At 73.7% G+C, this 734,919-nt stretch carries 667 protein-coding genes, 9 tRNA genes, 3 rRNA genes, 3 pseudogenes and 3 riboswitches; of the genes and pseudogenes, 268 read left to right on the top strand and 414 right to left on the bottom strand.

Annotated features, from left to right (window positions below):
- Nucleotides 1-287: pseudogene (locus NFS20_RS08075) on the bottom strand (AAA family ATPase); the annotation flags it as partial.
- 160 nt (nt 288-447) lie between these two features.
- On the opposite strand from NFS20_RS08075, the gene NFS20_RS08070 reads away from it, so the two are divergent.
- The 5 genes from NFS20_RS08070 to NFS20_RS08050 all read left to right on the top strand — a co-directional run bounded on the left by NFS20_RS08070 (nt 448) and on the right by NFS20_RS08050 (nt 4,430).
- A complete protein-coding gene (locus NFS20_RS08070; protein ID WP_251151202.1) occupies nt 448-912 on the top strand; it encodes a hypothetical protein in 465 nt (154 codons plus the stop codon).
- A complete protein-coding gene (locus NFS20_RS08065; RefSeq protein WP_251151201.1) occupies nt 909-1,691 on the top strand; it encodes a hypothetical protein in 783 nt (260 codons plus the stop codon). The genes NFS20_RS08070 and NFS20_RS08065 overlap by 4 nt, the downstream gene beginning before the upstream one ends.
- Nucleotides 1,692-2,099: 408 nt before the next feature.
- Nucleotides 2,100-2,297: a helix-turn-helix domain-containing protein gene (locus tag NFS20_RS08060; RefSeq protein ID WP_251151200.1), complete on the top strand. Its 198-nt coding sequence runs from the start codon at nt 2,100-2,102 to the stop codon at nt 2,295-2,297.
- Between the two features lie 81 nt (nt 2,298-2,378).
- Nucleotides 2,379-3,137: a restriction endonuclease gene (locus NFS20_RS08055; protein ID WP_251151199.1), complete on the top strand. Its 759-nt coding sequence runs from the start codon at nt 2,379-2,381 to the stop codon at nt 3,135-3,137.
- Between the two features lie 990 nt (nt 3,138-4,127).
- Nucleotides 4,128-4,430, top strand: coding sequence for a hypothetical protein (locus tag NFS20_RS08050; RefSeq protein WP_251151198.1), 303 nt, complete (start codon nt 4,128-4,130; stop codon nt 4,428-4,430).
- 3 nt (nt 4,431-4,433) lie between these two features.
- Here NFS20_RS08050 and NFS20_RS08045 read toward each other — a convergent pair whose 3' ends face one another.
- Together NFS20_RS08045 and NFS20_RS08040 are read right to left on the bottom strand one after the other, a co-directional pair.
- Nucleotides 4,434-4,655, bottom strand: coding sequence for a hypothetical protein (locus tag NFS20_RS08045; RefSeq protein ID WP_251151197.1), 222 nt, complete (start codon nt 4,653-4,655; stop codon nt 4,434-4,436).
- A 376-nt stretch (nt 4,656-5,031) separates the two neighbouring features.
- Complete coding sequence (locus NFS20_RS08040; protein WP_251151196.1) at nt 5,032-5,757, bottom strand: 8-oxoguanine DNA glycosylase OGG fold protein; 726 nt, start codon at nt 5,755-5,757, stop codon at nt 5,032-5,034.
- On the opposite strand from NFS20_RS08040, the gene NFS20_RS08035 reads away from it, so the two are divergent.
- Nucleotides 5,756-6,010, top strand: a complete 255-nt coding sequence (locus tag NFS20_RS08035) for a hypothetical protein (RefSeq protein ID WP_251151195.1) — start codon at nt 5,756-5,758, stop codon at nt 6,008-6,010. The two genes, NFS20_RS08040 and NFS20_RS08035, sit on opposite strands and share 2 nt — an antisense overlap.
- Nucleotides 6,011-6,038: 28 nt before the next feature.
- Here the strand turns inward: NFS20_RS08035 and NFS20_RS08030 are convergent, their stop codons facing one another.
- Together NFS20_RS08030 and NFS20_RS08025 are read right to left on the bottom strand one after the other, a co-directional pair.
- Complete coding sequence (locus NFS20_RS08030; RefSeq protein WP_251151194.1) at nt 6,039-6,314, bottom strand: helix-turn-helix domain-containing protein; 276 nt, start codon at nt 6,312-6,314, stop codon at nt 6,039-6,041.
- Entirely contained in the window at nt 6,293-6,631 is a 339-nt protein-coding gene (locus NFS20_RS08025) for a recombinase family protein (RefSeq protein WP_251151193.1), read from the bottom strand. The genes NFS20_RS08030 and NFS20_RS08025 overlap by 22 nt, the downstream gene beginning before the upstream one ends.
- A 218-nt stretch (nt 6,632-6,849) precedes the next feature.
- Between NFS20_RS08025 and NFS20_RS08020 the strand changes: the two genes are divergently transcribed.
- Nucleotides 6,850-8,244, top strand: a complete 1,395-nt coding sequence (locus NFS20_RS08020; RefSeq protein ID WP_251151192.1) for an HNH endonuclease — start codon at nt 6,850-6,852, stop codon at nt 8,242-8,244.
- A gap of 120 nt (nt 8,245-8,364) precedes the next feature.
- Nucleotides 8,365-8,625: a hypothetical protein gene (locus NFS20_RS08015; protein ID WP_251151191.1), complete on the top strand. Its 261-nt coding sequence runs from the start codon at nt 8,365-8,367 to the stop codon at nt 8,623-8,625.
- 57 nt (nt 8,626-8,682) lie between these two features.
- On the opposite strand, the gene NFS20_RS08010 is transcribed toward NFS20_RS08015, so the two are convergent.
- The 5 genes and pseudogenes from NFS20_RS08010 to NFS20_RS07990 form a co-directional block, all read right to left on the bottom strand.
- Entirely contained in the window at nt 8,683-9,483 is an 801-nt protein-coding gene (locus NFS20_RS08010; RefSeq protein ID WP_251151190.1) for a DUF5677 domain-containing protein, read from the bottom strand.
- A gap of 64 nt (nt 9,484-9,547) precedes the next feature.
- Nucleotides 9,548-9,826 carry a hypothetical protein gene (locus NFS20_RS08005; protein WP_251151189.1) on the bottom strand — a complete coding sequence of 93 codons (279 nt, stop codon included), beginning with the start codon at nt 9,824-9,826 and terminating at the stop codon, nt 9,548-9,550.
- 180 nt (nt 9,827-10,006) lie between these two features.
- Complete coding sequence (locus tag NFS20_RS08000) at nt 10,007-11,725, bottom strand: AAA family ATPase (protein WP_251151188.1); 1,719 nt, start codon at nt 11,723-11,725, stop codon at nt 10,007-10,009.
- Nucleotides 11,726-11,863: 138 nt separating this feature from the next.
- Nucleotides 11,864-13,222, bottom strand: a pseudogene (locus NFS20_RS07995) (IS701 family transposase).
- Between the two features lie 128 nt (nt 13,223-13,350).
- Nucleotides 13,351-13,533 carry a GNAT family protein gene (locus NFS20_RS07990; RefSeq protein WP_251151187.1) on the bottom strand — a complete coding sequence of 61 codons (183 nt, stop codon included), beginning with the start codon at nt 13,531-13,533 and terminating at the stop codon, nt 13,351-13,353.
- 145 nt (nt 13,534-13,678) lie between these two features.
- Here NFS20_RS07990 and NFS20_RS07985 point away from each other — a divergent pair, with 145 nt between their 5' ends.
- Nucleotides 13,679-14,674 carry an IS481 family transposase gene (locus NFS20_RS07985; protein WP_251151265.1) on the top strand — a complete coding sequence of 332 codons (996 nt, stop codon included), beginning with the start codon at nt 13,679-13,681 and terminating at the stop codon, nt 14,672-14,674.
- On the opposite strand, the gene NFS20_RS07980 is transcribed toward NFS20_RS07985, so the two are convergent.
- The 4 genes from NFS20_RS07980 to NFS20_RS07965 form a co-directional block, all read right to left on the bottom strand.
- The gene (locus NFS20_RS07980; protein WP_353050433.1) at nt 14,671-14,919 is read right to left on the bottom strand and encodes a DUF2637 domain-containing protein; all 249 of its coding nucleotides are present in this window, start codon (nt 14,917-14,919) and stop codon (nt 14,671-14,673) included. The genes NFS20_RS07985 and NFS20_RS07980 overlap by 4 nt on opposite strands.
- On the bottom strand, nt 14,916-15,161 hold the full coding sequence (locus NFS20_RS07975) for a hypothetical protein (protein ID WP_251151186.1): 246 nt from the start codon (nt 15,159-15,161) through the stop codon (nt 14,916-14,918). The genes NFS20_RS07980 and NFS20_RS07975 overlap by 4 nt, the downstream gene beginning before the upstream one ends.
- Before the next feature lie 369 nt (nt 15,162-15,530).
- The gene (locus NFS20_RS07970; protein ID WP_251151185.1) at nt 15,531-16,673 is read right to left on the bottom strand and encodes a tyrosine-type recombinase/integrase; all 1,143 of its coding nucleotides are present in this window, start codon (nt 16,671-16,673) and stop codon (nt 15,531-15,533) included.
- Nucleotides 16,674-16,811: 138 nt separating this feature from the next.
- Nucleotides 16,812-17,042, bottom strand: a complete 231-nt coding sequence (locus tag NFS20_RS07965; protein ID WP_251151184.1) for a helix-turn-helix domain-containing protein — start codon at nt 17,040-17,042, stop codon at nt 16,812-16,814.
- A gap of 115 nt (nt 17,043-17,157) precedes the next feature.
- Between NFS20_RS07965 and NFS20_RS07960 the strand changes: the two genes are divergently transcribed.
- Nucleotides 17,158-17,892: an HAD family hydrolase gene (locus NFS20_RS07960; protein ID WP_285821111.1), complete on the top strand. Its 735-nt coding sequence runs from the start codon at nt 17,158-17,160 to the stop codon at nt 17,890-17,892.
- 181 nt (nt 17,893-18,073) lie between these two features.
- On the opposite strand, the gene NFS20_RS07955 is transcribed toward NFS20_RS07960, so the two are convergent.
- Together NFS20_RS07955 and NFS20_RS07950 are read right to left on the bottom strand one after the other, a co-directional pair.
- The gene (locus NFS20_RS07955) at nt 18,074-20,230 is read right to left on the bottom strand and encodes an alpha/beta fold hydrolase (RefSeq protein WP_251151183.1); all 2,157 of its coding nucleotides are present in this window, start codon (nt 20,228-20,230) and stop codon (nt 18,074-18,076) included.
- 32 nt (nt 20,231-20,262) lie between these two features.
- On the bottom strand, nt 20,263-21,345 hold the full coding sequence (locus NFS20_RS07950) for a class I SAM-dependent methyltransferase (protein WP_251151182.1): 1,083 nt from the start codon (nt 21,343-21,345) through the stop codon (nt 20,263-20,265).
- Nucleotides 21,346-21,498: 153 nt separating this feature from the next.
- Between NFS20_RS07950 and NFS20_RS07945 the strand changes: the two genes are divergently transcribed.
- The 27 genes from NFS20_RS07945 (at nt 21,499) to NFS20_RS07815 (ending at nt 57,084) form a co-directional block, all read left to right on the top strand.
- Nucleotides 21,499-24,243, top strand: a complete 2,745-nt coding sequence (locus NFS20_RS07945) for an ATP-binding protein (RefSeq protein ID WP_251151181.1) — start codon at nt 21,499-21,501, stop codon at nt 24,241-24,243.
- A gap of 9 nt (nt 24,244-24,252) precedes the next feature.
- Nucleotides 24,253-25,434 carry a site-2 protease family protein gene (locus tag NFS20_RS07940; protein WP_251151180.1) on the top strand — a complete coding sequence of 394 codons (1,182 nt, stop codon included), beginning with the start codon at nt 24,253-24,255 and terminating at the stop codon, nt 25,432-25,434.
- Between the two features lie 80 nt (nt 25,435-25,514).
- Complete coding sequence (locus NFS20_RS07935) at nt 25,515-26,654, top strand: tRNA (adenine-N1)-methyltransferase (protein WP_502800793.1); 1,140 nt, start codon at nt 25,515-25,517, stop codon at nt 26,652-26,654.
- Nucleotides 26,655-26,844: 190 nt separating this feature from the next.
- Complete coding sequence (arc, locus tag NFS20_RS07930; protein ID WP_251151179.1) at nt 26,845-28,497, top strand: proteasome ATPase; 1,653 nt, start codon at nt 26,845-26,847, stop codon at nt 28,495-28,497.
- Between the two features lie 517 nt (nt 28,498-29,014).
- The gene (gene dop, locus NFS20_RS07925; RefSeq protein WP_251151262.1) at nt 29,015-30,649 is read left to right on the top strand and encodes a depupylase/deamidase Dop; all 1,635 of its coding nucleotides are present in this window, start codon (nt 29,015-29,017) and stop codon (nt 30,647-30,649) included.
- Between the two features lie 135 nt (nt 30,650-30,784).
- Nucleotides 30,785-30,985 (top strand): ubiquitin-like protein Pup, encoded by a 201-nt coding sequence (locus tag NFS20_RS07920; protein WP_251151178.1) that lies wholly within the window; start codon nt 30,785-30,787, stop codon nt 30,983-30,985.
- Nucleotides 30,986-31,004: 19 nt separating this feature from the next.
- A complete protein-coding gene (gene prcB, locus NFS20_RS07915; protein WP_251151177.1) occupies nt 31,005-31,892 on the top strand; it encodes a proteasome subunit beta in 888 nt (295 codons plus the stop codon).
- Nucleotides 31,889-32,650, top strand: a complete 762-nt coding sequence (gene prcA, locus NFS20_RS07910; RefSeq protein ID WP_251151176.1) for a proteasome subunit alpha — start codon at nt 31,889-31,891, stop codon at nt 32,648-32,650. The genes prcB and prcA overlap by 4 nt, the downstream gene beginning before the upstream one ends.
- A 6-nt stretch (nt 32,651-32,656) precedes the next feature.
- Nucleotides 32,657-34,018: a Pup--protein ligase gene (gene pafA / locus NFS20_RS07905; protein ID WP_251151175.1), complete on the top strand. Its 1,362-nt coding sequence runs from the start codon at nt 32,657-32,659 to the stop codon at nt 34,016-34,018.
- An 81-nt stretch (nt 34,019-34,099) separates the two neighbouring features.
- Entirely contained in the window at nt 34,100-35,065 is a 966-nt protein-coding gene (locus tag NFS20_RS07900; RefSeq protein ID WP_251151174.1) for an FKBP-type peptidyl-prolyl cis-trans isomerase, read from the top strand.
- Nucleotides 35,062-35,832, top strand: a complete 771-nt coding sequence (hisF, locus tag NFS20_RS07895; protein WP_251151173.1) for an imidazole glycerol phosphate synthase subunit HisF — start codon at nt 35,062-35,064, stop codon at nt 35,830-35,832. Before NFS20_RS07900 ends, hisF begins: the two co-directional genes overlap by 4 nt.
- A 263-nt stretch (nt 35,833-36,095) precedes the next feature.
- Complete coding sequence (locus tag NFS20_RS07890; RefSeq protein ID WP_251151261.1) at nt 36,096-38,009, top strand: ABC transporter ATP-binding protein; 1,914 nt, start codon at nt 36,096-36,098, stop codon at nt 38,007-38,009.
- On the top strand, nt 38,006-39,859 hold the full coding sequence (locus NFS20_RS07885; RefSeq protein ID WP_251151172.1) for an ABC transporter ATP-binding protein: 1,854 nt from the start codon (nt 38,006-38,008) through the stop codon (nt 39,857-39,859). Before NFS20_RS07890 ends, NFS20_RS07885 begins: the two co-directional genes overlap by 4 nt.
- A gap of 68 nt (nt 39,860-39,927) precedes the next feature.
- Nucleotides 39,928-40,398, top strand: a complete 471-nt coding sequence (hisI, locus tag NFS20_RS07880) for a phosphoribosyl-AMP cyclohydrolase (protein ID WP_251151171.1) — start codon at nt 39,928-39,930, stop codon at nt 40,396-40,398.
- Nucleotides 40,395-41,963, top strand: a complete 1,569-nt coding sequence (locus NFS20_RS07875; protein ID WP_251151170.1) for an anthranilate synthase component I — start codon at nt 40,395-40,397, stop codon at nt 41,961-41,963. Before hisI ends, NFS20_RS07875 begins: the two co-directional genes overlap by 4 nt.
- Nucleotides 41,963-42,649: a Trp biosynthesis-associated membrane protein gene (locus tag NFS20_RS07870; protein ID WP_251151169.1), complete on the top strand. Its 687-nt coding sequence runs from the start codon at nt 41,963-41,965 to the stop codon at nt 42,647-42,649. Before NFS20_RS07875 ends, NFS20_RS07870 begins: the two co-directional genes overlap by 1 nt.
- An 86-nt stretch (nt 42,650-42,735) precedes the next feature.
- Nucleotides 42,736-43,029 carry an HGxxPAAW family protein gene (locus tag NFS20_RS07865; RefSeq protein ID WP_251151168.1) on the top strand — a complete coding sequence of 98 codons (294 nt, stop codon included), beginning with the start codon at nt 42,736-42,738 and terminating at the stop codon, nt 43,027-43,029.
- A 176-nt stretch (nt 43,030-43,205) separates the two neighbouring features.
- Nucleotides 43,206-43,460: a DUF4190 domain-containing protein gene (locus NFS20_RS07860; protein WP_251151167.1), complete on the top strand. Its 255-nt coding sequence runs from the start codon at nt 43,206-43,208 to the stop codon at nt 43,458-43,460.
- The gene (locus NFS20_RS07855) at nt 43,457-43,948 is read left to right on the top strand and encodes a DUF2752 domain-containing protein (protein ID WP_251151166.1); all 492 of its coding nucleotides are present in this window, start codon (nt 43,457-43,459) and stop codon (nt 43,946-43,948) included. Before NFS20_RS07860 ends, NFS20_RS07855 begins: the two co-directional genes overlap by 4 nt.
- 169 nt (nt 43,949-44,117) lie before the next feature.
- Nucleotides 44,118-44,930 (top strand): indole-3-glycerol phosphate synthase TrpC, encoded by an 813-nt coding sequence (gene trpC / locus NFS20_RS07850; protein ID WP_251151165.1) that lies wholly within the window; start codon nt 44,118-44,120, stop codon nt 44,928-44,930.
- A gap of 128 nt (nt 44,931-45,058) precedes the next feature.
- Nucleotides 45,059-46,339 (top strand): tryptophan synthase subunit beta, encoded by a 1,281-nt coding sequence (trpB, locus tag NFS20_RS07845; protein ID WP_251151260.1) that lies wholly within the window; start codon nt 45,059-45,061, stop codon nt 46,337-46,339.
- A 47-nt stretch (nt 46,340-46,386) separates the two neighbouring features.
- Nucleotides 46,387-47,268, top strand: a complete 882-nt coding sequence (gene trpA, locus NFS20_RS07840; RefSeq protein ID WP_251151164.1) for a tryptophan synthase subunit alpha — start codon at nt 46,387-46,389, stop codon at nt 47,266-47,268.
- Nucleotides 47,265-48,293 (top strand): prolipoprotein diacylglyceryl transferase, encoded by a 1,029-nt coding sequence (gene lgt / locus NFS20_RS07835; protein WP_251151163.1) that lies wholly within the window; start codon nt 47,265-47,267, stop codon nt 48,291-48,293. The genes trpA and lgt overlap by 4 nt, the downstream gene beginning before the upstream one ends.
- A 139-nt stretch (nt 48,294-48,432) precedes the next feature.
- Nucleotides 48,433-53,016, top strand: coding sequence for a glutamate synthase large subunit (gene gltB, locus NFS20_RS07830; protein WP_251151162.1), 4,584 nt, complete (start codon nt 48,433-48,435; stop codon nt 53,014-53,016).
- Nucleotides 53,009-54,475 carry a glutamate synthase subunit beta gene (locus NFS20_RS07825; RefSeq protein WP_251151161.1) on the top strand — a complete coding sequence of 489 codons (1,467 nt, stop codon included), beginning with the start codon at nt 53,009-53,011 and terminating at the stop codon, nt 54,473-54,475. The genes gltB and NFS20_RS07825 overlap by 8 nt, the downstream gene beginning before the upstream one ends.
- A 111-nt stretch (nt 54,476-54,586) precedes the next feature.
- Nucleotides 54,587-56,017: a pyruvate kinase gene (gene pyk, locus NFS20_RS07820; protein WP_251151160.1), complete on the top strand. Its 1,431-nt coding sequence runs from the start codon at nt 54,587-54,589 to the stop codon at nt 56,015-56,017.
- Nucleotides 56,018-56,184: 167 nt separating this feature from the next.
- A complete protein-coding gene (locus NFS20_RS07815; protein WP_251151159.1) occupies nt 56,185-57,084 on the top strand; it encodes a nucleotidyltransferase domain-containing protein in 900 nt (299 codons plus the stop codon).
- Here NFS20_RS07815 and NFS20_RS07810 read toward each other — a convergent pair.
- Nucleotides 57,056-58,381: a glycosyltransferase gene (locus NFS20_RS07810; protein WP_251151158.1), complete on the bottom strand. Its 1,326-nt coding sequence runs from the start codon at nt 58,379-58,381 to the stop codon at nt 57,056-57,058. The genes NFS20_RS07815 and NFS20_RS07810 overlap by 29 nt on opposite strands.
- Nucleotides 58,378-60,633: a glycoside hydrolase domain-containing protein gene (locus NFS20_RS07805; RefSeq protein ID WP_251151157.1), complete on the bottom strand. Its 2,256-nt coding sequence runs from the start codon at nt 60,631-60,633 to the stop codon at nt 58,378-58,380. The genes NFS20_RS07810 and NFS20_RS07805 overlap by 4 nt, the downstream gene beginning before the upstream one ends.
- Nucleotides 60,634-60,891: 258 nt before the next feature.
- On the opposite strand from NFS20_RS07805, the gene NFS20_RS07800 reads away from it, so the two are divergent.
- Together NFS20_RS07800 and NFS20_RS07795 are read left to right on the top strand one after the other, a co-directional pair.
- A complete protein-coding gene (locus NFS20_RS07800; RefSeq protein ID WP_251151156.1) occupies nt 60,892-64,887 on the top strand; it encodes a Pls/PosA family non-ribosomal peptide synthetase in 3,996 nt (1,331 codons plus the stop codon).
- A 55-nt stretch (nt 64,888-64,942) separates the two neighbouring features.
- The gene (locus NFS20_RS07795) at nt 64,943-66,304 is read left to right on the top strand and encodes a M1 family metallopeptidase (protein ID WP_251151155.1); all 1,362 of its coding nucleotides are present in this window, start codon (nt 64,943-64,945) and stop codon (nt 66,302-66,304) included.
- A gap of 26 nt (nt 66,305-66,330) precedes the next feature.
- On the opposite strand, the gene NFS20_RS07790 is transcribed toward NFS20_RS07795, so the two are convergent.
- A tRNA-Leu gene (locus tag NFS20_RS07790) sits at nt 66,331-66,404 on the bottom strand.
- Between the two features lie 183 nt (nt 66,405-66,587).
- Between NFS20_RS07790 and NFS20_RS07785 the strand changes: the two genes are divergently transcribed.
- Together NFS20_RS07785 and NFS20_RS07780 are read left to right on the top strand one after the other, a co-directional pair.
- Nucleotides 66,588-67,211 carry an ANTAR domain-containing response regulator gene (locus NFS20_RS07785; protein ID WP_251151259.1) on the top strand — a complete coding sequence of 208 codons (624 nt, stop codon included), beginning with the start codon at nt 66,588-66,590 and terminating at the stop codon, nt 67,209-67,211.
- A gap of 240 nt (nt 67,212-67,451) precedes the next feature.
- Nucleotides 67,452-68,117 (top strand): GNAT family N-acetyltransferase, encoded by a 666-nt coding sequence (locus NFS20_RS07780; protein WP_251151154.1) that lies wholly within the window; start codon nt 67,452-67,454, stop codon nt 68,115-68,117.
- A 24-nt stretch (nt 68,118-68,141) separates the two neighbouring features.
- On the opposite strand, the gene NFS20_RS07775 is transcribed toward NFS20_RS07780, so the two are convergent.
- Nucleotides 68,142-68,603 (bottom strand): hotdog fold thioesterase, encoded by a 462-nt coding sequence (locus NFS20_RS07775; protein WP_251151153.1) that lies wholly within the window; start codon nt 68,601-68,603, stop codon nt 68,142-68,144.
- Between NFS20_RS07775 and polA the strand changes: the two genes are divergently transcribed.
- Nucleotides 68,602-71,307, top strand: a complete 2,706-nt coding sequence (polA, locus tag NFS20_RS07770; RefSeq protein WP_251151152.1) for a DNA polymerase I — start codon at nt 68,602-68,604, stop codon at nt 71,305-71,307. The two genes, NFS20_RS07775 and polA, sit on opposite strands and share 2 nt — an antisense overlap.
- A 5-nt stretch (nt 71,308-71,312) precedes the next feature.
- On the opposite strand, the gene NFS20_RS07765 is transcribed toward polA, so the two are convergent.
- Nucleotides 71,313-72,170 carry a class I SAM-dependent methyltransferase gene (locus tag NFS20_RS07765; RefSeq protein WP_251151151.1) on the bottom strand — a complete coding sequence of 286 codons (858 nt, stop codon included), beginning with the start codon at nt 72,168-72,170 and terminating at the stop codon, nt 71,313-71,315.
- Between the two features lie 218 nt (nt 72,171-72,388).
- Here NFS20_RS07765 and NFS20_RS07760 point away from each other — a divergent pair, with 218 nt between their 5' ends.
- Together NFS20_RS07760 and rpsA are read left to right on the top strand one after the other, a co-directional pair.
- Nucleotides 72,389-73,414: a 6-phosphofructokinase gene (locus NFS20_RS07760; RefSeq protein ID WP_251151150.1), complete on the top strand. Its 1,026-nt coding sequence runs from the start codon at nt 72,389-72,391 to the stop codon at nt 73,412-73,414.
- A gap of 211 nt (nt 73,415-73,625) precedes the next feature.
- Complete coding sequence (rpsA, locus tag NFS20_RS07755) at nt 73,626-75,119, top strand: 30S ribosomal protein S1 (protein ID WP_251151149.1); 1,494 nt, start codon at nt 73,626-73,628, stop codon at nt 75,117-75,119.
- A 119-nt stretch (nt 75,120-75,238) separates the two neighbouring features.
- Here rpsA and NFS20_RS07750 read toward each other — a convergent pair whose 3' ends face one another.
- Nucleotides 75,239-77,152 (bottom strand): ABC transporter ATP-binding protein, encoded by a 1,914-nt coding sequence (locus NFS20_RS07750; protein WP_251151148.1) that lies wholly within the window; start codon nt 77,150-77,152, stop codon nt 75,239-75,241.
- A 166-nt stretch (nt 77,153-77,318) separates the two neighbouring features.
- On the opposite strand from NFS20_RS07750, the gene NFS20_RS07745 reads away from it, so the two are divergent.
- From NFS20_RS07745 to NFS20_RS07720, 6 genes are all read left to right on the top strand, one after another.
- Nucleotides 77,319-77,804, top strand: a complete 486-nt coding sequence (locus NFS20_RS07745) for a MarR family winged helix-turn-helix transcriptional regulator (protein WP_251151147.1) — start codon at nt 77,319-77,321, stop codon at nt 77,802-77,804.
- A gap of 45 nt (nt 77,805-77,849) precedes the next feature.
- Nucleotides 77,850-78,473: a dephospho-CoA kinase gene (coaE, locus tag NFS20_RS07740; RefSeq protein ID WP_251151146.1), complete on the top strand. Its 624-nt coding sequence runs from the start codon at nt 77,850-77,852 to the stop codon at nt 78,471-78,473.
- Nucleotides 78,470-79,087 carry a pyroglutamyl-peptidase I gene (gene pcp, locus NFS20_RS07735; RefSeq protein ID WP_251151145.1) on the top strand — a complete coding sequence of 206 codons (618 nt, stop codon included), beginning with the start codon at nt 78,470-78,472 and terminating at the stop codon, nt 79,085-79,087. The genes coaE and pcp overlap by 4 nt, the downstream gene beginning before the upstream one ends.
- Before the next feature lie 72 nt (nt 79,088-79,159).
- Entirely contained in the window at nt 79,160-81,268 is a 2,109-nt protein-coding gene (gene uvrB, locus NFS20_RS07730) for an excinuclease ABC subunit UvrB (protein ID WP_251151144.1), read from the top strand.
- Nucleotides 81,269-81,506: 238 nt separating this feature from the next.
- Nucleotides 81,507-82,511 (top strand): TerC family protein, encoded by a 1,005-nt coding sequence (locus NFS20_RS07725; protein ID WP_251151143.1) that lies wholly within the window; start codon nt 81,507-81,509, stop codon nt 82,509-82,511.
- On the top strand, nt 82,511-83,617 hold the full coding sequence (locus NFS20_RS07720; protein WP_251151142.1) for a TerC family protein: 1,107 nt from the start codon (nt 82,511-82,513) through the stop codon (nt 83,615-83,617). The genes NFS20_RS07725 and NFS20_RS07720 overlap by 1 nt, the downstream gene beginning before the upstream one ends.
- 4 nt (nt 83,618-83,621) lie before the next feature.
- Here NFS20_RS07720 and NFS20_RS07715 read toward each other — a convergent pair whose 3' ends face one another.
- Nucleotides 83,622-83,921, bottom strand: coding sequence for a YciI family protein (locus NFS20_RS07715; protein ID WP_251151141.1), 300 nt, complete (start codon nt 83,919-83,921; stop codon nt 83,622-83,624).
- Between the two features lie 128 nt (nt 83,922-84,049).
- On the opposite strand from NFS20_RS07715, the gene NFS20_RS07710 reads away from it, so the two are divergent.
- Nucleotides 84,050-84,793 carry a Type 1 glutamine amidotransferase-like domain-containing protein gene (locus tag NFS20_RS07710; protein ID WP_251151140.1) on the top strand — a complete coding sequence of 248 codons (744 nt, stop codon included), beginning with the start codon at nt 84,050-84,052 and terminating at the stop codon, nt 84,791-84,793.
- 16 nt (nt 84,794-84,809) lie between these two features.
- On the opposite strand, the gene NFS20_RS07705 is transcribed toward NFS20_RS07710, so the two are convergent.
- Nucleotides 84,810-85,571, bottom strand: coding sequence for an MBL fold metallo-hydrolase (locus NFS20_RS07705; RefSeq protein ID WP_251151139.1), 762 nt, complete (start codon nt 85,569-85,571; stop codon nt 84,810-84,812).
- A gap of 124 nt (nt 85,572-85,695) precedes the next feature.
- Between NFS20_RS07705 and uvrA the strand changes: the two genes are divergently transcribed.
- Entirely contained in the window at nt 85,696-88,689 is a 2,994-nt protein-coding gene (gene uvrA / locus NFS20_RS07700) for an excinuclease ABC subunit UvrA (RefSeq protein WP_251151138.1), read from the top strand.
- A gap of 101 nt (nt 88,690-88,790) precedes the next feature.
- Here the strand turns inward: uvrA and NFS20_RS07695 are convergent, their stop codons facing one another.
- Nucleotides 88,791-89,276 (bottom strand): OsmC family protein, encoded by a 486-nt coding sequence (locus NFS20_RS07695; protein ID WP_251151137.1) that lies wholly within the window; start codon nt 89,274-89,276, stop codon nt 88,791-88,793.
- A gap of 101 nt (nt 89,277-89,377) precedes the next feature.
- Here NFS20_RS07695 and uvrC point away from each other — a divergent pair, with 101 nt between their 5' ends.
- The 9 genes from uvrC (at nt 89,378) to NFS20_RS07650 (ending at nt 99,064) form a co-directional block, all read left to right on the top strand.
- On the top strand, nt 89,378-91,501 hold the full coding sequence (gene uvrC, locus NFS20_RS07690; protein ID WP_251151136.1) for an excinuclease ABC subunit UvrC: 2,124 nt from the start codon (nt 89,378-89,380) through the stop codon (nt 91,499-91,501).
- A 20-nt stretch (nt 91,502-91,521) separates the two neighbouring features.
- A complete protein-coding gene (gene rapZ / locus NFS20_RS07685) occupies nt 91,522-92,460 on the top strand; it encodes an RNase adapter RapZ (RefSeq protein WP_251151135.1) in 939 nt (312 codons plus the stop codon).
- 7 nt (nt 92,461-92,467) lie between these two features.
- The gene (locus tag NFS20_RS07680) at nt 92,468-93,433 is read left to right on the top strand and encodes a gluconeogenesis factor YvcK family protein (protein ID WP_251151134.1); all 966 of its coding nucleotides are present in this window, start codon (nt 92,468-92,470) and stop codon (nt 93,431-93,433) included.
- Nucleotides 93,434-93,545: 112 nt separating this feature from the next.
- Complete coding sequence (gene whiA / locus NFS20_RS07675) at nt 93,546-94,526, top strand: DNA-binding protein WhiA (protein ID WP_251151133.1); 981 nt, start codon at nt 93,546-93,548, stop codon at nt 94,524-94,526.
- A 384-nt stretch (nt 94,527-94,910) separates the two neighbouring features.
- Complete coding sequence (gene gap, locus NFS20_RS07670) at nt 94,911-95,915, top strand: type I glyceraldehyde-3-phosphate dehydrogenase (RefSeq protein WP_251151132.1); 1,005 nt, start codon at nt 94,911-94,913, stop codon at nt 95,913-95,915.
- A gap of 152 nt (nt 95,916-96,067) precedes the next feature.
- Nucleotides 96,068-97,267: a phosphoglycerate kinase gene (locus NFS20_RS07665; RefSeq protein WP_251151131.1), complete on the top strand. Its 1,200-nt coding sequence runs from the start codon at nt 96,068-96,070 to the stop codon at nt 97,265-97,267.
- Between the two features lie 74 nt (nt 97,268-97,341).
- Nucleotides 97,342-98,133 (top strand): triose-phosphate isomerase, encoded by a 792-nt coding sequence (gene tpiA, locus NFS20_RS07660; protein WP_251151130.1) that lies wholly within the window; start codon nt 97,342-97,344, stop codon nt 98,131-98,133.
- A gap of 244 nt (nt 98,134-98,377) precedes the next feature.
- Nucleotides 98,378-98,620, top strand: coding sequence for a preprotein translocase subunit SecG (gene secG, locus NFS20_RS07655; RefSeq protein ID WP_251151129.1), 243 nt, complete (start codon nt 98,378-98,380; stop codon nt 98,618-98,620).
- Between the two features lie 96 nt (nt 98,621-98,716).
- On the top strand, nt 98,717-99,064 hold the full coding sequence (locus NFS20_RS07650) for an RNA polymerase-binding protein RbpA (protein ID WP_251151128.1): 348 nt from the start codon (nt 98,717-98,719) through the stop codon (nt 99,062-99,064).
- 177 nt (nt 99,065-99,241) lie between these two features.
- Here the strand turns inward: NFS20_RS07650 and pgl are convergent, their stop codons facing one another.
- The 5 genes from pgl to tkt form a co-directional block, all read right to left on the bottom strand.
- On the bottom strand, nt 99,242-100,054 hold the full coding sequence (gene pgl, locus NFS20_RS07645; protein WP_251151127.1) for a 6-phosphogluconolactonase: 813 nt from the start codon (nt 100,052-100,054) through the stop codon (nt 99,242-99,244).
- Nucleotides 100,051-100,968, bottom strand: a complete 918-nt coding sequence (gene opcA, locus NFS20_RS07640) for a glucose-6-phosphate dehydrogenase assembly protein OpcA (protein WP_251151126.1) — start codon at nt 100,966-100,968, stop codon at nt 100,051-100,053. The genes pgl and opcA overlap by 4 nt, the downstream gene beginning before the upstream one ends.
- 115 nt (nt 100,969-101,083) lie before the next feature.
- Entirely contained in the window at nt 101,084-102,625 is a 1,542-nt protein-coding gene (zwf, locus tag NFS20_RS07635) for a glucose-6-phosphate dehydrogenase (protein ID WP_251151125.1), read from the bottom strand.
- 106 nt (nt 102,626-102,731) lie between these two features.
- Nucleotides 102,732-103,874, bottom strand: coding sequence for a transaldolase (tal, locus tag NFS20_RS07630; protein WP_251151124.1), 1,143 nt, complete (start codon nt 103,872-103,874; stop codon nt 102,732-102,734).
- Nucleotides 103,875-104,016: 142 nt separating this feature from the next.
- On the bottom strand, nt 104,017-106,179 hold the full coding sequence (gene tkt, locus NFS20_RS07625) for a transketolase (RefSeq protein ID WP_251151123.1): 2,163 nt from the start codon (nt 106,177-106,179) through the stop codon (nt 104,017-104,019).
- Between the two features lie 354 nt (nt 106,180-106,533).
- On the opposite strand from tkt, the gene NFS20_RS07620 reads away from it, so the two are divergent.
- The 15 genes from NFS20_RS07620 (at nt 106,534) to NFS20_RS07550 (ending at nt 120,234) form a co-directional block, all read left to right on the top strand.
- Complete coding sequence (locus NFS20_RS07620) at nt 106,534-107,532, top strand: heme o synthase (protein WP_285821110.1); 999 nt, start codon at nt 106,534-106,536, stop codon at nt 107,530-107,532.
- A gap of 91 nt (nt 107,533-107,623) precedes the next feature.
- The gene (xerD, locus tag NFS20_RS07615; RefSeq protein WP_502800792.1) at nt 107,624-108,622 is read left to right on the top strand and encodes a site-specific tyrosine recombinase XerD; all 999 of its coding nucleotides are present in this window, start codon (nt 107,624-107,626) and stop codon (nt 108,620-108,622) included.
- 219 nt (nt 108,623-108,841) lie between these two features.
- The gene (locus tag NFS20_RS07610) at nt 108,842-109,687 is read left to right on the top strand and encodes a ParA family protein (RefSeq protein WP_251151256.1); all 846 of its coding nucleotides are present in this window, start codon (nt 108,842-108,844) and stop codon (nt 109,685-109,687) included.
- Nucleotides 109,671-110,606 carry a segregation and condensation protein A gene (locus NFS20_RS07605; protein WP_251151122.1) on the top strand — a complete coding sequence of 312 codons (936 nt, stop codon included), beginning with the start codon at nt 109,671-109,673 and terminating at the stop codon, nt 110,604-110,606. Before NFS20_RS07610 ends, NFS20_RS07605 begins: the two co-directional genes overlap by 17 nt.
- A 35-nt stretch (nt 110,607-110,641) precedes the next feature.
- The gene (gene scpB, locus NFS20_RS07600) at nt 110,642-111,349 is read left to right on the top strand and encodes an SMC-Scp complex subunit ScpB (protein ID WP_251151255.1); all 708 of its coding nucleotides are present in this window, start codon (nt 110,642-110,644) and stop codon (nt 111,347-111,349) included.
- The gene (locus tag NFS20_RS07595; RefSeq protein WP_353050432.1) at nt 111,346-112,377 is read left to right on the top strand and encodes a pseudouridine synthase; all 1,032 of its coding nucleotides are present in this window, start codon (nt 111,346-111,348) and stop codon (nt 112,375-112,377) included. The genes scpB and NFS20_RS07595 overlap by 4 nt, the downstream gene beginning before the upstream one ends.
- 44 nt (nt 112,378-112,421) lie before the next feature.
- Nucleotides 112,422-112,784: a chorismate mutase gene (gene aroH, locus NFS20_RS07590; RefSeq protein ID WP_251151121.1), complete on the top strand. Its 363-nt coding sequence runs from the start codon at nt 112,422-112,424 to the stop codon at nt 112,782-112,784.
- Between the two features lie 59 nt (nt 112,785-112,843).
- Nucleotides 112,844-113,617: a (d)CMP kinase gene (cmk, locus tag NFS20_RS07585; protein ID WP_251151120.1), complete on the top strand. Its 774-nt coding sequence runs from the start codon at nt 112,844-112,846 to the stop codon at nt 113,615-113,617.
- 80 nt (nt 113,618-113,697) lie between these two features.
- Nucleotides 113,698-114,318 (top strand): lysophospholipid acyltransferase family protein, encoded by a 621-nt coding sequence (locus NFS20_RS07580; protein WP_251151119.1) that lies wholly within the window; start codon nt 113,698-113,700, stop codon nt 114,316-114,318.
- Complete coding sequence (locus NFS20_RS07575) at nt 114,315-115,358, top strand: EamA family transporter (RefSeq protein WP_251151118.1); 1,044 nt, start codon at nt 114,315-114,317, stop codon at nt 115,356-115,358. Before NFS20_RS07580 ends, NFS20_RS07575 begins: the two co-directional genes overlap by 4 nt.
- Nucleotides 115,359-115,410: 52 nt before the next feature.
- Nucleotides 115,411-115,776 carry an iron chaperone gene (locus NFS20_RS07570; protein ID WP_251151117.1) on the top strand — a complete coding sequence of 122 codons (366 nt, stop codon included), beginning with the start codon at nt 115,411-115,413 and terminating at the stop codon, nt 115,774-115,776.
- 85 nt (nt 115,777-115,861) lie between these two features.
- On the top strand, nt 115,862-117,421 hold the full coding sequence (der, locus tag NFS20_RS07565) for a ribosome biogenesis GTPase Der (protein WP_251151116.1): 1,560 nt from the start codon (nt 115,862-115,864) through the stop codon (nt 117,419-117,421).
- Nucleotides 117,418-118,533, top strand: coding sequence for a hypothetical protein (locus tag NFS20_RS07560; protein WP_251151115.1), 1,116 nt, complete (start codon nt 117,418-117,420; stop codon nt 118,531-118,533). The genes der and NFS20_RS07560 overlap by 4 nt, the downstream gene beginning before the upstream one ends.
- A 94-nt stretch (nt 118,534-118,627) precedes the next feature.
- The gene (locus NFS20_RS07555; RefSeq protein ID WP_251151114.1) at nt 118,628-119,059 is read left to right on the top strand and encodes a hypothetical protein; all 432 of its coding nucleotides are present in this window, start codon (nt 118,628-118,630) and stop codon (nt 119,057-119,059) included.
- Nucleotides 119,056-120,234: a zinc-dependent alcohol dehydrogenase gene (locus NFS20_RS07550; RefSeq protein ID WP_251151113.1), complete on the top strand. Its 1,179-nt coding sequence runs from the start codon at nt 119,056-119,058 to the stop codon at nt 120,232-120,234. The genes NFS20_RS07555 and NFS20_RS07550 overlap by 4 nt, the downstream gene beginning before the upstream one ends.
- 111 nt (nt 120,235-120,345) lie before the next feature.
- Here NFS20_RS07550 and kduI read toward each other — a convergent pair whose 3' ends face one another.
- The 9 genes from kduI to NFS20_RS07505 form a co-directional block, all read right to left on the bottom strand.
- Entirely contained in the window at nt 120,346-121,206 is an 861-nt protein-coding gene (gene kduI / locus NFS20_RS07545) for a 5-dehydro-4-deoxy-D-glucuronate isomerase (protein WP_251151112.1), read from the bottom strand.
- Between the two features lie 64 nt (nt 121,207-121,270).
- Nucleotides 121,271-122,035, bottom strand: a complete 765-nt coding sequence (gene kduD / locus NFS20_RS07540) for a 2-dehydro-3-deoxy-D-gluconate 5-dehydrogenase KduD (RefSeq protein ID WP_285821109.1) — start codon at nt 122,033-122,035, stop codon at nt 121,271-121,273.
- Complete coding sequence (locus NFS20_RS07535; protein ID WP_251151111.1) at nt 122,032-122,985, bottom strand: fumarylacetoacetate hydrolase family protein; 954 nt, start codon at nt 122,983-122,985, stop codon at nt 122,032-122,034. The genes kduD and NFS20_RS07535 overlap by 4 nt, the downstream gene beginning before the upstream one ends.
- Entirely contained in the window at nt 122,982-124,157 is a 1,176-nt protein-coding gene (locus NFS20_RS07530) for a glycoside hydrolase family 88 protein (RefSeq protein WP_251151110.1), read from the bottom strand. The genes NFS20_RS07535 and NFS20_RS07530 overlap by 4 nt, the downstream gene beginning before the upstream one ends.
- 100 nt (nt 124,158-124,257) lie before the next feature.
- Nucleotides 124,258-124,968 (bottom strand): DUF624 domain-containing protein, encoded by a 711-nt coding sequence (locus NFS20_RS07525; RefSeq protein WP_251151109.1) that lies wholly within the window; start codon nt 124,966-124,968, stop codon nt 124,258-124,260.
- 5 nt (nt 124,969-124,973) lie between these two features.
- Nucleotides 124,974-125,873 (bottom strand): carbohydrate ABC transporter permease, encoded by a 900-nt coding sequence (locus tag NFS20_RS07520; RefSeq protein WP_454043801.1) that lies wholly within the window; start codon nt 125,871-125,873, stop codon nt 124,974-124,976.
- Complete coding sequence (locus NFS20_RS07515; protein WP_251151108.1) at nt 125,873-126,838, bottom strand: carbohydrate ABC transporter permease; 966 nt, start codon at nt 126,836-126,838, stop codon at nt 125,873-125,875. Before NFS20_RS07515 ends, NFS20_RS07520 begins: the two co-directional genes overlap by 1 nt.
- A gap of 107 nt (nt 126,839-126,945) precedes the next feature.
- Entirely contained in the window at nt 126,946-128,265 is a 1,320-nt protein-coding gene (locus tag NFS20_RS07510; protein ID WP_251151107.1) for an ABC transporter substrate-binding protein, read from the bottom strand.
- 78 nt (nt 128,266-128,343) lie between these two features.
- Nucleotides 128,344-130,293 (bottom strand): DUF2264 domain-containing protein, encoded by a 1,950-nt coding sequence (locus tag NFS20_RS07505; protein ID WP_251151106.1) that lies wholly within the window; start codon nt 130,291-130,293, stop codon nt 128,344-128,346.
- A gap of 197 nt (nt 130,294-130,490) precedes the next feature.
- On the opposite strand from NFS20_RS07505, the gene NFS20_RS07500 reads away from it, so the two are divergent.
- The 3 genes from NFS20_RS07500 to NFS20_RS07490 are packed head-to-tail and all read left to right on the top strand — an operon-like array spanning nt 130,491 to nt 135,145.
- Nucleotides 130,491-132,509 (top strand): heparinase II/III domain-containing protein, encoded by a 2,019-nt coding sequence (locus tag NFS20_RS07500; RefSeq protein WP_251151105.1) that lies wholly within the window; start codon nt 130,491-130,493, stop codon nt 132,507-132,509.
- On the top strand, nt 132,506-133,606 hold the full coding sequence (locus tag NFS20_RS07495; RefSeq protein ID WP_251151104.1) for a substrate-binding domain-containing protein: 1,101 nt from the start codon (nt 132,506-132,508) through the stop codon (nt 133,604-133,606). Before NFS20_RS07500 ends, NFS20_RS07495 begins: the two co-directional genes overlap by 4 nt.
- A gap of 54 nt (nt 133,607-133,660) precedes the next feature.
- Nucleotides 133,661-135,145, top strand: a complete 1,485-nt coding sequence (locus tag NFS20_RS07490) for a glycoside hydrolase family 43 protein (protein WP_251151103.1) — start codon at nt 133,661-133,663, stop codon at nt 135,143-135,145.
- 204 nt (nt 135,146-135,349) lie between these two features.
- Here NFS20_RS07490 and NFS20_RS07485 read toward each other — a convergent pair whose 3' ends face one another.
- The 7 genes from NFS20_RS07485 to NFS20_RS07455 all read right to left on the bottom strand — a co-directional run bounded on the left by NFS20_RS07485 (nt 135,350) and on the right by NFS20_RS07455 (nt 146,010).
- Nucleotides 135,350-139,243 carry a hypothetical protein gene (locus NFS20_RS07485; protein ID WP_251151102.1) on the bottom strand — a complete coding sequence of 1,298 codons (3,894 nt, stop codon included), beginning with the start codon at nt 139,241-139,243 and terminating at the stop codon, nt 135,350-135,352.
- 55 nt (nt 139,244-139,298) lie between these two features.
- Entirely contained in the window at nt 139,299-141,917 is a 2,619-nt protein-coding gene (locus NFS20_RS07480; protein ID WP_251151101.1) for a discoidin domain-containing protein, read from the bottom strand.
- A 263-nt stretch (nt 141,918-142,180) separates the two neighbouring features.
- The gene (locus NFS20_RS07475; RefSeq protein WP_251151100.1) at nt 142,181-143,503 is read right to left on the bottom strand and encodes an NtaA/DmoA family FMN-dependent monooxygenase; all 1,323 of its coding nucleotides are present in this window, start codon (nt 143,501-143,503) and stop codon (nt 142,181-142,183) included.
- Nucleotides 143,504-143,539: 36 nt separating this feature from the next.
- The gene (locus tag NFS20_RS07470) at nt 143,540-144,064 is read right to left on the bottom strand and encodes a flavin reductase family protein (protein WP_251151099.1); all 525 of its coding nucleotides are present in this window, start codon (nt 144,062-144,064) and stop codon (nt 143,540-143,542) included.
- Nucleotides 144,065-144,095: 31 nt separating this feature from the next.
- Nucleotides 144,096-144,812: an NADPH-dependent F420 reductase gene (locus tag NFS20_RS07465; RefSeq protein ID WP_251151098.1), complete on the bottom strand. Its 717-nt coding sequence runs from the start codon at nt 144,810-144,812 to the stop codon at nt 144,096-144,098.
- Nucleotides 144,813-144,832: 20 nt separating this feature from the next.
- Complete coding sequence (locus NFS20_RS07460; protein WP_251151097.1) at nt 144,833-145,516, bottom strand: nitroreductase; 684 nt, start codon at nt 145,514-145,516, stop codon at nt 144,833-144,835.
- A gap of 110 nt (nt 145,517-145,626) precedes the next feature.
- Nucleotides 145,627-146,010 (bottom strand): MerR family transcriptional regulator, encoded by a 384-nt coding sequence (locus tag NFS20_RS07455; RefSeq protein WP_251151096.1) that lies wholly within the window; start codon nt 146,008-146,010, stop codon nt 145,627-145,629.
- Between the two features lie 188 nt (nt 146,011-146,198).
- Here NFS20_RS07455 and NFS20_RS07450 point away from each other — a divergent pair, with 188 nt between their 5' ends.
- Nucleotides 146,199-147,215, top strand: a complete 1,017-nt coding sequence (locus NFS20_RS07450; RefSeq protein ID WP_251151095.1) for a BUD32 family EKC/KEOPS complex subunit — start codon at nt 146,199-146,201, stop codon at nt 147,213-147,215.
- A gap of 36 nt (nt 147,216-147,251) precedes the next feature.
- On the opposite strand, the gene NFS20_RS07445 is transcribed toward NFS20_RS07450, so the two are convergent.
- Together NFS20_RS07445 and NFS20_RS07440 are read right to left on the bottom strand one after the other, a co-directional pair.
- Nucleotides 147,252-149,108 (bottom strand): amidase family protein, encoded by a 1,857-nt coding sequence (locus NFS20_RS07445; protein ID WP_251151094.1) that lies wholly within the window; start codon nt 149,106-149,108, stop codon nt 147,252-147,254.
- 53 nt (nt 149,109-149,161) lie between these two features.
- Nucleotides 149,162-149,941 (bottom strand): cohesin domain-containing protein, encoded by a 780-nt coding sequence (locus NFS20_RS07440; RefSeq protein ID WP_251151093.1) that lies wholly within the window; start codon nt 149,939-149,941, stop codon nt 149,162-149,164.
- Nucleotides 149,942-150,171: 230 nt separating this feature from the next.
- Here NFS20_RS07440 and NFS20_RS07435 point away from each other — a divergent pair, with 230 nt between their 5' ends.
- From NFS20_RS07435 to NFS20_RS07400, 8 genes are all read left to right on the top strand, one after another.
- A complete protein-coding gene (locus NFS20_RS07435) occupies nt 150,172-150,828 on the top strand; it encodes a hypothetical protein (RefSeq protein ID WP_251151092.1) in 657 nt (218 codons plus the stop codon).
- Complete coding sequence (locus tag NFS20_RS07430; protein WP_251151091.1) at nt 150,825-151,931, top strand: DNA glycosylase AlkZ-like family protein; 1,107 nt, start codon at nt 150,825-150,827, stop codon at nt 151,929-151,931. The genes NFS20_RS07435 and NFS20_RS07430 overlap by 4 nt, the downstream gene beginning before the upstream one ends.
- Nucleotides 151,932-152,506: 575 nt before the next feature.
- Nucleotides 152,507-152,980, top strand: a complete 474-nt coding sequence (locus NFS20_RS07425) for a hypothetical protein (protein WP_251151090.1) — start codon at nt 152,507-152,509, stop codon at nt 152,978-152,980.
- Nucleotides 152,981-153,032: 52 nt separating this feature from the next.
- A complete protein-coding gene (locus tag NFS20_RS07420) occupies nt 153,033-154,040 on the top strand; it encodes a DUF4240 domain-containing protein (RefSeq protein ID WP_285821108.1) in 1,008 nt (335 codons plus the stop codon).
- Nucleotides 154,041-154,127: 87 nt separating this feature from the next.
- Nucleotides 154,128-154,850: a hypothetical protein gene (locus NFS20_RS07415; RefSeq protein WP_251151088.1), complete on the top strand. Its 723-nt coding sequence runs from the start codon at nt 154,128-154,130 to the stop codon at nt 154,848-154,850.
- 52 nt (nt 154,851-154,902) lie between these two features.
- The gene (locus NFS20_RS07410; protein ID WP_353050431.1) at nt 154,903-155,292 is read left to right on the top strand and encodes a CPCC family cysteine-rich protein; all 390 of its coding nucleotides are present in this window, start codon (nt 154,903-154,905) and stop codon (nt 155,290-155,292) included.
- Nucleotides 155,293-155,359: 67 nt separating this feature from the next.
- The gene (locus NFS20_RS07405; RefSeq protein WP_251151086.1) at nt 155,360-155,893 is read left to right on the top strand and encodes a putative immunity protein; all 534 of its coding nucleotides are present in this window, start codon (nt 155,360-155,362) and stop codon (nt 155,891-155,893) included.
- A 402-nt stretch (nt 155,894-156,295) separates the two neighbouring features.
- Nucleotides 156,296-156,664, top strand: coding sequence for a DUF2750 domain-containing protein (locus tag NFS20_RS07400; protein ID WP_251151085.1), 369 nt, complete (start codon nt 156,296-156,298; stop codon nt 156,662-156,664).
- Between the two features lie 48 nt (nt 156,665-156,712).
- Here the strand turns inward: NFS20_RS07400 and NFS20_RS07395 are convergent, their stop codons facing one another.
- The 5 genes from NFS20_RS07395 to NFS20_RS07375 all read right to left on the bottom strand — a co-directional run bounded on the left by NFS20_RS07395 (nt 156,713) and on the right by NFS20_RS07375 (nt 160,969).
- Nucleotides 156,713-157,351: a hypothetical protein gene (locus NFS20_RS07395; RefSeq protein WP_251151084.1), complete on the bottom strand. Its 639-nt coding sequence runs from the start codon at nt 157,349-157,351 to the stop codon at nt 156,713-156,715.
- A 192-nt stretch (nt 157,352-157,543) separates the two neighbouring features.
- Complete coding sequence (locus tag NFS20_RS07390; protein ID WP_251151083.1) at nt 157,544-158,113, bottom strand: SMI1/KNR4 family protein; 570 nt, start codon at nt 158,111-158,113, stop codon at nt 157,544-157,546.
- Between the two features lie 389 nt (nt 158,114-158,502).
- A complete protein-coding gene (locus tag NFS20_RS07385) occupies nt 158,503-159,072 on the bottom strand; it encodes a hypothetical protein (protein ID WP_251151082.1) in 570 nt (189 codons plus the stop codon).
- 163 nt (nt 159,073-159,235) lie between these two features.
- The gene (locus tag NFS20_RS07380; protein WP_251151081.1) at nt 159,236-159,610 is read right to left on the bottom strand and encodes a hypothetical protein; all 375 of its coding nucleotides are present in this window, start codon (nt 159,608-159,610) and stop codon (nt 159,236-159,238) included.
- A gap of 132 nt (nt 159,611-159,742) precedes the next feature.
- Nucleotides 159,743-160,969, bottom strand: a complete 1,227-nt coding sequence (locus tag NFS20_RS07375; RefSeq protein ID WP_251151080.1) for a Fic family protein — start codon at nt 160,967-160,969, stop codon at nt 159,743-159,745.
- Between the two features lie 149 nt (nt 160,970-161,118).
- Here NFS20_RS07375 and NFS20_RS07370 point away from each other — a divergent pair, with 149 nt between their 5' ends.
- From NFS20_RS07370 to NFS20_RS07360, 3 genes are all read left to right on the top strand, one after another.
- Nucleotides 161,119-161,763: a GntR family transcriptional regulator gene (locus NFS20_RS07370; protein ID WP_251151079.1), complete on the top strand. Its 645-nt coding sequence runs from the start codon at nt 161,119-161,121 to the stop codon at nt 161,761-161,763.
- On the top strand, nt 161,760-163,127 hold the full coding sequence (locus NFS20_RS07365; RefSeq protein WP_251151078.1) for an MFS transporter: 1,368 nt from the start codon (nt 161,760-161,762) through the stop codon (nt 163,125-163,127). Before NFS20_RS07370 ends, NFS20_RS07365 begins: the two co-directional genes overlap by 4 nt.
- 57 nt (nt 163,128-163,184) lie before the next feature.
- A tRNA-Pro gene (locus NFS20_RS07360) sits at nt 163,185-163,258 on the top strand.
- Nucleotides 163,259-163,595: 337 nt separating this feature from the next.
- On the opposite strand, the gene NFS20_RS22270 is transcribed toward NFS20_RS07360, so the two are convergent.
- Nucleotides 163,596-163,754, bottom strand: coding sequence for a hypothetical protein (locus NFS20_RS22270; RefSeq protein WP_353050435.1), 159 nt, complete (start codon nt 163,752-163,754; stop codon nt 163,596-163,598).
- Nucleotides 163,755-164,270: 516 nt separating this feature from the next.
- Here NFS20_RS22270 and NFS20_RS07350 point away from each other — a divergent pair.
- A complete protein-coding gene (locus NFS20_RS07350) occupies nt 164,271-165,776 on the top strand; it encodes an RNA-directed DNA polymerase (protein WP_251151076.1) in 1,506 nt (501 codons plus the stop codon).
- Nucleotides 165,777-165,862: 86 nt separating this feature from the next.
- Nucleotides 165,863-166,453, top strand: a complete 591-nt coding sequence (locus NFS20_RS07345; RefSeq protein ID WP_251151075.1) for a hypothetical protein — start codon at nt 165,863-165,865, stop codon at nt 166,451-166,453.
- Nucleotides 166,454-166,583: 130 nt separating this feature from the next.
- On the opposite strand, the gene NFS20_RS07340 is transcribed toward NFS20_RS07345, so the two are convergent.
- A complete protein-coding gene (locus tag NFS20_RS07340; RefSeq protein ID WP_251151074.1) occupies nt 166,584-167,375 on the bottom strand; it encodes a hypothetical protein in 792 nt (263 codons plus the stop codon).
- Between the two features lie 535 nt (nt 167,376-167,910).
- Here NFS20_RS07340 and NFS20_RS07335 point away from each other — a divergent pair.
- The 4 genes from NFS20_RS07335 (at nt 167,911) to NFS20_RS07320 (ending at nt 176,406) form a co-directional block, all read left to right on the top strand.
- Nucleotides 167,911-168,648 (top strand): histidine phosphatase family protein, encoded by a 738-nt coding sequence (locus tag NFS20_RS07335; RefSeq protein WP_251151073.1) that lies wholly within the window; start codon nt 167,911-167,913, stop codon nt 168,646-168,648.
- A gap of 77 nt (nt 168,649-168,725) precedes the next feature.
- On the top strand, nt 168,726-169,271 hold the full coding sequence (locus NFS20_RS07330) for a DUF3090 domain-containing protein (protein ID WP_251151072.1): 546 nt from the start codon (nt 168,726-168,728) through the stop codon (nt 169,269-169,271).
- Nucleotides 169,268-170,053 carry an SCO1664 family protein gene (locus NFS20_RS07325; RefSeq protein ID WP_251151071.1) on the top strand — a complete coding sequence of 262 codons (786 nt, stop codon included), beginning with the start codon at nt 169,268-169,270 and terminating at the stop codon, nt 170,051-170,053. The genes NFS20_RS07330 and NFS20_RS07325 overlap by 4 nt, the downstream gene beginning before the upstream one ends.
- Before the next feature lie 140 nt (nt 170,054-170,193).
- A complete protein-coding gene (locus tag NFS20_RS07320; protein ID WP_251151070.1) occupies nt 170,194-176,406 on the top strand; it encodes a GH92 family glycosyl hydrolase in 6,213 nt (2,070 codons plus the stop codon).
- A 124-nt stretch (nt 176,407-176,530) separates the two neighbouring features.
- Here NFS20_RS07320 and NFS20_RS07315 read toward each other — a convergent pair whose 3' ends face one another.
- The 4 genes from NFS20_RS07315 to NFS20_RS07300 form a co-directional block, all read right to left on the bottom strand.
- Nucleotides 176,531-177,181, bottom strand: coding sequence for a response regulator (locus tag NFS20_RS07315; protein ID WP_251151069.1), 651 nt, complete (start codon nt 177,179-177,181; stop codon nt 176,531-176,533).
- Nucleotides 177,178-178,305, bottom strand: a complete 1,128-nt coding sequence (locus NFS20_RS07310) for a sensor histidine kinase (protein ID WP_251151068.1) — start codon at nt 178,303-178,305, stop codon at nt 177,178-177,180. The genes NFS20_RS07315 and NFS20_RS07310 overlap by 4 nt, the downstream gene beginning before the upstream one ends.
- 23 nt (nt 178,306-178,328) lie before the next feature.
- Nucleotides 178,329-179,051 (bottom strand): DUF2306 domain-containing protein, encoded by a 723-nt coding sequence (locus NFS20_RS07305; RefSeq protein ID WP_251151067.1) that lies wholly within the window; start codon nt 179,049-179,051, stop codon nt 178,329-178,331.
- A gap of 84 nt (nt 179,052-179,135) precedes the next feature.
- Nucleotides 179,136-179,900 carry an SDR family oxidoreductase gene (locus NFS20_RS07300; protein ID WP_251151066.1) on the bottom strand — a complete coding sequence of 255 codons (765 nt, stop codon included), beginning with the start codon at nt 179,898-179,900 and terminating at the stop codon, nt 179,136-179,138.
- Nucleotides 179,901-180,001: 101 nt separating this feature from the next.
- On the opposite strand from NFS20_RS07300, the gene NFS20_RS07295 reads away from it, so the two are divergent.
- The 3 genes from NFS20_RS07295 to NFS20_RS07285 all read left to right on the top strand — a co-directional run bounded on the left by NFS20_RS07295 (nt 180,002) and on the right by NFS20_RS07285 (nt 182,249).
- Nucleotides 180,002-180,874 (top strand): helix-turn-helix transcriptional regulator, encoded by an 873-nt coding sequence (locus NFS20_RS07295; RefSeq protein ID WP_251151065.1) that lies wholly within the window; start codon nt 180,002-180,004, stop codon nt 180,872-180,874.
- A 64-nt stretch (nt 180,875-180,938) separates the two neighbouring features.
- Entirely contained in the window at nt 180,939-181,511 is a 573-nt protein-coding gene (locus NFS20_RS07290) for a dihydrofolate reductase family protein (protein WP_251151064.1), read from the top strand.
- 69 nt (nt 181,512-181,580) lie between these two features.
- Nucleotides 181,581-182,249, top strand: a complete 669-nt coding sequence (locus NFS20_RS07285; RefSeq protein WP_251151063.1) for a hypothetical protein — start codon at nt 181,581-181,583, stop codon at nt 182,247-182,249.
- A gap of 4 nt (nt 182,250-182,253) precedes the next feature.
- Here the strand turns inward: NFS20_RS07285 and NFS20_RS07280 are convergent, their stop codons facing one another.
- Both NFS20_RS07280 and NFS20_RS07275 read right to left on the bottom strand, forming a co-directional pair.
- Entirely contained in the window at nt 182,254-183,060 is an 807-nt protein-coding gene (locus NFS20_RS07280; protein ID WP_251151062.1) for a helix-turn-helix transcriptional regulator, read from the bottom strand.
- 489 nt (nt 183,061-183,549) lie between these two features.
- A complete protein-coding gene (locus NFS20_RS07275; protein WP_251151061.1) occupies nt 183,550-183,927 on the bottom strand; it encodes a VOC family protein in 378 nt (125 codons plus the stop codon).
- Nucleotides 183,928-184,034: 107 nt separating this feature from the next.
- Here NFS20_RS07275 and NFS20_RS07270 point away from each other — a divergent pair, with 107 nt between their 5' ends.
- Both NFS20_RS07270 and NFS20_RS07265 read left to right on the top strand, forming a co-directional pair.
- Complete coding sequence (locus NFS20_RS07270) at nt 184,035-185,048, top strand: hypothetical protein (protein WP_251151060.1); 1,014 nt, start codon at nt 184,035-184,037, stop codon at nt 185,046-185,048.
- Nucleotides 185,049-185,111: 63 nt separating this feature from the next.
- On the top strand, nt 185,112-186,329 hold the full coding sequence (locus tag NFS20_RS07265) for an AI-2E family transporter (protein ID WP_251151059.1): 1,218 nt from the start codon (nt 185,112-185,114) through the stop codon (nt 186,327-186,329).
- A gap of 12 nt (nt 186,330-186,341) precedes the next feature.
- Here the strand turns inward: NFS20_RS07265 and NFS20_RS07260 are convergent, their stop codons facing one another.
- Together NFS20_RS07260 and NFS20_RS07255 are read right to left on the bottom strand one after the other, a co-directional pair.
- Nucleotides 186,342-187,790 (bottom strand): DUF1254 domain-containing protein, encoded by a 1,449-nt coding sequence (locus NFS20_RS07260; RefSeq protein ID WP_251151058.1) that lies wholly within the window; start codon nt 187,788-187,790, stop codon nt 186,342-186,344.
- Between the two features lie 140 nt (nt 187,791-187,930).
- A complete protein-coding gene (locus tag NFS20_RS07255; RefSeq protein ID WP_251151057.1) occupies nt 187,931-188,221 on the bottom strand; it encodes a hypothetical protein in 291 nt (96 codons plus the stop codon).
- 186 nt (nt 188,222-188,407) lie between these two features.
- Here NFS20_RS07255 and NFS20_RS07250 point away from each other — a divergent pair, with 186 nt between their 5' ends.
- From NFS20_RS07250 to NFS20_RS07235, 4 genes are all read left to right on the top strand, one after another.
- Nucleotides 188,408-189,022 (top strand): hypothetical protein, encoded by a 615-nt coding sequence (locus NFS20_RS07250; protein WP_251151056.1) that lies wholly within the window; start codon nt 188,408-188,410, stop codon nt 189,020-189,022.
- Entirely contained in the window at nt 189,019-189,588 is a 570-nt protein-coding gene (locus tag NFS20_RS07245) for a GNAT family N-acetyltransferase (RefSeq protein WP_251151055.1), read from the top strand. The genes NFS20_RS07250 and NFS20_RS07245 overlap by 4 nt, the downstream gene beginning before the upstream one ends.
- 4 nt (nt 189,589-189,592) lie before the next feature.
- Nucleotides 189,593-190,510 carry a phosphotransferase family protein gene (locus NFS20_RS07240; protein ID WP_251151054.1) on the top strand — a complete coding sequence of 306 codons (918 nt, stop codon included), beginning with the start codon at nt 189,593-189,595 and terminating at the stop codon, nt 190,508-190,510.
- Between the two features lie 203 nt (nt 190,511-190,713).
- A complete protein-coding gene (locus NFS20_RS07235) occupies nt 190,714-191,517 on the top strand; it encodes an alpha/beta fold hydrolase (protein ID WP_251151053.1) in 804 nt (267 codons plus the stop codon).
- Nucleotides 191,518-191,705: 188 nt separating this feature from the next.
- Here the strand turns inward: NFS20_RS07235 and NFS20_RS07230 are convergent, their stop codons facing one another.
- Nucleotides 191,706-192,071 carry a nuclear transport factor 2 family protein gene (locus NFS20_RS07230; RefSeq protein ID WP_251151052.1) on the bottom strand — a complete coding sequence of 122 codons (366 nt, stop codon included), beginning with the start codon at nt 192,069-192,071 and terminating at the stop codon, nt 191,706-191,708.
- 40 nt (nt 192,072-192,111) lie between these two features.
- Entirely contained in the window at nt 192,112-192,576 is a 465-nt protein-coding gene (locus tag NFS20_RS07225) for a winged helix-turn-helix transcriptional regulator (protein WP_251151051.1), read from the bottom strand.
- A 124-nt stretch (nt 192,577-192,700) separates the two neighbouring features.
- Here NFS20_RS07225 and NFS20_RS07220 point away from each other — a divergent pair, with 124 nt between their 5' ends.
- Complete coding sequence (locus NFS20_RS07220; protein ID WP_251151050.1) at nt 192,701-194,182, top strand: MFS transporter; 1,482 nt, start codon at nt 192,701-192,703, stop codon at nt 194,180-194,182.
- Here NFS20_RS07220 and NFS20_RS07215 read toward each other — a convergent pair.
- Nucleotides 194,149-194,997, bottom strand: coding sequence for an alpha/beta fold hydrolase (locus tag NFS20_RS07215; protein WP_251151049.1), 849 nt, complete (start codon nt 194,995-194,997; stop codon nt 194,149-194,151). The two genes, NFS20_RS07220 and NFS20_RS07215, sit on opposite strands and share 34 nt — an antisense overlap.
- A 114-nt stretch (nt 194,998-195,111) precedes the next feature.
- On the opposite strand from NFS20_RS07215, the gene NFS20_RS07210 reads away from it, so the two are divergent.
- On the top strand, nt 195,112-195,738 hold the full coding sequence (locus NFS20_RS07210; RefSeq protein ID WP_251151048.1) for a DUF4334 domain-containing protein: 627 nt from the start codon (nt 195,112-195,114) through the stop codon (nt 195,736-195,738).
- Here the strand turns inward: NFS20_RS07210 and NFS20_RS07205 are convergent.
- From NFS20_RS07205 to NFS20_RS07155, 11 genes are all read right to left on the bottom strand, one after another.
- Nucleotides 195,702-196,895: an NAD(P)/FAD-dependent oxidoreductase gene (locus tag NFS20_RS07205; RefSeq protein ID WP_251151047.1), complete on the bottom strand. Its 1,194-nt coding sequence runs from the start codon at nt 196,893-196,895 to the stop codon at nt 195,702-195,704. The genes NFS20_RS07210 and NFS20_RS07205 overlap by 37 nt on opposite strands.
- 36 nt (nt 196,896-196,931) lie before the next feature.
- Nucleotides 196,932-197,702 carry a glycosyltransferase family A protein gene (locus NFS20_RS07200; RefSeq protein WP_251151046.1) on the bottom strand — a complete coding sequence of 257 codons (771 nt, stop codon included), beginning with the start codon at nt 197,700-197,702 and terminating at the stop codon, nt 196,932-196,934.
- On the bottom strand, nt 197,699-198,277 hold the full coding sequence (locus NFS20_RS07195) for a DUF2238 domain-containing protein (RefSeq protein ID WP_251151045.1): 579 nt from the start codon (nt 198,275-198,277) through the stop codon (nt 197,699-197,701). The genes NFS20_RS07200 and NFS20_RS07195 overlap by 4 nt, the downstream gene beginning before the upstream one ends.
- Before the next feature lie 108 nt (nt 198,278-198,385).
- Entirely contained in the window at nt 198,386-198,724 is a 339-nt protein-coding gene (locus tag NFS20_RS07190) for a hypothetical protein (protein WP_251151044.1), read from the bottom strand.
- Entirely contained in the window at nt 198,721-199,695 is a 975-nt protein-coding gene (locus tag NFS20_RS07185) for an MvdC/MvdD family ATP grasp protein (RefSeq protein WP_251151043.1), read from the bottom strand. The genes NFS20_RS07190 and NFS20_RS07185 overlap by 4 nt, the downstream gene beginning before the upstream one ends.
- A gap of 12 nt (nt 199,696-199,707) precedes the next feature.
- Entirely contained in the window at nt 199,708-201,045 is a 1,338-nt protein-coding gene (locus NFS20_RS07180; protein WP_251151042.1) for a M12 family metallopeptidase, read from the bottom strand.
- Nucleotides 201,046-201,109: 64 nt separating this feature from the next.
- On the bottom strand, nt 201,110-202,015 hold the full coding sequence (locus NFS20_RS07175) for a MerR family transcriptional regulator (protein WP_251151041.1): 906 nt from the start codon (nt 202,013-202,015) through the stop codon (nt 201,110-201,112).
- Nucleotides 202,016-202,035: 20 nt separating this feature from the next.
- Nucleotides 202,036-202,542: a VOC family protein gene (locus NFS20_RS07170; RefSeq protein WP_251151040.1), complete on the bottom strand. Its 507-nt coding sequence runs from the start codon at nt 202,540-202,542 to the stop codon at nt 202,036-202,038.
- Between the two features lie 130 nt (nt 202,543-202,672).
- Entirely contained in the window at nt 202,673-202,876 is a 204-nt protein-coding gene (locus NFS20_RS07165; RefSeq protein ID WP_251151039.1) for a cold-shock protein, read from the bottom strand.
- Nucleotides 202,877-203,402: 526 nt separating this feature from the next.
- A complete protein-coding gene (locus NFS20_RS07160; protein ID WP_251151038.1) occupies nt 203,403-203,831 on the bottom strand; it encodes a ScoMcrA-related endonuclease in 429 nt (142 codons plus the stop codon).
- Nucleotides 203,832-203,964: 133 nt separating this feature from the next.
- Nucleotides 203,965-204,255, bottom strand: a complete 291-nt coding sequence (locus NFS20_RS07155; protein WP_251151037.1) for a DUF1905 domain-containing protein — start codon at nt 204,253-204,255, stop codon at nt 203,965-203,967.
- Between the two features lie 126 nt (nt 204,256-204,381).
- Here NFS20_RS07155 and NFS20_RS07150 point away from each other — a divergent pair, with 126 nt between their 5' ends.
- Nucleotides 204,382-204,960 carry a cytochrome b gene (locus tag NFS20_RS07150; RefSeq protein WP_251151036.1) on the top strand — a complete coding sequence of 193 codons (579 nt, stop codon included), beginning with the start codon at nt 204,382-204,384 and terminating at the stop codon, nt 204,958-204,960.
- Nucleotides 204,961-204,972: 12 nt separating this feature from the next.
- Here NFS20_RS07150 and NFS20_RS07145 read toward each other — a convergent pair whose 3' ends face one another.
- Nucleotides 204,973-205,116 (bottom strand): hypothetical protein, encoded by a 144-nt coding sequence (locus NFS20_RS07145; RefSeq protein WP_251151035.1) that lies wholly within the window; start codon nt 205,114-205,116, stop codon nt 204,973-204,975.
- A gap of 120 nt (nt 205,117-205,236) precedes the next feature.
- On the bottom strand, nt 205,237-206,007 hold the full coding sequence (locus tag NFS20_RS07140; protein ID WP_251151034.1) for a hypothetical protein: 771 nt from the start codon (nt 206,005-206,007) through the stop codon (nt 205,237-205,239).
- A 155-nt stretch (nt 206,008-206,162) separates the two neighbouring features.
- On the opposite strand from NFS20_RS07140, the gene NFS20_RS07135 reads away from it, so the two are divergent.
- Nucleotides 206,163-207,212, top strand: a complete 1,050-nt coding sequence (locus NFS20_RS07135; RefSeq protein WP_251151033.1) for an alpha/beta hydrolase — start codon at nt 206,163-206,165, stop codon at nt 207,210-207,212.
- Between the two features lie 45 nt (nt 207,213-207,257).
- Here the strand turns inward: NFS20_RS07135 and NFS20_RS07130 are convergent, their stop codons facing one another.
- The 3 genes from NFS20_RS07130 to NFS20_RS07120 are packed head-to-tail and all read right to left on the bottom strand — an operon-like array spanning nt 207,258 to nt 210,473.
- Nucleotides 207,258-207,599, bottom strand: a complete 342-nt coding sequence (locus NFS20_RS07130) for a DUF6221 family protein (protein WP_251151032.1) — start codon at nt 207,597-207,599, stop codon at nt 207,258-207,260.
- A gap of 4 nt (nt 207,600-207,603) precedes the next feature.
- Nucleotides 207,604-209,448, bottom strand: a complete 1,845-nt coding sequence (locus NFS20_RS07125; RefSeq protein ID WP_251151031.1) for a siderophore-interacting protein — start codon at nt 209,446-209,448, stop codon at nt 207,604-207,606.
- Nucleotides 209,448-210,473 carry an ABC transporter substrate-binding protein gene (locus NFS20_RS07120; protein ID WP_251151030.1) on the bottom strand — a complete coding sequence of 342 codons (1,026 nt, stop codon included), beginning with the start codon at nt 210,471-210,473 and terminating at the stop codon, nt 209,448-209,450. The genes NFS20_RS07125 and NFS20_RS07120 overlap by 1 nt, the downstream gene beginning before the upstream one ends.
- A gap of 178 nt (nt 210,474-210,651) precedes the next feature.
- Between NFS20_RS07120 and NFS20_RS07115 the strand changes: the two genes are divergently transcribed.
- Nucleotides 210,652-211,410: a helix-turn-helix domain-containing protein gene (locus NFS20_RS07115; protein ID WP_251151029.1), complete on the top strand. Its 759-nt coding sequence runs from the start codon at nt 210,652-210,654 to the stop codon at nt 211,408-211,410.
- A gap of 91 nt (nt 211,411-211,501) precedes the next feature.
- A complete protein-coding gene (locus tag NFS20_RS07110) occupies nt 211,502-212,560 on the top strand; it encodes a TIGR00341 family protein (RefSeq protein ID WP_251151028.1) in 1,059 nt (352 codons plus the stop codon).
- A gap of 60 nt (nt 212,561-212,620) precedes the next feature.
- On the opposite strand, the gene NFS20_RS07105 is transcribed toward NFS20_RS07110, so the two are convergent.
- Both NFS20_RS07105 and NFS20_RS07100 read right to left on the bottom strand, forming a co-directional pair.
- Nucleotides 212,621-213,760 (bottom strand): endonuclease/exonuclease/phosphatase family protein, encoded by a 1,140-nt coding sequence (locus NFS20_RS07105; protein WP_251151027.1) that lies wholly within the window; start codon nt 213,758-213,760, stop codon nt 212,621-212,623.
- 197 nt (nt 213,761-213,957) lie between these two features.
- On the bottom strand, nt 213,958-214,431 hold the full coding sequence (locus tag NFS20_RS07100; RefSeq protein WP_251151026.1) for an HNH endonuclease: 474 nt from the start codon (nt 214,429-214,431) through the stop codon (nt 213,958-213,960).
- A gap of 280 nt (nt 214,432-214,711) precedes the next feature.
- Between NFS20_RS07100 and NFS20_RS07095 the strand changes: the two genes are divergently transcribed.
- Nucleotides 214,712-215,620, top strand: coding sequence for an alpha/beta fold hydrolase (locus NFS20_RS07095; protein WP_251151025.1), 909 nt, complete (start codon nt 214,712-214,714; stop codon nt 215,618-215,620).
- A gap of 34 nt (nt 215,621-215,654) precedes the next feature.
- Here the strand turns inward: NFS20_RS07095 and NFS20_RS07090 are convergent, their stop codons facing one another.
- Together NFS20_RS07090 and NFS20_RS07085 are read right to left on the bottom strand one after the other, a co-directional pair.
- Complete coding sequence (locus tag NFS20_RS07090) at nt 215,655-217,181, bottom strand: ATP-binding protein (protein WP_251151024.1); 1,527 nt, start codon at nt 217,179-217,181, stop codon at nt 215,655-215,657.
- An 18-nt stretch (nt 217,182-217,199) separates the two neighbouring features.
- Nucleotides 217,200-218,876, bottom strand: a complete 1,677-nt coding sequence (locus NFS20_RS07085; RefSeq protein ID WP_251151023.1) for an NAD(P)/FAD-dependent oxidoreductase — start codon at nt 218,874-218,876, stop codon at nt 217,200-217,202.
- A 216-nt stretch (nt 218,877-219,092) separates the two neighbouring features.
- On the opposite strand from NFS20_RS07085, the gene NFS20_RS07080 reads away from it, so the two are divergent.
- The 5 genes from NFS20_RS07080 to NFS20_RS07060 are packed head-to-tail and all read left to right on the top strand — an operon-like array spanning nt 219,093 to nt 227,631.
- Nucleotides 219,093-220,676 (top strand): pyridoxal phosphate-dependent decarboxylase family protein, encoded by a 1,584-nt coding sequence (locus NFS20_RS07080; protein WP_251151022.1) that lies wholly within the window; start codon nt 219,093-219,095, stop codon nt 220,674-220,676.
- Complete coding sequence (locus NFS20_RS07075) at nt 220,673-222,154, top strand: lysine N(6)-hydroxylase/L-ornithine N(5)-oxygenase family protein (protein ID WP_251151021.1); 1,482 nt, start codon at nt 220,673-220,675, stop codon at nt 222,152-222,154. The genes NFS20_RS07080 and NFS20_RS07075 overlap by 4 nt, the downstream gene beginning before the upstream one ends.
- On the top strand, nt 222,151-224,634 hold the full coding sequence (locus NFS20_RS07070; protein ID WP_251151020.1) for a GNAT family N-acetyltransferase: 2,484 nt from the start codon (nt 222,151-222,153) through the stop codon (nt 224,632-224,634). The genes NFS20_RS07075 and NFS20_RS07070 overlap by 4 nt, the downstream gene beginning before the upstream one ends.
- Before the next feature lies 1 nt (nt 224,635).
- Nucleotides 224,636-226,939, top strand: a complete 2,304-nt coding sequence (locus tag NFS20_RS07065; protein WP_251151019.1) for a penicillin acylase family protein — start codon at nt 224,636-224,638, stop codon at nt 226,937-226,939.
- A complete protein-coding gene (locus tag NFS20_RS07060; protein ID WP_251151018.1) occupies nt 226,936-227,631 on the top strand; it encodes a GNAT family N-acetyltransferase in 696 nt (231 codons plus the stop codon). Before NFS20_RS07065 ends, NFS20_RS07060 begins: the two co-directional genes overlap by 4 nt.
- A gap of 91 nt (nt 227,632-227,722) precedes the next feature.
- On the opposite strand, the gene NFS20_RS07055 is transcribed toward NFS20_RS07060, so the two are convergent.
- The 6 genes from NFS20_RS07055 to NFS20_RS07030 all read right to left on the bottom strand — a co-directional run bounded on the left by NFS20_RS07055 (nt 227,723) and on the right by NFS20_RS07030 (nt 232,297).
- Nucleotides 227,723-228,085: an ACT domain-containing protein gene (locus NFS20_RS07055; protein WP_251151017.1), complete on the bottom strand. Its 363-nt coding sequence runs from the start codon at nt 228,083-228,085 to the stop codon at nt 227,723-227,725.
- A gap of 62 nt (nt 228,086-228,147) precedes the next feature.
- Nucleotides 228,148-228,402: a DUF6480 family protein gene (locus NFS20_RS07050; RefSeq protein ID WP_251151016.1), complete on the bottom strand. Its 255-nt coding sequence runs from the start codon at nt 228,400-228,402 to the stop codon at nt 228,148-228,150.
- Nucleotides 228,403-228,517: 115 nt separating this feature from the next.
- Complete coding sequence (locus tag NFS20_RS07045; RefSeq protein ID WP_251151015.1) at nt 228,518-229,381, bottom strand: SDR family oxidoreductase; 864 nt, start codon at nt 229,379-229,381, stop codon at nt 228,518-228,520.
- A gap of 44 nt (nt 229,382-229,425) precedes the next feature.
- Nucleotides 229,426-230,586: an NAD(P)/FAD-dependent oxidoreductase gene (locus tag NFS20_RS07040; protein ID WP_251151014.1), complete on the bottom strand. Its 1,161-nt coding sequence runs from the start codon at nt 230,584-230,586 to the stop codon at nt 229,426-229,428.
- Entirely contained in the window at nt 230,583-231,134 is a 552-nt protein-coding gene (locus NFS20_RS07035) for an isoprenylcysteine carboxyl methyltransferase family protein (protein WP_251151013.1), read from the bottom strand. Before NFS20_RS07035 ends, NFS20_RS07040 begins: the two co-directional genes overlap by 4 nt.
- Complete coding sequence (locus tag NFS20_RS07030; protein WP_251151012.1) at nt 231,131-232,297, bottom strand: type III polyketide synthase; 1,167 nt, start codon at nt 232,295-232,297, stop codon at nt 231,131-231,133. The genes NFS20_RS07035 and NFS20_RS07030 overlap by 4 nt, the downstream gene beginning before the upstream one ends.
- Nucleotides 232,298-232,403: 106 nt before the next feature.
- On the opposite strand from NFS20_RS07030, the gene NFS20_RS07025 reads away from it, so the two are divergent.
- The 3 genes from NFS20_RS07025 to NFS20_RS07015 all read left to right on the top strand — a co-directional run bounded on the left by NFS20_RS07025 (nt 232,404) and on the right by NFS20_RS07015 (nt 237,312).
- Complete coding sequence (locus tag NFS20_RS07025) at nt 232,404-233,291, top strand: UbiA family prenyltransferase (RefSeq protein WP_251151011.1); 888 nt, start codon at nt 232,404-232,406, stop codon at nt 233,289-233,291.
- 368 nt (nt 233,292-233,659) lie between these two features.
- Complete coding sequence (locus NFS20_RS07020; RefSeq protein ID WP_251151251.1) at nt 233,660-235,414, top strand: ABC transporter ATP-binding protein; 1,755 nt, start codon at nt 233,660-233,662, stop codon at nt 235,412-235,414.
- On the top strand, nt 235,411-237,312 hold the full coding sequence (locus tag NFS20_RS07015; protein ID WP_251151010.1) for an ABC transporter ATP-binding protein: 1,902 nt from the start codon (nt 235,411-235,413) through the stop codon (nt 237,310-237,312). The genes NFS20_RS07020 and NFS20_RS07015 overlap by 4 nt, the downstream gene beginning before the upstream one ends.
- A gap of 62 nt (nt 237,313-237,374) precedes the next feature.
- On the opposite strand, the gene NFS20_RS07010 is transcribed toward NFS20_RS07015, so the two are convergent.
- On the bottom strand, nt 237,375-238,367 hold the full coding sequence (locus NFS20_RS07010) for a LysR family transcriptional regulator (RefSeq protein ID WP_251151009.1): 993 nt from the start codon (nt 238,365-238,367) through the stop codon (nt 237,375-237,377).
- Nucleotides 238,368-238,506: 139 nt separating this feature from the next.
- Here NFS20_RS07010 and NFS20_RS07005 point away from each other — a divergent pair, with 139 nt between their 5' ends.
- Together NFS20_RS07005 and NFS20_RS07000 are read left to right on the top strand one after the other, a co-directional pair.
- The gene (locus tag NFS20_RS07005; protein ID WP_251151008.1) at nt 238,507-239,517 is read left to right on the top strand and encodes a threonine ammonia-lyase; all 1,011 of its coding nucleotides are present in this window, start codon (nt 238,507-238,509) and stop codon (nt 239,515-239,517) included.
- A 10-nt stretch (nt 239,518-239,527) separates the two neighbouring features.
- Nucleotides 239,528-240,148 carry an L-threonylcarbamoyladenylate synthase gene (locus tag NFS20_RS07000; protein WP_251151007.1) on the top strand — a complete coding sequence of 207 codons (621 nt, stop codon included), beginning with the start codon at nt 239,528-239,530 and terminating at the stop codon, nt 240,146-240,148.
- Nucleotides 240,149-240,154: 6 nt separating this feature from the next.
- On the opposite strand, the gene NFS20_RS06995 is transcribed toward NFS20_RS07000, so the two are convergent.
- Complete coding sequence (locus tag NFS20_RS06995; RefSeq protein ID WP_251151006.1) at nt 240,155-241,696, bottom strand: lipase maturation factor family protein; 1,542 nt, start codon at nt 241,694-241,696, stop codon at nt 240,155-240,157.
- Between the two features lie 81 nt (nt 241,697-241,777).
- Here NFS20_RS06995 and NFS20_RS06990 point away from each other — a divergent pair, with 81 nt between their 5' ends.
- A complete protein-coding gene (locus NFS20_RS06990; RefSeq protein WP_251151005.1) occupies nt 241,778-243,214 on the top strand; it encodes a UTP--glucose-1-phosphate uridylyltransferase in 1,437 nt (478 codons plus the stop codon).
- Nucleotides 243,215-243,329: 115 nt separating this feature from the next.
- Here NFS20_RS06990 and NFS20_RS06985 read toward each other — a convergent pair whose 3' ends face one another.
- From NFS20_RS06985 to NFS20_RS06940, 10 genes are all read right to left on the bottom strand, one after another.
- Nucleotides 243,330-243,992, bottom strand: coding sequence for an IMPACT family protein (locus NFS20_RS06985; RefSeq protein WP_251151004.1), 663 nt, complete (start codon nt 243,990-243,992; stop codon nt 243,330-243,332).
- A gap of 15 nt (nt 243,993-244,007) precedes the next feature.
- Nucleotides 244,008-245,453 (bottom strand): argininosuccinate synthase, encoded by a 1,446-nt coding sequence (gene argG / locus NFS20_RS06980; protein WP_251151003.1) that lies wholly within the window; start codon nt 245,451-245,453, stop codon nt 244,008-244,010.
- A 744-nt stretch (nt 245,454-246,197) separates the two neighbouring features.
- Nucleotides 246,198-246,680: a VOC family protein gene (locus tag NFS20_RS06975; RefSeq protein WP_251151002.1), complete on the bottom strand. Its 483-nt coding sequence runs from the start codon at nt 246,678-246,680 to the stop codon at nt 246,198-246,200.
- Nucleotides 246,681-246,842: 162 nt separating this feature from the next.
- Entirely contained in the window at nt 246,843-247,421 is a 579-nt protein-coding gene (locus NFS20_RS06970) for a Dps family protein (protein ID WP_251151001.1), read from the bottom strand.
- Between the two features lie 106 nt (nt 247,422-247,527).
- On the bottom strand, nt 247,528-248,079 hold the full coding sequence (locus tag NFS20_RS06965; protein WP_251151000.1) for a hypothetical protein: 552 nt from the start codon (nt 248,077-248,079) through the stop codon (nt 247,528-247,530).
- Complete coding sequence (locus tag NFS20_RS06960) at nt 248,076-249,446, bottom strand: DUF58 domain-containing protein (protein WP_251150999.1); 1,371 nt, start codon at nt 249,444-249,446, stop codon at nt 248,076-248,078. The genes NFS20_RS06965 and NFS20_RS06960 overlap by 4 nt, the downstream gene beginning before the upstream one ends.
- A complete protein-coding gene (locus NFS20_RS06955; protein WP_251150998.1) occupies nt 249,443-250,471 on the bottom strand; it encodes an AAA family ATPase in 1,029 nt (342 codons plus the stop codon). The genes NFS20_RS06960 and NFS20_RS06955 overlap by 4 nt, the downstream gene beginning before the upstream one ends.
- Entirely contained in the window at nt 250,468-250,986 is a 519-nt protein-coding gene (locus NFS20_RS06950) for a hypothetical protein (RefSeq protein WP_251150997.1), read from the bottom strand. The genes NFS20_RS06955 and NFS20_RS06950 overlap by 4 nt, the downstream gene beginning before the upstream one ends.
- A complete protein-coding gene (locus NFS20_RS06945; RefSeq protein ID WP_251151250.1) occupies nt 250,983-251,306 on the bottom strand; it encodes a DUF4129 domain-containing protein in 324 nt (107 codons plus the stop codon). The genes NFS20_RS06950 and NFS20_RS06945 overlap by 4 nt, the downstream gene beginning before the upstream one ends.
- Before the next feature lie 450 nt (nt 251,307-251,756).
- Nucleotides 251,757-252,926, bottom strand: coding sequence for a DUF3866 family protein (locus NFS20_RS06940; protein WP_251150996.1), 1,170 nt, complete (start codon nt 252,924-252,926; stop codon nt 251,757-251,759).
- A 35-nt stretch (nt 252,927-252,961) separates the two neighbouring features.
- Here NFS20_RS06940 and NFS20_RS06935 point away from each other — a divergent pair, with 35 nt between their 5' ends.
- The 10 genes from NFS20_RS06935 to NFS20_RS06890 all read left to right on the top strand — a co-directional run bounded on the left by NFS20_RS06935 (nt 252,962) and on the right by NFS20_RS06890 (nt 265,252).
- On the top strand, nt 252,962-254,023 hold the full coding sequence (locus NFS20_RS06935; RefSeq protein ID WP_251150995.1) for a helix-turn-helix transcriptional regulator: 1,062 nt from the start codon (nt 252,962-252,964) through the stop codon (nt 254,021-254,023).
- A complete protein-coding gene (locus tag NFS20_RS06930) occupies nt 254,016-254,990 on the top strand; it encodes a helix-turn-helix transcriptional regulator (RefSeq protein ID WP_251150994.1) in 975 nt (324 codons plus the stop codon). Before NFS20_RS06935 ends, NFS20_RS06930 begins: the two co-directional genes overlap by 8 nt.
- Nucleotides 254,991-255,000: 10 nt before the next feature.
- The gene (locus NFS20_RS06925; RefSeq protein WP_251150993.1) at nt 255,001-255,327 is read left to right on the top strand and encodes a hypothetical protein; all 327 of its coding nucleotides are present in this window, start codon (nt 255,001-255,003) and stop codon (nt 255,325-255,327) included.
- Between the two features lie 42 nt (nt 255,328-255,369).
- Nucleotides 255,370-255,636, top strand: a complete 267-nt coding sequence (tatA, locus tag NFS20_RS06920) for a Sec-independent protein translocase subunit TatA (RefSeq protein ID WP_251150992.1) — start codon at nt 255,370-255,372, stop codon at nt 255,634-255,636.
- Nucleotides 255,637-255,639: 3 nt separating this feature from the next.
- Nucleotides 255,640-256,419 carry a twin-arginine translocase subunit TatC gene (tatC, locus tag NFS20_RS06915; protein WP_502800791.1) on the top strand — a complete coding sequence of 260 codons (780 nt, stop codon included), beginning with the start codon at nt 255,640-255,642 and terminating at the stop codon, nt 256,417-256,419.
- A gap of 43 nt (nt 256,420-256,462) precedes the next feature.
- Nucleotides 256,463-257,596, top strand: coding sequence for a diacylglycerol/lipid kinase family protein (locus tag NFS20_RS06910; protein ID WP_251150991.1), 1,134 nt, complete (start codon nt 256,463-256,465; stop codon nt 257,594-257,596).
- A 64-nt stretch (nt 257,597-257,660) separates the two neighbouring features.
- Nucleotides 257,661-260,663 carry a DEAD/DEAH box helicase gene (locus NFS20_RS06905; RefSeq protein ID WP_251150990.1) on the top strand — a complete coding sequence of 1,001 codons (3,003 nt, stop codon included), beginning with the start codon at nt 257,661-257,663 and terminating at the stop codon, nt 260,661-260,663.
- A gap of 49 nt (nt 260,664-260,712) precedes the next feature.
- Nucleotides 260,713-262,353: an amidohydrolase gene (locus tag NFS20_RS06900; protein ID WP_251150989.1), complete on the top strand. Its 1,641-nt coding sequence runs from the start codon at nt 260,713-260,715 to the stop codon at nt 262,351-262,353.
- A gap of 320 nt (nt 262,354-262,673) precedes the next feature.
- A complete protein-coding gene (gene lnt / locus NFS20_RS06895) occupies nt 262,674-264,440 on the top strand; it encodes an apolipoprotein N-acyltransferase (protein ID WP_353050430.1) in 1,767 nt (588 codons plus the stop codon).
- On the top strand, nt 264,437-265,252 hold the full coding sequence (locus NFS20_RS06890) for a polyprenol monophosphomannose synthase (RefSeq protein ID WP_251150988.1): 816 nt from the start codon (nt 264,437-264,439) through the stop codon (nt 265,250-265,252). Before lnt ends, NFS20_RS06890 begins: the two co-directional genes overlap by 4 nt.
- Before the next feature lie 136 nt (nt 265,253-265,388).
- On the opposite strand, the gene NFS20_RS06885 is transcribed toward NFS20_RS06890, so the two are convergent.
- Nucleotides 265,389-265,733 (bottom strand): RNA polymerase-binding protein RbpA, encoded by a 345-nt coding sequence (locus tag NFS20_RS06885; protein WP_069387551.1) that lies wholly within the window; start codon nt 265,731-265,733, stop codon nt 265,389-265,391.
- 360 nt (nt 265,734-266,093) lie between these two features.
- Between NFS20_RS06885 and NFS20_RS06880 the strand changes: the two genes are divergently transcribed.
- The 4 genes from NFS20_RS06880 to putP all read left to right on the top strand — a co-directional run bounded on the left by NFS20_RS06880 (nt 266,094) and on the right by putP (nt 270,511).
- Nucleotides 266,094-267,290, top strand: a complete 1,197-nt coding sequence (locus NFS20_RS06880; protein ID WP_251150987.1) for an LLM class flavin-dependent oxidoreductase — start codon at nt 266,094-266,096, stop codon at nt 267,288-267,290.
- 149 nt (nt 267,291-267,439) lie between these two features.
- A complete protein-coding gene (locus NFS20_RS06875; protein WP_251150986.1) occupies nt 267,440-268,084 on the top strand; it encodes an FMN reductase in 645 nt (214 codons plus the stop codon).
- A 143-nt stretch (nt 268,085-268,227) separates the two neighbouring features.
- Entirely contained in the window at nt 268,228-268,890 is a 663-nt protein-coding gene (locus NFS20_RS06870; protein ID WP_251150985.1) for an SHOCT domain-containing protein, read from the top strand.
- Between the two features lie 121 nt (nt 268,891-269,011).
- Nucleotides 269,012-270,511 (top strand): sodium/proline symporter PutP, encoded by a 1,500-nt coding sequence (putP, locus tag NFS20_RS06865; protein ID WP_251150984.1) that lies wholly within the window; start codon nt 269,012-269,014, stop codon nt 270,509-270,511.
- A gap of 57 nt (nt 270,512-270,568) precedes the next feature.
- Here the strand turns inward: putP and NFS20_RS06860 are convergent, their stop codons facing one another.
- Nucleotides 270,569-270,991, bottom strand: coding sequence for a pyridoxamine 5'-phosphate oxidase family protein (locus NFS20_RS06860; protein WP_251150983.1), 423 nt, complete (start codon nt 270,989-270,991; stop codon nt 270,569-270,571).
- A gap of 126 nt (nt 270,992-271,117) precedes the next feature.
- Between NFS20_RS06860 and NFS20_RS06855 the strand changes: the two genes are divergently transcribed.
- From NFS20_RS06855 to NFS20_RS06835, 5 genes are all read left to right on the top strand, one after another.
- Nucleotides 271,118-271,501, top strand: a complete 384-nt coding sequence (locus NFS20_RS06855; protein WP_251151247.1) for a helix-turn-helix transcriptional regulator — start codon at nt 271,118-271,120, stop codon at nt 271,499-271,501.
- 5 nt (nt 271,502-271,506) lie between these two features.
- On the top strand, nt 271,507-271,917 hold the full coding sequence (locus NFS20_RS06850) for a VOC family protein (RefSeq protein ID WP_251150982.1): 411 nt from the start codon (nt 271,507-271,509) through the stop codon (nt 271,915-271,917).
- A gap of 155 nt (nt 271,918-272,072) precedes the next feature.
- The gene (locus NFS20_RS06845; protein WP_251150981.1) at nt 272,073-274,490 is read left to right on the top strand and encodes an ATP-binding cassette domain-containing protein; all 2,418 of its coding nucleotides are present in this window, start codon (nt 272,073-272,075) and stop codon (nt 274,488-274,490) included.
- Between the two features lie 62 nt (nt 274,491-274,552).
- Nucleotides 274,553-275,353, top strand: a complete 801-nt coding sequence (locus NFS20_RS06840) for an alpha/beta fold hydrolase (RefSeq protein ID WP_251150980.1) — start codon at nt 274,553-274,555, stop codon at nt 275,351-275,353.
- 140 nt (nt 275,354-275,493) lie between these two features.
- Nucleotides 275,494-276,015 carry a putative immunity protein gene (locus NFS20_RS06835; protein ID WP_251150979.1) on the top strand — a complete coding sequence of 174 codons (522 nt, stop codon included), beginning with the start codon at nt 275,494-275,496 and terminating at the stop codon, nt 276,013-276,015.
- Nucleotides 276,016-276,042: 27 nt separating this feature from the next.
- Here the strand turns inward: NFS20_RS06835 and NFS20_RS06830 are convergent, their stop codons facing one another.
- Nucleotides 276,043-277,035: a phosphotransferase enzyme family protein gene (locus NFS20_RS06830; RefSeq protein ID WP_251150978.1), complete on the bottom strand. Its 993-nt coding sequence runs from the start codon at nt 277,033-277,035 to the stop codon at nt 276,043-276,045.
- Between the two features lie 131 nt (nt 277,036-277,166).
- Nucleotides 277,167-277,724, bottom strand: a complete 558-nt coding sequence (locus NFS20_RS06825; protein WP_251150977.1) for a dihydrofolate reductase family protein — start codon at nt 277,722-277,724, stop codon at nt 277,167-277,169.
- Nucleotides 277,725-278,033: 309 nt separating this feature from the next.
- Between NFS20_RS06825 and NFS20_RS06820 the strand changes: the two genes are divergently transcribed.
- Nucleotides 278,034-278,324 (top strand): hypothetical protein, encoded by a 291-nt coding sequence (locus tag NFS20_RS06820; RefSeq protein WP_251150976.1) that lies wholly within the window; start codon nt 278,034-278,036, stop codon nt 278,322-278,324.
- Between the two features lie 111 nt (nt 278,325-278,435).
- On the opposite strand, the gene NFS20_RS06815 is transcribed toward NFS20_RS06820, so the two are convergent.
- A complete protein-coding gene (locus NFS20_RS06815; protein ID WP_251150975.1) occupies nt 278,436-279,005 on the bottom strand; it encodes a dihydrofolate reductase family protein in 570 nt (189 codons plus the stop codon).
- Between the two features lie 424 nt (nt 279,006-279,429).
- Between NFS20_RS06815 and NFS20_RS06810 the strand changes: the two genes are divergently transcribed.
- Both NFS20_RS06810 and NFS20_RS06805 read left to right on the top strand, forming a co-directional pair.
- Nucleotides 279,430-280,416: an NADP-dependent oxidoreductase gene (locus tag NFS20_RS06810; protein WP_251150974.1), complete on the top strand. Its 987-nt coding sequence runs from the start codon at nt 279,430-279,432 to the stop codon at nt 280,414-280,416.
- A gap of 55 nt (nt 280,417-280,471) precedes the next feature.
- Nucleotides 280,472-281,332: an alpha/beta fold hydrolase gene (locus NFS20_RS06805; RefSeq protein WP_251150973.1), complete on the top strand. Its 861-nt coding sequence runs from the start codon at nt 280,472-280,474 to the stop codon at nt 281,330-281,332.
- Between the two features lie 108 nt (nt 281,333-281,440).
- Here NFS20_RS06805 and NFS20_RS06800 read toward each other — a convergent pair whose 3' ends face one another.
- Nucleotides 281,441-282,043, bottom strand: a complete 603-nt coding sequence (locus tag NFS20_RS06800; protein ID WP_251151246.1) for a TetR/AcrR family transcriptional regulator — start codon at nt 282,041-282,043, stop codon at nt 281,441-281,443.
- A 564-nt stretch (nt 282,044-282,607) separates the two neighbouring features.
- Between NFS20_RS06800 and NFS20_RS06795 the strand changes: the two genes are divergently transcribed.
- From NFS20_RS06795 to NFS20_RS06765, 7 genes are all read left to right on the top strand, one after another.
- A complete protein-coding gene (locus tag NFS20_RS06795; RefSeq protein ID WP_251150972.1) occupies nt 282,608-282,955 on the top strand; it encodes a hypothetical protein in 348 nt (115 codons plus the stop codon).
- A gap of 180 nt (nt 282,956-283,135) precedes the next feature.
- Nucleotides 283,136-283,561, top strand: coding sequence for a hypothetical protein (locus NFS20_RS06790; RefSeq protein ID WP_251150971.1), 426 nt, complete (start codon nt 283,136-283,138; stop codon nt 283,559-283,561).
- A 197-nt stretch (nt 283,562-283,758) separates the two neighbouring features.
- On the top strand, nt 283,759-284,457 hold the full coding sequence (locus NFS20_RS06785) for a histidine phosphatase family protein (protein WP_251150970.1): 699 nt from the start codon (nt 283,759-283,761) through the stop codon (nt 284,455-284,457).
- An 82-nt stretch (nt 284,458-284,539) separates the two neighbouring features.
- Complete coding sequence (locus NFS20_RS06780; RefSeq protein WP_251150969.1) at nt 284,540-285,622, top strand: tyrosine-type recombinase/integrase; 1,083 nt, start codon at nt 284,540-284,542, stop codon at nt 285,620-285,622.
- 10 nt (nt 285,623-285,632) lie between these two features.
- Entirely contained in the window at nt 285,633-287,099 is a 1,467-nt protein-coding gene (locus NFS20_RS06775; RefSeq protein WP_251150968.1) for an outer membrane protein assembly factor BamB family protein, read from the top strand.
- Nucleotides 287,100-287,208: 109 nt separating this feature from the next.
- Complete coding sequence (locus NFS20_RS06770; RefSeq protein WP_251150967.1) at nt 287,209-287,478, top strand: DUF7218 family protein; 270 nt, start codon at nt 287,209-287,211, stop codon at nt 287,476-287,478.
- A gap of 121 nt (nt 287,479-287,599) precedes the next feature.
- Complete coding sequence (locus NFS20_RS06765) at nt 287,600-288,853, top strand: phospholipase D-like domain-containing protein (protein WP_353050429.1); 1,254 nt, start codon at nt 287,600-287,602, stop codon at nt 288,851-288,853.
- Nucleotides 288,854-288,864: 11 nt separating this feature from the next.
- On the opposite strand, the gene NFS20_RS06760 is transcribed toward NFS20_RS06765, so the two are convergent.
- The 10 genes from NFS20_RS06760 to clsA all read right to left on the bottom strand — a co-directional run bounded on the left by NFS20_RS06760 (nt 288,865) and on the right by clsA (nt 299,367).
- The gene (locus NFS20_RS06760) at nt 288,865-289,704 is read right to left on the bottom strand and encodes an MBL fold metallo-hydrolase (protein ID WP_251150966.1); all 840 of its coding nucleotides are present in this window, start codon (nt 289,702-289,704) and stop codon (nt 288,865-288,867) included.
- Between the two features lie 23 nt (nt 289,705-289,727).
- Nucleotides 289,728-293,126, bottom strand: a complete 3,399-nt coding sequence (locus tag NFS20_RS06755; protein WP_251150965.1) for a pyruvate carboxylase — start codon at nt 293,124-293,126, stop codon at nt 289,728-289,730.
- 151 nt (nt 293,127-293,277) lie between these two features.
- Nucleotides 293,278-293,868 carry a MerR family transcriptional regulator gene (locus tag NFS20_RS06750; protein WP_251150964.1) on the bottom strand — a complete coding sequence of 197 codons (591 nt, stop codon included), beginning with the start codon at nt 293,866-293,868 and terminating at the stop codon, nt 293,278-293,280.
- 198 nt (nt 293,869-294,066) lie between these two features.
- On the bottom strand, nt 294,067-294,540 hold the full coding sequence (locus tag NFS20_RS06745) for a bifunctional nuclease family protein (protein ID WP_251151244.1): 474 nt from the start codon (nt 294,538-294,540) through the stop codon (nt 294,067-294,069).
- A 78-nt stretch (nt 294,541-294,618) separates the two neighbouring features.
- Entirely contained in the window at nt 294,619-295,380 is a 762-nt protein-coding gene (ftsR, locus tag NFS20_RS06740) for a transcriptional regulator FtsR (protein WP_251150963.1), read from the bottom strand.
- Entirely contained in the window at nt 295,377-295,859 is a 483-nt protein-coding gene (locus NFS20_RS06735) for an FHA domain-containing protein (protein ID WP_251150962.1), read from the bottom strand. The genes ftsR and NFS20_RS06735 overlap by 4 nt, the downstream gene beginning before the upstream one ends.
- A 187-nt stretch (nt 295,860-296,046) precedes the next feature.
- Nucleotides 296,047-297,468 (bottom strand): DUF881 domain-containing protein, encoded by a 1,422-nt coding sequence (locus tag NFS20_RS06730; protein WP_251150961.1) that lies wholly within the window; start codon nt 297,466-297,468, stop codon nt 296,047-296,049.
- Nucleotides 297,469-297,470: 2 nt separating this feature from the next.
- Nucleotides 297,471-297,803, bottom strand: coding sequence for a small basic family protein (locus tag NFS20_RS06725; protein WP_251150960.1), 333 nt, complete (start codon nt 297,801-297,803; stop codon nt 297,471-297,473).
- A complete protein-coding gene (locus tag NFS20_RS06720; RefSeq protein ID WP_251150959.1) occupies nt 297,800-298,753 on the bottom strand; it encodes a DUF881 domain-containing protein in 954 nt (317 codons plus the stop codon). The genes NFS20_RS06725 and NFS20_RS06720 overlap by 4 nt, the downstream gene beginning before the upstream one ends.
- Nucleotides 298,750-299,367 (bottom strand): cardiolipin synthase ClsA, encoded by a 618-nt coding sequence (gene clsA, locus NFS20_RS06715; RefSeq protein ID WP_251151243.1) that lies wholly within the window; start codon nt 299,365-299,367, stop codon nt 298,750-298,752. Before clsA ends, NFS20_RS06720 begins: the two co-directional genes overlap by 4 nt.
- Before the next feature lie 418 nt (nt 299,368-299,785).
- Between clsA and NFS20_RS06710 the strand changes: the two genes are divergently transcribed.
- Nucleotides 299,786-301,702, top strand: coding sequence for a DEAD/DEAH box helicase (locus NFS20_RS06710; protein WP_251150958.1), 1,917 nt, complete (start codon nt 299,786-299,788; stop codon nt 301,700-301,702).
- Nucleotides 301,703-301,841: 139 nt separating this feature from the next.
- On the opposite strand, the gene NFS20_RS06705 is transcribed toward NFS20_RS06710, so the two are convergent.
- From NFS20_RS06705 to rpe, 8 genes are all read right to left on the bottom strand, one after another.
- Entirely contained in the window at nt 301,842-302,336 is a 495-nt protein-coding gene (locus tag NFS20_RS06705) for a PH domain-containing protein (protein ID WP_251150957.1), read from the bottom strand.
- 88 nt (nt 302,337-302,424) lie between these two features.
- Complete coding sequence (gene hisG / locus NFS20_RS06700; protein WP_251150956.1) at nt 302,425-303,279, bottom strand: ATP phosphoribosyltransferase; 855 nt, start codon at nt 303,277-303,279, stop codon at nt 302,425-302,427.
- A 106-nt stretch (nt 303,280-303,385) separates the two neighbouring features.
- On the bottom strand, nt 303,386-303,649 hold the full coding sequence (locus tag NFS20_RS06695; protein WP_024839663.1) for a phosphoribosyl-ATP diphosphatase: 264 nt from the start codon (nt 303,647-303,649) through the stop codon (nt 303,386-303,388).
- Between the two features lie 92 nt (nt 303,650-303,741).
- On the bottom strand, nt 303,742-304,209 hold the full coding sequence (gene ribH, locus NFS20_RS06690; RefSeq protein ID WP_251150955.1) for a 6,7-dimethyl-8-ribityllumazine synthase: 468 nt from the start codon (nt 304,207-304,209) through the stop codon (nt 303,742-303,744).
- The gene (gene ribB / locus NFS20_RS06685; RefSeq protein ID WP_251150954.1) at nt 304,206-305,618 is read right to left on the bottom strand and encodes a 3,4-dihydroxy-2-butanone-4-phosphate synthase; all 1,413 of its coding nucleotides are present in this window, start codon (nt 305,616-305,618) and stop codon (nt 304,206-304,208) included. The genes ribH and ribB overlap by 4 nt, the downstream gene beginning before the upstream one ends.
- The gene (locus NFS20_RS06680) at nt 305,615-306,226 is read right to left on the bottom strand and encodes a riboflavin synthase (protein ID WP_251150953.1); all 612 of its coding nucleotides are present in this window, start codon (nt 306,224-306,226) and stop codon (nt 305,615-305,617) included. The genes ribB and NFS20_RS06680 overlap by 4 nt, the downstream gene beginning before the upstream one ends.
- Nucleotides 306,227-306,243: 17 nt before the next feature.
- Entirely contained in the window at nt 306,244-307,341 is a 1,098-nt protein-coding gene (gene ribD, locus NFS20_RS06675; RefSeq protein ID WP_251150952.1) for a bifunctional diaminohydroxyphosphoribosylaminopyrimidine deaminase/5-amino-6-(5-phosphoribosylamino)uracil reductase RibD, read from the bottom strand.
- A 181-nt stretch (nt 307,342-307,522) separates the two neighbouring features.
- A riboswitch (FMN riboswitch) is annotated at nt 307,523-307,649 on the bottom strand.
- Nucleotides 307,650-307,947: 298 nt separating this feature from the next.
- On the bottom strand, nt 307,948-308,613 hold the full coding sequence (gene rpe, locus NFS20_RS06670) for a ribulose-phosphate 3-epimerase (RefSeq protein ID WP_251150951.1): 666 nt from the start codon (nt 308,611-308,613) through the stop codon (nt 307,948-307,950).
- A 52-nt stretch (nt 308,614-308,665) separates the two neighbouring features.
- Here rpe and NFS20_RS06665 point away from each other — a divergent pair, with 52 nt between their 5' ends.
- Nucleotides 308,666-309,250 (top strand): GNAT family N-acetyltransferase, encoded by a 585-nt coding sequence (locus NFS20_RS06665; protein WP_251150950.1) that lies wholly within the window; start codon nt 308,666-308,668, stop codon nt 309,248-309,250.
- On the opposite strand, the gene NFS20_RS06660 is transcribed toward NFS20_RS06665, so the two are convergent.
- The 8 genes and pseudogenes from NFS20_RS06660 to metK all read right to left on the bottom strand — a co-directional run bounded on the left by NFS20_RS06660 (nt 309,247) and on the right by metK (nt 317,958).
- Nucleotides 309,247-310,005 (bottom strand): HipA domain-containing protein, encoded by a 759-nt coding sequence (locus tag NFS20_RS06660; RefSeq protein WP_251151242.1) that lies wholly within the window; start codon nt 310,003-310,005, stop codon nt 309,247-309,249. The two genes, NFS20_RS06665 and NFS20_RS06660, sit on opposite strands and share 4 nt — an antisense overlap.
- A 193-nt stretch (nt 310,006-310,198) precedes the next feature.
- A pseudogene (locus NFS20_RS22265) lies at nt 310,199-310,531 on the bottom strand (HipA N-terminal domain-containing protein); the annotation flags it as partial.
- Nucleotides 310,528-310,755, bottom strand: a complete 228-nt coding sequence (locus tag NFS20_RS06655; protein WP_251150949.1) for a helix-turn-helix domain-containing protein — start codon at nt 310,753-310,755, stop codon at nt 310,528-310,530. The gene NFS20_RS06655 and the pseudogene NFS20_RS22265, both read right to left, overlap by 4 nt.
- A gap of 94 nt (nt 310,756-310,849) precedes the next feature.
- Nucleotides 310,850-312,289 carry an RsmB/NOP family class I SAM-dependent RNA methyltransferase gene (locus NFS20_RS06650; protein WP_251150948.1) on the bottom strand — a complete coding sequence of 480 codons (1,440 nt, stop codon included), beginning with the start codon at nt 312,287-312,289 and terminating at the stop codon, nt 310,850-310,852.
- A 284-nt stretch (nt 312,290-312,573) separates the two neighbouring features.
- Nucleotides 312,574-313,530: a methionyl-tRNA formyltransferase gene (gene fmt, locus NFS20_RS06645; protein WP_251150947.1), complete on the bottom strand. Its 957-nt coding sequence runs from the start codon at nt 313,528-313,530 to the stop codon at nt 312,574-312,576.
- Between the two features lie 114 nt (nt 313,531-313,644).
- Nucleotides 313,645-314,301, bottom strand: coding sequence for an HAD family hydrolase (locus NFS20_RS06640; RefSeq protein WP_251150946.1), 657 nt, complete (start codon nt 314,299-314,301; stop codon nt 313,645-313,647).
- On the bottom strand, nt 314,298-316,643 hold the full coding sequence (locus NFS20_RS06635) for a primosomal protein N' (RefSeq protein WP_502800790.1): 2,346 nt from the start codon (nt 316,641-316,643) through the stop codon (nt 314,298-314,300). The genes NFS20_RS06640 and NFS20_RS06635 overlap by 4 nt, the downstream gene beginning before the upstream one ends.
- Before the next feature lie 115 nt (nt 316,644-316,758).
- Nucleotides 316,759-317,958 (bottom strand): methionine adenosyltransferase, encoded by a 1,200-nt coding sequence (gene metK, locus NFS20_RS06630; RefSeq protein ID WP_251150945.1) that lies wholly within the window; start codon nt 317,956-317,958, stop codon nt 316,759-316,761.
- Between the two features lie 191 nt (nt 317,959-318,149).
- Here metK and NFS20_RS06625 point away from each other — a divergent pair, with 191 nt between their 5' ends.
- Nucleotides 318,150-319,145: an IS481 family transposase gene (locus NFS20_RS06625; protein WP_251151240.1), complete on the top strand. Its 996-nt coding sequence runs from the start codon at nt 318,150-318,152 to the stop codon at nt 319,143-319,145.
- Here the strand turns inward: NFS20_RS06625 and coaBC are convergent.
- The 17 genes from coaBC to NFS20_RS06540 form a co-directional block, all read right to left on the bottom strand.
- A complete protein-coding gene (coaBC, locus tag NFS20_RS06620) occupies nt 319,142-320,437 on the bottom strand; it encodes a bifunctional phosphopantothenoylcysteine decarboxylase/phosphopantothenate--cysteine ligase CoaBC (protein ID WP_251150944.1) in 1,296 nt (431 codons plus the stop codon). The genes NFS20_RS06625 and coaBC overlap by 4 nt on opposite strands.
- Before the next feature lie 60 nt (nt 320,438-320,497).
- Nucleotides 320,498-320,779 carry a DNA-directed RNA polymerase subunit omega gene (gene rpoZ / locus NFS20_RS06615; RefSeq protein ID WP_251150943.1) on the bottom strand — a complete coding sequence of 94 codons (282 nt, stop codon included), beginning with the start codon at nt 320,777-320,779 and terminating at the stop codon, nt 320,498-320,500.
- 162 nt (nt 320,780-320,941) lie between these two features.
- Complete coding sequence (gene gmk / locus NFS20_RS06610) at nt 320,942-321,580, bottom strand: guanylate kinase (RefSeq protein WP_251150942.1); 639 nt, start codon at nt 321,578-321,580, stop codon at nt 320,942-320,944.
- 19 nt (nt 321,581-321,599) lie between these two features.
- Nucleotides 321,600-321,911 (bottom strand): integration host factor, actinobacterial type, encoded by a 312-nt coding sequence (gene mihF / locus NFS20_RS06605; RefSeq protein WP_021482878.1) that lies wholly within the window; start codon nt 321,909-321,911, stop codon nt 321,600-321,602.
- Between the two features lie 165 nt (nt 321,912-322,076).
- Complete coding sequence (locus NFS20_RS06600) at nt 322,077-322,967, bottom strand: tyrosine-protein phosphatase (RefSeq protein WP_251150941.1); 891 nt, start codon at nt 322,965-322,967, stop codon at nt 322,077-322,079.
- A gap of 99 nt (nt 322,968-323,066) precedes the next feature.
- Nucleotides 323,067-323,936: an orotidine-5'-phosphate decarboxylase gene (pyrF, locus tag NFS20_RS06595; RefSeq protein ID WP_285821107.1), complete on the bottom strand. Its 870-nt coding sequence runs from the start codon at nt 323,934-323,936 to the stop codon at nt 323,067-323,069.
- Nucleotides 323,933-327,334, bottom strand: coding sequence for a carbamoyl-phosphate synthase large subunit (gene carB, locus NFS20_RS06590; RefSeq protein WP_251150940.1), 3,402 nt, complete (start codon nt 327,332-327,334; stop codon nt 323,933-323,935). Before carB ends, pyrF begins: the two co-directional genes overlap by 4 nt.
- Nucleotides 327,335-327,336: 2 nt before the next feature.
- Nucleotides 327,337-328,584: a glutamine-hydrolyzing carbamoyl-phosphate synthase small subunit gene (carA, locus tag NFS20_RS06585; RefSeq protein WP_251150939.1), complete on the bottom strand. Its 1,248-nt coding sequence runs from the start codon at nt 328,582-328,584 to the stop codon at nt 327,337-327,339.
- Nucleotides 328,581-329,207 carry a PH-like domain-containing protein gene (locus NFS20_RS06580; RefSeq protein ID WP_251150938.1) on the bottom strand — a complete coding sequence of 209 codons (627 nt, stop codon included), beginning with the start codon at nt 329,205-329,207 and terminating at the stop codon, nt 328,581-328,583. The genes carA and NFS20_RS06580 overlap by 4 nt, the downstream gene beginning before the upstream one ends.
- Nucleotides 329,204-330,556, bottom strand: a complete 1,353-nt coding sequence (locus NFS20_RS06575) for a dihydroorotase (RefSeq protein WP_251150937.1) — start codon at nt 330,554-330,556, stop codon at nt 329,204-329,206. The genes NFS20_RS06580 and NFS20_RS06575 overlap by 4 nt, the downstream gene beginning before the upstream one ends.
- On the bottom strand, nt 330,553-331,656 hold the full coding sequence (locus NFS20_RS06570) for an aspartate carbamoyltransferase catalytic subunit (RefSeq protein ID WP_251150936.1): 1,104 nt from the start codon (nt 331,654-331,656) through the stop codon (nt 330,553-330,555). The genes NFS20_RS06575 and NFS20_RS06570 overlap by 4 nt, the downstream gene beginning before the upstream one ends.
- Nucleotides 331,653-332,294 (bottom strand): bifunctional pyr operon transcriptional regulator/uracil phosphoribosyltransferase PyrR, encoded by a 642-nt coding sequence (gene pyrR, locus NFS20_RS06565; RefSeq protein ID WP_285821106.1) that lies wholly within the window; start codon nt 332,292-332,294, stop codon nt 331,653-331,655. The genes NFS20_RS06570 and pyrR overlap by 4 nt, the downstream gene beginning before the upstream one ends.
- A gap of 172 nt (nt 332,295-332,466) precedes the next feature.
- Complete coding sequence (gene nusB, locus NFS20_RS06560; RefSeq protein ID WP_251150935.1) at nt 332,467-332,886, bottom strand: transcription antitermination factor NusB; 420 nt, start codon at nt 332,884-332,886, stop codon at nt 332,467-332,469.
- A 17-nt stretch (nt 332,887-332,903) separates the two neighbouring features.
- Nucleotides 332,904-333,467: an elongation factor P gene (efp, locus tag NFS20_RS06555; RefSeq protein WP_251150934.1), complete on the bottom strand. Its 564-nt coding sequence runs from the start codon at nt 333,465-333,467 to the stop codon at nt 332,904-332,906.
- A gap of 149 nt (nt 333,468-333,616) precedes the next feature.
- A complete protein-coding gene (locus NFS20_RS06550; protein ID WP_251150933.1) occupies nt 333,617-334,075 on the bottom strand; it encodes a hypothetical protein in 459 nt (152 codons plus the stop codon).
- Nucleotides 334,072-334,677: a SatD family protein gene (locus tag NFS20_RS06545; RefSeq protein ID WP_251150932.1), complete on the bottom strand. Its 606-nt coding sequence runs from the start codon at nt 334,675-334,677 to the stop codon at nt 334,072-334,074. The genes NFS20_RS06550 and NFS20_RS06545 overlap by 4 nt, the downstream gene beginning before the upstream one ends.
- 60 nt (nt 334,678-334,737) lie before the next feature.
- Nucleotides 334,738-335,199: a type II 3-dehydroquinate dehydratase gene (locus tag NFS20_RS06540; protein WP_251150931.1), complete on the bottom strand. Its 462-nt coding sequence runs from the start codon at nt 335,197-335,199 to the stop codon at nt 334,738-334,740.
- Between the two features lie 147 nt (nt 335,200-335,346).
- Here NFS20_RS06540 and NFS20_RS06535 point away from each other — a divergent pair, with 147 nt between their 5' ends.
- Nucleotides 335,347-336,135: a glycerophosphodiester phosphodiesterase family protein gene (locus tag NFS20_RS06535; RefSeq protein WP_251150930.1), complete on the top strand. Its 789-nt coding sequence runs from the start codon at nt 335,347-335,349 to the stop codon at nt 336,133-336,135.
- Between the two features lie 54 nt (nt 336,136-336,189).
- On the opposite strand, the gene NFS20_RS06530 is transcribed toward NFS20_RS06535, so the two are convergent.
- From NFS20_RS06530 to aroC, 4 genes are read right to left on the bottom strand one after another with little or no spacing between them, the layout of a single operon-like run.
- Nucleotides 336,190-336,795 (bottom strand): hypothetical protein, encoded by a 606-nt coding sequence (locus NFS20_RS06530; RefSeq protein WP_251150929.1) that lies wholly within the window; start codon nt 336,793-336,795, stop codon nt 336,190-336,192.
- Between the two features lie 4 nt (nt 336,796-336,799).
- Entirely contained in the window at nt 336,800-337,966 is a 1,167-nt protein-coding gene (aroB, locus tag NFS20_RS06525; RefSeq protein ID WP_251150928.1) for a 3-dehydroquinate synthase, read from the bottom strand.
- Complete coding sequence (locus tag NFS20_RS06520) at nt 337,963-338,565, bottom strand: shikimate kinase (protein ID WP_251150927.1); 603 nt, start codon at nt 338,563-338,565, stop codon at nt 337,963-337,965. Before NFS20_RS06520 ends, aroB begins: the two co-directional genes overlap by 4 nt.
- On the bottom strand, nt 338,565-339,782 hold the full coding sequence (gene aroC, locus NFS20_RS06515) for a chorismate synthase (protein ID WP_251150926.1): 1,218 nt from the start codon (nt 339,780-339,782) through the stop codon (nt 338,565-338,567). The genes NFS20_RS06520 and aroC overlap by 1 nt, the downstream gene beginning before the upstream one ends.
- 124 nt (nt 339,783-339,906) lie before the next feature.
- On the opposite strand from aroC, the gene NFS20_RS06510 reads away from it, so the two are divergent.
- Nucleotides 339,907-340,611, top strand: a complete 705-nt coding sequence (locus NFS20_RS06510; RefSeq protein ID WP_251150925.1) for a prepilin peptidase — start codon at nt 339,907-339,909, stop codon at nt 340,609-340,611.
- 107 nt (nt 340,612-340,718) lie between these two features.
- Here NFS20_RS06510 and NFS20_RS06505 read toward each other — a convergent pair whose 3' ends face one another.
- The 8 genes from NFS20_RS06505 to NFS20_RS06470 all read right to left on the bottom strand — a co-directional run bounded on the left by NFS20_RS06505 (nt 340,719) and on the right by NFS20_RS06470 (nt 349,310).
- Nucleotides 340,719-341,603 carry a shikimate dehydrogenase gene (locus NFS20_RS06505; RefSeq protein ID WP_251150924.1) on the bottom strand — a complete coding sequence of 295 codons (885 nt, stop codon included), beginning with the start codon at nt 341,601-341,603 and terminating at the stop codon, nt 340,719-340,721.
- Nucleotides 341,579-342,733: an endolytic transglycosylase MltG gene (gene mltG, locus NFS20_RS06500; RefSeq protein ID WP_251150923.1), complete on the bottom strand. Its 1,155-nt coding sequence runs from the start codon at nt 342,731-342,733 to the stop codon at nt 341,579-341,581. Before mltG ends, NFS20_RS06505 begins: the two co-directional genes overlap by 25 nt.
- The gene (ruvX, locus tag NFS20_RS06495; protein ID WP_463105520.1) at nt 342,730-343,257 is read right to left on the bottom strand and encodes a Holliday junction resolvase RuvX; all 528 of its coding nucleotides are present in this window, start codon (nt 343,255-343,257) and stop codon (nt 342,730-342,732) included. The genes mltG and ruvX overlap by 4 nt, the downstream gene beginning before the upstream one ends.
- A 2-nt stretch (nt 343,258-343,259) precedes the next feature.
- Nucleotides 343,260-345,947, bottom strand: coding sequence for an alanine--tRNA ligase (gene alaS, locus NFS20_RS06490; RefSeq protein WP_251150921.1), 2,688 nt, complete (start codon nt 345,945-345,947; stop codon nt 343,260-343,262).
- Nucleotides 345,948-346,015: 68 nt separating this feature from the next.
- Nucleotides 346,016-346,363, bottom strand: a complete 348-nt coding sequence (locus NFS20_RS06485; RefSeq protein WP_251150920.1) for a hypothetical protein — start codon at nt 346,361-346,363, stop codon at nt 346,016-346,018.
- Entirely contained in the window at nt 346,363-346,755 is a 393-nt protein-coding gene (locus tag NFS20_RS06480; protein ID WP_251150919.1) for a DUF948 domain-containing protein, read from the bottom strand. The genes NFS20_RS06485 and NFS20_RS06480 overlap by 1 nt, the downstream gene beginning before the upstream one ends.
- A 253-nt stretch (nt 346,756-347,008) precedes the next feature.
- Nucleotides 347,009-347,635: a 30S ribosomal protein S4 gene (rpsD, locus tag NFS20_RS06475; RefSeq protein ID WP_251150918.1), complete on the bottom strand. Its 627-nt coding sequence runs from the start codon at nt 347,633-347,635 to the stop codon at nt 347,009-347,011.
- 169 nt (nt 347,636-347,804) lie between these two features.
- Nucleotides 347,805-349,310 (bottom strand): replication-associated recombination protein A, encoded by a 1,506-nt coding sequence (locus tag NFS20_RS06470; protein ID WP_251150917.1) that lies wholly within the window; start codon nt 349,308-349,310, stop codon nt 347,805-347,807.
- 111 nt (nt 349,311-349,421) lie between these two features.
- Between NFS20_RS06470 and NFS20_RS06465 the strand changes: the two genes are divergently transcribed.
- Nucleotides 349,422-351,677 carry an MMPL family transporter gene (locus NFS20_RS06465; protein ID WP_502800796.1) on the top strand — a complete coding sequence of 752 codons (2,256 nt, stop codon included), beginning with the start codon at nt 349,422-349,424 and terminating at the stop codon, nt 351,675-351,677.
- 52 nt (nt 351,678-351,729) lie between these two features.
- The gene (locus NFS20_RS06460; RefSeq protein WP_251150915.1) at nt 351,730-352,554 is read left to right on the top strand and encodes a response regulator transcription factor; all 825 of its coding nucleotides are present in this window, start codon (nt 351,730-351,732) and stop codon (nt 352,552-352,554) included.
- Here the strand turns inward: NFS20_RS06460 and NFS20_RS06455 are convergent.
- The 3 genes from NFS20_RS06455 to NFS20_RS06445 all read right to left on the bottom strand — a co-directional run bounded on the left by NFS20_RS06455 (nt 352,530) and on the right by NFS20_RS06445 (nt 354,833).
- The gene (locus NFS20_RS06455; RefSeq protein WP_251150914.1) at nt 352,530-352,937 is read right to left on the bottom strand and encodes a hypothetical protein; all 408 of its coding nucleotides are present in this window, start codon (nt 352,935-352,937) and stop codon (nt 352,530-352,532) included. The two genes, NFS20_RS06460 and NFS20_RS06455, sit on opposite strands and share 25 nt — an antisense overlap.
- The gene (locus tag NFS20_RS06450; RefSeq protein WP_251151237.1) at nt 352,934-354,388 is read right to left on the bottom strand and encodes a glycosyltransferase family 2 protein; all 1,455 of its coding nucleotides are present in this window, start codon (nt 354,386-354,388) and stop codon (nt 352,934-352,936) included. The genes NFS20_RS06455 and NFS20_RS06450 overlap by 4 nt, the downstream gene beginning before the upstream one ends.
- 247 nt (nt 354,389-354,635) lie before the next feature.
- The gene (locus tag NFS20_RS06445) at nt 354,636-354,833 is read right to left on the bottom strand and encodes a GNAT family N-acetyltransferase (protein WP_251150913.1); all 198 of its coding nucleotides are present in this window, start codon (nt 354,831-354,833) and stop codon (nt 354,636-354,638) included.
- Nucleotides 354,834-355,206: 373 nt separating this feature from the next.
- Here NFS20_RS06445 and NFS20_RS06440 point away from each other — a divergent pair, with 373 nt between their 5' ends.
- Nucleotides 355,207-355,383: a hypothetical protein gene (locus tag NFS20_RS06440; RefSeq protein ID WP_251150912.1), complete on the top strand. Its 177-nt coding sequence runs from the start codon at nt 355,207-355,209 to the stop codon at nt 355,381-355,383.
- Between the two features lie 65 nt (nt 355,384-355,448).
- On the opposite strand, the gene aspS is transcribed toward NFS20_RS06440, so the two are convergent.
- Nucleotides 355,449-357,260 carry an aspartate--tRNA ligase gene (aspS, locus tag NFS20_RS06435; RefSeq protein WP_251150911.1) on the bottom strand — a complete coding sequence of 604 codons (1,812 nt, stop codon included), beginning with the start codon at nt 357,258-357,260 and terminating at the stop codon, nt 355,449-355,451.
- Nucleotides 357,261-357,359: 99 nt separating this feature from the next.
- Between aspS and NFS20_RS06430 the strand changes: the two genes are divergently transcribed.
- Entirely contained in the window at nt 357,360-357,827 is a 468-nt protein-coding gene (locus NFS20_RS06430; protein ID WP_251150910.1) for a PPOX class F420-dependent oxidoreductase, read from the top strand.
- A 33-nt stretch (nt 357,828-357,860) separates the two neighbouring features.
- Nucleotides 357,861-358,166, top strand: a complete 306-nt coding sequence (locus NFS20_RS06425) for a DUF1330 domain-containing protein (protein WP_251150909.1) — start codon at nt 357,861-357,863, stop codon at nt 358,164-358,166.
- Nucleotides 358,167-358,173: 7 nt separating this feature from the next.
- On the opposite strand, the gene NFS20_RS06420 is transcribed toward NFS20_RS06425, so the two are convergent.
- Nucleotides 358,174-359,832, bottom strand: coding sequence for an Rv2578c family radical SAM protein (locus NFS20_RS06420; protein WP_251150908.1), 1,659 nt, complete (start codon nt 359,830-359,832; stop codon nt 358,174-358,176).
- A 139-nt stretch (nt 359,833-359,971) separates the two neighbouring features.
- Nucleotides 359,972-360,093, top strand: a riboswitch (TPP riboswitch).
- A gap of 106 nt (nt 360,094-360,199) precedes the next feature.
- On the opposite strand from NFS20_RS06420, the gene NFS20_RS06415 reads away from it, so the two are divergent.
- From NFS20_RS06415 to NFS20_RS06405, 3 genes are read left to right on the top strand one after another with little or no spacing between them, the layout of a single operon-like run.
- On the top strand, nt 360,200-360,835 hold the full coding sequence (locus NFS20_RS06415) for an ECF transporter S component (RefSeq protein WP_251150907.1): 636 nt from the start codon (nt 360,200-360,202) through the stop codon (nt 360,833-360,835).
- Nucleotides 360,828-362,588: an ABC transporter ATP-binding protein gene (locus NFS20_RS06410; RefSeq protein ID WP_251150906.1), complete on the top strand. Its 1,761-nt coding sequence runs from the start codon at nt 360,828-360,830 to the stop codon at nt 362,586-362,588. Before NFS20_RS06415 ends, NFS20_RS06410 begins: the two co-directional genes overlap by 8 nt.
- Nucleotides 362,585-363,358: an energy-coupling factor transporter transmembrane component T family protein gene (locus NFS20_RS06405; RefSeq protein ID WP_251150905.1), complete on the top strand. Its 774-nt coding sequence runs from the start codon at nt 362,585-362,587 to the stop codon at nt 363,356-363,358. The genes NFS20_RS06410 and NFS20_RS06405 overlap by 4 nt, the downstream gene beginning before the upstream one ends.
- A gap of 41 nt (nt 363,359-363,399) precedes the next feature.
- Here NFS20_RS06405 and hisS read toward each other — a convergent pair whose 3' ends face one another.
- Together hisS and NFS20_RS06395 are read right to left on the bottom strand one after the other, a co-directional pair.
- Nucleotides 363,400-364,797 (bottom strand): histidine--tRNA ligase, encoded by a 1,398-nt coding sequence (gene hisS, locus NFS20_RS06400; protein ID WP_251150904.1) that lies wholly within the window; start codon nt 364,795-364,797, stop codon nt 363,400-363,402.
- 154 nt (nt 364,798-364,951) lie between these two features.
- On the bottom strand, nt 364,952-365,761 hold the full coding sequence (locus NFS20_RS06395) for an MBL fold metallo-hydrolase (RefSeq protein WP_251150903.1): 810 nt from the start codon (nt 365,759-365,761) through the stop codon (nt 364,952-364,954).
- A gap of 189 nt (nt 365,762-365,950) precedes the next feature.
- Here NFS20_RS06395 and NFS20_RS06390 point away from each other — a divergent pair, with 189 nt between their 5' ends.
- The 4 genes from NFS20_RS06390 (at nt 365,951) to ligD (ending at nt 370,462) form a co-directional block, all read left to right on the top strand.
- Nucleotides 365,951-366,712 carry a peptidylprolyl isomerase gene (locus NFS20_RS06390; RefSeq protein ID WP_251150902.1) on the top strand — a complete coding sequence of 254 codons (762 nt, stop codon included), beginning with the start codon at nt 365,951-365,953 and terminating at the stop codon, nt 366,710-366,712.
- A gap of 634 nt (nt 366,713-367,346) precedes the next feature.
- Nucleotides 367,347-368,633: a DUF349 domain-containing protein gene (locus NFS20_RS06385; protein WP_251150901.1), complete on the top strand. Its 1,287-nt coding sequence runs from the start codon at nt 367,347-367,349 to the stop codon at nt 368,631-368,633.
- An 88-nt stretch (nt 368,634-368,721) separates the two neighbouring features.
- On the top strand, nt 368,722-369,375 hold the full coding sequence (locus tag NFS20_RS06380; RefSeq protein ID WP_251150900.1) for a type IV toxin-antitoxin system AbiEi family antitoxin: 654 nt from the start codon (nt 368,722-368,724) through the stop codon (nt 369,373-369,375).
- A 10-nt stretch (nt 369,376-369,385) separates the two neighbouring features.
- The gene (gene ligD, locus NFS20_RS06375; RefSeq protein ID WP_251150899.1) at nt 369,386-370,462 is read left to right on the top strand and encodes a non-homologous end-joining DNA ligase; all 1,077 of its coding nucleotides are present in this window, start codon (nt 369,386-369,388) and stop codon (nt 370,460-370,462) included.
- A gap of 21 nt (nt 370,463-370,483) precedes the next feature.
- On the opposite strand, the gene NFS20_RS06370 is transcribed toward ligD, so the two are convergent.
- The 11 genes from NFS20_RS06370 to pdxT form a co-directional block, all read right to left on the bottom strand.
- Nucleotides 370,484-371,590, bottom strand: a complete 1,107-nt coding sequence (locus NFS20_RS06370) for an ATP-dependent DNA ligase (RefSeq protein ID WP_251150898.1) — start codon at nt 371,588-371,590, stop codon at nt 370,484-370,486.
- A 114-nt stretch (nt 371,591-371,704) separates the two neighbouring features.
- On the bottom strand, nt 371,705-374,047 hold the full coding sequence (locus NFS20_RS06365) for a RelA/SpoT family protein (protein ID WP_251150897.1): 2,343 nt from the start codon (nt 374,045-374,047) through the stop codon (nt 371,705-371,707).
- Nucleotides 374,048-374,124: 77 nt separating this feature from the next.
- Nucleotides 374,125-374,730 (bottom strand): adenine phosphoribosyltransferase, encoded by a 606-nt coding sequence (locus NFS20_RS06360; RefSeq protein ID WP_251150896.1) that lies wholly within the window; start codon nt 374,728-374,730, stop codon nt 374,125-374,127.
- Nucleotides 374,727-375,851, bottom strand: coding sequence for a protein translocase subunit SecF (gene secF / locus NFS20_RS06355; RefSeq protein WP_251150895.1), 1,125 nt, complete (start codon nt 375,849-375,851; stop codon nt 374,727-374,729). The genes NFS20_RS06360 and secF overlap by 4 nt, the downstream gene beginning before the upstream one ends.
- A complete protein-coding gene (gene secD, locus NFS20_RS06350; RefSeq protein WP_502800789.1) occupies nt 375,851-377,821 on the bottom strand; it encodes a protein translocase subunit SecD in 1,971 nt (656 codons plus the stop codon). Before secD ends, secF begins: the two co-directional genes overlap by 1 nt.
- A gap of 81 nt (nt 377,822-377,902) precedes the next feature.
- Nucleotides 377,903-378,367 carry a preprotein translocase subunit YajC gene (gene yajC / locus NFS20_RS06345; protein WP_251150893.1) on the bottom strand — a complete coding sequence of 155 codons (465 nt, stop codon included), beginning with the start codon at nt 378,365-378,367 and terminating at the stop codon, nt 377,903-377,905.
- Nucleotides 378,368-378,559: 192 nt separating this feature from the next.
- Nucleotides 378,560-379,633 carry a Holliday junction branch migration DNA helicase RuvB gene (ruvB, locus tag NFS20_RS06340; RefSeq protein WP_251150892.1) on the bottom strand — a complete coding sequence of 358 codons (1,074 nt, stop codon included), beginning with the start codon at nt 379,631-379,633 and terminating at the stop codon, nt 378,560-378,562.
- 2 nt (nt 379,634-379,635) lie between these two features.
- A complete protein-coding gene (gene ruvA, locus NFS20_RS06335) occupies nt 379,636-380,268 on the bottom strand; it encodes a Holliday junction branch migration protein RuvA (protein ID WP_251150891.1) in 633 nt (210 codons plus the stop codon).
- Nucleotides 380,269-380,402: 134 nt separating this feature from the next.
- Complete coding sequence (gene ruvC / locus NFS20_RS06330) at nt 380,403-380,966, bottom strand: crossover junction endodeoxyribonuclease RuvC (RefSeq protein WP_251150890.1); 564 nt, start codon at nt 380,964-380,966, stop codon at nt 380,403-380,405.
- Nucleotides 380,967-381,201: 235 nt separating this feature from the next.
- On the bottom strand, nt 381,202-381,963 hold the full coding sequence (locus NFS20_RS06325) for a YebC/PmpR family DNA-binding transcriptional regulator (protein WP_251150889.1): 762 nt from the start codon (nt 381,961-381,963) through the stop codon (nt 381,202-381,204).
- Between the two features lie 6 nt (nt 381,964-381,969).
- Nucleotides 381,970-382,593, bottom strand: a complete 624-nt coding sequence (pdxT, locus tag NFS20_RS06320) for a pyridoxal 5'-phosphate synthase glutaminase subunit PdxT (RefSeq protein WP_251150888.1) — start codon at nt 382,591-382,593, stop codon at nt 381,970-381,972.
- Between the two features lie 37 nt (nt 382,594-382,630).
- Here pdxT and NFS20_RS06315 point away from each other — a divergent pair, with 37 nt between their 5' ends.
- The gene (locus tag NFS20_RS06315) at nt 382,631-383,305 is read left to right on the top strand and encodes a hypothetical protein (RefSeq protein ID WP_251150887.1); all 675 of its coding nucleotides are present in this window, start codon (nt 382,631-382,633) and stop codon (nt 383,303-383,305) included.
- A 31-nt stretch (nt 383,306-383,336) separates the two neighbouring features.
- Here the strand turns inward: NFS20_RS06315 and NFS20_RS06310 are convergent, their stop codons facing one another.
- The 11 genes from NFS20_RS06310 to NFS20_RS06260 all read right to left on the bottom strand — a co-directional run bounded on the left by NFS20_RS06310 (nt 383,337) and on the right by NFS20_RS06260 (nt 394,837).
- A complete protein-coding gene (locus NFS20_RS06310) occupies nt 383,337-383,903 on the bottom strand; it encodes an NUDIX hydrolase (protein ID WP_251150886.1) in 567 nt (188 codons plus the stop codon).
- A 55-nt stretch (nt 383,904-383,958) separates the two neighbouring features.
- The gene (gene pdxS / locus NFS20_RS06305) at nt 383,959-384,834 is read right to left on the bottom strand and encodes a pyridoxal 5'-phosphate synthase lyase subunit PdxS (RefSeq protein ID WP_285821112.1); all 876 of its coding nucleotides are present in this window, start codon (nt 384,832-384,834) and stop codon (nt 383,959-383,961) included.
- A gap of 263 nt (nt 384,835-385,097) precedes the next feature.
- Nucleotides 385,098-385,748, bottom strand: a complete 651-nt coding sequence (locus tag NFS20_RS06300) for a hypothetical protein (protein ID WP_251150885.1) — start codon at nt 385,746-385,748, stop codon at nt 385,098-385,100.
- Nucleotides 385,745-386,956 (bottom strand): glycosyltransferase family 4 protein, encoded by a 1,212-nt coding sequence (locus tag NFS20_RS06295; protein WP_251151235.1) that lies wholly within the window; start codon nt 386,954-386,956, stop codon nt 385,745-385,747. Before NFS20_RS06295 ends, NFS20_RS06300 begins: the two co-directional genes overlap by 4 nt.
- Nucleotides 386,957-386,958: 2 nt before the next feature.
- Nucleotides 386,959-387,957 carry a phosphatidylinositol mannoside acyltransferase gene (locus NFS20_RS06290; RefSeq protein WP_251150884.1) on the bottom strand — a complete coding sequence of 333 codons (999 nt, stop codon included), beginning with the start codon at nt 387,955-387,957 and terminating at the stop codon, nt 386,959-386,961.
- 2 nt (nt 387,958-387,959) lie between these two features.
- Nucleotides 387,960-388,631, bottom strand: coding sequence for a phosphatidylinositol phosphate synthase (gene pgsA, locus NFS20_RS06285; protein ID WP_251150883.1), 672 nt, complete (start codon nt 388,629-388,631; stop codon nt 387,960-387,962).
- A complete protein-coding gene (locus NFS20_RS06280; protein ID WP_251150882.1) occupies nt 388,631-389,230 on the bottom strand; it encodes an HIT family protein in 600 nt (199 codons plus the stop codon). The genes pgsA (NFS20_RS06285) and NFS20_RS06280 overlap by 1 nt, the downstream gene beginning before the upstream one ends.
- A 37-nt stretch (nt 389,231-389,267) precedes the next feature.
- A complete protein-coding gene (gene thrS, locus NFS20_RS06275) occupies nt 389,268-391,295 on the bottom strand; it encodes a threonine--tRNA ligase (RefSeq protein ID WP_502800788.1) in 2,028 nt (675 codons plus the stop codon).
- 181 nt (nt 391,296-391,476) lie between these two features.
- The gene (locus NFS20_RS06270) at nt 391,477-391,704 is read right to left on the bottom strand and encodes a hypothetical protein (RefSeq protein WP_251150881.1); all 228 of its coding nucleotides are present in this window, start codon (nt 391,702-391,704) and stop codon (nt 391,477-391,479) included.
- Nucleotides 391,705-391,832: 128 nt separating this feature from the next.
- Nucleotides 391,833-393,461 (bottom strand): CYTH and CHAD domain-containing protein, encoded by a 1,629-nt coding sequence (locus NFS20_RS06265; protein WP_251150880.1) that lies wholly within the window; start codon nt 393,459-393,461, stop codon nt 391,833-391,835.
- A gap of 107 nt (nt 393,462-393,568) precedes the next feature.
- Nucleotides 393,569-394,837: an alpha-D-ribose 1-methylphosphonate 5-triphosphate diphosphatase gene (locus NFS20_RS06260; RefSeq protein ID WP_251150879.1), complete on the bottom strand. Its 1,269-nt coding sequence runs from the start codon at nt 394,835-394,837 to the stop codon at nt 393,569-393,571.
- 155 nt (nt 394,838-394,992) lie between these two features.
- Here NFS20_RS06260 and NFS20_RS06255 point away from each other — a divergent pair, with 155 nt between their 5' ends.
- The 4 genes from NFS20_RS06255 to NFS20_RS06240 all read left to right on the top strand — a co-directional run bounded on the left by NFS20_RS06255 (nt 394,993) and on the right by NFS20_RS06240 (nt 399,498).
- The gene (locus NFS20_RS06255) at nt 394,993-395,973 is read left to right on the top strand and encodes a phosphate/phosphite/phosphonate ABC transporter substrate-binding protein (RefSeq protein ID WP_251150878.1); all 981 of its coding nucleotides are present in this window, start codon (nt 394,993-394,995) and stop codon (nt 395,971-395,973) included.
- A gap of 74 nt (nt 395,974-396,047) precedes the next feature.
- A complete protein-coding gene (gene phnC / locus NFS20_RS06250; RefSeq protein WP_251150877.1) occupies nt 396,048-396,824 on the top strand; it encodes a phosphonate ABC transporter ATP-binding protein in 777 nt (258 codons plus the stop codon).
- Entirely contained in the window at nt 396,821-398,467 is a 1,647-nt protein-coding gene (gene phnE / locus NFS20_RS06245; RefSeq protein ID WP_251150876.1) for a phosphonate ABC transporter, permease protein PhnE, read from the top strand. Before phnC ends, phnE begins: the two co-directional genes overlap by 4 nt.
- Complete coding sequence (locus NFS20_RS06240) at nt 398,443-399,498, top strand: zinc-binding dehydrogenase (RefSeq protein WP_251150875.1); 1,056 nt, start codon at nt 398,443-398,445, stop codon at nt 399,496-399,498. The genes phnE and NFS20_RS06240 overlap by 25 nt, the downstream gene beginning before the upstream one ends.
- Before the next feature lie 29 nt (nt 399,499-399,527).
- On the opposite strand, the gene NFS20_RS06235 is transcribed toward NFS20_RS06240, so the two are convergent.
- A complete protein-coding gene (locus NFS20_RS06235; protein ID WP_251150874.1) occupies nt 399,528-400,235 on the bottom strand; it encodes a GntR family transcriptional regulator in 708 nt (235 codons plus the stop codon).
- A 65-nt stretch (nt 400,236-400,300) separates the two neighbouring features.
- Here NFS20_RS06235 and NFS20_RS06230 point away from each other — a divergent pair, with 65 nt between their 5' ends.
- Together NFS20_RS06230 and NFS20_RS06225 are read left to right on the top strand one after the other, a co-directional pair.
- The gene (locus NFS20_RS06230; protein WP_251150873.1) at nt 400,301-401,491 is read left to right on the top strand and encodes a TIGR03364 family FAD-dependent oxidoreductase; all 1,191 of its coding nucleotides are present in this window, start codon (nt 400,301-400,303) and stop codon (nt 401,489-401,491) included.
- Nucleotides 401,492-401,548: 57 nt separating this feature from the next.
- On the top strand, nt 401,549-402,226 hold the full coding sequence (locus NFS20_RS06225; protein WP_251150872.1) for a phosphonatase-like hydrolase: 678 nt from the start codon (nt 401,549-401,551) through the stop codon (nt 402,224-402,226).
- Nucleotides 402,227-402,339: 113 nt separating this feature from the next.
- Here the strand turns inward: NFS20_RS06225 and NFS20_RS06220 are convergent.
- From NFS20_RS06220 to NFS20_RS06210, 3 genes are all read right to left on the bottom strand, one after another.
- Nucleotides 402,340-402,411, bottom strand: a tRNA-Val gene (locus NFS20_RS06220).
- A 57-nt stretch (nt 402,412-402,468) separates the two neighbouring features.
- Nucleotides 402,469-403,389 carry an aminotransferase class IV gene (locus NFS20_RS06215; protein WP_251150871.1) on the bottom strand — a complete coding sequence of 307 codons (921 nt, stop codon included), beginning with the start codon at nt 403,387-403,389 and terminating at the stop codon, nt 402,469-402,471.
- A complete protein-coding gene (locus NFS20_RS06210; protein ID WP_251150870.1) occupies nt 403,386-404,534 on the bottom strand; it encodes a chorismate-binding protein in 1,149 nt (382 codons plus the stop codon). The genes NFS20_RS06215 and NFS20_RS06210 overlap by 4 nt, the downstream gene beginning before the upstream one ends.
- 196 nt (nt 404,535-404,730) lie before the next feature.
- Here NFS20_RS06210 and NFS20_RS06205 point away from each other — a divergent pair.
- The 7 genes from NFS20_RS06205 (at nt 404,731) to NFS20_RS06175 (ending at nt 406,642) form a co-directional block, all read left to right on the top strand.
- Nucleotides 404,731-404,803, top strand: a tRNA-Gly gene (locus NFS20_RS06205).
- A 48-nt stretch (nt 404,804-404,851) separates the two neighbouring features.
- Nucleotides 404,852-404,922 (top strand) — tRNA-Cys (locus NFS20_RS06200).
- Nucleotides 404,923-404,957: 35 nt separating this feature from the next.
- A tRNA-Val gene (locus tag NFS20_RS06195) sits at nt 404,958-405,032 on the top strand.
- Nucleotides 405,033-405,245: 213 nt separating this feature from the next.
- Nucleotides 405,246-405,318 (top strand) — tRNA-Gly (locus tag NFS20_RS06190).
- Nucleotides 405,319-405,373: 55 nt separating this feature from the next.
- Nucleotides 405,374-405,444, top strand: a tRNA-Cys gene (locus tag NFS20_RS06185).
- A gap of 41 nt (nt 405,445-405,485) precedes the next feature.
- Nucleotides 405,486-405,557: transfer RNA gene (locus NFS20_RS06180), tRNA-Val, on the top strand.
- 140 nt (nt 405,558-405,697) lie between these two features.
- Entirely contained in the window at nt 405,698-406,642 is a 945-nt protein-coding gene (locus tag NFS20_RS06175; RefSeq protein WP_251150869.1) for a hypothetical protein, read from the top strand.
- A gap of 41 nt (nt 406,643-406,683) precedes the next feature.
- Here the strand turns inward: NFS20_RS06175 and hrpB are convergent, their stop codons facing one another.
- The gene (hrpB, locus tag NFS20_RS06170; protein ID WP_251150868.1) at nt 406,684-409,221 is read right to left on the bottom strand and encodes an ATP-dependent helicase HrpB; all 2,538 of its coding nucleotides are present in this window, start codon (nt 409,219-409,221) and stop codon (nt 406,684-406,686) included.
- Between the two features lie 63 nt (nt 409,222-409,284).
- On the opposite strand from hrpB, the gene NFS20_RS06165 reads away from it, so the two are divergent.
- Both NFS20_RS06165 and NFS20_RS06160 read left to right on the top strand, forming a co-directional pair.
- Nucleotides 409,285-409,653 carry a DUF2277 domain-containing protein gene (locus NFS20_RS06165; protein WP_251150867.1) on the top strand — a complete coding sequence of 123 codons (369 nt, stop codon included), beginning with the start codon at nt 409,285-409,287 and terminating at the stop codon, nt 409,651-409,653.
- 9 nt (nt 409,654-409,662) lie between these two features.
- The gene (locus NFS20_RS06160; protein ID WP_251150866.1) at nt 409,663-410,001 is read left to right on the top strand and encodes a hypothetical protein; all 339 of its coding nucleotides are present in this window, start codon (nt 409,663-409,665) and stop codon (nt 409,999-410,001) included.
- Between the two features lie 63 nt (nt 410,002-410,064).
- Here NFS20_RS06160 and NFS20_RS06155 read toward each other — a convergent pair whose 3' ends face one another.
- Complete coding sequence (locus tag NFS20_RS06155; protein ID WP_251150865.1) at nt 410,065-410,277, bottom strand: hypothetical protein; 213 nt, start codon at nt 410,275-410,277, stop codon at nt 410,065-410,067.
- 199 nt (nt 410,278-410,476) lie between these two features.
- Here NFS20_RS06155 and glgX point away from each other — a divergent pair, with 199 nt between their 5' ends.
- The 4 genes from glgX to NFS20_RS06135 are packed head-to-tail and all read left to right on the top strand — an operon-like array spanning nt 410,477 to nt 418,336.
- The gene (gene glgX, locus NFS20_RS06150) at nt 410,477-412,768 is read left to right on the top strand and encodes a glycogen debranching protein GlgX (protein ID WP_251150864.1); all 2,292 of its coding nucleotides are present in this window, start codon (nt 410,477-410,479) and stop codon (nt 412,766-412,768) included.
- Between the two features lie 8 nt (nt 412,769-412,776).
- Nucleotides 412,777-415,440 carry a malto-oligosyltrehalose synthase gene (gene treY, locus NFS20_RS06145; protein ID WP_251150863.1) on the top strand — a complete coding sequence of 888 codons (2,664 nt, stop codon included), beginning with the start codon at nt 412,777-412,779 and terminating at the stop codon, nt 415,438-415,440.
- A gap of 29 nt (nt 415,441-415,469) precedes the next feature.
- Nucleotides 415,470-417,311, top strand: coding sequence for a malto-oligosyltrehalose trehalohydrolase (gene treZ, locus NFS20_RS06140; protein ID WP_502800795.1), 1,842 nt, complete (start codon nt 415,470-415,472; stop codon nt 417,309-417,311).
- A gap of 14 nt (nt 417,312-417,325) precedes the next feature.
- The gene (locus tag NFS20_RS06135) at nt 417,326-418,336 is read left to right on the top strand and encodes a PPK2 family polyphosphate kinase (protein ID WP_251150861.1); all 1,011 of its coding nucleotides are present in this window, start codon (nt 417,326-417,328) and stop codon (nt 418,334-418,336) included.
- 12 nt (nt 418,337-418,348) lie between these two features.
- Here the strand turns inward: NFS20_RS06135 and zapE are convergent, their stop codons facing one another.
- Nucleotides 418,349-419,467, bottom strand: a complete 1,119-nt coding sequence (zapE, locus tag NFS20_RS06130; protein ID WP_251150860.1) for a cell division protein ZapE — start codon at nt 419,465-419,467, stop codon at nt 418,349-418,351.
- 37 nt (nt 419,468-419,504) lie between these two features.
- Between zapE and NFS20_RS06125 the strand changes: the two genes are divergently transcribed.
- Complete coding sequence (locus NFS20_RS06125; RefSeq protein WP_251150859.1) at nt 419,505-420,407, top strand: dihydrofolate reductase family protein; 903 nt, start codon at nt 419,505-419,507, stop codon at nt 420,405-420,407.
- Between the two features lie 5 nt (nt 420,408-420,412).
- Nucleotides 420,413-420,898, top strand: a complete 486-nt coding sequence (locus NFS20_RS06120) for a hypothetical protein (RefSeq protein ID WP_251150858.1) — start codon at nt 420,413-420,415, stop codon at nt 420,896-420,898.
- A gap of 45 nt (nt 420,899-420,943) precedes the next feature.
- Here the strand turns inward: NFS20_RS06120 and cuyB are convergent, their stop codons facing one another.
- The 3 genes from cuyB to gnd are packed head-to-tail and all read right to left on the bottom strand — an operon-like array spanning nt 420,944 to nt 424,429.
- Nucleotides 420,944-421,711, bottom strand: a complete 768-nt coding sequence (gene cuyB / locus NFS20_RS06115; RefSeq protein WP_251150857.1) for a cysteate racemase — start codon at nt 421,709-421,711, stop codon at nt 420,944-420,946.
- On the bottom strand, nt 421,704-422,987 hold the full coding sequence (locus NFS20_RS06110; protein ID WP_251150856.1) for a carboxylate--amine ligase: 1,284 nt from the start codon (nt 422,985-422,987) through the stop codon (nt 421,704-421,706). Before NFS20_RS06110 ends, cuyB begins: the two co-directional genes overlap by 8 nt.
- A complete protein-coding gene (gnd, locus tag NFS20_RS06105; RefSeq protein WP_251150855.1) occupies nt 422,984-424,429 on the bottom strand; it encodes an NADP-dependent phosphogluconate dehydrogenase in 1,446 nt (481 codons plus the stop codon). The genes NFS20_RS06110 and gnd overlap by 4 nt, the downstream gene beginning before the upstream one ends.
- 275 nt (nt 424,430-424,704) lie before the next feature.
- Between gnd and NFS20_RS06100 the strand changes: the two genes are divergently transcribed.
- The 5 genes from NFS20_RS06100 (at nt 424,705) to NFS20_RS06080 (ending at nt 431,416) form a co-directional block, all read left to right on the top strand.
- Entirely contained in the window at nt 424,705-425,298 is a 594-nt protein-coding gene (locus NFS20_RS06100; RefSeq protein ID WP_353050425.1) for a DUF3000 domain-containing protein, read from the top strand.
- Nucleotides 425,295-426,578 (top strand): HRDC domain-containing protein, encoded by a 1,284-nt coding sequence (locus tag NFS20_RS06095; RefSeq protein WP_251150854.1) that lies wholly within the window; start codon nt 425,295-425,297, stop codon nt 426,576-426,578. The genes NFS20_RS06100 and NFS20_RS06095 overlap by 4 nt, the downstream gene beginning before the upstream one ends.
- Nucleotides 426,579-426,600: 22 nt before the next feature.
- On the top strand, nt 426,601-427,644 hold the full coding sequence (locus NFS20_RS06090) for a lipid II:glycine glycyltransferase FemX (RefSeq protein ID WP_251150853.1): 1,044 nt from the start codon (nt 426,601-426,603) through the stop codon (nt 427,642-427,644).
- A gap of 212 nt (nt 427,645-427,856) precedes the next feature.
- On the top strand, nt 427,857-429,182 hold the full coding sequence (locus NFS20_RS06085; protein WP_251150852.1) for a thiolase family protein: 1,326 nt from the start codon (nt 427,857-427,859) through the stop codon (nt 429,180-429,182).
- Between the two features lie 62 nt (nt 429,183-429,244).
- Nucleotides 429,245-431,416, top strand: coding sequence for a 3-hydroxyacyl-CoA dehydrogenase NAD-binding domain-containing protein (locus NFS20_RS06080; protein WP_251151232.1), 2,172 nt, complete (start codon nt 429,245-429,247; stop codon nt 431,414-431,416).
- Nucleotides 431,417-431,535: 119 nt separating this feature from the next.
- Here the strand turns inward: NFS20_RS06080 and NFS20_RS06075 are convergent, their stop codons facing one another.
- The 7 genes from NFS20_RS06075 to pflB form a co-directional block, all read right to left on the bottom strand.
- The gene (locus tag NFS20_RS06075) at nt 431,536-432,291 is read right to left on the bottom strand and encodes a PIG-L deacetylase family protein (RefSeq protein ID WP_251150851.1); all 756 of its coding nucleotides are present in this window, start codon (nt 432,289-432,291) and stop codon (nt 431,536-431,538) included.
- A gap of 40 nt (nt 432,292-432,331) precedes the next feature.
- Nucleotides 432,332-432,628 (bottom strand): hypothetical protein, encoded by a 297-nt coding sequence (locus NFS20_RS06070; protein ID WP_251150850.1) that lies wholly within the window; start codon nt 432,626-432,628, stop codon nt 432,332-432,334.
- A gap of 49 nt (nt 432,629-432,677) precedes the next feature.
- Nucleotides 432,678-434,894: a DEAD/DEAH box helicase gene (locus NFS20_RS06065; RefSeq protein ID WP_251150849.1), complete on the bottom strand. Its 2,217-nt coding sequence runs from the start codon at nt 434,892-434,894 to the stop codon at nt 432,678-432,680.
- Nucleotides 434,891-435,277 carry a type II toxin-antitoxin system death-on-curing family toxin gene (locus NFS20_RS06060; protein ID WP_251150848.1) on the bottom strand — a complete coding sequence of 129 codons (387 nt, stop codon included), beginning with the start codon at nt 435,275-435,277 and terminating at the stop codon, nt 434,891-434,893. Before NFS20_RS06060 ends, NFS20_RS06065 begins: the two co-directional genes overlap by 4 nt.
- A 2-nt stretch (nt 435,278-435,279) precedes the next feature.
- On the bottom strand, nt 435,280-435,477 hold the full coding sequence (locus NFS20_RS06055; RefSeq protein ID WP_251150847.1) for a hypothetical protein: 198 nt from the start codon (nt 435,475-435,477) through the stop codon (nt 435,280-435,282).
- Nucleotides 435,478-435,599: 122 nt separating this feature from the next.
- Nucleotides 435,600-436,586, bottom strand: coding sequence for a pyruvate formate-lyase-activating protein (gene pflA, locus NFS20_RS06050; protein WP_251150846.1), 987 nt, complete (start codon nt 436,584-436,586; stop codon nt 435,600-435,602).
- 27 nt (nt 436,587-436,613) lie between these two features.
- Complete coding sequence (gene pflB, locus NFS20_RS06045) at nt 436,614-438,905, bottom strand: formate C-acetyltransferase (RefSeq protein WP_251150845.1); 2,292 nt, start codon at nt 438,903-438,905, stop codon at nt 436,614-436,616.
- Between the two features lie 331 nt (nt 438,906-439,236).
- Here pflB and NFS20_RS06040 point away from each other — a divergent pair, with 331 nt between their 5' ends.
- Nucleotides 439,237-440,334 carry a carboxylate-amine ligase gene (locus tag NFS20_RS06040; protein WP_251150844.1) on the top strand — a complete coding sequence of 366 codons (1,098 nt, stop codon included), beginning with the start codon at nt 439,237-439,239 and terminating at the stop codon, nt 440,332-440,334.
- 7 nt (nt 440,335-440,341) lie between these two features.
- Here the strand turns inward: NFS20_RS06040 and NFS20_RS06035 are convergent, their stop codons facing one another.
- A complete protein-coding gene (locus NFS20_RS06035) occupies nt 440,342-441,031 on the bottom strand; it encodes an HAD family hydrolase (RefSeq protein WP_251150843.1) in 690 nt (229 codons plus the stop codon).
- A gap of 213 nt (nt 441,032-441,244) precedes the next feature.
- On the bottom strand, nt 441,245-443,176 hold the full coding sequence (gene dxs / locus NFS20_RS06030) for a 1-deoxy-D-xylulose-5-phosphate synthase (protein WP_251150842.1): 1,932 nt from the start codon (nt 443,174-443,176) through the stop codon (nt 441,245-441,247).
- Between the two features lie 213 nt (nt 443,177-443,389).
- Between dxs and guaB1 the strand changes: the two genes are divergently transcribed.
- Genes guaB1 through NFS20_RS06015 form a run of 3 tightly spaced genes read left to right on the top strand, consistent with a single transcriptional unit; the run spans nt 443,390 to nt 446,531 of the window.
- On the top strand, nt 443,390-444,841 hold the full coding sequence (guaB1, locus tag NFS20_RS06025) for a GMP reductase (protein ID WP_251150841.1): 1,452 nt from the start codon (nt 443,390-443,392) through the stop codon (nt 444,839-444,841).
- Nucleotides 444,838-445,560, top strand: coding sequence for an NUDIX hydrolase (locus NFS20_RS06020; RefSeq protein ID WP_251150840.1), 723 nt, complete (start codon nt 444,838-444,840; stop codon nt 445,558-445,560). The genes guaB1 and NFS20_RS06020 overlap by 4 nt, the downstream gene beginning before the upstream one ends.
- A gap of 50 nt (nt 445,561-445,610) precedes the next feature.
- Nucleotides 445,611-446,531 carry an aminoglycoside phosphotransferase family protein gene (locus tag NFS20_RS06015; RefSeq protein ID WP_251150839.1) on the top strand — a complete coding sequence of 307 codons (921 nt, stop codon included), beginning with the start codon at nt 445,611-445,613 and terminating at the stop codon, nt 446,529-446,531.
- Nucleotides 446,532-446,587: 56 nt separating this feature from the next.
- Here NFS20_RS06015 and NFS20_RS06010 read toward each other — a convergent pair whose 3' ends face one another.
- From NFS20_RS06010 to NFS20_RS05990, 5 genes are all read right to left on the bottom strand, one after another.
- Nucleotides 446,588-447,049, bottom strand: a complete 462-nt coding sequence (locus NFS20_RS06010) for a DUF1801 domain-containing protein (protein WP_251150838.1) — start codon at nt 447,047-447,049, stop codon at nt 446,588-446,590.
- A gap of 135 nt (nt 447,050-447,184) precedes the next feature.
- On the bottom strand, nt 447,185-450,004 hold the full coding sequence (locus tag NFS20_RS06005; protein WP_251150837.1) for an aconitate hydratase: 2,820 nt from the start codon (nt 450,002-450,004) through the stop codon (nt 447,185-447,187).
- Nucleotides 450,005-450,222: 218 nt separating this feature from the next.
- A complete protein-coding gene (locus NFS20_RS06000; RefSeq protein WP_251150836.1) occupies nt 450,223-450,438 on the bottom strand; it encodes a hypothetical protein in 216 nt (71 codons plus the stop codon).
- Between the two features lie 67 nt (nt 450,439-450,505).
- Complete coding sequence (locus NFS20_RS05995) at nt 450,506-451,834, bottom strand: class I SAM-dependent RNA methyltransferase (protein WP_251150835.1); 1,329 nt, start codon at nt 451,832-451,834, stop codon at nt 450,506-450,508.
- A gap of 67 nt (nt 451,835-451,901) precedes the next feature.
- Entirely contained in the window at nt 451,902-453,905 is a 2,004-nt protein-coding gene (locus NFS20_RS05990; protein WP_251150834.1) for an APC family permease, read from the bottom strand.
- 96 nt (nt 453,906-454,001) lie between these two features.
- Between NFS20_RS05990 and NFS20_RS05985 the strand changes: the two genes are divergently transcribed.
- Entirely contained in the window at nt 454,002-454,655 is a 654-nt protein-coding gene (locus NFS20_RS05985) for a potassium channel family protein (protein WP_251151231.1), read from the top strand.
- Entirely contained in the window at nt 454,655-455,494 is an 840-nt protein-coding gene (locus tag NFS20_RS05980) for a potassium channel family protein (protein ID WP_502800787.1), read from the top strand. Before NFS20_RS05985 ends, NFS20_RS05980 begins: the two co-directional genes overlap by 1 nt.
- On the opposite strand, the gene NFS20_RS05975 is transcribed toward NFS20_RS05980, so the two are convergent.
- The 4 genes from NFS20_RS05975 to dut all read right to left on the bottom strand — a co-directional run bounded on the left by NFS20_RS05975 (nt 455,448) and on the right by dut (nt 458,174).
- Complete coding sequence (locus tag NFS20_RS05975; RefSeq protein ID WP_251150833.1) at nt 455,448-456,320, bottom strand: DUF3159 domain-containing protein; 873 nt, start codon at nt 456,318-456,320, stop codon at nt 455,448-455,450. The genes NFS20_RS05980 and NFS20_RS05975 overlap by 47 nt on opposite strands.
- Before the next feature lie 84 nt (nt 456,321-456,404).
- Nucleotides 456,405-456,779 (bottom strand): OB-fold nucleic acid binding domain-containing protein, encoded by a 375-nt coding sequence (locus NFS20_RS05970; RefSeq protein WP_251150832.1) that lies wholly within the window; start codon nt 456,777-456,779, stop codon nt 456,405-456,407.
- A 1-nt stretch (nt 456,780) separates the two neighbouring features.
- On the bottom strand, nt 456,781-457,530 hold the full coding sequence (locus NFS20_RS05965; RefSeq protein WP_251150831.1) for a DUF3710 domain-containing protein: 750 nt from the start codon (nt 457,528-457,530) through the stop codon (nt 456,781-456,783).
- A 167-nt stretch (nt 457,531-457,697) separates the two neighbouring features.
- A complete protein-coding gene (gene dut, locus NFS20_RS05960) occupies nt 457,698-458,174 on the bottom strand; it encodes a dUTP diphosphatase (RefSeq protein WP_251150830.1) in 477 nt (158 codons plus the stop codon).
- An 85-nt stretch (nt 458,175-458,259) separates the two neighbouring features.
- Here dut and NFS20_RS05955 point away from each other — a divergent pair, with 85 nt between their 5' ends.
- Entirely contained in the window at nt 458,260-458,769 is a 510-nt protein-coding gene (locus NFS20_RS05955) for a DUF3093 domain-containing protein (protein ID WP_251150829.1), read from the top strand.
- A gap of 105 nt (nt 458,770-458,874) precedes the next feature.
- Here NFS20_RS05955 and NFS20_RS05950 read toward each other — a convergent pair whose 3' ends face one another.
- The 3 genes from NFS20_RS05950 to NFS20_RS05940 form a co-directional block, all read right to left on the bottom strand.
- Nucleotides 458,875-459,174: a DUF4193 domain-containing protein gene (locus NFS20_RS05950; RefSeq protein ID WP_229245043.1), complete on the bottom strand. Its 300-nt coding sequence runs from the start codon at nt 459,172-459,174 to the stop codon at nt 458,875-458,877.
- Nucleotides 459,175-459,453: 279 nt separating this feature from the next.
- Nucleotides 459,454-460,305 carry an inositol monophosphatase family protein gene (locus tag NFS20_RS05945; protein ID WP_251150828.1) on the bottom strand — a complete coding sequence of 284 codons (852 nt, stop codon included), beginning with the start codon at nt 460,303-460,305 and terminating at the stop codon, nt 459,454-459,456.
- A gap of 2 nt (nt 460,306-460,307) precedes the next feature.
- Nucleotides 460,308-460,970 (bottom strand): trimeric intracellular cation channel family protein, encoded by a 663-nt coding sequence (locus NFS20_RS05940; RefSeq protein ID WP_502800786.1) that lies wholly within the window; start codon nt 460,968-460,970, stop codon nt 460,308-460,310.
- 103 nt (nt 460,971-461,073) lie between these two features.
- Between NFS20_RS05940 and sepH the strand changes: the two genes are divergently transcribed.
- Nucleotides 461,074-462,258 carry a septation protein SepH gene (gene sepH / locus NFS20_RS05935; protein ID WP_251150826.1) on the top strand — a complete coding sequence of 395 codons (1,185 nt, stop codon included), beginning with the start codon at nt 461,074-461,076 and terminating at the stop codon, nt 462,256-462,258.
- A 6-nt stretch (nt 462,259-462,264) separates the two neighbouring features.
- On the opposite strand, the gene NFS20_RS05930 is transcribed toward sepH, so the two are convergent.
- From NFS20_RS05930 to NFS20_RS05915, 4 genes are all read right to left on the bottom strand, one after another.
- Nucleotides 462,265-462,906: a thymidine kinase gene (locus NFS20_RS05930; protein ID WP_251150825.1), complete on the bottom strand. Its 642-nt coding sequence runs from the start codon at nt 462,904-462,906 to the stop codon at nt 462,265-462,267.
- Between the two features lie 4 nt (nt 462,907-462,910).
- Complete coding sequence (locus NFS20_RS05925) at nt 462,911-464,119, bottom strand: alkaline phosphatase family protein (protein WP_251150824.1); 1,209 nt, start codon at nt 464,117-464,119, stop codon at nt 462,911-462,913.
- The gene (locus tag NFS20_RS05920; protein ID WP_463105596.1) at nt 464,116-464,730 is read right to left on the bottom strand and encodes a DUF5998 family protein; all 615 of its coding nucleotides are present in this window, start codon (nt 464,728-464,730) and stop codon (nt 464,116-464,118) included. Before NFS20_RS05920 ends, NFS20_RS05925 begins: the two co-directional genes overlap by 4 nt.
- Before the next feature lie 79 nt (nt 464,731-464,809).
- Nucleotides 464,810-467,692: a bifunctional acetate--CoA ligase family protein/GNAT family N-acetyltransferase gene (locus tag NFS20_RS05915; RefSeq protein ID WP_251150823.1), complete on the bottom strand. Its 2,883-nt coding sequence runs from the start codon at nt 467,690-467,692 to the stop codon at nt 464,810-464,812.
- A gap of 193 nt (nt 467,693-467,885) precedes the next feature.
- Here NFS20_RS05915 and NFS20_RS05910 point away from each other — a divergent pair, with 193 nt between their 5' ends.
- Both NFS20_RS05910 and NFS20_RS05905 read left to right on the top strand, forming a co-directional pair.
- The gene (locus NFS20_RS05910; protein ID WP_251150822.1) at nt 467,886-470,336 is read left to right on the top strand and encodes a DNA gyrase/topoisomerase IV subunit A; all 2,451 of its coding nucleotides are present in this window, start codon (nt 467,886-467,888) and stop codon (nt 470,334-470,336) included.
- Between the two features lie 7 nt (nt 470,337-470,343).
- Nucleotides 470,344-470,916, top strand: coding sequence for an endonuclease V (locus NFS20_RS05905; protein ID WP_251150821.1), 573 nt, complete (start codon nt 470,344-470,346; stop codon nt 470,914-470,916).
- Nucleotides 470,917-470,934: 18 nt separating this feature from the next.
- On the opposite strand, the gene NFS20_RS05900 is transcribed toward NFS20_RS05905, so the two are convergent.
- The 12 genes from NFS20_RS05900 to NFS20_RS05845 all read right to left on the bottom strand — a co-directional run bounded on the left by NFS20_RS05900 (nt 470,935) and on the right by NFS20_RS05845 (nt 481,235).
- On the bottom strand, nt 470,935-471,183 hold the full coding sequence (locus tag NFS20_RS05900) for a hypothetical protein (protein WP_251150820.1): 249 nt from the start codon (nt 471,181-471,183) through the stop codon (nt 470,935-470,937).
- Between the two features lie 62 nt (nt 471,184-471,245).
- Complete coding sequence (locus NFS20_RS05895; RefSeq protein WP_251150819.1) at nt 471,246-471,947, bottom strand: lysoplasmalogenase family protein; 702 nt, start codon at nt 471,945-471,947, stop codon at nt 471,246-471,248.
- 69 nt (nt 471,948-472,016) lie between these two features.
- Entirely contained in the window at nt 472,017-472,325 is a 309-nt protein-coding gene (locus tag NFS20_RS05890) for a hypothetical protein (RefSeq protein WP_251150818.1), read from the bottom strand.
- A gap of 304 nt (nt 472,326-472,629) precedes the next feature.
- Nucleotides 472,630-473,979 (bottom strand): helix-turn-helix domain-containing protein, encoded by a 1,350-nt coding sequence (locus NFS20_RS05885; RefSeq protein ID WP_251150817.1) that lies wholly within the window; start codon nt 473,977-473,979, stop codon nt 472,630-472,632.
- 217 nt (nt 473,980-474,196) lie between these two features.
- Nucleotides 474,197-474,550, bottom strand: coding sequence for a metal-sulfur cluster assembly factor (locus tag NFS20_RS05880; protein ID WP_251150816.1), 354 nt, complete (start codon nt 474,548-474,550; stop codon nt 474,197-474,199).
- Complete coding sequence (sufU, locus tag NFS20_RS05875) at nt 474,547-475,095, bottom strand: Fe-S cluster assembly sulfur transfer protein SufU (protein ID WP_251150815.1); 549 nt, start codon at nt 475,093-475,095, stop codon at nt 474,547-474,549. Before sufU ends, NFS20_RS05880 begins: the two co-directional genes overlap by 4 nt.
- Before the next feature lie 11 nt (nt 475,096-475,106).
- Nucleotides 475,107-476,426, bottom strand: coding sequence for a cysteine desulfurase (locus NFS20_RS05870; protein ID WP_251150814.1), 1,320 nt, complete (start codon nt 476,424-476,426; stop codon nt 475,107-475,109).
- A 49-nt stretch (nt 476,427-476,475) separates the two neighbouring features.
- Nucleotides 476,476-477,258, bottom strand: a complete 783-nt coding sequence (sufC, locus tag NFS20_RS05865; RefSeq protein ID WP_251150813.1) for a Fe-S cluster assembly ATPase SufC — start codon at nt 477,256-477,258, stop codon at nt 476,476-476,478.
- 58 nt (nt 477,259-477,316) lie between these two features.
- Nucleotides 477,317-477,661, bottom strand: coding sequence for a non-heme iron oxygenase ferredoxin subunit (locus tag NFS20_RS05860; protein ID WP_251150812.1), 345 nt, complete (start codon nt 477,659-477,661; stop codon nt 477,317-477,319).
- Complete coding sequence (gene sufD / locus NFS20_RS05855; protein ID WP_251150811.1) at nt 477,658-478,902, bottom strand: Fe-S cluster assembly protein SufD; 1,245 nt, start codon at nt 478,900-478,902, stop codon at nt 477,658-477,660. The genes NFS20_RS05860 and sufD overlap by 4 nt, the downstream gene beginning before the upstream one ends.
- Nucleotide 478,903: 1 nt before the next feature.
- Nucleotides 478,904-480,364 carry a Fe-S cluster assembly protein SufB gene (gene sufB, locus NFS20_RS05850; protein WP_251150810.1) on the bottom strand — a complete coding sequence of 487 codons (1,461 nt, stop codon included), beginning with the start codon at nt 480,362-480,364 and terminating at the stop codon, nt 478,904-478,906.
- 118 nt (nt 480,365-480,482) lie between these two features.
- Entirely contained in the window at nt 480,483-481,235 is a 753-nt protein-coding gene (locus tag NFS20_RS05845) for a helix-turn-helix transcriptional regulator (RefSeq protein ID WP_251150809.1), read from the bottom strand.
- A 234-nt stretch (nt 481,236-481,469) separates the two neighbouring features.
- Between NFS20_RS05845 and NFS20_RS05840 the strand changes: the two genes are divergently transcribed.
- From NFS20_RS05840 to NFS20_RS05830, 3 genes are all read left to right on the top strand, one after another.
- Nucleotides 481,470-482,435, top strand: a complete 966-nt coding sequence (locus NFS20_RS05840; protein ID WP_251150808.1) for an ABC transporter ATP-binding protein — start codon at nt 481,470-481,472, stop codon at nt 482,433-482,435.
- On the top strand, nt 482,432-483,262 hold the full coding sequence (locus NFS20_RS05835; RefSeq protein ID WP_502800785.1) for an ABC transporter permease: 831 nt from the start codon (nt 482,432-482,434) through the stop codon (nt 483,260-483,262). The genes NFS20_RS05840 and NFS20_RS05835 overlap by 4 nt, the downstream gene beginning before the upstream one ends.
- A 71-nt stretch (nt 483,263-483,333) precedes the next feature.
- Nucleotides 483,334-484,335 (top strand): COX15/CtaA family protein, encoded by a 1,002-nt coding sequence (locus NFS20_RS05830; RefSeq protein ID WP_502800784.1) that lies wholly within the window; start codon nt 483,334-483,336, stop codon nt 484,333-484,335.
- An 18-nt stretch (nt 484,336-484,353) separates the two neighbouring features.
- Here the strand turns inward: NFS20_RS05830 and NFS20_RS05825 are convergent, their stop codons facing one another.
- The 12 genes from NFS20_RS05825 to NFS20_RS05770 form a co-directional block, all read right to left on the bottom strand.
- Complete coding sequence (locus NFS20_RS05825) at nt 484,354-485,025, bottom strand: NUDIX domain-containing protein (RefSeq protein WP_251150807.1); 672 nt, start codon at nt 485,023-485,025, stop codon at nt 484,354-484,356.
- Entirely contained in the window at nt 485,026-486,699 is a 1,674-nt protein-coding gene (gene pyrG / locus NFS20_RS05820) for a CTP synthase (protein ID WP_251151227.1), read from the bottom strand. It lies immediately after the preceding gene.
- Between the two features lie 101 nt (nt 486,700-486,800).
- Nucleotides 486,801-488,459, bottom strand: coding sequence for a murein biosynthesis integral membrane protein MurJ (murJ, locus tag NFS20_RS05815; protein ID WP_251150806.1), 1,659 nt, complete (start codon nt 488,457-488,459; stop codon nt 486,801-486,803).
- On the bottom strand, nt 488,456-489,154 hold the full coding sequence (locus NFS20_RS05810; protein WP_353050424.1) for a hypothetical protein: 699 nt from the start codon (nt 489,152-489,154) through the stop codon (nt 488,456-488,458). Before NFS20_RS05810 ends, murJ begins: the two co-directional genes overlap by 4 nt.
- A gap of 142 nt (nt 489,155-489,296) precedes the next feature.
- The gene (locus tag NFS20_RS05805) at nt 489,297-490,349 is read right to left on the bottom strand and encodes a copper transporter (RefSeq protein WP_251150804.1); all 1,053 of its coding nucleotides are present in this window, start codon (nt 490,347-490,349) and stop codon (nt 489,297-489,299) included.
- Between the two features lie 136 nt (nt 490,350-490,485).
- Nucleotides 490,486-491,670, bottom strand: coding sequence for a putative cytokinetic ring protein SteA (gene steA / locus NFS20_RS05800; RefSeq protein WP_251150803.1), 1,185 nt, complete (start codon nt 491,668-491,670; stop codon nt 490,486-490,488).
- A 6-nt stretch (nt 491,671-491,676) separates the two neighbouring features.
- The gene (recN, locus tag NFS20_RS05795; protein ID WP_251150802.1) at nt 491,677-493,425 is read right to left on the bottom strand and encodes a DNA repair protein RecN; all 1,749 of its coding nucleotides are present in this window, start codon (nt 493,423-493,425) and stop codon (nt 491,677-491,679) included.
- A gap of 2 nt (nt 493,426-493,427) precedes the next feature.
- Nucleotides 493,428-494,420, bottom strand: coding sequence for an NAD kinase (locus NFS20_RS05790; protein ID WP_251150801.1), 993 nt, complete (start codon nt 494,418-494,420; stop codon nt 493,428-493,430).
- Entirely contained in the window at nt 494,417-495,361 is a 945-nt protein-coding gene (locus tag NFS20_RS05785) for a TlyA family RNA methyltransferase (protein WP_251150800.1), read from the bottom strand. The genes NFS20_RS05790 and NFS20_RS05785 overlap by 4 nt, the downstream gene beginning before the upstream one ends.
- Before the next feature lie 2 nt (nt 495,362-495,363).
- A complete protein-coding gene (locus NFS20_RS05780) occupies nt 495,364-495,597 on the bottom strand; it encodes a hypothetical protein (protein WP_251150799.1) in 234 nt (77 codons plus the stop codon).
- 136 nt (nt 495,598-495,733) lie between these two features.
- Nucleotides 495,734-496,756, bottom strand: coding sequence for an HAD-IIA family hydrolase (locus tag NFS20_RS05775; protein WP_251150798.1), 1,023 nt, complete (start codon nt 496,754-496,756; stop codon nt 495,734-495,736).
- A complete protein-coding gene (locus NFS20_RS05770) occupies nt 496,753-497,586 on the bottom strand; it encodes a tetratricopeptide repeat protein (protein WP_251150797.1) in 834 nt (277 codons plus the stop codon). The genes NFS20_RS05775 and NFS20_RS05770 overlap by 4 nt, the downstream gene beginning before the upstream one ends.
- A 96-nt stretch (nt 497,587-497,682) precedes the next feature.
- On the opposite strand from NFS20_RS05770, the gene NFS20_RS05765 reads away from it, so the two are divergent.
- On the top strand, nt 497,683-498,138 hold the full coding sequence (locus NFS20_RS05765) for a hypothetical protein (protein WP_251150796.1): 456 nt from the start codon (nt 497,683-497,685) through the stop codon (nt 498,136-498,138).
- Nucleotides 498,139-498,457: 319 nt separating this feature from the next.
- On the opposite strand, the gene rrf is transcribed toward NFS20_RS05765, so the two are convergent.
- From rrf to argC, 13 genes are all read right to left on the bottom strand, one after another.
- Nucleotides 498,458-498,574: ribosomal RNA gene (rrf, locus tag NFS20_RS05760) — 5S ribosomal RNA — on the bottom strand.
- A gap of 101 nt (nt 498,575-498,675) precedes the next feature.
- Nucleotides 498,676-501,783: ribosomal RNA gene (locus NFS20_RS05755) — 23S ribosomal RNA — on the bottom strand.
- Between the two features lie 483 nt (nt 501,784-502,266).
- A 16S ribosomal RNA gene (locus NFS20_RS05750) occupies nt 502,267-503,790 on the bottom strand.
- The 16S, 23S and 5S rRNA genes sit together here, the layout of an rRNA operon.
- A 674-nt stretch (nt 503,791-504,464) precedes the next feature.
- Entirely contained in the window at nt 504,465-505,727 is a 1,263-nt protein-coding gene (gene tyrS, locus NFS20_RS05745) for a tyrosine--tRNA ligase (RefSeq protein WP_251150795.1), read from the bottom strand.
- A 139-nt stretch (nt 505,728-505,866) separates the two neighbouring features.
- On the bottom strand, nt 505,867-506,562 hold the full coding sequence (locus NFS20_RS05740; RefSeq protein ID WP_251150794.1) for a DNA-3-methyladenine glycosylase: 696 nt from the start codon (nt 506,560-506,562) through the stop codon (nt 505,867-505,869).
- 48 nt (nt 506,563-506,610) lie between these two features.
- Entirely contained in the window at nt 506,611-507,246 is a 636-nt protein-coding gene (locus NFS20_RS05735; RefSeq protein WP_251150793.1) for a uridine kinase family protein, read from the bottom strand.
- 103 nt (nt 507,247-507,349) lie between these two features.
- Nucleotides 507,350-508,828: an argininosuccinate lyase gene (argH, locus tag NFS20_RS05730; RefSeq protein WP_251150792.1), complete on the bottom strand. Its 1,479-nt coding sequence runs from the start codon at nt 508,826-508,828 to the stop codon at nt 507,350-507,352.
- Between the two features lie 67 nt (nt 508,829-508,895).
- Complete coding sequence (locus NFS20_RS05725; protein ID WP_251151226.1) at nt 508,896-509,432, bottom strand: arginine repressor; 537 nt, start codon at nt 509,430-509,432, stop codon at nt 508,896-508,898.
- 14 nt (nt 509,433-509,446) lie between these two features.
- Entirely contained in the window at nt 509,447-510,391 is a 945-nt protein-coding gene (gene argF / locus NFS20_RS05720; RefSeq protein WP_251150791.1) for an ornithine carbamoyltransferase, read from the bottom strand.
- A 2-nt stretch (nt 510,392-510,393) separates the two neighbouring features.
- Entirely contained in the window at nt 510,394-511,623 is a 1,230-nt protein-coding gene (locus NFS20_RS05715) for an acetylornithine transaminase (protein ID WP_251151225.1), read from the bottom strand.
- Nucleotides 511,624-511,694: 71 nt separating this feature from the next.
- A complete protein-coding gene (gene argB / locus NFS20_RS05710) occupies nt 511,695-512,690 on the bottom strand; it encodes an acetylglutamate kinase (protein WP_251150790.1) in 996 nt (331 codons plus the stop codon).
- On the bottom strand, nt 512,687-513,898 hold the full coding sequence (gene argJ, locus NFS20_RS05705; protein ID WP_251150789.1) for a bifunctional glutamate N-acetyltransferase/amino-acid acetyltransferase ArgJ: 1,212 nt from the start codon (nt 513,896-513,898) through the stop codon (nt 512,687-512,689). Before argJ ends, argB begins: the two co-directional genes overlap by 4 nt.
- Complete coding sequence (gene argC / locus NFS20_RS05700) at nt 513,895-514,989, bottom strand: N-acetyl-gamma-glutamyl-phosphate reductase (RefSeq protein WP_251150788.1); 1,095 nt, start codon at nt 514,987-514,989, stop codon at nt 513,895-513,897. The genes argJ and argC overlap by 4 nt, the downstream gene beginning before the upstream one ends.
- Nucleotides 514,990-515,194: 205 nt before the next feature.
- On the opposite strand from argC, the gene NFS20_RS05695 reads away from it, so the two are divergent.
- Together NFS20_RS05695 and NFS20_RS05690 are read left to right on the top strand one after the other, a co-directional pair.
- Nucleotides 515,195-516,211, top strand: coding sequence for a quinone oxidoreductase family protein (locus tag NFS20_RS05695; protein ID WP_251150787.1), 1,017 nt, complete (start codon nt 515,195-515,197; stop codon nt 516,209-516,211).
- Entirely contained in the window at nt 516,208-516,486 is a 279-nt protein-coding gene (locus tag NFS20_RS05690) for a hypothetical protein (protein ID WP_251150786.1), read from the top strand. Before NFS20_RS05695 ends, NFS20_RS05690 begins: the two co-directional genes overlap by 4 nt.
- Here the strand turns inward: NFS20_RS05690 and thiD are convergent.
- From thiD to pheS, 5 genes are all read right to left on the bottom strand, one after another.
- The gene (gene thiD / locus NFS20_RS05685) at nt 516,453-517,424 is read right to left on the bottom strand and encodes a bifunctional hydroxymethylpyrimidine kinase/phosphomethylpyrimidine kinase (protein WP_251150785.1); all 972 of its coding nucleotides are present in this window, start codon (nt 517,422-517,424) and stop codon (nt 516,453-516,455) included. The two genes, NFS20_RS05690 and thiD, sit on opposite strands and share 34 nt — an antisense overlap.
- Nucleotides 517,417-517,514: riboswitch (TPP riboswitch) on the bottom strand. It overlaps the preceding gene by 8 nt.
- A gap of 45 nt (nt 517,515-517,559) precedes the next feature.
- A complete protein-coding gene (locus tag NFS20_RS05680) occupies nt 517,560-518,228 on the bottom strand; it encodes a YceI family protein (protein ID WP_251150784.1) in 669 nt (222 codons plus the stop codon).
- Nucleotides 518,229-518,416: 188 nt separating this feature from the next.
- Nucleotides 518,417-519,307, bottom strand: a complete 891-nt coding sequence (locus NFS20_RS05675; RefSeq protein WP_251150783.1) for an SDR family oxidoreductase — start codon at nt 519,305-519,307, stop codon at nt 518,417-518,419.
- Nucleotides 519,304-521,898 carry a phenylalanine--tRNA ligase subunit beta gene (pheT, locus tag NFS20_RS05670; protein ID WP_251150782.1) on the bottom strand — a complete coding sequence of 865 codons (2,595 nt, stop codon included), beginning with the start codon at nt 521,896-521,898 and terminating at the stop codon, nt 519,304-519,306. Before pheT ends, NFS20_RS05675 begins: the two co-directional genes overlap by 4 nt.
- Nucleotides 521,898-522,995: a phenylalanine--tRNA ligase subunit alpha gene (pheS, locus tag NFS20_RS05665; protein ID WP_251150781.1), complete on the bottom strand. Its 1,098-nt coding sequence runs from the start codon at nt 522,993-522,995 to the stop codon at nt 521,898-521,900. Before pheS ends, pheT begins: the two co-directional genes overlap by 1 nt.
- 290 nt (nt 522,996-523,285) lie before the next feature.
- Here pheS and NFS20_RS05660 point away from each other — a divergent pair, with 290 nt between their 5' ends.
- Nucleotides 523,286-523,861 (top strand): hypothetical protein, encoded by a 576-nt coding sequence (locus NFS20_RS05660; RefSeq protein WP_251150780.1) that lies wholly within the window; start codon nt 523,286-523,288, stop codon nt 523,859-523,861.
- Here the strand turns inward: NFS20_RS05660 and thpR are convergent.
- From thpR to infC, 5 genes are all read right to left on the bottom strand, one after another.
- Nucleotides 523,851-524,531 (bottom strand): RNA 2',3'-cyclic phosphodiesterase, encoded by a 681-nt coding sequence (gene thpR / locus NFS20_RS05655; RefSeq protein WP_251150779.1) that lies wholly within the window; start codon nt 524,529-524,531, stop codon nt 523,851-523,853. The genes NFS20_RS05660 and thpR overlap by 11 nt on opposite strands.
- A complete protein-coding gene (locus NFS20_RS05650) occupies nt 524,528-525,421 on the bottom strand; it encodes a TrmH family RNA methyltransferase (RefSeq protein ID WP_251150778.1) in 894 nt (297 codons plus the stop codon). The genes thpR and NFS20_RS05650 overlap by 4 nt, the downstream gene beginning before the upstream one ends.
- A 32-nt stretch (nt 525,422-525,453) precedes the next feature.
- Nucleotides 525,454-525,840: a 50S ribosomal protein L20 gene (rplT, locus tag NFS20_RS05645; RefSeq protein ID WP_251150777.1), complete on the bottom strand. Its 387-nt coding sequence runs from the start codon at nt 525,838-525,840 to the stop codon at nt 525,454-525,456.
- A 69-nt stretch (nt 525,841-525,909) separates the two neighbouring features.
- Complete coding sequence (gene rpmI, locus NFS20_RS05640) at nt 525,910-526,104, bottom strand: 50S ribosomal protein L35 (protein WP_108051433.1); 195 nt, start codon at nt 526,102-526,104, stop codon at nt 525,910-525,912.
- Nucleotides 526,105-526,212: 108 nt separating this feature from the next.
- Nucleotides 526,213-527,199 (bottom strand): translation initiation factor IF-3, encoded by a 987-nt coding sequence (infC, locus tag NFS20_RS05635; RefSeq protein WP_251151224.1) that lies wholly within the window; start codon nt 527,197-527,199, stop codon nt 526,213-526,215.
- Between the two features lie 474 nt (nt 527,200-527,673).
- On the opposite strand from infC, the gene NFS20_RS05630 reads away from it, so the two are divergent.
- The 6 genes from NFS20_RS05630 (at nt 527,674) to NFS20_RS05605 (ending at nt 532,426) form a co-directional block, all read left to right on the top strand.
- Nucleotides 527,674-528,144, top strand: coding sequence for a Fur family transcriptional regulator (locus tag NFS20_RS05630; RefSeq protein WP_285821104.1), 471 nt, complete (start codon nt 527,674-527,676; stop codon nt 528,142-528,144).
- A 113-nt stretch (nt 528,145-528,257) separates the two neighbouring features.
- Nucleotides 528,258-529,772 (top strand): catalase, encoded by a 1,515-nt coding sequence (locus NFS20_RS05625; RefSeq protein WP_251150776.1) that lies wholly within the window; start codon nt 528,258-528,260, stop codon nt 529,770-529,772.
- 166 nt (nt 529,773-529,938) lie between these two features.
- On the top strand, nt 529,939-530,301 hold the full coding sequence (locus tag NFS20_RS05620; RefSeq protein WP_251150775.1) for a DUF1844 domain-containing protein: 363 nt from the start codon (nt 529,939-529,941) through the stop codon (nt 530,299-530,301).
- 272 nt (nt 530,302-530,573) lie between these two features.
- Nucleotides 530,574-531,065, top strand: a complete 492-nt coding sequence (locus NFS20_RS05615; RefSeq protein ID WP_251150774.1) for a hypothetical protein — start codon at nt 530,574-530,576, stop codon at nt 531,063-531,065.
- A gap of 110 nt (nt 531,066-531,175) precedes the next feature.
- Complete coding sequence (locus NFS20_RS05610; RefSeq protein WP_251150773.1) at nt 531,176-531,871, top strand: S1C family serine protease; 696 nt, start codon at nt 531,176-531,178, stop codon at nt 531,869-531,871.
- A 39-nt stretch (nt 531,872-531,910) separates the two neighbouring features.
- Nucleotides 531,911-532,426, top strand: a complete 516-nt coding sequence (locus NFS20_RS05605) for a hypothetical protein (protein ID WP_251150772.1) — start codon at nt 531,911-531,913, stop codon at nt 532,424-532,426.
- 28 nt (nt 532,427-532,454) lie between these two features.
- Here NFS20_RS05605 and NFS20_RS05600 read toward each other — a convergent pair whose 3' ends face one another.
- The 7 genes from NFS20_RS05600 to NFS20_RS05570 form a co-directional block, all read right to left on the bottom strand.
- Complete coding sequence (locus NFS20_RS05600) at nt 532,455-533,246, bottom strand: SseB family protein (protein WP_502800794.1); 792 nt, start codon at nt 533,244-533,246, stop codon at nt 532,455-532,457.
- 2 nt (nt 533,247-533,248) lie between these two features.
- Entirely contained in the window at nt 533,249-533,980 is a 732-nt protein-coding gene (gene priA, locus NFS20_RS05595; protein ID WP_251150771.1) for a bifunctional 1-(5-phosphoribosyl)-5-((5-phosphoribosylamino)methylideneamino)imidazole-4-carboxamide isomerase/phosphoribosylanthranilate isomerase PriA, read from the bottom strand.
- A 99-nt stretch (nt 533,981-534,079) separates the two neighbouring features.
- Nucleotides 534,080-534,754: an imidazole glycerol phosphate synthase subunit HisH gene (hisH, locus tag NFS20_RS05590; protein ID WP_502800783.1), complete on the bottom strand. Its 675-nt coding sequence runs from the start codon at nt 534,752-534,754 to the stop codon at nt 534,080-534,082.
- Nucleotides 534,751-535,290, bottom strand: coding sequence for a hypothetical protein (locus tag NFS20_RS05585; RefSeq protein ID WP_251150769.1), 540 nt, complete (start codon nt 535,288-535,290; stop codon nt 534,751-534,753). Before NFS20_RS05585 ends, hisH begins: the two co-directional genes overlap by 4 nt.
- A complete protein-coding gene (gene hisB, locus NFS20_RS05580) occupies nt 535,287-535,886 on the bottom strand; it encodes an imidazoleglycerol-phosphate dehydratase HisB (protein WP_251150768.1) in 600 nt (199 codons plus the stop codon). Before hisB ends, NFS20_RS05585 begins: the two co-directional genes overlap by 4 nt.
- On the bottom strand, nt 535,883-537,043 hold the full coding sequence (locus NFS20_RS05575; RefSeq protein WP_251150767.1) for a histidinol-phosphate transaminase: 1,161 nt from the start codon (nt 537,041-537,043) through the stop codon (nt 535,883-535,885). Before NFS20_RS05575 ends, hisB begins: the two co-directional genes overlap by 4 nt.
- Nucleotides 537,044-537,129: 86 nt before the next feature.
- Complete coding sequence (locus NFS20_RS05570; protein ID WP_251150766.1) at nt 537,130-537,603, bottom strand: Rieske (2Fe-2S) protein; 474 nt, start codon at nt 537,601-537,603, stop codon at nt 537,130-537,132.
- Between the two features lie 238 nt (nt 537,604-537,841).
- On the opposite strand from NFS20_RS05570, the gene NFS20_RS05565 reads away from it, so the two are divergent.
- The 3 genes from NFS20_RS05565 to NFS20_RS05555 all read left to right on the top strand — a co-directional run bounded on the left by NFS20_RS05565 (nt 537,842) and on the right by NFS20_RS05555 (nt 542,166).
- Nucleotides 537,842-538,270 carry a hypothetical protein gene (locus tag NFS20_RS05565; RefSeq protein WP_251150765.1) on the top strand — a complete coding sequence of 143 codons (429 nt, stop codon included), beginning with the start codon at nt 537,842-537,844 and terminating at the stop codon, nt 538,268-538,270.
- Nucleotides 538,271-538,369: 99 nt separating this feature from the next.
- Nucleotides 538,370-539,401, top strand: coding sequence for an alcohol dehydrogenase AdhP (gene adhP, locus NFS20_RS05560; protein ID WP_251150764.1), 1,032 nt, complete (start codon nt 538,370-538,372; stop codon nt 539,399-539,401).
- Between the two features lie 449 nt (nt 539,402-539,850).
- A complete protein-coding gene (locus tag NFS20_RS05555) occupies nt 539,851-542,166 on the top strand; it encodes a RecQ family ATP-dependent DNA helicase (protein ID WP_251151221.1) in 2,316 nt (771 codons plus the stop codon).
- An 88-nt stretch (nt 542,167-542,254) separates the two neighbouring features.
- Here the strand turns inward: NFS20_RS05555 and NFS20_RS05550 are convergent, their stop codons facing one another.
- Together NFS20_RS05550 and hisD are read right to left on the bottom strand one after the other, a co-directional pair.
- Nucleotides 542,255-542,725: a GNAT family N-acetyltransferase gene (locus tag NFS20_RS05550; RefSeq protein ID WP_251150763.1), complete on the bottom strand. Its 471-nt coding sequence runs from the start codon at nt 542,723-542,725 to the stop codon at nt 542,255-542,257.
- Between the two features lie 10 nt (nt 542,726-542,735).
- Nucleotides 542,736-544,061: a histidinol dehydrogenase gene (hisD, locus tag NFS20_RS05545; RefSeq protein WP_251150762.1), complete on the bottom strand. Its 1,326-nt coding sequence runs from the start codon at nt 544,059-544,061 to the stop codon at nt 542,736-542,738.
- A gap of 334 nt (nt 544,062-544,395) precedes the next feature.
- Between hisD and NFS20_RS05540 the strand changes: the two genes are divergently transcribed.
- The 3 genes from NFS20_RS05540 (at nt 544,396) to NFS20_RS05530 (ending at nt 545,995) form a co-directional block, all read left to right on the top strand.
- Complete coding sequence (locus NFS20_RS05540; RefSeq protein ID WP_251150761.1) at nt 544,396-544,809, top strand: hypothetical protein; 414 nt, start codon at nt 544,396-544,398, stop codon at nt 544,807-544,809.
- A gap of 315 nt (nt 544,810-545,124) precedes the next feature.
- Complete coding sequence (locus NFS20_RS05535) at nt 545,125-545,358, top strand: RNA-binding S4 domain-containing protein (protein WP_251150760.1); 234 nt, start codon at nt 545,125-545,127, stop codon at nt 545,356-545,358.
- Nucleotides 545,359-545,380: 22 nt separating this feature from the next.
- On the top strand, nt 545,381-545,995 hold the full coding sequence (locus tag NFS20_RS05530; RefSeq protein WP_251150759.1) for an HAD family hydrolase: 615 nt from the start codon (nt 545,381-545,383) through the stop codon (nt 545,993-545,995).
- Between the two features lie 14 nt (nt 545,996-546,009).
- Here the strand turns inward: NFS20_RS05530 and NFS20_RS05525 are convergent, their stop codons facing one another.
- The 25 genes from NFS20_RS05525 to mraZ all read right to left on the bottom strand — a co-directional run bounded on the left by NFS20_RS05525 (nt 546,010) and on the right by mraZ (nt 573,293).
- Nucleotides 546,010-546,414, bottom strand: a complete 405-nt coding sequence (locus tag NFS20_RS05525) for a pyridoxamine 5'-phosphate oxidase family protein (RefSeq protein WP_251150758.1) — start codon at nt 546,412-546,414, stop codon at nt 546,010-546,012.
- Nucleotides 546,415-546,480: 66 nt separating this feature from the next.
- A complete protein-coding gene (locus tag NFS20_RS05520) occupies nt 546,481-546,966 on the bottom strand; it encodes an NUDIX hydrolase (protein ID WP_251150757.1) in 486 nt (161 codons plus the stop codon).
- 46 nt (nt 546,967-547,012) lie between these two features.
- Entirely contained in the window at nt 547,013-550,549 is a 3,537-nt protein-coding gene (gene dnaE, locus NFS20_RS05515; protein ID WP_251150756.1) for a DNA polymerase III subunit alpha, read from the bottom strand.
- 83 nt (nt 550,550-550,632) lie between these two features.
- Nucleotides 550,633-550,872: a hypothetical protein gene (locus NFS20_RS05510; protein WP_353050421.1), complete on the bottom strand. Its 240-nt coding sequence runs from the start codon at nt 550,870-550,872 to the stop codon at nt 550,633-550,635.
- Between the two features lie 186 nt (nt 550,873-551,058).
- Nucleotides 551,059-551,574, bottom strand: a complete 516-nt coding sequence (locus tag NFS20_RS05505) for a GNAT family N-acetyltransferase (protein WP_251150755.1) — start codon at nt 551,572-551,574, stop codon at nt 551,059-551,061.
- Entirely contained in the window at nt 551,571-552,503 is a 933-nt protein-coding gene (locus NFS20_RS05500; protein ID WP_251150754.1) for an RluA family pseudouridine synthase, read from the bottom strand. Before NFS20_RS05500 ends, NFS20_RS05505 begins: the two co-directional genes overlap by 4 nt.
- Nucleotides 552,500-553,213, bottom strand: a complete 714-nt coding sequence (locus tag NFS20_RS05495; protein ID WP_251150753.1) for a signal peptidase II — start codon at nt 553,211-553,213, stop codon at nt 552,500-552,502. The genes NFS20_RS05500 and NFS20_RS05495 overlap by 4 nt, the downstream gene beginning before the upstream one ends.
- A gap of 80 nt (nt 553,214-553,293) precedes the next feature.
- Nucleotides 553,294-553,755 (bottom strand): TraR/DksA family transcriptional regulator, encoded by a 462-nt coding sequence (locus NFS20_RS05490; protein WP_251150752.1) that lies wholly within the window; start codon nt 553,753-553,755, stop codon nt 553,294-553,296.
- Between the two features lie 133 nt (nt 553,756-553,888).
- Nucleotides 553,889-554,560, bottom strand: a complete 672-nt coding sequence (locus tag NFS20_RS05485) for a DivIVA domain-containing protein (RefSeq protein ID WP_251150751.1) — start codon at nt 554,558-554,560, stop codon at nt 553,889-553,891.
- Between the two features lie 197 nt (nt 554,561-554,757).
- Entirely contained in the window at nt 554,758-555,042 is a 285-nt protein-coding gene (locus NFS20_RS05480) for a YggT family protein (protein WP_251151220.1), read from the bottom strand.
- Between the two features lie 66 nt (nt 555,043-555,108).
- Entirely contained in the window at nt 555,109-555,594 is a 486-nt protein-coding gene (locus NFS20_RS05475) for a cell division protein SepF (RefSeq protein ID WP_251150750.1), read from the bottom strand.
- A gap of 199 nt (nt 555,595-555,793) precedes the next feature.
- Nucleotides 555,794-556,579 carry a purine nucleoside phosphorylase YfiH/LACC1 family protein gene (locus NFS20_RS05470; protein ID WP_251150749.1) on the bottom strand — a complete coding sequence of 262 codons (786 nt, stop codon included), beginning with the start codon at nt 556,577-556,579 and terminating at the stop codon, nt 555,794-555,796.
- A complete protein-coding gene (ftsZ, locus tag NFS20_RS05465) occupies nt 556,576-557,925 on the bottom strand; it encodes a cell division protein FtsZ (RefSeq protein ID WP_251150748.1) in 1,350 nt (449 codons plus the stop codon). Before ftsZ ends, NFS20_RS05470 begins: the two co-directional genes overlap by 4 nt.
- A 175-nt stretch (nt 557,926-558,100) precedes the next feature.
- The gene (locus NFS20_RS05460; RefSeq protein WP_251150747.1) at nt 558,101-559,192 is read right to left on the bottom strand and encodes a cell division protein FtsQ/DivIB; all 1,092 of its coding nucleotides are present in this window, start codon (nt 559,190-559,192) and stop codon (nt 558,101-558,103) included.
- Nucleotides 559,192-560,571, bottom strand: coding sequence for a UDP-N-acetylmuramate--L-alanine ligase (murC, locus tag NFS20_RS05455; RefSeq protein WP_251151219.1), 1,380 nt, complete (start codon nt 560,569-560,571; stop codon nt 559,192-559,194). The genes NFS20_RS05460 and murC overlap by 1 nt, the downstream gene beginning before the upstream one ends.
- 74 nt (nt 560,572-560,645) lie before the next feature.
- A complete protein-coding gene (gene murG, locus NFS20_RS05450) occupies nt 560,646-561,782 on the bottom strand; it encodes an undecaprenyldiphospho-muramoylpentapeptide beta-N-acetylglucosaminyltransferase (RefSeq protein ID WP_251150746.1) in 1,137 nt (378 codons plus the stop codon).
- Nucleotides 561,783-561,877: 95 nt separating this feature from the next.
- On the bottom strand, nt 561,878-563,206 hold the full coding sequence (gene ftsW / locus NFS20_RS05445; RefSeq protein ID WP_251150745.1) for a putative lipid II flippase FtsW: 1,329 nt from the start codon (nt 563,204-563,206) through the stop codon (nt 561,878-561,880).
- 3 nt (nt 563,207-563,209) lie between these two features.
- Complete coding sequence (gene murD, locus NFS20_RS05440; protein ID WP_502800782.1) at nt 563,210-564,658, bottom strand: UDP-N-acetylmuramoyl-L-alanine--D-glutamate ligase; 1,449 nt, start codon at nt 564,656-564,658, stop codon at nt 563,210-563,212.
- Nucleotides 564,658-565,740, bottom strand: coding sequence for a phospho-N-acetylmuramoyl-pentapeptide-transferase (mraY, locus tag NFS20_RS05435; protein WP_251150743.1), 1,083 nt, complete (start codon nt 565,738-565,740; stop codon nt 564,658-564,660). The genes murD and mraY overlap by 1 nt, the downstream gene beginning before the upstream one ends.
- Nucleotides 565,737-567,242 carry a UDP-N-acetylmuramoyl-tripeptide--D-alanyl-D-alanine ligase gene (locus tag NFS20_RS05430; RefSeq protein WP_251150742.1) on the bottom strand — a complete coding sequence of 502 codons (1,506 nt, stop codon included), beginning with the start codon at nt 567,240-567,242 and terminating at the stop codon, nt 565,737-565,739. The genes mraY and NFS20_RS05430 overlap by 4 nt, the downstream gene beginning before the upstream one ends.
- Nucleotides 567,239-568,960, bottom strand: coding sequence for a UDP-N-acetylmuramoyl-L-alanyl-D-glutamate--2,6-diaminopimelate ligase (locus NFS20_RS05425; RefSeq protein ID WP_251150741.1), 1,722 nt, complete (start codon nt 568,958-568,960; stop codon nt 567,239-567,241). Before NFS20_RS05425 ends, NFS20_RS05430 begins: the two co-directional genes overlap by 4 nt.
- A 114-nt stretch (nt 568,961-569,074) precedes the next feature.
- On the bottom strand, nt 569,075-570,796 hold the full coding sequence (locus NFS20_RS05420) for a peptidoglycan D,D-transpeptidase FtsI family protein (RefSeq protein ID WP_251150740.1): 1,722 nt from the start codon (nt 570,794-570,796) through the stop codon (nt 569,075-569,077).
- A gap of 368 nt (nt 570,797-571,164) precedes the next feature.
- Nucleotides 571,165-571,620, bottom strand: a complete 456-nt coding sequence (gene ftsL / locus NFS20_RS05415; RefSeq protein ID WP_251150739.1) for a cell division protein FtsL — start codon at nt 571,618-571,620, stop codon at nt 571,165-571,167.
- On the bottom strand, nt 571,617-572,648 hold the full coding sequence (gene rsmH / locus NFS20_RS05410) for a 16S rRNA (cytosine(1402)-N(4))-methyltransferase RsmH (RefSeq protein WP_251150738.1): 1,032 nt from the start codon (nt 572,646-572,648) through the stop codon (nt 571,617-571,619). The genes ftsL and rsmH overlap by 4 nt, the downstream gene beginning before the upstream one ends.
- A 168-nt stretch (nt 572,649-572,816) precedes the next feature.
- Nucleotides 572,817-573,293 (bottom strand): division/cell wall cluster transcriptional repressor MraZ, encoded by a 477-nt coding sequence (gene mraZ / locus NFS20_RS05405; protein ID WP_251150737.1) that lies wholly within the window; start codon nt 573,291-573,293, stop codon nt 572,817-572,819.
- Between the two features lie 411 nt (nt 573,294-573,704).
- Here mraZ and NFS20_RS05400 point away from each other — a divergent pair, with 411 nt between their 5' ends.
- The 3 genes from NFS20_RS05400 to NFS20_RS05390 are packed head-to-tail and all read left to right on the top strand — an operon-like array spanning nt 573,705 to nt 578,291.
- Nucleotides 573,705-574,643: an AAA family ATPase gene (locus tag NFS20_RS05400; protein ID WP_251151218.1), complete on the top strand. Its 939-nt coding sequence runs from the start codon at nt 573,705-573,707 to the stop codon at nt 574,641-574,643.
- A 1-nt stretch (nt 574,644) separates the two neighbouring features.
- Nucleotides 574,645-575,985 carry a DUF58 domain-containing protein gene (locus tag NFS20_RS05395; RefSeq protein ID WP_251150736.1) on the top strand — a complete coding sequence of 447 codons (1,341 nt, stop codon included), beginning with the start codon at nt 574,645-574,647 and terminating at the stop codon, nt 575,983-575,985.
- Nucleotides 575,982-578,291 carry a transglutaminase TgpA family protein gene (locus NFS20_RS05390; protein WP_251150735.1) on the top strand — a complete coding sequence of 770 codons (2,310 nt, stop codon included), beginning with the start codon at nt 575,982-575,984 and terminating at the stop codon, nt 578,289-578,291. The genes NFS20_RS05395 and NFS20_RS05390 overlap by 4 nt, the downstream gene beginning before the upstream one ends.
- Here the strand turns inward: NFS20_RS05390 and NFS20_RS05385 are convergent.
- From NFS20_RS05385 to NFS20_RS05375, 3 genes are read right to left on the bottom strand one after another with little or no spacing between them, the layout of a single operon-like run.
- On the bottom strand, nt 578,239-578,634 hold the full coding sequence (locus NFS20_RS05385) for an SCO2097 family morphological protein (protein WP_251150734.1): 396 nt from the start codon (nt 578,632-578,634) through the stop codon (nt 578,239-578,241). The two genes, NFS20_RS05390 and NFS20_RS05385, sit on opposite strands and share 53 nt — an antisense overlap.
- Before the next feature lie 37 nt (nt 578,635-578,671).
- The gene (gene dinB / locus NFS20_RS05380) at nt 578,672-579,928 is read right to left on the bottom strand and encodes a DNA polymerase IV (RefSeq protein WP_251150733.1); all 1,257 of its coding nucleotides are present in this window, start codon (nt 579,926-579,928) and stop codon (nt 578,672-578,674) included.
- A 30-nt stretch (nt 579,929-579,958) separates the two neighbouring features.
- The gene (locus NFS20_RS05375; RefSeq protein WP_251150732.1) at nt 579,959-580,402 is read right to left on the bottom strand and encodes an SAV_6107 family HEPN domain-containing protein; all 444 of its coding nucleotides are present in this window, start codon (nt 580,400-580,402) and stop codon (nt 579,959-579,961) included.
- 105 nt (nt 580,403-580,507) lie between these two features.
- Between NFS20_RS05375 and NFS20_RS05370 the strand changes: the two genes are divergently transcribed.
- Nucleotides 580,508-581,557 (top strand): spermidine synthase, encoded by a 1,050-nt coding sequence (locus tag NFS20_RS05370; protein ID WP_251150731.1) that lies wholly within the window; start codon nt 580,508-580,510, stop codon nt 581,555-581,557.
- Nucleotides 581,558-581,733: 176 nt separating this feature from the next.
- On the opposite strand, the gene NFS20_RS05365 is transcribed toward NFS20_RS05370, so the two are convergent.
- The 5 genes from NFS20_RS05365 to NFS20_RS05345 form a co-directional block, all read right to left on the bottom strand.
- Complete coding sequence (locus tag NFS20_RS05365) at nt 581,734-581,937, bottom strand: cold-shock protein (RefSeq protein WP_251150730.1); 204 nt, start codon at nt 581,935-581,937, stop codon at nt 581,734-581,736.
- 284 nt (nt 581,938-582,221) lie between these two features.
- The gene (locus tag NFS20_RS05360) at nt 582,222-583,145 is read right to left on the bottom strand and encodes a proteasome assembly chaperone family protein (RefSeq protein WP_251150729.1); all 924 of its coding nucleotides are present in this window, start codon (nt 583,143-583,145) and stop codon (nt 582,222-582,224) included.
- Between the two features lie 133 nt (nt 583,146-583,278).
- Nucleotides 583,279-583,719, bottom strand: coding sequence for a response regulator (locus NFS20_RS05355; RefSeq protein ID WP_251150728.1), 441 nt, complete (start codon nt 583,717-583,719; stop codon nt 583,279-583,281).
- Nucleotides 583,716-585,344, bottom strand: coding sequence for an ATP-binding protein (locus NFS20_RS05350; RefSeq protein ID WP_251150727.1), 1,629 nt, complete (start codon nt 585,342-585,344; stop codon nt 583,716-583,718). The genes NFS20_RS05355 and NFS20_RS05350 overlap by 4 nt, the downstream gene beginning before the upstream one ends.
- Nucleotides 585,341-586,669 (bottom strand): PP2C family protein-serine/threonine phosphatase, encoded by a 1,329-nt coding sequence (locus NFS20_RS05345; protein ID WP_353050419.1) that lies wholly within the window; start codon nt 586,667-586,669, stop codon nt 585,341-585,343. Before NFS20_RS05345 ends, NFS20_RS05350 begins: the two co-directional genes overlap by 4 nt.
- Before the next feature lie 221 nt (nt 586,670-586,890).
- Between NFS20_RS05345 and NFS20_RS05340 the strand changes: the two genes are divergently transcribed.
- From NFS20_RS05340 to NFS20_RS05330, 3 genes are all read left to right on the top strand, one after another.
- Nucleotides 586,891-589,155: a HelD family protein gene (locus NFS20_RS05340; RefSeq protein WP_251150726.1), complete on the top strand. Its 2,265-nt coding sequence runs from the start codon at nt 586,891-586,893 to the stop codon at nt 589,153-589,155.
- Between the two features lie 75 nt (nt 589,156-589,230).
- Nucleotides 589,231-590,430: a phosphoglycerate dehydrogenase gene (serA, locus tag NFS20_RS05335; protein WP_251150725.1), complete on the top strand. Its 1,200-nt coding sequence runs from the start codon at nt 589,231-589,233 to the stop codon at nt 590,428-590,430.
- 90 nt (nt 590,431-590,520) lie between these two features.
- Nucleotides 590,521-590,979 (top strand): pyridoxamine 5'-phosphate oxidase family protein, encoded by a 459-nt coding sequence (locus NFS20_RS05330; protein WP_251150724.1) that lies wholly within the window; start codon nt 590,521-590,523, stop codon nt 590,977-590,979.
- Between the two features lie 135 nt (nt 590,980-591,114).
- On the opposite strand, the gene NFS20_RS05325 is transcribed toward NFS20_RS05330, so the two are convergent.
- The gene (locus NFS20_RS05325) at nt 591,115-591,309 is read right to left on the bottom strand and encodes a DUF5302 domain-containing protein (RefSeq protein WP_251150723.1); all 195 of its coding nucleotides are present in this window, start codon (nt 591,307-591,309) and stop codon (nt 591,115-591,117) included.
- Between the two features lie 164 nt (nt 591,310-591,473).
- Here NFS20_RS05325 and NFS20_RS05320 point away from each other — a divergent pair, with 164 nt between their 5' ends.
- Complete coding sequence (locus NFS20_RS05320) at nt 591,474-592,532, top strand: aldo/keto reductase (RefSeq protein WP_251150722.1); 1,059 nt, start codon at nt 591,474-591,476, stop codon at nt 592,530-592,532.
- A gap of 26 nt (nt 592,533-592,558) precedes the next feature.
- Here the strand turns inward: NFS20_RS05320 and nrdR are convergent, their stop codons facing one another.
- Together nrdR and NFS20_RS05310 are read right to left on the bottom strand one after the other, a co-directional pair.
- On the bottom strand, nt 592,559-593,137 hold the full coding sequence (gene nrdR / locus NFS20_RS05315) for a transcriptional regulator NrdR (protein WP_251150721.1): 579 nt from the start codon (nt 593,135-593,137) through the stop codon (nt 592,559-592,561).
- A gap of 405 nt (nt 593,138-593,542) precedes the next feature.
- Nucleotides 593,543-593,902: a LysM peptidoglycan-binding domain-containing protein gene (locus NFS20_RS05310; protein ID WP_251150720.1), complete on the bottom strand. Its 360-nt coding sequence runs from the start codon at nt 593,900-593,902 to the stop codon at nt 593,543-593,545.
- Between the two features lie 396 nt (nt 593,903-594,298).
- On the opposite strand from NFS20_RS05310, the gene lexA reads away from it, so the two are divergent.
- Nucleotides 594,299-595,027 carry a transcriptional repressor LexA gene (gene lexA, locus NFS20_RS05305; protein ID WP_251150719.1) on the top strand — a complete coding sequence of 243 codons (729 nt, stop codon included), beginning with the start codon at nt 594,299-594,301 and terminating at the stop codon, nt 595,025-595,027.
- A gap of 108 nt (nt 595,028-595,135) precedes the next feature.
- Here the strand turns inward: lexA and NFS20_RS05300 are convergent, their stop codons facing one another.
- The 3 genes from NFS20_RS05300 to hflX all read right to left on the bottom strand — a co-directional run bounded on the left by NFS20_RS05300 (nt 595,136) and on the right by hflX (nt 599,978).
- Complete coding sequence (locus tag NFS20_RS05300) at nt 595,136-596,155, bottom strand: L-lactate dehydrogenase (RefSeq protein WP_251150718.1); 1,020 nt, start codon at nt 596,153-596,155, stop codon at nt 595,136-595,138.
- Between the two features lie 25 nt (nt 596,156-596,180).
- Nucleotides 596,181-598,301: an ATP-dependent DNA helicase gene (locus NFS20_RS05295; protein WP_502800781.1), complete on the bottom strand. Its 2,121-nt coding sequence runs from the start codon at nt 598,299-598,301 to the stop codon at nt 596,181-596,183.
- A 129-nt stretch (nt 598,302-598,430) separates the two neighbouring features.
- Complete coding sequence (gene hflX / locus NFS20_RS05290) at nt 598,431-599,978, bottom strand: GTPase HflX (protein ID WP_251150717.1); 1,548 nt, start codon at nt 599,976-599,978, stop codon at nt 598,431-598,433.
- A gap of 134 nt (nt 599,979-600,112) precedes the next feature.
- Here hflX and NFS20_RS05285 point away from each other — a divergent pair, with 134 nt between their 5' ends.
- Nucleotides 600,113-600,769 (top strand): class I SAM-dependent methyltransferase, encoded by a 657-nt coding sequence (locus NFS20_RS05285; protein WP_251150716.1) that lies wholly within the window; start codon nt 600,113-600,115, stop codon nt 600,767-600,769.
- A gap of 17 nt (nt 600,770-600,786) precedes the next feature.
- Here the strand turns inward: NFS20_RS05285 and dapF are convergent, their stop codons facing one another.
- The 3 genes from dapF to NFS20_RS05270 are packed head-to-tail and all read right to left on the bottom strand — an operon-like array spanning nt 600,787 to nt 603,513.
- Nucleotides 600,787-601,821 (bottom strand): diaminopimelate epimerase, encoded by a 1,035-nt coding sequence (gene dapF / locus NFS20_RS05280; protein ID WP_251150715.1) that lies wholly within the window; start codon nt 601,819-601,821, stop codon nt 600,787-600,789.
- Nucleotides 601,818-602,846 (bottom strand): tRNA (adenosine(37)-N6)-dimethylallyltransferase MiaA, encoded by a 1,029-nt coding sequence (miaA, locus tag NFS20_RS05275; protein ID WP_251150714.1) that lies wholly within the window; start codon nt 602,844-602,846, stop codon nt 601,818-601,820. The genes dapF and miaA overlap by 4 nt, the downstream gene beginning before the upstream one ends.
- Entirely contained in the window at nt 602,836-603,513 is a 678-nt protein-coding gene (locus NFS20_RS05270) for a hypothetical protein (protein WP_251150713.1), read from the bottom strand. The genes miaA and NFS20_RS05270 overlap by 11 nt, the downstream gene beginning before the upstream one ends.
- A 103-nt stretch (nt 603,514-603,616) precedes the next feature.
- On the opposite strand from NFS20_RS05270, the gene NFS20_RS05265 reads away from it, so the two are divergent.
- Complete coding sequence (locus NFS20_RS05265; RefSeq protein WP_251150712.1) at nt 603,617-604,210, top strand: type III secretion system chaperone family protein; 594 nt, start codon at nt 603,617-603,619, stop codon at nt 604,208-604,210.
- Nucleotides 604,207-604,719 carry a type III secretion system chaperone family protein gene (locus tag NFS20_RS05260; protein WP_251150711.1) on the top strand — a complete coding sequence of 171 codons (513 nt, stop codon included), beginning with the start codon at nt 604,207-604,209 and terminating at the stop codon, nt 604,717-604,719. Before NFS20_RS05265 ends, NFS20_RS05260 begins: the two co-directional genes overlap by 4 nt.
- Before the next feature lie 171 nt (nt 604,720-604,890).
- On the opposite strand, the gene miaB is transcribed toward NFS20_RS05260, so the two are convergent.
- Nucleotides 604,891-606,543: a tRNA (N6-isopentenyl adenosine(37)-C2)-methylthiotransferase MiaB gene (miaB, locus tag NFS20_RS05255; RefSeq protein WP_251150710.1), complete on the bottom strand. Its 1,653-nt coding sequence runs from the start codon at nt 606,541-606,543 to the stop codon at nt 604,891-604,893.
- A 143-nt stretch (nt 606,544-606,686) separates the two neighbouring features.
- Here miaB and NFS20_RS05250 point away from each other — a divergent pair, with 143 nt between their 5' ends.
- The 4 genes from NFS20_RS05250 to NFS20_RS05235 all read left to right on the top strand — a co-directional run bounded on the left by NFS20_RS05250 (nt 606,687) and on the right by NFS20_RS05235 (nt 610,120).
- Complete coding sequence (locus NFS20_RS05250; RefSeq protein WP_463106359.1) at nt 606,687-607,484, top strand: amino acid ABC transporter ATP-binding protein; 798 nt, start codon at nt 606,687-606,689, stop codon at nt 607,482-607,484.
- 79 nt (nt 607,485-607,563) lie between these two features.
- Entirely contained in the window at nt 607,564-608,436 is an 873-nt protein-coding gene (locus tag NFS20_RS05245; RefSeq protein ID WP_251150709.1) for a glutamate ABC transporter substrate-binding protein, read from the top strand.
- A 95-nt stretch (nt 608,437-608,531) separates the two neighbouring features.
- Nucleotides 608,532-609,221: an amino acid ABC transporter permease gene (locus NFS20_RS05240; protein WP_251150708.1), complete on the top strand. Its 690-nt coding sequence runs from the start codon at nt 608,532-608,534 to the stop codon at nt 609,219-609,221.
- Nucleotides 609,218-610,120 carry an amino acid ABC transporter permease gene (locus tag NFS20_RS05235; protein WP_251150707.1) on the top strand — a complete coding sequence of 301 codons (903 nt, stop codon included), beginning with the start codon at nt 609,218-609,220 and terminating at the stop codon, nt 610,118-610,120. Before NFS20_RS05240 ends, NFS20_RS05235 begins: the two co-directional genes overlap by 4 nt.
- Before the next feature lie 137 nt (nt 610,121-610,257).
- Here NFS20_RS05235 and NFS20_RS05230 read toward each other — a convergent pair whose 3' ends face one another.
- The 5 genes from NFS20_RS05230 to NFS20_RS05210 all read right to left on the bottom strand — a co-directional run bounded on the left by NFS20_RS05230 (nt 610,258) and on the right by NFS20_RS05210 (nt 615,626).
- The gene (locus NFS20_RS05230) at nt 610,258-610,725 is read right to left on the bottom strand and encodes a regulatory protein RecX (RefSeq protein ID WP_502800780.1); all 468 of its coding nucleotides are present in this window, start codon (nt 610,723-610,725) and stop codon (nt 610,258-610,260) included.
- A 137-nt stretch (nt 610,726-610,862) separates the two neighbouring features.
- Nucleotides 610,863-611,984 (bottom strand): recombinase RecA, encoded by a 1,122-nt coding sequence (gene recA, locus NFS20_RS05225; RefSeq protein ID WP_251150705.1) that lies wholly within the window; start codon nt 611,982-611,984, stop codon nt 610,863-610,865.
- A 211-nt stretch (nt 611,985-612,195) separates the two neighbouring features.
- Nucleotides 612,196-613,023, bottom strand: coding sequence for an MBL fold metallo-hydrolase (locus tag NFS20_RS05220; RefSeq protein WP_251150704.1), 828 nt, complete (start codon nt 613,021-613,023; stop codon nt 612,196-612,198).
- On the bottom strand, nt 613,020-615,341 hold the full coding sequence (locus tag NFS20_RS05215) for a phage holin family protein (protein ID WP_251150703.1): 2,322 nt from the start codon (nt 615,339-615,341) through the stop codon (nt 613,020-613,022). The genes NFS20_RS05220 and NFS20_RS05215 overlap by 4 nt, the downstream gene beginning before the upstream one ends.
- A 51-nt stretch (nt 615,342-615,392) precedes the next feature.
- A complete protein-coding gene (locus NFS20_RS05210; protein WP_251150702.1) occupies nt 615,393-615,626 on the bottom strand; it encodes a DUF3046 domain-containing protein in 234 nt (77 codons plus the stop codon).
- Between the two features lie 94 nt (nt 615,627-615,720).
- Between NFS20_RS05210 and NFS20_RS05205 the strand changes: the two genes are divergently transcribed.
- The gene (locus NFS20_RS05205; RefSeq protein ID WP_251150701.1) at nt 615,721-620,727 is read left to right on the top strand and encodes an Lhr family helicase; all 5,007 of its coding nucleotides are present in this window, start codon (nt 615,721-615,723) and stop codon (nt 620,725-620,727) included.
- Nucleotides 620,728-620,739: 12 nt separating this feature from the next.
- Nucleotides 620,740-621,573, top strand: a complete 834-nt coding sequence (locus tag NFS20_RS05200) for a DNA-formamidopyrimidine glycosylase family protein (protein WP_251150700.1) — start codon at nt 620,740-620,742, stop codon at nt 621,571-621,573.
- Nucleotides 621,574-621,609: 36 nt separating this feature from the next.
- On the opposite strand, the gene NFS20_RS05195 is transcribed toward NFS20_RS05200, so the two are convergent.
- The 4 genes from NFS20_RS05195 to NFS20_RS05180 form a co-directional block, all read right to left on the bottom strand.
- Entirely contained in the window at nt 621,610-621,951 is a 342-nt protein-coding gene (locus tag NFS20_RS05195) for a helix-turn-helix domain-containing protein (protein ID WP_229244627.1), read from the bottom strand.
- 343 nt (nt 621,952-622,294) lie between these two features.
- Nucleotides 622,295-622,810 carry a CinA family protein gene (locus NFS20_RS05190; protein ID WP_251150699.1) on the bottom strand — a complete coding sequence of 172 codons (516 nt, stop codon included), beginning with the start codon at nt 622,808-622,810 and terminating at the stop codon, nt 622,295-622,297.
- On the bottom strand, nt 622,807-623,427 hold the full coding sequence (pgsA, locus tag NFS20_RS05185) for a CDP-diacylglycerol--glycerol-3-phosphate 3-phosphatidyltransferase (protein WP_251150698.1): 621 nt from the start codon (nt 623,425-623,427) through the stop codon (nt 622,807-622,809). The genes NFS20_RS05190 and pgsA (NFS20_RS05185) overlap by 4 nt, the downstream gene beginning before the upstream one ends.
- A gap of 269 nt (nt 623,428-623,696) precedes the next feature.
- Nucleotides 623,697-626,360 carry an FtsK/SpoIIIE family DNA translocase gene (locus NFS20_RS05180; protein ID WP_463105672.1) on the bottom strand — a complete coding sequence of 888 codons (2,664 nt, stop codon included), beginning with the start codon at nt 626,358-626,360 and terminating at the stop codon, nt 623,697-623,699.
- Nucleotides 626,361-626,615: 255 nt separating this feature from the next.
- On the opposite strand from NFS20_RS05180, the gene NFS20_RS05175 reads away from it, so the two are divergent.
- Nucleotides 626,616-627,491, top strand: a complete 876-nt coding sequence (locus tag NFS20_RS05175; protein ID WP_251150696.1) for an MBL fold metallo-hydrolase — start codon at nt 626,616-626,618, stop codon at nt 627,489-627,491.
- 49 nt (nt 627,492-627,540) lie between these two features.
- Here NFS20_RS05175 and NFS20_RS05170 read toward each other — a convergent pair whose 3' ends face one another.
- Nucleotides 627,541-627,951, bottom strand: a complete 411-nt coding sequence (locus NFS20_RS05170; protein ID WP_251150695.1) for a hypothetical protein — start codon at nt 627,949-627,951, stop codon at nt 627,541-627,543.
- 126 nt (nt 627,952-628,077) lie between these two features.
- On the opposite strand from NFS20_RS05170, the gene NFS20_RS05165 reads away from it, so the two are divergent.
- On the top strand, nt 628,078-628,659 hold the full coding sequence (locus NFS20_RS05165; protein WP_251150694.1) for a TetR/AcrR family transcriptional regulator: 582 nt from the start codon (nt 628,078-628,080) through the stop codon (nt 628,657-628,659).
- 21 nt (nt 628,660-628,680) lie between these two features.
- On the opposite strand, the gene NFS20_RS05160 is transcribed toward NFS20_RS05165, so the two are convergent.
- The 3 genes from NFS20_RS05160 to dapA all read right to left on the bottom strand — a co-directional run bounded on the left by NFS20_RS05160 (nt 628,681) and on the right by dapA (nt 632,192).
- Complete coding sequence (locus NFS20_RS05160; protein WP_251150693.1) at nt 628,681-629,265, bottom strand: DUF4328 domain-containing protein; 585 nt, start codon at nt 629,263-629,265, stop codon at nt 628,681-628,683.
- Between the two features lie 264 nt (nt 629,266-629,529).
- Nucleotides 629,530-631,215, bottom strand: a complete 1,686-nt coding sequence (locus NFS20_RS05155; RefSeq protein WP_251150692.1) for a ribonuclease J — start codon at nt 631,213-631,215, stop codon at nt 629,530-629,532.
- A gap of 50 nt (nt 631,216-631,265) precedes the next feature.
- Nucleotides 631,266-632,192 carry a 4-hydroxy-tetrahydrodipicolinate synthase gene (dapA, locus tag NFS20_RS05150; protein WP_251150691.1) on the bottom strand — a complete coding sequence of 309 codons (927 nt, stop codon included), beginning with the start codon at nt 632,190-632,192 and terminating at the stop codon, nt 631,266-631,268.
- Nucleotides 632,193-632,261: 69 nt separating this feature from the next.
- On the opposite strand from dapA, the gene NFS20_RS05145 reads away from it, so the two are divergent.
- The 6 genes from NFS20_RS05145 (at nt 632,262) to NFS20_RS05120 (ending at nt 636,691) form a co-directional block, all read left to right on the top strand.
- On the top strand, nt 632,262-633,746 hold the full coding sequence (locus NFS20_RS05145; protein ID WP_251150690.1) for an NAD-dependent succinate-semialdehyde dehydrogenase: 1,485 nt from the start codon (nt 632,262-632,264) through the stop codon (nt 633,744-633,746).
- 137 nt (nt 633,747-633,883) lie between these two features.
- Entirely contained in the window at nt 633,884-634,540 is a 657-nt protein-coding gene (locus NFS20_RS05140) for a TIGR00645 family protein (protein WP_251150689.1), read from the top strand.
- Entirely contained in the window at nt 634,537-635,262 is a 726-nt protein-coding gene (locus NFS20_RS05135) for an AzlC family ABC transporter permease (protein WP_463105674.1), read from the top strand. The genes NFS20_RS05140 and NFS20_RS05135 overlap by 4 nt, the downstream gene beginning before the upstream one ends.
- The gene (locus tag NFS20_RS05130; RefSeq protein WP_251150688.1) at nt 635,262-635,582 is read left to right on the top strand and encodes an AzlD domain-containing protein; all 321 of its coding nucleotides are present in this window, start codon (nt 635,262-635,264) and stop codon (nt 635,580-635,582) included. Before NFS20_RS05135 ends, NFS20_RS05130 begins: the two co-directional genes overlap by 1 nt.
- 34 nt (nt 635,583-635,616) lie before the next feature.
- Nucleotides 635,617-636,126 (top strand): GNAT family N-acetyltransferase, encoded by a 510-nt coding sequence (locus NFS20_RS05125; RefSeq protein ID WP_251150687.1) that lies wholly within the window; start codon nt 635,617-635,619, stop codon nt 636,124-636,126.
- A gap of 106 nt (nt 636,127-636,232) precedes the next feature.
- Nucleotides 636,233-636,691, top strand: coding sequence for a hypothetical protein (locus NFS20_RS05120; protein WP_251150686.1), 459 nt, complete (start codon nt 636,233-636,235; stop codon nt 636,689-636,691).
- A 59-nt stretch (nt 636,692-636,750) separates the two neighbouring features.
- On the opposite strand, the gene NFS20_RS05115 is transcribed toward NFS20_RS05120, so the two are convergent.
- The 15 genes from NFS20_RS05115 to rimP all read right to left on the bottom strand — a co-directional run bounded on the left by NFS20_RS05115 (nt 636,751) and on the right by rimP (nt 654,930).
- Nucleotides 636,751-637,257, bottom strand: coding sequence for a hypothetical protein (locus tag NFS20_RS05115; protein WP_251150685.1), 507 nt, complete (start codon nt 637,255-637,257; stop codon nt 636,751-636,753).
- Nucleotides 637,254-638,051 carry a 4-hydroxy-tetrahydrodipicolinate reductase gene (gene dapB, locus NFS20_RS05110; protein ID WP_285821103.1) on the bottom strand — a complete coding sequence of 266 codons (798 nt, stop codon included), beginning with the start codon at nt 638,049-638,051 and terminating at the stop codon, nt 637,254-637,256. The genes NFS20_RS05115 and dapB overlap by 4 nt, the downstream gene beginning before the upstream one ends.
- A gap of 147 nt (nt 638,052-638,198) precedes the next feature.
- Nucleotides 638,199-639,530 (bottom strand): M16 family metallopeptidase, encoded by a 1,332-nt coding sequence (locus NFS20_RS05105; protein ID WP_251150684.1) that lies wholly within the window; start codon nt 639,528-639,530, stop codon nt 638,199-638,201.
- Between the two features lies 1 nt (nt 639,531).
- A complete protein-coding gene (locus tag NFS20_RS05100; protein ID WP_251150683.1) occupies nt 639,532-641,781 on the bottom strand; it encodes a polyribonucleotide nucleotidyltransferase in 2,250 nt (749 codons plus the stop codon).
- A gap of 289 nt (nt 641,782-642,070) precedes the next feature.
- Nucleotides 642,071-642,340, bottom strand: a complete 270-nt coding sequence (gene rpsO / locus NFS20_RS05095) for a 30S ribosomal protein S15 (RefSeq protein WP_251150682.1) — start codon at nt 642,338-642,340, stop codon at nt 642,071-642,073.
- Nucleotides 642,341-642,611: 271 nt separating this feature from the next.
- Entirely contained in the window at nt 642,612-644,555 is a 1,944-nt protein-coding gene (locus NFS20_RS05090; protein ID WP_251150681.1) for a peroxidase family protein, read from the bottom strand.
- A gap of 124 nt (nt 644,556-644,679) precedes the next feature.
- A complete protein-coding gene (locus NFS20_RS05085; RefSeq protein WP_251150680.1) occupies nt 644,680-646,239 on the bottom strand; it encodes a DUF6297 family protein in 1,560 nt (519 codons plus the stop codon).
- Between the two features lie 7 nt (nt 646,240-646,246).
- Nucleotides 646,247-646,933, bottom strand: coding sequence for an ABC transporter ATP-binding protein (locus tag NFS20_RS05080; protein ID WP_251150679.1), 687 nt, complete (start codon nt 646,931-646,933; stop codon nt 646,247-646,249).
- On the bottom strand, nt 646,930-647,940 hold the full coding sequence (locus tag NFS20_RS05075) for a bifunctional riboflavin kinase/FAD synthetase (protein WP_251150678.1): 1,011 nt from the start codon (nt 647,938-647,940) through the stop codon (nt 646,930-646,932). Before NFS20_RS05075 ends, NFS20_RS05080 begins: the two co-directional genes overlap by 4 nt.
- A gap of 157 nt (nt 647,941-648,097) precedes the next feature.
- Nucleotides 648,098-649,081 (bottom strand): tRNA pseudouridine(55) synthase TruB, encoded by a 984-nt coding sequence (gene truB, locus NFS20_RS05070; RefSeq protein WP_251150677.1) that lies wholly within the window; start codon nt 649,079-649,081, stop codon nt 648,098-648,100.
- On the bottom strand, nt 649,062-649,505 hold the full coding sequence (gene rbfA, locus NFS20_RS05065) for a 30S ribosome-binding factor RbfA (protein WP_251150676.1): 444 nt from the start codon (nt 649,503-649,505) through the stop codon (nt 649,062-649,064). The genes truB and rbfA overlap by 20 nt, the downstream gene beginning before the upstream one ends.
- A gap of 278 nt (nt 649,506-649,783) precedes the next feature.
- Nucleotides 649,784-652,624, bottom strand: a complete 2,841-nt coding sequence (gene infB, locus NFS20_RS05060) for a translation initiation factor IF-2 (RefSeq protein WP_251150675.1) — start codon at nt 652,622-652,624, stop codon at nt 649,784-649,786.
- Between the two features lie 162 nt (nt 652,625-652,786).
- Nucleotides 652,787-653,104: a YlxR family protein gene (locus tag NFS20_RS05055; protein WP_353050434.1), complete on the bottom strand. Its 318-nt coding sequence runs from the start codon at nt 653,102-653,104 to the stop codon at nt 652,787-652,789.
- A 116-nt stretch (nt 653,105-653,220) separates the two neighbouring features.
- Nucleotides 653,221-654,306: a transcription termination factor NusA gene (gene nusA, locus NFS20_RS05050; protein WP_251150674.1), complete on the bottom strand. Its 1,086-nt coding sequence runs from the start codon at nt 654,304-654,306 to the stop codon at nt 653,221-653,223.
- A 3-nt stretch (nt 654,307-654,309) separates the two neighbouring features.
- Nucleotides 654,310-654,930, bottom strand: coding sequence for a ribosome maturation factor RimP (gene rimP, locus NFS20_RS05045; protein ID WP_285821102.1), 621 nt, complete (start codon nt 654,928-654,930; stop codon nt 654,310-654,312).
- Nucleotides 654,931-655,051: 121 nt separating this feature from the next.
- On the opposite strand from rimP, the gene NFS20_RS05040 reads away from it, so the two are divergent.
- Nucleotides 655,052-656,221: a DUF4439 domain-containing protein gene (locus NFS20_RS05040; RefSeq protein WP_251150672.1), complete on the top strand. Its 1,170-nt coding sequence runs from the start codon at nt 655,052-655,054 to the stop codon at nt 656,219-656,221.
- Between the two features lie 57 nt (nt 656,222-656,278).
- Here the strand turns inward: NFS20_RS05040 and NFS20_RS05035 are convergent, their stop codons facing one another.
- Complete coding sequence (locus NFS20_RS05035; protein WP_251150671.1) at nt 656,279-658,153, bottom strand: proline--tRNA ligase; 1,875 nt, start codon at nt 658,151-658,153, stop codon at nt 656,279-656,281.
- Nucleotides 658,154-658,186: 33 nt separating this feature from the next.
- Between NFS20_RS05035 and NFS20_RS05030 the strand changes: the two genes are divergently transcribed.
- Complete coding sequence (locus NFS20_RS05030) at nt 658,187-659,113, top strand: Fpg/Nei family DNA glycosylase (protein ID WP_251150670.1); 927 nt, start codon at nt 658,187-658,189, stop codon at nt 659,111-659,113.
- Nucleotides 659,114-659,130: 17 nt separating this feature from the next.
- Here the strand turns inward: NFS20_RS05030 and NFS20_RS05025 are convergent, their stop codons facing one another.
- From NFS20_RS05025 to rpsB, 12 genes are all read right to left on the bottom strand, one after another.
- Complete coding sequence (locus NFS20_RS05025) at nt 659,131-660,060, bottom strand: GNAT family N-acetyltransferase (RefSeq protein WP_251150669.1); 930 nt, start codon at nt 660,058-660,060, stop codon at nt 659,131-659,133.
- A gap of 5 nt (nt 660,061-660,065) precedes the next feature.
- On the bottom strand, nt 660,066-661,205 hold the full coding sequence (ispG, locus tag NFS20_RS05020; protein ID WP_251151211.1) for a flavodoxin-dependent (E)-4-hydroxy-3-methylbut-2-enyl-diphosphate synthase: 1,140 nt from the start codon (nt 661,203-661,205) through the stop codon (nt 660,066-660,068).
- A gap of 144 nt (nt 661,206-661,349) precedes the next feature.
- A complete protein-coding gene (locus tag NFS20_RS05015; protein ID WP_251150668.1) occupies nt 661,350-662,660 on the bottom strand; it encodes a M50 family metallopeptidase in 1,311 nt (436 codons plus the stop codon).
- A 72-nt stretch (nt 662,661-662,732) separates the two neighbouring features.
- On the bottom strand, nt 662,733-663,932 hold the full coding sequence (gene dxr / locus NFS20_RS05010) for a 1-deoxy-D-xylulose-5-phosphate reductoisomerase (protein ID WP_251150667.1): 1,200 nt from the start codon (nt 663,930-663,932) through the stop codon (nt 662,733-662,735).
- A gap of 83 nt (nt 663,933-664,015) precedes the next feature.
- Nucleotides 664,016-664,876 carry a class I SAM-dependent methyltransferase gene (locus NFS20_RS05005; RefSeq protein WP_251150666.1) on the bottom strand — a complete coding sequence of 287 codons (861 nt, stop codon included), beginning with the start codon at nt 664,874-664,876 and terminating at the stop codon, nt 664,016-664,018.
- A 67-nt stretch (nt 664,877-664,943) separates the two neighbouring features.
- Entirely contained in the window at nt 664,944-665,495 is a 552-nt protein-coding gene (locus tag NFS20_RS05000) for a DivIVA domain-containing protein (protein WP_251150665.1), read from the bottom strand.
- A complete protein-coding gene (gene rlmN / locus NFS20_RS04995; protein ID WP_251150664.1) occupies nt 665,492-666,583 on the bottom strand; it encodes a dual-specificity RNA methyltransferase RlmN in 1,092 nt (363 codons plus the stop codon). The genes NFS20_RS05000 and rlmN overlap by 4 nt, the downstream gene beginning before the upstream one ends.
- A 113-nt stretch (nt 666,584-666,696) precedes the next feature.
- Nucleotides 666,697-667,593: a phosphatidate cytidylyltransferase gene (locus tag NFS20_RS04990; protein ID WP_251150663.1), complete on the bottom strand. Its 897-nt coding sequence runs from the start codon at nt 667,591-667,593 to the stop codon at nt 666,697-666,699.
- A gap of 27 nt (nt 667,594-667,620) precedes the next feature.
- Nucleotides 667,621-668,178: a ribosome recycling factor gene (gene frr, locus NFS20_RS04985; RefSeq protein WP_251151210.1), complete on the bottom strand. Its 558-nt coding sequence runs from the start codon at nt 668,176-668,178 to the stop codon at nt 667,621-667,623.
- A gap of 51 nt (nt 668,179-668,229) precedes the next feature.
- Nucleotides 668,230-668,985 (bottom strand): UMP kinase, encoded by a 756-nt coding sequence (pyrH, locus tag NFS20_RS04980; RefSeq protein ID WP_463105687.1) that lies wholly within the window; start codon nt 668,983-668,985, stop codon nt 668,230-668,232.
- 161 nt (nt 668,986-669,146) lie between these two features.
- Complete coding sequence (tsf, locus tag NFS20_RS04975; RefSeq protein ID WP_251150661.1) at nt 669,147-669,986, bottom strand: translation elongation factor Ts; 840 nt, start codon at nt 669,984-669,986, stop codon at nt 669,147-669,149.
- A gap of 132 nt (nt 669,987-670,118) precedes the next feature.
- Nucleotides 670,119-671,147 carry a 30S ribosomal protein S2 gene (gene rpsB, locus NFS20_RS04970; RefSeq protein WP_251150660.1) on the bottom strand — a complete coding sequence of 343 codons (1,029 nt, stop codon included), beginning with the start codon at nt 671,145-671,147 and terminating at the stop codon, nt 670,119-670,121.
- Between the two features lie 566 nt (nt 671,148-671,713).
- Here rpsB and NFS20_RS04965 point away from each other — a divergent pair.
- Nucleotides 671,714-672,394, top strand: a complete 681-nt coding sequence (locus tag NFS20_RS04965) for a murein hydrolase activator EnvC family protein (protein ID WP_251150659.1) — start codon at nt 671,714-671,716, stop codon at nt 672,392-672,394.
- A gap of 33 nt (nt 672,395-672,427) precedes the next feature.
- Here the strand turns inward: NFS20_RS04965 and NFS20_RS04960 are convergent, their stop codons facing one another.
- From NFS20_RS04960 to NFS20_RS04810, 31 genes are all read right to left on the bottom strand, one after another.
- A complete protein-coding gene (locus tag NFS20_RS04960; RefSeq protein WP_251151209.1) occupies nt 672,428-673,324 on the bottom strand; it encodes a tyrosine-type recombinase/integrase in 897 nt (298 codons plus the stop codon).
- Nucleotides 673,325-673,519: 195 nt separating this feature from the next.
- Nucleotides 673,520-674,917 (bottom strand): DNA-processing protein DprA, encoded by a 1,398-nt coding sequence (gene dprA / locus NFS20_RS04955; protein WP_251150658.1) that lies wholly within the window; start codon nt 674,915-674,917, stop codon nt 673,520-673,522.
- Nucleotides 674,910-676,445, bottom strand: coding sequence for a YifB family Mg chelatase-like AAA ATPase (locus NFS20_RS04950; protein ID WP_251150657.1), 1,536 nt, complete (start codon nt 676,443-676,445; stop codon nt 674,910-674,912). The genes dprA and NFS20_RS04950 overlap by 8 nt, the downstream gene beginning before the upstream one ends.
- A complete protein-coding gene (locus tag NFS20_RS04945) occupies nt 676,445-676,804 on the bottom strand; it encodes a YraN family protein (RefSeq protein ID WP_251150656.1) in 360 nt (119 codons plus the stop codon). The genes NFS20_RS04950 and NFS20_RS04945 overlap by 1 nt, the downstream gene beginning before the upstream one ends.
- Before the next feature lie 197 nt (nt 676,805-677,001).
- Nucleotides 677,002-677,301 (bottom strand): DUF2469 domain-containing protein, encoded by a 300-nt coding sequence (locus tag NFS20_RS04940; protein WP_024840525.1) that lies wholly within the window; start codon nt 677,299-677,301, stop codon nt 677,002-677,004.
- 46 nt (nt 677,302-677,347) lie between these two features.
- The gene (gene rnhB / locus NFS20_RS04935) at nt 677,348-678,229 is read right to left on the bottom strand and encodes a ribonuclease HII (RefSeq protein WP_502800779.1); all 882 of its coding nucleotides are present in this window, start codon (nt 678,227-678,229) and stop codon (nt 677,348-677,350) included.
- Nucleotides 678,226-679,068 carry a signal peptidase I gene (lepB, locus tag NFS20_RS04930; protein ID WP_251150655.1) on the bottom strand — a complete coding sequence of 281 codons (843 nt, stop codon included), beginning with the start codon at nt 679,066-679,068 and terminating at the stop codon, nt 678,226-678,228. The genes rnhB and lepB overlap by 4 nt, the downstream gene beginning before the upstream one ends.
- Nucleotides 679,069-679,198: 130 nt before the next feature.
- Nucleotides 679,199-679,549: a 50S ribosomal protein L19 gene (gene rplS / locus NFS20_RS04925; protein ID WP_251150654.1), complete on the bottom strand. Its 351-nt coding sequence runs from the start codon at nt 679,547-679,549 to the stop codon at nt 679,199-679,201.
- A 186-nt stretch (nt 679,550-679,735) separates the two neighbouring features.
- Entirely contained in the window at nt 679,736-680,554 is an 819-nt protein-coding gene (gene trmD / locus NFS20_RS04920) for a tRNA (guanosine(37)-N1)-methyltransferase TrmD (RefSeq protein ID WP_251150653.1), read from the bottom strand.
- 1 nt (nt 680,555) lies between these two features.
- Nucleotides 680,556-681,095 (bottom strand): ribosome maturation factor RimM, encoded by a 540-nt coding sequence (rimM, locus tag NFS20_RS04915; RefSeq protein ID WP_251150652.1) that lies wholly within the window; start codon nt 681,093-681,095, stop codon nt 680,556-680,558.
- A gap of 145 nt (nt 681,096-681,240) precedes the next feature.
- Nucleotides 681,241-681,480 (bottom strand): RNA-binding protein, encoded by a 240-nt coding sequence (locus NFS20_RS04910; RefSeq protein WP_251150651.1) that lies wholly within the window; start codon nt 681,478-681,480, stop codon nt 681,241-681,243.
- Nucleotides 681,480-681,914: a 30S ribosomal protein S16 gene (rpsP, locus tag NFS20_RS04905; protein WP_251151207.1), complete on the bottom strand. Its 435-nt coding sequence runs from the start codon at nt 681,912-681,914 to the stop codon at nt 681,480-681,482. The genes NFS20_RS04910 and rpsP overlap by 1 nt, the downstream gene beginning before the upstream one ends.
- A 160-nt stretch (nt 681,915-682,074) precedes the next feature.
- A complete protein-coding gene (locus NFS20_RS04900) occupies nt 682,075-683,190 on the bottom strand; it encodes an amidohydrolase family protein (RefSeq protein ID WP_251150650.1) in 1,116 nt (371 codons plus the stop codon).
- Nucleotides 683,191-683,223: 33 nt separating this feature from the next.
- Nucleotides 683,224-684,837, bottom strand: coding sequence for a signal recognition particle protein (ffh, locus tag NFS20_RS04895; protein ID WP_251150649.1), 1,614 nt, complete (start codon nt 684,835-684,837; stop codon nt 683,224-683,226).
- 103 nt (nt 684,838-684,940) lie between these two features.
- Nucleotides 684,941-686,770, bottom strand: coding sequence for a [protein-PII] uridylyltransferase (locus NFS20_RS04890; protein ID WP_251150648.1), 1,830 nt, complete (start codon nt 686,768-686,770; stop codon nt 684,941-684,943).
- Nucleotides 686,771-686,786: 16 nt separating this feature from the next.
- Nucleotides 686,787-687,125 (bottom strand): P-II family nitrogen regulator, encoded by a 339-nt coding sequence (locus NFS20_RS04885; RefSeq protein WP_251150647.1) that lies wholly within the window; start codon nt 687,123-687,125, stop codon nt 686,787-686,789.
- Entirely contained in the window at nt 687,122-688,435 is a 1,314-nt protein-coding gene (locus NFS20_RS04880) for an ammonium transporter (protein WP_251150646.1), read from the bottom strand. Before NFS20_RS04880 ends, NFS20_RS04885 begins: the two co-directional genes overlap by 4 nt.
- 203 nt (nt 688,436-688,638) lie before the next feature.
- On the bottom strand, nt 688,639-689,838 hold the full coding sequence (ftsY, locus tag NFS20_RS04875; RefSeq protein WP_251150645.1) for a signal recognition particle-docking protein FtsY: 1,200 nt from the start codon (nt 689,836-689,838) through the stop codon (nt 688,639-688,641).
- Between the two features lie 12 nt (nt 689,839-689,850).
- Complete coding sequence (locus NFS20_RS04870; protein ID WP_251150644.1) at nt 689,851-690,276, bottom strand: hypothetical protein; 426 nt, start codon at nt 690,274-690,276, stop codon at nt 689,851-689,853.
- 168 nt (nt 690,277-690,444) lie between these two features.
- Nucleotides 690,445-694,035 (bottom strand): chromosome segregation protein SMC, encoded by a 3,591-nt coding sequence (gene smc / locus NFS20_RS04865; RefSeq protein WP_251150643.1) that lies wholly within the window; start codon nt 694,033-694,035, stop codon nt 690,445-690,447.
- Nucleotides 694,036-694,395: 360 nt separating this feature from the next.
- Nucleotides 694,396-694,848 carry a nucleoside-diphosphate kinase gene (gene ndk, locus NFS20_RS04860; protein ID WP_251150642.1) on the bottom strand — a complete coding sequence of 151 codons (453 nt, stop codon included), beginning with the start codon at nt 694,846-694,848 and terminating at the stop codon, nt 694,396-694,398.
- A 51-nt stretch (nt 694,849-694,899) separates the two neighbouring features.
- Nucleotides 694,900-695,400, bottom strand: coding sequence for a DUF4233 domain-containing protein (locus NFS20_RS04855; protein WP_353050418.1), 501 nt, complete (start codon nt 695,398-695,400; stop codon nt 694,900-694,902).
- A gap of 4 nt (nt 695,401-695,404) precedes the next feature.
- Nucleotides 695,405-697,153, bottom strand: a complete 1,749-nt coding sequence (locus NFS20_RS04850; protein WP_251150641.1) for an MDR family MFS transporter — start codon at nt 697,151-697,153, stop codon at nt 695,405-695,407.
- Between the two features lie 121 nt (nt 697,154-697,274).
- Nucleotides 697,275-697,904, bottom strand: coding sequence for a TetR/AcrR family transcriptional regulator (locus tag NFS20_RS04845; RefSeq protein WP_251150640.1), 630 nt, complete (start codon nt 697,902-697,904; stop codon nt 697,275-697,277).
- Between the two features lie 66 nt (nt 697,905-697,970).
- Nucleotides 697,971-698,720, bottom strand: a complete 750-nt coding sequence (gene dhaM / locus NFS20_RS04840; protein ID WP_251150639.1) for a dihydroxyacetone kinase phosphoryl donor subunit DhaM — start codon at nt 698,718-698,720, stop codon at nt 697,971-697,973.
- Nucleotides 698,721-698,722: 2 nt separating this feature from the next.
- Complete coding sequence (dhaL, locus tag NFS20_RS04835) at nt 698,723-699,370, bottom strand: dihydroxyacetone kinase subunit DhaL (protein WP_251150638.1); 648 nt, start codon at nt 699,368-699,370, stop codon at nt 698,723-698,725.
- Between the two features lie 109 nt (nt 699,371-699,479).
- On the bottom strand, nt 699,480-700,475 hold the full coding sequence (dhaK, locus tag NFS20_RS04830; protein WP_251150637.1) for a dihydroxyacetone kinase subunit DhaK: 996 nt from the start codon (nt 700,473-700,475) through the stop codon (nt 699,480-699,482).
- Nucleotides 700,476-700,627: 152 nt separating this feature from the next.
- Nucleotides 700,628-702,046, bottom strand: a complete 1,419-nt coding sequence (locus tag NFS20_RS04825; protein ID WP_251150636.1) for a bifunctional folylpolyglutamate synthase/dihydrofolate synthase — start codon at nt 702,044-702,046, stop codon at nt 700,628-700,630.
- Nucleotides 702,043-705,495 (bottom strand): isoleucine--tRNA ligase, encoded by a 3,453-nt coding sequence (gene ileS / locus NFS20_RS04820; protein ID WP_251150635.1) that lies wholly within the window; start codon nt 705,493-705,495, stop codon nt 702,043-702,045. Before ileS ends, NFS20_RS04825 begins: the two co-directional genes overlap by 4 nt.
- Before the next feature lie 764 nt (nt 705,496-706,259).
- Entirely contained in the window at nt 706,260-707,867 is a 1,608-nt protein-coding gene (locus NFS20_RS04815; protein ID WP_251150634.1) for a molybdopterin-dependent oxidoreductase, read from the bottom strand.
- A gap of 18 nt (nt 707,868-707,885) precedes the next feature.
- Nucleotides 707,886-708,563: a winged helix-turn-helix transcriptional regulator gene (locus NFS20_RS04810; RefSeq protein ID WP_251150633.1), complete on the bottom strand. Its 678-nt coding sequence runs from the start codon at nt 708,561-708,563 to the stop codon at nt 707,886-707,888.
- Between the two features lie 179 nt (nt 708,564-708,742).
- Between NFS20_RS04810 and NFS20_RS04805 the strand changes: the two genes are divergently transcribed.
- A complete protein-coding gene (locus NFS20_RS04805; RefSeq protein WP_251150632.1) occupies nt 708,743-709,561 on the top strand; it encodes a class I SAM-dependent methyltransferase in 819 nt (272 codons plus the stop codon).
- 38 nt (nt 709,562-709,599) lie between these two features.
- On the opposite strand, the gene NFS20_RS04800 is transcribed toward NFS20_RS04805, so the two are convergent.
- Nucleotides 709,600-710,436, bottom strand: coding sequence for an SDR family oxidoreductase (locus tag NFS20_RS04800; protein WP_251150631.1), 837 nt, complete (start codon nt 710,434-710,436; stop codon nt 709,600-709,602).
- Between the two features lie 278 nt (nt 710,437-710,714).
- On the opposite strand from NFS20_RS04800, the gene NFS20_RS04795 reads away from it, so the two are divergent.
- Genes NFS20_RS04795 through NFS20_RS04785 form a run of 3 tightly spaced genes read left to right on the top strand, consistent with a single transcriptional unit; the run spans nt 710,715 to nt 713,796 of the window.
- Nucleotides 710,715-711,806: a putative F420-0 ABC transporter substrate-binding protein gene (locus tag NFS20_RS04795; RefSeq protein WP_251150630.1), complete on the top strand. Its 1,092-nt coding sequence runs from the start codon at nt 710,715-710,717 to the stop codon at nt 711,804-711,806.
- On the top strand, nt 711,803-712,885 hold the full coding sequence (locus tag NFS20_RS04790; RefSeq protein ID WP_502800778.1) for a putative F420-0 ABC transporter permease subunit: 1,083 nt from the start codon (nt 711,803-711,805) through the stop codon (nt 712,883-712,885). The genes NFS20_RS04795 and NFS20_RS04790 overlap by 4 nt, the downstream gene beginning before the upstream one ends.
- Nucleotides 712,882-713,796 carry a putative F420-0 ABC transporter ATP-binding protein gene (locus tag NFS20_RS04785; RefSeq protein WP_285821101.1) on the top strand — a complete coding sequence of 305 codons (915 nt, stop codon included), beginning with the start codon at nt 712,882-712,884 and terminating at the stop codon, nt 713,794-713,796. The genes NFS20_RS04790 and NFS20_RS04785 overlap by 4 nt, the downstream gene beginning before the upstream one ends.
- 11 nt (nt 713,797-713,807) lie before the next feature.
- Here NFS20_RS04785 and NFS20_RS04780 read toward each other — a convergent pair whose 3' ends face one another.
- The 4 genes from NFS20_RS04780 to NFS20_RS04765 form a co-directional block, all read right to left on the bottom strand.
- Complete coding sequence (locus tag NFS20_RS04780) at nt 713,808-714,236, bottom strand: TIGR03667 family PPOX class F420-dependent oxidoreductase (protein WP_251150629.1); 429 nt, start codon at nt 714,234-714,236, stop codon at nt 713,808-713,810.
- Nucleotides 714,233-714,673 carry a CoA-binding protein gene (locus tag NFS20_RS04775; protein ID WP_251150628.1) on the bottom strand — a complete coding sequence of 147 codons (441 nt, stop codon included), beginning with the start codon at nt 714,671-714,673 and terminating at the stop codon, nt 714,233-714,235. The genes NFS20_RS04780 and NFS20_RS04775 overlap by 4 nt, the downstream gene beginning before the upstream one ends.
- Before the next feature lie 162 nt (nt 714,674-714,835).
- The gene (locus tag NFS20_RS04770; RefSeq protein WP_251150627.1) at nt 714,836-715,297 is read right to left on the bottom strand and encodes an anthrone oxygenase family protein; all 462 of its coding nucleotides are present in this window, start codon (nt 715,295-715,297) and stop codon (nt 714,836-714,838) included.
- Nucleotides 715,294-716,202: a Rossmann-fold NAD(P)-binding domain-containing protein gene (locus NFS20_RS04765; protein ID WP_251150626.1), complete on the bottom strand. Its 909-nt coding sequence runs from the start codon at nt 716,200-716,202 to the stop codon at nt 715,294-715,296. The genes NFS20_RS04770 and NFS20_RS04765 overlap by 4 nt, the downstream gene beginning before the upstream one ends.
- Before the next feature lie 214 nt (nt 716,203-716,416).
- Between NFS20_RS04765 and NFS20_RS04760 the strand changes: the two genes are divergently transcribed.
- The gene (locus NFS20_RS04760) at nt 716,417-717,376 is read left to right on the top strand and encodes an AraC family transcriptional regulator (RefSeq protein ID WP_251150625.1); all 960 of its coding nucleotides are present in this window, start codon (nt 716,417-716,419) and stop codon (nt 717,374-717,376) included.
- Nucleotides 717,377-717,418: 42 nt separating this feature from the next.
- On the opposite strand, the gene NFS20_RS04755 is transcribed toward NFS20_RS04760, so the two are convergent.
- A complete protein-coding gene (locus NFS20_RS04755; RefSeq protein ID WP_251150624.1) occupies nt 717,419-717,922 on the bottom strand; it encodes a metallophosphoesterase family protein in 504 nt (167 codons plus the stop codon).
- A 49-nt stretch (nt 717,923-717,971) separates the two neighbouring features.
- On the opposite strand from NFS20_RS04755, the gene NFS20_RS04750 reads away from it, so the two are divergent.
- On the top strand, nt 717,972-718,373 hold the full coding sequence (locus tag NFS20_RS04750) for a PNPOx family protein (RefSeq protein WP_251150623.1): 402 nt from the start codon (nt 717,972-717,974) through the stop codon (nt 718,371-718,373).
- A 51-nt stretch (nt 718,374-718,424) separates the two neighbouring features.
- On the opposite strand, the gene NFS20_RS04745 is transcribed toward NFS20_RS04750, so the two are convergent.
- Nucleotides 718,425-719,003 (bottom strand): AMIN-like domain-containing (lipo)protein, encoded by a 579-nt coding sequence (locus NFS20_RS04745; protein ID WP_251150622.1) that lies wholly within the window; start codon nt 719,001-719,003, stop codon nt 718,425-718,427.
- 153 nt (nt 719,004-719,156) lie between these two features.
- Here NFS20_RS04745 and NFS20_RS04740 point away from each other — a divergent pair, with 153 nt between their 5' ends.
- The 3 genes from NFS20_RS04740 to NFS20_RS04730 are packed head-to-tail and all read left to right on the top strand — an operon-like array spanning nt 719,157 to nt 721,438.
- Nucleotides 719,157-719,750: an HhH-GPD-type base excision DNA repair protein gene (locus NFS20_RS04740; RefSeq protein ID WP_251150621.1), complete on the top strand. Its 594-nt coding sequence runs from the start codon at nt 719,157-719,159 to the stop codon at nt 719,748-719,750.
- Between the two features lie 19 nt (nt 719,751-719,769).
- A complete protein-coding gene (locus NFS20_RS04735) occupies nt 719,770-721,020 on the top strand; it encodes an AI-2E family transporter (protein ID WP_251150620.1) in 1,251 nt (416 codons plus the stop codon).
- Nucleotides 721,021-721,072: 52 nt separating this feature from the next.
- Entirely contained in the window at nt 721,073-721,438 is a 366-nt protein-coding gene (locus NFS20_RS04730; RefSeq protein WP_251150619.1) for a VOC family protein, read from the top strand.
- Here the strand turns inward: NFS20_RS04730 and NFS20_RS04725 are convergent.
- On the bottom strand, nt 721,411-722,424 hold the full coding sequence (locus NFS20_RS04725; RefSeq protein WP_251150618.1) for an AraC family transcriptional regulator: 1,014 nt from the start codon (nt 722,422-722,424) through the stop codon (nt 721,411-721,413). The genes NFS20_RS04730 and NFS20_RS04725 overlap by 28 nt on opposite strands.
- A 112-nt stretch (nt 722,425-722,536) precedes the next feature.
- Here NFS20_RS04725 and NFS20_RS04720 point away from each other — a divergent pair, with 112 nt between their 5' ends.
- Both NFS20_RS04720 and NFS20_RS04715 read left to right on the top strand, forming a co-directional pair.
- On the top strand, nt 722,537-723,415 hold the full coding sequence (locus NFS20_RS04720; protein ID WP_251150617.1) for an NmrA family NAD(P)-binding protein: 879 nt from the start codon (nt 722,537-722,539) through the stop codon (nt 723,413-723,415).
- Nucleotides 723,416-723,486: 71 nt separating this feature from the next.
- On the top strand, nt 723,487-724,377 hold the full coding sequence (locus tag NFS20_RS04715) for an SDR family NAD(P)-dependent oxidoreductase (RefSeq protein WP_251150616.1): 891 nt from the start codon (nt 723,487-723,489) through the stop codon (nt 724,375-724,377).
- A gap of 36 nt (nt 724,378-724,413) precedes the next feature.
- Here NFS20_RS04715 and NFS20_RS04710 read toward each other — a convergent pair whose 3' ends face one another.
- The 3 genes from NFS20_RS04710 to NFS20_RS04700 are packed head-to-tail and all read right to left on the bottom strand — an operon-like array spanning nt 724,414 to nt 726,751.
- Entirely contained in the window at nt 724,414-724,800 is a 387-nt protein-coding gene (locus NFS20_RS04710; RefSeq protein ID WP_251150615.1) for a hypothetical protein, read from the bottom strand.
- A 26-nt stretch (nt 724,801-724,826) separates the two neighbouring features.
- The gene (cofE, locus tag NFS20_RS04705; RefSeq protein WP_251150614.1) at nt 724,827-725,750 is read right to left on the bottom strand and encodes a coenzyme F420-0:L-glutamate ligase; all 924 of its coding nucleotides are present in this window, start codon (nt 725,748-725,750) and stop codon (nt 724,827-724,829) included.
- Nucleotides 725,747-726,751 (bottom strand): TIGR03557 family F420-dependent LLM class oxidoreductase, encoded by a 1,005-nt coding sequence (locus tag NFS20_RS04700; RefSeq protein WP_251150613.1) that lies wholly within the window; start codon nt 726,749-726,751, stop codon nt 725,747-725,749. The genes cofE and NFS20_RS04700 overlap by 4 nt, the downstream gene beginning before the upstream one ends.
- A 1,126-nt stretch (nt 726,752-727,877) precedes the next feature.
- Here NFS20_RS04700 and valS point away from each other — a divergent pair.
- A complete protein-coding gene (valS, locus tag NFS20_RS04695; RefSeq protein WP_251151203.1) occupies nt 727,878-730,679 on the top strand; it encodes a valine--tRNA ligase in 2,802 nt (933 codons plus the stop codon).
- A 70-nt stretch (nt 730,680-730,749) separates the two neighbouring features.
- Here the strand turns inward: valS and NFS20_RS04690 are convergent, their stop codons facing one another.
- Entirely contained in the window at nt 730,750-731,949 is a 1,200-nt protein-coding gene (locus NFS20_RS04690; RefSeq protein WP_251150612.1) for a baeRF2 domain-containing protein, read from the bottom strand.
- A gap of 132 nt (nt 731,950-732,081) precedes the next feature.
- Nucleotides 732,082-732,450 (bottom strand): chorismate mutase, encoded by a 369-nt coding sequence (locus tag NFS20_RS04685; protein WP_251150611.1) that lies wholly within the window; start codon nt 732,448-732,450, stop codon nt 732,082-732,084.
- Between the two features lie 155 nt (nt 732,451-732,605).
- Here NFS20_RS04685 and NFS20_RS04680 point away from each other — a divergent pair, with 155 nt between their 5' ends.
- Nucleotides 732,606-734,423, top strand: coding sequence for an AMP-dependent synthetase/ligase (locus NFS20_RS04680; RefSeq protein WP_251150610.1), 1,818 nt, complete (start codon nt 732,606-732,608; stop codon nt 734,421-734,423).
- A gap of 29 nt (nt 734,424-734,452) precedes the next feature.
- Here the strand turns inward: NFS20_RS04680 and NFS20_RS04675 are convergent.
- Nucleotides 734,453-734,919: ClpB D2-like domain containing protein (locus tag NFS20_RS04675; RefSeq protein ID WP_502800777.1), on the bottom strand; the 467-nt coding region annotated here is incomplete at its 5' end.

The following is a 734,919-nucleotide window of genomic DNA, read 5'->3' as shown; positions in this document are numbered from 1 at the left end:
ACGTCGAAGTCCGCCGCCTGCACCAGCTTCAGCAGGATGTTCTCCACGTCCTCACCCACATACCCCGCCTCCGTCAACGCCGTCGCGTCCGCGATCGCGAACGGCACGTTCAACATCCGCGCCAACGCCTGCGCCAGATACGTCTTACCCGTCCCCGTCGGACCGATCAACAAGATGTTCGCCTTCGCCAGCTCCACGTCGTCCCGGCCGTCTCCCGTCCCGGGGGCTGCGTCTCCTGCGGCCTCCGCCGCCTCCCCCGCCCTGCCCCCGCGCCCGTGTCCCGCGACGGGCTCCCCGCCGCAGTCCTGTGGGACATGGAAGGCGAGCGTCACTTCGGTCGGTACAACTTCGTGCAGGAAGACGCATAGAACCGCGGAATCCGGCCAACCGTTCTGTATAGAACTCAATGAGCAGCATCACCGTACACGGCGATGGAGCGCGGGTTTGATGCATCGGATCATGCATCGGCCCGGACTCGTCCTGCCCAAGGGAATCGCCTCCGGCACGCTCGACGAGCACCTGCGGCGCGTCCAGCACCGCAAGGCCGAGATTTTGGACCCGGTGCTCGGCCAGGGCTACGACACCTCGGTCACCCACCAGGAGACCGACGACGTCGCCTCGGTGGCCAGCATCGCCATCGCCATCGCCATCGTCACCGAGCGAGTCGGAGTGCGTGCCAAAGCGCTGGCCAAGCGCCAGCCCGCCCGCCAGCTCGCGCACGCCCGCCTGACCGCACGGCGGCGTGCGCGGTTTCGCCCCGTGACCCGCTACCCACATCCGGCGGCGCGTGCAACGATCACGCCGTGGGATTCCTCCAGCGCCTGCTCGGCAAGCGAACCGAGCCCAGCACCGACCTCGAGCGCGCACCTGCGCCGCGTCCCAAGCCGCAGTCCCGCCCGGAGCCGACGGTGACCTACTCGATCTCGCTGGGGTTGAGCCCGCTGACGAAAGTGGCCGGCACGACGACGTTCGCCGCCGCGGGAGCACAAGGGCTCGTGCGTCGGCGCGGCCTCGGTGGGCACGGCGTCCTCGAAGACACCGCGGTGCTGCAGCGCGACCCGACTAACCCGGTCGACCCGAACGCGGTCGCGGTGCTCGTCGACGGCGAGCACATCGGCGCGCTAACCTCTGGCTACGCCCGGACGACCACGCTTGACGTGGGGGCCGCACAGGCTGTTCCGGTGCAGGTGGCCTGGGCAGAGTCCGAGGGCAAGCTGCGGGTCGAGGCGTGGGTGTGGCTCGACGAGCCGCCCGCCCGCTGGGCCCACTCGGCCGAGAACCTCCCCCCGATGACGACCAAGGAGCGGGCTGCGGCCGACCACGCCCGCACCCGAGAGATGGTCGCGGACGCGGTCGCGGGCGGCGGGCACCGCGCCGCGCAGTTCCAGTCCGGGATGGTCCAAGGCGTCCACTACCTCGAGCTCGTCGAGCCCATCAAGCAGCTCAAGCGTGAAGGGCGCCTCGATGAGGCGCTCGAGCTCTGCTACGCCGCGATTCAAGGTGCCGAGGGCGACCTGATCGGCGGGGCGCCCGCGCCGTGGTACACCGAGCAGACGGCGATCGTCCTGCGCAAGATGGGCGACAAGGACGGCGAGATCGAGGTCCTCGAGCGGTACCTAGCGCACCTTCCGGCGGGGCAGAGGGCGACGAGCAAGCTCGGTGTGCGTCTGGCGAAGCTGACGACGCCCTAGGCGCTGTGGCCGCCCTCGCGAGCCGCGTTCACGAACCGGTCGGTCAGCCTGCCTGCGGCTCGCCGTCGTACTGCACAAGGTACGTGGGGTGGACCTGCTCGACGACGTCCGCGGCGTCGTCGAACCGGACGCCAAGCATGAGCCCGCCCATCCTCGCCGAGACGATGGTGCCGGGTCGGCCGTCGAACGTGATCCGCGCACCGCGGCGCGCGGGGGACGCCGTAGCGGCGACGCACCTGGTCGAGGTGCGCCCTCTTGACTGCGGCCATGCGCCCCTCCTGCGGTCCCGGTCGAACTGGCACTGCGACGGTACCGGGAAGGTCCGTCGCGCCCCGGGTCGTCTACCCTCGCGCCCATGTCGTACCCGTCGCGCCCGACGCTCGAGGTGCTGCCGCAATTCCGGGCGACGTGAAGAACGGGTACAACCCGTTCCAGCTGCGCCGGTTCGACTCCTTCGTCGCCGAGCAGTACGCGGCGGGGCGGTCCCTTCGCGAGATCGGCGAGCTCACCGGCCGCACGCAAACGGCCGTGCGTCGCAGCCTGGACCGCACGGGCACGCCGCGGCGCGGACGTGGTGCTCAGCCCGTGGCCGACCGGCCGCGCTGATGTCGGGGCTGGCGGACGCCGCTCGGCGCGCCGACCCTGAGAGCGGCCCGCTGCGGCTCAGGCCGCCGGTACCCTCCTGGCGTGACGTGGCAGCCCGGGGAGCACATCGCGAGTCCGCGCGAGGCGGAGGAATGTGCCGCCTGGCACCTGCGCCAGATTGGGTTCGCCGACGCGAAGGTGACGGCCGCCAGCGGCGACGGCGGCGTCGACGTCCGCGGCAGCCAGGTGCTCGCCGAGGTGAAGCAGATCGCCGCGGTGGTCGGTCGCCCGCTGCTGCAGCGGCTCGCCGGCGCGAGCGAGCGGCAAGACGTCGCCCTCGCCTACTACTCGGCCAGCGGGTACTCCGTCGCCGGTCAGGAGTACGCCGACCGGATGGGCATGGCCCTGTTCATCTACTCGGTGCGTGGGGAGGTCACGCCCGTCAACGGCCACGCCCGCGCCCTCGTCGAGCGCATCCGCGCCGAGGAGCCTGCTGCGCCGTCGAGCTCGTCGACTGGCGGCACCTTTCGAGTTGCGTTCCGAGATGCGGCCGAGGCCAGCCGCGCGGAGCGGGAGCGTCTCCAAGGGCTGAGCCCGGAGGAGCGGAGGCGCGAGACGGCCGAGTCCATGCGCCAGCTCGCCAACTGGCTCGAGAAGGCGCTGCTGGTCATCGGGGTGGTCGGCGTGATCGGGGCTGTCGGCATCTCGTGTCAGGCCGTGGCAGGAACCAACCCGGACGCCGAGCTCATCGTCGCGACCCTGCCGCTCGGCCTTGCCGTCGGATCGTTCGCCCTGCTGTGGCTGATCCGGCGCGTACGGCGTGTTCGTCTCCTGCGCCACATCCGGCGCGGTAAGCAGTAGCCCCGAGCCGGGCGCTCCGGCCCTCGGGCCGCGTGGGCGGCGGCGGAGGGCATGGACTCGCCGCGGACGAACGCGGCCAGGGTCGCCCGGTCGTAGAGCGAGCGTGCCTGGGCGAGCACGAGGTCGCCGTCGGCGATCACGAGGTACATCGATCCGTCGACGTCGAGGTCGGCGCTGCAGCCGCACTCGTGCGCGTCGGTCCACTCCAGGACCAGCCCGCCCTCGGTCGTCGGGGCGATCGAGACCGCGGACGTCTCGAGATCGCCCAGCAGCGCTTCGGCCTCGGCCAGCAGCCGACGCCGCACCGCCTTGGAGCCGCGGCCCCACCAGCCGTCGGCGAGCTCGGCGCACAGGTCGACCTTGAACCGCTGCGGGCTCTTGCCCGGGCGCAAGGAAGCGGCCGGCACCGTCCGCTCGGTGCCCGAGGCGTACTCGCGCACGCGGGTCAGGCCGTCGACGTCGTCGCCGATCGTGATGCCGAAGTGCTCGCCGTGCTCGTCGGTCCAGGCGACCGGGCGGCGGAAGGAGATGGTGGCGGTGGTGCTCATGGCGGGTAGATGTGCGGCCCCGGCACGTTCGCGCTGAGCGCCGGGCCGGCGGCCGATGACCAGCTGGCGCACATCTGGCAGCCATGACATCCGCGCTCGCCGCCCAAGAAAGCCGTCACTGCCCTCCGAGTTGGTGCCCTGCAGGGCACCGACCGCGCTGCGCACGTGCCCGCTAACCCCTGCCCGAGCGCCGGAGGGCGCGCAGCGGCAGTCGGTTCGCCGAGCAAGCGCGCGGTGAGACCGACGTCGAACTCGCCGTCGCTCGGGCAGGGGAGACCGAGCCGGACGAGTACGGCTTCCCGACCGTGCTGTGCGGACGCTGCGAGGGTCGGGCAGGTAGGCGTACAACCGCGGCGCCGGGCACTCACGCTGCTTCGCGTGCAACGGCGTCGGGCGCCGGTACCCGCGCGGGCCGGTCGCCGACGCGGTCGCGGAGTTCTACATGGAGCGCACCGCCGCGGCCCGGCCGAAGGCGTGGCAGGTGAAGCGGGGCGATGTCGTCTCGCCGCTGTACGAGCGGTACGGCAACGCGCGCTGGGGCGTGGTGGAGAAGCTGCTGGTCGCGCGCGACCGCCCGACCCGGTTTGTCGGGGATGGTGAGGCGCGCCGGGCGGTGGCGTGGCCGGCGCTGCTCGTGCTCGAGGACGGGCGCCGGCTGCGGATCAGCACGGACACGGTGCTGGCCCGGCGCGGGGCCGAGGTGGACCCGGCGCCGTTCGTCGCGATGGCGCTGGCGGCCGACTGAGGCTCAGCGGCGCGCGAGGCGACGCTGCTCGCGCACGACCCAGGCGTCGTCGACGACCTTGAGCACAGCGAGCGTGCACACCGCGGTGGCCACGATCGGCCAGCCGCTGTCGACGGTGTCGTGCACCCACCACATCAGCGAGGCGAGCAGCCCGACCCACGCGAGCGCGGCGAGGGGCTTGAAGCGAAGAGGGCGGCGCGCGACCGCCGTGGTGTCGATGTCCATGCACCACGGATGTGCGGACGGATCAGGTTTTCATGAATGCATGAACGCATGAAGCCATGAGCCCGTGGGGGCGTCGCAGCGCAGCGCCTGTGCCTGTGCGCCGCGGCGTTCGTCCACCGGCCTGGTGGACGAACGGCGCGAGCTCGTCGACGCCGCGGCCAGGTGCTCGGCCAACAGGCTGTTGGCCGATTGCCGTGAGGCGCTCCGACGGCCCCGCATCGTGGCCGGGTGTTCGTCCAGCAGGCCGCTGGACGATTCCCGCGAAGCCGTGCCGCTCGGCGTCGGAGCCCGGGGCCGTTCGTCCAACGGGCCGTTGGACGAACGCGGCGAGACGTCTAAGCGCCCGATCGAGGCAGAGGAGGTCCGTGATCAGTTCCTACGACCTCGTGACGCCTCTTCCGTTGTCGACGAACAGGATCCACTCCAGCCGATCGGCGGCGACGGCAAGCTCGGCGGACCAGGCGTGCATGGCGTCGACGTACGCCCGGTAGCGAGCGGATCGTGCTGGGTGTCCGGCGAGGTCGACCAGCCGGACGTCGAGCGGGCCGTTGAGCGACCGGTACACCCGCTGGTCCAGGATGAGCGGCTGCCAGGCGCGGCCCTCGCGCCGCCCGGCGAAGGTGAACCACTTGGTGAAGAATGATGGCCCGACGCCCGGGCAGGACCAGCCGGCGTAGGCGTCGGCCAGCGCCCTGGTCTCAGCGGCGGTGCGCAGGCGGTCGGCGCTGGTGCGCAGGGCAGCGACCAACTGTTCGCGGTGGGCGAAGGCGGTGGCGGTGTGCCGGAGCGTGCGGCCGCCGGACGTGCCGGAGCCCCACACCTGGGCCAGCAGGAACGCTCGGAGCAAGCCGCTGTCGTCGTCGAGATCGGTGCTCGTGGCGACCTTGAGCACGGCGTCGCGGTCGACGACGCGGTCGCCGCTCACGCGGACGCTCTCGCCGGTGATCGCGTCGTCGCGGAGCACGGCGCGGATGGCCGGCTCCACGTCGGCCAGTGCGGCGTCCCAGGTGCGGGGGCGGAAGCGGACTGCGGCCGGCTCGTCGCCAGCGCGAGCGGAGACCAGGTCGGCAAGGGCGGGCGGCAAGGGGTGCGTGGAGGACATGGTGCCCATCCTGGCGTCGGGGACTGACCTGCGGGGGCAGATGGTGGGTGGAGCAGGAGGCGACAGCGAGCCCGTGCTGATCGGTGACCGCAACGACGTGCGTCGCGCGTGGGAGGGTGGCGGCATGGCGAAGCGGTCGAGGCAAGCACGACGGCGTGAGCTGCGGTGGATCCTCGGCACGGTCGTCGTGATCCTCGCCGCGGCGGCAGCGGTCAGCATCGCGCTGCCGTTCCTCTCGACGCTGTTCCCCTGAGCCACCGGCGCCCCAGGGCGAGCGCGCCTCAGGCAGAGGCGGCGCCCTCAGGACGGGCGGGCAGGTGGCGGTTCAGCGTCGTGCGCGGGATGCCGGTCTCCGCGGCGATCTCCGCGAGGGTCATGCCCTCGTCGTCGCGCAGGTGGGTGGCGTAGCGGATCTGCTCGTCGGTGACGGTGCGCGGACGCCCGACCTGCTTGCCGGCAGCCGCGGCGACCTCGCGGGCGTGGGAGAGGCGCTCGAGCATGTAGGTGCGCTCCATCTGGGCGAACAGCGCGAGCATCACGACCGAGAGCTGGGCCATCGGGTCGTCGGGGTCGCTCGTGTCGACCGGATCGGGTCGGCGAGGTTGCGCAGGCCGATGCCCCGCTCGCCGAGGTCGTGGAGCATGTTGAGCGTGTCGCGCACGCTGCGCCCGAGCCGGTCGAGGGTGTGCACGACGATGACGTCGCCGGAGCGGGCGTAGGCGAGCATCTGCTGCAGGCCCTCGCGGTCGGTGGTCGCCCCGGACTTGCGGTCGACGTAGGTGTGCTCGGGAGAGACCCCGGCGCCGGCGAGCGCGTCCAGCTGGCGCGCGAGGTCCTGCTTCTCGGTCGAGATCCGTCCGTACCCCAGGAGCATGCGGTGGACCGTACCGGAAGTGGGGGACAGCGCGAGTTCCGGGACAGCGACTTGTGGGATGACTTCTAGGACACGGTCCGCGCGGCGTGTCGCCTTCGGGCCGGCGCCGGCCCGACGGCGTCCCACTACCTTGGAACCGGACGCCTCCCCCGGGGTAGCGGCGGGTCTCGCGAGGTGCGGGTCGGCGCTGGGTCTGCCGTGCGGCCATACTGACGCTCGTGACGACGACGCGCGAGCTGGTGCGGGATGAGCGCACCGGGCTGTGGCTGCTGCCGGCGAACCCGCGCGTGCCGCGGGCGCTGACCCTGGACGGCCAGATGGACCAGACGACCTACGACGCTCTGGTCGTCGGCTGCCGACGCAAGGTTGGCCTGTTCCGCTACACCTCGATGGCCGACGTCTACGACGCAGACGACTTCGCCCCGGACGAGCTCGACGCCGTCGTCCTGGCTGTCGGCGCCGAGGACGACGAGGACCGCCTGATCGGGACTGCGCTCGACGGTCGACGACTCGGGACGATCTGGTGGCACCACCTTCACCTCGTCCAAGCCTTCGCGGAGTTCGACGTCGGGCAGCTCGGGGTCCGGGCATGGGTGCGCAGCCCTGGCGGTTGGTTCGACGACATCATGGTCTCCCTGGCCGAGCCGGAGACGGTGCATGCTGCCGTCGCGACCTTCGCAGCCGAGCGCGGGATGCGCCTGCTCGCGCCCCCGCGCGCGTCTCGGCTCTCGGGTCCGCTGCGTCCTCCCTTCACCGCCTCGAAGCAGACGCCGGCGCCCGTGTTCACCGATGTGCGCCGCTTCGAGCGGTTAGACGTGAGTGACCTGGTGGCGATGACGGCGCCCGGCGGGCCCGACGTGCTGCCGCGGGCGGAGCTCGCGCACCCGGTGGTCGGTGAGGTGCTCGAGCGCGACGGCGAGCTCACCGAGTACGTCCCGCTGACTGAGTTCGCCTGGCAGGAGACGTCCAGCCGCGACGGCATCGCCTCGGCCCTGGCGACCGGGTGGGACGTGCACGTCGCGCGCCACCGCCGCACGGGCGTGTGGGCCGCGATCGCCCTCGACTCTACGGGCGCGAGCGGCGCGGTCGACGGTCATGTGCACGAGGCCGACGACGTGCGCTGGATGCGCCGCGGGTGGGGGAACGGCAGGAACGTGCAGGTCGAGTTCGAGGTGGACGGGACCACCTGGTACTTCGGCGTCGAGCACGTGCGCGACGTCGACGAGGAGGGCGCCAGCTGGACGTGGAGTGCGCACTCGTTCGGCAGCACCTGGGGAGGCCACCGCAAGGGTGCGAGGTACGCCGAGCTCGAGCGCGCTCGTGCGCGGGCCGTGCGCGCCTCAGCGAGCTTCCGTCGCCGCGCGATCGCCTTCGGCATCGAGCCCCGCGACGTCGTACTGTTCGACCCCTGGTCAGTCTTCGAGCGTGACGACTGGGTCTGCGGGATCTGCGGCGGGGAGGTCGACCGCGAGCTCGAATGGCCGTCCGAGGGGTGCGCGACCCTTGACCACCGCGTACCGATCGCCCGAGGCGGTCAGCACACGCCCGAGAACACCCAGCTCGCGCACTGGAGATGCAACCTTGCCAAGGGAGACCGGCCGGCCGCCAGTTGACAGCGACGCACACTGCGGCCCGTGCGACCGACTCGGCGCGGCGTACGCTGCCAGACCGAGCCATCGATGCGCGCGGAGGGCCGGCTCCATCCCGGCGGCCGAGGAGGGGGAGGGCTGGCGATGGGCAACACCGACGCCATGAGCGACGCCGAGGCGGCCGCGTACATCGAGGCTCACCACGACGAGATCCAGGCCGAAGGCGGCGACGCTGCCACGATCGAGTTCGAGGTCGCCGCAGACGTCGGCCTCGGGCTCCCCGGATGTATCGCGAAGGACTACCCGGGGATGCTGACCGCCACGACGAGGGCGGCCACAGTGCCGCTGTCGACGTGCGTTGCGCGAAGCGCCGCTGGCAGCTGTACGGCGCGAGTTGGCCACTGAGTCGTGCGTGTAGGGACAGCGCCGGGAGGGCCGCCCGCCCCTAGGGTCGGCGCTGACCTACTCGGACCGAGATCGCTGCCGCTGCGCGCGATCATACGCGGCCTCGCGAGCGAGTCCCGTCGCCGTTTTGCCCCACCGCGTGAGGGTGCCGAGCTCGCGTGCGATCGCCTTGAGCCGGGACCGCCTCCGACGCCCTGGGTCGTACCGGTCGGCAGCCAGGGAGGCAAGTACCAGCATCGTCAGACTGGTGCCAATCCACGCCTCGTGTGCGCCGGGACGTGGGTTCGGCGAAAGGACTACACCGGCCTCGGTGCCGGGCTGCTCGTAGACGTAGAGGTCGGCGATCGCCGTCGACGCGTGGCACTGGCTCGAGGCGATCCGCCAGAACGCGTAGATGCGCATCCCGCCCTCGAGGTCCTCGCAGCGTTCGCGGAACTTGCGCCCGGAGGACTTCAACTCGTCCTCGAGTTGGGTCAGGTACTGCTGCGTGGTGGCGAGGGTGTCTTCGTCAAGGTCGCCGCCGCTCTTGACGTACTCGGTGAAGGTCTGCTGCCGGTTCTGGGCGTACTCGCCAAGCATCGCCCGGGCGGCGCGCACTCCGTAGGACTCGATCCACAGCACGGTGATAGCGCACTCGATCAGCTGTCGCACGAGTGGGATTGTCGCCTGGTGTTGTCCCGCATCGTCCAGTGCGCGGATCCCGCGCGCGAGGTGGTGGCAGTGGCTGGTGAGTCCGAAGACGATGATGCCGAGCATGTGGTGCTCGCGCGTGCGCAGAGCGATCGTACCGGCGTCTGTGTCCCACGTGGCGACGACTTCGTCCATTCGCGACCGCAGGCCCTCGAGCTTCATCGACATGGGGAGAACCTACCGGCCACCGCGCTTGCGATGCGGGGGGAGCAAGTGGCAAGTGCGAGGCTGGTCAATCCCAAAAAGCACCCACTCCGCTCCTGATCGCGCGGCAACCTACCGGCCGCCCAAGAGCGGGTGATCGGCCGATCACAGGCACGTCCGGGTATGCCGCGAACATCGGAGCAGCCAGCGCCAGCGCGCCCTCACGCGACGGAGCGATGGTCGAGTCGAACGCCCCGCCATCCGGGATCGCGAGCGGCAGCACCGACCACTTCATCTGCTCCAGCGTGCCGTTGAAAAAAGAATGCGCACGGGCGACGAGGAACGCCCGGCGGCTCGCATTCTCCATCGCAGCGATCTCCGTGTTGAAGCGCCGGCAATGCCGGAGAACTCCTCCATCGTGGACGGCTCGACGGGCAGGGCCGCGACGTCCGCCTGAACCGGCTCCGGGAGCGGGGCAGTCGCCGGCGAGCGTCGCTGCGCTTGGGCGGGTGAGGGTATGGCCAGTACCACCAGCACCAGGTGTTGGTCAGTTCGCGGCGCGGATGAAGTCGACCAGACCGCGGACCTTGTCTCGCAGGTCATACGGCCACGTGGTGTCCGGCTTCCAGCGCTCGGCAACGCCGCGGGCGATTCCAAGCTTGTCGGGCTGCTTGACACCCGTGAGGGCCGGCGCAGCTAGAGGGTTGCCCCACCGATCTACCGTTTCGAGGTGCGCGCCACCGTGCCGTGCCGTGACCGCCGCTTGGAAGTCCTGGAAGGGCACGTAGTTCTCGATCGTGTAGCCGTGCGTCACCCAGGCGAACCCTTCGGTCGAGAGTTCGTCGACGACACGCTTCTTCGTCGCGTTGAGCCGCGCTCCACGCCTGCTCCGGTCCGAGTCGATCAGGATCGCAACCTGGCGGTTAAGTCTGCGCAGGGAGATGAACTCATCGACATCGGGGTCGTCGGCCGTGAGGTGATTGAGGAGCCTGCCACCGTAGAACATGATCGAGTAGTGGATCCCCTCGATCAGGCTCGGGTCGAGGAGTTCGATCCACCTGCGGATGTAGATCCGGTCAGAGGGGCCCTCGACCCAGACGACCGCGTTCGCCTGCACAAGATCCGAGGCGCGGTAACCGAGATCGGCGCAGATCCCTGCCCTCTGGGCGGGTGTAGCTGCCCGGGTGAGCCTCGTACCGGAACGCGATTCGTGGGTGAGATGGAAGATCGACGCGACATCGGCATCGAGCATGTGCGCCGAGTGAGTCGCGATGACGTACTGGTTCGTCGTCTCGTGGGCCAAGTAGTTCAGCAGCTTGCGCTGCAGCAACGGATGGAGATGGATCTCGGGCTCCTCCATGCACACGACGGTGTCCGTTAGTAGGGTCGCGGCCGCGGCAAGGATCACGACCTGGTGGATGCCCGTGCCCATGTGCTCGAGGGGGAGTACTCCGCCCTCCGAAAGGCGGACGTTGATAGTGGTTCGGGTCGTGGGCACTGTCAGCGTGAGTCCGGGATCGTCGAGGACGCTTCGTGTGAACTCTTGGATCGCATCGAACTTCGCGCGCTCTTCGTCGTGGCCGACTGCCTCTGGCCGTTCGAGGTCAGCGAGGCGATGGATGAGACCGGAACCGTCGAGGGACGCCTCTTGGTCGCCGGCCTCGATTCGACGATACGCAGAAATTGTGGCGGCGCGGGGGAGGGCGCCGACGGGGTCCATGGTCTTGAGGACTCGTTCGAGGTCTGCGTGCGAGGGGCCGCCAGAGCTGTTGAGAATTGCGGACGACAGGTTGCGAAAGTCGTCCCGATGGCTGCTCGTCTGAGCCCGATCAAGCTCGAGGATCCACTCGGTGTCGAGCTCGAGCCCCGGATTCTTGAAGACGTACCGGTACCAGAGGAACTCCTCGAGTCCCGGCAGCCCCAGCAGTTCTTGAAGCCGAACAGCCATCGCAGCGACATAACTCGTATCGAACCCGGACCCGACGCGGGCTCGGAGAGCCTCAGCGAACGCAGCTGTCGGCACCGCAATCGACACGCAGGTAGGGCCGCCATCGGCCCCTGTGCCCACCGGCACGTCGAGGGGGTGCGACTGCGACTCACGCGGCGCTCCGGGCAGTGAACCGGCGATGACTCGCAGCAGGTTCGACTTCCCGGCGTTGTTCTGGCCCGCGACGAGATTAACCTTCGCCATGGGCGCGAGATACTGTGCCGCTCCGTGGTTGAACGATCGATAGCCTTCGACGCCGATGCCCAGCAGTTGGTCCACGTGTGCAGCATGCCAGGCAGGAGGGACAACGACAGTTGAGCCCAGGGCGCTGACCCACAAGCACGGCAGCCAAATCCGATCAATGTGACATATCAGAGGCTATCGGCTTGCCGTTGACGGGGCTGCCGATGGCTAGTACTACAGCCGTAGATCGTGACCGTGACCTGCGGTGATGCGACGGTGGTAGTGCGCGGTGCGGGCTCGGGCTTGGTGTCGTCTTCGCCAGCTGGACCAGGCCAGGACGTTATGGAGATCGCGGGTGGCGACGTCGACGGTGGTGAACAGGCGGCGTGCTTCGGCAACGGTGATCGCGATCAGGCCGTGCTGGTCGTTCTCGGCGTCACGGATCGTGGCGGCTAGGACGGTCAGGAACGCGTGGGCGAGCATGGCCAGGGTGGTCCACCGGTGCCAGGAGTCCCAGCGTCGGACCTGGTGTTGGTCGAGCCCGACCATGCCCTTGGCCGCCTGGAAGTTCTCCTCGATGCGCCACCGCTGCCCGGCCACGCGCACCAGGGTGCGCATCGGCACCGGCCTCGGGGCGTGGCACAGGTGATAGGCGAGCTCGCCGGTGGCGTCGTTGCGACGCACCAGCACCAGCAGCATCTGCTCACCGCCCGTGGCTGGCTCGTTCTCGTCAGTGGCGGCGTCGGGGGCCTCGGGTTCGGGCTCGATGCTGATCAGGGCCCAGGAGTAGTAGCGCGGCCCCTTGGATCCCTCGCCGGCGGAGTATGTCTGCCACACCGCAGCGGGCATGCTCGCTGCCAGATCCTGCACGGGCAGCTTCCCGGCCCGGGAGGCCACCTGTCGGGTGGCGGCGATCTGCATGACATACCCCATGCCGTGGCCGCGGATAGCGGCGCGCAGCTTCGCGTCGCCGCCGTAGACTTCGTCGTCGGCGACCTACGACGCCGGGGTCCCAGCCGTGACGGCGCGCTCGATCATCCCCGCGGCCAACGCGGGCTTGGTCGCGAACCGCACATAGTCCGGGACGCCAGCCCGCCGGCGCCTACCAGCGTCGTCGCACCAGGACTTCGGCAGATACAACGCCCGGTCGATGAACGCGTGCCCGCCCGGCGCGGCGTAGGTCAGGTAGACCGCAACCTGCGCGTTCTCGATCCGTCCCGCGGTGCCGGTGTACTGACGCTGCACCCCGACCGTCGCGGTGCCCTTCTTCAGGTCCCCCGTCTCATCGATCACGAGCACCGCACCCGGGTCGGCGAGATGGTCCAGCACGTACTCGCGAACGTCGTCCCGCACACCGTCGGCGTCCCAGACCGCCCGCCCGAGCAGGTGCTGCAGCCCGTGCGGGCTCGCGTGACCGGCGTGCTCGGCGATCATCCAACAGTTCTTGCGCTCCAACGGCGCGACCAGCCCGGCAACCAGATCGCGCGCGTGGGCGAGCGGCTCACGCCGGGCGAACCGGCCCGATACCCGTCCCACCGCAGACGCGAACTCCGCTTCCCACCTACTGGCCGCTACCTTGTGTTCCGCGGCCACCGCCACGGGCGATATGTTCCACACAAGCAACGAACCCTGACGCGGTAGCCGCGCTGCGTCCACCCCGTCTCACGGCATCACCGCAGGTCACGGTCACAATCTACAGTTGTAGTACTAAGTCGCACGTGTCAGACGGGTAGGCGCAGGTGCACGATCGGGTAGGGCCGACCGTCGGAGTCGAGCGGGCTGCGTCCCGCCTCCTGGAAGCCGCGGTGTAGGTAGAAGCCGAGCGCGCCAGGGTTCTGCTCGTTCACGTCCACTCGGGTCACGCCATGGCGGGCGACGGCGTCGGCGAGCAGCGCCGAACCCACGCCCTCGCCTCGCGCCTAGTTGTGATGTCCAGGGAGGTTGTCCGGATCCCGTGATGACGACACGGGGGCGGGTTACCGGATGACGAAGGCCTCCGGTTGTGAAGTGGAGCTGTCGAGGAACCACTTCCACCCGCCGGAGGCCTTCGTGTCACACGCTAACGCCCTGCTCACCCCGAGAACACGACTGCGGCTGGCGCGGCTGGTCGTCGAGTCCGGCTGGACCTACACGGCCGCGGCGAAGATGTTCATGGTCTCGGCCCGCACCGCGAGGAAGTGGGCCGAGCGATATCGCACCGAGGGCGTGGCCGGGATGGCCGATCGCAGTTCGCGCCCGCACCACAGCCCGACCCGCACCCCGCAACATCTGGTCAAGCAGGTCGTGCGGCTGCGGTGGCGACACCGGTTGGGACCGGTCCAGATAGCCGGGCGCCTGCACATGCCCGCCTCCACGGTCCATGCGGTGCTGGTGCGGTGCCGGATCAACCGGCTCACCCGGATCGATCGGGTCACCGGCGAACCATTGCGCCGCTACGAGCATGACCATCCCGGCTCACTGATCCATGTCGACGTCACCAAGTTCGGCAATATCCCCGACGGGGGCGGGTGGCGCTACGTCGGGCGGCAACAGGGCTACCGGAACCAAGCAGCAACCGCTCTACGCACAGGCCGCACGGCCAAGGGCAACCCGAGCATCGGCACCGCCTACCTGCACACCGTGATCGACGACCACTCCCGACTCGCCTACGCCGAGATCCGGTCCGACGAGAAGGGCGCAACCGCGGTCGACGTGCTCGAACGCGCCGTGACCTGGTTCGCCGCACGCGGGGTGCACGTCGAGCAGGTGCTGTCCGACAACGGGTCGGCCTACCGCTCCCACGCCTGGCGCGACGCCTGCACAAGGCTGGGGATCAAGCACAAGCGAACCCGGCCCTACCGCCCGCAGACCAACGGCAAGATCGAACGCTTCCACCGCACGCTCGCCGACGGGTGGGCCTACGCCCGCTTCTACGCCTCAGAGACCGAACGCCGCGCCGCGCTACCCGGATGGCTCCACTTCTACAATCACCACAGGCTCCACAGCGCGATCGGCAACCAGCCACCGGTCAGCCGGCTGACCAACCTCCCTGGACATCACAGTTAGGCCGTGATCGCTCGCGAGTGACCGCGCAGCGCGAACACCGCGACGGTCGACACGATGATCACGCCGTCGACGATGAGCGGCCACACCCACGCCTGCTCGCGCGGCACGTCGGAGCGCAGCGCCAGGTCGGTGAGCGCGTAGAAGCCCAGCCAGAACGCGCCGACGGCGATCACCGCGGTGCCGACCAGCGCGCTGGTGAGCGCCGCGCGCGTGACTGGCGGCGCGCAACGTGCGCGCCGGCTCATGCCAGCGGCTCGCCCAGCATCACTGAGCGGAGGCTAATGGATGTCATCGCCTCGTCGATCAGGTGCTCGGGGCTGGTGATCATCCCGGCGCTCACCTGGGTGCGCAGCTCCTGCTGCACAGCAATCACGGCGAGCGGGGTGAGGACCCGGTCGCCGAGCATCGTGACGATCAGGATCAGGTCGCGCTCAAGGAGCAGATCGCCGCGCGCGGTGGTCAGGTCGGCCTCGAGCCGCGGACGCACGCGAGAAGACGTGGCGGACGTGAAGCGGAGGGATGCTGGTCATAGGGGCCTCTCGTTGCTAACTACGTCGCTCGCGTGAGACGCAACCTTAGTTCGGTTACCCACAGCCGCGACGAACGGGTACTACGCGCTGGAACGCCACGCACCAATACGCCTCCCGGCTCGACGTCACGCTCTTGCGCCAGACGACGCATCGCCGACACGGGCGGGAAGTTCATAGACCCGGCGCTGCGAGGAATTTGTCCGGTGCAAGTACGCAGAGCGCATGTGGGGGAGTGATTTGAGTGGTCAGACGCAGCTCCGACGAGCGTTGGCGATCGGCACCTGGCGCGGTCTTCTGACAAGACAGTCCGGCGTGGTGTCTAGCCGCTAGGTGACCTCACGGCCTGCCACGTCTTCACTCCCCGGCAGAGCGTCAAGCATGTTGCTCAGCTTGCTCATCGCGGTGTGGTGCGCGTTCGGCATGAGGTGCGCGTAGGTGTCGAGTGTGAGCTTGGCAGTGGCGTGTCCGAGACGTTCCTGAATGACTTTGATGTCGATGTTCGCGCTGAGCAGCAGCGACGCGTGGGTGTGCCGCAGGTCGTGCGTGCACACCCGCGGCAAGATCACGTCTGGGTGCGCTGCCGCGTATTGGTCCTGAGCGCGGTGCAGAGCGTGCAGAAAGGCAGCCTTGGTGGCCTTCGCCCCTGGGCGGTCGATGAACACCGCGTGACGCGTGAGACGAGGGCTCTGCTGAGCTGACATCTGTTTGCGGCGGAGCTCCTGCAAGATGCGTACCGACGTGTTGTCCAGGCGGATCGTGCGGATTCGCCCGCCCTTGGGCGGAGCGAGCCGCTGCCGATCTTCACCGTTCCCGGGAACTGTCCGCACCTGTCGAGCGACCGTCAACGTCGCGCGGGACAGGTCGATGTCCGGCCACTCGAGTCCGAACAGCTCGCCGATGCGCAGGCCCGTGCGGACGAGGATCTCGTACGCGTCCGCCCAGTGCTGTTGCGTGGCGCTCGCCCAGGAGCAGAAGTGCCTGGCCTGCTCGGGGGTCCAAACCACGATCGGCTTCTTGCGCTTGGCCACTGAGCCCTTGGGTCTTCCCGAGCGCCGGTTTGAGGCTGGGTTCTTGGCAATCAAGCCATCCTCGATCGCGGCGTTGAAGATGGTGACGAGCCAGCCCGCGTAGCGCGCGACGGTTGACTGCGCGAGAGGACCGCCGCCCTTCGTTGTGGATGCGCGGCCGACACCTGCCTCCAAGGCGCGGTACGTCGCCGCGAGGTCGCTGGGGAGGATGTCGGCCAGGCGCAGGCGTCCAATATGCGACTCGACGTCGTCGATGACCCGCGAGACGTACGCGCGCGTGTTTTCTCCGACGGAGTGACCGGCCAGCCACCTCCGCGCGTACGTGTCGAAAGTCAACTTGTCGCCCGATGCCGGCCTGGCTTTGCCATCGGCAAGGGCGACCTGGCGGCGTTTGAGCTCTAGGCGCGCCTCGTCCTCAGTCAGGAAGCCGGCCCTGCCCACGGCGTGCTTACCGCGTTCCGGGTTCTTGAAGTCGCGCGGCTCGTACCACTGGATGCGGTAGCGCTGCGCACCGGTGCGAGTCCGGTAGGGAGATCGATCCTTCGCCGTACCTGCGTCGCGACATCTTCTCCTCGGCGCTCATGCCGCGGGTGCCCTGACGCCCAGGCGGTCGAGCAGCGGAGCGCGAGGGATGAGCAGTCGGCGCCCGAGGCGGGTGCCGGGCAGTTCGCCGGCGTGGACAGACGAGGAGACGGTTCTCGGATCGACGCCTAAGAGTGAGGCGACCTCGCCTACGTTGAGGACCTCGCGGTCGGTCGCCCACAGCTCCGCCCAGGAGCTGATCTTGGGCGCGATGGTGTTGTTCGTCATGGGTCGTATATGTGCGGCGAACGCCGATGTCCAGATTGCCCGACCTCTATGCCGGGCGTTGCCGATACCCTCGCTTGATGCACCGTTTGATGCACCGCGACTACAGGAGCACACGTTGACCCTCTCGTTGAACGACGTTTCTGCAGGTCAGGGCGCCGCACCAGTTGAGGGTCTGCCCGCCGCCGTGCTGTGGGACATGGACGGCACGCTCGTCGACACCGAGCCGTACTGGATCGCGGCGGAGCACGAGCTCGTGGACGCGCACGGCGGCACCTGGACCCATGAGGACGCGATGTCCCTCGTCGGCAACCCGCTGCTCACCTCGGCGCAGATCATCCGCGAGCGCGGCGGCGTCGACCTGCCCGTGGAGGAGATCGTGCAGTTCCTCATCGGCCGGGTGATCGACCAGGTCCGCGTCGAGGTGCCGTGGCAGCCGGGCGCGCGCGAGCTGCTGGGGTCGCTGCGCGAGGCGGGCGTCCCGTGCGCTCTCGTGACGATGTCCTACCGCGAGCTCGCGGAACCCGTCGCGGCGCTCGCGCCGGCGGACGCGTTCCAGGTGCTCGTGTGCGGGGACGAGGTCGAGCGCGGCAAGCCCGACCCGGAGCCGTACCTGCTCGCGGCGGAGCGCCTGGGCGTCGACGTCGCGCGCTGCGTCGCGATCGAGGACTCGCCGGCGGGGATCGCGTCCGCGCTCGCCTCGGGCGCCGCGACGCTCGGCGTCGAGGCGGTGGTCCCGGTCGAACCGGCTCCCGGCCTGAGCCGCACGCCGTCCCTCGAGCTGGTCGACCTCGACCTGCTCGCACGACTCGTCGCCGGCGAGCCCGTGGACCTCATGCCCGTCAGCCGCTGACGGCGGGTCCCCACGACGGCGAGCGCCCGGCGTCCCGTCGGTACATCGCCGCGTGCTCGTGCAGCTCCGGCCGGCCGGTCGTGCGCGCGTGCTCGCGTCAGCGGCGTCGTCGGTGCGCACCGGCCGATGGTCGCACGAGCCGTCCGCCCGCGGCGCGGTCGTGGGTCACAGGTCGGGCGGCTCAGAGCAGCTCGGCGAGCATCGCGGCGGCGCGCGCGGCGCCACCCGTCTCGACCGGCAGGGTGCGCCGGTCGCGCCCGCCGGAGAGCTCGGCCACCATCGCCGCAGCGAGCGCGTCCGGGTCGGACGCCTCGGCGTACTCGACGCACCGGCCCGCGCCGTAGCGCTCGAGCCGGTGCCGGACGTGGACGTTCTGCTCGAAGTGATGGCGCAGCGGGACGTAGAGGAACGGCGTGCCCGCGGCGGCGAGCTCCATGCACGTCGTCAGCCCGCCCTGCACGACGGCGAGGTCGGACGCGGCCAGGTGCCGGTACAGCTCCGGGACGTAGCCGCGGTACGTGACGCCGGTCTGACGCGGCAGGCTCGCGGGGTCGATCCGGGGCCCGGTCACGACGAGGACGTGCAGCCCGTCGACCAGCCGTCGGGCGGCCGGGACGGCGTCGAGCACGCGCCGCAGCAGCGAGGTCCCAACGCCGGAACCACCGACGGTGACGACGCACAGCACGTCGTCGGGGCCGTAGCCCAGACGGTGCCGCAGGTCCTCGCGCTCCGCCACGGTCGGTGGGACGAACCCCGTGACGTAGCCGGCGAAGTCGAAGTTGTCCTCGGTCCACTCCCGGATCCCCGGGAGGCCGGGACCGAGCGGGAGGTCGACGACGTCCGCCGGTTCGCCGACGAAGAACGAGCGGTCCCGCACCCGCCGATAGCGCGCCCTCTGCTCGACCATCTCCGCATTGTAGTCCGCGGTGAGCGCCGCCTCGCGGGCACCGCCGTCCGGCATCGGGACCCAGCCGACGAAGTCCGTCATCCAGGCGAACGAGAACCGCTTGAGCTCGGGGTTCTCGTGGAGGAAGTGGTCGACGTCCCACGCCTCGTCCCCGACGACGAGGTCGTAGTCGCCGTCCGCCACGACGTCGGCGAACACCATGAAGTTGTTCACCATGATCTCGTCCATCCGGCGGATCGCCTGGAACGCGTGCAGGTCGTGGTCGGCGGACTCGTCCTCGACGTGGGCCGACTCGTTGGCGAGCCACGCCGAGGCCGGGTGCACCCGCTCGCCGGCGTCGGCGAGCACGCGGGTCACCGGGTGCTGGGTCAACCAGTCGACCTCGAGGTCCGGGTGGTGCTCGCGCAGCCCGCGCGCGACGGCGAGGTCGCGCCGGGCGTGGCCGAGGCCGATCGGGGAGGACAGGTACAGGGCCCGGCGGCGCCGGCGCTGCGCACGCGTCCAGGTCCGACGGCGGGGCGGCGGCCGGGTCTCCCTGGCCGCGATCCGCTCGACGAACTCCCGGACGAGCAGGTTGGTCCGGACCGGGTCGCGTGCCGGCAGCCCGTGCCCGCCGCCGTCGACCAGGACGAGCTCGCCCCCGGTGAGCGCGGCGAGCCGCTCCCCGATGGCGGCGGGACGGACGGCGTCCTGGGTGCCGTGCACGACGAGCACCGGGCAGCGCACCTGCTCGCACAGGGGGTCGAGCGGCGTCCGGGTGGCGCCCTCGAGCCCGAGCCGCCCGGCCGTGGTGTCGGCGAGCGTCTGCGGGCTGACCTCGTGGGCCCACGCGACGACGTCCTCGACCTGCTTGGTGGAGTGGGGCTCGGTGAACATCTTCCGGGCGAAGAAGTCGACGTAGTCGTCGTAGCCGCCGCCGAGCCAGTACTCCTTGCTGTACTTGGCCCAGCCCTCCGTGGTGTCGTGGTGGCCGTCCCACGCGTACCGCTCGCGCTCCGGCATCGAGACGGCCAGCCCGCACGAGGGTGCGATGGCGACGATCCCCAGCACGCGTGCCGGGTGGGCCACGGCCAGGTGGACCGCCCAGGCCGCCCCGCAGGAGTACCCCACGACGACGGCCCGGTCGGTCCCGGTGGCGTCGAGGACCGCGGCGGCGTCCGCGGCGTACTGCTCGTCGGTGTAGGCCGCGGCGCCCTCGGGCCGGCCGGCGTCCCCGCTGCCGCGGCCGTCGAAGGTGACGACGCGGGAGGACCGGGAGAGGTAGGGCACCTGGGCCTTCCAGAACCGGGACCGCACGAGGGACCAGGTGGGCAGCAGGACCACCGTGGGCGCCCCGCTGCCGTGGACGGCCCAGGGGAGCCGCACGCCGTCCCGGACGGTGACTCCGGTCCGGTCCGGCGGGCGTGCGGGCCGCGGCTCCCTCGGTTCCATGCTCAATTCCTACTCCTCCCGGCCCCCGAGCGTCAGGCCCGGATCTCCAGGACGCGGTTGAACGGCGTCTCGGCGACGGACGCGAACCGGCCGAAGCCCGCCGCGGTCGCGACGTCCCGGATGCGGGCCGGCCCGGCCTGCGTGCCGAGCGCGAGCCCGACGTCCTGCGACAGCGACGCCGGCGTGCACAGCAGCGTGGAGAAGCCGTAGTAGGCGCGACCGACGGGGTTGAGGTTGTCCTCCACGTGGTCTCCGGCCATCGGCTCGACGACCATCCAGGTGCCGTCCGGGGCCAGCGCGCGCCGGACCTGCTCGGCCGCCCCGACAGGGTCGCCCATGTCGTGCAGGCAGTCGAACATCGTCACGAGGTCGAAGCCCGTCCCCGGGAGCTCCTGGGCCGAGGCGACCTCGAACCGGATACGGTCGGAGACGCCCGCGTCCGCCGCCCGCTGCCGCGCGGTGGCGATCGACTCGGGGTGGTAGTCGGAGCCCACGAACCGCGACTCCGGGAACGCCTGGGCCATGAGCACGGTCGACGCACCGTGCCCGCAGCCCACGTCCGCGACGAGGGCGCCCGCCTGCAGCTTCTCGACGACCCCGTCCAGCGCGGGGAGCCACTCGTCGACGAGGTGCGCGTGGTAGCTGGGACGGAAGAACCGCTCGCAGCCGACGTGGACGTCGGTGACGTGCTCGTGCCACCCGTACCCCCCGCCGCTCCGGGCGGCGTCGAGCACGTGGTCGACGTCGTGCACCGTGCCCAGGGCGAGCTGGAAGAAGCCGGGCAGGAACGCCGGGCTGTCCTCGACCGTGAGCGCGACCGCCTGCTCGGGCGGGAGCGTGTAGCGGCCCGACGGCGGGTCGTACGTGAGGTAGTCGCCCGCGGCCTGGGCGTTGAGCCACTCCCGGGCGTACGGCTCGGCCGTCCCGGTGCGCTCGGCCAGCTCCGCCGGCGTCGTCGGCCCGTGGGCCGCGAGGTCCCGGTAGTAGCCGAGCTTGTCGCCGAGGACGACGAGCGCCGCGTTGAGGGTCGCGCCGACCTCGTCGACGGCGCGGAAGACGAACGCCATGAGGGCGTCCATGTCGAGGGCCGGGGGCGCCTCGGTCGGGGTGCTCATCGGATGCTCCTGTCGTGTCGGTGTCCCGGCGGGTGCCGGTACCGCGAACGTAGGCGTCTGCCCGCACCGCCCGCGTCAGGTGGCCCCCCTGGTCGTCCGGCGCCAGGGGCCTCGTCCCGCCGGGCCCGCGGGCGGCTCCCTAGACTTGTGGACGTGGTGCTCCTCGGCAGGGCCGCCGAGCAGGAGACGGTCTCCCGCCTCCTCGCCTCCGCGCGTCTCGGCCGCGGTGGCGCGCTGGTCGTCACGGGGGAGCCGGGGATCGGCAAGACCGCGCTCCTGGCCGACGCCGTCGCGACCTCTGTCGGCGGCGACGGGGTCACGCGGGTGCTCGAGGTGACGCCTGCGGAGGTGGAGCGGGACCTGCCGTTCGCGGCGCTCCACGCGCTGCTGCTGCCCGCCCTGCCGCTGCTCGACGACATCCCCGGCCCGCAGGCCGTCGAGCTGGGGGCAGCGCTCAGCCTCCGTCCCGGCGACGGGAGGGACCGGTTCGCCATCGGCGCGGCGACCCTGAGCCTGCTCAGCCGGTATGCCGAGGACGGCCCGGTCGTCGTCGTCCTGGACGACGTGCACTGGGCGGACCGGCCGTCGGTCGACGCGCTGGCCTTCGCCGCGCGCCGCGTGCGCGACGACCCCGTCGCGGTGCTCGTCGCGGGACGCAGCGGCGAGCTCCCGGAGCCCGTGCGCGACCTGCCCGCGCTCGACCTCGCCGGCATCGCACCGGACGCCGCCGCGCGGCTGCTCTCCGCGGCGTTCCCGTCCGGGCCGTCGCGCGCGCTCGACGACCTCTACCGGGAGACCGGCGGGAACCCCCTCGCCCTGCTCGAGCTCGCGGCTGAACCGCTGGACGACCCGACCGCGGGCGACGCCGCGGCGGGGTTCCCGCACACCCTCCCCGAGCGGCTCCAGAGGTCCTTCGCGCGGCGGCTGGACGCCCTGTCGACGGCCGACCGGACCGTCGCGCTCGTGGCGGCGCTCGCCGGGGGCGACCTCCGGCTCACCCGCGCCGCGTGCCGTCGGCTCGACCTCGACCCCACCGGTCTCGACGGTGCCGCGAGGGCGGGCCTGCTCACGGTCGAGGGCGAGCGCATCACGTTCCGCCACCCGCTGCTGCGCTCGGTGGTCTACGGTGCCGCCGACCAGGAGGTGCGCCGCCGGGTGCACGGCAGCCTCGCCGCCGAGCTCGCGTCCGTGGACGCCGACCGGCACGCGTGGCACCTGGCCGCCGCCACGACCCGGCTCGACGAGGACGTCGCGACCCTCCTCGAGGAGCTCGGCGACAGGGCGGCGGCACGCACGGCGTTCACCGTCGCGTCGACCGCCCTCGAGCGCGCCGCCCGGCTGAGCCCGACGACCGGTGCGGCGCGGACGCGGCTCGTCGCGTCCGCACGCGCTGCCGCGTCAGGGGGCCTTCCCGACCGGGCGCTGGCGCTCCTGGACGAGGCCGAACCGCCGAGCGGTCCTCTCACCGCGCACGGAGCGGAGCTGCGCGCCACCCTCGCGATGCGCTCGGGCTCGGCGCGCGTCGGCCTCGACCTGCTCGAGCGGGCGGCCGACCTCGCCACCGTCGACGACCGTGTCCTGCTCCTCGCGGAGGCGAGCCGCGCGTGCATGTACCTCGTCGACACGGTCGCCCTGCGTCGCGTCGAGGCACGGCTGGTCGCGTCCCTGCCCGACACGACGGATCCCGTGGCCCGGGCCGTCGGGCTGGCGTCGTCCGGGGCGTCGGGCGTCCTCCTCGGTCGGGACAGCACGTCGCGACTCCGTGCCGCCGTCGCGCTGCTGGCCGAGCACGTCGACCCCCTCGCGCACCCCGCCGCGCTGCCCTGGCTCATGCTGGCGCCGCTGTTCCTGCGCGACGCCGTCGACGGCGCGCCGCTGCGCGCCCTGGTGGACCAGGTCCGCACGCGCGTGGGCGTGGGCGTGCTGCCCGACGTGCTCTTCCACGTGGCCCGGGACCAGGCGACGTCGAACGCCTGGGAGCGGGCGGCGGCCAACTACGACGAGGCCGCACGGCTGGCCCGGGAGACCGGCCAGGGCGGGGAGCTCGCCATGGCGCTCGCAGGACTCACCTGGCTCGAGTCGCGCGCCGGGCGGAGCGCGGCGTGCCGGCAGCACGCGGCGGACGCGTCGGCGCTCTGCCGTGAGCGGTCGATGCTCTTCGGCGAGATCTGGTGCGAGCTCGCGCTCGGCGACCTCGCGCTGTCGGAGGGCAGGCCGGACGAGGCGGCGGACCGGCTCACGGTGCTCGCCGCGCGGCTCGAGGAGCTGGGTGTGGGCGATCCCGACCTGCACCCCGGGCCGGAGCTGGTCGACGCCCTGGAACGGACGGGGAGGTCCGCGGCGGCCCGGGCTGTCGCCGCACGGTTCGCGGCCTCCGCCACGGCCAGCGGGCGACCCTGGACGCGCGCCCGCGCCGACCGGGCGCTCGGGCTCGTCGCCGCCGAGGGCGAGTTCGAGGCGCACTTCGCGTCGGCCCTCGCCCGTCACGCGCGGACCCGGGACGTCTTCGAGCGCGCCCGGACGCAGCTCGCCTACGGGATGCGGCTGCGCCGGGCCGGGCGTCGCGTCGACGCCCGGCTGCTCCTGCGGGACGCACTGGGCACGTTCGACGCCCTCGGGGCGGTCGTCTGGGCGGCCAGCACGCGGGTCGAGCTCGAGGCGACCGGCGAGAGGGTCGCCGCACGGGAGGGGGTGGGACCCGGGGCACTCACCCCCCAGGAGCTGCAGGTCTGCCTGCTCCTCACGGAGGGACGGACGACGCGCGAGGCGGCGGCGGCCCTGTTCCTCAGCCCCAAGACGATCGAGTACCACCTGCGCAAGGTGTACACGCGGCTCGGCATCCACTCCCGGGAGGAGCTCGCCGACGTGCTCCGGGGAGCGGACCCGCCGACCGCATAGTCTGTGCCGGTGGACGGACCAGAGCCCCGAGCCCCCCGCAGGCCCGCACGCCAGGACGCGCCCGGGCGCACCAAGGGCTGGGTGATCGGTCGCGTCTCGGGTGCCCCCGTCATCCTCACGCCGTCGTGGTTCCTGGCTGCCGCGATCCTCACCGTGCTGTTCGCGCCGACGGTCGAGAACCTCGCGCCCCACCTCGGCGGCGAGCGGTTCCTCGTGTCCTTCGCCTTCGTCCTGCTGCTGTTCGGGTCGGTCTTCCTGCACGAGGTCGCGCACGCGCTCGTCGCCCGCGCCCGGGGCCAGCACGTGACCGAGCTCGCGGTGACGCTGTGGGGCGGGCACACCGCGTACTCCGGGACGTCGGCCCGTCCGCTCGACGGGTTCCTCATCTCGGTCGTCGGCCCGCTGACGAACCTCGCGCTCGCGGTCGTGTTCTGGCTCACCTTCCAGACGATGGACGTCTTCTCCGTCCCCGCCCTGCTGCTGTACGCGGGCGCGTTCTCCAACGCGTTCGTCGGGTTCTTCAACCTCCTGCCCGGGCTCCCGCTCGACGGCGGGCAGATCCTGGAGTCCGCCGTGTGGGCGGCGACCGGCTCGCGGACCACGGGCACGGTCGCCGCGGGCTGGGTCGGCCGCGCCGTCGCCGTGGGCGTCGTCGCGTGGGCGCTGCTGTGGCCGCTGTCGGTCGGCCGGCAGCCCTCCCTCTGGACCGTCGCGTGGGCGGCCCTCATCGGCGCCTTCCTCTGGTCCGGCGCGGGGCAGGCGATCGCGGCCGGGCGGACGCGCGAGGCGGTCTCGGGCCTGTCGGTGCGGGGCCTCGCGCGGCCTGCCGTCCCCGTGGGCACGGCCGCGTCGGTCGCGGCGGCCGGTCGTGCCGTGGCGCTCGCGGGCGGCCCGCACGTGCTGGCCGTCCTCGTCGACGACGGTGGCCGGTCCGTCGGGTACGTCGACCCGGCCGCGGCCGCCGCGGTCCCGCCCGACGCCGCCGAGACGACGCCCGTCGGCGCGGTCGCCGTGCCGCTGCCGCCCGGCGCCGCCGTCGACGCCGGCCTCGCCGGGCAGGAGATGCTCGCCGCGCTCGCCCGCGCGGGGCGGCAGGCGGCCGTCGTCCCCGTGACCGACGGCGGCCGCGTCGTCGGGGTGCTCGAGGTCGCCCGGGTCGTCACCGCGCTCCGCGACGCACGTCGGCGCTGAGCCCGTCCGCCACGGTTCGTGCGGCTCGCGCAGGGCCGAGCTCGCCGGGCCGCGCAGGCGGCCCCGTAGGATGGTCGCCCGTGACCGACGAGCCCACCGCCACCCCGCCCGGCCAGCCCTCCGCCCCCGAGACCGCGGACGGCCCAGCGCGCCCCGGCACGACGGGTGCCGACCAGCGGCGTGGCCCGCTGCGCGTGGGGGACAAGGTGCAGCTCACGGACCCCCGGGGCCGTCTGCACACGATCACGCTCGCGCCGGGAGCCACGTTCCACACGCACAAGGGCTACCTCCGGCACGACGACCTCATCGGAGCCCCTGAGGGCTCGGTCGTCCGCAACACCGCGGAGATCGAGTACCTCGCGCTGCGCCCGCTGCTGTCCGACTACGTGCTCTCCATGCCGCGCGGCGCCGCGGTGGTCTACCCCAAGGACGCCGGGCAGATCGTCGCGATGGCCGACGTCTTCCCCGGTGCGCGCGTGATCGAGGCGGGCGTGGGCTCCGGCGCGCTGACCATGTCGCTCCTGCGCGCCGTCGGCGACGCGGGCGACCTCCACTCGATCGAGCGCCGCGAGGACTTCGCGGCGATCGCGCGCGGCAACGTCGAGAACTTCTTCGGCGGCGAGCACCCCGCGTGGACGCTCTCCGTGGGTGACCTCGCCGACGTCCTGCCGACCGTCGCTCCCGACGGCACGGTGGACCGCGTGGTGCTCGACATGCTCGCCCCGTGGGAGAACCTCGACGTCGTGGCGCGCGCCCTCGTGCCCGGCGGCGTGCTCGTCTGCTACGTCGCGACCACCACGCAGCTGTCCCGGCTCGCCGAGGACCTGCGTTCCGACGGCCGCTACGCCGAGCCGGTCGCGTGGGAGTCGATGGTCCGGGGCTGGCACCTCGAAGGGCTCGCGGTGCGCCCGCAGCACCGCATGATCGGGCACACCGGCTTCCTCCTCACCGCGCGGCGTCTCGCCGACGGCGTCGCGCCGCCGGAGCGCAGGCGCCGGCCCGCGAAGGGCGCGTACCCGACCGACGCGGAGCAGTGGTCGCCCGAGGAGCTCGGGGAGCGACCCGTGTCGGAGAAGAAGATCCGCCGGGTGCGGCGCGACGTCGGGCAGGCACCCGGGGCGGACGCCCCGGAGGCCGCCTCGGAGACCACGTCGGGGGCCGTGTCGGAGGCCGCGACGGGCGTCGTCCGAGAGGCCCCGGACGACGTGTCGGGCGCGTGACGTTCCGGTAACGATCGGCACCGCGTCGTCTCACGGTGGGTGTCGTCCGTGTACGCGGACCAGAATTGTGCCTAAGGTCTAGAACCCGATCGCCGGTGGTGGCCGACCACGGCAGGTCGCGGCTCACGCCGCGGGCCTCCCGGCCGCCGTGCGGCGACCGGGGGAGCCGCCGGCGAGAGGGGAACACCCGATGAGCGAGACATTCGGCCGCAGCGACGAGAGCGCGCCCAGCGGCGCGCGAGAGCTCGCACTGCTCTCCGCGAAGAACGAGAGGCTCGCCGAGGCGTTGCGCGCCGCGCGGGACCAGATCCTCGACCTCAAGCGCCAGATCGACGACCTGGCCAAGCCCCCGGGCACGTACGCCGTGTTCCTCGCGGCGCACGCGGACGGCTCCGTCGACGTGTCCGCGTCCGGTCGCAAGATGCACGTGGGCGCGAGCCCGAGCCTCGACGTCGAGCGCCTGCGCCCCGGCCAGGAGGTCAAGCTCAACGAGGCCATGACGGTCGTCGCCGCCGGTGGCTACGAGCGCACCGGCGAGATCGTCACGGTCAAGGAGATCCTCGACGCCGACCGCGCGCTCGTCGTCGGGCGTGCCGACGAGGAACGCGTCGTGCGCCTCGCGGGCTCCGTCGCGCACACGGCGCTGCGTGTCGGCGACTCCCTGACGATCGACACCCGCTCGGGCTTCGTGTTCGAGGTCATCCCGAAGTCCGAGGTCGAGGAGCTCGTCCTCGAGGAGGTGCCGGACATCCGGTACGAGGACATCGGAGGCCTCGGGCCGCAGATCGAGCAGATCCGCGACGCCGTCGAGCTGCCGTTCACGCACCCCGACCTGTTCCGCGAGCACGGTCTGCGCCCGCCGAAGGGCGTCCTGCTCTACGGTCCGCCCGGCTGCGGCAAGACGCTCATCGCCAAGGCCGTCGCGAACTCGCTCGCCCACACCGTCGCGCGCTCACGCGGCGAGGACGTCGAGCCCGGCACGGCGAAGAGCTTCTTCCTCAACGTCAAGGGGCCCGAGCTCCTCAACAAGTACGTCGGCGAGACCGAGCGGCACATCCGGCTGATCTTCGCCCGGGCGCGCGAGAAGGCGTCCCAGGGAACACCCGTGGTCGTGTTCTTCGACGAGATGGAGTCGCTCTTCCGCACGCGCGGCACGGGCCTCTCGTCGGACGTCGAGACGACGATCGTGCCCCAGCTCCTGTCCGAGATCGACGGCGTCGAGCGCCTCGACAACGTCATCGTCATCGGCGCCTCGAACCGCGAGGACATGATCGACCCGGCGATCCTGCGGCCCGGACGCCTCGACGTGAAGATCAAGATCGAGCGGCCCGACGCCGAGGGCGCGAAGGAGATCTTCGCGAAGTACCTCACCGACGACCTGCCGATCCACGCGGCGGACCTCGCCGAGCACGGCGGCGACGAGCGCGAGGTGCTCGACGCGATGATCCGCTCCGTCGTCGAGCGCATGTACTCCGAGGACGAGGAGAACCAGTTCCTCGAGGTCACCTACGCGAGCGGCGACAAGGAGATCCTCTACTTCAAGGACTTCAACTCCGGCGCGATGATCCAGAACGTCGTCGACCGCGCGAAGAAGTCCGCGATCAAGGACCTCCTCGCGACCGGGCAGCGCGGCATCCGCGTCGACCACCTCCTCTCGGCGTGCGTCGACGAGTTCAAGGAGAACGAGGACCTGCCGAACACCACCAACCCCGACGACTGGGCGCGCATCAGCGGCAAGAAGGGCGAGCGCATCGTCTTCATCCGCACGATCGTCCAGAAGAAGGGCGAGGGCGGCTCCCCGCGCACCATCGACACCGTCACGAACACCGGCCAGTACCTGTAGGACGTCGCGGGTTCGCGGTTCGCGGGGTGCGCCGGGACGTGGCACTCCGGGGCGGCCGTGCCGGGTCTACCATCCGCGGTGCTCGTTCCTCGCACCGCTCCCGCCAGGGCCCACCTCGACCCGGCACGGCCGCCTCTCCGGCCACGCCCCGGCGCCGTCCCGTACAGACGTCACCACGCGCGGTGGTGACCGGCCGGCTGGCACGGGGCCGGTCGACTGCGGCGCGCCGTCGGACGAGCGGGCGTGACGGCGTGACGGCGACGGGCACTGCCTGAGGCGGCGAACCGACGGACGAGCGGGCGGCGTCTGGCGAGGCCCGCCCTGGTGAGCCGACGGACGAGCGGGTGGGGCGACGTCGGATGCGAAGGGCGTCAAGGCCGCGCTCCTCGGACGGACAGCCGGCCGGCCGTGGTGACGGCGCGGCCAGCCCGAGCACCGACGGCGCGCCACCCATGGACACGGGCGACGCGTCGTCGCAGGTGCGGCTTAGGGTGGGCGCGTGAGCGTTCGACGGGTCATGGGGATCGAGACCGAGTACGGCGTGCTGCAGCCGGGCCAGCCCCTGGCGAACCCGATGCTCATGTCGAGCCAGGTCGTCACGACGTACCGGGCGCTCGCCGCGCGCAGCGACGGCGCGCGGGGCCGGGCGCGGTGGGACTACGACGACGAGGACCCGCTGCAGGACGCGCGGGGGTTCCACGTGCCGCGCGCGTCGGCGCACCCGTCCCTGCTCACGGACGACCCGGCCGCGCCGGCGCCGTCGGGGCCGGTCGCGGGGGACGGGGTCGACGAGACCGACGCCTCGTTCCAGGAGGTCGCGCGGCCCACGACGGAGGAGTACGACGACCCGAGCGCGGCGAACGTCATCCTGACGAACGGCGCGCGGCTGTACGTGGACCACGCGCACCCGGAGTACTCGTCGCCCGAGGTCACGGTGCCGCACGACGTGGTGTGCTGGGACGTCGCGGGGGAGCGCGTGATGCTGGCGGCGTCGCGCGAGCTGGCGAACGCGCCGGGTGCCCCGGTGGTGCTCTACAAGAACAACGTCGACGGCAAGGGCGCGAGCTACGGCACGCACGAGAACTACCTCGTGGACCGCGCGGTGCCGTTCGGCGTGATCGTCGAGGTCCTCACGCCGTTCCTCGTCTCGCGACAGGTGTTCGCCGGGTCGGGGCGGGTGGGGCTCGGTCCCACGGGCGACGGGGACGGGTTCCAGGTCTCGCAGCGCGCGGACTACGTCGAGGCCGAGGTGGGGCTGGAGACGACGCTGCGGCGCCCGATCGTCAACACGCGCGACGAGCCGCACGCGGACCGGCAGCGGTGGCGGCGGCTGCACCTCATCGTCGGCGACGCGAACCTCTTCGAGACGGCGACGTACCTCAAGACGGGCACGACGTCGCTCGTCCTGTTCGTCGTCGAGCATCTCGAGGAGCTCGGCACCGCGGTGCGTTCCCGCCTCGCGGGCCTGCGGCTCGCCGACCCGGTGGGCGACGTGCAGCGTGTGAGCCGCGACCTCGACCTGACGCAGGGGCTGCGGCTCGCGGACGGCCGGACGCTCACCGCGCTGGAGATCCAGCGCGAGTACCTCGAGGTCGCCGCGGAGGCGTCGCGCCGGTTCGCGGGCGAGCGCGGCCTCGACGACCCGACGAGCGACGTCCTGGAGCGCTGGGAGTCCGTCCTGACGCGCCTCGCGACCGACCGGGAGTCGTGCGCGCGCGACGTCGAGTGGGTCGCGAAGCTCCGTCTGCTCGACCGGCTGCGCGAGCGCGACGGTCTCGACTGGGGCCACTCGCGGCTCGCGGCGCTGGACCTGCAGTGGTCCGACGTGCGGCCGGAGCGCGGGATCTACCACCGGCTGCTCGCGGCCGGTGCGGTCGACCGGGTCGTCACGGAGCGCGATGTGGGAGCGGCGGTGCACCACGCGCCGGAGGACACGCGCGCGTACTTCCGCGGCGAGGTCATGGCGCGGTTCGGGGACCAGGTGTCGGCGGCGAGCTGGGACTCGGTGATCTTCGACGTGCCGGGCTCGCCGTCGCTGCAGCGCGTCCCGATGATGGATCCGCTGCGGGGGAGCCGCGCCCACATCGGCGCGCTGCTCGACGCGAGCCCCGACGCGGCGTCCCTCCTGGCGGGTCTCGCGGCACCGGGGTGACGGTCAGGAACTAGGCTGGACGCACGACGGCGCCCCGCACGGGGCGTCGCGTGCGAGCAGGAACCGTCCGCGGCCGAGGTCGCGGACGGGTCGGACGACGAGCGCCGGTCACGACCGGCGGACGAGGAGGCCACCATGGCGGGTACGGAGCGCACCCACGCGTCGCACGAGGAGCGTCGTCCGGACGACGAGCCGGACGCCCCGGAGGTCCCCACCGCGCCGCAGGCGCAGTCGCGCGACGCCGAGGTGGACGCCCTCCTGGAGGAGATCGACGAGGTCCTGGAGACGAACGCGGAGTCCTTCGTCCGGGGCTTCGTGCAGAAGGGCGGCGAGTAGGAAGGGTGGCCGACCGCTGATGAGCACCCACCGGTCCGACCGCCTGCCCGGGCGGCTCCCCGACACGTTCACGACCCCCGGGTCGTCGTCGTTCCTCGACTTCCTCTCCGGTCACGCCCCGGACCTGCTGCCGTCGCACCGCGCGGCGTCGCACGCGGGCTCCGGCGCGGCACCCGCGGCGCCGCACGCCACGACGATCGTGGCGTGCACGTTCGGGGCCGACGGCGCGGGCGGCGTCGTGATGGCCGGTGACCGGCGCGCGACGATGGGCTCGATGATCGCGCACCGAGAGATCGAGAAGGTCTTCCCGGCGGACGAGTTCTCCGCCGTCGGCATCGCCGGCACGGCGGGCCTCGCGGTCGAGCTCGTGCGCCTGTTCCAGCTCGAGCTCGAGCACTACGAGAAGATCGAGGGCACGCTGCTGTCGCTCGACGGCAAGGCGAACCGGCTCTCGACGATGATCCGGCAGAACCTCGGCATGGCGATGCAGGGCCTCGCCGTGGTGCCGCTGTTCGCGGGCTTCGACCTCGACCGCGGGCAGGGCCGGATCTTCTCCTACGACGTCACGGGCGGGCGCTACGAGGAGCGCGACCACCACAGCGTCGGCTCCGGGTCGGTGTTCGCGCGCGGCGCGCTGAAGAAGCTGTGGCGGCCGGGCCTGGACCGGGACGCGGTCGTGCGCGTCGCCGTCGAGTCGCTGTACGACGCCGCGGACGACGACTCCGCGACGGGCGGCCCCGACACGGTGCGACGGATCTGGCCGGTCGTCGCCGTGGTGACGGGGGCCGGCTACGCGCGGGTCCCGGAGACCGAGCTCGAGGCTGTCGTCGAGGAGATCGTGGCCGAGCGTCGCGGGCTCGCCGGTGGCGGTCGCGGCGCGGCCGAGCAGGGAGGTGACCTCGCATGACGATGCCGTTCTACGTCTCGCCCGAGCAGCTCATGAAGGACCGGGCGGACTTCGCGCGCAAGGGCATCGCCCGGGGTCGCTCCGTCGTCGTGCTCGCGTACGAGGACGGGATCGCGTTCGCGACGGAGAACCCGTCGCGCGCGCTGCACAAGATCTCGGAGATCTACGACCGGATCGCGTTCGCGGCGGTCGGCAAGTACAACGAGTTCGAGAACCTGCGGGTCGCGGGTGTGCGGTACGCCGACCTGCGCGGCTACTCCTACGACCGGACGGACGTCAACGCGCGGGGTCTGGCGAACGCGTACGCCCAGACGCTCGGCACGGTGTTCACCACGGAGTCCAAGCCGCTCGAGGTCGAGCTCGTCGTCGCGGAGGTGGGGCCGACGTCCGCGCAGGACCAGATCTACCGCCTCTCGTACGACGGCTCCGTGGCCGACGAGCAGGGCCACGTCGTCATGGGCGGGCAGTCGGAGCAGCTGGGTCGCATCCTCGACGACGCGTGGCAGCCCGGGCTGTCGCTCGGCGAGGTGCTGCGGCTCGCGGTGCGGGCCCTGGGCTCGGGCGGCGAGGGCGAGCCGGTGCGCGAGATCGCGGCGAACCAGCTCGAGGTCGCGGTGCTCGACCGCACCCGACCGCGCCGCGCGTTCCGCCGCCTGTCCGGGACGGTGCTCGACGGCCTGCTGCAGGCGCCGCCCGGCGAGCCCCCGGCGACGGGCGACGACGCCGAACCCGCGCCCGGCGCGACGAGCGAGGGGTAGGACGGCATGGACCGCAGGATCTTCGGGCTCGAGACCGAGTACGGCGTGACGTGCGCGTCGGACGACGGTCGCGGGCTGTCCGCCGACGAGGTCGCGCGCTACCTGTTCCGCAAGGTCGTCGCGTGGGGACGCTCGTCGAACGTGTTCCTGCGCAACGGCTCGCGTCTGTACCTCGACGTGGGCTCGCACCCCGAGTACGCGACCGCGGAGTGCGACGACGTGCGCCAGCTCGTCGCCTACGACCGCGGCGGGGAGCGGATCCTCGAGGGCCTCGTCGCCGACGCGCAGCAGCGCCTCGAGCACGAGGGGCTGCCCGGTCGCATCCACCTGTTCAAGAACAACACGGACTCGGCGGGCAACTCCTACGGGTGCCACGAGAACTACCTCGTGCGCCGCCAGGGCGACTTCGCGCGGCTGTCGGACGTGCTCGTGCCGTTCCTCATCACGCGGCAGGTGCTCACCGGGGCCGGCAAGGTGCTCTCCACCCCGCGGGGCGCGGTCTACTGCCTGTCGCAGCGCGCCGACCACATCTGGGAGGCCGTGTCGAGCGCGACCACGCGCTCGCGGCCCATCATCAACACGCGCGACGAGCCGCATGCCGACGCGGAGAGCTACCGACGGCTGCACGTCATCGTGGGCGACTCGTCGATGGCGGAGACGACGACCATGCTCAAGGTCGGCACGACCGACCTCATCCTGCGCATGATCGAGGCCGGCGTACCGATGCGGGACCTCGCGCTGGAGAACCCGATCCGCGCGATCCGCGAGATCAGCCACGACATGACGGGCAAGCAGCCCGTCCAGCTCGCGAGCGGGCGCACGGTCACGGCGATCGACCTGCAGGGCGAGTACCTGCAGCGGGTCAAGGAGTTCGTGGAGGCGGGCGTCTCCCCGACGCCGGTCGTCAAGCAGGTCCTCGACTTGTGGGAGCGCGGGCTGCGCGCGCTCGAGTCGGGCGACCTCTCGCTCGTCGACCGCGAGCTCGACTGGGTCATCAAGTACCGGCTCATCCAGCGCTACCAGGCCAAGCACGGCCTCGAGCTCGACGACCCGCGCATCGCCCGGCTCGACCTGGCCTACCACGACATCTCGCGCACCGAGGGCCTGTACAACCTCCTCGCGGCGCGCGGGATGGTCGAGCGCATCACGACCGACCTCGAGGTCTTCGAGTCGACCGCGGTCCCGCCGCAGACGACCCGCGCCAAGCTGCGCGGCGACTTCGTGCGCGCCGCACAGGAGGCCCGCCGCGACTACACGGTCGACTGGGTGCACCTCAAGCTCAACGACCAGGCGCAGCGCACGGTGCTGTGCAAGGACCCCTTCCGCAGCGTCGACGAGCGCGTGGAACGACTCATCGAGTCGATGTGACGTGCGGGGCGTGATGTGAGGACGGTGGTTCCGGCGGTCGTGCGGCCCTTCGCGGGGACGGCACGGCCGGTACGACGGCGCGTGCGCGGAGCGTTCGCGACCGGGCTGGTGGTCGCCGCCACCCTCCTGCTGGGGGCGTGCGAGGAGCCCGGGGACACGCCGTCGACGCCGGCGAACACCGCGCTCGAGGTGACCGGCTCCGCGGGGTCGCCCCCCACGCTCGACTACACACCCCCGCTCGACGTGCCGGAGGTGCGCTCCGAGGTGGTGTGGCCGGGGACCGGACGCGAGCTCGTGGACGGCGACCCGGTGCTCCTCAACCTCTACGCGCAGGACGCGCGGGACGCGACGGTGCTGCAGAACACCTACGCCGACGCGCCGCAGTGGCTCACGCTCGACGACTCCTCCGTGGGCAGCGAGCTCGCCGACGAGCTGCGCGGGCAGCGCGTCGGGGCGCGCCTGCTGCACGTCGAGGAGGACGACGGCGTCCCCGTCGTCCTCGTGGTCGACGTGCTGCCGACCCGGGCGGACGGGGAGGCCGTCGCGCCCGCGGCCGCCGAGGGCGTACCGACGGTGACGCTCGGCGAGGACGGCGCCCCGACGATCACGATCCCGCCGGACGCCGCCCCGCCGGGCGACCTCGGGATCCGGCCGCTGATCCGCGGCGACGGACGTCAGGTCGAGGCGGGCCAGGTCGTCACGGTCCGCTTCACGGGGGTGCGCTGGTCGGACGGCGAGGTGTTCGACACCTCGTGGGCGCCGGACGCGGCCCCGTCGTCCGTGATGATCGGCCTCGGCGAGGTGATCGAGGGCTGGGAGCAGGGGCTGCTCGAGCAGTCCGTGGGCAGCCAGGTCATGCTCGTCGTCCCGCCGGAGCTCGGCTACGAGGGCACCGCGAGCCCGCTCGCCGGCGAGACGCTCGTGTACGTCGTCGACATCCTCGACGCGCACTTCCCCGTGACGGCGGAGGAGGCGGCGGGCGGGGCCGATCCTGCCGCGCCCGACCAGACCGGCGAGGCGCCGGCCGACCAAGGAGAGACCTCATGACCGTCGCGATCCGCGTGATCCCGTGCCTCGACGTCGACGCGGGACGCGTCGTCAAGGGCGTGAACTTCGAGAACCTGCGCGACGCGGGCGACCCCGTCGAGCTCGCGTCCCGCTACGACCGCGAGGGCGCGGACGAGGTGACGTTCCTCGACGTCTCGGCGTCCTCCGGCAACCGCGAGACGACGTACGACGTCGTGCGTCGCACCGCCGAGCAGGTGTTCGTGCCGCTCACGGTGGGCGGCGGCGTGCGTGCGGTCGACGACGTCGACCGGCTCCTGCGCGCGGGGGCCGACAAGGTCGGGGTGAACACGGCCGCGATCGCGCGTCCCGAGCTCATCGCCGAGATCGCCGACCGGTTCGGCAGCCAGGTGCTCGTGCTGTCGGTCGACGCGCGCCGCACCACCGGGGACGCGCGCACGGACTCGGGGTACGAGGTGACGACCCACGGCGGGCGACGCGGCACGGGCATCGACGCGGTCGGCTGGGCCGCGCGCGCGGCCGAGCTCGGGGCGGGCGAGATCCTGCTCAACTCGATGGACGCGGACGGGACGACGTCGGGCTTCGACCTCGAGATGTTCGCCGCGGTGCGGCGCGAGGTCCGCGTACCGCTCATCGCGAGCGGGGGAGCCGGTACCACCGAGCACTTCGTCGAGGCGGCGCGGGCGGGGGCGGACGCGGTCCTCGCCGCGAGCGTCTTCCACTTCGGCGCGCTCACCGTCGGGCAGGTGAAGGACGCGCTGCGCGACGCAGGCATCGAGGTGCGCTGAGCCGGGCACGCGCCGGATGACGGCGAGGTGCGGGCGTGCCGGTAGCGGCCGGACCGGCGCACCGGGCTCGGGCAGGACCGATTCCTCGTGAGAGGATCGTAGGATCCCGAACGAAAGACGAGGTACGTCCCGTGCCCGGCAGCACGACGCGCCCGAACGGTGCCGACGCCCAGCCCTCCGTCCCTGACTCCCTCCCCGCGGAACCGCGGGTCCGTCGCCCCCACGGCCTCACCGGGTCGCGCGTGCGCCGCTCGCTCGCCCTCATGGGCCGTGGCCTGCGCGACGAGCCGCGCACGTACGTCCTCGCGATCGGCTCGTCCGCGGTCTTCGGCGCGCTGACGGTCGGCGTGAGCGCCGCGATCGGCACCGTCACCGACGAGGTCGTCGTGCCGGCGCTCGCGGGTGACGAGGCCGCGCGGGACCGCATCTGGATCGCGGGCCTCGTGCTCGCGGGCATCGCCGTCTCCCTCGCGGCGAGCGTCGCCGCGCGGCGCATCTTCGCCGGGAACGGGTACGCCGCGCTCCAGGCCCGCCACCGCACGGCCGTGACGCGGCAGTACCTGCGGCTGCCCATGTCGTGGCACCGCGCGCACCCGGCCGGGCAGCTCCTGTCGAACGCGAGCTCCGACGTCGAGGCCGCGACCGGGGTCTTCAACCCGCTGCCCTTCGCGCTCGGCGTCGTCGTGATGATCGGGGTCGCCGCGGTCATGCTGTTCCGCGTCGACGTGTGGCTGGCGTGCGCCGCGCTCGTCGTCATCCCGGTGGCCGTCGCCGTGAACGTCGTCTTCCAGCGCTACATGTCGCCCGCGATCACGCGCGCCCAGCAGCTGCGCGCGGAAGTGGCCGACGTCGCGCACGAGAGCTTCGAGGCGGCCCTGCTCGTCACGTCGCTCGGCACCGCGGACCGCGAGGAGCGCCGCTTCGCGGAGCGCACCGACGCCCTGCGCGGCGCGAACGTCCGCGTGGGCGTCGTGCGGGCCTTCTTCGACCCGGTCATCGAGCTGCTGCCGTCCCTCGGCACGCTCCTCGTGCTCGGGGTGGGCACCGTGCGCCTCGCGGCGGGCGGCGTCCAGGCGGGCGAGATCGTCACGGCGGCGTACCTCCTGACCATCATGGCCGTCCCGGTGCGCGCCTTCGGCTGGGTCCTCGGCGAGCTGCCGCGCGGCCTCGTCGGGTACGAGCGCATCAGCCGCGTCGTCGACGCCGGGACGGGGCTCGTCCCGGGCGCGCGGACCCTCGCCGGCGCGGGCGGGGTCCGGGTGCGGTTCGAGGACGTGGGCGTCGACGTCCGCCCCGGCGGCCGTCCGGTCACGCTGCTCGACGGGATCGACCTCGACCTCGCGCCCGGCAGCACGGTCGCGGTCGTGGGCTCGACGGGCGCGGGCAAGACGACCCTCGTGTCCCTCCTCGCGCGCCTGTCCGACCCCACGCGGGGCCGGGTCACGCTCGACGGCACCGACGTGCGTGAGGTCCGGCAGTCCGACCTCACCGCGCAGGTCGCGCTCGTCGCGCAGCAGGCGTTCGTGTTCGAGGACACCGTGCGCTCGAACGTCACCCTCGCCGACGAGGGCACCGGTCCCGACGACGACCAGGTCTGGGACGCGCTGCGGCTCGCGCGCGTCGACGACGTGATCGAGCGGCTGCCCGGCGGGCTCGACGCCCCCCTCGGCGAGCGGGGCGCGAACCTCTCCGGCGGACAGCGCCAACGGCTCGCCATCGCCCGCGCCCTCGTCCGGCGCCCGCGTCTGCTCGTGCTCGACGACGCCACGTCAGCCGTCGACCCGCGCGTCGAGCAGCAGATCCTCGCCGGGCTGCGGGACGAGGGCCGGGACCGGCCGACGGTCGTCATGGTCGCGTACCGCATGGCGAGCGTGGCGCTCGCGGACGTCGTCGTGCACGTCGGGTCGGGACGCGTGGTCGACGTCGGGACGCACGAGGAGCTGCTCGCGCGCGACCCCGGGTACCGCGAGCTCGCGACCGCCTACGCGCGCGAGGCGGAACGGCGCGCCGCGGACGAGCAGGACGCCGCGGACGACGAGATCCGTCGGCACGAGGAGCAGGCCGCCGACGAGACGGCCGAACCCTCGACGGGGGACCCGGACCGGCGCGAGGGCTGGCGTGAGGACGAGGCGGACGACGTCGTGCGTCGGACCGAGGCAGGGGCGCTGGAGGAATGACGACCACGACGGCCCAGGACCCGGGCACGACCACGCGCGCGACCGCCGACTCGCGCATCGCCTCGGCGAGCTCGCTCGGCGTGCTCGCGACGCTGCGCCGCGGCGTCCAGGTCTCGCCGCAGATCCTCGACGGGCTCTGGATCACCCTCGGCCTCGCGGTCGCGGCGGCGCTCGGCCGCGTGGTCGTGCCCGTGACCGTCCAGCAGACGATCGACACCGGGATCCTCGCCGACGGCGGGCCCGACACGGCACGCGTCGGGATGCTCGTCGGCGCGGCCGCGGCGGTGCTCGTGGTCGCGGGCCTGTGCTCGGCGCTCGTCAACGTCCGGCTCTTCCGGTCGACGGAGGCAGGGCTCGCGCACCTGCGCGTGCGCGCCTTCCGCCACGTCCACGACCTGTCGGTCCTCACGCAGAACACCGAGCGCCGCGGCTCGCTCGTCTCCCGCGTGACGAGCGACGTCGACACCATCTCGCTGTTCGTGCAGTGGGGCGGCATCATGCTGCTCGTCTCCGTGCTGCAGATCGGCGTCGCGACGGTGCTCATGGCGATCTACTCGTGGCAGCTCACGCTCGTCGTGTGGGCCTGCTTCGTGCCCCTCTTCCTCGTGCTGCGTCCCGCGCAGCGGCGCGTCAACGACGCCTACACGACCGTGCGGGCGCGCGTCGGCGCGATGCTCGGCGCGATCTCCGAGTCCGTGGTCGGCGCCGAGACCATCCGGGCCTACGGCGCGGGCGCGCGCACCGCGCGGCGGATCGACTCCGCCGTCGACGGCACGCGCCGGGCGATGGTCCGCGCGCAGAAGCTCGTCGCGGTGGTCTTCTCCAGCGGCGTCCTCGTCGCGAACCTCGTCCTGGCCGTCGTCGTGGTCGTCGGGTCGCTCCTGGGCGTCGCGGGCGACATCTCCGTGGGCCGGCTCCTCGCGTTCCTCTTCCTCGTCCAGCTCTTCACGGGGCCGGTCCAGATGGCGACCGAGATCCTCAACGAGCTGCAGAACGCCGTGGCGGGCTGGCGGCGCGTGCTCGCGGTCCTGGAGACCCCGGTCGAGGTCGTCGACCCGGGCGAGGACGGCGTCACGAGTCCGCGCGGACCGGCGCACGTGCGCCTCGAGGGCGTGCGGTTCGCGTACCCCGACGGCCCGGAGGTGCTGCACGGGGTCGACCTCGACCTGCCGGCCCGCGCCTCGGTCGCGGTGGTCGGCGCGACCGGGTCGGGCAAGACGACGATCGCGAAGCTCGTCACGCGGCTCATGGACCCCACCGCCGGCCGGGTGCTGCTCGACGGGGTCGACCTGCGCGAGCTCCGCACCGCGAGCCTCCGCGAGCGCGTCGTGCTCGTCCCGCAGGAGGGCTTCCTCTTCGACGGCACGCTCGCCGACAACGTGGCCTACGGCCTGCGGGGCGACGTGGGCGACCCCGCGGCGGGCACGCCGGAGCGCGGACAGATCGAGGCGGCGGTCGAACGGCTCGGTCTCGCCGACTGGGTCGCGGACCTGCCCGACGGCCTCGACACCGAGGTCGGCCAGCGCGGGGAGTCGTTGTCGGCGGGGGAGCGTCAGCTCGTCGCACTTCTGCGCGCGTACCTCGCGGAGGCCGACCTGCTCGTCCTCGACGAGGCGACGTCCGCCGTCGACCCCGCGACCGAGGTGCGGATCGCGCGCGCCCTCGCGTCGCTCACGGCGGGGCGGTCGACGCTCACGATCGCGCACCGCCTGTCCACGGCCGAGGCCGCCGACCTCGTCGTCGTGGTCGACGCCGGGCACGTCGTCGAGCTCGGGCACCACGACGAGCTCGTGCGCGCCGGCGGCGTCTACGCGCACATGCACGACGCGTGGGTCTCGCAGACGCGGTGACCGGTCCCACGTCCGTCCGGGGCGAGACACGCGGCCCGGCGAGGCGCGGCGTCTGGCAGGATTCTCGGGTGCCCGACGACACGCGCCCGCCCGCGCCGACCACCTCCCTCGACCCCGACGTCGCGGCGCGCCTCAAGCGCGACGACGCCGGCCTGGTCGCCGCGATCGTCCAGCAGCACGACACCGGCGAGGTGCTCATGCTCGGCTGGATGGACGACGAGGCGCTGCACCGCACGCTCACGAGCGGACGCGTGACGTTCTGGAGCCGATCGCGGCAGGAGTACTGGCGCAAGGGCGACACGTCCGGGCACGTGCAGGTCGTGCGCTCCGTCGCGCTCGACTGCGACGGCGACGCGCTGCTCGTGCGGGTCCACCAGGTCGGCGCCGCGTGCCACACGGGCACCCGCACCTGCTTCGAGGCCGGGGGAGACCTCGGCGCGGTCGTCGGGGAGCTCCCCGACGCGGTCGCCGGGACCGCCCCCGCCGCTGCAGGACGCACGACCGACCCCGCGACCGATCCCGAGGAGGAGAACCAGTGAACGCGACCGCGCAGGCCGAGCCCACCACCGTCCCGGCAGGCGGACCGGCGTGGGGCGAGACCTGGCCGGTCGCCGCAGGTTTCCGCGCCCTCGCGTCGACGCGCCGCGTCGTGCCGGTGGTCCGCCGCCTCCTGGCCGACGACGTCACTCCCGTCGGGCTGTACCGCACCCTCGCGCAGGGCCGGCCGGGCACGTTCGTGCTCGAGTCCGCCGAGTCCGACGGCACGTGGGGGCGCTGGTCGTTCGTCGGCGCCGCGTCGCGCGCGACCCTGACGTCGCGCGACGGCCGCGCCGTGTGGTCCGGGGACGTGCCTGTCGGCATCCCGACCGAGGGCGACGTCGTCGAGGTCCTCGACGCGACGCTCGAGGCGCTGCGCACGCCGCCCGTCGACGGCCTCCCGCCGCTCACCGGGGGCCTCGCGGGCGCGATCGGCTGGGACGTCATCCGGCACTGGGAGCCCACGCTGCCCGCCGCGGCGCCCGACGAGCTCGGGGTGCCCGAGCTGACGCTGTGCCTCGCGACGGACGTCGCCGCGGTCGACCACCGCGAGGGCAGCGTGTGGCTCGTCGCGAACGCGATCAACTTCGACGACACCGACGAGCGCGTCGACGAGGCCTACGCGGACGCCGTCGCGCGGCTCGACGCGATGCAGGCGCGGCTCGTCGCCGGCGGCTCGCACGTCGTGTCGGTCGGTGCCGACGTGCCCGAGCCCCAGCTCGAGTTCCGCTCGACGCGCGAGGAGTTCGAGGCGTCGGTCGTCGCGGGCAAGGACGCGATCCGGGAGGGCGAGGTCTTCCAGGTCGTGCTCTCCCAGCGCCTCGACCTCGACTGCCCCGCGGAGCCGCTCGACGTGTACCGCGCGCTGCGGACCATCAACCCCAGCCCGTACATGTACTACTTCCAGCTCACCGACCCCGACGGGCGGGAGTTCGCCGTCGTCGGGTCGAGCCCGGAGACGCTCGTCAAGGTGACCGCCGGCCGGGTCGTGACGTTCCCCATCGCGGGGTCGCGACCCCGGGGCGCGACGCCCGAGGAGGACGTGGCGCTCGGCGAGGAGCTCCTCGAGGACCCGAAGGAGCGCGCCGAGCACATCATGCTCGTCGACCTGTCGCGCAACGACCTCGTCAAGGTGTGCGAGCCGACGTCCGTCGAGGTCGTGGAGTTCATGGCGACCAAGCGGTTCAGCCACATCATGCACCTGTGCTCGACCGTCGTGGGCACCCTGCGCGACGGCGCGACGGCGCTCGACGCGTTCCGCGCGACGTTCCCGGCCGGCACGCTCTCGGGCGCGCCCAAGCCGCGCGCGATCGCGCTGATCGACGAGCTCGAGCCCGCGCGCCGCGGGATCTACGGCGGCACGGCCGGCTACTTCGACTTCGCGGGCGACATGGACATGGCGATCGCGATCCGCACCGCGCTCATCCGCGACGGGCGCGCGAGCGTCCAGGCCGGCGGTGGGATCGTGGCCGACTCGGTCCCGGCGCTGGAGTACGCGGAGTCGCGGAACAAGGCCGCGGCCGCCGTCCGGGCCGTCCAGGTCGCCGCACGGCTGCGGGGCCTGTGATGAGTACTGACGCCACGTCGGGCGCGCGGAGGCCGTCGCGTCGTGCGGCGATCTGGCTGCTCCTGCTGCTCGGGGGCGCGACGCTCGCCGCGTCCGCCGTCACGTGGTCGACCACGACGGGGGCGACCGCGCTCGACCCCGTCGTGGAGGTCTCGGTGAACGGGACCACCGCGGCCCCCGGCGTCGGCGCCGCCGCTCTCGTCCTCGTGGCCGCCGGGCTCGCGCTCGGGCTGGTCGGCCGCGTCGGGCGGTGGGTCGTGCTCGCCGTCGCGGCGGCCAGCGGCGCGGTCACCACCGCCGCGGCGCTCGGCGTCGCGCTCGACCCCGAGCCGAGCGCGCGCTCCGCCGTCGCCGAGGCGACCGGGGTCACCGAGCTCACGTCGGCCGTCTCGCTCACACCGGCGCCGTGGGTCGCGGCCGCGCTCGGCGTGCTGACCGTCCTGGCGGTGGCGTGGGTCGCCGTCGGCTCGCGCGGGTGGCAGCAGGCCTCGACGCGGCACGAGCGCGACGCCTCCGCGACCGGCGGCCCGGCGCGAGGCGACGCCGGGGGCGCGACCGTGGGCCCGACGGCGGCGCGCCCGGGCACGGGCACCCACGACCCGGCGCGGACCCCGCGGGACGACGACCTCACCGACCACGACGCCTGGGACGCGCTGTCCCGGGGCGAGGACCCCACCGACCGCTGACCCCCAGAACCCGTCCCCACGACCCGGCCGAGGGCCCGCCGCACCGCGCGGCGCCGAGGACGGGTCCGATAGTCTGGCTGCACATCATGACGAAAGGCACGACCCCCATGGCCGAGAACCAGAAGACGACCGAGATCGCCTACCTCCCGCCCGCGGCACCGCCCACCAACCACGGGCACACCGTCGCCGCGTGGACCACGATGATCGGCATCATGACCGGTGCGCTCGTCGCCGCGGTCGGCGTCGTGCTCCCTGCGGTCTCGGACGTCTCCTCCGCCGTCTGGCTCTTCTGGGTCGGCATGGGCGTCGTCGCGCTGAGCCTCGTGGCCGGTGTCGTGCTCCGGAACATGGGCTACGGGCAGAAGTCCGTCTCGCGGTGACCCAGCCGCCGGTCAGCGGACAGCCGGAGGGCGAGAGCGCTCCGGCGACGCCGTACCCCGGCGCTGCTCCGTACCCGGGCGCTGGTCCGTACTCCGCCAGTGGCCCGTACCCCGCGGCTGCTCCGTACCCCGGACCCGGCCCGTACCCGCCGGCCCTCCCGCAGAACGGTCGCGCGGTGTGGTCGCTCGTCCTCGGCATCGCGTCGTTCGTCCTGAGCTGCGGGCTGCTGACGGGCATCCCCGCGATCATCCTCGGCACGCAGGCGAGGCGGGCGGTCGCGAACGGCCAGGCTGACAACGGCGGCCTGGCCACTGCGGGCATCGTGCTCGGCTGGGTCGCCGTCGGGCTCTCCGTCGTCGCGATCGCCCTGGCCGCGATCCTGTTCCCCGCACTGCTCGCCTGGGTCGGGTCGATCCCGGACCAGCAGTGAGCGAGCCGTCGTCCCGGAGCGGGACGCTCCCGAGCGGCGTGCCGGTCGGCGGACCGCCCGAGCCGGAGCCCGAGCACCGCGTTCGCGGGCCGCGGGGTGCGGCGGCGCCGCTCGCGACCGGCGCCGCGGTCGCGGCGGGCGTCGCGTACGTCGGGCTCGTCGACCCGAACCGGCCCGGCCACTTCCTCACGTGCCCCCTGCTCGCGCTGACGGGCCTCGCGTGCCCGGGGTGCGGAGGGCTCCGCGCGACGCACGACCTGGTCCACCTCGACGTCGCCGGCGCCTGGTCGATGAACCCGCTCTGGGTGCTCGTCGCACCGCTGCTCGTGGGCCTGTGGTCGGTGTGGCTCGTCCGTGCGTGGAAGGGCCGACCGGGTCCGAGCCTGCCGCCCTCCGTGGCGTGGACAGGCCTCGTCGTGCTCGTCGCGTTCGGCGTCCTGCGCAACGTCCCGGGGCTCGCCGAGTGGCTCGGGCCCAGCCCCTCCTGAGGGCTCCGGCGCACGTCTCGCGGGGTGGGCCGTGGTCATCGTCACTCGGGCACGGCTCTACGATGGCAGATACCTCCGTGTCAACGGGCTGACTCGTACCTGTGGACGAGCCCGTTCGGGTCGACCGACGACGGAGGCCGAGGGGACGAGCACGGGGAGTGATGGGGCGATGACGGTACTCGACGACATCGTCGCCGGGGTGCGCGAGGATCTCGCGGCACGCCAGGCGACGACCTCGCTGGACGACCTCAAGGAGCGTGCGTCACGCGTGCCGGGCGCGCTCGAGTGCGTGAGCCGCCTGAAGGCGGACCACGCCGTCGCGATCATCGCCGAGGTGAAGCGCTCGAGCCCGAGCAAGGGCGTGCTCGCCTCGATCGCCGACCCCGCCGAGCTCGCCGGCGAGTACGAGAAGGGCGGCGCGTCCGCGATCTCCGTGCTCACCGAGCAGCGTCGGTTCAACGGCAGCCTCGCAGACCTGGACGCCGTCCGCGCGCGCGTCGACGTGCCCGTGCTGCGCAAGGACTTCGTCGTGACGCCCTACCAGGTGTGGGAGGCGCGCGCCCACGGCGCGGACATCGTGCTCCTCATCGTCGCCGCGCTCGAGCAGACGGTGCTCACGTCGCTCGTGGAGCGGGTGCACTCGCTCGGCATGACAGCTCTCGTCGAGGTCCACACGCTCGACGAGGTGGGGCGCGCGCTCGACGCCGGCGCCCGCGTCGTCGGTGTGAACTCGCGCGACCTCAAGACGCTCGACGTCGACCGCACCACCTTCGCGCGCCTCGCGCCCGCCATCCCCGACGAGGTCGTGCGCGTCGCCGAGTCGGGTGTGCGCGGACCGCACGACGTCATGGACTACGCGCGGTCCGGGGCCCACGCCGTGCTCGTCGGGGAGGCGCTCGTCACGGACGACGCCCCGCGCGCGTCCGTCGCGGACCTCGTGGCGGCCGGTGCGCACCCGTCCCTGTGGTCCGTGCGGCCCTGAGGCGTCGACCGTCCCCGACCGTCACGCAGCAGGTGCCGCGCCCCGGCCCCCACCCCGTCTCCCGCAGGAGGTCCGGCCCCGTGCCCGACTCGACACCCACCACCCCTGAGACTGCCGACACCGCCTCGGTGCGCGCCGAGCTCACCCGCTCGCTCGCGAACCAGGAAGGCCCGTACTTCGGTGCCTTCGGCGGACGCTTCGTCCCCGAGGCGCTCATCGCCGCCCTCGACGAGCTCGAGACCGAGTACCGCAAGGCGCTCGACGACCCGGCGTTCGTCAACGAGCTCGCGCGCCTGCAGCGCGAGTACACCGGTCGGCCCAGCCCGCTCACGGAGGTCGCTCGCTTCGCCGAGCACGTCGGCGGTGCCCCGGGCGCCGTCCGGATGTTCCTCAAGCGCGAGGACCTCAACCACACCGGCTCGCACAAGATCAACAACGTGCTCGGCCAGGCGCTCCTCGTGAAGCGCATGGGCAAGACGCGCGTCATCGCCGAGACCGGGGCGGGCCAGCACGGCGTCGCGACGGCGACGGCCGCGGCGCTGCTCGACCTCGAGTGCGTCGTCTACATGGGCGAGGAGGACACGCGGCGCCAGGCGCTCAACGTCGCCCGCATGCGGCTCCTGGGCGCCGAGGTCGTCCCCGTGACGATCGGGCAGCGCACCCTGAAGGACGCGATCAACGAGGCGCTGCGCGACTGGGTCGCGAACGTCGAGTCCACGCACTACCTCCTGGGCACCGTGACCGGGCCCCACCCCTTCCCCGAGATGGTGCGCGAGTTCCACCGCGTCATCGGCGAGGAGGCGCGCACCCAGGTCCTCGACCGGATCGGCCGCCTCCCGGACGCCGTCGCGGCGTGCGTCGGCGGAGGTTCCAACGCGCTCGGCATCTTCAACGCGTTCCTCGACGACGACGGCGTCGAGCTGTTCGGGTTCGAGGCGGGCGGCGAGGGCGTCGAGACCGGCCGGCACGCCGCCCGGTTCAGCGGCGGCGTCCCCGGCGTGCTGCACGGCGCTCGCTCCTACCTCCTCCAGGACGAGGACGGGCAGACGCTGCCCAGCCACTCGGTCTCCGCCGGGCTCGACTACCCGAGCGTCGGTCCCGCGCACGCGTGGCTGCACGACCTCGGGCGGGCGACCTACCAGCCCGTGACGGACGCCGAGGCGATGGAGGCGTTCCGCCTGCTGTGCCGCACGGAGGGCATCATCCCGGCGATCGAGTCGGCGCACGCCCTCGCCGGCGCGCTGCGCGTGGGCCGCGACGCCGTCGCGGCAGGTCGCGAGGACTACGTGGTCCTCGTCAACCTCTCGGGCCGGGGGGACAAGGACGTGGCGACCGCCGCACGGTGGTTCGACCTCGTGGACGACGACGCGATCGCCGAGACGGCGACGGGTACGGAGGGACAGCTGTGAACGGCGTGCAGGAGGCCCGTGGCACTGCGGTGCCGAGCGAGCCGGGCGTGATCACCTCGCCCACCGCCGACCGCCTCGCCGCGCTGCGGGGCGAAGGACGGGCGGCGCTCGTGGGCTACCTCCCGGTCGGGTTCCCGACCGTGGACCGGTCGATCGAGGCCGCGCTCGCGCTCGTCGACGCGGGCGTCGACGTCCTCGAGCTGGGCGTCCCGTACACCGACCCGGTGATGGACGGCCCCGTGATCCAGGCCGCGGCGCAGACCGCGCTGGACGCGGGGAGCCGCGTCGCGGACGTGTTCCGCGTCGTCGAGGCCGTGTCCTCGCGCACGGGCGGCACGGTGCCCGTCCTCGTCATGACCTACTGGAACCCGGTCCTGCGCTACGGCGTCGATGCGTTCGCGCGCGACCTCGCGGCGGCCGGCGGCGCGGGGCTCATCACGCCGGACCTCATCCCCGACGAGGGGCGGGAGTGGATCGAGGCCGCGGACCGCCACGGTCTCGACCGCGTGTTCCTCGTCGCGCCGAGCTCGACGCCCGAGCGGCTGCGCCTGACGGTGCGCGCGACGCGCGGCTTCGTCTACGCGGCCTCGACCATGGGTGTCACGGGGGAGCGGACGCAGGTCGGACCGCGCGCCGAGCAGCTCGTCGCCGACACACGCGCAGCCGGAGCGTCGTTCGTGTGCGTCGGCCTCGGGGTCTCGACCGGCGCGCAGGCCGCGGAGGTCGCGCGCTTCGCCGACGGCGTCATCGTGGGCTCGGCGTTCGTCCGCCCGCTGCTCACGGACGCGCCCTGGGAGGAGCGTCTCGCCGCGCTGCGCGCGGTCGCGTCGTCGCTCGTCGACGGCGTCCGCGGGGCTCGTCCACCGGCCGCCGACGACGAGGCCGCTGCGACGGCGGGGGCCGCGCGCACGGGCGAGGTGGTCGCATGAGCGCCGCGCTCGCCGTCGCGCAGGTCGTCGAGGCCGCGGGCGCGCTGCCCGCGGCGATCCCCAGCCCGCCGCAGCACACGTGGTACCTCGGGCCGTTCCCGATCCGCGCGTACGCGCTCGCGATCCTCGCGGGCATCGTCGTCGCGCTGTGGCTCACCCGGCGTCGCTGGGTCGAGCGCGGCGGCGAGGCGGACGACGTGCTGGAGATCGCCTTCTGGGCCGTGCCGTTCGGCATCATCGGCGGCCGGATCTACCACGTGTTCTCGACGCCCGACCCGTACTGGGGTCCCGGCGGCGACCCGGTCCGCGCGCTGTACGTGTGGGAGGGCGGCCTGGGGATCTGGGGCGCCGTCGCGCTCGGCGCCGTGGGCGCGTACATCGGCTGCCGCCGGCAGAAGGTCAGCTTCCCCGCGTTCGCCGACGCGCTCGCGCCCGGCCTCCTGCTCGCCCAGGCGGTCGGGCGGCTCGGAAACTGGTTCAACCAGGAGCTGTTCGGGTCGCCGACGACGCTCCCGTGGGGCCTGCGGGTCGACGACTCGGTCGCCGCGGCCGCCGGGTTCCCGCCCGGGACGCTGTTCCACCCGACGTTCCTGTACGAGATGGTCTGGAACATCGGCGCTGCCCTGCTCCTGATCTACGTGGACCGTCGGTTCCGGCTCGGTCATGGTCGGGTATTCTGGCTGTACGTCTTCGTCTACACGCTGGGTCGGGTGTGGATCGAGATGTTGCGCATCGACGAGGCCGAGCTCGTCTGGGGTCTTCGGCTGAACGTCTGGACCTCGATCGTGGTCGGTGTCGGTGCGTTGGTAGCGTTTATCGTTGTCGGGCGTCGCCACCCCGGGCGCGAGGAGACGGTCTCTCTGGAGACGTCCTCCGAGGGATCGCCCGAGGAGACGACCGCCACGGCGTCGGAGGAGCCGGTCGAGCAGTCGACCGGTGACGAGGACGCCGAGCAGACCGAGGACTCCGACGACTCGGAGGAGTCCGAGCAGGCAGGTGCCGCGCGACCAGACCCAGGTCGCTGAGCTCCCGTCATTCATCGGCGAATCCGCCGGGCGACCGCCCGGTGGGTTCTGTCATGTCCGTAGGGCCGAAGACGTCCCGAATCCCCCCAGCTGGAACCAGCCCGGCCGTCATGGCCGGGCGCCTGTGAGGACGGTGTTGATGACCACGCCGCAGCATCGGGACGCGTACAGGGCACCTGCCCTGTCCGTGGCTCCCACGGCTCTCGGTCTGTACGACCCCGCCGCCGAGCACGACGCGTGCGGTGTCGCCTTCGTGGCGACGCTGCGCGGTACGCCCGGACGCGACATCGTTGACGCAGGGCTCACCGCCCTGCTCAACCTCGACCACCGCGGCGCCGTCGGCGCCGAGGAGAACAGCGGCGACGGCGCCGGGATCCTCACGCAGATCCCCGACGCCTTCGTGCGCGACGTCGTCGACGCCGAGCTCCCGCCCCCGGGGCACTACGCGATCGGCATGGCGTTCCTCCCGCAGGACGACGAGGCCGCAGCGGCCGCCGTCCGCGGGGTCGAGGCGATCGCGGCCGAGGAGAAGCTCGACGTCCTCGCCTGGCGCGACGTGCCGGTCACGGCCGACCTCGTCGGCCCGTCGGCCCGCGCCTCCATGCCCACGTTCCGCCAGGTCGTCGTCGCCGACCCGGCGCGCGAGCTCTCGGGCGTCGCGCTCGACCGGCGCACGTTCCGGCTGCGCAAGCGCGCCGAGAACGAGCTGGGCCTGTTCTTCGCGTCGCTGTCCGCACGGACGCTCACGTACAAGGGCATGCTCACGACGGCCCAGCTCGAGCCGTTCTTCCCGGACCTGTCCGACCCGCGCTACGCGAGCGAGATCGCGCTCGTGCACTCGCGCTTCTCGACGAACACCTTCCCGTCGTGGCCGCTCGCGCAGCCGTTCCGCATGATCGCGCACAACGGCGAGATCAACACGGTGCGCGGCAACCGCAACTGGATGGCCGCGCGCGAGGGCACGCTGGAGAGCGAGGCGCTCGGCGACCTCGCGCCGCTGCTGCCCGTGTGCTCCGACGGCTCGAGCGACTCCGCGAGCTTCGACGAGGTGCTCGAGCTCCTGCACCTGTCGGGGCGTCCGCTGCCGCACGCGGTCCTCATGATGATCCCGGAGGCGTGGGAGAACCACGCCGACATGGACCCGGACCTGCGCGCGTTCTACGAGTACCACGCGGCCCTCATGGAGCCGTGGGACGGCCCGGCCTGCCTGAACTTCACGGACGGCACCCTCATCGGCGCCGTGCTCGACCGCAACGGCCTGCGCCCCGGGCGCTACTGGGTGACCGAGGACGGGCTCGTCGTGCTGGCGAGCGAGGCGGGCGTGCTCGACCTCGACCCCGCGACGATCGTCCGCAAGGGCCGCCTGGAGCCCGGGCGCATGTTCCTCGTCGACACCGGCCAGGGCCGGATCGTCGAGGACGAGGAGATCAAGTCCCAGCTCGCCGCGCAGCGCCCGTACGCGCAGTGGGTCGCCGACAACTCGGTCTACCTCGACCAGCTCCCCGAGCGCGAGCACGTCGCGCACAGCCCTGCGTCGGTACAGCGGCGCCAGCGCGCCTTCGGCTACACGGAGGAGGAGCTCAAGGTCATCCTCACGCCGATGGGCAACACGGGCGCCGAGCCGCTCGGCGCCATGGGCACCGACACGCCCGTCGCGGTGCTCTCCGAGCGCCCGCGACTGCTGTTCGACTACTTCACGCAGATGTTCGCCCAGGTGACGAACCCGCCGCTCGACGCGATCCGCGAGGAGCTCGTGACGTCGATCGGCGGGGCGATCGGCCCCGAGCCGAACCTCCTCGTCGACACGCCGGAGCACGCGCGCAAGCTCGTGCTGCCGTTCCCCGTGCTCGACAACGACCAGCTCGCGAAGATCATCCGCGTCGACAAGGACCCGAGCCTCGCCGGGATCTTCCGCGCGGTCACCGTCCGCGGTCTGTACCGCGTCGCGGGCGGGGGAGAGGCGCTGCTCGAGCGGCTCGAGGAGATCTTCGCGGAGGTCGACGCGCACGTGGAGGCCGGCGCGAGCTTCATCGTGCTGTCCGACCGCGACTCCGACTCCGACCTCGCGCCGATCCCGTCGCTCCTGCTCTCGAGCGCCGTGCACCACCACCTCCTGCGTCGGCACACCCGTACTCAGGTGTCGCTCGTCGTCGAGGCGGGGGACGTGCGCGAGACGCACCACGTCGCACTCCTCATCGGGTACGGCGCGGCCGCGGTCAACCCGTACCTCGCGATGGAGACGGTCGAGGACCTCGCGCGTCGCGGCTACCTCGCGGTGGACCCCGAGAAGGCCGTCGCGAACCTCATCAAGGCGCTCGGCAAGGGCGTGCTCAAGGTCATGAGCAAGATGGGCATCTCGACCATCTCCTCGTACCGTGGCGCCCAGGTCTTCGAGGCCGTCGGGCTCTCGCACGACCTCGTGCGCGACTACTTCGCGGGCACGACCTCGCGGCTCGGTGGCATCGGTCTCGACGTGGTCGCGGCCGAGGTCGCGGCACGGCACGCCGAGGCGTACCCCGCCTCGGGCAACCACCAGGCGCACGTGCGCCTCACCACCGGCGGCGAGTACCAGTGGCGCCGGGACGGCGAGGAGCACCTCTTCGACCCGGAGACGGTGTTCCGCCTGCAGCACTCGACGCGCGAGCGTCGGTTCGACGTCTTCCGCGACTACACGCACCGGGTCGACGAGCAGTCGTCGCGGCTCATGACGCTGCGCGGCCTGCTCGCGCTGCGCGAGGGGGACCGTCCCGCGGTGCCGCTCGACGAGGTCGAGCCGGTGAGCGAGATCGTCAAGCGGTTCAACACCGGCGCGATGTCCTACGGCTCGATCTCGGCCGAGGCGCACGAGACGCTCGCCATCGCCATGAACCGCCTCGGCGGCCGCTCGAACACGGGCGAGGGCGGCGAGGACTCCGAGCGCCTCTACGACCCGGAGCGTCGCTCGAAGGTCAAGCAGATCGCGTCGGGACGCTTCGGCGTCACGAGCGAGTACCTGACCAACGCCGACGACATCCAGATCAAGCTCGCGCAGGGCGCCAAGCCCGGCGAGGGCGGTCAGCTCCCGGGGCACAAGGTGTACCCGTGGGTCGCGAAGACCCGGCACTCGACGCCGGGTGTCGGCCTCATCTCGCCGCCGCCGCACCACGACATCTACTCGATCGAGGACCTCGCGCAGCTGATCCACGACGCGAAGAACGCGAACCCCGCGGCACGCATCCACGTCAAGCTCGTGTCCGAGTTCGGCGTGGGCACGGTCGCGACGGGCGTGTCCAAGGCGCACGCGGACGTCGTGCTCATCTCCGGGCACGACGGCGGCACGGGCGCGAGCCCGCTCACGTCGCTCAAGCACGCCGGCACGCCGTGGGAGATCGGCCTCGCCGAGACCCAGCAGACGCTCGTGCTCAACAACCTGCGCGACCGCATCGTCGTGCAGGTGGACGGGCAGATGAAGACCGGTCGCGACGTCGTCGTGGCGGCGCTGCTCGGAGCCGAGGAGTTCGGCTTCGCGACCGCACCGATGGTCGTCTCCGGCTGCGTCATGATGCGCGTCTGCCACCTCGACACGTGCCCGGTGGGCGTCGCGACGCAGAACCCCGAGCTGCGCTCGCGGTTCACGGGCAAGCCCGAGTTCGTCGTGAACTTCTTCGAGTTCATCGCCGAGGAGGTGCGCGAGTACCTCGCGCGGCTGGGCTTCCGCAGCATCGAGGAGGCCGTCGGCCGCGTCGAGCTGCTCGACACGCGCAAGGCCGTCGACCACTGGAAGGCGCAGGGCCTGGACCTCGGTCCCGTGCTCGAGCGGCCGGTCCCGGTCGAGGGCTCCTCGCTGCGGAACACCACGACGCAGGACCACGGCCTGGACAAGGCGCTCGACAACCAGCTCATCTCGCTCGCGGCCGACGCGCTCGAGCGGCAGGAGCCGGTCCGGATCTCCCTGTCGGTGCGCAACGTCAACCGCACCGTCGGGACGATGCTCGGCCACGAGGTCACCAAGCGCTACCGCGGCGAGGGCCTGCCCGACGACACGATCGACGTCACTCTCACCGGGTCCGCCGGCCAGTCGTTCGGCGCGTTCGTGCCGCGCGGTGTCACGCTGCGCCTGTTCGGCGACGCGAACGACTACGTCGGCAAGGGACTGTCGGGCGGGCGCATCGTGGTGCGGCCCGACCGCAACGCCGTGCTCACGGGATCGAGCAACGTCGTCGCGGGCAACGTCATCGGCTACGGCGCGACGTCCGGCGAGATCTTCCTGCGCGGGCGCGTCGGCGAGCGCTTCGGCGTGCGCAACTCGGGCGCGACGCTCGTCGTCGAGGGTGTGGGCGACCACGGCTGCGAGTACATGACGGGCGGCACCGTGCTCGTGCTCGGGCCGACCGGGCGCAACTTCGGCGCCGGCATGTCCGGTGGCACGGCGTACGTCCTCGACCTGCGCGAGGCGTCGGTCAACACGAGCGCGCTCGCCACCGGGGAGCTGGGCCTCGGCCCGCTCGAGGACGCCGAGGTCGAGCTCGTGGAGCAGCTCGTGCGGCGGCACCACGAGGAGACCGGGTCGCTGCTCGCGGCCGAGCTCCTCGACGACTTCCCCGCGGCGGTCCGGCGGTTCACCCGCGTGCTGCCGACCGACTTCGCGCGCATGCGCTCCGCGCTGGAGAAGGCCGAGTCCTCGGGTCTCGACCCTGCGGCACCGGGCGTGTGGGACCAGATTCTGGAGGTGGCCCGTGGCTGACCCCCGTGGCTTTCTGAAGGTGCGGGAGCGCGAGCTCCCGCCGAACCGGCCCGTCGCCGTGCGCCTGCGGGACTGGCAGGACGTGCACGCCCACCTCGAGGAGGGGCAGGTCTTCCTCAAGGAGCAGGCGGGCCGCTGCATGGACTGCGGCATCCCGTTCTGCCACCAGGGCTGCCCGCTCGGGAACCTCATCCCGGAGTGGAACGACCTCGTCTACCGCGAGCAGTGGGCCGACGCGATCGACCGCCTCCACGAGACGAACAACTTCCCGGAGTTCACGGGTCGCGTGTGCCCGGCGCCGTGCGAGTCGAGCTGTGTGCTCGGCATCAACCAGCCGGCGGTGACGATCAAGAACGTCGAGGTCTCGATCATCGACGAGGCGTTCGCCCGGGGCTACGTCACGCCGCAGGTGCCTCAGCGCCTCACCGGCTCGACGGTCGCCGTCGTCGGGTCCGGCCCGGCCGGGCTCGCCGCCGCGCAGCAGCTCACGCGCGCCGGCCACACGGTCGCCGTGTACGAGCGGGACGACGCGATCGGCGGGCTGCTGCGCTACGGAATCCCCGACTTCAAGCTCGAGAAGGTCCACATCGACCGCCGCATCGCGCAGATGGAGGCCGAGGGCACGCGGTTCCGCCCCGGCGTCGAGATCGGCGTCGACATCACGTGGGACGAGCTGCGCGCCCGCTTCGACGCGGTCGTCGTCGCGACGGGCGCCACGGTGCCGCGCGACCTCACGATCCCCGGCCGCGAGCTCGACGGCGTCCACTTCGCGATGGAGTTCCTCCACCAGGCGAACGAGGTCGTCGCAGGTCACGAGGTCCCCGGGCAGATCACGGCGACGGGCAAGCACGTCATCGTCATCGGCGGCGGCGACACCGGCTCCGACTGCCTCGGCACGTCGCTGCGCCAGGGCGCGGCGAGCGTCACGACCCTCGCCATCGGCAAGCAGCCCCCGCTCGAGCGGGCCGCGAGCCAGCCCTGGCCGACCGACCCCATCGTCTTCGAGGTGTCGTCCTCGCACGAGGAGGGCGGCGAGCGCGAGTACCTCGCGTCGACCGTCGAGCTCCTCGGTGACGAGGCGGGAAGGGTCACGGCGCTGCGCGTCGCGGAGACCGAGTACCTGCCCGACGGCCGCCGCGTGCCGAAGGCGGGCACCGAGCGCGAGATCCCCGCAGACCTCGTGCTCGTCGCGATGGGCTTCACCGGTCCCGAGACGCACACCCTCACGGGGCAGTCGGAGGCCGGGCTGACGGACCGCGGGCTCGTGGCCCGTGACGACGACTTCGCGTCGACGCTCCCCGGCGTCTTCGTGGCGGGGGACGCCGGGCGCGGTCAGTCGCTGATCGTGTGGGCGATCGCCGAGGGTCGGGCGGCGGCGGCCTCCGTCGACGCCTACCTTCAGGGAGGGACGGAGCTGCCCGCGCCGGTACGCGCGAGCACCGTGTCCTTGCGCGCTTGACGTGCACCCCGGCGCCGGGTGTCCGGCGCCGGGACGATGAGCGGGGCATCCTGGGAGGGGCACCCCGCGACGACCGGCTCGCGGCCGGTCGGAGAACCAGAGGCTGGAGATATGCGCAGAGCAAAGATCGTCTGCACCATCGGACCCGCGACCGAGTCGAAGGAGCAGCTCAAGGCGCTCGTCGACGCCGGGATGGACGTGGCCCGGATCAACCGGAGCCACGGCAGCGCCGCGGAGCACGAGGCCGTCTACCACGGCGTCCGTGAGGCCGCAGCGGCCTCGGGCCGCTCCGTCGCCGTCCTCGTCGACCTCCAGGGGCCGAAGATCCGCCTCGGGCGTTTCGGCGGCGACGAGAAGCACTGGCTCGACGAGGGTGACACGTTCACCATCACGACCGAGGACGTCGTCGGCACCAAGGAGCTCGTCTCGACGACCCACAAGGGCCTGCCGGGCGACGCACGCGTCGGGGACCCGCTGCTCATCGACGACGGCAAGGTGCTCGTCCGGGTCACGGCGGTCGAGGGACCGCGCGTGGTCACCCGCGTCGAGGTCGCCGGCCCGGTGTCCAACAACAAGGGCATCAACCTGCCCGGGGTCGCCGTCTCCGTCCCGGCGCTGTCCGAGAAGGACCGCGACGACCTCCGGTGGGCGCTGCGCCTCGGCGCCGACATCATCGCGCTGTCGTTCGTTCGCTCCGCGGCCGACTTCGACGACGTCAAGGCGATCATGGACGAGGAGGGCCGCACGGTCCCGGTCGTCGCGAAGATCGAGAAGCCGCAGGCGATCGACAACCTCGCCGAGATCGTCGACGCCTTCGACGGCGTCATGGTCGCGCGCGGCGACCTCGCGGTCGAGCTCCCGCTCGAGCAGGTCCCGCTCGTGCAGAAGCGCATCGTCGAGCTCGCGCGCCGCAACGCGAAGCCCGTCATCGTGGCCACGCAGGTGCTCGAGTCCATGACGAACTCGCCGCGCCCCACGCGCGCCGAGGCGTCGGACTGCGCCAACGCCGTGCTCGACGGCGCGGACGCGGTCATGCTGTCCGGCGAGACGAGCGTCGGGGAGTACCCGATCCTCACCGTCCAGACGATGGCCCGCATCATCGAGGCGACGGAGGAGGCCGGACGCGAGCGCATCGCCCCGCTCGGCTCGACGCCGCACACCCGCGGTGGCGCGATCACCCGTGCCGCTGCGGAGATCGGCGAGATCCTCGGCGTCAAGTACCTCGTGACGTTCACGCAGTCGGGCGACTCGGCGCGTCGCATGTCGCGCCTGCGCTCGTCGATCCCGCTGCTCGCCTTCACGCCGCGCGAGCACGTGCGCAACGTCCTGTCGCTCACGTGGGGCACGCAGACGTACCAGGTCCCCGAGGTGGAGAACACGGACGCGATGGTCGGCCAGGTCGACACGACCCTGCAGGCCAACGGTCTCGCCGAGGTCGGCGACCTCGTCGTCGTGGTGTCCGGCGCGCCGGTCGGCCAGCCCGGCACGACGAACTCGATCCTCGTGCACAAGATCGGCGACCACTCCGACACCCGGAAGTGACGCCGTCGCACCCGTGAGGGTGCGCACGACCTGACGCCCGGGTGGGCGCGCCGCACGGCGCACCCACCCGGGCGTCGTCGTACCGCACTCTCGAGGTGGCGGCGTGAGCGGTCGAGCTGGACGGAAACGGAGCGACAGCGACCCGGCGACGCCCCTACCATCTCGGGATGCGCGCCGTGCCCGACTCCCTGGACCCCGAGGTCGTGCGTCGGGTCGACGCGCGGCTCGACGCCGTGGTGCGGGACGAGCGGGTCGCGATCCCGCTCGCCGTGGAGAGCGGGAGCCAGGCCTGGGGTTTCCCGTCGCCGGACTCCGACTACGACTGCCGCTTCCTGTACGTGCGGTCGCGCGCGGACTACCTCGACCCCTGGCCGGCGCGCGACGTCGTCGAGACGCCGCTCGACGCCGTGCTCGACGTCAACGGCTGGGACCTGCTCAAGGCCGTGCGCCTGATGGTGCGCGGGAACGCGACCGTGACGGAGTGGTTGCGGTCGCGGATCGTCTATCGCGGGGACGACGGGTTCCGGGCCGAGATGCTGCGGCTCGCGGAGCAGGTCGTGAACCGTGACGACATGCGTCGGCACTATCTGCACGTCGCGCTCGCCCAGGGGCGACGGCACGGGGCGGGCGACGACGGCGCTCTGGTCGCCGGTGCCGGCGCCGCCGGGCCGCGCCTCAAGACGTTCTTCTACGTCCTGCGTCCCGCCGCGGCCCTGCGCTGGCTGCGCGTGCACGACGGCGCGGTGGCGCCGCCGATCGACCTGCTGCGGCTTCTCGAGGAGTCCGCCGCGCCGGGCGTCGTCGTGCGCGCGGCGGCGGACCTCGTGGCGCGCAAGGCGGTCACGCGCGAGGCCGGCACGGGCACGGTCCCGGGCGTTCTCGCGAGGTTCGTCGAGGACGAGCTGGACCGTGCGCGGACGGCCGTCGGGACGGCGAGGAACGGCGTGGCGGCCGACGGTGTCGCGGGGAAGCGTGCGGCGGCGCGCGAGACGGCCGCCGAGGCGTTCCGCGGTCTCGTGGACCGGTACGCCCCGGACGTCACACGGCGGCCGGCTCCCACGGTGTGAGCCATGCCGGAGCGTCGGGGCTGAGCGCGAGCGCTCGCAGCATGCCGTCGAGCACGGTGGCACGGTCGAACTGCAGGGCGTGGGCGCGCGCGGCCTCTCGCGCGCGCGCACGCGCCGCCGGGTCGGCCGCCAGGATCTCGTCGAGGGCGCGGGCGATCGCCGCCGGGTCGGCGACCGGGACGATCGTCGCGTGGTCACCGACGGCCTCGCCGATGCCTCCGGTGTCGGTCGTCACGACAGGCCCGCCGCCCGCGAGCATCGACTCGGTGAGGGCGATGCCGAACGTCTCGACGAACTCGGGTCGCGGCTTGCTCGGGAGCACGAACGCGGCGCTCGCCGCCATGAGGTGCGGCTTCTCCGCGTCGTCGACGTCGTCCAGGAACGTGATGCGGTCGGCGACCGCGCTCGCGGCGGCCTGCGCGCGCAGCTCCGCCTCCTGCGGGCCGCGGCCCGCGACGACGAGCCGGTGCGTCGTGGCCGCACCGGAGCGCGCGAACCCCTCGATCAGGTCGTCGACGCCCTTCGCGGCGGCGAGCCGCGAGAGGAACAGCACGTAGCCGTCCGCGTGGAGCCCTCGTCGCGCGAGGACGGCGGCGGTCTCCTCGGGGTCGAGGTCCGTGTACGCGCTCGTGTCGATCGCTGGGTACGAGACCCGCACGCGCTCGCGGCACTGCGGGGCGAAGAAGGTGCCGTGCCGGTCGTCGATCTCCTGGGCGCACTCGACGATGAGGTCGCGCGTGTAGCGGGACACCGCGACGCACAGGTCGCTGGACAGGTAGTCGGCGAGCACGTGCGCGGCGGCGCCGAACCGCCCGGCCTCGACGCACGAGCGCACGACGTTCGTCACGTCCGAGCCGACGGCCTCGGCGACGGTCGCGACGTCGACCGGCAGACCGGTGCTGCGCGCGACCCGCACCGCGTCGGAGACCGCGGTCGTGTGCGGGCTGAGGTAGAGCGAGAGGCAGACCGTCGGGACGCCGTCGGTGAAGAGCTCGACGAGCCGACCCGTGAGCCCGGCGAGGTACCGGCCGTCGGGGACCTTGTAGTCGCCGACGGGCTCCGGCCGCTCGACGGTGATGCCCGGGCTGTAGGGCAGGACGGTGTCGAGCGGCTTGAGCGGCAGCCCGGCCTCGCGCAGCCGGTCGACCGGCCACGTGACGATCCGGACGTCGGTGAACCCTCGGTGGAGCGCGGCCTCCGCGAGGTTGCGCGCCTCTCCGGAGTGGCCGCAGATCACGGGGTCGGCGCGGACGACGATCACGAGTCGGCGGTCGCGGGTGGCGTCGGTGCGGTTCATGGCGTCTCCCGGGAGGGTGGGGTGGGTGTGGTGAGGTACCGGGGTGGTGGGAAGGACGGAGGCCTGTCGGCGAGGGCGGTGCCCCACGCGGCCGGCTCCGACCCGAGCTCGAGGAGGAGTCGCCCGCCGCCACGGACGATGCTCGCGGGGACCCAGGTCCGGGTGAGCGGGCGCCCGTCGAGCCAGGCGGCGCGGACGTACTGCGGCGGCGTCGACCGGCCCGGCGGCGCGAACCCGGTGGTCTCGATCGTGAGGACCCCGCCGGGGACCTTCAGACGGGACTCGGAGAAGGCCGGGGCGCTGACGAGGAAGAGCGCCTGCCCGGCGACGGGGAACAGCCCGAGCGACGCCCACACGTACCAGGAGCTCAGCCCGCCGGAGTCGTCGTTGCCGGGCAGCCCACCGGGACCGGGGCCGAACCGCTGGTGCACGGCCGCGTGCACGACCTCGGCCGTGCGGTCGGGCCGGCCCGCGTAGTGGTAGGCCCACGGGGCCTCCATGTCGGGCTCGTTGTTCAGCCCCTCGAACCGGTCGAGCGCGTACCCCGCGGCCATCTCCGCGACGCCGGGCCGCTCGCCCGGCTGGACGACCGGCTCTGCGCCGTACCCGAAGAACCGGTCGAGCAGCGCGACGAACGCGTCGTCACCTCCCGCGAGCGCGATCCGTGCCGCCATGTCGTGCACGAGGCGGAACGAGTAGTTCCAGCGCCCGCCCTCGTAGAAGGTCGAGTCGTGCAGCAGCCCGGTGGACGGGTCGAACGCGTTGGCCCACCCGGTGGCGAGCCGGGCGAGCTCGTCGGCGAGCGCGACGTCGCCGACGCGACGCGCGACCCGCTCGGTGCACCAGTACCCGAACGCGAGGTCGAGCGTGTGGCTGATCGGGTGCGCGACGCCGTGCAGGAGGTAGTCCTCCCCGTACGTGCGGCGCAGGTCGTTGTGCATGTGGACCAGGGCCCAGTCCCAGTCCATCCCCGGGACCTCGAGCGCGCACAGGTCGGCGAGGAACGTCTGGACGAGAGCGCTGGCCTGCCGCGAGAACCGGTCCGCGCCGCGCGCCATCCGGTAGCCGATGGGGAAGTTGCCCTCCTCCTCGCAGATGTGCAGCAGCGCCGTCGCGAGCTCGACGGCGCGCTCCGGGAAGAACGTCGTGAGCAGGGGGAGCTGCGTGCGGTAGATGTCCCACATCGTCGAGACGTCGTACGCGAACGGCCCGTCGGTCGGCCAGAACGGGCTCTCGTCGGGGGCGAGGCAGGGTTTGAGGAGCGAGTGGTAGAGCGCCGTCGCGAAGACCGATCGGCGCTCGTCGTCCGCGCCGTCGACCTCGACGCGACCGAGGTGCTCGCGCCATGTGGCCGTCGTGACCGTGCGTCGCTCCGCGAACGACGCCGGTCCCGGTCCGCAGTCCGTGACGAGGTTGTCGCGGGCCCGCTCGGGGCCGCGCAGGGAGAACCCGACGCGCAGCTCGACGACCTGGCCCGCGCTCGTCGGTCCCGCCCACATGAGACCGAACGGGCGCAGGGTCGTCGGCCGGATGTCGCCGAACTCCAGGCGCGTGCTGCCCGGCATGAGGCGCCGGTCGTACCAGAGCATCTGGCGCCAGCGCGGGGCGTCGCACTCGAGGTGAGCGGCCAGCGGTGCGCCCTCGACGACGATCTCGCCGTAGGCGGACCCCGGTCCGAGGGTCCCGAGGTGGGCGCGCAGCGGGACGGTCGCGCCGTACGGGATGGCCAGGCCACCGAGCGAGAGGTCGACGACGATCCGGGCGTCAGGGTGCTCGGGGAACGTGAAGCGGTGCACGGCGCTCTTGGGCCCCACCGTCACCTCGCAGCGCACGCCGCTCGCGAGCGTCGCCGCGTAGTAGCCGGGCGAGGCGACCTCGTCGTGCAGCGCCCACGTGCGCCCCAGCGCGTCGAGGGGCTCGAGCATCGGCGTCACCCGGAGGTAGTTGTAGTACTTGCGGATCGCCCCGGTGCCGGACTGCTGGAAGTGCGTGACGCCCGACGCGAGCTGGTCGTCGGCGAGCGACGTCGGCAGCCCCTCCGTGCTGATGTCGTAGCGCCCGTAGCCGGTGGGGTACGCGCCCGAGTACGCGCACGCGGACACCATGCCGAGCGGATGGCACGCGCCCGGGTGGGTGTTCCCGACCTGAGGCTTCGGCGCCCACCAGGTCGCCGCGAGACCCGTCGCAGGAGGCAGGGCGGTGGCCTCCGTGCCGACGAAGGGGTCGACGAGGTCGAGCAGGCTGTCGGTCATGGACCCCCCCTCCGCGGTCACCGGCCACGTGCGGCGCCGCGTCCCGTGCGTGCGTCGTGCTGCGACGGTACGACCGCGGTGTGTCCGGGGAGTTTCCGTCAGGTGACGCGGGCCCGGCGGCCGCCGACGCGCCGTCGCAGCCGCCGCGCACAGCTCCGAGCACCGCCGGGGCACCGTCCACCGACACCGTCCGTTCGCCCGCCGTGCACCTGGCCCGTCTACCCTTCGCCCAGGACCATCCACCAGCCCTGGAGCAGTGTGCAGCCCGTCACCACCTCGCCCGACCCTCTCCTCGCGGCCGACCGCGCGCCCGCTCCGAGGACGCTCCTCGACGTCCTCGCCTCGACGGCGGCCGCCCACCCGGAGGCCCCGGCGATCGACGACGGCCGGCCGCTGACCTACGCGCAGCTCCTCACCGAGGTCGGTGCGCGGGCGGCCCGGCTCGTCGAGCAGGGGGTCGGGCCGGGGGACCGGGTCGGCGTCCGGGCGACGTCCGGACGCGCCGACCTGTACCTCTCGATCCTCGCGATCCTCACCGCCGGAGCGGCCTACGTCCCCGTCGACAAGGACGACCCGGAGGAGCGGGCGGAGCTCGTCTTCACCGAGGCGCGGGTCCGTGCGGTCGTGGGTGACGACGGGCATCTCGCCGTTCCGCCGGACGTCGGACCCAGCCCGCGCACGGGGGAGCGTCCCGGTCCGGAGGACGACGCCTGGATCATCTTCACGTCGGGGTCGACGGGCACGCCCAAGGGCGTGGCCGTGACGCACCGCAGCGCGGCGGCGTTCGTCGACGCCGAGGCGCGGCTCTTCCTGCAGGACGCCCCGCTCGGGCCGAGGGACAGGGTCCTGGCCGGGCTGTCCGTCGCGTTCGACGCCTCGTGCGAGGAGATGTGGCTCGCGTGGCGTCACGGCGCGTGCCTCGTCCCCGCCCCCCGGTCGCTCGTGCGGACGGGCGCCGACCTCGGTCCGTGGGTCGCGGAGCAGGGGATCACCGTCGTCTCGACCGTCCCGACGCTCGCGGGCCTCCTGCCGCCGGAGACGCTGAGCTCCGTGCGCCTGCTGATCTTCGGCGGCGAGGCGTGCCCGCCCGATCTCGTCGACCGGCTCGCTGTGCCGGGCCGCGAGGTGTGGAACACCTACGGGCCGACCGAGGCCACCGTCGTGGCGTGCGCCGCGCTGCTCGGGGGCCCCGGTCCCGTGCGCATCGGGCTGCCGCTCGACGGCTGGGACCTCGCGGTCGTCGGCCCCGACGGCGCGCCGGTCGCGCCCGGTGCGACGGGCGAGCTGGTGATCGGCGGCGTCGGGCTCGCGCGCTACCTCGACCCGGCCAAGGACGCCGAGAAGTACGCCCCGCACCCCGGCCTCGGGTGGGACCGCGCCTACCGGTCGGGCGACCTCGTCGTGCGCGACGACGCAGGGCTGCTCTTCGTCGGGCGCGCCGACGACCAGGTGAAGGTCGGCGGCCGGCGGATCGAGCTCGGCGAGATCGACTCCGCGCTGCTCGGGCTCGACGGCGTGAGCGCCGCCGCGAGCGCCGTCCGCCGCTCGGAGGCGGGGAACCAGGTGCTCGTCGGGTACCTGGTGCCGGACCCGGGTCGAGGAGAGGAGCTCGACGCGCGGGCGTGCGTCGAGGCGCTGCGCCACACGCTCCCCGCCGCGCTCGTCCCCCTCCTCGCGGTCGTCGACGAGATCCCCACCCGGACGTCGGGCAAGGTCGACCGCGACGCGCTCCCGTGGCCGCTGCCGGAGGGCGCGCGGCTCGCCGCGGAGTCCCGCGTGCCGGACGACGCCCAGCCGCTCACCCCCGGCGAGGAATGGGTCGCGGGCATCTGGCGGACGGTGCTCGGCGCCGCGCCGCAGGTCGCGGACGACGACTTCTTCGAGCTGGGCGGCGGGAGCCTCACGGCGGCCCAAGTGGTCTCGGCGCTGCGCGAACGCCTGCCGAGCACCACGGTGGCCGACCTCTACGACAACCCGTCGGTGGGGGAGCTCGCCGCGTTCGTCGAGCGCGGCGCCGGGGCCCGTGCCACGGCCACGGACGGCACCGCACCGGGTGGCGGGCCCACGGCCCGGCCGACGAGCCCGGCCGCCCCGGTGGGGTGGCGGACGCAGGCGGTGCAGCTGCTCGTCGTGCTCGCGCTGCGCACGATCGCCGGGCTGCGCTGGTTGGTCTGGGTGGCTGCCCTCGGCAACGTGCTCGCCGCCACGACGTCGCTCCCGTTCGTCCGCCCGGTCTCGTGGTGGTGGGTGGTCGCCGGCTGGCTCCTGCTGGTGAGCCCGCCGGGCCGCCTGCTCGTCGCGGCCGTCGGCGCGCGCCTGCTCCTGCGCGGCGTGCGGCCGGGGAGCTATCCCCGTGGCGGGAACGTCCACCTGCGGCTCTGGGCGGCGGAGGGCCTGGTCGGTGCGAGCGGTGGCGTGACGGTGGCCGGTGCGCCGCTCGTCGGCCTGTACGCGCGCCTGCTCGGCGCGAAGGTGGGTCGCGACGCCGAGCTGCACGCGCTGCCCCCCGTGACCGGGATGCTCGTCCTGGGCAAGGGGAGCGCGGTCGAGCCCGAGGTCGACCTGTCCGGGCACTGGCTCGACGGCGACACGCTCCACCTCGGCAGGGTGCGGGTCGGAGCCGGCGCGACGATCGGCGCCCGCTCGACCCTCCTCCCCGGTGCACGGGTCGGCAAGGGCGCGGACGTGGCCGCGGGGTCGTGCGTCGCGGGACGCGTGGGCGCGAGCGAGTACTGGGCGGGGTCGCCCGCCGTGCGGGTCCGCACCGAGGTGAAGCACCCCTGGCCCGACGAGCGGCCCCCGCGGCGACGCCGGTGGGAGGTCGCGTACGGGCTGAGCGGGCTCGCACTGAGCCTGCTCCCGGTGCTCGCCGTCGCGTCGGGGCTCCTCGTGCTGCTCGCGGGCGTGCCGCTGACCGGCGTCCCGCGGGACGTCGGGGCGCTGCTCGGACCGCTCGCGGCGTGGGTCCCCGCCGCGGCGCTCGCGGCAGCGGCGACGTACGCCGCGCTCGTGCTCGCCAGCGTCCGGCTCCTCGCCGTCGGCCTCGGCGAGGGCTACCACGCCGCGCACAGCCGGCAGGGCTGGCAGGCGTGGGTCACGCAGCGGCTCATGGACTCGGCGCGCACCGCGCTGTTCCCGCTGTACTCGAGCGTCTTCACGCCCGGGTGGCTGCGCCTGCTCGGCGCGCGCGTGGGGCGCGACGTCGAGGCCTCGACCGTGGTCGGCCTCCCGTCGATGATGGAGGTCGCGCGGGGCGCGTTCCTCGCCGACGACACGATGGTGGCTCCCTACGAGCTCGGCGGCGGCTGGGTCCGGGTCGCCCGGGCGCGCGTCGGCAAGCGCGCGTTCCTCGGCAACTCGGGGATCACCGCGCCGGGTCGCTCCGTGCCGAAGAACGGCCTCGTCGCCGTGCTCTCCGCCGCACCGGCGAAGGCGAAGGCCGGGTCGTCGTGGCTCGGCAGCCCGCCGACCCGGCTGCGTCGCGTCGCGCAGGGCGAGACCGACGAGTCCCGGACGTTCTCGCCGCCGGCCCGGCTGCTCGTCGCGCGGGGCGCGTTCGAGGTGCTGCGCTGGGCGGCCGTCGTGTGCTCGGCGTACCTGGCCGTCGCGGTGGTCGTCGTGCTCCTGACCGTCGTCGACACCCGGGGTCTGGGCACGGCCGCGCTCGTGTCCGGGGTGGTCCTGCTCGCCGCGGGGGCGACGGGAGCGCTCCTGACGACGGCGGCCAAGTGGGTGCTGGTGGGCCGGTTCCGCGCGGGTGACCATCCCCTGTGGAGCACGTTCGTCTGGCGCAACGAGCTCCAGGACACGTTCGTCGAGGTGGTCGCCGCGCCGTGGTTCGCCGTGCACGTGTACGGCACCCCGCTGCTCACCGCCTGGCTGCGCACGCTCGGCGCGCGCGTCGGCCGCGGCGTGTGGTGCGAGACGTACTGGCTCCCCGAGGCCGACCTGGTGCACCTGGACGACGGCGCGACCGTCGGCCGGGGGTGCGTCCTGCAGACCCACCTGTTCCACGACCGCGTGATGAGCCTCGACACGGTGCGCGTGGCGCCGGGCGCCTCGATCGGCCCGCACGGGGTGATCCTGCCCGCCGCCGTCGTCGCGGACGGCGCCCGCGTCGGTCCCGCCTCCCTCGTGATGCGCGGCGAGCTCGTGCCGCCGGGGTCGCTCTGGCACGGCAACCCGATCGTCCCGTGGACGAGCGAGCTGCCCGCGCCCGTTCGACCGAGGAGCGGGCCGGTGGGCGCGCGGTGAGCGGGCCCGTCCTCACGTACGATGCGGCGGACCCGACCCTGGAGGACGCCCGACCGTGGCTCACCGTCGATCGCTGAACGGCCCCGACCCCTACGCCCCGCACCGCGGCACGTCCGACCACCACGTGAACCGCTACGGGCTCGAGCTGGCGTACCGCGTGCGTCCCAACCGTCTCGACGGCGTCGCGATCCTGGACGTCGTCCTGGACGCAGACGTGGACGTCGTCGAGCTCGACCTCGTCCACCTCAAGGCGACGCGCGTGACCGTCGACGGCGCCCCGGCGCGGTTCGGGCACGCCGGCGGGAGACTGACGGTCCGGCTGGGGCGCGTCGCCGTGCGGGGCACCGCGCTGCGCGTCGAGGTCGTCTACGGCGGGCGGCCCCGGCCGTGGATCGGGCCGTGGGGCGACGTCGGCTGGGAGGAGCTCACGGAGGGCTCGCTGGTCGCGGGCCAGCCCGACGGCGCGCCCACCTGGTTCCCGTGCAACGACACACCCGCGCACAAGGCGACGTTCGAGATCACGGTGACGACCGACGCGGGGTACGCGGTGGCGGCCAACGGTCCGCTGCTCGGCGTGTCCCGCAGGGCGTCGACGCGGACGTGGCGCTTCGGCCCGACCGCACCCATGTGCACGTACCTCGCGACCGTGGTCGTCGGCCGGTTCGACGACCTCGACGTCGGCCGCAGGTCCGGCCTCTCCGGCCTCCTGGACGCCGTCCGGCCCCCCGTCGCCCAGACCGCCCTCGCGCACGCGTCGCAGCGGGACGCCGTGCGCCACGACCTGGCGCGGCACGCCGAGACGATGAGCGCGTTCGAGGCGATGTTCGGGCCGTACCCGTTCGCCGAGGGCTACCGGCTCGTCGTCACGGAGGACGACCTCGAGATCCCGCTCGAGGCGCAGGGACTGTCGATCTTCGGCGCCAACCACCTCGACGGGGACGGGACCTGGGACCGGCTCGTCGCGCACGAGCTCGCCCACCAGTGGTTCGGCAACAGCGTGTCCGTCGCCCGCTGGCAGGACATCTGGCTGAACGAGGGCTTCGCGTGCTACGCCGAGTGGCTGTGGTCGGAGAAGGCGGGCCGCGAGAGCGCCGACGCGCACGCGCGGGGTGCTCGCGCGCGGCTCGCGTCGTTGCCGCAGGACCTCGTGCTGGCCGACCCCGGGCCGGACCTCATGTTCGACGACCGTCTGTACAAGCGCGGGGCCCTGACGCTGCACGCCCTGCGTCTGACGCTCGGCGACGGCGACTTCTTCGCGTTCCTGCAGCGCTGGACGTCGACCTACCGGCACGGCTCGGTGACGACCGCTGACCTCCGGGGGACGCTGCGCGAGGGCGGGGCAGACGTGGACCGGCTCCTCGACGCCTGGCTGCTCGACGCGCACCTGCCGGAGCTGCCCGCCGCACGGACGTCGTGACGGCGCCGCGGGGAGCGGTGCTGAGGTGCCCCGGGTGGGATTCGAACCCACACTGGATCGGGTTTGAGCCGAACGCCTCTGCCGGTTGGGCTACCGGGGCATCGCGCCGCCGTCGTGCCGGCGGCGCGCGGCTCCATCGAACCACACAGCCCAGGTGGAGCGAGAATCACACTGCGCCGGGGGTGAAACCCGGGGGCGGCACGGGGTGGGGCGCACTACGATGAGCAGCGTGAGTGACCAGACAGCGCAGCCCGCGGACAAGCAGCCGCTCGACCTGCCCCCCATGCTCGAGCCCCAGCCCGTCGAGACGACGCCGCCGTCGACGGGTCGTCCCGCACGGCGCGCAGTCGTCGCCGAGGACGAGGCGCTCATCCGCCTCGACGTCGTGGAGACGCTGCGCGAGGCCGGCTTCGACGTCGTCGGCGAGGCCGGTGACGGCGCGACCGCCGTGAAGCTCGCGCTCGAGCTCAAGCCGGACGTCGTCGTCATGGACGTGAAGATGCCCGAGCTCGACGGCATCTCCGCGGCGGAGCAGATCGGCAAGGCCCACGCGGCGCCGGTCGTGCTGCTGACGGCGTTCTCGCAGGCCGAGCTCGTCGAGCGCGCCCGGGACGCGGGGGCCATGGCGTACGTCGTCAAGCCCTTCACCCCGGCGGACCTGCTCCCGGCCGTGGAGATCGCGATCTCGCGCTACTCGCAGATCTCGGCGCTCGAGTCCGAGGTCGCCGACCTCGCGGAGCGGTTCGAGACGCGCAAGCGCGTCGACCGTGCCAAGGGCCTGCTCATGACGAAGATGGGTCTGTCGGAGCCCGAGTCGTTCCGCTGGATCCAGAAGACGTCGATGGACCGGCGTCTCACGATGCGCGAGGTCGCGGACGCCGTCATCGAGCAGGTCGGCGGCGCCTGACCCTTCTCGGATGACCGCGGTGTCAGAGGTCGCTGATCTGGGCCTTTGTCACACCCAGGTAACAGGGCTATCGTCTTGGACTGGCGTCCAGTTGTTTCCGGGGCGGTGAACGCGGTCGCCACGTAGTGCTCGGTCGGCAGCCATCGGCAGCTGTCGTCTCGTACCGGAGCGACGTGGACCTTCTCACGCCCCACGTCCTCCCTGTGCCGTCGGACCACGGTGAGAACGAGGAGGAGCGCGGTGCGCCAAGCAGTCGAGGTCAGACCAGCGGTCGGTGACGACCTGCCGGGTGTCGCCGCGCTGTGCGCGGAGGCCCGTTCCGAGTCGGCGTCGGGCGCGCAGATCTGCGCACCCGACATGGACCGGCTCGTCCGTCACCTGTCGGTGCTCCTCGCGCTCCCCGGGGGGAACGTGCTCGTCGCGCTGCAGGACGGCCGTCCCGTCGGGTTCGTCCTCGCCCGGGTGCTCGAGCCCCACCTCTTCGCCGACGAGCCGAGCCTGTACGTCGAGGCCGTGTACGTCGGCGAGGACGCCCGACGCCGCGGCGTCGGCCACGCCCTGCTCAGCGCGACCGCCGAGCTCGCCGCGTCGTCCGGTGCGTCGCACGTCTACTCGGTGCCCATCCCGGGCTCGCGCGGGGTGCAGCGCTTCCTCTCCCGGCTCGGCTTCGGTCCCGTCGCCGGCCACCGCGTGGTGCAGACCGCGGTGCTCCAGCGCCGGCTCGCCGCCGACCTCGCGCCCGCCCGGCGGGGCACGCGGTCTCTCGAGGACCTCATCGCGCGCCGACGTCGTGCGCGCACCGAGGGCATGAGCGGCCCGGTGGACCTGCGCGACTTCCAGGCGGAGTACCGCCGTCGCGCGGACCTCGCGCCGCCCTCCGCCGATCACGGCACCCTGACCGGCTGATCCTCCCGATCGGACCTGCCGGGCTCAGGGCAGGTCGAGGATCATGCACGTGAGCCGAGCCGTGCACACACGTCGACCCGCGTCGTCCGACACCACGATCTCGTAGCTCGCGGTCGTGCGGCCGCGGTGCACCGCGACCGCCTCGCCGTGCACCCACCCGTCCCGTGCGGACCGGTGGTGCGTCGCGTTGACCTCGATGCCGACCGCGGCCCTGCCGGGCCCGGCGTGCAGCTGCGCGGCGACCGACCCGAGCGTCTCGGCGAGCGCGACCGAGGCTCCGCCGTGGAGCAGACCGGCCGGCTGCGTGTTCCCGGCGACGGGCATCCGAGCGGTCACCCGGTCGATCGCGACGTCCTCCAGCTCGATGCCCAGACGCTCGATCAGCGTCCCCTCCGTCCGCAGCCCGAGGGCCTCGTAGGCGTGCCGCGGGGCGTCCGGAGCGGCGGGGGCTGGGCGGGCGCCGTCGGCACCGTGCGTGTCGGTCATGGACGATAGGTTGGCACCCGTGACGACCTCCGCGCGACCCCGCCTGCTGCTCATCGACGGACACTCCATGGCCTACCGCGCGTTCTTCGCGCTCCCCGCCGAGAACTTCTCGACGACCACGGGCCAGCACACGAACGCCGTCTACGGGTTCACGTCGATGCTCATCAACCTGCTGCGGGACGAGGAGCCCACCCACGTCGCGGTGGCGTTCGACGCCGGTCGTCAGTCGTTCCGCACCGAGGTCCTGCCGAGCTACAAGGGCACGCGGGAGTCCACCCCCGAGCCCTTCAAGGGACAGGTCCCGCTCATCAAGGAGATCCTCGAGACACTGCGGATCCCGACGCTCGAGCGCGAGGGCTACGAGGCCGACGACATCTTCGCGACGCTCGCCACGCAGGGCGCCGCCGCGGGCATGGAGGTCCTCGTCTGCTCCGGCGACCGCGACTCGTTCCAGCTCATCGGGCCGGACGTCACGGTGCTGTACCCGAAGCGCGGCGTCTCCGAGCTCGCGCGCATGGACTCCGCGGCCGTCGTCGAGAAGTACGGCGTGCCGCCCGAGCGGTACCCCGACCTCGCGGCGCTCGTGGGGGAGACGTCGGACAACCTGCCCGGCATCCCCGGCGTCGGGCCGAAGACCGCCGCGAAGTGGATCACGACCTACGGCGACCTCGAGGCGCTGCTCGAGCGCGCCGACGAGATCAAGGGCAAGGCGGGCGAGAACCTGCGCGCCGCCGTCGAGCAGGTCCGGCTCAACCGTCGCCTCAACGCGCTCCTGTGCGACCTCGAGCTGCCCGTCGGGCCGGACGACCTCGCGGCGAGGCCGTGGGACCGGGAGGCCGTGCACCAGGTGCTCGACGCGCTCGAGTTCCGCGCGCTGCGCGACCGGCTGTTCGCCATCGCACCCGAGGGCGAGGTCGAGACCGAGGAAGGGTTCGACGTCGACGTGGCGGACGTGGTCCCCGGCGGTCTGGGCGCATGGCTCGCGGAGCACGGGGCGCGCCGCCTCGGCGTCGAGGTCTCCGGGAAGGCCGTGCCTGCGGGCGGCGACGCCTGGGCGCTCGCCCTGTCCGACGACGCGGGGTCGGCCGTCGCGTTCGACCTCGCCGACCTCGCCCCGGCGGACGAGCAGGCGCTCGCGGCGTGGCTCGTGGACGTGGACCGCCCCAAGGTCGTGCACGGGTCGAAGTCCGCCTGGCACGAGCTCGCCGCTCGCGGCCTCGACCTGCGCGGCGTCACGTTCGACACCGAGCTCGCCGCGTACCTGTGCCATCCCGACCAGCGGGGCTACGACCTCGGGGACCTCGTCGTGCGCCACCTGCACCGCGAGCTGCGTCCGGACACCGCGGCGGGCGACGAGGCGCAGGGCGCGCTCGACCTCTCGCTCGACGGGAACGGCGAGCAGGAGCGCGACGCGGTGCGGGCGCTCGCCGTCGCCCAGCTCGCGGACGTCCTCACCGGCGAGCTCGACGACCGCGGGGCCGGGCACCTCCTGACCGACCTGGAGCTGCCGCTGACCGGCGTGCTCGCGCGCATGGAGCGGACCGGGATCGCCGCCGACGTGGAGTACCTCACCGAGCTCGAGAGGCACTTCGGCGACCTCGTCGTGACGGCCGCGACCGAGGCCTATGCGGTCATCGGGCGCGAGGTGAACCTCGGGTCGCCCAAGCAGCTCCAGGAGGTGCTGTTCGACCAGCTCGGCATGCCCAAGACGAAGAAGATCAAGACGGGGTACACGACCGACGCGTCGGCGCTCGCGGACCTCTTCGTCAAGACCCAGCACCCGTTCCTCGAGCACCTGCTCGCGCACCGCGACGCGTCACGCCTGCGCCAGACCGTCGAGGGCCTGCTCAAGTCCGTCGCGGACGACGGCCGCATCCACACGACGTTCCAGCAGACGATCGCCGCGACCGGCCGGCTCAGCTCGACCGAGCCGAACCTGCAGAACATCCCCATCCGGACCGAGGCGGGCCGCCGCATCCGGCGCGCGTTCGTCGTCGGGGAGGGGTACGAGACGCTCCTCACCGCGGACTACAGCCAGATCGAGATGCGGATCATGGCGCACCTGTCGGGGGACGAGGGCCTCATCGAGGCGTTCCGCTCGGGCGAGGACCTCCACAGCTACGTCGGCTCGCGCGTCTTCGAGGTGCCCGCCGCCGAGGTGACGCCCGCGATGCGGTCCAAGATCAAGGCGATGTCCTACGGGCTCGCCTACGGGCTCTCGGCGTTCGGCCTCTCGCAGCAGCTGACGATCGAGGTCGGCGAGGCGCAGAAGCTCATGGACGACTACTTCGAGCGCTTCGGCGGGGTGCGGGACTACCTCACGGGCGTCGTCGACGAGGCGCGCGCGACGGGGTACACCGCGACCATCCTCGGCCGTCGGCGCTACCTGCCGGACCTGACGAGCGACAACCGCCAGCGTCGGCAGATGGCCGAGCGCATGGCGCTCAACGCGCCCATCCAGGGCAGCGCCGCCGACCTCATCAAGGTCGCGATGCTCGGCGTGCAGCGTGCGCTGGACGAGCGCGGGCTGCGCTCGCGCCTCCTGCTCCAGGTGCACGACGAGCTCGTGGTCGAGGTGGCGCCGGGGGAGCGGGACGAGGTCGAGCAGCTGCTGCGCACGGAGATGGGCGCCGCGGCAGAGCTCGACGTGCCGCTCGACGTGTCCGTCGGAGCAGGGTCGACCTGGCACGACGCCGGTCACTGACGGGCTCAGCCGGGTCGACGCGTGCGGAAGATCGCCGTCCCGGGGAGGTACGCACCGCGCACGGGCCCCCACCCGCCCCACACCTCGGGGTTGTCGTCGGGCCACTCCGGCTCGACGACGTCGGTCACGACCAGCCCCGCTGCGACCACGTCGCGCACGTGGTCCCCGAGGGTCCGGTGGTACTCCGCGTACACGACCCGTCCCGCGTCGTCGGACTCCACGTACGGGCGGCGGTCGAAGTAGGACCGGTTCGCCGTGAGGCCGTGCTCGCCGGGGTCGTCGGGGAACGCCCAGCGGAACGGGTGCGTGACGGAGAACGTCCACGTCCCCCCGGGTCGCAGGACGCGCGCGACCTCGCGGTGGACGGCGTCGGCGTCGGGCACGAAGGGGATCGCGCCGAACGACGTGAACGCGACGTCGAACGTCCCGTCGGCGAACGGCAGGCGGCGCGCGTCGGACTGGACGAGGGGGACGTGCACCCCGCTCCGCCGGTCGAGCTCCGCGCCGGCGGCGAGCATCCCGCCCGACACGTCGGTCGCCACGACGAGGGCTCCCTGGGCCGCGAGCCAGCGCGAGCACTGCGCGGCTCCGGCGCCGACCTCCAGGACCCGGCGTCCGGCGACGGCGCCGAGCAGGTGGGCGTCCTCCTCGCGCAGCCCTTCGGGGCACCAGCGGAAGTCGGTCGCGCCGAGGAAGTCGCCGTGCTCGTCGAGGTACTCGGCGGCGTTCGCGTCCCACCAGGACCGGCCGGCGCCGCCGCCGTCGGTGTCGGAGACGTCGCGGTAGCCGGCGTGCGCGACGGGACCTGGTGCGGCCGGTGCCGCGGGTCGGTGCTGGTCGTGACCTGCAGGGTGCGAGGGCATGCGGCCATTCTCGCCCGCCGGCGCGACGGCGACCGGAAGGACGTCGTCCCGTCGCGCCCGGGACCTTGGTCTCCGCCGCGCCCGGATGGCAGGACGCGCCACGGGTGAGGTCGCCCACGTGACTAGGCTGGTGGCGGACGCGGCGCCGCGGGGGCAGCGCCTCCGTCTCGCCGAGCAGGGTGCGCCGAGGGTGCACCGACGACGAGACGGAGGACCAGGTGCGGATCGGACTTCTCACGGGCGGCGGCGACTGCCCCGGGCTCAACGCGGCGATCCGTGCCGTGGTGAAGCAGGGGACGGGGGAGTACGGGCACACGATCATCGGCTTCCGCAACGGATGGCGGGGCGTCGTGGACGGCGACGTCCACCCGCTCGGGCGGCAGGACATCCGCAACGTGCTGCCGGTGGGCGGGACGTTGCTCGGCACCGCCCGGTTCCACCCGAGCGCCGAGGACGGGAGCATGGACGCGGTGCTCGCGACCGTCGAGGCCGAGCGGCTCGACGCGATGATCTGCATCGGCGGTGACGGGACGTTGCACGCCGCGAGCCGCGTCGGGGAGGCCGGGGTGCCGATCGTCGCGATCCCGAAGACGATCGACAACGACGTCGAGGGCACGGACCTGTCGATCGGCTTCCACACCGCGGTGAACATCGCGACCGAGGCGCTCGACCGCGTGCATACGACGGCGGAGAGCCACAACCGCGTGATGGTGGTCGAGGTCATGGGTCGTCACGCCGGCTGGCTCGCGGTGAACGCGGGCATCGCCGGCGGTGCCGAGGTCGTCCTCGCTCCCGAGGAGCCGTTCGACATCGACCAGGTCGTGAAGTTCCTGCGCCACCGGCACCGCGCCCACGCCAACTTCTCGATCGTCGTCGTGGCCGAGGGCGCGGTGCCGCGCGAGGGGTCGTCGATGGAGTTCACGCAGCAGCTCGGGCGGTTCGGCGAGATCGTCGCCGGGTCCGTGGGCGAGCGCGTGAGCGCGGAGATCTCGGCGCGCACCGGCTTCGACACCCGCCTCACGGTGCTGGGCCACGTGCAGCGCGGCGGCGAGCCGACGCCGACGGACCGCATCCTCGGGAGCCGGTTCGGGGTCGCGGCGGTCGACGCCGTGAGCGCCGGGACGACGGGTGTCATGACGGCGCTGCGCGGCGAACGGGTCGAGCTCGTCCCGCTCGCGGAGGTCGCCGGGCGGCCCAAGCGAGTCCCCGCGGAGCTCCTGCGCGTGGCGCGCGTCCTCGCCTGATGTCCGCCCGGAGGCGGCCACGGGACGAGCTCCCGGGCCGCCACCGGGCCCGCGTTGACCCTCGTGACCCGCCGCGCGTAGGATGGACGGCGGTGCCTTGCGCCTGTCGTCAGGCCTCACGCCACCACAACCGTGCACGTCGTCCGCGTCAGGGCGGCTGCACACTCCCTATCCGCTCGACTTCCCTGTCCGCATCGGAGCATCGAACTCAATGACCATCTCTACCCCCGCGAAGTCCGCACCCCAGGTTGCCGTCAACGACATCGGCACCGAGGAGGACTTCCTCGCCGCCGTTGACGCGACCATCAAGTACTTCAACGACGGTGACATCGTCGAAGGCACGATCGTCAAGGTGGACCGCGACGAGGTCCTTCTCGACATCGGCTACAAGACCGAGGGCGTCATCCCCTCCCGCGAGCTGTCCATCAAGCACGACGTGGACCCCGGTGAGGTCGTCAACGTCGGCGACGCGGTCGAGGCCCTCGTCCTCCAGAAGGAGGACAAGGAAGGCCGTCTGATCCTGTCCAAGAAGCGTGCGCAGTACGAGCGCGCCTGGGGCACGATCGAGAAGATCAAGGAAGAGGACGGCGTCGTCACCGGCACCGTCATCGAGGTCGTCAAGGGCGGCCTCATCCTCGACATCGGTCTGCGTGGCTTCCTGCCCGCGTCCCTCGTGGAGATGCGTCGTGTCCGCGACCTCCAGCCGTACGTCGGCAAGGAGATCGAGGCGAAGATCATCGAGCTCGACAAGAACCGCAACAACGTCGTGCTCTCGCGCCGTGCGTGGCTCGAGCAGACGCAGTCCGAGGTCCGCTCCACCTTCCTGCAGACGCTGCAGAAGGGCCAGGTGCGCCCCGGTGTCGTCTCCTCGATCGTCAACTTCGGTGCGTTCGTGGACCTCGGCGGCGTCGACGGTCTCGTGCACGTGTCCGAGCTCTCCTGGAAGCACATCGACCACCCCTCCGAGGTCGTCGAGGTCGGCCAGGAGGTCACGGTCGAGGTCCTGGACGTCGACTTCGACCGCGAGCGCGTCTCGCTGTCGCTCAAGGCGACGCAGGAGGACCCGTGGCAGACGTTCGCCCGGACCCACGCGATCGGTCAGGTCGTCCCGGGCAAGGTCACCAAGCTCGTCCCCTTCGGTGCGTTCGTGCGCGTCGAGGACGGCATCGAGGGCCTCGTGCACATCTCCGAGCTCGCCGTGCGTCACGTCGAGCTGCCGGAGCAGGTCGTCAACGTCGGTGACGAGGTCTTCGTCAAGGTCATCGACATCGACCTCGAGCGTCGCCGCATCTCGCTGTCGCTCAAGCAGGCCAACGAGGGCGTGGACCCGGAGTCGGACGACTTCGACCCCGCGCTCTACGGCATGGCCGCCGAGTACGACGACCAGGGGAACTACAAGTACCCCGAGGGCTTCGACCCGGAGACCAACGAGTGGCTCGAGGGCTTCGAGACCCAGCGCGAGGCGTGGGAGGCGGAGTACGCCAAGGCCCACGAGCGCTGGGAGGCGCACCGCAAGCAGGTCGCCGAGGCGCTCAAGGCCGACTACGAGACCCCGTCGGGCTCCGACTCGTCCTCGTCGTCCTCCTCGTCGTCGTCCGCGGGCAGCGGCTCCTCGTACTCGTCGGCCCCGGCCGCCGAGGCGACGGGCACGCTCGCCTCGGACGAGGCGCTCGCCGCTCTGCGCGAGAAGCTCACCGGCAACTGATCCGTCCGCGGCCCGTCGGGTCGCGACGCGGACAGCACGAAGGCCCGTCACCCCTCGGGGTGGCGGGCCTTCGCCGTGTCTCGGCGGTCGTCGGGGCGTGCTCGACGGCCGGTGGCGCGTCACGCCACGGCGACCGGGGATTCCGCGAACTGCGTGCGGTAGAGCTCGGCGTACCGACCCTGCCGCGCGAGGAGCTCGGCGTGCGTGCCCGTCTCGACGACGCGGCCCGCGTCGAGCACGACGATGAGGTCGGCCTCGCGCACGGTGGACAGGCGGTGGGCGATGACGAGCGACGTGCGTCCACGCAGCGCCTCGGCGAGCGCGGCCTGGACCGCTGCCTCGGACCCCGAGTCGAGGTGCGCCGTCGCCTCGTCGAGCACGACGACGTCCGGCGCCTTGAGGAAGACGCGCGCGATCGCGAGGCGCTGACGCTCCCCGCCGGACATGCGGTAGCCGCGGTCGCCGACGACCGTCTCGATGCCGGACGGCAGCGCGGCGACGACGTCCCACACGTGGGCGCGGCGCAGCGCCGCCTCGATCTCGGCGTCGGTCGCGTCCTGCTTGGCGTAGCGCAGGTTCTCGGCGATCGTGTCGTGGAAGAGGTGCGCCTCCTGCGTGACGACGCCGACGGCGTCGTGCAGGCTCTCCTGCGTGACGTCGCGCAGGTCGCGGCCGGCGATCCGGACGGCACCGCTCGTCGGGTCGTACATGCGCGTGACGAGCTGCGACACGGTGGTCTTGCCCGCGCCGGACGCGCCGACGAGCGCCACCATCGCACCGGCCGGGACGGAGAACGAGACGTCGGTCAGCGTGTCGGTCGTGGCGTCCACGCCGTCGAGCGCGACCGACTCGAGCGACGCGAGCGAGACCTCGGAGGCCGACGGGTAGCGGAACCGCACGCCGTCGAGCTCGAGGCTCGCGCCGTGGCGCGCGACGTCGGCGGAGAGGTCGTCGGCGTCGGGCGCGTCGACGACCGTGGGCTCGAGGTCGAGGACCTCGAGGACGCGCTCGAAGCTGACGAGCGCGGTCATCACGTCGACCTGGACGTTCGACATCGCCGTCAGGGGCCCGTAGAGCCGGCCGAGGTAGGCGGTGAGCGCGACGACGGTACCCACGGTGAGGGAGCCGCCGATCGCCATGACGCCGCCGAGCCCGTAGACGATGGCGACGGCCACGGACGCGACGACGGTCAGACCGACGCGGAACACCGTCCCGTACATCGCCTGCTTGACGCCGATGTCGCGCACCCGACCGGCCTGGGTCGCGAAGCGCTCGGACTCGCGCTCGGGGTCGCCGAACACCTTGACGAGGTGCGCGCCGGCGACGTTGAACCGCTCGTTCATCGTCTGGGCGGCCTCGGCGTTGAGCTCGTAGCTCTCCCGCGTGATCGCGGCGAGACGCTTGCCCACCCAGCGTGCGGGCAGGACGAACGCGGGCAGCAGCGTGAGCGCGAGGAGCGTGAGCTGCCACGACATCGAGAGCATCGCGGCGAGCACGAAGACGACCGTCAGCAGGTTGGAGAACACGTTCGACAGCGTCGACGTGAACGCCTGCTGCGCGCCGAGGACGTCGCCGTTGAGGCGCTGCACGAGCGCGCCGGTCCGTGTGCGGGCGAAGAAGGCGAGCGGCATGCGCTGGACGTGGTCGAACACGGCGGTCCGGAGGTCGACGATGAGGCCCTCGCCGATGCGCGAGGAGAACCAGCGCTGGACGACGCCCAGGCCGCCCGAGAGGACGGCGAGCCCGGCGGCGACGAGGGCGAACCTCACGACGACGTCGACGCGTCCCTCGACGATCCCGTCGTCGATGATCCGCTGGAAGAGGAGGGGAGTGACGGCGCCCGCGGCGGCGTCGAGGGAGATCAGCGCGAGGAACACGGCGAGCTGTCGCCGGTACGGACGCGCGAAGGTGAGGACGCGGCGCACGGTGCCGCGGTGCAGCCGCTTGTGGGCGACGGCGGAGTCCTGGCGGAACGAGCGCATGCCGCGCCCGCCGCCGGAGCCGGGTCCGGAGAAGGAAGTGGGGTACGTCATCTGGCCTCCCGTGGGGTAGGGAGCGCTGGTCGTCCGCTGCGGCGTGGGTCGCCGGTCTGCGGGCGCGGGCACCTCGTGGGGGCGGGGCCTCTCGCGCGAATGATGCTGAGTCTAACTCACTATGAGGCGATGACACAAGAGGCCGCGGCGCGGGTACGCTCGGCTCGTGACCCATCACGACGTCGAGCACCCCGCGCGAGGCGCCTCCTCGCACGGTGACGCCGGCGAGGACGAGGCGGGGGAGTTCCTGTCGCTGCTGCACGCCGCCCTGCGCACCGTACGGCGCGAGGCGAGCGAGCGTCTCGAGCCGGCAGGGACCACGCCCGGCCAGTTCCGGATGCTGCGCCACCTCGCCCGCTGCGACGGTCCGTGCCGGCTGGGCGCGGTCGCGGCCGCGCTCGACGTCGCGCCGCGGTCGGTGACCTCGAAGGTCGACGACGCCGAGGCCGCCGGGCTCGTGCGCCGCACCCCCGACCCGCTCGACCGCCGCGCGACCCTCGTCGAGCTCACCCCCCTCGGCCGGGACGTCGTCCGGCAGGTGGGGGCGGAACGCTCGTCCAGCGCGGGAACGCTGCTCGCCCGCCTCGACGCCGAGGACCGGCGCGAGCTCCTGCGGCTGCTGCGGGCCGTCGCCGGCGAGGGGACCGCCTGACGCCTCGCGCAGGTGACGTGCGGACCCGGCTGGCAGGATGGGCGCATGTTCCGCATCGGGTTGACCGGAGGCATCGCGGCAGGCAAGTCCGTCGCCCTCGCACGCTTCGCCGAGCTGGGCGCCGTGGTGATCGACTACGACGTCCTCTCCCGGGAGGCGGTCGCGCCGGGGTCGGTCGGCCTCGACGAGGTCGTCGAGGCCTTCGGCCCCCAGGTCCTCGCCGCCGACGGGACGCTCGACCGCCCGGCGCTCGGCCGGATCGTCTTCGCCGACGACGCGGCGCGAGAGCGCCTCAACGCGGTGGTGCACCCGGAGGTGCGCCGCCTGGCCGCGGAGCACGAGGCCGCGGCCGCCGCGGCCGACCCCCGGGCCGTCGTCGTGCACGACATCCCGCTGCTCGTCGAGACCGGCGACCCCGCGCACTTCCACCTCGTGGTCGTCGTGCGCGCGCCGTCCGACCTGCGGGCCGACCGGCTCGCGACGCGCGGTCTCGATCCCGTCGAGGCCGCCGCCCGGATCGGGGCCCAGGCCGACGACGCCGCACGGCTCGCGGTCGCCGACGTCACGCTCGACGGGGGCGGGCCGCCGGACGCGCTCCGCGCGCAGGTCGACGACCTCTGGGCCAAGGTCTGCACGGAGCTCGACGAGGAGAGCGAGGCCGACGCGTGACCGTCCTGGTCAGCGGGTTCGAACCGTTCGGCGGGGACGACACCAACCCGTCGTGGGAGACCGCACGGGCGCTCGCGGCCCGCGGGTGCGAGCTCGTCGGCGACGACGTCGTCGCGGTCCGCCTGCCGTGCACGTTCGACGGCGCGTGGCCGGTCCTCGAGGACGCGATCCGGGAGCACGCGCCGTCCGTCGTGCTCGCGCTCGGCCTGGCGGGCGGGTCGCAGGCCGTCCGGCTGGAGCGCGTCGCGATCGACGTGGTCGACGCGCGGATCCCCGACAACGCGGGCGCCGCACCGGTCGACGAGCCGGTCGTCGCGGGCGGCCCGGCGGCCTACTGGTCCGGTCTGCCGCTCAAGGGCGCGCTCGCCGCGCTGCGGGCGGAAGGGCTGCCCGCCGAGGTCTCGAACACCGCCGGCACGTACGTCTGCAACGCCACCTTCTACCAGCTCATGCACCACGCGGCCGGTGCGCCCGACCTGCGCGCCGGCTTCGTCCACGTGCCCTCCGCGCAGGTCCTGGCGATCGACGACCAGGTGCGCGCGGTGACGGTCGTGGCGCGGGCTGCGCTCGCCGGCGCGCGCGAGCCGGTCCTCGCGGCGGGCGCGGAGTCCTGATCCGTCGCTGACCCTTCAGCCCTCGGCTGACGCCGCGTGTGGGTGTGGGTGGCGGGCCGTACGGTGGGTTCCATGCGCCCCGTGACCGACCTGCAGCGAACCGCCGCGCCCTTCGAGGTGATCTCGGAGTTCCAGCCCTCGGGGGACCAGCCCACGGCCATCGCGGACCTCGCCGGTCGCGTCCGTGCGGGGGAGAAGGACGTCGTCCTGCTCGGCGCGACCGGTACCGGCAAGTCGGCGACGACGGCGTGGCTCGTCGAGGAGCTGCAGCGCCCGACGCTCGTCATGGCGCCCAACAAGACGCTCGCCGCGCAGCTCGCCACAGAGTTCCGCGAGCTGCTCCCGAACAACGCCGTCGAGTACTTCGTCTCGTACTACGACTACTACCAGCCCGAGGCGTACATCGCGCAGACGGACACCTACATCGAGAAGGACTCGTCCATCAACGACGAGGTCGAGCGCCTGAGGCACTCGGCGACGAGCTCGCTCCTCACGCGGCGCGACGTCGTGGTCGTCGCCTCCGTGTCCTGCATCTACGGCCTGGGCACGCCCCAGGAGTACGTGGACCGCATGGTGCGGCTCGACGTCGGCATGCAGGTCGAGCGCGACGACCTCCTGCGCCAGTTCGTCACCATGCAGTACACGCGCAACGACCTGGCGTTCACGCGCGGCACGTTCCGCGTCCGCGGCGACACGGTCGAGATCATCCCGGTGTACGAGGAGCTGGCGATCCGGATCGAGTTCTTCGGCGACGAGATCGAGTCGATCCAGACGCTGCACCCGCTGACGGGCGACGTCGTCCGGTCCGAGCCGTCGATCCACGTGTTCCCCGCGACGCACTACGTCGCCGGGCCGGAGCGCATGGAGCGGGCGATCACGTCGATCGAGGCGGAGCTCACGGAACGCCTCGCGGAGCTCGAGCAGCAGAACAAGCTGCTCGAGGCGCAGCGCCTGCGCATGCGCACCACCTACGACATCGAGATGATGCGGCAGATCGGCACGTGCTCCGGCATCGAGAACTACTCGCGCCACATCGACGGCCGCGTGCAGGGCACGCCGCCGAACACGCTGCTCGACTACTTCCCCGAGGACTTCCTCCTCGTCATCGACGAGTCGCACGTGACCGTCCCGCAGATCGGCGCGATGTTCGAGGGTGACATGTCGCGCAAGCGCAGCCTCGTCGACCACGGTTTCCGGCTCCCCAGCGCGATGGACAACCGGCCGTTGCGGTGGGAGGAGTTCGTCGAGCGGATCGGCCAGACGGTCTACCTGTCCGCGACGCCGGGCTCGTACGAGCTGTCGATGTCCGACGGCGTGGTCGAGCAGATCATCCGACCGACCGGCCTGGTGGACCCGGAGGTCGTGGTCAAGCCCACGACGGGTCAGATCGACGACCTCCTGCACGAGATCCGCGAGCGGGCGGACCGCAACGAGCGCGTGCTCGTCACGACCCTCACCAAGAAGATGGCCGAGGACCTGACGGACTACCTGCTCGAGAAGGACGTGCGGGTGCGGTACCTGCACTCCGAGGTCGACACGCTGCGTCGCGTCGAGCTGCTGCGCGAGCTGCGGCTCGGCCAGTACGACGTGCTCGTCGGCATCAACCTGCTGCGCGAGGGCCTCGACCTGCCGGAGGTGTCGCTCGTCGCGATCCTCGACGCCGACAAGGAGGGCTTCCTGCGCTCCCCGACGTCGCTCATCCAGACCATCGGCCGCGCAGCCCGCAACGTCTCGGGCCAGGTGCACATGTACGCGGACAGGATCACGGCCGCGATGGCGGCGGCGATCGAGGAGACCGACCGACGGCGCGAGAAGCAGGTCGCGTACAACCTCGAGCACGGCATCGACCCGACGCCGCTGCGCAAGCGCATCTCCGACGTCACCGACATGCTCGCGCGCGAGGACGTGGACACCGCCGAGCTGCTCGCGGGCGGCTTCCGCCAGCCGGGCAAGGGCGCCAAGGGCAGGGCCCCGGTGCCGGGTGGGCCGAAGGAGGGGGCGACGACGGGCAACCGCCTCGCGGGCGCCGCGGCGAGCGACCTGGCCGAGCTGATCCAGGAGCTCAGCGACCAGATGCACGCCGCGGCCGGAGAGCTCCAGTTCGAGCTCGCGGCGCGCCTGCGCGACGAGATCTCGGGGCTCAAGAAGGAGCTGCGGCAGATGCAGGCGGCCACGGCCTGACCACGCGGGCGGGATGGTCTCGCTCTCCGGCGACGTTGTGCCCTGGGGAGCCCGCATGGCCTATGCTGGCTCCTCGTTGAAGGGGAGTATTCCTCCGCGGTGATGTCGTCATCACGACCGGCGCAGTCGTCGGTCCGGTGTCACCGGTCCCGCAGCCTCCGTCCCGTCCTCGACGGTCGTGCGCTGCGTGGCGGAAGAGACCTTCGGTACTCAGTGCTACGTACCGGAGGTTACCTGCATGGACGTCCCCGTCTGGGTCTGGATCGTCACCGTCGGCGTCATCCTCGCGATGCTCGCCGTCGACTACGTCGGCCACGTCCGAACACCCCACGCCCCCAGCCTGCGCGAGGCCACGCGGTGGTCCATCGCCTACGTCGCCGTCGCCCTCGTGTTCGGCGTGATCGTCTGGGTGGTCTGGGGCGGCACGTACGGCGGCGAGTACTTCGCCGGGTACATCACCGAGAAGAGCCTGTCGGTCGACAACCTCTTCGTGTTCGTCCTCATCATGACCAGCTTCAGGGTCCCGAGGCTCTACCAGCAGAAGGTCCTGCTCATCGGGATCACCATCGCGCTGGTCCTGCGCACGATCTTCATCCTCCTGGGTGCCGCCGTCATCGAGAACTGGGCCTGGGTCTTCTACATCTTCGGCGCCTTCCTCATCTGGACCGCGATCGCGCAGGCGCGCTCCGGGACCGAGCACGAGGAGGAGTTCAAGGAGAACGCGGTCCTGCGCCTCACGCGGCGCCTGTTCCCGACGACGGACACGTACGTCGAGGACCACATGACCACGAAGATCGACGGCAAGCGGTTCATCACGCCGATGCTCATCGTCATGATCGCGATCGGCAGCGCCGACCTGCTCTTCGCCGTCGACTCGATCCCGGCGATCTTCGGCCTGACCCAGGAGACCTACCTCGTCTTCGCGGCGAACGCGTTCTCGCTGCTCGGCCTCCGCCAGCTCTACTTCCTCATCGACGGGCTGCTCGACCGCCTCGTCTACCTCAACTACGGCCTCGCGGCGATCCTCGGGTTCATCGGCATCAAGCTCGTCATCCACGCGCTGCACACCAACGAGGTGCCCTTCATCAACGGTGGCGAGCACGTCACCGCCATCCCCGAGATCTCCACGGCCGTCTCGCTGGGCTTCATCCTCGTCGTCCTGACGGTCACCACCGTCGCGAGCCTCGCGAGGTCGAACGCCGACCGTCGTCGTGAGGACGCACGCATCGAAGAAGGTTCTTGATGGTCCACGAGCTCCCGCTCTGGTTCGAGTGGGCGTCGCTGTCGGCGCTCGGCGTCCTCCTCCTCGTCGACCTGTTCGTCGTCGGGCGGCGCCCGCACGTCCCGTCGATGCGCGAGAGCGCGCTGTGGGTCGGGTTCTACGTCGCGCTCGCGCTCGCCTTCGGGGCGATCGTCGGTGCCGTCGGGGGAGCAGCGCCCGCGGGGGAGTTCTACGCAGGCTGGCTCACGGAGTACAGCCTGTCGGTCGACAACCTCTTCGTCTTCGTCATCATCATGGCGAGGTTCGCGGTGCCCAAGGAGCAGCAGCAGCGCGTGCTCATGGTGGGGATCATCGTCGCCCTGGTGCTCCGCGGGGCGTTCATCCTCGCGGGTGCGGCGGTGCTCGAGCAGTTCGTCTGGGTGTTCTACCTGTTCGGCGCGTTCCTCGTGTACACCGCGATCAAGCTCGTCACCGGTGGTGACGACGCCGAGGAGTACCAGGAGAACCGGGCGGTCCGTCTGCTGCGCCGCGTGCTGCCGATCGGCACGCGGTACGACGGCGGACGCCTGCGCACCGTGGAGGACGGCCGGAAGGTCTTCACGCCGCTCGTGGTCGTCTTCCTCGCGATCGGCAGCACCGACCTGCTCTTCGCGTTCGACTCGATCCCGGCCATCTTCGGGCTGACCCAGGACCCGTTCATCGTCTTCACGACGAACGTGTTCGCCCTCATGGGCCTGCGCCAGCTGTACTTCCTGCTCGGCGGACTGCTCGAGCGGCTGGTCTACCTGCCGATCGGTCTCGCGGTGATCCTCGGGTTCATCGGGGTCAAGCTCGTGCTCGAGGCGCTGCACGAGAACACCGTGCCGTTCATCAACGGCGGCGAGCACCTCGAGGCCGTGCCGACCGTCCCGATCTGGCTCTCGCTCGTCGTCATCGTCGGCGCTCTTCTCGTGACGACCGTCGCGAGCCTGCTGCGCACGCGGGCCCAGGGCGCGGTGGCGTCGCGGGACGTGGCCGCCGACGCGGTGGAGGGCGCCTCCACGGTCGAGGGACGGAGCACCGCGGAGGCCGAGCCGGTCGACGCGACGGCCGTCGGGGACGCCCCGGCGACGCGCGACGCGCCGTAGCCCGTCAGGCGCGGTGGGCCCAGTCCCCGATCACGGGCGACCACGGGCGCACCGTGCGCTCGGCCACCAGGCCGGCGCGCGCGAACGGGTCGGCGTCGAGAATCTCGGCCGCGGCGACGGGGGAGCCGGCGTCGAGCACGAGGAGCGCACCGGCGGCTGCGTCGTCCGTCGCGGGCAGAGGCCCCGACGCGAGGAGCGTCCCCTGCTCGTGCAGCCCGCGGAGGAAGGCCCGGTGCTCGGCACGGACCGCGTCGAGCTCGGCGGGGCGGGCGGGGTAGACGTAGGTCACGGCGTGGATCGGCATGGCGCCATTGAAGCAGGGCTCCGGGCGGGCGCGGAGGCCCGTCCGTCGGCAGCCGTGCGGAGGTCGTCCCCGACCCCGTGCCGGAATGACGTGGCGGCCACGGCGCAGGGCACCTAGGGTCGCGGCGCATGAGCGACCTCACGATCCTCGCCACGTCCGGCGGGTACGCGCCCGGGCACCGGACCCGCATTGCGCTCGGGCCGATCGTCCGACACGCCACCGAGCTCGCCGGCGTCGCCGGCACACCGCGCGTGTGCCACGTGGGCACGGCCGGCGGCGACCAGTCGTGGTTCCACGCGGAGCTCGACGAGGCCGCGCGCGTCGCCGGGGTGCGGATGTCCCACCTGTCGTTGTTCAGCATGCCGAACGTGGACGACGTGGAGGCCTTCCTGCGCGAGCACGACGTCGTGTGGGTCGGAGGCGGGTCGGTCGTCAACCTCCTCGCGGTCTGGCGGGCGCACGGCCTGCCCGAGATCCTGCACGCGGTGGGGGAGAGCGGCGTCGTGCTCGCGGGCATCAGCGCCGGGTCGCTGTGCTGGCACGTCGGCGGCCCGACGGACTCGTTCGGACCGGAGCTGCGGCCGGTCACGGACGGTCTCGCGTTCGTGCCGTACGGCAACGGCGTCCACTACGACGCGGAGCCCGGCCGCCGGCCGCTCCTGCAGCGTCTCGTGGCGGAGGGGACGCTGCCCACCTCGTACGCGACGGACGACGGCGTGGGACTCGTCTACCGGGGCGGGCACCTCGTGGAGGCGGTCACCGAGGTCCGCGGCGCTGGCGCGTGGGAGGTGCGCCGCGAGGTGGACGCCGACGGCTCGTCCAGAGCCGTCGAGGGGCGGATCGAGCCGCGCGAGCTGAGCGGCGCGCGCTGACGCCCCCGCGCCCTCGTCACCAGCCGCGGGCGCGCCACGCCTCGAGGTGGGGGCGCTCCGCGCCGAGCGTCGTGTCGGCACCGTGACCCGGGTAGACCCACGTGTCGTCGTCGAACCGCTCGAAGACCCGCTCGGTGACGTCGTCGAGGAGCTGGGCGAACCGCTGGGGGTCGTGGTCGGTGTTCCCCACGCCGCCGGGGAACAGCGAGTCGCCGGTGAACAGGTGCACCCGTCGGGCCACGGCGTCGGGGGCGCGCGCGGGCGAGGGCTCGCGGTAGGCGAGCGCGACCGACCCCGGGGTGTGGCCGCGCAGCGCGACGACCTCGAGGAGCGACCGCCCGACGGCGACCGTGTCCCCGTGGTGCAGCCTCCGGCCGACGGGGACCCCGGTCTCCGCCGTGACCGCGTCGGCGTCGGCGTCCCCGACCGCGAGGACGGCCCCGGTCGCGGCGACCACGTCGGCCAGCGCCCCGACGTGGTCGTGGTGGCGGTGGGTCGTGACGACGGTCGTCAGGCGACTCGCCGGGTCGCCGCCGGACGACGTGGGGCTCCGCCGCGCGTCGGCGGGTTCGGCGGGTTCGGCGGGTTCGGCGAGGAGGGCGAGCAGCCGGCGCGGCTCGGCCGCGGCGTCGACGAGGACCTGGTCGCCGGTGCGCCGGCACGTGAGGAGGTACGCGTCGTTCGCCATCCGGCCGACCGCCACCTTGCGGATCTCCAGCTCGTCGAGCCGGCGGACGTCCGCCGGACCTCCCACCACGACCGTGCCCGTGTACGTCATGCGCACAGTCTGCCGGTCGCGCCGACGCGACGGGCGTGGACCTGCGGGGACCGGGACGTGCGGATCCGGGGGAGACGCGTCGAACATCTGTGCGAGTGTCGGTGGTCGGTCGTACCATTCTTCGGTGAGCAATCGCCTCGTCATCTCCGGTGCCCGCGAGCACAACCTCCGCGACGTCGACCTCGACCTCCCGCGCGACCAGCTCATCGTCTTCACCGGCCTGTCCGGCTCCGGGAAGTCGTCCCTCGCGTTCGACACGATCTTCGCCGAGGGGCAGCGGAGGTACGTCGAGTCCCTGTCGGCGTACGCCCGGCAGTTCCTCGGCCAGATGGACAAGCCCGACGTCGACTTCATCGAGGGCCTGTCCCCGGCGGTGTCGATCGACCAGAAGTCGACCAACCGCAACCCGCGGTCGACGGTGGGCACCATCACCGAGGTCTACGACTACCTGCGCCTGCTGTTCTCGCGCGCGGGGACGCAGCACTGCCCGGTGTGCGGGGAGCGCGTGACCGCGCAGACGCCCCAGCAGATCGTCGACCGCCTGCTCGAGCTGCCCGAGGGCACGCGCTACCAGGTGCTCGCACCGGTCGTGCGCGGTCGCAAGGGCGAGTACTCCGAGCTCTTCAAGGAGCTGCAGGCCAAGGGCTTCGCCCGCGCACGCGTCGACGGCGAGGTGCGCACGCTCACCGACCCGCCCGCGCTCGAGAAGAAGCTCAAGCACGACATCGAGGTGGTCGTGGACAGGCTCGTCGCGCGCGAGGGCGTGCAGCGGCGGCTCACCGACTCGGTGGAGACGGCGCTCGGCCTCGCGGGCGGGCTCGTCGTCGTCGAGCTCGTGGACGCCGAGGCCGACGACCCCGCCCGCGAACGCCGCTTCTCGGAGAAGCGCGCGTGCCCGAACGACCACGAGCTCGCGCTCGACGAGGTCGAGCCGCGCACGTTCTCCTTCAACGCTCCCTACGGCGCGTGCCCCGAGTGCACGGGCATCGGCTTCCGTCTCGAGGTCGACCCGGACCTCGTGATCCCCGACGAGGAGAAGTCGCTCGGTGAGGGCGCGGTCGCGCCGTGGGCCCAGGTCTCGTCCGAGTACTTCGAGCGCGTCCTCTCGGCGCTCGCCGACGACCTCGGCTTTTCCATGGACACCCCGTGGCGGGCCCTGCCGGAGCGTGCGAAGAAGGCGGTCCTGCACGGGCAGAACCACGAGGTGCACGTCCGGTACAAGAACCGCTGGGGCCGTGAGCGCCAGTACTCCACGGGCTTCGAGGGCGTCATCACGTTCCTCGAGCGTCGTCACTCCGAGACCGAGTCCGACTGGTCGAAGGAGAAGTACGAGGCGTACATGCGCGAGGTGCCGTGCCCCGTGTGCCGTGGCGCACGGCTCAAGCCCGAGGTGCTCGCCGTCAAGGTCGGCGGGAAGTCGATCTGGGACGTGTGCCGGCTCCCGCTGCGCGAGGCCGCACAGTTCCTCGGCGGGCTCGAGCTGGGTCAGCGGGAGCGCGCGATCGCCACGGAGGTGCTCAAGGAGATCGACGCCCGCCTCGGGTTCCTGCTCGACGTCGGCCTGGACTACCTCTCGCTCGAGCGCCCGGCCGCGACGCTGTCCGGCGGTGAGGCGCAGCGCATCCGGCTCGCGACGCAGATCGGCTCAGGTCTCGTCGGTGTCCTCTACGTGCTCGACGAGCCGAGCATCGGCCTGCACCAGCGCGACAACCGTCGCCTCATCGAGACGCTCACACGCCTGCGCGACCTCGGGAACACGCTCATCGTCGTCGAGCACGACGAGGACACGATCCGCACCGCGGACTGGATCGTCGACATCGGCCCGGGCGCGGGGGAGCACGGCGGTCGCGTCGTCCACTCGGGCGACTACGCCGGGCTGCTCGAGGCGCCGGAGTCCGTCACGGGCGCGTACCTGTCCGGCCGGCGGAGCATCCCGCTGCCCGCGGAGCGGCGCCCCACGGACCCCGGCCGTCAGGTCACGGTCGTCGGCGCGCGCGAGCACAACCTCACGGGCATCGACGTGAGCTTCCCGCTCGGGACCTTCACGGCCGTGACCGGAGTGTCCGGCTCGGGCAAGTCGACGCTCGTCAATTCGATCCTCTACACGGTGCTCGCCAACGAGCTCAACGGCGCCCGCCAGGTCGCCGGGCGGCACACGCGCGTCACCGGGCTCGACCACCTCGACAAGGTCGTGCACGTCGACCAGGGCCCGATCGGTCGTACGCCGCGGTCGAACCCCGCGACGTACACGGGCGTGTGGGACCACGTGCGCAAGCTCTTCGCGGAGACCACGGAGGCGAAGGTCCGGGGCTACACGCCCGGCCGGTTCTCGTTCAACGTCAAGGGCGGGCGCTGCGAGGCCTGCTCGGGCGACGGCACGCTGAAGATCGAGATGAACTTCCTCCCCGACGTCTACGTCCCGTGCGAGGTCTGCCACGGCGCGCGGTACAACCGCGAGACGCTCGAGGTCCACTTCAAGGGCAAGACGGTCGCGGACGTGCTGGACATGCCGATCGAGGAGGCTGCGGAGTTCTTCGCCGCGGTCCCGGCGATCTCGCGCCACCTCAAGACCCTGGTCGAGGTGGGGCTCGGGTACGTCCGGCTCGGGCAGCCCGCACCGACGCTGTCGGGCGGCGAGGCGCAGCGCGTCAAGCTCGCGAGCGAGCTGCAGAAGCGCTCGACGGGCCGCACGATCTACGTGCTCGACGAGCCGACGACGGGGCTGCACTTCGAGGACATCCGCAAGCTGCTGGGGGTCCTGCAGTCGCTCGTCGACAAGGGCAACTCGGTGCTCGTGATCGAGCACAACCTCGACGTCATCAAGAGCGCTGACTGGGTCGTCGACATGGGACCCGAGGGCGGCTCCGGGGGTGGGAAGGTCGTCGCGCAGGGCACGCCCGAGCAGGTCGCGCGGGTCGCCGCGAGCCACACCGGGCGGTTCCTCGCGGAGATCCTCGACGAGCACCCCGACGTGCCGGTCGGCGCCCCGGCGCAGCCGCAGGCCGATGCGCCGGCGACCGGTGCCACGGCGAAGGGCCGGTCGTCCCGGGCGCGCCGGGCGACCGACGAGTCGGGACCCGGACGCAGCGGCTCCCGCCGCAAGGCGTCCGCGGCCTGACGGCGCCGGTCCCTCTCGTCCCCGGTCGTCGCGACGACCGACGTCGTGGAGGCGCCAGGGCGCGGTCGCGTCGTGCCGACGACCGGCGCGGCTGGAGAGCGTCAGGCGGCGGCGCGCCGCGCCGGAGCCGGCTCGACGAGGACGCGGAAGTTCACCGAGCGCGCGATGAAGCAGTGGTCGTGCGCGCGGTGGTGCAGGACGGCGAGGGCCTCGTCGTCGGTGCCCGGGCCGTCGTCGACCACCACGCGCGGGTGCAGCGTCACGTCGGTGAACTGGCCCTCGCCGCCGGACTCGACGCGCATCGTGCCGGTGACGTCGTCGACGTACTCGCGCACGACGACGCCCGCCGCCGCGGCGAGGTGCAGGAACCAGAGCATGTGGCACTGGGAGATGCTGACGACGAACAGCTCCTCGGGGCTGTAGCGCGTCGGGTCTCCGCGGAACGCCGGGTCGGCGGACCCGGGCAGTGGCGGGCGTCCGTCGAGCAGCACGTCGTGGTCCCGGTCGTACGAGGTGTAGGAGCTCGTGCCCCTCGTGCCGGCGCCGGTCCAGCGGACCGTCGCGGAGTACCCGTGCTGTGCGCTCATGCCGGTCACCCTAACGGCCGGTGACCCGGCTCACATCGGCTCGTGACCGACCGAACCCCACCGGCGACCTCCTGTCGGTGCGCTGACCTAGGCTGGAGACCATGGCTGACCCCGCGACGTACCGCCCTGCGCCGGGGGAGATCCCGACCTCGCCCGGGGTCTACCGGTTCCGGGACGAGCACGGCCGCGTCATCTACGTCGGCAAGGCGAAGAACCTGCGGGCACGCCTGTCGAGCTACTTCCAGGACGTCGCGAACCTGCACCACCGCACCCAGACGATGGTGACCACGGCGGCGTCCGTCGAGTGGACCGTCGTCGGGACCGAGGTCGAGGCGCTCGCGCTCGAGTACACGTGGATCAAGGAGTTCGACCCGCGGTTCAACGTCAAGTACCGCGACGACAAGTCCTACCCGTACCTCGCGGTGACGATGGGCGAGGAGTTCCCGCGCGCGCAGGTCATGCGCGGCGCCAAGCGTCCCGGTACGCGGTACTTCGGTCCGTACGGCCACGCGTGGGCGATCCGCGAGACGCTCGACCTGTTGCTGCGCGTCTTCCCCGTGCGCACGTGCTCCGCGGGCGTCTTCAAGCGTGCGCACCAGACGGGCCGGCCGTGCCTGCTGGGCTACATCGACAAGTGCTCCGCCCCGTGCGTCGGGCGCATCACCCCCGAGGACCACAAGGCCCTCGCGGAGGACTTCTGCGACTTCATGGCGGGGGACACGCAGCGGTTCGTGAAGCGCCTCGAGCGCAAGATGCGCGAGGCCGCGGCTGCGATGGAGTACGAGGCCGCGGCGCGCCTGCGCGACGACCTGGGGGCGCTCCAGCGGGCCACGGAGAAGAACGCCGTCGTGCTCGGCGACGCGACGGACGCCGACGTGTTCGCGCTCGCGGGCGACGAGCTCGAGGCCGCGGTCCAGGTGTTCCACGTCCGCGGTGGTCGCATCCGTGGTCAGCGCGGCTGGATCGTCGAGAAGGTCGAGGACGTCACGGACGCCGAGCTCGTCGAGCACCTCCTGCAGCAGGTCTACGGCGCGGCGGAGGAGGCTGCGGCGGTCGACGCACGCACCGGGGCGGGTGCGCGCGGCGGTGCCCGCGACGTCGTGCCGCGCGAGGTGCTCGTCCCCGTCCTGCCGCCCGACACCGACCAGGTGACCACGTGGTTGACCGGCCTGCGCGGCGCCCGCGTCGACGTGCGCGTCCCGCAGCGCGGGGACAAGAAGGAGCTTGCCGCGACCGTCCGGACCAACGCCGAGCACGCGCTCGCGTTGCACCGCACGCGCCGCGCGGGCGACCTCACGACGCGCAGCCTTGCGCTGCGCGAGATCCAGGAGGCGCTCGACCTCGACACGGCACCCCTGCGGATCGAGTGCTACGACGTCTCGCACAACCAGGGCACCTACCAGGTCGCGTCCATGGTCGTCTTCGAGGACGGGCTCGCCCGCAAGAGCGAGTACCGCCACTTCACGATCCGCGGGCCGGAGGGCGACGGCGCACGCGACGACACCGCCGCGATGCACGAGGTCATCTCGCGCCGGTTCAAGCGGTACGTCGCGGACCGCTCCCACTCGGGAGAGGTCGAGATGGACCTCGAGGCCGACGAGGTCGGCGGTGGGGCCGACGCCGCGGACCGCGAGGCGGAGCGCGCGGCAGCCGTCGCCGGGTACGTGCCGCGCAGCGGCGAGGTCGATCCCGAGACCCCGACGGACCGTCGTGCGCGCTTCGCCTACCCCCCGAACCTCGTCGTGGTCGACGGCGGCCCGCCCCAGGTCGCGGCGGCCGCCCGCGCGCTCGCCGAGCTGGGAGTCGACGACGTCGCGCTGTGCGGCCTGGCGAAGCGCCTCGAGGAGGTCTGGCTCCCGGGCGAGGACTACCCGGTGATCCTGCAGCGCTCGTCAGAGGGCCTGTACCTGCTGCAGCGCGTCCGCGACGAGGCGCACCGGTTCGCGATCAGCCAGCACCGCAGGAAGCGCAGCAAGGGCATGACGGCCTCGGCGCTCGACGACGTCCCCGGCCTCGGGCCGGCGCGCAAGGCCGCGCTCCTCAAGCACTTCGGCTCGGTCAAGCGGCTGCGCGCGGCGAGCGCCGAGGAGATCGCGACGGTCCCGGGGATGGGAGCGCGCACCGCGCAGGCCGTCGTCGCCGCGCTCGCGGACGGCGGCACGACCTCCGCGCCGGGGGCGGCCACGGACACACCGGTCACGGACGCAGCCACCGTCCGGCCGTGACCGGCTGGCATGCTGGGACCATGAGACCGGAACCCTCCCCGACCACGGTCCCGAGCGGCATCCCGGCGATCGAGGCGGCCACGCACGCGCCCGAGCGCCGCGCGCCGGAGGTGCTCATCATCACCGGCATGTCCGGCGCGGGGCGCTCGCGCGCCGCCGCGGTCCTCGAGGACCTCGACTGGTACGTCGTCGACAACCTGCCGCCGCGCATGATCGTGCCGCTCGTCGACCTCATGACCCGTTCCGGGTCGACGCTCGAGCGCATCGGCGCCGTCGTGGACGTGCGCGGTCGAGAGTTCTTCACCGACCTGGTGGAGGTCCTCGACCACCTGCGCCAGAACGGCGTCTTCTACCGCATCCTGTTCCTCGACGCCTCGGACGAGGTCCTCGTCCGCCGGTACGAGCAGGTGCGCCGCCCGCACCCGCTGCAGGGGGAGGGCCGCATCCTCGACGGTCTCGGGGAGGAGCGACGCCTGCTCGCGAGCCTCGAGGAGCGCGCCGACGTCGTCATCGACACGTCCGAGCTCAACGTGCACGACCTCGCACGCGAGGTGCGGTCCGCCGTCGCCGACGGCACGCCCGACACCCTGCGGATCAACGTCGTGTCGTTCGGCTTCAAGTACGGCCTGCCCCTCGACGCGGACCACGTGGTCGACGTGCGCTTCCTCGCGAACCCGTACTGGATCACCGAGCTGCGCCACCTCACTGGCCGGGACCTCCCGGTGCGTGACTACGTCCTCGGTCGGCCGGGTGCGATCGAGTTCGTGGACCGTTACGTCAGCGCCCTCGAGCCGGTCCTCGCGGGCTACCTCGGCGAGGAGAAGCGGTACGTCACGATCGCCGTCGGGTGCACGGGCGGGAAGCACCGTTCCGTCGCGATCAGCGAGGCCATCGCCACGCGCCTGCGCGCACAGGGCCAGCGCGTGACCGTCACGGCACGCGACCTCGGGAAGGAGTGAGCCGGACGTGGTCACGAGGAGGTCCCCGGCGGTCGTCGCGCTCGGCGGCGGGCACGGGCTGTCCGCGAGCCTGTCGGCGCTGCGGCTCATGTCCGACCGGCTCACCGCCGTCGTCACCGTGGCCGACGACGGCGGGTCGTCCGGGCGGCTGCGGGCGGAGCTCGGCGTGCTGCCCCCCGGAGACCTGCGCATGGCGCTCGCGGCGCTGTGCGACGACTCCGAGTGGGGTCGCACGTGGAGCGCGCTCCTGCAGCACCGGTTCACGTCCGAGGGCGACCTCGACAACCACGCCGTGGGGAACCTGCTCATCGTCGCGCTGTGGGAGCTCCTCGACGACCCGGTCGCCGGGCTCGACTGGGTCGGACGCCTGCTCGGGGCCCGCGGTCGCGTGCTCCCCATGGCGGCGGTGCCGCTGGGGATCGAGGCGGACGTACGGACGGGGAACGGGCTCGAGACCGTCGTCGGTCAGAGCGAGGTCGCGGTGACCCACGGCCGCATCGAGCAGCTGCGGCTCGTGCCGCCCGACCCGCCGGCCTGCCCCGAGGCGGTCGCCGCCGTGCGGGACGCGGACTGGGTCGTCCTCGGTCCCGGGTCGTGGTTCTCCTCCGTCATGCCGCACCTGCTGGTCCCCGAGCTGGCCGCCGCGCTGCACGAGACGAGCGCGCGTCGCTGCGTGACGCTCAACCTGTCGAGCGAGACCGGCGAGACGTACGGTCTGTCGGCGACCGACCACCTCGAGGCGCTGCACAAGCACGCGCCCGGGCTCCTCATCGACGCCGTCGTCGCGGACCCGACCGCGGTCGAGGACACGGAGCAGCTCGCCGAGGCGGCCCAGCGGATGGGAGCACGTCTCCTGCTGCGCCAGGTGGCGCTCGGTGACGGCACCGCACGCCACGACGCCCTGCGTCTCGCGGCGGCTTACCGCGACGTCTTCGACGACTTCCTCGGCGACGTCGGGACGCGCACGCGCTGATCCGGTCCTCGGTCCGCAGGGCGCGCGACGGGGGCCGTGCCGGTGCTCGCGGCGGGGCACGGTGCCGCTCGGACCGACCGCCCGGCCCGTCGATCGATGGCAGGATGTCGCCATGGCGCTCACGGCACAGGTGAAGGACGAGCTGGCACGAGTGCGGGTGGACAAGACCTCCTGCCGCAAGGCGGAGGTCTCGGCGATGCTCCGCTTCTCCGGGGGCCTGCACCTCATCTCCGGTCGCATCGTCATCGAGGCCGAGCTGGACACCGCGATCGCCGCCCGGCGCCTGCGCGAGACCATCGCGGACGTCTACGGGCACACGAGCGAGCTGATCGTCGTCTCGGCGGGCGGCCTGCGCAAGAGCAGCCGCTACGTGGTGCGCGTCGTGCGGGACGGCGAGTCGCTCGCCCGCCAGACCGGGCTCCTGGACCAGCGCGGACGCCCCGTGCGCGGCCTCCCGCCGCAGGTCGTCTCGGGCGGGGTCGAGGAGTCCGAGGCGGCGTGGCGCGGGGCGTTCCTCGCGCACGGCTCGCTGACGGAGCCGGGACGTTCGTCCGCGCTCGAGGTGACCTGCCCCGGACCCGAGGCCGCGCTCGCGCTCGTGGGCGCGGCACGACGCCTCGGGATCTCCGCGAAGTCGCGCGAGGTTCGTGGCATCGACCGGGTGGTCATCCGCGACGGCGACGCGATCAGCGCGCTCCTCACGCGGCTCGGGGCGCACGACGCGGTCCTCGTCTGGGAGGAGCGGCGCACCCGGCGGGAGGTCCGCGGCACGGCGAACCGGCTCGCGAACTTCGACGACGCGAACCTGCGTCGCTCCGCACGGGCCGCCGTGGCGGCGGGCGCTCGTGTCGAGCGGGCCTTCGAGATCCTCGGTCCCGACCTTCCCGACCACCTGCGCGAGGCGGGCGAGCTGCGCCTGGCGCACAAGCAGGCGTCCCTCGAGGAGCTCGGACAGCTCGCCGACCCGCCGCTGACCAAGGACGCCGTCGCGGGCCGCATCCGCCGGCTGCTCTCGACCGCGGACAAGAGGGCGGCAGAGCTGGGGATCCCTGACACCGAGGCCGGACTGAGCCCCGAGCTGCTCGACCTGTGACGGAATCCCGCCTCGGTGCTGACGGGACCGGCCGGACGCGCGCGGGACCGGTCCCTGTTGCGCGCCCCGCGACACGTGGCACCGTGGACGGCACGCACCTTCGGGACCATGGTCCCGAAGCGTGGGATCCAGGTCACACGATGGAGAGGTGTTGGTATAGGCTCGGGTACGTCAGGTGACAACGACGTGCTCCTTCGCTGACACCCCTCGTGGGCGTGGGTGGTCCCGGCTGTCGCCGTGACGATCCCGCGAGCACGACGGGTGCTGAGCCGATGATCGGGCAGCGAGCACGGGCGTGATCACCACCTGCGTACGCCGTCGTACGTGATCGTTCGGCATCAACCGTGTGCGTCGGTACACCCGGCGCGCCCTGAGGAGGGCATTGTGACCATCCGCGTCGGTATCAACGGCTTCGGTCGTATCGGACGGAACTTCTACCGCGCCATCGTGGCGTCGGGGGCTGACATCGAGATCGTCGGTGTCAACGACCTCACCGACAACAAGACGCTCGCGCACCTGCTCAAGTACGACACGGTCCTCGGCCGTTTCCCCCTGAGCGTGGACTTCGACGACGAGAACATCATCGTCGACGGCAAGAAGATCCGTGCGCTCGCGGAGCGCGACCCCGCCAACCTCCCCTGGGGTGAGCTGGGCGCCGACATCGTCATCGAGTCGACCGGCTTCTTCACCGACGCGACGAAGGCCAAGGCGCACATCGACGGCGGCGCCAAGAAGGTCATCATCTCCGCCCCGGCGAAGAACGAGGACGCGACGTTCGTCGTCGGCGTGAACTCGGATCAGTACGACCCGGCCGCGCACCACATCATCTCGAACGCGTCGTGCACCACGAACTGCCTCGCCCCGCTCGCGAAGGCGCTCAACGACTCGATCGGCATCGAGCGTGGTCTCATGACCACGATCCACGCCTACACGGGTGACCAGAACCTGCAGGACGGCCCGCACCGCGACCTGCGTCGCGCCCGCGCCGCCGCGCAGAACATCGTCCCCACCTCGACGGGTGCCGCCAAGGCCGTCTCCCTCGTGCTCCCCGAGCTCAAGGGCAAGCTCGACGGCTTCGCGCTCCGCGTGCCGACGATCACCGGCTCGGCCACGGACCTCACCTTCACCGCCTCCAAGGAGGTCACGGTCGAGGAGGTCAACGCCGCGGTCAAGGCTGCCGCCGAGGGTCCCCTCAAGGGCGTCCTGTCCTACGTCGAGGACGAGATCGTCTCGAGCGACATCGTCACGGACCCGCACCAGAGCATCTTCGACTCGAAGCTCACCAAGGTGATCGGCGACCAGGTCAAGGTCGTCTCCTGGTACGACAACGAGTGGGGCTACTCGAACAGCCTCGTCGCGCTGACCCAGCTGGTCGGCGACAAGCTCTGACCCTGCCGCTCCCGTAGCGCCAGCCCTGAGCACCATGCGTCCGCGTGCGCGTCCCGGCCACGGCCGGTGACGCGCACGCGGACGTCCTCATGTGCGGGCCGCGCCGGCCGAGCCGCGCGCCGCACGACGGCGACCGAACCGTAGGAGACCGCATGAAGACCATCGACGACCTGGGCGACCTGCGCGGCAAGCGCGTGCTGGTCCGCTCCGACTTCAACGTCCCGCTCGACGGGACGACCATCACGGACGACGGCCGCATCCGTGCGGCGCTCCCGACGCTGAAGAGGCTCACCGACGCCGGCGCGAAGGTGGTCGTCACGGCGCACCTCGGCCGCCCCAAGGGCGAGCCGGACGCCAAGTACTCGCTCGCACCCGTCGCGGCCCGTCTCGGCGAGCTGCTCGGGGTGCCGGTGCACCTCGCGGAGGACGTCGTCGGCCCGTCGGCGCAGGAGACCGTCGCCGGTCTCGGCGAGGGCGAGGTCGCGCTGCTCGAGAACATCCGCTTCGACGCGCGCGAGACCTCCAAGGACGAGGCCGAGCGCCGGTCCCTCGCGAACGACCTCGCGGGCCTCGCCGACGCGTTCGTGTCCGACGGCTTCGGCGTCGTGCACCGCAAGCAGGCGTCGGTCTACGACGTCGCGCAGGTGCTGCCCGCCGCCGTCGGCCAGCTCGTGCTCAAGGAGGTCGACTCCCTCAAGCGCGCTACCGAGGACCCGCAGCGGCCGTACGCCGTCGTGCTCGGCGGCTCGAAGGTCTCCGACAAGCTCGGGGTCATCGCGAACCTGCTCACGAAGGCCGACCGGCTCCTCATCGGCGGCGGCATGGTGTTCACGTTCCTCGCGGCGCAGGGCCACCAGGTCGGCAAGTCGCTGCTCGAGGCGGACCAGATCGAGACGGTCAAGGGCTACCTCGCCGACGCCGAGAAGAACGGCGTCGAGATCGTCCTGCCGACCGACATCGTCGTGGCGGACGCGTTCGCGGCCGACTCGCCGCACGAGGTCGTCGCCGCCGACGCGATCCCCGCTGACAAGATCGGGCTCGACATCGGTCCCGCCTCGGGCGAGCTGTTCGCGAGCAAGATCGTCGACGCGAAGACGGTCGTGTGGAACGGCCCGATGGGCGTCTTCGAGTTCGACGCGTTCGCCGGCGGCACGCGTGCCGTCGCGCAGGCGCTCGTCGACGCGACCACCCAGGGAGCGTTCACGATCGTCGGCGGCGGCGACTCCGCCGCGGCCGTGCGCACGCTCGGGTTCGACGAGGCCGGCTTCAGCCACATCTCGACCGGTGGCGGCGCGAGCCTCGAGTTCCTCGAGGGCAAGGAGCTGCCGGGGATCTCGGTCCTCGAGGCCTGAACCCCGCCCTAGTACATCCCCGACGCGCGGCCCTGGGGGACCGGGGCCGCGCGTCACGACGAGAGAAGACGATCGTGGCGAACCGCACCCCGCTCATGGCGGGCAACTGGAAGATGAACCTGGACCACCACCAGGCGACGCACACCGTGCAGAAGCTGGCGTGGACCCTCAAGGACGCCAAGCACGACTACGCGGCCGTCGAGGTCGCCGTGCTCCCGCCCTTCACGGACCTGCGCTCCGTGCAGACACTGGTCGACGCCGACAAGCTCGAGCTGAAGTACGGCGCCCAGGACGTCTCGGCGCACGCCGAGGGCGCGTACACCGGCGAGATCTCCGCGTCGATGCTCTCGAAGCTCGGTGTCTCCTACGTCGTGATCGGGCACTCCGAGCGCCGCCAGTACCACGGCGAGTCGGACGCGCTCGTGAACGAGAAGATCGTCGCGGCCGTCGGCCAGGGCCTCGCGCCGATCCTCTGCGTGGGCGAGGGCCTCGAGGTCCGCAAGGCGGGCGAGCAGATCGCCTACACGCTCGCGCAGGTCGAGGGTGCGCTGGCGGGTCTCCCGGCGGCGCAGATCGCCGACCTCGTCATCGCCTACGAGCCCGTCTGGGCCATCGGCACCGGCGAGGTCGCGACGCCCGAGGACGCGCAGGAGGTCTGCGGCGCGATCCGTGGTGCCCTCGGCGACCTCTACGACGGTGACGTCGCCGCCGCGACGCGCGTCCTCTACGGCGGGTCCGTGAAGTCGTCGAACGTCGCGGCGATCATGGCGCAGCCCGACGTCGACGGCGCGCTCGTCGGCGGCGCGAGCCTCGACCCCGAGGAGTTCGCGAAGATCGCCCGCTACCAGGCGCACGCGACCGCGTGACCCGTGCCCGCGGTCCCCGGTCGCTCGTGCGACCGGGGACCGCGGTGCCCCGCCTCGCGTCCGCGTCCGCCTCGCGCGGACGGGCCGCGGTGGCCAGCACGCGAGACGCCTCGGCGGAGGTTGGCCGTGGTGGCCTTGCGTCGCCTACTCTTGTCCCCTGTGCGGCAGGCCACGGCCTGCGCACGACAACCGTGCGGTCGCCCTCGACCTCGTCGAGCCGGCCCTGAGCCTCAAGGACGTACTCGTGGACGTGCTGCGCATCATCCTCCAGATCCTGCTGGTTCTCACCAGCGGCTTCCTCACCCTGCTCGTGCTCATGCACAAGGGAAAGGGCGGCGGCCTCTCCGACATGTTCGGCGGCGGGATCTCGAGCTCCGTGGGCAGCTCCGGCGTCGCCGAGCGCAACCTCAACCGCATCACGGTGACCTTCGCGCTCGTCTGGGCCGTCGTCATCGTCCTGCTGGGTCTGATCCAGAAGGTGAGCTGACCACGCCGCCCTGGACGGGGCGGCGTCGGGCGGGGCGAGGTGCTCCGCCTGCAACGACCGGGTGCCGACGGTGGCACGCATGACGGGGGAGTAGACGTGGCAGGTGGTAGCGCGATCCGCGGGTCGCGGGTGGGGGCCGGACCGCTCGGCGAGTCCGAGCGCGGCGACATGGCTCCCCGGTTCGGGGTCTCGTACTGGTGCGCCAACGGCCACGAGACCCGGCCCAGCTTCTCGTCGGAGGCCGACATCCAGGCGCCCGAGACCTGGGACTGCCCGCGGTGCGGCTTCCCCGCCGGCCAGGACCCCGAGAATCCGCCGGTCCCGGTGCGCAACGAGCCCTACAAGACGCACCTCGCGTACGTGAAGGAGCGGCGCTCCGACGAGGACGGCGTCGCGATCCTCGACGAGGCCCTGGCCGCGCTGCGCGCCCGCCGCGGACGCTGAGAACACCTGCAGGCTCCGCGTCACGCGTCACCGGGTCGCGGGACGCAGGCGTCCCCCGAGGAGACCCGAACGGGACGGCCCGCCCCTCCACGCCGAGCGTGGGGAGGCGGGCCGTCGTCGTGGGGTGCGTGGCCGGGAGGTGCGTCGTCCCACGCCGCGCACACGGACGGACCGGGTCTAGCCCTTCGCGCTGACCTCGGCCGCGTCGCCGGTCCCGGCTGCCGCGACGTCGACGAGCCAGAGCGTGCGCTCGGTCCCCGCGACGGCGGCAGCGGGGGTGTCGTGCCGGTCTGCGCCGCCGAGCGCCGACGCCACTGCCGGCGCCTTCTCCGCGCCCGCCGCGACGACCCACACCTGGCGCGCGGCCGTGAGGGCCTCGAACGTCAGGGTCACGCGCTCCGGCGGAGGCTTCGGCGACCCGTGCACACCCGCCGTCGGCACCCCTGACACGTCCAGGCCGGGGTGGCCGGGGAACAACGAGGCGACGTGACCGTCCGGTCCCATCCCGAGGAGCAGGACGTCGAACTCCGGGACGGCCGAGCCGCCGACGGCGTGCGCGGCGAGCTCTTCCGCGTACCGCGCCGCGGAGTCCTCCAGCGTCGCGACGACGTCGGCCGCCGGCATCGGGTGCACGTTCTCCGCGGGGAGGTGCGGGAGGTGGGCGAGGAGCGCGTCCCGGGCCTGCGTCTCGTTGCGGTCCGGGTCTCCGGACGCGAGGAAGCGCTCGTCCCCCCACCACAGGTGCACGCCGGACCAGTCGACGGCGTCGCGCGCCGGGTGGCGCGCGAGGGCCGCGAGGCTCGCGATCCCGACCGTCCCGCCCGTCAGGACGACGTGCACGGGGCGGCGCGTCGACTGCACGTCGAGGAGACGCGTCACGAGGCGCGAGGCGACGGCCTCGGCGAGGACGGTGCCGTCCGGGTGCACGACGACGAGGCGTGCGTGCGAGGCGTGGGCAGTCCCGTGGGTCACGGTGCCGTCGCCGCTCACGCGCCCACCTTGGTGAGCCCCTTGGTCAGCACCTCGCCGTAGATCTCGTCGGGGTCGAGGCGTCGCAGCTCCTCGATGAGGGCCTCGCTGAGCGTGCGGATCGGCAGGGCGACCCGGCGGTCCGGCTTGCCGGGCTGGCTGATCGTGACGGTGCGGCCGTCGGGCCGGTCGAGGACGACGGGACCGCTCTTGCGCTCGAGCGTCACGCGCGTGATCGCCTCGGCGCCCCGGCGTCGCACGACCTCCGCGGGGCAGCGCAGGCGCTGACCGAGCCACGCGGCGAGCAGGTCGAGCGACGTGTGCTTCGCCTGCCCCTCGACGGTCACGCTCGTCACGGGGTCGTACGGCGGCTGGTCGAGCGCGGCGGCGATGAGCCCGCGCCACAGCGTGACGCGCGCCCAGGCCAGGTCCGAGTCGCCGGGGCCGTAGGTGGTCGCGAGCGCCGCGAGCGTGGCCGCGGGGTCCTTCGCCGTGATCGAGTCGGTGATGCGGCGCTGCGCCATCGCGCCGACGGGGTCGTCGTCGGGCGAGGCCGGCGGCTCGCCGGGCCACCACACGACGATCGGTGCGTCGGGCAGGAGCAGCGGCATGACGAGGGTGTCGGCGTGCTCGTGCAGCGGACCGGAGGTGCGCAGCACGACGACCTCCGACGCGCCGGCGTCCCCGCCGACGCGGATCTGGGCGTCGAGACGCGCGCTGCTGCCGCGCGTCGCGGGAGCCACGACCACGACCCGGCAGGGGTGCTCACGGCTCGCGTCGTTCGCGGCCTCGATCGACGTCTCCACGTCGGACTCGCGCGCGATGACGACGAGGGTCAGGACACGACCGAGGGCGATCGCGCCGCCCTCGTCCCGGAGGCGCACGAGGCGCTTGTTCACCGCGTTCGTCGTGGTGTCGGGCAGGTCGATGATCATCGCGGGGTCCTCCCCGGTCGCGTGCTGGCGGTGCGCGCCGGGTGACGCGCGGGTCGGTGCCGTCCGGCGGCGCGGTCGGCGCGGTCGGCGGGGTGGCGCGAGCGGCTGCGGGGGCTCACGGGCGCCGCCACGAGCGGCCGTCGCGTGCGAGCATCTCGTCGGCGGACGCGGGGCCCCAGGTGCCGGAGCGGTACTGCTCGGGCCTGCCCTTCGCGGCCCAGTGCGCGGTGATCGGGTCGAGGATCTTCCACGACAGCTCGACCTCCTCGCGCGTGGGGAACAGCGGCGGGTCGCCGAGCAGGACGTCGAGGATCAGGCGTTCGTAGGCCTCGGGGGAGGACTCCGTGAAGGCGTGGCCGTAGCCGAAGTCCATCGTGACGTCGCGGACCTCCATCGCCGTCCCGGGGACCTTGGCGCCGAAGCGCATCGTCACGCCCTCGTCGGGCTGCACGCGGATGACGAGGGCGTTGTTGCCGAGGTCGGACGCCTGCGACGTCTCGAACGGCAGGTGCGGCGCCTTCTTGAACACGACCGCGACCTCGGTCACGCGGCGCCCGAGGCGCTTGCCGGTGCGCAGGTAGAACGGCACGCCGGCCCAGCGGCGGTTGTCGATGTCGACGCGGACCGCGGCGTAGGTCTCGGTCTTGGAGTCGGGGGAGATGCCGTCCTCGTCGAGGAAGCCGATGACCTCCTCGCCGCCCTGCAGACCGGCGGCGTACTGGCCCCGCGCGGTGTGCCGCGACAGCTCGCGCGGCAGCCGGACGGACGACAGCGCCTTGATCTTCTCGGCACGCAGCGAGGGGGCGTCGAACGAGACGGGCTCCTCCATGGCGACGAGCGCGAGGAGCTGCAGCAGGTGGTTCTGGATGACGTCCCGCGCGGCGCCGATGCCGTCGTAGTAGCCCGCGCGACCGCCGATGCCGATGTCCTCGGCCATGGTGATCTGCACGTGGTCGACGTAGTGCGCGTTCCAGATCGGCTCGAACATCTGGTTCGCGAAACGCAGGGCGAGGAGGTTCTGGACCGTCTCCTTGCCGAGGTAGTGGTCGATGCGGAAGACGGAGTCCGGCGGGAAGACCTCGGAGACGACCGCGTCGAGCTCGCGCGCGCTCTCCAGGTCGTGCCCGAACGGCTTCTCGATGACCACCCGGCGCCAGGCGTCGCCCTCGGAGCGCGAGAGACCGGACTCGGCGAGCTGGCGGCAGACGACCGGGAACGCGCCCGGGGGGACCGAGAGGTAGAAGGCGTGGTTGCCGCCCGTGCCGCGCTCCGCGTCGAGCGTCTCGACGGTCTCGCGCAGGCGCTCGAACGCGTCGTCGTCGTCGAACGAGCCCTGCACGAAGCGGATGCCCTCCGCGAGCTGGCGCCACGTCGCCTCGCGGAACGGGGTGCGCGCGTGCTCCTTGACCGCGTCGTGGACGACCTGGGCGAAGTCCTGGTCCTCCCAGTCGCGGCGCGCGAAACCGGTGAGGGCGAAGCCCGGGGGGAGGAGGCCGCGGTTCGCGAGGTCGTACACCGCGGGCATGAGCTTCTTGCGCGCGAGGTCACCCGTCACGCCGAAGATGACGAGCCCGCACGGGCCCGCGATGCGAGGCAGTCGCAGGTCGAGGGGGTCGCGCAGGGGGTTGTGCTCTGCCGTGATCTTGGCCGGTCTCACCTGGTGGCACCGTTCCGTTCGAAGGAGAGGAGAGGTCTGAGGCGTGCCGCGATCCTAGGAGGGGACGCGGCACGCCCGTGGGGCTGCTCGCGGACCGGGACGGGCGTCAGCCCTGGCCGGCGGCCTTGCGCAGGTTCTCGGCGGTGGTCTCGAGGAGCTCGGTCCAGCTGTCCTCGAACTTGCGCACGCCCTCGGCCTCGAGGCGGGCGGTCACCTCGGTGAGCGAGACGCCGAACGACTCGACCGTCTCGACCGTGCGCCGGGCCGCGGCGGCCGTGCCCGTCACCGTGTCGCCGGTCACGACGCCGTGGTCCGCGAACGCCTGGAGGGTGCCCTCGGGCATGGTGTTCACGACGCCGTCGGTCACGAGCTCGTCGACGTACATCGTGTCGCGGTACTCCGGGTTCTTGACGCCGGTGGACGCCCAGAGCGGGCGCTGCGGGCGGGCGCCGGCCGCGGCGAGCGAGCGCCAGCGGTCCGTGCCGCTGAACTCCTCGTAGGCCTCGAACGCGAGGCGTGCGTTGGCGACCGCGGCCTGGCCGCGCAGGTCCAGCGCCTCCGGGCTGCCGACCTTCTCCAGGGCGGCGTCCACCGCCGTGTCCACGCGCGAGACGAAGAAGGACGCGACCGAGCCGATCGGACCGAGGTCGATTCCTGCCGCGCGCGCCTGCTCCAGGCCCGTCGCGAACGCGTCCATGACAGCGCGGTAGCGCTCGAGCGAGAAGATCAGCGTGACGTTGACGCTGATGCCCTGGGCGAGGGTCTGCGTGATCGCCTCGAGGCCCGGGAGGGTCGCCGGGATCTTGATGAAGACGTTGGGCCGGTCGATCGTGCGCCACAGGCGCTCGGCGACCTCCACCGTGGCCGCGGCGTCCTCGTTCGCGAGCCGCGGGTCGACCTCGATCGAGACGCGACCGTCGACGCCGTCGGTGGCGTCGTACAGCGGGCGCAGGAGGTCTGCGGCCGCGCGCACGTCGTCGGTCGTGATGCGCTCGACGGCGGCCTCCACGGCCGCGGCGTCGGTGCCGGCCGGCGCGAGCTCGGCGAGCTGCGCGTCGTAGGCGTCGCCCTTCGACAGGGCGGCGGCGAAGATCGTGGGGTTCGTCGTCACGCCGACGACGCCGCGCGTGGCGACGAGGTCAGCGAGGTTGCCCGAGCGCAGGCGCTCGCGGGAGAGGTCGTCGAGCCAGATCGACACCCCCGCCTGCGTGAGCTGCTCGATCGGTCCGGGGACGGTGGTCTGCGTCATCAGGGGTCCTCTCGTGGTACCTCGACGGGGCCTCGTCGACCCCGGCGGTCCGTCCCGGCGCGGTGCCACGGGCGCGTGACCCGTGGCGCAGGTCCGAGGTGGGGCGCCGGGACCGGGGCCCCACCTCGGAATCTACGGTCGGTCAGGCGAGGTCGCCAGTGCCGCCCTCGACGGGCTTCGCGGGCCCGCCGGGTGCGTCGCCACCGCGCGCCGCGCCGATCGACTCGCGCGCGGCGGCCGCGACGGCCTCGGCCGTGATGCCGAACTCGCGGTAGATGACCTTGTAGTCGGCCGACGCACCGTAGTGCTCGATGCTCACGATGCGGCCGGCGTCGCCGACCAGCTCGCGCCAGCCCTGCGCCACGCCCGCCTCGACGGAGACGCGAGCCCGGACCGAGGCCGGCAGGACCGACTCGCGGTACGCGTCGTCCTGCAGGTCGAACCACTCGCGGCTCGGCAGCGAGACCACGCGTGCCTGCACGCCCTCGGCCGCGAGCTGCTCGCGCGCCTCGACGGCGAGCTGCACCTCGGAGCCCGTTCCGAGCAGGATGACGTCGGGCGTGCCCTCGGCGTCGACGAGCACGTAGCCGCCGCGCGCGGTGCCCGAGGCGTCCGCGAAGCCGTCCGTGCCGCGCGGGAACGTCGGGACGTTCTGGCGCGTGAGGATCAGACCGGCGGGGCGCTCGGTCGTCTCGAGGATCGTGCGCCAGGCCCACGCGACCTCGTTGGCGTCGGCCGGACGCACGACGTCGAGACCGGGGATGGCGCGCAGCGCCGCGAGGTGCTCGATCGGCTGGTGCGTCGGTCCGTCCTCGCCGAGGCCGATGGAGTCGTGCGTCCACACGAACGTCGACGGGATCTGCATGAGCGCGGCGAGACGGACGGCCGGGCGCATGTAGTCGGAGAACGTGAGGAACGTGCCGCCGTAGGCGCGCGTGCCGCCGTGCAGGACGATGCCGTTGAGGATCGAGCCCATCGCGTGCTCGCGGATGCCGAAGTGCAGCGTGCGGCCGTACTCGTGGCCCGGGAACTTCTTCGTCGCGTGCTCGACGGGCACGAACGACGGCTCGCCGTCCATGGTCGTGTTGTTCGAGCCCGCGAGGTCGGCCGAGCCGCCCCACAGCTCCGGCAGCACGTCCTTGAGCGCGGTGAGCACCTTGCCCGACGCCGCGCGGGTCGCGATGTCCTTGCCGGGCTCGAACGCGGGGAGCGAGTCCTCCCAGCCGTCCGGCAGGGTGCGCGTCGTGAGGCGCTCGAGCAGCTCGACGCCCGACGGGCTGGCCGTCTTCCAGGCCTCGAAGGCGGTGTCCCACGCTGCACGCTGGTCGCCCTGGCGCTCGGCGACGGACCGGGTGTGGGCGAGCACGTCGTCGTCGATCGCGAACGTCGCCTCGGGGTCGAGGCCGAGCTCGACCTTGAGGCCGCGGACCTCGTCGGCGCCCATCGCGGAGCCGTGGATGCCGCCGGTGTTCTGCTTGGTGGGCGAGGGCCAGCCGATGATCGTGCGCAGCGCGATGATCGAGGGCTTGCCGGTCTCCGCCCTCGCGGACTCGAGGGCCGCGGAGAGTGCGTCGACGTCCTCGGCGTAGCCCGTGCCGCCGTTCGTGAAGTCCACGCGCTGGGTGTGCCAGCCGTAGGCCTCGTAGCGCGCGAGCACGTCCTCGGTGAAGGCGATGTCGGTGTCGTCCTCGATCGAGATCTTGTTGTCGTCCCAGATCACCACGAGGTTGCCGAGCTGCTGGTGGCCCGCGAGCGAGGACGCCTCGGACGTCACGCCCTCCTGCAGGTCGCCGTCGGAGGCGATGACGTACACGTGGTGGTCGAAGGGCGACTCGCCCGGCGCCGCGTTCGGGTCGAGCAGGCCGCGCTCGCGGCGGGACGCGAAGGCCATGCCGACGGCGGACGCGAGACCCTGGCCGAGCGGCCCGGTCGTGATCTCGACGCCGTTGGTGTGCTTGTACTCGGGGTGGCCCGGGGTCTTCGACCCCCACGTGCGCAGCGCGGCGATGTCCTCCATCTCCAGGCCGTAGCCGGCGAGGAACAGCTGCAGGTACAGCGTGAGCGACGAGTGGCCCGCCGACAGCACGAAGCGGTCGCGGCCGACCCAGTGGGAGTCCGCCGGGTCGTGGCGCATGACCTTCTGGAACAGCAGGTAGGCCGCGGGTGCCAGCGAGATCGCCGTGCCCGGGTGGCCGTTCCCGACCTTCTCCACGGCGTCGGCGGCGAGCGCCTTGATCGCCTTGACGGCCCGGTCGTCCAGGTCCGTCCAGTCCAGGGGCGTGTGAGCAGGGGACAACGCGTTCACCGAACCTCATTCCCGTCCGGAGCGCGCGCCCCGGATCCTCGCGACATCTCGAAGCAGCCGTCGCCCTGCTCCGCCGGTCCGCCCCGACCTCGGTCGGGGCCGCGGCAGGGACGGCGCGACCGGCTCGTCAGACTGTCGACGGCACGGTGCAGCGCAGCGCGGTTGCGTGACCCAGCCTATACACGTGCCGGGATCACGCCCGGTGGGTGCTCACGTCGTGGATTTCGGTCGGATCTCACACAATGTGCGGGCTCGTGCGGTCGGCCCCGTGGCAGGTCGCGACGTACGATGCTCGGGGACGGCCGGTGGTCCGTCCCCGCTCGCCCCCCACCTCAGAACGGAACACCGAAGCGCGTGCACACCACGAGCCAGGCACCGATCGACGGGACCGGAGTCCCGTCGCGCACCGTGCCGACCCCCGGGTCGGCGGACGAGACGGCGCGTCCCTCCGCGGCCGTCGCTGCTCGCGGGGTGAAAGAGCGCGTCGGCGCGTACGTCGCGCTGACGAAGCCGCGCATCATCGAGCTCCTGCTCGTCACGACCGTCCCGACCATGATCCTCGCGGCGGGCGGCTTCCCGGACTTCTGGCTCGTCGTCGCGACGCTGGTGGGCGGCACCCTCGCCGCCGCGTCCGCGAACGTCTACAACTGCTACCTCGACCGCGACATCGACGAGATGATGAACCGCACCAAGCGGCGCCCGCTGGTCACGGGAGAGGTCACGCCGCGCGCGGCGCTCGTCTTCGCGACGGTGCTCGGCGTCGTGGCGCTCGTGTGGTTCGCCGTGCTCGTCAACGCGCTCTCGGCCTGGCTGACGTTCGCCGCCATCGCGATCTACGTCGTCGGCTACACGATGATCCTCAAGCGCCGCACCCCGCAGAACATCGTCTGGGGCGGGATCGCCGGCTGCATGCCCGTCTTCATCGGGTGGTCCGCCGTCGCGGACTCGTTGAGCTGGGCCGCCGTCGCGCTCTTCCTGGTCATCTTCTTCTGGACGCCGCCGCACTACTGGCCGCTGTCGATCAAGTTCAGGCGCGACTACGAGACCGCGGGCGTCCCGATGCTCCCCGTCGTCGCGGACGACCGCAAGGTCGCGCGCGAGATGATCGTGTACGGGCTCGCAATGGTCGCGTCGTCGCTCGCCCTGTGGCCGCTCGCGGGCATGACGTGGGTGTACGGGGTCGTCGCGACCGTCCTCGGCGTGTGGTTCATGGCGTCGTGCGTGACGATGCTGCGCCGTGCGCAGGACCCGTCGCGCGGCAAGATCGGCGCGATGAAGGTCTTCCACGCGTCGATCACCTACCTGACGCTGCTGTTCGTCGCCGTCGCGGTCGACGTCTTCCTGCCCTTCTGACACCTGCCGACGACGCGCCGGCACCTGCTGGCACGGTCGTCCTCGGGACCGCCTCCGCCGCGGCGTCCGTCCGCGCGGGCATGATGGTCCCGTGCCACCTGCCCTCTCCGCCCGAGCCGGCGAGCCGGCGCCCGCCGGGTCCGCAGCGCCCGTCGTCGTGCCCGACGCGCTCGACCGCGCGACGCGCGAGTACCTGGCGCACCTCGCCGTGGAACGCGGCCTGTCGGCGAACACGGTCGCGGCGTACCGCCGCGACCTGACGCGCTACGTCGCGTTCCTCGCCGGGCGCGGCAACCACGCCGTGCGCGACGTCGTCGCGGAGGACGTCGCCCACTACGTCACGGCGCTGCGCACGGGGTCCGACGGCGGGGCGTGCCTCTCGCCGTCGTCCACGGCCCGGTCCGTGGCCGCCGTGCGGGGCTGGCACCGCTTCTGCGCGGCGGAGGGCCTCGCGGACGGCGACCCGTCGGTGGACGTCCGTCCGCCCGCGCAGGGCAGGCGGCTGCCGAAGGCGATCTCGACCGACGAGGTCGAGCGCATCCTCGACGCCGCAGGGGCGGGTGACGGTGCCGCTCCGCTGCGCGACCGGGCGCTGCTCGAGCTCGTGTACTCGACGGGGGCGCGCATCTCGGAGGCCGTGAGCCTCGACGTCGACGACCTCGACCTCGACACCGGGGCCGTGCGGCTGCTCGGCAAGGGTGGCAAGGAGCGCGTGGTGCCGGTGGGGTCGTTCGCGCGGCGCGCTCTCGACGCCTATCTGGTGCGTGGCCGCCCGGACCTCGCCGCGCGCGGGCGAGGCACCCCGGCGACGTTCCTCAACACGCGCGGTGCGCGGCTGTCGCGCCAGAGCGCGTGGGCCGTGCTGCGCACGGCCGCGGAGCGCGCCGGGCTGGCGCACCCCGAGCGGATCTCCCCGCACACGCTGCGCCACTCGTTCGCCACGCACCTTCTCGCGGGCGGCGCGGACGTGCGCGTGGTCCAGGAGCTGCTCGGGCACGCGTCCGTGACGACGACGCAGATCTACACCCTCGTGACGCCAGACACGCTGCGCGAGGTCTACACGGCCTCGCACCCCCGCGCGCTCGGCTGACCGGACCGACCGGACTCGCGGCGCGCGGGCGCGTGCACACGGGCGGGTGGGGGGGGCTGCGATCCCGTGGCGGACGTGAGCAGCCGGGCCGAGCCCCAGCACGAGCCCGGCGGCACGTCCCCCGCGCCCGGTGCCGGCGCCCGCCCCGCCGCCCCGCCGGACTCCCCGTCGGACCGCCAGGCGGGTGCGTCGTCGGAGCCCGCGGCGCACGTCGACGCGCTGGGTCTCCTCGACGTCGTCGGCCGCCCGCTCCCGGTGTTCCCCGACCCCGCCCCGCTCGCGTCGCACGGCCCCGGTCGGATCATCGCGATGTGCAACCAGAAGGGCGGCGTCGGCAAGACGACCACCACGATCAACCTCGGTGCCGCGCTCGCCGAGTGCGGGCGCCGCGTGCTGCTCGTCGACTTCGACCCCCAGGGCGCGGCGTCGGTCGGCCTCGGGGTGAACCCGCACGAGCTCGACCGCACGGTCTACAACCTGCTGATGGAGCGCGGCGCCGACGTGCACGAGGTGATCGTGAGCACGGACGTCGAGAACCTGGACGTCCTGCCCGCGAACATCGACCTGTCCGCGGCGGAGGTGCAGCTCGTCGGCGAGGTCGCGCGCGAGTCCGTGCTGGCCCGCGTGCTGCGCCCCGTCGTCGACGAGTACGACGTGATCCTCGTCGACTGCCAGCCGTCGCTCGGCCTGCTGACCGTCAACGCGCTCACGGCCGCGCACGGCGTGCTCATCCCGCTCGAGTGCGAGTTCTTCGCGCTGCGCGGCGTGGCGCTGCTCGTCGAGACGATCGAGAAGGTGCGCGACCGGCTCAACCCGCGCCTCGACGTCGACGGCATCCTCGCCACGATGTTCGACTCGCGGACGCTGCACTCCCGCGAGGTCGTGGCGCGCGTGCACGAGGCGTTCGGGGACAAGCTGCTCCAGACGGTCATCGGGCGCACGGTGAAGTTCCCCGACGCGTCGGTCGCCGCCGAGCCCATCACGGTGTACGCGCCGAACCACCCGGGTGCGCAGGCCTACCGACAGCTCGCGCGGGAGCTGGTCGCCCGTGGCGACGCCGCCTGACACCGACGCCCCGTCCGCGCGCACCGAGCAGCGCGGCTTCGAGGTCCGGCTGGACAACTTCAACGGCCCGTTCGACCTGCTGCTGTCGCTCATCACGAAGCACAAGCTCGACATCACGGAGATCGCGCTCGGGCGCGTGACCGACGACTTCATCGCCCACATCCGGGAGCAGGAGCGCGCGGCGGCCGAGGCGCACGCGGCGGGCCAGGAGCATCCCGGCTGGGACCTCGGGACGGCGAGCGAGTTCCTCGTCGTCGCGGCGACGCTCCTCGACCTCAAGGCGGCCCGCCTCCTCCCGTCGGGCATCGTCGACGACGAGGACGACCTCGCCCTCCTCGAGGCACGCGACGTGCTGTTCGTCCGGCTCCTGCAGTACCGGGCGTACAAGGAGGTCTCGGGCGTGCTCGCCGAACGGCTCGAGAGCCAGGGCCGGCGGTTCCCGCGCGTCGTGCAGCTCGAGCCGCACCTCGCCGCGCTGCTGCCCGAGCTCGTGTGGACGATGGGTCCCGACCGCCTCGCGGCGCTCGCCGCGGGAGCGCTCGCGCCGAAGGCGCCCCCGCCCGGGGTGGACCTCGCCCACCTGCACGCCCCCGCGGTGAGCGTGCGCGAGCAGGCGGAGGTCGTCGCGGCCCACGTGCGACGGCAGGGCGCCACGACGTTCCGCGCCCTCGTGGCGGACGCGGGGGAGACGGTCGTGGTCGTCGCGCGCTTCCTCGCGCTGCTCGAGCTCTTCCGGGAAGGGCTGGTCGGGTTCGACCAGCTCTCCCCGCTCGGCGAGCTCACCGTCCGGTGGGCAGGGGAGGACGGCACGGGCCTCGCGGCCGGCGTCGGGAGCGAGTTCGACGAGGGCGACGAGCAGAACGAGGGACGCGACCAGGAGGTCGTCCTGGAGCGCGACGTAGCGGAGGTGCACGCGTGACCGAGGTCGAGGACGGCCGAGCCGTCGACGAGGCGGTGACGGTGGACGACGTCGCCGACCTGCCCGACGTCCACGAGCTGCCGGGCGGGCTCCCCGCCGCGCTCGAGGCGGTGCTCATGGTCGCGGACGAGCCGATCCCCGTGGTCGAGCTCGCGGCGGCGCTGGCCGTGCCGACGGACGAGGTCGCCGAGACGCTCGTCACCCTCGCGGCCGAGTACCGCGGCGACGACGGCTCCCGGCCGCGCGGCTTCGAGCTGCGCGAGGCGGGCGGCGGCTGGCGCGTGTACTCCGCACCGGCGCACGCCGACGCCGTCGGCCGGTTCGTCCGGGGCGGTCAGACGGCCCGGCTGACCCAGGCGGCGTTGGAGACTCTGGCCGTCATCGCGTACCGTCAACCGGTCAGCCGGGGGCAGGTGTCCGCGGTCCGGGGCGTGAACGTCGACGGCGTGGTGCGCACGCTCGCCGCGCGCGGGCTCGTGGCCGAGGTCGGGCAGGACCCGCACACGGGCGCAGGCCTGTTCGGCACCACGGGGTACTTCCTTGAGCGCATGGGCTTCTCGTCGCTCGACGAGCTGCCCCCGCTCGCGCCGCACCTGCCGGGGATGGACGATCTCGAGGGGATCGACGGGCTCGCCGACCTGAGGTCGGCCGGTCCGCGACGGCCCTCGGCGGCACAGACGCCCGACGACGCCGCGTCGACCGACGCGGCGCACGACGAGGGCACGGACGAAGGACAGCGATGAGCACAGGAGACCGACGCCGGGACGGCGACGGGTCACGTCGACGCGAGGACGGGCAGGGCCGCGAGGCCGGCCGGGGCGCCGGAGGCACCGGCCGGGGCGCGGGCGGCACCGGCCGGGGCGCGGGCGGCGCCGCTCGCGCTTCCGGTGGTGGTTCCGGTCGCGGGTCGTCGGGTCGGGGCGGTGCACCGGGCGGTGCCGGCCGGGGCGCGCGGGTCGGTCCCGGCGCACGGCCTGCCGCGGCGCAGCAGCAGCGCCGTCGTCCGCGCACGGAGCCCACGGAGCCGGTCCGCGACGTGCACGTCGAGGACGGCGTGCGGCTGCAGAAGGTCCTCGCGTCGGCCGGTCTCGGGTCGCGCCGCGCGTGCGAGGAGCTCATCTCGGACGGTCGTGTCGAGGTCGACGGGGTCCAGGTGCGCGAGCTGGGCGTGCGCATCGACCCGGCGACCGCCGTCGTGCACGTGGACGGCATGCGCCTGCAGCTCGACACGACGCGCGTCACGCTCGCGCTGAACAAGCCGCAGGGCGTCGTGTCGACGATGCACGACCCGGACGGGCGCACGTCGCTCACCGACCTCGTCGCGGACCGCTCGGAGCGGCTGTTCCACGTCGGCCGGCTCGACGCGGACAGCGAGGGACTGATCCTGCTGACGAACGACGGCGAGCTGGCCAACCGCCTCGCGCACCCGTCCCACGAGATCGCGAAGACCTACCTGGTGACGGTGCAGGGCAAGCTCCCGGGCAACGTCGCGAACAAGTTCCTCCACGGGATCGAGCTCGAGGACGGCGTCGTGCGCGCCGACTCCTACCGCGTGGTCGACCAGGTCGCCGACCAGACGATGGTCGAGATCGTGCTGCACTCGGGCCGCAACCGCGTCGTGCGGCGCATGTTCGAGGAGGTCGGCCACCCGGTGACGCGCCTCGTGCGCACCCGCATCGGCCCGATCGCGCTCGGCAACCTGCGCCCCGGCACGACGCGCGTGCTCGGGCGCACCGAGCTCGGGACCCTCATGTCCGCCGTCGACCTCTGAGGACCGGCGAGACGTCCGCACCACCGCACGAAGGAGCACCACCCATGCCGGTCCGGGCCATCCGGGGCGCGACCCAGCTCGACGCCGACGAGCGCGAGCACCTCTTCGCGCGTACGCGCGAGCTCGTGCAGGAGGTGCTCGACGCGAACCGGGTCGACACGTCATCGCTCATCTCGATCCTCTTCACGTGCACGCCCGACCTCGTGTCCGACTTCCCGGCCGCGGCGGCCCGGGAGCTGGGCCTGGGGGACGTCCCGCTGATGTGCGCGACGGAGATCGCGGTCCCCGGCGCGCTGCCGCGCGTCGTGCGGCTGATGGCCCACGCCGAGCTGGACGTCGACCGCGCCGACGTCCAGCACGTGTACCTGCACGGCGCGACCGCGCTCCGCCGGGACCTCGCCCAGTGAGCGCAGCCACCCCGGTGACCCCGGTGAGCACGCGCGACGACGCGCGGGGAGGAGACGAGATGACGCAGGGCACGCCGAGCACCGACGCCGGCGCCGACCGGAGCGCCGCCGCCCCGCTGACGATCGCGATCGACGGGCCGTCCGGCTCGGGCAAGTCGAGCGTCGCGAAGGGCGTCGCACGACGGCTCGGCCTCGCCTATCTCGACACGGGCGCCATGTACCGCGCGGCGACCTGGTGGTGCCTGCACCGCGGTGAGGACCTGGACGACAGGGTCGCCGTCGCGCGCGCCGTGCGCGTCATGCCGCTCGCGGTGGGCCTCGACCCCGACGACCCCACCGTCCACGTCGACGGCACCGACGTCGGCGAGGCGATCCGCAGCACGGAGATCTCCACGGCCGTGAGCGCCGTCGCGACGAACCTCGACGTGCGTGCCGAGCTGCGCCGCGTGCAGCGCGCGGTCATCGAGACGGAGCACGGCCCGGCCGGCTTCTCCGCCGGGCGCGGCGTCGTGGCCGAGGGCCGTGACATCACGACCGTCGTCGCGCCGGACGCCGACGTGCGGGTCCTGCTCACCGCGAGCGAGGAGGCTCGCCTCGCCCGCCGCTCGCTCGACGTGCACGGCACCGCGGACGCGGCGGCTGTCGAGGCGACCAGGGACCAGGTGCTGCGCCGCGACCGCGACGACTCGACGGTCTCCCAGTTCCAGGTCGCCGCGGACGGCGTCGCGACGGTCGACTCGTCGGACCTCGACCTCCAGCAGACGGTCGACGCGGTGCTGGCCGTCGTCGAGCGGACCACAGGGCGAGCGGTGGGCCCCCGCCCCGCGCCGTGAGCGGCGCGGCACCCGCGCCTCGCGTCCCGTCGCCCGCGGGGCCGGCGTGGTCGCGGTGGGTCGGGCGCTTCCTCGCCCGCGTGGTGTGGGCGACGCGCGTCGAGGGTCTCGAGAACGTCCCGGCCGACGGCCCGGTCGTGCTCGCCGCGAACCACACCGGCGTCGTCGACGGTCCCGTCGTGCTCGGCGTCTCGCCGCGGCCGCTGCACGTCCTCGTCAAGGAGGAGATGTTCGTCGGGCCGGTCGGCGCCGTGCTGCGCGCCGCCGGGCAGATCCCGGTCGACCGGCAGGGCGGGCGCCCCGCCCTGGCGGCGGCGCTCGCGGTGCTGCGCCGGGAGGGCGCGGTCGGGGTCTTCCCCGAGGGCAACCGGGGTCGTGGCGACGCGACCGCGGCGCGCGCGGGGGTCGCATGGCTCGCGCTCAACGGCCACGCCCGGGTCGTGCCCGTCGCCGTCCTCGGCACGCGGCGCACCGGGGAGGGCGTCAACCACGTCCCCGGCCTGCGCCGCCGCCTCGTCGTGCGCTTCGGGGAGCCGGTCGTCGTGGCGCGCGTCCCCGGCGTGAGCGGCAAGCAGGCGCTCGAGGACGCCAACGAGCGGATCCGGCACGCGCTCGCCGTCCTCGTCGCCGACACCGTGGCGGGCTCGGGGATCGCGCTGCCGCTGGACGACCCGAACCGCGAGGGGCGACCGGCGCCGTGACCCCCGACGGCCCGCCGTCCGGCGCACCTCTCCCGGGCACCCCCGTCCCCGGTGCGCCGGACGCCCTGCCGAGCGGCGGCGTCGGCGACCGGCCCGCGACGGGCATCGTCCTCGGGCTCGCGTCCGCCCTCGCGTTCGGCGCGAGCGGACCGTTCGTCAAGCCGCTGCTCGAGGCCGGGTGGACGCCCGGGGCGGCCGTGCTCGCCCGCGCCCTCTGCTCGGCGCTCGTCCTGGCGCCGTTCGCGGCCGTCGCCCTGCGAGGGAGCCGTCGCGCGCTGCGTCGCGAGTGGCGACTCGTGCTCGGGTTCGGGCTCGTGGCGGTCGCCGCGACCCAGCTGTGCTACTTCGCGGCCGTCGAGCGCCTGCCGGTCGGGGTCGCCCTGCTGATCGAGTACCTGGCTCCCGTGCTCCTCGTGGGCCTCGCGTGGGCACGGACGCGACGCGTCCCGCCGGGGCTCACCCTCGCCGGGTGCGCCGTCGCGGTCGCCGGTCTGGTCCTCGTCGTGGACCCGGGCGGCGCGAGCCTCGACGTGCTCGGCGTGCTCCTGGCGCTCGGAGCCGCGGTCGGTCTGGGCGCCTACTTCGTGCTCTCCGCCCGTCCGACGACGGTCCCGCCCGTCGCCCTCGCCGCGTCGGGCCTCGGCGTCGGTGCCGCCGCGCTCGCGGGGGCGGGCGTGACCGGTCTGCTCCCGCTGCGCGCGCCGCTCGTGGACGTGCCGCTCCTCGGGTCCACCGTGCCCTGGTTCGTGCCGCTGGCTGTCGTCGTGCTCGTCGCGACGGCGTTCGCGTACGTCTCGGGCGTCGCCGCGACCGTGCGCGCGGGGGAGCGGCTGGCGTCGTTCGTCGGGCTCTCGGAGGTGCTGTTCGCCGTGCTCATCGCGTGGCTGCTCCTCGACGAGGTGCCGAGCGTCGTACAGGGCCTGGGCGGGGCGCTCGTGGTCGTCGGCATCGTCCTCGTCCGCCTCGCGGGGACGGAACGCGCAGCGGTCGACCGTGACCCCGGGACGACCCGACGCGCCACCACGGCCGACGCGGAGTAGGTTCGCGCGTATCCCGTGCGGTCGGCGCGGGTCGCACGGGGGAGGAGCAGCGATGGCGGACAAGGTCACGACCGTCGACGAGTACGTCGCGTCCCTCTCGCCGCAGACGCGCGAGGTCGTCGAGCACCTGCGCGGTGTGATCCACGCGACGGTCGACGGGCTCGGCGAGCGGATCAGCTACGGCATCCCGACGTTCACGCTCGACGACCGGTACGTCGTCTACCTCGCCGGCTGGGCGCACCACGTCTCGCTCTACCCCGTGCCCGACGACGAGGACGACGACCTCGCGCGACGGATCGCGCGGTACCGCGACGGCAAGGGCACGCTCCGGTTCCCGCTCGCCGAGCCGGTCCCGGACGACGTCGTGCGCGACGTCGTCGCCCGGTTGGCAGATCGTCATCACGGAGCGGTCGGCTGACGCGCGGGCACGTTCCGACGAGGCGCGCGGTGGGGCGTCCGTGCCGCGTTCGGAGAGTGCGCGCACTCCTGGGAGAATGGTCCCCATGACCACACCCGACCAGGCCCAGCCCGGCACGCCCGACGAGACCGACGCCGTCGGGCAGCCCGTGGACGGGACGACCACCACCGCCGAGGCCGGCAGCCCGACCGACGGGTCCCCGGACACCGTCGACGACGAGGCGCGCGAGCGCGCGCTGCGCGCCGGTCTCGAGGACTACGAGCTCGAGGACACCGACCTCGCCCTGATCGACGCCGACGACCTCGACCTCGAGGACCACGAGCCGGAGGCACCGCTGCCCGTGCTCGCCGTGGTCGGACGCCCGAACGTCGGCAAGTCGACGCTGGTCAACCGCATCCTGGGTCGTCGCGAGGCGGTCGTCGAGGACAAGCCGGGCGTCACGCGCGACCGCGTGAGCTACCCGGCGGACTGGGCCGGCCGCCGGTTCACGCTCGTGGACACGGGCGGCTGGGAGGTCGACGTCGCGGGCCTGGAGTGGAAGGTCGCCGAGCAGGCCGAGGTCGCGATCTCGCTCGCCGACGCGGTGCTCTTCGTCGTCGACGCTACCGTCGGGGCGACCGCCACGGACGAGCGCGTCGTGCGTCTCCTGCGCGAGTCCGGCAAGCCGGTCGTGCTGTGCGCCAACAAGGTCGACGGCCAGTCCGGCGAGGCCGACGCGGCGTCGCTGTGGAGCCTCGGGCTCGGCGAGCCGCACCCCGTCTCGGCGCTGCACGGACGCGGCACGGGCGACCTGCTCGACGCCGCGATGAAGGCCCTGCCGACGGAGTCGGAGCACGGCGAGCTGCGCCCCACCGGCCCGCGCCGCGTCGCCCTGATCGGGCGCCCCAACGTCGGCAAGTCGTCGCTGCTCAACAAGATCGCGGGCGCGGAGCGCGTGGTCGTCGACGAGACGGCGGGAACGACGCGCGACCCGGTCGACGAGCTCGTCGAGATCAAGGGCGTGCCGTACGTGCTCGTCGACACCGCGGGCATCCGCCGGCGCGTGCACCAGACGAAGGGTGCGGACTTCTACGCGTCGCTGCGCACGCAGGCGGCCATCGAGAAGGCTGAGCTCGCGGTCGTGCTCGTCGACGCGTCGGTGTCGCTCACCGAGCAGGACACACGCGTCATCTCGCAGGTCGTCGACGCCGGGCGCGCGCTCGTCATCGCGTACAACAAGTGGGACCTCATGGACGAGGACCGCCGCCCGTTCCTCGAGCGCGAGATCGAGAAGGACCTCGTCCAGGTCACCTGGGCGCCGCGCGTCAACGTCTCGGCCCGCACGGGCTGGCACACCGACCGGCTCGTCCCGGCGATGGAGCGCGCGCTCGACTCGTGGGACATGCGCATCCCGACGGGACGACTCAACGCGTTCCTCGGCGAGCTCGTCGCGGCGCACCCGCACCCGTTGCGCGGCGGCAAGCAGCCGCGCATCCTCTTCGCGACGCAGGCGTCCACGCGACCGCCGCGCTTCGTCGTGTTCGCGACGGGCTTCCTCGAGGCCGGGTACCGCCGGTTCATCGAGCGCCGCCTGCGCGAGACGTTCGGGTTCGAGGGCACGCCCATCGAGATCAGCGTGCGCGTGCGGGAGAAGCGCAAGCGGTGACCGAGCCGTCGACCGGGCCGCGCAGCGGGGTCGCGAGCCGCGGCCGCGTGCTGCGGCTCGGCGTCGTGCGCGACACCGCGGCGGTGCGCCACGTCGTGACGTTCCTCGTGGTGGCGGTCGCGACCGTCCTCGTCACGCGGTTCCTCCTGGCGGCCTCCGGGTACCCGCAGGTGGGCGGCGGCGACCTGCACGTCGCGCACGTGCTGTGGGGCGGCCTCGGGATGGCGCTCGGGATCGTGGTGCTCCTGTCGTTCGTCGGCCCGACGCTCCGGTCCCTCGGCGCCGTGCTCAGCGGCATCGGGTTCGGGCTGTTCGTCGACGAGATCGGCAAGTTCGTCACCGCGGACAACGACTACTTCTACGAGCCGACGGCGGCCCTCATCTACGCGACCGTCGTCGTGCTCGTCCTCGTGGCCGAGGCGCTGCACGGGCGACGACGGCACCACCCGGCCGAGTACCTCGCCGTGGCTACCGACCGCGCCGTCGCCGGTGTCGCGGGCGGTCTCACGGACTCCGCGCGCGAGGAGGCCCGGGCGCTCGTCGCGCTGGGACGAGGCGAGCCGGGGTCCGACGAGGTCGCGGCGCTCGTCGACGCGGTCCCGCGCGACCCCGTCGACATGCCGGACCCGGTGCGCGCCCTCGTGGACCGCGCGTCGTCGTGGTTCACCGCGGCGCTCGAGCGGCGCTGGGCGGCGGTCGTGGTCGTCGTCGCGGTCCTCGGCGTGGCGGGAGGGTCGCTCGCGGCGGGGATCCGCGTGCTGAGGGGCGGGATCGACGTGCCGACCTGGGTGGGTCTCGGGATCGTCGCCGGGGTCGCGGCGACGGTCGCGTGCGTCGTCGTCGGCGTGGTGCGTTCCCGAGGTCATGGCGCGGGGGACCGGCGGGCGGCGGCCGTGTGGGTGCGCCGGGGCGTCCTCGTCTCCCTGCTGCTCACGCAGCTCCTCGTGTTCCGCGCCCTGCAGTGGGTCGGCGTCGCCGGGCTCGTGGTGGACCTGCTCGTCCTCGCCGCGCTCGGGGCCGCGCTCGGGCGGGACGACGAGCAGCGGCACGGCGGCTCGCGCACGCGGTCGCGCTCGACCGCCGACCCGGCGAGCGTGCGCCGACGGGGTTAGCCTGCTGGACGAGGCGCTCCGCCTCCCCACGTGCAGCAGCGCGCGCGAGCCCGCCGTACCGGCCGCCGGCCGGTCGTCCCCCGGGAGCACGCCCATGAGACCTGCCGCGAAAGTTCTCGCCCTCTCCGCCGCCGCCGGCGCCGCGACCTGGTGGGCACGCCGCCGTGCCGACGACGCACGGACCGACGGCCCCCGGGTGCTCGCCGTCACCGTGCACCGCCCCCACGACGCGCTGAGCGCCGAGCTCGAGCGGTCGCGACCCGCACCGCTCGCGGAGCTCGGCGACGCCGTCCGGCTCGAGACGAAGCCCGCGCCGAAGGACTTCGGCACCGAGCTGCGCCTGACCGTCGAGCGACCGGACGACGTCGACGTCGCCGACGCCCGACAGGCGCTGCGGCTCACCAAGCAGCTGCTCGAGACCGGGACGGTCATGCCGCCCGACGAGCCGATCGTGCGCCGTCGGACGCTCACCGCGTTGCCGCTCGAGGCAGCGATCCGCCGGGCCGGGAAGGAGGGACGGCTGTGAGGGCGCTGCAGTGGACGGGCGTGAACGAGCTCTCCGTCGGCGAGGTCCCGGACCCCGAGCTCCTCGACGACCGCGACGTGATCGTCAAGGTGCGCCGGACGGTGACGTGCGGGTCGGACCTGCACCTGCTCGGCGGGTACATCCCGTTCATGCGGTCCGGCGACGTGCTGGGCCACGAGTTCCTGGGCGACGTCGTCGAGGTGGGCTCGGCGGTGCGGAACCACAGGGTCGGCGACCGCGTGGTCGTGTCGTCGTTCGTCGCGTGCGGGCAGTGCTGGTACTGCCGCCAGGAGCTGTACTCGCTGTGCGACAACGGCAACCGCAACCCCGCGATCACCGAGGGCCTGTGGGGCTTCGCGCCCGGAGGCTGCTACGGCTACTCCCACGCCATGGGCGGCTACATTGGCTCGCACGCCCAGTACGTGCGCGTCCCCTTCGCCGACGTCGGGGCCTTCACCGTCCCGGGGGACGTCACCGACGAGCGGGCGCTGTTCGCGTCCGACGCCGCGGCCACCGGCTGGACGGGCGCCGACCTCGGCGGCGTGTCGCCGGGCGACGTCGTCGCCGTGTGGGGCGCGGGCGGCGTCGGCCAGATGGCTGCGCGCGCCGCGATGCTCCTCGGCGCCGAGCGTGTCTTCGTGATCGACCCGCTCGAGGAGCGCCTCGCGATGACGCGCCGGTACGTCGGCTGCGACACGCTGCGGGAGGGGACGGACGACGTCGGTGCCGCGCTGCTCGAGGCGACGGCCGGGCGAGGGCCCGACGTCTGCATCGAGGCCGTCGGCATGGAGGCGGGCGGCGGGTCGCCGCTCGAGGACGCGTACGACCGCACGAAGCAGTACCTGCGGCTGCAGACCGACCGGCCCACCGCGCTGCGGCACGCGATCTACCACTGCCGCAAGGGCGGGAGCGTCTTCGTGCTCGGCGTCTTCGCGGCGCTCGCGGACAAGTTCCCGCTCGGCGCGGTGATGAACAAGGGGCTCACGGTCCGCGGGGCCCAGATGCACGGGCAGCGGTACATCCCCATGCTGCTCGAGCGCATGCAGCGCGGGGAGCTGGTGACGGAGCACCTCGCGACGCACGTCATGCCCCTCGACGAGGGGCCGCGCGGCTACGAGATGTTCAAGACGAAGGAGGACGGGTGCGTGCGCGCGGTGTTCCTCCCGAACGGCTGAGCGGACGGTCCACCGCCAACACCCGAACCCCGGGTCACGGCCCGATCCAGGGCTGGATCGACCGGTGACCCGGGGTTCGGCACCTCCACGCGTGCTGCCGCGGGACGAGCGTCAGCGCATCGACGTGACGGGGAAGCCGTCCATGTCGTCGAACGACTGGTTCTCGCCCGCCATCGCCCAGACGAACGAGTAGGCGGCCGTCCCGACGCCGGAGTGCACGGACCAGCTCGGGGAGATGATCGCCTCGCGGTCGCCCACGACGAGGTGGCGGGTCTCGGTCGGCTGCCCGCACAGGTGGATGACGCGCGCGTCGGCCGGCACGTCGAAGTACAGGTAGCACTCGGTCCGGCGGTCGTGCGTGTGCGCCGGCATCGTGTTCCACATGCTGCCCGGGTGCAGCGACGTGACGCCCATGACGATCTGGCAGGACTTCACGCCGTTCTCGTGGATGTACTGGTTGAGCGAGCGGCGGTTCGACGTCACCTGGTCGCCGAGCTCGCGCACCGTGCCCTGGCCCGGCAGCGTGAGCACGGTCGGGTACGCGGTGTGCGCGGGCGCCGAGAACAGGTAGAACGCCGCGCGCTCCGCACCGCCCTCCTCGCCCGAGCCGTCGGCAGCGCCCTCGGCGTTCGCGAAGACGACCTCGCGCACGCCGCGGCCCACGTACAGGCACGCGCCCTGGGGGAGCTCGTGGACCTCGCCGTCGGTCGTCACGGTGCCGGCGCCGCCGACGTTGACGATGCCGACCTCACGGTGCTCGAGGAAGTACTCGCTGCGGATCTCGTCGTACGTCGGCAGCGGCAGCGGCGCGTCGCCGGGCACGGCCCCGCCGAGCACGACGCGGTCGTGGTGGGTGTAGGTGACGTTCACCTCGCCCGGGACGAACAGGTCCTGGACGAGGAAGCGGTCGCGCAGCTCCTGCGTCGTCGCTCCGGTGATCTGCTCGGGGCTGGTGGCGTAACGCTGTTCCACGGGTCTGCTCTCCTGGTGGTGCGGGTGGTGCTCGGTCGGGCTTCGGAAGGGTCGGTCGGGCGGCTCAGCGCACGAGCCAGCCGCCGTCCACGGGGAGGATCACCCCGTGCACGTACGCGGCGGCGTCGGACGCGAGGAAGACGAGCGCGCCCGCGAGGTCGGCGGGCGTGCCCCACCGCGCGGCCGGGATGCGCTCGGCGATCGAGCGCTCGCGCGCCTCGTCGGCGCGGATCGGCGCGGTGTTGTCAGTGGCCATGTAGCCGGGGGCGATCGCGTTGACGTTGATTCCGCGCGCGGCCCACTCGTTGGCGAGCGCCTTGGTCAGACCGGCGACGGCGTGCTTCGACGCCGCGTAGCCGGGCACGAGGATGCCGCCCTGGAACGACAGCATCGAGGCGACGTTGACGATCTTGCCGCCGCCGCGCTCGAGCATGCGCCGGCCGGCGGCCTGCGAGAGGTGGAACACGGCGTCGAGGTTGACGGTCAGCACGGTGTCCCAGTCCTCGACGGGGTGCTCCGCGGCGGGGGCGCGGCGGATCGTGCCCGCGTTGTTGACCAGGACGTCGACGCCGCCGAGCGCCTCCTCGACCTCCGCGACGGCGGAGCCGAGCTCGGCGGGCGTGGCCGTCGTGAGGTCGCGCTGCACGGAGTGGACGCGGCGGCCGAGCGCCTCGACCTTGGCGATCGTCTCCGTGGGCACGCTGCGGTCGAGCAGCGCGACGTCGGCGCCCGCCTCGGCGAGCGCGACCGCGGCGCCCTGGCCGAGGCCGCGGCTCGTGCCCGTGACGAGGGCGACCTTCCCGTCGAGACGGAACTGGTCGAGGATCATGCGTGCACTCCTTCGGTCGAGGGGGTCGCGGCGCCGGCCCGCGCGGGGCCCGACGTCTCCGGGTAGGCGCCGGCGAAGCGCGTCGTCAGCGCGCCGAGGCCCGCCACACGGATCGTCACGGCGTCGCCGTGGACCAGGGGACGGTGCGCGGCGAGCGCCTCGGGCAGCTTCTGCGGCGTGCCGGTCGAGATGACGTCGCCCGGCTCCAGGGTCATCACCTGGCTGAGGTAGTGCACGAGGAACGGCAGCCGGAAGACCATCGTCGACGTGCTCTGCGACACGGTGACGACGCCGTCGCGCTCCACCTCGACCGTCAGGTCGTGGAAGTCGGCGACCTCGTCGGCCGTGACGACGGCAGGTCCGAGCTGGCCGAAGCCGTCGAGGCACTTGCCCATCGTCCACTGGCTGGAGCGGCGCTGCCACGAGCGGTCCGACACGTCGTCGAACAGCGCGTACCCGGCGACGTGGTCCATCGCGTCCTCGACGCCCACGCGGTGCGCGCGGCGTCCGATCACGACGGCGATCTCGCCCTCGTAGTCGACGTCGTCCGCGACCGGGGGCACGGTGATGACGTCGTGCGGGCCGCTCAGCGTGTTCGGCGTCTTGACGAAGACGTCCGGGAACTCCGGGTCGTCCGTCGTCGGGTCCTGCCCGTCCGGCACGTGGCCGCGGTAGTTGTAGCCCAGGCACAGGATCTTGCCGGGGCGGACCGGGGGAGCGAGCCGCGCGTCGTCGGCCCAGGGGAGCGCCGCGAGCGCGGTGGTGTCGGCCTCGGCCTGCCCGACGGCGTCGCGCGCCCGGGCGGTCAGCGCCGGGTCGGCGAGCACGTCGGTGACCGTGACGCCGTCGCCGAGGGCGGGCGAGAGGTCGAGCAGGCGCTCGCGGTCGCCGTCGGGGACGAGGGCGCCGGGACGCTCGGCGCCGGCGGTGACGTGCGTGACGAGCCTCACCAGTACTTCACCCAGCCAGGGAGCGTGTGGCGCACGAGCGCCTCAAGGTAGAAGTAGTCGCCCCAGAGGCTGCCCTCGTCGACGCCGATGCTCTTCGGCGCGTCGTAGACCGAGTGGAGCAGGAGCGCGTCGGACTCGACGCCCTCGGCCGCCGGCGTGTACCCGGTGACGAGCGCGCGCAGCATGTCGAGCGAGGCGGTCGCGTAGCGCTCGCGGCGCTCCGGGTCGGTCTCGACCGCCGCGAGCTCGTGCAGGCCGCACGCGGCGATCGCGGCGGAGGAGCTGTCGCGCGGCGCGTCGCTGCCGTCGGTGTAGACGAGGTCCCAGTAGGGCACGCCGTCGGACGGCAGATGGGCGAGGAAGTAGTCCGCGCAGCGCCGGGACGCGTGCAGCAGCTCCGGGTCGCCCGTCACCCGGTGGTTCATCGCGAAGCCGTAGATGCCCCACGCCTGGCCGCGGGCCCAGCACGAGTCGTCGCCGGCGCCCTGCTCGGTCCCGCCGCGCAGCGGCTCGCCCGTGACCGGGTCCCAGTAGAACGTGTGGAACGTCGTGTCGTCCTCGCGCACGATGTGCCGCGCGAGCTGCGCGGTGTGTCGGCGCACGGCGTCGGGGTAGCGCTCCTGGCCGGTCTGCTCGCCGGCCCAGGTGAGCAGGGGCATGTTCATGAGGCTGTCGACGATCGTGCGGCCGCGCTGGGCCGGGTCCGACAGGTCGCCCCACGCCTGGAGGATGCCGGCCGGCTCGAGGAACCGGACCATGAGGTGGTCCGCGGCGGAGAGGGCCGCGGCGCGTGCCGTCTCGTCGCCGAGCAGGCGCCAGGGCGCGACGCACGACAGCGTGTAGAGGAACCCGAGGTCGTGGGTCTGCAGGTCCTCGCCCTGGTCGACGCGGCGCGCGAAGTCCGCGACGTGCCGCTCGCCGGCCGCGCGGAACGCGTCGTCGCCCGTGAGCTCGTAGGCGAGCCACTGCATGCCCGGCCAGAAGCTCGTCGTCCAGCCGCGGTTCGCGCCCTCGGCGAACTCGGGCGTCGCGGGACGCGGCGGGTACCCGTTGCCGGCGGTCGTGTCGTCGGGGTAGAGGTCGCCGAACGTGGCGATGTTGCGCCGGACGGTCGCGAGGGCGGCGTCGACGGCGGGTGCGAGCTCGGTGGCGAGCCCGGTGGCGAGCGTCATCAGGAACATCCTTCTGGTCGGGCGGGGTCGCCCGACGGTCGGTGACGTGGTCAGCACGTGCGGCGGCGGCGAGGCCGCCCCACGGGGACTGGGTGAGTGGTCAGCGGGAGACGGCGGCCTGTGCGGGCACCGTGCCGAGGGTGGAGTGCAGCGCGTAGCGGGCGCCGCCCCACGCGACGAAGAGCAGCGGCGCGAGCGCCAGGCCGAGCCCCACGGCGGGCCGCGCCGCGACGACGGACCCGAGCATCGCGAGGACGAGCAGCGCGGGCAGCGTGAGGTACCAGCGCCGGACGCCCGCGAACAGCGACGCCCGCAGCAGGTCGCCCAGCCGCGCCGTCGGGTGGTCGGCGAGCGACGCGGTGGCGACGAGCGACGCCACGAGCGTCAGGACGATCAGCGTGACGAACACCGGGATGGCGACCGCGCCGACGGCGTGGCCCCACACGGCGCGCACGTCCACGGCGAGCACGACGACCAGCGCGGTGCTCAGCGCCCCGAGCGCGACGGACCGGCGCCAGTGCTGCCGGTAGCCGCGCCAGAACGTCCGCACGACCTGCGCGGAGCCGTCCGCCGTGATCGCGCGGAACACGCCGAACGCGGCGACGAGAGCGGGCGTGCAGAACGGCGCCAGGAGGGCGAGGGCGGGCCACGACGCCGTCGGGTCCGTCGTCATGGCGAGCACGACGAGGGGCAGGCACGCGACGACGACGAGGAGGTTCGTCGCGAGCCCCGCGTACACGGTGCTGAAGACGAGCTCGTACGTCTCGTGCGAGACGAGGCGGCGCCGCGGCGCGTGCGCAGAGGTGGCCATCGGGATCAGCCCTTCAGACCGGTCGACGCGACGCCCTCGACGAAGTAGCGCTGGCCGAGGAGGAAGATGATCGCGATCGGCAGGACGGACAGGACCGAGCCGGTCATGATCAGCGCGTGCTCGGCGTTGTACTGGCCGATGAAGGACTTGAGCCCGAGCTGGACGGTCCACAGGTCGGGGCTGCGCAGGTAGATGAGCGGCCCGAGGTAGTCGTTCCACGTGTTGACGAACGTCAGCAGCGTGAGGCTCGCGATCGCGGGGACGGACAGCGGCATCATGATGCGCCGCCAGATGCCGTACTCGCTGAGGCCGTCGATGCGCGCGGCCTCGCTGAGCTCCTCGGGGATCGTCTCGAAGTACTGCTTCATGAGGAACACGCCGAACGCGCCGAAGGCCTGCAGCGCGATGATCGCCCAGAGCGTGTTCGACAGCCCGGCGTCGGACAGCATGATGAACTGCGGGATCATGTAGGACTGCCACGGCACGGCGATGGTGCCGATGTAGAGCAGGAAGAGCACGTCGCGCCCGCGGAAGCGCATCTTGGAGAACCCGTAGGCCGCGAAGCTGCCGGTGAGCACCTGGAGCACGGTCACGGTGACGGACAGGATGAGCGTGTTCTTGAGCCACGACGTCATGTTCGACCGCGACCAGATGTCGAGGTAGTTCTGCCAGACGACCGGGTCGGGGACCCACTGGATCGGGATCGTGAACACCTGGTTGTTGTTCTTCAGGGACGAGATGACCATCCAGAAGAACGGCAGGAGGATCGCGGCGGCGGCGACGGCCATCGCGACGTACCCGGCGGTCCGGCCCGCGACGGAGGTCGCGCGGCCGCGGCGTGCCCGGGGCTCCGGGGTGAGCGCGACCGGGGCGGCGGCGGGGGTGGGGGTGTCGAGCGTGGCCATCACGCCTCCCTCCTCTTGTTGACGAGGAACTGGACGATGGTGACCGAGATGCAGATGAAGAACAGCACGACCGCGACGGACGACGCGTAGCCGAACTGGTTCTCCACGAAGCCCTTCTGGTAGATGTACTGGCTCAGCACGAGGGTCGACTGCCCGGGGCCACCGTTGGTCATGACGAGGATCAGGTCGAAGATCTTGAAGCTGCCGATCGTGAGCATCACGGTGACGAAGAACATCGTCGGGCGCAGGCCGGGGAGCGTGACGTTCCAGAACCGCTGCCACGCGTTGGCGCCGTCCATGCGGGCCGCCTCGTAGAGCTGGGCGGGCACCGTCTGCAGGCCCGCGAGGAGCAGCAGCATGTAGTAGCCCATCTCGCGCCACACGCTCACGAGGATCACGGCAGGCATGGCCCACGTGCTCGACGTCGTCCACCCGGGCGGGTTGTCGACGCCGACCGCGCGCAGGAGCTGGTTGATCGGCCCGAACTCGGGGCTGAAGAGCATGTTCCACACGACGGCGATCGCGACGATCGACGTGATGTACGGGAAGAACGCGACGGTGCGGAAGAACGCGACACCGCGCAGCTTGCGGTTGAGCAGGAGCGCCAGGCTCAGGGACGCCACGAGCGTGAGCGGGATGTGGATCGCCGCGTAGTAGAGCGTGTTGAGCAGCGCCGTGTGGAAGCTCGCGTCACCGACGAGGCGCTCGAAGTTGTCGAGGCCGATCCACTGCGCCGCGCCGAACACGTTCCAGCTCGTGAACGAGATGTAGAACAGCACGATCACGGGGATGAGCGTGAGCAGGGCGAAGCCGATGAAGTTCGGCAGGATGAAGCTCCACCCGACGAGGGTGTTGCGCAGCTTCAGGCGGCTTCCGGCGCGGCGGCGGCTCGTCGGCGGTCGGGACGGCGTGGCCGGCCCGTCCGTCCCGGGCTGCGACCGCTCGTCGGCGGCGATGGTCGACATCGTGGGGACTCCTGTGTCTGGAAGATCGTGGTGTGCCGGCCCGCCCGGGGCGCCGCGGTCAGCGGTCGCGGCGCCCCGGGCGGGTGCGGCGGAGGAACCGGGAGGCGTCAGCCGATGCCGGCCTCGGAGGAGGCGCGGCTCTCGGCCTCGGGGATCGCGTCGGCGATCGGGGTGGACCCGGACATCACGGCGGTGTGCAGGTCGTTGAGGATGTTCTGCACGGCGGCGGTGCTCGGCGCGACCGGGTTCTCCGGCTTGGTCTCGTGCGTCGAGAACGCGAACTTCGACAGGTCGTCCGTCGGGACGCCCTCGAGGCCGAAGAAGGTGTCGACCACGGTGTCGGAGAAGAGCGCCGGCGTGATGCCGATCTCGGCCAGCGCGGCGGCGCCGCCCTCGCCCGCGGCGAACGCGAGGAAGTCCTTCGCGGCCTGGACCTTGTTCTCGTCGATCGCCGGGTTGATGCCGAGGCCGGTCGGGTCACCGAACGTCACGGGCGTCGCGTCGGTGCCGGTCGTGGACTCGTCGACCTGCGGGATCGGGGCCATGCCCCAGGCGAACTCGTCCGCCTCGCCGTTCTCCTGCTGCGCGATGAGGGTCGCGGCGTACCACGTGCCCATCGGCATCATCGCGGCCTGCTGCGTGCCGAACTGCGCCTGGTAGGTGAGCGAGTTCGTCGTGACGGTGCCGAACGTCGGCTGGGCGCCGGCGTCCTGCAGCTCGATCGCGCGCTCGTAGTACGGCTCGAGGAACGAGTAGTCGGCGCTGTCGAGGGACGCGCCGTCGCTCTGCGCGAGGGCGAAGCCCTGCACGGTCGACTGCCACGAGTGCTGGTACGTGCCCGTCGCCGTCGAGCCGGAGCCCTGGAACGCCGTCGTCAGGTCCGTCGCGGCCTGCGTGTAGTCGTCCCACGTCCACGAGCCGTCGGGCTGCTCGACGCCCGCCTGGTCGAAGAGCTCCTGGTTGTAGTAGAGGATCCACGAGTCCTGGCGGTAGGGCACCGCGTAGGTCGCGCCGTCGGCCTCGTAGGCGTCCACGCCGCTGGTGTCGCCGTCGAGCTCGCCCGCGACGTCGGACACGTCGAGCAGCTGCTGACCCGACTGGTACGTGTAGAAGTTCTTGAGGTTCTTCAGCACGTAGATGTCGGGAGCGGTGCCCGCGGCGAGGTCCGCCGTCATCTGCGTGTCGTAGTCGTTGCCGGCCGCGTACTCCTTGACGTCGACCGTGATGTCGGGGTTCTCCTCGTGGAACGCGTCCGCGATGGTCTGGAACTCCGGCGTGGACGCCAGGCTCCAGCCCGCGAGGCTCAGGGTCACGGGGCCGTCGGCCGTGGCGTCGCCACCGGACTCGCCGGAACCTCCGCCGCATGCCGTGAGGGTGAGGGCGACCACGGCGGCCGTGCCGATCGCGATCGGTGTCGTGCGCTTCATTCCTTGCTCTCCTTCGAGTTCGGCGGCCCGACGTCGGGCCTGGTCCTCGCGCCGGTGGGGGTCGGCGGTCGGGATGGGTCAGGGCAGGTCGGTGAGCGTGCGTTCCCCGTCCGGCCAGTGCACGTGGGCAGTGCGTCCTGCCGACGTGATCTCGGGCGCCTGGACCGTGCGGCGCGGCGCCGAGGGGTAGGTGTCGCGGGCAGGGCCCGCGAGGGTGAGGAGCACCGCGTGCCAGCGGCCGGGCTCGACCGGGAGGTCGGCCACGTCGGCCGCGGACGCGTGCCCGAGCGGTGAGGCGTCGGTGCGGTGCTCGCGCGTGACGGGCGCACCGGGCGCGGTGAGCGGGACGAGCGAGGCGGTGAGCCCGTCGCCGTCGACGACCGGCCAGCCGCCCACGCGCAGGCGGACGGTCGAGGCGTCCACGTCCTCCGCGAGCTCGTCGACGCGCACGAGCCGCACCTCCCACGGGCCGCGCACGAGCGAGACGACCGTGAGGGTGCCGGCGTCGGTCGCGACGCCGGGCAGGCCGTGGCCGTGGTCGCGGCCCCCGGTCTCGGCGTCGAGCCAGTGCGCGCGCACGACGGAGCCGGAGACGCCGACGGGAACCTGGCCGGGCTTCTCGTCGACGATCGTCTCGAGGGCGTGCCAGCCCGTGCGGTGCGTGGCCCGGCCGTCGGCGTCGACGAGCGTGACGCTCTGGTCGACGGGGGACGTGCGGCTCGCGAGGTCGGACCAGGGCGCGGTCGCGGTCGAGTACCCGAGGCGCGCGTAGAGCGGGGAGTCGCCGATGCGGTCGCCCTCGAGGGCGTGGTCCGTGCCGTGGTTGACGATCCGCACGAGGCCGTCGGCGCGCGTGCCGCTGACGACCCAGCCGGGGGCGGCGACGGCCCGCAGCACGTCCCCGCGCTCGACGGGCAGCGGCTCCTCGGTCGCCGTCCACGCGGGGTGGTCGGCAGGCAGCGCGAGCCCGATCAGGCCCTTGCTCGCCCAGTACGGGGAGCCCGGGCCGGTGTACGACTGCGAGATCGGCAGCCACTCGTGGTGCCAGCCCTGCGTGAGCAGGCCGCGCTCGTCGGGCGCGCCGTGCTCGACGAAGTGGGACACGACGCCGGACGCGGCGCGGCGCAGCAGACCGGGGGAGTGGGACGGGACCTCGGCGATCGCGCCGACCCAGAACGGGGCCGCGGCCGCGAAGCGGTACGTGAGCGAGCGCCCCTGCAGGAGCGGCGAGCCGTCGGCCCCGACGAGGGCGAGCGCGTCGTCGAGGTAGCGGTCGAGCAGCTGCACGTCGCGCTCGCGGCGCGGGGCCGCGAGGTCCTGCGCACCCCGCATGCGCGCCCACAGCGTGGGGTACAGGTGCAGCGCCCAGCCGGCGTAGTGGTCGTAGGAGCGCTCGGCGCCGTCCGCGAGCCAGCCGTCGGGGCGCTCGAAGGAGTCGTGCGTCGCGAGGTCCGCGGCCATCTCGTCGAGCGAGTGCGGCCCGCCGACCGAGCGCAGGAACGTCTGCACGACGAGGCGGAACCACACCCAGTTGATGCGCGGGTAGGTGTCGTCGCCGACGGCCTCCGCGAGGTAGTCGACGAGCTGCTCCTGGACGAGCGGAGACAGCCCGTCCCAGATCCACTCTCGCGTGAGGTCGAGGACGAGGGCCAGCGACGCCGCCTCGACCTTGGCCTGGGCGTGCTCCGACAGGCGCAGCCAGCGGTCCTCGGCGTGCGGGTCCGAGCCGGCGGCGAGGCCCTGCGCGTACCACTCGGCGTAGCCGTGCGGGTCGGCGCCGCGCTCGCCCGCGAGGCGGAAGCCGGCGAGCAGGAACGTCCGGGCGAACCCCTCGAGCCCGTCGACCGCGCGGCCGTAGCCACCCTCCGGCCCGGGCAGCGTGATGCGGGCGTGGCCGGGAGACGCGAAGGGGAGGGCGGACGCGAGCAGGTGGTCGCCGAAGGCCGCCCACCGCGCACGGTCCCACCCGGTGAGGGGGCTCGTGGCGAGGGACGCGGTCGGCTGCGACCGGGTGCTCTCGTACGTCATCGTGTCCTCCGTCGTGGCGGCGCGCCTTCGTGCGGCCTGCGGTGCATGTCCGGTGATCCCCATCACGTGAGGTGATCGCTCACCGAACACTTCCGCAGTCAAACGTTCAAGAACGGACGCTGTCAAGCGCGTAGCCCTTCTGTTATGATCGCTTCTGATCGATAGGGACAGAACGGTCACCACCTCGACGGAGAGAGATGCCCACCCACTTCATCGGCCCGCTCGGCGCCGCCTTCGGCCTGTCGGCCGCGGCCCCGCCGGAGCGGCGAGCCACCCTCGCCCAGCTCCTCGTCGACCCCGCACGAGCACTGCCCGTCGCGCCCGCGTCGGACCGTGCGGTCTGGACACCCGGCTGGGGCACGGCGCCCGGAGGGGTCGACGCCGAGACCGTCGCCGCGGTCCTGCTGCGCGCCGAGAAGGAGCGCGGGACGGCGTGGCCGCTGCCTCTCGCGAGCACGGCCGCGCGCCTGCACCGCGACGGCAACCGCACCGCGCACGAGGAGCTCGTCCTCGGCCGCCAGCGCCGCCTGTCGCGCGCCGTGGTCGCGGCGGCCGTCACGCTCGAGGACGCGTGGGTCGACGAGGTCGCCGACGGGATCTGGGCGGTGTGCGAGCAGAGCACGTGGTGCTGGCCCGCGCACGACGACGCGTTCGCGACCCGCGGCTGGGTGCTGCCCGACCGCGCACGTCCGTTCCTCGACCTCGGGGCCGGCGAGGTCGCGGGCCAGCTCGCGTGGGCCGACCACCTCCTCGGCGACGCGCTCGACGCGCGGTACCCCGGGCTGCGGGCGCGCGTCCGGGGGGAGGTGCGCGAGCGCGTGATCGACCCGTTCCTCGCCCGGCGCGACTGGCACTGGATCGGCCTCGACGGCGACGTGCACAACTGGAACCCCTGGATCCACGGCAACGTGCTCCTCGCCGCGCTGCGCCTGCTCGACGACCCCGCTGACGCGGACCTGCGCGCGCACGTCGTGGACCTCGTGGTCGAGGGGCTCGACCGCTACGTCGCGGTGCTGCCCGCCGACGGCGCGATCGACGAGGGCTACGAGTACTGGTGGAACGGCGCGTGCCGCGCGATCGAGGCGCTCGACGTCCTCGCCCACGCGACGGACGGGGCGCTCGACGCGCTCGACCCGGCGACGCCGGTAGCGGCGCTGCGCGCGACGGTCGCCTTCCCGCACCGCATGCACCTGGGCGGCGACTGGTACCTCGACCTCGCCGACGGCCGCGCGCTGCCCCCCGCGGACCAGCCGTGGCACGCGCTGCACCGCGCCGCGCGCCGCGCCGGGGACGAGGACGCGCGCCGGCACGCGGCGTCGTACCGTGTGCCGGGCGAGCCCGTCGCGGACGAGGACTACGGTCTCGGCCGGCTGCTGCGCGCGGTGACGGACGCCGACTGGCTCGCGGCCGGGCCCGGCGAGGCCCCGCTGCCGCGCGACGTCCGGCTGCCCTCGACGCAGGTCCTGCTCGCGCGCGAGCACGCGGGCAGCCCGCGCGGCCTGACGCTCGCGATCAAGGGCGGGCACAACGGCGAGCACCACAACCACAACGACGTCGGCTCGTTCGTCGTGGCGTCCGACGGCGTGCCGGTGCTCGTCGACGCCGGTCGCCCGACGTACACCGCACAGACGTTCGGCCCCGACCGGTACGCGATCTGGACCATGCAGAGCTCGTGGCACAACGTGCCCGAGATCGCGGGCACCCCGCAGGGCGTCGGCGCCGCGTTCGCGGCGCGCGAGGTCGTCCCCGGGGACGGCGAGCTGACGCTCGACCTCGCGGGCGCCTATCCCGTGGACGGGCTGGCCGCGTGGCGCCGCACCGCACGCCTCGAGCGTGCTGCGGGCCACGACGAGGAGCGCGATCGGCGAGCCCGCGGCCGGGCCAGCGTGACGGTCCACGACGCGTGGGACCTCGGCGCGGCCGCTCCTGCCGCGGCGGTCGTGCACCTCGTGGTCGCCGGTGACGTCACGACGTCGCCGGGCCTGCTGCGCGTGGTCCCGCTCGGGGGTGCGACGCCCGTCGTCGTGCGCTGGCCCGAGGACGTCCCGGTCGACGTGACCGTCCGGACGCTGGACGACCCGATGCTGTCGGAGGTGTGGGGCGAGACCCTGACGCGCCTGACGCTCGACGTGACGGACCGGACCGACCTGACTCTCGTCGTCGAGCAGGACGACACCATCGACGACGATGCCATCACCCAGGAGGGGGCCCTGTGACCACGGAGGAGATGCAGCGGGCGCCGCTCGCTGCCGAGCGGCGCGCGCACCTGCTCGCGTCGCTCGAGCGCGACGGCGTCGTGCGCGTCGCGGACCTGACGGACGAGCTCGGCGTGACGGCCGTGACCGTGCGCCGCGACATCGCCCAGCTCGAGCGGGAGGGTCTGCTCGCGCGCGTGCACGGCGGTGCCGTGCCCGTCGACGGCCGCGAGAGCGGCACCGAGCGCACGCCGACCGCCACGATCGGCGTGCTCGTGCCGTCGCTCGACTACTACTGGCCGGGCGTCGTGCGCGGCATGGAGGCCGAGGCCCGCAAGCACGGTCTGCGCGTCGTGCTCCGCGGGTCGTCGTACGAGGTGGCGGACGAGCGCCCGACGATCGAGCGGCTCGTCGAGGGTGAGGACCTGCGAGGGCTGATCCTCGCGCCGCGCACGGACAGCCCGCACGCGCAGGAGCTCGTCCAGTGGCTCGCGCGCACGGACGTCCCGTCGGTGCTGGTCGAGCGCGAGGCGGCGCTCGCGCCGCACCGCGAGGCGCTCGAGTCGGTCGTGTCCGACCACGCGCTCGGCGCGCTCATGGCCGTGCACCACCTCGCCGACCTCGGCCACCGCCGGGTGGGCCTCGTGCTCTCGCGCCAGTCGCCGACGTCGCGCAAGATCGCGGCCGGCTGGCGTGCGGCGTGCGGCGACCTGGGGCTGTCGTCGGAGGAGCACTTCGAGCGGCTCGCGCCGGACCGGCACAAGCCCGAGTTCACGAAGGCGATCGCGGAGGTCGTGGACACCGCGGTGGCGTCGGGCACGACGGCACTGCTCGCCCACTCCGACCCCGAGGCGTTCGCCATCGTGCAGAGTGCTCAGGACCGCGGGATGTCCGTCCCGGGCGACCTGTCCGTCGTCGCGTACGACGACGAGGTCGCCGGGCTGTTCAGCCCCGCGCTCACGGCCGTACGCCCGCCGCGGGCCGCGGTGGGGCACGCGGCGGTGGACCTGCTCGCGAAGCGTCTGGCCGACCCGACGCGACCCGTGCACCGCGTCGCGATCAGCCCGAAGCTCGTGGTGCGGGAGTCGACGGGGCGGGTGACCGCGGCGCGCGCCTGATCGTCCGGGCGCGGTCCTCGCGTCGACCGGTCGGCGTGTGCCAGGGTCGTGCCCGTGCCTGAACTCCTCGCCGAGCCCGACCGCCCGTCACTGCCGACCCTCCCGGTCCTCGCCGGTTTCCACCCCGACCCGTCCGTCGTGCGGGTCGGAGACCTGTACTACCTCGCGTGCTCGAGCTTCGAGTACGCGCCGGGGGTGCCGATCTTCCGCTCGCCCGACCTCGTCGCGTGGGAGCTCGTCGGCCACGCGTTCGACCGGCCCTCCCAGCTCGCGCTCGCGCAGGCCGGGCCGTCGGGCGGGATCTACGCCCCGACGCTGCGCCACCACGACGGGCGCTTCTGGCTCGTCACGACCAACGTGAACGACGGCCCCGGGCACCTGCTCGTCTCGGCGACAGAACCCGCCGGCCCGTGGTCCGACCCGGTGCGCATCGACGCGGGCGGGATCGACCCGGACCTCGCGTGGGACGACGACGGCACGTGCTACCTCACGTGGTCCGACGGCGGGATCGTCCAGGCGGAGCTCGACCCGACGACCGGCGAGCTGCTCTCCGCGCCGCGCACCGTGTGGCAGGGGACCGGCGGCCAGCACCCGGAGGGACCGCACCTGTACCGGGTCGGGTCGTGGTGGTACCTGCTCATCGCCGAGGGCGGCACGGGGCACGGCCACGCCGTCACGGTCGCGCGCGGCTCCTCGCCGAGCGGGCCGTTCGAGCCGTGCCCGGACAACCCGGTGCTCACCGCCCGCGGGACGCGCAGCCCGGTGCAGAACACGGGGCACGCCGACCTCGTGCAGCGCCCCGACGGGTCGTGGGCCGCGGTCTTCCTCGGCGTGCGTCCCGACGGGAGGTTCCCCGGGTGGCACGTGCTCGGCCGCGAGACGTTCGCGGCCGAGGTCTCCTGGGCCGACGGCTGGCCCCGCGTGGACCGTGCGCTGCAGCCGGACGCCACGCCGGCAGTCGAGAGCACCCTGGGGGACGTGCGCCTCCCGCGGGACTGGGTCGCTGCGAGCGTGTTCCCCGGCGACGTGCTCACGTGGTCCGACGGCGCGTGGCGGCTCGTGCCGCGCACGCCCGAGGACCGGTCGTTCGTGGGCCGCCGCCAGGAGCACCGGGTGTCGGGCGCCCGCGCGCGCGTGGACGCCTCCGAGGGTGTCGGCGGGCTCGAGCTGCGCGTCGACCCGGACCACGCCGTGACGCTCGAGGTCACGGGCGACGTCGTGCGCGTCGTCGTGCGGATCGGGCCGGCGGTGTCCGTCCTCGCCGAGGCGGTCGTGCCCGCGGGCGCGGAGCTCGAGCTGCGCACGCAGGCCTCGACCGAGCACGAGTACAGCCACCGGCGCGGGCCGGACGAGGTCGTCGCGGTGCTGCACGGCCCGGAGGGACCGCGCGAGCTCGCGCGCGTGGACGGGCGGTACCTGTCGACCGAGGTCGCGGGTGGCTTCACCGGGCGGATGGTCGGGCTCGTGTGCGCGAGCGGTCGGGTCACGGTCGAGGCGTTCGCGTACACCGGCAGCGCGGAGGCGCCGCCGCGGCCCTGAGACGGCCGACGACTGCGCTCGTCGACTGCGCTCGTCAACTGCGCTCGTCAACTGCGCTCGTCAACTGTGCTCGTCGACTGCACGTCCTGCGGAGACGGCTCACCCCCCGTACCGGATCGGTACGGGGGGTGAGCCGCATCGGACGTGGTCCGCGCGGGGCCGGGGACCCCGGCCCCGCGCGGGAGTGGTGCAGTGTGGTGACGATCAGCAGGTGGGCGCCGCGTGGGCGACCTCCTCGACGCTCTCGCGGTCGTCGCCGTCCGTGGTGCGGGCGGTGACGGTCACGGTGCCCTCGGCGGGCGCCGTGCGGACGGCGAACGTCTGGTAGGCGTTCTTGCCGGGCGCGACGGCCGCGAAGGTCTTCGCCCCGTAGGCCGTGGCGACCTCGACGTCGAGGGGGGCCTCGTCGTCGTTGGTCACGCGGACCGCGAGGTACGGCTTGCCGGCGAGGCAGCGCGTCTCGACGACGGCGGTCGTCGCGACGCCCTGCTCGGCCTCGTCGCCCGCGATCCCGACCCAGGACAGGACCGGGGCCTCGGTGCCGCCGTCGTTCGCCACGGTGTACGACACGACGGTCTCCTCGGTGAGCGTGAACTCACCGGAGAGCACCTCGGAGCGGCCCGAGCTGCCGTTGGGGAACGCGACCTTGCCCACGGGAACGGTGACGGCCTGGCCGTCCGAGCCCGTCCAGGAGACCGAGGTCTGCATGTTGCGCGCCTTGCCGCTGCCGACGTTCCACCACTCGGTGTGGCCCGAGGAGACGGTGTACGTGCCCGCCGGGAGCGTGAACCGGTAGACGAGCGGCGTCGAGGCCCCGGCCGTGTACCAGCCGGTCTCGCGCATCTTGTCGTACGGCGTCTGGCCCAGGAGGCCCTTCGCGGAGTAGTTCGCGGCCCGGCCCCAGCCGGCGGCGTCGGACCAGAGCGCGTCCGGCTCGGCGTTGCGCAGCGTGCCGCCCTGCGCCTCGACGAAGCCCTTGACGGCGGGGAACGCGGTGGCCGCCGGGACGGCGGGCGCGTTCGCGTCGACGAGGTACTGCAGGCCGTCGGGGACGACCTCGACCTGCGCCGTGACGGCGAGCGCCTCGTTGCCCGTGAACGTCCCCGTGAGGCTCACGAGGGCGTACGGGGTGTCGAACGCGCCCGCGGGCACGAACCACTCGACGGGGGCGTCGATCGTCGTGCCGGCCTGCGACGTCGCGCGGACCGTCTCCGGGAGATCGGGGACGTCGCCCACCGAGGTGGCGAGGCGCGCGACAGGCTCGGCCACGGTGACCGGGGTGGTCTCCGGGTCGGTGACGACCGGCGGCGCGCCGCCGACGAGCACGTCGACGCCGTCGAGCGTGAACGTGCCGCTGCGCACGGTGACCGTCACGGTGTGCGGCGTCGAGCCGTCGAGCCCGCGCTGCCAGTACGACGTCTGGCGGTCGCCGGTCGAGCCGACGTTCACCGTCCGCACGGGCTGGTCGTCGACCGCGACGTCGAGCGTCGCGGCGCCGCTGGCGCCGAACAGGTTGAACCCGGTGCCGTCCACCTCGAACACCGCCGAGCGGCCCGTGGCGAGCACGTGCTGCGTGCGGTTGAGGTGCGCATAGCCGGCCTGCGTGTAGGCGAACCCGCCGGGGTAGGAGATGCGCGAGTCGGCGTCGTCGATCTTGACGGACTCCCAGGCCTGGCCCTCGATCGGGGTGACGGCGAGGTCGTCGTACTGCGTGTTGTAGTACCCGCTGACGATCGAGATGCGTCCGGTGAGCACCGGGTTGGTGCTCGCGTCGACGTACCGCGCGAGCGGGGCGTCGTCGAGCGTGACGGTGATGACGTTGTCGCGCGCCTCGACGGAGAGCGAGTGCCACGCGTCGGCGTCGAACCCGGCGATCGTGCCGGACGAGACCGCGGCGCCGAGCTTGCGGAGCTGCCACGTGCCGTCGGCGTAGACGCGGGCGGTGTAGGTCGCGAGGTCCTCGCCCGTCGGGACGTGCTGGCGCACGCCGAGCCCGGCGTAGTTCGGCAGGCTCGCGTCGCGCACCTGCGTGTCCAGCTTGAAGTCGACCGAGGACGTGTAGTTCGCCCACGAGTGGTCGCCCAGCACGGTGGCCGGGGGAGCCGTGGACGGCCGGTTCTGCGCGTGGCTGCCCCACACGTCCCACGTGTAGCCGCGGTTCTCGGCGTGGATCTTCTGCACCATGACGTTGCCGCGCTCGCCGTCACCCTCGACGACCTCGAACGCGCCGTTCTGGTCGGCCGTGTACCGCGGCGAGCCGCCGCGGCGCTCGACGTAGCCCATCTCGACGCCGTGGACGTCGGCCGTCGGGTAGCCCTCGTACTCGTAGTCGTCGGTGTAGGGGAGCTCGAGCGCGGTGTCCTGCGCGGGCGAGGCGTAGTCGGCGCGGTCGTAGGCCGCGGTCGTGCCGTGCACGCCCTGGGGCAGCGTCGACAGCGTCTGGATCGAGTACGGGGCGATCTCGACCTGGTAGACGGCGTACTCGACACCGTCCGTGGTCTCGGTGCGCACGGGCTCGACGTAGCCGGTCGGCCGCAGCCAGTTGGCGTCGTACTCCTCGCCGGCGTCCGGGCCGCGCGTCTCCCACACGGTGAGCGGGCGCGGCTCGCCGAGGTTGGCGACCTTCACCTCGAAGTGGCGCGCGGTCTTCGTGTTGTTCGCGTGCACCTGCGTGAAGTCGGGCTCGCCGCCGTCCGCGGCGGGCGTGCGCAGCGTCATGTACGTGCGGGTCGAGGTGTCGACGTTCGTGCCGCCGTCACCCTTGGTCCCGTCGCCGTACGTGGCGCCCTCGACGTACTCCCAGCCCGACTCGGCGAACTGGTGGAAGTGGCGCACGAGCGCGACGCCGACGCCGCCCTCGTAGTAGCCGGACCACGGGTCCGACGCGCGGATGAGGTGCTTGGGCGAGTACTGCGTGCCCTCGTACATCGCGCTCACCGCGGGCTGGAAGAGGAACGACGTCATGTGCGCCGGGTTGTCGCCCGCGCCGCTCCAACGGTAGGCGTTGATGAACCGGTCCGCGATGTCGACGGCGCCGACGGTGCCACCGATACCGCCGCGCGCCGGCTCGGCGTTGATGCGGTACTCCGGGTCGATCATCGGGGCGACGCCCTCGGAGTACAGCACCTCCATGCCGAACTCCTTGTTGAGGCGCGTGAGGTTCGGACCGCCGGCGATGTCGTAGTGGTAGCCGATCGCGTCGACCTGCTCGAGCGCCGCCGGGCTCGCGAGGATCGCCGCGGCGACCGGCTCGACGTTGCGGTACGTGTCGAGCGCGACGATCTTGATGTCGCCGTAGTCGTAGCGCGCGTCCTCGGCCTCGGCGTCCTCCTCGAGGCGCTCTGCGAAGTCCACCACCCACGCGAGCTCCGGCGCGATCGACGGCAGGTGGAAGCTGCCGCCCACCTCGTTCTGCGAGGGGGACATGTAGTCGAACTCGACGCCGTACGTGTCGTACGCGGCGTCGATCGTCTCCTTGTACCACTGGTAGCGCAGATCGGGGTCCGTCTTGGTCCACGACGGCTCGCCCCAGCGCAGCGCCTCGGTCTCGATGTCCGGGTTGATGGACAGCGCGTCGGCGATGAAGTGGAAGCCGGAGCCGCGCAGCACGTTCGCGGGCTCGTCGGCGCTGCGCTTCGTCGCGGGCTCGGTGCCCGACGACGTGTTGTTGTCCGCGCCGAGCTCGACCTTGATGTGCTTGAGCCCCGCACCCGTCTCCGGGTCGAAGATCAGGTGCATGATGCGCCAGTACGCCTCGGGGTTCTCCTCCTTGTAGTCCAGCAGGAGGTTGCCCGTGTTGTTGCACGAGACGGAGCCGAAGCCGCCGAACACGTTGAACGGCGTGCCGTCCTCGCGGCGCTCGACGTCCTCGCCGTCGACGAGGATCTGCGCCCAGTCGATCGACGGGTCGTCGAAGCGCAGCTCGGGCAGGTCGGCCGGGAGCGCGCTGGTGGTCGACGGCGCGGCCGGGGTGGGCGGGGCCGACGCCGCGGGCGTCGCGGCGACGAGGCCGGTGACCGACAGCGCGAGCGCCGTCGTCACGGCGGTCGCCGCGCGGGCGCGCCCGTTCGGCGCGCCGGGTGGGGCGTGGAGTCTCATGGTGTGCCTTCCTGTCGCCGGCACCGGCGACATGGTGCGGGGTGGTGGGGGAGGCTCAGCCGCAGCGCGCGGCGGAGGTCGTGAGGTCGTGCTCGGTCGTGACCGTGCGGCCGTCGACGTCGGCGCTCGCCGTCACGGTGACGGTCACCTCGTCGGTGCTCGCCTGCCGGGTCGGGAACGACTGGTAGGCGTTCTTCCCCGGCGCGACGTCGGCGACGGAGCGCGTGCCGAACGGCGTCGTGAGGGTGACGTCGACGGGGACGTCGTCGTCGTTCGTCGCACGGACCGCGACGTAGGCCTTGCCGGCGAGGCAGCGGACCTCGGCCTGGACGGCGACAGCGAGCTCCGGGTCGACCGGCTCCTCGCCGGGGACCGTGCCGGCCACGGAGAGCTCGCTGATCTTCAGGTAGGAGCCCGGGGTGTCGAACGTCAGGCGCAGCGCGTCGGACGTGACCGCGTCGAAGCCGACCGTCGTGAGGGTGCCGTTGGCGGAGGGCGCGACGGCGTTCGCGGTCGTCGGGCGCCACGCGCCGTCGGCGTCGCGGTACTCCACGCCGACGCCCGTGATCGTGCCCTCGGTGTTGGTGAGCCGCACGGCGTCCAGGCGCCACTGCTCGGCCGCGTCGACCGTGAACGTCACGCGGTCCTTCTTGCCCGTGCCGCCCGCCCACGTGGACCACGCGGTCGAGGGGTTGCCGTCGCACGCGAAGGACGCGGGCATGGTGCCGTACTCGGTCTGGTGGAAGGACGCGCTCACCGTCGTGCCGGGCTCGCGGCACACGTCGACCGGTCCGTCGACCTGGACGGTCGCGCTGACGTACCGTCCGGCGAGCGGGCCGTCCCCGGCCACGTGCCCGACGAGCGTGTGCGTGCCCCGGGTGGCGAACGCGGCGTCGAGGCTCGCGGTGCTCCAGTCGGCGGTGAGGTCGTCGTACCGCTCGCCGTCGACGGTGACGTCGAACGTCGGGTCGAAGGCGTCGCGGTCGTCGACGTGGGCGGAGAACTCGAGCGGGGTCACCGGCTCGAGCGGGTGGAACAGCGTCGTGTTCGTGGGGTCCCAGGCGCCGACGTTCTCGACGGTCACGCGACCGTCCTTCACCTGGATGGGTGCCCACACGTACCGCGAGCGCTCGCCCGCCGAGCCGTTGGCCTCGGTGATCCAGCGGTCGCCCATATACGCGAAGCGGCCGGCCTCCTGGTCGATCGCGATGACGAACGTCGGCTGGGAGTCGAAGCACTCGACCGGGTCGGCGGTCCCGACGCCCGTGCGCGCGGCGTCGCCGACGCACGGGTTGCCGAGCCGTTCCCACTGGCCCGTGGAGGGGTGGCGGTCGTTGTTGCCGACGACGGCCTCCGTGGGCGTGATCATCGAGCGTGACCGGTACGCGACGACCGGCGTGGAGGCCCAGCCGTCGGTGCCCGACGTGAGCATGTAGTACCAGCCGTCGTGCTTGAACACGCTCGACGCCTCGCGCGAGAAGTCCGGCAGCACGCGGTTCGAGAAGTCCTCGCCGAGCGTGGCGTCGCTGCCCGTCTCGAGCGGCCCGGTGTACTCGGCGTTGAGCCGCGACACGTACATCCACTTGTTCATCTCGGACGAGTAGACGGCGTAGGCGTCGTCGGCGACCGGGTCGACCGTGTGCTCGTCCGAGTCCTGGAAGATCGTCATGTCGCGCGAGTCGCCCTCGCGGCCCGCGTTCGGCACGCCCGGCGCCCAGTTCATCTTGGTCGTGTTGACGAGCTTGAACGGGCCCCACGGGGTGTCCGACGTCGCGAAGCCGATCTCGGCCCGCGAGTACCGGGACCCGACGTTCTGGTTCGCCGGGTCGCCGCCGCCGCGCACCCAGCTCACGAGGTCGGCGTTGTCGGCCAGCGGCCCGTCCGCGTGGTAGATGACGACGAACTTCTTCGTCTTCGCGTTCCAGAGCATCTTGGGACGCTCCATGATGTTGATGTTGCCGTTGAGGCGGTACGACGCGTTCGCGAGCGCGGCCTCGTCGTACGTCGCGGCGACGCCGGCGTCCTCGTCGGCCCACGTCTCGACGTAGGGCTCGACGAAGGCCTTGGCCGCGTCGATCTGCGCCTGCGTCGAGCCGGCCTCGGGCGCGGTCTTGTTCGCCACGGCCTGCAGGGCGTCGACCTTCGCGGGGTCGACCTCGACGGCCGTGCCCGCGGCGTTGACGCGCAGCGTGAAGTGCTGGTGGCTCGGCAGCACGCGGCCCATGTCGTGCCACGTGGTGAGGTCGGTCGACCAGTAGCCGCGCACGCCGTCCACGGGGCGCGTCGCGTGGGTCTTGTCCTCCCCGTACCAGAGGTGGACCTCCTGGTCGGTCGTCCCGTCACCCGTGATGTCGAGGCCGACCTCCTCCTCGTGGACGGTGACGACCGAGCCGCCGTGGGCCTTGATGGCGTTGCCGTCGGCATCGAGCCAGGCTGAGCCGTCCGGCGCGGGGACCGTGCCCGACGGCGCAGCGGCGGACAGTGCGGTCGGGGTCACCGTGGTCGCCGTCGCGGCGGTGGACGAGGTCGCCGGTACGGCGACGGCGGCGAGCGAGCCGCCGAGGACGAGGGCGGTCGCGGCGGCGAGGGTCGGTGCGAGGCGTCGACGACGACGCGGGGGTGCGGAGGTCGGGTGGTGCGAGCGGTGGGCGGGTCCGGCGGCAGCGTCGGGCACGAGGATCTCCTTCGATCATCCGCTCTGCCCGCGACGATCTCCCATGATCGTTTATGTTTGTTCACGAGCAGCAGCGTTCGTTCGTGTCCGAAAGTATGTTCTGCCTCACCGACCGTCAACCGAGTGGCGCGACCTGAACCGAAACGAACACGCGCCGGCGATCCGCGGACGTCAGGCTCGCGCCGCAGGTCGGTGCCACGAGCTGCCGTGCGAGCAGGCCGTCGAACCAGGAGCACCTGTCGGCTGCGCGCAACCGTCGTGCATCAGGCGGTACGCGGGTCGATGCCGTACTGGTAGGGGACGCCGAGGTGTTCGCGGAGGGTCGTGCCGTCGTAGTCCCTGGGGTACAGGCCGCGGTCCTGCAGGAGCGGGATGACCTCGTCGACGAACGTGTCGATGTCCGTCTCGTTGACGTCGGGGGATACCCAGAAGCCGTCCACGGCACCGGCCTCGAACCACTCCTGCAGGTGGTCCGCGACGTCGGCGGCCGACCCCACGGGGGTGGGGTGGTAGTCGATGACCCCGTGGGCGAGGATCTCGCGGACCGTCCAGCCCTGGTGCGCGACCTTCAGGGCGTGCGCCGCCCGCGGGTCGAACGGGCTGGCCTGTGCCGCGGCCAGCTGCGCGCGGGTCAGCGGCTCGTCGAGCCGACCGGCGTCGAGGGAGAGACCGAGCATGGCGCCCAGGTAGGGGACCCGGCTCGGGAAGGAGTCCTCGTTCAGGGCGATGCGGCGGTTCAGCGCGTCCCGGACGGAGGTGCCGAGAGCGGGCATGACGCCGGCGAAGTACTTGATCTCGTCGGGGTTGCGGCCGGCCTGGCGGGCGGCCTCGCGCGCTGCGTCTCGTTGGGCCCGGGCGTCGTCGACGGTGAAGGCGGCTCCGATGACTCCGCTGGCGTAGCGACCGGCGATGGTGAGGCCGTACTCGCCGCCGCCGGCGGAGAAGATGACGGGCTGCCCCTGCTCGGAGGGCGGGATGGGCAGCGGTCCGCGCGAGGCGACGTGCGTGCCCTGCAGGTTGACGGGACGGACCTTGTCCGTGTCGACGAAGACTCCGGTGTCGGGGTCCTTGACCCAGGCGTCCTCCTGCCAGCTGCCCCAGAGGGCCTGGACGATCTGCAGGGTCTCGTGGGCGCGCCCGTAGCGCTCGGGGCGCTCGGCGATGGTCCGGCCGAAGTTGGCGGCGGCCGAGGGGTCGCTCGTCGTGACGGCGTTCCACCCGGCCCGGCCGTGGCTCATGACGTCCAGGGCCTTGAACTGGCGGGCGATGTTGTAGGGCTCGTTGAAGGTCGTGGAGCCGGTGGCGACGAAGCCGATCCGCTCGGTGGCGTGGGCGATCACGGCGAGCGAGAGCATCGGGTCGAGAGTGGCTTGGGGCACCTCGCGATCGATCCCTCGGGTCATCGCAAGGTTGTCCGGCAGGAAGAGGAAGGCGAACTTGCCGCGTTCGGCCGCTCGGGCGTAGCGCACCTGGGCGTCGATGTCGGTGTAGTTGGCCGGGTCGACGCCGGGGGCGCGCCAGGACATGCCCTGGGATCCGTAGCCGGTTCCCAGGTGCATGCCGAGGATCATCGTGCGGTCTGTCATGGAGGTCCTTGTCGGAGGCGGAGATCGAGGGAGCGGTCACGCCGCGATGCGGCGGGCGGCGCGGTCGTAGATGACGAGCGGGGACTGCGCCACGTCGCGGTCGAGGGCGAGCACGCGCAGCAGGGTCAGGACGTGGTCGCCGGCGTCGACCTCGGCGAACCGGGTGACCGTGAGGGTCACCGGGGCGCCGGGCAGGACGAGTCCCCCGTGCGGGGTCGGCCGGGGGGCGATGCCCTCGAACCGGACGGTGGCGGGCCGCGACAGGAGCGGGACGGTGTCGGCGTGGTGCTCGCCCAGGACGCTGATCCCCCATCGCTCGGCGTGCTGCAGCAGGGGCCAGGTCGTCGACGTGCGTGCGAAGCTCAGGGACACCAGTGGTGGGTCGAGGGACACCGAGGTGAAGGAGCTCGCGAGCAGGCCGGCGACCTGGCCGTCGACCTCGGCGGTGACGAGCACGACCCCGGTGGGGAAGGCGGCGAGGGCATCTCGCATCTGGTGAGGGGTCGGAGTGCGCGGCCCGTCCGGGTCGTGCGCCTGCTCGTCACGAGGGCTCAGCTGCATGGCGACCTTTCGCGGTGATGAAGGGGGAGTCCTAGACGGTGCGTCCGGCCACGTCCGGGCGGTACGACGCCGCCAGGAGCTCTCGCAGACGCTCGGGGGGAAGGGGCGCGCCCTCGTCCTCGAGATAGTCCTTGCCGAAGGTCTCGAGGTCGGCGGCGTAGATCGCGGTGTACGCGCCGGACTCGGGCTCGAACCGCCAGGACTCGGCGAGGCGCCCGGCATCGACCGGCTCGAAGCCCAGCGTGCCGACCAGCTCCCAGACGGCGCGCTTGGCACCGGTGTCGTCACCCGCGACCGCGAGCCCGGACCGGTCGGGCGCACCTGCGGGCCGCGCGAGCGAGGGGATGTGGTGGGCGACGATGTTGTTGAACGCCTTGACGATCACGGCGCCCGGCAGGAGCGACCGCTCGTACTCGGCCGTGGTCGCGGCGCCCGAGTCGAGAACCTCGATCCGCCCGTCGCGCGACGGGTAGTAGTTGCCCGTCGAGAGCACGATCTTCCCGTCGAGCGCGTCGACCGGGAGGGCGTCGTAGGCCGACAGCGGGACGGCGAGGACGACGATGTCGCCCTTGCTCGCCGCCTCGGCGACCTCCCCCGCCCGAGCCCGCTCGCCGAGCTCGTCGACGAGGTCGGTCAGGGACTCCGGACCGCGGGAGTTCGCGATGGTCACCTCGTGGCCCGCGGCGACCGCGAGTCGCGCGATGCCGGCGCCGATCGCGCCGCTGCCGATGATTCCGACGTTCGTCATGTCGTTGTTCCTTTCGATGGTCACCGGACGCAGAGCCCGGCGGTGTCGTGGACGGCGACGTTCTCCGAGAGCGGGACGCGACCGACGCGGATGTCGCGCAGCGGGGAGTCGGCGACTGCCGACCCGAAGGCGATCCCGAAGAGCAACTTGAGGTCCGCCGGGACGTCCAGCACCGTGCGCACGGTCTGCGCGTACTGCGCGTGGACCGCCTGCGCGATGCCCTGATACCCGCGCGCGTGCAGCGACAGCAGGAAGTTCTGCGCGTACATGCCCAGGTCGCTCGCGGCCCGGACACCGTCGCCGAGGCGCGGGATGAACAGCATCACTACGTGCGGAGCGCCGTAGAACCGCAGGTTCTCCCGCACCACCTCGGTGCGGCCCTCGTGGTCCTCACGGGCGATGCCCCGGACCCCGTAGAGCCGGGCGGCCTGCTGCCGCGACCGCTCCACGTGGACGCCGTCGCCGTAGGTGTCGCTGAAGTCCGGCGTCCTCCGGCCCGCGTCGTGCGCGGCGACGAGCGCGGCGCTCAGCCGGTCTCGCGCAGCGCCGGAGACGACGTGCGCGATCCACGGCTGGGTGTTGCTGTGCGACGGTGCCCACCGGGCGTCCTCGAGGACCTCGCGGATGGCGTCGCCCGGCATGGGGTCGGGCAGGAACTCGCGGGCGGAACGTCGGGTCCGCATGACGTCGGTGAAGCTCGGCACAGGGCGTCCTCTCGGTGTCGGGTCCGCCCATCGTCCAACATTCACACGATGTGAATGTCAAGCCGGGACGTCTACGCCCCGCTGTGACGTGCGCCTCCGTCCTGTCCCCGCTACGACGCGGCCTGCTCTCCTCCCGCCGTGCGGTCCATCGCACTGATGTACCGCACGAGCGCATCACGGTTGTGCTCGAGGAGGGCGATGCGCTCGGACATCCGCTCACTCTCGCGCACCAGGAGCGCGCGCAGCTCGGGATCGGGGTTCGCGACGACGACACCCTGCGGCTGATCGAGGCACGGCAGCATGTCGCCGATGATGCGCGTCGGGATGCCGGAGTCGAGCAGCCCGCGCACCTTCACGACCCGGTCGACGAGGTACTCGTCATACTCGCGGTACCCGTTGTCGAGCCGTCGCGGCGCGATCAGGCCCTGCTCCTCGTAGTACCGCAGCATCCGCGGCGGGACTCCCGTCCGCTTCGCCAGCTCGCCGATGCGCATACCCCAGCTCCGATCCGTACGTTGACACCCCTGTCAAGGTTACTCCCCACGATGTCACCGCCGCCGACGCCGTCGAGCTCACCGACGACCAGGCACAGCGCCTGCACGCGCTCGAACCAGCGGCGGGCACCCGACACGACGAGGCCGACATGGCCTCGATCGACCGCTAGCAGCACCAGAATGGCGGGATGCTCAGCACCCGCCGCGCCCGTCATGAGCGCGTGTCCGCGTCGCTCGCCACTCGCGACGACGACGGGCTGGCGGCGCTCCTCCATGCCGCACCCGCCGACGCCGTGGGCGTGGGCGGTGGCTCCTCGGTGCTCGACGTCGACGGCGTCCCGGTGTTCGCCAAGCGCGTCCCGATCACCGACCGCGAGCTGGCCCACCCGCGGAGCACGGCCAACCTGTTCGACCTGCCGACCTCCTGCCAGTACGGCATGCACCGCCTCGCCGGACCGGGCTTCGGCGCGTGGCGCGAGCTGGCGGCGAACGAGATCGTCACCGAGGGCGTGCTCGCCGGTGAGTCGGGGTCCTTCGCCCTGCTGCATCACTGGCGCGTGCTCCCGGGTCGCCCGCCCGTTGCGACCGAGCACCAGGACCTCGAGGCGGTCGTCGCCCAGTTCGGCGGGGATCCTGCCGTGCGGACCCGGTTCGAGGAGCTGGGCCACGCGACCTCCAGCCTCGTGCTCTTCCTCGAGCACCTCCCGGATCGGCTGCCCGACTGGCTGGACGACCCGGCGGCCCGAGCCGAGCGGCTCGAGGAGCAGCTGTTCGAGGCCGTCGCGTTCCTGCGTCGCCGGGAGCTGCTGCACCTGGACGGTCACTTCGGCAACATGCGGGCCGACGACGAGCGGGTCTACCTCGTGGACTTCGGGCTCGCCACGTCGACGCGGTTCGACCTGTCCGACGCCGAGCAAGCCTTCGTCGCGCGCAACGTCGACCACGACGCCGACTACGCCGCGATGCGGCTCGTGAACTGGCTGGTCACGACGGCGTGCGGCGTGCCGATGCCGGCGAGTGGCGGTCCGGTGGCCCGCAACGCCTACGTCCGTCGGTGTGCGAGCGGAGACGTCCCGGCCGACGTGCCGGCGCCGGTGGCGGGCGTCCTCGCGCGGCACGCTCCCGCCGCGGCGCGGATGAACGACTTCTGCTGGCGTCTGGTCGGCGGTGACATCCACGCGCAGTACGGCGACGATCGGCCCTGAGGGACCGGCCGTCGCCGTGCTGCGTTGTGCGGAAGCTCAGCCCAGCGGGCCGTACAGCGGCGGAGCCGTGCGGGCCTGCGTCGCCTGCTCGAGCGCGTACGCCAGACCGAGCAGCGGACCCTCGTCGAAGTCCCGACCGAGCAGCTCGAGGTTCACGCCGGCGCCGGGGATGGCCTCGGTCGCGGACGCCTGACCCATCGGCACGGTCACGGCGGGCATCCCCGTGTTGGGGCTGAGCCGCAGGTTCGTGCCGATCGTGCCGTAGGGGTTGCCGCTCGGGTAGACGAGGGCGTCGAGCTCGAGCTCGTCGAGCATCCCGGTGACGAGCGTCTTGCCCTCGGCCAGCACCTTGGTGTGCGTACCCTCGGGGCCGGCCCACGCCTGGTACGTCTCCTCGGTGATCGCCCCGCGGGACACGTAGGTGCTGCGGCGCGACGGGACGTAGCGCCCCGAGTCGACGATCTGCGACAGCGTGCGGGCCTCGACCGCGGGGGAGAGGTGGTTCGCGACGTACGCGTCGAGGTCGTGCTTGAACTCGTTCGTCGAGCCGGAGCCCTCGCCGACGACGCTCGCGAAGCCGCGCGGCAGGCCGTCGGAGTACGACGTCGGCGGGGTGACCTCGACGACGGTCGCGCCGAGCGACTCGAGCGTCGCCCGGGTCTCGGCCCACAGGCGCACCGTGGTCGCGTTGGTGCCGATCATCGACGGGACGTACCCGATGCGGGCGCCGTCGAGCGCGTCGGCGTCGAGGTACTGCGTGTACGACGCCGGGACCTCGCCCTGCTGGCGCGACGTCACCGGGTCGGCCGGGTCGACGCCCACGACCGCGTCGAGCGCGACGGCCGCGTCGGTGACGCTGCGCGTCATCGGGCCACCCGTGTCCTGGCTCAGCGCGAGCGGGATGATGCCGTCGCGGGACGCGAGGCCGATCGTCGGGCGCACGCCGACGAGCTGGTTGTACGACGACGGCACGCGGATCGAGCCGCCCGTGTCGGTGCCGAACCCGATGCCGGCGAGGTTGGCCGAGATGGCTGCCCCGGTACCGCCGCTCGACCCGCCGGCGGTGCGGCTCGTCGAGTAGGGGCTCGCGACGTACGTCGCGGAGCCGGCCGCCTGGAAGGACGAGAACTGCGACTCGAAGCCGAACGCGAACTCGTCGAGGCTGGCCTTGGCGAGGAGCACGGCGCCGTCGGCGCGCAGGCCGTCGACCATCGCGGCGTCGGTCGCAGTCTGGTTGGCGTCCCAGCACCCGCAGCCGCCGGTCGTCGGCATGTCCTTCGTGTCGTAGTTGTCCTTCACCGCGACCGGCACGCCGAGCAGCATGCTCGTCATGCCCTGCGACGCGCGCACCGCGTCGGCCTGCTTCGCGGCGTCGAGCGCGACCGTGCTCGTCGTGACGATCGACGCGAGCGGGCGGCCGCCCTCGGACGTGTCGACGAGCGTGCGGTCGTACGCCGCGATGCGGTCGAGGTACTCCTGGGTGATCTCGACGGACGTCGTCACGCCCGCGTTCATCGCGGCCTGCATGTCCACGACGGACGCCTCGACGAGCTCGAACGGCCCGTCGTCGTAGACGATGCGCTGCGAGACGGCGGCGAGGTCGGCGACCGTGAGGGCGCCGTCCGCGTCGGTGTCGGCGAGCGCGACGTCCTTCCAGCCCTCGTCGTCGGCGGTCAGGCCGAGGTTCGCGGCGACGACCGCGAGGTCGTCCGCCGTCACCTGGAGGTCGCCCGTGAGGTCGAGCTCGGTGTAGTAGGGCGCGAGGAGCGTCCCGGACGCGCCGGGCGCTGCGGGTGCGCTCGTCGCGGTCGGCGCGGCGGCGAGGCCGACGACGAGGCCGGTGAGCGTCAGCGCGGCGACGCCCCCTGCCGCGCGGCGGTGCGTGAGGGTCACGGGTCGGTCCTTCCGGGGGTGGTGCGCGGAGACGGTCGTGGCGGTGTGCGTGCTCATCGGGACGCCACCGCCCGACGGCGTGCCACGAGGATCCCGACGCCGGTCGCGATGGCCAGCACGGCGCCGGCGACGATGGCCGCGACGCTCGCGCCGGTCGAGGCGAGCGGGCCGCCCGGGCCGCCGCCGCCCGTGCCGCCCGTGCCGGACGTCGCGGGCGACGTCGGGTCGGAGGTCGCGTCGTCGTCCGTGGGGGTGGTGCCGGGGTCGGTCGTGCCCGGGTCGGTGGGCGGCGTCGTCTCTCCTGGCTCGTCCGTGGGGACGGGCACGGCCGTGACGGTCGTGGTCGCGGTCCCGGCGTCCTCGAGCGTGACGGTCTCCTCGTCCGTGCCGACGAACGTGACGACGGGGACGTCGAAGATCGCGTCGCCCGCGGCCAGGGCCGTGAACGTCAGCGTCGCGAGCGTGACGTCGCCATCCAGTCCCGGCGAGGTGCCGAGACGCGTGTGCGCGACGGCGACCGTCCCGGCGCCGTCGTCCGTCGCGTCGGAAAACCCGCCGTCGGGCGTGACGGCGCTGTCCTCGACGTACTCGACGAGCTCGGGGTCGTACGCGACCGCGAGGTCGTAGGCGTAGACGTCGGCGGCGCCCGTGACGGCGACGGTCACCTCGACGGGCTCACCGGCCTCGACGGTGGCGGGCGCGTCGACGGTGACGTCGGCGACGGACGGGGCGGCCTGGGCCGCCTGGGCCGTGAGCAGGCTCGCGGCGAGCGTCAGGCCGCCGACGAACGTGGCGCGTCGTCGTGCCCGACGGCGCGTGGGGGTGTGGGTCATGGGGGAGCGGTTCCTTCCTCGGGCGGCGCGGGCGCGTCCCCGGGTCGAAGGGGTGCCCTGCCGCGACCGATGCTCACAGCACCGTGTTTCCCGACCGTTTCGACGGTGTTAGCGCAAACACGCACGCGGGTCTCGGTTTCGTCTCGCGCACCGAGCGAGACCGGCCGCCGTGGGAGGGCGGAGCTGCGCTCGTGCTGCCACCATCGGACGAGGCGGACGGGGGAGTCGGCATGACGGTCTTCGGGTGGTCGGTGGTCGGGACGGCGGGAGTCCTGGCCGTGACGTTCGCGGTGCAGTGCGTGCTCGCGCCGATGACGGTGGGCACCGTCTGGGACAAGCTCGGCCGCAGACGACCTCTGCCGTCCGGCTTCTCACGCGACGCCGCGCCGCCTGCCGCTGGCGACCCGGGGTCGCTCCGGTGGGCGGGGACCTTCGGGCGGAAGTCCGGGGACCTCACGGCCTTCGCCTGGGCGGAGGCCCAGACGGAGTGGGGGAAGGAAGCCGAGCGGATCCGCAGCACCTTCCTCCTGCGGACGCAGTCCACCGCGGAGAAGTGGCGCACGATCTTCGCCGGCCTGCTGGCCGTGTTCGGAGCCGTCCTGCTCGTCGACCCGCAGCTGCCGGAAGGGCAGACGCTGGACGCGGCGGCCTACTACCTCGTCATGGGCGCGCTCGTCCTCGGCGCGCAGGCGGTCGCGTACACGGGCTGGGCTGCCGCTGGTCTTCCGAAGATGATGGTCGACGTCGACGCCGAGACGGCGTTCGTCGAGACCACCTCGCACGCGGCGCGCTCGCTGGCGAGGCTGCGCATCGGTCTGGTCTGCGGCGCGCTGTCCGCTCTCGCACTGGTCCTCGCCGCGGGGTACCTCCTCGCACCGGCGACGTGAACGTCACATGGCCGCAGGCCCTCACCTGGCGGCTCGCGCGGCACCTTCTCGACCCGGTCGGTGGCGAGCCGCTCGCCGGCGTCGTCCGTCGGCTCGGCGCGGTGCCCGCCGCGGCCGACTCCGAGCTCGCGATCCGGCTGCGGCAGTCGTCGTCGCGACCGGGGGAGGTGGTGCGGGCGCTCGCGGACGGCGAGCTGCTCGCCGTCTACGCGTTCCGCGGCGCGACGCACCTCGTGACGCCCGAGGACGGCGGTGCCTACCTTGCGCTGCGCGCCGCCGGCCGGATGTGGGAGCGCGCGAGCTGGCGCAAGTACTACCGCCTCAAGCCGGAGGACTGGCCGCGGCTGCGCGAGCTCGTCCGCGAAGCCCTGAGCGACGGACCGCTGACCCGCGCCGAGCTCGGCGACGCCGTCACGCGCGACGCCGCGTACTCCCACCTGCGGCAGGCGTTCGCCGACCCGGCGCACACGTTCCTCAAGCCGTTCGTGTGGCAGGGCGACATGAGCTTCGGCTCCTCGCGCGGCCAGGAGCCCACGTTCCGGCGTCTCGACACCAATCCCCGCTGGACGCCGTGGCCGGACCTCGACGAGGCGGGTCGCCACGCCGTCCTCGCCTATGTCGGTACCTACGGTCCCGCCACCGAGGCGCACGTCCAGTACTGGCTCGGCGAGGGCCTGGGCGCCGGTCGTGCTCGCGTGCGCCGGTGGTGGGCGGACCTCGCCGAGCGGTTCGCCGAGGTCGACGTCGAGGGCGAGCCCGCGACGGTGCTGCGCGAGCACGCCGACGCCCTCGCCGAGACACGGCCGTCGACCAGCGTGCGCCTCCTCCCGGGGCACGACCAGTGGGTGCTCGGGCCGGGCACGGCCGACGCGCACGTCGTGTCACCGGAGCAGCGCCAGGCCGTGAGCCGCGGAGCGAACCTCGTCGTTGTTGGTGGCGTCGTCGCGGGCACGTGGGCGGTGTCCGGCGACGACGTCACGGTGACGTGGTTCGACGGCGCGGGGTCGGCGCCCGAGGCGCTGGCACCCGGGGCGCTCGCGGACGAGGTCGAGCGACTCGGCAGGATTCTCGACCGGCCGCTGCGCTCGATCCCGACTCCCTGAGCCGCGCTCCGGCGCGTCAGTGCTCTCCGTCGAACCGGAGGAGCGAGTCCCCGTCGTCGGATGCCCAGTCGTGACCGACCCACTGGACGTCGCGGACCTCCGGCCGGCGACGCGTGACGAGCGCTGGCTCGATCTCGTCCCACGCGCGCGCGCCGCGGGCCCCGTGAAGACCCTCAGACTCTTGGGGTAGATGCCTGCGACGACGACGGCACCCTGAGCGACGAGATCTCTCCCGACACGACGCGTGCCCCGCTGTGGTGTCCGGCGGTAGACGACGGCAGCGATGCGGAGCGAGCCGTCGGGCGGCTCCTCAGCCGTCGGCATCGATTCCGTCACGGCCGCGCTTCCGAACTTCGGATCGTCGCCGAGACGGGGCCGGCTCCGGGTCCGCGCCGAGCGCAGACCGAGCGCCGTCGACGGCGAGCACGGCACTGTTGTTCCGTACAGCGGTAGCGCTCATCGAGCGACGGCGCCTGCGGAGCCTTCAGGGAGGCAGAGTCTCCCACGGCGGCCCCTAGCCTCGGGGCGCGGTGTTCGCCGCCCTGCTCGCTCTCTCGATCTGTCACCCTTCCTCCGTGAGATCACGAGCGACGACTGGCAGCTTCATGGCGCGCGACGGCGCCGGTGCGGACGAGAGACAAGCACTCTGCCGTGCGGTGCTGCACGCGCTCCAAGACCGGCTGACCTCCATCGATGTCGACGTGTACTCGGACGAGCCGTGGCCACCTGACGTCGAGTGGGCGGTGGCGGCGCTCTCCGACCGCGCCGTCGAGCAGCGTGGCCGGCTCGCCAAGCGGTTCGGCTGGGCTCCGGGCGTCACGGTCCGACTCGACCCGAGCGTCGACCGTGACCTCGACCTGGGCGCGGCGATCGCGCCGTACACGATCGCGATGACGGGAATCGCCACGAACGGAGGCGTCGTCGTGTCGGCGGACGACACCGGCAGCTCGTTCGTCGTCGAGCTCACGCCCACGGAGCATGCGGCGGTCCTCGCCCGTCTCGCAGAGCTCGGCGTGGGCCCAGACGTGCTGGTCGTGTTTGAGAACTGAGGGCAGGACGCAGCGTCGATGACGGCGCGGGCACGGTCCTGTACGGTCCGGCATGAGACCGGGTCGACCGGTGACGAACACCCGGGAGGCCATCGTGGCGCGAGGACGGGCCGCACGGGGCGACACCGCGCCTTCCTCCGAGTTCTGGCGCCTCGTCGCACTCGGACACGGACGGTGCGACGCAGACGCCCTCGTGCCTCTGCAGCTCGCCTTCGACCAGCCGTCCGAGCGCCCGGCGCGCACGTTCGCCCGCGACTTCGCGTTGGCACTGGAGGCTCTGAATACTCCCGCCCACGCGGCACAGCACGTGCGCGACCACTCGGAACCGCTCGACAGTCCGCTCCTTCCCATGTCCGACGACGTCTTCCTCTCCGCGCGCTGCGCGGTCATTGCCGCGGGTCGAGAGGAGTGGGAGAGGGTAGTTGCTGACCCGGCGGCTCTCTCCGGCCGCTGGCACGTCGCCGACGGCGAGCTGTTCTTCGCGGTCGTCCACGACATCGCGATGGACGCCGGAGAGGACGCGCTGGACGAGCTCGCGGGTTCGCAGGCCCAGTCGGACGACTCGTGGCTCGGCGGTGGTGGCGGTTACGACGTCGGCGTACCACTCCCGGCGGCGTACCGCTGGGCCGAGGTCGAGCTCGGGGAGGCGCTCGCCGCGAGCGACGCATGGCGCGCATGGTGGTCGGCCTCGGGGCGTGACCGGCTCGACCTCTTCCCCTTCATCAGCCCCGAGCCGTCCGACGTCGTCCGGCTTCGACGCCGTCGCTGCTCCTACGAGCTCGAGATGACGCTCGACAGTGCTGGGATGCACGGGGAAGATCCGCAGCAGCTCGCCGACCTCGCCGCGGTCCACCTGCGGGTCCAGATCGAGGCAGTCCGGGAACGCCTGCAGCTCCCGCCGACTCCGCCGTGGCCGGAGCTGCCACCGGTTCCAGACGACCTGTCGTGCTTCGAAGAGGAAGACCCGGTGACGTCCGAGGAAGTCGGCGAGGCGCTTGCCGAGCTGGGCATGGGACAGGAGTTCATCGACTCCGTCGTGCGCGCCACGAGGTGGTCCTAGCCCCGCACACCGGAGGCCAGTCCGGCATCGTGGAGCGGCGCCGGCTCACTCCCGGGCCGCACGTGTGTCCGGGTGGAGAATGCTCGTATGGCGACGGCAGGGTCGGCGCCGGCCGGAGGCGACGACGTCGCGCGTCTGACGGACGCGCAACGCGCCTTGCGCGCGCAGATCCTCGCGACGGAGCACTGGAGCCTTCTCGCGTCGCGATCGACGACGCAGAGCGAGGTGCTGACGCGTATCGCGATCTTCCTCACGCTCGTCTCGGCGGGGGTCTTCGGGCTGGGAGTGCTCGGTAACGCGACGAGCTTCCGGGGTGGGTTCGCGGCCGTCGCTATCGGCGTGCTGCTGCTCCTGTCGCTGCTCGGCGGCGTGACGCAGTTGCGCGTGTTCGCCACGGCAGAGGAGGACCTCGCGCACGTGCTCGCGATGAACCGGCTGCGCGGCGCGTACGTTGACCTCGACCCGGGCGTCGAGCGGTACTTCCTCATGTCGGCCGCCGACGACCTGGCCGGTGCCAACCGTACGTACTTCCCGTTCGCGTCGCGGGACCGGACGCAGATGCTCGCGAGCTCGATGATGCTCATCCTCGTCGTCGAGTCGGTGCTCGTCGGGCTCCTGTGGGGGAGCGTCGTGTGGGCGCTGACCGACGCCGCGGGGTGGGCGATCGTCGTCGGCGTGGTGGCTGCGGTGACCAGCTTCGTGCTGTGGTTTCTGCGCGGCTACCGGAGCTACCGGGCGCTGTGGCGCCGGCACGTGCCGCTGCGCCGGACCACGGCAGACGGGCGGTCGGTCCGGGACGCCAGGGAATAGTGCTTTCGGCGGCTCGGCTCTCGGTTGACCGCTACGGTGATGAGACAGGAGAGTGTCCGCCGTGGACGACTCCACGGATCGGTTCCCCTGCCCCTGCTGCGGGCACCTCACTTTCGGCGAATCGCCGGGCAGCTACGAGATCTGCAACGTCTGCTATTGGGAGGACGACGCGCTGCAGCTCCGATGGCCTGAGTGGGGCGGCGCCGCGAACACTCCGTCGTTGATCGATGCTCAACGCGCCTACGCCGTGCTCGGCGCCGCGGAGGCTCGGCTCGTCACTCACGTCCGGCCACCGACTTCGTCCGAGTCGATCGACACTGGCTGGCGCCCGATCGATCCGGGGTTGGACGACTTCGAACGACGCGGGCGACGGAAACGTCGCTGGCCCGAAGACCTCACAGTCCTGTACTGGTGGAGACCAACCTATTGGCGGAGAAGGTGACGAGTTTCAGGCGCGAGCCCGCGAGCGCGTTCTCGAACCCATCTCGATGCCGACGACGGGAGGGCGCGTGACGACCGCGGCGAACGAGATCTCCTTGAGCGTGGACGAGCTCCGCGCGGTCACCGGCTTTGCGGCGCAGTGCGCGATGACCGCGCTGCCGCTCTTCGCGAGGGAGTATCCCGACGACCCCCGACCGCGGGAGGCGATCGATGCGGCGCTCGCGTTCGCCGACGGTGGCAAACGGACGAACGCGCTCCGAAGGGCTGCTTTCGCCGCGTTCGCGGCGGCCAAGGAAGCGTCGACGCCCGCTTCCGCGGAGGCCGCACGAGCGGCGGGTCACGCGGCGGCTGCTGCCTTCCTGCATCCTCTCGCCCAGGCGACCCAGGTGAAGCACATCCTCGGCTCCGCGGCGTACGCGGCCCGTGCGGCGGAGCTCGACGCAGGCGACGGCCGCCGGGTCGGGGACGAGTGGGTGGATCGGGCGCAGGAGAGTGCGCCGGCCCTCGTCGCCGAGGTGCTGCGCCGGTACCCGGCGGCTCCTGACGGTGGTCGGCGCGTCGGCGAGCTCCTCCGGAGTCTCGACGCCGCCTTGCGGCGCTGAGGCTGCGGTCCAGCGGAGCGGTCTGCGTGCGTCTGCACCAGTCGCACCTGTCAGCGGCGATGGATCCGCTGCGCGATCAGGTCGACGACTGCGGGGACGCCGTCGTGCTGCCACACGCGGTTGCGGCGGAGTCTTGTGCGCTCGCGGAGGACGCCGGCGTCCGCGAGCGGGGCAAGCGCACGCTGGGCGGCACTCACCGACACGGTGGGGGTGGGTGCTCTCCGTCGGTGTGGTGGACGCTGCGGCCAACCTCGTCCTGTGGTTGCCGCGTTGCGACTGGACCTACCGGGCACTGGCACCGGACGCGTACTGCTGCGCCGCGGCTCGCCAGCTGGAGCGGTGCTGGGCTAGGACGTGTCTCCCAATGTCGGACGGCTGTCAGCGCGTGGAACGATCGGCGCCGTGAGTACGAGCGCAGCACACGCGGCGGCCTTCTATGAGGAGGCGCTTCGCGAGCAATCGGTGTGGACGATCCGCGACAGTTCGGGATACCCCGCCCCGCTCAACGCCGACGGCGAGCGAGCCCAGCCTTTCTGGTCGCTTCGAAGCCGCGCGGTGCGCATCGTGACGCAGGCCCCCGCCTACGCAGGCTTCGTCGTCGAGCAGTTTTCGCTGGACGACTTTCGGGAGCGGTGGCTCAGCGGTCTGGAAGGGGACGGGATTCGAGTCGGCCTGAACTGGTCCGGGACGCGTGCGACGGGCTACGACATCGCAGCCGCCGATGCGGAGCGGAACCTCGCCGCGGCAGGACGAGGGCCGACGATTGTGTGAGCTCCGTCGAGCGTCACACCACCCGAGAGCGTGTTTGGGGGACACTCCCTAGCCGGACAGCTGGTCGAGCCAACGCCGGAGGCGTTCCGCAGTCTGGTGCAGGTGAAGAGCCGCCGGGTCCGTTCGTGTCCCGAGGGAGGCGACGACGTGCTGGACGTATTCCGAGGCCTCGTCGGATCGGCCGAGGCGAGCCAGCGTCACTGCGACCCTGCACGGGCCAACCGCCCCAATCATGGCAGGTGAAGCCCTTATCGCATCAACGAGTGCTGAAGGATCGGTAGACAGCCTTCGCAGGTAGGGCTCGCCGTAGTCTCTGGTCGCAGCAACGAGCTCGGCCGCCACAGAGTCGGCCGTCTCGCGAGATACGAGCCACTCCCGCCAAGCAGGCTTCGGCATCAAGTAGCCGATGCTGGTCGTCGTGGTGGCTGAGCGATAGCCGCCGTCCTTGTCGGCGCTGTCGACGAGCTCACGGACCACGGTTTCGACGTCTTCACGCCGCAGGTGTACGTAGAGGGTTACCAAGGCCTCGCCCGGCGCCGTGCGCCTGGACGCTACGCCGGTGGCGAGGACTCCGGTAGAGCCGGGGACGAGCGGTTTTGTGAACCAACCAGCCGCCCGGGGTGTCCACCCGATCGCGTGCATCGGGTCGCGCACTGCCTGCTGGATAAGCTGTCGCCCCGTCGTCACCGCGGCACAGTATCCAACTCCAACCAGGACACGGAAGGTGACCCGGAGGGTGACTGCTGGTGCTAGCGACACTTGTCACGGCGGGGATCGAACCAGCTCACTCCGTGGACGCGGTGCCCTCGCTCCAGACGACGTCTGATCTCGTGCTTCTCAGTGGCGTCAGCCTGCTTCGCGAGTTGCACCCCCGCAGCGCTACAACAAGCGAGGAGACACGATCGAGTTGTAGCTGACTTCGTAGTCACCCGCTTCGATGATCTCGACGACGGTCTGCAGGAGCGCTGCGAGGGAGGGTGCCTTTGGCTCGTCGAGGTCTGGAACGTTCGGGCGAAACAGGACCTGGCCCACGCGCCCGGCCTCGCCAGGCGCCATGTCGATCGCGTAGCAGTCGCCATCGCTGGCGAGAAACGGGATCCATGCCGGACTCCAGACGAGGTCCGTATACGAGGACGGCTGGGGCGCAGACATACTCAGGTCTCCGACGACTGCATCCAGCATCTGGTGCATGTCGATGATCTCGCCTACGCCGAGGAAGCGGTGATAGTTGATAGACCCGCTCGCCCCAGCGACGTCGTACTGGCCGTTCGCCACCGTGAGCAGGGCCGCCAGCTCGAGCGGGACCGGACGGCCGAGAGCCTTTCCAAGGCGCTGCAGTTCGTCCCGGCTGGCTGGTGGTCTGAAGGAAGCCGTTGGAGCTGGCAGGGCTCGCTCCAGCGCCGCGCGAACTTCCGCGAAGCTGGCAACCACCGTCGCCTCTGGGTTCATGCGGCAGAGACTACGCATGCGGGGGACAGTGAGACGATGCGCCCTGACTGCGGGCGTGGTACTCGGTCGCCCATGGCTATGCGGATGTTGAGGGCGAGCAGATCAGCTCGTTCGCCCCCGATGGCATGCGAGAGGCCCATCGCGCCTGCAGCGCGAGGGCCCCTCTCGGACCCGGCCCGGCTCGAACGGGCAGCCACCCTCACCAACTGCAGGCTGGGCGCGCCCTTACCGGGGGTAGGCGCGTCTTGGGCGGGCTCAGAAAGGAGAGTACATCCGGCGGCGGACCAGGTCAGCCTGATTGGGGGACATACCCTGGGGGACGTCTCCTGAGTCGACGGGCTGCTGTGGTGAGCTCCTGGTCAAGTGGCGAGCGCGAGTGAGGCATGGCGCTACCAGAACTGCGTGCCGCCGACCCCCTCGACGATGTCTGTCCAGAACGGGACGGGGCGGTAGTGCGTGCGACCAGTCGCCACGCCAAGAAACTCGTTGGCGCAATAGTCGGTCAGATCGACGCCGTAGTGAATCACGTCGGTCTGGTAGACCGAGAACACTGGCGCACCTGGCCGCTCGGGAGCGGCTGGTATGTAGCGGTGCCCGTAGATCGGCACGAGAGTCGGAACCTTCTCGAGATGGTGCCGGGCGACTTCCTCGGCAGCGGACTTCGACGCTGGCCGTTCACCCCACGCTGGCATCCAGAATCCGCGCTCGACATCGAACAGCACACCCTCGACAGGCCAGGCAAGGGCCTCACGAACTCGACCGGAGTCCCCGAGCCAGTCGATCCATCCCTCGGGTGTCGCCTGACGCAGGACGGCGGCGTGGTCACAGTGGAACGTGAATCCGTAGGTCGCCTGAATGTCCCTGATCTCCTTCTCGCTGAGACCGGGCCCCAGATCGAGGCGTGAACGACGCAGCACCCGCAAGGCACGATCAGCGACCGGAGTCATGCCGGTGATCATGCCAGGGCGCATGACGCTCTAGGTCCGTCCTTCTCTGTGCTGGCTCTGCGGCGAGTCCGTCCTCGCACGCGCAGCTGCTAGGGCATGTCTCCCAACCACACCCAGCTCGCAAGGTCAGGCACCAACGGCGTTGGGACGGTGATCCGACCGCAATGCGGCTTGCTCAGATGATCGAGGACCGTCGTATTGCACCTGCGTGGCGCAGTTTCCGCTGTGCCGAACGGAGAAATGCGACCGCCTCGGCGTCCGAGTACCCGAAGGTGTAGATGCTGTCGAGCCCGGCGCCGTAGACCTCGCTTGCCCAAACGAACTCTGTGGCCACGAGCGCACGTGTCCAGTCTCTTGCGGTCAACGGCTGGCCCGTCCAGATGAGTTCAGCGATTCGCTGGCCCTCTCTGAACAGGTCAGCGATCGATTCGAACCCCATCACTCGAACCAGGTCCTCACTGGCACTTGCCGGCCCGCCCCAGTCGCGTAATCCCCAGCGCAGGATCGCGCGCTCGTCGTGGGTCAAGTCAACGTCGATCTCCTGGCTCACGCGTGCAGCGTAGGGGACGGTCCGCGCAGTGGTGTCGGTGTCCGCACAGTTACGAGACACGCCCTAGTGGTGCCACCATACGGGGCGCGTACTGCGGGTCTGGCCGCAAGTGTGTGACCTCTGGCGCGCCCGTCAGCGGCGATGAATCCGCTGCGCGAACAGGTCGAGGACCGCAAGGACGCCCTCGTGCTGCCATACGCGGTTGCGGCGGAGCCCTGTGCGCTCGCGGAGGACGCCGCTGTCGGTCAGCTGGGACAGCGCACGCTGGGCGGTGACGTCGCTCAGGCCGAGGTGGTTCGACAGGAAGCGCGCGTTGACGACCGGGTGGGCGACGAGGTGCGGGACGACCTTCCACGCCGCGGCCTGGGACCGCAGTCCCGCCAGCTTCTCGCGCGCCTCGGCGACCTGGCCCGCGAGGCCGTCGACGAGCCGCATGCCCTCCGTGGTCGCGTAGCGGCTGGCGCGGGTGAACTGCTCGACGATCGGCCCGGCGTCACCGTCACGGAAGGAGGTCAGGGCGTCGAAGTACGCCGTCGTGTCGACGAGCAGGCCGGCGGAGACCGGCGCCGTGGTGTGCCGGGTAAGACCCTTTGCGCGCAGCATCGCGTGGACCAGGGCGCGTCCGGTGCGGCCGTTGCCGTCGGTGAACGGGTGGATCGTCTCGAACTGTGCGTGGGCCAGGGCAGTCTGGACGATCACCGGCAGATCGTCGCGACGCATGAAGGCGACGAGATCCGTCACCGCGGAGGGCACCAGACCCGGCTGAGGCCCGACGTGTGTCGCGCCGCGAGGGCTGATGCTCGACGACCCGACCCACACGAGCGTGTCGCGGAACCGACCAGCGTGGTCCTCCCACCCGGCCTGGCCCGAGAGCAGCTCGCGGTGCATCGTGAGGATCGAGTGCTCGTCGAGACGGTCGGCCAGGTCGAGCGCGGCGTGCATCGCGCGCACGTTCGCGACGACGGTGCGCGCGTTGGGACTCGTGGACTGGTCGATCTCGGCGAGGGCGAGCTGCCGAGCACCGACCGTCAGATTCTCGATCTGCGACGACGACGCAGACTCGGTACGGAGGAGGATCGAGGCCATCGGTCCGAGCGCCGGGCTGTCCGGACCGAGCGTCGCCCGCGCGTACGAGTCGAAACGCGCGAGCGCGGCAGCTGCGTCCTCGGCGTCGGCCGCAAGGTCCGGCGACAGCACAGGAGTGAACGTCGCGAGAGGCGCAGGAACGGTGGACTCGTAGTCGCCCGAGCCCGCGGCTACCTGAGCGCGGGACGACATCCCGTCCGTCTCCGCGAGCCAGCGGTGAGTCTCCCGTCCCACAGGAGGAACGGCGAGCACCCCTCCGGGAAGTGTGTCCACCCCCTCACTGTACTAACACTTTCAGAGAAACTGTTAGTAAGAGCGCCAGCGTACTCACACTTCGTCTCGACGTGCGCTGTGGCGAGAGTCATGGGCTCGGAGTGCCCGGAAGGCTCATGCCGTGGACGACATGGATGCATCATGTATCTATGCCTCGTACCACCAGCGGCTCTGCGACCGAGCAGGCCTACCGTCACGTCAAGCGACACGTCCTCGACGGGAGCCTGCCCGGCGGGACGATGACGAGCGAGGGCGAGATCGCCGAGGAGCTCGGCGTGAGCCGCACGCCGGTGCGGGAGGCGTTCCTGCGGCTCGAGGCCGAGGGTCTGCTGCGCCTGTACCCGAAGCGTGGGGCGCTCGTCGTGCCGATCGCGCCGGGGGAGGTGGACGACGTGCTCGACGCGCGGCTGCTCGTCGAGACCCATGCGGCTCTCGGCGTCGCGCGTCTCCCGGACAGCGAGCTCACCGCTCTCGTCGCCCTGCTGCGCGACCTCGTCGTCGCTCAGGAGGCCGCCGTCGCCGACCGCGACGTCGCCGAGTACGCCACCCTCGACGCGCGGTTCCACGCCGAGATCGTCGCCGCCGGTGGGAACGACCTCCTCACGGCCTTCCACACGAGCCTGCGCGAACGTCAGCAGCGCATGGTCGCGCACAGCGTCCGCTGGAACGAGAGCCGCGCCGCGACGTTCGTCGCCGGGCACCGCGCGCTCGTCGACGCGCTCGAGGCCCGCGACACCCGCACCTACAAGCGCCGGATCCAGCGCCACCTCGACGACGCGCGGACCGGTCTGTGAGCCGCGAAACTGACGCCCCGACCGCGGTGAGCCGGCAGACCGGGGAGGCTCCGCGCGTCGGGCACCGGGCTTGGCTCCCCGTCGCCCTGGTCATGGCCGTCGTCGCGTGGGGCGGCAACGAGTTCACGCCGCTGCTCGTCATGTACCGGGAGGTGGGGCACTTCTCGGCGGTGACCGTCGACGCGCTGCTCGCCGCGTACGTGCTCGGCATCGTGCCGGCGCTGCTGCTCGGCGGTCCGCTGTCCGACCGGTACGGGCGCCGACCCCTGCTCGTGCCTGCGGCGCCGGTCGCGCTCGTCGGTTCGCTCGTGCTCGCGGCGGGGGAGTCGTCGGCCGCGCTGCTGGCCACCGGGCGCGTCCTGTGCGGGGTGGCGCTCGGGCTCGTCATGGCCGTCGGCACCACGTGGGTCAAGGAGCTCAGCGACGCCGCGGCGCAGCAGTCGGGCGTGCCCGACGGCGGGTCCGGCGCCCGGCGCGCGGGCCTCGCCCTCACGCTGGGGTTCCTCGTCGGGGCCGGCGTCGCCGCGGTGCTCGCGCAGTGGGCGCCCTGGCCCACGCACGCCGCGTACCTCCTGCACGCGACGCTCGCGGTCGTGGCGGGGGTGTGGGTGCTGCGCGTCCCCGAGACGCGCTCCGGCGCGGGGGTAGGTGTCGACAGTGCGGAGCGGGGACGTCTGGTCGACGACCTGCGCGTCCCGGCCGTCGCGCACCGGCGGTTCCTGCGCGTCGTCGTGCCGGTGGCGCCCTGGGTGTTCGGGTGCGCGGGCAGCGCGTACGCGGTGCTGCCCGGTCTGGTCTCCGCCAGCGCGGGCAGCGCACCCATCGCGTTCTCCGGGCTCATGACGGTGCTGGGGCTCGGGTGCGGCGTCGGGATCCAGGTGCTCGGCCGACTCATCGACACCCGGCACAGCGCGCGGGCGTCGGTCGTGGCGATGTCGATCGTCGTGGTCGGCATGGGGCTCGGCGCCCTCGCCAGTGCGCGGCTCGACCTGCCGACGGCGCTCGTCGCCGCCATGGTGCTCGGTGCGGGGTACGGGCTCGCGCTCGTCGCCGGGCTCAGCGAGGTGCAGCGCATCGCGACGCCCGACGACCTCGCCGGGCTCACCGCCGTGTACTACTCGCTGACGTACGTCGGGTTCTGCGTGCCGGTGGCGCTCGCAGCGCTGTCGGTGCGGTGGACGTACGCGCAGATGTTCCTCGGCGGACTCGTCATCGCGGCGTTGTGCCTGGTGGTCGTCGCGTTCGCGTGGCGGGCGCACCTGCCGACGGGGGAGCGCGATGCCGTGCTTGACCCCAGCGGCGAGACCGACCGCACAGCCGCGACCGGGGCAAACGGTGCTCTCGACGAGGTGCGGATGGGGTAGAGTATCCGAGGCTTCACGGGGTCCGGTCCGCACGGATCTGGCTCGGTGATCCAGCCACGGGCTGTGGCGCAGCTTGGTAGCGCACTTGACTGGGGGTCAAGGGGTCGCAGGTTCAAATCCTGTCAGCCCGACCGTGTGATGTCTCAGGACATCGGAATGGCCGGACCTACGTTTTCGTAGGTCCGGCCATTCGTCGTTTCGGGGTAGGCCCGGGTGGTCGGCTGGTGGGCTGGTAGTCGCGTGCGGGGTCGAGGGTGAGCTCGCGCAGGATCTCGCCGGTGGCGCGGTCGATGATGCGGATGTCGAGGTCGTGGACCAGGAGCAGGACGTAGGTTCCGGCGTAGGTGCGGCCGATGCCGATGTGGTGCAGGCGGCTGGCGTGGCGCAGGGTGACGGTGCCTGTGGCAGAGACGCGGTCTTCGCGGATGCGGTCGCGGGTGTCGGCGGTCCAGGCGGTGCCGGGCCGGTCTAGGGTCTGGCGGTGTAGGCGGTCGCCGGAGTGGCCTGGTGTGGCAGAGATCGGAGGGGGCGGTGGTGATTGCAGTGGTCGGCGAAGGTGTCGAGCAGGGTCTGCAGGTCGCTGAGGGTGCGGGGCTGGGCGGTTTGGGCGCGCAGCAACTTCTTCATCGCGGCTTCGAAGCGTTCGACCTTGCACTGGGTGTTGGGGTGGTCGGGTCGACCGTTCTGGACGATGCCGCGGGCGCGCAGTTCGTGCTCGAGCGCGGTGCGTCCGCCGCGGTATCGGTGGCTGGTCAGGCGCACGGTGTAGTTCAGGCAGTTGTCGGTCAGGGCCGAGGCCGGGTGGCCGTGCTGGTGCGCAGCACAGCAAAAGCTGTCGACTACAACCGGAGCGGAATTGCGGCGCGTGAGTGGGGCGAAAGGGAGAGACGCAGCCGAGCAGAACCTCCTGGCGCGCCCTATGACCTCAAATACTCGCAAGACGTAGGCTCCTCTGGGGCTATCGAGCAGGCATCGACATACACCATTGTCAATGCCGACGTAATGGACAATTCCGGACTGGATAGGGATACCTTATGCCAATAGTAGAGCGAACCACATTCCTTTGCTGGCGTAAGAAACATTGCTTCCTGGGGCGACACGGATATCTTCCCTTTCCCCTTCGACAATCACGTCCTACACGACATGCCCGAAGCAATCGCCGATCTACTGATGTCGATGGGCGAAGACTTCAGTAGCAGTCTTGAAGCGACCCCCATGTCGAGCCACGCAACTCTTGCGCCGGTAGGGTACACCGGCTTCAGGTGGGCCACGCAGATCGACCCCATCTGGAACGCATACCTGCTCGGGCTGGTGCTGTCCCTTGCCGAAAGAATCGAAGACGCGCGGATTCCGAAAAGTGAGCGAAAAATCTTCTCGTATCGCTACGAGGGAGACTCGGATCGACTGTTCGAACTTGATGGATGGACTCGCTTCCAGTCTCGCTCCCGGGAATTGGCCGAGCAATACCCCTACGTCGTAACAGCCGACATCGCCGACTTCTATCCCCGGCTCTATCATCATAGGATCGAAAACGCTCTACAAGCGGTGGACACGTCGGGTGCACGCCGACGTAACGTCATGAAGATTCTTGGAAAGATCTCAAACTCTGCGTCCTACGGGCTCCCCGTTGGCGGTCCAGCTGCCCGCATGCTTTCCGAGCTCACAATTAATGAAATTGACCTTCTGATGGAAGCCGAGCGGGGCGAAAGCGAATTCTGTAGATTTGCTGACGACTATCGCATGTTCGTTCGTGACGTCCCGACTGCATATCGAATGATCGGTTCGCTCTCCGACAAACTACACTCGAACCAAGGGCTTTCGCTACAGAAGAGCAAGACTGCAATCTATCCCGCGGATGAGTATCTCTCGATTCTCGACCCGCCTGAGCCCGCGGAAGGAAGCGCTGCGAAGTTCCTCAGTCTTCACCTGCACTTTGACCCGTACTCTGAGACCCCTGTCGAAGACTATGATCGCCTGCGCAACCAGCTCGAGCAGTTTGACATTCTGGATCTACTGCGCCGCGAACTCGTCAAAGGGCAGGTCCATGCCTCGGTGACCAAGAAGTTGGTCAAAGCGCTTCGGTTCTTGGACGAAGGATCACGGGAACTTGCGATTCGTTCGCTGCTCGACGAGGGCAATTTTGAGCGCCTGGCGCCCGTAATGCCGCATGTTCTCATGTCAATTCACTCCAGTCTCGAGGGGCTCTCGAGAGATTTCGCTCTTTATGTAGCATCCGAGATTAGACGCAGGATCGATGCGGATCACTACATTGTAAGAATTGAGCTGAATCTAGCCTACATGATCCGAGTTTTGTCCACGGTGTACGCAAAAGAGAGCGAACTTCTTCTCATACGTCTTTTCAATCAACCGCATGGCTTTCGATCTGCGCCCTCTCCCGTAATCCAACGGGACATAATGCTCCTGTTGGCCAGATGGGGTGCGCGCTATTGGGTTACGAACCAGCGGTCGCAGTTCCAACATGCGCATCCTTGGGTACGGCGGGCGTTCGAAGTTGCGTCCTTTACGCTTGAGGACGAGGGACGGCACTGGCGGCAAGGCCAGCGCAGGGCGCTGCCAGCATACGATCAGATTGTCCTAGAGTGGGCATCGGAGCGGATCAACCAACCCGGATGGGAAATCCCCTTGTGATCTCGACACGGGTCTTTGCGCGATCTAACTCGATTTGGACAGAGCTGTCGCCCACTCTGGAACAGATCGTACGATGGCTAAACGAAATGAGCGAACAGGTAAATGCGCGGGTCCCAACCCTTGGTTCAGAGGTAAGGAATAGTTCTTTGATCGCCGAGGCAGCCTTCGCTTTGGTGGCACGCGGCGATTCGATGCGCGAACCAGTAGCGATGGGCGCGGCGGTGGAATCGGCACGCAGGTATCTGTTGGGATTTTCACTCAATCCGCCGAGTGATCACTCGCTTGACGGGGATGAGCTTGAAGAGGTGCGCCAACTTGCTGACGCCCTAGCAAGGATGACTCGAGAATTCGTTCACATCGAATTTTGGCCCTCAGTTCCGGGTTGTGGGGTCGTGGATACAGGACATGCCGACATCGTCGCAGACGGCTGCATCTATGAAGTAAAGTCGGTGTCCCGCAAGTTTCGAGCAAGTGACGTACGGCAACTTCTCACGTACTGTGCGATGTTCTCGGCAAACGGACGTCAATATGCGGAAATGGGGTTAATCAATCCACGACTCGGAACGCGTGTCAATGTATCACTCGAGTTCGTAGCGCAGGGCGTCAGCGGACTGTCTTGGGCGGAACTCGCGCGCGAGATCATCCGTCGTATGACGGAGCTCCAGGTATCCGGGTAGGGCGGAGGATCAGTGCCCACGTTGGGCTCGCTCTACTATTCGCCTGAACTGCGATTGTGCAACGCACATACGGGTTAGTTCGAATTGAGCGCGGCCTGGATTGAGTTGCTCCCATGCTTGGAGACGTCTGTCACTCGCTATCACGCCAGACGATTTGGGCCGCTCGCTCTATCTGTTCTACGAGCTGTAGCAGGTGGTTTCCAGACCGGGCGCGATCCACTGCTGGCGACCAAGTAAGGCCGGGGGGTATATAGTCGTCGCTATCAAGTTGAGATATCGCCACGTTTGTCGTGTGTGTCAAGTCATCACTGATGAAAGGCGTGTTTGTTGCCTCCGCGTGTTGCTTCGCCGCAAGTATGTCGCTCCATGCGCTTCGCGCCTCACGGAGACTCCTTTTCCAACTGTCGTGGTTCGGAGCGTGTTGGGCAATCTTGCCGGCTGCTTCAACTACTTCTTGGCTTTCCGTATGGGTGTCGTCGCCGTTCGAATAGTATCGCTGGTCTAATGCAGCTTCAACACGTTGAATTGCCGCGCGGCGCCGGGGAAGGCGAATGCCTAGGTCTTGTCCCCGAAGGTCTTCGCCTATCATCTTGATAGAGGCGCGTCTCAGCCTCAATAGCGAAAGGCCAACCGTCTCTCTGCCATATCCGACAGCTCGAGACTGGGCCGCCAAGTCGACGACGACTGCAATGAGTACAACGGAGATCGGTATACCGATGAGGGCGGCTACCAAGGAGGATAGATAGTTGGTCGCGAACGGCCGGCTAAGCCACCACTGAGTCCCGTCTATGGCGATAGTGAGTATCGCACCTGCGACCCCGGCGCTGATCATGAGTAGGGCCGTAATTCTCATCCAACGAGGGAGCCATCGGATCGCACCCCCGATCGGCCCGAGCGTGTCTTGATTTCCCCAGAGCTTCATGGGCCAATGGTGCCAGACGTTGCCGCCGGCGGCTCCCTTCCTCACACTGGTCGCGTGTCGTTTCGGTGGTGGAAGGACCTCTGTTGATGCCTGGGTTGCGGACCGCGGAAGCGGTCGAAACGACTGGATGGGGCGACGTGATCGTTTTCGCGAAGGCGCTGAGTTTCGGACGGTGCGCGATTTTCGAGGCGACTTCGAGCACCGTCCTTTGCCTGAGGCCCGTGGTGTCTAGGGAGTATTGCGGGTCCGTTGGTGGCGTGCCCTCGGGCTCACCTGCACTGATGGGGTCGGCTCACTTGTCCGCCGTCACTTGACTGTTTCGTGACTGGTGCAATGCTGACGTCAGCGCGGAGGTGTCAGGTTCCGGTGGACTTCTATCGGGTCTCGAAAGAAATGTCCACACTCACGCCGTTGCCAACGCACTGCGAGTCGGTCTGCCAACTGCCTAGGACTCGAGGTCGCTCGGGAGGTACGGGGCTTGGTGGGACTAGAGAAAGCATCCCGTCCACTCGCGGTGGCGCCCTACGCTGTGCGCATGCCCACAGTCGTCCTTCTCCGCCATGGCCGCACCACCGCGAACGCCGAAGGGATTCTCGCCGGTCGCGCGGGCGGGGTGCGGTTGGACACCGTCGGGCGTGAACAGGCGGGTCGGGCGGCCGAACGCTTGGCGGGCGTGCCACTCGCTCGCGTAGTGACCAGCCCCCTGGAACGGTGCCGGCAGACGGCGCGCGTCCTGCTCGAGAACCAAGCGGGTGCGCCGGAGCAAGTGACCGAGCGCGGCATCACCGAGTGCGACTACGGGCAGTGGCAGGGGCGCGGCCTGAAGGACCTGGCGAAGGAGCCGCTGTGGTCGGTCGTGCAGACGCAGCCGTCGGCGGCTGCGTTCCCGGGCGGCGAGTCGCTCCCGGAGATGCAGGCCCGGAGCGTCGCCGCGATCCGCCGGCACGACGCCGAGGTCGAGGCGAAGTACGGTGCCGACGCCGTCTGGGCGGCGGTCTCCCACGGTGACGTAATCAAGTCCGTGCTCGCGGACGCGCTGGGGATGCACCTGGACCTGTTCCAGCGCATCGTCGTCGGCCCGGCGTCGATCTCGATCGTGCGGTACGGGAAGCACCGGCCGGAGGTGGTGGCGACCAACACCGACGCCGGGGACCTCTCGTGGCTGCGAGCGGTCGCACCGGTCGGCGACGCACCGGTCGGGGGAGGCGCGGGTCCGGGACAGCCTGACGACCCGAGCGACCCAAGTGAGCCGAGCGACCCGTCGGCATCCTGACGAGCTACCTCCAGCCGTCGTGACCAGCGATCGGAAGCCGTCCTGACGGAGGGCGCGAGCGCTCGTAGAGTGGATGCATGCCCACTCTCGTCCACGAGTTCGACTGGCCCGACCGCGTCGTCGTCGGGACCGTCGGGATGCCCGGGTCCCGCACCTTCTACCTCCAGGCCCGATCGGGCACCCGGACGGCCAGCGTCGCTCTCGAGAAGGAGCAGTCGGCCGTCCTCGCCGAGACCATCCAGCGCCTGCTCGACGAGCTCATGGCGGATCCGGACAACCGGTACACCATCCCCGCCGACGTGCCCGCGGAGCTCATCGACAACGACCCCCTCGACCAACCTGTCGAAGAGGAGTTCCGCGCCGGGTCCATGCGGCTCAGCTGGGACCCCCGCACGGCGCAGGTCGTCGTCGAGGCGTACCCGCTCGTCGAGGGCGACCCCGACCAGGAGGACGACGAGCCCGAGCCGGCCGAGGTGCTGCTGGTCAAGATGCCCGTCGGCACGGCGCGCGCGTTCGCCCAGCGCACCCGCGTCGTCGTCCGCTCTGGCCGCCCGCTCTGCCCCCGCTGCGGCCAGCCGATGGACGCCGACGGGCACGAGTGCGCGCTGCCCGACGAGGCGTGACGTCGCCGCACGTCGATCTCGACGAGGCGTCGCTCGAGATCGTCGGACGCATCCGCGCCGCCTCGAACGCGACGTTCCGGGCCCGGATCGGTGACGTCGACGTCGTCTACAAGCCGGTCGCGGGGGAGAACCCGCTGTGGGACTTCCCGGACGGCACCCTGGCCGGCCGGGAGGTCGCCTCGTACCTCGTCTCGGAGGCGCTCGGCTGGGGGATCGTGCCGCGCACGTGGCTGCGCGACGGGCCGATGGGTCCGGGCATGGTGCAGCTCTGGCAGGAGATCGACGGCGCGCAGTCACCGGTCGACGTCGTGCCGACCGTCGAGGTGCCGAAGGACGGCGTGCGGGCGGTGCTGGAGGGCGTCGACGAGGACGACCGGCCGGTGGCCCTGGTGCACGAGGACTCCGCGGCGCTGCGCCGCATGGCCGTGTTCGACGCGGTGGTGAACAACGCCGACCGCAAGGGCGGCCACGTCCTGCCGCTCGCGGACGGGCGACGTCTCGGCGTCGACCACGGCGTGACGTTCCACGTCGAGCCGAAGCTGCGGACGGTGCTCTGGGGCTGGGTCGGGGCGAGCCTGGACGCCGACGAGCTGGACGGCGTCACGCAGCTCCGGGCGGACCTCGGCACCGACCTCGACGGCGACCTCGGCCGTCGGCTGAGCGGGCTGCTGTCCGACGACGAGGTGTCTGCCCTCGCCGCTCGCTGCTACCAGTTGCTGCGCACGGCGCGCTTCCCGCACCCGGAAGCGGGCATGCCGCCCGTCCCGTGGCCGCTGTTCTGAGTCGGTCCCCGTCGTCGCGCTGAGGTGACGCGGCGCAGCCCTCATCCTCTTGACGCTCTCCCGATCGTCTGGCACCGTCTCGTGTGTCAGCGCTGTCATACCTGCGAGCACCGCCGCCCGCCCTCCACCGAAGGACATCGATGTCGCTTCACAGAACGCACCCACCCCTGCTCCGGCAGAACGTCGGCCGGGCGACCGCTGCGAGCGTCGCCCTGAGCCTGTTGCTCAGCGGCACGACGCTCGTCGCCGGGTCGGTCGCCGCGCACGCGGCGCCCGCTGCCCCCGCCGCGCTCGCCGACCCGGGCGACTTCTCGACGTCCTTCGAGTCCGGCGACCAGCCGCTCGACTGGACCAGCACGCCCGAGGACGGCGCGGGTGGCCCGCGGGTCGACGGCGTCGTGGGCACCTCCGTGCTCGAGCGCAGCCCGAGCACACCCAGCGGCGACGACGCGCTCGGCGGCGCCACGGACGAGCTCGCGTGGGAGGGCCCGTTCCAGAACGGCGTGGGCTCGGTGCCCGGGACGCTCGAGGACGCGACGACCCCCGACGGCGACCCCGCCCAGCACTGGGCGATGGAGGCGGCGGGCGAGACGTGGGTGCAGGTGCCCATGCCGACGCTCGAGCGCGGCGTCACGATGCGCGCCCAGGCGACCCTGACGGGGTCGGGCAAGGTGTTCCTCAACGTCTACAGCGGCGGCTCCGACGTCGGCGGCGAGTACGTGACGCTGACGGACGAGCCGCGGACCGTCACCGTCGACTTCGCGCGCCCCGCCTCGGGCGGCGGCACGCCGCAGTTCCAGATCCGCACGCGCGACGCCGCGGCCGTGGACGCGGTCATCTCCGGCACGTCGGTCCGCCGGCTGACCCCCGGGACGGTCGACTTCCCGGGCGACGTCACCGACCAGGTCGTGAAGGTCACGGCCAACAACGAGAACCCGCCGAACGAGTCGGCGGACAAGCTCGCCGACGGCGACGTCGCGACCAAGTGGCTCGCGGGCGCGCGCACCGCGCGGATCACCTACGAGCTCGACGCGGCGACGACCGTCAAGGCGTACGCGCTGTCGTCCGCGAACGACGCCCCGGGCCGCGACCCCCGCGCCTGGAAGCTCGAGGGCTCCACGGACGGGACGACCTGGACCGCGCTCGACACGCGCGGCAACCAGACGTTCTCGGAGCGGTTCCAGACGCGCGGGTACACGGTGGCGACGCCGGGCGAGTACCGCTTCTACCGTCTCGACATCACGTCCAACAGCGGGAGCGACGGCACCCAGCTCGCGGAGCTGCAGCTCGCGACCGAGGCGCTCGCGGCCACGAACATGACCGCGGAGGTCGGGTCCGGCCCGAGCGCGGCGTACAACTCGCGGTCTGAGGTCGGCTGGACGGGCACGGGCGCGCTGCACTACGCCGGGAGCCAGACGGCCGACGGCCGCGGCTTCGCCTACGACAAGGTGCTGGACGTCGACGTCCCCGTCGGCGAGGACACCGAGCTGTCGTACATGATCTTCCCCGAGGCGTCCGAGAACGACCTCGCCTACGCGAGCACGTACGCCGCCGTCGACCTCGCGTTCACGGACGGCACGTACCTGAGCGAGCTCGCCGCCGTCGACTCCCACGGCATCGGCCTGAGCCCGCAGGGCCAGGGCGACGGCAAGGCGCTCTACGTCAACGAGTGGAACTCCGTGGTGTCGCACATCGGCGACGTCGCGGCGGGCCGGACGATCGACCGGATCCTCGTCGGCTACGACAACCCGGCCGGGCCGGCGGACTTCAGCGGCTGGATCGACGACGTCGAGGTCACCGGTGACCCCGAGGAGCCGACGGCGCAGCGCCCGTCCGACTACGTCGTCACCACGCGCGGCACCAACTCCAGCGGCGACTTCTCCCGGGGGAACAACATCCCCGCGACCGCCGTGCCGCACGGCTTCAACTTCTGGACCCCCGCCACGGACGCGGGCACGAACCGCTGGCTCTACCAGTACCAGAAGGGCAACGACGAGCAGAACCGCCCGTCGATCCAGGCGTTCTCGCTCAGCCACGAGCCGAGCCCGTGGATGGGCGACCGGCAGACGTTCCAGGTGATGCCGTCGACCGGGACGCCGGACGCGAACCGGTCGCGGCGCGCGCTGACCTTCGACCACGACGCCGAGGTGGCCCGCGCGCACTACTACGGCGTGACGTTCGACAACGGCATGCGCACCGAGATCGCGCCCACCGACCACGCGGCGATGCTCCGGTTCACGTTCACGGGGGATGAGTCGAACCTGATCTTCGACAACGTGAACGACGACGGCGGGCTCACCCTCGACGCCGAGGACGGCGTGGTCTCCGGCTACACCGACGTCAGCACGCCGGGCAGCTCGGCCGGCATGACGCGCATGTTCGTCTACGGCGAGGTCGACCGGCCCGTCACCGCCAGCGGGAAGCTCACGGGCGGCGGTGGCGGCGACGTCACGGGCTACCTGACGTTCGACACGTCCGACGACAAGGTCGTGACCCTGCGCCTCGCGACGTCGCTCATGAGCGTCGAGCAGGCGCAGCACAACCTCGACCTCGAGATCGCCGCGGGCGACACGTTCGACACGGTGAAGGACCGCGCGCAGGACCTGTGGGACGACGCGCTCGACGTCATCGAGGTCGAGGGCGCGGACCACGACACGCTCACCTCCCTCTACTCGAACCTGTACCGGCTGAACCTCTACCCGAACTCGGGCTACGAGAACACGGGCACGGCGGCGGACCCGGTCTACCGGCACGTCGTGCAGTCCTCCGCGTCCGGGGACCCCGCGCCCGAGGGCACGACGGCGACGACGACCGGCGCGCGCATCGAGGACGGGAAGGTCTTCGTCAACAACGGCTTCTGGGACACCTACCGCACCGCCTGGCCGGCCTACTCGCTGCTCTACCCGAGCGAGGCGGGGGAGATGGTCAACGGGTTCGTGCAGCAGTACGAGGACGGCGGCTGGATCTCGCGCTGGTCGGCCCCAGGCTACGCGGACAGCATGACGGGCACGAGCTCGGACGTCGCGTTCGCCGACGCCTACCTCAAGGACGTCCCCGGCATCGACGTGCAGGGCGCGTACGACGCCGCGCTGAAGAACGCCTCGACCGCGCCGCCGAGCGCGAGCGTGGGCCGCAAGGGCCTCGACCCGGCCACGTTCCTCGGCTACACGCCGACGTCGACGCACGAGAGCGCGTCGTGGTCGCTCGAGGACTACCTCAACGACTACGGCATCGCGACGATGTCGAAGAAGCTGCTCGACACGAGCGGCGACGACGACCCGCGCCACCAGGAGTACGCGGACAACTACGAGTACTACCTGAACCGGGCCCTGAACTACGCGACGCTGTTCGACCCGGCCACGGGCTTCCTGCGGGGCCGCGAGGAGGACGGCTCGTGGAGCCAGTCCGCGGCGGACTTCGATCCCGAGGTCTGGGGCAACGAGTTCACGGAGACCGACGGCTGGAACTTCGCGTTCCACGCGGTCCAGGACGGCCGGGGCCTCGCGAACCTGCTCGGCGGCACGGACGCGCTCGGCGCGAAGCTCGACGAGTTCTTCGCCACGCCCGAGACGGCGTCCAAGCCCGGCTCGTACGGCGGCGTGATCCACGAGATGCGCGAGGCCAAGGCGATCCGCCAGGGCCAGTGGGGCCTGAGCAACCAGGTCTCGCACCACATTCCCTACATGTACGCGTTCGCGGGCGAGCCCTCGAAGACGGCCGAGACCGTGCGGACCGCGATGGCCCGCTCGTTCACGGGCAACGACATCGGCCAGGGCTACCCGGGCGACGAGGACAACGGCGAGATGTCGGCGTGGTGGCTGTTCAGCGCGCTGGGCTTCTACCCGCTGCAGATGGGCAGCCCGTCGTACGTCATCGGCTCGCCGCTGTTCACGCAGGCGACGATCCACCTCGAGAACGGCAAGGACCTGGTGATCGACGCGCCGGAGAACAGCGCGGAGAACATCTACGTGCAGGGCGTGACGGTGAACGGCGTCGAGCAGTCGGCGACCTACCTCACGCACGAGCAGCTCGCCGACGGCGGCACGATCGTCTTCGACATGGGCCCGACGCCGTCCGAGTGGGGCACCGGGGCGGACGACGCCCCGCCGTCGATCACGCAGGGCGACGACCTGCCCGACCCGCTCGCCGACGTCGCGCGGTCCGGCAGGGCCACGACGGGCGACGAGGGCGCGGACGGCGCGGCGCTGTTCGACGACACGTCCTCGACCGAGCTCGCGATCGGCTCGTCGCCGGTGACGTACGAGCTCACGGGCACCACGGCGCGGGCGCGGATGTACACGCTCACGTCGGCCGCGGCCGACGGCGCGGACCCCACGGCGTGGACGCTCGAGGGCTCGACGGACGGGGAGACCTGGACGACGCTCGACGAACGCACGGACGAGTCGTTCGCGAACCGTCGCGAGACGCGCGCGTTCTCGATCGCCGACCCGGGCGTGCACCGCTACTACCGGCTGCACGTCACGGCGTCGACCGGCGGGGCGGCGACGCTCTCGGAGGTCGAGCTCCTCGCGCACACCCCGAAGGTCGGCGAGCTCGCCGGCGCGATCGACGCCGCTCTCGACGCCGGTCGCATCCCGGCGGGCACCGCGGAGCGGCTCGGGGCGATCGTCGACGCGGCGCAGGGGGCCGAGGACGCGCACGACGCCGCGGGCGTGGTCGCGCAGCTTCGCGCGCTCCGTGCGGCGGTCGACACCACGGTCGCCTCGGAGCTCGACGACGAGACGCGGGCCGAGCTCACGCTGCTCCTGTCGCAGTGGCTCTCCGCGAGCACGGGCCTGGACGAGATCCGTGCCCAGGTCGGGGCTCTGCAGCGCAGCGGTGACGTCGCCGACGCGACCGCGCAGGCGCTCCTCGACCTGGTCGGCACCGCCCAGGAGCAGCTCGACGGCGCACACGCCGACGCGCTGGCCGCGACGCTCGCCACCCTGCGCAGCACCGTCGCCGACGCCGCTCCGGCCGAGGTGAGCGACCACGCGCGCGAGGTGCTGCTGCCGCTCGTGACCGCGCTCGTCGAGAACCCGCCCGCGGCGCAGCGCGCCGCGAGCGCGGCGAGCACGCTCATGAGCGACTACGACCCCGAGAAGGCGTGGTGGCCGTCGAGCTGGTGGAACTCCGCCGTCGCGACGCACACGGTCGTCGACTACATGAGCCGCACGGGCGACCTGAGCTACCTCGAGCAGATGGACCGCACGTTCGAGCGCAACAAGGCGCCGTTCCCGGCGGGCGAGATGTCGGGCGACGAGCTGCTCGGGAACTTCACGAGCCGCGCGATCGACGACTCCGCGTGGTGGGGGCTGGCGTGGATCGCGGCCTACGACCTCACGGGCGACGAGAAGTACCTCGACATGGCCGTCGTCATCGGCGACTACGTCCACGGCTACTGGGACGAGTCCACGTGCGACGGCGGGGTGTGGTGGGACGCGGAGCGGACGTACAAGAACGCCGTGACGAACGGCCTCTACGTCCGGCTCGCGGCCGAGCTCCACAACCGCATCGACGGGGACACGACGTGGCTCGAGCGCTCGCAGACCGCGTGGGACTGGCTCACCGCGAGCGGCATGATCAACGCCGACGGCCTCGTCAACGACGGCCTCACGGCGGACTGCCGCAACAACGGGGGCACCGTGTGGAGCTACAACCAGGGCCTCGCCATCGGCGCAGGCCTGGAGCTCCACCGTGCGACCGGTGACGCGGAGCCCCTCGAGACCGCCCAGCGGCTCGCGGACGCGGCCCTGGCCTCGGACGCGCTCGTCGTCGACGGCGTGCTGACCGAGAGCTGCGACGCGCTCGACCGCACGTGCGACGACAACGGCAAGCAGTTCAAGGGCGTGTTCATGCGGTACTTCATGGACCTCAACGACACGACGGGCTCCGCGGAGTACCAGCAGTTCGTGGACCGGCAGGCCGCGACCATCTGGTCGCAGGACCGGGCCGCGGGCGACCGGCTCGGTGTGCGCTGGGCCGGCGGCGAGTCCGCCGAGCACCCGAACGTCTTCGACTGGCGAGCCCAGGCCAGCGCGTTGAGCGCGCTGATCGCCGCGACGCCGCAGGCTCCGGAGGTCCGCGTGGACGTGCAAACCCGTTGCGTCGCCGGGACGGCCTACGTCGCAGTGCGGGCGACGAACGTCGGCACCGGAACGCTCGACGTCGGCGTCACGACACCGTTCGGCACGAAGACCTTCTCCGGGGTCGCCGCGGGCAAGAACGGCTACCAGTCGTTCTCCGCTCGCGCGAAGACCGTCGAGGCGGGCAGCGTCACCGTCACGGCGGTGCCGTCCGGCGGTGGCCAGCGCACGACGCAGGAGGTGAGCTACCCCGCGCGGACCTGCTGACGCCGCACGCGCCGGTCGGGGTCGGTGGGTCCAGGACCCGCCGACCCCGACCGGGCGCAGGGGTCAGAGCGCGGCTGCCTCGGTGTCCACGGTCGTCGTCGGACCGTGCTCGGGTCCGAGCAGACTACTCACGCGGGTGACGGCCCGACTCGTAGGCCCACATCGCCGCCTCGACGCGGTTGCGCACCCCGAGCTTGGTGAGGATGCCGCCGACGTGGGTCTTGATCGTGCCGCGCGAGAGGTAGAGGCGGGCGCCGATCTCGTCGTTGGTCAGGCCGGCCGCGAGCAGCGCGAGCACCTGCTCCTCGCGCTCGCTCAGCGGTGCCACGGGCTGACGGGGGCGCCGCGACGGGCGCGCGAACTCGGCCAGCAGCCGTGTCGTGATGCGCGGGGAGATCAGCGCGTCGCCGCTCGCGGCGGCGTGCAGCGCCTCGGCGATCAGGTGAGGGCTCGCGCCCTTGAGCAGGAACCCCTTCGCACCGGCACGCAGCGCGCCGTAGACGTACTCGTCGAGGTCGAACGTGGTGATGACGACGACGGCGAGCGGGTCGGGGACGTCCGGGCCGGCGAGCAGCGCGGTCGCCTCGATGCCGTCGAGGCGAGGCATCCGGATGTCGAGCAGCGCGACGTCGGGCCGCACCTCCCGCGCGAGCTCCACCGCGGCTGCACCATCGGAGGCCTCGCCGACCACCTCGATCCCCGGCTGCGCGTCGAGCAGCATCCGCAGACCGGTGCGCACCGGTTCCTGGTCGTCCGCGACGAGGACGCGGATCATGCGTCGTGCCCCTGTGGGAGCCGGGCGCGGACCGTCCACCCGCCGTCGGGATCGGGGCCCACCATGACCTCGCCGCCGAGGAGTGCCGCGCGTTCGGAGATCCCCTGCAGCCCGTGCCCTGTCCCGGACGGGCTGCGGACGCCCGCACCGTCGTCGTGGACGACGAGCTCCACCGCGTCGGCGTCGGCGGTCAGGGTCAGAATCACGTCGATAGTGGTGGCGCCCCGGGCATGCCGCCGCGCGTTGGTGACAGCCTCCTGCGCGATGCGGAAGAGGCTGGACGCGACGATGTCGGGCGGGGTCGCGGTGTCGTCGAGGCGCACCCTCACGGTGGGCGGGCCGGGGTCGGCGAGGGACGCCAGCTGCGCCAGGCCGGGCGACGGCTCGAGACCGGCCGGCGCGCGGAGCTGGCGGACGAGCGAGCGCATGTCGGTGAGCACGGCCTGCGCCTCGCGCTCGATGACGTCCAGCGACTCGGAGACCCGGGAGGTGTCGTCGGGGTCCGTCGCCGCCACCTGCGCGCGGATCGCGATGGCGGAGACGTGGTGCGCGACCGTGTCGTGCAGATCGCGGGCGAGCGACTCCCGCTCCGCGGCACGGACCGCGTCGAGCTGGCTCGTGCGCGCCGCGACCCGCTCACGCCGGAACGCCCCCACGAGGCACGCGCCACCGACGAGCGCGACCCCCGCGACCGCACCCTGGACGCCCTCGCCGCCGAGCGCGACGGTGACGACCAGACTGCCCGCCAGGACGGCACCGCCGAGCACCCGGTCGCGGCCCGAACCCCAGCGGAACAGGGCGTACGGCGCGAGAAGGACGGCGAGCATCGTCGCGAGCCCGTCGGGCCCGGTGCCGACGGCCGCCTGGGCGACCTGGAACCCGGCGCCGACGAGGGTCGTGAGCGCGACGACGAGCAGCGGGCGGCTGCGCCGCCACGGCAGGGGCGCCACGACGGCGATCGCGACGAGCGTCGCCGCCAGGGGCCACGCGAGATCGGGGCGCAGGACGCTCTCCAGGACCGCCACGCCGACCAGGACGACGACGAGCACGGCGTCCCGTGCCCTCGGTCCGCGGTCACCGGGCGCCGCCGGACGTCCGAGGAGGTCCCGCAGCCGGCGTCGCACGCTCGGCATGCTAGCGCCCGCGGTCAGGCGGCGGGCACGGCGCGGCGCGGCCGGCGACGGGCGGTGGCCCGGCGGCGCGCGATGAACCACTCGGCGACCGCGATGTTGATCAGCCACCCGGCGTCCATCTGCACGGTGCGCCAGAAGGCGTCGGGCTCGCCGAACAGCACCACGAACGGCGCGGACGTGAGCACCTGAGTGCCCGCGCCCAGCGCCAGGGCGTACGCGCGGATCATCCAGGCCCCGTGCGCGAGGACGTCGCGCCGCAGGATCGCCCGCACCCCGAGCACGAGGAACACGAGCATCGCCAGCCCGACGAGGTAGCGCGACACGGTGAGCGGCCCGTCGTCGATCGGGGGCACGTCGTAGTTCGCCGTCATCCATAGTCCCGATGCCGCGACGACCAGCCCGGCCGGCACGAGGACGTAGCGCCCGGCGATGCGGTGCCACGCGAGGTGGCGTCGTCGCAGGCCCGGCAGGAGCTGGAACGCCCCGACGACCGCGTAGACCACCGCGGCGACGATGTGCAGGACGACGGGGAGCGGCACCTGCAGGAAGCGCGCGTTGGCGGGCGTCTCGGGTGCGCCCGAGGCGATCTCGCCGAGGCGCACGCCGCCAGCGAGCGACGGGACGAGGGCGAGGGTGATGAGCCCGGCCGCGACGAGCCATTCCGTGCGGGACGACCCGCGCCGGGCGCGGCGGGGAGCGCTCGGAGCGGTGCGGGCGACGTCGTGTGCGGTGTCCATGGGGTCGATCGTGGATCGACCGGGCACGCCGGCGCTTCGGCCATGTGGCCGAACGTCGAGTCCGGCTCCCGTCTTCTCGCCGGCTCAGCGTCCGTGCGGGTCGGCCGCGTTGAGGGTGCGCACGACGTCGGCGTAGTCGCCGCGCGCCTCGCCGTGTCGGAGGAACTTCACGCGCTCGACGAGGATCTCGTGGGCGTCCGGCCGGGTCCGCAGCAGGTCGATCACCTCGTTGACGAACTCGTCCAGCGGCATGGCGAACGAGCTCTCGCGCTGACCCGGCAGGAGGTCGGTCGCGACCGACGGCGGCACGAGCTCGGTCACGCGGACGCTCGTGTCGGCGAGCTGCAGGCGCAGCGCCTCGCTGAGCATGTGGATCGCGGCCTTGGAGGCGTCGTAGCTCGGGGTCGCCTGGAGCGGGGCGAACGCGAGGCCGGAGGACACGGTGACGATCGTCGCGTGCGGACGGGTCTGCAGGTGCTCGACGAACGCCCCGACGAGGCGGACCGGGCCGAGCACGTTCGTCGTGAACGTCTCCTCGGCCGTCGCGAGGAACCCTTCGGGGTGGTGCCAGTCCTCGACGCGCATGATGCCGGCCATGGCGACGAGCGTGTCGAGGTCGGGGTGGCGCTCGAGCACCTCCTTGGCGGCGGACTCGATGCTCTCGGGGTCGGTCGTGTCGATGCGCACGGAGTCGATGCCGGGGTGCTCGGCGGCGATCTGCTCGAGCAGCTCGGTGCGTCGTCCGCCGACCACGACGGTGCTGCCCTGCCCGTGGAGCGCGACGGCGAGCGCGAGGCCGATGCCGCTCGTGGCGCCGGGGATGAAGACGGTGCTGTTCGTGATGTCCATGACCCGATCCTCGGCGCGTCCCGCCGACCGTGGCAGAGACGGGCGAACGGGGGACCGGCGATCCCTGGCACAGCGCGGGGCCGCCGACCACGATGGGACCCATGGACCGTGCCGCGCTCGCCGACTTCCTCCGCCGCCACCGCGAGGCCCTGCAGCCGGGCGACGTCGGGCTGGGACCTGGGCTGCGGCGTCGGGCACCGGGACTGCGCCGCGAGGAGGTGGCGCAGCTCGCGCTCATGTCCACCGACTACTACACGCGCCTGGAGCAGCAGCGCGGGCCGCAGCCGAGCACGCAGATCCTCGCGTCGATCGCCCGCGCGCTGCGCCTGACCGACGACGAGCGCGACTACCTCTACCGCGTCGCCGGCCACGGCGTCCCGGACCGCACGGTCGACATGGGCCACGTCGCCCCGGCGCTCCAGCGCGTGCTCGACCGCCTCTCCGACACCCCGGCGCTCATCCTCGACCCGCTCGGGCGGACCCTGGTGCAGAACGACCTCGCACGCGCCCTCTACGGCGACGCCACCGCGTACACCGGGTGGGAGCGCAGCGAGATCTACCGCTGGTTCGCCCATCCGGAGACGGCGCGCGCCGTCTACCCGGAGGACGACCGGTCGCGGCAGGGCAGGGCGCTCGTCGCGAGCCTGCGGGCCGCGCTCGGGACTCTTGGGCCGGCGTCGGGCGCGGGCGACCTCGTCACGGTGCTCGAGCGGACGAGCCCGGAGTTCGTCGAGCTGTGGGCGCGGCAGGAGGTCGCCCGGCGCTTCACCGACCACAAGGTGATCGTGCACCCGGAGGTGGGGGAGATCGAGGTCGACTGCCAGGTGCTCCTCACCGAGGACCAGCTCCAGGCCCTGCTCGTCCTCACGGCGGCGCCCGGCACCGAGTCGGCCGAGAAGATCCGGCTGCTCGGCGTGCTCGGCACCCAGGACCTCGCCGTCGAGCCACGGGAGACGCGTCATGCAGGTCGGTGAGACCGACGAGTTCTGCCGGCGCCGCAGGTCTGGGGGTCGTACCCGTGATCGAAGGAGATGAGCGATGCGCGACGTGACCTACTCGATGGGCGTCTCGGCGGACGGCTTCGTCGCCGGCCCTGACGGACGGTTCGACTGGAGCGAACCCGACGAGGGGGTGTTCCAGCACTTCATGGACGAGCTCCGCGGCGTCGGGGCCCACCTGCTCGGGCGTCGTCTGTACGAGGCGATGCTGTACTGGGAGACCGCCGAGGAGGACCCGTCGCTCGGCGACGCGGAACGCACGTGGGCCGCGCTCTGGAAGGCGCTCCCGAAGGTCGTGTTCTCCACCACGCTGACTGCTGTGGAGGGCACCAACACCCGGTTGGCTGCTGGTGGCCTGGCCGAGGAGGTCGCACGGCTCCGTGCGGAACCGGGGGAGGGCGAGATCGCGATCGGCGGTGCGGCACTCGCCGCGGAGGCTGCCGCGCTGGACCTGATCGACGAGTACCGGGCGATGGTCCACCCGGTGCTGGTCGGCGGCGGCATCCCCTACTTCCCGCAGGACGAGCGCCACGTCGACCTCCGCCTCGTCGAGGCACGGACGTTCGCGTCGAACGTCGTCCTCCAGCGCTACCGGGTCGAGAGGGAGCGCTGACCGGCACGGCCGTGCGCCCGAGGCGGGGACGAACGGCACATCTCGGCGCGGCTTGCTACGGTGCCGTGGGTGTTCTCGAACTGGAAGCGCCAGCGCGCCGCACGGCGCCTCAAGCCCGGTGACGGGCACTCCCTGCCGCGATTCCGGTGGTGGCAGCTGTTCTCGCGCACGGTGTTCCATCTCCGGCTCACCGGCGAGGACGGGCGACCCGAGACCTGGTCCGTCGACGTCCGGCTCTGGGGCGACTCCGACGACGGCGAGGTGCGGGCCCGGCTCTACCGGGACGGCCGCCACCAGGCGACATCCAAGCTCCCGGCGGAGTTCCCGGTCACGGGCGGGACCGTCGAGGTGGTCACCAGCGGCTACGGGCTGAGGCGGTGCCACTACGTCCCGGACGACGGCGGCCCCGCACGACAGCTCGCGCCGGACCCGGCCTCGGGCGAGGGCCGTCGCGCACGGCTCGAGCACCGGCACCCGGGGGTGAGCCGGACGATCGGGTTCGTCACCTGGGCCGTGCTCGTGGTCGCCCTGGTGCTCGGCGTCCCGCAGATCGTGGAGCAGATCTCGCAGATCCCGCCCGTCGCGGAGAACATCGGCACGTTCACGTCCCCGATCCACCTCTCGGGGGCCGTCAACGTCGCGCTCATCGTCGCCACCCTGCTCGCGAGCACCGAACGCGCGCTGCGCCTGCGCTACCACTGGCTGCTCGACGGCGGGCTGTTCGACGGCGACGACTGACCGGTCAGCCGGCCCCGACCCTCGGGGGTGCGACAGGGCTGCCGGGTGCGGACCCGAACGCCGCGGCGACGGCCGCGGTGCGGCTCGCCACGCCGAGGCGTTCGAAGACGTGCTCGAGGTGCGTGCGGACCGTCGTCGACGAGATGCCGAGCGCCGCGCCGACCTGGTCGTTGGACATACCGTTCTGGACGAGGTGCAGGATCTCCCGCTGCCGATCGGTGAGCGCCTGTGCCGGTGCGTCGGCCGGCGCGACGACCGCGGTGAGGACGTCGCGAAGGTGGGGCAGGAGGAGCCGGCAGATCGTCAGCTCTCGCTCGCCGAACGCAGAGCCCGACTCTCGGGGCGCAAGGATGCGCAGCGACCTCGCCCCGCCATGCGGAATGCCGAAGATCAGCTCGTCGGCACAGTCGAGGTACTCCCGGTGCACGGGATGCTCGGACCAGCGGCGCTCGCCATACCAGGATCGGAGGCTGGTGGCCACGGGCCCCCCGGTGCGCTCGATGAGGCTGCACGGGCTCACCCACCAGTGGTCCTGCAGCACCTCTGTACCGTCCTGCAGGTCGTCGGACGTCAGGTCGGCGCGGGCGAGCACGTACTCCTCACCGGCCTCCACGCCCTGCATGTGCTGGTACGAGAAGTCCCGGGCGTCCATCGCGTGGAAGGCGACGCCGTCGCTGTCGAGCAGCTGCTCGAGACGGCGGAGGATCTCGGACACCACCGTCGTGCTCGGCGCGTGCCGAGCCGACTGCGCGAGGTCCAGGATGTCGCGCAGCACGAGGATGTCGGTGCTCGACGGAGCGGAGCGTGACATCGCACCTCCCAGGTCCGGTCCTTCGACCATAGGACCGTCGGGGCCCCGGGGGAAGGCCGAGACGACTCCCACCGTGGTCGACGGCCGCGGATACGACGAACGTCGTATGGCCCCGGCCGTCGACCGCGCCCGACGCTGGGAGCACACGCGCCGGACCCTCCGGCGCCACTCCTGGAACGGGGAAGAGCGATGAGCTCCGCGATCTGGTCACGTGCGCGACGTCAGGCAGCCGTCTGGTGCGCCGCTTCGGTACTCGTGACGGCGACGGCCCTCTCCGGGGCGGCGTACGCCGGTGACGCACCACCGTCGGGTGGCGGGGCGGTGCTGCGGACGGCCCCGTCCTGCATCGCGGACGGAGGCCGGCTGACGGGTGGAGCCGTCTCGCCGGCGATCATCGGCACCGCTCGCCCGTACGTCATGAGGTGACGGGAAGGACGTCGCATCGCCGCTCCGGCCTGCGCGGCGCGCGACAGCCGGGATCCGCACCGGTCACGGGTCGAGCCGCTTGCGCAGCAGGCAGAACTCGTTGCCCTCCGGGTCGGCCAGCACGTGCCACGACTCGTCACCGGTCTGGCCGACGTCGGCCGGACGCGCACCCAGCGCGAGCAGCCGCTCCAGCTCGGCGTCCTGGTCGCGGTCGACGGGGTTGACGTCGATGTGCAGGGGCAGCTTGCCGCGCCGCGGGTCGGTGCTCCGGCTCAGGATGAGGGTGGGCTGCGGGCCGCCGAACCCGGCGTCCGGCGGGCCGATCTCGATGCCGTCGTCGTCCCGGTCGAGCTCGACGTACTCGAGGACGTCGCACCAGAACCGCGCGAGCAGCTCGGGGTCGGCGCAGTCGAGGACCAGCTCACTGATGCGAGATGCCATGCCTCGCACTCTAGGGAGTCGCACCGTGCAGGTGCACGCCCATTCGACGCGGACAGCGAGGCGGGGCCACGCACGGGCTGTCCGTCCTCCGCGGTACGGTGACGACCGTGCTGACGCTGTGCTCGCTGCCAGGAGCGCACTGGCTGCCGCCGGGTGGCCGCGCCGACGTCGTCCTTCTGGACGAGAACGAGCCGGTGCCGGAGCCGACGGCCCTCGTCCGCCTCCTGATCCGCGACGAGGCGGGCCGCGTCTTCTGCGTCCCCCGCACCGGTGGCCGACCGGGCTGGGACCTGCCTACCCAGACCGTCGGTGACCAGGGGGCCGGCGGGGCGCTCGACGGCCTCGTCCGCACGGTGCTCGGGCGGCCCCACGAGACGACGCCGGTGGGCTACGTGCGCAACACCGTGCCAGACGGAACCGCGTACGCGTGGCCGTCGCCGGTCGCGCACTTCGCCGTGCACCGCGTCCTCGGCGGCCCGCGCCCACGGGTGGACGGCACGTGGTTCGAGTCGTCGGAGGCGGGCGAATACCTCGGCGACCGGCACTGGTGGCCGCTCGTCGGCGTCGACCAGGACGCCGCTCGGGCGATGACGGACGAGCTGGTGGTCGCCGGGGGGCTGTGGCTGCACGGCATCGACCGTGACCGTGACCGCCTGACGGCATCGGCGACCGATGCGCTCGTCCTCGGGGTGGACACTCTCTCGCTGCGTGAGCTCGCGGGGCTGCACGGTGACGAGCACTGGCCCGAGGTCGACGCACTGATCGAGACGACCATGACCGAGCTCGGGCTGCCCGCGCTCACTCGGGCGCATCTCCTGCGCACGGAGCTCCACGGCCAGGCGCGCCGGATCGTCACGGGGTCGGCCGAGCCACGATCCTTCACCGCGTGGGCATGGCGGCGGCTTCGCGACGTGGCTCCGGATGACGAGGCATCCACGCTGCGACTGCTTGTCGCGCTCGACGACGAGTACGAGCTGCTCGCGGCGCTGGAGGCGTGGGCCGAGGAAGGGGATCTGGCGCGAGAGGTGCGGTCCCTCGACGATGCCGTCCGTCACGCCGCGACAGCGATCGCGGGTGGCGACGACCTGACAGGTCCCGGCTTTCCGGCACGCCGCCTCTGAGCAGCGGACAACCCGAGGCCGTGGCACTGTTGCCCGCGACACGTGCGACGAGAGGGAATCGGCATGGCTCTGGGCAGACGTCGGACGCGAGAGCGCGAGGATCAGCGCGCGGAGGGCAGGGCGGTCGTCGTCCGGGAGCCCGTCGACGACGAACCGGCGAGCGCGCGACCCGAGCCGGTCCCGCCGTTGCGGGGCGCGTCGCAGCTGTGGGCCGACGGCGTCGGTCGCGCCGGGACGCGGTCGCTGCAGGTGCTGGCGATCCTCGCGCTCGTCGCCGTCGCCGTCTTCGCGGTGACGCGGTTGACGCTCATCGTGATCCCGGTGCTCATCGCGCTGGTGCTCGCCGCGGCGATCTCGCCGCTCGTGGTCTTCCTGCGTCGCAAAGGGCTGCCGTCGTTCCTCGCGACGGTCATCGCTCTCATCGCTCTCGTCGCCGTCCTCGCCGGGGTCGTGTGGCTGATCGTCGTCGCCGTCGTGGACCAGTGGCCCGAGCTGCGTGACCAGGCGATCGACGGCTTCGACGAGCTGCAGGTCTACATCCAGAACCTGCCGTTCGACATCACCGAGGAGCAGCTCCAGTCGGTGCGGGACTCCGTGGTCGGTCTGCTGCAGTCCGACGCCGTGGGTGCCGGTGCGCTCGCGGGCGTCTCCCAGACGGTCGACTTCGTGGCCGGGTTCTTCGTGATGATCGTCGTGCTGTTCTTCTTCCTCAAGGACGGCCCGCAGATCTGGGAGTTCCTCCTCCGGCCGTTCCAGGGCGCGCGGTACGAGCGCGGCCAGCGGATCGGCGACTCGACGGTCCGCACGCTCGGCGGCTACATCCGCGGGACGGCGATCGTCGCGCTCGTCGACGCGGTCGCGATCGGGATCGGCCTTGCCATCGTCGGCGTCCCGCTCGTCCTCCCGCTCTCGGTGCTCGTGTTCCTGCTCGCCTTCATCCCGCTCGTCGGCGCGACGCTCGCCGGCGTCCTCTGCGCGCTGGTCGCGCTCGTGGCCGTGGGGCCGGTCGAGGCGCTCATCGTGGTGGCGATCGTCATCGCGGTCAACCAGCTCGAGGGCGACCTGCTGCAGCCGGTCGTCATGGGCCGGACGCTGCGCCTGCACCCGCTGGTCATCCTCATCGCGCTGACCGCCGGGACGGTGCTCGCCGGGCTCACCGGAGCCGTGCTGGCCGTCCCCATCGCCGCGTCGATCTGGCGCGCGATCCAGGTGTGGGACGGCCCGGACCTGCCCGCCCGCTTCGCGCGGCAGAAGCGACGCGAGACGGTGGAGACCGGCTGATCGAGGGCCGGGTCAGACGGCGGGGCCCTCGACCGGCTCCAGGTCCCCGGGGAGCCACGACTTCTCGAACCAGGGCTCGAGCGGCCCGTACAGGCGCAGCAGGGGGAACCACGACTTCCCGGGCACGGTCTCGACCCAGTTCTGCTCGCGCCCCGCGGGCGGCTCCGGTCCGAACCACAGGACGATGCTCCCGTCGTCCTCCGTCGCGACCGTGCCGGTGAGGCTCATGACGCTCGGGTACGGGTCGGCGGTCTGCAGGAGCGACCGGGTCTGGGTGTCGTAGACGTCGACGGCCCAGAAGTTCTTCGCCGGCGGGTTAGGTGGCAGCACGAGCCGGTACGTGCGCGCGCCGTCGAGGACCTTCCCGTGCGCGTCGTGGGCGGTGTACGCGTACGCGGAGCCGGCGCCCACCTGGGCGTGCGCCATCGCCGGCGTGACGACCGTCGCGAGGAAGTGGAACTGGGTCCGGGCGTCGAGCAGGCGCGCGCCGTCGGCGAGGAACTCGTACGAGCCGCCGAGGAACCCGTTGAGCCAGCTCGACCCGGGAGCGACCGGCGCCTCGGGGTCGCGCGGGGAGTACACCAGCGCGCGGCTCATCGCCGCGGCCGTGCGTGCGGCGGTCTCGAGCGTCGCGCGGAGCTCCTCGCTCGGCGCGAACGGCCGGTCGTGCCGGATCCCGAGTGCACGCAGCAGGCCGGCGCGCTCGGGGTCGAGCGAGCCCGGCGGCTCCTCCGCGACGATCTCGGCGACCTCGTCGAAGAAGGACGCGTCGTTGGCGTGGACGGTGTTGACGCGGGCCCCCGCGATGTTCACGAACTCCGTCGACGGGGGCTCGGCCGCGTCGGCGAGCGGGTAGACGCGCGTCTCCTTCATCGCCGGCACGCCGCCCAGCGCGCGCAGCACGACCCAGTTGGTGAACGTCGGCGTGCGGTAGACGAAGTACCCGTCCGGGACGTCGCCGTCGTGGCCCGGCGGGAGGAACAGGTACCGCCCGCCCTCGCCGCGGTCCGGCCCGGCGATGCCCATGTCGGCCACGTACCGGAACCAGAAGTCGTCCACGACGCACAAGGACTGCTTCGGCGGTTCGATGACGAACGGTCCCGTCTCGCGGAGGTCGAAGAAGAACGTCCCGTACGTCGTCTCGGTGTTCGCGGTGAGGAAGATGCCGTGCGAGTCGGCCCGGGGCTCGGTGTAGCCGATCTGCTGCGACCGCACCAGGCCGAGGCTGCGGAAGCCGTTCCGCATCGCGACCAGCGACGCGCCCGGGATCGTGGCGAGGTACGCCTCGATGCCCCGGACGAGGTCGAGCGACGCGTAGAGGCGGTCGACCGACTCCGGCGTCGGGACCCCGTCCACGAGCTCGAACCGTCCGAGCGGCGTGTCCAGGGGGGACGGCGTGCTGACGGCGGCGAGGACCGCGGCGAGCGGATCCTCCTGCAGGTCCTCGGCGCGCTCGGTCATCGCAGTGCCCTTCGTCCGCGTGTGCGGCCGGCGCCCCGTCGACGCCCGCCCGACTACCGCGACCGTAGGGCTGCTGGGGGACCAGGGCGACCGGGACAGGAGCACTTCACCCGCGCCGGGTCCGGACACCGGTTCGGCGTTCACCGGCGCTCGACGGCGTCGGCCCACAGCCACGCCCAGCCCTCCCGTCCGTGCCGGTCGACATACCGGACGTTCACCTGGCGCCCTGCCCACGCGATCGCCTCCCCGTCGACGTGCGACTCGCCCGACTGGCGCTGCGTGATCCAGGCGCGGACCGGGATGCCCTCGTCGGGCCGCACGATCGCGGCGTCGCGGCGCGCGAGCGCAGGCGCCTCGTCGGCGCTGTCGCGCAGCGGCACGTTCTCGATGCCCGACGGCCTGCCGCCGTGCGGTCCTCGACGCGTACCCATCCGCTGATCGTAGTCGAACACCTGTTCGATAGGGGCTCTCTTGCTCGCGGGTGAGGGCGGGTCGGCCGTCGCCGCCCGTGGAGACGGCGTGTCGACGACGGGCGACCCGCGGCGTCGTGCGACGTCGACCAACCCGTCGACAACGGGCCGACGCGGCAGACCGGCCGGCTTCCTAGCGTCGCTGCCATGACAGAGAACCGACACCGCGCGACAGAGGACCGGCCCGCACCGACGACGGACGTCGCCGGCAGGCCGACGAGAACCGGATGGACCCACGGCCGCTGGTGGACGGCCGCCCGGGTCGTCGCGCTGGCCTACGCCTGGGTCGCCATGATCCTGCTCGGCGCCGTGGTGCTCGAGACGTTCATGATCTACCCGAACATCTTCAGCGACCCGCCCGCGTCGCTCGAGCTGGCGATGGAGTTCCTCGCCGTGAGCGGCCCGTCCGACGTCTTCCCGCCGCTCGGGTTCCTCTCGTGGACCCTCGTCGTCGCGGCGCTGCTGCTGTGCTGGCGCCAGCGTGAGGCGCGGTGGTGGCTGCTGCTGAGCCTCGCGATGGCCGTCGGCGAGGGTGTCGCGTCCATCCTCTACTTCTGGCCGCGCAACGAGATCATGTTCGTCGAGGGACTCGCGGTGCACCCGCCCGAGTACCTGGCCCAGGTAGCCCGCGAGTTCGAGACGTGGCACTGGCGGTCCCGCATGGGGTTCAGCGTGCTCGCCGCCGTGGGGGCGTTCGTCGCGTACCTGCGGATGTACCGCGCGCGGCTCCTCAGCGGACCGGCCCTCGCGACCGGCCGATGAACGCGATGATCGACGACGTCGCGGCGCTCCTCGGGCGAGGGATGGTCGACAACCCCCTGCACCAGGTCGTCTACGGGACCGTGGAGGCCGCCGCCGCCCGCGCGCACGCCCGGCTGATGCGTGTCCTCGTGGCGAGCCCTCGCCTGCACGTCGACGTCGTCGAGCACGACGGGACACTCGTGGGGGTCGCGGCGTCGGCGCCGCCGGGCAGGTGCCGGCCGTCGTCCGGCACGCGGCTGCGGCTGCTCGCCGCGGCGGCGCGTGAGGGGCCGAGGGTCGCCGCAGGCCTGGTGGCCTGGACGGGGGAGTGGGCCCGGCACGATCCGGCCGAGCCGCACGTCCATCTTGGGCCGGTGTCCGTGGACCGGCACCTGCGGGGCCGAGGCATCGGCGGCGTGCTGCTGGCGCGCCACGCACGCTCGCTCGACGCGTCGCGCGCCGTCGGCTACCTCGAGACGGACCGGCCGGAGGCCGTCGGCTTCTACCGCCGGTTCGGCTACGACGTCGTCGGGGAGTCGGACGTGCTCGGCGTGCGCTGCTGGTTCATGCGGCGCGCGGGAGGATGAGCGGGTGTCGAGGGAGCAGGACGCCGAGGAGCACGCGATGATCGCCGAGATCGGCGTGCGGCACCGGCTGTGGCCGGTCGATGCCGCGGTGCGAACCGTCGCCCGCGGAACGGAGAACACCACGTGCGCCGTCGCGGACCACATCGTGCGTCGGTCGGACGACGTGGCCGCGGTGGCACGCGAGGTCGCGCTGCTGCACGCGCTCGCCGGCGCCACGGCGGTGCCCACCCCGGTTCCCGTCGCGCACGAGCCCGAGCTCGGGATCCTCGTCTACCGGCGGCTCGCGGGTGAGCCCCTCCTGCGACGGCCCCGCCGGGCGAGCGGCGGGGTCGAGGACGCCCTCGTGGACGTGCTGTCGACGCTGCGGCGCGTCGCCCCGCGCCTCGACCTGCCCCTCGACCACCCGTCGACCGAGGAGTGGCACCGGGACGCCGCGCGGTCGTTCGACGCCGTCCGGGCGGCCCTGCCGCCGGCGTGGGCGGCCGCGGTGGCCGCGTTCCTCGACGAGTCACCACCGCCGACGGCGACCCGGACGGTCGCGCAGCACAACGACCTCGGCGCCGAGCACGTCCTCGTGGACGCGCACGGTGGCGTGACCGGCGTCATCGACTGGACCGACACGGCCCGGGCGGAGCCCGCTCGCGACACCGGCCGCATCCTGCGCGACCTCGGGCCGGGGACGGCGTTCCGCGTCGCCGAGCGGCTCGACGGTCCGCTCGACCCCGACGACGAGCGCCGCCTCTGGTTCCACGCGCGCTGCACGTGGCTCGAGGACGTCGAGTACGCGCTCGAGGACCCCAAGGCCAGGGCGGCGTACCTGGCGAACGCCGGGCGCGCCGTCGAGCACGTCTTCCCGGGCACGTCGCGCCCGTCCCGAACCGCGGCCGACGAGCGCTCGTCGAGGCGACCTCATGGCCGCTGAGGTCGAGGGCATGTCTCCCGGCTCGGAGCGGAGCCGGACGGCGGGCATCGCCGACCGATACCGGGCCGGGATCTCGTGGCGGAACCTGCTGCGCGATCAGTTCGGGCCACGGCAAGGCCCGATGAGGAGGGACGCCGGAGTGGTCGGTCTCGGTCGTGCTGTCTACCCTGCTTGAGGAGTCCGTCCGACCCAGGGAGCTTGCGATGCCGCATGTGTGCTCAGCCGACGGCACGTCGATCGGGTACGACCGGCTCGGCGACGAGGGGCCCGCGCTGGTGCTCATCGGTGGCGGCCTGGACGACGGCACGGAGAACCGCGCCCTTGGCGATCACCTGGCCAGCAGCTTCGCCGTCGTGAACTACCGGCGCCGTGGTCGCGGCGACAGCGACGACGGACAGCCCTACGCCGTGGAGCGGGAGGTCGACGACCTGGCGGCGGTGATCGACGCCGCCGGAGGGCGAGCGCACCTCTTCGGAGCGTCGACCGGAGGGGCGCTCGCGTTCGAGGCGGCCGCCGCGGGACTCCCTGTCGACCGGATCGCCGTCCACGAGGTGCCGTACCAGGTGGGCGATGCGATGGTCTCCGCGTGGCAGGCGTACAGGCTCGAGCTCGACGCCGTGCTCGACGCCGGCGACCGCGATCAGGCGCTCCGGCTGTTCATGCAGCTGGCCGGATCCTCCGAGCAGGACGTCGCGGGCGCAGAGGCCTCCCCGGTGTGGCCCGCGCTGCGTGCGCTCGCACCGACGCTGCGCTACGACGCGGCATGTCTCGGTGACGGCCCGCCGCCCGTCGACCGTCTTGCGATGGTGCGGCAGCCGGTGCTCCTGACGACCGGCATCGCGGTCGACGCGCAGATGGCCGGGCTTCCCGCCGACTTCTTCGGTGCGGCAGCCGACGCTGCCGCAGCCGTGCTGACCAACGCCCGGCGGGAGACCTTCGGGGTCGAGGGGCACGTGGCTGACCCGGCCGTCCTCGCCCCCGTCCTCAGCTCCTTCTTCGCCGGCTGACGCGTCGGTCGGGGGCGCGATCGGCTGGTGGTCGGCGAGCGCACGGTGGAGCGTCGACCTCCTGCGTGGGATGCGGTCGCGGCAGCTCGACGACGCGCCCTACGGCATCTCCACGACGCCCGTCGAGCCGAGGTCGGTCCGTACCGAGATGCTCGTCGACGCCCTGCCATCGTCCGACGCGAGCCGCGTCAGGCCGGTTCAGCGGCTGGGACGAGCGTGGCTGCCAGAACCAGCCAGCCCGCATCGGCACGCACCCAGAGGCGCGTGTACACCAACCGCGCGGAGACCGCGGTGCCGGCCTGGATCGCGTCCACGGCGGCGACCAGCCTCGTGACTCCGCTCGAGCCGTCCTCCTGGACGTCGAGCGACTCCTCCTCGAGGCGGGTGACCTGCAGCACGCCTGAGCGGTAGCTCTCCAGGTCGTCCTCCTTGGAGAAGACGGACCCGTCCGGGCCGGCGCCGACGCAACGAGGATGCAGCAACGCGTCCAGCGCGTCGACGTCGCCGGCACGCTGGGCGGCTTGGAGAGCGTGCTCAGCAGCAAGAAGACTCATCGCGCGAGTCTACGCACCGGGAGATGCCCGGGGGACACGCCTAGAGGTCGCGCAGCTCGGCCTCCCGCTCGTCGTAGGTGCTGCGGGCCGCGGCGATGCGCTCCTGGTGCGCCTCGGTCCACACGACGAGGGCCTTGGTCGTCGCGTGGAGCGACCGGCCCATCTCCGTGAGCGCGTAGTCGACGCGCGGCGGGACGGTGGGGTAGACGGTGCGCTCGACGATGCCGTCGCGCTCGAGCTGGCGCAGCGTGCGCGACAGCATGCGCTGGCTGATGCCGTCGATCTCGCGCTTGAGCTCGGTGAAGCGCATGACCCGGCGGTCGAGCATCGCGATCGCGAGGAGCGACCACTTGTCGGCGATGCGGTCGAGGATCTGGCGGACCTCGCAGTCCTCGCGGGCGTCCCACTGCCACACGTCGACGTCGGACTCCCACCGGGTCGGGGAGCGCCGCGCGGGCGCGGTATCCGTGGTGATACCAGGTGCGTCGGATGTGCCGTCTTCCATGCTTCCTGATCCTGTCCCACGATGGGGTCGGTATCAAGAGGTAACCGGGTATCTGTCGAGCGGTGCCGAACGGTATCGAGAAGCATCGAGCGGCACGCGCACGATCGCCACGAGAGGGGACGTCATGACCGAGCCGACGACCGGTACGACCCGAACGGGCACGGGACCCGAGGCGCGCTTCGCGCTGCGCGACTGGGGACTGCTGCTGGTGCTGTGCGGCGCGATCTTCCTCGAGGGCAGCGACATCGCGATGCTGTCGGTCGCGCTGCCCGGCATCCGCGCGGACCTCGGCCTGGCCACGGGGGAGCTCGGCGGCGTCGTCACCGCCTACGTCGTCGGGTACGGGGGCTTCATGCTGCTGGGCGGCCGTGCGGCCGACCTCTTCGGCCGGCGTCGCATGTTCGTGCTGTGGCTCGTCGTCTTCCTCCTGTTCTCCGGGCTGGGCGGCCTCGCGACCGACGGCTGGATGCTCCTCGTGTCCCGCTTCGTCACGGGCATCGCGGCCGGGTTCCTCACGCCCGCCGGCATGTCGCTCATCACGACGTCGTTCGCGGAGGGGCCGCGTCGCAACCGGGCGCTCGTCGTCTACGGGGCGGCCGGGGCGGCGGGGTTCTCGCTCGGGCTCGTGGTCGGCGGGCTGCTCGCCGCGATCCACTGGCGCTGGGTGTTCTTCGCCCCCGTCCTGCTCGCCGTCGTGCTCCTCGCGCTGGCGGTCGCGACGATCCGCCGGGACACCCCGACGCCCGGTCGCGGCACGCTGGACGTCCTCGGCGCCGTCCTCGCGACCGGGGCGATGGTGCTGCTCGCCGTCGGGATCGTGCGCCTCGAGCACCCGGGCGAGGGCGTGCCGTGGACGCTCGCGGCCCTCGTCGGCGGTGCCGGGCTGCTCGCCGCGTTCGTCGCGCGGCAACGCCGGGTCGAGCACCCGCTCCTGCCCTTGCGGCTCTTCCGCTCGACCGAGCTCGTCCGGGCGAACGTCGCGGCCGTCCTCTTCGCGAGCGGGTTCTACGGCTTCCAGGTGCTCCTCACGCTCTACCTGCAGGAGCTGCGCGGCTGGACGCCGCTGCAGACCGGTCTCGCGATGCTGCTCATGGCGCTCGACGTCGTGCTGGCGCCCGCGCTCACGCCGCGCCTCGTCGCCCGGTTCGGCGTGCCGCGCGTGATCGTCGTGGGACTCCTGGCCGGGGCCGTCGCCGCGGCGTGGTTCCTCGGGTCCGGTCTCGACTGGACGTACGCCGTGATGGTGCCCTCGATGGTGCTCCTGGGCGTGGCGTTCGCCCTCGTCTACGGACCGCTCGCCATCGCCGCGACCACGGGCGTCGGCGACGAGGAGCAGGGCGTGGCGGGCGGCGTGCTCAACACGGCCTACCAGCTCGGCGCCGCCGTCGGCATCTCCGCGGCGACGGCGGTCAGCGTCCTCGCGCTCGGCGACCGCACCGGCGCGGAGGCGGGGCTCGACGCCTTCCACGCCGCCCTCTGGGTCTCGGTCGCGGCCTTCGGGCTCGCCGCGGTGGTCATGGGGGCACCACGCCGGAGGATCCGCGCGTCGGCCGCCGCGCCCGACGGCGCGGGTCAGGCCGCCGAGCCGGCGCCCGTCGTGCGGTGAGCGCCCGGCGGTGTGGTCACCGCGTCCGCGACCTCGGTGGGGACGGTCTCGGGCAGCCAGTGACCGGAGTCGAGCTCGACGAACCGGTAGCTCGCGAGCACGTCCGCCTCCGTGCCCTCGGCGGCGTGCCGACCGAGCGCGCCGTCCTGCGAACCCCACATGTAGGTCGTCGGGACGCGCACGGGTCCGACGCTCCGCCGCGCGAGGGGCAGCGCCCGGTACCAGTTCAGCGCTGCCCGCAACGCGTCCGGCTGGCTCAGGCGCTCCGCGTAGCGCGCGGCGTCGTCGGCGGGCAGCCCCGACCGCTCGAGCAGCGACGGCATCGACCGGGAGAGCACCGCCTCGGGCAGCGCGGGGAGCTGGAAGAAGCCCACGCACAGCGAGCGCAGAGCCTGGTCGGAGCGCACGAGCGAGCGGGACAGCGCCCGCGGGTGCGGCGTGGACAGCACGGTGAGGCTCCGCACGCGCTCCGGCGCCCACGCACCGAGCGCCCACGCGACGTTGCCGCCCCAGTCGTGCCCGACGACGTGGGCGGGACCGGTCGCGTCGAGCACCGCGAGCACGTCGGCGACGAGGAAGTCCAGCCGGTAGGCCGCGCGCTCGCGCGGTCGCGCGCCGGGGGAGTAGCCCCGCTGGTCGAGCGCGACGGTGCGCAGCCCGGCGTCGTGCAGGAGCGGCGCGACGCGGTCCCAGCTCGACGAGTCCTCGGGGAACCCGTGCAGGAGCACCACCGGCTCGCCGTCCTCCGGGCCGGAGTCGTGGACGTGGAACGTGAGCCGACCACGGCGCAGCGCGGCCAGTCGGGGCGACGTCATCGCTCCAGCGTGCGTGCGCCCCGCGGCACGGGCAATCGCTCCCGTCGTCCCGGCCGGCGGAGCACCCCGGCCCGCCGTCGCGCGGGGCGGGCGGCGGTCGGTGAGGATGCACGGGTGGAGGCAGCGGAGCAAGGTGGGTCCACGGGCACGCCCGTACCGGCGCAGCGCCGGGCGGCGCTCGCGGACCTCGAGCGCGGGACGACGACCACCGCGGCGCTCGCGTTCCACGACTCGCTGCCTGCGGTCGACGTCGACGACGTGCTCGGCACGTGGCACGGGTCCGGCATCCCGACCGGTCACCCGCTCGACGGCCTCCTGGAGGCGCTCGGGTGGTACGGCAAGCGGTTCGACGGCCCGGACGCCGCGCACCCGCTGCTCTTCGCGCACCGCCGCGAAGGCGTGATCGACGTCGACCCGGCGTACGCGCCGCTGCCGCTCGTCCTGCGGTGCGCCGGCCTCCTGCGCCGTCCACCCGTCGCGCGCGCCGTCCGGACGGTGCTGCCGCTCGTGCGGACCCGTCGGCCGCGGGCGCGCCTGCGCCGCGTGGAGCACCGCGGCGTCGTCACGACGACGATGGTCTACGACGCGCTGCCTGTCCACGACGTGCTGCGCGCCGTCGACGACGACACCCTGCTCGGCCTCATGGACGCGCGCGGCCTGGCGCGGCCCTTCTTCTTCGTCCTGCGCCGGGTCGGCGCGCGACGTCAGGAGACCTTGCCCTGGAGCAGCCGGCGCCAGTAGATCGGTGGCTGCAGGTACCGGTCGAACAGCAGGAGGCTGCGGCGCGGTCGGGCGAGGTCGACGAGCCGGGTCGTCGGCTCCGGTCGGCGCTCGCGGTCGAACTCGGCGAGCAGCAGCTCGCTGCGCGACGTCGTCACGGGCGCGACGGAGTAGCCGTCGTAGCGGCTCATCGAGGTGCCCTTGCGGCGCGCCTGGATGTTGCGGGCCACCACCGGGACCTGGCGTCGCAGGGCACCGCCCGACGGCATCGCGTCGACCGCGGCGGCGTCGCCGAGCCCCCAGACGCGCGGGTAGCTGCGGTGCTGCAGCGTGGCCGGGTCGACGTCGACGAAGCCGTCGCTCGCCGCGGTCGCGAGCCCGCTCTCGGCGATCCAGCCCGGCGCCCGGTGCGGTGGCGCGAGGTAGAGGACGTCGTAGTGGGTCGTGTCCACGCCGTGGGGCGTGCGCAGGCGCGCGGTGCGGTCGGTGGCGTCGACGGACTCGACGGTCGTGCTCGTCCGGATCCGCACGCCGTAGTCCTGGGCGGCGGCGAGCAGCTCGCGCTCGGCACGCGGGTCGTCGACGAGCCGCGGTGACTCGACGACGAGCTCGACGTCGATCGCGTCGAGCACGCCCGTGCGCCGCCAGTGGTCGGCGGCGACGAACAGCGGCTTGAGCCCCACGGGGAAGCACGGCACGTGCCGCGACGCGATCGCGAAGAGCGCGCGCCCGGAGGTCAGCGCGGAGAGCATGTCCCAGGTCTTCGCCGCGAGCTCCGGCAGGTAGCTCGTCGACGCGGACGGCGTCCCCACGGCCTCCTCGGAGCCGGGCACCGCGTCCCAGTCGACCTCCGACCCCGGGCACACCGCGAGGTCGCCGTACCCGAGCTCGGTCCCGTCGGCGAGGCGCACGACGGAGCGCTCGGCGTCGACGGACACGACCGGACTCGGGTACCGCCGCACGCCGTTGGGCACGACGTCGTCCTGCGGCCGGCTGAGGTCGTCGAGCGTCGCCATGCCGGACGCGACGTACGAGAGCAGGGGCCGGTACCGGTGCACGTCCTTCGGCTCGACGACCGCGACGTCAGGGCAGCCGTCGCGCCGCACGCGACCGGCGAGGGACAGGCCGGCGTTGCCGCCGCCGAGGACGAGCACGTCGTGCGCGCGGGGTGAGCTCATGGGGGACCGTTCCGGTGGGTGGCAGGGAGACCCACGCTAGGAGCGGTCTCGCCCGCTCGCCGCTGGGCGCGGTGCCCACCGGTCGCGCCAGCGCTCCCACGGCGGCGACACCTCCCAGTTGAGCCGCAGGGTGTTCCACGCGCGGTCCATCCGGCGGCGGCGCTGGCCCCGACCGCGCAGCGACCTCGCGGAGACGCCCACCCGCCAGGACCGCACGAGACGCGTCCGACGGCGCGGGCCGAGCCGGAACGCGAGGTCGAGGTCGTCGTGCACCTCGGCGTCCTCCCGGACGACGCGCTCGCGGACCTCCTCCCACGTGCTGCCGCGCACGGCCATGCACGAGCCCCAGAGCGTGGTGTGCCCGAGCGCGAGGTGGGTGAAGAGGTAGTAGGCGCCGAGATAGCCGACCGACGCGACGGTCCGCACGCCGACGGGGAGGTCGTGGAAGCGTCCGGTCCCGGTCATCGCGTCGAGCGTCGGGTCGGCGGCCATGCGCTCGACGACGGTCTGCACCCAGCGCGCGTCGGGCCGCGAGTCCGCGTCGAGGCGACCGATGACGTCGCCCTTGGCGGTGTCGTAGCCGGCCGCGGCGGCGGCCGGGATGCCGACGCGCGGCTCGTGCACGACGACCGCGCCCCACCGGTGCGCGACGGCGGCCGAGTCGTCCGACGAGGCGTTGTCGACGACCACGACCTCGAGCGGCGCGACCGTCTGGCGCGCGAGGAGGGACAGGAGGTGGTCGAGCGCCGCGGCGTCGTCGCGCACCGGCACGACCACCGAGACCGTCGGCACGCCGGCGGGCGTCACGACCGCACCTCGGGCCGGCGCTCGCGACGGGCGAGGACCAGACCGGCGATCAGCGCACCGAGGAGCCCCGCGGCGAGGTCCGTCACCGTGTCGTCGTACCCGACGCCGATGCCCTCGTCGAGGTAGGTGTGGCCGGCCCACTCGCCGACCTCCCAGAGGATCGCCGCGATCGCGCCGAGCCCCGCCGTCACCACGACGACGCCCGCGGACGCGCGCGCCGGGGGCGTGGCCACGGTGCCCGGCAGCAGCTCCCAGCGGACCAGCGCGAGGTACGCGACGGCCGCGATGAGTCCCGTGCAGACCAGGTGCACGGCGAGATCGAGCCAGTCCACGGCGTCGTACCACTCGAGCTGGGACGCCCACGCCGCGAAGATCAAGGACGCCCCGTACGCGACGTCGAGCGGAGCGGGCAGGTCGAGCGCACGCGGCACCGAGACGCCGCCGAGCACGAGGAGGAACAGCGCTCCCGCGATGCCACCGAGCGTGAGCGTGCCCACCACGAGGCTCACGAGGGCCGCGACGCGCACGACGTCCGCCGGGGTGAAGGCCCGGCGGTCGGTGGCGGTGCGCGACATGCAGACCTCTTCGCGGACGGGGGGACGGTGTGGTGTGACAGCGTCACATATCACCCGTGTGCTCGCAGGACCTCGGACGGCGTGCCGGTCCCGACCGGCCGGGCACGGTCAGACCGTGCGGACCGGGACCTCGCCGGCCGCGTCCCACGACGGTCCGAGCACGTCCACGGGAACCGCCTGGACGGTCAGCAGGTCGCCGCTCGCGACGTCGCCGTCGCCCGCCAGGTCGACGTGCACGCGCACCGTGGCGCCCGGCGGCACGGTGTCGACGTCGATCGCGAACGGCAGCCGACCGCCGGGGGAGAGGTCGACGCCGGGCAGCACCGCCTCGGCGAGGCGCACCGCCGCGACGTCCTGGAGCGTGGTGTCCTCGACGGAGACGCGGACGGTCGCGGCGCCGGCGGGGGAGTCGCCGGGGAGCGCGACCGTGCCGAACAGGGTGGTCATGCGACCACTCTGACACGGTCCCGGGACGCGAGCGCCTCGACGACGGCGTCCGTGATCGGCAGTCCTGTCAGGTGCTCGCAGAACAGCCAGAGCCCGGCGGGGTTGACCTCGAAGAACACGTGCTCGCCCGAGGGCGTCCGCCGCAGGTCGACCGCCCCGTAGACCAGCCCGAGCCGGTCCATGAGCGCCCGCACCTGCGCGAGCACGGCGGCGGGCAGCGTGGCGGGCCGGACCGTCGCCTCGTCGAGCACCATGCGCATGTCGCTCGGCAGGCTCGTCGCCGTCGCGTCGATCTCGGTGGTGAACGCCTCGCCGTCGACCATCGTGACGCGCAGGTCCACGCCCGGGACGTACTCCTGGAGGATCGTCGGGGCGAACCGCACCTGGTCGAGCCGCTCGACGTCCTCGGCGTCCAGCACGTGCGTCTCGCGCCACGCGTCGAGACGCGCGATGAACGCCTTGGTCACGACGCGGCCCGGTCCCATGGCGGCCACGAACTCGTGCGCCTGCGCCGGGTCGCGCGTGACGACCGTGCGCGGGAGCGCGAGACCGAGGTCCGCGGCGACGGCCCACTGCCACGGCTTGTGGTGCGCGTCGGCGTCGGACCGCGGGTCGTTGACCCAGCGGAGCGGCAGCGACGCGACGACGCCCTCGAACACCTCGGCGAGTTCGCTGCTCGCGAAGCCCGCGGCCGCCGGGTCGGTGATCGACGGGTCCGGCGGCGTGCCGCGCAGACGCCGCCACCAGCCCGTCGTCGCCTCCCGCAGGTCGTGCTCGCGCCGGTCGCCCTCACCGTCCGCGGCGACGAGCCGCATCGCGGCGGGTGCGCCGGTCCCGTACGCGAGCTCGAGCGAGCCCGTGGTTCCCAGGGTCGACGTGTCGAGCACGACGACCTCGTGGCCGAGCGCCCGCAGGCGCTCGACCACGACGGCCGTGTGGTCGTCGTCGGGGAAGCTGACGACGAGGATCATCGTCCGTGCCCCTCAGAGCCCGGCCTCGGCCGCGGCCTGCTCGGCCAGGGCCGCGACCGAGGCGCGGACGGCGTCGAGCGCCGTGACGACCTCGGCGAGCACGACCGCGAGGTCGGCGGCCGACGTCGTGCCCGCGCCCGCGTCCTGCGCCACGCCCGACTGCTGCGCGACCGCCGCCTGGTAGCGGCTCACGAAGTCGCTGTCGCGGCCGAGCACGAACGGGAGCGACCTGCCGAGCGCCGGGTTGACGACCGGGAGCTCGGGGCGGATCGGCTCGACCACCTCACGGATCGTCGGGCCGGGGTCGCGCACCGGCTTGAGCACGTCGCGCAGCGGCTTGACCACCTCGTCGCGCGGCTCCTTGACGATCTCCTTGAACGGCTCCTTGACGTCCTTGAGCGGTTCCTTGATCGTCGCGATCTCGCCGACGTCGCCGATCGGCTCCTTGATGACGTCCTTGAAGACCGGCTTGGGCCACGACAGCCCGGGGTACATGACCTTGAGGCCCGCGAGGTCGCCCGCCGAGAGCGACGTGCGCTGCCCGATGACGGTCCCCGCCGGGACGGTGGCGAGGGGCACGATCGTCGGCTGACCGTTCTTGGAGAAGGCCGTCGTCGGGTAGTGCATGATCGAGCCGAAGTCGTAGCCGCCGAGGTCGTCGCCGTCGCTGATGTGCTGATTGAAGTTGTGCGCCTTGCCGTCCTCGATGTTCGCGAAGTTGATCTGGACGAACGCGTCGCGGTCCTCGCGCGACTGCTCGTGCCACAGGCCCACGGCGTGCGCGATCTCGTGGATCGTGTTGCCCACCGTGCAGCCGGGGCCGAGCGTGATGTCCTGCCGCCCGCCGCGGCGCCCGACGGCCGAGCTGCAGCCGCCACCGCCCACGAACCGGACGAAGTCGCCCTCGCCGTTGCGCGGGACGAGACGCAGCGGGGTCTTGGCGTGCCAGTGCGCGATCGCGTTGTGCACGCGCGACGGGTTGGTGAGCGCGCCGTCGATCTCGAACGGGACGACGCCGTTCGGCCAGCGGAACTGGGCCCCGCTGATCCCCACGGCGTGCGCGACGTCGGTGTCCTCGTCCGACGTCAGCGTCGCGATGTCCCGCGCCCTCGCCTCCTCGACGGTGCCGATGACGATGTCGCCCTCGACGACCGCGAGCCCGTCGACCTCGGCCCACACCACCGGCATCGACGCGAAGCCGTAGCCGTCGATGAGCGCGGTACCGCCGACCGGTCCGGCCGCCTGCTCGCAGGACAGGTGCTCCCCGACGCCCGGCGATCTGCCCGCCGTCGTGCGCCGGCTCTTCGCGCCGCCGGACCGTCCGCCTGCCGGAGCCTTCTTCTCGACCATGACCGTCTCCTTCTCCGGAGAACCGCGCCGAGGTCGTTCTCCGCGCGGGCGGGGCTGTGTGCTCCTAGGGAGAGGGAGAGCCGCCGGGCGCCCGATGATGCGTGTCACCGTCATCAGCGCTGATCTCGCTCGGCGCGTGCGACCCGGGCCAGCTCGCCGTCGCGGGGTCGACGCCGTGCTCCCGGGCGTTGTCCTCGACGGCCGCGCGCAGCCACGCCGCCAGCCCCGGCGCGAGCGCGTCGTAGTGCGCCCTGAACCCCGGGTCGTCGGTGTAGGTGCGCCCGAGGCAGACGTGCATGGCGTGCGAGCAGTCGAAGTACGTCCCGATCGACGCCCGGTGCCGCTCCGCCAGCACGTGCGCACGCTCGCTGCCCGGCGGGACACCGTCGCGGCACGCGGCGGCGAGGGCCTCGTCGAGGGACGCGACCTCGGCGGCGACGCGCCGCCAGTCGTCGGGCGTGCGGTCCGCGGAGCGCTCGGCGTACTGCGCCCACTGCGCGGTCTCTCCCCAGCGCTCGCGCGCCTCGCGTGCCCAGGACGGCTGCCAGCTCTCGCCGAAGATCGCGACCTGCTCGGCGGGGGAGAGCAGCAGACCGCGCTCGCGCGCGTCGACGAGCCGGTCGAGCGCCGCGGCGGTCCGCTGCAGCGCGGCGATGCGCTCGCCCAGGAGCGTGCGCTCGCGCCGCAGGGTCGCGACCGCGTCGTCCGCGGGGGCGTCGAGGAGGCCCGGGATGTGCTCGAGGGACACCCCCAGCTCGCGGTACGCCACGACGCGGCGCAGGCGCGCGACGTCGGGCCCGGTGTAGAGCCGGTACCCGGCCGACGTGCGCGCCGACGGACGGGCGAGGCCCACGGCGTCCCAGTGGTGGAGCGTCCGGACGGTGACGCCGACCGCCGCGGCCACCTCGCCGACGGTGCGGCCGTCGCCGGTCTCGTCGTGGCGGCGGGTCGCCGCGGCGTCGGACGTCATGCCGCCCAGTGTCGCAGGGCTCACCGGTCCGGCGCCTCGATGCCGATGTCGCGCAGGAACCGGGCCTCGGCGCTCTCGGGCTCGAGCGGCTTCGCGGCCGTCATGATCACCCGGGCGTTCTCGGGTGTGCGGACCTCGACCTCGACCGAGTTCCACGGCATCGCGCGCGGTCCGGTGACCGAGCCGGGGCGGAGCCCCTCGCACGTGGTGGCGATCGCGTCGACCTGGCCGAGCACGCACGAGAAGCTCACGGTGAGCGCGGGCGCCTCGGCGGGCGGCGTGCCCGGGACGAGCAGGACGTCCTGGAACGCCCAGCGGCGCAGGTGGACGATCTGGTCCGGGACCGCGAACAGCTCGAAGAAGCCGAGACCGCGGGTCCAGAAGTCGACGGACGCTGCGAGGTCCGCCGTCGGCACGGTGACGAACTGGGGCATGCCGTAGATGCCGCGGAAGTGCTCCGGAGCCGTGGCGTCCTCGGACGGCTCGGGCACGGGGCTGATGTCGAAGGCAGGGTAGGTGTCGGTCATGCGACCACCCTGGAGCCTGACGTCGCGTCAGGGTCAAGCGGGGACGTCTCGGGGGACGCAGAAGGGCCGCGCGCTGCGCGGCCCTTCGTCGGTCAGACCCTCGACGCCGTGGGCGACGAGGGCCCGGGTGTCACAGAGGCTGGATGTTCGTCGCCTGGGGGCCCTTGGGGCCCTGGGTGACGTCGAACGAGACGCTCTGGTTCTCCTCGAGCGAGCGGAAGCCGGTGGCCGCGATCTCGCTGTAGTGGGCGAACACGTCGGCGGTGCCGTCCGAGGGGGCGATGAAGCCGAAGCCCTTCTCGGCGTTGAACCACTTCACGGTGCCAGTAGCCATGATGTCTTCTCTCGTTGAAACGTGCGTCCCACGAACGTGGGTCCGCTTGTCACGCCTTGTGGGGCGCTGACGGGTGTGGAGGCGGGATCGGGACGATCCGGCCGGGCTCGCGGTCGGTGCCGCGAGGTGTCTGGTCGCCTGCTCGAGCGCGGTCACCACGGTCGTCGGCCGCGTGTAGCGGTCGTGCACCTGGAATCCGTCGGGGAGCCGGGTGACCATGCCGGCGTACTCGCCGTCGGACGTGGCGACCCACAGGTCGTCGTCGACGCGGCTCAGCACGGGCTGGGGTCGGGCGGTGCCCACGACGGCAGAAGCAGTCGTGGGGTGTACAAGGGTGGAGGTGGTGATGTTCTCTGCTCTCGCTCCGCGCTCAGTGGTGGGCGGAGATCGTCGGTGGCAGCTTCTGCTGCTCGGCGCGCACGTCCTCGCGTCGGAGCTGAGGAACGCAGGACGTCGCAGGAGCATGTCCCGCGACCCGAGCGCGACTCCCAGACTACACCACACCTCTCCTCGTGCGCGGGAAGGCTCAGCCGCAGCTGTCGCAGATGCCGGTCGCAGGGAGCGTCATGAAGCACGTGGGGCAGATGGGCGCGGGCCTCTCGGGCTCCGCGGCGCGGCGGGGCGTGGTCGTGCGTGCCCGCGGCGTGCTCGACGGAGCGCGTCGGGCACGCTGCACAGGAGGCGGCGTCGGGGCAGCGGGGCCGTACGCCTCGAAGCCGTGCTTGCGCAGGATCGTCGTCGCGTCGATCCTGCCGCCGTCGAGCTCCTCGGCCGTCGCCGCCCGGCCGGTCGCGTTCTTGTGCGCGACGCCGAGGACCGCCTTCGAGTCGTACGTCCGGTCCTCGTGGTCGAAGGTCTCGCGCACCGACGGCGTGAACCCGTAGACGCCGAGGAAGTTCTCGGCCCCGCGGTCGTCGTACTCGGCGATCGCGGAGAGGATGTGCTGGCGGGTCACGGCGGAGAAGGTAGCCACCCGACGAGCCTAGTCCGCCGTCCGGTCGTGCCGGACCGGGAGGCGGGGCGCCGCCGTGTGGCCCCCGACACGCCCCGGCGCTGCGCGCGCAGGCGTCCCGCTGAGCCGACCGGCGTCAGCTCAGCCGACGCTCGAGGTGCACGGTGACGGTGTCGCCGACGTCCTTGCCGAGCCTCTTGCGGACCTTCGCGCTCAGCGACAGCATGAGCCCGCCGCTGCCCGTCGGCATGAGACCCACGTTCGGGAGCGCGACGCCGTCGACGCTCGCGTCGACGCGCACCGACCGCCCGGTGCCCAGCAGCTCGCGCGCGCCCGGCACCTCCACGCAGGGCCAGGTGTCGCCCTTGACGTCCACGCCGATCGGCGCGGTGAACGTGTGGTCGAGGGCGACGGGGTCGAACGGCATGAAGGCCTCCGGAAGCGGGTGGCAGGGATCCTGACGACCTCACGACCCCGTGCACCGCCGGAAATCATCGGCACCGCACGCGACGCGTCGTGCGCGCACCTGCCCCCGACGCGCGATGATGCCGTGGTGAGACTGCGCAACGACGCGGACGGCTACGGCGTCGTGACGAAGACCCTGCACTGGGCCACCGTCGCGGCGCTCGTCGCGCAGCTCGTCGTCGGGTACCTCCTCGACGACGACGGCGACGACGGCGGGGGAAGAGGCCGCGGGCGTGGTCGCGGCGAGGGGTCGGGCCGTGGACGCGGTCGCGGTGGCGACGACCGCGACGACGACGACGGCGGGCTCGCGGAGCTGGTCGACGGCGACCTCGACGGGCTGCTCGGCGTGCACGTCGCGCTCGGACTGACGATCCTCGTCCTCACGGTGGTCCGGCTGCTGTGGCGGCGTCTGACGCCGCTGCCGCCCTGGGCGCCCGGCCTCAGCGCGGTCGAGCGCAGGCTGGCGCACGGCACGGAGGTGACGTTGTACGCGGCGCTGCTCGTCATGCCCGCCACGGGGATCACGCTGCTGCTCGTCGACGACGACCTGCTGTGGTTGCACGTCGCGAGCCACGTCGTGTTCTTCGTCGCGCTCGCCCTGCACGTCGGCCTCGTGCTCAAGCACCAGGTCGTGGACCGCGACCGGTTGCTGCGCCGGATGCTCTGAGCGTCGGCGACGTCAGCCACCGAACCCCCGGCCCATCGGGCCGGCGGGCGTGGCGTTGCGCTCCTTGCCGCACCGCGCGCACGTGAAGTACTGCGAGTCCTCCACCTGCCGGCGAAGCCATCGGTGCATCCCGACGAGGCATCGCAAGTCCTTCATGACGCGCCCCTCTCCACCCCGTGGCCGTCGTCGCGGTGCACCGCGACGGGTGACCACCTCCCACGGTAGCCCTGCCGAGGGCCGGAGCCCAGGGCGTCGTGCGGGCTGCTCACGACCGGCTCACGGCTCGGCCCCGGGATCCGCGGACGGTCTCCCACCCAGGACGGTGCGCAGCCGCTCCTGGCGCGCCCGGTACGCGGGCCCGAACCGGGCGTCCGAGCGTTCGAGCCGCCGCGGGTGCCGCGCGTACCGGCGTCGGGCCCAGTACGACGACGGCTTGGCGAGCCGGACGGCACCGACGAACGCGACGAGCGGCACGACGATCCCGATCAGGCCCGTCGCGAGCTTGCCCTTGAGGATGCACACGAGCGCGAGGCACAGGTGCACGACGACCGTGACGACGTACGCGACCCGGCCGCTCGCCGCGCCGTCCGACGTGACCCCGATCGGGGACGCGGAGAACAGCAGGGCGCCGCCGATCGCGCCCCCGACGAGGATCGCCTCGATCGACCGCTGGCCCTGCTCGGCCCAGTACACGTCGTCGAGGTACAGCCAGAGCGCGAACTCGTCGAGGGCGAGCGCCGCGCCGGCTCCGAAGAGCAGCGCGAGGACCTCGGACCACGGGTGGCCGGGGGAGTAGCGGAACTCGAGCATCCCCGTGAGCAGGACGAGCAGGATGCCCCAGACCTGGTGGTGCACGTGCACGCCGCCGATCGAGACGTCCCTGATCAGCGACCGCCTCCCGGGCGGACGATCTGCCTCCGAGGACTGCCGCGCCCGGATCCTGCGGGTGACGGACCGGACGACGACGAACGTCACGACGAACCCGACCAGCGCGAACAGCGCGGGCGCACGCCCGGCGTCGACCACGTGCTCCGTGTACCAGCCCATGTCCCTCCCGCTCCGACACCATCGTCGGGCGCGCGGCGGGACGGCGCGACCGCGTCGGCCGGCGCCGCGTCAGGGCCGGGCGACGGTGCGTCGTGCGGCTGCTAGCGTGACCGGGCCCCTCGGCCCGCCGTCGTCGGGCCGAGCGGAGGAGCGAGATGGATGTGGCAGTGCAGCGTGACGACGACGACGGCCCTGCCGGCCCTGCCGGCCCCGCCGGCCCGGCGAGGGACCCTCGCGCTCGTGGCGCCGCGCGGGTGCGCACGGCCCTGCGTCTCGTGCTGGCGCTCGCGCTGCTCGCAGCGCCCGCCTGGGTGCTGGCGACGACGGGCGACGCCGTCCCGCACCAGCACTGGTCGCTCGCCGCGCTGCTCGCGCTGAGCGCCGTCGCGGGGCTCGCCCTGGGCATCGCGACGGTCCTCGCCGCTCGGCGCACGCCGACCGACCGGCGCCACGGGGACGGCCGGCGCCGCCGGGTGCTGCGCGCGACCGTCGCCGGGCTCGGGTTCGCGGCCCTCGTCGTCCTCGCGGCGGCGGTGGTGTGGCTGCGGCCCTTCGTCGCGACGGCACCGGCCCTCGCGGCGCTCGAGAGCGACGACGCCGTCGAGGTCCGCGAGGAGGCGGGGTGGTACGCGTTCGTGCCGCGCGACGGGGACCCGACGACGGGCCTCGTCTACTCGCCCGGCGCTCGCGTCGACGCGCGGGCCACGGCGGCGGTCCTGCGGCCGCTCGCCGAGGCCGGTTACCTGGTCGTCTCGCTCAAGGAGCCCCTCGGCATCGCGTTCACGTCGCCCGCGCAGTCGGCTGCCGCGATGGACGCGTTCGGCGGCGTCGACCGGTGGGCCGTCGGCGGTCATTCGCTCGGTGGCGTCGTGGCGTCGTCGTTCGCAGCGGACCACGAGGACGAGGTCGACGGCCTGCTGCTGCACGGCTCGTACCCCAGCAAGGACATCAGCGGGACGGACCTGCTGGTCACCTCGGTCTGGGGATCTCGGGACGGGCTCTCGACGCCGGACAAGATCCAGGCCTCGCGCGCCGACCTGCCGCCGGGCACGCGCTTCGTCGAGGTGCCCGGCGGGGTCCACGCGTTCTTCGCCGACTACGGGGAGCAGCCGGGCGACGGCGTCCCGGGGACCAGCCGCGCCGACGCCCAGGCGCAGATCGTCACGGCGAGCCTGGAGGCGCTCGACGCGGTGGCGGCTCCGTAGCCCCTGGCGGCCGGGGCGTGGCAGCGGTTCCGGCGGTCCGGGCGGTCAGGGCCGCCAGGACTCGTCGTAGTCCGGGTGGTCGGCGTAGACGGTGGCGAGCTCCTTGAGGATCCGGTCGCCGACGAACGAGACCCCGCTCTGGGCGCGGGCGCTGCTGTCACGCTCCAGGTCGACGGTCATGTCGTAGCCGGTGGCCTCGTGCGCGAGCTCGACGATGCGCCGCTTCGCGTCGCACTCGGCCAGCACCCGGGCCGGGCTCCAGCGCGCCCGATGCCGGGCAGGCCCCGCCTCGCCGTCCTCGCCGGCCTTGCCGTCGTCCGGCCCGACGGCTCGCGCCGCGGCCACGTCCTCGGCGATCCTGGAGAGCAAGAACTCGGTCGGCGTCATGGGCCTAGTGTCCCGCCTGCGCGTCCGTGACGACGAGCTCGACCACCTCCACGCCCCACCCGAGCGGCTCGTGGCGGGCGACGCGCCACCCGGCGCGCTCCGCGAGGCGGGCGACGTCGTCCGGCGTGCGCGGCGGCGCGCCGGTGGCGGCCAGCGACAGCAGGGCGTGCTCGGCGGCGTGCGGGCTGAGCCCGTCGGGTGCGAAGTCCTCGACCAGGACCACGTGGGGAGCGGCCGCCCGCAGCGTCGTCAGCAGCGAGACGAGCTCGGCGTCGGTGCGGTGCCCCGCGCCCAGCGCGCTGACGGCCACGTCGACGCCCGGCCACACCGTGGCGAAGGCCCACGACGACGCGTCCTGGTCGCCGCCCGCGGCGTCGCGCAGGGCGGCGAGCGGGACGGTCTCCTCGACCACGGTCACCGACTCGACGCCCGGGACGTCGCCGAGCCGCTCGGCGACGACCACCGCTCCCGGGCCCCCGACGGCGACGTTCGTCGCGCCCTCCCACACGGGCCACGACGCGAGACCGGTGAGGACGTACGCGAGGACGTCGGCGTGCTCGACGAGCTCCGCGGCGCGCTCCACGTCGCGCTCCACCTCGGACCGCAGGGTGCGTCCCCGCACCTGCTGCCACGCGGGCACGCCGGCGCGCTGCGCACGGGCGAGCCCGGCGAGCGCGAGGACGAGGTCGGCCTCGTGGCCGTCGTACTCCTCGCGCTCGTGCTCGTCGTCGAGGAGCTCCACGCCGGCGTCGCCGAGCCGCAGGGTCGACCCGTCGACGTCCACGATCCCGACGCCGACCAGGACGCCCGCGAGGGTCTCGACGGTCCCCGGCGGCACGGAGAGCGCGCCCGCGAGGTCGTCGACGTCGCGCGGGCCCGTGCCGAGCGCGTCGAGCAGCCCGAGCTGCAGGGCCGCGCGCGTCGCGAGCCACGGCACGGGGGAGGGGACGCCAGCCGGCGCGGCCGCTGCCGGTGCCGCGGCGCCACCGCCGGCCGGTGTCGCGGCGGTGGTGCCGTCCTGCTCGGTCGGCATGGCATGGGCGACGTCGGCGGCGGCCGGCTCGAGGTGCCAGTAGCCGGTGACGTCCACGTGCGACCGGTCGAGCCCGCGCTCGCGCACGAGATGCCGGCGCACGGGCAGCAGCGCGCGGCTCTCCGCCGCGGCCCACGCGTACGCCTGCCCTGGCCACCAGTCGAGCGCGCGGACGGCGTCGTCGAGCACCGTCCGGTCGCCCTCCGGTGCGACGACCCAGCGGACCGTGTCGCCGGGGCGCAGCGCGAGCTCCTGCCGGGCGCACCCGTCCGCGACGTGGACCACGACCTGCACGGGCACGTCGACCGGGCGCTCGTCGAGGAAGCGGCCGATCGCCGGCAGCGCCGTCTCGTCGCCCGCGAGCAGCGCCCACACGACGTCGTCGGGCCACACGGTCGACGCCTTGGGCCCGACGAACCACACGTCCGAGCCCGGTACGGCTCCGGCGGCCCACGCGGCCGCCGGGCCGTCGCCGTGCAGCACGACGTCGAGGTCGAGCTCGCCCGCGACCGGGTCGACCCGGCGGGGCGTGTAGTCGCGGCCCTGGCGCTGCGACGAGGGGAGCCAGTCGATGCCGTGCGCACGCTGGACCGGCAGCGCGGCCTCGACGTCCCCGTCGGCGGCGAAGACCAGCTTCACGTGGTCGTCGAAACCGGGCGCCGCGAACGCGGGCATCGGCAGGCCGTCGCGCTCGAACGCGCCGAGCTCGGGGCCCGCGAGGGTGAGGCGCCGCATGCGCGGCGTCACGTCGACGACGCGCGCGACCTCGACATGACGCAGGACGAGCGGGTGGGTGCGCAGGCGGTGCTGGGCCATCAGGAGAACTGGTCCTCGACGACGTCGAGCAGGGCCGTCGCCTCGTGGTAGTCGCCGCGGATCGTCCACGTCGGCAGGTCGTGCGCCTGCCCGGCCTGGAAGGACGGCAGCCCGGCGAACACCGGGTCCTCGGAGAGCGTCGCGACGTCGGCCGTCGCGCCGTTGAACCCGATGACGAACACGGTCGGAGCGGTGAACACCGAGCCGACCTGCTCCGCGGAGACCTCGAACATGTCGCCGCCCGCCGTGTACGGCTCGGCGCCCGTGCGCTCCTGGACCGTGTCGATCTCGAAGCCGAGGTCCTCGAACGTGCTGGGCAGTGCCTCGCCCTCGATGAGCGCGTACGTCGTCCCCTCCGACGTCCGCGCGAGGAAGGCCGTCGGGCCGTCGGGCACGGTGATCGCGTCGCGCACCTCGGCGAGGCGCTCGTCGTACCCGGAGACGAGCTCGTCGGCGGTGTCCGCCTGGGCGAACACGTCGTCGGCGAGGAACTCGAGCTGCTCCTGCCACGTGGTGAACGACCCGGACACGAGGACCGTGGGGGCGATCTGGCTCAGGCCGTCGTAGACGTCGGTCGCCTGCTTGAGGGGGAAGCCCCACCCGCCGCCCACGATGAGGTCGGGCTCGAGCGCGAGGATCGCCTCGAGGTTGTACCCGTCCGCGCTCCAGTCCATGAGCTCGGTGCCGTCCACCTCGGCCTCCTCGGCCCAGAACGGGGAGAACGCCGGATCGGGGTCGTCCGTGACCTCGGGGACCGTCGCGAGCACGGGCACGTCGAGGGTGTACAGGTACCCGGCGAGGGCATGGTTGAGCACGACGACGCGCTGCGGGTCCGCGGGGACGGTCACCTCGCCCTGGTCGGTCACCACGACGCGGTCCGCGGCCTCGGAGGTCGACGTGTCGGGGGCCGCGTCATCGGTCGCCGTGGCACCGGGGTCGGTGCTCGTGGAGCACGCGCCGAGCGCGAGCACGGCGGCGGTGGTCAGCGCGGCGGCGCGGAGGGTGGCACGACGCAGGGGCAGCATGGAGAGACCTCACACTCGGGAGTCGGGATGCGAGGGCCGCGTCCGGCGGCACGCCTCACGAGGTTAGGCTAACCACACCTGACGCCGCGAACGTCCCCGGAGGCGACATCTCCGGTCCCGGACCTGACACCGGACGCGCCGCGGGAGCCACCCGGGCGGCACCGGGGAGAGGAGCACCATGACACCGACGGCCCTGAGCGCCGTCGTGCCCGAGAACTCGATCCGGTTCCTCGGCCACGGCACCCACACCCACGACGAGCCGCACCTCGTCCACGTCGTCACCGGCACCGCCGAGCTCGTCGTCGACGGCGCCCCTCTCACCCTGCGCACCCACGAGAGCCTGTGGCTCGCGCCGGGCGTGCCGCACTCGATGCGCCTGCCCGACGGCGCGATGGCGCTCGGCCCGATCCTGTCGCCGGGCGTCGAGCCCGGGCAGCGCGCCCGGCGGCTGGGCGTCGTGCCGGCCATCACCTCGCTGCTCACGGCCGCGCTGTGCGCCGGTCCCACCTCGCCCGAGCAGGTGGCCCCTTTCCGCGCTGCCCTCGAGGACGTGCTGCGGGGTCTCGGCACCGACTACTTCGCGCTCACGCCGCCCCAGCACCCCGTGGCGCGCGCCGTCGCGGCCGAGGCGCCCGGCACCGAGGCGACCCTCGACGAGCTCGCCGCGCGCCGGCGCACGAGCACGCGCCACGTGCAGCGGCTCTTCGTCGAGGAGACGGGACTGGCGTTCGGGCGCTGGCGCACGCGGTCGCGGCTCAACGTCGCGATCGCCCGCCTGCGCGGCGGGTCGCAGCTCGACGCGGCCGCCCACGCCGCCGGCTACGCGACCCGCGCCGGGCTCCTGCGCGCGCTGAGCCGCGAGACGGGGATCGGCGTGGCCGAGCTGTCGCACGACCCCGTCGCGGCGCTCGCGGCAGGGACGGGCGTGCCGGTCTGAGCTCCGCGGCCGACGTCGGTCCATACTGGCGTCGCGGCGGGCACGGGCCCGCCGGGGCGCCCGGCGGACGGGCCCGCACCACGGAGGCAGCATGACGTCGAAGGCCGGCCCCGAACAGGTCCCCGCTCCCGCGCGGCGCGCGTCGTTCCTCAGCGCGCTCGTGCCGCCCGCGCAGCGGCGGCCCCTCGACGAGCTCGCCGACCGGCTCGACCTCGAGGCAGGCGACGCGCGGGCCAAGACCTCGGCGTTCTGGGTGATGCTCGTCCTGTCCGGGATCATCGCGGTCGCCGGTGTCATCACCGACTCCACGGCGACGGTCATCGGCGCCATGATCATCGCGCCGCTGTCGACCCCGATCCTCGGCGTCGGGCTCGGGATCGTCACGGCGAAGGGCCGGCTCGTCGCCCGCTCCGTCCTGACGGTCGTCCTCGGGCTCGCGACGGTGGTCGTGCTCGGCTGGCTCGTGGCGCTCGTGCTCCCGGACACGGCGCACGTCCTCGCGAACTCCCAGGTGACCGGCCGGACGTCACCCGGCCTTCCCGAGCTCGTCGCGGCGTTCGCGACCGGCTTCGCGGGCGCCATCGCGCTCGCCCGCCGCGACCTCGGCGACGTGCTGCCCGGCATCGCCATCGCCATCTCGCTCGTCCCGCCGCTCGGCGTCGTGGGCGTGTGCCTCGGTGCCGGAGCGCCGTCGCTCGCCGCGGGCGCGCTGCTGCTCTTCACGTCGAACGCGGTCGCGCTCGTCATCGCCGCGACCGTCGTCTTCACCGGCGCGGGGTACGCGGCCGAGGCGTCCGAGGCGCGCGCGGTCGTCCACGGCCCGCGGCGCGTGCGCCGGGCCTACCTGGTCGCAGGCGTCGCGCTCGTCGTCGTCGCCGTCCCGATGGTCGCGAACACCGTGCAGGCGGCGCTCGCGGAGCTGTGGGCGGGCCAGACCCGCGCCGCCGCGCAGGAGTGGCTCGCCGACGACCCCGCAGCGGTCGTCGAGGGCGTCACGTGGCAGGGCCAGGAGCTCGTCGTCGCCGTGCGGACGCCGAACGAGCTCCCGCCCGTCGACACGCTCCAGTCCGACGTCGACGCGCTCGTCCCCTGGCAGCCCGAGGTCGTGGTCGTCCACACCGTCGGCGAGCGGGTCGAGGAGGACGGCTGACGGCGATGGTCGGGCACCCGGCACCGTCACCCCGGGGCCGGGGCCGGGGCCGGAGCCGGGTCAGGCGACGTCGAGGTCCGCGTAGAGCGCCGCGTGGTCGGACGCCGCGTGCACCGGCGACGTCATCGTGTCGTAGTGGGGGAACAGGGTGCCGTTGCGCCCGCCCCAGACGCCCTGGCGGAAGACCGATCCGCCCACCGTGCGCTCGAACAGCGCGGGGGAGAGCAGCACGTAGTCGATCTTCTGGCTCGCGGTCCCGTTGCCGTAGGTCCCGGGCCGCTCGTCCCCGGCGAACGTCGGGTGCGTGCTGACGTCGCGCAGGTCCGTCCCCTCGAGCAGCGGCCGCAGCGGGGCGCTGTCGGGGGTGTCGTTGAGGTCGCCCGCGACGACGACGTTCTGCTGCCCGCTCGCGCGCAGCCGCCGGTAGATCTCGGCCACGTGCCGGGCCTGCCGGCGCCGGGTGGCGTCGCTCACCGCCTGGACGCCGTAGCCCTTGGACTTGAAGTGGTTGACGAGGACCGTGATCGTCGCACCGGACGGGAGCTGGACGACGTACTCGGGGCAGTCGCGCCCGAAGACGACCCGCCCGCTCGAGTCGCGGTCGTCGACGTGCGAGCGGATGCCCCCGATGCCGAGGCGGCGCGTCGTGAGGAGCCCGACGTCGATGCCGCGGTCGTCGTTGCCGTCGATGAGCATGACGTGCGGGTACAGCGGCCTGCCGGTGCGCGTGACGACGCCCGCGTCCGTGAAGTGCTTGAGCGCGATGCGGCTCTCGGCCTCGACGACGGCGAGGACGTCCGCGTCCACGTCGGCGATGACGCGCGCCGCGTGCGCCGTGGCGAGCTCGTCGACCCGCTCCTTGACGAGGTCGACCCACCCGATCCAGTCGCCGCGGCCCGTCGCGACGACCTCGGTCCGCGCCGTCCCCGCGGCGAGCGAGCCGGTGCGGCGCAGGAGGCGTCCCCGGACCTGGCGCAGGACGGCGAGCTCCGCGCCGTCGGACCGGAGCAGGCCCAGCGTCTCCAGGTGCTCCAGGACCTCGGCGCGCACGGCGTCGGTGTAGTCCTCCTCGCCGAGCAGCGCGTTGACGCGGGCGTGCGCCGCGAGGACCTCGTTCCCGCCCCCGCTCATCGGGCCGTGCATCGCGCGCGGCCGCTCGAACAGGTTCTCCACGTTGTACGCACCGACCCGGACCGGCATCGCGGCCTCCCTCACGTCGCCCCGACGCGAGGTCGGGGACCCGTCCGGGCGTCGTGACGGTCGGCGCCCTACCTGGGGAGAGGGCGCACCGCCGCGGTCCGGACGTCGTGCACGCGTCCGCCCGCAGCAGCGTGCACGGGAAAGGCTCGGCCGGTGTCACCGCCACCGACCGAGCCGCTCGGGACCCGACGACGCCGTCAGCGCGGGCGCGGCGCCGGTGCCGTCGGGTAGATGTCGCGGAACGTGGGCTCGAACGCGGGTCTGAGGAGTCTCATCCCCGCCTCGTCGGGCGTGCGCCCGCCCTTGACCGCGTTGCACGGCTCGCACGCCGCGACGGCGTTGAGCCACGTCGTCGTCCCGCCCTGGCAGCGGGGCACGACGTGGTCCATCGTGGTGGCGGTCCCGCCGCAGTAGGCGCACCGGTACCGGTCACGTCGCAGCAGGGCCGCACGCGAGTATGGGACCCGGCCCTGGCGGTCGTAGACCCATCGTGCGTGGACGTACCGCACGAGCTCGACGGAGCGGGGCCGCTGGTACGGCCCGAACGTCTCGCCCTCGACCACCTCGAGGACCTCGGCGACGCGCCGGTGCAGCATGCGGATCGCGTGCCGCAGCGAGACGCGGCCGAGCACCTGGCTGCCGCCGAGGTTGTAGATGACCACCTCGCTCATGGTCGCGTCTCCTGTCTCGTTCCTGGCCGGGACGACGAGAGCCGCCCCAGAACGGTGCCCCGGGACGGCTCAGCAGGTCGACGACAGAGGTCGTCTACCTGAGGAGCGCCCTTCGGGACAGGTCGGTGGTCCACGGGTACGTCATGCGGTCCACCAGCCTCTCGTCGGTCGTCACGGTCGAGCGTCCGGGCGGTCTCGACCGGACGAAAAGCAGGCTATGCCCGCCAGGGCCCCACGTCCACGGTTTACGCGCGCCTGTCGCTGCAGGACGGAGGCTAGCGTGGTCGTGCCGCCGCGGGTCGGCGGGCGCGGGACACAGGTGCGGGACGAGGAGAGGACGGCGACAGCGGTGGAGCTCACGGAGCGCACGACGTGGCGAGGGCGCGAGGTCGCCTGGGCGCGCGAGGGCAGCGGTCCGCCGCTCGTGCTGTGCCACGGGACGCCGTGGTCCTCTGCGCTGTGGGCGCCGTTCGCCCGGGCGCTCGCGGCCGAGTTCACCGTGCACGTCTGGGACATGCCCGGCTTCGGGCGGTCCTCGAAGGAGCCGGAGCACGCGGTCGACCTCGCGACCCAGGGCGAGCTGTTCGCCGACCTGCTGGCGCAGTGGGGGCTCGACGCCAGGCGTGCCGGGGCGCAGGCGCCCCACGTGCTGGCCCACGACGTCGGGGGCGCGGTGGCGCTGCGGGCGCACCTCGTGCACCAGGTGCCGGTGTCCTCGCTGTGCCTCGTCGACGTCGTGGCCCTGCGCCCGTGGGGGTCGCCGTTCTTCCGGCTCGTCGCCGAGCACGCCGACGTCCTCGAGCGGCTGCCGCCCGCCGTCCACCGGGGCGCGGTCGAGGCGTACGTGCGCGGTGCGAGCCACCGCGGGCTGCGCGACGACGACCTCGCGACGCTCGTGGAGCCGTGGCTGGGCGACGAGGGCCGCGCGGCGTTCTACCGGCAGGTCGCCCAGGCCGACGAGCGGCACACGGCCGAGCTCGAGCCGCTGCTCGGGCAGGTCGGCGCACCGACGCACGTCGTGTGGGGCGAGGAGGACACCTGGATCCCGGTCGACCGGGCGCACCGCCTACGGTCGGCGATCCCGGGGGCGACCCTCGCGCTCGTCCCCGGCGCCGGGCACCTGGTCCATCTCGACGCGCCGGTCGAGCTGGCGACGGAGCTGCACCGCTGGCTCGTGTCCGTGCGCTGACCGCCTCCGCCGCAGGACCGCTGCCGGACGGGTCTCAGTCGCCCGCGGCGGGCGCGGGTGTCAGGGGCAGCCGGACGACGAAGCGCGTGTCGCCCGGCCGGGACGTCACCGACAGGTCGCCGTGGTGCTTGTTCACGACGATGCGCCACGAGATGTCGAGGCCGAGCCCCGTGCCCTGGCCGACGGGCTTCGTCGTGAAGAACGGCTCGAAGATGCGGGGCAGGACGTCCGCGGGGATGCCCGTCCCGGTGTCGGCGATCTCGATCTCTGCGGCGTCCTCGGTACGGCGCGTCGTCACGGTGAGCGTGCCCTCGCCCTGCGTCCGCCCGTCCGACGACGCGCCCATCGCCTGGGCCGCGTTCTCCACGAGGTTCGTCCAGACCTGGTTGAGCTCCGCGGCGAACACCGGCACGGCGGGCAGCTCCGGGTCGTAGCGGCGCACGACGGAGATCCCGGCGAGCGCGCGGTCGAGCATGACGATCGTGGAGTCGATGAGCTCGTGCAGGTCGACGGGGCGGAACGGGGCGCGGTCGAGCTGGGAGTACTGGCGCGCGGCACCGACGAGCGAGGAGATGCGCACGGTGGCGTCCTCGATCTCGGCCATGAGCTGCTCGGTCTCGATGGTGTAGGCGAGCCAGCTCACCGCGCCGGTGAGCGCGCCGGCGTCGATGCGCTCGGCGGCCCGGTCGAGCCACGGCTCGTCGATGCCGGCCTGCACCAGCGCGGGGGCGACCCGCCAGCCCTCGGGCATCCCGTGGTCGTCGAGCCAGTCCGTGAGCCGGTCCTCGAGGTCGGAGGTCTCCAGCGCACCGACGACGTCCGCCTCCCGCGCGTCGGCGTACCGCTCGAGCGCCTCCTCCTGGAGGCGGATGAGGACGGCGAGCGTCGCGCGGTCGTAGGGGCCGTCGGCGATGAGTGCGAGCTTGTGGCGCATGGCGCTTACGCGCTCGCGGAGCGTGCCGGTGGCGCGCACGGCCGCTGCGGCCGGGTTGTTCAGCTCGTGGGTCAGCCCGGCCGAGAGGGAGCCGAGCGCGAGGAGGCGCTCGCGCTGCCCGACGAGCTGCTGCGCGTCGCGCGTGCCCCAGAACACGCCCTCGAGCAGGTGCACCGCCATGGGGAACCACTCGGTCATGAGCTTGGCGAAGTCCGGCGCGGAGAGCACGAAGAACCGCGACGGCTCGAGCACGCGCACGCTGTGCAGGTACGTCTGGGGCAGGCGGTCGCCGAGGTAGGCGTTCCACGCGCCCATGTAGACGCCGACCTGCCGGGTGCGGTTGATCTCGACGTCGTCGGTGCCGACGCGCCGGAACAGCGCGACGCCGCCGTCGAGCAGGACGAAGAACCGCTCGGCGGGCTCGCCCTCGCGGCACAGCCAGCCCGGCTCGGCGTGCTCGACGTGCCCGGTGCGGCACAGCCACGCGAGCTGGTCGTCGGTGAGGTGCTCGAAGAGGAACGTGGCGCGCAGCTCGTCGACGTCGCACGGCAGCCAGCCGCTCGTGCCGGGGACCGTGGCGTCGCCGGTCCCGGTGCTCGGCCGGGCGTCGTCCTGGGTGCCGGTCATGGCGTCACCTCCGGTGGGTCAGAGCTGTTCGAGGTAGCGGTGGACGAGCATGACCGCCATCGCGCCCTCGCCCACGGCGGAGGCGACGCGCTTGGCGGACTCGGCGCGGACGTCGCCCGCGGCGAAGACGCCGGGGACGGACGTCTCGAGGTGGTAGGGCGGTCGCTCGAGCGGCCAGCCCGGGGGCAGGGGTCCGTCGTGCGGGAGGTCGGGGCCGGCGAGCACGTACCCGCGGTCGTCGCGCGCGACCACGCCGTCGAGCCAGTCGGTGCGGGGCGCGGCGCCGATGAAGACGAACGCCCACCCGCAGTCGACCCGGCTCGTCGCGCCGGTGTCGACGTCGCGCAGCTCGAGGTGCTCCAGGTGGTCGTCGCCGACGGCGGCCGTGACCTCGGTCCGCGTGAGGACGCGCAGCCGGGGGTGGGCCTCGACCTGCTCGACGAGGTACGCCGACATGGACCGGGACAGGGTGTCGCCGCGCACGACGAGGGTGACCTGCTTCGCCTCGCGCGCCAGGTACAGCGCTGCCTGGCCCGCCGAGTTGGCGCCGCCGACGACGTACACCTCCTGGTCGTGGCACGCGGCCGCCTCGGTGAGCGCCGACCCGTAGTACACCCCGCGCCCCACGAGGTCGCCGAGCCCGGGGCCGTCGAGCAGCCGGTACGACACCCCCGACGCGAGGACGACGGTGTGCGCGTCGATCGACGTGCCATCGGGGAAGCGGACGCTGCGGGCCGAGCCCGCGACGTCGAGCTCGATCGCGTCGCGCGTCGTGACGATCTCCGCCCCGAACCGCACCGCCTGGCGTCGCGCGCGGTCGGCGAGCTGGGCGCCGGAGATGCCGTCGGGAAAGCCGAGGTAGTTGTCGATGCGCGAGCTCTGCCCGGCCTGCCCGCCCGTGGCGGTGCGTTCGACGAGCACGGTGCGCAGGCCCTCCGACGCGCCGTAGAGCGCCGCGCTGAGGCCCGCGGGACCGCCCCCCACGACCACGAGGTCGTAGAACTCCTCGGTGGGCCGGGTCGCGAGGCCGACGCGCTCGGCGAGCGTCGCGTCGTCGGGCGCGACGAGCGCCTCGCCGTCGGGCGTGACGACCAGCGGCAGGGAGGTGGCGTCGGCCTGGGCGGCGGTCAGCAGCCGCGTCCCCTGCTCCGAGTCCGAGGCGTACCAGCGGTAGGGCACCCGGTTGCGCGCGAGGAACTCGCGCACCTGCGACGACCGCGCGGACCAGCGGTGCCCGACGACGACCGCCTCGGCGGGACGCCGCCGGTCGGTGCGCTGCCAGGCCTCGAGCTGGGCGTCGACGACGGGGTAGAGCTTCTCCTCGGGCGGGTCCCACGGCTTGAGGAGGTAGTAGTCGAGGTCGACGACGTTGATCGCCTCGATCGCGGCGTCGGTGTCCGCGTACGCGGTGAGCAGGACGCGACGCGCAGCGGGGAAGAGGTCCATCGCCTGCTCGAGCAGCTCGACGCCCGTCATCTGCGGCATGCGGTGGTCGGCGAGGATGACGGCGACGTCCTCGCCACGCAGCGCGAGCTCGCGCAGCGCCGCGAGCGTGTCGGCGCCCGACTCGGCGCGCACGACCCGGTACCGGTCGCCGTAGCGCCGCCGCAGGTCGCGCGCGACGGCGCGCGAGACCCCGGGGTCGTCGTCGACGGTGACGATGGCGGGTCGAGACGTCGGTGCGACGGGTTCCACGCGGCCTCCTCGGAGGGCCCCGGACGGGCCGAGTGCCATCCTCTCCCCGGGGCCCCCGCACGTCCACGGGTGCGGTCGTCGGGTCACCCGGGCGTGCGTGGCGCAGACCACACTTGACGCCCTCGTGGCGTGCGCTAGGTTAGGCAAGCCAAACCTCAGAACTTACCGGTGCGCGGCGTGCGCCCGGACCTTCTCCCTGCCTCGAGGAGCTTCGTCATGCCCTCAGCACGACCACTCGTCGCGCCGGCCGCGTCCGTCGCGACCACGGCGCGCGCCGTGCCGCCCTCGCCCGCTCGCGCCGCCACGTCGTTGCTCACGACGGCGAGCGCCGGCGCCTACGCGACCACGCTGCACGCCGTCGTCGACGACGTCGCGGCCCGCGTGGCGGCCGTCTCCCAGCCGTGGTCCGGCGCGTCGCGGGCCCAGCTCGCCGCACTGGTCGACGCCGTGGATCTCGACGCGCCGGGTGTCGGCACCGACGTCGCGCTGCGCGAGACCGCCGACCTCTACGCGACCCACGCCGTGTGGTTCCACGACCCGGCGTACGCCGCGCACCTCAACTGCCCGGTCGCGCTGCCGGCCGTGGGAGCCGAGGCGATGCTCGCGGCGGTCAACACGTCGGTCGACACCTACGACCAGTCGACCGTCGCGACGCTCATGGAGCGCCGCCTCGTCGCCTGGACCGCCGAGCGCATCGGGTACGTCGCGGGCGACGGCGTGTTCACCTCCGGAGGCACCCAGTCCAACCTGCAGGCGCTGTTCCTCGCCCGCGAGCACGCGGTCGAGCGCGAGACGCGCGGCGGCGCGACCGGCCGCGCCCCCGGGGCACCGACCCGCTCCGACGTGCTCCCGCGCCTGCGCGTCCTCACGAGCGCGTCCAGCCACTTCAGCGTCGCCCGCTCGGCGTTCCTGCTCGGCCTCGCGGAGGACGCCGTCGTCACGGTCGCCGCCGACGCCGACGGCCGCCTCGACCCCGCGGCGCTCGCGGGGGCGCTGGCGCGCGTGCTGGCGGCGGGCGACGTCGTCATGGCCGTCGTGGCCACCGCCGGGACGACCGACCGCGGCTGCGTCGACCCGCTCGCGGCGGTCGCCGACGCGTGCGACGCCGCGGACGCGTGGCTGCACGTCGACGCCGCGTACGGGTGTGGGCTGCTCGTGTCCCCGACGCGCCGCCACCTCCTGGACGGGATCGAGCGGTCGCGCTCGATGACGGTGGACTACCACAAGGCGTTCTTCCAACCGGTGTCCGCGAGCGCGCTCCTCGTGCGGGACGCGGCGGACCTCGCGCGCGTCGCGCACCACGCCGACTACCTCAACCCGCTCGAGAACGCCGAGCCCAACCAGGTCGACAAGTCGCTGCAGACGACCCGCCGGTTCGACGCGCTGAAGCTCTGGGCGACGCTGCGGGCGCTCGGCGCCGACGGGATCGGGCGCATGGTCGACGCGGTGTGCGACCTCGCGGCCGCGGTGCACGCGGACCTCGCGGACGACCCGGACCTGCGGGTCGTCGCGCGCACCGACCTGTCCACGGTCCTGTTCCGCTACGAGCCCGCCGGGCTGGCGCGCGAGCACGCGGACCGGCTCGTGCCGCTCGTGCGGCGCGTGCTGTTCGAGTCGGGTCGTGCGCTCGTCGCCAAGACCGTGCTCGACGGCGTGCCGTGCCTCAAGCTCACGCTCCTGAACCCCGACGTCACCCTCGACGACGTGCGCCGCGTGCTCGACCTCGTGCGCACGACCGCCCAGGCGCTCGTCGACACCGACGAGCTGCTCGCCGACGACGCCCCGGCGGTGGCCCGGTGACCGCCGTCGTGCACGACGTCGTCGGGGTCGGGATCGGGCCGTTCAACCTCGGCCTCGCCGCGCTGTCCGCGCCGCTCGCCGACGTCGACGCCGTCTTCCTCGACCAGGCGCCGGAGTTTCGCTGGCACCCCGGCATGATGATCGACGGCGCCACGATCCAGGTCCCGTTCCTCGCCGACCTCGTGACGATGGCGGACCCGACCTCGCCGTACTCGTTCCTCGCGTTCCTCAAGGCGACCGGGCGGCTGTACCCGTTCTACGTCCGGGAGTCGTTCTACCCGCTGCGCGCCGAGTACGACGCGTACTGCCGCTGGGTCGCGCAGCAGCTGCCGTCGCTGCGGTGGGGCCGGCGCGTCGTCGAGGTGTCCCGTGACGAGGCGTCCGACGCGTTCGTCGTCCGGGCCGAGGTGCTCGGACCCGACGGCACCGCCGCCGGTGTCGAGGAGCACCGTGGGCGGCACCTGGTCCTCGGGGTCGGCACGAGCCCCGTGCTGCCACCCGCGCTGCGGCTGCTCGCCGAGGAGGTCGCCGCCGGGGAGCACCCGGGTGCCGGCCCGCTCGTGCACAGCGCGCAGTACGTGCCGCACCGCGACGCGCTCGCCGCGAGCGGGTCCGTCACGGTCGTGGGCAGCGGGCAGTCGGCGGCGGAGATCTACCGCGACCTGCTCGACGGCGTGCACGGGGACGGCCGCGTCGGCAGCGCGAGCGAGACGGGTCCCGGTGGCTACCGGCTCGACTGGGTGACGCGCTCGCCGCGCTTCTTCCCCATGGAGTACACGAAGCTGACGCTCGAGATGACCTCCCCGGAGTACACCGACCACTTCCACGCCCTGCCGCTGGAGCTGCGCCAGCTCCTCGGGCGCGAGCAGCGCGGGCTGTACAAGGGGATCAGCGGCGACCTGGTCGACGACATCTACGACGCGCTCTACCGGCTGAGCCTCGACCGACCCGCCCCGACGACGCTCCTCACCGACACCGAGGTCGTCGCCGCGCGCTACGAGCCGGCCGCCGTCCCCGGGTCCGGGTCCGGGTCCGACGGCTCGGGGGAGTACGTCCTGCGGCTGCGCCACGCGCAGCTCGGTCGCGAGGTCGAGCGCCGCACGCGGGCGCTCGTCGTCGCGACGGGTTACGCCGCCACGGTCCCGACGTTCCTCGACCCCGTGCGCGACCGGCTGCGGTTCGACGAGCTCGGCCGCCTCGACGTCGCGCGCGACTACACGGTCGACGCCGCGCGACGCGTGCACGTGCTCAACGGCGAGGAGCACACCCACGGCCTCACGGCGCCCGACCTCGGCTTCGCGGCGTGGCGCAACTCGGTCGTGCTGCGCACCGTCACGGGGCGCGAGGTGTACCCGGTCGAGGAGCGCATCGCGTTCCAGCAGTTCGGCCTGCCCGACGACGAGCACACCCGCCCGGTCGAGACGTCGCCCGGTGCGTCCCTCGACGTGACGGCCGCGGCGAGAGAGGGGTCCCGATGACCGCGACGACCGACCTGACGACCGACCTGACGGCTGACCTGACGACTGCGGTGGCATCCACCGGGACGACCGCCACCACCTTCGCGGTGCGGGTGCGCTGCGGCGAGGGTGTCGCGGACGTGCGCATCGAGCCCGTCGACCCCACGCGCGACGCCGCGCTCGTGCAGGGCTGGCTCGCCGACCCGCGCTCGGCGTTCTGGCAGTTCGGCCACCTCGACGTCGACGGGGTGCGCGAGTACCTCGACGGCGTCGCGGCGGACCCGCACCAGGACGCGTGGCTCGGCCGCGTGGACGGCACGCCCGCGTTCCTCGTCGAGACGTACGACCCCGCGCGGGTCACCCTCGCAGACGTCCCGGAGGCCGCCGCGCTGCTCGAGCCGGGCGACGTCGGGATGCACCTGCTCGTCGCGCCGCCGGACCCCGCCGCGGTGCGGCACGGCCTGACGTCCGCGGTCATGGGTGCCGTCGTGCGGTTCTGCCTCGCGCCGGACGGCAGGGGCGCGCGGCGCGTCGTCGTCGAGCCGGACGTGCGCAACGCGGCGATCGGCGCGAAGAACGCCGCCGCCGGGTTCCGCGTGCTGCGCGAGATCGACCTGCCCGGCAAGCGTGCGCACCTCGCGGTCGCCACGCGGCCGGACCTCGACGCGAGCCCGCTCGGCGACGGCGTCGACCCCGCCCCGCACCTGCGCCCCGACCTCGCCGACCGCGCGCACCGCCACCTCGTGGCCAAGACGATCGCCGAGCTGACCCACGAGCGGCTGCTCGCTCCGCGCACCGTGCGCGAGGCCGCCACGCCGAACGGGCCGGGGGAGTACGTCCTCGCCGTCGCGGGCGGCGCGGTCGAGTACCGCTTCACCGCCCGCCGGTACGCGCTCGAGCACTGGGTGGTCGACGAGGCGTCGATCCGCCGCACGGTGCACGACGGCGTACCCGCTGCCACCTCGCCCACCCCGACCGACGCACCGGTCGACGTGCTCGACCTCGTCGTCGAGCTCCAGCCGGACCTGCGGATCCCCGACGACCTGCTCGCGACCTACCTCGAGGAGGTCTCCTCGACGCTCGCGAGCGCGACGGCGAAGCTGGAGCGCAGCGAGTCCGCCGGCGGTCCGAGCGCGACGGACCTGCTCGACGCGTCGTTCCAGGAGGTCGAGGCGGCGATGACGGAGGGCCACCCCGCGTTCGTCGCCAACAACGGCCGCATCGGCTTCGGGCTCGCCGAGTACCGCGCCTACGCGCCCGAGAACGCCGGCCGCGTGCGCCTCGTCTGGCTCGCCGCGCGCCGGGAGCACACCCACCTCGCGCTCGGCGCAGGGCTGGACGAGGCCGCGCACTACGGCGCCGAGCTCACCGCCGACGAGCGCACCGCCTTCGCCGGGCGCCTCGCCGCCCGGGGTCTCGACCCGGCCGACTACCTGTACCTGCCGGTGCACCCGTGGCAGTGGGAGCACCGCGTGCCGATCACGTTCGCGGCAGACGTCGCGCGCGGTGACCTCGTACCCGTCGGCCTCGGCGCGGACGAGTACCAGCCCCAGCAGTCCATCCGCACCCTGTTCAACCTCACGCGGCCCGAGCGGCACTACGTCAAGGTCGCGCTCGCGATCCAGAACATGGGCTTCCTGCGCGGGCTGTCGCCCGCCTACATGCGCGCGACGCCCGCGATCAACGACTGGGTCGCCGACCTCGTCGCGGGCGACCCCGAGCTCGGCGGGAGCGGCTTCACCGTGCTGCGCGAGCTCGCCTCCGTCGGGTACACGGGCGACGTCTACCACCGCACCACGACGCCGTCCCCGCACCGCAAGATGCTCGCCGCGCTGTGGCGCGAGAGTCCCGTGCCGCGCACGGCCCCGGGCGAGCGCCTCGTGACCATGGCGTCGCTGCTGCACCGCGACGCCCGCGGCGGCGCGTACGCCACGGCCCTCGTCCGCGCGTCGGGCGTCGACCCGGCCGACTGGGTCCGGTCGTACCTGCGCGCCTACCTGCGCCCGCTCGCCCACGCGCTCCTCGCGCACGACCTCGCGTTCATGCCGCACGGGGAGAACCTCATCCTCGTCGTGCGCGACCATGTGGTGGTGCGCGCGGTCATGAAGGACGTCGGCGAGGAGGTCGCCGTGCTCGGCGAGCGCGCACTGCCGCCCGGCGTCGAGCGCGTGCGCGCCGTCGTCGACGACGCCGAGAAGGCGCTCGCGATCTTCACCGACGTGTTCGACGGCGTGCTGCGCCACCTCGCCGCGATCCTCGCCGGCGACGGCGTGCTCGGCGAGGACCGGTTCTGGTCGCTCGTCGGCGAGTGCCTCGACGACCACCGCGCCGACCACCCGGACCTGGAGACCGGCGTCGACCTGCGCGCCCAGCGGTTCGCGCACTCGTGCCTCAACCGGCTCCAGCTGCGCAACACCCTGCAGATGGTCGACCTCGCCGACCAGTCCGCGTCGCTCCTCTACGCGGGCACGCTCGCCAACCCCGCCGCGCGGGTGCGCTGACGTGGCACCCGACCGCGACCTCGACGCCGACCACGGCGGCGTGCCGGGCCCGTGGCCGGCGGCAGGCACGTTCGAGGTCTTCCGCGACGCGTGGGGCGTGCCGCACGTGCGGGCCGGCGACGAGCTCGCGCTCGCGCGGGGCCAGGGCTACGTCACCGCCCGCGACCGCGGGTGGCAGGTCGAGGTGGACCGGTGGCGCGCGGAGGGCCGCCTCGCCGAGCGTCTCGGCGAGGCGGGGCTGGTCTGGGACCGGTTCGCCCACCGGGTGCGCCTCGCCGACACCGCCCGCCGCGTCCACGCGGCGCTCGCGGACGACGACCGCGCGTGGCTCGACGCGTACACGGCCGGCGTGAACGAGGGGCTCGCGCTCGGGCGCGACGTGCCCGAGATGCACGCGCTCGCCGACCCGGCGTGGCCGGGCGGCGGCGAGCTGCCACCCCACGAGCCGTGGCCCGCGTGGGCGCCCCTCGGCGTGTTCCTCGTCGCGCACGTGCTCTTCTCGGGGTTCCCGCACGTGCTGTGGCGCGACCACGTCGCCCGCACGCTCGGCCGTTCCGCCGCCGCCGCGGCACCCGGGGACCCGCACGCCGTCGACCGGGTGCTGGACCTGCTCGCCGTCGACGGCGGCCCGTCCTCCGGCTCGAACGCCTGGGCGCTCGCCGGGTCGCGCACGACGAGCGGCGCGCCGCTGCTCGTGGGCGACCCGCACCGCCTGCTCGAGCTGCCCGGCGTCTACCAGCAGGTGCGGCTCGCGTGCCCCGCGTACGACGTCGTCGGTCTCGCGTTCCCGGGGGTGCCCGGCGTGCTGCACTTCGGGCACGCCGGGGACGCGGCGTGGGGCATCACGAACGCTGCGGCGCACCACGTCGACGTCCTGGCCGAACGGCTGCGGCGCACGACGGACGGCGACGTGGAGGCGCTCGGGCCGGACGGGCCGGAACCGGTGGACACGGTCACCGCGACGGTCCGCGTGCGCGCGGCCGGTGGCCCGGTCGAGCACCGGGTCGAGACGTGGGAGACGGCGCGCGGCGTCGTCGTGACCGGTGGGCCGGACGCGGGCGAGGCGGATCCGGGCGACGAGGGACGGACGTTCGCGGTACGGCTCGCCGCGCGGGTGGACGCCGACCTCGGCGTGCGCGCGTGGCGGCGGCTGCTGCACGCCCGCTCGGCGCGCGACGTCGCCGACGCGTTCGCCGGCTGGGTGGACCCGGTGAACCGCGTCCTCGCCGCCGACCGGGACACCGTGCTGAGCCTCACCGCGGGGCGCGTTCCGCGCCGGTCGCCGAGGGAGCGGGCGCTGCCGCTGGAGGCGTGGTCCGACGCCGCCCGCACCCGCCCGTGGGTCGACCTGCCGGCCCCGGTGACGGTCGACGGTGTCGCGGTCGACGCGAACGAACGGCCCGACCGGGAGGAGATCGCGCTCGGGCGCACCTACGCGCCACCCCACCGCGCGCGCCGGATCCGCGCGCTGCTGCAGGCGGCCGACGACCGGCTCGGGCCGGCGGACCAGGCGCGCGTGCACGGCGACACCGCCCTCGGCAGCGCCGACGCCCTCCTCGCGTGGCTGGACGACGGAGGCGTGGGAGGGCTGGACGGCGCGGCCTACGGGCGGCGGAGCACGGCGACGCGCGCCGCGGCGGCGCGCCTGCTCGGGTGGGACCGGCACATGGACGCGGGGAGCGCGGACGCGGCCCTGTACGCGACGTGGCGGTCCGTCCTCGTGCGACGCGTCGCGGCGCACCCGGCGCTCGCGCCGCTGCACGAACCCCACGGTCTCGACGAGATCTTCGCGCCGTGGTCGTCCATCACCGCCCGGGTCGCCGACGCCCTGCCGATGCTGCTCGGCGCGTCGTGGCTCGGGATCGACGGCCACACGGCGGCGTGGGCGGCGCTCGAGGACGTCGTGAGCGACGGGACGACGGCCGAACCCCCCGGGATGCCGCCCGAGCCCACCGGGGCGCCGGCATGGGGAGACACCCACCGCGTGCTCGGCCTGCACGTGCTGCTCGACGTCCCCGGCGCAGGCGCCCCGCGCGTCGCGCCGCTGCCCCTGTCGGGGGACACCGACACGGTCCGCTGCACCGCGAGCACGCCGGGCGTCACGGACGTGTGCGTGCGCGGCTCGGTCGCACGGTGGGTGTGGGACCTCGCCGACCGGGACGCGAGCCGGTGGGGCGTGCCGTTCGGCGCGAGCGGCGACCCGCGCTCCCCGCACTTCGCCGACCAGCACCCCGCGTGGGCGGACGCCACGACCGTGCCGGTCGTCACCGACTGGACCCTGCTCGAGCTCGAGGAGACCCGATGACCGCGACCACCGCGACCGCCGAAGGCGTCACCGCCCAGCAACCCGCCACCGCCCAGGGACCCGCCACCGGGAGACCTGCCGCCGACGCCAGGCCGGGAGCCGCCGCCGGGCGCCTGCCCACGGGCGCGCCGGGCGAGCTGCTGCTGGAGCGGGACCTGCCGGGGGCAGGCCGCCTCACGGTGCGGGTGCTCGACCCCGTCGCCGACCTCGACGTGCTGCACTCGTGGGTCACGCGACCCTGGGCGCGCTTCTGGGGGCTCGGCGACCTCACGCCGCACGCGCTGCGGGACCTGTACGCGTACGTCGGGTCGCTGCCCACGCACCACGCGTTCCTCGTGCGCTGGGACGACCGGCCGGTCGCGCTCCTGCAGACGTACGAGCCCGAGCACGACCCGGTCGGCGAGTGCTACGACGTGCTGCCCGGCGACGTCGGCGTGCACTTCTTCCTCGGCGACCGGGGACCGCGCGGCACCGACCTGTGGGCGGTGCTGGCAGCCGTGCTCGCCGAGTTCCTGTTCGCCGACCCTGCGGCGCGCCGCGTCGTCGTGGAGCCGGACGTCGCGAACGTCCGCGCGCACGCCCGCATGCGCGCTCTCGGCTTCGAGCTCGGCGAGCCGGTGCGGGTGGGCGACAAGGACGCCCTCCTGGCCTTCCTGCCGCGGGACCGCGCGACGACGCTCGCGGAGCGGTGACCGGCGGAGCGGTGACCGGCGGAGCGGTGACCGGCGGAGCGGCGACCGGCGGTGTGGTGACCGGCGGTGTGGTGACGACCGGCGGGAGGCGTCACGGCACCGCGACGGCGTGCCCGGCGTCACGCAGCGCGTCGACCGCCCCCTCGAGGCGGTCCTGCGGCACGAGCACGAGGTCCGCGTGGAAGGTCGAGGCCACGAACACCGGGACCGACGCGTCGGCCAGCGGGCCGAGGAGGGACGCGAGCACGCCCGGCACGTCGAGCCCGTGCGGCTCGGCGTAGAACCCGGCCCAGCGCTCGCCGTCGCCGCCCCAGGGGGACGCGTGCCGCAGCACCGTCAACCCTTCGGGTGCGCGCACGAGGGCGACCCACTCGTCGTCCTCGGGGAACGTCGCCCCGGGGTCGTGGGCGAGGACGAACCGGTCGGGCAGGACGCGCAGTCGCAGGGTGGGCACGCCGGGACGATAGCGGCCGTCGCCCACGCGCGCGGGAGACGGCCGCGACGACGGACGGCCCGTCAGTCGAGCAGACCCGCGGCGTAGCCGACGAAGAACAGCGCGGTCAGCACGGCGACACCGCCGATCACGCCGATCCAGACCCACGGCACCGCGCGGTGCGGCCCGTGCTCCTCGTGACCCTGCGGTGCGCTCACCTGGTCCTCGGCGGGCGGGGTCTCGCCGGGCTGCACGTCACCGCTCGCGGAGAAGTCCGCGGCGGGGGAGCGGCCGGTCGAGTCCGTGGGGTCGGGGTCGGCCGGGGTGCTGTGCGTCATGGGTGGTCTCCTCGGGGAGTCGGTGCGGTTCGTGTCATGTCGCGCCGGGTGCGGCGGCCGGCGTCGCCGGGCCGGGTCGGTCGGGCCGGGCCGTCGTGCGACGGCTCGCGGCGGGTCAGGGGCGGCGCCAGTCGTCGGACTCCAGGTGCGAGCCGGCCATCGGGCCCATGGTGAGCATCCCGCCGTCGACGGCCCACGACGCCCCGGTGACGTACGACGCCGACGGCCCGCACAGGAACGCGACGACAGCGGCGACCTCGCGCGCGTCGCCGGGCCGGCCGAGCGGCACGCCGGGCCGGTGCGTGGCGTGCGGGTCCTCGTCCTCCTGCCCGGTCATCGGCGTCGCGATCTCGCCAGGGGCCACGGCGTTCACGGTGATGCCGTGCTCGGCGAGCTCAAGGGCGGCGACCTGCGTGAGCAGCCCGAGCCCGCCCTTCGCCGCGCAGTAGGGCGCCGCGCCGACGCGCGGCGCGCGCTCGTGGACGCTCGTGACGTTGACGACCCGCCCGCCGCGACCCCTCGCGATCATGTGCCGTGCGGCCGCCTGCAGGAGGACGAACGGGCCGTCGAGGTCGGTGCGGATCACGCGGTGCCACGTCGCGAGGTCGAGGTCGAGGAGCAGCGTCGACGTGCCCGTCCCCGCGACGTTGACGAGCGCGTCGAGGCGACCGGTCTCGCCCACGATCTCGTCGACCGCGGGGGCGATCCCGTCCAGGTCCGTGACGTCGAGCCGGCGCAGGACGGCCCGCGCCCCGGCGTCGCGCACCTCGCGCTCCGTGCGATGCGGGTCGTGCTCCTCGGTGTACCAGGTGAGGGCGAGGTCGAACCCCGCCTCGGCGAGCGCGACGGCGGTCGCGCGGCCGATCCCGGACTCCGAGCCGGTCACGAGGGCGACGGGCCGCTCGCGAACGGTGCCCGGGTCGCCGCGCGAGTCGGTGCGCGGGTCGGACGTGCGGGGGTCCAGGTCGGGCGACGTCATCCGTCCAGCCTGGGAGCGGGTCCGGTCGCACGCACCCCGTGGGCTCAGCGGGCAAGACGCTCCACGACCGCGGCGTACAGCCAGGGCGCGGCGCTCGCGGCGGGGACGATCGCGCCGCGCGCCGGGCTCGCGGCCCACGCGAGCAGACCGGTGGTCAGCACGCGGTAGTCGCGCGTGGCGCGCACCCAGGCCCGCTCGTAGGCGTCGGCGTCGTCCAGGTGGCGCACGGCGACCTCCGCCTGCGCGAGACCCACCCGCACGCCCTCCCCGGTCAGCGCGTCGACGTAGCCGGACGCGTCGCCGACGAGGCGCACCCGTCCGGCCGTCCGGCGTCGCGCCCGACGGCGCAGGGGGCCGGCGCCGAGCACCCGGCCCACGACCGGGGCGTCGCCGAGCCGCTCGGCGAGCTCGGGGAAGGCCTGCAGCCGGTCGTGGGCGTCGGCGCCGTCCGGCGCGGTGCGGTCGCCCGTGCCGAGCGGGCTGCGCGCGCCGTGCGCGCTGCCGGTGGCGCGGGGCCCGAGGACGGCGACCCCGACGACGTCGGGGGCGACCGGCGTGACGTACGCCTCGGTGCGGGCGGACCAGTGCACCTCGACGAGATCGGTCCAGGGCGCGACGCGGTAGTGCGTCCGCAGGCCGTAGCGGGAGGCGGCGAACCGGTAGGGCGCACCCTCGAGGCCCGCGAGCCGGCGCACCGTCGAGTGCAGGCCGTCGCACCCGAGGACGTACCGGGCGCGGAGCTGCTCGGGCCCGTCCCGGGAGCCCGACCCGGGGCCGGGCCCGGCGAGGGTGACGTCGACGCCGTCGTCGTCCTGGCTCAGGTCCCGCACGGTCGCGTGGCGGACCTGCGCGCCGAGCGCGACGGCCCGTGCGTGCAGCGCGGCGTGCAGGGTCGTGCGCCGTACGCCGCGCCCCGGTCCGGCGGCGAACGGGTGGTCGGCGTGGCGCACGGACCCGCGGCGGTCGAGCGTCCGGTAGCTGATGCCGGCGAGGGGATGCCCTGCCGGGTCGACGTCCAGGGCCCGCACGGCGGCGAGCGCCCCCGGCAGCAGCCCCTCTCCGCACGCCTTGTCGAGCGTGCCGTCCAGGACGGCTCCGCGGCGGTCCACGACGAGGACGCCCAGCCCGGCACGGCGGGCGTGCACCGCGGCCGCGAGGCCGACGGGGCCGCCGCCGACGACGAGGACGTCGACGCGCTCGGTCACGACCGGGCCGGGCCGGGCCCCGCGGGTGCCTGCGGCAGCAGGCCGAGGGCGCGCTCCTCGGCCGGGATGCGGAACCGCGCGAGGAGGACCGCGTTGAGCACCGTGAAGACGAGGGCGGTGACCCAGGACGTGTGCACGAGCGGGAGCGCGAAGCCCTCGACGACGACGGCGACGTAGTTGGGGTGCCGCAGCCACCGGTAGGGGCCCTTGTCGACGAGGGGCAGGCCCGGGACGACGACGACGCGCGTGTTCCACCGCGGGCCGAGGGTCGCGATGCACCACCAGCGCAGACCCTGGCTCGCGAGGACGAGAGCGAGCATGGGCCACCCGAGCCACGGCAGGAACGGCCGGTCGGCGAGCCACGCCTCGGCGACGCACGCGACGAGGAGGCCGGTGTGCAGCGCGACCATCGCGGGAAAGTGGCCGCGGCCGGTCTCGAAGCCGCCGCGCGCGAACGACCAGCGGGCGTTGCGGGCCGAGACGACCAGCTCCGCGAGCCGCTCCAGGGCCGTGGCGCCGACGAGCGCGACGTACCAGGCGAGGCTCACGCGGAGCTCCGACCCGTCCCGGCGGCGCGTGCCCGCACCGGTCCCGAACGCGGCGGGCCGTCCAGGCGCAGGAGCACGAGCTCGGTGCTCACCCCGGGGCCGAACGCGACGAGGACGGCGGGGGAGCCCGCCGGCGCGGTGGAGGCCGCGAGCGTCGCGTCGAGCACGTGCAGCACCGACGCGGACGACAGGTTGCCGGCCTCGCGCAGGCTCGCCCGGCTGTGGCGCAGGTCCTGCTCGTCGAGGCCGAGCGTGTCGCGCACCGCGTCGAGGATGCGGGGCCCGCCGGCGTGCACGATCCACGTCGGCACCTGCGAGGGCTCCAGGTCGTGCTCGACGAGCAGCGCCTTGACGTCCCCGAGGAGGTGGGCCCCGACGAGCTCGGGCAGGCGCGCGGACAGCACGACCTGGAACCCGGTGTCGCGCACGCGCCACCCGAGGTCGCCGGTCGTGCCGGCGTGCAGCGTCGAGCGGGAGTCGAGGACGCGGGCGGTGCGGTGCGCGTCCGTCTGCCGGCCCGCGTACCCGGCGGCGAACCGCGGACGCGCGAGCCGGTGCTCGTCGCCGACGAGCACGACCGCCGCCGCGCCGTCGCCGAACAGGCCGGAGGCCGCGAGGTTCGCGGTGGAGTCGTCGCCGTGCTGCAGCGTCAGCGAGCACAGCTCGACGGCGATCAGGAGCGCGACGTCGCGCGGGCGCCCGCGCAGGATGTCGTCCGTGCGCGCGAGACCCGCCGCCACGCCCGCGCACCCCCACCCGAAGGACGGCGTGCGGCGCACGTCGCTGCGCAGTCCCAGGCGCTCGGCGACGAGCACGTCCACCGAGGGTGCGCCGATCCCCGTGACCGACGTGACGACCACGTGGTCGACCTCGTGGGCTCCGAGCCCCGCCTCCTCGAGCGCACGGGCCGCGGCCTCTGCCGCCAGGTCCGTGGCGACGTCGAGGAACGCGTCGTTCGAGGCCCCGAACGTGCGCAGACCCGCGTACGCGTCGAGCGGCAGCGCGAGGTGCCGGGTGTCGACGCCCGCGTGGGCGTGCAGGCGCCGCGCCGCCGCCGCGCGGACGGGGTCGTCCGTCAGGAGCGGGGCGATGACGTCGGAGATCTCGGACTGGGTGTGGCGGCGGTCCGGCAGCGCGGTCCATACCGCGGCGACGCGCGACATGTCCGCATCGTCCCACCGGGGCCACGGGTTCGCGCGGCGAGCGTGGGCCGAGGCGGGCACCGGGCCCGAGGGGTCGGGTCGGACCGCCCGCTGCTAGCGTTCCCGCATGGCGCACCCGACCGGGCCGGGCGGCGCCCGCACGGGCGCCGCCGTGCGGGCGGTCTCGCTGCGCGGTCTCGTCGTCGGCGCGCACGCCGCTCCCGCCGCGCTCGTCACCGCGCTCGCGTGCGCGCTGTCGCTCGGCATCGGCTCGGGCCCGGGGACGACGGCGCTCGTCACCGCCGCCGTGCTCTGCGGGCAGCTCTCCGTCGGATGGTCGAACGACTGGATCGACGCGCCCCGCGACCTCGCGGTGGGCCGCGTCGGCAAGCCCGTCGTCGCGGGGCTCGTCACGCCCGCCGGGCTGCGCGCCGCCGCGCTCGCCGCCCTCGCGGCCTGCGTCGTCCTCTCCCTCGCCACCGGGCTCGTGCCCGGGCTCGTGCACCTCGTCGCGGTCGGCGGCGCGTGGGCGTACAACGCGGGCCTCAAGGCGACGGCCTGGTCCTGGGTGCCCTACGCGGTCTCGTTCGCGCTCCTCGCGGTGTTCGTCGTCCTCGCGGCGCCCGGCGACGCCGTTCCCGCGCCCTGGGCGCTCGCGGCCGCGGCGCTGCTCGGCACGGGGGCGCACGTCGCGAACACGCTGCCGGACCTCGAGGACGACGCCGCCACGGGCGTGCGCGGCCTGCCGCACCGGCTCGGTCGGCGCGCCGCGAGCGTGCTCGCGCCCGTCCTGCTGGGGGCGGCGGTCGCCGTCGTGGTCCTCGCGCCGTCCGGTCCGCCGGGCGTCGCGGCGTGGGCGGGGGGCGGTCTCGCGCTCGTCGCCGCGGTCACGGCGGGCGTGGTCGGTGCCGTGCGGCCGTCGTCCCGGGCACCGTTCGCCCTCTCGATGGCGGTCGCGACGGCGTGCGTCGTGCTGCTCGTCCTGGCGGCGCCGGAGGTCGCGGTCGCGCGCTGAGCACGGCGACGCCCGCACGCGGTCGGCGCACGCCGAACCGGTCGGTGTGTCCGGCAGCCGAGACGGCGTCGGCGCCCCGGCGGGGGTGTCGGCGGGCGGTGGCAGGATGTGGGGAATCCCTTCCCCGCGCTCCGAGAGGTCGCTGCCGACCCGTGCCCGCACCGTCCAGCCCCACCGCCGCCCAGACCTCCGCCACGTCGGCTCGTGGGCCCGGTCCCGGTCTCCACGACGTCGCCGGACCCGGCACCGGACCTGCACCAGGGCCGACGCGCCGCGCTCCCGCGGCCGACCGTCCGGCGTCGACGGTCGCGTCGCTGCGGCGCCTGTACCCGTTCGTCCGCCCGGCGCTGCCGCGGCTCGTGGGCGGGATGCTCTCCGCGCTCGGCGCGAGCCTCGCGGCGCTCGCGATCCCGCGGGTTCTCGAGCATGTCGTCAACGGGCCGCTCGCCGCCGGGGCGCGCGAGCACGACACGGGCGCCCTCGCGGGTGCGGTCGCGCTCGTGGCCGGCCTGGGGCTGCTGGAGGCCGCGTTCATCCTCGCGCGGCGCAGCTTCGTCATGCTGCCGGGCACGCACGTCGAGGCGCGCATGCGCGTGGCCCTGTACCGGCACCTGCAGGACCTGCCCGTCGCGTTCCACGACCGGTGGGCGGGCGGGCAGCTCCTGTCGCGGTCGATGAGCGACCTCGGGCTCCTGCGCCGGTGGCTGGTCTTCGGCATGCCGACCCTCGTGGTCTCGGCGACCACGATCCTCGTCGGGGTCACGATCCTCATCGTGACCGGCGGGGTGCTCGGTCTCGTGTACCTCGCGGGCGCCGTCCCCGTGACGATCCTCGCGTTCCGCTTCTCGCGCCGGTACCGCGCGATCTCGCGCCTGTCCCAGGACCAGTCCGGCGACCTCGCCACCACGGTCGAGGAGTCGGTGCACGGCATCCGTGTCCTCAAGGCGTTCGGCCGCGGGCGGGACGCTCTCGACGCGTTCACCGACCAGGCCGACCGGCTGCGGCGCACCGAGATGGCCAAGGCGTCCACGCAGTCGACCGTCACCGCGGCGCTCACCGCGATCCCGGAGCTGACGCTCGGCGTCGCGCTCGTCGTCGGCGTGCTCCAGGCGGCGGACGGGCAGATCAGCGTCGGCGCGCTCGTCGCGTTCTTCGCGACCGCCGCCGTCGTCAACACGCCCGTCGTCGACCTCGGCATGACGCTGTCGATGACGCTGAACGCCCGCACCGCCGTCGACCGGTACTTCGAGGTCCTCGACACCGCGAACGACCTCACCGACCCGGACGCGCCGGTCGACCTGCGCGACCCGCGCGGCGACGTCGCGCTGCGCGGCGTGACGTTCCGGTACGACGACGCCGCCGAGCCCGTCCTGCGCGACGTCGACCTCGACCTCCCGGCCGGGACGACGACCGCGCTCGTCGGGCTCACCGGCTCGGGCAAGAGCACCCTCGCGATGCTCGTCCCGCGCCTGTACGACGTCTCCGAGGGGTCCGTGCGCCTCGACGACGTCGACGTGCGCGACCTGACCCGCACGACGCTGCGCACCCACGTCGCCGTCGCGTTCGAGGACTCGACGTTGTTCTCCGCCTCCGTGCGCGAGAACGTGCTCCTCGGCGCGCCGGACGACCTCGACGACGCGGCGCGCGACGCGCTGCTCGCCGAGGCGCTCGACGTCGCGCAGGCCGGGTTCGTGCACGACCTGCCCGACGGCGTCGGCACGACGATCGGGGAGGAGGGGCTGAGCCTGTCCGGCGGCCAGCGCCAGCGCCTCGCGCTCGCGCGCGCCATCGCCGCCCGGCCGCGGGTTCTCGTCCTCGACGACCCCCTCTCGGCGCTCGACGTCGCCACCGAGGAGGCCATCGAGACACGGCTGCGGACGGTCCTCGCAGGCACCACGACCCTCGTCGTCGCGCACCGCCCGTCGACCGTGGCGCTCGCCGACCGCGTCGCCGTGCTCCAGGGCGGGCGCATCACCGCGGTCGGCACGCACGCCGACCTGCTCGCCCACGACCCGCACTACCGGCACGTCATCTCGAGCCTCGAGTCCGACGCCGCCGCGCACGGCATCGGCGACCACGACGACGAGCACGAACCCGGCACCGGACGGACGGAGGACGCATGAGCGCGCGCCGCGGGACCAGGCACGACACCTCCACCCGTCCAGTGGCGGCCGCCCCGGCGGGCCCGGACGGATCGGCGGCCGCCACGACACCGTCACCGCGCGGCGTCGCGGGCGAGGAGGACTCCCAGCTCGACCGGGCGCGCAGCCGCGCCGTGAGCGCTCGCTCGCGCGCGCTCCTCGCGGACCTGCTCCGCGCGCGCCGCGGAGCGCTCGCCGGCGCCGCCGTCCTCGTCGTCGTCGCCACCGCCGGCCAGGTCGCCGGTCCCGCGCTCATCGCCGTCGGCATCGACCGCGCGCTCCCGGCGCTGCGTGACGGCGACGTCGCCCAGCTCGTCGTCGTGGGCGCGGTGTACGTCCTCGCCGCGATCGCCGCCGGGCTCGCGATCGGCGCCTACGTGCGGGCCGCCGCCCGCATCGCGCAGGCCGTCCTGCTCGACCTGCGTCGCCGCGTGTTCCGCCAGACGCAGCGCCTGTCCCTCGAGTTCCACGAGTCCTACACGTCCGGGCGGATCATCTCCCGCCAGACGTCCGACCTCGAGGCGCTCCGCGAGCTGCTGGACGGCGGCCTGACCGGTGTCGTGTCGAGCGTCCTGTTCATGGCCTTCACCGCGATCGGGCTCTTCCTGCTCGACCCCCTCAGCGGCCTCGTCCTCGCGGTCGCCGTCGTGCCCGCCGCGCTGCTCACGCGGTGGTTCCAGAAGCGCTCCCAGCGGTTCTACCGCGCCTCGCGCGTCGCGTCCGCGCGCCTCATCGTGCACTTCGTGGAGACCATGACCGGGATCCGCGCCGTCCAGGCCTTCCGGCGCGAGGCCGCCGACCAGCGCGCCTACGCCGAGCTCGCCGAGGACTACCGCGCGGCCAACGCCCGGTCGTTCGGGCTCAACGGCCGCTACGACCCCGGGCTCGTCGTCATCGGCAACGTGACGGTCGTCGTGGCGCTCGCGGTGGGCGGGTGGCGCGTGCTCGACGGCGCGATGGACGTCGGCGTGCTGGCCGCGGTCCTGCTGTACACGAAGCGGTTCTTCGGCCCGATCCAACAGCTCGGGATGTTCTACAACTCGTTCCAGTCGGCGTCGGCGGCGCTCGAGAAGATCTCGGGTCTGCTCGAGGAGGAGCCGACCGTCGCCGAGCCCCGCCACCCGGTGCCGCTCCCTGCCGCGCGCGGCGAGCTGCGTCTGGAGCACGTGCGGTTCGGCTACGGCGCCGGGCGGACCGTCCTGCCGGACCTCGACCTGACGATCCCGGCGGGCCAGACGGTCGCGCTCGTGGGGACCACGGGTGCCGGCAAGTCGACCCTCGCGAAGCTCGTGACCCGCTTCTACGACGCCACCGACGGGACGGTGCGGCTCGACGGCGTCGACGTGCGCGACCTGTCCTCGCACGACCTGCGGCGCGCCGTCGTCATGGTCACGCAGGAGGCGTACCTGTTCAGCGGGTCGGTGCGCGAGAACATCGCGCTCGGGCGTCCGGACGCGACCCAGGCCGAGATAGAGGCCGCCGCGCGCGCGGTGGGTGCGCACGAGTTCGTCCTGCGCCTGCCCGACGGCTACGACACCGACGTCAACAAGCGCGGCGGACGCGTGTCCGCCGGGCAGCGCCAGCTCCTGTCGTTCGCGCGCGCCTTCCTCGCCGACCCGGCCGTCCTCGTGCTCGACGAGGCGACGAGCTCGCTCGACCTGCCGGGGGAGCGGCTCGTGCAGGAGGGACTGCGGACGCTCCTCGCCGACCGGACGGCGATCATCATCGCCCACCGCCTGTCGACGGTCGCGATCGCCGACCGCGTCCTGGTCATGGCGGACGGCCGCGTCGTCGAGGACGGGACGCCCGCCGAGCTCGTTGCGACGCAGGGCGGACGCTTCGCCGCGCTCGACGCCGCGTGGCGGGCCTCGCTCGTCTGAACCGCGGCTCCTCTGACCACCGCTCGTCCGACCGCCGAGCACGGGGTCGCGCACCGCACTCCTCAGGACCCGGTGGACGACCCCGTGCTCGACGGGGTGCGGTCCCGCGGTCGTCGGGGCGCCGACGCGGCCACGAGGCCGTCGACGACGGCGCGCGCCCCCGGCGGTGGGCGGTCCCCGTACGTGACCGCCAGCACGCGCCGCGCCGCGCCGGGGAGCGCGTGCGTCACGACGCGCGGGTCGCGGTGGGCGCGCAGCGCCAGCTCCGGGAGCACCGAGACCCCCACGCCCGCCGCGACGAGCGACTGGACCGCGACGTAGTCGTCGGTCTCGAACGCGATGCGCGGCGTGAAGCCCGCCCGCTCGCAGCGGCCCACGAGGTCGGCCCGGCACCGCTCGCAGCCGGCGATCCAGGGCACGTCCGCGAACCGTGTCAGGTCGGAGGGGGCCGTCGGGTCGCCACGCGCGACACCGCCCGCACCCGGGACGTCGCCCCGTGGCGCGACGCTGCCCGCACCGCCCGGCGGCGCCCCGGACGTCACGACCGACAGCTCCTCCTCGAGCACCGGCACCGGCACCAGCCCGTCCAGGTCCGCGGGCGAGCGGTCGTGCTCGAACACCAGCGCCACGTCCACCGCGCCGCGCCGCAGCGCCGCCAGCGCCTCGGGCGGCTCCGCCTCCACCAGGCCCACGACCAGACCGGGGTGGTCGACGGCGAGGCGCGCGACGACGTCGGGCACGAGCGTCGCGAGCGCCGACGGGAACGCCGCGAGCCGCACGCGCCCGGCGGCGAGCCCGGCGAGCGCCTCGACCTCCTCGCGCGCCGCGCCGACCCGGCCCAGGATCTCCTCGGCGCGCGCCGCCAGCAGGCGGCCTGCGTCCGTCAGCCGGATGCCCCGCCCGACGCGCTCCACGAGCGGCACCCCGACCTCCGCCTCGAGGCGCGCCAGGTGGTGGCTCACCGACGGCTGCGCGTAGTGCAGCACGCGCGCGGCACCGGTCACCGACCCCTCGCGCGCCACCGCGGCCAGCACGCGCAGCCTCGTCAGGTCCATGTCACGATCCCCGTCTCCTCGTGCCCGTCGTGCGCCGTCCCACCTACCGCACGAGCGTAGACCGACCCATCGACGACATCGATGGATGCAGCGAATTCCGGCATTGGACCTATGCGTCGCGCCGGGCCACCGTGGAACCATGACCGCCACGCCCGCCACGCCGCCGAGCCCCGCGCCCTCTGCTCTCGTCCCGCCCACGGTGCGCGACGTCCTCGACGCGCGACGCACGCTCGCCGCCCACCTCGAGCCCACGCCCGTGCGGACCTACGAGCCCCTCGACACCGCGACCGGCGCGCGCGTCGTCGTCAAGCACGAGAACCTCCAGCCCACCGGGGCGTTCAAGGTCCGCGGGGCCCTCAACCTCCTCCTGCGCACCACCCCTGAGGAACGCGCCCGCGGCGTCGTCGCGTTCTCCACGGGAAACCATGCGCAGGCGGTCGCCTACGCCGCGCGGTCCACCGGCACGCCCTGCACGATCGTCATGCCCACGGACCCGAACCCCGTCAAGGCCCACGCGGTGCGCGCCCTCGGCGCCCGCCTCGTGCTGCACGGCGCCACGTTCGACGACGCCCGCGAGCACGCCACGGCGCTCGCCGGCGAGACCGGCGCGCGCCTGGTCAGCGCCGCGAACGAGCCGATGCTCGTCGCCGGGGTCGCGACGGCGTACCTCGAGCTGCTCGAGCAGGCGCCGGACCTCGACGCGGTCGTCGTCCCGGTGGGCGGGGGCAGCGGCGCGGCGGCCGCGTGCCTCGTCGCCCGCGCGGTCGCGCCCGACCTCGAGGTGGTGGCGGTCCAGTCGTCCGCGTCGCCGGCGGCGCACGACTCGTGGCGGTCGGGCGCGCTGCGGACGGCGCAGAACGCCAGCCGCGCCGAGGGCCTCGCGACCGGGTGCGGGTTCGCCCTGACGCAGGAGATCCTGCGCGCCCACCTCGACGACTTCGTGCTCGTCGACGACGACGCGCTCGACCGCGCGGCCGGTCTCTTCCTCACCGGGGCGCGGACCGTGGCCGAGACCGCGGGAGCGGCCGGGCTCGCCGCGGTGCTCGCGGACCCCGGCCGGTTCGCCGGACGCCGCGTGGGCGTCGTGTGCACCGGCGGCAACGCGAGCCCGGCCGAGCTGCGCCGTGTGCTCGCGACGGTCCCGGCCTAGGCTCGGTCGCATGGCCCGCTACCTCGACGTGCACCCCGACAACCCGCAGCCCCGCGTGATCGCGCAGGTCGTCGCGCTGCTCGGCGACGGCGGGCTCGTCGCCTACCCGACCGACTCCGGCTACGCGCTCGGGTGCCGCATGGACGACCGCGAGGGCACGGAGCGCATCCGCCGCATCCGCCACCTCGGCGACAAGCACCACTTCACGCTCGTGTGCGCGGACTTCGCCCAGCTCGGGCACTTCGTCATGGTCGACAACTCGGCGTTCCGCGCGATCAAGGCGGCGACCCCGGGCCCGTACACGTTCATCATGCGCGCGACGTCCGAGGTGCCGCGCCGCCTCGCGCACCCGAAGAAGCGGACCGTCGGCGTGCGCATCCCGGACGACACCGTTGCCCAGGCGATCGTCGCCGCGCTGGGCGAGCCCATCCTGTCGAGCTCTCTCATCCTCCCGGGCTCGGAGGAGGCGCTCACCGACGGGTGGGCGATCAAGGAGGAGCTCGACCACGTGATCGACGCCGTGGTCGACGGCGGCGAGCGCGGCAGCGCGCCCACCACGGTCGTCGACGTGTCCGACGGCGTGCCCGAGGTCGTGCGCGTCGGTGCGGGCGACCCGTCGCGCTTCGAGTAGGGCTGCTCAGGCCGCCGGGCCGAGGAGACGTCGCATCCGGGCGAGGTCCACCGGGTCGACGAGGACCGCGAGCTCGTGCCGCACCCACCACGCGCCCGTGCGCCGGCGCTCGTCGCGCGTCGAGAACCGGTACCGGAAGAGCCGCGCACGGACCCACCGCGGCGCAGGCCCGGCGGGACCGGCGTCAGGGTCCGCGCGCAGCAGGCGCAGCGTCGCGGGATCGGCCTCGAGGAGCCGTAGGAGCAGCACCTCGAACCACCGCACCTCCGGCGAGCCCAGCGCGAGGAACCACATCTGCCAGTCGAGCCGCAGGTGGTACGGCGCGACCTGCGGCGGACGACGGCGCACGTCGCCCGGCTTGCCGCGGAACGCGTACTCCACCCAGTCGTCCGGCCCGGGGGAGCGCGCGGTCGAGCCCTCGACCACGACCTCGTCCCGGCGTCGCGTCACCGATCCGAACGCGCCGTAGGCGTTGACCAGCCGCAGCGGGTCGAAGCTCGCGTTCATCAGCTGGCGGCGCGCCACGAGGTTGCGAGCCGGGCGGTAGCTCAGCGCGACCAGCAGCGCGCTCACCGCGACGACCACCACGACCAGGGCGACCGGACCGCCGAGGCCGCCCGCGCCGTCGGGCACACCCCCGGGGGACGGCGCGGAACGTGCGAGGCCGAGCCAGCCGCCCACGGCCGCCCACGACCCGTCGCTCACGAGCGACAGCCCCAGCACCACCGTCAACCAGTTCAGCCACGCGAAGTTGCCCGTCACCACGAGCCACAGCTGCGTGAGGACCACCGCGGCGCCCGCCCAGGACGCCACCGGCTGCGGCGCGAAGAACAGGAACGGGACCACGAGCTGTGTCACGTGGTTGCCCGCCACCTCGACCCGGTGCCACCACCGCGGCAGGTGGTGGGCGTGCCAGGAGAACGGTCCGGGGAGCGGCTGCGTCTCGTGGTGGTAGTCCAGCGCCGTCAGGTCCCGCCACGCCCGGTCCCCGCGGATCTTGATCAGCCCCGCGCCGAGCTCCACGCGGAACAGGCACCACCGCGCCAGCAGGATCACCAGCACGGGAGGGGCCACGCCCCCGCCCGACGAGCCCAGCCACGCGACGAGGAACGTCACCTCGCACAGCAGCGACTCCCACCCGAACCCGTAGAACCGCCCCCCGGCGTTCACGACCGACAGGTAGACGACCCACAGCATGAGGAACGCGAGGGTCGTGACCCACCACGGCCCGAGCTGCGGCACCCCGGCCACGAGCAGCGCCGCGAGCGACGCACCACCCCACCCGAGCGCCACGACGAACCCGTCGGTGCAGCGCCACCTCAGCACGCTCGGGCCGTCCCGCCACCGCGTCCGGTCGAGCACCCGCACCGCCGGCGTCAGTCCCCGCACCCCCAGCAGCGGCCGCCACTGGCGCATCACCGCCCAGAACGCCACCACGAGCACCGCCGCCGTGCCGCGCTGCAGCACCTCGCGCGCGACGTCGTACCCACCCGCCCAGAACCACGAGCCCAGCCACTCGGCCGCTCCGGCCACCGAGGCGTCGTCCATCAGCCCACCGTAGACATGTGACCCGCGTCTCACCCGCGCCGTCGACGCCCCGCACCGCGCACCCGCCCCTAGCATCGGGACATGAGCAGCCAGACGGACGCCCCCGGTCTCGAGCAGTCACAGCGGCGCATGCGCGAGGCAGGTGTCGCCACCGCCGCCATCGACGTCTTCACCCGCTTCTACCGCCTCCTCGAGTCCGGGGAGACCGGGATGATCCCCGAGGCCGACGTCGAGCCCCTCACCGACGTCGCCCACCGCGACGCCCTCGACGTCCCCGCCGACGACGCCCGCACCGCCCTCGGGCGCACCGCGATCATCAAGCTCAACGGCGGCCTCGGCACCTCCATGGGCATGGACCGCGCCAAGTCCCTCCTCACGGTGCGCGACGCCGACCCGCACCGCGGCGCCGACGCCGACCCGCTGACGTTCCTCGACGTCATCGTCGCCCAGGTCCGCGCCGCCCGGCACGCCACCGGCGCCACCCTCCCGCTGCTGCTCATGAACAGCTTCCGCACCCAGGCCGACACCCTCGACGCGCTCGCCCCCCACGACGACCTCGCCGTCGAGGGCCTCCCGCTCGACTTCCTCCAGAACCGCGAGCCCAAGCTCCTCGCCACCGACCTCACCCCCGTCGACTGGCCCGCCGACCCCGGGCTCGAGTGGTGCCCGCCCGGCCACGGCGACCTCTACACCGCCCTCTACGCGTCAGGAGCCCTCCGCGCGCTCCTGGACGCCGGCTACCGGTACGCCAGCGTCTCCAACTCCGACAATCTCGGCGCAGCGCCCGACGCCGCCATGGCCGGCTGGTTCGCCGCGTCCGGCGCCCCCTTCGCCGCCGAGGTCGCTCGCCGCACGCCCGCGGACCGCAAGGGCGGCCACCTCGTCGTGCGCCGCGCCGACGGCCGCATCGTCCTGCGCGAGACCGCCCAGACACCCGACGCCGACGCGGACGCCGCCGCCGACATCACGCGCCACCGCTACTTCAACACCAACAACCTCTGGTTCGACCTCGAGGCGCTCGCGGCCGAGCTCGAGCGGACCGGCGGGGTGCTCGAGCTGCCGCTCATCCGGAACACGAAGACGGTCGACCCGACGGACTCGTCGTCACCCGAGGTGATCCAGGTCGAGTCGGCGATGGGCGCGGCGGTCGAGGTGTTCGACGGCGCGGTGGCGATCGAGGTCGGCCGGGACCGGTTCCTCCCGGTCAAGACGACGAACGACCTCCTCGTGCTGCGCTCCGACGTCTACGAGCTCGACGACGCGTACCGCTTCGTCGCGCGGGCCGACGCGCCGCTCGTCGACCTCGACCCGGCGCACTACAAGACCATCGCGGGGTTCGACGCGCGCTTCGACGATGGCACGCCGTCGTTGCGGGGAGCCCGGTCGCTCACCGTCCGCGGCGACTGGTCGTTCGGTGGGGGAGTGACCGTCGTGGACGACGCCCGGCTCGACGACGAGGGCGGCGCCGCGCGCGTGCCCGACGGCGCCGTCGTGGGCCCGGACGGCGTGAGCGACTGACGGGTTGTCAGGGCGAGAGATCACTCGGGTGTGCTGACGCCCTGACACGTCGTGCGTTGCGCGCCCGTGTCAGGGCGACACGTCACCCGCGTGACCCGTCGCCCTGACACGAGGTTCAGCGGTCCAGGTCGACGACGCGGTCCTCGCCGCGGCGCGCACGGAGCCCGCCGGCCGAGGCGGCCGCGAGGTCGGCGTCGAACCGGGCGAGGTCGGCGGGCGCGACGAGCACCGTGAAGCGCGCGACCTCCTCGTACGCGACCCCCGCGAGGACGGCGTCGTGCGTGCCCGCCCAGTCGTGCAGCACGCCGTGCAGACGACCTGCGTCGGCGTGGGGGACGTCGACGGTGACGACCGTGCGCACGGCGCGACGGACGACGCGCGCGACGTCCAGGGCCTCGCTCACCGCGGACGAGTAGGCGCGCACGAGCCCGCCCGCACCGAGCAGCACGCCGCCGAAGTACCGCGTGACCACCGCGACGACGTCCGTGAGCGCGCGATGCCGCAGCACCTCGAGCATGGGGACGCCCGCGGTGCCGGAGGGCTCGCCGTCGTCGGTGGAACGCTGCTGGTCCGCGTGCGGGCCGACGACGAGCGCGACGCAGTGGTGACGCGCGTCCCAGTGCTCCTTGCGCACGCGCGCGACCACGGCGTCAGCCGCCGCGACGTCCGCCACCGGCGCGAGGTGGGTGAGGAACCGCGACCTCTTGACGACCAGCTCGTGGTCGACCGGGCGGGCGATCGTGCCCGGCAGCTCGTCGGCGCCCGTGCTCGTCCCCACCCGCCGACCCTACGGTCAGTCGGTGCCGCTCTCCATCGCGGCGCGATCGAGCAGCTCGTCGTCGGCGTCCACCGTGCCACGCGACGCGATGACCTCGGCGCCGCCCTCGGCCATCGCGCCGATGAGCGCGGTCTGCCCCTGGTCGGCGCCGACGAGCGTGGCGTGCGCGCTGCCGACGATGCCGAGGACGGCGTACTGCTCGAGCTTGGCGCGCGAGTCGGCGATGTCGAGGTTGCGCATGGTGAGCTGGCCGATGCGGTCCATCGGGCCGAAGGCCGAGTCCTCGGTGCGCTCCATGGAGAGCTTGTCCGGGTGGTAGCTGAACGCAGGCCCGGACGTGTCCATCACCGAGTAGTCCTCGCCGCGGCGCAGCCGGAGCGTGACCTCGCCCGTGACGGCGGTGCTGACCCAGCGCTGCAGGGACTCGCGGATCATGAGGGCCTGCGGGTCGAGCCAGCGGCCCTCGTACATGAGGCGCCCGAGCCGCCGGCCCTCGTTGTGGTACTGGGCGAGCGTGTCCTCGTTGTGGATCGCGTTGACGAGGCGCTCGTAGGCGGCGTGCAGCAGCGCCATGCCCGGGGCCTCGTAGATGCCGCGGCTCTTCGCCTCGATGATCCGGTTCTCGATCTGGTCCGACATGCCGAGGCCGTGCCGGCCACCGACCGCGTTCGCGGCCATCACCAGGTCGACGGGCGAGGCGAACTCCTGACCGTCGATCGACACGGGACGACCCTCGTGGAAGCCGATCGTCACGTCCTCCGTGGCGATCTCGACCTCGGGGTCCCAGAAGCGCACGCCCATGATCGGCTCGACGGTCTCGACGCCGGTGTCGAGGTGCTCGAGCGTCTTCGCCTCGTGGGTCGCGCCCCAGATGTTGGCGTCGGTCGAGTAGGCCTTCTCGGTGCTGTCGCGGTAGGGGAGCCCGTGCGCGAGCAGCCACTGCGACATCTCCGTGCGCCCGCCGAGCTCGGTGACGAAGTCGGCGTCGAGCCACGGCTTGTAGATGCGCAGGTGCGGGTTCGCGAGGAGTCCGTAGCGGTAGAACCGCTCGATGTCGTTGCCCTTGAACGTCGACCCGTCGCCCCAGATCTGCACGTCGTCCTCGCGCATGGCGCGGACGAGGAGCGTCCCGGTGACGGCGCGGCCCAGGGGAGTGGTGTTGAAGTACGAGCGCCCGCCCGAGCGGACGTGGAACGCGCCGCACGCGAGCGCGGCGAGTCCTTCCTCGACCAGCGCCGCGCGGCAGTCGACCAGTCGCGCCACCTCGGCGCCGTAGGCCGTGGCGCGGCTCGGGACGGAGGCGATGTCCGGCTCGTCGTACTGGCCGATGTCGGCGGTGTAGGTGCAGGGCACGGCGCCCTTGTCGCGCATCCAGGCGACGGCGACGGACGTGTCGAGACCACCGGAGAACGCGATGCCGACGCGCTCGCCGACGGGCAGGGAGGTGAGGACCTTGGACATGGAGAAGAGTATGCGCCATCTCGCATAGGTATGCAAAGAAGCGGCGGAGTCGGCTCGAGGTGGCGCGCGACAGCTCTGCTGGGGCTCGCGCGCGTCGTACAGATAAAAGTGTGCCAAGCGCGTATCCTCCCCACCATGGCACCTCCCGCAGCGACCGACTCCGAGCCTCGAGCCGGGGGATCACCTCTCGGCCCGCCGGTGGGCCGGTATCCGCGCCCGACCGTCTCGCTCGCGGAGGCGGAGTGGGTGTGGCGTCTCCTCGCGACGGAGGCGATGGTCGAGGCGGCGAAGCCCGAGACCGTGCGCCTCGCGGTCATCACGGGACTGACCCGGGCGACCGGCGCGCGCTACTCGGACCTGCTGCGCTGCACCGCCGACGCGATCGACCTCGGGCCGGCGGGGCCGCGAGCGGGGGAGGGGAGGGTCGTGCTCACGCACGGCAAGCACCGCACGGTCCGCGAGCACGTGCTCAGCGCGAGCGTCGTCGTGGTGCTGCGCCGGTGGATGGCGGTGCGCGAGGAGCTCGCCGCCGAGCTCGAGGGCTCGGTGCCCCGCGCGCTGCTGCTCACCGTGCACCACACGCACGACAACGGAGTGACGATCTCGAGCGGCCTGCCGATCACGAAGCAGGGTCTCGTGCTCTCGTGGCGCCGATTCGTGCACCGGACGAACGCCCGGTACGGCGGTGTGCGGGCCCCTCTGCCGACGCGGTTCGAGCAGGTGCGCCGCGCCTGGGTCGAGGCGTCAGGGCCCGTCGGGCCGGACGGGATCCTCGTCGGCCCGGGTCTCGGTGCGGACGCCGGGCGGGACGCCCTCCTCGCCGCCGAGCTCCTGGAAGAGCGTGACGTGAAGACCGGCGGGGGCGTCGAGCCGTGAGTTGAGCGAGTTCCACGGCGTGCGGGTCGGGGGAGCGACGAGCTGCGCGCCGGCGCCGACGAGGCGCTCGGTGGCGGCCGCGGCGTCGTCCACCTCGAACGCGACGCGGAGGTGCCCGGCGACCTGTCGGCCCACCTCGAGGTCGTCGATCGCCCGCTTGTGCGCGGGGTTCGCGATCTCGAGCGTCGCGTGCCCCACGTCGAGGATGGCGACCCGCTCGTCGTCACCGTCGGCATAGGCCACACGCTCGGGGAGACCCAGCACGTCGCGGTAGAACGTGAGGGCAGCGTCGTAGTCCTCGGCCTCGACGACGAGGCGCAGCTGGCGGACGGGGGGTTCTGTAGGCGGCATGCGATCACCGTAGTCCGTTTGTCGATATAAATAGTGTGCCAAGCGCGCCCTACTCGTTACTCGCCACCCGACAGACCTCACCACAGAGCGCCGAAAGACCATGGCGCACGCGAAGGGCGCGCCTCCCGACGGGGGAGACGCGCCCTTCGTGGGAGAGGCGGGTCAGGGCTCGCCGACCGCACCGTCCGCAGCCTGCGCAGCGGCGCCCTTCTCGCTGTCGGCGCCGGCGGTGGAGAGAGCCCCGCCGGTCGACTCGAGGTGCGCCCGCACGAACCAGTGGAACAGCTCGAGCTCGTGGAGGTGACCGATGAGCAGGTCGTTGGTCACGTCGTCGATGCCCTCGGTCGCGGTCGCGGCCTCACGGTGCTCGGTGATGACGCCCACGTACACCTCGTCGAGGGCACCGAGGTGCGCGATCGTCGAGTCCCGGCCGAGGGAGTAGTCGTCCCACGTCCGGGCAGCGACCAGCGACCCGGGGGTTCCCTGCGGCGAGACGCCGAGCGTGGCGATGCGCTCCGCGATCGCGTCGACCATGGCGCGGACGGCGTCCACCTGGGGGTCGATCATCTCGTGGACGGCGATGAAGTGCGGGCCCACGACGTTCCAGTGGATGTGCTTGAGCGTGAGCTGGAGGTCGTTCAGCGCGTGCAGTCGCTGCTGCAGGATCGCGGCGGCCTTCGCTCCCTCCTCGGGCGTGAGCGACGGGACGGTGTACTTCGGCAGGTCGGGACGAGCAGCCATGTGGCGCCTCCTCGTGTCGGTGCGCACGCCGCCGGAGGCGGCGGACGGGCGGACGGCTCCGTCGGCTCCATCCTGGTCCGGTCCTGCGCGGCACGCAGGTCGAGCGTCAGTCCCGCGGCAGGACGAGCACCGTCAGGCCGAGGAGAGCCAGCCCACCGAGCGCGACACCGACCGGCACCGCGGACGCCCCGGCGACGAGCAGGAGCACGAGCCCGACGAGCTGGAGCGCCACCTGGATCACGACGAGGCGACGCGCGTCCGGCACGAGCGCGCGCACCTCGACGGCGGCCGTCGCCGGGACGTGGGCGCACCACCACGAGAGGCGGAGCACGAGGTGCGCGAGCGGCAGGAGGGCGAGGACGACGGGGTCGAACGGTCCGGGACCGCCGGCGAGGGCGAGCCCGCCGAGCACCACGAGGACGTGCGGGACGGGCGGTCGGCAGAGCCCCGCGACGATCGCTCCGACGAAGACGGCGAGGCTCCACCGGAGGGCCGGGTCCCCGACGACGGGCACCAGCGCGATCCCCGTGTACGCGGTGGCGACGAGCAGGAGCGCGACGCGCAGCACGAGCCCACCGACGGTCGCGCCGGTCCCGACCTCGACGCGGGGCGGCGTCGTCGCCTCCGGGGCGTCGCGCGACGCCCGGAGCCCGGTCATCGCGCACCACCACGGCCGGCTCGCGGGGCGCGCGCCAGACGGCGCTCGTGCCGGCGCGCGGCCATCTCGAGCGCGCCGCGGGCGTCGGGCTCCGTCCGTCCGGCGTCGGTCCGGGTGTCGGGCAGCCACCGCACGACGTCGACCCCGGCCGCGCGCAGGACGTCGACGCGGTCCTCGCGCTCCCGTCGCGTGATCTGCCAGGCGAGCACGACCCGTCGGTCCGCGTCGGTGACCGCGACCGGCGGGAGCGTGTCGACGACCACGACGACGTGCCCGGCGTCGTGCCACTGCCGCGCGAGGCGGGGCGCCTCGTCGTCGAGCAGGGTCGAGAAGAGGTAGACGGCCGAACCGGCAGGGACCTGCGGGGGGCGCAGCCGCGTGGACGGGTCACCGACCGGGCGCGCGAGCGCGAGGCCGTGCAGGACGCGCCGCAGGTGACGCCGCCCGCCACCGGGACGGACGGGCCGGCGGAGCTGGCCGAGGTCGTCGAGCGCGACCCGGTCGCCGGCGTCCAGGACGACCTGCGCGACGGACGCCGCGGCGTGGCGCGCGAGGTCGAGCGACGTCGCCTCGTCGGGACGCCGGAACCCGACGCCGCCCCACGTGGCGAGGTCGGCGCCGACCTCGTCGCGCGAGTCGAGCACGAGCACCACGGTGGCCTCCGCGGTGCCGAACGTGCGGCGCACGTAGAGCGTGTCGAGCGCCGGGGAGCGTCGCGCGGTCGCCCGCCAGTCGACGCGTCGCACGGTGTCCCCGGGCCGGAAGGCGTCGACGTCGCGCAGCTCGGAGCCCTCGCCGGGCCGGCGTGACGTGTGCGGACCGGCGAGCCCGCGCAGGCGGGAGGCGAGAGGCACCCGGCCGAGCGTCACCGGGCGCGGCAGGACCAGCAGCGGCGGGCCGACCGTCGTGGACGGGACCTGCTCCTCGACGCCCTCGGGGCCGTAGGCGGCGTGGTCCACGCGGTACGACGGCTGCGGCCCGGTGCGGACCGATCGCGTGCTCACGGCGATCTCGCGCTCCGTCGTGCCGGTGACGGCGAGGGTGCGCTCGGCGGTGAGGTTCGCCGGCCCCACGACGCGGACGCTGACGGTCTCCACGCCCGGCGGGGAGGTGATCCGCAGCCGGGCGCCGAGGGTTCCGGCGGGTGCCTCGGGTTCGGGTGCGACAGCCACCGTCACGAGGCCCTCAGGACGCCGCGTCCGCCCCCACGTCGCGCTGAGCAGCGCCGGCAGCCCCAGCAGCGCGACGTCGGCGCGGCGCGCCACGAGCCCGACGGCGAGGAGGACGACCCCGACGGTCGTCCCGGCCGCGAGCGCCGTCGTGGTGCGCCACACGGGTGCGCTGGTGGGGCGGTCGGGGATGCTCACCCGCGCCCGCCGGCGACGGTGGTGGGGCCGGGGACGGTGGCGAGGAGGGAGCGCACGAGGGCTTCGGGGTGCCGGTCGGCGGCCCAGGCGGCGGGGGTGAGGGTGAGGCGGTGGGCGAGGACGGGGACGGCGACGCGCTTGACGTCCTCGGGCAGGACGTAGTCGCGGCCGTCGAGGACGGCGACGCTGCGGGCGAGGAGGGCGAGGTTCTGGGAGCCGCGGGGTGAGGCGCCGACCTCGAGGGCGTCGTGGGTGCGGGTGGCGGCGGCGAGGTCGACGCAGTAGCCGATGACGTCGGGGTCGATGTCGACGGTCTCGACGCCCGCTTGCATGGCGAGGACGGTGCGGTGGTCGACGACCTGGGTGACGGTGGGGTCGTCGTGGCGGCGGGCGACGCGGCGGGTGAGGACCTCGCGTTCTTCGTCGCGGGCGGGGTAGCCGACGGCGAGCCGGACCATGAAGCGGTCGAGCTGGGCTTCCGGCAGGGGGTAGGTGCCCTCGTACTCGACGGGGTTGGACGTGGCGACGACGTGGAAGGGGCGGGGCAGGGGGTGGGTGGTGCCGTCGACGGTGACCTGGCGCTCGGCCATGGCCTCGAGGAGCGCGGACTGGGTCTTGGGGGCGGTGCGGTTGATCTCGTCGGCGAGGAAGAGGCCGGTGAAGACGGGACCGGGGCGGAACTCGAAGGTGCGGGTCGCGGGGTCGTAGACGGCGGACCCGGTGATGTCGGAGGGCAGGAGGTCGGGGGTGCACTGGAGGCGGGCGAAGTCGAGGCCGAGGGCGCGGGCGAGGCTGCGTGCGGCGAGGGTCTTGCCGAGGCCGGGGACGTCCTCGAAGAGCACGTGCCCGCCGGCGAGGACGGTGGCGAGGGCGAGGGTGAGGGTCTCGCGCATGCCGACGACGGCGGTGGCGACCTCGTCGAGGATGCGTCGGGAGTGCTCGGCGACGTCGGTCACGGGGAGGGGTGCGACGTGGGCGGTGGCGTCGGCGCTCCGGTCGTCGGGCCGGGGGGTCCAGGAGGTCAACGGGGTGTCCCTTCGTCGGGTGGCGGCGTGGTGGCGAGTCGTTCGACGGCGTCGAGCCAGGTCTGGAGCTGCCGGGGGGTGGGCAGCGTGCCGTGGGTGGCGTGGTCGTGGAGGCCGTGGGCGGTCGGGGTGCCGAGGAGCGGCTCGGCGCGGGTGGCGACGTGGGGGTCGGCGAGGTCTCCGTGGAGGCCGTGGCGGGCGAGCTGGTGGTCGGCGAGGGTGCGGACGCGTCGGGCGGCGCGGTCGGTGACGCGTCCGTCCTTGCCGAGGATCGCCCAGCCGAGGTCGGAGACGTCGCGTCGGGCGCCGTCGCGGTGCAGGGGCGGGACCTGGGGCCAGGTCCCGTCTGCGGTGTACTCGGCGCTGTGCCACAGCAGGAGGGCGCTGAGGCCGGCGGCGGCGAGCATGACGGCGTGGGCGGCGGAGGATCCGAGGACGACGAGCGCGATCGCGGTGAGGACGACGAGGATCGCGGGCGGCGCGGCGCGGCGCAGGATCGCCGGGAGGTGGTTCATGCGTCCGGGGTCCGGTCGGGGGCGTCGATCGCGAGGTCGTCGGCGAGGCGGCGCAGGGCGTCGCGGGCGGTCTGGACGTCGCTCGTGCCGATGTCCGCGTCGCGGAACCGGGCGCGGTGGTAGAGGCCACGCAGCGTGGCGACGGCTCCGGGGTCGGCGCGGGTGCGGTCGAGCACGGCGACGGTGAACTCGGTGGGGGTCTGCGCGGGGTCGCGGTGCGCGCCCGCGAGCGCCGCGGCGTCCTCGAGGGCGACCCAGGCGGCGACGACGGCGTCGCGCGGGGGGACGGCGGCGGTGAGGTGCTGCTGGGCGGTGCTCAGGCCGTCGCGCAGGTGGGGGGCGACGTCGTCCTCGGGGGTGCCGAGGAGGGTGTGCCCGGGGTGGCGGTGACGGGGGTGCGGGGTGCCGCTGCGGCGGATGCGTGCGAGGACGTTGCGCAGGGCGAGGACGGCGATGACGAGCAGGGCGAGTCCGGCGAGCGCGAGCAGGACGTCGCCGAGGCCGAACGGGGCGTCGTCGAGGGGTGGCGGGGGTGGTGGTTCGACCGGTGGTGTGACCGGGGCGGGGGTGGTTCGGGGGCGGTGCCTGGTCTCCGGAGAGGGACGAGAGCCAGCCGGGGGTGTTCCAGCTCCAGGGTGTGCCGGTGGCGGCGGCGGCGAGCACGACGGTGGCGAGGGTGGTGACGAGCGCGACGTGGCGCGGGCCGGGACGGCGGGACGGGGTCGTGTGCGTCGTGCCGGGCGGTGTCGTGGGTGCCCCCTGCGGTGCGGTCATGCCCGGGCGAGCGTCTCGGCGTGGACGCCGGCGACGGCGGCGGTGAGGAACGCGGCGGGGTCCTGGTCGAGGCCGCGTCCCATGGTGGACAGACGGACGGGGGCGTCGCGCAGGGCGCGCAGCAGCAAGGCGTCGGTGGTGACGTCGACGCGCTGGTGGCGCCCGGTGGGGGCGACGAGGGTGGCGGCCTGCTCGGCGATCCGCGCGGTGAGGTGCGGTCCCCACCCGGGGAGGGACTCGACGTCGGGCTCCGGGAGGGGGACGACGACGTCGCACGCGGTGAGGGCGACGCGCCCGTAGGCGGTGAGGGAGTGGTGGGAGACGCCGAGGTGGCGGTCGCGGGGGTCGGCGCCCGAGACGCGCAGGGAGGCGATCGCCCGGCCGCCGAGGGTCGAGGTGGCGTTGAGGGCCTCGCCGGCGGCGACGCCGGAGTATCCCCACCGGGTGCCGGTGCCGAGGTTGCCGGGTCCCTGGGCGACGACGACGAGGTCGGCGCCGACGACGTGGCGGGCGGCGAGGAGGCCGGTGTGGACGGTGACGGCCTCGAGGTCGCCGCCGTACGCCTGCCCGACGGTGACGCAGGCCTCGAGCCAGCCGGTCTCGCGCAGGGTCGCGACGGTGCGGGAGAACGCGGCGGGCAGCGCGCCGCCGTCGGTCATGACGTAGGCGACGCGGGGTGCGGGCCGGCCCGCGAGCGCCGCGGCGTGCCGGGCACCGGCGACGATCGCGGGCAGGGCGGAGTGGAGGTCGGCGACGACGACGGGGGTCGCGTGGAGGTCGTCGGCGTCGCGGAGGGTGTCGTGGTGGGGCGACTCCTGCTCGTCGACGCCGAGGACGAGGGCCTGCAGGGGCGTGTACCGGGCCTTGACGAGGTGGCCGGGTCCGGGGGCGGGGTCGGGCGGCACGGGGGTGCCGGGTGCGGCGGGCCCGACGACGAGGGCGTACCCGCCGGTGCCGAGGCCGCGCGCGAGGGCGGAGACGTTGAGGAGGAGGCCGTCCCCGGCGTCGGGGGTGCCGACGAGGTCGGTGTAGGCCAGGGCGCGGACGGTGGCGAGGGGTGTGTCGTCCGCACCCGCGAGGGGGTCGTCGAGCTCGACGGCGAGCTCCTGCGCGCCGGGCCAGGCCCGTCCTCGCGACACCACGGTCCCGGTTCGCCACGTGATCACGTCGCTCACCCTATCGACCAGTAGCGTGGTGCCCGATGCCCGAGCCCCGCACCCCCTGGTCCTCGCCCGACGCGGCACCGCCCGCGCCGGGCGCGCCGTCGAACCCTGCCGCCAGGCTGCTGAACCTGGTCATCGCGCTGGTGAACACGAACGCGTCGATGACGAAGCAGCAGATCCGCACGAGCGTCGCGGGGTACGGCGACGCGCCGTCCCCGGACGCGTTCGAGCGGATGTTCGAGCGGGACAAGGACACGTTGCGGGACCTGGGCATCCCGATCGTCACGGTCGACGCGGGCGGGCACGCCGACGAGGTGGGGTACCGCATCGACCAGGACGCGTACGCGCTGCCCGCGGTGGACCTCACGCCGGCGGAGCTGGGGGTCCTGGCCCTGGCGGCGCAGTTCTGGCAGGACAAGTCGCTGCGGACGGACATCTCGCGCGCGCTGACGAAGCTGCGCGCCGCGGGCGCGGGGGAGACGGCGATGGACGCCGTCGCGGGCCTGGTGCCGCGCGTGCGGGCCGTGGGCGACGCGTACACGACGCTGCTCGACGCGATCTCGCAGCGCCGCGCGGTGTCGTTCACGTACCGGGCGGCGAGCACGGGCGAGGTGCGGCCCCGGCGCGTGCAGCCTTGGCGCATCGCGGCGCGACGCGGCGGCTGGTACCTCGTCGGGTTCGACGCCGACCGGGACGCGCCGCGGTCGTACCGGCTCAGCCGCGTCGAGGGCCGGGTACGTGCCACGGGACCGCGCGACGCGTTCGACGTGCCCGAGCACGTGGACGTCGACGCGTTCCTCGGCGGGCACGGCGCCGGCGGGGTCGCGCGCCTCGCCGTCGTCCCGGAGCGCGCCGCGGCGCTGCGGGCGCGCGGCAAGGTCGTGGGTTCGATCCCCGCCGCCGGTGCGCCCGGTCCGGGGCGCGACGTGGTGGAGGTGCCGTTCGACGTGCGGACCGCGCTGGCCGACGAGGTCGTGGGCTACGGCGACGCGGTGCTCGTGCTGGAACCACCCGAGCTGCGCGACGTCGTCGTGCGCCGGCTGCAGGAGGCCGCCGGGCTGGGCGGGTCGAGCGGCGTGGGGGAGGAGGACCGTGGCTGAGCGCGCGGACGACCGGCTGGTGCGCCTGCTGGGCATCGTCGCCTACCTCGACGGCGCGGGCCCGGTGCCCGTGGGCGAGCTCGCGCGGCACTTCGGCGTCAGCGAGCGCCAGGTGCTCGAGGACGTCGACGCCCTGTGGGTGTCGGGCACGCCCGGCTACTGGCCCGACGACCTCATCGACTTCGACGCCGACTCGATCGAGCGTGGCGTCGTGCGCCTCACGGAGGCGCGCGGCATGACGCGGCCGCTGCGGCTCGGCACGCGCGAGGCGGTGGCGCTCGTGGCCGCGCTGCGGGCCATGCGTGAGACGGGCGCCGTGCAGGCCGACCCGGAGCGGGCGCGCGTCGTCGAGTCCGTCCTGACGAAGCTCACCGACGCCACGGGCGAGGCCGCCGCGGCGCTCGACGTGCGGCTCGCGCCCGAGGGCGACCCGCAGGTCGTGTCGACGATCGCGAGCGCCCTCGCCGCCGGGCACCGCCTGCGCATCCGCTACGTGACCGCGGCGGACGAGGCGTCGGACCGCGAGATCGACCCCGTGAGCCTGCACACCCAGGACGAGCACGCCTACCTGCTCGCGTGGTGCCACCGCGCGCAGGGGCGCCGCACGTTCCGCGTCGACCGCATCCTCGACGCCGTCGAGCTCGACACCCCGGTCCAGGCGCACGACGTCGACCCGGACGTCGACTTCACCCCGGCGGGCGACGCCCCCCTCGCGACGCTCGTCCTCGCGAGCCAGGCACGGACCGTGGCCGAGCAGGTGCCGGTCGAGTCCGTGCGGGACCTGCCCGACGGCGCGTTCGAGGTGCGCCTGCGCGTCACCAACCCGGTGTGGCTGCGCCAGCTCCTCCTGGCGCGCGCCCGGCACGTGCGTTCCGTCGAGCCGGCGTCCGTCGCCGACGACGTGCGGGAGACGGCGCGCGCCGCCCTCGCCGCGTACGCGCGCCTCGACGACGCTCCCGCTGGTTAGGGTGGGCGGCATGTGGTTCTGGGTGTGGACGCTGCTCGTCGTGGGCACGCTCGTGGGCGCGTTCTTCCTCGCCCGGCGCCTGTGGCGCTCGGTGAAGGGACTGGGGCGCGAGCTCGCGCGCGCCTCGCAGGTCGCGAGCGACCTCGGGACGCGCGCCGACGAGATCGCGCGGCGCCTCGAGGCGGAGCAGCCGTCCACGGCACCCACGCTGTACGACGACCCCGTCGTGCTGCGCGGACGCGTCGACGCGCTGCGGGCCGAGAAGGCCGGACGGCGTGTCCTGCGCCGGCAGCGCGACGAACAGGTGTGGGCACGATGGCGCCGGTTCAACGCGTAGACTTCTGACCTGTCGTACCCGGTCCTCGAGGAGGAGTCGCACATGGGCATGTTGAAGCCCTGGCACATCATCGTGCTCGTCGTCGTGATCCTGCTGCTCTTCGGGGCGCGCCGGCTCCCCGACCTCGCGCGCAGCGTCGGTCAGTCGCTCAAGATCTTCAAGAAGGAGGTCAAGGAGCTGAACGAGGACGACACCCCCACGACGCCTCCTTCCTCCGTCACCCCGACCGACCGCGTCCCCGGGACCGGCACGTCGACCGTTCCCGGAGGGACCACGTCGCCCGCCCCGGACGACTCCTCCCCGAGGTGATCGGTGTCACGCACCACCCGTCGTGACCCCGAGGGGCGGATGGCGCTGCGCGAGCACCTGCTCGAGCTGCGCAAGAGGCTCTTCCTCGCGGCATGCGGCCTCGTCGCGGGCGCACTCGTCGGCTGGGTCCTCTACGAACCGCTGCTCGAGGCCCTGCAGGCCCCCCTCCAGCAGGCGGCCGAGGAGCAGAACAAGGTCATCAGCCTGAACTTCTCCGGCCTCGCGTCCGCGCTCGACATGAAGGTCAAGGTCTCGCTCTTCCTCGGCGTGATCGTCTCGTGCCCCTGGTGGCTCTACCAGCTGTGGGCGTTCATCACCCCGGGGCTCACGTCCAAGGAGAAGCGGTACGCCGTCGGCTTCCTCGCGGGCTCGGTGCCGCTGTTCCTCGGCGGCGCGCTCCTCGCGTGGTGGGTGCTGCCGCACGCCGTGGACATCCTCGCGGGCTTCGTCCCGGAGGGCGCGACGAACCTCGCGGACGCCCAGGGCTACCTGAGCTTCGTCATGCGCCTCGTCCTGGCGTTCGGCCTGGCGTTCGTCATGCCGGTCGTCCTCGTCGCGCTCAACTCCGCCGGGCTCATGCGCGCCTCCACGATGGCCCAGGGCTGGCGCTGGGCCGTGCTCATCGCGTTCGTCTTCGCGGCCGTCATGACGCCCACCCCGGACGCGCTGACCATGATCTTCGTCGCCTTGCCCATCTGCGCGCTGTACTTCGGCGCGCTCGGCATCAGCTACCTGCACGACCGCCGCGCCGACAAGCGCGACGCCGCCCGGCTCGCCCTGTGAACCGAGCGCACCACCCGCGCCCCGTGCGGCGCGCGGGACGCCCGTGAGCACGGTCGGGCTCGTCGTCAACCCCACCGCGGGCCGCGGACGCGGCCGCACCGGGGGCGAGCGCACCGCCGCGGCGCTGCGCTCCGCCGGTCACGACGTCGTCGACCTCAGCGCCCCGAGCCTCGCCCTCGCGCAGGAGTCCGCCGACGCCGCGGTGCGCGGGCACGCGGGGCGCAGCAGGGTCGACGCGCTCGTCGTCGTCGGCGGCGACGGCATGGTGCACCTCGGCGTCAACGCGGCAGCCGGAACCGGGACGCCGCTCGGGATCGTGGCCGTCGGGACCGGCAACGACTTCGCGCACGCCCTCGGCCTCCCGACAGGACGCGTCGACCCGTGCGTCGACGCCGTCGTGCGGGCCCTCACCCACCGCACCACGCGCGCCGTCGACGCCGCCCGCGTCACCACGCCGGCCACCGGCGACACCCGTGCCACGACCGGACCCGGCGGACACGGGCCCACCGCACCACCGCCCGGCACGGCGCCGCACGAGGCGTCGCGCGAGGCATCGCGCGTCATGGTGCCCCGCTGGTACGCGGGCGTGCTGTCCGCGGGCGTCGACGCGGCCGTCAACGCGTACGCCAACGCCGCGACCTGGCCCCGCGGGCGCGCCCGCTACGCGCGTTCGGCCCTGCGCGAGATCGCGCGCTACCGCCCCTACGGGTACCGGGTCACCCTCGCGGGCGTCCCCGACGCCCCGAGCACCGGCAGCCCGCCCGACGTCATCGCCGGCGCGCCCCTCGTGCCGGGTGCAGGACCCGACGGGCCGACCCTCGTCTGGGAATCCCCGGGCGCGCTCGTCTCCGTCGCCAACGGACCTCGCGTCGGCGGCGGGATCCGCATCGCGCCCGACGCGCTCGTCGACGACGCGCTCCTCGACGTGGTCCTCGCCGGACCGTTCACGCGCCGCGGCGCGGCCGCGATCTTCCCCGGCATGTACGCCGGACGGCACCTCACGAACCCGGGCGTCGGCACGGTCCGCGCCCGCGTCGTGACGATCGAGCCCACCGCCGCCGGCGCGACGCCCCCGCACGCCTTCGCCGACGGCGAGCACCTCGGCCCGCTGCCCCTGCGCGTCGAGATCGTCCCCGGGGCGCTGCACGTGCTCACGTCCACGCCTCCCACGGCCTGACCACCACCCCGCAGCGGACGGGGACGTGCCGAGCGAGGTGGGCGCCGGACCGTAGGCTGAGGCCATGACGGCAGCTGACACGTCCGCCGACTCACCCGCCGCCCGGTACGCCGCCGCACGCGCGCGCCAGTCCGCGGCTCGCACGCGGCTCGCCGAGTTCCGCCACGTCCTCGACTTCCCGCTCGACGACTTCCAGGAGCGCGCGTGCGAAGCCCTCGAGGAGGGGCGGGGCGTCCTCGTCGCGGCCCCCACCGGGGCGGGCAAGACCGTGGTCGGCGAGTTCGCCGTCCACCTCGCGCTCGCGACCGGGCGCAAGGCGTTCTACACGACCCCCATCAAGGCGCTGTCGAACCAGAAGTACGCCGACCTCGTGCGCCGGCACGGCGCCGACAACGTCGGCCTGCTGACCGGGGACACCACGATCAACGGGGACGCCCCGGTCGTCGTCATGACGACCGAGGTGCTGCGCAACATGCTCTACGCGGGGTCCACCGCGCTCGACGGCCTCGGGTACGTCGTCATGGACGAGGTGCACTACCTCGCCGACCGGTTCCGCGGACCCGTGTGGGAAGAGGTGATCATCCACCTGTCCGACGACGTGCAGCTCGTCTCCCTGTCCGCGACCGTGTCCAACGCGGAAGAGTTCGGCGACTGGCTCGAGATGGTGCGCGGCGACACGACCGTCGTCGTCAGCGAGCGCCGCCCCGTGCCGCTGTGGCAGCACGTCCTCGTCGCGTCGGCGAACCCGACGGGCGCGGACCGGCACGCGGGCCGCGCAGGGTTCGGGGCGGACCTGCTCGACCTGTACGCGGGGCACGTCGACCCGACCGACCCCGGGGTGAACCCACCCATCAACCCGGACCTGCTCGCCGCGTTCCGCGCTGCGCCACGCTCGGGCACGTCGGGCCCGGGCGGGCGCCGCGGCGCGGGGGACCGCGGGTACCGGGGGCGCGGCGGCCGTCGACCGGGTCCCGACAGGTCCGGGTTCTCGCGGCGTACCCCGTCGCGCTTCTCCGTGGTGGACGCGCTCGACGAGGACGCGCTGCTGCCCGCGATCTACTTCATCTTCTCCCGCGCCGGGTGCGAGGGCGCGGTCACGCAGTGCCTGACCGCGGGGCTGCGGCTCACGTCGGCGGAGGAGGAGGCGGAGATCCGCCGGGTCGCGGAGGAGCGCACCGCGACCATCCCGACCGAGGACCTCGACGTCCTCGGGTACTGGACGTGGAGCGAGTCCCTCGCGCGCGGCGTCGCGGCCCACCACGCCGGCATGCTGCCTGTGTTCAAGGAGACGGTCGAGGACCTGTTCAGCCGCGGCCTCATCAAGGTCGTGTTCGCCACGGAGACCCTCGCGCTCGGCATCAACATGCCCGCGCGCTCCGTGGTGCTCGAGCGGCTCGTGAAGTGGGACGGGTCCGCGCACGTGGACGTCACCCCCGGGGAGTACACGCAGCTCACCGGGCGCGCAGGGCGGCGCGGCATCGACGTCGAGGGGCACGCGGTCGTCGTGGACCACGCCGGCCTGGACCCCGTGCAGCTCGCGGGCCTGGCGTCCAAGCGCCTGTACCCGCTGCGCTCGAGCTTCCGGCCCACGTACAACATGGCGGTCAACCTCGTCGCGCAGGTGGGGCGGGACCGGGCGCGCGACGTGCTGGAGACGTCGTTCGCGCAGTTCCAGGCCGACCGCGGCGTCGTCGGGCTCGCGAAGCAGGCGCAGGCGCACGCCGAGGCCCTCGACGGGTACGCGCAGGCCATGACGTGCGACCGCGGCGACTTCTCGCAGTACGCGGCCCTGCGGCGCCGCATCGCCCAGCGCGAGACGGACCTGTCCCGGGCGGCGTCCAGGTCGCGACGCGCCGAGGTGGTCGCGGCGTTCGAGCGGCTGCGCCCCGGCGACGTGGTCGAGGTTCCGTCCGGCCGCCGGGCGGGGTACGTCGTCGTGCTCGACCCGGGGGAGGGCGCCGGGTTCGACGGGCCGCGCCCGACGGTGCTCACGCAGGACCGCGCCGTGAAGAAGCTCACGGTCGCGGACGCGCCCGGCGGGATCCGCGTCGTCGCACGGGTCAAGGTCCCCAAGGCGTTCAACCCCCGCGTCCCGGCGCAGCGGCGCGACCTCGCGTCGAGCCTGCGCAACGCGCTCGGTGCGCTCGACGAGCCCGGCGGCCGCCCCGGGAAGGCCGCGCGGGGGCGGTCCGGCGCCGCGGACGACGCCGAGCTCGCCCGCCTGCGCGCGCAGCTGCGGGCCCACCCGTGCCACGGGTGCCCCGACCGGGAGGAACATGCCCGGTGGGCCGAGCGGTGGGCCCGGCTCAAGAAGGAGCACGACCAGCTCGTGCGCCGCGTCGAGGGCCGCACCGGGTCGATCGCCAAGCTGTTCGACCGCACGTGCGACGTCCTGCTCGAGCTCGGGTACCTCGAACGGGCCGAGAACCAGCGGGCGACGAGCCCTGGCGCCGCCGACACGCTCGACGCCGACACGCTCGACAGCGACGCGTTCGACGCAGCACCCGACACCGGCGGCGAGCCCACCGGCGGCACGGTGCACGCCGGGGGGCTGCGCATCACGGCGGACGGGCGGTGGCTGCGCCGCCTGTACGCCGAGAACGACCTGCTGCTCGCCGAGTGCCTGCGGCGCGGCGTGTGGGACGACCTCGACGCCCCGGCCCTGGCCGCGGTGGTGTCGACGTGCGTGTACTCGGGGCGCCGCGACGAGCCCACGGAGCCGAACGTCCCCGGCGGGCCGCACGGTCCGCTCGCCCGCGCGCTCGACGCGACCGTGCGCGTGTGGTCCGAGGTCGAGGACCTGGAGAGCGCGCACCGCCTGGAGGCGACGGGCCAGCTCGACGACGGTCTCGTCACCGCCGTGCACCGCTGGGCGGTGGGACGCAGCCTCGACGCGGTCCTGCGTGGGTCGGAGATCGCGGCCGGGGACTTCGTGCGCTGGTGCAAGCAGGTCATCGACGTGCTCGACCAGCTCGCGGGTGCCGCGCCCACCCCTGCGCTGCGGCGCACGGCGGTGCAGGCGATCGAGCGGCTGCGCCGCGGCGTGGTCGCATACTCGAGCGTGTGACGGAGCCACCTGCACGAACACCGCGAATGTGGCGGTATGGTGAAGGATTGTGGCCTCAACCTTGTACCGCGGTGGCGTGATCCACTCCTCGGCCGACCCCTTCGCCGAGGCCCTGCTCGTCGACGACGGCGTGATCGCCTGGATCGGCGCCGACGACACCGCCGACGGGCTCGCCGCCCGGGCCGACCGGGTGGTCGAGCTCGACGGCGCGCTCGTCGCACCCGGCTTCGTCGACGCGCACGTGCACCTGTTCGAGATCGGCCTCGCCCTCGCCGGGGTGGACCTGTCCGCGAGCGCCGGCGTGACGTCGCTCGGGTCGGCGCTGGACGCGGTGGCGAAGGCTGCCGCCGTGGCGGGGGACGACGAGGTCGTGCTGGCGTTCGGGTGGGACGAGCGGTCGTGGCCCGAGGGGCGTCCCCCGACGGCGGAGGAGCTGGACGCCGCGGCGGGTGGCCGGGCGGTGTACGCGGCGCGCGTGGACGTGCACTCCGCGGTCGTCTCGGCGGCGCTCGCGCGGCGGGCGGGGCTCGACGGCCGGCCCGGGTGGGACGCGTCGGGGTGGGTGACCGGCGAGGCGCACCACGTGGCGCGGGACCTGGCGCGCGAGGTGTCGCCGGGGCGGCGCACGGAGCTGTACCGGGCGGCGCTGCGCGCCGCGGCGGAGCAGGGCATCGTGTCGGTGCACGAGATGAGCGCACCGCACATCGACACCCGGGCCGGGCTGCGCGAGGTGCTCGACCTGACGCACGACGCGGCGGGCGGGCTGGCGCACGTCGTGGGGTACCGGGGCGAGCTGTGCACGACGGCCGACGACGCGCGCTCCCTCCTGGCGGACGTGCCGGGTCTGGCGGGCATCGCGGGGGACCTCAACGTGGACGGGTCGATCGGGTCGCGCACGGCGGCCATGCGGCAGCCGTACCGGGACGCGCCGGTGCCGGGGGAGCGCGGCGCGCTGTACCTGACGGCGGAGCAGATCGCGAACCACCTGTCCGCGGTCGCGGCGGCCGGGACGCAGGGCGGGTTCCACGTCATCGGCGACCGCGCGATGGACGAGCTCGTGCTGGGCCTCAAGGCGGCGGCGGACGTGCACGGGGCGGGCTCGGTGCGTGCGGCGCGGCACCGGGTCGAGCACGCGCTGTTCGTCGACGCGACCGCGCTGGCGACCCTGCTGCTGTTCGGCGTGTCCCTGAGCGTCCAGCCCGCGTTCGACGCCGCGTGGGGCGGCCCCGGCGGCATGTACGCGGCGCGCGTCGGGGCGACGCGCGCGGAGGGGCTGAGCCCGTTCGCGGACCTCGCGGGGGCGGGCGTGCCGGTCGCCTTCGGGTCGGACGCCCCGGTGACGCGGCTCGACCCGTGGGCGGGGGTCCTGGCGGCGATGTCGCACGTCGACCTGGACCAGCGGGTCTCGGCGCGGGCGGCGTTCCAGGCGCACACGCGCGGCGGGTGGCGCATCGCCGGCCTGGACCACACGGGCGCGGGCCAGCTGCGCGTCGGCGCGCCCGCGCACCTCGCGGTGTGGCGCGCGGAGCACCTCGTGGTGCAGGGCACCCTCGGGCGTCCCGCGTCGTCGTGGAGCACGGACGCCCGCTCGGGTACGCCGCTCCTGCCCGAGCTCGGTGGGGACGCCCCGCGGCCCACGTGCCTGCAGACCGTGCGAGACGGCGTCGTGCTGTTCGACACGTTCGGGTGAGAAGGTCCGCGCACGCCGGAACTGGTTCCGGTTGACAGCGCGGGGAGCGGGAGTAGTTTCGACAGGGTGTTCCGGCCCCTGCGGCCGCAGGGGGATCTGCCACCGCCGACGATCCCTCGGCATGCCGCGACGGGTGTGTCTGGCCGGGCCCGCGCGCTCAGTAGAAAACGTGCCCAGCCGGTGGCGGCAGGGCACGGGCCGAAGGACGCGCGGGCCCGCCGCACCCTGCTGCGCGCTCCCGTCGTCCGTGCGTCGCCCGCTCGTCGCCCGCGGCCGCCACGCACCGAGGCCGTGCAGGCACGTGGCGTATCCTGCACCCCGTGCCAGCCCCAGCGTCCGCGACCGACCCTAGCCTCGGTCGGCCCGCTCCGAGCCCTCGACGTGACGCGGGCGGTCCCGTCTCCCGACCGCTGACCCTGCTCCTCGCGCTCCTCGGTGGCCTGCTCACGGATGCCGCGTTCCCCGACCGCGGCTGGTGGCCCGCCGCGTTCGTCGGCGTCGGCCTGCTGTTCTGGGCGCTGCGTCGCGACGACGCCCGGTGGGGCGCCCTGGTCGGTCTCGTGTGGGGACTGTCGTTCTTCCTGCCGCACCTGTGGTGGGCGAACGAGGCGACCGACACCGTCCCCTGGATCGCGCTGTCCGTCATGGAGGCCTGCTTCGTCGCGGTGCTGGGTGCTGCGTGGGTGTGGGCGCGGCGCTGGTCCTGGCTGCGGGGCCGACCCGGCCGGCAGGCGGTCGCGTTCACGGTGCTGTTCGTCGGCGTCGAGCAGGCGCGCACCGAGGTGCCGTTCGGCGGGTTCCCCTGGGGCCGGCTCGCGTTCTCCCAGGCCGGCTCCCCGCTCGGGCGCGCGGCGTGGCTCGGCGGCGAGGTGCTCGTCTCCGTCCTCGTCGCGCTCGTCGGCTCGCTGCTCGCCGCCGCCGTCCTCGCCGTCGTGCGGCGCCGCGCCGCCGCGGCGCACGCGGTGCCCGGGACGCCAGGGGAGGACCGGGAGGACCGCACGCGCGGGACCGCCCCCGTGGTGGTGCCGCTCCTCGTCGCGGGCGCGCTCGTCGCCGCGCCGCTGCTCGTGCCGCTCGACACCCGCGCGCAGGCCGGCACGCTCGAGGTCGGCGCCGTGCAGGGCAACGTCGGCGAGCCGGGGCTCGGGTCGTTCGCGAACCGGGCCGAGGTGCTGAACAACCACCTCGACGGCACCGTCGCGCTGCTGGACCAGGTGGACCCGGGCGACCTCGATGTCGTGCTGTGGCCGGAGAACGGCTCGGACCTCGACCCGCAGGAGGCCCCCGAGGTCGCCGCGGCGATCGACGACGCCGCGCGCGAGGTCGGCGCCCCGATCCTCGTCGGCGCCCAGGAGTTCCCGGAGACGGGCGGGCGGTACAACGTGGCGCTGCTCTGGGAGCCGGGCGCCGGCGTCGTCGACCGGTACGCCAAGCAGCACCCCGCACCGTTCGGCGAGTACATGCCGCTGCGCCCGCTCCTGCGGGTCTTCTCCGACCAGGTCGACCGCGTGACCATCGACATGATCCCCGGCGGCGAGACGGGCGTGGTCGACCTCGCCTCCGGACGACTGGGGCGCACCGTGCCGCTGGGTGTCGTCATCTGCTTCGAGGTCGCCTACGACGAGCTCGTACGCGACGCGGTGCGTGCCGGTGCCGAGGTCCTGATCGTCCCGACGAACAACGCGTCCTTCGGGTACACGGCCGAGTCGACCCAGCAGCTCGCGATGTCACGGCTGCGCGCGATCTCGACCGGGCGCGCGACCGTCCAGGTGTCCACGGTCGGGGTCAGCGGCGTGGTCGCGCCCGACGGCACCCTGCTGCAGAGCACGGACCTGTTCACCGCCGACCAGCTCGTCGCGTCCCTGCCGCTGCGTACCGACCTGACGCCGTCCGTGCGCGCCGGCGGCCTGCCCGCCCTCGTCGTCGGACTGCTCGCCGCGGGTCTCGTCCTCGCCGGGGTCGTCGGGTCGGTCCGCGAGCGCCGGCGAGGACGCCCCGCCGACGGCACCACCGGTGCCGGGCCCGGCGCCTCGGCGGCCGCAGCGGACGGTCAGGACGGCCAGGACGCCCAGGAGGGCCGCCGGTGAACGACGGACCCGGGCGCGTGCTCGTCGTCGTGCCGACGTACGACGAGGCGCTGACCCTGCCGGGGACGCTCGCGCGCCTGCGCGCGGCGGTCCCGGCCGCGGACGTCCTCGTGGTCGACGACGCGTCGCCCGACGGGACGGGCGACCTCGCGGACACGGTCGCCGGCCGGGACGCGGCGGTGCACGTGCTGCACCGCGCGGGCAAGGAGGGGTTGGGGGCCGCGTACGTCGCGGGCTTCGGGTGGGCACTGGAGCGCGGGTACGACGTCGTGGTGGAGATGGACGCCGACGGGTCGCACCGCCCGGAGGAGCTGCCGCGCCTGCTCGACGCGCTGGCCGCGGCCCCGGCAGGCGCTCCGGACGGCGCCGCGAGCGCGGGCCGGTCGGGGCGAGCGGACCTGGTGATCGGGTCGCGCTGGGTGCCGGGCGGCGAGGTGGAGAACTGGCCGTGGCACCGCGAGGTGCTCTCGCGGGGCGGCAACGCGTACGTGCGGCTCGCCCTCGGGCTGCGGCTGCGGGACGCGACGGCCGGGTTCCGCGCCTACCGGGCGGACGCGCTGCGGGCGCTGGACCTCGCGGCCGTGGAGTCGCACGGGTACTGCTTCCAGGTCGACATGGCGTGGCGCGTCGCCCGGGCCGGGGGTCGCGTCGTGGAGGTCCCGATCACGTTCGTCGAACGCACGGCGGGGCGGTCCAAGATGAGCCGGGCCATCGTCGCCGAGGCGCTGTGGAAGGTCACCGTGTGGGGTGCCCGACGTCGCGCGGAGCAGCTCGCGTCGTTCGTCCGGCGGGGTCGCACGCACCGGCCGTAGCCGCCGGACCCGGCGCCGCGAGCATGCGCCGGTCGGGACGCCGACGGGGCCGGGCGCAGGAAAGGCCCGGTCCGTGGGGACCGGGCCCTCGTGCGAGCAGCCGTCGCGCGCCGACCGGTTCGGTCGGCTGCGGGCGTCAGGCGGAGCGGCGGAGCTTGCCGGCGCGCAGCAGGTCGAGGCGCTCGTCGAGGAGCTCCTCGAGCTCGGAGATCGTGCGGCGCTCGAGCAGCATGTCCCAGTGGGTGCGGGCAGGCTTGCCGGCCTTGGGCTCTGGGCGCTCGGCGTCACGCAGGAGCGCCTCGGCGCCGCAGCGGCACTCCCACACGGGAGGGACCTCGGCGTCGGTCGAGAACGGCAGGATGATGGTGTGGCCGTTGGGGCAGTCGTAGTGCGCCTGGAAGCGGGGCGCGAAGTCGACGCCCTCGTCCGACTCCATGCTCTTCGCACCGATGCTCATGCCACGCAGCGAACGGTCGGCCATGGTGTCCTCCAGAGGATCGTCGGGGGTGTACGGGGCGGGCCCGTGGGTGCGAGCGTGCCCGGTCTACGAGTACGCAACGCCGTGTCGTGGTGGGGTGTTCCGACGCGGGGTGAAGGTCCGGTGAACGTCGCGGTCGCGGCCCGCCGGGCGGGCCGCGCGACGTCGGGGCCGGGTCCGCCACGGCGCGTCGCCGTCCCAGGCTCCCGGGTTTCGATGCCCCGCGCAACTCGCGCGGCGTGAGATCCGCCGCTCCACGGCCAGGCTGCGGCGTCGGGAACAAACACGGAGGGTGTCCGGTTGAGCCGCATGTACATGCAAACGCATGAACAATAGGACGTCAGAGGACACTGGGAGCGCACCATGCAGTTCGGCATCTTCACCGTCGGCGACGTGACGACGGACCCCACGACGGGCCGGACCCCGGACGACACCGAGCGGGTGCGCGCGATGCTCACCATCGCGAAGCACGCCGACGAGGCCGGGCTGGACGTCTTCGCGACGGGCGAGCACCACAACCCGCCGTTCGTGCCGTCGTCGCCCACGACGATGCTCGGCTACCTCGCGGGTGTGACCAAGGACATCGTCCTGTCGACGTCCACGACGCTCATCACGACGAACGACCCGGTGCGCCTCGCCGAGGAGTACGCGATGCTCCAGGTCATCACCGACGGGCGCATGGACCTCATGATGGGTCGCGGCAACACCGGCCCGGTGTACCCGTGGTTCGGGCAGGACATCCGCAACGGCATCCCGCTCGCGGTCGAGAACTACGCGCTGCTGCGCCGCCTGTGGACCGAGGACGTCGTCGACTGGGAGGGGAAGTTCCGCACCCCGCTGCAGGGCTTCACCTCCACGCCGCGCCCCCTGGACGGGGTCCCGCCGTTCGTGTGGCACGGGTCGATCCGCAGCCCCGAGATCGCGGAGCAGGCCGCGTACTACGGCGACGGGTTCTTCCACAACAACATCTTCTGGCCCATGAGCCACACGAAGCAGATGGTGCAGTTCTACCGGCAGCGCTGGGAGCACCACGGTCACGGGCCCGCGGACACCGCGATCGTCGGCCTCGGCGGCCAGGTCTTCATGCGCAAGGACTCGCAGAAGGCGTGGGACGAGTTCCGCCCCTACTTCGACAACGCGCCCGTGTACGGGCACGGGCCGTCGATGGAGGACTTCACGCGCGAGACCCCGCTGACCGTCGGCTCGCCGCAGCAGGTCATCGACCGCTACGGGGCGATGCGCGAGGACGTCGGCGACTACCAGCGCCAGCTGTTCCTCATGGACCACGCCGGGCTGCCCCTCAAGACGGTCCTCGAGCAGATCGACCTCCTCGCGGGCGAGGTCGTGCCGGTCCTGCGCCGCGAGGCGGAGGCCGCGCGCCCCGCGCACGTGCCGTCCGGCCCGCCGACGCACGCCGAGCGCGTGGCCGCCGCCCGCGCCGCGGGCGAGACCCACGCCGGTCACGTCGGCGCTGCGGAGGACCGGTGGACCGGTCGCACCGCCGAGGACGACGCCTCCGCGCAGCAGCCCGCGCGCGCCGGCTCGGCCTTCGGCCTCTGACGCTCCTCCGCGAGCAACCGCCCGACGGCGTACGGTCACGGGGTGCGGGCACCGCACCTCGGGACCGGCGCCGTCGGGCCACCGCGGGCCACGGGCTCGCAGCAGCACGCCGCAGCACACGCACGACATCGCAGCACCAGGAGCACCGCATGACCCAGCAGACCACCCCCGGCGGCACCGACCGGCGCCTCGTCGTCGTCTCCGCCGGCCTGTCCAAGCCCTCCTCGACCCGGCTGCTTGCCGACCGTCTCGGCGAGGCCGCCGTCCGCGAGCTCGGCGCGCTCGGGGTCACCGCCGAGGTCGAGACGGTCGAGCTGCGCGACCACGCGCACGCCGTCGTCGACACCATGCTCACCGGGTTCCCCACGGGCGAGCTGGCCGGCGTGCTCGACCGCCTCTACGCCGCGGACGGCATCGTCGTGACCACGCCGCTGTTCACCACGACCTACTCGGGCCTGCTCAAGTCCTTCGTCGACGTCCTCGACAAGGACGCGCTCACCGGCACGCCCGTCCTGCTCGGCGCGACCGGCGGCACGGCCAGGCACTCGCTCGCGCTCGAGTACTCGCTGCGCCCGCTGTTCACGTACCTGCGCGCCGACGTCGCCACGACGTCGGTGTTCGCCGCGACCGACGACTGGGCCGCGGGCGAGTCCGACTCCGGCGGAGGGCTGCCGCGACGCATCGCGCGCGCCGGTCGCGAGCTCGCGGAGAAGGTCGCGCTGCGCACCAGCAGCGGCCCCGCGGACCCGTTCGCCGACACCCCCGACTTCACCGCCCTCCTCGGGGGACTCTGACCTGACCGGGACCGCCGCTTCCCGTCCGCCGCGCCGCTGACCTGCACGGGCGCGCGCCACGGCGCCGGCGGAGCCCTTGCGCCGGCGCTCCCGGTCCGGGACGATCGGCACGACGGGGCACCGGCAGGACGGGGAGCGGATCCATGACGGCAGCGCACGACGAGCACGGCACCGACGCCCCCGCCCGCCCGGCGCGCCGCAGCATCGGCGTCACCGCCCGCCGGGCCGATCCCGACCGGGCCACCGCCCGACGGTTCACCCCGGACCCGCGCTACCCCGCGATGTTCCACGTCGCCGGCGGGCGCCTCGTGTGGGACGGGACGCGGCTCCACCTTCTCGGCCCCGACGGCACCCGCGCGCGCGTCGAGCTGCCCGCCGGTCGCGTCACCGTCACGATCGGCGAGGGCGTCGTGGTCCACCTGCACCCGGCACGACCCGCCGCCGGGGGACGGGCCGCGAGCGCCCCCGGCACGTCGCGGGCCGTCGTGCTCGACCGGTCCGCGGAGCGCTTCGTCCGGTTCGCCTGTGCGCTGCGGGGGGCCCATCCCGGCGCCGTCACGATCGACGACCGCACCTCGCCGTCCCCGCGCACGCCCCGCCTGCGGACCGCGTCGCGCGGCTCCGAGCACCGGCCGGGCGTGTTCGCGCGCCGGGTGTGGCACGTGCATGCCCCGAGCACCTCGGGCTCCGACGCCGACGGGGGAGCGGACCTCGTGGAGCGGCTCGAGCGGCTCGCCGCGCTGCACCGCGCCGGCGACCTCACCGACGCCGAGTACGCCCGCGCGAAGGCCCGCCTGCTCGGCTGAGCGCCGCCGGGCCGGGCCGTCCTGTGGCGGCACGCCGACGCCCCCGGGGCGCCGTCGGGCCCGGTGCGGCGTAGCGTGCCGAGGACGGAACTGTCGTCGACGACGCCCGCAGGAGGCCGCCATGTCGGACCGGGACTACCAGCTCGCCGCGATCGTGCTCTACCTGCTCGTCATGCTGGGCATCGGGTACTACGCCTACCGCCGCACGCAGAACCTCGACGGCTACATGCTCGCCAACCGCGGGCTCAGACCCTCCGTCGCCGCGCTGTCCGCCAACGCGTCCGACATGTCGGGCTGGCTCCTGCTCGGCCTGCCCGGCGCGATCTACGCCGCCGGGCTCGTCGAGGCGTGGATCGCGATCGGGCTCATCATCGGCGCGTGGCTCAACTGGCGGTTCGTCGCCCCCCGGCTGCGTGCCTATACCGAGATCTCCGACAACGCGATCACGATCCCGAGCTTCTTCTCCAAGCGGCTCAAGGGCGACAGCCGGCCCCTGCGCATCGCTGCGGCCCTCGTCATCCTCGTGTTCTTCACGTTCTACGTCTCCAGCGGCATGGTCGCCGCCGGGAAGTTCTTCGAGTCGTCCTTCGGCTGGCCCTACCTCACGGGGCTCGCCGTCGTCGCCGTCGTCACCCTCGGCTACACGCTCTTCGGCGGGTTCCTCGGCGCCACCCTCACCGACGTCGCCCAGGGCCTGCTCATGCTCGCCGCCCTCATCGCCGTCCCCGTCGTCGCCGTCACCCAGATGGGCGGTGTCGGCGCCGTCGTCGACGAGGCCCGGGCCGTCAACCCGGACGCGTTCAACCTGTTCTCCGGGCTCAGCAACGAGGGCGCGTTCCTCGGGATCGTCGCGATCGTCTCCACCGCCGCGTGGGGACTCGGCTACTTCGGCCAGCCCCACATCATCGTGCGTTTCATGGCCCTGCGTACCGTCAAGGAGGCGACCGTCGCGCGCCGCATCAGCCTCACCTGGATGCTCCTCACGACCGGCGGCGCCGTCGCGACCGCCCTCATCGGCATCGCCTACTTCGCCGACGACCCCGCCCTGCCGCTCGACGACCCCGAGACCGTGTTCCTGGTCCTCAGCCAGATCCTCTTCCACCCGTTCGTCGCCGGGCTCGTCCTCGCCGCCGTCCTCGCCGCGATCATGTCCACGATGTCGAGCCAGCTCGTCGTGTGCTCCTCCGCGCTCGTCGAGGACCTGTACAACCTCGCCCGGCGACGCTCCTCCGAGAAGACCGAGCTGCTCCTCGGGCGCGGGGCAGTCCTCGCCGTCGCGGTGGTCGCCGCCGTCCTCGCCCTTGACGACGACTCCGCGATCCTCGACCTCGTCGCCTTCGCGTGGGCCGGGTTCGGCGCCGCCTTCGGGCCGATCGTGCTGCTGAGCCTCTACTGGCGCAGGCTCACGCCGGCGGGGGCGCTCGCCGGGCTCGTCACCGGTGCCGTCGTCGTGCTCGTGTGGGGGAACGTCTCCGCGCTCAGCGACGCCATGTACGAGATCGTGCCGGGCTTCCTGCTCAACCTGCTCGTCGCCGTCCTGGTCAGCCGGGCCACCGCGAGGTCGGACGCAGCGGTCGACGCCGAGTTCGACGCGATGGAGGCCGAGGTCGCCCGGAGCTGACGCCGGCCCCTCGCCGGCCCCTCGCCGGCCCCTCGCCGGCCTGGCGGCGGCGCGGCGTCAGGAGGGGAGGGCGACGTCCGACGTCACGGGGACGGCACCTCGGAAGTCCCCGTGGCGCGCCCAGGTGAGCGTCACGCGGACGACGACGATGCCGTCGTCCGCGAGCGAGGCCGCGAACTGCGGGAACGCGGCGGCGTACGCCACGGCGCACCGCTCCCGCTCCGCGCCGGAGGGCAGGTCCGCCACACCCTCGGCCTGCAGCGTCGTGCCGTCCGCGCCGCCGACGACGACCGCCACCCGTCCGTCGCGCCGCACGTTCGCCACCTTGCGCGACGACGCGCGCGCGTCCAGCACGAGCTCGCCCCGGTCCGTCGCCGTCAGCGCGAGGTACGCGGCCTGCGGTGCGCCACCCGGACCGAGCGTCGAGACGACGCCGTCCCCGTGCGCGCGCACGTACGCCACCAGCTGCTCGAGATCCACGGGCGCATCGTACGGCCGCCCTGCCGCACGAGGGAGGGGCGAACTACGATCGGGACCGTGACCAGCATCGGAGGCGACGACGCGCACCTGCGCACGCTGGCCCTGCTGCGCCGCGTCCGCGACCGGATGGACCGCGAGTACGCCCAGCCGCTCGACGTGGAGGCGCTCGCACGCGGCGTGCACATGTCGGCCGGCCACCTCAGCCGCCAGTTCAGGGCCGCCTACGGCGAGTCGCCGTACTCCTACCTCATGACGCGTCGCGTCGAGCGCGCGATGACGCTCCTGCGCCGCGGCGACCTCAGCGTGACGGAGGTCTGCTTCGCCGTCGGCAGCTCGTCCCTCGGCACGTTCAGCACGCGCTTCACCGAGCTCGTGGGCATGTCCCCGAGCGAGTACGCGCGCCGTGCCCTCACGGCGGGTGCGGGCGAGCTGCCGTCGTGCGTGACCAAGCAGGCCAGCCGACCGGTCAGGAATCGAGAAGCGCCGGCCGTGGACGTGCACCTAGCGTGAGAGGCATGGACATCACCCTGCACACCACGTTCCTGCCGCACACCGACCCCGAGGCCTCTCTCGGCTTCTACCGCGACCTCCTCGGCTTCGAGCTCACCATGGACGTCGGCGAGGGCGCCATGCGCTGGCTCACCTTCGTCGCGCCGTCGCAGCCCGACGTCCGCCTCGTCCTGACGCCGCCGGCCGCCGACCCGGGGGTCACCGACGCGGAGCGCCGCACCGTCCTCGAGCTCATGGCCAAGGGTGCCTACCAGTCGATCATCCTCGCCACGAAGGACCTCGACGCGACGTTCGAGCACCTCCAGGCCGCCGACGCCGAGGTCGTCTCCGAGCCGACCGAGCAGCCGTGGGGCGTGCGCGACTGCGCGTTCCGCGACCCCGCGGGCAACATGGTCCGCATCGACGAGGTCCGGTGACCGGCCCGTCCGTGGGGCGCTGAGGACCGCCGCCGTGTGCGTCCCCGGTCTGCCGCACGCCACCGCGCCCAGCGGCGGTGCGACGATGAGTTCTCGGGCCGCCGCCGGTCGTCCCCACCACGCCCCCCGCACCACGACCCGAAGGAGCCCCCAGGGTGACCGCAACGCAGACCCCGAGCCACGCCACGACGTCGGGAGCGTCCGTGCCGCACGCCGCCGACACCCACGACGTCATCCGCGTGCAGGGCGCCCGCGAGAACAACCTGCGTGAGGTGGACGTCGAGATCCCCAAGCGGCGGCTCACCGTCTTCACCGGGGTCTCGGGCTCGGGCAAGAGCTCGCTCGTGTTCGCGACGATCGCCGCCGAGTCGCGACGCCTCATCGACGAGACGTACTCGACGTTCGTGCAGGGCTTCATGCCGTCGCTGCCGCGGCCGGACGTCGACGTGCTCGAGGGCATCACCACCGCGATCCTGGTCGACCAGGAACGCATGGGCGCCAACGTCCGGTCGACCGTCGGCACCGTGACGGACGCGAACGCGATGCTGCGCAACCTCTTCAGCCGCGTGGGAGACCCGTACGTCGGGCCGCCGACGGCGTTCTCGTTCAACGTCCCGACCTCGACGGCCAGCGGCGTGTTCAGCACGGACAAGGCGGACGGCACGACGGAGAAGAAGGTGGTGCGCAACCAGGTGTACCTGGGCGGCATGTGCCCCGAGTGCGAGGGCCGGGGCACGGTCTCCGACCTGGACCTGTCCGTCATCGTCGACGAGTCGAGGTCCCTCAACGACGGCGCGATCCTGGTGCCCGGCTACAAGGCGGACGGCTGGATGGTCAAGGGGTTCGCCGAGTCCGGGTTCGTCGACGGCGACAAGCCGGTCCGCGACTACACCGAGACCGAGCGGCACGACTTCCTCTACCGCGAGAAGGGGAAGGTCAAGGCGCTCGGGATGAACATGACCTACCAGGGCCTCATCCCGAAGCTGCGCGAGTCGGTGTTCAGCAAGGCCCCCGAGTCGCTGCAGCCGCACATCCGGGCGTTCGTCGAACGAGCGGCCGTGTTCGTGCCCTGCCCGGCGTGCGACGGCACGCGTCTCAACGAGTCCGCCAGGTCGGCGAAGGTCAACGGGGCCGGCATCGCGGACGTGTGCCGCATGCAGATCTCCGACGCCGCCGACTGGGCGCGGGGCGTCGACGCCCCCGGCGTCGCCCCGCTGGTCGCGAGCCTGCTGCACCTGTTCGACAAGTTCGTCGAGATCGGCCTCGGCTACCTGTCGCTCGACCGGCCCGCGGGCACGCTGTCCGGGGGAGAGGCGCAGCGCACCAAGATGATCCGCCACCTCGGCTCCGCGCTCACCGACGTCACCTACGTCTTCGACGAACCCACCATCGGCCTGCACCCCCACGACATCCAGCGCATGAACTCCCTGCTGCTCGACCTGCGCGACAAGGGCAACACGGTGCTCGTCGTCGAGCACAAGCCGGAGGCGATCGCCATCGCCGACCACGTGATCGACCTCGGCCCCGGCGCCGGAACCGACGGCGGCACGATCTGCTTCCAGGGGACCGTCGAAGAGCTGCGGGCGAGCGACACGCTCACCGGCCGCCACCTCGACGACCGCGCCGCCGTCAAGGAGTCCGTGCGCACGCCGTCCGGCGCGCTGGAGATCCGAGGAGCGTCGCAGAACAACCTCCGAGGCGTGGACGTCGACGTACCCACCGGCGTCCTGACCGTCGTCACCGGTGTCGCGGGCTCGGGCAAGAGCTCGCTGATCCACGGCAACCTCGCAGGGCACGAGGGCGTCGTCGTCGTCGACCAGGGCGCGATCAAGGGCTCGCGCCGCTCCAACCCCGCCACGTACACCGGCCTGCTCGAGCCGATCCGCAAGGCGTTCGCGAAGGCGAACGGCGTCAAGCCCGCCCTGTTCAGCGCCAACTCCGAGGGCGCCTGCCCCACCTGCAAGGGCAACGGGCGCATCTACACCGAGCTCGGGTTCATGGAGACCGTCGAGACGCCGTGCGAGGACTGCGGCGGCAAGCGCTTCATGGCGTCCGTGCTCGAGTACACGCTGGGCGGGCTGAACATCGCCGAGGTGCTCGACCTCTCCGTGGCACGAGCCCACGACGTCTTCCACGACGGCGACGCGAAGATCCCCGCCGCGCACAAGATCCTCGCGCACCTCAAGGACGTCGGCCTCGGCTACGTCAAGCTCGGCCAGCCGCTCAACACCCTCTCCGGCGGCGAGCGCCAGCGGCTCAGGCTCGCGATGCACCTGGGGGACTCCGGCGGGGTGATCGTCCTCGACGAGCCCACCACCGGGCTGCACCTCGCCGACGTCGAGAACCTGCTGCGCCTGCTCGACCACATCGTCGACTCCGGCAAGTCCGTCATCGTCATCGAGCACCACCAGGCCGTCATGGCCCACGCCGACTGGATCATCGACCTCGGGCCCGGCGCCGGGCACGACGGCGGCCGCGTCGTCTTCGAGGGCACACCCGCCGACCTCGTGGCGCAGCGCGCCACGCTCACCGGGGAGCACCTCGCCGCCTACGTAGGGGCCGAGCAGGGCTGAGCTCCCCGGCGCGCACACCCCCAGCCGTTGCTCCCACACGCGGACCGTCCGACGATCGAGGTGTGCGCGTCAAGGTCGGCGGGCTGAGCATCGCCTACGAGCGCGCCGGGGCCGGGCCCCCGGTGCTGCTGCTGCACGGCTTCGTGGGAGACGCCCGCGCCACCTGGGGCGCACAGCTCGACGCGCTCTCCGACGAGTTCACCGTGATCGCCTGGGACGCACCCGGCGCGGGAGCGTCGGACGACCCTCCGGAGGAGCTCGGCATGGACGGCTACGCCGACTGCCTCGCTGCCGTCCTCGCGGCGCTCCGGATCGAGCAGGCCCACCTCGTCGGGCTCTCCTTCGGGGCAGCCCTGGCGCTCGCGGTCGCCCGTCGGCACCGCCGGGTCGTCCGGTCGCTCGCCCTCGTGAGCGGGTACGCGGGCTGGGTCGGCTCCCTCGGCCCCGCGGAGGCCGACCTGAGGCTGGCGCGCTCGCTGCGGGCATCGACGCTGCCACCCGACGTCTTCGTCACCGCGATGGCACCGTCCCTGTTCTCACCCTCCGCCGAGGGCGAGCGAGTGGTCGCCTTCGTCGACAGCGTCCGCGCGACCCGCCCACGAGGCTTCCGGGCGATGGCCCACGCGAGCCACCCCGACCAGAGCCACGTGCTGCCCGACATCGACGTGCCCACCCTGCTGCTGTACGCCGACCACGACGTCCGCGCGCCCGTCGCGGTCGGCGAGGCCCTGCACCACGCCCTACCCGGCTCCGAGCTCGTCGTCCTCACCGGCCCCGGCCACGCCAGCCCCGTCGAGGCGCCCGAAGCCGTCACGCACGAGCTGCGCCGCTTCCTGCACGCCGCCGAACAGCGCCCCGGGTGACCGACGACGCCCGGACGCCACGCCACGACGCGGCACGGCACGGCACGGCACGGCACGGCACGGCACGAACCATGCTCCCTTCGCCCGCAGGCGGCGTGAGGCGATTGCCCACCCCCAGCCCCTCTCGGCACAATCGCCGCATGCCCATCCTCCCGACCGACAGGGACCCCCGACTGATCACCGTGCGCCGCGGGGGATCCCTGACGGACGACCACCATCGTCTGCTCGCCGAGTGGGCGATCCTCTGCGCCGACCACGTCCTGCCCCTCTTCGAACAGGCCCGACCGGACGACACACGGCCCCGGGGCGCCCTCGAGACGGCACGCGGCTGGATGCGCGGCGACGTACCCGTGCGCGACGCCCACCGCGCCGCGTTCCCCGCGAACGCCGCCGGACGCGACCAACCCGCCCCCGCGAAGTACGCGGCGCTCGCGGCCGGGCAGGCGGTCGCGGTCGCGCACGTCGCGGCGCACGACCTCGGCGCCGCGGCGTACGCGATCCGTGCGGCGGCGGCAGAGGCAGCGACGAGGGGGCAGGGCGAGGCGGCCCGCGTCGCCGAGCGGGACTGGCAGCGCGAGCGGATCCCTGAGGAGGTTCGCGAGCTCGTCCTCGACGACCAACGCCTGAGGAGCCCGATCTGCTGGAACGTCTTCGACGACTGAGGCCGGCCGGTCCCGTACGGCCGAGGCTCAGCGCGCGCGTGCCAGGTCTTCCAGCTGGTCGTGCGCCGAGCGTCCCCACCCCGTCGGGTCCTCGCCGGGCGGCACGAGCGCCCAGGCGTGCCAGAGCACCAGGGTGTCCCACCAGCCGGCCTCGGCCGGTGTCAGCGGCCGGACGGTCTCGTAGCCCGCCAGGAACGTCGCACGGACCTCGGCCGAGACCGGCCCCCAGTTCCGGTAGCGCGTGCCGAGCATGACGGCCGACCGAGCCACCTCGACGACGCAGTGGTCGAGCCTGACCTCCTCGAGATCGATCACCGCGGCGACGTCCCGGCCCCGGCAGATCACGTTCGACGAGCGGAAGTCACCGTGCACGAGCTGCGTCGGCAGCCGGTCGGCGGGTGCGTCGTCGACCAGCCGTCGGAGGATGGTGCGAGCCGCTGCCGGAACGTGGTCGCGGAGCGAGCCGAGCCAGTCGGAGACCCGGGTCGCCACGGGGGCCGGGGGAGCGGCCGGCGCGACGGCCCGGTCGGCGTCGGGGTAGGTCGCGAGCGCGAGATGCAGCCGGGCGAGGACGGCACCGGCGGCTCGGACCTGCTGAGGGTCGTCGACGTCGAGCAGCTCACCGTCGACCACGTCCTGCAGGCTCATCGTGACGTCGTCGACCTCTACCTGGAGATCGCCGTCCAGCGAACGGACCGGTGCTGACACCGGCAGCCCTTCACGGTGGAGCCAGTGCGTGAGCCGAGCGACCTGCGTCAGCCGCGCGAAGCGCTCGGGCACGACCGACCACTTGGCGAGCCGGTCGCCCGACGGGGTAGCGACCCACGCCAGCGCGTTGTGGTCGCTGATCACGATCCGTTCGCACGCGTCGACCCGGACACCCCAGTGGTCGTCGAGGACCGTCGCGACCCAGCGAGCCGCCGAGCCCGCGTCCTGGAGACCGAACCTCTCGGCGAGCGCGTCGTGAGGGTCGCACGCTTCCCACAGCATCTCGAGCGTGGGCAGGGACGTATCGGCCATAGGTGCCATCTCAGCACGTCCAGCAGCCGGTGCTCCTCACGCGACCGGTCGTGTCGACGTCGTCCGGTCCGGCGTCGGCGTCGGCACCGGCGAGGAGCGGGGGAGTGCCGCACGCACCGGCGGCCGAAGGCTCAGCGGGTGCGGTAGCGCGTGTAGACGAGACCCGAGTCGAACGCACGCTGGTCCACGAGCTCGAGGTCGAGGCGCACACCGTCGGGGAAGAACCGCTTGCCGCCGCCGACCACGCTCGAGGTGGTGAACAGGTGGTACTCGTCCACCAGGCCCGCCGCGATCGCCTGCGCGGCGAGGTTCGGGCCGTCGACGGAGAGGTCGTGATCGGTCTCGGACTTGAGCCGGCGCACCGCGTCGGGGTCGAAGGTTCGCTCGATCCTGGTCCGCTCGCTCGATGGCGACTCCAGCGTCGTGGAGTACACGACCTTGTCCGCGGCCTGCCAGTCACGGGCGTACTGCACGATGTGCGGGGGAGCGTCGGGGTCCTCGTGCGCGGTCTCCCAGAACACCATCGTCTCGTACATCTGCCGGCCGTAGAGGAACGTGCGCACGGGCCGGAAGAGGTCACCGATGAACGTGTGCACCTCCTCCACCTCGGCGCCGACGCCCAGGTCGCCCTCCGCCGCCTCGGCGTAGCCGTCGAGCGAGGTGATCATCGAGTAGATGAGCTTGCCCATGTCGTCTCCTTCGGATGACCGTGTCGATGTGCCGGCGCGTCGAAGGCTGTGACCTGCGCTCGACCTGGAACTCATCGGGCTGTCGCTCGGCCTACCCTCGGCGGGGTAGAGCCACGCCGGCAGCGGAGGGCGCAGCGTGGCCTCCGGAACGAACGGCATGGACTGTATCGTGTCGGGTCCAGTGGCATGGGCCCGATCAGGCACCCATGAGGAAGGCAGGTACGCATGTGGTGGCGGCGCACCGCAGACGTACCCGACGCCGGCCATGCAATCGTCACGAGTGCTGAAGTACTGGATGCTCAGTCTCCCGTGACGCGGATCATCCGGACGTCGGGGACGTGGATGTACCTCTCGGCACAAGAGTCCGACAGCTCCACGCCCATGGTCGCCCACTACCAGCACATTCTTGACCTAGAACCCGGTGTCGACCACGTCGCGCTGAGACGCGGCCAGTACGCGCTTCGGGCGGTGTCTCCGGAAGGTGCGTCGAGCCCCTGGAAGATATTCGGCCCGTATCCGGACGCCGCGATCGACGAGCGTCTCGGAGACGGCACGATCGACCGTCAGCAGGGCGGAATCCAGCGAGGCTCCTTCGACTGAACGGTGCTCTCGTGGGCCCAAACTGTTGCCCGTCGAACGGATTTGGACTACTGCGCCCGCGCGTGAGGAATCGTCAAGAGCCGTCGTTCCGACGTGTCAGGACCAATTGCGTCACACCGTTGCCCGCGTGGGCCGGTACCGCTGGGCGACCACCCCGGACCGGAACTCCTGGCGATCCACGAGCTCGAGCTGGATGCGCTCGCGCAGACCGGCGAGCAACGTCGGTCCGTGCCCGGCGAGCACCGGCTGCACGAGGAAGACGTACTCGTCGATCAGTCCCAGGTCCGCCAACGCCAGGGGGAGCGTCACGCCACCCACGAACAGACCCTCGCCCGGCTCCTGCTTCAGCCGCTGAACCGCTTGCCCCACGTCGCCTCGCACCAGCTCGGCGCTCCAGTCAACCCCGCTCAGCGTGGTCGACACGACGTGCTTCTTCGCGCGGTCGAGGGTCTCGGCGAACGGGATCTTCCACTCGTCCATCCAGTCGGGCCACGTGCCCGAAGCCGGTCGTCGCCACGCCGACTCCATCATCTCGTAGGTCACCCGGCCGAAGATGACGGCATCGGCTCGTGCCATCTCGGAGGTCCAGTAGCGCATCGACTCCTCGTCGGGGGAGAGCCCTGCCTCGTGATGGCAGCAGCCGTCGAGCGTGACGTTGATCGAGTAGCGAAGTGGTCTCATCTCGTTCCTCTCCCGTGATGCGCGCGCAGCGCGAGTGGCCGGACAGTGCTCAGACTGCGGTCGGCGCCACTTCTCATCGGCTTTCGATTCCACCCGGCAGGGGCGCGCGCCGGGCGTGCGAGTGGCCCCTCACCCCGGGTGTCGCACGGGTCCCCGGTGTACGGAGCCTGCTTGACAGAATTACTGATCAGACTCAGACTTGATCATGCTCGGTGAATGGCCAGGAAACAGGGCTGCACGGTGATATCGACCGGATGGTCCCGCCCGGGGTGCGCCGACGCCCTGCTCCAGCGGTCCCTCGACGCGCGTGTGCGGATCTTCCCGGACTTCGTGTACGGGGCCGCGTCGAGAGCCGCGAGCCGTCACCGCGCTCACCAGCCGCTTCCTGCACCACTGACCGCCATCCCGTAGGAGACAGAGGACCATGCGAGCGTTCGTGTTCGACAAGTACAAGCAGGCCGTCCACGAGTCCGACGTGCCCGAGCCCGACGTGGGCGATCGCGACGTGCTCGTGAGCGTCGTGGCTGCGGGGGTGAACCAGCTGGACGAGAAGATCCGGGACGGAGAGTTCAAGGCGATCCTGCCCTACAAGACCCCCCTCGCCCTCGGGCACGATGTCGCCGGCACCGTCACCCGCACCGGCGCGCGCGTCACCAGGTTCACGGCAGGCGACCAGGTGTTCGCCCGCCCCCGGGACGGGCGGATTGGAACGTTCGCCGAACGCATCGCGATCGACGAGGCCGACCTCGCTCCCGCCCCGGCCACGATCGGTCCCGTCGAGGCGGCGTCGCTCCCGCTCGTGGCGCTGACCGCGTGGCAGGCGCTCGTCGTCAAGGGCAACGTGAAGCCGGGCCAGAAGGTTCTCGTCCACGCCGGTGCCGGTGGGGTCGGCACCGTCGCGATCCAGCTCGCGAAGCACCTCGGCGCACAGGTGGCGACCACGGCCTCGGGGGAGTTCGTCCGAGACCTCGGCGCTGACGTCGTGATCGACTACCGCACGCAGGACTTCGAGACCGAGCTCTCCGGATACGACCTGGTGCTGGACAGCCTCGGCGGAGAGAACCTCGAGAAGTCCCTGCGCGTCCTGCGCCCAGGTGGGAAGGCGATCGGGATCTCCGGCCCGCCAGACCCTGCGTTCGCTAGGGCGGCGGGCCTGAACCCGGTGCTACGCCTAGCTGTCTCCGCGCTCAGCGGGAAGATCCGTCGGCAGGCGAAGAAGCTCGGCGTGAGCTACGAGTTCCTCCTCATGGCCGCCGACGGCGACCAGCTGCGGCAGATCGCCGCCCTCGTCGAGGACGGCACGCTTCGTCCGGTGGTGGGAAAGACGTTTCCGTTCGACCAGACCCCGCAGGCACTCGAAGCCCTGGCCCAGGGTGGGCTCCGCGGCAAGGTCGTGATCACCGGCGCGTGACCCGACGTCAGCTACGCATCAACCAGCACGACGAACGACCGAAGGAGTCACCATCGTGAGCACGGTCTCCGAACCCGTCATCACGTCGTACGCCGAGGCACCGGCGAAGACCGTCACCGCGGGAGGCACCACGTTCGCCTACCGCGAGCTCGGCCCGAAGGGTGGCATCCCCGTCGTGTTCTTCGTGCACCTCGCGGCGACCCTGGACAACTGGGATCCGCGCATCGTGGAGGCGATCGCGAAGACACGTCACGTGATCACGTTCGACCAGCGCGGTGTCGGCGCCTCCTCCGGCACCGTCCCCGACACGATCGAGGAAGCAGCCGACGACGCGTACGCCTTCATCACGAAGGGTCTCGGTGACGACACGATCGACGTCTTCGCGTTCTCCCTGGGCGGCATGATCGCCCAGGACCTGGTCGTCAAGCACCCCGACCTGGTGCGCAGGCTCGTCCTGACGGGCACCGGTCCTCGCGGAGGCAGGAACATCGACAAGGTCGTGGGCGTGACGTACTGGGACATCGTGCGCGCCGCCGTCACCCGGTCCGACCCGAAGGAGTTCCTCTTCTTCAACCGGGACGGGGTCGGCAAGAGGGCCGGCAAGGCATTCGTGGAGCGGCTCCAGGAGCGCACCCTCGACCGCGACAGGTCCATCAGCCCCACGGCGTTCCGGACCCAGCTGAAGGCCATCCAGAAGTTCGGCCGCTCCGCGCCCTCGGACCTTTCGGTGATCACCCAGCCCACCCTGATCGCCAACGGCGACAACGACCGCATGGTGCCCTCCATCCTCTCCGCGGACCTGCACCAGCGCATCAAGGACTCCGAGCTGATCATCTACCCCAACTCCGGGCACGGCGGCATCTTCCAGCACTGGGAGCAGTTCGCCCCCGTCGCCGCGAAGTTCCTCGCCCCGTGATCCATCGGGATCACCGAGCCGGAAGGGCGACACGACCGGCCAGGCGGCGGTGAGGCGCCAGCCGACCATGCGGAGAGACAGCCTCTCCCGGCAGTATCCGCAGTGCCGTCAGCGCGGAAGGATCGCTGCGACCTGGGTGCGGATGCTCTCGAGGAGCCCCGGGATGCTCGACTCCGCGTTCAGGCTTGCCCCCAGCTCCAGAAGCAGGATCGCCGAGACCACCCGGGCCAGCGTCGCGGCCTCCGCAGCGGGCAGCTGCGACCGGCCGGTCAGGACGCTGGCAACGGCCTCCTCGGTCTCCGCGACGATCGACAATGCCTCGGCGTGGTGGGGCTCGCCCGGATCGCCGAAGGCCATCTCCCGGAGATACGTACGGCCGTTGTCGACCTGGACCCGGTTGCACTCCACGACCGGGGCGACCAGCGCCATCACCCCGTCCAGCGCCGTCGCGGCACCCGCGGCCGCGGCGCGTCCGCGTTCCAGGGCCGCTGCGTAGTGGGTGTTCTGCACGAGGAGCAGCAGCTCGCCCTTGGTCTTCGCATACAGGAAGAGCGTGCCCGTACCGATGTCCGCCGCGTCGGCGATCTGCTGCGTGGTGACCTCGTCCACCCCGTGCTTCTCGAACAGCTCGCTCGCGGCCGCGGTGATGCGCTCGAGCTTGGCCTGCTTGTTCCGCTCGCGTCGCCCGAGCGGCGGGGTGGCCACTGGCATCGTGCTCCTCCGGGAATGGTCCATGACGTACCTCAGTTCTGAGTATAGTCACTGTCGAGTTTGGGCCGGATGCGGTCAAGGAGCTCGGACGGCCTCTGCGCACTTGTCGGAGCGGCGACAGCGAACAGGCTGCGGCCGCCGGGGGAGTGCGACGCCTGGATCCGAGCCGTGACTCAGTCGTACCAGGGCGTGGTCAGAGCACCGTGCACCGCCGCAGCCTGGTTTCCGTCCATCCCGTTCGCCCATCGGTCACGTGGGGGTACGGCATCAGATGCAGCTCGCCGTAGTGAACCGGTAGGTGTGCGTGCTCGACTGGTGCGAGTGATCGGCACCCGTCCGGGGGAGCGAGGCGACCTCAGTGGCATCCTCTGGCGCTAGGGTCGCCCCGTCGCAGGACGCGAGATCGTGACGCGGTATCGGTTTGCGCTCCCCAGCGGGACCTCGCCCCGGGCGGCGCGGGCGCTACGCCTTGCCGTCGTCAGCGTCGCTTTGGGAGCGATGACGTGTTGCTCGAGCGTTGCGGGTGCCGATCTGACGGCGGACTGCCAGCCTGAAGACCCGACTGTGACGCCGCAGAGTGCGGCACCTGGCGATGTCCTGCAGATCGAGACCGTTGGGCGCGAGGGCGATGTGGACTGCGAGCCGAGCATGCCGGCACACGCTCGGTACGAGGTCTCGATCGTCTCTGCGGAGCCCGACAGCGACCCGGACATGCGCCACTCGACGACTCTCGGTTCTCTGGACCCTGAGAGCGACGGTTCTGCACAGGGCACCATCCGTGTCCCGGACGACATCCCGATCGGCAAAGCCGAGGTGTCCCTCAGACTCCAGGGCGCCAAGACGATCTGCGAGATCGACCCGAGCGTCGGTTGCGCACAGAACCCCTTCGCCCCGATAGAGATCATCGGGTGAGCCGTACGGAGGGGCGAGACCACCGACCAACGCGCACGTCGATCTCGCTGCGAGGTGCGAGTCCTTGCATCCAGGGCAACGCGCACCAGTCTAAGCGCCGATAATGGACATTATGTCACTTCGCCGAGGACAGAGGTGTCGTCGTGCATCACCGGGCGGCGGTGAAACCTCCCCCCGAGCATGACGACGACGACTGCACCTGCCGCGGCCCGACCGGCCCGCGCCGTCGTCGTGCCCACGGCACCCGTCGCCGAGCTGCGGTCGCCGAGAACGCGCCGTGAGCGCCCACGCGTGCGTGACGGCGAGCCCCGGGACGCCTCGAGGTTTCTGGGCGCTCTGGTCGCCGTGCCGGTCGTCATCGTCTCGCTCGTCGCGTTCCTGCTCGTCGCCGTCGCCGCAAGCCTCGCGACGGCCTGCGTCTGGACCTGGCGCACGGTGTCCCCTGCGCGCTCCGCCCGGCCGGTGCCGACTCTGCCTCACGGCAGCGCCTTCGGCGCGACGCCTGCCACGGACACCACCACCGAGCCTTCGAGCCGACGCGACGGCCCCGCGACCACGGCGTCGCTCACCCTGGCCAGGGACCGCGGGTTCGGCTACGATCTCTAGAATCGGACATTAGGGCTAAACCAGTGTGTTTAGGTCAACACCATCCTATCGGAGCGGTGACGCCCAGGACGCGCACAGCCGTCCTGCGTGGGTCCCGCTCATCGCCCGAGCGGTCCTCGCGCAGCCACCTCGTGCGGCGCGGCAGCGGCTCGAGGGTCGGGTGTCCGGCCCCGCACCCTCATGAAAGGGTGGATCCCGTGCCCCCGGAACCACTCCCTGCGCCGTCCGCTCCCCCGCCACCCGTCCCCGGCCAGGTCCCGCCCCGGGCCCGGACGGTGCACCTCGTCACCCACCCCGAGGCGACCCACCACGTGGACGGGATCGTCGGGGGTCAGCACGACTCCGACCTGACGCCGGCGGGTGCCCGTGCAGCGGACCGGCTCGGCGCCGTCCTGCGCGACCGGATCCCCGGAGCCGCCGGTACGGGCATCGTGGCCTCGGACCTGCAGCGCACGCGCCGGACCGCGGACGCGATCGGCCGCGCCCTCGACGTCGTGCCGGGCTACGACACCCGCTTGCGCGAGAAGTCGTACGGGGTCGCCGAGGGCCGGCCGCAGGAATGGTTGGACGCCCGCTTCGTCCCGCCCCCGCGGGTCGGTGACCGGCTGCGTCACCACGAGGGCGTCGACGGCGCCGAGACGCGTCTCGACCTCGCGATCCGTGTCTACACGGCGACGTCGACCGCTCTGGCATCGCACGACGGTGACCACCTCGTGATCGTGACGCACGGTTTCGCGGCGACCTTCGTCGTGGCCGCGTGGATCGGGATGCCCGTCGAGGCGGTAGGGCACGTGACCTTCCCGGTGCCGTCCGGGAGCATCACGACGCTGCGTGAGGACGCGTTCTTCGGCAACCGTGGCGTCGTGTCGCTGGGCGAGGTCGTCCACCCGCTCTGACCTGCGGTGTCGGTGCCCGGGCCTAGGCTCGGCGTGCCCGGCCACCCTGGCCGGCGTCCACGCCGAAGGGAGACCGCGAGGGATGGTCGCACCGCCCCGCCTCGATCTCGTCACCGTCCAGGACGCCGCCGACCGCTACCTCGCGAGCGTCGCGTCGCAGACCGTGCGCGGCGTGCTCTCGGTCACGACGCAGCGCAGCTACGTCCGCGACGTGCGCGAGTTCACGCGACTCGTCGGTCCCGGGCGCACCCTGGACGACGTCACCGGCGACGACGTCGACGACGTGCTCGTGCGCTACCAGACGACTCCCGACCTCCGCTACCAGGACGCGACCCGCAAGCCCGGCGGCACCGGCCGCTCCCCCGCGACCGTCAACCGGTTCCGGCAGTCCCTCACGCGGTTCTTCGCCCACGCGTCCCGAGAGGGGTGGGTGCAGGCCGACCCCATGCAGTGGGCCGCTCCCCCGGCCCGTCTGCGCGACGGCCTCCGGGTCGCGCGCACGGCCCTCTCCGCAGGGTCCGCGGCGGCGCTGCTCACGGTGGCCACCGACGACGCGCCGGTCGGCCCTTCGCGTCAGGACCACGACCTACGCCTGCGGGACCGCCTCGTCGTCGCGCTGCTCCTCGTCCTGGGGCCACGCGTCTCCGAGCTGGTGCGCGCCGACGTCGACGACTTCGCCCGCGAACCCGACCGGACGCGATGGCGCATCCACGGGAAGGGCGGTCACGTACGGACGGTCGAGCTGTCCCCGCCGCTCGCGGACGCCCTCGAGGAGTACCTCGCACGCCTGCGCCCGCTGCTGCGATCCCGTCGTCCCGACGACGCCGACGCGCAGCGCGCGCTGCTCCTCTCGTGGCGCGGGCGCAGGATCGACGCCCAGGCCGTGCGCGCGCTGCTGCGTCGGTGCATCGACCGCATGCCCGACCAGTACCGGCGCGAGGCCACACCGCACGCGCTGCGGCACACGACCGCGACCCTCCTGGCGGCCGACGGCTGGGACGTCAAGGTCGTCGCGGAGCTCCTCGGTCACGCGTCCATCGCCACGACCGGGGTCTACCTGGACCGTATCGAGGGCGAGCTCGCCGCGGCGATCCGGTCCCACCCCCTCAGCGGGGCGCTCGCGGGCGGTCAGGAGGCGGGCCCTCGCCACAGCAGCGCGGAGTAGTGTGCGCTGCATGGTCGCGAACCGGCGCGAGGACGCGCTCCGGCGGCTCGAGCTGGTCGAGACGGACGAGCTCGCACCGGACGACGCGGTCCGGCCCGACCCCTCGTACGGACGGCGCGCGACACCCGGGGAGCGACACCTCCCGGTCGAGCCCTCCGCCGGTGGTGGCCCCCCGTCGGCACGACGACGCGTCGTGACGGCGGTGGTCGCCGTCGCCCTGGTCGCCGCGGTCTTCGTGGCGAGCAGCCTCTGGCAGTCGCGGGCCGGTCGCCTCGCCCTCCTCGACGCGCACGGTGGGGTCGCGTCGCTCGCGACGCCGCCCGTCGGGCAGTGGACGACCAGCACGACCGGTCTCGACGCGTGGGCCCTCGGCGACGCCCTCGTCGTCGTGGAGTCGGACACCGTCGTGGGACTCGACCCGTCCGACGGAGAGGCGCGCTGGTCGGCCGACCTCGGCGGTCCGCCGCGCTGCGGGCCCTCGCCCGAGGACCTGTCGAGCGCACCGCTGGACGCGCTCGTGTGCCTCACCGGCCCTGAGGACGACCCGCGGGCCTGGGTCCTGAGCGCGGACGGGACGGTCGCCTCGCGCACCGACCTCGGCGACGGTCTCGGGCGGGCGATCGCCGTCCCGGACGGCCACGTCGTGCGGTGGCAGCGCACGGGCGGCGTGCTGGAGGTCGCCGTGCAGGACGCCACGGACGCCTCCGTGCGCTGGCGGTCCACCGTCGCTCCCGACGACCTCGCCCGGACCGACCTGTGCCGCCCTCAGGTGTCGGCGTACGCGACGGCGCGCGTCGAGCACGGCCTGATCGTGCTGCGCGGGTGCCGGCTCAGCGCCGTGTTCACCCTCGACGGCGCCCGCGTCGACGACCGCGGTGAACCCGTGACGTCGCAGGTGCTCGGGTCTCGCGCCGGAACCTTCCTGCGCACGACGAGCGGCTCGGCGACAGGCGCGGTCCAGATCACCGAGCTCGTCCGGACCGACGGGACGGTCGAGCGCATCGTGCCCGGTCGTCCTCTCGTGCCCCTCGCGTCGGACGGTACGGCCGACCCGACCCGGCTCCTCCTCGTACCGAGCGGCGTGCAGGCGGTCGACCTGTCCGGGAACGAGCGCTGGACGCTCAGCGGCACCGTCTCCCAGGTCGTGGTGGTGGCCGACGGCACCGCGGCGCTCGACCTCGGGTACGTCGTCCTCGGCGTGGACCTCGCCTCCGGTCGCGAGGTCTGGTCGTGGGAGCGCGAGAGCCTGGGGACGACCGACCAGATCGTCGGCGCCTTCACCGACGGGTTCGTCGCCGCACTCGTCATCACCTCGCTCGACGGCTCCGGTGGTGCTCGGGTCGTGGCGCTCGACCTGGAGCGGGGCGACGTCGTCTGGGACGAGGAGTACCCGCTCGGCGCGGCCGGGTTCCGCGCGGTCGGCGGACGGCTGGTCCACCTGGACCCGGCGCTCGGTCAGCTCGTCGTGCACGAGTGACGTGAGGGCACCGACCGGGCCGACGTGCGAGGGACGTACCGCGCGGCGACGCTGGGAGGAGCGGGCGGTTGCACGACACCCGCCACACCCGTCGACCGAGGAGGCGACCATGCCCAGGCGTGACCCCGGACCGAGCGTCAAGGACCCGGAGCTGTACGAGAAGCTGCGCGACGAGGGCGACTCGAAGGAGAAGGCGGCGCGCATCGCGAACGCCGCCGCCGGGTCGTCACGGAAGTCGGTCGGCCGCAAGGGCGGCACGAGCGGCGACTACGACGACTGGACCGTCGAGAAGCTCCGCCGGCGTGCGGCGGAGATCGGCATCGAGGGCCGCTCCTCGATGCGCAAGGCCGAGCTGGTCAAGGCGCTGCGCTCGCACTGATGTCGTGCCGGCGTCCCCGGGCGCGTCCCGGGGCGCCCAGCAGGACGGACGGGACGGACGTCACCCGCGTGCCCCTCGCCGCTGCGCTCGCATCGCGGGCCGCGGCGACTACGGTGAGCACGTGCGCATCCTCCCCGACATCTCCTGGCAGCTGGCCCGGCGCATCGCGGCACGAGCGCTCGTCCTCACCGTCGCCGTCCCGGCGACGGTCGCGGGCGCGCTCGTCGTCGCCGACGCGATCCGCAAGCGACGCAACACGACCGAGGCCTCGTTCCCGAGGTCGGCGCCGGCCGAGGCCGAGGTCGCCGGGACGACGGCCACCGTCTACACCTTCGGCGACGACCTCTACCAGGAGATGCTCGCCGCGATCCGCGGTGCCCAGCAGTGCATCCTGCTCGAGACGTACATCTGGAAGGCCGACGCGGTCGGTGAGCAGTTCAAGCAGGCGCTGGTCGAGGCGAGCGAGCGGGGAGTCCAGGTCTTCGTCATCTACGACGGGTTCGCCAACCTCGTCGTCCCCCGCGACTTCTACGACCTCCCCGAGTCGGTCCACGTCATCCGGTACCCCGTGTTCCGGCCGGGGATCCTCATGCTCAACGTCCGCAAGTCCGGGCGCGACCACCGCAAGATCCTCGTCGTCGACGACCAGATCGGCTTCGTCGGCGGCTACAACATCGGCGCCCTGTACGCGACGCAGTGGCGCGACACGCACGTCCGGCTCGAGGGGCCGAGCACGTGGGAGCTGCGGAACGCGTTCGTCGACTTCTGGAACGCGAACCGCGCGGAGGGCCAGCCGATGCTCGCCGACCCGGGGTCGATGCACTGGGAGCCTCGCCTGCGCGCCGCCCGCAACGCCCCCGCGCACCTCGTGTTCCCCATCCGCGGCATCTACCTGGACGCGATCGACCGCGCGAGCTCCCACGTCTACATCACGCAGGCGTACTTCATCCCGGACCGCGAGATCCTCGCGACGCTCCTCACCGCGGCAGCGCGCGGCGTGGACGTGCGCGTGCTGGTCCCCGAGCGCTCCAACCACGTCGTCGCCGACTGGCTGGCGCGTGGCCTGTACACCTCGCTCCTCAAGGGCGGCGTGCGCATCCACCTCTACCTGGACGCCATGGTGCACGCGAAGACCGCGACCATCGACGGCCGGTGGACCACGATCGGGACCGCCAACATCGACCGTCTGTCCCTCACGGGCAACTACGAGGTCAACCTCGAGATCACGGACGAGGGCGTGGCGGAGCAGATGGAGAAGATCTTCGCGGTCGACCTGTCGAACACGCGTGAGCTGACGCTCGCCGAGTGGGAGACCCGGTCGCTCGCCGCCAAGCTGGGCGAGGTCGTGCTCACACCGCTGCGCCCGCTGCTGTAGCGCGCTCCGGCTCAGGAGCGCTCGCGCGCGGCGTCCGCCGCGTCCTCCTCGGGCCGGGGCGGCACCGTCTCGTCGTCCTCGAGCAGCGCGACCTCGGAGTACTCGGGATGCTCGCGCAGCACCGCCTCCGCCACGGTGTGCGCGTCGACGGCCAGGGTGAACGACTCCCCCGCGCCCAACCGTCGGTACTCGTACGTGCCGCCCGTGCGCGCGTGGTCGAGGAGCCGAGCCACCGACCCGTGGCCGATCTGCGAGAGCAGAGCGTCGTGGACCGGGACGACGACGCGGGGGTCGAGCGCCCGCACGAGGTCGATCGTCTCCCCGATCTTCAGCCACGGCGCGGACACGGGAGCGAGCAGCACGTCGAGGCGCGCGTCCTGCGGCCCGTCCACCGTGTTCGCGTCCCGCGTCACGGGCAGGTCGACGGAGTCCCCCGGGTGATACACCGCCACGCCCCCGCCCCGCACGAGATACGTGACGTTGGAGATCCGCGGCACGTCGCGGTGGATCTCCGCGTGCCGGCCACCGCCCACCACGACCTCGAGACCGCCCAGGTCGATCCCGTCCCCCGGCGAGACCGCGTGCACGCGCCGCGCCGCGTCGTCGGGCAGGGTCGCACGCAGGCCCGACACGACGGCTTCAGGCCCCCAGACCTCGAGGTCCTCGCGCGCACCGAGGGCGGTGCCGAGCGTGTCCGGGTCGACGTGGTCCGCGTGCTCGTGCGTGACCAGCACGGCGTCCGCGTCCCGCAGCGCGCCGGCCGCGTCGGAGAACGAGCCCGGGTCGATCACGACGTCGGTGCCACCGTGGCGCAGGGCGACGCACGCGTGCCCGTGGAACGTGATCTGCATGAGCTCCTCCGTCCGGTCCGACCTCACCCGACGACCAGGACCAGGTCGCCGCCCTCGAGCTGCTGCACGGCGCCGATCGCGACGCGCTGCACCGTGCCCGCGACGGGCGACGTGATCGCCGCCTCCATCTTCATCGCCTCGACGGTCGCGACGGTCTGCCCGGCCTCGACGACGTCGCCGGCCGCCACGACCGGCGTCACCGCGCCCGCGAACGGCGCCGCGACCTGGCCCGGCTGCGTCGGGTCCGCCTTCTCCGCGGCCCGCACGTCCGCGTCGACCGCGCGGTCCCGGACCTGGATCGGGCGCAGCTGGCCGTTGAGCGTGAACATCACGGTCCGCATCCCGCGTCCGTCCGGCGTCCCGATCGCCTCGAGACCGACGAGGAGCCGCACGCCCCTCTCGAGGCCGACCGCGACCTCCTGGCCGGGCTCCAGCCCGTAGAGGTACGTCGGGGTGTCCAGCACGGACACGTCCCCGAACGTCGTGCGCACCTGCTCGAACTCCTTCGTCGGTCCCGCGAAGAGCAGGTGGTTCAGCCGACGACGGCGCACCGGGCCCGGCTGCGCGAGCTCCGCCTCGTCCTCGTCGGTCAGCGGGGTCACGCCGGCACGTGCGGCGCGCCCCTCGAGCGCCCGGGACCGGAACGGCTCGGGCCACCCGCCCGGCGGGTCACCCAGCTCTCCGCCGAGGAACCCGACGACCGAGTCCGGGATGTCGAACGCCTGCGGGTTCGCCGCGAACTCCGCCGGGTCGGCGCCGGCCGCCACGAGGTGCAGCGCGAGGTCGCCCACGACCTTCGACGACGGCGTCACCTTCACGAGGCGACCGAGGATGCGGTCCGCGGCCGCGTACATCGCCTCGATCTGCTCGAACTTCTCCCCGAGCCCCAGCGCGATCGCCTGCTGCCGGAGGTTCGACAGCTGACCCCCGGGGATCTCGTGCTCGTACACGCGGCCCGTCGGTCCAGGGAGCCCGGACTCGAAGGGCGCGTAGGCACGCCGCACGCCCTCCCAGTACGGCTCCAGGTCCGCGACGGCGCGCAGCGACAGCCCCGTGTCACGCTCGGTGTGCTCGAGCGCCGCGACGAGCGCCGACAGCGACGGCTGGCTCGTGGTCCCCGCCAGGGCGGCGCTCGCGGCGTCGACGGCGTCGACGCCGGCCGCCGCAGCGGCAAGGAGGGTCGCCGTCTGGCCGCCCGCGGTGTCGTGGGTGTGCAGGTGCACGGGAAGGTCGAACCGCTCGCGCAGGGCGGCGACGAGTCGCGCGGCGGCGGCGGGGCGCAAGAGCCCGGCCATGTCCTTGATCGCGAGGACATGCGCCCCGGCCTCCACGATGCGGTCGGCGAGGTGCAGGTAGTAGTCGAGCGTGTACAGGTCCTCTGCGGGATCCAGCAGGTTGCCGGTGTAGCACAGGGCGACCTCGGCGACCGTGGTCCCGGTCTCGCGCACGGCGTCGATCGCGGGGCGCATCTGGTCGACGTCGTTGAGGGCGTCGAAGACGCGGAAGACGTCGATCCCCGTCGCCGCGGCCTCGGCGACGAACGCGCGCGTGACCTGCGTCGGGTAGGGCGTGTATCCCACGGTGTTGCGCCCGCGCAGCAGCATCTGGATCGCGAGGTTGGGCATCGCGTCGCGCAGCGTCGCGAGCCGCTCCCAGGGGTCCTCGCCGAGGAACCGCAGCGCGACGTCGTACGTCGCCCCGCCCCACGCCTCGACGGACAGCAGACCGGGTGTGGCGCGCGCGACGTACGGCGCGACGGCGGCGAGGTCGTGCGTGCGCACGCGCGTCGCGAGCAGGGACTGGTGCGCGTCGCGGAACGTCGTGTCGGTGACGCGCAGGCGCTGTTCGGCGCGCAGCGCGCGGGCGAAGCCCTCCGGGCCGAGCTCGAGGAGCTCCTGGCGCGTGCCGGGCGGCGCGGCGACGCCGAGGTCGAGCGCGGGCAGCTTGAGCGCCGGGTCCGCCACGGCGCGCGGTGCGCCGTGCGGGCGGTTGACGGTGACGTCCCCGACGTAGGCGAGGAGCCGCGTCCCCCGGTCCGCGCTCTCGCGGGCGGAGAGCAGCTCGGGGCGCTCGTCGATGAACGACGTGGCGACGTTCCCGGCGACGAACTCCGGGTCGGCGAGCACCGCCTGGAGGAACGGGATGTTGGTGCGGATGCCCCGGATGCGGAACTCGGCGAGCGCGCGCCGGGCGCGGCGGACCGCCGTCGGGAAGTCGCGACCGCGGCACGTGAGCTTGACGAGCATGGAGTCGAAGTGGCCGGAGACCTCCGACCCGGCGGTCGCGGTCGCACCGTCGAGCCGCACGCCCGCCCCGCCGGGCGAGCGGTAGGCGATGATCCGGCCGGTGTCGGGTCGGAACCCGTTCGCGGGGTCCTCCGTCGTGATACGGGTCTGCAGGGCGGCACCGTTGACCCGCACGTCCTCCTGACGGATCCCGAGGTCCTCGAGCGTCTCCCCCGCCGCGATGCGCATCTGCGCGGAGACGAGGTCGACGTCGGTGACCTCCTCGGTCACGGTGTGCTCGACCTGGATCCGGGGGTTCATCTCGATGAACACGTGCTGGCCGGCGCGCTCGCCGACGGTGTCGACGAGGAACTCGACGGTGCCGGCGTTCTGGTAGCCGATGTGGCGCGCGAACCGCACCGCGTCGGCGCACAGCGCGTCGCGGATCGCGGGGTCGAGGTTCGGGGCGGGCGCGATCTCGACGACCTTCTGGTGCCGGCGCTGCAGCGAGCAGTCGCGCTCGTAGAGGTGCACGACGTTCCCGGCGCCGTCGGCGAGGATCTGCACCTCGATGTGGCGGGGCCGCAGCACGGCCCGCTCGAGGAACACCGTCGGGTCGCCGAACGCGCCGTCGGCCTCGCGCATCGCGGCGGCGAGGGCCTCGGGAAGGTCTTCGCGCGTGTCGACACGTCGCATGCCGCGCCCGCCACCGCCCGCGACGGCCTTGACGAACACGGGGAACCCGACCGCGTCGGCCGCGGCGAGGAGCTGGTCGACGTCGGCGGACGGCTCCGACGACGCGAGGACGGGCAGCCCCGCCTCGCGCGCCGCCCTGAGCGCGCGCACCTTGTTGCCGGCGAGCTCGAGGACCTCGGGAGGTGGGCCGACGAACGTCAGCCCCGCGTCGGCGCACGCGCGCGCCAGGTCGGGGTTCTCGGAGAGGAAGCCGTAGCCGGGGTAGACGGCGTCGGCACCCGACTCGCGCGCGACGCGCACGATCTCCTCGATGTCGAGGTAGGCCCGCACCGGGTGCCCGGGCTCGCCGATGGCGTAGGCCTCGTCCGCCTTGAGGCGGTGCTCGGAGTTGCGGTCCTCCTGCGGGAAGACGGCCACCGTCCGCGCCCCGAGCTCGTACGCGGCGCGGAACGCGCGGACGGCGATCTCGGCACGGTTGGCGACAAGGACCTTCGAGAACACGGCACTCCATCCGACGGACCGTCCGGCCACGGGTCTGCGCTGCCGACCCCGACCGGCTTCGGGCCGATCCTCCCACGCACCCCGGCGCAGGGGCCTCGCCGGGCGTGTGACGTGCTCCACAGAGCGGGGCCCGCCGGCCCTACGGCGGCTGTCAGCCGGCGGAGCGTGCCCGACGGCGCGCGGCGAGCTCGTCCTGCTCGCTCACCTCGGGTTCGGCGACGTCCTCGAGCGACTCGGTCGGCAGCTCCGCGAGCGTGCCCTCGACCTCGCGCCACACGCGACCTACGGCGATGCCGAAGACTCCTTGTCCACCCTGGACGAGGTCGACGACCTCGTCCGGCGACGTGCACTCGTACACGCTCGCGCCGTCGCTCATGAGGGTGATCTGCGCGAGGTCGTCGACGCCCCGCTCGCGCAGGTGCTCGACGGCGGTGCGGATCTGCTGGAGGGAGACGCCGGTGTCGAGCAGTCGCTTGACGACCTTGAGGACGAGGATGTCGCGGAAGCTGTACAGCCGGTGGGAGCCCGACCCCGCGGCGGGCCGCACCGTGGGCTCGACGAGTCCGGTGCGTGCCCAGTAGTCGAGCTGTCGGTAGGTGATGCCGGCGGCCCGGCACGCGGTGGGGCCGCGGTAGCCGGTGGTGGTGTCCTGCTCGGTGATGTCCTCCCCGAAGAGGAGACCCTGTGCACCGTGCGGAACCGTCGCGCCGGACCCGACGCTCGCCTCACCGCTGCTCTTCACTGTCGCCTCCTGGGGTGTCCTCGTCCACGCTATGGGCGCCGCAGGGGGCCGTCAACGACCGACGAGCCGACGCGTCGGGCGTGTCGCCCACCTCACCCCCTGCACGGCGGTCCTTCACCCTCGACCTGAGGTCGAAGGTCCGTTCTGTCCGGTTGAGTCGGATGCTGCGGTGATGACGGGAAGCGCTCCTCGCTCGTGTCACTCCTCGGTGGTGAAGTCCTCGGGGGTGACGTGCTCGAGGAAGTCGCGGAACCGCTCGACCTCTTCCTGCTGGGTGACGTCGACCACCTCGACGCCGGCGGTCGCGACCACCTCGGCCGAGCAGAGCACGGGGCTGCCGGTGCGCACCGCGACGGCGATGGCGTCCGACGCCCGGGAGTCGAGCCGTGCCCCGTTGCTGAGCACGAGCTCGGCGAAGAAGATCCCGCCGTCGAGCGCGACGATCTCGGCCCGCTCGAGCCGGACGTCGACCGCCTCGAGCAGGTCGCGCAGCAGGTCGTGCGTCATCGGTCGCGGCGTGGGCAGACCGGCCTGCGCCATCGCGATGGCGCTCGCCTCGCGCGGACCGATGACGATGGGCACGACGAGGTCGGACGCGCCGTCGAGCAGCAGCACCACGATCTCCTGGTCCCGCTGCTGCTGACGGACGCCGAGGACCTCCACGGGGACCATCGGCACGTCGTCGCTCACCCGTCCACGGTACGACGGTCGCGGGCATCTGGCAGGTCTGGGGGACCCGCCTCGTGCGGCTCAGCGGGTCAGGTCGTCGATGCCCTGGCGGAGGAAGACGGTGTGCAGCCGTGAGCACATCTCGCCGACCTCCCCCGCGACGGTGCCCGCGTGCGCGCGGGCGGACGCGGTCTGCTGGCTGCGCCACGGGGCGACCACCTGGTGCACGAGGCTCACGTGCCGGTCCGCGGCCGTGCGCAACGACCTCAGGTGCCGCGGCTCGATGCCGTACTCCGCGAGTCCCGCCGCGAGCACGACGACGTCCAGGGCGTGCGCGTCGAGCTGCCCTCCGGGCGCCTGGGTGAGCACGCCGACCTCGATCAGCCCGTCGACGAGGGCCCGGTCGACGCCCGCGGCGGACACGAGCGCGTCGACCGTGTACCGCTGGCGGACCGCGGCCGAGCCGGGATCGCCGTCGGCCGTGGCGAGGCGGGGCACGATGCCCTCCGCGGCCGTGCCGGCGTCGAGCGCCGCGAGGTTCTCCTTGATGACCTTCAGCGGCAGGTACCGGTCACGCTGCTCCACCAGGACGTACCGCAGGCGCTCGACGTCGGCGGGGCTGTACTGGCGGTAGCCCGACGCGGTACGCACGGGGTCGATGAGGCCTTGCTCCTCGAGGAACCGCAGCTTGGAGTGGCTGACGTTCGGGAACTCGGTCCGGAGCGCGCGCAGGACGTCGGAGATCCGCATCGTCGCGCGCCGGGAGATCCCGTGCGGCCACGGCTCCGGACCGGAGTCCTCCCCCGGGTCCGGGACGCGCACGGCGCTCGTCGACGCGCTCACGACTGCGGGGCCGACCCGCCGGCAGGGGTGCCCGCGTGCGGGCTGGCGTGGAACGTGAGCCGGTACTTGCCGATCTGCACCTCGTCACCCGTGCCGAGCGCGGCGGCGTCGATGCGGCTCCGGTTGACGTACGTGCCGTTGAGCGAGCCGACGTCGCGCACGACGAAGCGGTCGTCCTCACGGACGAACTCGGCGTGCTTGCGGGACACGGTCACGTCGTCGAGGAAGATGTCGGCGTGCTCCGACCGGCCGGCGACCGTGCGCTCGGCGTCGAGCAGGAACCGCGACCCCTGGCCCGGTCCGCGCTGCATGATGAGGAGCGCGGAGTGCCGCGGCAGCGCGGCGACGGCGGCCACCTCCTCGGGGCTCAGCCCACCCGGCTGGACACCTTCCTCGACAGGTGCCTCGATCCGGCCGAAGCTGATCGTCGTGTCGCTCCCCGCCCGGTTCGGCACGCCAGCACCACCTGGGACAGTCATCTCGCCTCCTCGGGACTCACGGCGCCCTCCTCGTGACCTGGTTCGTCACGCATCGGGAGCTTCGCTCCTTCTGCGGGAAAACTACTACACCCGCAGGTCATGCGGTGCATCCGACGCGGTACACCCAACCTACCCGGCGCGGGAGAGCACCGGAAGCGTCCCGAGGTACCGGCGCACCGCCCGTCGCTCAGTCGTCGGCGGGGACGGGCGTCGCGTACCGGGGCTCGGCAGGCTCGCGCGTGGACGTGACGTCGACCGTCTCCTGCTGGCGGATGGTGGTGCGCGCCCCGTCGGCGCGGAGGGTCGCCATCGCGCCGCCCGGGATCTCGAGCGCCGTCTCGAGCGTCGACGGGTCCCCGATGACCGTCCACCGGTACGGGGACGAGATCGGCTGGCCGTCGACCACGACCCCGTCGGTGGTGTCCTCGAAATAGCTGCTCGCCACGAGCCGCACGCCGTTGACCTCCATGGCCTCGGCCCCGGCGTTGCGCAGCTCCTCGAGGACGTTGAACAGGGAGAACGCGTCGAGGGGTGTCTCGCCCTCGACGACCTCGATCTCGACGCCCGGCCCCTGCGCCGGGAGGCGTCCCGAGAGGATGCCCTGGGTCTGCTCCTGCTGCTGCGCGACCTCCAGCGCGGCGCGTGCGCGGCCGGAGCCCGACTGCAGCTCGTCGCGCGTCGCCTCGAGGGACGAGACCTGGTCCTCGAGCTCGCCCGACCGCTGCGTCACGTCGTCGAGCAGCCGGACGAGGTCGCTCTGCCGCAACGAGGACAGCTGGTCCTCCTGGGTCTGGCTCACCTGCGCGACGAGCGCGAACCCGACCAGCGCGCACAGCAGGCCGACGATGATCTGGGACCGGCTGGCCCGGGGCCGCAGGACCCTGCCCAGCCCGCGCAACCCCTGCGGCTCGGGGAGCGCGCCCCCGCCGTGCCGCCCGCCGGGGGCCGGTCGGTGCGGCGTCGTCGTGGGCTCGTCGGACGTCGCCGCCGCGCCGCGGGGCGCCCGCTCGACCGGCTCGACCGGCTCGACCGGCTCGGCGGTCCTGTCCGAGGTGCCGGCAGAGTCGTCCGCGGTGTCGTCGACCGGGCTGCTCGAGGCGGGGGGCTCCTCGGTGGGCGCCCCGCTCTCGGCGAGCTGCCGGTCACCCGTGGGCGGCTCTCCCGCGCGGCGATCCCGGTCCGGGTCCCCGCCCGCGCCCTGGTCCGCGCCGTGGTCCGCGTCGGGGTCCGAGTCCTGGTCGACGTCGGGGTCCGCGTCGCCATGGTCGTCGCGGTCGTCCGCGGCGACGGCGTCGGGGTGATCAGCGTCCTCGTCGCGCCGGGAGTCCGGCTCGGCGTCTCCCTGTGCGTCGTCGCTCGGCGTGGCGGCGTCGCGGTCGGACGCCGGTGGGTCGCGCAACGCGTCGTCGCCGTGCTCGGTTCCGGCGTCCGCGGGGAGCTCGTCCTCTCCGAGGGCATCCCGGTCGCCCGGGGCCGCGGGGTCGACAGGTGCGGCGCTCGCGGCGTCCTCGTCCTGCGTGCGGTCGTCCTGCGTCTCGTCGACGGGCGTCTCGTCGACGGGGGTGTCGTCCCGCTCGGGGTCCGGAGGTCCGGTGGGCGCGGCAACCATCGTCAGGCCTTGAAGACGTGGCGGCGGATCGCGGCCGCGTTGGAGAAGATGCGGATGCCGAGGACCACGACGACGGCGGTGGAGAGCTGGCTCCCGACGCCGAGCTGGTCGCCGAGGAACACGATGAGGGCGGCGACGACGACGTTGGACAGGAACGAGACGAGGAAGACCTTGTCGTCGAACATGCCGTCGAGCATCGCGCGCAGGCCGCCGAAGAGCGCGTCGAGCGCGGCGACCACGGCGATGGGCAGGTACGGCTGGAGGTAGACGGGGACGGTGGGCTGCAGGACGAGCCCGGCCACGATGCCCACCACCAGTCCGACGACTGCGATCATTCGACGCTCTCCTGCCGTTCCTCGGTGGTGCCGGCCACGTCCCCTGGCGCGGGATCCTCGGGCGAGGACCCGTCGCCGGCGGGGTCCGGGTCGGATTCTACGGGCGCGCCCGGGACGCGCGCGAAGTACAGGGTGGGGTTGGGCCGGCCAGGGATCTCGAGCCTGCTCTGCGCGGTCACGCCCGACTGGATGCCGTACTGCGTGCTGAGCAGCCGCAGGTAGTCCGACGCGCCGGTGCGCACGAGCGCCGTCCGCATCGCGTCGGCGTCGCCGACGGCCTCGACGTGGTAGGGCGGGACGAGGGGCTGCAGGTCGACGAGGATCGCGTCGCCCGCGCTGCGGATCGCGGACAGCCCCGTCAGGCGCTGGTCGTTGATCGCGACGGCCTCAGCCCCTCCGGACCACAGGGCGTTCACGACGCGCTGCAGGTCGGAGTCCTGGACGAGGTTCGCCGAGGTCGTGTCGTCCGCGCCGAGCCCCCCGCTCGCGTCGTCGAGGGTGACGACGACGCCGGGCCCTTCGACGGCCTGGGACCCGGTGGTCGCGCCTTCCCGCTGCAGGTCGGCGAGCACGTCGTCGCTGAGGCCGCCGAGCGCCTCGTCCTGCAGCGCCTCGATCTCCGCGGAGACCTCGTTGGAGCGGGTCGCGAGCGCGTCGGCGTCGGCCTGCCGGTCCGTGATCTCCTGCTCGAGCGTCGCGCGAGCCTCGATGACCGCGGGCTGCGGCGCTCGCAGGTCGAGGGTCGCGGCGGTGGTGACGAGGCCGAGGACGACGGCGAGCACGACGAGGAGGACGGTCCGCCCCCGCCCGCGCGGCGCGTCGCCGTCCCTGGCGCGGCGGGCCGCGGCGGCCGCGTACCCGGGGTCGAGCGGGCGGTGCATCACCTCGTTGAGCAGCGTCATGGACGCGTCGACGGGGCCGGTCCGTGCGGGCTGCGGGTCCTGGCTCACGGCGTCCCCTCCGGACCGTGCGCGCCTGCACCGGTGCCGAGGTCGCCGGTCGCCGCGAGGGATCGGGTCTGCGCGACGTACTGCACGCCGGCCAGCCAGTACAGGCCGATGCCCCACCAGGTGAACGCCCACCCGACGACCGCGGCCACGTCGCCGAGCCAGCCCGGCATCTCCGCGAGGAGCAGCAGCGGGAACGCGTACAGCAGGGCGAACGTCCCGGCCTTGCCCGCGAAGCTCACGGGCAGGGGGCCGTACCCGTGGCGGGCGAGCCACGGCAGCAGGCAGACGAGCAGCAGGTCGCGCGCGACGATGACGACCACGAGCCACACCGGCACGACGTCGCGCCACGCGAGACCGAGCAGCGTGACGAGGATGAAGAGCCGGTCCGCGGCGGGGTCGAGCATCTGCCCGAGGCGGCTCACCTGGTCGAGGCGGCGGGCCAGCACGCCGTCGAGCCAGTCGGACGCGCCCGAGACGGCGAGGACGACGAGCGCCCAGACGTCGTAGCCCTCGACGATGAGGACCGCGAACACCGGGACCAGCAGCAGGCGCAGGAAGCTGATGACGTTCGGGACGGTCACGACACGGGAGCTGACCCGCTGCCCTGGTGCCACGCTCACCGCCCCTGCTCGTCCTGCCTCGCCTGAGGATCGCGGCTCGCGCCGCGCGACCATCCTACGTACGGCGCACCCCGCCCGGGGTGCGCATTTCCGGGCGGGCGGGACGCGTCGTCCGAAATCACCCCGTCGCGTCCCGGGGAACGGTCTGCGGACGCGCGTCGCTCACCGGGTGAGCGACGTCACCGACCCGGTCACGGCCCCGGTCCGCCCGCTCCGGTAGGATGGTGGTCACCTGTGGAGTTCGTCGCTCGTCCCGCGTGTTCTGTGAGAGTGGCCGGATCCCCCGCCCGCACGGCCGTCATCGGCCGCGGTCGGCGCCCGGCCAGGTGTGTTCGGGAGTGCGACCTGCGAGAGCCGACCTGGCGACCGCACGCCACTCCCCACCCCGACACGAAACGGTCCTCACCGCCCCATGACTGCTGACGTCGTCGCGCCCTCGCGCGCCCTCGACCACTCCTCCACCGACTCCACCCCCGCCGCTCCCGCGGTGGACGACGCGACGTTCGCGTCCCTCGGGCTCCCCGCCGCGCTCGGGCGCGCCGTGGCCGACCTCGGCTTCGTCACGCCGTCGGCCATCCAGGCGCAGGCCATCCCCGCGCTCCTCGCGGGCCGTGACATCACCGGTGTCGCGCAGACCGGCACCGGCAAGACCGCCGCGTTCGGCCTGCCGCTGCTCGCCGCGATCGACCCCGCGCTGCGCCGCGTGCAGGCGGTCGTGCTGACCCCGACGCGCGAGCTCGCCATGCAGGTCGCCGACGCGATCGAGACGTTCGCCGCGCAGCTGCCCAGGGTCGACGTCCTCGCGGTGTACGGCGGCTCGCCGTACCAGCCGCAGCAGCGGGCGCTCGCGGCCGGCGCGCAGGTCGTCGTCGGTACCCCGGGTCGTGTCATCGACCACATCGAGCGCGGCACCCTCGTGCTCGACGACGTGCGCTTCCTCGTGCTCGACGAGGCCGACGAGATGCTCCGCATGGGCTTCGCGGAGGACGTCGACACGATCTTCTCCCGCGCGCCGCGCGAGCGTCAGGTCGCCCTCTTCTCCGCGACCATGCCGGCCCCGATCCGTCGGGTGGCTGCCGAGCACCTCAACGACCCGGTCGAGATCGCGGTCTCGCGCCAGTCCTCCACCGTGACGAGCGTCCGCCAGACCTACGCGGTCGTGCCGTTCCGCCACAAGACCGGGTCGCTCGCCCGCGTCCTCGCGACGTCGGACGCCGACGCCGCGATCGTCTTCACCCGCACGCGCGGCGCGGCCGAGGAGGTCGGCTCCGCGCTCGTCGAGCGCGGCATCTCCGCCGCCACGATCTCGGGCGACGTCGCGCAGAAGGACCGCGAGAAGATCGTCGAGCGACTGCGCTCCGGCGCCCTCGACGTGCTGGTCGCGACCGACGTCGCGGCCCGTGGCCTCGACGTGGACCGCATCGGCCTCGTGGTGAACTTCGACCTTCCGGGCGAGCCCGAGGCGTACGTGCACCGCATCGGCCGCACCGGTCGTGCGGGCCGCACGGGCGAGGCGCTGAGCTTCGTCACGCCGCACGAGCGCGGGCGTCTGCGCGCGATCGAGCGCACCACGCGCACGCCGCTCCAGGAGGTCGAGATCCCCTCCCCCGCGGACGTGTCCGCGCACAAGGCGCGCCGCCTCCTCCAGCAGGTCCCGGAGCGTCGTGAGGCCGGGCGCCTCGCGATGTACGCCGACATGGTGCGCTCGTTCGTCACCGAGCAGGACGTCGACCCGGTCGACCTCGCCGCCGCGCTGGTGGCGCTCGCCGTCGGGGACGACGGCCCGCGTGCCCTCGAGGAGCAGGAGCGGTTCGAGGCGGAGCGGGCGCAGGCCCGCGACCAGGCACGCTCGGCCCGCACCGAGCGCTCCGGCGACCGTGGTGCGTCTCGCGGCGACCGCGCGTCGGGCCGGCGCGACGGTGACGGGACGCGCGGCATCCGTCGCGACGCCGTCGGGACCCGGTACCGCCTGTCGGTGGGCCACACGCACGGCGCGCAGCCGGGCGGCATCGTCGGTGCGCTGACGAACGAGGCGGGTCTCAACGGGTCGGACGTCGGCAAGATCGACATCTTCCCGTCGTTCTCCCTCGTCGACATCGCCGCGCCGCTCGACGACGCGACGCTCGACCGCATCTCGCGGGCCCGGGTCGCAGGCAAGTTCCTGCGGATCCGCGTCGACGAGGGCGCGCCGCCGGCACGGGGCCGCGCACCGCGCCCCACGGGCGACCGTCCCCGCGGCGCCCACGGCCCCTCGGGTCGCAGCGACGAGCGTCGCGACCGCGCGGACCGTCACGACGACCGCAAGCCGCGCCAGCGCACGTCGTACTGACCGCCTGAGGTCTGACGAGTCGAGGAGAGGCCCCCACCCGGACCGGGTGGGGGCCTCTCCCGTGCAGCAGCCTCAGCGGGACGACCGTCCCTGCAGCGTCCCGGGGGCGAGCGCGACGCGGCACGGATGCCGACCCGTGCTAACGGTCGTGCCCTTCGCGCGCCTCGCCGTGCGCCTGGACCAGCGCGGCGAGACGACGCGACTCGAGGTCGCCGCGCGCGCCGTCGGCCCGCTGGATCCCCATCACCGCGAGCGTGGACCCGTCCGCCAGGTCGAGCCGCACCCAGGGGTCGCCGCTGCCGAACCGCACCGACACCACCTGCGCCCACTCGAGCTCGCGCGTGTAGATGACGTTGCGCACGCGCAGACCCGCACGGCTCGGCACGGCGTGCACCCCGCCGAGGCGCCACAGGAGCCACGCCGCGAACAGCGCGAACGCGGCGAGAGAGAGCCGGTTCACCCACGACGTCCCGAGCGGGCCCGTCGCGAGGACACCCACCACGACGCAGGCCCCCACCACCACGACGCCCGTCGCCCACGCCGACACCAGGCCGAAGCGAGGCCGGAACACCCGGTACGGATCGTCGCGGCGGTCTCCGGGCAGCCCCGCCTCCGGGAACGGCGCACCACTCATGCCGCCACCGTCTCACACCACGGCACGACCCACCGCGGCTCCGGGGCGGCGCACCGCGCGTCCGGCAAGCGGCCGACCGACGCGGCCGTCAGATGCGGCAGGCGTGGATCGACGTCACCAGGATGGCGCGCGCACCCACGTCGTACAGGGCGTCCATCACCTGGTTCGTCCGGTCGCGGCGCACCATCGCCCGCACCGCCGCCCAGTCCCGGTCGTGCAGCGGCGAGACCGTCGGGGACTCCAGGCCCGGCGTGATCGCCACCGCCTGCTCCACGAGCGACACCGGCACGTCGTAGTCCATGAGCACGTACTGGCGCGCCGTGAGCACACCCTGCAGACGACGGCTCAGCACCTCCACACCCGCCGGCACGTCCGTCTCCGCGACCGCGCGCGGACGGATCAGCACGGCCTCCGACTCGAGGATCGGGTCACCGAAGACCTCCAGCCCCGCGCCCCGCAGCGTCGTGCCGGTCGAGACCACGTCCGCCACGACGTCCGCCACGCCGAGCTGCACCGCCGACTCCACCGCGCCGTCCAGGTGCACCACCGTCGCGTCCACGCCGTGCGACCGCAGGTGACCCTCCACCAGCACCTCGTACGACGTCGCCACCCGCAGCCCCTGCACCTGCGCCAGCGACGTCACCGCCCCCGTCGGGGCCGCGTACCGGAACGTCGACCCGCCGAACCCGAGCTGCATGTGCTCCACGGCGTCCGCCCCAGAGTCCAGGAGCAGGTCACGCCCCGTGATCCCGACGTCCACCGTCCCCGACCCCACGTACACCGCGATGTCGCGCGGACGCAGGAAGAAGAACTCGACGTCGTTGTCCGGGTCCGCGAGCACCAGCTCGCGCGAGTCGCGCCGCTGGCGGTACCCCGCCTCGCGCAGCATCTCGACGGCGGGCTCGGACAAGGACCCCTTGTTGGGGACGGCGATACGCAGCATGGTGGAACCTTCGTTCAGGGGAGACGGTGGGTACAGGAGCACGGGCGGGAGATCGGACGAGCGGCGCTCGCGGACGGCGGCAGGTCACGCCACCCGCGGGGGCCGCTCACAGATGCTCGTACACGTCCTGCAGGCTCAGGCCCTTCGCGAGCATGAGCACCTGCAGGTGGTACAGCAGCTGGGAGATCTCCTCGGCCGTCTTCACGTCGCCCTCGTACTCGGCGGCCATCCACACCTCGGCCGCCTCCTCGACGACCTTCTTCCCGATCGCATGCACCCCGGCGTCCAGCTCCGCGACCGTGCCGGAACCGGCGGGTCGCGTCGTGGCCTTCTCCGAGAGCTCGGCGAACAGGGACTCGAACGTCTTCACACGACCCAGGGTATCCGGCGCCCCCGGCAGACCCGTCGCGGGTCCGCCCACCGGGCACGACGTCACACCGTCCGACGACGCAGCACCCACCGTCACAGGGACCGCAGCGCCACGACCGTCGCCACCGCAGCCTCCGCCGCCTCCGCACCCTTGTCCTCGCGCGAACCCGGCAGACCCGCACGGTCCAGCGCCTGCTGCTCGTCGTCGCACGTCAGCACCCCGAACCCCACCGGCACCCCCGACCGCACGCTCACGTCCGTCAACCCCAGGGTCGCCGCCTGGCACACGTACTCGAAGTGCGGTGTCCCCCCACGGATCACCACACCCAGCGCAACCACCGCGTCCGCACCGTGCTCCACCGCCCGCGCCGCCGCCACCGGCAGCTCGAACGACCCCGGCACCCGCACCACCGACACGTGCGACACGTGCGCCGCCGCCAGCGCGCGCCGCGCACCCGCCACCAGACCGTCCATCACCTCCGTGTGCCAGCTCGCCGCGACCACCGTCACCCGCAGCCCCGACCCGTCCACCTCGATCGACGGCGCACCCGCACCACTCATCGCCCCTCCTCCGTCTCGCCCGACTCGTCCGACACCGACACAGCTGCCCCGACCCCACCCGGGGCCTCGATCGTCTCCAGCAGGTGACCCATCGCCACCTTCTTCGTCACCAGGTACGCCCGGTTGTGCTCCCCGTGACCCACCTCGATCCGCTCCGTCCCCGCGACGTCGATCCCGTGCGCCACCAGACCCGTCACCTTCGCCGGGTTGTTCGTCAGCAACGTCACCCGCGACAGCCCCAGGTCCGCCAGGATCGCCGCCGCCGCCCCGTACTCCCGACGGTCCGCCGGCCACCCCAGCTCCAGGTTCGCCTGCACCGTGTCCAGACCCGCGTCCTGCAGCTCGTACGCCCCCAGCTTCGCCAGCAGGCCGATCCCCCGACCCTCGTGCCCCCGCAGGTACACCACCGCACCACCCTCCGCCGCGACCCGCGCCATCGCCACCCGCAGCTGCGGACCGCAGTCGCACCGCAACGACCCGAACGCATCCCCCGTCAAGCACTCCGAGTGCACCCGCACCACCGGCGCCACCGCCCCACCGGCGCTCGCGGACGGGCGGGACGAGACCGGCTCCCCCGGCACCTGCTCCGCCGGGACCAGCGCCACGTGCTCCGCCCCCGTCCGCAGGTCCCGGTACCCCCGCACGCGGAACACGCCGTGCTCCGTCGGCAGCGCCGCCTCCGCCGTCCGGTGCACCCGCCGCACCGACAGCCCCCGGTCCACCCCCGCAGGACCCGACGGCTCCGTCGCCGCAGGGTCGTGCACCCGCCGCCACGCCACCAGGTCCGCGATCGTCAGCAGCACCAGACCGTCCCGCTCCGCCAGCGCCGCCGCGTCCTCCAGACGCATCATCGACCCGTCGTCGCGCACCAGCTCCGCGATGCCCCCCACCTCGCCCGCGCCCGCCAGGCGCACCAGGTCCACCGCCGCCTCCGTGTGCCCCGCACGGTGCAGCACCCCGCCCGGGACGGCCCGCAACGGCAGCACGTGCCCCGGCCGGATCAGGTCGCCCGCACCCGACCCCGGGTCCGCCAGCACCCGCAACGTCCGTGCCCGGTCCTGCGCCGAGATCCCCGTCGTCACACCCGACGCCGCGTCCACCGTCACCGTGTACGCCGTCCGCCGCGGGTCCTCGCTCCGCGGCACCATCAACGGCAGCTCCAGCGCGTCCGCCCGCGCCGCCGGCATCGGCGCGCACAGGTAGCCCGACGAGTGACGGATCGTCCACGCCACCCACTCCGCCGACACGTCCCGCGCCGCGAACACCACGTCCGCCTCGTTCTCCCGGTCCGGGGAGTCCGCCACCAGCACCGGCCGCCCCGCACGGAGCGCCGCCAGCGCCTCCTCGACCGTGCCCAGCCGCACCCCGCCCGTCACCGCGTCGTCCGCCACGGCGTCGCCCCCGCTCACGACGACGCTCCGGTGGCGAGCAGCCGCTCGACGTACTTCGCGAGGACGTCGACCTCGACGTTCACGCGGTCCCCGGGGGTCAGCGCGCCGAGGACCGTCGCCTCGAGCGTCGTCGGGATGAGGGAGACGCCGAACGTCGTGTCGTCGACGTGCGTGACCGTGAGCGAGACCCCGCTCACCGCGATCGACCCCTTCTCCGCGACGTAGCGCAGGAGCGCGGCCGGCGCGGAGAAGACCAGGTCGTCCCAGCGGTCACCCGGGTCGCGGCTCGCGAGCGTCGCGACGCCGTCGACGTGCCCCTGCACCACGTGGCCGCCCAACCGGGCGTCCACGCGCACCGCCCGCTCGAGGTCGACCCGCGACCCCGGACGGAGGTCGCCGAGCGTCGTACGGCGCAGCGACTCCGGCATGACGTCGGCCCGGAACGTCCCGTCGTCGCCGAGCGCGGAGACGGTGAGGCACACGCCGTCGACCGCGATCGAGTCACCCGGCGACGCGTCCGACGTCACCAGCGGCCCCTCGATCGTCAGCACCGCGTCCGTGCCTCCGCCGCCCGGGAACGCGATCTCGCGCACCGAGCCGATCTCCTCGACGATCCCCGTGAACATGCGGTCTCTCCTGCCTCTCAGCCGATCCGTCTCGACACCGTCAGCGCGTCGTCACCGACACGCCGTACCTCGATCGTGCGGAACCGCCGCGCGGCCCCGATCGTCGTCACGCCCAGGTCGCCCACGACGCGCCGACCTGACCCCAGCAGCACCGGGGCGACGTAGGCGTGCAGCTCGTCGACCGCGCCCGCCGCGAGGAACGCCGTCGCGAGCGTCGGACCACCCTCGACGTGCACGTGCCGCACGTCGCGCGCGGCGAGCTCCGCGAGCACCTCGGCCACGTCGTGCGTGCGCACGTGCACGAGAGCGCCGCCCTCGCCGCGCAGCCGCGCGCGCGGTGGGATCCCCGAGCGCCCGACGACGACACGCAGCGGCTGGTGGTCGGCGAGCCGCTCGACGCCGTCGGGACCCGGCACGCGCGCGGTGAGCGCCGGGTCGTCGGCGCGGACGGTGCCCGAGCCAACGGCCATGGCGTCGACGGTCGCCCGGACGCGGTGGGCGTGCGCACGCGACTCCGGGCCGGTGATCCAGCGGCTCGTCCCGTCCTGCGCGGCGACGAACCCGTCGAGCGTCGTGGCGGTCTTGAGCGTGACGTACGGCGACCCGCGGCGTACCGCGGTGAGCCACACGTGCAGCAGGGCGGAGCCCTCGGCTGCGCGCACGCCCCTCACGACGCGGACGCCGGCGGCGCGCAGGCGCGCGCCACCGCCCGCCGCGGCGGGGTTCGGGTCGTCGACGGCGTGGACGACCTCGGCCGCACCGGCCGCGAGGAGCGCGTCCGCGCAGGGTGGTGTACGTCCGACGTGCGCGCACGGCTCGAGGGTCACGACCGCCGTCGCGCCGCGCACGTCGACCCCGCGCTCACGGGCGTCGGCAAGCGCCGCGGCCTCCGCGTGCGGCGTGCCCGCCCCGCGGTGGTACCCCTCGGCGAGCACGACGCGCACCCGGGTGTCGACGGCGTCGGCGGCCGCTCCGTCGGGCACGGGGCCCGCACCCGTGGGCGGGCCGAGCAGGACGCAGCCCACCCGCGGGTTGGGGCCGTACGCCGGGCCGCGCGCGGCGAGCTCGAGCGCGCGCGACATCGCGCCGTCGATCGTCAGGTGCTGCGCGCCCATCGGTCCTCGTCCTGCCGGGCACGGGTACTCCGGGGCGAGGGCGGGCGCGTCGCCAAGGCCCGTGGGACCCGACGCCGACGCTCACCACGGCGGGTCGGCTCGCCGAGGTCGACGGCTCACGCGGAACCGGACGACCGTCCGGGTCACACGTGGCCGGCTCCCCCGAGGGGTCGACCGCGCCGCACGTGCTTCCTCCCATCCGGACTGTCACCGTCGGTCCTGGAGTTCCACCAGGTCAACCGCGCATAGGGCGCGGGTCGCGGACTGTCACCGCCGGCTCGGAATTGCACCGACCCCGGAGCACGTTCGTGCGTACTGCTGCCGTCCAGGATGCCACACCGGCACGGGCCCTCCCCCATGGTCCGGTGGCCGGACGGACGTGAACACGAACGTGAACGCCGACGCGTGGGGCACGAGCTCGACCCGGGCGGCGTTCCTCGGACGCCGGCCGGGCCTGGTTTTTCCGTGCTGGTGGTGGGTGCTGCTGGGTGGTGATGTGTGGTGATGCGCGCTTGGCACACTTTTTTTGAAGGAGGGACGTCGACGGCGATCGCGCAGCGGCAGCCGCTGCGACGGTCTCGCTCGCCGGGACGCGTCAGCGCGACGTCAGTGGACGTGGGCCGCCTCGGCCAGCTCCCGCAACGCCTGGATCTCCCCCGGGATGCTCTCGGCCCCGTAGACCGCCGACCCCGCCACGAAGACGTTCGCGCCGGCGTCGGCCGCGCGCTCGATCGTGGACCGCGACACTCCCCCGTCCACCTGGATCCAGACGTCGAGGCCCGCCTCGCTCACCGCCTCCCGCGCGCGGCGGATCTTGGGCAGCGTGCCGTCGATGAACGACTGGCCGCCGAAGCCCGGCTCGACCGTCATGACGAGGATCATGTCGACCTCGGGCAGCAGGTCGAGGAACGGCTCGACGGGCGTCGCGGGGCGCAGCGCGACGCCGGCCCGTGCCCCGAGCCGGCGCAGCTCGCGCGCGAGCCGCACGGGCGCCGTCGCCGCCTCCGCGTGGAAGGTCACCGACGCCGCGCCGGCCTCCGCGTACGCCGGCGCCCAGCGGTCCGGGTCGTCGATCATGAGGTGCGCGTCGATCGGCACCGGGGAGACCTGGGCGAGCCGCTCGAAGACCGGGAGCCCCAGCGTGAGGTTCGGCACGAAGTGGTTGTCCATGACGTCGACGTGCGCGTAGTCCGCGGACTCGATCGCGCGGAGGTCCCGCTCGAGGTTGGCGAAGTCGGCGGACAGGATGCTCGGGGCGATGAGGGCTGCCATGGGCACCAGCCTAGGGCGCCACCCTCTGCGCGCCGCACCCTACGATCGCCCCGTGGACTCCTCCCCTCCCCCGCCGCGTGCCACCGTCCGTCCGCTCGTCGCCGCCGACCTCCCGCGCGTCGTGGAGATCTTCGCCCCGTTCGTCCGCGACACGCAGGTGACCTTCGAGGAGGAGCCGTGGGACGTCGGGCGCTGGGAGGCCAAGCGACGCGAGCTCGCCGACGGGGGCCTCCCGTTCCTCGTGGCCGACGTCGACGGCGTCGTCGCCGGGTACGCCTACGCCGCCCCCTGGCGGCCGAAGGCCGCGTACCGGCACACCGTCGAGGACACGATCTACCTCGACCCCCGGTACACCGGTCAGGGCATCGGCACGGCGCTCCTCGACGCCCTGCTCGACGCGCTCCGCGCCGCGGGCGTGCGCCAGGTGGTGTCCGTCGTCGCCGACGTGCCCGACGCCGCGGGCTCCCTCCCGCTGCACCGCCGGTTCGGGTTCGTGGAGGCGGGACGGTTGACCGCGGTCGGCTTCAAGCACGGCCGGTGGGTCGACACGATCCTCCTGCAGCGCACCCTGACGACACCGGCGGACGACGCCGGGACCGCCGGGACCGCCGGGACCGCCGGGACGGTTCCTGGCTAGAGGCTCGCCGCCTGGCGGCGCAGGGTGGCCGTGCGCTCCTCGACCGTGCGCCACGCGCGCCGCCCGACCCCGGGGTGGGCGTCACGGTCGACGTCCGCGAGCGCTCCGGCGAGGTCGTCGAGGGTGCGGGTGACGACGCGGTGGGCGCGGCGTCGGGGCAGCCCCCAGGTGGTGCCTTCGGTGACGAGGTGCTCGGCGGTGAGGGCGTCCATGTCGCGGGTGCCGGCGACGTCCATGGCGAAGGTGCGGGAGGCGTGGGGGTGGTGGAGGTGCATGGAGACGTCGTAGGCGGGGGCGAGGCGGACGGTGCCGTCGTCGTGGCGCAGGAGCGAGATGTTCTTGGCGTGGGCGTCGGTGTTGCCGATGGCGAGGTTGAAGGTGGTGAGGGCGAGGAGGGGGTCGGGCCGGGTGCCGTCGTCGCGCAGGACGCGGGCGATGCGGGCGAGGGAGGGCAGGGCGCGGCCGTGCTGGAACTTGCGTTCGGGGTCCCGGGTGTTGATCCCGGGCGCTTGGGCGGTGTCCTCCTGGTGGACGCGGCGGATGCCGGTGGGGTGCGGGACGCGGTCGTAGCGGGTGACGACGATGCAGCGTTCGCCCTCGATCTCGGTGACGTGGGCGTCGACGGTGGTGAGGCCGGTGCGGCGGGCGGGGTCGAGGCTGGCGGCCTCCGTGGTGGCGAGGGCGGCGGGGGCGAGTCGGAGGGGGGGCGGCCGAGGATGTGGGTGGTGGGGCTCGTGCCGTGGGGCCGTGCCCAGCCGTGGTGGTCGCGCAGGAGCGTGATCTTGGGTTCCATGCCGGGCAGGGAGCTGGTGAGGTGCTCGTGCCGTTCGGTGCCGCCGGCGCGGGCGGCGGCGGCGCGCAGGAGGCGTGCCACGGCGGCGTCGTCGAGGGGTTCGGGTGGTGCGGGTGGGGCGGGGTGTGCCCGGCGGCGGTGAGGAGGACGGCGCCGGCGGTGTCGTGGCCGTAGCGGGCGAGGAAGGCGAGCGTGTCGTCGGGGTCGATGCCGGCGTCGATGGCGAGGGCGTCGCGGGTGCGTCCCTCGGGCAGGAGCCCGTCGAGCCAGGCGGCGACGCGGGCGGGGTGGGGTGGTGGGTCGTCCGGCGCGGTGAGGGGCAGGAGGTGGGACAGCACGCGGGCGTTGCGTCCCCAGCGGTCGAGCGCCTCGGGGGTCCAGGTGAGCGTGACGCGGTGGGTGCCGTCGGCGCTGCGGGCGTCGGCGGGTGCGAGGGTCGCGACGGGGGTGTCGTAGAGCCAGGCCGTGACGGTGGGTGTGAGGGTCACGGGCGCTCCTGGAGGCGCAGGTCGACCTCGAGGACGTCGAGGAGCTCGAAGAGCCGCTGGACCCAGAGGTTCTCGACGCCGTTCTCGAGCTCGGAGAGGTACTGGCGGGTGATGCCGAGGTCGTCGGCGACCTGCGCCTGGGTGAGGCCTCGGGCCCTGCGGACGTGGCTGAGGTAGGTGCCGAGGTCGCGCGGGTTGCGCGGCGTGGTCCAGGTGTCGGCCATGAGACCCTCCGGTGTCGTGATTCGCTGACGCGACCGTTGGGTCAGGTTAACACGACACCGGATCCGCGGCGTGATATCCCGACAGCCGGCGCGATCAGCCGGCCGTGCGTCGCAGGAGCGTGAGGTGCATGGCGTCGGTGCCGTGGACGTGCGGCCACAGCTGGACGTCCTGGCGCGCACCCAGGTCCACGGCGTCACGGGACTCCGGCCGGACGACACCGCGGACCACCGCGGGCGTGTCCAGGATCTCGACGTCGTCGCGCCGGCGCAGCACGTCCGCGACGACCACCTGGGTCTCCGCGAGGTGCGGGGAGCACGTGACGTAGGCGACCACTCCCCCGGGTCGCACCGCATCGAGGGCGGACGCGAGCAGGGCGCGCTGGAGCCCGGTGAGGACGGCGACGTCGCCCGGCGTGCGCCGCCAGCGAGACTCGGGTCGGCGGCGCAGCGCGCCGAGGCCGGTGCACGGGGCGTCGAGCAGCACACGGTCGTAGGCGGCGGGCTCGTCCTGCCCGACGTCGCGCCCGTCCCCGGTCCGCACGGCCTCCACCGCATCGGGCGGCACGGCCGCGAGCGCCTTCTCGACGAGGCGGGCGCGGTGCGGCTGGACCTCGTTCGCGACGAGGCGGGCCCCGCGCTCGGCGGCGAGGGCGCCGAGGAGCGCGGCCTTGCCGCCGGGGCCGGCGCACAGGTCGAGCCAGCGGGCGTCGGGGCCGACCGACGGGCCGTCCGCGCCGCCGTCGCCGAGCGGGGCGGCGGCGAGGGCCAGGGCGACGAGCTGGCTGCCCTCGTCCTGCACGCCGGCGCGCCCGTCGCGCACGGCGCCGAACGCGGCGGGGTCGCCGCCGTCGAGGACGAGCGCCGTGGGGGCCCAGCGGCCGGGGGTGGTGCGGTCGTCGGCGAGCTCGTCGGGGTCGGCGAGCCCGGGGCGGGCGACGAGCGTGACGCGGGGCGCGTCGTTGTCGGCGGCGAGGAGGTCGGCGAGCTCTCCCGGGTCGCGGCCCGCGCCGGCGAGGGCGTCGCGCAGGGCGCGGGCGACCCACACGGGGTGCGAGCCGGTGGCCGCGAGCGCCGTGAGCTCGTCCGGGGCGTCGGCGGCGACCTGGGCGAGCCAGTCGTCGAGCGGGGTGCGCGCGACGCGGCGCAGGACGGCGTTGACGAGCTGGGCGCTGCCCGCCCCGGTGCACGCGCGGGCGAGGCCGACGGTCTCCGAGACGGCGGCGTGCTGCGGGACCCGCATGCCGAGGAGCTGGTGGGCGCCGAGCCGCAGGATGTCGAGGACGGGCGGGTCGAGGCGGTCGAGGGGTCGGTCGAGGCACCGCGCGAGGATGGCGTCGTAGCGTCCGCGCAGGCGCAGGGTGCCGTAGGCGAGCTCGGTGGCGAACCCGGCGTCGCGCCCGCGGATCTCGCGCTGGCGCAGCAGCGGGGGCAGCACGAGGTTGGCGTAGGCGTCGGAGCCGTCGACCTCGCGCAGGACGTCGAAGGCGGCGGTGCGCGCGGGGTCGGTGCCCTTGCGGCGCTGCGACGGGGCCACGGAGGAGTGGCTCGCCTCGCCGCGGGACCGGGCGGCGCCGCGCTGGCGCCCGCGGGCGTCGCGGCGGGCGTCCTCGGCACCGCCGTCGCGGCTCGAGCGACCGCTGCCGGAGGCGGACGTCGAACGCGTGTTCGACGCACCGGCCCCTCCTCGGGGGGCCGGGTTCGAACGTGCGTTCGACCCCTTGTCGTCACGCGCGCCTCGATCGGGACGACCGCTCGAACGTGCGTTCGACCCCTGGTCCCGGCGGCGGTCGTCGGACCCGCGCGCCCCGCTGCCCGCGGTCACGCCGCCACCTCCGCCGCGCCGAGCACGAGGCCCTCGCGGAGCCGTGCGCCGCGCGCCCAGTCGGCGGCGGGCATGTGCTTCTTGCCCACCGGTGCGACGTCGCCGAGCTGGACGGCGTGCGTGACCGTGCCGACGAGGACCTCTCGCTTGCCCGCCCTCAGCGCGCCGGGTGCGAGGTCCGTGACGTCGGGGCGCGGCGTCACCGGGCCGAGACCGAGGCGGGTCGGACCTCCCGACGCGTCCGGGACGGTGGTCCAGGCACCCGGGGCGGGCGTGCAGCCGCGCACGAGGCGGTCGACCGCGAGCGCCGGCACGTCCCAGCGCACGCGCGCGTCGGAGGTCGTGAGCTTCGCGGCGTGGGACACGCCGTCGGCGGGCTGGGGCTGAGGCCGCAGGGTGCCGTCCTCGAGCGCGTCGAGCGTCGCGACGAGCAGCCCGGCGCCCGAGACGGCGAGGCGGCCGAGGAGGTCGCCGGAGGTGTCGCGGGGGCGGATCGTCTCGGTCGTGGTCCCGAGGACGGGGCCCGTGTCGAGGCCCTCCTCGAGGACGAACGTCGTCGCGCCGGTCACCTCGTCGCCGGCGATGATCGCGCGCTGCACCGGCGCCGCACCGCGCCAGGCGGGCAGCACGGAGAAGTGCAGGTTCACCCATCCGTGCGTCGGCACGGCCAGGACGTCGGGGCGCAGGATCTCGCCGTACGCCACGACGGGCGCCGCGTCGACCTGCAGGTCGCGCAGCGTGGCGAGGAACTCCTCGCCGCGGGGTCGACCCGTCAGGACGGGGACACCCGCCTCCTGCGCCCGCACCCGCACGGGGCTCGGCGTGAGGCGACGCCCGCGTCCCGCGGGGGCGTCGGCGCGCGTGAGCACGGCGACCACCTCGTGGCGGGAGCCGAGCAGGGCGTCGAGAGAGGGGACCGCGGTGTCCGGGGTCCCGGCGAACAGCAGGCGCATGGGCCCGAGTCTAGGTCCCGGGCCGCGGGACGACGGCGCCCGGGGACGCGGCACGACCGTGCCGCGGGCCCGGGGCGGGCGGCACCGGCGGCCGGGCGGACGGGCGCGCGGTGGTCAGCTCGGGCGGGGACGGGCGACGTCGACACCGAGGTCCCGCAGCAGGGCTCGCAGGCCGGGCGTCCCCCGGAACAGGTGCGTACGGAACCCGAGCCGGGCGGCGGCGTCGACGTTCGCGGCGCTGTCGTCGGTGAAGAGGGTGCGTCGCGGGTCGAGGCCGAAACGCCCGATCGCACGCTCGAAGATCGCCGGGTCCGGCTTCGCGAGACCTTCCCGGCCGGAGACGAGGACGTCGTCCATCAAGGTGGTCGCGGGCGCGGCGTCGGCGGCGTGGTGGAAGAGCTCGGCGGACCAGTTCGTCAGCCCGTACAGACGCAGCCCCAGCCCGCGCAGCTCGTCCACGAGCTCGGCCGACCCCTCCACGGGTCCGGAGAGGGTCGCGGTGAAGTGCGTGAGGTACCGGTCGAGCAGGTCGACGTGGTGCGGGTGGCTGCGGGCCACCGCCGCGCGGGCCTCGGCCCACGTCGCCCCCGCGTCCCGCCCGTGGTTGAGCGCGGGGAAGTCGACGTCCGCGAAGAACGTCTCGACGACCTCGGCGTCGTGCCCGTCGTACGCGCGGTACGGGTCCCAGCCGACCAGGACGTTGCCGAAGTCGTACAGCACGGCGTCGACCGCTCGTGGGGCGGCACCCGTCTCGCGGTGGCGGTCGGTCACAGGATCTCCTTCGGGTCGAGCTGCACACGGACGGAACCGCTCTCGCGTCGTGCCGAGCGGACGGCGAGCGAGGCGCCGAGCTGGCGGGCGAGCTCGCGCCCGTCCCGGTGCGGGACGCGCACGACGGCGCGCACCGGACGAGCGGCACCGCCGGCGAGGTCGGGGGCGTCGTCGGGCCGCGAGGGGGCGACCTCGACCGGTCCGAGCACCGTGTCCGGTCCCGCGAGCCCCACCCTGTCGAGGACCGCCGCCACCGCGGCACGGTCGCCCGTGACGGCGGCGACGCGCACGGCGGGCGGCAGCGCGAGCTCGGCACGCTCGTCGAGCTCGCGGTCCGCGAGACCCGCGGGGTCCCACCGGACGAGCGCGTTCGTCGGCGCGGGCGCGGCGTCGCCGACGAGGAGCACCTGACCGCCGTCGCCCGCCGGGCGCACGAGCGAGGCCGCGGCGAGCCAGCGCGCGAGGGCGTCCTGCGCGACGTCGAGCCCGACGTGCGCGGTGCTCACCGCGGCGTCCAGCAGCAGGGCGGCCGTGTACCCGCCGTCGGCGACCGGCTCCGCGCCGGGCGTCGCGACGACGAGGGCCGGCTCGCCGCCCACCGCAGCCAGCACGCCGCCGGCCGCCCCCGCGCCGGACATCCGCACCGGCACGCCCGGGAACGCACGGCCCAGCTCCTCCGCCGTGCGCTGCGACCCCACGCGGACCGAGCGCAGACCCGTCCAGTGGCACTCGGGGCAGGACCAGCCGCCCGCGAGCGCGCCGCACCACGCGCACTGCGGCGCCGCGCCCGGCCCCGGCAGGGCGAGCGGGCCGTGGCAGGCCGTGCAGCGCGCGGGCGTGCGGCACCGCGCGCACGCGACGACGGGAAGGTACCCCGACCGCGGCACCTGCACGAGGACGGGTCCGTGCTCGAGCGCGGACCGGGCCGCGCGCCACGCCGCGGTGGGGATGCGCGCCGCGGCACCCGGGCCCTCGGCGGCGAGCTCGACCGACGTCAGTGCGCGCACGCGCGGCGCCCGGGACCGCACGACGTCGCGCGCCGCCGCGAGGTCGTGCGCCCACCCGCGCGCGAGCAGGGCGTGCCCCGCGACGGTGCGCCCGTGTCCGCCCAGCAGGTACGCCGCGCCCTCCTGCTCGCTGCGCAGCGCGAGGACCTCCCGTGCGTGCGGGTACGGGGCGCGCGGCTCCGCCAGCGTGTCCTCGCCGTCGTTCCAGCACACGACGAGCCCCAGGTCCGCGACGGGCGCGAACGCCGCCGCGCGCGTGCCGACGACGACGCGCGCGAGACCGCGCCGGACCGCGAGGAAGCCCCGGTAGCGCGGCGCGGGTCCCTCGTCGGCCGTGAGCCGGACCACCTCGCCACCGCTCGCGGGGTCCCACGCACCCAGGCCCGCCGCCGCGAGCGCCGCGCACACCTGGTCGACGTCACGCGCGTCCGGCACGACGACGAGCGCGCCCCGTCCGACGCCACGCACCACGCGCACCGCCTCCGCGACCGCCGCCGCCCAGTGCGTGACGGGCAGGACCGTGCCCGCGCTCCCGCGTCGTCGACCGCGACCTGCCGCTCCGTCCCCGGCCGCGGGTCCGCCTCCCTCAGGGCGGTCCGGCGCGGGGGCGAGCCCCGGCAGCGCGGTCCAGACGGCGCGCGGTGCGCCGCCGCGCGCGAGGTGGGCGAGGAACGCGGGACCGGCCCGGTAGGCCCCCCACACCGAGGCCGCGCCCGGACCGGTGGGCGCCGTCGCCGGCGCGCCGGACGACGGTCCGGACTCCGTCCCCGTCGTGGTCACGGTCGTCGTGACGTGCGCGGTGGACTCCTCCGCCGCGTCGCTGCCGGCCGGCACCCGGACCGTCCCCGCGGTCAGCCCCTGCTCGGCGCGCGCGTGCCGGGGCGGGACCGCGAGACGCAGCACGTCCGGCAGGGTGCCCGCGTACAGGTCGGCGACGGACCGGGCGAGCCGCAGCACCTGCGGCGCCAGCACCGTCTCGGGCGACACGACCCGCCGCACGGGCTGCAGACGGCCGACGTGCTCCGAACGGTCGAGCCGGGCCAGGACGTACCCGTCGACGTCCCGCCCGGCGAACCGCACCTTGACGCGCGCGCCCGGCTGCGCGGCGTCGGACATCGCCGCCGGCACGAGGTAGTCGTACGGACGGTCCAGGTGCGGGGGCGCGAGGTCGAGCACCAGCTGGGCGACCGGGAGCTCGGTGGCGAGCTCCAGCGCCCCCACGGGCGCCGTACGCCGCGGCGCCTCCGGAGCGGGGACGTCGATGCCGGGGAGCACGTCCTGGACCGTGCGCGCGGGGTCGCCGACGTCCTCGCCGTCCACGTCCCGGAAGGGCACGCGCCCTCCCGCACCCCGAACGGTCCCGTCCTCGCTGCTCACGACCTCATCCCACCACGGCCCACCCGCACGGCCGGAGCCGGGCGCGGGCAGGACGTGCGGGCCGGTGCGGCGCTCAGACGGCGGACTGCAGGGCCGCGACGCGGTCCGTGCGCTCCCACGTGAAGTCCGGCAGCTCGCGGCCGAAGTGGCCGTAGGCCGCCGTCGCGGCGTACACGGGGCGCAACAGGTCCAGGTCGCGGATGATCGCCGCGGGACGCAGGTCGAAGACCTCGCGGATCGCGGCCACGATGCGCTCGACCGGCACCGTCTCGGTGCCGAAGGTCTCGACGTACATGCCCACCGGGTGCGCCTTGCCGATCGCGTACGCGACCTGCACCTCGCAGCGGCGCGCCAGGCCCGCCGCGACCACGTTCTTCGCCACCCAGCGCGTCGCGTACGCGGCCGACCGGTCCACCTTCGACGGGTCCTTGCCGGAGAACGCGCCGCCGCCGTGACGAGCCATGCCGCCGTACGTGTCGACGATGATCTTGCGACCCGTCAGACCGGCGTCGCCGCGCGGGCCGCCGATGACGAACGTCCCCGTCGGGTTGACGAAGAGCCGCGTCTCGCGCGTGTCCAGGTCGACGCCCGCGGCCTCGAGCACCGGGGCGACGACGTCCTCGGCGATCAGGCGGTGCAGCTTCTCCTGCACGACGTCGGGGTCGTGCTGCGTGGACAGCACCACGGTGTCCAGGGACACGGCCCGGTCGCCGTCGTAGCCGATCGTCACCTGCGTCTTGCCGTCCGGCCGCAGACCGGGGACCGTGCCGTCCCGGCGGACCTGGGCGAGGCGCTCCGCGAGCCGGTGGGCGAGCCAGACCGGCAGCGGCATGAGGCTCGGCGTGTCGTCGCTCGCGTACCCGAACATCAGGCCCTGGTCGCCCGCGCCCTGGGCATCGAGCGGGTCGTGCCCCGCGGCCGCGTCGTCGCGATCCTCGAGGCTCTTGTCCACCCCCTGGGCGATGTCCGGCGACTGCTGGCCGATCGACACCGACACGCCGCACGAGTCCGCGTCGAACCCGATCGCGGACGACGTGTACCCGATGCGCCGCACGACGTCGCGCACCACCTGCGGGATCTCGACGTACGCGTCGGTCGTGACCTCCCCCGCGACGTGCACGAGACCGGTCGTGACCATGGACTCGACCGCGACGCGCGACGTCGGGTCCTGCGCGAGCATCGCGTCGAGGATCGCGTCCGAGATCTGGTCGCAGACCTTGTCCGGATGACCCTCGGTGACGGACTCGGACGTGAAGAGACGGAGATCAGCCATGGCGCACAGCGTACCGTCCCGCAGGGTGGGCGCAAGCATCCGACAGGTGAGACATCGCGGTCTAGCTGTGATGTCCAGGGAGGTTGTCCGGATCCCGTGATGACGACACGGGGGCGGGTTACCGGATGACGAAGGCCTCCGGTTGTGAAGTGGAGCTGTCGAGGAACCACTTCCACCCGCCGGAGGCCTTCGTGTCACACGCTAACGCCCTGCTCACCCCGAGAACACGACTGCGGCTGGCGCGGCTGGTCGTCGAGTCCGGCTGGACCTACACGGCCGCGGCGAAGATGTTCATGGTCTCGGCCCGCACCGCGAGGAAGTGGGCCGAGCGATATCGCACCGAGGGCGTGGCCGGGATGGCCGATCGCAGTTCGCGCCCGCACCACAGCCCGACCCGCACCCCGCAACATCTGGTCAAGCAGGTCGTGCGGCTGCGGTGGCGACACCGGTTGGGACCGGTCCAGATAGCCGGGCGCCTGCACATGCCCGCCTCCACGGTCCATGCGGTGCTGGTGCGGTGCCGGATCAACCGGCTCACCCGGATCGATCGGGTCACCGGCGAACCATTGCGCCGCTACGAGCATGACCATCCCGGCTCACTGATCCATGTCGACGTCACCAAGTTCGGCAATATCCCCGACGGGGGCGGGTGGCGCTACGTCGGGCGGCAACAGGGCTACCGGAACCAAGCAGCAACCGCTCTACGCACAGGCCGCACGGCCAAGGGCAACCCGAGCATCGGCACCGCCTACCTGCACACCGTGATCGACGACCACTCCCGACTCGCCTACGCCGAGATCCGGTCCGACGAGAAGGGCGCAACCGCGGTCGACGTGCTCGAACGCGCCGTGACCTGGTTCGCCGCACGCGGGGTGCACGTCGAGCAGGTGCTGTCCGACAACGGGTCGGCCTACCGCTCCCACGCCTGGCGCGACGCCTGCACAAGGCTGGGGATCAAGCACAAGCGAACCCGGCCCTACCGCCCGCAGACCAACGGCAAGATCGAACGCTTCCACCGCACGCTCGCCGACGGGTGGGCCTACGCCCGCTTCTACGCCTCAGAGACCGAACGCCGCGCCGCGCTACCCGGATGGCTCCACTTCTACAATCACCACAGGCTCCACAGCGCGATCGGCAACCAGCCACCGGTCAGCCGGCTGACCAACCTCCCTGGACATCACATCTAGCGGGCGGCCGCCGCCGCCCGGGTCACGACGGCGTCCCACACCGCGTCCGCGACCTCCCGCTTCGAGCCGGACGACGTGGCGACGACCTCGCCCGAGCCGTCGACGATCGTCACGTCGTTCACGTCGACGCCGAAGCCCCGACCGTCGCCCACCGCGTTCACGACGAGCAGGTCGGCGCCCTTGCGCCGCGCCTTCTCCCGCCCGTGGTCGAGCACCGAGCCCGCGCCGTCCCCCGTCTCGGCCGCGAACCCCACGACCACCTGTCCCGGGCGCAGCCGCTCGTGCGCGAGCTCGGCGAGCACGTCCGGGTTCTCCACGAGCACGATCGGCGCCGGCCCCTGACCGGGCACCTTCTTGATCTTCGCCCCCGGTGCGCTCACCGGCCGGAAGTCGGCCACCGCGGCGGCCATGACGACGACGTCCGCCGTCGCGGCCGCCGTCCGCACCGCCTCGCGCAGCTGCGCCGTGGTCTCGACCGGGACGACGTGGATGTCGGGGACCGGCGCCGAGGCGGTGCCCGCGTCGGGTCCCAGCACCTCGCCGTCGAGGTTCGCCGCGACGAGCGTCACGCGCGCCCCGCGCGCCTGCGCCGCGCGCGCGAGCGCCGCACCCTGGCGGCCGCTGGACCGGTTGCCGATGAACCGCACGGGGTCGATCGGCTCGCGGGTCCCGCCCGCGGACACCACGACGTGCAGCCCGGCGAGGTCCTGCCCCTGCACGGACGGCTCGCCCTGGCCCGGGTCCGTGGCCGGCACCGGGTCCGCGGCGCGCGTCGCGATCTCGAGCGCCGTGCGGGCGATCTCCTCGGGCTCGGGCAGCCGTCCCGGTCCCGTGTCGGCGCCCGTGAGCCGACCCGACGCCGGCTCGATCACGTGCACGCCCCGGGCCCGCAGCGTCGCGACGTTCGCCACCGTGGCGGGGTGCTCCCACATCTCGGTGTGCATGGCGGGAGCCATCACCACCGGGCAGCGCGCCGTGAGCAGGGTGGACGTGAGCAGGTCGTCCGCGCGCCCCGTCGCCGCCCGCGAGAGCAGGTCGGCGGTCGCCGGGGCCACGACCACGAGGTCCGCGCCCTGGCCGAGCGCGACGTGCGGCACGTGCTCCACGTCCTCGAACACCTGGTCCGTGGCGGGCTCGCCCGACAGGGCCTCCCACGTGGGCGCGCCCACGAACCGCAGGGCCGACGCCGTCGGCACGACCCGCACCCGGTGCCCCTGCTCGCGCAGGAGCCGCAGCAGCAGCACGGACTTGTACGCCGCGACACCGCCGCTGACGCCGAGCACGATCCTCATGGGGCTCCTCGCGCACGAGACCGCCCCGCCCGGCAGCAGCCGGGCGGGGCGGTCGGTGACTCAGTCCTCGGAGCCCTCGGCGGGCTCGGAGCTCTCGATCGTCAGGAGGCCGGCGCTGATCTCGCGCATGGCGATCGACAGCGGCTTCTCCTGGTTGCGCGTCTCGAGCAGCGGGCCGACGTTCTCCAGCAGGCCCTCGCTCAGCTGCGAGTAGTACGCGTTGATCTGACGCGCGCGCTGCGCCGAGTAAATGACGAGCGCGTACTTCGAGTCGACGTGCTCGAGCAGGTCGTCGATCGGCGGGTCGGTGATGCCCTCGGGGGCGGCGACGGTTCCGGACACAGTTCGCTCCGTGGGGTTCTCGGGTCCTGCAGCCGGTCGCTGCAGCGGTTTCGTACGGTGGTGCGGCGCGCGGGAGGGGATGACGCGGCCGACGACGACGCCCGCGACGGTCGTCCCGGGAGGTCGGCGGCGGCGGCTCGCCGCACGCACCGACCTCCCAGTCTACTCCGTGCGCGCCGCCGCCCGCTGCGCACCGCTCCCTGGTGCAGGCCCGGCGCCGGGTCCCGCGTCGACGGGACGCGGCTCGAGCCCCATCACCCGGACGAGCTCGTCGGTCGCGCGGTGCACGTCGTCGTTGACGATGACGTGGTCGAACTCCGACTCCGCGGCGAGCTCCACGCGCGCGGTGGTCAGCCGCCGCTCCCGCTCCTCCGCGTCCTCGGTGCCGCGCCCTACGAGGCGGCGGACCAGCTCGTCCCAGCTCGGTGGGGCGAGGAACACGAACCGGGCCTCGGGCATCGACGCCCGCACCTGCCGTGCCCCCTGCAGGTCGATCTCGAGGAGCGCGGGCACCCCCGCGGCGAGCCGGTCCTCGACCGCCCGCCGCGGGGTGCCGTAGCTGTTGCGGCCGTGGACGACCGCCCACTCGAGCAGCTCGTGCTCCGAGACCATGCGGGCGAACTCGTCCGTGCCGACGAACAGGTAGTGCACGCCGTCCTGCTCGCCCGGGCGGGGGTCGCGCGTCGTCGCCGACACGGACAACCAGACCTCCGGGTACCGGGCGCGGATGTCCGCGGACACCGTGCCCTTCCCGACGGCGGTCGGTCCCGCCAGGACGGTCAGACGGGCAGGACGGGGCACGGGCGGGTGTGCGGAAATGTCAGCCAAACCTCTCGATGAGGGCCGCGGACTGGTGGGGGCCGAGGCCGCGGACACGACGTGTCTCGGCGATCCCGATCTCCTCCATGATCGCGCGAGCCTTCACCTTACCCACGCCGGGCAGCGACTCCAGCAACGAGACGACCTTGAGCTTGCCGATCATGTCGTCCGTCTGCCCGCGCTCGATGACCTCCTTCAACGAGCCCTGCGAGTACTTCAGGCGGTTCTTCACCTCGGCGCGGACCCGTCGGGCCTCCGCGGCCTTCTCGAGCGCGGCCGCGCGCTGTTCTGGGGTCAAGGGTGGTAGTGCCACTCAAGTCACCTACTCGTCGTCAGGCGGATGGGCCCACTCTGCCGGATCCGCGCGGGTACCGCACGCCGGGTCGTTCCCCGGCCCACCTGCGCGGACGTCGGCCCTTCGAACGTAGCGACCCCGCACGCGGCAGGCAACGACCGGGAACCGCGCGTCGGGGCGCCGTCAGGGCACGAGCCGCGCCGCGAGCGCGTCCCGCACGTCGTCCGTGACCCCGCAGGCCGCGAGATACCCGTCGATGTCGCCGTGCTCGCGCTCCGCGAGCTCCCACGCGCTGCTCAGGTAGTCGGGCTCGACCGTCAGCAGAGGACCGAGCGCGGCCGCGTCGAGACCCGGGATCGGCGGGACGACCGCCGCGAGCCCGTCGGCTGCGGCCGCGCTCGCGAGGTACTCCGTCATGCGGTCGTCCTCGCCGACGCCCGCGACGTGCTGGGCGAGGGCGACCACCCACCCCGTACGGTCCTTCCCGGCAGAGCAGTGCACCACCACGGCTCCGGGCGCGGCCGCGAGGTCAGCGAGGACCCGGCCGACCGTCGCCCGGATCCCGGGGTCGCGCACGAACGTCTCGTACACCCCGAGCATCATGCGCCGCGCGACGACCGCCGGGTCGGGCGCCGTGACGAGGCTCGCGACGAGCGCCGCGGGGTCGGCCGACCGGGTCCCGCCGACCTCGTCGGACCCGGACCCGAGGCCGCGCGCGGGGTCCATGCCCCGGCGCAGCACCGTCACCCCGCCGGGCACGACGTCGACCCCGTCCCGCTCGAGCTCGTCGTCGCCGCGCAGGTCCAGCACGGTGGTGACCCCGAGGTCGGCGAGCGCCGCCTGGCCGCTCGCGGTGAGGCGCGACAGGCTCGCCGTGCGCAGGAGGACGCCCGGGCGCAGCGGCCCGGTGCCCCCCACGGGCACGGCGCGCCCACCGACATCGCGCGCGTTCCAGGTGCCCTCGATCTCCAGCGCCCCGGGCACGGCGGGGCCCGGTGAGGCCGTCGGCGCGCCGAGGGGCGGGATCGCGGTGGTCGGGGCGGTGGCGCGCGTCGCGGCGTCGTCGGTGCTCATGCGGGCAGTGTCGCAGGTCGTGGCCCCGGCCACCCCCGCACGGGCCCGGTCCCGGCCCGGCGGCGCGCCGGTGCGGACCGGTACCGGCGGGCCCCGGGATCAGCCGCGCAGCGCGGCCGTCGCCTCGTCGGACGCCGCGCGCGCTGACGCGCGCAGTGCCGCGACGTCGGGCCCGGCCCGCAGCACACCGCGCGAGCTCGAGGCGAGGACCTGGCTGCGCGCGGCGCCGAACACGGCGGCGAGCTCGGCCGCCCCGGCACCCTGCGCGCCCACGCCCGGCGCGAGCAGGGGCCCGTGCACCGCGGCGAGGTCGCTCCCGGTCCGGGCTGCGGCGTCGCCGACCGTCGCCCCGACGACGAGGCCGATCGACCCGAGCGCGTCACCCGCCGCCACGGCCGGCGCGTTGAGCAGCGCCGCCTCGCGCGCGATCTGCGCCGCCACGGTCTCGACGTCCGCCCCCGCACCGCGGCGCGCGTGCTGCACCTCGTGGCCCTCCTTGTTGGAGGTCAGGCACAGCACGAACAGTCCACGTCCCGAGCCGAGCGCGAGGTCGACCGCGGGCTGCAGCGAACCGAACCCGAGGTACGGCGACACGGTGAGCGCGTCGGCCGCGAGCGGCGAGCCGTCCCGCAGGTAGGCGTCGGCGTAGGCGGCCATCGTCGAGCCGATGTCGCCCCGCTTGGCGTCCATGACGACGAGCGTGCCCGCCGCCCGGGCCGCCGCGACGACGTCCTCCAGGGCGGCGACGCCCCGCGACCCGTGCCGCTCGAAGAACGCCGACTGCGGCTTCACGGCGGCGACTCGGCCGCCGACGGCCTCGACGACGCGCAGGCCGAAGTCGCGCAGCCCGGTCGCGTCGTCGGGCAGGCCCCAGTCCGCGAGCAGCTCGGCGTGCGGGTCGATCCCCACGCACAGCGGCCCGTGGTCGTCCATCGCCGCCGCGAGGCGGGCGCCGAACGCCGCGCTCACGCGCCGGCCCGCTGCCCTGCGACCGCAGCCGCCGCGCTCGCGACCGTCCGTTCCGTCGCTGCCGTGGCTCCCCCGAGACCGGTCCCGTTCATGTGCTCCTGCAGGCTCGCGACCTCGAACGGCCCCGCGAGGACCGCCTCGATGCCCTGCACCGCCGCCGCGAGCTGGTCGACCGTCGTCGCGATGGGCTTGTCCGCCGCGGTCGTGGCGGCACGGATCTCGTACCCGTCGGCGCGCGCGCCCTGCCCGGACGGGGTGTTGATGACCATGTCGACCTCGCCCGCGGTGATGAGGTCGACGATCGTCGGCTCGCCGTCGGCGCCACGACCCGAGGAGAACTTGCGCACCACGGTCGACGCGATGCCGTTGCGGCGCAGCACGCTCGCCGTGCCGGCGGTCGCGAGGATCTCGAAGCCGAGCTCCGCGAGGCGCTTGACCGGGAAGACCATCGAGCGCTTGTCGCGGTCGGCGACCGAGACGAACACGCGCCCCGACGTCGGCAGGCCGCCGAACGCCGCCGCCTGCGACTTCGCGAAGGCCAGCGGGAAGTTCCGGTCGAAGCCCATGACCTCGCCCGTCGAGCGCATCTCCGGGCCGAGCACCGTGTCGACGACGGTGCCGTCCGCCGTGCGGAACCGCTTGAACGGCAGCACGGCCTCCTTGACGGCGATCGGCGCGTCGAGCGGCAGGTCTCCCCCGTCGCCCTCGGCGGGCAGGACGCCCTCGGCGCGCAGCTCCGCGATCGACTCGCCGGCCATGACGCGTGCCGCGGCCTTCGCGAGCGACGTGCCCGTCGCCTTCGAGACGAACGGCACGGTCCGCGACGCGCGCGGGTTGGCCTCGAGCACGTAGAGCACGTCGGACACGAGCGCGTACTGGACGTTGAGCAGGCCCCGGACGCCGACGCCCTTCGCGATCGCCTCCGTGGAACGGCGGATGCGCTCGATCTCCTGCTCGGACAGCGAGACCGGCGGCAGGACGCACGCCGAGTCGCCCGAGTGGATGCCCGCCTCCTCGATGTGCTCCATGACGCCGCCGAGGAACATCTCGGTGCCGTCGTACAGCGCGTCGACGTCGATCTCCATCGCGTCGTCGAGGAAGCGGTCGATGAGCAGCGGCGCGGGCAGCAGGCCGCCCGCGGTGCGCTCGTCGGCGGCCGCGGCGGCCAGCGCGCGCTCGACGTACTCGGTGAGCTGGTCGACCGAGTAGACGATCTCCATGCCGCGGCCGCCGAGCACGTAGGACGGGCGCACGAGCACCGGGTAGCCGATGCGCGCCGCGACCTCGGTGGCCGCCTCGAGCGTGCGGGCGGTGCCGAACGCCGGGGCGGGCAGGCCCGCCTCGCCGAGCACGCGCCCGAACTCGCCGCGGTCCTCCGCGGCGTCGATCGCCTCGGGGCTCGTGCCGAGGATGGGCACGCCCGCGTCGGCGAGGCGCTGCGCGAGCGCGAGCGGCGTCTGGCCGCCGAGCTGGACGATGACGCCCTTGACGGGTCCGGCCGCGAGCTCGGCCTCGTAGACCTCGAGGACGTCCTCGAACGTCAGCGGCTCGAAGTACAGCCGGTCGGACGTGTCGTAGTCGGTCGAGACCGTCTCGGGGTTGCAGTTGACCATGACGGTCTCGTACCGGTCGCGCAGCGTGAGCGCCGCGTGCACGCACGAGTAGTCGAACTCGATGCCCTGGCCGATGCGGTTGGGGCCCGAGCCGAGGATGATGATCGCCTCGCGCTCTCGCGGTGCGACCTCGGTCTCCAGGTCGTACGACGAGTAGTGGTACGGCGTGCGGGCCGCGAACTCCGCCGCGCACGTGTCCACCGTCTTGTAGACGGGGCGCACGCCGAGGGCTCGGCGCACCTCGCGGACCGTCGCCTCCCCCGCCGGACCCATGCCGCGCAGCCGCGCGACCTGGACGTCGGACAGGCCGTGCTTCTTCGCCTCGCGCAGCACGTCCTGCGTGAGCGCCGGCGCGCCGGCCACCGCGGCGGCCACCTCGTTGACGAGCTGGATCTGGTCGAGGTACCACGGGTCGATCTTCGTGGCGTCGAACACCTGCTCCACGCTCGCGCCGGCGCGCAGCGCCTGCTGGACGCCGATGATGCGGTTCTCCGTCGGGCGGGCGATCTGCACGAGGAGCTCGTCGAGCTCGGTGCCTGTCACGGGCTCGCCGTCCCAGTGGAACACCGACCCGCCCTTGTCGATCGAGCGCAGCGCCTTGCCGAGCGCCTCGGTGAAGTTGCGCCCGAGGGCCATCGCCTCGCCGACGGACTTCATGGTCGTCGACAGCGTGTCGTCCGCGGCGGGGAACTTCTCGAACGCGAACCGCGGCACCTTGACGACGACGTAGTCGAGCGTCGGCTCGAACGAGGCCGGGGTGACCTGCGTGATGTCGTTGGGGATCTCGTCGAGCGTGTACCCGACGGCCAGCTTCGCCGCGATCTTCGCGATGGGGAAGCCCGTCGCCTTCGACGCCAGCGCCGAGGAGCGCGACACGCGCGGGTTCATCTCGATGACGATGACGCGCCCGGTGTCGGGGTGCACCGCGTACTGGATGTTGCAGCCACCGGTGTCGACGCCGACCTCGCGGATCACCGCGATGCCGATGTCGCGCAGGCGCTGGTACTCGCGGTCCGTGAGCGTGAGCGCCGGCGCGACGGTGATCGAGTCGCCCGTGTGCACCCCGACCGGGTCGACGTTCTCGATCGAGCACACGACGACGACGTTGTCGTTCTTGTCGCGCATGAGCTCGAGCTCGTACTCCTTCCAGCCGAGGATGGACTCCTCGAGGAGCACCTCGGTGGTCGGCGAGTAGTGCAGGCCCTGGCCGACGATCCGCCGCAGGTCGGTCTCGTCGTAGGCGATGCCCGAGCCCAGTCCGCCCATCGTGAAGGACGGGCGCACGACCATCGGGTAGCCGAGGTCGTCCGCCGCGGCCAGGGCCTCGTCGACGGTGTGGATGATCGCCGAGCGCGCGGACTCCCCGCCGCACTTCTCGACGACGTCCTTGAACTGCTGGCGGTCCTCGCCCTTCTCGATCGCGGCGATGTTCGCCCCGATGAGCTCCACGCCGTACTCCTCGAGGACGCCCGCCGCGTCGAGCGCGATCGCCGCGTTGAGGGCGGTCTGGCCGCCGAGCGTCGGCAGGAGCGCGTCGGGGCGCTCCTTGGCGATGATCGACGTGAGGACCTCGGTCGTGATCGGCTCGACGTACGTCGCGTCGGCGAACTCGGGGTCCGTCATGATCGTCGCCGGGTTCGAGTTCACGAGGACGACCCGCAGGCCCTCCTCCTTGAGCACGCGGCACGCCTGGGTGCCCGAGTAGTCGAACTCGCAGGCCTGGCCGATGACGATCGGGCCGGACCCGATGACCAGGACGCTGGAGATGTCGGTTCTGCGAGGCACGGTCAGCTCTCCTTGGTGGTCTGCAGGTCGGCGGCAGCCTCGGAGCTCGCGGCCCCGCCGTCGGGGCGGGAGGCCATGAGCTCGACGAAGCGGTCGAAGAGGTACGCGGCGTCGTGCGGGCCGGCCGCGGCCTCGGGGTGGTACTGGACGGAGAAGGCGGGCAGGTCGAGGCACTCGAGCCCCTCGACCACCTGGTCGTTGAGACCGACGTGGGACACGACGACGCGCCCGTAGCGGCCGCCGTCGTGCGGTGCCACGGACTCCGCGTCCACCGGTGCGTCGACCGCGAAACCGTGGTTGTGCGCCGTGACCTCGACCTTGCCCGTACGGCGGTCCATGACGGGCTGGTTGATGCCCCGGTGCCCGTACGCGAGCTTGTACGTGCCGTAGCCGAGCGCGCGGCCGAGGATCTGGTTGCCGAAGCAGATGCCGAAGAACGGCGTGCCGCGGTCCAGGACGCCGCGCAGGAGCTCGACCTCGTGCGTCGCGGCGCCCGGGTCGCCGGGGCCGTTGGAGAAGAAGACGCCGTCGGGCGCGATCTCGTCGATCTCGTCGTTCGTCGTCGCCGCGGGCACGACGTGCACGCGCACCCCGCGCTCCGCGAGCCGCTGGGGCGTCATCGACTTGATCCCGAGGTCGACCGCGACGACCGTCGCGACGGGCGCGCCGTCCGGCGTCGAGCCCGCCACGGGCTCCACGACGTACGCCTCGGGCGTGCTGACCTCGCGGGCCAGGTCGGCGCCGGCCATCGCCGGGGCGGCCTTCACCTCGGCGACGAGGTCCTCCGTCGTGCGGGGGTACCCGTCGCGCACGAGCGCGTCGCCGGAGAAGATGCCGGCGCGCATGACGCCGAGCTCGCGCAGGTGGCGCGTGAGCGCGCGCGTGTCGACGTCGCTGATGCCGACCATGCCCTGCTCGGCGAGCTCGTCGTCGAGCGTGCGCACCGAGCGCCAGCTCGACGGCCGGCGCGCGGCGTCGCGCACGACGTACCCGGCGACCCAGATCTGCCGCGACTCCGGGTCCTCGTCGTTGACGCCCGTGTTCCCGATGTGGGGGGCGGTCATGACGACGATCTGGCGGTGGTAGGAGGGGTCGGTGAGCGTCTCCTGGTAACCGGTCATGCCGGTGTTGAAGACGATCTCGCCGACGGTCGTGCCGCGCGCGCCGTAGGCGCGCCCGGCGTGGACGGTGCCGTCCTCGAGGACGAGCAGGGCCCGGTCCGCGGTCACGGAGGTCGCTGAGCTGGTCACTGTGCTTCCTTGTCGTTCTGGTCGGCGACGTTCGGGTCGGCGACGTTCGTGTCGGCGGGCACGAGCGCGAGCACCGCGTCGAGCAGGCGCGGCACGTCGTCGTCGTGGCGGGGCATGAGGCCGGTGTCCAGGAGCACCGGGGCGGGTGACGGCGGGGTCTCGGCCAGTGCCGGCGCACCGCCGTCGGTGGCGGGCACGGGTTCGGCGGGTACGGCCCAGGAGACGACGACGATCGCCTCCTTGCCGACGAACTTGCCGGCCATGCCGGGGGTGAGCGCCGCGCCGGAGACGGCAGCGGCGGGGACCCACAGGTCCGGCGCGCCCGACCGGGCGGCGTGCAGGCCGCCGTCGTGCACGGTGACGACGGCGCGCGACCGGTCGCCCAGACCGTGGGCGCCCACGCGGGCGAGCCAGTCGCCCGCGAGCGTGCTCGAGACGTAGAGCGCGTCGAGGGGACCGAGCGTGACGGCACCGCGGTCGCCCGGGGCGGGCACGGCGGGAGGCGTCGGGACGACGCCCTTCGACCGGCCCGCGAGGCGGCGGCGCCCGATCAGCACGAGCGTGAGCAGGACGACGCCGAGGACCACCCAGATGCCGACCGCGACCGGCTGGGGCAGGTTCACGCGCGCACCTCCTCGACCGGGGCGCCGTCGAGCACCGTCGCGCGGCCCCGCAGGAAGGTCGCGACGACGCGGCCCGGCAGCTCGCGGCCCTGGAACGGCGTGTTGACGCTCGCCGTGGCCTGGGTCGAGCCGTCGACGACGCGGCGCGCCGCGGGGTCCACGAGCGTGACGTTCGCGGGCTCGCCGACCTCGAGCGGGCGACCCTGGGCCGTCGGGCCGGTGTCGATGCGACCGATCCGGGCCGGGTTCGCGGACAGCACGCGCGCGACGTCGGCCCACGTCAGGCGGCCCGTGTCGACCATCGTCTCCTGGACGACGGCGAGCGCGGTCTCGAGCCCGGTCATGCCGAAAGCCGCGGCGGCCCACTCGCAGTCCTTGTCCTCGACGGGGTGCGGCGCGTGGTCGGTGGCGACGATGTCGATCGTCCCGTCGGCCAGCCCGGCCCGCACCGCCTCGACGTCCGCGGCGGTGCGCAGCGGCGGGTTGACCTTGAACGTCGGGTCGTACCCTCGCGCGAGGTCGTCCGTGAGGATCAGGTGGTGCGGTGTGACCTCGGCGGTGACGTCGATGCCCCGGCCCTTCGCCCACCGCACGATCTCGACCGAGCCGGCCGTGGACAGGTGGCACACGTGCAGGCGCGAGCCCACGTGCTCGGCGAGCAGCACGTCGCGCGCGATGATCGCCTCCTCCGCGACCGCGGGCCAGCCCGCGAGGCCCAGCTCCGCGGACACGACGCCCTCGTTCATCTGGGCGCCCTCGGTGAGGCGCGGCTCCTGCGCGTGCTGCGCGACGACGCCGTCGAACGCCTTGACGTACTCCAGCGCGCGACGCATGAGGATCGGGTCCGACACGCACTTGCCGTCGTCGGAGAACACGCGCACGCGCGCGGCGGAGTCGGCCATCGCGCCGAGCTCGGCGAGCTGCTCGCCCGCGAGGCCGACCGAGACAGCGCCCACGGGGTGGACGTCGACCCAGCCCGCGTCGCGCCCGATGCGCCACACCTGCTCGACGACGCCCGCCGTGTCGGCGACCGGCGTCGTGTTGGCCATCGCGTGCACCGCGGTGAACCCGCCCGCCGCCGCGGCGCGGGTGCCGGACTCGATCGTCTCGGCGTCCTCGCGCCCCGGCTCTCGCAGGTGGGTGTGCAGGTCGACGAGGCCGGGCAGCGCGACGAGGTCGGTCGCGTCGACCACGACGACGTCGTCCCCGGCGCGGCGACCCGCGGCGGAGCCGCCCGTCGGCGCGATCTCGGCGACCACGCCGTCGGCGAGGACGAGGTCGACCGGCTCGCCGCCGAGCGGGCGTGCCCCGCGCAGGACGTACGTGGTGCTGGTTGCGGCGCTGCTCACGGGGTGGCGACCCTTTCGGTGGAGGTGACGGGCGGGGCGGTGACCGGGGCTGCGGCGGGCACGGCAGGGTCCCCGACCGTCCCGGGCGCGTCCGTCCCCGCGAGGAGGAGGTAGAGCACGGCCATGCGGACCGCGACGCCGTTCGCGACCTGCTCCACGATGACGGCGCGCGGCGAGTCCGCCGCCTGCGCCGAGATCTCCAGGCCGCGGTTCATCGGCCCCGGGTGCATGACGACCGCGTGCTCCGGCAGCAGGGCCAGACGCCGGGCGTCGAGGCCGTACTTGCGCGAGTACTCGAGCGGGTTGGGGAAGAACGCCCCGCCCCCGGCGCCCGAGCCGCTCATGCGCTCGCGCTGCACGCGCAGCATCATCACGGCGTCGGCCGCCCCGTTCGGGCCGTCGCCCGCGAGCGTCGGGTCGAGGCCGTACGACACGTCGCACGGCCACGTCTCGACGCCCACCGGCAGGAGCGTCGGTGGGGCGACGAGCGTCACGCGCGCACCGAGCGTGTGCAGGAGGTGCACGTTGGAGCGCGCGACGCGCGAGTGCAGCACGTCGCCGACGATCGCGACGTGCCGGCCCGAGAGGTCCGCACCGCGCGCCGCGGCGTCGTCCGGCCCGGACGCGCCCGGCGCCTCCAGAGCGCTGCCCGACAGGTGCCGGCGCAGCGTGTAGGCGTCGAGCAGGGCCTGCGTCGGGTGCTGGTGCGTGCCGTCCCCGGCGTTGACCACGGCCGCGTCGAGCCAGCCCGCGTGCGCGAGCAGGTGCGGCGCGCCCGACGCCTGGTGCCGCACCACGACCGCGTCGGCACCCATCGCCTGGAGCGTCAGGGCCGTGTCCTTGAGCGACTCGCCCTTCGACACGCTCGACCCCTTGGCCGAGAAGTTGATGACGTCCGCCGACAGCCGCTTCGCGGCCGTCTCGAACGAGATGCGGGTGCGGGTCGAGTCCTCGTAGAAGAGGTTGACGACCGTGCGCCCGCGCAGCGTCGGCAGCTTCTTGATCTCGCGAGACTGGGTCGCGGCCATCTGCGCAGCGGTGTCGAGGATGCGGATCGCGTCCTCGCGGGCGAGCTCCTGGGTCGACAGCAGGTGCCTCATGCGCCGGCCTCCCCGCTCACGTCGGGCTGCGGCGCCGAGCGGATGACGACCGCGTCCTGCGTCCCGGCGCCGTCCACCTCGTGCAGGCGTACGCCGACGCGCTCGCTCGTCGAGGTGGGCAGGTTCTTGCCGACGAAGTCCGGGCGGATCGGCAGCTCGCGGTGCCCGCGGTCGACGAGCGCGGCGAGCTGCACGGCGCGCGGGCGACCGAGGTCGCTGATCGCGTCGAGCGCGGCGCGGATCGTCCGGCCGGAGTAGAGCACGTCGTCGACCAGGACGACGACCTTGCCGTCGATGCCCGACGCCGGCAGGCGGGTCGCGCCGATCGGGCGCGTCGGGTGCCGGTGCAGGTCGTCGCGGTACATGGTCACGTCGAGCTCGCCGACGATCCCGTGCGCGTCCGCCGACGCGGAGGTCTCGCCGTCGATCGCGGCGAGGCGCTCGGCGAGCCGGTCGGCGAGGGGGACGCCGCGCGTCGGGATGCCGAGGAGGACGAGGTCGCGCACCCCCTTGTTGCGCTCCACGATCTCGTGGGCGATGCGGGTCAGCGCGCGGGAGATGTCCGCGGCCGTCATGACGACGGTCCCGTCGGACGGGGGTGTCGAGGGGGATGTGGGCACAGCAGCGCCAGAACTCATGTCCGGCGACCTCCTTCCCCGCCTCACAGGACGGGCCTTAAAGGATGTCTGACGGTCCTCACCCTACCCGGCGGCGGGGGCGGACCAGGGGCGGGTCCGCCCGGTGGGACGCGGCGTCGGTCACACCGGGCCGACGCCGCGCCGCCACCGTCCAGGCGGGCCGCGGTGGGACTCAGGCCGTGATCGTCGGCTTCATCTCCACGATGCGGGCGAGGAGCCCGTTGACGAACGACGGCGAGTCGTCCGTGGAGAGCGAGCGGGCGAGGTCGACGGCCTCGTCGATCGCGACGACGTCCGGGACGTCGTCGTTGAAGAGGATCTCCCAGCCGCCGATGCGCAGCAGCGCGCGGTCGACCGCGGGCATGCGCTCGAGCGTCCACCCGTGGGAGTACGTCTCGAGCAGCTCGTCGATGCGGTCGCGGTGCGCGAGGACACCCTCGACGATCTCGACCGTGTACTGGGGCACCGCGGACTGCGCGGCGCCCGGGTCGACGATGCGGTCCGCGAGCAGCGTCGCGGGGTCGACCGTGCGCTGCTCCGCCTCGAAGAGGACGTCGAGCGCGCGCTTGCGCGCCTTGGTGCGTGCTCCCATGTGAGTGCGCCGGCCCGTCAGTCGTTCACGCGGCCGAGGTACGACCCGTCACGCGTGTCGACCTTCACCTTCGTGCCCTGCTCGAGGAAGAGCGGGACCTGGATCTGCGCGCCGGTCTCGAGCGTCGCCGGCTTCGTGCCACCGGTCGAGCGGTCGCCCTGCAGGCCCGGCTCGGTGTAGGTGATCTCGAGCACGACGGACGGCGGGAGCTCGACGTACAGCGGCTGCCCGTCGTTCGACGCGATGAGCACGTTCTGGCTCTCGAGGAGGTAGTCCTTCGCGTCGCCGACGGTCGCCGCGGAGACGGTGATCTGGTCGTAGGTCGAGGTGTCCATGAACACGTAGTCCGCGCCGTCCATGTACAGGTACTGGAAGTCGCGGCGGTCCACGTTGGCCGTCTCGATCTTCAGGCCGGCGTTGAACGTCTTGTCGACGGTCTTGCCCGTGAGGACGTTCTTGATCTTCGTCCGGACGAACGCGCCACCCTTGCCGGGCTTGACGTGCTGGAACTCGATGACGCTCCACAGCTGGCCGTCGATCCGGAGCACGGTGCCGTTCTTGATGTCGTTGGTCGTCGCCACGTTCGTCTTCCTGTCGCAGGGTCTTCTGGGGGCTGCACGTGGCCGTCCCACCGGGCTCGGCACGAGGCGCCGGGCACGCGATGAACGCGCGGCTCTGGCGGACGGTCACGTCCGGTCGAGGGCGGAGCGGCAGATGGGCCTCGTCGATCCTACCGGAGCGCGCCGAGCACGCCGTCGGCGACGACGCCGACGACCGCCGCCCACGACATCGAGGCGAGCGTGCCGACCACGAAGCGCTCGGACGCCACGGGGTGCTCGCGCAGCTCGGGGTAGCGCCCGAGGCCCTTGATCGCGACGACGAACGCGATGCCGGAGGGGTACCCCGCCAGCAGGCAGCCGGTGATCGCGAAGCGCTCGAGGAAGCCGATCCAGGTGCCGCCACGCAGGGCCTTGACCGCCTCGGTCCCGATCGTGCCCGTCGTGGGAGGCGGCGGCACGGGCACCGACGCCGGGTCGGCAGCGCCCTTGCGCCCCAGCCTCCGCGGCCTCCCGGGGCGCGCTGCCGCACGCAGCACGCCCTGCGTCACGGGTGCGCCGCCGAGCACGCTCGCCGCGAGCGCCACCGCCCAGACGACGACGGTCCACACGATCGTCACCGGCTCCGTCATGCGTCGGTCTCCCCCAGCAGCCTCACGACGACGGGCCGTGCCGCCGCCTCCTCGGGCCAGAGCGCGGAGCGCAGCCTCTGGCTCACCGCCTGCTCGCTGATCGCGAGCCGGCGGGCCACATCCTTCTGGGTGCCACCGACATCCGCGAGGGTGTCGACGGCCTCCCACCCGGGCGAGCTCCGTCGTGCGGCGACGGCCGCGAGGAGCCGCACGAGCGCCTCGACCTCCTCGGCCCGACCGGGCCGACCACCGCGCACGGCGACGGGCGCCGTGGCCGTGCGCGACTTCGCCTGGTCGACGGCCTCCCTCGCCCGGACGAACGCCTCGCCCGACGCCTCGCGGGACACGGCCGGGAGCGGCTCGTCGACCGGTCCGATGCCCAGGCCGACGCTCCAGCCCCCGTCGCGCAGGAGGTCGAGGACGACGTCGAGCACGGTCTCGGGGTCGTCGAGCACCCCCTGCACCTCGTCCCCCACGGTGCGGTCGAACCCCACCACGACGCCCGGGCGTCCGTCGAGGAGCTCGCGCAGGTGGCGCAGGAGCGCCGGCACGCGGTCGGCGTGCCCCGTGCTCCCCCGCTGGTCGACCGTCAGGACGAACATGTTCTCCAGGCTATGCCCTTGATCCGTGGCAATCAATACTCCAGCCTTGACGCGGAGCCATCAAGGCTGGGCACCGTCACCCTTCAGGCGGGCGCCCACCGCCTCCAGCGCGAGCCGGTAGGAGTCGAACCCGAAGCCGGCGACCGTCCCGGTCGCGACCGCGCCGACGACCGAGTGGCTGCGGAACGACTCACGCGCCGCGGGGTTGCTCAGGTGCACCTCGACGAGGAGCAGACCCGACGTCGTGACCTGGGCCGCGGCGTCGCGCACCGCGTACGAGTAGTGCGTGAAGGCGGCGGGGTTGAGCACGACGTGCGCCCGGGTGTCGACGGCCTCGTGGAGCCACGCGAGCATCTGCGACTCGTCGTCCGTCTGGCGCGCCTCGACATCGAGACCGAGCTCGCCGCCCCACCGCACCGCCGCCTCGCGCAGGTCGGCGAGCGTCGCCGACCCGTAGATCTCGGGCTCCCGCACGCCGAGCCGGCCGAGGTTGGGTCCGTTGAGCACGAGCACGCGTTCCATGCCCCGACCCTAACGCCGGGCGCGCCCGGGCTGCCGCGCCGTCCGCCGGCGTCGTCCACCCGCGTCGAGCACCCGCGCCGTCCGCACCGCGCCGCGCACCCGCCGGCCCGGCGGGCGAGGCGACGCGCCGTCGGGCACGCTGGCACGGTGACGACCGACGCCCTCCGGAGCACCCCGTACCTGCACGCGGGCTTCGTCGCGCTGGCCCACCGCGGGTTCGCGCCGACCGGCCTGGAGAACTCCCTCGCGGCGTTCGAGGCCGCGCGCGACCTCGGCTACCGCTACGTCGAGACGGACGCGCACGCGACGAGCGACGGCGTCGCCGTCGCGCTGCACGACGCGTCCCTCGACCGGACGACTGACGGGCACGGCCTCGTCGCGCGCCAGCCGTGGCGCACCGTGCGGCGTGCGCGCATCGGCGGGCGCGAGCCGGTCCCGGCCCTGGAGGACCTGCTCGGCGCGTGGCCGGACCTGCGCGTCAACGTGGACGTCAAGTCGTCGGCCGCCGTCGCTCCCGTCGCCGAGGTCATCGAGCGCACGCGCGCGCACGACCGGGTCTGCGTGGCGTCGTTCTCCGCAGCACGGCGCCGCGCCACGGTCGCGCGCCTGTCCCGGCCCGTCGCCACGTCCGCCGCGCAGCCGGAGGTCGCCGCGGTGCTGATCGCCGCTCGGACCGGGGCGCCGCTGCGGCGTCGCCGGGTGGGCGTGGACTGCTTGCAGGTGCCCGAGCGCGTGGGCCGTATGCGGGTCGTCGACCGCCGGTTCGTGCGCACCGCCCACGCCGCGGGTCTCGCGGTGCACGTGTGGACCGTCAACGCGGTCGAGGACATGGAGCGCCTGATCGACCTCGGCGTGGACGGGATCGTCACCGACCGCGCCGACATGCTCCGCGACGTCCTCGCCCGTCGCGGGCGGTGGCGCGCGCCCCGCCCCTGACAGGACGGTTCCGCCCCGACGTCGCACCCCGTGCACGAGGTGCGACGGGCGGCGTCAGTACCGCGAGAGGTCCGGGGTGTGGCGGCGTGGCTCGCGCCGGCGCGGTCGGAACTCGTCGCTGAGCTCGAGCGCCGCGGCCCACGCGACGCGGCCCGCGCACCCCACCCGCACCGGGCCGCCGGTACGACCGTCCGGTGCGAGCCGGAAGACCTCGAGCGTCACGGGTCCTCGCAGCGCGCGCGGGCGGTAGAGCTCGAGGTGCGCGTACCGGGCCGTGGGGACTGGGACGAGCTCGCCGGCCAGCTCCACCACGGTGACGCGCGACGACGGCTCCGGGCTCCCGCGGCCCGTCCCCGTCCAGCGCGCGACGGGTACCGCGCCGACCGCCGGCGCCCATCGTCGGTGCACCCCCACGAGCGCGACCACCGACCCGGCGGCGGCCAGCAGGAGCAGGCCGGCGACGACGGCGACCGCCCAGCGCACGGCGCCGGAGGCGAGGAGGGCCGAGGCCGCCGCGACGACGCCCCCGGCACCCAGGCCCACGGCGAGCGCCCTCGGCATCCGCTGCTCGCGCCGGCGGATCGCCGCGAGGTCGGGGTCGTCGGGCGGAAGGTCCTCGACCGGCTCGTGAGCGGTCGGTCCGTCGGCCGGTCGCGCCATCGGGTCAGAGGGCGACGGGACCGCGTCCGACGGGAGCGTCGGCGCTGATCTCCGCGTACGCGGCGGCGAGCAGGGTCGGGTCGGGGCCCTCGAGCCGCGTGGGGCGTGCGACGTCGTCGAGCACGACGAACCGCAGGAGGTCGCCGCGCGACTTCTTGTCGCGGCGCATCGCCGAGAGCAGCTGCTCCCACCGGTCGCCGCGGTACGTGAGGGGCAGGCCGAGCGTGCCGAGGATCGTCCGGTGACGCTCGACGACGTCGTCGTCCAGCTTGCCCGCGAGGCGTGCCAGCTCGGCGGCGAACACCATCCCGACGGACACCGCCGCGCCGTGGCGCCACTGGTACCGCTCGGTGAGCTCGACCGCGTGGCCCAGCGTGTGCCCGTAGTTGAGGATCTCGCGCAGGCCCGACTCCTTGAGGTCCTCCCCCACGACCCTCGCCTTGACCGCGACGGACCGCTCGACGAGCTCGGCGACGACCGCCCACGTCTCGGGCGTCGTCTCCCGCACGCCCCACTCCCGCAGCGCCTCGGCGTGCTCCTCGACGAGCTCGAGGATGCGCTCGTCCGCGATGAACCCCGTCTTGACGACCTCCGCGAGCCCCGCGACGAAGTCCCAGCGGCCGAGCGACTCGAGCGACGCGAGGTCGCACAGGACGCCCGCCGGCGGGTGGAACGACCCGACGAGGTTCTTGCCCTCGGCCGTGTTGATGCCCGTCTTGCCGCCCACCGCCGCGTCGACCATCGCGAGCAGCGTGGTCGGGACGTGCACCACGCGGATGCCGCGCAGCCACGTCGCGGCGACGAAGCCGCCGAGGTCCGTGGTCGCGCCGCCGCCGACCGTGACGATCGCGTCGGAGCGCGTGAAGTCGGCCTGGCCCAGCACGCCCCACAGGAAGGCGGCCACCTGGGCGGTCTTCGCCTCCTCGGCGTCCGGCACCTCGGCGACGAACGCCTCGTAGCCCGACGCCTTGAGGTCCTCGTGGACGACGTCGGCGGTCGCGGCGAGCGCCGCGGGGTGCACGACCAGGACGCGGCGCACGCCGTCGCCGAGCAGCGAGGGCAGCTCACCGAGCAGGTGGCGCCCGATGACGACGTCGTAGGGCTGGTCGCCGGACACCCGCACCCGGGCGGGTGCCGGGGCGGAAGCGTCGGCCGGGGTGGTGTCGGTCACGCGGGGTCCTCCGTGGTCGTGCGTCCTGCGGCGGGCGCGAGGTGGTCGGGGGCGCTCCCCTGCTGCGCCAGGTGCGCGCGGATCTCGTCCGCCACCTGCGCGGGCGTGCGCGCGTCGGTGAGGACGCGCACGGTCGCGAGACGCTCGTAGACGGGACGGCGGGCCTCCATGAGGGCGGCCCAGCGAGCGCGGGGGTTGCCGAGCAGCAGGGGGCGGGACTGGTTGAAGCCGACGCGCGGGGCGGCGTGCGCGAGGCTGACGTCGAGGAACACCACGACGCCGCCCTGGGCCGCGTAGGCCTCCAGCGCCGCCTGGGCGTGCTCGTCGAGGACGGCGCCGCCGCCGAGGGCGAGCACCCCGTCGTGGGTCGCGAGGGCCGTCGTGACGGCCTCGCGCTCGAGCTCGCGGAACCGCGGCTCGCCGTGCTCGACGAAGATGTCGGCGACGGGCATGCCGGCCACCGTCTCGACGTCGGTGTCGGTGTCGCGCTGCGCGAGACCGAGCCGGTCCGCGAGGTGGCGCGCGACGGTGGACTTGCCGCTGCCGGGCGGCCCGAGGAGGACGACGACCGGGCGGGTGCCGGGGGCGACGGGGGTCATCAGCGCTGCAGCTCCGGGATCGCCGCGAGGTAGGCCTCGGCGTTGCGCCGGACCTCCGCGACGGAGTCGCCCCCGAACTTCTCGAGCGCCTGCTCCGCGAGCACGAGCGCGACCATGGCCTCGGCGACGACGGCCGCCGGCGGGACGGCGCACACGTCGGAGCGCTGGTGCTGCGCGGTCGCGGTCTCCCCCGTGGCCACGTCGACGGTCGCGAGCGCGCGCGGCACCGTGGAGATCGGCTTCATCGCGGCGCGCACGCGCACGACCTCGCCGTTGCTCATCCCGCCCTCGACGCCGCCCGCGCGGTTGCTCAGGCGACGGATGCGGCCGTCGTCGCCGCGCTCGATCTCGTCGTGCGCGGCCGACCCGCGGCGGCGCGCGGTGCGGAACCCGTCGCCCACCTCGACGCCCTTGATGGCCTGGATGCCCATGAGCACCGCGGCGAGGCGTGCGTCGAGGCGGCGGTCGCTCTGCGCGTACGTCCCGAGCCCCGACGGCACGCCGTAGGCGAGCACCTCGACGACCCCGCCGAGCGTGTCGCCCGCCTTCTGACAGTCGTCGATCTCCGCGACCATCGCGGCGGAGGTCGCCGCGTCGTGGCAGCGCACCGGGTCCGCGTCGAGCGCGGCGACGTCGTCCGGGCCGGGGACGGGCGCGTCGTCCGGCACCTCGACCGGGCCGATGGCCACGACGTGCGAGACCAGTCGGACGCCGAGCGCCTGCTCGAGGAACTTCGCCGCTGCCGTGCCGAGCGCGACGCGCGTCGCGGTCTCCCGCGCCGACGCGCGCTCGAGGACCGGGCGCGCGTCCTCGAAGCCGTACTTGCGCATGCCCACGAGGTCGGCGTGGCCGGGGCGCGGGCGCGTCAGCGGCCGGTTGCGCGCGATCTCGCGCGTGTCGCCCGTGCCCGCGTCGACGAGGAGGGCCTCGGGCGGCACCGGGTCCGCCGACATGACGTCGACCCACTTCGGCCACTCGGAGTTGCCGATCTCCAGCGCGAGCGGGCCGCCCTGGGTGCGCCCGTGACGCAGGCCGGCGAGGATCCGCAGCTCGTCCTGCTCGAACTTCTGGCGCGACCCGCGACCGTAGCCGAGGCGACGGCGGGCGAGCGCGGCCTGCACGTCGGCCGTCGTGAGCTCGACCCCCGCGGGGAGCCCGTCCAGGATCCCGACCAGCGCCTGACCGTGCGACTCACCCGATGTCAACCAACGCAGCATGATCGCCATCCTCCCACGCGCGCAGGACGCGTCCGGCGGGCGCCCGCAGTGCGGACCACCCGCGACGGAAGGGCCTGTGGACGACGGCGGCGCGGGCCCCCGCGGGCGCGCTACGGTGCCGCGCATGACGCAGCAGGGGGCAGCGCCGGTCCGGGCCACGCGGGCCCGCCGCCGGGAGGTCGACGGGCACGAGCGCGCCGCGGGTGACGCAGCGCCGCGGACGGTGTCCGGAACGAGGGCGCCCTGGACGCGGCGTGCTCGGACGGAGCTCGCCGTCGCAGGTCGTGGCGCCCGTCTCGCGGCGCTGGGTGCCGGTGCCGTCGCGGCGTGGTGGTCGGGCCTCGCCTGGGGAACGCCGGCCGTCGCTCTCCTCGCTGCGGCGTGCACGCTGCTGGCCGTCGTCGACGCGCGGACCCACCGCCTGCCCGACGCGATCCTGCTCCCGACCTGGGCGGCGGGCGCGACGCTCCTCGGCGGTGCCGCGCTGGCGACGGGTGACGGTCCGGCGCTCGTGCGCACGCTCTGCGGCGGGCTGCTCGAGTTCAGCGCGTACGCCACGCTGCGCCTCGTTCACCCGCCAGGTCTCGGCTTCGGCGACGTCAAGCTCGCCGGTCTCCTCGGGACCGCGCTCGCGTGGCTCGGCTGGTCGGAGCTCGCCGTCGGGCTCGTCGCGCCGTTCGTCCTCGGGGGCACGTGGGCGGTCGCGCTGCTCGCGCTGCGCCGGGCGTCCCGCACCACGGCGATCCCCTTCGGACCGTTCATGGTGCTCGGCGCCGCCCTGGCCGCAGGCGGCGGCGACGCCGTCGTCCGGGCGTACGGCCTGGGCTGATCATCGGGCTGATCATCGGGCTGAACACCGGGCCGCGCCCGGAGGCCAGGCGAGCGCGGCGAGGACGCAGGACGGGCGAGCCGTACGCGTCCGGTGGGCGGTGAGGGTCAGGCGGTGGCGAGCGCCGACTCGAGAGCCGTGTCCATCGCCGCCAACGGGGGCAGGCGACCCGTCATGAGACGGACCTGCTCGGCGGCCTGGTGCAGGAGCATGCGCTCGCCCCCGACGACGGTCCCGCCCCCCGCGGACCAGGCCGCGGAGAGCGCCGTCGGCCGGGGGTCGTAGACCACGTCGAGAAGGACCCCGCCGGGCGTCGTCCCCGAGGTCGCGATCGCGTCCGCGACCGGGTCCGCGGCGTGGGAGGGCAACGTCGCGACGACGACGTCGGCACCGGCGAGGCGACCGAGCACCGACGCGCCCGACGAGTCGAGGACCTCGAACCGCGGCTCGACCCCCATGCGGTGCGCGGCACGCTGGAGACCGCCGGTGCGGCCGAGCGAGCGGACGAGCACCGTCGGTGAGGTGCAGCCCAGCTCGGCGAGGGCCGCGAGGGTGGACGCGGCCGTCGCACCCGCGCCGAGCACGACGGCCGACGTCACGGAGCGCTCTCCGAGCCCCTCGCGGAGCGCCGCGACGAGGCCGTGCACGTCGGTGTTCGTCCCGACGAACGTCGGGCGCCGACCGCCCGTCGGCTGCACCACGAGCGTGTTCACCGCGCCGACCACGTTCGCGAGCGGGTCCACGTGGTCGAGCAGCGGGATCACGGCGTGCTTCAGCGGCATCGTCAGGCTGAGCCCGGCCCACGACGCGTCGAGCGACGCGACGAGCGCAGGAAGCTGCTCCTCGGTCGTGTCGATCGCCTCGTAGCGCCAGCCGTCGAGCCCGAGCGCGTCGTAGGCGGCGCGGTGCAGAACCGGCGACAGGGAGTGTGCGACCGGATGACCGAGGACCGCGGCACGGCGGCCCGTCACCCGCCGTTCGCTTCCTGCCACGCGCGGAGCTCCGCGACGTTGGTCTGGTGCTCGGCGTAGGTCGTCGCGAACCGCGTCTCACCCGTCTCGAGGTTGACGGCGGTCCAGAAGATCCACGTCCCGGGCTCCGGGTTCAGCACCGCCGCGACCGACTCCGATCCGGGACTGGCGATCGGTGAAGGCGGCAGCCCCTTGTGCTCATAGGTGTTGAACGGGTTCGAGGCGTCGTCCAGGTCTGCCCGCGTGAGCTCGGTCCCGGGCTTGTCGAGCCCGTACGCGACTGCTGCGTCGATCTCCAATGGCATACCGGCCTCGAGCCGGTTGTCGATCGCCTGCGCCATCATGGGGCGGTCCGGTGCGTACTTCGCCTCGCGCTCGATGAGCGACGCCTTGATGAGCACCGTCTCGCGGTCGGCCGGGGGCACGCCCGCCTCGTCGAGCTTCATGACGGTCTGGCCGACCATGCGCGCGATGATCCCGGTAGCCGTCGTCTCGTCCGGCTCGAGGACGTACGTCGTGGGGAACAGCCAGCCCTCGTAGTTCCCGTTCGCCTCCGCGGGCAGGCCCGTCGCCGCGGTGTCCCCCATCGCGGTCTCGAACTCCTCGATCGGGATACCGGTCACCGACGACGCCCGATCCAGCACCTGCTGGACCGTCCACCCCTCCGGGATGGTGATCTTCGTCTCGACCCGGCTGTCGTTCGCCACGAGGCGCGCGACCGCGTCCTTGGCCGGCATGCCCTGCAGGAGCGTGTGCGTCCCGGGCTGGATCGTCCCCGCGTTGCCGTTCGCCTCGAACGCGTCGACGAACGCCGCGGCGCTCGCGACCACGCCCGCGTCGACGAGCGCCGCCCCCATGTCGCGTCCCGTCGAGCCCGGCTCGATGGTGACGTCCACGGGCTCGGTGCCCGGCCCCTCGAAGTCCTTCGCCTCGAGCGGGTTGTCGAACCCGAACAGGCTCGTGACGTTCTGCGAGATGACGTACCCGGCGCCGCCCACGACGAGCAGCGAGACGAGCACGACGATCGCGGCGCGACGACGCCGCCGCGCCTTGCGCTTCTTCGCCGCGCGGCGCGCGCGCTCCGCCGAGCGCGACGAGCGCGACGGCTGCTGGTCCCCCTGGACGGTGGGCCGTTCGAACAGGTCGGTCACTGTCGGTGGTCTCCTGTCGGGTCTACAGGCTCTCCGGCGCGCGCTCCCGCGCCCCGCTCGGCGTCGAGAGCGGTCTGCAGGATGATAACGGCCGCCGCCTGGTCGACGACCGCGCGGTGCTTGCGGCCCGAGCGCCCTGCGGCGTGCAGCGCCTGGTGGGCGCTGACCGTCGTCATCCGCTCGTCGACGAGGTGGACCGGGACGGGTGCGACGGCACGAGCCACCGACTCAGCGTACGCCCGGGCGTCCTGCGCGGCGCTGCCCTCGGCGCCGGAGAGGTGCCGCGGCAGGCCGACGTACACGACGGCCGCGCCCCGCTCCTCGACCTCCGCCGCGATGCGGGCGACGCTCCGAGGGACGCCCTGACCTGCGGCGGCGTCCCGGGCAAGCGTCTCGACCGGCGTCGCGACGAGACCGTCTGGATCGCTCGCGGCGAGGCCGACACGCACGCTGCCGACGTCGACGCCCAGGCGTGCCCCCCGAGGGAGGGCACGCCCGGCGTCGGGCGAGGGACCGGCGGCCACCGTCACGCGGCCGCGGCCGCGCCGTCGCGCACGCCCTGCAGCGCGGCGGGCAGCGCCGAGACGTCGGTGCCGCCGCCCTGGGCCATGTCGTCCTTGCCGCCGCCGCCGCCGCCGAGCGTCTGGGCGGCGGTCTTCGCCAGCGCGCCGGCACGCAGCCCTGCCGCGCGGGCCGACGCGTTCGTCACGACGACCACCTGCGGGCGGCCCTTCGCGACGCCGCCGACGGCGACGACGCTCGGCTCGGACTCGCCGAGGCGCCCCCGCACGTCGAGCGCGAGCGCTCGCAGGTCGTCCGCCGAGGCGACCTCCCCGGCGTCGTGCACGACGACGCGCACGTCGCCCGCACGCTCCGCGCCTGCGGCGAGGCTGCCCGCGACGGCGAGGAGCTGCGCCTGCCGCAGCTGGGCGAGCTCCTTCTCCGCGTCGCGCAGGCGCGACACGAGCGAGCCCACGCGGTCGGGGAGCTCGTCGCTGCGCACGTTGAGCAGGCCGGTGAGCTGCCCGACGAGGGCGTGCTCCTTGGCCTGGAAGCCGTACGCGCCGTCGCCCACGAGCGCGTCGACGCGGCGCACGCCGGACCCGATGGACGACTCGCCGAGCAGCGTGACGAGGCCGAGCTGGCCCGTGCGCTGCACGTGCGTGCCCGCGCACAGCTCGCGCGACCAGTCCCCGCCGATCGACACGACGCGCACCACGTCGCCGTACTTCTCGCCGAACAGGGCCATCGCGCCCATCGCGCGCGCCTCGGTGATCGGCATGAGCTGGTCCGTGACGTCGAGGTTCTCGGCGAGCTGGGTGTTCACCCGCTCCTCGATCTCCGACAGCGCGCCGCCCGGCACCGCCGACGAGCGGCGGAAGTCGAAGCGGATGCGGCTCGGCGCGTTCTCCGACCCGGCCTGCGTCGCGTCCTTGCCGAGCGACTCCTGCAGCGCCTTATGGATCATGTGGGTCGCCGAGTGTGCGCGGCTGATCGCCTTGCGACGCGCGGTGTCGATCGTCGCGGTGCCCGGGTCGCCCAGCGCCGCGGTCCCCTCGACGAGACGACCGCGGTGCACCGACAGGCCCTTGATCGGGCGCTGCACGTCGTCGACCTCGATGGTCGCGCCGCCGTCGAGCACGATCGTGCCGTGGTCGGCGAGCTGGCCGCCGGCCTCGGCGTAGAACGGCGTGCGGTCGAGGACGACCTCGACGTCCGCCGGGGCGGTCGCCGCGGGGGCGGGCACGCCGTCGACGAGCAGACCGGCGACCTTCACCGCCGCGGTCGACTCGGTGTAGCCGAGGAACTCGACGGGCGCGGAGAGCTCGGTCGCGAGCGACTCGTACGCAGCGGTGTCCACGCCGCCCGAGCGCTTGGCGAGCGCGTCGGCGCGGGCACGCGTGCGCTGCTCGGCCATGAGGGAGCGGAACGCCTTCTCGTCGACCTGGACGCCCTGCTCGGCCGCCATCTCGAGCGTGAGGTCGATCGGGAACCCGTAGGTGTCGTGCAGCGCGAACGCCTGGTCTCCACCGAGTACGGGCGTGCCGCTCGCGCCGGCCGTCGCCTTCGCCCTCGACACGGCCGTGTCGAGGATCGTCGTCCCGGACGTCAGCGTGCGCCGGAACGCGTCCTCCTCCGCGTACGCGATCGAGGAGATGCGCTCGAAGTCGGTCGCGACCTCCGGGTAGGAGGCGGCCATGGCGTCGCGGCTCACGGGGAACAGCGCGGGCAGCGCCTGGTCCTCCACGCCGAGCAGGCGCATCGCGCGCACCGAGCGGCGCAGCAGGCGACGCAGGACGTAGCCGCGGCCCTCGTTCGAGGGACGCACGCCGTCGCTGATGATCATGAGGGCGGAACGCACGTGGTCGGCGACGACACGCATGCGCACGTCGTCGTCACGGTTGGCCCCGTAGCGCTTCCCCGAGAGCTCCTGCGCGGCCGAGATGACCGGGAAGACCTCGTCGATCTCGTAGAGGTTGTCCTTGCCCTGGAGCAGGTACGCGACGCGCTCGAGCCCCATGCCGGTGTCGATGTTCTTGCGCGCGAGCTCGGAGACGATGCGGAACTCCTCCTTGGAGCGCACGTCGTCGATCGCGTACTGCATGAACACGAGGTTCCAGATCTCGAGGTAGCGGTCCTCGTCGACGACGGGCCCGCCCTCCTTGCCGTACGCGGGTCCCCGGTCGACGTAGATCTCCGAGCACGGGCCGGCCGGCCCGGGCTGGCCCGTCGTCCAGTAGTTGTCCGCCTTGCCGCGCGCCTGGATGCGCTCGTCGGGCAGCCCGGCGATGCGCTTCCACAGCTGACGCGCCTCGTCGTCGTCGTGGTAGACGGTGACCCAGATGGTCTCGGGGTCGAAGCCGTAGCCACCCTCGGCCTGCGGCCTCGTGATGAGGTCCCAGGCGTAGGTGATCGCGCCTTCCTTGAAGTAGTCGCCGAACGAGAAGTTCCCGTTCATCTGGAAGAACGTGCCGTGGCGCGTCGTCTTGCCGACCTCGTCGATGTCGAGCGTCCGCACGCACTTCTGCACGCTGGTCGCGCGGTCCCACGGCGGCGTCTGCTCGCCGGTCATGTACGGGATGAACGGGACCATGCCGGCGATGGTGAAGAGCGTCGACGGGTCGGGCGAGACGAGGGACGCCGAGGGGACCACGGTGTGATCGCGGTCGGCGAAGTAGTCGAGCCAGCGCTTGCGGATCTCGGCGGTGCGCATGATGTCCTTCGGTCTTCGTGGGGTCTGCGGGCCCGTCAGGGCCTCAGGGTTCGGGCTGGCGTTCGGCGTCAGAAGGAGTAGCCGAGGAGGTCCTCGACGTCGTCGGTGTCGGCTCGGGCGTCCGGCCTCGTGTGCCGGCCGGCGGTGGCGCGACGCGCCCGGACCGCGTCGGGGTCCTCCTGCCCCTCGGCGAGCAGGGCCGCCATGAGCTCGCGCTCGCGCGCGTCGCGCGCCGTCGTGAACTCCGTGCGGAAGTCGCGGACGAGGTGCACGGCCCTCTCCCCGAGGCCGTTGACCCGGTCGGTCGCCTGGTCGACGAGCGACGCCGGCGCGTAGCGGGCGAGGACCTGCCGGCCCTTCACGACCACGACGACGGTGATCGCGACGCCGACGCCGACCCAGAAGACGCGGCGCATCAGCGCGCGCCCTTCTCACCGGACGGGGTGCCGCCGGACGAACGACCGAACGAGCGGGCGAACGCCTGCCGGACGCCGTAGGTGAACGCCGCGACCTTGACGAGCGGCGCACCGAAGGTCGCGGCGTACAGGCCGGTGAGCGCGGAGACGTTCTCGCTCACCTGGGCGGCCGACGTCGTGATGGTGTCGACCTTGACGAGCTGGCTGTTGGTGGTCGCCACCGTCGTCGCCGCCTCGTCGAGGATCGGCACGGAGTGGTCCGTGACCTCCTTGATGCTCGCGCGCGCCTCGTCGAGCACACGACCCAGCTTGAGGAGGGGCACCGCGAGCAGGCCCACGAGCAGCACGAAGGCGACGGCTGCGATGAGGCCGGCCACATCTCCCAGGGACATTCTTCCTCCTGTGCCTGATCACGACGGATCACGTTCGGCGGGTGCGCGCCCGACGGTCGCCGTGCGGGTCACCTGCTGGACACGTGCAGGTCACGCCGCACGCGCGGGCTCCGCGAAACACTACCCGCCCTGCGCCGTCGAAGGGCCGCAGGGCGGCCCGGGCGGCCGGTCGGCACCTGTCGGCCGGACCAGCCCGGACGCACGAACGCCTCGCTCGCCGACGAAGCGGTGAGCGAGGCGTCCGGAGCGGGACTCAGCGAGCGTAGTACTCGACGACGAGCTGGACCTCGCAGGTCACGGGGACCTCGGCACGCTTCGGGCGACGCACGAGGATCGCGCTGAGCTTCTCGAGCTGGACGTCGAGGTAGGCCGGGACGGCCGGCAGCACGTCGCGGTGCGCGCCCGCGGCCGCGACCTGGAACGGCGTGGTCGCCTGGCTCTTCGGCTTGACCTGGAGGGTCTGGCCCGGCTTCACGCGGAACGAGGGGCGGTCCACGATCTTGCCGTCCACGAGGATGTGGCGGTGCGTCACGTGCTGGCGCGCCTGGAGGATCGTGCGGGCGAAGCCGGCACGGAGGACGAGCGCGTCGAGACGGGTCTCGAGGTTCTCGACGAGCGCCTCACCGGTCAGGCCCTTGTCCTTGCGGGCGTCCTCGTACGCGCGGGCGAGCTGCTTCTCGCGGAGCATGTACTGCGCGCGCAGACGCTGCTTCTCGCGCAGACGGACCGCGTAGTCCGACTCGGTGCGGCGACGGGCGCGGCCGTGCTCGCCCGGGGGGTACGGACGCTTCTCGAAGTGCTTGACGGCCTTCGGGGTCAGGGCGATGCCCAGTGCGCGGCTCAGGCGGACCTGGCGGCGCGAGCGCTTGACAGACGTCACAGCGGTATCTCATTCCTGTCGTGTGGGTACTGACGTCACACCCGTGGTCCTCGACGAGACGTCGAGACCCGGGTGCGGGACCAGCCGATGGACCGCGACGTCCTCCGGAGCGGAGGACGGGGGTCGGGGCCGAGGTCCCAGGTGGTCGCCGGAAGGCAACCTCAGAAGTCTACCGCACCCGGGAGCCGAGGATCTCCCGCACGCGCGCCAGCCGCTCGGCGACCTGACGCTCGTAGCCGCGGTCGCTCGGCGTGTAGTACCGGGCGCCGTCGAGCGAGTCCGGCAGGTACTGCTGCGGGGCGACGGCGTGCGGCGCGTCGTGCGCGTACCGGTACCCCGCGCCGTGGCCGAGCTGCTTCGCCCCCGGGTAGTGCGCGTCGCGCAGGTGCGGTGGCACGGAGCCCGCCCGGCCGGCGCGCACGTCGGCGAGGGCCGCGTCGATGCCGAGGTACGCCGCGTTCGACTTCGGTGCCGTCGCGAGGTGCACGACCGCCTCGGCGAGGACGATGCGTCCCTCCGGCATGCCGATGAGCTGCACGGCCTGTGCGGCAGCGACGGCCGTCTGCAGCGCCGAGGGGTCCGCCATGCCGACGTCCTCGGCGGCCGCGATGACGATGCGGCGTGCGATGAACCGCGGGTCCTCCCCCGCCGCGATCATGCGCGCGAGGTAGTGCAGCGACGCGTCGACGTCGGACCCGCGCATCGACTTGATGAACGCGGAGACCACGTCGTAGTGCTGGTCGCCGTCCCGGTCGTACCGCACGGCCGCGACGTCGACGGCACGCTCGACCGTGTCCAGGTCGACGACGGCGGCGTCGGGCCGCGCCGCGGGCGGGGCGTCCTCCGAGGGAACGGCGCCCTCCGAGGCGTGCCCGCCCTCTTCGGCGGCGGCTTCCACCGTCGGCCCGACGACCCCGGCGTCCTGCGCGTCGGAGAGCGCGGCGCCGGCCGCGGCCTCGAGCACCGTGAGCGCCTTGCGCGCGTCCCCGCCGGCGAGCCGGACGAGGTGGCCCTCCGCCTCGTCCGTGAGCGCGACGAGGCCGTCCAGACCGCGCTCGTCGGCCACGGCGCGCCGCACGAGGGCCCGCACGTCGTCGTCGTCGAGCGGCTGGAGCGTGAGCAGGAGGGACCGGGAGAGCAGCGGGGAGTTCACGGAGAAGCTCGGGTTCTCCGTGGTCGCGGCGACGAGCGTGACCCAGCGGTTCTCCACGCTCGGCAGCAGCGCGTCCTGCTGGGACTTGGAGAAGCGGTGGACCTCGTCGATGAAGAGGACGGTCTCCTCGCCACCGGTCGCGAGGCGGCGGCGCGCGTCCTCGACGACGGCGCGCACGTCCTTGACGCCGGCGGTGACGGCGGACAGCTCGACGAACCGGCGCCCGGACGCCGTCGCGATGAGGTACGCGAGGGTCGTCTTGCCCGTACCGGGCGGGCCCCACAGGATCACGGAGCCAGGTGCCGCGCGCGACGCGCCCGGCGCGCCCACCTCGATGAGCCGGCGCAGCGGCGAGCCCGGCACGAGCAGGTGCGACTGACCGGCGACCTCGTCGAGCGTCGCCGGCCGCATGCGGACGGCGAGGGGCGCGCCGGGACCGGGGCGCGGCGTCCCCTGGGTGCCGGAGGTCGCAGCACCGAACAGGTCGCCGCCGAAGAGGTCGGCGGAGGGCGCGGTGGGCATGAGCACGAGCCTACGCACCGCCACCGACGGCGACGGCGCTCGGGGAGGTCGGGTGAAGGTCGTCCACAGCGGCACGGCGCGATCTGACACGCCACGAGGCCGGGTGGGATGCTGACGCTCGTGTTCTCCAGCCTCGGTCGCCGCATCGCCCGCCATCCCCGTCTCACGGTCCTCGTCTGGGTCGTGCTCACGACCGTGGGGTTCGCGCTCGCGCTGTTCGGCGTCCAGGGCGAGGGCCTGTTCGACCGCGTGACGACCGGCGCACCGACCGTGCCCGGATCCCCGAGCGAGCGCGCGGACGAGATCCTCGCGGAGAACGACGACAGCGGGCCCGAGGTCACGCTCCTGGTCCGTGGCGTCGACCCGGCGGACTCCGCGGTCGCGGACGCCATGACGGACGTGAACGCGGGCCTCGTCGCGATCGAGGGCGTCGAGACCGTCATCAACCCGTACGTCCTGCCCGGCGGCGTCGAGGACGAGGCGGCCCGGCCGCTCGTCGCGGAGAGCGGCGACGGCTTCCTCACGGTGGTCACCCTGCGCACCGACCTGGAGCCCGAGCGGTCCGACGACGTGACCGCCCAGGTCATCCAGGACTTCGAGGCGGTGCCCGGGGAGCTCACCGAGGCCGCGCCCGACGCGGCGGCTGACGCGACCGGGCTCGTCGCGTCGAACGGTCTGATCATCGACGCGATCACGGCACAGGTCCAGGAGGACCTCACGACGGGCGAGAAGGTCGCGCTCCCGGTCGCGCTGCTCATCATGGTGCTCGTCTTCGGCGGGTTCCTCGCCGCGGCGATGCCCATGGCCGGGGCCATCGCGTCGATCGGCAGCGGCCTGGGCGCGCTGTTCGGCCTGACGTACCTGCTCGACGTCGACGCGTCGGTCGTCAACGTCGTCACCGTCCTCGGGCTCGGGCTGTCGATCGACTACGGGCTCCTCGTGGTCTCGCGGTTCCGCGAGGAGCTCCACCGGCTCATCGACGCCGGTGACGACCCGTCGTTGCGACGACGACGCGGCGACGGCGTGGTGCACGCCGCGCTCGTCCGCACGATGGCGACGGCCGGTCGCACCGTCGCGTTCTCGGCGCTCACGGTCGCGATCTCGATCGCGGGCCTCATGGTCTTCCGGCCGGACATCCTGCGCTCCGTGGGTGCGGGGGGGCTCGCCGTCGTGCTGATCGCCGTCGCCACCGCGCTCACGCTCGTGCCGGCGCTGCTCGCGTTCACGGGTCGCCGGCTCGCCCGCCCGGGGCTCCTCGGGAGGGTCCCCGGGCTGCGGCGCGTCCTCGAGCGCACCGCCGACGTCCAGTCCGACGAGGGCGTCTTCTCACGTCTCGCCGGGCGCGTCCAGCGCCATCCGCTGTGGGTGCTCGTCGGGACCGTCGTCGTGCTGGTCGTCCTGGCGCTCCCGGTGCTCGGGATCCACGTGCGCAACTCCGGGATCGAGCTGCTCCCGACGAGCTCGCCCCAGCGCGAGTTCGTCGACGAGCTCGCGGCCGAGTACCCGTCGAGCGCGGGCCCGCAGGTCCTCGCCGTCGTCGACGGCGAGGTCGAGGACGCCCAGGCCTGGGCCGACGAGGTCGAGGGCGTCGAGGGTGTCGCGCGCGTGGACCCGGCGACGCCGCTCGACGGGTACGCGGTCGTGGGGATCCACGTCGAGGGCGGCGACGCCGGCAGCCCGGAGGCCGTCTCGGTCGTGCGCGACGTGCGCGCGCTCGACGCGGGCACCGACGTGTGGGTCACGGGCCAGGCAGCCGGGCAGGTCGACTTCCTCGACGCGCTCGGGGACCGGGTGTGGTGGGCGGTGGGGATCGTCGTGGGCGCGACCCTGGTCCTGCTGTTCCTCATGACCGGCTCGGTCGTGATCCCGCTCAAGGCGCTGCTCACGAACGTGCTCTCGCTCGCGGCGTCGCTCGGCGTGCTGGTGTGGGTGTTCCAGGACGGCCACCTCGAGGGGCTGCTCGGGTTCTCGTCGGTCGGCGGGATCGAGACCTACGTCGTCGCGCTCGTCGTCGCCTTCGCGTTCGGGCTGGCGATGGACTACGAGGTCTTCCTCCTCGCGCGCGTCAAGGAGCTCTACGACGCCGGGTACGCGAACGACGAGGCGGTCCGGCTCGGGCTCCAGCGGTCCGGCCGGATCATCACGTCGGCGGCCGCGATCATCGTCGTCGTGTTCACGGGCTTCGTGTTCGGCGAGCTCCTCGTCATCAAGGAGGTGGGTTTCGCCCTCGCGGTCGCGGTGCTCATCGACGCGACGATCGTGCGCCTCCTGCTCGTCCCGGCCACGATGACCCTCCTCGGCCGGTTCAACTGGTGGGCGCCGGAACCCCTGCGCCGGGTCCACCGGCGGTTGTCGATCTCGCACTGAGTGCGCCGCCCGACGGGCTGCGACGTGCGAGGACCGCGGCTAACGTGACGCCATGCCGGCAGGACAGCACCCGCGTGACGCAGCCCCCGGTGGGGACGACGGCCGCTCGGCCGTGATCGTCGAGGACGACCCGGACATCCGGGACCTCCTCGACACGGTGCTCACCCAGGCCGGCTTCGTGACGCGCACGGCGGCGACGGGCCGCGAGGGTGTCGCGCTCGTGCAGGAGATCGACCCGCTCGTGACCACCCTCGACGTCAGTCTCCCGGACATCGACGGCTTCGAGGCCTGCCGGCGCATCCGCGCCGTGTCGGACACGTACGTCGTCATGCTCACGGCCCGCACGGACGAGATCGACGCGCTCATGGGCCTCGACGCCGGTGCCGACGACTACCAGACCAAGCCCTTCCGGCCGCGCGAGCTGCGGGCGCGCATCGAGGCGTTGCTGCGCCGCCCTCGACGCGCCCCGACCGCGGACGGGGCAGGAGCACCGGTGGTCGCGGAGCAGGGCGGGGACGACACCCGACCGGGAGCGTCCGCTCCGGCCACCGCTCGCGTCGTCGCCGACGGTCTCGTGGTCGACGTGGACGCTCGGACGACCCACGTGGACGGGGCCGAGGTCCAGCTCACGCGCAGCGAGTTCGACCTGCTGGCGGCGCTCGCCGCGGCACCGGGCCGGGTGCTCGCCAAGGACGCGCTGGTCCGGGTGCTCTGGGGGGACGAGTACGACGCCGGCACGCCCGTAGCGGACGCCGACCGGCGTGGCGTGGAGGTCCATCTCGCCAACCTCCGGCGCAAGCTCGGCGACGACGCCGCGCGTCCGCGCTGGATCCGCACCGTCCGCGGCGTCGGCTACCGGTTCGACCACGTCGGCTGAGCGGAGCCGTCGCGCCACGTGAGGAGCACCGCGGCGACGTCACCGAGGGTGTGCGCGGCCGCTGCGCGCAGCAGCGGGCCCTCACGCACGACCGCGGCGGGCCCGTCCGTGCCCAGGAGGGCGAGGGCGTGCGTCGCGCTCGTCTCGACCAGGTCCGCCCCGAGCATCGCCGACGTGCAGCGTACGGAGAGCAGCGCCGCCCGGGCGTCCGCGGTGTCCCCGGCGGACGCCGAACGTCCCACGCGCTCGACGCGGGCCTCGAGCCGCTCCGCGTACGACAGCGCGAACCGCTCGACGGAGGCGTGGTCGCCGTCGAGCTCGTCCGCGAGCGCCGCCCACGTGCGCCGCATGCGGGCCCGTCGCAGGCCGACGGCCCGGCTCACGCGCGCAGGCCGTGCTGGCGGCGCACGAGCCGGCGCAGCATGAAGAGCGTCTGCAGGACGGTGACGACCCCGAGGACGGGCCAGCCGATCGTGAGAGCGGTCGACTGGGCCGCCAGGGGCAGGGTGGTCCACATCCAGGCGACGGCAGCCAGCGCCACCGCGCCGACGAGGAGCGGGCTGAGGTAGGCCCACCCGCTGCCACGCTCGGCCTTCGCCTGTGCGGCCCAGTTGTCGGTGCGGGACTGGGAGAGGAACTTCGACCATGCGCGGACGAAGTGCCCGACGCGGATCCACATGTACGTCTCGGCGGGGACGAGCGTCGCCGCGAAGAGCACGTCGCGCCACGTGCGGTCCTTCATGGACAGGGCGATGCGCACGTTGAGGGCGACGGCGACGACCGGGGGCAGGAGCCAGATCGGGGAGAACTCGAACGCGCTGATGCTCAGCGCGCCCGCGAGCAGCAGCCCGAAGAGGAGCCGGGTCGCGGCGTTGACGAGCATGCCGACGTTCTCCATCCAGCGCAGGCGCAGGTTGGGGTGGAAGGGCTGGCCGCGGGTGTCGCCGCGCTGACCGGGCCACATGAGGTCGATCGCGCCGTAGTTCCACTTGACCTGCTGACCGTCGAGCGCGCGCAGCGTGGTCATCCCGCCGACGACGGCGCGGGCGGTCGCGCTGATCTTCGTGGAGTACCCGAGGGACTTGATCTGGAGGCTGAGCAGGGAGTCCTCGACCTCGGAGTCGCTCACCCAGGGGTTGCGCTGGTGGTGTGCGGCCATGACGTCCTCGAGCGCGGTCGTCCGGAAGAGCGACGCCTGCCCACCGAGGACGGCCATGTTCCGTCCCCGCAGGAGGTTCTGCATGTTGAACGCCGCGAACTGGGCGCGCTGCCCGGTGAGCAGGAAGCGGCGGAGGGGGCCGCGGGTCGCGGTGGCGTCGACGGTGTAGATCGCGGAGATGCCCCCGATGCGCGGGTCGGAGTCCATCTCCGCCTCGAGGCGCTCGACGGCGTCCTTCGCGAGGACGGTGTCGCCGTCGACGCCGAGCAGGTAGTCGGCCCCGCGCACGAGACGGAAGCCGTAGTTCAGGGCGCCCACCTTCTTGTCGGCGAGCGCGCCGAGGTCGTGGACGTAGACGCGCGTGGTCTGGCGACGGCCCTTGCGCTCGACCGTGTGCTCCCCTGCGAGCTTGGAGGCCTTCGCGAACGTCTTGTCGGTCGTGTTGTTCACGACGACGTGGATCACGTCGGGCAGCCGCGTCTGTCGCAGCAGGCCCTTGAGCACCGAGCGGATGGTCGCAGCCTCGTTGTAGGCCGGGATGACGGCGCCGATCGTGGCGCTGCGCGGCGCCTCGTGGACGACGATCTCGTCGGGGGTGAACTCGTAGCGGTCGAGCTCGGCGCCGAAGGCCGGGACGTCGTCCGTCGTCGCGGCCGTGGTCGGCTCGGTCAGCACTGCGGTCAAGAGGCACCTCGTAGGTCGTTGCGGATTCAACTACGCAGATCCTGACCGCCGGACCTCGGCATCGCCCCGCGCGGAGCGCAGCGGACCCTCAAGATCCGCTCAAGATCGACGGCCGCCCCCCCCATCGGGCTGCGAGACGTCGAGGAACGTCGCGTCACCGTCGGGGACGAGAGACCGGTCGAGAAGCGCGCGACCGACGCCGCGGACCAGCACGAACGCGGCGCGGCGGCCCGCCGGATCAGCGGCGGGACTCGAACGCCTGCGTGACGCGGTAACCCACCTGCTCGTACACCCGCCGGGCCGCACCGTTGTCCGCGTACATCCAGAGCACGACCATCGGGTCCTCCCGCAGCCCCGCCCGGGTCGCCGCTGCCGTCACCGCGCGCGCGATGCCCCGGCCCCGCGCGGCCGGGTCCGTGGCGATCCCTCCGAGCACCCACGGGACCCCGGGCCGGCACCCCGGGCGCCCCGACCCCACGCACGACACCCGCGTCGTCCTTCCAGCCCCACCACCGCGTGACCGGGTCGTGCGGGTCGAGCTCCGCCGCGGGGTTCGCCCGGTCGAGCAGCGCGCGCGACGCCGCCCGTCCGTCCCGCCCGTCGAGCGCGGCGACGCGGCTCTCCCCCGGCTGGGCCGGCGGGTCGGTCGTCGCGGTGAACCAGTCCCATCGCGAGACGGGCTCCGTGCGCAGGTGCGCCGGCAGGCGCTCGACGGAGCCCCGGACGAGGGCAGACGCCGCGGCTGTCGTCCCTCGGGGGAGCGACGAACGCACGACGCCCGCGGCGAGCTGCGGCGCCCCGAGGAGGAGGTGCGCGACGCCGTCAGGCGTGCCGAGTCCCCACAGCCCCGCACCGCCGTCGTCGAGCGCGCGCAGCACGACGACCGCGTCGTCCCCCACGACGACGTCGAGGAGGGCGCAGGCGTGCAGCTCCAGGCGCATCACGGGGTGCCGTGCCCACGCCGCCGGCACCTGCGCGCCCCGTGAGACGCGCGTGGGCGCACCGTCCCGGTCGTCCCGGGTCGGTGCGCCCTCGCGGGAGGCGCTGGTGGTCACTCCGCGGCGGCGGCCGGGAGGTTCCCCGGCTCCCCCTTCGCGGCGGGCTTCGCGTCGACGCCGGCCTCCTTGCGCTGCTCCGGCGTGATCGGCGCGGGCGCCTGCGTCAGCGGGTCGTAGCCGCCGCCCGACTTGGGGAACGCGATGACGTCGCGGATCGAGTCCGACTGCGTGAGCAGCGCGACGATGCGGTCCCAGCCGAACGCGATGCCACCGTGCGGCGGCGCGCCGAACTTGAACGCGTCGAGGAGGAAGCCGAACTTCTCCTGCGCCTCCTCGGGCCCGATGCCCATGACGTCGAACACGCGCTCCTGCACGTCGCGACGGTGGATACGGATCGAGCCGCCGCCGATCTCGTTCCCGTTGCACACGATGTCGTACGCGTAGGCGAGCGCGTCCCCCGGGGAGGACTCGAACGTGTCGACCCACTCCGGCGTCGGGGACGTGAACGCGTGGTGCACCGCCGTCCACGCGGAATGGCCGAGAGCAACGTCACCGTCGTCGGCGGCATCTCCGGTCGGCTTGAACAGCGGTGCGTCGACGACCCACACGAACGCCCACGCGTCCTCGTCGATCTGGCCGGTGCGCTTCGCGATCTCCTGGCGCGCGGCGCCGAGCAGCGCACGCGAGTCGGACGTCTTCCCCGCGGCGAAGAACACCGCGTCCCCCGGCTGCGCGCCGGTCGCGGCCTGCAGCCCTTCGCGCTCGGCGTCGGACAGGTTCTTCGCGACCGGGCCGGCGAGCGTGCCGTCCTCCTGGAACGTCACGTAGGCGAGGCCGCGGGCGCCGCGCTGCTTGGCCCACTCCTGCCACGCGTCGAACTGGCGGCGCGGCTGCGAGGCCCCGCCGGCCATGACGACTGCGCCCACGTACTCCGCCTGGAAGACGCGGAACGGGGTGTCCTTGAAGTAGTCCGTGAGCTCGACGAGCGGGTTGCCGAAGCGCAGGTCCGGCTTGTCCGAGCCGTACAGGCGCATCGCGTCGTGGAACGTCATGCGCGGGATCGGCGTCGGGATCGTGTACCCGACGAGCTCCCACAGCGCGACGAGGATCTTCTCGGCGAGCGCGATGACGTCGTCCTGCTCGACGAAGCTCATCTCGACGTCGAGCTGCGTGAACTCGGGCTGGCGGTCGGCGCGGAAGTCCTCGTCGCGGTAGCAGCGCGCGATCTGGTAGTAGCGCTCCATGCCGGCGACCATGAGGAGCTGCTTGAACAGCTGCGGCGACTGCGGGAGCGCGTACCACGAGCCGGGCGACAGGCGCGCGGGCACGAGGAAGTCGCGAGCCCCCTCGGGCGTCGAGCGAGTGAGCGTCGGCGTCTCGATCTCGACGAACTCCTCGGCGTCGAGCACGCGGCGCGCCGCCTGGTTGACCTTGGAGCGCAGGCGCAGCGCGTGGGCCGGCGCGGGGCGGCGCAGGTCGAGGTAGCGGTGCTTGAGCCGCGCCTCCTCGCCGATCGTCTCGGTGTCCGCGAGCGCCGTCGACACCTGGAACGGCAGGGCCTCGGACGTGTTGAGCACGACGACGTCGCTCGCCAGGACCTCGATCGCGCCCGTCGGCAGGTTCGGGTTCTCGTTGCCCTCGGGGCGCCGCGAGACCTCGCCCGTCACCTGGAGCACGAACTCGTTGCGCAGCGGGTGGGCGACGGACTCGTCGCGGACGACGACCTGGGCGATGCCGGACGCGTCGCGCAGGTCGATGAAGGCCACTCCCCCGTGATCGCGCCGACGGTCGACCCAGCCCGTGAGGGTGACGGTCTGACCGGTGTGCTCGGCCCGCAGTGAGCCGGCCGTGTGGGTGCGGAGCACGGAGTTCGTCCTTCCAGGGAGTGCGTCGGGGGGTCGGGGCGCGCGAGCGCCCGTGCGAGTCTAGTCGGTGACCCACACGAGCCCACCAGGAGGTTCCGCATGCCCCGCACCATCGCCACCGCCCGCCGGATCGAGCGCGACGAGCTCGTCGACCTGCTCCGCTCGCGCCACGACGGGGTGCTCGTCACGACGCGTTCCGACGGCTCGCCGCAGCTGAGCCCGGTGACGTACGGGGTCGACGACGCCGGCCGGGTCGTCGTGTCGACGTACCCCGAGCGTGCGAAGGCCGCGAACCTGCGTCGTCGCCCGCAGGCGTCGCTGCTGTCGCTGGGGCCGGGGTTCTCGGACCCGTGGGTCCAGGTGGACGGGACGGCCGAGGTGATCGAGCTGCCCGACGCGGTCGAGCCGCTCGTCGACTACTACCGAGCGATCTCCGGCGAGCACCCGGACTGGGACGAGTACCGTGCGGCGATGGTGGCCCAGGGCAAGTGCCTCGTGCGGGTGACGATCACACGCTGGGGCCCGGTGGCGACGGGGGGCTTCCCGGCCCGCCTCGCCGACGGCTGACGCGACCACGCGTCCGGGCGTACCGTGCGGCGCATGACGATCATGCTGTGCGTCCTGCTGTGGCCGACCGGTGACGCCGACGCGCTGTCCCGCTACGAGGACGAGGTCCTCGCGCTCGTGCCGGTTCACGGCGGTCGCGTGGTGCAGCGCGTGCGCGCGCTGCCCGGCCAGGACCCGACCCCGCCCTGCGAGGTGCAGGTCATCGAGATGCCCGACGACGCGGCGCTCGCCGAGTACATGGCGGACCCGGCGCGTGTCGCGCTGGCCGAGGTGCGCGACCGCGTCGTGGCCCGCACGGAGATCGTGCGTGTCGCTCCGGTGCCGGCGAGCACCGCCTGAGCGAGCCTCAGAACAGCACCTGCTCCACGCCGCCGCCCGCGAGGTCGAGCGCGCCGCCGTCGACCGGCATGCCCGCGAGCGCTCCGGCGGTCGGCGGCACGGCGGTCTCCCGGGCGAGGCTGCCACGGGGGTACGCGCCGTCGACGGGCGGCTCGGCCGCTCCGAGGCCGCCGAGCTCACCGCGTCGGTAGCGACCCTCGACGCCCGACGGGCCGCGGTGGCCCGAGACGGCGAAGCCCCGGGTCTCGAGCATCGGGCGCACGCGGTCCCACAGCCAGGACCGGTAGGCCTTCGACGCGTACGTGCCGCGCTCGTAGACCCGCTCGTACCCCGGGACGAGGCGCGGGTGCTCGCGCGCGAGCCACGACATGAACCACTCGCGCGTCCCGGGCTTGAGGTGCAGCGGCAGCACGGTCACACCGGTGGCACCCGCGTCCTTGACCGCGTCGAGGAGGTCGGTGAGCGCGTGCGTGGAGTCGGTCAGCCAGGGCAGCACGGGCGCGACCATGACGCCGCACGGCAGGCCCGCGTCGCGGACCGCGCGGATCAGGTCCAGGCGCGCGCGAGGACTGGGTGTGCCGGGCTCGACCGACGCCTGCAGGCCGGGGTCGAGGAGCGCGAGCGACACCCCGATCCCGACCTCGACGCGCGACGCCGCGTCGACGAGCAGCGGCAGGTCGCGGCGCAGGAGCGTGCCCTTGGTGAGGATGGACAGCGGCGTGCCGGAGTCCGCGAGCGCCCTGATGATGCCGGGCATGAGCCGGTAGCGGCCCTCGGCGCGCTGGTAGGGGTCCGTGTTCGTGCCGAGCGCGACTGGCTCGTGCACCCAGGACCGCTTCGCCAGCTCGGCGCGCAGCACGTCGTCGACGTTGACCTTCACGACGACCTCGCGGTCGAAGTCCTCGCCCGCGTCGAGGTCGAGGTACTGGTGCGTCGGACGCGCGAAGCAGTTGTGGCTCACGACCCCGTCGGCGACGAAGTCGCGTGTCCCGGTCGTGATGTCGACCAGCTCGACCTCGTCGCCCGCGCCGCCGAGGGCCTCGAGCGCCTCGACCCGCAGACCCTCGCCGCCGGTGACGTCGCGACCGAGGACCGGCGCGGACCCGTCCGGCGCGGCCGCGAGGTCGCGCAGCGCGTGACGTCCCGGCCCGACGAGCACGTCGCCCAGCGCGAGGTGGGCGCGACGCCCGTCGCCCCCCACGACGTGTCGCCACCCCCGTTCGGTGAGGAACCGGTGGTCGCCGCTGGCGACCAGACGCGTCCCGTCGGCCAGCGTCACGCGATAGGCACGCTTGCGCGTGGTCCAGCGGTCGAGCACGCGCGTGCGGACGTACCGGCGGTAGGCGCCGTGCGCCTCGGTACCGACGATCTCGTCGCCCACCCGCAGCTCGCCGACGGGCCGGTGCGTGCCGTCGGCCAGGAGGACCGGGGTCCGTGGGCTCAGGCAGTACGAGCAGGCGTGGCTGCAGCCGCGGTACGGGTTGATCGTCCAGCGGAACGGCATGCGCGACATCGCGGGCACCTTGGACAGCGCGCTCTTGGCGGTGACCTCGTGGAACGTGATCCCGGCGAACTCGGGTGTGCGGACGCTGCGCACGAGACCGGCGCGCTCCAGCCCCGGGAGCGCCCCGTCGTCGACGCCGATCGCCTGTCCGTCCCACCTCACGCCATGATTCGAACAGGTGTTCGACGCCGGTGTCAAGGTGGCGTGCGGACGAGGTGGGCGGCCGGCGAGGCGGAGGCCGACGCGCCCGCTCCCCGAGACGGGGGATTGTCCCGAGCCGCGTCTGCCCCTAGGGTCGGCACGAACGCCCCCGGGGAGCGCACGAGCGCTGAGAGTGCCGGCCGGACATCCGTGTCCCACCGGCAGACCCGTGGAACCTGATCTGGTTCGTACCAGCGAAGGGAGCAGGGCCGACGTCACCGTCCCCTGCGCCTGCACGCGCCCGCGCGACCGCGCACCCGGGGCACGTGCGCGCGCGGGTGCGGGACGCGCCGTCGTGCACCCGTCGCGGCCCGACGAAGGGACCCGCATGACCGAGCCCACCGCCCGACCCGTCGCACGACCCGTCACGCCCCGGCCAGGAGCGTCCCGGCGACCTCACGGCCTGACGCTCCACGAGACCGTTCTCGTCGCGGTCCTGGGCGTCGTGTTCGGCTTCGTGTACTGGGCGTTCGTCCAGCTCTGGGCGCCGCTCCAGCTCGCGTTGGGACCGCTCGCCGACCTCGCCGCGAACGTGCTCGCCGGCGCCTGGATCGTCGTCGGACCGCTCGCGACGTACATCGTGCGCAAGCCGGGCGTCGGGATCCTCACGGAGACGCTCGCCGCGCTCGTCGAGGTCGTGTTCCTCGCCTCGCCCGCCGGACCGCTCCTGCTGCTCGTCGGGCTCGTGCAGGGGGCGGGAGCCGAGCTGCCCTTCGCCCTCACGCGCTACCGCCGCTACGGGTGGTGGGTCTTCGTCGCCTCCGGCGTGAGCGCGGCCCTCGTCACGTACGCGTTCAACGCGGTCCGGTTCGGCTGGCTCGGCCAGGACTACGCGATGCTCCGGCTCGGCGTCCAGGTCGTGTCGTGCGTGCTGCTGTGCGGGATCGCGGCACGCCTGCTCGGCGACGCGCTCGCGCGCACCGGCGCCCTCGACGCGTTCGCCATCGGGGCGCGCCGTGGCTGAGGTCGCGCCCGCCCCCGCCGCGCCCGGGACCGCGGCCGTGCGGACGCGGCGCCTGTCCGTCAGCGTCGGCCACGACGCCGTCCCCGTGCTCGACGCGGTGAGCCTCGAGGTCGCGGAGGGGACCGGGCTGCTCGTCGTCGGACCGTCCGGGTGCGGCAAGTCGACGCTCCTGCGTGTCCTCACCGGGGTCGTCCCGCACACGCTGCCCGGGCACGTGACCGGCGACGTGCAGGTCGCCGGCCACGACCCCCGGGAGGTCCCTGTGGCACGCCTCGCCGCGGAGATCGGCCTGGTGCAGCAGAGCCCCGGCGACCAGCTGTGCCTCGGCGGCGTCGAGGACGAGCTGCGCTTCGCGCTCGAGAACCGCGCCGCCGACCCGGCCACGGTCGACGACCGGACCGAGCACGCCCTCGCCGCGGCGGGGGCGACGCACCTGCGCTCGCGGTCGACGCACGCGCTCTCCGGCGGCGAGGCGCAGCGCGTCGCGCTCGCCGCCGCGCTCGTCACCGACCCCGCGCTGCTCGTCCTCGACGAACCCACCGCGCTCCTCGACCCTCAGGGCGCGCGCGAGGTGGGTGCCCTCGTCGCCCGGCTCGCCGACGGCCCGGGGCGGCGCCGGGCGCTCGTCGTGGTCGAGCACCGCCTCGACGAGCTCGGCGACCTGCCCGACGCCACGCTCGTGCTCGACGACAGCGGGCGCGTCGTCGCGCACGGCTCCACCCGCGCCGTCCTGCGCGAGCACGCGCAGCGGCTCCTCGAGCTCGGCTGCTGGCTCCCTCTCGACGTCCTGCTCGAGGCCGCAGGGGCCCCCGGGCCTCTCGGCTCCGACCGCACCGACGCGTGGCTCGTCGACCTCGCCTCCTCCTCGCGCACCGGCCCGTCCGCCGACCGTCCGGCGCGGGCCGGGCGGGCCCTGCCTGCCACGGCAGGCACGCCGGCACCCCCCGTGGCGCTCCGTGCGCGCGCGTTCACGGTGACACGGTCCGGCGCACCGGTCGTGCGCGACGTCGACCTCGACCTGCACGTCGGCGAGGTGCTCGCCGTCGTCGGACCCAACGGGAGCGGGAAGTCCACGCTGCTGCGCGGGCTCGCCGGGCTGGAACCGAGGTCGGGCACGCTGACCGTGGCGGGGCCGGCGCCCGTCGCGATGGTCTTCCAGGACCCCGAGCACCAGCTCCTCGCACGGACCGTGCGCGACGAGGTCGCGTGGTCGCCACGCCTCGCGGGCGTCGCGGACCTCGACGAGCGCGTCGCGCGGACGCTCGCGGCGTACGGGCTCACCCACCTCGCCGACGCGAACCCGTTCCGCCTGTCGGGCGGCGAGCAGCGGCGGTTGTCCCTCGCGACCGCGACGGTGCTCGATCCCCCGGTCCTGCTCGCGGACGAACCGACCTTCGGCCTCGACCGCGCCCAGTCCGACGCGACCGCCCGGGTCCTGCGGGACCTCGCCGACCGCGGGGGCGCGGTCGCGCTCGTCACGCACGACCTGACCCTCGTCGCGCGGGTCGCCGACCGCGTGGCCGTCGTCGTCGACGGCGAGGTCGTCGCGGACCGTGAGACGTCGGCGGCGCTCGCCGACGACGCGCTGTGCGCCGGTGCGCGGCTCGCCCGGCCGCCGCTGCTCGAGTGGTGGGCGCGCACGGGCCGGGGCGAGGGCGTCGGGCTGCGCGCGCTCGTCCGTGCGCTCGACGACGCGCTCCTCGCCCGGTGCCGGCCCGGCCACGGCGACCGCGTCCCGGCGGTGCACGGATGAGCCCGCTCGCCCGGTGGAACCCGACCGTGAAGCTCGCGACGGTGCTGGTGCTGTCGACCGCCGCGCTGCTCGTGACGGACCCCGTGACCCCCGCGATCGGCTACGGCCTCGCGCTCGCCGCGCTCCTGGCGCTCGGGCGGGTGCCGCTGCGGGCCGTCGCCGTGGGCCACGTGCCGTTCCTCGTGCTCGCGACGAGCCTGCTCGTGGTCAACGTCCTGACCCGCCCGGGCGGCGACACCGTCGTGATCGGCCCCGTCACCGTCGGCTCGACCGGGCTGACGATCGGCGTCTCGCTCGCGCTGCGCACGCTGTTCGTCGGCGTCCTCTCCCTGACCCTCGTGCTGACGACCGATCCGGTGCGCCTCATGACGAGCCTGCACCAGCACGCCCGGCTGCCCGCCACGTGGACGTTCGCCGTGCTCGCGGCGCACCGGCTGCTGGAGGAGCTCCCCGGCACGTGGCACACGATCCGGTGCGCGCAGGCGGTCCGTGACCCGCGTCGCACCGCGGGGCACCTCCCGCGCTCTCCCCGCGCGCTGGGCGCCGCGGCCTTCGCGCTGCTCGTCGGCGCGATCCGGCGGTCCGAACGCCTCGCGATCGCCCTCGAGTCACGCGGGCTCGGGGCGGGGCCGCGCACGACCTCCCGACCGGTCGCTCTCGGCCCGCTCGACGTGCTCGCGGGCGTGGCCGTCCTCGCCGCGGCCGCGGGCGTCGTCGTGCTCGGCGCGCGCGCAGGCTGGCTGACCGGCCTCGGTGCGCTCACCGGCTGACCGGCGAGCACCCCGACGCCGCACACCGCGGTGCGCGGGGATCAGGCCCCGGGCACGGCCCGGGGCCAGAGGTCCTCGGCGGGCGGAACCCACGACGCCGCGTCCGCGTCGACCTGCTCGCCGGACCGGATGTCCTTGACCTGGTCGGGTCGCGTGTCGCCCGCGTCGTCGAGCTGCCCGTCGGCGGGGAACCACACGAACGGGATGCCACGTCGGTCGGCGTACCGGATCTGCTTGCCGAACTTCGCCGCGCTCGGCGCGACCTCGACCGGGATCCCGCGCGCACGCAGCGCGGTGGCCACCGCGTCCGACGCCGGTCGTGACTCCTCGCTCGTCACGGCAACCACGACGGCGCTGGGCACCGAACGCGTGGCACGCACCAGACCCGCCGACAGCAGGCGCGAGACGAGGCGCGAGACGCCGACCGAGAGCCCGACTCCCGGGTAGGTCGTCGCGCCGTCGGACGCGAGCGTGTCGTAACGGCCGCCGGAGCAGATCGAGCCGAGCTGCTCGTGCCCCACGAGCACGGTCTCGTAGACGGAGCCCGTGTAGTAGTCGAGGCCGCGCGCGATCTTGAGGTCCGCGACGACGACCCCGGGAGCGCGCACGCTCGCCGCCTCGACGATGGCGGCGAGCTCGGCCAGCCCCGTCTCCATGAGCTCGCTCGTCACGCCTCGTTCGGCGGCGAGCGCCCGCACGCGGTCGACGACGGACGTGTCCGTGCCGCTGATCGCGGCGAGCGCCAGGCACGCGTCCGCCTGCTCGGGCGTCGCGCCGGCCTCCGCGACGAGGAGGTCGGCGACCTTGTCGGGGCCGATCTTGTCGAGCTTGTCGATCTGGCGCAGCACGTCGTCGACGGCGTCGAGCCCGAGCCCGCGGTAGAAGCCCTCGGCGACGCGCCGGTTGTTGACGAGGACGCGGACCTCGGGGACGCCGATCTCGCGCAGCGCACCGAGCGCCTCGGCCATGACGAGCGGGAGCTCGACCTCGAAGTGGTACGGCAGCTCGCCGGCGCCGACGACGTCGATGTCCGCCTGCGTGAACTCACGGAACCGCCCGTCCTGGGGGCGCTCGCCACGCCAGACCTTCTGGATCTGGTACCGCTTGAACGGGAACGCGAGGTGCCCGGCGTTCTCGAGCACGTAGCGGGCGAACGGGACGGTGAGGTCGAAGTGGAGGCCGAGCTGCTTCTCGGGTCGCCCGGTCCGGGCCTCGTCGCCCTCCCCCGGCTCCTCCTGGAGCCGGCGCAGGACGTAGACCTCCTTGGACGTCTCGCCCTTGCGCAGCAGCTGGTCGAGCGGCTCCACCGCGCGCGTCTCGACCCCCGCGAAGCCGTGCAGCTCGAACGTGCGGCGCAGCACGTCGAGGACGTGCTGCTCGACGATCCGTCCGTCGGGCAGCCATTCGGGGAATCCGGAGAGGGGTGTGGGCCTGGCCATGGGACCTGATCCTTCCAGACACCGCCCGGTGACCGGCAATCGTCCCGCGGCCGTGCGCACCGGTCGAGATCGCGGCGGGCCGGATCGCGGCGGGTCGGATCGCGGCGGGTCGGATCGCGGCGGGTCGCGGCGGACCGGTCGCGGGCGAGGGGGGTCAGCCGCGGGCGAGGAACGGGTTGGTCGCGAGCTCACGGGCGACGGTCGTCGTGGGACCGTGGCCGGGCAGCACGTCCCAGCGCGGGTCCAGGCGCCCGACGACGTCCCGCAGGGTCCGCGCCATCGTCGCCCCGTCGCCCCCGGGCAGGTCCGTGCGGCCGACGGACCCCGCGAAGAGGACGTCGCCGCTCAGCACGAGACCGGACCCCGGCGCGCCGAGCAGGTAGAGCGTGGAGCCCTCGGTGTGCCCGGGCGCCCCGACCGCGCTCAGGAGGAGCTCACCGAAGCGCAGCGCGTGCTCGTGTCCCGCGCCGGCCTCGAACGTCTGCACGTCGGACGGCTCCCGGTAGTCGGTCGGGTGCGCCCCGGCGGCGCGCAGCGCCTCGCCGAGCGGCCCCGAGACCAGCGCCGCTCCTGCGACGCCCGGCCCGGCCGAGGCCGCGGGCCGTCGCTCGAGCGTGCCGAACGGGTCCGCCAGCCGGTACGCGTCCGCGGCGTGGAGGACGAGCGGCACGCCGAAGCGCTCGCACAGCACGGCAGCGTCCCACGTGTGGTCGACGTGGCCGTGGGTCGCGAGGACGGCGCGCGGGACGAGACCACGTCGCTCGATCGACGCCGTGACCGCGTCCCCGACGCCCGCACCTGCGTCGACGACGACGCAGTCCCCGCCATGGGCGCTGACGAGCGAGCAGTTCGTCCCGAAGACCGGCGCGACGACCACCTCGACCTCGAGCCCCCCGGTGGGCGCGCCCCGGTCGGGACCGTCGTCGTCCGCCGTCGTCGGGCCGTGTCCCGTCCGTCCGTCCACGGCCCGAGGCTAGCGTCCCGACGTGCCGCCGTCCGGACCGGGAGCGGCGAGGTCGATACCGGACCGTGACCTGAGGCGCGAGAATCCGCGGGGCTCCGACGCCCACGGTGCCTAGACTGTCCCGTACCGACCGCGGGCGCACCGTGGTCGACCGCGCGCGCCGTCACGGCGGACGACGAAGGAGCTGGGGTGTCGACGAAGAGCAGGGAGCGCGAGCAGGCGCGCCGCCGCCAGGAGAAGTGGGAGCAGCGCCAGGCGCAGCTGCGTGCGCGACGCCAGCGCCGGTGGTCGATCGTCGGTGTCGTCCTGGCCCTGCTCGTCATCGGTGTCGTCGTCTGGTGGGCGCTGTCCGCCGCGCAGAGCTCCGAGACGGACCCCGGCGGGGAGCCCGGGGCCGCCGCCACGCCGGGCAGCACCGGCGAGCACACCCTGCCGCCGGCGTCCGCCGCCGAGGGGCGAGCATGGACCTCGTCGCTCACGACGAGCGTCGGCGACATCACCCTCTCGCTCGACGGCGCCGCCGCGCCGCAGGCGGTGGCGAGCTTCGTCGCGCTCGCCGACTCCGGGTACTTCGACGACACGTCGTGCCACCGGCTGACCACCTCGGGAATCTACGTGCTGCAGTGCGGCGACCCGACGGGCACGGGGACCGGCGACCCGGGCTACAGCTTCGGCCCCATCGAGAACGCCCCCTCCGACGACGTGTACCCCGCTGGGACGGTCGCCATGGCCCGCCAGGGCGGGGACGGCGAGTCGATGGGCTCCCAGTTCTTCCTCGTCTACGAGGACTCGACCATCCCGGCCGACGCGGCGGGCGGTTACACAGTGTTCGGCACCATCACATCCGGTCTGGACGTCGTCCAGGCAGTCGCTGACGCGGGGACCGCGGACGGGGCCGGCGACGGCTCCCCCGCGACCCCGGTCACCATCGAAGGAGTTGAGACCCAGTGAGCGATCCCGCGAACAACGAGGCGAGCACGCCGGTGACGGAGCCCGCAGAGGCGGACGCGACCGGACGGGTCGAGGCGACCGAGACCGAGACCGAGACGACCGAGGCGAGCGAGACCGAGGCGAGCGAGACCGCCTCGTCCGCCGCTCCCGTGGACGCCCCGGCGTCCGCAGAGGCGCCCGAGGCCGCGGCGGACGAGCCCGCTGCAGCCGCGGACGAACCTGCTGCAGCCGCGGACGAGCCCGCTGCGGTCGAGGACGAACCTGCTGCTGCAGCCGCGGACGAACCCGCTGCGGTGGTCGAGGACGAGCCCGCTTCAGCCGCAGCGCAGTCGGAGGCGGCGACGGAGCCCCAGGCCGACGTGGAGGAGCCCGCTCCGGCAGAGGGCGCCGGCACGGGCTCCGCGACGGAGGACACCTCCGAGCACGACGAAGCACCCGCGCCCACCGCAGACCAGGGCGAGTCCACCGAGAAGGCCACCCCGGCCCCCGCCGCGCCGAGCGTCGCCGGTCGCCCGACCCCCGCCCGGCACCGCGGCCCAAGCCCTCCGCCGTCCCGCACCCCCGCGCAAGCCCGCGCCGTCCGGCCTCCCCAGCCGCCGCGTCCCCGGCCACCGCGATCCCGCTCGAGCGGGCGGTGCCGGCCCTCGCCGACGACTCGCCCGCCGCCAAGGCGGCCGCGGCGTTCGGCCGAGTGGACGACGACGGCACCGTGCACGTGCGCGAGGCGGCGGGCGAGCGCGTCGTCGGCCAGTTCCCGGGCGTCGACACGGACGAGGCGCTCACGCTCTACGTGCGCCGCTACCTCGACCTCCAGGCGAAGGTCGCTCTCTTCGAGGCCCGCCTCACCAGCACGGACCTGTCCGTCAAGGAGATCGACCAGACGCTCGCGCGGCTCTCCGAGGAGACGGCCGAGCCGTCCGCCGTCGGGGACCTCGACGCGCTGCGTGCCCAGGTCGAAGGCCTGCGCACGGTCGCGAGCGAGCGTCGCCAGCAGCTCGAGGCCGAGCGTGCCGCCGCGAAGTCGGCCGCTCTCGCCGCCCGCACGGAGATCATCGAGGCGGCCGAGAAGATCGCGGCGACCGACCCGAGCCGCATGCAGTGGCGTCCCGCGGGCGAGGAGCTCCGCGGCCTGCTCGAGCGCTGGAAGGAGGCGCAGCGCTCCGGCCCCCGCATCGACCGGGCGAGCGAGGAGGCCCTGTGGAAGCGGTTCAGCCACGCGCGCACCGCGTTCGACCGCGAGCGGCGCCACTACTTCGCCGAGCTCGAGCAGCGCAACACCTCCGCCAAGGCGGAGAAGGAGAAGCTCGTCGAGGAGGCCGAGGCCCTCGCGACGAGCACCGACTGGGGCCCGACGGCCGGGGCGTACCGCGACCTCATGGCTCGCTGGAAGGCGGCCGGGCGCGCCAGCCGTCGTGACGACGACGCGCTGTGGGCGCGGTTCCGCTCGGCGCAGGACGCGTTCTTCCAGGCGCGCGACGCGGCCAGCTCCGCCACCGACGCCGAGTACGCGGCGAACCTCGAGGTGAAGGAGGCCATCCTCACCGAGGCCGAGGCCCTCGTGCCCGTTCGGGACCTCGCCGCCGCGAAGACGGCCCTGCGGGACGTCCAGGAGCGGTGGGAGCAGGCCGGTCGGGTGCCGCGCGGCGACCTCCAGCGTGTCGAGGGACGCCTGCGCGCCGTCGAGAACGCCGTCCGCGACGCGGAGCAGGCGCAGTGGACGCGCACGAACCCGGAGACGCGGGCACGTGCCGAGGGTGCCGCGGCCCAGCTCGAGTCCGCGATCGAGGCCCTCGAGGCCGACCTCGCCGCGGCGCAGGAGCGCGGGGACAAGCGCGCCGTCGCCGACCTCGAGACCGCTCTCACGGCTCGTCGCGCCTGGCTCGAGCAGGTCGTCCGCGCGGCGGAGGACTCGCGCGGCTGAGTCGTCCCGAACCGACCAGGGGCCGGCACCCGTCCACAGGCGGGCGCCGGCCCTTTCGCGTCCGCTCGTCGTCGTGCACGGTGTGGGGATGAGCACCGGCACGCACCAGCGCCCCGCCTCAGGCCTCCGGGACGACGCGCCCACCGAGACCTACCCACCCCTCGCGCGCCTGCTCGCGCCGCGCGCCGTGGACGTCGGGCTGCTCGTGCGGCCGTCCGAGGTGGGCGGCCAGGTCGCGTACGGCGACCTCGTGCGACGCGGAGCGCTCGTCGAGGTCTGGGACGGCGTCGCCGCACCCGCGCGCGTCCCGCAGACCCCGACCCTGCGGGCCCTGGCCGTCCGTGACCTCGTGCCGGCGCGGACCGTGCTCGCGGGTGCCGGCGCCGCCTGGGTGCTGTGCGGCGGTCGACGCCCCGTCCGGCTCGACGTCCTCTACCCGCCGGGCACCCATCGACCGACGCCGCTGCCGGGCCGTGTCCCCCGGCAGTCCGCGGTGCTGCGCTCGGAGACGGAGGTCGTCGCCGGCATCCTGGTGACCGACCCGCGACGCACCGCGCTCGACGTCGCGACCCGCTGCGACCGCGCCACCGCGCTCGAGATCCTGCGGTGCCTGCGGTCGGCGCGCGAGCTCGACGTCGCCGCCGCCGCGCGCTCCCTCGAGCTCCGGTTCCGCTGGCCCGGGCGCGAGAAGGCTCGCGAGGTCCTCGACGTCCTGCTCGCCGAGGCCACCCCGCCGGGCTAGGTTGGGCGCCATGGCCGCAGCGAAGACGCCACCGGTGGAGCTCGACGTCCGAGGACGCACGGTGCGCGTGACGAGCCCTGACCGGGTCGTGTTCCCCCGCCGGGACGTCACCAAGCTCGACGTCGTCGAGTACTTCCTCGCCGTCGGCGACGGCATCCTCGGGGCACTGCTCGACCGGCCGACGACGCTCGAGCGCTGGCCGAAGGGCGTGTTCGAGGGTGCTCGCATGAGCACCCGTACGGACAACAGCGGCGACGCCTTCTACCAGAAGCGCGTGCCCAAGGGCGCGCCCGACTACGTGCAGACGGCCCGCATCGCGTTCCCGAGCGGGCGCACGGCCGACGAGGTGTGCCCCACCGAGCTCGCCGTCGTGGCCTGGGCCGCGAACCTCGGCACGCTGACCTTCCACCCGTGGCCCGTGCGCGGCGAGGACGTCGAGGCGGTCGACCAGCTCCGGATCGACCTCGACCCGCAGCCGGGGACGGACTTCGACGACGCCGTCCGCGTCGCACCGCACCTGCGCGAGGTGCTCGACGAGCTCGGCCTGACGGGCTTCCCGAAGACGTCGGGCGGGCGCGGCATCCACGTGTTCGTGCCGGTCGCGCCCGAGTGGGACTTCGTCGCCGCGCGCCGCGCGACGATCGCGATCGGGCGCGAGCTCGAGCGCCGCCTCCCCGACCAGGTCACGACGAAGTGGTGGAAGGAGGAGCGCGGCGCCAAGATCTTCGTCGACTACAACCAGATGGCCCGCGACCGCACCATCGCGTCGGCGTACTCGATCCGGTCGAACCACCGTGCGACCGTCTCCGCCCCGGTGACGTGGGACGAGCTCGCGGACGTCCACCCGGACGACTTCGACATCCGGACGATGCCCGCGCGGTTCGCAGAGGTCGGCGACCTGTTCGCACCGCTCCGGGCAGACCGCGACGACCCCGGTGCGTCGCTCGAGGCGACGCTCGAGCTCTCCCGGCGCGACGAGGCCGAGCACGGCCTGGGCGACCTGCCCTATCCCCCGGAGTACCCCAAGATGCCGGGCGAGCCCAAGCGGGTCCAGCCGAGCAAGGACCGCGACCGCCCCCAGGTGTGACGGTCCACCGACGGCGAGCCGTCAGCCGACCCCCGGCGCCCCCGGGAGGATGCTCGTCAGGTCGTAGCGCACGGGCTCCTCGAGCTGGTCATAGGTGCACGACGACGGCTCCCGGTCGTCTCGCCACCGCCGGAACTGCGCGGTGTGGCGGAATCGCGCGCCCTCCATGTGGTCGTAGGCCACCTCGAGCACCCGCTCGGGGCGCAGGGGCGTGAACGACAGGTCCTTGCCCGAGCTCCACCGCGACACCGCGCCGGGCATGCGCTCCCCGGCCGGGTTCTCCCAGCCCGACCACGGGTGCGCGTCCGCCTCGGGTGTGCCCGGCTCCACGACGAGCGGCGCGAGCTCGGCCACGAGGGCCGCACGGCGCGCCGTCGGGAAGGACGCGGCGACGCCCACGAACTGCAGCTGCCCCGCGTCGTCGAACAGGCCGAGCAGGAGTGAGCCGAGCAGCGGCTCCGCGGGCGTCGAGGTCTTGTGGAGCCGGTAGCCGGCGAGCACGACGTCGGCCTCTCGACCGTGCTTGATCTTGAGCATCGCGCGCTTGTTCGGCTGGTAGGTCCCGTCGAGCGGCTTCGCGACGACCCCGTCGAGCCCGGCGCCCTCGAAGGTGTCGAACCACTCGCGCGCGACGACGACGTCCCGTGTGCGCGGGGTGGCGTGCACCTGCGGCCCGTCGAGCGCGAGCGCGTCGAGGGCCTCCTGGCGACGGGCGAGCGGGGCGCCGGTCAGGTCGTCGTCGCCCAGGGCGAGGACGTCGAACACGACGAGGCTCGCGGGCGTCTGCTCGGCGAGGAGGCGCACGCGTGAGGCCGCGGGGTGGATGCGCTGCTGGAGCACCTCGAACTCGAGCCGACCGTCCTGCACCAGGACGATCTCGCCGTCGACGACGCACCGCTCCGGCAGCGCGGCCCGCACCGCGTCCACGACCTCCGGGAAGTACCGTTCCATCGGGCGGGCGTTGCGGCTGTCGAGCCGCACCTCGTCCCCGTCGCGGTAGACGATCGCGCGGAAGCCGTCCCACTTCGGCTCGTAGACGTAGCCGCCGGGCGTGGCGTCCGGCTCGGGCACGCCGAGGACCGACTTCGCGAGCATGGGCAGGACGGGCGGCATCACGGGCAGGTCCATGCGCCCGATGCTGCCACCGGCCCGCAGGCGACGCCCGGCGGGCGCGCCGCGCGACACCCTCGCCGACCGCGACGCCCCGCGAGATCGCCGACACGCCCGGCGGGCGGTCCGACGTCAGGCGGGCAGCGGCGGCGCCGGCTCGGCGCGCGATCCCGTCATGCGGTAGACGTCGAACACGCCGTCGACCTTGCGCACCGCGCTGAGCACCTGGGCGAGGTGCGCCGGCTCGGCCATCTCGAAGACGAAGCGCGACATCGCGACGCGGTCGTTCGACGTCGAGACGGTCGCCGAGAGGATGTTCACGTGGTGGTCCGACAGGACACGGGTCACGTCCGAGAGGAGCCGCGCGCGGTCGAGGGCCTCGACCTGGATCTGGACGAGGAACATCGCGTTGCTGCCGGTCGTCCACGTGACGTCGACGATGCGCTCGGGCTGGTTCCGCAGCCCGACGACGTTCGCGCAGTCCGCGCGGTGGACGCTCACGCCCTGCCCGCGGGTGATGAACCCGATGATCTCGTCACCCGGGACGGGCGTGCAGCACTTGGCGAGCTTGACCCAGATGTCGTCGACGCCCTTGACCATCACGCCGGGGTCGCCGGTGCGGACGCGCCGCGCCGTCTGGCCGGGGCGAGCCGTCTCGGCGACGTCCTCGACCGTGCCCTCGTCCCCGCCCATCGACTGCACGAGCTTCGACACGACGTTGGCCGCCGAGACCTGGGCCTCGCCGATCGCGGCGTACAGCGCCGTGACGTCGGCGAAACGCATCTCGTTCGCGAGCGCGACGAGCGTCTCGTGGGACAGCAGGCGCTGGATCGGGAGGTTCTGCTTGCGCATCGCCTTGGCGAGCGCGTCCTTGCCGTGCTCGACGGCCTCCTCGCGACGCTCCTTCGAGAACCACTGGCGGATCTTGTTGCGTGCGCGAGGGCTCTTGACGAAGGCGAGCCAGTCACGGCTCGGGCCGGCGTTCTCCGACTTGGACGTCAGGACGTCGACGGCGTCACCGTTCTCCAGCGTCGAGTCGAGCGGGACGAGCCGTCCGTTGACGCGGGCGCCCATCGTGCGGTGCCCGACCTCGGTGTGGACCGCGTACGCGAAGTCGACCGGGGTCGATCCCGCGGGCAGCGCGAGGACGTCGCCCTTCGGCGTGAAGACGTAGACCTCCGCGCCGCCGATCTCGAAGCGCAACGAGTCGAGGAACTCCGCAGGGTCCGCGGTCTCGCGCTGCCAGTCCACGAGCTGGCGCAACCAGCGCATGTCGTTGGCGGCGGGGTCGCCCTTCTCGGTCCGCCCCGCCGTCTTCGCGGTCTCCTTGTACTTCCAGTGCGCGGCGACGCCGTACTCGGCGCGCCGGTGCATCTCGTGCGTGCGGATCTGGATCTCGACGGGCTTGCCGCCCGGGCCGATGACCGTCGTGTGGAGCGACTGGTACATGTTGAACTTCGGCATCGCGATGTAGTCCTTGAACCGCCCCGGCACCGGGTTCCACCGGGCGTGCAGCGCGCCGAGCGCCGCGTAGCAGTCCCGGACGCTGTCCACGAGGACGCGCGCACCGACGAGGTCGTAGATCTCCGCGAAGTCGTGACCGCGCACGATCATCTTCTGGTAGATCGAGTAGTAGTGCTTCGGCCGGCCCGTGACGGTCGCGCGGATCTTGGCGCTGCGCAGGTCGGCCGTGACCTGCTCGCGCACGACCGCGAGGTACTCCTCGCGCGCCGGTGCGCGCTCGGCGACCAGGTGGACGATCTCGTCGTACACCTTGGGGTACAGGGCCTGGAACGACAGGTCCTCGAGCTCCCACTTGATGGTGTTCATGCCGAGCCGGTGCGCGAGCGGCGCGTAGATCTCGAGCGTCTCGCGCGCCTTGCGCTCGGCGGACGACGACGAGACGTACTTCCACGTGCGCGCGTTGTGCAGCCGGTCCGCGAGCTTGATGACGAGCACGCGGATGTCCCGCGCCATGGCGACGACCATCTTGCGCACGGTCTCTGCCTGCGCGGCGTCCCCGTAGGTCACCTTGTCGAGCTTCGTCACGCCGTCGACGAGCATCGCGATCTCGTCGCCGTACTCGTCACGGAGCTGGTCGAGGGAGTACTCGGTGTCCTCGACGGTGTCGTGCAGGAGCGCCGCGGCGAGCGTCGAGCCGTCGAACCCGAGGTCCGCGAGGATCGTCGCGACGGCGACCGGGTGCGTGATGTACGGGTCGCCGCTCTTGCGCAGCTGGCCGCGGTGCGCCCGTTCGGCGGTCCCGTAGGCCCGCTCGATGACGGAGAGGTCGGACTTGGGATGGTTCGTGCGCACCGCCTGCAGCAGCGGCTCGAGCGCCGGGCTTCCCCCGCCGGTCCGCGTCCCGAACCGCACGAGGCGCGACCGCACGCCACGCCCTCCGGTCCCGCCGCCCCCCGGGGTCGCGGGAGGCTGGCCGGCAGGCGCGGACGACGTCCGGGTGTCCTCGCTCATGTGCGCCTCCCTCCGTGTGCGGCCGACGTGCGCCGACGTTCGTGCGACGACCTGCCGCACCGACCGGAGTGGCAATCCTACGACCCCACGTGCAGGAGCGTGGTCACCCCGCGTCCCGCGAGGCGGTCGCGACCGCCCAGACCGTCGAGCTCCATGAGGAACGCCAGCCCGACGACGACGCCTCCGGCCCGCTCGACCAGCTCCGCTCCCGCGGCGGCAGTACCGCCCGTCGCGAGCACGTCGTCCACCACCAGAACGCGTGCGCCGGGTCGCAGTGTTCCCGCGCGCAGCTCGATCGTGGCGGTGCCGTACTCGAGGTCGTAGGTCACGGCGTCCGTCGGCGGCGGGAGCTTGCCCGCCTTGCGCAGCGGGACGAAGCCGACCCCGAGGTGCGTCGCGAGCGGCGCGCCGAGCAGGAAGCCACGGGCCTCCAGCCCGGCGACGAGGTCGATGCCCCCGTCGACGGCGTCGACCACGTGACCCAGCGCCTCGATCACGTGCCGGAACGCGTCACCGTCGGCGAGGAGGCCGGTGATGTCGCGGAACGTGATCCCCGGTCCCGGGTAGTCGGGCACCGACCGCACCAGCTCGAGCACCCGCGCCGACCGGTCGGGTCCGAGGCCGCCGAGACCGACGGCCCGCAGGCCGTCGGTCCCGGCGGCCGGGACGTGCTCGGCCGTCATCGGGCGGTGCGCCGCTTCCGCGGCTGCGCCCTGTTCCCCTGGTGCGCACCCGGCTGGAGCTGGCGGCTGCCGTCGACACCCGCCGCGGCGAGGACCGCGTCCTCGGCTCCCTCGTCGCCGAGCTCCGCCGCGCGGTCCGCGCGCAGGTCGAGGACCTTGCGCGTGTGCTCGGAGATCGCCGTCTCGCGCTCGCGGAACGCCACCTCGAGGGGGGTCGCGAGGAAGATCGACGAGTACGCACCGACCGCCATGCCGACGAACAGCGCGAGCGCGATGTCGCGCAACGTGCCGGCGCCGAGGAGGAACGCCCCGATGAAGAGGATCGCGGCGACCGGGAGGAGCGCGACGACGGACGTGTTGATCGACCGGACCATCGTCTGGTTGATCGCGAGGTTCGCGCGCTCGGCGTACGTGCTCCGGGTCTGGTTGAGGATGCCGGTCGTGTTCTCGCGCACCTTGTCGAAGACCACGACGGTGTCGTAGATCGAGTACGCGAGGATCGTCAGCAGACCGATGACCGTCGCCGGGGTGATCTCCCAGCCGATGAGCGCGTAGATGCCGACCGTGACGATCAGGTCGTGGAACAGCGCGACGACGGCCGCGAGGGCCATGCGCCAGTTCCGGAAGTAGACCGTCATGACGAGGCTCACGAGCAGGAGGAAGACGACGAGACCGACGATCGCCTTCTGCGAGACGTCCTGGCCCCAGGTCGGGCCGATGAACGCGCTCGTGACGTCCCCGACCTCGACCTCGTAGGCGTCGGCGAGCGCTGCCCGGACGTCCTCGACCTCCTCGTTGCTCAGCTGTGCCGTCTGGACGCGGACGCTGTTCGCGCCGACCGTCGAGATCCGCGGCACCTCCTCGGGCGCGACGGACTGCACGGCCTCGATCGCCGGCTGCTGCGACGTGTCCGCGGCCTGCGAGACGGTGAACTCGGAGCCACCGCGGAACTCGATGCCGAGGTTGAGGCCGCCTCCGGCCATCCGGACGCCGATGATCGCCAGCGAGAGCACGACCGCGACGATCGCCGCGACGAAGTACCGCCTGCGCCGCGCGACGATGGCGTAGGACCGGCGACCGGTGTAGAGGTCGTTGCCCCACTGGGCGAATCCGCTGGCCATCAGTGCTTCTCCTCGTTCTCGCCCGCGGACGACGGCGCGTCGGAAGGCTGGTCCTCGACGGTTCCCTCGACGGCGGCCCGCCGCTGTGCAGCCCGCCGCTCGGCGATCGTCATGCGTGGCCCGTCACCGCCTCCGACGCCGGCCGCGACGGTCTCGCGAGCGGGCGTCTCGGCACGGGTGCGTGCCGGGGCGGCGTCCGGCTCCGGGGACGAGGGCGCGTCCTCGACGGCGCTGCTCGACCCGGGCGTGGTGACGACCCGGCCACGGCCCGCGTACCGGATGCTGCGCGCCCCGAGGCGACGCGGGTCCAGGCCCGACCACGGGTGGCCGGTCGCGAAGAACTTCGTCCGCGCCAGGAGCTGCATCAGCGGGTGCGTGAAGAGGAAGACCACGACGATGTCGATGAGCGTCGTCAGCCCGAGGGTGAAGGCGAAGCCGCGCACGCCACCGACCGCGAGGAAGTACAGCACGATCGCCGCGACGAAGTTCACCGCGTCGGAGGCGAGGATCGTGCGGCGTGCGCGCTCCCAGCCCTTCTCGACCGCGGAGTTCAGCGTGCGACCGTCGCGCAGCTCGTCGCGGATGCGCTCGAAGTACACGATGAACGAGTCGGCGGTGATTCCGATCGCGACGATGAGGCCCGCGACGCCCGCGAGGGAGAGGCGATAGCCGATCGTCCACGACAGGAGCGTGATGATCCCGTACGCGAAGAGGCCTGCGACGGTGAGCGACGCGACCGTGACCAGCCCGAGGACCCGGTACTGGAAGAGCGAGTAGATCACCACGAGCAGCATGCCGATCGCGCCCGCGAGCAGGCCCTTCTGGAGCTGCTCGGAGCCGAGGGTCGCCGAGATCTGCTGCTGGCTCTGGACCTCGAAGGTCAGGGGCAGCGAGCCGAAGTTCAGCTGGTTCGCGAGGGTCGCGGCGCTGTCCCGCGTGAAGCTCCCGGAGATCTCGGCCTTGCCGTCGGGGATGGCGACCTGCGAGACGGGCGCGGAGATCACGAGGCCGTCGAGGACCATCGCGAACTGGTTCTGCGGGGACGGCAGGGTCGTGAGACGCGTCGTCACCTCGCGGAACTGGGTGGTGCCCTCGCCGTCGAACTCGAGGTTGACGACCCACTCGTTGGTCACGGCGCCGGTCTGGCCGACGCGGAGCCCGGAGCTGGCGTTCGCGATGTCGGTGCCCTCGACCTCGACCGGGCCGAGCACGTACTTGGCCAGGCCGTCCGCGGAGCACGCGACGAACGCGCTGTCCGTCGGGCCGCTGTCGCCGCCCACGAGGTTCTCGGGGACCGTGCAGTCGAGCGCGTCGAACTGCTCCTGGATCTCGGGGGTGATCTGGGCGAGGTCGCTCGGGTTCTCCGGGCGGACGGTCTCGCCGTCCTCCGTGCCCGACGTCGCACCGTCGGTCGGTTCCTCGGTCGCACCGTCGGTCGCCGCGTCGGCGGGGGCGTCGGCCGACTCCGTCGCGTCAGGCGCAGCGTCGTCGGCGGCCGCGTCGTCCGTGGCCCCGTCCTCGGCGGCCGCGTCCTCGGCGGGGACGGCCGTCGGGGCGCCGACCGCGAGCACGGGCCGGAAGCGCATCTGGGCCGACTGGCTGACGAGGTCGATCGTCTCCTGGCTCGGCTCACCGGGGATGCCGACGACGATGTTGCCCGATCCCTGCCGGGTGATCTCCGACTCCGACACTCCCTGCGCGTCGATGCGCTGGCGGATGACGTTGATCGCCTCGTTGATCGCCTCGGGCGTCACCTCGGAACCGTCGGTCGTGACGGGCTCGAGGATGATCTGCGTGCCGCCCTCGAGGTCCAGCGCGAGACCCGGGGTCAGGCTCGCGCCGCCCGGGTCGTCGGCGGTCTGCGGGTCGAGCTTCGTCCCCGCGAAGAGGCTCCCGAAGAGGGCGACCACGAGGACGCCCAGGAAGACGAGGGTCCGTACAGGCCTCGCTCGTGTGCTGCTGGTGGCCAACTGTCCGTCTCTTCTCGTGCGAGTGCGATGGGCCCGGGGGCCCATCGCGTCAGTCCGGCCGCGCGTGCGGCCGGCGGGTGGTCACTTGCTGTCCGTGCCCTCGTCGCGACGGTCGCGGTCCTTGTCCGCCTTCTCGTCGGTGAGGCCGGACAGGTCGTCGGGGACGACGAGGTCGTCGGCGTCGTCCTTCGACGAGCCGGAGGAGATGGTAGCCGCACTGCCGTAGGCGGCGGCCGGAGCAGCCGGCTCCTCGCCCTCGACGAGCTCCTCGGTCTCTTCCTCCACCGGCACGTCGACGCGCTTGGCGATCGCCGCACGCAGCCAGCGCGTCTGCGCGCCGGGGGTGGACTCGATGGTGATGATGTCCGCCTCGTCGTCGACGTCGACGATCGTGCCGAACATCCCCGAACCCGTCATGACCTCCTGGCCCGGAGCGAGCTCGGACCGGAAGTTCTGGGCCTCGCGCTGCTGCTTGCGGGTGCGGCTGGTCATGAGGAACATCGCACCGGCTGCGAGGGCGAGGATGAGGATGAAGCTGATATCCATGACGGGGTCTCACGTGTCCTGTTCGTCGGCGGGGTTCTGCGCGGCAGTCTAGGCGCGCGCGCACGGTTCACCAACGAGCCGTTCGGTCGTGGAGTTCCCCGCAGGTCCGTCCAGTCTAGGCCCTCCGCGGCACGCCCTGTGACGGCCGTCACGGGCGCCCCGGGTGGTTCGGGCCGCTGGTGCGTCGCACCGTCAGGCGTCGAAGAGCGTGCCGCCGTCGCGCGGTGGGGTCAGCCCGAGGTGCGCCCACGCGGCGGGCGTCGCAACGCGACCCCGTGGCGTCCGTCCGATCAGCCCTTCCCGCACGAGGTACGGCTCGGCGACGGTCTCGACCGTCTCGGCCTCCTCACCGACCGTGACGGCGAGCGTCGTCAGGCCGACCGGGCCCCCGTTGAAACGGGTGCACAGCGCCGTGAGCACCGCGCGGTCGAGCCGGTCGAGCCCGATCGGGTCCACCTCGTACACCTCGAGCGCGGCGCGCGCGGCGCGCAGGTCGAGGCTGCCGTCGCCCCGGACCTGCGCCCAGTCGCGCACGCGCCGCAGCAGGCGGTTCGCGATGCGCGGCGTCCCGCGCGAGCGACCCGCGATCTCGTGCGCGGCGTCGGGGTGGAGCGCGACGCCGAGCAGGCCCGCGGAGCGGGTCAGGACGCGCTCGAGCTCCTCGCCCGAGTAGAAGTCGAGGTGACCCGTGAACCCGAACCGGTCGCGCAGCGGCGCGGGCAGCAGGCCGGCGCGCGTCGTCGCGCCGACCGCCGTGAACGGCGGCAGGCTCAACGGGATCGCGCTCGCGCCCGCACCCTTGCCGACCACCACGTCGACGCGGAAGTCCTCCATCGCCATGTAGAGCAGCTCCTCGGCGGGCCGCGCGAGGCGGTGGATCTCGTCGATGAACAGCACCTCGCCCTCCTCGAGCGAGGACAGCACCGCGGCGAGGTCGCCCGCGTGCTGGATCGCCGGCCCCGAGGTCACGCGCAGGGACGCGCCGAGCTCGGCGGCGATGATCATCGCCAGGGTCGTCTTGCCGAGACCCGGCGGCCCGGAGAGCAGCACGTGGTCGGGCGTGCTCCCCCGCGCGAGCGCGGCCTGCAGCACGAGCGAGAGCTGGTCGCGCACGACCCGCTGCCCGACGAACTCCTCGAGCCGCCGTGGGCGCAGCGCCGCCTCGGCCGCGCGCTCGAGGTCGTCGGCGCCCGCGGCGACGATGCGCTCGGACGTGAAGCCGTCCTCGGGGAAGCCGCCCGCCCCGACCCGGTCGAAGTCCGCCATCGTCAGCCCCTCTGCCCGCCGAGCACGCGCAGCGCGGCGCGCAGTGCGCCTGCCACGTCGGCGGCCTCGACGACGTCGACCCCCGCCTGGGCGAGGACCGTCGAGACCGCGTCGTCCGCGGCCTTGACGTTCCACCCGAGCCCGACGAGCGCCTCGACGACCTGGTCCCGACGGTCCTCGACGGCGGCCGGCGTGCCGGCTCCCGACCCGGCGACGGGCGCGTCGGCCCCGGTCGGCGCGCCGAGCTTGTCCCCGAGCTCGAGCGCGATCCGCTGGGCGCCCTTGTTCCCGATGCCGGGGACGCGCACGAGAGCCGCGATGTCCGCACCCGCGACGGCCCGCCGCAGCGCGTCGGGCGTGTGCACGGCGAGCATCGCGAGCGCGAGGCGCGGGCCGACACCGCTGACGGTCTGCACGGTCTCGAAGACGGAGCGCTCGTCGTCGTCGGCGAAGCCGAAGAGCGTGAACGAGTCCTCTCGCACGACGAGGCTGGTGGCGAGGCGCGCGGTCTCGCCCACGCGGAGCCCGGCGAGCGTCGCGGGTGCGGCGTGCACGAGGTAGCCCACACCCCCGACGTCGAGCACCGCCCGGTCGAGCTGCACGCTCGCCACCGTCCCGCTCAGCGACGCGATCACGCGGTGTCCTCCGATCGACGGGCGCCGGGCCCGTGGGGGGCGGCGCAGGGGCGCGCACGTGCGGGACGAGTCACGGCACGAGCGGTGCGAACAGGTGTACGACGGGTCACTCTAGCCCGGGGCTCCGACGCGGCCTACGCACGCCCGCGGCGTGCCGTGCGCTCGGCGGCCGCCCAGGCGCGCTGGGCCGGGGTGAGCTCGTGCCGCTCGCCGCCCTGCAGCGCTCCGGCGGGCCGCCACAGGTGGCAGATCGCCAGCGCGAGCGCGTCGGCGGCGTCGGCGGGCTTCGGCAGCTCGGCCAGCCCGAGGATGCTCGCGACCATGCGCTGCACCTGCTCCTTGCCCGCCCGCCCGCTCCCCGTCACGGCGGCCTTGACCTCCGACGGCGTGTGCAGCGCGACCGGGACCTGGCGGCGCGCCGCCGCGACCATCGCGAGCCCGGCGACCTGCGCCGTGCCCATCACGGTGCCGACGTTGTTCTGCGCGAACACCCGCTCGACCGCGACGACGTCGGGCACGTGCTCGTCGAGCCACGCGTCCAGTCGTTCCGAGATGCGCAGCAGCCGCAGGTCCACGCTGAGCTCGGGGTCGGATCGCAGCACCCCGACGGCCACCATCTCGGCCTTGCGCCCGGGCAACGAGTCCACGACCCCCACGCCGCACCGGGTCAGTCCAGGGTCCACTCCGAGCACGCGCACCCCGTCACCCTTTCACGACCTGCTGCCTCATCCGCCGAGGCGCGCAGCGGGACCGTCGAGCCGACGACGCCGCATCACGCGGACCGCCGGCCGGAAGCAGGAGGGGCGGGTGGGGTGCGCGCGGTCGTGGGGGGCCTGGCGGGAGCGCCCGAGGGACGGGGGCGCGGATGGTAGCCCGCGCGCACCCCGCCCGCCCGGCCTCCCCGAGCACGACCGCCGTCGGTCGAGCGATGGGTCAGTCGTCGTTCTCGAGCTCCGCCATGACGTCGTCCGACGCGTCGAAGTTCGCGTAGACGTTCTGCACGTCGTCGCTGTCCTCGAGCGCGTCGATGAGGCGCAGGATCTTGCGCGCGCCGTCGGCGTCGACCTCGACCTCCATGGACGGGTGCCACACGGAGTCGGCGGAGTCGTACTCGATCCCGGCGTCCTGGATGGCGGTGCGGACGGCGACGAGGTCGCTCGCCTCGCACAGCACCTCGATGACGTCGCCGGAGTCCGTGACGTCCTCGGCCCCGGCGTCGAGCGCGGCGAGCATCACGTCGTCCTCGGTGACGCCGTCGGCCTTGGGCACGACGACGAGGCCCTTGCGCGAGAAGAGGTACGAGACCGAGCCCGGGTCGGCGAGACTGCCGCCGTTGCGGGAGAACGCGGTGCGCACCTCGGCGGCGGCGCGGTTCTTGTTGTCGGTGAGGCACTCGACGAGCACGGCGATCCCGTTGGTGCCGTAGCCCTCGTACATGATCGTCTGGTAGTCGACGGCGTCGGCACCTTCGCCGCTGCCGCGCTTGACCGCACGCTCGATGTTGTCGTTCGGCACGGACGACTTCTTGGCCTTCTGGACGGCGTCGAAGAGCGTCGGGTTGCCGGCCAGGTCACCGCCGCCGGTGCGCGCCGCCACCTCGATGTTCTTGATGAGCTTCGCGAAGAGCTTGCCGCGCTTGGCGTCGATGGCCGCCTTCTTGTGCTTGGTCGTGGCCCACTTGGAGTGCCCTGACATGCGTTCCTACCCCTTCGCGATCTGGACGAACCGCTCGTGCACGCGCGCGTCGCCGGAGATCTCCGGGTGGAACGACGTGGCGAGCAGCGATCCCTGCTGTACTGCGACGATCCTACCGGCGGCGGCGTCGGGGATCCCCGGCGTGCTCGCGTCCGGGATGCGGGCGAGGACCTCGACGCCCGGTCCGGCGTCCTCGACCCACGGCGCGCGGATGAACACCGCGTGCACCGAGGGGTCGTCCCCGGGCAGCCCGGCGAACGCGAGGTCGGTCTCGAACGAGTCCACCTGGCGGCCGAACGCGTTGCGCCGCACGGTCACGTCGAGCCCGCCGATGGTGCGCTGGTCGGCCGTGCCGCCGAGGATGCGGTCGGCGAGCAGGATCATGCCGGCGCACGAGCCGTAGACGGGCAGGCCCTCGGCGATCCGCGCACGCAGGGGCTCGTCGAGCTCGAAGATCCGCAGGAGCTTGTCGATGGTCGTCGACTCGCCCCCGGGGAGCACGAGGCCGTCGACCTGCGCGAGCTCCTCGGGTCGGCGGACGCCGACGGTGCGGGCACCTGCGGACTCGAGCGCGGCGCGGTGCTCGCGCACGTCGCCCTGCAGGGCGAGAACCCCGATCGTGATCGTCACGAGGGGTGATGATACGTCGGCCGGTAGGGTCGCCGACGTGACGTACCCGCCTGCGGCGCAGCCCGGCCCTCCTCCCGGTCCCCCCGCACCGGCGTGGGGCGGCCCGCCGCCGGTCGCACCGACGCCTCGCCGCGCGCCGCGCGGCGCGACCGTGCTGATCGTCGCGGGCGCCGTGGTGCTCGTGGGCGCGCTCGTCGCGGGCGTGCTCGGCGTGACGCTCTTCCTGCGCGCGATCCCGACGGGCGTCGTCACGAGCGGAGGGTCGCCGGGTTCGGCGGCGATCGCGTCCGGCGCGGTGCCCGGCGAGGCGGACGTCACGGTCGCCGGCGGGGAGCCGTACACCGTGTGGGCGGTCGGCGGCCCCGGGGACGCCGCGTTCGCCGCGGACGACGTCACGGTGACGTGCGGCGGCACCACCGTCCTCGTCTCGTCCCCTGCCGTGACCGGGTCGTCCGGCACGGGCACGACGTCGGCCGCGACCGTCGCGGAGTTCACGGCGACCGACGACGGCACGTGCACCGTGTCGGTCGCGACGTCCCAGGACGCGGACGCCGGGTCCTTCGTCGTGACGGAGGGCTGGCGCTTCGGCGAGTTCTTCGCGACCGTGGGCGGCACGGTGCTGCTGTGGATCCTCGCGATCGGCGGCGGTCTGCTCGGCCTCGGCCTGCTGCTGGGCGGCATCGTGTGGCGCGTCGCCGCGCGCCGCGCCTGACCTCGGCGGCCCGCTCGCTCCCGGCCCGGCGTCAGTGCTCGCGTGCGAGCCCGAGGTGGCGGGTCACACCGTCCCAGCCGTGCAGCAGGGGCCGCACGAGGTCGACGAGTCCCTCGGGGAACACCTCGATCTCGACGCGCGCGAGCTCGTCGAGGTCCCACCATCGCATCTCGTCGACGACGTCGAGCTCGACGTCCGTCCATCCGTCGCGGCTGAGGTCCTCGCCCGAGAGGACCTCACCGTGCAGCCGCGCGAGGTAGATGACCTCGTCCTGGCGGCAGTGCTGCCGGTAGAAGTCGAAGACCGCGCTGCGGGTGTAGACCGGCCCCACGAGATGGGCGGGGTCGAGCGCGATGCCGGTCTCCTCGCGCACCTCGCGCAGGGCCGCCGCGGCGTCGTCCTCCCCCTCGTCGATGCCACCTCCGACGGTGAACCACCACGACCGTTCGGGCTGGTCGACGTCGTGACCCCGGACGAGGAGGACGCGGTCGGCGTCGTCGAGCAGGACGACGCGCGCGCCGCGCCGGAAGAAGAGGCCGTCGTCCCCGAGCACCCAGTCGGGACCCAGGGACGACGGCGCGTCCGTCCGGTCCGTCACCGCGACGCCCGGCCGTCCAGGCTCGCCGGCGGTGCCGGCAGGTGCGCGGACAGGGTCACCAGCCGCGCTCGGCGAGGCGGTGCGGCACGGGGATGTCGTCGACGTTGATGCCGACCATCGCCTCACCGAGCCCGCGGGACACCTTCGCGATCACGTCGGGGTCGTCGTAGAACGTCGTCGCCTTGACGATCGCGGCAGCTCGCTGCGCCGGGTTGCCCGACTTGAAGATGCCGGAGCCCACGAAGACGCCCTCGGCGCCGAGCTGCATCATCATCGCCGCGTCGGCCGGGGTCGCGATGCCGCCGGCGGTGAACGTGACGACCGGGAGCTTGCCGGTGGCAGCGACCTCCTTGACGAGCTCGTACGGCGCCTGCAGCTCCTTGGCGGCGACGAACAGCTCGTCCTCGGGGAGCGAGGTGAGGCGGCGGATCTCGCCACGGATGGTGCGCATGTGGGTCGTCGCGTTGGACACGTCGCCCGTCCCGGCCTCGCCCTTGGAGCGGATCATGGCCGCGCCCTCGGTGATGCGGCGCAGCGCCTCGCCGAGATTGGTCGCGCCGCACACGAACGGCACGGTGAACTGCCACTTGTCGATGTGGTTCGCGTAGTCGGCCGGGGTGAGGACCTCGGACTCGTCCACGTAGTCCACGCCCAGCGACTGGAGCACCTGCGCCTCGACGAAGTGCCCGATGCGCGCCTTCGCCATGACGGGGATCGAGACGGCCGCGATGATGCCGTCGATCATGTCGGGGTCCGACATGCGGGAGACGCCGCCCTGGGCGCGGATGTCGGCCGGGACGCGCTCGAGCGCCATGACCGCGACGGCGCCGGCGTCCTCGGCGATCTTCGCCTGCTCGGCGGTGACGACGTCCATGATGACGCCGCCCTTGAGCATCTCCGCCATGCCGCGCTTGACCTTCGCGGTGCCCACGGAGCCCTCTGCGGCGGGCGCAGCGCCTGCGGGGACCTTCTCGGCGGGGACGTTCTGCTCGGACACGTTGGTCACCGGTACCTCACACGTTCGGTTCGAGGGAGCGCACGACCGTCACGAGGCGGACGGCCGGGCCTCCGCGGGTCGCGCCGACGGCCCCCGGCGAGGTGGAGAGAAGCCGGTGGGAGCGGTGCGTGCGCGGTGGCGGGCACATGCTCGCACACCACGACCATCCTACTGCGGCGCGTCCGGGCCCCAGGCGCTCAGGAGGCCCCGCCGGCGGGCTCGAGGGGACGGCCGAGACCGGGTGGCCAGGCGTCGTCGAGCTCCACGGTCACGGGCATCGGCGCGTGCCCCGCGAGCCGGAACAGCCGGACCCACCACTTGCTCCGCACGCGCTGTGCCTGGGCGACCGCCTCGTTGTGGAAGCGGCGCGCGAGCTGGGCCCGGTACCAGGCCGCCGAGAGGTTGCCGAGGAGCTCGTCGCCCGCCGGGTCGTCACGCAGCTCCGCGACGTCCTCAGCGTCCTCGAGGGCGGACCGCAGCGTCGCCGACAGGTCGGACTCGGCGAGCGCGCGCGACGGCGCCATGCCACCGAGCAGCAGCCGTGGGCGGGGCGCGTCCTGCGTACCGAGTCCCGGGACGCTCTCGACGAGGCGCCGTGCGTCCGCGTCGTCGTCCAGCACCGCGTGCGCGGCCTCGGCGAGGAGGACCGAGGTCACCGGGTCGAGCTCGGCCGACGCCGCGAGGTCGACGACGGCCGACGCGCGACGCACCAGCTGGGCGTCGAGCGCGAGGCGCGACGCCATGACCTTGCGGTGCAGGCGGTCGAGCCGGGACGCGGCGACCCACAGGAGCCAGCCGACGAGCACGAAGACGGCCACGACGAGGATCGCGGTCTCCGACCAGGTCATGCGCGAGCCTCCTCGTCCCGGTCGCCGCGCGTCCGTCCGAGGAGGCGACCGCCGCGGCGGGACCGCGGGTCCTCGTGCACCGGGATGACCGCCTCGGACGCGGCGAGGACCATCTCGTACACGGCGAGCACCTCCGCGGTGACGGCGGACCAGTCGAAGCGCCGGACGAACTCCCGGGCCCGGTCGCGGTACGCCTCGCGCCGGCCGGCGTCGGCGAGGACCTCGACGACCGTCGCCGCGAGCGCTGCGCCGTCGCCGACGGGGAACAGCGCACCGGCCGCACCGTCGTCGAGCACGCGACGGAAGGCGCCGAGGTCGCTCGCGACGACGCACGCGCCCGCGCTCATCGCCTCGACGAGCACGATGCCGAAGCTCTCGCCGCCCGTCTGGGGCGCGATGTACAGGTCGACGGAGGCGAGCATGCTCGCCTTGTCCTCGTCGCTCACGCCGCCGAGGAACTCCACGGACGACGCGTGCTCACCCAGGGCGGCGACGGCCTCGTCCTTCCCTGCGTCGCCGCGGCCGGCGACGAGGAACCGCGCCCCCGGCACCTCCGCGAGGATGCGCGGGATCGCGTCGGTCAGGACGGGCAGTCCCTTGCGCGGCTCGTCGAGACGGCCGAGGAACCCGATGGTCGGCGCGTCCGGCGTGCCCTGCCAGCGCGGCTGCGGCACGGCGCCGGCGAACGTGTCGACGTAGACCCCGTTGGGGATGACGACGGCGTCCCCGCCCAGGTGCTCGACGAGCGTGCGCCGCGCGTCCTCCGACACGGCGATGCGCGCGTCGATCTTCTCGAGGCTCTGGCGCACGAGCGGGTAGGCGACCTGCAGCGCCCGGGAGCGCACGAGCGAGGTGTGGAACGTGGCGACGATGGGCCCCTGCGCGGTCCAGAGCGCGCTCATGGACAGGGACGGGTTGACGGGCTCGTGCAGGTGCAGGACGTCGAAGCGTCCCGCGTCGAGCCAGCGCCGCACCCGGCCGATGGTCCGGGGGCCGAACGTCACGCGGGCCACGGACCCGTTGTAGCGGACCGGGATCGCGCCGCCCACGGGAGTGAGGTAGCCGGGGACCGGGGTGTCGTCGTCCGCGGGCGCCAGCACGGAGACCTCGTGCCCCTGGGCGATGAGCGCCTCGGCGAGGTCGCGCACGTGGAACTGCACGCCGCCCGGCGCGTCGAACGAGTAGGGGCACACGATGCCGACGCGCAGGCTCATGCGGCGGGCTCCTGGTCGCCCTGCGCCGGGGTGACGGCGGCGTCCTCGCCCGCCGCGGCCTGCGTGCGGGCGTACCGCTCGGGATCGAGGTCCTCGACGAAGACCTTCTGCAGCATGTGCCAGTCCTCGGGGTGCTCGCGGATCGCCACGCTCAACGCGTCGACCCAGGCCTGCGTCGCGACGGCCACCCGCTCCGAGCGCGGCACGTCCGCCGGCACGTCGACCGGGGGGAAGAAGCGGATCACGAGGCCCCACGGCGTCCCCGCCGCGCGGCGTCGGGCACCGCGCAGGCGCTCGTACCAGATGGCGGCCGGGACCAGGGGGGCCCCGGCGGTGACGGCGAGGGCGGCCGGGCCGGCGGCCACGCGGGCCCTCCGACCGTAGAGGTCGACCTCGATGCCCCGGGCGGTGAGGTCGCGGTCGGCGAGCAGCGGGATGATCCGCCCGGGACGGCGCGCCCCGCGCACGAGGTCGCGGAACACGTCGCCGTCGCCGAGAGCGAGGATCTCGAGCCCGATCCCGGTCCGGAACGCGAGGAACTCCTGGAACACCTCCTCGGGCTCGAGCCGCTCGGCGACCGTGAGGACGGTGGCGAGACGGCGGGTCGCCCAGGCGCCCGCAAGGTCCCAGTTCCCCTGGTGGGACAGCGCCAGCACGGGGCTGCGGTCGCCGTCGAGGAGTCGGCGGACGTTCTCCTCGCCCACGACGCGGACGCGCGCCGCGACCTGCTCGGGCGTCCACGCCGGCAGGGTGAAGGCCTCGCGGTAGTAGCGCATGTAGGACCGCATCCCGGCGCGCGACAGCCGGCGCACCCCGCGGGGACCCAGGTCGGGGCGCACGCGCGCGAGGTTCTTCTCGAGCTGGCGCACGCCGCCGCCGTGCAGGAGCCACGTCACGTCCGCGACGGCGCTGAACACGCCGCGCAGGATCGGCTCGGGCACCTTGTGCGCGGTGCGCCACGCGAAGGTGAACGCCTTGCCGGTGTCGATCCCCATCGTCAGCGGGCACCTTCCGTCTCGTCGGTCCGTCCGTCGTCGCCGCCCGCGAGGGCCAGCGCCTGCCGGCGCACGGTCGCCACGCGCTGCACGATCGTCACGGCGCTCGCGACGGCCAGGAGGCCGAGCACGACGACGAGCACGACGGGCGGCACGCCCAGCCCGACGATCCCCGCGGCGACGAGCGCCGCGACGAGCCGGTCCGCACGCTCCGCGATCCCGACCTGCGCCGTCATGCCGACGCTCTCGGCGCGCGCTCGCGCGTACGGCACGACGGCGCCCAGCGCGAGGCACGCGAGCGCGACGCACGTCCCCCAGGCCGCGAGGTCGGGGGTGAGGCGCGCGTCGTCGGCCCGGACGAAGTACAGCGTGAGCCCGACGAACAGCGCCGCGTCGGCGAGCCGGTCGAGCGTGGAGTCGAGGAACGCGCCCCAGGGGCCCGAGCGCCCGGCGCGGCGGGCCATCACGCCGTCCAGCACGTCGGAGAACGCGAAGACCATGACGACCATCGTCCCGGCGAACAGGTGACCGGTCGGGAAGAGCCAGAGCGCGCCGGCCACGACGCCGAGCGTCCCGGCGACGGTCACGGCGTCGGGGCTCACGCGGAGGCGCAGCAGGAGCGCGGCGAGCGGCGTGAAGAGCCGGGTCGTGAGGGCCCGGAGACGGCCGAACATCAGTGGTTCCCCTCCCCCGCGCCGGCCGTCCTGTGCTGCGACTGCTGCGGCTGCGCTTCCCAGGCCGCGGCGAGCTTGGCGCGCGTGTCCGCGAGCAGCTCCGGCACCGCCTTCGTGTGCGCGACGACGGGCAGGAAGTTCGCGTCGCCCGTCCACCGGGGCACGACGTGCTGGTGCAGGTGCGCGGCGATGCCCGCGCCGGCGACGGTCCCCTGGTTCATGCCCAGGTTGAAGCCGTCGGGCGCGGACACCGCGCGGACGACGCGCATGGCGGTCTGCGTGAGCTGTGCGACCTCGGCCGTCTCGGCCCCGGTGAGCCCGGTGTAGTCCGAGACGTGGCGGTAGGGCACGACCATGAGGTGGCCCGGGTTGTACGGGTACAGGTTGAGCACGGCGTAGGCGACCTCGCCGCGCGCGACGATGAGCCCGTCCTCGTCCGAGCGGGACGGGATCCGGCAGAACGGGCACTGCCCCGCGGTGTCGTCGGTCGGCTTGTCCTGCCCACCGACGTACACCATGCGGTGCGGCGTCCAGAGCCTCTCGAGACCGTCGTCGAACCGCGGGTGGTCCCCCGGCGGCTCGACCGTCACGTCGTCCACGCCCGACCTGCCCCTCGCGTCGTCCCCCACCGCGGCGTCAGACCTGGACGCGGTCGCGCACGGCGGACACGATGCGCTCGATCGCCTCGGCGACCGGCACGCCGTTGTCCTGGCGCCCGTCGCGGTAGCGGAACGACACGGCACCCGCCTCGACGTCCTCGCCGCCCGCGATGAGCGTGAAGGGCACCTTCTGGGTGCTCGCGTTGCGGATCTTCTTGCCGAACCGGTCGTCCGAGTAGTCCACCTCGGCGCGGATGCCCTGCGCGCGCAGCTGCGCGACGACGTCGGCCAGGTAGTCGTTGAACGGCTCCGCGACGGGGACCGCGACGACCTGGACCGGGGCGAGCCACGCCGGGAAGGCGCCCGCGTAGTGCTCGAGCAGCACGGCGAAGAAGCGCTCGATCGACCCGAACAGCGCGCGGTGGATCATCACCGGGCGCTGGCGCGAGCCGTCGGGAGCGGTGTACTCGAGCTCGAACTTCTCCGGCAGGTTGAAGTCGAGCTGGATCGTCGACATCTGCCACGTCCGGCCGATCGCGTCCTTGGCCTGGACGGAGATCTTCGGCCCGTAGAACGCCGCGCCGCCCGGGTCCGGCACGAGGTCGAGGCCCGACGCCGTGGCGACCTCCTCGAGCGTGCGGGTCGCCTCCTCCCACGTCGCGTCGTCGCCGACCGACTTCTCGGGGTCGCGCGTCGACAGCTCGAGGTAGAAGTCGTCCAGCCCGTAGTCCTTGAGGAGGTCGAGCACGAACGTGAGGAGCGAGGTGAGCTCGTCGCGCATCTGCTCGCGCGTGCAGTAGATGTGCGCGTCGTCCTGCGTGAAGCCGCGCGCACGGGTCAGCCCGTGCACGACGCCCGACTTCTCGTACCGGTACACCGTGCCGAACTCGAACAGGCGCAGCGGCAGCTCGCGGTAGGAGCGGCCGCGCGCGTCGAAGATGAGGTTGTGCATCGGGCAGTTCATCGGCTTGAGGTAGTAGTCCTGCCCCGCGCGACGCACGGTGCCGTCGTCGTCCAGCTCCTCGTCGAGGTGCATGGGCGGGTACATGCCGTCCGCGTACCAGTCGAGGTGGCCCGACACCTGGAACAGCTTCGCCTTGGTGATGTGCGGGCTGTTGACGAACGAGTAGCCCGCCTCGACGTGCCGCTTGCGCGAGTACTCCTCCATCTCGGAGCGGATGATGCCGCCCTTGGGGTGGAAGACCGCGAGGCCGGAGCCGATCTCGTCCGGGAAGGAGAAGAGGTCCATCTCGCTGCCGAGGCGGCGGTGGTCACGGCGCTCCGCCTCGGCGAGCCGCTCGAGGTACGCCTTGAGCTCGTCCTTGGTGGGCCACGCCGTGCCGTAGATCCGCTGGAGCTGCGGGTTCTTCTCGCTGCCGCGCCAGTAGGCGGCGGCCGACCGCATGAGCTGGAAGCCGTTGCCGATGAGCTTCGTCGAGGGCAGGTGCGGGCCGCGGCACAGGTCCTTCCAGACCACGGTCTCGCTCTCGCGCCCGGCGCCGCGCACGTTGTCGTAGATCGTCAGCTCGCCGCCGCCGACCTCGACGCTCGCGCCCTCGGCGGCCGTGTCCGACGACCCCTTGAGCCCGATGAGCTCGAGCTTGTACGGCTCGTGCGCGAGCTCGGCGCGCGCCTCGTCCTCGGTGACCACGCGGCGGCGGAAGGTCTGGCCCTCGCGCACGATGCGCGCCATCGCCTTGTCGAGCGCCTTGAGGTCCTCGGGCGTGAAGGGCGTCTCGACGTCGAAGTCGTAGTAGAACCCGTCGGTGATGGGCGGCCCGATGCCGAGCTTTGCGTCCGGGTTCACCTGCTGGACGGCCTGGGCGAGGACGTGCGCCGCGGAGTGGCGCAGCACGGACAACCCGTCGGGCGAGTCGATCGTGACGCCCTCGACCTCGTCGCCCGGGGCGAGCGCGGTGTCGAGGTCCTTGAGCGCGCCGTTCACGCGCACGACGACGACGTCGCGGCGGTCGGCGAAGAGCTCCGTGCCCGTCGTCGCCGTCTCCACCGTGACGGTCCCGGACTCGGGGGCGGTGGTGACTGGTGGCTGGACGACGTCCGACACGTGCTGCTCCTTGCAGGCGGGAGGACGCCGTGGCGTCCTCGGTGAGCGGTCATCGAGGCTCGCGGCCGGTGCCGGGCGCTCGAAGGGGCGCCGTCGTCGACGGCGCCCCTCGATCGTACCGACCCGCGCACGCGGGACGAACCGGATACCTCCGGGACGGGCCGCGACGCCGCGTCGAGGGCTACCTGCCCCCGACGCCCGTGCCGGGGACGTCCCGGCGGTCGGCGTCGTCGCCGTTGGCGTCCTTCGCCTTGTCCGCCAGCGTGTCGACGTGCTTGTCGACGGAGTCCGGCGCGACGCCCTTGATCGCTCCCGCGACCTGGTCGATGCGCTCGTCGGTGAGGAACTCCTTGGCCTGGCCCAGGAGGTCGCCGAGACCCCCCTCGCTCTTCGGTGCCTTCTCCGTCATGGCCGCTCTCCCTGGTGTGCGCGGTGGGTCGGCGCGGTCGGCCCGCGCCCGTCTCGCACGCTAGCCCGGAGACGGACCGACCGCCACGGCACGGCGGTGCGCCACCGGGGCCGTTCCGGTGCCCTCGGTCAGCGCGCGGTCCACCGGCGGTAGCGCTTGCGGCGAGCCCGCTCCCACGCGTCGTCGAAGTCCGCGAGCGCCCGGTCGGCGCGCTCCCGCTCGATGCCGACGAGCAGCCCGTAGCTGAACCCGTTCTCGCCGGACAGGTTCGCCCGCATCCCCAGCTCGCGCAGCGACCGCGCGAGCGCGACGGCGTCGTGGTGCTCGCCGAGCGCGTCCTGCACGGCTTCGAGGCGCTCCGCGAAGCGCGCGGCGTCCTTGCCGACCGCCGGCTCCATGGACTCCCCCGCGTACCGCGCGCGCTTCGCCGCCTTGCGGACGTCGTGCAGCAGCTCGTCGCGGCGCTCTCCCTCCACCGCGGCCGCACCCCTCGCCCGACGGCGCGTGCGCTTCCAGGCCGTGCGGGCGAGCGCGGGCAGGACGTCGGGAGCGGCGCCGGCGGCCCGGTCGGTGAGGGGCAGGTCGTCGGCGAGGTCCTCGAGGGCGGTCAGCAGGTCGAAGTAGCGGTCCTCGCCCATCTGGGCGACCGCGGTGCGCAGCGCCTCCCGGTACCGGCCGTCGAGCTCGTCGACGACACGCGCCCGGACCGGCCCGACGACGAGCTCGTCCGGCAGCCGGTCGAGCACGACGCGGATCCGGTCGCGGGCGACCTCGGCGTCGCGCGCCTCGCCCAGGACGCGGCCCCACCACCGCAGCTCCTCCCGCACGGGCTCGGCGACCTCGCGGTCGAGGAGCGGCCGGAACGTCGCGAGCGCGCTGCGCAGGCGTCGTGCGGCGACGCGGGCCTTGTGCACCGCGTCCGGTGCGTCGCGGCGCACGTCGGGGTCACGGTCCAGGAGCGCGTCGACCTGCTCGCGCAGGTACCGCACGACGACGGCGCCCGCCGAGCCGTCCCGGTCGCGGTCCGACGTGCTCGTCGCCCGAGGGGCCGGTACGGCGTCGCCGAGCGCGCGCGAGAGCTTCGGACCGCTCGGCTCCGCGTGCGCGCCGGAGTCGACCAGCGCGTCGACCACCGCGTCGAGCAGCGCCTGCGGGTCGTCCGTCTCGTGCCCGGCGGGCAGGATCTCGACCTCGATCTCGCGCCAGGCGTCGGTGCGGCGCCCCCGGTGCGGCTCGGCGTTCGTCCCCGGCGCGGCGTCGGCGTCCTCCTCGGACGCCGCCGCGACGAGGCGCTCCGTGGCGACCCGGTCCTCGGCGACCTCGACGAGCGCCGCGCCCCGTGCGTCGCGCAGCACGACGACGCGGCGCTGCGTGCGCAGGCGCGCGACGGGGACGAGCGGCGCGCGCCGTGCCAGGCCGGCGACGAGCCGGACGAGATCGTCCGGAGGTTGCGGCGCGGCGTGGGGCTCCGGGAGCTGATCCGGAAGCGCGTCGCCGTCGTCGCCGAGCGGTCGGCGCTCCTCGTCCCGCGCGTCACCGGGGGCAGGCAGCTTGAGGTGCCACCCCGCGTCGTCGCCGCCGGTGCGACGGCGCAGCGTGATCCCCCGGGCGAGCAGCCGCAGGTCCGGCGTGTCGTAGTAGAGGGCGTCGAGACGCACGGTCCCGGCGCGCTCGACGGTCGTGCCGTCGACCTCCAGGTCGGGCACGGTCCAGTCGTCCGGTGCGCTCAGGGTGCGTTCGTGCTCGCGGTAGGCCATCCGTCCTCCGTCGTCGGGCGGTCGTCTCCCGACCCTAGGAGCGCTCTCCGGTCGTCGCACGCAGGCCACCGCCGGCGGAGCGGTGACGACCGACCTGCACGAGCGTCTCAGGGCCGCGAGCGCAGCGTCGCGACGACCGAGGACCACCCGCCGCGCGGTCGCACGAGGACGAGGTCCGCCCGGGCGCCCGGGACGAGCGAGCCGCGGTCGTCGAGGCCCGCGGCCCGGGCCGGGCCCGACGTCACGAGCGCGACGGCGCGGGGCAGCGTCGCCAGGCCCTCGCGCACGACGACGTCCACCGCCGCGAGCATCGTCGCCGGGACGTAGTCCGACGCGAGCCCGTCGACGAGGCCGAGTGCGACGAGCTCGCGGGCCGACACGTTGGCGGTGTGCGACGCCCCGCGCACGACGTTCGGCGCACCGGCCACCACCGACAGGCCCGCGGCCCGTGCCGCGCGGGCGGCGACGAGCGTCGTCGGGAACTCCGCGACGGCGCCTCCGCGCGCCGCGAGCGCCTCGACGTCCTCGACCGTCTCGGGGTCGTGACCGGCGAGCCGGACCCGCCCCGCCCGGGCGAGCGACCCGAGCCAGTCGAGCGTCGCGGCCGCGACCTCGGACCGCTCCTCGCGGTCGGCGCGCCAGCGGGCGACGTGCTCGCGCGCGCCGGCCGACGACATGCCCGCGCGCTCGACGAGCCAGCGCTCCATGGTCTCGGCGCGTGCGTACTGCCCGATGCCGGGCGTGTGATCCTCGTGCGACACGAGCGGCGCAACCCCGCGTGCGCCGTCCGCCCGCCGACCCGGGTCCCCCAGCACGCCGCGCAGCGTCGCGACCGCGGACGGGCACCGGATGTCGACCCGGTGGAGCACCCGCGCGCCGTCCTCGTGCGCGGCGTCGACCGCGAGCGCCGCGAGCACCTCCGCGGGCTCGGGCTCGCCCGCGGGCAGCCCGACGGGCGTCCGCTCGCCGTAGGCGACGCCGTGGAACGCCGTGAGGACACCGGCGGTCGCGAGCCGGTCGGTCGCGGTGCGGACCGCGAGGTCGAGCGGTAGCCGTGCGCCCGGACGGGGGCGCGCCTCGTGCCCGAGCACGTCGGTGTGCACGTCGACGAGCCCGGGCAGGCAGAGGGCTCCCCCGCCGTGCAGCTCCGCACGGCTCCCGGGCGGGGCCACGCCCACCTCCACGACCAGGCCGTCCCGCACGACGACCCGGGCGTCGTCCACGACCCGGTCGGGCAGCACCGCGACGACGTCGTCGAGCGTGTAGTCGCGCGGCGCGCGGCTCACGTCGCGCGTCTCGTCCCGGGTCTCGTCGTCGGGTCGGCCGGAGGCTCCTCCCGGTCGGGACGGGACGGTGGCAGCGGTCGGTGCGGGCATGGCGGCATGTTGTCCGGACGACCTGGCGAGACGGTGAACGACCGTTCATGCCCCGTTCACCGTCCCAGGGCCGACGGTTCTCCCGGCTCTCCCAGACTCCTCGACGGCGGCCACCCCGGACGCCCCCCGAAGACGTCACGACCGGAGACGACCCCATGAAGACGACCACCACCACCTTCGCCGCCGTGGCGCTCGCCGGTGTCACGGCGCTCACGCTCTCGGCGTGCAGCGGGACGAGCGCCGCGTCGGACGCGTCCGAGGCCGCCACGACGACCTCGGGCTTCCCCGAGGTGCTGCGCCTCGGCGCGATCCCCGCCGAGAACTCCACCGACCTCGCCGCCGGCTACGAGCCGATCATCGCGATGCTCGAGGAGGAGACCGGCTCCACGGTCGAGGTGAGCCAGGCGTCCGACTACGCGGGCGTCATCGAGGGCCTCATCGCGGACAAGGTCGACATCGCGTTCCTCGGCTCGTTCGCCTACGTCATCGCGACGCACAACGACGCGGCGATCACGCCGCTCGGCGCCGTCATCGAGGCCGAGGGCGCCGAGCCCGGCTACTACTCGCTCGGCATCACGCAGGGTGACAACGCCGAGATCGACGACCTCGAGGACTTCGAGGGCCGCAGCGTGTGCTTCGTCGACCCCGGCTCGACGTCCGGCTTCCTCTACCCGAGCTCGGGCCTCATCGACGCCGGCGTCATCGAGTCCGGCACGGAGAAGGACCTCGCCGCGGGCGTGCAGCCCGTCTTCGCGGGCGGCCACGACGCCTCGGCGCTGGCCGTCGCCGCAGGCGACTGCGAGGCCGGGTTCGCGATGCAGTCGATGGTCGAGGACACGCTGCCCGCCGCCGGCGACCTCGCCGAGGGCGACCTCAAGGAGGTCTGGAAGTCTCCGAAGATCTCGGGGTCGCTGTTCGTCGGCAACGACGCGCTCGGCGAGGAGAGCATCGCCACGCTGACCGGGCTCATCACGGAGAAGGCCAACTCGGAGTACCTGCTGTCGCAGGGCTTCTGCGACGGCGAGTGCCTGCTCACGGACGAGGACGCGTGGGGCTTCGCCCCGGCGGAGGACGCCGACTACGACGGCACGCGCGAGGTCTGCACGCTCACCAAGTCCGACAAGTGCGAGGGCTGACGGTGCCCACGACGACCACCGCGGGCAGTACCGTCCCCGGTCCCCCCGCAGGTCCGACGGCGGGCGAGCCCCTCGTGAGGGTCCGTGGTCTCGTCAAGGAGTTCGACGGGACGACGGCCCTCGCGGGGGTCGACCTCGACGTCGCGCGCGGCGAGCTGCTCGTCCTGCTCGGTCTCTCGGGCTCGGGCAAGTCGACGCTCCTGCGCTGCCTCAACGGGCTGCACCGCCCGACCTCGGGGGAGGTCGAGGTGGCCGGAACGCGCGTCGACCGCGCGTCGTCGCGCGAGCTGCGCCGGCTGCGCACCGACGTGGGCTTTGTGTTCCAGCAGTTCAACCTCGTCGGGCGGCTCACGTGCCTGGAGAACGTGCTCGTCGGCGGCCTGGGTCGCGTGCGCGGGCCGCGGTACGGCATCGCGACGTACCCGCGCCGGATGCGCGAGGAGGCGCTGGCCCACATCGAGCGCGTCGGCCTCGCCGACCAGGCGTACCAGCGCGCGGACACGCTCTCCGGCGGGCAGCAGCAGCGTGTCGCGATCGCGCGCACGCTCATGCAGCGCCCGCAGCTCGTCCTCGCGGACGAGCCGGTCGCGTCGCTCGACCCCGAGAACGCGGGTGCGGTGATGGACCTGTTCGTCCGGGTGTGCGCCGAGGAAGGGCTCACCGTGGTGTGCACCCTGCACCAGGTCGACCTGGCGCTCGGCTGGGCGGACCGCCTCGTCGGTCTGCGGCACGGCGAGAAGGTGCTCGACCGCCCCGCCGCGGGGCTCACCAAGGACGAGGCCATGGCGATCTACCGGCGGGTCGCGCCCGGGACGCCGGCCGAGCCCGTGGCCGTCGGGGCGAGCGCGTGACGGCCCCGGCCCCGGCGCCCCACCGGCCGCTGCCTGCACCGTCGCGGTCCACGCCGCACGGGGACGACCGGTCCGGGGGCAGGTTCCCCGTCCGGCCCCGGCCCACCCGGCAGCAGCGCACGCTGCGCTGGCTCGCCGGCGGGTCGGTGCTGCTCACGCTCGGCGCGGCGTCGTCGATCGGCCTCGACCTCCCGACCCTCGTCGCGGGCGGCGAGGACGTGGCGAACCTCGTCGAGCGGATGATGCCGCCGCGCCTCGACGACCCGGCCCGCGTCGCGACGCTCGCCCTCGACACGGTCCTCATGGCGTTCCTCGGCACCGTGCTCGCCACGGTCCTGTCGGTGCCGCTCGCGTTCCTCGCCGCCCGCACGACGACGCCGCACCCCCTGGTCGCCACGCTCGCCCGCGGCGTCATCACGTTCTGCCGCGCCGTGCCGGACCTGGTGTTCGCCGTGCTCTTCGTGCGGGCGCTGGGTCTCGGCGTCCTGCCGGGCGTCCTCGCGCTCGCGCTGCACTCCGTCGGGATGCTCGGCAAGCTCTTCGCCGACGCGATCGAGGACGCCGACCCCGGCCCGCGCGAGGCGGTCCGCAGCGTGGGCGTCGGGCGGCTGCGCGAGCTGCTCAACGGCGTCGTGCCCCAGGTGGTGCCGGCGTGGGTCTCGGCGTTCGTCTACCGCGTCGACATCAACCTCCGCACGTCGGTCGTGCTCGGGTTCGTCGGGGCCGGCGGCATCGGGTTCGCGCTGCAGGACGCCCTGCGCGGCCTCGTGTACCCGAAGGCGCTCGGGATCGTCGCCGTGATCCTCGTCCTGGTGGCCGCCATGGAGCTGGTGTCCATGGCGATCCGCCGCTCGCTGCTCGCGCCGCGCCGACCGCGCTACCACCGCGACCGGGTGGTGCGCCTCGCGTCGGGCGCAGCAGCGCTCGCTCTCACGGTCTTCTCGTTCGTCCGGCTCGACATCGACCCGCGCGAGCTCGTCACCTCGATACCGGACCTGTTCGCGGTCGCCGGCCGGATGTTCCCCCCCGACCTCACGTCGCTCGGCCCGGCGCTGTGGGAGGCGATGCTCCAGACGCTCGCGATCGGGCTCGTCGCCACGGGGATCGGCGTCGTGCTGTCGCTCCCGCTCGGCCTCCTGGCGGCACGGACGGTCGCGCCCCACCCCGTGGTCCACGCGGCGGCGCGCACGACGATCCTCGTCGTCCGCGCGATCCCCGAGCTCATCCTCGCGGTCGTGTTCGTCGCGGCGGTCGGGCTCGGCCCCGTCGCGGGCGCGATGGCGCTCGGTATCGGGTCGATCGGCTTCCTCGGCAAGCTCGTCGCCGACGCCGTCGAGGAGATCCCGACCGACGCCGCCGAGGCCGTGCGCTCCGTGGGCGGCGGGTGGTGGAAGGTCCTGTTCTCCGCCGTCCTCCCGCAGGGCATGCCGTCGATCGTCGGGTCGTCGCTCTACCTCCTGGACGTCAACATCCGCACGTCCACGATCCTCGGGATCGTCGGCGCGGGCGGCGTCGGCTTCCTGCTCTTCGAAGCGATCCGCACCCTCCACTTCGAGGTGGCCGGCGGGATCGTCCTCCTCGTGTTCGTCGTCGTCCTGCTCATCGAGAGGCTCTCCGGATGGATCCGCGCACAGCTGACCTGACCACCGTCGCGCTCTGGGAGGGCGGTGACGTGGTCCGTCTGACCGAGGTCCCGCTGCCCGATCTCAAGCCGCGCGAGGTCCTCGTCCGCGTCCGCCTCACGACCGTGTGCGGCAGCGACCGGCACACCGTGTCGGGGCGCCGGTCGGCGCCCGCCCCGTCGGTCCTCGGGCACGAGGCCGTCGGCGACGTGGTCCGCCTCGGCCCGGACGCCCCGCTCGCCGACGACGGCGTGCCGCTCGCCGTGGGCGACCGCGTCGTGTGGGGCGTGACCGTGGCGTGCGGCGCGTGCGACCGCTGCCTCACCGGCCGCAGCGCGAAGTGCCGTGCGGTCCGCAAGGTGGGGCACGAGGCGTTCGCGTCCGAGTGGCCGCTCAGCGGCACCTACGCGCGCCACGTCGTCCTGCCCGACGGCGCGACGCTCGCCCGGGTGCCCGACGGCCTGCCCGACGCGGTCGCGGCGCCCGCGGGCTGCGCGACCGCGACCGTCATGGCGGCCGTCGAGGCGGCAGGACCGCTCGAGGGACGGCGCGTGCTCGTCAGCGGCGCCGGGATGCTCGGCATCACGGCCGTCGCGGCGGCGCGGGACGCGGGGGCGGCGGAGATCGTCGTGACCGACCCCGACCCCGGCCGCCGCGGCCTCGCGCTCCGGTTCGGCGCGACGTCCGCGCGCGCCACGGACGAACCCGTCGGCCTCGTCGACGTCGCGATCGAGCTGTCGGGCGCGAGCACCGCGGTCGCTCGCGCGCTCGACGTCCTCGACGTCGGCGGTCGTCTGGTCCTCGCCGGCTCCGTGGCGCCCGGCCCCGAGGTGCCGCTCGACCCCGAACGGGTCGTGCGCGGCTGGCTCACGGTCACCGGGGTGCACAACTACGAGCCGCACCACCTGCGCGCCGCCCTCGACCTGCTCTCCCGGACCCGGGACGTCGCCCCGTGGCACGAGCTCGTGACCCCGGCCGTCGACCTCGCCTCGGTCGGCGCGCTTCTCACCGGGCCGCCCGCCGCCGCGCCCCGCACGGCGGTGGCCCCGTGAGCCGGCACGGCGTCCGGGTACGGAGGGCCTCAGCCCTCGCCGAGCTCGACGACGACCCGCACCGCGTCCGCGCGCACCCACCGCTCGGTCGACAGCAGCGGACGCCCGTCCACGGCGTCGCGCGCGAGGCTCGCGATGAGCCACGCCGGGTCGCCGGGCCGGCAGCCGAGGCCCGTGCTCGCCTCCTCCGGCGCGGACTCCATGCTGGCGCGCGTCCACGCGCGCTCCGGCAGCACGCGTGCCGTCGAGCGGAGGATCGCGTCGAGCGACTCCTCGTGCCGCAGGGCGGCGGGCAGCTCCGGCACGAGGCTCGTCGCCAGCCACTCCACGCCCCAGGCCGCGGGCATGCCGTCGATGAACGACCGGCGGACCAGGCGGAACCCCGGCGTGCCCGCCGCGCAGGCGAGCGCCGCGGCGACGTCGTCGGGCAGCGGCACCTCGTCGCACGCGAGGACGACCGTGCGAGGTGTCGCCCCGGCCTCCCGCAGGGTCCGGCTCCACGACGGGGCGCGGCCCGGCGCGACGAGGTAGTCGACCCGACGCCGCGTGAACGTGCCGACGCCCTGGATGCGGCTCACGAGCATGCGGCGCTCGAGCTCCTCGAGCGCCGCCCGGGCGGCGGCGCGGCCGACGCCGAACCGGCGCCCGACGTCCGCCTCCGACGCGACCCGGCTCCCGGACGGGAGGCGGGTCAGCTCGTCGGACAGCACGCGCACGATCTCGGTCGACCTGGTCACGCGCGGACCGTACCCGGGCCGGATGGCCCGCAGGTGAACGCCGCCCGCGGCACTGAGAGGACACCATGAGCACGATCTCCCCCGAGGGGCGCAGTGCGTCGTACCGCGGTCAGCACGTCGTCGTGGTCGGCGCAGGCGTCGTCGGCCTCGGCGTGGCCGCCGAGGCGCACCGGCGCGGCCACCGCGTGACCGTGGTCGAGCAGGCGGCGGGCGTCGTCGGCTCGTCCGTCCAGAACTTCGGCCACGTGTGCGTGACGGCCCAGGCCGGGCAGGCCCGGGCGTACGCGCTCGCCGCGCGCGAACGCTGGCTCGCGCTCGGCGCAGCCGCGGGCTTCCGGGTCGCGCGGACGGGGACGCACGTCGTCGCCCGGACGGCCGCCGAGATGCGCCTGCTCGCGGAGCTCGCCGAGCAGCGCGGCGACGACGAGGTACGCCTCCTCGACGCCGGCGACGTCCGCGCGGTCCTGCCCGTGCGACCGGACGCCGTGGTCGGTGGCGCGTTCCTCCCGCTCGACCTGCAGGTCGACCCGCGGTCGGCTGCGCCGGCGCTCGCCGCGTGGCTCGAGGCGCACGGCGTGCGGTTCCTGTGGCGCACCGCGGCGCGCGCGGTGTCGACCGGCCGCGTCGAGACGACCCGCGGCACGCTGACGGCAGACCTCGTCGTCGTCGCGACGCACCACGACCTCGACCGGCTCCTGCCCGACGTCGCTGCCCACGCCGGGCTCCGCAGGTGCCGCCTGCACATGCTGCGCGTCCGGCCCGGCTCACGGATCCCGCTCACGACGCCGCTCCTCACCGGCTGGTCGACGGTCCGGTACGCGGCGCTCGCGGCGTGCCCGTCCGCGGCGGACGTCGCCGCCGAGCTCGCCGCGGCGGACCCCGACGGGGCCGCGTGGGACGTCAACCTCATGACCACCCCGCAGGAGGACGGGACCCTGATCCTCGGCGACACGCACGTGCGCGACGTCGACGCGCCCGTGTTCCAGGACGAGGCCGGCTACGACGTCCTGCTGCGCCTCGGGACCGACCTGCTCGGCCGCGACGACCTGCGCGTCGTCGAGCGCTGGCAGGGCACCTACGCGACCGCCCCCGACCGGGAGGTCCTCCTCGCCGAGCCCGAGCCCGGCGTCCACGTCGCCACGCTCACCACGGGCATCGGCATGACGACCGGCCTCGGCCTCGCCGTCGAGGTGCTCGACCGCGCGGGCCTCGACCACGTCGAGCCCGATCGGGCCGAGCCGGCCCCGGGCGCCTGACGGACCGCACGCACCCGCCGCACCACGACCCCGCACACCCTCGGAAGGAACCACACCGTGATCGCACTCGCCGCCCTGGACGTCGCCGGCACCACCGTCGAGGAGGGCAGCGCCGTCTACCGCGCGCTGCACGACGCCGTGGCCCGGCACGGCAGCTCCGCCACCGTCACCGACGTCGCACGCTGGATGGGCGCGGACAAGCGCACCGCCATCCGCGCCCTGCTCGAGCTCGGGGGCGACACGTCCGCCGTCGAGAAGACCTTCGTCGACTTCGAGCGCCTCCTGCGCGAGGCGTACGACGCCGACCCGCCCGTCCCCATGCCGGGCGTCCTCGACGCGTTCGCCGTGCTGCGCGGGCTCGGCGCGAGGATCGCCCTCACCACGGGGTTCTCCGCCGACGTGACCGGGCTCCTGCTCGAGCGTCTCGGCTGGCAGGACGGCGTCGTCGACGCCGTCGTGACCACCGACGACGTCCCGGCCGGGCGGCCCGCGCCCTACATGGTCTTCCGCGCGATGGAGCGCACGGGCGTCACCGACGTGCGGCAGGTGCTCACGGTCGGCGACACCGTGCTGGACCTCGAGGCCGGGACCAACGCGGGTGCGGGACTCGTGGTCGGCGTCCTCAGCGGCGGCGTGCCACGTGACGTCCTCGAGGCGGCGCCGCACACGCACGTCGTCGACAGCGTCGCCGACCTGCCCGACGTTCTGGACGGCGTCCTCGTCCCGACGTCCTGACGTCCGCCTCCTGCGGCTCGGCCGGCGGGACGGCTCCGGCCCGGGCGCCGGAACGGACAGCAAGAGGCCCCCGGACCGGCGTCTTCCGCCGGCCCGGGGGCCTCTCGTCTCGGTGGGCGATACTGGGTTCGAACCAGTGACCTCTTCGGTGTGAACGAAGCGCGCTACCACTGCGCCAATCGCCCGAGTGCGAGGTCGATACTAGCCTGAACCGGACCGGATCGAGAAACCGGCACGAACGGTCACGGATCGAGGCGCTCGCGCCGCCTGCGCTCGAACAGCTCCCGGGCCGCGAGCGACACGGTCCCCGCCTCCACGTCGACGCCGTCGAGCCACGCGACGGGCTGCACGTTGCGCACGGACCCGGTCAGCAGCAGCCCGGCACGGCCGTCGGTCACCTCGTCGAGCACGTCGAACGGCAGCTCGCCCGGGAACGCCTCCCGCACGGGCAGCCCGTCCTCGGCGGCCCACTCGAGGAGCAGCTCGCGCGTGATGCCCGCGAGGCACCCCGACGACAGCAGCGGCGTGACGAGCTCGCCGTCGCGCTCCACGAAGACGTTGGCGCCCGTCCCCTCGCACAGCTCGCCCTGCGTGTTCGCGAGGAGCGCCTCGTCGCCGCCCTTCGCGACGGCGTCGGCGAGCGCGACGACGTTCTCGGCGTACGACGTCGTCTTGAGGCCCGCGACGGCCGACCGCTCGTTGCGCGTCCAGGGCGAGCGCACGGCCCGTCCGCGGGCCACGATCGTCGCCGGACCGGCCGCGACCACGACCGTCTGCGCGCCGGGAGTGCGGCCCGACCCGAGCGGCCCGATCCCCGCGGTGACGGTGATGCGCAGCCGGCCGACCGCGCCCGCGCCGCCCGACGCCCGGGTGCGCGCCTCGTCGAGGACCTGCGCGACGGCGTCGCGCACGAGGGCGTCGTCGGGCGCGTCCAGACCCAGGCCGCGGGCGGAGCGGGCGAGGCGGCGCAGGTGCCGTGTGAGGGCGAACGCCTGGTCGTCGAACACCGCGCACGTCTCGAACACCCCGTCGCCGACGGTGATGCCGTGGTCGACGGCGCTCAGGGCTCGGTCGCCCGGCGTGACGAGACGGCCGTCCGCCCACACGACGAGGTTCTCGGGCGGTGCGGTCGGAGCTCCGGGAGTCGGCAACGGCTGCGTCATGGTTCCAGTGTGCCGGAGGCGAGCCCGACGAGGCGGCGCGCCTTGAGCTCCGTCTCCTCCCACTCGCGCGCGGGGTCGCTCCCCCACGTGATGCCCGCTCCGGTCCCGAACCGCAGCACGCCGTCCGACCACCAGAACGTGCGGATCCCGACCGCGAGGACCGCGTCGTCGCCGTCGACCCACCCGACCGCCCCGCAGTACGGGCCGCGCGGCGCCGTCTCGAGCGCGGCGATGACCCGCAGGGCGGAGGACTTCGGTGCGCCGGAGACGGACGCGGGCGGGAACGTCGCGTCGAGCACGCGCCGCCACCGGTCGGGCGCGTCGAGCACGTCGTCGCGCACCCGGCCGGCGACGCGGCTGACGAGGTGCACGAGCCCGGGGTGCTCCTCCACGGCGAGCAGGTCCGTGACCTCGACCGTCCCGGGGTCGCACACGCGCTGGAGGTCGTTGCGCACGAGGTCGGTGATCATGACGTTCTCGGCGTGGTCCTTCGCGGTGAGCCCGTCCGCGGTGGGGGCGGTCCCCTTGATCGGCCCCGACGTGAGCACGCCGTCGCGCAGCTCCAGGAACAGCTCCGGGGACGCGCTGACGACCCACACCGGGTCGACGCCGCTGCTCGCCGGGACGTGCACCATGCCCGCGTACGGGGCCGGGTTCCCACGGGCCAGACGCCGGGCGAGGGCCTGCGCGTCCGGCTCGCCCGCGCCGCCGGGAACGAGAGGCGCGCTCAGGACGCGGCACACGTTCGCCTGGTAGACCTCGCCCTCGCGCACCTCGTCACGCACGTGCGCGACAGCGCTCTCGTACGCCTGGCGGCTCAGCGAGCTCGTCCACGACGTCGGCGCGGGGCCCTGCCACACCGGCGCGGCGGCACCCTCGGGGCTGCCGGTCGCGTCGGCGCCTCCGGTGCCGTCGGTGGCGGACCAGGTCGCGTCGTCGGCCTCGACGCGCTCGGCGAAGCGCCAGGCGCGCACGCGCCCGCCGACCTCGGGCCCGTCGAAGTCGGCGACGACGAACCAGGGACCTCCGGTGCGCAGCCGCTCGGGCGTACGCCGCACGTCGACGCACTCGAGCACGCCGCGCGCGGCGCGGCCGGAGAAGCGCGCAGCCCCGGCGTCGTCGGGCGTCCTCCCAGGTCCTGGCACGGGCCCACGCTACCCATCGCCTCGCCGGCCGCGTCGCCCCGAACCCCGTGTCCGCCGACCGCAGGCTGACGGCAGGCTGACGGCAGGCTGACGGCGGGCCAAGCCCCGGTTGGACGTCGGGCGCTCCGGTCGACTAATGTCTGGGACGCGCCGGAACGCCGGGGACACCGAAAGGGTCTTCTGAAGGACCGGCCGCGCGGATGTGGCTCAGTTGGTAGAGCATCACCTTGCCAAGGTGAGGGTCGCGGGTTCGAATCCCGTCATCCGCTCGGAGGCCCACTCTCGACGGCTCCCTCGGGGGCGTCGGAGCAGGTCGCGGTGGAGTGGCCGAGAGGCGAGGCAGCGGCCTGCAAAGCCGTATACGTGGGTTCGAATCCCATCTCCACCTCCTACGCAGTACCAGCACCACCTGCAGGACCACCTGGGCGATTGGCGCAGCGGTAGCGCGCTTCCCTGACACGGAAGAGGTCACTGGTTCGATCCCAGTATCGCCCACCAGCACGACACGAAGGCCGTCCCGGCATGACCGGGGCGGCCTTTCGCGTCCCTCGGGCCGGGTGCACGCGCGCGTAGCCCACCGCACACCGACGTGCCCCCCGGATGCGGGAACTCGGCCGAAAGTCGGCTAGTATGTGGACGCGCCGGAACGCCGGGTACGCACGATCTCTCGACCTTCGAGTCTCGATCGACGTCCTCCGACAGTCCGGCCGCGCGGATGTGGCTCAGTTGGTAGAGCATCACCTTGCCAAGGTGAGGGTCGCGGGTTCGAATCCCGTCATCCGCTCGGAGGCCCTTCTCAGACCGGCTCTCTCGAGAGCGAGAGAGAGGACGTGTCTCACGGTGGAGTGGCCGAGAGGCGAGGCAGCGGCCTGCAAAGCCGTATACGTGGGTTCGAATCCCATCTCCACCTCGCGAGCAGCAACCCTGAAGCACTCCTCGGGGTTGCCACTCGGGCGATTGGCGCAGCGGTAGCGCGCTTCCCTGACACGGAAGAGGTCACTGGTTCGATCCCAGTATCGCCCACCGAGCATCAGCACGGGCCGTTCCGGAGCACTCCGGAGCGGCCCGCTGTCGTCGGGGGTCCTGCGTCGTCGTGAGGTCCGGCCGCGCCCTGTCCGCGACGTGCCGAACCGTCGCCACCCGCGCCCGCTACGCTCACCGCCATGGCGCACGATCGCACGACCGAGGACATCAGCACCGACGATCGCCGTCGGGCCGACGACCGGCCCGACGTCCTGCTGCTGGGCCGCGCGCCCCGCCCGGTGACCGGTGCCGAGCTGGCCGCACGTGTGCGGTCCGCGCTGGTGGAGGAGGTCGCGGGCGACCTCGCGGAGGGTGCGGTCGAGCACCTCGACCGGCTGCGCGTGAGCGCGACCGTCGACGGCCCGGACGTCCTGACCCTCGACGTCGACCTCAGCGGAGTGGTCGTCAGGCCGACGCTCTCGGCGGACGGCGACGCCACGCCCACCGACGAGCGTGCGGCTCCGGTGCCCGCCGACGCGGCCGCGCGCGAGGACGGCGTCCTGCGGCGCCTGCGCGTCGACGCGCACCCCGTCACGATGGAAGGCGTCCCCGTCGACCTCGTGCTCGAGGCGCAGGACGTGCCGTTCCGGTGGGTCGAGGGCACGGACGGGTCGCTCGGCGTCGAGACGGTGGAACCGGACGACGACGCGCCGCTCGTCGGGCACGTGCGCGTCGCCGCACCGCAGGACGCGCTCGTCGCGACCGCGCGCCGGCTGGTCGAGGAGCCGCTCCGCACGCTGGGCGGCCTCTCCCTCTCCTCCTTCGACGTCGAGATCGAGTCGACGGGATCACGCTCCGCTCGAGGAACCGGGTTCGCCCGTGTCCGCAAGGGCATCCTGTCGGCGAGCATCCATGCGCGGGCGAGCATCGAGGTCGACGCGGCGATGGTCCTCACCGTGCGGGAGCTGAGCCTGACGAGCCGCAACCCGGTGGTCGCCGCCGCCCTGCTCGCGGCGCGCAAGCACGTCGACGAGGCGCAGGGCCAGACCGTCGACCTCGCGGCCGAGCTGCCGGCAGGCATCCGGCTCGCGGACGTCCGGCTCGACGTCGGCGAGTCGGTCGCGGTGTCCGCCCGGTTCGCCTGACCACGACGACCCCGCTCGGAGCCCGAGCTCCCGGAGCTCGGTCAGTCCCGACGTCGTGGCCGCGGGGTGCCGCGCAGCGGCGCCGCCGTGGTGGGGTCCTCCGGCCACGCGTGCTTCGGGTACCGGCCGCGGAGCTCCGCGCGCACCTGCGGGTAGCCCTGGACCCAGAACGACTCCAGGTCGGCCGTGACCGCGGCGGGTCGGCCCGCCGGGGAGAGCAGGTGCAGGAGCACGGGCACGCGACCGCCCGCGACGCGCGGCGTGCGGGTCCAGCCGAACGTCTCCTGGAGCCGCACGGCGAGCACCGGCTGGTCCTCGGCGTAGCTCACGGCCACGCGTGACCCGCTCGGGACCTCGAGGCGCTCGGGCGCGAGCTCGTCGAGCCGCGCCGCCTCGGGCCACGGCAGGAGCCGGCGCAGCGCGCCGACGAGGTCCGCGCCCCTCCCCCGGGCGACGGCGGGCAGGTCGGGACCGAGCCAGGCGTCGAGACCGTCCAGGAGCGCGTCGTCGTCGACGGCGGGCCACGGCTCCCCCACAACGCGGTGCAGGAACCGGAGCCGGTCGCGCAGCCGGACCGCACCCTCGCTCCACCGGAGGGAGTCGAGCCCGTCCCGGCGCAGCCCGTCGCGAACCGCCGCGGCGACCGCGTCGGCGGGCGGGTCCCGCCACGGGTCGCGCACGAGCTCGATCGCGCCGAGCGACGTCACGCGCGACGCGCGCACGCGGCCCGACTCCCACTCGACGACGCCCGACGTCCGGAGCTCGCCCGCGGCCGCGGCGCGCGCCGTCGCCTCGTCCAGGGGAGCCGCGGACCGGACGACGGCGTCCGCGCGGCCCGCGGCGCGGTCCACGTCCGCGACGGCGAGCCAGGGCATGCCCTGCAGCGGCGAACCCGGGGGCAGGGACGCGCCGGCACCCGACACCATCAGGTACGACTCCCCACCGGGCCGTAGGCGCGCGACCCGGTCCGGGTGGGCGAGCGCGACGACGTGGCCGACCGCGGCGTCGTCGGGCAGGCGCGGGCCTCCATCGGCGTCCGCCGGTCGCCGACCGGTGGCAGCGTCGACCGCGTCCCGTGCGACACGCTCGAGCCGGTCCCGCTGCGCCGCCCAGGCGGCGGAACCCGGTCCGCCGCGGCGCAACCCGCGCAGCGCGGCAGGCAGGTCGGCACCCGGCGCACGGACGTCCTCCGACAGCAGCGCGACGACCTCTGCCGCACGTCGCGCGCCGACCCCGGGGACGGCGTCGAGCAGCGCTCGCGCACGACGCGGGTCGGCGGGGACCGCGGCGATGCGGCGCCCGAGGGGTGTCACGCCGTCCGGCCCGACCGCGCCCAGCCCGTGCAGCACGTCGCGCGCCGCAGCGAAGGCGGCCGGGGGCGGCGGGTCCAGGAGCGCGAGCCCGGCGCCGTCGGGACTGCCCCAGCACGCGAGCTCGAGCGCGAACCCGGTGAGGTCGCCGGTCCGGATCTCCGGCTCCGGGTGCCGTAAGAGGCGCGCGTGATCGCCCTCCGACCAGCACCGGTACACCGCCCCCGGCGCCTCACGGCCTGCTCGGCCTGCGCGCTGCTCCGCGCCCGCCCGGCTCACCGCGACCGTCACGAGGCCGGGCAGGCCGCGGCGCACGTCGGTGCGCGGCTCGCGCGCGAGCCCGGCGTCGACGACGACCCGCACGCCGGGGACCGTGATCGAGGACTCCGCCACCGCGGTCGAGACCACGACCCGGCGTCGCGGACCGGGATCGAGCGCCCGGTCCTGCTCGCGCGGGGGCAGACGGCCGTGCAGCGGGCGCACGTCCGCGTCCACGCCGGCGAGACCCCGCGACACGAGGTCCACCTCGCGTGCTCCCGGCACGAACACCAGCACGTCGCCCGTGCGCTCGTCCAGCGCCCGGCGGGTCGTGGCGACGACGTGGTCGCAGAACGCGCGCGCCGTACCCCGGGCGTCGGTGCGCGGACCCCTCGCCGGGCACCAGACGACGTCGACCGGGTGGAGCGCGCCCTCGACGCGCACCACCGGGACGACGTCCCGGTCCGTACCGGCACGACCCACGAGCACCCGGGCGGTGCGCTCGGCCTCGACGGTCGCGGACATCGCGACGAGGACGAGGTCGTCACGTAGGTTCTCGCGCACGTCCGCCAGGAGGGCGAGGACGAGGTCGTCCTCCAGGTGGCGCTCGTGCACCTCGTCCAGGACGACGGCGGCCACGCCCGGCAGCTCGGGGTCGCGCTGGAGCCTGCGCACGAGCGTGCCGGTCGTGACGATCTCGACCCGGGTGCGCCGCGACGTCCGCGACTCGCCGCGCACGGTGTACCCGACGGTGCCGCCGAGCTCCTCGCCGAGCAGGGACGCGAGGCGCCGCGCCGCGGCGCGCGCGGCGAGCCGGCGGGGCTGCGTCACGACGACGCGCCCCTCCAGCGCGTCCGCGAGGGCCGGCGGGACGAGCGTCGTCTTGCCGGTGCCGGGCGGCGCCTGGACGACGACGGCCCCGACGTCGTGCGCGCCGCCGACGACCTCGGCCAGGTGGCCCCCCACGGGCAGGTCGGGCGGCGCGGCGAGGAGGCGGGCGATCGGGTCCACCCCCGTAGTGTCCCGTGCACGCGCCCTTCCCCGGGCGGCGGCGCCCGGCGTACGGTCGAGGGCATGTGCCGGAACATCACGACCCTGCGCGGCCTCGTCCCCCCGGCGACGGAGGAGGAGGTCGAGGCCGCCTCCCGTCAGTTCGTCCGCAAGGTGACCGGGATCCAGCGCACGAGCGCCGCGACGGAGGAGCCGTTCGAGCGCGCCGTGTCGGAGATCCAGGAGATCGTCGCGCGCCTGCTCGACGAGCTCCCCGAGCGCCGCCAGCCGCCGCCGACGGTCCCGCCGCTGCGCCGCGAGGAGGTCCGCGCGCGCATCGCCGCGCGCGAGGCGGCGGAGCGCGAGCACGAGCGCGCGCACGCCCTCGGCCTCGCCCACTCGCACGACGACGCCGAGGAGGACGCGCCGACCGCCCGCACCGCCGGCGTCTAGGCTCGTCCCGTGGAACTCGCTCCCCCGACCCTCGACAGCGCGACCTCAGGCTGCGGCACCCACGACGTGGAGCGGCCCGAACCCGTGAGCGCGTCGATGCGCCGGGCCAAGGCGGGTGCGCGCGCCGCGCACGTCACCACGGGCCAGGTGCGCGAGGACGGGTCGGGCCGCGTGACGATCGAGTGCTCGTGCGGGATGGTCCTGACGAACGGACCGGACTGGACCGTCGACGAGCACATCCGCCTGCACCGCGCCGAGGCGCGCTACCTCGCGCTCAGCGCCGTCGCGCCCGCCGGGATGCCCCGCATCCTGCCCGTCGACGCCGCGCGTCTGCCGCGACTGGACTGAGCCCTCCCGCGACCGGGCCGCGCGCAGACCGGCCGGTGCGGCCCGTGGTGCGGCCCGCCCGGCTCAGAGCTCGTCGGGGTCGTCCCACGACGTCCCGGACGACGCCCCCTCGATCGGACGTCGCTCGGTCTCCGACAACGAGTGCGGCGCCTTCGTCGCGTCGCCCCCCGTCAGGACGTCTCCGCGCTCCTCCTCGTCGTCGCGGTGCGGGGACAGCCGGGCCGAGGCGATGTCGGACTGGTTGAGATCGTCGGTGCGGCGCGGGTCGGTGCTCATGCCACGGGTCTACCAGGTCCCCCGGGCACCCGCACGCGGTCCCTCGTCCGGGCTCGGTGGTGCGGCCAGGACGGGTTCGTGCGGAGACGACGACGCCTGCTTGGCACACTTTTTTACCGACAATGAGATGTGGTGCGCGTCTCAGTCCCGACGGCGACTCCCCAGGGCGACGGTCGGTGGCCCGTGACATCCTCTGGGGATGCAGACCTGGCCTGGCCACCCCTACCCCCTCGGGGCCACCTACGACGGCTCGGGGACCAACTTCGCCCTCTTCTCCGAGGTCGCCGAGCGCGTCGAGCTGTGCCTGCTCCACGACGACGGCACCGAGCAGCGCGTCGAGGTGGAGGAGGTCGACGCCCACGTGTGGCACGTCTACCTCCCCGGCGTCGACCCCGGTACCCGCTACGGCTACCGCGTGCACGGTCCGTACGACCCGGCGAACGGGCACCGGTGCAACCCGTCGAAGCTCCTCCTCGACCCGTACGCCAAGGCGATCGAGGGTCAGATCGACGGCGACGAGTCGCTGTTCTCGTACCGGTTCGGCGAGGACCAGCCGGACGCGGCCGCCCCCGGTGCCGCCGGTGACGGCGCGGACGCCGGCGAGGCCCCCGACGCCGGCGGCGACGGGGAGACCGGGCGACCGTCGTCGGGCGCCGCGCTCAACGACGACGACTCCGCCGAGCACACGATGGTCTCCGTCGTGGTGAACCCGTTCTTCGACTGGGGCCACGACCGCCCGCCGAACCGGGACTACCACGACAGCGTGATCTACGAGGCGCACGTCAAGGGCATGACGATGCTCCACCCGGACGTGCCCGAGGAGCTGCGCGGGACCTACGCGGGCATGGCGCACCCGTCGGTGATCGAGCACCTCGTGACGCTCGGCGTCACGGCGGTCGAGCTCATGCCCGTGCACCAGTTCGTCAACGACCCGAACCTGGTCGAGAAGGGGTTGTCGAACTACTGGGGCTACAACACGATCGGCTTCTTCGCGCCCCACAACGGGTACGTGGCCTACGGGACGCGCGGCCAGCAGGTTATGGAGTTCAAGTCCATGGTCAAGGCGCTGCACGAGGCGGGCATCGAGGTGATCCTCGACGTCGTGTACAACCACACGGCCGAGGGCAACCACATGGGGCCCACCCTGAGCTTCCGCGGCATCGACAACAAGGCCTACTACCGCCTGGTCGACGGCGACGAGGCGCACTACTTCGACACCACGGGCACGGGCAACTCGCTGCTCATGCGCTCGCCGCACGTGCTGCAGCTCATCATGGACTCGCTGCGGTACTGGGTGACGGAGATGCACGTCGACGGGTTCCGGTTCGACCTCGCGGCGACGCTCGCGCGCCAGTTCCACGAGGTCGACCGCCTCTCGGCCTTCTTCGACATCGTGCAGCAGGACCCGGTCATCTCCCAGGTGAAGCTCATCGCCGAGCCGTGGGACCTCGGCTCGGGCGGCTACCAGGTGGGTGGCTTCCCGCCGCTGTGGACCGAGTGGAACGGCGACTACCGCGACACGGTGCGCGACTTCTGGCGCGGCCAGTCCTCGACGCTGCCCGAGTTCGCGAGCCGGCTCACGGGGTCGTCGGACCTCTACGAGCACAGCGGGCGCAAGCCCATCGCGTCGATCAACTTCGTCACCGCGCACGACGGCTTCACGCTCAACGACCTCGTGTCGTACGACCACAAGCACAACGAGGCGAACGGCGAGGACAACAAGGACGGCGAGAACCACAACCGCTCGTGGAACTGCGGCGTCGAGGGTCCGACCGACGACCCCGAGGTCCGGGCGCTGCGCGCCCGCCAGCGCCGCAACTTCCTCACGACGCTCCTCCTGTCCCAGGGCGTGCCCATGCTCGCGCACGGCGACGAGATCGCCCGGACCCAGGGCGGCAACAACAACGGGTACTGCCAGGACAGCGAGATCACGTGGATGGACTGGCGCGGCATCGTCGACGACGCCCACTCGGCGGAGCCGCCGTCGCACGACGACGACGTGCCCGCGGACCCGGACGCCGAGGAGCGCCGCGCGCTGCTCGAGTTCGCCCGCCGCGTCGTGTGGCTGCGCCGCGACCACCCCGTGCTGCACCGACGGCGCTTCTTCGTGGGACGCGGCGCCGAGGACACGGCGGACGACGCCGCGCACCTGCCGGACATCGAGTGGCTCGACATCACGGGCTCGCGCATGGACTCCGAGGACTGGAACCAGGCGTTCGCACGGTCCGTGATGGTGTTCCTCAACGGCGACGCGATCCCGGAGACGGACCGCCGCGGCGAGCCGATCGTCGACGACTCGTTCCTGCTGCTCCTCAACGCGCACCACGACGTGCTCGAGTTCACGGTCCCGGGCGCGGAGTACGGCGAGTCGTGGTCCGTCGTGCTCGACACGGACGGCACGGTCGACCTCGGCGACGAGCTCCGCCCGGGCGACACCGTGCCCGTCACGGGCCGCAGCTCGATCGTCCTGACCCGGCCTCCGCTCCGGTGACGGGGCGCATGACCGGCACGGCGACGGAGCGGACGGGCGAGGCCGTGCGCGACCCGGAGCCGGGCGCGCCGTCGCACCGGGCCGCCCCGGTCTCGACCTACCGGCTCCAGCTCGGGCCGGACCTCACGTTCGACGCCGCCGCGCGCCAGGTGCCGTATCTCGCGCGCCTCGGCGTCACGCACCTCTACCTGTCCCCCGTGCTCCAGGCGGCGCCGGGATCGACGCACGGCTACGACGTCGTCGACCACTCCCGCATCAGCGCCGAGATGGGCGGCCGCGCCGGGCTCGACCGGCTCGCCGCGGCCGCGCGGGACGCGGGGCTCGGGATCGTGCTCGACGTCGTGCCCAACCACATGGCCGTCCCGACGCCCGCATGGCACAACCGCGCGCTGTGGTCCGTGCTCGCGGACGGCCCCGAGTCGCCGTACGCGTCGTGGTTCGACGTCGACTGGTCCGCCGGGGAGGGGGCGCTGCTCATGCCCGTGCTCGGCGTGCGGCTCGGGGACGCGCTCGCCGCGGGCGACCTCGTCCTCGACGAGATCGTCGTCCCCGACGCGCCCGACGACGGCACGGTCGACCCACGCTCCGACGTCGCGGCCGACGACGCTCCGGGCGGGACGCGCACGACCGTCCTGCGGTACTTCGAGCACGTGTTCCCCGTGCGCGAGGGCACGCAGGACCTCCCCCTCGCCGAGCTCGTCGAGCGGCAGCACTACCGCCTGGCGTTCTGGCGCGTCGGCGACGAGGAGCTCAACTACCGGCGGTTCTTCGACGTCGGCTCGCTCGTCGCGGTGCGCGTCGAGGACGAGGCCGTGTTCGACGCGACGCACGCGCTCCTGCTCGAGCTCGTGACGTCCGGGGTCGTCGACGGCCTGCGCATCGACCACCCGGACGGGCTCGCCGACCCCGGGCAGTACCTCGACCGGCTCGCCGAGCGCACGGACGGCGCCTGGGTCGTCGTCGAGAAGATCCTCGCGGGCGACGAGCAGGTGCCGCCGGACTGGGCCACGGTCGGCACCACCGGGTACGACGTCGCGTGGCGCCTCCAGCAGCTCTTCGTCGACCCGGGCGGTCGCGCCGGGCTCGACGCGGTGATGACACGTCTCACCGGCGACCTGGCGGGTGGGCTCGAGGGCGTCGTCGAGCAGGCCAAGCACGAGGTCGTGGCCGGACCGCTGTACGCGGAGGTCCACCGCCTGACGGACCTCGCGGCCGCGGTCTGCCACGACGACCCGCGCCTGCGCGACCACACGTGGCGCGCCCTGCACCAGTGCCTGCGCGAGCTGCTCGTCGCGTTCGACCGGTACCGGGCCTACGTCGAGCCCGGCGTCACGCCGCGGCACGAGGCCGTGCGTGCCGTCGAGGAGGCCGCGGCGCGCGCCCGCGCGCGCCTGGACCCGCAGCGCGGCGACACGCTCGACGTCGTCGTCGACCTCGTGCTCGGGCGCGAGGTCGGGAGCGCGGGGCGCCGCCGCGAGGCGCGCCGCGACGAGCTCGTCGTCCGGTTCCAGCAGGTGTGCGGCGCGGTGACCGCGAAGGGTGTCGAGGACACCGCGTTCTACCGCTGGACCGAGCTCTCGAGCCTGTGCGAGGTCGGCGGCGAGCCGGACCGGTTCAGCCTCGGGGTGCACGACTGGCACGCCTTCGCCCAGCGCTTCTCGGCGCTCACACCGCTCGCGCTCACGGCCGGGTCGACGCACGACACGAAGCGCGGCGAGGACACCCGCGCGGCGCTCGGGGTCCTCGCCGAGGACGCGACCGGCTGGTCACGGCTCGTCGAGGAGGTCCGGTCCGCGAGCGCCCCGTACCGCGGCGTGCTCGTCGACGGGCTCGCCGAGAACCTGCTGTGGCAGACGGTCGCGGGCACGTGGCTGCCCGACGCGCGGGCCGCGACCGACAGGACCGATGCCGCCGACAGGCCGGCGGGCTCCGGCGACGAGCACCGGGTGATCGCGGCCGACCGTCTCGTCGACTACCTGCGCAAGGCGCTGCGCGAGGCCAAGGTCCGCACGTCGTGGACGAGCCCCGACGAGGCGTACGAGCGCGCGGTCGAGGACCTCGCGCGGCGCGCGCTGGAGGACCCGGCGGTCCTCACCGCGTTCGCGCGCTGGTCCCACGACCACCGCGAGGAGCTGCGCGCGGCGAGCCTCGGCATCAAGCTCGCGCAGCTCACCGCCCCGGGGGTCGCGGACGTGTACCAGGGCAGCGAGGGATACTCCCCCACGCTCGTGGACCCGGACAACCGGCGCCCGGTGGACGTCCGCGACCTCGACCAACGCCTCGCACGGCTCGACGAGGGCAGCGGCGCACGGACGCTCGCCGACGAGAAGCTCCTCGTCACGTCGCGCGCGCTGCGGCTGCGTCGCGACCTCCCGGAGGCCTTCGTCGGGCCCGGGGCGGGCTACTCGCCCGTCGCCACGTCGACCCCGTGCGCGCTCGCCTTCGCCCGTACGCTCGACGGCACGCCGCGCGCGGTGACGGTCGCGACCCGCCTGCAGGGCACGGTCCGGCGTCTCGGCGGGTGGCGCGACCACGTCGTCGCGCTGCCTGCCGCGACCGGCGGGTGGCGGGACGTGCTCACTGACCGCGTGCACCCCGCAGGGCCGGTCCTGGTCGCCGAGCTCCTGGCGGACCTGCCGGTCGCGCTGCTCGTCGAGGCGGGTGGCGCATGACGCCGGCCCCACCGCCGCGCGGGACCCCGATGCTCTCCGTGCCGGGACCTCGACCGCTCGTGTGGGCGCCGACCGCGCGGACCGTCGAGCTGCTCCTCCCACGGCCGGGCTCGGGCACGTTCGACGACGCCCGCAGGGAGTCGCTGCGTCTCGTCGGGGCGCACGTCCCGGGCTGGTGGGGCTACGACCACGAGCTGCCGGGAGGGACGGACTACGGCTTCGCGGTCGACGACGGTCCCGGCCGCCCGGACCCGCGCAGCCCGTGGCAGCCCTACGGGGTGCACGGTCCGAGCCGCACGTTCGACCCGTCGTTCGCCTGGACCGACGACGGCTGGGCAGGTCGCGACGTGCGCGGCGAGGTCCTGTACGAGCTGCACGTCGGGACGTTCACGGAGGAGGGCACGCTCGACGCCGCGATCGGCCGCCTGGACCACCTCGTCGACCTCGGCGTCGGCGCGGTCGAGCTCCTGCCCGTCGCGGCCTTCGGGGGCCGCCGGGGCTGGGGGTACGACGGCGTCCACCTCTACGCGGTGCACGAGCCCTACGGGGGGCCGCGCGCGCTGCAGCGCTTCGTCGACGCCGCGCACGCGCGAGGTCTCGCCGTCGTGCTCGACGTCGTCTACAACCACCTGGGTCCGTCCGGGAACTACCTGCCCGAGTTCGGGCCGTACTTCACGGACGCCCACCACACGCCGTGGGGTGCGGCGGTCAACCTCGACCGCTCGGGCAGCCGTGAGGTGCGCGAGTGGGTCGTCGACAACGCGGAGCGCTGGTTCGTCGAGTTCCACGTGGACGCGCTGCGTCTCGACGCGGTCCACGCGCTCGTCGACGACTCGCCGACCCACGTGCTCGCCGAGCTCGCGCGGCGGGTCGACCGCGTCGAGCAGGAGCTGGGCCGCCCGCTCACCCTGATCGCCGAGTCCGACGAGAACGACCCGGCGACCGTGACGGCCGTCGAGCAGGGCGGTCGCGGCATGCGCGCGCAGTGGGCCGACGACGTGCACCACGCGCTGCACGCGCTCCTCACCGGGGAGCGCGACGGCTACTACGTCGACTTCGGGTCGGTCGCCGTGCTGCGCAAGGCGCTGACGGGTGTGTTCGTCCACGACGGCACGTGGTCGACGTTCCGCGGCACGCCCTGGGGCCGGCCGGTGCCCGAGGGGACCGACGGGCACGCGTTCGTCGTGTGCACCCAGAACCACGACCAGGTGGGCAACCGCGCGCAGGGCGACCGGCCGTCGGCGACGCTCGACCCCGGAGGTCTCGCGACGTCCGCGGCGCTCGTGCTGCTGTCCCCGTTCACCCCGATGCTCTTCATGGGCGAGGAGTGGGGGGCGTCGACGCCGTGGCAGTTCTTCACCGACCACGACGACCCGGAGCTCGCCCGGGCGGTCCGGGAGGGCCGCGCCGCGGAGTTCGCCGGGCACGGCTGGGGCGCGGTGGACGGGGGCCCGGTCGTGCCCGACCCGCAGGACCCCGCGACGCGCGACGCGAGCGTGCTCGACTGGTCCGAGCGTCACGACGGCGACCACGCGCGCCTGCTCGACTGGTACCGCACCCTCGTCGGGCTGCGCACGCGCGCCGACGTGCGCTCCGGTGACCTGTCGGCGGTGACGGTGCACGGCCCCGAGGGCGCGGACGACGACGCGTCCGGCGAGGAGGGCAGACGTGGCCCCGAGGACGGGCCGGCCTTCGTCGTGGAGCGCCGGACGATCGCCGTCGCCGTGAACCTGGGCCGCCGACGTCGGACCCTGCAGCTCGCCCTCGGCGGCTCGCCCCGACTGCTCGCGGCGTGGGACCCGGCGACGGAGGTCCGGGGACGGATCGTCGACCTTCCCGCGCGTTCCGTCGCCGTCGTGTCCTGGGTGTGACTACGCTCACGCCCATGGCTGCGGCGAAGAAGAAGTCCCACAAGAGCTCGGGCACGAAGACGTCGGGCAAGCACTCCGGCAAGCACGGAGGCAAGCACGGCGGGGGGAAGCACTCCGGCAAGGGGTCCTCCGCGACGTCCGGCGCATCCGCGAAGAGGTCCGGTGCCGCGGGTGGCACGGCCCCCGACTGGGACGCCCCGCCGACGGAGGTGCTGCGCGCGCCGTCGGGCTTCGACCTCGCGGCGTTCGACCGGCACTCCACCCCCGGTTTCAGCGGGGACAAGGCCGCCGGCGAGGCGCTCGTCGCGCACCACGCCGACGAGCTGTCGGACCTGCAGGAGCGGCTGTTCGCCGAGGGCCGGTCGGGTGGCTCGCGGTCGGTGCTGCTCGTCCTCCAGGGCATGGACACCTCCGGCAAGGGCGGGATCGTGCGGCACGTCGTCGGGCTCGTCGACCCGCAGGGCGTCGCGCACCGCTCGTTCGGCGTCCCGACACCCGAGGAGCTGCGGCACCACTTCCTCTGGCGCATCCGGCGCGCCCTTCCGCGCCCCGGGCACATCGGCGTGTTCGACCGGTCGCACTACGAGGACGTGCTCGTCGCGCGCGTCGACTCGCTCGTGCCCGACGACGTCCTCGAGAAGCGGTACGACGAGATCAACCGCTTCGAGGAGAAGGTCGTCTCGTCGGGGACCACGATCGTCAAGGTCGCGCTCCTGGTGTCGTTCGAGGAGCAGCGCGCCCGGCTCGGGGAGCGGCTCGAGCGCCCGGACAAGTTCTGGAAGTACAACCCGAGCGACGTCGACTCACGCTCGAAGTGGCCCGCGTACCAGGACGCCTACCAGACGGTCCTCGACCGCACGAACACCGAGATCGCGCCGTGGCACGTCATCCCCGCCGACCGCAAGTGGTTCGCCCGTCTCGCGGTGAGCGAGCTCCTGCTCGACGCGCTGCGCCGGTTCGACCTCGGCTGGCCGCCGGCCGACTTCGACGTCGAGGTCGAGAAGCGGCGCCTCGCCGCGACCTGACGCGGTTCTGCGTCAGTCCTGCGGGCGGGAGACGAGGGCGCGGCCGTCCTCCGCGAGCGAGCCGAGGCGGGACAGCGCGCGGTAGTACTTCTTGCGGTACCCGCCGCGCAGCATCTCGTCGGTGAACAGGCCCGCCTCCCCCGCGCCGCCGAGCAGGACGGGCACGTCCCGGTCGTACAGGCGGTCGACGAGCACGACGAGGCGCAGCGCCGCGGACTGCTCGGTGACGGCGTGCACGCCCGTGAGGGCGACGGCCGCGACGCCGTCGAGCATCGCGCCGTACCGGCTCGGGTGCACGTGCGTCAGGTGGGCGAGCACGTCGTCGAAGGCGTCGAGCGTCGCCCCCGGCACGCTCGCCGCGGTCGTCCGCACGACGTCCTCGGGCAGCGGTGCCGAGTCGGTGACGACCGCGCGGTGGCGGTAGTCCTCGCCGTCGACCCGCAGCACCTCGAACCGCGCGGCGAGCGCCTGGATCTCGCGCAGGAAGTCCTCGGCGGCGAACCGGCCCTCGCCGAGCGCCTCGGGCAGCGTGTTCGACGTCGCGGCGAGCGCGACGCCGCGGTCCGCGAGCTCGCGCAGCAGGCGCGACATGAGCACGGTGTCGCCCGGGTCGTCGAGCTCGAACTCGTCGATGCACACGAGCTTCTTCGTCGCGAGCGCCTCGACGGTCGCCAGGAACCCGAGCGCCCCGACGAGGTTCGTGTACTCGACGAACGTGCCGTACGCGCTGACGTCGAGCCCCACGGCGTGCGCGAGCGAGGTGAGCAGGTGCGTCTTGCCGACGCCGAACCCGCCGTCCATGTACACGGCGGGGGCCGTGGTGCGGCGTGCGAAGAGACCCTTGCGCGGGGGCTTCACGACGGCGGCGGCGACCTCCTCGAGCCGCGCGACGGTCCGCTCCTGGCTGGGGTACCGCGGGTTGGCGCGGTACGTGGCGAACCGCGCGTCGGCGAAGTGCGGCGGCGGGACGAGGTCGGCGAGCAGCCGTGACGGCGGGACGGACGGCCGGACGGCCGCGAGGGCGGCGACGCGCGCGACCTGCTCCCGCGATCCCGGGTCTCGCGGGGCGGGGTCCGGTCCGGTCGAACCCGTCGGCGCGGTGGTCCCGCCGGTGGCTGGCGCTGAAGTCACGAGGATCCAGCCTACGCCTGCCGCTACCGTGGCCGCTGTGACTTCTGCCACGACGCCCACGCCCGGGTCCACGCCCTCGGTGCCCTCGATCGGCGAGCCGCCCGCGGGACGGGACGACCTGCCGCCGCTCGACCTCCTGCTCCCCGCGCCGCGGAGGATCGACCCGGACCCCCGCGAGGACGAGCTCGCCGCGCTCTACGCGGACGGCCCGCCCGCGCGCGGCTCGTCGACCGTGCGCGCCAACATGGTCGCGAGCATCGACGGCGCCGCGTGGGGACCCGACCGACGCTCCGGGTCCATCAACGACGACGCGGACTGGCGCGTCTTCCGCGTGCTGCGCGCCCTCGCCGACGTCGTGCTGGTCGGCGCCGGCACGGCCCGTGCCGAGCGCTACACGACGCTGGGCCGTCCTCGCGGTCTCGAGCACCTCCACGAGGCGCCGCTCGAGCTCGCGGTCGTGACGCGCACGGGCCTCGTCCCCGAGCACCTCACGGGCGCTCAGCGTCCGCCGTTCGTCATCACGGGCCGCACCGGAGCGAGGATCGTGCGCGAGCGCGGACTTCCCGAGGACCGCCTCCTCGTCACCGACGGCGACACGTCGGACGGCGGCGGGTCCGCCGGCTCCGAGCCTGACGTCGACCTGGCCGCCGGCCTTGCGGCGCTCGCCGGGCGCGGCCTGCGTCGCGTGCTCACGGAAGGCGGGCCGTCGCTCCTCGGCGACCTGCTGCGCGCCGACCTCGTCGACGAGCTGTGCGTGACGACGACACCCGGCATCGTCGGCCCGGGGCCCGGACGCATCGTCGCGGGAGCCGCGCCGTCGGGCCCGTCCGTCGGCCCGCCGCGCGGCGCCCGGCTCACCCACCTGCTGCACAGTCCCCACGCCCGCCCCGGCGCACCGGCCGGCACGACGCTCGCGCGCTGGCTCCTGCCGATAGGCTGACGCGCGTGACCGACACGATCCTGGTCCTCACCGAGGACACGCTGAACCCGGCCGACGTCCAGCACATGCTGTCCCTGCACGAGGGAGAGACGCTCGCCTATCGCGTCCTCGTGCCGGCCGACACCGAGCGCAACCTCGTCTCCGCGCTGATCGACCACCTCAGCGTGGGCGAGCTCAAGCAGGCGTGGGACGAGGTGCTCGGTCGTGAGCCCTCGGAGAAGCAGGCGAAGGCCACCGCCGCAGAGCAGCTCGAGCGCAGCGTCGCCGAGCTGCGCGCCGCCGGCCGCGACGCCGACGGCACCGTCACCGAGGACGACCCGCTGCCGGCGCTGCGCAAGGCCGTGGCGGCCGGTGACGTCCGCGAGGTCGTCGTCGTGACGTACCCGCACGCGGTCGAGGACACGTTCCACCGCGACTGGGCCTCCCGCGCGCGGGACGAGCTCCACGTGCCGGTCCTGCACCTGTACTCCGGCACGAGCGAGCTCGGCTGAGGCGCGCCGGCTGAGGCGTCCCGAGGACGCCGCCGGCCGGGCTGCTCAGTCCCGCACGCGGTGGCCCGCGCGACGGATCGTCGCGCGGGCGAGCTGGTCCATCGAGTCGAGGTAGACCGGGTCGGCGAGCAGGCCGTGGTCCACGGCGACGACCGAGAGCTCGGTGCACCCGAGGACGATCACCGACGCGCCGCGCTCCACGAGGCGCCCCGCTACGGCGCGGAACGTGTCGACGTCGACCGGCCGACCCGCCTTGACCTGCTCGTAGATGATCTGCGAGACGAGCGCCTGGTCGGCGTCGTCGGGCACGACCGTGGTCACGCCGTGGGCGGCGAACGCGTCCTGGTAGACGCCCGCCGCGGCCGTGCCCGCCGTCGCGAGCAGACCCACGGTCGCCAGCCCCGGGACGCGCTCGCGCGCCGCGTCCACCGTCGTGTCGATGATCGACACGAACGGCACGCTCACGGCGTCGACCACCTGCTGCGTGAAGTGGTGGGCCGTGTTGCACGGCATGACGAGGAACGACACGCCGAACGCCTCGAGGCGGCGCGCGTCGCGCGCGAGGACGGGTCCGGGGTCGTCGGCGGAGCGCCCGAGCACGAACGCGGTGCGGTCCGGGATCGTCGCGTGGTTGAGCACGACCATGTCCAGGTGGTCCTGGTCGCGCTCCGCCTCGGTGAGCTCGACGACGAGCTGGAGGAAGTACGCCGTCGCGAGCGGCCCGACGCCGCCGATCACGCCGACGGGCGGCCGGTCGTCGCCGGCACCGACCGCACCGAGCGCCGGGCCGGGTCCCGCGGGCGCGTCAGCCACGCCCACCGTCCCGTGCGGCGTCCGTCCGGGCGCCCGTGCTCACGTACGCGGCCTTCGCAGCGGCCACGGGGTAGAACTCGCGGAACCGCTGCACCTGGCGCAGCTCGGCGACGCGGACCCACAGGTCGCGGCGCCACGCGCGGTCCCGCGAGTACTTGAGCGGATGGCCGACGCGCCGGACCTTGCGCACCCGTGCGGCGACCGCCGGGTCGGTCGCGTCGCGCACGTACCGGCGCAGCAGGAACCCGGGCACGATCCGGTAGAGGACCGGGACGCGCCGGGGGTCGGGCACGCGCCCGCCCTGCAGGTGCTCTCCGACCCAGTACATGGCCGGGTTGATGCCGCTCGCCGTGAGGTAGAAGTTCGAGCGGCCCGTGCGCGGGTTGAGCTCGAAGAAGTACCCCGTGCCGTCGCGCGGGTCGACCTTGATGTCGAAGTTCGCGAAGCCCGTCCAGCCGAGGTGCTCGACGAGCTTGCGCGCGTCGGCCTCGATCTGCGGCAGCGGTCCCGTGAGGATCGCCGCCGGGTTGCCGAGCGTGCCCGGGGTGTGCTCCTCGAGCAGCACGTGGCCGCCGTGCGCCATGCGCACCTGCCCCTTCTCGTCCGAGAAGGTGGTCATGATGCGCATCTGCGCGTCGTTGCCCGGCACGAACTCCTGGACGATGAACGGCTCGCGGTACCCCGCCTCGCCCGCCGTGCGCAGGAGCCACTCGAGCTGGTCGCGGTCCGCGAGCTCGTGGACCTTGCGCTTGCCCGTGAACGACGTGCGGTGCCAGGCCACGTTGTCCCCGGGCTTGGCGATGATCGGGAACCGCAGGTCGAGCTCGCCGACGCGCTCGCCGCCGTGGCGCACGACCGTGCGGGGGTGCGGCACGCCGAGCTCGATGCAGAGCTCGGAGAAGCGCTGCTTGTCCATGACACGGTCGAGCAGGTCCGTGGTCGTGTACGGGACCACGGCGACGTCCTCGATCTTCGCGCGGTGCTCGGCGAGCGCCTGCACGTACCAGTCGACGCACGTGACGACCATCGCGGGCGCCTTCGCGCGCGCGGCGACGTCCCGGATCGTGCGCACCATGACCTCGGGGTCGTCGAGCTGCGGCTCGATGACGTTGTCGAGGATGGTCGAGTAGCGGATGTTGCGCGTCGAGACGATCGTCACGACCGTGCTGCGCACCCCGTACGCCTCGTGGAACGCGCGGGCCAGGCTGTACGCGCCGGCGTCGCCACCCAGGATGATCGGGTGGACGACGGCCGGGCGTACGACGCCTCGACTCACGCGTCGCCTTCGCGCGTCTCGCTCCGGTCGCGGGTCCACTCGGTGTGGAACACGCCCGGACCGTCGACGCGGCGGTACGTGTGCGCGCCGAAGAAGTCGCGCTGTGCCTGGATGAGCGCGGCGGGCAGGCGCTCGGCGCGCACCCCGTCGTAGTACGCGAGCGACGACGAGAACGCGGGCGTCGGCACGCCGTTGAGCGCGGCCTGCGCGACGACGCGGCGCCACGCGGCGAGGCCGTTGCCGACGGCGCCGGTGAAGTACTCGTCGGCGAGGAGGAGCGGGAGGTTCGCGTCGCGCTCGTACGCCTCGGTGATGCGGTTGAGGAAGCGCGCACGGATGATGCAGCCCCCGCGCCAGATGCGGGCCATCGCGCCGCGGTCGATGTCCCAGCCGAGCTCGGCCGACGCCGCGGCGATCTGGTCGAAGCCCTGCGAGTACGCGACGACCTTCGACGCGTACAGCGCGAGGCGCACGTCCTCGACGAACGCGTCGCGGTCCGTGACGTCCCACGCCTGCGCGTCCGCGGGCAGCGCCGCACGGCCCGCCTCGCGCTGCGGGACGGAGCCGGACAGCGCGCGCGCGAACGTCGCCTCGGCGATGCCCGTGATCGGGACGCCCAGGTCGAGGCCGTTCTGGACGGTCCAGCGGCCGGTGCCCTTCTGCTCCGCCTGGTCGAGCACGACGTCGACGAACGCCGAGCCGGTCTGCGCGTCGACGTGCTGGAGCACGTCTGCCGTGATCTCGATGAGGAACGACTCGAGGTCGCCCGTGTTCCACTCCTCGAAGATCTTCCCGATCTCCGCGGCCGACGCGCCGAGCCCCTGCTTGAGCAGGTCGTACGCCTCGGCGATGAGTTGCATGTCCGCGTACTCGATGCCGTTGTGGACCATCTTCACGAAGTGGCCGGCGCCGTCGGGGCCGACGTACGTGCAGCACGGGACGCCGTCGACCTTGGCGGAGATGTCCTCGAGGATCGGGCCGAGGCTCGCGTAGGACTCGCGCGTGCCGCCGGGCATGATCGACGGGCCGTTGAGCGCGCCCTCCTCGCCGCCGGACACGCCGGTGCCGACGAAGTGCAGGCCCTGCGCCGACAGCGCCTGCTCGCGGCGGATCGTGTCGGGGAAGTGCGCGTTGCCCGCGTCGACGACGATGTCGCCCTCCTCGAGCAGCGGGACGAGCTCGTCGATCACCGCGTCGGTCGCCGCGCCGGCCTTGACCATGATGACGACCTTGCGCGGGCGCTCGAGCGACGCGACGAAGTCGGCCATGGACTCCGACGGGACGAAGTCACCCTCGGAGCCGGCCTCGGCGATCAGGGACTCCGTCTTGGCGTACGAGCGGTTGTGCACCGCGACCGTGTAGCCGTGGCGGGCGAAGTTGCGGGCCAGGTTGCGACCCATGACCGCGAGTCCGGTCACACCGATCTGTGCTCGTGCTGCCATCTGCTTCCCTGCTCCTCGGAGATCGGTACCGGCGACCTCGAGGGCACGTCCACGGCCGGGCGACGCCGCGCGTGCGGCACCGACGGACGCGACGGCGGGCAGGTGCAGCCGGTACGGGGCGGATACGCGGACAGCCTAGTCCCCCGTCCTCGACGGCTCCGGACGTGGCCAGCATCCGGGCGTGGTCAGCGGTGGTGACGATCGCGGTCACGATTCGGTGACGTCCGCGCGCGCCGCGGCCCTCACCGTGCGCGCGGGCTCGTAGTGTGCAGAGGGTGATCACCGCTCACGGGACCGACGCGCCCGCGGAGTTCCGCGCGGCGCTGGACTCCGTCGCCGCCCGCCGGGTGCGCCCCGAGGTGACCCTGCGGGAGGTCCCGGCGCCACGGCGGATCGCGCCGTTCTCCGTCGCGCTCACCGGGGAGGTCGCCGGCGAGGTCGACGACGATCCCGACCTCGCCTCGGGCCGGTTCATCCTCCTCCACGACCCCGCGGGCCAGGAGGCGTGGCAGGGGCGGTTCCGGGTCGTCACGCTCGTGCGTGCCACGCTCGAGCCCGAGATGGCGGCGGAGGACATGCTCGCCGAGGTCGCCTGGACCTGGCTCGCCGACGCGCTGCGCGACACCGGGGCGTCCACCCGGGCCGAGGGCGGCACGGTCACCCGCGTGCTGTCCCAGAGCTTCGGCGCCCTCGCGGGGCGCGCGAACGACGTCGAGCTCGAGATGCGCGCGTCCTGGACGCCGCTCACGACCGACCTCGGGCCGCACCTGGCGGCCTGGGCACAGCTCCTGTGCACGGCCGCAGGTCTGCCTCCGCTGCCCGAGGGGATCACACCGTTGCCCGCGCGACGCAATACCGTAGGTCCATGAGCTCGGCCGCAGCACCTGCACCGTCACCCCTCGACCAGCCCGACGACGCCCCGGACGACGGCGCGGTCTCCCCCGTCGTCGTGCCGCTCTCCGAGCCGTCGGACGGGGTGGGACCCGTGGTCGACACCCCGGAGGCTTTCGCGCGCGTCGTCGACGCGTTCGCGCGCGGGACGGGTCCCGTCGCGGCCGACGCGGAGCGCGCGTCGGGGTACCGGTACGGCCAGCGCACCTACCTCGTCCAGGTCCGGCGCGAGGGCGCGGGGACCGCGCTCGTCGACCCGGTGGGCGTCCCCGACCTCGCTCCGCTTCGCGAGGCGGTGGGCGACGCCGAGTTCGTGCTGCACGCCGCGTCGCAGGACCTGCCCGGGTTCGTCGACCTCGGGCTGCTCCCGGCGCGCGTCTTCGACACCGAGCTCGCGGCGCGCCTGCTCGGCATGGAGCGGGTCGGGCTCGCCGCCGTGGTCGCGGAGCTGCTCGGCCTCGGCCTCGCGAAGGAGCACTCGGCGGTCGACTGGTCGACGCGGCCCCTGCCGCCCGAGTGGCTGCGCTACGCCGCTCTCGACGTCGAGGTCCTCGTCGAGCTGCGTGACGTGCTCGCGGCACGACTCGAGGAGGCCGGCAAGACGGAGTGGGCGGCGCAGGAGTTCGAGGCGGTGCGCACGGCTCCCCCGCCGCCGCCGCGCGTCGACCCGTGGCGGCGCACGTCCGGGACGCACACGCTGCGCGACGCGCGCCGTCTCGCCGTCGTGCGCGCGCTGTGGGAGGCCCGCGACGTCAACGCGCGCCGGCGGGACATCGCCCCGGGTCGCGTGCTGCCCGACCGGGCGATCGTCGCGGCCGCCGAAGCCCTGCCTCGCAGCGTCGCCCAGCTCGTCGCCCTGCCGGCCTTCGCCGGGAAGGGCACGCGCCGGCGCGCCGCCTACTGGCAGCAGGCGATCGACACCGCGCTCGCCCTCCCGGCGAGCGACCTGCCGTCGGTGCGCGGGCCGCGCTCCGACGCCCCGCCCCCGCCGCGCGCGTGGGCCGACCGCGACCCGGGTGCCGCCGCACGGCTCGAGGCGGCCCGCGCCGTCGTGCAGGAGCTCTCGGAGCAGCACACCGTCCCGGCGGAGAACCTGCTCCAGCCCGACGCCCTGCGGCGCGTGTGCTGGACCCCGCCCGACCCGGCGGACGCCGCCGGCGTGGCCGCGTTCCTGCGCGGCCGGGGCGCGCGGGAGTGGCAGGTCGGGCTGCTCGCGGAGCGCCTCGCGGCGGCGTTCGCGGACGTGTCGGACCGGTAGGCGGACGGGTAGGGTCGGGGCCGTGCACGACACGAACCTGACGATCCGGACAGTGACCGACCGCGACACCTGGGACGCCCAGGTGAACGCGCTCGGCGGCCACCCGCTGCAGCTCTGGGGCTGGGGCGAGGTCAAGGCGACGGGCGCCTGGACGCCGCGCCGCCTCGAGGCCGTCGACGGCGCGGGCCGCACCGTCGGCCTCGCGCAGGTGCTCGTACGGTCCCTGCCCGCGCAGTTCAAGGCGCTGTGCCACGTGCCGCGCGGCCCGGTCGTGGCGCCCGGTCCCGACGGCTGGGGCGCCGGGCCAGGGGTGGGCGACGACGACGCGCGCGACGCCGTGACACGGGCGGTCGTGGCGTGGTGCAAGGAGAACGTCGGGGGCGTCGGCATCACGATCGAGCCGGACTGGCCCGCGGGTACGCACCTCGACCTGCCCGACGCGCGCGACGCCGCGAACCCGATCCTCTACCCGGTCACGCTGATCCTCGACCTCACGAAGACCCCGGACGAGCTGACGGCCGCGATGGGCAAGTCGACGCGGTACGACATCCGCAAGGCCGCACGGAGCGGGCTCGAGGTGCGCCGCGTCACGGACGAGGCCGACGTCCGCCAGGTCCTCGCGGTCTACCACGAGACGGCCGAGCGGGCGGGCTTCGCCCTGCACGACGACGAGTACTACCTCGCGATCCACCGCGAGCTCGGCGAGCACTCGGTGCTCGTCGCGGCGTTCTCCGAGGGCGCCCCGGTGTCGTTCGTGTGGTGCGTGGCGTCGGCGACGACGTCGTTCGAGCTCTACGGGGGCATCAACGACGCCGGTCGGAAGCTGCGGGCGAACGCGCCGGTCAAGTGGCACGCGATCACGCTCGCGCAGGAGGCCGGGCTCGTCCGCTACGACATGAACGGTCTCCTCAACGACGGCATCAGCGAGTTCAAGCGGAGCTTCGCCCAGCACGACGACGAGCTCGTGCAGAGCGTCGACGTGCCGTTCTCGATGTGGTACTCCGCATGGAACAAGGGCCTGCCGACCGCGAAGAAGGTCGTGCGGAAGCTGCGCGGCGGACGCTGACCGCGCTCCTGCCCGAGGCTCCACCGAGACCCGGTATCGCCCTCCTCGCCAGAGGGGCGATACCGGGTCTCGATGTGTCGTAGCATCGTCCTCGTGCTTTCCCGATACTCGCGGTAGCGTGTATCACCTGAGCGGTGTCGCTCCGGACGCCGCCGTCCCGACCATCTGACCCGGCCCGACCCGGCCGGACCACCCGACCGGATGGAGATGCCATGACCGTGGCCGACACCGTGGCCCCAGGAGCCGACGGCGCGACCGCCCCCGAGGCCCACGCACCCACCCAGGCGGCACGCCGTCGTGCCGTGCGCGACGTCGTCTTCGTCGAGGGCGTGCGCAGCCCGTTCGGCAAGGCGCGCCCTGACGGGATCTACGCCGAGACGCGCGCCGACGACCTCGCCGTGAAGACGATCCGCGAGCTCCTGCGGCGTCGGCCCGAGCTGCCCGCCGAGCGCATCGACGAGCTCGCGCTCGCCGCGACGACGCAGACGGGCGACCAGGGCCTCACCCTCGGGCGCAGCGTCGCCGTGCTCGCGGGGCTGCCGAAGTCGGTACCCGGGTTCGCGATCGACCGCATGTGCGCGGGGGCGATGACGGCCGTCACGACGACCGCCGCCAACGTTGCCGTGGGTGCCCAGGACGTCGTCGTCGCGGGCGGTGTCGAGCACATGGGCCACCACCCCATGGGCGAGGGCTCCGACCCGAACCCGCGCTTCGTCGCCGAGAAGCTCGTCGACTCGTCCGCGCTCGTCATGGGCGCGACGGCGGAGAACCTGCACGACCGCTACCCGCACCTCACCAAGGAGCGCGCCGACGCCTACGCCGTGGCGAGCCAGGCCAAGTACGCCAAGGCTCTCGCCAACGGCGACGTCTCCGCCGACCTCGTGCCGATCGCGACCCGGTCGACCGAGCTCGGCTGGGGCCTCGCCACCGCCGACGAGCTCCCGCGCCCCGGCACCACGGTCGACGCGATCCGCGACCTCAAGACACCGTTCCGCCCCGGGGGCAAGGTCACCGCGGGCAACGCGTCGCCGCTCACCGACGGCGCGACGGCGTGCCTGCTCGCCGCGGGCGATGTCGTCGACGAGCTCGGCCTGCCCGCGCGCATGCGCCTCGTCTCCTACGCCTACGCGGGCGTGGACCCCGAGGTCATGGGCTACGGCCCCGTCCCCGCGACGGAGCGCGCGCTCGCGTCCGCGGGCCTGACGATCGACGACATCGGCCTGTTCGAGATCAACGAGGCCTTCGCCGTCCAGGTGCTCGCGTTCACCGACCACTTCGGCCTCGCCGACGACGACGAGCGGGTCAACCTCTACGGCGGCGCCATCGCGATGGGCCACCCGCTCGCGTCGTCGGGCGTGCGTCTCATGACCCAGCTCGCGCGGCAGTTCGAGCAGCACCCCGAGGTGCGCTACGGCCTGACGACCATGTGCGTCGGCCTCGGCATGGGCGGCACCGTGATCTGGGAGAACCCGCACCACGCCGACTACTCCGGCCACGGCGCCGCCGACACGACCACCGCGACCGACGGGGAGAACTGACCGTGAGCGAGACGACCTCCGAGACCACCAGCAGGCCCGGCACGACGACCGCCGACCAGACCATCACCCCCGAGCCGTCCGCGCAGCGGGACGGCGGCTCGGCCCCGGCGCGCGGGGAGCGCGTGACGCACTCGCTCGTGCGCGACGTCGCCCTCCCCGGCGGGACGGGCACGCTCGCCCTGGTCACGCTCGACAACGGGCTCGACCACACCAAGCCCACGACGCTCGGGCCCGAGGGGCTCGCGGAGCTCCGCTCCGCGCTCGAGCGGATCGAGCGGCGTGCGGCCGACGGCGAGATCGTCGCCGTCGCGGTCACGGGCAAGCCCTACTTCCTGGCCGCCGGCGCCGACCTCACGCAGGCCGCCGCGATCCAGGGCCGGGAGGACGCGCTCGGGCTCGGTCGCGCAGGCCACGCCGCGTACGCGATCCTCGGCGGGCTGCGCGAGCGGACCGGTGTCCCGACGTTCGCGTTCGTCAACGGCGTCGCGCTCGGCGGCGGCCTCGAGATCGCGCTCAACTGCGACTACCGCACGGTCGCGTCCGACGCCGGGGCGCTCGCCCTGCCCGAGGTCGGCCTCGGCCTCGTGCCCGGCTGGGGCGGCGCGTACCTCGTGCCGCGCCTGCTCGGGGTCGAGAAGGCCATGGACGTCATCCTGGCCCGTCCTGCGGCGAACAAGCCGTTCAAGGCGAAGGAGGCCGTCGAGATCGGCCTCGTCGACGCGCTGTTCGACGCGCCCGACTTCCTCGAGTCCTCGATCCGGTGGGCGGAGGCGGTCCTGCGCGGGGACGTCGTCGTCGAGCGCCGCGAGCTCGACCCGCAGCCCGTGTGGGACGCGGTCGTCGCAGGCACGCGCCAGCGGCTCGACGCCGTCGTGGCGGGCTCGCGGCCCGCGCCGTACCGCGCGCTCGACCTCGTCGCCGCCGCGCGCACGGCGACCAAGGAGGAGGCGTTCGCCGCCGAGGACGAGGCCCTCGCGGACCTCATCATGAGCGACGAGATGCGCGCGAGCGTGTACGCGTTCCAGCTCGTGTCGAAGGGCAAGCGGCCGCAGGGCGCGCCGGACGCGAAGCTCGCGCGGCCGGTGACCCGGGTCGGCATCGTCGGTGCCGGCCTCATGGCGGCGCAGATCGCGCTGCTGTTCGCCCAGCGGCTCCAGGTGCCCGTCGTCATGCGCGACCTCGACGCCGATCGCGTCGAGAAGGGCCTCGCCTACGTCCGCTCGACGGTCGAGAAGCTCGTCGGCTCCGGGCGCATGTCGCGCGACGCCGGCGCCCGCATCGTCGCGAACGTCCACGGCACCACCGAGCTCGGCGACTTCGCGGGCTGCGACGTCGTCATCGAGGCGGTCACGGAGATCCTCGGCCTGAAGAAGACGGTGTTCGCCGAGCTCGAGGGCGTCGTGGGCGACGAGACCGTGTTCCTCACGAACACGTCGGCGCTGTCCGTGACCGAGATGGCGGCCGACCTGCGCCACCCGGAGCGCGTCGTCGGGATGCACTTCTTCAACCCCGTCGCGCAGATGCCGCTCGTCGAGATCATCCAGGCGGCGAAGACGGACGACGCCGCGCTCGCCACCGCGTTCGCCATGACGAAGAAGCTCCGCAAGACCGCCGTGCTCGTCGCGGACCGGCCCGGCTTCGTCGTCAACCGCCTCCTCATCCTCCTCATGGGCAAGATCGTCGAGGCGGTCGAGAACGGGACGTCGGTCGAGGTCGCCGACCGCGCGGTCGCGCCGCTCGGGCTGCCGATGCCGCCGTTCGCGCTGTTCGACCTCGTCGGTCCGGCCGTCGGCCTGCACGTGCTGACGTCGCTGCGCGAGGACCTCGGCGACCGGTTCCCGGTCTCCCCCGGGCTGCAGCGCATCGTCGACGAGAAGATCCCCGTCGTGCTCGACGCACCCCGCGGTCTGCCGAAGCCGGTCGACCCGGCGATCCAGGCCGTGTTCGGCGACGGCACCGCGGGCGGTGAGGATGCCCTGGATGAGGCCGGCGTGCTCGACTCCGTGCTGACGGCGCTCACGCAGGAGATCGGGCTCATGCTCGACGAGGGCGTCGTGTCCTCGCCGTCGCAGGTCGACCTGTGCATGATCCTCGGAGCAGGCTGGGGCTTCCACCTCGGCGGCATCACGCCGTACCTCGACCGCACGGGCTACTCGGAGAAGGTCCTCGGCCGACGGTTCCTGCCCGACGGCGTCGCGAACGTCCCGGCGGCCGCTGCGGTCCAGCACGCCTGAGGTTCCCGGCACCACCCGGTGCCGATCGTGTCGTGGCCCGTCCGGAGCTCCGGACGGGCCACGGCCGCCTGGTCGACGGTGACGAGGGCCTGGTCGCGGACGACGCCGACCGGGCAGCCTCAGTCCCAGGTCAGCCTGACGACCTCGAACGTCGTCGCGTGCTCGACGCCGAGCGCCTGGCCCGCGGGCCGGGTCATGGACCCGAGGAACTCGGCCGGGTCGAAGCCCTCCCAGCCGAGGCCGTCGAGATACGCGGCGTGCGCCGCGAGGGACGCGACGCCCGCGTCGAACGTCGCGCTGACGTCGACGACGTGCGTCGCCGTGGGCGAGCCGGAGACCCACACCTGCTCGACGCCGCCCCACGGCTCGAGCCCCTCGTCCTCCACCTGGTCCCGGAAGATCCAGCGGTTGCCCGCGTCGCGCACGGCGTCGAGGACCGCACGGCCGGTCGCGACGTGGTCGGCCTGGTTCGGGACGCCGTTCGGGAACGCCTCCCGGTGGTTCCCCGTGATCACCACGTCCGGACGGTGACGCCGCACGACCCGGGCGATCTCGCGCCGCAACGGCACGCCGTACTCGAGCACACCGTCGGGCAGACCGAGGAACTCGACCTCGTCGACGCCCACGAGCCGCGCCGACTCCACCTGCTCGGCCTCGCGGATCCCGCGCGCGACGTCGGGGTCCATGCCGTCGATGCCCGCCTCGCCGCTCGTCACCATGCAGTACACGACGCGCTTGCCCTGACCGGTCCACCGTGCGACGGCAGCGGCCGCGCCGAACTCCATGTCGTCGGGGTGCGCGACGACCGCGAGCGCCGTCGACCAGGTCTCGGGCAACGGGGTGAGCGTGACGGGTTCCTGGGCTTCGGTGGTCATACGGTCACGGTAGGGCCCGGTACTGCATACCGCACCCGGCCTACTCGAGCCCGCGGTGCTCCGCCCACCGGCGCGACGCGGCGGTGGCGCCCGCCTCGATCAGCGCGGCGAGCTCGGGGCGGTCCGGGACGCGGAACGAGACGTAGCCGCCGCGGCCGCCGGCGACGGGCCGGCCGTACGCCTTGGCCGCGAGGTGACCGTCCGGCAGGAGGCGGACCGTGATCGTCTGCAGCTGGAAGACCTCGCCGCGACGCTCGTCGGTCCAGCGGAGGTCGTCGGGGACGGTGACGTTGATCGCGAGAGCGCCCACCTGGACGTCGGGTGTGGTGTCGGGCATCAGCCCATCCTCGTCGACGGCGTGCGTGCCCCGCAGCACGGCGCGTCGGTCAGAGCCCGTCGACGACCGCATCCTCGACCGACGTGACGCGCGGGTCGACGACGAGCCGCGCCCGTTCCGCGGCGACGATCGTCCGCGCGAGCGCAGCCTCCGACACGTCGACGGCGCCCGCGACCTCCTCGGCGAGCGCGCTGCGCCGCGCGTACGCGTCGAAGAGCCGCGCCTTGGTGTCGAGGATCCGCACGAGGTGCTCGTCGACGCTGTCCTGCGTGAGCAGCCGGTGGACCTGCACGGTCTCGACCTGACCCATGCGGTGTGCGCGGGCGATCGCCTGCGCCTCCGTGGTCGGCTTGGTCTGCGGCTCGCAGAGCACGACGACGGACGCCGCCTGCAGGTTGAGGCCCACTCCCCCGACGTCGATCTGGCTGACGAGCGCACGCGGGACCGGCGAGGCGGTGAAGTCGTCGACGATCGTCTGCCGCGCCGCAGCGGGCACCGACCCGGAGAGCGGGCCGACGGCGAGGTCGCCGAGCACCCGCGCGACGAGGTCGACGACGTCGCGGAAGAAGGAGAACACGACGACCTTGCGCCCGTTCTGCGTCGCCTCGGCCACGATCTCGACCAGGCGACGCACCTTCGCCGAGTCCTCGGCGTGCTCCACGGCGAACGCCGCGCGCCGCATCGCCATGAACCCGCCGGTCGCGACCGCCTCCCGGTACGCCGCGCCGTCGACCGCGCCGAGGTCCTCCCACTCGTCGACCTGGACGAGCTCGGGCAGCTCCTCGAGGACGTCCTCGGCGTTGCGGCGCAGGTAGGCCGGCGCGACGGCCCGGCGGAACGCCTCGGGGCCCGCAGCACCCGCGGCGGCGTCGAGGCCGGCGGCGAGCTCCGGATGCAGGTAGCCCACGAGCGTGCGGAACTCCTCGACGCGGTTCTCCATCGCCGTCCCCGTGAGGAGAAGCACGTGTGGCGTCCCGGCCGCGAGCGCGGCGACGGCGAGCGAACGCTTGGCCTCCGGGTTCTTGACGTAGTGCGCCTCGTCGACCACGACGACGGCCGGCCCCGACGCCAGGAACGTCTCGGTCCCCGCGGCGCGCAGCCCCGCGAACGTCGTGACCGCGACGCCACCGCGTGCGCGCCATGCCGTCTCCGCCTCCTCGCGCGCCTCGCCGTGCAGCGCGTGGACCGTGAGGTCGGCGTGCGCGCGCAGCTCGCGCACCCAGTTCGTCAGCACGCTCGCGGGGCACACGACGACGGCGTGCGTCGCGCCGCCCGCGACGAGGTGCGCGATGACGGCGATCGCCTGGACGGTCTTGCCGAGGCCCATCTCGTCGCCGAGGATCGCGCGCCGCTGAGCCAGCGCGAACCGTGCGCCGAACGCCTGGTACCCGCGCAGCGAAGCGCGGAGCAGCGTCTCGTCGAGCGCCTGCGTCTGGACGCGCTCGACGAGCTCCGCCGGCAGGTGACCCTCGGTCGCGGCGAGATCCCGTCCCGTGGGGGCGACGCCGTCGAGCAGCGCGTAGTACGCGGCGGAGCGGCGGCGGAAGTCCTCCCAGACGTCGTACGGCCGGCCGGGCTCGGCCAGCAGCGCGACGACCCGGCGCGCGTCCTCGGCGAGGCCCGTGGCGCGCGCCTCGTCGCCCAGCGCGGAGAGGGTCGCGACGGCGGCGAACGTCCGACGGCGACGCTCCCCCCACGCGAAGAAGCGGCGGGTCCTGCTCGCCGCGACGCGGGCGTCGTCGTGCACGCGCTCGTGCTCGGCGAGCGCGCGTCGCGCCTGGTCGCCGTACCGCGCGAGGGCGGCCTCGGCCTGGTCGAGCGAGTGCAGCGCCTGGACGAGCGCTGTCGCGACGGGATCGGTCGGGGTGAGGTCGATGCGGAACCGCAGGCTCTCGCGCACGGCGCGCGCCACCTGCTCCGCAGCGGCGAGCAGGTGGGTCGCGGTCTGCGGGCCGATGCCCGGGACGCGTTCGAGCCCCCTGCGGCCGAGGCGTGCGACCTCGCCGACCGTCGCGACCCCGGCGTCGGTGAGCGTGCCGAGGCGCAGCCGCTCGCGCGTCACGTCGCGCAGCGCCGCCACGTCGACGCCGTCGAGATGGGCGAGGACCTTCTCCTCGCGGCTGTCCCCGAACGCCGCACGGACGTGCTCGCGCGCCACCGACGGCGCACCGAGGAACCGCTCGAGCAACGCGGCGAGCGCATCCCCGTCGTCGACGGCCTTCCGCGCCGCTGCCACGTCACGGCGCGGCGGCACGTCCTCGGTCACGTCTCGCTGCGGATCACGCAGGCTGCGAGCCTGGCCGCGACGGTCGGCACGTCCTCGACCTCGCCGGCGGCGATCTGGATGACAAGGTCGTACGCGTCGTCCTGCGGCATGGCGAGTCGCGCACCGTTCAGAGCGTAGAAGAGCCGCGCCCCGACCCAGCCGAGGCGCTTGTTCCCGTCGATGAGTGCGTGATTCTTCGTCAGCGAGAGCAGCAGAGCAGCGGCCTTCTCGTCGAGCCCCGGATACGCCTCCACACCGAACATGGACGCCCCGGGGCGCGCGAGAGCCGACGAGAGCAGCCCGTAGTCCCGCACGGCTGCGGGAGCACCCAGAAAGGCGTCCGCAGCGGCGAGCAGGTCGTCCTCGTCCAGGTAGACGACCACTGCTACTGCGCGAGCCGGTCGAGGAGCTCGCGGTCCTCCTCGACGATCTGCGCGATGAGCCGGTCGCGCAGCTCCCGCCGTTTGGCGTCGTACTCCACGACGGCGCGGCCGACCGCGACGTTCGCCGAGACGCCGTCCCGGCGCGCGATCCGTTCGAGCGCAGCCTGCGCCTCGTCGTCGAGCCGCAACGTCATGGCCATGGAAGCCTCCTGGTCGAAGTGATACCAGCACGGTACCACTCTGCCCGGAGACCGGCCTCGGTGACCACGACGACGCCCCACGTGACCTCTTCCAGGTCGTCGGCGCGCACCGTCAGCTGCGCTCAGTACGTCGTGAGGCCGTGCGCGCGGAACTGGTCGCGCACGCGGTCGGTCAGCTCTGCCGACGGTGCCGGCGCGTCCTCGAGCGCGTACGTGCGTCCGAGCGCGTCCCACTTGTCGCGGCCCATCTGGTGGAACGGGAGCACCTCGACGCGGGTCACCGTGCCGGGACGGGTCGCGTTCAGCGAGGCCGTGTACTCCGCGACCTTCTCGACGTTCTCCACGTCGTCCGTGAGGCCCGGGACGAGGACGAACCGCACCCACACCTCGGGCGCGTGCCCGTCGAGGCCGCGTTCGGCGATCCGGCGCCCGAACCGCAGGGTGGGCTCGAGGTCGCGGCTCGTCACACGACGGTAGGTCTCCGGGTCGCCCGACTTCACGTCGAGCAGCACGAGGTCGGTGTCGTCGAGCATCGCGTCGGTCGCGTTCGTGCCGAGGAAGCCCGACGTGTCGAGCGCGGTGTGCACGCCCATGGCCTTCGCGCCACGCAGGACCCGGGCGGCGAACGCGGGCTGCATGAGCACCTCGCCGCCCGAGAGCGTGAGCCCGCCGTGCGTCGCCCGGAAGACCGGCAGGTAGCGCCGCACGCGCGCGAGGAGACCGTCCGCGGTGACGGGCTTGCCGTCCTTCATCGCGAACGTGTCGGGGTTGTGGCAGTACAGGCACCGCAGCGGGCAGCCGTTGAGGAACACGGTCAGGCGCGTCCCCGGCCCGTCGACCGCGGTGACGAGCTCCCACGAGTGGACCGAGCCGAGCTCGCCCGCGCGCATCGCCGCGAGCTTGTCGGCCCGGTCCACGTCCGCGACCGTCAGCCCGTCCAGGCCTGCGCCCGCCCGGCGGGCGTGGCCCACCGGCGAGCCCGTCGTCGCGGGGTCCGCCGCGGCGTCCGGCACCTCGAGGCGCGTGGCGTCGTCGGGCGGCACGCTGCCCGCGGGGACGCCGCAGCCTCGCCCGGTGCGGGCGGCGGGGGCGGGAAGGGTGACGATCATCGGGTCTCCTCGTGGTGCGCGGTGCGGCTACAGCGCGCCGTGGAAGGTGCGCGACAGCACGTCGAGCTGCTGCTCGCGCGTGAGGCGGACGAAGTTCACCGCGTAGCCGGACACGCGGATCGTCAGCTGCGGGTAGTTCTCCGGGTGGTCCATGGCGTCCAGGAGCGTCTCGCGGTTCAGCACGTTGACGTTCATGTGGTAGCCATTCGAGCCGACGTACGCGTCGAGGAGGCCGGCGAGGTTGGTCACCTGCTCCTCCTTCGTCCGCCCGAGGCCGCTCGGCACCACGGTGTTGGTCAGCGAGATGCCGTCCTGCGCCTCGTCGTACGGGAGCTTCGCGACGGACAGCGCCGACGCCAGCATGCCGTGCGTGTCACGGCCGTTCATCGGGTTCGCGCCCGGGGCGAACGGCTCGCCGGCGCGGCGGCCGTCGGGCGTGTTGCCCGTCGCCTTGCCGTACACGACGTTCGAGGTGATCGTCAGGACCGACTGCGTCGGCACCGCGTCGCGGTAGGTCGGGTGCGTGCGCACCTTCGCCATGAACCGCTCCACGAGGTCGACGGCGATCTCGTCGGCCCGGTCGTCGTCGTTGCCGAAGGTGGGGAACTCGCCCTCGGTGTCGTAGTCGACGACGATCCCGCGCTCGTCGCGCACGACCTTCACGGTCGCGTAGCGGATCGCCGACAGCGAGTCCGCCGCGACGGAGAGGCCGGCGATGCCGCACGCCATCGTCCGCAGCACGTCCTTGTCGTGCAGCGCCATCTCGAGGCGCTCGTACGCGTACTTGTCGTGCGACCAGTGGATGCAGTCGAGCGCCTCGACGTACGTGGCGGCGAGCCAGTCCATCGTGGCGTCGAACTTCGACATGACGTCGTCGTAGTCGAGCACGTCGCCCTCGACAGGTGCCGCCACGGGCGAGACCTGCTTGCCGGAGACCTCGTCACGCCCGCCGTTGATCGCGTAGAGCAGCGTCTTGGCGAGGTTGACGCGCGCGCCGAAGAACTGCATCTGCTTGCCGACGCGCATCGGGGACACGCAGCACGCGATCGCCGCGTCGTCGCCCCACGCCGCACGGATGAGCTCGTCCGACTCGTACTGCACGGCGGACGTGTCGATCGACACCTGCGCGCAGTAGTCCTTGAACCCCTGCGGCAGCTCGGGGCTCCAGAAGACCGTCATGTTGGGCTCCGGTGCCGGGCCGAGGTTGTAGAGCGTCTGGAGGAACCGGAACGAGCTCTTCGTGACGAGCGGACGGCCGTCCTCGCCCATGCCGGCGATCGTCTCCGTGACCCACGTCGGGTCGCCGGAGAACAGCGCGTCGTACTCGGGCGTGCGCAGGAACCGCACGATGCGCAGCTTGATGACGAAGTCGTCGACGATCTCCTGCGCCTGCGACTCCGTGATGCGACCGGCCTCGAGGTCGCGGTCGATGAACACGTCGAGGAACGTCGACGTCCGCCCGAGCGACATCGCGGCGCCGTTCTGCTCCTTCACGGCGGCGAGGTAGGCGAAGTAGAGCCACTGCACGGCCTCGCGGGCGCTCGTCGCCGGGCCGGAGATGTCGTACCCGTAGGTCGCGGCCATCTCCTTGAGCTCGCCGAGCGCCCGGATCTGCTCCGCGTGCTCCTCGCGCTCGCGCGCCACCGTCTCGGTGAACGGGAGCGTGTCGAGCTCGAGCTTGTCGAGCGTCTTCGCCGCGACGAGGGCGTCGACGCCGTACAGCGCGACGCGGCGGTAGTCCCCGATGATCCGGCCGCGTCCGTAGGCGTCCGGGAGACCGGTGATGATGTGCGAGCTGCGGGCCGCGCGGACGTTCGGCGGGTAGACGTCGAACACCCCCTGGTTGTGGGTCTTGCGGTACTCGCTGAAGACCTTCTGCAGGGCCTCGTCGACCTCGTAGCCGTAGGTCTTCAGGGCGCCCTCGACCATGCGCCAGCCGCCGTTCGGCATGATCGCACGCCGGAGCGGCGCGTCGGTCTGCAGGCCGACGACGATCTCGTTGTCCCGGTCGATGTAGCCGGGCGCGTGCGCCGTGATGCCCGCGGGGGTGTGCGGGTCGACGTCGTAGACGCCCTTCTCGCGCTCCTCGGGGAACATCGCGGAGAGCGTCGCCCAGATGCCGGTCGTGCGCTCGGTCGGGCCCTCGAGGAACGAGGAGTCGCCCGTGTAGGGGCGGTAGTTGCGCTGGATGAAGTCGCGGACGTCGACGTGGTCGCGCCACGGACCGTCCACGAACCCCTCCCAGGCGGGGACGTGGGCGTCGTCGGTCTGCGGACGGGTCCCGCCCTGCGTGCGCGGTGCCTCGGAAACGCTGGTCATCGGTCCTCCTTCGTGCCTCACGCGCTGGTCCGCGCGCCGGCCGGTTCCCGGTAGCCCTGCCCCGGGCTCCGTCGCCACTTCCAGGCTAGGGACGTCCAGCCGTCCGTGGGGCGGTTCCGGGCGTCCCGGTGACCTAGGTCCCGAGCCGGGCGCGACGGGGAGGAACGGCGGGATCTCAACGATCCCGTCCCATTTCCACGCGCCACGGACCACCCTTGTGATCACCTTCACAAGGATGGTCGACGGCTCACCCCACGCCGCACGGCAGCGCCGCGCCCTGACGGACATCACCAGCGACGCGGGCGGGGCCGGTCCGTGTGACACTTCCCGGGTGACACGGACCGTAGGTGTGGAAGAAGAGTTCCTGCTCGTCGGCGAGGACGGCCGTCCCGTCGCCAAGGCCCAGGAGGCGCTGGAGGCGACGGGGACGTCGGACAAGGACGGCGGGACCGGCTCGCTCGAGTCGGAGTTCATGGAGGAGCAGCTCGAGACGGCGACGCACCCGCGCACCGAGCTGGAGGACCTCGCGAAGGAGATCCGCGCCGGACGGGCACGCGCCCAGGAGGCAGCCGACCGGGTCGGGGCCCGCGTCGCGGCGCTCTCCACGTCGCCGCTGCCGTTCGAGGGCACGACGGTGGCACGGCTGCGCTACCTCGAGGCCCGCGCCGCGTTCGGGCTGACCGCGCGCGAGCAGCTCACGAGCGGGTGCCACGTGCACGTCGCCGTCGCGGACGACACCGAGGGCGTCGCCGTGCTCGACCGGATCGGCCCCTGGCTCGCGACGCTGCTCGCCCTGAGCACCAACTCGCCCTACTGGCAGGGCGAGGACAGCGGCTACGCGAGCTTCCGGTCGCAGGTGTGGTCGCGGTGGCCCACCTCGGGGCCGGCGCGCTCGTTCGGCAGCCCGGAGGCGTACCACGACGCCGTCGCCTCCCTCGTCGCGACCGGCACCATCCTCGACCAGGCGATGGTGTACTTCGACGCGCGACTCTCGGCGCGGTACCCGACCGTCGAGATCCGCATCGCCGACGTGTGCCTCGACCCCGAGACCGCGACGCTCGTCGCGGCGCTCGCGCGCGGACTCGTCGAGACGTCGGCCCGCGAGGCGGCGGCGGGCACGGCGGCGCCCGAGCTGCGGCCCGAGCTCCTGCGCACCGCGTCGTGGCGCGCCGGGCGCTCGGGGCTCGCCGAAGACCTCGTCTCGCCGCTCACCTGGCGCCCCGCCCCCGCGCACGACGTCGTGGGGCAGCTCGTCGCGCACGTGCGGGACGCGCTCGTCGACACCGGCGACCTCGACACCGTGACCGAGCTGCTCGGACGGCTGTGGTCACGCGGCAACGGGGCCGCCCGGCAGCGCGAGTGGTTCGCCGAGTCGGGCGGGGACCTGCGGGTCGTCGTCGAGAAGGCGGTCGGGGTCACGCACTCCTGAGCGACCGCTAGAGCGGGGCGGGCGTCCCGGGGCCGGTCGCGGCGACCCGGGACGCCGCCGCCGCGAGCGCCAGCGTCTCGACCGTCGTCGCGCCGACGACGTCGGGCACCGGGCCGCCCGCCCAGGCGTGCCCGTGCGAGACCCAGGCCGTGCGGACGCCCGCCGCGCGACCCGCCGCGACGTCGAGGTGGGCGGCGTCGCCGACCATCCAGACCTCGCGCCGGTCGGCCGCGCCCGCGCCGATGCGCTCGAGCGCGATCTCGAGCAGGCGCGGGTCCGGCTTGGCGACCTGCTCCTCGTCGGAGACCACCACGTCGTCGACGTGCGGTGCGACGTCGCAGCGGGCGATCTTCCCGCGCTGCTGCGCGGACGTGCCGTTCGTCACGACGACGACGCGGTGCCCGTCCGCACGCAGCCCGTCGAGCGCGGCGAGCACGCCCGGGTACGCCTCGACGTGCTCGAGGATCCCCTGCCGGAAGCGCTCCACCACGGCGGGAAGCTCGTCCCGCCAGCCGAGCCGCTCGACGATCACGCGCGCGACGTCGGTCTTCGGGGCGTGCCCTCCCCGGTCCGCCGCCACGATCGCGGCGACGTCGGACTCGTCGCCGCCCACCTCGGCCACCGCGCCACGGGCCCAGGCGGCGAAGGCGACGTCGCGCCCGACCAGGGTGTTGTCGAGGTCCAGGAGCCAGATCATGGGCCCGACCGTAGCGCAGGTGGCCGCCACCCGGTCGAGCGGTCCGCGCGAGATCGGTCGCCGAGCGCGAGATCGGTCGCCGAGCGCGAGATCGGTCGCCGAGCGCGAGATCGGTCCTCCGGAGGACCGATCTCGCGCCGATGTGCCGATCTCGATGACGCAAGGCGACGAGCAGTGTCGTCGCGCACGTCGGGCGCGGCGAACCTGCGCGGTTCAGTCGCGCCCGAGCGCCGCGAGCCCGTCGAGCACGTCGCGGGCGACGTCGGCAGCCGTGAGGCGGAACGCCGTCACGACCTGGTCGCGGCTCGCGTGGTCGAGGAACTGCGCGGGCAGGCCGACCGCGTGGACCGGCGTGCGCACCCCCGACTCGAGGGCACGCTGCGCGAGCAGCGACCCGACGCCGCCGTCGGCGACGCCGTCCTCGACGCTCACGACGAGGTCGTGCTCGCCCACGAGCTTGACGAGCGCGCTCGGCATCGGCAGGACCCACGTCGGCGACGCGACCGTGACGTCCACGCCGTGCGTCGTGAGCGACTCCGCCGCCCCGAGCGCGACGCGCGCCATCGAGCCCAGACCGACGAGCAGGACGCGGCGACGCGGAGAGCCCTCTGCTGCGGCGCCGTCGCCCACCTGGGCCTCGTCCGCGCGGTCCGCGGGCACCGCGAGCAGGTCCACGCCGTCGACCGTGTCGAGCGCGGGCAGCGCCTCGGAGAGCGCGCCCTTCGGGTACCGCACGACGGTCGGGGCGTCGTCGACGTCCACGGCCTCGCGCAGCGCGGTCCGCAGGGTCTCCTCGTCGCGCGGCGCCGCGAGGCGCAGGCCGGGGACGATGCGCAGCATCGCCATGTCCCACATGCCGTTGTGGCTCGCGCCGTCGTCGCCGGTGATGCCCGCGCGGTCGAGCACGAAGGTCACGCCCGCCTTGTGCAGCGCGACGTCCATGAGGACCTGGTCGAACGCGCGGTTGAGGAACGTCGCGTACACGGCGACGACCGGGTGCAGCCCGGCGAACGCCATGCCCGCCGCGGACGTCGCGGCGTGCTGCTCGGCGATGCCCACGTCGAACGTGCGCTCGGGGAACGCCTGGGAGAACGGCTTGAGGCCCACCGGCTCGAGCATGGCCGCGGTGATCGCGACCACGTCGGACCGCCGACGGCCGATCTGGACGATCTCGTCCGCGAAGACGCTCGTCCAGCCGAACCGCGAGGGCGCGACGGGCAGCCCGGTCTCGGGGTGGATCTGGCCGACCGCGTGGAAGCGGTCCGCGACGTCCTGCTCGGCGGGCGAGTACCCGCGCCCCTTCTCGGTGATCGCGTGCACGAGCACGGGCGCGCCGTACGCCTTGGCGCGGCGCAGCGCGTGCTCCATCGCCTCGACGTCGTGGCCGTCGATCGGCCCGACGTACTTGATGCCGAGGTCCTCGAACATGCCCTGCGGCGCGACGACGTCCTTGAGACCCTTCTTCAGGCCGTGCAGCCACTCGTAGGCGAACCGCCCGGGCGCACCGGACCGGGTCAGCGTCCGCTTGCCCCACTGGAGGAAGCTCTCGTAGCCGCGCGTGGTGCGCAGGGTCGACAGGTGGTGCGCCATGCCGCCGATGGTCGGCGAGTAGGAGCGCCCGTTGTCGTTGACGACGACGATCAGCCGGCGGTCCTGCGACTCGGCGATGTTGTTGAGGGCCTCCCACGCCATGCCGCCCGTGAGCGCGCCGTCGCCGATGACGGCGACGACGTGGCGGTCCGTCAGGCCCCGCACGACGTTGGCCTTCGCGATCCCGTCGCCCCAGGACAGGGCGGTCGAGGCGTGCGAGTTCTCGACGACGTCGTGCTCGGACTCGGCGCGCGACGGGTATCCCGAGAGCCCGTCCTTCTTGCGCAGCGCGGAGAAGTCCTGGCGACCGGTCAGGAGCTTGTGCACGTAGGACTGGTGCCCCGTGTCGAACACGAACGTGTCCGTCGGCGACGAGAAGACGCGGTGCATCGCGATCGTCAGCTCGACCACGCCGAGGTTCGGGCCGAGGTGACCGCCCGTGCGCGACACGGACTCCACGAGGAAGTCGCGGATCTCGGCGGCGAGCTCGCGGGCCTGGGCCGGCGTCAGCCGTTGCACGTCCTCGGGGGAGGTGATCGTGCTCAACAGGCTCATGCAGTGCTCCGTTCCGTTCCCGTCCGACCAGCCCGACAACTCTAGGTGCTGCGCGGCGGTGCGCCGCGCACCGGTGCGCGGCGGGACGAGACCTTCACGCCATTGACGCACACTCCGTCGCGCGTCGCACCGGCGGCGGCCGCGCACGCGCACGCGATGGAACTCGAGTTCCGTACCGCGGACAACCCGGGCGACCACCGTAGGATGGGACCCATGCGCTTCCTGCCCGGCCAGACCCCCGCGACCGACCTCACCTACGGCGACGTCTTCCTCGTCCCGTCGCGCTCCGAGGTCACGTCCCGCTTCGACGTCGACCTCTCGTCGGCGGACGGCACGGGCACCACCGTCCCGCTCGTCGTCGCGAACATGACCGCGGTCGCCGGCCGCCGCATGGCGGAGACCGTCGCGCGGCGCGGCGGGATCGCGATCCTCCCCCAGGACGTCCCGACCGACGTCGTCGCCGACGTCGTCGCGGACGTCAAGTCCAAGGACCCCGTCATCGAGACGCCGGTCGTCGTCCGCCCGCACGACACCGTGCACACCGCGCTCACCCTCATCGGCAAGCGCGCCCACGGCGCGGCGGTCGTCGTCGACGACGGTCGCCCGGTCGGCGTCGTCACCGAGGCCGACTGCACCGGCGTCGACCGGTTCACGCAGGTCCACCAGGTGATGACCGACCACCCGCTCGTGCTCGACGCGTCGGTCCTCGACGGCGGGCGCGCCGGGCTCGAGGCCGCGTTCGACCAGCTCTACACAGCACGCCTCAAGGTCGCGCCCGTGACCCGCGACGGCGCGATCGTCGGCGTCCTCACGCGCAAGGGTGCGCTGCGCTCCTCCGTGTACACCCCGGCGCTGGACGCCGAGGGCCGCCTGCGCGTCGGCGCGGCGGTCGGGATCAACGGCGACGTCGCGGCCAAGACCAAGGAGCTGCTCGCCGCGGGCGTCGACGTGCTCGTGGTCGACACCGCGCACGGTCACCAGACGAAGATGCTCCAGGCCCTCGACGCCGTGCGGTCCGTCGCGCCGGACGTCCCGGTCGTCGCGGGCAACGTGGTCACCGCCGACGGCGTGCGCGACCTCGTCGCGGCGGGCGCCGACATCGTCAAGGTCGGCGTCGGCCCGGGCGCGATGTGCACGACGCGCATGATGACCGCCGTCGGGCGCCCCCAGTTCTCCGCTGTGTTGGAGTGCGCCGCGGCGGCGCGCGAGCTCGGCAAGCACGTCTGGGCCGACGGCGGGGTCCGCCACCCGCGCGACGTCGCCCTCGCGCTGGCCGCCGGTGCGTCGCAGGTGATGATCGGCTCGTGGTTCGCCGGGACCTACGAGTCCCCCGGCGACCTGCACGACGACGGCACCGGCCGTCTCTACAAGGAGAGCTTCGGCATGGCGTCGGCGCGGGCCGTGGCCGCGCGCACCGCGGGCGGCTCGCCCTTCGACCGCGCGCGCAAGGGCCTGTACGAGGAGGGCATCAGCTCCAGCCGGATGTTCCTCGACCCGCAGCGCCCCGGCGTCGAGGACCTGCTCGACGAGATCACGTCCGGGCTGCGGTCGTCGTGCACGTACGCGGGCGCCGCGGACCTGCAGCAGTTCGCCGAGCGCGCCGTCGTCGGCATCCAGTCCGCCGCGGGCTACGAGGAGGGCCGCCCGCTCCCCGTGAGCTGGTGACCTCGCTCGTGCCGGTGACCGAGGGCCCGACGGGCTCCCCCTCCGCCCGCGACCAGCTCGCCGCGCTCCCCCACGACGGCGGCGACTGGCCGTCGCCGTGGCGCGTCGCCGTCGGCGCGCTCGACGAGCGTGCGCGCCCGGCGGCCGTCCTCATGCTGTTCGGCGTCCTCGACGGCGTGCCGTCGGAGCACGCCGCCCGGGCCGTCGCGAGGGACCTCGACGTCCTCCTCCTCGCCCGCGCGACCACCCTCGGCCACCACCCGGGACAGGTCGCCTTCCCCGGCGGCCGCGTCGACCCGGGCGACGACGACGCCGTCGACGCCGCGCTGCGCGAGGCCGTCGAGGAGACCGGTCTGGACCGCTCCGGCGTCGAGGTGCTGGGGACGCTCGGCGAGCTCCCCGTCCCGGTGAGCAACCACCTCGTGACGCCCGTGCTCGGCTGGTGGGCCCGTCCCACGCCGGTCCGCGCGGTCGACGACGCCGAGTCGGCGCACGTGTTCCGCGTCCCGGTCGCGGACCTGCTCGACCCCGAGCGACGTCGCACGGTGACCGTGCGCCGGGGTCGCAGCGTGCACAGGAGCCCGGGGTTCCTCACCCGGGCCGACGGCCGCGACCACCTCGTCTGGGGCTTCACGGGTGGCCTGCTCGACGCGCTGTTCGACCGCCTCGGGTGGACCGAGCCCTGGGACCGGTCCCGCACGCTCGACGCGCCCCTCTGAGGTCGCTGTCCGGACGGCGGGACCTCCGGTAGCGTCGCGAGGTGCCTCTCATGCCCTCCGCCGAGGCCGACGTCACCGTCGACCTCGCCCGCGCCCTGCTCACCGCGCAGCACCCCGACCTCGCGGGACTGCCGATCGTCGTCGCCGCGAGCGGCTGGGACAACGTCGTGCTGCGCCTCGGCGACGACCTCGCGCTGCGGCTGCCGCGGCGCGCCGCCGCCGCGCAGCTCGTCGAGAACGAGCAGCGCTGGCTCCCCGCGCTCGCCCCGTCGCTGCCCGTCGCCGTCCCCGCACCCGTGCGTGTCGGGCGGCCGTCCGACGGGTCCGTCGCCCCGGTCTACCCGTGGTCGTGGAGCGTGGTCCCGTGGTTCGACGGCGTCCCCGCGTGGCGGGTGGAGCCCGCCGCGCGCCACGGGCTCGCCGGACCGCTCGCGGACGTCGTCGCGGCTCTCCACGTCCCCGCACCCGAGGACGCACCCGCCAACCCCTACCGGGGCGTCCCGCTCGCCACGCGCGACGCCGCCGTGCGCGAGCGTCTCGCCTCGGGTGCCGTACCCGAGCCCGGTCCGCTGCTCGACCTGTGGTCGCGCCTCTGCGGCACGCCCGACCGGGACGGTCCCGCCGTCTGGCTCCACGGGGACCTCCACCCGGCGAACCTGATCGCCACGCCGGGTGACGGGCCCAGCGCGGCCGGTGCCGCCTCCCTCGCCGCGGTGGTCGACTTCGGCGACGTCACGAGCGGAGACCCGGCGACCGACCTGGCGACCGCGTGGCTCACGTTCGACCCGCCCGCGCGCGCGACGTTCCGCGACCGCGTGACGACGGCGTGCGGTACCGACGACGCGACGTGGGACCGCTCGCTCGCGTGGGCCGTCCTGTTCACGTCGATCCTGCTGTCGCACTCCGACGACGCGCCGCACCTGCGGGCGATCGGCGAGCAGGCGCTCGCGCAGGTCCTCGCGGAGGAGTGACGCGGGCGCTCGACCGAGCGCCGGCGCCGGCCCGTCCGGACGTCGCGGACGCCGGCTCAGCCTGCCGGCTCGGCCGACGGCCCCGAGACGTGCCCGCGCACCGGCGTGCCCGTGACCGACGCGTACGACCGCCGCACGGTCTCCTCGAGCACGTCGAGGTCCACCTGGTCGAGGTCCTTGACGTAGAGGCAGCCCTTGCCGACCGTGTGGGGCCCCAGCCGGGCGAGCAGGTCGGCGTGCTCGGCGACGCCGTCGGCGAGGTAGATCGTCGTCGCCGCCTTGCGGGGCGAGAACCCCGCGGCGGCCATGTCACCCTCGCGGCCGCTCTCGTAACGGTAGTGGTACGTGCCGAACCCCACGATCGACGGGCCCCACAGTCGGGGTTCCTCGCCGGTGACCCGGGCCATCAGCGTGACGAGCCGCTGCGCGTCCCGTCGCCGGACCGGGTGATCGACCGCGGCGAGGAACGCCGGGACGTCCGCGTCCGTCGGCCGGGTCGCGTTCTCGCTCGCTGCCATGGTCCCAGTCTGCCCCCTTCCTGCCCGCAACGCGCAGACCGTGCAAGGACGACGGCGGGGCGCCCACCTCGAGAGGTGAGCGCCCCGCCGGGTGCGCGTGCGGCGTCGGGCAGACCCCGACGACCTGCTGGTGGGTCAGGCGACGAGCGAGCGCAGCACGTACTGCAGGATGCCGCCGTTGCGGTAGTAGTCCGCCTCGCCCGGGGTGTCGATGCGCACGACGGCGTCGAACTCGACGGTCGTGCCGTCACCCTTCGTGGCCGTGACCTTCACGGTCGAGGGCGTGCTGCCCTCGTTGAGGACCGTCACGCCGGCGATGTCGAACGTCTCGGTGCCGTCGAGCCCGAGCGACCCCGCGCTCTCGCCCGCCGGGAACTGCAGCGGCAGGACGCCCATGCCGATGAGGTTCGAGCGGTGGATGCGCTCGAAGCTCTCGGTGATGACGGCCTTCACGCCCAGGAGCGCGGTGCCCTTGGCGGCCCAGTCGCGCGACGAGCCGGAGCCGTACTCCTTGCCGCCGAGGATGACGAGCGGGGTGCCCTGGGCGGCGTAGTCCTGCGCGGCGTCGTAGATGGTGTCCTGGGCGTCCTTCACGAAGTTGTACGTGTAGCCGCCCTCGACGCCGTCGAGGAGCTGGTTGCGCAGGCGGATGTTCGCGAACGTGCCGCGGATCATGACCTCGTGGTTCCCGCGGCGCGAGCCGTAGGAGTTGAAGTCGCGACGGCCCACGCCGTGCTCGGCGAGGTACTTGCCGGCCGGCGAGTCCGCCTTGATGGCGCCCGCGGGGCTGATGTGGTCCGTCGTCACCGAGTCTCCGAGCTTCGCGAGCACGCGAGCGCCCGAGATGTCGGTGACGGGCGACGGCTCGGCCGCCATGCCGTCGAAGTACGGGGGCTTGCGCACGTAGGTCGACTCGGTGTCCCACTCGAACGTGTCGCCCTCGGGCGTCTCGAGCGCGCGCCACCGGTCGTCGCCCGTGAAGACGTCCGCGTAGTCCTTGGTGAACATGTCACGGTCGATCGAGGAGTCGATCGTCGCCTGCACGTCCTCGGGCGAGGGCCAGATGTCCTTGAGGAACACCGGCTCGCCGTGCGGGTCGGTGCCGAGCGGCTCGCCCTCGAAGTCGAAGTCCATCGTGCCGGCGAGCGCGTAGGCGATGACGAGCGGCGGCGAGGCGAGGTAGTTCATCTTCACGTCGGGGTTGATGCGGCCCTCGAAGTTGCGGTTGCCCGAGAGCACCGAGACGACCGACAGGTCGTGCTCGTTGACCGACGCGGAGATCTCCTCGGCGAGCGGACCCGAGTTGCCGATGCACGTGGCGCAGCCGTAGCCCACGAGGTGGAAGCCGAGCTTCTCGAGGTACGGCCAGAGGCCGGACTTCTCGTAGTAGTTCGTCACGACCTGCGAGCCCGGAGCCATCGAGGTCTTGACCCACGGCTTCGACGCGAGCCCGCGGTCGACCGCGTTCTTCGCGAGCAGCGCCGCGGCGAGCATGACCGAGGGGTTCGACGTGTTCGTGCACGACGTGATCGAGGCGATGACGACGTGCCCGTGGTCGAGCTCCGTCGTCGTGCCGTCACCGAGCGTCACCGGGACGACCTTGTGCGGACGCGTGGCGCTGTCGCCGTGGCCGGGGGCGACCGGGTGGTCGGACTCGTTGTCGTGCGCGGCCGCCGCGATCGGGTCGGACGCCGGGAAGGTCTCCTCGACGGACTCGTCGAGCCCGGTGAAGGGCGCGGCCTCCTCGGCGCCGACGTAGTCGAGGATCGCCGAGGCGAACGACTCCTTGGCCTCGGTGAGCTCGATGCGGTCCTGAGGCCGCTTCGGGCCGGCGATCGACGGGACGACCGTCGAGAGGTCGAGCTCGAGGTACTCGGAGAACGCCGGCTCGACATAGGTCGCCGCCGTCGGGTCGAGCCACAGGCCCTGCTCCTTGGCGTACGCCTCGACGAGCGCGAGCTGCTCCTCGCTGCGGCCCGTGAGACGCAGGTAGTCGAGGGTCACGCCGTCGATCGGGAAGATCGCCGCGGTCGAGCCGAACTCGGGGCTCATGTTGCCGATGGTCGCGCGGTTCGCGAGCGGCACCTGGGCCACGCCCTCGCCGTAGAACTCGACGAACTTCCCGACGACGCCGTGCTGGCGCAGCATCTGTGTGATCGTGAGCACCACGTCGGTCGCGGTCACGCCCGCCGGGATGGAGCCGGAGAGCTTGAAGCCGACGACGCGCGGGATGAGCATCGACACGGGCTGGCCGAGCATGGCCGCCTCGGCCTCGATGCCGCCGACGCCCCAGCCGAGCACGCCGAGGCCGTTGACCATCGTCGTGTGCGAGTCGGTGCCGACGCACGTGTCGGGGTAGGCGCGGAGGACCCCGTCGACCTCACGCGTCATGATCGTCCGTGCGAGGAACTCGATGTTCACCTGGTGCACGATGCCGGTGCCCGGGGGGACGACCTTGAAGTCGTCGAACGCCGTCTGGCCCCAGCGCAGGAACTGGTAGCGCTCGTGGTTGCGCTCGTACTCGATCTCGACGTTGCGCTCGAACGCGTCGGGGCGGCCCGCGACGTCGATCTGCACGGAGTGGTCGATGACCATCTCGGCGGGCGCGAGCGGGTTGATGCGCGACGGGTCGCCGCCGAGGTCGACGACGGCCTCGCGCATCGTCGCGAGGTCGACGACGCAGGGGACGCCCGTGAAGTCCTGCATGATCACGCGCGCGGGCGTGAACTGGATCTCGGTGTCGGGCTGCGCCGCGGGGTCCCACGACGCGAGCGCGCGCACGTGGTCGGCGGTGATGTTGGCGCCGTCCTCCGTGCGCAGGAGGTTCTCGGCGAGGATCTTCAGGCTGTACGGGAGGCGTTCGACACCCTCGACGGCGGACAGGCGGAAGATCTCGTACGAGCTCCCACCGACCTCCAGTGTTCCCTTCGACCCGAACGTGTCGACGCTGCTCACTCGTGGCTCCTTCGTGGCGAGACGGTGGCACGGATGCCATGGTTCTGGGGGGCTTCGCCCAGCCTACGCCGGGCCGGTGCGGCGGTCCGGCCGGGGTCGCGCGCACGTCGAGCGCTCGCGTCCGTCGGCGCCGGGACCAGCACCGCGACCAGCATAGCGCACATATCTTGACGTCAAGATATCTACCGGACACACAAGCTGCAGGTCAGGTCCGGTCGTCAGAGGTCGCAGTCGCACAGCACGTTCAGCTCGACGACCTGCTCGCCCTCCTCGGGCCGGGCCCACGCCTCGGCGTCGGCGCGCGACGCGAACGCGCGACCGGCGAGCCTGCCGTTCGGCAGCAGCACCCCGACGCCCACGACGTCGCGGACGTCGTCCGGCTGCGCCGACCTCCCGGACTGCCGGGTCGACCCCTCCCGCACCTGCTCGCCCATCTCCGTGCTCCCGTCCGCCCTCGCCGGCCGCGCGACGACGACCGGACGGTCCAGGGCTCCTGACTGCTCAACGCTCGAGGACCGCGACCGCTTCCAGGTGGTGCGTGTGCGGGAAGAGGTCGAACGCCCGCAGGCTGCGCAGGTCGTAGCCGTGCTCGCCGAGATACGCGACGTCCCGCGCCAGTGCGGCAGGGTCGCACGCGACGTACACGACGCGCCCGGCACCCGTCCCGGCGACCGCCTCCACGACGGCGCGGCCTGCACCGACACGCGGCGGGTCGAGCACGACGACGTCCGCTCCCCCGCGCGCCACGGCGTCCGCACCCTCACCGCGCCCGGTGAGCACGTGCTCGACCGGACCGTGGTTGAGCTGGACGTTCTCCACGCCGTGCGCGTTGCGCCGCGCGTCGCGCACGGCCCGCTCGTCACCCTCGACGGCGACGACGGCCCCGCTCGCCCCGACCGCCGCCGCGAGCGGCAGCGTGAAGAGACCGGCGCCCGAGTAGAGGTCGAGGACACGCGCGCCGTCGACGTCGCCCACTCCGGCCAGGACCGCGTCCGCGAGCGCGGCGGGGGCGCGGTGGTGCACCTGCCAGAAGCCGTCGGCCGCGACGCGGTACGCGTGCTCTCGACCGCCCACCGTCACGTGCTCGACGACGCTGCGTCGCGCGTTGGTCCGCTTGTCCAGGGACCCCCCGCGCCACGGCTCGCCGTCGACCAGGAGCAGCGGGGCGGAGCCGGTCGGGGCGACGAGCTCGAGGCGCGTCCCGGGGCGCCAGCGTCGCGTCCAGACCTTCTCCTGCTCGGCCAGCCCTGCGACCTCGTCGGTCGCGAGCGGCATCGCGTCGAGCGCGACGACGTCGTGCGAGCGGAACCGGTGCATCCCGGCGTGACCGTCGTCGTCGGCCACGAGGTCGATGCGCGTGCGGTAGCCGAGGCCGCCGGACTCGTCGTCTCCCGGCAGACCCTCGACCTCCACCTGAAGGTCAGGCCGGGCGTCGAGATCGAGGCGCGCGAGGCGCCGCAGCTGTTCGGCGAGCACGTCGCCCTTCCAGCGGCGCTGGGCAGGGAGGGCGACGTGCCCGAGCTCGCCGCCGCCGACGCCGCCGGGACCCGCCTCCGGCCACACGGACGGCACCCGGTCGGGCGAGGGCTCGAGGATCTCGACGGCGTCCGCGCGCCAGAACTTCGAACCCTCGCCCCCCTCGGTCACGCGTGCGCGGACGCGCTCGCCGGGCAGCGTGTGCCGCACGAAGACCACACGACCGTCGTGGCGGGCGACGCAGTGCCCACCGTGCGCGACGGGACCGACCTCGACCTCCATCTCGACCTCGACCTCAGGTCGAGGGTTCGGACGGGTACGTGCTGCGGCGCGGCCGCGCGGGGAGGAGGGCATGCCACCCAGTATCCCCGGTGGCTCCCCGCGCGGCGGCCCTCAGCGGTCCCCGACGGCCACGGACGCGTCACATGCCCGGGAAGCGGGACCGGAAGCCCTCCCCCTCGAGGCCGGTCTGGCCCTCGGTCGACGCGAGCTGCCACGGCACGGACGCCACGACCACGCCGGGCGTGAAGAGCAGCCGGCCCTTGAGCCGCAGCGCGCTCTGGTTGTGCAGGAGCTGTTCCCACCAGTGGCCCACGACGTACTCCGGGATGTACACGACCACGAGGTCGCGGGGCGACTCGCGCCGCACCGACCGCACGTAGGACAGGACGGGTCGCGTGATCTCGCGGAACGGGGAGTCGAGGACGCGCAGCGGGACGGGGAGGTCGAGCCCCTCCCACTCCCGCATGAGCTCGGTGACGTCCTCCGGGTCGACCCCCACCGTGACCGCCTCGAGCACCGACGGGCGCGACGCGCGCGCGTAGGCGAGCGCGCGCATCGTCGGCCGGTGGATCTTCGACACCAGGACGATGGCGTGGACGCGGCTCGGCAGGGCGCGGGCCTGGGTGAGGTCGTCCCCGAGGGCCAGCTCGTCGCGGACCGTGTCGTAGTGCTTGCGGATCGCGCGCATGAGCACGAACACGACGCCCATGGCGAGGATCGCGATCCAGGCCCCGTGCGTGAACTTGGTGACGAGCACGATGACGAGGACGGTCCCCGTCATCGCGAGCCCGACCGAGTTCACGACCCGCGAGCGGCGCATGCGGGCACGCTCGCGCGGCTGGTGCTCCGTGCGCAGCGCACGCGTCCAGTGCCGCACCATGCCGAGCTGCGAGATCGTGAACGAGACGAAGACGCCGACGATGTAGAGCTGGATGAGCCGCGTGACCTGGGCGTCGAAGGCCCAGATGAGCACGATCGCGGCGACGGCGAGGGTGATGATGCCGTTGGAGAACGCGAGCCGGTCGCCCCGCGTGTGGAGCTGCCGGGGCAGGTAGCCGTCCTTCGCGAGGATCGAGCCGAGCACCGGGAAGCCGTTGAACGCGGTGTTCGCCGCGAGGACGAGGATGAGGCCCGTGACCACGGAGACGGCGACGAACACGAAGGGCGCACCGGAGAACACCGACTCCGTGAGCTGTCCGAGCACGGGGTGCTGCACGTAGTCGGCCGGCAGCGGCTCGCCGTTCAGGGTGAGCTGCTCGTGCGGGTCCTCGACGTAGTGCACGCCGGTCGCGCTCGCGAGGAAGAGGATCACAAGCATCATCACCGTCGAGATGCCGCCGAGCAGCGCGAGCGTCGTCGCCGCGTTGCGCGACTTGGGCTTGCGGAACGCCGGCACGCCGTTGCTGATCGCCTCCACCCCGGTCAGCGCCGCACACCCCGACGCGAACGCGCGCGCGACGAGGAACGCTCCCGCGATCCCGACGAGCCCCTGGTCGAACCCGCTCTCCGCGACGAGCTCGAGATCGGCGCTCTCGGCCGGCGGCAGGTTCCCGGTGACGTACCGGAAGAACCCGACGACCGCCGTCGAGCCGATGGCGAGCATGAAGAGGTACACGGGGATCGCGAAGAGCTTCCCGGACTCCTTGACCCCGCGCAGGTTGACGAGCGTCAGCAGCACGACGAGCACGATCGCGAACGTCGCCTCGTGGCCGCGCAGCGCGGGGATCGCGCTCGCCGCGTACTGGGCCCCGGACGAGATCGACACGGCCACGGTGAGCACGTAGTCGACCATGAGCGCCGAGGCCACGCCCACGCCCGCCGTCGGGCCGAGGTTCACGGTCGCGACCTCGTAGTCGCCGCCGCCCGAGGGGTACGCGCGCACGTTCTGCCGGTACGAGGCGACGACCGTGAGCAGCACGACGACGACGGCGAGGCCGACCCACGGCGAGATCGTCGTGGCCGCCAGGCCCGCGACCGCGAGGGTCAGGAGGATCTCGTCGGGCGCGTACGCGACCGACGAGAGGGCGTCCGACGCGAACACCGGCAGCGCGATGCGCTTGGGCAGCAGCGTGTGCCCCAGCCGCTCGCTCCGCACGGGGCGTCCGACGAGCAGCCGCTTGGCGGCATCAGCGATCTCCGACACGAGGCCTCATGCTATGCCCGTCGTCGGCCGGTCGCCGGTCTCACGGCACGGGCGGGCTGCGGGCGGTATAGCGTTCGTTGCGTGCACTTCGTGATCATGGGCTGCGGCCGCGTCGGTGCGACGCTCGCGCAGTCGCTCGAGGCGAGCGGACACTCCGTCGCCGTCGTCGACCAGAACCCCGACGCGTTCCGCCGGCTCCCCGGCGAGTTCACGGGGAAGAAGGTGACGGGCATGGGCTTCGACCGCGACACCCTCGTGCAGGCCGGCATCGAGGACGCGTACGCGTTCGCGGCGGTCTCCGACGGCGACAACTCGAACATCCTGTCGGCCCGCGTGGTGCGCGAGACCTTCGGCGTCGAGAAGGTCGTGGCCCGCATCTACGACCCGCAGCGCGCCGAGATCTACCAGCGGCTCGGCATCCCCACGGTGGCGACCGTGCGCTGGACCGCCGACCAGGTCCTGCGTCGCATGCTGCCCCTGGGCGCGACCGACGAGTACCGCGACCCGTCGGGTCGCGTCCGGCTCGCCCAGCTCGACTTCCACCCCGCGTGGATCGGCCGCACCGTGCGCGCGATCCAGGAGGCGTCGGGCGCGCGGATCGCCTTCGTGAGCCGGTTCGGGGACGGCGTGACCGTCACCGACCGCACCGTCCTGCAGGAGAACGACGTGCTGCACGTCCTCATGGGCACCGACGACGCACCGACCGTCGAGCGGGTCCTCACGCACGCCCCGAAGACGGAGGTCGAGTGATGCGCGTCGTGATCGCCGGGGCGGGCTCCGTCGGCCGCTCGATCGCCCGCGAGCTGCTGAGCCACGACCACGAGGTCATGCTCGTCGACAAGCAGCCCGCCGCGATGCGCGTCGCGCAGGTCGCCGACGCCGACTGGCTGCTCGCCGACGCGTGCGAGCTCTCGACCCTCGCGGACGCGAAGGTCGACGAGTGCGACGTCATCGTCGCCGCGACGGGCGACGACAAGGTCAACCTCGTGGTGTCGCTCCTCGCGAAGACCGAGTTCGGCGTGCCGCGCACCGTCGCGCGCGTGAACAACCCGAAGAACGAGTGGATGTTCGACGAGTCGTGGGGCGTCGACGTCGCGGTGTCGACGCCGCGCATCATGACCGCCATGGTCGAGGAGGCCGTCGCGGTCGGCGACCTCGTCCGGATCTTCACCTTCCACCAGTCCGGCGCGGACATCCTCGAGGTCACGCTGCCGGTGTCCTCGCCCCTCGTCGGCCGACGGGTCGGCGACGTCGCGTGGCCCCCGGACACGGTGCTCGCCGCGGTCGTGCGGGGCACGCGCCCCATCGCGCCGAGCCAGGACGACACCCTCGAGGCCGGTGACGAGCTCCTCCTCGTCACCGGCGACGAGGCCGACGAGGACGCCCTCTCCCGGCTCCTCGTCGCGACGCCGACGGACGCCGCCGCGGGCCCCGTCACCGACCCGACGACGGGCACGGCCACCGCCACGGCCGACGACGACGCCCCGGTCCGGGACGTCCTCGACGTCCTGCCGCCCCCCGAGGCCGAGGACGCCGCCCTGCTCAGGCCGGACGACCTGCCGCAGGACGACGCACGAGGACCCAGGTGAGCCAGAGCACGAGCGCCCACAGCGGGATGCCCATGACGAGTCGCGCGGTCCCCAGCCACCCGACGGACCCGTCGAGGTAGAGCGGCACCTGGACGGCGAGCCGCGCGGCGAACAGCCCGACCCAGAGCCACGTCGCGGCGGCGTAGCGGCGCATCAGCGTCCGGTCGGAGCGCCACACCTCGGCCCAGCGGGCGAACGCACCAGGCTCTGCCGCGCCGGCCGGCCCGGCGTCAGGCTCTGCCGCGACGGCCGGCTCGGCGTCGGCGGACCGTGCGGTCCCCGTGCCGAAGCCGCTGCGGAAGCCCTCGACGACGAGGCCGACGAGCGGCCAGCGGATCGCGAGCGAGACGAGCAGCGCGAGGAGGTACGCGGCGTTGGTCCACAGCCCCCACGCGAAGTAGTCCTGCGCCTCGCCGGACCTCCAGGCCCAGAAGACGCCGATCCCGACGCCCAGGAGCCCGCCGAGGGCCTGGGTCACGGGCGTGCGCTGCGCGAGCCGGACCCCCACCGCCACGAGCGCGACGGCGACGGAGCCGACGAGCGCCCACGTCAGGTCCGAGGTCGCGACGTAGAGCACGACGAAGACGAGTCCCGGCGCGACGGACTCGACGAGCCCACGGACGCCGCCCACCGCCTCGGCGACGGAGAACTGCTCGCCGGCCAGCGCGCGGACGCCGCGTGCGGGCCCGTCCTCGGGCGCGGCGACGTCGTCGACGACGGTCTCGACCACGTCGGCCTCGTGCGCGACGTCGCCGGCGTCCGTGCCGTCCGGTCGCGTCGACGGGTGCTCGGGGCCGGGGCGTCCCGACGGGGGCGTGCTGGTCATGTGGCGTCCTCGGGGTGTGCTGACGGGCGCCCGCCGGGCGCCGGTGCGCGGTCGGTCACGGTCGCGGCTCGGGTGGTGCGCCGGTCACTCCCCGGGCTTGGGGAGCAGCTCGTAGCGGGGGTTGAACATGGTCCGCCGCCCGTCGACGTCGCACACGAGGCCTTCGACGAGCGCGCGACGACCCGGCTCGATCCCCGCGATGCGCCGACGGCCGAGCCAGACGAGGTCGATCGCGCCGGAGCCGTCGTAGAGCTCGACCTCGACCGTCGGCACACCCTCACGGGGCCGGAGCACGACGGAGCGCAGGATGCCCGTGACCTTGGCCCGCCGGCGGTTCGGCAGGTCCGCGACGGCGCGGCATCCGGTCTGCCGGGCCGCCTCGACCCGTTCCTCGTCCGCGGCGACCTCCTCCTGGGAGGCGAGCGCCGACTGCCAGGCGGCACGCAGGGTCGGGGACATGTCAGCGGATCTCCGTGATCTCGGGGCCACGGGTGAGCGGGTCGAACGACGGCGCCTCGGGCGTGCCCGCCGGCACGGCGGCCGTCGGGGCGGGCGCCTTGCCGGGGAGGTGGAGGGTGAGGAGGTCGCGCGGCGGGCGCGGGCTCTGGTCCCGCACCACGACGATGTTCGCGAACACCGACTCCAGGAGCCGTGCCTCCTGCGGGTCGACCGCGGCCTTCCCCGTGAGGACGCCGCGCAGGAACCAGCGCGGGCCGTCGACCCCGACGAAGCGCGCGGGGCGGACCCCTGTGCGGCCGTCGGGCGCCTGCGCGGGGATGCGTGCGATGAGCTCGCGGCCGAAGGGGCCGGGGACGTCGTCGACCGTCCCGCCCTGCTTCGTGACGGACGCGGCGATCTCGCCGCGGATCTCGTCCCAGATGCCTTCGGAGCGCGGGGCGGCGAACGCCTGGACCTGCAGGCCCGACCCGGCGACCGCGCACGCGACACCGGTGATGCGCTGGGTCTTCTTGTCGACCTCCATGCGCAGCTCCATGCCCGGCACGCCGGGGAGCCACACGGCACCCAGGTCGACGCGCGGACCACGCTCGGGCACCTGCGACGAGTCGTAGGGACCGCGACCGGGGGCGTTCGCCTCGCCTGCCGCGCTCGTCCCCGTCCCGGGGGTCGCGGCGTCGACGGTGTCGGCGGCGTCCTGCGCTGCCGGTGGCTCAGCCGGCTGCGACGACGGGGAGCGACGGAACAGACCCACGAAAGAGCTCCTTCACCTGCCCGGCCACCGCCGGGACTCCAGCCGGGGCGCTCGCCCCGACCCTTCCACAGTAGCCCCAGCGCGCCGTGGCGATCGCCACTCGTCCGCGGGGTGTGGATCGGCCCTGCGCGAACGTGCCGGCAGGGTCACCGTGACCTCGGACGACCTCAGGTCGCCGCGGCCCACCCGCCGCTCGACCCGAAGCCGCCCTCACCGCGGTGCGAGCCGGGCAGGCGCTCGGCGCGGACGAAGCGCGCGCGCTCGACCTTCTGCACGACGAGCTGGGCGACCCGGTCACCGCGGCGCAGCACGACCGCCTCGCGCGCGTCGGTGTTGAGCAGCGTCACCCGGATCTCGCCGCGGTAGCCGGCGTCCACCGTGCCGGGCGCGTTGACGACCGTGAGGCCGTGCTTCGCCGCGAGGCCCGAGCGCGGGTGGACGAACGCCGCGTACCCGTCCGGGAGCGCGATCGAGACGCCGGTCGGGACGACGACGCGCTCGCCCGGGGCGAGCTCGACGTCGACCGTGGTCACGAGGTCCGCGCCCGCGTCGCCCGGGTGGGCGTACGCCGGCAGCGGCACGTCGTCGAGGAGGGTGATGAGGACGTCGACGTCGCCGGGCGTGGGCTGCTGGTCGGTCGGCACCCGGCAGATCCTAGTGCGCACGGTTGCCGGGTGCGAGCACGGCCCCGGTTCCGGGGGCACGCCGGGCGGCTGGGATGATGGAGGCATGACCGACGCCCCGGACCGTTCCCCCCGCCCGACCGACGCCCCGGCGCCCGGGACGGTCGGGCCGGGCTTCCGCGAGCGCGTCCTGCCCGGCGTCGGCGGCTGGGCCGCCGTCGTGGGGTTCGCGGCCGTCCTCGGCGTGGCGCTGTGGCCCGCGAGCCACGCGATCGCGCTCGGCGTCGCGGGACTCGCCGCCGTGGCCGGCCTGGTCGGGCTCTGGTGGACGTCGCCCGTCGTGTCCGTCCAGGACGGGACGTTCCGCGCGGGCCGCGCGTCGATCCCCGTCGTGCTGCTGGGTCAGGTGACGACCCTCGACGCCGACGCCATGCGGGGCGAGCTCGGACCGCGTCTCGATGCGCGCGCCTTCGTGTGCCTGCGCGCCTGGGCCCGCACCGGGGTCCACGTGACGCTCGACGACCCGCAGGACCCGACACCGTACTGGCTCGTCTCCACACGCCGGCCCCAGGCCCTCGCGGACGCGTTGCGGCGCGCTGCCCGCTCGGACGGCTGAACGGCCGGGCCCGCGCCCGGCGGCGGACCGGCCCGTCTCCCCTGCACGACGTCGGCCGCCGTCCCCTGGTGGGGACGACGGCCGACGAGGACGTGCGGGCGCGGGTCAGGCAGCGCACTCCGAGCAGATCTGCTGCCCGTTCTTCTCGTACGCGAGCTGGCTGCGGTGGTGCACGAGGAAGCAGCTCGAGCAGGTGAACTCGTCCGCCTGGCGCGGCAGCACCCGGACGGAGAGCTCCTCGCCGGACAGGTCCGCGCCGGGAAGCTCGAAGCCTTCCGCCGCCTCGGTCTCGTCCTCGTCCACAACGCCCGAGCTCTTGTCGGAGCGACGAGCCTGCAGCTCCTGGATCGAGTCCTCGCTGAGCTCCTCTTCGCTCTTGCGGGGGGCGTCGTAGTCTGTTGCCATCTGTGGGGTCACTCTCCGGAAGTTCGTCGATCGCGACAACGCGCACCCGGTTCCGCCGGCGATGGCCGGCCGTTCCGGACGAGCGCGGGTGCGGGACGCGGGGGTGCGTCCCGGGACGTGGCGTGCCCCGAGGTCGTCGCGGCACGTGCACGCTGATCAATGCACGGCGCACCGGAATTGTTCCCGGCGGGCCACCGGATTCTGCACCATTTCCGGGGCGGATGCACCCCGTGGCGCACGACGCGCCCGGTGTCCTTCGTCACGACCCCCGGCGCACGGTCACTCGTCGGCGTCGGCGCCCACGTCCTCGAGGAGTCGGACGAGCTCCCCGACCCGTCCCGACGCTCCCGCCACGGTCATCTCGTGGTCTGCCGCGCGCTCGCGCAAGCCCGTGAGCACGGCGCCCGCCTCCTGCGCCACGAGGCCTCCGGCGGCCATGTCCCACGGGTTGAGCCCGCGCTCGTAGTAGAGGTCGAGCTCGCCGCTCGCCACGAGGCACAGGTCGATCGCCGCCGAGCCCAGCCGTCGGATGTCCCGGACCCGCGGGAGCACCTCGACGAGCACGCGGGCCTGCGCGCGCCGCCGGTCGGCGTCGTAGCCGAAGCCGGTGCCGACGAGGCACTGGGCGAGCGACGTCGGCTCCACGACCCGCAGGGAGCGGCCGTCCACCGTCGCGCCCCCGCCGAGGCCGGCGGTCCACGTGCGCCCGTCGACGACGGAGTGCACGGCGCCCGCGAGCACGGTCCACTCCTGCGGGTCGGGGGCCCCGACCACGGCCGCGACGGAGACCGCGTACGACGCGACGCCGTACAGGTAGTTGACCGTGCCGTCGATCGGGTCCACCACCCACGTGATGCCCGACGTGCCGGAGGACGCGCCGTCCTCCTCGCCGAGCACGGCGTCGTCCGGACGCGCGGCGGCGATCTCCCGGCGCAGCAGCGCCTCCGAGTCGGCGTCCATCCGGGTGACGACGTCGGTGGCCGACGACTTGGTCGACGCGACCTCGACACGGTCGGGGCGGCCTGTGCGGACGAGGTCGCCGGCAGCGCGCGCGAGCCGCTCCGCGAGCTCGCGCAGGTCGGCGACCGTGACGTCGTCGGGCAGGCGGGGGTCGTCGATGAAGGAGTGCACGGTCACATCCTGCCGGAACCGCGCCGCCCGGGGCGACCCTCCCACGGCCCGGGGGCCGACCAGCCGAGACGCAGCGACAGCAGGCGGAAGCCGAAGATCAGCGCGAGCACGCCCGCCTGGGAGAGCGGGCCGAGCAGGTCCGCCTCCCACAGCCCGACCGTGAGCGCGGCTCCCGCGAGCGCCGGGATCGCGTAGAGCTGCTTGTCCTGGAAGAGCAGCGGCGCCTCGCTCGTGAGGACGTCGCGCAGGATCCCGCCACCGACACCGGTCAGGACGCCGACGAAGACGGCTGCGAGCGGCCCGACGCCGTACTCCAGCCCTTTCATCGTGCCGGAGAGCACGAACAGCGCGAGCGCCCCGGCGTCCAGCACGACGATGCTGCGCCGCAGCCGCTCGAGCCGCGGGTGCCAGAAGAACGTCACGATCCCCGCGGCCGCGGCGACGGCGACCAGACGCCAGTCGGAGATGCCCACGGGCGGGATCGCGCCGATGAGCACGTCGCGGAGCAGACCGCCGCCTAGTCCCGCCGCCCAGGCGAGGACGAGCACGCCCACGAGGTCGTAGCGCTTGCGCACGGCAGCGAGACCGCCGGACAGCGCCGCGCAGAACACGCCGCCGAGCTCGAGGGCGTCACCGGGGACGAGGTCGAGGATCACACGGCGCATCATCCCAAGGCGGCCAGTCCGCGGCACACCGGGCGGGTTGCACCCGCCGCACGCGCGAGGATGGCACCCTCGAGGGAGCGGGCGCGGCGACACGGGAGGGCTGATGGACGAGCTGGAGCTGGTGAGACTGCACGAGGACGGGGAGCACCTCGTCCTCGGCGGGGTGGGCGGTGCCCACTACCTGCTGCCCATCACCGAGTCGTTGCGCGCCGCGGTCCGGCGCGACAGGCCGCACCTCGAGCACCTGCGGGCCGAGGGCGAGCGCAACCTCTCGCCGCGTGAGATCCAGTCGCGGCTGCGCGCCGGCGACGACGTCGAGGAGGTCGCGGAGGCCGCGGGGATCCCCGTGGAGAGCGTGCGCCGTTTCGCCGGCCCGGTGGTGGCGGAGCAGGAGTACGTCGTCGACCGGGTGCGGCGGTCGCCCCAGGGGCACGGCGACGACGCCCCGACGATCGACGACCTCGCGGCGCGCCGGCTCGTGGCCCGCGACGTCGACCCGGCCGGGGTGGTGTGGAGCGCGGCGAGGCAGCACGGCGCGGCATGGGTGGTGACGGCGACGTTCCAGGTCTCGTCGGGTCCGCGCACCGCGCGCTGGACGTACGACCCGGCGTCGCGCGCGCTGCACGCGCTCGACGACGAGGCGCGCTGGCTGTCGCAGCCCGAGTCGGACCCGGACCCGTCGCCGGGGACCGCGGCGGTCTTCGACGTCGACGCCGGGGCCGCGCGCCGCCGGACGGAGCCGGTGACGCCCGAGCCGGACGGCACCGCCGACCTGCTGGACGACCTGGGCCGACGGCGGGGTGTGCGGCCGCGCACCGAGCCCGCGGGGGCTGCGGCGGACCTTCCGGGGCAGGAGCCCTTCGAGGGCTTCGGCCCGCGCGTCGCGCTGCGGGACGGCACGGACGCGGGCACGGATCCCGCCGTCCGGGACACCGACCGGCCCGGGAGCGAGCACGGCGGGCAGGACGACGAGCAGGGTCGTGGGGCGACGGTCGTGCACCTCCCGTCGATCCGGGCGCGCGAGGAGGCGGACCACCCGCACCCCGCCGCCACCCGGGACCACCCGTCGGCTCGAGACCCGCAGGACGCCGTGCGGTCCGAGGACCCGCACGCCGACCCCGCCGACGCGCCGGAGGCTGCCTCGCGGGGCGACGCGTCCGGAGCGGAGCCGGAGCCGGAGCCCGCACGACGCCCGGGTGCGCGCGAGCCGCGCAAGGGCAAGAACCGCTCCCGTGCCAAGGTCCCGAGCTGGGACGAGATCGTGTTCGGCGCGCGGCCCGAGGGCTGACGGGCCTCAGTCCGGAAGGTCGAGCGACAGCCCGTCGGCGGGCGCGAGCGCGCGCGCCGCGGCGGTCGTCATCCGACGCATGTGGTGCCGACGACACAGGACCTCGTACGCCACCTCACCGCCGCCGTCACCGACGTCGCCCACCACGACCTGCTCCCCCGCCACGACCATCCGGCCGTCGACCGTGCGCGCGTTGTGCGTGGCCCGTGCGCCGCACCAGCACAGCGCGTGGGCCTGGAGCACCTCGACGCGGTCGGCGAGCTCGACGAGGCGTGCGGACCCGGGGAAGAGCCGCGTGCGGAAGTCGGCGGTGATGCCGAACGCGAAGACGTCGACCTCCGTCTCGTCGACGAGGCGCGCGAGCTGCTCGACCTGGGCCGGCGAGTAGAACTGGGCCTCGTCGCACACCAGGTAGTCCACCGGGACGGGCTGGGCGGACACGAGCTCCCAGAAGTCGGTGGCGTCCGTGACCTCGAGCGCCGCGACCTCGAGTCCGAGCCGCGAGGAGAGCCGGTCCGTCCCGGCGCGGTCGTCGCGGGAGAAGATCAGGCCGCGCCGTCCGCGCGCCGCGTGGTTGTGGTCGAGCTGCAGGGCGAGCGTGGACTTGCCGCAGTCCATGGTCCCGGAGAAGAAGACGAGCTCTGCCATGGCGTCAGCGCCCCGCCACGAGGAGCGGGACCCGCATCTCCCGCTCGGTGAGGGAGCCGTGGACGCCGACGAGCGCGAGCGACGCGGCGGTCTGCGTGCGGGAGTCGACGACGGTCGCGCGACCGCGCATCGCCACGACCACGTCGCCCGCGGCCCGGACCGCGTCGTCGCGGGCGTGGAGGCCCAGGAGGCCGCGCGCGAGGACCTCCTCGCGCTCGAGGACGAGAGCGTCGTCCCCCAGCACGTCGCGCCAGCGCGCCGCGACGGCACCCGCCGCGCCAGGCTGGGTGTAGACGTGGACGGCGCGGGGCTCGCCGCCGACGAGCGTCACGCCCTCGTCGAGGACCGGGTCGGTCGCCGCGTCGCGGCGCAGTCCCGGGTCCACGTCGATCATGCCGTGGTCGGCGGTGACGAGGAGCAGCGTGCCCGCGGGGAGCGAGCGCGCGAGGCGCGACAGCTCGCGGTCGAGGTGCTCGAGCTCGTCCCCCCACTGCCAGGAGCCCGAGCCGTGGTGGTGGCCGGCCTTGTCGACCTCGCCCCAGTAGAGGTACACGAGCCCGGGCCGGGAGAGGGCGAGACGCGCCGCGTCCACGCGCCGCTCCAGGGGGTCGGCGGCGGCGTACGTCCCGCCGCGCAGCGCGGCGACGGTCATGCCGGAGCCGGCGAACCGCGCGGGACCGGTCGAGGTGACGGCCACGCCGGCCTCGGCGGCGACGGCGAGGAGAGGCGTCTCGCGCTGGAGCTCGTGGGGGGCCGGCGCTCCCTCCCAGGAGACCATGTTGGCGAGCCCGCCCGTCACCGGGTTGCGCTGGGTGTAGCCGAGCATGCCCGTGCGCCCGGGTGCCGTCCCCGTGCCGAAGGCACCGATCGCCGCCGCGGTCGTGCTGGGGAACGTCGAGGTGAGCGGGCGGACGTCGGGCAGGAGCGAGCGCAGGAACGGCGCGTGACCGGCCCGCTCGGCGAGGTTGAGGTGCCCGAGGCCGTCCACGAGCACGACGCACACGCGGTCCGCGCGCGGCAGGTCCAGGGCGGTGCGCGCGGCTCCGCCCTCGATGCCGGTCGCCGTCGTGACGGGCACGCCGAGCGCGTCGAGAGCTGCCGGCAGCACGGCCGCGAGCGATCCGGTGCCCTGGTCGGGCGCGAGCAGCCCGTCGGCCAGCTGCGGCGCGTCGACGGGCGCGTGCTGCGCCGTCCGGGCGGGCACCGACGTCATCGGGTGCGCTGCGCGGTCGCGCGGGACAGCGCCTTGGCGAAGTCGACCGCGGCACCGACGGCCGCGCGCCCCTCGGCCTCGGCGCTGACGCGGACCACGACGTCGTCGGGCGTGATCTGACCGGTCAGACCGTGGTCCGCCTCGCAGCTCGGGTCGGGGCAGGCCGCGGGCTCGAGGTCGACGCGCGAGACGGCGCCCCAGCCGAGCGCGAGGGTCACCTCGAGCGGGAGGTTGCCGCCGCGGTGCGTCTGCGGGTCTGCGACGACGTGCGTGAGCGACACGGACCGGACCTCCGACAGCGGGACCGACTCCGTCGTCGCCGCAGCGGACGCCGAGGGGTTCTCGCTGTCGGCCGGGTGGTCGTCGACGTGCGCGGTGACGAGCCGGGTCGGGGTCAGCACGAGGACCGTCAGGTGGCGACGGACCTCGGACGCGTCGAACGTCGTCTCCGGGAGCACGAGGTGGGACACGATCTCCTCGCCGGCGACCGCGACGTCGAGGACGTCCGCGACGAGCTCGGGGTAGTACCCGGCCCGGTGGAGCTGGGTCGTCAGGTCGGTCCACGCATCAGGAGCCGTGTCAGGGGTCGCGTCGGGGGTTGCTGAGGGCACCCGCGCATTCTCCCACCCGTCGGTCGCGCGCGGCCAGCCCGCCCGACCCGGCGTGTGGACGACGCCGCGGTCCGCGCGATCAGCCCGGCAGCGCCCGCCGCAGCGCGTCGGCACGCTGGGCGTCGGCGAGGCTCACGCGCGCGCTGAGCACCGCGGCGTCGTGCTCGGACACGACGACCGGGTACAGCTCGAGGCTGCGCACCTCCGGGAGGTCGTCCGCCAGCACCGAGACCCGCGCCAGCACGTCCTCGAGCGCGGCGGTGGCGGCGACCTGCGTCCCCATGTAGCCGAACAGGCGGGGCGCGGCGCGCACCGACCGCACCATCGCCGCCACGTCGACGTCGGTGAGCGGGGGCACGCCGTAGGCGACGTCCCCCAGGAGGTCGACGGCGTCGCCCGCGAGACCGAACGAGACGACCGGGCCGAAGAGCTGGTCCTCGGTGGAGCGCACGACGCACGCCACGCCCGCGTCGGCCATCGCCTGCACCTCGAGCGGCTGGTCCGCGGCGCCCGGCAGCACGGCCGCGAGCGCCTCGCGCATCTGGTCGACGTCGGCGCGCAGCTCCGCCTCGTCGGCGATCCCGAGCCGCACGCCGCCGAGGTCCGCGCGGTGACGCAGACCCGGCGCGGTGGACTTGAGCGCGACGGGCCAGCCGATCTCGCGCGCGGCGGCGACCGCCTCGTCAGGGGTGCGCACGCGCCGCGCGGGCCAGACGTGCACGCCGTAGCACGCGAGGAGGTCGGCGGTCGCCGCAGGGTCGAGGTCGACCTCCGCGGCGCCCGCGAGGGCACGGTCGACGATCTGGCGCGCACGTGCCCCGTCCACGCCTGCGGGCCGGACCGGGGAGCCGTGGTCGGCCTCGCGCCAGCGCGCGTAGCGCACGACCGCGCCGAGCGCGGCCACGGCGTCCTCGGGCGTGGAGTAGGCGGGCACCCGGCAGAGCGCCGTCGCCGCGCTCCCGGCCGCGGCGTCGTCCGCCCCCTCGGCGGGGGACGTCGGTGCGTGCGGGTCGGGGGCCGAGAGCTCGTCGGTGAGACCGTGCAGGCCGAGCATGCTCGCCACCGTCGTCCGTCGCGTGCGCGCGGCGGCAGCGGCGAGGGCGTGCGACAGGTCGACGCGACGCGGACGGACCGTGGGCACCTGGACGGCGACGACGACGTCGCACGCGTCGGGCGCGTAGAGGGCGTCGACGGCCTCGGCGAGACGCTCGGACGAGGCGTCCTCGGGGAGGAAGTCGGACCGTGCGACCACGAGCCCGGCGGACGCGGCCGCCTCGGCGACGAGCGCCGCGAGCGAGGCCGAGCTCGCCAGGATGCCCACGCGCCGTCCGGTGGGGAGGGGCTGGTGCGCGAGGAGCTGCGCGACGTCGATGAGCTGGTGCGTGTTCTCCGCGCGGATGACGCCGGACTGGCGCAGCATCTCGTCGAGCGTGCGCCGCGGGGCGGTCGTGGAGCGCACGGCGTGCCCCGGGGGCACCACGTGGCCGGACCGGCCGGCGGTGACCACGACGACGGGCTTCACCGACGCCAGCCGGCGCGCGATGCGCGAGAACTTGCGCGGGTTGCCGATCGACTCCAGGTAGAGGCACACCACCCGGGTCGCGGGGTCGTCCTGCCAGTACTGCATGAGGTCGTTGCCCGACACGTCGGCCCGGTGTCCCGCCGAGAGGAACGACGACACGCCCAGCCCGCGGCGCGCCGTCGTCGCCAGGAGCGTCACGGCCATGGGTGCGGACTGGGAGAACAGCCCGACGACGCCCGGTCGCGGCAGCTCGTCCGCCAGGGTCGCGGCGAGGGTCGGGCCGCCCGACGACGCGCCATGGGTGACGAGTCCGTAGCTGGCGGGGCCCACGACGCGCAGGCCGGCGGTGTGCGCGACGCGCAGGAGCTCGCGCTGCAGCGCGAGGCCCTCGGGGCCCGTCTCCGCGTACCCCGCGGACAGCACGACGACGCCCCGCACGCCCAGGCGCGCGAGGTGCCGTACGGCGTCGATCGCCTCGGGAGGTCGCAGCGACACGACGGCCAGGTCCACGGGGGCCGGGACGTCGGCGAGCGACGCGTGCGCGGTGACACGCACGGCGTCGGGACCGACGGCGGGGGGTGTGGTCCCGGGTCGCGAGGCCTGGGAGAGCGAGGTCCCGGAGCGGGGCGCCCCGGCCAGGTCCTGTCCGACGACGTGGACCTCGACGCCCGCGCCGTGCCGCAGCGCGGCGAGCGCGCGGTGCGCGAGGAGCGACTCGATGCCCGCGGGCTCCTCCGTGGCCGGGTCGTCCGGACCGACGAGCACGACGCTCGACGCGCCGAGCAGACCCTGCATGCTGCGCGCCTCGGCGCGGTGCTCGCGGTCGGCCATGACGGCCCGCGAGCGCTCCGTCGGGTCGAGGTCCACGCTGACGACGACGAAGCCGTCGTCCATCTGCTGGCGCACGTCGTAACCGGCCTCGCGGAAGACGGCGAGCATCTTGCCGTTCTGCGGCAGCACCTCCGCCGTGAACCGCTGCACGCCGAGCTCGCGCGCGGCGGCGGCGAGGTGCTCGAGCAGCACGGACCCGAGGCCGCGGCCCTGCGCCGAGTCGGCGATGTTGAACGCGACCTCGGCCTCCCGCCCGGTCGTGCGGTCGAACCGTGCGACACCGATGATGTCCTGCTCCCCCGCAGCGCCGTCGTCGGGCACGCCGCTGCGAGGCCGGACGGCGACGAGCGCCACGCGGTCGGAGTGGTCCACGCGCGTGAACCGGTCGAGGTCGCGGTCCGACAGGCGCTGCATCGGGGCGAAGAACCGCAGGTACGTCGACCGCTCGGACTGGGAGACGTGGAAGCGCTGGAGGGCGTCGGCGTCCTCGGGGCGGATCGGGCGCACGTGCGTCGTCGTGCCGTCGCGCAGGACGACGTCGGCCTCCCACTCGACCGGGTAGTCGACGGGGTGCTGGATGGGGTGGGACCCGACGTCGGCGCCGCTCACGCCCCCAGGCTATGCGGTGGGCGGCGCGGTGCGCCTGCACCCGCGCGGCCCGGTCGAGGAGGACAATCGTCCTGAGCGGCCGGGGGCGTGGTCCGGCTGTGGGACGCGTGGGCTACCCTCGCGTCCGGCGGGAAGGCCGTCCGCCACCCCGACCAGCGTCCCCACGCACCGACCGGCAGGAGCCCGCACGACCATGGCGCGCAAGCCCTCGACCCCCTCGCTCGACCCGGCCGAGGTGAACGAGACGATCGTCGACGTCGACGTCGCCACGGAGATGGAGGGGTCGTTCCTCGAGTACGCCTACTCCGTCATCTACTCGCGCGCCCTGCCGGACGCACGTGACGGGCTCAAGCCCGTGCAGCGCCGCATCCTCTACATGATGGCCGACATGGGCCTGCGCCCCGACCGCTCGCACGTGAAGTCTGCGCGGGTCGTCGGCGAGGTCATGGGCAAGCTGCACCCGCACGGCGACAGCGCGATCTACGACGCGCTCGTGCGCCTCGCGCAGGACTTCTCCCTGCGCCTGCCGCTCGTCGACGGGCACGGCAACTTCGGTTCGCTGGACGACGGACCGGCCGCCTCCCGGTACACCGAGGCGCGTCTCGCCCCGTCGTCGCTCGCGATGACGACCGGCCTCGACGAGGACGTCGTCGACTTCGTGCCCAACTACGACAACAAGCTCACCCAGCCCGAGGTCCTCCCGGCCGCGATCCCGAACCTGCTCGTCAACGGGGCGTCGGGCATCGCGGTCGGCATGGCGACGAACATGGCGCCGCACAACCTCGTCGAGGTGATCGCCGCCGCGCGCCACCTCGTGCAGCACCCCGATGCCGACCTCGAGGCGATCATGCGGTTCGTGCCCGGGCCGGACCTGCCCTCGGGCGGCAAGATCGTCGGGCTCGACGGCGTGCGCGACGCGTACCGTACCGGACGCGGCTCGTTCCGCACGCGGGCCACCGCCCGGGTCGAGAACCTCACGCCGCGCCGCAAGGGCATCGTCTTCACCGAGCTGCCGTACGTCGTCGGCCCCGAGAAGGTCATCGAGAAGATCGCCGAGGGCGTCAAGGCGAAGAAGATCCAGGGCGTCACCGCGGCGACGGACCTCACCGACCGCGAGCACGGCCTGCGCATCGTCGTCGAGGTCAAGACGGGCTTCAACCCCGAGGCCGTGCTCGAGCAGCTCTACCGGTACACGCCGCTCGAGGACTCGTTCGGCATCAACAACGTCGCGCTCGTCGACGGCCAGCCGCGCACGCTCGGCCTGCGCGAGCTGCTCGTCGTCTGGGTGGACCACCGCATCGACGTCGTGCGCCGCCGGTCCGAGCACCGCCTGCGCAAGCGTTCGGAGCGCCTGCACCTCGTCGACGGCCTGCTGATCGCGATCGTCGACATCGACGAGGTCATCCAGGTCATCCGCTCCTCGGACGACGCGCGCGCCGCGCGCGAGCGCCTGCAGGCCGTCTTCGACCTGTCCGAGCCGCAGGCCGAGTACATCCTCGAGCTCCAGCTGCGCCGCCTGACGAAGTTCTCCCGCGTCGAGCTGGAGAAGGAGCAGGACGCGCTCCGCCAGGAGATCGCCGCGCTGCAGGAGATCCTCGGCGACGACACGAAGCTCCGCGCCGTCGTCTCCGCGGAGATGGCCGACGTCGCGAAGACCTACGGCACGCCGCGACGCACCATCCTGCTCGAGTCCGCGGGCGCCGCACCGACCACGACGGCGGCCGTGCCGCTCGAGGTGGCCGACACGCCCTGCTGGGCGCTCTTCTCGGCGACGGGCCTGCTGGCCCGGACGAGCGACGACACCGAGCCGGCACGGAGCGGCGCACGGGCCGCGCACGACGTCCTGCGCGGCCGCGTCCGCACGACGGCGCGCGGCGAGATCGGCCTCGTCACGAACCGTGGGCGCCTGGTCCGCGTCTCCGTCCTGGACCTGCCCGCGATCCCCCCGACGGACGGCGCCCCGAGCCTGTCGGGCGGCGTGCCGCTCAGCGAGGTCGTCGCGCTCGAGCCGGGCGAGGAGGCCGTGACCATCGCCTCGCTCGACGCCGACGCTCCCCCGCTCGCGCTCGGCACCGCGCAGGGCGTCGTCAAGCGCGTCCTGCCGGGAGACGTCCCCAGCAACCGCGACGCGTGGGAGGTGATCGGGCTCAAGGACGGCGACGCCGTCGTGGGCGCCGCACCCGCGACCGACGCGGACGAGCTCGTGCTCGTCAGCAGCGACGCGAGCCTCCTGCACTTCGACGCGAGCTCCGTCCGGCCGCAGGGCCGGTCGGCGGCAGGCATGGCGGGCATCCGGCTCGCGGACGGCCAGCGCGTCACATTCTTCGGTGTCGTCGCAGCCGACGTGCGGGACCTCGCCGTCGTGGTCACCGTCGCCGGGTCGTCGGGCGCGCTGCCCGGCACCCAGACGGGCGCCGCCAAGGTGACGCCGTACGAGCTGTACCCCGGCAAGGGGCGCGCGACGGGCGGAGTCCGGGCGCACCGCTTCCTCAAGGGCGAGGACGCGTTGATCCTCGCCTGGGTCGGGCAGGGACCGCCGCGCGCGACGGGTGCGGGGGGCCAGTCCGCCGAGCTGCCCGAGGCCGATCAGCGCCGCGACGGCTCGGGCACGCCGCTCTCCTCCCCGATCACGGCCGTCGGATAGAGACTCTGTGGCGACGGCTCCGGCCCGGCTCGGGGATCCTCTCGGCGGGCTGGGGCGCTCGGCGGCGGTAGACGTCCACTACCCTCACGAGGGCGGCGCGCACGCCGCGGTCGTGGTCGCCGCCGACCCGTCGTTCCTGTCCGTGATCGACACCCGGACGATCTCGGTGCCGACAGTCGAGCCCTACGTGCCGGGGCGCTTCTTCGAGAGAGAGCTCCCGCCGCTGATCGCGGTCCTCGCGGAGGTCGCCACCATCGACCTGCTGATCGTCGACGGTTACGTCACGCTCGACCCACAGGGAACCCCGGGGCTGGGTGCCCACGTCGCGCAGTCCGGCGTCGCACGGGCGATCGTCGGCGTCGCCAAGAAACGGTTCCGCCCGGCGACGCACGCCGTCAGCATCCTGCGCGGCACGAGCGGTCGTCCGCTGCACGTCACCGCGACAGGGATCGACCTGACGGCCGCGGCGAGGCTGGTCGTGGACCTGCCCGGCGACGGGCGGATCCCCAGCCCGCTACGACTCGTCGACCGGCTCGCGCGGTCCGGACCGGCCTCCGTCGCGGCCCAGGCGCCGCACTGAACCGACGGACCGAAGCCGTCAGTCCCCCTCGAACCGAAGCTCCGTGCCCGGAGCGTCTCGGCACCGCACGGCGAGGTCGAGGACCTGCACCAGAACCGCGACGTCGCCGCGTGCGGCGCGTCCGGCCAGAGTCCGGAGCTCGGAGACGAGCTGACCCATCTCCGTCCGGCTGAGGGTGACGTCACCGTACGGGTCGGTGCGGCCGAGCATCGGTAGCCCGCTCCTCGGAAGAGCTCGCGCCAACGTGTCGCCGTCGTCGAGGACCACGGCGAGCGTCTTCGTCGACCGTCGACGTGGGCTGGTCCCCGCCTGCACGACGCGGGCGAGAGTCACGTCGATGCCCACGCGACGCCGTCCTCGGCGCGGGTCAGGACGGTCCTGCGTTCACGACGCAGCACGCCCAGGACGAGGAGCAGCTGGCCTCCGACGTACGTGAGCATGACCCAGAAGCCGTGCTCAGGCAGGTCGTACCTGGGGGCGAACGCGTCCAGCGCGATGAGGGCGTCCGACACGAGGAAGACCGCACCGCCGACGGCGGCGAGGCGGTCGACACCCGTGGCGGTGACCGCCATCGCGACGAGGCACAGCCCGTAGACGACCACCGGGACGAGGAGCGCTCCCGCACCGGGCGCGCACGCCACGACGAGAGCGACGAGGGCGAGCACGTACGGCGCGAGAGCGGTCGGGCGTCGGAGGACGGAGCCCGCACGGTAGGGCCAGAACGCGAGCGTGTAGGTCACCTGGGCGCAGAGGAAGAAGCCCACCATGACGAGGAACGCGGCGTCGCCGTCGGCGAGGTCCGGCGCGGTGTCCCCGAGCCACGAGAAGCCCAGTGCGAGGAGCGTGAGGCGGACGAGGCGAGAGCGGCGTCGTACCGTACCGGCCGCGGACCGCGTGGCGAGCCACAGGCAGCCCGCGAGGACGGGCATGAGGAACCACTGCGACGTGTCGGCGAGCGTCGAGGCGCCGGTGAGCTGTGCCACGAGGTGGACGAGGGTGAGCAGGGCGAGCGCGCCCCACGCGGCGAGCATGGGCGTCGTGACTCCTTCTGTCGTGCGGCCGGCACCGTCACCGGCAGGAGCATCGTAGGCCGGGTGGGCTCACCACCGGGCGACGTCGCCGCGAGACTCCAGCACGACCGCCTCCATCGCCGCACGGCACCGGGTCATGAGCTCGACGACGTCGGCAGGGCCGGCGCCCCGGGGTCGCTCGGCCGGGAGGATCGTCAGCCGCAGCGGTGGCCGGGGGCGCCACCGGGACCGTCGGCCGTAGGTGAAGACCATCGGCACGACCGGCACGACCAGCCGGCAGGCGTACGCGAACGCTCCACGCCGTTCGAGCCGGTAGCGCACGACGTCGTCCGCGGAGGTCTCGGGGTCGACGTCACGCGAGCCGCGTCGCCGCAGCACGCGACGCGCACCTCGTGGCCACGCCCGCGCAGGGCGTTCGCGAAGCGCCGGGCCGAGATCGTCGTCCCGTTGGTGGGATCCTCGAACTGGTCGATGACGAGCAGGACGCGCACGCGCGACTCCCTTGCCAGCGCTCGGCGCACGGTCCCCGTCTGCTGACGGGATGTCGTCAGGCTAGAGGACCGCCGCCCACCGGGCCCGGACCCGCCGGGAGCGTGTCGTGTCGCCGTGGCCGGCTCCGCCGTCACGCCGTTCAGGCCGTTCAGGCCGTTCAGCCCGCGACCGTCGTGCGTGACGGTCTGGTTCAGGCGTTCGCGAGCTCCCGGTCGTCCTCCGCCACGGGCTTCTGGTCCTCGTAGCGGCGCACGATGCGGCTGACGGTCGACCGCGACGCCGAGACCTGCTGGGCGATCTCCCGCTGGTTCAGGCCCTGGCGGGCGAGCTCGACGATGCGGCGGTCGCGCTCGGCGGTCGGGTCCTCGCCCAGCGAGGCCTCGTCGGTCCCGGTCGCCGCGGCCTGCGCGCCCCCTCGGGGACGGTCGAGGTCGAAGACCTCGACGCGCCGGGTGTGACCCGTCACGGCTGCGGGCTCGACGGCCTGCGCCGCGCCGGTGGTGTCCGGGACGGGCTGGTCCCAGGGGAGCGGTCCGGTGCGCCCGAACACCTCCTTGACCCGCGCCGAGAGGTCGGGAAGCGCCTCGAAGGCGGTCTCGGGCGCGTAGGGCTGCTCGTCCGGATCGACGACCGGAGCCTCGGCCCGTGCCGCGCCGGCCCGGCGTCCCGGAGTCGGCACGACGGACTGCGGGGCCTCGATCGCGCGGACATCGGCGTCGCGCGCCGACTCCAGCGCGAGGCTCTCCGGGCCGCGCGCCTCGGCGGGCGCGGCGGTCCGGGCCGCGAGGTCCGCGGAGGTCTCGGCCGGCCCACGGGCGGTGCCACGCTTGACGGAGCTCGCCCCGATGAGGTCGAGCCGGTTGGCGTGGCGCTCTGCGGCCTCCAGGCGGTCGACCCAGATCTGCATGCGGCGCTCGAAGTCCTCGACCGTCAGCAGCTTGAGGGCACCGTCCCGAGCGGCGCGCTGACGCTGGTGGGCGGCACGGACCTTGCGCAGGTCAGCCGCCGAGCCGGAGCTGTCGACGCGTGCGTCGCGCCACTGCTCCAGGGCGGTGACGTACCCGTGGACGCGCGTCTCGCGGCGACGCTCGTCGAGGGTGTGGCCCGTGACCATGTGCCGCTCCCCCACGAGGGCGAGGTGCCACATGAGCGCGGCGACCAGCGGCGGCACGAACCGGAACACCACCATGTACGGGGTGCTGTCGGTCGGGACGGCGATCTCGTGGAGCGCCGCGAACACGCCGGACGTGCCCGAGAGCACCCAGGTGAGCGTGAGGAGGATGCCGTACGGGCGGCCCTCGAGCGCCGCGTTGCGCGCCATGAGCGCCACGGCGACGAGGCTGACCTCGAGGAAGCCCGCCAGGCCGTACGCCTCGAGCGGCGACATGTGCGCGACCTCGAGACCGAACAGGACCATGCCGCTGTAGGCCAGGGCGGTGGCGATCGTCGCCGCGACGACCACCGCGACCATCGGGAGGTGCCTGCCGCGGTAGCGCGCCTGCCGCGATCCGCCCGAGCCGGTCTGGTCCTGCTGTGTCACGTGATCCTCCGAAAAGTGGTGTGGGCGCACATATCCCAACACTCAGGACAGTCCACGTCAACGCACCAGAAGGATCCGCAACCAGATCGTGAACAGCGACGACACGGGCGGCGACGCCGGGTGAGCCCGGTCGGTCATGGCCTCCCTCGTCGCTGTCGCGACAGCACGACGCCGCGCCCCCGTACGGGGGCGCGGCGTCGGTGGTGCGAGGCAGTCGTCAGACGTTGAACCCCAGCGCGCGGAGCTGGTCCTTGCCGTCGTCGGTGATCTTCTCCGGGCCCCACGGCGGCATCCAGACCCAGTTGACGCGGAAGCCGTCGACGAGGCCGTCGAGCGCCTGCGCGGACTGGTCCTCGATGACGTCGGTCAGCGGGCAGGCCGCGGACGTGAGCGTCATGTCGATGACCGCGTGGTTGTTCTGGTCGATCTGGATGCCGTAGATGAGGCCGAGGTCGACGACGTTGATGCCGAGCTCGGGGTCGATGACGTCGCGCAGCGCCTCCTCGACGTCCGCGACGTTCGGCGGGCTCGGTGCGACACCCTCCACGGGTGCGCCGGTCTCGGTGCTCATCGGTTCTCCTCCGTTGTTGCCCCGGCAGCGTGCGCCGCGCGGTTCTGGTCTGTGGCGACCCGGTCCAGTGCGCCCGAGGTCACGAGCGAGTCCCGCAGCGCCGCCCAGCCGAGCAGGGCGCACTTGATGCGGGCAGGGTACTGCGAGACGCCCGTGAACGCCGTGGCGTCCTCCAGCTCGTCCTCCGCGGCCTCGTCGAGGCCCTTGCCGCGCGAGCCCATGAGCTCGCGGAACACCTCGCCGAGGTGCTCGGCCTCGGTCACGGGACGGCCGGTCACGAGGTCGGTGAGCACCGACAGGGACGCCTGGGAGATGCTGCACCCCTGTCCCTCCCAGCTCACGCGCCGGACCACGGGTCCCGCGGCGTCGCCGTCGGCCAGGCCGCCGAGCTCCACGCGCAGCGTCACCTCGTCGCCGCACGTCGGGTTGACCTGGTGCGACTGGCCGCTCGGGGCGCCGTCGGTCACCTCGACGAGACCTCGCCCGTGCGGGGTCCTCGCGTGGTCGAGGATGACCTGCTGGTACATCTGCTCCATCGAGCTCATCCGGAGTCCTCTCAGTCCACCGAGAAGAACGCGCGGACCCCCGCCAACGCTTCCCGGAACGCGTCGACGTCCTCGCGCGTCGTGTACACCGACGCGGACGCGCGAGCCGTCGCCGCGACGCCGAACCGCCGGTGCAGGGGCTGGGCGCAGTGGTGGCCCACGCGCACGGCGATGCCCGCGTCGTCGAGCACCTGCCCGACGTCGTGCGCGTGCACGCCGTCCACGACGAACGACACGACGGCGAGACGGTCGACAGGCTCGCGCGGACCCACGACCCGCACGCCCGGGATCTCCCCGACGCGCAGGAGCTCGGCCGCGAGGTCGTGCTCGTGCGCGGCGACGCCCTCCATGCCGAGCTCGTGCAGGTACCGCGCCGCGGCACCGAACCCGACGATCTGCGCCACGGCCTGCGTGCCCGCCTCGAACCGCTGGGGCGGCGCCATGTACGACGACTCGGTCATCGTGACGACCTCGATCATCGACCCGCCGGTCGTGACGGGCGGCAGCGCCTCGAGCAGCTCGCGCCGTCCGTAGAGCGCGCCGACGCCCGTCGGGCCGAGCATCTTGTGCGCGGAGAAGACCGCGAAGTCGACGCCGAGCGCCGGCAGGTCGACGGGCAGGTGCGGCACCGACTGGCACGCGTCGAGCACCGTGAGGGCGCCGACCTCGCGCGCCCGCGCGACGATCGGCGCCACCGGCGTGATCGCACCCGTCACGTTCGACACGTGCGTGAACGCGACGACGCGCGTGCGCTCGGTGATCACCGTGGCCGCGTCCTCGACGCGCACACGCCCGTCGTCGTCGACCTCGAACCACCGCAGCACGGCGCCCGTGCGTGCCGCGAGCTCCTGCCACGGCACGATGTTGGCGTGGTGCTCCGCCTCGGTGACGACGATCTCGTCGCCCGGTGCGAGCGCGAAGCGGCGGGCCGCGGATCCCCCACGGCCGAGCGTCGCGTTCGACAGGCCGTACGCGACGAGGTTGATCGCGGCCGTCGCGCCGGACGTCCAGACGATCTCGCCCGGTCGCGCGCCCACGAACGCCGCGACGTCGGCCCGGGCGTCCTCGAACGCCTCGGTCGCCTCCTCGGCGAGCTGGTGCGCGCCGCGGTGCACCGCGGCGTTGCGCTCCTCGTAGAAGTCGACCTCGGTGTCGAGGACGACCTGCGGCTTCTGCGACGTCGCCGCGGAGTCGAGGTAGACGAGCGGACGACCACCGCGCACGGTGCGCTCGAGCAGCGGGAAGTCCGCCCGCACGGCGGCGAGCTCGCCCGCCGTCAGGCGCGACGGGCTGCCGTCGAGCCGGCCGGCGGTGTGCGCGGTGGTCGTCATGGTCGTCTCCTCACAGGTGCTGCGGCGCCGTGCGGTCGGGACCGCTCGGTCAGGCCGACGCGGCCGAGGCGGACTCGACCGAGCCGCCGAGGTAGCGGTCGTAGCCCTCCTCCTCGAGGCGGTCCGCGAGCTCCGAGCCACCCTGCTCCGCGACCTTGCCGTCGACGAAGACGTGGACGAAGTCCGGCTTGATGTAGCGCAGGATGCGCGTGTAGTGCGTGATGAGCAGGAAGCCTGCGTCGGTGTTGCCGTGGACGCGGTTGACGCCCTCGGAGACGATGCGCAGCGCGTCGACGTCGAGGCCGGAGTCGGTCTCGTCGAGGACGGCGAACTTCGGGCTGAGGAGCTCCATCTGGAGGATCTCGTGACGCTTCTTCTCACCACCCGAGAAGCCCTCGTTGACCGAGCGCTCCGCGAACGACGCGTCCATCCGCAGGCGCTCCATGGCGCCCTTGACGTCCTTGGTCCAGTGGCGCAGCGCGGGGGCCTCGCCGTCGATCGCGGTCTTCGCGGTGCGCAGGAAGTTCGAGACGCTCACGCCCGGCACCTCGACGGGGTACTGCATCGCGAGGAACACGCCGGCGCGGGCGCGCTCGTCGACGCTCATCGCGAGGACGTCCTCGCCGTCGAGCGTCACGGAGCCGCTCGTCACCTGGTACTTGGGGTGACCGGCGATGGAGTAGGCGAGCGTGGACTTGCCCGAGCCGTTCGGTCCCATGATGGCGTGGATCTCGCCGCTGTTGATGGTCAGGTCGACGCCGCGCAGGATCGGCTTCGGCCCTTCCTTGGTCTCGACGCTGACGTGCAGGTCGCGGATCTCGAGAGTGGACATTCGTGGTTCTCCCAGAAGTGTGGTGATGACGTTCGGGTGCGGCCGCTCGGGCCGGGTGTCAGGGGGTGCCGACGGTGGAGTCGACGTCGACGAGCACGCGCTCGCCGTCGACCGTCACCGGGTAGACGGGCACGGGCCGCATCGCGGGGAGCGCCGTGGGCTGACCGGTCCGCAGGTCGAACTGCGAGCCGTGCAGCCAGCACTCGACGAAGCAGCCCTCCACCTCGCCGTCCGACAGGGACACGGCCCCGTGCGAGCAGATGTCCGAGATGGCGTGCCACCCGCCGTCGCCGTCGCGCACGACGGCGACCTCGACGGTGGCACCCGCGGCGGACGCGAGCTCGACGCGCAGCGCCTCCTCCGGTCCGAGGTCCGCGGTGGTGCAGGCGAGCTGTGCGGTCACGCCACGCCCTCGGCCGTCCCGTCGATGACGGACATCGACTTGCTCAGCTCGCGCTCGATCGCGTCCAGCAGGCGCTGCTCGACCGACTCGACGCCGATCTCGTGGATGAGCTCGGCGAAGAAGCCGCGCACGACGAGACGGCGCGCCTCGATCTCGGGGATGCCCCGGGCCTGCAGGTAGAAGAGCTGCTCGTCGTCGAACCGGCCGGTCGCCGACGCGTGACCCGCGCCCTCGATCTCGCCCGTCTCGATCTCGAGGTTCGGCACGGAGTCCGCGCGCGCCCCGTCGGAGAGGACGAGGTTGCGGTTGAGCTCGTACGTGTCGGTGCCCTCGGCCGCGGCCTGGATGAGCACGTCGCCCACCCACACCGTGTGCGCACCCTCGCCCTGCAGCGCGCCCTTGTACGTCACGCGGGACTTGCAGCGCGGGACGGCGTGGTCCACGAACAGGCGGTGCTCCTGGTGCTGGTCCGCGTCCGCGAAGTACAGGCCGACCATCTCGACCTCACCGCCCTCGGCGGTGAACTCCGCGTCGGGCGTGATGCGCACGACGTCGCCGCCGAGCGTCACGACCACGTGCTTGAGGCGCGCGTCCCGACCGATGCGGGCACGGTGCGACGAGGCGTGCACCGCGCCGTCGGCCCAGTCCTGGACCGAGACCACGGTGAGGTGGGCGCCGTCCTCGACGACGATCTCGACCGTCTCGTTGAGCGTCGCGGCACCGATGTGGTCGAGCACGACGACGGCCTCGGAGTGCCGCTCGGCGCGCACGAGGACATGGCTCGCGGTCGGCGTGGCGCCGTGGCCCTCGACGCGCACCGAGGTGACGTCCGACGCGACGGCCTCCTTCGGCACGGTGATGACCGTCGCCTGCTCGAAGGAGTTCCACGCCGTGACGGCGGTCCGGTCGCCCGGCTTGCCGGCCGTGCCGAGCCGCTCGTCGCCGCGACCGACGATCGAGACCTGCACCTCGGGCGCCTCGACGACCGTGACACGGACGTCGCCGCCGCCGGACTGCCCGACGAGCTTGTCGTCGAACAGCGGCGCGAGCCGCGCGACGGGCGAGAAGCGCCACTCCTCCTCGCGCCCGGAGGGCACGGGGATGTCGGCGAGGTCGAACGACGTGAGGCGCTCGGCGCGCGAGCCCTGCGGGACGACGCCGTGGGAGTGCGCCCCGTCGGCCTGCGCGCGCGAGTGGTCGGTGGTCAGTCCGGCCTCTTCGGGAATGGTGGTGGTGGTCATATCAGCCGACGGACCCTTCCATCTGCAGCTCGATGAGGCGGTTGAGCTCGAGCGCGTACTCCATGGGCAGCTCGCGCGCGATGGGCTCGACGAACCCGCGCACGATCATGGCCATCGCCTCGGTCTCCTCCATGCCCCGGGACATGAGGTAGAACAGCTGGTCCTCGCTCACCCGCGAGACCGTCGCCTCGTGCCCCATGGACACGTCGTCCTCGCGGACGTCGACGTACGGGTAGGTGTCGGACCGGGAGATCTGGTCGACGAGGAGCGCGTCGCACAGCACGGTCGAGGCCGAGTGCGAGGCGCCCTCGAGCACCTGGACCAGGCCGCGGTAGGACGTGCGGCCACCGCCGCGCGCGACCGACTTCGAGACGATCGACGACGACGTGTGCGGCGCGGCGTGCACCATCTTCGCGCCCGCGTCCTGGTGCTGGCCCTCGCCCGCGAACGCGATGGAGAGCGTCTCGCCGCGCGCGTGCTCGCCGAGCAGGTAGATCGCCGGGTACTTCATGGTGACCTTCGAGCCGATGTTGCCGTCGACCCACTCCATCGTCGCGCCCTCGGCCGCGGTCGCCCGCTTGGTCACGAGGTTGTAGACGTTGTTCGACCAGTTCTGGATGGTCGTGTAGCGCACGCGCGCGTTCTTCTTGACGATGATCTCGACGACCGCGGAGTGCAGCGAGTCGCTCGAGTAGATCGGCGCGGTGCAGCCCTCGACGTAGTGCACGTACGAGCCCTCGTCCGCGATGATCAGCGTCCGCTCGAACTGGCCCATGTTCTCCGTGTTGATGCGGAAGTAGGCCTGGAGCGGGATCTCGACGTGCACGCCCGGCGGCACGTAGACGAACGACCCGCCCGACCACACGGCCGAGTTGAGCGCCGCGAACTTGTTGTCACCGGACGGGATGACCGTGCCGAAGTACTCCTGGAAGAGCTCCGGGTACTCGCGCAGGCCCGTGTCCGTGTCGACGAAGATGACGCCCTGCGCCTCGAGGTCCTCGCGGATCTGGTGGTAGACGACCTCGGACTCGTACTGCGCCGCGACGCCCGCGACGAGGCGCTGCTTCTCCGCTTCCGGGATGCCGAGCCGGTCGTACGTGGCCTTGATGTCCTCGGGCAGGTCGTCCCAGCTCGTGGCCTGCTTCTCCGTGGAGCGCACGAAGTACTTGATCTTGTCGAAGTGGATGCCCGTGAGGTCGGAGCCCCAGCTCGGCATCGGCTTCTTGTCGAACAGGCGCAGCGCCTTGAGGCGGCCCTTGAGCATCCACTCCGGCTCGTTCTTCAGCGCGGAGATGTTGCGCACGACCTCCTCGGAGAGCCCGCGCTGCGCGGACATCCCGGCGGCGTCGCTGTCGTGCCAGCCGTACTCGTAGGAGCCGATCGAGGCGATGATCTCGTCGTCGGTCTGCTTCTCACCGGTCGGCAGAGCCGTGCCGGCGGCGTCCTGGGTGGGAGCGCTCATGGTGTTCCTTCCACTGTCCGTCGATGCGGAGGGGGCAGTCGGTTCGGGGCGGCCGGGATACCCGGCGTCGTGCGGTCGTGCGGGTGGTCAGGTGGTGACGGGTCGTCGTGCGGTGCTGTCAGCCCGTGCCCGACGGCGGTCTCCCGCGCGTCCGGACGTCACCGGCGCCCGGGAGCCGGGCGGCCGGGTGGAGCGGGATGTTCGTCGTGCACGCGTGCCCGCCCCCGGCGAGGGTCGCGAGACGCTGCACGTGCGAGCCGAGGAGCTGGGCGAAGACCTGGGCCTCGGCCTCGCACAGCTGCGGGAACTCCTCCGCGACGTGCTGCACGGGGCAGTGCCCCTGGCACAGCTGCACGGCCGAGGTCCCGGGGACGGGACGCACGCTGGCCGCGTAGCCGTCGTCCGCGAGCGCCGCGGCGAGCTGCGCGGCCCGGCCCTCGACGTCGTCGGCGTCCAGGCGTCCGGCGTAGCGCTCGCCGAGCTCGGCGAGCCGCTCGTGCGCGAACCGCTCGACGGCGTCGGGACCGGCCACGTCGCGGAGGAAGCGCAGGGCGTCGGTGGCGAGGTCGGCGTACGTGCCCGAGAGCTCGCCCTGTCCGGCGGACGTCGCCACGTACCGCCGCGCGGGGCGACCGCGCATCCCGGTGGCGTGACCGGCGTCGTGCACGGCGACGAGGTCGTCCACCTCGAGGAGGGCGAGGTGGCGGCGGACCGCGGCCGGGGTGAGGCCGAGGGTCGCCGCGAGGTCGGCGGCGCTCACGGGGCCCGCGCTCGCGACGAGCTCGAGCACGCGCTCGCGCGTGCGTCCGTCCGCGTCCGCGGGGTGCACCACGGGGCGCAGCATGCCGGGCGGGGTTGCTCCTGCTGCCATGCTCACCTCCTGCGGTGCGTCCTCTGCGGGTCGTCGGTGGATCAGGGACCGGGTCGCTCGCGCGCACGACGCGCCCCCGATATAGACAACATGGTTGTTCCCTAATTGCCGGAGCGCAAGCAAGGCCACCCTCAGACCCGCGTCCTGCGGGCACGGATGTGGCGTACGCGACAGCCGTGCCGTCCGGGCCCGCGGGGCGGCTCGGTGACGCGCGAGACCCCTAGAATCGGCCGGGTGCCCGCCCCTGCCGTGCTCGTGCACGACCTCGTGAAGCGCTACGACGGTCGTGCCGTCGTCGACGGCGTGTCGCTCACCGCGGAGCGCGGCGCGATCACCGCGGTGCTCGGACCGAACGGCGCGGGGAAGACGACGACCGTCGAGTGCTGCGAGGGCCTCCGCGCGCCCGACGCCGGCAGCGTCCGGGTGCTGGGGCTGGACCCGGTCTCCGAGGCGCGCGACCTGCGCCCCCGGGTCGGTGTGATGCTGCAGGACGGCGGCCTGCCGACCGGGGTCCGCGCGCTCGAGATGCTGCGCCACGTCGCGTCGATGTACGCGAGGCCGCGCGACGTCGGCGAGCTCACCGAGCGCCTCGGGCTGGAGAGCTTCGCGCGCACGACCGTGCGACGCCTCTCGGGCGGCCAGCGGCAGCGCCTCGCGCTCGCCGCCGCCGTGGTCGGGCGGCCCGACGTCGTGTTCCTCGACGAGCCCAGCGCGGGCATGGACCCCCAGAGCCGGCACGCGGTGTGGGAGCTCGTGCGCGAGCTGCGGGCCGACGGCGTCGCCATCGTCCTCACGACGCACCTCATGGACGAGGCGGAGGACCTGGCGGACCAGGTCTACGTCGTCGACCACGGCAGGGTCATCGCCGCGGGTGCCACGCGTTCGCTCCTCGAGGCCGGGGCGGACGGCGAGGCCGACCGGACGGTGCGCTTCGAGGCGGAACCCGGGCTCGACCTCGCAGGCCTGGACGCCGCGCTCGCGGACCCCACGGCGCTGTCCGACGACCTGACGCGGGCCGCATGGCTCGTCGCCGAGCCGCAGCCCGGCTCGTACACCCTCACCGGGCCCGCCGACCCCGCGACGCTCGTGGTGCTCACCACGTGGCTCGCCGCTCGCGGCGTCCTGGCCTCGCGCGTCACGGTGGGCCGTCGCACGCTCGAGGACGTGTTCCTCGACCTCACGGGACGGCACCTGCGATGACCACGCCCGAGAACTCGTCGACGACCACGAGCCGGTCGACGGCCGCGCCCGTGGCCGCAGGCCCCGCAGCGACCGTCTCCGCGCTCGCCGCACCCGCGTGGCGACGCGTCGTGGCACAGACCGCGTTCGAGACGCGCATGATCCTGCGCAACGGCGAGCAGCTGCTCGTGACGGTCGTCCTGCCGGTGATGCTCCTGCTGGGGCTCGTCCTCACGTCGTTCGTCGACCTCGACACGGGTGGCGCGTCGCGCGTCGACTTCGTGACGCCCGGCGTCCTCGCGCTCGCCGTCATGTCGACGGCCTTCACGTCCCAGGCCATCGCGACGGCGTTCGACCGCCGCAACGGTGTGCTGCGCCTCATGTCGACCACTCCCCTGGGCCGCGGCGGGCTGCTCGCGGGCAAGGTGCTGGGCGTCCTCGCCGTCGAGGTCGTCCAGGTGATCGTGATCTCCGGCGTCGCGCTGGCCCTCGGTTGGCAGCCCGTCCTCGCGGGAGTCCCGGCGGCGGTGCTCGCCGTCCTGCTCGGCACCGCGGCCTTCACGTCGCTCGCGATGCTCCTCGCCGGGACCTTGCGCGCGGAGGGCGTGCTCGCCGTCGCGAACCTCGTCCTCGTGCTCCTCACCGTCGGCGGCGGCGTGCTCGTGCCCGCGGAGCAGCTCCCCGGGCCGCTCGCCCACGTCGCCCTGCTCCTCCCCTCCGGCGCGCTCGGCGAGGCGATGCGGGGCGCGCTGCTCGACGGCTCGGTGCCGCCGTTCTCCGTGGTCGTCCTGCTCGGGTGGACCGCGGCGCTCGGCTGGGGCGCAGGCAAGCTGTTCCGCTGGACCTGAGCGCCCGCGCGGACGCATCTCACACCCGCAGGATTCCGGGCGTGACCGCGTGCCCGGATACCGTGGGACGCGTGAGCACAACGCCTCCCGCGCGCGACACGGCCATCGGCATCGGCACCGACACCACGGCCGGCGGTGCGGAGCACCCCGACCGCCTCGCCCGCTGGCGACGCTGGACGAAGCCCGTGCTCGTCGCGAACCTCGTGGCGCAGATCGGCATCATCGTCACGGGCGGCGCGGTCCGGCTCACGGGCTCCGGGCTCGGCTGCTCGACCTGGCCCCAGTGCGAGCCCGGTCAGTTCACCGCCCAGTTCCACCCGGAGACGACGTACCACCAGTTCGTCGAGTTCGGGAACCGCACGCTCACCGGCGTGCTCAGCGTCATCGCGATCGCGGCCCTCGTGCTGGTCTGGACGGACCGCTCACGCGTCCTGTCGTACCGCGTGCTCGGAGCCGTCCCGCTGCTCGGCGTCGCCGCGCAGGCGGTCATCGGCGGCGTCATCGTGCTGCTCCACCTGCACCCGGGGTGGGTCTCGCTCCACTTCGTCGTCTCGGCGGCGCTCGTGGCCGTCTCGCTCCTGCTCCTGCACCGCTCCGGCGAGGGCGACGGGCCGCCCGTGCCGACCGTCGACGTGCCCACGCGCACCCTCGCGTGGGTGCTCGGCGGGCTCACCGCCGTCGTCGTGGTGCTCGGCGTGATCACGACGGGCGCCGGCCCTCACAGCGGCGACTCCGAGGTCGGCTACCGCCTCGCCGTCGACCCGGCGCTCATGAGCAAGCTCCACGCGTGGTCCGTGTGGGCCTTCGTGGCCGTCCTCGTCGTCTACCTGGTCCGGGTCCGGTCGGCGTCCGAGACCGTCCGCCGGGCGGCGTGGCTCCTGCTCGCCATCACGCTCGCCCAGGGCGCGATCGGCTACGTCCAGTACTTCACGGGGCTCCCCGCGCTGCTGGTCGGGCTGCACATGCTGGGGTCCGCGCTGCTCGTGGCGGGCACGACGCGCGTGGTCCTCACGACACGGACGCGTGGCGCGCTCGAGGTTCCCACGACGGCGACGGTCGCCCCGGGCGCCTGAGCGTCCGGGGCGACCGGCTCAGCCGCCGCGGCGCTCCGGCCAGGGCGCGTCGGCCGGGCGCAGCGACGACCAGCCGCCTGCCCGCGACGCGGCCGCCGCCAGGATGCCGACGACGGCCGACGGGTTGTGCAGCTCACCCGCGAGGACCCCGCGGAGCGCCTCGTCGAGCGGGACCCAGCGCAGCTCCATGTCGAGCTCCTCGGCCTCGCGCGCGAACCGCTCGGCCTCGGGGACCGGCGACAGGTCGCGCGCGAGGAACACGCGCAGCGCCTCGTTGGAGCCGCCCGGCGTCGTGAAGTAGTCGACGAGCACGTCCCAGCGACCCGCCCGGAGGTCCGCCTCCTCGGCGAGCTCACGAGCGCCGGCGAGCTGGGCGTCCTCCCCGTCGACGTCGAGCAGGCCCGCGGGCACCTCCCACAGCTCACGCCGGACCGGGTGCCGGTACTGGCGCAGCAGGAGGACGCGCTCGTCGTCGTCCAGGACGACGACCGCGACCGCCCCCGGGTGGTCGAGGTACTCGCGCGTCACGGGTCCGTCATCGAGCTCGACCACGTCGGAGCGCAGGTCGAAGACGCGTCCCTCGTGCACGAGGGACGTCTCCACGACCGGTCGCGGCGCGAGCGCGTCCGCCACCGGCTCGTCCGGGCGCGCACCGGCCGGCGACGTCGCGTCGCCCAGGTCGGCGGCCACTCAGTCCGCCTGGTTCTCGAGCGCGGCCGCGACGAGCCCGGCGAACAACGGGTGCGCGCGGGTCGGGCGCGACTTGAACTCGGGGTGGGCCTGCGTGCTCACGTAGTACGGGTGCACGTCCGCGGGCAGCTCGACGAACTCGACGAGCGAGGAGTCCGGCGACGCGCCCGAGACGACGAGCCCGGCCTCCTCGAGACGGCCGCGGTACGCGTTGTTCACCTCGTAGCGGTGGCGGTGGCGCTCGGAGACGCGCTCCGCGCCGTACGTCTTCGCGACGACCGATCCCGGCACGAGCGCCGCCTCGTACGAGCCGAGGCGCATCGTGCCGCCCAGGTCGCCGTCGCCCCCGACGATCGCGAGCTGCTCCTCCATCGTCGCGATGACCGGGTCCGACGTCTCCGGGTGGAACTCCGTCGAGGACGCGTCCGCGATACCGAGCACGTTGCGCGCGTACTCGATGACCATCGACTGGAGACCGAGGCAGATCCCGAGCGTCGGGACCTTGTTCTCGCGCGCCCACCGCAAGGCGCCGAGCTTGCCCTCGATGCCGCGCACGCCGAAACCGCCCGGCACGAGCACCGCGTCGACGCCGTGCAGCGCGTCGTCGGCGCCGGCCGGCGTCTGGCACTCGTCGGAGGCGACCCAGCGGATGGTGACCTTCGCGTCGTTGGCGAAGCCGCCGGCGCGCAGCGCCTCCGTGACGGACAGGTAGGCGTCCGGCAGGTCGATGTACTTCCCGACGAGCGCGACCTCGACCCGGTGGGCGGGCTCGTGCACGCGCTCGAGGAGCTGGCTCCAGCCGTCCCACTCGACGTCGTGGAACGGCAGGCCGAGGCGCCGAACGACGTAGGCGTCCAGGCCCTCCGAGTGCAGCACGCGCGGGATGTCGTAGATGCTCGGTGCGTCCACGGCGTTGACGACGGCCTCGTTGTCGACGTCGCACATGAGCGCGATCTTGCGCTTCACCGGGTCGGGAACGACGCGGTCGGCCCGCAGCACGATCGCGTCGGGCTGGATGCCGATCGAGCGCAGCGCCGCCACGGAGTGCTGCGTCGGCTTCGTCTTGAGCTCGCCCGAGGGCCCGATGTACGGCACGAGCGAGACGTGCAGGAAGAACACGTCGTCGCGGCCGAGCTCGTGGCGCACCTGGCGCGCGGCCTCGAGGAACGGCTGGGACTCGATGTCGCCGACCGTGCCGCCGACCTCGGTGATGATGACGTCGACGTCCTCGCCCGCCTGGGCGCGCATGCGCGACTTGATCTCGTCGGTGATGTGCGGGATCACCTGGACCGTGTCGCCGAGGTACTCGCCGCGCCGTTCGCGGGCGATGACCTGGGAGTACACCTGACCGGTCGTGACGTTCGCGGACGCCTCGAGGTCGACGTCGAGGAAGCGCTCGTAGTGCCCGATGTCCAGGTCCGTCTCGGCGCCGTCCTCGGTGACGAAGACCTCGCCGTGCTGGAACGGGTTCATCGTCCCGGGATCGACGTTGAGGTACGGATCCAGCTTCTGCATGGTGACCCGCAGTCCGCGCGAGCGGAGCAGACGACCGAGGCTCGAGGCGGTCAGGCCCTTGCCGAGCGAGGAGGCGACGCCGCCGGTGACGAAGACGTGCGCGGTGCGGTGCTCGGATCGAGCGCCCGAGGCGTTGAGGCGGGAGGAGGGCCGGTTCAGGTGATCTGCCACGGAACTCCATCCTAACAGCGGCCCGGGCGACGGCACGCGGACCCGGCGCCCGCACGACGTCGGTCGCCTCACACCTCGCCGTGCTCCCCTCAGGACGACGACGTGTCGACCGGTCCGTCCTCGGTGCGCGCCGGCTCCGTCGCCCCACGGCGGACGACGCCCAGCAACGCGGGACGGTCGACCACGAGAGACGTCCCCAGAACGACGACGCCCGCGAGGACCGCCGCGAGGGCCCCGACGCCGACGGCCGGGAGCCAGCCCGCGTCGTCCGGCAGGAGCGCACGGGAGAGCAGCGCGCCGAGGGTGGCTCCGGCAGCGGATCCGACACCCGTGACGAGGAGCGTGCGCAGCACGCCGGCGACCGCCGCGACCCCGGCGAACCGCCGGACGCCGAGGAGCAGACCCGCGCCCGCGACGGTCATGCCGAGCGTGGTCGCGAGTCCGAGCATCGACAGCACGCCCTCGGCGTCACGCGCGCCCGTCACGGCCGGCAGGACGAAGACGGCGACCGCCACCACGACCCACCCCGCGACCGTCGCGACGACCGCGGCGCGTTGGCGGTCGATCGTGTAGAGCGCGCGCGACAGGTGCAGGATCAGGGCGTAGCCGACGATGCCCGGGGCCATCCACGCCACGCCGGCCCCGAGGCCCTCGACGGTCGTCCGCGCGACGGCGGCGAACACCACCTCGACCGGCCCGGACGCCGCGACGAGCGCCGCGACGCCGAGCCCCGAGACGACGACCAGCGCGCGTGTCGTCGTCGCGAGCAGCTCGCGGAAGCGGTCCTGGCGGGCGTGGGCGACGTGCTCGGCGAGCCTCGGGAAGGCGCTCGTCGCGAGCGGGAACGCCAGCACCGCGTACGGGAGGAGGTAGACCTGCTGCACGAACGTGTATGTCGGGAACGTCGACTGGGGGCCGAACTGCAGCGCGGCGCCCATCGCGGCGAGCACCGAGAGCTGCTGCGCCACGAGCGCCCCGACGCCCGCGAGAGCGAGGTTGCGCGCCCGCACGCCCTCGCCGTGCGGGAACCGCAGCCGCGGCCGCAGCCGGGTCCCGGTCCGCAGCACGGGCCCGACGAGCGGGATCGCGAGGACCGCTACCCCGACGGTCGTCCCCCAGCCCAGCCACGCGATCGCCTGGCCCGAGAGCGCGGCGACGTCCGCCTGGTTCCCGTCGGCGAGCCCGACGAACACGAGGTAGACCGCGATGACGGCGAGGCTCGACAGCAACGGGGAGAACGCCTGCCAGAAGAACCGCTTGTGCGCCTGGAGGATGCCGCCGAGCACGACGGCGACGCCGTAGAGCGGGACCTGGAGCGCGAACACGCGGACGAACGTCGCCGTGACGTCGACGAGCTCCGGGTACCTCGACATGAGCGTCGCGGCGATCGGCTCCGCGAGCAGCGCGAGGAGCGCGCCCAGCGGCACGAGCACGAGCAGCGTCCAGCCGAGCACCGCCGACGCGATGCGCGAGACGTCCGCCTGCGAGCGGCGCGCGATCGGCCCCGCGAGGAGAGGCACGACGGCGCCGGCGAGCGCCCCGCCCGCCGCCACCTCGAACAGCACGTTCGGCAGGATGTTCGCCGACGAGTACGCCGTCCCGACGCCGGTCGTGCCCAGCGTCGACGACAGCACGAGCGACCGCGCGAAACCGACGAGACGGCTCGCGACCGTCACGACCGTGATCATCACGGCCGCGCCCGCGAGCGTCTGGGTCGCCGCGCGCAGGCGCCCGGGACGTCCGCTCACGCGGCGCGCCGCCCCCACGTGTCGACGCGCCGCAGCACGTCGTTGCCCTGGATGACGGCCGAGAAGCTGACCTTCTCGCTCGCCAGGGTCAGCCCCACGACGCCCGCGAGCGCGAGCCAGCGCACGGCCCGCGGCGCGGCGAACGCGACCTGGCTCCCGAGCACGGCGCCGAGTGCGTTCGCCCCGCAGTCGCCGAGCATGTCGCGCTCGCCGAGGTCTGCCGGTGCGGCGGCGGCGCCCGCACCGAGGACGGCGCCTGTCGTCCCACCGGTTGCCGACCCGGCGAACGGCACGGAGACGAGCGCGGACGCCTTGAGGGCGCGGCCCGGGCGCAGGTCGAGGAGGTTCACGAGGTTGGCGGTCCCCGCGACGAGGGCGCCGTTGACGCCGACGTCGACGAGGTGACCGAGCGCCGAGCCGCGGCGGCGGGTGCCGACGGCCGCCGCGACGAGCGACGTCGCGCCGATGCCGAGCACCTTGAGCCCGCCGGTCGTGACCGTGCCGTGCGCGAGCGCGCCCAGGTGCCCGCGCAGCCCCTTCGTGCGCGTCGACGTGTCCTCCGTGAGGTCGTCGACGAGGCCGAAGGCGCCGCCACCTGCCGCCGCGAGCGCGGTCGCCGTCCGCGTGCGCGCGTCGGCGCCCGTGGCGAGCGCTCCGGCGACGAGGCCGGCGGCGACGGCGGGACCCTCGAGCATGCTGATGGGCTCGCCGCGGTGGTTCGTGCGCGTCCAGCGCTCGGCACCGCCCGGGGAGCGACCTTCGAGCGCCCGCCGCAGAACAGCCGTCGTAGCCGCGGCGACCGCGGCCGCCAGGAGCACGGATCCCGCGCGCCCCACGTCAGCCCTCGCCCGGGTCGGTCGTCGTGCTCGTCGTGGCGCCCTCGGCGTCGTCTGCACCTTCCGAGCCGCGGACGACAGGGGGCAGCTCGACCGCCGGCGGCATGACCGCCGTGGCGTTCTCCTCGAAGCCGAACTGGCCGACCTGGTCCGCGAGCCGGGCCGCGAGCGCGAGCGGCACGTTGATGCGACCGGGCTCGGCCTCGGTCCCGCTCACCGTCGAGAGGTTCGCCGCGAGCTCCTCGGAGCCGCGGATCGTGGAGACGAGGTCACCGGGCACCGCGGTGCTCCCGGCGACGAGGGCGGCCTGCGCGACGTCCTGCGCCGCGACGGCGACCTGGACCTCGATGTCGATCACGGTGGTGTCGGGAGCGGGCGCCTCGGTGGCTTCCGCCGCAGCATCGGTGGCCTGCTCGGGCGCCGGTCCGGCGAGGAGGAGCACGACGTCGGCCGGCGCGACCTGCTCCTCGACCACGTCGACGAGTGCGAAGCGCTCGAGCAGCGTCTCGAGCTCCACGGCCTCGTCGCTGCGCGCGTCGGGGTCCTGCGGGGACGTGCCCGTCAGCGCGAGCGCGAGAGCGCGCGCGAGCCGCTGGTCCGTCGAGGCGTCCTCCGGCACGTCGCCGAGCTTGTCGGCGAGCCCTTCCGCCACGGTGTCCCGCGCGCTCACCTCCTCCTCGCTCGTCCACGAGTCCGTGAGACGCACCTGCGCGACGACGCTCGCGCCCGCGGACTCGAGCTGCGCGCCGATCTGCTCGTCGCGCTCACCGTCGGCACCGTCCAGGTCGACGACGGCCACGCGACGGTCCTGGAGCGACCCGGCGACGAGCTGAGGGCCGGCCGCCTCGATGTAGCGCGCACCGTCGTCGAGCGTGACGTTCGCCCGGTCGAGCTCGTCGCGCAGCTCGTTGCGCTCGGCGCGCAGCTGCTCGACCTGCCCGGTGAGCTGGTCGCCGATCGCGCCCTGGAGCGGCCCGGCGCCGAGGATGATCCCGACCGCCAGCGCGAGGAAGACGGAGATCAACGAGACGATGTGGTACCTGAAGTCGATCACTGTGCGGTGGTGTCCTTCGGTGCGTGCTGCAGGTGGTCAGGTGGTCGGGTGCGGTCCGGAGGGCCGGCAGGCGGGTGCCGCCGGCGACCGGGCGACTCCTCGGGCGACCGTGGTCGCGCCGTGGTGCCGCCGGTGGTCAGCCTCCGCCGAACAGGGCGCCGATCCAGGAGGTCAGGTCGTCGAACCGTGCGCCGACGAGCCCGAAGAACGTCTGCCCGGCCGACGTCGACAGCAGCGCCATGACGACGGCGAACAGCCCCGCGAGCGACAGCAGCGTGAGCTGGACGTTGGAGATCCGGTGCCGGTACAGGCGCGAGACGCCCTTGGCGTCGACGAGCTTGCCACCGACCCGCAGGCGCGTCAGGAACGTGCTCGCCATGCCCGCCCGTCCCTTGTCGAGGAACTCGACGAGCGTCGCGTGCGTGCCGACGGCGACGATGACCTCGGCACCCTTGTCGTCGGCGAGGAGCATCGCGATGTCCTCGCTCGTGCCCGTCGCGGGGAACACGACGGGGTCCACCCCGAGCTCCTTCACCCGCTCGAGCCCCGGTGCCTTGCCGTCGCGGTACGCGTGCACGACGATCTCCGCGCCGCAGCTCAGGGCACGGTCCGACACCGAGTCCATGTCGCCCACGATCAGGTCCGGCTTCCAGCCGGCGTCGAGGATGGCGTCCGCGCCACCGTCGACCCCGATGAGCACGGGCCGGTACTCCTTGATGTAGGGCCGCAGCGTCGCGAGGTCCTCGCGGTAGTGGTAGCCGCGCACCACGATGAGCACCTGGCGGCCGTCGATCTCGGTACGGATGTCCGGGACGCCGACGCCGTCGAGCAGGAGCTCGCGCTCCCGCCGCAGGTAGTCCATCGTGTTCTCGGCGAACGACTCGATCTCGGCCGAGAGGTTGGCGCGCGCCTCCTCGAGGCTGTCGGCGACCGTCGCCTCCGTCTGGACGACGCCCTCCGCGACGAGGTCGTCGCCGAGCAGGATCTTGTTCCCGTCGAGGCGTACCTCGCGGCCGTCCGGGATCGCCATGATCGCCGGTCCGAGGTCGTCGACGAGCACGATGCCGGCCGCGACGAGGATGTCGGGGCCGAGGTTCGGGTACCTGCCGGACACGGACCGGGCAGCGTTGAGGACCGCCGAGGGCTTCGCCGCGACGAGGGCGTCCGCCGCCACGCGGTCGATGTCGACGTGGTCGATGACCGCGACGTCGCCCGGCTGCAGCCGCTTGGTCAGGGCCTTCGTCCGGGCGTCGACCCTGGCCGGGCCCAACGTGTCGGGTCCGGTCTCCGGCAGCGTGGTCTTGCGCAGAGTCAGCTTCATCGTGCCCTATCGTCCCACGACCGACGACTCGAGGAGCTCGTGCGCGTGCCGCAGGGCCGCGTCGGAGTCCTCCTGTCCGGACAGCATCCGCGCCAGCTCGCGCACCCGGTCCTCCCCCGTGACCTTCCGCACGCCCGTCACGGTCACCGGGCTGTCGGCGTCGCCGTCCTCGTCGCGCTCCGGGGAGGACTTCGTCACCACGAGCTGGTCGTCGGCGAAGGCCGCGACCTGCGCGAGGTGCGTCACGACGACCACCTGCGCCCGGCGTGCGAGCGCCGCGAGCCGCCGGCCCACCTCGACCGCCGCCTTCCCCCCGACCCCCGCGTCGACCTCGTCGAACACGAACGTCGGCAGCGCCGGCCCGCTGCCGTCGGCACCCACGGCCGACGTCGCGAGCGCTACCTCGATGGCGAGCATGACGCGCGAGAGCTCGCCCCCGGAGGCGCCCTTGCCGAGCGGCCGCGGCGGCGCGCCGGGGTGCGGGGTGAGGGAGAACGTCACCGCGTCCGCACCCCACGGGCCCGGCTCGTCCGCCGCAGCGACGTCGACCACCAGGCTCGCACCGCTCATCGCGAGACCGCGCAGCTCGTCCGTCACCGCCGCGGCGAGCTCCGCGCCCGCGCGGTCGCGGGACGCCGTGACCGCGGCGCCGACGCTCCCCAGCTCCGCGTCGAGCTCGTCGCGCCGCTCCGTCGCGGCGCGCAGCCGCTCACCGCCGTCGTCGAGGTCCAGCAGGCGCAGCCCGGCGTCGCTCGCCCACGCGAGCACGTCGTCGATCGTCTGGCCGTAGCTGCGGGTCAGCGTGCCGAGCTCCGCGAGCCGCGCGTGCGACGTCTCGAGCCCCGCCGGGTCCGCGGCGAGGTCCTCGACGTACCCGGAGATCTCCGTGGCGACGTCCGCGAGGACGTACCCCACCTCGGCGAGCCGTTCGGCGAACCGTGCGAGCGCCGGGTCGGTGGGAGCCGCCGACTCGAGCGCGCGGCGAGCGCGGTCGACCGAGGTGACGGCGTCCTCCTGCTGCTCGGCGGCGTCGTCGCCCGCGATCGCGTCGTGCGCGAGCTGTGCCGCGACGCGCAGCTCCTCGACGTTGCCGAGACGGGCCACCAGCGCGGCGAGCTCGACGTCCTCGCCCGGCTGCGGGTCGACGCGCTCCACCTCGGCGAGGCCGAGGCGCAGGAGCTCGGCCTCGCGCGCCCGCTCGCCGGCTCGGGTCGTGAGGTCGTCGATCTCCGCCTGGAGCGCGCTCCGCTCCGCCCAGGCGGCACGGTACTGGTCGAGCAGGGCGCGGTGCTCGGGTCCGGCGAACGCGTCGAGCGCCTCGCGCTGCCTGCTCGCCGTGCGCAGGCGGAGCTGGTCCGACTGCCCGTGCACGGTGACGAGGTCGTCCGCGAGCTCGGCGAGCACGCCCTGCGGCACGCTCCGCCCGCCGAGGTGCGCGCGCGAGCGGCCCTCTGCGGCGACGGTCCGCAGCACGACGACGGTGCCGTCGTCGTCCACCTCCCCGCCTGCGTCGTCGACCCGGCGCGCCACCGCTGGACGGTCCACGACCCGCACGCGGCCCTCGACCACGGCGGTCGCGGCACCCGGCCGCACGGTCGCGGGATCGGCCTTGCCGCCCATGAGCAGGCCCAGGCCGGTGAGCACCATGGTCTTGCCGGCGCCGGTCTCCCCCGTGATGACGGTCAGGCCCGGTCCGAGCGGCACGCGCGCCGACCGGATGACGCCGAGGTTCTCGATGACGATCTCCTCGAGCACGCTCACTCCTCCTCAGGGTCGGGCGCCACGGACGCGCGGCTCGCCGTCGGGGCGGCTGTCGTCGTGGCGGCTGTCGTCGTGGCGGCTGTCGTCGTGGCGGCGATGTCGGCTGCGCGCTCGCGCCAGCCCACCACGGGCAGCGAGAACTTCGAGACGAGCCGGTCCGTGAACGGGGCGGTGCTCAGCCGGGCGAACCGCAGCGGTGTAGGGCTGCGGCGCACCTCGACGCGCGAGCCGTTGGGCAGGTCGATGCGGCGTCGGCCGTCGCACGTCAGCACGCCTGGCGACGCGGAGCGCGGCAGGACGTCCACGGTCACGGTCGACCGCGGCCCGACGACGAGCGGGCGGGCGAAGAGCGCGTGGGCCGCGAGCGGGACGACGAGGACGGCGTCCACCTCGGGCCACATCACGGGCCCGCCCGCGGAGAACGCGTGGGCCGTGGAGCCCGTCGCGGTCGCGGTCACGACGCCGTCGCACCCGAACGAGGACACCGGCCGGCCGTCGACGCCGATCGCGACCTCGATCATGCGCTCGCGCTGGGCCTTCTCGACCGTCGCCTCGTTGAGCGCCCAGCCGGTGAGCGGCTCACCGCCGTCCGGGAGATGCACACGCACCTCGACGACGGTGCGCTCCTCGACCGTGTAGTCCCCCGCGACGAGACGTGCCACCGCCGCGTGGAGGTCCTCGCGCTCGCTCTCGGCGAGGAACCCGACGTGACCGAGGTTGACGCCGAGGATCGGGACCTCGGTCCCGTGGGTGAGCTCTGCCGCCCGCAGGATCGTGCCGTCACCGCCCAGCACCATGACGACCTCGGACTCGGTGACCCCCTCGCGGACACGGGTCAGCGCCATGTGGTCGCCGAAGGTCTCGGCGAGGTCGTCGTCGTGCAGGGTGACGGCGAAGCCCGCGGCCTCGAGCTCGGTGACCGCCTCACGCAGCGCGACGACCGCCTCCGGGCGTCCGCCGTGGGTGACGATCAGCACGCGACGTGTCACGGTGCTCCTCCAGTCGAGCGGATGGTCTGCGCGGTCTCGCGACCGGGTGCGGGAAGCACGACGGCGACGGGTGGGGCGTCGGCCCCGGGCGCCGGGTCCCAGGCCACGGCGCGCCTCGCAGCCTCGGCCACGGCGGAGTCGTCCACCTCGCGGGAGTCGCCCGCCCGCAGCCACCAGAAGTACTCGCGGTTCCCGCTGGGTCCCGGCAACGGGCTCGGTACCACCGCCACCGGCCGCAGCCCGGCGAGCGCGGCGTGACGGGCGACCGACGTGACGACCTCGGCGTGCAGCGACGGGTCGCGGACCACGCCTCCGCTGCCGAGCCGGTCGCGACCGACCTCGAACTGCGGCTTCACGAGCAGCAGCAGGTCCGTCCCGGGGCCGACGACACCGGCGACGGCCGGGAGCACCATCGCGAGCGAGATGAAGGACAGGTCGCCCACCACCAGGTCCGGTACGGCGCCCACGTGCTCGGGCACGAGGTCGCGCACGTTGAGCCCTTCGTGGACCTCGACCCGCGGGTCCGCACGCAGGGCAGGGACGAGCTGGTCGTGCCCGACGTCGACCGCGACCACCTCGTGAGCGCCCCGGCGCAGGAGCACGTCGGTGAACCCGCCGGTCGAGGCACCGAGATCGAGACAGCGGGCGCCGTCGACGCGGGGCGGCGCCGGCAGCCCCGGCACGCCGCCGCGCAGCGCCTCGAGCGCGTCCAGCGCCCCGGCCAGCTTGAACGCGGCTCGCGACGCGTACCCGGGGTCGTCCGGGTCGGGTACGACGGCCAGCACGGTCGGCGTCCCGACGGCGAGCGACGCCTTGGTCACCGGCAGACCGTCCCGCGTCACCCTGCCTGCCGCGAGGAGCTCTGCCGCGTGGCGCCGCGAGCGGGCGAGGCCGCGTCGCACCAGCTCGCCGTCCAGACGAGCACCCGAGCCTCCCGCCACGCTCAGTCCTCCGAGCGCGCCAGGTCGGCCACGAGCGCCTCGTGCACCGCCTCGAGCACCTCCACGTGCGCCGGAGTCGCCAGCGAGTCGAGGTGGTCGAGCCGCGCGAGCGCGTCGTCGAGCGCGCCGGACGCGTCGACCGCTCCCGGTACGTCGTGGGGCCCCGACGCGAGGACGACCTCGCGGCGCCGGAGGTCGCCCGGTGTCGCGACGCCCGGCACGTTCCCGTCCGCCATCTCTGCTCCCTCCGGTGCTGCGACGGCGGCCTCGTGACCGCCGCCGCCCACGCTACCGGTTACGACCCACCGGACCGGCACCTCGAGGACTGCCGCGCCGCGATCTTCCGACGTCACGGGCAGCCCTGGTGCCGGGTCAGTGCGAGCCGACGGCGATCTCGGGCACGCTCGCGGCGTCGACTACGCCGCCCTCGTCGACCGTCGCCCACGCCGCGGACGCCGCCACCCGCACGGTGTCGATCGTCGCGGGACCGCGCACGTCGAGGCGCAACGCCCCGTCCTCGACCCGTGCCGCGCTCCGCCCGCACGTCCACCAACCGTCGTCCGTGGCCTCCGGCGCCGGGTGGGCCTCGTGGAGCGACCGCAGGTCGGCCCCGAGGAAGTGCGGGCGCAGGCCCGGCTCGGCGAGGATCGCGTCGCGCGCCGTGCTCACGCCCGTGAGCACGTGCAGACCGGGGTACCCGCCGGCGCGGGCGCCCGCCAGGTCCGTGTCGAGCCGGTCTCCGACGACGAGCGGCGCCCGGGCTCCGGCGCGCTCGATCGCGAGGCGGTACATCGTGGGCGACGGCTTGCCGGCGCTGTCGGGCTCGACCCCCGTCGCCGCGCGCACGGCCCCGACGAGCGAGCCGTTGCCCGGCGCGAACCCGCGCGCCGTCGGCAGGGACAGGTCGAGGTTGCTCGCGACGTGCCAGGCGCCACGTTGGACGGCGTAGGCCGCCTCCGCGAGCTGGGTCCAGCCCAGCTCGGGCGCGAATCCCTGGACCACGGCGACGGGGTCGTCGTCGGCGCTCTCGACGATCTGGAGCCCGGCGTCGTGCACGGCGGTGACCAGTCCGGCGCCGCCGACGACCAGGACCCGCGCCCCGGGTTCGAGCCGCGTGCGCAGCAGCGCGGCCGCCGCCTGGGCGGCGGTCAGCACCTCGTCCGCGGTCGTCGGGATGCTCAGGCCCGTGAGCTGCTCCGCGACGGAGCCCGGCTCGCGCGACGCGTTGTTCGTCACGAAGACGAGCCGCATCCCCCGCGCGCGAGCACCGGTCAGGCTCTCGGCCGCGTGCGGGATCGGATCGTGGCCCCGGTACGCGACGCCGTCGAGGTCGACGAGCGCGAGGTCGTACGCCTCGTCCAGCGCGACCTCGCTCGCGAGCAGACCGCCGCTCACCGCCCGTCCTCCTCCGACGGCACGCCACCGGCCTGCACGCCCGCGTCCTCGGTCCCGTCGTGGGCGGCGGAACCGGTCGCAGCGGAACCGGTCGCAGCGGAACCCGTCGCGACGGAACCGGTCGCGGCAGAGCCCGTCGCCGTCGCGCCGGAGTCGTCGGTCCCGGCGGAGTCGTCGGTCCCGGCCAGCTCGTCGTCGGACAGGTCGTACACGACCACGTCCTCGTCGTCGTCACCCGGACCGGTGACCAGGAACGACGCGTCGATGCCCGCGAGGATCTCCGCAGCCTCCTCGGTCCGTCCCGCCGCCTCGAGGACGGACGCCTTCGCCTGCTGCACGCGGGCTCCCAGCTCGCCCCGCGTACCGGCGGTCGGCACGTGGGCGAGCACGGCCAGCGCGGCGTCGAGCTCCCCGAGGTCGACGCGAGCCCCGCTGACGACGATCGCGAGCTCGGTCCGCCCCACGTCGTCGAGCGTGCGCGCCTCGTCGGAGGCCGCCAGCGCGAGGGCCCGCTCCGGACGGCCCAGGCCCCGCTCGCAGTCCGCCATGATCGGCAGGTGCTCCGACGAGCCGTTGAGCCGACGCACCGTGCGCAGCTCGCGCAGCGCCTCGGCGTAACGGCCCGTGCTGTAGGCCGTGAGACCGGCCGCCTCGCGGACGACGTCGACCCGACCGGCACGTCGGACCGCCGCCTGCGCGTGCTCGTAGGCCAGCTCGGGCTCGGTGTCGATGAGCCGTCCCGCCATGACGAGGTGCTTGCCCACGACCTCCGCCGTGTCCTTGCTCAGCGTCCGCAGGCGCGCCCGCGCGGAGCGGTCGAGCTGTGACATGGTCACGTCCTCCGCGACGGGAGGGCCCGCGGGGTGCCGCGGTGCCGGACGCTCGTCGGACCGCGCACGGTCACGACCTGCGCCACCGCGCGGGGCATGGCTCCGACGGTCGCCGTCGGACCGCGCTCCGCCGTCACGCCGCTCGTATCCCCGAGACCGCTCGGAAGCGCTCCCCGTCCTGCCCTCACGCTGGCCGTCCCGCGGTCCGCGGCCGCCGTCGCGACGGGCGCCGTCGCGACCGCCGGCGCCTTCTGGGCGACGCCCCGGACCGTCGTCACGACGCGCGGGGTAACGACCGCCTGCGCGATCGTCGCGACCCGCGCGGTCGTCCCGCCCGGTCCGACGGTCGTCCCGCCCGGGCCGGCGATCGTCCCTGCCGGTCGGGCGGTCGTCTCGCGCGCCCGCTCGCGCTCCACCGCGGTCGTCCCGACGCGGGAAGGCCTTGCGGCCCTCGTCCTCGCGCCGTACCGGTGCCCGCCTGTCGGCGCGCTCACCGGAGCCGCGGTCGCTGCGCGGCGCCCCCGCGCCTCGCGGCGGTCGCTGCCCGCCTGAGGAGCCCGAGCGGCCGGGCGCGCCGTCACGTCCGCCGCGATCCTGGCCGGACGTCCTGGCTCGGTCGTCCCGACCGCCGCGCTCGTCGCGCGGCCCGTCGGAGGACGGACGTTCGCGATCGGAGCCGTCGTGGGTGTCGTTCACCAGGGTTCCCTCCCCGTACAGAAGTGCGCTGATCATCCTCCCACGCCGGCTGCGCGCGGTCAGCGACCGCTGCCTTGGCGGCAACACGCCGCCCGCGCGGATGATCGCGCACGCTGTGGAGGATGGTGAATGCCGAAGGCCCACCCCGTGTGGGGTGGGCCTTCGGTGAAGGGTTGTCCGGCGGCGTCCTACTCTCCCACCCCGTCTCCAGGGCAGTACCATCGGCGCTGAAGGGCTTAGCTTCCGGGTTCGGTATGGGACCGGGCGTTTCCCCTTCGCTGTGACCGCCGTAACTCTGTCGAACACTTTCCCGGGTGCCGCCCCCGGTGTGGGGGTGGTGGGGTTGGTGGTTCGGGAACCGCACAGTGGACGCGTCGCATGAGAGTGTGATGGGTGTTGAAGTTGTCGGCTGATTAGTACCGGTCAGCTGCACGGGTCGTTGGTCCCCGTTTCCACGTCCGGCCTATCTACCCAGTGTTCTGCTGGGTGCCTCTCACCCCTGAGGGTATGGAAACCTCATCTTGAAGCAGGCTTCCCGCTTAGATGCTTTCAGCGGTTATCCCTTCCGAACGTAGCCAACCAGCGGTGCTCCTGGCGGAACAACTGGCACACCAGAGGTTCGTCCGTCCCGGTCCTCTCGTACTAGGGACAGCCCTTCTCAAGTTTCCTGCGCGCGCAGCGGATAGGGACCGAACTGTCTCACGACGTTCTAAACCCAGCTCGCGTACCGCTTTAATGGGCGAACAGCCCAACCCTTGGGACCTACTCCAGCCCCAGGATGCGACGAGCCGACATCGAGGTGCCAAACCATGCCGTCGATATGGACTCTTGGGCAAGATCAGCCTGTTATCCCCGGGGTACCTTTTATCCGTTGAGCGACGGCGCTTCCACAAGCCACCGCCGGATCACTAGTTCCGACTTTCGTCCCTGCTCGACCTGTCAGTCTCACAGTCAAGCTCCCTTGTGCACTTGCACTCGACACCTGATTGCCAACCAGGCTGAGGGAACCTTTGAGCGCCTCCGTTACATTTTAGGAGGCAACCGCCCCAGTTAAACTACCCACCAGGCACTGTCCCTGGTCCGGATCACGGACCGAGGTTAGACATCCGAAGCGGCCAGAGTGGTATTTCAACGTTGACTCCACCCGCACTGGCGTGCGGGCTTCACAGTCTCCCACCTATCCTACACAAGCCGCACCGAACATCAATACCAAGCTATAGTAAAGGTCCCGGGGTCTTTCCGTCCTGCTGCGCGTAACGAGCATCTTTACTCGTAGTGCAATTTCGCCGAGTTCGCGGTTGAGACAGCGGAGAAGTCGTTACGCCATTCGTGCAGGTCGGAACTTACCCGACAAGGAATTTCGCTACCTTAGGATGGTTATAGTTACCACCGCCGTTTACTGGGGCTTAAATTCTGAGCTTCACCCACGAGGGGTTGACCCGTCCTCTTAACCTTCCAGCACCGGGCAGGCGTCAGTCCGTATACATCGTCTTGCGACTTCGCACGGACCTGTGTTTTTAGTAAACAGTCGCTTCTCCCTGGTCTCTGCGGCCGTCCACGCTCCCCGAGCTAGTCGGTTCACGTTTCGGGCCCCCCTTCTCCCGAAGTTACGGGGGCATTTTGCCGAGTTCCTTAACCACGATTCGCTCGATCGCCTTGGTATTCTCTACCTGACCACCTGAGTCGGTTTGGGGTACGGGCGGCTAGAACCTCGCGCCGAGGCTTTTCTTGGCAGCATAGGATCACCCGTTTCGCGCATACGCGCTCACTATCAGCTCTCAGCCTCGTGTCGGGCGGATTTGCCTACCCGACGGCCTACAGCCTTGGACGTGGACTACCATCGCCACGCCGGGCTACCTTCCTGCGTCACCCCTGTTAATACGCTTACCTACTACCGGTTCGGGTCCCGCGCGCCCCTGTCCGGTGACCCCGAAGGGTCGGTGGACAGGTTTGGGCGGTTAGCATCACCGGGCTCGGTATGGGCGGTTCTTCGCCGGTAGGAGAATATCAACTCCTTGTCCATCGACTACGCCTGTCGGCCTCGCCTTAGGTCCCGACTTACCCAGGGCGGATTAACCTGGCCCTGGAACCCTTGGTCATTCGGCGGACGGGTTTCTCGCCCGTCATTCGCTACTCATGCCTGCATTCTCACTCGTGTGGCCTCCACCGCTGGGTTCCCCCGCGGCTTCACCGGCCACACGACGCTCCCCTACCCACCTGCGCCTCTGGACCACGAAGGCCTGAGTTACGCGCAGATGCCACGGCTTCGGCGGTGTACTTGAGCCCCGCTACATTGTCGGCGCGGAATCACTTGACCAGTGAGCTATTACGCACTCTTTCAAGGGTGGCTGCTTCTAAGCCAACCTCCTGGTTGTCTGTGCAACTCCACATCCTTTCCCACTTAGCACACGCTTGGGGGCCTTAGCCGGTGGTCTGGGCTGTTTCCCTCTCGACTACGGAGCTTATCCCCCGCAGTCTCACTGCCACGCTTCCACTTACCGGCATTCGGAGTTTGGCTGACGTCAGTAACCTTGTAGGGCCCATCGGCCATCCAGTAGCTCTACCTCCGGCAAGAAACACGTGACGCTGCACCTAAATGCATTTCGGGGAGAACCAGCTATCACGAAGTTTGATTGGCCTTTCACCCCTAACCACAGGTCATCCCCCAGGTTTTCAACCCTGGTGGGTTCGGTCCTCCACGCGGTCTTACCCGCGCTTCAACCTGCCCATGGCTAGATCACTTCGCTTCGGGTCTAGACCCAGCGACTATGGACGCCCTGTTCGGACTCGCTTTCGCTACGGCTTCCCCACACGGGTTAACCTCGCCACTGAGCACTAACTCGCAGGCTCATTCTTCAAAAGGCACGCTGTCACCCCAACCAAGGAGGCTCCAACGGATTGTAGGCACACGGTTTCAGGTACTATTTCACTCCCCTCCCGGGGTACTTTTCACCTTTCCCTCACGGTACTGGTCCGCTATCGGTCACTAGGTAGTATTTAGGCTTAGCAAGTGGTCTTGCCAGATTCACACGAGATTTCACGGGCCCCGTGCTACTTGGGATCCCCTTCGGGAGGCCGCGCCATTTCGTCTACCGGACTCGCACCGTCTGTGGTCCGCCTTTCAATGCGGTTCGACTATGACACGGCTTTCTGACTCCCCGGTGGACTGTCAGATCCACCAGAAGGGTCCCACAACCCCGGACACGCAACGCCTGACAGCTTTACCACGCGCCCGGTTTGGCCTCATCCGCTTTCGCTCGCCACTACTCACGGAATATCTCTTCCTGCCGGTACTGAGATGTTTCACTTCCCGGCGTTCCCTCCACACACCCTATATATTCAGGTGCAGGTCGCACGACATGACTCGTACGGGGTTCCCCCATTCGGAAACCCTCGGATCACAGCTCGTTTGCCAGCTCCCCGAGGCTTATCGCAGGCTACGACGTCCTTCTTCGGCTCCTAGTGCCAAGGCATCCACCCTGTGCCCTTAAAAACTTCGACACACACACTACAATCTATTCGCAGAGACCAAGAACAAAAACCACGGACACACCCCGAAGGGCACACCCGTACTTTTTGCATCTTGATCACTTCAAAGATGCTCGCGTCCACTGTGCAGTTCTCAAACAACCAACGACCCCGACCCGCACAGACCCGCCTACCCACCAAGACCAGCTCGGCGAGCGGTTCGCGATCCACGGACCGACCCGTACCAGGCACCACCACCAAAGTGGCCGGCGACCTGAGGACCCAACAGTGTGCTCGACAAGCCCCGGACCCACCCGCGATGTTCCACCACACCCCCCGGACACCACCGAACCCCCCGAAGGAGAACCCAGCAGACCAGGCGACGCAGGTACTGACACCAGCGAGACCGACGCTCTTTCGTCAATGTTCCACCCATGAGCAACCACCCCCACACGCGAACGGCGTGGGCCGTGGCCACCACACACCCCCGAAGAGGCGTGCGTTGAAGCTCCTTAGAAAGGAGGTGATCCAGCCGCACCTTCCGGTACGGCTACCTTGTTACGACTTAGTCCCAATCGCCAGTCCCACCTTCGACCACTCCCCCCGGCGAACCGGTTGGGCCATGGGCTTCGGGTGTTACCGACTTTCGTGACTTGACGGGCGGTGTGTACAAGGCCCGGGAACGTATTCACCGCAGCGTTGCTGATCTGCGATTACTAGCGACTCCGACTTCATGGGGTCGAGTTGCAGACCCCAATCCGAACTGAGACCGGCTTTTTGGGATTCGCTCCACCTTACGGTATCGCAGCCCTTTGTACCGGCCATTGTAGCATGCGTGAAGCCCAAGACATAAGGGGCATGATGATTTGACGTCATCCCCACCTTCCTCCGAGTTGACCCCGGCAGTCTCCCATGAGTCCCCGGCATAACCCGCTGGCAACATGGGACGAGGGTTGCGCTCGTTGCGGGACTTAACCCAACATCTCACGACACGAGCTGACGACAACCATGCACCACCTGTGCACGAGTGTCCAAAGAGACCACCATCTCTGGTGGCTTCCCGTGCATGTCAAGCCTTGGTAAGGTTCTTCGCGTTGCATCGAATTAATCCGCATGCTCCGCCGCTTGTGCGGGCCCCCGTCAATTCCTTTGAGTTTTAGCCTTGCGGCCGTACTCCCCAGGCGGGGCACTTAATGCGTTTGCTGCGGCACGGAACTCGTGGAATGAGCCCCACACCTAGTGCCCAACGTTTACGGCATGGACTACCAGGGTATCTAATCCTGTTCGCTCCCCATGCTTTCGCTCCTCAGCGTCAGTTGCGGCCCAGAGACCTGCCTTCGCCATCGGTGTTCCTCCTGATATCTGCGCATTCCACCGCTACACCAGGAATTCCAGTCTCCCCTACCGCACTCTAGTCTGCCCGTACCCGATGCAAGCTCGAGGTTGAGCCTCGAGTTTTCACACCAGACGCGACAAACCGCCTACGAGCTCTTTACGCCCAATAATTCCGGACAACGCTTGCGCCCTACGTATTACCGCGGCTGCTGGCACGTAGTTAGCCGGCGCTTCTTCTGCAGGTACCGTCACTTGCGCTTCTTCCCTGCTGAAAGAGGTTTACAACCCGAAGGCCGTCATCCCTCACGCGGCGTCGCTGCATCAGGCTTTCGCCCATTGTGCAATATTCCCCACTGCTGCCTCCCGTAGGAGTCTGGGCCGTGTCTCAGTCCCAGTGTGGCCGGTCGCCCTCTCAGGCCGGCTACCCGTCGTCGCCTTGGTAGGCCATCACCCCACCAACAAGCTGATAGGCCGCGAGCCCATCCCTGACCGAAAAACTTTCCAACCACCCCCATGCGAGGACGGCTCATATCCGGTATTAGCCCCGGTTTCCCGGAGTTATCCCGAAGTCAAGGGCAGGTTACTCACGTGTTACTCACCCGTTCGCCACTAATCAACCCAGCAAGCTGGGCATCATCGTTCGACTTGCATGTGTTAAGCACGCCGCCAGCGTTCGTCCTGAGCCAGGATCAAACTCTCCGTAAATGATCAACGCCCACCACCAGACCCAAAGACCCGGCAGCGAACAATCCATACGAAGCGAACCCCGAAAGATTCACAAAACTGGCCTACAAACGAAAAACAATCTGACGATCATTCTCCGAAATCAACCAAAAACATCCCCAGACACAACCAACCAGCCACCCCGAACGGGACAACCCAGCCAGCCACGCCCACAAAGGGGACAGAAATTGGCATTGACTAACAAGCACACTGTTGAGTTCTCAAACAACCGACACACACCAACTCAGCCAGACCCTCAGGCCCAACCTCGCTTGGGGCAACTTCTCAACCCTACCAGGCCCTCCCCCCGCTCTCCAACTCGTCCTTGCGGCCGAGATTCGAGGCGAGCTGGCGATCCCAGCAGCCCCTCAGCGGGACGAGCGCACGAAGCACCCAGTCTTTCGAAGAGGGGGACCGCCCGGGGGACCAGCCACCTCGTGCCTGCTCCGAAGAGCTTCACCGTGGTGTCCGTTCCTCCCTGCCGGGCGAACGTCGAGAACATTACACGCGCTGGAGCCTGCTGCCAAATCCGCAGGATTCCGCGGTTCCGGGCCCTCGGGCCGCTGCTTCGGCGGCGCCGGCGGGCGCACCAGGACGTGCCCGGACGCCCGAAGGGCACGAGCCGCGAACAGCCCGTGCCCCTCGGACGTGCCGGCTCAGCCGCCGGCGACCGCGACGCCGAGGGTCTTCTTCCCCCGGCGCAGCAACGCGTACCGCCCGTGGAGCAGGTCCTGCGCGCTCACGACCGCGTCCTCGTCCGTCACCTTCACGTTGTTCACGTAGGCCCCTCCCTCGGCGACGGCCCGGCGTGCCGCGCCCTTCGAGGCGACGAGCCCCGCACCGACGAGCAGGTCGACGACGGGGTCGCCGGCGCGCACGGGCGTCCTCGGGAGCTCGGCCACGGCGGCGCCGAGCGTCTGCTCGTCGAGCGCTCCCAGCTCACCCCGACCGAAGAGCGCTTGGCTCGCCGCCACGACCGCCTCGGTCGCGGCCGCGCCGTGCACCAGCGTGGTGACGTCGCCCGCGAGCGCCCGCTGCGCCTCGCGCGCCCCGGGACGCTCGCGCACCGCGGCCTCCAGCTCGGCGATCTCCTCGCGCGACCTGAAGGTGAAGATCTTCAGCCAGCCCACGACGTCGTCGTCCGCCGCGTTCAGCCAGTACTGGTAGAACGCGTACGGGCTCATCATGTCCGGGGCGAGCCACACGGCGCCGCCCTCGGTCTTGCCGAACTTGGTGCCGTCCGCCTTGGTGATGAGCGGCGTCGTCAGCACGTGCACGGCCTTGCCCTCGGCCTTGCGGACGAGCTCGACGCCGGAGAGCAGGTTCCCCCACTGGTCGTTGCCGCCCGTCTGCAGCGTGACGTCGTGGCGTCGGTTCAGCTCGAGGAAGTCGATGCCCTGCAGGATCTGGTAGCTGAACTCCGTGAAGCTGATGCCCTCCTCGGAGCGCAGCCGGCGCGCCACGGTGTCCTTGGCGAGCATCGTCCCGAGGCGGTAGTGCTTGCCGACGTCGCGCAGGAGGTCGATCGCCGAGAGCTCCGAGATCCAGTCGAGGTTGTTGACCAGGCGCGCCGGGTTGTCCCCCTCGAAGTCGAGGAAGCGCGACACCTGCGCCTTGAGACGCTCGGTCCACTCGGCGACGGTCTCCTTGGTGTTGAGCACCCGCTCCCCCGACTGTCGGGGGTCACCGATCATCCCCGTCGCGCCGCCGACCAGTGCCACCGCGCGGTGCCCGGCGAGCTGCAGGTGACGCAGCACGACGAGCTGGACGAGGTGACCGTGGTGGAGGCTCGGCGCGGTCGGGTCGAAGCCGCAGTAGTAGGCGATCGGGCCCTCGGCCAGCGCGGCGCGCAGCGCGACCTCGTCGGTGGACTGCGCCACCAGGCCTCGCCATTGCAGCTCGTCGAGAACGTCGCTCACCATCACTCCTTCGTCCGGTGCCCACGGATCGGGCACGTGCACCGCGGCCCGTGCGGGCCGCGGTCCTAGTGTGCCGTGTCGGCGCGCGCCGCGGCGCACCCCTCCGCGTGCGGCGGCCGACGTCGCCGCTCGCCGCACGTCACCGTGCGCGGGCGCTCACCTTGCGGAACGCGGAGACGGTGGCGTCGCCCGCGAGCCAGTAGCGCCACGGGTACAGCGCGCCGTCGCCGCCCTCGCCGGAGACCCCGACCCGGGGTCCCGTGGCGATCGCGGGTCGCAGGGGTCGGTCCGGGCAGTGGATCACCAGCGCTCCCGCAGGATCCGTGAGCTCTGCGCCGTAGTGGCGCAGGTCCAGGTCGAGCGCGACCGCGAGGCGCGCCGGGCCACGGGCGATCTGCCGGTCGGAGTCGCACCGTCCGACGGCGGCGCGGCGTGACCGGGCCACCTCGGCCCCCTCGATCACCTCGCCCGCCCGGAGGAGCACCGCCGAGGCGCGTCCCACGGGACCTGTGACGACGTTGACGCAGTGGTGCAGGCCGAGGTGACGGTAGACGTACAGCCGTCCCGGCTCGCCGAACATCGCCCGGTTGCGGTCGGTCCGGCCGCGGAAGGCGTGCGATCCGGGGTCCCGTTCGCCGTCGTACGCCTCGACCTCGGTGATCCGCAGCGTGACGTCCCCGTCGACGCTGCGGCGGGTGAGCAGCGCACCGAGCAGGTCCCGCGCGACGTCGTGCACGTCCCGTGCGTACCAGCCCCGGCCGGGTGCGTCCCACGGCCCGACGACGCGCGCACCGTCAGCCGTCTCGGCCGTCTCGGCCGTCGCGTCCGTGTTCATGGCACCACCTCCGTGGTCGGCAATCTACGCCGTGACCCGGGCCGGTGCTCACCGCCCGGCAGGAGGCGTCACGACGACGCCCCCGTACCCGTCGAGGCGCAGGTCCGCCCGCTCGCGCGTGCGGTTTCGCGCGTAGTGCTCGCGCTCGGCGGTCATCCACGCGAGCCAGTGGTCGCGCGACTCCTCGCCGTCCCGGTCGAGGCCCCGGCGGAGCCGCACGTCGTCGGGCGCCTCGACCCAGACGCGCAGCGCCGCGACGGCGTCTGCCTCGAGCCGCGCCGCGCCGCACCCCTCGACGACGAGGAACGGCGCGGGCGGCACGTCGTGCCACTCGGCGAAGGTGTCGCGTCCCCAGTCGAAGCGCCGGTACCGACCCGGCCGGCCGGAGGCGAGCGGCGCGAGCACCCACCCGTCGAGCCGGGCCCAGGCCGGCTCGAGGCCGCGCCAGCCCTCGTAGAGGTCGTCCATGTGCAGCACCTGTGCGGGCAGCGCCTCACCGAGCTGGGCCGCGAGCGTCGTCTTCCCCGACCCGGCGGGGCCGTCGACCACCACCAGCCGGATGCCCGACGTCGCGTCCGGGCCGTGCGCCGGCCACCCGCCCGGGTGCGGTGCGGGGACGAGGCGCGGATCGGCGTCGTGCACACGGCGCACGATCTCCGCGAGGACCGCCGGACCGACGCTCACGCGCACCCGCCGCCGGGCACGCCCTCCGGACCGTCGGGCTGGTGACGAGGGTCCGTCCGGACGTGCGGACGGACCACCGCCACACGGGCGCGCGAGGACACGCTCAGCCCTGCGCCCAGAACCGGTACTCCGCAGAGCGTTCCTTCGCGGCCTCGAGCTGCTCGGCGACGCGCACGGGGGCCGTGCCGCCCTCGGCGTCGCGCGACGCGAGGGAGCCCTCGACGCTCAGGACGTCGCGCACGCCCGGCGTGAGGTGCTCGGAGATCGCGGCGAGGTCGTCGTCGGACAGGTCCCACAGCTCGATCCCCCGCTCCTCGCACACCCGGACGCACGCCCCCGCGACCTCGTGCGCGACGCGGAACGGCACTCCGTCGCGCACGAGCCACTCCGCGACGTCGGTCGCGAGCGAGAAGCCCTGCGGCGCGAGCGACGCCATGCGGTCGGTGTCGAACGTGAGGGTCGCGACCATGCCCGAGAAGGCGGGCAGGAGCACCTCGAGCGTGTCGACCTGGTCGAACACCGGCTCCTTGTCCTCCTGGAGGTCGCGGTTGTACGCGAGCGGCAGGCCCTTGAGCGTCGTGAGCAGCCCGGTCAGGTCGCCGACGAGCCGGCCCGCCTTGCCGCGCGCGAGCTCCGCGACGTCGGGGTTCTTCTTCTGCGGCATGATGCTCGACCCCGTGGAGTAGGAGTCGTGCAGCCGCACGAAGCCGAACTCCTTGGTCGCCCAGAGGATCACCTCCTCGGCGAGCCGCGACAGGTCGATCCCGATCATCGCGGCGACGAACGCGAACTCGGCGACCACGTCGCGCGACGCGGTCCCGTCGATCGAGTTCTCGACGGGGCCGTCGAAGCCGAGCTCGGACGCGACCGCCGCCGGGTCGAGGCCGAGCGACGATCCCGCGAGGGCCCCGGACCCGTACGGCGAGCGCGCGGCGCGCACGTCCCAGTCGATGAGCCGGTCGACGTCGCGCAGCAGCGGCCAGGAGTGCGCGAGCAGGTGGTGCGCGAGCAGCACGGGCTGCGCGTGCTGCAGGTGCGTGCGACCGGGCATCGCGGCGCCGGGATGGGCCGCGGCCTGCTCGACGAGCGCGTCGACGACGTCGAGCACGAGGCCCGCGATCGTCCGGGCCTCGGCGCGCAGGTACATGCGCGTGAGGGTCGCGATCTGGTCGTTGCGCGACCGCCCGGCGCGCAGCTTGCCGCCGAGCTCCGGGCCCGCGCGCTCGATGAGGCCGCGCTCGAGCGCGGTGTGGACGTCCTCGTCGTCGTCCGCGGCGACGAACGCGCCCGAGGCGACGTCGTCGCGCAGGCGGTCGAGCGCCGCGAGCATGCCCTCGAGCTCGTCGTCGTCGAGGAGCCGCGCGGCGTGCAGCACCTTGGCGTGGGCCTTCGAGCCGGCGATGTCCTGGCCGGCGAGGCGCCAGTCGAAGTGGGTGCTCTTGCTGAGCGCCGCGAGCGCGTCGCTCGGCCCGCCGGCGAACCGGCCGCCCCACAGGCTCACGCGCCCGGTGGTCGCCGCGTCCGTCGTGATCTCGGTCTCGTGGTCGTTCTCGGGCACGCCCGCTCCTTCGTCGTCGCTCATGGTCCCAGCGCCCCGTCGCCGAGGTCCGGGTTCAAGTGTGGCAGGGGCGCACGCAGGCGCCGACGCGTCAGGCGCCAGGACCCGAGAGGTCGAGGAAGCGCCGGGCGAGGTCCGCGCCGCCGTCGGGCTCGCGCGCGATGACGAGGATCGTGTCGTCGCCCGCGATGCTCCCGAGGACGCCGGGCAGGACCGAGTGGTCGATCGCCGAGGCGAGGTAGTTCGCAGCTCCCGGGGGCGTGCGCAGCACGACCAGGTTCGCCGACGCCTCCGCCGAGACGAGCATCTCGGAGCACAGGCGCGCGAGCCGGGCCGCGAGGTACTCGGGCGACTCGGCGCTCTGCACGCTGCGGTCACCGCCCTCCCCCGGGACCGCGTAGACGAGCGCCCCCGCGGGCCCCCGCACCTTCTCGGCGCGCAGCTCGATGAGGTCGCGCGAGAGCGTCGCCTGCGTGACGGTCAGGCCGTCGGCCGCGAGCTCCCGGGCGAGCTCGGCCTGCGAGTGGATCTCGGTCCGGCGCACGATCTCGGCGATGCGCGCGTGGCGCGCCGCCTTGGTCGTGGCGGTCCGGCCGTGCGCCGGGTCGGCACGCTCCGTGGCGTCCACCTCTCGCCCCTCGGTCACGACCGCTCCAGGAGGAACGTCAGGAGGGCCTTCTGCGCGTGCAGGCGGTTCTCGGCCTCGTCCCACACGACCGACTGCGGACCGTCGACGACCTCGGCGGTGATCTCCTTGCCCCGGTAGGCGGGCAGGCAGTGCAGGACGATCGCGTCGTCCGCGGCGTGCGCGAGCAGCTCGGCGTTCAGCTGGTACGGCAGGAACGGGAGCGCGCGCTCCGCCGCCTCGTCCTCGTCGCCCATCGACACCCAGGTGTCCGTTGCGACGACGTCGGCCCCGGTCACCGCCTCGACGGGGTCGGCCGTGACGAGCACCGACCCCCCGGTCTCCGCCGCGATGCGCTGGGCGTCCGCGACGAACCCCGCCGCCGGCGGGTAGCCGTCGGGCGTGCCGACCCGGACGTGCATCCCGGCGGTCGCGCCCCCGAGCAGGTAGGAGTGCGCCATGTTGTTCGCGCCGTCCCCGACGTACGCGAGGGTCTGGCCGGGCAGGGCCGCGGTGCCGCCGCGGTGCTGCGCGACGGTGAGGAGGTCGGCGAGGATCTGGCACGGGTGGAAGTCGTCCGTGAGGGCGTTGACGACGGGGACCCGGCTGACGCCGGCCATCTCCTCGATGCGGTCCTGGCCGTAGGTGCGCCAGACGATCGCGGAGACCTGCCGGTCGAGCACGCGGGTCGTGTCGGTGATCGACTCGCGCACGCCGATCCCGGCGAGGCGACCGTCGACGACGAGCGGGAAGCCGCCGAGCTCGGCGATCCCCGTCGCGAACGAGACCTGGGTGCGCAGCGTCGGCTTGTCGAACAGCACCGCGACGGCCTGCGGTCCGGCGAGCGGCTGGCGGAACGTGCGGTCGTCGCGGAACGCGAGCGCGATCTCCAGGACCTGGCGCTGCTCGGCGGGCGTGAGGTCGTCGTCGCGCAGGAAGTGCCGCGGGGCCACCGGGGTCATCGTCAGGTCCTCGTCTCGGTCGGTTCGGGATCGGGCAGGCGCAGGTCCGCGAAGAACGCGACGACGTCGCGCGCCTGGTCGGGCGTGAGCACGAGCGGTGGTGCGAGCCGGATCGCGTCGGGCGCGACGGCGTTGACGATGAACCCGGCGTCGAGCGCCGCGCGCGCGACGTCGGCGGCGACAGGCCGCGAGAGCAGGACGGCGAGGAGCAGACCTCGACCTCGCACGCCCGCGACGAGCGGGTTGCCCGCCCCCGTGATGCCGTCGCGCAGGAGCGCGCCGACCGTCCGGACGTTGTCGAGCAGCCCGTCGCGCTCGATGACGCCCAGCGTCGCGAGCGCCGCCGCCGCCGCGACGGGGTTCCCGCCGAACGTCGTGCCGTGCTGCCCCCGGCCGAGCAGGGTCGCGGCGCGCTCTCCGTACGCGATCACCGCGCCGACGGGGAAGCCGCCGCCGAGCCCCTTGGCCAGCGTCACGACGTCGGGCAGGATCCCGCCACCGAGGTCGGGCTGCTGGACCGCGAGCCAGGACCCCGTGCGCCCGACGCCGGTCTGGACCTCGTCGAGCACGAGCAGCGCGCCGTGGCCGGCCGTGAGCTCGCGCGCGGCGACGAGGTAGCCCGGCGACAGCGACCGGACGCCCGCCTCGCCCTGGACGGGCTCGACGACGAGCGCCGCGACCTCGCCGCGCGCCGCGACCGCCTCGGCGGAGAACGCCTCCTCGAGCGCCGCGACGTCGTCGAACGCGACGTGCTCGACGCCGCCCGGGAGCGGCTCGAAGGGCTCGCGGTACGCCGCCTTGCTCGTGAGCGCGAGCGCGCCCATGGTGCGGCCGTGGAACCCGCCCTCGAGGGCGAGGACCCGGGGCTTCCCGGTGCGGCGAGCCATCTTGAAGGCCGCCTCGTTGGCCTCGGTGCCGGAGTTCGTGAGGAACACGCGCGACCCGTCGGGCGCGCCGGTGAGCGCGAGCAGGCGCTCGGCGAGGGCGATCTGCGTGGGCGTGCCGAAGAAGTTCGACACGTGCCCGAGCGTGCCGAGCTGGGCGCTCACCGCGGCCGTCAGGGTCGGGTGCGCGTGGCCGAGCGCGTTCACCGCGATCCCGGCGAGCAGGTCGAGGTACCGCTTGCCGTCGGCGTCCCAGACGTAGGCGCCCTCGCCCCGCACGAGCACGCGCTGCGGCGGGCCGAACGTGTCCATCACGGCGTGCGAGTACCGCTCGGTCCACTCCTGCACCGATCCGGGCGTCGTGTCGAGGACGCCGCCCGACGACGAGACGGCCGTCGTGCCGGTCGAGCCGTCGTGCGTCACGCGGCACCTCCCGTCAGGGCGTCGGGGACCACCATGGTCCCGCTGCCCTGGGTCGTGAAGACCTCGAGCAGCAGCGAGTGCGGGACGCGGCCGTCGATGACCGTCGCCGCGGTGACGCCGCCCTCGACGGCGCGCAGGCACGCCTCCATCTTCGGCACCATGCCCGACTCGAGGGACGGCAGGAGCGCGGCGAGCTCCGACCGCGTGATCTGCGCGACGAGCGAGCCCTTGTCCGGCCACGAGGTGTAGAGCCCTTCGACGTCCGTGAGGACGACGAGCTTCTTCGCGCCGAGCGCGACCGCGAGCGCCGCCGCCGCGGTGTCCGCGTTGACGTTGAGCACCTGCGTCGGGTCCTCGAGGTCGGGCGCGATGGTCGACACGACGGGGATGCGCCCCGCGTCGAGCAGGTCCTGGACGGCGGACGGGTGGACCTCGACGACGTCGCCCACGAGGCCGACGTCGACGGGCTCGCCGTCGACCGTGGCGTGCCGGCGCTGCGCCTGCAGCAGGCCGCCGTCCTCGCCCGAGAGCCCGACGGCGTACGGCCCGTGCGCGTTGATGAGGCCGACGAGCTCGCGCGAGACCTGCCCCGTGAGGACCATGCGCACGACGTCCATCGCCTCGGGGGTCGTGACGCGCAGGCCGCCGCGGAACTCCGACTCGATGCCGAGCCGGGCGAGCATGGCGGAGATCTGCGGGCCGCCGCCGTGCACGACGACGGGGTGCAGGCCGACGCGGCGCAGGAAGACCATGTCCTCGGCGAAGGCCGCCTTGAGCCGGTCGTCGACCATCGCGTTGCCGCCGTACTTCACGACGACGAGCGCGCCGGCGTACTCCTCCAGCCACGGGAGCGCCTCGATGAGCACCTCCGCCTTCTGGTCCGGGCGCAGGTCGGTGCGGGTGTCGAACACGAAGTCCTCGGACGGCGCTCCCGGGTGCGCGGTCCTCGTCGCTGCCGGGGCCGTCACGGTCTCGCTGGTCCGGTCGCTCATGAGGAGTACGCGCTGTTCTCGTGGACGTAGTCGTGCGTGAGGTCGTTGGTCCAGACGGTCGCGGTCGCGGAGCCGGCGTGGAGGTCGACCACGACGCGCACCTCCCGGTCGGCGGCGAGGTCCACGAGCTCGCGCGGCTCGCCGACTCCTCCCGCCCGGCACACCTGGACGCCGTTGACGGAGACGTCGAGGGCGAGCGCGTCGAACGGCGCGACGTCCTCGGGCACCGTGCCCACGGCGGAGACGATCCGACCCCAGTTCGGGTCGTTGCCGAAGATCGCCGCCTTGACCAGGTTCGAGCGCGTGACGGCCCGGGCGACGGCCACGGCCGCGTCCTCGTCCGACGCGTTCACGACCGTGACGGCGACGTCGTGGCTCGCACCCTCGGCGTCGGCGACGAGCTGGCGCGCGAGCGAGGCGCACGCCTCGGTGAGCGCGTCCGTGAGCTCGTCGAGCGTCACGGAGACGCCCGACGCCCCGGAGGCGAGCAGGATCACCGTGTCGTTGGTGGACATGCAGCCGTCGGAGTCGACCCGGTCGAACGTCGTCCGGGTCGCGGCGCGCAGGGCCGCGTCGGCGGTCTCGGCGTCGACGACGGCGTCCGTCGTGAGGACGGAGAGCATCGTCGCGAGCCCCGGCGCGAGCATGCCAGCGCCCTTGGCCATGCCGCCGACCGACCAGGTCGCTCCGCCGTCGAGCGATGCGGGGGCCGCCCCCTCGCGCACGACCTCGACCGTCTTGGGCACGGTGTCCGTCGTCATGATCGCGAGCGCCGCGTCGCCCCCGCCCGTCGTCGCGGACGACGGGTCGTCGAGAGCGACGGCCGCCGCCTCGACGCCGGCGAGCAGCTCGGGCATCGGCAGCCGGACACCGATGAGACCGGTCGAGCACACGAGGACGTCCCCTGCGGACGTGGACAGCACGTCGGCGACGTGCTCGGCCGTGCGGTGCGTGTCGGCGAAGCCCTCGGGTCCGGTGCACGCGTTGGCGCCGCCCGAGTTGAGCACGACGGCCGTCGCGCGCCCGTCGCTCACGGCCTGGCGCGTCCACGCGACCGGCGCGGAGAACACGCGGTTGCTCGTGAGGACGGCGGCCGCGACGTCGAGCGGCCCGTCGTTGACGACGAGCGCGACGTCCTGCGCGCCGCTCGACTTGAGCCCGGCGGCGACGCCGGCGGCCCGGAAGCCCTGGGGCGACGTGACGGTCACGGGGCGACTCCCTCGGTGGTGAGGCCCGCCGTCTGCGGCAGGCCGAGCGCGATGTTCATGGACTGCACCGCGGCGCCCGCGGTGCCCTTGACGAGGTTGTCGATCGCGGTGACGGTCACGACCCGCCCCGCGGCGTGGTCGACGGCGACCTGGATCAGCGCCGTGTTGGCGCCGAGCGTCATCGCCGTGCTCGGCCACTGCCCCTCGGGCAGCACCTGCACGAACGGCTCCCCCACGTACGCGTCGTCCCACGCCTGGCGCACCCGCGCGTCGAGCTCCGCGGGCCCGAGGCCTGCGACGGCGTCCGCCAGCGGCGCCGAGACCGTCGCGAGGATCCCGCGCGCCATCGGCACGAGCGTCGGCGTGAACGAGATCCGCACGGCCGGTGCGCCCGCGGCGCGCAGGTTCTGCACGATCTCCGGGATGTGCCGGTGGCCCCCGCCCACGGCGTACGGCTGCGCCGAGCCCAGGCCCTCCGACGCGAGCAGGTGCGGCTTGAGCGCCTTACCGGCCCCCGAGTACCCGTTCGCGAGCACCGCGACGACGTCGCGCGGGTCGACGACACCTGCCGCGACGCCGGGCTGGAGACCGAGCGTCACCGCGGTGACGTTGCAGCCCGGGACCGCGATCCGTCGCGCACCGGCGAGCCGCTCGCGCTGTCGCGTCTCCGTGGCGCCTGCCCCGGGGTCCTGCGTGAGCAGGAGCTCGGGCAGACCGTAGGGCCACGTGCCGGCGTGCTCCGAGCCGTAGAACTGCGCCCAGTCCGCGGCGGACTCCAGCCGGTGGTCCGCACCGAGGTCGAGGACGAGCACGTCGTCGGGCAGCTGCGCGGAGATCTCGCCCGACGCGCCGTGCGGCAGCGCGAGCACGACGACGTCGTGGCCCACCAGGTGCTCGAGGGTCGTCGGCAGCAGCACGCGGTCGGCGAGCGAGCGCAGGTGCGGCTGGTGCGCACCGAGGAGCGTCCCTGCGTTGCTGTGCGCCGTCACGGCGCCGATCTCCACGTCGGGGTGCCCGGCGAGCAGGCGGAGCATCTCCCCGCCCGCGTACCCGGACGCCCCGGCGACCGCCACTGTGATCGTCATATGCATCACTATACATACTTATACATGCCAGGGGCTCGCGACGAGTGCGGACCGGGACGAGACCAGGCCGAGGCGACGGCGGGTGGGTCGGTTGACGTGCGAAGGGCGTCAGAGTCGCGCTCCCAGGACGTGAGCCGACAGACCATGGTGACGGCGCGGCAGCCCGAGCACGTCAGCCGACCCGCCCACGCGACCCGCCTAGGCTGGGCCCATGCACGCGATCGTGGCCCGCGAGGCGGGTGGCCCTGACGTCCTGGAGTACCGCGAGCTGCCCGACCCGACACCGGGCCCCGGGCAGCTCCTCGTCCGCGCGGCGGTCGCGGGCGTCAACTTCATCGACACGTACAAGCGCTCGGGCGTGTACCCGATGCAGTACCCGCACGTCGTGGGCAGCGAGGGCGCCGGCCACGTGCTGGCGGTCGGGGACGGCGTCGAGGACTTCGCCGAGGGTGACCGCGTGGTGTGGACGGAGGCGCCCGGCTCGTACGCGGACCTCGTGGTCGTCGCGGCACGCGAGGCCTTGCACGTGCCCGACGCCGTGACGTTCGAGGACGCCACCGCCGTCGCACTGCAGGGCCTCACCGCGCACTACCTGTGCACGTCGTCGTACCCGGTCCGCCCGGGCGACCGCGTGCTCGTGCACGCCGGTGCCGGCGGGGTCGGGCTGCTGCTCACCCAGATGGTCGTCGCGCGGGGCGGGCACGTGATCTCGACGGTCTCGACGCCGGCGAAGGCCGAGCTGTCGCGCGGCGCGGGCGCCGAGCACGTGATCGAGTACACGGCGCTGGGTGACCTGTCGCACGACCTCCCGGAGATCGTGCGCGGGCTCACCGGCGGCGACGGCGTCGCCGCCGTGTACGACTCGGTCGGCAAGGACACGTTCGACGCGTCGCTCGCGTCGCTGCACCGCCGGGGGACGCTCGTGCTGTTCGGCGGCTCGTCCGGTCAGGTGCCGCCGTTCGACCCGCAGCGCCTCAACGCGGCCGGGTCGGTCTTCCTCACGCGCCCCAAGCTCGGCGACCACACGGCGACGCGGACCGAGCTCGTCGAGCGGGCGACCGAGGTGCTCGGCTCCGTCGCGGGCGGCACCCTCCACGCGCGCGTCGGTGCCACCTTCCCGCTGGCCGAGGCCGCCGAGGCGCACCGTGCGCTCGAGGGGCGTGCCACCACCGGCAAGGTGCTGCTCGTGCCCGACGCCGCGGCGTCGGGCTCCGGACGCGAGGCATGAGCTGGGACTGGGTCCCGGCCCGACCCGGGGAGGAGGACGGGTCCGACGGCGGCCCCTCTCCCGCGCTCCGGCGGACCGCGACGGTGCTCGCCGTCCTGCTCACGGGCGTCCTCGTCGTCTACTACCTGACGATCGGCGTCCGGCAGGGCGAGGACCGATGCGTCGCCGAGCGGCCGGACGGGGTCGCCTCGAGCCAGGTCGACTCGCGGTGGCGGTGGTGGCCGCCCGGCACGGAGTGCGTCTACCCCACCGGGACCGAGGTCGCACGCGCCTGAGACCCGGCGCCGCCCGCATCGTGCTCGTCGACGGGCTCGACGACCGGCTCCTCGACCGGCGACGTCACGTGCAGGTGGTCGACCGGCCCGCGGCCGGTCCCGACCTGCAGCGCCGCCCCCGCGCGCAGCGCGCCGGTGAGCCACTCCTTGGCGTCGCGCGCCGCCTCCGGCCAGCCCGCGCGCTGCGGGCGCAGCGCCGCGAGGGCCGCCGAGAGCGAGCACCCGGTGCCGTGCGTGTGCGGCGTGTCCACGCGCCCCGCGTCGAACGTCGTCACGCGACCCGCGCCGCCTTCGGTCGAGCCGGGCTCCACGAGAGCGTCGGGTGACGTCGCGCCGGTGAGGTGGCCGCCCTTCAGCAGGACCGCCGTCCCGCTCGCCGCGGCGAACGCGCGCGCCTGGACGAGCGCCTCGTCCCACGTCGCCGCGACGGGCGTCCCGGCGAGGACGGCGAGCTCGGGCAGGTTCGGGGTCACGACGTCGGCGCGCGTCGCGAGGTCACGCACGCCCTGCTCGGCGCCGGCGTCGAGGAGCCGGTGGCCGGAGGTCGCGACCATGACGGGGTCGAGCACGACGTACGGCGCGACGCCTCCGCGGTCACGGCGCGACGCACCGAGGACGTCGAGCCACGCACCGATCTCGCGCGCGTTCGCGGCGTCCGCCACCATCCCGATCTTCACCGCGTCGATCTCGACGTCGTCGGAGACCGCGTCGAGCTGCTCGCGCAGGAACGCCGCCCCGGGGACGTGCACGGAACGGACGCCGTGCGTGTTCTGCGCGACGAGCGCGGTCGTGACGGCCATCCCGTACGCGCCGTGCGCGCAGAAGGCCTTGAGGTCCGCCTGGATGCCGGCACCGCCGGTCGGGTCCGTCCCGGCGACCGACAGGACGCGCGGACGCGAGGGTCGCGGTGCAGGAGAGGTCGTGGGGGCGAGCGTCATCGCCGGACATCCCTTCGCTAGTACGAGCTAGATCAGGTTCGACGGGTGTGATCTCAGCCCCGGTGTCCCGGGGCACCCCGTGTCGGTCCGCTCATGCTAGCGGTGCGGTGCGCCGTCGCGGCGCGCCGCCCGTCCTCACTCCTGGTGGATCGCCTCTCCGGCGATCTCGAGCGAGACCTTCTTGCCGACGAGGAGGCCGCCGGTCTCGAGCAGCACGTTCCACACGAGCCCGTAGTCCTCGCGGTCGAACTCCCCCGTGGCGTGGAAGCCGAAGATGTCGCGGCCGTAGGGGTCACGGCGAGCGCCGCCGTAGCGCATCCTCAGGTCGATCGGGTGGGTGACGTCGCGGATGGTCAGCAGTCCGCTCACGACGAAGTGTCCGGCCTCGGCGGGCGCTGTGCGCTCCGCGGCCACGGTCGCGCGCTCCGGCGAGCGGTTGCGCAGCCGCGCCCAGGCGAGGATCGCGTCGTCCTGGCTCCCCTGCCACCGGACGCCGGTGCTGCGGAACTCGAGCGTCGGATACGTCTCGACGTCGAGGAAGTCGGCGCTGTGGAGGTGGACGTCCCGGTCGGCGTGGTGCGTGGTGAGGCTCGCCGACTCGATCGTCGCCGTCACCGTGGAGGCCAGCGGGTCCTGTCCCACGAGGATCGTCGCGCTCGCCCGCGTGAACTCGCCCCGCACCGGCGAGACCATCATGTGCTGCCCCGCGAAACCCACCCGCTTGTGCGCCTCGTCGAGCACGTACGTGCCCGCGTCGGGAACGGTCATGCCGTTCCACTGGCGGACCGGTCGTGTCGTGGTCATCCGTCGCCCTCCGGGGTGCTGTGGTCGAACCGCGACCGCGCCGTCCGCTCGGTCCTGGTCAGGTGTCCAGGAGAGCATCGCCGATTGTTAGGTGAACATTCAACTAATCGGCGGGTGACCTTGCGTACAAATGCCGCGAGGCGCGCCCTTCCCGAGCGGGGAAGGACGCGCCTCGTGACGCAGGCCGGTCAGCGGCGGGGCAGCTCGCCGGGCATCGGGTCGTCGTCGCCCCAGCGCGTCACCCGCAGCCGGCGACCGTCCGGGCCGGGCACCGCACGCCCGCCGCGGGCGGCGTCGTCGAGCGCGGCCCGCAGCGAGTCCGGCGAGTCGTGCGTGACACGGACGAAGGAACCCGAGAACGCGTCGAGGCCGCCCCCGGCGATCGCGACGACCATCTCGACCGTGCGCTGGACCGGCGTCCACTCCGTGCGCCCCCGGTGCATGACCATCGAACCCGTCATGTCGGTCTGCACCACACCGGGCGCGACCTCGAACGTGCGGAGCCCTCGGTCGTAGCCCGAGCGGTGCAGGTTCGCGCCGAGGCGCAGGAGCGCCGTCTTGCTCGCGTTGTACGCGCTCGCGCCGACCATGTCGTGCGACCCCGCGCCGCTGTTGAGGTCGACGACGCGGCCCCCGCCCCGAGCTAGCATGCCCGGGACGACGGCGCGCGCGAGCAGGAACGGCCCGCGGACGTTGGTCTCGAGGATCGCCCACCACTCGTCGGGGTCCGCCTCCCACAGCGGCACCTCGGCGTCGACGCGTCCGGCGTTGTTGACCAGCAGGTCGATGCCGCCGATCTCCCCCTCCGCCGCGGCGACGGCCGCGGACACCGCCTCGACGTCGGTGACGTCGGCCGTCACGACGACGGCGTGCCCGGCGCCCCCGGCCGTGATCTCGTCGGCCACGTCGCGGAGCCGCGCGGCGTCCCGAGCGAGCAGCGCGACGTCGAGCCCCGCAGCGGCGAGACCGACGGCGATCGCGCGGCCGATGCCGCGCGACGCCCCGGTGACCAGCGCCGTCCGTGCAGGCGCGACGGGCTCACCCGCCACGCCCGCGTCCACGGGGGTGCCGGTGCTCATGCCCGGAGCTCCGCCCCGACGCGCTCGCGCGCCGCCTCGACGGCTCCCGCCCGCACGCGCGCGACGTCGTCGGCCGTGAGCGTCCGGTCGGCGGCCCGCAGACGGAGCGAGAACGCGAGCGACTTGCGGCCCGCGCCGACCTGCTCCCCGGTGAAGACGTCGAAGAGGGTCAGGTCCTCGAGGAGCTCGCCCGCACCGTCGGCCACCGCGGAGCGCAGCGCCTCGGCCGTGACGTCGGCGGCGACGACGAACGCGAGGTCCTCCTTCGCGGCAGGGAACGTGGAGACGGGCGCCGCGACGAGCGGTTCAGCGCTCGACCCGGCGAGCAGCGCCGAGAGGTCCACCTCGAACGCGACCGACCGCGCGGGCAGCCCGAGGTTCTCGAGCACCTTCGGGTGCAGCTCGCCCGCGTGCCCGACGAGGGTCCCGTCGGCGAGCTCGATCCGCGCGCAGCGGCCCGGGTGCCAGGGCGCGCGGGCCGTGTCGGCGCTCACCACGACCTCGGCACCGACGTGCTCCGCGACGAGCCGGGTGGCGTCGAGCGCGTCGGTCCAGTCGGCGGCCCGCCCTTCGCCCCACCACCCGGCGCGCTCGCGCCGGCCGACGAGCACGCCCGCCACGTGGCGCGGCTGGTCCGGCACGGCGGCCGCGAGCGCCGCGAGCTCGTCGTCCGTCGGGCGCACGCCCGGCGGGAGCGAGGGCGCGGCCGGGGCGTCGACGCGCGGTCGTGTCACGAGCCCGGTCTCGAACACCGCGAGATCCGTCATCCCGCGACCGACGTTGCGGCGCGCGGTCTCGAGCAGCGTCGTGAGCAGGTCGGTCCGCATGAGGGGCCGGTCGTCGGCGAGCGGGTTGACCAGTCGCAGGGCACGACGGCGCTCGTCGTCGGCAGGCAGACGCAGCGCGTCGAGCTCGGCCGCCCCGACGAACGGGTAGCTGAGCGTCTCGACGAAGCCCGCCTCGGCGAGGCCACGGGCCACCGAGCGGCGGACCGCCTGCTCGCGGGTCAGGCCGCGGCCGCCGGGCGCCTTCGGCAGCACCGACGGGATCTCGTCGTAGCCGACGAGCCGCGCGACCTCCTCGACCAGCTCCGCCGGCCCGGTGAGGTCGGGTCGCCACGTCGGGGGCGTGACCACGAGCACGTCCGTCCCACCGGACGACGGCCCGTCCGCGACGTCGCAGCCCAGCGCGCCCAGCGTGCCCACGATCTGCTCGAGCGAGTACGCCACGCCGACGAGCCGCTCCGGCTCCGTGACGGGCAGCCGCACGGGAACGGGCGCCGGGACGTGGTCCAGGTCCGAGACCGCCGCGTCGGCGGTGCCGCCGCCGTGCTCGACGAGCAGGTCGACGACGCGCTGCGCCGCGACCGCGGGCAGCCGGGGGTCGACGCCGCGCTCGAACCGCTTCGCCGCCTCGCTCGACAGCTTGTGCCGGCGCGACGTGCGCGCGACGGACACGGGATCGAAGTGCGCGGCCTCGACGAGGACGTCCGTCGTGGTCGGGCCGACCTCCGAGGACGCCCCGCCCATGACCCCCGCGAGCCCGAGGACCCGCGAGCCGCGGGCGCCGTCGGGCGAGTCGGTGATGAGGAGGTCCTCGGCGTCGAGCCTCCGGTCGGCGTCGTCGAGGGTGACGAGGCGCTCGCCCGGCTGCGCGCGGCGGACCACGATCGGGCCCGCGACCCGTGCGAGGTCATAGGCGTGCAGAGGCTGGCCGAGGTCGAGCATGACGTAGTTCGTCACGTCGACCGCGAGCGAGATGGGCCGCATGCCCGACGCCGTGAGGCGGCGCTGCATCCACGCGGGCGTCGTCGCGGCCGGGTCGATGCCGCGCACGATGCGCGTGACGAAGCGGTCGCACCCGTCGATGCCGCGGACCGGGGCCGCGTCGTCGACCTCCACGGGGAAGCCGTCGGGGGTCGCGGCCGGGGGCGGCGTCGGCAGCGAGGCCGCGAGGCCCCGGTCGGTGAAGCGCGCGCCGGTCGAGTGCGCGTACTCGCGCGCGACCCCGCGGTAGGAGAACGCGTACCCGCGGTCCGGGGTGACGTTGATCTCGAGCACCTCGTTCCCCAGGCCGAGGAGCGCGACGGCGTCCTGGCCGGGCGTGAGGTCGGCCTCGGCGAACCCGAGGCGCGGGAGCACGATGATCCCGTCGTGGTCCTCGCCCAGCCCGAGCTCGCGCTGCGAGCAGATCATGCCGTCGGACACGTGGCCGTACGTCTTGCGGCTCGCGATGGCGAACGGTCCCGGCAGCACGGCGCCCGGGAGCGCGACGACGACGAGGTCGCCCTCGCCGAAGTTGTGCGCCCCGCACACGATGCCGCGCGGCTCGCCCCCGTCGGCCGCGGGGACGCCGTCGACGTTGTGCGCGCCGACGTCCACCCGGCACCAGTTGATCGTCTTGCCGTTCTTCTGCGGCTCCGGCGAGAGCTCGAGGACCCGCCCGACGACGAGAGGACCCGTCACGGCCGCGCCGTGGACCTCCTCCTCCTCGAGGCCGACGCGCACGAGGTCCGCAGCGAGCTGCTCGGCGGTGAGGCCCGCAGGGAGCTCGACGTGGTCGCCGAGCCAGTCCAGGTCGACGTACGGCATCAGACGCCCCTTCCGAGCTGGGCGGAGAAGCGCACGTCGCCCTCCACCATGTCGTGCATGTCCGCGATCTCGTGGCGCAGCATGAGCGTGCGCTCGATGCCCATCCCGAACGCGAAGCCCGAGTAGACCTCCGGGTCGATGCCCGCCGCGCGCAGCACGTTCGGGTTGACCATGCCGCAGCCGCCCCACTCGATCCAGCCGGGCCCGCCCTTCTTCTGCGGGAACCACAGGTCCATCTCGGCGCTCGGCTCGGTGAACGGGAAGAAGCTCGGGCGCAGGCGCGTGCGCGCCTCCGGGCCGAACATGGCCTGCGCGAACGCGTCGAGCGTCCCGAGGAGGTTCGCCATCGTCAGGCCCTCGTCGACCGCGATGCCCTCGACCTGGTGGAAGACGGGCGTGTGGGTGGCGTCGAGCGCGTCGGTGCGGAACACCTTGCCCGGGCACGCGACGTACAGCGGCACACCGCGCGCCAGGAGCGAGCGCGCCTGCACGGGGGACGTGTGCGTGCGCAGCACGAGGTTCGACGGCTCGTCGCCGTCGCCCGCGACGTAGAACGTGTCCTGCATCTGGCGCGCCGGGTGGTCGGGACCGAAGTTCAGCGCGTCGAAGTTGAACCACTCCGCCTCGACCTCGGGGCCGTCGGCGATCTCCCAACCGAGGCCGACGAAGAAGTCGGCGACCCGCTCCTGCAGCGTCTCGAGCGGGTGGCGCGCGCCGCGGGGGGCGCGGTCGGTCGGCAGCGTGACGTCGACGGCCTCCTCGACGAGGACCCGCTCGTCGCGCTCGGCCTCGAGCTCGGCGTGGCGCGCGGCGAGGGCCTGGTTCAGGCGACCGCGCAGCGGCCCGAGCAGCCGGCCGGCGGTCTTCTTGTCCTCGGGCGCGAGGGAGCCGATCTGCCGGTTCGCGAGCGCGAGCGCGCTGCGGTCGCCGGTGTGCTCGGTGCGCACGGCCTTCAGGGCGTCGAGGTCGCGGGCCGCGGCGACGGCCGCGAGCGCGGCGTCGAGCGCCCGCTGGAGGGCGTCGGCGTCGAGCGGCGACGGCGCGTCGGTGGGAGGGCCGTCGCTCGCGGGGGCGACGGCGGCGTCAGGGCTGGACATACGAGCCTTCCTGGCGATGTCGGGACAGCTGGCTGGACGGTGGGGAGGGCCCACGGGCGCATCACGAGGGCCGGACGCGCGGACGCGCCGGGCGCGTCCGCGACATTCTAGGGCGCCCGTCCGGGCCCCGACCTACCGGTCGCGTCCGCGTCCCGGTGAGGAGGCGTGACGGTGCGCGTCAGCAGCGCGGGCCCGTGACGGGCCCGGGAAATCGACGATCAGCTCGCGCGGTCACCCCCTCATCCTCGCACGGCAGCGCTGCGCCACCCGGTCGGGGCATGATGGTGCGCGTGGCGGAGAGGACGCAGGACGGGCCGGCGTGGCCCGTGTACGGGGGCGCCGCGGTCCCGCAGGACCCGCTGCAGCGCACGCTCGACGCCGACCTCACCGCGCGGCCCCCTCCTGCCGGGCCCGGCGCACGCGCACCGGACCGGCGGTCTGCCGGGACGTCGTCGGGCACCACGACCCACGGCCCGGCCGGGGCTCCCGACGCGGCGTCCCGACCGCCCTCCGCGCGCGGGTACCGGCGCGACCGCGGGTTCTGGTCGTCGCTGCGGCGCGGGCTCGTGCCGGGTGCGGGCGCCGTGCTGACGGTGCTCGCCCTCGGTCGCGCCGCGTCCGGCCTGGGACCCGAGAGCGCGGCAGTCGTCGCGCCCTACTCGACGATCCTCGTGGTCGGTCCCGTGCTCGGCGTCGGCTGCGTCGTCGGTTGGGTGGTTCACGCGGCGCGTCGACGCGCCGCGCGCGCCCGCGGGGACATGACGCCGGTGCGACCGAGCCGGGTGCTCGGCGCGGCGACGACGGTCCTCGGCGTGCTGCTCGCCGCGCTCGTGGTCACCCCCCTGTGGGTCGGCTTCAGCGCCTGACGCCCGGAGGGGCGGACGACGCGCCCGGACCGGCCTGCGCGCCGGCGAGCAGCAGCGACGCGATCTCGTGGTGCGCCGGCCGGCCGGCACCGAGGTCGGACGCGACGACGGCGAGCCGCGTCGCCTGCCAGCGGGGACCGTCGTAGACGGCGAGCGCCGCGGCCGGCGCCTCGAGCGCGTCCCGCAGCGTCGGTCCCGCGGGTCGCCCGCGCCGTCCGGCCCGCCGGTCCGCCTGGCGGGCACCCGCCGCGGCCCGGGCGACCGTGAGGTGCGCGCGCTGGCGCGGGCGGCGGTCGACGTGCACGCCGGCCACCGAGCCGGCCTCCGCGGCCGCGGAGCTCAGCGCACGCAGGTGGTCGAGGTCCACGCGAGGTCCGCCCACACCCACCCACAGCACCCGCCGGTCGAAGACGCCCGCCCCGTGCAGGCTGAGCTCGAGCGGCGGCGTGGCGTCCACGACCTCCGTGAGGGCGTCGACGAGGTCGGGGACCGCGCCGTCGGGCACCTCGCCGTAGAACGAGACCGTGAGGTGCCACAGCTCGCGCGGCGTCCAGCGCACGAGGGGCGCACCGTCGGGCCGCACCGCCTCCTGCGCCCGCACCGCCCCGAGCGCCAGGTCGAGGTGGTCGCACGCGGCGACGTCGGGATACAGCGCGGCGAAGACCCTCACCGGCGCACCCCGCGGTGCGCGCGCCCGGACGCGTAGAGGCACACGGTGGCCGCGGTCGCGAGGTTGAGCGACTCGGCCCGGCCGCGGATCGGGACGCGGACGACCGCGTCCGCGAGCGCGCGGTCCTGCTCGGGGAGCCCCCATGCCTCGTTCCCGAACACCCACGCGGTGGGCCGGGCGAGGTCCGGGAGCTCCTGGGCACGGGAGTCGGGACCGACGGCGCTCTCTCTGCCCGCGACGTCGAGGAGGTCGTCGAGGTCGTGGTCCCCCGCGCCGTCGGCCGCGAGGACGAGCAGACCTGCCGTGCGCAGGGCGTCCACCGTCTCGTCGAGCGCGACGCCCGACACGACGGGGAGGTGGAACAGCGAACCTGCCGTCGACCGCACCACCTTGGGGTTGTGCACGTCCACGCTGTCGCCCGCGAGGACGACCACGTCCGCCCCGGCGGCGTCCGCGGCGCGGATCACGGTCCCGGCGTTGCCCGGGTCGCGGACCGTCGCGAGGACCGCGACCAGCAGCGGCCCGGCGGCTCCGGCGGCGGCGGTCGCGAGCGCGTCGTCCAGAGCGGGGCGCTCCTCGCGCACGACCGCGAGCACGCCCTGCGCGTCCGGGCTCATCGCCGCGAGCACCTCCGGGGTGGCCACGTGGACGTGCAGCGCGGCGGCGCGTGCGTCGGCGACGATCTCGGGGTAGCGCTGCGCCGCCGACGGCGTCACGTAGAGGTCGCGCACGCGGGCCGCGGCATGCCGGACGGCCTCCCGCACGGCCTGGGGGCCCTCGACGAGGAGCTGACCGTGCCGTGAACGCGCCGGACGCCCGGACAGGGCCCGGACCGCCCTGACCCGGTCGCTGCGAGGGTTCGTCAGCGTGGGGTCGAGGGGATCGGGCACCGGCCGGGCGTCCGTGGCGTCGGTGTGGATGCTCAGGCCGCGGCCCTGGGCGCGTTGACGTCCTCGGGGAGCGCGTCCTTCGCGACCTGGACGAGCGCGTTGAACGCCGCCACGTCGTTGACCGCGAGCTCCGCGAGCAGGCGACGGTCGACCTCGACACCCGCGGCCTTGAGGCCCTGGATGAGGCGGTTGTACGTCAGGCCCTGGGCGCGCGACGCCGCGTTGATGCGCTGGATCCACAGCTTGCGGAAGTCTCCCTTGCGCGCCTTGCGGTCACGGTAGGAGTAGACGAGGGAGTGGGTGACCTGCTCCTTCGCCTTGCGGTAGAGGCGCGAGCGCTGGCCGCGGTAGCCCGCTGCGCGCTCGAGGGTCGTACGGCGCTTCTTCTGGGCGTTGACCGCCCGCTTCACGCGTGCCACGTGATGCTCCTTGCAGTTCGGGGCTCAGGGTGAGCCGGTCGGCGACGGGGTGCCGTCACCGCGACCGGGTCACTTGCCGAGCAGCTTCTTGATGGACTTGACGTCGGCGGGCGAGACCACCTGGTCCTGGGCGAGGCGGCGCTTGCGCTTGGTCGCCTTGTGCTCGAGCAGGTGTCGAGCGTTGGCCTGCTCGCGCATGACCTTGCCGGTACCCGTGATGCGGAAGCGCTTCTTGGCACCCGAGTGCGTCTTGTTCTTCGGCATGGCTGCCGTGTCTCCTTGTGTCCGGTCAGCCACCTCGCGGTGGCCGACGTGTTCGGGTCCGGGCCGGTGGGTCCGGACCCCGAGCAGTTTCGGTCGGTGGGCCGGCCGTCAGCCGGCCTTGCCGCGGGGGGTGGGCTTCGGCGCGGGGCGGGGCGCCCGGCTTGGTGCCGGCCGCGGCACCGCAGGCTTCGCCGTGCCCGACGCCGCCGGGGCCGGTGCCGCGGCCGGCCGCGGCGCGGGGGGACGCGGTGCGGCCGGTCGGGCCGGCTCCGCGGACTGCGCCCGAGGACGCTGCGCAGCAGGCGCCTTGGCCGGGGCCGGAGCCTTCGCCGGCGCGGACGCCCTCGTCGGCGCGGGGGCCTTCGGAGCGACAGGAGCCTTCGCCGGGGCGGGGGCCTTCGCGGGAGCGGCGGCCTCGACCGGCGCCTCCGCGGGCGTCTCGGCCGCAGGCTCCGCGACCTGGGACTCCGCGACGGGCGCCTCGGTGACCGGGCTCGCGACCTGGGCGTCCTGCTCGACCTCCGACACGTCCCCCTCGGGGGCGTCCGGCTCGCGCTGGGCAGCGCGCTGCGCGGACTTCGTCAGCCGCGGCTCGGCCTCCTGGGCGCGCTTGCGCTGCTCGCTCTTGGCGTCGGCCTTCTTCTTCACCGGGCCGAGCACCATCGTCATGTTGCGCCCGTCCTGCTTGGGCATCGACTCGACGAAGCCCAGCTCGGAGACGTCGTCCGCGAGGCGCTGCAGCAGGCGGACGCCCATCTCGGGGCGCGACTGCTCACGGCCGCGGAACATGATCATGACCTTGACCTTGTCGCCGGCCGAGAGGAACCGCTCGACGTGGCCCTTCTTGGTGCCGTAGTCGTGCGGGTCGATCTTCAGCCGGAAACGGATCTCCTTGAGGACCGTGTTCGCCTGGTTCCGCCGCGCCTCGCGCGCCTTCATGTCCGACTCGTACTTGAACTTGCCGAAGTCCATGAGCTTGCAGACGGGCGGGCGGGCGTCCGGGGCGACCTCGACGAGGTCGAGGTCCGCGTCCTGGGCAAGGCTCAGGGCAACCTCGGTGCGGACGACGCCGACCTGCTCCCCGCCAGGACCGATGAGTCGGACCTCGGGGACGCGGATCCGATCGTTGATGCGAGGCTCGCTGATGTGATGCTCCTAGGAAGTCGTCGGTAGACCGCCCGGTACGAGGAAGGCCCCCGTCCCTGAGCGCAGGGCGGAGGCCATCGTTCCGGCAGCCGTGGGTGCACCACGACGACCACGTCTGGGCGGCGCACCACGAGGGCGAGCCGTCCGGACCAGGACCCGGCCTCTGTCGCGACATCACGTCGACGGTCGAGACCCGGGTGGGATGGGATCCACTTGCGCACCCGCACTGGCCCGCATCGGTGCTCACGGACGGCCGGTGGCCGCACCTGATCACCGACGCACGTCGTGCAGGTCGGTCAGCCATCAAGACTACCAGAGGTCGGCGGCATGCCGAGCGTCGGCCTGCGCCGGTCACCGTGCGGCCGTGAACTAGATGCCCTCCATCATTGGAACTCTTCCAGAGAAGCGGGTTAGGCTGACGTCATGACGACGGGATCGACGCGGTCCTCCGCCGCACCCGAGCGTGCGGCGCGGTTGCCGCACGGGACGGACCACGAGGCTGAGCTGCGCGCGCACGGGCTGCGCGTCACGGCGGCGCGGCTCGCGGTGCTCGACGCCGTCGACACCCGCCAGCACGCCGACGCCGACACCGTGCTGCGGGCGGTGCGCGCGACGCTGGGCTCCGTCTCCGTGCAGGCGGTCTACGACGTCCTGAACACGCTGACGGACAAGGGCCTGCTCCGGCGCATCGAGCCGGCCGGCCACCCCGCCCGCTACGAGCGCCGCCTCGGCGACAACCACCACCACGTCGTGTGCCGCGCGTGCGGCGCCGTCTCCGATGTCGACTGCACCGAGGGCCACGCCCCGTGCCTCACCCCGAGCAGCACCTCCGGGTTCCGGATCGACACCGCCGAGGTGACGTTCTGGGGCCTGTGCCCCGACTGCGCGCCCTGACCCCTACTGGGTGGACCGGTGGACCTCGCGCACCCCATCGACGCCCGTTATCTCACGATGATCCCGTTACGGACCCCGCGCTCGCTCGCCGGGTCCGCTGGAAGGAGCGCCTCATGACCTCCCCGCACACGACGACCAACGCCGGAGCGCCCGTCGCGTCCGACGCCCACTCGCAGTCCGTCGGCGCCGACGGCCCGATCGTCCTGCACGACCACTATCTCGTCGAGAAGCTCGCGCAGTTCAATCGCGAGCGCGTCCCGGAGCGCGTCGTCCACGCCAAGGGCGGCGGCGCGTTCGGCACCTTCACCGTGACCGGCGACGTCAGCGCGTACACGCGCGCCGCCGTCCTCCAGCCCGGCACGGAGACCGAGATGCTCGCCCGCTTCTCGTCCGTCGCCGGTGAGCACGGCTCGCCCGACACGTGGCGCGACCCGCGCGGCTTCGCGCTGAAGTTCTACACGAGCGAGGGCAACTACGACCTCGTCGGGAACAACACCCCCGTCTTCTTCATCCGTGACGGCATCAAGTTCCCCGACTTCATCCGCTCGCAGAAGCGCCTGCCCGGGTCGAACCTGCGCGACAACGACATGCAGTGGGACTTCTGGACCCTGTCGCCCGAGTCGGCGCACCAGGTCACGTGGCTCATGGGCGACCGCGGCCTGCCGTCGAGCTGGCGCCACATGGACGGGTTCGGCTCGCACACCTACCAGTGGATCAACGCCGCGGGCGAGCGCTTCTGGGTCAAGTACCACTTCACCACCCAGCAGGGCATCGACAACCTGTCGGCCGACGAGGCGGCGCAGCTCGCGGGCTCGGACGCCGACCACCACATCCGTGACCTCTACGAGCACATCGAGACCGGCGACTTCCCGCGCTGGACGCTGTCGGTGCAGGTCATGCCGTACGAGGACGCGAAGACGTACCGGTTCAACCCGTTCGACCTCACGAAGGTGTGGCCGCACGGCGACTACCCGCTGGTCGAGGTCGGCGTCATGGAGCTCAACCGCAACCCGGAGAACTACTTCGCCGAGATCGAGCAGGCGACGTTCGCACCGAGCAACTTCGTGCCCGGCATCGCGGCGAGCCCCGACAAGATGCTCCTCGCGCGCATCTTCTCCTACGCGGACGCGCACCGGTACCGCGTCGGCACGAACCACGCCCAGCTCCCGGTGAACGCCCCGCGCGGCGCCGAGGAAGGTGGCCACTCGTACGCGAAGGACGGCGCGATGCGCTACGGCTTCTCCTCCGCGACGACGCCGGTCTACGCGCCGAACAGCCGGGGCGGGGCGCACGCCGACCCGGCCCGTGCGGCCGAGTCCACCGGCTGGGAGGCCGACGGCGAGCTCACGCGCGCGGCCGCGACGCTCCACCCCGAGGACGACGACTTCGGCCAGGCGGGCACGCTCTACCGCGAGGTCTTCGACGGCCCGGCGCGCGCCCGGTTCCTCGAGACGATCACGGGCCACGTGGGCGGCGTGCAGAGCGTCGACATCCGCGAGCGGGCCATCCAGTACTGGACGAACGTCGACGCCGAGCTCGGCGCGGCGCTGCGCGTGGCGCTCGAGGCCGAGGGTGCCCCGATCGAGGCAGGCGAGCCCGGCACGGCGAGCGAGCCCGTGCGCGTCTGACGTCCGTCGACCGGCGCCCACCGGGCGTCGATACGTGGGAAACCGCCCCGGGACCGTACGGTTCCGAGGCGGTTTCCCATGTCTCGGCGCAGGTGTGGGCGACGGATCGGCACCGTCGTGGGTCGCCTCGACCGCGACGGTCGGGCCGGATGGAAAGATGGACGCCATGAGCATCGAGAACGCCCCCGCGCAGGACCCCTCGACGGACGCCGTGCGCGACATCGCCGACGTCGCCGCCGTCGAGGTCATCACCTCGGCCGCGGTGCACCTCATGAGCGCCGCCGCCGTGAAGTGCGGCCTCGCGGAGGACGCCGAGGCCCAGGGCCACCTCGACCTGGACGAGGCGCGCAAGCTCATCAACGCGCTCGCCGCCCTCGTCACCGCGAGCGCGCCGGACATCGGCAACCAGCACGCACGGTCCCTGCGGGACGGTCTGCGCTCGCTCCAGCTCGCCTTCCGCGAGGCCTCGGTCTACCCGGACGCCCCCGGTGAGGGTCCCGGCGAGAAGTTCACGGGTGCGGTGAGTTGAGCACCTCGCCACCGCCGCCGCCGGCCGGGAGCACGGCCCCCGACGGCCCGCCGCCGGTCGTCCCCGCGCCGCGCGACCCTTCGTCCGTCGACCCTGCGTCCGTCGACCCTGCGTCCGTCGACCCTGCCCCCGGCCCGACGCCCGTCGGCCCGTCGACCGATCGTCCCTGGCGGGCCGACGGCCTGTCGGCCGACGCACCCCCGGACGGGCCGGGGCAGCCGAGCGCGACGCCCGCCGCTCCCCCGCGCCGACGCCGGCGCACGTGGGTGGTCGTGACGATCGTCCTCCTCTCCCTGCTGCTCGCCGGGACGGTCGGGGTGGGCGCCTACCTCTGGGTCACCACCACGCGCTGGCAGGAGAACAGTGCCGACTGGGAGACGCAGGCGCGGGCGCTCGGCGAGGACGTCGCACGGCTGCAGGCCGACCTGGACGGCGCCAACGCCGAGCTCGAGTCGGCCCGGGGCCAGCTCACCACCGCGCAGGACCGGATCGCCGAGCTCGCGAACGAGAAGGCCCAGCTCGGCGACGAGAACGAGGCCTCGCAGCAGTACCTCGACTACCAGAGCCGGGTCTCCGACGCCGCAGGCAAGGTCGCCGCAGCGCTCGGTCAGTGCACGACGGCGCAGTCCCAGCTCATCGGCTATCTCAACAACCGCGACGCGTACGACCCGGCCGACCTCGAGCGCTTCTCCGGCCAGGTCGACGAGCTGTGCCAGGCGGCGACCGACGCGAACGCGCAGCTCCAGCAGGAGCTCGCGGGATGACCCGCGGCTCGCGGACCCGACGAGCGGGGGCATCGCAGCGCACGCCGGCGCGCGCACCCCGGTGGACCACGTCCCGGCCTCGACCGGGCGCGCTCGTCGCGACCGTCCTCGTGGCATCCGTCGTCGCCGGGTGCGGCATCCTGCCGGAGCTGCCCGACCCGGTGCCGCAGAGCGTCGTCCCGTCGTTCGCCGCGCCGGGCGAGCCCGCCGGGTCGGAGGTCCTCTCCCCCGACGGCTCGGACACGGTGCGGCGGATGGCCGTGCGGATCCGCAACGTCGGCTGCGAGGGCCTCTCGACGGGTTCCGGGTTCGCGCTCGACGCCCGCACGCTCGTGACGAACAAGCACGTCGTGGACTCGTCGCGCTCGCTCCAGCTGCTCACCTACGACGGTCGGGACATCGCCGCCCAGACCGCGAGCACCGCCGGGCTCGCCGATCTCGCGATCGTCCGCACCGCCGAGGACCTGCCGTCCGCTCCGACGCTCGCCGCCGCCGACCCGGCGCCCGGCGACCCGGTGACCGTCGTGGGGTACCCGGAGGGCGGCCGGCTCACGGTCACCGAGGGCTCCGTGATCGGGACGACGACCGACCCGCTGCACGAGAACCTCGGCGAGGTGCTCGTCACCGACGCGCCGGTCGAGCCCGGGAGCTCCGGGTCCGCAGCGCTCAACGACGCGGGCGAGGTCATCGGCGTCGTCTACGCGAAGACCTCGACCGACAAGAGCCTGCTCGTGCCGGTGAGCACGCTGCGCGAGCTCCTCGCCGACGAGTCCTCGTTCAGCGCCGCGGAAGAGTGCTCGGGCTGAGCCGCGCGCGACACGCCCCGGAGGTCTAGTCTCGGCCGCATGGCAACGAACGCGAGCCCCGGCGACGCACCCGCCGTCGACCCGGCGCACATCACGCAGGCTGCACGCGACACCCTCACCGTCCGCCGTGTCTACGGGGAGGCGTACGAGCGCGGTTCCACGCTCGTCATCCCCGTGGCCACGGTCTGGGGCGGCACCGGGTCCGGCTGGGGCTCCGGCTCCGGCGAGCTGTCCGGCAAGGGGGCGGCCGACTGGCCGTTCCACATCGGGAGGTCGGCGGCGCCGTCCGAGGCGCCCGAGCCCTCCGGCAAGCCGTCCGACGGCCCCGGCTCCGGCAACGCCGGCGGTGACGCCGGCGGCGAGGGATCGGGCGGCGGTGGCGGGTTCGGCGTCCGGGTCAAGGCCACCGGCGTGTACGTGGTCGACGACGCGGGCGTGCGCTGGCAGCCCGCGGTCGACGTCAACCGCGTCGTGCTCGGCGGACAGGCCGTCCTCGCCGTCGTCGGGGTGGCTGCGTCGCTCGCCTGGGCGATCGGCCGGTTCCGCCGGGGCTGACGCCGTCCGTCCGGGCCGGCCGGGACGCTCAGTCCGCCCGGCCGATCCGCAGCTCGAGGCCGTCCACGCGCGCCGACACGACGTCGTTCCCCGCGAGCGCGGCGTTGACCTGGGCGAGCACCGCGTCGAGGCCGGCACGGTCGAGCCCTGCGTCGATCCGCAGGACGACCGCGACCTCGGCACGCCGTCCGGGCTCCGCCCACGCGCGCGCCACGTGCGGCACGCCGTCGACGGCGGACGCGACGGCGTCCTGCACCGCGGGCGCCACGACGCCGTCGGCCACGGCGGGCTCCCACTCCTTGCCCTGCGCGAGCGCCCAGACCGCCGGCCGCGGCACGAGCACGGTGACGGGGCCCGCGGGGTCGACGACCAGCAGCGCCCAGTCCTCGCTCACGGCGGACAGCGCCGCGCGGCGCGCGTCCACGGGCACCGGACGCGCGTCCGTGCGCCAGGCCGCCATGGACGCGACCGACGTGAACACCGGCAGGGCGCGGCGGCCGTCCGGCGCCTGGAGCGCGACGACGCCCGCCGACGCCTCCTTGTCGACGGTGTGGCCGTTCTCCCCCTCGGCCGACGACTCGAGCTCGGCGAGGATCGGCACGAGGACGCGCGTGCTCGCGAGCCGGTGCACGACCTGGGCGACCGTCGCCGAGCCGCCCGCGTGAGCGGCGAGCGTCGCGGTGAGCTCCGGGTCGGCCGAGCCGTCGTCGCCCGAGAAGCCGGAGGACGGCGGCAGCGCCTTCCCGGTGCCCGACGCCGCGTCGACGGAGGCGTCGGCCTCCGGACGGTCCGGAGGGTGGCCGTGGGTGCCGTCGCCCACGGTCACGGCCGGCCCGCGACGTCGAGCGCCTGCGGCAGCGTGAACGCCCCGGCGTACAGCGCCTTGCCGACGATGGTGCCCTCGATGCCGGCCGGGACGAGCGCGCGCAGCGCCTCGAGGTCCGCGAGGCTCGAGATGCCGCCCGAGGCGACGACCGGGGCGTCGGTGCGCGAGGCGACGTCGCGCAGGAGCTCGAGGTTCGGTCCGCGCAGCGTCCCGTCCTTCGTCACGTCGGTCACGACGTAGCGCGCGCATCCTGCGGCCTCGAGGCGGTCGAGGACCTCCCAGAGGTCGCCCCCCTCCTCGGTCCAGCCGCGCGCGGCGAGCGTCGTGCCGCGCACGTCGAGACCGACGGCGATCGCGTCGCCGTGCTCGGCGATGACCTTCGCCGTCCACCCGGGGTTCTCCAGCGCCGCGGTGCCGAGGTTCACGCGACGCGCGCCCGTGGCGAGCGCGCGCTCGAGCGACGCGTCGTCGCGGATCCCGCCCGACAGCTCCACCTGGACGTCGAGGCGGCCGACGACGTCGGCGAGGAGCTCCGCGTTCGACCCTCGCCCGAACGCCGCGTCGAGGTCGACGAGGTGGATCCACTCCGCGCCTCCGGACTGCCAGTCGAGAGCGGCGGCGAGCGGGTCGCCGTACGAGGTCTCGGAGCCCGCCTCGCCCTGGACGAGGCGGACGGCCTGGCCGTCGGCGACGTCGACGGCGGGGAGCAGCACGAGGCGGTCGGTCACGAGGTTCTCCATCGGTCGTGGCGCGGGCTCCCGCGCCGGGTGGTCGGACGGTCCCGGGGACGGGCGGCGGGTTCCGCCGTCCGTGCACCGGACGTCGCGTCAGAGCGTACGGACCCAGTTCTCCAGCAGGGCCGCGCCCGCGTCGCCGGACTTCTCCGGGTGGAACTGGGTCGCGGACAGCGGGCCGTTCTCGACGGCGGCGACGAACCGTCCCCCGTGGTCGGACCACGTGACGAGCGGGCGCCGGATCGATGACCCGGAGGGCACGTCGTCGCCGAGCGGGAAGGAGCGCGCCGCGTAGGAGTGCACGAAGTAGAAGCGCTCGTCCTGGATGCCGTCGAAGAGGACGGTGCCCTCCGGTGCGTCGACGGTGTCCCAGCCCATGTGCGGGACGATCTCCGCCTCGAGGCGGTCGACGAGCCCGGGCCACTCCCCCAGACCGTCGGCCAGCGTGCCGTGCTCGTCCCCCTGCTCGAACATCACCTGCATGCCGACGCAGATGCCGAGGACCGGCCGCCCGCCGGCGAGCCGGCGCCCGACGATCTCGTGCCCGCGCACCGCCCTCAGGCCCTGCATGACGGCGGCGAACGCCCCGACGCCGGGTACGACGAGCCCGTCGGCGTCCTGCGCGCGGGCGCGGTCCGCGGTGAGCTCGACGTCCGCGCCGACCCGCTCGAGGGCACGCACCGCGGAACGCACGTTGCCGAACCCGTAGTCGAGGACGACCACCGACGGCCGGCGGCCCGTCACCAGCCCTGCGCTCACGGCGCTCACTTCTTGCGCGCCCGACGACCGGCGGCGGTCAGCAGGCGCATCGCCTTCCACCGCGAGATGGACGAGCTCGCGACGACGCCGTCGAGGTCCGTGACCGTGCTCGAACCCGTGAGAAGGTCCTCGAGCGCCTCGGGGGCACCGCCCAGCACGAGCCCCGGGGCGAGGGCGTCGCCGACCGCACCGTCGCTCCAGCGCGTCATCGTGAGCTGCTCGCCCCGGCGCTCGACGAGGATGAGCGGGACGCCCTTGACGAGCGTCGACAGCGCAGCCGCCGCGAGCGCGGGAGCGTCACCGGTCCGGTCCCGGAGCACCGCGACGGCGCCCACGTCCGTCGCGACGACGTCGGCCTCGACCTGGGCGAGCGAGCACGCCGCCGCGAGCGGCTCGGCGCCCGCGATCTGCGTGACGAGCGCGACGAGATCCGGGCTCGACCCGCCGGTCAGCGAGGACAGGTCGTCCGGGATCTCAAGGCCCTCGAGGGCGTCGCCGCGGGCGAGGTCGTCGTCCGGCACGCCGGGGGTCGGGTCGGTGCTCACAGGGCTCCCTTGGTCGACGGGATGCCGTCGACGCGCGGGTCGGGCGCGACGGCGGCGCGCAGCGCGCGGGCGAGGGCCTTGAACTGGGCCTCCACGATGTGGTGCGGGTCGCGGCCGGCGAGGACGCGCACGTGGAGGCAGATGCCCGCGTGGTGCGCGATCGACTCGAGCACGTGCCGCGTGAGCGAACCCGTGAAGTGGCCGCCGATCAGGTGGTACTCCTGCCCCTCGGGCTCGCCCGAGTGCACGAGGTACGGGCGGCCCGACACGTCCACCACCGCGAGGGCGAGCGCCTCGTCGAGCGGGACCGTCGCGTCGCCGAAGCGCGAGATGCCGCTCTTGTCGCCGAGCGCGACGCGCAGCGCCTCGCCGAGGGCGATCGCGACGTCCTCGACCGTGTGGTGCGCGTCGATGTGGGTGTCGCCCGTCGCCTCGACCGTGAGGTCGATGAGCGAGTGCTTGCCCAGCGCGGTGAGCATGTGGTCGTAGAACGGGACGGTCGTCGAGATCTGCGTCCGTCCCGTCCCGTCGAGGTCGAGCTCGACGAGCACGCTCGACTCGCTCGTCGCGCGCTCGATGCGCCCTGTACGACTCACAGTCCTGCCACCTCCACGAGGGCGTCGCGGAACGCCCGCATCTCGTCGCGGGTGCCGATCGACACCCGCAGCCATCCGTCCGGCCCAGTCTCCCGGATGAGCACGCCGCGCTCCAACAGGCCGGCCCAGACCGCGTGCCGGTCGGGGAACGTGCCGAAGAGCACGAAGTTCGCGTCGGAGTCGGCGACCTCGAGCGCGCGCCCGTCCGGGTGGCGCAGCGAGCGGAGCCACGCGACGGTCGCGTCGCGCTCGGCGCGCAGCGCGTCGACCTGGGCCAGGAGCTCGTCCGCGTGCGCGAGCGCGCCCCGCGCGACGGCCTGCGTGACGGCCGACAGGTGGTACGGCAGCCGCACGACGCGCAGCGCGTCGACGAGCTCGCGCGACGCCGTGAGATATCCCACGCGAGCCCCGGCGAGCGCGAAAGCCTTGGACATCGTGCGCGTGACCGCGAGGTTCGGGTGGCGGTCGAGCAGCTCGAGCGCGGACGGCGTGCCCGCGCGCCGGAACTCCCCGTACGCCTCGTCGACGACGACGACCGCGGGTGCCTCGCCGTCGCCCGTCGGCACGCGGACGGCGAGCGCCGCCTCGCACACGGCCTCGACCGTCGCGGCGGGCAGCGCGGTGCCCGTCGGGTTGTTGGGGCTCGCGAGCAGGACGACGGACGGCTGCTCCCGGGCGATCACGTCACGCGCGTGCTCGGGGTCGAGCGAGAAGTCCTCGGCCCTGCGCCCGACGACCCAGGCGGTGTGCGTGTCGCGCGCGTACTCCGGGTACATCGAGTAGGTCGGCGCGAACGAGACCGCGGTGCGCCCGGGCCCGCCGAAGGCCTGCAGGACGTGGAGCATGATCTCGTTGGACCCGTTGGCCGCCCACAGCTGCTCGGGCTCGCGGTGCACGCCCGACTCCGTCCCGAGGTAGGCCGCGAGGTCGGTACGCAGCGCGTGGAAGTCGCGGTCGGGGTACCGGTTGAGGCCGGCGGCAGCGGCCCGCACGTTCTCGGTGATCGTCGCGACGACGGCCGGACCCGGCGCGTGCGGGTTCTCGTTGACGTTGAGGAGGACGGGCACGTCGAGCTGCGGCGCGCCGTACGGCTCGATGCCCGCGAGCTCGGGGCGCAGCGGCAGCCCGGAGGTCCCGGCGACGGTGGGTGGGGTCACCTCCACAGTCTACGAACCGACCGCCGCTCCACGACGTCGACGTCCGGAACGCGGTCACCGTCCTCGCACCGTGCGCTGCCGAGGCGTCAGGCCGACGTCACCTCGCCCGACGCGACCGTGACGGGCACCTCGGGGAGCGGCTCGGGCGCCGGGCCCCCGAGGACCGCCCCGGTCGCGAGGTCGTACCGGGACGCGTGGCACGGGCAGAGCAGCTCCCCGTCGCCCGGGGCGACGGTGCAGGCCTGGTGCGTGCAGATCGCGCTGAACGCGGCGAACGTCCCCTCCTCGGGCTGCGTCACGAGGAGCTGCGCACCGCCGACCGTGACGCTCAGCGCACCGCCCACCGGGACGTCGTCGGCCCGCGCGAGGACCTCGCCCGGTGCCACGGCCCCGGCACCCTCGCCGGCCGTCCCGGACCGGTCACCCGTGCCCGACGGCGCCCCGCCGCCGCACGCTGCCAGGAGCAGCAGGGCCGCGCTCGAGCCGGAGCCGGCGAGGACCGCTCGCCGGGTGGGCGCGTGCCGGTCGACGATCCCCTCGTCGCGGTGCGGTCCGTCCATGATGGCCTCCGTCGCAGCGGTGTACCGGGAGGGGACGTCGTCGACCCCGCAGGCGTCGTCCGGCAGGCACCGCACGACGAGCGCCGTCCGACGAGCGCCGTCCGACGAGCGCTGCACGCAGGACGGCGCTTCAATTGAAGCACCGGGGGCGCAGGCCCGCCCCCGGGCACGGGCCGACCGTCTCGTCGGCCCGCACGCCCAACCCGGCACCCTCGCTCGTCCACCGGACGGAGCCACGATGACGTTCACCGGACCTCCTGGTCCCCCGTCGCCCGGGCCGCGCGCCCGCGGCGCGTGGGTGCTCCGAGGCCTGACGGCCGCCGGGCTGCTGCTGTCGGCCGACGTCCACCTCGTCCTGTACGTCGAGGGGTACGCCGACATCGAGGTCGTGGGGCCGCTCTTCCTGCTCAACGCGGTCGCGGGACTCGTCCTGGGCATCCTCGTGCTCGTGTGGCGGCACTGGCTGCCGCTGCTGGGCGCGGTCGGCTTCGGGGCGCTCACCCTCGCGGCGTTCTACCTGTCGACGACGGTCGGGTTCTTCGGCGTCGACGAGACGGTGCGCGGGACGCAGCAGGTGCTCGCCGCGGTGGCGGAGTGGGTCGCGGTCGTCGCCGGGACGCTGGCCCTGGTCGTGGAGAGACGAAGGTCCCGGACCGCGACGGCATGAGTCCTCGGTCGTGCCGGGGGCGGTACGCCGGTCGGTCCGTGCGCGTAGCGTCGAGAGCGAGAGACCCTCATCGTCCCCGATCCACCGGAGGAGATCGCGATGACCACCATGCGCGCCGCCGTCGTCCACGACTTCGCCCGCCCGCTCTCGATCGACGAGGTGGAGGTGCCGACCCCCGGACCGCACGAGGCGCTCGTCGAGGTGGACTACACGGGCGTGTGCCACACCGACCTCCACGCCGCGCACGGCGACTGGCCCGTGAAGCCCGCTCCGCCGTTCGTGCCCGGGCACGAGGGGGTCGGGCACGTGGTCGCGGTCGGGGACCAGGTGACGCGCGTGCGGGTCGGCGACCTCGTCGGCAACGCATGGCTGTGGAGCGCGTGCGGCGAGTGCGAGTACTGCGAGACGGGCTGGGAGACCCTGTGCCCGGCCCAGAAGAACGGCGGGTACTCCGTCGACGGGTCCTTCGGGCAGTACATGCTCGTCGACGCCCGCTACTGCCCCGTCGTGCCCGACGGCGTCGACGAGTCCGCCGTCGGCCCGATCCTGTGCGCGGGCGTCACCGTCTACAAGGGCCTGAAGGTCACCGACACCAAGCCGGGCGAGTGGGTCCTGGTCTCGGGCATCGGCGGTCTGGGGCACATCGCGGTCCAGTACGCCGTGGCGATGGGCCGCCGGGTGGCCGCCGTCGACGTCGACGAGGCGAAGCTCGCCCTCGCGCGCAGGCACGGCGCCGAGGTCACGGTCGACGCCGCCACGTCGCCCGACGTCGCGGCGGAGATCCAGCGGCAGACGGGCGGCGGGGTGCACGGCGCGCTCGTCACGGCCGTCAACGCGCACGCCTTCCCGCAGGCGGTCGGTGCGCTGCGCCGCGGAGGGACCGTCTCGCTCGTGGGGCTCCCGCCGGAGAAGTTCCCGCTCGACATCTTCACGACGGTGCTGCTCGGCCTGACGGTCCGCGGGTCGATCGTCGGCACGCGCAAGGACATGGCCGAGGCGATCGACTTCTTCGCCCGCGGCAAGGTGAGCCCGACGTACACCGTGCGCCCGCTCGACGAGATCAACGCGATCTTCGACGAGATGGAGGCCGGCGGCATCGACGGTCGCGTGGTCATGGACATGCGCTCCTGACGGGACCGCCACCGGTCTCGGACGGCCGAGCGTCACCGCGGAGCGTCGCCCACAGGACCGGAGCCGCACCCGTGCTGCAACCCGTGCGGCACCCGCGCTCGCAGCCGCTCTGCACACCCGCCTGGGGACGAGGGGCCTGCACATGGGTGGGTGCGCCTACGATCGGGCGGGTGAGCTCCACCGACCCGTACGCGGACCTGCCCTTCGACCCGGCCGACGAGCCGCCGCTCGACGACCCGTACGACGCGCCGTGGTCCGAGCCCGCAGCACAGGCCGCCGTCGGCCCCGGGACGGACGGGGCGCCAGGGCAGGTGGACGCGTCGGCGCCGACGCCCGCGCCGGTCTCGGGACCGCCGTCGGTGGCGCCCGCGGCAGAGCTTCCGACGGCGCCCCGCTCCCCCGCCGCCGGAGCCGCGGACGGCGAAGCGGCGCGCCGCGCGAAGCTCGCGATGCTCCGCGGTCTGCTGGACGGGGAGTCGCTGCGCGAGGACGCGGAGACGGCCCTGCGAGCGCTCGTGGGACGCGACGACGCACGACTGCGCGACGACCAGTGGCGCGCGATCGAGGCCCTCGTGGCGTTCCGACGCCGCGCGCTCGTCGTGCAGCGCACCGGGTGGGGCAAGTCGGCGGTGTACTTCGTCGCGACGAAGCTCCTGCGCGAACGCGGCGCCGGGCCGACCGTCATCGTCTCGCCGCTGCTCGCGCTCATGCGCGACCAGGTCGCCGCGGCGGCTCGGGCGGGCATCCGCGCGGTGACCATCAACTCGTCGAACGTCACCGAGTGGGACGACGTGCACGCCGCGATCGAGGCGGGCCAGGTCGACGTCCTGCTGTGCTCGCCCGAGCGGCTCAACAACCCGGGCTTCCGCGACGAGGTGCTGCCGCGCCTCGCGGCCGACGCGGGTCTCGTCGTGGTCGACGAGGCGCACTGCATCTCCGACTGGGGCCACGACTTTCGGCCCGACTACCGCCGCATCCGCACCCTCCTCGCCGACCTGCCCAGCGGCATCCCCGTCCTCGCGACGACCGCCACGGCCAACGCGCGCGTCACGGCCGACGTCGCGGAGCAGCTCGGCGTGCACGCGGACGCCGCCGCGGCCCCGAGCGGGCCGGGGACGTCCGACGAGGTCCTCGTGCTGCGCGGCGGTCTCGACCGCGAGTCGCTGCACCTCGCGGTGCTCCCGCTGCCCGACCAGCCGTCGCGGGTCGCATGGCTCACCGAGGCGCTGCAGGACATCGACGGGTCCGGGATCGTCTACTGCCTCACCGTGTCCGCCGCCGAGCAGGTCGCCAGCCAGCTCCGGTCGGCGGGACTCGCCGTCGCCGCGTACACCGGGCAGACGGACCCGGCGGAGCGCGAGCGGCTCGAGGAGGACCTCAAGGAGAACCGGGTCAAGGCGCTCGTCGCGACGTCGGCGCTCGGCATGGGCTTCGACAAGCCCGACCTCGCGTTCGTCGTGCACCTCGGTGCCCCGAGCTCGCCGATCGCGTACTACCAGCAGGTCGGTCGAGCCGGCCGTGGAGTGGACTCGGCGGTCGTCGTCCTGCTGCCCGGCGAGGAGGACCGTCGCATCTGGGAGTGGTTCGCGTCGACGGCCTTCCCGCCGCAGGCCCAGGTCCGGACGACCCTCGCGGCGCTCGACGGCGGCGGCACACAGTCCGTCGCGCAGCTCGAGACCCAGGTGGACCTCAAGCGGTCGCGCCTGGAGGGGATGCTCAAGGTGCTCGACGTCGACGGCGCGGTACGCCGCGTCAAGGGCGGCTGGGAGTCGACCGGGGCGCCCTGGGAGTACGACGCCGAGCGGTACGCGCGCGTCGAGGAGACGCGCACGGCGGAGCAGCGCGCGATGCTCGACTACGAGGCCACGACGGGGTGCCGCATGGCCTTCCTGCGTGCGGCGCTCGACGACCCCGAGCTCGAGGCGGGCTGGGAGTGCGGTCGGTGCGACCGGTGCGACGGCGTCACGCTGCCCGCCCTGCCGGACGCGGAGACGGTCGCGGCGGCCCGCGCCGACATGGACCGCCCCGGCGTCGAGGTCGTCGCGCGCCGGCAGTGGCCGAGCGGGATGGATCGCCTCGGGCTCGACGTCCGAGGCCGCATCCCCGCCCAGGAGCAGGCCGAGCCCGGGCGCGCGGTGGCGCGCCTCGACGGCCTCGGCTGGTCCGCACCGCTCCGCGAGCTGTTCGCTCCGGGGGCGCCCGACGGCGAGACCCCCGTCCCGCTGCGCCGCGCGGCCGCCCGCGTGCTCGACGAGTGGGACGCGCTGCGAGCGCCGTCGCAGGACGGCCCCGCCTCCCCGTCCGAGGACGGCGGAGGTACGAGCGGCGACGGGTCTGCCGGTGCCGCGGGGAGCGCCGGACCCGGCGACGGAGCGAGCGACGCGGCAGCCGGCGCGGCGTCGGCCCGTCCCCTCCTCGTCGACGGCGTCGTCGCGGTCCGGTCGGTGACGCGACCCGTGCTGACCCATCACCTGGCGACCGGCCTCGCCGCGTACCTCGGGCGTCCGCTCATCGGGGCGATCGGGCCGGTGCCGGGTCGTGAGGAGCCCGGCCGCCACGACGTGAACTCCGCGACGCGCCTGTCCGGCGTCGCGGGCCGGCTCCAGCTGGAGCTGTCCCCCGCCGCGCTCGCCGGCCTCGCCGGGAGGCGCGTCCTCCTCGTCGACGACTGGACCGAGTCCGGCTGGACCCTCACCGTCGCGGCGCGCCTGCTCCGTCAGGCCGGGGCCGCGGCGGTCTACCCGTTCGTTCTCGGCGTGCGCTGAGGAGGATCGGGCGCAGCGTCACCAGCACGACGGTCGGCCGGGTCAGCCCGAGCACGACGACCGACGGGTCGGCCCGTCGACGGGAACCTCACCACCGCAGGCGCAGCTCGGTGTACGTCGCGTCGACGAAGCCGAGCGAGCGGTACAGCTCCTCGCCGTCGGGCGTCGCGTGCAGCGAGACCGAGTCGACGCCCGCCTCGCGCGCCCAGGCGATCGCGGCCTCGACGCACGCGCGCCCGTGGCCGCGTCCTCGCGCCGGCGGCAGCGTGCACACGTTGGAGAGGTGGGCCGTGAGCCCGCGAGGGTTGCGGGCCGACGGTGCCCCGCGGCCGAGGGTCACGAGCGCGCCGGCGACCACGACGCCGTCCTCGTCCACGACGAACGCCGCCGCGTCGTCCTCGGCGAGGGCGTCGCGGAACCACGTCAGCGCGCGGTCCTGCCATGCCGGCCCGTCGGCGTCGGCCTCCCCCATGGCCCGCATCAGCTCGACGCGCAGCCCGACGAGCGCCGGGGCGTCCGCTGGACGCGCCCGGCGCACCTGGTGTCCGTCCGTGGGCACGCGCCGTCGATCAGAGGAAGCGCGCGCGCACGGCCTCGCCGTGCGCGGGCAGGTCCTCGTCGTTCGCGACGGCGACGATGCGGTCGGCCACGACCTCCAGCGCGTCCCGGTCGTACTCGATCACCTGGACCGCCTTGACGTAGCTGTGCACGCCCAGACCGCTCGAGAAGTGCGCGCACCCGCCCGTCGGCAGGACGTGGTTCGACCCTGCCATGTAGTCGCCGAGCGAGACCGGCGACCACGGTCCGACGAAGATCGCGCCCGCGCTGCGCACGCGCTCGGCCAGGACGGCGGCGTCGTCCGTCTGGATCTCGAGGTGCTCGGCGCCGTAGGCGTCCACGACCTGCAGGCCCTGCTCGAGGTCGTCGACGAGGACGACCGCCGACTGCGGGCCCGCGAGCGCCTGCGCGACCCTCTGCGCGTGCTTGGTCGACGGCACGAGGTCCTTGAGCCGGGACTCGACCGCCGCCGCGAGCTCGACCGACGGCGTGACGAGCACGGCCGCGGCCGACGGGTCGTGCTCGGCCTGGCTGATGAGGTCCACCGCGACGTGCCCCGGGTCGGCGGAGCCGTCCGCCAGGATCGCGATCTCGGTGGGACCTGCCTCGGAGTCGATGCCGACGACTCCGCGCACGAGGCGCTTCGCCGCGGCGACGAACACGTTGCCCGGGCCGGTGACGACGTCGACGGGTTCGCACAGCACGTCGCCGTCCTGCGGTTCGCTGCCCGCGGCGCCGTAGGCGAACATCGCGACCGCCTGCGCACCACCGACGCCGTACACCTCGTCGACGCCGAGCAGCGCGCACGCGGCCAGGATCGTCGGGTGCGGCAGCCCGCCGTTGTCCTTCTGCGGCGGGGACGCGACGGCCAGGCTCGGCACGCCGGCCTCCTGCGCCGCGACGACGTTCATGACGACCGACGACGGGTAGACGGCGAGCCCACCCGGCGCGTACAGACCGACCCGCTGCACCGGCACCCAGCGCTGGCGCACCTGGGCCCCGGGGGCGAGCTGCACCGTGAAGTCCTGGGGCCGCTGCGCGGCGTGGACCTGCCGCACGCGGCGGATCGCCTCCTCGAGGCCGTCCCGGACGGTCGGGTCGAGGTCGGCGAGCGCCGTCGAGAGCGCCGTCGCCGGTACCCGCAGGTGCTCAGGACGCACACCGTCGAACCGCTCCGCGTACTCGCGCAGCGCCTCGGCGCCCCGGGTGCGGACCGCCTCGATGATCGGGGCCACACGATGTGCGGCGTCCTCGACACCGAGCTCTGCGCGGGGCAGGGTGGCGACGAGCTCGCGCGCGGACAAGGTGCGGCCTCGGAGATCGATGCGGGTGATCATGCCCCGAGTCTAGGAGTGTCCGCCGCATGCGGAGGGAGGGTTTCGCCCACCGGTCGCGTCCGGACGGTCGGTTCGAGACCGCTCTGAGCGACGAGCACCGCGACGGGCTGCTCGCCGCGCTCCAGCCGGCCATCAAGGCAGCGGGCAGGGTCGGGCGTCGTACCGCGGGCCCGGGAACGCGGTCGAACTCGGGGGACGACCGTGCTGCGACTCGGGCCTGACGAGCTGTTGCTCGCCATCGTGCTGGCGGGTGCCGCGGGCTGCTGACGTCTGCGGTCGTCGATGGACACAGGTCCCCATCGACGGGGTTCGTGGTCCTTCGTAGGCTCGCGGGGTGACGACACAGACACGACGCAAGCGCATCGGCCTGGCGGTGGTCGCGGCTCTCACCGCGGCCCTGATGATCGCCCCGCCGGCCCAGGCCGCGACAGCCCCCATCACGATCCACCCGGGGGCGTCGATCACGTTCGTCAACAACTGCGAGCACCGGGTCGGTGTGGTGGTCGCGACGAACTGGAAGCCGACCGGCGTCATCGGCGTCGACGAGTCGTTCGTCCTGGGCGTCGGTGAGCGCCGGTCCTTCAGGAATCTGCAGCCGACCCAGCCCGGCGGCACGCTGTACGGCGTCCTGCACCACATCGCCGCCGACGGCAACGGGTCCGCGATCATCAAGGAAGGCCGCATCGGCCAGACCTACGCCGCGCAGGCCTGGTTCGCCTGCGGCATCCCCGGATTTCCCACCCGCTGACGGCGCCCGGCTTCTCCCCGCACACCGGCTGCGCCGCCTGCCCGGCATCGTCCTGCCCGCCGTGCGCGCGCCCACGGTGCGCGCCGCGGTCGTGATCGACACCTCGGGCACGATGGGGAGTGAAGGATGTCCACGGATGATCAGGAGCTGCGAGCGTCGTAGTCCCCGCGACGGGCGAGGATCTCGGCCACCAGGACGTGACACGCCGAGGTGACTCAGCCGGGTGGGGATCGGGGTCGTAGTCGAGGAGGTTGCGAGGAGGGCGCGCAGTGCGGCGTGGGTGCCCTCGATCGCCGGGATGGGACGATAGGCGCCATGGACGCACGCCACGCCACCCTGGTCGAGATCTCCGACGACGTCATCCGGCTCGGGCAGTTCCTCAAGCTCGCCGGTCTCGCGGACTCCGGGGCCGACGCGCGTGAGCTGATCGCGGACGGCGAGGTGCGCGTCAACGACGAGGTCGAGACCCGCAGGGGCCGCCAGCTCCACCGTGGCGACACCGTCGCCGTCGACCACCCGCAGGGCGCGCAGCGCGCGACCGTCGCCTGACCCGCTCGTGACGGTCCGCCACGTGCTGCTCGACGCCGACGGCGTCCTGCAGGACGTGCCCGGCGGCTGGTACGCCGCGATGGAGCCCTACCTGGGCGCGCGCTCGCGCGAGTTCCTGCACGCGACGTGGAGCGACGAGCTGCCGTTCCTCGCCGGCACCGGCGGGGACTATCTGCCCTTCCTCGCCGACGCGCTGGCCGCGTACGGCGTGTCCGCACCCGCCGACGTCGTGTACGGCGCCGTGTGGCTGCGCATCGACGTCGTCGCCGAGTCGGTCCGGCTCGTCGAGCAGCTCCGCAGCGCGGGCTACGGCGTCCACCTCGGGACGAACCAGGAGCGCGAGCGCGGCGTCCACATGCGGACCACGCTCGGCTACGACGCGCTGTTCGACGTGAGCTGCTACTCCTACGACCTGGGCGTGGCCAAGCCCTCCACGGACTTCTTCGTCGAGGCCGCGCGCCGGATCGGCGCGGAGCCGTCGAGCATCCTGTTCGTGGACGACACGGCGAGGAACGTCGAGGCGGCGCGGGTCGCCGGGATGCCCGCGGTGCACTGGAGCGTCGGGCGCGGGCACCATGAGCTCCTCGCGGCCCTGGCGTACCACGGCGTGCACGTGCCCCCGGCGCGAGGCCGGTAGGTCCGGCCTGTAGGTCAGGCCATGTAGGTCGAGGCCATCACCTTGTCGGGGGTGAGGCGCAGGACGACGCGCTCGGGGTTGGGGCTGAGCTGTCGGTAGCGGCGCGCGTACCGGGCGACGGCGTCGGCCACCTCGTCCGCGTCCTCGACGACCTCGATCGTGCCCTCGAGGGTCATCCATCGTCCGCCGTCGACCTGGCAGACGGCGGCACGGGCGGGCGCACCGTCCGGCCCGGTCCGCCGCGCGTTCCGGGCCTTGACCGAGGCGCGGTTGGTGGTGATCCGGACGACACCGGCTTCCGGGTCCCAGGTGAAGGCGACGGGGACGACGTGGGGCGAACCGTCCGCACGCAGTGTGGTGAGCGTCGCGAGATGGCGCTCGGTGACGAAGACGCGCTGCTCGGGGTTGAGTCGGATCACGCGACCGAGCCTAGTGGGACCGCGCCGCACTGCCGCCGGGACGGCCGTCGGGGGACCTCTGGCGGCTCAGCCCTCGAACCCGGAGATCATGATCGGCGGGACGTCTCCGTGGCGCAGCGCTCGCATCACCTGCAGCTCGTGCGGCACGACCGGCTCGGGCAGGGCGTCGAGCGGGAACCACCGCAGGTCGGAGGCCCTGTCGAGCTCCTTGAGCGCCGGCGCACCGCTCCAGCGGGTGACCTCGAAGAAGAAGTCGACGCGTTGCTCGAGCGCGGGACCCGCCGGGACCCCGCGGTGCAGGGTGCAGACGGGGCGAAGGGCCGACCGCTCCACCGTGACGCCGAGCTCCTCGTGCGCCTCGCGCACCGCCGCCTCGACGACGGACTCACCGGGCTCGACATGGCCCGCCGCGGCCGCCGCCCAGTGCCCGTCCCGGTAACCGGTCCCCTCCCGGAGCTGCAGCAGCAGCTCCCCGGCCCGGCGGAACAGCACGTACGCCGCGGGCACCACACGGAACCGGTGGTCGGCCGTCCCGTCGTCCCACGACCTCATACGCAGGTCGTGACGCAGGTCCGGGTCACGCGGCTTCGGCACGGGGTCAGCCCACGAGGCACGACGGGCCGAGCAGGGCCTTGAGGTCACCGAACAGCGCGGGCGACCTCTCGACGCGCAGGGCGTCCCCCGCGCGCACGACCGTCGTCTTGCCCGGCTCGAGCACCTGCACGTGGACCTCCGCGGAGCCCGGGTGCGTCGCGAGCACCTCGCGCAGCCGGGTGATGACCGGCTCGACGCACCGCGTGTGCGGCACACGGACCGCGACCGGCGACTCCGCTCCCACGGACACGTCCGTGAGGGAGACCTCCATCGCCTGGAGCTGCATCGTGTCGTCGCGGCGCCGCACGCGACCACGGAGGACGACCACCTGGTCCTCGGCGAGGATCGTCGAGTACGCGAGGTACGTCTCGCCGAAGAACATCACCTCGACCGCGCCCTCGAGGTCCTCGATGGTCACGGCCGCCCACGGGTTGCCGTTCTTGCTCATCTTGCGCTGGAGCGACGTGATGAGACCCGCGACGGTGACCGTCGACCCGTCCGGGCGCCCCTCGTCCGCGATGAGCGCCGCGATCCCCGTGTCCGCCGCGCGCGTGAGCACGTGCTCGAGCCCGGAGAGCGGGTGGTCGGACACGTAGAGACCGAGCATCTCGCGCTCGAACGCGAGGCGCTGCTTCTTGTCCCAGTCCGGCAGGTCGGGCACGTCGACGCTGAACGACATCGTCGGGTCGTCCTGCGCCCCGAGGTCGGCGAACAGGTCGAACTGCCCCTCGGCCTCCTTGCGCTTGACGCTGATGACCGAGTCCACGGCCTGCTCGTGCACGACGAGCAGGGCGCGACGCGCGTGGCCGAGGGAGTCGAAGGCTCCGGCCTTGATGAGCGACTCGATCGTGCGCTTGTTGCACACGACGGCCGGGACCTTGTCGAGGAAGTCGGTGAACGACGTGAAGTCGCCCTTCGCCTCGCGCGTCGCGACGATCGCGTCGACGACGTTGCGGCCCACGTTCCGCACCGCGGTGAGGCCGAAGCGGATGTCGTGCCCGACTGCCGTGAAGTTCGCCGCCGAGGAGTTGACGTCCGGCGGCAGGACCGTGATGTGCATGCGGCGGCACTCGTTGAGGTACAGCGCCGACTTGTCCTTGTCGTCGCGCACGCTCGTGAGCAGCGCGGCCATGTACTCGGTGGGGTAGTTCGCCTTGAGGTACGCCGTCCAGTAGGAGACGAGCCCGTAGCCGGCGGAGTGCGCCTTGTTGAACGCGTACCCGGCGAACGGGACGAGCGTGTCCCACACGGCCTGGATGGCCTTGTCGGAGTACCCGCGCTCCTTCATGCCCCCGTGGAAGGGCACGAACTCCTTGTCGAGGATCTCCTTCTTCTTCTTGCCCATCGCGCGACGCAGCAGGTCGGCCTGGCCGAGCGAGTACCCGGCCAGCACCTGCGCCGCCTTCTGCACCTGCTCCTGGTACACGATGAGGCCGTACGTCTCGTCGAGGACCTCCGCGAGCGGCTCGGCGAGCTCGGGATGGATGGGCTCGATCTTCTGCAGGCCGTTCTTGCGCAGCGCGTAGTTCGTGTGCGAGTTCATGCCCATCGGGCCAGGGCGGTACAGCGCGATGACGGCGGAGATGTCCTCGAAGTTGTCAGGGCGCATCTGGCGCAGCAGCGCGCGCATCGGCCCGCCGTCGAGCTGGAACACGCCCAGCGTGTCCCCGCGACCGAGCAGCTCGTACGCGGCGCGGTCGTCGAGCTCGAGCGTCTCGATCTCGATCGGGTCCTTGCCGTTCATGACGATGTTCTCGAGCGCGTCGTCGAGGATCGTCAGGTTCCGCAGCCCGAGGAAGTCCATCTTGATGAGGCCGAGGCCCTCGGACGTCGGGTAGTCGAACTGCGTGATGACGGCGCCGTCCTGGAGACGGCGCATGATCGGGATGATGTCGATGAGCGGGTCGCTCGACATGATGACGCCTGCGGCGTGCACGCCCCACTGACGCTTCAGCCCCTCGATGCCCCGCGCGAGCTCGACGACGCGCTGCGCCTCCGGGTCGGTGTCGTGGAGCTGGCGGAACTCGCCCGCCTCCGCGTAGCGCTCGTGCTTCGGGTCGAAGATGCCCGCGAGCGGGATGTCCTTGCCCATGACCGCCGGCGGCATCGCCTTGGTGAGCTTCTCCCCCATGGCGAAGGGGAAGCCGAGGAGGCGCGACGAGTCCTTGAGCGCCTGCTTCGCCTTGATCGTGCCGTACGTGACGATCTGCGCGACGCGGTCGTCGCCGTACTTCTCCGTGACGTACCGGATGACCTCGCCGCGCCGGCGCTCGTCGAAGTCGACGTCGACGTCGGGCATCGACACGCGCTCGGGGTTGAGGAACCGCTCGAAGATCAGACCGTGCTTGAGCGGGTCGAGCTCGGTGATGCCCATGAGGTAGGACGCCATCGACCCCGCTGCCGACCCACGCCCCGGCCCGACGCGGATGCCCTGCTCCTTGGCCCAGTTGATGAAGTCGGCCACCACGAGGAAGTACCCCGGGAAACCCATCTGGACGATGACCTCGGTCTCGTACTCCGCCTGCTTGCGCGACGCGTCCGGGATGCCGTCCGGGTAGCGGCGGTGCAGACCGCGCTCGATCTCCTTGACGAACCAGCTCGTCTCGTCCTCGCCCTCCGGGACGGGGAACCGCGGCATGTAGTTGGCCTTCGTGTCGAACGACACCTCGCACTGCTCCGCGATGAGCAGCGTCGTGTCGCACGCCTCCGGCAGCTCGGCGAAGACGCGCCGCATCTCGGCAGCCGACTTCACGTAGTACCCCGTGCCGTCGAACTTGAACCGGTCCGGGTCGTCCAGCGTCGAGCCCGAGTTGATCGCGAGCAGGGCCTCCTGGCTCGACGCGTCCTCCTCGCGCACGTAGTGCAGGTCGTTCGTGCCGACGATGCGTGCGCCGATCGTCTCCGCGAGCCGCAGCAGGTCCTTGGTGACCCGGGTCTCGATCTCGAGCCCGTGGTCCATGAGCTCGACGTAGAAGTTCTCGCGGCCGAAGACGTCCTGCAGCTCGCCGGCGGTGCGGACGGCCTCGTCCCACTGCCCGAGCCGCAGTCGCGTCTGGATCTCCCCCGACGGGCACCCGCTGGTCGCGATCAGGCCCTTGCCGTACCGCTGGAGGAGCTCGCGGTCCATGCGCGGCCACTTGCCCATCTGCCCGTCGAGCGAGGCGAGCGACGACGCGCGGAAGAGGTTGTGCAGACCCTCGTTGTTCTTCGCGAGCAGCGTCATGTGCGTGTACGCGCCGCGCGCCGAGACGTCGTCGGACTCCTGGCCCTTCTCGCCGAACCGCACGCGCGTCTGGTCGAACCGGCTCGTGCCCGGCGTGATGTACGCCTCGACGCCGATGATCGGCTTGATGCCCTTCGCCTGTGCCCGCGACCAGAACTCGAACGCACCGAACACGTAGCCGTGGTCCGTCGTCGCGATGGCCTTCTGCCCGAGCCGCTCGACCTCGTCGAACAGGTCCCCGATCCGCGCCGCGCCGTCGAGCATCGAGTACTCGGTGTGGACGTGGAGGTGGACGAAGTCCTCGGTAGCGGTCGGCATGCGTCGATCCTAGGCGGGGCCTCCGACGCTCCGGCGCACCTCCGGCGGACCGTGCGGCGTCTCACACCGGACCGTGCGGCGTCTCACACGTGGTGGAGCCCGGGCCCGTCGAGATCCCGGCCGGCCGGCCGCCCGCAGGCGACCAGCAGCAGGTCGAGCACGGGCCCTCGCACCTCCGGGCCGTCGCCCAGGGCGACGTCGGCGGCCGTCGCCACGAGCCGGACTCGGGACACCAGCTCCTCGGCACCGCCGAGGGAGGCCCGTGTGCGCGCCTGGTGGCGCAACGCCGGCACCACGGCCCGATGGGCGACGACGTCGTGCACGCTCCAGCCCGCACAGAGCGAGGGCTCGTCCTACTGCCTGTCGTCGAGACCTTCGAGGTCGCGGATCAACGCCGCGCGTTCGCCGTGCACGAGGGGCCAGACGTCGCTCAAGGCGCCCTCCCGTCGCCGCGACGGACGTCGTCAGCACCGGTTCCCGCCGGTGCGCCCGGTCGGCGGCGACGTCCGTCAGGACGCAAGGGTCTTCACGGCGTCCCGGTGGTCGATGCCCGCGTCGAGGTAGACGGGACCCGAGACGGTGTAGCCGAGGCGCTCGTAGAAGCCGATCGCCTGGACCTGCGCGGAGAGCTCGACGCGTACCGTCGGGCGACCGTCCGGCCCTGCGACGGCGTGCTCGGCGAGGGCGATCTCCTCCAGGGCACGCATCACCGCGGCGCCCGCGCCGGTCCCGCGAGCCGACGCCGCGACGGCGACGCGACCGATGTGCGTCTCTCCCGGGTGCGCCGGGTCGGTGAGCAGTCGCCCCGTGCCGACGACGGCACCGCCCTGCTGCGTGTCCCGCGCGAGCACGTGCGTCGTCGTGGGAGCCGTGTCGAGGTCGTCGATCTCCTCCTCGGCGGGCACCTGCTGCTCGTCGACGAACACGGCGAGCCGCAGGGCGTGCGCGGCGGCCAGCCCGGCGTCGTCGTGCACCCGCTCCACGACGAGCCGCGCGGCGCGCGGGTCGGGTACGGAGGCGCTCACGCGTACGCCCCACGCAGGACGTCGAGCGCGTGCGCGAGGTCGTCCGGGTACTGCGACGCGAGCTCGAGCCACTGCCCGGTGCCCGGGTGCTCGAAGCCGAGCCGCATCGCGTGCAGCCACTGCCGGCTGAGGTCCACGCGCGACGCGAGGACCGGGTCGGCGCCGTAGGTCAGGTCGCCGACGCACGGGTGGCGCAGCGCGGAGAAGTGCACGCGGATCTGGTGCGTGCGACCCGTCTCGAGGTGCACCTCCACGAGCGACGCCGCCGGGAGCATCTCGAGCACCTCGTAGTGGGTGACCGAGGGCTTGCCCTCGGCGGTCACCGCGAACTTCCAGTCGCTGCTCGGGTGGCGACCGATGGGCGCGTCGATCGTCCCGGTCGTCGGCTCGGGGTGACCCTGCACGAGCGCGTGGTAGACCTTCTCGACCGTGCGCTCCTTGAAGGCGCGCTTGAGCGCGGTGTACGCGGTCTCGCTCTTCGCGACGACCATGAGCCCGGACGTGCCCGCGTCCAGGCGGTGCACGATGCCCTGGCGCTCGGCAGCACCGGACGTCGAGATCCGGTAGCCCGCGGCAGCGAGCGCGCCGACGACGGTCGGGCCGGTCCAGCCCGGCGACGGGTGTGCGGCGACGCCGACCGGCTTGTCCACGACGACGAGGTCCTCGTCGTCGTGCACGATGCCCATGCCGGGCACGGGCTCGGCGACGACCTCGACCGTGGCGGGCGCGGCGTCGGGCACGTCGACCTCGAGCCAGGAGCCCGCGACGAGTCGCTCGGACTTGCCGACCTCGCGGCCGTCGAGACGCACCGCGCCCTCGGCGGCGAGCTCGGCGGCACGCGTGCGCGACAGCCCGAGGAGCCGCGCGAGACCCGCGTCGACGCGCTCGCCGGCGAGGCCGTCGGGGACGGGGAGCGAGCGCCGGCTCACCGCGCCTCCCCCTCTGTGGCGTCGGCGCCCCGCGGACCGTCCTCGACCGAGGTCGTCCCGACGGCGTCCGTCGAGTCCTCGCCGTCGCGACCCTGGCGCGTGCCGTCGAGGCCGATGCCGAGCAGGGACAGCACCACGATCATCACGGCGGCCGCGACGATCGCGATGTCCGCGACGTTGCCGACGAAGAAGCCTGCGTAGTCGATGAAGTCGACGACGTGCCCGCGCGCGAAACCGGGATCGCGGAAGATCCGGTCGACCAGGTTCCCGACCGCGCCCCCGAGCAGCAGGCCGAGCGCGATCGCCCAGCCGCGCGAGCCGATCCTGCCGACCATGCGCACGATGACCACGACCACCGAGACGACGACGATCGTGAGGAGCCACGTCATGCCGGTCGCGATCGACAGCGCCGCACCGGGGTTGTAGAGCAGGCGCAGGCCGAGCAGCGATCCGACGAGCTGGACCGGGTCGTCACCGAGCTCCAGGGTCGACTCCGCCCACCACTTGGTGAGCTGGTCGAGCAGGAGGACCAGGACGGCGAGACCGACGGTCCAGGCGACGAGGCGTCCGCGCGACCGACCCGCCGGGACGGCAGTGCCAGGCTCGGCCGGATCCTGCGTGGCAGGCGCGAGGCCGTCGGGCCGGTGGGTCGAGGGACGCGACGGCGGTTCGACGGGGTCGAGGGGTTCGGGGCGCGAGGAGGTGGACATCGGCGGCAAGTCTGCCACGAGCACGTCGCTCGACGGGCCTCGCGACCTCCGGCGAGCGGACCCCGCTCGTGCCGTGCGCGTCAGCGGCGCTCTTCGCGCTGCTTCGCCTCGACCGACAGGTTGGCGCGCGGGAAGGCCTGGAGCCGCGCCTTGCCGATGGGCAGGCCCGACGCCTCGCACGTCGCGTAGGTGCCCGCAGCGATGCGGTCGAGAGCGTGCGTGGTCTGGGCGAGCAGGTCGCGCACGTTGTTGACGAGGGTGAGCTCCTGCTCGCGCTCGAGCGCGCTCGACCCCGAGTCCGCCTGGTCGTCGCCCGCGCCGTCGCCCGAGTCCCGCAGGAGGTTCGACAGGGCCTCGTCGGCCTGGGCCAGCTCGCTCTCCAGACGCTCCTTCTCCGCCAGGAGCTCCGAGGCCAGCTCCTCGACCTCACGCAGGGTCCACGGCTCCTCGCCCTCGCGCACGGGGAAGGTCTTGACGTCCTTCGCGAGGTTCGGGAACTGTTCGCGCACGGCCGACCTGGCCGCGGTGGTGAGCTTGGTCATCTGCCCCTCCTGGATCGAGTCACGCGAGAGTAGACGCAGCGGCCGGCACGCACAACACACCACGCCGTCCCCCGGGAGGGAGGGATCGCGGTGCGCGTGCGTACCGGCCGCTGCCGGACGGTCGACGCTGGGGCTAGATGCCGGACGCGAGGTCGCTCGCGCGACCGGACCCACCGACGTTGCTGCGCGGCGGGAGGGCGCTGCCCCGGTTGTCCAGGTCCCCGAGGAGGTTCTGGAGGTAGCTCTTGAGGCGCGTGCGGTAGTCGCGCTCGAAGAGGCGGAGCTCGTCGATCTTGCGCTCGAGCAGCGAGCGCTCCTGCTCGAGCTGGGAGAGCGTGCGGTGCGAGGTCTCCTCGGCCTCGCGCACGATGCGCGTGCCCTCCTCCTTCGCCTCGGCGATGAGCCGGTCGCCCTCTTCCTGCCCCGAGCGCACGTAGTCGTCGTGCAGCTTCTGGGCCAGCTGGAGCATCCCGGTCGCCGACTCGGGCTCTGCCGCGTTCTTCGTGACGACGGCCTGCGAGATGGGGGCAGCGGGAGCGGGCTCGGGCTCCGGTGCCGGCTTCGGCGCCTCGACGGGCGCGGGGGCCGCTGCTGCGGAGGACGCGTCGGCCCGGCTCAGCTCGGCGACGCGACGCTCCGCGGCGGCGAGCTTGGACTTGAGGTCCTCGTTCTCCTCCTGCACGGAGTTGAGCGTCCTCACCACCTCGTCCAAGAAGTCGTCGACCTCTTCGACGTCGTACCCCTCGCGGAACTTCGTGGCCGCGAACTTCTTGTTCAGGATGTCCTCTGCAGTGAGCAGTGCCATCGGTTCACCTCATCAGCGTTAGCGTCTCGGTCCGGGCGACCTCGCGATCGCCAGGATCCAACGTAGCGGAGTTTGCCGTCCGGAGCCCGGACCACGGCCGCGCTCGCGCGCCGAGCGAACGGCACGAGCAGGGGCGAACCGGACGTACGGTCGCGCCCCCGCGGGCGGTGCAGGGGCTAGAGCGCGTGACGTGCGTCTCAGATGCCCTGGACCACCTGCAGGGCGATCGTCACGGCGAGGAACAGCACCACGAAGCCCAGGTCGAGCCGGATCTGCCCCAGCGTGAGCGGCGGGATCAGGCGCCGCAGGAGACGCAGCGGAGGGTCCGTCGCGGTGTAGATCACCTCGGCGAGCACGAGCACGGCCCCCTTGGGTCGCCACTCCCGTGCGAACACCTGCACCCAGTCGAAGATGAGGCGCCCGATGAGGAGGATGAGATAGAGCCACAGGACGAACCCGAGGATGCCGGTCACGAGGTCCACGATCACGGGGACAACTGTGCCAGACGTCGCGCCGGTTCCGGTCCGCGCGACCCGCGCCGCGCCGGGTCAGCTCTGGTTGTAGAAGCCCGCACGCGTGTCCGGCGGCGGGGCGGCCTGCTCCTCGCCGGTGATCTCCACGTGCTCCGGCGAGAGCAGGAAGACCTTGTTCGTGACGCGCTCGATCGCCCCGTGCAGCCCGAAGATCAGCCCGGCGGAGAAGTCGACGAGGCGCTTGGCGTCGGCGTCGTCCATGTCGGACAGGTTCATGATGACCGGCGTCCCGCCGCGGAACGCCTCGCCGATCACGCGCGCGTCGTTGTACGAACGCGGGTGCACGGTGGTGATCCGGCGCAGCTCGGCGGCCGACATGCTGGTCTGCGGCACCTCCCGCGGACCGAGCGAACGGTGCAACGGCGTCACCTGGGCCTGGTAGTCCTGTGGCACGTCCGCCCCCGTCTCGTCGTACTCGTCGACGTACTCGTCCCGCTCGTCCTCGCCGCGATCATCCGCGAGGCCCAGATACAGCATGGTCTTGCGCAGCGCTCCCGCCATGGGCCTTGCTCCGTCCTCAACTCGTACCGTCGGACACCGGCCGCCCGACCGGTGCACCCACGCTAACCGAGCACCTGGCGACGCCCGGGCGCGACACGCCCGGGACGGGTGAACCTCGGAACGGCCCGCTCGGGCTCGCTCGGGCACCGTCCGGCGCGGTCGGGCAGTCGGCTGCGGGCACGGCGGCCGTCGCCGCCGCTCAGGCGGGAGCCAGCGCCACGAGCCCGGCGAACCGTCCCGTCGTCGCTCCCGAGCGCGTCGCCCGGCGATGGGAGAACCAGCGGTCGTCCTCCACGGTGCAGACGTGCGTGCGCTCGACCGACGCGACCCCGGCCGCCTCGAGGTCGGCCGCGACCCCCGCGGGAAGATCGAGCGCCGCCGTCCCCCACGAGGTGGTGGACCAGGTCGCCGGTCGTGCGACCGCGACCTCGTCGCGCATCGTGGCCGGCACCTCGTAGCACGCCCCGCAGACCGCAGGACCGACGGCGGCCCGCACGCTCCGCAGGTCCGCCCCCGCGGCGGCCATCGACCGGAGGACGGCAGGCACGACTCCGTCCGCGAGCCCGCGCCGTCCGGCGTGCGCCGTCGCGACGACGCCGGACCCCGCGTCCGCGAGGAGGACGGGCACGCAGTCGGCGACCAGCACGCCGAGCCCCACGGCGGACGCCCCCGTCGCGACGAGCGCGTCCGCGTCCCCGACGGTGTCCACCGGGTCGGCGTCGCCCGGTCCGCCGTCGGCGGGCTCGCGGTCGAGCACCACGACCTCGGTCCCGTGCACCTGCGTCGAGAACCGCACCGACCGCCCCAGCCACGTCGAGGCCCGGCGCCGGTTCGCCCGCACCCGCGCCGCGTCGTCGTGCACGCCCAGACCGAGGTTGAGGCTGTCCCAGGGAGACGGGGACACCCCGCCCGCCCGGGTCGTGAAGCCCGCCCGGACCCCGGGCCCGAGGTCGACCTCGAGCACGGGGAGCCGGTCGGTCGTCACTTGAGGAAGTCGGGCACGTCGAGCTCTTCCACCTTGCGACGCGCGGGCTCCTCGTCGTAGATGCGCGGGGGCACCTCGACGGACGGGTTCTGGCGCCCCGCCGCGGGGTCGGCGTTGTGGTTCGCGGCCTGCTCGGACCCGACGACCGTGAACGTCGGGGTGGCGGCGACGGGCTGCACCGGCACGGGTCCGCTCCCGCCGTCGAGGGTGACGGGCACGTCGTCGCCCTCGGTCGCGATGGGGACCACCGGGCGAGGCAGGGTGTGCGCACCGGTCGTGGGCGCCGGCGCCGGGGGCACCTGACGCGCGCCCGGGACGGCCGGGATCGCGCTCGTCGCCGGACGCTGGGTGGAGCCCGCGACCTGGCCCAGCCCGCGACCGTCGCCGCGGACCTGGGGCGCACCGCCGTCGAACCCGGCTGCGATGACCGTGACCCGGACCTCGTCCCCGAGCGCGTCGTCGATCACGGCGCCGAAGATGATGTTCGCCTCGGTGTGGGCCGCCTCGTGGACGAGACGTGCGGCCTCGTTGATCTCGAAGAGACCGAGGTCGGAGCCGCCCTGGATGGACAGGAGCACGCCGTGCGCACCGTCGATGCTCGCCTCGAGCAGGGGCGAGGAGATCGCCAGCTCGGCCGCCTGGACGGCGCGGTCCTCGCCGCGCGCGGAGCCGATGCCCATGAGAGCGCTGCCCGCTCCCTGCATGACCGACTTGACGTCGGCGAAGTCGAGGTTGATGAGGCCCGGCGTGGTGATGAGGTCCGTGATGCCCTGGACACCGGACAGCAGCACCTGGTCGGCCTGGTGGAACGCCTGCAGGGCGCTGACGTTGCGGTCCGACATCGACAGCAGCCGGTCGTTGGGGATGACGATGAGGGTGTCGACCTCGTTGCGCAGGTTCTCGATGCCCTGGTCCGCCTGCACGGAGCGGCGGCGACCCTCGAACGTGAAGGGTCGCGTCACGACGCCGACGGTCAGCGCACCGAGCGAGCGTGCGATGCGCGCGACGACGGGCGCGCCGCCCGTGCCGGTACCGCCGCCCTCGCCCGCCGTCACGAAGACCATGTCGGCGCCGCGCAGGACGTCCTCGATCTCCTCGGCGTGGTCCTCGGCGGCCTTCTTGCCGACCTCGGGGTCGGCGCCGGCACCGAGCCCGCGCGTGAGCTCGCGGCCGACGTCGAGCTTGACGTCGGCGTCCGACATCAGCAGGGCCTGCGCGTCGGTGTTGATGGCGATGAACTCGACGCCCTTGAGGCCGACCTCGATCATCCGGTTGACGGCGTTCACGCCACCGCCGCCGATGCCGACCACCTTGATCACTGCCAGGTAGTTCTGCGGAGTTGCCACGTCGATGCCTCTCGATCTGTCAGCCCTGAACCTTCACCCTCAACTAGAGGGTTAGAGTTATGTCAGGTTGTGCCATGTGTCGACGGTAGGGGCCGACATTCCCTTCATCAACGACCCGCCTGCGCGTGTCGGGGATCCTCGTTCGTCCTGGGCCGCCGGACGGCGGCGGAGCGGCTCATCGCGTGACCGGCAGCGTCGGCGCCGAGACGTCGTAGACGGTCACGCCCGCGTTCTCCGGCACGGCCCGCAGCGTCTGGAGCACGCGCACCTTGAGCGCCGCGTCCTCCGAGCTGCCCCACTCGACCGTCACGCCGTCGCGCAGCCTCATGACGACGGCGTCGCGCGTCGTCGCCGAGACCTCCGCCACCTGTGCGTGCAGCTCGGGCGGCAGCGCGTTGACGAGCACGAGCGCCGACTCGAGCGCGCGCCGGCCTGCGTCGTCGAGCGGCACGTCGACCTCGGGCAGCCCGTCGGGGACGGCCGCTTCCGTGCGCACCCGGACGCCGTCGGCGTCGAGCAGCGCGTACCCCTCCTCGACCGGGACCGCGACGACCGGCTCGCGGGACTCGAGCCGGACGTCGAGCCCGGTCGGCCACGTCCGCCGGATCTCGACGTCCCGGACCCCGTTGAGCGCGAGCACGCGCTCGCGCAGCGCGAGCGTGTCGAGCCGTGGCAGCGGGACGCCCTGCTCCTCGGCCACGGCGGCGGAGACCTGCGCGGGGTCGATCACGGTGCCCTCGCCGCTGATCGTCACGTCCTGCGGGTCGAGACCGAGGACCGGCGAGAAGAACGCGACCCACCCGAGGCCGGCCGCGGTCACGAGGCCGGCCGTCCACCACAGCACGCGGCGCAGGACGCGGTGACGCCGCATCGCGTCGCGCTCGGCCAGCCGCTGGGCCATGCCGTGCGAGACGACGCCCACGGGCGCGGTCGCGGGTCCGCGCGCGCCGTCCGCTCCGGCCCGTGAGCCGGGACCGGTCGACGCACCGCGCGGGGAGCGCGGCGCGGACGCCCGGACGAGCTCCGTCCCGGGGCGCGGCACGGGCGCCGTCGGGACGTCGCGTGCGCGCAGCACCGGGCGTGCGGCCGGCCGGACCGGTGTCTCGCGCGACGCGTCGCGCTCCTCGCCCCGCCCGCGCGCCCCGGACCGACCGCGCGCACCCTCGGACGACGCGTCGGTCGTCGTGGGCGTCGCCGGCGCGCGGTCGGCGGCGCGCGGTCGGTCCGGCCGCGGCGCGGCCGGTCGGGGGCGAGGGGGCGGGCGCATCAGCCGTCGGTCCCCGCGTCCCGCGCGGCGAGGCGCTCGAGGACGACGGCGCCGAGCTCGGTCACGTCGCCCGCACCGACCGTGAGGAGGAGGTCACCGGGGCGTGCGGCGTCGGCGGCCCGACGGGCCGCCTCGAGCCGGTCCTCGACCGCGGTCGCCACCCCCGGGCGCACGAGGTCCACGATCGTGGACGCGTCCACGGCCGGGTCCGGGTCCTCGCGCGCCGCGTAGACCCCGGTCACGACGACGACGTCCGCGGCGCCGAGCGCGTCCGCGAACTCGCGCGCGAAGGCCCGCGTGCGCGAGTAGAGGTGCGGCTGGAAGAGCACGACGACGCGGCCGTCGTCCGCCACGGGCCGCGCCGCGGCGAGCAGGGCCGCGATCTCCGTCGGGTGGTGCGCGTAGTCGTCGACGACGCGCACGCCGCCCGCCTCGCCGCGTGCCTCGAAGCGTCGGCCCGTGCCGAGGAAGTCGTGCGCCGCCGTCACGGCGACGCCGGGGTCGACGCCGAGGAGGACCGCGGTCGCGACGGCCGCGGTCGCGTTGAGCGCGTTGTGGTGACCGGGGACGCGCAGCACGAGGTCGAGACCGTCGACCGCCCGGCCCGCGACGCTCCCGTCGAGCGCGGCCCGTACACCCCCGCGCGCACCCTCCGCGGCGACCGGCCGCACGTCGCGCACGCGCAGGTCGGCGTCCGGGCCGGTGCCGTACGTGACGACCGCTCCCCCGCCCGCGGCGTGCGCGCGGGCGAGCGCGAGGGAGCCGGCGTCGTCGGCGCACGCCACGAGCGTCCCGCCGGGCAGGATTCGGGCGGCGAACTCGATGAACGCCTGCTCGAAGGCCGCGCGCGAGCCGTAGTGGTCCAGGTGGTCGGGCTCGACGTTCGTCACGACGGCGACCTGGGGCGCGTAGTTGAGGAAGGACCCGTCCGACTCGTCCGCCTCCGCCACCAGGACGTCGCCGGCGCCGAGGTGCCCGCCCGGGACGGGGCCGTCCGCGGTGAGCACCGTCCCGCCGATCGCGAACGACGGGTCGACGCCTGCCCCGCGCAGCACCGTGGCGATCATCGCCGAGGTCGTCGTCTTGCCGTGGGCACCGGCGACCGCGACAGCACGGCCCTGCGCCATCAGGGCGGCGAGGGCCTGCGACCGGTGCAGCACGCGCAGACCGCCGGCGCGCGCCGCGGCGAGCTCCGGGTTGCTCTCGCGCACCGCGCTCGACACCACGACGGTGTCCGCCCCCGCGACGTGCCCGGCGTCGTGCCCCGCCCAGACGCGCAGGCCGTCGGCGCGGAGCGCGGCGAGCGACTCCCCCTCCCGCGCGTCGGAACCCTGCACCGGGACACCGTGGGCCGCGAGCAGCCGGGCGACCACGGACATCCCCGCCCCGCCGATCCCGACGAGGTGGACGGTCCCGAGGTCCTCCAGTCGCTCCACGTCCCGGGCGTCGCCGCTCACGGACGCGTCCCCTCGGCCACGGCCTCGGCGACGAGGTCCGCGACGCGCGCTGCGCCGTCGCGCACCCCGGCACCCGCCGCGGCGCGCGCCATCGCCGCGAGGCGGACGGGGTCGCCGAGGAGCCCCGGCACGTTGCGGGCGACCCACGTGGCGTCCAGGGCGTCGTCGTCGACGAGCAGGCCGCCCCCGGCGTCGACCACGGGCGTGGCGTTGAGCCGCTGCTCGCCGTTGCCGATCGGGAGCGGGACGTACACGGCCGGGATCCCCAGCGCGGCGAGCTCGCCCACCGTGCCGGCACCGGCCCGGCAGACCACGAGGTCCGCCACGGCGAGCGCGAGCTGCATCTCCGCGAGGTACTCGCGCACGTCGTAGCGCGCGCCCCCGACGGCCACGCCGGCGACCGCGTCCCGCACGGGGCCGTCCTTGCCCTTGCCGGTGAGGTGCAGCACCTGGGCGCCCGCGCCCAGCAGCTCGCCCGCCGCGCCGGAGACGGCCACGTTGAGGCTCTGCGCGCCGAGGGAGCCGCCCGTGACCACGAGCGTGGGCGCGGCCGGGTCGAGCCCGAGGCTCGCCGCGGCGCGAGCCCGCACCCCGGCGGGATCCGTCGAGCGCGCCGTGACGAGGTCCGCGATCTCGCGGCGCAGCGGCAGACCCGTGACGACCCCGCCCTTGAGCGGCGTGCCCTCGAACGTCACCCCGACGCGCGCCGCCCAGCGCGCGCCGGCCCGGTTCGCGAGACCCGGCCGCGCGTTCTGCTCGTGCACGACGATGGGCACACCACGACGGTGCGCCGCGACGTAGGCAGGCGTCGAGACGTACCCGCCGAAACCCACGACGACACGCGCGCCGGACTCGTCGATCGCCGCACCCGCGGCGTCGACCGCCGCCTTGAACCGGCCCGGGAGGTTGATCCACTCGGCGCTCGGCCGGCGCGGCAGCGGGACGCGCGGCACGTGCCGCAGCGGGTAGCCGCGTGCGGGCACGAGATCGTCCTCGAGTCCGCCGGCGACCCCCAGCGCCGTCACCACGAGGCCGGGCTCCCGCGCCCTCAGCTCGTCCGCCACCGCGAGCAGCGGGTTGACGTGCCCCGCCGTCCCGCCGCCCGCGAGCACCACAGATCCGATCGTCGTCACGTACCTCGTCGTCCTTCCCTGCGCGGCGGTTGCCGCGTCGTCCTCTGGTCTGGGGGTGTGCTCCTGCCGGGTGACCCGACGCCGGAGCCCTGCGCTCAGGTGGTGCGGCGGCGCGGCCTGGCGGCCCGGCCGACGACCGCGAGGGAACGGCGGACGACGCTCCCCCGCGCGGCGAGCGCCTCGGCCGCGCCGGGCTCGGTGCGCGCGAAGGAGATGACGACGCCGAGCGCCGCCATCGTCATGATGAGCGCCGTCCCGCCCGCCGACACGAGCGGCAGCGGCACGCCGATCACGGGCAGCAGCCCGATGACCACGCCGATGTTGATGAACGCCTGACCCACGATCCAGCACGCGATCGCGGCGGTCGTGATCTTGACGAACGGGTCGTCGTGGCGCCGCACGATCCGGCTCATCGCGAGGCCCAGCACCACGAACAGGCCCAGGACGAGCAGGGTCCCGAGCAGACCGAGCTCCTCGCCGATCACGGCGAAGATGTAGTCGTTGTGCGCCTCCGGGAGGTAGTTCCACTTCTCCCGGCTCGCGCCCAGCCCGACCCCCGTCAGGCCGCCCGTGCCGAGCGCCCAGAGCCCGTGCGTCGGCTGGTAGCACTCCCCGAGCGTGTCCGTGCACTCGCCGTACGTCGCCATGATGCGCCCGAGCCGGTCGCCACCGTCCTGCTGGAGGATGAACGCGTACCCGACGACGAACGCGGCGACCGCGGCGCCCAGCCCCAGCAGGCGCGTGCTCGCGCCGGAGACGAAGAAGGCGCCCGCGACGAGGAGCATGATGACGAGCGCGGTCCCGAGGTCGTGGCCGCCCAGCACGAGGCCGACGACGACGAGCGCCCCGGGCACCGCCGGGACGATGACGTGGCGCCACCGGCCGAGCAGGTGCTGCTTGCGGCCGAGGACCACCCCGAGCCACAGGGCGAGCGCGAGCTTCGCGATCTCGGACGGCTGGAACGAGAAGGCGCCCAGCGCGATCCAGCCCGTGTTCCCACCCCGGCTCGACCCGACGAACAGCACGGCCACGAGAAGGCCGAGCGCGACGACGAGCGCCGGCCACGCGAGCGCCTTGTACCAGCGCACGGGAAGGCGCGCGGCGACGAGCAGCACGGGGAGGCCGATGAGGACGAACTGACCCTGGCTCAGGAGCGCGGTGAACGGCGAACGGCCCTCCGCGATCTCCGTGACGGCCGAGCTCGAGAACACCATGACGAGCCCGATGATCGTCAGGAGCGTGGTCGCGCCCACGAGCAGGTAGTAGCTCGTCACGGTGCTGTTCCACTGGCCGAGCCACTGCCGCTCGGGGGCCGGGGCCGTCCGCGCGGGCCGGGCGGCCGTGCGGGGCGCGGTTCCCGGGGAGCGTCGTGGCGCCTTCCCCGTGCGCGACGTCGAGGTCCGGCCGCTCGCGGTCTGCGTCATCGGCTACCCGTGCTCGGGCGCGAGGGCACGGGCGGCGTCGGCGAACGCGTCGCCACGCGCCGCGTACGAGCGGAACTGGTCCATCGACGCCCCCGCCGGGGCGAGCAGCACCGTGTCGCCGGGGGCGGCGAGGCGGCGGGCGGAGTCGACGGCACGGGTCATCACCGTCCCAGTGTCGCCAGGATCCACGCGCACGACGGGGATATCCGGCGCGTGTCGGGCGAGGGCCGCGGCGAACGGGTCCGCGTCGACACCGATGAGCACGACGGCGCGCAACCGGTCGGCGCGGGACGCGACGAGGTCGTCGAATGACGCACCCTTCGCGAGGCCGCCCGCGACCCACACGACGGTCCCGGCGGCGAACGCCGCGAGGGACGCGGAGGCGGCGTGCGCGTTGGTGGCCTTCGAGTCGTCGACGTACGCGACGTCGTCGACGGTCGCGACCTGCTGGATCCGGTGCGCACCGGTGCGGAAGGCGCGCAGCCCGTCACGGACCGCCACGGCCGGCACGCCGTGGGCCCGGGCGAGCGCGGCGGCTGCCAGGGCGTTCGCGACGACGTGCGCCGGGACCTGCCCGTCGGCGCCGGCGAGGTGCGCGAGGTCGTCGAGCGTGGCGAGCTCCGCGGCGTAGGTGTGCCGGTCGCGCGCGTCCGCCGGAGCGTGGAAAGCCCGGTCGACGAGCACGCCCTCGACGACGCCGAGCTGCCCGCGCGCGGGCGCGCCCAGCGTGAACCCGACCGCCCGGGCACCCTCGACGACGTCCGCGTCGACCACGAGCGCCTCGGTCCGCGCGTCGGCCACGTTGTAGACGCACGCGACCTGCGCGTCCTCGTAGACCCGGCCCTTGTCGGCCGCGTAGGCGTCGATCCCGCCGTGCCAGTCGAGGTGGTCGGGAGCGACGTTGAGCACCGCGCCCGCCTCGGGCGACGTCGTGTGCGTGAAGTGGAGCTGGAAGCTCGAGAGCTCGACCGCCAGCACCTCGAGCCCGGGGTCGAGCGCCGCCTCGACGACCGGGGTCCCGACGTTCCCGACCGCGGCGGCGCGCAGCCCCGCGGTGCGCAGGATCGTCTCGAGCATCTCGACCGTCGTGGTCTTGCCGTTGGTCCCGGTGACCGCGAGCCACGGCGCGGGGCGCCCCGCAGGGCCGTCGACCCGCAGGCGCCACGCCAGCTCGACCTCGCTCCAGACGGGGACGCCCCGAGCGGCGGCCCCGACGAGGAGCGGGTGGCTCGGCGACCAGCCGGGCGAGGCCACGACGAGGTCCGTCTCCCCCAGGTCCACGGCGTCCGCGGAGCGCACGTCGGCGTCGTCCGCGCGGTCGTCGAGCGTGACGACACGCGCCGCCCGGGGCCGCAGGGCGGCCGCCGCGGCTCGGCCGGACACGCCGAGACCGGCGACCACGACCCGGGCGTCGGCGAGCGGCACGGCGAGGTCGTGACGGTCGCGCACCACTAGCCGACCACCCACTCGGCGTAGAAGACCCCCATGCCGAGGGCGGCGAACAGCCCGGCGATGAGCCAGAACCGGATGACGATCGTGACCTCGCCCCACCCGGACAGCTCGAAGTGGTGGTGCAGCGGCGCCATCTTGAACACGCGCTTCCCGGTCATCTTGAAGAAGCCGATCTGGATGATGTCCGACATGACGATGATGACGAACAGCCCCCCGATGATGGCCGCGAGGATCTCGGTGCGCGAGAGGATCGACAGCCCGGCGAGCGCGCCGCCGAGCGCGAGCGAGCCGGTGTCGCCCATGAAGATCTTGGCCGGGCTCGCGTTCCACCACAGGAAGCCGAAGCAGGCCCCCATGATGGCTGCGGCGATGATCGCCAGGTCCTGCGGGTCGCGCACCTCGTAGCAGCGCGGCCCGGCCGAGACGATCCGCTGGCACGTCTGGTTGAGCTGCCAGATGCTCACGAGGATGTAGGCGCCGAACACGATGAGCGACACGCCCGTCGCGAGCCCGTCCAGCCCGTCCGTGAGGTTCACGGCGTTGGACCATGCCGTGATGAGGAAGTTGGCCCAGATGACGAAGAGGATCAACCCGATCGTCACGCCCGCGAACGCGAGGTCGAGGTTCGTGTCGCGCAGGAACGAGATGCGCGTGGACGCGGGCGTCCGGCCGTTCTCGTTGGGGAACTGCAGCGCGAGCACGGCGAACGTGATGCCGACGGCGCCCTGGCCCACGATCTTCGCGCGCGCCGTCAGGCCGAGGCTGCGCTGCTTCTTGATCTTCGTGAAGTCGTCGAGGAACCCGACGAGCCCCAGGCCCGTCATGAGGAACAGCACGAGGAGGGCCGAGACGCTCGGGAAGCGCCCGGAGACCACGTAGGACATCGCCCAGCCGAGCAGCGTCGCGCCGATGATGACGACGCCGCCCATCGTCGGCGTGCCGCGCTTCGTGAAGTGCGCCGTCGGGCCGTCCTGGCGGACGAACTGCCCGTAGTTGCGGTGCACGAGGAAGCGGATGAACAGCGGCGTCCCGAACAGCGCGACAAGCAGCGAGACTCCCGCCGCGACGAGGACCGCGATCATGCGCGACCGTCCTGCGGCTCGCCGGGAGCGACGGCACGGTCGGACAGGCCGGACGTGACGGCCGGGTCCGCCGCGGCGAGCTCGTCGCCGAGACGCCACAGGCCGGACCCGTTGGAGGCCTTCACGAGCACGACGTCCCCTTCCCGCAGCTCCTCGCGCAGCAGCGCGGCGGCCACCGCGACGTCGGGCACGAAGCGCGTCTCGTCACCCCAGGAACCCTCCTGGGTCGCACCGTCGTGGATGCCCCCGGCACCCTCGCCGACCACGACGAGCAGCTTGATGTTCAATCGCACCACGAGACGGCCGATGTCGTCGTGCGCGACGCGCGAGTCGTCGCCGAGCTCGAGCATCTCGCCGAGCACCGCGACCGAGCGTCGGTCCCGCCCCGCGACGACCGCGAGGGCCTTCAGCGCGGCGCGCATCGAGTCCGGGTTCGCGTTGTACGAGTCGTCGATGACCGTCACGCCGTCGGCGCGCTCGGTCACCTGCATGCGGTGCGGGCTCAGGGCGCGCGCGTCCGACAGGCGGGCCGCGACGTCGGGCAGAGCGACCCCGAGACGCAGTGCCGCCGTGGCGGCGGCCAGCGCGTTGGTCACGTGGTGCTCGCCGACGAGGCCCAACGTCACGGCGGCCTCCGCGGTCGTCCCACCGGCGGTGGTCGTGCCGTCCGCCGACGTGCCGTCGGCCGTCGCACGCGTGCGCAGCGTGAAGGCGACGCGTCCGGTGCGGTCGATGCGCAGGTCCTCGGCGCGCACGTCCGCCGAGGGGATCGTCCCGAACGTCACGACCTCGCCGGGCGCCACGTCGGCCATGGCGGCGACGCGCAGGTCGTCGGCGTTGAGCACCGCGGTCCCGCCCGGCGCGAGGCCCGCGACGATCTCCGCCTTCGCGCGCGCGACGGCCTCGATCCCGCCGAACTCGCCGAGGTGCGCGCTGCCCACCGTGAGCACGACCGAGACGTCGGGCGGCGCGATGCGGGTCAGGTACGTGAGGTGGCCGACGCCGCTCGCGCCCATCTCGAGGACGAGGAACCGCGTCGAGCCGTCCGCCTCGAGCACCGTCAGCGGCAGGCCGATCTCGTTGTTGAACGACCCCTGCGGGACGACCGTCGGCCCCTCGGCGCGCAGGAGCTGACCCAGCAGGTCCTTGGTCGTCGTCTTGCCGACCGACCCGGTCACGGCGACGACGCGCAGGTCCCCCCGCTCGCGCAGCGTCGCGAGCACGTGCCGGGCGAGCTCGCCGAGCGCCGTCTGCACGTCGTCCACGACGACGCACGGCTCGTCCAGCTCCCGGGCGGCCAGCACGAGCGTCGCGCCGTCCGCGACGGCCCGGGGCGCGAAGTCGTGCCCGTCGACGTGCTCGCCCGGCAGCGCGACGAACAGCGCGCCCGGCACGACCTTGCGGGAGTCGACGACGACGGGGCCGCCCACCCGCACGTCGGGGTCGGCGGACAGGCGTCCACCGGTCGCTGCGGCCACCTCGGCCGCAGTGAGCTCGATCATGCGTGGTGCTCCTTCGGGTCGTGCGTCGTCGCGAGAGGTTCGGTGGCGGTCGGCGCGGAGGGCGTACCCGCGGACGCGCCGGGCAGGGTCGTGCGGGACGGGTCCGGGGGCGCACCGGTCCGGGCCGCGAGCGCCGCGCGGGCCTCGACGCGGTCGTCGAGCGGGTGGTCGACGCCGGCGATCTCCTGCCACACCTCGTGGCCACGGCCCGCGACGAGGACGGTGTCCTGCGGACCGGCGGCGGCGACCGCCTCCCGGATCGCGCGCGCCCGCGGCGCGACCTCCCGCACGACGACGTCGCGCGGCACCGGGGCGGCGCGCAGCGCGTCGCGCGCGGCCAGGGCCCCGGGCAGCACCTCGGCCCGGATGGCGGCGGGGTCCTCGCCGTGCGGGTCGTCGTCGGTCACGACGACCACGTCGGCGCCGTCGACGGCGACCGTGCCCATGGTCGGCCGCTTGCCGCGGTCACGGTCGCCCGTCGCGCCGAACACGACGACGAGCCGGCCGGGAGTCGTCGGACGCAGCGCGTCGAGCGCCAGCGTGAGCGCGTCGGGGTTGTGCGCGAAGTCGACGATCACGCGCGGCTCGTGCGGCACGGTCGAGACGAGCTCCATGCGCCCCGGCACGGCAGGTGCCAGGCCGCCGGCGGCGGCGAGGGCCTCCTCGACGTCACGCGCGTCCGAGCCGGCCTCGAGGACCATGGCGAGCGCGAGCGCGGCGTTCGCCACGTTGAAGCCGCCCGGGAGCCCGGTCGACGTCCGGACGGCGCGCCCGTCGCGATGGCGCAGCGTGAACGAGGTGCCGCCGGCAGCGACCGCCTCGACGTCGGAGACGGTCCAGTCGGCCGGCGAGGCGTCCGGACCTCCCCCGGCCACGCGGAGCGTCGCGACGGGCACCCGGGCGGCGTCGACCATCCGCTCCCCCCACGCGTCGTCCACGACGACGACGCCGCGGCGCGCGTGGTCGGGCGTGAAGAGCAGCGACTTCGCCTCGAAGTACTCCTGGAGGTCGCCGTGGAAGTCGAGGTGGTCCTGGCTGAGGTTGGTGAACCCGACCACGTCGAACACGAGACCGTCGACGCGGTGCAGCGCCAGGGCGTGCGACGAGACCTCCATCGCGAGCGTGCTCACCTCGTCCTCGCGCATCGCCGCGAGGAGCGCCTGGAGGTCCGCCGCCTCGGGCGTCGTCAGCCGGCTCGGCAGGACCCGGTCGCCCGAGCGCATCTCCACCGTGCCGATGAGCCCGCCCTTCCAGCCGAGCGCGCGCAGCGCGTGGTCCAGGAGGTACGTCGTGGTCGTCTTGCCGTTCGTCCCCGTGACGCCGAACGTCGTCAACCCGTCCGCGGGGTTGCCGTAGACCCAGGCGGCCAGCGGGCCGAGCATCGACCGCGGGTCGTCGGCGACGAGGACGGGGACGCCCGTCACGGCGTCTGCCAGGAGGAGGGCACCCTGCTCGTCGGTGAGGACCGCGCGCGCACCGCGCTCGACGGCGGCCGCGGCGAACCCGGCCCCGTGCGCGCGGGCACCCGGCAGCGCGACGAAGAGGTCGCCGTCGGCGACGGCCCGGTCGTCGGAGGCGACCGACCAGATCTCGACCGCCGCGGCGTCGTCGGCGTCCCTCGCGCCGGCACGGACCGCGAGCCCGAACCGGACGGCCGCGTCCCCCACGGTGCGGTGTGCGGACACGGCGGGACGAATGCGGTCGATCGGGGATGTCACGTGTAGAACCTACCGTGCCGGGGTCCGACTCCTGGCCCCGCGGAGGCCTCCGGTCCGCGCTTCACGGGACCTTCACGGCGGGACGGACGTCGTCCGCGACCATCGCCACGACGCTCACCACGTGGTCGGCAGCGGCACGTACGGCTCGGTGCTCGGCCCGACGCCCTGGTGCTCGAGCGTGAAGCCCATGATCTGGGAGAACACCGGTGCCGCGACCACACCGCCGTAGATCGACGTGCGCGGGTTCTTGAGGAACACCGCGACCGTGTACCGGGGGTCGTCGGCCGGCGCCACGCCGATGAAGGACGCCATGATCCCGGACAGCTGCCCGTCGGCACCCGCCGCCTCGGCCGTCCCGGTCTTGCCCGCGACGCGGTAGCCGGGGACCGCGGCGGCGGACCCCGTGCCGTCCTCCACCACGGTCTCCATCATCTGCAGGACGGTGTCGGCGGTCTCCTGCGAGACCACGCGCGTGGGCGGTTCCGCCTCGGCGGGCGTGAAGGTCCCGTCCGCCGACGTCGTGCCCGCCACGACGCGGGGGGTTCCCCGCAGCCCGCCGTTCGCGACCGTGGAGAACACGCTCGTCGCCTGGACCGCGTTGACCGACACGCTCTGCCCGAACAGCACGGCGTACTCCGTGCGGCCGTCCCACGCGTCGGCCGGGTGCAGGATGCCCGCGGACTCGCCGGGCAGGCCGAGGCCGGTGTACTGGCCGAAGCCGAACTTGTTCAGGTAGTCGTAGCGCACCTGCTTCGGGATGCGCTCGCCGACCTGGACCGTGCCGGTGTTGGACGACTCCGCGAGGACGCCGGCGAGCGTGAGCCGCTCGACCCCGTGCTCGTGCGAGTCCTTGAAGGTCTGGCCGTTCGGCGTCGTGTACAGGTACGGCACCTCGAACTGCGTCGCCGCGTCGGCGTACCCGCCCTCGAGCGCCGCGGCCATCGTGACGACCTTGCCCGTCGAGCCGGGGTCGAAGATGTTCGACACGGCCCGGCTCGGGCGCGCGACCGCGTCGGTGGTGCGGTCGTTGGGGTTGACCGTCCCCGACTCGGCCAGCGCGACGAGCTCGCTCGTGCGGACGTCCTGCACGACGGCGATCCCGAAGTCGGCGCCGGACTCGCGCACCGCGCGGTCCACCGCGTCCTGCGCCTTCCACTGCACGTCGTGCTCGATCGTCAGGCGAAGGTTCTCCCCCGGCACGGCCGGCTCGGTCTCGCACTGCCCGGTCGGGATGAGCTGTCCACCGAGACCTGCCTCGCACGCCCGCGACCCGGGGGTCCCGGCGAGGAGGTCGTCGTAGGCGGCCTCGACCCCGCCCTGGCCGACCTGGTCGGCGTCCACGAACCCGACGAGGTTCCCGGCGACCGTCCCTGCCGGGTACGACCGCTCGCTCGTCGCGTCGGCGCGGATGAAGGCCGACAGGCGCAGCTCGGCGATCTCCCTCTGGACCTCCGGCGTGACCTCCTTCGCGAGGACGACGTAGCCCTCACCGTTGAGGCGGGCCGCGAGCTCGGGTGCGGACTCCCCGAGGGCGGGCGCGAGCAGCTTCGCGACCCCGACGGCACCGCCCTCGGTGAGCTCGGTGCCGTCCGCGAGCTTCCTGCTGCCCGGGGTGAACGACTGGATCGCGGTGCGGTCCGCGCCGATCGTGTACCGGTCGACGGAGGTCGCGAGCACGACGCCGTCCGCGTCGGTGACGTCGCCGCGGTGCGCGATCATCGTCGTGCTGCGCAGCCGGTCGTCGCGCGCGGCGGCCGCGAGCGCCGGCCCCTTGATCACCTGCACGTTGACGAGCTGGCCGACGAAGAGCAGCACCACGAGCGTGGCGACCCCCATGAGCCAGCGCTGCCGGCTCTCAGGACGGCCCGGCTCGCGGGGCGGACGGGTCGGGCGTGCGGGGCGGCGAGGGCCCGACCCGCCCGACCGCGGAGCACGGGGCGCCCCGGACGCGGACCGCGCCGTCGAGGACCGCGCTGCCGCGGCCCGCTGCGTGCCCGACGTCGCGGCGGACGGCCGACCCGTGGCCGCGCGAGCGGCGGACGACCGACCGCTGGCCGCGCGAGCCGTGGCCGGCCGCGGGGCGGACGAGCGCGCGGTCGCGGGGCGTGGAGTCGTCGGACGAGGTGCGGCCGCCCGCGGGGCGGACGAGCGGCCCGCGGACGCGCCGGAGCGCTCGGCGCGGTCGCGCCCTCCCGCCCGCGCCGTCACTGCCCGGCCCCCTCCTCCGCGACGCCGAGGACCGCGCCGTCGGAGAGCCGGACCATGCTCGGGCTCGGGGCCTCTTCCATGCCGAGAGAGCGCGCGCGCTCGGGCAACGACGCCTTGGCGTCCCAGACCTCCGCCTGCAAACGCTGCGCGTCCTGGCGCACCTGGCCCACCTCCCGCCGCAGCTCCGACATCTCGTAGGAGTTCTGCGCCATCGTCGTGTTCACCAGGAGAGCACACAGGAGCGCCAGACCCAGGAGCGACATGCACAGGACGAGGAACGGCACGCGCGAGCGCGCCTGCAGCGGCGCGCGCACCAGCTCGAGGCGGGATCGCGCGCCGCGCTCCGTCGCCCCGCCGGGCAGCGCCCTCAGCTCCGGGCGTGCGGGCCTGGACTGCGGGCGTGCGGTGCGCGGGAGCGGGCGGGCGGCCGCGGTCGACCTCAGTGCGCTCATCTGTTCCACTCCCCTGGTCGGTCCGGTCGGTGCGTGCTGGCTCGCGGGCGGCGGTGCTCGGGGGTGGGGCGGATGCGCTCGGCGGCACGGAGCCGCACCGACGCCGAGCGGGGGTTCGTCTCCCGCTCGTCGGCCGGGGCCTCCTCCGCGCCGCGGGTCAGCAGACGCAGGTAGGGCTGCGCCTCGTCGGGGACGACGGGCAGCCCGGGCGGGACGTCGACCGTCGAGCCCGCGGCGAGGACCCGCTTGACGATGCGGTCCTCGAGCGAGTGGTACGCCTCGACGACGACCCGCCCGCCCACGGCGAGCGTGTCGACCGCCGCGGGGACGGCCCGCGCGAGGACCTCGAGCTCGCCGTTCACCTCGATGCGCAGCGCCTGGAACGTGCGCTTGGCGGGGTTGCCGCCCGTCGCCCGGGTCGCGGCCGGGATCGACGCCCGCACCAGGTCCACGAGCTCGCCGCTGCGCGTCCACGGCTCCTGCTCGCGACGGCGCACGATCGCGCGCGCCACCCGCTGGGCGAACCGCTCCTCGCCGTACTCGCGCAGGATGCGCGTGAGCTCGCGCTCGTCGTACGTGTTGAGCACGTCGGCGGCCGTGCGGCCGGTCGTCGGGTCCATGCGCATGTCCAGCGGCGCGTCCTGCGCGTAGGAGAAGCCCCGCTCGCTCTCGTCGATCTGCAGCGACGAGACGCCGAGGTCCATGAGCACGCCCTGCACGGGCCCGCCCACGACGTCGGCGACGACGTCGCCGATCTCGTCGTAGACCGCGTGCACGGCGCGGAACCGGTCGCCGAACCGCGCGAGCCTGCGCGACGCCCGGACGATCGCCTCGGGGTCGCGGTCGATGCCCACGACCCGCGCCGCGGGGAGCTGCTCGAGGACCGCCTCCGTGTGCCCGCCCATGCCGAGCGTGCAGTCCACGAGGACGGCACCGGGCTCCTGCAGGGCCGGCGCGAGCAGGTCGACGCAGCGCTGGAGGAGGACGGGGACGTGGCGCTCGGCCGCGTCGTCGGGCGTGGTGCTCATCGTGTCCTCCTTCCTCTCAGCGTGTCTCGTGCGTCGTCGTGCTGCGTCCTTCGGCCACCGGTCCCGGGGACCGTCCGGTCAGGTCTCCCTCCGCGTCCTTTCTGGCGCCGGGGAAGTGCGCCAGACCGGGCGGGAGGAGACCTCACCGGACGGGTACCCGAGCCCGTCCTAGAAGCGCAGGTCCGGGAACACCTCCTCCGCGGTGTCGGCGTACGCCGACTCCTGCTCCGCGAGGTAGGCCTCCCAGGCCGCGGCGTCCCAGATCTCGACGCGGGTGCCCGCGCCGATCACGGCGACGTCGCGGTCCAGCCCCGCGTACGTGCGCAGCGGAGCCGGGATCGAGATCCGGCCCTGCTTGTCGGGGATCTCGTCGCTCGCCCCCGACAGGAAGACCCGCAGGTAGTCCCGTGCCTGCTTGCTCGTCACGGGCGCCTGCCGGACCTGGTCGTACATGCGGCGGAACTCGTCCATCGGCAGCAGGAAGAGGCAGCGCTCCTGACCGCGCGTCATGACGAGCCCCGACGCGAGCCGGGGCCTGAACTTCGCGGGGAGGATGAGCCTCCCCTTGTCGTCCAGACGAGGGGTGAAGGTCCCCAGAAGCAGGCTCGAGGAACCACCGAGGACGTCGTCCACGAAGCCGGACATGCACCTGGCACCTCCCCTCCTGCTCCCAGTTCCTCCACGGTACTCCACTTCGCTCCACCGCTCTCGGGGAAGCGGCAGCATTTCACCCCTCTTCGCAGGATCTCCGCAGGTCAGGCTGGTGGAGTCAGGTGGAGGGGAGTTCTCCCCACGGGCGTGGCGCGGCGGCGTGACGTGCCCCGAGCGGCACCCGTGCGAGGCTCGACCCCGCGGTCCTCGCCCTCCGCTCGGACCAGGGGTCCTCGTCAACTAGGCTCGTCCCACCTGCGGACTCCCCCTCCGCCGGCCGCGCCACCACCGACGACGGAGGTCACCGTGCTCCCCGACATCGCCCCTGTCGCGTCGCCCGACGAGCACGAGGACCCGGGCGCGACGCCCGCCGGTCTCGACGAGCTGGTCGAGACGACGTCCCGCATGCGATCCGGCATCGAGTCCGTCGTCACGGGCAGGCCCGACCTCGTCAACGTGACGGTCGCCGTCCTGCTGGCCCAGGGACACCTGCTCCTCGAGGACGTGCCGGGCGTCGGCAAGACCACGCTCGCGAAGGCGCTGGCGCGCACGATCGACTGCCAGGTCGGCCGGATCCAGTTCACGCCCGACCTCCTGCCGAGCGACCTCACGGGCGTCAACATCTACCGCGCGGCCGACCACCGCTTCGAGTTCCGTCGCGGTCCGGTGTTCGCCAACATCGTCATCGGGGACGAGATCAACCGGGCGTCGCCCAAGACGCAGTCGGCCCTCCTGGAGTGCATGGAGGAGGGACAGACCACCGTCGACGGCACGACCCACCCGCTGCCGCGACCGTTCCTGGTCGTCGCCACCCAGAACCCGGTCGAGATGGAGGGGACGTACCCCCTCCCCGAGGCGCAGCGCGACCGTTTCATGGCCCGCCTCACGGTCGGCTACCCGGACCTCGACGCCGAGATCCTGATGCTCGAGCGCCAGGAGGCGGAGGACCCCTTCGCCCACCTGAGCCCCGTGACGACCGGGGAGGCCGTCCTGCGGTTCGCGGACGTCGTCCGCTCGGTGTACGCCGCGGCCGCGGTGAAGCGCTACGTGCTCGACCTCGTGACGGCGACACGCCAGCACCCCGGCCTGCGGCTCGGCGCGTCACCGCGCGCGTCGCTGCAGCTGCTGCGCGCGGCCAAGGCCCTCGCCGCCATGTCGGGACGGGACCACGTCCTGCCCGACGACGTCCAGTACCTCGCCGTGCCGGTGCTCGCCCACCGCCTCGTCATCACCACGGAGACACGGCTCGCCGGCCTGGACGCCCCGGCCGTCGTGTCCGCCATCCTGGCGCAGACGCCGGTGCCGGCGCGCGAGCCGTCCGAGCGGCAGCCCGAGCGGCGCTGACGTGCGCGGCCTCTCCGCCCTGCCCCGGTTGCGCAGGTTCGGCCGCACCCTGGCCCGGGCGCGCCTCACCCGACGCGGAACGTCGCTCCTCGTCGCCGGTGCCGTGCTCGTCGCGACGGGCGTCACGCTGGGCCTGCCCGACGTCGTCGGGCTGGGTGCGGCCGCGGTGCTCGCCGTCGTCGCGGCGTGGTGCTGGATGACGGCCCGCCGCATCGACCGCGGCCGGCGCGCCCTGGGTGTGGCCCGGCGCGTCCAGCCGAACCCCGCCGTCGCGGGCCAGGTCACGACGGCGCGTCTGACCGTCTCCGCGGCGCGGCGGTCGGTGACCACCGCCGGCACGCTCGCGCGGTTGCGCATCAGCGAGCAGGCCGCGCACGAGCTCTGCGACCAGGGATCCCTGCGCGCACAGGTCGCGACGCGGCCCGACCACATCGCCGTCCGGTACCGCCTGCGGCCCATGCGTCGGGGGCGCTGGTCGCTCGGTCCCCTCCTCACCACGCGGGTCGACACCTTCGGTCTCGTCAGCGCGACGCAGGAGCTCGGCGAGGCGACCTCGGTCGCGGTGTGGCCGCGCACCGTCGACCTGCCGGTCCGTGGCACCCGCGCCTTCGGCGAGCAGGAGCGCTCGACGTCCGGCGCACGGCTCGCGTCGAGCGACGACTCCGTGCTGCGCGACTACGTCGCGGGGGACGACCCGCGCCGCGTCCACTGGGCGAGCGCGGCCCGTCACGGTCAGCTCATGGTCCGGTCCGACGAGAGCGCGAGCCTGCCCCCGGTCACGGTGATCTTCGACCGTGGCCTCCTGCCGCACCCCGACCTCGGGCGCAGCAGCGGCCACGCGCTCGCCGACGGCGAGTGGTCGGTGGAGTGCGCGGCCTCCGTCGGCGTGTCCCTGCTGCACGCGGGCCACCCGGTCCGCCTCGTCGCGACCTCGCTGGCGCCCGTCGTCGACACCTCCGGCTTCACCGCCAACCGCTCCGGCGAGGGACCGGCGGACCTGCTCGACGCGACCGTCGACCTGCACGGCCACCACGGGCTGTCCGACACCGACCGTGCCGCGGCGGCGACCGCCGAGGCGCTGCGCACGGCGCGACGCCCGGGCGAGATCACCGTCGCCGTGCTCGGACCGCTCGGTCCCGTCGCGCGCAGCACGGTGGCGTCGATCGCCGGAGACGCCCTGCACTGGGCCTTCGTGGTGCGCCCGCGGACGTGGTCGTCCCAGCGCACGGAGGCCCAGGACACGGTGGACGCGCTGCGCGCGACCGGTTGGCACGTCGCCCTCGTCGACGCCGGGACCCCGCTCGAGAACGCCTGGACGCTCCTCATGGACGGTGTGCGATGAGCACCCCCGCGACCACCCGAACCCGCTCGGCGGCCCCCGCCGGGCTCGGCGCGCGCGTCCTCGCCACGACCCTGTGCGTCACGGTCGCCGTCGCGGCGTCCACGTACGCGCTCGCGACGGTGATCGGCCCCGGCGACTGGACACGCACCGCGGTCCGCACGCTCGCCGTCCTCGCGCTCGTGACCGGGCTCAGCCGGTACGTCCTCGAGCGGTCCCGCTCGGCCCGTGGCGAGGAGCTGGCGCCCCCCGCGGCGCTCCTCCCGTCGCTCGCAGGACTCGTCGTCGGCGCGTGGGCGCTCCTCGGCCTCTACGGCGGCCCCACCGACCGGTTCTCGGTCCTCATCGGGCTGTCGAACGTCGACCGTCTCCTGACGCGGCTCCAGACCGGGCGCGAGCTCACGCTCGCCGAGGTCGCCCCGATCGACCCGAGCCTGCCCATCGAGCTCCTCGCCGTCGGGGGCGCCGTCGTCGTGTTCCTCGTCGCCGACCTGATGGCGGGCGGGCTGCGCCTCGGCGCCGGGGTCGGGCTCCCGCTGCTCGCGCTCTGGATCCCCGGCCTGGTCATCGTCGGCGACGTCCCCGCGGGCGCCTTCGTCCTCACCGTCAGCGCCCTGGTGCTCCTGCTCGCCGTCGACAACCCGCACCGCGGGTTCCGCCGAGCAGGCCCTGGCGAGAACCACGGGCGACAGCGCGCCCTCGGCGGCACGCGCGCCCTGACGGCGGTGGCGACTGCCCTCGCCGTGGCCACCGTCGGCCTCGGCGTCGGCGCCGCGAGCGCGACCCTGCCGGAGGTCGCGTCGTCGTCGTGGACCCGCCTGTTCTCGTCGACGGGTGACACCGTCCGGCTCTCCGACGACCTCGACATGCGCCGCGACCTGGCGGAGCGCTCGGACGAGGTCGTCCTCGAGTACCGCACGGACGGCCAGGAGGTCGGTCCGCTGCGGGTCTTCACCCTCACGGGCTTCGACGGCACGAACTGGCGGCGCGGTGCCGATCGCGACGGGACGGAGATCGAGGGCCCGGACCAGATCCTCTGGCCGCAGGACGCCGACGGCGGGGAGCCGAGCACGGTCCGGGTCACGCTCGAGTCGCTCCGGGACACCAAGCTGCCCATCCCGACCGAGCCGCGCACGCTCGACGTGGACGGCGACTGGACGTACGACCCCGTGCGGGACGAGGTGCTCGGGACCCGGGCGACGAGCGCCGGCTCGGGCTACGAGCTGACCGTCTACCCCCGCGCGCTCGACGCGGACACCCTCCGCTCGGCGGGCGGCACCGACCCGGACGACCCCAACTACCTCGACGTCCCGGCGTCGTCCCACGAGCAGGACATCCGCGACCTCGCCGCCGAGGTCGTCCAGGGCGCGCCGACGCGGTACGACCAGGCGCTCGCCCTCCAGACGTACTTCCGGGACGCATCGGTCTTCACCTACTCGACGCAGGTGCCCGCCGGCGAGTCCGGCGACGCGGTGTGGGACTTCCTGCAGCAGCGCACGGGGTACTGCGTCCAGTTCGCCACCGCGATGACGATGATGGCGCGCACGCTCGGCATCCCCGCACGGCTCGGGGTCGGGTTCCTCCCGGGCCAGCGCACCGACGACACGACGTTCCAGGTGACGGGACGTGACTCGCACGCCTGGCCCGAGCTCTACTACCCCGGCCAGGGCTGGGTGCGGTTCGAACCGACGCCCGCGCAGCAGACGGGTCCCGCGCCCACGTGGGCGACGCCCGTGGGGAGCTCGGCGGTCCCTGGGCTGACGGACCCGAGCGACGCGCTGACACCTGGCGTCGCACCCGGTCCCGAGGTTCCCGTGACGCCCGCGCCCACGGTCGGCGGCGGGACGGGTGGGACCGACGGGGCGGTCGACGGCTCCGGGGCGTCGTGGCTCGTCGTCGCGGCTGCGCTCCTCGTCGTCGCTCTCGCCGCGGGTGCGCTGTGGCTCGTCGCCCGTCGGCGGTCCCGCCCGGACGGCGAGCTGGACGCCGAGCGCGCCTGGGTCGAGCTGACCGCACGACTCGACGGGCTCGGCGTCACGTGGCAGGCGTCCACGACGCCCCGCAACGTGCCGACGACCGTCGCGGCCGCCGTGCGCGAACGGTCGGGCACCGACCTGTCAGACGCCGGTGTGGAGGCGCTCGTCGCGCTGGTCACGGCGCTCGAGACGGAGCGCTACGCCCGCGGCGGTGCGGCGACGGAGCCGACCCGCCTCGCCGAGCTCGTCGAGACGATCTCGACCGAGGTCGAGCGGTCGCTCAGCGACCGCCGTGCTCGCGACGGCGGTCCCAGCGCTCTTCGAGTCGGCTGAGGAACGACTTCCGGGGAGCCGGCGCCGGGTTCGCGGGGCGGACACGGCCGTCGGCGTCGACGGTGCCGATCGGGCCACCCTTCGCCGGGCGCGGCGTCTGGAAGACGAGCACGACGCCCCCGAACATCAGCACGAAACCCACGACGCCGAGCCAGGTCTGGGACGTCGCCGCGCCGAGGACCAGCAGCAGCAGGCCCCCGACCACACCGACGCCGACGAGGACGTATCTCAGCGCCGACCGGCGACGCGGCGACTGGAGCGTGTTGGCCAGACGCGGGTCGTCCGTCGTGAGGGCGCGCTCCATCTGCTCCAATACCCGCTGCTCGTACTCAGACAGAGGCATGAGCACCCCGTTTCTCCGCGGTGGTCGAGTGACACCCTCAGGATAGATCCACATCAGCGGGGGTGGTAGTCGAGCGGCGTCCTCGGGGCCCCATCGCGATGGATCTCACCCCGAACCGGCCTCGGACGGCGTCCACGGCCTCCTCCGCGCGCCGTCGGGTGGCACCGTGCTCGTCGACCGACTCCTCCAGGGTGGGCTGGGCGACCGACCCCTGCCGGCCCTCGAGGCCCTCGGCACGGACCCCCACGAGGCGCACGGCGAGCCCGTGCAGGTCGACGCCGGCGACGAGCTCGCGCGCGACGAGGTAGATCTCTCGCGCGACGTCCGTGGGCGACCCGAGGGTGCGGGACCGGGTCACCGTCCGGAAGTCGCTCGTGCGCACCTTCACGCTCACCGTCCGGGCCACGAACCCCTGCTGGCGCAACCGCGCCGCACACCGGTCGGAGAGCTCGAGAACACGGTCCTGCACCGCCCCGAGGTCACGCAGGTCGTGCTCGAACGTCGTCTCGGCGCCGATCGAGCGCTCTGACCGCTCCGGCACCACGGGCCGCGGGTCACGACCCCACGCGAGGTCGTGCAGGTGCGCGCCGGCGACCCTGCCGACCGCCGCCTGCAGCACCGGCACGTCGGTGTCCGCGAGCTCGGCGACGGTTCGGATCCCCCACTGGGCCAGAGCGTGCTCGGTGCGCTCCCCCACGCCCCACAGCGCACCCACCGGCAGCGTGCGCAGGAAGGGGACGGTGGCGGCGGCCGGCACGAGGAGCATCCCGTCGGGCTTGGCGTGCGTCGAGGCCAGCTTGGCGACGAACTTCGTCCTCGCGATGCCGACCGAGCACGTGATGCCGTGCGCGGACCGGACCCGTTCGCGCAGCGCGGCGCCGATCACCGTGGGCGGACCGAGCCGCCGGCGAGCGCCGCTCACGTCGAGGAAGGCCTCGTCGACGCTCACCTGCTCGACGAGCGCCGTGACCTCGCCGAGGATCGCCATGACCGAGCGCGAGACGTCGTGGTAGCGACCGTGGTCCGGAGGGACGACGATCGCCTGCGGGCACGCACGCCGCGCCGCGGTCATGGGCATCGCCGAGTGCACCCCGAACGCGCGCGCCTCGTACGTCGCGGCGAGGACGACCCCGCGCTCGGCGCCGCCGACGATCACGGGACGGCCACGCAGCTCGGGGCGCCGCGCGAGCTCGACGGAGGCGAAGAACGCGTCCATGTCGACGTGCAGGATGGTGCAGCCGTCCTCGTCGGCACCCCAGTCACGACGCACCGCGGCCCGCGGCCCGCGGCTCATCGCCACCCCCGGCTCATCATGGGCCCCACGTCATGACGCGACCGTGCGCACGCCGGGCAGACGCACGAAGCCCGCGTCGGGATCGACGAGCATCGCGACCTCGTCGCGGAAGTCCTCGGCGCACGCCAGCAGCTCGTCGGCACGGCGCGCGTCCACCGCGTCGGACCTCCCGGCGTCGAGGGCGGCGCGCACCCGGGCGCCACCGGCGAAGTACACGGACCACGCGGCGAGCTCCGGCTCGGCGTCGGAGAGCTGGTCCCACACGGGGCGGGCGCGACCGCGACGCACCGGCCGACCGCGGAGCGCGACGACCGCCGCCGCAGCCCGCAGCGCGCCCAGGTGCGCGTGCACGAACCGTTCGGCAGGGTCCGTCGCGACCGCCGCGGAGACGAGCTCGGCGTCCGCGCGCGCGAGCATCCGCCCGACCTCGCCCGGGACGGGAGCCGGAGCGGTCCCTCTCATGTCCTTCGTCATCGCGCACCTCCCACACCACTATCGAACACGTGTTCGACTGCTGTCAACGCCGCCGGAGCCGTCAGCCGACCGTCACGTCGGCCGGGACGCCGTACGGTGGGGCCCATGGCTCGTCGCACCCGCCGGTCCCCTCGTGCCGACACAGCGTCCCCCGAGCCACCCACACCGCGCGGCCGTCGTCGCCGGGCCGTCGCCGCGCACGGCCGTGACCTGCCCGAGGGCGCGGTCGCGACGACGACGGGGACGGCCCGGCTCGAGCGCGACCCCGACCACGACGGGGCCGTGACCCTGTACGTCAACGGCGTGCCGAGCTCTCATGTCGACCTCGACGACCCCGGGTTCCTCGCGTTCGAGTACATGCAGCAGATGGCGGCGGTGATCGAGCACGCGCCGCCCGGCCCCCTGCGGGTGCTCCACCTCGGGGCCGCGGGGTGCACCCTGGCGCGCTGGGTGGAGCACACCCGACCCGGCTCGACCCAGGTCGGCGTCGACCTCGACGCGCGGCTCCTCGAGCTCGTGCGCGAGTGGTTCGACCTGCCGCGCTCGCCGCGGCTGCGCCTGCGGGCCGACGACGCGGGCCACGCGCTGACGACCTTCCCCGACGGGGCGTTCGACGTCGTCGTCCGTGACGTGTTCGCCGGGGACGCCACCCCTGAGCACCTCGTGACGACCGCGACGGCGCGCGAGGTGCGGCGCGTCCTGCGCCCGGGAGGGGTGTACCTGGCGAACTGCGCGGACCGTCCGCCGCTGACCACCGCACGTCGCGAGCTCGCGACGCTCGCAGCGGTCGCGGCCACCGACGGCACGACCGGGCCGCCTCCAGGATCGCGCCCCGGCGACCCGGCAGGCGACCGGCCGAGCGACCGGCCGAGCGATCGGCCGAGAGATCGGGACGCGGTCGGGCTCGCCGCGATCGCGGAGCCCGGCCAGCTCAAGGGCCGGCGCTACGGGAACCTCGTGCTCGTGGCGGTGCGCCCCGGGCCGACGTCGATCGACCTCGCGTCAGCAGGCCTGTCGCGTGCGGCACGGACCCTCCCGCTCCCCGCCCGTGTCCTGGTCGGAGCCGAGCTCGAGGCGTTCGTCGGCGCGGCCCGGCCGTTCGACGACCCGCCGGAGAACGCCGCGCCCCCGCCGTCCACTGACGGCCACGGGTAGCTGACGTCCACGCCCGACCGATCCCGTGCGATCCGGCCCCGACGCCGTGCGGTCCTCACCCGACGCCGTGCGCCCGGACCGGCGCCGCCGCCCGGACGCACAGGAGCCGCGCCCCGTGCCGGGGCGCGGCTCCTGTGCGAGGACCGCTCGGTGGCCTTCGGCCACCGGTGCGGCCGTCAGAGCGGGCGGACGTTCTCCGCCTGCGGGCCCTTCGGGCCCTGGGTGATCTCGAACTCGACCCGCTGCGCCTCGTCGAGCGTGCGGTACCCCTGCGTCTCGATCGCCGAGTAGTGCACGAAGACGTCTGCACCCCCGCCGTCCTGCGCGATGAAGCCGAAGCCCTTCTCGGCGTTGAACCACTTCACAGAACCCTGCGCCATGCTGTTCCTCTGACCTTCTGTCCGTCCGGGACGTCAGCGAGCGGACCCTTCGTCCACCCCGTGCGCCACACGACGAGGTCCCACGTCCTTCGCCGGTGTCCGGCCCCGAGGGCCGGCAGGACGCCGTCCGGGCCGCTCGATCACGCGGCGACCCGTGCGGCCGGCACCGGGTCGTGCGCGAGCTCGTCACTGCAGCGGGTGACAGTCTGGCACGGACGGTGTGGGATGTGCCACGCCGGATCGCGACGTCTCGTGCCGATTTGTCGGGACAAAGGGCCGCGCGGTCAGTCCCCCTGCTGCGCGAGGAAGCGCTCGAACTCGGCGCCGAGCTCGTCCGCGGTCGGGATCGGCGCGGTGTCCGCGAGCAGGCTCGTCCGGCCTACCGCGCGGGCGAAGGCGTCGTACTGCTCCTCGAGCGCGCGGACGACGGCCGCGACCTCCTCGGAGTCGTGCACCTGCCGCTCGACCTCGGTCGTCGCGTCCTGCGCGGCCTCCGCGAGACCGGCGGTCGCGAGGTCGAGGCCCGTGAGGCGCTGGACGTGCTCGAGCGCGACCACCGTCGCGGGCGGGTAGGCGGACTGGGCGAGGTAGTGCGGGACGTGCACGGTGTAGCCGACCGCATCATGGCCCGACTGACCGAGGCGCAGCTCGAGCAGGGCCGCGAGGCTCGCCGGCACCTTCACCGTCCCGAACCACGACGCGTGCTCCGCGACGAGCTCCGGGCGGGTCGCGTGGGCCGTCACGGAGAGCGGGCGCGTGTGCGGGATGCCCATCGGGATCCCGTGGATCCCGACCGTCAGCGACACCCCGAGCCGGTCGACGACGTCGCGCAGCGCGGCGACCACGCGCTCCCACTGCAGGTCGGGCTCTGCGCCGTGCAGCAGCAGGAACCCCGTCCCCTCGGTGTCGCGGACGTGGTCGACGACGAGGTGCGGCTCGTCATACGCCGACCACCGGTCGGTGCTGAACGTCATCGTGGCGCGCTTCGAGCGGTAGTCCAGGAGCTGGTCGACGTCGAACGTCACCAGCCGGGTGACCTCACCGCCGTCGAGCAGGTGCTCGACGGCGCGCTCGCCGGCGTTCCCCGCGTCCACGAAGCCGGTGATCGCGTGCACCAGCACGGGACCGGCGCCCGGTTCCGGGGCGCTCGGCCACAGGCGCGCGACCGCGTCCTCGTCGAGCTCGTAGATCTCCCGGGGGTCCAGCATCCGTCCTCCTCGTCACGTCCCACGCCGTCCGCCGTCGTGCGCGCGGAGGCCTGTGGTCGACAACGCGTCGCACCGGCAGATCCTTCCCGGTGCCCGCGGGTGCACGCCCGACGGCGCAGGGCGAGGCGCGCGGTCAGCGACCGGGCAGCCGCACCACCGAGACGAAGAAGTCGTCGATCTGTCGCACCACGTCGATGAAGCGGTCGAAGTCGACGGGCTTCGTCACGTACGCGTTCGCGTGGAGGGAGTAGCTGCGCACCACGTCCTCCTCGGCCTCCGACGTCGTGAGCACCACGACCGGGATCTTCCGCAGGACGGCGTCGGCCTTGAGCTCCGCGAGGACCTCGCGACCGTCCATCCGCGGCAGGTTGAGGTCGAGCAGGATGAGGTCCGGCGTCGGGGCGTCGGCGTGCTCGCCCTCCTTGCGCAGGAACGCCAGCGCGCTCACGCCGTCGGAGACGACCGACAGCCTGTTCGTGACCTTGTGGTCCTCGAACGCCTCGCGCGTCATGAGCACGTCGCCCGGGTCGTCCTCGACGAGCAGGACGTCGATGGGCTTCGTGCCGTGGCTCATGCGGTGGTCTCCTCGTGGTCGCGGCCCGTCCCCGGGCCGGCGTCGTCCGTGCGAGCGTAGCCGACCTGCGCGTGCACGTAGGCGTGGGCGAGCGTGAAGCGGACCGTCGTGCCACCGTCGCGCGGCTCGATCCAGATGCGGCCGCCGTGGTACTCGACGATGCGCTTGCACAGCGCCAGCCCGATGCCGGTGCCCTCGTAGACGTCCTTCGCGTGCAGCCGTTGGAAGATCACGAACACCCGCTCCGCGTACTGGGGGTCGATCCCGATGCCGTTGTCGGCGACCGAGATCTCCCAGTGGGTGTCGCGTGCGAGGACGCCCACGTGGACGACCGGGGGGCGGTCCGGCGACCGGAACTTCAGCGCGTTCCCGACGAGGTTCGCGAGGAGCTGCTGCAGCAGGGCGCGCTCCCCGACGACGACGGGCAGCGGGTCGTGCGTGACGGTGGCGCCGCTCGCGGTGATCGCCTCCGACAGGTCGTCGAGCACCAGCCCGAGGGACGCCTCGAGGTCGACGTCGACGCGTTCCGTCCCCGTCCGGCCGACGCGCGAGAACCCGAGCAGGTCCTGGATGAGGCGCTGCATGCGCTTGGCGCCGTCGACGGCGAAGTCGATGTACTGGTCGGCCCGGTCGTCGAGCTCGCCGCCGTACCGCTTCTTGAGCAGCTGGGTGAAGCTCGCCACCTTGCGCAGCGGCTCCTGGAGGTCGTGCGAGGCGACGTACGCGAACTGCTCGAGGTCGCGGTTCGAGCGCTCGAGCTCACGCGCCTGCTCCTCGAGCCGCTCGTGCGCGCGCGCCGAGTCCGCGTGGGACGCCTTGATCTCCGCGACCTGGGCGACGAGCTCGACGCGCATGTGCTCGACGTCCTGCGCGAGGTCGGCGATCTCCGCGGGACCCGACGTGACGACGGGCTCGTCGAGCTGGCCCGAGCTCACGAGCCGGACGCGGTGCGCGAGCTGCGCGACGGGCTCGGTCACCCACCTCTTGAGGCACACCCACAGGATGATCCCCACCGCGAGCGCCGCGCCGACCAGCACGAGGACGCTGCCGAACAGGACGCGGCTCCAGCGGTCCAGGGCCTCGACGGCCTCCGCCCGCTCCGCGCGGAGGTCCGCGACGTAGCGCCCCGTGGCGGCGCGCGCCTCGGCGAAGAGCGCGGCCCCCTCGGCGCGCTCCACCCGCGTGACGGTGCCCGCGCCCGCTCGGCCCGTGGACTCGATCGCGGGCTCGGCGTACTCGGTGAACCACGCCTCGACCGCGCGCAGCGCCTCGTCGTGCGCGACGGTCAGGCCGTCGCCGGAACCGAGCCGCGCGAGGTCCGCCGGGTCGGCGATCGAGACGGTCGCGTCACCCCCCACGGCACGCCCGTACGCCTCGAGCGCGGTGTCGTCGCCCGTCGCCGCGTAGGAGCGCACCGCCGACTCCGTGTCGAGCAGCGCGACGAACGAGGAGTCGGCCTGGGTGACGGCGTCGAAGTACGGCCCGGTGATCTCGTCCTGGAGCGTGAGCACGCGCGAGAGCGCGAGGGCCGACGTCGTCACGACTCCCAGCAGGATCACCCCGGCGACGACGAGCGACCACCCGAGCCGCCGGCGGAGCGTGGGGGCTCGACGCGCCGCGCTCACCGTGCCCACTCGTCGGAGTCGGCGAGCGTCGCGGTGCGCTCGGCGGGGACGGGTGCGTCGTCGCCCGCCCACCCGATGACGAGCAGGGCCGCGTCGTCGGCGAGCGGCCCGCCGTGCAGGTCGCGGACACGGCGGAACACGCGCTCCACGATGCCCTCGGTCCCCTGCTCGAGGGCCGCGTCGACCGCGCGCCGCAGGCCGTCGACGCCGATGCGCTCCGGACGCGCCCCGCGCGCGCTCACGGCGGGGTCCTGCACGGTCGCCTCGACGAGCCCGTCCGTGTAGAGCATGAGCGCCCAGCGGCCGCCGAGCTCCACACGCTGGGCCGACCACCCGCCGGCGACCGGGATCCCGAGCGCGCGCCCGCGGGCCGTCGTCGGGACCTCGGTCGCGCGCTCCTGCAGCAGGAGCGGCGCGAGGTGCCCGGCGAGGTGGATGTCGGCGTACCGCCGGCCGGGGTCGACGACGACCTGGCAGAGCGTGACGAACACCTCCGGGCGTGCGCGCTCCGGGACGAGGACGCGCTCCAGGAGCGGCAGGATCGCCGCAGGGTCCGTGTCCGACAGGACGATCGTGCGCCACGCGGTGCGCAGCGTCGCGCCGAGCGCGGCCTCGTCGGGTCCGTGCCCGGCGACGTCGCCGATGACGCACAGCACGGAGCCGTCGGGCCGCTCGACCGCGTCGTAGAAGTCGCCGCCGAGGAGCCCGTTCCCGCCGGGCACGTAGCCGACCATGACCGCGAGCCGCTCGTCCTGGACGAGCGGGGTGGGCAGGAGTGCCCGCTCGAGCCGGGCCGTCTCGGCCGCCCGGACCTCGCTGCGGTACAGCGCCCGCTGCTGCTCCTCCGACTTGCGCCGCTGCACGGCGTAGCGCACCGAGCGGCCGAGCAGGTCGCCGTCCACCTCGCCCTTGACGAGGTAGTCGTCGGCGCCCGCCGCGACGGCCTGGACGCCCAGGTCGATCCCCGAGTGCCCGGTGAGCACGACGAGGGCGGGCGGGCTCGTGCCCGCGCGCAGCCGCTCGACGCCGCCGAGGCCGACGGAGTCCGGGAGGCCGAGGTCGAGGAGGACGCAGTCCACGGGACGGGTGGGGAGCATCTCGAGGGCGAGGTCGAGCGTCGTGGCGCGGTGCAGCTCGACCTTGAGGCTCGCGTCGGAGAGCAGCTCCTCGACGAGGAGCGCGTCGCCGTCGTCGTCCTCCACGAGAAGGATCCGCAGCACGTCGGACGGGGCGAGCACGGACCTGGCCGGCTCACCGGCAGCCCTGCCGGTGCTGCCGGCTCCGGAGGTCCCCGCGACCGGGTCGTGCCGGGCCTCGCCGGTCACGACGTCCGCTCCCGACCAGTCGCCATGGCCACCGATCCTAGCGGCCCCGCCCGTCCGACCCCGGCACGACGCCCCGAACGTGCCGGAGAGGTGCACGGGGTGCGCCATAATGGACGGCCGCGTCGCGGCAGGTGGCACGCGGTCGGTCGCCGGGCCGGCGCCAGCCGGCACCAGACGGCAGCGGCCGGCGCAGGACGGCGCAGGACGGACGAGAGGAAGACGTGGGACGTTCGGACGAGCTCCGGCTCGAGCAGGAGGTCGTGGACATCCTCTACGCACGTCTGGACGAGCTGCGCGCCGCGTCCCGCGCGCGCCTCGACGCGGTCCGCCGGTCGGGGCCGTCCGGGTCGCCCCAGAACCGCAGCGAGCGCGACGCGTTCGCGACGCTCTACGAGGACCGCGTGGCGCAGCTCGACGCCGTGGAGGACCGCCTGGCCTTCGGCCGGCTCGACCTGGAGGACTCGACACGCCGCTACGTGGGCCGCATCGGGCTCACCGACGCCGAGCACACGAGCCTCCTGACGGACTGGCGGGCGCCGGCCGCGCAGGCCTTCTACCGCGCGACCGCCGCGCAGCCCGACGGCGTCGTGCGCCGGCGCCACCTCGTGACGCACCGGCGCGAGGTGACCGGGATCGAGGACGAGCTGCTCGACCTCGACGCGCCGGCGGACGTCGCGGGCTCGACGCTCTCCGGCGAGGGCGCCCTGCTCGCCGCGATGGCCGCGGGCCGCACCGGCCGGATGGGCGACATCGTCGCGACGATCCAGGCCGAGCAGGACGCGATCATCCGCTCCCCGCTGGGCGGCGCGCTCGTCGTCCAGGGCGGGCCGGGGACGGGCAAGACCGCGGTCGCGCTGCACCGCGCCGCCTACCTCCTGTACGCGCACCGGCGCGTGCTCGAGCGCTCGGGCGTGCTGCTCGTCGGCCCCAGCCTGTCGTTCCTGCGGTACATCGACCAGGTCCTGCCGTCCCTCGGCGAGACGGGCGTCGTCAGCACGACGGTGTCCGACCTCCTGCCCGGGCTCGTCGCGGACGGCGAGGAGGACCCGCGCGTCGCGCAGGTCAAGGGCCGGGCGGTCATGGCGACGGCGGTGCGCCGCGCCGTGCGCGCACGCGAGCGCGTCCCCGCGCAGGACGTCCCGTTCCGGCTCGACGGGCACGACCTCGTCGTCCGCCGCCGCGACGTGCGCGACGCGATCGCCAAGGCGCGACGCACGCACAAGCCGCACAACCTCGCGCGTGTCACGTTCGTGCGCGACATGCTCGGGCGGCTCGTCGACCAGTACGCCGCGCAGCTCGGCGAGCCGCTCGTCGGGGAGGACCGCACGATCGCGCTCGAGGACCTGCGGTCCCACCACGACGTCCGGGTCGCGCTCAACCTCGCCTGGCTGCCCATCACCCCCGAGCGGCTCGTCGAGGACCTGTACACCAAGCCGCACCGGCTCGAAGAGGCTGCTCCCGAGCTCTCGCCGGCCGAGCGTCGTCTGCTCGAGCGCCCCAAGGGCTCGCCGTGGACGGCGGCGGACGTCCCGCTGCTCGACGAGGCGGCCGACCTGCTCGGCGAGGACGACCAGGCCTCGCGCGCCGAGGCGGCGGCGCAGACCGCGCAGCGCGCTCGCGACCTCGAGTACGCGCGCCAGGTGCTCGAGTCGTCCGGGGCGGGCGGCGGGATCGTCGACGCCGACGTGCTCGCGGAGCGGTTCGCGGCGAGCGGCCCGCGGCTCACCACGGCCGAGCGCGCGGCGCAGGACCGGACCTGGACCTACGGGCACGTCGTCGTGGACGAGGCGCAGGAGCTGTCCGCGATGGCGTGGCGGATGCTGGTCCGCCGGTGCCCGACGCGGTCGTTCACGATCGTCGGCGACGTCGCGCAGACGTCGTCGCTCGCGGGCGCCCGCTCGTGGTCGGGCGCGCTCGACCCCGTGCTGCGCGACGGCTGGCGCCTCGCCGAGCTCACCGTCAACTACCGCACCCCGGCCGCGGTCGCCGACGCCGCGCGGGAGGCCGCCGTCGCCGCGGGCCTGCCCGTCTCGCCGCTCACGTCGGCGCGCGAGGTTGCCGACTCGCTGCGGTTCGTCGCGGTCGACGACGGCGTGGAGGGCTCCGGCGGGCCGGGCGCCCCGGTCCCGGGCGACGTCGTCCTGGACGCGGTGCGCCGCGAGGTCGCGTCGGCCCGCGCGGCGTTCGTCGGCGGCGAGGCGGGGCGCGTCGCCGTCGTGGCGACGACACCGGCCCTCCCGGCGGTGCGGGCTGCGCTGGGCCTCGACGCCCCGGGCCGGCGCGCGGACCCCGACGCGCCCGTCGTCGTCCTCGACCCCGTGCAGGTGAAGGGGCTCGAGTTCGACGCGGTCGTCCTCGTCGAGCCCGCCGACGTGGCCGCGGGCGCGTCGGGGGCGTCCGACCTCTACGTCGCGATGACGAGGCCCACCCAGCGTCTCGCGGTCGTGCACGCCCGTCCCCTGCCGGCAGGGCTCGGCTCCCGGTAGTCGGGCGGCGTTCACGTCGTCCCGAGGGCCAAGACCCGTTTGGTCCGCACCGCGGACCAGGCGCACCATGGGGGTGTGCTACGCGCCCTCCTCCTCGAAAACCTGCACCCGCTCGCCGCCTCGAACCTCGAGGCCGCGGGCATCGACGTCACCGTCCGCACCGGAGCGCTCGACGAGTCCGAGCTGATCGACGCCCTCCAGGGCGTCCACCTGCTCGGCATCCGGTCCAAGACGAACGTCACCGCGACCGTGCTCGAGAACGCGCCCGACCTCGTCGCGCTCGGGGCGTTCTGCATCGGGACCAACCAGATCGACCTGCGGTCGGCCGCGACCCAGGGCGTGGCCGCCTTCAACGCCCCGTTCCAGAACACGCGCTCCGTGGTCGAGCTCGCCCTCGCCGAGATCATCGCGCTCACGCGCCGCCTCACCGAGCGCGACCGCGCGCTGCACGACGGCGTGTGGGACAAGTCGGCCGAGGGCGCTCACGAGGTCCGGGGACGCACGCTCGGCATCGTGGGCTACGGCAACATCGGCACGCAGCTCTCGGTCGTCGCGGAGAACCTGGGCATGTCCGTCGTGTTCTACGACACGGCGGAGAAGCTCGCGCTGGGCAACGCCCGCCGCATGGACACGCTCGACGAGCTCCTCGAGACCGCCGACGTCGTGACGCTGCACGTCGACGGCCGCGCGGGCAACGCCGGGATGTTCGGGGCCAAGCAGATCGCGCGCATGCGCCCGGGCGCGATCTTCCTCAACCTGTCGCGCGGGTTCGTCGTCGACTACGACGCGCTCCGCGAGGCGATCCTGTCGGGTCACGTCGCGGGAGCCGCCGTCGACGTGTTCCCCGAGGAGCCGAAGCGCAAGGGCGACTCGTTCCACTCGGAGTTGCGCGGCCTGCCGAACGTCATCCTCACCCCGCACATCGGCGGATCGACCGAGGAGGCGCAGGAGGCGATCGGGCAGTTCGTGTCGTCGAAGCTGCGGGACTACCTGACGACCGGCTCGACGACCCTCAGCGTCAACGTGCCCAACCTCGCGCTCGAGCAGACCACGGGGATCACGCGCATCACGCACCTGCACCGCAACACGCCGGGCGTGCTCGCGGCGGTCAACGCCACGCTCGCCGAGCACGGCACCAACATCGAGGGCCAGCTCCTCGCGACGCGGGGCGAGCTCGGGTACGTCGTCACCGACGTCGGCTCGCGCGTCGAGCCGGCCGTCGTGAGCGCGCTCGCCGACATGGAGCAGACGATCGCCCTGCGCGTCCTGGACTGACCGGGCGCTCGACCGCCGGGTGCGAAGGTCCCCGTCACCGGGGACCTTCGTCGTCTGCGCGCCGGTGGCGCCGCGGTGCGACGATGGAGCATGACCGGATACACGAACGACGCCCCCGAGGTGCTCGACGCCACGACCTGCTGGGCGTTGATCGCGGGCACGCGGGTCTCGCGGCTCGCCGTGAGCGTCCGGGGCGAGCCCGACATCTACCCCGTGAGCGTGCGGGCCCACGACGGCACGCTGACCTTCCGCACCATCCCGGGGACCAAGCTGGCGACGCTCGTCACGAACGACCGCGTCGCGCTCGAGTGGGACGGGGTCGACGGGGACTCCGCGTGGAGCGTCGTCGTGCACGGGACGGCGCGCCGCCTCGACACGGCGGAGCAGGTCTCCGCCGCGGAGTCTGCGGCCGAGCCGCTCGTGCCCCTCGTCGACGTCCCGACCGAGGAGTGGGTGAGGATCGATCCGCACGCCGTCAGCGGGCGTCGGTTCCACCGTGCCGCCGCACCTGCGTCGGACACCGACCGGTCACCCGGCACGCGCCCCTGACGCGACCCGCCCGGGGGGACGCTGCCCCTCGGCGCTGCCCTGACGACGCTGCCCTGACGACCGCGACGGTCCGGGGACGACGACGGGACCCGGCCGCGCGTGGCGACGCAGGTCCCGTCAGGGCGGCTCGAGCGGTCAGCCGGACTTGCGGCGGAACGTGCGCTGCACCGGCCCGACGGTCTCGGACCCGTGCACGGAACCGGTGTTCGTGTCCCCGTCCGCCGAACGGTGCCGGGCGGCGTTCTTGCGGTCGAGCGCCTCGCGGAACTTCGCCTTGGCCTCGTCGCTGGGTGCCGTCTCGGCTGCTGGGCGCTGCTGGTCGGACGCCATCGCGTTCTCCTCGTCCTCGGGGTCAGGTGGGTCGGCTGGGATCGAGAACCAGCCGACGTCAGGTGGTTCGGGAGCCCGACGGTCCGGGCACTCCGCCAGCCTCCCCCACGCCCGGCCCTGGCGCCAGTCCTTTCCGGCCGCCGGCCTCGGGTAGCGTCGTGGACGTGCCTGACACCGCTCCCGACGACGCCCCCGTCACCGGCTCCCGCGACCTCCCGCACCGACGGCTCGGCCGGACCGGGCTGACGCTCCCCGCGGTCTCGCTCGGGCTGTGGCAGAACTTCGGCGAGGCCGACGCGTTCGCGACGCAGCGGGAGATCGTCCTGCACGCCGTCGACCGTGGCGTGACGCACCTGGACCTCGCGAACAACTACGGTCCCCCGGGCGGCGCGGCGGAGTCCTCGCTCGGCCGCCTCCTGGCGCGCGAGCTACGCCCCGTCCGCGACGAGCTCGTCGTCACGACGAAGGCGGGGTACCGCATGGGTCCCGGGCCGTACGGCGAGGGCGGCTCGCGCAAGTACCTGCTGTCGTCGCTCGACGCGTCGCTGCGCCGGCTCGGCCTCGACCATGTCGACGTCTTCTACAGCCACCGCTTCGACCCGACCACCCCGCTCCACGAGACCGTCGGCGCGCTCGCGACCGCGGTGCGCTCGGGGCGCGCGCGGTACGTCGGGATCTCGTCGTACTCCGCTCGGCGCACGCGCGAGGCGCTGCACGTCGCCGCCGAGCTCGGGGTCGAGCTCGTGGTCACCCAGGTCTCGTACTCGATGCTCAACCGGTGGATCGAGGTCCCGGACGAGTCGGGCAGCAGCGTGCTCGACGTCGCGGCGGACGCCGGGCTGGGTGTCGTCGCCTTCTCCCCGCTCGCCCAGGGGATGCTCACGGACCGCTACCTCCGCGGGACGCCGCGCGGCTCGCGAGCGGCTCGTGGCGGACCGCTGCGCGAGGAGTTCCTCTCGGAGGCGAACCTCGAGCACGTACGCCGGCTCCACGCCCTCGCTCGCGCGAACGGCCGGACGTTGGCCGCCACGGCGATCGCGTGGGCACTGCGCGACGGACGAGTCACCTCGGTGCTCCTCGGCGCCAGCTCCGCACGTCAGCTCGACGACAACCTCGCCGCCCTCGAGGCACCGGCCCTCACCGACGAGGAGCTGCGCGCGGTCGAGTCGATCCCGACCGACACCGGGATCAACCTCTGGGCCTCACGCTCGAGCGACCTCTGACTCGCAGCGTCCTCGCCGGCACCGGGTCAGGACGTCGACGACCCCGCGACGTCAGCGCTGCCGGCCGCCCCGGCGTCGCTGCCGGCAGCGTCGGGCCCGCCGGGTCCGTGCACCGCGCGCCCGTCGTCGCCTGCGGCCAGCCGGGCGGCGGTCCGCTCCTCCCGTTCGACCCGGAGCGACGTGATCGCGCTCTCGAAGTCCTCCAGGGAGTCGAACGCCTGGTACACGCTCGCGAACCGCAGGTAGGCCACCTCGTCGAGCTCGCGCAAGGGGCCGAGGATCGCGAGACCGATCTCGTACGCGTCGAGCTCGGCGCTCCCGCTCGCCCGGATCGTCTCCTCGACCCGTTGGGCGAGGAGCGCGAGGTCGTCCTCGTTGACGGGCCGACCCTGGCAGGCCTTGCGGACGCCGTTGACGATCTTCTCGCGCGAGAAGGGTTCGGTGACCCCGGACCGCTTGACGACGGACAGGCTGGCCGTCTCGATCGTCGTGAAGCGTCGTTGGCACTGCGGGCACTGACGCCGGCGACGGATCGACGCGCCGTCGTCGGACGTCCGTGAGTCGACGACACGAGAGTCCGCGTGGCGGCAGAACGGGCAGTGCATGACGGCTCTCCTCGGCTGGGCTCCCCGGCACCTCGCAGGGCGAGGGCGGCGCGACGAACGTATGACGCCGCCCTGCGAGGGTGCAACACGCCGACGTCCCGAGGACGGAGCAGTGGACGGAGCAGATGTGCGCCGCGGCGGACCCCGGAGATGCAGAACGGGGGCGACCGTCTCCGGTCGCCCCCGTCGGGACGCCCCCGTCCCCATCTCGCGCGCGACTCGCCTCGCGCGCTCCGACGTGCTCAGGGGTCGCGGATGACCGCCGACCCCGCCTCCTGCCCGGCCCCCCAGCCAGGCCAGTGAGGTGACACTAACTTAGGCCCGCCTAAGCGTGGAGTGCAACCCAGGGCGGCGCACTGGACGAGCGGGGGCGCGTGTCGTAGGTCACAGCGCCGGGTCGGCGCCTCACGCGTCGACCGGGAGCAGCAGCCGCTGCCCGGCACGGAGACCCGACGACGACAGCCCGTTGAGCTCGACGATCCGTGCCACGACGTCGCGCACGTCCTCGCCGGGCGTGGCCAGCGCCGACGCGTGGTCCCAGAGCGTCTCCCCCGCCGCGACCACGTGGACCCGGACCTCCTCGGGCTCTCCTGCCGACCCTGCGACGGCGCTGCCCACGCGCGCGCCGAGCACGACCAGGAGCGCCAGGAGGACCACCAGGACGACCCGTCCTCGCCGCGTGAGCCGCAGCGGCGCCTCTGGTACGCCGCCACCACCCGATCGCGCGAGACCCTGCTCGCCCCACGTCGCCGTCATGCTCGCCATCACTACCTCCGTCCCCCGCCGGCGCCGGAGCGCCTTCCCCGGTCGCTCCGGCCCGGCGGGGTTGTGTCGTCGACCCGGGATCCGGATCGAACACCTGTGCGTAGAACACCTGTACGAAGGTCTACCACGTCCGGCGCGCCGAGTCGAGACATGCTCGAACAGATGTTTGATTCGTGTCGCTCTCTCCCCTAGCCTGGGACCAGGTCGGTTCGCCGGACATGTCCATCGACAGGTCCGGCCCGGAACGCCTCCCGCCAGGGACGACGCACCGGATCGGGTCGACCGGTACCCCGGCGAGCGCGGCGGGGCACCACCGACGAGGAGGACGGCGCGCCGGACGGGGCAGGTGACCTCCGGGCGGGCGTCGACCGCGAGGCGACGAGGGCGGAGACCACGATGGCGGGACGAGGCAGGAACACGAGCGCGGGGCTCGCCGAGGTGCGCGAGCTCCCCGACGGCACGGCGGGCAGCGACGGCCTGACGCCACGACAGCGCCTGGTCCTCGACACGATCCGCTCGTGCGTCGAGCAGCGCGGATATCCCCCGAGCATGCGCGAGATCGGCGAGGCCGTCGGCCTGACGAGCCCGTCCTCGGTCAAGCACCAGCTCACCACGCTCGAGCGCAAGGGGTACCTGCGCCGGGACCCGAACCGTCCGCGCGCCATCGAGGTCGTGCAGCCCGACGACGGCCGTCGTGCCGTTCCCCTCGTCCGCGTCGCCGACGACCAGGTGCACGACGAGGCGCACCCCGCGCCGTCGTACGTCCCCGTGGTGGGCCGGATCGCCGCGGGCGGACCGATCCTCGCCGAGCAGGTCGTCGAGGACGTCTTCCCGCTGCCGCGTCAGCTCGTCGGCGACGGCGAGCTCTTCCTCCTACGGGTGCAGGGCGACTCGATGATCGACGCCGCCATCTGCGACGGCGACTGGGTCGTGGTGCGCCGGCAGAACGTCGCGGAGAACGGCGAGATCGTCGCCGCGATGATCGACGGCGAGGCGACCGTGAAGACCTTCAAGCGGGGCGACGGCCACGTCTGGCTCGTGCCGCACAACTCCGCGTACGAGCCGATCGCCGGTGACGACGCGCAGGTGCTCGGGCGCGTCGTGTCCGTCCTGCGCAGTCTCTGACTCGGCACGGTTCCCGACCTCTACGCGCCCCCGGGCCGCTCGACCGACCTGACGACGGGCCGGTGATCCCTCCTCGGGGGATCACCGGCCCGCCGTCGTGCTCCGCTCCTACAGGCCGAACCGCCGCGCGACCGCGCGCAAGGACTCTGCCGAGCTCCGGAGACCTGTCAGCTCCGCGTCGGAGAGCGGCACCTCGACACGCTCGCTCGCGCCCCGGCGGTCGATCAGCGTCGGCAGCGACAGGCACACGTCGTCGATCCCGTAGTCACCGTCCAGGAGCGTCGAGACGGGCAGGAGCCGGTGCTCGTCGCCGAGGACCGCCTCGATGATGCGGGTGCCTGCGAGGCCGACGGCGTAGTTCGTCGCCCCCTTGCCCTCGATGATCCGGTAGGCGGAGTGGACCACCTCGTGCGCGATCTCCTCGCGGGCGTCCTCGGACAGCGGAGGGTGGCCCGCGATCCCGGGCCAGTCGAGCAGCGGGACGCCGCCGATCGTCGCCGAGCTCCACAGAGGGATCTCGCTGTCGCCGTGCTCGCCCGCGATGTAGGCGTGGACGTTCTGCACCGCGACGCCGCAGTGCTGTGCGACGAGGAAGCGCAGGCGCGACGAGTCGAGCACCGTGCCGCTGCCGAACAGGCGCTCGGGCGGCAGGCCGGAGAACTTCAGCGCCGCGTAGGTGACGATGTCGACCGGGTTCGTCACCATGACGTAGACGGCGTCCGGCGCGACCTCGACCAGCCCCGGGAGGATGCTGCGCATGAGGCCGATCGTGCCTTCGGCGAGGTCCAACCGCGTCTGGCCCTGCTTCTGCTTCGCCCCCGCGGTCACGACCACGACGTCCGCACCGGCGCACACCGCGACGTCGTCGGACCCCTCGACCTTCGCCATCGGCATGAACTGGATGCCGTGCTGCAGGTCGAGGACCTCCGCCTCGACCTTGGCCCGGTTGACGTCCAGCATGGCGACCGTCCTGGCCGCCCCCCGCATGAGGGCCGCGTACGCGAGCGTCGACCCGACGGCACCCGCCCCGACGATCGCCAGCTTGGTGGTCCGTGCCGCGGAGCCCGGGACCGGGCTCCCGGCGGGCGCCTGCGCGGGGGTGGGCAAGGTGGTGCCTGCGTCGGTCATCGCGCCTCCGTCTCGTGGGATGCGCTCAGCCTAGGGCGGCGAGGCGCCTCAGCGCAGCGGCAGCGACCTCGCGGTCGGTCGTCTGCCAGAATCCCGGCATCGACCGGGTGAGGAACGTCCCGTAGCGTGCGGTGACGAGCCGGGGGTCGAGGACCGCGACCACACCGCGGTCGGTCGTCGAGCGGACGAGGCGCCCCGCACCCTGGGCCAGCAGGAGCGCGGCGTGCGTCGCGGACACCTGCATGAAGCCGTTGCCGCCCGCCGCCTCGACGGCACGGGCGCGGGCGGAGCGCACGGGGTCGTCGGGACGCGGGAACGGGATGCGGTCGATGAGGACGAGCTGGCACGAGGGGCCCGGGACGTCTACGCCCTGCCACAAGGAGAGGGTGCCGAACAGGCACGTCGCCGGGTCGTCGGCGAACTCGCGCACGAGCGTGGGGAGCTGGTCGTCGCCCTGGCACAGGACGGGGACGTCGAGCCGCTCACGCATCGCCTCGGCAGCGGCGACGGCCGCCCGCCGCGACGAGAACAGGCCGAGCGTCCGGCCGCCCGCGGCCTCGACGAGCGTCGCGATCTCGTCGAGCTGGTGCTCCGTCGCGGCGTCGCGACCGGGCGTCGGCAGGTGCTTGGCGACGTACAGGATCCCCTGACGCGGGTAGTCGAACGGGCTGCCGACGTCGAGTCCTCGCCAGGAGGGCGCCTCCTCGCCGTCCGACCCGCCGCCCAGCCCGAACGTGCGCGCGACGGCGTCGAACGTCCCGCCGAGCGCGAGCGTCGCGGACGTGAAGACCCCGGTCCGCTCGGTGAGGAGGTGCGTACGGATGAGGCCGGCGACGCCCAGGGGCGCCGCGTGGAGCCTGCTCGCTCCCTCGCCGAACCGGTCGGCGGTCCAGCCGCCCTCGCCGGGTCGTGAGCACCACAGCACGTCGTGGCCGGTCGGGTCCCCGGCCATCCGCTCGGCGACCTCGAAGAGCTGGAGCATCGCCGACTGCGCCATCTTCAGGCCGGTGTCCGGCGTCGCGGGCTTCTGGACGCCGGTCTCGGGCTTGAGGCGCGAGAGCACCTCGCGCGCCGCGTCGCGCACCGCCGCGACGGCGTCGCGCGCGCCGTCGGGCAGCCCGTCGGGGAAGCGCTCGGCGGGCAGCGCCCCGACCACGGTGCCGAACGCCGCCGAGGCGGCGTCGAGCGCCTCGGTCGCAGCGCCCCCGTGCCGCCGGGCGAGGCGTGCGGCTCCCTCGATGGCGGGGACCGAGAGGTCGACGGTCGCCGCCGCCGTCACGCGGTCCGCGAGCTCGTGCGCCTCGTCGACCACGAGGACGTCGTGCTCCGGGAGGACGCCCGGCGAGCCCATCGCCGCGATGCCGAGCATCGCGTGGTTGGTGACGACGACGTCGGCCTCGCGCGCGGCCGCCCGTGCCTTGTCGGGAAAGCACTCGGCGAGGAGCGGGCAGCGCTGCCCGAGGCACTCGAGCGCGGTCACGGAGACCTGGCGCCACGCCTTGTCGCTCACGCCGGGGACGAGGTCGTCCCGGTCGCCGCTCTCCGTCTCCTGGGCCCACTCGCGGACCCGCACGACCTGCTCCCCGAGCGACGGTGCCGCGCGACCGTCGGCCCGCGCGGGCGGGTGGTCGGTCGCGCCGGCCGTCTCGCCGGGCAGGTCGAAGAGCGTCGGCTCGTCCGTCGGGTAGCCGCCCGCGACCTTGTGGACGCACACGTAGTTGTGCCACCCCTTGAGGAGGGCGATCGAGGCAGGGCGCGGAAGCTCTGCGCCGATCGCCTCCGCGACGAGCGGCAGGTCACGGGTGATGACCTGGCGCTGCAGCGCGAGGGTGGCGGTCGAGACGACGACGCGCTCGTCGGCCGCGACCGCGTGCCGCACCGCCGGGACGAGGTAGCCGAGCGACTTTCCCGTACCGGTCCCCGCCTGGACGACGAGGTGCTCGCCGCTCCCGATGGACCCGGCGACGGCGGTCGCCATCGCGTGCTGCCCGTCGCGGCGTGCGCCGCCGAGCCGGCCGACGGCGAGATCGAGCAGCGTGTCGACGTCCGGGACCCCGGCGAGCGCCGCGGCGTCACGGGACGGCGGGCCGTCCGGCGCCGCGGTGTCCTCGGTCGGACGGTTCGTGGCGGGCGAGACGGGAGGCACCCGTCGAGTCTACGGTCGGGCGCCGACGACCCGGGCTCGGACCCACGGGCTGTGGACGACGCACGACGGCGCCGCGACGGCACGAAGGGTGCCGTGCGACGCCGTCGGCGGTGCGGCGCGAGGCGTCGCTCAGGCGCTCGCGACCGCCCCGGCGAGCTCGGCCGCGAGCGCCTCCGCGACGCGCCCGCGCAGGAGCGTGCCCTCGGGCGTGTGCTCCTCGTGGTCGATCTCGCCCTCGGTGTGCACGCGGTGCACGAGGTCGCCGCGGTTGTAGGGCACGACGACGTCGATCGTCACGTCGGGCCGCGGGAGCTCGTCCGCGATGAGCTGACGCAGCTCGTCGATCCCCGCGCCCGTGTGGGCCGACACGACGACCGTGCGGCGCTCGCGCCGCCGGATGCGGTCGACGACCTCCGGGTCGGCGACGTCGGCCTTGTTGAGCACGACGACCTCGAGGACGTCCTCGACGCCCGGGATGTCGGCGAGCACGTGCCGGACCGCGGCGATCTGGCCCTCGGGGTCCGGGTGCGACGCGTCGACGACGTGCAGCAGCAGGTCGGACTGGCCGACCTCCTCGAGCGTCGACCGGAACGCCTCGACGAGCTGGTGCGGGAGCGCGCGCACGAAGCCGACGGTGTCGGCGAGCGTGTACACGCGCCCGTCCTCGGTCCGGGTGCGCCGGACCGTCGGGTCCAGGGTCGCGAAGAGCGCGTTCTCGACGAGCACCCCCGCGCCCGTGAGCGCGTTGAGGAGGCTCGACTTGCCCGCGTTCGTGTAGCCCGCGATGGCGACCGAGGGGATCTCGTGGCGCTTGCGCGACGACCGCTTGGTCTCGCGGCCCGGGGCCATGGCCTGGATCTCCCGGCGCAGCTTGGCCATGCGGTTGCGGATGCGCCGCCGGTCCAGCTCGATCTTCGTCTCACCGGGACCGCGCGAGCCCATGCCCGCGCCGGCGCCGCCGACCTGGCCACCGGCCTGACGCGACATCGACTCGCCCCAGCCGCGCAGTCGCGGCAGGAGGTACTCGAGCTGGGCGAGCTCGACCTGGGCCTTGCCCTCCCGGGACTTGGCGTGCTGGGCGAAGATGTCGAGGATCAGCGCGGTCCGGTCGACGACCTTGACCTTGACGATGTCCTCGAGCGCACGGCGCTGCGAGGGCGCGAGCTCGCCGTCGATCACGACCGTGTCGGCGCCGCTCGCGGCGACGACGTCGGCCAGCTCCGCGGCCTTGCCGGACCCGAGATAGGTGCCGGGGTCCGGCTTCGCGCGGCGCTGGATCACGCCGTCGAGCACCTGGGACCCGGCGGTCTCGGCGAGGGCGGCGAGCTCGCGCAGCGAGATCTCCGCGTCCTCCGCGCTCGACGCGGCGCCGTCCTCGTGCGCGTCACGGCTCGAGCTCCACAGCCCGACGAGCACGACCTTCTCGAGCCGCAGCTGCCGGTACTCGACCTCCGTGACGTCCTGGAGCTCGGTGGACAGGCCCGCGACGCGGCGCAGCGACGCGCGCTCCGCGAGGTCGAGCTGCTCGCCGTCGTGCTCCGCGTGGACCGTGCCACCCTCGGCGCGCGCCGTCCCGGCCCGAGCGAGCACCCGCGCCACGACGTCGCTCGCGATATCCCGCGTCGCGTCGGTCGGCTCTGGTCGGGCCGACGTGGGGTTCGCTGGGGTCTGGGTCATGTGCCGCCTTCCGGTCGGGGGTGGGTCGCGGGCGCGCTGTGCGCCCGTCGGTACAACAAGCGTGGCACGCGGAAACGTCCCGGTGCCAACGGATTCCACGGCGGGCACACGGTCGCCCCGTAAAATCACGCCTCGTGAGCGACGAGCCGGACCACTACTTCACCGCGAACCCTGCCTCCGCGGCCGAGCGGCGCAGCCTCGCCGTGCGCCTCGCCGGGAGGGACGTCGAGGTGGAGGTGGCGTCCGGGATCTTCTCCCCGGGCCGCCTCGACCTCGGCACGCAGGTGCTGCTGCGCACGGTCCCGCCGCTCGGCGACGTCCTCGCCGCGAGGTCGGCCGGCTCCGGGGCGCACGTGCTCGACCTCGGGTGCGGCTGGGGTCCGGTCGCGCTGACGATGGCCCTCGACGCGCCGGACGCGACGGTGTGGGCGGTGGACGTCAACGAGCGCGCGCTCGATCTCGTCCGGCGCAACGCGGAGCGACTCGGCCTCACCGGCGTCCGTGCCGTCACGCCGGACGGCGTGCCCGACGACGTCGCGTTCGCCGCGCTGTGGTCGAACCCGCCGATCCGCGTGGGCAAGGAGGCCCTCCACGAGATGCTGCTGCGGTGGCTGCCGCGGCTCGCGCCCGGCGGCGTCGCGCACCTCGTCGTGCAGCGCAACCTCGGGGCGGACTCGCTGCAGCGCTGGCTCGTCGAGCACCTCGAGCCCGTGCTGCCCGGCGCCGCGGTCGGGCGCGCCGCGAGCGCCAAGGGCTTCCGCGTCCTGGAGGTCACGGCTCCGGCCGGCTGACCGCGCCAGGTGGGCGCTCAGACGACGGCTGGCTCGTCGTCCGCGCCCGTCGCCGGGGCGTCGTGCGGCGCGTGGTCCGCAGTCTCCTGATCGGCGGCGGGCTGCCGGATGACCGCCCCGAGGATGCCGGACGTGGGGGGCTCGAGGAGCCGGTTGAGGTCCACCTCGCCGGAGTGGACGAGCTCGGCCGGTCCCGCGAGCTCGACGTGGTCGCCCGGGAGCGCCCGGACGCGCACGGTCCCGCCCGGGACGTCGACGAACCACGTGTCCGGGGCGTCGGGACCGCCCCAGACGCGCACCGCGAGGGCGGCGGCGCACGCGCCCGTCCCGCACGACGGCGTCTCCCCCACCCCGCGCTCGTGCACGCGCATGCGCACGTGCCCGACGACCGTGCCGTCCTCCTCGACCGTCTCGCCCAGGGGGACGACGAGCTCGACGTTCGTGCCGCGCGGCGGCACGGGCTCGACGACGGGGGCGCCCGTGAGGTCGGCGTCCGCGAGCAGGTCCTCGCGCGCGAGGGCGAGCACGGTGTGCGGGTTGCCCAGGTCGACGCTCAGCGCGGGGCGCGGGACCTCCCAGCCACGGACGACCACCGTCGCGTCGAAGCCCGCGCGCAGCGCGTCACGCCCGCCGGGCAGGAACCACGGCCCCATGTCGACCGCGTACCAGTCGCCCTCCTTGCGCACGCGCTTGACGCCCGCCCGGGTCCCGACGGGCACCTCCGTGCCGCCGGCGAAGCTCACGAGGCCCAGGCTCTCGGCGAACGCGGCGAAGACCCGCACGCCGTTCCCGCACATCTCCGCGACGGAGCCGTCGGCGTTGCGGTAGTCCATGAACCAGATCGCGTGCGGGTCCTGCGCGAGCACGTCGCGCGACTCGGGCACGAGCGCCGTGGGCACGAGCCGGATCACGCCGTCGCCGCCGATGCCGCTGCGACGGTCCGCGAGCGCGCGGACGAGCTCGGGCGTGAGGTCGAGCTCGCCCTTCGTGTCGGCGAGCAGCACGAAGTCGTTGCGGGTCCCGTGGCCCTTCGTGAACCGGGTGCGCGTCATGAGCCCAGACTACGGCGCACCGGCTCGCCCGTGTCCGCTTCGTCCGCGCCCCGGCGGTCCGCCGGGAGCCCACGGCCCGCGTCCGCCTCGGCGACGAGTGCGAGCGCGTCGTCGAGCAGGCGGGGCGACTGCGCGTCGAGCCAGTGCACGCGCGGGTCGCGCCCGAACCAGCCCATCTGCTTGCGCGCGAGGCGGCGCGTGTTGGCGGTGACTGCCTCGCGTGCCGCGGCCTCCGTCACCTCCCCGTGCAGGTGCGCCAGCACCTCCGCGTACCCGACCGCGCGTCGTGCGGTGCGTCCCATCCCGGCCGCCTCGACGCGGCGCACCTCGTCGACGAGGCCGAGCTCCCACATGCGCTCGACCCGGCCCTCGACGCGGGCGTCGAGCACGGCACGGTCGCAGTCGAGGCCGATCTGCAGCGTCGGGCGCACGTACTCCTGACGCGGGAGGTTCGCGGTGAACGGCTCGCCCGTGAGCTCGACGACCTCGAGCGCGCGCACGATCCGCCGCGTGTTCGCGGGGCCGATGCTCGCCGCCGCCGCGGGGTCGACCCGTGCCAGCTCGTCGTGTAGCACGCGCGTCCCCTCGCGCTCCGCGCGCTCCTCGAGCGCGGCGCGCACCCCAGGGTCGGTGCCGGGGAAGCGCATGTCGTCGAGGAGCGCGCGCACGTACAGCCCGGAACCTCCGACCACGACCGCACGTGCGCCACGCCCGGCGATCTCGTCGAGCGCCGCCCGGGCCTCGTCCTGGTACCGCGCGACCGACGCGTCCTCCCTCGGGTCGAGCACGTCGAGGAGGTGGTGGCGCACGCCACGGCGCTCGGCCGCGGGGACCTTGGCGGTGCCGACGTCCATGCCGCGGTAGAGCTGGTAGGCGTCCGCGTTGACGATCTCGGCGGGTGCGCCCGGCGTACCGAGGCGCTGCGCGAGGTCGAGCGCGAGGTCCGACTTGCCGGTCGCCGTCGGGCCGACGACGGCGACGACGACCGGGCTCGACGACGTGCGCGTCACGTGCTCAGGGCTCACCCGCAGAACGGTACCGGTGCCCCGGCGCACCGACGGTGGTGCCACCGAGCCTTACGGCGGGGTCGTGGTCCGGGACGGTGTCCTCGGCCGTGTCGAGGTAGCGGCGGACCGCGTAGCCGCGGTCGACGACCTCGTCGCGCAGCTCCGCCGACCGGACCGACCAGGCGCCGTCCACGAAGGCGTCGAGCACGACGGCGGTCGACGCCGACCGCGGGTCGTCCGCGACGACGACCGACGCACCCCGGGCACGGAGCTCGCGCCCGAGGTCGCGCGCACCGTCCGGCGTGACGTCCGGGCCGACCTCGACCACGTCCACCGCACCCCGCAGGCCGCACGCCCCGAGCGCGAGCAGCGCGACGGACGCCCCCACCCCCGCCCGCCGGAGGGGCGGTTCCTGAGTCCCGGCCGGCTCTCCGGCGGGATCGACCCACGGACGATCGACCTCCGCGCGCCGCACGCCCGCGGCGGCGAGCGACGCGGCCGCGGGTCCGCGCACGACGCCGCCCGTGGGGACGGCGGCGACCACGACGACCGGAGCGACGCCCGCCGTCAGCTCGCGCAGCGCGGCGAGCGTCGCGGCGCGCACCTCCCGCAGGACGTCCGCGCGCCCCGCGGCCCCGGGGACCAGGAGCGGCGTGGCGGGCAGGACGACGGCGCGGGTGCTCACGCGACCCACGGTAGCGACCGGCGGGCCGCACCGAGACCGGTGGGACGGCCCGCGGTGCGGCACGAGCGCGACGGGACACGCCGTCGCCGAGTACGGTGGGACGGTGAGGTTCTTCGGCGAGCGTGACGACGACCGGCGGGAGGACGAGCCCGGCGGGATCTCCGACGACGCCGGGACGGGGCGGCTCGACGACGACGCGCTCCGCTCGCAGGTCGAGGACCTCCTGGCCAGGGAGCTCGGCCAGGTCGTCACCGCCGACGACCGGGCACCCTCGCCGCTCGCGCTCCCCCGGGTGGTCGAGTGGATCACCGACAGCGGGTACAGCTACTTCGTGGACTCCGACGGCGACGTCGGCGGCCTGTGGCACGGCCGTCTCTTCTACTTCCTGCTCTTCGGCAACCACGACGAGATCCTCCAGGTCCGCGGGCAGTGGAACCGGGACCTCGCGATCGAGCGCCTCGAGGAGGTGCTCGAGTTCTGCAACGAGTGGAACGCCGACCGCATCTGGCCCAAGACGTACACGCGGGTGCGCGACAACGGCATGATCCAGGTCTTCACCGAGGTCACCGTCGACCTCGAGCACGGCGTCACGGACGACCAGCTCGACCAGCTGCTGCAGTGCGGTCTGAGCACGGGCTCGATGTTCTTCGACGCGCTCGACGAGTTCTACCCGGACCCGGCGAGGCAGGCACCATGACGCAGTCGCGCACGGGCTGGTTCGCCCGCCTCTTCGGCAACCGCCGCCCGAAGTCCGCCGAGTCGATCCCGGCCGAGGCGGAGCGCCCGCGGCCGCTGTCCATGTCGCGCGTCGGGGACCACCTCACTCGTCGGGGTTACCACTTCCGGGTCGACGACGACGGCGACATCACCGGGACGTGGGACGGTCACCGGTTCTGGTTCCTCCTGCTCGGCGACCGCTCCGAGATCCTGCAGGTCCGCGGCCGGTGGTCCACGACCCTCCCCCTCGAGGCGCGGTTGGTCACGCTCCAGGCGGTGAACGACTGGAACCGCGAGCGCATCTGGCCGAAGGTCTACGTGCGCGAGGAGGCGGGCCGGCTCGGGGTGTACGCGGAGGTCTCGGTCGACCTCGAGCACGGCGCGACGGACGCCCAGCTCTCGCAGACCGTCTCGTGCGGCCTCGGGACCGCCGTGCAGCTCTTCCACGCGATCGGGGCGCAGCTGCCCCCGGGGACCGTCGAGGACTGAGCCGGGGCCGTCGGGCGTGGCCGGGTCCGCGGCTGGGACGACGCCGGTGCTCGGGCTGCCGCGCCCGCGCCCCGGTCGTTCGGCCGCGGGGTGACGAGCGCGGCCCTACGCCCTTCGCATCCGACGTCGTCCCACCCGCTCGCCCGTCGGGCCGCCGCAGCCCGCGTCCGGTCAGGCGCGGACGGTCGGCAGACCGAGCGAGACCGGCCCCGACGGCGCGGCCGCCCCGCCGTGCCCGTGGTCGTCCTCGACGCCGCCGAGGCGCGCGCGCTCCCGCGTCGCCCACGCGTCGCCCGAGCGCGTGCGCCGGACGGCGAACGCGCCCCCCGCGAGCGCCGAGTCGGCGATGAGGTGGTGGGGTGCCGAGCGCGTGATCTCCACGGTGACGACGTCGCCCGGCCGCGGCAGGTGCGCGTCGGGCACCTCGGCGAGGCGCGGGTCGATCACCTCGGGCGCGTCGCCGGGCTGCGCGACGGCGGGCGGCGAGACCGCGGCGTCGGGCACCCCGACGTCCGCCGGGAGGGCGAGGTGCACGAGGCGGTTGTCCGGCGCGCGGCCGGTGAGACGGTGCGTCGCACCGTCCTTGCGCCCCGGACCCTCGGTGACGAGCACGTCGACCGTGCGGCCGACCTGGCGTGCCGACTCCTCGCCGGCGACCCGCTCCTGGAGCGCCTGGAGGCGCTCGAAGCGCTCCTGGACGACGACCTTCGGCAGCTGGCCGTCCATCGTGGCGGCGGGCGTCCCGGGGCGGGGCGAGTACTGGAAGATGAAGGCCGACGCGAACCGCGACGCCTCCACGACGCGCATCGTCTCCGCGAAGTCCTCCTCGGTCTCCCCCGGGAAGCCGACGATGATGTCGGTCGTGATCGCGGCGTCGGGCATGACGGCGCGCACGCGGTCGAGGATGCCGAGGAAGCGCTCCGAGCGGTAGGAGCGACGCATCGCCCGCAGCACGCGGTCCGACCCGGACTGGAGCGGCATGTGCAGCTGCGGCATGACGTTCGGGGTCTCGGCCATCGCCGCGATCACGTCGTCGGTGAAGGCGGCGGGGTGCGGCGACGTGAAGCGCACGCGCTCGAGGCCCTCGACCGTCCCGCAGGCGCGCAAGAGCTTGGCGAACGCGCCGCGGTCGCCGAACTCGACGCCGTAGCTGTTGACGTTCTGGCCGAGCAGCGTGACCTCGATCGCGCCCGCGTCGACGAGCGCCCCGACCTCGGCGAGCACCTCGCCCGGGCGACGGTCGCGTTCCTTGCCGCGCAGGTGGGGGACGATGCAGAACGTGCACGTGTTGTTGCAGCCGACGCTGATCGACACCCAGCCGGCGTAGACCGACTCGCGCCTGGTGGGCAGCGTCGACGGGAAGACCTGGAGCGACTCAGCGATCTCGACCTGTGCCGCCTCGTTGTGGCGCGCGCGCTCGAGCAGGACCGGGAGCGCGTCGAGGTTGTGCGTGCCGAACACGACGTCGACCCACGGTGCCTTGTCGACGATCGTCCCGCGGTCCTTCTGCGCGAGGCAGCCGCCGACGGCGATCTGCATGCCCGGGCGCTGCGCCTTGACCGAGGCGAGCTGGCCGAGGTTGCCGTACAGGCGGGTCGCCGCGTTCTCACGCACCGCGCACGTGTTGATGACCACGACGTCGGCGCGGTTCGCCGCCTCGTCCGCCCCGCTGGCGCGCGTGTACCCCGCCTGCTCGAGCATCCCGGCCATGTGCTCGGAGTCGTGGACGTTCATCTGGCAGCCGAGCGTGCGCACGACGTACGTGCGGGGGCCGCCGTCGGGGGTGTCGGCGGTCGGGAGCGGGGCGGGGGCGATCGTGGACATCACCGTCCAGGGTACGGCGCGGCCACCGGTGTTACGGAACTGTTGCCTGACTGTTGCGCGATTCGGTGGCGGTGGCAACAGTTGCCCCCTATGTTCGAAAAATGGTCGATGACTCCCCCCTGCCGTCCGACGAGCCGTCCGACATGCCGACCGGCCTGCCGTCGGACGCTGCCGTGACCGCCCGACCGGCGGACGAGGCCCTGGGCGACCCGCTGGTCGAGCTGCACGACGTCAACAAGCACTTCGGCGAGCTGCACGTCCTGCAGGACATCAACCTCACGGTCCGCCGCGGCGAGGTGCTCGTGGTCATCGGCCCGTCCGGGTCCGGCAAGTCGACGCTGTGCCGGGCGATCAACCGACTCGAGACGATCGACGACGGCGAGATCCGGATCGACGGCGTGCCGCTGCCCGAGGAGGGCAAGGCGCTCGCCCGGCTGCGTGCCGACGTCGGCATGGTGTTCCAGTCGTTCAACCTCTTCGCGCACAAGACGATCCTCGACAACGTCACCCTGGGACCGGTCAAGGTCCGCGGCGAGCGGTCGAAGGACGCCAAGGAGCGTGCCCTCGCCCTGCTCGACCGCGTCGGGGTGAAGAACCAGGCGCAGAAGATGCCGGCCCAGCTCTCGGGCGGGCAGCAGCAGCGCGTCGCGATCGCCCGCGCGCTCGCGATGCGTCCGAAGGTCATGCTCTTCGACGAGCCCACGTCGGCGCTCGACCCGGAGATGATCAACGAGGTCCTCGACGTCATGGTCGCCCTCGCGAAGGAGGGCATGACGATGATCGTCGTCACGCACGAGATGGGGTTCGCGCGCAAGGCCGCGAACCGCGTCGTGTTCATGGCCGACGGCCAGATCGTCGAGGAGGCGCACCCGGAGGAGTTCTTCACCGCGCCGAAGAGCGACCGCGCGAAGGACTTCCTCTCGAAGATCCTCACCCACTGAGTTCCGACCGACCCCCCATCCGGGCGTCCGCACGAGGCACACCTCGGCGGGCGGCCACCACTCACGAAGGGTACGAACCATGCGCACACGACACGCAGGTGCTGCCGTCCTCGCCGCACTCACCGCCCTCACGCTCGCCGCGTGCGGCGGCGACCCCGACGAGATCGGCGCCGACAGCACGACCACGAACCCCGAGCAGACCGAGGGCGGTGGCGGCGGCGACTCGATCACCATCGGCATCAAGTTCGACCAGCCCGGCCTCGGCTACCAGGACGGCAGCGAGTACACCGGCTTCGACGTCGACGTCGCGACCTACGTCGCGGAGAAGCTGGGCTACTCGGCGGACCAGATCGAGTGGGTCGAGGCGCCGTCCGCCCAGCGCGAGACCATGCTGCAGACCGGCCAGGCCGACATGATCTTCGCGACGTACTCGATCACCGACGAGCGGAAAGAGACGGTCGCGTTCGGCGGACCGTACTTCGTCGCCGGGCAGGACCTCCTCGTCGCCGAGGACAACACGGACATCACCGGGCCCGAGGCGCTCGAGGGCAAGAACCTGTGCTCGGTCACGGGCTCGACGTCCGCGCAGCGCATCAAGGACGAGTACGCCGCGGGCGTCCAGCTCCTCGAGCGCCCGGGCTACGCCGAGTGCGTCACGGCGCTCACGGCCGGACAGGTCGACGCGGTGACCACGGACGACATCATCCTCGCCGGCCTCGCGGCCCAGCCCGCGAACCAGGGCAAGGTGAAGGTGGTCGGCGCGCCGTTCTCGACTGAGCGCTACGGCGTCGGCCTCCCGCAGGACAGCGACATGTGCGAGGACATCAACGCGGCCATCGAGGAGATGATCGAGGACGGTTCCTGGGAGGAGGCCGTCACGGCCAACACCGAGGGCACCGGGTACACGCCGAACTCGAGCGAGAACCCGCCGACGGTCGACGCCTGCGCCTGACCCGGCCCGAGGGGAGCGGCGCGCGCGGCGCGCCGCTCCCCTCGACCGTCCATCGCGGCCACCGCCGCACCACCTTCCCGGAGGTCTGACGCACCGTGGGTGACTCCCTCTCCCAGTTCGGCGAGCTCTTCGCCCAGTACGACGTGATCGGCGCGTTCTGGGTGAACATCCAGCTGACGTTCTGGGCCGCGATCCTCTCGCTGGTCCTCGGCACGCTCCTGGCCCTCATGCGGATCTCGCCGGTCCCGAGCCTGCGCTGGGCCGGGACGGCCTACGTCAACGTGCTCCGCAACACGCCGCTCACCGTGATCATGACGTTCATGGTCCTCGGTGTGTGGACGCAGCTGCAGATCAGCCTCTCGGACGACTTCGCGACGAACTTCTTCCGCTTCGCGGTCATCGGCCTGACGGTCTACCACGCGGCCTTCGTGTGCGAGTCGATCCGCAGCGGCGTCAACACCGTCCCGATCGGGCAGGCCGAGGCGGCGCGGGCGATCGGCCTGTCGTTCCTCCCGGCAGCCCGCCTGATCATCCTGCCGCAGGCGTTCCGCGGCGCGATCGCCCCCCTCGGCAACACGCTCATCGCGTTGCTGAAGAACTCGACCGTCGCCGCCGCAGCCAGCGTCACGACGGAGACGTCGAGCCTCATGCGCACGATGATCGAGTTCAACTCGAGCTACATCTACATCATCTTCCTCACGTTCGCGATCGGCTACGTCATCCTCGTCATCCCGATCGGCCTGCTCACGACGTCCCTCTCGACCCGACTGGCGGTGCGCCGATGAGCTCGCAGCAGTCCATCCTCTTCGACGCGCCCGGCCCCCGGGCACGTCGCAACATCCTCATCGGCAACGTGGTCGGCGCCGTCGTCGTGCTCGGCCTCGCCGCACTCGTCCTGCTCGAGCTCGAGCGCAAGGGTCAGCTCTCCTGGGACCTGTGGGGACCGGTGTTCACCGCGAGCGCGTGGGAGGACTACTTCATCCCCGGCCTGCGGAACACGCTCCGCGCCGCCGCGTTCGCGATCGCCGGCGCGATCGTCTTCGGACTGGTCCTCGGCTCCGGCCGGCTGTCCCACCTGAAGCCCGTGCGCTGGGTGAGCGGAATCGTCGTGGAGTTCTTCCGCGCCGTGCCGGTGCTCCTGCTGATGATCTTCTTCTGGCTGCTGCTCGGCCTCAACCAGGTGGACCAGCCGTCGTTCCTCGCCGTCGTCATCGCCCTGGTGCTGTACAACGGCTCCGTCATCGCTGAGCTGGTCCGCTCGGGCGTCGGCAACCTGCCGAAGGGGCAGTTCGAGGCGGGGATGGCGATCGGCCTGAGCCGCGGGCAGACGCTGCGCTCGATCCAGCTCCCGCAGGCGCTCATCGCGATGCTCCCGGCCCTCGTGTCCCAGCTCGTCGTCGTGCTCAAGGACACGGCCCTCGGGCAGATCATCGTCTACAACGAGCTGCTGCGTGCCGCGCAGATCTTCGGCAACGGCAACGGCAACAACCTGCAGACGCTCACCGTCGCGGCCGTCATCTTCATCGTCATCAACTGGCTGCTCACGACCGCCGCGCAGTACCTCTCCCGGTTCCTCAAGGGACGCACGTCCGGTGCGACGACAGCCGGCCCCGGTATCGGCAACCCGACCGTCACGGCAGGAGGCGGAGCGGTCCCGGACGGGGCCGCGACCACCGCGCGCTGATCCTCGACGGGCGATCCGGGCACTCCCGGACCGCCCGTCACGTCACCCGGAGGACAGTGGCCTCGCGCTGCCTCCTGCGGTCCAGCGCCCCTGCCCGGCGGACGGGTGGCCTCGGTCGGGTGCGCCGACGGGAGCTCTCACCCGTCCAGGTCGCACCCTTCCGCGGCGGCGACCTCCTCGTCGAGCGCGCGCTGGACGATCTCGAACGCGAGGCCCGGCGAGTAGCCCTTCCGGGCGAGTGTCCCGACGGCGCGCCGGATCCGCACGTCGCGATCGAGCCCGGCCGTCCGGCGCAGCCGGGACCGGGCGAGGTCGCGTGCGGCCTCGGCCTCGGAGTCGTCGTCGACCTGCTCGAGGGCCGTCGCCGAGGTGTCCTCGTCGATCCCCCGGCGGCGCAGCTCCTGGGAGATCGCCCGGCGTGACAGCCCGCGCTCGGAGTGCCTCGTCCGCACGAGCATCTCGGCGTACTGGGCGTCGTCGACGAGACCGACCTCCTCGTACCGGTCGAGGAGCGGCAGCACGACGTGCTCCGGGTATCCCTTGCGCGCGAGCGCCTGCGCGAGCTCCGCGCGGCTCTTGGGCGCCGCGGTGAGCATCCGCAGCACCGTCTCGCGTGCGCGCTCGGTCAGCTCGGCATCGGTGATCTCACCGTTCTCGACCAGCTCGTGCAGCGACGGGCGCGAGCGCCGCGCGGGGCCCTTGTCCCCCGCGCGACGCTCGCGTGCCCGCTGGCGTTCGCCCGTCAGAACGGCTTCTTCGCCTTGGCCGCGGCAGCCGGAGCCTTGGCCGCGGCGGGTGCCGCCGACTCGGTCGACAGCGCCGGGGCGGCCGTGACGGCCGCGCCGGTGTCGGCGGGCGCGTCGACGCGCGGCCCGACGCCGAGCTTTTCCTTGATCTTCTTCTCGAGCTCGTTCGACAGGTCCGGGTTGTCGCGCAGGAACGACCGCGCGTTCTCCTTGCCCTGGCCGAGCTGGTCCCCGCCGTAGGTGAACCACGAGCCCGACTTGCGCACGAAGCCGTGCTCCACGCCCATGTCGATGAGGCCGCCCTCGCGGGAGATGCCGACGCCGTAGAGGATGTCGAACTCCGCCTGCTTGAACGGCGGCGCCATCTTGTTCTTCACGACCTTGACGCGCGTGCGGTTGCCGACCGCGTCCGTCCCCTCCTTGAGGGTCTCGATCCGGCGGATGTCGAGGCGGACCGACGCGTAGAACTTCAGCGCCTTGCCACCGGTCGTCGTCTCGGGCGAGCCGAAGAAGACACCGATCTTCTCGCGGAGCTGGTTGATGAAGATCGCCGTGGTGCCGGACGAGCTGAGGGCACCGGTGAGCTTGCGCAGCGCCTGCGACATGAGGCGGGCCTGGAGTCCGACGTGGCTGTCGCCCATCTCTCCCTCGATCTCGGCCTTGGGCACGAGCGCCGCGACCGAGTCGATGACGATGATGTCGAGCGCGCCGGACCGGATGAGCATGTCCGTGATCTCGAGCGCCTGCTCTCCCGTGTCCGGCTGGGACACGAGCAGCGCGTCGGTGTCGACACCGAGCTTCTTCGCGTACTCCGGGTCGAGCGCGTGCTCGGCGTCGATGAACGCGGCGATACCGCCGGCACGCTGCGCGCTCGCGACGGCGTGCAGCGCGACGGTCGTCTTGCCGGAGGACTCCGGGCCGTAGATCTCGACGACACGGCCGCGCGGCAGTCCGCCGATGCCGAGCGCCACGTCCAGCGCGATGGAGCCGGTCGGGATCACGTCGACGGGCGCGCGCCCCTCGTCCCCGAGGCGCATCACGGAGTTCTTGCCGAAGCTCCGGTCGATCTGGGCGAGGGCTGCCTCGAGCGCCTTCTCGCGGTCTGCAGGTGCGGGCATGTCGGTCACCTTCGGTCGTGTTCCGTCGTCGTCGTGCCCGACAGTACGGGGAGCCACCGACACCGTGTGCCGGCGGTGCTCCGACCTGTGGATCACCGTGACGGTCCCGCTGCGGTCCGCGCCCCGGCGGGCACCTGTGCGCAACTCTAGCCGAACAGGTGTTCGACCAGCGCATCGCCACCGGCGTGTCGCCGTCACGCCCCGGACCGCGTCACGGACGGCGGGGCATCTCCCAGGACTCGCCCGGCTGCAGGACGACGACCTGCGTCGAGGGCGCCTCGCGGTGCGCCGCCGCCTCGAACGCCGCGCCCGCGTGGTCCATCCACCCGCGTGGCAGGTCGCGGCCACCCGGCGCGTGGAGCGTCCCCCAGTGGACCGGCACGGCGACGCGGACGCCGACCTCCGCGCACACGCGCGCCGCCTGCGCCGGGCCCAGGTGCCCTCCCGACAGCCGGGGACCCCAGCCGGAGACCGGGACGAGCGCGACGTCGACCGGGCCGCCCGCGAGCGCCGGCAGCCGGGCCATGCCCGCGAAGTGCTCGGTGTCGCCGACGGCCCAGACGCGCGCCGCGCCGTCGGGACCTCCGCCCGGCTCGGCGTCCGGCGCCGGGCCGACCCGCACGAGGTGACCGCTCACGGCGTTGGGCCGGTGCGGCATCGGCCGATGGCCGTGGACGGCGGGCGCGAGACGGACCGCGACGCCGGCCCGGACGTCGCCCACGGGGTGCCACGCGTCCTCGAGACCGACCCCGCGCAGACCGCGCGCCCGGAGCCAGCGCGCGTTCGCCGGCGCCGTGAGGACCGGCGCTCCGGGCAGCAGGCGCAGCGAGCGGAGCTCGGCGTGGTCGTGGTGCAGGTGGGACAGGAGCACCGCGTCGGCGTCGCGCCAGGCCGGCGCGGGCCGCTCCCCACGCCGGCGCAGCAGACCCGCGTGGCGGTGCAGCAGCGGGTCGGTGACGAGGCGGACCCGCCCGCCCTGCGGACCCGCGACGTCGAGCACGACCGTGGAGTGGCCGAGCCACGTCAGGCTCAGGATCACGGGCTCGTCTCCCCCGGCCGACGGGGGTGCCGCGGCGGGACGTCCCGCCGCCCGGCGCCCACGGCTCCCCCGACGTCGGCGCCCTCGTCGTCGGCGGCCTCGCGGGTGGCCGCCGGGCGGTGCCCAGCGGTCGGTCGTCGTGGACGCACCCCGAGCTCCTCCAACCGTGCGACGAGGCACCGGTGGACGGCCTCCGCCCCGACAAGCACGCGCTCGCCGTCGACGTCCTCCAGGTCCTCGTCCGGGACGACGAGGCCCGCCGGGTGGACGAGCACCGCGAGGTTCTGCGCCCCGCCCAGGCCGCCGTGCGATCCGACGAGCCCCTCGAACGCGTGCACCATGCCGACGTCGTCGACGCTCGAGACGAGCACGAGGTCGCCCGCGTCGTCGAGCCGCGCCACGCGCAGCAGGTCGGCCGCCGCGCGGGCGCCGTACGGCGCGAGCGGGTCGAGGCCCTCGACGTCGCCCGTCCGCAGGTCGTGCGAGCCGGCGATGCCCCGTGCGACGAGCGTCGGCGTCCCCGCGCCGTCCGTCCCGTGCGTCACGACGACGCCGACGGCAGGGTTCGCGAGCAGGCCCGGGACGAGCGCCGGCCAGCGGTCGTCCACCTCCGCAGCTGTGAGGCGGCGCGGCTCGCGGCAGAACCACACCATGCCCAGGTTCCCGGAGCCGACGACGGCGACCTCGGGCAGCTCGGGCAGCCCGGGCTCCTCGGCCGCCCCCTCGCCGTCCGTCCGCTCCGCACGGTCGGGGCCGACCATCATCCGCCCTGGTCCGTCGTCACGGCGCAGCGCGTTGAGCGCGGTGTTCGCCGGGCCCCACTCCTCGCTGTCCGGCGCCGTCGCGCGGCGACGACCGTCGACCCTGCCCTCGCCTTCGGCGCCCACGACGTCGGCACCCCGCCCGCCCGCGAGCGCCATCAGTCGTCGGACCTCCGCGAGGAACGAGCGCCCGACGACCTGCTCGAACGTCGCGCCGAGGGACTGCCCGTGGTCCGACAGCACGACGATCTCGTACCGCCGCGGCGCGAGCGCCCCGACCTGCTCCCACAGCCCGAGGACGCCGTCGAGCCCTTCGAGCGCGCGCATCGACTCGGGCCGCAGGGGCCCGGCGTGGTGCGCGATCTCGTCGTAGTCGACCAGGTCGACGCACACGACCGGCGCGCCGCGGACGAGCTGCTCGGCGACGAGCGTCGTGTTGAGGTCGCGCAGCACGACGTTCGTCCCCGCACGCAGCACCGGGTACCAGCCGAGCCGCGACACCCGCGGCTCGACGCGCCGCACGGCCTGCTGCCACCCCTGGTAGAGCTCCTTGAGGAGCTCGCCCACCGCGACCACGACCGCGCGCACCAGCACGAACGGGCTGGAGAAGAAGCGGACGAACATCTGGCCCGGACCGAGCCCGGACGACGCGCGGCTCATGACGAGCAGGCTCGTCGCGGCGTCGCCGGAGAACATCGTCGAGACGGCCACCCCGCCGCCGGCGAGCAGGCCCTCTCCGTCGCTCGTGCGCTCCTCGACCAGCGCCGCGTCGGCCGGTCGGTTCGTCACGACCAGCCGGCCGAGCTCGCGCGACCACCACCGGAACGCCGGCACGTGCTCGGTCGAGCCGTGCAGGAGCCCGATCGTGCTGGCCGGGGTCGTGGCCGGGACGCGCGCCCACCAGGTCGAGAGGCGGTGCGTGCCGTCGCCGAGCCAGCGGGCGAGCGTCGGGGCGAGCCCCGCCTGCAGGGCGTAGTCGAGCGTGGGGCGCGCTACGCCGTCGAGCATGACGACGAGCAGACCTGCCGGGCGCTCGTCGGTGCCGTCGGTGCCGTCGGAGGCCGCCCCGTCGGTCCCGCGGAGCGGCACCCCGGGGCGTCCCGACAGTCCTGCGCTGCGCCGCGCCCGCCGGACGAGGTCCCCGAGGACGTACTCGTTGTCGCTCGCGCCGACGAGCCAGCGGCCGACCGCCATGACGAAGCCGGCCAGGAGGAGGACGGCGATCGCGTCGGGCCACGTCGCGATGCGGAAGCCGGGCAGGAGGGTCAGCGCGGCCCAGACGACGAGCACCTGGGCGACGAGGCCCGACACGAGGGCGCCCACCACGCCGAGCCGTCGGGCGACCACGCGGAGCGGCGGCCGCAGCAGGACGTCACCGACCCCGACGACGAGCGACGCCAGGAGGAGAGCCGCGACGTTGGAGACCTCGACCCCGGGCACGACGGCGACCGCGACGCCCAGCCCCGCCGCGGTCGAGACCAGGGACCAGAGGGCGCCTCGTACGTCCGCGGCCGTCACGCGCCACGGCCGTGCGCGACCCCGGGCTGCGTCCGTCATGAGGTCATCATGCGCGAGCCGGTCCAGGACTGCGCGGCGGCTCGTGCCCGCTCAGCGAGCCGGCGGTGCCTGCCGGTGCTCGTCACGGCCCCACCGCCGGGCGTCCGGCACGTCGAGCGCGTCGCACAGCGCGTGCCAGACGATGCGGGGCTCCACGCCGTCGTCGATCGCCTGGGCCGCCGTGCGGTTCTCGAGCGCGGTGAGGACCTGGTCGCTCGCGAGGGTGCGCCCGTAGGCGTCGCCGAAGACCTCGTCGACCAGCTCCCAGAACTCGCGATAGCGCACGGGACCAGCCTGCCATGCGCGGAGGACGCCGCGGTCCCGGCGACCGAGAGGCAGGGCGCGAGCGCGTGTGGGTGGTCGCGGCGAGAATGGCGGCGTGACCTCCGACCCCGCCGACCCGCTCGCGCGCTTCGCCGCGCCGACGCGCGCGTGGTTCGCGGGCGCGTTCGAGGCCCCGACGGCCGCCCAGGCCGGTGCGTGGGACGCCGTCTCCGGTGACCGGCACGCCCTCGTCGTGGCGCCCACGGGCTCCGGCAAGACGCTCGCCGCCTTCCTGTGGTCGCTCGACCGGATCATGACGACGCCCCTCCCCGAGCGCGAGCAGCGGTGCCGCGTCCTGTACGTCTCGCCGCTCAAGGCGCTCGCGGCCGACGTCGAGCGCAACCTGCGCTCCCCGCTCGCGGGCATCCGCCAGGCCGCCGTGCGGCTGGGCCAGGACGTGCCGGACGTCGTCGTGGGCACGCGCACGGGCGACACCCCGGCCACGGAGCGACGTCGGCTCGCGACGCACCCGCCCGACATCCTCATCACGACGCCCGAGTCGCTGTTCCTCGTGCTGACCTCCCAGGCGCGCGCGGGTCTGGTCGGTGTCGAGACCGTGATCGTCGACGAGATCCACGCCGTGGCGGGCACGAAGCGCGGCGCCCACCTCGCCGTCTCGCTCGAGCGCCTCGACGCACTCCTCGCGGCGCACGAGCGACCGCCGGCCCAGCGCGTGGGCCTGTCGGCGACGGTGCGGCCTGTCGAGGCCGTCGCGACGTTCCTCGCGGGGCACCGCTCCGAGGCCGACGGCGGGCGCGAGGTCGTCGTCGTCCAGCCGCCCTCGACCAAGCGGATCGACGTCGACGTCGTGGTCCCCGTCCCGGACCTCGCGGACCTCTCGGCGCCCACGGCCCGGTCCGGTACCACGGGTGGTCTGCCGGGGTTCCCCGAGGTCCCGCCGGGTCCGCCGGATCCTCCGGGTGGTCCGGGCCCGGGAGCGACCGCGAGCGCCGCGCCCGGCGGCCTGCCGGGTCTCGTCCCGCTGCCGCCCGGGGAGCGCGACCTCTCCGGTCCGGCCACCTCGCGGCCCGGCGGGTCCGACGCCGCCCGGCCGCCCCGGCCCTCGGTGTGGCCGCACGTCGAGGAGCGCGTCGTCGACCTCGTCGCCGCGCACCGGTCCACGCTCGTCTTCACCAACTCGCGGCGCGGCGCCGAGCGCCTCACGGCCCGGATGAACGAGCTGTGGGCCGAGCGGCAGGGCGAGGACGTGCTCGACCCCGGCACGGTGACCGCCGCACAGGTCCAGGCCCAGTCGGGCGCGAGCTCGGGGATCGAGCCCGTGATCGCCCGGGCGCACCACGGGTCGATGAGCCGCGCCGAGCGCACCCGCACGGAGACCGAGCTCAAGGACGGCCGGCTGCCCGCGGTCGTCGCGACGTCGAGCCTCGAGCTCGGCATCGACATGGGCGCCGTCGACCTCGTGGTCCAGGTGGGCGCGCCGCCGTCGGTCGCGTCCGGGCTGCAGCGCATCGGTCGCGCCGGCCACCAGGTGGGCGCGGTCTCGCACGGCGTCGTCTTCCCGACCCACCGCGGCGACCTCGTCCCCTCCGCGGTGGTCGCCGAGCGCATGCGCACGGGCGGCATCGAGGAGCTGCACGTCCTGTCGAACCCGCTCGACGTGCTCGCCCAGCAGGTCGTGGCGATGGTCGCGGTCGACGCGTGGACCGTGGACGAGGTCGCCGCGCTCGTGCGCCGCAGCGCGCCGTACGCCCACCTGGGGGACGCGTCGCTGCACGCCGTGCTCGACATGCTCGCGGGTCGCTACCCGAGCGAGGACTTCGGCGAGCTCCGCGCCCGCATCGTGTGGGACCGCGCGTCGGGCCGCCTCACCGGGCGCCCGGGCGCGCTGCGTCTCGCCGCGACGAGCGGCGGGACCATCCCCGACCGCGGTCTCTACGGCGTGTTCCTCGCGACCGGGGCCGACGTGTCCACCGGTCCGGACGGGGACGGCGGGACCGCGGGGCGCGGCCGGGCCCCGCGCGGGGGCAAGCGCGTCGGCGAGCTCGACGAGGAGATGGTCTACGAGTCGCGCGTCGGCGACACGTTCACCCTCGGGTCGAGCACGTGGCGCATCGAGGACATCACCCCCGACCAGGTCCTCGTGACGCCGGCGCCCGGCATCCCCGGGCGCCTGCCGTTCTGGAAGGGCGACTCCCCCGGGCGCCCGGCCGAGCTCGGGCGGGCGCTCGGCGCGTGGGTGCGCGAGACCGACGCCCTCGTGGCGACCGACGGCGAGGCCGCCCGGTCGCGCCTCGCGGACGCCGGCCTGGACACGTGGGCCTCAGCAAACCTCGTCGCGTACCTCGACGAGCAGCGGGCCGCGACGGGCCGCGTGCCCGACGACCGCACCGTCGTCGTCGAGCGGTTCCGCGACGAGCTCGGCGACTGGCGCGTCGTCGTGCACTCGCCGTACGGCGCGAAGGTGCACGCGCCGTGGGCGCTCGTGCTCGCCGCGCGGCTGCGCGAGCGCTACGGGGTCGACGCCGCGGCGATGCACGCCGACGACGGCATCGTCCTGCGCCTGCCCGACGCGGGCGACTCGTGGCTCGGCGCGGCGCCGGGCACGGGCGGGGACGACGACCGGTCGCGCGGCGAGACCCCGGTGCCCGTCGAGGACCTCCTGCTCGACCCGGACGACGTGCTCGACGCGGTGCGTTCCGAGCTCGGGGGGTCGGTCATGTTCGCGTCGCGCTTCCGCGAGGCCGCGGCCCGCGCGCTGCTCCTGCCGCGGCGAAGGCCCGACCGGCGCCAGCCGCTGTGGCAGCAGCGCCAGCGCTCTGCGCAGCTGCTCTCGGTCGCGTCGCAGTACCCGGAGTTCCCCATCGTGCTCGAGGCGGCGCGCGAGTGCCTCCAGGACGACTTCGACGTCGCCGCGCTCACCGGGCTCATGCGGGACCTCGAGCAGGGAAGGGTCCGGCTCGTCGAGGTGACCACGCCGACCCCGTCCCCGTTCGCCCAGTCGCTCCTGTTCGGCTACACCGCCCAGTTCCTCTACGACGGCGACGCCCCGCTCGCCGAGCGCCGCGCGGCCGCGCTCTCCCTCGACCCGACGCTGCTCGCCGAGCTGCTCGGCGGTGACGGCGTGAGCGCGCAGCTCGCGGACCTGCTCGACCCGGCCGCGATCGAGCGGACGGAGGCCGAGCTCGGCGCGCTCGCGCCCGAGCGGCAGGCGCGGCACGCGGAGGACCTGTGGGACGTGCTGCGCCGGCTCGGGCCGCTCACGCACGACGAGCTCGCGGCGCGCACGCGCGAGGACGTGCGGGCCGACGTCGCAGACTGGCTCGGAGAGCTCGAGGCGACCCGTCGCGTGATCGCCGTCCGGCTCGCCGGGGTCCCCGACGAGCGCGCCCGGCAGTGGGCCGTCGTCGAGGACGCCGGACGGCTGCGCGACGCGCTCGGCGTCGCCCTGCCCGTCGGCATCCCCGAGGTGTTCACCGAACCGGTCCCCGACCCGCTCGGCGACCTCGTACGCCGCCACGCCCGCACGCGGGGGCCGTTCTCCGCGCACGACCTCGCGGCACGACTCGGCCTCGGCGTCGCCGTCGTGGTGCACGCGCTCGAGCGCCTCGAGGCCGCGCGCCTCGTCGTGCGCGGGCGGCTGCGCCCCGAGGCGCTCGGCGGCACGGGCGACGACTGGTGCGACGCCGAGGTGCTGCGCGTGCTGCGCCGCCGCTCGCTCGCCGCCCTGCGCGCGGAGGTCGAGCCGGTCCCGTCGGAGACGCTCGGCGTGTTCCTGCCCCGCTGGCAGGGTCTCGGCCAGCACCGCGGCACGGACGGCGTGCTGCGCGTCGTCGAGCAGCTGTCCGGGGCGGCCGTGCCGGCGTCGGCGCTCGAGACCCTCGTGCTGCCGGCGCGGGTGCGCGACTACACCCCGACGATGCTCGACGAGCTGACCACGGCAGGCGAGGTCGTGTGGTGCGGCCACGCACTGCTGCCGGGGTCGGGCGGCGGTGACGGGCTCGTGAGCGTGCACCTCGCGGAGTGGGCGCCGCTCACCCTGCCCGACGGAGGACCGGAACCCGACGCCCCGCTCGCGCAGTCGCTGCTCGACCTTCTCCGCGGCTCCGGGGGCTACTTCCTGCCCGTGCTCGCCGAGCGGGCGGGGGCCGAGGTGGGACCCACGCTCGACGCGCTGTGGGAGCTCGTCTGGTCGGGCCACGTCACGAACGACGGGTTCGGGGCGCTGCGCTCGCGGCTCGGCAGCGCGGGAGGCGCGCACCGGGCTCCTCGCGCGCCGGCGCGTGCCCGACCGATGGCCCGCTCGCGCTTCGCCGGGCTGGGCCCGCCCGCGGGCTCCCGGTCGCCCGAGTCCACGCTGCGCGGCGGCGGGGGCCGCTGGTCGGCTCTCCCGGAGCGCGAGCCGGACCCCACGAGGCGTGCCCACGCCCTCGCCCGCGTGCTGCTCGACCGTCACGGCGTGCTGACGCGAGCCGTCGCACCCGCCGAGGGCGTGGCGGGGTCGTTCCGGAACGTGTACCGCGTGCTCACCGAGCTCGAGGCGACGGGCGCAGCACGGCGGGGCTACTTCGTCGAGCACCTGGGCGGCTCCCAGTTCGCACTGCCCGGGGCGGTCGACCAGCTCCGCACGGACGGCCTCGACCGCGAGCGCGCGATCGAGTCGGCGCCCGGCGTCACGGCACCCGGTGCCGGCACCCGGCCGGGCACGCTCCTCCTCGCAGCGACCGACCCGGCCAACCCCTACGGCGCGGCGCTCGCGTGGCCGTCGCGACCGGGAGCGGGCGAGGACGGGGCGAGCGGGCACCGGCCTGGTCGCAAGGCCGGCGCCGTCGTCGTGCTGAGCGAGGGAGACCTCGCCCTCTACGTCGAGCGTGGCGGGCGATCGGTGCTGTCCTTCGTCGAGGGCCCCCGGCTCGCCGACGCGTGCGCCGCGCTCGTCGACGCCGTCCGTGCAGGGCGTCTCGGCAAGGTCGTCGTGCAGCGCATCGACGGCGTGGAGGCCCTGGCCGGCGCGGGGACGTCGCGCACCCCGGCGGACGAGGCGGCGCGCGCACTGCTCGACGCGGGCTTCCGCGCGACGCCGCGCGGCCTCAGGGCGGCGTGAGAGGAGGCGCGCGTGCCCGAGGGTGACGTCGTGCGCCTCACGGCGACACGGCTCGACGAGGCGCTCACCGGACGCGTGATCGTCCGGTCGGAGCTGCGGTGGCCGAGCGCGGCGGAGCACGACCTCGTGGGCCGGACGGTGACGTCCGTCGTGCCGTACGGCAAGCACCTGCTCACGCGGTTCGACGACGGCTGGTCGCTGCACACCCACCTGCGGATGGAGGGCGAGTGGCACGTCGCGCGCACCGGCACGTCGGCGGCGCGCGGTGCTGGTCCGACCGTGCGCGTCGTCCTCGCGAACGCCTGGTGGACAGCCCTCGGTGTGCGCATCGGCATGCTCCACGTGCTCCGCACGGCGGACGAGCACAGGATCGTCGGATCCCTCGGACCCGACGTGCTCGCCGACGACTTCCCCGAACGGGGCGTCCACGACGCCGTCGAGCGCCTCCTGGCCGACGACGCCGTCGGGGGCGGTGGCCCTCGCCACCGCCCGGAGAGGGGCGCGACCGGCGTCCCCGTGGCGGAGGCACTGCTCGACCAGCACCTGGTCGCCGGGCTCGGCACCATCTGGACCGCGGAGCCGCTGTACGCCCTGAGGATCTGGCCGTGGACGCCCGTGCGTGAGGTACCCGACCTCACCGGGCTCCTGCTCACCGCGCGCCGCCTGGTGCAGCACAGCGTCCAGAACGGGTTCTCTCGCGGTGCGGGCTACGTCCGGCACGTCCACGGACGAGAAGGACGGGCGTGCCACCGGTGCGGCACGCCCGTCGAGGTCGGTCGGGCGAACGAGCCGCCCTACGACCGGCCGATCTTCTACTGCCCGTGCTGCCAGAGCCCGAACGGCTGAGCTCGATCGCCCACCCGACGCCGGGCAGGCCTGCTGTCAGCCGACCGGCTGCAGGTCCTCGCGGCGCGTCGTCCCCTCGGGGTGCTGGCGCCCGAGCACGGCCGTCGCGAAGTCGGCCGGGATAGTGTCCGGGATGAGCAGCCCCTCGGCGACGGCGACGCGGTCGCTGACCTCGCGCAGCACGAGCGACAGCGGGACGTCGAGCGCCTCGCAGATCGACCCGAGCAGCTCGGACGACGCTTCCTTCTGGCCGCGCTCGACCTCGCTCAGGTATCCGAGCGAGACACGTGCGGCGGAGGACACCTCGCGCAGGGTGCGCCCCTGTCGCTGGCGAGCGTCTCGCAGCACGTCCCCGATCTCACGTCGAAGAACAATCATCTGGTGGCCCCCTTCCGTGTCCCGTGCGCCCCCGGGAGCCGGCCGGGCTCCCACCTGGGTGCGCGAACTGTTGGTGCTCGTACGTACCCCGCGTGCGGGGGTCGTCCTACCGTACCCCGCTCGCTGCCCGCTCACGTCCCCGGCCCGGGTGCCGGGACGCCCCGTGGAGGAGGCGTCCGGACGGCCGACGGGTCGACTGGCGGTCCTGTTCGCGATCACGTGCTGTGCAACGCGCCGGTGCGGGGTGTTGTTCCCGCTCGGACGCGTGCTTCCGGCCCGCCTGCGCGGGATTCACCGTCCCTCCACGCCGCGCGCGCAGGAGCCGCCGTGGGCGGGCAGGATTTCACCCGCGCGAGGCTCGGCCTCGGACGTCGGCCCTGCTGCCCGCGCTCTCCTCGACGACCCGCAGCGCGAGCTCGAGGGCTGCGGTCCTGGCTGCGCGCCGCACCTCGCCACGGTCGCCCGTCTCCTGCAACGTCCGGACGGCCCCGCCCGCCGGCGTCCGCACGGCCACGTGCACGAGGCCCGGCGGGTGGCCGTCCTGCGGGTCGGGTCCTGCGACGCCGGTCGTCGCCACGCCGACGTCGGCACCGAGGGCCGTCCGCACGCCCGCGGCCATCTGCGTCGCGACGTCCGGGTCGACGGCGCCGCGGCGGGCCAGGAGCCCGGCGTCGACGCCCAGGACCGATGCCTTGACGTCGGTCGCGTACGCGACGACTCCGCCGCGCAGGACGCGCGACGCACCCGGCACGTCGACGATCGCCGCCGCGACGAGCCCGCCGGTGAGCGACTCGGCCGTCGCGACCGTCCATCCCCGCGCCTCGAGCGCGGCGAGCAGCCGCTCGGCCGCCCCGGTCACCGGACGGTCGCCGGCCCCTGGCCCGCGGCGGCTCGCGCGCTGCGGATCGCGTCGCGGCGCAGGCGCCAGCCCTGGTACGCGTACTCGACGCCCGTGACCACGGTGACCACGATCGCGGCCCCGAGCACGATCCACGCGACCACCCCGATCCAGGTCGGCAGGTGCGCGAGGGGCAGGAGGAAGAGCGTGATCGCGACCGACTGGAGGACCGTCTTGAGCTTCCCGCCGCGCGACGCGGGCATGACCGCGTACTTGAGCACCGCGAGGCGCATGACCGTGATGCCGAGCTCGCGCGCGAGGACGACGACCGGCACCCACCAGGGCAGCTCGCCGAGCGGCCATGCGAGCAGGACGAGCGCCGTGCCGATGAGGAGCTTGTCCGCGATGGGGTCGAGCAGCTTTCCGAGGTCGGTCACGAGCTCGTAGCGCCGCGCGAGATACCCGTCGAGGCGGTCCGACGCCGCGGCAAGGACGAAGATCCCCGTCGCGACGAGCCGCCACGTCACGGAGTCTCCGCCGTCGACGAGGAGCGCCCACGCGAAGACGGGGACGAGGAGGATCCGGACCATCGTGACGAAGTTCGCGGAGTTCCACGGTGAGGGGACGGCTGTGACCACGAACCCAGCCTAGGGGCTGCCGGGCGGTCGGCCGACTGCGGTACGCTCCCGGCCTCGTCACACCACCGACGCCGCGGGACAGGACGGCCGACACGCGTCCTGGTGGCTGGTGTCGCGGTTGCGGTCCTCGCCGACGGCCCGTCCGCCGACGCAGCGGACGTCGCACCCGAGCCGGCCGTCGCTCCGGTACCCGACGCTGACCGGGCCCGCCCTCGGGTGACGAGCCGGTCGTCGTCGACCACCCCGACCTGACGAAGGTTCCGGCTCGCTCAGCGCCAGCCCGACTCGACGTCCGCACCGTCGTGGTACTCCTGGGCGGCGGGCGGCAGATGACCGTCGGTGCCGTCGGAGTAGTCGCGGCCGGTGGCGCCGTCACCCGGTGCGGCCGGCTCGGCCTGGCCGTCGAAGACCTCCTGCACGGGCTCGCCGCGGATCAGCGCGAGCGCTGACGGCAGCTCCTCCGGCGTGACGAGGACCTCGCGCGCCTTCGAGCCCTCAGACGGCCCCACGATCTCGCGGGACTCGAGGAGGTCCATGAGCCGCCCCGCCTTGGCGAACCCGACCCGGAGCTTGCGCTGCAGCATCGACGTCGAGCCGAACTGCGACGTCACGACGAGCTCCGCCGCCTGCAGGAGAAGGTCGAGGTCGTCGCCGATGTCGTCGTCGATCTGCTTCTTCGTGACGGACTGCGCGACGTCCTCGCGGTACACGGGCTTGAGCTGTGCCTTGACGTGCTCGACGACCGAGTGCACCTCGGACTCGGACACCCAGGCCCCCTGCACGCGCATCGGCTTGGCCGCGCCCATGGGCAGGAAGAGGGCGTCTCCCTGGCCGATGAGCTTCTCCGCGCCGGGCTGGTCCAGCACGACGCGCGAGTCGGCGAGCGACGACGTCGCGAACGCGAGCCGCGACGGCACGTTCGCCTTGATGAGGCCCGTGACGACGTCGACCGACGGGCGCTGCGTCGCGAGGACGAGGTGGATCCCTGCCGCTCGCGCGAGCTGCGTGATGCGCTGGATCGAGGCCTCGACGTCCCGCGGCGCGACCATCATGAGGTCGGCGAGCTCGTCGACCACGACGAGCAGGTACGGGTACGTCGCGATCTTGCGCTCCGAGCCCGGGAGCGGCTTGACCTTGCCCGAGCGCACCGCGGCGTTGAAGTCGTCGATGTGCTTGTACCCGAACGCGGCGAGGTCGTCGTAGCGCGCGTCCATCTCGCGCACGACCCAGTCGAGCGCCTCGGCGGCCTTCTTGGGGTTCGTGATGATCGGCGTGATGAGGTGCGGGATGCCCTCGTAGATCGTCAGCTCGACGCGCTTGGGGTCCACGAGCACGAGCCGCACCTGCTCCGGGGTGGAGCGCATGAGGATCGACGTGATCATCGAGTTGATGAAGCTCGACTTTCCGGCGCCAGTGGCGCCCGCGACGAGGATGTGCGGCATCTTCGCGAGGTTCGCGACGACGTAGCCGCCCTCCACGTCCTTGCCGACACCCATGACCATCGGGTGCTCGGTGCGCCGCGCCGCGGACGAGCGCAGAACGTCGCCGAGGACGACCGTCTCGCGGTCCGTGTTCGGGATCTCGATCCCGATGGCGGACTTGCCCGGGATCGGCGCGAGGATGCGCACGTCGGCGCTCGCCACCGCGTACGCGATGTTGTTGGACAGCGACGTGATGCGCTCGACCTTGACCTTGGGACCGACCTCGACCTCGTAGCGCGTGACCGTGGGGCCGCGCGTGAAGCCCGTGACCTTCGCGTCCACCTCGAACTGGTCGAACGTCTGGGTGAGCGCCTCGACGACGCGGTCGTTCGCGGCCGAGCGCACCTTGTGCGGCGCGCCCTTGACCAGGGAGTCCTCGTTGGGCAGCAGGTACACGGTGTCGCCCTCGAGCATGGGCTGCACGCCGCGTGGTAGCGGCGCGCTCGGGGGCGGCGGCGCCGGGATGCCGCCCGGACCGTCGTCGGGCGTGGCCGCGACGGCACCGAGCCCGGCAGCCGCGGTGTCCTGCGCCGGGCCCTGTCCCCCCGCGAGCCCCACTGCCGGCACCGCCTCGGTCGGCGCGGTGCCCGGCGCGGGGTCGTCGCCGCTCTTGCGACCCTTGCCGCGGCGCGCGGTGCCGTCCTCGTAGTCCAGGAACGCCGCGGTCTCGAACGCCTCGTCGCCGGCGAAGCCGCCGTCGGGCTTCTCGATCTCCGCGGCCTCCGCGGCGCGCTGTGCCTTGGTCTTGCGCGGCTTGCGGGGTCGCCGGCCCGTCGGGGCGCCGTCCTCGCTGCCGTCGTGACGGGACACGCCCTCGGCCAGCGGGAGCCCGTCGGCGTCCGTCTCGACGTCCTCGGCGCGGTGGTTGCCCGTGAGCGTGTCGTAGACGCCGCGCAGCCGGCTCGGGATGCGGTGGACGGGCGTCGCGGTCACGACGAGCAGCCCGAAGAACCCGACGAGCAGGAAGATCGGCACGGCGAACCACTCGGTGAGCCCCGTGGTCACCGGGGTCGCGACGAGGTAGCCGACGATCCCGCCCGCGTCCTGCACCGCGGCGAAACCGTCGCGCGGTGCGGGCAGGTCCTCCGCGACGTGCACGAGGGAGCACACGGACACGACGATCAGCGTGAGGCCGATCGCGACCCGCGAGTTCGCCTGCGCGCGCTCGGGATGCCGCATGATCCGCACGGCGAGCCACAGGAGCAGGACCGGCACCGCGACGCCGGCGAGCCCGAACGTGCCCGCGACGACGGCGTGCACGACGTCGCCGAACGTGCCGGAGATGCCCCACCACTCCCGGGCGGCGACGACGACCGCGAGGGCGAGCAGGAAGAACGCGACGCCGTCGCGCCGATGTGCGGGGTCCAGCTCTCTCGCTCCCTTACCGATCTTGCGGGTGACCGCCCCCACGCCGTGGGCCGCGCCGAGCCAGAGCCCGCGCAGCGCTCGCACGGGCCACGGGGGCTGCGACGCCGGTCGCCTCGCCGGCGCACGCCGGGTCGAGGTGCTCTGGCGACCGGTGCCCGCGCGCGACGCTCCGCGGGCCGTGGACGAACCGCCGCGCGACGCCGTCCGGGCGGTCGTGCTGCGGTTGGCCGCGGCCCGACGCGCTTGCGGGGACGTACGGGTCGCCATAGTGGTCCTAACCTACCCGTGGGGGACGACACGGGCGGGGACCCGCCCACGTGTGTCTGCGAGGGGGTCGACGTGACAGGTCCGGGCGAAGGGCGCGCAGCGCTGCCACGCGTCCTCGTCGAGGTCGCACCCGGTGTGCACGTCGCCACCGCCGGGCTGTGGGCCACGACGTCGACGGTGGTCGTCGCACCCGCCGGCGAGGCGCTGGTCGTCGACCCCGGCGTGACCGTCGCCGAGTGCGGGGCGCTCGCGGGCGCGATCGCGGCGCGCGGCTGGCGCGTCACCGCCGGGTTCTCGACACATCCCCACTGGGACCACCTGCTCTGGCACGAGGACCTCGGCCGCGTGCCGAGGTGGGCGACGGCGCGCGCCGCGGCCGAGGCGCGAGGCCGTCGGGACGACATCCTGGCGGCCACCCAGGCGCAGGCACCGGGGCACGACCCCGGGCTCGTGGGCGCCCTCGACGCGCTCCCGGCCGACGCGGACACCCTCCCGTGGCCCGGCGGCCCGGTCGTCTCGGCCGCCCGGCCGGTCCCGCCCGCGCGGCCAGGCCTGCCGAGAGCCGTGGGGCCACCGCACGTCGTCGGGCACGACGCGCACGCCCCCGGCCACGCCGCGCTCGTCGTCGCGGGCGTCCTGCTCGCCGGCGACATGCTGTCCGACACCGAGGTGCCTCTCGTCGACACGAGCGCACCCGACCCGGTCGGCACGTACCGCGCCGCGCTCGACGCCCTCGAGGAGACGGCGCGCGACGTCCGGGTGCTCGTGCCGGGCCACGGCTCCCCCGCCGCGGGAAGAGCGTCCGTCGCCCGGCGGTTCGCTGCGGACCGCTCCTACCTCGACGCGCTCGAGCGGGCGGGGTCGGGCGGACGCAGCGTTACCGACCCCCGGCTGACCGGGTACGTCGCCGACTGGCACGCCGACCAGCTCGCGGCGCTGCGCGGCTGACGCACCGTCGGGCTGCTGCGGCCGGCTGCGGTACGTCCTCGGCCCGGGCTCAGGCCAGGAGGAGACCGACCCCGAGGGTGACGAGCCCGGCCGCGAGGACCGTGGCACCCACGGGCAGCAGCACGACGGCACGGTTGGGCACGTCACGCCCTGCACCGATCGCGGACAGGAAGAAGCCCGCGGGCATGAGGATCGCGGCGACCAGGACTCCCGTCGCCCCGAGCCAGCGCCACAGCCCCGTGAGATCCGTCGCCTCGGCGAGCAGGAGGCAGACCAGGCCGAGGATGACGAGCACGCCGGCGTGCGCATGACCGGCGCGGAAGAACGAGGTCTGGAAGCCGGTCGCGGCGACCTTGCCGGTGACCACCTTCACGAGGAACGCCCCGCCGGACTCGATGCCGACGACGGAGAGGAGGACGATGCCCGCGGTGATGCGTGCGGGGTCGGTGAGCTCGAGCACGAGGGGACCTCCGGGTCCGAGGGACCGACCCGGCGGCGGGACGCCTGCCGGGTGGGTGGGACACTTTACGAACACTGTTATAGAACACCGTTCGCACACCGTCGTCAAGGTCTCTAGACTCGTGCCGTGGCTCGACCTCGACTGCACGACGCAGCGCTGGGCGACCGTCTCCTCGACGTCGCCTCGCGAACCATCTCCGAGCACGGCGAGGCCGCCGTCACGGTCCGCTCCGTCGCGAGCGCGGCCGGGACGAGCGCGTCCGCGGTGTACGCGCTGTTCGGCAGCCGCGACGACCTCGTCGCCGCCGTCTCGGCCGAGGGGTTCCGCCGCTTCGCCGCGCACCTGCACGCCGCCGGCCGGACCGACGACCCGGCAGCCGACCTCGCGACGCTGGGCGACGCCTACCGGACGTTCGCGCTCGCGGACCCGCACTTCTACGCGGTGATGTTCGCGCGCGGCGTGCGGCCCGGCGGCGACACCCGCGCCGTCGACGAACCCACGTTCCTCGTGCTCCGCGACGCCGTCGCGCGCGTCGTCCCCCACGCCCCTCCCCCGACGGCCGAGACCGCCGCACTCGGGCTCTGGGGGCTGGTGCACGGCCTCGTCTCGCTCGAGCTCGCCGGGCTCGTCCCCGGGGACGGCTCCGCGCGCGAGGCGGTCTACCGGACGGCGACGCGCGCCGTCGGCCGCGCGCTCGTCACGATGTGACGGCGTCCCCGGGCGAGGGGGTCAGGAACCCGGCGACGGCTGCGTCGCCGCTGCCACGGCCGCGCGCTGGCCCGCCGCGACCTCGCGGACGATCCGGGCCCACAGCACGGCGGCGGCCACGAACGCCGTCGCCCCGATGCCGTCGAGCACCGGCAGCGCGCTCCAGAGGTCGGGCTCGCCCGACGACAGGGCCCGCCCGGACAGCTGCGACGCGATCGCCGCGACGATCCACGCCGCCCACCACGGAGCAAGTCCCGGACGGTTGCCCCGCAGGGTCGCCGCACGGACGTCACGGACCACCTGGTACGGGAACCAGAACGCCACGACCGGGAGCATCCAGCCGAGCCACACCCACGTGCGCGGCCGCGCGTGGTGCCAGCCCGGTGCGGCGTGCTCGGCGAACGTCCGGCTGCGCCACAGCCACACGATCGTCACGATCCCGGCCGCGAGCTCGGCCGCGAACATCGCGTACGTCGTGCCGTCGTACGAGGACAGCACGGCGAGGGACACCGGCAGCCCGGCGACTGCGTCCTCCAGGGTCGTCACCACGGAGAACGACAGCGCGAAGGCGGCGACCTGCGTCGCCGCGACGAGCGCCGCGAGCACCACCGACGCGGTACCCAGCGCCCTGGGGACCGGGCGCGGCAGCGCCCACGACGGCGGAAGGGCCTCCCACGTGGCAGGAGGCCCTGAGCGCCCACGCACCGGCTGACCGGGGAGATCGTGCTGGTCGTGGTGACGCGGCGGTACCCCGACGGGGTGCCGGAAGGACAAGGTCGGCCTCCTGGGCTCGAGCGGAGCGCCAGGATAGGGCCGCGGCACCGTCCCCCGGACCGCCGTCCACCGGACGGCGATCCCGGGGGGCGACGGCTACGCCTCGACGACGACCGGGACGATCATCGGGCGACGGCGCAGGCGGTTCGACACCCAGCGTCCGATGACCCGTCGCATCACCTGCTGGAGCTGGTGCGTGTCGGTCGCGCCGCCCGCGATCGCGTCCTCGAGCGCCTGGACGAGGTCGGGCCGGATGCCCTCGAACACCGCGTCGTCCTCCGCGAAGCCGCGGGCGAGGATCTGCGGACCGGCGAGCACCTTCCCGGTCGCGGAGTCGACGACGGCGAAGACGGAGACGAAGCCCTCCTCGCCGAGGATGCGCCGGTCCTTGAGCTCCGCGTCGGTGATCTCCCCGACGCTCGACCCGTCCACGTAGACGTACCCGCAGGGCACGGCACCGACGACGGACGCCTTCCCGTCGACGAGGTCGACGACGACGCCGTCCTCGGCGAGCACGACCCGGTCCGCCGGCACCCCGGTCCGGACCGCGAGCGCCCCGTTGGCCACGAGGTGGCGCACCTCGCCGTGGACCGGCATGACGTTCTTCGGCTTGATGACGTTGTAGCAGTAGAGGAGCTCACCGGCGCTCGCGTGACCGGACACGTGCACCTTGGCGTTGCCGCCGTGCACGACGCGCGCCCCGAGCCGGGTGAGGCCGTTGATGATCCGGAAGACGGCGTTCTCGTTGCCCGGGATGAGCGACGACGCGAGGATGACGGTGTCCCCCATGCCGACGGACACCTTGTGGTCGCCGTTCGCCATGCGGGACAGCGCGGCCATGGGCTCGCCCTGCGACCCGGTGCACATGAGGACGATCTCGTCGTCGCGCAGCGAGTCGACCTTCTTGAGGTCGATGAGCACGCCCTCGGGAACCTTCAGGTAGCCGAGCTCGGAGGCGATGGTCATGTTGCGGACCATCGAGCGCCCGACGAGCGCGACGCGGCGCCCGTGGTGGTGCGCCGCGTTGAGCACCTGCTGGACGCGGTGCACGTGCGAGGAGAAGGACGCCACGATGATGCGCTTCTCCGACTGCGCGAACACGGTGTCGAGCACCGGGCCGATCTCGACCTCGGGCGTGACGAAGCCGGGGACCTCGGCGTTGGTGGAGTCCACCATGAAGAGGTCGACACCCTGCTCGCCGAGGCGCGCGAACGCGCGCAGGTCGGTGATCCGACCGTCCATCGGGAGCTGGTCCATCTTGAAGTCGCCCGTGTGCAGGACCGTGCCCGCCCCGGTGGTGACCGCCACCGCGAGCGCGTCCGGGATGGAGTGGTTCACGGCGACGAACTCGCACCGGAACACGCCCAGCTGCTCGACCTGGCCCTCCTTGACGGCCAGCGTCACGGGCGAGACGCGGTGCTCCTTGAGCTTCGCCTCGACGAACGCGAGCGTGAGCTGCGACCCGACGAGCGGGATGTCGCGGCGCAGTCGCAGCAGGTAGGGGACGGCGCCGATGTGGTCCTCGTGCCCGTGGGTGAGCACGATCGCCTCGATGTCGTCGAGACGGTCGGCGATGTAGTCGAAGTCCGGGAGGATGAGGTCGACGCCGGGCTGGTGGTCCTCGGGGAACAGGACGCCGCAGTCGATGACGAGCAGCCGCCCGTCGTACTCGAGGACGGCCATGTTGCGCCCGACCTCGCCGAGCCCGCCGAGGGCCACGATGCGCAGCCCTCCGGCCGGGAGCTCGGGAGGCAGGGAGAGTTCGGGATGGGGGTGGCTCATGAGGCCTCCTGTCGTGGCTGAGCCGATGGATCGATGTCTGGGTGGTCGCGCTACGACGCGACCGGTGCTCCCACCGGGAGCAGGCCCGCGGCCGCGAGGGCGTCGCGCACGAGCGCGACCTCCTCCTCGCTCGCCGCGACGTTGGGCAGGCGCAGGTGGCGGTTGCCGGTGATGCCGAGCAGCTCGACCGCGGCCTTGGCCATCACCGCCTGGAACCCTGCGGCGTTGAGCGCGTCGATGACGGGGACGGTGGTGAGGAACACCTCGAGGGCGCCTGCGTGGTCGCCGGCGTCGAACCGGCGGACGACCTCGGCGTACCGCGACGCGACGACGTGGGAGGCGACCCCGACGACGCCCGCTCCGCCGTGCGCGAGGAACGGCAGCAGCAGCGTGTCGTCCCCGCTGTACACGGCGAGACCGGTCGAGGCGGCGAGCGTGGCCGCGGCGTACACGTCACCCGACGCGTCCTTCGTCGCGACGACCCGCTCGTGCGCGGCGACACGTGCGTAGGTGTCGGCCGCGATCCGGACCGCGGTGCGGCCGGGGACGTCGTAGAGCATGATCGGCAGGTCGGTGGCGTCCGCGACGGCGACGAAGTGCCGGTAGAGGCCTTCCTGGTTCGGCCGCGAGTAGTAGGGCGACACGACCAGCAGGCCGTCGGCCCCCGCCTCGGCGGCCTGCTCGGCCATCCGCAGCGCGTGGTCCGTGTCGTTGGAGCCGGCCCCTGCGACGACCGCGGCCCGGTCCCCCACGGCCTCGACGACGACGCGCACGAGGTCCGCCTTCTCCGGGGCGTGGGTGGTCGGGGACTCCCCCGTCGTGCCGTTGAGCACGAGCCCGTCGTTGCCGCCGTCCACCAGACGCTCCGCGAGCCGTGCCGCCGCCTCGAGGTCGACGGCGCCGTCGGGCGTCATCGGCGTGATCATCGCGGTGAGGACGGCCCCGAACGGGCGCGCGGGGGTGGTGGGAAGGACCATGTGCACAAACTACCGTGCCGCGCACCGCCGGGCGCTGCGCCGTCCGGAGGTTGGGGCGATACTCGGACCATGTCCCGTCCGGCGTCGGCGTCCCACCTGTCCCCCGCGCTCGTCGCGCACGTGCCCACGGGCCTGCTCGTCGACGGACGCTGGGGACCGGCCGAGGGCGGGCGGACGTTCGAGGTCGAGGACCCGGCGTCCGAGGAGTCGCTGTTCGACGTCGCCGACGCGAGCCCGGCGGACGCCCTGCGCGCCCTGGACGCCGCGCACCGGGCCGCCCCCGCGTGGCGCGCGACGCCGCCGCGCGAGCGCGGCGAGGTCCTGCGTGCCGTCTACGACCGGCTCGTCGCGCGCGCCGACGACGTCGCGGCCCTCATCACGGCGGAGTGCGGCAAGCCGCTCGCCGAGGCCCGCGCCGAGGTGCTGTACGGCGCCGACTTCCTGCGCTGGTACGCCGAGCAGGCCGTCCGCGCGGACGGTCTCGTGCGCACCGCCCCGGCGGGCGGGAACCGGCAGCTCGTCCATCGCCGCCCGGTCGGCCCGGCGCTGCTCATCACGCCGTGGAACTTCCCGATCGCGATGGCGACGCGCAAGATCGGCCCGGCGCTCGCCGCCGGGTGCACCGTCGTCGTCAAGCCCGCTCGCCTCACGCCCCTCACGACGGCGCTCGTCGCGGAGGTCGTGCGGTCCGAGCTCGCCGACCGCGGCCTGCCGGCGGGCGTCGTCAACGTGGTGCCCTCCTCGCGCGCGTCGGACGTCAGCGAGCCGCTGCTCGCCGACCCGCGCCTGCGCAAGCTGTCGTTCACCGGCTCGACGGCCGTCGGGCGCACGCTGCTCGAGAAGGCCGCGCAGCAGGTGCTGCGGACCTCGATGGAGCTCGGCGGCAACGCACCGTTCGTCGTGTTCGCCGACGCCGACCTCGACGCCGCCGTCGAGGGCGCGCTCGTCGCCAAGCTGCGCAACGCCGGCCAGAGCTGCGTCGCCGCCAACCGCTTCCTCGTGCACGACGCCGTGGCGCGCGAGTTCGCGCAGCGTCTCGCCACCGCGTTCGAGGGCCTGCGCGTCGGACCGGGCGCCGAGGACGGCGTGCAGGTCGGACCGCTCATCGAGGCGAAGGCGGTGGACGCGGTCGAGGAGCTCGTCGGGGCGGCGTCCGACGGCGGTGCCCAGGTCCTCACCGGCGCTCGCCGGCCGCGCGACGTCGGGCACTTCTACGCGCCCACGGTCCTCTCCGGCGTGGACCCCGACGCGCGCGTGGTCACCGAGGAGATCTTCGGGCCGGTCGCGCCCGTGGTCGCGTTCGGCGACGACGACGAGGGCATCGCGCTGGCCAACGCGACCGAGTACGGCCTCGCCGCCTACGCGTACACGACGTCTCTCGACCGCGCGGTCCGCGTCTCGGAGGAGGTCGAGGCGGGGATGATCGGCATCAACCGGGGCATGGTCTCCGACGCGAGCGCGCCGTTCGGCGGCCTCAAGCAGTCCGGTCTCGGGCGCGAGGGCGGCGAGGCCGGGCTCGAGGAGTACCAGGAGACCGTGTACGTCGCGCTGTGACAGCCGGGACCCGGGACGGTTCACCGGACCGGGGACGCCCGTCGGTCGACCGTTGGTAGCCTGACGCCGGCCCTGCCTCGCCGAGCGCAGCGCGCCCGCTCCCCCGCGCCGCCCGACCTCCCGGAGAGACCACGCCCGTGCCCGTCGCACCTGCCCCGACCGCCCCGAACCTCCCGTCCCCGAGCGCGCGGGTCACGGCCGTCGGCTACATGATCTTCGCGTCCCGCTGGCTCCAGGCGCCGCTCTACTTCGGTCTCATCGTCGCGCAGGTCGTCTACGTGTGGCAGTTCCTCAAGGAGCTCTGGCACCTCATCGTGGGCGGCTTCACGGGCGAGCACGTGGTCGAGGACACCGAGACGCACGAGATGGTCGCGCACGTCTTCGGCGCCGAGGAGATCATGCTCGCGGTGCTGGGCCTCGTCGACGTCGTGATGATCTCGAACCTCCTCATCATGGTCATCGTCGGCGGCTACGAGACGTTCGTCTCGCGCATCCGGCTCGAGGGTCACCCCGACCAGCCGGAGTGGCTGAGCCACGTCAACGCGAACGTCCTCAAGACCAAGCTGGCCATGTCGATCGTCGGCATCTCGTCCATCCACCTGCTCCGCACGTTCATCGAGTCCTCGAGCGGACGCATCTCGAACGACGTCATGCTGTGGCAGGTCGTCATCCATCTCGCCTTCGTCGTCTCGGCGCTGGCCCTCGCCGCGATCGACCGGATGTCCCTCACGGCGCACCAGCGCGCGGCGAACGCCGCGGCAGCGGGCGAGGGCCCCGCGGACCCGCACGCGTGACCGGGCCGGAGGGCGTGCAGGACGCGGTCGAGGCCGCCGTCGAGGACGAGGTCCGCGGCGCCGTCCGGCAGGCCGTGTCGGTCTCCGTCGCGACCGGCCTCTACGGCGTCTCGTTCGGCGCGCTCTCCGTCGTCGCCGGGCTCGACGTCGCGCAGACGATGGCGCTCAGCCTGCTGATGTTCTCCGGCGGGTCGCAGTTCGCTCTCGTCGGCGTCGTCGGGGCGGGCGGCACCGCGGCTGCGGCGATCACCACCGCGGGTCTCCTCGGCGTGCGCAACAGCCTCTACGGCGCACAGCTCGGGCCGCTGCTCGCGCTGCGCGCGTGGCAGAAGGTGCTCGGCGCGCAGCTGACGATCGACGAGTCCGCCGCCGTCGCGACGGCGCAGCGCTCGCGCCGCGCCGCACGTGCCGGCTTCTGGCTCACGGGGGCCGGAGTCTTCGTGCTCTGGAACCTCATGACGCTCGTGGGCGCGCTCGCGGGCGACGCGCTCGGCGACCCGCGGACCTGGGGCCTCGACGCCGCCGCCGGCGCGGCGTTCCTCGCGCTCCTGTGGCCGCGCCTCGCGACCCGGGCCGTGCAGCTCACGGTCGCCGCCGCCGTCGTCGTCTCCGTCGTCCTGATCCCGCTCGTGCCCCCGGGTCTGCCCGTGCTCGCCGCGGCCGCGACGGCGATCGTCGTCGGGCAGGTCGACGCCCGACGCCGCCCGCGGAAGGAGTCCTGATGTCCCCCGCCACCGTGTGGTTCGTCGTCCTCGTCGCCTCCGCGGTCTGCTTCGCGCTCAAGCTCGCGGGCCACCTCGTGCCCGAGCACTGGCTCGCCGACGAGCGCGTCGCCCGCACCGCCGCCCTCGTCACGGCGTCCCTCCTGGGGGCGCTCGTCGCCGTGCAGACGCTCGCCGCGGGACAGGCGATCGTCGTCGACGCGCGGTTGCCCGCGATCGCCGTCGCCGCCGTCGCGCTCGCGCTGCGGGCGCCGTTCATCGTCGTCGTGCTGCTCGCCGCCGCGACCGCCGCCGGGCTGCGCGCGCTCGGCTGGGGCTGACGGTGCGCACCGTCGGCCCGCCTAGGGTGGGCCCATGAGCCTCTTCCGCGAGACCGCCGACGTCTCCGTACGACCCGCGGTCCCCGGCGACGACGTCGCGATGACCGCGATCCAGGTGGGCGCGTGGCGTGCCGACCACCACGAGGTGCTCGGCGACGACGTCCTCGACGCGCTCGACACCGTCCGCATGCGCGAGCAGTGGGCGGCCGCGATCTCCGCGCCGCCCGGCCCCGGCTTCGGTGTGCTCGTCGCGTGCGACGGCGCCGACGTCGTCGGGTTCGCGGCGGTCGCGCCCGGGCAGCTCCTCGCGCTCGAGGTCGAGCCCCGGCACCAGCGCGGCGGACACGGCTCGCGCCTCCTGGCCGCCGCGGTCGACCGGCTCCGTCGCGACGGCGCGACCGAGGTCGTCACGTGGGTGCTCGACGGCGACGCCGGGCGCGAGGCGTTCCTCTCCGGTGCCGGGCTCGGACCGGACGGCCGCACCCGCACCCTCGCGACCGGCGTGCGGGACGTCGTCGAGCACCGGTGGGTCGCGGAGGTCTGACGGGCTGCGCACCGCGCCCCCGGCCCCGCCCCCTCAGAGGATTCGTCACACGACGGTGACACGGTCGTGACCCACGACGCCCACGGCGCTGCGAGGATCGACCGCCATGGGACTCCTCACCGACTACTTCGCCGCCGTCGGCGACGAGCACGCCGCGAGCGTCGCCGTCGAGGGACCCGGCGCCGTGGACCCCGCGACGATGCGCCGCACGTTCGCGGCGGTCGAGCTCAAGGGCATCGACCCGTTCGTGGTGCTCGGCACGCTGACGAGCCTCCTCGTCGGCCGGCCCTACGCGGAGGTCGTCCGCCTTCCTCGGCACGGCTCCCTCGTCGCGACGGCGGGTGACGAGGGACCGTGGGTGGTCACCGTGTCCGACGAGCTCGTCGCCGCGCTCGCCGCCGCGACGTCGGCCACGGTCGAGGAGATCGCCGTCCGGTGGGCCGCGACGGACGAGCTCGCGGGCTCCGACCCCCGGGACCTGGCGGGGGCGCTGCACGAGCTGGCGGCACTGTGCGTGCGCGTGGACGACGACGGGCACCGCCTCTACTGCTGGACGAGCCTGTGAGCCGGCGGCCGGGGCGCGTCCGCCGCCGAGTGCCGTCAGGTCGCGCGACCGGGGAGCGGTCAGCGCGGACGTGCGCGGTACAGGCGGGCGGCCGAGCGCAGCGCCTCGCGGGCACGCTTCCGGTCGCCCGAGGCGTCGTACGCGAACGCGAGGTGGTACCAGGCCTCCCAGCTCTCCGGCTCGGCCTCCACCGCCGCCCGGTACGGCCCGAACGCCTCGTCCGCGGCGGCCCGGTCGACGCGGCCCCCCGGTGACCGCGGCAGGTCGTCGACGGGCAGCCGCCCGGACCCGGCGAGCTCGTCGGCCATCCGCTGCACGGTCCCCGCGAGGAGGAACTCCCGGCCCACGAGCCCGACGACGAGGAGCGGCAGGACGAGCACGCCCGCGCCGATGGCCATCGCGGCCGGCTCACCGGTCCGGATCAGGGCGGCGGCGCGGCCCGCGACCTGCCAGACGTAGAGCGCGAGCAGCGCGGTGACGAGCACCGCGCCCACGATCGCCTTCCACGGACGGCGTGCCCGCGGCCCGACGGGACCGCCCGGGTCGCGGGGCGCACCGTGGCTCACGCCAGGTCCAGCACGTTCTCGAGCCCGACGGTCAGGCCCGGTCGCGACACGACCTCGCGCACCGCGAGCAGCACGCCCGGCATGAACGACACGCGGTCGAACGAGTCCTGCCGGATGACGAGCTGCTCCCCCGGGTTGCCGAAGAGGATCTCCTCGTGCGCGACGAGCCCGCGCAGCCGCACCGCGTGCACGCGCACGCCGTCGACGTCGGCACCGCGAGCCTCCCAGCCCGTCTCCGTGGCGTCGGGGGCGGGCGCCACGCCCGCGTCGGCACGGGCCGCGGCGATCGCGGCGGCGGTGTGCCGTGCGGTGCCCGACGGCGCGTCGACCTTGTCCGGGTGGTGGAGCTCGATGACCTCGGCCGACTCGAAGTAGCGCGCGGCCTTGGCCGCGAACGTCATCGCGAGCACGGCGGAGAGCCCGAAGTTCGGGGCGATGAGGACGCCGAGGCCGGGTCGTCCGTCGTCCGCCGCGCGCGCGAGGTGCTCGACCAGTCGGCCCCGGCTCTCGTCGGTCCAGCCCGTCGTCCCGACCACGGCGTGCACCCCGGCGTCGACGAGAGCGTGGACGTTCGCCTCGGTCGCGGACGGCACGGTGAAGTCGACGGCGACGTCCGCACCGCCGAGCGTCGCCGCCGAGATCGTGTCGCCCGCGTCGAGGCGCGCGACCAGCTCGAGGTCGGGGGCGCCGTCGACCGCCGCGCACACGGTCGCGCCCATGCGGCCCGCGGCGCCCAGCACGGCGACCCGCAGCGGGCCCGAGGTGGTCTGCCTGGTGGTGTTCTGCTCGCTCACGCCCGCCACCCTATCCGGCGGGTCGACGCGTCCCGGTCGACCGGGTGACGACGAGCACGACGACGGCCGCCCCTCCCGTGCGGGAGGGACGGCCGTGCGGCGGACCGTCAGGACGCGGTCGCGGGTGCGCGTCCGCCCTGGCGGCGCTCAGTCGCCGAAGGGACCGACGCGCACGACGGAACGAGCACGCGAGGCGAGCTCGCCCGCCAGCTTGCGCACGTCGTCCGCGGTGACCGACCGGATGGCGTCGAGCGACTCCTCGACGCTCAGCAGCTCGCCGTAGACGAGCTCGGCCTTGCCCAGGCGGCTCATGCGCGAGCCCGAGTCCTCCAGGCCGAGCACGAGGCCGCCCGCGAGCTGGCCGATGCTGCGGTCGAGCTCGGCGCCCGTGATGCCGTCGTCGGCGAACCGGTCCAGCTCGCCGTGCAGCAGCGCGGTCACCTCGTCGACCTTCGAGGGCGCGCAGCCCGCGTAGAGGCCGAACGTGCCGATGCCGCCGTGACCCGACGCGAACGAGTACGTCGAGTAGGCGAGACCGCGCTTCTCGCGGATCTCCTGGAAGAGGCGCGAGCTCATGCCCCCGCCGAGGGCGGCGCTGAGGACGGACAGCGTGAACCGGCGGTCGTCCGTGGCGGAGAGTCCCGTCCCGCCGATGATGACGTTGGCCTGCTCCACCGTGCGCCGGATGGTCAGCTCGACGCCGTCGGCCCCGACGCCCGCCAGCGCGGGGTCGTGGGGGTCGCGCCGCGCGCGGGGCGCTGCGGCCGCGTCGAGCGACCACCCGCCGTCGGTCAGGGCTCGCTCCACCTGGCCGACGAGCACGTCGTGGTCGACGCCGCCCGCCGCCGCGACCACGAGGGTCTCGGGCCGGTAGTGCCAGCGGTAGTGCTCCCACACGGCGTCGCGCGGGACGGCGTTGATGGTGTCGGGCGTGCCCCCGATCGGCCGCCCCAGCGGGTGGCCGGCGAGGACGGCCGCGGCGAACTCCTCGTGGACGACGTCCGAGGGGTCGTCGTCGTTCATCGCGAGCTCTTCGAGGATGACGCCGCGCTCGGTCTCGAGCTCGTCGGCGTCGAGGCGCGCGGAGGTCACCATGTCCGTGATGACGTCGACCGCCATCGGCAGGTCGGTGTCGAGCACGCGCGCGTAGTAGCAGGTGTGCTCCTTGCCGGTCGCCGCGTTGGCCTCACCACCGACGGCGTCGAACGCCTCGGCGATGTCCATCGCGGACCGACGCGCGGTGCCCTTGAACAGCAGGTGCTCGAGGAAGTGGGTCGAGCCGAAGTGGCCGTCGGTCTCGTCGCGCGAGCCCACGCCGACCCACGCGCCCATCGTGGCCGAGCGCAGGCCCGGCATCGACTCGGTGAGCACGCGGACCCCGCCGGGCAGGACGCTGCGACGGATGGTCGCACCGTCCTGCCCGGCGGTCAGCTCGGCCCCGGCGCTGCCGGCCGGGACGAGCGGGAGGTCCCAGGGCACGTCAGGCGTCGCCGCCCTCGGTGGCCGGAGCGTCCTCCGCGGCGCCGTCACCGGCGTCCTCGACCACGGCGTGCAGCGAGAGCTTGCCGCGCGGGTCGATCTCGCCGATCTCGACCTGGACCTTCTGGCCGATGGAGAGCACGTCCTCGACGTTCTCGACGCGCTTGCCGCCCACGAGCTTGCGGATCTGGCTGATGTGCAGCAGACCGTCCTTGCCCGGGGAGAGCGAGATGAACGCGCCGAAGGACGTCGTCTTGACGACGGTGCCGACGAAGCGCTCGCCGATCTCCGGGACGTGCGGGTTGGCGATCGCGTTGATCGCCGCGCGGGCGGCCTCGGCCGAGGGGCCGTCGGTGGCGCCGATGTAGACCGTGCCGTCGTCCTCGATGGAGATGTCCGCGCCCGTCTCCTCCTGGATCTGGTTGATCATCTTGCCCTTGGGGCCGATGACCTCGCCGATCTTGTCGACCGGCACCTTCACGGAGATGACGCGCGGGGCGTTCGGGGACATCTCGTCCGGGACGTCGATCGCCTCGGCGAGCACGTCCAGGATCGTCAGGCGCGCGTCGCGCGCCTGGGTCAGCGCGCCGCCGAGCACCGAGGCGGGGATGCCGTCGAGCTTGGTGTCGAGCTGGATGGCCGTGACGAACTCGCGCGTGCCGGCGACCTTGAAGTCCATGTCGCCGAAGGCGTCCTCGGCCCCGAGGATGTCGGTGAGCGCCGCGTAGCGCGTCTCACCGTCGACCGTGTCGGAGATGAGGCCCATCGCGATGCCCGCGACGGCCGCGCGCAGCGGCACGCCCGCGTTGAGGAGCGACAGCGTCGAGGCGCAGACCGAGCCCATGGACGTCGACCCGTTGGAGCCGAGGGCCTCGGACACCTGACGGATGGCGTACGGGAACTCCTCGCGGCTCGGCAGCACCGGCACGAGCGCGCGCTCGGCGAGGGCGCCGTGCCCGATCTCGCGACGCTTGGGGCTGCCCACGCGGCCGGTCTCACCGGTCGAGTAGGGCGGGAAGTTGTAGTTGTGCATGTAGCGCTTGCGCGTCTCCGGACCGAGCGAGTCGATCTGCTGCTCCATGCGGAGCATGTTGAGCGTCGTGACGCCCATGATCTGGGTCTCGCCACGCTCGAACAGCGCGGAGCCGTGCACGCGCGGGAGCACCTCGACCTCGGCCGAGAGCGTGCGGATGTCCGCGAGCCCACGACCGTCGATGCGCACGCCGTCCGTGAGGACGCGCTGGCGCACGAGCTTCTTCTGCAGCGAACGGTACGCCGCCGACAGCTCCTTCTCGCGGCCGTCGAACCCGGCCTGGAGCTTGCCCACCATCTCGTTCTTGATCTCGTCGAGACGGTTCTCGCGGTCCTGCTTGTCCGCGATCGCGAGCGCGTCGCGCAGGTCCGCCGCGACCTCGGCCTCGACGGCCGCGAACGCGTCGTCCTGGTACTCGAGGAAGACGGGGAACTCGCGGACCGGCTTCGCGGACTGCGCGGCGAGCGAGGCCTGCGCGTCGCACAGGGCCTTGATGAACGGCTTCGCCGCCTCGATGCCCTCGGCGACGACGTCCTCCGTCGGGGCACCCACGCCCTCGTCCTTGATGAGGCCCCACGCGTTGTCGGTGGCCTCGGCCTCGATCATGGCGATCGCGACGTCGGTCGAGCCGTCCGCCGCGACGACGTTGCGGCCGGCGACGACCATGTCGAAGACGGCGCGCTCCTTGTCGGAGTACTTGGGGAACGCGACCCACTGGCCGTCGATCAGCGCTATGCGCACCGCGCCGACCGGGCCGGAGAACGGCAGGCCGGAGATCTGCGTCGACGCCGAGGCGGCGTTGATCGCGAGGGTGTCGTACGCGTCGTCCGGGTGGATCGCGAGGACGGTGATGACGACCTGGACCTCGTTGCGCAGGCCCTTGACGAACAGGGGGCGCAGCGGGCGGTCGATGAGGCGGCAGGCGAGGATCGCGTCCGTCGAGGGACGGCCCTCACGGCGGAAGAACGAGCCGGGGATGCGGCCCGCGGCGTACATGCGCTCCTCGACGTCCACCGTCAGCGGGAAGAAGTCGAACTGCTCCTTGGGGTGCTTGCCGGCCGTCGTGGCCGACAGGAGCATGGTCTCGTCGTCGAGGTACGCGGCGACGGAGCCCGCCGCCTGACGGGCGAGGCGCCCGGTCTCGAACCGGACGGTGCGGGTGCCGAAGCGACCGTTGTCGATCGTGGCCTCGGCGAACTGGATCTCGGGACCCTCCACGGGTGCCCTCCCTTTCTCGAAGCGCCGCCCGGGTAGCCCTGTCGAGGGTTCCGGTCCGTGCCGCTCGCGCGCGTGGCGCGCAGAGGGCTCCGGTCGCGCTCGACGCTCGGCGGTCTTCGATCGAGGTCCACGGCGGTACCCGTCCGTCGTCCGGGAGGACGACGCGCGACGGGGTCCGTGGGCCACTACCGAGGACCGAACGAGAGGCCGGCGGCGCAGTGGGTGTTCTACGGGTACATCTCACCAGACCAGCCCGGCCCCCGCAGGGGACCGGGCTGGAGAGGGTGGTTCAGCGGCGCAGACCGAGACGCTCGATCAGGCTGCGGTAGCGGTTGATGTCGACCTTCTGCAGGTAGCCGAGGAGACGGCGACGCTGGCCGACGAGGAGGAGCAGGCCACGACGGCTGTGGTGGTCGTGCTTGTGCTCCTTGAGGTGCTCAGTCAGGTCCTTGATGCGCTGCGAGAGCATCGCGATCTGGACCTCCGGCGAACCGGTGTCGCCCTCGCTCGTCGCGTACTCGGTCATGATGCGCTGCTTCGTGGCAGTGTCGAGCGGCACGGTTCTCCTTCGGGTTCGTTGCGCGGCGCGTCAGGAGGAACTTCCTGAGGCTCTCTGGATCCGCGGCCGATCAGACGGCCCGTCGATCTTACCAGGTGGACACCCTCGCGCGGTCCGGCCGGCGGCCGGCCCGACGGCTCGACCGGCGGCTCGACCGGCGGCTCGACCGCGGACCGGACGCAGCACGACGGCGCGACCTCCCCGCGAGGGAGGCCGCACCGTCGTGCCTGGTGGCCTGGTGGCCTGGTGGCCTGGTGGCCTGGCGGTCAGGTCACGGTGCGCCGTCGTGCCCGGCGGTGCCGTCGCCGCGGAACTCCCCCGCGGCGTCGGGCAGCACGCCTGCGAACCGCAGGACGTCCGGCAGCGTGAGGACGAGCGACCCGTCCTCGAAGTGCACTCCCTGCGCGGGCGTCCAGTGGTTGCTCGCGCGCACGTAGGACGTGTCGTCCTGACGCAGGAGGTACACGAACGTCTCCGCCAGCACCCTGCTCCCCACGTCGCCGAGGAAGCTCCCGTTGCCCTGGACCTCCGCCTCCTTGAGCACGTAGTACCACAGCGGCGTGCCGCCGTGGTCGCCTCCGCGCAGGGCGGCGAGAGCCTGCTTGACGTCGTCGCCGGCACGGTCCTCGAGCTCGGCGGTCGTCAGTGGCGTGACCCCGAGCGCGTTCGCGACCGCCTCACCCGTCGGGAGCGCGAGCATGTAGCCGCGCAGGAGGTTGCGCTGGGCGAGCTGCTTCTGCAGCGCGCTCGCGGCGAGCTGCTGCGGCGTGTGCGTGGGCGGCTCGTCGGGCAGCACGCCCTCCTTGACGAGCGTCCCGAGGCTCGGAGCGAGGAACGTGTCGATCTTCTCGGCCATGCGGAACGGCGACGGGTCGCCCTTGTCCACGAACCGCGTCCACTCGATGGGCCAGTTCGACGGGAGCGCCGGGCCGCCCGACGGTCCCGGGAACAGGCTGCCGCCGTTGCCCGTGAACTGGAACAGCTGGACCAGGCTCGCGTTGGCGGGCGGCGGCCCCGTGAAGTTGACGTTGAAGTCGTACGTGTCGCGGATCATCGAGTGGCCGAAGCGGAACGCCGCGACGGCGAACTCGAGCGGCATCGAGATCGGGTAGCGCGGGCGGTACACCGACGTGTCCCGGAAGAGGACCGCGTCGAGCACACCGGGCTTCGTTAGCGTGCGCAGGTAGTCGTTGACGACGAGCCACTGGTAGTGCCACCGCACGAGCTGGCTCGCGCGCTCGAACACTGCGCGCTCGCCCCCGACACGGACCCACGGCTCGAACTCACCGACCCAGTCGACGACCGCGTTGTGGAACCGGATCATCGCGAGGTGGAACTGCGCCACGACGAGGTTCTCGTCGTTGCGCCCGTCCGGGATGAGCGGAGAACCCGTCTCGTCGCGCGGGAGGTCGCGCTGCGCGTCGTCGCCGGGCGCGACGAGCGCGAACGTCGGGCCGCCGGGGAACGCGACGGGCTCCGTCGCGATACGGCCGAGACGGAGCTTGGCCGACCCGGGGACGTACGACGCCTCGCTGCGCGTGGTGCCGACGCCCGGTTCCCCCTCGAACACCGGCCCGCTGCCGTAGAGCGAGTCCAGGTTGAGGGCGGGGTGGCGGCCGTTGTGGAGCGAGCGGACGACGACCTTCGGGCCGAAGACCGCGAACGGGGACGCGTCGACGTCGCCCAGCGCCTGGTCGCCGCCGTCGCCGGACGTCGTGTCCGGCCCGTTCGTGTTGAGGGTGATGTCGTGGTCGATGAACTGGCCCCAGTACGTGTAGACGGCCGGGACGTGGGAGTTGAGGTCGACCGGCGGTCGCCCCGGCACCGGCGCCGGACGGGCCACCATGGCCGTGCCGAGGGCCGTGAGCGCCTGGACCGTGCTCGCCGTCGCGCCGTCGCCCACCGGCAGGTGGAACGCGGGGAACCGGTCGGCGAGCTCCGGGAAAAGGTAGTCGAACGCGGTCGTGGAGTCGTACCGGTGCAGCAGGTGGTCGCGGGCGACGGCTGCCTCCGCGGCGGGCAGGAGCGGTGCGTTCGACGACGCCGGGTCGACGCGCTCGTCGGGGGTGTCGTCGACGGCGGCGACGGTCGATCCGTGGCCGACGCTGCGCACGGTCCGGCCGATCGGGGTGGACGCCTGGTCGACGGCGTCGGGGGCGACGGCGTCGACCACGTCCTCGGCGACGGTGGCCGCCGGGTTCTGCTGAGCCTCCATGGCTCGAGCCTTCCTGTGAGTGGGACGTTGCGAGGCGGCCGACAGGGCCGCGACGGCGCAGCACGGCTGTGATGCGCCTCACACCCGGAGGGAGGCGAGCGCCGAGGGTTCGTGACCTTCGCGGTCAGCGCGACCGGACGTGCGACACCACGGCGAGCGCGACGGCCGCTGCGAGCGCCTGCGCCACGAGCGTCCCCCAGCCCGCGGATCCCACGAGGAGCGCGACCCCGAGCGGGACGGAGCCGAGGAGCGCGACGTCGGGGCCGACGCGGAAGGCGGCGGCCGCACCGGTCGGGATCCCGCCGGCGGGCGTGGCGAGGAGCGGGGCCGACCAGTCGGGCGGGGTGCGGTACGCGCTGCGGACGGCTGCGGCGCCCTGCACGACGCCGCACAGCCCGGCGAGGACGAGCCACCGCGCGTCGCCCGTGCCGAGCGCGAGCGGCACGACGCCCAGACCGAGGCAGACGACGGCCGTCAGCGCCGGGGTGACCACGCGCGCGAGCCGCCCCACCCGCGCGCCGACGGGCACGAGCGCGTCGAGGACCGGGACGAGGTCGGCGGTCCGTGCGCCCTCCGCCCCGAGGTGCGCCGCGCGCAGACCCGCGGCGACCAGCACGACGAAGGCGCCGAAGCCCGACGCGAGCGCCGGCACCTGGTGGACGACGACGAGCAGCGCCGCGAGGCCGGCGAGGTGCGCGAGCGACGTCGGGCTGCGGCGCAGCAGCACGAGGTCGGCCGCGACGACCGCCGTGGCGGGTCCGCGCACGACGCGCAGCGACGCAGCGCGCCGGACGCGCCGCTGCGCCCCGCCCGCGCGCGCGAACGCACGACCGAGCTCGCGGACGTCGAGCGAGAGCACCGCTCCGCCCACGTGGTCCAGGACCGACCCCTGCGCGCGCAGGACGGGGGCGCCCAGGCGTTCCCGGCGCGTCCACCACCAGACGGCGAGACCGGCCGCGACGGCGCCGAGGACGAGGACCACCAGCGGCGGGAGCGTCGCCGTGACGTCCGCGCCGCCCCGGAGCACGAGGGCGACGCCCGCCACCGGGACGACGGCGACGGCGACGTCCGCCCAGCGCGCGAGCCGGGCCGTGGCGCGCGCGTGCGGCTGGACGAGTCCCGCGACGACGACGAGGAGCACGGCCACGACGCCGACGGCGAGCGCGGCCCGCGCGGCGTCGACGACACCGGCGGCCGTCCCGAGCGCGATCGCCGCTCCCCCGAGCGCGCCCAGACCCGCGCCGGCGAGCAGGGCGCGGGCGTACGACGGCGAGAGGAGACCGCCGCGCCCGGACGGCGCCGGGAGCCACCACCGCGCGCCCGCGCTGCCCACCCCCAGCGGCCCGAGGCGAGCGGCGGCGGCGAGCACGACGGCCAGGAACGCGCACGTCACGAGCGCCCGGACCGTCGACGCGCTCAGCACGACGTCCGCGTCGGCGCCCGGGTCGGCGAGCAGCACCCCGCGCACCACGTTCGCGGCACCGGCGACCATCCCGACCGCGAGCAGCGCCGACACGACGGCGTAGGCGACGTCGACGACCACCTCGCCCGGACCGGCGTCGGCCCGGGCGCGCACGGCGCGGGCCGTGAGCGTGCGCAGCTCACGACCGGTGAGGAGCTCGTCCGGGTCGGTGCGCACCTCGGGCAGGGGGCCGCGCCCGGCGCCCGACGACAGCTCGCTCACGGGCGTGTCACCGCACCTCGGCGAGCACGTCGCGCGTCCGGTCGGAGGCGAGGACGGTGCACGCGTCGTCCCCGACGAGCAGCCCGTGCGGTTCCAGAGCGCCGACGAGCACCGGGTCGTGGGACGCGAGCACGACCGCCGTGCCGCGCCGGGCCTCGTCGCCGAGGAGGACCGCGAGGTCGGCGCGCATGCCCGGGTCGAGCCGCTGCTCGGGCTCGTCGAGCACGAGCAGGTCGCGCGGGCGGACGAACCCTGCGGCGAGCAGGAGCCTGCGACGCTGGCCCGACGAGAGCTCGGTCGGGAAGGCCCCGCCGTGCGAGGCGATCCCGAAGCGGTCGAGGAGCGCGTCGACGACCACGCCCGCGCGCGGTACGCCGTGGCCGCGCGCCACGAGGACGAGGTGCTCGCGCACCGTGAGCCCCGGGAAGTACGCGTCGTCGTCGAGGACGCCCGCGACGCGCGCGCGGAAGGCGCGCTCGCGCTCGTCGACCGGGCGGCCGAACGCGGCGACCGAACCCGAGAGCGGCGGCTGGAGGCCGAGGAGCGTGCGCAGGAGGGTCGACTTGCCGCTCCCGTTGGGTCCGACGACGGCCCACACCTCGCCGGCGCGCACCGTGAGGTCGACCGGCGCGCAGACCGGCACGTCCCCGTAGCCGACCCGGAGGCCGCGTGCCTCGAGGGCCGGCGCGCTCACGCCGCGGGACCCACGTCGGCCGCGAGCACCGTGCGCGCGCGCGCCACGTCGTCGTGCATCTGCGCGACGAGGGGCTCGACGCCGTCGAAGCGCAGCGTCGGCCGGAGGCGGTCGACGAGCTCGAGGACGACGTCCTCGTCGTAGAGGTCCAGGTCGGTGCGGTCGAGCACGTAGGCCTCGACGCGCCGCTCGAGTCCGTCGAACGTCGGGTTGGTGCCGATGGAGATCGCGGCGGGCAGCCGGACGTCCGGGTGGTCCGGGTCGGCGGCGGCGAGCTGCGGGCGTTCCAGCCATCCGGCGTAGACGCCGTCCGCGGGGACCATGCCGGCGATCTCCCCGAGGTTGGCCGTCGGGAACCCCAGGTCGCGACCGCGCGCGTCGCCGTGGACGACGGCTCCGCGCACCCGGTGGTGACGCCCGAGGATGCGCGCCGCCTCCCGGACGTCGCCCGCCGTGAGGAGCGCCCGCACACCGGTCGACGACCAGCGGGCGTCGTGCCCGGCGTCGCCCTCGGTGACGGGGACGCCCTGGTGCTGTCCGACGTCGTCGATCGCGACGACCTCGAACCCGTGGCGCGCGCCGAGCTCGACCATCGTGGCGAGGGTGCCGGAGTTGTCCCGTCCGAACCGCACGTCGTGACCGACGACGACGGTCCCGGCGTGCAGGCCGTCGACGAGGTACGTCTGCACGAACTCCTCGGGCGTCTGGCGCGCGAAGCCGAGCGTGTACTCCACGAGGAGGACCGCGTCGAGGCCGGTGGCCGCGAGCAGCTCGACCCGGTCCGCGATGCCCGTGATCAGCTCGGGCGCCTCGTCCGGCCGGTGCACGACGGCGGGGTGCGGGTGGAACGTCACGGCGACGGCCCGGGCGTCGCGCGACCGGGCGAGGTCGACGATGCGGCCGAGGACCTGTGCGTGGCCGCGGTGGACGCCGTCGAAGTTGCCGAGGGTCACGACGGTCGGGCCGAACCCCGACGGGACCTGGCTCAGGGCCGTCCACAGGTGCACGTGCGAGCTCCTCGGGTGGTGTAGGGATCGGTCGTCCGGCCGGTGGCGTGCCGACGTCCTGCCGGGCGACGGTGTCGCGAGGGTCAAGCCTGCCACGACGGGGACCGGCCGTCGTGACCGCGCGACCCCCGCGAGGAGGTCGGTGGTGTGGTGCAGGTCACGCAGGCGCGAGCACGAGGACGGGCCGCGCGAGGTCCGCACCGCCCCGGCGGGTGTCCTCGACGAGCGCGACGAGCGTGCCGTCGGGCGCCATCGCGGCCGTCGTCCCTGCGGCGCCCGACGCCGCGACCCACTGACCGTAGGACAGCGCGACGGACTCGGCGTCGGTGAGGTCGCGCACCGGGAAGGTCGCGCGCGCCGCGTCGGCGAGCGGCACCGTGGCGAGGACCTCGTCCCGGTCGGCCTGCGCCTCGGCCTCCTCGAGCGTGACGGCCCCCTCGAGGGCGTAGCCGCCGACCCGCGTGCGTCGCAGCGCCGTGAGGTGTCCCCCGACGCCGAGAGCGGCCCCGAGATCCCGGGCGAGCGCACGGACGTACGTGCCCGACGAGCACACGACGGTGACGTCGAGGTCGAGGGCCGCGGGGACGTCGTCGGGCAGGCCGGCGGTGCCGGGCGCGACCGTGCGCGCGTCGTGCACGTCGAACCGCGACACGGTCACGGGCCGGGCCGCGAGCTCGACCTGCTCGCCCGCACGGACGCGCGCGTACGCGCGCTTCCCGTCGACCTTGATCGCGCTGACCGCGCTCGGCGCCTGGAGGATGTCGCCCGTGAGGCGTGCCACCTCCGCGTCGAGGGCCGCCCGTACGACGCCGGACGCGTCGGCCCGGGCGACGACCTCGCCCTCGGCGTCGTCGGTCGTCGTCGTCACGCCGAGGCGCACGGTCGCCCGGTACTCCTTGTCGGCGCCCACGACGTACGTCAGCAGCTTCGTCGCCCGACCCACGCCCAGCACGAGCACGCCGGTGGCCATCGGGTCGAGCGTCCCGGCGTGCCCGACCTTGCGCGTGCCGGCGAGCCGCCGGACGCGCCCGACGACGTCGTGGCTCGTCCAGCCCGCGGGCTTGTCGACGACGAGGAGCCCGTCGGGCGCGGTCGGGCGCCGCGGCGGCGGCGCGGGGCGGTCAGTCCTCGGCGCGCTCATCGCCCTGCTCGGGCGTGCGGTACGGGTCCTCGTCGCCCGCGAAGGACTTGCCCTCGCGCAGCGCGGCGAGCTCGGCGTCACGACGCCGGGCCTCGATGAGCGCAGCGTCGAGGTGCGCCGCCGTCTCGGGCACGGAGTCCAGGTGGAACTCGAGCGTCGGCGTGAGGCGGATGCCCGTCTGCTTGCCGACCTCGGACCGGATGATCCCCTTCGCGCTCTCCAGCGCGGCGGCGGTGCCCTCCCGCTCCTCGTCGGTGCCGTAGACCGTGTAGAACACCGAGGCGTTCTGCAGGTCCCCGGTCACGCGCACGTCGGTGACGGTGACGAACCCGAGCCGCGGGTCCTTGATCCGCGTGTCGAGCATCTGCGCGACGATGACCTTGATCCGGTCGGCGAGCTTCCTCGCCCGAGGGTGATCGACCATGACATTCTTCCTTTCATGCCGGGCGGCGCCGGCTCGATGACGGGACGACCGTACGCCGCGCCGTGGTCCCCGGCCGAGCCGGGGGGCGCACGCAGAGGACCGGGGCGCAGCAGGGCGGCGGCGGGTCGTGGTGGGTCTGGCGGGAGCCCGCGAGGGACGAGCGGGCGGATGGTAGACCCGCCGCCGCCCTGCGGAGTCACGGTCCGGAGGTGAGCCGGCGCCGCAGGTACGCCCGGGGGCGGCCACGAAACGTGACCGCCCCCGAGCAACGTCGAACGTCAGGAACGCGGCTTCTCCCGCATCTCGAACGTCTCGATCGTGTCGCCGATCTGCAGGTCGTTGAAGGACCCGAGCCCGATACCGCACTCGTAGCCCTCGCGGACCTCGGTCGCGTCGTCCTTGAACCGCTTGAGCGACTCGACCGTGAGGTTGTCCCCCACGACCTTGCCGTCGCGCAGCACGCGCGCCTTGGCGTTGCGGCGGATCTCGCCGGACCGGACGATCGACCCGGCGATGTTGCCGAACTTGGAGGAGCGGAAGATCTCGCGGATCTCCGCGGCGCCCAGCTGGGCCTCCTCGTACTCCGGCTTGAGCATGCCCTTGAGCGCTGCCTCCACGTCGTCGATCGCCTGGTAGATGATCGAGTAGAAGCGGACGTCGACGCCCTCGCGCTCGGCCAGGTCCTCGACGCGCTCGCCGAACTTCACGTTGAAGCCGATGATGATCGCGTTGTCGACCGTCGCCAGGTTGACGTCGTTCTGCGTGATGGCACCCACACCGCGGTGGATGACGCGCAGCTCGACCTCCTCGCCGACGTCGATCTTGAGCAGCGCGTCCTCGAGCGCCTCGACGGCACCCGACACGTCGCCCTTGAGGACGAGGTTGAGGGTCTCGACCTTGCCCTGCTGGAGCGCCTGCGTGAAGTCCTCGAGGCTGATGCGCTTGCGGCGCTTGGCAAGGAGGGCGGCGCGCTCGGCGGCCTCGCGCTTCTCGGCGATCTGACGGGCGGTGCGCTCGTCGGGTGCCACGAGGAACGTGTCGCCGGCGCTCGGCACGGACGCGAGCCCGAGCACGAGGACCGGACGGGCGGGGCCCGCCTCGGTCACGGCGGTGCCGTGCTCGTCGAACATCGCGCGGACGCGGCCGTGGGCCGTGCCGGCGACGATCGCGTCACCGACGTGCAGCGTGCCGGACTGGACGAGGACGGTCGCGACGGCGCCGCGGCCCTTGTCCAGGTTGGCCTCGATGGCGACACCGCGCGCGTCCTTGTCGGGGTTGGCGCGCAGGTCGAGCGAGGCGTCGGCCGTGAGCAGGACGGCCTCGAGGAGGTCGTCGATGCCCATGTTCTGCTTCGCGGAGACGTCGACGAACATCGTGTCGCCGCCGTACTCCTCGGCCACCAGGTTGTACTCGGTGAGCTGCTGGCGGATCTTGGCGGGGTTGGCCCCCTCCTTGTCCACCTTGTTCACCGCGACGACGATCGGGACGTTCGCCGCCTGGGCGTGGTTGAGCGCCTCGATGGTCTGCGGCATGACGCCGTCGTCGGCGGCCACGACGAGGATCGCGATGTCCGTCACCTGGGCACCACGGGCACGCATGGCGGTGAACGCCTCGTGACCCGGGGTGTCGATGAAGGTGATGGCGCGGTCGTTGCCCTCGTGCTCGTGGCGCACCTGGTAGGCACCGATGTGCTGCGTGATGCCGCCGGCCTCGCCCGCGACGACGTCCGTCTGGCGGATCGCGTCGAGGAGCTTGGTCTTTCCGTGGTCGACGTGCCCCATGACGGTGACGACCGGCGGACGCGCCGCCAGCTCGTCGTCGCCCTCGGCCTCGAGCTCGGCGTCCAGGTCGATGTCGAACGACCCGAGCAGCTCGCGGTCCTCCTCCTCGGCCGAGACCATCTCGATGATGTAGCCGAGCTCGGACGCGAGGGTGCCGAACGTGTCCTCGTCGAGCGACTGCGTCGCGGTCGCCATCTCACCGAGGTGGAACAGCACCGTGACGAGGCTCGCCGGGTTCGCGTCGATCTTGTCGGCGAAGTCGTTCAGGGACGAGCCGTGCCGCAGGCGGACGACGGTCTTGCCGTTGCCGCGGGGAACCTGCACGCCGCCGAGCGACGGCGCCTGCATCTGCTCGAACTCCTGGCGCTTCGCCCGCTTCGACTTGCGTCCACGGACGGGGCGTCCGCCGGCGCGACCGAAGGCACCCTGGGTCGACCCGCGGCCTGCGCCACCGGGACGACCGCCACCACCGGGGCGACCGGCGAAACCGCCACCGGCGCCGGGGGCACCGCCACCGCCACCGGGACGGCCGCCGAAGCCACCGCGGCCTCCGCCGCCACCGCCGCCGCCGGGACGACCACCGGGAGCAGGACGCTCACCGGGACGGCCGACCGAGGTGCGGCCCGGCATCATGCCCGGGTTCGGACGGGGACCACCGGGACGCGGCGCGGGGCGGGGACCACCGGGACGGGGACCGCCCGAGCGCTCGCCACCACCGGCAGCAGCCCCGGCGTCGGTGCGCTCAGGACGGCTGCCCGGACGGGGCATGCCCTGGCTGGGCGCGAACGGGTTGTTGCCCGGGCGCGGGGCGCCGGGGCGAGGACCGCCCTGGCGCGGCATGCCCTGGCTGGGCGCGAACGGGTTGTTGCCCGGGCGCGACGCACCGGGGCGTGCGCCGGGACGCGGCGCGGGCGTGTTGGAGCCACCGCCCGGCTTGGGCGAGGCGGTCGGCTTCTGCGCGGGCGCAGGAGCCGGCGCGGGCGCCGGACGCTCTGCGGGCGCCGCTGCCTCGGCCGCAGGTGCCTGCGGCGCGGGCGCCGTGGCCGGTGCCTCGGCGGCAGGGGCCTCCGTCGCCGGTGCCGGGCGCGGCTCCGCCTTCGGGGCGGGCTTCGGTGCTGCGGGCTTCGACGCCGCCGCGGGCGCCGGACGGGCGGCCGCAGGACGGCTCGGCGCTGCTCCCCCGGCGGGGAAGGCGTCGCGCAGCTTGCGGACCACCGGTGGCTCGATGGTCGAGGATGCCGAGCGGACGAACTCACCGAGCTCCGTCAGCTTGGTCATGATGGTCTTGCTCTCCACCCCGAGCTCCTTCGCGAGCTCGTAGACGCGGACCTTTGCCACAACTCTCCTGTCTCGGCCCGCCCCGGACAGGGAGGACCGTCGTTAGTGCTGGGTGCTCATCGCTGGGTACTCATCGCGTGCCCATCGGCTTCTAACCCGCTTCCTTGTCGACGTGTCGTGCAGTGCGGCCGTGCGTGCGGCCACAGGGTGACCCGGCCCGGGTCATCCGGGGTCCTGGTCGTGACGCGCGGTTCGATCGTCCTTCTCCTGCTGGGCCTCGACGACGGCGCGGACCGCGGCGAGGTCGAGCGGGCCTACGAGTCGCAGGGCCCGCGGGACGGCCCGCCGGCGTTCCGCCGCCTCGAGGCACCGCGTCGTCGCGTGGAGCCACGCGCCGCGCCCTGGGAGCGACCGCCGGACGTCGACCGCGAGCCGGGGCTCGTCGGCGCTCGTGCCGGACCGGTCGACGACCAGACGGAGGAGGACGGATCTCAGGTCGCGCTCCCGGCACCCGACGCACGTGCGGACCGGACCCGACACCGGAGTTCCGGGGTTCGGGGGGAGGTCCGTGGGCACGGTCGGGATGCGGGCACGCGGCCCGGTCGATGACAGTCTAGCGCGCTGCCCCGCGGTACGTGACCGAGGCACCGTGCGCGCTACCGCTCCGCGGGCTCTCGACCCGCGGTCGGGGCCTCGCCGGCGGAGGAGCTCCGGTGGTCGGGAGACGCACCGTCGCCGCCCTCGTCGGAGCGGATGTCGATCCGCCACCCCGTGAGCTTCGCGGCGAGCCGGGCGTTCTGCCCCTCCTTGCCGATCGCGAGGGAGAGCTGGAAGTCCGGGACGACGACGCGGGCGGCGCGGGCCTCCGCGTCGACGATCGTGACGGACGACACACGGGCCGGCGAGAGAGCGTTCGCGACGAGGCGCGCAGGGTCGTCGCTGTGGTCGACGATGTCGATCTTCTCGCCGTGCAGCTCCGCCATGACCGCGCGGACGCGCGAGCCCATCGGCCCGATGCACGCGCCCTTGGCGCCGAGCCCCGGCACGGTCGAGCGCACGGCGACCTTGGACCGGTGTCCCGCCTCGCGGGCGATCGCGGTGATCTCCACGGAGCCGTCCGCGACCTCGGGGACCTCGAGCTCGAACAGCTTGCGCACGAGGTTCGGGTGCGTGCGGCTCAACGTGATCTGCGCGCCCTTCATTCCCCGGGCGACCTCGAGGACGTACGCGCGCAGGCGCTCGCCGTGCACGTACTCCTCGGTCGGGACCTGCTCGTGCGGCGGCAGGACCGCCTCGGTCCCGCCGACGTCGACGAGCACGACGCGCGGGTCGCGGCCCTGCTGGATGACCCCGGCGAGGACCTCGCCCTCCTTGCCGCGGAACGTGCCGAGGATCTGGTCGTCCTCGGCGTCCCGCAGGCGCTGCACGATGACCTGGCGCGCGGTGGACGTCGCGATGCGGCCGAAGTCCGCCGGCGTGTGGTCGAACTCGGGGCCGTGCTCGACGGGACCGCGCGGCGCGTCCTCGTCGTCGTCCTCCGACGGCGTCGCCGGGAGCTCCTCGCGGGCCCAGACCGTGACGTGGCCGCTCTTGCGGTCGAGCTCGACGCGCGCCCGGGGGTACGCGTCGGGCGTGCGGTGGTACGCGGACAGCAGGGCCTGCTCGATCGCGGCGACGAGGACGTCGAGGCTGATGTCCTTCTCGCGCTCCAGCAGGCGCAGCGCGCTCATATCGATGTCCATCGATCAGACCTCCTCGTCGTGGGGACCGCGGCCCGCGGTCTCGTCGTCGGCATCCGCCGTGTCGTCGGCGTCGAGCTCCGGCAGGTCGGCCTCGAGCGCGCGCTTCAGCTCGACCTGGACCTGCCCGCGCGCGACGTCCCCGAGGGCGACGACGCGGTCGGTCGTCGCGCCGCGCGGACCGGCGACGTCGAGGTGCAGCCCGGCGTCGTCGACGGCGCGGAGCCGCCCCTCGACGGAACCGCCGTCGGCCAGGACGAGCCGCACCAGCCGGCCGCGCGCGCGCAGGAAGTGGCGGCGCTCCGTCAGCGGCCGGTCGGTGCCGGGCGTCGAGACCTCGAGCGTGTAGGCGCCGGGAAGGGCGTCCAGCTCGTCGAGCGCGGCGGAGATCGGTCGCGTGGCCTCGGCCACCGCGTCGAGGCTGAGGCTGCCCTGCGCATCCTCGGGGAGGTCGAGGACCACCCGGACCACGGACCGCGCACCGGCGCGGGAGACCGTGACGTCCTCGAGGTGGAGCCCTGCCTCGTCCACCACCGGCTCGAGTCCCCGGCGCACGCTCTCCCGGAGCGCGTCACCGCCTCTGCCGCCGGTCTCCCCAGCGGCCTGTCGGCCCGCCTGCCCTGCCATCACTCAGCTCCTGTCCGCTCCCACGCCGGGCACGGATACGACCGGTGTGTTGTTGTGCTGTCTCTCGACCAGGGTCCAGCGTAACGACTCGCGCACCCGGAACATGACATCATCGCCCCCGATGACACCCGACGCCACCGCTGCCCGCCTCGCGCCCGGAGCCTCCGGGCGGGTCGCCCTGCGCAGCCCTCGGCCCCTGGTCCACGGCCGCCGCCACCGACGGCCGGTGCTCGCGGCGCTCGCCCTCGTGACCACCCTGCTGGTGGCGGGGTGCGGTGTGCGGCTCGAGACCCCCGAGCCCACGGAGCCGAGCCCCGACGTGCACGAGGTCGTCCGCCGGGCCGCCGTGGACGACGCGCTCGCCGTCGAGGACCTCGCGGCCGCCGTGGCACCGACCGTCACCGACCCGACCGTGCTCGCGGCGCTCGACGAGGCGGGCCGCTTCGCCGAGCAGCACGTGCAGGCGCTCGGCGGCGTGTACGAGTCGGGCCTGCCCGTGCCCACGGAGACCGACGGCGAGAGCTCGCCCGAACCGGTCGAGGTCACGACGTCGCCGGCCCCCGGTGAGGGGGACGACGAGGGTCCCGACGACCCCGCGGGCGACGGTTCGCAGGACGCACCGGTCACCGGGGACGGGACGGCGGACGGCACGAGCACCGCGGCGCCGACCACGGACGACGTCGTGACGGCGCTCGTCGGGGCGGCGCAGCGCACGCGCGCGTCCGCCGACCTGACGCAGGACGCGGAGCTCGCCCGACTGCTCGCGTCGGTCGCGGCGTCGGAGCACGTCTCGGCGCAGCGTCTCGCCGCCGCGACGGGCTCCGAGGCCGCGACGGACCTCGACGTCGCCGTCGTCCCTGTCGAGGACACGCCCTCGGGCGTCGGTGCCGCCGACCTCGCGACGCTCGTCGCCGCCGAGGACGCCGCCGGGTACGCCCTGGAGGTGCGCGGCGCCCAGGTCGACGGGGACGTCCGCACCGCGGCCGTCGCCCGCGCCGCCGAGCACCGCGCGCGGGCCCAGGCCTGGGCGCTCGCCGCAGGGACCGACGGCACGGACCAGGACCCGCGCCGGACCGCCTACGTGCTCCCTGACGGCGAGGACGTCACGACGCTCGCCCGGCGGCTCGAGACGGAGCTCACGGCGTCGTACGCGTCGCTCGTCGCGACCGCCGCCCCGGAGTCCCGCGGGGACGCGCTCGCGCTGCTCACCGACTCGTGGCTCGCCGCGCTCGCGTGGGGCGCGGCGCCCGTCGCGTTCCCCGGGATGCCGGAGCAGCAGCCCGCCTCCTGACGGGCCCCGCTCCGGCGTCCCGGAGCACCGGACGCGGCGGCCTCGGACACGGCCTGCTCAGGCGAGCAGCGCGTCCACCTGCTGCGCGACGTGCTCGACGGCGTCTCCCACCGCGACCTGCACGGCCTCGCCCGCGCGCGGGCGCACCTCGACGACCCCGTCGGCGAGACCACGGCCGACGACGAGCAGGAGCGGCACGCCGAGCAGCTCGGCGTCCTTGAACTTCACGCCCGGCGAGACCTTCGGGCGGTCGTCGTACACGACCTCGACACCGCGCGCGGCCAGCTCGGTCGCGAGCCGGTCGGCCTCCTCGAAGATGCTCGCGTCCTTCCCGGTGGCGACGACGTGCACGTGCGCCGGGGCGACGTGCGCGGGCCAGGCGAGCCCGGCGTCGTCGTGGTTCGCCTCGGCGAGGGCCGCGAGCACACGCGTGACGCCGATGCCGTACGAGCCCATCGTCACGACGACCTGCTTGCCGTTCTCGTCGAGCACCGTGAGGCCGAGGGCCTGGGCGTACTTGCGGCCGAGCGCGAAGATGTGGCCGATCTCGATCCCGCGCGCGAGCTCGAGCGGGCCCGACCCGTCCGGGGCGGGGTCGCCGGCGCGCACCTCGGCGGCCTCGACGGTGCCGTCGGCGGAGAAGTCCCGCTCGGCGACGAGGTCGAACACGTGGCGCCCGTCCTCGTTCGCCCCGGTGATCCAGCGTGTGCCCGCGACGACCCGCGGGTCGAGCAGGTACCGGATCGAGTGCCGCACGGGCTCGCCGTCGGCGGCGTCGTCGCGCGCGTCGGGCGCCTCGCGCTGGACGTTGGGGCCGAGCACCTGCGGGCCGAGGTAGCCCTTGACGAGCTCGGGGTGCGCGGCGAAGTCCGCGTCCGTCGCGGGCTCGACCTCGGCGGGCTCGAACGCCGCACCGACGCGCTTGAGGTCGACCTCGCGGTCGCCCGGCAGGCCGACGACGACGACCTCGCGGCGCCCGTCCGGGTGCGTCACGGCGAGCACGACGTTCTTCAGCGTGTCCGCGGCGGTCCACGCCCGGTCGCCGCGGGGGTGGTGCTCGTTCGCGAAGGCGACGAGCGAGTCGATGGTGGGCGTGCCCGGGGTGTCCTCGACGTGCGCGGTGGGCGCGGCGGTGTAGTCGACGGCGTCGGGCACGGGCGTGACCACGGCCTCGACGTTCGCCGCGTAGCCTCCCGCGGAGCGCACGAAGGTGTCCTCGCCGATCGGCGTCGGGGTGAGGAACTCCTCCGAGCGCGAGCCGCCCATCGCGCCGGACGTCGCCGCGACGACGACGTACTCGAGGCCGAGGCGCTCGAAGATGCGCCGGTACGCGTCCCGCTGCGCCTCGTACGAGCGCTCGAGGCCTTCGTCGGACACGTCGAACGAGTACGCGTCCTTCATGACGAACTCGCGCCCGCGGATGAGCCCGGCGCGCGGACGCGCCTCGTCGCGGTACTTCGTCTGGATCTGGTAGATCGTCAGCGGCAGGTCCTTGTACGACGAGTACAGGTCCTTGACGAGGAGCGTGAACATCTCCTCGTGCGTCGGGGCGAGGAGGTAGTCGCCGTCCTTGCGGTCCTTGAGCCGGAAGATGTTCGGCCCGTACTCCGTCCAGCGGCCCGTCGCCTCGTAGGGCTCCTTGGGCAGCAGCGCCGGGAAGTGCACCTCCTGCGCGCCCGCGGCGGCCATCTCCTCGCGCACGACGGCCTCGACCTTGCGCAGGACGCGCAGACCGAGCGGGAGCCACGTGTAGATGCCGGGGGCGGCGCGGCGGATGTAGCCCGCGCGGACGAGGAGCCGGTGGCTCGCGACCTCGGCGTCGGCCGGGTCCTCGCGCAGCGTCCGGACGAACAGGGAGGACAGGCGCAGCAGGTCGGCAGCGCCGGTGCTGGAGCGGCGCGCGGGGACGGCGCCGGACGTGACGGAAGACATGCGCCCAACCCTACCGGCGGGGAGGATGGCCCCATGCCCGAGCTCCCCGAGGTGGAGGCCCTCGTCCGCTTCCTCGACGACCGCGCCACGGGACGCACGGTCGTCGCCGCCGACGTCGCGCAGATCGCTGCGCTCAAGACGTTCGACCCGCCCGTCACCGCGCTCGTCGGAGGCACCGTCGCGGGGGCGCGCCGGCACGGCAAGTGGCTCGACCTCGCCGTGTCGCCCTCCACCGCACCCCCGGGCGCGCACGGGGCGGCCGACGACGCGCTGCACCTCGTCTTCCACCTCGCCCGCGGCGGCTGGCTGCGCTGGTCGGAGAAGGCGCCCACGACGCCGGTGCGCCCGCGTCTCGGCGGTGGCGGCGGCGGGAAGATCGCCTCGCTCGCGCTGCGCGTCCGGTTCGACGACGGCTCGGGGTTCGACCTCACCGAGGCCGGCACGCGCAAGCGGCTCGCGGTGCACTTCGTGCGGGACCCGGCCGAGGTGCGCGCGATCGAGACGCTGGGCGTCGAGCCGCTGGACCCGGCGTTCACGCCCGAGGTGCTGGCCGGGCTCATGGCCGCGCGGAACCAGCAGGTCAAGGGCCTCCTGCGCGACCAGTCCTCGATCGCGGGGATCGGCAACGCCTACTCCGACGACATCCTGCACGCCGCGCGGACGAGCCCGTTCAAGCTCACGCGCTCGTTCACGCCGGACGAGGTCGCCCGGGTGCACGCCGCGGTGGGCGAGGTGCTCGGCGAGGCCGTCGCGGCGTCGTCGGGCAGGCCGGCCGCGGAGCTCAAGGACGCGAAGCGGTCCGGGATGCGCGTGCACGGGCGGACCGGGAAGCCGTGCCCCGTGTGCGGGGACACGGTGCGCGAGGTGAGCTTCGCCGACCGGAGCCTGCAGTACTGCGCGACGTGCCAGACGGGCGGGCAGGTGCTCGCCGACCGTCGCCTGTCGCGCCTGCTCAAGTGAGGCGGCGGGACGCCGGCTCAGAACAGGACGGTCGCGAAAGTCCCCACCTGCTCGAAGCCGACGCGGCGATACGTCGCGAGCGCCCTCGTGTTGTAGTCGTTGACGTAGAGGGAGACGACGGGAGGACGGACCGACGACCCCGGTGCCGCCTGCCGGGCGAGGGAGACGACGGCCGCCATCCCCGGTGCGGCGAGGCCGCGACCGCGGTACCGCGGGTCGACCCACACGCCCTGCACCTGGGCGACACGGTTCGTCACCGCGCCGAGCTCCGCCTTGAACACCACGTGCGGCCGGGCGCCCGGCCCCTCGAGGCGCACGAACGACCGGCCGGCCGCGACGAGGGAGCGCACCCGCTCCTCGTACGCCCGACCACCGCCCTCGACGGGCGAGTACCCGACCTCCTCGGTGAACATGCGCACGCACGCGGGCAGCACGACGGGCACCTCCGCGACCGTCGAGCGGCGGACGGACGGGTCCGGGTCGACGTCGGGCGCGCGGTCGATGGCGAGCGACGGCTGGTCGGCGCGCACCTCGCGGGGCGCGGGCCACGTCTCCGCGAGGACGCCCCACAGCGCGAGCACGGCGGCGCGCTCCCCGACGACCGACGACGAGCGGCGACCGCCACGCTGCGCGAACGCCGCGAAGCCGGCCACGGCGGCACGGCGGTCGACGTCGTCGAGCGTCGGCGGGAGCACCGGGACGAGGTTGGCGCCCGCCCAGCACACGGCCTCCAGAGGGCCGTGCCCGGGGAATCCCCACGCGTGGCCGCCCGCGGCCCGCAGGCCGACGCGGAGGGCCACCTCGAGGCGCGCCGCCGCGAGGGCGGAGGCCACGGGGTCCGTCGCGCACACCGCGAGCGCCTCGGGCACGTCGGCGTCGGAGAGCTCGCGCGCGTCCGACCCGGCCCGCGGCCGCAGGGCCGGGACCGACGGACGCCAGCGTGCCACCGTGGTCAGCCCACGGTGACGACCGGCGGACCGGCCTGCGCGTCGTTCTCGGGCGTCATCGTCTCGGCGATGCGCAGCGCCTCCTCGATGAGCGTCTCCACGATGAGCGACTCGGGCACGGTCTTGACGACCTCGCCCTTGACGAAGATCTGCCCCTTGCCGTTGCCGGACGCGACACCGAGGTCGGCCTCGCGGGCCTCGCCCGGGCCGTTGACGACGCAGCCCATGACCGCGACGCGGAGCGGGACCTCCATGCCCTCGAGGCCGGCGGTCACCTTCTCCGCGAGCGTGTAGACGTCGACCTGGGCCCGGCCGCACGACGGGCACGAGACGATCTCGAGCTTGCGCGGGCGCAGGTTGAGCGCTTGCAGGATCTGGTTGCCGACCTTGACCTCCTCGACCGGCGGGGCCGAGAGGGACACGCGGATCGTGTCGCCGATGCCCTGGCTGAGCAGCGCGCCGAACGCGGTCGCGGACTTGATCGTGCCCTGGAAGGCCGGCCCGGCCTCGGTCACGCCGAGGTGCAGCGGCCAGTCCCCCGCCTGCGAGAGCAGCTCGTAGGCGCGGACCATGACGACGGGGTCGTTGTGCTTGACGGAGATCTTGAAGTCGTGGAAGTCGTGCTCCTCGAACAGCGACGCCTCCCACACCGCCGACTCGACGAGCGCCTCGGGCGTCGCCTTGCCGTACTTCGCGAGCAGGCGCTTGTCGAGCGAGCCCGCGTTGACCCCGATCCGCAGCGACGTGCCGTGGTCCTTCGCCGCCTGGGCGATCTCCTTGACCTGGTCGTCGAACTGCCGGATGTTGCCCGGGTTGACGCGCACGGCCGCGCACCCGGCCTCGATCGCCGCGAAGACGTACTTCGGCTGGAAGTGGATGTCCGCGATGACGGGGATCTGCGACTTCTTCGCGATCACCGGCAGCGCGTCGGCGTCGTCCTGCGTCGGGCACGCGACGCGCACGATGTCGCAGCCCGACGCCGTGAGCTCGGCGATCTGCTGGAGGGTCGCGTTGATGTCCGTCGTCTTCGTCGTCGTCATCGACTGGACGCTGATCGGCGCGTCGCCGCCCACCTCGACCTTGCCGACCTTGATCTTGCGGGTCGGGCGGCGCGGCGCGAGGACCGGCGGCGGGGCGGCGGGCATTCCGAGGCTGATGGGTACGCTCACGCCCCCTAGTATCCCCCGCGCCCGTGCCCGACGGCGCACGTCGGACCTGTCCGGCAGGTCACCTTCCCTGTCGGTCCGGCACATCGTCGCGGAACCTCCACAGGAGGTCTGACCGGCGCGCTAGGCGAGCTGCACCGGGTCGACGATGTCCGCGAGGATGAGCAGCGCCCCCACGCCGATGAGCACCACGAACATCACGTACGCGACGGGCATCATGCGGGCGACGTCCGCGGGGCCCGGGCGCGGGAGGCCGCGCACTCGCGCGGCCGTACGCTTCGCGCCCTCGTAGAGCGCGTTGACCACGTGGCCGCCGTCGAGCGGGAGCAGCGGGATGAGGTTGAACACGAACAGCGCGACGTTGAGCGCGGCGAGCAGGAGCAGGAACTGCTGGACCTGCGCGACCACCTCGCTGTCGCTGCCCGCGATGTCGACCGCGACCTGCCCCGCGCCGACGATGCTCGCGACGCCGTTCGGGTCGCGCGGCGCGTCGGTGAAGGTGGCGTGGACGGCGTCGGCGACCTTGACCGGGAGGGTCACGACGATCGCCGCGGTGCCGCTCACCTGCTGCCACGTGGCCTCGAGGGCGGTACCGACCCCGAGCGACTGCCGCTCGGCGGTGGGCGTGAACCCGACGAAGCCGGCGGGCTCCGTGACGGGCTCCCCCGCGTCGTCGACGACGGGCGTCCCGTCCTCGGCGACCACCTGGCGCTGCACCTCGACGGGCGTGATCGAGAGCGTCACGTCCTCGCCGCCGCGCTCGACGACCACGGGGACGCTCTCGTCGGCCGCCCCGCGGATCATGCCGGAGAGCTGCTCCCACGAGCCGACGGGGGCGCCATCGAAGGACACGACCGTGTCGCCGGGCTCGAGGCCGGCCGCCGCGGCCGGCGACTGCGGGTCCCCCGCCGCGCACTGCGTCTGCTCGGCGGTCACGGTCCCCGAGACGCACGGCGTGACGCTCGCGACCGTCGTCGTGGCGGCGGGCAGACCGATGCCGACGAAGACGATCAGCGTGAGCACCACGGCGATGAGCAGGTTCATGAACGGGCCGCCGAGCATGACGACGACCTTCTTCGGCGCGGAGAGGTTGTAGAAGGCCCGGTGCTCCTCGCCGGGCCGGATCTCCTCGGTGCTCGCGTCGCGCGCGTCGGCGACCACCTGGGAGAAGAAGCCCTGGCCGCGCGGACGGGCGCCGGCCGGTGCGGGGGGCATCATCCCGACCATGCGGACGTAGCCGCCGAGCGGGATCGCCTTGACCCCGTACTCGGTCTCCCCCTTGCGACGCGACCACAGGGTCGGGCCGAAGCCGACCATGTACTGGCTCACGCGCACGCCGAACCTCTTCGCGGGCACCATGTGGCCCACCTCGTGCAGGGCGATGGACACCACGAGCCCCAGCACGAAGACGGCGACGCCGATCACGACTGCCATACGTTCCTCAACCCGTCCCTCGACTCGTCGCTCACCGACCGGTCCTCGATCCTCGGTCCCGCCGGGCCCCGCTCAGCGCCGGCCCAGCAGCTCGTTCGCGCGTGCCCGCGCCCAGTCCTCCGCGGCGGACACGTCGTCCAACGTCACACGGTCCGCCGCGGTTCCCCCGTGCGCCGCGAGCACGCGCTCGACCGTCGTCACGATGTCACCGAAACCTGCGCGTCCGCTGAGGAACGCCGCGACGGCCTCCTCGTTCGCCGCGTTGTAGACCGCGGGGTGCGTGGCGCTCGCCGCGACCGCGGCGCGCGCCAGACCCACGGCGGGGAACGCCTGGTCGTCGAGCGGCTCGAACGTCCACGACGTGGCCCGCGTCCAGTCGCACGGCGGGGTCACGACGTCGAGCCGCTCGGGCCAGCTCAGCCCGAGGGCGATGGGCAGGCGCATGTCCGGGGGCGACGCCTGGGCGATCGTCGAGCCGTCGACGAACTCCACCATCGAGTGCACGACCGACTGCGGGTGCACGACGACGGTGATGTCGTCGACCGGCACGTCGAACAGCAGGTGCGCCTCGATGAGCTCCAGGCCCTTGTTCATGAGGCTCGCCGAGTTGACCGTGACCACGGGGCCCATGGCCCACGTCGGGTGCGCGAGCGCCTGGTCGACGGTCGCGGCCTTCACGTCGTCCGCCGCCCAGCCGCGGAACGGCCCGCCGGAGGCGGTGAGGACCAGCCGGCGCACCTCGCCGCGCCCTCCCGAGCGCAGGCACTGCGCGATCGCGGAGTGCTCCGAGTCGACGGGCACGATCTGGTCCGCGCGCTGCTGCGCGGCCCGCACGAGCGCGCCGCCCGCGACGAGCGACTCCTTGTTGGCGAGGGCCAGGGTCGACCCGCCGCGCAGCGCGGCGAGCGTCGGGCCGAGGCCGACGGACCCGGTGACGCCGTTGAGCACGACGTCGCTCCCCCGCCCGGCGAGCTCGGCGGCGGCGTGCGGTCCGGCGAGCAGCTCAGGGGCCGCGTCGCGACCCGCGAACGCGTCGGCGAGCGCGGCCTCCAGCGGGCCCGCCCGGGTCGCGTCGGCCACGGCCACCGCCGCGACGCCCAGGTCTGCGGCCTGGCGCGCGAGCAGCTCCACGTCGCCGCCCCCCGCGGACAGCGCGTCGACGCGGAACCGGCCCGGGTGGGACCGGACGACGTCGATCGCCTGGGTCCCGATCGATCCGGTCGACCCGAGGATCGTCAGGGAGCGGGGCGCGGTGGACGGGCGATCGTGCATGGTCACCATCCTCCCAGGCTTGCCGGACCTGACCGCACCGGCCGCGACCGGGTCCCGTCGGTCTGCCGACGGGGTCGGGCCGGTCAGCGCCGGCCGGGGCTCGTCCACTCGAGCGTGTACCGGAAGAACAGCCGGCGCCGGACCCGGGCGCCCGGCAGCAGCGCGCGAGCCGCCCGCACGATCTCGTCGACCGAGCGTCCGGGGGCGCGGACGGGCATCCCCGGCGCGTCGGCCCCGGGATCGCCCGGACGCGCCCGCCGCGGGTGCTTGACCATCCCGACGAGCGGGTTGAGCACCGCCGAGACCACGTCGACGGCGACGTCGCGCGGCGAGGCCACGCGCGCGAGGCCGACGACGAGCAGCCTGCCACCGGGCGCGAGCAGGTCCCGGGCCCGTGCGAGGGCGTCCTCGAGGTCGAGGTGGTGCAGGACGGCCACCATCGTCACGACGTCGTACGCCTGCGGCTCGGTGCCCGCGTCGGTGGGACCGCCGGCCCCGGGCACGCCAGGACGAGGAACGTCCGGGCGGGGATCGCCGGGGCGGAGAGCCTCGGGGCCTGGCAGCGCCTCGGGGTCCGGCAGCGCCTCGGGGTCCGGCAGCGCCTCGGCGCGCAGCACGTCCTGCGGTGAGCCGACGGCGTCGAACGCCGTCCGCCGGACCGTCACGCGCGGGTCGCCGGCGAGACGCGCACGCGCGGCCGCCACCATCCCCGCGTCGGCGTCGATGCCGTGCACGGCCTCGACACGTCCGCGCAGGACCCCGAGCAGGGCTCCCGCGCCGCACCCCACGTCGAGGGCGAGCCGGGCACCGCGGGGCACGCGCCGCACGACCCACGGGTGGAAGTGCTCGTTGTGGTTCCACGGATGACGTGCGTTGACCTCGGCCAGCCGTGCCACCGCCCGTCGGACGACCGGGTGGGACGCGGTCCGAGGGTCGGCCGTCACGAGACGGCCGTCGGCCCGACCGGGCCCGTCGCCGCTGCCCGGGCTCGGGCAGAGCCCGGGTCCTGCGTCACTCGACGCCGAGCAGCACCTCGATGGCCCGCGCGAAGAACGCGTCGACCGCGCCCTCGGCATAGCCGTCGCGGCCGCGGGCACGCCCGAACGTCGCGGAGCGGATCTCCGCGGCCGTGATCGGGACCTGGCGGTCGAAGTAGGCCACGAGCCGGTCGCACAGGTCGTCGACGTCGTCCATGTCGTACGCGGGCTTGCCGCGCTCGGCGGGCGCGAACTTCTCGCCGTCGGGCCGGCCCAGGCGCCCGTACAGCGTGCGGGCGCGCTCCGCGAGCGCGTTCATCCACGCCTGCTGCCCGTGCGCCGCGACGTACTCCGCGCGCTGACGGGCGATGAACGCCCCCTCGAGACGGTCGAGCGCGGCGTCCACCTCGTGCGTGTCGTACCCGCCCCGGATGAGGTCGAACACCGACGTCTGGATCTCGGTGCTCGTCAGCCGGTCCGACGCACGCCCCTCGTACACGTCACGTGCGTGCTCGAAGAAGTCGTCGACCTCCTCCGGGTCGTACCCGTTCCGGGTCTTCGAGACCGTGGTGAACAGCGAACTCACTCGTCCTCCTCTGCAGCGAGCTGCCCGCAGGCGCCGTCGATGTCGCTGCCGCGGGTGTCACGGATCGTCGTCGGGATCCCGTGCCCGCGCAATCGTGCCACGAACTCCGCCTCGACGGCAGGGTCGCTCGCGGTCCAGATCGACCCCGGGGTCGGGTTCAGCGGGATCGGGTTGACGTGCACCCAGCCGCGGCCGCGCGCGTTGAGCTTCTCGCCGAGCAGGTCGGCGCGCCACGCGTGGTCGTTCATGTCCTTGATCAGCGCGTACTCGATGCTCACGCGGCGACCGGTGACCTCGAAGTAGTGCCGCGCGGCGTCGAGCGTCTCGTCGACGCTCCACCGCGTGTTGATGGGCACGAGCTCGCTGCGCAGGTCGTCGTCGGGCGCGTGCAGCGACAGCGCGAGCGTCACCGGGATGCCCTCGTCGGCGAGCTTGCGCATCGCCGGGACCAGGCCGACCGTCGAGACCGTGATGTTGCGGGCCGACATCCCGAGACCGTCCGGGGCGGGCGCGACGAGCCGGCGCACGGTGCCCATGACGGCCTTGTAGTTCGCCATGGGCTCACCCATGCCCATGAACACGAGGTTGTTGAGGCGGGTGGGGCCGCCCGGGATGTCGCCGTCGGCGAGCGACCGTCCCGCGGCACGGACCTGCTCGACGATCTCCGCGATCGACAGGTTGCGCGTGAGGCCGAGCTGGCCCGTCGCGCAGAAGGGGCAGGCCATGCCGCAGCCCGCCTGGCTCGAGACGCACAGGGTCGTGCGCTGCGGGTAGCGCATGAGCACGGACTCGACCTTGGCGCCGTCGAAGAGGTGCCAGAGCGTCTTGACGGTCGTGCCGCCGTCGGCCTCCATGCGGCGCGCGGCGGTGAGCAGCGGGGGGAAGAGCGCGTCGGTGAGGACGTCGCGCGACGCCTTCGGCAGGTCCGTCATCGCCTCGGGGTCGCGCGTGAGGTGCGCGTAGTAGTGCGTCGCGAGCTGCTTGGCCCGGAACGGCTTCTCCCCCAGCGCCACGACGGCCTCGCGGACCTCCTCCGGCGCGAGGTCGGCGAAGTGCCGCGGCGGCTTGCCGCGCCGGGGCGCGGACATGACGAGCGGGAGCGGCTTCGACTCCGCCGAGGGGCGGACCGAGCGGGCGGGGGCGGAGCGGGCGGGCGGACGGTCATGGAAGGTCCAAGCGTGGGGGGCGGGGCACGCCGTGGTCACACGGCCATGGTGAGCAGCACGTACACGAACGGTGCGGTGAGGAGCATGGAGTCCAGGCGGTCCAGGATGCCTCCGTGACCGGGCAGGAGCGACCCCATGTCCTTCAATTCTAGGTCGCGCTTGATCATCGACTCGGCGAGGTCGCCGATCGTCGCCGTGAGCGGCGCGAGGATCCCCAGGGCGACACCCACGAGCGGGCTCGCGCCGAGGCCCACGACGGCACCGACGACACCCACCCCGGTCGCGAGGACGAACGAGCCCGCGAGGCCCTCCCACGACTTCTTCGGGCTCACCGACGGCGCGAGCGGGTGCCGGCCGAACAGCACGCCCGCGACGTACCCGCCGACGTCGTTCGCGACGGCGAGCAGGATGAACAGGAGCACCTTGACGCGGCCGTCGTCCTGGGCCAGGAGCAGCATGACGAACCCCGCCATGAAGGGCAGGTACGCCGCCGCGAACGTGCCGGCGGCCGCGTCGCGCACCGCGGCCGTGCCCGAACCGTCGATGACGCGCCAGACCACGACGCCCGCGACGGTGAGCATGAACGAGACGAGCAGCGCCTCGGGACCCGAGTAGTACGACGAGACGAGGATCCCGACGGTCCCGACGAGCAGGGGCAGCACGGGGACGTGCAGGTCACGGCGCTCGAGAGCCTTGGCGAGCTCCCAGACGGCCGCGCCGACGGCGAGGACGGCGAGGGCGACGAACGGCTCCGGCCGGAACGCGAGGCTCGCGGCGACGACGACCAGGAGGCCGAGGCCCACGGCGATCGCCGCCGGGAGGTTGCGCCCGGCGCGCGGCGCGCGACCGCCCGCCGCGCCCCCGGTCTCCGGACCGACGGGCCGCCCCGCGGACGGGTCGGCACCGGCGGTGGACGGGAAGATGTCTGACATGGGCACGGTGCTCGGGAGCCGGACGGCTCAGACCTCGAGCAGCTCGCTCTCCTTGCCGACGAGGAGCGCGTCGATCTGGTCGACGTGCTGCTTCGTCAGGCCCTCGAGCTCCTTCTCCGCGCGCGCGACCTCGTCCTCGCCGGCCTCGCCGTCACGCGCGATGCGGTCCAGCTCCTCCTTCGCGCGACGCCGCACGTTGCGGATCGACACGCGCGAGTCCTCGGCCTTCGACTTCGCGAGCTTCACGAAGTCCCGCCGACGCTCCTCGGTGAGGGCAGGGAGCACGACCCGGATGATGTTGCCGTCGTTCGACGGGTTCACCCCGAGGTCGGAGTCGCGCAGCGCCTTCTCGATCGCCGACATCGCGCTCTTGTCGAACGGCGACACGATCATCGTGCGGGCCTCGGGGGTCTGGAACGAGGCGAGCTGCTGCAGCGGGGTCGGGGCCCCGTAGTAGTCGACGGTGATCTTGCTGAACATCGAAGGGTTCGCCCGGCCGGTGCGGATCGTGGCGAAGTCCTCCTTGGCCACCTCGACCGCCTTGTCCATCTTCTCCTCGGCCTCGAGGAGGGTCTCGTCGATCACCCAGTGCTCCTTCGTTCGGTCGGTCACGTCTCGTCGTCTGCGAGCTGCTCGTCAGTTCGTCGTGACCAGTGTGCCAATATTCTCCCCGACGAGGGCCCGGGTGACGTTCCCCGGCTCGCCCATGCCGAAGACGCGCATGCGCACGTCGTTGTCGCGGCACAGGCTCAGGGCCGTGGCGTCCATGACGCCCAGGTCCTTGACGAGCGCGTCCGTGTACGTGAGGTGGTCCAACTTCACGGCGGTCGGGTCCGTGCGCGGGTCGGCGGTGTAGACGCCGTCCACGCCGTTCTTGCCCATGAGGACCTCGTGGCAGTGGGTCTCGAGCGCCCGCTGGACCGAGACCGTGTCGGTCGAGAAGTACGGCATGCCCGCCCCGGCACCGAAGATCACCACGCGCCCCTTCTCGAGGTGCCGGATCGCGCGCAGCGGGATGTACGGCTCGGCGACCTGGCCCATCGTGATCGCGGTCTGCACGCGCGTCTTCACGCCGGCCTGCTCGAGGAAGTCCTGGAGCGCGAGGCAGTTCATGACCGTGCCCAGCATGCCCATGTAGTCCGCGCGGGCCCGGTCGAGGCCACGCTGCGACAGCTCGGCCCCGCGGAAGAAGTTGCCGCCGCCGACGACGATCGCGACCTGCACGCCCTGGGCGACCGCGTCCGCGATCTCCCGGGAAACGCGCTGCACGACGTCGGGCGCGAGGCCGATCTGGCCCCCGCCGAACATCTCGCCCGAGAGCTTGAGGAGGACGCGGCGCGGAGTCGCGTCGGCGCCGTCCCGGGTCTGGTCACCTGTGGTCACTGTCGCCACCTGTCCTTGGTCGTCGCCCCTGCGGGGCGTCCGGGCCGTCGCCGCGTCGCGGGGACGGCTGCTCGTCGTGCTGGTCGCGCACCCGGGTCGCGCGGTGCGACCCGGGTGCGGCATGGCCCGGCCCTCCCGCGACGAGCGGGAGGACCGGGCCTGCGGGGACGTCAGGCGCCGACGCGGTAGCGCACGAACTCCGTGATCGTGCCGCCGGCCGCGGACACGACCTGACCCACGGTCTTCTTGGGGTCCTTCGCGAGCGGCTGGTCCACGAGCACGACGTCCTTGAAGAAGCCGTTCAGGCGACCCTCGACGATCTTCGGGAGCGCGGCCTCCGGCTTGCCCTCGTTGCGCGAGGTCTCCTCGGCGATGCGGCGCTCGTTCTCGACGGTGTCCGCGGGGACCTCGTCGCGCGAGAGGTACGTCGGCGACATCGCGGCGACGTGCTGGGCGACGTCCTTCGCGACGGACTCGCCGGCCGCGTCGGTCGCGACGACGACGCCGATCGACGGCGGCAGGTCGCGAGCGGTGCGGTGCAGGTACGCGGTGACGCGCTCGCCCGCGACGCGGGTCACGCGGCGCAGGACGATCTTCTCGCCGAGCGTCGCGGCCTGGTTGTCGATGACCTCCTGGACCGTCTCGCCGTCGGCGTCCGCGGCGAGCGCCGCGTCGGCGTCACGCGCGCCGGCCTCGGCGGCGGCCTTGAGGACGCGGTCGGCGAGGCTGATGAACGTCTCGTTCTTCGCGACGAAGTCGGTCTCGGAGTTGAGCTCGATGAGCGTCGCGACCTGGCCGCCCTCGACGTCGCGGATGTCGACGGCCACGAGGCCCTCGGAGGTCGAACGGCCCTCGCGCTTGGCGACGCCCTTCAGTCCCTTGACGCGGATGATCTCGAGGGCCTTGTCGGCGTCGCCGCCGGCCTCGTCGAGAGCCTTCTTGACGTCGAGCATGCCGGCGCCGGTGCGCTCGCGCAGCGCCTTGATGTCAGCGGCGGTGTAGTTCGCCATGGTGGGTCCTCACTCGTGGTGTGTCACGGGTACGTGCGGGGTGGTGCGTGACGAGTGCCGGCCGGAGGTCGGAGCACGCCCCGGCGCGCCACGGGGCGCGCGGCGGGACAGCCCGCCGCGCGCCCCGGGACGTCACTTGGACTCGTCGGTCTCCGTGGCCTCGGCGACCGGGGCCTCTTCGGCCGGAGCGTCCTCGGCGGCAGGCGCCTCGGCGGTCTCGGCAGCGGGGGCCTCCGCAGCGGGGGTGGCCTCGGCCTCGGCGGCCTCCGCAGCGACCTCGACGGCGGGCGCGGCGTCCGCACCCGGCGCGACGGCCTCCTCGGCACCCGAGGCGCCCTCGGTGGCGGACGCGTTCGCGGCGGCCTCGTCGGACTCGAGCTGCTGCTCGGCACCGGCGAGGAGCTCGCGCTCCCACTCGGCCAGCGGCTCGGCGTCGGCGTCGGCACCGGCCTCGGCACCCGAGCGGCCGGAGTGGCGCTGGAGCAGACCCTCGGCGGCGGCGTCCGCGATCACGCGCGTGAGCAGCGTGACGGAGCGGATCGCGTCGTCGTTCCCGGGGATCTTGTAGTCCACGGAGTCCGGGTCGCAGTTGGTGTCGAGGATCGCGACGATCGGGATGTTGAGCTTGCGCGCCTCGTCGACCGCGAGGTGCTCCTTGTTGGTGTCCACGATCCACACGGCGGAGGGGACCTTCGCCATGTCGCGGATGCCGCCGAGCGTGCGGGCGAGCTTGTCCTTCTCGCGGCGCAGCACGAGGAGCTCCTTCTTCGTGAGCCCCGATCCGGCGACGTCGTCGAAGTCGATCTCCTCGAGCTCCTTGAGGCGCTGGAGACGCTTGTGCACCGTGGTGAAGTTCGTGAGCATGCCACCGAGCCAGCGGTGGTTGACGTAGGGCATGCCGACGCGCGCGGCCTGCTCCGCGACGGGCTCCTGCGCCTGCTTCTTGGTGCCGACGAAGAGGATGGAACCGCCGTGGGCGACGGTCTCCTTGACGAACTCGTAGGCGCGGTCGATGTAGGACAGCGACTGCTGGAGGTCGACGATGTAGATGCCGTTGCGCTCCGTGAGGATGAACCGCTTCATCTTCGGGTTCCAACGGCGGGTCTGGTGCCCGAAGTGGACACCGCTCTCGAGGAGCTGGCGCATGGTCACGACGGCCATGACACGTCCTTTCACCGTGCGGCCCGGGATCCTCCCGGTGCACGCACGCTCTGGGCGGCCCCCTCGCAAGGTGGGCCGCGTTGCGGTTGGTCGGTGCGGACCACGGCGGTACGCACCCCTGGCGTCACCCGAGCCGACGCCCGCTCGCTCGCACGAGCAGGACCGACGCCGGACGCGGCCCGCCGGACACCCGACAGCAGCCGGGAGGAGGCGGGAACATGACGCGCGAAGTCGACCGACGCGGCCTGCCGCCTCCCGCCCGGCACCCGAGGGTGCGAGGAGGTGTGTCGAGGTGGCTCACGGTCGTGCCGATCGCGCGGTCCAGTCTACCCGACGCCGTGCCGCACGGCGGACGGTCGGACCGCGGGCGCACCGGGACCGGGCGACGGTGGCTCACGGGGTGCGACGGCCCAGCAGTTCGGGGCACGGCGCCGGTGGCCCCGGGGTCGGGGCGGGGCCGGACGGCGCGCCCCGGCGTCGACCACAGGCGGCCCTCGGAGCATGTCGTGGTCCACAGGACCGTACCGGCGGCCCGCGCCGCACGACCCAGCCGTCACGCTGTCCGGATGAGACCTTCCCGCGCCACGGAGCACCGCGTCGTCCTCGGCCGTACCGCGGCGTCGCTCCTCGCTTCCCGGAGCACCCCGCGCGTCGGCCGCGTCGTCGCCGTGCTCGTCGTCGCGCTCGTCCACGCGCTCGCGCTGCCGTCCCCGCCCGGATCCGGCGCGGTGGTCTCCCGTGCTGCGGCCTCCGGTGCTGCGGGAGCTCCGATCACGTCGGACGCCGTCGTGGCGACCGGCGCCTGGGTGCCGCCGCTGGACCGGACGCTCGACGGTCTGGGCGTCCTCGCTCCCTTCGACCCGCCCGCGCAGGACTGGCTGCCCGGTCACCGCGGTGTCGACCTCGCGGCTTCGCCGGGCGAGGCCGTGCGGGCTCCGTACGCCGGGGTGGTCACGTTCGCCGGACCGGTGGCGGGGCGCGGCGTCGTCGTGATCCTGCACGACGACGGTCTGCGGACCTCGCTCGAACCCGTCACCGGGGACGCGAGGCCCGGCGACCGTGTCGCTCCCGGCGACGTCGTGGGGACGACCGAGGTGCCCGGATCCGACGGCGCGACGGCGTCCCAGCACGGCGGTCACTGCGCCGCGACGTGCGTGCACTGGGGGGTGCGCCGCGGCGACCGCTACGTCGACCCGCTCGCCCTGCTCGGTGGACGCCCGCCGATCGTGCTGCTCCCGTCGGCCTGACCGAGGGCCCCGGCACCCGGTCCCGCGACGGGATCACGCGCGGGGGAACGCCTGCTCGAAGGAGCTGCGCAGCCGCTCCGCCGTGACGTGCGTGTACCGCTGCGTCGTCGCGAGCGACGAGTGCCCGAGGATCTCCTGCACGCTGCGCAGGTCCGAGCCGCCCGCGAGGAGGTGGGTCGCGGCACTGTGGCGCAGGTCGTGCGGCGCGACGTCGTCCACGCCGGCCGCCGCCGCGAGCCGGTGCACGGCGTCCCGCACCTGCCGCTGCCCCCACCGGCCACCGCGGTCCCCGAGGAGGAGCGCCGCACCCGAGCGTTCGGTGACGAGAGCCGGGCGCCCCTCGCGCAACCAGCGACCGACGGCGCGCGCCGCCGGTACGCCGAACGGCACGACACGCTCCTTGGCGCCCTTGCCCAGCACGCGCACGGTCCGGAGGTCCAGGTCGACGTCGTCGACGTCCGCGCCCGCGAGCTCGCCGACGCGGACCCCGGCGCCGTAGAGCAGCTCGGCGGCCGCCCACTCGCGCAGCCGTGCAGGATCCCCCTCGTCCGCGGCCGCCCGGGCCACGTCGAGGAGGCGTGCCGCGGCGTCGACGGCGAGGACGGTCGGCAGGGTGCGGGCCACGCGCGGGCTGGCCAGCCGCGTCGCCGGGTCCGTCGCGACCCGACCGGTCGTGCGCGCCCAGTCGAAGAACGCCCGGGCCGCTGCTCCACGACGGGCGAGCGTCGTGCGGGCGAGCCCACGCTCGGAGAGCACGGTGAGCCACGAACGCAGCACCGCGAGGTCCACGGCGGCGAGCGTCACCGCACCCTGGCGGACCGCGTGGCGCAGCAGGCCGTCGACGTCGCCGACATAGGCCCGCACGGTGTGCGCGGACGTGCCCCGCTCGACCTCCAGGTACGTGGCGAACTCGTCGAGCGCGACCTGCATGCCGTGCGGCAACGGGATCCGGCCCGGGGCGTCTCCCCCGTCGTGCGGCGGCGTCCCCGGTGTCGAACCCTGCTCCTCCGTCTCGTCGCGCACTCCCCCAGTGTGCCGCGGCGACGCGGCGCCCGACCGGAGGCTCTCCGCCCGGCACGTCGCGCGGCCGGCCCGGCACGCGCGCCCGGGGACCGTCGCCGTCGGTCAGGGCCGGGACCGGGCGCGCGCGTCGCCGCGGCGCCATCCGCCCGGCACTCGATCGGCGAGTCCCGTCAGCTCGAGCCGGCCGAGCGCCGCGATCGTCTCCGGCACCGCGAGGCCGGCCGCCCGCGCGACGGACTCCACCGGCCTGCCCGAGCGCAGCGGCAGCGCCTCCCACGCTCGCGTCTCCACCGGGTCGAGGCCGTCGTGGGGGGCGTCCCGCGCCTGGTCCGACCGAGGTCCGGACGGTGCCGCGTCCTGCCCGAGGGCCCCGGCGAGCTCGGCGACCTCGTCGGCGTCGGTCACGCACACCGCGGCCCCGTCACGCAGGAGCCGGTGGCACCCCGATGACGCCACCGACGTCACGGGCCCCGGCACGACGCCGACGGGACGGGACAGCTCGGCCGCTCGCGCCGCGGTGCTCAGCGAGCCCGAGCGCCACGCCGCCTCCACCACGACCGTCGCCGTGGCGAACGCCGCGATGAGCCGGTTGCGCATGAGGAAGCGGACGCGGCTCGGCACCGAGCCCGGCGGGACCTCGGAGACCACGGAGCCGCCCGAGTCGACGACGGCACGCAGGAGCTCGACGTTTCCGGCCGGGTAGAACCGGTCGACACCGCCGGCGAGGAACGCGACGGTCGGGCCGCCGACCGCGAGCGCGCCCCGGTGGGCTGCCGCGTCGATGCCGTAGGCGCCGCCGGAGACGACCGTGAAGCCACGGTCGGCGAGACCCGTCGCGACGTCCCCCGTGACGTACCTGCCGTAGTCGGTGCAGGCGCGTGCGCCCACGACGGCGACGGACCGCCGGGAGAGCGTCGCGAGGTCCGGGACGCCGCGGGCCCAGAGGCACAGGGGGGCGGCTGCGCCGAGGTCGTCGACGCCGGTCGGCCAGCCCGGGTCGCCGGGGACGACGAGAGCTCCGCCGAGCCGGGCGAGCACGTGCAGCTCGCGCCTCGGGTCCATCCCGTCCAGGCGAGGCGCCCAGCGCGAGACGGCCCGCAGGACACGCGCGACGGGGGCCGCAGGGCGGCGGTCGGTCCCGACGTCCCACCGGTCGGCCGTCTCGTCGTCGTGGCCCGCTCCCGCGACGCCCGGTCCGCCTCTCGCGGGAACCATGAGTGCTGCGAGATCTGTCGCGGCCTGTCCGCCCGCCCGTGCGTCTCCCGTCCCGGGATGACGCCCCGCGGCCGCGACGAGCCCTCGCCGCGCCTCGGCCGGGTCGCCCGCGGCGTCGTACACCCACGCGAGGGCGTCGGACGCCCCGAGCGCACGGACGAGCGCGCCCGCGACCTCGTCACCTGGTTCGGCGAGCCGGGACCAGGCCGCGCGGGCGAGGCGCTCGTCGGCGACGTCGAAGGCCGGCCGAGGTCTCGCGGTCGTCCCGTCCCGGCGCTCACGCACGGTAGCCCCGTGTCCGCAGTGCGAGCCCGGCCCCGACGTCGGCCCGGGACGGGGCGTCGCGGCCGGTGAGGTCGGCCACGGTCCACGCGAGCCGCAGGACGCGGTCCGCGCCGCGCAGGCTGAGCGTGCCACGGTCGAGCGCCGTGTCGACGTCCCGCAGGAGACCCGGGTCCGGACCGAGCCGGTCGCGCAGCCACGTCCCGGGGACCTCGGCGTTGGTCCGCCAGCCGGTCCCGGCGAGGCGGAGGGCGGCGGCCTCCCGAGCGGCGAGCACGCGTGCTGCCACGGTCGCGCTCGACTCGGGCGGGACGGCCGACGTCCGCTCGACGCGTGTCACCGGACGCACCTCGACCTGGACGTCGACGCGGTCCAGCAGCGGGCCCGAGAGCCGGCCGAAGTACCGGCGCTGCGCGACGGCGCTGCACGTGCAGTCCAGGCCCTTGCCCACGCTCCTGCCGCACGGGCAGGGGTTCGCCGCGAGGACGAGCTGGAACCGGGCCGGGTACCGCGCGGAGCCTGCTGCGCGGTGGATGACGAGCTCGCCGTGCTCGAGCGGCTGCCGCAACGTCTGCAGCACGCGCGCGCCGAACTCGGGGGCCTCGTCGAGGAACAGGACGCCCCGGTGCGCTCGCGAGGCAGCACCCGGCCTCGGGATCCCGGTGCCGCCGCCGACGATCGCCGCGGGCGTCGCCGTGTGGTGCGGGTCCTCGTACGGCGGCCGGCGGACGAGCCCGCCGCCCGGGTCGAAGACGCCTGCGACGGAGTGCACCGAGGTGACCTCGACGGCCTCGCTCTCCGTGAGGTCCGGGAGGATGCCGGGCAGGCGGGCCGCGAGCATCGTCTTGCCCGCGCCGGGCGCGCCGACGAGCAGCAGGTGGTGCCCACCCGCGGCGGCCACCTCGAGCGCGTGCCGCGCCTCGTCCTGACCGAGCACGTCCGACAGGTCTCCGTCGCGCTGCCGTGACACCGCGGGACGCGCGGGCACGACGGGGTCGACGAGTCCCGGCCCGTCGAGGTCGGCACCGTGCAGCCGGGCGACGTCCGCGAGGCTCACGGCACCGACGACGCGCGCGCCGGGGACCAGGCTCGCCTCGGCCACGTCGGCGGCGGGGACGACGACGTCGCGGAAGCCCGCGTCCACCGCTGCCGCGACGGCGGGCAGCACACCGCGCACCGGCTGCAGCCGGCCGTCGAGCCCGAGCTCGCCGAGGTGCACCACGCCCTCGACCGCCGAGGAGGGCAGGAGCCGTGCCCCGGCGAGCGTCGCGACGGCGATGGCGAGGTCGAACCCGGTCCCCGACTTGGGCAGCGCGGCCGGGGAGAGGTTCACCGTGATCTTGCGCTGGGGCCAGGTGAGCCCCGACGACGCGACGGCGGCCCGCACCCGGTCGCGCGACTCGCTGAGCGCCGTGTCCGGGAGCCCGACGAGCACGAAACCCGGTACGGACGCGGCGAGGTGCGCCTGCACCTCGACGACGTGCCCGGCGAGCCCCACGAGCGCCACGGCCCTCGTGATCCCGAGCGCCATCAGGCGCTCACGCCCACGAGGTGCTCGACGTGCGCGGCGCCGGCGCGGCGCACCAGGACGGCCACGACGTCGATCCGTACCGACCTCGCCCGGACGTCGTGCGTCGCGAGCCACTCCCCGGTCAGGCGGCGCAGCCGCGCGAGCTTGAGCGGCGTGACGGCCTGCGCGGGGTGCCCGTAGGCGGTCCCCCGACGGGTCTTGACCTCGACCGCCACGACGACGTCGCCGTCGAGCGCCACGACGTCGAGCTCGCCTCCGTGCCCGCGCCAGTTGCGGTCCAGCAGGGTCCAGCCCGCCTCGACCAGGTGGGCCGCAGCCACCCTCTCCCCGTACCGCCCGACGGCGTCCTTCGCTCCCATGGCTCACCTCCGCGCACCACCGTGGGGCCGGGCACGCCACCTCCACCAGACGTCGAGGGCCCGGTGTGGACCGGGACGACCGGATGCGGGCCTGTGGACGGCCAGGATCGCGGAGATCTCGCGGCACGGCTGCCCAGCACGTCGCAGCGGCACAGAACGTCGCGGCGGTACAGAACGTCACGGCCGCGCACGGAGGCCTACAGCTGGAGCTCGGCCTTCGCCAGCTCCTCGACGTTGACGTCCTTGAAGGTGACGACACGCACGGACTTCACGAACCGTGCCGAGCGGTACACGTCCCAGACCCACGCGTCGGCGAGCCGCAGCTCGAAGTACACCTCTCCGGCGGCCGACCGCACCTGGAGGTCCACTTGGTTCGCCAGGTAGAAGCGACGTTCGGTCTCCACCACGTACGAGAAGAGGCCCACCACGTCTCGGTACTCGCGGTACAGCGCGAGCTCCATCTCGGTCTCGTAGTTCTCGAGGTCTTCGGCGCTCACGTCTCCATCATGGACCATCGGGACGCCCGCGCCGGTCCGGCCGCGCTCAGCTGGTCGGGAGCGACGCCTCGGGGTCGAGCTCGAGCGCGACGACCGGCGGCCCGTAGACCGGTACGGCGTCCGCTGCGTCCGGTGCACCCGCGGGTCCCGTCCCGTCGAGCACCGGAGACAGCTCCTCGCCGCGCTCCGGCAGGCGCCAGCTGCGCCGGTGCTGCGGGGTGGGGCCGTGCTCGCGCAGCGCCTCCACGTGCGTCGCTGCGCCGTATCCCTTGTTCTGGTCCCACCCGAACGCCGGGTACTGCCGTGCGAGGCGCGTCATGAGCGCGTCCCGCTCGGTCTTGGCCAGCACGCTGGCGGCGGCGACGGACGCGCACTGCAGGTCGGCCTTGACCAGCGTGCGGACGCGCGGGTCGGAGAGGCCGTCGTCGTGCGGGTCGAGCTCGAACGCCTCGAAGAGGTCGACCGTCGGCCGGCTCAGCCAGTCGTGCTTGCCGTCGAGGAGCACCGCGTCGACGTCGCCCACGGTGCGCCGCACCTGGGAGAGCGCACGCCGCCCCGCGAGACGCAGGGCGCCGACGATCCCGTGGGCGTCGATCTCCGCGGGTCCCGCGTGCCCGACGGCCCACGCGAGCGACCAGGCGCGCGCGAGCGGCACGAGGGCCTCCCGTGCTGCCGGCGTGAGGAGCTTCGAGTCGGTGAGTCCCGGCGGGCACGGCTTCGTCGCCAGGTCCACGACGACGACGCCGACGGACACCGGTCCCGCGAGCGCACCCCGCCCGACCTCGTCCATCCCCGCGACGTACCGCGCGCCGTCGCGCAGCATCGCGCGCTCGTGGCGCAGGTCCGGCCGACGCCGGGTGCTGCTCCCCGGCGCGGAGGCGGCCCGAGAGCTGCTGCGCCGGGGTGCGGTTGCCGTCCCGCTCGTCACGGCTCTTGCTCGGGGACGTCGGCGAACACGTCGCCGGGGTTGCGGAGCAGGCCCGCGTGGGACAGCGGCCAGACCTTGACGAACGCGGTGCCGACGACGTTGCTCATCGGCACGTACCCGCCGCCCGGCTTGCCGGTGTTGTAGCGAGAGTCCTGCGAGTTCTGCCGGTTGTCCCCCATGACGAAGAGCATGTCGTCCGGCACGGTCCGGTCGAACGGGTCCTGGCTGGGCACCGATCCGGGCTTGATGTACGTCTCGTCGACCGGGACGCCGTTCACGCTCACGCGGCCCTCGGCGTCGCAGCACACCACGTGGTCGCCCGGCGTCCCGACGACACGCTTGATGAGGTGCTCGCCCGTGTCCTGCGGCAGGAGGCCGATGAACGTCAGGGCGGCCGTCGCGGCTTCCGTGAGCGCGCTCTGCTCCTCCGGCACTGCCGGGGGCAACCACCCGCCCGGGTCCTTGAACACCACGACGTCGCCACGGTGCACGTCGAACACGCCCGGCACGAGACGCGAGACCATGACGCGGTCGCCCTCGACGAGCGTGTCCTCCATCGACGCGCTCGGGATGAAGAACGCCTGGACCAGGAACGTCTTGATGAGGAGCGAGAGGATCAGCGCGCTCACGACGATGATCGCGGTCTCGCGCAGGAGCGACGACCTGCGCGCCGGCGCCTCGGTCGCGGGCGGCGCGTCCGCGCCGGGTCCGTCGTCGGCGGGCTCGAGATGCGCGCCGGCAGCCGCGCCGTGAGGGGTTCCGCCGTCGTCGACCGCTTCCGTCCCGCGCTCGGGTCGGGCGTCAGGTCGAGGGCCACGGGTGGGGGCGCTGTCGGTCACGCGTTCACCTTGCCACCTTCGGACGACTTCCGGGAAACGGACCGGGTGTCGGGACACGCCGGGATGCCCGTCAAACCCGGACGGGCGGCCGTCCCCGTGGGGACGGCCGCCCGCTCGTGGCTGCGGTCGGTCAGCGCGTCTCGCGCTTCTCCTTGATCTTCGCCTTCTTGCCGCGAAGCTGACGCAGGTAGTAGAGCTTGGCGCGGCGGACGTCACCGCGCGTGACGACCTCGACCGACTCGATCGAGGGCGAGTGCACGGGGAACGTGCGCTCGACGCCGACACCGAAGCTGATCTTGCGGACCGTGAAGGTCTCGCGGACGCCGTGGCCCTGGCGCGCGATGGTCACGCCCTGGAACGCCTGGACGCGGGAGCGGTTGCCCTCGACGACCTTGACGTTGACTTTGAGCGTGTCACCGGGACGGAAGTCCGGGACGTCGCTGCGCAGCGATGCTGCGTCGACGCTGTCCAGCGTGTGCATGATGTTCTCCTCGCCCGCCACAGGTCGGGACGCGTGCTCGTGGCCCAGGATGACCCGGGCTGATCTCGTCAGGGCGGTGCGTGTCGTGCCGTCGAGCTGATGTCGTGTCCCGGACGTCCCCTGTGGCAGAGTCCGGGAGTCGGCGCGCACCGAGGGTCCATTCTGCCACACCGCCGCGCCGGGCCGTCAGCCCTCTCGGTCGAGACGGCCGTCGCGAGGCGTCCAGCCCGACTCGGCGAGGACCTCGAGGTCGCGACGGTCGAGCGCCGCGAGGTCCAGTGCGCGGACCATGTCGGGCCGCCGCGCGGCCGTGCGTCGCAGCGCCTCGTCCCGGCGCCACCGGTGGATCCGTGCGTGGTGCCCCGACAGCAGGACCTCCGGGACCTCGAGACCTTCCCACGCCGGCGGCTTGGTGTACACGGGGTACTCGAGCAGCCCGGCGGCGCCGTGCGACTCCTCGACGAGCGACTCGGGGTTCCCGACGACGCCGGGGAGCAGGCGGGCCACCGCCTCGATCATGACGAGGGTCGCCACCTCACCGCCGTTGAGCACGTAGTCGCCGATCGAGAGCTCGCTGACCGTGCCGCCGGCGGCACGGTGGTGCTCGGCGACGCGCGCGTCGATCCCCTCGTAGCGCCCGCACGCGAACACCAGGTGGTCCTCCCCCGCGAGCGCCTCCGCCGTGCGCTGCGTGAAGGAACGGCCCGACGGCGTCGGGACGACCAGGTGCGCGCGCGCACCCGGGACGCCGGCGCCGTCGGGCTCTCCGGAAGGCTCCGGGCGCGCGACGTCCGCGATCGCCCTCCCCCACACGTCGGGACGCATGACCATGCCCGCTCCCCCGCCGAACGGGGTGTCGTCGACCGTTCGGTGACGGTCGGTCGTCCAGTCGCGCAGGTCGTGCACACGCACGTCGACGATCCCCGCCGTCCGCGCCTTGCCCACGAGGGACAGGTCGAGCGCGGCCAGGTAGTCGGGGAAGATCGTGACGACGTCGATCCGCACGTCAGCCCTCCTCGGGCGTCGCGACGTCGAGCCGGTCGGCGTCGGACGCGAGCAGGCCGCCGGGCGGGTCCAGCACGACGCGCCCCCCGGGGACGTCCACGACCGGCACGATGGAGCGCACGAAGGGGACGAGCGTGCGGGTGCCGTCGGGCTCGCGCAGGACGAGCAGGTCGTGCGCCGGGGCCTCCTCCAGACCCTCGACGCGGCCGAGCTCCGTGCCGTCCGTCGACTCGGCGCGCAGGCCGGCGAGCTCGTGCGAGTACCAGGCGTCCTCCTCGTCGGACTCCTCGACCTCGACCACGAGCTGGGTCCCGCGCAGCGCCTCCGCGGCCGTCCGGTCGCCGACGCCCTCGAAGCGGACGAGCCAGCGCCCCTGGTGCACCCGCACCGACGCGACGACGAGAGGGCCGACATCGGCCGGCTCGGTCGGGAGGGCGGCGCCGACGGCGAGCCGGGTCTCCGGGTCGTCGGTGCGCAGGTCGAGCGCCACCTCGCCGCGCAGCCCGTGCGCCTTGCCGACGCGGGCGACGGTGAGCTGCATGGTCGTGCTCCTCTGGTCGTGTCGTGGGACGGCCCGTGCTCGGGCGGTCCGTGTCCCGGACGGGTCCAGGAGCGAGAAGACCCGGCCCACCTCGCGGCGGGCCGGGTCTTCGAGTCCCTCGCGGGACGTGGTCCTTCGAGGACGCTCAGCGGCGGTCGACGTCGACTACGTCCACCCGCACGGGCCCGTCGGTCGCCAGGGCCCCGATCACCGTGCGCAGGGCGCGCGCGGTACGCCCGCCACGACCGATCACGCGGCCGAGGTCGTCGGGGTGGACCCGGACCTCGAGCAGGTCACCGCGACGCAGCGTCTTCGAGCCGACCCGGACGTCGTCCGGGTTGTCCACGATGCCGCGCACCAGGTGCTCGAGGGCCTCGGCGAGCATCAGGCCTCGTCGCCGGCAGCTGCGGTCTCGGCGGAGTCGGCAGCCTCGGGTGCGGGCTCCGACTTCTTCTGGGCAGCCTTGGCCTTGACCTTCTCGGCGTCGGCGGCGGCGGCCTCGATGGCGGCGGCCGGGTCGGCCTTCTCGCCCTTGACCCGGAGGGTGCCCTCGGTGCCCGGCAGGCCCTTGAACTTCTGCCAGTCGCCGGTGATCTTGAGGAGCGCGAGGACCTGCTCGGTCGGCTGCGCGCCGACGCCGAGCCAGTACTGCGCACGGTCCGAGGTGATCTCGATGAACGAGGGCTCCTCGGTGGGGTGGTACTTGCCGATCTCCTCGATGACGCGACCGTCACGCTTGGTGCGCGAGTCCGCGACGACGACACGGTAGTACGGCGCCCGGATCTTGCCGAGACGCTTCAGACGAATCTTGACGGCCACTGTGGTGGTCACTCCTGGTTCTGGTATGGGTGAACCCGCGCGCGTCCGGTGGGGACCAGGACGTGGGTGGGGTTCAGGACACGGCGAGCACGGAGAGAGGGGCCGGGCACGCCGAGTACGGGGCCATTGTGCCAGACGGCCGGGGGCCCGGCCAACCTGGCTACTGCCGCACGATCTCGCCCCGCAGCACGACGGCGGTCGGCGCGCGCAGGACCTCGACGTCGAGCCGCGGGTCGGCCGGGTAGACGACGAAGTCGGCCGACGCCCCCTCGACGAGCGACGTGAAGCCGAGGTACTCGCGACCCTGCCAGCTCGCCGCGGCGACGACGGCGGCGGGCGGGATCCCGGCGGCGACGAGCTCGGCGCACTCGTCGGCGAGCCGGCCGTGGCCGATCGTCCCGCCCGCGTCGGTCCCGACCAGGAGCTGGATCCCCGCGTCGTGCAGGGCGCGCGCCTGCTCGTACCGGCGCGCGTGCAGGCGGCGCAGGCGGGCGGCGAACCTCGGGTAGCGTCCGTCGGCCTGCCGGGCGATGTCCTCGAAGCGCCCGACCTGGAGCAGCGTGGGCGTGACGGCGATGCCACGCTCCGAGATCTCGTACATGAGGTCGGGGTGGATGCCCGTGCCGTGCTCGATCCCGTCGACCCCGGCGGCCAGCAGCGACGGGATCACCTCGTCGGAGAACGCGTGCACGGTGACGCGGGCCGCCTCGGCGTGCGCGACCGCGACGGCCTCGGCGAGCACGTCGTCGGGCCACAGCGGGCGCAGGTCCCCCTGGTCGCCCAGGTCGCGGTCGATCCAGTCCCCGACGAGCTTGACCCATCCGTCCCCGGCGCGAGCCTCGCGACGCACGGCCTCGGGGAGCTGCGCCGGGTCGTCGAGCTCGAGCCCGTAGTGCCGCAGGTACCGCTTCGGCCGCGCGATGTGACGACCGGCACGCACGAGCCGGGGCAGGTCGCGCCGACCGTGCACCCACCGCGTGTCCGCCGGGGAGCCGGCGTCGCGGACGAGCAGCACGCCGCTGTCGCGGTCCGCGAGCGCCTGGGCCTGGGCCGTGGCGGTGTCGACCGCGCCGTCAGCGCCGAGCCCGACGTGGCAGTGCACATCGACGAGACCGGGCAGCACCCAGCCCTCGAGGTCGACCATGTTCGTGCCCTGGGCCGACGGGCGGGTCAGGCTGACGCGGCCGCCCTTGACCCATAGGTCGCCGACCTCCCGGTCGTCACCGATGAGGACATGGCCGCGGACGTGCAGCGACGGGCCTTCCAGCGCGGACATGCGGCTCCAGGGTGAGGAGGGTGGGACGTGCGGTCAGCGGCCGAGGAGCTTCTCGAACCCCGGCGGCAGCTCGAGGTCGTCAGGGACCTGCGGTGCCTGGGTGCTCGCGCCGGTGCCGACCCCGAACGCCGACCCTGCGGGCGACGCCGGACGCACGGACTCCCCCGCGGCGCGTGCCGCCGCGGCGCGCTCCTGCTCCGCGCGCTTCGCCGGGTTGCCGGACTTGCCCTTCACCTTGCGCTGCGGCACCTGGCGCCCGCGGGACTTCTTGCCGCCCATCCCCGGCAGGTTGCCCATGCCGGGCATCCCGGGCACACCCCCGCCGCGGCCCATCTGGCGCATCATCTTCTGCGCGCCCGCGAACCGCTCGAGCAGCTGGTTGACGTCGGACGTCCGCACGCCGGAGCCCTTCGCGATGCGGGCCCGGCGCGAGCCGTTGATGATCTTGGGATTCTCGCGCTCCGCAGGGGTCATCGAGCGGATGATGGCCTCGATCCGGTCGACCTCACGCTCGTCGAAGTTCTCGAGCGCCTCGCGCATCTGGCCCATGCCCGGCAGCATGCCGAGCATCTTCTTCATCGAGCCCATGTTCTTCATCTGCTGCATCTGCACCAGGAAGTCCGCGAGCGTGAAGTCCTGACCGGACTCGAGCTTCTCGGCCATCTTCGCGGCCTGCTCGGCGTCGAACGCCTTCTCGGCCTGCTCGATGAGCGTGAGGACGTCGCCCATGTCGAGGATGCGCGACGCCATGCGGTCGGGGTGGAAGGCCTCGAAGTCGGTGAGCTTCTCGCCCGTGGACGCGAAGAGGATCGGGCGACCGGTGACGCCGGTGACGGACAGGGCCGCACCACCGCGCGCGTCGCCGTCGAGCTTCGTGAGCACGACGCCCGTGAAGTCGACGCCCTCCTCGAAGGCCTTCGCGGTGGCGACGGCGTCCTGACCGATCATCGCGTCGATGACGAAGAGGATCTCGTCGGGGCTCACGGCGTCGCGGATGTCCGCGGCCTGCTGCATGAGCACGGAGTCGAGGCCGAGACGGCCCGCGGTGTCGACGATCAGGACGTCGTGCTGGCGCTGGCGTGCCGTCTCGAGCCCGTCGCGAGCGACCGCGACCGGGTCTCCGATGACGTCGTCGACCTCGACGCCGCTCTGGTTGCCCGGGTGCGGGGCGAACACCGGGACGCCCGCGCGCTCGGCGACGACCGAGAGCTGCGTGACGGCGTTCGGCCGCTGGAGGTCGGCCGCGACGAGCAGCGGCGTGTGTCCCTGCTCGCGCAGGTGCAGGGCGAGCTTGCCCGCGAGGGTCGTCTTTCCCGCGCCCTGGAGGCCGGCGAGCATGATCACCGTCGGCGGGGTCTTCGAGAACCGCAGCCCCCGGCTCTCCCCGCCGAGGATCGCGACGAGCTCCTCGTTCACGACCTTGACGACCTGCTGCGCCGGGTTGAGCGCCCCTGAGACCTCCGCGGACAGCGCGCGCTCGCGCACGGTCGCGGTGAACTCCCGGACGACGGGCACGGCGACGTCGGCGTCGAGCAGCGCGCGACGGATCTCCCGGATCGTCGCGTCGATGTCCGCCTCGGACAGCCGACCCTTCGCCCGCAGGTTCTTGAAGGTCGATGTCAGTCGGTCCGACAGCGTGTTGAACACCGCGTCATCCTCACCAGTCGCCGGTCGTCTCGGGAGCGGACGCGCACCACCCGGCTCCGTCTCACCGAGAGGGCACGGTACGGCGCGTCCGCGAGGGTCAAGCCTACCCGGGCGCCCGGGGCCCGGCGTCGTCGTCCGCCCGGAGCACCCGCATCGTCGCGCCGACGAGGTCGTCGACGAGCCGGGCACGCCACGCGGTCCACGCGTTCGGGCCGAGCGACGAGGCGTCCGCCTCCGTGAGGGCTCGCAGGACCTCGAGGAGCTCGGGCCGGTGGTCGACGGCCGCGGCGAGCTCGGCGACGGTCGCGGGGTCGTCCGGGTCCTCGCTCACCGCCAGCCGCGACAGGGTGAGATGGTGGCGCACGAGGCGCTCGACGTCGGACACCACGCCCGCGTCGAAACCCATCCGCCCGAGGATCACGGGCACGAGACGCGCTCCCTCGACCGAGTGGTCCTGCGCGCCCGCGCGCTTGCCGATGTCGTGGAGCACCGCGGAGAGCACGAGCAGGTCACCCCGCGCCACGTCCTTGCGGTCGCGCGACGCACGGGCGACGACCTCGACGAGGTGACGGTCCACGGTGTGCCGGTGCACCGCGGCGCGCTGCGGACGGTTGCGCACGCCGGCCCACTCGGGGATCCACGTCGTGACGACGCCTGCGAGGTCGAGCGCCTCCCAGACCGCCACCTGCGTCTGACCCGACCCCAGCAGCGACAGGAGCGCCGCCCGGGCGGCCTTCGGCCAGGGCTCGGGCAACGCAGGGCACTCGGCCAGGCTCGCGACCGACACCGGCGAGAGGGTCAGGCCGGTGCGCGCGGCGGTCGCCGCAGCGCGCAGCGACAGGAGGGGGTCGGACGCCGGGTGCGCGTCGACGGCGAGCACGAGCTCGCCGTCGTGCTCCACGAGGCCGTCGCCCACGGAGCGAAGGCGCGGCGCTGCGCGGCGACCGCGGATGAGCACGGGCCGGCGCGAGACCGAGGGACGCTGGAGCGCCTGGCGGGCCCGGCGCACGGTCGTGTCGAGCGCGTAGGAGATCTCCCGACCCGCCTCGGCGAGGCTCGCGAGGAGCTCGTCGGGGTCGTCGTGCCCGGCCATGTCGGCCACCTCGTCCAGGTCCGCGAGCAGCAGGCGGCTCGTGTGGCGGCCCGTGACGACCTGCAGCGTGTCGCGCACGTCCAGCAGGTGGGCGTAGGCACGGTCGACCGACCCGTGCGGCCGGTCCGTGAGCCACGTCGCCGCGAGCGCCGAGAGGACGACCGCGTCCCGGATGCCGCCGCGCGACTCCTTGAGGTCGGGCTCGATGAGGTAGGCGAGCTCGCCGGAGCGCTCGGCCCGGTCGCGGGTCGAGGAGAGGAGCTCGGGGAGCCGGCGGCGCGACGCCGACCGCCAGTCGGTCAGCACCGCCGACGACGCGCGGTGGACCACGAGGGCGTCCCCGGCGACGGCGCTCACGTCGAGCCAGCCGACGGCCGCGGGCACGTCCTTCGAGGCCACCTGGCGGCACTGCGAGAGCGACCGCACGGAGTGGTCGAGGTCGACGCCCGCGTCCCACAGCGGGTACCAGAGGCGCTCCGCGACGCGGGCGATCTCCTCCGCGGAGTGCGTGCGCCCGTCGTGCACGAGCACCAGGTCGAGGTCGCTCGCCGGGCCCATGTCGCCGCGGCCCAGGCTCCCGACGGCCGCGAGCGCGATCCCGTCGGGGGAGACGTCGTCCGTCGCCTCCTTCCACAGCATCGCGAGGCTCGTGGTCACGAGGTCGACGACGGCGGCGCGGCGCGCGACGCCGCTGCGGCCGCGCCCGCTCATGGAGCGGGCGAGCTCGAGCGTGCGAGCGCGGAGGTCCCGCACCCCGTCGGGGTGCGGGACCTCCGTACCGTGCTCCGCCGATCCCCCCGCGACCCCGCCCGTGGTCGGGGTGTCGGCGTTGTCCGTCATGCGCGGATCAGCATCCTCACAGGGCGCCGGGGCCGTGCTCGCCCGTGCGCACCCGGGCGACGTCCTCCACCGGGACCGTCCAGACCTTGCCGTCGCCGATCTTGCCGGTCTGCGCGGCCTTGACGATCACCTCGGTGACGACGGCCGAGTCGGCGTCGTCGACGAGCACCTCGATGCGGACCTTGGGGACCAGGTCGACCGTGTACTCGGCGCCGCGGTAGACCTCGGTGTGGCCCTTCTGCCGGCCGTAGCCGCTGGCCTCGCTGACGGTCATGCCGCGCACACCCGCTGCCTCGAGCGCCGACTTCACGTCGTCGAGACGGTGGGGCTGGATGATTCCCGTGACGAGCTTCATGCCCGAACCTCCTTGATGACGCTGCCCTGCTGGATGGACTCGTACGCCGTCTCGCCGTGCACCGCGAGGTCGATGCCGCCGACCTCGGCGTCCTCGCTGACGCGCCAGCCCATGGTCACCTTGAGGATGAGGCCGATGACCAGCGTGGTGACCGCCGAGAAGACGATCGCGACGAGGGCGATGAGGATCTGCACGACGAGCTGCTGGGCACCGCCGCCGAAGAACAGGCCCGTGTCCGCGGCGAGGAAGCCGATCGCGACGGTACCCCACAGGCCCGAGACGAGGTGGACGCCGACGACGTCGAGCGAGTCGTCGTAGCCGAAGCGGTACTTGAGACCGACCGCGAGGGCGCTCAGCGCACCGGCGACGACACCGAGGACGATCGACGTGACCGGGGTGAGGGCGCCCGCGGCGGGCGTGATGGCGACGAGGCCCGCGACGACGCCGGACGCGGCGCCGAGCGACGTGGCGTGGCCGTCACGGATCTTCTCGGTGAGGAGCCAGCCGATGATGCCCGCGGCGGTCGCGGACGTCGTGTTGACCCAGGCGAGGCCGGCGGTCTCGTTGGCGCCGAACGCCGAGCCCGCGTTGAAGCCGAACCAGCCGAACCACAGGAGCGCCGCGCCGAGCATGACGAACGGCAGGTTGTGGGGGCGCATCGGCTCGGAGCCGAAGCCCTTGCGCCTGCCGACGAGCAGCGCGAGCACCAGCGCCGCGACACCGGCGTTGATGTGGACGACCGTGCCGCCGGCGAAGTCGATCGGCGCGACCGTGGCTGCGCCGTCCGTCGTCCCGAAGACCATCGCCGCGAGGCCGTTCTCGTTGCTCGAGAGGAAGCCGCCGCCCCACACCATGTGGGCGAGGGGGAAGTACGTGACGGTGACCCAGATCGCGGTGAACGCGAGCCAGGTGCCGAACTTCACGCGGTCGGCGAGCGCACCGGAGATCAGCGCGACCGTGATGATCGCGAACGTCACCTGGAAGGCGATGTCGACGACGTTCGGGTAGTTGCCGAGCGTGCTGGCGACGGCGCTGCCCTCGGCGTCCGTGATCGCTCCCGAGAGACCGAACTGCGCGAACGGGTTCGCGAAGAGCCCGCCCGTCCCCGCCTCGCCGTAGGACATCGACCAGCCCCACAGCACGTACACGACGCCGACCACGGCCATGGCCCCGAACGACATCATCATCATGTTCAGCACGGACTTGGCGCGGACCATGCCGCCGTAGAAGAACGCCAGTCCGGGCGTCATCAGGAGCACGAGGGATGCTGAGATCAGCATCCACGCGGTAGCCCCGGTGTCCCACTCCATCGGATCATCTCCCCTCGCCAGCCGGGCGGCCGGTCGGGGACAACGTTGGTGGGAGCGGGTTTCGCCGGGAGTGTCGTCGTGTTACGCGGGTGTGACATGCAGCGCTCGGAGGTAAACGTTCCGTTTCCGGGGTCGTCCGGGTGCTCAGGAGGTCCGGATCGCGACACGGGCGTGATCGGACCGTGATACGTCCGTGACCTCGGTCAGCCCCCCAGCAGTCCGTCCACGAACTCCCCTGCGTCGAACGGGGCGAGGTCGTCGGGACCCTCTCCGAGCCCGACGAGCTTCACCGGGACCCCGAGCTCGCGCTGCACCGCGACGACGATGCCACCACGGGCGGTGCCGTCGAGCTTCGTGAGCACGATCCCGGTCACGCCGGCGACCTCGCCGAACACGCGCGCCTGGTTGAGACCGTTCTGGCCCGTCGTCGCGTCGAGCACGAGGAGGACCTCCGACAGCGGCGCCTCCTTGGTGATGACGCGCCGGATCTTGCCGAGCTCGTCCATGAGCCCTGCCTTGTTCTGCAGGCGGCCCGCCGTGTCGACCAGGACGACGTCGGCGCCCTCGACCCGCCCGCGGCGCACCGCGTCGAACGCGACGGCCGCAGGGTCGGCGCCGTCGCGGTCCGCGCGCACGGTCGGCACGCCCACGCGCGCGCCCCACGTCTGGAGCTGGTCCGCGGCGGCGGCGCGGAACGTGTCGGCCGCACCGAGCACGACGCTGCGGTCCTCCGCCACGAGCACCCGCGCGAGCTTGCCGACGGTCGTCGTCTTGCCCGTGCCGTTGACGCCGACGACCAGCACGACGGCCGGGACCTGGCCGTCCTGCGTCGTCGTGGGCGTGGTCGCGAGCGACCGGTCGAACGTGGGGTCGACGAGCGCGACGAGCTCCTCGCGCAGGAGGGATCGCACGCTCTCAGCGTCCCGCACACCGAGCACGCGCACCTTGGTGCGCAGGCTCTCGATGAGCTCTCCGGCCGGGCCCGCGCCGACGTCGGCGAGCAGGAGCGTCTCCTCCAGCTCGTCCCAGTCGTCCTCCGAGAGGTGGTCGCGCGACAGGACCGAGAGCAGGCGGGCGCCGAGCGGGGAGCCGGAGCGGGCGAGCCGCTCGCGCAGCCGGACGAGGCGCCCCCCGACCGGTTCGGGGCGCTCGACGGCGGGCGCGGAGGGTGTCTCGGGCTCGACGACGGCCGTGTCGGGGTCGAGCACCGCCGTCGCGGCGGTACCTCGCGGTCCGTCGTCGGCGTGCTCCGCCGCCCGTGGCGTCGTGACGCCCGTCGGCCGAGGGGCGGGCCCGGCGCCCGGCGCCCGGCGACGGCGGCGGACCGAGATCGCGCCGCCCGTGACGAGGCCGACGACGACGAGGAGGCCGAGCAGGATCCAGAGAGGAAGGAGGTCGTTCACGCGGGCAGTCTCTCAGACGGTCGTCGCGCCGTCGTCCGTGCCGTCGTCCGTCGGGGCCGCGGCGGGCAGCGCCGCGCTCCGCGAGCGCTCGACGTGCACGTGCAGCGGACGGGTCGCCCGCTCGCGCGCTCGGTGCAGCACCTCGGTGAGCTCCTCGGCGTCGACGTAGGCCCTCGAGGAGACCTCTGTCGCGGTGAAGAACTCGTCCATCGTCGAGTCGACCGGCTTGGGCAGACGGACCGTGCCGACGTGGCGCGCCTCCTCCGTGCCGCGCCGCCGGCGTCCCGGGCGCAGCCCGCCACGGAAGTTCCGCCAGAACCCCCCGAGACCCTGGTCGTCGGTGGCGGCCGACTCGGACCGGGCGACGACGCTCGCGAAGAGGAACACGACAGCGGCAGCGCCGAGCGCGATCCCGAGCCACACGAACATCCACACCATGGGTCCCAGTATCCGGGGGAAGAGGGCGAGAGCGAACCGGCGCGCGGGAGGGCGACCAATCAGCACCACATCTTCACAAGGCGCGGAATTGCAACGTTTTCTCGGTGATTGTCCGGTCCGCGCGGACGCTGACGGTTCGTCCGGGTGGCTGCGTTCACGACCAGCAGGTCACGCCGGCTGCGGCTCGCGCGCCTCGCGCAGGCGCTGGCTGATGACGGTCGTCACACCGTCGCCGCGCATCGTCACGCCGTACAGCGCGTCGGCGATCTCCATGGTCCGCTTCTGGTGGGTGACGACGATGAGCTGCGAGTCCTCCTGGAGCTCGCGGAAGATCTCGAGGAGACGACCCAGGTTGACGTCGTCGAGCGCGGCCTCGACCTCGTCCATGACGTAGAACGGTGACGGCCGCGCCTTGAAGATCGCGACGAGCAGCGCGACGGCCGTGAGCGAGCGCTCTCCCCCCGACAGCAGCGAGAGCCGCTTGACCTTCTTGCCCGCCGGCCGCGCCTCGACCTCGATGCCCGTCGTGAGGAGGTCGTCCGGGTCGGTGAGGACGAGCCGCCCCTCCCCGCCGGGGAACATGCGCGCGAAGACCCGCTCGAACTGCTCCGCGGTGTCCCGGTAGGCGTCCGCGAAGACCCGCTCGACGCGCTCGTCGATCTCCCGGACGATCTCGAGCAGGTCGGCACGGGACTTCTTGAGGTCCGCGAGCTGGTCGGCGAGGAACTTGTGCCGTTCCTCGAGCGCCGCGAACTCCTCGAGGGCGAGCGGGTTCACCTTCCCGAGGCGGCCGAGGTCGCGCTCGGCGGCCTTCAGCCGCTTCTCCTGGGCGGCGCGGTCGTAGGGCACGGTGCGCGCCTCGTCGTCCTCGTCCGCGTCCGCGTCGGCCGCCGCTCCCGTGACCGGGACCGGGCGGTGCGGGCCGAACTCGTCGACGAGGACGTCGGGGGCGAGGCCGAGCTCCTCGACGCTGCGCACCTGGAGCTGCTCGATGCGCAGCTGCTGCTGGGTGCGGGCGACCTCGTCGCGGTGCGCGACGTCGGTGAGCTCGCGCAGTCGCGTCGCGAGCCCGTCGACGGCGGCCCGCGCCGCGGTGACGGCCGCGTCGCGCTCGGCCCGCGCGGCCTCGGCCGCGTCGCGCTCCTCGCCTGCCCGGGCGAGGGATCGTTCGAGCGCGGACAGCGCGCGCGTGGCGCCGTCGCGCACGGTGGCCGCCCGGGCGGCCTGGCGGGCGCGGACCTCCTCGCGCCGTGCCGCGCGCTCTCGCGCGTCACGTTCTGCTGCGGCCGCACGGGCCAGGCCGTGGGCGCGCCCGGCGACGGCACGGGCCCGCTCCTCGCTCGTGCGCAGCGCGAGCCGCGCCTCGGTCTCGCGCGCGCGGGCCGCGACCGCTCCGGCGGCGAGCCGGTCCCGGTCGGCGCCGGCGTCGGTCAGCGCGTCCTCCGACTGCTCCGGCGCCTCCTGCGCGACGTCGAGCCGCTCGACGAGCTCGGCGAGCGCCGCCCGGGCCTCGTCGAGCCCGTCCGACGCCCGCGCGAGCGTCGCCCGCGCACGCTCGGCCTCGGCGGCGGCCGACCGCGCGGTGGCACCGAGGTGTCCCAGCTGTTCGGCGACGGCCGCGAGACGGGCGTCCGACTCGTTGAGCCGCTCGAGCGTCTCATCGTGGCGCGCGCGCGCCGCGGTCTGCGCCTCTCGTGCGGCGACGAGACCGAACCGGGCGCGCTCGGCGCGCGCGGTCGCCTCGCCGTGGGCGGACCGGGCCTCGTCGAGCGCGGACTGCAGGTGCAGGACGCTCGGCGCCGACGCGCTGCCGCCCCAGGCGCGCCCGGAGGCCAGCAGGTCGCCCGCACGCGTCACGGCGACCGCCCCGGGCCGGGTCGCGAGGAGCTCGCGGGCCCGCGCGAGGTCGTCGACGACGGCCACGTCCGCGAGGAGCGACGCCACGACGCGCCCGACGCCGCCGCTCGCGGTCACGACGTCGACGGCCCACCGCGCGCCGTCGGGCAGCGGAGGCGTCGCGGCCCGGTCCGCCGCACCGTCGCCGCCCGCGTCCCCGGCGACGACGAGCCCCGCGCGGCCGGCGTCCTCGGTCCGCAGGTACCTCAGCGCGTCGACCGCGGCGTCGACGGACTCGACCGTGACCGCGTCGGCCGCCGGGCCGAGGGCCGCCGCGATCGCGTCCTCGTAGCCGGCCTCGATGCCGAGCATCGCCGCGAGCGAGCCGACGACGCCCACCTGGTCGGCCGCGAGCAGCGCCCCGGCGCCGTCCTTGCGGTCGAGGCTCAGCTCGAGCGCGTCGATGCGCGCGCTCCACGTGGCCCGCTCCTGCTCGGCGCGGCTCGCCTGCTCCTCGAGGGCAGCCACCGCTGTCGCCGTGCGCTCGAGATCGTCGGCCGCGGCCTCGTGCTCGGCGTCGAGCCCTTCCTCGCCCTCCTCGACGCCGACCACCTGGGTCTCCAGGACGGCGAACTCGGTGCTCGCCTGCGCGCCCCGACGCTCGGCCTCCGCGAGCGACTCGCGCAGGCGACCGATCTCCGCCTCCGCGGCCTCCACCCGGGAGCGTTGTGCGGCGACCTGGCCCGCGAGCCGCGCGAGCCCCTCGCGCCGGTCCGCGGCGCCGCGCAGGAGCGTCGCGACGGCGCGCTCCGCCTCCCCCGCGGACGCCTCCGCGTCCTCGCGCTCCGCGACGGCGGCGTCGAGGGCCGCGCGCGCCCGCGCGACCTCGTCCTCGAGCTCCGCCTCGGTCGCCCGCACGCGTTCTGCCTGCCGCTCGAGCTCGTCGGGGTCCTGGCCCCGGTGCGCGGGCTCCGGCCGGCCGAGGAGCCGCAGCCGCTCCTCGGCGAGCGTCTGCGTCCCCCGCAGGCGCTCGCGCAGCGACGACAACCGGTACCAGACGTCGGTCGCTGCGCCGAGCGCCGGGGCCGCGGCGGCGGCGTCACGCTCGTCGGCCGCGAGCCGGTCCCGCGCGCCGGCGAGCTGCCGCTCCACGTCCGCCTGCTGTGCGCGGAGCGCCGCCTCGTCGGCGATCTCCTGCTCGAGGGTCGCCATGAGCTGGGCGAGGTCGTCGGCGAGGAGGCGGGCACGGGCGTCGCGCACGTCGGCCTGGATCGTGGCGGCCTTGCGCGCGATCTCCGCCTGCCGGCCGAGCGGGCCGAGCTGGCGTCGCACCTCGGACGTGAGGTCGGCGAGCCGCGTGAGGTTGGCCTGCATCGCGTCGAGCTTGCGGAGCGCCTTCTCCTTGCGCTTGCGGTGCTTGAGGACGCCGGCGGCCTCCTCGACGAACCCGCGCCGGTCCTCGGGCGTCGCGCGCAGCACGGCGTCGAGCTGTCCCTGCCCGACGATGACGTGCATCTCGCGCCCGAGGCCCGAGTCGGAGAGCAGGTCCTGGATGTCGAGCAGGCGGCAGGGCGACCCGTTGATCGCGTACTCGGAGCCACCGCTGCGGAACAGCGTGCGGGAGATCGTCACCTCGGTGTAGTCGATCGGCAGCGCGCCGTCGGTGTTGTCGATCGTCAGCGCGACCTCGGCACGCCCGAGCGGCGGCCTGCCGGTCGTGCCGGCGAAGATGACGTCCTCCATCTTGCCGCCGCGCAGCGTCTTCGCACCCTGCTCCCCCATCACCCAGGCGAGCGCGTCGACGACGTTCGACTTCCCCGAGCCGTTCGGCCCGACGACGCACGTCACGCCGGGCTCGAAGCTCAGCGTCGTCGCGGAGGCGAACGACTTGAAGCCCCGGAGCGTCAGCGTCTTGAGGTGCACGGCCCGAGCCTAGACCGGCCTCCCCACGATCCCGCGCATCTCGGCGGCCGCGAGCGGCAGGCGACCCGAGGACGCGAGCGGCAGGCGAGGCACACGTCGTCGACCGACGGGCCCGGCGTCGAACCCGGGGTCGTGCGCCACCGTCACGCGCCGAACCCCGGCTTGTGCGTCAGACACACCGGTTCGTGCCACACAACCCGGGGTTCGGCCAGGAGGTGAGATGCGGCTCGACTGCCAGACGTGCGTGGTGCCGGTCCAGACGAGCCGACACCGGAGCGGGGGGGGGGCGGGTCGACGACCCGCCCCTCCCCCGAGAAGGTGTCGGCGGGCGCTGCCCTGCGCCCGCCGATGACCCGGTCGTCAGCCCAGCTCGGGGAACCAGAGCGCGATCTCGCGCACGGCGGACTCGGGCGAGTCGGAGCCGTGGACGAGGTTCTGCTGGACCTTCAGGCCCCAGTCGCGGCCGAGGTCGCCGCGGACCGTGCCGGGCGCAGCCTCGGTGGGGTTGGTGGCGCCGGCGAGCGAGCGGAAGCCGGGGATGACGCCCTGACCCTCGGCGACGACCGCGAGGATCGGGCCCGACAGCATGAAGTCGACGAGCGGCTGGTAGAACGGCTTGCCCTCGTGCTCGGCATAGTGCGCGGCGAGCAGCTCCGGGGTCGCGTCGAGGAGGCGGACGGCCGCGAGCGTGTAGCCCTTGGTCTCGATGCGGCGGAGGATCTCGCCGGACAGGCCGCGGCGGACGCCGTCGGGCTTGACGAGGACGAGGGTGCGTTCGATCGTTTCGGTCACGGCGGGTGCGACGTCGGTCATGGCGGCGAGCCTACCGGGGGCGAGGGACCGTCCCCGAACCGTCCGGACGGCTCAGCCGGCGTTGGGTGCCGTCTCGGGGTGCTCGGCGTCGTACGCGGCGCGCTCGCGGTCGATGCGGCCGCCGAGCCGCAGCGAGACGATCCACAGCGCGACGAAGATGCCGCCCACGACGAACATCATCGGGACGACGAGGCCGAAGCCGAGGACGGGCACCTGCACGACGGACCCGCCGACGTACCCGCCGGGCGTGCCGACCATGCGCGACAGGACGACGAGCACGACGAAGAGCGCTCCCCCGACGATCCAGATCGACGCCGGGGTGGGCAGCTCGAGCGGACCCCGGGAGTAGGGGATGTCGCGCAGGCCGTAGGCGACCAGGGTGGCGAAGACGACGAGGAACGCCTCGAGCAGGAGCGTCGTGAACGCGAACTGCTCCTTCGCGGACTTCTTGGGCTTGATGCGGTCGCCTGGCGACGGGCGCACCGGCCCCGCCGCGCGGCCGTGGCGGGACGGCTGCGGGGCGGGGGCCGGCGACGACGGGGTGGAGCTCACCTGGTCAGGATACCGGCGCGTCGTCACGCGGACGGTCGCCCGACGGCGTCTCCGACCCACCGTGACCCGGCGCCGCGGCCGTCGCGGGCTCGCTGCCGACGACTGCCACGACCGGCTCGTCGGGCGCGCCGTCGACCACGGGACGCGCCTGCCCCGGGTCGGCGACGGCCTCGCCGCGTGCGACCATCCCCGCGACGTCCGAGAGGCGGACCTCCTTGAGGAACAGCGCGAGGACGAAGCCGACGAGGACCAGCGGGACGAGGTACCAGAAGGCCGGCGCGAGCGCGTCGGTGAAGGCGTCGACGACGCCGGTGTGCACCGGCTCGGGGAGCGCCTGCACCATCTCCGGCGTGAGGGACGAACCCTCCGCGCCCTCCGGCACGCTGCCCGCGGGGAGGTCTGCGAAGACCCCCGCGAGGTTGTCGGCCAGGCGAGAGGTGAAGATGGTCGAGAACAGCGCGGTGCCGACGGCGGCGCCGATCTCGCGGAAGAAGTTGTTGGCGCTCGTCGCGGTGCCGAGCTCGTGCGGGTCGACCGAGTTCTGGACCGCGAGGACGATCGTCTGCATGACGAGGCCCATGCCGGCTCCCATGACGAAGATCATCGCGCCGAAGAGCACCATGGACATGTCGCCGGTGATCTGGGTGAGCCACATCATGCCGAGCGCGGTGATCGCCAGGCCGGCGATCGGGAACATCCGGTAGCGGCCGGTCTTGGTGATCGCGATCCCGGAGCCGATGGCGGTGAGCATGACGCCGACCATCATCGGCAGCATGAGGAACCCGGACTCGGTCACGCCCGCCCCGGTCGACATCTGCAGGAACGTCGGCAGGAAGGCGAGGGCGGAGAACATGCCCATGCCGAGCACGAGGCCGATGAGCGTCGCGATGGTGAACGTCGGGTTCTTGAACAGGTGCAGCGGGAGGAGCGGCTCCTCGGCGCGGTTCTCGACGACGACGAACGCGGCGATCGAGACGACGACGGCTGCCACCAGCCCGAGCAGCCACGGGTCGGACCAGTCGTAGCCGCGCGACGAGGTGAGCGACTCCCAGCTCGTGACGAGGACGATCCCGGACGTCGCGACGACCATGAAGAAGATGCCCGCGACGTCGATCTTGCGCCCGGAGCGGTGCGTCGGGAGCTTGAGGGCGACCCAGCCGACGACGAACGCGGCGATGCCGATGGGGACGTTGATCCAGAACGCCCAGCGCCAACCGGGACCCTCGGTGAACCAGCCGCCGAGGAGCGGGCCGATCACGGCGGCGATGCCGAACAGGGCGCCCATCGGGCCCATGTACTTGCCGCGGTCCTTGGCGGGCACGATGTCGGCGATGATCGCCTGGGAGAGGATCATCAGGCCGCCGCCGCCGAGGCCCTGCACGCCGCGCCACGCGACGAGCTCGGGGAACGACTGCGCGAAGCCGGCCCCTGCGGAGGCGACAGTGAACAGGCCGATCGCGACGAGGAACGGCCAGCGCCGGCCCCAGAGGTCGCCGAACTTGCCGTAGAGCGGCATGACGATCGCGATCGCGAGGATGTAGGCGGTGATGACCCAGCCCTGGTGCTCCACGCCGTGGAGCTCCCCGACGATCGTGGGCATCGCGGTGCCCACGATCGACTGGTCGAGCGAGGACAGGAACATCGACGCCATGAGCGCGCCGAAGATCACCCACACGGTGCGTGGGGTGAGGACGACGAGCGGCTTGCCGCCGTCCGTCGGTGCCGCGGGCGAGGCGGTCTGAGGGCTGGCCATGAGGGTTCCACTTCGGTCGGGACGGGACGCGTGCGCCGGCGGGCGCGCGGGCCCGTCGTCGGGGGGTGCGGTCGGCCGGCGTGCTGCCGGTCGCAGGATCTCGGGGTCGCGCGGGGCGCGGTCAGTCGTGGGGCGCCGGCGCGAGGAGCGAGCGGAGCTGTCGCACGACGTCGTCCAGGTGGTCGGCGGGGCTTCCCTCGCCACCGCCCTGCTGCCACTCGAGCGTGCTCACGCGGAGCAGGGTCATGACGACGAGGGCGAGCAGCTCCGGGTCTGCCGTGTACGGCAGGACGAGACGGCGCGCGGTGAAGAGCTCGACCATCTCGGCGCGGTGCTCCTCGACCCACGCGACGTGCCGCGCGAGGAGTCGCGGCTCGCGCGTGACGAGCTCGACCGTGCACTGCATCCGCTCCGGCGTGACGGTCTGCTGCCCGAGCACGTCTCCCACGAGCACGGCCAGGTCGTCGAGCAGGACGCCGGTCGGTCCCCCCGCGACGAACGCGGCGGCGACCTCGGGCCGGATCGCGAAGGGTTCGAGGCCGAGCACGGCGTCGTCCTTCGAGGGGAAGTAGTTGAAGAACGTGCGGGGCGAGACCCCGACGGCGTCGCAGATGTCCTCGACCGTGACGGCGTCGAGACCGCGGTCCAGGACGAGACGCTGGGCCGCCCCGACGAGCTCGTCGTGCCGACGCTGCTTCTTGCGGGCACGGAGCCCGCCGGAGGTCTCGAGGGTCGACGAGTTCGCGATCACCCTGAGATTATTGCAGTCGGCGCAATTTTGCAGCAACTGCACTCTTGGGTGAGGTGCATCACACGATCAGACCTCGCCGAACCCGCCCTCGACCGCACCGACGACGGCGTCCAGCGCCTCGCGTGCCTGCGTACCGTCCGCGGTCACCGAGAGCTGCTGCCCACCCGTGGCCCCGAGCTTCATGAGCTCGAGCACGCTCGCTCCGTTCACGCCGTCGATCGTCACCGAGGCGTCGTACCCGGCGATCAGGCGCGCCAGGACCGCAGCGGGACGGGCGTGCAGCCCCAGCGGGTTGCGCAGGGTCACCGTTGCTGCGACTGCGCCGCCCGGCACCTCGTCCGGACGCGGGGCCGCGTCGCCGTCCGCCGCGCCCTGCTCGGTGGCGCCGACGCCGGCCGGGGCGAACGTGCTCCCCGCGTGCTCCGCCGAGGCGAGGACCGCCGGGACGTCCCCTCCCCCGTGCGCCGTCACGGCCGCGGCGACCGCACCCTCGACGAACGGGGCGTCGGCGAGCGCGACCCGGCCGTCCAGCTCGTCCTCGAGGTCGAGCACGGACTCCACCGTCATCACGGCGGACCCGAGGTCCGCGAGGACCACCACGCCGTCCGCGACCGCGAGCGCGTCCGACACCGCGCCGGAGACGCGGTCGTAGCTCGTCCCGAGCCCGCCGTCGTCCGTGCCGCCGGCGGCGAGCAGCACCACCCCGGGAGCCATCTGCGCGGCGAGCTCGACCGCGCCCTGGGCCAGCCGCTGGGAGTGGGAGACGAGGACGAGGGCGACACGGGCGCGCGCGGGCGCCGGACCGCTGCCCGCCACGCTCAGACCGCCCCGCGGGCGTCCACGGCCGCGTCCCGCGCGGCCTCGAGCAGGATCGCCGTCGACGTCGCGCCCGGGTCCTGGTGGTCGGCGCTGCGCTCGCCGAGATAGCTCGCGCGACCCTTCGTGGCCACGAGGGGCACGGTCGCCTCGGCCCCGGCCCGCGCGGCGCGCGCCGCGGCGTCGAGCACCTCGGCGGTCGTCGCGCCGTCGTGCGCCGCCGCCTCCGCGGCGTCGACCGCGGGCTGCCACGCGTCGACCATGGTCTTCTCCCCCACGACGGCCTTGCCGCGCGCGGTGATGCCCTCCAGGGCGCCCTCGAGCAGGGCGACGACGCCCTGGGCGTCCAGCTCGGCGAGGCCCGTGACCTTGGCCGCACGCAGGTAGGCCGTGCCGTAGAGCGGACCGGAGGCGCCGCCGACCGACGACATGAGCGTGGTCGCGACGAGCTTGAGGAGGTCCCCGATCTGCTCGGGGGTCTCGGTCACGTCGAGCTTGGCGACCACGGCACGGTAGCCGCGGTCGAGGTTCTCGCCGTGGTCACCGTCCCCGATCTGTCGGTCCAGCTCGGTCAGCTCGTCCTTCGACGCCGCGATCCGCTCGGCGCTCAGCCGAGCCCAACGGTCCGCCCAGGCCACGTCCAGCGTCATGCCCCACCTCTCCTTGCCGCAGAACCGGCGGAACCGCCGGCTCCGGAGACCGCACGCGTCGCGGGCGAGCGCCCGCCGCCCGGCGCCCCGAGCGCGAGCACCCGGACCGTCACCAGTGCAGCGCAGGCGTGCGGACGGGAGCGTCCCACAGCGCGGTGAGCTCGTCGTCCAGGCGCAGCACGGTCACCGACGCCCCCTGCATCTCCAGCGACGTGACGTAGTTGCCCACGAGCGACCGCGTGACGCGCACGCCGCGCTCCTCGAGCAGCCTCCTCGCCCGACCATAGACGACGTACAGCTCCGACAACGGGGTACCGCCCATACCGTTAACGAACAGCAACACGTCCTCGCCGCCCGCGAGGCCGAGGTCGTCGGCGACCGGGTCGAGCAGCATCTGCGTCACGTCGTCGGCGGGGGCGAGAGGGACGCGGTGACGACCGGGCTCCCCGTGGATGCCGATGCCGATCTCCACCTCGTCGTCCTCGAGGTCGAAGCTCGGCCGTCCGACGTGGGGCACCGTGCAGGCGGTGAGCGCGACGCCCATCGAGCGGACGTTCGCCACGACCCTGCCCGCGATCTCGGTGACGGCGCCCAGGTCGTCGCCGCGCTCCGCCGCGGCGCCCGCGATCTTCTCGACGCACACCGTCCCGGCGACGCCGCGGCGTCCCGCGGTGTACAGCGAGTCCTCGACGGCGACGTCGTCGTTGACGAGGATGCTCGTGACCTGCGTGCCCTCGGCCTCGACGAGCTCGACCGCGGTCTCGAAGTTGAGGACGTCGCCCGTGTAGTTCTTGACGATGGCGAGCACGCCCGCACCGGAGTCGGCCGCGAGCACCGCGGGCACGATCTGGTCCGGCGTGGGCGACGTGAACACCGCGCCCGGCACCGCGGCGTCGAGCATGCCCGCGCCGACGAAGCCCGCGTGCAGCGGCTCGTGGCCCGAACCTCCGCCCGAGACGAGGCCGACCTTGCCGGCCACCGCGCCGCCGGCGCGCGTGACGAACGGCGGGGAGAGGTGCACCTCGACGAGGTCGGCGTGCGCGAGGCCGAAGCCCGCGAGGGACTCGGTGACCGCGTCCTGGGGGTCGTTGAGCAGCTTCTTCACGGTGGTTCCTCCGTCGTCGGTCGGCGGCGTGCCGGGCCTGCCCCGCCCGACGGCGCTGAGACCATCAAACACCCGGGCGACAGGCGGCGCGCGCCGGTGCCCGACGACGCGGCAGCAGCCGCTCCGCGCCCGGCACCGGGCGCGGAGCGGGGTCAGCCGCGCCCGAGCAGGATCCGTGCGTCGGCGACCGTGACGACGGACCCTGTCACGAGGACACCGGTCCCGGTGCCGACGCCGACGGGGTCGGCGGCCTCGGCGAGGTCGACGGCCATCTGGAGCGCCTCGTCCAGCCGCTCCGTGCTGCGCACGCGGTCCTCGCCGAAGACCTCCGCGGCGAGCTCGGCGAGGTCCGTGACGTCGGCCGACCGGTCGGAGCTGTTCCGCGTGACGACGACCTCCGCCAGGACGGGCTCGAGCGCGGCGAGCAGCGACTCGGCGTCCTTGTCGCCCATGATCCCCACGACTCCGACGAGGTGCCGGAAGTCGAACGCCTCGTCGAGCGCGGCGACGAGCGCCTCGGCCCCCGCGGCGTTGTGCGCGGCGTCGACGAGGACCGCCGGGCTCGACCGGACGACCTCCAGGCGGCCCGGCGACGTCACGTCCGCGAACGCCGTCTCGACGAGCGCGCCGTCGAGCGACCTCCCGCCCATCAGGGTCTCCACGGCGGTCAGGCCCAGCAGCGCGTTGTGCGCCTGGTGCGCGCCGTGCAGCGGGAGGAAGATCTCGGTGTACAGCGCGACCGGGGTGCGCAGGTCGAGCAGCTGGCCCCCCACGGCCACGTGACGCTGCGCGACCTCGAGGTCGACGCCCTCGCGCAGGACCCGCGCCCCGACCTGGCGCGCGCGGTCGAGCACGACCTCGAGCACCTCGGGCTCCTGCTCCGCGACGACCACGGTGGCACCGTCCTTGACGATGCCGGCCTTGTTCCCCGCGATCTCCTCGAGCGTGCTCCCGAGCCACCGCTCGTGGTCGTGCGCGACGGGCGTGATGACCGCGACGTCGCCGTCGACGACGTTCGTGGAGTCCCACGTGCCGCCGAGACCGACCTCGACGACCGCGACGTCGACCGGCGCGTCGGCGAAGGCCGCGAGCGCCATGACCGTGAGCACCTCGAAGAAGCTCAGCCGCGGGCCGCCCGCCTCCTGCGACTCGCCGTCCACGACGCCGACGTACGGGGCGACGTCCTCCCACACCTCGACGAACCGGCGGGCCGAGAGCGGCTCTCCGTCGACCTGGATGCGCTCGGTGACGCTCGTCAGGTGCGGGCTCGTGAAGAGCCCGGTGCGCAGGCCGTGCTCGCGCACGAGCCGCTCGACCATGCGCGCCGTCGAGCTCTTGCCGTTCGTCCCCGTGAGGTGGACGACCCGGAACGACCGCTGCGGGTCGCCGAGCAGCTCGAGCACGCGCCGGACGCGGTCGAGCGTCGGGTCGATGTCGTGCTCGGGGGCGCGGGCCATGATGTGCCCGTAGACCTCGCGCAGCGACTCCTGCGCGGCGGCGTCCTGCGCCGCGTCGCGCGCGGTGGCTGCGGACTTCTTGCCGGTCGGCCGCCTGTCGTCCCTCGCGCTCACGCCGTCACCCCGTCCGTCTCGCTCGTCCCGCGGCTGCCCGCCTTCTCCACCCGCACCGCGCGCTGGTCCGTCGGCGACGTGTCGACCACGACCTCGACCGCGAGCGTCTCGCGCGCCACGAGCTCGCGGTGCTCCTCGACGGCAGCGACCCACTCCCCGGGGACGTCGAGCGCCAGGCGGATCCGGTCGGCGACGTCAAGGCCCGCGGCCTTGCGCGCGTCCTGGACGTCGCGGATCACGTCGCGCGCGTACCCCTCGGCGAGGAGCGCGTCGTCGAGCACGAGGTCGAGCACGACGAACCCGCCGCCGGACAGCACGGCCGCGGCGACCGTCGGTCCTCCGTCGGCGTCGGCCCCGCCCTCGCGAGCCGCGACGACCGTCGCCAGCTCGTACTCGCCCTCGACGAGCGGCACGTCACCGTCCGGCGTCGTCACGACGACGCTCCCGTCGTCCTCCTGGCGCCACGCCCCGGCCTTCGCGGCCTGGATCGCGGCCTGCACGCCCCGGCCGAGGCGCGGGCCCGCCTTGCGGGCGTTGACCGCGAGGCGTTGCGTCACGCCGAACCGCTCGGCCGCGTCGGAGTCCGTGGACCCGAGCTCGACCGCCTTGACGTTGAGCTCGCGCGCGAGCAGGTCGGTGTACGGCGCGAGCGCGGCAGGGTCGTCGACGACGACCGTCAGGCGAGCGAGCGGCTGACGCACGCGGAGCTGGTGCGCCTTGCGCAGGCCGAGCGCCGACGACGCCACGGCCCGGACCTCGTCCATCGCTGCGACGAGCGCGTCGTCGGCGACCAGACCGGCGTCCGCCTCCGCGCCGTCGACCGTCGGCCAGTCGACGAGGTGCACGGACCGGCCGCCGGTCAGGCCGCGCCAGACCTCCTCGGTGAGCAGCGGCGCGAGCGGCGCCATGACGCGCGTGAGCGTCTCGAGCGCGGTGTACAGCGTGTCGAACGCGTCGGCGTCCTCGGCCCAGAACCGGTCGCGCTGCGTGCGCACGTACCAGTTGGTCAGCACGTCGAGGTGCTCGCGCACGGTCTCGCACGCGCCGGCGATGTCGTACGCGTCGAGCTGGTCCGTCACGCGTGCCACGAGGTCGTGCGTGCGCGCGAGCAGGTACCGGTCGAGCGCGGGCAGCCCGGCCACGCGCTCGGGCGCGACGCGCTGCGCGACGTAGCCGCCGCCGTCGGGCGACGGCTCGCCCCCTGCGGCCCCGGCGCGCGCCTGCGCCTTGGAGCTGTTCGCGTACAGGGTGAAGAAGTAGTACGTGCTCCACAGCGGCAGGAGCACCTGGCGCACGGCGTCACGGATCCCGTCCTCGGTGACGACGAGGTTGCCCCCCCGCAGGATGGGCGAGGCCATGAGGAACCAGCGCATCGCGTCGGAGCCGTCGCGGTCGAAGACCTCGTTGACGTCCGGGTAGTTGCGCAGCGACTTGCTCATCTTGCGCCCGTCGGAGCCCAGCACGATCCCGTGCGAGATCGCCGACCGGAACGCGGGGCGGTCGAACAGCGCCGTGGACAGGATGTGCAGCATGTAGAACCAGCCGCGCGTCTGCCCGATGTACTCGACGATGAAGTCGGCGGGGTTGTGGTGCGCGAACCAGCTCTCGTTCTCGAACGGGTAGTGCACCTGGGCGTACGGCATGGAGCCCGAGTCGAACCACACGTCGAGGACGTCCTCGACGCGGCGCATCGTCGAGCGGCCCGTCGGGTCGTCCGGGTTGGGGCGCGTGAGGCGGTCGACGTAGGGGCGGTGCAGGTCCGGCCGGCCCTTCTCGTCGCGCGGGAGCGTGCCGAAGTCGCGCTCGATCTCCTCGAAGGAGCCGTAGACGTCGATGCGCGGGTGCTGCGGGTCGTCGGACTTCCACACGGGGACCGGGCTGCCCCAGAACCGGTTGCGCGTGATCGACCAGTCGCGCGCGTTCTCGAGCCACTTGCCGAACTGCCCGTGCTGGATGTGCTCCGGGGTCCACGCGATCTGCTCGTTGAGCTCGAGCATGCGGTCCTTGAAGGTCGTCACCGCGACGAACCACGACGACACGCCCATGTAGATGAGCGGCCGCCGGCAGCGCCAGCAGTGCGGGTAGGAGTGCGCGTACGACTCGCGGCGCAGCAGCACAGTGCCCGGGCTCGTCGCGCCGAGGGCCACGTCGGGCACCTCCTCGCTGTCGCGACCGGGCTGCAGCCGGGCGGCGTCGTGCCGCGTCCGACCCTTGAGGTGGTCGATGATCAGCGCGTTCGCGTCGAAGACCTGCAGGCTCTCGTAGTCGACGACGGGGAACGTGAACTTCCCGTCGGGCCCCACCGGCAGCACGGGCTCGATGCCCTCGCGGTCCGAGACGACCTTGTCGTCCTCGCCGAACGCGCCGGCGCCGTGCACGAGCCCCGTGCCGTCGGTCGTCGTGACGAAGTCCGCCTCGACGACGCGGTGCGCGTTCGCGTGGCCGGCGTAGTAGGAGAACGGCGGCGTGTAGGCGCGGCCCAGCAGGTCGGAGCCCTTGAGCCGATCCACGACCTGCGACGCGAGGTCACCCTCGGCGCCGTCCGCGCCGGGGTCCGTCAGCTCGCGCGCGTAGGCCTGCAGCCGCGCCTCGGCGAGGACGTACCGCTCCTTCACCCCGGTCGCGGACGACTCGACGACGACGTAGTCGACGTCCGGGCCGACCATGACGACGAGGTTGGACGGGAGCGTCCAGGGCGTCGTCGTCCAGACGAGCGCGAGCTCGCCCGTCACGAGGCGCAGACCGACGGTGACGGCCGGGTCCTGGCGGACCTGGTACACGTCCTCGTCCATGCGCAGCTCGTGGTTGGACAGGGGCGTCTGGTCGTTCCAGCAGTACGGCAGGACGCGGAAGCCCTCGTACACGAGACCCTTCTCGTGCAGGGACTTGAACGCCCACATGACCGACTCCATGAACGTGGGGTCGAGCGTCTTGTAGTCGTTCTCGAAGTCCACCCAGCGCGCCTGGCGCGTCACGTAGTCGCGCCACTCGTCGGTGTACTTGAGCACCGACGCGCGGCACGCGTCGTTGAACCGCTCGATCCCCAGCTCGAGGATCTCCTCCTTGGTCTTGATCCCGAGCTGGTCCATCGCCTCGAGCTCGGCCGGGAGGCCGTGCGTGTCCCACCCGAACCGACGCTCGACGCGCCTGCCGCGCATGGTCTGGTAGCGCGGCACGACGTCCTTCGCGTAGCCGGTGAGCAGGTGGCCGTAGTGCGGGAGGCCGTTGGCGAAGGGCGGGCCGTCGTAGAAGACGAACTCGTTGCTGCCGTTCTCCCCGGCGTGGTTGCGCTCGACCGACGCGCGGAACGTGTCGTCCGCGTCCCAGTACGCGAGGATCTCGCGCTCGATCGCCGGGAGGTCCGGCGACGCGGGGATGCCGAACGACGCGCCGGCATGGGTCTCGACGGTCCCCTCGGGGGCGGGCGGACGGTGCAGCGGGTAGGCCATGGTCTCGAGGCTCCGATGAGTGGTGGTCCGGGTCGTGCTCTCCTGCGAGGACGACGTCCCTGCCCCGGAGGGAGGGTGCCGCGGTACCACCTCGCTTGCCGGCGCGTGCGCGCCGACCGCTCGTCGAAGGCTGTGACGGGCCTGCCCGTCCGGTTCTACTGAGGACCCGCCGCCTACGCGTGCACGACGCCGCGGGTCCCGTTCTTCCGGAGGCTCACCGGTGATGGCCGGGTCGATGCCTGTGCGTCCATGGTAGCGGGGGCGTGCAACCCGGCTCGTCGCTCGGTCTGCGCGGCGGCTCGGGCGCGGCGACGGGCGGTGTAGGCGTCGATGTCGCGCGCGACGAGCCACTCGAGGGTGAGCGGCGGGGTCGCGGCCGAGGTGCTGGCCGGGCTCTGTGCGGTGGTGCCGGGGAGGTACATGGTGGTCTCGCGTCCTTCGGTGACGGGCGTCAGGGAGGCAGACCGGTCCCGAGCGTGCGAGTCATCGATGGCTCTCACGGAAGACCGGCGACCGTCGCGCCCCTGCGCTCCGTGCCCGACGTGCTCGTCGGGCTACCGGGAGGGAGGGACGGGAGGCTGCTCGCGGACACCTGGTCGGCTGCGCGTGGCGCCGCGAGCCGTCAACAACAGGACGAGGCCGGGGCGACCTGCGGGCGCGCGACGACGAGCGGGCTGCTCGTGGGGCGCGCGGTCGAGGTCACGCGGACATGCTGCCAGGCAGAGGCCGCCCCGACAACCCCCGGCAAGCGCAATGCTCCCGACTCAGCCGACGCGGACGTCCACCTCGTGCCAGCCGCTCGCGCCGTCGGGCGCCGGAGCCGCGACGTCGGAGGTCTGGACCTGCCCGTCGGCGTCCGTCGCGCGCACGGTGAGGCGGTGGTCGCCGGCGTCGGCGTCCCACGCGTACGACCACTGCCGCCACGTGTCGGGGCCGACGGTCTCGGCGAGCGTCGCGGTCTCCCACGGGCCGTCGTCGACGCGGACCTCGACGGCCTCGATGCCGGTGTGCTGCGCCCACGCGACTCCCGCGACGGTGACCTCGCCCGCGTCGACCGACGTGCTCGCGCGCGGCGTGTCGATGCGCGACGCGAGCTTGATCGGGCCGCGCTCGCTCCACCCGCGCGTCGACCAGTAGGCGACGTCGTCGGCGAACGTCGTCACCTCGAGCTCCGTGACCCACTTCGTCGCGGACACGTACCCGTACAGCCCAGGGACCACGAGCCGCGCCGGGAACCCGTGCTCGGCGGGCAGCGGCTCGCCGTTCATGCCGACGGCCAGGAGGCACGCGCGCTCCTCGTCCTGGAGCACCTCGAGCGGCGTGCTCGCCGTCCACCCGTCGGCGCTCGTGGACAGGACCATGTCGGCGCCGTCCTGCACGCCGGCGCGCGCGAGGAGCTCACGGACCGGGTAGCCGAGCCACAGCGCGTTGCCCACGAGGTCGCCCCCGACGGAGTTCGAGACGCACGTGAGCGTCAGGTGGTGCTCCACGAGCGGGAGCGCCAGGAGCTCGGCGAGCGTGAGCTCGAACGGCTCGTCGACGAGACCGGAGACACGCAGCGTCCAGGTGTCCGGGTCCACCTGGGGCACGCGCAGCGCGGTGTCGATGCGGTAGAAGTCGTCGTTCGGGGTGACGTAGGGCGCGAGCCCGGGGACGCCGAGGTCGGCGCCGGCCGGGACGGCAGGGGCCGTGACCGACGGCGCGGGCAGCCGCAGCGCCTCGCGCGCCGCGGTCACGGCGCGCGACCCGGCCGAGACGGCTCGCGACGTCGCGAGCGCGACCACGCCCGCGGCTGCCGCGAGTCCGGTCACCAGGAGGAACCGGCGCCTGTCGAGGCCCGGTCTGCCGCTTCCCGCGGCCGTCCACGGACCGGCGCCGGACGCGGGATCATCAGCACGAGCTGCGCCGTCGGGACGCGCGACCTCGGCGGGCCCACGCAGCGTGCCGACCTCCGCGCGGAGCAGGAGGACCGCCGCGGCGACCCCGACGAGCGTGGGCAGCGCCCACGCCGGGCTCGACCCCGGTCGGGTCGCAGCGACGACCGCGCCGACCGCACCGACGGCGCCCAGCAGCACCGCGCCCGTGGGCGGGCGCCGCAGCTCGAGCCATCCAGCGAGCGCCGCGCCCGCTGCGAGCACCACGCCCATCGTGCCCAGCAGGACGACCTTGTCCGCCGTGCCGAACGTCGCGATCGCCCACTCCTTGAGCGGCGCGGGCACGACGTCGACGACGCCGGCGCCGGCCGCGAACAGCGGGCTCGCCCCGGGTGCGACGAACGCGGCCACGAGCTCGGCCACGGCGAACCCGACGGCCGCGGCGACGACGCCCGCGAGCGCCGCGAGCAACGAGGGGTGCCGCCGGGATGCCGTCATGACCCCAGCCTGGCACGCCTACGCGGCAGGTCGGGGCACGCGCGCGAGGTCCGACTGTCCCAGCCACGCGGGCAGGCTGCGGCGCGCGGCGCTCGGACCGTCGAGCACCACGTCCCCGCTGCGCAGCGCGCGCTCCCACGTCGTGTCGCCCCGCCAGACGTGCGTGAGGGTGCGCAGCCCGGACCGGACGACGACCGCCGGGTCGAGCCCGGGGTCGACGTCGCACAGGTCCGCGTCACCGTCGCGCACGACCAACCACCAGCGCGCGACCCGCGCCTCGACGTCGTCGAGCCGGAACTCGACGGCCGTCGGCTCGCGCGGCCAGGTGGCGACCGGGACGGTGCGCCGCACGTCCCAGAACAGCAGGTGCGGGTCGAGGTCCTCCTCGCCGAGCTCGCTGATCCAGCGCGCGCCCCACGCGCCGAGCGACTCGACCAGGGGCCGCAGCTCCTCGCCGGCGGCCGTCAGCCGGTACGACGGCCGGCCCCCCACCTCGGAGCGCCGGACGACCCCCGCGCGCTCGAGCGTGCGCAGGCGCTTGGCGAGGAGTGCCGGCGACATCTTCGGGTTCCCGCGCCGGAGCTCGTTGAAGTGCGTGCTCCCGGCGAGGAGCTCTCGCACGACGAGCAGCGTCCACCGCTCGTCGAGCACCTCCATGGCCTTGGCCACCGGGCAGAACTGGCCGTACGTCGCCATCGCCGCCTCCTCGTCCGCTCCTCCAGTAGACGCCCGAGCACGGAACCGCACCAGTGCCCGCGGAGCGGGCGTGGCGGTACAGATCCAGCACTGGATGCCCCGAGGAGGGAGCGCGAGCCTGGGGTGACGTGACCCACCACCACGGCCCGCTACCGCGGGCCCGGCAGCAGGAGAAGCAGATGACGGACACCGTGGTCCTCTCGGACCTCAAGACGAAGCACCGCGCGATGTGGGCGTCCGGGGACTACCCGGCCGTCGCGGCGGAGGTGGTGCACGACCTCGGCGACGACCTCGTCGACGCGTGCGCCGTGCACCCGGGTCAGCGCGTGCTGGACGTCGCGGCGGGCACGGGCAACGCGGCGATCGCGGCGGCGGCGCGCGGCGCGGACGTCGTCGCGACCGACCTCACGCCCGAGCTGCTCGACGCCGGTCGGCGGGTCGCGGCCGAGCGCGACGTGGACCTCGTGTGGCAGCAGGCGGACGCGGAGGAGCTCCCGTTCGCGGACGCGTCGTTCGACGTCGTCCTCTCGACCATCGGCGTCATGTTCGCGCCGCACCACCAGGAGGCGGCGGACGAGCTCGTGCGCGTCACGCGGCCGGGCGGGACGATCGGGCTCGCGAGCTGGACGCCCGGCGGGTTCATCGGGCAGATGTTCGCGACGATGAAGCCGTTCGCGCCCGCTCCGCCGCCCGGGGCCCAGCCGCCCCCGCTGTGGGGCGACGAGACCCACGTGCGGTCGCTGCTGGGCGACCGCGTGACCGACGTCCGGGCCGAGCTGCGGACGCTGCCCGTCACGCTGTTCGCGGACGGCGAGGCGTTCCGCGCGTACTTCGCCTCCCGGTACGGGCCCACCATCGCGGTGCGCCGGAGCCTCGAGGGCGACCCCGACCGGCTGGCCGAGCTCGACGCGGCGCTGCGCGACCTCGGGGACCGGTCCCTCGACGCCGACGGGGCGATGCGCTGGGAGTACCTGCTCCTCGTGGCGACGCGGATCTGACCCTGGTGGTCCGACGCCCCCGGGACACGGCCCGGCGGTCAGGCGTCCCGGTGCGCGTCCTCGTGCGCCGGGACGCCCTTCGGCTCGAGCGGGGCGCGCCACAGCGAGTACGTCGACGCCTGCGCGACCGGCCGCAGGATCAGCGAGTCGATGTTCACGTGGTGCGGCCGCGTGACGGCGAAGGTCACGACGTCGGCGACGTCGTCGGCGGTCAGCGGGTCCTCGACGCCCGCGTACACGGCGTCCGCCCCGGACCGGTCGCCGTGGTAGCGGTTGAGCGAGAACTCGGGCGTGTGCACGAGCCCCGGCGCGATCTCGATGACGCGGATCGGCTCGCCGACGAGCTCGAGACGCAGGGTCTTGGCCACGCCGAGCAGCGCGTGCTTCGACGCGACGTACCCCGACCCCCCGACGTACGTGTCGTGCCCCGCGGTCGAGGTCATGAGGACGATGTCGCCGCGGCGCGACGCGCGCAGGAGCGGCAGGAAGGCCTTCGTCACGCGGATCGTGCCGAGCACGTTCGTCTCGTACATGTCTCGCCACTCGTCGATCTTCGCCTCGTCGACGTGGTCGACGCCGAGCCCGAAGCCGGCGATGTTGAGCAGCGCGTGCACCGGTCCGCGCGCGGAGGCCTCCGCGACGAGGCGCGCGACGTCGTCGTCGGACGTCACGTCGCCGACGACCGGGTGCGCGCCCGTGCGCTCCGCGACGTCCGCCAGGCGGTCCGCACGCCGCGCGAACGCGACGACGTCCCAGCCGCGCGCCCGCAGGTGGCGCACGCACGCCTCGCCGATGCCCGACGACGCGCCGGTCACCACGGCGCGCAGGGGTGGGGTCGTGGAGGTGTCGGCAGGCGGGTTCACAGGCTCGGTCACGACGGACACTCTGCCACGCGCCGGCGGGGCGAGGACGGCCGCGTCCGCCGGGCCACGCCGTGCACCGCCGCCGCCGCCCACCCCTCGCGGCCGAGCGCTGTGTAGGCTGGACGGTGGACCGCGGGCCGTCGATCTTGCCCGTCGGAGCGACCCCGTACTGGGCCGCGGGTCCGCAGGACGCGAGATGGCGCGTCGAGCACCGTACCGAGCCGGCACCGGCGTCCCCGTGGGACCGCCGTCGTGCGGCTCGGGCCCACCTCGTCCCCGGAGAAGCATCCGTGCCGTCACGCCGCACCTCGTCCGCCGTCCTGCACCCCCGCCGTCCCCGTCCTCGCCGTGGCGCCGCCGCGACGTCCCTGGGCGCCGTCGGGCTCGCCGCCCTGCTCGCCGCGTGCTCGTCGGGGACCGCGGGCGAGGGCGACCCGACCACGGACGGCGAGGCCGCGCCGTCGGGCACCGCCGGCCACGGCACGACGGCGACGGGCTACCCGCTCACGGTGGACGACTGCGGGTTCGAGGTGACGTTCGACGCGGCGCCCGAGCGCGTCGTGACGATCAAGTCGAGCACCACGGAGATGCTCCTCGCGCTCGGCCTGGGCGACCGGATCGTCGCGTCGGCGTTCCTCGACGGACCGGTCCCCGACTCGCTCGCCGACACCGCGGCGCAGGTCCCCGCCGTCGCCGAGCCGCTGTCCGACCAGGTGCCCGGCGCCGAGGCCGTCCTCGGGCTCGAGCCCGACCTCGTGTACGCGGGCTGGGAGTCGAACCTCACGGCGGACGGCGCGGGCGACCGCGAGACGCTCGCGCAGCTCGGGGTCGCGACGTACGTCTCCCCCGCCGCGTGCAAGGCGCCTGCGTACATGCCCGACCCGCTGACCTTCGACGACGTCTTCGCCGAGATCACCGAGGTCGGCGAGATCTTCGACGCCCAGGACGCGGCGTCGGACCTGGTGGCGGAGCAGCGCGCGACCCTCGACGGCGTCACGCCCGACGACCGCGGGCTCACCGCTCTCTGGTACTCGTCGGGCGACGACATCCCGTACGTCGGCGCGGGCATCGGCGCGCCGCAGATGATCATGGACGCGGTCGGGCTGGAGAACGTCGCCGCCGACGTCGAGGACACGTGGACCTCCTACGCGTGGGAGGAGGCTATCGCGGCGGACCCCGACGTCCTCGTGCTCGTCGACGCCACGTGGAACAGCGCGGAGGCGAAGATCGAGCGACTCGAGTCGAACGCCGCGACCGCCGAGATGACCGCGGTCCGCGAGGGCCGCTACCTGACGATCCCGTTCCCGGCGACGGAGGCCGGCGTGCGCAACGTCGACGCCGTGGTGGACCTCGCCGCACAGCTGGAGGCGCTCGACCTGTGACGACGCTGCGCACCCGGCCCGACGCCGCCCCCGCGCCCTCCGCGGGCGGGCGCACGTCCGCGCGTCGGGGCGCCGCGTGGTGGGTGCCGGGCAGCGTCGTGCTCCTCGTCGTCACCGTGCTCGTCGCCGTGACGATCGGCCCGGCGGACCTCGCGGTGGGCGACGTGTGGCGGTCGGTCGCGTCCCACCTCGGCCTCGGCGGGCTCCTCGGTCTCGAGCCGCTCGGCCCGCTGCAGGACGGCATGGTGTGGCAGCTGCGCCTGCCGCGCGTGCTCACCGCCGCGGCGGTCGGCGCGGGGCTCGCGGTGTGCGGGGTCGTCATGCAGTCGCTCACGCGCAACCCGCTCGCGGACCCGTACCTGCTGGGGCTGTCCTCCGGTGCCTCGCTCGGGGCGGTGCTCGTGCTCGTCGTGGGCTGGACCGTCCTGCTCCCCGTCGCGGCGTTCGGCGGAGCAGTCGTCGCGCTCGTCGCGACGCTCGCGCTCGCGGGCGCCGTCGGCACCCTGACACCGAGCCGCACCGTGCTGGCCGGGCTCGCCGTGAGCCAGCTCGCGGCCGCGGCGACGAGCTTCGTCATCTTCTGGTCGGCGACCGGCGACTCGTACCGCGAGATCCTGTCGTGGCTCATGGGCTCCGTCGCGGGAGCGACGTGGACGTCGGTCGCCGTCGCGGGCGTCGCGACGCTCGTGCTCGGAACCCTTCTCGCGTCGACCGGGTCCGTGCTCGACGCGTTCACGTTCGGCGACACCGCGGCGTCGGCCCTCGGGGTGGACGTCCAGCGCGTGCGCTGGGTCCTGCTCGTCGGCGTCGCGCTGCTCACCGGGGCGCTGGTCTCGCAGTCGGGCTCGATCGGGTTCGTCGGGCTGATCCTGCCGCACGCCGTGCGGCTCCTCACCGGTGCGCGGCACCGGCTGCTCCTCCCGCTCTCGGCGCTGTTCGGCGCGTCGTTCCTCGTGTGGGCGGACACGCTCGCCCGGACGGTCTTCGCGCCGCGCGAGCTGCCCGTCGGGATCGTCACCGCCGCGATCGGCGCGCCCGTGTTCGCGCTGCTCCTGTGGCGCGGGAGGAGGACGGCGTGACCGAGACCCGCACGACGTCGCCCGACCTGCCCGTCACGTCCCCCGCCTCGGTGCAGGCACCGCCCGCCCCGAGGGACGGTGGCGCTGCCCCCGGTCCGGGCGTCGGGCACGGCGCCGGCCTCGACGCGGCCCGGGTGTCGTGGTCCGTCGACGGCCGCCTCGTCCTCGACGGGGTCGACGTCACCGCGCCGCCCGGGGCCGTGAGCGGGCTGCTGGGTCCCAACGGCTCGGGGAAGTCGACCCTCCTGCGCGTGCTCGCGGGGATCCTGCCACCGTCGGCACCCGCCACCGCGCACGCGCCCGCCGACGTCCGGTTCGGCGGCGAGGACCTGCTGAGGGTCCCGCGGCGCCGTCGGGCACGTGTCCTCGCGCTGGTCGAGCAGGACGCGACCACCGAGCTGCCGCTGACGGTGCTCGATGCCGTCCTGCTCGGTCGCATCCCGCACCGCTCTCTGCTCGCGGGCGACTCCGCGCGCGACCGCGAGGTCGCCCGCGGCGTGCTCGCGACGGTGGGCATGGAGGCGTTCGAGGATCGCGAGGTCGCGACGCTCTCCGGCGGGGAGCGCCAGCGCGTGCACATGGCCCGCGCGCTCGCCCAGGAGCCGGCGCTGATCCTGCTCGACGAGCCGACCAACCACCTCGACATCGCTGCCCAGCTCGACGCGATGCGCGTCCTACGACGCCTCGCCGACGAGGGCGTGACGGTGCTCGCGGCGCTCCACGACCTGACGCTCGCGGCGCAGACGTGCGACCACGTGGTGCTGCTGTCGGGCGGCCGCGTGGTCGCGACCGGGGACGTCCGCGACGTCCTCGTGCCCGACGTGCTGGAGCCGGTCTACGGCGTGCGGTGCGACGTGCTCGTGCACCCGCGCACCGGGCGGCCGGTCCTCACGTTCTCACCGCGGGACTGACCGGCACCGCCTCAGAAGCCCCGGAGCTTCTCCGGCCGGACCCGCACCGTGACGGAGTAGTCGGCGTGGAAGCCGTCGGGCGTCGTACCGAGGCCCTCGATGTCGGCGCCGTACTTCTCGTCGTAGGCGGCGCGCTCGGCGGAGGTGAGGCCGCCGTCGTCGACCGTCGCGGTGCCCGTGAGCACGACGACGTCGCCGCCGGACCGGGTGCTGTTGAGGTGGACCGCCACGCGCGGGTTCGCCCGGACGTTGCGCAGCTTTGCGGTGCGCGGCTGGCTCTGCAGGACGACGTCGCCGCCGGCACCCCACAGGAACCACACCGGGGTGGGCTGGGGCGTGCCGTGCGGGTCGACGGTCACGAGCCACAGGACCCGGTCGTCGGCGAGGCGGGCGGCGGCGCGCCGTCCGAGCTCCGTGCCGCCGTCCACGACGGCGCTCATGCCACACGCCCCAGCCGCGGCAGCTCGATCGCGGGGCAGCGGTCCATGACCATGTCGAGCCCCGCGTCCCGCACGCGCTGCGCGGCGTCCTCGTCGATCACGTCGAGCTGGAACCACACGGCCTTCGCGCCGATCGCGACGGCCTGGTCGGCGACGTCGCCCGCGAGCTCGGACCGCACGAAGACGTCCACGACGTCCACGGGGAACGGGATGTCGGCGAGCGACGCGTACCCCTGCTCGCCGTGGACGGTCTCGGCCGACGGATGGACGGGCACGACGCGCTTGCCCGCCCGCTGCAGCACGCGCGCGACGCCGTACGCCGCCCGTGCGGTGTTGTTCGACAGGCCGACGACGGCCCAGGTCCCGGTGTCTTCGAGGACCCGGCGGATCGTGGCGTCCTCGGCGGTACCGGTCTCAGCAGGTGTGACGTGGCTCATGTCGGCGGCAACCGCGTCCCGGTCGCGGCTATTCCGGGGCGACCGTCGGGTGTCAGGGCCACGAGTCACCACGGTGACCCGTCGCCCTGACAGCGAGCTGCCGAGTCATCGTCGTCAGGGCCACGGGTCACTCGGGTGTCCCGTCGCCCTGACACGGTCGACTCAGACGACGAGGGCGACGGCCAGGAGCGCCGTCGCAACCGCACCCGCGGCGGTGCGGGCGTGGTTCCACGCGAGCCAGCGCGGCACGAAGGTCAGCCACTCGGCCGCCGGGTCGGTCGCGGCATCGAGCCGGTCGTTGAGCGGCACGTTCCCGACGGCCGTGATCCCGAGGATCCCGACGAGCGCGACGACCGCGCCCGCGAGCGCCCACCCCGCGCCGTCCGCGCCGCCCACGAGCCCGACGACGGCCGCGCCGGCGGGCAGGAGCACGGACGCCGCGAGCAGGAGCATCAGGGGCGGCCGCACCGCGGTGACGTTGATCGACCGCATCGCCGCGGCGCCCGCTCCCGGGTCGAGCCGCCGCAGCCCGGCCATGACGAACGCCGAGAACGCGTAGAGCACGCCGCCCGCGAGCCCCGTCGCGACCGCAGCCGCGACGACGAGGACCTCGAACGCGCTCACCGCTCCCCCGCCGCGCCGCGCGCTCCGACAGACCAGACGGTGGCCTCGCGCACCGCGAACTCGCCGAAGTCCCGCGGCTCACGGTCGAGCGCCCGCCGGACGCCGTCGGTCAGGTGGGCGCCGCGCCCGTCGAGCACCTCGGCGAACAGGTAGCGCATGAGGTCGACGACATCGTCGGGCAGCCCGGCCTCCGCGAGCCCGCCCGTGAACTCGTCCATCGTGATCGGCACGTACGCGACGTCGTGCCCGCTCGCCGCGGCGATCTCGGCGACGGCGTCCGCGAACGTGAGCAGTCGCGGTCCCGTGAGCTCGTAGACCTGGCCGGCGTGCGCGTCGTCGGTCAGGGCGGCGACCGCGACGGCGGCGACGTCCTCGAGGTCGACGAACGGCTCGGCGACGTCGCTCACCGGCAGCGCGAGCGTCCCCTCGCGCACGGGGTCCAGGAGGAAGCTCTCGCTGAAGTTCTGGTCGAAGAACGCGCACCGCACGACCACGCGGGCGGGGAAGACGTCGGCGACGGAGGCCTCGGCACGCTGCGCCTCCGTCTCGCCGCGTCCGGAGAGCAGGACCAGACGCCTCACCCCGGCCCCGCGCGCGAGCGCCGCGAACCGCGTGACGGTCTCGGGCGCGCCGGGGACCGCGAGGTCGGGCGCGTACGCGACGTACACGGCGTGCACCCCGGCGAGCGCGGGCGCCCAGGTGGTCTCGTCGTCCCAGTCGAACCGGGCGGCGCCGGCACCGCTGCGCGAGCCGCGGCGGACCGGGAGGCCGAGCGCGTCGAGGCGGTCTGCGACGCGGCGCCCCGACTTCCCGGTCGCCCCGAGGACGAGGACGGTCCCGGGTGCCGGGGACGCGGTCTCGCGGTCCTCGGGGCGGATCGTCGTGGTCGGGCTCGTCGAGCTCATGGCGTTCTCCTGTCGGCAGTTCGTACGGTGTCGAGAGACAGTCAACAGAGGTCCGGCGAGACGCTCCATGGCCGGGACGCTCGACCCCATGCGCGATCGTCTCGCGGACGGGAGGAGCACGACCCCGCCGGGTCACCGATCCCCGACCGTCCGTGGCCGGGTCAGGAGACGCCACGTCGCCGTCCGGGCCTCGGGTCGCGCGTACGCTGGCCGGATGGACGTGGTCTCCGGACTGCTCGACGGACCTCGCGCCCGCGGCGCGTTCCTGCTGCGCAGCCACCTGCGCGCGCCGTGGGGGCTGCGCATCGAGGACGAGGCGCCGCTGACGATCGTGCCGGTGCTGCGCGGCGCGGGCTGGGTCGGGCCGGCGCAGAGCCCGGCGCAGCAGGGCGTCGACCCGGACCCCGGCGTGCTGGTCGAGGAGGGCGACGTCGTCCTGTTCCGCGGACCTGACCACTACGTCGTCGCCGACTGCCCCACCACCCCGCCCCAGGTCGTCATCGGCCCGACCGAGGTCTGCCGCGCGGTCGACGGCGGTCCCTCCCCCATGACCGTGCTCGGCGTGCGCTCGTGGGGGAACGACCCGGACGGCGAGACCGTCATCGTCACCGGGACCTACCCGCTCGACGGCGAGGTGGGCCGGCGGATCCTGCGGGTGCTTCCCCAGCGCGTCGTGCTGCGGCGGGGCGACGTCGACGCGACCCTCGTCGAGCTGCTGGCGCGCGAGGTCGTGCAGGACCTGCCGGGCCAGGAGGCCGTGCTCGACCGTCTTCTCGACCTCCTGCTCATCTCGTGCCTGCGGACGTGGCTCTCCGGTCCCGACGCCCCGGGCTGGTACCGCGCCGACGCCGACCCCGTCGTCGGCGCTGCGCTGCGCCTCATCCACCACGACCCGGCGCACCCCTGGACGGTCGAGTCGCTCGCGCGCGAGGTCGGGCTCTCGCGCGCCGCGTTCTCCCGGCGGTTCACCGAGCTCGTGGGCGAGCCGCCCATGACCTACCTCACCGGGTGGCGCCTCGACCTCGCCGCGGACCTGCTCCTCGCGGACGACGCGACCCTGACGTCCGTCGCGCGCGCCGTCGGGTACGGCACGCCGTTCGCGCTCAGCGCGGCGTTCAAGCGCGTGCGGGGCGTCAGCCCCGCGGTCCACCGCGAGCGCGCCGGCGCGGCCTGACCGGACCGCGACCGGACCGGGCCGCGCGGGCGCCCGGCGCGCTCACCGCTCGACCGGGACGAGCACGACGTCGCGCAGGATCCCGTCGTCGACCACCGCGGTGAGGTACGTGCCGACCGGCTGGCGTCGACGGTCCGTCGGCGAGCCGGGGTTGAGCAGCCGCATGCCGCCGGGTGTCGTGGTGTCCCAGGGGATGTGGCTGTGCCCGAAGACGAGCAGGTCCGTGTCCGGGTACGCGGCGTCCGCGCGGCGCTCGCGCCCGTCCTTGCCACCGGTCTCGTGCACGACGGCGACGCGCAGCCCCTCGACCGTCGTCCGCGCCACCTCCGGCAGCCGGGCGTGCAGCTCGGGGCCGTCGTTGTTGCCCGCGACGCCGACGAGCCGCTCCGCGCGCGCCTCGAGCTGGTCGAGGAGCGCACCGTCCACCCAGTCCCCGGCGTGCACGACGACGTCCGCGGCGTCGACGGCGCGCCACACCTGTTCGGGGAGCACCCGGGCGCGTGCGGGCACGTGCGTGTCGCTGAGGAGCAGCAGTCGGGTCGGCACCTCGTCACGATAGGTCGCGCGACCTCGCCCCGCCGCGCGACCATGGGGCATGCCGATGCCGCACTGGGTCACCCGGACGAACAAGCACGTGCTCAACCCCGTGATGCTGCGGGTCGCGACGGGGATCGGGCCGATGGCGGTGGTCCGCCACGTCGGACGCCGCAGCGGGCGCGAGTACCGGACGCCCGTGTTCGCGTTCGCCTACCGTGGGGGCGAGCACGTGCGCGTGGTCCTCGCCCTCACGTACGGCCCGGACGTCGACTGGGTGCGCAACGTCGACGCCGCCGGGTCGTTCGTGCTCGAGCGACGCGGTGTCGACTACGCGGTCGACGACGTCCGCCGCCTCACCGGGGAGGGCGGCCTCGCGCTCCTGCCGGGCTGGACGAGCGCCGTTTTGCGCCGCACCGGCGTCGAGGAGTTCCGCACCGGGCGGCTCCGTACCCTGCCCTGACCCGGAGAGGACCTCCTCCCGCCCTCCGGCCTTCGCAGGCCTCCGCCGGCCTCAGCAGTCCCGGTGGCCCGTCGCGCACCACTCGTGCCCGACGTCGACGACGAGCCGGGACCCGGAGCCTGGGCCGGCGAGGACGAACGCGCGGAACGGCAGCCGCGCCCGCACCCCGAGCCCGACCGTCGTCACGCCCTCGAAGCTGCCGGCCCACGCGACGTGACGGAACGTGCGGTAGCCGGACGTGTCGACGAGCGTGCCTCCCACGCCGGTGAAGAACGCATCGGTCGGGATGACACCGACACGTGCCACGACCTCCAGCCGCGCCCCGCCCCGGACCGGGACGACGGCCCCCGAGCCGTCCATGACGACCTGGCTCACGTAGCGCACCGACCACGCGGTGAGCGGGGCGTCGACGTCGAGCACGAGCCGGTCGAAGCAGCCGTGGCGGCCGGCACGGACGTCGGTCAGCCGACCGGCGGACATGCCCGGCGCGCCCTTCGCGAGCGAGCCCCAGACCTGCCCGCAGTACGGATGGGCCGACGCCGCGGGGGCCGTGGCGACGGTCCCCGTCAGCAACGCTCCCGTGAGCAGCAGCGACAGGACGGACATCCAGACGAGCACTCGACGACGCATGGCGTACTCCTTCGTACCCCTCTCACGGTCCTCTGGCGGGCACCGGCTGTCAACGGCCCGGAGGCACGGGTTCGCGGGGCCGACCGGACCGGCCCGCGGGCCGTCTATCCGGCAGCGGCACCGCCTCCTCGCGGGGCTGTCATCATGGGACGCATGGCACGCGACCTGTGGATCACCGGAGACCCCGAGACCGACGCGCTCCTGTCGAGCGACCCGTTCGCGCTGCTCGTCGGCATGCTGCTCGACCAGCAGTACCCGATGGAGCACGCCTTCGCCGGCCCGCGCAAGATCCGCGACCGCCTCGGGTCTGTCGATCCCCACGCGATCGCCGACGCCGACCCGGACGCGTTCGTGACCCTGGCGACCACGCCTCCGGCGATCCACCGCTACGGCCGTTCCATGGCGGCACGGGTCCAGGCGCTCGCGCACGCGGTCGTGGACGACTACGACGGCGACGTCACGCAGGTCTGGACGCGACCCGGCGCCGACGGTGCGCCCACGGGCGCCGAGGTGCTCGCCCGGCTCCGCGCGCTCCCGGGCTTCGGGGAGCAGAAGGCCAAGATCTTCCTCGCGCTCCTCGGCAAGCAGCGCGGCGTCGAGCCGTCCGGGTGGCGCGAGGCTGCCGGGAGCTACGGCGACGACGGCTCGCGACGCTCGATCGCCGACGTGACGAGCGCCGAGTCGCTCATCGAGGTCCGGGCCTTCAAGAAGGAGCAGAAGGCCGCGGCGAAGGCCGCGAAGGCCTGACGCCCGCTACTGTCGGCGCGTGACGTCGACACCCGCCGCGCCCTCGCTCGCCCCCGCGACCCGCACGCTGCTCACGCTCGCCGCGGGGGTCGTCGTGCTCGCCGGTCTCTACGCGGCCAACGACGTGGTCGCCCCGATCCTCCTCGCCGCGGTGATCGTCATCATCTGCCACCCGGTGCGTCATCCGCTCGAGCGGCGCGGGTGGCCGCGATGGGCCGCCACGACCGCCGTGATCGTCGTCGCCTACCTCATCCTCGCCGCGCTGCTCGCGATGCTCGTCTTCGCGGGCTTCCAGTTCGCCGACCTCGTGCAGTCGTACCTCCCGCAGCTCCAGCAGGCGATGCTCGACCTCGTCGACCAGCTCGCCGCGCTCGGTATCGACACGGACATCGCCGACGCCGCGACGGCCTGGCTCGAGCCGGCGCGTCTCCTGTCGCTGGCGGGTGACGTGAGCAGCGTCGTGCTCGGCATCGCGACGGCCTTCTTCTTCGTTCTCGCGTACGCCATCTTCATGGCCGCGGACGGTGCCCGGTACTCGACGGCGTACGACGTCTTCGGCGCGAGCCAGGCCGGGCCGATCGACCGCGCGACGCGGTTCAGCGGCGGCGTGCGCCGCTACTTCGTCGTCAACGCGTCGTTCGGCGCCGTCGTCGCGGTCATCGACGGCATCGCGTTGACGATCCTCGGCGTCCCGGCGCCCGTCGTGTGGGCGATCCTGGCCTTCGTCACGAACTTCGTGCCGAACATCGGGTTCGTCCTCGGCCTCGTCCCGCCGGCGATCATGGCGTTCGTCGTCGGGGGCTGGCAGCTCGCGCTCGGCGTGGTCGCGGTCTACTGCGTCGTCAACGTGGTCCTGCAGGTGCTCGTCCAGCCCAAGTTCGTCGCCGACGCCGTGAACCTCAGCCTCACCCTGAGCTTCGTGTCCGTCGTCTTCTGGACGTTCGTCATCGGCCCGCTCGGCGCGATCCTCGCCATCCCGCTCACGCTGCTCGTCCGCGCGCTGCTGCTGGAGGGCGACCCGCGCTCCGGCTGGTTGCGCTGGCTCTCGGGCGACGACGTGGCGGCCGGCGCCGTCACGACGACGACGCCCGACGACGGACCGCCGCGCGCCGCAGAGCCGCTCGACGGGTCGCCCGACGAGTCGCCGGAGGAGACCGCCCGCGAGGCGGCGCCGGGCCTCGTCGCGACGGCCGAGCACACGGCCCCGGACGGCGCCGGGTCCGCACCGGCCGACCCGGGGAGGGGTGACGGGGCGGCCGAGACGTCCTAGCCTGGCGGAGGCGGGCGGTCCCGTCCGCCGATCATCGGGGCTCGGAGGCATCGTGGCGCACGGCGACATCACCCACATCGACATCCCGGTCAGCGACACGAGCCGAGCGACGACCTTCTACGGCGAGCTGTTCGGCTGGCAGATCGCCGAGGTCCCGGGCTTCGAGGGCTACCCGATGTGGCAGGCACCCAACAAGATCAGCGGTGGCGGGCTCGCCCCGCGCTCGGAGGGCTTCACGCAGCCGCGCAGCTACGTGGAGGTCGACTCGATCGACGACACCCTCGCCAAGGTCCGTGAGCTCGGCGGCACCGTCGTCATGGAGCGCTCGGAGATCAGCCCGACGTCGTGGTGGGCCATCTTCACCGACGCCGACGGCAACCATGTCGGCCTCTACGAGGGCACGACCGACGCGGGCTGAGCCCGCGGACGGGACGAGTCGCCCCCTCCCGGTTCCCTCGCGGGAGGCACGGCCGCGTCGCCCGCGCGATGTCGTGCGGGCGACGTGCCGCGCGCCCGCTTGAAGGCGACGCTCAGTGCGAACGGGTTGGCGTACCCGACCCGTCGCGCGATCGCGTCGACCGTGAGATCCGTCGAGCGCAGGAGGTCCGCGGCGAGCGCGATCCGCCAGTCCCGCAGGTACGTCATCGGGGGCTCGCCGACGAGAGTGGTGAACCGGCGCGCGAGGGCCGCCCGGGAGCAGCCGACGTCCGCGGCCAGCTCCGCGACGGTCCAGGGCCGCGCCGGGTCGTCGTGGAGGGCCCGCAGCGCCGGTCCGGCCACGGCGTCGCCCTGCGCGCGGTACCACCCCGGCGCCGCGGATCCCGGGCGGGCGAACCACGCCCGGAGCGTCTCGATGAGCGCCAGGTCGAGGAGGCGGTCGAGGAGCACCTGCTGACCCGGGCCGTCGCGCCCGACCTCGCTGCCGAGGAGCGACATCACGGGTCCCTCGACCTCGGCCCGACGGACCAGCACGACCGACGGCAGCGCGCTGAGCAGGCGTGCCGTCACGTCGCCGGTCACGCGGTACGTGCCGCTCGCGACGACGGTCGTGCCGTCGGCCCCGGCCCCGGCGGAGCGCCATGCGCGCAGCAGCTCGTCCGTCACGTCGACGCCCTCCGTCGTCCGCAACCGGTCCTCCGGCAGGACGACGACCGTGGGGACCGTCGCAGGGTCGTCGGCCACCGTGTACGGCGCCAGGCCCTTGACGAGCGCGACGTCACCCGTCCGCAGGTGCACGGGCTCTCCGCCGTCGGGCACCACCCAGGCCTGCCCCCGCATCGTCATGACGAGCGCGAGCGGCGCCCCGTCGGCGATGCGCAGCGCCCACGGCGGCTCGAGAACGGCCTGGCAGAAGGCCGCCGTCCGGGCGCGGACGCCGTCCAGGAGGTCGGCGAACGGATCCACGTCCTCACGGTAGACGCACGGACAGGCGATCGCGCGTCCCGGACATGGACCCTCCCCCGCTGCCTCGCTTCACTGGGAGCACAGGAGGACGGAACGACGCGAGGAGGCGGCGATGTACACGATCACCGGAGCGACCGGACACGTCGGGTCGGCGGCGGCGGCGGAGCTGCTGCGCCGGGGTGCCCCCGTGCGGACGGTCGTGCGAGATCCCGCCCGGGGCGAGGCGTGGGCCGCCCGCGGGGCCGAGGTCGCGGTGGCCGACCTCGGGGACGGTGCGGCCCTGACCGCGGCGCTCCGGGGAAGCGACGGAGCGTTCGTCCTCCTCCCCACCGACGAGACCGCCGGCGACGCGGGGCATCGTGCGCTCGCCGACTCGATCGCCGGCGCCGTCGGGGCGAGCGGCGTCGGGCACGTCGTCGTGCTGTCGTCGGTCGGAGCCGACCTGGTCGAGGGCACCGGCCCGATCCGGTGGCTCCACCATCTCGAGCGCGGGCTGCGTCGCACGGGCGCGACGCTGAGCGTCGTCCGGTCCGCGCACTTCCAGGAGAAGGTGGAGGACGCCCTGCCGGCCGCGACGACCGCCGGCGTCTACCCCGTCCTCGACGACGACCCGGACGGACCGGTGCCGATGGTCGCGACCCGCGACGTCGGCGAGCTCGTCGCGCTGTCGCTCCTCGCGCCACCGCAGGCCGACGAGGTCGTCGACCTCGACGGGCCCGCGTACAGCGAGCGCCAGGTCGCCGAGCTGCTGGGAGCGGCGCTCGGGCGACACCTCGAGGTCGTGGTCGTCCCCCGGGACGACCGCGTGCCGACCCTGACCGCATCGGGCGTTCCCGAGCCCTTCGCCCACGAGCTCGTCGCCCTCGCCGACGCCGGCGCACAGGGCCTCCTCCGACCGCGCGGGGACCGGGTGCACCGGTGCACCACCCCGCTGGAGGTCACGCTGCGGCACGTCGTCGCCGCAGCTGTCGATCCGGCACCGGCGAGATGACCACGGTGGAGGGTCGGCCGGGCCGACAGGGCCGGGTTCCGGCGCCGCGACGGGCGACGTCGACGGTCGTCATGACCGGCGGCACCTCGGGGTTCGGGCTGGTCGCCGCACGACGGCTCGCGGAGCCCGGGCGCGCCCGGGTGCTCGTCGGGGCGCGGGGGACGACGTCGGAGGGCGAGGCCGTCCCGCTCGACCTGGCACGGCTGGACTCCGTCCGCGAGTTCGCGGCCGCGACCCGGTACCGTCTCGGCGACCGGCGCATCGACGCGCTCGTGCTCAACGCGGGCGTCGTCCGGCCGGGCGTCGAGCAGCGGACCGCCGACGGCTTCGAGACGACGTTCGCGGTGAACCACCTCGCGCACTACCTGGTGCTCCGCCTCCTGCTGCCGCTGCTCGCGGACGGAGCCGTCGTCGTGCTGACCACGAGCGGCGCGCACGACCCGGCGACCCGTGCGGGCCTCGCGCCGCCGCGGCACGCGGACGCGACGCTGCTCGCGTTCCCCGAGCGCGACCCCGGGCGCGACGACCGACCGCGGCGCGCCGGGCAGCACGCGTACACGGCGTCGAAGCTGTGCACCGTCCTCACGGTGCGGGCGCTGTCCGGCGTCGAGGACCTGCGGTCGCGCGGGCTGCGAGCGGTGGCGTTCGACCCCGGTCAGGTGTTCGGCACGGGCCTGGTCCGCGCACTCCCCCGGCGGCTGCGGACGGTGTGGTCCGTCCTCGGCAGCCCGGTCGGAGCGCCGCTCCGGTGGCTCGACCCGACCCTCAACGGTCGCGACGACGCCGGTCGCGCCCTCTCCGCGCTCGCGCTCGGGCACGTCGCGCCCCCGCCGGGACGCTCCTACGCGGCGCTGCGACGCGGACGGATGACGTGGCCGGAGCCGTCCGAGGCGGGACGCGACGACGAGCTGGCCCGACGCCTCTGGGACGACAGCGCCCACCTCGTGGGCCTGGCGGGCTGACGCCGACGGCGGCGGGCGGGTGCGAGCCCTCGCTCCTCAGCCGCCGACCGGTACCCAGCCGTCGGGGTCACCGGCACGCCGCGGCCGCAGCGCGTCCGGGGCGGGCCACGGCAGCTCGTACCGGACGACGCGGACGTCGATCGCGCCGAAGTCGTCGGTCTGGACCACGACACGGTCCGGCGTCACCTCCACGAGGCGCACGCGCAGCGGCTCGCCGCCGTCCTGCTCGAGCGTCCAGACGTCGGCGAGCCACGACAGCCCGGTCGCCTCGAGCGCCTCCTCCGCGGCGAGCCAGTCGACCGGCCCCGTGAGGTCTCGCCCGAGCAGGGAGACGGCGACCCACTCGTCTCCCTCCGGGCGGATCCAGCCCACGGGCTCGCGGTCGTCAGGTCGGCGGTGCTCGATCCAGGAAGAGGGAAGCATCCGGGCAGGCTAGGCGCTCGCCCCCGTCACGGCCAGGCGTTTCGCCCGTCCCGGCCCTGCGGGTCGACCTGCGGACCGGCCCCGCCCTCGCGGAACGCCTCGGCGAAGCCGTCGCGGTACCCCTCCGCGTACCCGTCCTCGCGTCCCCGCGCGTGCGCCTCCGCGCTCCCCTCGCGGAACAGGTCGTCCGCGGACGCTCGGACGAGCACGCGGGCGCCGGGCCCGTCGTCGGCGGTCACGTGCGCACCGAGCCCGCGGACGACGGCGACCGGGCGCCCGTCCGCCTTGCCGCGCACGAGCTCGCTCGCCGACGCCACCTCGTCGGCGACGGCGGTCACGGTGACCGACAGTGGTCGCCCGTGGGCGTCGACGCCGTCCCGCAGGTCGTCGACGACCGCGACCCCCGCCGCGCCGATCGCGACGTCGACGAGGCCGTCGCGCCACGCGCGGCCCATCGTGTCGGTCACGACGACGCCCAGGCGCTCGACGCCGAACCGGCCGCGCAGCGCGGCGCGCAGCGAGCGGGCGGAGGCGTCCGGGTCGAGCGGCAGGAGCAGGACCGTCCCCTCGGGCGTGTTCGAGGCGTCGACGCCCGCGGCCGCCATGACGAGCCCCAGGCGGTTCTCGACGATCCGCAGCGGTGGGAGACCGGGCCGCTCGCGCGTCGCGACGACACGCACCGTCTCGTCGGAGATCGCCTGCTCGCGGTCGTCGGCAGCGACCACCCGACCCTCCGCCTTGGACACGATCTTGCTCGTCACGACGACGACGTCGCCCTCGGCGAGCGGCTCCCCGCCCGCGAGCGCGTCCCGCGCGAGCAGGTCGCCGACCAGCACCGCGAGGTCGTCGCCGGGGTGCACCTCCCCCAGGCCCGACGGCGCCCACGCGACCAGGCGGGCCGGCGCACCCTCCGGCGGCGCGCCGTCGGGCACGGACCCGGGTCCGGTCATCGGGAGAGCTTCGGCAGGACGTCGCGCCCGAACGTCTCGATCCACTCGCGCTGGTTGCGCCCGACGTTGTGGAGGTAGATGCGGTCGAACCCGAGGTCGACGAACTTCTGGATGTAGGCCCGGTGCTCGTCGGGGTCCGCCGAGATGACCATGCGGCCCTCGAAGTCCTCCGGGCGCACGAGCTTGGCCATCTGCTCGAAGTCGTGCGGCGAGCGGATGTCGGCCTTGGGGAACTTCATGCCGCCGTTGGGCCACTCGTGCATCGCGTTGGCGAGCGCCTCCTCGTCCGTCTCCGCCCAGGAGAGGTGGAGCTGGAGGACCTTGGGCATGGACTGCGGGTCTCGCCCGGACTCGCGGACGCCGTCGTCGAACTTGCCGAACAGCATGGAGATCTTCTCGAGGGGTGCGCCGACCGTGATGAGACCGTCGGCGTGGCGGCCCGCACGCTTGGCGGTCACGGGTCCCGCGGTGGCGACGAGGATCTCCGGCGGGACCTCGGGCATCGTCCACAGCCGCGTGGACTCCATCTTGTAGAACTGCCCGGAGTGCTTGACGTCCTTGCCCGCGAGCGAGGCCGTGAAGAGCTTCTTGATGACGTCGATGGCCTCGAACATGCGGTTGATGCGCTCGGGCGCCTCGGGCCAGTAGCCCGCGACGACGTGCTCGTTGAGCGCCTCTCCGGAACCGAGACCGAGCCAGTGCCGGCCGGGGTACATCGCGGCGAGCGTCGCGGAGGCCTGCGCGACCATCGCCGGGTGCCAGCGGAACGTCGGGGCGGTGACGCCCGGGCCGAGGTCGCCGGACGTGCGCTCGCCGAGCGCGGTCAGGACGTTCCAGACGAACGACGACTGCCCCTGGGCGGGGACCCAGGGCTGGAAGTGGTCGGCCGCCATCGTGCCGGAGAAGCCGTGCGACTCCGCGTACGCCGAGAGCTCGACGGCCTCGGTGGGGTGGAACTGCTCGAGCATGGCTGCGTAGCCGACGGTGAGGTCAGAGGACATACGACCGACCTTATGCCCGGCGCGCGACCGCCGTCTCGCAGCCCGCTACCCTCGCGACGTGCACCCCGACCCGACCGGCGTCCCGCCGTCGCTCGACACCCGCGCCCTCGTCGAGCCCGTCGATCCCGCCGCGGTCCGGGCGTACCACCGTTCGCGGACGGTCCACGGCCCCCGGTCGCCCGGCCGCGTCGTGCTCGGTGCGGTCGTCGGGACGCTCCTCGGCGCGCTGGCGCTCGCCGTCGTGGCGTCCGCGATCGCCGTCGTGCTGGCCCTCGTCGCCCTGGGGCTGCACGCGCTCGGCGTCGACACCCCGCTCGGCGTCCTGCCCTGGCTCGCGGTGCCCGCCGCGGTCGTGACCCTGGGGCTGGTCGCCGTGGCGATGCGACGCGGCTCGGCGCAGGGCCGCGAGCAGACGTACCGGCTCAGCCGCTTCGCCGCCGCGAACGGCTTCGACTTCGAGCCGTCGATCGAGGCTCCCGACCGCCCCGGGATGCTCTTCGGCGTCGGGCGACCGCGCACGGCACGGGACGTCGTGCGCACGCGCGGCCCCCGGCCCGTGGAGGTCGCGGCGTACAGCTACCAGGAGCAGCGCGGGAAGGCCGTCGAGATCCATGCCTGGTGGTACGCGATGGTCACGCTCGACCGGGCGCTGCCCCACCTCGTGGTCGAGACGCGACGCACCGACGGTTCGCGGGGCGCCCCGGCCCCGCACGCGCTCGACCGCTCGCAGGAGCTCGAGCTCGATGGCGAGCTCGGCGGGCGTGTGCGCGTCTCGTGCCTCGACGGCGCCCAGGACGAGGCGCGGGCCGTGCTCTCCCCCGACGTCGTCGGCGGCATCGTGGGGGCACCGGTCCCGGTGTCGGTGGAGGTGGTCGACGACCGGCTGTTCCTCTACAGCAGGCAGCCGCTCGTCACCCTGCAGCCCGCGACGTGGGAGTGGGTCCTGCGGACGGCCGAGTGGCTCTCCGCACAGCTGGGCGGCGCGCACGCCGCCCTGCCCAGGCAGCCGGGCCCGCCGGACGGACGACCGGGGACTCCGCTGGCGGCGAGCGGGCGCCTGCGTCGCCGCGGCCACGCGGCGAGACGCCGTCCGTCGGCACCCGGGGATCTGGGAGAATGGGCGACCATGAGCGACTTCCCGACGAACGCGCCCGTAGGCGCGGCAGACCCCGCTGCAGCAACGACCCCCACCGCCGGCCAGGTAGCCGGCGACGTCGTCCGCGCGGTGGTCACGGGAGTACCCGACCGCGTGAGCATCGACGGGCTCGAGGACCTGCACGGCGCGCGCTGGGCCGAGCAGGGGACGTACGCGTTCGACCGGACGAAGACCCGCGAGCAGGTCTACTCGATCGACACCCCGCCCCCGACGGCGTCCGGGTCGCTGCACGTCGGCCACGTCTTCTCCTACACGCACACCGACGTCGTCGCCCGCTACCAGCGCATGCGCGGCCTCGAGGTCTTCTACCCGATGGGCTGGGACGACAACGGCCTGCCCACCGAGCGGCGCGTGCAGAACTACTACGGCGTGCGGTGCGACCCGACGCTGCCCTACGTCGAGGGCTTCGTGCCCCCGCAGGAGGGCGGCGAGGGGAAGTCGTCGAAGACCCCGGACGTCCCCGTCAGCCGACGCAACTTCATCGAGCTGTGCGAGCGCCTCACCGTCGAGGACGAGAAGCAGTTCGAGGCGGTCTGGCGCCGCCTCGGTCTCTCGGTCGACTGGGCGCAGACGTACCAGACGATCGACGCACGGTCGCGCACCGCGGCGCAGCGCGCGTTCCTGCGCAACCTCGCACGCGGCGAGGCCTACCAGGCACAGGCGCCGGGCCTGTGGGACGTGACGTTCCAGACCGCGGTCGCCCAGGCCGAGCTCGAGGCGCGCGAGTACCCCGGCCACTTCCACAAGGTCGCCTTCCACCGCACCGCCGACGGCGTGGCCACGGGCGAGGTCGTGCACATCGAGACCACGCGCCCCGAGCTGCTCGCGGCGTGCGTCGCGCTCGTCGCGCACCCCGACGACGAGCGCTACCAGCACCTGTTCGGCACGACCGTGCGCTCGCCGCTGTTCGACGTCGAGCTCCCCGTCCTCGCGCACCCCGCCGCGGAGCCGGGCAAGGGCGCGGGCATCGCGATGTGCTGCACGTTCGGCGACCTGACGGACGTGCAGTGGTGGCGCGAGCTGCAGCTCCCGACCCGGTCGATCATCCAGCGCGACGGGCGCATCGTGCGCGAGACCCCCGAGTGGGTGACGTCGCACACCGGTCAGGGGCTCTTCGCCGAGATGGCCGGCAAGACGACGTTCTCCGCGCGCCAGGTCGTCGTCGACGCCCTGCGGGACTCGGGCGACCTCGTCGGCGAGCCCGTGCCGACGCAGCGCATGGCCAACTTCTACGAGCGGGGCGAGAAGCCGCTCGAGATCGTCACCTCACGCCAGTGGTACATCCGCAACGGCGGCCGCGACTGGACCACCGCGGACGGCGAGCGCCGCGACCTGCGCGGCGAGCTGCTGCAGCGGGGCAAGGAGCTCGCCTTCCACCCCGACTTCATGCGCGTGCGCTACGAGAACTGGGTCGGCGGCCTCAACGGGGACTGGCTCGTCTCGCGCCAGCGCTTCTTCGGTGTCGCGATCCCGCTCTGGTACCCCGTGCTCGAGTCGGGCGAGCTGGACCACGACCACCCGATCGTGCCGTCCGAGGACGCGCTCCCCGTCGACCCCTCGTCCGACGCGCCCGCCGGGTACACCGAGGACCAGCGGGGGAAGCCGGGCGGCTTCGTCGGCGAGAACGACATCATGGACACGTGGGCGACGTCGTCGCTCACCCCGCAGATCGCCGGCGGGTGGGAGGTCGACACCGACCTGTTCGAGCGCGTCTTCCCCATGGACCTGCGCCCCCAGGGCCAGGACATCATCCGGACGTGGCTGTTCTCCACCGTCGTGCGCTCGCACCTCGAGCACGGCTCGTTGCCCTGGAAGAACGCGGCGATCTCGGGCTGGATCCTCGACCCGGACCGCAAGAAGATGTCGAAGTCCAAGGGCAACGTCGTGACGCCGATGGGCCTGCTCGAGGAGCACGGCTCGGACGCGGTGCGCTACTGGGCGGCGTCGGCGCGCCTCGGTACGGACGCCGCGTTCGAGGTCGGCCAGATGAAGATCGGGCGCCGCCTCGCGATCAAGATCCTCAACGCGTCGAAGTTCGCGCTCTCGTTCGGCGTCGACGCCGAGACGGGTACCGGCGAGATCGTCCTGGACCCCGCGGCCGTCACCGAGACGCTCGACCGCGCGATGCTCGCGGGGCTCGCGTCGGTCGTCGAGCGCGCCACCGAGGCGTTCGAGGCGTACGACCACACGCGCGCGCTCGAGATCACCGAGACGTACTTCTGGACGTTCTGCGACGACTACCTCGAGCTCGTCAAGGACCGCGCCTACGGGGCGGGCGCCACCGCGTCGGACGTCTCGCCCGAGACCCGGTCGGCGCGCGTCGCGCTCGCGATCGCCCTCGACACGCTGCTGCGCCTCTTCGCGCCGTTCGTGCCCTTCGCGACCGAGGAGGTCTGGTCCTGGTGGCGCGCCTCCGAGGGCTCGATCCACCGCGCGCCGTGGCCCACGCCCGACGTCGCGCGCTCGGCCGCAGGCGACGCCGACCCCGCCGTGCTCGCTGCCGCAGGCCACGCGCTCGCCGCGCTGCGCAAGGTCAAGTCCGAGGCCAAGGTGTCCATGCGCACGCCGATCCTCGCCGCGACCGTCGCCGTCCCCGGCGCCTCTCTCGCCGGCGTCGAGGCGGCGGTGGTCGACGTCCGCAACGGCGGCCGCGTCACCGGGTCGCTCGACCTCGTCGAGGCGGCCGAGGGCCAGGGCGACCCTGCCGTCCAGGGCGGGATCGTCGTCGTCACCTCGGAGCTCGGCGAGCCGGAGGCTCGCAAGAAGGCCTGAACCGGCGGCCTCGTCGGCCACGCAGCACGACGCCCTCCTCGCTCCCGGCGAGGAGGGCGTCGCCCGTCGGTCAGATGATCTCGCCGCGCAGCCGCGAGTCGTCCCCGGACATCGTCGCCGCGACCTCGCGCGGCGTCCCCTCGTCCGTCCACCGCAGGGTCGCGCCGACGCCCTCGATGAGCTCGACGCTGCCCTCCGGGGCGAACGTCAGGCCGGCGTCCTGGCCGATCGCCGCGCGCACGAGCGCGACGGTCGCCGGCAGCTTCTCCAGCCCGTCGGTGACGCCGAGGTCCTCGATGGCCTCCTTCGTCGCGGCGATGTGGAGCGGGCTCGGACCGATCCACAGCGAGCGACCGTCGAGCGCGGTGTCCTGCCCGTACTCGTCGGCGAGGACCAGCTCGGAGACCTGGCCCCGCGCGAGCACGGCCACGACGTCCTCGATCGACGTCACCGCCCCCGACTCGCGTCCCTGCTCCTGGCGGTACTCGGCGAGCACCTTCTCGCGCCGTCTCTCGCGGAAGCTGTCGAGCGCGTCGCTGACGTGGGCCTCGAACGCGGCCTCGTTGATCCCTGCCCCGCGCCCGCCGCCGGGCACCTCCACGACGAGCTCCTCGACCGGACGCTTCAGCGCCCCGCGCAGCAGCGGGACGGCGCGGACGTCACCGGTCAGCAGGATGAGCTCGGGCCGGTGCTCGGCGACCTGGCGCTCGAGCTCGGTGGCGACCACCTCGGCGTTGCGCTCCCAGGAGTCCTCGGCCCGCGACTCGATGCGCTTGTGCGACAGGCCACCGGTGCGCACCTTGTTGATGACGTCGTGGCCGCCCTCGACGCTCTCCGGCTCCTGGTACGGCAGGTGGCCGCCCGCGACGGACCAGGTGAGGTCGGCGCCCTGGCGGTCGACCACGACGCGCACGTAGTCCACCGACTCGTCGGCCGCGCGCGCGGCCTGGAGCAGAGCGGGGACGGGGCCCCACGCTCCCTTCGTCTGTGCGGGCGGGTCCTTGAGGACCCGGTCGACGAGGATCCCCGTGTCGTCGGCGATCAGCACGCGCCCGTGCAGGCCCGCGACCCTCGTCGGCCGCAGGACCACCTCCTCGAGGTCGTCGAGCACCGCGTCGGGCGCTCCCTCCTGGTGGAGCTGGCGACGCACGCCCTTCCACCGGTTCTCGACCTCGCGGTCCGCGGCCTCGTTGGCCCGTGTCGCGTCGATGTACACCGTCGCGAAAGGGCCCGGGTGGCCGAGGAGAGGCTTGAGCCAATCGATCTTCATGCGAACACCTCATGACGTCCGTCGGCAGACGGGCGGGCTCGCCACGGACCGCGGCGGCCCGCCCTCGGTCCACACCAGGGTCCGTCAGATCGGCAGGCCCCGCCACCGCGCCACCCGACGACCGGGGAGCGCTCAGGAGTACGTGTCGAGGACGGGGACGGAGCCCCCGGCGGCCGCGTGCTCCGCGGCGATGTGCTCGTGGTGACGGATGACCTCGTGGACGATGAACTCGCGGAACGCCTCGGCGAACTCCGGGTCGAGACCGGCCGACGACGCGATGCCGGTGAGCCGTTCGATCTGCTGCCGGTCCCGCGTGGGGTCGGCCGGGGGCAGTCCGCCCGTGGCCTTGAGCTCGCCGACCCGTCGGGTGAACTTGAAGCGCTCCGCGAGCAGGTGCATGAGCGCCGCGTCGATGTTGTCGATGCTGGCGCGCAGCGTGAGGATCTCGGGAGGGATCTCCCGCGCGCCCGACGGCGCCGGCTGCTCAGGGTTCGTCGTCACCCCCCGATCCTAGGTCCGCCGATGGCGGTGCTCCGACGTCGGGCACGGGCGTGCGGCCGGACCCCGCGGCAGGGACGGTGGAACGCAGTACCGCGAGTACGGAGTAAAGTGGCACGCCGTCCCACCCTGACCGTCCCACTCAGCGGAGAGTCCTCATGACGGAACACGTGTCGCCGAGCCTCGTCGAGGTCTCCCCTCGCGCGACCATCAGCACGCTCCTGCTCGACCGCGTCGCGCGTGCGGCGTCGGCCCCGATGATCGAGCGACGCGACGCGCCGGGCGGCGCGTGGTCGACGATGACGGTCCAGGAGTTCGCGGACGACGTGCTGGCGGTGGCGCGCGGCCTCGTCGCCCGCGGTGTCGCGGTGGGCGACCACGTCGCGATCATGTCGCGCACGCGGTACGAGTGGACGCTCCTCGACTTCGCGACCTGGTCGGTCGGCGCCGTCCCCGTCCCGGTGTACGAGACGTCGTCCCCCGACCAGGTGCACTGGATCTGCTCCGACGCCGACGTCCGCCTCGCGGTCGTCGAGACCGCCGAGCACGCCGCGTCCGTCGCGTCCGTCCGTGACGACCTGCCCGGCCTCGAGGACGTCCTCGTCATCGACGACGGCGCCGTCGACGCGCTGCGGGCGGCCGGTCGTGGCGTCCCCGTGGAGGAGGTCGACCGCCGTCGGTCCGCCCGGTCTGCCGACGACCTCGCGACGATCATCTACACGTCCGGGTCGACGGGGCGCCCGAAGGGGGTCGAGCTCACGCACCGCAGCTTCGTCCACCTCGCGATGAACGGTCGCGCAGGCCTCGCGGAGATCCTCGACTCCCCCGGGGCGCGCACGCTCCTGTTCCTCCCGCTCGCGCACGTCTTCGCGCGGTTCATCCAGGTGGTCGTCGTAGCGGCCGACTCGGTCCTCGCGCACAGCTCCGACACGAAGAACCTCGTCGCCGACCTCGGGACGTTCCGGCCGACCTTCCTCCTCGCGGTGCCCCGCGTGTTCGAGAAGGTGTACAACTCGGCGGAGCACAAGGCCCGGGCCGGCGGGAAGGCGAAGCCGTTCCACTGGGCGGCCAAGGTCGCGATCTCGTACTCGCGCGCGCTCGACACCCCGCGCGGACCGTCGCTCCCCCTGAAGGTGCAGCACGCCGTCGCGGACCGTCTCGTCTACCGCACGCTGCGCGGCGCGATGGGTGGCCGGCTCACCCACTCGATCTCCGGCGGCGCACCCCTCGGCGAGCGCCTCGGGCACTTCTTCCGCGGCGTGGGCCTGCGGATCCTCGAGGGCTACGGCCTCACCGAGACCACGGCGCCCACCGCGGTGAACCTCCCCGGACTGACGAAGATCGGCACGGTCGGACCCGCGTTCCCCGGGACGGCCCTGCGGATCGACGCCGACGGCGAGCTCCTCGTCAAGGGCGACCACGTGTTCCGCGGCTACCGCAACCGGCCGGACCTCACCGCCGAGGCGCTCCAGGACGGCTGGTTCCGCACGGGCGACCTCGGCTCGTTCGACGCGGACGGCTACCTGCGGATCACCGGGCGCAAGAAGGAGATCATCGTCACCGCAGGCGGCAAGAACGTCGCGCCGGCGGTCCTCGAGGACCGCCTGCGGGCGCACCCGATCGTCAGCCAGGTGGTCGTCGTCGGCGACCAGCGTCCGTTCATCGGCGCGCTCGTGACGCTCGACCACGAGATGCTGCCCGGCTGGCTCTCGACCCACGGCCTGCCCGCGATGGACGTCGCGACGGCGGCGAAGGACGCGGGGGTGCTCGACGCCCTCGACCGCGCCGTCGAGCGGGCGAACGAGGCCGTGTCCCGCGCCGAGTCGATCCGCAAGATCACGGTGCTCGACACGGACTTCACGGAGGAGAACGGCTACCTCACGCCGTCGCTCAAGGTGAAGCGCGCCCGCGTCGTCGAGGACTTCGCCGGCACGATCGACGACCTGTACGGCGCGAAGGTCGGCACGGACGCCTGACGCTCCGGCGCCGTCCGGTCGGGGACGGTCTACGCGGACTTCTCGCGGGGGGTGCGGGTGCGGGTGGTGGCGCGCGGCACGATGGTCGGGTTGACGTTGTCCAGCACGACCTCGCGGGTGATCACGACCCGCTCCACGTCATCACGCGAGGGCACGTCGAACATCACCTGCTGCAGCACCTCCTCCATGATCGCGCGCAGCCCCCGCGCCCCCGTCCCGCGCAGCAACGCCTGCTCCGCGACCGCCTCCACCGCGGTGTCCGTGAACTCCAGCTCCACCCCGTCGATCGCGAACATCCGCTGATACTGCTTGACCAGCGCGTTGCGCGGCTGCGTCAGGATCCGCACCAACGCCTCCGCGTCCAACGCCCCCACCGACGCGATCACCGGCAACCGACCGATGAACTCCGGGATCAACCCGTACCGGTGCAGATCCTCCGGACGCACCTGCGCGAACAGGTCCTCCCCCGCCCCCGTGTCGATCGGCGCACCGAACC

Origin of the sequence: Cellulosimicrobium sp. Marseille-Q4280 (assembly GCF_943181405.1) — a bacterium.
Classification (GTDB): Bacteria; Actinomycetota; Actinomycetes; order Actinomycetales; family Cellulomonadaceae; genus Cellulosimicrobium.
This window is presented reverse-complemented; position numbering and strand designations above follow the sequence as displayed.

Bases quoted from the DNA above. Each gene is read 5' to 3' on its own strand.
- NFS20_RS06430 (WP_251150910.1), top strand. From the start codon at position 357,360: ATGCCCCGCACCATCGCCACCGCCCGCCGGATCGAGCGCGACGAGCTC.
- NFS20_RS06850 (WP_251150982.1), top strand. From the start codon at position 271,507: ATGGACATCACCCTGCACACCACGTTCCTGCCGCACACCGACCCCGAG.
- NFS20_RS06735 (WP_251150962.1), bottom strand. From the start codon at position 295,859: ATGACTGTCCCAGGTGGTGCTGGCGTGCCGAACCGGGCGGGGAGCGAC.
- NFS20_RS07805 (WP_251151157.1), bottom strand. From the start codon at position 60,633: ATGACCGACAGCCTGCTCGACCTCGTCGACCCCTTCGTCGGCACGGAG.
- NFS20_RS04715 (WP_251150616.1), top strand. From the start codon at position 723,487: ATGACCGGCGGCACCTCGGGGTTCGGGCTGGTCGCCGCACGACGGCTC.
- NFS20_RS05235 (WP_251150707.1), top strand. From the start codon at position 609,218: ATGAGCTCGCAGCAGTCCATCCTCTTCGACGCGCCCGGCCCCCGGGCA.
- coaE (WP_251151146.1), top strand. From the start codon at position 77,850: ATGTTCCGCATCGGGTTGACCGGAGGCATCGCGGCAGGCAAGTCCGTC.
- NFS20_RS06835 (WP_251150979.1), top strand. From the start codon at position 275,494: ATGCCCATCCTCCCGACCGACAGGGACCCCCGACTGATCACCGTGCGC.
- NFS20_RS07485 (WP_251151102.1), bottom strand. From the start codon at position 139,243: ATGAGACTCCACGCCCCACCCGGCGCGCCGAACGGGCGCGCCCGCGCG.
- NFS20_RS06270 (WP_251150881.1), bottom strand. From the start codon at position 391,704: ATGACGGAGAAGGCACCGAAGAGCGAGGGGGGTCTCGGCGACCTCCTG.
- NFS20_RS07225 (WP_251151051.1), bottom strand. From the start codon at position 192,576: ATGGAAGACGGCACATCCGACGCACCTGGTATCACCACGGATACCGCG.
- NFS20_RS07135 (WP_251151033.1), top strand. From the start codon at position 206,163: ATGGATGTGGCAGTGCAGCGTGACGACGACGACGGCCCTGCCGGCCCT.
- sufB (WP_251150810.1), bottom strand. From the start codon at position 480,364: ATGAGCGCTCCCACCCAGGACGCCGCCGGCACGGCTCTGCCGACCGGT.
- NFS20_RS05430 (WP_251150742.1), bottom strand. From the start codon at position 567,242: ATGATCGAGCTCACTGCGGCCGAGGTGGCCGCAGCGACCGGTGGACGC.
- uvrC (WP_251151136.1), top strand. From the start codon at position 89,378: ATGGCTGACCCCGCGACGTACCGCCCTGCGCCGGGGGAGATCCCGACC.
- NFS20_RS07260 (WP_251151058.1), bottom strand. From the start codon at position 187,790: ATGACCGAGCGCGCCGAGGACCTGCAGGAGGATCCGCTCGCCGCGGTC.
- NFS20_RS05970 (WP_251150832.1), bottom strand. From the start codon at position 456,779: ATGTCCCCGACCCTGCGTGCCGCCTGGCAGTCGGCGCTCGCCTCCCAG.
- NFS20_RS06010 (WP_251150838.1), bottom strand. From the start codon at position 447,049: ATGGCAGCGAGCGAGAACGCGACCCGGCCGACGGACGCGGACGTCCCG.
- murC (WP_251151219.1), bottom strand. From the start codon at position 560,571: ATGTCCGTGGTCGCCCGGCTGCTCGCGGCCCACGGTGTCCCGGTGCAG.
- NFS20_RS07100 (WP_251151026.1), bottom strand. From the start codon at position 214,431: ATGAGCGAGGTGGTCATCTACAACCTCGGCGGCAGCCAGGTGCTCGGC.
- NFS20_RS05950 (WP_229245043.1), bottom strand. From the start codon at position 459,174: ATGGCAACAGACTACGACGCCCCCCGCAAGAGCGAAGAGGAGCTCAGC.
- NFS20_RS07810 (WP_251151158.1), bottom strand. From the start codon at position 58,381: ATGAACCGCACCGACGCCACCCGCGACCGCCGACTCGTGATCGTCGTC.
- NFS20_RS06055 (WP_251150847.1), bottom strand. From the start codon at position 435,477: ATGGCCATGACGTTGCGGCTCGACGACGAGGCGCAGGCTGCGCTCGAA.
- NFS20_RS06365 (WP_251150897.1), bottom strand. From the start codon at position 374,047: ATGAGCGAGGACACCCGGACGTCGTCCGCGCCTGCCGGCCAGCCTCCC.
- NFS20_RS07455 (WP_251151096.1), bottom strand. From the start codon at position 146,010: ATGCGCATCGGCGAGCTGGCGAAGCGGACGGGAGTCCCGCCGCGGATG.
- NFS20_RS05375 (WP_251150732.1), bottom strand. From the start codon at position 580,402: ATGACGAAGGACATGAGAGGGACCGCTCCGGCTCCCGTCCCGGGCGAG.
- pyrR (WP_285821106.1), bottom strand. From the start codon at position 332,294: ATGAGTTCTGGCGCTGCTGTGCCCACATCCCCCTCGACACCCCCGTCC.
- NFS20_RS07320 (WP_251151070.1), top strand. From the start codon at position 170,194: ATGTCGCTTCACAGAACGCACCCACCCCTGCTCCGGCAGAACGTCGGC.
- NFS20_RS05895 (WP_251150819.1), bottom strand. From the start codon at position 471,947: ATGCTCGCCGCGTGGGGCGCGCTCGCCCTGCTCACCCTCGTCCACCTC.
- NFS20_RS07180 (WP_251151042.1), bottom strand. From the start codon at position 201,045: ATGGTCGAGAAGAAGGCTCCGGCAGGCGGACGGTCCGGCGGCGCGAAG.
- NFS20_RS08005 (WP_251151189.1), bottom strand. From the start codon at position 9,826: ATGGAGAATGCGAGCCGCCGGGCGTTCCTCGTCGCCCGTGCGCATTCT.
- rsmH (WP_251150738.1), bottom strand. From the start codon at position 572,648: ATGAGCACCACGCCCGACGACGCGGCCGAGCGCCACGTCCCCGTCCTC.
- thiD (WP_251150785.1), bottom strand. From the start codon at position 517,424: ATGACGCTCGCCCCCACGACCTCTCCTGCACCGCGACCCTCGCGTCCG.
- NFS20_RS06965 (WP_251151000.1), bottom strand. From the start codon at position 248,079: ATGACCGGGCTCCGGGCGTCGCGCGACGCCCCGGAGGCGACGACGCCG.
- NFS20_RS07340 (WP_251151074.1), bottom strand. From the start codon at position 167,375: ATGAAGCTCTGGGGAAATCAAGACACGCTCGGGCCGATCGGGGGTGCG.
- NFS20_RS06770 (WP_251150967.1), top strand. From the start codon at position 287,209: ATGCCCAGGCGTGACCCCGGACCGAGCGTCAAGGACCCGGAGCTGTAC.
- NFS20_RS05690 (WP_251150786.1), top strand. From the start codon at position 516,208: ATGAGCTGGGACTGGGTCCCGGCCCGACCCGGGGAGGAGGACGGGTCC.
- argC (WP_251150788.1), bottom strand. From the start codon at position 514,989: ATGCATATGACGATCACAGTGGCGGTCGCCGGGGCGTCCGGGTACGCG.
- NFS20_RS07250 (WP_251151056.1), top strand. From the start codon at position 188,408: ATGACAGAGAACCGACACCGCGCGACAGAGGACCGGCCCGCACCGACG.
- argF (WP_251150791.1), bottom strand. From the start codon at position 510,391: ATGACCCCGGTGGCCCCGCGGCACTTCCTGCGCGACGACGACCTCACG.
- NFS20_RS04750 (WP_251150623.1), top strand. From the start codon at position 717,972: ATGCCGATGCCGCACTGGGTCACCCGGACGAACAAGCACGTGCTCAAC.
- NFS20_RS04775 (WP_251150628.1), bottom strand. From the start codon at position 714,673: ATGAGCCACGTCACACCTGCTGAGACCGGTACCGCCGAGGACGCCACG.
- NFS20_RS07345 (WP_251151075.1), top strand. From the start codon at position 165,863: ATGAGCGAACAGGTAAATGCGCGGGTCCCAACCCTTGGTTCAGAGGTA.
- NFS20_RS07665 (WP_251151131.1), top strand. From the start codon at position 96,068: ATGAAGACCATCGACGACCTGGGCGACCTGCGCGGCAAGCGCGTGCTG.
- NFS20_RS07280 (WP_251151062.1), bottom strand. From the start codon at position 183,060: ATGTCACGCTCCGCTCCGTCGAGCACCGACATCCTCGTGCTGCGCGAC.
- NFS20_RS05845 (WP_251150809.1), bottom strand. From the start codon at position 481,235: ATGGCAGCAGGAGCAACCCCGCCCGGCATGCTGCGCCCCGTGGTGCAC.
- der (WP_251151116.1), top strand. From the start codon at position 115,862: ATGACCACACCCGACCAGGCCCAGCCCGGCACGCCCGACGAGACCGAC.
- NFS20_RS04910 (WP_251150651.1), bottom strand. From the start codon at position 681,480: ATGCTCGCCGAGGCCCTCGAGCACCTGGTGCGCGGCATCGTGGACAAC.
- NFS20_RS05630 (WP_285821104.1), top strand. From the start codon at position 527,674: ATGACGACGGGATCGACGCGGTCCTCCGCCGCACCCGAGCGTGCGGCG.
- NFS20_RS07530 (WP_251151110.1), bottom strand. From the start codon at position 124,157: ATGACGCTCGCCACCGGGCTCGCCACCGAGCTCGCACCCGCCGTCGAC.
- NFS20_RS05765 (WP_251150796.1), top strand. From the start codon at position 497,683: ATGGCTCCGACGGTCGCCGTCGGACCGCGCTCCGCCGTCACGCCGCTC.
- NFS20_RS05245 (WP_251150709.1), top strand. From the start codon at position 607,564: ATGCGCACACGACACGCAGGTGCTGCCGTCCTCGCCGCACTCACCGCC.
- NFS20_RS06035 (WP_251150843.1), bottom strand. From the start codon at position 441,031: ATGATCTGGCTCCTGGACCTCGACAACACCCTGGTCGGGCGCGACGTC.
- NFS20_RS04890 (WP_251150648.1), bottom strand. From the start codon at position 686,770: ATGACGGACAACGCCGACACCCCGACCACGGGCGGGGTCGCGGGGGGA.
- NFS20_RS07060 (WP_251151018.1), top strand. From the start codon at position 226,936: ATGACCGCGACCACCGCGACCGCCGAAGGCGTCACCGCCCAGCAACCC.
- guaB1 (WP_251150841.1), top strand. From the start codon at position 443,390: ATGCGCTTCCTGCCCGGCCAGACCCCCGCGACCGACCTCACCTACGGC.
- rbfA (WP_251150676.1), bottom strand. From the start codon at position 649,505: ATGGTCGATCACCCTCGGGCGAGGAAGCTCGCCGACCGGATCAAGGTC.
- NFS20_RS05120 (WP_251150686.1), top strand. From the start codon at position 636,233: ATGGGACTCCTCACCGACTACTTCGCCGCCGTCGGCGACGAGCACGCC.
- opcA (WP_251151126.1), bottom strand. From the start codon at position 100,968: ATGATCATCGACCTGCCCGACACCACGACGAACGCGGTGAACAAGCGC.
- NFS20_RS06725 (WP_251150960.1), bottom strand. From the start codon at position 297,803: ATGATCGCAGTCGTCGGACTGGTGGTGGGCATCGTGGCCGGGCTCGTC.
- NFS20_RS07245 (WP_251151055.1), top strand. From the start codon at position 189,019: ATGAACGCGATGATCGACGACGTCGCGGCGCTCCTCGGGCGAGGGATG.
- NFS20_RS08070 (WP_251151202.1), top strand. From the start codon at position 448: ATGCATCGGATCATGCATCGGCCCGGACTCGTCCTGCCCAAGGGAATC.
- metK (WP_251150945.1), bottom strand. From the start codon at position 317,958: ATGGCTGATCTCCGTCTCTTCACGTCCGAGTCCGTCACCGAGGGTCAT.
- NFS20_RS07475 (WP_251151100.1), bottom strand. From the start codon at position 143,503: ATGACAGACCGCACGATGATCCTCGGCATGCACCTGGGAACCGGCTAC.
- NFS20_RS08030 (WP_251151194.1), bottom strand. From the start codon at position 6,314: ATGGCCCAGCTCTCGGTCGTGATGCTCGCGCTGTTCGCCCAGATGGAG.
- adhP (WP_251150764.1), top strand. From the start codon at position 538,370: ATGACCACCATGCGCGCCGCCGTCGTCCACGACTTCGCCCGCCCGCTC.
- NFS20_RS06600 (WP_251150941.1), bottom strand. From the start codon at position 322,967: ATGAGCACCGACGACGCCGCGACGCGCGCCACCGCCCCGACCACCGCG.
- NFS20_RS07505 (WP_251151106.1), bottom strand. From the start codon at position 130,293: ATGACGTACGAGAGCACCCGGTCGCAGCCGACCGCGTCCCTCGCCACG.
- NFS20_RS08045 (WP_251151197.1), bottom strand. From the start codon at position 4,655: ATGGACATCGACACCACGGCGGTCGCGCGCCGCCCTCTTCGCTTCAAG.
- NFS20_RS05015 (WP_251150668.1), bottom strand. From the start codon at position 662,660: ATGGCAGTCGTGATCGGCGTCGCCGTCTTCGTGCTGGGGCTCGTGGTG.
- NFS20_RS06995 (WP_251151006.1), bottom strand. From the start codon at position 241,696: ATGGACGACGCCTCGGTGGCCGGAGCGGCCGAGTGGCTGGGCTCGTGG.
- pgsA (WP_251150883.1), bottom strand. From the start codon at position 388,631: ATGTTCGGCCGTCTCCGGGCCCTCACGACCCGGCTCTTCACGCCGCTC.
- whiA (WP_251151133.1), top strand. From the start codon at position 93,546: ATGGCGCTCACGGCACAGGTGAAGGACGAGCTGGCACGAGTGCGGGTG.
- NFS20_RS08035 (WP_251151195.1), top strand. From the start codon at position 5,756: ATGGTGCCCATCCTGGCGTCGGGGACTGACCTGCGGGGGCAGATGGTG.
- NFS20_RS05605 (WP_251150772.1), top strand. From the start codon at position 531,911: ATGGCAACGAACGCGAGCCCCGGCGACGCACCCGCCGTCGACCCGGCG.
- NFS20_RS07120 (WP_251151030.1), bottom strand. From the start codon at position 210,473: ATGCTGCCCCTGCGTCGTGCCACCCTCCGCGCCGCCGCGCTGACCACC.
- rimP (WP_285821102.1), bottom strand. From the start codon at position 654,930: ATGGCAGGGCAGGCGGGCCGACAGGCCGCTGGGGAGACCGGCGGCAGA.
- NFS20_RS06550 (WP_251150933.1), bottom strand. From the start codon at position 334,075: ATGACGGAGCCGGTGACGATCGTGTGGACCGTCGTCGTCTGGGCGGTG.
- tsf (WP_251150661.1), bottom strand. From the start codon at position 669,986: ATGGCGAACTACACCGCCGCTGACATCAAGGCGCTGCGCGAGCGCACC.
- putP (WP_251150984.1), top strand. From the start codon at position 269,012: ATGTCGGACCGGGACTACCAGCTCGCCGCGATCGTGCTCTACCTGCTC.
- NFS20_RS06240 (WP_251150875.1), top strand. From the start codon at position 398,443: ATGGATCCGCGCACAGCTGACCTGACCACCGTCGCGCTCTGGGAGGGC.
- NFS20_RS06885 (WP_069387551.1), bottom strand. From the start codon at position 265,733: ATGGCCGACCGTTCGCTGCGTGGCATGAGCATCGGTGCGAAGAGCATG.
- NFS20_RS07720 (WP_251151142.1), top strand. From the start codon at position 82,511: ATGGTCCACGAGCTCCCGCTCTGGTTCGAGTGGGCGTCGCTGTCGGCG.
- cmk (WP_251151120.1), top strand. From the start codon at position 112,844: ATGACGCAGGGCACGCCGAGCACCGACGCCGGCGCCGACCGGAGCGCC.
- NFS20_RS04900 (WP_251150650.1), bottom strand. From the start codon at position 683,190: ATGTCCGCGCTGGAAGGCCCGTCGCTGCACGTCCGCGGCCATGTCCTC.
- NFS20_RS07965 (WP_251151184.1), bottom strand. From the start codon at position 17,042: ATGACGAACAACACCATCGCGCCCAAGATCAGCTCCTGGGCGGAGCTG.
- NFS20_RS07215 (WP_251151049.1), bottom strand. From the start codon at position 194,997: ATGACGTCGCCCCGACTGGCCGCGCTGCGCCGTGGTCGGCTCACGTTC.
- NFS20_RS06815 (WP_251150975.1), bottom strand. From the start codon at position 279,005: ATGAGACCACTTCGCTACTCGATCAACGTCACGCTCGACGGCTGCTGC.
- mraY (WP_251150743.1), bottom strand. From the start codon at position 565,740: ATGATCGCGGTCCTCGTCGCGGCGGGAGTCTCGCTGCTTGTCGCGCTG.
- NFS20_RS07950 (WP_251151182.1), bottom strand. From the start codon at position 21,345: ATGAGCACCCCGACCGAGGCGCCCCCGGCCCTCGACATGGACGCCCTC.
- yajC (WP_251150893.1), bottom strand. From the start codon at position 378,367: ATGGATATCAGCTTCATCCTCATCCTCGCCCTCGCAGCCGGTGCGATG.
- NFS20_RS07230 (WP_251151052.1), bottom strand. From the start codon at position 192,071: ATGAGTCTTCTTGCTGCTGAGCACGCTCTCCAAGCCGCCCAGCGTGCC.
- NFS20_RS07415 (WP_251151088.1), top strand. From the start codon at position 154,128: ATGGCGACGGCAGGGTCGGCGCCGGCCGGAGGCGACGACGTCGCGCGT.
- NFS20_RS07980 (WP_353050433.1), bottom strand. From the start codon at position 14,919: ATGAGCCGGCGCGCACGTTGCGCGCCGCCAGTCACGCGCGCGGCGCTC.
- NFS20_RS06380 (WP_251150900.1), top strand. From the start codon at position 368,722: ATGAGCACCGGCACGCACCAGCGCCCCGCCTCAGGCCTCCGGGACGAC.
- NFS20_RS06360 (WP_251150896.1), bottom strand. From the start codon at position 374,730: ATGACGGCCGAGCACGTCCCGGCCGCCGGGACCGACGGCCTGCGGGCC.
- NFS20_RS05555 (WP_251151221.1), top strand. From the start codon at position 539,851: ATGCTCCGCGGTCTGCTGGACGGGGAGTCGCTGCGCGAGGACGCGGAG.
- NFS20_RS05740 (WP_251150794.1), bottom strand. From the start codon at position 506,562: ATGAACACGGACGCGACGGCCGAGACGGCCGAGACGGCTGACGGTGCG.
- NFS20_RS05625 (WP_251150776.1), top strand. From the start codon at position 528,258: ATGACCTCCCCGCACACGACGACCAACGCCGGAGCGCCCGTCGCGTCC.
- NFS20_RS06520 (WP_251150927.1), bottom strand. From the start codon at position 338,565: ATGACCCCCGTCGCCCCCGGCACCCGCCCGGTCGTCGTCCTCCTCGGG.
- gltB (WP_251151162.1), top strand. From the start codon at position 48,433: ATGACCACGCCGCAGCATCGGGACGCGTACAGGGCACCTGCCCTGTCC.
- NFS20_RS06155 (WP_251150865.1), bottom strand. From the start codon at position 410,277: ATGAGCACCGACCCGCGCCGCACCGACGATCTCAACCAGTCCGACATC.
- NFS20_RS05475 (WP_251150750.1), bottom strand. From the start codon at position 555,594: ATGGCGGGAGCGCTGCGCAAGACCATGCTGTATCTGGGCCTCGCGGAT.
- NFS20_RS06290 (WP_251150884.1), bottom strand. From the start codon at position 387,957: ATGGGGATCGACACCGGCAAGGCGTTCACCTTCGCGTGGCGCACCGCG.
- dop (WP_251151262.1), top strand. From the start codon at position 29,015: ATGGGGATCGAGACCGAGTACGGCGTGCTGCAGCCGGGCCAGCCCCTG.
- NFS20_RS05125 (WP_251150687.1), top strand. From the start codon at position 635,617: ATGAGCCTCTTCCGCGAGACCGCCGACGTCTCCGTACGACCCGCGGTC.
- glgX (WP_251150864.1), top strand. From the start codon at position 410,477: ATGCAGACCTGGCCTGGCCACCCCTACCCCCTCGGGGCCACCTACGAC.
- fmt (WP_251150947.1), bottom strand. From the start codon at position 313,530: ATGCGCCTGCTGTTCGCCGGGACCCCGGACACCGCGGTCCCCTCTCTC.
- NFS20_RS04680 (WP_251150610.1), top strand. From the start codon at position 732,606: ATGACGGAACACGTGTCGCCGAGCCTCGTCGAGGTCTCCCCTCGCGCG.
- NFS20_RS07785 (WP_251151259.1), top strand. From the start codon at position 66,588: ATGCTCGAGCCCCAGCCCGTCGAGACGACGCCGCCGTCGACGGGTCGT.
- NFS20_RS07305 (WP_251151067.1), bottom strand. From the start codon at position 179,051: ATGGACACCGCACACGACGTCGCCCGCACCGCTCCGAGCGCTCCCCGC.
- rpmI (WP_108051433.1), bottom strand. From the start codon at position 526,104: ATGCCGAAGAACAAGACGCACTCGGGTGCCAAGAAGCGCTTCCGCATC.
- NFS20_RS06255 (WP_251150878.1), top strand. From the start codon at position 394,993: ATGAAGACGACCACCACCACCTTCGCCGCCGTGGCGCTCGCCGGTGTC.
- NFS20_RS06760 (WP_251150966.1), bottom strand. From the start codon at position 289,704: ATGCAGATCACGTTCCACGGGCACGCGTGCGTCGCCCTGCGCCACGGT.
- sufC (WP_251150813.1), bottom strand. From the start codon at position 477,258: ATGTCCACTCTCGAGATCCGCGACCTGCACGTCAGCGTCGAGACCAAG.
- NFS20_RS07335 (WP_251151073.1), top strand. From the start codon at position 167,911: ATGCCCACAGTCGTCCTTCTCCGCCATGGCCGCACCACCGCGAACGCC.
- NFS20_RS07205 (WP_251151047.1), bottom strand. From the start codon at position 196,895: ATGAGCTCACCCCGCGCGCACGACGTGCTCGTCCTCGGCGGCGGCAAC.
- NFS20_RS06790 (WP_251150971.1), top strand. From the start codon at position 283,136: ATGACGACGACGACTGCACCTGCCGCGGCCCGACCGGCCCGCGCCGTC.
- NFS20_RS05520 (WP_251150757.1), bottom strand. From the start codon at position 546,966: ATGAGGTCGTGGGACGACGGGACGGCCGACCACCGGTTCCGTGTGGTG.
- NFS20_RS06540 (WP_251150931.1), bottom strand. From the start codon at position 335,199: ATGGAACGCGTGCTCGTGCTCAACGGACCCAACCTCGGCCGGCTCGGC.
- truB (WP_251150677.1), bottom strand. From the start codon at position 649,081: ATGAGCGCGCCGAGGACTGACCGCCCCGCGCCGCCGCCGCGGCGCCCG.
- NFS20_RS05930 (WP_251150825.1), bottom strand. From the start codon at position 462,906: ATGGCAGAGCTCGTCTTCTTCTCCGGGACCATGGACTGCGGCAAGTCC.
- rplS (WP_251150654.1), bottom strand. From the start codon at position 679,549: ATGCACACGCTGGACAGCGTCGACGCAGCATCGCTGCGCAGCGACGTC.
- NFS20_RS05390 (WP_251150735.1), top strand. From the start codon at position 575,982: ATGAGCACCCCCGCGACCACCCGAACCCGCTCGGCGGCCCCCGCCGGG.
- NFS20_RS07000 (WP_251151007.1), top strand. From the start codon at position 239,528: ATGGCCCGCTACCTCGACGTGCACCCCGACAACCCGCAGCCCCGCGTG.
- NFS20_RS05570 (WP_251150766.1), bottom strand. From the start codon at position 537,603: ATGGACGGACCGCACCGCGACGAGGGGATCGTCGACCGGCACGCGCCC.
- ribD (WP_251150952.1), bottom strand. From the start codon at position 307,341: ATGGGCGCGCAGCACCTGACGATCGACGGCGCGATGTCGCGCGCGCTC.
- NFS20_RS07885 (WP_251151172.1), top strand. From the start codon at position 38,006: ATGACGACCACGACGGCCCAGGACCCGGGCACGACCACGCGCGCGACC.
- NFS20_RS05880 (WP_251150816.1), bottom strand. From the start codon at position 474,550: ATGAGCACCGAGACCGGCGCACCCGTGGAGGGTGTCGCACCGAGCCCG.
- NFS20_RS05565 (WP_251150765.1), top strand. From the start codon at position 537,842: ATGACGTTCACCGGACCTCCTGGTCCCCCGTCGCCCGGGCCGCGCGCC.
- alaS (WP_251150921.1), bottom strand. From the start codon at position 345,947: ATGCGCACCGCCGAGATCCGCAAGCGCTGGCTCGACTACTTCGCCGAC.
- NFS20_RS07765 (WP_251151151.1), bottom strand. From the start codon at position 72,170: ATGCCCTCGCACCCTGCAGGTCACGACCAGCACCGACCCGCGGCACCG.
- NFS20_RS07390 (WP_251151083.1), bottom strand. From the start codon at position 158,113: ATGAACCCAGAGGCGACGGTGGTTGCCAGCTTCGCGGAAGTTCGCGCG.
- uvrB (WP_251151144.1), top strand. From the start codon at position 79,160: ATGCGCCCCGTGACCGACCTGCAGCGAACCGCCGCGCCCTTCGAGGTG.
- prcB (WP_251151177.1), top strand. From the start codon at position 31,005: ATGAGCACCCACCGGTCCGACCGCCTGCCCGGGCGGCTCCCCGACACG.
- NFS20_RS06570 (WP_251150936.1), bottom strand. From the start codon at position 331,656: ATGAGGCACCTGCTGTCGACCCAGGAGCTCGCCCGCGAGGACGCGATC.
- NFS20_RS05675 (WP_251150783.1), bottom strand. From the start codon at position 519,307: ATGAGCACCGGCACCCCCGTGGACGCGGGCGTGGCGGGTGAGCCCGTC.
- NFS20_RS07440 (WP_251151093.1), bottom strand. From the start codon at position 149,941: ATGACCCACACCCCCACGCGCCGTCGGGCACGACGACGCGCCACGTTC.
- NFS20_RS07815 (WP_251151159.1), top strand. From the start codon at position 56,185: ATGCGCGCCGTGCCCGACTCCCTGGACCCCGAGGTCGTGCGTCGGGTC.
- miaB (WP_251150710.1), bottom strand. From the start codon at position 606,543: ATGTCCACGATCGCCCCCGCCCCGCTCCCGACCGCCGACACCCCCGAC.
- rlmN (WP_251150664.1), bottom strand. From the start codon at position 666,583: ATGTCCGCGCCCCGGCGCGGCAAGCCGCCGCGGCACTTCGCCGACCTC.
- NFS20_RS07710 (WP_251151140.1), top strand. From the start codon at position 84,050: ATGAGCGACCTCACGATCCTCGCCACGTCCGGCGGGTACGCGCCCGGG.
- NFS20_RS06095 (WP_251150854.1), top strand. From the start codon at position 425,295: ATGAGCTCGGCCGCAGCACCTGCACCGTCACCCCTCGACCAGCCCGAC.
- ligD (WP_251150899.1), top strand. From the start codon at position 369,386: ATGGCCGCAGCGAAGACGCCACCGGTGGAGCTCGACGTCCGAGGACGC.
- NFS20_RS06485 (WP_251150920.1), bottom strand. From the start codon at position 346,363: ATGCGCCGCGTCTTCTGGGTCGGCGTCGGCGTCGCGATCACCGTCGTC.
- NFS20_RS07130 (WP_251151032.1), bottom strand. From the start codon at position 207,599: ATGACGCCGACCGAGTTCTTGCTCTCCAGGATCGCCGAGGACGTGGCC.
- NFS20_RS05495 (WP_251150753.1), bottom strand. From the start codon at position 553,213: ATGTCCACCTCCTCGCGCCCCGAACCCCTCGACCCCGTCGAACCGCCG.
- argG (WP_251151003.1), bottom strand. From the start codon at position 245,453: ATGTCCAAGGTCCTCACCTCCCTGCCCGTCGGCGAGCGCGTCGGCATC.
- NFS20_RS05145 (WP_251150690.1), top strand. From the start codon at position 632,262: ATGTCCCGTCCGGCGTCGGCGTCCCACCTGTCCCCCGCGCTCGTCGCG.
- ileS (WP_251150635.1), bottom strand. From the start codon at position 705,495: ATGGCCTACCCGCTGCACCGTCCGCCCGCCCCCGAGGGGACCGTCGAG.
- NFS20_RS07170 (WP_251151040.1), bottom strand. From the start codon at position 202,542: ATGACCGACACCTACCCTGCCTTCGACATCAGCCCCGTGCCCGAGCCG.
- NFS20_RS07570 (WP_251151117.1), top strand. From the start codon at position 115,411: ATGGCGGACAAGGTCACGACCGTCGACGAGTACGTCGCGTCCCTCTCG.
- argB (WP_251150790.1), bottom strand. From the start codon at position 512,690: ATGAGCGACCGGACCAGCGAGACCGTGACGGCCCCGGCAGCGACGAGG.
- NFS20_RS07080 (WP_251151022.1), top strand. From the start codon at position 219,093: ATGCCCTCAGCACGACCACTCGTCGCGCCGGCCGCGTCCGTCGCGACC.
- NFS20_RS06510 (WP_251150925.1), top strand. From the start codon at position 339,907: ATGACGCAGCAGGGGGCAGCGCCGGTCCGGGCCACGCGGGCCCGCCGC.
- NFS20_RS07515 (WP_251151108.1), bottom strand. From the start codon at position 126,838: ATGTCGACCATCGCCGCCGACGAGCGGTCGCAGCCCGGGACGGACGGG.
- NFS20_RS08010 (WP_251151190.1), bottom strand. From the start codon at position 9,483: ATGTCGATGAAGCTCGAGGGCCTGCGGTCGCGAATGGACGAAGTCGTC.
- arc (WP_251151179.1), top strand. From the start codon at position 26,845: ATGAGCGAGACATTCGGCCGCAGCGACGAGAGCGCGCCCAGCGGCGCG.
- NFS20_RS07370 (WP_251151079.1), top strand. From the start codon at position 161,119: ATGCCTCGTACCACCAGCGGCTCTGCGACCGAGCAGGCCTACCGTCAC.
- NFS20_RS08050 (WP_251151198.1), top strand. From the start codon at position 4,128: ATGGAGCGCACCGCCGCGGCCCGGCCGAAGGCGTGGCAGGTGAAGCGG.
- NFS20_RS05955 (WP_251150829.1), top strand. From the start codon at position 458,260: ATGACCGACGCCCCGGACCGTTCCCCCCGCCCGACCGACGCCCCGGCG.
- NFS20_RS08025 (WP_251151193.1), bottom strand. From the start codon at position 6,631: ATGCTCCTGGGGTACGGACGGATCTCGACCGAGAAGCAGGACCTCGCG.
- NFS20_RS07125 (WP_251151031.1), bottom strand. From the start codon at position 209,448: ATGGCCCAGCACCGCCTGCGCACCCACCCGCTCGTCCTGCGTCATGTC.
- NFS20_RS06480 (WP_251150919.1), bottom strand. From the start codon at position 346,755: ATGTCCCTGGGAGATGTGGCCGGCCTCATCGCAGCCGTCGCCTTCGTG.
- NFS20_RS07520 (WP_454043801.1), bottom strand. From the start codon at position 125,873: ATGGCCACGCTCGACACCCCCACCCCCGCCGCCGCCCCGGTCGCGCTC.
- NFS20_RS06780 (WP_251150969.1), top strand. From the start codon at position 284,540: ATGGTCGCACCGCCCCGCCTCGATCTCGTCACCGTCCAGGACGCCGCC.
- NFS20_RS06800 (WP_251151246.1), bottom strand. From the start codon at position 282,043: ATGCCAGTGGCCACCCCGCCGCTCGGGCGACGCGAGCGGAACAAGCAG.
- NFS20_RS04700 (WP_251150613.1), bottom strand. From the start codon at position 726,751: ATGTCCTCTGACCTCACCGTCGGCTACGCAGCCATGCTCGAGCAGTTC.
- dxr (WP_251150667.1), bottom strand. From the start codon at position 663,932: ATGCACGATCGCCCGTCCACCGCGCCCCGCTCCCTGACGATCCTCGGG.
- NFS20_RS05460 (WP_251150747.1), bottom strand. From the start codon at position 559,192: ATGCGCCCGCCCCCTCGCCCCCGACCGGCCGCGCCGCGGCCGGACCGA.
- NFS20_RS05090 (WP_251150681.1), bottom strand. From the start codon at position 644,555: ATGGAGGCTCAGCAGAACCCGGCGGCCACCGTCGCCGAGGACGTGGTC.
- nusA (WP_251150674.1), bottom strand. From the start codon at position 654,306: ATGGACATCGATATGAGCGCGCTGCGCCTGCTGGAGCGCGAGAAGGAC.
- NFS20_RS04745 (WP_251150622.1), bottom strand. From the start codon at position 719,003: ATGCGTCGTCGAGTGCTCGTCTGGATGTCCGTCCTGTCGCTGCTGCTC.
- NFS20_RS06175 (WP_251150869.1), top strand. From the start codon at position 405,698: ATGGCGCACGATCGCACGACCGAGGACATCAGCACCGACGATCGCCGT.
- pflA (WP_251150846.1), bottom strand. From the start codon at position 436,586: ATGATCGTCACCCTTCCCGCCCCCGCCGCCCGCACCGGGCGAGGCTGC.
- NFS20_RS07725 (WP_251151143.1), top strand. From the start codon at position 81,507: ATGGACGTCCCCGTCTGGGTCTGGATCGTCACCGTCGGCGTCATCCTC.
- nusB (WP_251150935.1), bottom strand. From the start codon at position 332,886: ATGGGAGCACGCACCAAGGCGCGCAAGCGCGCGCTCGACGTCCTCTTC.
- sepH (WP_251150826.1), top strand. From the start codon at position 461,074: ATGGACGAGCTGGAGCTGGTGAGACTGCACGAGGACGGGGAGCACCTC.
- ftsL (WP_251150739.1), bottom strand. From the start codon at position 571,620: ATGAGCGCACTGAGGTCGACCGCGGCCGCCCGCCCGCTCCCGCGCACC.
- NFS20_RS04740 (WP_251150621.1), top strand. From the start codon at position 719,157: ATGGCACGCGACCTGTGGATCACCGGAGACCCCGAGACCGACGCGCTC.
- hisD (WP_251150762.1), bottom strand. From the start codon at position 544,061: ATGATCACCCGCATCGATCTCCGAGGCCGCACCTTGTCCGCGCGCGAG.
- NFS20_RS05215 (WP_251150703.1), bottom strand. From the start codon at position 615,341: ATGACGGACGCAGCCCGGGGTCGCGCACGGCCGTGGCGCGTGACGGCC.
- ruvB (WP_251150892.1), bottom strand. From the start codon at position 379,633: ATGGCGGACTTCGACCGGGTCGGGGCGGGCGGCTTCCCCGAGGACGGC.
- tatA (WP_251150992.1), top strand. From the start codon at position 255,370: ATGGGCATGTTGAAGCCCTGGCACATCATCGTGCTCGTCGTCGTGATC.
- NFS20_RS07110 (WP_251151028.1), top strand. From the start codon at position 211,502: ATGACGTCGAAGGCCGGCCCCGAACAGGTCCCCGCTCCCGCGCGGCGC.
- NFS20_RS05420 (WP_251150740.1), bottom strand. From the start codon at position 570,796: ATGGGGGTCGCCACGCTCGTGGTGCTGCTCTTCGTCGGCCAGCTCGTC.
- pyk (WP_251151160.1), top strand. From the start codon at position 54,587: ATGCGCAGAGCAAAGATCGTCTGCACCATCGGACCCGCGACCGAGTCG.
- NFS20_RS07255 (WP_251151057.1), bottom strand. From the start codon at position 188,221: ATGGGTACGCGTCGAGGACCGCACGGCGGCAGGCCGTCGGGCATCGAG.
- tal (WP_251151124.1), bottom strand. From the start codon at position 103,874: ATGACGCAGACCACCGTCCCCGGACCGATCGAGCAGCTCACGCAGGCG.
- NFS20_RS07020 (WP_251151251.1), top strand. From the start codon at position 233,660: ATGCTCTCCGCGCTCGGCGCGAGCCTCGCGGCGCTCGCGATCCCGCGG.
- NFS20_RS05260 (WP_251150711.1), top strand. From the start codon at position 604,207: ATGACGCAGTCGCGCACGGGCTGGTTCGCCCGCCTCTTCGGCAACCGC.
- lexA (WP_251150719.1), top strand. From the start codon at position 594,299: ATGGCGGGACGAGGCAGGAACACGAGCGCGGGGCTCGCCGAGGTGCGC.
- NFS20_RS06165 (WP_251150867.1), top strand. From the start codon at position 409,285: ATGTGCCGGAACATCACGACCCTGCGCGGCCTCGTCCCCCCGGCGACG.
- NFS20_RS04815 (WP_251150634.1), bottom strand. From the start codon at position 707,867: ATGACGGCATCCCGGCGGCACCCCTCGTTGCTCGCGGCGCTCGCGGGC.
- NFS20_RS07005 (WP_251151008.1), top strand. From the start codon at position 238,507: ATGACCGCCACGCCCGCCACGCCGCCGAGCCCCGCGCCCTCTGCTCTC.
- mraZ (WP_251150737.1), bottom strand. From the start codon at position 573,293: ATGTCCGGCTTCGTGGACGACGTCCTCGGTGGTTCCTCGAGCCTGCTT.
- steA (WP_251150803.1), bottom strand. From the start codon at position 491,670: ATGAAGCTGACTCTGCGCAAGACCACGCTGCCGGAGACCGGACCCGAC.
- hisG (WP_251150956.1), bottom strand. From the start codon at position 303,279: ATGCTGCGTATCGCCGTCCCCAACAAGGGGTCCTTGTCCGAGCCCGCC.
- NFS20_RS07290 (WP_251151064.1), top strand. From the start codon at position 180,939: ATGCGCGACGTGACCTACTCGATGGGCGTCTCGGCGGACGGCTTCGTC.
- NFS20_RS05040 (WP_251150672.1), top strand. From the start codon at position 655,052: ATGACACCCGACGCCACCGCTGCCCGCCTCGCGCCCGGAGCCTCCGGG.
- NFS20_RS07595 (WP_353050432.1), top strand. From the start codon at position 111,346: ATGAGCACAGGAGACCGACGCCGGGACGGCGACGGGTCACGTCGACGC.
- NFS20_RS07235 (WP_251151053.1), top strand. From the start codon at position 190,714: ATGCCGCATGTGTGCTCAGCCGACGGCACGTCGATCGGGTACGACCGG.
- NFS20_RS06530 (WP_251150929.1), bottom strand. From the start codon at position 336,795: ATGGCGCGACCGGCCGACGGACCGACCGCTCACGAGCCGGTCGAGGAC.
- NFS20_RS06880 (WP_251150987.1), top strand. From the start codon at position 266,094: ATGCAGTTCGGCATCTTCACCGTCGGCGACGTGACGACGGACCCCACG.
- NFS20_RS07190 (WP_251151044.1), bottom strand. From the start codon at position 198,724: ATGACCACCCTGTTCGGCACGGTCGCGCTCCCCGGCGACTCCCCCGCC.
- NFS20_RS04950 (WP_251150657.1), bottom strand. From the start codon at position 676,445: ATGGCGCTCGGGATCACGAGGGCCGTGGCGCTCGTGGGGCTCGCCGGG.
- NFS20_RS07010 (WP_251151009.1), bottom strand. From the start codon at position 238,367: ATGGACCTGACGAGGCTGCGCGTGCTGGCCGCGGTGGCGCGCGAGGGG.
- aroC (WP_251150926.1), bottom strand. From the start codon at position 339,782: ATGCTGCGTTGGTTGACATCGGGTGAGTCGCACGGTCAGGCGCTGGTC.
- NFS20_RS06950 (WP_251150997.1), bottom strand. From the start codon at position 250,986: ATGAACCACCTCCCGGCGATCCTGCGCCGCGCCGCGCCGCCCGCGATC.
- NFS20_RS06745 (WP_251151244.1), bottom strand. From the start codon at position 294,540: ATGGTCCCCGTGGAGGTCCTCGGCGTCCGTCAGCAGCAGCGGGACCAG.
- NFS20_RS07030 (WP_251151012.1), bottom strand. From the start codon at position 232,297: ATGTCGCGCGTCGCCGCGGTATGGACCGCGCTGCCGGACCGCCGCCAC.
- NFS20_RS07695 (WP_251151137.1), bottom strand. From the start codon at position 89,276: ATGAGCGCACAGCACGGGTACTCCGCGACGGTCCGCTGGACCGGCGCC.
- NFS20_RS06135 (WP_251150861.1), top strand. From the start codon at position 417,326: ATGGCTGCGGCGAAGAAGAAGTCCCACAAGAGCTCGGGCACGAAGACG.
- NFS20_RS04805 (WP_251150632.1), top strand. From the start codon at position 708,743: ATGACGGACACCGTGGTCCTCTCGGACCTCAAGACGAAGCACCGCGCG.
- NFS20_RS07435 (WP_251151092.1), top strand. From the start codon at position 150,172: ATGACGGTCTTCGGGTGGTCGGTGGTCGGGACGGCGGGAGTCCTGGCC.
- NFS20_RS07165 (WP_251151039.1), bottom strand. From the start codon at position 202,876: ATGGCTACTGGCACCGTGAAGTGGTTCAACGCCGAGAAGGGCTTCGGC.
- secF (WP_251150895.1), bottom strand. From the start codon at position 375,851: ATGGCCAGCGGATTCGCCCAGTGGGGCAACGACCTCTACACCGGTCGC.
- aroH (WP_251151121.1), top strand. From the start codon at position 112,422: ATGCCGGTCCGGGCCATCCGGGGCGCGACCCAGCTCGACGCCGACGAG.
- pheT (WP_251150782.1), bottom strand. From the start codon at position 521,898: ATGCCGTACGTCGACCTGGACTGGCTCGGCGACCACGTCGAGCTCCCT.
- NFS20_RS07140 (WP_251151034.1), bottom strand. From the start codon at position 206,007: ATGGGCTGGTACACGGAGCACGTGGTCGACGCCGGGCGTGCGCCCGCG.
- NFS20_RS04760 (WP_251150625.1), top strand. From the start codon at position 716,417: ATGGACGTGGTCTCCGGACTGCTCGACGGACCTCGCGCCCGCGGCGCG.
- NFS20_RS06085 (WP_251150852.1), top strand. From the start codon at position 427,857: ATGACCGTGGCCGACACCGTGGCCCCAGGAGCCGACGGCGCGACCGCC.
- NFS20_RS06215 (WP_251150871.1), bottom strand. From the start codon at position 403,389: ATGACGCAGCCGTTGCCGACTCCCGGAGCTCCGACCGCACCGCCCGAG.
- polA (WP_251151152.1), top strand. From the start codon at position 68,602: ATGGACGATAGGTTGGCACCCGTGACGACCTCCGCGCGACCCCGCCTG.
- NFS20_RS05535 (WP_251150760.1), top strand. From the start codon at position 545,125: ATGGACGCACGCCACGCCACCCTGGTCGAGATCTCCGACGACGTCATC.
- hisS (WP_251150904.1), bottom strand. From the start codon at position 364,797: ATGGCCAGGCCCACACCCCTCTCCGGATTCCCCGAATGGCTGCCCGAC.
- NFS20_RS07750 (WP_251151148.1), bottom strand. From the start codon at position 77,152: ATGACGTACCCCACTTCCTTCTCCGGACCCGGCTCCGGCGGCGGGCGC.
- NFS20_RS05780 (WP_251150799.1), bottom strand. From the start codon at position 495,597: ATGGCGGACGGGAACGTGCCGGGCGTCGCGACACCGGGCGACCTCCGG.
- NFS20_RS07420 (WP_285821108.1), top strand. From the start codon at position 153,033: ATGAGACCGGGTCGACCGGTGACGAACACCCGGGAGGCCATCGTGGCG.
- NFS20_RS07465 (WP_251151098.1), bottom strand. From the start codon at position 144,812: ATGACGAACGTCGGAATCATCGGCAGCGGCGCGATCGGCGCCGGCATC.
- nrdR (WP_251150721.1), bottom strand. From the start codon at position 593,137: ATGCACTGCCCGTTCTGCCGCCACGCGGACTCTCGTGTCGTCGACTCA.
- NFS20_RS04990 (WP_251150663.1), bottom strand. From the start codon at position 667,593: ATGTCAGACATCTTCCCGTCCACCGCCGGTGCCGACCCGTCCGCGGGG.
- NFS20_RS06990 (WP_251151005.1), top strand. From the start codon at position 241,778: ATGAGCAGCCAGACGGACGCCCCCGGTCTCGAGCAGTCACAGCGGCGC.
- NFS20_RS05835 (WP_502800785.1), top strand. From the start codon at position 482,432: ATGACCACGCCCGAGAACTCGTCGACGACCACGAGCCGGTCGACGGCC.
- NFS20_RS05975 (WP_251150833.1), bottom strand. From the start codon at position 456,320: ATGACCAGCACGCCCCCGTCGGGACGCCCCGGCCCCGAGCACCCGTCG.
- NFS20_RS06935 (WP_251150995.1), top strand. From the start codon at position 252,962: ATGCCCGAGCCCCGCACCCCCTGGTCCTCGCCCGACGCGGCACCGCCC.
- NFS20_RS05400 (WP_251151218.1), top strand. From the start codon at position 573,705: ATGCGATCCGGCATCGAGTCCGTCGTCACGGGCAGGCCCGACCTCGTC.
- NFS20_RS05770 (WP_251150797.1), bottom strand. From the start codon at position 497,586: ATGTCACAGCTCGACCGCTCCGCGCGGGCGCGCCTGCGGACGCTGAGC.
- cofE (WP_251150614.1), bottom strand. From the start codon at position 725,750: ATGACCGGACCCGGGTCCGTGCCCGACGGCGCGCCGCCGGAGGGTGCG.
- rimM (WP_251150652.1), bottom strand. From the start codon at position 681,095: ATGCAGCTCACCGTCGCCCGCGTCGGCAAGGCGCACGGGCTGCGCGGC.
- NFS20_RS07705 (WP_251151139.1), bottom strand. From the start codon at position 85,571: ATGACGTACACGGGCACGGTCGTGGTGGGAGGTCCGGCGGACGTCCGC.
- pheS (WP_251150781.1), bottom strand. From the start codon at position 522,995: ATGTCCAGCCCTGACGCCGCCGTCGCCCCCGCGAGCGACGGCCCTCCC.
- NFS20_RS07510 (WP_251151107.1), bottom strand. From the start codon at position 128,265: ATGAAGCGCACGACACCGATCGCGATCGGCACGGCCGCCGTGGTCGCC.
- NFS20_RS05810 (WP_353050424.1), bottom strand. From the start codon at position 489,154: ATGCTCGAGGGTCCCGCCGTCGCCGCCGGCCTCGTCGCCGGAGCGCTC.
- NFS20_RS06875 (WP_251150986.1), top strand. From the start codon at position 267,440: ATGACCCAGCAGACCACCCCCGGCGGCACCGACCGGCGCCTCGTCGTC.
- NFS20_RS07070 (WP_251151020.1), top strand. From the start codon at position 222,151: ATGACCGCGACGACCGACCTGACGACCGACCTGACGGCTGACCTGACG.
- NFS20_RS06830 (WP_251150978.1), bottom strand. From the start codon at position 277,035: ATGGCCGATACGTCCCTGCCCACGCTCGAGATGCTGTGGGAAGCGTGC.
- NFS20_RS07450 (WP_251151095.1), top strand. From the start codon at position 146,199: ATGCTCAGCACCCGCCGCGCCCGTCATGAGCGCGTGTCCGCGTCGCTC.
- NFS20_RS05870 (WP_251150814.1), bottom strand. From the start codon at position 476,426: ATGACGACCACCGCGCACACCGCCGGCCGGCTCGACGGCAGCCCGTCG.
- ftsW (WP_251150745.1), bottom strand. From the start codon at position 563,206: ATGACGCAGACCGCGAGCGGCCGGACCTCGACGTCGCGCACGGGGAAG.
- NFS20_RS06655 (WP_251150949.1), bottom strand. From the start codon at position 310,755: ATGGCCGACACCTGGACCACGCCGCGCAACCCGCGCGACCTCGGCACC.
- NFS20_RS06370 (WP_251150898.1), bottom strand. From the start codon at position 371,590: ATGGACCTGCCCGTGATGCCGCCCGTCCTGCCCATGCTCGCGAAGTCG.
- NFS20_RS05925 (WP_251150824.1), bottom strand. From the start codon at position 464,119: ATGACGTCGGTGCCCGCCCGGACGGCGCAGCACGCGCCCGTCGACGCG.
- NFS20_RS07890 (WP_251151261.1), top strand. From the start codon at position 36,096: ATGGGCCGTGGCCTGCGCGACGAGCCGCGCACGTACGTCCTCGCGATC.
- trpC (WP_251151165.1), top strand. From the start codon at position 44,118: ATGACGGTACTCGACGACATCGTCGCCGGGGTGCGCGAGGATCTCGCG.
- dnaE (WP_251150756.1), bottom strand. From the start codon at position 550,549: ATGCCGACCGCTACCGAGGACTTCGTCCACCTCCACGTCCACACCGAG.
- NFS20_RS07115 (WP_251151029.1), top strand. From the start codon at position 210,652: ATGACACCGACGGCCCTGAGCGCCGTCGTGCCCGAGAACTCGATCCGG.
- NFS20_RS06925 (WP_251150993.1), top strand. From the start codon at position 255,001: ATGTGGTTCTGGGTGTGGACGCTGCTCGTCGTGGGCACGCTCGTGGGC.
- NFS20_RS04945 (WP_251150656.1), bottom strand. From the start codon at position 676,804: ATGGGAGCGAAGGACGCCGTCGGGCGGTACGGGGAGAGGGTGGCTGCG.
- NFS20_RS04710 (WP_251150615.1), bottom strand. From the start codon at position 724,800: ATGCTTCCCTCTTCCTGGATCGAGCACCGCCGACCTGACGACCGCGAG.
- NFS20_RS04885 (WP_251150647.1), bottom strand. From the start codon at position 687,125: ATGAAGCTCGTCACGGGAATCATCCAGCCCCACCGTCTCGACGACGTG.
- NFS20_RS07145 (WP_251151035.1), bottom strand. From the start codon at position 205,116: ATGAAGGACTTGCGATGCCTCGTCGGGATGCACCGATGGCTTCGCCGG.
- pflB (WP_251150845.1), bottom strand. From the start codon at position 438,905: ATGACCAGCGTTTCCGAGGCACCGCGCACGCAGGGCGGGACCCGTCCG.
- NFS20_RS06405 (WP_251150905.1), top strand. From the start codon at position 362,585: ATGAGCCCGCTCGCCCGGTGGAACCCGACCGTGAAGCTCGCGACGGTG.
- NFS20_RS07865 (WP_251151168.1), top strand. From the start codon at position 42,736: ATGACGAAAGGCACGACCCCCATGGCCGAGAACCAGAAGACGACCGAG.
- NFS20_RS04780 (WP_251150629.1), bottom strand. From the start codon at position 714,236: ATGAGCGCCGTCGTGGACGGCGGCACGGAGCTCGGACGGCGCGCCGCC.
- NFS20_RS05300 (WP_251150718.1), bottom strand. From the start codon at position 596,155: ATGACCGACGCAGGCACCACCTTGCCCACCCCCGCGCAGGCGCCCGCC.
- treY (WP_251150863.1), top strand. From the start codon at position 412,777: ATGACCGGCACGGCGACGGAGCGGACGGGCGAGGCCGTGCGCGACCCG.
- NFS20_RS08015 (WP_251151191.1), top strand. From the start codon at position 8,365: ATGGGCAACACCGACGCCATGAGCGACGCCGAGGCGGCCGCGTACATC.
- gnd (WP_251150855.1), bottom strand. From the start codon at position 424,429: ATGGCAGCACGAGCACAGATCGGTGTGACCGGACTCGCGGTCATGGGT.
- pafA (WP_251151175.1), top strand. From the start codon at position 32,657: ATGGACCGCAGGATCTTCGGGCTCGAGACCGAGTACGGCGTGACGTGC.
- NFS20_RS04720 (WP_251150617.1), top strand. From the start codon at position 722,537: ATGTACACGATCACCGGAGCGACCGGACACGTCGGGTCGGCGGCGGCG.
- NFS20_RS07525 (WP_251151109.1), bottom strand. From the start codon at position 124,968: ATGGCCACCTCTGCGCACGCGCCGCGGCGCCGCCTCGTCTCGCACGAG.
- NFS20_RS05365 (WP_251150730.1), bottom strand. From the start codon at position 581,937: ATGGCGCAGGGTTCTGTGAAGTGGTTCAACGCCGAGAAGGGCTTCGGC.
- NFS20_RS07295 (WP_251151065.1), top strand. From the start codon at position 180,002: ATGGACCGTGCCGCGCTCGCCGACTTCCTCCGCCGCCACCGCGAGGCC.
- NFS20_RS04870 (WP_251150644.1), bottom strand. From the start codon at position 690,276: ATGGTGTGGATGTTCGTGTGGCTCGGGATCGCGCTCGGCGCTGCCGCT.
- kduD (WP_285821109.1), bottom strand. From the start codon at position 122,035: ATGATCCTCGACCAGTTCCGTCTCGACGGGAAGGTCGCCCTCGTCACG.
- NFS20_RS04850 (WP_251150641.1), bottom strand. From the start codon at position 697,153: ATGGCCAGCCCTCAGACCGCCTCGCCCGCGGCACCGACGGACGGCGGC.
- NFS20_RS07920 (WP_251151178.1), top strand. From the start codon at position 30,785: ATGGCGGGTACGGAGCGCACCCACGCGTCGCACGAGGAGCGTCGTCCG.
- hflX (WP_251150717.1), bottom strand. From the start codon at position 599,978: ATGACCCAGACCCCAGCGAACCCCACGTCGGCCCGACCAGAGCCGACC.
- NFS20_RS05030 (WP_251150670.1), top strand. From the start codon at position 658,187: ATGCCCGAGCTCCCCGAGGTGGAGGCCCTCGTCCGCTTCCTCGACGAC.
- NFS20_RS05035 (WP_251150671.1), bottom strand. From the start codon at position 658,153: ATGTCTTCCGTCACGTCCGGCGCCGTCCCCGCGCGCCGCTCCAGCACC.
- NFS20_RS07315 (WP_251151069.1), bottom strand. From the start codon at position 177,181: ATGATCCGCGTCCTCGTCGCGGACGACCAGGAACCGGTGCGCACCGGT.
- NFS20_RS05355 (WP_251150728.1), bottom strand. From the start codon at position 583,719: ATGAGCCACGGCACGAAGCCCATCGACGTCCTGCTCGTCGAGGACGAC.
- NFS20_RS04765 (WP_251150626.1), bottom strand. From the start codon at position 716,202: ATGAGCTCGACGAGCCCGACCACGACGATCCGCCCCGAGGACCGCGAG.
- NFS20_RS05490 (WP_251150752.1), bottom strand. From the start codon at position 553,755: ATGACCAAGCTCACCACCGCGGCCAGGTCGGCCGTGCGCGAACAGTTC.
- NFS20_RS05330 (WP_251150724.1), top strand. From the start codon at position 590,521: ATGACCGGATACACGAACGACGCCCCCGAGGTGCTCGACGCCACGACC.
- NFS20_RS07500 (WP_251151105.1), top strand. From the start codon at position 130,491: ATGCCCACCCACTTCATCGGCCCGCTCGGCGCCGCCTTCGGCCTGTCG.
- NFS20_RS06070 (WP_251150850.1), bottom strand. From the start codon at position 432,628: ATGCCCGACACCACACCCGACGTCCAGGTGGGCGCTCTCGCGATCAAC.
- NFS20_RS06810 (WP_251150974.1), top strand. From the start codon at position 279,430: ATGCGAGCGTTCGTGTTCGACAAGTACAAGCAGGCCGTCCACGAGTCC.
- NFS20_RS06855 (WP_251151247.1), top strand. From the start codon at position 271,118: ATGGACCGCGAGTACGCCCAGCCGCTCGACGTGGAGGCGCTCGCACGC.
- NFS20_RS06545 (WP_251150932.1), bottom strand. From the start codon at position 334,677: ATGTTCGTCCTGACGGTCGACCAGCGGGGGAGCACGGGGCACGCCGAC.
- NFS20_RS05910 (WP_251150822.1), top strand. From the start codon at position 467,886: ATGGCGCGCAAGCCCTCGACCCCCTCGCTCGACCCGGCCGAGGTGAAC.
- NFS20_RS08040 (WP_251151196.1), bottom strand. From the start codon at position 5,757: ATGTCCTCCACGCACCCCTTGCCGCCCGCCCTTGCCGACCTGGTCTCC.
- NFS20_RS07050 (WP_251151016.1), bottom strand. From the start codon at position 228,402: ATGACGCACAGCACCCCGGCCGACCCCGACCCCACGGACTCGACCGGC.
- NFS20_RS07385 (WP_251151082.1), bottom strand. From the start codon at position 159,072: ATGATCACCGGCATGACTCCGGTCGCTGATCGTGCCTTGCGGGTGCTG.
- NFS20_RS07175 (WP_251151041.1), bottom strand. From the start codon at position 202,015: ATGACGTCCGACGCCGCGGCGACCCGCCGCCACGACGAGACCGGCGAC.
- NFS20_RS07350 (WP_251151076.1), top strand. From the start codon at position 164,271: ATGCCCGAAGCAATCGCCGATCTACTGATGTCGATGGGCGAAGACTTC.
- NFS20_RS05385 (WP_251150734.1), bottom strand. From the start codon at position 578,634: ATGCCTCTGTCTGAGTACGAGCAGCGGGTATTGGAGCAGATGGAGCGC.
- NFS20_RS06415 (WP_251150907.1), top strand. From the start codon at position 360,200: ATGACCGAGCCCACCGCCCGACCCGTCGCACGACCCGTCACGCCCCGG.
- NFS20_RS06730 (WP_251150961.1), bottom strand. From the start codon at position 297,468: ATGGTTGCCGCGCCCACCGGACCTCCGGACCCCGAGCGGGACGACACC.
- recA (WP_251150705.1), bottom strand. From the start codon at position 611,984: ATGCCCGCACCTGCAGACCGCGAGAAGGCGCTCGAGGCAGCCCTCGCC.
- coaBC (WP_251150944.1), bottom strand. From the start codon at position 320,437: ATGAGGATCGTGCTCGGCGTCAGCGGCGGTGTCGCGGCGTACAAGTCC.
- NFS20_RS07775 (WP_251151153.1), bottom strand. From the start codon at position 68,603: ATGACCGACACGCACGGTGCCGACGGCGCCCGCCCAGCCCCCGCCGCT.
- NFS20_RS07045 (WP_251151015.1), bottom strand. From the start codon at position 229,381: ATGACGTCGCCCGACCTGGACCCCCGCACGTCCGACCCGCGCACCGAC.
- NFS20_RS05310 (WP_251150720.1), bottom strand. From the start codon at position 593,902: ATGGCGAGCATGACGGCGACGTGGGGCGAGCAGGGTCTCGCGCGATCG.
- NFS20_RS06975 (WP_251151002.1), bottom strand. From the start codon at position 246,680: ATGCCGCCTACAGAACCCCCCGTCCGCCAGCTGCGCCTCGTCGTCGAG.
- NFS20_RS06015 (WP_251150839.1), top strand. From the start codon at position 445,611: ATGCCCTCCGCCGAGGCCGACGTCACCGTCGACCTCGCCCGCGCCCTG.
- NFS20_RS06870 (WP_251150985.1), top strand. From the start codon at position 268,228: ATGACGGCAGCGCACGACGAGCACGGCACCGACGCCCCCGCCCGCCCG.
- dapF (WP_251150715.1), bottom strand. From the start codon at position 601,821: ATGACGCGCACCCGGTTCACGAAGGGCCACGGGACCCGCAACGACTTC.
- NFS20_RS07870 (WP_251151169.1), top strand. From the start codon at position 41,963: ATGAGTACTGACGCCACGTCGGGCGCGCGGAGGCCGTCGCGTCGTGCG.
- NFS20_RS06460 (WP_251150915.1), top strand. From the start codon at position 351,730: ATGCCGGCAGGACAGCACCCGCGTGACGCAGCCCCCGGTGGGGACGAC.
- NFS20_RS07105 (WP_251151027.1), bottom strand. From the start codon at position 213,760: ATGCCGGTCCGGGTCGGTGCGTACAACGTGGAGAACCTGTTCGAGCGG.
- NFS20_RS07275 (WP_251151061.1), bottom strand. From the start codon at position 183,927: ATGGCATCTCGCATCAGTGAGCTGGTCCTCGACTGCGCCGACCCCGAG.
- NFS20_RS22270 (WP_353050435.1), bottom strand. From the start codon at position 163,754: ATGAAGAAGTTGCTGCGCGCCCAAACCGCCCAGCCCCGCACCCTCAGC.
- NFS20_RS05360 (WP_251150729.1), bottom strand. From the start codon at position 583,145: ATGCTGGACCCCCGGGAGATCTACGAGCTCGACGAGGACGCGGTCGCG.
- NFS20_RS05130 (WP_251150688.1), top strand. From the start codon at position 635,262: ATGTCCCCCGCCACCGTGTGGTTCGTCGTCCTCGTCGCCTCCGCGGTC.
- NFS20_RS04960 (WP_251151209.1), bottom strand. From the start codon at position 673,324: ATGCAGGTCGCGCTCGACGAGTTCGCCACGTACCTGGAGGTCGAGCGG.
- NFS20_RS05680 (WP_251150784.1), bottom strand. From the start codon at position 518,228: ATGACCACGACACGACCGGTCCGCCAGTGGAACGGCATGACCGTTCCC.
- NFS20_RS07195 (WP_251151045.1), bottom strand. From the start codon at position 198,277: ATGTCGCGCACCGCCACCGACCGCCGGGCCTTCACCCCGGCGGACGTC.
- NFS20_RS04690 (WP_251150612.1), bottom strand. From the start codon at position 731,949: ATGAAGATCGATTGGCTCAAGCCTCTCCTCGGCCACCCGGGCCCTTTC.
- argH (WP_251150792.1), bottom strand. From the start codon at position 508,828: ATGAGCGACGACGAAGGAGCGGGCGTGCCCGAGAACGACCACGAGACC.
- NFS20_RS07715 (WP_251151141.1), bottom strand. From the start codon at position 83,921: ATGCCGATCCACGCCGTGACCTACGTCTACCCCGCCCGCCCCGCCGAG.
- NFS20_RS06680 (WP_251150953.1), bottom strand. From the start codon at position 306,226: ATGTTCACGGGGATCGTCGAGGAGATCGGCTCGGTGCGCGAGATCGCG.
- hisF (WP_251151173.1), top strand. From the start codon at position 35,062: ATGACCGTCGCGATCCGCGTGATCCCGTGCCTCGACGTCGACGCGGGA.
- NFS20_RS07025 (WP_251151011.1), top strand. From the start codon at position 232,404: ATGGCGCACCCGACCGGGCCGGGCGGCGCCCGCACGGGCGCCGCCGTG.
- dhaL (WP_251150638.1), bottom strand. From the start codon at position 699,370: ATGACGCTGGACGTGGCCTGGGCGGACCGTTGGGCTCGGCTGAGCGCC.
- NFS20_RS05195 (WP_229244627.1), bottom strand. From the start codon at position 621,951: ATGATTGTTCTTCGACGTGAGATCGGGGACGTGCTGCGAGACGCTCGC.
- rapZ (WP_251151135.1), top strand. From the start codon at position 91,522: ATGAGACCGGAACCCTCCCCGACCACGGTCCCGAGCGGCATCCCGGCG.
- dinB (WP_251150733.1), bottom strand. From the start codon at position 579,928: ATGAGCCGCGGGCCGCGGGCCGCGGTGCGTCGTGACTGGGGTGCCGAC.
- NFS20_RS07265 (WP_251151059.1), top strand. From the start codon at position 185,112: ATGGCTCTGGGCAGACGTCGGACGCGAGAGCGCGAGGATCAGCGCGCG.
- NFS20_RS05620 (WP_251150775.1), top strand. From the start codon at position 529,939: ATGAGCATCGAGAACGCCCCCGCGCAGGACCCCTCGACGGACGCCGTG.
- rpsA (WP_251151149.1), top strand. From the start codon at position 73,626: ATGACCATCTCTACCCCCGCGAAGTCCGCACCCCAGGTTGCCGTCAAC.
- NFS20_RS05995 (WP_251150835.1), bottom strand. From the start codon at position 451,834: ATGCCCTCCTCCCCGCGCGGCCGCGCCGCAGCACGTACCCGTCCGAAC.
- ribH (WP_251150955.1), bottom strand. From the start codon at position 304,209: ATGAGTGGTGCGGGTGCGCCGTCGATCGAGGTGGACGGGTCGGGGCTG.
- dxs (WP_251150842.1), bottom strand. From the start codon at position 443,176: ATGAGCCTGTTGAGCACGATCACCTCCCCCGAGGACGTGCAACGGCTG.
- prcA (WP_251151176.1), top strand. From the start codon at position 31,889: ATGACGATGCCGTTCTACGTCTCGCCCGAGCAGCTCATGAAGGACCGG.
- NFS20_RS05370 (WP_251150731.1), top strand. From the start codon at position 580,508: ATGGCTCGTCGCACCCGCCGGTCCCCTCGTGCCGACACAGCGTCCCCC.
- NFS20_RS06230 (WP_251150873.1), top strand. From the start codon at position 400,301: ATGAGCACGATCTCCCCCGAGGGGCGCAGTGCGTCGTACCGCGGTCAG.
- NFS20_RS05940 (WP_502800786.1), bottom strand. From the start codon at position 460,970: ATGCGCCGTGTGATCCTCGACCTCGTCCCCGGTGACGCCCTCGAGCTC.
- ndk (WP_251150642.1), bottom strand. From the start codon at position 694,848: ATGACCGACGTCGCACCCGCCGTGACCGAAACGATCGAACGCACCCTC.
- NFS20_RS06300 (WP_251150885.1), bottom strand. From the start codon at position 385,748: ATGACCTGGTCGGAGACCGCGATCCTCGTCGTGGCCGTCTTCGTGCTC.
- NFS20_RS07090 (WP_251151024.1), bottom strand. From the start codon at position 217,181: ATGACCGGCACCCAGGACGACGCCCGGCCGAGCACCGGGACCGGCGAC.
- NFS20_RS07555 (WP_251151114.1), top strand. From the start codon at position 118,628: ATGAGACCTGCCGCGAAAGTTCTCGCCCTCTCCGCCGCCGCCGGCGCC.
- ispG (WP_251151211.1), bottom strand. From the start codon at position 661,205: ATGCCCGCCGCCCCGCCGCCGGTCCTCGCGCCGCGCCGCCCGACCCGC.
- NFS20_RS06260 (WP_251150879.1), bottom strand. From the start codon at position 394,837: ATGCCCGCACCGACCGCTGCCACCGTCCCGTCCCGACCGGGAGGAGCC.
- NFS20_RS04880 (WP_251150646.1), bottom strand. From the start codon at position 688,435: ATGGAGTGGGACACCGGGGCTACCGCGTGGATGCTGATCTCAGCATCC.
- NFS20_RS07015 (WP_251151010.1), top strand. From the start codon at position 235,411: ATGAGCGCGCGCCGCGGGACCAGGCACGACACCTCCACCCGTCCAGTG.
- lgt (WP_251151163.1), top strand. From the start codon at position 47,265: ATGAGCGCCGCGCTCGCCGTCGCGCAGGTCGTCGAGGCCGCGGGCGCG.
- NFS20_RS04965 (WP_251150659.1), top strand. From the start codon at position 671,714: ATGAGACCTTCCCGCGCCACGGAGCACCGCGTCGTCCTCGGCCGTACC.
- NFS20_RS06710 (WP_251150958.1), top strand. From the start codon at position 299,786: ATGACTGCTGACGTCGTCGCGCCCTCGCGCGCCCTCGACCACTCCTCC.
- treZ (WP_502800795.1), top strand. From the start codon at position 415,470: ATGCTCTCCGTGCCGGGACCTCGACCGCTCGTGTGGGCGCCGACCGCG.
- NFS20_RS07955 (WP_251151183.1), bottom strand. From the start codon at position 20,230: ATGGAACCGAGGGAGCCGCGGCCCGCACGCCCGCCGGACCGGACCGGA.
- rpsB (WP_251150660.1), bottom strand. From the start codon at position 671,147: ATGGCCGTCGTGACCATGCGCCAGCTCCTCGAGAGCGGTGTCCACTTC.
- NFS20_RS07300 (WP_251151066.1), bottom strand. From the start codon at position 179,900: ATGGACATCACGAACAGCACCGTCTTCATCCCCGGCGCCACGAGCGGC.
- NFS20_RS06905 (WP_251150990.1), top strand. From the start codon at position 257,661: ATGACGGCAGCTGACACGTCCGCCGACTCACCCGCCGCCCGGTACGCC.
- NFS20_RS06425 (WP_251150909.1), top strand. From the start codon at position 357,861: ATGACGATCATGCTGTGCGTCCTGCTGTGGCCGACCGGTGACGCCGAC.
- sufU (WP_251150815.1), bottom strand. From the start codon at position 475,095: ATGAGCTCGATGGAGCAGATGTACCAGCAGGTCATCCTCGACCACGCG.
- NFS20_RS06775 (WP_251150968.1), top strand. From the start codon at position 285,633: ATGGTCGCGAACCGGCGCGAGGACGCGCTCCGGCGGCTCGAGCTGGTC.
- NFS20_RS06075 (WP_251150851.1), bottom strand. From the start codon at position 432,291: ATGACCACCGAAGCCCAGGAACCCGTCACGCTCACCCCGTTGCCCGAG.
- valS (WP_251151203.1), top strand. From the start codon at position 727,878: ATGAGCGACTTCCCGACGAACGCGCCCGTAGGCGCGGCAGACCCCGCT.
- dapA (WP_251150691.1), bottom strand. From the start codon at position 632,192: ATGGTCCTTCCCACCACCCCCGCGCGCCCGTTCGGGGCCGTCCTCACC.
- NFS20_RS07155 (WP_251151037.1), bottom strand. From the start codon at position 204,255: ATGCCGTTCGACCCCGTCGCCCTCGACCACACGTTCACCGCGCCGATC.
- NFS20_RS05980 (WP_502800787.1), top strand. From the start codon at position 454,655: ATGCGCGTCGTGATCGCCGGGGCGGGCTCCGTCGGCCGCTCGATCGCC.
- NFS20_RS07330 (WP_251151072.1), top strand. From the start codon at position 168,726: ATGCCCACTCTCGTCCACGAGTTCGACTGGCCCGACCGCGTCGTCGTC.
- NFS20_RS05250 (WP_463106359.1), top strand. From the start codon at position 606,687: ATGCCGACCGGCCTGCCGTCGGACGCTGCCGTGACCGCCCGACCGGCG.
- NFS20_RS06825 (WP_251150977.1), bottom strand. From the start codon at position 277,724: ATGGGCAAGCTCATCTACTCGATGATCACCTCGCTCGACGGCTACGCC.
- NFS20_RS05985 (WP_251151231.1), top strand. From the start codon at position 454,002: ATGGGCTGCGGCCGCGTCGGTGCGACGCTCGCGCAGTCGCTCGAGGCG.
- NFS20_RS05325 (WP_251150723.1), bottom strand. From the start codon at position 591,309: ATGGCGTCCGACCAGCAGCGCCCAGCAGCCGAGACGGCACCCAGCGAC.
- NFS20_RS06325 (WP_251150889.1), bottom strand. From the start codon at position 381,963: ATGTCAGGGCACTCCAAGTGGGCCACGACCAAGCACAAGAAGGCGGCC.
- NFS20_RS05695 (WP_251150787.1), top strand. From the start codon at position 515,195: ATGCACGCGATCGTGGCCCGCGAGGCGGGTGGCCCTGACGTCCTGGAG.
- NFS20_RS07185 (WP_251151043.1), bottom strand. From the start codon at position 199,695: ATGATCCTCGTCGTCAGCTTCCCCGACGACGACCACACGGCCGTCGTG.
- NFS20_RS04810 (WP_251150633.1), bottom strand. From the start codon at position 708,563: ATGGCGACGTACGGCCAGTTCTGCCCGGTGGCCAAGGCCATGGAGGTG.
- NFS20_RS07470 (WP_251151099.1), bottom strand. From the start codon at position 144,064: ATGCAGCTGAGCCCTCGTGACGAGCAGGCGCACGACCCGGACGGGCCG.
- NFS20_RS06265 (WP_251150880.1), bottom strand. From the start codon at position 393,461: ATGGCCTACCGCGAGCACGAACGCACCCTGAGCGCACCGGACGACTGG.
- rpe (WP_251150951.1), bottom strand. From the start codon at position 308,613: ATGGCAGCCCTCATCGCCCCGAGCATCCTGTCCGCCGACTTCGCCAAC.
- NFS20_RS06470 (WP_251150917.1), bottom strand. From the start codon at position 349,310: ATGCCCACCGCGCCCTCCGCCGACCTCTTCGGCGGCGACCTGTTCGGT.
- NFS20_RS07220 (WP_251151050.1), top strand. From the start codon at position 192,701: ATGACCGAGCCGACGACCGGTACGACCCGAACGGGCACGGGACCCGAG.
- NFS20_RS06705 (WP_251150957.1), bottom strand. From the start codon at position 302,336: ATGAGTGGTGCGCCGTTCCCGGAGGCGGGGCTGCCCGGAGACCGCCGC.
- NFS20_RS05485 (WP_251150751.1), bottom strand. From the start codon at position 554,560: ATGGCACTGCTCACTGCAGAGGACATCCTGAACAAGAAGTTCGCGGCC.
- NFS20_RS06000 (WP_251150836.1), bottom strand. From the start codon at position 450,438: ATGGGCGAGCAGGTGCGGGAGGGGTCGACCCGGCAGTCCGGGAGGTCG.
- NFS20_RS06970 (WP_251151001.1), bottom strand. From the start codon at position 247,421: ATGGCTGCTCGTCCCGACCTGCCGAAGTACACCGTCCCGTCGCTCACG.
- sufD (WP_251150811.1), bottom strand. From the start codon at position 478,902: ATGACCACCACCACCATTCCCGAAGAGGCCGGACTGACCACCGACCAC.
- NFS20_RS05155 (WP_251150692.1), bottom strand. From the start codon at position 631,215: ATGAGCCACCCCCATCCCGAACTCTCCCTGCCTCCCGAGCTCCCGGCC.